Source organism: Streptomyces sp. BBFR25, assembly GCF_044590125.1.
Taxonomy (GTDB): Bacteria; Actinomycetota; Actinomycetes; order Streptomycetales; family Streptomycetaceae; genus Streptomyces; species Streptomyces canus_D.
This window is the reverse complement of the sequence record NZ_CP172447.1, coordinates 7,838,260-8,750,482: the sequence shown is the minus strand read 5'-3', so window position 1 is coordinate 8,750,482 and position 912,223 is coordinate 7,838,260. Positions and strand designations below refer to the sequence as shown.

The window sequence follows — 912,223 nt, the reverse complement described above, 5'->3', positions numbered from 1 at the left end:
CCCGCAGCACCGAGGAACGCCTCGCCTACCACTCCGCGTTCGTCACCATCCGCACCCCCGCCCTCAGCCAGCTCGCCACCCAGGTCCGCACCCTGACGATCCTCGGCCGCCACCAGCACACCACCGCCCGGCCCTCCCTCATCGTCACCGGACCCGCCGCAGCCGGGAACCCACCGCACTCCTCCACGTCGGCCGCGCCTGCCACCTCGCCCACCTGCGCAAAAACCCCCCACCCCCCGGATCAGCCCACAGTGCGGCACCCGTCGCCTACGTCCTGGCCCCGCCCAGCGCCACCGCGAAAACCCTCATCACCGAGTCCGCCCCCTACCCCGGCATCCCCGTGGCCACCCGCATGGTGGAGGCAGGTCGGGACGTGTGCGACGCAGGCGGACAGGATGACGCCACCGGCCGGCGGCGTCACAGGCGACGTCCACGGCGACTTCCACCACCAGCTGCGGGTCGACGAGCACAACGTCCAGGATCGCGGCTGCCCCACCCGGTGGTGAACGTCCTTCCCGGCCACGGATGCAAGCCGACGGCCGGCGCCAGCGCGGCCGCGAGGCCGGTTGCCACGGCGCTGGCGAGCGGGACGGTGCGGGGCCGGTGTACCGCACCGCCCTGCGTCGTCGTAGCAGCCGAGCAGGAGCGCGCCGGGCGCGGTCGCGGATCCGGTGACGGCACCGACGATGGCCCCGGTGGTGGCGCGGACCTTGTATTTGCCCTACGCCCTGGCCCGGCGCGATACGGCTCCGACAGCCTCTTGAAGCACAGTCCTTCCAGGCCGGCGGACGTCCATGTAAGCCAGTCCCGGGCGGTAGCGGGGTCGGTAGTCAAGGAGCACAGCGTGAACGGCGCGTTCAGCGGCGTGTCCGCGAACAGCGTCTCCAGAGCGGTCCGGCGCCGGGCGTAGGGCCAGGGAGTGAGGTCGGTGCCGTCCTGGTGCAGGACGTCGAACACGACCAGGTGCGCGGGCCAGGTACGGGCGGCCGCGATGGCGCCGGCGCCGCGGCGGCGTGCCATGCGCTGGTGCAACCGCTCGAACGTCAGCCGTTCGCCTTCCCACACCACCAGTTCGCCGTTTATACGGGCTGCGACGCCTGTCTCATCGACGGGCCCTCCATGAGGCGCTCTGCAAGGTGGAGTAGATCTGCTAGGTGCAGCACCCGTCCGTCGAAGCCTGGGAGGGGGACATGGAGCGGTTGGGTCCAGTGGGCGGGGATTGCGTCCAGCCCGTAGTAGGCCCCTGCGAGGCCTCCGGTCACCGCGGCGACGGTGTCTGTGTCACCGCCGAGGTCGATCGCCGCGCGTATCGCGTCTTCGAAGCTGGTGGTGGTGCGTAGGGCCCAGACGGCTGAGCCCAGGCAGGGCCAGACGGCGCCGTTGAACTCGGTGGCCTGATCGGGGTGCCAGTCGGGGGCGAGGACGGTAGCGTAGCGGCCGCGGTGGTCGGGGTGGACACGGGCCAGGATGTCCGGGAGCGCGGCGAGGGGGTTGGTGTCCTCGAACGTGCGGCGGATGAGTCCGTGGAAGATCGCGGTGCCCTCCCAGGCCGCGCGGTCGCCGTGAGTGAGGGCGGCGATGCGGCGGGCTGCGTCCATGGTGGCTTCCTGGCCGGCGGGTGCGAAGTGGATCGCGGAGGTCGATGCCCGCATCAAGGAACCGTTTCCCGCAGCTCGTTGGTTGACCTGGAAATGGATCGCGGCGGCGAGGTCCCAGGGCATGCCGTTGGTCAGGACGTCTTCGGTCTGCAAGCCGATGTCCTTCGGTTCTGATGCCGCCCACCGCTGGAAGCGAGCGAAGATGTCCGGGAAATCCAGTCCACTCCGCTCCAGCAGGGACTCCGCGACCAGGACGGCCATCTGCGTGTCGTCGGTGGCCTCGCCGGGGTCCCAGCCACCACCTCCGCACATCTCGTCACCGGCACCATGCGCGGGAAACCGCGCGGAGAACGCTCCCTGGGGGCCGAACTCGAAGGGGGCGCCCAGGGCGTCGCCCACCGCCGAGCCGACGACCGCGCCGGCCGCACGCTGAATCCGCTCCATTCGCGCAGGTTATCCGCGCCACGCCGACGGCCACACAGGGCCTGTTGCCTTCCTCGGCTCCCCGAACCATCGGCGGCGAACGCGTCTCGTCTTCGCAGGTGTACCGCCTGGGACACCTTGGGTCTGAGACACCCGCACAGGTCACGGTGACGTCCCGGCCGGAACGGGTCTACAGGCGCACGGTCTCGGCATCCCGCCAGAGGACGAAGCGATGCCCGTCCTTCTCCAGACTTTGCTGTGTCTCATGAGACACATGGCCACCAGCATGGCGGCGCCTGGGCAGGCGCGGCTCAGCTCTGGTTGTCGCGGAGAGGGGTTGTGATGGCGAGGTCCTCGTCGAGCTTTGTGACCAGGGCGTCGGCGAGGGGCGGGGCGTATCGGGTGGCCCATTCTCCGACGGAGGCCAGGAAGGCGACGAGCTGGACCTGCACGGAGCTCAGGAGTTCGGGCAGTTGGGCCAGTGGCAGTTCGATGGGGAGGCCGTCCGGGTGCTCCGCACCAGGCCACAGCCGGACGGTCGTCCGGGTGTGCTCGGTGCGCGGCGCGGGGCCGTGGCCGAGCCAGGGCTCTTCGCCATTCATGATCTCCAGCCAGTCCCGCCAGTTCTCCAGGCCGAAGCAGCAGCCGGGCGGTGCGGTCACTCCGGTCGAGGTCTCCCGGATCCGGATGCCGCCCAAAGCGATGACTTGGTCCGTGGTCAGCAGCTGGCTGACCTGCCCCGTGCTGGTTTCGGGGTCGCAGGCCGGGGCCTCGTCAACGCCCTTGTTGCAGCTGATCAGGACTGCCATGGAGGTGCCGATCTCTCGCGCGCACAGTCGGCCGGACAGGGCCAGGAGGTGGTCTGAGGGCGAGTCGGCAACGGGCCACAACACGAAGTCGGTGGCGTCGCAGGTCTCCAGGACGGCTTCCATGATCAGCACGTTCCCAGTGTCGCTCGTCAGACGGTGGCGACACCTCGCTATTTCTGGGCAGGGCCTCGTTCTCACCTCTGCCGAGGTGCACCTGGATGAGACATCTCAAGGTGTCTGGAGAACCGTCGAACTTAGGTTTCGTAGTGGAATCCTTGCCCGTGGGCAGGGTCGGCACGCTCTGGGCGAGAGCGACGGAGACGGGCCAGTCCACACCCCGAGCCTGCCGCCGAACTCGACGCGACACGCGCCGCGCTGGGCTGGACGACGGTGACCCGGCGTGCCCCGGCTCGTTGCCCCCAGTGGCGCGAGACAGCCTCCCTCGCGGTTCCCGCGCCGACGGCAGGGCGCCGGTCAGGGCAATGCCTGGGGCCCCGCCGAGGCTGCTCGTAGGGTGCGGACATGACCGACACGGCCAGGCTCACCGCCTGACAGACCAACCGGCTGATCACCGCTCTGCGGCACGGCCAGGCCCTCGACCTGGCCGCCGCCGACCTCGGCCTCAGCCTGACCACGGTGTGGGCCACCGCGCGGACAGACACCGGCTGACGATCGCCCTGGCCGGCCGGGACCCTTCGGACTGCGCTGACCGGCACGCGCATACGAGAGGGCGGGGCTGCGACGGGCGGTCCCGCCCTCCCGTGCGCCCGTGGCCGCGAGCAGGTGCGTGAGGGCCACGGTGCTCGTCAGCCGGAGACGAGGACCTTGTAGCTCAGTGCGGGCTCGGGCAGAGTCCCGCCGTGCATCCCCGTGACACGACCAAAGATGCGAGTGCAGTCCTCGCCCATGTACACCTCGACGTAGGCGTACTTGAAGTTCGCGATGGACTTCATCGGCACCGGGAGGTTGATGCACTCGGACAGCGTGCCGGTGCCGGGGTCGGGTATCGGGTACACGTCACCGGTGAAGCCTTCGTCCGTGAGGTAGCCGGTATAGAAGTTCGCCTGGCCCCAGGGGAGCGGCGCGGCGGAAGCCGGTTGGGCCATCGCCCCGCCCATCAGTACCGCAGCCCCGGTCATGGCCGCCGCCACCACACCTGCCCGGCGTCGCGAACTGCTACGTATCTTCATGGCCTCTCCTTCATGCACACCTGCGTCGACACCGCCGTTCGAACGAGTCGGACTCAGTGACGGCTCGACAAACACTTGATTGACACAGCAAGCTTTCTACGCCGCGTCAAGTTTCGCAAGGGGCACGAAAGTCGTACCGCCATCACCCCGCCTGGAATCGGCCAAAAGACGTGGCTCTCCGCCCAGGCCGCGAGGCCGGAAGCATCGGCGCCCGCATCAGCGTTCGTCGTCCGGTACAACCGGCACACCCATCCGCGGGGTGCATCGCAGGTCACCGGACCGCGGCCTACAGGCACTCCGAACCCGCCAATCTGATGTTCACCTACGAACTCCAGCGCGGACTTCGTGCGGCCGGGCCCTCCCCATCGCCGGCGGCGCCGACACCAACCGATCCAGAACACCGTGTTACCTTCGCCGGCACTCACCCGGACCGCGTTCGCCGCTATCCGCCCCCCTCCTGCCGAACTCTGACAGTTCCAGCACGATCCCACTGCCCACCATCGGCGCCGAGCGCTACGTCCCCTGGATCCGGGAAGCCGACGTGCTCCTGGTCGAGGGCAGCGACGCGACCAATCCGTGCCACTGGATGCGGGAGTCCGGGCTGGCGGATCTGCTGCCGTCACTGACCGACACGGTCCGGGTGGGAGTGAGTGCCGGAAGCATGGTGATGACGCCCCGGATGGGGGCGTACGTCGTCGAGTGACCGTCCGCGCCGGACGACCGCACGCCCGGAGTCGTCGACTTCTCGATCCGCCCGCACCTGGACGCCTTCCCGCACAACACCCCGGCTGACGCGGAGCGTTGGGTCGCCGACATCTGCGTCCCGGCGTACGCATCGACGAACAGACGGCGATCAAGATCGTCGACGGCTGCGTCGAGGTGGTCTCCGAAGGGCAATGGACGAAGTTCGGGTCATAGTCGCCCGGCAGGCGCGGACGCCAGTTCGGACGTTGTCACCGCCGCACACGGCATCGACTGGAAACCGGCAACCAGACCCGGTGTGCCGGAACGCGAGCGCCCAGATCGGGACAGGGTTCAGCCGGTGCCGACACAGGGCGCAGAACCAGCTGCGGCGTTCTGAGCTCCACGCGCATCGTGGGCTACCCGGGTGCGGGGTCCCCGATGCCCTGGCGTCCCGTCAGGCCGTTCACCACTGGATGGCTGTCGCGACGGTTGTTCCAGTGCCGTTGCTCCCGATGACCGCGGTGACCCATGTTCCCGATGACCGGATATGTTCACACCTACAGCTACATAGTCGGGAATTCAAGTTCTTACATTTCCCTGGCCGCGGTGATCAGATTCAGTCAATCACTGACTCTGGAGGGGAATGTGCTGTTTCGCAATGCCCGAAGATCCGCAGCGTCGGCCGCGGCAGTTCTTGTCGCGACCCTGGCGGTACCAGCCACGGCTCATGGCGTGTCCGTTCCCCCGTCCCCGCAGGGCGTTTCGGGCAGCCGCAGTGGTGAACAGGGCAAGCCGCTCACCGTCACTCTGATCACCGGTGACAAAGTGACGGCGACTCAGCAGTCCGAGGGAACGGTGTCGGTGGACGACGTCGCGAGCGTGGCCGGAGCCAAGGGCTCCGTACGCGTCGCCATCGAGGGCCGGGACACCTACGTGTATCCCGATGCGGCCATGCCCTACATCGCGGCCGGCCGGCTCGACAGACAGTTGTTCAACATCACCCGGTTGATCGCGCAGGGCTACGACGACGCCCGCGCGAGCGCACTCCCACTGATCGTCACTCGCTCTTCAGAGGGTGCTTCCCGCAAGGAACAGCGGTCCGGCAGCCCGCTGCCGGGGGCGAAGACGACCCTCAATCTGCCGTCCGTTCGAGGCGAGGCTGTTGAGGCCCGACGGTCGAAGGTGTCCGTGTTCTGGTCCGCCTTGACCGGCAGCGGCGGGCAGGACGCACTCAAGCCGACGGCGAGGACCGACGCGGACTCCGGCGACGCGGCACGACCCTCCTTCTCGGCAGGCGTCGACAAGGTCTGGCTCGACGGCAAGGCGCAGGCACACCTCGCGGACACGACCGCGCAGATCAGTGCGCCCCGGGCCTGGAACGCAGGGGCCACCGGCGCAGGTGTCCGGGTGGCGGTACTGGATTCCGGAGCGGACACCACGCATCCGGATCTGGCCGACCGCATCGTCGGATCGCGCAGCTTCGTCGCGGGTGAGGACGTCACCGACCGCAACGGACACGGAACGCACACCGCGTCCACCGTCGCCGGGACGGGGGCGGCGTCCGACGGCAAGGAGCGGGGAGTCGCCCCCGGCGCGGACCTGCTGGTGGGCAAGGTCCTCGATGACAACGGCTCCGGCCCCATATCCGGCATCATCGCGGGCATGGAATGGGCGGCGCGCACTGAGCACGCCAAGGTCGTCAACATGAGCCTGGGTACGCCGGCCTGGCACACTCAGGACGACCCTCTCAGCCAAGCGGTCAACCAACTGAGTGCGGAGACCGGCGCGCTCTTCGTCATCGCCGCGGGCAACTCCGGCAACAGCCCCTACACCCTCAGCGCACCGGCAACCGCAGACACCGCTCTCACCGTCGGCGCGGTGGACGCCTCCGACCATCTGGCTGACTTCTCCAGCGTCGGACCGCGCATGAACGACGACGCCCTCAAGCCCGATCTCACCGCGCCGGGCGTGGACGTGCTGGCCGCGCGTTCGCAGCAGATGGCCTGGGGCGAGGGCTACTACCGGACGGACAGCGGCACTTCCATGGCCGCGCCGCATGTCGCCGGGGCCGCGGTGCTCCTGGCGCAGAAGCATCCGACGTGGACGGGGCAGCGGATCAAGGATGCCCTGATGAGCACCAGCGTCCTGACCCCCGCCTACAGCCCGTACCAGGCCGGTACGGGGCGCTTGGACGTGGGCGCCGCCTACCTGCAGGACCAGGTCGTCGCGAGTGGATCCGTGGACGCGGGACTCATCCCGTGGTCGAAGGACCACAGGCCGCAACCGGTAGAGCGGAAGATCACCTACACCAACACGACCGACCGTCCGGTCACCTTGCACCTCGAGGTGGACCCGGGTGACTCGCCCACCGGTGTGTTCGCCCTGGCGGCCGACCACGTCACGGTACCGGCGCGCGGCGCCTCGTCCGTCACCCTCGTGGCCGACCCGAAGGGTCGGGCACCGGGGCGTTATGCCGCCCAGGTCACCGCCCGCTTCGCGACCGGCGTCGTACACACCGCCGTCGGCATGTCCGTCGAGTCGGAGAAGTACGACCTGACCGTGCATCTCAAGGACCGGGCGGGTAAGCCCGTCAGCGGTGAGGTCGAGATCACGGGAGCCGACGGCAGGACCACCATCATGTGGGTCCCGAACGGCACACTGACCAGCCGCTGGGCACCGGGCTCCTACACCGTCGTCTCCACCCTGGATGTCGAAGGGCGCACCGGCCCCGACTCCCTGGGCTTCGCCGTACTCACCGTCCCCGAGCTCCGGTTGACATCCGACAGGGACGTCGACCTCGACGCCTCCCACATTCGCCGGATCAAGGTGGCGACCCCCAAGCCCACGTCGGTCACGACCAGCAGGCTCGACATCTTCCGATCCTTCACCTCCAGCCGGCCCACTCCCGATGACGGGCAGGCTTTGCACGAGATCTTCATGCCCTCCGCCGCCTATGACAGCCTGTGGGCCCTCCCCAGCAAGAGCAAGGTGACCGAGGGCAGTTTCGTCTTCACCACCCGGATCCGCGCCAAGCAGACGCCACTGAAGATCACGTACCGGGGCCGCGATCTCGACGATGCCCTGCTGGTACAGCCAGGATCTGCCGCGTTCCGCAGCGGCAGCACCCAGATCGAGGCTGTCGTCGCCGGAAACGGCGCACCGGCCGACTACGCGGGCCTCGACGCCCGCGGCAGGGCCGTGATCGTTCGCGCCTCGGACACCGTGACGCCGGCGGAGCGGGCCGCCGCCGCCCACGCAGCGTCCGCGGCCATGCTCCTCGTGGTCAACAACGGCGAGGGCCGCGACGGTGCCTGGTACGGCGACCAGGACCAGAAGGCGAGTGGGCCTGTGCCGGTTGCCTCGGTCACCCGGGACGACGGAGAGGAACTCATCCGGAACGTCACAGCCGCGGGCAGGACCAGACTGACCGTCGAAGCGCACCCCGCACCGGCCTACCTCTACGACCTGGCCGACTACCACCAGGGTGGAGTGCCCAACGATCCTTCGGCCGCGACGGATCCCGGCAGTCTCGCCCGCATCGACAACACCTTCGCCTCGCCCGCCGGCCGGAAGATCGTCGAAAGCCGGGAGGACAGCCCTGCGTACGAGCACTGGCCGGCCGCCTACCCGTATGCCGTGTTCGGCGGCACGCGTGTTCCCCCCTTCCCCAAGGAACCGGTCGTGCCGGGGCACCGTACCGACTGGGTCTCTGCCGGGCGGGGCATCAAGTGGCAGCAATACGCCACCATCGACGGCTGGGCCACTTTCACCGACATTGCCGGCTACGAGCCGGAGAGCATCCACAGCGAACACTGGTTCGGTCCCATCATCCGGCCGCGCATGGTCAGCTTCGAAGTCCCCCACCGGGTCGGCAACGGCATGGGCGGGATGGTCACGGGATTCGGCGACGGCGGATCCGCGCACAGTGGTGACACCGGCCTGATGTCCCGAAGCTTCTCGCTCTACCAGGGCGACACACTGCTGATGCGGAACGGCCCACGGCCGGACTTCGGTGTGGGCGATCTGCCCTCGCAGAAACTGCCCTACCGGCTCGTCGTGGACACGAAGGGAAACACGGACCTCACCCCGTACTCCGCCATGACCCACACCGAGTGGCGGTTCCTCTCCGGCAGTGCCGACGACCAGGCGATCCCGCTGGTCCAGCTCGACTACAGCACAGAGCTGGACGGTGCCGGACGGGCGGAACGCACCTCGGCGTTCTCGGTCCGCCCGGTCGTGGTCGGCAGCGACGACGCCCGGGACGCGGTGACCTCGGTCGAGTTGGAGGTGTCCTACGACGACGGCGCATCCTGGCGTCCCCAGGCCCTGAAGGCGGGCAAGGCCGCCTGGCAGACCCGCCTTCACGCGCCGGCCCGGGCCGGCTACGTGTCCCTGCGCGTCACAGCCAAGCAGGGCAACGGCGGCGCCGTCAGCCAGACCATCCATCGGGCCTTCGGCCTCAAGTAGCCCGCAGCAGCGGCCGGCGCCCCACCCGTTCACGGGGACCGGGCACCGGCCGCTTCGGGGGACGCGAACCGGTACCCCGTCGCGGGGAGGGCGCCTTTTCCCGGACCCGGGCCGCGGCGGAGCGCCGGTGCGTGTGCCGACGGCGGATGTCACCATCCTGGTACGCCCACAGGAACGCTGTGGCATCGGCTTCTCGCCCGGGGCGCGACAGCGAGCTCCCGGTGGGGGCACCGGTGGGAGCACGAGAGAGACCCCTGATCTGCTGGAGCGCCTTGCCGCGTCACGACGGCAGCCGGTGTCTGCACCGGAGGCCACCGAAGCCGGTCAGTGCACGCGATCCCCGCACTCTGCCGGAAACAGCACGGCACCTGGCGGCAGTTCGCCCGGATGCCGGGCAGTCACCCGCAGGCATGCTTCGCGAGAACCCTCCACGGGCGGGTATTCGAGGGTGAGTTCGCTCAGCACGGTGAGGGCACCAGCGAGGTGCATTTCCGCCGCACGCACGCCGTCGGGGAGACGGCCGGCGAGGATGCCGAAGGCCGCCGTGCCACTGCCGACGGCGACGCACTCGTGAATCTCGAAGCGCCAGTGCGCGGCCGCATCGGCCAGCAATGCCTTGCCCCTCCTGCCCAGCCCGACGAGGAATTCGGTGCGCTCCCGCAGATGGTCGGCGATGGCGCAGCAGAGGGGAACTGCGGTGCCGTCAGGGGCCGCCACCCGCGTGTACCCGGCATGCGGCCAGCATGAGAGCGCCTCGTCAAGCAGCCCCAACGCGGTGTGCCGTGCCGCCGGGTGACCCCGCTGGGCGATGTCCAGGAGGAGCGGGGTCGCAACCACAGCCGCCGGGAACACCGCGGCGCTGTGGCCATGGACGATGCCACCATTGCCGAGCTGCGAGCCGGCCTCGGCCGCCTGTACCAGGTTCGCTGCTTCGGCCAGGGCGCGTAGGCCCCGGGCAGCACGATCCGGTTCGTACCACTCGGGATGGCCCGATAGGGAGTCCCAGTCCACCGCGTTGATCTCGTCCAGCACAGCAGCATCCTCGCACCCGGCCACTGCCCGCCGTTCCGACCACCGCTACAAGAACCAGACGTGGGTTGTTCACTCCCTACGACCTGTTCCTCGGCATGCCCGACTGGTCGCGCGTCGGCTATCCGGGCGGCCGGCCGCTGCCCAGCGGGAACAGCAGCATCACCAGTGACGCGTCCTGCTTTCATCACCGCCTCGGAACTCGACTCCGCCTTCGGAACCGGGCGGTGCGTTCGTACCGTACGGTCCGTACGGGTCCCAGCGCGGTACCGCGTACGAGTTCGGCTCGGACAGTGCCGACCCACGGCAGTTCCATCGGCGGGCATGGCCCATGTGCGGGCCGCCGGTGTGCACACGCCGCGACCGGGGAACATGTCCGGCCGGGCCGGGCGAGAGGACTCCACGTGACAGCGTCGGCGTCAGCGGCGGGCAGGCTTCATGAGCCTGCTGGACGTCACGATCGTGGCGGTCGCGCTGCCCACCGTCCAGCACGACCTGCACGCCTCCCCCGTGCAGGTCCAGTGGGTCGTGTCCGGCTACACCCTCACCTTCGCCATCGCACTCGTCACCGCCGGACGGCTCGGCGACGCCCTGGACCGACGCCGCATCTTCCTGATGGCACTGTGCGGCTTCGTCCTCTTCAGCGCGGCCTGCGGCGCCGCCCCCGATGTCACCCTGCTGGTCGTGGCCCGCCTCGCCCAGGGACTGGCGGCCGGCTTCATGGCGCCCCAGAACTCCGCGCCCATCCAGCAGTTGTTCCACGGCGCCGAACGCGGCCGCGTCTTCGGCTACCTCGGGGCGACGGTCGGCATATCCTCCGCGTCCGGTCCCCTCATCGGCGGCACGATTCTCGCCCTGGCCGACGTCCCGCAGGGCTGGCGCTGGATCTTCTACGTCAACGTCCCCATTGGCATCCTCGCCGTCCTGCTCGGACGCCGCCTGCTGCCACGCACCCGGCGGACCGGTCGGGGGCACGTGGACGTACCCGGCCTGCTGCTTCTCGGCCTCGGCGTTCTTGCCCTCATGTATCCGCTGGTCCAGGCGGAGTCCGGCGGGTTGGACCGCCTGTGGTGGATGTTCCTCGTCGGCGCGGCGATCCTCATCGCCTTCGTCCGCCGGCAGTACGGGCCCGTACAACGTCTTGATCACCAGGCCCGTCACTGCGGATCTCGAGGAGGTCGCACGCGCCGCCGGACGCGGCACCCTGCGGGTGCGGATCGCTCGCACGGTGCCGCTCACCGATTCCATCAAGGCGCTGACCGAGCTTGAGCGCGAGGGCACACCCAAGGGCGGCAAGCTCGTCATCACGACCGGCTGACCCTCACATCCGCCCGCCCCTGCGCCCAGCGTTCGGTGACAAGGTAGGTCAGTACCGGTCCGACGCACAGCGCGATGCGCACGGTCCAGGCGACGGCGTTGAGGGAGACGTGCAAGTGGGTGGCGATCAGGTCGTTGGCGGCGCCGATCAGGGCCACGAGGTACATGCTGAGCCATGCCTCCAGGAAGGGGAGGCGCCCATGGCGGGGAAGAGCAGGACGCCGACCAGGAGCGGCAGGAAGTTGTCCAGGGCCAGGGTGTGTCCCCAGAAGTCGACCTCCCAGCCCGGCATCACGCGCAGGAAGCCGTCGGCGACTGCCATGACCAGTCCGGTTGGGAACCGGCCGAGACCTGGTCCGGCCGGAAGGGCACGTAGTTCCACACGGGGTTGATCTGGGCGATGCCGGCGAGGAAGTAGATCACGCCGCTCACGAGCGAGAAGTGGGCCGCGACCTTGACGGCGTACACCCGCAGCGGCATGCCCACGAGGTTGCTGTTGGTACGGCCGGGGCCGGGGTATTGCATGTGCCGATGGAGCACGGCGAGGGCGAGGTGCGCGGCGATGAGCGCCACCATCAGCGCGGGGTGATCAGGATGTGAATGGTGTTGAAGCGGGCGACCAGGCCGTCGCCCGGGAACTCGCCACGGGCTCGGCAACGATCAAGAGGCGCAGACCGATCAGGCCACTGGGCCGGGCTCTGCCCTCACCGACGGGACCGGACCCCACCCTCACGCCTGCCGGGCCGGGATGCCTCCCTTTCTCCCGCGTGTCGACTCGTCGAAGCCCTGAGAGCGGGTCTTCGGCGCTCGCACGTGTCGGGGCCGGCCGAGGATCACACCTCGGCCGACCCCGACTCGGGAAACGGTCTTCCTGGCTGGGCGTCAGCCGCGCTTCATCGCGAAGACGTGCAGCGTGGGCGTGTCAGGAGCGGCCGCGGTGCTGACCTTGGGCAGTTGGACACTGACCGGTGTCTTGCCGGACTGCAACGGCACCCCCACGTAGTAGACGTACGCCGGTGCCTGGTGCGCCTGGTTGCCCTGGCGGTTCTGATAGGCGGTGCTGATGGCCACGTCACCGTCGCCGCCGAACCAGTCGGGGCTGTTCAGGCTGAACTTCTCGCTGGATCCGTCGGAGTAGAAGACGGTCCCCACCCCGCCCGCGGGCCCATAGCTCGCCGAGACCAGGAACCCGAGGGTGTCGCCCTGAGTGCCGTTGACGGCGATGGCCTGACCCGAGGCGACGGCGTTGTCGGGCTCACCGAAGGTACCGGTGCCGGTGGTCCTTGTCGCGCCGGCGGTGGAGGGCCAGGTGAAGCTGAGACCTGCGTGGGTGACGGTGGAACCCGGCTTGACGCCCGCCGCGTCGAATGCCTGAGCCGAGAAGCTGGCCCCGCCGCCGTCGAGGTCGCCCACGTCCGTGGCGGTGTCCTGGGTGACGGCAATGTTGTTGAAGGCCGACGACAGGCTGGGTACGGCCTTGCCGAGGCCCATGGCGTGGACGTGCAGCGTGGGCGTGTCAGGAGCGGCCGCGGTGCTGACCTTGGGCAGTTGGACACTGACCGGTGTCTTGCCGGACTGCAACGGCACCCCCACGTAGTAGACGTACGCCGGTGCCTGGTGCGTCTGGTTGCCCTGGCGGTTCTGATAGGCGGTGCTGATGGCCACGTCGCCGTCGCCGCCGAACCAGTCGGGGCTGTTCAGGCTGAACTTCTGGCTGGTTTTGTCGGAGTAGAAGACGGTCCCGGTCCCGCCCGCCGGCCCGTGGCTCGCCGAGACCAGGAACCCGAGGCTGTTGCCGGTGCCGCTGAGGGCGATGGTCTGACCGTTGGCGACGGTGTTGTCCGGGTTACCGCTGCCGGCAGTGGAGGGCCAGGTCAGGGCCACTCCGCCATGGGAGACGGCCGAACCCGGGGCGACACCCGCCTTGCTGAGAGCCTGGGCGGAGAAGCTGGCCCCGCCGCCGTCGATGTCACCGGCGTCGGTGGCGGTGTCCTGCGTGACCGACACGTTGTTGAAGGTTGAGGCCAGCGACGGTGCAGCCTGCCCAGGGGTGGCCTCGGGCACCTGCTGGGCGATGGTGTCGAGGTAGTGAAGGCCTCCGGTGACGCTGAGGCCCACCAGGTGCTGTGCGTCGATTCTGTCCCACTCCTCGCGGAGCAGTTGGGCAAAACGTGTGTTGTCCTGCTCGTTGGCGGCGATGATCATCGCGTCGATGAGGGCGCCCGTCGAGTCGATCTGCTCCTGGGTGATGACGACCGTGTCGGCCTGGTCCGTGCCCACCGCGTTGAAAACGGGTGACAAGGTCTGGACTGTCCGCACGAATTGATCCAGGAGCGCGCCCTTGAGTTCCAGCGTACGGTCTACGTCGTCCCTGTTGTCGAGGAAGAGCTTTTCGTAGTAGGTGACAGCGGGGGACCCGGTGATCGCGCCGGTCTCGTACATGTGGATCAGCGAGCCGGCCACGTCCTCGATCGAGGCACCGTCGGCCGTCAGGGCCCCGGAGTTGCTGTAGACCTGATCCAGAGTGGAGCACGTGACGGTCCCGGTGGCACAGCCCGGGGGCCGCTCGTCCGGGGTGGTCGGCGTGATCCCGACTTCGTTCTCCCAGACGGTGCTGGTCACGGAAGCCTGACGGGACGTCGGGCCGTAGAGGTCGGAGGCAGCGGTCACCATGGCCACCTCGGCGTCGGCGAACGTCGACGACGGGAAGAGGTACTGCGTCAACGCCCTCCACACGATGTTCGCGGTGGTGTCGGGATCCATGAGAACGGACATGCGGTAGAACGCGTAGTTCGGAATTCCACTGTTGCCGTGGACACCACCATGGTCGAAACAGGTCTGGTTGTACGCGCTCATGTGTCGCGGTTGGCCGTAGATGGTGGGGTCGGCCAGGGACCGGAAAGGCGCATGCACCTTCATGTCGGAACCCACCAGCCAGTCGTTCGTTCCCTTTGCCGCCCGCTCGGTCATCTCACCGAAGAAGTCGGAGATGCTCTCGTTCAGCGCCCCGGACTGGAATGCGTACTGGAGGCCTGCGGTGTGCTGGGTGATGCCGTGCGTCATCTCGTGGCCGGAGACGTCCTGCGACAGCATGCCGTCGCCGTACGTCATGTACGAGCCGTTCCAGAACGCGTTTACGTAGTCTGTGTCGTAGTGCACATATGACTGCAGCGCCATTCCTTCGCCGTCGATGCTGTCGCGCCCGAATTTGTCCTGGTAGAAGTTGTAGACCACGCCGCTCTGGTCGTATGCGTCGTCCGCGTCGGCGTCGTTGGCGGCCGGGCCGCCCTCCTCTCTCACCTGTACCGCAGCGGATGAGTTCGTCGCGTGCTTCATGTCGAAGATCGATCGCTGCATGCCCCGGCTCTGGCCCGGTGGGGTGCCCGGGGAGCCCTGGTCAACCTCATAGAAGAACGGGAAATCCGCGACGGACTCGCAGACGGGGCCTGCATCGTGGGGCAGCTCATAGCATTCCTGGTGTTGCGGGATGGCTGAGCTGAGGTTTCCCGAGAACGCCGAGTCCTTGATACCCATCGTCGCTTTGCCGAAGTCCGCGGCGAAGAGCTTGTCCCGCAGTCCGTCGGGGAAGCCGTTGTAGGAGACGAGCGCCGGCCGCCGCCAGTTGTGATAGTGGTTCTCCGGAGGCTCGTCGCCCTCGTTGGCGAGGCGGAAGTTGTGGGTCGAGCCGCCGTCCTTCTGGTAGACGACCTTGGGGTGGGTGCCGTCCCAGCGGACCTCACTGGCCCGGTGGACGTGGTACCCACCATGCGCAGACGTGGCCACGTACTCTGCCTGGCCGTTCTTCACCCAGACCGCGATGTGCTCCCAGTCGTGGACGTGTCCTCCGGCGTCGACGACGTTCTCGACCGCCACGTCCTTCTCGAAGTAGTAGTCGTAGAGGTAGACACACCATCCGAGATTGCACCGTTGCCGGGAGTACGCGTTGGTGTTGTCCAGATCGGACTGGTCCCGGCAGTCGCGCGAGCTGGTCGTGTTGTCGTGACCGAGACCCTGGGCAATGGCACCGTCCGGACCGATCGCCGGGACGTTGTAGCAGCTGTTCGTGTCGTAGTCGACGTCCGGCGCCCACTTGAGGTCATTCTCGGTGGCGTTCTCCGGCAGCGCCTTCGGTGGGTCGGGAACCGCGGCCGCGGCCGTCTCGGTGAGGGGCTGGACACCGGCGATGACTCCCTTGCGCAGGGCATCGACGAAGATCCGCTGGCTGAACCCCCCCTTGTCCATCACATCGATCTTCCAGGCCAGGGCCGAGGGGCTCTTGAATCCCCGCCTCGGAGAACCCGGGTACACCACCAGCGAGGGAGATGCGGTTGTCCTGGCATGCCGCATCGTCTTGCCGGCGGTCGCCACAGCGTCCTTCCGGCTTACCGTTGGAACCATAGAGGCCGGGGGGATCAGGTCCGGGCGCAGCCCGTTGGTAACGGCGGTCACCGTCGTCTTGCGACGGTCCAGGTGCACTCCCACCCGGGCGTTGTACACCGGCACGCCGTGGATCGACTGGTCGTACCAGACATGGTGTCCGCCGGTCGGGTCCGGCATCTGGGTGCGGCCGGAGACCTTCGACAGCATGCCGTCAGTGGTCGCAACGCCGAAGAGCTTCGCATGTGCGCGAAGCCAGGCCGGGACGTCGTGCCCCGCCAGCCGGCTGCGCAGACCACCCAGTGTCGAGGGCGTGCCCGTTGGGGAATTGGCGGCCACGTTGAGTTTGTGTCCGGCCTCACGCTGCAGCTCCTTCAGGGCGTCACCGACGCCTGAAGCTCGCCACTTAGGCAGCGGCCGCGGGGGCGGGGGCGCCGCTGCCGCAGTACCCGCGGACAGCACCGAGGCGACCACCGCCACGGCGGCCGTGATCGCCGTCCCCCGCACGACCCGCTGTCGTGCGTTACGTACGTCCCGGCCCGAACGCTGCACCGTGCCTGAATGGAAGCGTACGACGGCGCCGCCGACGGCCAGTGCCCAGCCGGCGGCCGCGGCGACCGCCCAGGCGGTCGACGTCGAAAGCTCCATCGCCGCACCGCTGCCAGGTTCACGGGTCGCCACCTGCGCGACGGCCGCGAGGACAGCGTAGGAGCCGGCCGAGGCGGCCAGCAGCGGCCACTTCGGGAGCGCGAGAGCGCGCGCCGTGACGGCGACGAACCATCCGAGCACGGCGCTACCGAGCAGCGGGCCCATTCCCACCAAGAGCAGTTCGGAACGGTGCTCGAATACCCAGGGGGCTGTGATGTGGCCCGAGAACGGCGCCATGTGCCACCCGACGGGCACCCCGGAGCCGGCTACGAGGCCGGCCACGGTGCCCGGGACGTCGGGGGCGAGTTGTTTTGCTACGAGAACGTCAAAATATGCACTGCTGTGCGCGATCACTACGCGCAGGGCTAGTTGCACGGCGGCCAGCGCCGAGACCAGCCCCACTATGCCGGCAACAAGCGCGGCACCGGCTGTGTGCCAGCCTCTTCGGAGGAACTCTTGTCGCAACTGACTTCCCTGATGATGGCTCCGAGCAACTCGGAGTACGTCGGGTAGGGCAAAAGCCCTTGGTGGGTGTGTGTCCTGGTCTCGGCCCCCCGACCTGCGAGGAAAGGCGGCCACAGCCCATCACTGGCGGCGCCCCGATCGACAGAGACATCCGCAGATGGATCATGAAGGACAGCCAGGACCGTAGGCCGATTCACTTGATCCTGCAAGTAATTCATATGTGTCGTCGCTCACAAAGCTGCCGCAGGGACCCGTGTCCTGCGGTGAGGGTCGCTCCGGTGACACGGCGACCCTGTCGGCATCGCGTCCGGCACATGCCCGGGACCATCGAGTTGTGTGCCGCGCGGCACCGTGGTTCGGCCGGCACTTGCGAAACCACGGATCCACACCCCTCCGGTCCGGAGTTCCCCTCCTGCGCGAACGGAGACGGGAACTCCGTCAACCTTTCGTGGGCGCTGTGTCGCTGACGAGCAGCCACACAGCTCTCAGGGCCGCACACCGTGAGTGTGCGGCCCTGCCGTTTGCGGGCGACGGGCGGCGCCCATCGGGTCGTGTGGTCAGACGGAGTGCCTCCGCCCCCGCCACACCGAGAGGCTACGAGCGCGACACCGAGCACCATGCAGAGGGCCGTCGCCGTCCACTGGAGGGTCCAGAAGTGGGACGGGGGGGTGGTACTCGGCCCAACGGCCGGTGAGGCCATGCGACTTCAGGCACTGCCCGTAGTCTTCTGAGTCAGGAATTCTATTCAGATGTGCAGATTTGCCTGGTGGCAAGAGTTCATGACCCTCATGCCACGCAAGCGTCGGGCCCGGCGCCGGCCGGCGGCCTCGGCGTCCCGCACCGGGCCTGCACCCCGCCCAGCAGACCACCCCGTTCGACGCGGTCAAGAGCATCGCCGTCCCGGACACCGCCCGGCCGGCGACCGTCGACGGTGACGGCCGGCTGCGCGGCGGACGCGGTCGGGGTCACCGGCGACTGGAAGGAGCGGGCCGCGTGATCGTCGTCCACGGCCCGTGGGCGCACCACTGTCGGCGATTCGGCCACCCTCACTGCTGTACAGACCTGTTGCGGGGATTGGGTCCGTGCATTCCCCATGCGGCCCCAGCCGCTCTATCCCGGGAAATCCGAAGCGACTCAAATACACCAGTTCGATATCCCGGCTGGGTCGTTGATCCTCACGACGACGCCGGACGACCGTTTAGGGGACCGCCTTGACCTCGGCCGCAATGAACGAACAACCCAAGACCGTGCCTCCGCCGCCCCTGCCAGCGGAAATCACGTACAGCTGGCAGTACTCCGTCAATCCGCTCGCCGCGGTCTCCTTCCGGCGGCTGTGCGCCCAGACCCCGGCCGTCCTGGGCCGGGTCGCGCGGCTGTCGTGGGGGACCGACCGGCGGGCAGTGCAGCTCCTGCTCGGCTGCCAGGTGGTCACTGGCGTCTCTGCCGCCGTACTGCTGGTTGCTACGGCCCGCACCATGGCACCGGTCCTCGGGGACGGTACCGCCGGCGAGCGGTCGCCGCGTACGCCGAGCAGCGGATCACCCCGCGGCTGACCACGGAGACGGACACCTCGCTGGTCGAGGCGGTATGCCGGGTGCCGGCTCAACAAGCGCTCGAGCCGGTTCCGTGACACACCATCCCCTCAGCGCCGAGGTTCTGATGCCGCCCTCCCTCTCTCACATCCATACCGTGGTCACCGCCTACCTGGACCGGCACCCCGGCGAACGAGACGCGCTGGCCGGCCTGCTGGCGGCTTGGGACGCCGGCGCCGAGCCGACCAACCGCACCACCCTTCCTGCCCACATCACGTGCAGCGCCGTAGTGATCGACCGGCACCGGCGGGTCCTGCACATCCGCCCCAAGGCGAGCGGAGGACTGCTGCTCGCGCCGGCGGGCACGTCGAGGCGGACGACGGCACTCTCCTTGCCGCGGCCCTGCGCGAGGTCAAGGAGGAGGCCGGGATCCCAGCCTCGGCTCTCGTCCTGACGCCCGAGCTCCGCAACGCGCCGGACTGGGGAAGAGGCAGTGTTCCAAACTTGCGCTGTTCGGGTCGGAACAAGCTCACTGCCTATGCCGACTGGTGAAGAGGCGTTGTTTGAGTTGTGCGGTATTCCGCGTGCGCGGCGGCAAGGGCTGAGATGCCATCCGCTCTCCGAACGCGATCGGTTGGTACGGAGTCGTTCCCGCCTATCGCGGGCCCGACGGTTCGGCCGGTCGATTCGGCAGAGCCTTGGCGTTCTTGGCGGCGGCTGCCGCGACGGTTGCCAGGTCTTCGCCCGAGAAGCCGGCGCGGCTCAGCAACGCCAGAGATTTGTTCGTCGCCAGTGTGCACAACGCCAGCTCTGCCGCCTCCTGCTCACCGGCCCCTGTCGCCAGCAACGCCTGCTCCAGCTTCGCCCGCAATCCGTCGATCATGGCGCGGACCATCGCCCGGCCCTCCGCGTCAAGCGCCGGGAACTGCATTGCCGACACCGTGAGCAGGCAGCCATCCGGGACTGTCGGGTCGGCGATACGGTTCAGGGCGACCTGCAGGAAGGCGTCCACAACGGCGCTCGGGCTCGGGTGGGGGCCGGACAGTGCCTGCTCGTACAGCGGGTGGTAGGTCTGCGCGTACTGTTGGAGGCTTTTGCGGAAGAGGGCGCTCTTGTCGCCGAAGGTGCCGTAGAGCGAGCCCCGGCCCAGGCCCGTGCCCTCGGTCAGGCGATCGATCGAGGCCTCCGAATAACCCCAGCGCCAGAAGATGTGCATCGCGCGTCGTAGCGCCTCGTCCACGTCGAATTGCTTGCGGCCTGCCATGGTCCGTCAGCATATACATCTTGTACCGATCGTTCAAAGATGCGTATGGTCGCCAGCATGACAAGCTTGCGTTCGCTGCGACTGCCTGACGGATTCCTTGACGTCTTCACCAGCCGGCTCGTGGAGGTGAACGGGCTGCGGCTGCACGCGGTCACCGGTGGGGACGGCCCGGCGCTGCTGCTGATCGGCGGGTGGCCCCAGACCTGGTACGCCTGGCGGGAGGTGATGCCCGCGCTCGCCCGCCAGCACACCGTCGTCGCCGTCGACTCGCGTGGCGCCGGGCTCTCCGACAAGCCCGACGACGGGTACGACGCCGGCACGCTGGCCGCCGATCTGGTCACGTTGATGGCCGCGCTCGGGCACGACCGGTTCGACGTGGTCGGCCACGACATCGGCACGTGGACCGGATACGCCCTGGCAGCCGATCACCCCGAGCGGGTGGGACGGCTCGCCATCCTCGAAGCAGTGATCCCCGGTCTCACGCCGTCCCCGCCGTTCTTCGGTCCGGCCGCGGCCAACCTGAAGCTCTGGCAGTTCGGCTTCAACCGGCTCACCGACCTCAACGAGGAACTGGTCCGAGGACGGGAGAGGCTCTTCTTCGGCTGGCAGTTCGCCACCAAGGCCGCCACCCCGGACGCGATCCCCGCGTACGCCGTCGACGTCTACGTCGACGCGATCGCTGCGGATCCTCGCGCGCTGCGGACGAGTTTCGCGTACTACCGGGCGCTGGACGAGACGATCGCGCAGAACGAGCAGCGCAGCAAGACCCGGCTGACGCTGCCGGTGCTCGCCGTCGGCGGCGCGCTGTGGAGCGGCGCGAGTGCCGCCCAGACGATGCGGCTGGCGGCCGACGACGTCACCGGGGTCGTCCTCGACGACTGCGGCCATTACCCGGCCGAGGAGCAGCCGGCGCGGTTTGTCGAGATCCTGGAGGACTTCCTCGCGACCAACCCGTAGCACGCACGCCACACGGCTGAACTTCGCGAACGACAGGCGGAGCTTCACAAACTCCGCTACGTCGTCGAGCAGGCCTTCACCCTCCTCCACCAGTTCAAACGCCTCGCCATCCGACGGGAACGACGCCTCGAACCCCACGACGCCTTCGTCTCCCCGGCACGCGGCCCCACCTGCTGGCGACGCCTCAAGAGGGACCACCCATGACCCTGTTACGCGCACGATGAAACGGCCGAGCCTCGTTCGCACTCCTCCGGATCCTCACCCAGCCATGAGCTTCACGAAACGGCGGACAGGATCAGGAACAGCCATCATCGTCGTTCGAGCAGGCAGCGAGGTAGTCCGTCCGGCTGTCCTGGGCGAACCGAGCCCATCGAGAGCGCTGGAAGCGCTGACGCCGGAGAGGTCACTGATCACGATAGGAGGAAGGTCGGCAACGGCCTCGAGCATGGCGGTGTTGCGCGCGCTGATGACTTCCGGGCCATGTTGCCGCAGCTTGTTCACCATCCTCTGCGCCATCATCGGACGGTGGGCGGGCACTCCCGGAAGCAAGTAGGTGGGCCGTGGCGCTGCAGAAGGTGCTCTGATGCGTAACGGCGTGTTGCAGGTCGCGGAGGGCAGCGCCTTGGTTGCCCGCGACGTCGTCGACGCAGCACGCAAGCTGCAGAAGCCCTGGATGCAAGTCGGAGCCACGCTCGTAGCGAGTTCGCCGCCGCTTGAATTGATGGAGCCAGGCGAAAGTGCGCTCGACCACCCAGCGCGTCTTGCCAAGCCCTGAACCGTGGGCGACGCCGCGCCCGGGCTATGAGGGGCTTGATGCCGCGCTTCCGCAGCAGACGACGGTACTTGTCGAACTCGTAGCCGCGGTCGGCAAACAACCGCTTGGACTTGCTCCGAGGCCGGCCTCGCATTTCCTCGTATGCGGGGGACAGCGTCGAGCAGAGGGAGCAACTGGGTGACATCATGCCGGTTCCCACCGGTCAGCGAGACTGCGAGCGGAATGCCGCGGCGATCGACGAGCACATGGTGTCTGGAGCCGGGCCGGGCCCGATCAACCCGCGACGGTCCAACATGGTCCCCCTTTGAGAGCACGGACGTGCGATCCGTCCACGGAACAGTCGTCCAGGTCCAACGAGCCCGCGCGCCGCAGTTCTGTGAGCAGGGCGGCGTGCAGACGTGGCCGGACGCCAGCCTCGGTCCAGTCTTGCAGCCGGCGCCAGGCCGTCACTCCGGACCAGCCCACCGTCTCCGCAGGGACATCGCGCCACGCGACACCGGTCCGCAGCACGTACATGACGCCTACGAGAACCGCCCGGTCGGGAACACGCAGCCGCCCGGGACACCGTCGGCGCCGTTCGGGAGCGGGCGGCAACAGCGGGGCCACCCGCTCCCACAGAGCGTCAGGAACGAGATGAGTACGCACCCGGCGACACTGCCGACCAAGATCACCGAGCGCAAGACCTGCGACTCAACTCATTCTGAAACGATCAGTTATTAGCCCGGACGGCTCACACGTCCGGGGAGCGGGGTTGCGTGCGAGTTGGATGTGGTAACGAGGAACGGTGCAGCGAAGTGCGATCTGGTGCGGCCTCCGGGTGACGGGGGACCGGGGATCGACAACGTCCCGGCGTGGAGCCGTTAACGGACCGTGGCCGTCGGGCTTCTCGGCAACCAGCTGCTTGAACCGACCAACGCGGAGTGGACATGGACTTGGACGCTGCCTACGAACGGGCGCTGGACACCGCGAGTGAACTCCTGGGACAGCGCCTGGAACTCCCGATGAGCCCCAGCGAGCCTCCCTCCGGGGCTGACTTCCGAAAGGTTGCGACGGTTCACGCGTTCGGGAACTCCTGGACCCGTACCGCACTTTCCAGGCACGACCGATCCCTGGTTTCGGTCGCCATCGCCGCGACGCTGGGAGCAACCGAACCGCTGCGCGGACAATTGCGCATCGCGCTCAACAACGGTGTCACTCAGGACGAGGTCGTTGACCTTTTCATCCACCTTGCGGTCTATGCAGGAGTAGCCCGTGCGTTCGAGACGTACCAGGTTGCCGTCTCTGTTTTCGCCGAGAGCGCGTCCTCAAAGAGATCAATCGCAGAAGACGGCACCTGACCTGCCAACTCGCATCCTCATCCTGATCGCCCTGGTCCGAGGACAGCCCTGCTGCTCCGAGTGCCGCACCGACACCGAACCCGAGCAGTCCTACCCGACGCTGCGCCAGGCGCTGTTCAGTCGGCGCCCCAAAAGTTGAGCAGGATCGTGCCGAGTGGGTTCGGCACGACCCCCGCACTCAACCTACCCGCGCGCCGTCGGGCATACAGGGGTGATCGGCAGCCCCGGCCGTGACCGGCCACGGTTTTCGTGCCCAGCATAGGAACGGTCTGGGGGTGCCCTCGCTCACCTATGGGCGGGCACCCGTCTCTGCCCAATGCCAACCGTGCGCGGCCATCCCTTCTTTCGTCCACTCCATCACCAGCTGCGCACCCTTTTGCGGTTAGCTAAACCCCGGGACAGACGGCCACGCCGTCTCAAAACCAGCCCTCTGTCCCGGCCCACCCATCCCACACGGGAGGAGAGGGAGATCATCAGTATTGGGTTCCCGAACGTCAGCTCCTACCGCCAACAGCCGGGGAGACCAGCGTCAACTGGCGGGGCATGGGTCGCTTTCCACCCGTCGGAAGTTCAGCGCCGACCACGCTGGTGGGCACCCAGGGTGTTCTCGATGGCTGCGCTGGCTTCGGGGATGGTTGCGCCGGCGCGCCGGTGGCTGCGGCAAGTAGCCATCGATAATGCCGCGGCGAGGCCGGCGGAGGCGTCGTGGCCCATCGCGTCGAAGACCGCCAAGTGCAGAGTGTCACCGGCCACCGCGTATTCGAAGGCATCCCCGGCCACCTGATAGGCCGGTTCCATGAAGGCGCTGATCGTCACCCGCTGGTCGGCGAAGGTCCGCGGGCGGCGTCATGCTCCACTGCAGTTCCACCGGCACTCCCATCGGCCGGGTGCGGGTCAGCCGGGCGTGGGAATCGCTGTGGACCCGCTCGGACACCAACAGCAGCCCCGCCGTCGACGCCAGCGCCCGCACCACGTCCTCATCGGCCTGGCCCCCGCTGTCAGGACCGGACTCGACCTGCAGGACCCCCAGCCGTTGGGTGCCGTCCCGCACCGGTACCCATCAGGCCTCGCCGCGCGGCGGGATCGTGAGCTCGGTGAGTTGGTAGGCGCGGCCCGGCAAAGTGCCCTCGATCCGGTGCTCCTCGCCACCTTCCGAATCACAGACCTGAAGCTCCAAAAGAGAATCATGGCCGGGCGCCCAGGAATCCCCCTGCTCCGCCAGCGCGTCGTCCTCACACCCCCGCTTCACGAAAATCTTGCCCGGGCCAGAAAAAAGTCCGTACGCCGACAGGCAGCAAGCACCACCCCATCGTCGACGGCCGGGGCATCCCGCTCGCGGTGTCGCTGACCGGCGGAAACCGCGGGCGACGTCACCCAACTCGAGCCGTTGCTCGACAAGATTCCCGCCGCCGCGGGCCGGGTCGGCCGCCCCCGCCGTCGCCCCGACGCGCTGCTGGCCGACCGCGGCTACGACCACGACAAGGACCGCCGTTTGCTCTGGCAGCGAGGGATCCGCCCCGTGATCGCCAGACGGGGCGAGCCCCACGGCACCGGCCTGGGCATCTTCCGCTACGTCGCCGAACGCACGACCGCCTGGCTCCACGGCTTCCGCCGCCTACGCATCCGCTGGGAACGACGCGACGACATCCACGAAGCGTTCCTCGGCCTCGCCATCTGCCTGATCACCCACCGCCACGCCCAACGCCTTTGTTGGGACCTCTGAGTCCGAAGGTACGGGTGATTGTTCGGTTGTTCCGTTGATCAGGCCCGGGTGACCGCATCCGGATGCGGGGCAGGGCTGTCGGTTGCTCGGCCCGGCGTGTGGGCGGCGTGTCGAGCGGGCGCGAGGGCCGCGGCGAGTGCGGCGCCGACGAGGAATAGGGCCAGCACCGAGAAGCCGTGGGTGTAGCCGGAGACGTAGGGCAGGCCGGTGTGCGCGAGGTGGCTGGTGACAAGCAGGCTCATGATGGCGGTTCCGATGGCACCGCCGATGGAGCGGAGGTTGGCGTTCATGCCGGTCGCGGCGCCGGCCTGCTCGGGGGGCACGCTACTGACGACGAGGTTGGCCATAGACGCGAAAGCCAGGCCGACGCCGAGGCCGAAGACTCCCGCTGCGACGGCGATCTGCCACTGCTCGTCGTGGAACAGGGCGAGGATGGCGCATGCGAGTGCGGCGAGGCACGAACCGGCGATCAGCAGGTGCTTGGCGCCGAGCCGTGGCTCCAGGCGGCCGCTGAGGACACCGGCGACGAACATGGCGATCAGCATGGGCAGCATGAGCAGCCCGGATGCGGTGACGCTCGCACCGAAGCCGTATCCGGCCGAACTCGGCGTCTGTACGAAGCCCGGCAGGAAGGCCCAGACCGAGGAGAGGCCGGCGCCGAACAGCAGAGCGGCCGTGTTCGTGGCCCACACCGACCGCGTGCGCAAAACGCGCAGATCGATCAGCGGGCTCGGACTGCGTGACTCGGCGCGCAGCCACAGGCCGAAGAGGACGATGGCCGCGGCGAACAGCGAGATCACGGAGGCGCAGTTCCAGCCCCACCGGCTGCCCCGGCTGACCGGCAGGAGCAGTGCCACCAGCCAGCCGGACAGCAGCAGCGCGCCGAGCCAGTTGACGTGTCCCTGCGCACGGTGAGGCGATTCGGGGATGCGGCGCGCGGCTATGAGGGCGGTGACGGCGACGATGGCGACGGGGATCCAGAACAGCCAGCGGTAGTCGAACGCGGCCACGATGGGCCCGGCAGCGACGATGCCGACGCCGCCGCCCGCGGCGATGACGGCGGACAGATTGCTGATGCTGCCGCTGACCTGGCCGGCCTCGAACTGGTCGCGGATGATACCGAACGAGAGCGGGAACACCGCTCCGCCGATGCCCTGGACAACACGGGCGACGATCAGGACGCCAATGGTGGGTGCCAGCGCCGCGAGCAGGCACCCTACGAGCACTGCCACCAGGACGGCGACGAGCGTGCGCGTCTTGCCGAGCAGATCGCCGACGCGGCCGAGAATCGGGGTGAACACCGAGGCGGACAGCAGATAGGCCGTCAGCACCCACGTGGTGGTGGACTGAGAGGTGTGCAGGGCGTGCTGGATCGTGGGCAGCGCTGGCGCGATGAGCGACTGGAGCATCGAGAACACGCCCGCACCACTGGCGAGGACCGCGAAGGTGAGGCGGGGCGACTTGCTGGGCATGGAATGACTCTCCGGGGAACGGAAGGATGCGAAGGGCGCCGGAAGCAGTCGCACGCCGTGATTTGGACGACCACGGCTCGAGGGGCCTGGCCGGATTCGGGCGGGCCGGCATCTTATGGGCGGGACCGAAGGTCTACCGCCGCTATGCGACGCAGTCGGCCGGATAGGGGCCGGATGGGCCGGGCCGGGCCGCGGGTGGGCCCGGCCGACGCGCAGGGGGCGCTGGCCGCAGGGGCTGTGGCTGCGCCGTGCCTGTGTCGCAGGGTGTGCGACTACCGGTTGCGGGTGATCGTCTTGTGCTCGACGTAGCCGGTCAGGCCCACCTTGCCGTATTCACGGCCGATGCCGCTCGCCTTGTAGCCGCCGAACGGACCGTCGAAGCTCATCGGCGAGCCGTTCAGGGTGACTGTGCCGGTGCGCAGTCGGCGGGCGACGGCAAGGGCCCGCGCAGGGTCGATGGTCCAGATGCCGCCGGACAGGCCGTAGTCGGAGTCGTTGGCGATGCGGACGGCGTCGTCCTCGTCGTGGTAGGCGATGACGGACAGGACCGGGCCGAAGATCTCCTCCTGCGCGATGCGCATGGAGTTGTCGACGTCGGCGAAGACGGTCGGGGTGACGTAGTTGCCCTTCTCCAGGCCTTCGGGGATCTGCGGTCCGCCGGTGACCAGCCGGGCGCCCTCCGCCATGCCGATGTGGATGTAGTCGATGACGCGCTGCTGCTGGTCGGGGCGGATCATCGGGCCGATGAAGGTGTCCGGAGCGGACGGGTCGCCGACCTTCAGCGATTCGACCATGGCCTTGACCGCGGCGACGACCTCCTCGTAGCGGCTGCGCGGGGCCAGGATGCGGGTCTGGAGGATGCACGCCTCGCCGTTGTTCGCCAAGGAGCCGAATCGCAGGCCCTGGACAGCGGCGTCCAGGTCGGCATCGTCGAGGATGAGGGCAGCGGATTTGCCGCCCAGCTCCAGGCTGACCCGCTTGAGATGCTCGCCCGCGATGGAGGCGATGCGCCGGCCGGCGCGGGTGGAGCCGGTGAAGGCGATCTTGTCGACGTCGGGGTGAGAGACGAGGTACTCGCTGGTCTCGCGGTCGGCGGGAAGGATGCTGAGCACGCCCGCGGGAAGCCCGGCCTCATGCCACAGGTCCGCCAGCAGCATCATGCTGAGAGAGTTCTCCGGGGAGACCTTCAGGACGACGGTGTTTCCGGCTAGCAGGGCCGGGACCAGCTTGGCGGTGGCTGCGGAGAACGGCGAGTTCCAAGGGATGACCGCGGCGACCACGCCGATCGCCTCCCGTCGCACGATGGTGTCGAAGGTCACCGACGGGTCGGACGGCTCGATGATCTCCTCCCAGCCGAACTCCTCGGCCGCCTTCAGGTACGCCTTCACCTGGCGGTTCAGGAAGGGCTGGCCAGCCTTGGTGAACCAGCCGGCCGAGCCGTTCTCGACGGATATGGCCCGAGCGACCTCGTCGGCGTGGGCGGCGCGCAGGGCGTCGTAGCGCCGGACGATCTCCTGTCGCTCCTCGGGGCTGGTGCGCGGCCAGAGCCCGTCGTCGAAGGCCGCGCGGGCCGCGGCGACGGCAGCGTCGACGTCCGCGGGCACGGCCTGCGCAGCGCTGCCAAGCAGGGACTGGTCATGCGGGGAAAGGATGTCGATCCGCAGATTCGGGTCGCTGGGGGCGACCCATGCGCCGCCGATGTAGAGCTTGTCGCGAACAGTCATGTCTTCACAGTTCCTTTGTGTGAAAGAGGCGAGAGGGTGGGTGGGGAGAAGGGAGCGGGGGCGCGTCGGCAGGCCGACCGGTGCGGGCGGTGCCATCTCGCGTGCGGGGATCTGGGCGAAGCCGCTCTGCGGTCATGTCGAAAGGACAGGTAGGCGCTCCGACCGGGCTGGCTGAGCCGGCCTTCGGTAATTGCGTCGGCCTCCGGCGGTCGGGCAGCCGCGCCCCGGCGGTTGTGCCGACCACCTCCGGTGGTCGGTCAGCTCCCGATGGTGCCCGAGCGTGCGGGCACATCACCGGAACAAAGTGGTCAGGCGGTGGGGTAGTCCGTGGAGCGGCTGACCTCGGCCCACTCGCGGGCCTCGGCAAGGCGCGCCTCCTCGGCGCTGATGGCGATCTCCAGGGCATCGCTGCCAAGGAGCAGCCGACGCGAGGGCTTCGCCGCCTCCACCGCGCCGACGACCGCGCGGGCATGCGGTCGGGGTAACCCGGCTCGTTGCCGGCGTACTCGGCGAACCTCGCGAGCCACGCGCCGACCGTCTCCTCGTAGTCGGAGGTGACGGGACCGGACGGCTCCGCCGCGCCCGCGGCCCAGCCCGTGTGGATGCCGCCGGGCTCGACGATGGTGACCTTGACGCCGAACGGGGCCACCTCATTCGCCAGCACCTCGAGAACCCTTCGACGGCGAATTTCGCGGTCTGATAGGCACTGAGGCCGGGCGTGCCGCTCACGCGTCCGCCGATGGACGACATCTGCACGATGTGCCCGGACCGCCGGCCCCGCATCACTGGCAGCACCGGCCGGGTCAGGTTGACCACGCCGTACAGATTCGCCTCGACCTGCGCGCGGAACTCGTCCTCTGGAAAGTCCTCGATCGAGCCGCTGATGGCGTAACCGGCGTTGTTCACGAGCACATCGATCGAACCGAACTGCTCCACCGCCGTCGCCACCACGTCCCGGGCGTCGGACGGAGAGGTGACGTCCAGCACCACCGCCATCAGTCGCTCAGGGTGCTCGGCCCGCAAGGAGGTCAGCCCCTCCGGCCTTCGAGAAGTCACCACGACCCTGTCGCCGGCGCTCAGCGACGCGAGATCCAGAGCCTTGCCCAGCCCCTGCGAACCGCCGGTGATCAGCCAAATCCGTGACATGGCGCATCCCTCTTCTCGTACGTCGGCTCGTCGTTGCGTCGCACTCCCAGCGTTACGGCACGGTCTCGCCACTCCACAGTAGAGGAATTTTTCATTACTGCAACATGGAAGTGGCATTTTCTGTATGTGCTGCGACTAACAGGTTGACTTTCGTGCCGAAAGTGTCCGCTGGACGTAGAATCTCCAAATCATGAGAGCTGACGCCGCACGCAACCTCACCGCTGTGCTCCAGGCCGGAGCCCAGCTGCTGGCCGAGGACCCAGGCACCTCGATGGCGGCGATCGCCGCCGCCGCGGGAGTAGACCGCACCACCGTCCACCGCCGCTTCGCCAGCCGCGAGGCGCTGCTCAGTGCCGTCTTCCAGGCCAAACTCGACTCCGCCGAACAGGTCCTGGACGAGGCACGCCTCACCGAGGCCCCTGTTCCGGTCGCCCTCCACCGCTACCTGGAAGGGATCATCCCCGTCAGCCGTCAATGGCCTGTCGACACGCGCCGCATGATGCAGCAGGACCCCGAGGCCAGCATCCGTCGCCAGGAACAGAGCGCCCGACTCGACGCCTTCGTCCGCCGCACCATCAACGAGGGCTACCTGCGCGCCGGCACCGACGCAGCCTGGGCGCGGGCGGTCCTCGACGGACTCGTCGACACTGCCGCCCACAAGTTCCCCGATATGGATCCCCCGCAAGCCGCCGACCTCGTCGCCAGCACTTTCCTCAGCGGCCTCGGCGCCACCTGACGACCGACCGGCCCGGCCGCGGTGGACCAAGGCGACCTCTGACAGCCCGCCCATCGACGGTTCGAACTCTCGTCAGTCGTGCGGATTGCCCTGCGGATGCAACAACTCGCCTGGGTGCGTAACGAACGCCCCGGACGGTGATCGGTCCGGGCGCGTCTGCACATCCGGATCTGCGAGCTACCCGCCGGGGTCGAATCCCTTCGGGGATAGGTCATCTCCCCAGCTCGTAGCAGCCGGGACGTCGAACTCTGGGCGACGACCGTGGCTGTCTGCTGTTCCGCTGCCGTTGTGTTGCGTCACTCGGCTGTGTCGTCGCAGCGCGGGTTCTAGGATGGCCGGTGACCGAGACACTGCCCCCGTGGGCCTTGACCTCTTCGACGTTGAACGGCTCCTGCTCACCGAAGCTGCGGAGCCGCCGCTGCCGCCCCAGGACGCTACGGCCCGCGACCGGGTGTGGGACACGGCGGTCAAGGCCAACCCCGTCCTCTTTGACGGGCCTGCGGTGGCGTGCGGGGAGCTGGAGCGGACTGGTCCAGGCGTCCTGCGCCTTTCGTGGGTGCGTGTGACCTACCGGCACTACGCCCTGCGTCGCGTGCCCGGCGCCACCGCACTGCCCTCGCTGTTCGTGAACGTGGTCCAGCCGACTGACGACGGTCGCGTGCTGGCGGCGAGGATGTCGCCCTCGACGGCCGCGCCAGGCCGCTGGCAGCTGCCAGGTGGTTCTGTGGAGCCTCCTCAGGACGGGGCAGTGCTCGACGAGGCGGCACTGGCCTGCCAGGCAGCGCGCGAGTTGGCCGAGGAGCTGGGCGTCGCCGCGTCCGCGGAGGATCTGGAGTTGTGCGTCGTCACCCGAGGTGAAAGCGGCAGCGTCGGATTGACCTACCTGGCCCGCCCCTTCCCGAGGCAACGCTGCGCGCTCACTTCACCGCTGCAGCGGCAGCCGAGCGCTGCCAGGGCCGCGAACCCGATCTCGACACCATCGTGCCGGTGGGCTCACCGGACGACCTGGCCGGTCTGGACGGCCCGCACGCGGATGGCGGCCAGCGCGTAGTGCTCGGCGGCGGCTCGTTGGTCGCCCACGGTCTCGTGGACCTTGGCGGTGCGGGAGTACACCGACGCGGCCGGTGGGCCCCAGCCCAGGGCCCAGAACGGCACTCTCGTCGCCGGGTGCACCGGCCAGCAGGGTGCGGGCATGGTCAGCCTCGGCGAGTGCCGCGCGGTGCTTTCCGCTCTTGGCCAGGGTGTGGGCGTGCACGACGCGGAAGAGGGCTTCGGTCTGTGCGTCCACCTGGCCTTTGGCCCGGTTCAGGCCGGTCTCGGCCAGGCCCAGGCAGTGTTCGGGGCGGTGGAGTTTGAGGCCTTGCACGGCCATCGTGCGCATCACGAATCCGTCGTGTCCGCGCAGGCCGGATTCGGTGGCCAGGGCGTAGAACTGGAGGTAGTAGCGCTGGGCGAGGCCTTGTTGGCCTGCGTCGTGGCTTTTCCAGCCCAGCAGGTGAACGCCGCGGCTGGCGGCGGAGAGCATCTGCCGGCGGACGTCGTCGGTGCGGAACCGGGCCCGGCACAGCGGTGCGACGTCGTCGCGGAGGTAGGTGACCAGGGCGCTGCGTCCGTGGTGGCCGCCGTGGCGTTCGTCCATCTCGGAGAAGGCGTGGATCATGTCGCGGCGGCGGCGACTTCGGCCATGCCGACGGTGTGACCGGTGCGGGCGGCGGCGGTGCGGGCGGCGATGTCCTGGACATGGCTGAGGGGCAGGGCGGCGGCTACGGAGTAGGCGGAGGCCGACAGGAAGCGGCGGCGGTCCAACTCGTACCTCCACATGGGCAGCAGGTCATCCAGCGGGTCGTTCCCGAGGGACAGTCCGATGCTGTCTCTGTCTGGCTCTGCCGGGCAGGGCAGGCCGAGTCCGGCGAGGGTCAGCAGGCGGCCCAGGCGCCGGGAGAGGGCGACTGCGAGGTAGTGGGGCGTGTCGCCGCGAGGGACGGATCCGCTGAACCAGTGCTCGACGTTGGACTTGTTCGTGCGTAAGCGGTCGCCGCATTCGGCGGCGACGGCGCCCACTGCCTTGGCCAGCGCCTCGTAGGTGAGCCCGGATTCAGCGACGAGGGCGCTGAGCTGGGTGTTCGGTGTCCGCATGGCCCATGAGCACCTGCCCGGATATACCCGAGCCACCCGCTCCACGCTCTGGCCTGGCTCGCCGGACGGATGCACCGCTACGGCGACAGGCTGCGTGCCGGGCAGCTGGTCCTGGCCGGGGCCGTGCACGCCAGGCGTGCGCGTGGTAGTTCAGGGTGATGTGGTGCACTCCGTGGACGTACTCGCCGCGGCATGTGTCCGGCGCCGGCAACGCCCGTGTCGTTCGGTGCCTTCCAGATGATCTGGAACGACGTCGAGGTGGAAGCGGCGCGGCAGGGTGCTTGTCTCCCGGCATCCCCGGCACTCCAGCAGGTGCCGGACGCTCCCCTTCCGGCGGAGGAAGGTCACGCCCTTGCCCTCGAAGGTGTTGCAGCTCGCGCAGACCGGCCTTCTCCGAACTAAGCCGTCGCGCCGCTTGATGACCTGTGTAGCCTGCGGTCGGTGGAAATGGGACTGAACGCAAGTGACTGGCTGGCGGATACGCGGACGTCTTATGACACCGTCGCTGCAAGCTACGCAGAGCTGACACGTCACCTCTTGGACGAGACACCCGAGGAACGCGCGGTCCTGGCCCTGTTTGCCGGCCTGGTGCGTGCCCAAGACGGCGGGCTGGTCGCGGACGTGGGGTGCGGGACAGGCAGAATCACAGGCTACCTGCGGAACGTTGGCCTGGACGCGTTCGGCATCGATCTGTCACCTGGAATGATCGATGTGGCCCGTCGTGAGCACCCCGGCGTGCGGTTCGATCTCGGTTCCATGACGGACCTCGCCTTGGCCGACGCCTCCCTGACTGGCCTGGTCGCCTGGTACTCACTGATCCACATTCCTGACGACGAGATGGGCTCGGTGCTGGCGCAGTTCCGTCGAGTGCTTCGGCCCGGTGGGCCGTTGCTTCTCAGTTTCCATGTCGGCGATGAGTCGCGGTTGAAGACTGAGGGCTATGGCGGGCATCCGATGAAGGTCCATGTCCATTACCGCCAGCACCACCAGACGATTGAGTGGCTCAACGAAGCCGGCTTCGCCGTCGAGACGCACAAGACTCTCACCTCTGCCGAGAGCAAGCTGGGAGGGATCATCCTCGCGCGACGTCAACCCTGAGCGGTTCCGCCAGTCGCGTGGCGGAGCAGATCAGATGGTCCGTGCGGCGATCTCGCCGAAGGCGGGCAGGCCCAGGTGGATGGCTGAGGGCTTGAGAGCGGCATCGAGCTGGGTCCACTGGTCCTCGGCGCCGGCCAGGCTGATCTCTAGGCCCTCGACCTCGCCGAGCCAGCCCTCACGCTGAGCTTCAGAACCGCCTGGCGTCCTGCAGGTACTCCACCACGTAGCCGCGTACATCGGGTTGCCTCCCCGGACCACTCGGCGATGGTCCAGCAGTTCCTATGCGGCAGGTCCGACAGCAACCGAGCACCAACCGTCCGTCTCTGCGCCGGAATTCGGCTCGCGTGAACCGGCCTGCAGTCCGGCTCATCAGGCCCTCGAACGCCGACGTCACTCGCCACGTCCGCAGGACCCATCGCCCACGCGCACGTCACCGCCGAAGTCAACGCGATCGTCTGCCGCTTCGACCCCCGGGACACTCCACCAGCCACCCGGACAGCTCTCCCTACACGTGGAGCCGACGAGAACCGCCTTCACCTTCCGGACCGAGGGCGATTCCGAGCCCCTTCCGGACAGCGCCAGCCACTGGATCAGACCCCACGAGTGCATACCCCCGGAAGCGGACGACCCAGACGACGGCTTCGGTATGTGATCTCAATCCAGTCGGCCGTAACCGACAAGCAGTCGCCTGCTCCCTGGAACACTCGCATCTGTACCTGCTGGAGCACTCAGAGGTGTGCGCCGATACCCGGCAGGTTGCAGAACGTGAGAGCTGGACAGAAGTTCGCCCAGAACCACGACTCATGAACAAAGCCAATGCTTCGACAGCGCCGCCGCGGAGAGCTTCTGGGCCCGGAGATCGGCACCCGCACCTGGCCCGACCGGGCCACCACCCGCGCCGAGTTCTTCATCTCCATCGAGGCCTTCTACTACTTTCCCGTTCCCTTGGCCCTGAGAGTGAGCTGGTCGGCGTCGACGACGGCCTGTGCGAAGGCCTGAGGCGCTTCTTGCGGCACGTTGTGGCCGATGCCCTCAAGAGTTCGATGTGCGTACGGACCAGTGAACTTGTCCCGATAGGCGGAGCCGTTGCCCGGAGGAGTGAAGGGATCCAGCGCACCGTCCAGTGTGACCGTCGGGACCGTGATCACAGGACCGGCCTGAAGCTTTTGTTCGATGGAGGCATAGCGCGGATCGCTCTCCGACAGGCTGAGCCGCCATCGGTAGTTGTCAATCACGATAGGAACGTAGTCAGGGTTGTCGAAGGCTGAGGCGGTACGATCGAAGGTCGCCCCGTCGAAGCCCCAAGTCGGCGAGTTGAACTTCCAGATAAGCCTCGCCAGCTCCTTCCTGTTCTGTTCGAGCCCCAGCCGCCCTCGCTCGGTGGCGAAGTAGTACTGGTACCACCATGCCCATTCATTCTTGGGAGGCAAGGGCTTCCTGTTGGCGGCGAGGTTGGTGATCAGGTAACCCGTCACGGATACCAGAGCCTTGACCCGTCGGGGCCAGAGCGCTGCGATGATGTCGCCCGTCCGCGACCCCCAGTCGAAACCGCCGAGGATCGCCTTGTCGATACCCAAGGCGTCCATGAGGGCGATGATGTCGAGAGCGAACGCCACCTGCTCCGCTGTCCTGGGCGTCTTGTCCGACAGGAATCGGGTCGTGCCGTGCCCGCGGAAGTACGGGACGATGACGCGGTAGCCCTGCTTTGTGAGCAGCGGCGCGACCTTTTCATAACTGTGGATATCGTAGGGCCAGCCGTGCAGCAAGATCACGGCGGGCCCTCGCCGGGGCCCCTGCTCCACGTAACCGACGTTCAGTTCGCCCGCCTTGATCTGCTTCAGCGGACCGAAGTGCGTCCTCTCCGCCGAGGTCTCCTCAACGGGACCGCCGCGAAGGGCCCGGTCAGCGTCGGATGTGCCTTTCGCGCAACCGGTGGTGAGGCCGGCGAGAGCCGCTGCCCCTGCGCCTGCCCCGAGGACCGTGCCAAAGGTGCGTCTGTCGATCATGTGACTCTCCGAGAACGATGCGCGTCGCTTTCGGGATTCCGTCCGCTGACGCAAGGTTCCTTTGCCCAGTTCTATCGCCCCGTCGCCACCGTACGGCGCGATATCAGGCCAACGGACCACACAGTTCAGCTCGCCGGGATCCTCACGGTGAACCGCCCCGTGGCGCAGAGACTCGATCACAGGACAGGATTGAGTCATGGCACGACCCTCCCGGCACCACGCTGAGCTGCGCCGCAGCGCGATGCGCAGGATCGCTGAGGTGCGCGGCGGCTGTCCGCACGCGACGCCGCCCCGCAGGCGGTGGCGGACAAGCTCGGCATCGGTTCCCTCGAGACGATGCGGAAGTGGGTGAAGCAGCACCGGATGGATGCGGGGCCGCGTCCGGGGACGAGACCGGAGGAGTCCGCCCAGCTCGAGGCGCTTGAGTAAGCCACCGCGACATCCGGCACATCGTCCGGTCCCACGAGCGTGCGTCATGCACCCCGGCCTGCAGCCAGTCAGCGTGGTTGCCGTCAGCCTCGAGAACCGCAAGAGCGACGAGCCTCACGGCGGCCACCGTCCCCACTCGGGCCAGAGCCTCTGCCGTCCGTCGCGTCACCGCCGTGTCCTCGACATCCAGCAGTAGCCCCACCTGATTCCCGTTTGGGCGCGCGAGTCGCCACAGGAGCCGAGATCCTGACCATGGCGCCAGCCGTTATTCACCCAAACCAGTGCCAAGCGCCACAATGATTGGTCCAAGCGCCGGAGGCGAAGTCGCTGTAACAGGCCTTGAAACCCTTAACCGGTGTGCTCGTGTACGCCGAGGCGGTTTGCCCACTCCACGCATCCAGCTCGTACGTCTTACCGTCGAAGAGCTGGTACACGATGGCCCCGCCATTTGTTTCATCGTGCGTCGTGCCGTACACCCAGACCCACCCCGGAGCACCATTTCCTGGGTTGTTGTCGACTGCGGCGTGCGTGCCCCACCAGTAGAGATCCGTCTGGGCGGCGGATGCGGGCTGTATGAAAACGATGCCCATGGAAGCAATTGCTGCCGCTACGACGGCGACCCTTCTCATAATCCTCATCGACGTCCTCCGACCTTCCGCGTCAATTGGAGCACAAAGCATCCGCAAACATAAGCATGGATGAGCGCAGTAGAGACGCTACCCTCTCTCTACTTGCATAGTCAATTAAACTTGAAAGCGTGACTCCCTGTTCATCTCGGCTTTAGTGAAAGTTTTTGGCGGGCGGCGGCGGGCGCCTTCGCCGAGGTGCTGAGCGGCAGGGCCGAGCAGGTGGAGAACGCCGTCGAGGTCGGCTTGGAGCACGACCTCGGGCTGACCTGCGACCCGGGCGGTGGTCTCGTCCAGATCTCGGGGCGTCGAGCGTAATGGCACCACGGTCAGGCGGTCACGGCCGCATGGTGCCCCTGCGTGGCGGCGGTAGCCACAAGGTCTCCCTCGACGAGGTCATCAAGCCGATGCGGGACGCCGGCAGGGACGTGGCGGTGAACTACGACGGGAGGGCGTGAGGCGGGCCCGCGGTGAACACCGTCGAGCGCTCGACTTGTTGCCTTCACGCATCTGCACCTGGTGGGTGCCGTCTTCGGAGGGTCGTGGGCCCAGATGGCGTCCACCAAATGGGCGGTCTCCACCGCGGTTGAGTTGGAGCACCAGGGCTCCGAGGACGACTTCCTGCCGCCCCGGTGCCACGTTCACGCCCCCTGCTTCCCGCTCGCCTCCAGCGGCCCGAGCACCCGGAAGGGGGCCCGCAGCCATGCCGCTGTCGTCGTAACCCGCCGATTTCATCAAGTGACGCGGGGGCGGGGATACATGGAAGTAGACGGCGAAGGGGGTCCTTGCCCGCCGAGGCGGCGTCGTCGCTCTCGCGGGCGCGGAGCAGGAGTCCGCCGGACGCTCCTGGCGAGGCGCCGGTCGCGGCCACCGCTCAGGCGCCGGCCGGCGTGTGCGCTCGGCACGGGCCACTCCCACACTCCGCCTGTGCCGGACCCTCCCCCGCGGAGGTCCGCGACAGCTGGACCCAGGCACCGGTGACCACCCGCCACCGAACGAAACACAGCCCCTACCGTGGCCGCCGCGTCACGCCCCACGCCTCCACGGATCACGTCACCGCCGTGCACGACGGCCTCAGGTCACGGGACTCGGAGTGGGGCCGGTGGAGCCCAACTGCTCCGCCGCCACGACCGGCGGCACGGGCCAGGTCACTCCGGGCGGCGGCCAGCTCTGGCCGGTGTCCCGCAGGAAGTCCGCAGGCGGCTCGTAGAGGGGCGGCTGACAGCCGTCGGGGATCATCGACGCCCACCGTATGCCGGCGGTACGCCCCTCGAACTCCTCCCGCATGGCCTCCAGCCGGTCGGGCTGCTCGATCAGGTCGACAGCACCCGCAGCCAGGTAGCGGGAGGCGGAGAGCAGCGCCTGATGGCCGATGTTGGTGGCCGCCGTCGCGGTGACGCCCCAGTTGTGGTTCGGGATGCCGGGCGGGTAGGCCGCCGACAGCAGGACCGCGGTGGGCGCCTGCCAGCTGATGTCCGCCGTGTCGGTGGCCAGACCGCCGGTGTACGCGGCCGCCGGTGGCGTCAGCGGGGCCAGTTCGGTGGGCATGCCGACTTCCGGACGGCCGAGCGACTTCTGCAGCGCCTTCGCCATCGCGTGGTCCGCGTCGGTGAACCGGGGGGCGCCGATCTGCCGCATGTTGTCGTTGAGCAGCTCCGCACCGGCCTTGTTCGCCAGCAGGTTCCAGGTGGCCGAGTGGAACTTGTGCACCAGGCGCGTCTGACTGGCCTGGGCCGCCGCCCTCGCGCACTCCAGAATTTTGTCGTAGAGGACGCGGGCCCGGTCGGGGCTGCCCTCCCGTACGAAGAACCAGATCGAGCACATGTCGGGGGTGACGTTGGGAGCGCCGCCGCCGTTGATGACGGCGTAGTGGAACCGGCCCGAGGGCGCGACGTTCTTCTCCCGCAGATACTCCGACATCGTCGCCATCAGCAGGGCACCGTCGAGCCCGCTCTTGTTGCCCAGCGGCGTCCCGCCGTGTCCCGAGGCGCCGAGGAAGGTGAAGGTCGCCGAGATCAGGGCGCTGGTGGTGTTCCAGAACGGCACCGTGATGTTGAAGGGGTGCCAGTCGAGGAAGGCGTCGAGCCCGTCGTAGACACCGGCCTTGACGGCGTAGGCCTTGCCGACGAGCTGCTCCTCGCCGGCGCTTCCGAAGAGTTTGACGGTGGCCTTCAGCCCGTGCGCGCGGATCGCGTGCGCCACGGCGATGGCCGCGGCTGTGCCTCCGGCGCCGAGGGCGTTGTGGGCGTCCCCGTGTCCGGCGCCGTAGGAGGGTCCGTAGGCGTCGTAGTGGTGGATCAGCGGGTCGTGGGTGGTCACGCCCGCCTTCTGCGAGAGTCCGGGCAGTGCGTCGTATTCGGCGTTGAAGCCCAGGACGGGGCCGCCGTTGCCGTAGGTGGCAACGAAGGCGGTGGGGAAGCCGCCGGATCCCCATTCGACGGTGAAGCCGTTGTCCTGAAGCAGCCGAGCGGTGGCGAGTGAGGACTTCCACTCGCGCAGGGACAGCTCGGCGTGCCGCCACACCTCGTCACTCAGCTTGGTGATCGCGCCTTCATTGGCCCCGATCCAGTTCAAGGCCGTGTCCTTCGCCGGGGTGCTGCGGGCCAGGCCGGTGGGCGGCCGGTAGCCGGCAGCGGTGACACCGGTTCTCTCGTCGTATCCGAGTGTCGCGGCCAGCACTGGGTCGGCCTGGAGAAGGGCTGCCGTCGTCGTCGAGGCGGTCAGTCCGAACATCTTGAGCAAGCGCCTGCGGCCGGGGTCCATGTCGTTCATGTTCGCGTCGTTCCTCGCGGGATGGGGTTCTTGGAGCTTCAGCGTCGGTCCTGCCCTGCGGCGGCCCCAGCCCCGGCACCGGGCGCTGACCACTCCGGGGGCACCGATCGGGAGGGGCGTTCCGCCTCGCACACCGGGAGGGTGTTCCAGCACGCGACCGCGGTGCTGCGGGAGCAACGTGTCGACAACACCACAGCAGTCTAACGGCACTGCCATGGTCACACGTTTGTGGACCGCGGCGTCAACGGGTGTGCTGTCTCGTCACTCTGACACGGCGGAGCCGCCCACACCCGGCGCCGGACGCGTCACCGTACGGGAGTTGACGGCGGACAGCGCCCCGGGGCAGGGCGCCGCACTGCGCCGGCCGCGAGCCCGGCCTGCTCCCCGCGGGCATCGGGACACAAGGGCCTGGGCTCAGACCAGGTCGCTCATGAACTGGCCGAGCACGTCCGTGAAACGCTCCGGCGCCTCGACATGCGGGGCGTGTCCGACACCGGGCAGGACCTGTACCTCGCCGCGCCAGAGCGTGGGCAGGGCCAGGCTTCGCAGGTAGTCCAGACTGACCAGTTGTTCGCCCTCGCCGTGCAGGACCGCGAGCGGCCGGTCGAGCCTCGTCGCGACCGCCACCTCATCGGCGAAGTTTCCCGCCTCGATGCTCGCCAGGAGGCCGGCGCGGGCCGCTCCGTCGGTGGCCAGGATGTCGGCGACGAGATCGTCTGTCGGCAGTTTGGACCCCGGCGCCAGGAAGCTCTCGGCGTAGGAGCGCGCGGCCTCGGCATCGACCTCGGCGGTGAACCCCACGTTCATGGCGGGGTTCGGCAGGAAGGCTCGGCCGAAATCGGCCGGACCGCTGACCGGCGGGGCGCCGAAGAGGACGAGGCCGGTGACCCCGGGCAGCTGCTCCGCCGCCTCGAGCACGACGTGCCCGCCCAGGCTCCACCCGACCAGCACGGCCTCCTCGGCACGCACCTCCTCGACGAAACGGGCGACGACCGAGGCGTAGCCGGGGATCGCGTGGTCCTCGGGAGCGCGCCCCCGGGCGGAGTCGCCGTGACCGGGGAGGTCGAGTGCCAGGCAACGGAACCGCCGTCCGAAAGGGCCGTCCAGCAGGGAGCGCCAGACCCGGGCGGACGAGGAGTTGCCGTGGACCAGGACGACGGCCGGTCCGGTGCCTTCCGACGTGACGCAGGCAACCTCCTGGCCGGCTGCGCTGACCCGCTCGCTCATAGTGCTCCACTCCCCTCCCTGTACGAAGACCGGCCGCAGTTCGGTACGGCCGTGTGGGTGATCAAGCTACTACGGCACACAGGGAACGGCCCCGGCGAGGCAGGGGTGCGACAGAGGTCACATTGATTGACTCGACAAGCACCTCTGACATGATGTGGGTGATGTGTCGAGCTTGTAGCTTTTCCCGCCTCATATCGGACAGGGAGCCGTGCGTTGAGTGGAACAGGGTCGGTGGCGTTGGTACGCGCCTTCTGGGAGGGCTTCGGACCTACGTGCAAGCATGCGGTCGCCGTCTGCCGGAAGGTCCTGGATGAGGGCGTGACCTGGGAGTCCCCCTTCACCGAAGAGGCACCCGTGAAGAGCCTTGACGATCTGGTGGCCTTCCTCGATCGCGCTCGCGAGTCGGGCGTCGAACGCTACCGCCTGGAGGTGAAGCATGTTGCCGCGGATGAGGACGTGGTACTGAGCCGGCGCGTCCAGACGATGATGGACAAGGACGGCAATGTCCTGGACGTGCTCGACGTGATGGCTGTGACCCGGGTGATGGACGGCAAGATCGTCTGGAATAGGGACTACTTCTACGGCACCCGGGTGCAAGGGTAGACGGCCCACCCGCTGATCCTCTGGGATTCGGCCGTGGACCGTGCCACCGCGCAACAGCGGTGTCCGCGACCGGGACCATCCGTCACGGGCCGCCGGCCACCCGGGCCGCGGATCAGGGAGCGGAAGGCCCGGCCGGTCGGAGAATCCGCCCGACTCGGGCACGGACCTCGTCCGTCGCCAGTCCCCGGATGGTGAGCGTCGTGCGACGGCGCAGCACGTCGTCCGCGGTCTCGGCCCACTCGTGATCGCGTGCGTACACGACTTGAGCCATGATCTCGGGGGCCTCGGGATGGATGCGTTGCGCGAGAACGGGATCGCGTTGGGCCAGGCATGCCACGTCGAAGGCGAGTGACCCGTAGTGGGTCGCCAGGTGCCGTGCAGCGTCGGAAGCCATACCGATACCCGGCGTGTTGTCGGTAAGCAGGCTGCGGGTGACCGCCCGGGGCGACTCCGGGAAGCGGTAGCCCTCTGGGCAGCCGCGACACTGGCTCGTAGCCCTCGCCCATCGGATCCGGGCAGGGTCTCCAGCGTCGATCCCGTTGACCGAGTCCGCCTGAGCGGTCACCTGGGCCAGAACCGTGTCCCAGGTGCCGTCAGCCGCCCACCTGCGATGGCGCTTCCACACCGTCTGCCAGGGACCGAATGCTTCGCGGGGCAGATCTCTCCAGGGGATGCCGTGCGGCATCGGTAGATGATCCCCTCGATGATGCGACGGTGGGCGAACGGACGCCCTGCCTTCCCCGCGCTGCGGGGAAGGCAGGGCACCAGGCGTGCCCATTGCTCATCGGTCAGCAGGCGTATGCGCCCGCTCGTGGTCACCGAGGCTGGTAGGCGGTCGCCAGCACGGAGACAGTGACCTGATCAGGCAAGAGGCCGCCGTCGTTCAGGTCTGCACGACTCACGTGGCGTGCACTCGGCGTCATCGCAACCAGGTCCAGGAGTTCCAGCCTGCTCAAGGACGCCGAGTACTCCACCTGTTCAGTGACGACGGCCTCGAAGAAGGGGTTGAGCGCCCGGTGCAGGCGCTGCTCCTTGGCCGGGTCGATCGTGACCATCGCAGGCACCTGACCGCGCAGCTCGGCCAGGTGCCGCCCGGTGGGCCGGACCACGATCAGCCGACCGGTCGCGCGCAGTACGCGGTGGAACTCGGCCGGGTTGCGTGGGGCGAACACGTCCAGCACGACATCGGCCGCCCCGTCGACCAGTGGGAAGGGACGGAAGACATCCCAGGTGACCGCGGCGGCTCGGTCGTGGGCACGGGCTGCCGAGCGCAGCGCGCGCACCGACGTGTCCAGCCCCAGGCCACGGGCGCCGGGCAGCTGGTCGAGTACGCCGGCCAGGTAGTAGCCGGTGCCGCACCCCACGTCTACCACCGTGCCCTGATCGGACATGGCGTCAGCCGCCAGTCGGGCCCCGACTTCGCGGATGGGCGCGTAGGTGCCGGTGGACAGGAACCGGTCCCGGGCTTGGACCATGGCTGCGTCGTCGCCGCTGGTGGCGCGGGTGCCCGTCAGCAGGCTGGCATAGCCGTGACGGGCGACGTCGAAGGTATGGCCCACCGGGCAACGCAGCGCACCGCCCTCGGGGTGCAGGCGGCGCGTTCGGCACGTCGGACAGCAAAGCAGGTCGAGGGACAGATCGAGGGCAGGGGGAAGCGACACGGGCACGAGGCACTCCTGGCGAGGGATGAAGGGAAGGGATCGTGCCTGCGCGCTCAGAGCGTCGCTGCCTCAGGAAGGAACCGGCAGCGTCGGGACGTGATTCACGCAGCAGGCACACCAAGGAGGGCGACGCCGTCCGGCATCGCCGTCAGCGCCTTCCGATCACAGGAAGCAGCAGTGCGGGGTGCTCATGAATGCCACGTCATAAGTCTACGAGCACGACGGAGCCCTCGATGTCTCCGTGCCCACCAGTTGGGAGACACGACCTTAGTAGTGCTTCGTTACGTCGGGTGATCTCGCCTGGTGGTGGGCATCCACTCCGGTATGAGGTTGGGGGAGGTGGAACGGCTCCGGGATGAGTTAGCGGAGTTCGTTGCCGATGTGTTCGCCTCGGTGCCGCGGCGGGACCAGCGGCGGTGGGGCGCGTGTTATCTGCAGGGTCTGATGCTGGACGGCCGGCGCAAGTCGATCCAGCCCATGGCCGAGCGGCTGTGGCACCGCCTCGGTGGGGGTGGCCCGCCAGTACTGCGGGGCGGTCGGCAAGAGGGCGAACTGCCAGGTCGCGGTCAGCGTCCACGCTGCCACCGACACCGCCTCCTGCCCACTGAACTGGGAGTTGTATCTGCCGCGCGAGTGGACAGAGGAGCCGGACCGCTGCCGCCGGGCCGGAGTCCCCGACGAGGTGATGCACCAGGAGAAGTGGCGTCTGGCGCTCGGCCTGCTCGACACGCTCGGCGAATGGCGGTTGAAGGCGCCGGTGGTGGTCGCCGATGCCGGTTACGGCGTCAGCACCCCGTTCCGACTCGGTCTCGAACAGCGAGGGCTGGCCTATGTCCTGGCGCTGAGCGGGAAGGAAGTCGCTCACCCGGAGAATGCCCGGCCGCACCAGCCCGCTTGTGGCGGGCTCGGTCCGCCGACGCTGCCCCGCTACCGCACTCCACCGCGAGCCGTTTCCGTCCTCGCCGCACAGGCCGGTTCACCGAGGTGACCTGACGCTGCGGTAGCAAAGGCGCGATGACCTCACGGTTCGCGGTGCTGACGGTGCGGCCCGCGGGCAAGCAGTCCCTGGCCGCAGCCCAGGAGGCGGGCGGCGGCCTCAACCGGTGGGACGGCGTCCTGCCCGCTCAACCCCTCTTGGTGGAGTGGCCGGACGGACAGGAGGCTCCGATCGGCCACTGATATCGAACCTGCCCGCCACCACCCCGATTGCCGACCTGGTGCGGTGGGCGAAGATGCGCTGGCGGATCGAGCACGATTACCGAGAGCTCAAGCACGGCCTGGGACTGGACCACTTCGAGGGCCGTACCTGGCGCGGCGGGCACCACCACGTCACCCTCGTCACCGCCGCCCAGGCCTTCCTCACCCTACGGCGGCTCGACCCAAAAGCACGCACGCCGGCCTGACCCTCTACCAGGTCCTCGATCTCCTCCAGGACCTGCTGAGGTGCTGGACCGGCACCTGCACCACCTGCGGACGTCCCCTGCCCACCCCGCGAAGCCGCCGCAGACGGCGCAGATCCTAACGAAGCACTACTAGCCGCAGGGCGCGGGTGCCGGGCCGTGCCCGCGATGAAAGGCGTCCGCGCCCCCAACTGCGCCCCGCTCGATGCCTCGGCGTTCCTTCAGAGGTTGCCTCAGCAGGCGCTCCTCCACACCTCCGCATGGGGGTCGGCCGTGTCCCTCGGATGGACGGGGCTCTGCGCGACCAGGCTGCCCGCACATTGGTCTGCGCCAGACACTTGACAGTCGTTTGCCTCACTTCTTAAATCATGCATTGAAGTTAGTAAGCTTTACTGTCCATCTCCCCCACTAGCGCTGCTCGAACCGTCCCGGCCTCATGCATGTCATGCACCCGTCAAAATCGGCTCTTGAGAGCACGCTGGTGCAGGAGGCATACCCGGGTCCGGTTCTCGCGGCAGAACAGGACAGTGGTTCATGAGCATGTCATCTCTGCGTAGACCCGTCTCTCATGGCATGGTGGGCGCCGTCGCGGCCGCCGCCCTGTTCGCAGGGCTGAGTGTCGTTCCTGCGGGGGCTGCCGCACAGGCCACAGGCCGAATCACCGGCATCGGTGGCAAGTGCGTGGACGTCGCGGGCGCCGGCACGGCCAACGGCACGGCCGTGCAGCTCTACGACTGCAACGGCAGCGCTGCGCAGCAGTGGAGCGTAGGCTCCGACGGCACCATCCGCGCGCTGGGCAAGTGTCTGGACGTCGCGTCGGGCGGCGTCCTCAACGGCACCCGCACCCAGCTGTGGGACTGCAACGGCAGTGCCGCGCAGCAGTGGACCGTCACCACGGCTCGGGACATCGTCAATCCCCAGGCGGACAAGTGCCTCGACGCGACCGGCAACAGTTCCGCCAACGGCACCCCGCTGCAGATCTGGACGTGCACCGGATCCGCCAACCAGAAATGGACGGCACCGGCCGCAGGCGGCGAGCCCCCGACGCCCGGACCGGGAGCGATGGCGGTCGCCCCCTACCTCTACAACGGCTGGGGCAGCCCGCCGAACCCCACCACCGTGATGAACGCAACCGGCGTCAAGTGGTTCACGCTCGCCTTCGTCCTCAGCAATGGCTACTGCAACCCTCAGTGGGACGGCAGCCGCCCGCTGACCGGAGGAGTCGACCAGCAGACCGTCAACACCGTCCGCGCGGCAGGCGGCGACGTCATCCCGTCCTTCGGCGGATGGAGCGGCAACAAGCTGGAAAGCTCTTGCGGCAGCGCGGGAGAACTGGCCGCCGCCTACCAGAAGGTGATCAACGCCTACGGGCTCAAGGCCATCGACATCGACATCGAGGCCGCGGCTTACGACAGTCCCACGGTGCAGCAGCGCACGGTCGACGCACTGAAGACCATCAAAGCCAACAATCCCGGCATCAAGGTATACGTCACCTTCGGCACTGGCCAGAACGGCCCCGACAGCAGCCTCATCGGCAAAGCCGCAGCCTCCGGCCTCACCGTCGACAGCTGGACCATCATGCCGTTCAACTTCGGCGGGGCGGGCCAGAACATGGGCCAGCTCACCGTCCGTGCCGCCGAAGGCCTCAAGACCGCGGTGAAGAACGCCTACGGGTACACGGACGACCAGGCCTACCGGCACACCGGCATCTCCTCGATGAACGGCATCACCGACAACGACGAGACCGTGACCGTCGCCGACTTCCGCACCATCCTCGCCTACGCCCAGCAGCGGCACCTGGCTCGGCTGACGTTCTGGTCGGTCAACCGCGACCGGCCCTGCACCGGGGGCGGGGCCGACACCTGTTCGGGCGTCTCCCAGCAGCCCTGGGACTTCACCCGCGTCTTCGCGCAGTACAACGGCTGACCACGACGCTTCTTCACCATCCGCTCGGGCCGCTTCGGCGGCAGAAGGAGCAGACATGCCCCCACACGCCCGACCTCCCCTGGACGGTCGCCACGGCGCCGCCCCGGGCCGTTCGCGCCGTGCATGGACCGCGGCCGTGGCCGCCGCGGCGACCATGGTCTCGGTCCTCACCGCCCTCCAGCCGGCTCAGGCGGCCACCGACGGCCACGCAGCCGCGGCCGCCCTGCCATCCGGTTGGTCGACCGTCGTGAACGACGGCAGCGGTAAGTGCCTCGACGCGCGCGCTGCCGGCACGGCCAACGGCACTGCGGTACAGCAGTACTCCTGCAACAACTCCACCGCCCAGCAGTGGCGGTTCACTCCTACCGGCGACGGTTTCGTGCGCATCGACAACCGCAACGACGCGGAGCAGGTCGTCGACGTCAGTGACGTGTCCGCCGCCGACAACGCACGGGTCCACCTGTGGGCCTACGGCGGTGGCACCAACCAGCAGTGGCAGGCAGTCGACGAGGGCGGGGGCGCGTATCACTTCGTCAACCGCAACAGCGGCAAGTGCCTCGACGTGCCGAGCGCGTCCACGGCCGACAGCGTGCAGCTGGTGCAGTACACCTGCAACGGGACCGATGCCCAACGCTTCCGGGTGACGCCCGTGAGCAGCGCTCCCGGCGACGTCGACCTCGGCCCCAACGTGCTCGTCTTCGACCCGTCCATGCCGTCCTCCACGATTCAAAGCCGCCTCGACTCCGTTTTCCGGCAGCAGGAGACGAACCAGTTCGGCTCCCAGCGCTACGCCGTCATGTTCAAGCCCGGCACCTACAACGCGGACGTCAACGTCGGCTTCTACACACAGGTCCTCGGTTTGGGGCAGTCGCCCGACTCGGTCACGATCAACGGTGCCGTGCACGTGGAGGCCGACTGGTTCCCGCCCCAGAATGCCACCCACAACTTCTGGAGGGGCGCCGAGAACCTGTCGGTGAATCCGACCGGTGGTACCGACCGGTGGGCGGTATCCCAGGCCTCCGCATACCGTCGCATGCACGTGCGGGGCAACCTGGAGCTCAGCGACGGCGGCTGGTCCAGCGGCGGTTTCATGGCCGACAGCAAGATCGACGGCCAGGTCCGCTCGGGCACCCAGCAGCAGTGGCTCACCCGCAACTCCCAGCTGGGCAGTTGGACCGGCTCCAACTGGAACATGGTCTTCGTGGGCAGTCAGGGCGTGCCCGGCAACTCCTTCCCCAACCCTCCCTACACCACGGTCGGCCAGACACCCACCGTCCGGGAGAAGCCCTTCCTCTACGTGGACGCCGCCGGCGCCTACCGAGTGTTCGTGCCCGCCCTGCGTGCCAACTCCGCGGCCACCACCTGGGCCAACGGCAACGCTGCCGGCACCTCGCTCGGCATCGACCGGTTCCACGTCGTCAAACCGGGCGCAACCGCAGCTCAGATCAACACGGCTCTGGCCGAGGGGAAGAACCTGCTGGTCACTCCCGGCGTCTACCACCTCGACCAAACCCTGCGCGTGTCCCGGCCGGACACCGTGGTCCTCGGACTCGGGCTCGCCACGTTCGTCCCGGAGAACGGCATCACCGCCATGACTGTCGCCGACGTCGACGGGGTGAAGATCGCCGGCGTCCTGTTCGACGCCGGAACCACCAACTCGCGCACCCTTGTGGAAATCGGCCCGAGCGGGGCGTCCGCCGACCACGCGGCGAACCCCACCTCACTGCACGACGTGTACTTCCGCGTCGGCGGAGCCGCCGTCGGCAAGGCGACCACCAGCCTCGTCGTCAACAGCGACGACGTGATCGGTGACCACATGTGGATCTGGCGCGGCGACCACGGCAGCGGCATCGGCTGGAACACGAACACCGCGGACACCGGACTCGTCGTCGACGGCGATGATGTCACCATGTACGGCCTCTTCGTCGAGCACTTTCAGAAGCATCAGTCCATCTGGAACGGCAACGGCGGGCGGACATACTTCTACCAGAACGAGATGCCGTACGACCCGCCCACCCAGGCCTCCTGGATGAACGGCGCCACCCAGGGCTATGCCGCCTACAAGGTCGCGGACTCCGTCACCACCCATCAGGCCTACGGCCTGGGCAGCTACTGCTTCTTCAACGTCAACCCGGGCATCACCGCCGACCACGCCTTCGAGGTCCCCGCCAAGCCGAATGTGCGCTTCCAGAACATGGTGACCGTCTCCCTGGGCGGCACCGGCACCATCCGCCACGTCATCAACGACCGAGGCGGCCCTTCAAACTCCTCCACCAACGTGGCCAACCTGGTCAGCTACCCGTAGGAGGACGCCTCCGCACGACTGCAAGCCCCCGTGTGTCCGGAGACTGAATCACGGTCAGGCGGACGCGCGGCCTGGGCGGCGCCCCAGCTACCCGCCTTCCGCAGGCGTCGCCGGGGCGCCGCCCGCCTCGGCGAGCCGCATGGCCGTTGTTCCGCAGCTTCCTGAGACACGGGGCTGGTCGGTCATGGGCCATACCGAAATCCGGATTGCGATCGACAGACGGTTCTCGATGCCCGCCCCATCGTCACGGTAGATGACGGTGCGGAGTCCGGCGTTTCGGTTCCAATGCTCCAGCTGCGGATCGTGATCTCCACGTCTGATCAGCAGCTGGACGGTGGTAGTAGCGGGCCGTGGATCGAGCCTGCCGGCGGCGTCGCCAGAGGGACAGCGCAGCCGGCGCGGATCGTCGGCTCACGGCCCGTCGAGGGAGCGGAGACCGTCTGCAAGGCCACCCGCGGCCACGACGCGGGGAAGAAGGTCAACGGACGCAAGGAGACACATCACAGTCGACACCCTCAGGCCGGTGATGGTCACGGTCCACCCGCCGACACCACCGACCGCGACGCGGCCAGCGAACTTCTCTGGCGCCTGTGGGTCGTGCGGCCCCCCATCACCCGGATCTGGGTCGACTCCGCCATCCGGAGCGCACGGCGAAGCCGCCCCGGTGACGCTCAGCCGAGCCCGCCCGTCCAGCAGGGAGGGCGAGGGACGGCATTCCGGCAATGGCTGTGGTCGGCCCGCTGCGGAACATGGAGAGCTGGGCGTCGCAGAAGCAGGGGCCGCAGCTCAGGCTCGGTGTGGTGCGTACCGATGGACCCTGTCCCGAGATCGGTGGTGCATCGCGCCTCAGCGCCCGTGCTGGTGGCTCACGACCCACCATTGCTTGACCAAGCAATTATATCCGTCTAGCGTGACTCCGCATGAGAAAGACCCGCTCCGACTCAGCGATAGTCGGCGTACTTGCGATCGCAAGCCTGCTGGCTACGTTGCTGCAGACTCTGACCATCCCCATCATCCCCAGGCTTCCGTCGCTCCTGGACGCCTCGCCCACGGATGCGTCGTGGGTGGTCACGAGCACGCTCCTGACCGGTGCCATCACCACCCCGGTGAGTGGTCGCCTCGGCGACCTGTACGGGAAACGACGGGTGCTGCTGCTGACGATGAGCGCGGTCGTAGTCGGCACGGTCATCTCCGCGTGCACCAGCTCTCTGTGGCCCATGGTGATCGGCCGTGCCCTGCAGGGCGTGGCAGTCGGCGTGATCCCCCTCGCTCTCGGGCTTGTCCGTGACCAGCTACCGCCCGAACGGGTCGGTGGGGCCATCACGTTGATGAGCGCCACGCTGGGCCTGGGTGGCGCTGCGGGTATCCCGCTCGCCGGCGCGGTCGCGGAGAACTTCGACTGGCACCTCCTCTTCTGGGGCTCGGCGGGTCTCAGTCTGCTCTGCACGATATGGCTGGCCGTTGCCGTCCCGGAGTCACCGAGCCGCGCTCCGGGGCGATTCGACATCGTGGGAACCATCGGGCTGACCGTGGGCCTCGCCCTCCTGCTGCTGCCCATCGTCAACGGGGCGCAGTGGGGCTGGGGTGATGCCCGGACCGTGGGCCTCGGCGCGACGGCGGTCGTCGTCCTCCTCGGATGGGGGAGACACCAGTTGCGTACGGCAGCCCCGGTCGTCGACCTTCGCGTCACCGCGCGTCGTCCGGTACTCATGGCCAACCTCGCCACCGTCGCGACGGGATTCGCCATCTTCGCGATGTTCTTCGTCTTCCCGCAGATCCTCCAGGCTCCGCGTTCCACCGGCTACGGTTTCGGCCAGAGCCTGGTCGCGTCCGGACTGGCCCTGCTCCCCAATGGTCTGGTGGCGCTTCTCCTGACCCCCCTCGCTGCTCGTATGATCACGCGCCACGGGCCCCGGAAGGCCATGATCCTTGCCGCGTTGCTGATTGGGGCGGGGTATGTGTACGTGCTGCTGCGCAGGGACAGTGTCGGGGACATCATCGGGGCTTCGGGCGTCATTGGAGCAGGTGCCGGGGTCTCAGCGGCGGCCACGGCGAAGCTGATCACTGACGCGGTCCCGGTGACCGAGACGGCTTCCGCCAATGGCGTGAACGCGTTGATGCGCTCGCTGGGAAGTGCCACAGGTTCAGCACTGCTGGCGGTGATCCTGGCACACGCGGCTGTTCACGTAGGGCCGGCGTCGCTGCCCTCGGAGTCGGGGTTGCGCACCGCGTTCCTCGTGGGAGCCGGAGCGGCGGTCGTCAGCCTGGTGTGTGCAGTACTCGTTCCGCGCGTCCGGTCGGGCTCCACGGTCGCGACGGAACACGACGTACCCGCACGCACCGAGGGCGTCGGCGTCAGCGCGGCGTCGGCCGTGTCCCCGTCGGCTTCCTCGATTCCGGGCGACGGGCCGAAGACTTAGCGCACGCACCGGCGAAACGTCTGCGGCGACTCGCGACGTGGCCCGGAACGCGCCGTCACGCGGCGAATTGAGGCGAGCGCAGACGTCGTTCAGGTCCGGGCCGACTCCCTGCGCGCCGACGATACCGACGTGGGCGTAGCCGCTCGTGCTCCCGTCCGCCGACGCGGTCCGGCCGTGCGTCGAGCCGACGTCTCGGCGCCGGCCTCAGGCGTTCGCGACGGTCGCGGTCACGGGCGTGCCGATCTCGACCGTTCTGCTCACGGTGCATAGACGGTCATGGGACGCCTTGACCGCGCGGGGCAGGATGGCACGGGCGCGCTCCGCACCTTCGACGTCCGGGAAAGCGACGGTGAAGGTGACCTGGAGGTTGGTCATACGGTTGCCCAGCTCGTCGCTGATCCTGTCGCCGGTGACCACCACGGAGAATTCGGCCGGCTCGGCGTGCCGGCCGGTGGCGGCGTCGACGTCAACGGCTGTGCAGCCGCCGATCGCGGCCAGGAGCAGTTCCACCGGGCTGAAGCCGGTGGCCTGGCCGCTGTCCGGGGAAGTGCCGAAGCTGATCGACTCGCCACGGGCGTTGACCGCGACGAACTGGCCTCCGCTGGTGCGTTCGACGACGACAGAACGCTCCGATTTTTCGCTCATGCCCGGAGATTAGCCGTGTCGGGGTGTGAGACCTGGCCGACGGGCCGCCGGCCGTGCCGGTGGGCGCCGCGGGCGGTGGGGCGCACCGTCTTCCTCGTCCTTTTTCCCTCTCGTCCGTGGGTGGGGACAGTGGCGGTGCCGGCACCGTCTGTGTCAGTCGACGTGCGGGCCGGCCAGCACCAGCGGCAGACGGTCCGTCGCCCCCTCGGTAAGGCGGACCGGGATCGTCCAGGCCTGCTGGTGGAGGTGGCAGGCCGGGTGCGGATCGTCCGGGTCGTCATCGCAGGACGCGGCCGATGCCGAGACGTGCAGTACGCCGGCGGGCACGGCTGGGTCCAGTTGCAGGGGACGGGACAGGCTGCTTCCCGCGCCCTCTCCGTCGCGCAGCAGCTCGGGCGGGGTGGCGGAGACGAGCAGACGGGTCGACGGGCCGTACCGGGTGTCCGGCTTCTGGCCGGCGGGCGCCTCGAAGGTCACCTCCAGGTGCAGTGTGCCCGGTGCCACCTCGGTCGTCCCCCGCCGCATGCGGTCGGTGAGCGGCGCCGGGCGTGCGGCCTCCTCGGGCAGCCGCAGTCGGGTCAGCCGGTGCCGAGCCGATTCGACCACCACGATGTCGTCACCGGCGAGCACGGCGTCACTGGGTTCGCGCAGGTCGGTCGCGAGCGTGCTGACCTCGCCGCTCCTCGGGTCGTAGCGGCGCAGGGCGTTGTTGTAGGTGTCGCTGATCGCCACCGACCCGTCGGGCAGGGCGGTGATGCCCAGGGGGTGCTGGAGCAGGGCCTGGCCCGCTGGGCCGTCTCGGAGGCCGAAGTCGAACAGTCCGGTGCCGACCGCCGTGCGGACCGTGCCATCGAGGTCCACCCAGCGCAGGGCGGACGTTTCGGCGTCGGCCACCCACAGCCGCTCCTCGGTCACCGCCAACCCGGACGGCTGTGCGAACAGCGCCTCGGGTCCGGGTCCGTCCACGAGTCCCTCGTCGGCCGTGCCTGCGGTGACGGTCACGGTTTCCTCGCGCGGATCGTACGCCCACAGCTGGTGCACCCCGGCCATGGCGATCCACACCCGGCCGTGCCACGCGGCGACGTCCCAGGGCGAGGAGAGGCTGATGGCACGAGCGGGGCCGGAAGCGGGCTCACCATGCCTGCGCTGCCGACCGGTGCCGGCCAGGGTGGTGACCGCGCCGGTGGCGGGGTCATAGCGACGCAGGGCATGGTTGACGGTGTCGGCGACAATCACCGAGTCGTCGGGGAGCAGGGCGAGTCCTTGCGGCTCGCTGAAGCGGGCGCGCTCGGCGGGCCCGTCCGTGAGGCCCCGTTTTCCGCTTCCGATCCGTCGCACCGGAGTCTCCCCGTCCCCGCCCAGCTCCACCAACTGGTGCCGACTGGTGTCGCTGACCAGGAAGTTTCCGGAGGGGAGTGCCAGCACTTTGCCGGGAAAGCGCAGAGCGGTCGGTTCCGGCTCCGGCGCCACGTACGGGGCGTCGCCGCGGCGCAGGGTGCCCTTCGCCGCGTGCTCGGCCTCCAGTTCTTGGACCAGCCGCTCGATGGTGTGCGCGTGTCCCTCGCCGGAATACTGGGCGACAACGTAGCCCTCTGGATCGATCACGACGAGGGTGGGCCACGCGCGCACCGCGTACTGCTTCCACGTGTCCAGCTCCGGGTCGTCCAGCACGGGATGCTCGACGGCGTAGCGCTCGACGGCGTCGAGGACGGCCCCGTGCTCGGCCTCGTGAGCGAACTTCGGCGAGTGCACGCCGACGATCACGACGGTGTCCCGGTGCCCGGCCTCAAGCTCGCGCAGCTCGTCCAGGGCGTGCAGGCAGTTGATGCAGCAGAACGTCCAGAAGTCGAGGACAACGATCCGGCCGCGCAGTGCGGTCAGAGTCAGTTCGCGGCCCCCGGTGTTGACCCAGCCGCCTCGGCCCGCCAGCTTGGGGGCGCGGACACGTGCGCGCTTCACCATGCCTTCAAGCCAACCACATCGCGCACGTGGCACACCTCGACTGCCGCGGTCCCCGGTGCCCTGCCCCCGTGGGCAGGTGACGGCCGGGGAACCGCGTCCTGGTGCACGGTCTCCCTCTGGGAGACACGACGGCTCCTCCACGCCGATCGACACGCCCGGGGGCGGCGGTTCGCTTCCGAAGCTCACAGACTCCGAGGTCCACAGCTACTCAAGCGACCCAATCCCCCGGACACGCTCGCGGCCTGCCAGGGATGGGCCCGGGCACATCGAGGACCACGGTGGGACCGGCGGCTCCGTAGGACTCGTCGGCACCGTCTTCCGGTCCGCCCTGTGCCGCCGCTCGGCGGTGGCTATGAGTGGATCGACGCCGTCGCGGCCGGAGGACCTCGATCCCGGCCCCTCGGTCAGGTCGTCACGCCGCGTCGGCGGGCTCGGTAGGCCGCCGCCTTGACGCGGTTGCCGCAGGTTTCCATGGCACACCATTCCCGCCGGTGCCCGCGGGAGCGGTCCAGGTAGGTCTGGGTGCATTCGGGGCGGGCACATTCGCGGAGCAGATCACCCTCCGGCCCACCGAGGGTCTCCACCGTCTCGCGAGCCAGGAGTGTCAGCGCCTGGGAGACGGTGCCCACGCGGTGGCGGGAGCCGTCGCGGTCGAGCCGCACGCCCACCGGCAGGCCGGCCGCCTGCCTGTTCACCTCGGAGAGCGCCTCGTCCGCCAGCGTTTCGCCCGCTAGCACGGAGGCGGTCAGCGAGTAGACGGCTTCGCGCAGCCTCCGGGCGGCGAGGAGGTCGCCCAGGTCGGCTTCGGGGGGCACGTCCACCATTCCGGACTCGACGAACCACATGTCGAGCGCTTCCGGAGACGCGAGCATCTCCGTCGGCTCCGTGGCGCGACGGGCGCGCAGGGTGCCGACGAAATCGAGGAAGAGGGTCCCGCAAGGAAAAGCATGCACGTCACTACTTTAAACGGTGACCCACAAGGACGCAATGCCCCCTGTCCGCGACCGGGCAGACTTCCTGCGGCGACCAGACAGGGCAAGGCCCGCACCCGAGGCCCGGCGGTCGAGGAACCCTCCGAGGGCCGACAGGCCGAACGTCAAGGCCCTCGTCTACCCACCGCCGAGGTCAACGCCCCCACGTCGTCTCGGTATCACAGCCCGGCGCGTCGGCCCGCCCCCATCGAGCACGCCGCACGCACGGCCAACCGAACCAACCGCCGGCACTGCTGCAGCCGTATGGCAGATCCGGGCCCACGCGCCTCCCTCGGAAGGCGCCCGACCGCCGACCCACCGTGACCTCCCGCGGCGGCCAGGGGCTCTGCAGGGCGGCCCTCCCCCACGATTTGTTCGCCGACGGCGCCGCCCGGAACCGTGCCGCGGGCCCGGCGCACCGCCGAAGCCTCCTGTGACACCAACGGCTGAGGGAGCCGGGCATGACGCGGCACCCCGATCTCGTCCGACGCCGGCACGATGCCCGTTCTCGACGTGGACCGGCCGCCGCGCGCACCCGCTCCACAGGCAGCCGGGACGACGGATGTGAGCTGAGCAATATTTGCTTGCTCAAGCAATCAGACGGCCATACGGTTGCCACGTCAAGGTTTTTGGCAGTCCACCGGACTGTGCCGAACGGCGCAAGCCGCGCACGGCTACGGGCTACCTCACACACGACGCGGAGGATGCGGAATGAACCGTCTTGAAGGACGCGCGGCACTTGTCACAGGATCGACCAGCGGGATCGGTCACGCCGTGGCGGAAGCCCTCGCCCGCGAGGGCGCCATCACCATCGTCACCGGGCGAAGCGCCGAGCGCGGCGCCCGGATCGTCGATGAGATCGCCGCGAAGGGCGGCCGGGCTCACTTCATCCAAGCCGACCTGACCCTGGGCGGCTCGGAGGTCGAGCGACTGGCGCGTGAGGCGGCGGAGCAGGCCGGCCAGTCGATCGACATCCTGGTCAACAACGCCGCCTATCTCATGGCCCCGCACCCCATGACAGAGACGACCGAGGAACAGATCGACCAGGCTCTGGCCGTCAACGTCAAGGTGCCATACCTGCTGACGGCGGCCCTCGTACCCGGCATGGTGGAACGCGGCTCCGGATCAGTGATCAACATGGGCTCGATCGGCGGCACCGCCGGCATCAAGTTCATCGCCCTCTACGGTGCCACCAAGGCTGGTCTGCACGCGCTGACCAAGTCGTGGACGGCAGAGCTGGCCGTCAAGGGCATCCGGGTGAACACCGTCGCCCCCGGGCCCACCCTCACCGAGGACAACGACGACTTCCGTCCGATGCTGGAGAAGCTCGCGGAGACCCACCCGGCCGGGCGTCCAGCCACGGGGGAGGAAGTAGCCGCAGCAGTGCTCTTCCTCGCCAGCGACGACGCCTCGGACATACACGGGGTGCTTCTTCCCGTGGACGGAGGCGCCCTCGCCCTGTGACCGAGGGACAAGGTACAGCCCCCGTGACGCGGTCCACGAGGGCTGTTCCTCGACGCCCGCACATGGAGAGGCCCCCCGACACCGTATCTATAATTGCCCGGACAACTAATTTTGGAGATCGGAGACCGCCGTGAAGGGCGATGCGCCGAGTGTCGTGGTGCGCGAGTTCTGGGAGAACTTCGGACCCACGTGTGATGACGCGAAAGCCACCTGTAGGAGGACCGTGCACGAGCAGGTGGCGTGGGAGTCCGTCCTGGCGGAGGCCAAACCCATCACCAGTCGCGATGAGCTGATCGAGGATCTCGAGCGAGCCCGTCGCGATCTCGGCGCGGAGGGCTACCACTTCGACGTGAAGTACGTCGCCGAACAGGGTGATGTCGTTCTGAGTCAGCGGATCGAGAAGGTCCTGGACAAGGACGGAGAGGTCCTGCACCTCTTCGACGTGATGGCTCTCACGCGGGTGCGGGACGGCAGGATCACATGGAATCGCGACTACTTCTACAACACCCAGAGCGAGGCGTGGGGCCGCGACGAGGGGCCCTGAGCCTGCCGCGGCCGTCGGAGCGGTCCGCACGGGCCGGTCGGTGACCAGCGAGTGCTCCGGTGACCCTCCGCCGCCCGTGGTCTTCCCGTCTGTTCGCGCCTCCACGGATCACGGCCGCCGGGCCGCGCACGACACCATCGTCCAGGCCATGTCCCGGAACGTGGGATCGTCCAGACATGACATCCCCCGCTCGACCTCTTCGTCCGTCATGAGGCCATGAGCCACCAGAGCGGGCCGGGCCTGTTCGAAGCAGGCACGCCAGTACCGGTCCTCCACTCCCCCCTCTCCGACCGTCGCCACGCGCACGGAGACGCGGATGTCCGTGAGGCCCGCGGCAGCCATGGCGGCCGGAATGCGGCCCGCCCAGCCGGCGTCCGTCCCCTGGGTCGTCGCGAGCAGGGTCTCGCAGTTCTCCAGAAGGGCCGCCCATTCCTGTCTTCCCGACAGGGCGGGCTTGAGATAGGTGGGGTCCTCGACGACGAGCCACCCTCGCCCGGGGGTCAGCCAGGAGGCCATCCTCTGTACGAGTTGCTCGGGACCGGGCAGGTGCGTGAGCACCGCACGGGCATGAACGAGGTCCCACTCGGCGGGGGTGAGGTCGTCCCGCGTCACGTCGTGAGGGCGTACCGTCACGGGTGAGGGCCACTCCTGGGCATCGAGAAGCGCCGTGTCGATGTCGGTGGCCATGACGCGGCCACCCGGGAAGCGCTGTGCCAGTCGGCGGGCGAGCCTCCCGTTGCCGGCGCCGACGACCGCGAACGACGCGTCCGGCGTGAGAGGAAGACCGGCGATGACGTCCCAGGTCGCGGGGTCGCACGTGGCCTCCAGCAGCGCCAGCCGATCCAGCTCTCCGGGTCGAGCGTGCCCGAGGACACCGTCGTCATAGCTGGTACGTCCTGATTCGTCCGTGGTCATTCGGAATTCCTCACGCGTCATCGGGCTTCCCGGGAATGCTTGACCAGCGAAGCAAACCCGCACCGCCCGCCGGGGTCAAGGGTGTCCAGGATCACGCCGTCGCGGATCCACTCCGGGAAGCTCTGCACTCCTCGACGACTTATACGGACGAAACCAAGACGACCGGTCGTATATTACGGCCGAAGCTCCCACGCAAGGAGAATTCTGATGAGCGACCTCACGAGCACCGCCATAGAGGCCCATGGCGGCCTGGAGCGCTTCAACCACTTCGAGTCGGTGACCGCGCACTTCCGCACCGGCGGCGCGCTCTGGGGACTGAAGGAGCAGGCCGGCGTGTTCCAGCACGCAGCGGTGCGAGTGGATCTGCACCGCCAGCACGCCAGCCACTACCCCTTCACCGCACCCCATCTGCGGACCTCCGTGACCCCCGAGCGCGTGGCCATGGAGAGCGAGAGCGGTGAGGTGAAGGCGGAACGACTCCACCCGCGCGCGGCGTTCGCCGGCCACACCCTGGAAACGCCCTGGGACGACCTCCACGTTGCCTACTTCGCCGGTTACGCGATGTGGACCTATCTCACGGCACCGTTCGCCTTCGCCGCCTCCGATTTCCGCACCGAGGAACTCCCCTCCGTGAGAGAGAACGGACAGACCCTGCGCCGTCTGAAGGTCACCTTCCCCGACCGCATCGCCACCCACAGCCGGGAGCAGACCTTCTACTTCGACCAGAACGGGCTCCTGCGCAGGCACGACTACACCGCCGACGTCCTCAACGCGGGCCCCGTCGCGCACTACGCCTCCGACTACAGGGAGTTCGACGGCATCCTGCTGCCGACGCGCAGGCGCGTGCACCCTCTGGCCGCCGACGGAACCGTGAACCAGGAGCTGGAACTGGTGACCATCGACATCGAGAGCGCCCTGTTCGTCTGAGCACCCACGGCACGAGCCGCCTGCGACGCCGTGAGCGTCCCGGGCGGCACGGGCCCCGACGCCTGAAACATGTCAGACGCCACCCCACCGCTCGGCGCGGACTTCACAGTTCAAGCCACCCCTTCTTCCGCGCATTGGCGCCCGCCTGGAATCGGGTCCGGGCCCCCAACCGCTCCATGAGAGCCGCCACGCGGCGCGTGGCCGTTCGCTGGCTGACGCCCAGTTGACGGGCGATCGCCTGGTCCTTGAGCCCATGGTGCAGCATGCGCAGCAGCAGCACGTCCGCCTCGCTCGGCGGTTCCTCCGCTGCACGACCGCCGCCGTCGGACGGCATGCCGTCCCCGAGAAGCGGTTCGGCCCTGCTCCAGTAAGCCTCGAACAGCTCGATGAGGGCGTCGAGCAGTCCTGACGCGTGCACCACCGCGATGCTGTCGTACACACCTCCCGTGAGCGGCATGACGGCGGTACGCCGGTCGAATATGTGCAGTTTGAACGGTAGCCGGGGGAGCATCCTCGACCGCTCGCCCAGTGCGGAGAGTTTGAGCACCGTCTCGAAGCGGCCGGGGTAGGCCATGGAGTCGGGACAGTAGATGGACCGGATGTCGACGCCCCGATCGAGCCATGCACGCGTGACCGCCGTCTCCGTCGAGCCGTCGTACGGCTGGCCGTTCAGCCGGTCGAGATAAGGAGGTCGGTCCAGTATCCAGAAATGGGTACTGAGCGAGGCGCTCAATTCGGCCACCCGCCGTACCACGTTCTCCTTCCCGGTGAGCACCTCGACCAGGTCGCCGGGATTGCTGCGGAACCGCCCCGTTCGGTACATGTCCTGCAGGACGTCAACGACGGCCTCGACTTCGGAGAAGGCCGACACCACCTCGGCACGGCGCCTGTTGAGGAGTGCGGTCAGTGTGGAACGCGGGCCGGTCGCTTCCCAGCGGCCCGGTGCCTCGCGGTGTGCCAGACCGAGCGCCGCCAGTCGCCGCAGGGCATATGTGACACGTGTGGGCGTGGACTCGACGACGTGTGAGAGTGCGGTGGCGTCACTGCCCGCACGGGTGAGCAAGGCGCGGTAAACACTCTCGTCGAAGGCACTGATGCCCAGTACGTCGAGCAAGACCCACCTCTCTCGCGGACCGGGCGGCGCCCGGAGGCCGAGCCATGCCGGCTGTACAACTGCGATGGCGTGTACGGCCATCGAGACCGAAGACGCCACGAGAGTATCTGGACGCAACCCGTACAGGCGACGTTCACTTCTGGCGGATCCCGTGCCAACCTGCTCGCGCCTGTCCTGGGTGCACCGGGTTCCTGCTCAGGCGAGTGGATGCTCGCTCCCGAATTCAGCGCGATGGGGAGGACTCTGTGGCGATCACGTCACGAAGAACAAGGCTGCGGCTCCACGGTGGCTCCGCCGGAGCTGCCGTCGCCGTGGGGTCACTGGTCGCAGCGCTCCTGCCGTTCACCACACACACGGCTCTCGCCGCACCGGCCGAAAGCCACTCGGCGGAGACCGGACGCTATGTCGTCACACTGACCGACCAGCCCATCGCCACCTACGACGGCGGCGTGAACGGGATTTCCGCCACCAAGCCCGCCCAGCACGCGAAGGTCGACGTGACCAGCGCAGCCGCCCGTCGGTACCGCACTCATCTGGAGGAGCGGCAGAACCAGGTCGCGCGGAGCGTGGGAGCCACGGCCCGCCGCCATTACGCGGTCGCAACCAGCGCGTTCAGTGCCGAACTGACCGCAACCCAGATGGTGCGGTTGAAGGCGACGCCCGGAGTCACCTCCGTCGTACCGGACGTCCTGAACCGCACTACCGACGACAGAGTCTCCACGGACTTCCTGCGTCTGTCGGGCCACAAGGGCCTGTGGTCCGCGCTCGGCGGCGCCGAGGCGGCCGGCCGGGGCATCGTCGTCGGCGACATCGACACGGGCATCTGGCCCGAGAGCCGCTCGCTCGACGCCCCTTCCCTGGGCACGAAACGCCCTCCGGCCTCGGATCCGTACCGGCCCTACCGCAGCGGCACCACCACCATGATGCGCAAGGCGGACGGCAGCACGTTCACCGGAGCCTGCCAGTCCGGCGAGCGTTTCAATGCCGATGACTGCAACCAGAAAGTGATCGGCGCCCGCTACTTCGGTGAAACCTGGCTCGACATGGTTCCGGAGGCAAATCGCGCCGACTACGTCTCCCCGCGAGACGGACAGGGCCACGGCACCCACACCGCCACCACCGCGGCCGGCAACTTCGGTGTCCGCGCGTCGGTAGACGGCCGGAATCTGGGAACGGTGTCCGGTGTGGCACCCGGCGCGAAGATCGCCGTCTACAAGGCGCTGTGGGAAAGCAAGGACGGGACGCAGTCCGGCGGCATGACCAGTGACATCGTTGCCGCGATCGAGCAGGCCGTGGCCGACGGCGTCGACGTCATCAACTACTCGGTCGGCACACTGTTCGAGTCCTCGCTCAATGGCCCGGTCCAGGCAGCGTTCCGCAATGCCTCGGCAGCCGGCATCTTCGTCTCCGCCTCGGCCGGCAACAACGGCCCCGACCAGAAGACGCTCGACAACACGCCCCCGTGGGTCACCACCGTCGCAGCCGGAACCATCGCTCCCCACAAGGGCACCGTCGTCCTCGGCGACGGAACGCGCTACACCGGCGTGAGCACGACCATCACCCGAGACCTGGGGCCCAAGCCCCTCGTGGCGGCCGAGACCGTCAAGGCGGCCGGGGCGTCCGCCTACGACGCCTCCCTGTGCGCGGAGAACACGCTGGACGCCGCAAAGACGACCGGAAAGATCGTCGTCTGTGATCGCGGCGTGAATGCCCGGACCGCCAAGTCCGCCGAAGTCGCCCGTGCCGGCGGCGTCGGAATGGTCCTCGTCAACCTGAGCGCTTCCAGCATGGACGCCGACCTGCACCCCATCCCGACCGTTCACCTGAACGGCGCGGGAGCGAAAACCGTGCGGGACTACGCGCTCACCGACGGAGCCAGCGCCACCCTGACGACAGGCGGCAGTGACACTCCGTACCCCCAGGTGGCGGAGTTCTCCTCCCGCGGGCCGTCCGTGGCCAACGGCGGCAACCTCCTCAAGCCGGACATCACCGCGCCCGGGGTCTCGATCCTGGCGGCGGTGGCGCCTCCAACCAACGGCGGCCACGCCTTCGCCTTCCAGTCCGGCACATCCATGGCCGCGCCCCACATATCCGGCCTGGCCGCGCTCTACCTCGGCGAGCATCCCTCCTGGTCGCCGATGCGCGTGAAGTCGGCCATGATGACCACCACGACGCCGACCAAAACCTCAGCCGGTGCGGTCAGTTCTGACGTCTTCGCGCAGGGCGCGGGTGAGGTCAATCCGTCGACCATGCTCCAGCCGGGCCTCGTGTACGACTCGACGGAGCAGGACTGGCTCGCGTACCTCGAGGGGTCGGGCGTCGACACCGGCACTGGCGTCGCAGCCAAGGACCCCAGTGACCTCAACTACCCGTCCATAGCGGTGAACGAGCTGCTCGGCCGACGGACGGTGACCCGCACGGTCACCGCCGTCACGCCAGGCACCTACACGGCGCACGTCTCGCCCCTGACCGGGGTGAAGACGACGGTCAGCCCTTCGACGCTCCGCTTCACCAGGCCGGGCCAGACACGGACCTTCGAGGTCACCTTCGCCGTCGACACCGCCACGGTCGGTACGCCCGTCACCGGTTCCCTCACCTGGAGCGGGGCGCACCGGAGTGTGCGCAGCCCGATAGTCGTGACTCCGCAGAGCGTCCGGGCACCCGAGCGTGTCACGGGTGCCGGGGCCGCCGGACAGGTCTCCTTCACCGCGACGCCCGCCGTGCGGCCCTTCACGGCCACCGCGTATGGCCCCGCACGCGGCGACCGCGTGCACGGCTCGGTGACCAGCCACGGCGGTCCCACGGACAGTGAGCAGTACTTCACGGTCCCGATCGCCGCGGGAACGAAGGCCGTCGAGTTCACGGCGCGCACCGACTCCCCGGACGCTCAGGTCGCCCTGGTGGTGTGGCCGCTCGTCGACGGCCAGCCCACCTCGTCGGGAGAGGTGGTCCTGCCGACCAACGACGCCTCGGTGGCGCTGCCCCGGCCTCAGGTCGGTGACTACCGCGTGGCGGTGGTGACGCTGGGCGACGCGGAAGGGACGACCTCGACCCCCTTCACGTTGCAGACGAACAGCGTCGGTTCACAAGCCCTCCCGGCCGGGAAGGTCACGGTCACTCCCACGTCGTACGACGGCCCGGTGGGAGTCGCGCTGGATGTGTCGGCCTCGTGGTCGGGAATCCTCACGAGCGACCGGTCCACGGCCTGGATCGAGTACCCGAACGGTGCGGGCACGGTGCTGAGCCTCAACTGAGGCCAGTGCCTGGAGCCCGTGTCCCCCGTCGAGCCGTGCGGGCCGGCCGGTCCGGCTCCACACGACTCGACGGGGCCGTCCTCGGGTGGGCGCGGCTTCGGCCCGGGTTGTGCCACCCTGACGGTCGACAGCCACTTCGTGTGATGGGCGGCCTCAACCGAGGTCGCCCAGGTGCGAGTTGACGACTCTCGCGGCATCCGCCAGCTCAGGCAGTTCCACCACGATCACTCCGGCCTCCACCAGCTGCTCGTGGCCGACGCAGTCATCGACGAACAGGCTGGGCTCCCGCCAAGCCGTGATCACACGCGGAATGCCGGCACCGATGATCCGCCGGGCGCACGGTGTCCGGGTGGCACTGCGCTGCGAGCAGGGCTCCAGCGTGCTGTAGAGCGTGGCCCCCAGGAGGCGGGGGTCGTCGGGATCGAGCTGGTCGAGGGCGACCTCTTCGGCGTGCTCGCGGGGGCCAGTCGCCCGGGAGTAGCCGAATGCCAGCTCCTCGCCGTCCTCACCGACGATGACGGCGCCGACCGAGTAGGCGCCGTCGGCCGGAGGGCACAGAGCAGCGAGGTCGATCGCACGCCGCATCCAGCGCAGGTCCTGATCTCGGGTGGGTGTGTACATCAGACACGCTCCTTGGGGGAGTACCGGATCAGAACGACGTCGCCAATGGCTCGGACCTCCAGCACCCTCATCCGGGCAGCCGGTCCCCCCGGGTAGCCGGCGGCCCCCAGGAAGCGGGCCGCCTCCGGCTGGCCCACCACGAGCGGCGCTATGGCGAGGTGCACTTCGTCGGCGAGGTCCGCGGCCATCAACTGCGTGTGGATCGAACCGCCCCCTTCCACCATCAGCCGCTCAACCCCCCGGCGGCCCAGCTCGTCGAGAACCAGGCCCCAGTCGAGATCCGGTCCGATGCCGACGACATCGGCCAGGTCTCCGAGGGCGGCACGCACCTTCTCCACCGCACGGTCGACCGTGATCACCAGCTTCTCTCCCCCGACATGCCAGAACCTCAGGTCGGCGGACAAGTCACCGGTGCGGGTCACCGTGACCTTGACCGGGTACTCCGGCTTCCCGTCGGCCACACGCTGCGCGCGGCGCCGATCGCTGTTCACCAGAAGACGGGGATTGTCCCGGCGCACGGTGTTCGCGCCGATCAGGATGGCGTCGGAGGCTGCACGCACCTGGTCGACGCGGTCGAAGTCAAGGTCGTTCGACAGCCGCAGCCGTTCGGCGCCGGCGTCGTCCAGGTAACCGTCGACCGACATGGCGGCCGACAACACGACATAGGGGCGGTCGGTCATCGGATCAGGCATCCCATCTGGTCTCGTGACGTGTACCGGGGAGGGGCGAGAACGGCGGTGCGGCTCGGCAAGGAAGCTCGCGGGCCCATGACCAGTCACCGGCACACATCTGATTTACTCGACAAGTAGTGTATTTCAGAGAGCAAAGTGAACGGTGAGAGTAGACATGGGCACGACCAGCACGCGTCCCCGGTCCGAAGGACCAGGTGACAGTGGAGCTTCGAAGGCTCCCAGCAATCCGTTCGCCCACCTGGACGGCGCCACCGACGAAGCACAGTCCCATGTGATTCGCTATCTCGACGCGGCGGCCGCCCATCACGAGATGCAGCGCATGCGGTCAGCCGCCTTCGACGCGTTCGCTCCGGCTCCGGGTGAACGCCTGCTCGACATCGGATGCGGCGCAGGGGAGGTGGCCCGCCAGCTCGGGGCCCGGGTGGGCAAGAAGGGCCACGTGGCCGCCGTCGATCGGTCCGCCCTGGCCATCTCCGTGGCCTCGTCCAGGCATGACGGCACACCGGTCGATTACGCGGTCGGGGACATCACGGCACTCGACGCTCCCGACGGCCACTTCGACGGGGTGCGGTGCGAACGGGTGCTGCAGCACCTCACCGATCCTGACGAGGCGCTCAGGGAGCTGATCCGTGTGACACGGCCCGGTGGCCGCGTCTGCGTCATCGACACCGACTGGTCGTCCTACGCCTGGGACGGCTTCGACCACATGACCGAAGTGGCCGGGCATTTTCCGTTCCCCGACCCCGGAGCCGGCCGTACCGTTCGCGCGCGCATGGTCCGAGCAGGGCTGCTGGCGACCACACCTCTCCCGGTGACGCTCCGCTTCACAACGCCCGAGGACGCAGCCTCTGTGGTGCCGTTCTTCGACCCTCACGCTCTGGGATTGTGTGTGGAGCCCGACCTGACGAAGCGGTTCCTCGACTCCGTCCATGAGTCAGCCGAACGCGGGGACTTCCTGTTCGCGTTCACCATGTGGGTCACCATGGGGCGGCTGGCAGGCGCCTGACGGCGGCTCGGTGCGCCGGCCCTTGCGTTGGTGTGGACCGGGGCCGGGCCGGAGGCCGAGCGGCGGGCGGCCTTCCTGACGGCCTCCGTCCGGGCCGGTGGGGCGACCGGGGCGCCCCGGCTCCGCGATCTCGGCCGCCGCCTGTCCCATGGCCCGACCCAGCCCGGGTCACGCACCCGCGGGCCCGCCACGGGTGTCCCGGGCCGGGTAATCAGGTGGTGAGCCTTCGCATCCGCCACACCGACAGCGCCACGAGCGCCAGGCCGACCGTCAGACACAGAGCCGTGGCCGTCCACTGGAGGCTCCAGAAGTGGGAGACCGGGTGGTACTCGGCCCAGCGGCCGGTAAACCCGTGCGACGTCAGGCACTGCCGGTAACTGTCCTGGGGCAAGCAGTCTGTGGCCTCGGAGGCACGTCGACCGTCCGCGGTCAGCGGGCCGTCCCCAAGCAGCCAGACGTTGTCCGGCACCCGAGGTTCCGCGGTGTTCTGCGCGACGGAGGAGCTGGCTGGCCACAGGTGCGGACGGACCCGTTCGAGCATGGCGAACAGCCCGGCTCCCGCCACGAGAGCGGTGCCCATGGCCACGACCGTGCGGCCGAGGAACAGGCCGAGCGTGGCACCCAGAAGGAAGAACAGCACGCTGAGGCCCACTACGATCGGGCCGACCCCGTAGAAGGGGTACCAGTCGTACCAGGGGAACAGCGGACCCATGATCTCGGCAATCGGGTGCCACCACCAGGTCATGGCGCCGGCGACGACGCCGCTGACGATCACGGTCACAGCAAGCGGCACGCCCAGTTTCGCTGCGAACCAGCGCAGGCGAGTGACGGACTGGGTGGCCACAGTGCGGTAGGTGCCGGATTCCAGTTCCTGGGCGAGCTGGGGCCCGCCGAGGAACACTCCGAACAGAAAGGGCAGCACCGGCATGAGCTGCAGGGGGCGCCGCAGCGGGTACTGGTACTCCTTGCCGAAAGCAAGCAGGTCGCGCGTGCACGGTGCGGAGCGCACGGTGCCGCCGCGGCACGCGTCGAGATGCCGTGCGGCGATGGCCTCGGTCACATGCTGGTGCTGCACGGCGGCATAGACGGCTACGGCCGCGGCGGCCAACAGGCCGACGAGGAATACGGCGCGGTTCTGTCGCCACATGAGCCACGTCAGTCCGCGCAGACGCGGACCGTACCGAACGCCCGCCCGGGGTCGAGGGCTAGCGGTGCTCATGCCGACACCTGGCTTCCGTGGACCCGAGCTCCGACGGTGAGAACCGGAGACGCATCCGGCGCGTCGAGATAGCCGAGCACCAGCTCCTCGAGAGTGGGCGCGCGGTGGCCGTCACCTGGGAGTGGGGTGTCGGCGGTGCGTACCAGCGACGTGGTCTCCCGGCCATTGGCGGTGGTCGCGACGATGTCGTACAGATCAGGCTCCGACGAGTGCGAGCGGCCCCCCTTCCTCGAAGTGATGTGCCGGTGCTGGTCCAGGAGGATGTCCACCTCGCCGGCCAGGCGGACTCGGCCGTTGTTGATGAGTACGAGGTAGTCGCAGGCGTTCGCCAGCTCGGACACCAGGTGGGAGGACATGACCACGGTCGCCCCGTTGGTCCGCGCCTCGGCACGCAGGAGGTCGGTCATCTGCCGGCGTACCAGCGGGTCGAGATCGGCCATGGGTTCGTCCAGGAGCATCAGCCGGGGCCGCTTGCCGAGGGCGAGCGCGAATGCGACGCGTGTGGACTGACCTCCGGAGAGCGTGCCGATCCGGGCTCCCATCGGTATGCCGCCGGCTTCGACGACTGACTCGGCGGCCTCCTGGTGCCAGGTGGGGTTCAGTTCCTGTCCCATGCGCAGGATGTCTCGCACGCGGAAGCGCGGGTAGAGCGCCTTGCGCTGGCTGAGGAAGGCCGTGTTCCTGCGGGCTTCGGGGCTGCCGGGACGGTGCCCGGACAAGGTGATCGTGCCGGTTGTCGGTTCAAGGAGGTCGGCGGCCAGCGAGAGCAGGGTCGTCTTCCCGGCTCCATTGGGCCCGACGAGGGCGCACATGCTGCCTGCTGGGAGCCGGAAGGAACTGTCGCGAAGGGCCCACCCGCGGCGGTAGCGCTTGCCCAGCCCATGCGTTTCCATGGCCGGGACGGAAGTGACCTGAGGGTCCGTGACTCGGTCTGTCATGACGTGCTGAAACCTGTGTGATCTTTCGGGAGTTGTCGGGAGGGGTCCGCGGCCGTGCGGGAGTGGCGTACGCCTCGGTCCGGCTCTCTGTCATCCCTCCTGCGGGCGGGCTTCGCCCGCGGTGTCGCTGCGACGGCGCAGCGTCAGGAACAGTGCCAGGACGCCCGCAACGAAGGGCAGCAGCCAGGCCAGCCCGGGGACGGGCGCGCCGGCGGTCCATGCCGTCAGGTGGGCCACGAGACGCTCGGCCATGGGCACGCCGCCCATGAGGAGGAGCAGCACGCCGAGGAGGACCGCGGTGAGTCGCGCGGGCTGCGGGAAGGGGAGGGCGGTGGTCTTGTGTGTGGATCGGTTCATGACGCCGACGCTATGACCGGGTGCCACGTGCAGGCATCGGCAGAAAGTCGGCGATCCCGAGGTGACCAAAGTAGCGGAGGTGACCAAAGTAGCGGTGGGCCCATCGGCGGGTCGTTCCCGCTCCGCGGTGGAGGAGCCTTGGGAAGAGGACGAGTGGGGGGTCGCGGTGCTCGTGGGGGGAGGAGCGTGATGAGCCGAGGGCCGGGAGCCAGAAGTCCACTGCCCTTGACGACCTGTATCGGCAGGCTCTTGACCATTGCCATGGCCCGGGTGCTGATGGCGCGGCAGGAGAGACTCGTCCGCGACTCGGTGGTCATGCCCCCCTCGCGGGACAGCCGGAGACATGACCACCGAGGACCTACCGGCAGTCGCGCTCCGGGGGAAGGACGCGGACTGCGGGCAGGGGCGGGCCCTGGCGACAGGCGTGCACCCGATGGGAAGCCCCCACCACCGGGCATCCACCCGGATAGGAACGCCGGGGCTTCGTCAAGCGACGGCACCTGGACACATCGATTGACTGGGCAATTATGCGTTCACATGGACGGGCCTGTCAACGCGGACAGCGGGCGCGTGCAGCGGGCGGGACCCCTGAGCGCAGGGTCGGTGGTTCGGCCGCCGCCGGCCGAACCTGGGCGCGGCATTCTCCCGCCCCAGGGATGCGAGCCGTCCGGAATCGGCTGGCCGCTGAGCCGGTCGGGGCGTCCGCGGGCCTTCGGGAAGGCGGGTGGATCCGGGCAGTGAATGACACCCGTGAAAATCGCCGCGAGGCGCGCAAGAAGTGATCACGGCGCTCATGAGATGAGACGAGTGTTACGGAGGCGACTTCGACGTGACCCGTGTTGACCGGGCGGGGCCTGTGCCCCGTTCCACGCACGGTCAAGTGAACCATTTCGGCCATCACCTTCGTATCAATTCCGAGGAGATTTTCCCCAGTCAATCGGAATGTGGACCAGCAAAAGACATGTCACGTCAGCCTGCCTCGACGTCAAGGCTTCCCAGTCACAGATCTGCCAGATCCGCGCACCGGCGCCGGAGCGGACGAAACCGCCAGAGGCGAGTGGGACGAACCCTGATCATCTTGTTCCTCGCAGCGGTCGCCCTGAGCGTCCCCTTCCTGTCGCGGTACATGGACGGTGGGCCGGGCGTCGCCGGTGCGGTGGCGAAGGAGCAGAGCCGCCAGACCCCTCCGCCCGTTTTCACGAGGTCGTCTGCTGCGGCGCAGGCCGACACAGACGGTTTCGTGACGGCGAGGGTGTCCGCTGCGCCGATCGGCACAGGCACGGTCCGACGCTTCAAGGTCCGCGTGGAGGAGGGAATCGGCCTGTCGGCCGACCGCGTGGCCCGCGAGGTCTACGGGATACTTGCCGATCGCAGATCTTGGACGGCGGACGGCCACGACAGCTTCCAACTCGTGTCCGAAGGCAGCCGGGATTTCGTGGTGGTCATCGCCTCTCCCGCGACGGTCGACAGAATCTGCGGCGCAGCCGGACTGAAGACACGGGGCGAGGTGAATTGCGATGTCGGCTCCCGTGTCATCGTCAACTTGAAGCGCTGGCAGACCGGTTCTCCCAATTTCCATGGCTCTCTGGCCGACTACCGGGCGCTGATTATCAATCACGAGGTTGGGCACCGTATCGGGCACGGCCACGAGACGTGTCCCGGACCCGGCAGGCCGGCGCCGGCCATGATGCAGCAGATCGACGGGTTGCACGGCTGCAAGTCCAACGCCTGGCCCTACGACGGAAAGGGGACGTATCTCGGCGGGCCCAAGGTGCCGTGACCCCGCCCGTACGACGGTTGGGCATGGCCCGCGTGTGCCAGCGCGCGGAGGGCAGGGCGCCGCCCCGCGTCGACTCGGCCGTAGGGGCGTGGGGCGCGCCCGCAGGGGTGGCTTCAGCCGAACAGGGCGAGCACGGCGGTCCTCTTCAGGACGTGCTCAGCGCGTTCCCACGTCCAGCCGCTCTCCACCACCAGGGTGTGCCAGCTCAGGGGCCCGAACCAGTACCAGAGGAGGTCGGCCGTCTCCTCCACCGGGCAGGAGGGCGACGGATCGAGTGAGTGCAGGTGACCGGCGACGGCCCGCAGTGCGTCGCGGTACGCGGCCATGGCTCGCTCCCAGAGGGCCTCGCCGTCCTCGTGGACCGGGAGTGCTTTGCGGATCGCTTCGTGCACGGCGTGCTGACTCTCGTTGCCTGCTCGCGTCCCCCGGGCCAGCGCTGCTACGACCGTCTCCGGCGTACGCATGCCGAGCATCTCCTCGGTGGCCTGCCGGTACCCTGACGCGGCCACACCTTGGTCGACGATCCGGTTCAGGATGTCGCTCTTGCTCCCGACACTGGCGAACACCGTCTTCGGCGCCACACCGGCGGCGGCCGCGATGTCGGCTACAGCCACACGCCCGTAGCCGCGTTCGGCGAACAGTGCCGTCGCTCGGCCGAGGATCAACTCACGGGTGCGGGCGGCACTCCGTTCACGCAGTGGAGACACGTATGGGCGCTTGGGCGACATGTTCGGATGCTAGCATCACCGATTCATTAGGTATGCTACTACCTCAATGTGGGACGCGCCGAGCGCGTCGCCGACGAAGGGCTTGATTCATGGGAATGGACGCACTGCAGCTGGGACGCGGCCTCTTCCGCATCCTCGAGACGGGCGATCGGGCGCTGGCCGCGGACGTCGTGCACCCGAACTTCCGCAACCGTGAGTCTTCCGTTTCGCCACGGGCCTGCTCCCTCCCGGGGCCGGCCGGCGTGCTTGCGTCGGGCGCATGGATGCGCTCCGCCTTCAGCGACTTGCGCTTCGCCGTCACTGGGATCATTCATGAGGAGAACCACGTCTGGGTGCGACTGCGCATGCAGGGTCGCCAGACGGGAGCCTTCGTCCGTTTCCGTGACGGCGTGCTCGACCAGGCCGTTCCTCCCACCGGGCGGGAGATCGACTTTGAGCAGATCCATGTGCTCGGTCTTCGCGACGGCAAGGTGGTCTCGCACGAAGCGGTCCGGGACGACATCACGATGCTCGGGCAGTTGGGCGTGTTCCCGCCGGAACCGGCCGGAATGCTGCGCATGGTCCTGTGGCGGCTGACCGGTCGGGCCAAGCGCGCCGCGCAGCAGGTGACGGCGCGAGCAGCCGAAGCGGCCGCCAAGGCGTAACGGGCTCTCCTTCCGAGCGACTCGACCAGGCCGCGACAGCGACCGGGCAACCCCTTGCGCCCTCGTTCGCGAGGGCGCAAGGGGCAACTCGGCGACATGAACACGTATGTCATGCAGTCAAACCTCATCTGTGTTCCACCTGGAGGCCGACCTGCGCTTCCTGGGGTGCACCGCGGGTCGGCTCGGAACCCTCGGCCATCTGGAGCGTGATACGTGTGAGGCTGGTACACATGTAGGGTGTCTCCGAAGCGGTGCTCGGATCCGTGTACTTCCCACCGGTTGCGGGTGTCAGGGTTACGGTCTCGGCTCCTGCAGCGGTCACCCATGCGAGGGCACCGTGCACCGGTGTTCCCGACGTTACGGAGCTGCGATGCGCGCGGAGACCCTCCCCCAGATGTTCATCGAGGTCGCGGCCCGGCACGGGTCGCGCGAAGCCCTGGTGGACGGGCCGATCCGGCTGACGCACGCAGAAGTTCTGCAGCGGGCCGTCACCGTGGCCCACCGGTTGCGCGACCGCGGCGTCGCACCGGGGGACCGCGTCGCCATCCTGCTCCCCAACTGCTGGCAGTACGCGGTCGGTTACATCGGCGTGCAGCTGGCGGGCGCCATCGCCGTCCTGGTGAACACCCGGCTCACCGGGCAGGAACTCGACCATGTCCTGGGCGACAGCGGCGCGGTGGTGATCCTCACTGACGCAGCGGACGGCCCCATGGGCGCCCGGGTCCCGCCCCGCCACACCGCGCGCCGCATCCCGGTCCACGAGCTCGTCGCCGAACCGGAGGCCCCCCGCGCGGAAGTCGATCCGCGCACTCTGCCCGGCTGCCACCGCGTCCCCGGGGACGTGGCGCACCTGCTCTACACGTCGGGTACGACGGGCCGGCCCAAGGGCTCGATGCACACCCACGCGAATCTCCTCGCCAACGCCCGCACCGTCCGTGAACGCCTCGGTGCGGGGCCGGGCGAGCGGACGCTGATCGCCGCCCCGATGTTCCACGCGACCGGCGTGGTCTCGCAGTTCGTGGGATTCTTCACCGGCGGCGCCTGCTGCGTCATGGTGCCGGAGTTCGAAGCGGAGACCGCGGTCGAGGTGATGGTGCGCGAACAGATCACCTTCTTCGCCGGTGTGGCGGCCATGCTCAGGCTGATCCTGCTCAGGGCTCAGGATGCCGCCCGCGACCTGTCCGCTCTGCGCTTGTTCGTCATGGGCGGGTCGCCGGTTCCGGAGGGCTTTCCCGCCGAGGTTGCCAGACGCCTGCCCGGCCTTCGACTCGGCAACGTGTGGGGCATGACCGAGGGCACCTCCATCGTGACCTACACCGACGGGGACGAGTATCTCGCCCGTCCCGCAACCGTGGGCCGACCAGTCGCCGGGCTCGACGTGGCCGTCTCCGTCGACGGTGCGTCTCCTCGGGACCTGCGGGACACCGTCGGGGAGCTGTGCGTGCGCGGGCCCGTGGTGACCGCCGGTTACTGGAACAACCCCCAGGCCACCGCCTCCGCCTTCGTTGACGGCTGGCTGCACACGGGCGACATCGGCAGCGTCGACACGGACGGCTTCGTCCGGGTCCTCGACCGGCTCAAGGACATGATCATCCGCGGCGGTGAGAACATCTACAGCATCGAGGTCGAGGGCGTCTTGGCCGGCCACCCAGGGGTCGCCGACGTGGCGATCGTCGGTGTGCCCGATCCGGTACTGGACGAGCGAGTGCGCGCGGTGATCGTGCCCCGGCCCGGCCACGCCCCTTCAGTGGAGTCGCTGCACGCCCATGCGGCGGCGGCCCTGGCCGACTACAAACTGCCCGCCGAGTACGTCTTCGTCTCGGAGCTGCCCCGCAATCCGTCCGGGAAGGTGCTCAAACGTCGGCTTGCCGCGAGCGCGGAACCCGGCCAGGGTTCGGTGCCCGCCAAAACGCCGGGGAAGGCGACCGTCCACCAGGAACCCGCGTGAGCTTCACCGCCGGCGCCGCCTGCCCGACCAGGTGGCGCCGTCCGGCCTGGGGGCCGTGTCCTCCACCGTGACCTTCTTCAGGTCTCTCGGTGGCGCGGTGGGAGTCTCGGTGCTCGGCTCGGTGCCGACCGTCCGGATCGGTCACCATGCCGGGGAAACGATCGGTCAGCTCGCCCCACGGGACCAGGTGACGGCCGCAAGAACCTTCACGTACTGCGCGCCGATCGCCCTGGCCGCCTTCCTGGTCATGCTGTTCATCAAGAACGTCCCGCTGCGCGCCACACGTGGCTCGCCCCAGGAGGCCCGGGCCTCGGTGGCCGTCGCCGGGCCACTGATGCCCGCGGGAGGCGTCGCGGCCGACGGGCGGCTGGTCGCGAGACGCAGACCCGTCCACCGGTCCCGCGGGCCGCTCCCCAGGAGCGTGAGCAGAGCCGGTCCTTCCGGAGAGAGCACCCCGGAAGACGGTCCTTGCGAGTCATAGCCCTTTGACCTTTCTCGACCGGTCGTCTACTTTGTAGGCGACCGGTCGTCTTGAATCCAGTCCGGTCGCCTCCCCCGAACCACAGCGAACGGAGACCGCCGCTCATGACCACCCCCGTGAAGCTCGCCATCGTCTACTACTCCTCCACCGGAACCATCGCGACGATCGCCAGGGAGCTGCATGACGCCGGCGTCAAGGCGGGTGCCGAGGTCCGCCTGGTCAGGGCGGGCGAGCTGGCCCCCCAGGCCGCCATCGATTCCAATCCCGCGTGGGCCGCCAACCAGACCGCCACCGCGGACGTCCCCGAGGCCACCCCGGCGGACGTCGACTGGGCGGACGCCGTCATCTTCGGCACCCCCACCCGCTTCGGCAACGTCTCCTCGCAGCTGAAGCAGTTCATCGACACCCTCGGCGGCCTCTGGGCCGAGGGCAAGCTCGCTGACAAGGTCTACAGCGGTTTCGTCTCCACCGCCACGGCTCACGCCGGGCACGAGTCGACCCTGCTCGCCCTGTACAACTCGGTCCACCACTTCGGCGGCATCGTCGTCAGCCCCGGCTTCACGGACCCGGCCAAGTTCGCCGACGGCAACCCCTACGGCACCTCCCACGCGGACGGCCAGGGCACCAACCCGGTCGGCGACACGACTCGCACGGCCGCCCGCATCCAGGCCGAGCGCGTCGTCGCGATGGCCGCGAAGCTGAAAGCGGCGGCCGAGGCCGAGCCGCGCACAGAAGCCGCACCCGACGCCGAGCCGCGCGCCGAGGCGGAGAGCCCCCGGCGCTGGTGGCAGCGCCGCCGCAAGTGACGGTGCACCCCCGGGAAACGGCCTGCCGATGGATCGGCAGGCCGTTTCGCTTGCCGCAGGACCGGTGCGGTCCCCCGTGCACGTGTGGCGCGCGACACCTTGCCCAGGTATGCACCGGGCCATGAACTTGCTATATTTGCTTCGCACAGCAATTAATGGTTCCGCCTCACCGCACCGACGTGCTCCGCGCCAAGAACCCAGCCCCCGCCCGAAGGGAAAGCACGTGCCCACCACCCTGACCGACATCCAGCCCCAGCACTCCCGGACCGACCGGCCCCTGGGTGCTCTCGAGACCGCAGGCACCGGGCGGCACCGCGGCCGTCGCGCCGAGGGGGACGTGTGGACCGCCGGAAGCGAGACCGTCGGTCACGGACGCCATCGCAGGAGCACGTGCGTCATGGCACCGGGACCGGTCACCGCTTCCGACGACCCCGGCATCGGCGGTCGGCTGGACGGCTAGCCCGGAACGGGGCTCCGGATTCGCGTGCCGAGCAGTCCCTCTCCACCGATGCCACATGCCGGGCAGGGGGCGGACCCCGAAACGATCGAAACGCCTGACAGGAAATTGATAATGCAAATAGGTATCTTCGGTGTGGGAGATCTGGCCCGTGACCCGGTCTCGGGACGGACCCCCACGGAACACGCCCGCATCAAGGCCGTGGTGGAGTACGCACAACTGGCCGAGGACGTCGGTCTGGACGTCTTCGCCATGGGCGAGCACCACAACCCGCCCTTCGTACCGTCCTCGCCCACCACGCTGCTCGGTCACATCGCGGCCCGCACCGAGCGGATCCTGCTCTCCACCTCGACGACGCTGATCACCACCAACGACCCGGTGAAGATCGCCGAGGACTACGCGACGCTCCAGCACCTCGCCGACGGCCGTGCGGACCTGATGATGGGCCGCGGCAACACCGGACCGGTCTACCCCTGGTTCGGCAAGGACATCCGCGACGGCATCGCGCTGGCCGTGGAGAACTATGCCCTGCTGCGCCGGCTGTGGCGTGAGGACGTCGTCGACTGGGAGGGCAGGTTCCGGACACCGCTCCAGGGCTTCACGTCCACGCCCCGCCCGCTGGACGGCGTCCCGCCGTTCGTCTGGCACGCCTCCATCCGCAGCCCGGAGATCGCCGAGCAGGCCGCCTACTACGGCGACGGCTTCTTCCACAACAACCTCTTCTGGCCCAAGGAACACGTCCGGCGCCTGGTCGAGCTCTACCGCAGCCGCTTCGAGCACTATGGACACGGCAGGGCCGACCAGGGCATCGTCGGCCTGGCGGCGCACCTCTACATCCGGCCGAACTCCCAGGACGCCGTGCGCGAGTTCCGCCCATACTTCGACCACTCCCTGTACGGCGGCGGCCCGTCCCTCGAGGAGACCATGGAGCAGACCGCGGTGATCGCGGGCAGCCCGCAGGAAGTGATCGAGCGGGTGCTGAGGTACCGGGAGCACGCGGCCGGTGACTATCAGCGTCAGCTGTTCGTCGTGGACGGCATCGGCGTCCCGCACAAGACCGTGCTCGAACAGATCGAGATGCTGGGCGAGGTGGCAGCCGTGCTCCGCAGGGAGTTCGCACAGGACCGTCCGGCGCACGTCCCTGACGCCCCCACGCACGCCTCGCTCAGTGCCGCGGCCCGGGCGCGGACGGCTTCCGGGGAGGGCCGGCGGTGAAACGCACCCTCGCTGTCGTCTCGGCGGGCCTGCGGCTGCCCTCGTCCACACGGATGCTGGCCGACCGGCTCGCCGACTCCACGCGACGTCTCCTCGACGAACAGGGAGAACAGGTCGAGGTGGAGGTCGTGGAGGTCCGCGACCTCGCGCGCGACCTGGTCAGCCACCTGACCACTGGCTACCCGTCGGAGGAACTCCGGCACGCTTTCGAAACCATCGCAAAGGCGGACGGAGTGATCGCTGTCACACCGACCTTCACCGCGTCGTACAGCGGACTGTTCAAGATGTTCTTCGACTGCCTCGACGACACCGCCCTGGTGGGCAAGCCGGTGCTCATCGCGGCCACGGGCGGCACGGGACGGCACTCCCTCGTCCTGGAGCACGCCCTTCGGCCGATGTTCGCCTACCTGCGTGCCGTGACCCTGCCCACCGCGGTGTTCGCCGCCACGGAGGAGTGGGGTGGCGGTGACGCCGGCGAGCCGCTCGTACGGCGCGTCGAGCGGGCCGCGGAGGAACTGGCCCGTGAGGTGGTGCGCCGTGACCCACCGACAGCCCCGGACCCCTACGGAGCTTCCGTGCCGTTCGAGCGGCTGCTGGAGGGCCGTTGAGGAGCCCGCACGGGTGAGCCGGAGCCGCCGTATTCCCGACGGACGCGGAGTCCCTCTGCGACATGTCTCACGGTCCGGAACGGCCTCATACTAGACAGGTCTGTCTAATATGAGTGGTCCATCCGTGCCGACTGGAAGTGACCGCATGAGTTCCGCGCTCCCCACACCTCGGGCCGTCTCGCCGGGCCCGTCCCGGAAGCGGTCCGCCGCACACGCGGCCCCGCGCCGCGGGCGGCTCGGCCCCACCGCCTCCCTCGGCGTACTGGCCTCGATCCTCGTCTCGCTGCTGGCCGCGTCGAGCGCGCCGACACCGCTCTACGCGATCTACCAGCAGCACTGGGGCTTCTCCCCCATCACCATCACCGTCGTCTTCGGCGTGTACGCGGTGGCCGTGCTCCTCTCGCTCCTTGTCTTCGGGAAGATCTCCGACCATGTGGGACGACGGCCGGTCCTGCTCGTCGCCCTTCTCGGCCAAGCCCTGGCGATGGTGGTCTTCGTCGAGGCCGGCGGGGTCGACGCGCTGCTCGCCGCCCGCGTCCTCCAAGGCATCAGCACCGGCGCCGCGGTCGGTGCGCTCGGTGCCGGCATGCTCGACGTCGACGCCCGCAGGGGCGGGTTCCTGAACTCCCTCGCGCCGACGCTGGGCACCGCGGGCGGCGCGATGGTCTCGGGGATCCTCGTCCAGTACCTGCCGGCCCCGACCCGGCTGGTCTACCTGGTACTGCTGGGCGTGTTCGTACTGCAGGCTCTCGCCGTGCTCGCCATGCGCGAGACGGTCTCCCGTGAGCGGGGAGCGCTGGCCAGCATGGCCCCCGAGTTCAAGCTGCCGAAGCCGGCACGGGCGGCGGTCGCCATCGCCGCGCCGGTGATGTTCGCGGTGTGGGCGCTGACCGGCCTGTACGCGGCGCTGGGGCCGGCCATCATCCGGACCCTGGTGCACTCCTCCTCCGTGGTCTGGGGCGGGCTGCCGCTCTTCGTGCTCGCCTCCGCCGCCGGGCTGGCCGTGGTGCTGCTGCGTGGGACGCCAACGCGCAGGGTCATGTTCATCGGCATCGGCTCGCTGGTGGCCGGCGTGCTGATCACCCTCGCCTCCGTCGCCTCGCAGGGCGGGGGAACCCTCGCCGTGACCGCGTTCTTCGTGGGTGCGGCGGTCTCGGGCTTCGGCTTCGGCGGCGGCTTCCAGGGCGGCATCAGGCTGGTCGTGCCGCTGGTCGAGCCGCACGAGCGCGCGGGAGTGCTGTCCCTGCTGTACGTCATCTGCTACGTGGGCCTGGGGGTTCCGGCCGTGATCGGCGGGTTCCTCGTGGTGCACGGCGGCGGCCTGGTGCCGACCGCCCGCGAGTACGGCGTGGCCGTCGTCCTGCTCGCCCTCGCGGCACTGGCCGGGCTGCTGCGCAGCGGTCGCCGCGTGGAGCAGGTGGCGGTGGTCCGGCCTGCCGACACGCCCGCCCTGACGGCACCCGCGGCGGCGGAGCCGGCGCAGCGCTGATCCCCGCAGGAAGCTCTAGACTGAACAGACCTGTCTGATCTGAGGTGGCGAAATGGCGAGCGGCAGCAACGGGACCAGGACACCGGCGCGGGAGCGGCTGCTCCAGGCGGCCAACGAGCTCTTCTACGGCGAGGGCGTGCAGATCGTCGGTATCGACCGGGTGATCGAGCACGCCGGGGTGGCCAAGGCGTCCTTGTACAACACCTTCGGGAGCAAGGAGGGCCTCGTCTGCGCCTACCTGGAGTCCCGGCACGAGCGAAGCCGTGACCGGATCACCCGGACCCTGAGGCGCTTCCGCTCCCCGCGTGAACAGCTTCTCGGCGTCTTCGACGCCCAGGGCGAGGCTTTCACCGATCCCGCGTACAACGGCTGCGCCTTCGTGCGGGCCACCGCGGAGGCACCCGAGAACAGCTCGGTGCGGCGCGCCGCCGAGAAGTACCGCGCCTGGATCCTCGGTCTGTTCACCGAGCTGGCCGACGCCTCCGGTTATGCCGAGCCGGAGGAGCTGGCCCGCCAGCTGCGCCTGCTCTACGACGGAGCGGAGCAGGCCGCGCGCATGGACCGCGACCCGTCCGCCGCCACTACCGCCCGTGACGCGGCGGCCGCCCTGCTCAGTGCGGCGCCTCTGAGAGAGACTTAGCACCATAACACCCTTAAAGTGGGTGCATGACCGATATATCCCCCTTCAGAGTGGTGCAGCGGTCTGCGTCGTACTGGCGCGTGACTTTCGACTCCCCTCCCGTCAACCTGGTGACCTTCGAGACCTTCGCGGCGCTCGGCGACCTCGTGGACCGGATGGAGGCAGACCACGACCTGAAGGTCGTGGTCTTCGACAGCGCCGACCCGGACTTCTTCCTCGCACACTTCGACCTGCTGCCCCCGGAGCAGCCCTACACGGGGCCCGCTTGGCTGGACGTCGCGGCCCGCATGGCCCGGTCCCGTGTGATCACGATCGCTTCGGTCCGGGGCCGGGCGCGAGGGGTGGGCAACGAGTTCCTCCTGGCCTGTGACATGCGCTTCGCCAGCAGGGAAAAGGCCGTCCTGGGCCAGCCGGAGGTCGGCGCCGGGATCACCCCGGGAGGTGGTGCGCCGGAACGCCTGCCGCTGCTGGTGGGGCGGGGGCGCGCCCTGGAGATCATCGCGGGCGCCGACGACTTCGACGCCGAGACGGCCGAACGGTACGGCTGGATCAACCGGGCGCTGCCCGACGCCGAACTCGATGCCCATGTGGACCGCATCGCCACACGGATCGCCTCTTTCGACCGTCGGCCGCTGGCCGAGGTGAAGGCCCTGATCAACCGCTCCACCCTGCCCTCCGAATCCGACCTGAAGGCGGGCCAGGACACTTTCCGGGCCTCGCTGGCCTGGCCGGAGGCGCACGCACGGATCAGCCAGTTGCTCCAGCGGGGCATGCAGCAGCGAAACGACATCGAGTACCGCCTGGGACACCACATCGCCGAACGGTGACCGCGCCACGCGGGTCGCGACGGCCTGAGGGCGGCCCACAACATATATGCTTGCTCTAGCAAGTAATATATGTAGGGCCAGCTGCCCATCGACCGCTTCCCCGGTCCCTGCGGGACGCGGTGGCGGGCGTCACACGCATCGGAGACCTGATGAGCTTTCTGCTGGGCGAAGTGGCGCCCAACGACCCGCAGCGGAACAGGCGCGGCGCGCTCTACGTGCCGTCCGGGCAGGGCCCGACCGTCTGGGCCGCGGACGACATCTACACGGTCAAGGCCACGGGTGCGCAGACCAACGGGAAAATCGGCTTCATCGAGGCCACCGTCCCGGCCGGCGGCGGTCCCGTCCCGCACGCGCACACGCAGGAGGACGAAACCTTCTACGTGCTCGACGGCGAGCTGGAGTTCACCGACGGCGACCATGAGTTCACCGCCGTCGCCGGTGACTTCATCTACGTACCCAAGGGAATCCGCCACGGATTCAAGAACCAGCGCATACACGCTGCCCGGCTGCTGTTCATCTATACACCGCCCGGTCTGGAACAGCTCATGCTGGACCACAGCACGCCCGCCCACAACGGCGAGGCCCCTCCGCCCATCGACGACGAGATGACCGCCCGTGCCGAGCAGGTGATCCGGAAGTCCAGGACCATCATGCTTCCCTGACTCCCTCGGCCGGGCGGGGCCGCGGGGAACGGAGGCCGTGACAGGGCTTCGTGTCGCCCGCCGACAGGTCACGGCGTGCCGGTCGCCCCGCTCCGTGCGATCCGCAGGCCCAGGTCCTTGAGCGCGGCGACGTAGATCTCCGAGAACGTGGGGAACGGCTGGATCGTGTCGCTCAGCAGACTCAGCGGAATGCGGGCACGGACGGCGAGCGTCGCCTGCTGCAGCCACTCCCCCGCCTCGGGGCCGAGCGCGTAGGCGCCGGTGACGACCTGGCCGTCGCTGAGCAGGGTCAGGAAGCCGTTGGCCTCGGCGTAGGCACGGGTGTAGGTCGCGGTCCGGGCCACCTCGGCGATCGGCACGGTCGCCGTGAACGGTGCCTCGGTGGCACCCACGGAAGCCGCCTGCGGATCTGTGAAGACCACTCGGGGCACCGCCGTGTAGTCGGCCGTGCGGGTTTCACCGAGGATGTTGGCCGCGACGACGTCCCCCTGGTACTTGCCGACATGGGTCAGCATCCACAGCCCGGTCGCGTCGCCGACCACCCAGAGCCCCTCGGCGGCGCGCAGCCGCTCGTCGACCGGGATGCCGCGGCCGTCCGGGCTCAGCCCCACCGTCTCCAGACCGATGTCGTCCACGCGAGGACGGCGTCCAGTGGCGACGAGCAACCTGTCCCCGCGCAGTTCCCGCCCGTCGTCGAGGACCAGGACGTAATCGTCGCCGTCACGGCGGGCGGCGACGGCGCGACGGCCGAGCACCAGCTCGATGCCGTCGCGCCGCAGGGCCTCGCCAAGCGCCTCGCCCAGCGGTGCGGGCTCCCTGGGGAGTACGCGCGGACCGGGCGCCGTGATCACCGCTTCTCCGCCCAGCCGGCGGACGGTCTGCGCCATCTCCACTCCCACGGGCCCGGCACCGAGCACGAGCAATCGCCGCGGAACCGTCTTCATGCCGGTCGCCTCGCGGTTGGTCCAGATGCCCGCCAGCTCACGCAGCCCTTCGATCGGCGGCACGAACGGGGAGGCCCCCGTGGCCACCACTACGTGATCGGCGGTGTAGCGGGCACCGCCCACCTCCACCGCGCCCGGTCCGGCCAGGCGTCCGCTTCCGCGCAGCAGGTCGATGCCGTTGGCGGCCAGCCAGCGCTCCTGTCCACCGTCGGAGTAGTCGGAGACCATGAAGTCCCGCCAGGCCAGGGCCCGTTCCGGGTCGACCTCGGCCGTCGCTTCCGCCTCCCGGGCCCCGTTGACGGCTTCGCCCGGACGCAACAGTGTCTTGGAGGGGATGCACGCCCAGTACGAGCACTCCCCGCCGACCAGTTCGCGTTCCACCAGCGCCACCCTCAGGCCACCCTCGGCCAGAGCGCCCGCGCAGTGCTCGCCGGGTGACCCTCCCCCGATCACGATGACGTCGTAGTCACGGCTCATGCTCCCGCCTCCGGTCCCGGTCGTCGGTCAGAACACTGGCGCTCACCAGCATCTCGCGGACCTTCGCTCGCCGCTCCCCGACCGGACCGGACCGGACCCGGGACGACCGCACCCCGGTGACCCGTTTCTCTCAGTCCTGGGGGATGACCAGATCCACGGACACCGTCTTGCCCTGACCGTTGGGATGACTCGCCCAATCGTCGGCGACGGCCTCCACGATCAGCATTCCGCGCCCGTGTTCCGCCTCGGGGGACTCCTCCTCGTCCGGCGACAGCGAGGAGGGGACGGGCGGGTTCGTGTCGGAGTCCCGGACTTCCAGCCGCAGATGGTCCCCGAAGACACGCAGTCGGAGGTCCACGTCGCTTCCCGCGTGCACGAGGGCGTTGGTGACGATCTCGGAAGCGGCCAGTTCCACGACGTCGACCATGTCCCCGAGACCCCACGACCCGAGCTGATCGTGCACGAACGTGCGGGCCGCCTTGACCCCGCGCAGGTCCCGCCGCTGGATGTGCAGTCCGGCCGCCCGCGGTTCCTCATGGCCCCCGGCCCTCTCATACCGGGCCAGCAGCAGAGCGGCGTCGTCACGGCGCTGCTGCGGCGTGCTGATCTCCGCGACGATTCTGTCCGCCCAGTCCTCCAGGTGGGACGCGGCGGTGTCGCCGCCGGAGTCGAGCATGCCCCGCGCGCAGGCCTCCGGGCTCGCCGACCGCGAGGCGACCAGTCCGTTGGTGTACATCATCAGGACCGAACCGGGTGCGAGAACGTGCTCCCGCCCCTCGTAGGGATGGACCAGGGGCACTCCCAGGGGCACATTGGCGGGTGCGTCGAGGGCTTCGACGGTCCCGTCGGGTCGCCGTACCAGGGGGGCGGGATGTCCGGCCAGGGCCACCTGTGCGAGGCCGTCCACCGTGTCCAGTGCCACGACGCAACAGGTCACCGTCAGTGCGGTGCCCAGCTCGGTCAGCACCCTTCCGGTCCGGTCGATCATCGCCGAGGGGTGATGGCCCTCGATCGCGTAGGACGCCATCGCCGTGCGCACCTGCCCCATGACGGCGGCGCTCTCCATCGCGTGCCCCTCGACGTCACCGATGACGAGCACCGCTCGGTCGTCGGTGACCTTGAACACGTCGAACCAGTCACCCCCCACCTTCGAAGCCACGTCGGCGGGTCGATAGCGCACCGCGGTGGTCAGGCGTGGCAGGTCGGGCAACTGTGACGGCAGCAGGAAACGTTGCAGGAGCCGGGCCGCCTCGCGCTGTTCCGCACCCAGCTCGACGCGGTCCACCGCCGCGCCCAGCAGCCCTGCCATCATGCCCAGCAGCGCGCGTTCCTCGGGCGGGAACCGTCGGGTGCCGGCGAACGCCAGACCGCACACGGCCACGACCCGGCTCCGGTCCGCGAAGGGCAGATCGACGAACTGCCCGTCGCCGGTGAGCGGCAGGTATGCCTCGCTCCGGCTGTCGTCGGCGACCGCGTCGCCGTGCTCCGACGCGCGCTCCCGAGTGATGTACAGCGGCCGTCCGCGAAAGGCCGCTGCGGCCGGTGTCCGGTGGTCCGCTCCGGTGCCGTGGAGTCTGCGGGCCATGTTCGCGGAGTTGCCGCTGCGCCCCAGCACCCAGAGGCGGCCCTGGCGCTCCGAGACCAGCACCATCGCTTCGGCCCGCAGCGCCGACATGACGCAGTACTGGGCCGCCGCCACGACGTCGTCCACCGTCGTTGCCCGGTTGAGCAGTTCCGCCAGGCGCCGCAGCGGGAACATCATGCTCGTTCCGGGGGAGCCCGGCACGCCGTGCACTCCCCAGCCGGGGGTGCGCACGCTCGTGTCGACCACCTTCTCCGCGGGGACGAGCACCGGCATCAGACCAGCGGCCACCGTGACGCCCGTCTCCTCCAGGCCCGCCAGGGTTTCGGCCAGCCGACGCCCGACGTCTTCGAGCGTGCGTTCTTCGGCGGGTCGGAAGGGGCCGCTGGTCTCCACACGCAGCACGGTGAGGGCACCGAACCGCCGGTCGCCGATGGTGACGGGCGCGGAGAGAGCGGCGTACGGGTAGGGGAGCATGTGTTCCTGGTCCGGGCCCGGGGGATCCGGGTCGATCAGGACAGCCGCCCTTCCCGAGGCCCACGCCCGCACCGTGGCCGACGGCGTCTCTGCCGCCATCCTCCCGGGGAACGTGAAGAACGAGGGTGCGCTCCCGTCGGCCAGCGCCAGCCGGAGTTCGCCGCGCTCCTCGTCCACCAGGTAGACGGCCGCCGCCACGGCGTCCAGCGCGCGTCTCGCCTCACGCGCACTCCAGTGCAGCGCCTCCGCGAGGGACGAGCCGTGCACCGTGCGGGGATCGCCGGCGCGGTGCGACTCTCGTCCTGATGTACCTCTGCTCCCCACGAGAGGGCTCCCTCCAGCGCAGCGTGGTGCCGGCTCGGCGATGGGCCTGCCGCCTTCACGGTGGTGCCCATTCTTCGATGAGCGGGGGCACGGGCGCGAGCCCGGCTCGTCGCTTGCCGTTCGTCCCCGGCGGGGACGCGGCCGCCGGCCCTGCCACGCGGCCCGGGTTCTGTTGGAAGGGCCGTCACCGGTCGGGATGGGTTCCTCCCGAAACCTTGTCGGAACCGGTTGCGCCGACAGAATGACATCGGCGGTACGGCTGCACATGTCCAGTAAACACCTTATGGACCCGGCTCGAGGGATGGCTCGTTTCCCGCTCGCGCCACCTCCCGGAGACGGTCAGCGCCCGCGAGTCCCGCTCAGCGCAGCACGACAGCGCTCGTCCTGTTGGTGTTGGCGTCCTGAAGACACCCGCGCAGACGCATCAGGTCGTGCGGGGGCAGGGCGGGACGGATGACCGCGACGTACACGCCGTCATGCACCCTCGTCAGGCGGGCGTCTTCGTTGGACGACGCCGTCGAACGGCGACAGGTCTGCCAGAGGTCGTCCGCGGCGAGCCGCACCTCTTCGGTGTCCTGGCTCCCGCGGGTGTGCACCTGGAAGGTCACGGTGGTGCGTGCCGCGTGGGAAGGCGGCTCGGGCCGGGTCTGGGTGGCGTCCGCCAGGGCGGACCACAGGAGCGGGACGAGCACCAGGCTCCCCACGGCCGCCGCTACCGACAGCGTCCGGCGCACCGGACGGACTCGCGGCACCGCGGGATGGCTCGCCAGGGACTCCGCCGTACCGACGGGCGGGGCGGTCAGAGCCGTCAGGCGCCCGGCCAGCCGCCGCTCGGCGCCGCGCCCCACACTGGCCCCGGCGATCTTCTGGAGGACTGTCGCCAGCCCGGACAGGGCCGCGCCCGCCACCATCAGCACCGGCACGAAGACGAACGTGCGCTGAGAACCGCCCACGTCGTCCAGGGCGGCCGGCGCCAGCCAGGTGAAGCGTCCCCGGGCCGGTGCCCTGGTCTGCTCCAGACGGTCGCGGACGTCCTCCATGCGGGCGACGGACTCGTCCAGCCGGTTCTCCAGCCGCGCGAACCGGGTGAGCAGCACGACGGCGGCGAGGAGCACCTCGATGATCAGGAACAGCATGGCCGAGATCAGCGCCCGCTGCCACTCCCATCGGGTCAGGTACAGAACCGTGTAATAGGCCGCGTAGAGGCCGGACAGTCCGCCGAAGGCGTACCCGGCCAGTTTCATGGCCTTCATGCGGCCGACTCCTGTCGTGCGGCGGTCGGTGCGGAAGGAGGCAGTTCGCCCGCTGTCACGGCTCCCGTGGCGCCGTCGACGGTCAGGGGCATGCCTGCCGGAAAGCGCTCAGTCGCCTCGGTGACGCCCACCGCGGTGGGCACCTGGTGTTCGCGCGCGAGGACGGCGAGGTGCGAGAGCGGGCTGCCCGTCTGCGCCACGAGTCCGGCCAGGCCCGGCAACAGGGGGGCCAGGGCCGGGTCCAGGAACCTGACGACCAGCACCGGACGCTCCGGGCGCTCGCCCTGCCCGTGCCAGGCCGTCCCCGCGCCGAAACCGCCACCCGCGCCCTCTGCCTGGTCCGGCCCGTCCGGACGGGACTGCTTCTGGGCGACCGGAACGCCGTCGGCGAGCCGGAACGCCGCGGGCAGGGCACCGCTCTGCGGGCGTGGGACCCTCTCGTCGAGATCGGCCGGGAGCCCTTCGCCACGGGTGGCGCGCACCAGTTCGTCCCAGTGCAGCAGGGCCAGGCGGGACGGAGGGATCGCCCCGTGTCCGGCCCTCAGCCGGTGGGCCAGCACCGACAGCATCCGGATCTGCATCTCCTGCACCCAGCGGATGCGCAGCCGCAGGCCCTCCCGTACCGGCAGGGAGTCGATGCCCCGGGGCAAGTGGGTGACGTCGTCCACCTCCGGGAGCGGCGCACGGCCCGCGAGTGCGGGAGGAAGCAGGGACAGGAGGACCGGGTGCCGCGCGACCAGCTCGTCGTGACTCAGCCCCTGCCCGCGGCTCTCGGCCAGTTCCGCCAATGCTTCCCCGGCGGCCGTCGTACCGCCTCCGCCTCCGAGCAGCGCGCCGGCCAAGGACTCCTGGGCGTGCAGGGCGGACAGGGCCTGCCGCCCCCAGGCGACTGCGTCGAGGAGGCGGCCGCTGAGCATGTCACCAGCCGGTGGGAAGCCGGCCAGGGCGCGGTCAACGTCCGCCATGAGATCGACCGCCAGGAGCGGCAGCGCGGAGCGCAGCCGTCCCACTCGCCAGGCCGCCGCCGCCCGACGTGCCCCGTTCGCGGTGTTGACCCGGTCGAGGAAGGGATGAGCGGGAGGCACCGTGCCCAGCAGACGCAGATCGGCCACGGCCCTGCCGTGCACGGTGGTCACCACCGGCAGGCGACGCAGCCGGCGGCGCGGCGCGGCGCCGGCGATGTCGAGCGCCACAGTCAGGCCGTGGGACATGGGTGTCACCCACAGGTCCTCCTCGAGCGGCTGGAGCACCCCGGGGAGCGTCTCGGCGACCGGGCCGGGGCCGAGCAACCGGGCACCGCGCGAGGGACGCGGGGGCATGGCGGTGATGGGGCGGGACTGGAACAGCCACAGCCGCCCGTCGCCGTCGAAGCCGAACTCCATGTCCTGCGGGCCGCCGAAGACGCGCTCGGCCGACTTGGCCAGGCCGACCAACTGGTGTCGCTTGCGCCGCGTGAGCAGGCGCCCGCCGCTTCCTCGGGCGGGGCCGTCCCCCACCGGCCGGGCCCACCGGGTGAGCTGTTGGCGCACCCCCTGGGTGCTGCCGTCGACGAGTTGGTCGGGGCCGCCCCGCACCGCGCTCACCAGGATGCGGTCGGTGCGGCCCTCAACGGGGTCGGCGCCGAACATCACGCCGCCGACGGCCGACCTCAGCATCGGCTGCACCAGCACCGCCATGCCGTCGGCCGGCAGGTCCCGTGCGGCCGGACGCAGCGGCCTGACCCGCCGGGCGGAGGCCAGCACCGTCCGGACGGCGGAGAGGAAGGAGTCCCAGCCCCGTACGTCCAGCACGGAGTCGAAGCGTCCCGCCATGGAGGAGTGCTCGGTGTCCTCGTAGAGGGAGGAGGACCGGACGACGAGCGGCTCCCGGCCCTTGTCACCAGCCAGCACCCGCCAGGCGCCGCGCAGCGCCTCCTCGTCCCCGGTGGGGGCGTCGGGAACGCGCGCGGCGGGTACGAGTACGAAACCCGGCAGGACGGGCAGCCCCGCCACGGCGGCGCGGGCCAGGTGGGCGGCCTTGGCGCCCGTGACGGCGGCCTCCGTCGCCCAAGGGGTTGTCAGGGGCACCACGGCCCACTCCGCAGCCTCGAATCGCATGGTTATCTCTCCTGTGCGTACGTGTAGTCGACCGCGTCTTTCCGCGGTGCCCGATGCCGCGGTCCGCCGGAGGCCACGACGGTGGTCCCGCGGGGCCGCCGTCGGCGGCGGGCCCGGATCCGTGCGACGCCGAAGATCGCGGCCGTCGCGGCGACCAGGACGAGGACACCGATCAGTCCGACCCTGTGCAGCAGCTCGACCGCGGCCGAACCGGTGAAGTAGCCGACCAGCACGGTGCCGGTGCCCCAGACCAGCGACGCGGCGGTGCTGTAGAGGAAGAAGCGCCGGTAGGGCATACCGGACGAGCCGGCGGCGTAGGGCAGGAAGGTCCGGGCGAAGCCGATGAACTTGCCGGTGAAGAGCGCCGCACCGCTGTGGTGCGCCAGGAAGGCTCTCGCCCGTCCGTCACCGTGGCGCCCCGGGATCCTGGGGGCCCAGCGGCTCCCCGGTCGTCGACGGCACCGACGGCCCAGGGCGAAGCCGAGGTTGTCACCGGTGACGGCACCTGTGACCACGGCAGCCGCGAGCAGGGGGGCGTTCAGTTCGCCATGACCGGCGACCGCGGCCGCCAGCAGCACGGCGCTCTCCCCCGGGACCAGCAGGCCGACGAAGGCACTGGTCTCGGCGGCCGTCAGGAGGAACACGACGGCGTACGTCCACCAACCGGCCGCCTCGATCACGGAGTCGAGGTGCATGGCGCTCAGCCCGCCTGCCGCGGCGCGGGCGCCGGGGCACGGTGTGGCAGGGGGACCGCTTCCCGCCGGGGGAACCAGGCGTCGGCGGGCCGGTGGCGCTGCGCTCGCTGCCCGGGGAGGCGGCTCGCGAGGAACCAGGCCAGCAAGGGTACCGCTGCGGCGAACGATGCGGCCGTCACGGGGTCGGCGGAGGGCAGGACGGAGATGGCCACGGCACCTGTGCCTGCCGTCCCGACGAGGATGCGCACCCGAGTCGAGGAGACCGCGGCCGCCATCGCGAGTGCCGTCAGCAGATACCAGCCGGTGAGGGCGCCTGGCAACGCCACGTAGTCGCGGAAGAGACTCCCCTCGTGCGCCGGGAGGTCATCGAGACCTGTCCAGCAGCAGTGGGCGAGCCCGGCCGCCCCGGTCAGCAGCAGCGCGAGCGCCGCACGGGCGTAGAGCGCCGGCTGCCGACGGGCCAGCCAGAGCAGGATCAGCGCGGTGAGAGGCCAGGGGACGAGCACGTACAGGGAGGTCAGCGTCTGAGTCGCGCCGACCCAGGCGAGTTCGGGGTAGGGCTCGCCGCGGGAGGAAACACCGAGGACGGCCGCGTGGAGCATCGCGGCCGCGGCCGCCCCTGTGGCCAGCCGGCGCAGCACCCCGGGCACACGCCCCTCGCGGACGGTCCTGCCCGGGTGGCTGCCGATCGGACGAACGGACGCCCGGGCTGCGACCCCCGGGGCCCTGATGGCGTGGCTATTCACGACACCCCCTCGTTTAGTTGACGAAGCAAGCATATAGTTAATTGATGCGTCAAGCAAGTAGTGTGATGGCGATCTCTCCACGGAGGCTCCGAGAAGGCACACTCACTCGCTCCGGAACCGCACCGTCGCAACGGTCGGGAGCGTGCCGCCCTCCCGACCGTGAAATCGAGGACGTCGGCGCCGCCCCGGCTCCAGACAGCGGGCTGCCGGCCGGCACGGACCGGCGCAGGCGCAGGCGCAGGGCACGGTAGCGCCGCACAGTGCTGCCCGAGTCATGCTCCTGGGCCGCGACGGACAGCGCGGCGGACAACGATGGCCGAGGCAGCCACGGCGCGGCCGCGCCGAAGCCGTACGACGGGGCGTCGCTTGTCCAGGTGCACCGTCGCGCGGTCGTCGCACCGTCGCGGGCCGACGCCCTCCCGCCGTCCCGCCTGCGGCCGGGCGGGCCCATGGCCCCCTTCACCCACGGTGGCCGAAGGGGACGTCCCGGCCCGGCGGCGCGAGGCCCGGCCGCCCGGTCGCGCCGGCCCGTGCCGTTCTCCTCGCGCCTCGTCCGCCCTTCACAGCGCCCCACCAAGGTGCGTGGCGACCGCAAGGCATCTCGTCCGCAGCGCGGATCGTTCGGCCTTGTCCCCGTGCGTCTCTCGCCGGTCGTCGCAGTTCACCCGACGCATCACTACCTCGACCGGGTCCTCGCCGCGAGGGGCGAAAGAGCTTCAGGAAGGGGCCGGGAGGCCGAACACCGGCGAGAGCCTGGCCCGCCCCAGGGCGTGGGCGACGAGACGGAACCCCAGCCAGGCCGGGGTTGCGTCCGAGGCCACCTCAAGCGTGGGAACGTCCAGGGCGTGCACCACGAACATGTAGCGGTGCGGGGCCTCTCCCGGAGGCGGAGCGGCTCCTAGATAGCTCCGTCGGCCGGCATCGTTCACCAGCATCCGCGCGCCGGCGGGAGTCAGGTCCCCGTAGGCGTCTCCGGCCCCGGCGGGCAACTCGGTCACAGAGGCGGGCAGGTCGTACAGGACCCAGTGCCAGAAGCCACTGACCGTCAAGGCGTCCGGGTCGAAGCAGGTGACGGCGAAGCTCGCCGTGCCCGGCGGATGTCCGTCCCACGCCAGGTGCGGCGAGCGGTCACGACCCGGGCCTCCGAAGATGGCGCTGGTCTGGGCCACACCCAGGGTCTCCCCGTCGGCGATGTCTGCACTGCGTAGCCTGAAGGCCGGAACGGGGGGCAGCGCGCTGTAGGGATCGTGGAGCTGACTCATCTGCTTCTCCGTGCCGCCTCTGCCCTCCGTTCCGCCTCACCCGACCGGGCGACGCGGCGCGGAGGGGACTCGCGCCCGGCGTCGGCGAGGACGGTCCGTCCTCGCCGACCCAAGCGGGCAGAGCCTCGTCTCAGGAGAGGATCTCCAGCAGCCGGTCCGCCAGGATGGCGGCCGAGTGCGGATTCTGCCCCGTGATCAGGTTGCGGTCCTCAACCATGTACGGCTCCCACATCTCGCCCCGGCTGAAGTCGACACCGATCTTGTCCTTGAGTTCGGTCTCCAGCAACCACATCGCCTTGGCCGCCAGCCCTACGGCTTCTTCCTCGTCGTTCGTGAAGCCCGTGACCCGGTACCCCCTGAACGGCGACTCCCCGTGGATCCTCGTGGACAGCAGGGCAGCGGGAGCGTGGCACACGATCGCGAGGGGCTTGCCCGACGCGAGCTGCGCGGTGAGGATCCGTCCGGCGTCGGCGTCTAGCCACAGGTCCGACATGGGGCCGTGCCCGCCGGGCAGATAGACCGCGTCGTAGTCCTCCAGGCGGACGTCCGACAGTTTCAGCGGGCGGCGCATGACTTCGGCGGACCGGATGATGGACTCCAGTTCGAGGGCCCCCTCCTCGCCCCCGGCCATCGAGGGACGCAGGCTCATCATGTCGACGTTGGGCGTCACACCGTTCGGTGTAGCGACCACAACCTCATGTCCCGCTTCGGTGACCTTCTTGTACGGGAGCGCGAATTCCTCGGCCCAATAGCCGGTCGCGTACCGCGTACCGTCCTTGAGCACCCAGTACGTCGCACCGGACACTACGAAAAGTATCTTCGCCATTTGAAAGCGCCTCTCCGTCCCTCATGAACACGTGCGATGGCTTGAGGCATGTGAGTCATAAACACCGTAGGCGCTACTCCGAATGGGCGCATCCCGGACATCGTGGATGCCATCACCCCTTCCGCACCCCGCAGCGCCGTTGCCTCGGCGGGATCCACGCACAGGCGTCACTCCGGGAGGCATCACGCACTCAGGAACGTCACCGTCTTGACAGGTGACGATTCCACTGTGATGATCTCACCTGTTCAACCGGTGATGCACGGGGTTCTCGACTCCGTCCACGAAAGGGAAGCGAAGATGGATCTGAAGCTCGAAGTTGTGGTGCTGCCCGTCTCCGACGTCGACCGGGCCAAGGCCTTCTACGAGAAGGCCGGCTTCCGCCTGGACGTCGACTACGTCGCCGACGACAGCTACCGCGTAGTGCACCTGACGCCCCCCGGCTCCCAGTGCTCCATCCTCTTCGGCACCGGAGTCACCACCGCCGCACCCGGCTCACAGCAGGGCCTGCACCTCATCGTCTCCGACATCGAGGCAGCCCACGCCGAACTCGTCGACCGCGGCATCGACATGAGCGAGATCTTCCACGACGCAGGCGGGGTCTTCCACCGCGGCACCGAGGAAGGACGCGTCAGCGGCCTCGCCCCCGAACGCGCCAGCTACGGCTCCTTCGCCACCTTCACCGACCCCGACGGCAACGGATGGGCCCTGCAGGAAGTCACCACCCGGCTCCCTGGACGGTAGAGACACGTCCGAACAGCGGACTGCAAGCCGGGGCCGGGCACCTCGGCCCCTCCGTACGGAGCCAAGCGCCCCTTCGTGGACAGGAACAGAGATGAACGAGCCCCCTCGCGCCTACGACGTGGTGGTCATCGGTGCGGGCCCGGTCGGGGAGAACGTGGCCGCCCGAACCCGCGCCGCCGGACTCAGCACGGTGATCGTGGAGCGGGAGCTACTCGGGGGCGAGTGTTCGTTCTGGGCATGCGAGCCCAGCAAGGCACTGCTGAGACCGGTGGTGGCCCGCGCCGACGCGCGCCGCGTGCCCGGCCTGAGCCAGGCCGCACGGGCACCGCTGGACGTGGCCGCCGTCCTTGCGCACCGCGACAGGATGGCCGGCCACTGGAAGGACGGGGACCAGGTCGACTGGCTGGACTCGGTCGGCGTCGACCTCGTCCGCGGTCACGCAAGGCTCACCGGCCCCCGGCAGGTGTCGGTCCGCACTCCGGACGGGCAGATCGTCCGGCTGGCCGCGCGGCATGCCGTGGCCGTGTGCACCGGCACGGGTACCGCGCTGCCCGACATACCGGGAATCGACACCGTACGCCCGTGGACCAACCGCGAGGCCACCAGCACCGACCGGGTACCCGGACGTCTCGCCGTGGTGGGCGGCGGTGTGGTCGCTGTCGAATTGGCCACCGCATGGCAGGCACTGGGCGCCCGGGTGACCCTCCTGGTCCGGGGGGAAGGTCTGCTGCGGACGATGGAGCCCTTCGCCGGCGAACTGGTCGCGGCAGAGCTCCGCGAAGCCGGTGCGGACATCCGGACAGGGACCGAGGTCACGTCCGTGACACGCCCGGACGGCGCCGACGGGATCGTCCGGATCACCCTGGCCGACGGCGGAGAACTCGCCGCGGACCACATCCTGTTCGCCACCGGTCGCGCTCCGCGGACGGCCGAACTGGGTCTGGAAACGGTTGGTCTCACCTCGGGCACATGGCTCGCGGTGGACGACACCTACCGGGTGACCGACGTGCCCGGCGGTTGGCTCTACGCCGTCGGTGACGTCAATCGGCGGGCCTTGATGACCCATCAGGGCAAGTACCAGGCCAGGATTGCCGGTGCCGCCATCGGCGCCCGCGCCAAGGGAGAGCCGCTCGACGGCACCGACTGGGGCACGCATGCCGGGACCGCCGACCATGCAGCCGTGCCGCAGGTGGTCTTCACCACCCCCGAGGTGGCCTCGGTCGGCCTCACCACGCACGAGGCGCGACGGACGGGGCGCAGGGTCGACGTGGTGGACTACGACCTCGCTCTTCTCGCCGGCGCTCAGCAGTACGCCGAGGGCTATCGGGGACGGGCGCGCATGCTGGTCGACGCCGACCGCGCGACCGTGGTGGGTGTCACCTTCGCCGGCCCCGGTGTGGCGGAACTGCTCCATTCCGCGACGATCGCCATCTCGGGAGAGGTGCCCCTGGACCGGCTATGGCACGCAGTGCCCGCCTTCCCCACCATCGGCGAGGTGTGGTTGCGGCTGCTGGAGGCATACCGGGACGGTGGTGGCCGTCGGTTGTAGCCCGCGGCCGCCCGCCCGAGCGCTCGCCTCCGACGGGCCCTCACCCCGGACGGTCATCGGTACGACGTCGCGAACGGCGTCCACCGGCCCGGTGGCCGGCCCGATCGGCCGGCGGTCAGATCGGCAGACGGGATGTCGGTAGCTACCACGGTGCCCGGTCGGTTCGGCGTCGTACTCCGGCCGGGGAGGGGCGGCCGCCTCAGTCCTGGGCCGACCGCGGCGCTCGCACTCGCGGCAAGCGGTCGAGGAGGATGCCGAAGTGGTCGCGGTAGGCCGCCAGAGCGGCGTCCTCGGCGAGGTCGGTCGACCATCTCTTCCCGCCCTCCGTGATGATCAGCCGCTGTCCGCTGAGGGTGACCCGGCCGGCGTCCGTCGGCAGCGAACACACGAGGTTCTGCGTGAAGTGGGCCTGCGGGGCATGGGTGTGCCACCAGCAGGCCGTCGCGAAGTCGGTCAGCGCCCGCGGGCGGGACTCGACGCGATACTGCAACTCGCCGTCACAGTAGACGTCCAGGTCCCCCTCTGGTGCATCAGCGATCCGGTATGCGCCGTCGTGGCCCGGTTGTTCGCCTCGCTCGTCCAGGTTCAACGGAAACTCGATCTGCCGCCCGAATCCCACGTCCACCAGCCAGGAACCGTCGGTGTCGACGCGCAGGACGAGATGGTCGAAGGGGGCGCAGAAACCGTCGCCCACGAAGACCCGTGCGGACAGCAGACTGACGCGGTACCCCAACGTGGCCAGCAAGGCCGCGAAGGCACCGTTCGACTCATAGCAGATGCCGCCGCGGCGCCCCTTCGCGATCTTGTCCACGAGGGAACGCGCGTCGAGTTCGATCTGCTCCCCCGCATGGATGCCGAGATTCTCGAAGGGGACCGTGCGTACGTGCGCGAACTGCAGTTCACGCAGATGGGCGGCGTCCGGCCGGCCGGGGTGTGCGGCCCCAATGCGGTCGAGATAGGCGGCGACGCGGGCCTCCTCGATGTACAGGTCCGCCGCTGCGTCCCCCTCCTCCATGGTGGGATCCGGCCTGGCCCCCATCGGCATTGCGGTCATGCTGGTTTGTCCTTACGTCTTCGGTCTGTCCGGCAGTGCCGTGCCGCGGAGGGCGCCTGCGCGTCGTCCCGTCCGCGCGAAACGGCCGACGCGACGGCTCGGGGGTTCGGGGGTCCGGGCAAGGCTGCGGCCACACCTGGAAGTCGTCATCGGCTCGCCCTCGCAACCCGTCCCAGGAGCCGGGCGGGCCGCCGCCCGTGCGGACGCCCACCGGGCAGCGCGGCCCCTCCGCCTTCGCGTGGAAGGGGTCCGGCGCCGCTTGGCGCCGGGCCCCTCTCCCCAAGCTCCCGCCCCGGCACGACAGGCAGGCGAGAGCGGACAGGAGCCTGGCGGAGCGCGGCTGAGCGCGGCCTCTGCTCGCCACCCCACCGACCACGGTGGCGAGAGTGCCCCTGTCAATGGGACAACGGACCTCACCACCCGCGGGGTTCACACTCCTGCATATTTTCCGGCCGAGGTCGGATACGGCGGCAACGACGTAGTCGCCGCATGCTGCGGGCGCACCCCCCTGCGGGTTCTTCAGGCCTCGGCGGAGGCCCCCGCCTCACGCGAGGAGCTGCTCCCGGCCGCGCCGGCTCCCGGCGTCGGGCGACGATCACCGCCGGCCCGCTCCGTGATCGTTTCCGACATCGTGTGCGGGAACCCGAGGCGCAGCAGGAACGCGGCGAGAGCCGCAGCCAGAACGACGGCGGCTGCCAGGAGCAGGGCCTGGTGGTAGCCGTGGTGCAGAAGGGGAGTAGCGACCAGCGGACCGACGATCTGGCCCACCGAGTACCCCGCGGTCAGCAGAGCCACGGCGCGAGGGAAACGCAGGTGTGCACCGGCCCCCAGCGCCAGCGTGCTCACCCCGATGAAGGTGGCACCGAACAGCACCGCCGAGATCAACGCGGCCGCCACTCCCCCGGCCAGTGCGGGTAGGGCGATACCCGCCGCCTGCACGACCAGGGCGGCCAGCAGGAGGTCCGGCCGGGACCATCGGCGTCCCAGAGCGGCCCAGAGCGCGGAGGACGGGATGGCCGCCAGCCCCACCAGCACCCACGCGCCGCTGCCGATCGAGCCGGGGAGGGTCTGGTTGATCGCCGCGACCAGGAACGTGCCGGCGATGATGTAGCCGATGCCCTCCAGCGTGTAGGACGCGAACAGCGCGTTGAACCAGCGGCGAGTCTGCGGCCCGCCCGCCCGCCGGGCCGAGGCCGCCGGTCCTTGCCGGACGGCTGGCTCCGGCTCCGGCTCCGGACGCAGGCCCCAGGCGACCAGTGTGAGCAGCACCGCCAGAGCCGCGGAGGCCCACCACGCGCTCCGCCAGGTGCCGGCCGTACGCAGTACGAGGACGAGCAGGCCGGAGAGCGCGATGCCGGCCCCGACGCCGCCGAAGGCCCAGCCGGGCAAGTGGGCCGGATGCTCACGCAGATGACTGAGCAGGGAGCTGGCGGCGATGACGAAGATCATCGCACTGAAGGCACCCGCGCCCAGGCGCAGGAACAACCAGACGACGGTGCTCTGTGTCAGCGCCATCCCGGCCAGGGACGCCACGAGGGCAAGCAGCGAACCACGGAGCACGACCGAGGAGCGCACTAGCCGCGGCACGACGGTGCCGGCCAGAGCGCCGACCAGATAGCCCACGTAGTTGGCGGTCGCGAGGTTCGCTCCAGCCCCGGCCGACAGCCCGGCCTGCGCGTGCATCAGCGGAAGGATGGGAGTGTAGACGAACCGGCCGACGCCCATGCCCGCCGCGAGCGCGGCGGCGGCCTGGAGGACGTGCCTCCACGGTGAGCCCTGAGGGGTTCCCGCAGCCCGTCGCGCGGATGGCCAGGGCGTGGTGACGGAACCACCGCCCGGACCGTCGGCCACTGTCCTGATATTCCGCCTGCTTCCCATGCAGACAGGCTGCGCTGATCTCCGTGAGGGAATCCAGGACCGCTTTCCTCTCTGCTGGGAGTCCTGGCCTTTCAGTCCCTGCCGCCCGTTCCTCCCCCATGAAGTAGATGGTCGGTCGTATACTCCTGGTATGGGACGAACAAGCGATGCCAGAAGCAGGATCCTTCTCGCGGCACAGTCATTGCTCGGGCAGCGCGGCTACTCGGGCCTGGGTGTCGCCGAGATCTGCAAGGCGGCCGGGGTACCGAAGGGAAGTTTTTACTACTTCTTCGAGTCCAAGGAGGCTCTCGCGCTGGCCGTGATCGACGCACAGTGGGCCGCCGAGCGGCTCGACTGGGAGCGCATCCTGCGAACCGATGCCGAGCCCTTGCAGCGGTTGCGGCAGTTGCTCGAGGCCACGGAAGCCCGACAGAGGGCCGGCCAGGGTAGCTACGGGGCGGTCCTGGGCTGCATGTTCGGAAACCTCTCCCTGGAGATGAGCAACCACGCCGACGCGATACGTCTGCGCCTGCAGGAGATCTTCGAGGCCGAGGTGGACATGGTCGACGCGGTCATCTCGGAGGCCCGCGAACGGGGCGACGTGACACTGACCAACAGCCGGTACGCGGCCCGTTCCGTAGTCGCACAGCTCGAGGGGCAGGTGCTCTTCGCCAAGCTGTACAACAACCCCTCCCAGCTGAGAACACTTTGGCCGAGCTGCCTCGCCCTCCTGGGGGTTCAGGGGGGCCGGCCCGCCGCCACCCGGACCTGAGGCCGACACTCCCCGACCCCGCGGGCATCGGTCGGCGCCGCCCGTGACCACAGTCACCGCACCAACAGGTGACTTGCCTTGTTTCCCAATGCGTCACCTGTCAAAATGGTGACGCACCAGCGTTGACATGGCTGCCCCGGCGATCCCCGCGATCACCGGCGCCTCCCGGCTCTCGCTGCGCGCATCCGAGCTCCCCCACTCAGTGGCGTCCGCGGGAATGCTGCGGACGGAGAGGAACGACGTGAAGAGCAGTAACCCCATCTTCTCCAGCAGGGGCTTCGTCCGAAGGGCCGACCGAGCGGCCCGCGCCGAACAGCCGGTCAGCGCCGCCCTGGGCGCCAAGGCCGCGGGCGACCACCTCTCGAACCCGTATGCCGCAGACGGGCGGCCGGGCCTTCTCGACGAGACCCGGGCCCCCAGACTCACGATGACGATGGACGATGTGATCGTCCGCACCACCCTCACCCTCGGGACCGTGATCCTGACGGCGGCGCTGTCGTGGGTGGTCCTGCCCGTCGACGAAACTGCCATCGGCCGGTCCTACGGGATCGCCGTGACCGCTGCTCTCATCGCCTTCGCACTGGCGATCGTCCAGGCGGTCAGACGCACCGCCTCGCCCCCTCTGATCCTCGGCTACGCGGCGTTCGAGGGCGTATTCCTGGGAGTCGTCTCCGAGGCGACGTCGACCTACATCGCCCCAGGGGTGGTGGTCCAGGCGGTCATCGGCACCTTCACGGTAGCCGCGGGAGTGCTCATCTCCTATCGGCTGGGCTGGATACGCGTCAACCGCAGGTTCTACGGCTTCGTCCTCGCCTCCGCCACCGGCTTCCTCCTGCTGATGGCCACGGACCTCGTCCTTTCTGCGTTCGGCGCGGGAAACGGCCTGGGTTTCGACAGCGGCGGGATCGGCGTCGCCTTCGGTGTCGTCGGTGTGCTTCTCGGCGCGTGCTTCCTGGCCATGGACTTCAAGCAGGTCGAGGACGCGATCGCATACGGCGCACCGCGGGAGGAGTCGTGGCTGGCGGCATTCGGCCTCACAACCAGCCTCGTCTGGATCTACCTGGAGGTACTGCGTGTGCTTACCCTCCTGCGGGAGGACGGCTGAGCCCGGATGGCAGCCCACCTCCGGCAGCAGGGCCGCCATCCGCCGCACGTGCAGGACACCGCCGGTACGCCGGGGAGAAGCCGGCGCCCGCGCCGTCGAAGACGACGACCGCGACGCCGTTCTCCTCGACGCGTGAAGGTCTCGCTCAACTCGCTCGTCGTCGTCGCGTCAAGGTCGTCTGGAGAGGCATCGGACCTCGTCACCGCCAAATAGGCCGTCGAGTGCTCGATCAGCCGTGCGGGGCCATGGACCGAACAGGACTACCTGACCCGCTCGACCAGACGACGGGTCCAACCGGGCGGAGAGGCCCGTTGCGACGTGTGCCGGAACCGGGCCCCTCAGGCCGACCGGATGGGGGCGTCAGAGGCCGCCGTTCTCCCAGTGCTGGGTGACGGGGGTCGCCGTGACGTCGTCCGCGTAGACGAGTGCCACGCGGTGGTTGTACTGGATCGTGTACATCTTCTTACCGCCCCGAACGACCGTCTGGCTGCTCTTGAAGTAGTCGTCGGTGACCGTCGCCGGCTGAGTGGCAACATAGGCCTGGCCAGCCGGGACGGAGTACATGCTGAGCGGGGTCTGCTTGGACGGGCTCAGACCAGCCGGGTACTCGGACGCGTCCGGGTAGCTCTGACCGTAGAGCGCGACGGGGGCGGTGGCGGCGGGCCGGATGATCTTCACCCCGTAGGCCCGCTTGGCGTTCTTCCCTTCAGGGTTGTGGAACCACACCTTCGCGCCGCTGTACCAGATCGCGGTCCAGTCACCCCGGACCTCCGCCACCACGAACTGCTGACCCGTCTGGGCCGTGCTGCCCCAGTCGTTGATGCGGTTGGTGCCGGCGCCAGTGCCGTGGATCGCCTGGTCGCCAAAGAGCGGGGCCGTCCCACTCGGCGCCGTGCGCAGGTAGACGAAGTTCGACGCCTGCTGCTTGTCCGTACACGCGGTCGTGCCACCGGTCGGGTCGTCGGAGGGGCACACATGTACGGTCTGCACGTTGTCGGCGAACGAAGGAGCGATGGTCACCACCGAACCCACGGCCGGGACACCATGCAGCCCGCTGATCGGACGGCCGAGCAACTCCATGAAATGACCCCAGTCCCAGCCGTTGCCCGGGTCCCAGTGCATGCCGGCGACGTAGGAATCGGCGGGCCCCGCCACGTTGTCGTGACCCACGATGTGCTGACGGTCCAGGGGTATGCCGAACCGTTCCGAGAGGTACTTCACGAGATCGGCAGTAGCCTCGTACTGCGCCTCGGTGTACCACTTGGCACCCTCGACGGCGTAGCCCTCGTGCTCGATGCCGATGGAGTGCAGGTTCGTGGAGTAGTTGCCGGCGTGGAAGGCGATGTCCTTCGTCGGCACCATCTGAGTCACCGCGCCGTCGGACGACCGCATCACGTAATGGGTGGCCGCAGGGTTGGTGGGCTGGGCCAATCCACTGACTCCGGCGTCGTAGGTGGTCTCCAGGTCGTGGATGACGATGGTGTCGATCCGGATGCCGTTGGCAGGCCGGTCGGCCACCTGGACGCCCGCCGGCGAACCGGGAACGAAAGTGCACTGCACCGTCGACGGGCACTCCGTGGTGACCGCCTCCGACGTCTTCAGCTTCAGCCGGTCCACCTGCGAGGTCATCGGGCGGGCCGAGGGTGCAGCCTCCATCCGCATGCGCTGGCCGTCGTGGGTCACACCGGCGGCGCCCCTGCCGATCGTCTTGAAGACACGGTCGGCGAAGGCCGTCGCACCGCTCTTGTGGGCCGACTGGCTGTAACGGGCCACAGCGCCGTACCACTGGGACACGTCCTCGGACGTGCTGCCGGCCACCTGCTTCTGGTAAGAGGCGAGAAGAGCAGCACCGCCCCGGATGTTCGCGGCCGAGTCCTCACGGAGCCTCTTCTCGGGCACACCGGTCAGCTTCGCCGCGGCCTGCAGGGTGTGCAACGCGGGGTCCGCCGCCAGGGACGCCAGATCGGCACGGCCGGCCGCGCCGGCGTCGCCGCCGGCCATCATCTCCGGCGTGACGTCGGTGAGATGCATGGGACCGAAGCCACCGTCGGCGCTGGGCAGCGCGCCGTGCGCCTCCCACCGGGACTCCTGGTACGCCACGCCTAGCAGCACGTTGACAGGTACGTCGTACTCCGCGGCGGCAGCGACGAAGGCCTGCTGGCGCGCAGCGTCGGCGTCGGTTCCGGTGTCGGCGAGGGCGGTGAACTGTACCGTGGCCAGCCCGCCCGCGGCCAGCGCGCCCACCGCTATCGCGATGGGGAGCCGCAGCCGCTTCTTTCTCTTGTGCAAGATGCTGATCCTTACAGGAGTGAACGTGTGGGGGTGGATGACCGTCGGACGCCCCGCGAAGCGCGTCGCCGGGGCAACGACGGACAGTGCGGCCCGTGGAGGGAGAGTCAGTCGCCCGGACCGCGCGGGCAGACAACGGCATGAGCGACAGGACACCGGCCAAAGGACCCCACCGGTGCTGAACGCCGCTCTCCGCTCGGGACCCGGGCACGACAACTGCGGCGCGCTCCCCCGCTGATGGCGGGAGTGACGTGCCACAATCGGTCGCCGATCGCACACGTACCTTACGTGAGACACACGAACGCACCTACGCGAGGGCACAAAGGAACAGCTACATCGACGAACACGTGTGAGAGTGTCCGCCTCAGGCGTTGCTCGTGGCCACACCCTCACGACGTTGCTGCGTTGCAAGGATGCCGAACCGGCTCAGCAGCGGTGCAGGCGGTGACCAACCGGAGGACCGCTGTGTGGAACCCCGCTACGAGGCCAGGCTGGTGCGGCCGACCCATGTACCAGGACGTTCGGCCGTGTGCCGTCCCTTGGTTCCACGAGGGCCGGACACACCCCGGGCTCAGGCTCAGAAGTCGCAGTGGGGCTGCCGACTGCAGCGGGTTGTCGGCTGAGCTTGTTCTTTTTCTACCAAGATCTTCCAGGCTTGCCGATGGCCTTGAGGGTCTCGGGGCGTTTGACGGTCTTGCCGACGTCGTAGCGGGGGGCCCGGTGTTTGTTCTTGGCGCCGGGTGGCCGTCCGGGGCCGGTTCCTCGGGGTTTGGGAACACGGGTCGGGCAGGCGAGATGAGCGCGGATGTTCCTGAACCCTCGGCGGACCCGGGCCGGGGTGAGCCGGTTGGAGGTGGTGGGTTTCTCCCAGGGGCGACGGACGTCCGCGGCGAGGGGCCGGGTGAGCCGGAGCTGGGTGTGGGCGACGATCAGGAGCTGTCGTTCGCCCGCGTCAATGGCGTCTACCTGGTGGACTTCCTCCCAGCCAGTCTTGTCATGGGGCTGGGCTTCGGCCTGGCCGCGCCCGCCATCATGGGGCTCGGTATGTCTGCCGTTACGCCGGCCGAGTCCGGCATCGCCTCCGGGCTGTTCAACACCACTCAGCAGATCGGGGGCGCCATGGGCCTGACCGTGCTGAGCGCTTTCGTCAGCGCGCGTACGAACAGCCTCACCGCCGCGGGGAAGACCGAGGCGGAATCGCTGGCCGGCGGCTACCACGTGGCCTTCCTCGCCGCGGCCGGATTCACGCTGACCGCCCTGGTCATTGGCTCCGGCCTGCTCAAGACGACCCCGCCCGCAGGCATGGAGCAACAAGGCACGGCGTCTTCTGAAGAAAACGCGCCTGTCTCCTGACCAGCATTGGTCAACCCGGTCGCGGGACCTGCCCAGCGTCTGCTGTTGCCCAGACAGAAGTTCTTAGCCACGATCCGACACTGGGGTGTTCCTCAAACCCACGGAATCAGCGCAAGGCGGTGGGGGCCAGTCGGATCGTCGGCTGCTGCATTCGGAGGCGTACGGGCTGGGGCCTGCCGACTGCTTTCACTGGCTCGACGGGATGTGGTGACGTGCGCGGTGGCCGGGGCGGGCGGGTGAGACGGCGGACCATGAGAGTGATGAAGGTCCAGGTGACGTGGGCCTCGCTGTGGGATGAGCCGCTCGTGGTCGCGCACGTTTCTCCTGGCTCTCATGATCCACGAGATCGCCCGCTCGGCACGCCACCTTTTTGCCAGAACGGCGAAGCCGTCCTGGTCCTTGCGGCGGGGCACCGTCTTGAGGGTGATGCCGAGGAAGGTGTGGGACCAGCCGACGAGGGTTCCGCCGTAGGCCGAGTCGGCCCAGGCGACGGCGAGTTCGGGATGGGTCAGTCGCAGGCGGAACAGCTGGTCGCGGGCGGGGATACTGTCGTGTGGGGCCGCGGGGGTGCCATGACGGCCAGTGCCATGCCGCGCATGTCGACCGCCAGGTGCCGCTTCCTCCCGTTGATCATTTTCCCGCCGTCAAAACCACGGGTGTCCTGGCCCACCGTCTCGGCACCCTTGACGGACTGGGAGTCCAGGATCACCGCAACGGCGCGGGCATTGAGGCCGTCATGAACACGGACCATCTGGTGCAGCTCGGCATGGATACGGGCCAGGTCTCCGCTCGCCCGCCATCGCTGAAAAAACCCGTAAACCGTGCGCCAGGGGATCCCGAAGTCAACCGGAACCGCCCTCCACTTGCACCCATTGTCGTTGACGTATCGGATGGCATCGACGACTTTGCGGCGCGGACGTTTCTCCGGGCGCCCGCCCGTGGGCAACTCGCAGGCCGGGACGGGCAGCAGCGGTTCGAGGACGGCCCATTCGGCGTCCGTGGTGTCACTGGGGTAGCGCCGCTCGCGCACGGCCGGCGCCCGGATCTCGTTGATGCTGAAGGGCGACTCGGACCCCACCCCTTCTTCTTGAGCCTCATTCGTCGGCTCTGCGCATTCGTCGACGAATGCGCAGAGGTGCTATGACCGCCCCCATTTCGTGATGGCCTCAAAAGCCACACCCAGGCCCCTGGTTCTCCCGATCGTACGAGGACCGGAATCGACCCGCAAACAAGGTAAGGAGCGCGATAGCTGGCCCTCGCTGGGTGCGGCGTTCGCGGAGTACAGGCGGATCGCCAAGACCGAGTACCTGCTGTGTGTGGTCGACCCGGTGGGCGACACCTACCGCCTCAGATAAACCGGCAGCTCACCGTGCAGGAGTCCCGCCACAAGCTGGCCCGGGACGTGCGCCACGACAAGCGCGGCACCATCCACCAGGCATACCGCGACGGCCTGGAAGACCAGCTCGGCGCGCTCGGCCTGGTCCTCACACCATCGTGCTCTGGACGACCCGGTACATCGACGCCGCCGGCGCCCAGCTGAAGGCCGGGGGCCACGAGATCCGGGAGGAGGACATCGCCCGGCTCTCCCCGCTCAAGCACCGCAACCCGAACCTGCTCGGCCGCTACAGCTTCACCGCCTCGGCCCCCGGCGCCCTGCGCCCGCTGCGCGACCCGGACTCCCCCGAGCTGGACGAGGACAAAGACGAATCGGCGGCCGACTGAAGCGGGCTTTGTCAGCCGGCGGCACCAACGCGGCGTCGTACTGCTCGACGGTCCAGGGCTGACAACCCACAAACTCCGTCAGATCCATCCTTGCGAAAACCATTGGTGCCCTGCTTGCTCCGCTGATGGACTGACGTCCTACCGCGATTCTGCCGCGTGACGGAGGTAGTGGTTGTGACAGGTTATGACGTGCTTGCCGAGGTGTACGAATGGCTCATCTCGGATGCGAAGTTGCCTCCAGCCGAGTTCGCTGCGTCGTTCGACGACGTTCTCAATCTCCTGCCGTCGAACGCTCACGTCCTCGACTCTTCTTGCGGAACCGGACAGTTGGCGGTCGGCCTCGCCGGTCGTGGCATGCAGGTTGTCGCAACTGACGCCAGCGAGGCGATGGTTCGCCGGACTGCAGAGTTGTCTGAGGAGTTCGGGGCATCCGTCCGGGCCGTACGGGCGAGCTGGGAAGAGTTGCCCGACCATTTCCAGGACAACACGTTCGACATGGTGTTCTGCGTTGGCAACTCGCTTCACCATGCCACGGGCGCGACAGGCAGGGGCGCTGCTCTGGAGTCGATGTCACGGCTTCTGCGCCCCGGCGGGCGCTTGGTACTCACATCCCGCACTTGGGAACTCGTGAGGGCCAGAGGTTCACGGCTGGAGATCAGTGACCGACTCGTCCGCCGGAACGGTCGCGATGCCGTCGTGGTCTACCGCTGGGAGATTGCGCCGCATTGGGAGGAGGAGCACCACATCGAGATTGCGATCGCGCAAGTCGATGCGACAGGGTTGGTTCTTGTCCGCTCGGAACTGCTGTCCTGCTGGCCCTACCGGTACGAGGAACTCGAAGTCGAGCTGCACCGGGTCGGACTTCAGACAGAGCTGAGCACGTTCGATCTTGAGGCCGAGAACTACATGGTGGTCGCGAGCAAGGTATAAACACCGGACCGACCCCGTCGTCTTCGAGGAGGAACCGGGCACCTCCAGCCGCCTACACCCCCTCCAGCACCCGAAGTTCCCCGAACTGCTCACCTACGCGCGGCCGGGCGACACCGTGCACATCTCCGAGACGTTCCGCCTCGTACGCGGCACCGGACACGTCCTGGACGTCCTCGACATCCTTCACCTCGACCAGGTGGCGCTGCGCATCCACGACCGAGCGTTCTCCGCGATGAACCTCACCGCCCGCCACCCGCGTAGCGGAGAACTGCTGTCCACCGTGAAGTTCCTGGTGCGGACCCTCGCCGCCGCCGGCGAGCTCCAGCGCAAGCTGACCTACGACGGACTGCTCGCAGCAGGCCGAGGGCACCGCGTACCTGGACGGCCGCTCCATCGCCGCCCTCGCCCGCGAACACGACATCAGTCGAGGCGCGATCCGCACGGCGGTCGCCGACTTCCTCCGCACCACCGAGCTGGAGGCCGCCGAGCGCGCCGCGCTCGACTAGGGGGTGCCCCGCATTGATCTCTCCCGTTCACGCCTCTCCTGCCGGGTGACCGCCACGATCCAACCAGCGGCCATCAGGGCTCCTGCTGCACCCGCCAACACGACCAGACCTTCAGTGGGAATCATGTTGTCGCCGCCCGGATACCTCTGCCCACACAGCCGCACCGTCCCCGGGTGCTCCGCCGAGGCTTCCAGGCACACCGCGGAGCCGACCACAGGATCGGTCAACCCGGCCGTATGGCCCACCGGAAGGTCCTCGGTAACGAACCACTGACCGCCAGCCTGGTAGGACACCCGGACATGGGCCCCGTACTTGACTTGCACCACGCGGTCGACGACACCGTCAACCCGCAGGGGCGAGGCATCGATCCGCCGGGCGTCCGAGATTTCGCCAGCCAGCGAGCAGCCTCCAACCACTGCCACCAAGAGGGATCCCGCCGCAACCGCAAGCGGCGCCCTCTTCCCCCGCCAGAAATCACCCCACCGCATGCCGGACAGTCTCACACGTCGAACCACGCGTCTGACGGGCCAGCACTTACGGGACAGCCCTTCAAGGGGACGACCGTACGGCGCGGCCAGGGCTGCACCCTGCGCGTCAGCGCCGTCCCCGCCGTACACCGCCAGTTCCTCGATCGCTGCCAGCCGCTTGACGGCGGCCAGGGTTCCCGGGCGGTCCCGGCCCAGCGCAAGGCCCGACGCGAGTACGAGAACCGGGTCAGCGCACTCACGCCCTGAACAAGATCGTTCTCACCGATGACCGCTGTCGGGTCATGTCGGAAGTGGCTGGCACGATGCGCACTTGCAGTCCCGTGCCCGGGAGCCCCTCGCCTCGACGCAGGCCCCGGCACGGTCCACCGGGTGCCGGGGCCTGCGGAGAACGGACGGGTGCTTACTGCACGCTGGTGCGGGCCACGGTGTGCAGTTGGCCGGGGAGCACCGGTTCCCGCGTTGTGTCGTGCGTCAGCTCGAGTGTGTCGCCGGTGCTGTGCACCCGCCAGACGGTGCCGTGCCGGTTCTCCCACTCGACGAAGCTGCCGGGAGCGCCATCGAGCAGCTCCAGTTCCCGCACCAGCGTGTCCAAGGGAGCGAAGCCGCGGGCGTCGCCCTTGCTCATGCTCCGGGTACGGGTGTTGTCGTAGCGCATCTTGACGAACGGGACCTCGGCGCGGTCGAGCTTGTTCGGCTGGAGCATCTTGCGGAACCTGCCCCAGGCCTCCTCCTCGTTCTCCCGGCCGGAGATCTCACTGGCGTAGGCGGGAAAGACGGCGTAGGTGACCGCGGACAGGTCAGGGTTGTCGTTGGCGTGGTAGCCGTGCACCTCGGCCGTCGCCGCTCCCACGGTGTCGAACTCCGTCCCGTCGTGGTGGAAGCCGCCGACGGCCACCAGGGGCCGCCCCTTCCCCACGAAGGTGTCGTCATGGGCGCGCGCGTGGGCGAGCAGTGCCGCAACGAGCGCCTCATCGTAGCGGCCACGTACGTTGACCTGCAGGTTGTGCCGGCCGTCGGTGGAGAGTGCGGCGGTGAAGGTGAACATCGGGTTCGGCGACCACCGCCACGCGGAGGCCAGACCGGTAACGGGTGCGGCGCCGGGCATGGCGGACAGGACGGATCCAAGGTTCATGAGGGTGGCTCCTGTGCTCGGGTCGGGTGCCCTAGCTGCATGAGTAGAGGGTGGGGTCGACATCCTGGCGGTAGGTGGCGTCCATGAGCGCACCGCCGCGGGAGTTCTCGCTTCTCGTCATGGGCTCCATGTTGTCGGGATCGTTGTAGAAGTCGTTGCGGGTGGCCCGGTCGGAACGGTAGCCCGTCTGGTTCCAGTGATCGACCACCGGTGTCAGGTGCTCGTACGTGAGCTGGTTGGACGGGATGATCTCGCCCGCGGCGTTGCGCCAGGTCAGTTCGGACCTGGGAATGCGTTCCATGATCTGACGGCCCTGGGAGTCGAGCTGTCCGGTGGGCCGCATGGGTGTGCCGCCCTGGGCGATGCCCTCGTCGGTCCAGGCGGCGGTCATGGCGTCGTGGGTGGACTGGCGATAGCTGCCGGGGTACTCGGTGTCGCGGTTGTGGGCCTGTGCGGGCGAGTTCGGGTCCCTCTCCCATCGGCCGCGCTGGCCGCGGATGCGGATGAGGCCCAGCGGGTCGAGGAGAAGGAGCGGGTTGGTGACGTAGGCGTAGTCGTTCGGGTCCGGTGCCAGGCCCAGCGGATCGGCGCTGACGTAGCGCGCGGTCTCCGGGTCGTAGTAGCGGAAGTAGTTGTAGTTCCAGCCGGTCTCGGCGTCCGCGTACTGCCCGGGGAAGCGCAGGGGGCAGTCGGCCTCCGGGGCTGTGGGCGGAGCGCCGGTCGGCTGCCCCCAGGCCGTGAATCTGCGGTGCCAGACGATCCGGCCGTCCGCCGAGACGAGTTCGGTCGGTGTTCCGACGAGGTCGGTGACGATGGCGTAGAAGCGGGCGTCGGTGTCGCCCGGGTCGCTGCCGCCTCCGTCCGCGGCCGGCCGTTCGCGGCCACCGCTGACCGTCTGGGCGACGGGTCGGTAGGAACCCGGCGCGTAGTCCCAGGTGGTGACGGTGCCGTCGGTCTCGATCTGTTCGGCGAGGCGTGTTCCGTCCCAGCTGAACGTCGTCTCCTCCAGTACGTCCCCGCCGGTGCCGAGGCGTTGTTTGCCGACCCGTCGGCCGTCCGGATCGTAGGTGTAGCGCCATTCGGATCCGTCCGGTGCGACGGTCCGGACCAGGCGGTCCTCCGCGCTCCACCCGTACTGGGAGGTGCGCCGGCCGCCGCTGAGGAGACGGACGGTCTTGCGGATCAGGCGCCCCTGGCCGTCATAGGCGTAGGTGGTGCGTCCGGCACGGTGCAGTCTGGTTCCGTCGGCATGGTGGGGCTGCGGTTCCGTGGTGCCGTCGTACGGGGAACTGGTGACGAGGTTGCCCGCGCGGTCGTACGCGTAGTTCTCCTCGCGGTCGGCGGTCCTGACCGCGGTCAGCCTGCCGACCGGGTCCACGTCGAACCGGCGGCTTTCGCCGAGCAGCTCGTCGATCTCCCGGAGCGCTCCGTCGAGGTCGTACTCGTAGGTGCGGTGCTGGAGCAGCTCACCGCCCGCGTCGCCGATGCCGCGGCCGGGCGTGGTCACCGACTGCCCGGTCAGCCGGCCGGAGCCGTCCCGGCTCTGGTGGAGCACCGCCTGCGCACCCAGCGTCCTGCGGATCTCACGATGGGCGGTGTCGTAGTCGAAGCGCAGTTGGCTGCCGGCGCCGCTCAGGGCCTGGGGGTGGCCCGTCGCCTCGTAGGTCCAGGTCGAGGTGATGCCCGAGGGAGTGCGTCGGCTGATGCGGCGGCCGAGTGCGTCGTACGTGTAGGTGGTGGTCCGGCCGTTGACGGTCTCGGTCAACGTGCGGCCCATGGAGTCGTAGGTGCGTTCGACCGTGGTGTCGCGGTTGGCCGCGCGGAGCAGTGAGCCGGCGCTGTCGTACTCGTAGGTGGTGACCTCGTCCGCCGTGCGGTACTGGCGTGGCCGGCCGAGCAGGTCCACGGTCACGTCCGTGGTCTGTCCGGCGCCATTGGTCCACGACGTACGCTGCCCGGCCGCGTCGTGGGAGTAGATGAGCGTGCGGCCGTTGAAGTCCGTCTCCCGGATCAGGCGGTTGGCCTCGTCGTAGGCGTACTCCCAGGTGCGGCCGTCCGCGTTGTGGACACCGGTCAGGTTCAGTTCGGTGTCGTAGGAGAACGTGTAGCGGCGGCCGTCCGGTGTGGTGCGGGAGGTCGGCTGGTGGAAGTGGGTGAACTCGTACGTGGTGACCGCGCCGTTGCGGGCCGTGTGCGAGACGAGGTTGCCCTCGCCGTCCCAGCTCCAGGCCTCCGTCGCGCCGTCCGGGAGGGAACGCCACGAGGCAAGGCCTTCGACGGTCCAACCGAAGCGGTCGGTGGCGCCGGCGGGGTCGGTCACCGCGGTCACGCGTCCGAAGGAGTCGCGCCGCGCTCGAGTCGTCCGGCCCTCCGGGTCGGTGAGGGCCAGCGGCAGACCGGCCGGATCGGTCTCAATGTGCCGGGTGTGGCCGAGCGCGTCGGTGACCGAGACGGGCCGGCCCAGGGCGTCATAGCTGTAGCGGGTGGTCGCGCCGGACGGGTCGGTGACGGACAGGCGATTGCCCCGCTCGTCGTACGTGTAGCTCCAGAACGAACCGTCTGGGTCCGTGAGCCGGCGGGTGCGGCCCGCCTCGTCGTACTCGGCCCGGACAGAGCTGAGGTCCGGCCTGACCACCTCGGTCAGGTGACCGGCGGCGTCGAAGACCTGGCGGGTGGTGCGGCCCAGGGGGTCGGTCCAGGAGACGAGGCGTCCGTTCTCGTCCCACTCCCGGCGGGTCGAGGCTCCCAGGGGGTCGGTGACCTGGACGAGTTGCAGACGTTCGTCGAACCGGTAGGTGGTGGTCCGGCCGAGGGAGTTGCGGTACGTGTTGACGCGTGCCGCGTCGTCGTAGGTGAGGGAGCAGTCGAGGAAACCGTCCGCTCCCCTGCCGGCCGTGACCCTGTGCCGCTCGTCGTAGGTGTAGCGGTACCAGCCGCCGTTGCGGTCGGTCCAGCTCGTGATGCGGGACTCGGCGTCGTACGTGAGCCGGAAGTCGCGGCCCTGCCCGTCGGAGACGGCACGGAGATTGCCCTCCGTGTCGTAGCCGTAGCGTCGCACCACCGCCCACGGTGAGTCGGCTTCCGCGCCGTAGCCGTCTTCCGGTGAGCTGAGAACGCTCAGGGACGTGACCCGGCCGTCTTCCGTGGCGATGGCCACCCGGTAACCGCCCGAGTGGCGCATCTCGGCGAGGACGCCCGCCTCGTCGTAGAGGAAGTCGATGCGGTGCCCGTTGCGGTCGGTTGTCGCGGCGAGAGGCAGGGTGTAGGCGGGGGTGTCACCCTCGCGCCGTACACCGGGGGCGAAGTGGTGCGTGCGTCCGGTCTCGTCGTCGTGGACGGTGATCGTGCCTTCACCGTCACCGCTCCACGTCAACGGCCACCGAGGCCCCTCCAGAGGCAGGGTGGCGGTGCCGGGTGCGGGGATCGGATAGGCCAGGAGCATGCCGTCCTCGGTGGCGAACACCACGCCCTGGTCGTCGATCTCCAGGCGCTGGTCCAGCGTCGAGGCCCAGCTCGCCCCGAAGCAGCGCCCCCAGCGGTAGGTCGAGACGTGGGTGCGCCGGACGACCAGCGGCAGGAGCCCGCCGAGTTCCAGGTCCACCTGCTCCATGAGCATCTCGCCGGACACCATGTCGATCGGGTCGCCGCCCCGGCACCGGCCCTTGTAGGGCTTGGCCTTCGCAAGAAGATCCTTGGCACCGGAACGCAGGGTCTTCAGACCGCCCCGCACGGCGGTGGCCATCCCCTTCATGCCCTTGGCGAGTCCGCCGAGGGTGGTGAGCCCCTTCATGCCGGGTATGCAGTCCAGGGCCGCCAGCCCCACGTCCCACAGGGATGCTTGGCCCTTGCTGTATTTGTAGAGCGTGTCCGCGAGGACGACGAGGGCGGCCACGACGACGATCGCGGCGAGGATCGGGCCGCCGATGATCATCGCGACGATGCCGACGACGGCGACGACGACCTTGCAGACGGCGACGATGGTGTCCCAGTTGTCGGAGAACCAGTCGCCGACGTCCTCCCACCAGGACCGGTTCTGAATGCCGGCGTCGGACGCCTCGTCGATCTTGTTCTTGGCCTCCCGCGCCGCGTCGTCACGCATCTTGCGCGCGTCCTCGGCCATCTTCTTCGCCGCGTCCAGCGCACCCTGCGCGGAGTCCACGGCCGACTGCGCGTTGGCGTGAGCGGTCTTGGCGTGCTGGACGTCACGGGTGGCGGCCCGGACTTTCGCCTCGTCCGGCTTGTCCGCGTCCGACTTGCTGCCCGTCGGATCGTCCTTGTACTTGTCCGCCTCCTTCGACGCCCGCGTCACCCACGAATCCGCCGAGGACAGCTTCGACTGCGCCGAGGTCAGGTCCTGCCGGGCCTCCCGCGCCTTGACCAACGCCCGGTCCGCCAGCGCCTGCGCCCGCTCCAGCTTCGGCCAGAAGTCCGCGAGCGCGTCACCGCACATCCCGTACGACTTCTCCAGCTTCTTCAAGTTCTTCGGAACGCCGGAGAACTCCTCCTTGAAGACCGTCGCCGACTTCCCCGCCCACTCGGCCAAGGTCGACTCGCCAGCCATACCCTTCACCAGACGCAACGCCTCCGACACGTCGTCGGCGAAGTCGTGCAACGTCTTGGCGAGCGTCCGCACCCGCTGCGGGTCCCCCGGGGTCGGGTCCTTGTCCAGGTCCAGGACATGCCAGTCACTCGGCCTGTGGCCCACCATCCCCGTTACCCCCGTCGACACCTGCAGGTGACATCAACAACGTATGCGCACACGTGAACTTACTAGGCACGGAAGTTCGAGCAGAAGAGGGCTGCTTGCGACCGGAGGCACCGCCTCGCAGGAACCGTGCCCGGAAGGGCCGATCAGCATGGCTTCGTCGTGCGGGCAGGCGTGGCCGAGGACTTGGGGGACGGCGTGACGGCGGATCAGGCCAGCGCGGGCTGTGCCGTGGCCGCTGCGGGCGCCGGTGGGGGAAATGGTTCGCCATCCCCGCGGGTGCGGGGAGCAGGAGCTGACGGAGATCGCCGAGGCGAACGACCTGGGACCATCCCCGCGGGTGCGGGGAGCAGACGAACCCGCGGGCGGAGTCCAGGGGGTGTGAATGGTTCCGCCGTACGGCTGTCGCCGATGTGCTGCAGACCGCCTACCGATTGAGGTCGAGGACCGGGGCTTCGAGCCCGTCGTAGTCGGCGGGCGCGACCGTGGCGACGACGGCACCATCGGGGCGGTCCAGCGTGGGCTGAGTGGCGTGTACGGCGGCCCCTACGCCGAAGGGGACGTTGCGGCGATACAGGTCGGCGACCGCGTGCGCCGTCGCATAGTCGGTGTCCAAGGTGTGCAGGACATCGAGGATGCCCAGGTAGTCGACGATCCCGGCCCGTTCACGCTCGGCCTCCAGCACGCACACGATGGGGACCCACAAACGCACCGTGGGGTCCCCCGCGGCAATGTGGATGAGCCCGGAGACCTGCTTGTTGCCCCCCAGGGCAAGGAGTGTGCGACTGTCCAGGACGTAGTGCTCGACGATCACGCCGCCGTGCCCCGAACCCGAGCCTGTCCGTCGTTCTGCGCCTGCCGCATCCGCTCACGCAATGCGCCGGCTTCGTCGTCGCTGACCCGGTGCCCGAACTCTGCGGCCAAGAACGCGTCCGTGCGTTCGGCTCGCTCACGCAACTGCGCAGGAGTGAGCGCGGTCGCGGCGAACTCCTCGATCAGCGCCCGCATCGACATGTTCCTGGCCTCGGCCAGAGCGGCGAGCTTGTCGCGGGTCTCCGCACCGATCTTGATCGTCGTATCCACGTCGGAAAGTATACCGCCATGAATACCTGCGGGGTCGGGTGTCAGCTCAGTGATCTTCAGGAGGCCCCTGCTCCGAGCCATCAGCCGTGAAACGAGCCGATTCGCAGCAGCCGGCCCCCCGCGGGCGCGGGGAGCAGGCTCTTTGACCTGCATCTTTACAGCCGCTGAGGCACGGTTTCGGCGACTTTCACAGATTCCGGCAAATAGTACACACGCCAACCTGCCGCTTCCACGTGTGGAGGCCAGCCGCGACCGCGATCTGCTCGCACGAGATAAGCAGCGCCGACCGAACGACGCCCGTACTTCGACCGGACACCCGGTAAGCCAGCCCAAGACCACGCACGGATCCTGATCGAGGTCGGCGACGGCAGCACCTTCCCGACCGCCGGCCACCTCGCCGCCTACGCAGGTCTCGCCCCGGCGACCCGGAGCTCGGGCTCGTCGATCCGCGGCGAACAACCGTCCCGAAGAGGAAACAAGCAGCTCAAGAGGGCCTTCTTCCTCTCCGCGTTCGCCGCCCTGGGCAACCCGGCAGCGCGGGCCTACTACGACAAGAAGATCGCCCAGGGCAAGCACCACACCCAGGCCCTGCTCTGTCTCGCCAGACGCCGGGCCGACGTCCTTTTCGCGATGCTCCGCGACGGCACCTTCTACGAACCCCAACCCGTTCGGGCTGTCGCCCAGCAGACCTAGACCATGGCCAGGAGGTGATCCGTGGGTTCGTAGTCGATCTTCCAGTCGGCATAGATCCCGCAGAACCCATCCTTGATGCACCGCAGACCCACGGTCACCCAGCGGACGGATCCGTCGGTGCCGAGCGAGAACGCGACCGCGGCCTCGAACTCCTCGCTCCCGCACGGGCAGCCGGCCGCACCGGGCTCGTCGTCCTCCCAGGACTCCTCGTCCCAGTACTCCTCGCTGTCCGCGATGAACGCACGGCTGTCGCAGCCCGAACACTCTCGTTCCGCTCCGGACGCATTGACCAGCACGAAGAACACCCGACCACCGCACCCCTCGCAGACGGAAGGAGCGATCTTCACCGGGAGACCGTCGACGGCCTCCCGCAGGAACACCGCGAGCTCCGCGGGAACACCCTCGCCAACCTGATCATCAGCATGCACGAACACATCGTTCCAGACGCCCGAACCCGCACCCGACCAGCTTGACCAAAGACATGGAGGCACCCCCCGTGACGAGCCTGGCTCCGAGCCCGGGCCGCTACCCGGGCGCCGGCGACACCGTACTCGGCAGCGAACTTCGTACCCGGCAGCGAACGTCGCTGGGAGGTCAGGCGCAGCTGCGACGCTCCCCGCCTCGGCTCCCCAGCCCCGCCTCTGCCCCCTCCCCCACACCTCCAGCAACACACGAACGATCAGCCACCGCGCCCCCTGCCGACCGGCACGAGCGCGTCGTGTGCGACACGCCGGGCCGAGACTTCAACAACTCGCCGACAGGCCAAGGCCCCCACCACCGAGCCCAGTTGATGCGGCCGGAGGGGCAGCCGAGAACCCCGGATCGATCTTGGTTCGGGGTTAGGGTGCGGCTTCACGAGACTGCTCTCGGAGGTGCTCGCCTGGTGGCTGACAGCTTTGTTCACCTGCACAATCACACCGAATACTCGATGCTCGACGGCGCTCAGAAGCTGAAGCCGATGTTCGCCGAGGTGGACCGGCAGGGCATGCCCGCGGTTGCCATGAGCGACCACGGCAACATGTTCGGCGCGTACGAGTTCCAGCAGGTGGCCAAGGGCTTCGGCTCGGTCAAGCCGATCATCGGGATCGAGGCGTACGTGGCCCCGTCCTCGCGCCGGAACCGGCGGCAGGAGTTTTGGGGGCCCGGCGGCCAGCGGGCCGTGTCGGACGACGGCGAGGGGTCGAAGGACGTCAGTGGCGGTGGCCGCTTCACGCACATGACCATGTGGGCGACGGGGGCGCGGGGCCTGCGGAACCTCTTCTACATGTCCACGGAAGCCTCGTACACGGGCCAGTTCCCGGCGGGCAAGCCCCGCATGGACATGGAGCTGATCGCCGAGCGCGCCGAGGGCGTCGTCGCGACGACCGGATGCCCGTCCGGCGCCGTCCAGACACGGCTGCGCCTCAACCAGTACGACGAGGCCAGGCAGGTCGCCTCCGCCTACCAGGACATCTTCGGCAAGGAGAACTACTTCCTGGAGCTGATGGACCACGGCCTGCCCATCGAGCGGGACGTGCGGGAAGGGCTGCTGCGGCTGGCCGGGGAGCTGGGCCTTCCACTCCTGGCCACCAACGACGCGCACTACATCCACGAGAGCCAGGCCGACGCGCACGACAACCTGCTGTGCATCGGCGTGGGCAAGAACAAGGCCGACGAGAAGCGGTTCCGCTTCAGCGGCAGCGGCTACTACCTGAAGACGGCGGCCGAGATGCGGGCCCTGTTCGCGGAGCTGCCCGAGGCCTGCGACAACACGCTCCTGATCGCCGAGCGGGTCGGGCCGTACGACGAGGTCTTCGACAACGTCGACGAGATGCCGCAGTTCCCCGACGTGCCCGACGGAGAGACCCAGGAGTCGTGGCTGCGCAAGGAGGTCCTGACGGGGCTTGCCATGCGGTACGGCGATCCCGTCCCGGCCGAGGTCCTGGAGCGCTTCGAGACCGAGATGTCGGTCATCGGTCCCATGGGGTTCTCGTCGTACTTCCTCGTGGTCGCGGACATCTGCAAGTACGCCCGGGACAACGGCGTGCCGGTCGGCCCCGGCCGTGGTTCGGCCACGGGCTCGATCGTCGCCTACGCGACCCGCATCACCGAGCTGTGCCCCCTGGAGCACGGTCTGCTCTTCGAGCGGTTCCTCAACCCCGAGCGGATCAACCCGCCCGACGTCGACCTCGACTTCGACGACCGCCGGCGCGACAAGATGGTCCGGTACGTCACCGAGAAGTACGGCGACGAGTACACCGCCATGGTGAACACGTTCGGCAAGATCAAGGCCAAGAACGCGATCAAGGACTCGTCACGGATCCTCGGCTATCCCTTCAGCCACGGTGAACGGATCACCAAGGCGCTGCCGCCGGACATCATGGGCAAGTCGATCCCGCTGGAGGGGATCTTCGATCCCGAGCACCCCCGCCACGGCGAGGCCGGTGAGATCCGGACGATGTACGAGAACGAGCCGGACGTGAAGACCGTCATCGACACCGCCAGGGGCGTCGAGGGCCTCACTCGCGGGACCGGCGTGCACGCGGCCGCCGTCATTCTGTCCAAGACCAGGCTCACCGACCGCATCCCGCTGCACATGCGCGCCTCCGACGGTGTGAAGATCACCGGCTTCGACTACCCCAGTTGCGAGAACATGGGGCTGGTCAAAATGGACTTTCTGGGCCTGCGGAACCTCGGCGTCATCGACCACGCCATCGAGAACATCCGCGAGAACCGCGGCGTCAGGCTAGCCACAGTCGACCCGATGGACGGCGACAGCGGCACCGTCGTCATCCCGCTGGACGACAGGAAGACCTTCGAGCTGCTCGGCCGCGGCGACACGTTCGGTGTGTTCCAGCTCGACGGCGGCGGCATGCGCGCGCTCCTCAAGCTGATGGAACCGAGCCGGTTCGAGGACATCGCCGCCGCCCTCGCCCTCTACCGGCCCGGCCCGATGGCCGCCAACGCGCACACGAACTACGCGCTGCGGCAGAACGGCAAGCAGGAGCCCGATCCCATCCACCCGGAGCTCAAGGAAGTCCTCGACCCGATCCTGGGCTCGACCCACCACCTGCTCATCTTCCAGGAGCAGATCATGGCGATCGCCCGGACCCTGGCCGGCTACACGCTCGGCGGCGCCGACATACTGCGCCGCGCGATGGGCAAGAAGCAGCCCGAGGTCCTGGCCGCCGAGTGGGAGAAGTTCCACGACGGCATGAAGGCCAACGACTACTCGGAGGAGGCCATCAAGGCCATCTGGGACGTGATGCTCCCCTTCTCCGGCTACGCCTTCAACAAGTCCCACACCGCCGGCTACGGGCTCGTCTCCTACTGGACCGCGTACCTGAAGGCCAACTACCCGGCCGAGTACATGGCGGCGCTGCTGACGTCCGTCGGCGACGACAAGGACAAGGCCGGCATCTACCTGGCCGACGCCCGCAAGCTCGGCGTCACCGTCCTCCCTCCGGACGTCAACGAGTCCGTCGCCGAGTTCACAGCCGTCGGCGACGACGTGCGCTTCGGCCTTCGTTCCGTCCGCAACGTCGGCGACAACGTCATCGACACGGTCATCACGGCCCGCAAGACCAAGGGGAAGTTCACCAGCTTCGCCGACTTCCTCGACAAGGCCGACCTTCCGGCCCTCAACAAGCGGGCCGTCGAGTCGCTCATCAAGGCCGGCGCGTTCGACTCGCTGGGGCACACCCGCAGGGGACTGTGCGCCGTGCACGAGACGGCCATCGACGCAGTCGTGCCGCTGAAGAAGGCCGCGGCCTACGGCCAGGACGACCTCTTCGCCGGGCTGTGCGGCGCCGCCGGTGACGACGGGGAGTCCGGCTTCGGCCTCGACGTGCGGATCGACGACGGCGAGTGGTCGCGCAAGCAACTCCTGTCCACCGAGCGGGAGATGCTCGGCATGTACGTCTCCGCTCACCCCCTGGACGGCACCGAGCACATCCTCGCCGCCCACCGGGACACCACCATCCCCGACCTGCTCGCCTCCGGGCGGACCGAGGGAACGGTGCGGCTCTCCGGGCTCATCACCAGCGTCCAGAACAAGGTGACCAAGCAGGGCAACGCCTGGGCCATCGTGAACCTCGCCGACCGTGACGGCACGATCGAGGTCCTTTTCTTCCCCGCGACCTACCAGCTCGTGCTGGGCGCGCTGGTGGAGGACAGCGTGATCTCCGTCCAGGGGCGCATCAACGACCGGGACGGCGCCATCAGCATCTTCGGCCAGGAGCTCCAGGTCCTCGACGTGACGGCCGCCGAGCGCAGCGGAGCAGCACCGGTCCAGCTGGCGTTCCCGTACCACCGCGTCAACGAGCCGATGGTCAGGGAGCTCAGGCGGATCATGGGCGCCCACCCTGGCGAGAGCCCCGTCCACCTCTTCGTACGCGGTCCGCACAAGACCACGGTCTACTTGCTCCGGTCGACGGTGAACGCGGCCACGATCGCTTCCGACATCAAGGGCTCCTTCGGTCAGGACACCTGGCACGGTGTGGCATGACCGACAGCGAGGAGATCACCTTCCGCGTCGACCAGGTACCTCCTTGCGCCCGTTGCGGAGGCGAGGCTCTGCTTCGTGTCCGGTTCGGTCATTCGTGGATGAACATCACCGGGCGCCTCGTCGAAGGCTTCCGGGAGGCGGATCTGTGCCCGGCCTGCGACAGCGGTGCAACGCCTGCGGACGACCTGCTGGCACTCTTCGCCGTCGCCGAGAGGATCCCTCTCACGCACCTCGCCGAATTCGGCTGCCGTGTGGTCGCCTGGGTCGAGTCGGTTCGACAGCCAAGGGTCGACACAGTTCGTTTGCAAGGTGAGGAAAACGCTCACCGACCCAACGGCGAACTGCTCTGACACCCCGCCCCGGCCGACGGCTCCCTGACAACGACAAGTTGGGACGAAAGCCAAGTGAGCCACGAAGTGGAAGCCGGCCAGATAGAGGGTGACCGTGTTCTCGTAGCAGGTGTCTATGCCACGCCACTGCTTCAGACAGGCGCATGCACCGTTCAGACGGACCTGACGGGATCGCACCGAGGACCCGCGCTCCCGGGGCAGCCGACGACCTGTGCAGAGCCCTCCCATTCGCGTCGGCCCATGGACAGCACTCCGCCCCGCTGGACCGAAGCCAGCGGGACGGAATTGACCCAGCGTCCCCACTTCGGGAACAGGCGGGCCGCCGGAGGCCGAAGACGCAAACCGCCGGTTGTGCCGTGGACGGGCTTCGCTGCAACAAAGACCGTCCGATCCCCATGTTGTATCGAGTGGCAACGGCCGGGGAGACCGCGATCATAGGCCGCGGCAGGGGCGCGGCAGAGGAAACGTTTTGTGATGCAGACCGTCGACCCCGTCCCGACTCGACCGCGAACGGGCCCGGGACCGGGACCAGGGGCGGGCAAGAGAGATGTGTCGCCTGCTACTCGGCGATGGGGCGGGCGCGCGAAAGATTCCGGCGCAGGCCCGGACTCGGGGCAGACGGGCGTGAAAGCCGGGCTCGGTTCACCCCGCGACAGGCCGCCGGAGGGCAAGAAGGTGCCCAGCATCGGCGCGCCGTCAAAACGGGTGAGCTCCGGCGCAGGGCGCGGCAGGAAGCACACGAGTGGCCTGCTGCGCCGGGCGGAGTCCCGTTGCGGGCCGGCGGCGGCCTGCTGAGGGTGCCCAGGTGCTGGGACAGGCCCTCGGAGGCGGCCAGGGCGCCGTCCCCGCGTCGGCTGTCCGCGCCGTGGCGTGGTCGCCTGGGCGGAAGACCGCCGACGGTTCTCCGCTGCGCGGGCCGGTTCGCGCGACAGCTCGGTGCCGAGCGCCCACGCGGACGGCACAGGTGTTCGGCCGACTCAACCGCAGGGCCAGCAGGGACAGGTACCTGGTCGTCGCGCATGGACGAGAAGCGTTGCAGGTCGACTGCCACGACCATTGCCTGCATGTCAGGCCCCTCCCTCGCTCGGCTGGAGATCCTCAGGCGTCCGGATCGGTCCCGGTCGCTCTGTGCGGTGTTGTCCCCTGACTTTCGTTGTTTCACCCGTCTCAAGCCACCCCTCGCGGAGGACGGAAGCGGGAATATCGCCGCGCGCCGCGAAACGACCGGACACCGAGTACGTCGGATGACCTGCACCTATCTCTTGACGGCCCGTCATCACAACGTGGGACGCGTTGAAACGGAGGCACTGGAGCAACCTTTACCGCGTTGAAACGGAGGAAGGAAGGTTGTCCAATGAGGCTCTGGATCCTCCGGCTCTGCAAGGCTGGAGGATCGTCATACCCGGGGCCTCGTGTCGAGTGGCAACGACCGAGGAGACAAATGAACATGCGCGCGCACCTGCACGCCTCATGCGTGCAGGGCCCGGTCAGGGAAGGCAGCCCACTGCTGCCGACTCCGGCCGTCGTCATCATCGTGGTGGTGCTGAGTTTGACCGCCGGCCTGGGGGCCTGGGGGCAGAACCTGGAGACCGTCATAGCGACGATCACCGTCGGCGGCCTGCTGGCGGTGGAACTCGTCCGCCGCACCGTCGCCGTCTTCTCCGCACGCCGCGTATAGGGAGAGAACGTCATGGGGTGCGACACCAGCGCCCTGGCGACGCCCGCACCCGTGGTTGAGCTGGCGCAGTGGCTGCGGTCACTGCGCCGGCGCGCGGGTCTGAGCTATCGCCAGATGGCACGTCAAGCGACTCTCCAATCCGGCCAGCCGGTCCCTCACCTGCGGTTCTTCCACGCTGCCCGAGGCGATCGGCTGCCCGCCTGGCCCGTCGTCCAGGAGTACGTCCGGGTGTGCGGCGGGGACGAACGGCATGCCGAGCGCCTGTGGAAGAAGGCAGAAGCCGCCACGGCTCCGCCCGGCACCCGGCCTCGGCACCGCCGTCCCGTGCTACCGCCGCAGTACATCTGCGAGCCGGTCGAACTGCTGGACGCCATGCGCGCCCTGCGGTTCGCCCACGGGAACAAAACGCTGCGGCAGCTGGAGGCGACGGCCACCGAGAACGGCGTCAGCTTCCTGCCGCGCAGCTCCCTGGGCGCGGTCCTCAGCGGACAGCGGAGGCCGTCAAAGACCCTGCTGCTCGCGTTCGTAAGGGTGTGCGGTGGGATCGAGCCCGGCACTCCCGAAGCCCGGCTGTGGGAGCAGGCATGGGAGCGAGCCGACGCCTACCAGCGCGGCCTGCCTGCACCCACTGCCGGGCAGTTGCAGCAGAAGGGGCACGCCCCGAAGCCGCGAGGGGCGGAGCAGGAGACGGTTCCCCTCATGGAACCGGAGCCTGCCGTTTGCCCCAGTCGGCCGGCGAAGCCATCACGATGGCGGCACTGGGTGGGAAGGAGGCTGCTGCACCAGGCGACACTGCCGTACCCACGTTCCGTCACCCAGCACGGCAACTGAGCCAGACCGATGGGAGCGCCGCCCGTGCCACTGCTCGGGCGGCGTCCCGACAGCACGGCCCCGCGCGCCTCATGGATGCGGGCGCGTGGGGCCATGTGGGGTGCAGCGCGGCTACTTGGCTCCCAGCTCGGCCAGCAGGGCTTTGTACTCCTCCGGGTGCTGGTCCCGCAGGATGCCCATCCACACCCTTGCCCCCTGAACGAACGTCTCGGGCGTCATCTTCTTGTGGAGATGGTGAACGCAGTAGAAGGCGTCGTCGTAGGGGAGTCGCTTCGGCTGCTTCGGCTCCGCCGCTTCTGCGTTCGCGGGGCCGGGCTCACTTGCCCCGGCGCGCGGCTCCGGGACGGCCTCGGAACCCGCCTGCTCGTGCTCGGTGGGCGGTGTGGGTGCGCTGGGCCGAGGGGTTGAGGCCGGTGAAGTGGCCGACGCCGTGACCGGCGAAGTGGTGGCCTGGTCGGCGGGCGTCTCCGGGACTATCACGCCGTGATAATCGGCGGGGCCCGCTGATCGCTCGACGACCGGCCGCGTCTGCGCCTCCGCCTTGAGGCGCGCCGCCTCGGCCCGTTCGTCCGCCTTGGCCCGCTGCTCCTCGGCGGACAGCTTGCCGAGGTTGCGGACGTGCTCCACCTTCCGCGCCCCGGTCACCAGGTCCTTCTGCAGCTCGGGAGCGAGCTTCAGCAGGGACAGCTTGCTGGAGATGGTGTTCTGCGGGATGCCCAGCCGCTTGGCCGCCTTGGTCTGTGAACCGTAGTAGTCGACCAGGGACTTGAGGGCGTGGGCCTCCTCCAGGTCCGTCATGTCGTCGCGGTGGTAGTTGGCGACGAACGCGGCCTCGAGGAGAGACTCGTCGGTGGCGACCCGTCCGTTGTCGACGCGGACGGGGATGGTGGCCAGGCCGACCCGGCGAGCGGCCTCCAGGCGCCGGTGGCCGTCGACGACGATGTACTGCGCCCCGTCGTCGAGGTCGCCGGCGCGGTCCGAGCGGTTGCGGAGGTAGGCGTCGACCGTGGCTACGGCGATCGGGATGATGAGGCCGACCTCGCGGACGCTCTGCACCGTCTCGTCGAGGTTGCGCAGGTGGTTGCGCGGGTTGTCGGGGTTGTCGCTGATGAGGGTGACCGGCAGCTCAGTGATGGCCGCCGTGGTCGACTCTTCTCCCGCGATGGTCTGGTCGATGAGGTTGCGTCGGGAGGATCGGGCGCCGCGGGCCGCGCCGAACGCGGGTGCCGATCCCAGGGTGTCGGCCTTGCTCACCGGGTGGCTCCCCTCGCTACCTGCCGCATGGCTTCCGCCTGATCACTCTGTGGCGCGTAACTCAGCAGCGGCATCCGCTTGCGGACTGCTTCCCGCTGCTCCTTGAGGTCCCCGATGACGGCGAGAACCTTCGGGTCGCCGAGCGACTTCCAGTTGTCCAGGGACGAGGTGGCGACGTAACCGCGGCGGGAGTCGTAGAGGTTGACGACCAGGCCGAGGTAGTCGATCTCGAGGGAGAGGTCTTCGCAGAGGTCCCCGATCTGCTGGGCGAGCATGCCGTAGGCGGTGGCGGAGGAGTCCTCGGCGAGTACGGGGATGACGACCCCGGAGCCACCGGCGGCTTCGCCGCGGCGTCGGCGCCCGTAGTAGAGGGCGGCGTCCATAGCGATGCCGAGGCTGGGCGGACAGTCGACGATGATGACGTCGTAGTCGGCCTCCAGGGGGCGGAGCGCCAGCTCGAGCGCGGCCTCCTTCTGGAATCCGCGCCTCTGCGTCGCCACGACAGCGATCTTCGCGTCGAGGAGGAACCCGTCGAAGCAGGCGGGCAGGACGTGCAGGCGCTTCTCGAACCGCGGATCCCTTATCTCCACGACCAGGTCGCGCAGATCTCCCCTGCCGTCGCCGCACATGTGTGAGACCAGGCTGTCGTGGTCGGGTTCGATCTGGGGGACTCCGAGCTGTTCGCTGAGGTGGCCCTGCGGGTCGAAGTCGACGATGAGGACGCGCTTGCCCGCTTCCGCGTAGGCCTCGCCGATTCCGGCGGAGATGGCGGTCTTGCCGACCCCGCCCTTCTGGTTGCCGACGATCTTCCGCTCGGGGTCGGTTGCACGAGTCCCGTGCTGCGGGGAGGGGTTGGCGGCGAGCCAGCCGCGGATCGACTGGGCGAGACCCTGGGTGTAGGAGACGCCGCGATCGGTGCAGGTCTCCTTGAACTGTTCGTACAGCCCTGGCGGAAGCCACGTGGAGAACGACCTCGCGCCGGCGGTGTCGACCTCGGCGCCGCCGCTCGTGCTGTCGCGCCAGACGCTGATGGCCGCCTCGACGGCGTCCTGGATGTCCAGGCTGAGTTCCGCGGCGCGGACTTTGAGCGCTTGCTGGAGCGCCGAGGGCAGCTTGGACGCTACCTTTTCCCGGTCTCCGTCGGGGTAAGGGGATGCCATGACGTCAGCATACTGACTCCTGTTGGTGGGATGGCACTCCCTTTGCAGGTTCTGACGCGGTTTCACCCGATGGGCGCTGATGCGTCTCGCTGGCGGCGGTCCCGTCTCGGTCTGTCTGAAGCGCCGCCCTGTCCGGCTACCTTCGGCCGCTCGGCCCGGTCAGCGCCAAATCTGGATGACGGACAAGGCAGCACTGACCTAGCGTTCCGCGCATGACATCCCCGGACGTCCGCCTCGACGACAAGCCCAGCGCGACCGTCCGCTGCCGGGAGAACCCGTCTGTGGACGTGACGTTCTGCGACCGGTTCACCTTCGACGCGGACTCCGTGCACTATGCCGTCGAGCTACGGGCCCCGGGTCTGACCGCTCGGGTCGACGAGGTCGTCGCCTGGATCTGGGACAGCGATCTCACGACGTTCCTGGAAGAGCTCGCTGCCGAGTACCGGGGATGGGAGGGCGAACGGAGCTGGCAGACCAACGACCGTGACCTGACGGTGTCGGCGGTCTTCCGGTCCGGAGGCCACGTCGGACTGACCTGGTCCTTGCAGCCGTGGCCGCAGGCCGCCGGCGGCTGGGGCGCCTCGGTGACCACCTGGCTGGAGGCCGGCGAGCAGATGACGACCCTGGCGGCCGACGTCCGACACTTCCTCACCGCAGAGCAGCCGTGACACCCGGCATCCGACGCATCCGAACCACTCAGGTCGGCTCACCGGTGTAGCCCGCGTCCGGAGAGGCTGGAAAGAGCTGCGGCGTGAATTATCACGCCGTGATAATCGCCGTGCTTGACTCCCCACGCTCTACGCGCCGCCCGCCTCCGCCTCCGGAACACGGAATCCCGATGGCTCTTCCTTGGCCGAACTGCGACGATGCCCTCGTTCCCAGCCGGAGGGTATGTGATCGTCTTCGTATGTGCGGGGTGTGGCGCCGAGTTGACCGCTCCGCTGTCCCAAGTCGCCCTGCCCGCTCATGCTCATCAGACGTACGGAAACGGCGTCCAGCTCCCGGTGCTCATGGAGCCCGGCACGTTCGCCGTGGAGTCGGAGTCGGAGTCGGAGTCCTGAGGGCCGTCATGGCCCAGCCGGGAGAAGGGCGCACCGGACGCGGCGGACGTCATCAGTACCCACGCGTCGGCTGACGGGCTGTTGCCTGGCGACGTGACCGACTCGTTCGTCATCGCCCCCGGAGACACGCGCGGCACCGTACTGATCCCGGAGAAGAGCAGCGGCCACTGCTGCGGCCTCGACGGAGCCGACGGCCCCAACATGGCCTGCGAGGCGTGCGGCCTCCCCGTGGCAAGCAGGATCGACGACTGCTCGCTCTGGCAGGCGGTGTGGCTCGCCCCGAACGCCGTGCACCGGCAGGCCGTTGGCGATCCCGACCCCACACCGCTGCCCTGGGCGGACGCGACAGCCGCGGCCGTGGGCACGCCTCCGTACGAGCCGATCACTTCGTGGGGAGGACCGGGTTTCGGGCTGTATCACTGGTGGTCATGGAGCCCGCGGTGGGAGGCGGCAGCCGGCCGGGCGCTCGCCCATCTGCTCGCGGCCTCCGGAGGCCGTTCCGTGTCCGTCCCGCACGGTCTGACCGCGGAGGTTTTCCAACGCGCCCTGGACGCACTGCTGTCCACGGACGGTCCGACATTGCACGCCGCCCTGGCCGGTCCGAACCTGCCCGCTCCTGACACAAACGCGGACCTCCTGCTCGTACCGGAACATCCGCAGACGGGGGAGACCTGGGCCCCGGCCGGAGGCACCTCGGCGTACCTGGTGCCGCTGCCGCTCGGTGTGTGGCTGTGGCTGGCCTTCCCCGAGCCGCACCTGCCCGCAGACCCTCCGCCGCAGGTACTTCCCGTCGAACTTCTCCGGGACGACCCACCTTCGCCTCGTCCCGGTCACCTGTTCCGAATCGACCCGGGAGTCTTCCGCCACACCCTGCTGCGGCTGCCGACTGCCTGTGACCCGTGGCTGCGCGAGATCCTTGAGAACCTGCCGACGTACGTGCGCACCGGCCTCTTCTGAGCACGTCGCGAGGGGCATGAACGGGCGTTCGCGCATGGGGGCAGCCCACCGAGCCGCCTCCAGAGGGACGGATTATCACGCCGTGATAATTGCCTGCCCCAGCCGATCCGTGATGATCCGGCTGATTCCCTCGCGGAGATACACAGCCCGTGAATGACGAGAGGGGCGCGAGAGCCCTTGAGTCTCTCGCGCCCCTCTCGACTGGGGTGCTTGCTCAGCCGGTCGGTCGGTTCAGCAGGGGGACCACGACTTGCCGTGCGGTTGCCGCCTCGCCCAGGCGGAAGAACTTCACCTGTCCCATGGTGTGCGTGCACTCCAGGTAGCCGGCGGCCTCGAGCTCGCGTCGTGCCCGGGAGAAGTGCGGTGCGGGTACGCCGATCAGCTCAGCCAGCTCGGCCGCGGTGCGCTCGACGCTGTTGTCCAAGCCTCCCAGGATCGCGTAGGTCATCAGCACGTTCTGCTTGAGGTGCGAGAGATCGCTGATACGCGCCCGCAGGGCTTCGAGCTCTGGGTATGGACTGTTGCGTGCCATGGTCAGGCCCTTCGTCGCTGCGCCGGACGGCCCGGCAGGGTCGGCAGGTGGTAGGCGGCTGCCTCTTCGGATTGTTCCCGTCCGGAGAGACTGGAGATGATGTGCGGAGTCACCCGGTACTTGATGGTCCGGCCGATCACGTCGGCCACCAGCAGCATCTTGTGCTCGGCGAGCTTCTTCGCCATCCTCCTCGTCGCCTGCGGGGTCAGTCCGAGGAAGTCGGCGGCCTCCACCGCTGTGGCGCCACCCTTCCCGTTGTACGTCATGATCCCGCAGTAGAAGAACAGGCGAAACTCGTTACCGGTGATTCCTGAGTCGGCCGCGAGCATGGCGAGGACTCGTTCGAAGCTGAACTGCCCGTGCCGACCGCCGAAGGCATAGGACCGGCGTGGGGCGCCCTCGGCTTCCGGCTCCAGCAGCTCGTGGACCTCACCAGTCGCAGTGTTGACCAGCGCACGGCTGCGTCCACTGCGCCCCTGATTTGGCACTTGCGACCCCTGACCTGGGCTTGTCTCTGACAGCCGCGACATTACCACTGACGACATGTCGTCTGCGGTAACCGAGGGAACATGACATTTCCTTCACGTACCCACACCGACATGTCGCTGAGGGTCATCGAAGGAACCCTGAGGTTCCCTCGATGACCACTGACGACATGACCACTGGCGCCATGTATCGGCATCCTAGTGTGCTCATATCGGCACCCTGAGATGCCGATATCGACATCCCCAGGTGCCAATCGAGCGTGCGTTTCCGCAGGTCAAAGCCCTGCGGTGGCTGCGCACTCTCCATACAGGGGAAGGAACCCGTAAAGGAACCCGCCGTTCGGGGAAGCCCTGCGGTACTCGCGCGAGCGCTCCGTTCCTCGGGGTACCCCTCAAGGTTGTCGGTCGACCTGACCCAGTGCCACTTACCGGCCTTGGCAGTCACACAGCGTGGCGGAGGCCGGATGGGGGTACGGAGGCATACGCGCGCCAACTCGGAAGCCTGCAGGTATCGCTGTGGCGGGCTTTCGGTGGCTGAGGTTCGGACTCTGGTGGTGCTGAGCAGCAGGACTGTCCTTGCCTGTACCGGGGAGTGGGAGTGGATTATCACGGCGTGATAATTGTCGGCTCTCCCTTGATCACTAGGGCGGGGGGTGTTTGAGTACCACGGGTGGATCACGGTCAGGGAGACCGCGGCCGATGACGACGATGAGCCCCGGCGGCGGCAGATCGTCGATGAGCTCCACCTTCGCATTGCTCAGATGGACAGCCCGTACTTGCTGGATCTCAGGTGGATGAACGGTGAGCCGTTCATCCACCTCGGCGGCTCGTCCAATCACCGTTCGTCGCCTGACGTTGTCGAACTGTTCGAGCATGTGGCCGTGGTTGCCCCTGGTTCCTACGGGCTCCTCCACGTTCACGATGACGAGGAACCGGATCACGAGAACGAAGTAAGGGTGCTGCGGCTCGTCAAAGGCATGGTCACGCAGCACACGGAGACGTTGCTGTCTCCGTACATCCCGACAGTGGAAGATCCCTTCACGGAGTGAGACGTCGTCCGCGCCCTGATCCGGTCATCCCGCGGCGTCGGAGCCGACCGCCCCGTGGAGCGAAGAGGCGCCGTCAGCCTTCGCAGTGGCGCCAGGGCCGGACGCCGACGACGACGCGCCGAGCGTGCTGCCGCAGGGCGGCGTCGACGTGGGCCCCGACACCGGCAGCGAGCGTCAGCAGGACGCATGACGCAGGTCGAGGCGGGGGTTGCGCGGCTAACCCGCCACCTCCCCACAGTCGGCGCGGCCCGTCATCCAGACGGACCTTGACCGCCGCCTCACAGGAGTGATGCCGCCATGCCCGTCCTCGTCTCCCTCGCCCTCGACAAGGGCCTGGACCTTCTCGGCACGACCGTGGGCCAGTGGCTGCTCGTCGGACTGTTTACCGCTGCCGCCGCCGGTTTCTGGCTCTACCTGCGAAGTCGCGCCACTCCCCCGGTGCCGCCCCGTGTCCGCAGCTTCACCCTCCTGCGCACCGAGGGATCCGACGGCACGCCCGTGCAGTACGAGACCACCCGGCCGACCGGGACCAAGGTCACTCATTGGGTCGGCGGCCGTCAGCGCCTCTTCGAACTGACCGACGTGCAAATGGAGGACGGGACCTACGCCGCCGAACCCGTCGACCATTTCTGACCCGCCGGTGCAGTCGATACGGCTCCCGGGCGACGTGTCGTTGCCGCCGGGGACTGTCGCCCCGTCACCGCTCCTCCCCCTCAGGTCACGCCGGGAGGGCAGGTCACCGGCTGCTCCGGTCAGTACTCCCTGATGAAGCAGTCGGAGACGTAGCCCTCGACCCCGGTGCGGTTGTTGTGGACGTACGTCCAGTGGTCCTTGACGCTGCCGTCCGGGCAGGGCACCGATTCCGCGTTGGCCTGCCCGCCCATCCAGGTGTACCCGTCGCCGGGGTTGCCGTGCCCCCGGGCGAACGAGCTGGTGCTGTAACTCTCGTGGATCTTCACGCCGGTCGCGGTGAAGTCACCCTGGCGTGGCGCGGCGGTGGCCGGTGACGTGAACAGCGCCCCCAGGAGCGTCAGCGTCAGTACGGCGGCGGTCGTCATGGGAGCGGTCTTCGCGGCGGTGCGCCTGGTGTTCATGTGATGCCTTCCTGTCCGAGTCGGTGCGGCCGATGCGGCCTTGCCTGTCTGTGCCGTCGGATGCTCCTGTGGCTGTCAGAGGTGGTCCTCCAGGTAGTCACCGTGGATCCAGACGTCGGCCCGGCCGCCGACGATGTCGCCTCGGAACCATGGGGTCCCCGCCTGGCCTCCCCGTACGTAGAACTCCTGACCCCGGTGCACCTGCCCGAGCGCGCGCCCGTTGGGAGCGTCCCGGTAGTAGACGTTGTTCGCGTTGACGACGCAGGTGGCGAAGTAGTGGCACAGCCCGGCCCGGGCGCTGAGGCTGTGCCGGTCACCGTCCGGCGGGCCCGCGTGGGCCGGTACAGCGCCGACGGCCGGCAGGGCGAGGACGGTCGCGACTGCCGCCGCGGCCGTCGTACGCCGGCACATCCGGGCCGCCCGAGCCGCCCGGCGAACAGCTGACTTCCTGAGATCCTCCAACTCGTTGTGACACTCATGCCGGGCCTCCGCTGCCGGTGGCCGGCGGTGCGGTGAGGGCTCGGCGGACTCGGCTGCCCCGGTCCTGGTCGCACCCGTTCTCGGCGCGTCCTTCCTGATCAGGGGTCTCACCGGTCGTGGCAGTGGTCGCCGGCCCGGCGGGCACGGGTTCCAGTCGCGCGCGGAAGTGGCGCAGGAACGGGGCGGCTTCGACGATGCGGTAACCCGGCACCCGGTGCTTGTTCTTCACCACCGCTACCAGGGTCTGTCCGACGTGGTCCAGGTGGCTTCGGGTGTACGTCCGGCGGGGAAGCGCGAGGCGCAGCAGCTCGTACGGGGCGGTGGTGACCGGCTCCCCGTTGCTGTCCTCCTTGCCGAGGTAGAGGGAGCCGAGCTCCACCGAACGGATCCCGCCCTCCAGGTAGAGCGCGCAGGCGAGTGCGTGCCCGGGGAAGCGGTGCGGGGCGATGTGCGGGAGGAGGTGACCGGCGTCGAGGTAGAGCGCGTGCAGGCCGGGGGGTTCGACCAGGCGGACGCTCGCGGTACGGCACAGCGCCGCGAGGTGGGCTGCCGCCTCGGCCCGGGAGCGCAGGTAGCGGGGGTCCAGGGCCTCGGTCAGGCCCTGGGCGATCATCTCCAGGTCTCGCCCGGCGAGTCCGCCGTACGTCGGGAAGCCCTCGGTGGCGATGAGCGTCAGCTCGCATCGGCGGGCCAGTGCCTCGTCCCGCAGACCGAGGAAGCCGCCGATATGGACGATGCCGTCCTTCTTGGCGCTCATGAGGCAGCCGTCGGCGAGGCGGAACGCCTCCTTGGCGACGTCCGTCGGGCTGTGGCCGCCGTACCCGGACTCGCACTGGGTGACCAGGTAGGCGTTCTCGGCGAAGCGGGCGGCGTCCAGGAAGAGCGGGACGCCGTGCTCCCGGCAGAGCGCGGCGGCGCGGGCCAGGTTGTCCATGGACACGGGCTGGCCGCCCTCGCCGTTGTTGGTGAGGGTCATGATCACCAGGGCGATGCGGGAGGCGTCCGGGCCGCGCAGTTCCGCCGCCAGGCCGACCAGGTCGATGTCGCCCTTGAACGGCTCGGGACCGTGCAGGTTCCGCGCCCGTGGACAGGGCAGGTCACGGGCCTGGCAGCCGCTCAGTTCCACGTTGGCGCGCGTGGTGTCGAAGTGGGTGTTGCTCAGGGTGATCCGGCCGGGAGCCAGCAGCGTGGAGAACAGGACGCGTTCCGCCGCCCGGCCCTGATGCACCGGCAGGATGTGCGGATACGAGGTCAGTTCTTCCACCGCCTCCCGGAAGCGGTGGAAGGAACGCGATCCGGCGTACGACTCGTCCCCGGCCGCACCGGCCGCCCACTGTGCCGCCGACAGAGCGCCGGTACCGGAGTCCGTCAGCAGGTCGATCGTCACTTCCTCGGCGCGCAGTCCGAACAGGTTGTATCCGACGCGGTCCAGGGCCCTGGCGCGCTGTTCGCGGGTCGTCGCAGGGATCGGTTCGACGGCCTTGATCCGGTATGGCTCCATGGTTCTGCTCTGCTCTCCTCGGTGCGGCGCCTGCGGGACCGCGGCGGCTCCGCGGGCGCCGTGTCGCAGGGGTGGGAAGGTGGTGGTCACCCGCGTTCGCCGGGAGCGGTGTCCCGGGACGGGTCGTGCGGCGGGTGGACGGCGTACGCCTCGGGTGAGAGGTAGACCGTCAGGCGCGGCGGGCCGCCGGTGCTCCGGGCGAGGGAGACGTAGGAGATCAGCCCCACTCCGTCGGACAGCCGGCGGGTCGTCATCGCGGCGAGCGCCTTGTCCAGCAGGGTGACGTCCGCGCCGTGCGCGCCCAGCACGGCGGCGGCGCGGTCGCGGGCGACCCGGTCGTCACGGGCGTAGTCGCGCACCGGGACGTGCAGGGTGTGGCCGCTGGGGCGTTCCCTGTCCCGTCGGGTGAAGGACAAGCAGGAGACCAGGGGCAGACCGTCGAAACGGCGGACACCACCGCCGACCGTGCGGCAGAAGTCCCCCGCGCGCCGAGGGTTTCGGCCGGGCAGCAGCCCGGCCACGGCTTCCGCTTCCTCGACGGAGAAGCCCTGGTGGGCGATGTACAGCTTCACCCGTGGTTCCTGCCAGTGGCCCAGATCCAGAGCGAGGAACAACAGCCGGCCCCGGTCCGGGCACCAGGATTCGGCCCGAGCCGTCAGCGCCGGCCAGGCCGCTCGGAACCCGAAGCGGGTCAGGGCCTCTTCGACGACCTCGGCGGCGCGGTCGGCGCCGTGCGCCTCGGGGTTGAGGTAGACCTTCACGCCGGGCGGCCCCGTCCGCCGCAGGTCCACGGCGCACCACAGCGAGAAGGGGCCACGGGCCGCCGCGGGAAGGAAGAGATCCGTGACCCGGGCGACGGGCTCCGCGTCGACGTCCCAGCAGCTCGCCATCCGGTCCAGGGCCCGCAGCCCCGCCCGGCCGCTGTCGGCGGCGGTCCCCGCACCACAGCCCGGCTCGACCAGCACCCGTACCGTCGGCGCCCCGTCGGCGGCGAACGACACGGACAGCTCCGCCGGCGAGTGATCGTCGCTGACAAAGGACGGTGAGAGCGGTCCGGCACTCAGCGGACGGCCGGCCGCCGGGCCCAGCAGCCCGGGCAGCAGCCGCACCGCGTCCCGCGCCGGGGAGCAGGTCACGTCCGCGGCGTCGAGCAGTCGCCGCAGCTGTCCGGCCAGGTGCTCCCGCAACGTCGACGTCGCCGGAGCGGCACCCGTACTCCGCTGCGGAGGAAGGGCGTAGCCCGAGGGGGCGGGCGGGTTCATGGCGGCCTCCGGGGTGCGGCGCGGGCAGGAAGCCACGATCTCCGCCGCGGCCGTCACCCCGGTCGCGCGCCGGTCACTCGGCGATCTCGCGCCACTACACCAGGTATCCGACCGGTCACGCACCGTTGTAGGCTGGGGGCGTCCGGGCGAGGGCCCGACGGGGGAACAGAACAGTGAGAAGCACATACGAGTTCGGGATTCTCGGACCGCTCCTGGTCCGGCAGTCCGGCACACCGGTACACGTCAACGCCGCCAAGCTGCGGATGCTGTTGGCCTCTCTGCTGGTCGAGGCCGACCGGGTGGTGACCGTGGACACCCTGGTCCACCGCCTGTGGGGGGACACGCCTCCGCTCCACGCCCGCAACACCCTCCAGAACTACGTGCTGCGTCTGCGCCGCGCGCTCGGCAGCCCCGCGGACACCGGACCCGTACGGACCCACCCCCGCGGCTACCTGATCGAGACCGACCCTCAGACGCTTGACGTCCGCCGCTTCACCTCGCTCGTACGGCTCGGCCGGACCGCGCTGGAGCAGAACGCGGCCGAGCGGGCGGCGGCACTGCTGCGTCAGGCCCTTGAGCTGTGGCGCGGGGATCCCCTGTGCGACCTGCCGGGTGACGCCTTTCCCGAGCTGCGGCTCACGCTGCAGGAACAGCACCTGGCCGCGCTCGAGCTGCGCATCGACGCGGACCTGGCGGCGGGCCGCTCCGCGGACGTCCTGCCGGAGCTGCGGGCACTGGTCGAAGCCCATCCGCTGCGTGAGCACTTCTGGACCCAGCGCATGCTGGCGCTCTACCGCTGCGAACGGCAGAGCGAAGCCCTCGAGTGCTACCGCACGGTCACCGCGCTGCTCGGCGAAGAGCTCGGAGTCACCCCCGGCCCCGCGCTGCGGGACATGCACGCGCGAGTCCTCGCGGCCGCTCCCGACCTCGGGAGGTCACCGGGCAGGACGGAAGCCGCCTCGTCGCCGAACGCCCCCGGCCGGCACGTCCTGCCCGTCGAGACGACCGGCTTCATCGGCCGCGAGGCCCAACTGGCCCAGGTGCGTGCCCTGCTGTCGACCGCCCGGCTGGTCACCCTGACCGGTGTGGGCGGTGTCGGCAAGACGCGGCTGGCGCTGCGGTCGGCGGCACAGCTCGCCGCCTCGTACGCGGACGGCGTCCATCTCGCCGACCTCGCCGCGCTCACCTCGCCGGACCTGCTCGACCGCGCCGTCGCCGAAGCCCTGGGGCTGCGCGACCAGTCCGCGAGGCCGCCCGCGGAGGCCATCGTGGACCGCCTGCGCGACCGGCAGCTGCTCCTGCTCCTGGACAACTGCGAACACGTCGCGGGCGCCGTCGCGGCCCTGGTCCTGCGGTTGTTGCGGGCCGCGCCGGGGCTGACCGTCCTTGCCACCAGCCGACACCGTCTGGGAGTTCCCGGCGAGCACATCCTGACCGTGCCCTGCCTCACGCTGCCGGAGCCGGGCGCCGCGTGCGACGCCCGGCAGCCCCCGGAGCGTTCCGAATCCGTGCGTCTCCTGGTGCAGCGGGCCGCAGCGTCCGCTCCGGCGTTCGGCATCACGCCGCGCAACCGCGCCGCCGTCGCCCAGCTGTGCCGACGCCTCGACGGCATCCCCCTCGCCATCGAACTCGCGGCCGTTCGTCTCGGCGCGATGACGGCCGAGGAGATGCTGGAGCGCCTCGACGACCGCTTCCGCGTGCTCTGTCTCCCCGGCATGCCGGGCACCGAGACGCGCTATCAGCACACCCTGCGCGGTGTCATCGACTGGAGCCACACGCTGTGCACCCCGCAGGAACGACTGCTGTGGGCGCGCTTGTCCGTGTTCAGCGGCGGCTTCGACCTGTCCGCCGCCGAAGCCGTCTGCGCGGGTGAGGGCGTCGGGCGGGAGGAGATCCTGGACCTGCTCGCCGCGCTGGTGGACAAGTCCCTGGTCGCGGTCGACAGCACCGGCCCGCGCGCCCGGTACAGCATGCTGGAGACCATCCGCCAGTACGGTCTCGAGCGGCTGGGGGAACTGAGCCGGCACACCGGTCTGCGCATCCGGCACAGCGCCCACTACCGGGCCATGACCCTGCGCGCGGGCGCCGAATGGTGCGGCCCCCACGAGGTCGACTGGCTGCTGCGGCTGCGCGAGGAGCTGCCCAACCTGCGGACCGCCCTGGACTTCTGCGCCACCCGGCCCGAGCACGTCGGCACCGCGGTCGCCATCGCCGTCGACCTCGCCCGCACCCGCTGCTGGTTCTTCAGCAGCGTGCTCGGCGAGGGCCGCTACTGGCTGGAACGGCTCCTCGCTTCCCCGCCCGCCCTGCCCCCCGACCTGACGGCGGGCGCACTGGCGATGAAGGTGTGGATCGCGCTGTGCCAAGGGGACAATCCGGCCGCTGAGACGTTCCTGGCCGAATGCCGCACACAGGCCGCGGGCTCCGACGGCCCGGCGGTGGCCCCGTTCACCTTCATCGAAGGCGCCCACGCCCTGCTCGTCGACGGCACCTCGGAGTCGATCCCCCGGCTGGCCGCGGCGCGGGAACAGTTCCTGCGGGACGGACGGCACGGTGACGCCCACATGGCCACCATGATGTGGGCCATGGCCGAGGCATTCCTCGGCGACCCGGTCTCGGCCCGTGCCGCCGCCAGGGAGTACACCGCCGAGGCCGAGGCCGGCCGCGCGCCATGGGCCCGCACCTGGGCCTGCTGGTGCGCGGGCCTGGTCGAACTGCGCCACGGCGATCCGGCCGCCTCCCTGGCCCCGCTGCGCGACGCCCTCGCCCGGCAGAGCGCCTTCGGCGACAACTGGGGACCCGTCTGGGGGGTGGAGACACTGGCCTGGGCGGTCGCCGAGACGAACCGGCACACCGACGCCGCCCGGCTCCTCGGCGCGGCCCACCGGCTGCGGCAGGACACCGGTGTCGCGCTGACCGGCCTGCGTCCGTTCCACGACGCCCATGTCGCCGCCGAGCGCCGGGTCCGTACGGTTCTGACCGCACAGGAGTACGCACAGGCCCGGACGTACGGCGCCGCCGAGAACAGCGTGCTGTTCGCCCTGCGCATCAGCGCGGAGCCACGTACCGGCGCACAGGCGAAGACCGGCGCGACGCCTCCCCCGCGTCGGCACGAACAGTCCCCGACCGGCCTGGCCGGTCCGTGCGTCAGCAGTGACACCGGCTGACACCGGGCTGACACCGGCTCCTCTCACCGACGGACGTCTTGCCGCCACGACAGCCGCCGGGGAGTCAGGCGGGTACCCACACGCTGAGGAGGTTGCGGACCCCGGTGCCCGACCGGCCTTCTCCGGGCGGGACGGTCATGACCCGACCGGAGAAGCGTCGAAGGTCCTCGAGTTTGGAAGGGAAATACACCGGTTGGTCGGTGTCGTTGCTGATGTACCAGTCATGGGTGCCCGCGTTGACGTTGTAGATGCACTGGCGGAGCGGGTCGGGCTACATGGTGGTGTTGACGGTCAGGACTCCCCGTGCGGCGTGAGCCGGCGTGGGGACCGTGACCATCAGAGCGAGGGCGGCGAAGAGAGAGGCGTATCCGACGGCCAGTTGTCGCATGCTTTACCTCGACGTGGGGTGCCTCGGAGTATCACCGACGGCCGTGTCCGACATGCCGATGTAGTGACGTTCTTCCATGAAGCGCCCATAGGGCCTGTGTGTCACGACCTGTGGCCAGCGCCGTCCCATGGCGCTGGGCGACGCGATCGTCAGGGCGAGGCAGGAACGGGACCGCGTGAACGTACTCCAAGCAGCAGCCGGTGGCGTTCCCGGGCGTCCGCGGATGCGCATCCGGCCGGGGCCCGTACGGGTACGAGACCACCCCACCGGGGCCAAGATCACTCCACGGGTGGACGGAGGCCGGCGCCTCAACAAGCTCACTGTGCCGAGAGCGCGCCCGCCTGGTCGAACGGCTGAAACGGTCCGGAACCCGCAGGTCGGGGAGATATTTTCAGGTGGGTGGCCTGGGTGCGGCGTCGCGCGGCATACTCGGGGCATGGCTGGCATCGAGATCGACGACACCACCGCGGAGGCGCTGCGGGCCCTGGCCGAGGCGGCCGGGCTGCCGCTGGACGCCTACCTCGCGCAGGTCGCCCAGGAGAAGCGGCGCGAGCGCGCGCTGGCCGAGGGCGCGGAGATCTTCCGCCGGGTCACCGGCGACGCGGAGACCGTCGCCGCATTCGACGCCGAGTACGGCGGCCCCGCCTCGGCGCCGACCGCTCCGCAGGCGGCATGACCTGTGCCTGCCGAGTACTACGTCGACTACCGGTGGTTCCTGGAACGCCAGGCCGAACTGCTGGACGATCTCACGGTCAGTGACTACTCCGTGTTCGTCGGCCTGGCCGCCCGGCACAAGGTCGACCCGCCCCGCCACGACCAGCACCACCCGGACGCCTTCTGGCGTGCGGCCGTGATGCTGGAGGAGTGCGTCGTCCTCCGGCCACTGCCCGCCCGCAACGAGCTGTACGGCTTCGGCGTGGCCGTGGCGTACCTCGGGATGCACGGGGAGCGGGTGAACACCAAGTTCGAGGCCTGGCGGGACCTGATCGCCGACATCACCGCCCTGCGTCTCGACTCGTTCGCCGTCGCCGAACGGCTGCGCTCGCTACGCCTGCCGACGGCTTGACCTCGCGGTCGCCTCCCCCTCCTGCGCACTCCCGCGGTACCCGGGGCCCTTCGCCCCGAAGCAGCTCCCCCAGAGGTAGGTCGAGACGTGGGTGCGCCGGACGACCAGCGGCAGGAGCCCGCCGAGCTCCAGGTCCACCTGCTCCATGAGCATCTCGCCGGACACCATGTCGATCGGGTCGCCGCCCCGGCACCGGCCCTTGTAGGGCTTGGCCTTCGCAAGAAGATCCTTGGCACCGGAACGCAGGGTCTTCAGACCGCCCCGCACGGCGGTGGCCATCCCCTTCATGCCCTTGGCGAGTCCGCCGAGGATCGGGCCGCCTGCGACCAGAGCCGCCGCCTCGCAAGAACCACGCCCGGAAGGGCCGATCAGCATGGCTACTCGTGCGGGAAGGCGTGGCCGAGGACTTGAGGCACGGCGTGACGGCCGGTCAGGCCAGTGCGGGCGAGGTGCCGCGGCCACTGCGGGTGCCGGAGGGAACACGGTTCGCCATCCCCGCGAGTGCGGGGAGCAGACGAACCCGCGGGCGGAGTGAGGGGAGCATATGAATGGTTCCACGGTACGGCCGCACTGATGTGCTGCATACCGCCTACCGATTGAGGTCGAGCACCGGGGCTTCGAGCCCGTCGTAGTCGGCGGCGCGACCGTGGCGACGACGGCACCGTCGGGGCGGCGGTCCAGCGTGGGCTGGGCGGCGTGTACGGCGGCGCTCCTCGCCGGCATCGGCGGCCTGATCGCCTATATGGTCATCGCGGGGGACTTTCCGGCTTCTCGAGGGACGGCTCAACCGAGACCAGGAACACGAAGATCACGCGGAACAGGGGGCAGCGGCTGACCGTACGCCAGCTGTCGCGCTGGTTGGCAAAGCGGCGTTCTTCACGTTCCTCTATCTGGTGGTCCTGGACGCCTCCTTCTCCTTCGACGGCGTCATCGGCGCCCTCGCCCTGATCCTCCTCGTCACCATCGAGTACGAGATCAACGAGATCAACGTCGGCCCCATCGGCGTCATCCTGATCGGCGCCTCCTTCTGGTCCCCCGTCCGCCGCAACAAACGACTCGCCGAGGGCTACTACTGAAGGAGACCGCCGGGTCGGCGTGGGCTTGTGCCAGGCGCGGCCACGCCGACCCGGCGGCGATCACCATTGCGGATCGTCACTCGGCCCCGGTCGCAGACCCTTCCATCAAGGATCCAGCCAGCTCGGCCAACCGTTCCGAGTCCCGGCCGGCCGCCTTCATACTCAGAAGACGCAGGAGGGTGAAGAACACCTCATCGCTCTTGATCTTCTCGTCCAACAGCATCGCCAGAGCCTCCGGCTCGTCATAAGGAACCCGGCGCGGACGTGGCTCGTCGTCACCGTCACCAGTGCTCGGAGGTTCCGGCCGCGTGGTGGGCCGTGCAATGTCCGCCCGCGGCTCAGGCACAGGCCGGGCAACCGACCGGGCGGGCAGCTCGGGCTCGGGCTCTCGCTCCGCAGACCTCGCCTGCTCCAACTGAGGCTGGAGCGCCGGACCAGGCTGAGGAGCCGCATGTTGCTCGGGCTCAACATCCGCTCTCGGCAACGGTGTTAGAGGAAGAGGCGGCTCTCCCCTCCTAACGGCCTCCTTCCGGGCACGCTCCTCCTTGAGTGCCTGCAGGGCTTGTTGCTGCTCTTCCGCAGGCCTATTGCCCACCGCCCGCAAGAGGTCGATGGGTTCTTCATTGATCCGTGCCTGAAGTTCAGGCGTGAGCTTGAGCAGAGCCAGGCGCTGGGACACCCAACCCTGCGACCGATGCAGCCGCTTGGCCAGGGCGGTCTGACTGCCGTGGATAACGAGGAGCCGCTGCAACGCCCGAGCCTCGTCCAGTTCTTCGAGGTCCTGTCGATGAATGTTGGCGACAAGGGCCGACTCCAGGAGCTCCTCAGAGGTACTGCCCTCGTCGTCACTCACCATGACCTTGAGAGAGGTCAAACCCGCCTCGCGCGCTGCCGCTAGCCGACTGCTCCCGTCGATCACGACATGAGTGGCCTCAGGATCGAGATCTTCCTCGCGTTGCGGGTTGACCTTGAGATAGGCGTCACGGTTCATAACGGTGATCGCTTGCTTCTGGCCGTGAGTCCGCAAGCTCCCCGCCAGATCGGTGAGGTCACCCAGAGTTGAGCGGGGGTTGTCCGGATTGGGACTGATCCGGTTGAGGGGCAGCTCGGACGGCGGAGCAACACCATCCGTGGGCACCCCCGTCGCGGCGGCAACCGCTTGACGACGAGCACTGACAGGTCGCGCTCCCCCGCCGAACCGCCCGGCGCCCAGTTGGTCGGCCTTGCTCATACGATCTCCCGGGCCAGTGCGCGCATGCCGATCGCCTGCTGAGACCTCGGAGCGTATGACAGCAGTGGCTGCTTCATGCGAACCGCTTCCTTCTGTTCCTTCAGATCCCCGATCAGTCCGACCACGCGTGGATCCTTTATGTCGACCCACCCCTGAAGCGAGGATGTGGCGATGTACCCGCGGCGCGAGTCGTACAGGTTGACGACGATGCCGAGGTAGTCAACATCGATCTGCAAGTCTCCACGCAGGTCCTCGATCTGAGTGGTGAGCAGCTCGTAAGCGTCCGCAGAACTGTCCTCGGCCTGGACCACGATGAGGGCACCCGACTGGCCCGGCCTTTCACCGTCGCGACGGCGCCCGTAGTAGGAGGCGGCGTCCATGCTGAGACCCAGACTGGGCGGACAGTCGACAAGGATGACGTCGTAATCAGCTTCAAGCGGTGCGAGGGCCCGTTCCAGGGCGGCCTCCCTGGCACGTACCGCGGAAAGGCGCACGTCGAGGAGGAAGGCGTCGTTGCATGCCGGCAGGAGATGCAGACGACCGCCGAAGCTGGCGTCGTCGATGGAGACGACCAGATCCCGCAAATCACCCTTGGGATCGCCCGCCATGTGATTGGTCAGGCTGTCACCGTTCATCGGCAGAGGAGTGGCGCCGAGTTGGTTGGTCAAGTGACACTGCGGGTCGAAATCGACCAGGAGCACTCGAAGGCCCAGACCAGGCAGGCTCTCAACGTCGAGCGGGTCCTCAAAGTCCTGTACACCTTGCTCAGACTCGCTGGCTCGCAGTGCCTTGGCCAAGGCCTTGGCGATCTGCACGCTGTGCAGGGCATTGGGGTCTTCCGCCAGCGCCTCGCCTAGGCCGGCGGTAATGGCAGTCTTTCCGACCCCACCCTTCTGATTGCACACCACGATGCGCCTGGTGATCTCGGGACGTGCGACCTCAGGCGCTGGGTTCGAGTCGAGCCAGAGCTGGACTGACTGTGCCAGGCCCTGGATCAGGGAGACGCGACGGTCCGACACAACTTGCCGGAAATCTTTCCACTGTCCTGGAGGAAGAAAGGTGGAGAAGGAGTCGGCACCGGACGTATCGACAGGAGCAGGAGTCGAGGCGAGACCGCACCAGTCCCGGATGCCCTGTTCCACGGCTGCCTGAATCTCGATGCCCCGCTGCGCGGCTCTGATCTTGAGGTTCTGCCGGAGCCATCCCGGCAGCTTGGAGACGACCTTCTCGCGGTCGCTGGAGGTGGCTGGCGAACTCATGCAGGACACCTTACTAACGTTGTTTGGCCATCTGTGCATCGACACGTTAGCAATCAGGTATTTGTTGCGGACTAAATTTCTCAGACAAGGTAATAACGGGCAAAACCTCGCCGCTCGCCCTCCCCTATTACGACGTAATAGCGTGGCACTTCGGTCCACCCACTCCCCTAACGAGCTCGTACACGGTAAGCACTGAGACGGCGTGCACTCCGGTGTAGCTCGTGGTCACTTCTGCCATGCCGTGCTCGACACGGTTACGACGTGAGGAGTGTGCCTCGCCCTGCCCTTCGTGCATCTCCTCGTACAGTCCAGGGCGTTCTTCTTGGACTTGCGGTGCGGCGGTGTCACCAGTCGACGACCGGTCTGCGTGCCCAGGCCCTGATAGTCGACATCGACGAGGACCTCCGCCGACCCCCGTCGGCCAGAAGTCCGCGCTGCTTCGTCAGTTGAGACGGGCGGCAGAGGAGGTCGCGGCCCTTGCCGTCCCTGACGACCCAGGGCTCACCGTGCATACCCGCTCGGCGAGCAGGGGCCGCACCTGGCCGAGGGCGCGGGTGATGGTGGAGCGGTCCACTCCGAACCAGGAGGCGAACACGTCGTGTATCACCCGTGCCGGAGGGCACGAGAGTGGCCAGGAACCGATCGACGAGCACCAGCCGGCGCCTCGCGCCCCCGCCCAACGCCCCGCATCCGCAACCGGGAAGCAAGCCTGGCCCGGTACCGTTCACACCACAACGGACCAAGCTCGGCCACGAGTTCAGCGATCATTTCGGCCGACAGGCCCGTAATCCTCCGGTCGCCGATGATCGCCGCATGAGACGCGCCCCCACCGCAAGGAGAGGATCGACGATCACGCATCCCTCACCACTTACCGTGCACAACTCGTAAGCCCCTCCCCTATTACGACGTAATAGCGTGGCGCCTCGGTCCACCTGACGCGTCTGCACCGGGTCGGTGTCGTCGTGCCGTCCCTCAAGACACATATTGGTCCGCAGCTGGTCGAGGACTTCACCATCGCGCGGGTGGCAGGCGCGCGTCTCAGACCGCCACACGGACAGAACCACTGCCTGGAAGCCTGCCCACGAGCACGCGACAGCCTGGTACTCGTCGCCAGTACTCGATCTGTCAACAGCCACCCCGCCGCGCGCGGCATCGGCCCCCTTGTGGCTCTGTCCGTTGCAGCAGTTTGGTTGACGCGCCCCTGGCCAACTTCCCTCACCAGATGGGCTGGCGCTGACGCATCCCACTGACGCGCCTATTACGCCGTAATAGGTCAGCGCTTCCGCCAGCGTCCGATCACACACTGTCCCTGACCGGACATGCCCTACCCATAGACAGCATCCCTTACGGTTCAGGTCGGAGCTGGTGGCCTATGAGAAGCCCCTCCGGTCGAGCAGCCAGCTGAAGAAGACTTCTGCGTCGGATGCACCGAGCGACTGGCACCCCCTCAAGACACCTGCATGACCCGTGAAGGGACAGCCATGCACGCCAGCATCTGTAAACCACGGCGACAGCGATCTTGAAGCACAGGGGAGTGCGTCGAAGCTGGTGCTAGTCATTAGGCCGTGATAGCTCTGCAGACCAGGTTGGAGGCTTCGTTGCCGGTGTGGTCGACTCACTGCCGGAAGAGATCAACAGCGGTGGGATGAGCCCGGCAGAAGTCGATCCTTCCGGGGGGCGAAGCCTCTGCCGGACGGCAACATGCAGGCATTGCGATGGTTCGGCAACCAGTTGTCTCACCGTTGGGCTGCCCGCGAGGCAGCGGACCGGGGGAGTGGCAGCCCAAGGTGACCACGCCCAGGGTGAGGGTGATCGACCACGTGTAGTTTGCCAAGCTCGGCAAGGCATCGGTCGAGGTGCCACACCAGTACTGCGGCGCAGCCGGGGGAACGAGCTGACTGCCAGGTCGCGATCAGCTCCATGTCACAACGCCACCGCCTTGGACCCCCGAATCTGGTACCTGTCGATGCCCCGCGCGGTCGAGCGAGTCGGACCGCGCAGGTATTACGACGTAATAGGTCCTAGGGGTACCTGCCGACCGGCCATGGATCAGGTGAGACAGCCATTCGCGTTCCGAGGGATGACCTGCTGCTTCAACGTGCGGGCCATGGATGTGCTGAGCCGCGCTGGGGGAGTGGTGGTCGCTCAACGCGCTCGCGCGGTTGTGATGGGTGTTCTGTGGGCGATCGCCTGGGTTGAGAGCATCGCCGCAAGGTTGTAGGTGGATCTTTGAGTGGGGAGTGAGGTGGACGGAGGCGCCACGCTATTACGCCGTAATAGCGGAGGAGCAAGTGGTGAGGCCCGCACGCCTCACCCGCCTCCTACCAGCTCGTGCACGGTGAGCGGTGAGACGTCGCGAGAAGCCGGTCGACGAACACCAACCGAGGCTTCGCCCCGCGCCCCCAGCGCGCTTCGAACAGGACGCAAGCTCGGCTTGCCGCCGTTCGTGCCACAACGGGCCTACGTATACGACCAGAACAGCCGTCGCGTTGGCCGACAGGGCAGTGACCCTCCGGAGGGCTAGCGCATTGAGACGATCCGGCTGAGCGATGCGCCCCACCGAAGCTCCAACCGGTCACAGGACTCATTGGTCCCAGCCAAGAAGGCAGGCCTTTTCCGGAGGACGAACAGACGTCCACAGGAAGCGACCGGGACAACTTGCGGGGAAGCTCGCGATCGGCCAGTCTCCGCAGAATCGTTCCTGGCTAAGAAAATGACGCAGTGTCAGTTCGTATCTCGTTCATTTCAGAGCTCGTCAGCCCAAGCCGTAAACCCTCTGGGTCGGGGGAGTGGTACCGAGACGCTACGGGCGTCCGGCTAGCTCGGGACGATCAGCGCGGCCCGCCTCGGTCCCCGGAACGGTGACGGCCGCTCGTCCAGAGCGGTGAAGATTTCCTCGACCAGCCCCTCGGCCATCCTCGGCGGCTTCGGCCGTAACAGCGTCACCAGCCGGCACCTGCCCCCCGTGTGAACCTGGGCCGATGATCCGAACCGCTCCAGCAACGTGAGGACAGCCGAGCTGCAACCGCGGCCCAGCGCCCGTTCCAACGAGGGATGGATCTGGGTCAGCAGAGCCAACGATCATCCCCAGCTCGGGGATCGTGTCGTCCTCGCCGCCGATCGCCCGCAGCGTGTGAGGCATAGCGTAGCCGCGTCCGCGATGATGAACGCGTCCCTTGTGTCCGCCTTCGCCTCTCCGGGGTAGAGGTCGGCGATCCGCCGCATCGTCAGCCCACGCAGGGAGGCGACCGGGCAGCGCCCATGTACCTCGCGGCGTCACGTCCTCTTGCGCGCCGACAGCAGGCCTCTCCGCTCACGCCTTTCATCCGGCCTCGGCACATCAGCGGTCCGTCGATGCCTCAGGACCCAGAGACACCCCCCACGGATCATCAACAACAACGGGGGGAAGGCATGCCGGACCCGAAGGCCGGAGGCCCCATTGCGGAGCCACGAAGAAGATAACGGGGGTGCGGCTGCACGGTTCCAGTAGCTCCAGGAGGCAGGGGCAACCTTTGACTGTTTCTGACCGAATCTCCGGCTTCAGTCGCTTCGGTCGCTTGAGTAGCTGCGGCAGTCCTGGCCCGAGACTGAAGGATAGCGACCCAGCGACTGTTCAGTCGCTCCTCTGAGTCTGGGGAAAACCGCAGGTCAAAGACGTGATCAAGAGGAGAAAGCGACTGAAGCGACTGAAGTTTGGGGTATATGAAGACATTGGCGTGTGCGCGTGTGTGTCATATATAGGAAGCTTCAGTCGCTTCAGTCGCTGCTGGTCCAGCTATATGCTTCTTGACCTGTGGTTTTTGTCCGCAGCTGAAGACAGCGACCGAAGCATGTTCAGTCGCTGCCTCACCCTGTCGGTCGCTCAGGTCTCCTCCACAGTGACCGTTCACCGACACGCATCCGCACGTCTTACGCATAGGCTCCATGACCTCACCGGCCACGTTCGCTAGGCTGTGTCCATCATTGAGTCGCTTCGGTCGCTGATTGGGGATAAAGATGCCCGCTGAGCTGCGGTTTTCTCGCAGTGACTCAGGGGAGCTCGATCCGGGGCGCTCAGTCGCTGACCTTGCTGTGGCCACGGCGCGATGGTGCGCCCGCCGGGGTTGGCCCGTTCATCCACTGGCCCCGGGGCGGAAGACCCCAGCGGCAAATTGCAGCGACTGCCGAGCTCACCCGCATCCGCCGGCCGCCTGCGCGTGTATCCCGGCAGGCCGCTGGTGCCACGGGTTCCACTCCGCGACATTGGACCAGGACCGCATCCAGCAATGGTGGCGGGCCAATCCCAGGTTCGGTATCGGTGTCTCGTGTGGCCGTGCGGGATTGGTCGTCATCGACGTCGACGCCCACCTGGTCCAGCCACCCACCCGTGACCGCATCCTTCCGGGCATCCCCATTGCCGAGCACATCGATCTCACTGGGCTGGCCAACGGATTTCACACGCTTGCTGTTCTGGCTGCTCTGAGGGGCCAGCCAAGCCCCGCAGACGACGCCTCCACCCTGAGGGTGCGCACTCCGTCAGGCGGCCTCCATGTCTGGTACAGGGCTGTGGATCACCGGCGGTGGCAGTCGTCTGTCGGTTCCAGTTCCGGCCGAGCTCTTGCCTGGCAGGTGGACATCCGAGCACACGGGAGCTACATCATCGCCCCCGGCACCATTACGCAGCACGGGGTGTACGAGCCCGTGGGAAACGTCCGCGAGCCTGCGCCCCTCCCTCTTTGGCTGGCGCAGGAACTTGAGAGGACCGGTCATCTGCCCGCTCCCAACATCCCCGCTCCCCGACCTGTGCCTCCGCGGGCCAGAGAGGCCGTCCTGGCGGCGGGAGGCCAACACGGGCGCCAGCTCGTCGTTTCCGTCCTGGCGCCCGTGGAGAGCTGCGGACAGGTGACCGAAGGGGCCGGGTTCTCTGACGCGCTCAATCGGGCTGCGTACACCCTCGGCGGGCTTGTCGCAGCCGGTCGCCTGCTGCAGGAAGAAGCCGAACGCGCCCTTACTGAAACCGCGGTCGCGGCCCGCCCAGGTCAGGAGCGTCGCATCGAGCAGATCATCCGCAGCGGACTCACCGCGGGTCTCAAACGTCCGCTCCACGACCATGGGAGGCGCCCATGACGGCGCCGCGCTCAGAGGCACTGTTCGAGTTCGATCCAGAAGCCGTAGCTGCTCAGATCCGCGCTCAGGGCACCGCTGCCGTGCCGCGTCCCACCCAAGCCGAGGCGGGCCGAACGCTCGTCGGAGAGGCGACGGCTGATGGTCTGCTGCCCGACACCCTGTCCGACCGAGGCAACGCCAAGCTGTTCGTCAAGCTGTACGCCAACGATTACCGGCACGTGCCTGGCATCGGCTGGTACCGCTGGGACACGACGCGCTGGCAGATCGACGAGGACGACACCGTTCTCTGGGCCGCGGGTGACCTCGCGGAGAGCATTGCCACCCACGACCCCCGGGGGACTTTCACGACGAACGCCCTGCAGAACCACCGGCGTCGTGCGCTGTCCACCACAGGCATCAACGCGATGCTCTCTCAGGCCAAGTCAGCCCCTGGCATGGTCCTCAACGCTGCCCGTCTCGACGCGGACCACTATGCGCTGTGCACCCCCGTCGGCATCGTCGATCTGCGTACAGGGATGCTCAAAGCCCCGGATCCGAACAAGGACTTCCATTCTCGGTCCACCACCGTAGGGCCGCTGCACACGGTCACACCTCGTTGGGAGAAGTTCCTCACCGACACCTTCGGCGACGACGCCGAAGGCCGAGAGATGATCGACTACCTGCAGCTTCTGCTGGGCTACTCGCTCACGGGCGACGTCGGCGGCCAGGTCCTGCCCTTCCTCTTCGGATCCGGCAAGAACGGCAAGTCCGTCCTGCTGGACGTTCTCATGAAGTTGCTCGGCGACTACGCCGACGCGGCGCCTCCCGGCTTTCTCATGGCGCGACCGTATGAAGGGCATCCCACCGACCTGGCCGAGCTGCACGGGCGACGTGTCATTGTGTGTTCCGAAGTGAAGCCGGGTGACAAGTTCGACGAAGCCCGGGTCAAGTTGCTGACCGGCGGCGACCGTATCAAGGCCCGTCGCATGCGCCAGGACTTCTTCAGTTTCGAACCCACTCACAAGCTGTGGCTGCTGGGTAACCACCGTCCCGAAGTGGGCACCGGCGGCTTCGCCTTCTGGCGTCGCATGCGGCTCATCCCCTTCGAACGGGTCGTTCCCGATCACAGGAAGATCGACAACCTCGCGGACATCCTCGTTACGGAGGAAGGGGCCGGCATCCTGGGCTGGCTCATCGACGGTGCGCGGCGCTACCTCGCGGGCAGCCGGGATCTTACCGGTCCGGAACGCGTCCGTATCGCCACCAGTGCGTATGCGGAGACCGAGGATCACACCGGCCGGTTCTACGAGGAAAGCTGTGTGCTCGGTCCTGACCTGCGAGCAGAGCAGACGGCGCTCTACGCCGCATACAAGACGTGGTGCCAGAATGAAGGAGCACCGGTCATGACCTCGAGGGCCTTCGCTGCCCGCACCCGGGAACTCGTGGGGCTGGCCTCGCCTAAGGAGATGATCCTGTCCAATCAGCGGAAGCATTACCCGGGCATCGGACTGCTCGCCGACCAGGAAAGGGCTGCAGGCTCATGAGCTCCCTGATCACAGAGGACGAGATCAGCCACGAGACGCAGTTGGTCTGGCTGGAAGACGTCGACGACCTCGATTACGTCCGCCAGAGTCTGGACAGGCTGCCCACCCGCAAGGGAAAACCGCCCTACCACCGTGACGGGCGCATGGTGGGTTACGCCCTTCTCAACACCACCGCGAAGGCATCCCGCGCTTCCGGTACCTTCCGCCGCCGGGTCTTCTGGCTCCTGCCGCACGATCGTGACAGCCAACCGGACGGCTTGTACGCGAAAAGCGCTCCCGCCGAGGCGGTCGATCCTCGGACGTTGGAGCCTCGCGTCAAGGGCTACAAGACCGAGCGTTCAGAAGGCGGCCCGCCCTCCAGTGCCATGCAGCAACTGGGGATAACGCTGCCGCTGTGACGGGCTGTCGCCCGCCGCTTCCCCCAGCAGGGGGTGCGCATGGTGCCCGTACACGGTCCCGCACTCATGCAGCCGAGCTGGAACCCGTCGGGGCCACGCCCGTGTAGAACGTGGCCCCGTGCTCAGTGCTCAAGCCGACCTGCTGCCCGGGCAGAGTCGGCTTGGTACCTGATCGCCGGCTTGCAAGTGCCTGCCTCAGGCAGCCGTTACGTCGAGCACGACCCGGAAGCGGGCCTTGCCCGACAGCATCCGCTCGTACGCCTCCGACGCCTGAGCGAAAGGCATGACCTCGACACTGGGCCGAATGTCGTGCGCCAGGCTGAAGGCGAGATTGTCCTCGTTCTCGATGGAGGACCCGGTCAGACTGCCCAGGATGGTGTGCGTTCCGAAGATCAGGTCCGGGGTGGCGATCGTCAGCGGGTCGGGTGTCGCACCGACCACGACCAGTTTCCCTTGCGGGGCAAGGCCTCTGACCAGAGGATTCATGGACTCGCCGCTCGTGGCGGTGGCGACGATGAGTGAAGCTCCGCCACGCGCCGCAAGCTCCGTTCCAGGGTCGGTGACAGTGCTGTCGATGTACACATGGGCTCCCAGCTCACGGGCGTACGTCTCCTTCTCCGGGCCCCGGGCGATCGCAGCGACGCGGTAGCCGAGGCTGCGGGCGTACTGCACGGCCAGGTGCCCCAGGCCACCGATCCCCTGGACGGCGACGAGGGCCCCGGCCCTCGTCCCGGCCTGCTGGAGAGCGGTGAACGTGGTCAGGCCCGCGCACAGGAGGGGTGCGGCGTCGATCGCGGAGAGACCGTCGGGGACACGCACCAGACCGCTGGCCCGGGCATGGACGACCTCGGCATAGCCCCCGTCGACGGTGGTGCCCGTCTGCTCCTGCTGGAGGCAGTTGACGAAGTCACCGCGTCGGCACGGTGCGCACTCCCAGCACTGCCCGTTCAGAAAGCCGACGCCGGCTCGGTCCCCGACCTGCCAGGCGGAGACTCCCGTACCGACTGCTTCGATGACCCCGACGATTTCGTGCCCAGGAACGACAGGACGCGAAGGATCTTCGCGCAGCCCTTCGACGGCCAGGACGTCGGTGTGGCAGATCCCGCATGCTTCGACGCGTAGACGTACCTGACCCGGTGCCGGGTCGGTCAGCCGGCGTTCGACCAGCCGGAGGTTGCGGACACCGGTGGCTTCGAAGGCCCGGTAGGTCGACATGCTTGCTCCTGTGTGCTTCTCGGACTGCGCAGGGGAGGGACCGGCTTCGGGGACATCGGGGAACCGCCGTTTTGAGTCTGGGATCCGACAGGCGTACGGGATTGCACCCGAGTAAAAATGACCGGTCTACTTAAACACTAGCCCATACGGTCGGGCCATGCGGCCTCCGCTCGCAGGCTCGCGGGGGAGTCCACCGTGTCGGCGGCATCACACCCCCGGCAACGGCTCCGCGCGCGGTGCATAGACTGATGAGGCCGGTCGCCCCCGATGGCTGCCCGTGGGCCGAGCCGCCGGCTGCTGGTCGCCGGCCCACGTGGTGTGACGGTGGAGGGGGACGTGATCCGGGACTCAGGAGGCGAGAGGCATGGGACGAGTGTCAAACCGCGAGGAGATCGCCGAGGCGGCGTTCCGGCAGTTCCACGCGAGGGGTTTCAACGCCACCGGCATTAACGAGATCACCAAGGCCGCGGGCGTACCCAAGGGCTCCTTCTACAACTACTTCTCCAGCAAGGAGGAGAGCGCCCTGGAGGCCCTGAGCCGTTACGGGGACTCGCTCCGGTTCGACATACTCACCTCGCGGGACCGCCCCCCGTTGGAGAGGCTGCGAGCCCACTTCGAGTTCCTCAGTGAGGACCTGCTGGAGAACGGCTTCGTCCGTGGCTGCCTCGTGGGGAATCTCGGCGCTGAGGTCGCCGATCACAGCGAAGAGATCAGGACCGCGGCCAAGCGCGGCTTCGACGGATGGGCCACCCGACTGCGGGAACTGCTCGCTGAAGCCCAGGAAGCCGACGATCTCGACGACTCGATCGACGTCGAAACCACCGCACTGTTCATTCTCAGCGCCTGGGAGGGCACGCTGATTGCCGCGCGGATCGACAAGTCCGCGGCCCCCGTGGAGGCGTTCTTCCGCACGGTCTTCGGCGGGATTCTGCGCTAGGGCCTGTCTGACAATTCCCGCCTGCCTCGCGACGCCATGCACGCACTCTCGCCGCACCGGGCGCAGAGCCAAGTACATCCAGTACGACGCTCTACGCCCGGCACGCCGAGAGCACGCACCTGACGCCGCGAGGCCGCCCTTCGGGCGACGGCGGGAATTGTCAGACAGGCCCTAGTCCGCGACTGCCCTCGCAGCGGCTGTCAGGCCTCCTCCGTACTTTCACCGGCCAGAACGTCGAGTCGGCCGCGCACCGAGGGGGCCGGGGGAGAGCGGGTTGAGGCCGATCCGAAAGGACCGCTTGACCTTAGGCGACCGGTCGTCTAGTTTAGGAGACCGGTCACCTAGTGGTGGTCGCCCAACTCATCGAAGGAACGTTTCCATGCCCACTCCGGTCAAGCTCGCCGTCGTCTACTACTCCTCCACCGGCACCATCACGGAGATCGCCAAGGAACTCCACGAGGCCGGCGTGAAGGCCGGCGCCGAGGTTCGCCTTCTCAAGGTCGCGGAACTCGCCCCACGCGCCGCCATCGAGTCCAACCCCGCCTGGGCTGCCAATGACGCAGCCACCGCCGACATCCCCGAGGCGACTGCCGACGACATCGAGTGGGCCGACGCCGTCATCTTCGGCACGCCGACCCGCTTCGGCAACGTGTCTTCCCAGCTGAAGCAGTTCATCGACACCCTCGGCGGCCTCTGGGCCGAGGGCAAGCTCGCTGACAAGGTCTACAGCGGTTTCGTCTCCTCCGCCACGGCTCACGCCGGTCAGGAGTCGACGCTCCTCGCTCTGTACAACTCGATCCACCACTTCGGCGGCCTCACCGTCACGCCTGGCTTCACCGACCCGAACAAGTTCACCGACGGTAACCCCTACGGCACCTCACACGTCGACGGCCAGGGCGCCAACCCGGTCGACGACGTCACGCGTACCGCCGCCCGCATCCAGGCCGAGCGGGTCATCAAGATCGCCGGCGCGATCAGGGCCGCTGCCTGACAGTGGGCCGTGTCGATGCCGGCACGGCGCGTCCGTTCCACGGGCCGGGTCCCTGATCTCCAGGGCCGTCAGGCGTACGGGATTCACTCCGTCGGCTTTCGACGCCCGGCCCCACGGCGCAGGCCGATCACGGACCGGTACGAGCCGGTGGACTATGAATCTGTTGCGCCCCATTGACCGTCGGCGGGCACCTTGGTCGCCAAGGCTGGTGACCACCCATCGGTTCCCCCGCCGCCGCCACATCAGAGAGGCATGAATCATGCAGGAGTTCATGGTCGAACTGACCACCGTCGTTCCCGAGGGAACCGACCCTGCGGAGGCCGACCGGCGTCGTGCTCAGGAAGCCGTCCGTGCCGGGGAACTGGCTGCTCAGGGCCGCTTGTTCCGACTGTGGCGCCCGGTCGGCGAGCTGCGCAGCGTCGGTATCTGGCGTGCCGACGACGAGGCAGACCTGCGTGCGAACGTACTTGGGTCCCTGCCCCTGTGGCCCTGGATGAGCGCGGTGATCACGCCGTTGCAGTCACACCCCAACGACCCGGGCCGAGCCTGAGCCCTCCACGGGTGCCCATACGCACGACCGACCCCGAGGTGGTCGTTGACACGCCTCGACGAGACGACGAGGAATCCTGATGCAGAGTACTGAGACACACCGGAGCGTCCTGCGGAGCGTCATGGACCGGTGGAAGGCGGCGGTCGACGCCCACGCACCGCAGGAGGTGGCCGCATGCTTCACCGAGGACGCGATCTTCCAGGGGCTACACCCCTACAGCGTCGGACGCGCGGGTGTCGCCGAGTACTACGCTTCCCAGCCCTTGGGTCTGACGGCGGAGTACGAGGTGCTCGAGACGCGGGAGCCGGCTGAGGACGTGCTGGTCGGATACCTCGGAGTCGATTTCTCCTTCGTCGACCGCCCGACCATTTCCGTCAATCTGAGCGTCGTGCTGAGGCGCCTCGACGGAGAGTGGTTCATCAGCCACTACCAGGTCTCGAAACTCGACTGAAACGGCAGGGGAGGCTCGAGGACGGCGGCCGCAGCGAGGGGGACGCACGCGCTCGTGCAGCCGTCCCAGGTCCGCGGCCGCCCTGATGCCGTCGGGGGCGACCGTGGACGGGCAGCGAACACGGAACGTCTTCGACGTAGTTTGTCATGTCCGCGTCCATCGAGGTATCACCGCCGTCCGGGTCGGGGCGTGAGCTTGACGGGAGCCCACGTTGACAGTCAGGGGAGAGCCGTGCAAACATGCGTCACCGTTTAAAACGGTGACTCGTTAGTGGTGATACCTGGAAGGACGATGACATGGCGAAGAAGATGCCGGGGGAGAGCAGAGGTGCTCCCGTGGGCCGTCGTGCCTTTCTGGGCACGGTCGCCGCCGGAGCCGCGGCCATCGTCGCGGCTCCCGCGCTGCAGCGAGGCTGGGAGGGTGCCCTCGGCGCCGCTTCGCAGGTCGACGCGACCGGACTGACCGGGCTCCTGCCCAACCCCGGGGGCTTCCGGTACTACAGCGTCGTCGGCTCGGTTCCGCACAAGGACGAGACCAATTACCTGCTGCGCATCGATGGTCTCGTGGACCGGGCGAGGACCTACACGCTGCCCGAGCTGCGGGCCATGCCTCAGACCCGGGTGGTGCACGATGTCTTGTGCACCGACGGCTGGCGTGTGGACAACACCCCGTTCTCCGGAGTCAAGCTCGCGGACCTCCTGGAGGCTGCGGGCATCCAGGGGCGAGGCGCGGCCGTGCGGTTCACCTGCTTCGACGGCGCCTATACCGAGAGCCTCACTCTGGAGCAGGCACGTCGCTCGGACGTGCTGGTCGCGCTCGACATGCAGGACAAGCCCCTGACGCACGAGCACGGAGGACCGGTACGCCTCTTCGTAGCGCCCATGTACTTCTACAAGTCGGCCAAGTGGCTCTCCGGAATCCAGGTCACCGACAGGGTCGTCCCCGGCTTCTGGGAGAAGCGCGGCTATGCGGTGGACGGCTGGCTCGATGATGCGGACCGGCGCAGCAATGCCGCCTGAGCCGGACGACCGGGTCCGTCGGTTCGGTTACGTTCAACGCATGATCCATCGCACGACCGCGTGGCTCATGCTGACTTGTCTGGCCACCGCAGCCTGCCTCTACCTCGGCCCTCTGGCGCAAGTGGTCGGCCGACGCCACCTGGTGGCGGCCGTTCACGAATGGTCAGGCGTATGTCTGCCGCTGCCGACGCTGCTGGGGCTGTTCCACCCGTCCTTCCGTGCGGACCTTCGGCGGCTGAACCGCTTCGCGGTGTACGACCGGCAGTGGCTGAGAGCCGTCCGCAAACGTCGTACCTCCCCGCAGGACCGGCCTGCCGGAAAATTCAACGCAGGCCAGAAGATCTTCGCGGGCTGGATCGCGGGGGCGGTGGTGATCATGATGTTCACGGGTCTTTTGATGTGGTTCGCGGGACTGCTGCCCTTCATCTCGCGCACCAGCGCCATCTTTGTCCACGATTTGCTCGCCTGGCTGACCGCTGCCGTGATCATCGGGCACATGCGCAAGGCTTATCAAGACCCTGAAGCTCGGCTGGGGATGCGGTCGGGATACGTCAGCGTTGCCTGGGCCAGGCGGCATCATTCGAGGTGGCAGCCGGTGCGGGAAGATCGCTCGCACCCGGAAGCGGACGACCGGAAGAACAGCCAGGGGACGCAGGCGTAGCACCCTGAAATGGGCTGATCGCACAGAGTCGAGTGCCGCTCGCGACGAAGAGACGCGCCTTATCGGGCGATGTAGCATTGTCCCGTTGAGATCTCGGGGCCTGCCCACAAGAGGCGGGGACGCCGCGTCTGATCGCGGAAGTAATTCACCCAATAAAAAACGGCTCTCGAAACCGAGCTCCGACCCCGGGCACCATTCGGCGTGCCGGCCGCCCGCTCTTCGTTACGCCGTGAAAGAAATAGAGCGGGAAACCACATGGCCTACTCAGCTACCCGAACCGTGAAGAGTTCGAACCCCGTGCTGAAGCAGTGGCAGCGAAACAGCGCTCCCACAGTGGACGACGGAAAGGCTGCCCTTCGCCCGGACACGGCCGAGATACCACCCGAGCCCGTGGTGAGCCTGAGCAAGGCACCTTCCTCTCGGCGCGCCGATACGGCCGTGATGACGATCAACGACGTAGTCAACCGAACGGCTTTGACCCTAGGGCTTGCTGTCGCCGTCGCAGTCGCGGCATGGGCGCTGTTCCCCGCGAACTCCGCCAACCCGGGCGGTTCCTACGGAACGGCGGGCGCTGCCGCGCTCGTCGCCCTGGTCCTCGGGCTCATCCAGGCATTCGCTTCCCGGCCGATGCCGCTGCTCATCCTCGGTTATGCGGCCTTCGAGGGACTGTTCCTCGGCATCATTTCCAGTGCCATTGCCCATTCGCTCTCGTCCGGCGCGGTCATCCAGGCGATCGCCGGCACCATGGCCGTGTTCGTGGCTGTGCTGATCGCGTACAAGTCGCGCTGGATCCGCGTCACTCCTCGCTTCTACCGGTTTGCCATGGCGGCCGCATTGGGCTTCCTGGTTCTCAACCTCGGCAACCTTGTGTTCGCCGCGTTCGGGGCGGATGGCGGTCTCGGGTTCCGAAGTGGCGCGTTGGGCGTTCTTTTCGGCCTCGCGGGTGTCGTGATCGGTGCTTGCTTCCTCGCCCTGCACTTCAAGCAGGTCGAGGACGGCATCGCCGCGGGTGCGCCGCGCGGCGAGGCATGGCTGGCTGCGTTCGGACTCGTCGTCACTCTGGTCTGGATCTACGTCGAAATCCTCAACCTCTTCACCCTCATCGAGGAGGACGACATCTACTGACCCCTGGCCAGGTGTCCTGTACCGGTCTCCGGCACACACGAAGAATCAGGATCCTGCAATGTTCAGCATGCTGCGGGGAAAACGATGCCTCCGAGAGGGAGAAGAGCCGGAAACTGCGGAGAATCACTACAGACGCGCAGACGTGGAAGCCGGCTGGCCCAACGCCTCGGTCGTCTGCTTCTGGAGCAGTACCGTGGTGTCCTTCGGTTACGGTCCCGCCGGACTGTTTCCCCCGGGTGGGGTACGCCCCACGCGGCCATGAGTGCGAGGCCCACGACGACGAGCCCCGCCCGGCTCTGGTGTGAGCCAGGATACTGCCCGGTTGATTGACGAATCAAGCACTTCCTGACATTCTTGCAACGTCAAGCAATTGGGGGCGAGTAGCCCAGCGAGAGCGGTCACGGGAGGCGCCATGGAGGCCAACGCCTTCGAGATCGGCCTCAACTCCTTCGGAGAGGTCGCCACTGACAACCGCCGGACACTCGACGACGCCGAGACCGTCCGCCTGCTCATCGAAGAGGCCAAGCTTGCCGAATCCTCGGGGGTGGACATCTTCAGCATCGGTGAGCACTACCGTTCGGGCCACGTCGACAGTGCCCCTCCCGTACTGCTTGCCGGGATAGCCACAGCCACCGAGCGGATCCGCCTTGGGACGTCAGTCACCGTCCTGAGCACCAACGATCCTGTACGGCTCTATCACGAGTTCTCGACGCTCGATGCCGTGTCCGCAGGACGTGCCCAGGTGGTCCTCGGCCGTGCTTCGGCCACCGAGTCCTTCCCGTTGTTCGGCTACGACCTCGCCGACTACGAGACGCTTTTTGAGGAGAAGCTCGAACTGTTCACGCGCCTGCAGCGGGAGGAGCAGGTGACGTGGGCGGGCGAGACCCGGTCACCGGTTACCGGGCAGGTACTGCGGCCACGGATGCGCCCCGGTGGGATTCCCACCTGGATCGGTGTGGGCGGCAGCCCCAGCTCGGTCATCCGTGCTGCCCGCCACGGTCTGCCCCTCATGCTGGCCGTCGTCGGCGGCCGCCCACAGCGCTTCCGCAGTCACGTGGACCTCCATGACCGGGCACTGCGGCAGTTTGGGCAGGAGCCGCAACCGGTGGGCCAGCACTCCCTCGGTCTGATCGCAGACAGCGACGAGGAAGCGGTCGAGACGTGGTGGCGGTATTGGGAGCCGGTCGCGCGCCAACTCGCGCAGGAGCGCGGTTTCCGCGAGCCGGACCGCAAGCGCTACGAGGCCGAGGTGGAACACGGTTCGCTCTTCGTCGGATCGCCAGAGACCGTCGCACGCAAGATCGCCGCGACGGCACGCGACCTCCGCCTGAGCCGCTTCGACCTCAAGTATGACGTTATGCATCTGCCCCGCCAGGCCCGCGCCCGCACCATCGAACTGCTGGGCCGCGAAGTGGCCCCGAGGGTGCGGGAAATACTCAGTGAGGAACTCATACATGTCTGACCTCGTATTCGGCCTGGATACGTTCGGCGACGTACCCGTGGACGACTCGGGCGCGCTCGTCTCGCACGCCAGGTCCATTCGCCAGACCGTCACCGAGGCGGTGCTCGCGGACGACCTCGGAGTGGACGTCCTGGCACTGGGCGAACACCATCGTCCGGAGTACTCGGTCAGCACGCCCGAGACCGTTCTTGCGGGCATCGCCACCCGTACCAAGCGCATCCGCCTGTCCTCAGGCGTCACCGTCCTCAGCTCCGACGACCCCGTGCGGGTCTTCCAGAGATTCGCGACCCTGGACGCGCTGAGCGACGGACGGGCCGAGATCATCCTCGGCCGTGGTTCCTTCACCGAGTCCTTCCCCCTGTTCGGCTATGACCTCGCCGACTACGACGTGCTGTTCGAGGAGAAGCTCGACCTCTTCGTCCAGTTGCTCGAAGAGAAGCCGGTCACCTGGAAGGGGACCGTCCGGCCCGCCCTGGACCATGCGGAGATCTACCCGACGACCGAGTCGGGGCACCTGACGACCTGGGTGGGTGTGGGTGGCTCTCCCCAGTCCGTGGTGCGTACGGCCCGGCACGGCCTCCCGCTGATGATCGCCATCATCGGCGGTGCCCCGTCGCGCTTCGCCCCCTACATCGACCTGTACGAGCGCGCGACGGCGCAGTTCGGCACCACGGCGTACCCGGTCGCCATGCACTCGCCCGGGTTCGTCGCCGACAGCGACGAACAGGCACGGGAAGCGCACTGGCCGGGATACCGAGTCATCCGGGACCGCATCGGCGCGCTCCGCGGGTGGCCGCCGGTGCGCCGAGCGGAGTACGAGGCTGAGATCGAGCAGGGTTCCCTGTACATAGGCTCGCCCGAAACGGTCGCGCGCAAGATCGCTCGCACCGTCAGAGAACTGCGGGTCGGTCGGTTCGACCTCATCTACACCGCGGGTTCCCAGTCGATCGGCGACCGCCTTCGTTCCGTCGAGCTCTACGGGTCGCGTGTTATCCCCATGGTCCGTGAGATGCTCGCCGACCGGCCCGTGCGAGGAGAACGGTGAATAACGTCCCTATGCGTACCATCGGCATCCTGGGTGCCGGAAAAGTCGGAACGGTACTGGCCCGACTGGCTGTCGGGGCCGGCTATCGGGTACTCGTCGCGGGGTCGGGTACCCCGGACAAGATCGCCCTCACCGTCGAGGTCCTGGCCCCGGGGGCCACCGCGGTCTCCTCGGTCCAGGCCGCGGCCCTGGCCGATGTGGTGCTCCTGGCCCTTCCTCTCAGCAAGCACCGGGACATCCCCGTGGACGCATTGCGCGGCAAGCCGGTCGTGGACGCGATGAACTACTGGTGGGAGGTCGACGGGGTGCGCGACGACTTCACCGCCCCGGGTGTGTCGACCAGCCAGCTCGTCCAGAAGTTCCTGGTCGGCTCGAAGGTGGTCAAGGCCTTCAACCACATGGGGTACCACGACCTCGAGGACGGGGCCCGTCCGGCCGGCTCGGCCGGACGCAAGGCGATCGCCGTGGCCGCCGATGATCCTGAGGCTCGAGCCGTCGTGGCGGGCCTGGTCGACGACCTGGGGTTCGACCCGATCGAGGCGGGCTCGCTCGCGGACGGCGTGCGTCTGCAGCCGGGGACGGAACCGTTCGGAGCCAACGTCGGTGCCGAGGAACTGCACGCCATGCTGGAACGCTTCTCCGCGACGGAACGCGGCCGCGAGACCGCCGCGGCCCGGGCGGCCGCATCAACGCCAGCCGGCGGCGTGCACTGAGCGCCGTCTGTCCCAACACTCTCCAAGAGCGCAGCTCAGCCCGTCCCGGACGGCGCGTCGGCCAAGCGGTCGAGCAGTTCCCGGAGCAGCAGCCCCTCGCCCGGGCTGAGGACCGTGGCTTCCGTCGTGTCCAGCGCTGCCCGCAGTGCCATCGCCGGCCCCGCGGGCCCGGCACCGGACAAGTCCGTGTAGCCGCCCTCCGCCGGTGGGCGAACGATCGCGGCCAACACCGCCTCGCGGGTCGCCTCCGAGACCGCCAAGTCGCGCGTAGAGGAGTCGAGCAGCGTCATGACGACTCCGACGCCTCCGGCGTGCATCATCGCCGCGGCACGTTCGACGCTCATCCGCAGGTGGCCGAGCGCGCCCACCCGGGCGACCATCCGCCGGAGTTCCGACACCGCCTCACGCCCGGCGCGTGAGAGCCCTACGGACCGCACGTGCCCGAACACAAGGCCGTAGTAGGCGGGCTGCATGAGACCGAACCGGACGTGGAGATCCCAGGCGGCGCGCAGGTCCGCGACGGGGTCGTCGCTCCGAGGAAGCCCGCTCTTCGCCCGCAGGTACGTCTCGAAGCCGTACTCGCCCACGGCCTCCAGGAGGCCGTCCTTGTCCCCGAACAGGCGAAAGATCGTCGGGGGAAAGACGCCAGCACGCGATGCCACCGCCCGAACGGACATGGCGTCCAGCCCCTGGTCTTCCAACAACCCGGCGGCGGCGAGAACGATCTTCGCGGAGAGCGCCCCCGTCCGGGATCCTTCATCCTCGCCCTCAGCAGCCATGGTCCAACGGTAACGGACATCACGAACCAATGGTTCGGATCAGTGTTACTGTCATTTTGTAGCCATTGGTTCAATAGAGGACGTATTGGTATGTCCCCACTTTCCACGTACGACTTCATACTCGTCGGCGGTGGCACGGCCGGTTGCGTGCTTGCGGCTCGGCTCACCGAGGACGCCGAGGTCCGCGTTCTGCTGCTGGAGGCGGGAGACCCCGACCTCCCGACCGCTGCGGCACACCCCCCGTCGTGGCCCTTGCTCGCGGCATCCAAGGCCGCCTGGGGTGACGTCACCGTCGCGCAGAAGTCCTCCGGCACACCCGTTGCCTTGCCACGGGGCAAGGGACTGGGCGGCTCCTCCTCGATCAACGCCCTCGTATTCACGCGCGGCCACCACTCCAGCTACGACGCCTGGAGCGACCACGGAGCCAAGGGGTGGACCTTCGACGACCTGCTGCCCTATTTCCAACGGAGCGAACGGTCGACGGTGCGGGGAGCCGAGGGCCGCGGGACGGCCGGCCCCCTCGTCGTCGGACCGGCAGCCGAGCCCAACGACGTGCTGCTCGCTTGTCTGGCGGGGGCCGTCGAAGCAGGGCAGCACCGGGCCCACGACATCAGCGGCGGCCTCGAGGAGGGCTTCGCGCCGGTCGATCTCAACATCGTCGCCGGACGGCGGCAGAGCGCGGCCGACGCCTATCTCACGCCCGTGCTGAACCGCCCGAATCTGCATGTGATCACCGGGGCGACCGCACACCGGCTCACGTTCGAGGGCACGCGCTGCACCGGCGTGGAATACGGCCACGCCGGCCGGGTGCACACCGCGGTGACGACGAACGAAGTGGTGCTCACGGCCGGCACCATCGGCTCCGCCGAACTCCTGCAGCGCTCCGGCATCGGCGCCGAAGAGGATCTCCGACAGGCGCACGTGGGCCTCTTCCACGCGCTGCCCGGTGTGGGACACAACCTCCATGACCACCCGCGGGCCAACCTGGTCTACCGCGCGCAGCGGCCCGTCCCCGCCGCGCGCCACAACCACGGGGAAATCCTGGGCCTGCTACGCAGCCCAGCCTCCTCCGACGGCCCGGACCTGCAGATCATCTTCATCGACATCCCGGTCCCCAACCCCGTTCTCCCCGTGGACAACGGCTTCACCATCGGAGTCTCACCCATGCGTCCGGCGAGCCGTGGCTCGCTCAGGATCACCTCGTCCGACCCGTACGCGCCCTCACTCATCGACCCCAACTACTTCGCCGAGGAACAGGATGTTCGTGCGGTGCTGTCCGGCATCGAGACCGCGCGCACCATCGCGTGGACATCCGCGCTGGGCGAATGGGGGATCGAAGAGGTGAGTCCGGGGCTCACGGCCGTGGACGAACAGTCGATCGCTGCCCACGTCCGCAACCACTTCACCTCCTACTGCCACCCTGTGGGGACCTGCATGATGGGAGAGGACGAGACGGCCGTCGTCGACTCCCAGCTCCGGGTCCGCGGACTCGACGGCCTGCGTGTGGCCGATGCGTCGGTCATCCCCTCGATCCCCTCCAGCAACACGAACGCCACCGTCTACGCCATCGCCGAGCGGGCCGCCGAACTGCTGCGTGGCATCTGACACCCGGGTCTACGGCGCAGCCCACCATGGGGCTCGCGTGAACCTCCGGGGGCCCGTCACCCGTCTCCACAGTGGAAGAGCTCCCGTCGGCAGAGTGCGGATCGGCTGGTTCTGGCGGCGGGAAGGTGGCCGTCCCGCATGCACTTCCCCCGTATGCGGGGCGACCACCGCACACCGCTCGTCGTGTCGTCGGGCGCACGGCGCCCTCGCCGTTTCGGACCGCCGATTTCATCTGCCGTGAGCCGCCCGCTCCGCCGCTGGCAGCTCTTCGGCTCCGCCGGGGTGCAGGAGTGCGCCGACCATGGTGTTGAGCACCGCCACAAGGGGAACGGCCACAACGGCGCCGCCGATACCGGCGACAAGTCCTCCCGCGGCCACCGAGAAGATGATGCCCAGCGGGTGCACTCGCACGGCGCGGCCGAGGATGAAGGGCTGGAGGATGTGACCCTCGAGCTGCTGCACACCAAGCACAATGACCAGCACCAGCAGGGCCGTGAACACCCCCTCCGTCACGAACGCCACGACGACGGCCAGTGCTCCTGAGACAACCGCGCCGACCAGGGGAACGAAGGCTCCCAGGAAGACGACGACGGCGAGTGGCAGCGCCAGGGGCACACCCAGCACGAAGATACCCAGGCCGATACAGAGGGCGTCGATGAACGCAATGACGACGGTGCCGTGCACGTATGCCGTAAGAGTGCGCCAGGCATGAACGCCGGCTCCGGCCAGCTTGGGCCGTGCCGAGGCCGGGACCCACTTGAGGCTCCATGCCCAGATGCGCGGCCCGTCGTAGAGGAGGAACAGCGTCGAGAACAACGCCAGCAGTGCCCCTGTCAGGAGTTCGACGAGAATGGTGACGCCGTGGATGCCGACGTCGGTGAGTCGCTGCCTGCTGGACCCGATGCTGTCGCGCAGCATCCCGGTGGCATCGTCGAGCTGTGATTCCGTGACGTGAAACGGCCCGTCGGCGAGCCACCGCTTGAGATCGTCAGTACCGTCCTGCAGGCGGTCGGACAGTTCACCGACATTACTCATCACCTGCCAGGCCACGAACCATCCGACGAGCCCCAGAAGGACGAAACCGCACAACGCCGTCAGGACCGTCGCCGGCCCCTTGGGTACCCGGTGCCGGTGAAGCCTGGCCACTGTGGGCTGAAGCAGCGCGCTGATCAGCAGAGAAGCGACGAAGGCGAACACGATCACGCGCACCGAGCCCAGGGCCCGCGCCACCACCCACACACCGGCGGCGACGACGAGGAGACGCCAGACCACCTCGGCAGCCACGCGGATCCCCCACGGGACAGCGTCTGCCGGGCCGGGCCTGGCGACGGCGGTGGGAGCGGAGACCGGAATCGCCCTGTCCGGCACCCGTTGCGGTTCGTCCGCCGCGACTTCGCGTCGAGCACCGGCACCGGGGCGCCTGAACCATTTCCCGAATCGGACTACCACGCTTGTTCCTCGGTTGGGAAGCACAGGCCCGACGGCCATCGTTCCCCTACGGGAAGACGGCTCGGACGATCTCGGGCTCGGTGTCACGTCTCCTATCGACCCTTGCCCGGGCACTTCCCTCACCGAGCGACCAGGCCGATAGATCACCTTGATGGGCCAGTCCATCCAATGGCGCTCCGAGGGGGAAGACACGCCGGGATACCATGACGACCGTGGAGCTGCGCCAACTGCGGTATTTCGTTGCCGTTGCAGAGGAACTGAACTACGGACGCGCCGCAGCTCGCTTGCGCATCGCGGGCCCGTCCCTGTCGCAGCAGATCAAGGCCCTCGAACGCGACCTCGGCGTACAGCTGTTTGACCGCGACCGCCGCTCGGTCTCGCTCACGAGCGCCGGCGCGTTGCTGCTCCCCGACGCCCGGCTCCTTCTGTCCCGTGCCGACGCTCTTCAGCATCGTGCCCGCCAATTGTCGGGTTCGAAGCCACTACGACTGGCCTACGTCCACTGGCTTCCGCCCGACCTGAATGCCCGGACTTCCGCGGTGGCCCAGGTACACATCGACCCGTGGGTCGCGCCCTCCCACACCCAGACGGCCCGGGTGGCCGACGGCAGCCTCGACCTGGCCGTGTGCCGGGTGCGAACCGGGGACCTGGAAGCGTTCGGTCTGCGGTCCGCCCTGCTCGGCGTCGACCGACTGCACGCAGTCTTCTCCCGGCCGGGCGCAGAGGAAGTGGCCGCCGAGGACACGCTCCTCCTCCTTGACGAGGACACCACGTGGAGGTCCTGGAACACGTACGCCGAGCAGGTGTCCCGCGCGACGGGAGCCCGATTGAGACGGGTCTTCGGCAGCAGCCTCACTGGACCGGAGTTCTTCGATCACGTACGCCACAGTCACCGGCCTGTCATCAACAACCCCAAGAACCAGAATGTCCCCCTTCCCCCCGACCTGGTACGCGTGACCGTCGTCAGGCCGCAACTCTGCTGGACGTGGTCCCTCGTATGGCGAAGGGACGATGACCGTGCCGAGGTCCGAGCCGTCGTCGAAGCGTTGCGTCCCGACCCGGACGACGTCCGGGTGCGCGGTCCGGCCGCCTGGCTGCCCGACGACGACCCTCACATCCGCTAGCCCTGGGGTGCACCGACGGCCCGCAGCTCGATCACCGAATCGGGTCCGGTCATCACAGCAACTGCTGCCCGCCGTCGATGTCGTACGTCGCCCCCGTCAGGGCCTCGTTGTGCATGATGTGCAGGGCGAGATCGGCGACGTCCTCCGGGCCGACAACTCGACGGATCGGCAGTGTCGACCGCAACTCCTCACGTCGCGCGTCGAGTTTGTCGGCCAGTAGGGAAGCCGAGAGCGGCGTGTCGACGAAACCCGCTGCGATGAGGTTGACTCGGACCGGAGCCAGTTCCAGCGCCAGGTTGGCGGTGAGAGCCGGCAACGCCGCGGTGAGCGCGGCGATGACGGTTCTCCCGACGCCGGGGCGTCGGCCGCCGGTGCCTCCGACGAAGAGCAGCGTTCCGCCCGCTCGCATCCTGTCCCGGCCGTACTTGGCGATCGCGAGAGTCATGGCGAGACGTTCGCCGAAGTGACGGCTGGTTTCGACGAGGTCCATCTCGGCCAGCGGCAGGTACGACGGCCCGCCGGCGGTCGACATGACGTGGTCGACGGGGTGCGGCAGATCCTCGAAGAACTGCTGGACGCGACCGGTGTCCGTGGCGTCCAGAATGGCGGTGGACAGCGGTTGAACGTGCGCTGCCGCCCGCTCCAGCCGCTCCGGGTTCCGCCCCACCAGGACTACCTGACCACCTTCGGCGCGCACACGACGGGCGGTCTCCAGGCCCATCCCTGAGCTGCCACCGATCACCACGACCACCTGATCGGCCATGCCGGGCTGCTTCTTCTCGGGGCTCATATGCGTGCCCTTGCTCGTGTAATCGCTCAGAAGGCAGGCGCCACCAGACTGACGATGGCGTCGGTGCAAAAGTACCCTGGGGTGGAAACCGGCACCACTCGAGGACGGTGACCGGCAGGCAAGCAACGACACTTGCGCCTATTGTGAACGCGAGATATGCCGAAAGTCTCCTCTTTGGACCGCACGCTATTTTTCGTACTCCTCATGCCGTATCGGCCGGCCAACGAATGCGCTGACGCTCGTATCTTTCAACGTCCGCTACGGAGTCGCTATGGGAACAGCTCATGACCTTTCGGCCCTCGCTGCCTCTCCTGACGCCGACCCCGGCCTCGAGGAGGGTGACCTGTCACTGGCACTGGCAGGAGCCGAATTGCTGGATCTCGTCGGTGTGCAGGCCGTCCTCCTCGTGAGCGACCGAATCCTGCCGCTGGTCTCACCACGCCACGTGGACCTGATGCTGGCGGAGGCTGCATCCAAAATCGTCCAGGATTCTCCGTACGAGACTGTGGAGAACTGGCTCTGGCGCCGTGGACGCGACCTGGCCGCACGCTACCGCGCCGCTGTGGAAGTAGCGGCACCAGGTGACTCGACCTGGTCCTACCGGCATCCCTTCCGTCGTGGCCATCCGATGGTGGTCAACCCCTTCGTACTGCGTCACGGCATCGACCGACTCGAATCTGGTGAACCCCTCCTCGTCGGCCTTGCCGCCGCAGCGGGAATGGCCGAGGCGCCGACGGATGAGTCGGACGGCCTCACCGACGATGAAGCCTTCATCCTGGCGGAAGTCCATCGGGCCATCACCCAGCTGGCCGCCGAACGGCAACGCCGGTCCGTGGAGCAAGGCGCCTACGACAACATCTGGCGAGCTCCTTGAAGCCACCCCGGGAGCCTGCGACGGTTGCTGGACGGCATCTTTTGCCGGACGGACCGGCTGGTGGTGCCATGGAAGCAGCCCGTGCCGAAATGACGGACCCGGGTGGACTTCGGTCCGAGCCCATTCCCTGACTGTCACGGCCTGCATAGACCCCTGTGATGCGGAGAGTGCCATGGATACCTATCGAGCCGCGCAGGTCGCGGAACCGAACGGACGATTCGACATCGTCGAACGCGAGGTGGTCAGGCCGGGACGCAACCAGGTCCGGCTGTCCGTCGACGCTTGCGGCATCTGCCACAGCGACGACTTCTTCGTCAGCGGGACCATGCCCGGCGTACGCTTCCCACTGGTGCCGGGACATGAGGTGGCGGGACGAGTCGAAGAACTCGGCGAGGGTGCCGATGCCTTCGGCTGGAAGGTCGGAGACCGGGTGACAGTGGGGTGGTTCGGCGGCAGCTGCTGGCATTGCACTCCCTGCCGGCAGGGCGACTTCATCGTCTGTGAGAACCTGAAGATCCCAGGCTGGGCCTACGACGGTGGATTCGGCGAGTCCATGGTTGCGCCGGTTGACGCCCTGGCCCGGATCCCCGACGTGATGTCCGCGGCGGAGGCGGGCCCCATGGCATGCGCAGGGGTCACCACCTACAACGGCTTGCGGCGAAGCTCAGCCGAACCGGGTGACCGCGTGGTGGTAGTGGGCCTCGGTGGTCTCGGGCATCTTGCTGTGCAGTTCGCCGTGGCGATGGGCTTCGAAACGGTGGCCGTCGCCCGTGGTTCGGAAAAGGCCGAGCTGGCACGCAGCTTCGGCGCCCACCACTACGTGGACAGCACGGGGGAGACCCCGGTCGCAGAGGCGCTGCAGTCCCTGGGCGGTGCCAAGGTGGTGCTGGCCACGGCCGGGAACTCCGACGCCATCGCGGCGACGGTCGACGGTCTGACGCCCCGTGGTGAACTCGTGGTCATCGGTGTCTCTCCCGAACCCCTGGGCATCAGTCCCCTCCAGCTCATCCTGCCGGGCCGCGTCGTCAGAGGTCACCCCTCCGGCACTGCGCAGGACGTGCAGGACACCATGGACTTCAGTGCCCTCCACGGCATTCGCCCGACGGTGGAAGTCGTACCCCTGAGTGAGGCCGACGCCGCCTACCAGCGGATGCTCTCGGGTGAGGCCCGTTTCCGGATGGTCGTCGCCCGAACCTGAGCGCACTTCCGGACGACGCCGAAGAGACCCATCCTCGGACGAGGGTGGGTCTCTTCATCCGGTACTACGACTCGCTGCGGGCGCCGTCGCGGTAGGTTTCCAGGATGCGCAACCACACTTCACTGATGGTGGGAAACGCGGGCACGGCGTGCCACAGTCGGTCCACGCGCACCTCACTCGTGACGGCGACAGTCGCCGAGTAGAGCAACTCCTGCGTTCCAGGGCCGACGAAGGTCGCTCCGACCACCGTCTGGAGGTCGGCGTCGATGAGGACACGTGCCTTGCCGAGGTACTCATCGGAGAACTGGACGGCGCCGGCGACGCCGCCGATGTCGTAGTCCACGACGTTGACGTGGCGGCCGGAGCGTTCCACATCTCTGGTCGTCAGGCCGACGCTGGTCACCTCAGGGGTGCAGAAGACCACTTGGGGCACCGCGGCGCTGTCGGCGGTGGGGGAGTGCGCGCCCCACCTTCCGTCGTCGAGTGGCTGGTCCTTGGCGCGCGCGCCGATCACCGCCCCGGCGATACGCGCCTGGTATTTGCCTTGATGGGTCATCAGCGCACGGTGGTTGACGTCGCCGACCGCGTAGAGCCAGCCGTCGGCGACCTCTGTAACCAGGAACGAGTCGTCCACGCCGAGCCAGTCGCCAGGGGTCAGCCCGACCGTTTCCAGTCCAATGTCCGTCGTGTGCGGCGCGCGCCCCGTCGCGACCAGGATCTCGTCGGCCACCAAGGTCTCCCCGTTGGTCAGGGTGACCCTCACGGGGCCGTCGCTCCCTTCCTCACGTACGACCTCGGTCGCTGAGGTGTCGAAGCGGATGTCGACACCAGAGGCGCGCAGAGCATTGGCCACCATCTCGCCCGCGAACGGCTCCATGCGGTTGAGCAGCCCGCTGGTTCCTCGTACCAGCATGGTCACCTGCGAACCGAGGGCCCGCCATGCCGTGGCCATTTCGACGGCCACCACACCGCCGCCCAGCACGACGAGCCTGTCCGGTACGTGCCGGGCGGCGGTCGCTTCTCGGTTCGTCCAGGGACGGGCTTGCCTGATGCCCGGAACGTCGGGGAAGGCGGTGGTCGTTCCCGTACACACCCCCACAGCGTGGCGGGCTGTCAGGCGTACCGAGCCTCCGTCCGCGGTCTCGACCGTGACCTGCCGTGGGCCGTCCAGCCGGCCGTGGCCCCGGATCAGGTCCACGGAGACCGAGTCCAGCCAGTCCACCTGGTCGTCGTCCTGCCAGTACGCGGCCATCTTGTCGCGATGAGCGAGTACCGCGGGGACGTCCAGGGGTCCTTCCACCGCACGCCTCAGCCCGGGGACGTGACGTGCGTCCGCCTGTGCCACCACGGGACGGAGCAGGGCCTTGCTCGGTTCGCACGCCCAGAACGAGCACTCGCCGCCGAGGAGCTCGTTCTCCACGATCACAGTGGTCAGTCCCGCGGCTCTGGTGCGTTCGGCGAGGTTTTCCCCCGTAGGGCCGGCTCCCAGGACCACTACGTCGTAGACGCGAGAAGCGCTGTCCATTCCTGCTCCCAACCTTCACTCGAGTCGGCAGCCGACGCCAGGCGGCCGCAGCAGGGGCGCCGAGTACGCATCCGCTCACACAGCGCTTGTCCATCCTCCTCCAGGTGGATGAAGCTCGCTCGGTGAATGGATCAGGCGAGCGGGTCGCGGTTCCGCAGGCTGTCAGCGGGGCGGTGCGGCCGGGGTGGTTCCGATGGGGGCCCGGTGGTCAGTGTCCTGCTGTCTGGCCACCGTCGACCGGCAGGATCGCCCCAGTGACGAAGGGAGCGTTCTCCAGATAGATCACCGCGTCGGCGATGTCGCTGATCTCGCCCATGCGGCCCACCGGGTGCAGTTTCGCGAGCGTCTCGTGGTGCTCTTCCGGGTGCATGGGGGTCTTGATCGTGCCGAGGGCCACTGCGTTGGAGCGGATGTTCCTGGACGCGTATTCGATGGCCAGGGCCTTGGTGGCGGCCTGCAGACCGCCCTTGGACAGGGATGCCAGCACGGAGGGAACACTGGAGTTGGGGTGGTCGACCAGGCTGGTGGTGATCTGTACGACGTGGCCGCCTCCCTGCTTCAGCATCTGCTCCACTGCGAGCTGGGAGATACGGAAGAAGCCGGCGACGTTGACTCCGAGCACCGCGTTGTAGTCGGCCTCGGTGAAGTCGGTGAACTCCTTCGAGAGGAAGATACCCGCGTTGTTGACGAGCGTGTCGATGCGGCCGAACCGTTCCAGGGCGGCGGCGATGACGCGCTCGGCGGTGGCGCGGTCCGCGATGTCACCTGGCACGGTCAGGATGTTGTCGTCCTGAGAGTCGGTGATGGTGCGCGAAGTGGCCACTACGGCCCAGCCCTGCCTGCGGTAGGCCTCGACAAGACCCGCGCCGATGCCCTGCGATGCACCGGTGATGACGGCGACCTTCTGCCCGATGTTGCTCATGATGCTCCTTCGGTGAGTGATCCGATCACTAGTCGACCGGTCACCTAAAAGTAGACGACCGGTCGAGTTGAGTCAACAGCAACGGCGATCCTGGCCCGCGACACCGCCGCTGCTCACGTGAAGAAGGTGCGGCGACGTGGCCCGTGCCACCCGCGGTGCCGAAGACGAGGGATCTTTGTCGTCGAGGATCACCATCGCAAGCCTCTTGGTCCGAGAGCCAGGTCGGATGCGCGGCGCAACCGGGACTCCTGGCCTCACCTGGCTGCCCTGTCGGTGGGTCGATCGTGCGGGCGGCATGCGGCAGGGGCACCTTCGCGAGCCCGGCACACCGCCCTCGGGGGGAGTCTTCCACAGGCCGGGGGCATCCTCACTTCACCGGCATTCGGTGCAGGCATGGCCGTGCCGGCCGGAGTGCCCACTGCCTGAAGGCCGGCCCGGCGGGGGCGCGGAGCCGCTGGCGTGCTCCCCGGTGATGACGTTGTCGCCGTAGGGGGACGTGCACGATCACATGGCGACCCTCTGCAGAGCGGCAGCGAGAGACTTGAAATCAATGCCGGCCAGGTGGTCGAGGAAGTGGCGGCGCACGGCCGCCAGATTCGTCGGCCAGGCCTCTTCCAGCCTTGCGAGGCCGGCGTCGGTGAGGGCCGCGTGCCAGCTGCGCCCGTCGTGGTCACACCTCACCCGCCGGATGAAGCCCTCCTTCTCCAATCTGTGCACGACCCGAGTCGTGCCGCTGAGCGACATCTCGCATGCCGTGGAGAGGTCACCCATGCGCAGACGGCGTTCCGATGCCTCTGACAGATGCATCAGAGCCAGGTACTCCGTGGCGGACATCCGCTGCTCTTGCGTCATGTCGGCGTCGATGGCACGCGGCAGGGCGTAAATCAGGTGGGGGAGAGCGCGGATGATGGCCTCTTCATCCTCATTCAGTGGTCGCGCCGCGTCCTCGGACGGCGTCGGCTGGGACGTCATGGGAGAGCTCCTGTCTGGAGGGGAAAGCCGATCAACCGGGCGCCCACATGTGGCCTCGCCCAATCCATTCGTGCCCCTGACGGTGCGGTCCGCGGCGCATCACCTGCGGCCTTCGAATGTCACTATCGGCCACTTCCCCATGAGTTTAGCTTGTTTGACGAAGCAAGCTTACACGATTTATACTGCTTGCATAGACAATCGTTCCGAAGGGGTCGGGTATGCACAGGTGAGCAGGGACGCGTCAACCGACTCTGGTTGCGGCCGGGATGCGCCGCTGTGATAAGGAACCTCTGATCAGTCTCCTCCGACGAACAGAAGTGTGGGGCAATGACAGGAACCGCGGCCCAGCCGTATCCCCCTGAGCGAGAACTGCAGCCCCTCACCGCGGACGAAGAGGCCGTGGTGAGGGCGCTGAGTCGTGTCATTTACGCTCTGCCACGCGCCATTGACGCGGACATGATACGAGAACAGCGCCTGTCGCTCATCGAGTACCTGGCTCTGGCGAACCTCTCCGAGGCCGCCGACCGGAAGCTGCGCATGAGCGACCTCGCCGCCGCCGTGGAGATGTCGTTGAGCGGCATGACGCGGCTGGTCACCCGACTGGAAAGCCAAGGGCTCATTCAGAGGGTCAAGTCATCACGCGACGCTCGTGGCTCGAACGCCATCCTGACCGATGAGGGCTTCGCCCGCCTGGAGGCGGCCTGGCCTTCCAACCTGGCCGCACTGCGCCGCCACTTCCTCGACCACTTGACCGGCCTGGACCTCAAACAGCTCGCGGTGGCCTTGCGGAACATCGCCACGTGAAAGAGCTGCCACGGCGTTGACGCGGCGGGATCCACCGGCTGTGCCGACGCCGTGGGGCGCACTACGAGCCGGGCAGCACTCGGTCCTCCGGGACCAGCGTCACCGCGGCCATGAGGAAGAGAACAGAGCGCGGCCGACCGCACGTGCCATGGCCTTCTCGCCCAGGGCATTGGGATGCACGGGGGCAGCCGGGCGCTCCGGTGCGAAGGTCTCGATCCACCGCGTGTCGGTGGGCCGACAGAGGTCGTGCCCGACGGTCGGCCTGTAGGTGTCCACGTAGGAAGCTCCATGGCGGCGGGCCTGGCGGGCGAGCATCGTGTTGAGTTCCTTCTCCTTGTCCCTGAGGTAGGAGAAATCCCCCGCGGCCAAGGGGACCGCAGAGCTTGTGCAGCCGACCCCGTCGTCGGGGAAGAGGTCGGGGTATCCGACCACCACCACGCGGGCGTGCGGAGAACGCCGGTGGATGTCGCGCAGGACCTGAGCGACCTTCGGCGCGGTCTGCCGGACGGACCGCGTGATGGCGTCCGTGCCCGTGCCCGTGAAGTGAGCCCGGCAAGGCGCGCCATCGGGATCGGAGGCGGACACGCTCGCGCAGGTGCGGAGGACGTCAGAGAAGCCGATGTCGTTGCCGCCGATGGTCACGGTGACTGCATCGGTACTTCTGCTGAGGGCATCCAATTGCGCCGGCGCACTGCCTTGAGCGGTCCTCATGTGCGCAGTGGTCGCGCCGGCGCAACTGACGTCGGTGAGGGCCGCTCCCGTCGCCTCGGCCGCCAGCGAAGGGTAGTTCTGGTTCGAGCGCAGGCACCTGGCATCGATCTGGGTGGGTATGAGCGGCGCGGAAGCATACGAGTCACCAAGCGCCACGTACGACCTCTGATGCGTGCTGTCGGCGGCGGCATCCGCCCCGGTCGTCCCCGCGGCGGCGAGGGCGAATCCCGCGGTCAGCAGAGTGGCACTGACCGCCATTGCACGTCGCGTGCCGGGGTTGACGAGCAACTTGTCCAAGGGAGCGTTCTCCTATGCGGCTGGCCCTGCAGTGGTGCGGCGGCACGGCCGGTGACGGCCATGCAAGGACTGTTCACTCCTCACACGTATCCGGAGCACCGCAAGGTGCTCAGCATTGTGTAACGGACAGGTCTCAGGATGAAACGCTGCCCGCGTCACCGTCTTGACAGGTGATTACTGCGGTGCGACATTGTGCGCATGGATCTCTGGCGCGGCCGGACCGCGCGACGGAACGAGGAGGCAATGTGAACAGTGAGAGGCCCGCGGACGACGCCGCGGCGGCGCGGCACGAGCGATTCGGCCGGCTGCCGGAGCCCATACGCATCGAGGACACGACCGAGTCGAAGGTGGCAACGCCCGGCGGGGCCGTGATCGGCGCCTACGACCCCGAGAAGTCCTGGAACTACTTCTCGTGCCTGGCCTTGGACATGGGTCTGTGAGTGACTGATTATTTCAGGATGAGTTGAGTCCCGGGCCTTGCGCTCGGTGGCCACGGGCGGCAGGGCGCCGCGTGCGTGCCGATCTTCCTCCTGACACCCCGTGGAGCGGGTGGCCCCGCTGTTGCCGCCGGCTCCCGAACGGGCGGCTCCCGTCAGCGTCATGTACGTGCCGCGGGCTGGTGTCGCGTGCCGCGTTCCCGCGGAGACGGTGGGCTGTTCCGGAGTGACGGCCTGGCGCCGGCTGCGGGACTGGACCGAGGCCGGCGCCAGGCCGCGTCTGCACCCCGCCCTGCCGACAGAACTGTGCCGGCGCGGGCTCGTTGGACCTGGACGACTGCTCCGTGGACGGATCGCACGTCCGTGCTCTCAAGGGAGGGCCATGTTGGACCGTCGCCGGCCGGCTCCAAGCACCATGTCCTCGTTGATCGCCGCGGCACTCCGATGTCGGCAGGGCCCTGGACTTCGGCCGGCCGCCGGAACATGACCTGCGCGGCATCATCGACGCGATCTTGTATGCGGACCGCACCGGGGTCCAGTGGTGCTAGGGCCTGTCTGACAATTCCCGCCGTCGCCCGAAGGGCGGCCTCGCGGCGTCAGGTGCGTGCTCTCGGCGTGCCGGGCGTAGAGCGTCGTACTGGATGTACTTGGCTCTGCGCCCGGTGCGGCGAGAGTGCGTGCATGGCGTCGCGAGGCAGGCGGGAATTGTCAGACAGGCCCTAGCTGCCACCCGACTTCCCACATGATCGACGTCCAGAGCGTCAAGACCTCCACCAGCGTTCCCGCCGTCGGCCAGGGCATCGTTGCCGGGAAGAAGATCGTCGGCAAGAAACGGAACGTCGTCACCGACACCCTCTGACTGCTGCTTGCCGTGTTTGCCACCGCAGCAAGCGTGCAGGCCTACGCCGCCGGCGTCGGGCTCCTGGACCAGGTCGCCGCCGACGACCCCGGCATCCGCAAGGTGTGGGTCGACGGTGGCTACCGCCAGCACCTCGTCGAGCATGCGGCTGGCTCATGCTCCACTGCCGCCTCGCCCGCGACTATGAAACCCTTCCGGACCGCTCCGGAGCCATGATCCACCTCGCCATGACCGACCTCGTGGCCCGCGGCCTCACCAGCGAGAGCACCATCTCCTGGCGCGATCCGACGTCACAGAACAAACAGCTGATCCCGGGATGAAACAGCGGGCGGGAGACTACGTGCCGTGGCGTTTGTGTGCACCGGCTTGAGGCGGTCGCCGGTACTGCGCCCGCAGAGCCGTACGTGGGCTCGGCTGTGGGGGATCACTGCCGTCGAGAGTTCCACCACTCGGTGCCGGTCGTCGTCACTGAGCTGGAGCGGAGCACCGCCGACTCTGACAGGGCTGTAGGCGCTGGCGCATGCCTTGGACAGCCCTGGCGGCGAGCGACTAAATGCGGTCCAGTAGAGGGAGATCCACCGAGAAGCAGTGAAACGGGAGGCGAAGCGGCCGGTGTGCACGGAGCCAGCGATCGTCGTGGACAGGAAGCAGATAGGCCGGTGTCCCGGTGCCCGTCCAGCACTATGAGAGGAGACCCGGGGTATGAAGCGTCTGGAACGCCTCATGACCGCGCTGATGCGTGAAACAGGCGCTTCAGCCGGTCTGCTCTATCTCCTGCCCCCTGGGGAGCGGACTCTGTGGCTCGCCCTCGCGGAAGGCATTCCGGAGCGGATCACGGCGCCTGTGGACCGTGTCTCCGTGGATGCCGTGTCTCCGGTGCCGGACTGCATGCGCCAGGGGCGTCTGCTGTGGCGCAGCAGTCGGGAGCAGGTTGCTCGTCACTATCCGCAACTGGGCCTTGTGGTGCCGTACGACTTCATGCTTGCCGCGGCGCCCTTCACCAGCGACACCGCAGTAAAGGGCGGCGTTGCCCTGCTGTGGCCTGTTAAGCACCCGCCGCAGCTCAGCTCGCACCAGCGCGAGGCGATCACCATGTTCTGCGAGGACGTGGTGATGCTTCTCAAGCGGAGCGACGACCGCGGAAGTCCGCTCCTGCCTCCCGCGGAACCCTTGCACCTCCTCTCACACGGCGATGAGGCCGACCGTGCTTGGGCCCTGGCGGCGCTCCGATGCGCCGAACGCCTCCCCTTCGGTTGCTGTGCCCTGGACCTCGAGGGACGGATCACCTACATCAACTCCGCAGGGATCGACCTCGTGGGCACCGACGGCGTCTCCCTGACAGGCGCCCGTCCGTTCGATGCGCTGCCCTGGCTGCGCACTCCTGTCCCCGGAGACTGCTACCGGGCCGCAGTAGTCACCCGCCAGCCCACCTCCTTCATTGCGGTACGTCCTCCGGACACCCCTCTTCGCTTCGAGCTCTATCCCGACGACAGCGGCATCAGCGTCCGCATCATGCCCTCCACGCAGCCGACGGAAGCTGTGCCGGTTCCGCCCCCCGGCGAACCGACCGATGCGCTGGCGCTCTACCAGTTGATGCACCTGGCGGCCACACTCACCGAGGCGCTGAACGTGCAGGACGTGACCACTGCCATCCGTGAGCAGATCGTGCCGGCATTCGAAGCTCAGGGCATGGTCCTCATGAGCGCGGAAGAAGGCCGTCTGCACATCCTCGGACATCAGGGCTACAGCGCCGATTACCTCAGCCGCTTCGACGACACACCCCTGGCCGCGGACACCCCGACCACGCGTTCTCTAACCGCCGGTGAGCCCGCCTTCTTCTCCACCTTCGACGACCTCAAGTGGGCTTATCCCGACGCCCCTCGCCATGAAACGAGGAACGCCTGGGCCTTCCTCCCCCTGACTGTCTCCGACCGTCCCATCGGTTCCCTCGTCCTCTCCTTCAACGATCCCCGTCCCTTCCCTCCGGCCAGACGCGCTCTGCTCTCTTCCGTCACCGGGCTGATCGCCGAGGCTCTGGACCGCGCCCGTCTCTACGACACCAAACACGCACTCGCCCACAGCCTCCAGTGCTCTTTGCTGCCCCACACGCTGCCCCGTGTCGACGGCCTGGAAGCTGCTGCCCGCTACCGGCCCGGGGGGAGAGGGATGGACATCGGCGGCGACTTCTACGACCTCATCCGGGTCCCTCCCACCGCCACGGCAGCGATCGGTGACGTCCAGGGCCACAACGCGACCGCCGCCGCCCTGATGGGACAGGTCCGCACGGCCGTCCACGCCCACGCCACCGTCGGCACGTCCCCCGGCGAGCTCCTCACCCGCACCAACCAACTCCTCACCGACCTCGACGCCGACCTGTTCGCCAGCTGCCTGATTGCCAACCTCGACCTCGCCCACCACCGTGCCCGTATCGCCAGCGCCGGCCACCCCCTACCGCTCTTGCGCCATCCCGACGGACACACCGAGGTGCTGCGCCCGCAACCGGGACTGCTTCTCGGCATCGACCCGGACATCGACTACCCCACCACCGACATCTCCTTCCCACCCGGTGCCGTGCTCGTCCTGTACACCGACGGGCTTGTGGAAATCCCCGGCACAGACATCGACGACACCACCGACGCCCTCGCCCGTCACCTCGCAGAGACCCCGTGCCAGAACCTGGATGACCTCGCGGACCACCTCGTCCGCCACGCTCAACGCTCTGCCCCCCGCTACGACGACATTGCTCTCCTGCTTCTCCGGCCCACGAGGTGAAGCACGGCAGGTTTGCCCCAGCGGGAGGAGGAGGATATTCCGCCTGGTCCCGTCGAGGACTCCGTCGGCCCAAGTCCGGCAAGCTTTACGGTGACAAGGGCCACGGCTACGGCCACCTGCGGCAATGGCTGTCGCAACGCGGCATCCAGCACCACATCGCCCGCAAGGGCGTAGAGCCTCACAGCGACTGGGTCGACACCGCTGGACCACCGGACGGACCATGGCCTGGCCCGCTCGCCGGCTGGCTGGCGACTACTCCACCGCCGCTACGAATGCGAGGCCGACCACTTCCTCGCCCTCAGCGCTTGCACCGTCATCCGCTACCGCAGACTCCGCCCAAAGAGAGGACCTGTTACTGCTGACAAACAGCGGCAGCAGGGAAGCAGTGACTCGGAGGAGGCGCGATCGGAACGTGCGTCAGCAAGGCAGCTCAAGTCGACGAAGGTACTTGACTAGGCAATCATTATGGTAGGGTTTGACTTCTCACCGGTCCGCTGTCATGTGAGGCGCACGCCGTCGTCGCGTCCCTGGTAGGCCGCCGCCCGATGTCGCGGCCAGTTGCAGCGCCGATCCAGGAAGCCCCTCCTCGTGCGCGTACTTTTCTTCACCAACCCCCTCGCCGAGCGACTTCGGCCCTTGCTGCCGTTGGCGCGCTCGCTCCGGGACCAGGACCACGAGGTCGCTTTCTCGACAGCCGTCACCATGAGGGACCTTCTCGAGCCGGAGGGCTTCGAGCTGATGCTCTTCGGCGCCACCAGCGACGAGGTGAGCGCCGAAGTGAGTCGCCGTGCGGGCACCGACATCCTGTTCCTCCCCGCCAGGGACCTCGTCACGGAGTACTTCGCCGGGGCCCGGATCGATCTCCTGGCCGACGAAGCCGCGGACCGGGCGGGTGCCTGGGCTCCCGATCTCGTGGTCTCCGAATACTGTGACCTGATCGGGCCACTCGTCGCACAAGCCCTCGATGTGCCGTGCGCAGTGGTTTCGACCGGACCTTCGCCGAGCTCCGGAACACTCGACGCCCTGGCGGACAAGATGGCGGGCAGGTACATCGAGCGTGGCCTTCAACCGCCGTCCCAGGTGCCGTGGGGGCGCTGGCTGCTCGACCTGTGTCCGCCGAGCCTGCACCCGCAAGGATGGAAGCCGCCTCTCCCGCGCGTCGCGCTGCGAGCGGAGTTCATGGGCGAGGAGGCGATCCCGTCGGGGCCGTCCCTCGCTTCCGCAGGCGAGCGGCCGCGCGTGCTGCTCGGCCTGGGCACAGCAACAGGAGCTATACCCGGTCTCGAGGCGTTGCTGCGGTCGCTGAGAACTCTCGACATCGAGATCGCCGCGACGGCGGGGTGGAGGACTGCGGCCGGTCTCGTGCGCGATACCTGGGACTATGCGGCTGAGGGCTTGTCGGCAACCTCCTCGCTGGAGGGCGCGTCGGTCGTCCTGCACGACGGCAGCGCTGAGATGACCTTCGCAGCCGCGGCGCGCGGCATCCCCGCTGTCGTCCTTCCTGTCTCTCCTGAGCAGCAGCTACGCGCGCAGGCCGTCGAAGCAGCTGGAGCCGGCCTTGCCCTACGACCCGGACATCCGGAACCGGCCTTGATCACTGAGAGAATCGGTCGGCTGTTGGGCAACCCCCGGTTCACCGACGCGGCACGCCGCATCAGTCGGGAAATGGCCGGCATGCCCACCGCCACGGAGGTGGGCCGGTGGCTCGTCGCAGCGGTCTCCGGGGAACTGCGGCCCCGTTCACCGTCAGGGCGAAGCTGAAAGACTGGAGTCGACGCCGGCTGTCGCGGGTGCCCGGCAGGGCAACAGAAGGTCCTGCATTCGGGGGCTCCGGCCCTCCTGGATGTCAGGAGACTGCTATCCGTTCCAGCACTTTGGCCGCAGCCGCGACATCACAGCCTTCGAGCCGGGAGAAGATGTGGCGGCGCACACTGGCGAGATTCGTCGGCCATGCTTGCCGCAGCATCGTCCACCCGGAGTTGGTGAGGATGGCCAAGTACGCTCTCCCGTCCTCCGGACACCTCTGGCGCTGGACGAGTGACTGCGATTCCAGTCGGCTGACAACCCGCGTCATGCCACTGAGTGAAAGCCCGCACATATTGGCCAGCTCGCTCATACGCATCTGGTTGTGCGGAACCTCGGAGAGATGAACCAGGACCGTGTACTCGGTACTGGAAATCGGATGCTCCTCGAGCATGTCCGCGTCGACAACTCGAGGCAACCCTGTCATCACTCTGCCCAGGGCCCGAAGGAAGGCCTCCTCGTCGGCGTTGAGAGGTTCGATCGTCGTAGCGTCTGCCATGGGCACAGTGTAAATGGCGTACTCATGCCCGGAAGACGCGCGGACGCGCTTGCAGGACCCTCCCGGCATCCAAATTGTTGTGCGCTTGGACTGAGACCTTTTGTCACAACCGATCGGCCCAATAAGAGACACGTGTGTCGATGCGGAGAGAAGAGGTGTTTGTGACCCGGCGAGCCAGGTGATGTGGCCACTCACTCGCGGAGATGCCGAGTGCCGGCGCGATATCCGGGCGGTCCGGAGGCAAGGAACCGCCTCCGGACCGCCGGGTCACATCCGAGCGTCTAGCTCTTGGTGTCTTCGACGTCGTTCTCCTCGGCGGAGACGCCGCTCGGCGCCTCGCTTACGAGGGTGTACATGACCGATCGCTGTTGTTTGTGGCGCTGGACGTGCCCCTTGGCGACGAGCGACTCCAAGGTGTTCCGTACCACCTGCGGCGTCGGCGACCGGTCGGGGTGCTTGGCGATCAGCTCCTCCCGCAGTTCCTTGGCGAGCCGCGGTTCCGAGTGCGTACCGAGCAATTCCGTCAGGATCTCCCCCAGCAGAGGCTGACGCGACTTCCCCTTCGCGTCAGCCTCTGCCAGGGCCTTCCTGAGTCGTCGTTCCCTCATGTGCGCCGATCGACGTGTGGACCTCTGCGTCGGTGGTGGCGCCGCCTCCCCGGTCGGTGCGTGTGTCTCAGAACGTTTCTGGGAGGGAAGTTCCGACGCTTCCGGCAAGCCCTCGTAGCGCTCCGCGAGGGTCAGGATGTCGACCAGTAGAGCCTCTTCGTGCTTCAATCGCGCCAATGCCTCGGCGAGTTCCTCCTGCTGACGTCGGTTTTCCTCCAGGTCCGACGCGGCCTGTTCGATATACCGCGACCGGAGCGTGGCGGTTGATTGGCTGGTCACAACCGTTCACTCCCTCATATGGATGATGTGGCGCATCGTACCCATGTCGCCAGGTCGGAGTAGAAGCTCGTGTCACCGGGGCGGCCCTCCACTCGTGCGCGGCTCGGTGTCCGGCGTCGTCCCGGAGCGTGGCTGCAGCCAGGTGCCGGCGAATAGTTGTGCCTTCGAAGCATCGCTACCCAGGCTCCGTGCCTATTGTCTCTGCGCCCAGAATCTCCGCATAAGCACAAGGTCAATGATATGACCTTTTCGAGATGTTTATACGTCTATGTGCTCTATTCGTGGCTCTGCGGGATCACGGGACGCTCGACCGGACATCGTCTGCCGTACATACGCAGGGTGTCTGCGGATTCTCCCGGAGGTGTGAACCAGGACCGTCGCCGCCTCGTGTTGGCTGTATGACGAGGCTCGCGCGGACCCATCCAGACGGCGCGTCGAGTACGGCGCGAGCCTCCGACACGCACCCGGACCGCTCTTCCGGCCTGAGATCACGGAAGCGTCATAAACACGACAGTTTTCCGGTACCCAGCTCTGCCTACGGTGCGCATGAGGAGGCACCCCCATGTCTCCGATCGGCATGACAGAGATGCAGGATGGCTCAAGACCATGGCTATGCCCCCCACCGAAGCGCCCCGGTCGGACTTGCTCGGACTCATCATGAGGGAGCACCGGGATGCGCTCGTCTCGTACGCCGAGAAGATGCTGGGTGACCACGGACTGGCCGAGGACGTCGTCCAGGAGACACTCGTCCGGGCATGGCGGAACACCGACCGGCTGCTGGCGATGGACGGGTCTCTACGAGGCTGGCTGTTCACCGTCACCCGGCACCTCGTGGTCGACTGGGTGAGGAAGCCACACACCCGCAAGGAAGCCATGGGCGCCACGTATCACGATCCGGCAGCGGTGGAGAAGGAGATCGAGGCCGTGCACGACGCCATGGTGACGCGGCCTTCGCTCCGCCTGCTGTCTCCGGAGCACCGGGCGGTCCTGGTCCACATCTACCTCTGTGATCGCACGATCAAGGAGACGGCGGCCATCCTCGGTGTCCCCGCGGGCACCGTCAAGTCCCGGCAGCACAACGCGCTGCGCAAGCTGCGTCGCGCGTTGCAACCGGAGGCCGCCTGAGCGGGGCAGGGGACACAGTCCCCGGGGTCGTCGGTCTCGAGGCGCCCCGCCACCGGCCCACCCGGGGATCTCCCGACGGGCTCAGCGCGGGTCCGGACGGATGGGCATCGTCAGCATGGCCTTCAGCTGCTGTCTGAACGTTTCGCCTTGAGGGTGATGGCTGAGGCTGCGGTCGAGCGCCGGCAGGACGAACCGTTCGGCGACGAGCCAGTCGGCGGCATCGGCGCGTCCGCCGAACTCCTGGGGGCGGACGCCCGGGCGCGGGGGCGGCAGGATCACCGTCCTGCGGTGTGGCGTGAGGAGGGCGGTCGCGGCGTTGGCACTGTAGAGGTAGTGCTCCAGCATCCGGGCGCAGGCGGTGGAACGCACGTCGTTCGAGTCCTCGGCCGCGCTGAGATCGGCCGCGAACGAGCGCAGCAGCTCGTACCGGGTATACCGCTCGGGAGCCACTTCCTCGAGCAGGTGATGATCGGCAAGTTCGGCCAGGTTCTCGCGCGCCGTACGCAGGTCGCTTCCCGCCAGACTTGCGGCGGCTCGCAAGGTGAACTCGTGGGACGGGTGCAGAGCGAGCAGCCGGAGCATCCGTGCTGCTCCGGCACTCAGCGCATCGTACGAACGCCGGAATGCGGTGGACGCATCGGTACGGGCGTCGCGACTGGACAGCGCCACCAGCCCTTCCCGCAGCTCTGCGGCGAGGGAGGCGAGAGAGAAACGGGAACGCATCAATGCGCGGGTGCCGGCCAGGGCCAGCGTCAGTGGCAGTCCGCCGCACAACTCGACGATCTGCTCCGCGAATGCCTGCTCGGCACGCACCCGCTCGGATCCGATTCGGCGTTCAAGCAGTTCCACTCCCTCATCGAGGGCCATGGGGGCGAGTGTGACCAGCCGCGCGTGGTGGGTGACGGCCAGCCCCTCCAGACGCCGACGGCTGGTGAGGACGACCAAACTGCCCGCTGCCGCGGGCAGGAGGGGGCGTACCTGTTCGCAGTCCCGTACGTCGTCGAGGACCAAGAGCAACCGTCGCCGGGCAAGTGCGCTCCGGTAGGTGAGGCCGAGCGCCGCGTCGTCGCGGTCTTCTCCCGAGGGGCGGGACCCCAGGGCGTCGAGAACGGCACGCATGGCATGCGCCGTTCCCAGAGGGGCCCGTGTGGGGTGGTGGCCCTGGAGGTCCACATAGATCTGCCCGTCGGGAAAGTGCTCCGTGCTCTCGCGTGCCCAGTGCACGGCCAGGGTCGTCTTACCGACACCCGCCATGCCGCACAGGGCGACGATCGTGGCCGTGGAGTTACTGGAGGCCGCAGACGGCAGGAATCGCCGGCACCGGTTCAATTCCTCGGTCCTGCCGACGAACGGTACGGAATTGTCAGGCAGGTGAACCGGGCCGAAGAAGGCTGGGGCGCTTTGGGGCCCTGTCGTGGCGTTGTGCGCACGATTGCGCCGCAGATAACGTTGTTGCACGGAGCGCAAGCCAGCACCGGGCTCGACCCCCAGGTCGTCGGCCAGTGTGCGGCGGATGCGCTCGAACTGATCGAGGGCCTCGGCCTGTCGGCCGGTCGTGGCCAGGGCGGCGATGATGTGGGAGTGCAGCGCCTCGTCAAAGGGGTGCCCCTCCACCGCGCGGCGCAGGGCCGTCAGTACTTCCTCCGTCGATGCCGGTGCCGCGGTCAGGACGACGTCGGCCGCCTCCTTGGCCGTGGCGACGAATTCGTGTCCGACCGACGTGAAAACGGGGTGCTGGGCCACTTGAGTGCCATCGGCCACGACCGGACTGCGCCAGAGCCGCAGGGCGTCGGTGAAGTGCAGGGCAGCTTCCGCGGCGTCGCCGTTCTTCACTGCGAGCTGTGCCCGGGCGCGGAGATCGCGAAAGTGCAGCAGATCGGACGTCGACGCGTCGAGGAGGAGGCGGTACCCGTCGGCGGATCGGGAGAGGTGTTCGGCCAGGGCGCGGCTGCTCAGGCCGGGTTCCAGCAGCTTGCGCAGGGCACCGATGTTGCGGTGGACGATGTTGACGGCGCTGGCTGGCGGCTCGTGGTCCCACAGGACATCCACGGCGTCGCGCAGGGAGACCGGGCCAGGCGCCCGGAGCACCAGCAGGGACAGCAGAGCCAGACGCTTGGGAGGACCGACCGCGAGCTGGCGTTCCCCGCGCATGGCTCGCACGGTGCCGAGAACCGAGTAGTGCACTTTGGCGTCCATGGGGCAGTCGCCGTTCCTCAGCAGTGGTCGGACATCACCTGGGAGGCCCGGCCGCACCTGGCCTCGACAGGAAGAAGTCATCTTCCCCATCCCCGCCGGGCCGGCCCGTCCGGACGGGCCGGTGCTCCGCCCGCCCGTGCCGGCGCCGCCCGCCGCGTCGATCTCGTTCGTATGAGTGGTCATCGCGGTTCACGGGTGCGACAGTGCCGTCCCCTCAGCCCCCTCGGTCACGCTACCGAGCGAGCCTTGTACGCCCACACAGGTCTCGTTCAGGGACGGGAGAGAGGCTCCTGACGAGGGTCAAGTAAAGAGATAATTGATTGCCCTGTCAAACAGTACTGGTGTCGGGAGCGAAGCCTCCAGGAGGCTCAGGAGGGCAGATGCACCCAGGCCCCATGTGCTGGCGCGTGCAGCAGAGAGGACAGACCTGCTTCATAAAAGGCCAGCTCCAAGTCGCTCAGCCCTTCCGAGAAGTGCGTCCAGCCGTCGTAGTGCGCGGGGACCACAACACCGGCTCCCAGAACGGCTGCCGCGGCCGCGGCTCGCCTACTGTCCATGGACAGCGGACGCCCCTCGAATTTCGCCTGCACGCGGGCAGCGCCCGCGTGCAGGAGCGCCACGTCGATGTCCCCGACGCGGCGGGAGACCGTCACCACGGTACGAACGGAAGCGTTGTCTCCACTGACGTAGACGGTTGGGAGCCCCCGCCCCGACAGCACGAAACCCGTGACCTCGCAGTTGACATTGCCGTCGGCATCCCGTTCCCCGTCCTCCGGACCGTGAACCGCGGGGACGGCCAGAACGGTGAGATCGCCCTTGCCGTCCCCGCGTTGCACCGAGTGCGCCGTCCAGGGCGCCAGGCCCACGGCGGGCGAACCGAGGCGCGCGGCAGCGGCCGGACCGGTGAGGAGCAGGGGTGCGGACTGCGCGAACGCTCGCCCGCGGCCGTCGAGGTTGTCCGGATGGAGGTCATGGCTGACGAGCACCAGGTCCACGGGGCCCACGGACTGCTCGTCGAGTGCCGGCCCGGCCGTCTTGGTGAGGTAACCCTGCGGGCCGGGCGGGTCGAAAGTCGGATCACTGACGATGCGCAGCCCCGCGATGTCGATGACCGCCGTCGGGCCCCCGAGCACCGTCACCGCGCGTTCCTGCCGGGCCAGTCCTGTCCTCGCCATGCTCGACCTCACTGGTTCTAGTGGTGACTGATGCACACGTTCACGCTAGACAATCCCGGGGCGCAGGTGAAATGCCGCGAGACGCGAAGCGATGCCTATCAGGTATGAGTGCCCGGCATTCTGCAATACCGGCGTTCAGCGGCGAGCCGCCTCAAGGGAGGCGTCGACGAACCGGCGGACGAGGGACCTGGGGCCGTCCGGTGGGTAGACGAGCCTCACGGGAACCGGCGGAGCGTCGACGAGAGCGATGAAGCGGAGCGCGGGATGGGGAGAGCGGCGCATGGCGGTTTCGGGAACGATACCGATGCCGCGGTTCGCCGCCACCGTTTCCACCCACTCGTCGTAGTTGGAGGTCTCGACGATGTCCTTCGGCCGCAGATCCTCGGGCCAGGACCACGGTCCGGTGGTTCCACTGACCGAGTTCACGATCAGCCGCCAGTGATGCACCTCGCCCCAGTCCAGGTGGGTGCGCCCGGCGAGAGGACTTTCCCGGGCGCATACGGCGAAGCGTGCCTCGTCGCACAGCCGAACGGTCTGGAAGGGCTGAGGCAGATCCATCTCACCGCGGACCACGGCGACGTCGACAACGCGTTGGCGCAGGGCCTGAAGTGGATCGTCGGTGCGGCTGAGTGCGACGGAGGCGCCGGTGGCCCTCTCGAAGCCCTTGATGGTCCGCTGTGCCCAGGGCGCCGGCAGCAGCCAGCTGAAACCGAGCCGTAGTGAAGCCCGATCGCGTGCCGTGTTCAGGGCATGATCGAAGGAGGCGATCGCTCGTTCCGCCTCTTGCAGGAACTCTGCTCCCGCGTCGGTCGGTTCGACTCGGCGTGAGGTCCGTTCGAGCAGACGGACACTCAGGGCCCTCTCCAGCTGAGCGATCGTGCGGCTCAGGGCCGGTTGAGTGATCAACAGCTCTTGGGCGGCACGCGAGAAGGACCGGCACCGCGCCACCGCGGCGAAGGCCCGCAAATGGCGGATCTCGACCTCCACGCCCTCACTCCTCAGCGTATTGATGCCCGTCGCGCATAGTGCCAGCCTAATCGGCATGGCACGGATCCGTCCCTTGACGCCTGGGGTCATACGCTGGCATCACGAGCGGGATTCCGGTGCCCTTGACGCCGGCAAGGCCGCTTCGGCGTCTGATGACGGCGAGAGCCCTCGTCGTCCGCCGTGCGCGCGGAGGAGATACCAGGCATGAGCCGACTGCTGTCCGACCTAGGTGTGGAACTGCCGGTCCTCGCGGCTCCCATGGCCGGAGGGGGAAGCACCCCCGAACTGGTCGTGGCGGCCGGGCGTGCGGGCAGTCTGGGATTTCTGGCCGCCGGGTACAAGACGCCGGCGGCTCTCGACGAGCAGATGCGAAGGGTCCGGGCGGAGGGTGTCCCGTTCGGCGTCAATCTGTTCGCGCCCAACCCGGTTCCCGTTCCGGTCGACGCCTACGCGCGGTACGCGCGCGCCGTGCAGGCCGAGGCTGACCGTTACGGGCTGAGCCTGTCCGCCATCGGGCCGACGGAGGATGACGACGACTGGGCTGCCAAGATCGACCTGATCGTGGGATCACCGGTTCCGTGGGTCTCCTTCACGTTCGGCATTCCGGATTCCCGGGTCGTGGCGACTCTGCGGCGGGCGGGCATCACCGTCCTGCAGAGCGTCACCTCGGCCGAAGAGGCCGATGAGGCGGCGCGAGCAGGCGTGGACGCGTTGATCGTGCAAGGGCCGGCGGCAGGCGGACATTCGGCCACGCTCACTCCCGACCGCCCGCTCGCCTCCGTCTCCCTGCCCCATCTCGTCGCACGTGTCCGGAGTACGGTCACCCTGCCGCTCATCGCCACGGGAGGCATCGGGGGGCCCGGCGACGTGGCGGCCGCGCTGCACGCGGGGGCGGACGCCACCATGATCGGCACGCTCCTCCTACGCGCTGACGAGAGCGGCGCCTCCACGCCTCATCAGCAGGCCCTGACAGATCCGGCGTTCGAGGGCACCGTGCTGACCCGGGCCTTCACCGGACGGCCTGCCCGAGCGCTGCGCAACGCCTTCATCGACCGCTACGAATCCGCGGCCCCAACCGGTTACCCGGCGGTGCACCACCTCACTGCCCCCCTCCGCAGGGCGGCAACGGCGGCGGGCGACAAGGGACTCATCCATCTGTGGGCCGGAACCGGTTACCGCCAGGCGGCGCAGGAGCCCGCCGCACAGACGCTACGGCGGCTCACGCTGCCCTTGTGAGGTGCCGACGAGGAAATCTGCAAGGGCGATCGGGTCGTCGGCCAGCCCGGACAGGAGCCGTCCGAGCCGGCCGACGCGCGGGGTCAGCTGGCGAGCGGGACGGCGGGCACCGCGTTGTCGAGCTCCTGGCCGTCCGCGAAGCGCTGCAACTGGGCGCCGAGCAGCCGCTTGACGTGAGGCATCATCGCGGAGGTGAACGCGCCGGCATGCGGGCTGATCAGTACGCCCGGTGCGGTCCACAGGGCGTGCCCGGGAGGCAGAGGCTCCGGGTCGGTCACGTCCAGGGCCACGCGGATCCGGCCCGTCCGGGCTTCTGCTAGCAGTGCCCCGGTGTCCGCCACCGCGCCGCGTGCCACGTTCACCAGCAGAGCGCCGTCCTTCATCGAACCGAGGAACGTGGCGTCGGCCAGGTGCCTGGTGTGTTCGGTGAGCGGGACGGAAAGGATCACCACGTCCGCCTGAGGCAGCAGGTTGCGCAAGGCGGAGGTCGAGTGGACCGGCCCGACGGCGGTCAGGCGCGGTGTGCGGGCCACCCGCTTGACCTCGCACCCGAACGGACGCAGGCGCTCCTCGATCGCCGCACCGATCGAGCCGTAGCCCACGATCAGCACGGTGGCACCGTACAGGGAGGGACGGATTGCCTGCTGCCAGCGCCCGGCACCCTGGTTCTGGACGAACTCCGGGACTCCGCGCAAGGACGCCAACGTCAGGGTCAGCGCCATCTCCGCGGTGCTCGCGTCGTGGACGCCACGAGCGTTGCAGAGCAGCACCCCCGGGCGGACGTGGGGCAGGAGATAGTCCACGCCGGCACTGAGTGCCTGGAGCACTTGGAGCCGGGACATGAGTGCGAGGGGCCGAAGGATCACAGCCGTGTCCGTGGTGAGCGGAGGAGCGTAGAAGGAGACGCATGCCGGATCCGTGGGGTACGGGCCGCGGCCGTCCCATGAGGCGTAGTCCAGGCCGGCCGGAAGGCCGTCCATTTCCTCGGCCGGCACCGGTAGCCAGGCGAGCTTCCGCTCGCTGGCGCTCAGGTCCGTGGGGGACAAGGGCATCGCTCGGCTCATGGAACTCTCTACTCCTTGGGAGGCTGCTGTGCGCACGCCTTCGTCCGTTACGGGCCTCACGTCGCGCAGGGGCGGCGTGAGACCCCGCAAGGCCGAGGTACGCATGCGCGATGCCTCAGAGGTGGTCTACGTCTACGACCGCCTGTGCGAAGGCGGTGGGCGCCTCCTGCGGCAAGTTGTGACCGATACCGGTCAGCGTTCGGTGGGCGTACTTGCCCGTGAACCGGTCGCGATACGAGGCGCCGTCGCCGGGTGCGGTGAATGGGTCGCGCTCGGCGTCAAGGGTAATGGTAGGCACCTCGATGACGGGCCGGGTGGCGAGCTTCCGCTCGTAGCGCTCGTAGCGGGCCTCACCGTCGGCGAGGCCGAGCCGCCAGCGGTAGTTGTGGATCACGATCGCAGCGTAGTCGGGGTTCTCGAAGGCGGCGGCGGTGCGCTCGAACGTGGCGTCGTCGAAGTCCCACGTGGGTGAGACGGTGTCCCAGACCAGACGGCACAGGTCATGCCGGTTCGTCTTGTTCTCCATGGCGAGGCGGCCCCGCTCCGTGGCGAAGTAGTACTGGTACCACCAGGCATACTCCGCCTTGGGCGGAATGGGCTGCTTCTGGGCCTCGACGTTGGTGATGATGTAACCACTCACCGATACCAGGCCCTTGACCCGCTCAGGCCATAGGGCCGCGATGATGTCGGCGGTGCGCGTGCCCCAGTCGAAACCGGCGAGCAGCGCCTGATCGATCTTGAGAGCGTCCATCAGCGCGATGATGTCCAGGGCGATGGCCGACTGCTGTGCGTTGCGGAAGGTGCGAGCGGACAGGAAGCGGGTGGTGCCGTGGCCGCGCAGGAAGGGCACGATCACCCGGTACCCCTGTGCCGCCAGCAGCGGAGCGACATCGACGAAGCTGTGGATGTCGTAGGGCCAGCCGTGCAGGCAGATGACGGCGGGGCCGTGCGCCGGTCCGGCCTCGGCGTAGCCCACGTCCAGCACTCCGGCCCTGACCTGTTTGATCCGGTCGAATGAGGTGTGTGTCCCGGGGGCCAGGGCGGGCACTGTCGGTGCCGCCGCGTCGCCGCCCTTCCAGGGGCCCGTCGCAGCCTTGGCGTTGGCCTGGAGCCCGGCGATCGAGGCCGCGGCCGCGCCGGTGCCCAGGCCGACGGCCTTGCTGAAGGTACGCCTGTTGATCATGAGTGCTCTCCGTCGTCGATCAGGTCATCGAGGTTGCGGTGCTCCGACGGGTCCGGGGCCTGCCGCCAATGTTCGGAGACTGTTCCACACTCAATAGTCACCGGTCAAGCTGGTGACGTATAGATGAACGGGTGTGCCCGTGGATCACATGTCACCTGGTGAAGTCCTTGACTCGTGAGTGAACCTGTGTGCGGTGAACGACCGGTGACGTACTCGTGTGCGTGCCTCATGAGGGATGCCGGTCTGAGCCTGCGGGGCCGTCACGGAAGGCGGCGTTCACTGGATGCGGTTGACCCGCATGCCGCGTCGTTACGGTACTTCGCAAGCGTGGTTCCTGCCCGCGTGGTCCCGGCGCCGACGGCCGTCGGCGCAGCCTGTGGCGGGACTCACGTGAACACGAGCACCCCTCTCACACGTGGCGTCAATGGAAGGGGGTCGGACCGCCGGGCGAGTCGTCCGAATGCCGTCACCGACCGACCAGAACGCGTACACCGGCGGCAGTCGCCGGACGACAGGCCCCGTGGTGCTCGCTCCCACGATGCCCGGGTGAAGGTGAGAATTGACCAGGCATACGCAGTCGGCCCCGTTCGGCGGAGGTCCGCAGATGATCGGACCAGGTTCTGACCTGCTCCGCGTACATGATCACTTCGAGTCGGCCGCCCACCAGGACCCGTCCGGGACCTGGGACATGTTCACCCGCACATGGAACTGGGCCGCACCGTTGACCACCGCCCGGCCGGCCGTCGAACCGGGCGTCAGGCTGGCCGCCAGGCCGGTGGACGGGGGTTTCTCACTCTCCGGTCGCTGGCGCCTGACTTCGCATCGACCACCCGCCTGGCTTGCCCTCCCCCTGACCGCAGCGGGGCCGACCCCCGGGAGCACGGCCGACGAGGGCGGATGGGATCTCTTCGTCGTACCGGGCAGGGCGCGGCTGTTGTCCGGGCCGAGCGAGTCCCGCCCGCCGACGGGTCTCCTCGAACTCACCGACATCTACGTACCTGCCGGGCTGGCCACGCGCCGGTCGGGTGTGCCCCTCAGGGCGACGGACGCGAACTTCCTCGGCGTCGCTGTCACCGCCATGGCTCTCGGGGCGACCCGTCGTCTCACCGACGTGCTGGCCCGTCTGTCCGACGGCAACCGGTCCGCCGCCGTCCCAGCAGCCGAACTGGCCGCCCTGACGCACGACGAGCAGGCAGCCCTGCGGTCGACGCTGTATGGCCTGAGAGATGCGTCCGAGGTCACCGCACCAGCGGCGGGCCCTCTGGCCCGAGCCGTGAAGGTGGCCAGGCATGTGGTAGCGGGCGCCTACGAAGGGGCCATCGCGTTCGTCAGACATGACGGCCGGCACCCCTTGGCCTACCTGGTCGAGGCTGCGACGCCGATCCTGCAGGTCACGCGGTTTGTGGAGGACTTTGCGATCCGCCGAAACCATCAACGAACGGAAAGCTCAGCATGACGACCGTTGCGTATCAGGGCGAGCCGGGGTCGAACTCGTCGATGGCCGCCCAGGCGCTGTACCCGGCGAGCAGCGAACTGGCTTGTACGAATTTCGACCAGGCGCTGGACGCGGTCACCCACGGGGCCGCCGACGTCGCGGTGATCCCGGTGGACAACTCCGCGGCCGGACGCGTCGCGGACGTACATCACCTGCTGCCGGAATCGAGCCTCTTCATCGTCGCCGAGTACTTCCTGGCGATCCGCTTCGACCTCATGGGCGTGCCCGGGACGTCGCTGGATCAGGTGGAGTGCGTACGCAGTCACCTGCACGCGCTCGGGCAGTGCAGGAAGGTACTCCGGGAGGAGGGCTGGCGCGGCCTGGTCAGCGACGACACGGCAGGAGCGGCCCGGGAAGTGGCCGAACTGGGTGATCCTCGGCATGCTGCCCTCGCCCCACCCGCTGCCGCGCCGTTGTACGGGCTGGAGGTGCTGCGGGCCGGAGTGGAGGACGACCCCGACAACACCACGCGGTTCGTCGTCCTCTCACCGGAAAGCGCGCTGACACCGCACACGGGCGAGGCAACGATGACGAGCCTGTTCTTCTGCGTGCGGAACATCCCCAGCTCTCTCTACAAGGCGCTCGGCGGGTTCGCGAGCAGTGGCGTGAACCTCACCAAAATCGAGAGCTACCAGGCGGGCGCCGGTCTGCACGCCAGCCGGTTCTACGCCGAGATCGAGGGGCATCCCGACGAGCCTCGGGTGGAACTCGCCCTCCAGGAGTTGCGCTTCTTCTCCTCCGAGGTGCGCATCCTCGGGGTGTACCCCGCCCACGAGCACCGGCGGAGACGGCGCGAGGTCTGACCGAGCCGCCATGAGGAGTGTCACAGAGACTCGGTCCGCACCACGGAATCAGCGGCTTACAGCCCGGTTCCTTCCTGATCAAGCGGTATGCCGCTATATACGTCCATGCGCACGATTCACGGTGGTGCGCGGACGGGAGAGGCCGTGAAGTACCCGGAGGACGCGGATCACCCGGCGAGGCTGCGGCGTGTCCGTCTGCCCGGAACGATTCGGCGGCTGGCCGGGAAGCCCGAGCTGACTGCTGGCCGCCGGCTCGTGGCCGGCCTGGGCTCGGGCAGGCCGGCAGACGATTCCGCCCACGCGCACGCGCCGTCAGGAGACCTCGGCGGGCTCCAGGTCGCGCGCGCCCAGCAGGGCCAGGCAGTTCGGCCACAAGGTGCTGAGCTGTGACGTGTTGTTGTAGAGCTTGGCGAAGAGCACCTGGCCCTCGAGCTGCGCGACCACGGCACGCGCGGCTTCGCGCGGGTCCGCGACCGAGATGTCGCCCCGGCCCAGAGCCTCGGTGATGGTCGCCTCGACCATGTCCACCTGCGCCTCGAAGATCTCCTGGAGGCGCTCGCGGACGGAATCCGTCTGGTTGCTCATCTCCAGCGAGAGATTGCCGAACATGCAGCCGGAAACCACTCCGCAGCTGTCCTGGCCCTCCCGCTGGCGGCTCTCGGTCGCCGCGAAAAGTCCCCGCAGACGCTGCAAGGGCTCGTCATCGCTGGTCAGGATGTGCTGCCAGTCCCGCATCTCAGCCGTCCACTGCTCGTCGATGACAGCGAGTGCGAGAGATTCCTTGGACTCGTAGAAGTAGTAGAAGCTGCCCTTCGGCACCCCGGCCGCCTTGCAGATCTCGGCCACGCCCAGCGCCGAGTAGCCCCGGTGCTCAAGCAGTGACTGAGCAGCCGTGAGAATCTTTTCCTTTGCATCGCTCGTTCGCCCCATGCGTTCAGTATACGACCGACCGACTATTTGCGTCGGGTCGTCTTTCGACCGGCACCTCTCCCCATGTCCGGTGGGCCTTGAGGTGTTCCGGTGTCGGGGCCGCCGCCAGTGATCGTCCCGCCTGCCGGTGAACCTTCGAGCACTCCCGATGCGTTACTCCTGTGGAAGGAGCCTCGCCTTCCGTGACGTCCTCCTCCGTCGCGGACAGGCCCTCGCCGTCACCTTTCGCGGCGATCGGTCCACGCGAGGCACGTCGCCGCCCCGCGACACAGCGGGCCGGGAGGCCGATGCCGTCCTCACGTCCCCGGATCAATGCCCTGCGGCTCCGGAGCGAGCCGATCTCTCCTGCCCGCTCTGTGGGCCCGCTGTACCGGTGGGAGGCAAACACGCAACGAGACTCATGTCTGGGTAGAGCCGGCAATGTACAAGCCACAGTCATTCATTCATCGGCATCCGGCAGTGAAAACGCCGTTCCGCAAAGTCTTCGACGGGAAGGAGCGCGCACGAGGTCCCGCCTGGCCCCTGATGTGTCTCGCAGCCGCCGCCCTCGGGGCTCTGATGGTCCTCGGGGCGATAGCCGTGAGTAAACCGGAGGCGGGCCCGAGCGCTGCCGGCCCGTCCTTTCACAGGGGCTCGGTCTGCAAGTCACTCTCCGACCCGAGGTACGAGGTGTCGTGCGCCAGGGCCTCCTTCGGTGATGTCCGCTTCAACTGCACCACCGGACGTCTGGGCAGGTGTCCGGACACCACCGCGGTCACTTTGCGTAACGTGAGTAGTACCCCGGTCAGCATCTTCCTGGTAAGTGGCCGGGGTAACAACGGCCGAGAGCAATCGCACCCATCCGTCCTCGGGCCCGACCGCACCGTGACCCTCCGTCCGCCTCCGCACGCCACCTACTTGTTCGACATCGTCGTGCGGTCGATGAGAAAGGGCGTCGGCGCTGTGGAAGTGATGGCGGTCGGGTGATGAGCGGGGTGTCCGGCCGGCGTCCGTCCCCGCGGCCACATGCAGGGTCGTCGGCACGAACCGGTGGTGAGCACGTCCGCCGACCGGCCCGCGTCCGGGACTGCCGCCGTCGGCGAGGGCAGGGCCGCTCGCCCTCAGTCGAGTGACGCAGCCCGCGTACGAGCGGCCTGCCGGACGGGGCTGGGCCCCACCCGGCCCGGCGGCCGCGGGCTCACCGTCCGGGAAGCCGGGTGGTGATCTCCTGCAGGGCCCATCCGTTGCCGTCGGGGTCGGTGAAGGTGGCGAAGGAGCCGTAGCTGGCGCGTTCGGGGGCGAGGCCGCTGACGCGTCCTTCCTCGGTGCCGCGGTGGAAGACCCCGCCTGCGTCGTGGAAGATCTCGCTCATGTCGATGCCGCGGTCGACGAGTTCGGCGTGGGCTGCCTCGATGTCGGAGACGATGAGGTGCAGGCCCTGCTGTGAGCCGGGTGCGGCGGTGGTGACTCCGGTGCCGAAGAGGATGGAGCACTGGGAGCCGGGGGGCGTCAGGTGCACTACGCGGTAGCTGTCGTCGGCGACGTAGTCGACGTCCAGGCGGAAGCCGGCCTTCTCGTAGAAGGCCTTGGCCCGGTCGACGTCGGAGACGGGCAGCACCACAACTTCGAGCTTCAGATCCATCTTCGCTTCCCTTTCGTGGACGGAGGAGCGCACCGGGACACGTCACCGGTGCATGGCTGACCACCGCGCACGCCATCGTCACCGGCCGCAAAGGTGATGACATCGGCTCGCGTCTGGCTCCCCTGCTTCCCGAGGAGACAGCTTCAGGCGCGACTGCGGAGCCGCAGGCGGATGACCACCCGCGCGAGCCTAGGCGGTCGACGGTCCCCGGCCTGTCATGCGCGCTGCGCATCGTGTGGCGCTTGAGCCGAATGCCGTACGGGTGGCGGACTTGCACGGGGCAAGGGACACGAACCTCGGCCGGCCGCCGGAGCGGTAACGCCGCGCACGACAGGCTCGACATTCATCTGAGCGGTGGGCGAGTGATCGGTGCGTCGGACATCGGGGGTGCAGGCCCGCGACGACTACCGCGGTCCGCTGCGGTAGACGAGAAGCGCGATCTGCACGCGGTTGTTGAGACCCAGTTTGCTCAGGATGTGGGACACATGCGCCTTGACCGTAGGCACACTCATGTACAGAGCGGCGGCGATCTGCGCGTTGGTCTTCCCCTCACCGATGGCGACAGCTACTTCACGTTCGCGGGTGCCGAGCCGGCCCAGCAGCTGCCTGGCATGCTGCTCCCCTTCCGGATCGGTGGGCAGCGTTCCGACGCCGGTGCGTGGCATCGGCGCGGTCTCCTGGGGCGAGGTCACAGCGGCGATGAGCTGGTGGAGGGCGTCGGGCGAGAGTACTGCCTCGCCTTCGGCCGCTCTGCGGAGCGCGGTCACGATGTCCTCGGGCTGGGTGTGTTTCAGCAGGAAGCCCGTCGCGCCGGCCTGCAGGGCACGCAGCACATAGCTGTCGGTCGTGAACGTGGTGAGCATGATGATCTCGGGCGCGTTCGGGCGGGCCCGCAGAATGCGGGCGGCCTCGATGCCGTCCATGGTGGGCATGCGGATGTCCATGAGGACCAGGTCGGGGGCGTGCGCATCGACGAGAGCGGGCACCTCTTGGCCGTCGGACGCCTCGGCCACCACCAGAATGTCCTCTGCGGCCCCTAGCATCATGCGCAGTCCGGCGCGGACCAGAGCGTCGTCGTCGGCGAGAAGTACGCGGATCACTTTGCTCTCCAGAGGGTTCACGCATTCCACGGCAGCCGGGCCAGCACCGAATGCCGACCCGCATCCGCACCATAGGTGAGCTGCCCGCCGGCCAGGGACGCGCGCTCTGCCAGTCCGATGAGACCCAGACCCGCACCCCCGGGCGCACCTTGAGCCCGGGGCCTACCGAGAGTATTGACGATCTCCAGCGTGAGTCCCTCTCCAGGCGCCCCGGCCAGCGCGACCCGTACCGCCTCGCCGGGGGCGTGCTTCCGGGCGTTGGTCAGGGCTTCCTGGACGATTCGGTAGACGGTGCGGCTGGTGAAATCGTCGAGCTGGTCCGCCTGTGTGAGCCGCACGTCCACCTCGACGTCCATGCCGGCCCCTCGGTTTTCCGCGATGAGGTGCTGCAGGTCGCCCAGTGTGGGCTGCGGTGGTTCGGCACGGTCGGTGGCGTCAGCAGTGAGCGGTGTGCGCAGTACGCCGAGGACCTGCCGCAGATCCTCCATCGCCTGGCGCGCGCTGACGGCGACCACCTCGGCGGCCTGCTGGATCTGCTCGGCCGGTGCGTGAGGATTGAATTTCAGCGCTCCGGCGTGAACGCTCAGGAGGGAGAGCCGGTGGGCGAGGACGTCGTGCATTTCACGGGCGATTGCCTCCCGCTCACGATGCCGGGCCTGTGCCGCGTTCAGCTCGGATTCCTGTTCGGCCCGCAGGGCACGCTCGCGCAGTGTGCGTACGAAGAGGCCCCAGCCCACCGATCCGAGCACCACCAGGGTGCCGCTGACCGCCGCGGCCATGTCCGGTGAGTCGAACGTCCCCTTCACAGTGAGGCACAGCGGAATCGGCAGGAGGCTCGCTGCCGTCGTCCAGCGTGTCGTAGGAGTGTCGCACCGGGAGGCGACGGTGAAGAGGGCGATCGCCGCCGCAGGAACGGCGGGCAGGAGGGTGCACAGCCCGATCAGGACCACCGCAACCAGCGCGGGCCGGCTGCGCCGCCACCACAGCAGACAGCAGGAGAGGAGGACGGCCAGCAACGGCACGCTGAGGGACAGACTCATCACCCCGGGTGCTAGGTCCACCCCTCTGCTGGTGAGCAGCTGCGGATACAACCGCAGGTCCGCGCGGTCCGCGTACAGCGCGGTGACCACGGTCGCTGCCGCCGAGGCCCCGATTACCGCCGCGTCGCGCAGGACGGCTCGCCCGGGGCGGCATGGATTGTTCTGATGCACGAGTCAGCAACCTACGTCGGACTGCTGCGCCGGAGCCAGCCATTCCGCAATGCTTCGAGTGCATCTATACCAAGGTATAGGGAGGGTCATGGGGAGCGTCGCCTTCGCTTGCGGCGGCCCTTCTCGTGGTTATACTTGCCTGGTCAAGTAAAAGTGCGCCAGCCGCCGAGCGGGTGATCGCCGGCGTGCCGAAGTGGTCTTCTGGTGGCATCGACTCGTCACCGGCTTGACCGGTGATGCCATTGGTGTCATGATCGCTGCAATGTCGGACGCGATCCAGTCGGAACACGGGGTCGCCGCTTCCATCCAGGTCGACGGGGTCCTTCGCTCACGAGCCAGTGGTCCACGCACACCGTGCGTGTGTACCGGCGCGACGGACAGGTCGACACAATTCCCCGGGTCAGGCAGCCGTTCGCCCGTCGCAGTGCGGACCGAGCGCCCGGTCCAGTCATCCCATCGCTCGCGAACTGCGTGTCGCGAGCGAGAAAAGGAGTTCCCGATGAGCACGACCGAAGGCACCGGTCGGCACTACACCGGTCGGCGTCGCTTCCTCGGAATCGCGGCAGGCGCCGTCGCCGCCACGCAGATCGGCCTGCCCGGGCAGGCTCAGGCGGCGGCAGGGCCCGGGGCCGATAGTGCTTCACCGCACGTGGCGAAGCCGATCCCCGGAATCCGCCCCTTCCGGATCAAGGTTCCGCAGCGAGACGTCAACGAACTCCGGCGTCGGGTGAGGGAGACCCGCTGGCCCGACAAGGAGACCGTCGGCGACCGGTCCCAGGGTGCTCAACTGGCCCGGCTGCGCCCGCTCGTCGAGTACTGGGGCAGCGGCTACAACTGGCGCAAGGTCGAGTCCAGGCTGAACGCGCTGCCGCAGTTCATCACCGAGATCGACGGGCTGGACATCCAGTTCGCACACATCCGTTCACCGCACGAGGACGCCCTGCCGCTGCTGATGACGCACGGATGGCCCGGCTCGATCATCGAGCTTCTGAAGATCATCGGCCCGCTGACCGACCCGACGGCCCATGGAGGGCGAGCCGAGGACGCCTTCCACCTCGTCCTTCCGACGCTGCCCGGTTACGGCTTCTCGGGCAAGCCGACCACCACCGGGTGGAACCCGGCCCGGGTGGCGGGTGCGTTCCACGAACTCATGCTTCGCCTCGGCTACGAGCGTTACGTCTCCCAGGGAGGCGACTGGGGTGCCATCATCTCGGAGCTGCTGGCGGTTCAGCGTCCGGAAGGGCTCCTGGGCATTCACATCAACATGCCCGGAACGGTGCCGCAGGACGTGCTCCGGCACCTTCGCAACTTCGATCCGGCGCCCTTCAGCCTCTCGGATCGCGAGAAGGTCGCCTACGACCGGCTGCTGCACTTCTACCGGGACGGCTTCGGCTACGCCGCGATGATGAACCAGAGTGCGCAGACCATCGGATACGCCCTCGCCGACTCCCCGGTCGCGATGGCGGCGTACTACTACGACAAGTTCGCAGAATGGACCGACTCCGGTGGCAAGCCGGAAAAGGTCCTGACCTACGACGAGATGCTCGACGCGATCTCGCTCTACTGGTTCACCAACACCGGTGCGTCCTCGTCGCGGTTGTACTGGGAGGGCGCACAAGCCGGCGGCGGCCCCTTCGACGCCTTCGACATCCCCACCCTCCCTGTCGCGGTCACGGTGTTCCCGGGCGAGATCTACCGCGCACCCCGCAGCTGGGGCGAGAAGGCATTCGGCAACCTCGTCCACTGGAACGAGGTCGACAAGGGCGGTCACTTCGCCGCATGGGAGCAGCCGGACCTGCTGTCGCGGGAGATCCGCACGGCCTTCAGGACACTGCGTTAGGGCCTGTCTGACAAGTCGCGTCGTCGCCCGAAGGGCGGCCTCGCGGCGTCAGGTGCGTGCTCTGGGGGTCCCCCCGGCCGGAGGCTGGGGGAGTGCCGGCCCCAGACCCGCGTACCGGTTGTACTCGGGTCTGGGGCCGGTGCGGCGAGTGGGGGTGCCCCCTCCGGGGGAGCGTGCATGGCGTCGCGAGGCAGACGGGAATCGTCAGACAGGCCCCAGGACGGTCTACCCGGCGTGGCAGCACTCGCCCCGGGTGCGCAGGCGCCTCGGCACACTTCATGTGCCGAGGCGCCGTTGTGCGCGTGGGGCGGTAAGCCGGGGGAGGGGCCGGGACGAAGCGGTCGTGATGAGTGACGCATGCGCTGGTCCGCGTGGCGGGGCCGCGGCCGCGGCACCAGGCCGCCGGCGAGGTTGCCCCGCGGCCGGCGATCGTCCGTCCCCGGCTCCGTGGTGCCGCTTCCACTCGGCCGGGCCAGGGGGAGCGGCGTCTCAGGCTTGTGACGGCGTGACTATGGGCGCCGACAGGCCGGCCTTGGCGGCTCGCGTCTCTTCGTCGGCCAGGACTTCCAGCTGGTCGTGCTTCAGGGCACCCATGGTCAAGTCGGCCACCAGCTCGGGACTGATCTTCGGGGCGTCGGTCCAGGCGCTGAGGTCGGTGTCCACGAATCCGGTGTGCACTCCGATCACCAGAGTGCCCTGGGCGTGCAAGCCCTTACGAAGCGCGTCCGTCAGCGACCACTGCGCGGCCTTGGAGGCCGCGTAACCGGGGAACTGGGGCTGGCCGACCCAGGAAGCCAGCGAGAGCATGTTGACCACTGCGCCCCCTCCCTTGCCGGCCAGGATGGGGGCGAAGGCCCTGGCCACCGCCCAGGTGCCGAAGTAGTTGACGTCCATGGCCTGGCGGGCGCCGTCGAAGGGGCCGGTCAGGAGCTGCGTGCTGGATCCGCCGACACCCGCGTTGTTGATCACGATGGACACATCGTTCGCGATCTTCGCGGCGGCGGCCACGCTGTCCGCGTCGGTAACGTCCAGGCGCAGTGGAACGGCGTCCGGGTCCGTCACCGAAGCCGGGTTTCGCGCCGCCGCGTACACCTTCTCGGCCCCTTGGTCCAGCAGGGCCCGGACGAAGGCGCGCCCGATGCCGCGGTTGGCTCCCGTCACGATTGCGACTGATCCCTTGATCTCCATGATTCGTCCCCTTGAAACACGTCCGGACCGGACGTGTGCTCGGCATATGTTGGTGATGCGCGGTCGCGGAGTGTGGGCCTGTCCGGGCGCCTTTGACCGTTGCGGCAGGTGTGTGCGGTGAGTTGTGCGGTGCGGCCCGCCTCGCGAGAAGAACGTGTGACACCTGCATGTCTACTTTTCGTGAGGCTAACATCTGGATTGATATTTGCAAGTCAGATGCCGGGATTGCTGGACCACCATCGGCAGGAGTGGCGAACCTCACCTCGGTTGCAAAATGCAAGTCAAGCGGTAGACTCGGAGCTCTGAGGAGCAGGGGAAGGCGCGGTCGGCCCCGCACGACCGGGAGGTGGGTGTTGGCTGCCAGGCAGCATCGGTCCGGGCAAGACGAGGACGAGCCGGCGTGTTCCGTTGAGCGCAGTCTGCAGGTTCTCGGCGAGCGCTGGTCGTTCCTCGTACTTCGCGAGATCTTTGCCGGACGGCACCGCTTCGCCGAGATGCAGGCGTCTTTGGGCATCGCCTCCAACCTGCTCAGTGCCCGCCTGAAGTCGCTGGTCGCGGCGGACGTACTGTGCACGCGGACCTACCAGGAGCCCGGCAGCAGGCCGCGGCAGAGCTACCACCTGACCGACTCCGGACGCGAACTGCGGGTGGTTCTCCTGGCACTCCAGCAGTGGGGCGACCGCCACCGGGCGCGGCCGTCCGGCCCCTCGGTCCTGCGACGGACGCGTGGGGACGGCCGTTGCGTCCACGTCGGCTTCGTCGACGACGACGGTCAAGCGGTTTCCCAGAACGAGCTCCTCATGGTCCCCAACCCGTCGTCGGTGATGAGTGGATGTCCGGGCGAGCGGCCCGACGCCGAGACCTCGGACTGAATCCGGTAACGCGCGGGTGCAATCGCCGGAACCGAGGGCCTCAGCGGCAGACAGCGCTGACCGCGTTGAAGAACTGCAGGATGCATGTCCCGAACAGTCAGAAGGAACGCGATGACCGCAACCGCCCGGACCGCTGCCGCGAAGCTTGCCGGGGGCGTCCTGATACCGCTGAGCGTCCATTTCGACGACCTGGACGCCATGGGCATGCTGCACAACAGCCATTACCAGGTACTCGTGGAACGGGCGTGGGTCGCCTTTTGGCAGGGGCACGGTCTGATCAACGCCGGACGTCCCAGCGGGGACAGCTTCAACGTGGTCAAGGCGTTCAGCGTCAACCATGAACTGCCCGTCCTGAAACCCGGAGAGTACGCCGTACACCTCTGGACGCAGCACGTGGGAACCACCTCGGTCACCGCCGGCTTCAGGGTGTGCTCCGCCGACGGTGCCACGACTTATGCGCACGGCACCCGGACCGCTGTGCGCATCGACGACACCACTCTGAGGCCGACGCCCTGGTCCGCCGAGGTCCGCGCCCTTGCCGAGTCGATCGCCCTGCCGCCGGAATGAGTTCACAGCGCTCTGCTAGCGCGCGTTCTCCAGGGCCAGCAGCAAATCCTTGGTCGTCGTGATGCTGTGGGCGAACGTGGGCCCGTTGAGTTCGTGCGCCGAGTGCATCATCTCGGGCTTGAAAGCGGCGGTGGCGTCACGGACGAGGGTGACGTGATAGCCGAGCTCCATGGCGTAACGACCGGTGGACTCGATGCACGAGTTGGCGAGCAGGCCGATGATGACGACGTGTGTGATGCCGTGCTGTTTGAGCTGGAAGTCCAGATCGGTGTTGGCGAAACCGCTCTGCGCCCAGTGCTCCTTGATGACCACGTCGGTCTCGGCCGGCTGAAAATCAGGGTGGAACTCACCACCCCACGTCCCCCGCGCGAACGAGTGGCGGTGGCGGACGGCCTGCTGGGTCGGGTTGGGATAGGCCCAGTCGTCATAGTCACCTTCCTCCCAGCGGCGGTGAGGGACGAAGAAGAGCTGGAGCCCGCCCTCGCGGCCGGCGGCGACGATGGCACGCAGATGGTTCAGCAGGTCGACTTCCCGCGCCACGTGCTCCAGGGCCGGCCACAGCTTGCCGCCCTCGGAGAGGAAGTCGTTGTAGGGATCGACCAGACAGATGGCCGTGCGGGCCCGCTCGTACTCTTCAGTCATGGCAGCCTGCCAGTGTAGAGATATGGGGACATCACATCGGCGGATCGCGCAGTGCGTCGTCTGCCGAAGAAGAGGTGTTCGCCTGCGCCCGGTGCCAAGTGAGCACGCCCGTGCGCGTGCGGCCCCAGATCTGCGCCGGTTCGGTCAGCGCCAGCTCCAAGGTGCCTCCCGCCATGCGGGCTACGCGCAGCTGGGCATGACCTGTCCAGTTCGGGAAGAGACTCAGCGCGACCTGGTGAACCACCGTGCGGTCGTCGCGAACGTGGAACGGACCGGCGTAGGCCAGGTAATGACGGGCCGCATCGGCCAGTTCCTCCGGCTGGCCCGATTCCAGGCGGTTCCCATCGAACGGAGGTCTGTCCGGTGCCGCGATCTGGGCGGACATATACCCGTCGGCCGCGTACATGAGCAGACCCAGGGGCCGCTTCCCGAACGGGTGGACGACCTCGCCGTCGTCGACGGCGACGGCCTCGTAGGAGACCAGCCGCCACGTCCCGACCAGCGCGGCCCGCAAGTGCGCCGCCGTCGTCTCGTCCTCCGTCCGTCCGTTCACAGCAGCATGTCCAGGGTGATGGGCAGGGAACGGATCCGTCGGCCCGTTGCGTGGTACACGGCGTTGGCGATCGCCGGAGCGATGCCGACCAGCCCGATCTCCCCGATGCCCTTGGTCCCGATCGGATTGGCCGGGTCGGGAACGCCTACGAAGGCGACCTGCATGTCGGGGACGTCGGCGTTGACCGGGACGATGTAGTCCCCGAGCGTGGCGTTGGCGACGCGGCCCGTTCCGGCGTCGCTCACGGCCTCCTCCAGCAGGCCCATGCCGATGCCGCCGACCGTCCCGCCGATGATCTGGCTCTCCGCCATCTTCTCGTTGAGGATGCGGCCTCCGTCGATGACGGAGACGGCCCGGGCCACGCGCAGCCGCCCCAGGTCCGGGTCCACCTGGACCTCCACGTACTTCGCCCCGAAGGCACCTGCGGGGGCCATCCCCAGTTCCTGCGGCTTGGCCGGTGTGCTCTCTCCGGTGGCCGTCAGTTCGGAGAGCCCGCTACGGGCGAGTATCCGGGCATAGGATTCCGACCTCGTCGGATCGTCACGCCGGCGCAGGCCCCCCGCACCGACCTCGACCTCCTCCAGGGAACACCCGTACAACGGGGAGTCGGGGTCCTCGGCCACGAGCGCGAGGACGTCACCGACGAGGCGGCGGCACGCCTCGTGGACGGCACTGCCCACTGAGCTGGTCAGGCCCGATCCGCCGGTCTGTGGAGCCGCGGGCATGGACGAGTCGCCGAGCCCGAAGGTGACGCGTTCGACGTCGAGGCCAAGCAACTCCGCCGACAACTGCACGAAGACCGTGTACGCCCCGTTGCCGATCTCGGTCCCGGCACTGCACACGTACGCGGTGCCGTCCTGGCGCACCGTCGCACGCGCCGCACAGCGTGCCCGGAACCACGGATAGCCGACCGCGGCCAGACCGTACCCGACGAGCATGTCGCCGTCGCGCATCGACCGGGGCTCCGGTGTGCGCCGGGACCATCCGAAGAGCTCCGCGCCATGGACGAGGCACTCGCGGAGCCCGCGGCTGGACCAGGGGAGCCCGAGCTGCGGATGGGTGGTGGCATCGTTGCGCAGCCGAAGCTCCAGGGGGTCCATGCCGAGTTCGACGGCCAACTCGTCGACGGCGCACTCGAGCGCGTAGTTGCCCGTCGCCGCACCCGGCCCTCGCATGGAGTTCGGCACGGGGATGTTCAGCCGGGCCTGCTGGTCCCGGGTGGACACGTTGGGACACGCGTAGGCCGCGGCGGACACGGTGGCCGTCGGCTCGAAGTTGTCGTCGTCCATCGCCGTGGCGGTGAGGGCCTCGTGATCGATGGCCGTCAGTATGCCGTCGCTCGTCGCGCCGAGCAGAAGCCGCTGTTTTCCCTTGGGCCGGTGGCCGCAGGCGGTGAACATCTGAGGGCGGGTGAGGACCAGCTTCACCGGTCGGCCGGTCGTCCTGGAGGCCAGTGCCGCCAGGACGACGTGCGGCCAGACGCGCAGGCCGGCGCCGAATCCGCCGCCCACGTACGGTGCCGAGATGTTGACGGCGTCCAGCGGGAGGTCGAAGGCCGCGGCGACGGAGGTGTGCTCGAGAGTGGCCCACTGCGTCGAATTGTTGATCAGCAGGACACCGTTCTCCCACCGGGCGACGGTGGTGAGCGGGCCCATGGGGTTGTTCGTGTTGTCGCGGGTGAGGTAGGTACGGTCCACCACGACGTCGGCGGCGGCCAGGCCCTGTGCCACGTCACCCCGCTGTGCGTCCCGCCCCCAGGGATTGGTCCTGCGCTCCGCGCGCGGATCGTCCAGGTCGAGGATCGCCTCCTCGTGGGTGTAGGACACGTGGACCAGGGCGGCGGCCTCCGTGGCTTCCTCGAACGTCTCCGCGACGACCACGGCCACGTGCTGACCGTAGTGATGGACCACGTCGTCCTGCAGCGGAGCCGGGGGCGAGACGCCCAGAGGTGTCACGGGCGCGCGTCGCAGAGGCCCGGCGTTCAGATGCGTGAGGACCGAGATCACGCCCGGAGCGTTCTCGGCCTCCGAGGTGTCGATGCCGGAGATCCGTCCCGCGCCGATCGTGCTGCCCACGGCGACGGCGTGCACCATCCCCGGGTAGGAGAAGTCGTTGGGGTACGGTGCCCTGCCGGCCACCTTCAGCGGCCCCTCGACGCGGTCACGTGCGGCACCGAGAAGCTGCGGCCGGGATAGCGTCGTCATGAGTTCACTCCCGTGACGGACTGCAGCGACCGCACCAGCGTTCGCTGCGCCAGTTCCACCTTGAAAGCGTTCTGCGGACGGGGGTCGGCGCCCGCCACCGCCGCGTGCGCGGCGGTCCGGAACAGCGCGACGCTCGCCTCGGCCCCGGTCAGCAGGGCCTCGGCCTCGACGGCACGCCAGGGAACCGTTGCGACTCCGCCCAGGGCTACTCGAGCCGACTCGACCCTGGTGTCCCGCATGGTGACGGCCACGGCCGCGGAGGCCAGGGCGAACTCGTAGCTCGCACGGTCGCGCACCTTCAGATAATGCGAGCGGGCCTCTTGCGGGAGAAGGGGTACATCGATGGCGGTGATCAGTTCGCCGGGGCGAAGGTCGTTCTCCACCGAGGGGTCCTCGCCCGGGACGCGGTAGAAACCGGTGAGGGGGATGGCCCGGGCCCCTTCGGCACCGGTCACGTGGACGGTCGCGTCCAGGGCGACCAGGGTCACCGCCAGGTCGGAGGCGTGGGTCGCGATGCAGGATGTGCTCGTACCCAGCACGGCACTCGTGCGGTGCGCACCCGTGATGGCGCCGCAGCCCGAACCGGGCGCCCTCTTGTTGCAGGTCGCGACGGTCCGGTCGCGGAAGTACCGGCACCGGGTGCGTTGCAGCAGGTTTCCGCCGATGGTGGCCATGTTGCGCAGTTGTACGGATGCGCTGCGCAGCAACGCCTCCCGGACGAACGGCAGCCTTCGACTCACCACCGGATCGGCCGCGAGTTCTTCCATCGTCGTGAGCGACCCGACGATCAGTCTGTCTTCGTGATGCTCGATGCCTCTGAGGGGCAGGCGTGTGATGTCGATCAGGCGGCTGGGCCGCAGAACGCCGTCCTTCATCAGGTCGAGCTGTGTCGTGCCGCCGGCGAGATAGGCGGCGGAGCCGTCAGTCCCTGCTTCGCCGATCGCCTCGGTGAGAGCGCCGGCGCGCACGTACTCAAAGGGTTGCACCGCGATCACCAGCCACCTGTTGGATGGCGGAAACGATGTTCTGGTAGGCGCCGCAGCGGCAGATGTTCCCGCTCATGTACTCACGGATTTCGTCGGCGGAGCCGGCCCGTCCCTCTTCCAGCAGAGCGAGGGCGGACATGATCTGTCCCGGAGTGCAGTAGCCGCACTGGAACCCGTCGTGCTGAAGGAAGGCGGATTGGAGGGGGTGCGGAGTCTCCTCGTCGCCGACACCCTCGATCGTCGTCACCTGCCGGTCCTGGCACTGGGCGGCGAGGGTGAGGCACGAGAGGACACGTTTGCCGTCCACATGCACCGTGCACGCGCCGCAGGCACCCTGGTCGCAGCCCTTCTTGGTACCGGTCAGGCCAAGCCTGTCCCTCAGCACGTCCAGGAGCGTCACTCGTGTGTCGACCCGTACGGCGTGTTCCTCACCGTTGACGTGCAGTGTGAACTCGGCCTGCGAAACCCGCTGGTCAGTGGGGGAGTCCACCCCGAATGCCATGGCACTTCCGCCCTTCGTGTTGCCGCAGTCCTGCTGGTGCCAACGAGGTGACTGACTCGGCCCCTGGGTGCGCATGGCTCGCCCGCCGCCGAGGAGTTGGTTGGCGTCATGACCCGATACGGCATGATTCGACCAGATTACGGGCACGGGGCGATTCCGGCATCCGGGGGAGGTCCCGTCGGGTCCTGTCACCCGCCGACCGTCGTGCGGGGACACGTCCTTGTCGGTGTGGACGGCATGCCTGCTCGCTCCGGGGGACCTCATCGGCGTGTAATCGTCCCGGGTCCGCTGTTGTCCGTACGGTACGAGCCCATGGACTCCCCGGTCGGCCGCGGGGCGGATTCCCACGGGCCGGTGCGGAGATCCTGGCCGCCAGGACGGGCCGGTCGCGCCCGGTTCGTGCAGCATGGGCCGAAGGAGCCGCGGACCGGCATCCTCCGGCCTCGCAGGCCGGGCCGACGGTGGTTACCCGGACGCGGTGGAACCACCGCACCACACGCTGTCCGTCCCCATGCCTGGCCCGCAAAAGAGGAAATATCGTGCTGAACGCGTTCGCGCAGGTGTTCAAGACCCCTGACTTGCGTAAGAAGTTGGCCTTCACCCTGGGAATTATTGTGCTCTTCCGGCTCGGCTCACACGTGCCGATCCCGGGAGTCGACTACCAGAAGGTCCAATCCTGCGTGGATTCCGTTTCGGAGTCGGGTGGAATCCTCGGACTGGTCAACCTGTTCAGTGGTGGAGCGCTCCTGCAGATCACGGTATTTGCTCTTGGTATTCTTCCCTACATCACCGCGAGCATCATTCTCCAGTTGCTCACGGCGGTGATTCCGAGGCTTGAGGCACTCAAGAAGGAAGGACCGTCGGGGCAGGCGAAAATCACGCAGTACAGTCGGTACCTCACAGTGGCACTCGCCGTCCTGCAGGGGACAGGACTCGTAGCGACCGCCCGCAACGGCGCCTTGTTCCCCAACTGCAGAGACGCCTCGCAGATCGTGCCGGACGATTCCATCTTCGTCACCGTGGTCATGGTCGTGACGATCACCGCAGGTACAGCGTGCGTCATGTGGTTCGGCGAGCTCATCACCGAGCGTGGTGTCGGCAACGGGATGTCCCTGCTGATCTTCCTCTCGATCGCCTCCACCCTTCCCGGGGCGCTTTGGGCGGTGAAGCAGGAGAGCACCCTCGCCGGGGGATGGCTCGCCTTCGGTATCGTCCTGTTGGTGGGATTCGTCATGGTCGGCCTGGTCGTCTTCGTGGAGCAGGCGCAACGCCGCATTCCTGTTCAGTATGCGAAGCGAATGGTCGGCCGCAAGGCGTACGGCGGCACGGCCACCTATATTCCGTTGAAGGTCAACCAGGCCGGCGTGGTCCCCGTCATCTTCGCCTCGTCGCTGCTCTATATTCCTGCCCTTGTGGCGCAGTTCGCCGGGTCGGGTTCCGGCTGGTCGACGTGGATCACGAATAATCTCAGTAAAGGGAATCATCCCTACTACGTGGCGCTCTACTTCCTCCTGATCGTCTTCTTCGCCTTCTTTTATGTAGCGATCACCTTCAATCCGGAGGAGATCTCTGGAAATATCAAGCAGGCTGGGGGGTTCGTGCCGGGAATCCGCGCCGGGAAGGCTACGGCTCAGTACCTGGGATATGTCCTCAACAGGCTTACCTGGCCCGGATCGATTTACCTCGGATTGATCGCGCTCGTGCCGACGGTCGCGCTCGGGAATTTCGGCAGTTCCAATCAGCTCACGGGGACCAGCATCCTGATCATCGTGAGTGTGGGACTGGAGACCGTCAAGCAGATCAGCAGTCAGGTCGAACAGCATCGCTATGAGGGATTCCTGCGTTGAGGAACGGGCCGAGCGATCCAGTTGCCGGGCTCTCGGCCTGCCGACGCCCGCGGCTCGCCGCACCCTTGTATAGCCGACCGGTCATCTATGGGTTAGGGTGTCCAGATGCTCAGCCGACCGGCCCAACGGAGCCGAGTCGGCTGACCGGGCCGCACGACATGCACCGTCGGTCCGCACCAATGCTCTTGACGGCCGCCCGTCCGTTCGGGATCCGGGCGACGACGAACCGGGCTGCAACAGCCCTAGGAGTTTCCCGTGAACACAGCTGCAACCACCCCTGCTTCGCCCGGCACCGTGGAGTTCTGGTTCGATCCCGTGTGCCCGTGGACCTGGCTGACCTCGCGCTGGATGCTGGAAGTGGTCGAGACCCGGTCCGTCCAGGTGACCTGGAACGTCATGAGTCTGTCCGTCCTGAACGAGAACCGTCTGGACGAGCTGCCGGAGCGTATCCGCGTACTGATGGGCGAGGCGTGGGCACCGGTGAGGGTTCTTACCGCAGCGAGTCTGAGCTACGGTCCCGAGATACTCGAACCCTTGTACACCGCTTTGGGCACCCGCTACCACCTGCAGCAGCGACCCAAGGACAGGGAGACACTGGAAGCCGCACTGCTCGACGTGGGCCTGCCGGCGGACCTGGCAGACGCGGGCGACGGGGACCAGTACGACGACGAACTGCGCGCTTCCCACCACAGAGGCATCACCCTCGTCGGCCAGGACGTCGGCAGCCCGATCATTGCCGTTCCCGGACCTGGTGCGGCCGTAGACCCGGTCGCGTTCTTCGGACCCGTCGTGAGTCCCGCGCCCAGGGGCGAGGAGGCGGCCCGGCTGTGGGACGCCGTGCTCACCGCCGCTTCCATGCCGGGGTTCTACGAGATCAAGCGCACCCGTGCCGACAGCCCCGACTTCGGCTGATCCGCGTCCCGCGCCCCGCAGGGGTCAGCGAACGTTCTCACCACGGACACGACCCGCCACACCACTGTCTGAGGAGCCATCCCAATGAGTACTACAGCGCAGATCGGCGTCACGGGTCTCGCGGTCATGGGCCGCAACCTCGCCCGCAACTTCGCCCGCAACGGCTACACGGTCGCGGTGCACAACCGGACCGCGTCGCGCACGCACGCGTTGGTGGAGGAGTTCGGCGGTGAGGGCGACTTCGTCGCGACCGAGACCGCCAAGGAGTTCGTGGCAGCCCTTGAGCGGCCGCGGCGCCTGGTGATCATGGTGAAGGCCGGTGACCCGACCGACGCGGTGATCCGGGAGTTCGCCCCGCTCCTCGAACCCGGGGACATGATCATCGACGGGGGCAACGCGCACTTCGCGGACACCCGGCGCCGGGAGCGCGAACTGCGCGAGCAGGGCATCCACTTCGTGGGCACCGGCATCTCCGGCGGTGAGGAGGGCGCGCTGCACGGGCCGAGCATCATGCCGGGCGGCTCGAAGGAGTCGTACGAGTCGCTGGGCCCGATGCTGGAGAAGATCTCGGCGAAGGCTGCGGACGGGGCGCCCTGTGTGACGCACGTCGGTCCCGACGGCGCCGGGCACTTCGTGAAGATGGTGCACAACGGCATCGAGTACGCCGACATGCAGCTGATCGGCGAGGCGTACCAGCTGCTGCGGGACGTCGCCGGGTACGCCCCCGCGCAGATCGCGGAGATCTTCCGCACCTGGAACACCGGACGCCTGGACTCGTACCTGATCGAGATCACGGCGGAGGTGCTGTCGCACGTGGACGCGGCGACGGGCAAGCCGTTCGTGGACGTGGTGGTCGACCAGGCGGAGCAGAAGGGCACGGGCCGCTGGACCGTGCAGATCGCCCTGGACCTGGGAGTGCCGGTGTCCGGCATCGCGGAGGCCGTCTTCGCCCGCTCCCTGTCCGGTCACGCGGCGCTGCGCGAGGCCTCACGCGGCCTGGCGGGCCCGAAGGCGGCGCCGCTCGGGGAGTCGGAGGCGGCCGCCTTCGCCGACCGCGTCGAGCAGGCGCTGTACGCGTCGAAGATCGTGTCCTACACACAGGGCTTCCACGAGATCGCGGCGGGCAGCGAGGAGTACGGCTGGGACATCGACCTGGGCGCGGTCTCCGCGATCTGGCGCGGCGGCTGCATCATCCGGGCGGCCTTCCTGGACCGGATCCGCGCCGCGTACGACGCCCGGCCCGACCTGCCGAGTCTGCTGTCGGACGAGACCTTCGCCCAGGAGATCGCCGCCGCGCAGGACGACTGGCGCGAGGTCCTGGTGGCGGCGACCCGGCAGGGCGTACCGACGCCGGGATTCGCCGCCGCCCTCGCCTACTACGACGCCCTGCGCGCCGAGCGGCTGCCCGCCGCGCTGACCCAGGGGCAGCGGGACTTCTTCGGGGCGCACACCTACCGCAGGACGGACCGGGACGGCGCCTTCCACACGCTGTGGGGCGGGGACCGGTCGGAGGTCACCGCGTAGGGGCAGCCGTCGCGCGATCCGCCTGGTCGCCGTGCCACGGTGCGGTGACCAGGCGGATCCGTCCGCGGATCCGTCCCACGGCTCGCACGGCCGGGCCGGCTGCCGGTCCGCGGACGTAGCGGCGCGGACGCCGGGCCGTCAGCGCGCGCGGCTTCGGGCGGCCAAGTCCGCCGCGGTCGCTTCCATCGCACCGGAGTGTCCGAAGAGGCCGGGAAGGCCGCCCGTGTGCAGGAGGACGGTACGTCGCCCGGGGGTGATGTCGCCGTCGGCGACGGCCGCGACGAGACCGGCTACTGCCCGCCCCGTGTAGACGGGGTCGAGGACGATGCCCTCCGTGCGAGCGGTGCGGTTCAGGGCCTCCATGACCGGTCCCGTCAACGTGCCGTAGCTGTCGCCGACCTGGTCCGTACGCAGCCGCAGCGAGTCCGGTGAGAGGAGTGCGCCGGACAGCTCGGAGGCCAGCGCGGCCACGGTGCCGACCGGATCGCCCACGGCACCGCAGTGGACTCCGAGAACGCGCTGAGGACCGAGCACGTGCACAAGGCCGGCCATGGTGCCGCCGGACCCCACGGCGACGACGACAGTATCCAGGCCCGGGTCCTGCAGGAGTAGTTCGTGGCCGCAGGAGACGTACCCGCGGGCCCCCAGCGCATTGGACCCTCCGAACGGGATGACGGCCGGTCGGGCGCCCTCGGCCCGCAGTCGTGAGGCGATCTCGTCGGCCGCGGCGGTGAGCGTCGGGCCGTCCACGGCACCGGCCCAGACGCAGGTGGTGCCGAACAGCGCGTCCAGGGCGAGATTGCCCCCGGCCGCCGTGTCAGGGGTGCCCGCCAGTACCAGTACGGTCTCAAGGCCGAGGCGTGCGCCTGCTGCCGCCGTCAATCGGGCGTGGTTGCTCTGTGGTGCGCCGGTCGTCACCAGGTGGGTGGCTCCCTCGGCGACAGCCGCACCGCACAGCCACTCGAGTTTGCGGATCTTGTTGCCGCCGCCGCCCAGACCCACCAGGTCGTCGCGTTTGACCCAGAGGTCTTCGGCGCCGAGACCGAGTGACTCGGCCAGCCGCGGCATGGGTTCCAGCGGGGTCGGCCAGGTGCCGAGCCGGACGGGCTGCGGAACATCGCTCAGAAGGGTCATGATCATATGATCACGCCTTGATTGCTCCGCGCGTACCCTCCTGGGCCGAAGTCCACCCGCGGGACCGGCCGCGGCCACCGCCGCCCTGGGGGCGACTTGCCCAGGGGCAGGTTCCGGAAGGAGGAGACGTTCCGAGCCGGAGCCACCCGCGCCGGGCCGGCCGGTCAAGATCGCGTCCTCGTGTTCGTCCCTCTCCGGCCGCTGGGTGGTGGGGCGCTGCGACGAGGCCGAGGAGGCGCAGGCCGGCGACGCAGGCGAACGCCACACCGGTCACGGTGACGGGCCTCATCGCTCCTGTTCCAGAGCCGTGCGCAGGGCCAGTGGGGTGGCGGCCGCCCAGGCCTGCGGTGAGCAGGAGTGGGGGTACGGGACCGGTCCGGCGGTGGCCGAGCGGTCGTAACCGGCGAGGACCTCGGGCAGGCGGTACTCGTGGCCGGCCGCCGCCGCGACGAGCCCTTCGGTGAGGAGGCGCAACTCGTCGGTGAGCCCCTGCCGGGCGAGACCGAGGGCGATGACGGCGTTGTCGTGCGGCCAGGCGCTGCCCCGGTGGTAGGAGAGCGGGTGGTAGGGCCGCTGTCCGGCGGCGAGGGTGCGGATCGCCCAGCCGGAGAAGAAGTCCGGCTCCAGCAGTCGCCGGCCCACCCGGCGGGCGCGTTCCGGGTCGAGGATGCCCGACCACAGCAGGTGTCCGGCGTCCGAGGCCAGTGCGTCGACCTGCCGGCCGGCCCCGTCCAGGGCGAGAGCCGGGAAGCCGGCCGCCGGCATCCAGAAGTCGACCGCGAAGCGGTTCCGCAGCCCGGACGCGGTCTCGCGCAACCGCCGCGCGTACGCCTCGTCCCGCCAGACGTCCTCGGCGAGTCCGGCCGTGCGCAGCAGCGCGTCGTAGGCGTAACCCTGTGCCTCGGAGACGGCGATGGGGCCTTCGGCCTGGGTGCCGTCGCGGAAGCAGATGGCGCCCGCGGAGTCCTTCCAGTTCTGGTTGACCAGTCCGCCGGGGTCGGGGGTGTAGACGAGGTACCCGTGCTCGTCCAGGCCGCCGTCGGTCAGCATCCAGTCGACGGCGCGCCGGGCATGCGTCTCCAGGCGGAGGGCGAGCGAGGGGTCACCGGTCTTCTCGTGGTGGGCGTGGAGCAGGACGAGGAAGAGCGGGGTGGCGTCCACGGCGCCGTAGTAGCGGCCGTAGGGGACCTGGCGGAAGTGGGCGAGTTCGCCGTGCCGGGTCTCGTGGACGATGCGGCCGGGCTGTTCGCCGCTGAAGGTGTCGTGGCGCTCTCCCTGGGTGGCGGCGAGCGCGCTGAGCACGGCGGCCGCGGTCGCGGGCCGGTACGGCAGCAGGAAGTACGACGTCAGCAGGGAGTCGCGGCCGAACAGGGTGAGGAACCACGGGATGCCGGCGGCGGGGACGCGCAGGTCCTCGCCGTCGACGCCGGTGACCGGGATGGTCAGCAGGTCCAGGTCGGCCAGTCCGCGCTCGCAGGCGAGGGTCAGGTCGTCCGCCCCGTCCGCCTTCGTGGGCGCGGGTCCTCGCGTGGCCTGCTCGGCCGTGCCGGTGCGTGCAGGCCGGCCGTGGGGCCGGGCACGGACGGCCAGGTGCAGGTCGGCCGCGCCGTGGGCGTCGAGGGGGACGTGCCAGCTCAGCGTGCGGGCGGTGGCGCGGGTACCCGAGCGGGCCCGGGCGACCGCGTCCGGGGCGGGGCGGCAGACGACCTCGGTGCCGGCGTGCCAGTCCGCTCTGCGGTAGGAGAAGCGCAGTCCGTCGGTGGTGGCGCGGATCTCGCGTTCGGCGCCGGGCTTGTCGTACCGGCGGTCGTCCGCCCGGAGTTCGAAGAGGTCGGCGAAGTCGGTGTCGACGGTGAGGTCCACGCGGGCGGTCACCGCGTCGGGGCGGTTGCTGACCAGGCGCAGGTGTTCGGTGAACGTGCCCTCGGTGACGCTCTGCCGCCGGAAGACGGTGTAGGCGGGCGGGTTGTCCCGGGTGCCCTCGGGGGTCAGCACACAGGCGGCCGTGTCGTCGCCCTCCGGCGTGGCCGGCACCAGGGCCGCGGGGTCGGAACCGTCTACGGTGAGCTGCCAGCGGCTGAGGTGCCGGGCGTCCTGGAAGAACAGCCCGTCGGGCGTCGACCCGCGGTTGCCGGTGATCGCCCCCTCGGTCGTCAGACGGACGAAGGTGGCGTCCCGGACCAGCTGGATCCGTGTGTCGGCGGTCATGACCGGAACCCCTCGTGGTCGGCGCAGAGCAGGTCGAGCGCGAGCGCGGCGGTCCAGGAGAAGTGCCGGGTGCCGCGGCCTTCGCCGGTGTCCGGATCGATGTACTCGGCGAACCCGGAGCGCTGAGCCTGGTCGAGGAAGCCCCGGCGGATGCGCTCGGCATCCTCGAGGAGGCCGTGGGTGCGCAGGCCCCGCTCGATCAGCCAGGCGGTGTTGAACCAGGCCGGCCCGCGCCAGTAGCGGTGCTTGTCGAAGGCGTGTCCGGTGAGGTCGTAGCTGGGAACCAGGTGCGTGGCCCGGGCGCTGAAGCGGGGGCCGACGAGCGTGGCCCTCAGGCGGCGGACCATGTCCTCGGGCAGGCGCGGGACGAGCAGCGGGACCAGCCCGCTGACGCTCCCCTCGTCGACCAGGGTGTCGTCGTGCAGGTCGCGCACGCGGAACAGGCCCGCTTCCTCGTCCCAGAGCCGCTCCACCAGAGCGCGGGTGAGCCGCTCGGCCCGCCGGGTGTGCCGCTCGTGGGGCAGGCCCAGCTCGCGGGACATGGCGGCCAGGGCCAGTTCGCTCGTGATCAGCAGGGCGTTGAAGGAGGGGTCCTCCACGGCGAAGCGGTGCCGGGCGGCCCGGTCGTCGTAGCCGGCTTCGCGGTAGTCGGCGGCCAGCCGGACGTAACGGCCGTAGTCGAGGTCGGTGGGCCGGTCGGCCGGGTGGCCGTGGTCGAGGTCGGCGCGCCGGAACGTGTCGGGAGCGGCCGGTTCGACGCGCGTGAGGGCCCGGTCCCAGCAGGGGCTGTTGTCCATGCCGGGTTCCCACGGGTGCACGATGGCCGCCAGCCCTCGGCCGCCGAGGTCGCGGCGGGCGAGGAGGTAGTCGTGCCAGGCGGCCAGGCGGGGGTGGACGCGGGCGAGGAAGCCCCTGCGGCGGGACTCGACCGGGTCGGCCAGGTGCACCAGCCAGGCCGCCAGCGCGTGCACCGGCGGCTGGACGATGCCCGATGTCTGCGGAGCCGCCGGGGCACCGGCGGCCCGGCCCGCCCGGGAGGACTGCCAGAAGTCCGGGCTGGGGAAGTACGCGTCGGCGGCCACCGCCGGATTGAAGACGATGTGCGGGATGCGTCCGTCGGCCCACTGCGCGGCCAGCAGGGACTCCAGTTCGCGCTGGGCACGGCGCACCGAGAGGTGGCGCTGTCCGATGGCGATGAAGGCGCTGTCCCAGCTCCACTGGTGCGGGTAGAGGGTACGGGAGGGGACGGTGGAGGTGCCGGTCCAGTTGTCGATGAGGACCCGCGCCGCACCGCGCCGCAGGGTCAGGTCTGCGGGCGCGGTGGGCGCGGGCCGGTCCAGGAGGTGCGGGGGGGAGTTCACGCGCCGGACCTCTTGAGGAAGCCGGGGACGGAGCGCACGGCCTCCACGGGGTCGCCGGTGAGACGGCATTCGAGGGCGAGGTGGCCGTCGTAGCCGATGGTGTGCAGGGCGCCGAGCCAGGCGGGCCAGTCGAGGTGGCCGGCGCCGGGCTGGAAGCGGTTGGAGTCGGAGACCTGGGCGTGGCCGATGACGTCGGCGTGGGCGACGATCGCGGCGGCGGGGTCGGTCTCCTCGATGTTCATGTGGTAGCTGTCGATGCCGATCCGGACCGAGTCGAGGCCGACGGCGCGGATCAGGTCGGCGGCCTGGTCGAGCCGGTTGACCATGTGGTCCTCGTAGCGGTTGAGCGGCTCCAGGAAGAGCGTGACGCCCTCGCGGCGGGCGTGCTCGCCGAGTTCGGTGAGCCCGGCGAGGAGCACCTCGCGGTCCTCCTCCTCGGTGCGCGGCGGTGTGAAGGGCGGCAGGCGGCGGGAGAACATGCCGTACGAGGCGGGGGTCTGGGCGCCCACTCCGCCGATCTCCGCGATCACGGTGAGCTGGGACTTCATCTGGGCGACGGCGTCACGGCGCAGCTCCTCGTCGAAGGCGCCGAGGAAGTGCAGCATGTCGACGCAGACGGTGGGCATGACGATGCCGTCCTTGCGTGCCTGCCGCAGTTCCTCGCGCCGGGAGGCGAAGTGGAAGTCGCCCTTGCCGCGCAGTTCGATCGCGTCGTAGCCGGCCTGCTGGGCGAAGTCCCACTTGGCCTGGAGGGTGTCTCCGGGCAGGAGCTGTTCCTGTACCGCGGTCTTGAGCATGAGAGGGCCTTTCGGAGGGTGCGGACTCGAATATCCGGTCAGAACTCCAGGACGACCTGAAGCGCCTCGGCGGGCCGCTCGTCCAGCAGTACGTAGGCGTCGGCGGCCTCGGCGGCCGGAACGACATGACTCACCAAGGCGGACACGTCGACCTGGCCCTCGGCGACCAGGCGCAGGAAGGTCTGCTGGAGGCGTTCGACACTCCAGCGGTTCGACAACTGCGGGGGGACGCCGCCGATCTGGGAGCAGATCAGCTGGACCCGGTTGTGGTGGAACTCGTCGCCGAGGCGCAGACCGATGCCGTCGCCCTGGTAGAAGCCGGAGGCCACCACCCGTCCGCCGACGGCCACCGAGCGCAGCGCCTCGTGCAGGGCCGGGTAGGCGCCGCTGATCTCGATGGCGAGGTCCGCGCCCTGGCCGCCGGTGGCCTCGCGGACGCGTTCGGCCACGGCGTCCGTGCGGGCGTTGAGCGTCTGGTGGGCGCCGTAGTGCTTCGCGGTCTCCAGGCGGCCGTCGAGGGCGTCCACGGCGGTGACCCGGGCACCGTTCAGCTGGGCGAGCCGGGTGGTGAGCAGGCCGATGACGCCCTGCCCGAAGACGGCGACGTCCTCGCCGACGTGGATGTCACCGGCCAGGACGGCGTTGTACGCGATGGCGCCGACCCGGGCGAAGGCCCCGGCCAGCGGCTCCAGTCCGGCCGGCAGGGTGTGGCCGATCATCCGCTCGGCGGGGACGATGCCCTCGCTGCGGTGGCCCCAGATGCCCCACACCAGGTCGCCGGGGACCGGCAGACCGGGGGTGCCGGCCAGCTCCGGGGAGACCTCGACGACCTCGCCGACCTCCGAGTAGCCCCAGCCGGCCACCGGGTACTCGATGCCGGCGGCACCGTCGCGGAAGAGCCGGGCCTCGGCGTCCCAGGTCCGGGTCAGGTACGGGTTGGTACCGCGGTAGGCGGTGAGTTCGGTGCCCGCCGAGATGCCCGAGTAACGGGTGCGGACCCGCAGGTGGCCGGGCGGCAGGTCGGCGCTGTGATGCTCGGCCACGTCGACCTGACGGGGGCCGGTGAATTGAACGACGCGTTCCACGGGGGGCTCCGGAGGGTTGCGAAACTGAGTTGTGGCGACAATATCTCGAAGTTATGTCTTGTCAACACGCAAAACAGGTGCTGTGATGCGTTCCTGGTTGACATAAGTCGGAACGAGGACACGCGATGCGCATCAGGAGTCTGAGGTCGAGGACGACCGCGGCCGGCATCACAGCAGCCCTGGGTATCGGGCTGCTGGCGGGCTGTGCGGGCAGTACCGGGCCCGGCAAGCCCGACCGGGAGATCACGGTCTGGTCCCAGGAGAACCTCCCCGACCGCGTCGCGGCGACGCAGAAGGTCATCGACGGGTTCGAGAGGAAGACCGGCATCAAGGTCAAACTCGTCGGGGTCGACGAGGCGCAGATGCCTCAGTTGATCATGTCCGCGGCCGCATCCGGGAAGCTGCCGGACGTCATCGGCGCGGCCCCGATGGGCCAGGTGTGGCAGATGTACAGCAATGGGCTGCTGAACACCGACATCCCGAAGCAGATCGTCGACGAGCTCGGACGGGACACGTTCAACGCCAACGCGCTGGACCTGACCTCGGACGGCGCCACCAGCCTCGGTGTGCCCTCCGACGCCTGGCTCCAGCTGCTCGTCTACCGCAAGGACCAGCTGGAGAAGAAGGGGCTGGCGGCCCCCGACACCTACGCCAGGACGCTGGCCGCCGCCAAGGCGCTCACCACCAAGGGACATGACGGGATCTCGGCGGCCACGGACCCCAGCGACGCCTTCACCTCGCAGAGCTTCGAGAGCCTCGCCCTCGCCAACGACTGCCAGCTCGTCGACGACCGGCACGAGGTCGCCCTCGACTCCCCGGAGTGCGACACCGCCTTCAAGACGTACGACCAGCTGACCCGCGCCTACGGCGCCCCGGGCACCCAGACCGTGGACTCCACCCGGGCCACCTACTTCGCGGGCCAGTCCTCCATGGTCATCTGGTCGTCGTTCCTGCTGGACGAGCTGGCGGGACTGCGCAAGGACGCCCTGCCCAGCTGCCCCGAGTGCAAGAAGGACCCGCAGTACCTGTCGGACCACAGCGGCATCGTCACCGCGATGCAGGGCCCCGACGCGAAGGACGCGGCGCAGTTCGGCGAGATCACGTCCTGGGTGACCACGAAGACGGCCGAGACCGCGGCGTCCCGGGAGTTCATCGAGTACATGATGGGCACCGGCTACGAGTCCTGGTTCGGTCTGGCGCCCGAGGGCAAGATCCCGGTCCGCAAGGGGACCGCCGCCGATCCCGACCGCTACCTCGACGCCTGGCGCTCCAGCGACATCGGCGTCGACACCCGCAAGCCTCTCGACGAGGTCTTCCCCAAGGCTCTGCTCGACCAGCTCGCCGACGGCGTCAGCAACATGCGCCGCTGGGGCATCACCCAGGGCGAGGGCGCCCTCGTCGGTGCCACCAACGGCGAACTGCCCGTCCCCAAGGCCATCGGTGCCATGTCCGGCGGCCAGATCTCCCCCTCGGAGGCGGCACGCGAGGCCGACGAAGAGGTCGCCGCCCTGAAGAAGTCCCTGCAGTAGCCGTCCCCCTGCACCTCACGAAGGTCCCTCATGACTACAGCTCCAGCCGGCGCGCCGCAGCGCCGGGACACCGACCCCCCGGCACGGTCCGCCTCCCCGGGCCGGCGCCCGATGACCGCCAGCCGACGAGAGAACCGAGCGGGCCTCGCGTTCGTCTCCCCGACCTTCTTCGTGGTCCTCGTGGTGGTCGTCCTGCCCATCGCGTGGACCGTGCTGCTCGCCTTCCAGAAGGCCAAGCTCGTCGACATCCAGGGCATGGGCCTGTTCGGCAACTGGTCCCTGGACAACTTCTCGCAGGTCTTCGACTCGGCCGGCTTCTGGTCCAGCCTGTGGACCACCTTGCTGTACACGGCCGGAGCGACCTTCGGCTCCATCGGCCTGGGCCTGATCGCCGCACTGGCGCTGCGCAAGCCGTTCAAGGGGCGCGGACTGATCCGCGCGGCCATGCTGCTGCCCTACTGCGCGCCCGTCGTCGCCGTGGCCTTCGTGTGGGAGGTCGCGCTCAGCCCGCAGTACGGCATCGTCAACGACTGGGGACGGCGCCTGTTCGGCTGGGACGACCCCATCGCCTTCCTGTCCACCCGCGCCTATGAAGTGCACGTGCTGGGAGTGCACTTCGACATCCCGCTGGCCCTGCTGACGGTCATCGCCTTCGAGACCTGGCGGTACTTCCCCTTCGCCTTCCTGTTCATCCTGGCGCGGCTCCAGGCGGTCCCGGACACCCTCGAAGAGGCCGCGCTGGTCGACGGGGCCACCCCCACGCAGCGGTTCCGGCACATCCTGCTGCCGCAGCTGATGCCCGTCATCGCCCTGCTGTCCGTACTGCGGTTCATCCTGACCTTCAACAAGTTCGACGACGTGTACCTGCTCACCGGCGGCGGTGCGGGCACCGACGTCGCCGCCGTGCGCGTCTACGACTTCCTCACCGCCCGCTACGACGTGGGAGCCGCGGCCGCCCAGGCACTCGTCCTGGCCGCCTGCCTGGTCATCCTGCTGGGCCTCTACTTCAAGTTCTTCGGCAACAAGGTCCAGGAGGAAGCGTGACGCGCAAAACGGCCCTGACCCGGGCCCAGTTCGAGGATCGGTTCTTCGGCGTCCTGCGCTGGTTCGTCGTCGCGTTCCTCGTGGTGATCACCGTCCTGCCCTTCTACTACATGGTGCTGCTGTCGCTGAAGCCCATCGACGCGCTCCTGCTCGACCCGGGCTCCCTGTGGATCTCCGCGAAGGACTTCACCCTCGCCACCTACCAGGACGTGCTGCGCTCGACCGACGCGGGTGGTCAGGGCTTCCTGAAGTTCCTGCTCAACTCCGCGCTGGTCTCGCTGGGGACGGTCGCGCTGACCCTGGTGGCCGCCGTCCCCGGCGCCTACGCGGTCAGTCGGCTCAAGTTCTTCGGAAGCCGCCAGGTCAGCGCGCTCTTCCTCGCCGTCTACCTCTTCCCCACGACGCTGCTGGCCGTCCCGCTGTTCGTCATCTTCGCCAAGATCGGCCTGTCCTCGAACCTCGTGGGCCTCGCCATCGTGTACGTCGCCCAGACCGTGCCGGTGACGATCTACATGCTGAAGAACTACCTCGTCACCATCCCCGCCTCCATCGAGGAGGCCGCGGCGCTCGACGGAGCCTCCCGGATCCAGACCATGCGCAAGGTGATCCTGCCGCTGGCGCTGCCCTCCCTGATGGCGACCGGCCTCTACGTCTTCATGATCGCCTGGAACGAGTTCCTCTTCGCGCTGCTCTTCCTGGCCGCCGACCCCGACAAGTGGACGGTCTCCCTGGGCCTGGCCCAGCTCTCCAACGGCATCGAGGTACCCAAGACCGTCCTCATGGCCGGCTCCGTGGTGCTCACGATCCCCGTGGTACTTCTGTTCTTCGCCGCCGAACGCCTGCTCACCGAGGGGCTCACCAGCGGCGCCGACAAGAGCTGAGCCGTGAGGGAGACTCGATGACGTCAAATCAGGTCAGCGCGGGCGAGGTGCTCCAGCTCATCCGCAGCGGCCGTGCCAACACCCGCGCCGACCTCCAACGTGCCACCGGACTCTCCCGTTCCACCGTCGGGCAGCGCCTCGACCTGCTCAACCGGGCCGGTTGGCTGCGTCACACCACCGGCACCTCCACCGGAGGGCGTCCATGCGACCAGATCGAGTTCGATCCCGGCCACGCCTCGGTCATCGCGGTGGACCTGGAGACCCGGCACGCTCGCGCCGCCGTACTCGACCTCGCGGGGACCGTCATGGCCGAGTACACCGGAGAACTCGACATCGCCGACGGACCCGACCAGGTTCTCGACCGGGTGGCCCGCTGGCTGCCCGACCTGATCGAAGCGGCCGGTACCGTCCCGGCGGCCATATGCGGCATCGGCCTGTCCGTGCCCGGGCCCGTCCACTGGGAGGTGGGCCGGGTCGTCCAGCCGCCGATCATGCCCGGCTGGGACCAGTACCCCATCCGTGAGCGTCTCCAGGAGGCATACGCGCTCCACGTGAGCGGCGATGCGGATAACGGGCGGCCGGTGCCGGTCTTCGTCGACAACGACGCCAACCTCATGGCACTGGCGGAGCAACAGGCCAATCACCGGGACTGCGGTTCCTTCGTCCTCGTCAAGGTCTCGACCGGCATCGGCGCCGGAGTGGTGATCGGCAACGAGGTGTACCGGGGCATCGACGGGGGCGCCGGCGACATCGGGCACATCCGCCTGCACGATCACCCCGAAGCCCTGTGCATGTGCGGCTCCTACGGCTGCCTGGCCGCGGTGGCCAGCGGCCGGGCGTTGGCGCGCACGCTCGCGGAGCTGGGCCTGCCGACCTCCTCCGGGTCCGACGTGAGGCGCCTGCTCGCCGAGGGCAATCCCGAGGCGATCCGCCTGGCGCAGCAGGCCGGCCACGTGGTCGGCGCCGTGCTGGCGACCGTCGTCACCCTCCTCAACCCGGGTGTCCTCATGATCGCCGGAGACCTCGCCGGCATCCCGTTCACCACCGGTGTGCGCGAGGTGCTCTACCAGCGGGCCATGCCGCGCACCACGGCGAACCTCACCATCGTCTCCTCGCAACTCGGTGATCACGCGGGCCTCGTGGGCGCCGCGGCCATGGTCGTCGGGTTGCTCTATTCCGCCGAGCAGGCCGACGACCGCCTCAGCCGGCTGTCACCGTGACCGTCGTGCCACCGAGAGCAAGAAAGAAGCAGCCGTGACCACCGATCTCACGCCCTGGTCCCACCGACCCGTCGATGTCGGGCTCGTGGGCGCCGGCCCGTGGGCCCGCGCGATGCACGCCCGCGTCCTCGCCGCCGGCCCCGAGACGAGGCTGGCCGCCGTGTGGGCTCGCCGCGCCGACGCCGCGCGGGAGGCCGCGACGCCCTACGCGGCCCGTGTCGCGACAGACTTCGACGAGTTGCTGGATCACTGTGAGGCCGTCGCCTTCGCGGTCCCGCCCGCCGTCCAGGCCGAGCTGGCGCCCCTGGCGGCGAAGGCCGGCAAGGCCGTCCTCCTGGAGAAGCCACTCGGTCCGGACCTGAACTCCGCCCGGCGGGTGGCGGACGCCGTGGCGGAGGCGGGCGTGGTGTCCCAGTTCGTCCTGACCAAGCGGTACCACCCCATAACGCGTTCCTTCCTGGAGGCCGCGCGTTCCGTCGAGGTCGCCGGCGCCCGTTCGTGTTACCTCCACGGCGCTTTCCTCGGCGGTGAGATGGCCACGGGCTGGCGCCTGGAGCACGGCGCCCTGCTCGATCTCGGTCCTCACCTGATCGACCTTCTGGACACGGCGGTCGGTCCCATCGCCGCCATCCGCGCCACCGGAGATCCGCGCCGATGGGTCGAGCTGACCTGCGAACACGCCAACGGTGCCGTCAGCCAGGCGTCACTGTCAGGGTCCGTCAACGTGCAGCGTGCCATTACCCGGGTGGAGCTCTTCGGTTCCGAGCAGCCCCTGGTGTACGACACGGCCGGCATCGACCACGAGGACTGCTGGCCCGTCCTGCGCCGCGAGTTCGCCACCGCCGTGCGTACCGGTACGTCCGCCGAACTCGACGCACAGTACGGACTACGCCTGCAGGCGTTGCTGGACGGCATCGTGCTCGGCTGAGACGCCGTGGACCGGTCCGCCCGCTCGCGCGACCGAGGGTCGCGGGAGCGGGCGGACTTGCGACCGCGCAGGCCGCCGGGTGGGAGCCTGCCTGCCGCCGGCAGCGTCCACCGCGTACCCGCTCAGGGGCCGATGAGCTTCTCGGCGACTCGCTCCCCGGACGCCGCGACGAATTGCGGCGACGCCGCGGGCGCCGGCGGGGTGGTGCCCACCCTCACCCCGCGGTGTGCCCCAGCAGCTTCCGCATCGCCGGCACCGCGAGGTGCTTGCTCTTCAGTACCGCCGTGGCCCTGTTGCCCAGGACGAGGACATCGCGGCCGAGGGCCGGAAGAAGTGTGGTACCACCGTCGGGGCCGAACGGCACGGAGAAGGCGCGTACAGGTGCGGGCTTGTAAGGACGCGGCATGGCCCCGTGCTTGCTGTGGTCCAGGTAGGCACGGATGTTGTGGGCAGTGGCCTCGCCCTGCGCGACAGCCGACGGACTGAGTTTGGCCTCCGACACGTCGTTGACGTCGCCGATCGCAAAGATGTCGCGCTGCCCGAGGACCCGCAGGTACTCGTCCACCTTGACGCGGCCGCGCTCGTCGAGCCAGCGTCCCAGCCCCGCCAGCCGGAGCCAGAGAGTGTTGGGAGTGGTGCCCGTCGTCCAGAACACCACGTCGGCGTCGAGAGGGCTTCCCGCCTGGTCCTGCAGGCGCATGCCGGCACCGCCCGCGGAGGAGACGAAGGTGTCGAGGAGAACCTTCACGTCATGTCGCTCCAGCCAGGAACGCGCCTGCCGGCCCATCCGGCCGGTGCCGTTGTGGGAGAGCAGCTTCGGCCCGGAGTGCGCGAGGGTGATCGTGGCCCCGGGGTTGGCGCGCCGCAGTTCCGCGGTCAGCTCCACACCCGAGGGCCCGCCTCCGACCACCAGAATGCTGTGAGCCGCGGCGACGCGGCGTTGGTGACCGCGGAAGGCCGCCGCGGCTTCGGCGACGGTGCTCCCCGTGAAGCGCGCGGGCTCCTGGTAGTCGGCGCCGGTCGCGATCACGAGTGCGTCGTAGGCCACCCTGTGGCCGGTGGTGAGGACCACTAGGCGGTGCTCAGGCTCGATGCGGACCGCCTTGTTCCTCACGACATGACCGTTGACCAGCAGCGATTCGTACGGGATGAAGGGGGAGTGGGTCCAGTCCGCGTCGGCACTCGCCCGCAACGAGGCGATGCGGTGGAAGAACGACTCCTTCAGGTCGATCAAGGTGACGTCGGCGTCCGCGTCCAGTTCGCGCGCCAGGCGGACGCCGGCGTACCCCCCGCCGATGATGACGACTCGTCGCGGGTTCGTGGTCATGATCAGCGCACTTCTTTCGGCTCAGGCTGAGGGTGTCCGGTCTCGGTGACGCGGTATGCCGCGTTGGTGTCCCGTTGGTTGAACGCCTGAACAGGTCCCGTCGGTTCATGCCCCGGTCACCTCGGGCACGGAACTCATGCGAGCCCGACGCATGTGTGAACCCCTCGTGTGCATGGCCGCCATGCGCCTCGTGGCCTCCGGTGGGGTGTGGACCCGCTTGCCCCGGTTCTCCGCGTACGGGGGGCGAGGGGCCTGCGTCGGGGCCGCGTCACCAGGCGCTGGATCCGCCGTCGACGGGGTAGTTGGCTCCGGTGATGTAGCTGGCGCGGTCGGAGGCGAGGAAGGTTGCGAGCTCGATGATCTCCTCGGGTCGGGCGAAGCGCTTGAGGAGGGTCTTGCTGGTGATGGCGGCGCGCGCTTCCTGATTGTCGCCGAGGTCGCGGTCGCTGGCGGGGGTCAGGACGGGACCTGGGCTGATGGCGACGGCGCGGATGTTGTGCGGGGCGCCCTCGAGGGCGAGTTGGCGGGTCATACCGATGACGCCCGCGTTGGCGGCGGTGTGGGCGACCATCGGAGGAGTGGAGCCGGCGATGAGACCGGCCTCGGAGGCAACGTTGACGATGACTCCGCCGCCGCGCTGGACCAGGTGGGGCCAGGTGTACTTGGAGACGAAGAAGGGGATGTCCAGCTCACCCGCTTCGGTGGCGCGCCAGTCCTCGACCGAGAAGTCGGGCATGGCGCCGAAGCGCTGCATGGCAGCGTTGTTGTAGACGATGTCGAGTCCGCCGTACGCAGCGGCGGCTCGGTCGGCGAGGTCGTGCACCTGGTCTGGGTCGGTGAGGTCGACGGGGGCGATGCCGGTCATGTGACCACCGGCTCGGTGAACGAGTCCGACGGTTTCCTCGTTGGCCTCGGTCTGGATGTCGGATCCCACGATCTTCGCTCCCTCTCGGGCGAAGGTGAGTGCGGCGACGCGGCCCATGCCGCCCGCTGTGCCGGTGATGAGAGCTACCTTGCCGTCGAGGATTCCCATGGCAAGCCTCCTGATCGATGAGTACACCGTGGTGTGTGTACGAGGGGCTGTGATGCCGGGCAGCACGTCCAGGGCCGCACGTAGGCGAGAGGTGTGTCGCGACGCGGCACTCGCGGACGGTCAGGTACTGACGTGGGTGTCGTCCGGCACTCCGGTCGGGGGACGTGGTCCCCTGCGCCGACCGGATTATTTGCTTGACGCTGCAACTATAGCTCGCGTGGCGTGGACGTCAAGTGATTCGAGGGTAATGTCCGATACGGATGGGTGCGGTGAGGTGACGGGCGCCGCGAAGTGACGGGCGCGGCACCGGTGCCGCGCCGAGCGACGTTGCCACCGCATGCGAAAGGGGACGCGCGCCCGGCGGCGTGCGTCCCCTTCGGCGCATCTCCGGTGCTGCGACCGGAGAACTGTCAGGACCATGACAGTCAGAGAGGTGTCACTGCGAGGCGGCCAGGGTGGCGGCCGCCGCGACGGCGACGAGCGCGAACAGTACGGGGGCTGACGCGGCACCCCGGGCCTCGGCGTCCGCGTAGTCGCCCCACTTCGCGTGGTACCGGATCGCTCCGAGCATCATGACGAGCATGCCGACGGCGGCGGCGATTCCCAGCGGCTGCCACCAGATGCCGGCGATGAGACCTGCCGCCGCGGCCACCTCGGCGAGACCGATGAAGCGCACGAGGCCCGCGCTGAGGCCCTTGGCCACGAGTTCGTCCGGCACGCTGCCCTTGAGCTGTGCCTTCGGTGCGCCTGCGGCCAGGGAGACGAGAGCGAGGAGGGCGCTGAGGATGACGGCGGCGATGTACACGATGATCCTTGTCGAAGAGGTTGAACGGCTGGGGAGGCGGCGTGGTGGGGTGAGGGTGTGCGCCCGCGGTCCCGGTGACCGGCCGGACGGCCGCGGTGCCTGCGGGGGCGCGCCGGATTCACGACGGTGCGGTTCGGCGACGGACCGTCGGATGACGGGTCGGTGCGGCTGCGGCGGAGACCCTCGTGGGAGGCGTGCCGCCGGGGGAGCGGACTTCAGCCGGCTGCTCCCTGCTCCTGCGCCGGCTCATGGACCGGCTCCCTCCTGCTGGGCGGGGAGGTGATGCGGCCCGGCCGTCGCGGCGGACGGTGTCGTCCGCCCGGCGCGCACCCGCGGCCGAGCGCGGTGTGCTCGGCGTGACTGGTGAGCAGCCGAGCGGCGCCGTGGCGCGACCTCCTGCGAAGCGAGGCCGTGCTCGCGGCACCCGTCCCGGGCACCGCGGGAGGGCCGTCCCAAGTGAGACGGCCCTCCCGGCCCCGGCCCCGGATGTGAGCGGGAACGAGTCCCGTTCGCCTGCGGAATGTGGCACCCGCAGGATTTGGTGCTAGGCGGCACGCAGCGGGGCAAGGGCCCCGCTCCACGCCAGCACCTGGTCCAGGACGACGCCCAGGGCGTCGACCTGGTGGTCGCCGGGCTTCAGGACGCTGAAGTTCTCGAAGTCGTGGAACAGCGACAGGCCGACCTGGGCGCGCACGTCGGCCATCTGCAGTTCGCCGGCGACGAGACGGAGGTGCTCGACCGCACGGGCGCCGCCCATGGCGCCGTAGCTGACGAAGCCGACAGCCTTGTTGTTCCACTCCGCGAAGAGGTAGTCGATCGCGTTCTTCAGAACACCGGACGTCGAGTGGTTGTACTCGGGCGTCACCATGATGAAGCCGTCGAAGGACGCGACCTTGCGGGCCCACTCCTGCGTGTGCGGCTGGGAGTACTGGCCCATCGACGGCGGAAGCGCCTCATCGAGGTGCGGGAGCTTGTAGTCGAGCAGGTCGACCAGCTCGTACTCCGCGTCACCGCGCTTGGAGGCGACGTCGAGCACCCAGCGGGCCACGGCCTCGCCGTTGCGTCCGGGGCGGGTGCTGCCGAGGATAATGCCGATCTTGGTCATGCTGAGCCCTTCTTGAAAGTCACCTCGAGAAACGCAACGAGATGTAGTTGCTCTGACAAGTAAGTTACCAGAAGAATTTGCTCAGTCAAGTAACGGGGTGGTTCGAGGCGCCCGTCACGGCTTCTGCCCGGCGTCCGGGCGGGGGGCAACGGACCGTGCGGACGATCCCACCGAATCACCGGTCGGGCGTCTCATGCCGCCCCGTCGTCCGGCCCCTCCATCACCAGCCAGGAGGCGAGGGCTCTGTCGATCTGCGGCCCGGTGCTTTCGGTCCCGGCCGCGACCGTGTCAAGGGTCCGGTCAAGGAACGCGCGCAGGGAGGCCGCCTGCACGGTGAGGACGGTGGTGCCGTCCTGCGAGCTGACCCGGATGCTCACGGCGCCGCGGCCGGCGTCCAGGTGCCGTCGTCTGCGGGGCACGGGCCAGACTTGCACGTCGGCAAGGCCGGCCGGCCTGGAGATGCCTTCGGTCAGCAGATCGCGGGCGAAGACCCATTCCACCGGCGGTGCCTCCTCCGTGTGCACCGCCATGCGCACCGCGTACGGATCTGCGGCGCTGTAATGGAAGGCGATGGCGACCGGCACGGTGACCAGCCCATCGAGCAGGGCGGATCCCTCGCACCAGCAGGACACGTCGGATTCCGGGGTGGGGGTCGGACCGAAACCGGCAGAAGGTGGATGGCTCATGGCGCGCTCGTTCACTTTCGTCACTGTGCCGGAAGGACGCGTCTGGCAGGGTTCGCGTGGACGCGTCGAGGAACTTGCCAGCTGTCCGCAGGCCACCTCGCCAACAGACGACCGGTCGACTTAATTCCTGGGAAACGGAGCGAGAAGGGCCGGGCGTACGGGGTCTCGGCGGGGTCTCACCGCGGCCGTCGTGAGGCCGGAGGGCGGTGGAACCGGTCTCGTGGCACGGTGCGGCGTGTGGTCGTCCTGCGAGCCGCTGACCGTGGGGCGAGGCGACCTGGCCGACGGGTGTGGTCGCGCGAGCACCGTTCGCACTCGTGCGAACGGTGTGGATGGCGTCGACCTGGCCCGAGCGCGGCCTCGCCGGCCCGAGCCCCATGCGTGGGTGTCAGGCGTCGGTGGAGATGTCGCGGTCCGTGCGGCGCACGAGCTGCTCGGCGACGGTCTCCAGAAGTTCGTCGGAGAAGGCATTGTCGGCCACGGCACGGGAAATGAGAACGGCGCCGACCATCGCGCTGAGGGTGAGCATGGCCTCGGGCCCGGCATTCTCCCCGTCGTCGTCCAAGCCTGCGATCAGGTCCAGGTAGGTGCGGACCTGATTCTCGTATGCCTGCTTGACGTGCTGGTCACCACGTCCGGCGGCGGCGCCGAGGGTGACCAGGGCGCATCCGGTGGCGGGTCCGTCCCGGTGCTGCTTGGCGAGGTATGCCTCGATGAGACCGGCTCGTGCGTCCCGCTCGTTCCTGCGAGCGGAACGTTCCATCTTCGCCGTTCCCTCCGTCAGCGCGAAGTCGGCGGCCTGGGCGATGAGGTCGTCCCGGGAAGCGAAGTGCTTGTAGAAGCCGCCGTGCGTCAGGCCGGCCTCGTTCATGAGTTCCGCGACGCCGGGGCGATCGACGCCGTCCACGCGAATCCTGCGCGACGCGCTCCGCAGCACGCGTTCGCGGGTCGCCGCCTTCTCCGCCTGCGAGTGGCCCATGACAACCCTGCCTTTCGTGGGGTGGCGTCGTGCGGACGCTGCACGACTGGATGACGCCCATCATACATCTGCGCCCGTGACCGCAGGGCTGAAGAAGTCTTGACTTGACTTTGAGGATGATGTGCGTAATCTACAAAACAGGATGATGCTAGTCATCCAGATCGGAGTGGACACCATGACCCGCACCTATGACCCCAGCCACACGGCCGTACTGCTGGTCGATCCCTTCAACGACTTCCTGTCCGAGGGCGGCAAGATCTGGCCACGCCTCGAACCGATGGCGGAGAAGATCGGCCTGCTCGACCACCTGCGCTCCGTCGTCGCCACCGCACGCGAGACCGGCACGCGACTGATCTTCGTCCCGCACCGCCGCTGGGAAGAGGGCGACTACGAGACGTGGAACCACCCCAACCCCACTCAACTGGGCATCATGGAGCGCCACAGTTTCGCCCGCGGGACATGGGGCGGGGAGTTCCACCCTGACTTCCAGCCGCAGCCCGGCGAGACCGTCGTCGCCGAGCACTGGGCGCAGAGCGGTTTCGCCAATACGGACCTGGACTTCCAGCTCAAGCAACACGGCATCACCCACGTCGTGCTCGTCGGGCTGCTTGCGAACACCTGCATCGAGTCCACCGGTCGCTTCGCCATGGAACTCGGTTACCACGTCACGCTCGTACGCGACGCCACCGCGGCCTTCCTGCCCGAGATGATGCACGCCGCGCACGAGCTGAACGGGCCCACCTACGCCCACGCCATCACCACCACCGACGAACTCATCGCCGCGTTCGAGGGAGCAAACGCATGACACTGACCGGAGACCTGCTCATCGGCGGAGGCCGGGTGTCCGCCACCGCGGGAACCATGAAGGCGTTCAATCCCGCCACCGGAGCGTTCATCGAGCCCGAGTTCGCCTTCGGCGGACCCGCCGAAGTTGACCGCGCCCTGCGCCTCGCGGACGAGGCGTACGACACGTACAGCCGCACGGGACTGGAGGAGCGAGCGGCGTTCCTCGAGCTCATCGCGGACAAGCTCGAGGCGGTCAAGGGCGAACTCGCCGCGCGGACCTCCCTGGAAACCGGTCTGCCCGCCGCGCAGTTCGAGGGCGAGGCCGTACGGACCGCCGGTGTCTTCCGCAAGTTCGCCGTCGTGGTGCGCCAGGGCCGGTTCCTCCAGGCGGCCATCGACCCCGCGCAGCCGGACCGTCAGCCGACTCCGCGGCTGGACCACCGGCTGCAGAAGGTGGCCCTCGGTCCCGTGGCGATCTTCGGCGCCAGCAACTTCCCGATCTCCTACTCGGTCGCGGGCGGGGACACCGCCTCCGCCCTGGCCGCGGGCTGTCCCGTCGTTCTCAAGGCCCACAACGCCCACCCGGGAGCCGCCGAGATCGAGGGCCGGGTCATCCAGGAGGCCGTCGCCGAATCCGGCCTGCACCCCGGCGTGTTCTCCCTCGTGCGTGGTCCCGGCAACGAGATCGGCGAAGCGCTCGTGGACCACCCGCTCGTCAAGGCGGTCACCTTCACCGGCTCCGAGGCCGGCGGCATGGCCCTGTACCGCCGGGCCCAGCAGCGCCCCGAGCCCATCCCGGTCTTCACCGAGATGACCAGTGTCAACCCGACCTTCGTCCTGCCCGCCGCCCTCGCGGCCCGCGCTGCCGAGATCGGCACCGGCCTGGTGCAGCGCGGCATGTACAACGTCGGACAGGCATGCCTCAAGCCCGCCGTCCTCCTCGCCGTCGAGGGCCCCGGATACGCCGAACTGCGGGACGCGGCCATCACCGAGGTGGAGAAGTGGGCCGCGCGCCCCATGCTCACGCCCGGCATCCACGACGCCTACACCCGCAGCGCCCGGCGCCACGAGGACAGCGGCGCCACCCGGCTCGGCCAGGGAGCCCAACCCGTCGGTGAGGCGGACGGGCAGGCCCTCCTGCTCGAGGTCACGGGAGAGCGGCTGCTGGCCGAGCCCACCTTGCGCGAGGAGGTCTTCGGCCCCGCCCTCCTGCTGGTCAGGGTCGCCGACACGGAGGAACTGCTCGAGGCGGCCCGCGCCTTCCGCGGGCAGCTCTCGGCCACCCTCCACGCCGACGCCACCGACCGTCCCACCGCCGAACAGCTGCTGCCGATCCTGGAACGCCGTACCGGGCGGATCGTGTTCAACGCGTTCTCGATCCCCCAGGAGGTCTCGTACGCCTCCACCCACGGCGGCCCCTTCCCGGCCACCTCCGACAGTCGTTTCACCTCGGTCGGCATGGGCGCGATCGACCGGTTCATCCGTCCGGTCACGTACCAGAACTTCCCCGACGAGCTCCTGCCGCAGCCCCTGCGCGAGGACAACCCGCTCAACCTGTGGCGCCTCGTCGACGGCGAGTTGACCCGGCACTGAGGCAGCGACGGGTCCCGCCCGCACCCGGCGGGACCCGTCCGTCCCCGCGAGAACAGGAGTACCCATGACCGCGACGAACCCGGCCGCAGAAGGTGACGAGCGACAGGCCCGTGCCGACGTCCGCATGAAGCTGCTCGGGGCCTGGCAGCTCGTCTCGTACACGGCCACCAGCGCCGAGGGGGAGGTCATCCACCCCCTCGGCCACACACCGTACGGCCTGATCCTCTACACCCCCGAGGGATACATGTCCGCTCAGCTGGGGCGTGGGGACCGGCTCCCCTTGAGCACGCCACGCCTGGAGGAGGCGACACCCGACGACCTGGCAGGGGCCGCGGCCGGGTATGTGGCCTACGGCGGCCCGTTCGAGGTGATCGATCCGCACACGGTGGAGCATCACGTCACCACCAGCCTCTTCCCCAACTGGATCGGACGGACCCAGGTGCGGACGGTGCAGTTCGCCGGATCGTTCCTGCGGCTCGGCGTCAGCACCCCCACGCGGCTCTGGGGAGCCGAACGCACGGCCGAGCTGACCTGGAACAGGCTCCTCTGACCAGCAAGAACCCCGTGCGGACCCGCTCGCGGCTGCGCCGTCGTCCTCCCCTCGACGAGCGGTTGCAGGCCGTGCGGGCACAGCTCGACCGACCTGGGGGCGGGCCTCCGTCCGCCCCCGCCGACTCATCGAGAGTCCCGTCCCCACCCGCCCCGTCCGTGAACCCATGCGCATGAGGAATCCATGACCAGCGCAGCCACCCGCCCAGGTGTCAAACGAGGAACCGTCCCGGTCTTCGCCACGGCGACCGCGATCACTGTCTCCAACATCTACTTCGCCCAGCCGCTCCTCGACGAGATCGCCCACAGCTTCCACACCTCGGCCTCCACCGCCGGGGTGGTGGCCACCGCGGGCCAGATCGGCTACGCGCTGGGCATCGTCACCGTCGTGCCACTTGCCGACGGGGCCAGGCTCCGCCGGCTGTCCACCCTGCTACTGGTGATCACCACCGTCGGCCTCCTCGCGGGCGCCGTCGCCCCCTCGGTCGCCCTCCTCGGCCTGGCCGCCCTCGTGCTCTCCGCCAGCACGGTACTGCCGCAGGTCATCATGCCTACCGTCGTGTCCATGGCGTCCGAGGGCAACGCGGGGCGCGTCCTGGCCGCCGTGGGCACGGGGCTCACACTGGGAGCCCTGCTGTCGCGGACCGCCGCCGGTCTCGTCGTCGAAGCGACTGGAACCTGGCGCGCCGGATTCATTGTGGCCGCCGTGGCCACCGGCGCCCTGCTCCTGGTGCTCCCGCGCTACATGCCGGACGACCCCCCTGTGCCAGCACGGGGGAAGGAGAGTTACGCCCGTCTGCTGGGCTCCCTCCCCAGGCTGTTCACGCAGCACGCGTCGCTGCGTGTCTCGGCGGCCCTCGGGGCGACCGTCTTCGCGGCGTTCTCCGCATTCTGGTCGTCACTCGCCTTCCACCTGACCGCGCCCCCGATCGGACTGGGACCCGCCGTCATCGGGTTGTTCGGTCTCTTCAGCGTCCCGGGCGCCCTGGCCGCACGGTACTCCGGGCGCATGGTCGACCGTTGGGGCCCGCTCCGGGTCAATGTCATGGCACTCACGTCGGCGGCGCTCGCCTTTGTCCTGTTCGCGGTGGCCGGCCGGTCACTGGTGCTGCTGGCCGTCGGGTGCAATCTGCTCGGCTTCGGCACGACCAGCAGTCAGATAGCGAACCAGGCACGCGTCTTCGCCGCGCAGCCGACCATCCGGGCCCGGCTCAACACCGTCTACATCTTCTCGGTGTTCGCCGGGGGTGCCGCCGGTTCCGCCGTTGCGGCAGCGGCCTTCTCCGCTGTGCGGTGGACCGGCGTGGTGGTGACCGGCCTGGGTTTCCTGCTGCTCGCGGCGGTCGTGCTGACCTGGCACACCAAGCGAACCATCCACGGGCCCGCCGGTCGGACCCCAGCCGCCGCCTCCGGCCGGGCAGCCGCGTCCGACAGGGCCGCGGCCCGGGTCGGCGGCCGGTAGGGCCCTCAGAGGAGGCGCACCCACGGTCCGGGGCTCTTCCCTGGGCGCCGCTCGAAGCGGAGCGTGAACCTTGCGGGCGTCGGCTCCGTTGTCCTTGATGAAGGGTGCCCGCCGTCTGCCCGTGGGGACGGCGGGGGAGGGGATGACCGGTTGATGGTCATATTGCCCGTAGTCCGTACAGGCGTACAGTCCCCCCGGCTTGTCGCCTGTACCACTCTCGGCGGTCCTGCCCTCGTGTCTGCCGGATGGAGGGCGGGACCGCCTCCCGCCGATGCCGGTCGCGTGACTTTCTGCCGTTGACGGACAGGCGCCCCCGCCAGGGAATGCCAGCCGCCTCGCGTCGTATCGGCTCACGCGCTCCAACGATGCGCAACCGGTCCGCCGACAGGGCCCGCGACCGGGGGAGGACTCCCGGACCGCCCCGGCACGCGTGCTCGGGAGAAGGCGGCAGTGGCGCGCCGGTCCGGTGGGTTCACGCCACGGGGCGGGTGGCGTCGTGCGCGGCCGGGGCGCCGAGGTCAACGTCCTCAAGCGGTGCCTCCGTGCCGTCGCCATCCACAAAGGCGACCCGCAGCGCACGACCGCTGGTCCGGCTGCCTCGACGCACGAGTGGGCCGTCGGGATGCGGGCAGTGGTGGTCCCCCCACTGCTGCAGGGCGCCGAAGACCACGACGAGGTCCCGCCCCGAGGCGGTCAGGTGGTAGGCCATGCGGGATCTGGCCCCCTCCTCGCGGTAGGGCCGCTTCTCCAGCACTCCGCCCTCCACCAGATCGCCGAGGCGCTGTGTCAGGACGTCACTCGCCACCTGAAGCCGGGCCTTGAACTCCGAGAAGCGGGTCTCTCCGTTCAGAGCCTCACGCAGTATCAGCAGGTTCCAGCGATCGCCGACTATCTCCAGCGCGCGGCCGATGGAGCAACGTGTGTCACCTGTGGCTGATACGTGGCTCTTCCTCGGCATGTCGCCATTCTACCTCTGGGACGTTGTTTCCAATCCAGGGTGCTAGATTGGAATCCAGGTTCCAGCGGTGCGGCTGCCCGTGACCGCGATCCGGGTGAGTGATCCGGTCTCTGCCGGGACGGATCAGACGCACCCCGCCTGCTTTTGCTCGAACCGCCCTGCCCCTCATCAACGCCTCGCGGCGCAACAGGCCCGCTCGTCTATCAGGAGATCCACATGAGTGCCCATGACCAGTTCTCGGTCGAGGAGATCAGCCCCTCCTACTGGCGGGTGACCTTCTCCAACGGGGAGATCAACCTGATCGACCCCGACACCATCGAGCAGCTCGCCGCGCTGATCACCCGCATCGAGCAGGCACCCGAACTGACGGCCGTCGTCTTCCGCAGCGCCAACCCGGACTTCTTCATGGCGCACTGGGACATGCAGTCCGACCGCTCCCGTGTCGCCGCGATGCAGCCCGCCCCCTCCGGCCTCCACCCGTTCGCCGACAACCTGTACCGGCTCGCGAAGGTGCCCGCCGCCACGATCTCCGAGATCAACGGACGTGCTCGCGGGGCCGGCAGTGAGTTCGTGCTGGCCACCGACATCCGTTTCGCCGGGCCGGGCGCCGTCCTCGGACAGTTCGAGGTGGGCGTCGGGTCGGTCCCCGGCGGCAACCCCACCGGCCGCCTCCCGCGCCTCGTCGGCCGGGGACGCGCCCTGGAGATCCTTCTCGGTGCCGACGACTTCCCCGCCGATCTCGCCGCGGCGTACGGTTATGTGAACCGCGTGGTGGCCGACGGCGAGCTGGAACAGTTCGTGGACGGTTTCGCCAGGCGCGTCGCAGGCTTCGACAAGGTCGCCGTCGCCCGGATCAAGTCCCTGGTGGACGTCGAGTCCCTGCCGACGGAAGAGTCCTACGGTGCGAGCCTGCAGGCATTCTTCCAGACCTCCGGACGCCCCGAGAACGCGCACCGTGTCCGCTCCCTCTTCGAGCGCGGCCTCCAGCGCCCCGACGGGGTGGAACTCGACCTCGGCCGTCGTCTGGCCGAGTGAACCGCGACCGGCCAGAGGACAGCTCCGGAATCACGGTCGCCGCAAATGGGGGCCTGCGGCGACCGCCCCGCACCCGGCCCCCGTACGTACTGGCTGACCCGGAGGGACAAGGCGTGACGTTCACGCGAAGTGACGTGGAGATACCGGCTGAGGGCGCGACCCTGGGGGCATGGCTGTTCGTACCCGAAGGCGCCGAGGAGCCGTTGCCCGCCATCACCATGACCATCGGACTGGGCGGGATCAAGGACCAGGGGCTCGAACCCTTCGCCAGGGCCTTCGCCGAAGCGGGCTACGTCGTGCTCGCCCACGATCACCGGACCTTCGGGTCCAGCAGCGGGACACCGCGACACGACGTGCACCCATGGCAGCAGATCGCCGACTGGCGCCGGGCGATCTCCTATCTGGAGTCGCGCCCCGAGGTGGACGAGCGGCGCATCGGTCTGTGGGGCACCAGCTTCGCCGGCGGCCATGCCCTGGTCCTCGGCGCGACGGACCGTCGGCTGCGAGCAGTGGTGGCGCAGGTTCCCATGATCAGCGGACTGCAGATCGGTCAGCGCCGCGCCCTCCCGGAGCACCAGGCCGTGATCGAGCAGCGCTACGACCAGGACGAGCGCGCTCAGCTACGGGGGAGCGCGCCGGCGACGGTCGCCATCGTCAACAAGGACCCTGACGCCCCCGCCCTCTACCATGATCCCGACGTCGTCGACTTCTATCTGCGAGCGTACGACTCGGACGTCCCGTGGGAGAACAGGCTGACGCTGCGGTCGAGCCGCAACAGCCGCATGTACGAGCCGGGCGTGTACATCGACAAGATCTCCCCGACGCCCCTGCTGATGATCGTCGGCACCCACGACACCATGACCCCGACCGACATGGCGCTTGCCGCCTACGAGCGTGCCCTCGAACCCAAGCGACTGGAACTGATCCGGGGCGGACACTTCTCGCCCTATCTCGAGGAGTTCGACTCCGCCTCCACCGCGGCCACCGAATGGTTTGGGAAGCATCTGTCCTGAGCAGTCGCGCCCTGGGTGGGGGTGCCCGGCCCTCGGCACACCGTGGCCGCGACGCGGTGTGCCGAGGCCGTGGCGGAGTCGGGACGGCTGCTCCCTGGCCGGAACCGGTAGGGCCGGCCGTCCGCACGCTGACCGGCGTGCGACCCGCTCGAATCTCCGGATGCCGTCACGCGGCGCCGGGTGGACACTGGAATCTCGGGTTCCGGGCCGACCTGCCAGGCAGTTCCTCGCGGACCGGTGGTGCCGCAGCGCCTCAAGGAGCGCATATGTCCCGACAGACGAACCTCGCTGCTCAGACGGCTTTCGCCCAGGCTGTCATGGAGGGTGATCTCGACGCCTTGGACAAGGTCGTGGCACCCGGATCGATCGACCACGATCCCGCTCCGAACCAGGGTGCCGGGCCCGAAGGGTACAAGGCGATGTTCACCGAACTGCGGACGGCGTTTCCCGACCTGAAGGTCGAGGTGGAGCATCTCCTGGCAACAGACGACGAGTTGGCGTTCGCCTACACCATCAGCGGAACGCACCGAGGGCAGTTGATGGGACATCCACCGACGGGAAAGAGAGTGTCCTACCGAGGGATGCAGATCAGTCGTTTCGACGGTGACGGCATGCTCGTCGAGCGCTGGGGCAGCAGCGACGAGCTGGGGATGCTCCGGCAGCTCGGGCTCGCCGCCGTGGCGGCACCGCAGCCCTAGGAGGACACCGGCCGAAGCGGCACGAGGGCCTTGGGCCCGAGGGGCGGCCACGACGCCGGCGTCCGCGTGTGCAGTTGTACGACTGCAACGGTTCCGGGGCGCAGACCTGGCGACAGCAGGCCAACGGCACGTTGGTCAACCCGCAGTCGGGCAAGTGTCTCGACGCCACGGGGCCGAGCTCGGCCGATGGCACACGGTTGCAGATCCGGTCGTGCGGCGGCGGTGCCGACCAGAGGTGGACCCTGCCTCCTGGGCCGGCTGAGCCCGCGTCCGGTCCGCCGGCGCGGGCGCCCCGAAGAGCGCCGGTGCCCGCTTCACGGGGGAGCGGGCACCGGCCGTCCCGGGCAACACGAGCCGCCGGGCCGACGGCTCGGGCCCGTGTCCGGCGGTGTCGTCAAGCCTCGATGCGGACCTTTCGACGTGAGCGGGCCTGGGCCAGGGCGACGGCTCTCCTCGGGGAGTCCCGGAGAGCGGGGCCGTGCCCCGGAGCGATTACATCCGCGTCCACGTTCTCCAGAACATCAAGGGCGTCGAGGGCCTGGGCCCGGTTGGTGTGAAACATGCCGGGCAACAGCTGAGGTCCGGCGAGACGGGATGTGGGGTGCGCCGTGACCAGCGCGTCCCCGGCGACCAGAATTCCGCTGCGCGGCAGGTGATACGCGCAGTGTCCCGCCGTGTGGCCCGGGGTGTGCAGGGGGACCGGGCTGCCGGGCAGATCCAGAGCGTCCGTGGTCGGGAAGGCCTGCGGATGGAGGACGGGCACGTGTGCGGTGCCTCCGGCGCGGAGGGCGTGCACGGCCCACGGGATCACGCCCGGACGCCAGGACTGACCGAGTACCTGGCCGACGGAGACCTGGTCGAGGTAGTCACGGCGGGCGTGGGGGACCTCCTCGTGGTGCATCAGTACGGGCACGTCGTACCCCGAGCGGAGGCGCTCGGCCGATCCGATGTGGTCGTTGTGCGCGTGGGTGACCAGCACGGCGGTCACGGAGCGCGGGTGCAGACCGACGGCGTCCAAGGACGCCAGCAGGGTGTCGTGGTCGCCGGGGTACCCGGTGTCGATCAGTGTGCAGTCGTCGCCTTCCTTGACGATCACCCAGTTCGTGTTGCTGCCGGAGACCTGGAAGATGTCGTCACCGATGCGGACGACGGCGTCCTCCCGTAGAACCTGTCGCATTTCCTCTGTCTTCCCTGTCGGCCCTGCCGGTGCGGACGCAGTCGTGCACGGCACAGCCACGCACGGTGTCGGCGCGCGGTCCACGACCGGTGCCATAGGAGACACGAGTGGCGGGCCGGCGAAGTTCACGCTCGCCCGGGTGCGGAGGCGACACGTATCTTGACCCGTGGCCATCGGTGGGTCGGCCACCGGCGCCCTGCGAAGTGCCGCGGCAGGGCTGAGCGAGCCGTCAGGGGGCCGTGGTCACCCCGCACAGGGAGGAAGTTCATGTTCAGTCTCACCGTTCGTGACCACATGATGGTCGCCCACAGCTTCCAGGGCGAGGTCTTCGGGCCTGCCCAGCGACTGCACGGGGCGACGTTCGTCGTGGACTCCACCTTCCGGCGCGAGGAGTTGGACGAGGACAACATCGTCGTGGACATCGGTCTGGCGACCCGGGAGCTCCGTTCCGTCATCGACGACCTCAACTACCGTAATCTGGACGAGCATGATGATTTCGCCGGGGTCAACACGTCCACCGAATTCCTCGCCCGGGTGATCGCGGACCGCCTCGTCGACCGGATCCGCAATGGCGCGCTGGGGAAGGGCGCGTCGGGCCTGGCCCAGGTCGCGGTGACCTTGCGCGAGTCGCACGTGGCCTGGGCGACCTACGAGCGCACGGTGTGACTGCGGTCGCGCGCCTCACTCTGCGGCCCTCTGGACGCCGGACCTCGGCGGCGGGTCCGCCGCGTCGGTCCGCACCGGTTGATCGGCATACACGCAACGCCTAAGATGTTGTCGCGTCAAGCAAAGTGGGCGGTGCTCGACGGGTCGCACAGGGTGCGGCCGAGCGGCTTCCGACGGGCGGGCATACAAACACTCCCCGTCCCGTCCACGCGGACGCAGGATGAACCTCGCCCTTCGGCGGACTCGGGGCTCTACGCTCCGCACGCCCTCTTTTGCGCCCTGGTGCGCCCGGAGAGGTGAACCCACTCGGCAGGAAGGCGCCGCCGGCGCTGCCGCCCACCGTCCTGCGCCCGGCGACCGTACGGCGACAGGTAGAAGCGGCCACGCCGCGCAGACACAGGAGGATGCCGGTGCCCGGCAGGACGCACAACCCCTACGGCCTCTGGTACCGACTGGCGGCCGGCATGGTGAGACCGGTGCTGTTCCTCCTCGTCGAACGCCGGTGGCGCGGTCACGAGCACATGCCGACCGAGGGCGGCTTCATCACCGTCGCCAACCACATCTCGCACTTCGACCCCCTCACCTTCGGGCACTTTCAGTACAGCAGCGGGCGCCCGCCCAGGATGCTCGCCAAGGCTTCTCTGTTCGGCATCCCCTTCGTGGGCGCGATGCTGCGCCGGACCGGTCAGATCCCGGTCCACCGCGGGACGGCTGACGCCGCGAGCGCGCTCCGCTCTGCGGTCGACGCCGTCGAGGCGGGTGAGTGCGTGGCGATCTACCCGGAAGGCACCATCACACGCGACCCCGAGATGTGGCCAATGACGGGCAAGACCGGAGCGGCCCGGATCGCCCTGACGACCGGGGCCCCCGTCATCCCCGTCGCCCAGTGGGGTGCCCAGCACATCGTGCGACCCTACGCGCGCGGCGGTCGCGGCGACCGGCGGGTGTGGCTGGCTCCCCGGCAGACCGTCCACGTGGTGGCCGGAGCCCCCGTCGATCTCAGCCGGTACACAGGGCGACCCCTCACGCCCGACGTGCTCAAGGGCGCCACCGAGGACATCATGGCCGCCATCACCGCGCTGCTCGCCGAGATACGGCAGGAACAGCCCTCGACGCGTCGTCACACCCACGGTCGTCCGGCGCGGGAAACCGCTTAGCGGACCGCCTGGCCCGGCGGCGGAGGTGGCCGCCGCGACGGCGGCTCTTCCAGGGCAGGCGACCTCGGCGCCGCTTCGCCGCACCAGGCACTCCGTCGGCCTCCGCTGCGCACCGAGGGGCATCTGGGGCTGTATGTCCGTGCCGCTTCCGCGCCATGCTGACGGAGCGTCAAAAATGCTTTCTTGAGACTCATTTCCACGTGGTGTACGTTTCCCGGAAACTTGACCAGCGAAATATCTAGTACGGCAATGCCTCGCTATGTCAGCCTCCCGGGCTTCATTTTGCTTGCGTGTGAAAGGTGCTTCGAGGAATGCTCAGAAGTCGCATGATGGCGGCGATATCGACAGGATTGACGCTTCTCGCAGGTGCGGTGCCGGCAGCCTCGGCGGCATCGACCGCCGGGACCGCCGAGACTGCCCCGACCGCCGGCCGCCCTGGAGGGCACTCCGCGACCGTACGACTGGTCACCGGTGACCGTGTGACCCTGACGTCGTTCCCCGGAGGGCGTCACGTCGTGTCGGTGCGGCCCGGGCCGGGGCGGGAGCACGTTCCGTTCCAGACGCTGGAGGGCGACGACGACTCGGTGAGCGTGGTGCCCTCCGATGCCGAGGGCTTCCTGTCTGCCGGTGTCCTGGACCGACGGCTGTTCAACGTGTCGGCCTTGATCTCCGCCGGCCTCGACGAGGCCCACAGCTCCGCGCTTCCCCTGATCGTCTCCTCACGTCCGGTACCGCCGCGTGACGGTGCCCGGGTCGGCGCACAGGCCGCGAGGTCCGCCAGGGCGACCGCCGATCGGCTGATCGCGCTGAACCGGCCGACGACGCCCTCCCGGGATCTGAGGAGCATCGACGCACGGTCGGCACGGGTTGCCGGCGAGGACCTGGGCGCGTTCTGGAAGCAGCTCAACCCCGGCGGCGCGTCGGCCGCGGCGCGCGCCGCCATGACGCCACGGGTTCTCCTGGACGGCAGGGTGAAGGCCCTGCTGGACCGCAGCACGGCACAGATCCATGCCCCCACGGCCTGGAAGGCCGGTTACGAGGGCCAGGGCGTCAAGGTGGCCGTGCTGGACACGGGTGCCGACGCGCGCCACCCCGACCTGGCCGGCCGCATCGCGGAGGCCCAGGACTTCTCGGGCAGCGGGAACACCGGCGACCACTTCGGGCACGGCACACATGTCGCCGCCATCGTGGGCGGAAGCGGCACCGCGTCCGGCGGCACCCGGCGCGGCGTGGCGCCGAAGGCAAACCTGCTGATCGGCAAAGTGCTGGGCGACGACGGCTACGGCTCGGAGTCCGGCATCATCGACGGCATGGAGTGGGCGGCAGAAGCCCACGCCAAGGTCGTCAACATGAGCCTCGGCGCGGACGGTTACGCCGACGGCACCGACCCCATGAGCCAGGCGGTCAACTCCCTCACCGCGTCGACGGGCACCCTCTTCGTCGTCGCTGCGGGGAACACGGGGCCCGGCGAGACGACGCTCGGCACACCGGGCGCGGCCGACGCCGCACTGACCGTCGGTGCCGTGGACCGCGACGACTCCCTCGCGCCCTTCTCGAGCCGCGGCCCGCGCTACGGCGACGGGGCCGTCAAACCGGACGTGACCGCTCCCGGCGTCGGCATCGTCGCCGCCCGCGCGGAGGGCACGACCCTCGGTGACCCGGTCGACGACGACTACGTCTCGTTGTCCGGGACCTCGATGGCCACCCCGCACGTGGCCGGCGCCGCCGCGCTGTTGGCCCAGCAGCACCCGGACTGGAATGCTCAGCAGCTGAAGGACGCGTTGATCAGCACCGCATCCACCGTGCCCGGCACCGGCGTGACCGGTCAGGGGGGCGGTCGGGTCGACCTGGCCACGGCGACCGGCCCGGTCACCGCCACCGGCACCCTCGCGCTTGACCCGGTGGCGCTGGGAGGCGCCCAGGGACAGCGGTCTGCAGCTGTCCGTTACACGAACACCGGCGACAGCCCGCTCACCTTGTCGCTCGCCCTCAAGATGGCCACCGGCAGCGGGCGCGTCCTCGACGACGGAGTGGTCGGCGTCGGCGCCACCACCGTCCGGCTCGCCCCCGGCGCCACGACCGAGGTGCCACTGCACACCGATCCTGCCCGTGCCGTGCGGGGCCACTACTACGGTTACCTGACGGCCACGTCGGCCGACGGCACCGTCGTCGCGCACACCACCGTCTCCCTCCTGGTACGCGCACCCCTCCACAAGCTGAAGGTGGTCTACCGCGACCGCGACGGTCATGTCGTGCCGGGCTGGCTGGGAACCATCTTCGGGGCGAACGGCTTCGAGGAGTACACGGACCGCGAAGCCGGGGTGGCCCTCGTGGAGGAGGGGACGTACTACGTCAGCGGCCAGTTCTCCGACTACGCCCAGGACGGCTATTCCGAGATCGGCAACGTCGTCGACCCGGAAGTGGTGGTCACCGAGGACACCACGGTGACACTGAACGCCGCCGAGGTCACCGAGGTCCGTTTCCGGACACCTCGTCCCGCCGAGCGCTACGGCGTCATGAGTCCCACCTTCTACCGTCAAATCGACGGGAAGGATCTCTTCCAGACCACCACGGTCTTCGGCGGGGACCGGTTCTACACCAGCCCGACCGCGCCGGTCACCGACGGCACCTTCGAGTTCTCACTGCGCACGCAGATGACGGCGCCACGGCTACGGGCGAAGGCGTCGGGCAGCTCGCCGGAGTTCCAGCCGTACTACGAGGCGTTCTCCCCCGCCTTCGGCGACCGGGGCGAGCGGCTGACCGCCGCGGCCGCGGGCACGGCACAGAGCCCGGACTTCCGCGGCACGCGAGGGAAGCTGGCCGTGCTGCGCGACGACAGCTCCGGGGGGTACGACAACTCCGCACTCGCACGGGCAGCCGAAACCGCGGGAGCCAAGGCCGTGTTGCTCGTGTTGCCCGACCGTTTCCCGGCGTGGACGGAATGGCGGCCGACCGGTGACCGGATGGCTCTGCCCTTCCTGCGCAGCTCCTCGGCCGACGGGGCAGCCCTGCTGAAGCGCATGGCGAAGGGCCCGGTGACGCTCGCCTTCAGCGGCACGGTACGCAGTCCGTACCTCTACGACGTGATGGGTGTGTGGAAGGGGTCCATCCCCGAGCACCCCGTCCACACCGTCTCGGAGCGGAACACCGCCGTGGTCCGCGCCACCTACCACCGCACGGGTTCCTCGGACTGGGCGAGCGAACAGCGTTTCGCCTGGCGGCCCTACCAGAGCACCGCCTGGGGCCAGTGGAACCGTGTCGTCCCGGTGGGGCGGGAACGCGTCGAGTACGTCAGCGCCGGGGACGGCACCCAGTGGCAGCACGCCGTGCAGTACAGGGTGCTCGACAACAGCGACCAGGCGCTGCAGAGCGGCATGCACGACGATCCGCACACCTACGAACCCGGCCGGAGTGCCTCGGAGCGGTGGTTCGGATCGGTGGTGCGCCCCTCCATCCCGCGCGGTGAACACCTGCCGTCGGTGCGGAACGGCAACACCTTGTCGATCCGCGTACCGGAGTTCAACGACTCCGGCGCCGGGCACTGGTCGTTCGCGGAGCTCGGAGGCTTCGGTGACATCGACGACCAGGCGACCGCGCTGCTGTACCGCGACGGACAGCAGATCGCACGTTCCGACACCGGCGCCTGGGGCGACTTCGCGGTTGCCGCGGGAGAAGCGGCGTACCGGCTGGACCTGACGACGAAGCGCGTCTCGGACCAGTGGGGCTTCGGCACGGACACCCGTACGTCGTGGACGTTCCGCTCCGGTGGCTCCGACCGGCCGGTTCTGCTGCCGCTGCTCCAGATCGACTACGACGTTCCGGTCGACGCCCGGAACGAAGTGGGCCGGCCCCGCAAGCACAGCGTCGGGCTGAGCGTCCGGATGCAGGACGGCATGGCCGCCCCGCGCCAGGTGGCCCTCAAGGTCGAGGCGTCGTACGACGACGGACGTACCTGGAACGCGGTGCGGACCGGGCGGCAGGGGCACGACGGCGGCTTCACCGCCCTGGTCGAGCGGCCGGCGCGGGTGCACGGGGACGCCTTCGTCACGCTCCGGGTCAGCGCGACCGACGCGGAGGGGAACGGTGTCCAGCAGACCGTGAGGCGCGCCTACCTCCACCGCGGCTCCGCGTGACGACCGGCCCCGCCACGCCGGGCTGAACGACGGGGTGCCGGGAGCGAGAGCTCCCGGCACCCCCGCTGCCGTTTCTGCCACCGGGGCGGCTCACCAGGCCTTTTGCTGCAAGATGGTCGGTCGTCTATTCTCGGTGGACAGAAGGTGCCCGTGAGGGGCGGTCATGGGGCCGCCGCCGGGGCGATGGAGCGGGCGGGCCCTCTTGCGGCACCACCCGGAGGAGATGCCAATCATGCGTGTCGAGATGTGGACCGATGTCGCCTGCCCGTGGTGCTACGTCGGCAGGAAGCACTTCACCGAAGGGCTCGCGGCTTTCGCCCACCGCGACCAGGTGGAGGTCGTGCACCGGTCCTTCGAGCTCAACCCCAAGGCCGAGAACGGCACGGTGCCGATCATCGACGCGGTCGCGGCCCAGTACGGCCGCACCCGCGAGCAGCAGGTCGCGCGGGAGGAGCAGGCCGCGGCCATGGCGAACGCCGTGGGGCTGGACTTCCGCGTCGGTGGACGTGTCTTCGGCAACACTTTCGACGTGCACCGACTCTCCCACTTCGCCGGTACGCGCGGCCTTCAGGGCGAGTTCCTGGACCACGCCTTCCGGGTCAACTTCGCGGAGGAGGCGTCGATCTACGACCGGGAGACCCTGGTGGCCCTGGCCGTGGCGGCCGGACTGGAGGAGGCGGAGGTGCGGGAGGTGCTCGCCAATCCGGACGCCTTCGCCGAGGAGGTGCGCTCCGACGAGCGGCTCGCTGCCGAACTGGGCGCCAACGGTGTGCCCTTCTTCGTACTGGAGCGCCGTTACGGCGTGAGCGGGGTCCAGTCGCCCGGCACGTTCACGCAGGCGCTGGAGCAGGCCTGGGCGGATCGTCCGGCCGCGTGAGGTCCGCCCGTCCGCAAGGCGCGCACCCGGACGGATTCCGCACGATCGGCCCCCGGCCGGTCGACTCCCTCGCGGGGCGGTACCGCCCGCACTCGCTCGGTACCGCCACCGCCCCTGCCACCGCGCCTCGCGTCTCCCGGGCGGGCCTCAGCGGTCGGCCGTGGCGCGCGCGGCCTGCTCGATCACACGGGTGACCACGTCCGGGCGAGAGACCGAGACGGCGTGGGAGGCCTTGACTTCAGTGGTGCGGGAGTGCGCCCGCTGGGCCATGAAGCGCTGCGCGGCGGCCGGGATGTTGAGGTCCTGGGTGGTGACCAGGTCCCACGAGGGGATGGTCTTCCAGGCGGCGTGGGCGGCCGGCTCCTCCAGGGCGGAGGCGGCGACGGGGCGCTGCGTGGCGGCCATCAGATCGCTGACACGGGTGGGGACGTCGGCCGCGAACTGCTGGTGGAACTTGTCGGCCTTGATGTAGAGGTCCTGTCCGGTGCCGCCGCCGGGCAGCGGGAAGGGCACGGTGTTCAGGGTCGGCCCGAGCGTGCTGCCCGGGTACTTGTTGGAGAGCCCCAGAGCGGTCTCGCCCTTCTCGGGGGCGAAGGCGGCGATGTAGACCAGTGCCTTGACGTTCGGCTCACCTTCGGCCGCCTCGCTGATCACCGCGCCACCGTAGGAGTGGCCCGCCAGCACGACAGGGCCCTTCACGCTCTTGAGGAAGCTCTTGACGTAGTCCGCGTCGCTCTTGAGACCACGCAGTGGGTTGGCCGGGGCGACCACGGGATATCCGTCCCTCTCGAGGCGCTTGATCACCCCATTCCAGCTGGAGGAGTCGGCGAAGGCGCCGTGTACCAGCACGACCGTCGGCTTCTTCCCCGTGGCGGGGCGCTCGGCTGTCGAGCCCGCCGGCGCCATGGCGGACAGCGCGAGCGCGGCGACTCCCGTCAGGGCGCCGACCACGGCGACGCGCTTGCGGGTGGGACGGAAGACGGAAGAGGCGTTCATCGGAGATCTCCTTCAAGGCAGGACATGTCTGGGGGCATGTGCTGGAGCGAGTGCCGGGGTGCGGTGAGTGCCGCTGCCGACGAAGAGAAACCTAGCGCACGATTAGATCGTGCACAAGCTAAAAGGGGGCGAGGGTATAGTGGTCCGTGGGAATGGGGGTCAATGCCCGAAGTGCCATCCCTGGATGGCGGTCGGCCGATCAGGAGACGAGGACGGAAAGATGACCGACGACGTGAGCGCGACCGAGCCGGTGAACGCGATGCCCGTGCTGGACCAGCACCTGTGCTTCACCCTGTACGCCGCCTCACGCGCGATCACCGGCGCCTACCGGCCCCTGCTCGAGCCGCTGGGGCTGACCTATCCGCAGTACCTGGTCCTGGTCGCCCTCGGTGAGCACGGCACCGTGTCCGTCAAAGAACTCGTCGCCGTTCTGCAGTTGGACTACGGAACGGTCACGCCGCTGATCAAGCGCCTCGAGGCGAACGGACTTCTCAAGCGTGAGCGCCGGGCCGACGACGAACGTGTCGTCCAGATCGCGCTCACCGCGGAGGGCCTGGCGCTGCACCAGCACCTGTCCCGTGTTCCGCCGGCGATCGGGGACGCCGTGGGCCTCGCACCGGACGAGATCACCACGATCCAGGACCTCGTGCGCCGACTCACGGTCAACGTCAATCGCCACAACGCCGCAGTGGCGGCGCGACGGATGGCCTGAGAGCCGTCCCGTCGGGACCGGGGCGGTGACGCCCGTCTGCGCGCCGTGCCCGGCGTCCTCGCCGGACCGGGGCATCATCGGCCGTCACCCGTGCCGTACTGCTCGGACAGACACCGGGACAGCCTGCTACGGGGCGGGGTTCCTCCGGGCTTTCCCGCGACGCTCACCCGGTCTCGCGGTACAACCGCAGGTCCTCGAAAACTTCTAGCGGGGGAGGGCCCGGTCCGCTTCGAGGTCGACCAATCCCTCCACGATGATGCGGGTGATTTCGCCGAGGGCATGCCACTGCTCAGGAGTGAGTCGGTCGAACAGGGCTTGGCGTACGGCCCGGTCGTGACCTCGGGCAGTCTGCTCGAGCATGACGCTGCCGTCGTCGGTGAGTACGGCGAACAGGCCGCGCTTGTCGGCGGGGGAGTGCTCGCGGCGCACCCACCCGTGCTCCTCCAGTCGGGTGATGGCGCGCGAGACCCGGGAAGGGTGGAGCTTGGCGTTCTTGGCAAGCTCGGTGATGCGCTGGCGCCGTCGCGGGGACTCGGCCAGCCTCGCCATCAGGTCGTAATAGAGGTGGGGTACGCCGGTGTCGCGCTGGGTCTGCCGGTCGAGGTGGGCGTCCACGAGGGCGGCGGCCTCGGTGTAGGAGCGCCATACGCGCAGCTCTTCGGCGCTTAGTCGGCGCGGAGCGCCGCCGAGGGCCAGAAGAGGTCTCAGGTTCATGTTTGTCTTCTCTGCGCAGGCAAGGAACGGCGGACTCGCCCCACCATTTACTTGATGGAGAAAGTACATTTAATCAGGTGTAGGCGTCAATCCGGACAGGAACCGGGCCCCCCGGGCGAGCCGCCGACCCCCGTCCGCAGCGTCCGGAACCGTCACCCCTCCCCGTCGGCGACCCGCATCAGGTGTACGGCCCTGCTCGCCCAGTCCTGCCCCGGCAGACCCAGCCGCAGACCGTACGCGTCCAGGACCGTGGCGTGATGGAGCGCGCCGGTCGCCGTGTCCCGGTAGCGGGCGCCCGGCGTGAGACCACGCAGCCGCACCGGTGCGTCCGGAACACCCCCGCGGGGACCGCGCCGCCAGGCCAGTACCACCGTCTCGGCACCGTCCTCGGCGGCGTACTGCACCACGGCCGGTCCGTCGCCGTACGGTTCGCACGGCCGGAACTGCACCCCGTGCTGCACGAGGTGGCGCACGCGCTTGTACTCGGCGACCAGCTCCGCGCCCTCGGCGAGCTCCTCCTCGGACCAACGGTCGAGGTCGCCGCCGATTCCGAGCAGTCCGGACATCGCCACGTGGAACCTGAACCGCAGCGGGACCGTGCGGCCGGTGCACTGATTGGGCACGTCGGTGACCCAGGCGGACATCACCCGGGCCGGCAGTACCTGACCGAAACCGTGCTGGATGACCAGCCGGTCCACGGCGTCCGTGTTGTCCGATGTCCATACCTGGTCCGTACGGCGCAGGATGCCGAGGTCCGCCCGCCCGCCGCCGCCGCTGCACGTCTCCACCCGCAGGTCCGGATGGTCGGCGCGCAGCCGGTCGAGGACCCCGTACAGGTTGTTCACGTACCCGGTCCACAGCCGGTCGTGGCCGTCGGGCCGGTCCGGCCAGCCCGCCTCGCTGAAGGCGCGGTTCATGTCCCACTTGAGGAAGTCCACCCCGGCGTCGGCGACCAGCCGGGTGAGCCAGTCATAGGCCCAGCCGGCGACGTCGTCGCGCGCGAAGTTGAGGACGAGCTGGTTGCGGAGCTCACTGCGGGACCGGCCCGGGATGTGCAGGATCCAGTCGGGGTGCGCGCGGTACAGGTCGCTGTCGGGGTTGACCATCTCGGGTTCCACCCAGACGCCGAAGCGCATGCCGAGTGTGCGCACCGCACGGGCCAGGGGACCGAGACCGTGAGGGAAGCGCTCGGGAGCCGGCGTCCAGTCGCCGAGACCGGCGCGGTCGTCGCGACGAGCGCCGAACCAGCCGTCGTCGACGACGAACAGCTCCACCCCGAGTGCGGCGGCACGCTCGGCCAGCCGGAGCTGGCCCTCCTCGGTCACGTCGAAGCCGGTCGCCTCCCAGGAGTTGTAGAGCACCGGGGCGGTCTCTCGCCCGTGCGGCAGCACGTGCTCGCGCGTGTACGCGTGCCAGGCCCGGCTCGCCGCGCCGAAGCCGCCCTCCGAGCAGAGCCCGGCGAACACCGGGGTGCTGAATTCCTCTCCCGGCGCGAGCGGTACCGACGTGCCGTCGTGGCCCACCCCGCCGGTGAACCCGGCCCGGCCGTCGTGGGTGCGCTGGACGGTCAGGCGCCAGCTGCCGCTCCAGGCCAGCGTGGCGCTGAACACCCTGCCGTGGTCCTCATCCGCGTCGCCGTCCTCCAGCATCACCCAGGGTCCGGCGTGATGGCTGGTGATCCCGCGCCGGCTGGTCAGCACTGTCTCGCCGTGGGGGAGGGGCTCGCGGCGCAGCCGGCTCTCCGCGGCCCACTGCCCGGTGACGTGGCTGAGGCGGTAGTCGCGCAGGGCGGGCAGCGACCATGCGGCGGAGTCGGCCCGCAGCAGATCCACGTGCTGACCGCCGTCGTTGCGCAGGACGGTGCGGCGCTCGATGACGTCGGTGTCGTCACGGACGGTGTAGTGCAGGGCGACGTGCAGCGGGTAGAGCCGGTCGCGGAACTCCAGCACCAACTCTGCGGTGCCCGCCCCGTGCTGGAGGAGGCGGTGGCCGGCCGGCTGCCACTCGAAGCCGCGGGAGCCGTCCGCGTACCGGACCTGGAGGGAGGGCGGCCCGTACCGGGTGCCACCGTCGACCGGCAGTTCCTCGCCGACCGGCGCACGCCCCTCGAAACTGCTGGCCGGATCCCCGTCGGGCACGACGAGGCTCTCGGCCTCCGTCACGGTCAGCCGTGGACCCCATGCCACGTGCCGGGGAGCACCCGTCTCGTCGATGCGCAGGGCATAGGACGTGCGCGGGGTCGACAGCACCCACAGTGCGCTGTCGGGGGCGCGGGAGATCATCGGCATCGTGCCTCACGTGTTCGGGGCTGCGGGGGGGGGGGGGGGGGAGGGGCGGAGAAGCACCCATGTGTCCGGAGTCGTCGGAGTGACAGTCGCCTTCGATGCCATGACAAGGCCCCTCTCAGGCTTGTCATTTGAAAGCAGACGAGAGATCGACGTCAAGCTTCGAGCGGTTCTTGTTTCTTTCATTGACAGCAGAAAATAACTTCCCTAGGTTCCCGGCCATGCCCTCTCCTCCTGCCGAGACGTTCCCGGCCAACACGCCGGCCGTCTCCCAGATCTTCGTCACCTCTCTGACCCAGGGCCCGCTCACCCGGCTGGAGTTGGCCCGGCGGGCAGCCCTGTCCCCGGCCGCCGTCACCAAGGCCGTGCGGCCTCTGATCGAGGCCGGCTACCTGACGGAGAGCGCCGACGAGGAGTCCCGTCCGACGCTGGGCCGACCCGCCAGCCTGGTGCGTGTCGACGGCGGACGGGCCCTGTTCATCGGCGTCAAGGTCACCGGCGACGAGGTCATAGGGGTTCTCACCGACCTGTGCTGCCGGGTGCTCCTCGCCCGGCACCTGCTCTTGACCGACCGAACGCCCCGGGCGGTGCTGGCCACCCTCGCCGAGCTGACGCAGGAACTGCTGGCCGAGGCCGTGGGCCTGGGGGTCCAGGTCGTGGGCGCCGGCGTGGCCGTCTCCGGTGACGTGGACCGCACGGCGGGCATGGTGCGCTATTCGCCGTTCCTCGAGTGGCGGGACGTGCCGCTCGCCGAACTGACCGCGGCGGCCATGGGCCTGCCGGTCACCGTCGACAACGACGTACGCGCCCTCACCGTCGCCGAGCAGTGGTTCGGGGCAGGCGTCGGCCTGTCGGACTTCGCCCTCGTCACCGTCGGGGCCGGCATCGGCTGCGGGCTGGTCGTGCACGGCCGGGTGGTCGCCGGGGCGCACGGTGTGGCAGGCGAGATCGGGCACGTCACCGTCGACCCCACCGGTCCGCTGTGCCACTGCGGCAACCGCGGCTGCGTCGAAGCGATCGCGGGCGACGCCGCCATCGTCGAGCGGGTCCGCGCCGCCACCGGAGCCGTCGTCGCCGACGCCGGACAGGCAGCCGCGCTGGCGCACGAGGGCGTGGCCGGTGCTCAGGAGGCCTACGCCAGAGCGGGCGAAGCGATCGGCCGGGGCATCGCCACCGTCGCCAACCTGTTCGGGCCCGAACGCGTGATCATCTCCGGGGAAGGTCTGGCCGCCTACGACCTGTTCGCCGCGCAGATCCGCGAGGCGTTCGCGGCGGCCGCATTCGGCTCCGCCGCCGAATGCGACGTACAGACCCGCCCACTGCCCTTCGAGGAGTGGGCACGCGGGGCCGCGGCCACCGCCATCCAGTCCTTCATCGGCTCCGGGCCACACCAGTAGACGCCCCGGCCTCCTTGTCCAGACCGAACCCGCACGCGCGAGGAGCAACCATGACGCAGCAGAGCCAACCATCGTCGGCTGCGCCCGGCCCCGGACGACGCAAGGTCGTCGGCGGGCTGCTCGGCCTTTCGGCGGCCGGCCTGGCCGCGCCCGTCCTCACCGCCTGCGGCGGCGGGCCCGAAGCCGATCCGAAGACCGTCACCTTCGGCTCCAACGGGGCGGACGCGACCCCGAAGTCCGCCTACGCCGCACTCACCAAGTCCTTCGGCAAGCAGTCCGGCCTGAAGGTGAAGACGAACACCGTCGACCACGACACCTTCCAAAAGGGCATCACCAGCTACCTCCAAGGCACTCCCGACGACGTGTTCACCTGGTTCGCCGGGTACCGCATGCAGTACTTCGCCAAGAAGGGCCTCGCGAGCCCGGTCGACGAGGTGTGGGACGTCATCGGCGACGGCTTCAGCGACGCCGCCAAGCAACTCTCCCGCGGCGAGGACGGCAAGTACTACTTCGTTCCGCTGTACAACTACCCGTGGGCCGTCTTCTACCGCAAGAGCCTGTTCGCCGAGCGCGGCTACGAGGTCCCGAAGACCTGGGACGCCTTCATGGCCCTGGCCAAGCGGATGCGCAAGGACGGTCTCTCCCCCGTCGCCTCCGGCTACGGCGGCGGCGACAGCTGGTCGGTCCTCGGTGCCTTCGACTACCTGAACCTGCGCGCCAACGGCTACGAGTACCACATGTCGCTGCTGCGCGGCGAGACCTCCTGGACCGACAGGCGCACCACCCGGGTCCTGGACCTGTGGCGCGAGCTGACCCCCCATTACCAAAAGAGCGGCGGCGGCAGGTCCTGGCAGGACGCGGCCCAGTCACTGCTGGACAAGAAGACCGGCATGGCGGTCATCGGGCTCTTCCTCGGCCAGCAGGTGACCGACGAGAAGATACGCGCCGACCTCGACTTCTTCGCCTTCCCCGAGATCGACCCCACGCACGGCCAGGACGCCGTGGAGGCGCCCACCGACGGCTTCATGCTCAGCCGCAGACCCAAGAACGAGGGTGGTGCGAGGAAGTTCTTGGAGTTCCTCGGCGGCGCGAGCGCGGAGGAGACCTACATGGGCGTGGATCCCAGCAACCTCGCCGTCAACAAGGGCGCCGACACCGGCTCGTACAACGCCCTCCAGAAGAAGTCGGCCGAACTCATCGCCTCCGCCAAGCACATCAGTCAGTTCGCCGACCGCGACAGCGACCCCGGCTTCATCTCCACCGTCGTCCTGCCCGGCCTGACGGAGTGGCTCGGCCACCCGGACGACGGCACCGCCACGCTGAAGAAGATCGAGTCGCAGCGCTCGCGCTTCTTCACCTCCTGACCCGGACGGAACGGACCGCCCGTGTCCTCACACCCTTCCTCCCCCTCCCGCCTCGGCCGCGGCGACCGCCTCTTCCTGGTGGTCGTCATCGGCCTGCCGCTGCTCGCGCTGCTGGTCCTCGTCTGGCTGCCCGCGCTCGCCTCGATCGTGCTGTCCTTCACCACCTGGGACGGCATCGACCTGTCCGACATCCACTGGACAGGCGCCGAGAACTACACCGAGATCCTCACCAACTACCCGCCGTTCTGGCCGGCCGTCGGGCACAACGTCCTCTGGCTGGTGTTCACGGCGCTGCTGCCGACCCCGTTCGGCGTCTTCCTCGCCTACCACCTCGACCAGAAGATACGGTTCACCCGCTTCTACCAGACCGCGATCTTCCTGCCGATGGTCCTCTCGCTGGCCGTCGTCGGCTTCGTATGGGAGATCATCTACGACCCGGACACCGGCCTGCTCAACAGCCTGCTGGCCGCCGCCGGTACCGGCCACCACATCGACTGGCTCGGCGACCCCGACCTCAACCTGTGGGCCGTGCTCGTCGCCTCGGCCTGGCGGCACACCGGATACATCATGATCCTCTACCTGGCCGGCCTGAAGAGCTTCGATCCCTCTCTGAAAGAGGCCGCGTCCCTCGACGGCGCAGGCGGGCGCCAGACCTTCTTCCGCATCGTCCTGCCGGCCCTGAAACCGGTCAACGTCATCATCATCGTGGTCACGGTGATGGAGTCGCTGCGCGCCTTCGACATCGTCTACGTCCTCGGCGGCGGCACCGGCAGCAAACCCGGCATGGAACTGCTCTCCCTGCTCATCACCGACAACATCATCGGCGAGTCCGGCCACATCGGCTACGGCTCCGCGCTCGCCGTGGTCCTGCTGGTGGTCTCCCTGGCCGCGATCGGCGCGTTCCTCGTGCAGACCTTCCGCAAGGAGGACGCATGACGACGACCACGCCCCGCCCCGCTCCGCCGTCCCGTCCCGAACGCCGGGTCGCCCCGGCCGGCTCCCCGTCCCGCCCACGCCGCGACACCGGCCGTCACCTGCTCCTGGCAACGGTCTCCGTCGCCTGGCTCGTCCCCCTGCTGTGGGCGGTCTACACCTCGCTGCGTCCCTACGGCGACACCGCGCGGCACGGCTACTTCTCCTGGCCGCGCAGTCTGAGCCTGGAGAACTTCACCGACGCGTGGTCCCAGTCGGGCATGCCGCACTTCTTCTGGAACAGCCTCCTCATCACCGTCCCCGCCGTCCTCGGCACCCTGCTGTTCTCCGCGGCCGTGGCCTTCTTCGTCACCCGCTTCGACTTCCGTCTCAACCTCGCCCTGCTGATCCTCTTCACCGCGGGCAACCTGCTGCCCGCCCAGGTGCTCATCACCCCTCTGTACCGCCTCTACCTCCTGGTGCCGCTGCCGTGGTGGATGAGCGACAGCATGCTGCTGTACAACTCCGCCTGGGGCATCATCGCCATCCACATCGCCTACCAGTGCGGCTTCTGCACCTTCGTCCTCAGCAACTACATGAAGACGATCCCCAAGGAGATCACCGAGGCGGCGCTCGTCGACGGCGCCCCCGTGTGGCGCCAGTTCTTCCAGATCGTCCTGCCGCTGTGCCGGCCGGCCTTCGCCGCTCTCGCCACCCTCGAATCGATCTGGATCTACAACGACTTCTTCTGGCCGCTCACCCTCATCGAGACCGGTGACAAACGGCCCATCACCTCGGCCCTGGCCAACCTCCAGGGCGCGTACTTCACCAACCCCAACCTGATCGCGGCCGGCGCCCTGATGACCGCGATCCCCACGCTGCTGGTGTACTTCGCCCTCCAGCGCCAGTTCATCAGCGGACTCACCCTCGGCTCGGGCAAGGGCTGAGCCCGCCCCTCCCCGCCGGTCACCCACCCCCAGGAGGCACGACCCATGCGGTCATCCTCGTACTCCGTCCTGCCCGCACGTTCGCTGAGAGCCGCGGCCGTCCTGGCCCTCGCCGCGGGCCTCGCGACGACCGCCCCGGCCACACACGCCGCCACCGCGGCGGTCTCCGGCACCGCCGCGAAGGCGCCGGCCACGGCCGCCAAGCCCTACATGGGATGGTCCAGCTGGAGCATGCAGTCCTCGAAGTACCCCGGCCTCAACCCGGACGGCGACTACAGCTACCTCACCGAAGCCAACGTCCTCAAGCAGACCGACGCCCTGGCCTCGAAGCTGAAGAAATACGGCTACGAGTACGTCAACATCGACGCCGGCTGGTGGCGCGACCGGACCTGGAAACCGGAATTCGACCGGTACGCCCGTCAGAAGGCGGACCCCGCCCGCTTCCCCCGCGGTATGAAGCCCGTCGCCGACCACATCCACGCGAAGGGTCTCAAGGCCGGCATCTATCTCCCCGTCGGTCTGGAGAAGGAGGCCTACCGGAACGGCACGTCGCCGATCTGGGACGCCGAGGGCTGCACCACCGCCGACATCGTCTACGACGACCTGCGCACCACCAACGGCTGGGACAGCGCGTACAAGATCGACTTCTCGGACCCGTGCGCGCAGAAGTACGTCGACTCGCAGGCGCGGATGTTCGCGGACTGGGGTTACGACTTCCTCAAGCTCGACGGCGTGGGCCCCGGATCCTTCAAGAGCGGCGAGAACTACGACAACGTCGCCGACGTCGCCGCCTGGCAGAAGGCCATCGCCGCCACCGGACGTCCGATCCACCTGGAAGTGTCCTGGTCCCTCGACATCGCCCACGCGGCCGACTGGAAGAAGTACTCCGACGGCTGGCGCATCGACACCGACGTCGAGTGCTACTGCAACACCCTGGTCAGCTGGGAGAACTCCGTCGACGACCGCTGGGCCGACCTCCCCGCCTGGACCCGGCACGCCGGTCCCGGCGGCTGGAACGACCTGGACGCCCTGAACGTCGGCAACGGGCAGATGGACGGCCTCACCAAGGCCGAACGGCAGAGCTACGCCACCTTGTGGGCCATCGCCAAGTCCCCGCTGTACACGGGCGACGACCTCACGCGCCTCGACTCCTACGGCCTGTCCCTGCTGACCAACAAGGAGGTCATCGCGGTCAACCAGGGCGACACCCCGCCCGCGGACCTGGTCACCGCCTCCGACCCGCAGCAGGTGTGGGCCGCCAAGAACCCGAACGGCACCTACACGGTCGCCCTGTTCAACCTCGCCGACGGCCCGGCCGCCGTCACCGCCGACTTCCCGGCCCTCGGCTTCTCCGGCAAGGCCGCCGTCCGTGACCTGTGGAACCACGAGAACCTCGGCACCCACCGCCACAAGATCACCCAGGCGCTCCCCGCGCACGGCTCCCGCCTGTTCACCGTCACCCCTGAGGGTGCCTCCGCCGTCCCCCTGACCGGCTACGAGGCCGAGTCCGGGGGCAACACCCTCGCGGGCAGCGCGTCCGTCGGCGACTGCTCCGCCTGCTCGGACGGCAGGAAGGTCGGCAACCTCTACCTCGGCGGCAAGCTCACCTTCAACGACGTCGTCGTACCCGAGGCCGGCACCTACCAGGTGCGGATCTCCTACCTCAGCGGTGACCCCCGCGCGGCGTCCGTCTCCGCGAACGGCGGCGGCGCGGTGCGTCACACGTTCGCCTCCACCGGAGGCTGGGGCACCGTGTCCACCGCGACGGTCCCGGTGCAGCTCAAGGCGGGCGCCAACACCCTGACCATCGACAGCGGCTCCGACTACGCACCGGACATCGACCGGATCGACGTACCCCGGTCGTCCTGACCCTCCGCACCGGGGCCCGGCCCACCTCCCCCGGGGCCGGGCCCTCTTTCCGAGCCCAGGAGCCGCCATGACCACCCCCGCCCCCGAACCCAGCAGAAGGACCCTGCTCTCCCTGACCGCGGCCGCCGGCCTCACCGGCGTCCTCGGCGGCCTGCCCGCCTTCACCGCCTCCGCCGCCCCGGCCCGCCCGGCCGAGACCCCGGCCGGGCGCACCGACGACCGCCACGTGCTGTGGTGGCAGGCCCCCGGCGACTCCCACTCGATGATCGAGCAGGGTCTGCCCGTCGGCAACGGCCGTCTCGGCGCCCTGACGGGCAACGACCCGGGCCGCGAACTCCTCCTGATCACCGACGCCACCCTGTGGACCGGCGGCCTCAACGACGACCTCGACGCCGACGGCCAGTTCCCCTACGGCCGTCAGGACTTCGGCTCCCTCACCCTCCTGGCCCGCCTCACCGTCGACCTGCCCGACCACGACCTGGGCTCCGTCTCCGGCTACCGCCGCACCCTCGACCTCGACCGGGGCGTCGTCACCACCACCTACGTCCACTCCGGGGTGACCTACCGGCGGGAGGTCTTCGCCAGCCGCCCCGACGACGTCATCGTCGTGCACTTCACCCAGAGCGGATCGGGCCGCCACACCGGCACCGTGACCCTCGCCGGCACACACGGCGAGGAGCAGGCGATCTCCTTCGGCGCGTCCTTCCCCAACGGACTGCGCTACGGCGCCGCCGTGACCGCGTACGGCAACGGCGGCCGGGTGGATGTGCACGCGGACCGGATCGACTTCGCGGGATGCCGGGACCTCACCGTCCTGGTCAGCGGCGGCACCAACTACGCCCCCGACGCCGGGGCCGGCTTCCGCGACCCCTCGCTCGACCCCGCCGAGCTGGCCCGCACCAAGGTCAAGGCCGCAGCCGCCCACACCGCGGCTGCCTTGCGACGTACCCACATCGCCGACCACCAGGCCCTCTACCGCCGGTTCGACCTCGACCTGGGCGCCTCCGCGGACCGGCAGCGGGCACTCGACACCTGGGAGCGCGTCAACCTCCGCCACACCAGCGGCACCCCCGACCCGGAACTGGAAGCCGCCTACCTCCACTTCGGGCGCTACCTGATGATCGCCGGCTCACGCGGCAGCCTCCCCATGGGCCTCCAGGGACTGTGGCTGGACGGCAACGACCCGGACTGGATGGGCGACTACCACACGGACATCAACCTCCAGATGAACTACTGGATGGCCGACCGCACCGGCCTGTCCCCGTGTTTCGACGCCCTCACGGACTACTGCCTGGCCCAGCTCCCCGCCTGGAGCGACCTCACCCGCCGACTGTTCGGCGACCCCCGCAACCGCTACCGCAACTCCTCCGGCAGGACCGCGGGCTGGGCCGTCGCCATCTCCACCAACCCCCACGGCGGCAACGGATGGTGGTGGCATCCGGCGGGCAACGCCTGGCTGTGCAACACCCTCTTCGAGCACTACGAGTACACGCTCGCCCGCACCCACCTGGAACGCATCCACCCACTGCTGAAGGGCGCCTGCGAGTTCTGGGAGGCGCGGCTGATCACGACGACGGAACCCGGCGGCACCAAGGAAGTCCTCGTCGCCGACAGCGACTGGTCGCCCGAACACGGACCGCTGGACGCCAAGGGCATCACCTACGCCCAGGAACTGGTCTGGACACTGTTCGGCAACTATGCGCACGCGGCGGCCGAACTGGACCGGGACCACGAGCACGCCGCCCGGATCACCGCGCTGCGCGAGCGGCTGTACCTTCCCGGGGTCAGCCCGAGGACCGGCTGGCTCCAGGAGTGGATGTCACCGGACAACCTCGGTGAGACCACCCACCGTCACCTGTCGCCGCTGGTGGGCCTCTTCCCGGGCGACCGCATCCGCCCCGACGGCTCCACCCCGGAGGAGATCGTCACCGGCGCCACCGCCCTGCTGTCCGCCCGCGGCACCGAGAGCTTCGGCTGGGCGAACGCCTGGCGCGCCCTGTGCTGGGCACGACTCAAGAACGCGGACAAGGCCTACCAGCTCATCGTCAACAACCTGCGCCCCTCGACCGGCGGTGCCAACGGCACCGCCTTCAACCTCTTCGACATCTACCAGACCGAGCCGGGCCGCGGCATCTTCCAGATCGACGCCAACTTCGGCACCCCGGCCGCCGTGAGCGAGATGCTGCTGTACTCCCGCCCCGGCCACCTCGAACTCCTCCCCGCCCTGCCCGCCGCCTGGGCGGACTCCGGCTCGATCACGGGAATGGCCGTACGCGGCGGCTTCCTCGTCGACCTCGCCTGGAAGGACGGCCGGCCGACGTCGGCCCGTCTTCGCAGCACCGGCGGCCGGACCACCACCGTCGCCTTCGCCGGATCGTCCCGCAGGGTCGCGCTGAAACCGGGCGAGTCCGTCACCCTGACGGGCTTCACCCGATGAGGGCCCGGCTCGCAGGCGCCGCCCTGTGCGCCGCACTCGCCGTGGTCACCACCCCCCAAGCCGCCGCCGCACCGGGCGCCGCCTCGGCAACGCACGACGTGGTCACGTGGGCCGCGAGCGCCGACCGCCTCGGCGAGGGCACGCCCGGCCTCGCCTACCGGCTGGTCGTACGCACCAGCGCCGGCGGGAGCGACCTCAGGGTCCGTCTCTCGAACGCCTTCGGCGACCGGCCGCTGACCCTCGACAGTGTCTGGGCCGGCATCCAGCGGTCGGGCGCGGCACTCGTGCCCGGCAGCAACCGACGGCTCACCTTCGGCGGCGCGGGCTCCGTCACCGTTCCCGCGGGTGCCACGGTGCTCAGCGACGCCCTCCCCGGCCGCCGGCCCGCGGGAGCGAGCCTCGTCGTCAGCCTGCACAGCCCGGACGCGGCCGGCCCGGCGACCGGCCACGGGATGGCGATGCAGACGTCGTACACCGCCCGGGGCGACCACACCGCCGAGGAGGGTGCGGCCAACTGGACGGGCACGACCGGCTCCTGGTTCTACCTGGACGCCGTCACGGTACGGACCACCGACCGGACCGGCGCCGTGGCCGCGCTCGGCGACTCCATCACCGACGGCTGGCAGTCCACCTCCGGCCTCGACCGCCGCTGGCCCGACTACCTCGCCCGCCGTCTGCAGCGGACCGGCTCGGATGTCCGGGGTGTCGCCAACGCGGGAATCTCCGGCAACAAGGTCCTGGCCGACGGGGCCGGGCAGAGTGCGGTGAACCGACTCGACCGGGACGTCCTGTCCCTGCCGGGGGTCCGTACCGTGTTCCTCTTCGAAGGCGTCAACGACCTCAAGGCCCACACCGGCGTGACCGCCGCCGACCTCGTCGCCGGCTACCGCCAGATCGTCGCCCGGGCCCACGCGGCGGGCAAGTGCGTCGTCGGCGCCACGATCGCGCCGTTCAAGGGCTGGTCCGAATGGGACTCGGCCGCCGAAGCCGTACGACAGGAGGTCAACTCGTTCATCAGGACCGGCGGTGAGTTCGACGCGGTGACCGACTTCGACCGCATCCTGCGCAGCCCCTACGACGCCGAGCGCATGCTTCCCGTCTTCGACGGCGGTGACCACCTCCACCCCAACGACAAGGGCATGCAGGCGATGGCGGACGCCGTGGACCTCACCGCTCTCGCATGCGCGCGCCGATCTGAGCGATGAGCGTCCCGGTAGGCGCGGTACCACAATCAGGATGATGATTGACATGTCAATGATGATGCTAGGATCAACGGGTCCTAGGTGACCGGTCGGTCGCCGAACCGGCCCGGGCATCCCCGCGGGAGCCCGGGCTCTCGCCGTTCAGAGTTCAGTTGGAGTAACCGTGACCCGCACGCTGCAGAAATACCGAATCGGAGCCGCCTCGCTCGTCGCCGCCGCGGCGGCCGTCGTCGCCGTCGCGGCCCCGGCTTCGGCCGCTGCCATCCCCGGTGAAGAGGGCCAGTGGCATCCCTTGACCTACGCAAGCGGTCAGGTGGCGAGCGACACCATGGAGGGCGAGGCCCGTGACAACCGGAGCAACATCCTCCACGCGTGGGGCGGCGCCAACAACGACTACATCTGGGTCTCGCTGAACAACGGACCGGCCTACCCCCTGCCGGCGACGGCGGGCTCCCCCGACCACGCGCAGTCGTGGGCGGCGCCGACGGTGATCTGGACGAACGACGGTGGCCGGGGGAACTTCCGGATCTTCCACACCGGCAAGGACGGACACATCTACCAGCACCGGATACAGCTGACCACCAGCTACCAGATGCCCGCCACCCTGCCGTTCGCGACGCAGGTCCCCAATAACGCGCGGACCTACGACCAGCAGTCCGTGGCGGCCGCGGCCCTTCCGAACAACTCCTACATGCTGGCCTGGAACAGCCAGACCAGCGACGAGATCTACACGATGTACTACGACGCGGCCACCACGACGTACGCGGCCCCGTCGATCGTGCCGGGCGCCCTGAGCAAGGACGCACCCTCCCTGGCGGCCCAGGTGAACGACGGCGACGACCCCGCGCCCTGGGACCAGGTCGTCCTCGCCTTCAACGGCACCAACTTCCACCTCTACACGGCCCGGCAGCAGTACGGGAAGTCCACCTGGACCGGCCCGGCCGAAGTGCCCGGTTCCTACTCGACCTTTTCCCCGTCTGTCGCGCTGACCGACAACGGCTACGGCGCCATCGTCGCGCGCGACTACGACGGAACCATGGGCTCCTACGGCATCTCACGCAACGGTGCTGTGGTCGCATCGGGCAAGGATTTGGCCTACGGGTGGACCAACACCTCACCGCTGGCCACGTCCAGCGGCCCGCTCGTCTACTACGTCCACAACGCCGGGCCGTCCGCCGGGCTGAAGTGGAAGCAGGGCGCCGACTTCCGGTCGCTGCCCACGCCCCCCGCTCCGCAGTGGTAGGACGCTGAGAGAACCCGGTGAGGTCGCCGGCCCCCCTGCCGGGACGGCCGGCGACCGGGGAAGCGGCGCCGGGCGCCGACGCGTGCGCGCCCGGCGTCTCCACGCGCGCTCGATCACACCCCCGTCGCGCCCAGTGCCGTAGCGGCTCGCGGCGCAGGCCTGCCGGTCGACGACCGTCCCCTTCCCCCGCGGGCCGGGCATCACCCTGTGCGCACGACGTTCCTCACGCGGTCTCCCTACGGAGGCCGCGTTCTTCCGCATGTCATGAGCGGCTGCCCGGGCCATCGCACGGTCATAGAACCGCTGCGGCCGCGAGCCCCGCGTGAGCAGCCGCATGTCGCGAAACGGAGTCACGTGAAAAGCCCACGACCAGCGGCCACTCGGTTCACCGAGCCGCTGCTCTTCTTCCCCGCCCTGTTCAAAAGACGCAGAAATCCGTCACACAGCAGCAGAATCCTGCTGATCTTCGCGCTGGCGATCGCGGTGGTGGCGGGACTCCTCGACCTCGGCACCGCGCAGCGGGCCGGCGCGGTCGTCGGCGACCGGAACGTGGTCAGCTGGAACATGGAAGGCGCCAACTCCCCCACCGAGGACAGGTGGCGGACCGGCGTCGCGTTCCTCGCCGCACGAGCGGATGTGGTGGCACTCCAGGAAGCAGGGCCCACAAATCCGCCGTCGGCACCCGGCACCCAGGCTCACGACATCACCACGGACGACGGCCTGCTGATCGGTCGCAACGCCACCGGCCAGATCCCCGTCCTGCCCCCCGAGGCCGGCCGCCGCGTCAGACACAGCATCTGGGAGTTCGGCACCAGCCGTAACCGCCAGCAGCGCCACGTCTACTTCCTGGCGACCGACAGGGGGGCGAACGCCATCGGTTGGGATCACTCCGTCAACCGCGTCAACCTTGCCATCGTCTCGTCGGTGCAGGCCGACAATGTGGCCATCATCCCCAACCCTCTGGCCAGGGACACCGGGGATCACCCCTACTCGGCCCGGGCGGCTCTGGGCATCCGTATCGGGGACACCTGGTATTTCGATCTGCACGGCCTGTCCGGCAGTGGGAACGATGACGCCCCGCTTCTGCAAAGCATCGACGAGTTCGTCGACGCCACGCCCCTGAGCTGGAATGCCCGGAACTGGATCGCGGTCGGTGACTACAACCGGGACCTGCAACGGGCGCAACTTCAGATCCCGGCCGAGACGCAGATCTACCGAACCGGCACCTTCACCCACGGTGTAGGCGGACAGGGAAGCGGCACCCCCAGTGAACTCGACTACGGGGTGGGGACCGCAGGCAACATCGGCCTGATCGGACGGGTCACCAGCAACGGCTTCGCTTCGAGATCCGACCATCTTCCCGTGCATTTCGGAGCCCTGCGTGCCGCCGCGGAACCCACGGACCTCTACGAGGACGCCACGGTGGAGAGCATGGAGGCCGGTGGCGTACTCGACGCCGTCCACGGTGAGACCGCCGAGGGCACGCCCATCAACAGCAACCTGCGCAACGGCGGGACGAACCAGCGCTGGACCGTGCGGCAGTACGACGACGGGTCACTGCAGTTCGTAGGACTGGGCAGCGGACGCTGCATCGACTACCTCAACGACGACGACCCCGATCCGGGCGAGCCGCTGCAGCTCTGGAACTGCACCAGTGGCCAGAGTCAGCTCTGGGCACCGGAGGATCTGGGCAACAGCGAGTACCAACTGCACAACCTGGTCAACGAGGACCTGTGCATGACCGTCCGAGGGGGGCAGCCCGACATCCACGACCCCACGCAGATCGAGCTCGCGTGGTGCCTCAACAAACCCGGCCAGCGGTGGATTTTCACACCGTCCGTGGCCCACACCACCCCCGACAGCGAGCCGTGGGACTTCTCCCAGCACGTGTCCGGCCCGGTCGCACTGGAGTCCCTCAAGGCCGGCGGACTCATGGACGTGAGCCGTAACCAGACCGGGAACGGCGCGCTGATCGTCCAGTACCACCGGACCAGGAAGCCCAACCAGGGCTGGTACCTCGACTACATCAAGAACGCCGCCACCACCAGGGCCGCAAGCGACGACGGGAACATCGTCACGTTCCGGGGCGTGCAGAGCAACCGGTGCCTCGACATCCACAACCCGGAGAGCGCCGTGTCCGGGCGTGAGGTGGTCATCTTCGACTGCCAGCCAGGTCGGACCAGCCAGCAGTGGAAGCTCGAACAACTGCGGGGAGAGGAGGTCGTCGTGCACAGCGTCGCCCACCCCGAACTGTGCCTGGACGTCTTCCACGGTCCCACCGACCCGGACGAGGGGTATCTGGACGTCTACACCTGCAGCAGCCCCGACGACCGCTACAAGAACCAGACGTGGTTGTTCACGCCCTACGACCTGTCCGGTGACCCCGTCCCCGACTCGGACGACGACACCTGGGACTGGCCGGACGACAACGTGCTCCTGGCCGGGCCCGGAGGGGCCGGAGAGGATCTCACCTCCGCCAACCGCGCCGCTCCGCTCCCGGGCATGCCCGACTGGTCGCGCGTCGGCTACCAGGGTGGCCAGCCGCTGCCCGGCGTGAACAGCAGCAGCATGACCGATGACGCGTCGTGCATCATCACCGCCGCGGAACTCGACTCCGCATTCGGGGTGAAGGCGGACGACGGGGCAGACGACACCACGGGGCTGCAGAAGGCGATCGACGACGTCAAGGCCCGCTGCTCACCGCAGGCCAACTACCGCCGGATCTCCCGCATCGAGCTCCCGGCGGGCACTGTGAACGTGTCCCGCCAGATGTACGTCGACGCCAGCTTCCTGGTCATCCGCGGCCAGGGCTCCGGCAGCGGCGGCACGAAGCTCGTGTTCCGGCCCGACACCAACACCCGTTACGACACGCTGATCAACGGGCGGTGGGACCAGGACACCATGAAGGCCGGCACCGCTCCCGACGAGGGCTCCGGCGGTTGGATCTGGCCCGGACGAGGCCTGTTCCGGGTGCAGACGCGGGAGGTGGCCACGCGGTACCAGGACGACTGGGCCGCGGCTCCGGCCAACCGCAAGGACCTGTTCGAAGGCAGCGTGAACCAGCACTGGGCCTCCGGCGTCAAGCTGTCCGCGGCCGCCGACGACCCCGGGTTCTCGGCCCGCCGGGGCCAGAACGAGATCCACCTGGATCCCAAGGCCGTCATGACCAGGTTCACCCCCGGAGCCTACGTCTGGGTGGGCGCGGCCAACAGCAGGAAGTTCTACGCGGAGCAGGGCATCAGCGGCGCTCAGGAGTCCCTGGAGGACGCCCTCCACATGCGCCAGCAGATGTTCCAGGTCGCCTGGGTGGACGCCACGGCCAAGACCGTCACGCTGGACCGTCCGCTGGAGTGGGACCTGCCGGTCGACGACACGTCCGACGGTTCGGCCCAGTTCGGTGACAAGCCGTTCCCCAGCAAGATCACCCCGCTGAAGATCGTCGAGGGAGTCGGCTTCGAGAACTTCGCCTTCACCCAGGACATGAACGGGCTGCCCAAACTGGGCGGCGGCACCTACCAGCTGACCCCCGCCCAGGCCGTGCACAACTACGGCAACATGGCGCCCGAGTACGCCATGCACGGCATCGTCTTCAAGTGGGCCGCCAACAGCTGGGCGCGCGGTCTGACCGCCACCATGACCGGCTCCCACCCCATCGTCACGGAGGACGCGCTCAACCTGCAGATCGAGCACAACAGCTTCGACGGCGCCTGGAACAAGGGCAAGGGCGGCAACGGCTACCTCCGCGGCAGCCGCGTGTGGCAGTCGCTCTACGCGTACAACCTCAGCCGCAACCTGCGCCACTTCACCTTCCAGTGGTCGGCCAGCGACAACGTCGCCTTCCGCAACGACCTCGACTCGGACCTGAACCTGCACGGTGGCTGGGAGCACGGGAACCTGTTCGAACAGAACACGGTGAAGACCCCGTACGACCACCGTTCCGGCAGCTGCACCGCCAACTGCGGCGGCGAGGGCGGCGAGGTCGACGAGGGGACCTGGTACCCGGTCTGGTGGGCGGCGGGCCCGAAGGCGATCAAGTGGTCCGGTTCGTCGGGCCCGCAGAACGTCTTCTACGACAACACGCTGACCAAGCAGACCACCCCGGACGGTGCCTTCGTACCGTACGGCCCCTACGGCTCACGGCGCGGCACCGCGTACGAGTTCGGCTCGGACAGTGCTGATCCACGCCAGTTCCGTCACCTGGGCCAGTCCGGCCAAATCATCCCGGACTGGACGGGACGGGAAACCGCGGACTACACGGATCAGGGGGTCGCGACCCGCGAGGAGGGGCTGCCGTCGCTGTTCCTGCGCCGGTGACGTACCTGTCCGTCACCATCACGCCCGGCGTCCGCGTCAGCGGGTGACTCGTCGGGGCGGTCCGATGCGACACGGGCCCGGCATGACCATATGCCGGGCCCGTGCCCGTCCGCCGTACGGCCGGGACCAGCCGATGCCGTGAGAAACACGTTGTACAGGACAACTCGACGGGCGAGAGTTTTTCCATCGCGAGTTACAGTCGATTTCATGAGCAGTGGTGCGCGCCCCGGGGAACTGGGTGCCTTTCTCAGGGCCCGCCGGGCCGGTCTCAGCCCCAGGACGGTCGGACTGCCGGACACGGGGAGGCGTCGTGTCACCGGCTTGCGGCGTGAGGAAGTCGCGGAACTGGCAGAGATCAGCACAGCCCAGTACACCCGCCTGGAGCAGGGCCGCATCCGCCCATCGGCACCGGTCCTCGACGCCCTTGCGCGGGTTCTGCACCTCGATGACGAGCAGCGCGCCCACATGTTCGATCTGGCGGGGCATGCCGCCGACTCTGGACGGCCCGTGCGGCGGCCCGCGCAGCAGGCGCGGCCCCGGTTGCTTCGTGTTCTTCACGACCTGAACCGCAGTCCTGCGATGATTCTCGGCCGGCGCATGGACATTCTTGCGTGGAATTCACTCGCGGCGGCATTGATCACCGAATTCTCGGAGATCCCGGAGAAGGACCGGAACTTCCTGCGCCTGCTCTTCACCGACCCGGCCATGAGGGAGCTGTACGCCGATTGGGAGGGCATCGCCCGGGCCGGCGTGGCACAACTGTGCTCGGAGGCGGCTCGCGATCCCGACGACGCCCGCCTGTTGGCCCTTGTCGGTCAACTGTCGGTTCGGGACCCCGATTTCCGTACGTGGTGGGCGACCCGCCACGGCGCGGTCCATGGTGCCGGGGTGCACAGACTGCATCATCCGATCGTCGGTGAACTGACCTTGGACTGGGACACCCTCGTCCCGGCCACCGGAGCCGATCAGCGACTCGTCGTCTGGTCGGCCGAGTCCGGCACGCAGGCGCACGACAAGTTGCTCATCCTTGCCTCCTGGGGCCGGACGCCGCGGGAGTGAGGCGCGCCTTCCGCCGGCACCTGGCGCGGGTGCCGACGCCGCATCTGGGGGCATGCGCTGGTCTCGTGGCTTGATTTGGCTGTTGTGGCAGGGGGCAACGCCCGCGCTGCTTGTGCTAGTTGACACCTCATAGAATACTTGTTGTGTCAATCAAGTGGTTGTCGTGCCGTCGAAGTGCCCCACTCGGGCGACCGGCGGTGGGACACGAGACACACACGGAGGAATGGCCATGAAGACACGTAGCGGTGTACGGCGCCGTGCGGGTGTGGTGGCGACGCTCATGACCGGAGCCGCGGTCCTGCTGGGCGGCGCGACTGCCCAACCGGCTGCGGCCGCGACCGCGGAGATCCCCTGGGGGCAGGCGAACTTCTACACCGGCTACTACACGGACGGAGTCTTCACCGGTGACGTGTTCCCCATACCCGACACCGGCACCACGACGCCGTCGGAGTGCATCAACCTCCCCGAGCCGATGAGGTCCATCGCCAACTTCAAGTACGCGTGGGTCGAGGTGTACTCGGGCGAGGACTGCACGCACATCATGGGGCGCATCACGGGGCTGCACGGCGGGACCCTGCCCCTTCCGGCCCTGAGCTACAAGGTCCTCGTCTCCTACTGACGAGGACCGGGGCGAGGTGGTCGTCCTGGCGCGCGGATCCGGCGTGACCCGAGCCGGTGATCCCGCCGCCCGACCCGAGACGATCCGCCGGTGGCGGCACCGTCCGCCCGTCCGGAACCCGTGGTCTCGCCCACCCTCGTGGGCCCGCGGCCCGGCACTGATGCGCGGCGACCGGGTGAGCGGGGGCGGGCCGCGGTGCCCCCCCCGCCCACCCGTGCCGGTCAGCGCAGTCCGAAGGCCCGGTCGAGAGTCTGCACCACACTGTTTCCGTCACGGTCCCGCGCGCCGACCCGGAGCGTGACGAACCGAGCGGACCGGGGTGCGCGCAGCATGGTGCGCCAGCCGTCACCACGGCGGTCGAGACCGGCGCGTTCCCAGGTCCGTCCGTCGTCGTACGAGAGCTCGACGGAAGGCCTGCCGACGGCAACGTCCACGCCGGGGAGGTGCGAGGCGGTCACCGTCAGGCCGGCGTGGCGGACCGCGCGGCCCATCGCGTCGGTGTCCACGCCGTAGTCCAGCTGGATCAGGGGCAGCACGGTGTCCGCGTCGGTGGCTCCCGACGTGAACCTCCACTCAGTGAGCGTGTGACGGGAGTAGGGGTTGGCCCAGCTGCCGCGGTCGTTGTCGACCACCAGCCGATACGGCAGCCGCTCGGGGGCCAGCCCGGACAGCAGCAGCTTCTCGTCATTGCTCCAGGGGAAGGCGTGGTCCCCCTGATGGAGCGTCACCAGGTCCTTCACATCGTAGTTCCCGTGCGCCGAGCCGATGTGCCCGGCACCCGAATCACCCCAGCCGGGCACAGGCAGCCACATCGTGTCGCCGTAGCGCACCGGCTGGGCGCCGATCCGGCCCATCCGGGGCCGTTGGATCGGCCCGAACCAGGAGACCCGGCTGGTCGTACCGCGGCGGTAGGTGGTGAAGTTCTCCAGGGACTGCCCCATCTCGTCGTAAATGCCGGCGTCGTCCAGCCAGGGGACGTCGGCGGTGACCCAGTCGGTGCGCTTGCCCTGTGCGGGGGCGGGGAAGGCCGACCAGACGCCCCCGAATCCCTGCTGATCCGAGCGGTACTCGTACGCCTTGCCCTGACGGTAGTTGCGGAAGAGGACGTCCACGCGAGCCAGGTCGCTGCGCCGCTCGCGCCAGGTGGGGTCGGCGGGGACGCCACCTGTCCAGTGACGCACCACGTCGTAGAGATAGTCGGTGGTGGGGTTCGAGGTCACCTTCAGTTCGACCCTGCCGCGCCGCAACTCGTCGAGGAGTTCCGCTCCCTGGTCGGTGTCCAGCATGGCCATCGACAGCGGAGCCGGATCACCGTCCAGGACTCCGTCCTCGGTCGCAGGCAGCCGGCCGAAGCCGTCGTTGACGACCACGATCAGCCGTGCACCGGCACGCGCCGCCGCGGCCGCCTGCTGCTCGGGGCTGAGGCTGTCGCTGCGCCGCACCACCACGGCCTTGCCCCGCACACCCGCCTCGGCGAGTTCGCCGGGCGAGCCCGATCCGCCGAAGACCGCCGTCAGTCTCCTCGTTCCGGCCGGCAGGGGAACGATCCCGCGCTTGACGAGGATGTCACGGTAGGCGCGTGACCGTGTCGCGACGGTCAGCGCCGGCTGCTCCATGCGGAAGCGGGCACCGAAGGTGAAGCCTTCGACGTCCTGACGAGCGGACGGAAGCGCCCAGATGCTGTCGTGGGCGTCCTCGGTCCTCATGACGGTCGTCAGCGAGCTGTCGCCGAACTCCTGGTACACGTCCAGCCGCGACAGCAGGGCGTCGGCCTGCTGCGGCACCGTGGCGCGTATCTGCCGGAGCTTGCGTCCGTCCAGCGTGACCGTGCGGTCCTGATCGACCTCGGTGCGCTGGAAACTGAGCAGCGCAAGGCCCTGCGAGTGGGGGCCGTTGGCCCCGGTGACCGTAGACAGCAGCCATCCGCTGTAGTCGCCCGGCGGAACCCGCAGGGTGGCGCTGCCGTCGTCGTCGAGGGTCACCGACGACCAGAGGTTGCGCCCGGCGATGACGGCCGAGGCACCGGCGAGCGGCTGCCCGGAGCGGTCCCTGGCGGTGAGGGTCAGATTGTGTCGCTCGCCCTCCCTGGAGACGCCGATCAGGGTCCGGGCGCGGACGGAGCCGGAGGCGTCGGTCGCGACGATCAGGCCGCTGACCGGGTGGTCGGCGGGAACCCGGCCGAGCGTCGTCGTCAGTCCCACCGAGGTGGTGCCGTGCGCCGGGACGGTCACCCGCCGGGCGGACAGCGCGAAGGCGTCCGCGGCGGTGCCGGCGTCGACCGTCAGATCCAGGTCGAGCGCCCTGCCGCCGGTGTTGGTGTACGTCACGGTACGCACGTCGGTCTGCCCGGGAGCCGTCGGCCAGGTGTGGAAACCGGCGTAGGCGCTCGCCGTCGCGAACACGTCCGTGCCTACCGCGGCTTCGGCATCGACCCGCCCCGCGCCGGCCTCGTACGGGGTGTGGTGTGCCGTGGCCTTCGCACTGCTCACCAGGGCCTGCTTCAGCTGCTGCCCGGTCCAGTCCGGATGCGCGGCGGCCACGAGCGCGGCGACGCCGGCGACGTGCGGTGTGGCCATCGACGTGCCGCTCATCGTCGTGTAGTCCCCTGACCCCGCCGTGTCCCGGGACCGGGCTGCCAGGATGTCGACGCCCGGCGCCGTGATCTCCGGTTTGAGCCCGTCGTCACCGCGCCGCGGTCCCCGGCCGGAGAAGTCCGTGAGACGGTCCGAGGCGTCGACCGCTCCCACCGTCAGAGCGGCGTCCGCCGCGCCGGGGCTGTCGATGGAGTGCGGGGAGGGCCCGGAGTTGCCGGCCGCTACGACGAACAGCGCGCCCGTCTCGGCGCTGAGCGCGTCCACCGCCTGGCTCAACGGGTCGGTGCCGTCCCCGGAGCCGCCCAGGCTCATGCTGACGATCTTGGCCCGCTCGGTCCGGGCGGCCCACTCCATACCGGCGATGATCCAGGACGACTGGCCCTCCCCTCGCGGGTTGAGTACCTTGCCGATCGCCAGGCGTGCCCCGGAGGCGACTCCCCGTTCCCCGCCGCCGGAGGCCGCCCCGGTGCCGGCGATCGTCGAGGCGACGTGGGTGCCGTGGCCGACCGTGTCGGTCACGCCCGCGTCGCCGGGAACGAAGCCGGCGGTGGCCTCCACCTGTCCTTTCAGATCGGGGTGCCCCACGTCGGCACCGCTGTCCAGGACCGCGACCTTCACCCCGGCCCCGGTGTTGCCCGCCGCCCAGACCGGCGGCGCTCCGATCTGCGCGGTCGAAGCGGCCAGGTCCGCGGTCACCTTCCCGTCGAGCCACACCTTGGCGATGCCGTCGGCGAACGCCGGATGCGCGGATTTCGGCCTCGCACCGGGGCCGCTGGTGAGCGCGGACCAGAAGGCGCGGGCCTGTGTGCGCTTCTCCGCGACGGCGGCGCCCCCGATGCTGTCCAGCCTGCGCACGGAGGCCGAACCCGCCAGCCTCGTGATCCGGGACGAGCCGGCGGCCTCGCCGGTGTAGCGGACGATCAGCGGGAGGCTGTCGCTGTGCGCGTCGTCGTAGCCGTCGGCGATCAGGCGGGTCACGTTGAACAGTTGCTTGTCGAGCCGTCCCGAGGCGATGTAGGGGAGGACGGCGGGCGGATAGACGTAGGTCGAACCGTCCAGCACCACGGTGTGGTGGCCGGTCGTGCCCTGGTCAGCGACCTTGACGCTCCGGACCATGGTGCGTCCTTCGGAGAGGGTGACTGTGACCTCGTCGCCGGTGATGAGCGTGACGCGGTGGGTGTCCGCGGCGTCGTCGGTCCGCTGCAGTGCCTGTGACACCGGAGCGATGGCCGGGGGGACCGCTGCGGTCGCAGGCAGGACCCCCAGCGTCAGGGCCGCTACCGCGGCGAGTGCGATCGGTCCCGGTCTGGGAACAGGAACACTGGGCAAGAGGACTCCCTCAAGTGAGCTCTTCACGCCATGCCGATCAGCCGTCCGAAGCATGTTCCGCATCGGCCGGCGAATCATTTACCTGACAAGTAATGCGCCGACATTCAAAGTGTTGGCGAATGGCAAGTCAAGAGACGGTCCGCCCGTCTGCGTCGACAGCGGGAAATAAAAAATTGACCGAACAAATAGTTTAGGGTGTCGATCACCGGATTCGGCGTGGCAGGAGGCGCTCGAGGGCGCGGTACCGGGCTTGGTGTCCCGGGACCGCGAAGACGTCGGGAACCGCAGGGTCGTCGCGGAAGGAGCGTGGCCGCGATCGCGGTCCCGCTCCCGCGGACGGAGGCTCGGGGGAGGGGAGGCGGTGATCCCGCCCGCCGACTGCCCCGTGCGAGGGGAGCGGCCGTCGGCGGCCTCGGCCGACCGGGGCCTTCCGCCGTGCCGTCGTCTTCACCACAAGGACTTTTCGATGCACCAGAGCGGCCACGCCCGGAGCGCCGCCACGAGATGCCGCCCGCTCCTTTCCACCGTCTGGCGCGCCTGGCCCTGCGCGTAGCCCGCACCCGGGCCAACGACGCCACTTCTGCCTGGGCCGGATCGCCGCTGCGGGGACGAGGGCCGACACGATGCCGATAATGGGCGAGCAGCTCGTGTACGGCCAGCGTCTGACGCGCCGGAGGGGCAACGGCGAATCGAAGGACGAGGCCGTCTTCAGGACCATCGTCGACCTGCTGGGCGGCGTCACCAGGGTCCCGGACGCGGTCGACGCGGCCGGACACCGCGCATCGGCATCTCCGGCAGGACCACCCTTGCCTGCACGGGCTCGCAGACGTACTTCACCGGGTCCGGGACCCGGGGCACCGGCGCCCCGCGCGACGTGCTGTTCCACATCGACGCCGTCGTGGAACGCGAGGTCGTCGACCGGCACGGAGAGGTAGCGAAGGGGGCCGTGGGCTCGCCCCTCGGCAGTCAGGAAGGAAATACCGATGAATTGTCGGTGAATCCGGTCAACTCGCTATGCACACGCATGCGGGTTTCATCCCGTTTGCCGGCCCATGGACGGATGCCCGGCGTCGAACGGGTCGCCATAAGGAGGAGAGAGCCCCTACTCGATTTGCACGTCTGCGGCCTTCCGGACGAAATGCTCAGGAAGAAGCGCTGGGCGCGAACCACCGGCGCGAGCTGCGCTGGTGGAGCAGCACCAGCATCGCCGCGCTCAGGACCACACCGATCACGCCCCCCGCGCTCCTTTCCGCCACCATCGCGACGAAAGCACCGACGCTGTACACCGACAGCGCCACGGTGAGGGTGATGCGCACGACGCCACGGCCTGGCTGGAGGTAGAAGACATGGACAGCACTGGCCGCAGCGGGCAGGAGCGACAGCACCTGCACGAGCAGAGAACCGGGGTAGGACTGCAACGCGATACCCACCACGGCGATCGCCACGAAAGCCATGAGTACACAGAGCAGTACGCGCAGCGCCCTGACTGCACCGGGAAGCGCCATCGGGATCTCCTTGAGCTGTCGCCGAGGACCACAAAGCCTGCATGGCTATAACGGGCCCACACGATGCCGGGTTCACTCGCGCGTTGTCCCTCTCCCGGGTCGGCCGGTCCTCGCGGCGGCGCCCGGACACGGCGTGGGCGATGCCCCACGGTGCTGGAAGACAAGAGCCTGCCCGGAGGGCACATGTCTCGTGACCGTGTGACGCGCGCCACAGGAACCGGTGCTGCCACGTGGACAATGCTGGGACGTGGACTACTCACTGCACACCCGGATACGGGCAGGCGACCCCGAGGCGTTCCGCGAGCTCTTCCGTGACCACGCCCGACTGGTCCACCGGCACGCGGTACGCGTGACCGGGGACTGGGCCGTCGCCGAGGACATCGTCTCGCTGACCTTCTTGGAGGCGTGGCGGCTGCGCGCCAGGCTGCGGGACGAAGGCGACAGCGCGCGCCCCTGGCTGATGGGCATCGCCGTGAACGTGCTGCGCAACACGACCCGCGCTGCGCGCCGCCACCAGCGAGCCCTGGAGCGCCTGCCGGCCAAGGAGAGGGCTCCGGACTTCGCGGACGAAGTCGTCGGCCGCATGGCCGATGCCGACCAGCTGGCCGCCGCCCAACAGGGCCTGAAGAAGCTGAACCGGAGCGAGCGCGAGGTCTTCACCCTCGCCGTGTGGTCCGGGCTCAGCTATGCGGAGACGGCGGCCGTCCTCGGCGTCCCGGTCGGCACCGTGCGCTCCCGTCTGTCCCGCGCCCGCAAACGCCTGAGCAAGTTGGCCGAGGAAGAACTGAGGAAGAGCAGGGAACCGCTGCCGCACAACGGACAAGTACGGGGCGGCCGCACTTCCGCGGCCCGGTCCCACGAGTCGTACGAGGAGGGGTCCGCATGACCCGCAGGACGTCGCGGCGGCAGGAGCCGCTGGACGACGCGAAACTGTCCCGTTTGCTGCCGGCACCGGGAGACCCGCAGCTGTCGCCCGACCGTCACCTGCTTCTCGAGGAACACCTGATGAACGAGATACAGCGCACCGCACCTGCCCCTGCGCCACCCCGCCGTGTCGTACGCCGTGCCTTGCTGATCGGTGTCCCGGTCACCGCCGCCGCCCTGGCTGGCACATTCGCCTTCACCATGCTGACCGGTTCCGGGGGCAGTCGTACGACCGTGGCCACTCCGCACCCGGTCGAAGCGCCAGTCGTCCGCATCGAGACCGGCAGCACCGCCCGGCTCGCCTCCACCGTCGAGCGCATCGCCGCCGCCGCCTCGACCGACAAGACGCCCGAACCAGGCCCTGGCCAGTACATCTACACCAAGAGCAAGGTCTCCTACCTCTCCGTCTCGCACACCGACTGGGACAAGTCCAGCACCCGGGTCCAGCCCCCGCACATCCGCGAGACGTGGAAGACCCCCGACGGCAAGCAGGGCTGGCTGGACGAGCCCGGCTACCAGCCCGAGGGCGGTGTCCCCCTCGACAGTGACGTGGAGAGCACCGTGAACGGCCCCTCCTACCGCTACCTCAAGACGCTGCCGACCGACCCGGACGCCCTGCTGAAGAAGATCTACAAGGAGACCGAGGGCCAGGGGAACTCCCCGGACCAGGAGGCCTTCGCCACTGTCGGCGACCTGCTCAAGGAGCAGCTCGCACCGGCCGAGCTGAATGCGGCGCTGTACCGGGCCGCGGCCAGGATCCCCGGCGTCGTGGTGGTTGACCGTGCTCAGGACGCCGCAGGACGTGAGGGCATCGCCCTGGCCCACGTCGACCAGCAGAGCGGCGATCGCACCGAGTGGATCTTTGACCGCAATACGTACGCCTATCTCGGCAGCCGGGCTGTCCAGGTCAGAAAGACCGACGACGTCGAGCCCGGCACAGTCCTCGAACGCACTGCCGTGCTTGAGCGGGCCGTCGTCGACGCCCCAAAGCAGCGCCCAGGCGCGCGAGGTACCGATGCGTGAGAGGCGATCACCCCACCGGGATCCCGCTGGGCCATCGAGCGCCTGCAGCGTGTACGGCATCGCGCGGTCCGCGTCCGCGATGTGAACGCGTCCTGCGCGTCCGTCCTGGCCTCGCCCGGGAAGCCGACGTGCCGTCGCATCGCCAAGCTCGGCAGGCAGGCGACCCGGCTCCTCGGGCCTGCACTGGGAAGATCTCGACCTCGATGGCTGTACTGCTAGCGACCACCGCTCCCTCCAGCACACCTACACCGGCGGCCTGACCTCCTGCCCTGGGTCCATGAGAAGTGATCTTGTGTCCGGTTTGTCATGTCAGTCTGGTTCTCGATGTGCCAGTGGCCGCGGATCCAGGCGGCGAGTCAGCTGCCGGTGGCCGCGCCGGGCGGCAGGCTGATGACCAGGTGGATCCGCTCGATCGTCAGCTTGCCCGTGCCCCGGTCCCGCCTCCAGAGCACGACCGTGCAGGGCCTGGCGGGCGTGGGGTAGGAGAGGTGGGCGAACGCGGCGGTCTTCAGACGTCGGCTCTCGTCTCGTGGTGAGCCCGGCCGCGTACGTAGTGGGCCAGGCGGACATCGTGCCAGGGCAGACGTCGGACGCTCTGATGGAGGGCAGGGGGGTTCCGCCACGGCGAGACAGGTTCCCGGAGGAAGTGGCCGATGGTCTGGCCCAGAGCGTCGCCCTCCGCGGCGGCCAGGACGAGACGGATGGTCGTGGCGTGGCGCGGGCGGATCAGGCCGGTCAGCGGGTCGGGCAGGAATCCGCGCAGGGTCAGGACACGCTGCGGGGCATCAGCGACCCACTCGCCGATCGCCGTGGTCGAGGCGGCGCCGGACAGGACGGCGCAGGCCGCAGCGGTGAGCAGGGCTGTCCGCGGGTGACGGATGCCTCGACAGGCCCTCGATCAGGACACCGCGGCCGGATGACTGAGTTCAACGACGCCTCACCACGTAGGACACGGTCTTAAGGTATCCGTACGAGCGGTCCCTCCCCAGCGACGCTCTAATCCTGGTCTCAGGTTGATCAGGGACCATCAGCGGCAAAAACATCGACTGGAGGGGGCGGGCCGGCGTGCGAATCATGATCGCGGATGATGACGCGGCCATCCGTGAGTCGCTGGAGCGGGTGCTCCAGGTCGAGGGTTACGACACCAGCACCGTCGCCAACGGTTTCGCCGTGCTCGACGAGGTCGGTGGGGCCGGCGGTGACACGTTGGATCTGCTGCTCCTCGACGTGATGATGCCCCGCCTCGGCGGGTTGGAGACCTGTCGGCGACTGCGGGCCGCGGGCCGTGATCTGCCGGTCCTGATGCTGACCGCCCGTGACCAAGTCTCCGACCGGGTCACGGGGCTGGACGCGGGCGCCGACGACTACCTGCCCAAGCCGTTCGCCACCGAGGAGTTGCTGGCCCGGGTGCGGGCCCTGCTGCGCCGGCGCACGCCGGCCGACGAGGAGTCGCACATCCTGTCGTTCGCCGACGTCCGGCTCGACCCCGACAGGTTCGAGGCGTGGCGGGGCGGGCGGCCACTGCACCTGACCCGGACCGAGTTCTCCCTCCTGGAGGTCCTCTTGTGCAACGCGACCCGGGTCTTGACCCGCGACGCACTGTTCGAGGCGATCTGGGGCTTCGGTATGAGCTCCACCGCCAACAATCTCCAGGTATACGTGAGCTACCTGCGCCGCAAGATGGAGGCGGAGGGTGAGCCGCGATTGATCTACACGCTGCGTGGCCTGGGATACACGTTGCGGGAGACCCCTCCGTGAACAGGACCGCCGGCCGGGGGCCGCGCCGGCTGATTCGATGGTGGCGTCGGCGGTCCCTGCGGGCGAGGCTGACGGTGATCGCGGCGACGGCCATCGCGGTCAGTGTGTTCGTGGCCTTCCAGGTGGCCAGCGAGCTGTTGGCCTGGCAGCTGCGGGACACCGTCGAGGAACAGCTGCGCGCCGATGCCCGCGTCCTGGCGACGAACGCGGAGCGCGCCGGTCTGGCGCAGGTCGAGCTGCCGCCGCATCCCGGATCCGGTCGGCTGGTGCGGGTCGTCCTGCCCGACGGCTCGATCCGGACGCCGGCCGGGCAGCCCGCGCTTCCTCCGGTCAGCGATGACGCCGGGCGCGTGGCGCGGGGCGCGTCGGCCGACCTGTTGGAGTCCAACGGCAGCGACGAAGAAGGCTACGCCATCTACACACTGCGGGCGGGTGACGGCGCGGTCCAGGTGGCCCGCGCCGTCGACGACGGCCCGATCAACCAGTTCGGGTTCGGCATGCTGCTGATCGGTCTGCTCTGCGTAGCCGGTGGCGCCGTTGTCGGGCGGACCGTGGCGCGGACTGGGCTGGCACCGATCGACCGGCTGACCTCCGCCGCGGTACGTGTCGCGCACACCCGGGAGCTCGACGCCGACATCCCGGACGAGGGCGGTGGGGAGATCCGGCGGCTGATCCAGTCGATCAACGACATGCTCGCCGCGCTGCGGGACTCCCGGCAGGCCCAGCGGCTGCTCGCCGAGGACGCCGCCCACGAGCTCAAGACCCCGCTCACCAGCCTGCGCCTCAACGTCGAGTTGCTGATCCGGCTCGATCGGCGCGGCACCCTGGACAGCGCACTGCCGGCGGAGAGCCGCACCCGGCTGCTCAACGATCTCGGCGCCCAGGTGGCCGAGTTGAGCACCCTGGTTGCCGAGCTGACCGACCTGGCGCGCGGCGACGTCAGCGACGAGAGCACCGAGGTGCTCGACCTTGCCGACGTGGTGGTGGCCGCCGCGACCCGGGCGGAATCCCGCATGCCCGACATCGAGGTGGCGCTCGACGTGACCTCTGCGTGGGTGAACGGGCGCCCCGCTGCGCTCGAGCGAGCGGTGCTCAATCTCATCGACAACGCCGGCAAGTGGTCCCCTGCTGACCAGCCGGTCCAGGTCCGGCTTCGTGTCGAGGAGGAGTCGGTGGTGCTCGAGGTCGACGACGCCGGGCCGGGCATCGACGCCGCAGACGTACCGCGGCTGTTCGAGCGGTTCTACCGTGCCGACAGCGCCCGGGGGTTGCCGGGATCCGGTCTGGGGCTGTCGATCGTGCAGCGGGTCGTCGACGCCCACGGCGGCCGGGCCACCGTCGCCCGCTCCGCACGCGGTGGCGCGCTGCTTCGGGTCGGCCTTCCGGCCGCGGCCCCGCCCGCCCCTGTCGCGCGGCCCACCACAGGGGAGGACACGGTGGCGTCCTGACCCGCCCCGGCGGCGCGGGAGAAGGACGGTGGCCCTCGGCCATGGCCCCCCCCGCGGCTCACCACCGGGGCAGGACGCCGCGATGCGCCGGCCCCAGCCCCGGCGCGTGGCGCAGGACCGGAGGGCGGCGACCGTCGGGCCCACGAAAAGGATCCGGGACGGGGTCTGGAGCCCCGTCCCGGATCACGTCCGTGCCGCCTCGCTCACCGTTGCAGCGCGGACTCCTCCACGCCGGCGAGCGGCTGTCGACCGTCCGGCAGCTCCGCCGCTGGACGGGACAACCGGCTCGGCCACCACATGCGCTGGCCGATCAGAAAGGTAAGGGCGGGCACCAGGACCGACCGCACCAGCAGGGCGTCGAGCAACACACCGAAGGCCACCAGGAAACCGACCTCGACCAGCATCACCAGCGGAAGTGTGACGAGGACCCCGAACGTGGCCGCCAGGACCAGGCCTGCCGAGGTGATGACGCCACCGGTGGCCGAGAGGGCCTTGAGCATGCCCTCACTGGTACCGAGGCGCAGGGTCTCCTCCCGGGCCCGGCTGGCCAGGAAGATGTTGTAGTCGACGCCGAGCGCCACCAGGAACAGGAACGCCAGCAGCGGCACCGAATAGTCGACACCCTCGAACCCGAGGATCGTGTCGAAGACGAACACGCTGCCGCCGAAGGCCGCGGCGAATGAGACGACCACGGTGGCCATCAGGACCAGCGGGGCCAGGACCGCGCGCAGCAGCAGCCCGAGGATGATCAGGACGACGACGAGCACCAGGGGGATCACCAGCTTCTCGTCACGCCTAGTGGTCACCTCGGTGTCGAGGTTCTCCGCGCTCGGCCCGCCGACGATCGCCTCCGCCCCGCTCACCGCGTGCACGGCGGTGCGCACCCGCTTGATCGTGTCGTACTCCGCGGCGGTGTCCGGCGCGTCCTTCGGGAACACGGAGATGTTGGCCCAGCCACCGACGGTCTCCTCCGGGACGGCCATGGCCACGCCCCGGGTGTCCTCGACGACGTCGAGCACCTTCTCCTGCTGCGCCGGACGCGTGAAGACCGTCAGCGGCTGGCCGCCGAGTTCCGGGAAGTGCTCGCGCAGAACGGTGAAGCCGGTGACCGACTCCGGCGCGGACAGGAACTGGTCCTGCTCCCGCAAGGCGCCGGTGTTGCCCGCCAGCCCCAGGGCGAGCACGCCGAGGACTCCGAACGAGCCGAGCGTCGCCACCCACCGGCGGCGGTTGATGGCGGTGCCGAGCCGTCCCCACAGCCCCAGCTTCTCCCCCACGGCCGTGCTGAACCGCGGGATGGCCGGCCAGAAGATCCGCCTGCCGAGCACCACGAGCACCGCCGGGAACAGCGTCAGCATGGCCACCAGCGCGCACAGGATGCCGGCCGCACCGATCGGCCCCAAACCACTGGTGCTGTTCAGGTCCGCGACGAGCAGACACAGCAGGCCCGAGACCACGGTGGCCGCGGACGCGACGATGGCCGGCGCCGCGCCGCGCAGCGCGTGGACCATCGCGATCCGGACGTTCTCATGGTGGTGCAGGGCCTCCCGGTATCGGGCGATGAGCAACAGCGCGTAGTCCGTTCCGACGCCGAACACCAAAATCGTCAGCAGCGCCGAGTTCTGGTCGTTGACCACGATGCCGAAGCCCTTGACGAGCAGGTAGACGGTCCCCATCGAGGTCAGTGCGGCCGCACCGACGGCCATCAGCGGGATGATCCACAACACCGGGCTGCGATAGGTAAGGATCAGTAGGAGCGTAACCACGGCGATGGTGGTGAGGAGGACCTGCTCGTCGATGCCGTCGAAGACGGCATCCATGTCACCGTCGAGCGCGCCCGGTCCCGTCACCTCGAGTTGCAGCCCGGAGGGGCGGTCCTTCGCGGCGTCACGCAACGGGCCGACGATCTCCTCCGGTGGACCGTAGCCCGTGCTCACATCGAGGGTGAACGTCATCGCCTTGCCGTCGGTGGAAAGGCTCGTCGGTGAGCCCTCGTCATCCTCGTCGCCCGCCTCCGTCGTCTTCGGCGGGTACCGCTTGGCAAGGGCGTCGTAGTGACCCTGGACCGCCGCCTGGTCGGCGGAGGTGATGCCCTCGGCCCGGTGGTACACGAAGACGAAGGTGCTGTCCTCACCGCCGGGGAGACCGTCGTCCAGCGCCGCCACCTTGGTGGACTCGGCACCGGCCGGCAGGGTGTCCACGGCGCTGTCGGTGGTGACCGAACTCAACTTCCCGCTCAGCGGCACCATGCCCGCAGCCAGCACCAACCACAAGCCAATCACCAACCACGGCACCCACCGGCCTGCCAACCGACCTGCCGGAGCTTTCCCGGACGGCGCTGCCTTGACTGCCATCACTGGCCTCCTACACGCGAGTTGCATCGCTTATCTGGATGCGCACTTCCTACTGAGCGAACCTGAGACGACCGTTAATGCGCTGCTCAGGCCGGTTGGCAGAACCATGTGCCCAGGGCGGGCGCCCGTGTGATGGCGTGGGACTGCTACACGGACGGGTGATGCGTGACCTGGTTTCCTGAGAGGCGGCCTGGAGTGCCTGTCGGCGTACTCACGATCGCGGGGGTGGAGAGTCCTGATCCCTCGTTCCGCCGGGCACCGCCGCGGCCGGCGAGCAGTACCCCGGCCATCTCCACCAGATGCCGCAGCAGCGGGTTGCGACGCTGGTAGCGCACCGTCAGTCCGTGCACCTGCTCGGCGAAGGTCCGCCGGTCACAGCTCGGAGTCACAGAACAGGCGCCGTACCCCAAGGGTGATCAGCACCGGGCGTCCACCGGCAGCGACGTCACCCAGCGTGCGAACGTACCGGCTGTGCACCCGAGCGGTCTCGCGCCCGCAGTCCGGACACTCCACCCTCAACTCTCGTGCCCGGGCGGCGATTCGGACCACGCCGCCCGCCGACCACACTCGTTCCACCCGCACCCCGTCCAGGGGCGGAGACATGATCCGACCTACACGCGGACCGCGCGCGCAGCGGCCTGCGGGACGTCCCCTCAGGAGGGATGCGCCCGTGCGGGCGTCGGGTTCAGGGAGTCGAGGAGCCGGCCGAAGGTGATTTTCTCGTCGTCGTAGTCGAAGGTCATGGCCGCGGCGAGGGCCTCCCACCGCTTGGTGCTGCGCCCGCAGTGCTCCAGCAGGATCGTCAGGGCGATTTCGGGCTCGTGGCGGGCGAGGACCTCGTCGGCGGGGGAGTCGAGCCAGGACTGCAGGACGGCGGCGGGGTCGGGGTGCTTGCCGACTTCCTCGTCGCCCACCAGCCGCACCGCACCGTCGTCCTCGTCTTCGGGCACCGGGACAGCGGCCGCCGCGGCCAGGAACCAGTGGGGGCCGCCGGCCTTCTCGGCGATCCAGGCGAGTTCGGCGGGGTGCAGCCCGTGCAGGATGTCCGCGACGGCGGTGAGGACGGCCAGGGCCTGGATCCGGCGGTGCTCGGAGTGGCGTTCCAGGAGCCGCGCCGGGCGGTGGTGCTCCGGGTCGACGTTGTCGAGAACGCGGACCAGGGTCCGGCTCGGCTTGGGGGAGACGACGGCCGGCGGATCCAGCCGGGCGAGCTGGGCGCAGGCCCCGGCGAGGTGGCCGGGGTTGGCGCTGAGGAGGGCCACGTCCTCGGCGAGACGCAGGACGCGGCCGTCGAACTCGTAGTCACCCTCCTGCTTGTCGGACCAGGTGAGCAGCTGGCCGCGGGTGACGAGCGCGCCGGCGGCCGCGTGCAGCTGGTCGGCGGCGAGGACAGGTCGGCCGGCTCAGGCAGGCACAGGGCCGGAAGGCAGGCGAGCAGCAGTTCCTCGCTGAGCGCGGGCGCCGGGTCGGCGGGCGGTTCCTCGCCGTCGGGGTGGGCGGCGCGGAGCCGGGCGTCCTCGAGGGCCTGCGTCTCGGCCTGGTCCAGCAGCAGGTGCTGGACCCGCCGGCTCACCATGTGCGACCCGACCGCCGCCCGCGTCGTCCTCGCCCAGGGCAAGAAGGCGGAGGCCATCGACCCGCTCACGACATGCCCGTCATGCGCACCCCCGAACAACGGCGGCAAGCCGGTCTGGCGGTTCTACGCCCCGCTGTCCCTGTGGTGGGGCAACGGATACGGCGACCGCCCCAGCGAGGCCGCGACGGTCATCAACGCGCTCCTGGACGATCTCGGAGCCACTCCACGAGCAGGGCACCGAACTCACCCCGCAGCACCCTGCTGCACGCACGGATGACTCCACCATGCGCCCGTTGAGGTACGAGCGCTGAGGGGGCGGTCCCGTACGGGCCACCCCCTCAGCTGTGTGCCGCGCCCCGAACCCACTTCGTACGGTATGCGTACGGTAAATGTGCGTGAATCTTACGTTTCGCGAGGTAGGGTCTGGGTCAGGAGGTGTTCCATGTCCGAGTTGTTCGACGCAGTGGACGCGCTGGTCGCGTCCCGCTCTCCGCTGCCGCCGGCGGAGGAGCGCAAGCGGCTGCGCACCGCGCACGGCCTGACGCTGGACGAAGTCGCCGGCGCGCTGAAGGTGCGTCGGGCCACAGTGTCCGCATGGGAGTCGACGAAGAAGCCGACCGAGCCGCGCGGCCCGGAGCGTGAGGCCTACGCCCGGCTGCTGCGGCAGCTCGCGGAGCTCTACCCCGCACCCGCAACGCCGGAGAAGCCGGTGGCCCCGGTACCCGGCACGCTCACCCCCGCGCCCGACTCGGCAGGCGAAACGCCGGAGGTTTCGGATTCCCTGATCGACGAAGTGGTCGCATCCCTTTACCCCACCGGGTCGCGTCGTACTGGAACGCAGAAGGCAGCCCCGGCGGAAGCGCGGACTCTGTCCACAGGGGAGGCGTCCGAGGCTCGGGCCATGACTGCAACCGAGAACACCCAGACCCCTGCCCCTGTCACCGCTGCCCCGGCGGCCGCGACCCGTTCGGCCCGCACCACCAGGACGTCGTCGACGTCGCGCCGCCCGGGTGCGAAGAAGGCGGCCCCGGCCGGCACCCCGGCGGGCGGCGCCGACCCGCGCTTCGAGAACGGTCCGCTGGCGGTCGTCGATGTCGAGGACGACGGCACGGTGCTGGCGTACTGCACCGGCGGCCTGGTCCTGGACGTGCCCGCCAAGTCCCTCCCGGCCCTGGTCGACTGGACGCTGCGCGAGGCCAGGCTCGGGCAGCCGAAGCTGTCCGGCCCGGGCAAGGACGCCGACCCGCTCATCGTCCTCACCGAGTCCGCGCTGGAGCGCTACGGCCTGCCCGTCACGCTCACGGAGGACGAGAGGCACGCCGGGCGGATCCCGGAGGGCCACAAGGTCATCAAGCAGCTCACCCGGGCGGAGTGGAAGCTGACCAAGCGCGGCTTCGGCCCGTGGGCGCGGATCTACCGCCCCGCGACCGGTTCGGAGCGGGCCTGCGTGCAGCTGTGCATCCCCTCCTGGAATGCCCTCGACACCCGGCACTGGGGCGAGGCCGGGCAGCTCCCGCCGGCGGAACTCGCCCGCGTCCTGGGCGTGTACGCCTCCCGGGTGATGACGCCGCGCGGCTCCACGGCCGTGACCGGCCTGGAGCTGATGACCGCCCTGCACCCGCCGACCCGTGCCTCCGAGCCGGACGCCGACGGCAAGCGGCACTCCGAGCACAACCCCGGCTCGCTGGGCAAGGACGCCATCGATCCGATGAACTGGCCGCCGTGCGAGGTCCCCGACGGCCACCCGGTCCTCACGGACCTGCCTCGCTTCCACGTGCGCGGCCCGGCGGAGAAGCTGTTCGAGGAGGCGTACGACTGGGCGCGGCCGATGACCGATGCCGAGTGCACTCTGCGTCACCTGGTCGGCATCGACGTCAACATGGCCTTCGCCGCCGGCGCCAACGGCCTGAACGTCGGCCTGAGCGAGGCGACGCACGTCAAGGCCCCGGTGTTCGACCCGAAGCTGCCCGGCTCATGGCTGGTCGACCTGTCCCACGTCGACCTGTCCCGCGTGAAGGTCGGCAAGGAGTGGGTGGAGCTGGACGGCTCGCTGCTGCCCTCCCCGTTCACGCCGAAGGGCGAGCGCCCGACCGGCCCGGCCTGGTACGCGACGCCCACCGTCGCGTACGCGGCGGAGCTCGGCTACGAGGTGCGGCCGGTCGAGGCGTGGGTCCGGTACGAGAACGGCCGGTACCTGGATGGCTGGTACCAGCGGCTGCGCGACGCCTACCTCGCCACGATGGCCGACCTCGGCGTCGGTGCCGACCTCGCCCCGGCGGACTTCCTTGCGGCGATGGACGGCTACAAGGTCCGCGACCCGGAGCTGGCGATCGTCGTCTCGGCGATCAAGGCGACGGTCAAGGGCGGCCTGGGCAAGCTCCGCGAGCGGCCCCGCGGCGAGGGCTGGAGGCCGGGCGAGCCGTGGCGCGCGCTGTCCCGGCCGACGTGGCGGCCGGACATCCGGGCGGCGGTCATCTCCCGCACCCGGATGAACCTGCACCGCAAGATCGTCAAGCACGCCGCCTTCACCGGGCAGTACCCCGTCGCGATCCTGTCCGACTGCGTCGTCTACGCCGCAGGCGGGCCCTCGCCGCTGGACTTCCTGCCCTACCGGGAAGGCAAGCCGCTGCCCGGCGGCTTCAAGCTCGGCATCAACCCCGGCCTGGTCAAGCACGAAGGCACGCAGGACGTCCTGTGGGGCGAAGAGGTCCGGGAGCGCTTCAACGCCCCGGAGCTCAACCTCGCCCGGTACATCAAGGACGGCACCGTCACCGACGTCGACAACGGAGAATAGGAGTAGGCCACGATGAGCCTGTTCGGGGACGGCCTGGAGGCCGCGGTGCAGAAGGCGTTCACGCGCCCGGCGCCCAAGAGCGCGCCCGCGCAGATGCGGTACCTGGTCAAGCAGCTCAAGGGCACGAAGGCGGTCGCCCAGATGCTGCGGGTCTCCCAGCGCACCGTCGAACGGTACGTGAAGAACCAGATCAAGAAGCCCCGGCCCGAACTCGCCACGCGCCTGGAGCACGAGGTGAAGAAGCGGTGGCAGCCGCAGATCCGGGCCAAGGCCAAGGAGAAGGCGGCCAGCACGGGCGGCATCGTCATCGACACCCGCGCCCGCATGGGCTACACGGCCCCGATCGGGTCGACGGACCAGGACCGCATCCGGCACCTGACCGTCGCCCTGCCGCCCGTCTACGCCGCCCGCCTCTTCGACGCCCAGGAGGCCGGCGTTACCGACCAGCAGCTCCAGGACATCGCAGCCGAAGCGCTCAAGGAGGTCTACTTCCAGGACGGCGGCCGCCGCGCCGGCAGCCTGGAGGAGGTCCGGTTCACGGACATCGAGCACCTCGAGTTCGACCTGTAGCAGCCGTGCCCCGAACAGCCCGCGCGCCCCGTATGTGACTGAGCTTCAGTTGGCGAGGGGCGGCCCAGGCGTGCGCAGCGCTCCGAAGGGCCCTGTTCCTATCGCCACCCTGTTGCCCGCAGGCTCTTGTGCTTCCGTTCAAAATAGTAGCCACGGACATAGTAGTCATGTACTCTATTTGGCATGAGCAAGGGTTCTCCGGGCCCCACGCCTGGCTTCCTGGTATGGCGGCTCGCCAACAAGTGGCGTGTCGCGGTCGATCGCGCGGTGGCCCCGCTGGGTCTCACCCACGCGCAGTACTCACTGGTTGCGTCGCTGTACGGCATGCAGCGCGCCGGCGAGCGGCCCAGTCAGCGCCGACTCGCCGACCACACCGGTCTGGAGGCGCTGTACGTCTCGAAGCTGGCGCGCGCCCTGGAGTCGGCCGGTCTGATCGAGCGCACCCGCGATCCCCGTGACCCGCGCGCTGTACAGCTCGCCCTCACCGAGCAGGGCTCGGCCATCACGCGGCAGGCCATCACGATGGTCCAAGAACTGCTCCAGCAGTTGCTGGAGCCTCTCGGTGGCCTCGACGCTCCGCGGACGCGCACGTTCACCAACGAGCTGACGGCCCTGCTCGACGCACCTCTCGCTCCATCCGTACCGAACGACGAGAGTACTCAGGGGAGAACACCATGACCACCACGGCTCCCGCCGCCGACGCCCGTGTCCTCGGCCTGGCCCACTATGCCGCCCGCGGCGTCCTGGAGCACGTCCTGGCCCGGCACGGCGTCACGTTCCAGCAGCAGATGGCCCTGCGCGCCGCCGTCACCGCCGACGCCCCGCAGACACCGGACGATCTCGCCACCCAGGTCCGGGGCTCCCTGAAGGCCGATCCAGCCGACATCCGCGCCACCCTCGACGAATTGCTGGCCAAGAAGTTGCTCGTCGCGGAGGGATCGCACCTTCGCCCCACGGACGCAGGGCGCAAGCTGCTTGCCGCCGTCGGGGCGGAGGTCGCTCCCATCTCCACTCGCATCTGGGGCGGGATACCCGCCGAGGACCTGGCCGCGGCCGGCCGCGTCCTCGCCCTGGTCACCGAGCGCGCCAATGCGGAGCTTGCAGAGCTGACCATCTGACCTATTCAGGAGGCGGCGTCACCGGCTTCGTAGCGCTAGGGTCGACGTCCGCTGCACAGGCCAGCGTCGGCAAGTCGCGGTCAAGCAGGCCGTTCATCCCCAGGCTGCCCGGCTGAGGAGGTGGGTGGCCTGCACAGACTGACTGTCGGCGACAGCAGCGTAGAACCGGGCCGCATAGGTGATGGCATCGGCATCGCCGATGGTGTCGGACATCCCCATGGCGAACGGCACGGTGCCAACCGGCTTCCCGGCCTGGGCTGCGGAGTGGCAGGAGTTGAGCAGAACCAGCAACGGCTCATCGTCCACAGCGGCGATGGCCCGGGCGAAGGCGCCAGCGCTGACGATGGCACCTTCGTGGAAGTCGTCCTCGCCTTTCTCGAAAGCGATCAGGGCCTGTGTGCCGCGACCGGAGAAGTGCACGACATGGGGACGGAACCGGGTCAGCGCGTCCAGGAAAACGTCCGCCGTCGCGGCCGGGTGGAGATCCAGTTCGATCAGGTCGCGATGGGTGGCACTCTGTACAGTCGGCCGGATCTTCCGCTGCTCCTGGCCGACTCGCAGGTCGCCGGCGGAAGCGGCCGCCAGCAGCAACACCCGCAGTTTCTCCGGCTTCGGGGCCCGCCGGGCGGGACCCGCATCACCGTGCGCTGCCAGCAGGTTTGGGCGCCGGGATGCGGAAGTAGGAGCGGGACAGCTACCAGGACGTGACCAGGAAGGCCTCCAGCGCGGGCAGGGGCGGCCTGCCCATCCCTGCCGTTGCCGCGTCCGGCGCCGCGTGCACCGCAGCCGGGTTGAACAGTCCGCAGTGGACCAGTTCGCTCGTGTCGATCACTTCGTGCATGGCCTGCCTGCGCGCACCAGGCCCTGATACAGCAGCGGGGTGAAGTGCCCTTTGAACTGGCGGGACGTGAGGAAGCGGGGCAGGTCCGGGCAGGCCAGAGCGAGAGGCGGCTTGTAGAGGCCGGGACGGCGTCGTGAGCCGGCGCCGATGTGCAGGCAGGCCCGGACGACTTCGTTGTCCAGAAACGGGCTGACCTGGTGCGTGCCGTGCTCGGCGAACAGCGGCGCGCTATCGCGCATGGCCGAGCCGTTGTGGCGCAGCGCGCTCCAGTCGTCCCAGTGAGCCACTGAGCGGCCGCGCCGATCGGACACCACGTCCACACCCCCAACCCATCACCGGACGTCTCCCCCGCCGCTACCGCTTCGGCCGCTCGTGTGAGTGCGTGCGGCCGCCCTCGCTGGGCAGCCTCTTTCACCGCACGCAACAGCGGGCCCGGAGCGGTGTTGACCCTGCGAGCCAGCGCCGCCACAGCCGTCCGAGCTTTCCGCTTCTGCCCGTCCTGGGCGAGGGCGGTCCAGGCGGCCGTGGAGGACTCCAGCACTACATCGCCGCCGTGCCCGGTCAGGTGTACGGCGCAGACGCCGCGTGTGGGCGGCAGGTAGTCGGCGTCGAGCGGGCAGGACGACACCGGCAGGACCGGCTAGGAGGGGCAGGCCTGCGGCCGGCGCGAGCGGTGCGCGCTCGCCGAGCTGGGTCGCGAGCACGGCGGCATCGGTTGCCCAGACCGTTCCCCGGCCGGTCGCGGCCGTGAACAACCCACGCTTCTGGGTTCTGGCGGCGGGTCACCCGCGCCCACCCGGCCGCGCGCATGGCGCCGTCCGAATGACGTGCGTATCGGAACGAGCCCTACCGCCTTGGGGCTGGACCCTTGCACTTGAGGTGCAGGGGTCCACGGTCATGCGGACGTCACACGCCGTCGAAGTACAACTCGGTCGACTTCGCCGCGCCAGTGGTCTGGTTGCCACCGAAGGACCAGCGCCAGTAACCGTCCTCGGAAGGCTGTACGGTCGCGACCACACGGCCCGCGTCGTTGGTGGTGAAGGTGTCGACCGTGGAGTAGGTGGTGCTGCCCTCCTTGCGGAACTGCAGCTTCACCGTGCGGCCGCTGTAGTCCTGCTCCGCTCCTGACTCCCAGTCGGTACGGAGCAGGCTGCCCCTCAGCTTGTACTTGCCGGGCTCGGTCGTCGCGACGACCCCGGACAGCAGCCGCGCCTGGCGCTTGACCGCGACCGTGCTGTGCTGCGTGATGCTGGTGCTGCCGGCGGTGACCGCGACATTCCAGTCGTCAGCCAGGTAGTTGCGCGGCAGGTCTTCCTGCGGATTGACGGGGATGGTGCCGTCGCAGGTGACAGTGGAGGCGCTCACCGGGTGGCAGTCGACGTTCTGCCAGTCGCCACCCAGGTAGCCGCTCGGCAGGAGGGGGCGGGGCGAGGCGTGCCACAGGTCGACGTAGCCGGTAAGTCCGTCCGTCCCCGCTGGGTCGCTGACGGTGAGGCTGAAGGGGATGCTCGTCTCGGAGTTGCCGATGACGATGGGACGCCCGCCGTCGACGACGACGCTGTCGATCGTGGTGGTGCCGTGATCATCCGCGTGAGCCAGGGGCGAGACGACAGCGGACAGGGCCAGGGCGCCGGTGACGGCGGCCAGGGTGGTACGGAGACGTATGGGTGTCCTTGGGTCGTAACGGTGTCGTCGGTAACACTGACGACACCAGATGTGATTGCATAATCAATCATATGTGAGAATACTTGCTTCGTCAAACATCTGCTCCGTCGGACGTTCCCTTGGACGCCTGGTACAGCGACAAGTGTCTATCCGGTTCTCCCGGTTCACGTACGGTCCCCCAGCCAGGGCCAGAGTGTCAGAACCGAAGACCACCCCCAGATCGCCTGGTCCGCCTGGCGGCCCGGTGCGACAGGGGCAACGCCGCCCGTGTCCACGACGACGGCGGCGGTCAGCGCGGCACCGGCCGGGGCGGTCACATGGCCCTGAGGCCCGATCCCGGCGGCCGCCGCCACGGCCACGGACGTCACCATGGATCTCCGGCGGTGTTTGTGGCGGTGTAACCGGACACGGCGTCCCGGAGAGCCCGTTGTTGTAGGCGGACTGCACCCGTGTGCCGCCCGCCCAGCCGCACACGCTGGTCCCGTTCCTCCAGTCGGGTCCGTCGCCGCTCCAGCCGCAGACGGAGCCGGTTCCGTTGTCTGCTCTGTAGACGCAGAAAGAGCCGTTGTTGCAGGCCCATGCGTGCGGGGCGGCGTTCGCGGTAGCGGCCAGGAGCAGTACCCCGATTCGAGGGAGACGGCCGCATCGAGTGCTGCGGCAAGTCGCGAACGGGCGAGTCGCATGATGTCCCCTTGGTGTCGGCGGATGGAAGGCGGGAACGACCGTAGCTTCCCGGCCCGACACCGAAGGAGACAGCGGAGAGGTCGGACGAGATCACACAGGGGGCGTATGGAGCGCGGGTGCTCCGCACTGAATCGGTCGGACGCTCAAACAAGGACCAAAAGTCCGACAGTCGGAGATCCACAGCCAATCATGATGGTCGCCTTGGGCTACTGTGCCTCGTCTCTGCGAGGGAGTGGTGCTGATGTCCCGCCATGTGCTGGCCGCGATGGGCGTGGACGGCAGGGAGATCGCGCGCGAGGGGCGCCCCGCCGCGCCCTCGCTCGCCGTGGTCGCAGCGTACGGAGATCTCCATGCCTGCGACTACGTGACCGTCTCCCAGGGGGAGTCCGTCGGGCTCTACGCCCGCGATGCCGGAGGCGTGTGGGACGCCGTGAGCCCTGGGACCGACGCGGTGACTGCTGACGAGATGCGCCTGTGGTTCGAGCTTACTCACCACTATCCGGGCCCGGACGGAGCGGACCCGAGCCATCCGCTGGGCAGGCCCCCGCGGCCGGGTGCGGTCGGACGCATCGACGAGCGGCGGGCCATCGCCCTGGTCCAGGAGCACATCGCCACCGGCGGCCTGAACTACCCGGCCCAGGGCCTGGTGGCGGATCGGTTCGCCGCGGGCTGGAGCGTATACGCGCCCGTCGACGTCGACGACAGCGATCCCATGGCCTTCCTCGACCTGCCTGTCGGCCGGGCGGTGTTCATGGTCGGCGACACGGGGCGCATCAAGGAGGTCACCTCCGCGATCCCGCCGGAACAGGCCTACGCGTTGTTCACCGCGGAGGAGGCTTTCGTACGGCGTCCGCCCGCCGAGGAGGCGTTCATGAACGACCTCAAGACGGAGTTCGAGCGCCTCGATGCCCGGTCCGGGCAGCCGGGCGCGATCAACTTCACCGTCGTCGGCACCCCGCCCGAGGACGTGACGGCGGCCCGCGTGACCGCGCTGACCGACGAGATCGCCCGTCAGCTGGCGCTGTGCGGACCACAGCGGTGGGAGCGCATGGTGGCAGCATTCTCCTGCGCCGTCTCCGCCGAGACGGCGGATCTGTGCTTCTGGCAGCACGAACAGCCCATAGAGGCACGGGTGCCGGAGCAGATAGCTCTCCTCGTACGCCGCCAGCGCCACCTCGCGGCCGCCATGCCGGCCGGACCGTGGCTGCGTCTGATGGTCGCCGTCACCAATGGGCCCGGCGGCCGGGCCCAGGTCTCCACCCAGTACGACTACGGTGACCAGCGGCTCCCCGACGGGCAGTTGCTCGCTCCCACGCACTACCGCAACGACCTCGCCGCCTACCCGCGGGCCGGGGTGCCGGCGTGGCTGCGGACCTACGCCGGGGCGAACGGCCAGCGCACGGCATCCCCGCACACGGCATCCCCGCGCACGGCGCCTCCGCGATCCGCGCCTCCGCGATCCGCGCCCCCGCGATCCGCGCCCCCGCGATCCGCGCCCCCGCGCCACGAGGCTCCCGAGCGCCCCTTCGTGGACAGTCTGGTCGGCTGGACGACACACGTGGTCGCCGACCAGCAGCGGATCACCTACGGCCGTGACTCGCTGGCCTGGGAGGAGATCGAGTGGGTCCGGTATCCCCTCTCGCGGACCAAACACCTGGGCTTCCTCTTCCCCTCCACGTACACCAATACGTACACGTTCGGCGTGGGCAGATACGGGAACTCACCGAAGAGCCTGGGAAATCTGGTCTGGAGCAAGGGCGGTAAGAGGGCAGAAGCCCCCGAAGCGTGGCTGGCCCTGGTCGAGTTCGCTCAGCGCGTCCTCGAGCCCCGGCTGCTCGCGGAGCGCCTCGACCTGATCCGGCGCGGCGGGTCGTTCACCATCGGCGAGATGCGCGTGCACCGCGGAGGGCTCACGCTGCGCGGGGTCATGGAGGCCGATTGGGGTTCGCTCACGGATGTCGAGGTCGCGGACGGCCTGGTGTGGATCCATGAGCGGGGCAGGCAGCAGCCGGTGAGGGTGTCCCTCGACAGCGCCAACGCCGTACTCCTGCCCCGCATCGTGGCAGCCATGGCAGGCTGAGCGCGGCTATCCGTGCAGACGCCCCGAGACCTGCGTGATCTCCTCGGCGCCCAGCGGGTACGGGCTGCCGTACAGCAGCGGACCGGCGACGACGGCGGGACCGGTGACGGGCGCCTCCCCGCGCGCGGTGCTCCTGGCAATCCGCACATGCGGAGCCACCCACGCCCCTCTCGCCGCAGGCTTTGCGCATCGGGATTGCCACGGTCTACCGCCCCATACGCGAGACCGTCTACCTCCTGGCTGCCCTCGCGCCCACGCTGGAACAGGCCATGACGACCCGTCCGGAAAATGGCGTACGTGATTCTCGACGGCACCGTGCGACCCGGAAGCGACCTCGGGCCAGTTGCCCGCGCCGGCCCCCGGTGGTGAACTCCCGGCGGCCGCCGGCCCGCTTCCAGGCCGGGTGAGACTCCTCGACGAGCACCCGTACCTGGGGGTCGAGCCGCACCGCGGGAACTGCGCAATCCCTTCTCCGCTCGCCATCCACCCGGGCGACGTCACCGGAGTCGGTGGCCGAGTCGGCTGCGGCAACCCATCGCGGATCAGCCGCGAGTGCCGCGCTCAGTGCGCGCGTCACGCACCGCTCACGCCCTGTGGCGGAAGTGACGCAGAGCACACTCTGCACCATTGACTGGCCCGGCTTCAAATCGGTTTAGTAAGCGTCGATCGCCCAACTAAACCGATTTGAATGAAGTCGTCGGCCCCAGCGGCCACGAGGAGAACGAGAGGCGCCATGGCTCGCAAGCAGCCCACCATCGCCGATGTCGCACAGCGTGCGGGCGTCTCGCGCACCTCCGTGTCGTTCGCGCTGAACGACCGCCCCGGCATCGCCCAGGAGACCAAGAAGCGCATCCTGACTGCCGCGGCGGAACTCGGCTGGACCCCGAGCCGTCCAGCCCGCGCGCTGTCCCTGGGTAAGGCGGGCGCCTTCGGACTGGTCCTCGCCCGCGAACCGGAGGACATCGGAGCCGACCTGTTCTTCCCGGCGTTCATCGCGGGGGTGGAGGTCGTTCTCGGAGAGCGGGGGGACGGGCTCATGGTGCATGTCACCACGCCGGACCGTGAGCGCTCCGTGTATGAACGGCTCGCCGCGGACCGAAGGGTGGACGGCGTGCTCCTCACCGACCTGCGGCACGACGACCCGCGTCCCGCCCTGGTCCACGAACTGGGACTGCCGGCCGTCGTGGTCGGACAGAGCGAGTGGAGCGACGGACTGACCTCGGTGAGCCTGGACGACCGGCCTGCCTACGTCGACGCGTTACGGCGCCTGGCCGAGCTGGGCCACCGCCGTATCGCGCACGTCGAGGGCCCTCAGGCGTTCCGCCACGCGCACCGGCGCCGCTCGGCCTGGGAGGAGACGCTGCGCGACCTCGGGCTGCCAGAGTCCCCGGTGCTGCCCGGCGGCTTCACGGCGGAGGGCGGTGCGCGGGCCACCCGCGAACTGCTGACGCTGCCCGAGCCGCCCACCGCGATCGTCTACGGGAACGACCTGGCCGCGACGGCCGGTCTGTCCGTCGCCCAGGAACTGGGCGTCCCGGTTCCCGAACGCCTGTCGGTGGTCGGTTACGACGACACCCCGCTCACCCGTTACACCCACCCCCCGCTGTCCTCCGCCCGCGCCGACGCGCGTGGGTGGGGAGAGGCGGCCGCGCGGGCCCTGGACGGGGTCCTCGCCGGCGAGGAGGTGGCACACATCGTGCTCCCGCCCGCCGAGTTCGTCCCCCGCGCCTCGATAGGCCCGGCGCCCCGTCCCTGACGGCGGGCCGGCAGGCCAGTGCGCGTGGCAGGGATGTCCCGCCCGGCGACGAGGCCGGGCGTGAACAGTTCGGAGAGTCTTCATGCTGAGGAGAACGGCGTACTCGCTGCTGGTGCTCGCGCTCGCGGGTACCGCGACCGCCTGTGGCCGGTCGGCCCCGGACCCGGAGGCCGCCGCGACCGCCCGCGGCCCCATCACGGTCTGGCTGTCGAACAACGCCCAGGAGGTGGCCTGGGGCGAGAAGATGATCGCCGCCTGGAACAAGAGCCATCCCGGCCAGCACGTGAGGGCTCAGCAGATCCCGGCGGGCAAGACCTCCGAGGAGGCCATCAGCGCCTCGATCATCGCGGGGACCAGTGCCTGCCTGGTCTTCAACACCGCGCCCGCCTCGGTGCCGACCTTCGAGAAGCAGAACGGCCTCGTGCCGCTCAGCGACTTCCCCGACGGTGACGCCTACATCCAGGAGCGCGGCGGCTCCCTCACGGAGCAGTACAAGTCACGGGATGGCAAGTTCTACCAACTGCCGTGGAAGAGCAACCCGGTGATGATCCTCTACAACAAGAAGATCTTCAAGAAGGCCGGGCTCGACCCCGAGCATCCCCGGCTGGCGACCTACGACCAGTTCCTGGAGACCTCCCGCACCCTCGTGCACAGCGGTGCCGCCAAGGCCGCGATCTGGCCGGCGCCCAGCAGCGAGTTCTTCCAGTCGTGGTTCGACTTCTACCCCGCCTTCGCCGCGGAGAGCGGCGGCAGGCAGCTCGTCGAGGACGGCAAGCCGCAGTTCGACTCGGCGGCAGGCCGCAAGGCCGCCGCGTTCTGGCGCACCCTGTACGCGGAGAAGCTCGCCCCGCAGGAGCTGTACCCCGGCGACCCCGTGAACGATGGGAAGGCGGCCATGGCCACCGTCGGCCCGTGGGCCGTCTCCGCCTACAAGGACAGTGTCGACATCGGGGTCGCCCCCATACCGACCTCCGCCGGGAAGGCACCCGGGGACACGTACTCCTTCAGCGACGAGAAGTCCGCCGCGATGTTCCGCGCCTGCCGCAACCGGGCCACCGCCTGGGACCTGCTGAAGTTCGCCACCTCCGCCCAGCAGGACGGGAAGTTCCTCGGCGAGACCGGGCAGATGCCGATGCGGGAGAACCTGCCCGCGCGCTATCCGGACTTCTTCGCGAAGAACCCCCTGTACAAGGCGTTCGCCCGGCAGGCCGAGCGCATCGTCGAGGTTCCCAACGTGCCGGGCTCCGTCGACATCTGGCAGGCGTTCCGCGACGAGTGGACCAAGTCCGTCGTGTTCGGGGACGAGTCCACCGACGCCGCGCTGCGCAAGGCCGCTGACAAGATCACCAAGCTGGTCGACGAGTACGGGGACCCGGCATGACGAACCTCAGTTCCTCCACCGCCAGCGGCCGTCACGCGCCCCGCAGGGACGGCGCCACCCGCCACGGGCGGACCCGCTCCCGTACCGGCGCGCTGTTCGTCACCCCATACGTCCTGTTTCTTCTGGTCGTGTTCGCCGTGCCGCTGGTGTACACACTGTGGATCTCCTTCCACCGCTTCTACTTCACCGCTCCCGGAACCCACGTCGACTCGCCGTGGGTGGGGCTGTCCAACTACCGGGACGTGTTCACCGACCCGGTCGTGGGCCGCGCCTTCCTGAACATCGGCGTCTTCCTCGTCATCAACGTGCCGCTCACGGTGATCCTGTCGCTCGTCCTGGCCTCCGCACTGAACGCGAGGATACGTTTCCGGGCGTTCTTCCGTGCCGCCTACTACCTGCCTTACATCACGGCGAGCGTCGCCCTGGTCGCGGTGTGGCAGTTCCTGTTCGGCACGGACGGATTCGTCAACAACCTGCTCGGCTCGCACGCGCCGGATCCGTCATGGCTGGTCAACTCGCACCTCGCGATGCCGATGATCGCCTTCTTCGTGACCTGGAAGCAGCTCGGCTTCTTCGTGATGCTGTACCTCGCCGCGCTCCAGAACGTGGGCAGGGAACTGTACGAGGCCGCCTCCGTCGACGGAGCGGGCCGCGTCCGGCAGTTCTTCTCCGTCACCGTCCCCGGGGTGAGGCCCGCGACGACCCTGGTCGTCATCTACGCGATCATCACCGGCGCGAACCTGTTCAGCGAGCCCTACCTGCTGACCGGCGGCGGCGGCCCCGACCACGCCTCCACCTCGCCCGTCCTGCTCATGTACCAGAAGGGCATCGAACAGGGACACCCGGACTTCGCCGCCGCGCTCGGCGTGGTGCTGGTGGGATTCGTCCTCGTCATCTCCCTGGCCGCCCGCAAGCTCACCGAGAGGGGCAACTGACATGAGCGCCTCCACCCCGGCCCCGGACTCCGACGTCGCGCCCACCACGGGCCACGCCCGCCCCGCCGGCTCCCGCCGCCCTTGGGGGACTGCCGTCAAGTACCTCCTCCTCGGGCTCGGCGCGGCCGCCTTCCTCTTCCCCTTCTACTACATGCTCGTCGGCTCGCTGAGGAAGACGACCACCGGGGACCTGTCCTCCGCCGCGCCCAGCGGGCTCACCGGTGCCAACTACACGGCTGCCAACGGCGCCATCTCGCTGGGCCGTTCGCTGCTCAACTCCGGCATCATGACCGTCGGTGTCCTGCTGTGCACCCTGGTCTTCGGCGTGCTCGCCGGATACGCGCTGGCACAGCTGCACTTCCGCGGCCGCGGTACCGTTTTCGCCTCGCTGCTGCTCGTGCAGATGGTGCCCTTCCAGCTCCTGACCCTGCCCCTGTACGTCCTCGTGGTCCGCGACTACGGGCTCGGCGACAACTACATCGGGATGATCCTGCCGTTCGCGATCAACTCGACGGCCGTCTTCCTGTTCCGGCAGTTCTTCCTCCAGATGCCACAGTCCCTCTTCGAGGCTGCCCGCCTCGACGGAGCGGGCGAACTGCGCATCCTGTGGAAGGTCGCCCTCCCGATGGCCCGCCCTGCCGTGCTCACCGCGATGCTGCTGACCTTCATCGGCCCGTGGAACGAGTTCCTGTGGCCGTTCCTCGTCACCAAGGACGCCGGCAAGCAGCCCCTGGCCGTCTCCCTCGCCAGCTTCCTGTCCAACCTCCAGGGCACGGTCGCCAACCCGACCGGCGCCCTGCTGGCCGGCGCATGTGTGCTGGCCGCCCCCGCCGTGGCCCTGTTCCTCCTGTTCCAGCGCCACTTCACCTCGACCGACATCGACTCCGGAGTAAAGGGCTGATTCCCCCCATGAGCACCACCGGCGCCGCCGCGCGCATCCCCTACCGACTGGTACGCAAGGGCCTGGTCATGTCCCCGCTGCCCGGCGAGACCAACGAGGCCGAAGGAGTCCTCAACCCCGCCTCCGGACGCACCCCCGACGGCCGCCTGCACCTGCTGCCGCGTCTGGTCGCCGAGGGCAACATCTCCCGCGTCGGACTGGCCGAGGTCACCTTCACCGACGGTGTCCCCAGCGGCGTCGAGCGGCGCGGCGTCGTCCTCGCGCCCGACGAGGGCTGGGAGCGGGGCAAGAACAACGCCGGCGTCGAGGACCCGCGTGTCACGTGGATCCCCTCGCTCGGCAGGCACGTCATGTCCTACGTGGCCTACGGACCGCTCGGACCCAAGCCCGCCCTGGCCGTGTCCGAGAACCTCACCGACTGGACCCGGCTCGGCCCGATCCAGTTCGCCTACCAGCCGGACCTCGACACCGACCTGAACCTCTTCCCGAACAAGGACGTCGTCCACTTCCCCGAGCCCGTTCCCGGACCCGACGGGGAACCCGCCTACGCGATGCTGCACCGCCCGATGTGGGACCTCGGCTGGTTCCGGCCCGGCGAGGGAGTCCACCTGCCCGCCGGTGTCACCGACGAACGGCCCGGTATCTGGATCTCATACGTCCCCGTCGCCGAGGCCGAGGCCGACATCCGCGCCCTGGCCCGCCCGCGCGACCACCGCCTCGTCGCGCTGTCCGAACACCCCTGGGAGGAGCTGAAGATCGGCGGCGGCCCCGCCCCGATCCGTGTGCCCGAGGGCTGGCTGCTCCTCCACCACGGCGTCTCCGGGCACATCGAGGACCCCTTCGAGCAGAACCAGAAGGTGTCCTACGCGGCCGGCGCCATGATCCTCGACCCGGCCGACCCCGCGAGGGTCCTCGCCCGCTCCGAGGAGCCGCTGATGGCACCCGAGACAGAGGAGGAACGCGCCGGAACCGTCCCCAACGTCGTCTTCCCGACCGCCATCGAGGAGGTCGACGGGCAGCTCTACGTGTTCTACGGCATGGCGGACGCCCACATCGGCGTCGCCCTCCTGGAGCGCACCGCATGACCTCGGCGACGGCCCCGCTCGGCCTCGGCCTGGTCGGCTGCGGCGGTTTCGGAGCGTTCCTCCTGGACGCGGTGGCCGACCTGCCGGGGCTGCGTCCGGTCGCCGTCGCCGACCCCGACCCCCAGCGGGCGGGGGCACTGGGGGAGCGGTACGGCGTTCCCGCTCTCGCCTGCCTGGACGACCTGCTGGCGCGCCAGGAGGTGGCGGTCGTCGCCGTCGCCACCCCGCCGGACGCGCACGCCGCCATGGCCACCGCCACGCTGCGCGCCGGCCGGCACGTGCTCTGCGAGAAGCCCCTGGCCACCACGGCCCGTGAGGCCGGCGCAGTCGCGGCCGAGGCCGAGCGGGCGGGCCGGGTCCTCGTCGTGGACCACGTGCTGCGGTACAACCCGCTGGTGCGGGCCGTGGAACGGCTCACCGGTGAGGGGCTGCTCGCACCCCCGCGCCGGTTCCTGTTCGAGAACGACGCCTCCGACGAGGACCTCGGCCCCGACCACTGGTTCTGGGACCGTTCGCACAGCGGCGGCGTCTTCGTCGAGCACGGCGTGCACTTCTTCGACGCGGCCCGCGCCCTGCTGGGCTCCGACCCGCTCAGCGTGCGCGCCACCGCCGTACGGCGACCGGGCGGCCCCGTCGACATGGTCAGCGCCGACGTGCTCCACCCGGGCGGCGTCCTCGCCTCCCATCTCCACTCCTTCACCCACGCGCATCGCTGCGAACGCCAGCTCATGCGCCTGGACCACGGCTTCGCCGAGACCTGCATCGACGGCTGGATCCCGGTGCGCGCCGAGATCTCGGCATGGACGGACGAGGACGGCGCCCGCACCTGGGAGCGACTGCCCGAGCGGGCCGAGGCGCTGCTGCACGTGGAGGGTTTCCGACCGCACGGCGCTGAGCAGGTCTCGGTCGTCGTGGAACGCGACGCGGGCACTGCCCGTCCCGCGCGTGGGCGCGGAGAAGAACGTGTCGTACCGCATCATGTCCGCGCCGTGCTCGACCTGGGCGGTGAGGCACGCAAGGCGCATGTGTACCGCGAGAGCGTCCGGGCCGCGGCAGCCGACCTGCTTCGCGTCGCCCGCGACGGCGGCACCCCGGTCGCCGACGCGCTCGCCGGCCTTGCCGCGGTCGCCGTCGCCGAGGCCGCCACGCTGGCCGCCGACACCGGCATCGCACAGTCCGTACCCGGCTTCGCCACCAGGCCGTTCCTGTCGGAATCCGCATGAGCTGGTGGCAGGACACGGTGTGCTACGAGCTGTACCCGCGTGCCTTCGCCGACTCGGACGGCGACGGCATCGGCGACCTCGCCGGCGCGACCGAGCGGCTCGGGCACATCGCCACCCTGGGCGCGGACGCCGTGTGGATCACCCCCTTCTACCCGTCCCCGCTCGCCGACGGCGGCTACGACATCGCCGACCACTGCGGCATCGCGGCCGACCTCGGCACGGGCGAGGACTTCGACCGGCTCACCGCCCGCGCCCACGCGCTGGGCCTGAAGCTCATGGTCGACCTCGTGCCGAATCACACCTCCGACCGGCATCCCTGGTTCCAGGAGGCGCTGGCGGCCGGGCCCGGCTCCCCGGAGCGCGGACGCTACCTGTTCCGCCCAGGGCACGGCCCCGCCGGCGAACTGCCGCCCAACGACTGGCAGTCGGCCTTCGGCGGGCCCGCGTGGACCCGGGTGGCCGACGGCGAGTGGTACTGCCACCTGCACGCCCCCGAGCAGCCCGACCTCGACTGGCGGAACCCGGAGGTGCGTTCCGCCTTCGCCGGCATCCTGCGGTACTGGCTGGACCGAGGCGTGGACGGCTTCCGCGTCGACGTCGCACACGCCCTGTTCAAAGCCGAGCAGCTGCCCGACGCCGGACCCGGCCAGCACCGCGCCCCCCTGCGCAACCACCTGATGCCGTACTACGACCAGGAGGAACTGCACCCCCTGTACCGAGAATGGCGGGCCCTGCTGGACACCCACCCGGCGCCGCCCGGCGCGGTACCGCCGGGGGAGCGGGTGATGGTCGCCGAGGCCGCCGTGTTCGACCCCGCCAGGCTGGCCCGCTACATCCGCCCCGACGAGATGCACCAGGCCTTCAACTTCGCGTTCCTGGAGGCGCCCTGGGACCCGGCGGAGCTGCGACGCGTCATCGACGCCTCCCTCTCCGCACCGGGCGGCGGATCGGTCACCTGGCTGCTGTCCAGCCACGACGCGGTCCGCCCGGTGACCCGCCTCGGCTCGGCGGGCCGGGCCCGCGCGGCGGCCCTGCTCATGCTCGCGCTGCCCGGCTCCGCGTACCTCTACCAGGGCGAGGAACTCGGCCTGCCCCAGGCCACCGTCCCCGACGACCGCATCCGCGACCCCTTGTGGGAACGCTCCGGACACACCGACCGGGGCCGCGACGGCTCCCGCGTCCCCCTGCCCTGGTCCGGCGAGCGCGCCCCCTACGGATTCACCACCGCCGGCCCCGAGGACACCTGGCTGCCCCAACCGGACGACTGGGCGCCCTGCACCGTGGCCGCCCAGGACCGCGACCCCGACTCGACGCTCGCCCTGTACCGCGCCGCCCTGCGGCTGCGGCGCGCCCACCCCGCGCCCGACCCGACGGCCCCGCCCGCCTGGTACTCGGCCCCCGGCGACCCCTGCCTCGCCTTCCGACGCGGAGCCCTGGCCTGCGTCGTCAACCTCGCCACCCGGCCACTGCCCTGGGCGGCGCTCGGCATACCGGGGCGCCCTGTACTGGCCAGTGGGCCCATCGACGGCCACGAGCTGCCGCCCGACACCGCCCTGTGGCTCGTCGACGACACACCCGTTCCGCAGGACAACGAAGGAGACCGTCATGGCCGTCCCCGCTGAGCGCACCCCGCGCACCGACCTGTCGGCACTCGTCAAGGCGTACGACGTCCGCGGCGTCGTACCCGACCAGTGGGACGAGCGGACGGCCGAGCTGTTCGGCGCCGCGTTCGTCCAGGTCACCGGCGCACGCGCCCTCGTGACCGGACACGACATGCGCGCCTCCTCACCCGGCCTCGCGCGGGCCTTCGCCCAGGGAGCCCTGGCGCGGGGCGCGGACGTCGTCGAGACCGGCCTGTGCTCGACGGACCAGCTGTACTACGCCTCCGGAACGCTCGACCTGCCGGGCGCGATGTTCACCGCCTCGCACAACCCGGCCCGCTACAACGGCATCAAGATGTGCCGCGCCGGTGCCGTACCCATCGGCCAGGACAGCGGCCTCGGAGAGATCCGCACGCTCGTCGAGCGGTGGACCGACGCGGGCGCACCGCCCCCGCCCGCCCACCGCGCCGGCACCCTCACCCACCGCGACACACTCGAGGAGTACTCGGCCCATCTGCGCACCCTCGTCGACCTGACCGGCATCCGCCCGCTCAAGGTGGTCGTCGACGCGGGCAACGGCATGGGCGGCCACACCGTGCCCACGGTCCTCGCCGGCCTCCCGCTCGACGTCGTACCCCTCTACTTCGAGCTGGACGGCAGCTTCCCGAACCACGAGGCCAACCCGCTCGACCCGGCCAACATCGCGGACCTCCAGCAGCACGTCCGTACCGAACACGCCGACCTCGGCCTCGCCTTCGACGGGGACGCCGACCGCTGCTTCGTCGTCGACGAGCGCGGTGAACCGGTCGCGCCCTCCGCGATCACCGCCCTCGTGGCGCTGCGCGAACTGGAGCGCAGGCCGGGTGCCATCGTCCTGCACAACCTGATCACCTCACGCACCGTGCCCGAGGTGATCAGGGAAGCCGGCGGCACTCCCGTGCGCACCCGCGTCGGACACTCCTTCATCAAGGCCGAGATGGCCCGCACCGGCGCCGTGTTCGGCGGTGAACACTCCGCGCACTACTACTTCGCCGACTTCTGGAACGCCGACACCGGGATGCTCGCGGCCCTGCACGTCCTGGGCGCGCTCGGCTCCCAGGACGGCCGCCTGTCGGACCTCACCCGCCGCTTCGACCGGTACGCGGCCTCCGGCGAGATCAACTCGGCCGTCGACGACCCGGCCGCCCGCCTCGCCGCCGTTCGCACAGCCTGGCAGGACCGGCCCGGCGTCACCGTCGACGAACTGGACGGTCTCACCGTCACGGGCCCCGACTGGTGGTTCAACCTCCGCCCCTCCAACACCGAACCCCTCCTGAGGCTCAACACCGAGGCCCGCGAGCCGCAGACCATGCGCAAGCTGCGCGACCAGGTGCTGACCCTCGTCCGTGGGCGGCGAAGGATGCACGAGTGGTCGACGCCGGTCTGACCGGCTTCGTGACGGCCGAGCGCGGACGGTGCCGGGGCCTCGGCGTTGATCCAGTGAACGCATGGTGGGCGTGCGGCCCAGGGGCCGCACCTGCCCTGGCCCTGGGTACCGCCACCGCGCTCGCCGGACCCGCGTCCGCCGCTCCCGACACCACGCCCGAGAAGGTCTGCGGCAGCGGCTACAAGAGGGTCGACTAGGCATCCGTCGGCTCGCGCGGCGACCTCGTGGAGCCTTTCGGCGTCGGCCTGGATGCCGCGGACTCGGCCGGCCTGCCTGAGCAGTGTCTGCAGGCGTCGCCGTGTCAGCTTCGCAGCCATGGTGGGGGTCGGTGCCGCGGCCAGGATGGTGCGGGCTTCCTTCGAACACAGACCGTGCTTGTGCTGGGCGAAGGCGTCGAGAATCGCAGGGTAGAACTCTCTGAGCTGGGAGCGAAGCTTGTTGTGGGCCTGGCCGCGAGCCCAGACGGCGTCTTGTTGGGCCCGGGCGAGCACGGCGATGGCCTGGACGAGCTCGGTGGATCCAGGGGATTTCGGTGAGGTGGCCGTCGGGCAGCCGTACCCAGATCTGGCGCACGTCGTGGGGGTTGTAGTGGATCACCCATGTCCCGCCCCGGCCGGCGACGGGGGAGGCCTGGCCGCGGTAGGGGGCGAGGAGATCGGCGTCGTAGGTGCGGTGGTGGATGGTGATGCCGGCGGGGGTGATGGCCTGCCAGCGCACGGGCAGCAGTTCGAGGTAGTCGCGGCCGGTGAGCGGGACGGGAACGTGTCCGGCGACGGCGATGAGCGCGGCCCACATCTGGTTCGGCGTGAGCGCTTTGCGGGGCATCGGCGGGTGGCGGAGGCCTTCGTGGGGCCGGTGGTGGTAGTGCACCAGCCGTTCATCAAGCAGGTCTTGCAACTGGGCGACGCTGTAGCAGGCGTCTTTCTCGGTGTCGGGGCCGCGGCGGGTGACGTCGGAGCCGGTGTAGCCGGGCAGGTGCTGGCAGATGGTGCCGAAGGTCTGCTCGACGATGCCTTTGGCGGTGGGGGCGTGGGGCGGGGCGGGCTGGACGCTGATACCGAGGTGTTCGCAGGCGGCGGTGAACGCGGCGGAGACGAACACTTTGCCGCGGTCGACGACGATCGTTTCGGGCAGGACGACCGGCCGGGCCGCCGCGCCGGCCAGGCGCTCATCCAGTGCGGCCAGCCGCTGGTGGGGGAGTGCGGGGGCGTGGTCCATGCGCAGGACGTCGGGCCAGGTGGGCCGGGCGGGGTGGGAGACGGCCATCTCCGCGAGCAGCAGGGCGGCGTCGACGGCCTTGGTCGCGCTCGGGCACAGCACGGCGGCGGGGATGGCGCGGGTGGCGACGTCGACGGCGATGGTGAGTTCGGGCCGGGCCAGGCGCCCGTCGTCGAAGAGGGCGAGGACGTCCAGGCGGGTGGTGTCAACCTGCACTTGTTCACCGGGGCGCAGCGCCGTGGCGGGGGGGAAGGCCCGCCCGTCGACACTCGCGGGCACCTGCCTCACGGGCCCCGTGGGCAGTTCGCCGGGCCGGGCAAGAGCAGTGACCAGCCGGTACAGCGTGGCCTGGGACGGCGTGGGTACCGTGCCGGGGCCGTGCCGGTCCTGAAGGATCTGGTTGATCAGCGGGAGCACGCCGTTGATCGTGCCGCGGGAGCGGCCACGGCGGCGGCGCAGCGCTTCACGGACGGCGGCGACGACCCGTTCGTCGGCCCGTCCGGTGGGGCTGGAAGCACGGGTGGTGCGGTGGTCGAGGAGCCCCCACAGGCCTTGTTTGCGGTAGGCCAGGCGCATGCGCTGCACCGTGGTGCGCGCCACCCGGCCGAAGCCGAGCGCGGTCAGCTCTTCCGCTTTGGCCTGCTCGCGTTCGGCCAGCGTGTGCCGCTGCGGGTCGTACTGAGGCCGGACCGTTCCTTGGCTGCCGGGCCCTCCGGTGAGCCCGCATTCGACTTCCCTGACGTGCCGCTGCCAGGCCAGTGCCTTCTCGCGCGCCGCGGCAGGGGCGGTCTCGAACAGCCCCCACTGCGGGGCCGCCTGAGGCGCATCGGCGCCGATGACGGTGAAGGAGGGGTCGGCGAACAGGTGCCCGGCGAGCACGGCCTGGCCGCCGCCGTCCGGGCCGACGAGGCGAATGTCCTGCCCCGACAGGGCGACCACCTGCCACGTCACGTCACGGAACTTCACGCGCGCACCGACCTTCACGGACGGCCGGGCATTGCGCCGCGCGCTCACCGGGCGCCTCCCGTCTCGCCCGGGCTGCCCGAGCCCCGCGGGCTGACGAGGACGCGTTCATGCAGCGGCGTTGTGAGGTCTGCCGTCAGCTGTCCGTGCCACAGGGCGTGGAAGACGCACGGGAGAACCTCGATCGGGTCGCCGGCCGCTTCAGCGCCTTCGGTCAGCGGCCGCGGCCGCGCGAACGCCCCAACAACCGCCGCCGCCAGACCGGGGCGGCCGGCGTTGCGGGGGTGGCGGTAGCCGGCCAGCCATTTCAGGTTGGCGGCCAGAACACGCTCGAGCGGCGGCAGGCGCCGGTAGATCCAGCCGATGTCCGCGCACGCCTGCGCAACCGCCTCGGCGCCCTTTCTCGCGCGTTCGCCGCCGGCGTCGGGGTGGCTGGGGCAGTCGGCGAGCAGTGCGGTGCCGTCGGCACGCCGGGCGAAGAGCTGCGGCACCCAGGAACGGACCTGCCCGCGGGGATGACGCCACAGCAGCCGCACCGGCCGCCCCGCCAGGCCCGTCACCTCCGGGTCGCGGTCCAGCACCATCAGCTGGGCGCGCATCGCATTCGACCCTGCGGCCACGTGCCGCCCGGTCGTCGCCGACCACCACAGGCCCGGCCCCCACCGCCGCCCCCGGCACTACCGGGAACGCCGACACCGGCGGCAAGTCCTCGAACGCCACGGTCATAGCGGCATCCGCCCACCGCTGCTGCACCATCTGCCCCACCGGGTCGAGGAACACCGCCTCGAACCCGCCCAAGCGGCCCACGGCCGCCCGCCCTGCCCGGCTCCGGGCTGCCCCTGTGCTGGTCACCCGCGCCAGCCAAGCCGCCCCCGCCGACGCACACCGTCGTTTCCAGAATTCCTGCCACGAACGAGTGCTGTATCAGCCAACAACCGACCCGCCCCCGGCGCATCGCGCTCAGCTGTCCTCTTCTCGCCCGCCCGCGGTGAGCATGTCCCGGAGCACCGCGGCCGACATGTTCACCCACTGGGCCACCTCCTCCAGAGGCACGCCGCCGTTCACCGCCGCCAGGGCGGTCCGCTTCCAGGCGTTCTCGATCAGGCCGGCACTGTGACCGAGACCGCGCAGCAGCCGCCGGGCGACATCGGCGGTCGGTCCGCTCTGCACACCGCGCAGCTGCAACAGCTGCTCTTGGACGCTGTCGAGCGTGCTGGTGATCAGCCCTGCGCTGCTCGGCGGGCACCGTAGCCCGCCACATCGTCCCCGAACCGGGCGCCTTCCTCTCCTTGCCCAGCACCCTCAGCTGCCCGGCCAGGTCACGGCCTGATGTTCCCGCCGCAGCCACCACAGGTCGTTGTCATACCCGGGCGGCCCACCAACGCCGCGGCGAAGGCGGATGACGCTGCCCATCCACGCGATGAGCGGCCCGCCGTGGTCCGTCGCGGCCAACGGCCCCAGCCATCCTCGCCCCACCCGCTCCCCGAGCCTGCGGCAGAACAACCCGTCGGCGGGCAGCGCCCGCGGCCGCCCGGCCCCGCTGTCGGCCCACACCAGCTCGGCCATCGCAGGGTCCAGCAAGGCGTCGGCCACGGCCACCACCTCCGGGAAGACGACCGTGTCCCGTCCCACGATCCGCCACCGCTCCAGATCACCGCCGGCATCCCCACCTGCGACCTGGTGCAGGCGCCGCGGCCAGATCTTCTCCCGCTCCCAGCCGTAAGCCTGCTCCCGCCACCGGGCCACCACCGCGTGAGACAGCGCGAACACCCGCTCCGGGCCGGCCCCGGCCCGAACCGCCCGCCGCGCCACACCGGCGCACCGCCGCTGCGACGCAGCCACCTCGGGCAGAGCGCGGACATCGAGGTGCTCCAGCGGCTGGTCGGCGTCCGCGTCCAGGAGCCACCGCCCGTGCCGCACGCACACCCGCTCCCACCTCGGTGCGTACCGCACCACTGCCGTCGACGCCCCGGTGCGCCGGGCCGTGCACAGGCGGCAGCCGAACGCCACCGGCCCGACCAGCGCGCCGCCGGCCCGCCACGCTGCTGCCGGACCAGCCGCGTCCTTCCCGGCGAGCAGCCTGGCATCTTCCTGTTCCCAGGACGGCAGTGCCCGCGCCAGGACGCCAGGTGCGACCCCGCACACATCGGCCAGGAGCCGGCGCCCCGCCGCGTTGAACAGCACCTCGGCATCGGCCCGCTGCCCGCCACTGTCGTACGTGGGCGCAGAGTTGTGCCACTTCCATCCAGAGCGCAGCGTCTTCGCCTCCATCCCGTAGCGGGCGGCGATGCGGACCATGAGCGAGCACGTCGTCTCCCCGGGCAGAGGCACTACACGGAAGATTCCTACAACCATCGCGCCAGGCTCCCGCAGGGAGACGACCCGCCGCAGCCGTTCATCCGGCGCACAGCGACAACTGGCGGTGCCCGGCCAGACATTGATAATGCTGCATCACCCCGTGATGCAGAAACTCCCGAAGCCTCGGCAGTGCTCACGGGCCCTCCGACGCACCGCGCGAGCCCGCTCGTCGGTTGCCGGGCTCCCGCCGCCCAGCACCCCGCCCTCCGGCCCAGTGGCTCGCCCAGGGCGAGCCACCGCAGGGTGACGGACCAGCGTTCTTCCGACAAGCACCGGTTGTTTCTGCAGGTGAGCGGCTTGTCGATGGGGCAACAGAGGCCCGTGGGAAAAAAGTTGGCCTCTGACGTCCGGATTCCGGCCCCCCGGCGCGTGTAGGGAGTGAGGGTGAAGGTGCCCTCATCAACGAGTCGATGATGGGAGGCCGGTCTGTGACCTGGCTCGAGTGGATGGGAGCGGGTGGGATCTCGGTCCCGCTGATGTTCCTGGCGTACTACGCGCTGCGCCGTACCAAGAGCGCGGTGGAGATGTGCCTGAAGGAGTACCTGCAGGCCCGCACGGAGCGCGAGCAGCGCGCAACGATGATCGCGATGGCAGCGGCGCTGCCGGAGGGCGGGGCCGCCGCCCGCTTCGAGGAGGGGCAGCCGGCCTGGTTGTTCTACAAGCACTCGGAGCAGGGCCGGCCGGCGATCGCCACCCGGGAGGCTGCGTGACCGAGGCCGACCAGGGCACGGACTTCGAGGCGTTCGTCCTCGAGACCAGCGCGGCGTTCTCCCGCGTAGCCCAGGCCGAAGCGGGCGGCGACCTGCACAGCGCGGAAGATGCTGTGCAGGTCGCCTACATGCGCATGTTCACGTCGTGGGAAAAGATCGTAGCGCGGCCCGGAAACCGGGCCGCCTACGGCCGCACCGCAGTCAGGAACGCGGTGATCGACCAGTTCCGGCGTAACCAACGCATGACTCCTGCACCGTTGCAGGAACTGCCCGAACAGGAATCCCAGATCGGCATCCCCGATGCCGCCTACGAAATGATCAAAGAGGGTATCGATGAACTAGTCGCCAAACTTCCCGACCGGCAGCGGCAGGTCATCACCTTGTGCGTTCTCCAGGACATCAGCCCTGAAGACGCCGGGAAGCGCCTGCGCCTTAAGGAGGAGTCGGTGAAGCGCAACATCCGCATGGCCATCAACAACCTCAAGAAGTTCGTCAACGAGACCGGTGAGGAGGAAACCGTATGAGCACCTCGGACAAGGACAACGAGCAGAACGCCATCCGGCTCCTCGCCGTATGGACCCTGCTCGAACGCTCCGAGCAGGCACTTACGAAGAGCTCGCGGACACCCGAGGACTCGGCACAGGCGGAGGGGGGCCAGCTTGCCGGCTGGCCCCCGGCCCCCCGCCCATGGCCGGACGACCGGGAGCAAACCGAAGCTAAGAGCGAACTGGTACTCCTGCTGGCACGCGAGTGCGCACGCAAAACCACCGCAGAAGAAACCCGCAGAATCGCGGAGCTCCTGGAGTACCTGGACCGTGACGCGGAGGCTCTCACGTGGTGGCAATGGGCAGCAGAACGAGGTGACCGGGACGCGCATGACTACCTCGAGATGCTCCACATCGAAAGGCAGGAGCAAGAAAATCCAGCAGCTGACTCACCAACCTCGGAACTGGAAAAGAGTGCAGCATTTGACGTGTGGAGAGCCAGCAGGACAACTGCCGGTTCGCACACGTTCGCAGCAGTTCAACTGGCGTTGAGCGCTGCGGCGAACCCAGAGCTGAGCGAAGACGCGAAGCAGCTAGTAAGGGAAATCGAGGAGTACTTGCAGCACCCTGATCGCATGACAGACGGAAGGCGGCGCTGATGCGCAACACTCTTCTGACATGCTCCGAGGAACCGGGAGCCGCTCTATAGGCAGACCCATCATGAGTGCCTCACGCTGAGGCACAACGACTCGTTGAGGCAGCGGCCCGCCGTACCGGCGGGCCGCTGCCGCGTTCCCAGGACCGTCGAACGACTCACGCACCCCGCCAAGACAGTTCGCGAAGGTGAGTCCTCGCCGTGACCAGATGAAGCCAGCACAGCGTCAGAAGCCGCCACCGCACAGGAAGGACTGGGCCGACGTCCCTTCCCGGCCGGTGCATGACCGCAGCAGTGAAAGGCCCCTCTCAGGTCGGGCGAGGCATCCGGGATTCGTCTGTCAGCTGCCGCGGTGCAGCCGTCGGGCCACAGCAATCTGCCATTCGTGGTCTGTAGTCGGGAGTGTGAGGGCGGTGATCTGGTGCAGGGTGCCGTCGGCCAGCCAGCGTTTGTAGCGGCGGTAGCAGGTCTGCCAGGGGCCGTAGTGGGCGGGCTCTCTCCAGGGGGTGTCGGTGCGGGCGGTATGGGCGATGCCGTCGATGAGGAGCCGGTGTTCGCGCCAGCGTCCGCCGGCGCTCTGCTGGCGGGGCATGAGCGGACAGATCAGAGCCCAAGCCTGGTCGGACACCTCGCGGCGCCCGCTGGCGGTGAGCGCCGACGTCTGGGTGCCGGTGTGCTGGGGGAGGGCGTCCAGGAGCTGCTGCTGACCGGGGTGGAGCAGAACACGTCGTGCCCTGGGCCGGCGCAGCCAGGTCATGCTGCGTTCGGTCTCAGGAGCACCCGGCCACCACTGACAGCCCTCGGGCAGTCCGGCCAGACGGTAGCGGGCGGCCCACCACATCCGCTGCCACTGCACAGACCAGGGCGGATTCCACCAGGCATCGAGACCGGTGAGGGTGCGGGCGAGCCGGGTCAGGTGCCCGCTGGTGTGCTGGCGGACCCGCTGCGCGGCCAGCCACCGTCCCAGGGCGAACCCGTCCGCGGCGGTGGTGGGCGAGGACACCGCGAGATGCCCGTGGCGTGCGACGCAGGCACGCGCCGCGGCCAGGCCGTCGGCGGCCGGACGGCGCCGGCCGGGCCAGGCGTGAAACCGCTCCACCTCCTGGTGGCCGAGGCCGAGGCCGGCCAGCAGTTGCTGCTGCCCCTCATGCAGCTCGCGATAATGCGTGATCTGGTGACGCAGCCACCGCTCGAGCCGGCGCGGCACACCGGCCAGGTTGTCCCCGCCGTGCACCGGCCCGTTGACGCCCACGTGCTCACGCGCCCGGTACCAGGCCCGCTGCCAGTCAAGCGGCCAGGGCGGATTCCACCACAGATCCAACTCCTCCAGCCACGCCGTCTGCTCGGCGGTCAGCGACGCCGCGGCGACACGCCGGCCGGCCAGCCACCGCCCGAGATCGAACCCGTCCCCGACGCGGCCGCCGGTATGCGCCAGGGCCAGGTGACCGTGCAGCGCCACATACGCGCGAGCCTGCTCCAGCCCTCCAGCGAACAGCTGCTCACCCCGCCGCTTGAGACCGCCACCGTGCCCGGACCGCCGCGGCACCACCCCCGCCGTACGCCCTGCGCCCGCCACCCGCACCGCAGGCTCCGCCCCACCCGCGCCCGTTTCGGCGGCCGAGCCCACCAGGGCGCGCAGCCCGGGTGCGACCTCGACGGGACGGTGCACACTGCGCACCCACCACCCCTGCGCCGGGCCGGGCGCAGCGTCCACCGGCCGGCTGTGGGCACGGGCCACGGCCTGCGCCCACACCGACAACGGACCTGCCCAGGCAGCCTCCACCTCCCGCAGCCAGGGCCGCCCCAGCCGCCTGCCCAGCTCGGCGGCGACCCGCTCACCACCCGACCGCCCGCGCGCCGCGCCCCGCACCCCCACCTGCCCACGGCCGCCACCGGCAGCCAGGTGCTGCAGTCGCGGATCGGCCAGCGCACACGCCACCGCCACCACGTCGGGGAAGACCACCGCGTCCCGCGCCAGCAACCGCCACTGCGCCATCCCCCACCCGGCCGGCCACCCTTCACGCCGTCAGGTGGCCGCCACGACCTGCTCCAGCCGCCGCCCCCACACCCGCTCCCGCTCCCCGAACGCCTCCAGCTCCCACCACCCGCACACCACCGCACGCGCCAGCGCGAGACACCTCCACCGGCGCACCGCCCGCCCCACCCGCGTCGAGCCCCGCACGTGCCAGACACGCCCACCGCCGCTGCGCCCGCCCCAACTCCCCCGCCAGCGGCCCCACCGCGAGCCCCTCCAGCACGTGCCCGCCGCCGACATCGAGCAGCCACCGGCCATGATCCGTGCACAGCCGCTGCCACCGCGCCCGGTACACCCACGAAACCCCCGCGCCCCCGCGGCGGGCCGTACACAGCCGGCACCCGAACACCACCGGCCCCCACTGGTCCGCTCCCGTCCGCCACCGCACCCAGCCCTGCCCGTCCCCGCCGTAGCCGGCCAGCATCTCCGATCCGCCCCCCACGACGGCAGCGCCCGAGCCAGATGCCCGGCCGGCACCCGGCACCAGCCGGCCAACTGCACCTGCGCCACCGCATCGAGGAACACCTCGCCGTCCGGACGCACGCCGCGAGCCTGGTGCGCGGGGTTCACCCACCGCCACCATCCGGTCAGGTCGCCGGCCTGCAGCCGGTAAGCAGCGGCCACCCGGTGGAGAAAGGACCAGGTCGTCCCGCCCGGCACGGGCCTGACCCGCAGGACTGCTTCCACTCAGGCCACCCTCTCGCTCACCTCTGCAGGCATAACCGAGCGGGGCGGCAAGGGGTTCGCCCCTCCGTTCGCCGCCCAGTAAGACCCGCACAGTGGCAGACATGCCTTGCCGAGGCTGCCTGCCGCGGGTAAGGGGGGACCAGGGCCCGCACCGCGAGTCCCCGAGCGCAGGCTCCTGCTCAACCGTAGGCACCATGGACAAATGGAGTACGCACGACGTACGTCCTCCATGCGGAGACCAGGAGCGCTCGAACGTTGCCCCGGCTACGCCCACTGCATGCCCAGCTCCCGCAGCGCGTCGAGTTGCTCGGCGGTGAGCTTGTCGCGTCTGGCGCGGGTGTTCGATACCCATACGCCCAGGCGCACCGGTACCGGCTCGGCCTCGCCGTCGACCACGAGCTCCACGACCGCGCCGCGCGGGACGGGCCGCTGGGCGCCCTCCCGTTCGACCCACTGGGCGAGGGCTGCCAGGCCGCGCTGGAAGGCCTGCTGCGCCTTGGTCGGCCCCTTTGCCGCGCCCTTTGTCGCGGGGGCGGGAGGCGGCGCCTGGGCGGGCTGTACGCCCATCGCTGTCAACCGCTGCTGCTGTCCCTCGGAGAGCTCCACCCAACTGCGGCGTTGCCGCTGAAGCCATTTGCCGAGGTCATCGCCTTCGTAGAGGACGCCGGGTGCGATGTCGGGCACGATTCCGCCGGGTTCGTCGGCGGCGAGGTGGGCGAGGTGGCGGTAGTGGCGTTGCCAGTCCAGTGGCCAGGGGCAGTTCCAGTCGGGGTCGATCCCGGAGAGCTGGGCGCCCCGTGTCTGCGCCCGTTCGGACTTCTTGCCGAGGCCGCCCTTACGCCTGAGATTCGCCAGTAGCTGACCGATGGGGACAGGCTTGCCGTCGGCGGGGTCGTCCCACACCGCGTCCTGCCTCGGGGCCAGGTGCCCCGTGGCGCGCCGGTACGAGCGCAACACCGCCAGCTTCGTCTCCCAGGCTTCCTCGCCGGGCTCCCAGACCATGCCGGCCTCCGGCGCGTCCAGCAGTGTCTTGCGCCGAGGTTGCAGCTCTGCGGCCCGCAGGGCTTTCCGCTGTTGGTGGACCCATCGCCCCAGCGGAAACGCCTTCGTCGCTCCCACCTCGGTCTCTACGTCATACGGAACGGCGTGGAGACCGGTGATCTCGTGTTCCTTCCGCCAGCGCAGCAGGGCCTGGTAGCCCTCCAGCCAGACCAGCGACTCGGGCCGGTAGACGCGGGAACGCAGGAACGCCGCGATCGTGGCCGCGTCCCTGGGGGTGGAGAAGTGCAGCAGTGCGGACTCGACCGCACTGGTGTCGTCCTGCCCCTGGTCCTCGATCCCCTCGACGCCGCTGGTCCCGATGATCCGGCCGGTCTCGTCGCGCTGGATGTGGACCTTGCGCTTGCCGCTGGTGAGGGCACGCGAGGCGAGCTGCTCCACGAGTCGTTCATCGTGCGAGCGCAGGCCTTGGAGCACAGCGACCAACCCCGTATACGAGGCGGAGGCGATCATGTCGGTGGGGTCTTCGCCGGGCTGGAGGAAGACGGGCACGATGATCCGCGCGACCTTGGTGGAGCCGTCTCGGTTGAGCCGGAGTGCCCGGCCGATGTTCTGCACGATCTCGACCTGCGAGCCGCGGGTGTCCGCGAAGCAGACGGCTTCCACGCCTCGTTCGCCGGTGATGTCGACGCCTTCCCCAAGGACTCGGCAGCTGGCGAGGAACGCCCGGTGCACGCGTCGGCCCTCTGCGTCGATGCCGTTGGCGAACTGCCGCAGCACCTCACGCCGCTCGGACACGAGGTGGTCGCCGCACAGCCACGCCGACCAGACGCGGTCCGGCGGGACGTGGCGGCCTGCCTCCAGCTCGTAGAACTGAGCGCCGATCGACGACGCGGGCAGCTCCTCCGCGGCCGCCAGGTCCTCGGCCGAGGTATCGCGCGCATACAGCGCGGCTGCGGTCTTCGGCAGCTTCTCCGCGAACGCAGCAGCTTCATCGACCTTCTGGTGGAAGGTCATGACCGTACGCAGGTTGTACGCCGCGGCGTGTTCCAAAAGTGCGGTGTGTAGCAGCGCCAGGCGCCGGCCTCGCCGTGCCTCCTCGGCTTCCCCGGAGGCGGGGGAGGGTCGTGGATCTCGAGGACGTCGATCTCGAATCCGGCGAGGATGCCCCGCTCGATGGCCTCCGAGAGCCCCAGTTCGGCGCCGGGAAGCCAGGCCCCGAAGGTGCCGTTCGGGTCGTCGGCCATGCTCGCGAGTTCCACCTCCTGGCCCTCCTTCCCGTGCTGAGGTCGGGGTGAGGCGAGGATCCGTGGGGTGGCGGTGAGGTAGAGCCGGTAGTCGGCGGGGATCCGCTGGTTGTCGTGGATCGCCGCCCACGGCCGACCAAGATCGCCTGCGGTCGAGTGGGCCTCGTCCACGATGGCGAGGTCGAACAGGGCCATTTGCTGGCCGTAGAGCCGTTCCCCGCCCGCCAGGGCGGCCTCCAGCGGCCCACGGACCGTCCGCTGGCCCGTCGGGTCCTCCGGGTCCTCGCGGTCCACCAGCGAGGCGTAGGTGGCGAACACGACCACGGGCCCGGTTCCAGCCCACAGCGCCAGCTGGATCGCATTCGTGGTGGTGCGCACCCCCAGCGAGCCCAGCACCTGGTCGTTCTCCAGCGAACACACCGCCACCATCAGCGCCCGGTGGCCCACCGCCCGCCACGCCTGGGCGGTCTGCGCGAGCAGATCCAGGGTCGGCACGGTCACCAGGATCCGCCCGCCCGGGAAGCACTCCAGCGCGCTCACAGCAGCCGTGATCGTCTTGCCCGACCCGGTCGCGGACACCAGCGTGCCCCGAGCCCCCTGCCCGGGCGCAGAAGATCTTGCAAAGAATTTGACCCACTCCCGAATGGCCGTTTTCTGGGTCACCTGATGTTCCCGGAGACTGATCACAGATTTCGACCTTTCCTTTTTCCGGGCGACATCAGGTTCTTCCACCACGTACCCGTGCTCGAAAAGACCGCGCCCCCGTCGGGGGCAGGAGCGGGGTAGGGGTACCTGTCGATCCCGCCGCGCGCGGGCAACTCGTCCTCGAAGTCGCAGGCGGCTACAGCTTTGAAGCCACCGTGCCACAGCGCTTCGAGCACGGCCGTGACGGCCTGCACCACCTCGGCACGTGTCCCCTCGGAGGCCTCGCACTCCAGCACGGTCGGCCATTCCAGGAAGTCGAAGGGGTGAGCGCGCCGGCCTGTGGCGTAGTCGTTGGGCTCGCCGGTCACGCGCACCGGCCCGATTGCCAGCTCTGGACCGTCGTCCTCGACGAGGCCGAGGGCGTCTCGAAGCCGGGCCATGATCCGCGGGGCGGCATCCGCGTCCACGTAGATCGAGGCGTCGCTGTAAGGGGAGCCCGGGCCGAGGGGCGACGGCCCGTGATCATTCGTCACGCGCGCTCCCTGCGGATTTGGCCGGGGTGAGGGTGAGGAAGCGCTGGAGCAGCCGCTGGGGCAGCAACGTGAGCCCGAAGCACACCTCGTTCGGATCCGCCTCAGCATCCAGGAGTATGGAGAGGGTCTCGTACTCACTGATCTCCACGGCCTGATGCGCCGGTGTCCGCGGCTCCACCTCAGGCCAGGAGCCCGGCCTCAGCGCATCGGAACCCATGGCGCCCTTCCCCTCTCCACTGGCCCTGATGGGCCGTGGCTGTCAGATAGCAGACGGGCCACGGACCTAACGCGCCGAAGCCGATACGCCCTCAATCCCCACTACCGGGTGTCCCCGCTTTACGCCAATGCTACATGCTGCATCACATCGAGATGCGGACATGCGTGATCTCTCGACAGAGCACTTCCACAAGACCTCACCCGACCCCGATGGGCATCACGCATCGGGGGTACACGGTGCCGCATGGCACCGAAGACCGAACGCATCCAGTTCCTGCGGGCCGTGCGGCAGCTGCGCCGGATCCGCTCCTTCTACGCTGCGGCCGTTCTGCTGTGGACGGGGACCACTGCCTGGACGGGCTGGCAGGCTCCGGGGAGCCGGCAGATGTGGGTGTCCGTTCTCCTCCTGGCCGTCTTCGCCGTACTGCTCGTCACCGCGAGCCTCGCCCTGCGGCGTCTCGCCGTTCCCGCAACGGGCCGGCCCGTGCACCACACTGCCCCGCACAAGCTGCCGAGTACCCACCGGCACGCTCATGCCTGAGGGCCCGTCACCCTGCTCACGCGTCAGCCAGGCCCCAGTCACGCCTGCTTTGGGCGGGGCCGTGTGGCCTGTTGACAGACCGTGACCGGACCGCACAAGCCCCAGTCTCTGTAGGCGCCCGGGCCGAAGGCCCGTTGACCGGCCCGCGCTAGCTGGTCCGGCCTTCGTGGCGCGTAGCGCCATCAGGTGGCTGGAGCGCAGCGGAGGCCGCCCCGAGGCCGCAGGCCCCCAGCTCCGGGAGCGCAGCGGACGGAGCGTCACTGGCCCGGCGCAGCCGGCCAGTGAGCGGGACGCGCAGCGTCCCGCCGGCGCTCCCGCGGAGCGGAGCGCAACACCCGCGCGCAGCGCGGGTGTTCGCTTGCCCATCGCGCAGCGATGGGGCCCCATCGCTGCGCGATGGGCAAGCGAACACCCGCGCTGCGCGCGGGTGTTGCGCTCCCGCTCCGCGGGAGCGCCGGCGGGACGCTGCGCGTCCCGCTCACTGGCCCGGCTGCGCCGGGCCAGTGACGCTCCGTCCGCTGCGCTCCCGGAGCTGGGGGCCTGCGGCCTCGGGGCGGCCTCCGCTGCGCTCCAGCCACCTGATGGCGCTACGCGCCACGAAGGCCGGACCCGCTAGCGCGGGCCGGTCAACGGGCCTTCGGCCCGGGCGCCTACAGAGACTGGGGCTTGTGCGGTCCGGTCACGGTCTGTCAACAGGCCACACGGCCCCGCCCAAAGCAGGCGTGACTGGGGCCTGGCTGACGCGTGAGCAGGGTGACGGGCCCTCAGGCATGAGCGTGCCGGTGGGTACTCGGCAGCTTGTGCGGGGCAGTGTGGTGCACGGGCCGGCCCGTTGCGGGAACGGCGAGACGCCGCAGGGCGAGGCTCGCGGTGACGAGCAGTACGGCGAAGACGGCCAGGAGGAGAACGGACACCCACATCTGCCGGCTCCCCGGAGCCTGCCAGCCCGTCCAGGCAGTGGTCCCCGTCCACAGCAGAACGGCCGCAGCGTAGAAGGAGCGGATCCGGCGCAGCTGCCGCACGGCCCGCAGGAACTGGATGCGTTCGGTCTTCGGTGCCATGCGGCACCGTGTACCCCCGATGCGTGATGCCCATCGGGGTCGGGTGAGGTCTTGTGGAAGTGCTCTGTCGAGAGATCACGCATGTCCGCATCTCGATGTGATGCAGCATGTAGCATTGGCGTAAAGCGGGGACACCCGGTAGTGGGGATTGAGGGCGTATCGGCTTCGGCGCGTTAGGTCCGTGGCCCGTCTGCTATCTGACAGCCACGGCCCATCAGGGCCAGTGGAGAGGGGAAGGGCGCCATGGGTTCCGATGCGCTGAGGCCGGGCTCCTGGCCTGAGGTGGAGCCGCGGACACCGGCGCATCAGGCCGTGGAGATCAGTGAGTACGAGACCCTCTCCATACTCCTGGATGCTGAGGCGGATCCGAACGAGGTGTGCTTCGGGCTCACGTTGCTGCCCCAGCGGCTGCTCCAGCGCTTCCTCACCCTCACCCCGGCCAAATCCGCAGGGAGCGCGCGTGACGAATGATCACGGGCCGTCGCCCCTCGGCCCGGGCTCCCCTTACAGCGACGCCTCGATCTACGTGGACGCGGATGCCGCCCCGCGGATCATGGCCCGGCTTCGAGACGCCCTCGGCCTCGTCGAGGACGACGGTCCAGAGCTGGCAATCGGGCCGGTGCGCGTGACCGGCGAGCCCAACGACTACGCCACAGGCCGGCGCGCTCACCCCTTCGACTTCCTGGAATGGCCGACCGTGCTGGAGTGCGAGGCCTCCGAGGGGACACGTGCCGAGGTGGTGCAGGCCGTCACGGCCGTGCTCGAAGCGCTGTGGCACGGTGGCTTCAAAGCTGTAGCCGCCTGCGACTTCGAGGACGAGTTGCCCGCGCGCGGCGGGATCGACAGGTACCCCTACCCCGCTCCTGCCCCCGACGGGGGCGCGGTCTTTTCGAGCACGGGTACGTGGTGGAAGAACCTGATGTCGCCCGGAAAAAGGAAAGGTCGAAATCTGTGATCAGTCTCCGGGAACATCAGGTGACCCAGAAAACGGCCATTCGGGAGTGGGTCAAATTCTTTGCAAGATCTTCTGCGCCCGGGCAGGGGGCTCGGGGCACGCTGGTGTCCGCGACCGGGTCGGGCAAGACGATCACGGCTGCTGTGAGCGCGCTGGAGTGCTTCCCGGGCGGGCGGATCCTGGTGACCGTGCCGACCCTGGATCTGCTCGCGCAGACCGCCCAGGCGTGGCGGGCGGTGGGCCACCGGGCGCTGATGGTGGCGGTGTGTTCGCTGGAGAACGACCAGGTGCTGGGCTCGCTGGGGGTGCGCACCACCACGAATGCGATCCAGCTGGCGCTGTGGGCTGGAACCGGGCCCGTGGTCGTGTTCGCCACCTACGCCTCGCTGGTGGACCGCGAGGACCCGGAGGACCCGACGGGCCAGCGGACGGTCCGTGGGCCGCTGGAGGCCGCCCTGGCGGGCGGGGAACGGCTCTACGGCCAGCAAATGGCCCCGTTCGACCTCGCCATCGTGGACGAGGCCCACTCGACCGCAGGCGATCTTGGTCGGCCGTGGGCGGCGATCCACGACAACCAGCGGATCCCCGCCGACTACCGGCTCTACCTCACCGCCACCCCACGGATCCTCGCCTCACCCCGACCTCAGCACGGGAAGGAGGGCCAGGAGGTGGAACTCGCGAGCATGGCCGACGACCCGAACGGCACCTTCGGGGCCTGGCTTCCCGGCGCCGAACTGGGGCTCTCGGAGGCCATCGAGCGGGGCATCCTCGCCGGATTCGAGATCGACGTCCTCGAGATCCACGACCCCTCCCCCGCCTCCGGGGAAGCCGAGGAGGCACGGCGAGGCCGGCGCCTGGCGCTGCTACACACCGCACTTTTGGAACACGCCGCGGCGTACAACCTGCGTACGGTCATGACCTTCCACCAGAAGGTCGATGAAGCTGCTGCGTTCGCGGAGAAGCTGCCGAAGACCGCAGCCGCGCTGTATGCGCGCGATACCTCGGCCGAGGACCTGGCGGCCGCGGAGGAGCTGCCCGCGTCGTCGATCGGCGCTCAGTTCTACGAGCTGGAGGCAGGCCGCCACGTCCCGCCGGACCGCGTCTGGTCGGCGTGGCTGTGCGGCGACCACCTCGTGTCCGAGCGGCGTGAGGTGCTGCGGCAGTTCGCCAACGGCATCGACGCAGAGGGCCGACGCGTGCACCGGGCGTTCCTCGCCAGCTGCCGAGTCCTTGGGGAAGGCGTCGACATCACCGGCGAACGAGGCGTGGAAGCCGTCTGCTTCGCGGACACCCGCGGCTCGCAGGTCGAGATCGTGCAGAACATCGGCCGGGCACTCCGGCTCAACCGAGACGGCTCCACCAAGGTCGCGCGGATCATCGTGCCCGTCTTCCTCCAGCCCGGCGAAGACCCCACCGACATGATCGCCTCCGCCTCGTATACGGGGTTGGTCGCTGTGCTCCAAGGCCTGCGCTCGCACGATGAACGACTCGTGGAGCAGCTCGCCTCGCGTGCCCTCACCAGCGGCAAGCGCAAGGTCCACATCCAGCGCGACGAGACCGGCCGGATCATCGGGACCAGCGGCGTCGAGGGGATCGAGGACCAGGGGCAGGACGACACCAGTGCGGTCGAGTCCGCACTGCTGCACTTCTCCACCCCCAGGGACGCGGCCACGATCGCGGCGTTCCTGCGTTCCCGCGTCTACCGGCCCGAGTCGCTGGTCTGGCTGGAGGGCTACCAGGCCCTGCTGCGCTGGCGGAAGGAACACGAGATCACCGGTCTCCACGCCGTTCCGTATGACGTAGAGACCGAGGTGGGAGCGACGAAGGCGTTTCCGCTGGGGCGATGGGTCCACCAACAGCGGAAAGCCCTGCGGGCCGCAGAGCTGCAACCTCGGCGCAAGACACTGCTGGACGCGCCGGAGGCCGGCATGGTCTGGGAGCCCGGCGAGGAAGCCTGGGAGACGAAGCTGGCGGTGTTGCGCTCGTACCGGCGCGCCACGGGGCACCTGGCCCCGAGGCAGGACGCGGTGTGGGACGACCCCGCCGACGGCAAGCCTGTCCCCATCGGTCAGCTACTGGCGAATCTCAGGCGTAAGGGCGGCCTCGGCAAGAAGTCCGAACGGGCGCAGACACGGGGCGCCCAGCTCTCCGGGATCGACCCCGACTGGAACTGCCCCTGGCCACTGGACTGGCAACGCCACTACCGCCACCTCGCCCACCTCGCCGCCGACGAACCCGGCGGAATCGTGCCCGACATCGCACCCGGCGTCCTCTACGAAGGCGATGACCTCGGCAATGGCTTCAGCGGCAACGCCGCAGTTGGGTGGAGCTCTCCGAGGGACAGCAGCAGCGGTTGACAGCGATGGGCGTACAGCCCGCCCAGGCGCCGCCTCCCGCCCCCGCGACAAAGGGCGCGGCAAAGGGGCCGACCAAGGCGCAGCAGGCCTTCCAGCGCGGCCTGGCAGCCCTCGCCCAGTGGGTCGAACGGGAGGGCGCCCAGCGGCCCGCCCTGCGCGGCGCGGTCGTGGAGCTCGTGGTCGACGGCGAGGCCGAGCCGGTACCGGTGCGCCTGGGCGTATGGGTATCGAACACCCGCGCCAGACGCGACAAGCTCACCGCCGAGCAACTCGACGCGCTGCGGGAGCTGGGCATGCAGTGGGCGTAGCCGGGGCAACGTTCGAGCGCTCCTGGTCTCCGCATGGAGGACGTACGTCGTGCGTACTCCATTTGTCCATGGTGCCTACGGTTGAGCAGGAGCCTGCGCTCGGGGACTCGCGGTGCGGGCCCTGGTCCCCCCTTACCCGCGGCAGGCAGCCTCGGCAAGGCATGTCTGCCACTGTGCGGGTCTTACTGGGCGGCGAACGGAGGGGCGAACCCCTTGCCGCCCCGCTCGGTTATGCCTGCAGAGGTGAGCGAGAGGGTGGCCTGAGTGGAAGCAGTCCTGCGGGTCAGGCCCGTGCCGGGCGGGACGACCTGGTCCTTTCTCCACCGGGTGGCCGCTGCTTACCGGCTGCAGGCCGGCGACCTGACCGGATGGTGGCGGTGGGTGAACCCCGCGCACCAGGCTCGCGGCGTGCGTCCGGACGGCGAGGTGTTCCTCGATGCGGTGGCGCAGGTGCAGTTGGCCGGCTGGTGCCGGGTGCCGGCCGGGCATCTGGCTCGGGCGCTGCCGTCGTGGGGGGGCGGATCGGAGATGCTGGCCGGCTACGGCGGGGACGGGCAGGGCTGGGTGCGGTGGCGGACGGGAGCGGACCAGTGGGGGCCGGTGGTGTTCGGGTGCCGGCTGTGTACGGCCCGCCGCGGGGGCGCGGGGGTTTCGTGGGTGTACCGGGCGCGGTGGCAGCGGCTGTGCACGGATCATGGCCGGTGGCTGCTCGATGTCGGCGGCGGGCACGTGCTGGAGGGGCTCGCGGTGGGGCCGCTGGCGGGGGAGTTGGGGCGGGCGCAGCGGCGGTGGGCGTGTCTGGCACGTGCGGGGCTCGACGCGGGTGGGGCGGGCGGTGCGCCGGTGGAGGTGTCTGCGCTGGCGCGTGCGGTGGTGTGCGGGTGGTGGGAGCTGGAGGCGTTCGGGGAGCGGGAGCGGGTGTGGGGGCGGCGGCTGGAGCAGGTCGTGGCGGCCACCTGACGGCGTGAAGGGTGGCCGGCCGGGTGGGGGATGGCGCAGTGGCGGTTGCTGGCGCGGGACGCGGTGGTCTTCCCCGACGTGGTGGCGGTGGCGTGTGCGCTGGCCGATCCGCGACTGCAGCACCTGGCTGCCGGTGGCGGCCGTGGGCAGGTGGGGGTGCGGGCGCGGCGCGCGGGCGGTCGGGTGGTGAGCGGGTCGCCGCCGAGCTGGGCAGGCGGCTGGGGCGGCCCTGGCTGCGGGAGGTGGAGGCTGCCTGGGCAGGTCCGTTGTCGGTGTGGGCGCAGGCCGTGGCCCGTGCCCACAGCCGGCCGGTGGACGCTGCGCCCGGCCCGGCGCAGGGGTGGTGGGTGCGCAGTGTGCACCGTCCCGTCGAGGTCGCACCCGGGCTGCGCGCCCTGGTGGGCTCGGCCGCCGAAACGGGCGCGGGTGGGGCGGAGCCTGCGGTGCGGGTGGCGGGCGCAGGGCGTACGGCGGGGGTGGTGCCGCGGCGGTCCGGGCACGGTGGCGGTCTCAAGCGGCGGGGTGAGCAGCTGTTCGCTGGAGGGCTGGAGCAGGCTCGCGCGTATGTGGCGCTGCACGGTCACCTGGCCCTGGCGCATACCGGCGGCCGCGTCGGGGACGGGTTCGATCTCGGGCGGTGGCTGGCCGGCCGGCGTGTCGCCGCGGCGTCGCTGACCGCCGAGCAGACGGCGTGGCTGGAGGAGTTGGATCTGTGGTGGAATCCGCCCTGGCCGCTTGACTGGCAGCGGGCCTGGTACCGGGCGCGTGAGCACGTGGGCGTCAACGGGCCGGTGCACGGCGGGGACAACCTGGCCGGTGTGCCGCGCCGGCTCGAGCGGTGGCTGCGTCACCAGATCACGCATTATCGCGAGCTGCATGAGGGGCAGCAGCAACTGCTGGCCGGCCTCGGCCTCGGCCACCAGGAGGTGGAGCGGTTTCACGCCTGGCCCGGCCGGCGCCGTCCGGCCGCCGACGGCCTGGCCGCGGCGCGTGCCTGCGTCGCACGCCACGGGCATCTCGCGGTGTCCTCGCCCACCACCGCCGCGGACGGGTTCGCCCTGGGACGGTGGCTGGCCGCGCAGCGGGTCCGCCAGCACACCAGCGGGCACCTGACCCGGCTCGCCCGCACCCTCACCGGTCTCGATGCCTGGTGGAATCCGCCCTGGTCTGTGCAGTGGCAGCGGATGTGGTGGGCCGCCCGCTACCGTCTGGCCGGACTGCCCGAGGGCTGTCAGTGGTGGCCGGGTGCTCCTGAGACCGAACGCAGCATGACCTGGCTGCGCCGGCCCAGGGCACGACGTGTTCTGCTCCACCCCGGTCAGCAGCAGCTCCTGGACGCCCTCCCCCAGCACACCGGCACCCAGACGTCGGCGCTCACCGCCAGCGGGCGCCGCGAGGTGTCCGACCAGGCTTGGGCTCTGATCTGTCCGCTCATGCCCCGCCAGCAGAGCGCCGGCGGACGCTGGCGCGAACACCGGCTCCTCATCGACGGCATCGCCCATACCGCCCGCACCGACACCCCCTGGAGAGAGCCCGCCCACTACGGCCCCTGGCAGACCTGCTACCGCCGCTACAAACGCTGGCTGGCCGACGGCACCCTGCACCAGATCACCGCCCTCACACTCCCGACTACAGACCACGAATGGCAGATTGCTGTGGCCCGACGGCTGCACCGCGGCAGCTGACAGACGAATCCCGGATGCCTCGCCCGACCTGAGAGGGGCCTTTCACTGCTGCGGTCATGCACCGGCCGGGAAGGGACGTCGGCCCAGTCCTTCCTGTGCGGTGGCGGCTTCTGACGCTGTGCTGGCTTCATCTGGTCACGGCGAGGACTCACCTTCGCGAACTGTCTTGGCGGGGTGCGTGAGTCGTTCGACGGTCCTGGGAACGCAGGCGGCCCGCCGGTACGGCGGGCCGCTGCCTCAACGAGTCGTTGTGCCTCAGCGTGAGGCACTCATGATGGGTCTGCCTATAGAGCGGCTCCCGGTTCCTCGGAGCATGTCAGAAGAGTGTTGCGCATCAGCGCCGCCTTCCGTCTGTCATGCGATCAGGGTGCTGCAAGTACTCCTCGATTTCCCTTACTAGCTGCTTCGCGTCTTCGCTCAGCTCTGGGTTCGCCGCAGCGCTCAACGCCAGTTGAACTGCTGCGAACGTGTGCGAACCGGCAGTTGTCCTGCTGGCTCTCCACACGTCAAATGCTGCACTCTTTTCCAGTTCCGAGGTTGGTGAGTCAGCTGCTGGATTTTCTTGCTCCTGCCTTTCGATGTGGAGCATCTCGAGGTAGTCATGCGCGTCCCGGTCACCTCGTTCTGCTGCCCATTGCCACCACGTGAGAGCCTCCGCGTCACGGTCCAGGTACTCCAGGAGCTCCGCGATTCTGCGGGTTTCTTCTGCGGTGGTTTTGCGTGCGCACTCGCGTGCCAGCAGGAGTACCAGTTCGCTCTTAGCTTCGGTTTGCTCCCGGTCGTCCGGCCATGGGCGGGGGGCCGGGGGCCAGCCGGCAAGCTGGCCCCCTCCGCCTGTGCCGAGTCCTCGGGTGTCCGCGAGCTCTTCGTAAGTGCCTGCTCGGAGCGTTCGAGCAGGGTCCATACGGCGAGGAGCCGGATGGCGTTCTGCTCGTTGTCCTTGTCCGAGGTGCTCATACGGTTTCCTCCTCACCGGTCTCGTTGACGAACTTCTTGAGGTTGTTGATGGCCATGCGGATGTTGCGCTTCACCGACTCCTCCTTAAGGCGCAGGCGCTTCCCGGCGTCTTCAGGGCTGATGTCCTGGAGAACGCACAAGGTGATGACCTGCCGCTGCCGGTCGGGAAGTTTGGCGACTAGTTCATCGATACCCTCTTTGATCATTTCGTAGGCGGCATCGGGGATGCCGATCTGGGATTCCTGTTCGGGCAGTTCCTGCAACGGTGCAGGAGTCATGCGTTGGTTACGCCGGAACTGGTCGATCACCGCGTTCCTGACTGCGGTGCGGCCGTAGGCGGCCCGGTTTCCGGGCCGCGCTACGATCTTTTCCCACGACGTGAACATGCGCATGTAGGCGACCTGCACAGCATCTTCCGCGCTGTGCAGGTCGCCGCCCGCTTCGGCCTGGGCTACGCGGGAGAACGCCGCGCTGGTCTCGAGGACGAACGCCTCGAAGTCCGTGCCCTGGTCGGCCTCGGTCACGCAGCCTCCCGGGTGGCGATCGCCGGCCGGCCCTGCTCCGAGTGCTTGTAGAACAACCAGGCCGGCTGCCCCTCCTCGAAGCGGGCGGCGGCCCCGCCCTCCGGCAGCGCCGCTGCCATCGCGATCATCGTTGCGCGCTGCTCGCGCTCCGTGCGGGCCTGCAGGTACTCCTTCAGGCACATCTCCACCGCGCTCTTGGTACGGCGCAGCGCGTAGTACGCCAGGAACATCAGCGGGACCGAGATCCCACCCGCTCCCATCCACTCGAGCCAGGTCACAGACCGGCCTCCCATCATCGACTCGTTGATGAGGGCACCTTCACCCTCACTCCCTACACGCGCCGGGGGGCCGGAATCCGGACGTCAGAGGCCAACTTTTTTCCCACGGGCCTCTGTTGCCCCATCGACAAGCCGCTCACCTGCAGAAACAACCGGTGCTTGTCGGAAGAACGCTGGTCCGTCACCCTGCGGTGGCTCGCCCTGGGCGAGCCACTGGGCCGGAGGGCGGGGTGCTGGGCGGCGGGAGCCCGGCAACCGACGAGCGGGCTCGCGCGGTGCGTCGGAGGGCCCGTGAGCACTGCCGAGGCTTCGGGAGTTTCTGCATCACGGGGTGATGCAGCATTATCAATGTCTGGCCGGGCACCGCCAGTTGTCGCTGTGCGCCGGATGAACGGCTGCGGCGGGTCGTCTCCCTGCGGGAGCCTGGCGCGATGGTTGTAGGAATCTTCCGTGTAGTGCCTCTGCCCGGGGAGACGACGTGCTCGCTCATGGTCCGCATCGCCGCCCGCTACGGGATGGAGGCGAAGACGCTGCGCTCTGGATGGAAGTGGCACAACTCTGCGCCCACGTACGACAGTGGCGGGCAGCGGGCCGATGCCGAGGTGCTGTTCAACGCGGCGGGGCGCCGGCTCCTGGCCGATGTGTGCGGGGTCGCACCTGGCGTCCTGGCGCGGGCACTGCCGTCCTGGGAACAGGAAGATGCCAGGCTGCTCGCCGGGAAGGACGCGGCTGGTCCGGCAGCAGCGTGGCGGGCCGGCGGCGCGCTGGTCGGGCCGGTGGCGTTCGGCTGCCGCCTGTGCACGGCCCGGCGCACCGGGGCGTCGACGGCAGTGGTGCGGTACGCACCGAGGTGGGAGCGGGTGTGCGTGCGGCACGGGCGGTGGCTCCTGGACGCGGACGCCGACCAGCCGCTGGAGCACCTCGATGTCCGCGCTCTGCCCGAGGTGGCTGCGTCGCAGCGGCGGTGCGCCGGTGTGGCGCGGCGGGCGGTTCGGGCCGGGGCCGGCCCGGAGCGGGTGTTCGCGCTGTCTCACGCGGTGGTGGCCCGGTGGCGGGAGCAGGCTTACGGCTGGGAGCGGGAGAAGATCTGGCCGCGGCGCCTGCACCAGGTCGCAGGTGGGGATGCCGGCGGTGATCTGGAGCGGTGGCGGATCGTGGGACGGGACACGGTCGTCTTCCCGGAGGTGGTGGCCGTGGCCGACGCCTTGCTGGACCCTGCGATGGCCGAGCTGGTGTGGGCCGACAGCGGGGCCGGGCGGCCGCGGGCGCTGCCCGCCGACGGGTTGTTCTGCCGCAGGCTCGGGGAGCGGGTGGGGCGAGGATGGCTGGGGCCGTTGGCCGCGACGGACCACGGCGGGCCGCTCATCGCGTGGATGGGCAGCGTCATCCGCCTTCGCCGCGGCGTTGGTGGGCCGCCCGGGTATGACAACGACCTGTGGTGGCTGCGGCGGGAACATCAGGCCGTGACCTGGCCGGGCAGCTGAGGGTGCTGGGCAAGGAGAGGAAGGCGCCCGGTTCGGGGACGATGTGGCGGGCTACGGTGCCCGCCGAGCAGCGCAGGGCTGATCACCAGCACGCTCGACAGCGTCCAAGAGCAGCTGTTGCAGCTGCGCGGTGTGCAGAGCGGACCGACCGCCGATGTCGCCCGGCGGCTGCTGCGCGGTCTCGGTCACAGTGCCGGCCTGATCGAGAACGCCTGGAAGCGGACCGCCCTGGCGGCGGTGAACGGCGGCGTGCCTCTGGAGGAGGTGGCCCAGTGGGTGAACATGTCGGCCGCGGTGCTCCGGGACATGCTCACCGCGGGCGGGCGAGAAGAGGACAGCTGAGCGCGATGCGCCGGGGGCGGGTCGGTTGTTGGCTGATACAGCACTCGTTCGTGGCAGGAATTCTGGAAACGACGGTGTGCGTCGGCGGGGGCGGCTTGGCTGGCGCGGGTGACCAGCACAGGGGCAGCCCGGAGCCGGGCAGGGCGGGCGGCCGTGGGCCGCTTGGGCGGGTTCGAGGCGGTGTTCCTCGACCCGGTGGGGCAGATGGTGCAGCAGCGGTGGGCGGATGCCGCTATGACCGTGGCGTTCGAGGACTTGCCGCCGGTGTCGGCGTTCCCGGTAGTGCCGGGGGCGGCGGTGGGGGCCGGGCCTGTGGTGGTCGGCGACGACCGGGCGGCACGTGGCCGCAGGGTCGAATGCGATGCGCGCCCAGCTGATGGTGCTGGACCGCGACCCGGAGGTGACGGGCCTGGCGGGGCGGCCGGTGCGGCTGCTGTGGCGTCATCCCCGCGGGCAGGTCCGTTCCTGGGTGCCGCAGCTCTTCGCCCGGCGTGCCGACGGCACCGCACTGCTCGCCGACTGCCCCAGCCACCCCGACGCCGGCGGCGAACGCGCGAGAAAGGGCGCCGAGGCGGTTGCGCAGGCGTGCGCGGACATCGGCTGGATCTACCGGCGCCTGCCGCCGCTCGAGCGTGTTCTGGCCGCCAACCTGAAATGGCTGGCCGGCTACCGCCACCCCCGCAACGCCGGCCGCCCCGGTCTGGCGGCGGCGGTTGTTGGGGCGTTCGCGCGGCCGCGGCCGCTGACCGAAGGCGCTGAAGCGGCCGGCGACCCGATCGAGGTTCTCCCGTGCGTCTTCCACGCCCTGTGGCACGGACAGCTGACGGCAGACCTCACAACGCCGCTGCATGAACGCGTCCTCGTCAGCCCGCGGGGCTCGGGCAGCCCGGGCGAGACGGGAGGCGCCCGGTGAGCGCGCGGCGCAATGCCCGGCCGTCCGTGAAGGTCGGTGCGCGCGTGAAGTTCCGTGACGTGACGTGGCAGGTGGTCGCCCTGTCGGGGCAGGACATTCGCCTCGTCGGCCCGGACGGCGGCGGCCAGGCCGTGCTCGCCGGGCACCTGTTCGCCGACCCCTCCTTCACCGTCATCGGCGCCGATGCGCCTCAGGCGGCCCCGCAGTGGGGGCTGTTCGAGACCGCCCCTGCCGCGGCGCGCGAGAAGGCACTGGCCTGGCAGCGGCACGTCAGGGAAGTCGAATGCGGGCTCACCGGAGGGCCCGGCAGCCAAGGAACGGTCCGGCCTCAGTACGACCCGCAGCGGCACACGCTGGCCGAACGCGAGCAGGCCAAAGCGGAAGAGCTGACCGCGCTCGGCTTCGGCCGGGTGGCGCGCACCACGGTGCAGCGCATGCGCCTGGCCTACCGCAAACAAGGCCTGTGGGGGCTCCTCGACCACCGCACCACCCGTGCTTCCAGCCCCACCGGACGGGCCGACGAACGGGTCGTCGCCGCCGTCCGTGAAGCGCTGCGCCGCCGCCGTGGCCGCTCCCGCGGCACGATCAACGGCGTGCTCCCGCTGATCAACCAGATCCTTCAGGACCGGCACGGCCCCGGCACGGTACCCACGCCGTCCCAGGCCACGCTGTACCGGCTGGTCACTGCTCTTGCCCGGCCCGGCGAACTGCCCACGGGGCCCGTGAGGCAGGTGCCCGCGAGTGTCGACGGGCGGGCCTTCCCCCCGCCACGGCGCTGCGCCCCGGTGAACAAGTGCAGGTTGACACCACCCGCCTGGACGTCCTCGCCCTCTTCGACGACGGGCGCCTGGCCCGGCCCGAACTCACCATCGCCGTCGACGTCGCCACCCGCGCCATCCCCGCCGCCGTGCTGTGCCCGAGCGCGACCAAGGCCGTCGACGCCGCCCTGCTGCTCGCGGAGATGGCCGTCTCCCACCCCGCCCGGCCCACCTGGCCCGACGTCCTGCGCATGGACCACGCCCCCGCACTCCCCCACCAGCGGCTGGCCGCACTGGATGAGCGCCTGGCCGGCGCGGCGGCCCGGCCGGTCGTCCTGCCCGAAACGATCGTCGTCGACCGCGGCAAAGTGTTCGTCTCCGCCGCGTTCACCGCCGCCTGCGAACACCTCGGTATCAGCGTCCAGCCCGCCCCGCCCCACGCCCCCACCGCCAAAGGCATCGTCGAGCAGACCTTCGGCACCATCTGCCAGCACCTGCCCGGCTACACCGGCTCCGACGTCACCCGCCGCGGCCCCGACACCGAGAAAGACGCCTGCTACAGCGTCGCCCAGTTGCAAGACCTGCTTGATGAACGGCTGGTGCACTACCACCACCGGCCCCACGAAGGCCTCCGCCACCCGCCGATGCCCCGCAAAGCGCTCACGCCGAACCAGATGTGGGCCGCGCTCATCGCCGTCGCCGGACACGTTCCCGTCCCGCTCACCGGCCGCGACTACCTCGAACTGCTGCCCGTGCGCTGGCAGGCCATCACCCCCGCCGGCATCACCATCCACCACCGCACCTACGACGCCGATCTCCTCGCCCCCTACCGCGGCCAGGCCTCCCCCGTCGCCGGCCGGGGCGGGACATGGGTGATCCACTACAACCCCCACGACGTGCGCCAGATCTGGGTACGGCTGCCCGACGGCCACCTCACCGAAATCCCCTGGATCCACCGCGACCACGTCCACCAGCCGTTCAACGACCACACCTGGCAGCACATCCGCACCCACGCCCAGCACAGCCACCACGACGACAGCCAGCAGCACGAAGCCGACCTCGCCGACGCCCTCGACCAGCTCATGCGCCGCGTCCACAGCGGCCACGCCACCACCGCCGAGCAAACCCTCCTCGCCCGCGCCACCACACTGCCCATTCCCGCCGCCCGGCACCCGCACCACGACACCACACCCGCCACCGACCAGCCGGCACCACACGACGAGGACGACAGCATCGACGACCTCCCCGACGACGGCACCCGCCCCGCCGCGGCCACCGGATACGGGCTCTACGACGCACACGAGGAGGCCGACAAGTGGTGAACCCCCGCCCCCACCCCACAGCGCAGCATCCGGGCAGCACATCGGCCGACGCAGGCAGCGGCAACACGGCCGAGCCGTCCCGGCCCCTGACCACCCGGCAGGGCTGGCAGCGCTTCGCCACCACCGACCCGCCCGCCCCACCCCAACCCGAAGACCCGCCCCGCAGCACCGAGGAACGCCTCGCCTACCACTCCGCGTTCGTCACCATCCGCACCCCCGCCCTCAGCCAGCTCGCCACCCAGGTCCGCACCCTGACGATCCTCGGCCGCCACCAGCACACCACCGCCCGGCCCTCCCTCATCGTCACCGGACCCGCCGCAGCCGGGAACCCACCGCCCTGCTGAACATCGGCCACTCCTGCCACCTCGCCCACCTGCGCAAAAACCCCCCACCCCCCGGATCAGCCCACAGTGCGGCACCCGTCGCCTACGTCCTGGCCCCGCCCAGCGCCACCGCGAAAACCCTCATCACCGAGTTCGCCCCCTACCCCGGCATCCCCGTGGCCACCCGCATGACCCGGACCCAGATCACCGACGCCGTCTGCCACACCTACACCGCCGCCGGCGCCCAACTCGTCCTCATCGACGAAATCCACCGCCTCAACCCCCGCGCCACCACCGGCGCCCAAACCGCCGACCTCCTCAAAGACCTCACCGAACGCCTCCCCGCCACCTTCGTCTACGCCGGCATCAACGTCACCAACACCCCCTGTTCACCGGGACCCGCGGCGCCCAACTCGCCGGACGCGCCACCCTCGTCGACTGCGGCCCCCTCCCCGCCCGGCACGGCACCCGCCACCCCTTCCGCGAGGTCATCACCGACATCGAAAACGCCCTCGACCTCCACCAGCACAAGCCCGGCACCCTCCCGGCCCACGCCCCCTACCTCCACCAGCGCACCGCCGACCGCATCGGGTCCCTCACCCGACTCATCCGCCAAGCCTCCATCACCGCCATCTGCGACGGCACCGAGCGCATCACCAAAGGCGCCCTCGACGCCGTAACGCTCGACCACCTCGCCGAAACCCACCACCGCCCCCGCACCCGCTAACCACCCACCCCACCAGCACAAACAGCCCTGACCAGCAAAAACACCAAACGAGCCATTACATGCCAGAACTACCGACACCCCACCCCGCCACGCTCCCCACAGAGCGCATAACCCCACCTCAACCCCTCATCCACCCCGGCCCAACCACCCACCCCGGCTTCTCAGCGAACCCACAACACCCCAGGCCAGCAAGCGCCCGGTACACCAACACCCCCCTCCGAGCCTTACCCAGGTCAGAAATCCACCTTCTACTCAGATCCACCGGCCGACGACAACTGTTCTGCCGGGTCAGGCGGCCAAGGGAACGCCGAGCATCGCGGAAGCCCGCTGGAGTGGGTCGACGACCCTCGCGGTCACGGGCGCGGTCTCGGGGAGGGTGCGGCAGGTGAATCCGAGCCGGGTCATGGCACGCAGGACCTCGCCGCCGCTGAAGTCACGGCGGTCCTGCCGGGTGATGACCTGGCCGACCTGCTTGGCGGGATAGTGGCGGCGTTCGATGATCACCGAGTCGCCGGTGACCGGCTCGGGCTTGACGCCCTTCATCGTTTCGAGCACGCCGCCCTTGGTGAGCTCGAACGGAAAGCGGGCGATGGCACAGCGCATGATGCCTCACAGAGAGAAGAGGGGGAGGGGGCCGACCGCGGTGAGGCTGGTCAGCGGGAGTGGGCGAGAATGCCCAGGGCGTTGCCGTGTTCGTCGACCACGGGCAGGGATCCGAGCCGCCAGTGACGCATCGCCTGTTCGGCCTCGGCCACCGAGGACAGCGGGGAGGCCACGGGCCCGTCACCCTCGGCGATGTCGCGCAGACGGACCCGGTCCGAGTACCCGGAGCCGTCCCGCACGGCGTTGAGCCGGTCGCAGGTGACCAGCGCGGTGTACTGGCCGTCCTGGTCGCAGACCATGAGGTGGCCCGTGCGGGCGGCGGCCATGACGGACAGCACCACCTCGACGGTCATGTCGTCCCAGACCTGGGGCCCGGCCGCGTCCATCGCGTCGGCGACCGTTCTGAGCGCGGCATCGGTGTTCGTCGCACGGGCGTGGAGCAGCGTCAAGAGGTGCCTCCCGCAGGGATGAGCCGTCTGATGGCTCGGCCTTCTGATCAGGACGGTTCTAGGCTGCCGAGTCGGTGGCGGAGCGCCGGACGGGCGCCCGCCGGGGCGCTGAAGCCGGTCGGCGTCGGCCGCGTGAGACGGCGCCGCCCCTCTTGGGGCGCTCGGTCACCGGAGCGGTGATGACGACGGGGATGCCGGAGGGGGCCTGGGCGCCGGTGATGCGGTGCAGGGCCTCCGCGCCGGCCCGGATCTGGGTGGTCTGGGCAACGATGCCGGCCGTCGTCATGAGGCGGGTCACGGCGCGGCGCTGGTTGGGGGTGACCAGTGTGACGACGCTGCCGGACTCGCCGGCGCGGGCCGTGCGGCCGCCGCGGTGGAGGTAGTCCTTGTGGTCGGTCGGGGGGGGCGACGTTGACGACGAGGTCGAGGCTGTCGGCGTGGATGCCGCGCGCCGCGACGTTGGTCGCCACCAGGACGGTGACGTGCCCGTTCTTGAACTGCGTCAGCGTGCGGGTGCGCTGCGGCTGAGACTTGCCGCCGTGCAGGGCGGCGGCGCGCACCCCGCTGCTGAGGAGGTGCTCGGTGAGGCGGTCGACGGCGTGCTTGGGGTCCAGGAACCTGAGCACCCGGCCGTCGCGGGCGGCGATCTCGGTGGTGGCCTCGTGCTTGTCAGTGCTGTGGACGTGCAGCACATGGTGCTCCATCGTCGTGACCGCGCCGGCCGACGGGTCGACGGAGTGCACGACGGGGTCGCTCAGGTAGCGGCGCACCAGCAGGTCGATGTTGCGGTCCAGGGTGGCGGAGAACAGCATGCGCTGGCCTCCGGGACGCACCTGGTCGAGCAGGGCGGTGACCTGCGGCATGAAGCCCATGTCGGCCATCTGGTCGGCTTCGTCGAGGACGGTGACCCGCACCTGGTCCAGCCGGCAGTCGCCGCGCTCGATGAGGTCCTGGAGACGTCCGGGGGTGGCGACGACGACCTCGGCGCCGCCGCGCAGGGCACTCGCCTGCCTGCCGATCGGCATTCCGCCCACGACCGTGGCGAGGCGCAGTCTCACCGACCGGGCGTACGGGGCAAGGGCGTCGGTGACCTGCTGCGCCAGCTCACGCGTCGGTACGAGGTCCAGCGCCAGCGGCTGCCGTGCCCCGGCTCGCCGTCCGGCCGTACGGGCCAGCAGGGCCAGCCCGAAGGCCAGGGTCTTGCCGGAACCGGTACGGCCCCGGCCCAGGACGTCGCGGCCGGCGAGGGTGTTCGGCAGGGTCGCGCCCTGGATCGGGAACGGAACGGTCACACCGGCCGAGCCGAGCGCCGTCAGCAGTTGCGCGGGCATGTCGAGATCGTCGAAGCTCGCCACCGCGGGCAGCGCCGGGGTGACCGTCACCGGGAGGACGAACTCGCCCTGCGCCGCGGCCGGACGGCGGCCGCGGCCGCCGCCGTTGGAACGGAACGGCCCGCCGGAGCGGGCCGTGAGGCCGTGCCGGCTGCCGTCATTCGCGGGAACCGCGCTGCCGCTGCGAGTGCGGGGGAAGCGGTCGTTCGTGCGTGTGCGGTTCATTCGAACCTTCCTCGATGCGGCACATATCAAGGAATTCCCGCAGCAGCGAACGCATGGAGAACTGCAATAACAGGCCGAGTGAAACGGGAATCCACGTGCTTGACCCTGCGGATTCCTCGCAGTCGTGTCGCAGCTGAAAATCGCCACGGAAAAGATGCAGCTGGGGCCCGCGCCCCGAAGGATGCGGGCCCCAGCTACCAGTGCGCGCCGACGGGCGCGCGGATGTCAGGCGAGGACGATGTTCTCGGCCGTCGGGCCCTTCTGGCCCTGCGCGACGTCGAAGTTCACCTTCTGGCCCTCGAGCAGTTCACGGAAGCCCTGGGCAGCGATATTCGAGTAGTGGGCGAACACATCGGCGCCGCCACCGTCCTGCTCGATGAAGCCGAAACCCTTTTCCGCGTTAAACCACTTCACTGTGCCACTGGCCATGCTTTTTCTCCTTCGGGGCAGTGCGTCGGCGCCCATACCGTACGGACGCCACGTCGCCGCGATGATCACCCCGCCCGGAAAAAACCGGCACCAAAAAATCGGGAACCACAACTGCAACTGATAACGACAGTAGCACAGTGCGTCACTCCGAACGTGCTGCACAATTCGACCCCGGCCATCTCCCCCAGAAATGTGACTGCACGTTTCACCCAATCCTCCTTCCGCGACTGCAGATAACATCGCATCCAGAACCAGCAGCCCATACCGAAAAGCCCTGAGGGCTGAATCGTCCCTGTCAGGGGGGAATTGGCCTCACATCAATGAGGCGCAGAGCCGACGCCGCGTGCGCAGCAGCCGCCGGCACCTACCACGCCGCCCTCTTCACCAAGGTGCCCCGGCTCGCCAAGCTCCTGCGCGTCCCCACCCCGGCCGACCCGGGCCCGGGCCAGCCATGGCGGCCGGGAACGCCGGCGCCCGCGCCCTCGAGGCGGACACGCCAAGCGCGGACATCCGCATCGGTTACGCCCGCTGCTCGGCCCTCGGCCAGGAACTCGACAGCCAGCTGGACGCGCTCGCCGCGAAGAACATCCCTTGGGACAAGAGCTTCGCCGAGAAGATCAGCACCCGGGTGCGGGTCCGCCCGAAGTTCGAGCAGGCGCCGGCGGCCGCGCGGGAGATCAAGGCGCACGTCCCGCTCTGCCGGGTGATCTTCACCGTGTACGAGATGAAGCGGCTCGGGCGGGACGCCGCCGAGCTGACCGCGCTCGCCGACCACCTCGCCGCCCACGGCCTGGTCCTGGAGATGCTCGCCGGCCCGCTGGCCGGGATCTACGACCCCACCGGGCACGGCCGGCCGCCGGTCATCAGCGACGACACAGGACCGGCATGGTGAGCACGGCCGGAGTCGGCCGGGGATCATCAGTCGCGCGAGTGTGGTGCGAGGGTCTGGGACGTGGCTGCCCAGGAGGCGAGGAGACTCAGGCGCTCCTCGGAGGCCGAGCCGGGTTCGGCGGTGTAGATGGTGAGTGTGAGACCGGGTGCGGCGGTCATCTCCAGGCCCTCGTAGGCGAGGGTGAGGTCGCCGACGGTGTGGTGGTGGAAGCGTTTGGTGCCGGTGCCGTGGTGGCGGACGTTGTGGGCGCCCCAGCGGGTGCGGAAGTCGTCGCTGCGGGTGGACAGCTCACCGACGAGGTCGTGCAGGCCCTTGTCGTGGGGGCTGCGGCCGGCTTCGGTGCGCAAGATGGCCACGGCAATGTCAGCGGCCTGCTCCCAGTCCGGGTAGAAACGGCGCGAGGCGGGGTCGAGGAACTGGAAGCGGGCCAGGTTCGCCTGGTTGCCGGCCGAGGCGTAGACGTCGGCATAGAAGGCGCGGGCGAGCTCATTGGCGGCGAGCAGGTCCATGCGGCCGTTGCGTACGAAGGCGGGGCCGGCGGTGACGGCGTCCAGGACCCACTGCAGGCTCCGGTGGGCCTTCCACTGCGCGGTGCGGCGCCGGGGGCGGGTGAGGGCGTCGGAGCCGTCGGCGGCGTGAGCGAGGTTCAGCAGGTGAGCGCGCTCGGCGTCGTCGAGCCGGAGCGCACGGGCGACGGCTTCGAGGACGGCCGGGGAGACGCCGGCGAGGTTGCCGCGCTCCAGCTTGGCGTAGTACTCCACGCTCACGTCGGCGAGCGCGGCAACCTCGCTGCGGCGCAGGCCAGGCACCCGTCGGCGGCTCCCGGAGGGCAGGCCGGCCTGCTCGGGGGTGATCTTGGCTCGCCGCGAGGTCAGGAACTCGCGGACCTCTGCTTGGTTGTCCACGCCTTCGACGGTACGTCCCGCCTGCCCCCATAGGGATGTACTGGCGGTACACCCCTTGATGGTGTCTCGCTCCCCGCGCGAAGAGCGGGTTACCTGGATGACGTGGTGCTTTTCGCCCGGTCACCACGACGGGATCTTGCACCTGGCCCTGCACTCGGCGACGCCCCCGGCATCCGGGTCGCCCGTTCCGACACACGAAGGAAGCTCACCCATGCGCGGCGCAGTCATCCACGCCCCCGGCGACGTCCGCTTCGAGTCTCTGGACGACCCGAAGCTGCTTCACCCCACCGACGCGATCATCCGCACGGCCGTCACCTGCGTGTGCGGCTCCGACCTCTGGCCCTACCGCGGCGCCGAGCCGATCGGCGACCCGCACCCGATGGGCCACGAGTACGTCGGCTTCGTCGAGGAGGTCGGCTCCGAGGTCACCGCGATCCGGCCCGGTCAGTTCGTCGTCGGCTCGTTCGCCACGTCCGACAACACCTGCGCGAACTGCAAGAACGGTTTCCAGTCCAGCTGCTTGCACCGCGAGTTCATGTCGACCTGCCAGGCCGAGTACGTGCGCATCCCCAACGCCCAGGGCACCCTGGTGGCCACCGACGAGGTGCCCGGCGAGGAGCTGTGGCCCGGTCTGCTGGCCGTCTCCGACGTGATGGGCACCGGCTGGTGGGCCGCGGACGCCGCCGAGGTGCAGCCCGGCTCGACCGCCGTGGTCGTCGGTGACGGCGCGGTGGGCCTGTGCGGGGTGATCGCGGCGAAGGAGATGGGCGCGGAGCGGATCATCGCCATGTCGCGGCACGAGTCCCGGCAGAAGCTAGCCCGGGAGTTCGGCGCCACCGACATCGTCACCGAACGCGGCGACGAGGGCGTTGCGAAGATCAAGGAACTGACCGGCGGCATCGGCGCCGACAGCGTCCTGGAGTGCGTCGGCACGGCCCAGGCCATGAGCCAGGCCCTGCGCTCCGCCCGCCCCGGCGGCAACGTCGGCTTCGTCGGTGTCCCCCACGAGGTCGCCGTCGACGGGCAGGAGCTGTTCTTCTCCCACGTCGGCCTGCGCGGCGGCCCCGCCCCCGTACGCCGCTACCTGCCCGACCTCATCGACCGCGTCCTGGCCCGCCGGATCGACCCGGGCAAGGTCTTCGACCTCACCCTGCCCCTGGAGCAGGTTGCCGAGGGCTACCAGGCGATGGACGAGCGCCGCGCCATCAAGACTCTCCTCAAGCCCTGATCCTCCCGACCGCCCGAAGGAACAACCATGCAGATCACCCGCAGCTCGCTCGACACCGTCAAGGGCCCGGCCGACTGGTTCACCGGCGACGTCTACATCGATCCGATGGCCGCCGCCCCTGCCCCTTCCCGGGTCACCGCCTCCCTGGTGCACTTCATGCCCGGCGCCCGCACCCACTGGCACCGCCACCCGCTCGGGCAGACCGTCTTCGTCACCGAAGGCGTCGGCCTGTGCCAGCGCCGCGGCGGCCCGGTAGAGGTCATCCGGCCCGGCGACCGCGTCCTGTTCGAGGCCGACGAGGAGCACTGGCACGGCGCCGCCCCGAACCGGCTGATGGTCCACGTGGCCATCAACGAGGGCGACGACGACCACGCCGTCGTGCACTGGCTGACCCCGGTCACCGACGCCGAGTACACCGCCGCCCCGGCCACCGACTGACATTGCGGTCCGCCCGGCCCTGCGTCCGCACCGCCTCACCTGAAAGGCTCACCGTGACCACGTTCGCTCTCGTCGGCGCCGGCCCCGGACTGGGGCTGGCCGCCGCCCGCCGGTTCGGCGCCGCCGGCCACCACGTCGCCCTCCTGTCCCGCAACACCGATCACCTCGACGCCCTCGCGGGCGAACTCGACGGTGAGGGCATCCGGGCGCGCGGCTTCACCGCCGACGTCCTTGCCCCCGCCTCCCTGACCGCAGCCCTGGACACGGCGGCCAAGGAGCTGGGGCCGATCGAGGTCCTCCAGTTCAGCCCGGTGCCCCGCGGCGACTTCATGAAGCCGGTCCTGGAGACGACCGCCGCCGACCTGGAGGACCCGTTGGCCTTCTCCGTCAAGGGGCCGGTGACCTGTGTGCACGCCGTCCTTCCGGGGATGCGGGAGCTGGGCCGGGGCACGCTGCTGTTCGTCAACGGCGGCAGTGCCGTACACCCGAACCCCAAGGTGGCCGGCACCTCGGTCGCGTTCGCCGCCGAGAGCGCCTACGCGGCGATGCTCCACGACGCTCTCGCGCCCGAGAACATTCACGCTGCCCAGCTGATCGTCCCCGGCGCGATCCGACCGGACGCCGAGCACTCCAGCCCCGACGCGCTCGCCGAGCGCCTGTACGCCATCCACACCGAGCGCGGCGCCTTCCGGCACTACGCCGAGCCCATGCCCGCATGATCACCTTCAGGACACCGCTCGTGAACTCCGCAGTCCGCCGCGGACTGGGCTGTGCCGCTTCGATGGCCGTCCTGCTGCTGACCGTAACCGCCTGTTCCAGCGGGACGCAGGAGAGCGCCCCGGCCGCCACGCCCTCTGCCGCCGCCCCGGCGGGGCAACAGGAGCCGGTGACCTCCCCCTCTTCGTCCGCCTCCGGGAGGAGTACGTCTATGAACATCCGGGTCACCCTCGACGGCCGCCCCGTCGACGCCGTCCTGAACGACAGCCCAGCCGCCCGCGACTTCGCCGCGCTGCTGCCGCTCACCCTGGACCTGAAGGACTTCCACGGCACCGAGCGGGTCGCCGGCCTGCCGCACAAACTCGACACCGCCGGCGCCTTCGAACCGGTCTCGGCCACGGTCGGCGACATCGCCTACTACGCCCCCTGGGGCAACCTGGCCCTCTTCTACCAGGACGGGCCCGCTCCCTCCCCGGATCTGCTCGTCCTCGGCCACCTCGGCGTCAGCGCCGACCAGCTCGGCCGGGCAACCAGCATCACCATCGAAGCCGCCTCCTGACCCCCGACCGCATCCTCGCCGGCGCCGGCGCACCGGTGCCCCGCGGCACTGACCCGCCTCCGGGCCCTACGCCTGCGGCCCGCCTCCCGAAGGGAGAACACACGTGAGCGTCACCTACGACTTCCACGGCAAGACCGCCTTCGTCACCGGCGCCGCCGGGGGCATCGGACGGGCCACCGCCCTCGCTTTCGCCCGCGCAGGCGCACGGATCGCCCTCGCCGACCTGTCCAGCGACGGCCTGCACGAAACCGCCCGCCTCATCGACGCCGCCGAAGGCGAAGCCCTCGCCCTCACCTGTGACGTCACCAACGAGGACGACGTCCAAGCCGCGGTCGACCGGACTGTCGAGCGCTTCGGAAGCCTGGATGCCGCCTTCAACAACGCCGGCGTCGAGCAGCCCGTCCAGCCGGCCGCCGACACCGCCAAGAACGACTGGGACCGCATTCTCGGCGTCAGCCTCACCGGAGCGTTCCTGTGCACCCGCGCCCAGATCCGGCAGATGCTGAAGCAGGACGGCGGCGGCGCGATCGTCAACGTCTCCTCCGGAGCCGGGGTCAAAGGCTTCAAGGGGCAGGCCGCCTACGCCGCCGCCAAGCACGGGATCATCGGCTTCACCCGTTCCGCCGCCCTCGACCACGCCGCACAGGGCATCCGTGTCAACGCCGTCTGCCCCGGGATCATCGACACCGAGATGATCCGCCGCTTCGCCGACACCCGCCCCGGGGGCCGCGAAGGACTTGTCGCCGACGAACCCGTCGGCCGCCTCGGCACGCCCGAGGAGATCGCCTCCGCCGTGCTCTGGCTGTGCTCCGCCGACGCCGCCTTCACCACCGGCACCGCCCTCGTCGTCGACGGCGGCCAGACCACCTGAACCCTCCGGCATCCCCGCCCGAAACCCGCCGTCGAAACCCTGTCCGAGGAGACATCTCCATGAACCCCACCTACGACTTCACCGGCCAGGTCGCCTTCGTCACCGGCGCCTCCTCCGGCATGGGCCTGGCCACCGCCCGCGCCTTCGCCGAAGCCGGCGCTGCCGTCGGCCTCGCCGACATCGACGAGACAGCCGTCCAGGCCGCCGCGAAGGAACTCACCGACGCCGGACACCGGTCCCTCGCCCTGGTCTGCGACGTCACCGACGAGGACCAGGTCGCCGCCGCCGTCGACCGCACCGTGGAGACCTTCGGCCGCCTCGACATGGCCTACAACAACGCCGGGATCATGCCCCCGCCCACCGACGCCGCCGATGAGAGCGCCGAGCAGTTCGACCGCGTCCAGCACATCAACCTGCGCGGCATCTGGGCGGCCATGAAGCACGAACTGCGCCACATGCGCGACCAGGGCAGCGGCGCCATCGTCAACTGCTCTTCCCTCGGCGGCCTCGTCGGCAACCCCGGCCGCGCCGCCTATCACGCCACCAAGCACGGCGTGATCGGCCTGACCAAGAGCGCCGCCCTCGAATACGGCTCCCGCGGCGTCCGCATCAACGCGGTGTGCCCCGGCACCATCGCCACCCCCATGGTCGACGCCATGATCGAAGGCGGCGAACTCGACCGCACCCAAGCAGAAGCCGGCCAGGCCATCGACCGGCTCGGCACCGCCGACGAGATCGCCCAGGCCGTCCTGTGGCTCTCCAGCCCCGGCGCCGGCTACGTCACCGGCATCGCCCTGCCCGTCGACGGCGGTTACACCGCCCAGTAATCCCCTGTATTGCCATCAAGCCGAGACGTCGTCCTCGTCCAACTCTGGCGTGTCCGGGCCGCGCAGCGGGCTCAGGCGGCCGCGGCTCCTGGTGGATGGTGCCGCGCTTGCCGTGGCACACGTCCCGGGCCAGCTTGTGGCGGGATTCCTGCACGGTGAGCTGCCGGTTCATCTGACGCCGGCAGGTGTCGTCCACCGGGTCGACCACGCGCAGCAGGTGCTCAGTCTTGGCGATCCGCCCGTACGCGGCGAACGCCGCCCCCGAGCGGGGTCGGGCGGCCGTCGCGTCCGAACATGCGCAGCAGGTCGTAGGCGGGGACCTGGTTGGTGACCAGGGAACCGCGGCCTTCAGCATGTCCGGCCAGTGCGTGATCACCTTGTTCAGGTTGACCCGGTTGCGGACCAGGTCCTCCACCGCGCCGTACGTTCCGGTCTCGACGCCGGGCATCGTGGCCCGCCAGAACCGCTGGTCGTCCATGGCAGTTTGCTGTTATGTATTTTACAAGGGCTGCTGGCCGGACTCCGCGCAGCCGATGCCCGCCCCTTCTTACCGCTGGGGCGGAATGACGCCCCACTCCCCCTGAACCGAACCGTCGGCGGCCGACGTCCCCGAGCCGGCACGCCGTGCTCTCCGCTCCTCCCGCACGGCCGGAAGGGCTCCACCGCGCCGTACGGACCCTCGGCCCGGACCGGGAACGCGTAGACGCTGGGCAGATCGGTCCCCCACCGGTCGTGATCGTCGAACAGGTAGGTCAGTCGCCGCCCCGGCGGCAGCATCGGGATCGGGCGAGTCAGTACCCGCTGGAGGCTCCCGGCCGACTCCTCGCCCCAGGTAGTTGCGGACGCCTCGAGGTGATCCGTGCGGCACACTGTCGGCCGGTACCGACACCGGGGCAGGCATCCCCACGGTGACCGGTACGGACCGGCCGTGATCAGATCGTGGTTCTGCAGAACTCCCGCGCGCCACTCAGCGTCTGCTGGGTCGCCAGGCTGTCGAGGCGGACGTCCGGGGCACCGGGCAGGGAACTGTCGGCCCGCAGTCCGGCGGGCAGGCGTGAGGCGTCGAACCCGACACGGCCGGCGACTAGCGTGCCCAGCTCGTGTCTTCCCTGATGGCGGCCACTTCGAATTTCCCCACGTACGGCCTCCGGCCGCGTTACGTTCCGTGATGACTACTTGATCGAGATGTTGCCCTTGCAGCCGACGTCGGGACGTATCGTTTCGGTCCTCGGGGTGCACGTTTGATCACCGTGTGCGGCGCCGCCGTGGTGGCGGGCGGGCCAGGGTGGTGCTCAGGCGGTGATGTCGGGGTGTGCGGGGCTGAGGTACAGCACGGCGTTCTCTTCGCTGTGCGGCTGGAGCAAGGTCTGCAGTTCGTCGGCCGCGCTCTTGAGCAGGTGTCCGTCGCGGGTGGCGGCGACGGTCTCCAGGACGAATGCGACGTGGGTAGAGGCTTCGGTGACGCGGGTGCGGTGGGCGTCGCGGTGGTTCCAGTGCCGGGTGAGTACGTCGGTGGTGTCGGTGTAGATGATCTCGCCGGGCTTGGGGTTCTCGACGGTGTCGGGTTCGCCGAGCGGGGTGAAGGTCTCGGTGCCGTCGGCGTAGCGGATCTCGATGTCGCCGGTGACGTGGTCGAGGTCGAAGGCGCCGGCGGGCAGGCCGTGGTGGACGGAGACAGCGTTGTAGGCGTCGACGGCCGGGTTGATCCGGGGCAGGGTGCCCTTCTTCGTCATGCGGCGGCCGAGCGCGTCGACGCTGGGGCGGATGCGGCGGGGGTTGGTGCCGAAGGAGCGGTAGGCGGTGTGCCATGCCTCGATGCGCGGGTCGCTCTCGTCGGCGGGGGTCCAGGCACCGTCGGCGAGCTGGGCCTCTAGGGCTTCCAAGGCGGTGGTGGTGGCGGGCCAGGGCTCGGTGCCGCGTATGCCGGTGGCGGTGACGACGGCGATGAGGGTGTCGGGGAAGGCGTCGGCGACAGCGGGGCTGATACGGAAGGTGGTCATCGCAAGGGGGGTCCGTTCCGGTGAGGGCTCGCGAGGCTGGTGGGGTCGGTCAGGCTTTCCAGGTACCGATGCGGTCCAGGCGTCGCCTTTGCTGGGTTGCGGTGGGCGCGTCCAGGCCTTCGCCGCGTTCGGTGAGCCGGCGGGCGGTGTCGGCGCGCTGCTCGGCGGGTTTGTGGTCGTCGTACTTGAACTTGGCGCGGACCTCGGTGACGTCCAGGCGCAGGCCGCGGATGCCGGGCAGCATCCGCCCGTAGGGAGGCTGACCCGCCTCGATGGGGGCGTGGTCGCCATCCGGCTGGAAGTGGGCCATCTGCCGGCGTAGCAGCTCGGCCTTGGCCTCGGGGTCGTCGACGATGGTGGCCTGGCAGGTGAACTGGACGGCCGCGTAGTAGCTGGTGGGGACGCCGTCGGTGGGCGGGACGTCGGGCTTGGCGCGCCAGGGGCCGGGGATGAAGGCGTAGTCGCCGGTGACGGTGAACGTGACGTTCGGGTCGACTTCGATCGTCTTCCAGACGGGATTGGGCCGGGCAAGATGGACCAGCAGGGTCGTGTCGTCGACGGTGAAGTGGGTGGGCACGACGATCGGTGCGTGTCCGAGCAGGCCGTTGACGCTCAGGATGCCGAAGTCGTGGCCGTCGGCGATCCAGGTCTGCCATTCGGCGTCGTCCAGGGCGGCGTCCCAGGGCTGGATGAACATCGTGATGCTCCTTCGTGCGGTGCGCCGGGGCGGCTCAGGTGAGGGCGAGGAGGCTGACGGCGACGGCAGCGGTGCCCAGGCCGATCAGCTGTCCTCGGTGGATCCGCTCGGCCAGGACACTGCGGGCGAGCAGGACGGTGCCGGCCGGGTACAGGGCGGTGATCACGGCTACGACGGCCAGGTCGCCGCTGCGGGCGGCGAGCAGGAACAGTAGGTTGGCCACCGAATCGAGCGCGCCGGCCGTCGCCGAGATCGCGTATGCGGGTTTGTCCGGGCCCAGCCGCCGGAACATCACCCCGGCGGCGGCCAGGGTGACCGCGGAGGACACGGCGCGGCCGATGATCAGGGGGCCGACACCGCTGTCGGCCGGTGCCTGGTGCAGGAAGACCAGCTGCAGGGCGATGGCCGCCCCCGCGCCGAAGGCCAGCAGCAGCGCGGCACGCGAGGGGCGTGCCGACTTTGCGCCGTGCCCGGCGCTGACCAGCACAACGGCCGCCAGTGCCAGCGGCAGGCCGATCAGCCCGGCCGGCCCCAGTTTCTCCCCCTGCACCAGCCCGACGCCGACCGGCAGCATCGCCGAGACCAGCGCCGTGATGGGGGACAGCACGTTCATCGGGCCGATCGCGAGCGTGCGGTAGAGCAGGGCGAATGCGGCTGCCGACGCGACGCCGGATGCGGCGCCCCAGGCGAGCGTGGCAGGAGCGAACGAGGCACCGAGGAAGGGCCACAGCAGCAGCTCGACCGTGAGGGACGCCGGCGCGGCGACCATCACGGTGCGCAGGACATGAGCCTTGCGGGCGCCGAGACCGCCGAGGAAGTCAGCGCATCCATAGGCCAGAGAGCTGCCCAGGGCCAGCAGCAGAGCGATCACAGGAGGTATATCCCTTACTATCAATGGAACGACTACACCGTACAACGCACCGACCGGAAGTCGTCAACCAAACGACCGCGCGGTCCAGTGCACTGGTCCACTGCCTCAAGAGGTGAGAGAGATGGCCGAGACCGAGGCGGCGCTGCGGACACTCGCGCACAACGTCCGCGCGGCCCGCACCCGCGCCGGCTTGTCCCTGGACGAACTCGGCCGCCGCGCCAAAGTCAGCAAGGGCGCCCTGGTCGGCCTGGAGAAGGCTCAGGGCAACCCCAACTTCGCCACCCTGGTCCGTCTTGCAGACACTCTCGGCATCTCGGTGTCCGCGCTGATGGAAGGACCGGCGGAGGGCCGCGTCCGGGTTGTGTCCGCCGACGCCGTCATGCCCCTGTGGGCCGGTGAGAAGGGCGGCGAGGCCCGACTCATGCTGACCACGTCGGGGCCCGCCCCGGTCGAGGTGTGGCGCTGGAAACTGGCACCTGGCGAGGAGTACCCCAGCCACCCGCACCAGAGCGGCGTCGTGGAGACCGTCAGCGTCACAGCCGGACGGATGATCCTCGTCGTCGACGGTGCTGAGCACCCAGTCGAGGCCGGGCAGACCGCCACATTCGACGGCGACGTCCCCCACACCTACTGCGGCTCAGGCAGCGAGACCTGCCACCTGATCATGACCGTGCACATTCCTCCGGGTCCCGGCATGGCGAGCTGAACAGCTGATATTGGGAACAGAACCGTCACGAGATGGAGGCGTTGCCCGTGAGGTGCAGCAGGCGGCCGACGGCGTGGTGGTGCGCGTAGGGGCGGAACGCCGGGGGGCGCTGGACGAGTTGTTCGCAGCGCGGTGCGTGGGCACGACGGGCGAGGTCGAGGGCGGCGGCAGCCGCGTGCGCGGTGGGTTCGATGCGCGGTGGGTGAGGTGGCTGGCTGCCTGGTAGGGGTGGAAGACGCCGCGGGTCTTGTCCCGTGCCGTCGGCAGCAACTGTTCGCCGCGGGTGAGGAGCTGGTGGGCGGGCCGGGCGTCGCCGAGATCGAGGAGTGTCTAACCGGTGTCGACGGCGAGGTCCGCCTCGGACATCCACGTGCACCAGGAGGGGCGGTTGGTTCCAGCTCGGTTGAGTTCGTGTTCGGCTGCGTGCCGGGCGTGGAGCGTTGCCGTGCGGCCTGGGGTGGGTGAGGCGGCAAGGCTGCGGGCGAGCCGCAGATTGAGCAGGCTGCGGGCAGCGGGGTGGCGGGCTCGAGTGAGGGCGTGGGGAAGGAGGTCCTGAGCGAGGGCGTGGTCGTTGCGCTAAAGGCTGTCCCGCAAGGGCTCGTGTCCTGGGAAGATGTCCCTGATGGTGAGCATGGCGGAGTGGGAGGAAACACGTCGCCGACTGCACTTCGGGCAGCGCGTTTCCGGAAGGGTGGTCCAGGTACCAAGACCGGGCACGATCGGTGTCTTCGTAGACATCGGACTCGTCGTCGGCGGCTTCGTCGACGTGTTGTTGCTGCCGGAAGATGCCGATCGGTGGCCGACGGAGGGCACCGAGGCTGAGTTTGAGGTCTGGTGGGTTGATGAACGACCCCAGGTTCGCCTGAAGCCGGTAGATCCTCGGTTCCTGCGAGAGGACTTCGACGAGTGGCTCAGCCGATGGCGACCTGGGTGGCCCCTGGAGCTTGGTCTACCAGTACTGGCCAACGACCCGCCGTCTCACGGCACCTGACAGCAGCCGGCTGAGGTGATCACCGACTGGTGAGGGCAAGGTTGTGTAGTCGGGCGATGTCGAGCGTGGCCTGGTGAACTCCGTTTCCCTTGAGGCGGCAGTCGCGGAGGATCTTCCAGTTCTTCAACCGGGACAGGGCGCGTTCCACCCGGGCTCGTGCCCGGCGGTGAGCGGCGTTCCCCCCTTCCTGCCGTGGGCTGAGGTGTGTCTGACCTCGTCGTTTGCGGTGCGGGATGGGCAGGCCAGTGCCCTGGTAGCCGCCGTCGGCGATGGTCGGTGCGCCGCGGCAGACACGGTCCGACTCCGGACTGCGTGAACGCCCGGCAGTCGTTGCGGCTGCCGGGCAGCGGCAGGCCGATCGCCACTACCAGGCGGCTGTTGGCGTCGATGACGACCTGCAGGTTCGTCGAGCACCGGTAGTTCTTGCCGGATGCGGCCATGCTGCGATCACGGGTGGGCATCAAGGTGCCGTCGACGATGTAGACAGTGTCCTCGCGCGGCCGCCGGGCCGGCCAGATGGCAAGCAAAGGCGCCAGGTGATCGAGGATGCGGTCGGCAGCAGATTTCGAGACTCCGAACAACGGCGCTGCCTGCCGCAGCGAGAGATTCGTGCGCCAGTACGTCGCCACCAGCAACACACGGTCCTCCAGCGACAGCCGCCAGGGACGGCCGCGCTGAACGTCACCATCGCGACGCCGCACCAACGCCACGAGCCTGGCGAACTGCACCTCGGTCAGCCCGTAGAACGGCTCGATCCACTTCGGATCCGCCAAAATCCCCCCACCCATGCCCAGCCAACGCGCCAACCGCCCCCACCGGTTACGGGACACCCTTTAGTCGCGGCGGACCTGGTCACCGGCGCCAGGAAGACCGAGGTGACCACGTACTTGCGGAACCAGTCGGTCACGGGGACGGCGCCGGACTGGGACCAGGTGACCGGGTAGCAGCGGCGGGTGTTCTTGTCGACCGAGCCGGGCATGCTGGAGCCCCGGATGCAGTCCGGATCGGAGTAGTTGACGGTGGTGGTCGAGCCTGTCTCGGACTTGATGGTGCGTACCCGCCACTTGATGTAGCGGAGGTTGTCCGGGCTGCTGCCTTGCTCTCGGATGCCGCAAGCCCGGATAAGGCACTCCCCTCTCAGATAGTGTACGAATTACTGTTCTTCGCCATGAGCCACATGTAGTACCACTGGTCGTCACGCAGCGCCCTCGGACTGTTCTCTGCGGTATTCCGGATGATTTCCCAAACCCCACCGGCCCCGGCCGCACCGATGAGAGGAAGCGCCGCCGTCATAGCTGGCCCATAAACTGCGACAAGCACGGCTCCTACAGTTCCAATGACTGCGCCAGTGACCGATATTGCGCGCTTCCTGCGGGCGATATTCATTTGCGACTGAACGCGCCTGATCTCATCTTCCAGTTGATTTCCGATCTTGCGCAGCTCGTGCTCCATGTGGTCGCTTTGAACGGCTTCATCGAGGTCCATGAGGCTTTGCTGCATAAATCTCTTGGCCGCACGGTAGGAGCTGAATTCCTCGACCGTGATGCGACTAGCAGTGGCCATCGGTACGCCATCGATGAATGGAAGGTCCATCTGGAGAATAGGGCGCACCATGCGGCTCTGTAACGGTCCACTGCCAGAACCTTCCACCTCCTCGATAACTCTCCCGTCTCGTACTAAGAAGTCAAGTGCCGTCCGTACTGGGCTGGTTTGACTGTCGGTGCGATCTACACCTTCTGGGCTGGCGAAAATAACGCTACGCTCGCGCTGGATCGAGTATTTGGGTAGATACCATACGAGTCCAGACCTGAGCAGGGGCTCGGAACTGGCGATCCACTGCCCCAAAGCGAGAATGTCGTCACACACCAGAGTGAGACGTTCTGGCCATTCGGTTACAGTAATTCCAGTCCGAGAATCAAAGGAAGTGCTTCTCCTGGGCGCAAAAATGCGTTCGATGGGGTCAATCCTCGGAGGGATTTGAACGAGTTCGTGCGCACTCCCTGGTCCATGATGCGCTAACAATAGGGTGTCGGATACGAGCAGGCTTCGTTTAGTGAGGCGTTCAAATCCGCTTTCACTCACCCCCAGGCCAACATAAAACGGGGAGCGAGAAAGCTTCTTGTCATCGACCAGCTCCCGGCGCCGCTCATGGAACAAGTGCCGCGCATATGCCTTCGCCATCAGGCTGGGATTTTTCCTCTCATGTGCCGTCACCCCCTTGAAGAATCTGTTCATATGCTTCGCGACGATCGGACTTTGGATTGCTTTCCGGCGACTGCGCATAACGGCATGTTACCCCCTGTGAATTTAAGGCGTCACGTGATCTCGTTATCTTTATCCTGGCCGACCGCGCCTCTACAGGTGCCGGCTCCTGGGTCACCACGGGACGCAGACGTCGGACCGCGGGCAGCTGACCCCCGACAGAACGGACCGTCAACCGAGCACTGGCCACATCCCGGGCACCCGTCGAACGCGGCATGGCGCGACTCACGTCTTGGCGGATCTTCCGGAGATCGCGATGCGGACCCAACCACATGACGTCAATCGCCAAGGCCGTCCTCACCGTGGAGAGGCAACGCTGAAAATGCCCTCTCAGAACTCACCATCACGCGTTGCTGCTTCACCGGCACAATCAGCAGGGGGGCGGCAAGGAGGGCGGTGGCCGCCGAGTGGTAGGGGGCCAGCACCACCAATGTCCGGGCAGCCAGCTGGATGGTCCGCGGCGCCGGCCCTCCGTAGCGTTCCGGCCATGGACATCACGAAGAGTGCGCGGTGGGGCCGGTCCGGACGGTGGCGTGCGGGGCTGGCCGTGGCCGGGGTCGCCGCAATCGGGACCGCATCGCTTCTCGGGCCGGGCACCACGGCCGAGGCCACGGGCGCCGGCGGCGGGGACGCGCGGTCGCGGCTGCAGCGGGACGCGGACGCGGTACGGGACACGGGAGCCACCGGGCTGACGGTGCTCGCCCGGGACGCGGCCGGGCGCGAGACGCAGGCCCGGTCCGGCACCGCGAGCCTGAAGGACGGGGGCCGGGTGCCCTTCGACGCCTACTACCGCATCGGCAGCGACACCAAGACCTTCACGGCCGTGGTCGCGCTCCAGCTCGTCGGCGAGGGCACGCTGAGCCTTGACGACACCGTCGAGCAGTGGCTGCCCGGGGTAATCGCCGGCAACGGCAACGACGGCAGCCGCATCACCCTGCGCAACCTGCTCCAGCACACCAGCGGCCTGGCCAATTACACGGACATCGCCTTCGAGGACCCGGCGGAGCTGACGCCCGAGCGCTTCCACGCACAGCGGTTCCGCTCGCAGACCCCTGAGGAGCAGGTCTCCGTGGCGATGGAGCGCGCCCCCGGCTGGCTGCCGGACGCGGACGATCCGGGCGCCGAAACCCAGTGGGCGTACTCCAACACCAACTACGTGCTGCTCGGGATGGTCATCGAGAAGGCCACTGGCAACCCCTGGGCGCAGGAGGTGCACGACCGGATCATCGAGCCGCTGGGGCTGCGCCGCACGCTGATACCGGGCACCTCGCCGTACGTGCCGATGCCGACAGCCGCCGGGTACACGCAGTTCCCCGGCCGAGACGACCTCACCGACACCACGCTCGCCGTGGGCGGCGGCGCGGACGGCGGCATCATCAGCACCACCCGCGACATGAACACTTTCCTGCACGCCCTGATGGGCGGCCGGCTGCTGCCGCCCGAGCAGCTGGAGCAGATGCGCACCACCGTCCCGGCGCCCGGCTACGCCACCGACGGCAGGGCCCGCTACGGGCTCGGCCTCGCCTGGCGCCCGGCCGAGGGCTGCAGGGGCGGGATCTGGTACCACGGCGGCACGTCCTTCGGCACCGCCTCCGAGACCGCCGTCACGCCCGACGGCCGGGTTTCGGCCGCGGCCGCTGTCTTCACCACGCGCTTCGGTGACGAGAAGCGCTTCCTCGAGCAGACGGAGGCCGCGGTCCGCCTGCTGGACCAGGCGGTGTGCGGCGACCGAAAGCGCGGGTGACCAGGAGCGCACACTCGCAGAAGACACCGCTTGATCTCTTCGAGAGGAGTCGCGTTGTCAGCATCGTGGGCCCCACAACAGGTCCACTCGATCGGTTTTCGGACGTCGCAAGCTCGCCTCCACGATTCGCGTACTGCGGCGCGGAGGGCGGTCAAGGCCCGTATCCCGCCGGCGGCGAGGGTGTCGATGAGCATCCATGGGCGGCGCTCGACGCCAACGCCGTGAGCAGGCCCCAGAGCGCGTCCTCACCGGGGTCGGGGACCTCCCCCGGTACGTCCAGCGCTGCCACAAGGGCGCTGGCCAGCACCAGGCCGTGGATGCCGCGGAACAACCACACTTCGGCGGTCCTGGGCCGCAGACCTCGCCGCGGCGAAGCGTCCTCGGAACGGACGTGATCGGCGCCTTCGAGCATCGCGTCGCCTCGGTGAGGAGAAGCAGCGGGTCGGCCCATGCTCACCCTCGCGGTGCCGCAGCACACGGCACCACGCTGACGTGCCACGGAGAACAGCGGATCGCGGCAACGGAAGCCGGCCGTCCAGGGAGCGTCCGCGACCGGCCTGGCGACACACCGTCACCACTCCTGATACTGCGTCAGGTCGATGCCGAACAAGGTCAAGTCGTGACCGTGGACCGGGTGCCGGACGGTGCCCTCCGCCTGCATGCCGAGCTTGTCGGCCACAGCCGCGGAAGCTCTGTCGTCCGTCCGCAACACGGCGACCACCCGGTCGAGACCGCGATCCTGCAAGGCGAACTCCAAGGCGGCGTGCGCCGCCTCGGAAGCGTATCCCTGGCCCCAGAACACCCGGCCGAGCCGCCAGCCGATCGCAACCTGTCCGGCTACCTCATCCGGCGCGTCGGCAACGTACAGACCTACGGCACCCGCCAGTTCACCAGATCCCAAGAGCTCGACCGCGAAGACCCCGAATCCCTCTTCGTCCCACTCCTCCTCCCACGCTTCAATGTCTTCGGCGGTCTGCTCCGTCGAGCGCGGCCTGCCGTCGCCGATGCGCCGCATCACCACCGGATCGGCGTGGATCTCGGACAACGGGGCCAGGTCGTCCTCCAGCCAACGGCGCAGAACAAGACGAGGAGTGCGGATCTCGGTCATGCCCCCATCCTGCCGATGCCGCGCCGAGAGCGCGAACCGCGGCGGTGCGCCCTGGGCATCGCAGCGATCAGCAGGGCGACTCCCGGGTGCCGCACGCGCACAGCAAAAGGCGACCGCTCAGGTTCCGCCCTTCCCGTGCGGCAGTCGGCCCCGAGCCGCCCAGCCTCACGAAGCAGCCCCCCGTCGCCCTCGTGCCGGGTCACTGTCTCGTGCCGCCGCGTCGGCTGACGGCCGGCCCTCCCGGTACGCTGCGGCTCCTGGGGGGCGTAGCAGGAGTCCCCGGTCTCGCCGGGACGCGTAGGATGCGTCATGTGCATTCGAGCCTTACGTCCGTGCGCGGCGAGATCCTCGTACGCCGGGCCGTCGCCCGGGACGCCAAGCGCCTCACGCGACTCGTGCGCGGCTCCCGTGCCTACGGTGGCCAGTACGCGTCGATGGTCTCGGGCTACCGCGTCGGCCCCGACTACATCGAGAGTCATCGCGTCTTCGTAGCCGCCGACGCCGACGTTGACCCGGGCCGGGTACTCGGCTTCTACTCGCTGATCCTCGCGCCGCCCGAGCTGGACCTGCTCTTCGTCCAGGACGGGATGCAGGGACGCGGCATCGGGCGACTCCTTGTCGAGCACATGACGGCCGAAGCGCGCTCGGCGGGGCTGGCACGTGTCCGGGTGGTGTCGCATCTTCCGGCTGAGGGCTTCTACCGCAGTGTCGGTGCGCTGCGTACCGGAACGGTCGCCGCGAACCCGCCCGCCGTGCCCTGGGACCGGCCCGAGCTGGAGTTCTTGATCCCCCAACTACCGACCTGATCCTTCTGGCGCAGGCGGCTCGCCGCCTCGCGTCAGCTGCACGCCCTCACGGCGTCGGTGTCGGCGTGCACGGGGGCCTGCACGCGGTGGTGACGGCCGGCGTCGGCGACCAAACGGGCGATTCCGAGTGCCCGACGCGGTGTGGTCCGCGCCCGGCAGCAAGTGGTTCGTGGGGCAGGGCAGCGTGCCTGTCTTCGAGGCCTGAGGCGGCTGCAGAGCCGAAAGGACCCCGGCTGCCTGGGTGGAACTGATGGGCAGGCTCGGCTACCGCAGGTTCGCCGCCCACGGCAGCGACTGGGGAGGCAATGTCACCACGGTCCCCGCCGGCAGGCTCCCGGCACACGTCCTCGGAATCCACACCACCTTCGCGGAGGGCTCACTCGGACTGACGATGGACGGACTCACGGCGACAGAGCGCCAATGGGCCGGGGAAACCCGTGACTTCTGGCGCCACCGCGCAGCGTGCGCGAAGCAGCAGGCGACCCGACCGCAAACCATCGGCCATTCGCTCGTCGACTCACGGGTCGGACTCCTTGCCTGGGTTCTCGACAAGCTTGCCGAATGGTCGGACACCGAAGACAGCCCGTTCGAAACCATGTCCAGAGTCCGCGTTCTCGACTACGTCACTCTGTACTGGCTGACGCGGACTGCAGCGTCCGCCGCCCGTATTTGCTGCTTGTCGACCGATCTCAGCGAAACGGGCGCGAGCCCAGGGCCCAGATACGGCCCAGGGCTTCGCCTTCGAGGCGACGCCGACACGCCTGCCGGTGGTGTGACAGGCCGCCGAGAACCTGCCGCGCTTCTGCTCCGTCGCGGAGACGGGTCACGAGGAGCGGTCGTGCGCGCCCCGGGCACGGCCTCACGGTCGCCGCCCGAGTGGTCCTGCGCCACGCCCGCGCCGACGCCGTCGGCCCGCACGAGCCCGCCTTCCGGACGGCGGGCCGCCTCGCCGCCGTCGAGGCGCTGCGGAGCGCGGGGTACGCACAGAGCCCCGAGGCCTGAGCCGCTCCCCCGGCGGCGACGACCGGGCACGGCGCGGTCAGGGCATCATGGCCGCATGAGTACCTCCGCCGACGCTGCCCGCGAAGAACCGTGGATCCTCGTCACCGCACACCCGAACACCACCGGCGCTCCGCGCCCGACGGCGGCCCTCCGGGCCTGACTGCGCGAGCGCGGCATCGACTGGATGCCGTTCGCCGCCCAGGAGACGCGCCTGGACCTCCTCCAGGTCCCAGGCCCTGACGACGAGGCAGGCACCCGGCAGTGCGTGGCCGAGGTCCGCGTCCGTCCCGACGCCCTGCGCCGGCTGGGGCTGCACCCGGACCAGCCGACCGCCCGCGTCACCGGCACGCCTCCGCCCGCCTGGTGGCACGCGGAGGCCGAACGCCTCGCCGCGCGACGGCACGGGTGACGAGAGAGCAGATTGCCGTCGTCAGCACCATTGACGCGGTCCCATCTCCCTCGCATCATGCGTGGGAGCGCTCCCACGTACGTCCCCGCGTGCCGGCACCCCACCGACCACTCACCCCGACCACTCATACCGGGCGCCCCGACCGGCGCGGCGCTCGCCCGAGGAGGACACGTCATGCCGCTCGCACACCTCCCCGCCACCGGCCGGTTGGGCCGACCGCCCGGCAGAGCAGGAAGAACCACGGGCAGACGCCCCGCCGCCGCGCTCGTCTGCGCCCTGGCCACGGTCGCCGCACTCGCGGCCGCTCCCCCTGCCCCTGCCGCGACCGGCCCGGCCGCCGCGGACCCGGCCGCCACTGCCGCCACCGCCGCGGACGAGGCGTCGACCGTCGAGGTCTCCGTCAACGCGGGGGTGGGGCTCGGCACCATCGACAAGGCGGCGTTCGGCGTGAACCACGCTCTCTGGGACTCTCACATGAACGACCCCGAGGTGACGGGCCTGCTGGACGAGGCGGGCGTCGGCGTGATGCGTTACCCCGGCGGCTCCTACGGCGACATCTACCACTGGAAGGACCACTCCGCCCCCGGCGGTTACGTGGCACCCGGCACCACCTTCGACGAGTTCATGGCCAACGTCCGCGCCTCAGGCTCCCAGCCGATGATCATCGCCAACTACGGCACCGGCACCCCGCAGGAGGCCGCCGACTGGGTCCGGTACGCCAACGTCACCCGCGGCTACGGGGCGCAGTACTGGGAGATCGGCAACGAGATCTACGGCAACGGCCACTACGGCAGCGGTTGGGAGGCCGACGACCACCCGGACAAGAGCCCGCGCGAGTACGCACGCAACGTCGTCGCCTACGCCGAGGCGATGAAGGCGGTCGACCCGACAATCAAGATCGGCGCCGTGCTGACCACGCCCGGCGACTGGCCGGACGGCATCACCGGCCCGGGCGACGCGGCCGACTGGAACCACACCGTGCTGTCCGCGGTCGCCGGGACCATCGACTTCGCCATCGTGCACTCCTACCCGGGCGGCGCCACCGCCGACGAGGCGCTGGACCGGACCGCCCGGCTGCCCGGACAACTCCGCGAGGTCCGCCGGCAGATCGACCGGTACGCCGGGGAACGCTCGTCGAGGATCGGCATCGCGCTCACCGAGGTCAACTCCAACGTCCAGATGAACAGCCGCCCCAACGGCCTGTTCGCCGCGGACACCTACATGACGGCGCTGGAGAACGGCGTCTTCAACGTCGACTGGTGGAACGTCCACAACGGCCCCACCAAGGTGGAGACGGTGGACGGCGACACCGACTTCAACGACTTCGGCCTGCTCTCCAGCGGCGGTTGCGTCGGCGACATCTGCCAGCCGGCCGTGAACACGCCGTTCCACCCGTACTTCGGCATCAAGTCACTGACCGAGCTGGGGCGTCCCGGTGACACGATGGTCGCCTCCTCCACCGACAGCGACCAGATCTCCGCGCACGCCGTGCACCGGGCCGACGGCACGCTGAGCGTGCTGCTGATCAACAAGGACCCGCTGAATGCCCGTACCGCGGACATCAGTTACTCCGGTTTCACGCCCACTGCCGAGGCGCCGGTCGTGCACCGTTACGGCCGCGGCGACTCCGACGTCACCCGGGTGGCCGCCACCGCCGGAGGCGACCAGGTGCTGCCGCCCTACTCGATCACCACGATCACCGTCGCCCCGCACGCCGCCGCGACCTCGCTCGGCGCGCCCGGCGCACCGAAGACCAGCGCCGTGGGCAGCTCGAACGCCACGGTGAGCTGGACGGCCCCCGCGAACGGCAACGCGGTGCGCTACGAGGTGTACGAACGCCTGGGTACCAACGCCCAGTTGCTCGCCACCTCGACCTCCACCTCGACGACGCTGCGCAACCTGCCGCCGGGGTCCGAACACACGGTCAATGTCCTTGCCAGGGACGCGGACGGCCGCCTCTCGCGCCCCTCGGAGCCGCTGACCTTCTCCACCACGGCTCCGCGCGACAGCAGCTGCCTGGTCACCTACCGAGTGGACAGCGGCTGGGGCAACGGGTTCGTCGCCACCGTCACGGTCTCCAACGTCGGCGACGCCCCGATCAACGGCTGGACACTGGACTTCACCTGGCCGTCCACCGGCCAGTCCGTGCAGAGCTCCTGGAACGCGAACGTCACCGGCTCGGGTACGCGCGTCCACGTGACCGACAACGGCGCCAACGCCGAGCTGGCCCCGCGCGGCGGCTCCACCGCCACCTTCGGCTTCGTCGGAGCCAACGACGGCGCCAACCCCATCCCGACGACGTTCACCCTCAACGGCACGGTCTGCAGCACTTCCTGATCCACGCCCCGCGCGCCCGGCCGCCCTCCGGCAGGCCGGGCCGCCGGAACACGGTCTGCCGCAGCCGCTGCCCAGGCGGGCACCGCTGCCCTGCCCGCACTGCGGTGTGGCCGCCTCGCTGACGTCGTCGGATGATCACCGTCCATCCGCTGCTGAGGCAGTAGGTCACTGGTCCAGGTCACTGGGCCAGGGCCCCGGAACCGGGATCCGGATGCACGGGTCTGGTGATGCCGGCGCGGGCGGCCTCCAGCTGGGCCGCGAAGGCCACACCCAGGAAGAGCGCGACGCCGGCCAGGTTTGCCCAGAGGAACAGGGCCATGAGGGCGGTCAACGGCCCGTACAACGAACCGAAGGACCCGCTGTGCGCCACGTAGAGGGCCAGCAGCCAGGTGGCCGTGATCCACAGGACGAGTTGTACGACGGACCCGAACACGAGCCAGGTGTAACCCGGTTGGACACGCCGAGGCGCCCACCGCAGGACGACAGCCGATGCCACGCAGGCGAGGGCCACACCCACCGGGACCTTCCCCCACACCCACCAGCCAAGCCATGCTTCAGGCCAGCCGAACGCCTCCGTGACCGCCCTGCCCACCGCCCCGCCGGCCACCGTCACGAGAAAGCCGAGCACCAGCGGCCCGCCCGCACCGACCGCCAGCAGCAGGCTGCGGCCGTACTTCTCCAGGAACGGCCGGTCGCGTTCGATCCCGTAGATGCGGTTGCACCCCCGCTCGACCTGGCCCATGGCCGATGCGAGGTTCAGGAGCGCGAAACCGAGGCCCAGCCACATGGCCACGGTGCCCGCCGTGTCGGCATCGGCATGCGTGCGGGTCGCCAGCAGGCCCTCGCGTACGAGATCGGCGCTGGCCGCCGGAACGACTTCGCTCAGGGTCAGTTCGATCAATCGTCCGACGCTCTCCGTGTGGATGGCCGCGGAGACCCCCACCAGGGCGATGGCGAGCGGCACCATCCCGATCACCAACTGGAAGGCCAGGGCCCGCGCGAAGCTGAATCCGTCGGCGTACCTGAAGCGCAGGAACGCGTCGGTCACCAGCCGGCGGCCCCCGTAGCGGCGCAGCGAGGCCCAGGCTTCGTCCCCGGACAACTCGTCACCGATCATGTCCCTCGTCTGCGGTACGTGCACCACTGTTCCCATGCAGGAGGTGTGCTCCACCGGGCCGTTTCCATGCGGTCGGGCGCCATGGTGCGTGAAGGGCTGTGCTCCGGCCCGGCGCGGGCGAGGAAGGCGTCGACGTCTTGGGTGAGGTGCCAGTCGTCCAGTGGCATCCCTCAGGTTCCCAGGCGGCCTCGACCCGCCGCCGGCCCTTCCGCACCGATCCACTACGTTGCGTGTCTCGGTGATGCTGCACACTGGATTCCCATGAAGGGGAGAGACAGACGCCCGCGGTCGCGCAGCGGCTGGAGACCGACACGTGAGGACGATGTACGCCCGCACCGTGGCCCCGTGCTGTTCACGGCGGTCGCGGTTCCGGTGACGGGAACGGCGGGCGCCCATTCGGAGACACTGTTCCGGGCCGCACAGGCGGCCGGTGGTGCGCTGCGTCTGGTCCCGGTGGTCGTGGCCGCCTTGGTCGCCCTCGGTCTCCTCGCTCTCGGTGCCGTTTGGATCATCAACACGGCCGCTACCCTGCTCCAGCGGGTGTGCGCCCGTGCCCGGCGACCTTCTTGATCACCGGGCGGGTGCTCCCGCGGCCATGGTGCCAGCGGGAACGTCACGAGTGACCACCGCACCGGCGGCGACCACCGCACCGGCACCGATGGTGACGCCCTGCGTGACCACGGCAGCCGTCCCTAACCAGATGTCGTCCTCGACGACGGTGGGTGCGAAGGACAGGTACTCACGGCGCTCGGCCAGCGGGAGTGGGTGGCCTCCGGTGATGAGGCTGACCTTCGGGACGGTCATGAGGCCGTTCCCGATGCGGATGCCGCCCTCATCGTGAAGCGCTGCGGACATTCGTGGCCGTCGCCGGGAGCGGCCAGTTCCAGGCTTCGGCGGACGAGCCTGGGGTCAGCCGGCACCGGGACCCAACCCCGTATCCGGCTCCCCGTCGCCGCCGATGACCCATCAGCGTTTCGTTTTCGGCGGCTTGGCCCCCTTGTGCGGGCCCTTGTCACCGGCCTCTTCGCTCTTCGTGACTTGGCCCGGTGGGCGGGGGTTCGGGGCGTTGTCCGACGCGCCGCTCCCCGATGCCGCACGCGACGGGCTCGTGTCGCCTGGTGCGCCCTGCGGCACGGAGCGTTGTGCAGCTGAGCCGACGCCGGATCCACTGTCCGCGCCGGAGGGTGCGGAGGGGGCCCGTCCTTCGCTGTCGTCTCGGGCCAGTGTGTCGTCGGAGGCGCTTCGGTCGGATGACGGCGTCGTGGGAGCGGAGGGCGTTGCCGCCTCCGTCTGCCGGGTGGTGCGAGGAGGGTTCGCATCTCCGGTGGGGGCGCTGGTGGTTTTGGTGGCGCTTCGGCCGTTCCCCTGGGGTGCGGAGTCGTCGATACCAGTGAGGGCGGCCGCCATGGCGGCGACGAGTGCGACGGTCGCACCCGCCACGAACGTGCGCCTTCGCGTGGGCGCGGCGCGGGGAACGGTCCGTTCTCCGACGGGCGATGCTTTCCGGTACGTCCGGTCGTCGGACGGCGTCGCCACCTGGGGAGTGATGAGGCCATTCACCTGTGTCGACGGGTCGGCCGCCGGGCCGGCCGCCGGGCCGGCCGGATCGGCCAGCTCCGCCAGTGTGCGGGCGCAGTCACGGGCTGTCGGGCGGCTCCGCTCGTCCAGGGCGGTCATGTCCCGCAGCAGGCCCGCCCATTGCTCCGGCAGGCAGTGGGGCAGGACGGGCAGGCGGTGCAGGCGTGCGATCGCGGCTTCGAGGGGACCCCCGTCGTACTCGAGCCTGCCCGTGAGGCATTCGAGAAGGACCAGACCGAGGGCGTACACGTCGGCGGGGCGGCCGACGGGCTGGCCGAGGACCTGCTCGGGGGAGAGATAGGCCGCGGTGCCGACGAGTGTGCCGGTGGCGGTGCGGGTCGTGCCGTCCAGGAGCCGGGAGATACCGAAGTCCGTGAGGTAGGGACGGGGCGAAGCGTCCAGGAGGACGTTGGACGGTTTGACGTCCCGGTGGACGACTCCCGCTCGGTGGGCGTGAGCCAGCGCGTCGGCGAGGCCGACGCCGACCGCCGCCGTCGCCCCGGGCGTCAACGGACCCCTTGTAATGCGGCTCTTGAGCGTTTCGCCTTCGATCAGTTGCATGACCAGGAAGACACGGCCGTTGTGCTGCCCGACGTCGTAGGCGGTGACGAGGCCGGGGTGCTGCAGCCGCGCCAGGATGACCGCTTCGCCGTGCGAAGCCCCCTCATGGTCGAATCCGGTGTCGGGCCGGAAGACCTTGACCGCCACCGGCCGCTTCAACCGCAGGTCGAAGCCCCGGTGAACATCCGCGGCGCCCCCCGAACCGATGAGGTCGTCCAGGCGGTATCGCCCGCACAGTACCTCGGCGGAGTATCGGGAAGCGACGACCCGAGCCGACTCACGCAGTCCCATTCCCTCTCCCCATGCGTCGAGGCGCGGACTCCGGGCGCTCGCCGACCTGCCGCAGTTCCGCGGGTACCCCAGGCGCCTCCTTACGACACCCGTATCTCTTTCGAGCAGTGACGGGACTCTTTGCGGAGTGATGTCGACGACGAAGCCCCGACCGGTGGTCCGGTGTCGGCCCGGCCTTCAGGCGCCCGGGAGGAACAGGCAGAACGGATGGCCGTGAGGGTCGCGGAACACCCGTACGTCCTCCTGCGGCTGGTGCTCCTGCAACGTCGCGCCCAGGGCGAGAGCCCGCCCACTCTCCCTGTCCAGGTCGTCGACCTGGATGTCCAGATGTGCTTGCATCTGCTGGGTCCCCGGGCGCTGCGGCCACGACGGAGGAGTGTGATCACTCTCCAACTGGAAGCTGAGGCTCGGGCGTTCTCGTTCGGGCGCCTTCAGCCGCACCCACTCCGGCGACCGGTCGGCCTCCTCCCAGCCGAGCAGCGCCCGGTAGAAGTCGGCCAAGGCGCGAGGGTCGGGAGTACCAAGGACGAAGCACCGAGTGTGGCAGTCATGAACTCAGCCTTGCCCCTGCCCTGAGCCTCATGCATCCGTGTCGAAGCCGCGGGACCGCTACGCGGCGAGGAACTCGAGCAGACACCCGCCCCGCCGCATCCTTCTCACGTCTGTACGTCGTCTTCGGCGCTCGGCAGCGTGCTGGTCCCCTCCCACCACGGGTTCGTCCAGCCGCAAACCCCGCAGGAATACCGTCCGTTAACCCCGGCGATCTCTGTGCCGCACAGTCCGCACTGCGTCATCGTGATCTGCTGACCGTCCAGGAAGGCGGCCGCTAACGCAGCCATTTCCGGACACGGCATCGTCTCGGGTGCCGACGCGGAAGACTTCGGGTTCTTCGCCATATTCCCGACCCTACGCGTGCCTGCGGTCCCGACAGTCAGGGTCCGGGCACGAAAGGCGTCGCTGCGTCCTTGTCGGCAGCTCGCTCCCTGTCCGGCCGAAGTCACGGATTGACAGGCGTGCCCAGTGGGCAGGCAGACAGGCGATGTCGGTTCGACACCGCCGAGGCTGGGTGAACAACCTGGCTCGGTCTCGGCCAGGATCCCGCGGCCGGCCAGCCGCTTGAGCTTGAGGCGGACGTTGTTCATGTTGTTGGGCGCGACCGCCACGTCCATCGCCTCGCACACCTGCCGCGCACGCAGCGGATGGTCGGCCTCGGTGAACACCGCCATGACCTGCTGGTAGGCCGGATGGTCCGGCAGTTCCGGTGCCGGCGGCGCGGGCGGTTGCTGGTCGGGCAGTGCCAGCAGTGTCTTGCGGGTGATCCGGACTTCTTCGGCGGCCCGGCCGAGCTCGTCGGGCTGGGCGGTCTGCTGCATGATCTGTCCCCGCGTCGTCTCGGCCTGCGCGGTGATCTCGCGTTCGCGCTACTCCAGCCGTGCCAGCACCGCGCCGAGGGTCAGCTCCCCACCGGTCACGCGGTTCGCCAGGCTGGCACGGTCGCCGCGGTCAGCCGGCCCAGTATCACCGCGGTCATCGCCCAGTACACCCGAGACTCCGAACTGCGGGGCAGGTGCCGCCTTCCGACGCGCCATTTCCCGCACCTGCCAGCGAAGCAGGTCGTGGATGGTCTGGTCGATGCCGTCGTCACGCCAGGTGCAGAAGTGGTACTTCACCGCGCCGGGTGGCGGGAAGTCGTGTGGGAGCAGCTCCCACTGGCAACCGGTCCGGCCCTCGTAGAGCAGCGCGTTGACGATCTCCCGGATCGCGTACCGACCCTGATGACCGCTGACCGAGGGATGCGCGGCCTTCCACGCGGCGATCACAGGCTCGACCAGCGCCCACTGCTCCTCGCTCACATCGGTCTTGTAGGGCTTGCGCTCACTCACGGTGCCCAGCCCAACATGCCCATGGCCGCCGACCGGCCGGAATACCGCACCGCCACACGTGCAGGGGACGAGAGACCTCCACCAACGTGCCCCTGACCAGCCAGGGAACAGGCGCCGCCAAGAAGATCGTCGGGCGGAAGCGAGGCATCCTCACCGACACAATCGGCCTCATCCTCGCCGTGACCGTCGCCGCCGCCAGTCTGCCCGAGAACGCCGTCGGAATCCCACTCCTCAACTAGGCCGTGTTTTGACAGTTACTGGGGTGCTGGGTGGGCCGTCGGGGACAGTCGCGGGCGGCTATCCAGATCGTGAGGGTGCGGGCTTGCGGTTGCCGCTGCGGCAGCTTCTACCGTCCTTGACAGGGCCGGAGAAACCGGCCCGGTGACGCGATCGTGAGGGAGAGGACGATGGATTGGCCCATCGCGGAGGTCGCTCGGATGTCGGGTGTGACCGCCCGGACCCTGCGGCACTACGACGAGGTCGGCCTGCTGCCGCCCGCCCGGATCGGGGCGAACGGCCACCGCTATTACGAGGAGCACCAACTGCTGCGGCTGCAGCAGATTCTCGTACTGCGGGCGCTGGGCGTGGGACTTCCCGAGGTCGGCCGGATCCTGGCTGAGCAGGTCGACGAGGTGGACGCCCTGCGTGGCCACCACCGTCGGCTGCTTGCTGAGCGGGACCGGCTCGACGCCCTGGCCGGCACCGTCTCCCGCACGATCGCCGAACTGGAACAGTCCAGGAAGGACGGCAATCCCATGACCATCAACCGACCGGAGAACCTGTTCGAGGGCATCCAGCCCTCTCAGTACCAGGAGAGCCTGCGCGACTTCCCCGGGCACGCCGAGGAAGTTGCCCGAAGGGTCGCCTCGATGACCCCGGAGGACATCGAGGCCGGACAGCGCGAGCGCACGACACAGATGATCCTGCTGGCCGACCTGATGGCCGCCGGCCACCCGGCCGACGCCGCGCCTGTGCAGGCCCAGATCGACGCCCAGTACCAGGCCATGACCGAACTGCGGCCCGTCTCCGCCGAGGAGTACCGCACCATCGGGCGGTCCTGCGTGGACAACAGCGCCTGGCGCGCCGCGTACGAGGCGATCGCACCGGGCCTGGCCGCCTACCAGCGCGACGCCATCGAGGCGTATGCCACAACCCGGCTCGGCTGACTGTCGTCCGGGCTGTCCCGCGAGACCAGCCCGGAAAGCAGCCGGTTCGTCGCACCAACAGGCTCACCTCGCCCGGCCTATCAGTTGCCGAGCGAGGTGCTGCCCGTCATCGTCGCCATCGAACCCAGGCCGAATGTGCCTCCCGACGAGCGGAACGATCGCTCCTGGCACTCGCAAACAAAGCCACCCAGGGATAGCACTTACGCCAGGTCACAGCCATTCATAGATAGCTGCAACGAGGATGCTTGCCTCGAAGCGGACCGCAAGCTTGTCGAACCGGGTCGCCATCGCCCGGTTCCGTTTCAGCCGGTTGATGCCGCACTCAACCGTGTGCCAGGCCTTGTAGTCCTCGCGGTCGAAGCCCGGAGGCCGCCCGCCAGCCGTTCCCCGGCGCTTGCGGTGGCCAGCCTGGTCGGCAGGCTCCGGGATCGTGCAGCGGATTCCGCGCTTTCGCAGGTAGACCCGGTTGGCGCGTGAGGAGTACGCCTAATGGGCAGTGAAGGTCGGTGGAAGCTGACCTTCAGGGGCGCGAGCCGAGCCTTTGAGTATGCCCGGGCATGAGAGCCCTGTTGACAAGACGAGGCCGGCTCGCGCCCAGCAGTCTGGGCATGGGTGCTCGGATTGAGGACCAGTTCTGTCTGTTTGAGCCTCGAAGTGGTCCTTTTGCAGTGGGCCGGCCCGTCTGCGGCCACCGGGCGGTTTGCTGTCCGTCGTCCGAGCCGGTTGTACGGATCACCTCTCAGCTCTGCCTTGAGCTTTCAGCTCCGACGCGGACCGAGGGCCGCATGACTCGCAGGGGTTGCGAACGGCTGGTGGGATGACGTGCCTTGAGCACTTCCATTAGGGAGCACGCGCACCCTGCACAGGCTCTGAACTGGGAAAAGAGTCGCGACGAAGGAGGACCGGATGACGATTGTCGAGTTACCGACGCCAGTGTTCTGTGGCGTGGACTGGGCCGAGGACCACCATGACATTGCACTGGTCGATGCTGGCGGAAGGCAACTCGCCAAGGTGCGGATCGGCGACGATGCTGCGGGGTTTACACAGCTCACGGACCTACTGGCCGAACACGGCGACAGCGAGGCCGCCCCAATCCCCGTGGCGATCGAGACGTCACGCGGACTCCTCGTCGCCTGCCTGCGGGCCACCGGGCGGCCGGTCTTCGCGATCAACCCGCTGGCTGTTGCCCGCTACCGAGATCGCCACTCCGTTGCCCGCAAGAAGTCAGACGCCGTTGACGCCGCGGCCCTGGCCAACATCCTGCGAACCGACATGGCCGCCCACCGGCCGCTGCCCGCGGACTCTGAGCTTGTCCAGGCCATCGCCGTGCTCGCCCGGGCCCAACAAGACGCCGTCTGGGCTCGCGGCCAGGCCCACAACAAGCTTCGCTCCCAGCTCAGAGAGTTCTACCCTGCGATCCTCGACGCCTTCGCCCAGCACAAGCACAGTCTGTGTTCGAGGGAAGCCCGCACCATCCTGGCCGAGGCACCGACCCCCACCATGGCTGCGAAGCTGACACGGCGACGCCTGCAGACCCTGCTCAAGCAGGCCGGCCGAGTCCGCGGCATCCAGGCCGACGCCGAAAGGCTCCACGAGATCTTCAAACGCGACTACCTCCACCAGCTCCCGCAGGTGGAGTCAGCTCTCGGGCATCAGACATCCGCTCTGCTCAGGCAGCTGAACACCGCCTGCGACAACGCCGACCAGCTCGAAGAAACCGTCACGCAGGTCTTTGAAGAGCATCCGGATGCACCGGTCATCCGCAGCTTTCCAGGCCTTGCCGCACTGACCGGCGCCCGAATTCTGGCAGAGATCGGCGACGACCGGGCCCGATTCGCCAACGCCGGATCCTTGAAGGCATACGCGGGAAGCGCCCCGGTCACCAGGGCCAGCGGCAAGAGCTGCAAGGTCATGAGCCGGAAGGTCAAGAACCAGCGACTGGCTGCCGTCGGTTACGTCTGGGCCTTCGTCTCTCTCACCAGGTCACCCGGCGCCAGAGCCCACTACGACCGCCGAAGAGCAGCTGGCGACCGTCACGTCGCGGCACAGCGGAACCTCTTCAATCGCTTCATGGGCATGCTGTTCCACTGCCTCCAGAACGGTCACACCTACGACGAAGCAATCGCCTTCCCGCAGCCTTCAGTCGGCCATATCGCAACGGCAGCTTGACGCTTATCCGCGTGGGATGTCTTGTCGCCCCGCACCCGCAGCGGCCGGACACGTGGACGGCCGAGTCCGACGCGAGGCGCTCCGATGCCATCCAAAACGGCGGCGAATTGAGGGCTGTCACCACGGTGACCTGCGGTGACCAGCAAGGAGAGAGGGCGCTGGCCCTGCTCACAGGCCAGATGGATTTTGGTGGCGAAGCCTCCCCGCGACCGGCCCAGGCCATGGTCGTCGGGCTCGGTGCGGGTGCCGCCCGGCGGTTCCTTCTGAGCCGCTCCGTCCCGGCGGGCGCCTGCGGCGTGCTGATGGGCCCGGCAGATCGTGGAGTCGACGTTGATCTCCCAGGTGATGAGCCCGGCCGCGTCCGCACGGACTTGCAGCCGGGTCAGCAGTTCGGGCCAGGTACCGTCACGCTGCCAGCGGCGGAAGAGCCGATAGACCGTCTGCCACGGCCCATACTCCAACGGCAGATCCCTCAACGGAACACCGGTCCGCACTCGCCACCGGATCCCGTCGATCAACTTCCGCCGACCCAACGACGGCCGCCCCACTACCGCGACCGGCAACAGCGGTTCCAACACAGCCCACTGCTCGTCAGAAAGTTTCCCTCGCCCCACACCGAGATCATCGCAAACCGAACGGCGCGTTCATCCGCATCCATCGTGACGTGAACCTCGGAACCGCCGTCGCGACGCCGCGTGGTCTCATCGTGCCCAACATCAAGAAGACGCAGGACCTTTCTGCCCGCGAACTCACCGCCGCCATCACACAGCTGGCGATGACGGCTCGCGAGGGAAAGACGTCGGTGTCAGACCAGCAGGGCGGCACGATCACCTACCAGCAGGTCATGGCGGTGTTCACCGAGGCCGACCATCCGCTGCGTGTGCGGCAGGTGTGCGAGGCGATGGACGCGGCGGTCGCGCCCAACAACATCGACAACGTCCGCCTCCAGCTCAAACGGCTGGCCGACCGCGCGATCCCTGGCCGAGACCGAGCCAGGCTTGTTCACCCGGCCTCGGCCGTAGTCGACCGACATCGCCATGACCTGCCCGCCTGCCCCACACGAAACGAGAAACCGGGCATCAGGTCTCATGCCGCCCTCTCATTGCCCGCTCTGGGTGGCGGCCAGGCCCTGGCCGCTGAAGTGCCGGGGGCCCGTCGGCCTCCTCGGCCGCGGAACGGGTGCTCAGCTACGACGCGAACGGCTCCGCGGAGTTCGGGTCCGCGGTAGACCGGGGCGCGGCGATCCGGAACGACAGCGTGGGCAGCGCGAAGCTCTGGCCTGCCGCGTCCGGGCAACGGGCCAACATCCGGATCCTGGCCGACGACGGCTGGCCGCCCGCACTCCCCACCTCCCTGGGCAACGGCCCCGTGTGGATCGGTCGCCAGGCGGTGGACGAGGGCTACAACACGGTGCGCATCTCGTCCCACGACCTCGGCCGCATCCTGGGCCTGCCGGACCGCAAGCCCGGGACCTGCTCCAGCCTGATGTCGGGGTCAAGTGCGGGCATGCCGTGCACAAACCCGTACCCGAACACAGCGGAGAAGGCGGAAGTCGAAAGCAACTTCACCAGTGCGTTCAGCGCGTCATCGGCGGCGGGGTCGGTGCCCGTCCTCCTGGAGGACTGACCGGGCGCGGCCTTCGTGACCGCCTTTCGGTGCCGTGCGTCGCCGGCATCATCGTCCCGTCGGCGTCTCCCCCTCCCGGAGTCGGTCCGGTGGGCAAACCGCTGTCAGGCCTGGTGGCAGCTGCTCTCTCGGGACCGCGGCCGCGCGCCAGCGTGAGCGAGATGACGTGGGGGCCGGTGCCCCGGTGGCAGGCTCGTCAGACCTGACCGCGCCAAGCCCCGGTCTTCTGGCCACCGCGCTCCTCGATGAACGTCTTGAAACGCCCGAGGTATGTGTACGCGGGCGTGTTCCGGACAGACAGGGGCATGAGCAGAGAAGACAGTTGACCGACTGGGTGGCTATGCCGTCCTACGTACAGAGGTGTCGCGATGACAACGCATGCCCTGGTGCTGAAGACATTCCCCGCCGGTTCGCCCCGCGGTTCCTGGCCGGCCGAAGAGTTCGCAGCCCGCCTGCGCGAGCACGGGCGGGGAGCCGAGGTGGTCATGGATCTCGTCGCGGACTCCTTCCTCGTCGTCGAGGCCGCCCCGCCCCTCGCTCGCCAGGACACGTCCGGGCACGAGGTATCGCGCCTGGGGGCGGTGGCCTGACCCGCAGCGCGTCAGCGTACGTCGGACTATCGGCGCCAGAATGACGTCCGCGAAACACACGCTCCCGATCAGCATCCGACCGCCGCTGGATGCCACGGCCCGACGGCGAGGCTAGAGCGGTGGACGCGCCCGGCGGCATCGGCCCAGACTCCGACCCTGAGTGCGCGCATTGTGCTGGCTCACGCCGTGGGGCTGTACTTCAACCCACCTGAGGGTGCGGTGGCGCTGTCGGTGGACGACAAGACGCAAGCCAAGGCATGGGCTCATCCCAGTCAGTGCTTCCCATGATGCTGGGCCTGGGCATGCCTGAGCAGCGTACGCACGACTATGTCGGCAAGGACCTGACCACCCTTTTCGCCGTCTTCGACGTTGCCGCAAGGACATTGAAGCTCTCGAGGCCGGCCTCCGGATCTGGGTCAAAAAGTGGGACGAAGGACCTTTACAGCGCTCCTTCCCGTATATGCCGCAGCAATCCTGCCAAGACAGACGATGTACCAGTGGGCCGGAATGCTCCGTCGGACCTCCCGGAGCGCGGCTGCCGGTATTCCGACGTGGCACGACGGCGTACAAAGCAGGCGTGCGCGGCACTCCGCGCCTGTTCAGAGTACGCATATCCCCCTACAGCCCAATTACCCCCACAGACCATCCCCCGGGCCCTCCTGAGTCGTTGGACACAGTCTTCGGACGCTAGGGTGACGGGCGCCTGACGGTTACCTGTCGCAGGCAACTGGGTTGTCGGCGTATGCAACTGCACACATGCGCGTGACTCCCAGAGGTTTGTCCAGTGTCCGACAACGTCGCACTGCTTGTGCCGAGAAGTGCCGACGTGGAGAGAAGAAGGTACGTGAGTTCCCTGCACAGCGCTCCCCGGCGCACTGTCGTCTCCCATGTCGAACCCATATCGCATGGTCGCGACGTCGACACCGTAGGCCCTGACGTCAAACCTGCGGGGAAGCGGCCTGCGGTCCCGCGTTTTGTTCTCGCCGCCGCCCCCGCTTCCGCCCCCGGGGTCACTTCCCCGACCCGGACCCGGGCCTTTTCGGGCAGACATCGCCTGGCACCGGGAAGTGCCCGAAGAACGCGCCGCGAGTCGCACGCGCCGGGCCTCCCGGTCGGCGTGCGAGAACGAGCGGCGAGCGACGGAGGGGAAGGAGTTCGAGCCTCGCAAGAGGCGCCCGGGCTTCGGGTCTGTGCACTTTCGGCAACCGAACAGGGCTGGAGTGGACGGTGACGGGCAGGTTCGAGTTCATGCACCAGAGCTCGCACCCCGCCAGACCGACCACGCCGGCAGACGATTGGGGCGGGGCCAACGCGGTCCACCTCGCTGCACCCGCTCGCATCTCAGCCGCCCCGGCCTCTGTGAGTGACGAGGACGTCGCGCTGGTACGGGCCAGCCTGACGGTTGTCGCTCCTCGTGTGTCCGAGCTGGCAGAGCACTTCTACAGCATCTTGTTCTCGCGTTACCCACAGGTCAGAGACTTGTTTCCGGCGGAGCTCGATGTGCAGCGGGAACGTCTGGTGCGCGCACTGCTGCGCATTGTGGAACTGGTCGACGACCCCGACAACCTCGTAGCGTTCTGCTCCCGACTGGGACGCGGCCATCGCAAGTTCGGCACGCAAAGCGGCCACTATCCTGCTGTCGGCGAATGCCTGCTGCAGGCCCTCTCCCACTTCGCTGGCCCGGCATGGCACCCGGCACTTGCGACGGCATGGCAGCGCGCCTACACCGCAGCCGCGGACGTGATGGTCCAGGCCGCGGAGGAGGACGCCCGTGACCGCCCAGCCGTATGGGACGCACACATCGTCGGACATGTGCACCGGGGAAACGGAATAGCCGAGATCACGGTCCAGCCCCACCAACCGTACCCGTTCGTGGCGGGCCAGTACGTGAGCATCGAAACGCCGTGGGTGCCGAGGCAGTGGCGTCAGTACTCCCCCGCGAACGCCCCGCGTCCCAGTTCCGAACTGACCTTCCACGTGCGAGCCGTGCGCGAAGGAAAGGTCAGCAACGCGCTCGTCCACCACGCTCGTTTGGGAGACCCTGTCCGACTCGGCCCGCCCGAGGGCGACATGGTCCTGCGTCCAACCCGCCAGCGGGACCTGCTCTTCGTGGCCGGCGGCACCGGCCTTGCCCCGATTCGCGCCCTGATCGAGGAGGTGGCCCAGGGCAGTATCGGCGTCGCACGTGAAGTCAGCCTGTTCATCGGCGCCCGAACGGCGGACGAACTGTACGGACTCGATGACATGCTGCGCATGTCCCAGCGCTACCACTGGCTCCGCGTCCGGGCAGCGGTCTCCGACGAGCGCATCGCAGGTCTGGAAGGCACGCTGCCCGAGGTGTTGGCGGAATTCGGTCCCTGGTACCGGCACGAGGCGTATCTGTGCGGCCCACCGCAAATGCTGAGCGGGGCCGTGCAGGCCCTGCGGCGCCACGGTGTCCCGCCTCGCCACATTCACTACGACCCCTGGGACACCCCTGTGCTGACCGCGCCATTGGGACCGCCTCCGCCCGACGAGGAGGACGACCAGCTGTGAACGGCCCCGAAACACCAGGCTCCTCCGGAGAACACCTGCTGCAGCAGCAGCTCGGCACCACCGACCGGGCGGCCGTCTTCTACGACCGTCAGGTGCATCCTTACCTGACCCCTGCCATGCGGGAGTTCATAGCCCGGCAGAACATGGTGTTCCTGTCGACCGCGGACTCACGGGGAGCCTGCGACGCCAGCTTCCGCGCCGGGCCGCCGGGCTTCTGCGTCTCCCTCGACGACCACTCGCTGACGTATCCCGAGTACCGGGGCAACGGCGTTCTGGCCAGTGCGGGCAACATGACCGAGAATCCACAGCTCGGCATGCTCTTCATGGACTTCACCCACGACCACATCGGGCTGCACGTGAACGGCACGGTCCGGCTGTACACGGATCACGAGATCCGCGCGTGGTACCCGCTGCTGCCGAGCGAAACCGCGCCCGGCCGCCAGCCTCACCTGTGGGTGCACCTCACCGTGGAGGAGGCCTACGTCCACTGCTCCAAGCACATCCCCCACCTCGAGCCGGCTCCACGCCCCCGCTCGGCCACGCAGCGAAGCCGCCCCAAGGACAGCGCGTACTTCCCGGAGCCCCTTCCGGTCCATCAAGCCTCCGAACAGGCCGACGCCGAAGTCGGCCGCCCATCGTGGCGCGACCGTCTGCGGATCCGCCCCTGATCCTTCCCGCCAGTCCGAAGACACCGTCGCTCGCGTGCCCGGCCCACCGCTACGCGGCCGCGGGAGCCCAACTGTCAGCGCCCACGAAGGTGGCCCCGCGATGACGGTCGCCCTCACCGCCTCGGCGCTCGCGCTGATGAGCACGATGGGGATGCGTGGGGCCGTTGCCTCGCGGTGTACGGGTGACGGGCCTGACCGGGTGCACCGCGGCCGTAGGCGATGAACTCATTTTACTTCGAGAGCAGTTGGGGCAAGGAGTGCCGTGCTCGGCCAGCCGCTCGCCTTCCCGGGGGCGGCGTGGGGGATCTGGCGTTCAACGGCCGGTCGAGAACGAGATGCAGATCGACGCCACCGAGCCGCAGCGGGGTCGTCGAGAACTGGACGTGCCGGACACCAGAACCACTGGACGCCGTCGGCTTCGGCTTCGGCTTCGGCTTCGGCATCGGCATCGGCATCGGCATCGGCATCGGCATCGGCATCGGCATCGGCATCAAGGTACAGTCCTACACCTGCTCCAACGGCAGCAACCAGCGCTGGGCCCGAGATGGCGGAACAGCCTGCCGATTCCCAGCAAACGACCACGGTTGTGGGCCCCGCCGCGTAGACGGGGCCCACAACCCGTCGTCCACCGGACAGAGGTCAACCGCTGACCGTGATGTTCGAGCTTCCACTGCTCTGATAGCCCTCGGTGGCCATGATCATGTAGTACTTGAACTGGCCCATGTTCATGCCCGCGCGCGCCCAGGCGTCGAAGTGGTTGCCGGTGGTGATGGTGCCGGAGCCGCTGGTCACCTTCGACTGCCGAACGCTCCAGTACTGCTGGAAGGTCTTGGTGCCTTCCACGGAGGGGGCGTTGTACCGGGTCGTCTGGTAGATGTCGTAGGTGCCGCCGTCACTGGAGACGGTGCCCTTGTACGTACCGGTGGGCCGGTAGCTGCCCCAGTTGTCGACGATGTAGTACTCCACCAGCGGGTTCGAGGTCCAGCCGTAGAGGCAGCCGTAGCCGTTGCCCGACGGGTTGAAGTAGCCGTTGTAGCGGACCGTCCTGCGTCCGCCGGTGCTCCAGCCCTTGCCGGCGACGAAGTTGCCGCAGTTGGTCCACTGGGTGCTGTAGCTGCCGCCGCCGTTGAGCGTCATGGAGACGGAGCCGCCGCCGTCGGTCCAGAACGAGTAGTACATGCCGTCGGTGCCGGTCTGGTTGGTGGTGATGGTGGTGGCGGCGTGGGCGGTGCCGGGCAGCAACAGCCCGGAGGCGGTAGCAAGCGCGAGGGTGCCTGCGCCGCCGAGGAAGCCTCGTCGGCTCACTCCGTTGAGGGGGGCGGGATTCTGCTTGGTCCGGTCCCGCTGGATGCCGTCCTGCTGCATGCGTTCTCCTGATGAAGGCGGGTGGGGGGGCGAGCGACTTCTGCCGCCCGCTGCCTTGCACGAACCACGGCGGGACCGCCCGGTCGTCATACCGTGACAACCGATCGCCGTGCCCGCCCACATGACCGGAGCGGACCGACGGCCGCCCCGTCGTTCAGTGGCCACAGTGTTCGTAGGACGCCATGACCCTGTCAATAGTTTCGACTGAATTTCGGAAACTCTTCCCTCGCAGGCCGTGACCCTGGCGAACCCGAACTCCCTGGTCACAACACTTCTCATCCGAACCTCCGCGCGCGATTAGACAAGAAGCGGGAGAAGCGGCACGCAATCATGTGTGCGGTTCACGAAACTTTCGATGACCTAGAAGGTGGCGACACACCGACGTGAGCTCGTGGGTCCGCCCCGGCGCAGCGGGACCACGCCAGTGCCCTGTGCGTGGGTGACGCCGGGTCGCGGACTGGGCCGAAGCCAACAACGTCGAGATCGCCTCCACACCGACCAACTCCCCATGGCTCAACCGGATCGAGGCGCAGTTCACCGCCCTGCGCTACTTCACCCTGGACGGCACCGAACACCCCAGCCGCATGGAGCAGGGCAACATGATCCGCCGCTACATCATCTGGCGGAACACACATGCTCAGGACGAGCGCCTACGCGAGGTTGTGAACAGAGTGATTTTCGCCTGATGGGGCAGCAGAGGCTGCATCCCGACGGAACAACGCGGTCCACAGGAACGTCACACCGAACAGTGCTGACTCGGGCGGCTCCTCCCGCATGCGGCGCAGTTCGACCTCCACCAGGTCAGAGAAGATCCAGCGCAGCGATTCGGGCGTGTAAGCGAGGCCGCCTTGCAACTCGCGCTCACGGTAGAGGTCCGCGTCGGCGAGTTCCGAACCCATTCCTCCCTCGCCGGCAGCGAAGCTGGTGAGGACGAGATGGCCGCCGGGGGCCAGGACGCGGTCGAGGAGTCGCAAGTAGCTGACCCGGCGGTGCGGCGGCAAGTGGTGGAAGCATCCTGAGTCGACGACCAGGTCGTACGGGCCCTTCAACTCGGTTGCGGAGAGGGCGAAAGCCTCACCACAGAGGAAGCGGACATCGACGCCAACCTCGCGAGCCCGGTCCTCGCCCCACGCGACGGCCATCGGGGAGAGGTCGACCGCGTCCACCTCGAAGCCGCGCGAGGCGAGGAACAGAGCATTGCGGCCCGCCCCGCAGCCCAGGTCCAGGGCCCGACCGGGAGCGATCAGGCCCTGGTCGAGGTAAGCGGCCAGGTTCTCGTCGGGCTTCGATACGAAGAAAGGGACCTGCCTTGACCGGTCGGCATAGAAGCGATCCCAGAAGTCCTTGCCGTCACCGGTTGCCAAGCGGCCAGCCTCGCATTCAGATGCGAACAGCCCGTCCAAGAGCTCGAGAACATCCTCGACGGTGCGTACGGTCCGGTCCACCCGGCCCCCTTTCGACCGAGTGCGATCCTAGGAGCGGGCGGAACAACAGGCCAGGTCAGGCGGTGCTCCGCGGCGCCTGGAGTGGGCTGCTGCGGGCCTCGGAGGAGGCGGGGAGGCAACCCATACCAGGCGTCGACCCCGCGTCCCCCCACTGCCCCTACGTGGCCGGAAAAGGTCCATCCCCGGCCACGCCCGGCAGACTTCTTCGACGATTTTCCAGGTGGCGTCACAGGGCGAACGTTGTCTGATGCAGTTCTAGTTGTCGGCGGACGCCGTCGTCGACGTCCTCGCGGCCCACATGTCCGGGCCCAAGATGAGGAGCTGCTTCATGCCAGGCCCCGAGTACGCGGCGTCCGGCGGCCGGACGCGGCTCCGGTTCGCCAGGTCTGCCGACGGGAGTGGGACCGGTGCACAGCGGGCGGCGGGCGGCTTGTCTACCCCCGGCCGGGCGGTTGACGGGTTGGTCAGCCAGTCGACTCAGCCCCCGCAGCCACCGTACTCAAGGGAGCTCACTGCGTTGTCGTAGAGAGACAGAAGCTCCTGCTTCTCACCCGGCTGGATGGTGTAGTGGTGGCCGCGGTAGTCGGCGTCAGTGTAGATGCAGACGAATCCCTCGCCGCGGTTCCACACCGAGCTGGCTCGGTCGTTCCACGCCCAGCCGATGTTGGGGACGTCCACCCGATACTGGAGCTGTAGGTTGTTACCAGTGAGGTTGTGGCCATCGTAGAGGCAGATCTGGCCTTGTTCACAGCGGGTCACGGGTTCATCAGCCGACGCGGTTCCCGGAGCCGCCAGTACTGCGGTTGAGGCGAGAACTGCTCCTACTACCGAGGTCTTGAATGCCAGGTTCATGATTACCCTCTCCTCATGTTGCGCATTGGTATCCGCAGAGACGCGGCGATAGTCCCGCCTCCTACTGGCCGGGGCTTGACCCGAGATCGTGAACACCGGTTCGTGCGGCGGTAGTCAGCGTAACTGGTCTTTGTTCGAAGGCGTTCGGGCCGATCTGACCGATGCTGGAGCGTCTTGGGAAGGAGTTCCGCTCGCAGTCCCCGCCCGACTTCGAGTGCCGCACCTGCGTCCCCCAGAGCCCACTGCACTCCCACCGCGTTCCAGCCGCCGATTGCCAGTGAGTGGTCGGCCATGGGGCGTGGGCAGCGCATAGTCACGCACGTCCGACGTCCAGGGCGGCGCCGCGCCGCCGGGCCTCCTCGTAGGCGAAGCGCACCGCCGACGTGGGTGCGTCGGCCACGCCGACGACGATCTGGCCGTGTCGGCCGTCGGTGGACCGGTTGTCGTGCTCTCCTCGGACGACGGTGGTGACGGCGGGGTCCGGGAGGTGGCCCTCGGCGTGCAACTGGAGGACCTTGGCGAGGTCCTGCCGGGTGCCGACGACGGCGCCCCCGGGGAAGCCGCCGGGTTCACCGCGAGGGTGAGGGCGGCGTGCCTGGGGAATCGGTGTGAAGCCGCTGATCGCCCGTCGGGGCACCGAGCACGGCTAGCAAGTGGACGAGGGGCGCTGCGGGTTGGGAGCGCATGCTGCTTCCTGAGCGACCATCACCTCATCGCCATACTTGAAGGCCCATGCGGCACCGGCGTGGATGGGTCCAGCAAGGTCCCTCCCAGAGCGACCAGTTGGCACTCGACACGCGTTGGGTGGTCGTTGTCTGCCAGCAGCGGGGAGCGAGCGGGCCCTGTTTCCCCGCAGCCTCGAATGGGCCACCGACGAGATCCCGGGCCGGGGCTCGACATCGCCGACGACACAGCCCGGGGCTCGATCGATCTGTCCATCGAGAGCGGTTCTGCGAGCCGCTGAACGGCGTGCCGGGGGGCCGGACCGTTCGTCCCGTAAATGCCGGGGACGGCCCTACTCGTGCACTGCCTAGGCGGCCAACGTCTCGTCGTCCTGGGTAACGCTCGTACGGTCGGAGTACCGCTCGAGCAGAGCGTCCGCCGTGACCAGGGCATCCTCGGCGGTGCGAGCTCCGGTGATCACACACAGCGTGTAGGTGGCGTCGTCGAGTGCCCTGCTGGTGTGGCCGGTGGGACGCACGTCGTACTCCATGCGCGCGTGGGCGAACCGAGCCAGCACCGCACGCAGTTCCTTCTCCGCCGGAAGGATCATCACGTTACCTCTCCCCTGATGAATCCCGCCTGCGCGGCGGCCGACCGCCGCACCGCGAGGCGGTGACTGTCTCCATCTCCACGGTCCCCGCAACTCGGGCAGGATCGCGTCAAACAGAATCCCGAATGCCCCGGGTCGACAGGTTCATTCCGACCTCCCGGCCAGGAACGCGGGACCTAGCAGGCAGCGGCTTCCTCTACTGTCGCCCGCACCTTGAGAAGCGTGTCGACCCCGGTGATGTCGAGAAGGCGGCGCAACTGCTGTGTCGGGGCGGCCACTCGGAGGTCGACGGATCGTCGGGTGAGGATCAGCAGGTTCAGGAGGGTCGAGTCGGCGAAGGTGATGCCGGAAGCATCCAGAACCACCTTCGATTGCTCTCTCGCCGCCGCGGCCAATGCCTCCGACAGAGGCGTGATCGAGTACAGATCGTACGCGCCACGCGCACCGACGACCCGGACACCGCAACACTCGTACTGCGCCACCGAGGTCTGGTCGAGCCCCTGTGGCTGGAGCATGCCAGCGTCCGTGCACTCAGTGACCGCCTCATGCAAAGACACCTTCGGCCCCTCCCGCGCACACAACCCAGTCATCCATTACACGAAAAGTATGTCATGTAGTTTGGTTCGTGCAAAGACGGCCCAGTAGAACACCATGCAAGCTCGAAGCGCCCGAAGCTCATCCCGGATGGGCCTTCGCCACCAGCCCCGCTCGCGCTGGTGGCCATCGACATCGCCAGCCACCTCCGCCTCATCGAACGCGCCGTCCAGCGGGACATCTCCCACACAGCAGGCATGACCGCGGCCCCTTCCTCTCCCTGCTCGTACAGGACGAAACCCATCGCACCATCGCTGTCTGCGGCATGCGACCAGCTTCAACGGGCAGATGAACGGACCACAAACGAAGGGGAACTACAAACATGACGACGGAGTCGATCGGGCGGCCGGAGGCAAGGGCCGGCGGGTGCTGTACGTGCGCAGGGCACGGCGACGTCGCCACGGACGAAGCACCGGAGACGCCACGCGAGCGGGTCAACCGTCGCTGGAACGAGATCATGCAGGAGACGCGCGTCGCTCAGACAGGAGTCCAGATCCTTTTCGGCTTCCTGCTCAGTGTCGCTTTCACCCCGCTCTTTCACGACCTGGACACCTTCGACCACGCCGTCTACGTCACCACCGTCATCTCGGGCGCCACGGCCACCGCGTGTCTCATCGCCCCGGTCTCCATCCACCGCTTCCTCTCGGGGCAGCGGATGAAGGACGAGATGGTCGAGGTGGCGCACCGGCTGATGATGGGCGGCATGCTGCTGATGGCCCTGACCATCGGATGCACCCTGCTCCTGATCCTGCACGTCGTGGTGCCAGGGCTCATGGCGCAACTGTTGGTCGGCGGCGTGATGGTGTGGTTCGCGCTGTCGTGGTACGCCCTGCCCTTGTGGCTTCGCCACCGGTCCGCCCGCCGTACGGCCCGTTGACGGGGTTCACAGTCCGCAGCAGAAGCGAAAAGAAGTAGCGAAATAAGGAACAAGTGATGTCACACCCGCAGATTCGCCATGGAGAGCAGGCCGTTGGCAGGACGGCTCCTCCCAAGCCGCAATGGCAGAACCTCTTCACGGCCCCCGTCTATGGGCCCGAGGTCAGCGAGGACCTCGCGCATGACGAAGCACTACTCCCCCGACGTCCGCGACAGCGCCGCGGTGGACGGGGTCGTATCCGGGCCGTCTGAGCAGCCGGGAAGATTAGTAGCATCAGTGCATGGCAGAGGTACCTGAAGCTCACTTCGGATGGACGTTCGTCACCAACCACGCCCGCGTGCTGGCGGCCATCGCCGACAACCCGAACATCCGGATCCGCGACATCGCCGCCCACTGCCGCCTCACCGACCGCGCGGTCCAGCGGATCATCTCCGATCTCGAACAAGAGGGATACCTCTCCCACACCCGCGACGGACGCACCAACACCTACCGCATCCAGTCGGACAAGGTTCTGCGTCACCCCGCCGAAGCAGGCCTGACCGTGGCCTCCCTCCTCTCCCTGCTCGTACAGGACGAAACCGACCGCGGACGAGCGTCCGGCACCACGCTGTCCCGCTATTCCCACGCGAGCAGTGCGCGATAGGTGCGGTGTCGCAGTCCGCACGCGGCGTGCTCCCATGACGGGTGGGGTCCCCTGCCTGCGGCTTCTCCCGCGCCTCTTCCGCCGCCTTCCCAGGCCCGAAGCAGTTTCGTAGGCGCGGCTGTCTCGTGCACCTAACACGGTTGTTCGGCGTCGGCAGGGGCTCGCGGGGGCGCCGTCCACCGGTATGCGGCTGCCGCTGCCCCGCTTCACGTCGAGGGCGATACCGCCGACCTCACCCTGCGTCCGCCGTCCCACCCGCGGAAGGTATGTGCATGGCAACTCGCTTTCGCCGGCGCGTGTTGCACCTCCACCGCATGCCCTGAATACCCGCCGTGATGGGCGGTCCTCGGTGGCGCGACGGCCTGACGCCAGACGACTCTCGCGGGCCCCAGGACCGGCCCGCCTGGTGCCCTGCACCGCATCACGTTGGACGACGTGAGAACGTCCGCCATCGTGTTGGACGACGACGGCGCCATCGTCGGCAGTCAATGACGCGGCCCTCAGGATGCTGGGCAGAAGCCTCGTGGAACTGGTCGCAGAGGACTTCCACGACCTGCTGCACCGGGACGCCCATGGACACACCTGCGTGCCTTCGCCTGGTCCCAGCCAACGGCCGACCTCAGTGCCGTGGTCAAACAGCTCGACGAGGCCGTGATGCACATCGCCGAGGCCTCCATGGTGACCATGATCCTCGGCAGGATCTGGCGCGGTGACGACGATCTCTGGCACCCGCGCTGGACGAACGCCGGCCATCCGCCGCCCCCCTCGGCACCGGGGCCGACAGACCACGCCCCGGCACCGTCACCGTCCTGCCGCCTCGCCTTTGACTCCCCGATCCCACCGCCGCAAGGGGCGTTGCGGAGGAATGAAGGCCGGGCCGGGCGCAGCCTTCGTCCTGGTGGCGGCTGGCCGGAGACGCGGGCGGGTCCGCCCCCTTGCTGAGGGGCGGACCACTCGCGTTGTGTGGCCGTTCGGCCGGTGAGGCGCGGGACGGTGGTGGCGGGGTCACTCACCCGGCCTGATGCGCCCGCGCCAGGCGCCGGACTCGGCGCCGCGCTTCTCGATGTACTCCTTGAAGCGCTGCATGTCGCCCTTCACCCGTCGGTCGATGACTCCCAACATGTCGCCGGTCTTCTCCGCGACGCCGGTGGGCTCGACGTCCATGACGAGTTCGACCCGGGTGTGCGTGTCGTCCAAACGCTGGAAGCGGACCGTGCCCTTCTGGCTGGTGTCACCCGTGGTGGTACGCCACGTGATGCGCTCGTCGGGGAGCTGGTCGACGATCTCGGTGTCGAACTCGCGCTTCACACCGCTGACCTGGGTGATCCAGTGGTTGTGCCGCTCGTCGAGCTGCCTGACCTCCTCGACCCCCTCCATGAAATGCGGGAACTCCTCGAACTGGGTCCACTGGTTGTAGGCGGTGTGCACGGGAACCTCGACGTCCACCGCTTCCTTGACCGTGCTCATCTGAGAACTTCCCTCTCTGTCGCGATCGTTGCTGCCGAGGAGCTGACGTCCGGCCAGAGCCCTCGGCACGATGAGGCGAGTACCCGAGGACCACCCGTATAACGTCGAGCCGGGCGCCGAAGTCCGATCAGTAGACCCGCAACGGCAGCAACGCCCGACAATGGAGCCTGACCTGACCCCCGCAAACCGGAAGCCGGGTTCCTTGACGCCCCTTTTGGTACGCGCTTCCAGATGCCGCCGACAGCCCGGTTCCGTGTTCGCGAGATGGCGTGGTCTTTGAAGTCACTCGTTCAACGGCGCGGGACGCAAGCCCTCGAGCAGGGTGTCGAGGTAGCGGTGGGCGGTTCCGGTCTTGTCGGCGGGGGTGCCGCCGTGGACGTTCACGGCATGGGCGATGCCGCACATGAGCGGGACCAGGTCGCGGGCGGTGAGGTCTCGGCGGACGGCTCCGGCGTCACGGGCCCGGTCGAGGAGTTCGGTGCCGGCCGACGCGAGTGCCTCTTTGAGTTCCGTGGTCCGCGGCAGGGCGTCCACGAGGGCGGCGGCGACCGGGGGCAGAGCGGCATCGGTGAGCTGTGCTTCGAGGACGCGGGACAGGAAGCCCTCCAGCGCCCGCCAGGGGTCGGCGTCGGCCAGGGCCTGCTTGCCATGGTCGGCGAGGTCTTCGAGGCAGGGAGCGGCGACGGTCTCCAGTAGTGCCTCCGGGGAGGGGAAGTGCCGGTAGACGGTGGCGACCCCGAGGCCTGCCCGGTGTGCGACATCGTTGAGCTGCAGGGGGGTGCCCTGGTCGACCAGGGCACGGGCGATCGTAACGATCCGTTCCCAGTTGCGGGCGGCGTCCTTGCGCAGCGGTGCGGTCGTCATAGGGAGTGTCCAGGTTGCTCGTCTTGGTTCGCGGGCCCGTCAGGTGATCGTATCCGGGCGTTTCCGAGCGGGCGATGGCTTCGGGTCGTGGGCGGACTGCCTTGGCCGCCCACCACCCAGGTCAGTGAGCGTCGTTCTGCTTGGAGAGGAGAGCGGTGATGGTCTCCAGCCACTGGTTCGGCTGCTGGATGAACGGCGAGTGCCCCGTGGCCTGCCCGGCGGCCTGCACTCCGGAGGGCGGCGGCCGGTTCGCACTGGAGCATCGCCGGTACGAGGGAGCCAGCGGTGGTCATGACGAAGGGTCGGCGCGGTGGCAGCCACGAGATCGTCGCGGCCGTCCATCCGCAGCCCGGGGCATCCTGGGCGGAGGTGCCGGGGTGGGAGCGCGAGGGCGCTCGGTTTCGTGGACGTGAGGGAGGTCAGTGCCGGGGCGCTGACGGTCAGCTTGGTCAGGTACTGGGAGAAAATGAGGTGCGAGCGGAGGCCGCGCTCAGCACACGCGCGGTGCCCCGCCGCGGGTGCCGCAGGACGACCGCGCCGCTCAGCGATTACCCGCAGACGCGAAGGTGTCGAGTCCTTGCGGTGGCGGTGGGGCGCGCCGGTCATACGGTGGCATCGAGCCCGGGCTCAACCGAGGTGATCCGCGTTCGCTGGGGTGGCCACGGGGGCGTGGGCCTGGCTGAGCCGACGCACGGCGTCGGCGATGCGGGGGTCGGTCGCGGCACGGAACGGGGAGACGGGTTCGGCTGAGGGGCCGATGACTAGGCCGGTCCGGCCGGTCAGCGTGGGGTCGGTGGCGGCGGTGATGGAGGGCCGGGCCGCCGCGGACGCGGAGCCGGAGGTGGAGCGTTCGAACTGGCGGCGCACCAGCGGCCACACCAACCGCAACGGCGGGGAGACGATCTTCGGGTCGGTCAGGGTGCCGTTGGTCATGTCGGTCGCGGCGCCACCAGGATCGGCGGCGAAGACCGACACGCCCGTTCCCTGCACTCGCTGCGCCAGGTCGAGCGTGTAGGCGAGGTTGGCCAGCTTGGCACGCCCGTACCAGTGGAAGCCGTAGTAGCCTCCCGGGGGCTCGACGCCGTCGAAGACCCGCCTGGCGGCGCGGACCGCGGCCGACGTCACATTCACGACCCGGCTGGGCTCCCCGGCCGTGAGCGTGGGCAGCAGCAGCTCGGTCAGCAGGTACGGCGACAGGTGATTGACCACGAACGACGCTTCGATGCCGTCGATGTGCTGTCGTCGGGCGAACATCGCCCCCACGTTGTTGACCAGCACCGTCAACGGTTCCCCCGACGCCGCGTGCTCGGCGGCGAGCGTGTCCGCCAACGCGCGGACCTGGTCGAGCGAGGCCAGGTCGGCAGAGCGGAACCGGCCGGAGTGCGCGGGTCGCTCCGCGTTGATCCGCTGGACGGCCTTGGCGCCCCGGTCGGCGTCACGACCGATCACGGTGACGGCAAATCCCGCAGCGGCCAGTCCCACTGCCGTCTCCAGGCCGATGCCGCCTGTGCCGGCCGTGACCACGGCTGTCTTAGTCATGAGGCCCTCCATCCGTTCAACCGGATAGGTCATCCGCTTTAAGTGGGACGGTACCATAACCGGATAATCCATCCGGTTGAATGAGGGTCAGGGCGGGACGGTTCATCATCCGTCCTGACGGATATCCCGGCCTGCGGGTGAGTGCCGTCCTGGTCTCGCCGAAGATGCGGGTGCCGGCGAGCACGACGAACCGTGGCTACGCCTACTCTCTGCGGTCCAGGACGGCCACGCCAAGGCAGGCGCCGGCATCGCGCGGCTGTGCCGCCTGCCACGCGGCGACTACGCGTATTCCGGCGACCTCGCCCATGGCTCGACTGTCAGCATCGCGACCGCGACCGCCGACGCGCTCCGGTCAGCACACGACCGGCACAGCTCGAACGGGCGTTGAAGCAGCGCAGGACACGTTGTACGCATCGTGGTTCATCAGCTCCCCCATCGACTGCGCGAGTCGAACCGAGGACGGCAGGACGGCAGGACGGCATCTCGATGCGACGTGCTGGCTGCTGTGTCACACGTCCTCGGGGCTCGGCGACATCGAGTTCGGCACCGCCTGCATCCGCGTCGGCCGCCGCCGACCAGCTCGGTGTGCGGCATGCTGAAGCGCGGTTCCTCCGCCCGGACGGCGGAGCCGGAGCCCGGTTCGCACGGAGTGGGGCCCGGGCCGGGTCAGGTTGTCGGGGCGCCCGCCAGCAGGTCCGCGGGGACGCCTCCCTTGTCCGGCGCGTAGTAGTTCTTGATCTCGGCCTCCCAGACGTCCACCCGGATCCGGTCGGCGGCGTCGGGTCCGAAGGCCTCGAAGAGGGCCTCGATGTTGGGCAGGTCGAAGCCGACTCCTCTCATCATCCCGATGAACACCGGGCGGGTGACGGTGCCACTGCCGTCCACGTCACCGAAGCGCGCGAAGCCCGCCGCGAAAGCGTCCACAGCCTCGCTGAAGCGTTCCGGTGACAGGACGCACGCTTGGAACTCGTCGTAGGTGATCCGGCCGTCGCGGTTGGTGTCGAGTTCCTCGGCCAGCGTTTCCCAGTAGCGCTGGAAGCCGGCGCGCATCGCCTCGGTGCCGGCCTCGTCGGCGTCGGGCACCGCCGCGGCCACCCGGTCGCTCATGAGCTTGAAGTCGTCGGCTTCCAGGACCCCGTTGCCGTCGGCGTCGAACAGGGTGAAAACCAGTTTTACGCGTGTGATTGCTTCGGTGCGCATGTGTGCCCCTCCTGAGTCCGGGAGACGGCCGTGTGTCGGCCGAGCAGCAACTATGCGGGCCTGCGGGCCCGGTGTCCCGGGAAGACTGGCTGGTCAACATAAAGAGTGAAGATGGCACCACGTCGGCATGAACGTGACGCGGAGCCGGTTGAACCGGCGCGCACGGCGCATTGGTTCCAGGGGTAGCACCTCCCTCGGTTCTCGCGCGCCCTACCGGTGGTCGCGGGCGGCCGCTGATGATGAGCAGACCGCAAAAGACGCAAGCGTGTTCGCACACTCCTGCCTGCTTCCCGGGCACTGAGCGGTGTGCGGGAAGGAGTGCACGTTGTTACTTCTGATCTCCCCGGACAGCGTCGAGGAAGCCCTCGAGTGTGCGGAGGCGGCGCAGCATCTCGACATCGTCGATGTGAAGAGACCCGAGGAGGGCTCGCTCGGCGCCAATTTCCCGTGGGTCATCAAGGACATCCGGGGAGCCGTCCCCGCCGACAAACCGGTGTCGGCCACCGTCGGAGACGTGCCGTACAAGCCAGGCACCGTGGCGCAGGCGGCCCTCGGCGCGGTCGTCTCGGGAGCCACGTACATCAAGGTCGGGCTGTACGGGTGCACGATGCCCGCGCAAGGTGTCGAGGTCATGCAAGGGGTCGTCAGGGCTGTGAAGGACTACCGGCCGGACGCCTTCGTCGTCGCCTCCGGCTATGCCGACGCCCACCGCATCGGCTGCGTCAACCCACTCGCGATCCCCGACATCGCCCTGCGCTCGGGAGCCGACGCGGCCATGCTCGACACCGCGATCAAGGACGGGACAGGGCTGTTCGACCATGTACCGGTGGAGGTCTGCGCGGAGTTCGTGCGACGGGCCCACGAAGCCGGACTCCTCGCCGCGCTCGCGGGCAGCGTGAAGACCGGCGACCTCGGTGCGCTGACCCGCATCGGTACGGACATCGTGGGTGTGCGGGGAGCGGTCTGCGAGGGCGGCGACCGCAACACCGGGAGGATTCAGCCGCGGTTGGTCGCCGCATTCCGCGCGGAGATGGACCGGCACGCCCGGGAACACGCGGCAGCCGCCGTCGCCGCGGGCTGACCGCTGACATGTCGATGAGGTTCGAGGCGGCGGTCCTGCGTTCCTGCGAAGGCAGGTTCTCGGTCGAGGAAGTGCTGCTGCACGCAGGACCCGACCCCGACGAAGTACTGGTGCGGATCGCAGGCTGCGGGATGTGCCGGACCGATCTCGCCGTCCGGCGACCGGACAGCCGCTCACCGCTGCCGGCGGTGCTCGGCCACGAGGGTGCCGGAACCGTGGTACGGACCGGCGGACCGCACACCGGCCTGACCACCGGCGACCACGTCGTCCTGAGCTTCGACTCCTGCGGCCGCTGCCCGAACTGCCAGGGCGCCGCCCCCGCCTACTGCGACTCGTTCGCCGAACTCAACCTGTTCGGCGGACGCAAGGAGAACGCCGCCAGGTTCACCGACGCGGCGGGGGAAAGCCTGGCCCCGCGCTGGTTCGGCCAGTCCTCGTTCGCCGAGTACGTACTGGTCCCGGCCCGCAACGCCGTACGCGTCGACCCCTCCCTTCCCGTCGAACTGCTCGGACCGCTGGGTTGCGGATTCCTCACCGGCGCCGGGGCGGTCCTCAACTCCTTCGGCGCGGGGCCGGGCGAGACCGTGGCCGTGTTCGGCGCGGGCGCGGTGGGCCTGGCCGCGATCATGGCCGCCACGGCGGCCGGAGCGGCGACCGTGGCGGTCGACCGGTACCCCGAACGGCTCGTCCTCGCGGAGCGCTTCGGCGCCATACCCCTGCCCGTCACGACTTCCGACCTGTCCGACCGTATCCGCCGACTGACCGACGGCGGCGCGCACTACGCCCTGGACACCACGGCAGCCCCCTCGCTGATCAACGACGCGCTGCGGTCCCTGCGCCCGACCGGCCACCTCGGCCTGGTCGCAAGGCTGCACACCACCTTGCCGATCGAGCCGGGAGCGCTGGACCGCGGCAGGCGCCTCTCCCACATCTGCGAGGGGGACGCCGTGCCGCGCCTGCTGATCCCACGGCTGATCGGCCTGTGGCAGGCGGGCCGGTTCCCGTTCAGTGAGCTGATACGTACGTACCCGCTCTCCGACATCAACGAAGCCGAACGCGACTGCGCAGCGGGCCGTGTCATCAAACCCGTCGTGCTCCCGCGGGAGCGGAGCCGATGAACACATCCGTCAACGGAGGAAGCGTGGTCGGAACAGCAGAGCACGACAGTGGCGTCACGAGCGGGGTGGGGACGACCGCACTCCTGGTCGCCGCCGCACGGGCCATCGAAACGTATCGCGACGACAGTCTCGCCCAGGATGTCTTCGCGGAACACTTCGTGCTCGCCGCACCGGCCTCCCACGGCTGGCCGATCCGCTTGCACCAGGTACCGGACGGGGACGCGAACCCGCTGTGGGGGCGCTTCGCCCGCTACTTCGGTCTGCGGACGAGGGTCCTCGACGACTTCCTCCTCCAGTCGGCGCACACGACTGACACCCGTCAAGTCGTCCTACTCGGCGCGGGGCTGGACACGCGTGCCTTCCGGCTCGACTGGCCCGCCGGCAGCGTCTTCTTTGAGATCGACAGGGCGGAGGTCCTGGCCTTCAAGCAGGAGGTGCTCGACGGTCTGTCGGCCACCTCGAAGGCGGCGCGCGTCCCGGTCCCGGTGGATCTCCGCACCGACTGGGTCACCGCACTCGCCGCCTCCGGCTTCGACCCGGCCGCACCGAGCGTCTGGCTCGCCGAAGGGCTGCTGTTCTACCTCCCCGCCGTCGCCGAATCAGCCCTCATCGCACAGGTGGACCGGTTGAGCACACACGGCAGTGCCCTGGCCTACGAGGTCAAGCTCGAACCTGACCTGATGACCTACCGCGACAGCCCCCTGTACATCGCGACGGCCCAGCAGATCGGCATCGACCTACTCGACCTGTTCGCGAAGGAACCGCGCCCCGACTCCGCCGGCGCGCTGGCGAGCAAGGGCTGGTCCACGTCGATCCACACCCCCTTCGAATTCACCCACCGCCACGGACGCGGCCCCCTCCCCGAGGAGAACGACGCCTTGGCGGGCAACCGGTGGGTGTTCGCGCACAGGCCCTGAGCTTTCGCAGGCCGGGCCCGAGCCGCACAAAAGAGCGCAGGGACATCCGTACGGCCCGGTCGACGCCCGTGAGGAACAGGGAACGCGGGGCAGCAGCCGCCCGGCTAGTGCTGTGACCGGGAGGAAGGTTCGCCGGGGTGAGTCCTGCGGGATGATCGCCCCATGACTGAGATCGTGTTGATGTCGGACCCGAAAATCGCTGCCATACCTGTTGCTGAGTGCGGTGAACGTCTTGTGGACGTCCGCCGCGGCGACTCGCTGCTGGTCGATACACGCGAGCAGGACCCGACAAACGCCTTCGTGTACCTGCGGGAAGGCGTGCTAGAACGGCTGGTCAAAGCCCAGGCAATGCTTCCGCAGGGCTTGCGCCTGCTCTTCGTTGAGGGGTACCGGCCCCCTTCTCTTCAGCGGGAGTACTTCGAGGAGTACGTCGATCGTCTGCGAACTGCCCACCTCGATTGGTCCGCCGAGCAGATCCACTCGGCGGCGAGCCGGTATGTGTCACCACCCGACATCGCTCCGCATAGCGCTGGCGCAGCTGTCGACCTCACCCTGGCCGACGCCGACGGGCACGAACTGGACCTGGGCACGCGCATGAACGCGGACCCGGAGGAGAGCGAGGGTGCCTGCTACACCCATGCCGCCAACATCAGCGAGGAGGCCCGCGTCAACCGGAAGCTGCTGGGCACCGCGCTCACGGCTGTGGGGCTGGTGAATTACCCCACGGAGTGGTGGCACTGGTCGTTCGGGGACCGCTACTGGGCTTTGATCAAGGGAGAGGCCGCTGCCCTCTACGGTCCGAAAGAGATTGGCCTGTGCGGCTGACCGGCCCGGCCTTGCCAGATTGACGAGTCACACGGCGGCGGGACGCCCACCCCAGCGGATGCCTTTCTCGCTGCGGATGCGAGCGCGTTCGCGTCGTTGGGCGGCGAGGACGGCGGGGTGGCGGGCGTTCTTGTTGCGCCAGCGCAGGTAGGCACGGAGGGCGCGTGTCTGGACGGTGTGGTTGGGGTGGTGGGAGTTGGCGACGGTGAACTGCCGCAGAGGTCCGAAGTGGGCCTCGATCGGGTTGGCCCAGGACGCGTAGGTCGGGGTGAAGCACAGCTCGACATGGTTCTTCTTCGCGCAGCGCCGGATCGTCTCGCCTTTGTGGGCGGAGAGGTTGTCCAGGATGACGTAGATCGGGGCGCCGTCCGGGCGGGCCGCGCGGATCGACTTCAGTGCGGCCAGGGTGTTCGCGGCGCCCTTCTCTCGGCGGTTGACGCCCCACAGGGTGTCGTCGCCGATCGAGTAGCAGCCGTGGAAGTAGCGCACTCCGTGGGTGCGGTGGTAGGTCGCGGGGTGTCGCTCGGGGTGGCCGGCGGGTGCCCAGGACGAGCCGGCGGTGGGGCGGATGCCGAGCGGGCCGAACTCGTCGAAGGCGAACACGCGGTCGGGGAAGAGGTCCAGGACCTCTTCGATGCGGTCGAGCTTGGTGTCGCGGTCCGGGTCGGGGGACTCTTTCCAGGTCTTGGTGCGCTGGAAGGTGATGCCGCGGCGGGCGAGCAGGCCCCGTAACGCCTCGCGGCTGATCCGGATCATGCGGCCGGGGACTCGGCGCAGGTGGGCGGCGAGTTTGCGAAGGGACCAGCGGGTGAAGGGCTGGCCGAGTTTGGTTGGGCGGGTAGTAGCCGTCACCACGACGAAGTCCTCGTCGTCAGGACTGAGTAGGCGGGGACGGCCTCCCGCCCATCGAGGGTCCAGGCAGGCCAGGCCGATCTCGTTGAACCGATGGATCACATCCCGGACGGTATCCTCGTCGGCCTGCACCAGCTTGGCGATCACCGGGACCCGGTTCCCGCCGGCCGAGGCCAGCAGCATCATCGCACGCCGGTACCGCACCGAACTGGTACTTCCCCGGCGCACGATCTGCTGCAGCTTCTGACCTTCCTGGTCGGTCAACCTGCGCACACAGACAAGCTCAGCCACCACACCTCCGGCGATCGGATGAAACGTCACCAGACATCCAACCGCTGGAGCCGCCAAGCCGGCGAACCTTCCCGGTCACAGCACTAGTTGGCCAGTTGAGCGAGACCCGGCAGGGTTGGCACATGACACGCGATGACCTCTGCGAGATGCTCTCCGAGCAGACGCCTGCATGCGGCCCCGCGCGGGAGGCCCTGCTCTCCGGAGGAGCCTTCGACGTCTGGGAGGGCCTGGTCCCCGTCGGCCAGCTCTTCCACACCTACCGGGTTCGCCACCGGGTCGCGCAGAGGCACGGGCAACCAACGCTCGGCCTCGATGAGACGCTCGGCATTCTCGACGCCGCAGAAGACGAGGTTCTTCGCATCGGCTCGATCAGGACGGCAGATGGGCCTTGGGCGTTCGTGCTCTTCTTCAACGCCGCTGCCACGACAGTGCTGGCCTGCGCTGGCGTCGCCCGCACCTCGCACGACGGACACTGACAGAAGCCGAACACCCAGCTGGCCAACTACAACGCTCAGTGGCCAACTAGAACGCTCAGTCACAACCGCCAACCCGGTGAACCAATCCGGTCACAGCACTAGATAGCCGCGGTAGGTCATCTGGTCCTTCATCACCCGGTCGGCGATCTCGGTCAACTCGTTGCGGATCGAGGGCAGCCGCAGCATGCGGCAGGCGCGTCGGCGGCCTGTTCGGTCAAGCCTCGCTGGCGGGACACGGTCATTGTGCTCTGGACGTGCTCTCCTGAACCGGCGCAGAAGGCGGTGCCGGTCAAGTCTGCGCTCCGTCACGCGTCAGCCGTGCGACGGTTTCGGAGGTGGAGCGGGACCCTTCCCGTCAGACGACTGACACAGTGCTCCGGGTCGCCGGACAGCACCCCATGGACAAGCTCTGCGCTATGACCGGTGACCTCGCGGCCTGGGCGGCCTCCCGAACTTCGCACACGATGACAGCGGCCCTCAGGGAGCAGTGTCCGGCCAGGCCGCGTCGTCCTCCACCAACTCCAGATCCGGCGGTACGAGCGTCGAGGTGCATCATCCGGCCGCGGGGCAGACGGACCAGCTGCTGTCCGGTGTTGCGGAGCCACCACTGCCCCGAGCGGTACGTCAGCTCTCCATGCCGACGGCTCACCCGCAGGTCGTCGATGCCGACTCCCAGGTCCACGTCCGGCTTCTCGCCCTGTCCGAAACGCACCGTCAGCCCCGGGCGGGGCGGTGAGCTCGCCCGTGATCGTGCGGGCGTGCAGGACGCCGGGTGTGGTGGGCGCGACACCACACGCGAGGCTGGCGGAGAGGGGCATCAGTGGTCTCCTCGGTCGTGGGCTGCTCCACTCGATCGCAGGGCACACTGACGGGGTCTCCCCGGTCGGTCGCGGGACCCTTCACCCAGGGCTGGTCCGTCATGCCTGCGGCCGTCCCGCGCGTGTCCTGTACGGCCTGCCCACACAATGCAGTGCCCCACCGGGACCCCTCCCAACGGTTGTTGATGTACGGGTCACCAATCCTCGTGGCACACTGCGCCCACCGCGAACCATGATCGGTCCGGTGTTCGGAGGAGAAACAGTGCGAAGACTCGGCCTGACCAGCGCAGTGGTCACCATTCTGGTCGTCACCGGTTGCAGCGGGAGTCAGGACGGTGACGACGCCTCGGTGCAGCCTGCCGAGAGCGGGGCGGTCTCTGCCTCCCCGGCCGCAGGGCAGAGCAAGGCACCCGAGAAGAATCTGCGGCAAGCCGAGCGTGACGTGCAATTTGCTGTGGCCCCCGGCAAGTTGCGGATGCAGGACCAACGGCGCGGCTTCTGCATCGTGCACGGCACTGCACCGACCCGGAAGGTCCTCGGCAAGGCGGAGTTCGAGGCGATCCTCGCGCGTATGCAGAACCGTGGATGGCCGCTCGACGGCCGTGTTGAGCACTCTGACGACGCGACCTACGGGAAGATGAGCTTGGCTTACCTCAAGCCCGGTGATTGGAAAGTCACCATGGGCTCATCGCCGATGCCTGCGGAGGTGAGAGAGGCCTATGCCCCCAATGAGGGAGCGATCACCGTCTCCGTCTCCTGGAAGTGTCACGACGCCTGAGAACACCACCAGGCATGTGCGTCGCGCACCAGATGAATTCGCCGCGCGGGCACCGGCTACTACGCGGTAGGGCAGTCGGGAACAGCTTCGTGCTGTTCGCCCTCTTGGGGACCGTCGGTGAAGTAAGCCCTTCGAGGATGGCGAGCGCGTCATGGCGTACGCAGCGGGTAACAGTGACGCCGACGGAGGCAGAAAGGATTCACAGTGGACGAGTCATCAGTGCGGGCGGTGGGGTGGGCGCGCTCGCTGCCTATGAGGACCGGACCGAAGGCGGCACGAGACTGGGTACGGGAGCATTTGGCGGCCCTCGGTTGGACCCACAGCCTTGCGGGGACGGTGGACGACGTCCTGCTGACTGTTTCCGAACTGGTCACCAACGCCCACATCCACGGTCGCTCCAACGCCCGCCTCGTGATGACCTGGGACGGCCGGTGCCTGCACATCACCGTGCACGACGACAACACCGCTCCGCCCACACCTCGTGAGCCCAGCCGCGACCGCCTCGGTGGGCGCGGAATGCTCCTCGTCGACGCCTTGGCCGATGACTGGGAAGTGCGTCCTTGCCCTCACGGCAAGTCAGTAACCGCCTGCTTCTGTCCGTCGTCCCCTTCCCTCGAGTCCCACTGACGCGCGCCCTCAGTAACCGAACTCGCGTGAGCAAAATGACCGTACTTGCCCTGCTCAGCGTGTTACTGGCAGGCCCGCCAGCCCTCTTGCACGTCGCGTCCGCAGTCGATCCTCCGGCTGCGGAGCCTGTTCGGGCCACTGAAATCTCACGCACTGCTGAGGCGGGGGTGGCCGCTCTCCCCGCTCGCGTCTCTGGCGGCTCAAGTTCTTCTGGCGGGGCGGGCAGTACGAGCAGTGCGGATGGCATGGTGTGGTGGGTTGTGCCCGCCTTTACGGCCTCTGCGATGTACCGGTAGGCGGTCGTGGCGCCCACACCGAATCCGGCGGCCAGCCGGCGCCATCGTGTCCCTTGGGCGACCCCGCCCCCCCACCCCCAGTGGCCCTGCTCCGCACGCAGATTGAGGACACCGATCCCATTTGTGCCCGCGTCGTGCCCGGCTACCTGCGAGCCGGGCGCGGGCTGGATTCGGCCCAGCTCGCGGCTCAACTCGGACTTCCAACGGGTGCGCTCCGCTGTGCTCAGCGAGGAGCAGTACCGCCCTGGGACTCTGCGCCCAGGAGCGTGAGCAGCCCGGGGAATCTTTTCTCGATGTCCGCGCGTCGTAGCCGGATGCCCTTGCGGTTGCCGTAGTCGATTTCGTCAATGAGACCTGCCTCGCGCAGGACCCGGAAGTGGTGGGTCTGGGTCTGCTTCGAGATCGGAAGATTGAACGAGTTGCAGCCCCGCTCGCTGTCGCTGCGGTCGGCGGCCAACTCCGTCATCACCGAACGACGGTGCTCGTCGCCGAGGGCGCGAAACACCGCACCCAGATCGAGCGCATCGGCCTCCGGGCCGACCAGGCTCCTCCCGGCCACGCGACACCTCCTTCACGTATGACTTGCATCGTACCTGAGGGACATGCTTCCCTGAGGTACGAAAATGATCGTACCTTGGTCCGGCTGCACCTTCCCGTGCCGCCGCTCCCTCAGGCCCGGCCCGGCACTCGCCGCGGACCTGGTCATCGACACTCCTGGAGGTCATCGTCGTGAAGAAGCCCGAGGTGCTGATAGTCGGTGCCGGAATCGCAGGGCCCGCACTCGCGTACTGGCTGTCCCGGAATGGCTACCGGCCGACGGTCGTCGAACACGCCCGGCAGCTGCGCTCCGGTGGCAGCGCGATCGTCGTGAAGGGGCCCGCGATCCCGGTCGCCGAGCGCATGGGCATCCTCCCGCAGCTCCGCGAGCTCGCCACCCGCAATCGGTCGCTGACCCTGCTCGACCCCGGCGGCAGGCGAATCCTGCAGCTCCCGCTCACCTCGGACAAGGCGCCAACCGTCGAGGTGACCCGAGCCGACCTGTCCGAGGTGCTCCACCGGTCGGCGCAGCCCGAGGCCGAGTTCTTGTTCGACGACACGGTCACCGCTCTCGACCAGGACGGAGGTGGCGTCGACGTCACCTTCCGACGGTCCGCGCCACGGCGCTTCGACTTGGTAGTCGGTGCCGACGGGATGCACTCCACCGTACGGCGCCTGGTATTCGGCCCCGAGCGGCAGTTCGCGAGCGACCTGGGCCTGTACGGCGCGACCGTCCCGCTGGAACCCGACGCCATCGAGGACCCGACCGAGATGACGATGCTGACCGTGCCTAACCGGATGCTGGTCCTCCACCCCTCGCGGACCACCCCGCTCGCGATCTTCACCTTCCGGGCCGCGCAGCTGGCGCCCCACGACCGCAAGAACATCGCCCTTCACAAGCAGACCGTGGCCGACGCCTACGCCGACGTGCGGTGGCGGGCACCGGAACTCGTGGCGGCGTTCCTCGACCACCCGGCTCCGTTCTTCGACCCCCTGACCACCGTCCGGGTGCCCTCGTGGTCCCGCGGACGGGTCGTACTGCTCGGGGACGCGGCGGCGGCGACAGCCCTGCTGGGCGACGGGTCCAGCATGGCGATGGCGGGCGCGTACGCCCTCGCAGAAGAGCTCGCCGCCCATCCCGGTGATCACGCCCGCGCCTTCGCCACCTACGAGTCGCGGCTCCGCCGTGAGGTAGGCCCGCGGCAGCGACGCGTCGGCCTGCTCTCCAGGCTCATGGTGCCCCGCACCCGGCCGGGCCTCGCGGTGCGCAACACGGTGGGCCGCGCGGTCGGTCGCACGAACCGGATCGCCTCTCCCGAAGCCGCGAACCGGTAGCCCGGGCCCGCACCGTCCGCTCACCGATCGGTGCGCAGGTCCGTGGTAGCTCTGCCGGGTCGGCGCCGCCATGTCCGACGAGCGCGGCTCGACAAGGGCGCTGCCGGCGACTACACCCCCGCGACGCGGAGGTGAAGTGCTGGACGGACATGGCGTATCGAGGCGCCGACGGCACCACCCGGGCGCCCGTCCGCGGTCGGCGTCTCAAGCTGCGGCACCGTCGGCACCACAGCACCCAGGCCGGAATCCGTTGCCTCGGCGAGCGAGCCATGGCCACCCGGAAGGATTGGCGCCTCCCGTCAGACGACCGGACAGGCCTGCGGGCCGGAGGTGGTCAGTGTGGTGAGGTCGCAGTAGGCCGCCCTCGGGTAGTGGTCACCCATCACCTGCGCGGTGCGGGCCGGGCCGCTGCCGACGGGGACTTGCTGGATCGCCTCCGCGAAGTCCGGGTCGGCGAGCATGTTCCGGAGGATCAGCAGGTGCTTGTCGGTCGGTGTCGCGGCGGACAGCGGCAGGAAGGTGACGCCCGGAACGCTCTCGACAGTCGTTCGCTGTTGCTCCGTGCCGACGACGTACGTGTACGTGCCGTCGGCGGTGAGACGGGTGTCGGAGTCCGTGCGGCAGCCCGTGTTCACCGTGCCGTCGGGCATGGGGTTGGCGACGACCTCGCCGGGGCCCCACCACAGGTTGTCGCACATCGACCAGTACCGCACCCGGGCGTTCGGGTCGGGCCAGGGCCGGGCCCGGTCGCCGGTGGTCCCCGCGGGCGCCTTGCCGCGTACGACCAGGACCTGTCCCGGAGGCGGGGCGTCGAAGCCCGTTGCCACGTACGCGTTGTCGGGATTGGGGTACAGCCCGGAGCCGCCCAGCCGGGCGAAGGCCGGGCGGGCCGGTTCGCCGGCGCTGGAGAAGGCCCCGGGGCCGGTTCCGGCGGCATCCCGCGCGGACGTCGAGGGGGCGGCGGTCAGGGCGTCGTCGCAGGTCGCGACGCGTACGCGGTGGCCGTCGTGGAGGAAGGTGACCTTCGGCAGCCGGATCTCGCCGTGCGGCAGGTAGACGCGGTAGATCACCACCGTTCCCTCGGCGTCCTCCGGTGTTCCTGCGGGAGAGAGCGGCAGGGTGTTGCGCCGGCCGGTGGCACGGTCGGTGACCGACACCGTGAACTTGCCCCCGGGACGGCTGTGCTCCCGGTACGGGTTGTGGCTGCCCCGGTCGGGAGCGATGCGGTGGTCGGTCAGGACGGAGGGGGAGCCGTCGGGACCGGTGAAGCTGTCGCGGGAGGCGTCGTAGGAGGCGAACGAGGCGTAGCGGGCGTCGGGATAGCGACCGTCGAGCTCGATGGTGACACCCTCCCGTACCGTGTAGTGCAGCAGCCAGTACTGGGAGTTGCTGTCCGGGTACGCCACGTTGGACGAGCGGTGGCCCAGCGGGTGCCAGGCGCAGTCGGGGACGGCGGGTGCCGACGGCGCGTCGTGTCCCGGGCCGCCGGTCTGCGCCGCGGTGGCGGTCGTGGCCGTGGACAGGGCGAGAGCGACGGCGGGGACGAGGGGCTTCCAGTACGTCATGGGGCGGTCCTTTCCGGAGAGTTGCCGGTCGCGGGCGCGTTCAGCCATGCTCCGGCGGCGGTGAGGAGATGGCGGACCCCTGCGGCCACGGCGTGGGGTGCGGAGGGCGCGTAGCGCGGGGAGTGGTTCATGACCGTGCCCGGCGGGAGCGCTCCGCGTTCCAGGGCGGCGACGGCCTCGGCGTCGAAGCCGGCGGGGTCGGCGCCGCCGAAGTGGTAGAGGACCGAAGGGCACCCTGCGGCCGTCCCGAAGCGGCCGAAGTCCTCGCTGGCCGAGAGGGGGGCGGGCAGGACGTGACCCAGCGTGCCTGCGCCTCCGCCCGGACGATGCGCCCCAGGCCGGCAAGTGCCTCCGCGCGGGTCTGCTCGTCGAAGGTCCTGAGGCTGCACAGCAGTTCCGCCGTGTGCGGGATGACGTTCGGGACGGTGCCGGCGTGTACGGCACCGACGGTGAGGAGGGGCGAGGGAGCCAGCGGCGCGAACCGCGCGGAGAGCGTCTGCAGCCGCATGATCACGGCAGCCGCCATCACCACGGGATCGACGGCGAGGTGGGGCGTCGAGGCGTGGGCGCCCGCGCCGTGCAGGGTCACGCGGACGCTGTTTGTCTGTCCGGCAACGCTGCCCGCCGGGTAGAAGGTGAGGTCCGGTTCGTCGAAGCGGTGGCCCTTGGCTCCTCTGCTGCCACGACTGCGGTCGGCCGACGTCGCGCGGCGAGGGTGACCTCGGCCCGTTGGGCGCGGTCGCGACGTTGAGTATCAATGGCCACAGCGACCGACGAGATCTCTCGGCCGTGGTCAGTCTCCACGTAGGTGGTGGCGTCAAAGGCTCTTCAGTGCAGCGGCGCTGGGGCTGCCGACTTCTGCTGTGTACATCACCAGGAAGAAGCCGGAGCCGGGCAGGCTGAGTGTGTGCCGGTCGATTTCCAGTTCGCCCAGTGTGGGGTGATGCATGTTTTTTCGCACGTTGGCCATGGGGCGCACCGCGTGATTGCGCCAGCTGCTCGCGAAACCGGGATCGTGGGTTGCGAACTCGTTGATCAGCTCTGCGAGCGTTGCATCTGCGGGGCGCCGCACGCTGGCTGCGCGCAGTTGAGCGGCTGCCTGCTGAGAGAAATCGGACTCCGAACCGGGCGCGCCGGTGCAGAGGGTGTCGCGGAACCTCGTTGACATGCGTGTGGTGTTGCGCTCTTCAGGTGTGAGAAGAGAAAAGTCCGTAATCAGAGCAGCGGCTGCTGCGTTCCAGGCAACGATGTCCTGCCGGTCGTTGACGATGTAGGCAGGGATGCCGTCAAGTCGGAGGAGCAGTTGTCGGGCGTCCTGGGGTACGTGCTCTGGCGCGGCGTCGTTGTCTGCCGGCAGGACTTGTCCGGCCAGGCGGGCCAGATGGTCACGCTCTGCTTCAGTGAGCTGGAGAGCCGTCGCCAGTGCAGACAGCACCTGCGGTGAGGGCCTGGGTGCCCGTGCCCGTTCCAATCGTTCGTAGTAGCTCACCGACACCTGCGCCAGGGCGGCCACCTCTTCGCGGCGCAGTCCGGGTGTGCGACGGGCGCGGCGGCCCGGTGGAAGCGTCGCTTCGGCCGGCACGTCTTGTGGTCGCAGGTCCTCGCGGCGGCGGCGGAGAAAGGCTGCGAGTTCCTGGCTGCTCACTCCTCCATGCTGTCACAGGAAGGACAGTTGAGCCTCGCACTGCTGGTCCGGGGCTCAGCTGTCCGTTCCGCACCCACACGTCTGCTGTGCATGGTGGTCCGGTCGGTCTGTCGACTACGAGGAGACATGATGTCCAGCACGCCTGAGGAAATTTTTCGCCGCATGATCGACCTGATGCTGGCCAAAGACATGAATGCCGTGGCAGATCTGTGGGCGCCTGACGGAATCGCGGAATTCCCTTTCGCAGCCGGGAGTTCCCCTCGTGTTCTCCGCGGACGTGAAGAGATACGTGCCTATCTCGCTCACTATCCGGAGCTGATGGACATGAAGGAGGTGGCCGCGCTTACCGTGCGTCCCACGGATCAGACGGACACAGTCGTGGTGGAGTGGACGGCCACCGGCCGCACCGTGGCCACTTCCCAGCCCTACCGTCTGGACTACGTCGTGGTTCTCACGGTCCGCGACGGGCTGATCGCTCTGTACCGGGATTACTGGAGCCCGCTGTCTGCGGCTGCCGCTGCCGGGGGTCTCGCCGGGCTGATCAACTCGCTCGAAAGGAAGGGCGCCTGATGTCCGCAGTGCTCGTGACCGGAGGGACCGGCAAGACCGGCAAGGCGCTGGTGCAGGTGCTCCGCACCGCTGGTGTGCGGACTCGGGTCGCCAGCCGGAAGCCGGCCGCAGCCGATCCCGAGGCGATCCGCTTCGACTGGAACGACCCGACCACCTACGGACCCGCGCTCGACGGGACGGACCGGGTCTTCCTGCTTCCGCCGGTCGAGAGTGTGGACCCGCTGCCGCTGGTCGAGCCCTTCCTGCGCCAAGCGCGGCGGGCCGGTGTCCGGCGCCTCGTGATGCTCGGCTCCGCCCTCGTGCTGCCGAACGCGCCCAGCGCTGTGGAGATGGCCGCTCGGGTTCGGGCCCAGCCCGGAGGTGTCGTACTCCGCGCGTCCGGCTTCATGCAGAATTTCCTGCGCCCGCACCCCCTGGCCGAGCACATCCATCGGCACGGTGAGATCCGCACCGCTGCCGGTGACGGCAAGCTGGGGTGGGTCGATGCGCGGGACATCGCGGCCAGTGCCGCCGCGCTGCTGGCCGACCTGGGGATGGACGCTCGAAGCGACTATTTGATCACCGGGCCGCACGGGATGAGCTACCCACAGGCCGCGCAGATCATCACCGCGCAGACCGGCAAACAGGTCCGGGTGAAGCAAATTACGGAGGAGGAACAGGCTGCCGCCTACCATGCCTCCGGAATGCCGACCGATTTCGCTGCAGCGCTTGCCGCCGTTGAGCGCGGCATCAAGGAGGGCCGCGAAGAGCAGGTGAGCACCGCGGTGCTCGAACTGACCGGCCGACCGCCACGCGCCTTTTCCGAATTCGTCTCCGATCACGCGTACGAGTGGACGCAGTAGCGCCTGAACAGCAGCAATGTGCCGTTGCGTAGGAGCCACGCGGAAAGTGCACTCCGGTGTAGTCGCCGGTTGGCTCGAAGGAGGCTCCGCTTCGACACCGGCAGGAGGTCGGTGAGTGCGCTCGTGGCAGTGGCTCCTGCTTGACCATCTGTGACCTGATATGTGACGCCGGTAAGGTGTGAGGTGCGTCTCGTCATCCGGAACAAGGGACCGGTCGACGACCAGGAACGGACGCACCGTCGAGATGTCTAGTGATCTCGAACTTTGATTCGATTATCATCTCACCCGTGCATGAGACCCCACCTGTTCGGCGACGCGGCCGCTCTCGCCGGGAGCAACGACGTCGCCGCAGGGCCAGGCGACGCCGCATAACGTGGACCGTCACGGCGGTCGTGATCGTGATCGGCGGTGCCACCACCTATGCCATCACCGGGAGCGACTCCGGTGAGCCGTCCGCTTCCGCCCGGGCGAAGGCTCCGTCCCCGTCGGCCGTCTCGGCCCGGGCGAAGGCAGGCGAGGCGCCCGCGGACGCGCCGAAACCGTCGCCGTCGCCCACCTCCACACGGAAACCGTTCGATCTCGGGCCGGCTCTGGCGCCCGTGACCGCGCTCTTCGGCGACAACCGGATGTCCGTGGCGATGCTCGATGTCGAGAGCGGTGCCATGGCGACGTACGGGCACGACGCCTTCGACACCGCCAGCATCGTGAAGGTGGACATCCTGGCGACCCTGCTGCTTCAGGCGCAGGACCAGGGGCGGAGGTTGAGCACCGAGGAGCGCGCCCAGTCCGCTGCCATGATCCAGAAGAGCGACAACGAATCCACCAGTGCCCTGTGGACCCGGATAGGCAGCGCCTCGGGGCTCGACGCGGCCAACGAACGGCTCGGCCTGTTGCAGACACAGGGCGGTTCAGGGACCGTGTGGGGCATCACCCAGACCACAGCGGAAGATCAGATACGCCTGCTCCAGTCCGTGTTCGGGGACAAGTCGCCCCTGAGCGAGGCGTCGCGGGCCTACATCCAGGACTTGATGCTGCACGTCGTGGGAAGCCAGACCTGGGGCGTGTCCGCGGCAGCCGACTCGGGCACGACCGCACTGAAGAACGGGTGGCTCAAGCGGACCCAGACCAAGAAATGGGACGTCAACAGCATCGGCCGGATACAGCATGAGGGCCGCGTCTACCTCATGGCGGTACTTCTCAACGGCTGCAGCACCCAGGAGGTCGGCATCAGCATCGTGGAGCAGGCGTCGCGTGCGGCCGCTACCGCGTTCTCCCGGAAACTCGGGGAGAAGTCCACCACCTGACGCCCCGGCCCGAACCCGGGACCGTGTCGACGCCTCGACGGGATCGGAGGCAGGCCGCTGCCGGGCTTGAGTCTCCCCCCGGGAGAGGGCCCACGCTGGCGGACATGAACAGCAATGATCTCGACGAACGCGTCGCCGTGGTGGCGGGCGGCAGCAAGGGAGCCGGGCTGGCGACGGCACGGCTGCTGCGGGAGGCGGGGGCGAGGGTCGTCTCCATCGCCCGCACGGCTCCGGAGACGGCCGACGTGGCCTTCGTGCCCGCCGACCTGAGCACACCCGAGGGCGTCAAGGCGTCGTCCGAGGCCGTGGCCGGGCTGGTCGGCGTGCCGGACATCCTGGTGCACGTCGTGGGCGGCTCCCGCTCTCCGGCCGGTGGATACGCGGCGCTCGACGACGAGCGGTGGACGCAGGAACTGTCACTCAACCTTCTGCCCGCGGTCCGGCTCGACCGCGCGATCGTCCCCGGCATGGTGGCTCGTGGTTCGGGCGCGGTCGTGCACGTGACCTCCATCCAGCGCCGGATGCCGCTGCACGACTCGACCCTGGCCTACGCCGCGGCCAAAAGTGCTCTGACCACGTACAGCAAGGGTCTCGCCAACGAGGTGGCCCCGGCGGGTGTCCGGGTCAACTCGGTCGCTCCCGGCTTCATCCGCACCGACGGCGCCGAGGGGCTACTCGCCCGCCGGATGAGCGAGGGCGGCATCACCCGCGAGGCCGCGCTCGACGAGCTGATGCGCGTACTGGGCGGCATCCCGCTGGGACGGCCCGCGGAGCCCGAAGAGGTCGCCGAGACGATCGCCTTCCTGGTCTCGGACCGTGCCGGTGGTATCACCGGGTCCGAGCTCGTGGTCGACGGCGGCACCATCCGCACCGTGTGAACCTTCACCCTCACGACATGGGAGACAGCCGTGCAGGACATCCGTGCCTTCGTCGAGGAGTACGTCGCCGCGGCGACGGGACCCGACCACGAGCACTACATCGCTCTGTTCCACGACGACGCCGCCGTGCACGACGACGGGCGCAGCCTGAGAGGGCTCGCGCAAGTGCGAAGGTGGCGCGAGGAGACGCCGAACGTCGACTACGACCTGCTGGAGGTGGCCGGCACTCCTGCCGCCTGCCGAGCCGTCGCGCAGATCTCCGGGGACTTCCCCGGCAGCCCGGTCACCCTCCGCTTCGCCTTCGAGCGCGACGCACGGGGGAAGATCACCGTGCTGACCATCACCCCCTGACCCCGCGCGGCCGGACGACGGGCCGCCCACGAGGAGGAGCGCGCCATGGCGGACAGACTCACGATCGGGGAGTTCTCCCGCATCACGCACCTGAGCATCCGCATGCTCCGCCGGTACCACGAGCAGGACCTGCTCGTCCCCGCCGAGGTCGACCCGGACACCGGCTACCGCTACTACTCCCCCACGCAGATCCGCCCGGCGCTGACCGTCAGGCGCTTCCGTGACCTGGACCTCCCGCTGGCGGACCTGCGGCGGTTCCTCGCCGCCGAGTCCGCGGACGGGCCGGACGACGGCACCGCGCAGCAGGTCGTCGCGGCCCACCTCCGCAGGCTCGAGGACCGGCTCGGCCGCACCCAGCGGGCAGTCGAAGCGCTCCGGGAACTCCTCGACCCGGAGGCGGAGCGGGCGGTGGCGCTGGAGGAACTCCCCGCTCGGCACGTCCTGGCGGTGTCCCTCGACGTGCCGGAGGGAGCAGACCTCGGCTGGTACGACGAAGCCATGCGGGACCTGGACGCGGCAGCGGGCGAGCGCTCCGTCCTGCCACCGGGCGGTCGGTACGAGCACACCCTGTTCACCGAAGGCCACGGCCGCGCCACCGTCTACGTTCCCTTCGACGCACCGCTGCCACCGGAGGTGCCGGGCACGGTGCGCGAGCTGCACCTGCCGAGGCGTACGGCCGCGGTCGCCACCCATCAGGGACGGCACGACGACCTCGACCTGACCTACGGCGCCGTGGGTGCCTTCGCCGCCCGCAACGACCTGCGCTCACAGGACCTGGTCGAGGAGGTCTACCTCGTGGGGCCGCGCGACACCGACCGGCCCGAGCGGTGGCGCACCCTCGTGGCGTGGCTGATCGCTCCGGAGAACGGCTGACCCGCGGCGGACGGTGCCGTGCGCCGCCCGCCCGGCCGACCGGGGACGCGGGTCAGCCGAGGGAGTGGCCCGCGACCGGCCCGCACATGTAGTTGCCCGGCTCGGCGGGGTCGTCACTGGTCCAGAACTGGATCCACAGCGCGGCGAACTCGGACCGGCCGAGGTGACCGTCGGCATCCTGGTCGAGACGGTCGAACACGTCGCCGGTCGCGATCCCCTGCCCGTGCCACAGGTCGATCAGCCGCTGGTGTTCGTTCCTCGAGATGCGGCCGTCACCGTTCTCGTCCACCGCGTCGAAGACCGTGTCGGCGGTGGCGGCCACCGCGTCCCGCATGGTGGGCAGCCGGTCGACCATGGCGAGGAGGTCGTCCATGTCGATCCTGCCGTCGTGGTCCGTGTCGACGGCCTGTGAGAGGTGCTGCCACCATCCCAGCAACACGTCCTCCACCCGCGCGGCCAGTGCGTCGTCCGCCCGCACGCGGGGCAGCCGGCTCCACCGGGTCGCCAGGGCCGCGAAGTCCGCCTCCTCCAGGCAGCCGTCGTCGTTCACGTCGAAAGCGTCGAACATGCCCTGCAGCTTGGTCCGCTGAAACTCACTGGCCATCACAAGCCCCTTCTCTCGCGGTGCTGAAAGGATGCTGTCCGCGCGCGTCGGCCACCCAACGGCGTGTGAGAGCGCGAGGTGACACAGCGACGCCGCCGAGCGCCCCGCCCGTGCGCCGAGCGCCGGTTTGAACGCGTGGCGCGCCTCCGCCAGGCCGCCGGACACCGACCGGTCAGGCAGTGTCGACGTCGGCCAGGACGAGCGGCAGTCGGTCGCTCGCTCCCTCGACGAGACGGACCGGGATCTTCCACTCCTTCTGGTGGACGTGGCAGGCCGGGTACGGGACGTCCTGGTCGTCGTCGCAGGACGCGGCCGTCGCGGAGACGTGCAGCACGCCCTCGGGCACCGAGGGGTTCAGATCGAGGGAGCGGGCCAGGCCGGTGCCCGCGCCCTCGCCCGCACGGAGCAGTTCGGGTGGCGTGGCGGAGACCAGGAGCCGTGTCGCGGGCCCGTAGCGCAGGTCCAGCTTCTGACCGGCGGGTGCCCGGAAGGCCACTTCCAGGCGCAGGGTGCCCGGCGCCGCCTCCGTCGTCTCCCGCCGTACGCCCTCGCCGACCCCCGCGCCCAGGGCATCCTGCGGCAGCCGAAGCCGGGTCAGCCGGTGCCGGGCCGACTCGACGACCAGGATGTCGTCGCCGACGACCACGGCGTCACTGGGCTCGCGCAGGTCGGTCGCCAGCGTGCTCACCTTTCCGGTGGGCGGTGCGTAGCGGCGCAGGGCGTGGTTGTAGGTGTCGGCGACGGCCACGGAGCCGTCCGGCAGGGCCGTGACGCCCAGGGGATGCTGGAGCAGCGCCCGGGCGGCGGGGCCGTCGCGGTACCCGAAGTCGAAGAGTCCGGTGCCCACCGCCGTGCGGACCGTGCCGTCGAGATCCACCCAGCGCAGGGCGGAGGTCTCGGAGTCGGCCACCCAGAGCTGGTCCTCCGTCGCGGACAGCCCGGACGGCTGCGCGAACCAGGCCTCGGGGCCGGGTCCGTCGACGAGCCCCTCGTTGCCCGTCCCCGCGGTGACGGTGACACTCCCGTCCCGCGGATCGTAGGCCCAGAGCTGGTGCACCCCGGCCATGGCGATCCACACCCGGTCGTTCCACAGGGCGACGTCCCAGGGCGAGGAGAGGCTCACGGCACGGGCGGCTCCGCGGGTGGGCTCGCCCGGCCTCCGCTGCCTGCCGGTCCCGGCCAGGGTGGTGACCTCGCCGGTGCCGGGCTCGTACCGGCGCAGGGCGTGGTTCACGGTGTCGACGACGACCGAGCCGTCGCCGAGCAGGGCGAGTCCTTGCGGCTCGCTGAACTCGGCCCTCTCGGCCGGGCCGTCCGTGAAGCCCCGTCTTCCGGTGCCGATCCGCCGCACGGGGCTCTCCCCGTCCTCGGCCAGCTCCACCAGCTGATGCCGGCTGGTGTCGCTCACCAGAAAGGTGCCGGAGGGCAGGGGCACGGCCTTGCCGGGGAAGCGCAGGGCCGTCGGCTGCGGCTCCGGCGCCACGTACGGGGCGTCGCCGCGCCGCAGGGTGCCCTTGGCCGCGTGCTGGGCCTCCAGTTCCTCAACCAGCCGCTGGATGGCGTGTGCGTGTCCCTCGCCCGCGTACTGGGCGACGACGTAACCCTCGGGGTCGATGACGGCGAGGGTGGGCCAGGCGCGTACGGCGTACTGCCCCCACGTGACCCGCTCCGGATCGTCCAGGACGGGATGCTCGACGCCGTAGCGCTCGACGGCGTCCAGGACGGCCCGGTGTTCGGCCTCGTGCGTGAACTTGGGCGAGTGCACCCCACGATCACCACCGTGTCCCTGTGCCGCTCCTCCAGCTCGCGCAGTTCGTCCAGGGCGTGCAGGCAGTTGACGCAGCAGAACGTCCAGAAGTCGAGGACCACGATTCGTCCGCGAAGCGCCGCGAGACTCAGCTCCCGGTCATCGGTGTTGATCCAGCCACCCCGGCCCACCAGCTCGGGGGCGCGGACCCGTGCACGCCTCTCCATGGTTCGAGCCAATCACACCGCCGCTGTGTGACCATCCGGCGATTCACTCGATTGAGCCGTCAGCAGGAGCAGCTTCCGCGTCCGTGAAGGGCATCGCCTCATGTCGCTCAGTCGGTACCGCAGCACGGTCGGCGCATCCGGCACCGGGGTACAGCGGACGGAAGCCGTGCTGGTGGAGCAGTACGGCTCCCTCGTGCGCCTCGCCCACCTGGTGCTGCCGGCCTCCGCCGGCCGGCATCGCCGCGTCCTCCACCCCGCTCACGGCGGTGAGCGGGGTGAACCGTCATGGGGCGGCCGGTCGGTTCACCGGCCGGTGGCCGTCAGGGCAGGGTCCACTTCTGGTTGGGGCCGGTGTGGCAGGTCCACAGGTGGACCGGGGTGCCGTCGTTCCAGGTGCCGCCCGACGCGTCCAGGCACTTGCCGGACTGCGGGTTGCGGACCGTGCCGTCGGCCTGCGGCGCCCACTTCTGCGCACCGCTGCCGTTGCACGTCCACAGCTGGACCCTCGTGCCGTCCGCGCTGCCACCGCCGGAGACGTCCAGACACTTGCCCAGCGCCCGCAGCGAACCGTCGCCCTGGACCGCCCACTTCTGGGCACCGCTCCCATTGCACGTCCAGATCTGGACCTCGGTGCCGTCGGCGGTCTGGGAGTTGTCGACGTCCAGGCACTTGCCGTTGACCCCCTTCACCTCACCCGAGCGAGGTCCGGGCTGCTGACCGTCACCCTGCTTGACGCGGATGTTGCGGAAGGACACCTCGTCGCCGTCGCCGTGGTTCTGGATGCCGATGTGACCGTCCTTGAGGCTCCGCGCCGGGTCGGTGTTGGTGAAGTCGTTGATCTTGCTGCCGTTGAGGAAGATCTCCAGCCGCTCGCCGGTCACGCGCAGTTCGTACGTGTTCCACTCCCCCGGCGGGTTCAGGGCGGCGTCGCGGGCGGCGATGTCGGCCGACTGGAACCCGTACACCGCGCCCGTGGTGCGGTCGGCGGCGTCGGTGGCGTCGATCTGGATCTCGTAGCCGTTGTTCACCGCCGTCCACGGGTCGTCGGATGCGGGGAAGCCGATGAACACGCCGGAGTTGTCGTCGCCGGCCGCCTTCCAGTCCAGCTTGAGCGAGTAGTCGCCGGTGAGTTCCTTGGCGGCGTACCAGTGCATGCCCAGTCCGCCGTGGGAGGTGAGGGTGCCGTCGGCGAGGGTGAAGCCGCCCGGGCCCGCCTGTTTCCAGCCGGTGGTGGACGAGCCGTCGAACAGGGCCGTGTAGCCGGTTTCGGGACGGCAGTCGGCGTTGGTCGTCCCGGCGGCCCAGCGGATTCCGCCGAGGAGATGCCTGCGGAAGGCGGGGTCGGTGTAGGACTCGTCGGTGTGACCGCCGCCGGTGTAGAAGGCCCGGCCGCCCTGGTAGTCCTTGCACCAGGCGATCGGGTGGTCGCCGTTCATGTTCCCGCCGGAGTAGCTGGACTCGTCGAGAGAGGCCAGCACACGGGCGGTGGTGCGCGGGTTGGTGCGGTAGTTGTACCACTCGTCGGTGCGCTGCCAGGTGGAGCCCAGATGGGCGGTGGCGTCGTGCGCCCGGTCCTCGATCTCGACGGTCGCGGACTGGACGGCGGGGTGCGAGTGGAACAGGGCGCCCGCCAGGCCCTCGTAGAACGGCCAGTCGTACTCCGTGTCGGCCGCGGCATGGATGCCGACGTATCCGCCGCCGTCCTGGACGTACTGCTCGAACGCCGTCTGCTGGGCGCCGTCCAGGACGTCGCCGGTCGTCGACAGGAAGACGACCGCCTCGTACTGGGCGAGGTTGCCGCTGGTGAAGGCCTGGGCGTCCTCGGTGGCGTCCACGGTGAAGTTGTTCGCCGTGCCGAGGTCCCGCAGGGCCGCGATGCCGTCGTCGATCGAGGAGTGGCGGAAGCCCGCCGTCTTGGAGAACACCAGGACCTGGTAGGCCGGGTCGGCCGCCGCACGCGGTCCGGCGTCCACGGTCAGGGTGTGGCCCGCGGCTTCGGACTGGGCCGTGACCTGGGGTGCCACGCACATCGCGGCGCCGACGAACAGGCCGAGGGCCGCTTTCGAGATCTTGCGCATCGTACGTCACCTCCTCGCTAGGGCAGGGTCCACTTCTGGTTGGCTTCGGCATGGCAGGTCCACAGGTGGACCGGAGTGCCGTCGTTCCAGGTGCCGCCCGACGCGTCCAGGCACTTGCCGGACTGCGGGTTGCGCACCGTGCCGTCGGCCTGCGGCGCCCACTTCTGCGCACCGCTGCCGTTGCACGTCCACAGCTGGACCCTCGTGCCGTCCGCGCTGCCACCGCCGGAGACGTCCAGACACTTGCCCAGCGCCCGCAGCGAACCGTCGCCCTCGACCGCCCACTTCTGGGCACCGCTCCCGTTGCACGTCCAGATCTGGACCCCGGTGCCGTCGGCCGTGTTCGCGCCGTCGACGTCCAGGCACTTGCCGTTGACCCCCTTCACCTCACCCGAGCGGGGGCCCGGCTGCTGGCCGCCGGACGTGGTGAAGGAGTACTCGTCGATGTCGAACAGGGAGCCGCTGCCGCCCTTGAAGACGAGGTACAGCGTCGTGGAGCCGGACGGCTGGCTGCTCAGGGTGGCGGTGACGTCCTGGAAAGTCTCCCAGCCGCCGGTCACCGGCACGGTCGCCGTGCCCAGGAGGGTGCCGGTCGCGGAGCCGGCGCGTACCTCGATGGTGCCGCCCGCGCCCGCGGAGGAGACCCGTGCGGTGAACGCGGTGGCGTTGTCCAAGGCATACGGTGTGAAGGAGATCCAGTCGCCGTTGTCGATGTGGCCGACCGTCTTGCCGCCGTGCGCGGGGTCGTGGCTGACGACCTGCACGCCGGAGGAGTCGCCGTGGTGCTCGGCCTGCCGGTGGCTGGGCTGCGTGATCTGCTGGTCGTGCGTGGTCAGGGCGGGCTGGCCGCTCGCTCCCTTGTCCGTGTACTCGGCGTCGACGACGCCGAAGATGTTGGCGTTGGGGTCGTGCTCGCCGTCCGCGAGGGTCTTCAGGGTGCCGGTGCAGCCGGTGGCCGAGGTCTGCGGGTGGCCGTGGCTGTCGTGCCCGACGATGAAGTTGACCTTCACCTTGGAGCAGTCGATGGTGCCGTCCTCCGGGTCGGTCACCGTCACCTTGAACGGGATCTCGTCGCCGAAGTCGTGGATGCGCCCGTCGAGGGGCGTGTCGAGCGTCACGGTGGGCGCGGTGTTCCCGACGGTGATCTGGATGGAGGCCGTCGCCGACTTGCCGGTCGCGTCCGTCACCTTGAGCGTGGCCGTGTACTGGCCGTTGGCGGTGTAACTGTGGGAGGGGGCGGCCGCCGTGGAGGTGGTGCCGTCGCCGAAGTCCCAGGCGTAGGTGAGGGCGTCGCCGTCGGGGTCGGTGCTGCCTGCGGAGGAGAAGGACACCTGTAGGGGTGCCTTGCCGGAGGTGACGTTCGCCTTGGCCTGCGCTAGGGGCGCGTGCCCGTCCGTGATGTGCTCGATGCGGTACAGCGCCGAGTTCTCGTCGCCGCTGAAGTAGCCGGTGCCGTAGTCCAGGACGTACAGCGCGCCGTCCGGTCCGAAGGTCATGTCCATCACCTGGGTGCCGCTCCAGGGGAAGGCGTTGATGGACTGCACGGTGCCGTCGCCGCCGGTTTCGATGCGCTTGATCCAGCGGCGGCCCAGTTCCCCGGCGAAGTAGTCGCCGTCGTACTCCTCGGGGAACTTCACGTCGGAGGTGGAGGCTGCGTCGTAGCGGTAGACCGGCCCGCCCATGGGGGACTCCGAGCCGCCTCCGAACTCGGGGACGCTGTCGCCGTTGTACGGGATCCAGGCAGGCTGCGCGGGCGGCAGGTCGGTCAGGCCCGTGTTGCGCGGCGAGGTGTTCCTGGGTGCCGCGCAGTCGAAGGCGGCGCCCGAGGTTCCGGTGGCGAAGTCGAAGTCGACGTAGGCGTCGTTCTTGCCGGTGCAGTACGGCCAGCCGAAGTTGCCCGCCTTGGTGATGCGGTTGAACTCGACCTGTCCCTCAGGGCCTCGGTCCGGCCGCGCGACCCCCGAGTCTGGGCCGTAGTCGCCGAGGTGGACGATGCCGGTGGCCTTGTCGACGCTCATCCGGAACGGGTTGCGAAAGCCCATGGCGTAGATCTCGGGACGGGTCTTCGCGGTGCCGGGCGCGAAGAGGTTGCCGGCGGGGATCGCGTAGGAACCGTCGGCGTTCACCTTGATGCGCAGGACCTTGCCGCGCAGGTCGTTGGTGTTGCCGGAGGAACGCTGGGCGTCGTAGGCGGGGTTGCGGTTGGGGCGCTCGTCGATCGGGGTGAAGTTGTCGGAGGCGAAGGGGTTGGTGTCGTCGCCGGTGGACAGGTACAGGTTGCCCGCCGCGTCGAAGTCGATGTCACCGCCGGTGTGGCAGCAGATGCCGCGGGAGGCGGGGACGTCGAGGATCTTCTTCTCACTGGCGAGGTCGAGGGTGCCGTCGGTCTTCAGGACGAAGCGGGACAGCCGGTTGACTCCGTCGTACGGTGCGAAGTCCGCGGCCGATCCCTCCGCCGGGGCGTCCGAGCCCGGCGTGTCGAGCTGGGGGGCGTAGTACAGGTAGACGTGCCGGTTGGACGAGAAGCCCGGGTCCACGGCGACGCCTTGGAGGCCTTCCTCGTCATGGCTGTAGACGTTCAGTTTGCCCGCGACGGTGGTCGTCCCCGCGGCGTCGGTCCGACGCACGGTGCCGTCGCGCGAGGTGTGCAGGACCGAGCGGTCCGGCAGCACCGCCAGCGTCATGGGCTCACCCGTCTCGGCCACGCCCTTGGCGAGCGTGACCTGTTGGAACTCCGGCGCGGCGGCGACCGCTTCGGCCCCGCCTTCCGGTTCCGCGGGCGCGGCGGCTGTCGGGGCCACCGGCAGCAGACAGCCGACGGCGCAGGCCGCGGCGGTCAGTAAGAGACGGGCACGTCTGCGATGGAACGGTCTCGTGCGCACAGAGCTCTCCCGGGAGGGTGGGGGGTGACGGCAGGCCTGGCCGGGCTGCCGAGGGCTTCGTGCGGCGCGCGCCGTCGCGCCGTTGATTCCGGTCCGGGGTCCGCGACCGGTACTTCGCAGGGAAGTTAGCTGGCTTCATCGAACCCCGGAACCCATTTCGCACAAGATCTTCATACTTTTTCCGCGCGTAGGACAAAGTGGCTGATGCACCCGTCTCCCGGCGCCCGGAGGTGACGAGCGGGCGCTGCTGACGGATGGCGTCCGGGGGCGGAGATCGATCCGGCCGGACCTTTTCCCTCACCGATGACAAAGCATGGACGGCCCATGCGGAAGTCCCTACTGTGTCCGGTGCGACGCTGGGCCCTCACGGGCCCACGGCCACCCCCCCGTATCCGGGACGACGGCGCGTCCCGGCAGCGGTGGATCCCCCACTTGCCCGACCGAGTCCCTCGTGTCCGAGGGGCCGTCAGGAGGTCACGTGTATCCACGGCTGTACCCCCGCCGGCTCGGCAGACGCCTGGCCGGAACCGTCATCACTTCCTTACTCGTCGTCGGCCTGTCGTCGTCCCCGTCCCCGGCGGACGACGCGGCCGCCGCGGATCTTCCCCCGCAGGAACCGGGCGTCACGCTGCGCGTCTTCGACGTGCAGGCTCCGCTCAGCGGGATCTGCATCCTCAAGGCCGGGCAGACCCCGAACATCGACAAGCTGATGCCCGTGGTCGACTGGTCCTCGGCCGACGACTTCGGCCTGGAGAGCAACTTCGTCACCCACGTCCTCGGCAACCTAGACGCACCGCAGACGGGCAGCTACACCTTCCGGCTCACCAGCGACGACGGGTCCCGACTCTGGATCGACGACCAGCTGGTCGTCGACCACGACGGTCTGCACGGACCCGAGCCCAAGGACGCGACGGTCGACCTGACGGCCGGCCCCCACGCGCTGCGCATCGAGCACTTCGAGCGCGACGGCGGTCAGCAGCTCACCCTGGCCTGGAAGCCGCCGGGCGCCTCGGGCTTCGGCGTCGTACCGAACTCGGCGCTCAGCACCGACGCCGACGTCGTCCGTGTGACCGCCCCCGGACGCAAGGAGTGCGAGTCGGGCACGGACTCGCCGGGAGACGGTCTGCCGCTGACCGGTGTGCATCCGAACTACACCCTCACCGACCTGCGGCCGAGCGGCTTCGAACCGCAGGTCTCCGCGATGGACTGGCTCCCGGACGGGCGTCTGGCCGTGGCCACCTGGGGCGGCAGCAACAACACCGCGGGCGAGGTCTACCTGCTGAGCAACGTCACCGGAGACACCGGGCCGGGCAGGGTGACGGCCAAGAAGGTGGCCTCCGGCCTCAAGGAGCCGATGGGCATCAAGCACGTCGACGGCAAGCTCTACGTCTCCCAGAAGCACGAACTGACCGAGCTGAACGACACCGACGGCGACGAGGTCACCGACCAGTACCGGCGCGTGGCGACCTGGCCGTTCGGCGGCAACTTCCACGAGTTCGCCTTCGGCCTGCTGTACAAGGAGGGGTTCTTCTACCTGAACCTGTCGGTCTCCATCAACTACGGCGGCGCCACCACCGATCCGCAGCCCGCCCAGAACCGCGGCACCACCATCAAGGTGAACAGGGAGACGGGCGCGCTCTCCTACGTCGCCGGTGGTCTGCGCACTCCGAACGGCATCGGCTGGGGCCCCGAGGGTGACCTGTTCGTCACCGACAACCAGGGCGGATGGCTGCCGTCGTCCAAGCTCGTCCACATCAAGCAGAACCGCTTCTTCAACCACTACACCAATCCGGACGGGCCCTTCGATGCCCAGCCGGTGACCAAGCCGGTCCTGTGGCTGCCGCAGAACGAGATCGCCAACTCGCCCAGCACGCCACTGCAGTTGGAGGACGGCCCCTTCGCCGGTCAGATGCTGTTCGGTGACGTGACCTACGGCGGGATCCAGCGCGGGTTCCTGGAGAAGGTCGGCGGCGAGTACCAGGGCGCGGTCTTCCGTCTCACCCAGGGCCTGGAGGCCGGGGTCACCCGGATCAGCGTCGGCCCGGACGGCGCTCTCTACGCCGGCGGTCTGGGCGCGGGCGGCAACTGGGGCCAGGAGGGAAAGCTGACCTACGGCCTGCAGAAGCTGAGCCCGAACGGTGCCAACGCCTTCGACATCCGCGCCATGCGCGCCGTACCGGGCGGCTTCCAGCTGGAGTACACCCAGCCCCTGTCGACGGACACGGCGAACGGACTGGCGGGCCGCTACAAGATCAAGCAGTGGCGGTACGTGCCGACGGCCGACTATGGCGGTCCCAAGGTCGACGAGGAGACGCTCACCGCGCAGTCGGCCACGCTGTCCGCCGACCGCAAGACGGTCACTCTCGCCGTCCCCGGCCTCAAGGCCGACCGCGTGGTCCACGTCCGCTCGCCCCGTCCCTTCAGCTCGGCCGGTGGTGAATCGCTCTGGAGCACCGAAGCCTGGTACACCCTGAACAAGGTGCCCGGCGCCGTGTCCGGCACGGGCGAGGTGACGGGCGTCAACGGCAAGTGCCTGGACGTCGACAACTCCCAGACGGCCGACGGCACCGAGGTGCAGGTGTGGACCTGCAACGGGACCGGCGCCCAGCAGTGGACGCTGCCCGGCGACGGAACCGTGCGCGCCCTGGACAAGTGCCTGGACGTGTCGGGTGGCGGCAGCGCCGACGGTACGAAGATCCAGCTGTGGACGTGCAACGGCAGCGGCGCGCAGACGTGGGCGCCCCAGGCCGACGGCACGGTACGCAACCCGCAGTCGGGCAAGTGCCTCGACGCCTCCGGGGGCACCTGGAACGACGGCACCCCGGTCCACCTGTGGACCTGCCACACCGGCCCCAACCAGAAGTGGACCCTGCCCTGACCGCCCACCGGCTACGCCCCGGGCAGAGGCACTGAAGGAGGGCTCCGGTCTCCCCCGCGAGGGTGACCGGAGCCCGCTCCGCACGCACCGGGCGACGACTCAGGAATGCTCGAGTGTCTTCCGGAAGGAGCCTCCGCGCTGCAGGGCGCGCTCGATGCTCTCCAGGGACCGTCCCCGGGTCTCCGGCACCTTCGCCGCCACGAACGCGATGCAGACGACGTTCATCAACGCGTAGACGAAGAAGGTGCCGGAGCGGCCGATCGCCTCGATGGCGGTCAGGGCGGTCACCGCGATCAGCAGGTCGACACCCCACAGAGTGACGGTGGCCAGGCTGGTCGCGGGGCCGCGCACGCTCAGCGGGAGGATCTCCGGGCCGATGAGCCAGACCACCGCCTGGATCCCGATGCCGTTGAACAGGATGTACGCGAACAGGGCGACGATCACCGTCCAGCGCTGGGCCGCCGAGCCTTCCGGGCCGAGGAAGGCGAGTGCCATGACCGTCATGGCCGCACCGGACCCCGGCAGGAACCACAGCATGATGCGCCGCCGGCCCATCCGGTCCACGGCGATCGCGCCGACGACACCGGCGATCACCAGCATCACGCCGATCCCGACACCGGTGAGGAGCGCGGCCGAGTCGCCAAATCCGGCGTCGGCGAGGATCGTCGGCGCGTAGTAGACGACGGCGTTGATGCCGGTCAGCTGGGAGAAGGCGGCGATGCCGACGGCGATCAGGAGGGCGGGGCGTATCCAGCGCTGCCTCAGGTCGCGCCAGCCGCCGACGGGCGTGGCCGTGGCCACCTGGGTGATCTCGTCGATCTCGTGGTGGACGTCCGTGCCGGGCGGGCGGAGCCGGGTCAGTACGGTCGCCGCCTCCTCGCGCCTGCCGCGCTCGACGAGCCAGCGCGGGCTCTCGGGCAGGAACAGCATGCCGACGCCCAGGGCCACGGCGGGCACCACGGCCAGGCCGAACATCAGGCGCCAGCCGCCCGTGTCCGACAGTGCCCAGCCGCAGACGTACGCGATGAGCTGTCCGCAGGCCACCATCAGCTGGAACAGCACCATCAGCCGGCCCCGGATCCTGGCGGGGGCGACCTCGGCGATGTAGACCGGCACCATGTTGGAGGCGCCGCCCACGGCCAGGCCGAGGACGAAGCGCGCGGCGACGAGGCTGCCCGTGCCGGGTGCCGCCGCAGCCGCCGCGGCGCCCAGGGCGAAGACCGCCGCGACCGCGATGACGACCCTGCGGCGTCCGTGGCGCACGGCCAGGCGCCCCGCGAGGAGTGCTCCGACCATCGCGCCGAGGAGGATGACACTGACGACGATCTCCTGCTCGCGGGAGGTCAGGTGCAGGTCGTCGCGCAGGTGCAGCAGGGCCCCGGAGATGATGCCGGTGTCGTAGCCGAAGAGCAGGCCCCCGAGTGCGGACACGGCCGAGACCGCGTACACCGCGGCCGGCACCTTTTGCGGATCGTCGGCGGAGGCACCGGCGTGTCCGGGTGCCGTGACCAGCTCAGGCATCGCCCATGACCAGACCCTCGATGGTGTGCTTCTGCGTCACCGGCTCGAGCACGTCCACGATCGGGCAGTCCAGGTGGCGGCGGACCCGCTCGGGCAGGGACTCCCAGTAGGCGCGGGTGACGGCCGTGTCGTGCCGGTCGCCGTTGCCGGCCTCGGGGCCGTCGACGCCCAGGACCAGCACCGGGCGGGACTTCGAGGAGTTGTTCTTGGTGCCGCGGTGGATGGTGAGAGCGGTGCGCGCGGAGATGTCGCCGCGCTGCGGGTACTTGCGCACGGCCCGCTCCTCGTAGCGCGGGTAGTGCGGCCGGGGCGGGAACATGCCGTGGCCGAACTCCGGGCTGTCGTCCCACTGGGTGCCCGGCGCGATCTCGAAGGGGCCCATGTCCTGCTCCGTGTCGACGGCCGTCACGTTGAAGGCGAGGGAGGTCAGCCGCCGCTCGGCGCGGGTCTCCTCCGGCATGGGGAAGTCCCGGTGCCAGGGCTGGTTGACGGCGCCTTCGAGCGGCACGTCGAAGCCGAGCTCGACGATGCGGTAGTCGGGGCCGAGCACGGCGGTGCACACGGAGCGCACCCAGGGGTGGTCGACCAGGTCGACGAAACCGCGCAGCTGCTCGGGGTGGATCTCCACGTAGTACCGGTGCGGTCCGCGGCCCACGGCGCCACCGGGCCGGGTGCGGGCCTCCTGGAACGCCACGTCGATGTCCTCGCGCAGCTGGTCGGCCCACTCGCGGGTGAAGGCACCCTTGCGCGCCGTGATGCCGTCCGAGTACAGGGCCTCGACGTCGGCCGCCACGTCCACGTCGAGGTCGGCCGGGGCGATACCGGGGTGGGCGTGCTGGCTCATGGGTGCCTCCTTGCACATGCAGCGGAACTGTCCCGCACATGTTGCATCGTTGAATTCAACGTGGCAATACCCTTCCTCGGCGATCTTGGCCGACGGGACGCGCCGTGTCACGATGTGCGGGTGAGCAGCAGCCTGAAGGACGTAGCCGCCCGCGCCGGGGTCTCGGCGCGCACGGTGTCGAACGTGGTCAACGGGGCCGCCCGCGTCTCCGAGGAGACCCGTCGGCGGGTCCAGGAGGCGATCGACGAGCTCGGTTACCGCCCCAATCTCGCCGCCCGCAGTCTGCGGGCGGGCCGGACCGGCATCATCGGTCTCGCCATCCCCGAGCTGCACTCGCCCTACTTCGGCGAGCTGGCCGGTCTCCTGGTGGACGAGGCGGGGCGCCGGTCGTGGACGGTGATCATCGACCAGACGCACGGGGACGCCGAGGCGGAGCGGCGGCTGCTCAAGGGCGACGGCGGCCGGGTGATGGACGGCCTGATCATCAGCCCGTGGGCCCTGGAGGCCCAGGAGGTGGCGGACATCGCGCGCCCGCTGCCCGTGGTGCTGCTCGGTGAACGCAACGCTCAGGGCCGGGCGGACCGCGTGACGGTGGACAACGTCGCCGCGGCCGACGAGGCGACCACCCACCTGCTGACGCTGGGACGCCGCCGCATCGCCGCCATCGGCCTGCAACCGCACCTGGCCAACGGCACGGCCGAGCAGCGGGCCGAGGGCTACCGCAGGGCGCTGCGTCGGGCGGGGCTCACGCCCGAGCCGCGGTGGGAGCGGACGGTCGAGGCCCTGCACCGCGAGGACGGCGCGCGGGCCATGGCCGAACTGCTCGACGGGGACGCCGTCCCTGACGCGGTGTTCGCCTTCACGGACGAACTCGCGCTGGGGGCACTGCACATGGCGCACACCCGGGGGGTGCGGGTGCCTCAGGAGCTGGCCATGGTCGGGTTCGACGACATCGAGGACGGCCGGTACAGCCACCCGGCGCTGACCACGGTCTCCCCCGACAAACGCCAGATCGCCCAGCGTGCCCTGCAGTGCCTCGCCGACCGCATCTACAGCCCGAGCAACGAGGTGCCCGCATCGGATCTGACGGTCCCGCACCGGCTGGTGGTCCGAGGGAGCACCGATCCGGGGGCGCGGGTGTCCTGACGGCCCGGAGCGGCACGTCAGGGGCCGGGACGCGTCGGGCGGTCAGATCGCCCGGCTCTCCCTTCCCCGGACCCTGGTCACGAGCGACACCCCGGGCCGGGCCGCCGGGCGGGGCTGCCGGGCCGGGCTGCCCGAAGGGCGGGATCGAGACAAAGGGGCGCCCTTTTGTCATGTCCCTGGACTGCCCAGTTCGGGCGTGTTGTCATGCCAGGGTCGCCTTTCCAACGTTGTAGGCGCAGACCGTCCCCGCCTGCGCGTCCGAACCCCGACCCCCTTGTCGCTCATGCCCGCCCAGCGACGTGGGCCCGTACCCGGACCGGAGAATCCGCATGTCCTTGCCCAGACGACGCCTCCTGCGCGACACCGCCCTGATCGTGACCGCGGCATCGGCCGCTCCCCCGTACGTCGCCGCATCCGCGTCGGCGGCGCCCGAGCCCCCGGCCTTGGCCGCCGTGGACCGGGGCCCGGCGCCGGACGCGCTGATCAGGCTGCCGCCGGGCAGCATCGCCGCCCACGGCTGGCTCGCCGGTCAGCTGAGGCTCCAACTGGCGGGATTGTGCGGCCGTTACGAGGAAGTCTCACACTTCCTCGACTTCGCCACGTCCGGCTGGGTCCACCCGCAGAACGGCGGCTGGGAGGAACTGCCCTACTGGCTGCGCGGCTACGTACCGCTCGCCATCGCCACCCGGGACGACGACGCGCTCGCGAACGCACGCAGATGGATCGACGCCGTCCTCGCCACCCAGCAGCCGGACGGGTTCTTCGGCCCCCGCGCCCTGCGCACGGCACTCAACGGAGGTCCGGACTTCTGGCCCTTCCTGCCCCTGCTCATGGCCCTGCGCACCTGGGAGGAGTACTCGGGTGACCGCCGCATCGTGCCGTTCATGACCCGCTTCCTGCGCTACATGAACGCCCAGGGTCGCGGTGCCTTCGACTCCAGCTGGGTGTCGTTGCGGTGGGGCGACGGACTCGACGTCGCCACGTGGCTGCACCGCCGCACCGGCGACACCTTCCTGCTCGACCTCGCCGCCAAGATGCACACCTACGGCGCCGACTGGACGGGCGCCCTGCCCAACCAGCACAACGTCAACATCGCCCAGGGATTCCGGGAGCCGGCCCAGTACGCGCAGCTGACGGGCGACCCGGAACTGACCCGGGCCACCTACCGCATGTACGAGCAGGTGCTGAACGGCTACGGTCAGTTCCCCGGTGGCGGCTTCGCGGGGGACGAGAACATCCGCCCCGGCTTCACCGACCCGCGGCAGGGCTTCGAGACCTGCGGCATCGTCGAGTTCATGGCCAGCCATCAACTGCTCACCCGCACCACCGGCGATCCGGTCTGGGCCGACCGGTGCGAGGACCTGGCCTTCAACCTCCTTCCCGCCTCCCTCGATCCCGAGGGAAAGGGCGTGCACTACATCACGAGCGCCAACTGCGTCGACCTAGGCAAGGACCGCAAGACCCAGGGGCAGTTCCAGAACGGCTTCGCCATGCAGTCCTACCAGCCCGGCGTCGACCAATACCGCTGTTGCCCGCACAACTACGGGATGGGCTGGCCGTACTTCAGCGAGGAGCTGTGGCTCGGCACGCCGGACGGCGGGCTCGCCGCGGCCCTGTACGCCCCGTGCGAGGTGAGCGCCGAGGTCGCAGAGGGAGTGCGGGTGAGGGTGCGGGAGGAAACCGACTACCCCTTCGACGAGACCGTCCGGCTGACGGTCTCCACCGCACGGCGCGTCTCCTTCCCGCTGCTCCTGCGCATACCGGGCTGGTGTCCCGATCCGGAACTCGCGGTCAACGGCAGGGCGGTCACGGCACCGGGCGGACCGGCCTTCGCACGCGTCGAGCGTGTCTGGCGCAACGGGGACACGGTGACCCTGCGGCTTCCGCAGCGCGCTGTGCTGCGCACCTGGTCCGCCCAGCACGGCGCGGTCGGCGTCGATCGCGGGCCGCTCAGCTACGCGCTGCGGATCGGCGAGCGCTACGAGCGCTACGCGGGCGGTGACGCCTTCCCGGAGTACGAGGTGCACGCCACCACCCCCTGGAACTACGGGCTGGTGCCCGACACCCCGCTCTCGTTCCACCCCCTGGACGGTCCGGTCGCCGACAATCCCTTCACGCACGACACGGCCCCGGTACGGATCACGGCACAGGCCCGGCCGATCGACGGCTGGGTCGCGGACACCGAGCGGGTCGTCGCGCCCCTGCAGCAGAGTCCGGCCCGCAGCGACGCGCCCGTGGAGACGGTCACGCTCATTCCCATGGGAGCCGCGCGCCTGCGCGTCTGCGCCTTCCCCACCGCCACCGAGGACGGGCACGTCTGGACTCCCGAGCCCCCGTTCCGGCGGATCCTGAACAAGCACAGCGGCAAGGTCCTCGCCGTGGACGGCATGTCGACCGCCAACAGCGCCCACGTCGTCCAGTACGACAACTCCGGTACGGGCGACCACGCCTGGCAGCTGATCGACAAGGGCGAGGGATGGTTCCTCGTACGCAACGGGCACAGTGGAAAGGTGCTCGGCGTCGACAACATGTCCACCGCCGACAGCGCCCACGTCGTCCAGTACGAGGACAACGGCACAGCCGACCACCTGTGGGCCCTGGAGGACCGCGGCGAGGGATGGTTCCTCGTACGCAACCGGCACAGCGGAAAGGTGCTCGGCGTCGACAACATGTCCACCGCCGACAGCGCCCACGTCGTCCAGTACGAGGACAACGGCACAGCCGACCACCTGTGGCGGTTCGTCTGAGGCCGCGGGCCACCTTCCGTGCTCGCCGGGCGCCGCGCAATCTCCTTGTCAGCGGGAAGGCACGCGACGTATAACGATGCAAGCCTGGCGCGGGCCTTCCCCTGGGCGCCAGGAGCCGGTCCGCGGCCCCGGGCAGACGGTCGGGCGGCGGAAGGAACATATGCGGGTCAGCCTCAAGGACGTCGCCTTGCACGCGGGCGTGTCCATCAAGACCGTCTCGAACGTCGTCAACGACTACCAGCACGTCACGCCCGCGATGCGCGCCCGGGTCCAGGCATCCATCGACGAGCTGGGTTACCAGCCGAACCTCACAGCACGTCACCTGCGCAAGGGCCGTACGGGAATCATCGCGCTCGCCCTGCCCGAACTCGGCAATCCCTACTTCGCCGAGCTGGCCACCGAGATCATCAACGTGGCGGCCGAACACGACTACACCGTGCTGCTGGACCACACCCGCGGCAGACGGGACCAGGAGATCCTCGTCAGCCAGGGGTTCCGGACACGAGTGATCGACGGTCTCATTCTCAGCCCCATCGAACTGGAGGCGGAGGATCTGCGGTCGCAGTCCGAGCAGGTACCACTGGTGTTACTCGGCGAACGGGAGTACGACCTGCCCTACGACCACATCGCCATCGACAATGTGGCCGCGGCCCGTACCGCCGTCCGGCATCTCGTCGAACTGGGGCGCAGGAACGTGGCGTTCATCGGCGCCCGCCGAGGACGCAGCCAGCCCGCGCACCTGCGCCTGCGCGGGTGGCGTGACGAACTCGACGCCGCCGGTCTCGCCGCGGACTCCCGGCTGGTGGCCGCCACCGACGGGTGGGCGCACGCCGACGGAGCACGGGCCATGGCCGGGCTGCTGGACTCCGGCCGTCGTCCGGACGCCGTGTTCGCCTACAACGACCTCATCGCGATCGGAGCACTGCGCGCCCTGTCCGAACGCGGACTGCGGGTGCCGGAGGACGTCGCGGTGGTGGGCTTCGACGACGTGGCCGAGGGACGGTTCGGGGCCGTGACCTTGACCTCCGTCTCACCCGACAAGGCGGCGATCGCCCGTATGGCGGTGGAGTCGGTCCTCGCACAGCTGAACGGCCGGGAGCAGCGAGGCCGACGTATCCGGCCGGGGTACCGGCTGGAGAAGCGGGAGAGCACACTCGGAGTGCATGACGCGGGTGCTCGCGATCGGCGCTGACGGACCGGAAAACCGGGTGCGGTCGGCTGAACCGGCGTGATAGCCAAGCGATGTGACAGACAGACTTGAGTACGCCGCGCTGCTGCAGCTGATCGACGAGCGCTCGGCCGCGTTCCGCAGTGCGGTTGCCGCCGCGCCCGGCCTTGACGCGCCGGTGCCGTCCTGCCCCGAGTGGACGGTGTTCGATCTGGTGCGGCACCTGGGTACGGGCCAGCGCTGGTGGGCCGCGATCGTCGCCGCGGGCCCGGCCGAGGCACCGCCGGCCAAGGTTGCCGCGGAGGTGCCGCGCGAGCTCGAGGCGCTGCTGGCCTGGTACGCCGAGTCGAACGACGTGCTGCTGCGTGCGCTGCGCGAGTCCGGCCCCGACCGCGCGTGCTGGACGTGGTGGAGCGCCGGTGTGTCACCGGCGAGCGCCTGGGGCGTTGCCCGGCGCCGGGTGCACGAGGTGCTGGTGCACACCTACGACGCCCAGCTCGCCGCGGGCGCCGTGCAGCCGATGCCGGCGGAAGTCGCGACCGACGGCGTGGCCGAGTTCCTCGACACCTGCAACTCCACCCCGGCGGCCTGGCCCCACGAGGCCGCCACCATCCACTACCACGCCACCGAGGGCCGCTCCTGGCTCCTCACCCTGGACGGCACCGGCGCCTGGCCCGCGCCCCTCAACGACGACGCCGCGGCGCCGGCCTCGGCTTCGGCCACGGGCTCGGCCGAGCAGTTGCTCCTCTTCGTCTGGGGCCGCCTCACGCTGGACGACCTGAAGACCGAGGGTGACCACCAGGTGTTCGAGCGGCTGATCGCCTGGGAGCCCGAGGAGTAGCCAGTCTCCGCAGGCGCCCCTTGGTCCACACCACCAGGAGAAACCGGTGTCATCCCCGCATCTGCTCACCCCGGAGGGGAAACTCGCCGCCGCGAAGAAGCTGTTGGGCCTCCCCCGCATCGTCGTGATCTGCGGATCCACCCGCTTCATGACCGAGATGAACGAGGCAGATGTGCGCGAGACCATGGCCGGGAAGATCGTCGTCAAACCGGGCATCGACATGAAGTCGCCGCACGCACTTCGGTCCGATCCTGCCGAGGCCGAGGCGCTGAAGACTCGACTCGGCGATCTGCACCGGGCGAAGATCCGCCTCGCTGATGAGGTGCTCATCGTCGGCGACTACATCGGAGACAGCACCCGAGCCGAAATCGCCTACGCCCGGTCACTGGGCAAGCCCCTGCGGTTCACGCACCCCGAAGTCGACCCCGACGCCTGACAGCTCTCGGATCCATGCCATTTGTCATGCATGACCGGGCGACAATTCAACGGGGGCACCGGTCATGTCGGCAATGCCCGCCCGCATGCCCCTGTATTCCGGGCTGCCGCTTTGTCCGGCTCCCGACAGCCGGGCCGCAGCATGAGTGATGTGGACGCATACGATCCGGACGAGTTCTCCGCCGGCCAGGCGAGGCAGCAGTCAGACCCGCGTCACTCCTGATCCGGTCGAGATTCGTTTGACGACGGAGCCGTATGCGCGCCGCGTCGGCTCCTCGCCCGCGCCTTGATTTCTTCGATCACCCCGGTCTTCGCGTCGGCGTAGGCGTTCATGTCGGCCCACTCGCGGGTCACCAGATCGCGCTTGGTGCTCTCGTAGAGGTGCCGGTCGGCCTGATCGACCCGAAGGTGGTCTCTGAGGAGCAGGTAGTCGTCGACGGCTGGATCCGCGTCTTCGAGGATGTGGAGGTGCAAGTCCCGTGCTTCGGTGCGAAGCAGGCGGTGGCCGGGCTCTCGGACACGTAGGACGTATCCGCTCGCGAGCAACGGGTCGAGGTACTCCTCTTCCGCGGTGATGTCGTGGACCGCCACGACGATGTCGATGATCGGTTTCGCGGCCAGCCCGGGGACTGCGGTCGACCCGATGTGCTCGACGACCAACGCCGTGTCTCCCAGGGCGTTCCGGATCCGAGCCGCGTGAGAGGAGTATCGGTCCGCCCATCCGGCGTCGTGTGGCACCAGATACAGCTCGCGCTTCTCGACCCCACCCACAAGCTCGGTGCCGGTGACGTCTTCTCTCCGCCGGTGGTGATGCGCGTCAGCCCTGTTCACCCGCCACATGCTACCGAGCACGCCACACCACCCAACTCCCTGGCTACAGTTGACCCACCATGCCCGGTCTCTTCGGAATCAACCATCTGACACTGTCCACGACCGACCTCGACCGGCTCGTGGCGTACTACACGGAGTTGCTCGGAGCAGCGCTCGCGTTCGAGCGCGCTGCAACCCGTTCTGACCCCCGGATCGCGGTCGTCGATGTCGGCGGGGCCGACCACCTGATGATCGTCGAAACCGCTCCCGCGCCCACCACTGATCTCGATCCCCTCGGCAATGCGGGATGGGGGCTGCGCGTGGGAACGTACGTGCAGCTGTGCGAAGTTCGCGATCGGATCCTGGCTGCCGGATGGCCGGTCGGACAGATCGAGACACTGCCCACGCAGTGGACGATGACAGCTCGCGATCCCGATGGTCGCCCTGTGGACGTTCGAGCCCATCGCCCACGCACTGCGTCGTCGCCACGAACCACTGACTGACTGCCCCGACTTACAGCACCCGCCCGGGTTCAGACGCGGCCAGCGGCGCTGCGGCGGTTGCTTTCATGCGCGATAGATTCCGCTCGCAGGGGGCGTCATCCCGGCGGCCGCCGTGCGGGGAGGAGCTTGATGAACCAGGGAAGTACGGAGAACGGACTGCGCTGGAGAGCCGATGCCCACAGCATCGGCTTCACGCTCACACTCAGCGAGGGCCTCTCGCCGCACGAGTTGCTGTGTCGCGTCGGCGCCGAGGCGCGTCACGTTGTCCCACTCACCCGCTCCGCAGCGTGCGAACTGCTGCTGAGGGACGAGGCGGATGGCATCAGTGACCTCGACGGCTTCCTGGACGGCGAAGACGATGCGGCGGCCGCCAAGCTGACACGCTCCGGCTTTCTGCCCGTCCCGCCCACCACCATCGTCCGGGCGGGCTCGGTGGCGGGCTGGGCTTACGCGCTGGAGGAGTTCACTGTCACACGGGCTCGTACCTCGCTGCGCTGTCCGAGCGAGGGCGGGCGTTCTGTGTGCATCGCAACGCCAAGGGGTTCAGCCGCGTCGGCTACGCCCGCCGCGGCGATGTGGTGACGTCCTTCGAGCCCGGTCTGCCTCACTTGACCGACGGCTCGCCGCCCGAGGTGGCGCTCGGGTTCGTGCACAGCGGTGACGAACCGGGCGATGTCGCGTTCCTGCGGTTCCTCGAGAGCGAGCTTGGCATCTATCTGCCCTGGGAAGAGACGGAAGCAGAGCTTGCGGCAGCTGCCTTCATCTGACTGACGCCCGGACTCCTGGGGATCGAGGGGAAGGCCTCGGACTTTCCTGGTCGTTGCATGTCGATGCGACCGATTGCTTATTTGTCTCATGACAACTAAATTGGGGAGGGCACACTTGCCCCGCCCTGCATGCGTGGTCCCCCAGCCCGCGGCAATCCGCCCCTGCTGTTGAAGGACGTCCTGCGATGAGCACACCTGGCAGACGCATGCCCTGCTCCAACCCCACCCGTCGTCCCCCTCCCGCGCGTCGGCCCACCCGCGCCGTCCAGTGGGCCGGTCGCATGCTGTGCTGGAGTCTCGCCGCCGGCATGGCCACCGCCGCCGCCGATCTGCTCCTCTCCCCGCAAGGCATCCGGTGGCACGCGTTGTGGCCCCTGCCCTGGTACCTCACCGGCGCGGCCGCGATCACCTGGGCATGCCTCCGCGCCCGCGAGAAGGCCGCGCACCGGCAAGTCTCCGAGGAGGAGGACGACGACTCCCACGGCGAGTGGGACCAAGCCGCCTGACCCGACGCCAGCGCCCTCGAGCTGAGGGCATCCATCACGGCTGTGATGGACGTGGGGTCTGCGGGAAGGAGGGTCCCTAACTCAGGGAGGCTGATATGGAACATGTTCAGATCGGGCTTGCCGAGGTGCTGGCCGCGGCGGAGGACGCCGCACCGGTGCACTCCCTCGATGTCGTGGCGCGCAACCTGCGGGACCGGTTCGACGCGCGACGCGTGTCGTTCCTGTTCGTTGACGTCGTCGGGCGCCGTTTGCTGCGGGTCAACGAGGAGAAGACGACCTCACAGGAGCGCGGCGCCGATCAGGTCCCGCTGGCCGACAGCGTGTACGACGAGGTTCTGCGTACCCAGAAGCTGGTGCGCACGGTAGAAGGCACACAAGGGCACCGCGTGCTCGCCCCGGTCAGCAACCGCGGCGACACCATCGGGGTACTGGAGCTCTATCTCGACCACGTGACACCGGACGAGCTGGCACAGGTCGAAGAGGTCGCGCACGCGCTGGCGTACATCATCGTCACCGACCGCAGGTTCACCGACCTCTATTACTGGGGCAACCGCGCCGGTTCGGTCACCCTGGCCGCGGAGATCCAACGCCAGCTCCTGCCCTCGGCCCCCTCCTGCGAAGCCCCCGAGTTCGCTCTCGCCGGCGCTCTGGTCCCGGCCTCCGACATCGCCGGTGACACCTACGACTACAGCCTCGACCACGACACCCTGCACCTGTCCATCACCGATGCGATGGGCCACGACGTCGACGCCTCACTCATCGCCACTCTCCTGGTCAACGCATCCCGCGGTGCCCGCCGCGCCGGGGCAGGCCTTGCCGAACAGGCCCGCCAGACCCACCAGGCCGTCCTCGACTACGGTCGCCGTACCTTTGCCACCGGCCAGCTCCTGCGCATCGCCCTGGACGGGTCCGGCGCACAGCTCGTGAACGCCGGCCACCTCTGGCCGCTGCGGCTGCGCGACGGCGCCGTCGATGAGATCCCGCTGCACATCAACCTTCCCTTCGGTGTGCCCGCCCGGTCCCCCTACCAGGTGCAGGACTTCGACCTGCGCCCTGGTGACCGCCTTGTGCTCTACACCGACGGCATGCAAGAACGCCAAGCCGGATCCGTCGACCTGCCCGGCATCATCCGGGACACCGCTGGTGAGCATCCCCGCGAGGCCGTACGCGCCATGGTCAACGCCGTCACCGACGCCTGCAAGGGCGAGGTGAGGGACGACGCCACGGTCCTGTGCCTGGACTGGCACGGGCCCGCCCCGCAGATCACCACGCGAACACCGGGCGCCTGACGTAGCCCGCGCCGCGCTGTACCACGCGGCACCGGCTGCGGCTCTCACTGAGGGGTCAGATGAGAGCGCAGCCGGTTCAGGATCCGGGTGAGGAGACGGGAGACGTGCATTTGCGAGATGCCGAGCTCGGCACCGATCTCGTACTGGGTCATCTCACGACCGAACCGCATGCCGAGGATCATCCGGTCGCGTTCCGGCAGTCGCGCGATGATCGGCTGAAGTGCCGTCAGCTCCTCGACCAACTCCAAGTCGTGGTCCTCGAATCCGACCTGATCGGCCAGGATGTCGTCCCGTTCCGTTTCGTCGCCGGATGCGTCGAGGGACGCGGCGCAGTAACTGTTGGCTGCTTCGAGGCCCTCCAGTACGTCCTCGGGGTCCCGCTTCACGTAGGCGGCGAGTTCGGCGACGGTGGGTGGGCGGCCGAGCTCCCTTTCCAGGTCCGTGCCCGCGTTCTGCAGGGTCAGACGCAGCTCTTGCAGTCGGCGCGGAACGCGCACGGCCCAGGTGGCATCGCGAAAGAACCGCTTGATCTCGCCCGTGATGGTCGGAACCGCGAAGCTCGCGAACTCGACGCCGCGTGCGGGATCGAACCGGTTGATCGCTTTGATCAGTCCGATACTGCCGGCCTGGACGACGTCCTCGACCGACTCGGTCCGTGAGCGGAAGCGTCGCGCTACGAAGTACACCAAGGTCATGTTGAGTTCGACCAGGGTGTTGCGGACGTACGAGTACTCCGCGGTCCCCTCTTGCAGGGCGTCCAAGCGGGCGAACAGCGGCTTGGACAGGGCTCGGGCGTCAGACGGAGTGATCTTCGCCAGGTCTGACATGCCCAGGATGCGCACCGGCTCCGGCAGCGGGCCGGTCCGTGGGGCTGCTGTGCCGAGCCCGCGGGCATGTCGGACAAGTGACGGTCGGGGTTGGCGGTTACCGAGGGATCCCCTCACGGTTCTCACTCTCCGCTCCAGCGATCTTTCCGTGCGGTTATGTGTGCACGGACTGTTACCCCTGCTTCACATCCATACACTCTCGGTGACGAGAATGTCGAAAGCTGCAGGGTGCCGTCCCGGTCGCAAGAGTGCCGTCGACACATACCGGCGGGTCCACGCGAACAGATCCGACCGGCGCGGTCAGGCGGTCAGTGTCGCAAGCTCTGCGTTGGCGCGCTCGGTGACCAAGGCGAGGACGCGGCCTGCGGCGGCCAAGTCCTCGGTGGGGATCCCGCCCCAGATGCGGGCGGAGAAGGGGGCGCTCTCCGCGGCGACGGCGGCGAGGAGCTCGCGCCCCGCGTCGGTGGGGCAGAGGTGCTCGCCGTCGGGGACGAGCAGCTGCTTGGTCCGCAGTTCGTCGAGCGTGGCGCGGATGTCGGCCGGGTCCGCCTTGAGGGAATGCTGGACCTGGGCGAGGAGGTCGTCCGGCGTCTGCGGGGCGTCGGAGGTGACGGCGGCGCGCAGGGCGACCTGCTGCTGGAACGTGGCGCCGTGCCGGGCCAGGACGCCCTCCAGGACGCCGCGGGCGCCGTAGTGGGCCAGGGCGAGGACACGGGCGTTGGCGAGGGGTGTGGTGGGTTGATTCGGCAGTGGTCATGGCATTGCCCTTCGCTTGCTCTCGTCGTTCGGAATGGGTGGAGCGAGAGGTGCGTCGAGCAGGGTCGCCAGTTCGCCGGTGAACGCACGCGTCCGCGGGGCGTCGAGGCCGCCGAGTGGCTCCAGCAACTGCTGGAGCAGTTCCTGGACCATCCCGATGGCCTGTCGCGTGACGGCCTCACCCTGCTCGGTGAGCGCGAGTTGTACGGCGCGTGGGTCGCGGGGATCGCGGGTGCGAGCGATGAGATCGGCCGACTCCAGGGCGCGCGCCAGCTTTGAGACGTACAGCGCCTCCATACCCGTGTGGTCGGCGAGTTGGCGCTGACTAGGACGCTCGCCGACGCGCTGCATTCCGTACAGCGACGCGACCAGCGAGTACTGCGCGTGGGTGAGACCCAGCGGAGCCACCGCGCGGTCGACCGCGACGCGCCACTTGTTGGCGAGCCGCCATACGAGGAATCCAGGCGTCGGACTCGGTGAACCCTTACTCATGGGAGATAGAGTACATGGGCATTATATCCATGGCTACTATGCCTCGAGCATCTCGCAGCTGCCGCAAGCGTCCTCTTCTGGAACCGGCGTAGACGGTGGCTCAGGCACGAAGGGACAGGTAGTAGTCGCCGACTCCGGACAGGTAGTCGGGGTCGGCTGTCTCGCTGTCGGTGGCGAAACGGGGAGCGGCCTTGATCTCGTCCCGGGACGGTGCGACGTGCACCTTCTGCGCCTCGGTGTCGATGCCGGTGACGGCGCCCGCGGGGATCAGGACGCTTCTGCCGAACTTCCACACCCCGGTGTCGACGACGAGGTGCTGCACGCCGGGCTGGTCCTGCTGGCGGTCCACATGCCCGATGACGCCGTCGGCGGCCTCCACGGTGAATCCCACCAACGACTGCTGGGCCCCGTGCCCGATCTCCGGCGCGTACATCCACACACTTCCCATTGGGTCCCTCTCCTGTCCTCGGCAACCGAACCGCGGCGCCGTTCTCAGCTCTATGCTTCCCTCTCTTCCCCGGCACCTGCCGGACAACCAAGGGGAAACACGAAGGGATGGTGGTGTGCGGCGTTGACGCGTGAGTGACCGATACGGGGTCGTCCTCCCGACCCCCGTGGCGGGAGGACGACCCCGGTCCTTTGGGCGGCCGCCCGGTCAGTACAGCTTGTCGACGGCCGTGCTCGTGGTCTTCTTGAAGGCGGCCACGGGCGCGTTCCGGAAGTCGCCCATCTGTCCCCACTTGACGACGGTGACGGTCCTGCCGTCCCGCCCGACCGACAGCAGGGCGATGTCCGTGGCGCCCCAGGACGTCTCGGTGTGCAGGCCGCGGACGCGGGCGCCCTCCTCGACCGGCAGCTTGCCGTAGTTGCGGCCCTCGGCCTCGACGTCGGGCGAGGACTCCTCGATGCGGTCGGCGCAGGTGCGGATCAGGTCGTCGTAGTGCTTCGCCAGGGCCTTGGCCTGAGCGGCCGTGCCCGTCACGACGGTCAACTGCACGGCGCTGGTGTCCAGGTCGGTCCAGAACTGCCGGTGCCGGTAGTCGTACGAAGGCACGCCCTCCGTGCTCACGCAGAGGCCGAGTTCCTCCGGGAACCCGTCGGTGACGGGCCCGGCGGTCCAGGTCGACGTCGGGTGCGGCGGCAGCTGGGAGGCCGACAGGAACGCGGGCGCGGCAGCCTTCGGGGCGGCGACGGCCGGTGCCGTGAGGACCGTGCCTGCCGCGAGGGCGGCGCAGGTGAGTGCGGTGAGCGCGCTCGTTCGGATGCGCAGGGCCATGGTTGTTCCCCCGTGGACGGTGCGTGGACGTGGATGCCGCGGGGGCCGGCTGGTCGGCCCGGGCCTGGTCGGTGCGGCACCAAGAGCATCAGCGCTCACGGCGGCCGGGCGCAACAGCCGACGGCCGATCAGGCAGGGTGGAACCATCCCAGCCCGTCCGACGTGCAGGTACATGGGGTGCCTGGGATACCGTCCCGGGCCAGATGGGTCGTACGAGGACGGGTGGACCTGTGTCGGCACAGGAGGACGGCGACGGCATCGACGAGGTGGCCGAGTTCGCGGCGCTGCTGCGGGCGCTGAAGGAGCGCACGGACCGCAGCTACGGCTCGCTGGCCCGCCGTCTGGGCATGAACACCTCGACGCTGCACCGCTACTGCGCGGGCGACGCGGTGCCGCTCGACTTCGCCCCGGTGGAACGCTTCGCGGCGCTGTGCGGGGCGACCTCGGAGCAACGCCTGGAACTCCACCGCCGGTGGCTCACGGCAGTGGCGGCCCGCCACCGGCCTCGTACGGCGGAGACGGCTGAGGCGACTGAGGCGACTGAGGCGGCGGCGAGCACGCCCGGTGCCGCGGAAGCGGAAGCGGAAGCAGGGAACGACGCGGCAGACGGGCCGGACACAGTGGTGGAGGGCGTCACCGCACCGAAGACGGCGCCGACGGTCGGCGGCGGACCGGTGACCGCACCGGATGCCGCACCGAAGGCCACCAGCGGCTCGCCCGCCGAAACGGCTGCTCCTGCTCCGGGACCGCCCCGGGCACCCGCGTCCTCGCTCCCGCGCCACTCCTGGTACCGCCGTAGACGTCTCGTTGCCGGGCTGGCCTCCGTCTGTGCCGTGCTCGCTACGCTCGGGACCCTGTCCGCGCTGCCGGACGGGCGGCGGTCGTCGGGCGACGGTCCTGCCCAGGCCGCCGGTCCGAGGGCGTCCGGTACGGCGGAGGCCGGGGCGGCGGGACGGCGGGGCGCCTCCCCCAGCCCCAGCGGCACCCCCACATCCGGTACCTCCGGCACCTCTGGCACCTCCGGCACCTCCGAGCGGCGGCCTTCGGGCTCCGCCAGTCCGAAGGAGAAGCCGGGCACCTCTCACCCGCCCGGCGCGACGTCCGCCCCCTCTCGCGGCGAACAGCCCGCCGGGCTGCCGCTCAGCTGGTCCGTCAACTCACAGGCCTGGAAGCTGGGTTGCGGTCACGACTACGTCATCGCCAAGCCGCCGAGCCAGGTCCCCCCTCCCCCTGCCCCGCAGGACGCGGCGCCCTGGGCGGCGACGCAGAGCGCGGTGCACGGCGGTGAGACGCTGGTGCAGTTGTCCGTGCAGGGGCGCAGCGACACGGCCGTCGTCCTGGAGGCGCTGCGCGTGCGCGTGGTCGGCCGCACGGCGCCGGCCGAGGGCAACGCCTACGCCATGGACCAGGGCTGCGGCGGCTCGATCACTCCCCGGTCGTTCGCCGTGGACCTGGACAAGGACCGCCCCATCGCCCGCGCGGTCGCCGGGAACGACTCCGGCACGCCGATCCCGGCCGTACGCATGCCCTACCGCGTCTCCGCGAAGGACCCCGAGGTGCTGCTGGTCACGGCCGGGACCAGCTCGTGCGACTGCCGTTGGTATCTGGAGCTGGACTGGTCCTCCCAGGGCCGCACGGGCACCGTCCGCATCGACGACGACGGCCGCCCGTTCCGCACCAGCGCCATCAAGGGTCTGACGCGGTACATGTACGACACCCTCGGACGCCGGTGGGGGCCCTACGGCTGACCGGCGCCGATGGTCACAGCTCCGCGGAAGCGGTCCGGCGAGAGTGTCGCCATCGTGTCGAGCGACAGGTCGGGAACGGGCAGCGGATGGGCATCCATGCACCCGGAGCATCTGTCGCCACTGCCCGAAGGAGAGACCCGTCGCCTGCCGGAACGCGCGTGGGCAGTTGCAGCGTGAACTGGCGCTCGGCGGGGCGCAGCACGTCGAACACGACCGCCTCCGCCCGTGCCCGGGCCGCCGCGTCGAGAGCCGTACGGGAGAGATGGGTCAACAGGGATTCGAGCAACGGTGTCATCGCGATGGCCTTCGGTTTCCCGCCGCCACATCCCGGGGCCCGCCCCACCACGGGACGAGCCGACCACGTCGACGAGTCCATCCGGGCAGCCGGGACAGGGTCCGTGCGCTCCGGTCGGGATGGTGCCGGAAAAGTCGGCGGGCCCCGCCGGGCTTTAACAGGGGCTCCTGCGGGATACCTGAGTGCCGAGCATGAACCACGCCCTCAGGAGGCTCACGAACATGAACGACAACGGCAGGACCGGAGGCATCGACCCGCAGACCATTGCCGAGCCGAAACCGCCCTACCCCAAGCAGCGGCAGCAGGCCCCGGGGCTGGAGCGGGACATGCGTCCGCGGCCGCGCTACGAGGCGAAGCGTTACCGTGCGGCGGACAAGCTCCGCGGCAAGGTCGCGCTCATCACCGGCGGAGACTCGGGTATCGGCCGTGCCGTCGCGCTGCTGTACGCGCGTGAGGGCGCGGACGTGGCGATCGTCCACCTCCCCGAGGAGCAACCGGACGCCGAGGAAACCCGCGACGCGGTCCAGGCCGCGGGGCAGAGGTGCCTGCTCCTGCCCGGCGACCTCGCCGACGAATCCTTCTGCCGGGAGACGGTCGAGCGGACCGTGCGAGAGCTGGGCGGCCTGAACATCCTGGTGAACAACGCGGCACACCTGAACAGCCAGACCGATCTCTCGCAGCTCAGCTTCGAGGACTGGGACAGGTCCTTCAAGGTCAACGTGTACGCCTACTACCACCTGGTACAGGCCGCACGCCCGCATCTCCGCGCCGGTGACACGATCATCGCCACCGCCTCGGAGGAAGCCCTCAGGGGCAGCGACACCATGATCGACTATGCGGCGTCGAAGGCGGCGCTGGTCAACTTCACCAAATCCATCGCCCAGCACCTCGCCAAGGACGGCATCCGCGCGAACGTGGTCGCACCCGGCCCCACCTGGACGGTGCTGAACGTCGCCGACCCGAACATGCCGCAGGAAGGTCTGGCCCATCTGGGCAGCGAGGGCCCGCTCGCGCGGGTCGCGCAGCCGGAGGAGATCGCGCCGACCTACGTGTACCTGGCCTCCGACGCCGATTCCAGCTTCACCGTCGGCGAGGTCATCGCCGCCACCGGCGGCATCACCACCACCGACTGACCGGCCCGCCGTCGGCTCACGAAGCGCCGTCGAGGACCTCGCGCAGTCGATGCGCGAACTCGTCCGGCTTGCCGGGATATCCGAACTCTCCGTCGCAGAAGCCGCCGTGATGGCTCGGGAACACGCTCACCCGCTGCCCGAGCAGCTCGGCGGCCGCGACGGAGGTGCGCCCGGTCTGCAGGTCTTCGGACTCCTCGCCCACGGCGATCACGATGCGGGTGGGCGCGGCGGCGAGCAGGTCGGCATCCGGCCGATAGCTGCTGACCGCCCACGACCGGTCGGACAGCAGTGGGTCGTCGCATGAGCCGTCGTCCTCCGTGGGCAGCCCGAACGCGGCGGGATCGGCCTCCGGCTGCTCGAAGTAGGCGTCGGTGAACTCTCCCTTCCAGGAGGTCATGGCCACGAAGGCGGCCATCCCCGCTCCCCATCCGCGCTTCTCGTAGACGTCCCGCAGGGCGGCCCGCGCCCGCACGGCCGCGGGGCCGTCCGGCGTGAGGGTGATGAGCGGCGGCTCGTGCGCGACCAGAGTGGTCACGTCCGCGGGGTACCGCTCCACGACCGCGAGGGCCGTGATCGCTCCGCCGCTGCTGGCGAACATCTCGACCGGCCCGGCCCCGAGCGCCTCGATGACGGCGTGCACGTCGTCGGCCTGAGTCTGCGGTGTGTGGTCGGTCCGCCCGTCCTTGCGGGTGCTGCGACCGAGGCCGCGCGGGTCGTAGGTGGCCACGGTCCGCTCGGGGAAACGCGCGGCGAGCGCGGCGAAGCCGGTGGCGTCCATGGGCTGCCCGATCATGAACAACGGCGGGCGTCCATCCGTGGGCGGCAGCGGTCCGCGAACGTCGTAGACGAGGTCCGCGCCGGCCGTCTTGAGCGTGTAGGTCTCCATGCCCGTACAGACCGGCCCCGCCCCGGAAACTCATCGCCGCGGCGGACGCAGGTTCACGGCGGGCACGACGGGCGTCCGGCACGTCGCCGTCGGATCGCGGACCGAGTAGGACGGAGCAGGACCGAGTAGGACGGAGCAGTACTCAGGGTGTTCGGGCCGTCGTCCGGCCGGCACCGTCACCACCTCGCCGTCCCCAGCCCCTGTCTTCGCCCCGACACAGCACGGTCGCCTTCCGATCCGAGCGCGAGGGAGCCGGTGACCGGCGGCTCGACCAGGATCAGCCGGCTTCTTCCCGAGAACGCGTCGCCTCCGTACGATGGCTCCGTGATCCGCAGCCGACGCCGCCCCGCCGCCCCGCGGTCCCGTGTGCTCATGCCGTACGGCTGTTGTTGATCCTCACCGCGTGACCGCTGTGCCGTGCCGGGCAGGGAGCGTGTCGTGTCCTCCCCGCCTCCACGGCCGGTGCTGCCGCCGTCCCTTCGTCCCTCCAGGACGGTCGCGCCTCCCTCTCTACGCCCGCGTGGGGGCATGTCCCCGCGCCCGCCTGCGAAAGGCAGACCCTGATGCAGATCCCCGAATCCGCCTACGACCGACGCAGACTGCGGCAGTGGCTCTCCGGAGAAGCCCGGGCCGACGGTGTCTCCAGGCGTGACATGCTCCGGCTGTTCGCCGCCGCCGGACTCGCCGGCGCGGCATCCGCGGCGTCGCCCGGCACACCGGCCGCCGCCGCCACGGTCGCTGCCCCCGGCATCGTCAAACCGCTGCCCGAGGACCTGTTCACGGTGCGGGGCACGAACGCCGAGACGCGCTTCGCCGCACTGGCGCACACCGGCTACCACACCCCCAACGACCGCTTCTTCGTCCGCAACCACACCGCGACACCACTCCTCACAGCGGCCGACTGGAAGCTCACCGTCTGGGGCGACGGCCTCGAACGGCACCGCGCCGTCGACTTCTCCCTCGCCGACTTGAAGAAACTGCCGTCCGTCACGCACAGCGCCTTCGTGGAGTGCGCGGGCAACGGCCGGAGCCACTTCACCAGCCAGCAGGGCCAGGAGGTCAGCGGCACCCCCTGGACCCTCGGCGCGATCGGTGTCGCCCGCTGGCGTGGGGTACGCCTGGCGACCGTCCTCGAACGCGCGGGCCTCGGCCGCAGGGCCGTGGACGTCCTGCCCCGGGGCCTCGACGACGACTACGTCACCGCCGACGGCACGAACCTCGGCCGGGTCCGCCGCCCGCTGCCGCTGTCCAAGGCGCTGGACGACGTGCTGCTGGCCTACGAGATGAACGGCACCCCGCTTCCACCCGACCACGGGCACCCCGTGCGGCTCATCGTGCCCTCGTGGATCGGCATCGCCTCCATCAAGTGGGTCGGCGACATCCAGGTGTCCGCCCGACCGCTGTACTCACCGTGGAACACCGACTTCTACCGCCTGTTCGGCGACGCCCACCCGGACGGCGGAAGCGCCCCACTGACCCGGCAGACGCTCAAGAGCGCCTGGGAGCTGGACGAACGGGCGAACCTCACGGCGGGCGTCACCCACCGGCTCACGGGGCGCTCCTGGTCCGGGGCGGGCGGGGTCGTGCGGGTGGACGTGAGCACCGACGGAGGCAGCGAGTGGAAGGCCGCCCGGCTCCACGACGCGCCCCGGCGCGACGGCTGGGTGCGGTGGTCGACTCCCTGGCGTCCGCCGGCGCCCGGCACCCACACGTTGCTGGCCCGGGCTACCGACACCACGGGGCGGACCCAACCGGACGCCACCGTTCACAACACCCAGGGCTACCTGTTCGACGCGGTCGTACGGCACGCCGTCAACGCGGTGTGACGCTCCGGCCGGTCCAGAGACAGCCCGCCTCGCGGCAGCCCGCGGGTGCTGTACCGAGGGGCTGTCTCACCCGGCCAGTTCACCGAGGAGAGTCCAGGTGCGGCGCCGGTCGGCGTCTCCCGCGATCTCGGTGCCGGAGAAGACCACCTCCGTCGCCCCGGCGTCCCGGTAGCGCCGTACTTCGGCCGCGACCGTCCGCTCGTCGCCAATCACCGCCACATCGGACGCCCGGCGTCCGCCGGACCACTCGATGACACGCGCGTAGGACGGGATCTGTTCGTAGAACGCCAGTTGTTCGGTGGCCTTCTCCCGCACCTCGTCCACGTCGTCCGTCACGACGCCGTGGACGAGGGCGACGATCCTCGGCGCGGGTCGGCCGGCGGCTTCGGCCGCCGCGGTGAGGGCCGGGACGATGTGCGTCTCCAGTGCGCGCGGGCCTGCCAGGTAGGGCAGGATCCCGTCCGCCAGTTCACCGCTGACTCGCAGGGACTGCGCTCCCATCGCGGCGACCAGCAGGGGAACGCCTGCTTCCGCGCCGGGTACGCGGGCGGGGACCGGCGTGCGGGCCGTGACCAGTTCGCCCTGGAAGTCGGCGGCGCCGGTCTGCGTCAACTGCCGCAGCGCGGTGAGGAACTCGCGCAGCCGGGCGATGGGCCGTTCGAAGGGCAGGCCGAAGCCGCCCTCGGTGAGAAGCTTGGTGCCCAGCGCCAGTCCGAGGTGGTAGCGGCCGTGCGTGGCCGCCTGCGCGGTCTGGGCCTGGCTGGAGACGATCAGGGGATGCCGTCCGAAGACGGGGATCGCAGAGGTGCCCACGTGGAGCGTGGGCACCTCGCGTCCGACGATTGCGGCGAGTTGGGGCGAGTCCGCGCCGAAGGTCTGCCCGAACCAGGCCGAGCGCAGCCCCGCGGCCGCGGCCTCACGGGCCAGTTCCACCGAGGCGTCGACCTGGTTCCGCGCGTCGCTCGCGTTGAGCGCTACTCCTACTGTCATGCCGGTGAAAACCTCTGGTCTCCGATACGGCATTCCGGGTCCCGTGTGACGGCTTCCTTTCAGTTGTGTGTACGGGACGGCCCGGGCACGGTCCGGAGGTCTTCCCCGCCTGGTGCCCCGCACCTGGATGGTCATGGGAAGAACGGCAGTGATTGTGCGAGTCCGCTTGCCACTCTTCCGGAAGGTCCGACCTGATGCTCGGCATGGTCGTACGGGACGTCCGCCCTCGCGCTTCGACGCCAGAGCGGTAACGACTCCCTGCTTCAACGCGCACGCCTGTTGTCGGCGAGGTGTCGGAGATCTGTCGACGGTAGGGGTGATCTGTCGGCGGTATGTCGGTGGAGGTTGCGACCTTGGGCGGGCCGGTGCTCTCTCCGAGTACCGGCCCGCCCAGAGCGCAAGGAGCCTGTCATCGTGTCTTCCGCATCCCCGAGCCCCGCGTGGGACGTGCACCGTCTGCCGTCCGCGGAGGGCAGGAGCATCCTGGTCACCGGGGGCAACGCCGGGATCGGCTACTTCGCCGCGGAGCAGCTCGCCGCCACCGGCGCCGTCGTCGTACTCGGCAGCCGGGACCGCGCGAAGGCGGACGCCGCCATGGCGTCGATCCGCTCGCGCGTCCCCGGCGCTCAGGTGCGGCACCTCCCGCTGGACCTCGCCGACCTGGCGTCCCTGAGGACCGCCGTGGACGGGCTGAACCTCGATTGCCTCGACGCGGTGGTCTGCAACGCTGGGGTCGCGCTCGACGACCCGCCGCGTCGGGAGACGGTGGACGGCCACGAGCTGATGTTCGGCACCAACCACCTCGGCCACTTCGCGCTGACCCGGTGGCTGGCCCCCCTGCTGTCCGCGGCGCCGGCGGGCCGCGTCGTGACGGTGGGAAGCTTCGCGGCGCGGTCCGAGCGCCTGGACCTGGACGACCCGCAGTCGACCCGGGACTACCGGCCCAAGCGCACCTACGGCCGGTCGAAGCTGGCGCAGATGTGCTTCGGCTTCGAACTGGACCGCCGCCTGCGTGCCGTCGGCAGCACGGTGCTCAGTGTGGTGGCTCACCCCGGCGGCGCGCTGGACTCCCTCACCCCGTCCCGCCCGCCGGTACACGTGACGACCCCCGGCGAGCGGCTGCGCGCCGTGCCCGCCGGGTTCCTGGTGCAGGGCAAGGACGCCGGAGCCTGGCCCGTCGTCCGTGCCGTCCTCGACCCGGAGGTGCGGGGAGGGCAGCTGTGGGGTCCACGGGTCTTCGGCCTGCGTGGCCTCCCGAGGCGTGAGCCCGTCCCGTCCCACATGGCCGACCCGGCCGTCGCTGCCCGCCTGTGGGCCGTCAGCGGTGAGCTGGTCGGCACCGACGACCCGCACCTCGGCTTCCGGTAGGCGGCGGGCAGCGCCGTGCCGGGGCGGCTGGCCGTCACCGGGTACGACGACATCGACGCGGCGTCGATGGTCTCCCCCGCGCTGACGACGGTCGTCAACCCGGCGCGGGAGATCGGCCGTTCGGCGGCCCGGCTGTGAGCACGGTGCGCTGCGGTAGTCGGGGCACGGAGGCGGTCGGCGACCAGGGTGGCGGCGCCGGTCCGGGCCGCCACCGGGGCGGTCAGTCGTCGAGGGCCTCGAGGACGTCGGTGAGGTCGACGAACTTGAAGCCCGTGGCCTCCCGGTCGCCGTTCTCCGGAGCCATGTGACCGTCCTGGACGACGAGCAGGCCGTTCGGGTACCTGCTGCCGAGAGGCTCCGCGAGTACGTCCGCGCCGTCGCACTCCTCGGAACCGTCCAGCGAGGCGGACGCGGCACTCACGCGGAAGCCGCCCTCGTACTCGTAGCCGTCGGACCGTTCGCGGTCGTAGGCGACGAAGGTGTCGTCGCCCTGGCTGGAGGTGAGCAGGTAGCCGTCGCCGTCGTCCTGCTTCAACAGGGTCAGGCCCTCGACGTCGGCGGACACGCGGCGGCCCCCGAATCCGGGGTCGTCACCCGCCACGCACTCGTCGGACGCCTCGTCGTAAGTGGCCGGCACACCGTACTCGCGGACCTTGTCCTGAAGGACCGGCCTGCCCCTGAGATCGGCCGGCAGCCGCCAGACGCCCACATCCTCCTGCCCGGCGAAGAGCATGCCCGTCTCCGGGTCGACGACCATGCCCTCGACCTGCGGGCCTTCGCCGGGCTCTCCGCAGGGTGACCATTTCGTGCCGTCGGGCATCGTGAAGGCGGCGGGCAGGTCCAGAGTGCGGATCTTCCGGTAGGACACCGTGCCGGCGCGCGTCGCGGTCAGTTCCAGCAGCGCGACGCGGGTGGTCGCGTTCTGGCTGACGAGCGCGTAGGACGTGCCGGTCGCGGAGTCGGTGTACGTGGCCAGGCCGTAGGCGGTGCTCTCCTCGTTGACCTGCTCCTGCGAGCCGGAGAAGATCCACGGCGCCGAGGCGTCCGTGACATCGGTCAGCGGGGCGCCCGGCCGGTCGCCGTCGACGCGGTAGACGCGGAGCTTGTCGCTGCCGCGGTCGCTGACGACCGCCAGGTCGGCGGCGCCGGAGCCCAAGGGCATCCCGTGCACCAGGTCGACGTTGTTGAAGCGCCCGGGAGCGTCGTCCTCGCCGGGCGCCGCGGGCGCGGGGACCGACTGCACCTGCCGGGCGTCGAGGTCGTAGACCCGCAGGCCGCCCTCCTTGGCCGTGGCGATGACGAGGCTGGCGTCCGGGTCGGCGGAGTTGCGCCAGATCGCCGGGTCGTCGGCGTTCGCGTTGCCGCCCTCGTCGTCGTCGAACAGCGCGGCGGTCTCGGCCCGGGGGACGACCGCGGACGGCGCGGCGGGCGCCGAGGCACCTGCCGGAGGCACGGCCGCGACGGCGGCGGTGAACACCAGGGTCGCCGTCGCCGCGACGACACCGCAGCGGCGTCTTGTGAACGCGTACACGCATGGTCTCCTTCGTCAGGGAGCGTACGGAGCCGACGCGCATCCGGCGTCGGGCTCGCGACCGCCCCCACCACTGGGACGACGTCACATGGTCGAGAACGCAGGCGGAGGGCGCGCATCACCTTGGCAGCCCAGAGACGACGGATACATGGCCCCAGGGTGAATGAAGCGCCCGCCGCACGGCCCCTCCCCAGTGGTCAACCACGTCTCCAGTGCCGAGACTGTTCGGTACTGCCCCGCCGCACCCCGCTGGAGGCCCGAGCGTCCATGGATGATCTCCCCTCGGGACCCGACGCACGTGCCCGTCTGGAACTGACGGCGATCAGAGAACTGCTGAAGTCGCAGCGTCGGCGCATCCATTCCTACGCCCGGGCACACCGGTCCCCGTCCCAGGGGCCGGTCCGGCCGACGGTGCTGCCGACCGCCGCGTTCCCCGGCGGACGCGAGGTTCTCGACGCCCTCCCCGTGCCGGCCCTCCTCCTGACCCCCGTGTCCGGCGACGACGGCGACATCGTCGACGTCCACTGCACGAGCCACAACGCGGCAGCCGTGGCCTACGCGGCCGAGCGGTTCCCGGACAGCCCGGTCCCCGATTGGTCGGGGCCGGTGTCGTTGTACGAGCGGTTTCCCTCCCTGTACCGGACGCCCCTGCCCGGGATGATCAGTCGCGCGCACCGCGACCACGAGGTCCAGGGGCCCACGGCCGTCGAGTGGGTCGCCAACGCCACGTCGGGACCGGTGCGGCTCATCGCCGACGTCCGAGTGGGCCCCTGCGGTGACCAACTGCTGCTCACCTGGGAACGCGGGCACCGCCTCCTCATGTCGGCCGCGGCCCAGCGCCTGGTGCGCACATGCTGGGCGGAGTGGAACCTCGGAGACGACGGCGTCGAGCCCTCCCGGGGGTTCCGCCAGGCACTCGGACTGCCGGAGAGCGACCCGCTGCCCACCCTGTCCGACCTGGCCGGCGCCGCCACGCCCGACAGCCTGCCCGGCCTCTACCAGATGCTCTACGAGGTCATCCTGCGCAAGCGGACGGCCCACTGCTCCCTGCGCCTGCACAGCACGCCCGGCCGGATCACCCGCATGACCGCCGAGCCCGTACGGATCGCCCCCGGCAGCCTGGTCTGGGGAGTCCGCGCCGTGTTCACCGACGTCACCGCCGAGCGCCGCCGCCGCGAATCGGCGGACCACGCCGAGCGGGAGGCACGCCGTCAGCGCCAGCACGTCAAGACACTCGGCGAGGTCGCGGAGGCCCTGCGGGAAGCGGTACTCCCGCACTTCCACGACGAGCTGGCCTCCTACGGTCTGCAGGCAACGGTCGTGTACCGGCCCGACGCCCGCGAGGCCGGAGTGGGAGGCGACTGGTACAAGGCCCGCAGGCTTCCCGACGGCCGACTCCTCGTCGCGCTCGGAGACGCCCGGGGACACGGGCTGGCCGCGGTCACCCTGATGGCGAAACTGCGCTATGCGCTGGCCGGACTCGCGTACACGGAGCAACCCGTCGAGCAACTGACGTACTGGCTCAACGAAACGGCCTGCGCGGACGGCATCGAGTCCACCGCCACCGCCGTCATCGCCCGGTACCACCCCGAGCGGTCGCTGCTCAGCTGGACGTGCGCCGGGCACCCCAACCCGGTGCTGGTCCGCGACGGCCGCGCCACGCCCCTGCCGTCTCCCCCGGGCGGGCCGGGCCTCCCCCTCGGCGTCCTGCCCTGCACGTCCTACACCGCCGCCGGGGCAGCGCTCCGCACCGGCGACATCGTCCTCATGTACTCGGACGGCCTCACCGAACGCCGGGGCAGCGACCCGGACCAGGACACCCTGCGCCTCCTCGACGCCGCCGCGCTGTCCTTCCGGACGACGGCCCCGGGCCCGGGCCGTGACGAGCTGCACAGCTACGCCGAGGACCTCGTGGCGCGCCTCGACGGCCCGCACCGCACGGACGACGCCACCCTCCTCGTCCTGCGGCGGATCACGCCGCACTAGCCGCCATCGCTCCGGATTTCGACGCCGGTCAGCGGGCCGGTGGGTCTGTGTCGCCGTCCTGATCGGCCGAGTGAAGCAGTTCGATGACGCGTTCCTCGTACCGGACGCGGGCCGGGGAGAAGTCGTACGGCATCCTGCCGACGGCCTCCATCGCGCTCATCCTCACCCCGGCTCCTTCCTCGCCGGCGTGCTCGTCCTCCCGGTCCAGGAGGGCGTCGAGGGCCTCCTCCAGTCCTGACCCTTCGATGGCGGCTGCCAGGGCGCTCTCGTGAGCACATCGCCGGGCGGCCAGGTCTTCGACGCCGGGCGCGTCGGGGGCCACGGTGTCGTCCAGGGCCGCCTCGGCCTCGGCCAGCCGGTCCTCCTCGGCCCGCAGCTCGGGGTGGGTGGCCAGGACGATGAACCGGTGGGCCTGGGCGGCGGCGCCCAGGGGGCCGAAGACGCGCTCCGTGACCAGGAGGGTGTCGAGGTCGGCGGAGCGCAGGGCTCCGGGCGGCAGCTCGCGCAGGAGGCCGACGACCAGCGGGGAGAGCAGGCCGAGGGGGCTGCCCGCCTCGCGCAGACGGTTCACGGCGACCCGCTGGGCCTCGATGGCGGCCGCCTTGGCGGCGAGGGACTCCTCCAGGCGGGCCAGGGACTGGCCGACCTCGGTCGCGCCTTCGAAGGAGGCGTGGATGTCCTCCAGGGGAACACCCGCATCGGCCATCCTGCGGATCCACAGCAGGCGGATCATGTCGTCGTATCCGTAGCGGCGGCGGTCGTCGCCGCCGCGTTCCGGTTCGGCGAGGAGCCCGATGGCGTGGTAGTGACGGATGGCGCGGGGTGTGGTCCCGGCGAACGCGGCGGCATCGCCGATCTTGACCCGGCGGGGAATCGCAGGAAAAGGCATGCGGGGAACCTCTCGACGTCGTGCTCGCCGCCTACTGGACCACATGCCGCTACGGCACATGCAATCCCCGCTGTCGGACCGCTGCACGGGTGGAGGACGTCTCAGCCGACGTGAGGCCCGGCCCAACCGGTGGCGGCGACCACCTCCCGCGCGATGTCCACGACGAGCCGTCCGTCCGTCGCCACGCGCACGGTGTCGGCGGGGGCCTGCCGGTCCAGGAGCCGCGCCTTGCGGACACTTCCTGCCAGCTCCTGCTCCAACTCCGAGCCGAGTTCCCGTCCCGACAGCCGCTCGCGGGCGGTGGCGTCCGAAGCGGTGAGCAGGACCCGTGTGATCCCCACTCCGGCCCCCATGGCACGCTCGAACATGCCTGTCGCCGCCGGCAGCACACTCATGGTGTTCGTGTAGATCAGGCGTCTGTAGCCGCGCCGGGCGAAGTTCGCCCACACGGCGGTCAGATTGATCTCGGTGATCTCCGCGCGGTGAGGGTCCCCGTCCGGAGCCGGATGCACCTGCCCCATGAAGTCACCGTCGATGATCGCGTGAGCGACCGCCTCGGAGCGCAGCAGCGCCGAAACCTCCCACCCCACCGTCGTCTTCCCGACCCCGGCTCGTCCTCCGAGGAGCAGAACTTCCGCGTGTTCCACGGGGGTCGGCTGTGTCATCGAGGACCGGCCCGCGCCGTTCAGGGTGCTCCTCCTTTGCGGCGGCGGGGCGCGGCCGAGCGGGGCGGTGCCGAGCGCATGTGGTCGCGCACCGGCGCCAGCAGGCGGGCGAGAGTCTGGACGTCGGTGCGTGAAAGCGGTTCGAACAGGAGGCCGCTGACCACCTCGACGTGGCCCGGCAGCACCTTCGCAAGCAGCTCGCGCCCGGCATCGGTGAGGGTGACGGTGATGCTCCGCTCGTCGTCCGGCGAGGGGGCACGGACGACCAGGCCGTCCTTTTCGAGCAGACCGACCTGGTACGTCAGGCCGCTGCGGCTGTAGACGACGCCGTCGGCCAGGTCGGTCATGCGGTGGCTGCCCGTCGGCGAGTCTCCGAGGCGGGCCAGGAGCTGGAACTGCACGTAGCTGAGGCCGCCGGTGTCGCGCAGCTGCTGCTCGACCGCATGCCGGAGCAGGCTCGTGACCTCGATGAGGTCGAAGTAGGCGCCGAGCTGCACGGGGTCGAGCGATGGCGGTGAATCAGGCATGACCGGAGTGTACTGCTTCGAATTCGAAGTGTGAGATCGCCGCCGTTCACGGACGCACCCCCCTATGCGGACAGTGCCCCGCTCTGTTCCGCCCTGCGGCGGCGCGCGCTCAGGCGGGAGCCGGACTCGCGGCGGGCGGCGCGGCGCAGCAGCGGGACGGCGAGGAGGAAGCCGAGGACGGTCCAGGCGGTCAGGACCAGGGCGACCACGGGCAGTTCCCAGGAGCCTGCCGCCTCGGCGGTGCGCGCCGCGTCCGGCAGCAGCGCCGAACGCAGGCCCTGTGCCATCCACTTGAGCGGGAAGACGGAGGCCACCTGCTGGACCGGCACGGGCAGTGAGGTGATCGGGAACACCGTCCCGGACGTGACCAGCAGCCCCATCACCGGCAGCATGATGCGCCAGCGCCTCGCGCGGGTTGGGCAGCACGGCGCCGATCGCCGCGCCCAGCGGCACGACGGCGAGCAGCCCGAGCGTGGTGACCCACAGCAGCGTCAGCCAGCCGCCCGGTCCGTGCGGCAGCGGCCCGTCCACGAACACGGCCGCCGTCAGCAGGAGCAGCGCCAGGGTGCCGAGCGCGGTGACGACCACCAGGACGCACTTGGCGACGAGATACGCGCGTATGCCGCCCGGGGTCGCGCGCAGCCGCAGCAGGGCGCCCTCCTCGCGCTCGGTCACGAGGATCTGCGGAAGATTGACGAGCCCGATCTGGAACAGCAGGTAGGCGGCGAAGCCGGCCAGCACCAGGTGGGCCATCGGCGTCTGGGTGCCCGGCACGTCGTCGCCGACGAAGGCGGCGACGACCAGCGCGACGAGCACGTTGGTCAGATGGCCGGTCAGTTCCTTCGGGTTGCGCAGCAGCTGGCGCAGTTCGATGCCGCCGCGCTGGAGTCCGGCACGCCAGTGCCCCGTCATGTGTGTTCCCTTCATGCGGCCTGCGTCTCCCCCTCCGGGCCGTCGCCCGCCCGGTGCACCATGTGCAGGTAGGTGTCCTCCAGCGTCGGGCGGCGGACCTCCAGGCCGGGGACCGGCCCGGCCGCGTCCCGGTGGAGTTCCCAGACCAGCTGCGACGGGTCCGCCGTGCGTGCGCGCCGGGGCGTCCCGTCGTCGGCCGTCCAGCGGACCTCGGCCTCGGCGGCGGCCCGCCGGGCCAGTTCGGCCGGGGTGCCGCAGGCGCGGATTCGGCCGCCGACCAGCATCGCGATCCGGTCGGCGAGCCGCTCCGCCTCCACCAGGTCGTGGGTGGTGAGCAGCACGGTGACGTCCTCGTCGCGGGCCAGCCGCTCGACCAGGAGATGGAACTCGTGCCGCGCCTCGGGGTCGAAGCCGGTGGTCGGCTCGTCGAGGAAGAGCAGTTCGGGGCGGCCGACGATGCCGAGCGCGACGTCCAGCCGTCGGCGCTGGCCGCCGGAGAGCCGGTTCACCTGCCGCCCGGCCTGTTCGTCGAGGCCGACCAGCGCCAGCAGTTCGGCCGGGTCGCGCGGGTCGGGGTAGTACGTGGCGAAGTGCGTGAGGAGTTCGGCGACTCTCCAGCGGGGATGGTCGCGCCAGGACTGCAGGACCAGTCCGATCCGGCCGCGCCAGTCGTCGTTGCCGCGCTCGGGGTCGGTGCCGAGGACGCGGACGTCACCGGCCGAGCGCCGCCGGAAGCCCTCGAGGATCTCGACGGTGGTGGTCTTCCCGGCGCCGTTGGGCCCCAGCAGGGCGAAGACCTCACCGCGGTGGATGTCCAGGTCCACGCCGCGCAGGACGTCGACACCGCCGTACGCCATCGTCACGCCGCGCGCCTCGACGACGGTCTCTTCGGAGGTGTGCTGCCGCGTCACCGTGCCGCCTCCGTCGGGTGCTGCCGGGCCGGTGCCCCGGCGCCCTCGACGATCGCCCGGAGCGCCGCGACGTGTCCTTCGAACGCGGCGCGCCCCCGGTCCGTCAGCCGGACGTTCGTACGCCGCTTGCGGCCAGCGCCCACCTTGCGCAGCTCCAGGTATCCGGCCTCCTCCAGGGTGTGGAGCTGCTTCGAGAGCGCGGAGTCGCTGAGCGAGAGGCTGTCGCGCACGAAGGCGAACTCCGCCCATTCGGTGGGGGCGAGCAGCGCGACCACCGACAGCCGGGTGGCGGGATGGATCAGCTCGTCGAAGCCGGTGGGAACGCTCACCTGCCCACCCCCTCGCCGACCGTCCCGTCCCCCCGGCCGCGCAGGGAACTCATCGACCAGCGGCTCATCGGACCGACGAACAGGACGAACACGGACGCCGAGACCGTGGCCTGGATCAACGCACCCGTCATCGGCTCCAGGGGCTCGACCAGCCGGCCCGAGAGCAGGACCGTCCCGCCGGTCACTACCGCTCCCGCGACGAAGCTCGCGAGCATCCGCCAGTCGCAGCGGGAGTGGTGCAGGCGGACCCGGCTCCTGCGGCTGTACGTCCGGGCCACCGCGCCCAGCACCGCGAGATATCCGGCGAGCGCCAGCCAGACACCCCACCCGGGCAGCTCCAGACCGGTGACGACCAGGAAGACCCACATGCTCACGGCCGTCGCGCAGGTCGCGCCGGGCCCGCCGGACGCCGACCGCTCGACCTCGTCGTACACCCGCTCCTGCGGCACCCGGATGCGCTGCAGGTCCCTCCACGCCTGTTCCGCGTCGACCGGTGTGGTCACGGCCACCGCCTCCCCGTGTGATGTTGCATCCCTCTGCACTTTCCTACCGGGAAAGTTACCCAGGACTTTCCCGGTAGGCAAGTAATGCTGAACGGCCTGCGGGTGCACGCGGTCCTCGCCGCCGTGTCATGGCCGAAGGCGGCTCCTCCTGCGTGTCACCGGAGCATCTCGGCGCTTCGGCCTGCCGCGATCACGGCGCGGAAAGGGAACGCGATGAGCAGTGCGACGGCGATCATGAGTCCGCTCGCCCACAGTGGCCCGAGGTCTCCGGCCGCGGTGCCCAGGGTGGTCGCGGCGACGAGGGGGCCTACGGCGGCACCGGCGTTGAGGGCCGCGGTCGCGTACGAGCCGGCCATGGTGGGGGCTCCCGCGGCCTCGTAGAGGACCCGGGTGATCAGCGTGCTGCCCCACGCGAACGACAGCGCGCCCTGCACGAACACGAGCAGGACCAGGGCGACCGGCTCGTCGGCCAGCACGGCCAGGGCCGGCCAGCCGAGGAGCAGCAGCGGACCGCCGACCGCGAGGACCAGGCCGGGGCGCTGGTCGGAGAGCCGCCCGGCGACGGTGACGCCGACGAAGGAACCGGCGCCGAAGAGCACCAGGACGACAGAGATCCACAGCTCGCCCAGCCCGGCGGTGTCGGTCACCACGGGGGCGAGGAAGGTGAAGCTCGCGAACGTCGCCGCGTTCACCAGCGCGCCGAGCAGCATCACCAGCAGCAGTCTCGGCCTGGTGAGCTGGGCGAGTTCGGTCCGCAAGGCGGGCTCGTCGGCCGTGCCGTTCCGCGCGCGGTGCGCGGGGAGCCCGGCGAGCATGCCGATGGCGGCGGGCAGGCAGAGGGCGGCGACGGCCCAGAAGGTGGCCCGCCAGCCGAGCAACGCGCCGAGTACCGATCCGCCAGGGACACCGGCGACCGTGGCCGCCGTCGTGCCCGACAGCAGTACGGCCAGCGCGCGCCCCTTCTTGTCGGGCGGGACCAGCGCCGCGGCGGTCGTCAGAGCGACGGCGAGGAACCCCGCGTTCGCGAGCGCGGCGACGACCCGGGTCGTGAACAGCACCGGGAAGTCGGTTGTGGTGGCGCCGACGGCGTGAGCCGCCGCGAAGACGAGGACGAACCCCAGAAGGCTGGAGCGCCTGGGCCACGTGCGAGCGAGCGCGGCCACCAAGGGTGCGCCGACGACCATGCCGACCGCGAAGGCCGAGGTGAGCGTGGCTGCCGTCCCGACGGTGACGTCGAGGTCCGAGGCGATGTCCGGCAAGAGGCCGGCGAGCATGAACTCCGAGGTGCCCATGGCGAAGACCGCCAGGGCAAGCAGGTACAGCGGGAAAGGCATCGAGTGGCTCCGAGGTGAGGAGAGGCACGAGGAGGTCATCTCGTCACCGCGGTCAGCCCCCAGGAGACACCCGTCCCACCGCGGAACGCGGCGCGACGGCAGGGCTGTGATCTCAGTGGTTCAGGGGCTGACGGCGTGACCGAAAGCCCCCACCTCGTCCGACTCAGGACTCGACATGGCCCGCACGCTACCCGACCGGGGCCCGCTGGGGCACCTCGGTTTCGCCGGGGCGACCGCAGGGCTGCCGAGGCACGTCGACGCGACCGGTGCCGGAGTCAGGTGAGGCCGGCCGCGGTGAGGTCCAAGGCGGTACGCAGAGTGGCCGCGAGGTCGGCTCGGGCGGGCACGGGGCCGGATTCCGGCTCGGCCGATCGGTAGGCGTGGTGTTCGACGGCCGCACGCAGCGCGGCGTTGAGCATGGCCGCCCAGACGGCAGGCCGTACGTCGTCGTCGGGCAGCCCGGCACGCTCGGCGAGGGCGCGCGCGAAGGCGGGTTCCGCTTCGTCGCGGGTCTGCAGCCAGACCGCGCGCAGGCCCGGTTCGGTGCGGGTCAGCCGGAGCAGGGCACCCACGTCCGGCCCGGCCAGTTCCTCGTCGTCGGCCCACACCTGGTCGAAGGCGTCCTGGAGGGGTCTGCCGGGACGCCACTCCCGCAGCGCGGCGGCGATCAGGTCGATGCCGGTCGAGAACAGCGGCCGTACGCAGCTCTCCTTGGTGGGGAAGTACCGCCACACCGTCCGTGCGGAGACGCCGACCGCCTGCCCGATCTGCTCGCCCGTGGTCGCGGCGACGCCCTGGGCGATGAACAGGCCGACCGCGGCGCGAGCGATCTGCAGCCGGATGGCGGCCCTGCGTTCGTCGGTCAGCGGCGGTCGCCCCGTCCGTCCGCGGGGTGCGGTCATCTGGCCCTCCGGCGCCGGTGATCGGTGTCGTGGGTATTCTGCCCCACGACTTTATGTCACTGCGAGACACAAACTTGTAGGGTGCCGGCACGGCGGGGCAGCTGTCCGCCGCGTCGGCACGTCTCTGAACGGAGCAGTTGATGACCAAGGGCCTGAACGGACGCGGCGTGATCGTCACCGGGGCGGGATCGGGCATAGGCCGCGCGGCCGCGCTGGCCTTCGCCGCCCAGCGGGACCGCGTCGTGGTGGCGGACCTCAACGCCGACGGTGCCGCGGCGACCGTCGAGGAGATCGAGCGGTCGGGCGGCACCGCGGTGGCCGTGACGGGCGACCTGAGCGAGCAGGCCGTCGTCGACCAGGTGACCGCCACGGCCGTGGAGCGGTTCGGCGGTGTGGACGTCCTGGTGAACAACGCGGGAATCATGGACAGCATGTCGGCTCTGGCCGACGTGAGCGACGCCGAATGGGAGCGGGTCATCAGGGTCAACCTCACGGCACCCTTCCTGCTCGCCCGCGCCGTACTGCCGCACATGCTGGCCGCGGGCGGCGGCGCCGTCGTGAACACCGCCTCCGAGGCCTCCCTGCGCGGCAGCGCGGCGGGCGCCGCCTACACGGCGTCCAAGCACGGTGTGGTGGGACTGACCAAGTCGCTGGCGGTGATGTACCGCAAGGCCGGTATCCGCGCCAACGCCGTGTGCCCGGGCGGCACCGCGACCGCCATCGCGGTGGAGGCCGACCGGACGGCGCACGGCCCGGCGGCGCTCGGTCCGCACTTCGTCAACCTCGGCCGGGTGTCCCGGCCCGAGGAGCAGGCGGCAGCGATCCTGTTCCTGGCCTCGGAGGCCGCGAGCAACATCAACGGCGCGATCCTGCCCGTCGACGACGGCTGGTCCGCGGTCTGACGCGGCACCGGTTCCCACGAGGGAACCGCCGGCAGGAACCTACCCCCGTGTCCTGGGGGTCAGGATCTCGTCCATGGACTCCTCGCGCCACCGCTCGAGGAGTTCGTGGAAGGCGACGGCACCGTGGGGGTAGGCGGTGGGGCCGTTCGGCCTGCCGCGTCCCTCGCCGTTGTAGTAGCCGGGGGTGCATTCGGCGTGGAACCAGGCGTGGTCGGGGGCGTGTTCGGCCAGGGTGGCGATCCAGGCGTCCTCGGATTCGCGGGACGGTTCGATGACGGCGCCCCGCGCCTCGGCGGCCGCGATGAGGGCTGCGCCGTGGACGGCGTGCTCGTCCAGTACGTGGGTGTAGTTGACGCTGCTGGCGCTCTGCGTCCCGCCCAGCTGGATCAGGTTGGGGAAGCCGTTGCTGGTGAATCCGTGCAAGGTCCGTGGGCCACGCTCGGCCCACGCGTCCCGCAGCCGGATGCCGCCGCGGCCCCGCACGGGGAGGCGGCCCGAGTGGACGCCCGAGACGCCCACGGAGAAGCCGGTGGCGAAGACGAGGCAGTCGAGGGGGTACTCGGTGTCACCGACCACGACGCCGCGCTCGGTCATCCGCTCGATGCCGTGGGTGTCCGCGGTGTCGACGAGGGTGACGTTGGCTCGGTTGAACGTCTGGAGATACAGGTCGGAGAAGGTCGGGCGCTTGCACGCGTACCGGTACCAGGGCTTGAGCCTGTCCGCCGTGTCCGGGTCGGTCACGACGTCGTCCACGCGGGCGCGGATCTCGTTCATCTTGGCGGCGTCCGCGACCTCGTAGGCCGCTTCGAACGCCGCCCGGTCGCCCTGCCGGCGAAAGCTCGGCAGCAGCTTCTCCAGGAGACCTGCCGTCGCGGTCCACCGGTCGGCGACGAGATCCTCCTCCGCGGCCTCGCCGGAGACGATGCGCAGGAAGTTGTCGCGGCGCTCGCCGGCCCAGCCGGGGCGGTCGGCGCCGACGTCGCGCGCGGTGGTGCGGCGGTTGCCGCGCACGTCCACGGTGGAGGGTGTCCGCTGGAAGACGTAGAGATGTCCGGCGTCCTCGGCCAGTTTCGGTACGACCTGGATGCCGGTGGCGCCGGTGCCCACCACTCCCACCCGCTTGTCCGCGAGGCCGGTCAGGCCGCCGTCCGGGCCGCCCCCGGTGTAGGCGTAGTCCCAGCGCGAGGTGTGGAAGGTGTGGCCCTCGAACCGCTCGATGCCGGGGATGCCCGGCAGCTTCAGCTCCGACAGGGTCCCGGTGGCGGTGACGACGTAGGTCGCCCGGAACTCGTCGTGCCGGTCGGTCGTGACGATCCACGTGCCGGTCGCGTCGTCCCAGGTGAGCGAGGTGACCGCGGTGGAGAACAGGGCGTCCGCGTAGAGGTCGAACTTCTCGCCGATACGCACCGCGTGCCGGCGGATCTCCTCGCCGGGGGCGTACTTCCACTCCGGTACGTAGCCGGTCTCGTCGAGCATCGGCAGGTACACGTGCGCCTCGATGTCGCAGTGGATGCCGGGGTAGCGGTTCCAGTACCAGGTGCCCCCGAGGTCGCCGCCCTTCTCGATGACGCGGACGCGCTCCACCCCCTGCTGACGCAGCCGCGCGCCCGCGAGGATGCCGCCGAATCCGCCGCCGACGATCGCGACGTCCACCCTGTCCCGCACGGGCTCGCGGCCGCCCGTCTCCCCCGCGTAGGGGTCGGCGGCGTAGTAGCCGAACTCGGCGTCCGCGCCGAGGTACTGCCGGGTGCCGTCGGGGCGTACGCGTCGCTCCCGCTCGCGCCGGTAACGCTCCCTGAGTGCGCCGAGCACCTCGACAGTCAGCTCCTGTGAATGTGCCATGTGGGGGGACCTTGTCCTTCCGCTTCGCCGTCAGGAAGCCACTCGTCCGTGAACCGGGCCGGAACCGAAGGGACTTGAGCAGCTATCCATTACGGTAGCAACAACCGGACAAGGTTGTCCGGTTGGCGGTAGGTTGCTTCCGCATACTTTCGGACAGGAAGAGTGATGCACATGCGACGGCTCCCGATCCGGTCCCTCGCCGGGATCACCACGCTGGGCGCGCTGGCCCTCGCGGGGTGCGGCACGCAGACCGCCGGCGCGCCGCGGGACCCGGGCACCGGCGGAGGCGACCGGACCCTCCGCGCGCAACAGGTCATGCGCTTGACGCAGGTGCACGAGCAGACCGGGATGACCCTCCTTGAGGGCCCGGTCTTCGACGAGGACGGCCAACTGCTCGTCGTCGACGTCACCGCGCCGGCCGGCGAGCCGAAGGTTCTGCGGGTGAATGTCCAAAAGAAGACGTCGGAGCCCGTCCACACGGACGCTCGCGGCACCTACACCTCGGCCCAGTTCAGCCCGTACGACGGACGGATCTACCTGACCGACTTCTCCCACGGGGACATCGTGAGTCTGGCCCCGGACGGCGGCGATCCGCGGACCTTCTTCTCCGGCGAGGTCGAGGGGTCACCGATGAACCCCGACGACCTCGCCTTCGACCGGGAGGGAAACCTGTACGTCAGCGACTCCCGCGGCATGTCCGAGGGCGAGGCGAGGGGCCGCGTGGTGCGGATCGACCGCGCGGGAAAGGAGGCCACGGTCCTGGCGGACGGCTTGGCGTCGCCGAACGGCATCTCCTTCGACGCGGACTACCGCGGGCTGTGGTTCAGCGAGCTGACGCAGAACCGCGTCTCGTATCTCCTCCTGGACGGCGAGGGCGGGGTGGCTTCGCGGCACACCGCCATCCGGGTCGACGGCGGGCTCGCCCAGACCGACTCGATCGCGGTGGACGCGGAAGGCAACCTGTACCAGGGCCTGCACGGACGCCCCGCGATGGCGGTCTACGACAAGTACGGTGAGCGCCTTGCCACCGTCGAGGTTCCCGCCCGTGCCGCTCGAGGGCTCGAATCGGCGACCAACGTGGCCATCACGCCCGGCGGCACCAGTGCCTACATGACCGTGAGCGGGCCCGGTGGAGGCTACCTGTACAGCTTCGACGCACTGGGCAAGGGCATCCGCCAGTCCAACGGGGGCTGAGGTCTCCGCTGCGCTCACTCCGCGAACGGGCGCACCGGTCCCACCTCGACGCCGAGCAGCCGCCATGCCGCCCGCGCCCGGCGCTCCCGCTGCTCGCGGGTGGGGCCGATGACGGCACCGGAGACCATGGCGACGGCGATCATGAGGTCGTCGTCCGCCGCGGTCAGCCGGTGACCGTCCGGCAGCCGCGACCGCAGGGCACGTTCGACCCGCTCGGACAGGTCGCGCGCGGCGGAGGGGACACTGGAAGGGCCGCCCGCCCCGTCGGCGTGCAGCAGGCCGATGAACGCCGCCGACTCCGTCAGGTGCCAGGTCAGGACACCGAGCACACGTGGCAGGTCCGCGTCCTGGGCCGCGGCCGTCCGCTCCACCTCCCGGACGTTCTCCTCCAGCACCGCGGTCGCCACGGCCTCCCGGTCGGGAAAGTGCCGGTACAGAACGCCCTGGCCGACCCCGGCGCGACGCGCGATGGCGGAGAGCGGAGCGTCCAAGCCGTGCTCCGAGTAGATCGCCCGTGCGGCGGCGACCAGGGCCGCCCGGTTACGGGCAGCGGCCTTGCGCCCCTCGTTCGCGGGCCGCCGCTCCTCGGGAACACGGTGCTGCGTCACCCCGAGAGAGTACCCGGACGGGGGGTGGCCGGAGCGACCCGCGTTCCGCCGATGAGTTTCCGGCCGCCGCGTGGTCTACCCCTCGACGAAGGGAGCGCACCATGCGCAAGGTCATCGTTTGCACGTTCCTCACACTGGACGGCGTCATGCAGGCGCCGGGTGGTCCGGACGAGGACGCCGAGAGCGGCTTCCGGCACGGCGGCTGGCAGAAGCCGGTGGACGACGACGAGGTCGGCACGGCCATCGCCGGCTGGTACGAGCACTCCGACGCGATGCTGCTCGGCCGCAAGACGTACGAGATCTTCGCGTCGTACTGGCCGACCGCCGATCCCGGCAACCCGTTCACCGAGCGGATGAACAGCATGGACAAGTACGTGGCGTCCCGGAGCCTGACGTCCGTCGAGTGGCAGAACTCCACCCTGCTGGAGGGCGACGTCGCCGATGCCGTACGCAGGCTCAAGACGACTGAGGGTGGCGACATCAACGTCGTCGGCAGCGGCGACCTCGCCCAGACCCTCATGCGGCACGATCTCGTCGACGAGTACCGGCTGACCATCCACCCGGTCGTCATCGGCACCGGCAAGCGGCTGTTCGCCGACGGCGCCGTCCCCACCGCGCTGGAGCCGGTCAGCGTCTCGGCGACGAAGGGCGGCACCGTCATCGGCGTGTACCGGCCGAACGGCAAGCCGAGTTACGACAGCTACTAGGCCAAGGGGATATCGATCGCCGGTCGGCTCAGATCCGGGACTTGCGCAGCGAGTGCCACACGGCCCCGGACAGCGCCAGCGTGGACCGCGGCACCGAGAGGTGTTCGTGCTCCCGGTACAGCCGCCAGTTGTGCTCCACCAGCGCCAGCTTGTTCGAGGACAGCGATCCGGCCCGCCCGGCCCGGTAGACCGCCAGCGGTTCCCGCAGCCCCCGGGCCGCGTGCCCGTCCCTCATGATCGACAGCCACAGCGCGTAGTCCTGCCGTTTGGGCATGTCCGGCATCAGCCTCGTGCCCAGCACGGTCCGGTCGTACATGGCGGTCAGGGCCCCGATGTGGTCCTGCACCAGCATGTCCTTGTACGTCACCCGTTCCCTCGCCGTGACCACGCGCCCGTTCGGCGTGAAGTCGCAGGCCTCGCCCGTGAAGTCGCCGTCGACCTTGTAGTAGGAGGTGAAGGTCAGTGGGGCCTCGCCTCCGGCGGCGAACGCGAGCTGCCGCTCCAGCTTCTCCGGGAGCCACATGTCGTCGCTGTCCAGGAACGCCACGTACTCCCCCCGTGCCCGCTGAAGGGCGAGGTTGCGGGCCCTGGCCGCGCCGCCCTGCTCGGGCGCCGCCCGCGGGCGCACACGCTCGTCCCGGCGCGCCAAGTCCTGGAGCAGGTCCATGGAGCCGTCGGTGGACGCGTCGTCGGTGACCAGGAGTTCCACGTCGGTGTGGGTCTGCGCGAGGACGGAGCGCACCGACGCACCGAGAGTGGCGGCCGAGTTGTACACCGGCATCACCACGGAAACCAGGGGCACTGCCGTGCTCCTTACCCAGGTTGGAGTCGTCATGGACGTCGTCGGACACGACGTGGACCTGCACCGTATCAAGTGGCTCATCGCGCTCACGTCCCTCCTCCGGGGCACGCCCAGCGCGGCACCCACATCTCACCGGACGGGTCGGGTGCGGTCGTGCGCAGGTGGTCGCGCAGTTCGGTCAGCACCGGGTGCCTGTCTCCGGTACGGCGCAGCAGGGTGTGCGGGTAGGCCGGTGTCGGGTCGTGCAGGGGGACGCGTCGCAAGTCGTGGCTCCGGGGCCACAGGTACCGGTCCCCGGCGCCGACGAGGGTGGCCAGGGAGGCCGAGTCGGCCAGCGCGTCCATGAGGGCCTCGTCGCCGAAGTTCGGGCCGAGGGCGTCGATGCTCAGTCCGAACTCCTCGGACAGCGCGTCGTAGAACGCCGACCACTCCGTGCCGGGTCGGATGCCCGGCACCCAGACGCGGTGCGCCGCGAGGTCGGCCGGCCTGACCGCGGGGGCGTTCGCCAGCGGGTGGGCGGGCCCGACCAGGAGCTGCAGAGGGGCGTCCAGGATCCGTTCGGCGCTGATTCCGGCCGGGACCTGGTCCGCGGGCAGTGCGCGGAAGGTGGCGTCGACCGTTCCCTCCAGCACGGCCTGGGCCGCCTGGGCCGCGTTCTCCCGGCTCAGGGTGACCACGTCGAGGTCGGTGTCGGGGCGGGAGCGGTAGAAGCGGTAGACGGCCTGGGCCGGGGCGATGCGCCGGTTGAGGACGTCGACCCGCAGGGGCCTGCTTCCCGGCCGTACGGCGTGCTCGGCCTGTTCGATCGCGGTCAGAATCTTCCTGGCGTGGGGCAGGAAGACCTGTCCGTCCAGGCTCGGCCGAGACCCTCGGGAGGTCCGCACCAGGAGTGCGACGTCCAGGTGCCTCTCCAGCGCCGCGATGCGTTTGGACACCGCCTGCTGGCTGATGCCCAGCTCGTCCGCCGCCGCCTGAAACTGCCCGCCGTCGGCTACCGCCACGAACGTCCGAACCGCTTCGACATCCATGCCGAGAGCGTAGCGGCACAACCAGAGGTTGTGGCCGGTGCTCCGAAGGTTGTTTGCCCGCGAGGTCGCGGCGTTGGTTCACTCGCAGCCATCACAGGACGGTTGTCGCGGGAGGGTGACATGGACTTCGTACAGAAGGTGCAGCGGGCGATCGGCATGGCCGAGCGGATCAACGCGCTCGCGTATGCACAGCAGGAGGAGATTCAACAGCGGTGGAGCGAGCTGACCGGGCAGGCGGTGGACGAGACCTTCCACCTGATCCCGCCCGTCTTCACCGACCACGGTGTGAACATCCGCGTGGGTCGCAACGTCTTCGTGAACCAGGGCTGCCGCTTCAACGACGTCGGTGGCATCGAGGTCGACGACGACGTGATGCTCGGCCCCGACGTCAGCCTGATCACCTCCGGGCACCCACTGGACCCGGCACGGCGGCGCACCGGGATCACGTCGGCCCCGATCCGGATCGGACGCAACGTCTGGATCGGGGCGTCCGCCGTGATCCTGCAGGGGGTGACCATCGGTGCCGACGCCGTGGTCGCCGCCGGCGCCGTCGTGACCCGTGATGTTCCCGCCCGGACCGTCGTCGCGGGGGTACCGGCGACGGTGATCAAGGAGATTCCCTGACCTCACCGGCGTCCTGCTACGGCGCCCGGAAGCCGCCGATCCTCCGCTCGAGCAGTTCGGCCAGCCGCAGCGGCGTGCGGTCCTCGTACATCGGGCCGATGAGCTGCACCCCCACCGGCAGGCCCTCGGGTGACCGGCCCGCGGGTACGGCGGTGGCGGGCAGGCCGGGCATGGTGGCCAGTCCGGCCCAGACGAGCTGATCGAAGTACGGGGACTGGACACCGTCGATGTCGAGCCGGCGTTCCCTCGGATCGGGGTGGTGGTCGTGCGGGAACGCGGGAGTGGGCGTGATCGGACACACCACCGCGTCGAACTCGGCGAAGAACTGCCGCCACCCGTGGCGGTGCAGCTCGCGGCGGGTGTTCGCCTCGATCCAGTCACGGTGGCTCAACACCATGCCGCGCAGCCGCGCGGCGTCGAGACTCCGGTCGTCCACGCTCAACCGGGCGGCGTGGTCGCGCAGTTGCTCGTAGGCCTCGACGGGAAAGCGGGCGACGGAGCCCGAGAAGAGCAACTGCGTGTAGATCAGCGCGGCTTCGGCCAGGTCGGGCAGCAGCGGACTGAGCCGCTCGACGCGGGCGCCGCCGTCGGCGAGCGCGTCGGCCACCCTGTTCACGCCCGCCCGTACGGCGGCCCCGGTCGGAAGGAGCGGATGCCCGTCGAGGACCAGGACCCGGAAATCGCCGAGCCGCTCGTGACGCGCGGGCGGCAGCGTCAAGTCGTACGCCACGCCGAGCGTCAGCGGGTCCGGCCCGGCCATGACGTCCAGCAGGAGCGTGAGGTCGCGGGCCGTACGTGCCATCGGACCGACGACGGCGAGGTCCGGGTCGACCGGCAGCGCCTGCGTGGACGGCGGGACCATACCGCGGCCCGCCGCCAGCCCGAGCGTCGGCTTGTGCGCGTAGACACCGCAGAAGTGTGCGGGGGTGCGCAACGAACCGGCGAGGTCGGAGCCGATGGACAGCGCGCCGAACCCGGACGCCAGCGCGGCCGCGGATCCGCCGGAGGACCCACCCGACGTGCGCCGGTGGTCCCACGGGTTGTTGGTGGTTCCGTAGATCTCGTTGAAGCTCTGCACGTCCTGCAGCCCGAAGGGCACATTGGTCTTGCCGAGCACCACCGCGCCCGCACCCTTGAGCCGTGACACCTGTACCGCGTCCTCGGCCGGCATGTGGTTCCGGTGCGGCGGCATGCCCCAGGTGGTGGGCAGCCCGGCGACGTCGTAGGACTCCTTGACCGTCACCGGTATGCCGAGCAGCGGCCGGTCCTCACCGCGGGCGCGCGCCTGGTCGGCACCGCGCGCTGCGGCCCGGGCCCGGTCGAAGTCCCGCACACAGATCGCGTTGATCTCCTTGTCGTCCCGCTCGATACGGGTGATCGCCTCGTCGGTCAGTTCCGCCGAGGTCACTTCGCCGGCACGCAGGGCAGCGGCCATTTCGTGGGCCGTCGAGAATGTCCAGTCCATGAACCGGGACCGTAACGGCCCCTCGGGGAAGCCACGAAACGCCGCTTCGCGCAACGGGATCGACATCCGTACAACCCTCTACGGCGTACGGATGTCTACTCGGTGAACGCAGCACGGTCCGTGCTCTCACCGCAGTGCTCCACGGCGGGAGACGCACACACGGTCCTCGCCCATCCCCGCCGCGGCCGGCGGGCAGCCGTGGGCACTCGCAGACCAGGGAGGTCCTCCCGTGCATCACCTCGGACGAGCGGCCGTCACGGCCACCGCACTCCTCACCCTCGCGGGCGGCGCGGTCGTCGCCGCCCCCGCGGCCCCGGCGGCCCCGGCCGCCGTGCCCTTTCCGTCCATCGGATGGCAGCAGCGCAACTGCGACTACGACGGCAACGGATTCGACGACGTGCTGACCGGCGCTCCGGGCGCCACGGTGAACGGTGCCTCGGGTGCCGGCTACGTCACCGTGCAGTACAGCTCGTCCGGCGGTCTGAGCACGACGAACAAGAGCGTGCTCCACCAGAACGTCTCCGGCGTACCCGGCGGAGTCGAAACCGGCGACGGCTTCGGCGGGGCCGTCGCCTCCGGCGACCTGGACAACGACGGGTACGACGACGCCGTCGTCGGTATCCCGGGTGAAGACCTCGCCGGTCTGACCGACACGGGCGGTGCCGTCGTCTTCTGGGGATCACCGACCGGACTGCACGGCTCCGACAGCACCTGGCTGGAGAGTGACGCGCTGCGGGCCGACGCCCACTTCGGGCGGGCCCTCGAAGCGGCCCGGTACTCCGCCCCCGACCCGGCGGAGCCGGACACCGACCCGCGTGATTCCCTCGCCGTCCTGGAGGACGACGCCCTGCTGTTCTTCACCCTCGCGCCCGGCCAGGCGGCACAGCGCCCGACGCCGTCGGAGCACCGGGTGCGGGCGAGCGACTTCGCACCGGCGGGCACCGGCTTCGAGTTCCGCGGCCTCACCCACGGCAACTACAACGAGGACTCCTGGGCCGACCTGGCCGTCTCCGGTGTCACCACCGACGAGCAGCCGGGTACCGGCACGGTGCACGTCCTGCACGGCGCACCGGACATCGCCGCTCTCGGCGACGGGGGCACGTTCCCGGGTGGCCCGGCCGTCGTCTCCGGCGACTGGGACGGCACGGGACAGGACGACCTCGTCGTCGGGGACACCGCGGCGGGCGCACCGAGGGGCGGCGGAATCACCCTCTACCTCGGGCGCGGCGACCTGTCCGGGCTCGAGCCCGAACCGGCGCAGTACTGGACCCAGGACTCCCCCGGCGTGCCCGGGACAGCGGAGGCGGGCGACCAGTGGGGCGCCGAACTGTCGGCCGGGGACACCGACGGAGACGGCCACCCCGACCTGGCCGTCGGTGCGCCCGGCGAGGACATCGGCACCGTGCCCGACGCGGGCGCCGTGTGGGTGCTGCGCGGCGACCCGACCGGCTTCAGCGACGTCGGGGTGAAGAGCTTCGACCAGCAGCTCGCCGACATTCCCGGAACGGCGGAGAAGTCCGATCGCTGGGGCGGTCAGGTCCGGCTGGTCGACGCCGACAAGGACGGCCTCTTCGGCCTGTTGGCGGCGGCACCGGGCGAGAACACCGACGACGGCTTCGTCTGGGTCCTGCCCGCGTCGTCGTCGGGCCTCGTCGCCCGCGGCAGCTGGACCTACGACGGGGCGCGTCTGGGAGCCCCGACGGCCGACGCGCGATTCGGAGCGGCGATCGACGAGTAGCAGCACGTGCAGCGGTAGGGCAACGGGAGACGGTGCGGCACGTCAGGCCTGAGGGCGGGGCGGGGCGTGCCGTCCCAGCGCCAACGGGTCTGGTCGGTTCGGGACATGGCGTGACCCACCCCGGCGGGAAGCGCACCAGGCACTCCCCTTTTCACCTGCTGTTCCACGCCGGGCAGGGCGGAGCGTCGTACCGTCTCTGCCGGACCAACGGCATGTGCGTGTGGCCGCAGACCACGGTGGAGACGGACGGTGGAACGTCCTCGTCGAGGAGCCGCCGGTGGTCCGGCCGCAGCTGAGCGGCGCCCCAGACGGACACCGGGTCGTCGTCCAGACCCACGTCGACTCCGCGTGCCATCTGCAGCAGTTCGCGGTCGGCGTTGCCGCGGATCAGGAGGGCTCGGTCGCCGAGGCTTCTTCCCCCGCTCGCGCGTTCCCGGACTCGAGCGCTTCAGCGCACCAGGAGACCGACGGCGACCGCCAGGCGCTCCAGGTACGACTCCCTCGACGCGACCTGGTGCTTGAGGCCGATCGATGTGCTGATCAGCGTCTGCGCGACGGGCACGGCGGCCTCTCGTCCTGACTCGACGGCGATCGCGTCGGTGATCAGCAGCTCGAAACGTCGCGGCGCGGTCTCGACGATCTCACCGAGGAGGTCGGGGTGGTCCTCGACGACCGTCACGACATCGTGCGTCAGCGGGCCACCGATGTAGCGGCCCGCCCACCGGTCGAACGCCTCGACGAGTCGCTCCGGCAGAGGTCGGCCGCTGTCGGCCAGGATCTGTTCGACCGCGGTGATGTCGCGGTCCAGGGCCTGCGTCACCGCGGCGCGGAACAGGGTCTCCTTCGAGGAGAACAGGAAGTAGAGCCCGGGCCGGGAGATGTGCGCCGCGCGCGCCACCTCATCCATCGACGTCTTCCGGTAGCCGAACCGCGCGAACGTGGCCATGGCGGACTCCAGGACCACGCTTCGACGGTCGGCGTCGGGACTGTTCATGGGGCCAGCATACGAACACCAACCGCACTATACAATTATCGTCTAGTTCGTATAGTGGCGGCATGGACACCCGCAGACTCATCTCCACGCCCTTCACCTCCTCCAGCACGGCGGACGAGGTGCTGGAGGACATCGACCTCACCGGCGTCCGCGCGATCGTCACGGGAGCCTCCTCCGGGCTCGGCGCCGAGACGGCTCGTGCGCTGACCGCCGCGGGGGCGGAAGTGACGCTCGCCGTCCGGAACACGGCCGCGGGTGACACCGTCGCCGGGTCGATCGGGGAGTCGACCGGCGGGGTCCGGCCCCGGGTCGTGCGGCTCGACCTCGCCGACCGGGAGACCGTCGCCCGGTTCGCCGACGCGTGGAGCGGCCCGCTCCACCTGCTCGTCAACAACGCCGGCGTGGTCACCGGCGGCCTCGAACGGACCCGTGAGGGCTGGGAGTTGCAGTTCGCGACGAACCACCTGGGCCACTTCGCCCTGGCCACCGGACTGCGCGACGCCCTGGCCCGGGGGGCTGCCGACCGCGACGGGGCACGGATCGTCTCGGTCAGCTCGACGGCGCACATGCGGTCCGGCATCGACTTCGACGACCTCCACTTCGAGCGCCGCGGCTACGACCCGCAGATCGCCTACGCCCAGTCGAAGACGGCGAACTCCCTCTTCGCGGTCGAGGCGACCCGCCTGTGGGCGTCCGACGGAATCGTCGCCAACGCGGTGAACCCCGGCGGTGTGGCGACGGGGTTGCAGCGGCACTTCACGCCGGAACAGCGGGCGTCGCTCGACGCGGCCGAGGCCGCCGGGGTGTTCACGTACAAGACGGTCGAGCAGGGTGCCGCCACCACCGTCGTCGCGGCCGTCGCCCCCGAGTTCGCCCACTCCGGAGGCCACTATCTCGACGACGCGCGGGAGGCCTACACGGTGCCCGACGACGCCGACCTCGCGCACCACCCGCACGGCGTCAAGGAGTGGGCGCTCGACCCCGCCACCGCCGAGCGCCTCTGGACCGTCTCCACCGGTCTGCTCCGCCTTTGATCCAGCGCCGCCGCGGCCCGGCCCCCGTCGTGCTCTAAGGGCGGACGTAAGGCCGAGTCATGACCTCCATGTTGTGACCGTCCGGGTCGTCGAAATAGGCGCCGCGGCCGCCGAACAGGTGGTTGATCCGGCCGGGTTCGGTGTGGCCGGGGTCGGCGTAGTAGGTGACCCCCAGCTTCTCCAGACGCGTGATGAGGGGGTCGAACCTCTCGTCGGGGACGAGGAAGGCGTAGTGCTGCGACTGGATCGGCTCGTCCCTCTTCTCGTAGAAGTCGAGCGTGACGCCGTTGCCCAGGTCGAGGGGCAGGAACGGCCCGAACGGGGCGCCGACCTCCAGGCCCAGGACCGCGGCGAGGAACTCGGCGGACAGGTGCCGGTCGTGGGCGTAGACGGCGGTGTGGTTCAAGTGCACGCCGCCCGTCGGCAGTTCGGGTACGGACGGGTGCCGCTGGTCAGTGGTCATCAGTGGTGTGTCTCCGGTCTGGGGAACCGCTGGAACGAGGCGCGCCGCATTGGGGCGCCGGGGACTCGGACGCGGAGAAGAGGGGGCGGGGCTCTTGCCCGCCTCGCGCTCACGCCGAGGCCGGGAACCTCACTCGTGCGTGGCCCATGGCCGACCCGGCAGTCACCCGACCGACTCTAGTGACCGTCATGTGCGGCGGCAACATCGCCTCGCGGCCGCCCCGTCAGTCTCCGGTGAGGTGGGCCGTCAGGCGGGACAGCAGGGCGACCGACTCGCTCAGCCGCCGCCTTTCGTCGGGGTCGAAGGCCTCGCGGATGGCGGTGCCGAGGGCGCCCGCGCGGAGGGTGCGCTCCCGCTGGAGGCGGGAGCGGCCGGCGTCGGTGAGGCGCAGCAGGAACTTGCGGCCGTCGTCGGGGTGCCGCTCGCTGTGGACCAGGCCGTCGGCGGAGAGGTCCTTGACCGACTTGGCGGCCGACTGGTGTGTGACGCCTCGCAGGCGGGCGAGGTCGGCCGTGGTCAGGGGGCCGTCACGGTCGAGGAATCCGAGGATGGCGGCCTCGCCGGGCGGCATGGTGTCCACGGCTCGCACCGCCCGGACCAGCTCCCCGATCGACCGCCGCAACTCCTCGGCCAGCACGTCTTCGTCCATGGGGCCATCCTAGCCGTATCTTCATCACCTAGTTGTACAGTTAAGTTGTACATATCGTGGTCGGTGGAGACGGAAGGACATCGCGGTCATGGAACTCACCAAGTTCGGTCATGCGTGCGTGCGGCTGGAGAAGGACGGGCACCGCCTGGTCATCGACCCGGGCGGTCTGACCGACCCCGGGGCCTTGGACGGCGCCGACGCCGTGCTCGTCACGCACGAGCACTTCGACCACTTCTCGGAGGAGGTGCTGCGCCGGGCGGCCGCGGCGCGTCCGGGTCTGCGCATCTGGACCAACACCTCGGTCGCGAAGCGCCTGGACGGCCTCGGCACCCAGGTCGCCACGACCGGGGACGGGGACGCCTTCAGCGTCGCCGGCTTCGACATCCGGGTCCACGGGACCTGGCACGCGGTCATCCACCCGGACGTCCCGCGCATCCCCAACATCGGCTTCCTGGTGGACCAGTCCCTGTTCCACCCCGGCGACGCCCTGACCGTCCCCGGCACTCCCGTCGACACGCTGCTGCTGCCCGTGCACGCCCCCTGGTCCACGGTCGGCGATCTGATCGACTACGTGCGCGAGGTCGCCCCCCAGGATGCCTACGCCGTGCACGACGGCGCCCTCAACGACGTCGGCACGACGATGGTCGAGGGCTTCCTCGGCGAGCGGGGCCCAGGACTCCCGGCCCGCTACCACCGGCTGGACCCGGGCGCGAGCGTCCGCATCGGCTGAGCCGGGCTACGAGCCCGGGCCCGCGGAGGCCGCACCCTCCTGGACGGCCTCCGCCGGTGTTTCCCCCTCCCAGCGCAGCAGGTCCCCCGGCTGGCACTCCAGTACCTCGCACAGCGCCGCGAGCGTGGTGAACCGCACCGCCTTGGCCCGGCCGTTCTTGAGCACGGCCAGGTTGGCGGGGGTGATGCCGACCCGGTCCGCCAGCTCGCCCACGGACATCTTCCGCCTGGCCAGCATCACGTCGATGTCCACGACGATCGGCATCAGATCACCTCGGCCAGCTCGGCCCGCATCCGCGACGCCTCCACGTCCCGCGCGACGGCCTGGGCGAGCAGCATCCGCAGCACCAGGACGACGAGCGCGACCCCGAAGACGGCCAGCGCGGCTCCGCCCAGCAGGAGCACGATGCCCGGGGCGACGGCCTCGCCCGGCGCCAGGACGACCCCGAGCGCGAACACCAGCAGCGAGGCGGCCAGGAACGCGCCGATGATCAGGTGTACGTGCCGGAACGCGGCGAGGGAGAAGACGGTGCCGCGCCGCACCATCGTCACCAGCCGCCATACGCAGACCAGCACGACCTGGGCCGCCACCACGCCGAGGACCACGATCGTGAGGATCGGCACGAGCCGGCCCGAGAGGGCGCTGTCCTCGACGTCGACGGCCAGCAGGACCGCCATCACCGTCTGCACGAACACCGAACCGGCGAGCAGTGCCACGAGCACGGCGCGCAGCGCGAGCACGGTCAGTTTTCCCATCGCCACTCCTTCGATCGAACCACGATGGGAATCTATCGTTTTTCGATAGGCAAGGCAAGACGCACCGCTTAAGGGTCGCCACGGGGCCGACATGTGTACGCGGTTCGTACGGTCTCCGTACGGCGTCCGGGTAGCGTGTCGGTCCGGAGGTGTTCCATGTCCGAGTTGTTCGACGCGGTCGACGCGCTGGTCGCGTCCCGCTCCCCGTTGCCGTCGGCGGAGGAGCGCAGGCGGCTGAGGGTCGCGCACGGTCTGACCCTGGAGGAGGTCGCCGCCGCGTTGAAGGTGCGCCGGGCCACGGTGTCCTGGTACCAGCGGTTGCGCGACGCCTACCTCGCCACCATGGCCGACCTCGGCGTCGGCACCGACCTGGCGCCCGCCGACTTCCTGGCGGCGATGGACGGCTACCGGGAACGCGACCCGCAGCTCGCCGTCGTCGCCTCCGCCATCAAGGCGACGGTCAAGGGCGGTCTGGGCAAGCTGCGCGAGCGGCCTCGCGGGGAGGGCTGGCGGCCCGGCGAGCCGTGGCGCGCCCTGTCCCGGCCGACCTGGCGGCCGGACATCCGGGCGGCGGTCATCTCCCGTACCCGGGTGAACCTCCACCGGAAGATCGTCAAGCACGCGGCGTTCACCGGGCAGTACCCGGTCGCGGTCCTGTCCGACTTCGTCGTCTACGCGGCCGACGGCACCTCGCCGCTGGACTTCCTGCCCTACCGGGAGGGCAAGCCCCTGCCGGGCGGCTTCAAACTGGGTGTCAATCCGGGGCTGGTCAAACACGAGGGCACCCAGAGCGTGTTGTGGGGCGAGGAGGTCCGCGAGCGGTTCGCCGCCCCGGAACTCAACCTCGCCCGGTACATCAAGGACGGCACCGTCACCGATGCCGACAACGGGGAGTAGCGGACGATGAGTGTGTTCGGGGACGGCCTGGACGCCGCGGTGCAGAAGGCGTTCACCCGCCCGGCGCCCAAGAGCGCGCCCGCGCAGATGCGGTACCTGGTCAGACAGCTCAAGGGCACCAAGGCGGTCGCCCAGTTGCTGCGGATCTCCCAGCGGACCGTCGAGCGGTATGTGAAGGACCAGATCAGGAAGCCCCGCCCGGATCTCGCCGCGCGCCTCGAACGCGAGGTGCGCGGGCGCTGGCAGCCGCAGGTCCGGGCCAGGGCCCGGCAGAGGGCGGCGACCACCGACGGCATCGTCATCGACACCCGCGCCCGCATGGGCTACACCGCGCCGATCGGGTCGACCGACCAGGACCGCGTCCGGCACCTGACCGTCGCCCTGCCTCCGCGGTACGCGGCCCGACTCTTCGACGCCCGGGAAGCGGGGGCGAGCGACGCCCGCCTCCAGGAGATCGCGGCCGAAGCCCTCAGGGAGGTGTACTTCCAGGACGGCGGCCGTCGCGCCGGGAGCCTGGAGGAGGTCCGCTTCACGGACATCGAGCACCTCGAGTTCGGCCTCTAGACACCCGGCGTGAAGAGCACGACGGCCAAGCGCCGGGCCGGACGTACGAGGGGAACCGCCACCCACGGCGATCGTGTCCCGAGGGACCCGATGTGCCGTGTCCGCGGGGCTGTTAGCCTTCGCGCATGTCAGCCCTGGGGCCCGTCGCCTGGCCGCCCGCGCCGATCAGGACGGAGCGGCTGCTGCTGCGTGCGTCCGAGGCCCGGGACCGTGCCGTGTTCGTCGAGCTGCTGGCATCGGCGCAGGTGCACACCTATCTCGGCGGCCCCCGGCCGCGTGACGAGGTCGAGCGCGAGCTGCCCGTGGTGCCCGAGCGGTGGCCGGGGAGTTTCGTCGTCGATCTCGACGGGGTGATGATCGGCCAGGTCCTGCTCAGAAGGGCGACGGAGCATCTTCGTCCGGTTGCCGCGGGGAAGCTCGATCTCGGCTATCTGTTCCTGCCGCGGGCCTGGGGACACGGGTACGCCACCGAGGCGTGCGCGGCGGCACTCGGCTGGCTCGACGGCGCCCTTCCCGGCGAGCCGGTGGTGCTCGCCACTCAGACCGCCAACTCCGGCTCGATGCGCCTCGCGGCGAAGCTGGGGTTCACCGAGCTGGAGCGGTTCCGGGCCTGGGACGCCGAGCAGTGGCTCGGTCTGCGGCCCCCGCTCACTGCGGCGCAGGACTGCGCAAAGCTTCGCCCATGACTCATCGGCGTGAAGAAGTCGGGGCGAGGCTGCAGACCGATCGTCCGCACTCCGCCCGCGTCTGGAACTACTTGCTGGGGGGCAAGGACAACTATCCCGTCGACAGCGAGGCCGGCGAGGTCATCCTGACGACGTTCCCGGAGTTCGCCGCCGCAGCCCGGCTGCAACGACGGTTCCTGGCACGCGCGGTGCGCTTCCTGGCGGGTGAGGTCGGCATCCGCCAGTTTCTCGACATCGGCACCGGACTGCCCACCGCGGACAACACCCACGAGCTGGCCCAGCGCATCGCGCCGGAGAGCCGCATCGTGTACGTGGACAACGACCCCCTCGTCCTCACCCATGCTCAGGCGTTGCTCACCAGCAGCCCGGAGGGCACCTGCGCCTACGTCGACGCCGATGTCAGGGACCCGGAACGGATCCTGGCCGAAGCCGCCAAGACCCTGGACCTCAGCCGTCCGGTCGCGCTGACCACACTCGGGATCATGGGGCAGATCTCCGACGCCGAGCGTCCCGCGGAGCTGCTGAGCACACTGCTCGCGGCGCTGCCGTCGGGCAGCTACCTGGCCCTGAGCGACGGCACCAACGGCAACGAGGCGCTCAACCGGGCGGTCGAGGTCTACAACGGGCAGTCGGCCAACACCTACCATCTGCGCTCCCCGCAGGAGATCGCGGCCTTCTTCACCGGGCTCGACCTCGTGGAGCCCGGAGTCGTCTCCACGGCCTCCTGGCGCCCGGACCCCGACCGGCCCGAGGAACCCACGGCCGACGTGTCCGTCTGCGGGGTGGCGGTCAAGAGCTGACGGGATCGTCGTCGGCGGCGCTGCGTAGCGACCTCGCCCAGTGGTTCTCCGGGGCGTGGGGCCGCTCCTCCGGACGGGCCCATGCCCCGGCGCGTTCCCCGGGGCGGCCGGTCCGCCGGGCCTAGTGTCGAGGCTCCGTCGTCCTGAGGGAGCGTGTTCAGCTTGGCCCGGAACCGTCGCCTGATCCTGAGTACCCCGTCCGAGGTCTGGAGCCTGCTGGCCGACGGACACCGTTACGGGGAGTGGGTGACCGGCACCCAGCAGGTCCTGGCCGCGGACCCGCACTGGCCGCAGGTGGGCGCCCGGCTGCGCGTACGGGTCGGTGCGGGCCCGCTGGTCCTCGACGACACCTGCGTCGTCCGCGTCTGCGAACCCGAGCGCCGCCTGGAACTGGAGGCGAAGGCCGAGCCGTTCGGCGCGGCCCGCATCGCCATGAAGCTGATGCCCTGGGGCGATGCCACGCTCTTCGTTCTGGACTGGCACGCGTTGCGGGGGCCGGGTATCCGGATGCACGGACTGCCCGTGGACTACCTCGTCGAGGTCCGCAACGGCATGATGCTGACCAAGCTGGCCAGGATCGCCGTCCGGGAGCACGACCGCGCGCTCCAGCGCGACTGAGGGGCGACCTGCCTGGTCCTCGCCCATTGACACGCCGCTCCGGGTCGTTCGAGGATGATCCTCGTTGACAACGTTGTCGCCTGGTGAAGAGGACCATCATGGGCCCCATATCCGTCCCTCTCGGCCGCAGGCTCCTGCTGCGTATCCTCGGTGCGACCGGCGCCGCGGCCGCCCTCCAACCGGCCCTGGGGTCCCCTTCGGCCGCCGCCTCCTCCTCGTCCTCCGGCTCCGCCCGGGCCGTCGACCCGCCGGACGACGTCGCCGCCACGTACCACCGCGTGCTCCTGCGGCACACCCGCTGGTCCGAGACACAGTGGGACGAGGCCAAGGGCACGTACACCGACCAGTACTTCGGCTTCGCCGTCGTCCTCGGGCACGCCGTCCTGCTGACGCACGGGACCTTCGACGAGGAAGCGGCCGGCATCGACCGGGAGACGCTCCGGCGCCGCACGCTGGCGACCCTGCGCCACTTCGCCGCCTCCAACCGGCTCACGGGCGGCACCCAGTGGGGCCGCACGCTGTTCTTCGACACCACCTTCCAGTCGTACTTCATCCTCGCGGCGCACCTGTTGTGGGACGAGCTGGACGCCGCCACCCGCTCCGCGGTGGACACCATCACCCGCGAACAGGCTGCGTACACGCACGCGCTGGGCACGGGCGACGACCCGGCCTCCGGCGACTGGACGCCGAACGGGCTCAAGGGCGGGTACGTCGGCGACACCAAGCTGGAGGAGATGGGGCTCTACGCGCAGACCCTCGCTCCGGCGCTGGCCTGGGCACCGGACGACCGGCGCCGCGCCGACTGGGCGACCGACTACGGCACCTGGTCGCGCAACGAGGGCGGCCTGCCGCCCGCCGACCTGGCCAACCCGGCACGGGTGGACGGGGTCCCGGTCTCGCACAACACCGCGCACAACGCGTACGACACCTTCATCGTCGAGAACCACGGCTCGTTCGGGCCCCACTACCAGGAGGAGATGTGGCGCACCTCGGGGCGTAACGCGGCGCACTTCCTCGCGGCGGGACGGCCCCTGCCCGAGGTTCTGACCAGGCAGCCCAACGCGGAGCCGCTGTGGCGGACGCTGCTGGGCGTCATGTCGGACGCGGGCGAGCCGCTGATGCCGATGGTGGACGACCGCGAGCACCTGTACGGCAGGGACGTCATACCGCTGGCCTTCCTCTCCCGGGTCGTGGGAGACCGGGCGGCGGCCCGCGCGGAGACGGAGCTTGCCTCGCGGCTCGAGGCCTACCAGGCGTATCCGCCGGAGTACCGGTTGGCGAAGTTCTCGGGCGAGCCGAAGTACGAGCCCGAGGCGCGCGCGGAACTCGCCATCAGCTATCTGCTGCACGTGTGGCCGGATGCGGGGCCGCGGGTACGTCCCCTGTCGCGCGAGGAGTTGTTCGCGCACGCGTCGGGGGTCACCGATTTCGGGACCGGCCCCGGCCTGGTGTCCCACCAGTCGCCCGCCGCCTGGGCGGGTGCGGTGACGAAGCGCGGGTTCGTGAAGTTCGCCTGGCAGCCGGCGCACGACGACTGGCTGTTCCGGCTCGGCGGCGACACCCCGATGTTCCTGCCCTCGACTTCCGCGGAGGTCACCGGCAGGACGGTGCGCGTGCACACCGCGCTGCGGGACGGCTTCGACGGCAGCGCCACGGTGCTGCGTCTGGGCGAGAGCTTCGCCGGGTACGCGACGCTCCCCACGGGCGGGGTCGTCTACGCGTGCGAGGGGCCGGTCGCGGGCGGTTCGCGGCTCGACGTGCACAACCTCACGATGCCCGGTGTGGCGGGCCTCGACGGCAGCCGCACCTACCGGTTCGCGGAGGGTTCGGCCACGGTCCGCGCGCAGGACGCCACGGATTCGGCCGCGGGGCGGGTCGACGAACTCGCCTTCACCCGGACGACGGTGCGGCACATCCGCATGCTGGGCGTTCAGCCCGACCCGACGTACGGGTACTCGCTGTACGCGGTCGAGGTGCGGGACGGGGCCGAGGGCTCCGACCTCGCGCGAGGAGGCACGGCGACGGCCTCCTCGCAGTCGGCCGGCATGGCGCCGGGGCTGGCGGTGGACGGCGACGCCCGGAGCCGCTGGGCGGTCTCCCGCGAGGACCGCAAGCGCGCGGACAGCTGGTGGGCGGTGGACCTCGGCGCCGAGCGTGCGCTGGACCGTGTCACGTTGCGCTGGGAGGCTGCCGCCGGTCGCTCGTACCGCATGCAGGGTTCGTCCGACGGCGAGCGGTGGACCGACCTGGCGACCGGCCCGGCCCCGTCACTGCGCAGCCGCGGCGGCTGGCTCGACGTCGACGGCCGTGCCGGGCTGGTCGTACGCGGCGGGGACGAGCAGACGCTGGCCGTGTACGGCGACACGATCGTCCCGGCCGAGGGGGCACGGGAACCGCTCGTGATCGAGGGGCACTGCGGTGTGTCCGCCGACGAGCTGCGCGGGCTGGCGGGGAGCGCCGCGCCCACGGCCGAGGACGGCCGGGTCCGCGCGGCGCGGGTGGACGGGTACCTGAGCCTGTTCAACCTGTCGGCGCAGGACGTGGAGACGCGGGTCGCGGTGCCGCAGCGGGGCGGACGCCGAGAGGTCTACGAGGGCGAGCAGACGGTGACCCGGGACGGCGTCGACTACCGTGCACGGCTGGACGCGGCGTCGGCTTCGCTGCTCGCGCCGCGTTTCACCCTCACCGCGCTGTCCGGCCGGGCACTGCCGTCCGGGCTGCGGGTCCGGGTGGTCGACGGGGCGACGCTGATCCTGTCCGGCGCGCACTGCCGGCTGCGGATCGAGGCGCAGGGCCGCCGCACCGACGCCGTCGTGCGGGGTGGACGCGAGACCCGCGTGACGCTGCGTGATGCGCAGCCCTTCCCGCACCACGACCACGCCCTGGGACGGAACACCTTCCCGACGAGTCCGCTGCCGCCGGGGATGTCCCGTCCGGACGCCGCCGTGGACGGCGACCCGGACACGGCGTGGCAGTCCGGCCGGGACGGCCGCATGGTGGTCGACCTCGGGGCGCGCACCGACGTGCGCTGGGTGGAGGCGCAGTGGAGGACCGGGGCGGCTCCGGCGGCCCGCGTGGAGTTCAGCACCGACGGGGTGCGCTATCAGCGTGCCGGGACCCTGGACGGCCGCGGACGCGTCCGCCGGCTCACCCGTGCGGGCTCGGCCCGGTACGTCGCGGTGACGGTGCAGGGCGCACCGCACGCGCACGACGGGCTGATCAGGCTCTCCGTGGGCTGATGCCGCCGCACTCCGGCCGGTCGTTCAGCCGGAGTGCGGCGGAGTCCGCCGCAGGTGTGCGAGTTCGTCCGCGCGGCGGTGGTCCTTCGGGCGGCCGAGGGCCCGCCGCATTCGGATCAGGTCGTCGAGCGCGGCGTAGCGGACGGCGAAGCCCTCCGGGTCGTGCGTGGTCTGGGCCCGGGCCAGGCAGGGTGTCACATCCAGGTCGCCCCAGCGCAGGACGGGGGTGCACAGGTCTCCGTCGGCTCCGGTGACCCGGTACCCGACCTGTTCGCGGCCGAGATCCGGCGGTTCGGTGCAGCCGCAGGCGGCGAGGGCGGCACGCAGGGCGCGCGCCTCGTCAGGGGTGCCCTCCCACAACAGGTCCAGGTCCCCGGTCAGTTCGGTGGAACCGTGCATGATGCCGGCGACCTGGCCGATGACCACCGCCCGCGATCCGGCGTCGTACAGCGCCCGGAGGAAGGGAAAGGGGTCGAAGCCGAGTGCCCCGTCCGTGGCGAAGGTGCCCCGCACGTCGTCGGCCTCCTCCGGGCGGCACCCGACGGGGGCGCGGTCTCGGGTCACCCGCCGGGTCCGAGCGATCGCCCGCCGCAGGCGCAGGGCAGCTGTCGTCTGACTCATGCGCCCCATCCAACACCGCCCCGCCGCTGTAGGTTGGGGCGAGGGAAGGGGGCACCGGCGGCCCCGCCCCGATGGCCCGCACGTACGCCCCCGTGATGCCGGTCTGCGGCTCGTGCCCGAGCCCGGTCCCCCCGGTCCGGCCGGGCGCGTCTTCCCGGGCATCGCCTCCCCCGCCGTGTCCGGCCCCGTCCACCGTCCCGCCCGTAGTGAGCGCACCGAGAGGGAGAGCACGCCGTGACGCGACCACGTGCCGTCTTCGCCATGAACCCCCGGCTGGTCCGCGCCGTCTTCGACGAGGACGCCCTGGCCCGGCTGCGCCGCGCGACCGACATCGACACCGAACTGGTCCTCGGCGAACTGGACTCCGCCCGCTCCCGCGACGCGCTGGCCGGTGCGGAGATCCTCGTCGCGGGCTGGGACGCGCCCCTCGTACGGGCCGAGCACCTGCACCGCACCGAGCGGCTGCGGGCCGTGGTCTACGCGGGCGGGGTCGCCGCGACCTGCCTGGAGGACCCGGCCGCCTTCGCCGCCCGCGGCGTCGTCGCGGCCAACGCCCGCGCCGCCAACGCGGGCCCGTGGCCGAGTACACCCTCGCCATGATCCTGCTGGCCAACAAGCGGGTCCTCGCCGAGGAGCGCCGCTACCGCGCCTCGCGGACCCGACCCGACCACTTCGGCGCGTACGCCGGGCGCGGCAACTACCGGCAGACGGTGGGCATCGTGGGCGCCTCCACCGTGGGCCGCGCGGTGCTCGCCCTGCTGCGCCCCTTCGACCTCGACGTCCTCCTGTACGACCCGACGCTCACGGCGGAGCAGGCTCAGGCCCTCGGTGCGCACCTGGTCCCGCTCGACGAGCTGATGGCGGGCAGCCGGGTGGTGTCCCTGCACCAGCCCCTGACTCCCGCGACCCGCGGCCGGATCGACGCGGGCCTGCTGGCGCTGATGCCGGACGGCGCCACGCTCGTCAACACCGCGCGGGGCGCCGTCGTCGACCAGGACGCCCTGCTCGCCGAGGTGCGCACCGGCCGCATCGACGCCGTCCTGGACGTCACCGACCCTGAGCCGCCGGACCCCGGCAGTGAGCTGTGGACGCTGGACAACGTGGTGCTGACCCCGCACCTGGCGGGTTCGCTGGGCGGGGAACTGCACCGCATCGGCGACGCCGTCGCCGACGAGGTGGAGCGGTTCGCGGCGGGCCGCCCCTTCGCCCACCCGGAGGACCTCGCGGCCTCCGCGCGCACGAGGGTGTGGTGAGGCGGATGCGTTCCCGTACCCCCGCACGCGGACCGGCACTGACCGAACTCGGGCTGGGCGCGGCCCAGTTGGGCAACCTGTTCCGGAAGACCAGCGACGCGGACGCCCAGGGCGCCGTCGACGCGGCCTGGGACAGCGGCGTGCGCTACTTCGACACCGCCCCGCACTACGGGCTCGGGCTGTCGGAACGCCGCCTCGGCGCCGCCCTCGCCCGGCGTCCACGGGCCGAGTACACCGTGTCCACCAAGGTGGGCCGGCTTCTGGTGCCGAGCCCGGAGACCGCGCACCGGCAGGACGACGGCGGCTTCGCGGTGCCCGCTTCCTTCCGGCGCGACTGGGACTTCTCCCGGGACGGCATCCTGCGCTCCCTGGAGAGCAGCCTGACCCGGCTCGGACTCGACCACGTCGACATCGTCTACCTCCACGATCCCGACGACCACTGGCGGCAGGCCTCCACCACCGGCGTCGACACCCTCGTCGAACTGCGCGAGCAGGGGGTGGTGAAGGCGGTGGGCGTGGGCATGAACCAGGCCGCGATGCTGACCGAGTTCGTCCGCCGCTCGGACGTCGACCTGGTCATGGTGGCCGGCCGCCACACCCTGCTCGACCCGTCCGCGCGGGAGGACCTGCTGCCGCTCGCCCGGGAGCGCGGGGTCGGCGTCGTCGCCGCCGCCGTCTACAACTCCGGCCTGCTCGCGACCGACCGCCCGCCGTCCGACGCCACCTACGACTACCTGCCCGCGCCCCGCGAGCTGATCGCCCGGGCCGACGCTCTCGCGGACGTCTGCGGACGCCACGGCGTCACACTGCCCGAGGCCGCGATCGCCTACCCGCTGCGGCACCCGGCGGTCGTGTCGGTGGTGCTCGGCGCCCGCGACGCGCGGCAGTCCCGCACGAACGCGGAGCGGCTCGCGGCCCGCGTACCGGACGCGCTCTGGGCGGAGCTGGCGGACCTCGGCCTGGTCCCGGAGGCCCCCGACCGGCCGTCCACCCCCCGGGGGCGGTCATGACGGTCGTCGACGCCCATCTGCACGTATGGAATCCCGCGGTCGCCGCCTACGACTGACTGGGGCCCGCCGCCGCGAACCCGGAGGCCGCCGCGGTGGGTGTGCGCACCCTGCTCCACGAGCGGTCCCACCCGAACTGGATCCTGGGCCCCGACGCCACCGCGGGCCTCGCTGAAGTTCTCGGGCTCCGGCTCGGTGGCCGAGGCGTACGGGGCCGCGTGGGTCGCGGAGTGGAACTGGTACCTCGGCGCGGAGGGGATCGGACGGCCGCCTCGTCACGGCCTCCTACTCGTCCGGCACGTCGCCCGGCCGGCGGCGGGCCCACGACGACGTGATGTGCTCGCGCATCCCCTCGGCGGCAGCATCGCCGTCCCCGGCGAGCACCGCGGCGGCGACCCGGGCGTGCGCCGCGTGGGTCAGCTCGATGTCCTCGCGGGTGGGGTCCCCGCTGTACTGCGGGGACCGCACGGCCTTGCCCTGGATGCTGGAGACGATGGCCCGTCCGAACGCGTCCCGGGAGGCACGGTGGATGATCTCGTGGAACTCGATGTCCGCGCGCGAGTACGCCGCGGGGTCGTCGATCAGGCCCGCGAGTTCGTCGAGCTTGGCGGAGAGCGCAGCCGCCTGCTCCTCCTCGATGAGTCCGGCGGCACGGGCGGCCATGGCGCACTCCAGGGTGGTCCTGATCTCGATGAGGTTGTCCAGGTAGACCAGGCGGTCCTCGCGCTGGAACAGCGCGTCGAGGACGAGCGGGTCGAGCAGGCTCCACCGGTCCTGGCCGAGGACGACCGTCCCCCAGCCCTGACGGGTCGCCACCAGGCCCTTCTCGGCGAGCGACGTCGTCGCCTCCCGGATCACGGTCCGGCTCACCTCGTACTCCTCGCACAGCTCACCCGCCGACGGCAGGGCCGTGCCCGGCGGGTACTCACCGAGCACGATGGCCCTCACGAGGCTCTGGACGACGGCGGCTGCGAGCGGTGGCCGACGCCGTTGCGGGCGGGACACGGCGGTGGTGTCCGCGGATGGCTTGATCATCTGGTCAGAGACTCCCGATGTTCGTGCAGGTTCGCCCGGCCCTGCTGTCCAATGACCCCAGGTTAGCCGAGCACGTCGAGGTCATCACTCGTATCACAAGTTATGAGTCACTCGTTGGAGAGCGATGCGCATCACCGGATACCGGTCCCTTGCCACGGCCCGCGAGTGGGGACGACCGGTGGGCGACGAGGGCGCGCGCTACGAGCTGCCGCCGCACCGCACCCTGTGGCGCAGCGACAGCGTCGCCGCGCAGGGCGTCTCCGACACCGAGATGCCCGCCCCGCTGCCGGGCTTCGTCGAGCAGGTCTACGAGCACGCGCTGGAGCCCGACGCGGCGGGCCTGGCCCGGCCCCGCCTGGTCAACGAACACCTCGGCGCCTACTTCGAGTTGGAGTTCGACACGGCCCGGTTCCGGGTGGGACACCTGGACTGACCGCGCGCTCCGCGGCCGGGCGGACACGGGGGTGCGGCGCGTCAAGGATCGAGCCGGGCCCCCGTGCGCGCGTGCGCGTTGAGCCACGCCGCCGTCACCAGTAGCGCGGGGAGCAGCGGGACGGCGCCGGGCAGCAGGCCCTCCAGCAGCGTGGCGGCCGCCGCACCCAGGATCAGCAGCGTCATCGTGGCCAGGGCGGGCCACTGGACCCGCCGCGCAGTCACCGCCTCGGCCACGGCCCCGGTCAGCAGGCCCGTCAGGTACGCGGTCGGCACCCGCGCGCCCAGCGCGACGCGGACACCGGCGTTCTGGCAGCCCATCGCGGCCGCCACCGTGCCCAGCATGGCCGTGCGCTCCCCGCCCGACGGGTCCCCGCGCACGGCGAGCCACCACCCCACGACGGCCCACAGCAGCAGAAGTTCGAGCAGCAGGAAGTCCGCCGGGCGCAGTCGGCCGCCCCCTTGGGCACGGCTCGCCGCCCAGGCGGCTCCCGCCGCGCCGAGCACGTAGCAGAGCACCGCGACGGCGGCCAGAGCGCCGAGCGCCGGGTCCGCACCGCCCAGACCGACCCCGGTCAACGCCGAGTTGGCGGTGACCACGCTGGTGAAGACGCCCCCGAGGGCGAGGAACCCCCAGGCGTTGACGGCGCCCGCGGAGAAGGTCAGCAGCCGCGCGGTCCACGCGTCCGCGTGCTGCCCCGAACCCGGCGGGAGATCCCGACACCGATTGGCCTCCGTGGTCCTCTCCTTCGCCTCGACCGGGCCCCGGACGGAATCCTCGCCGACCGTCACCGCGGCACGGGCCGCGACATGCCGGGCGGGGCGGCCGCGACGTACGTCGGCCGCCCCGCCCGGGCTCCGTGTCCTAGCGGCCGCGTGCCATGGTCGACCGGAAGGTCCAGTGGCCCGAGCCGACCTCGTACACGGCCTCCCTTGCGGTCAGGCGCAGCAGCCGCGCCCCGTCGGGTGCGTCGGCACGGATGCCGGCGGCGGGTAGGTGCACCTCCGCGGTGCTGCCCGCGGGGACGTCCACGGTGAGGCGGAAGCGGTCGTCCGAGCGTTCCCAGTCGGTGCGGACGATGCCGTACGGGGTGCGGTAGGAGCCGGCCGCGGAGGTCATGTCGCCCTCCACCGCAGGGTCGATGAGGAGCTTCGCGTATCCGACGGACTCCTCGGTCTGCGCGATGCCCGCGACGCGGGTGGTGAACCAGGAGTCGATGGCGCCGAGCATGAAGTGGTTCTGGGACTGTCCTGGCCCGCCGTCCCAGGACTCGCCCAGGGTCGTGTTGCCCGCGAGCACCTGGTAGCCGTAGCTGGGGCTGGTCGTCTGCGTGGCGATGGCGTGCACGAGGTCGTCGCGGCCCGCCCCGCTCAGCACCCGGAAGGCGGCGGGCAGCGAGATCTCGCCCAGGACCAGGTGGTTTCCGGCGTCCTTGATCGCGTCGGTGAAGTGCATGAGCAGGCGGTCCCGTTCGCCGTCCGGGTAGGCGCCCATGTCCAGCGCGAGTGCTTCGGCGCCGTGTCCGCCGCCGCCGAAGGTACCTGTGGTGGCGTCGTAGTACTTCGCCGTCAGCGCCTCGACGCTCGCGGCGGCCTTCCTCCGGTACTCGTCGGCCGCGGCGGCGTCGCCGAGGAGCGAGGCGATGCGGGCGAGGGTGTCGGCCACCCGCCAGTAGCCGTAGGTGCCCGCCACGGCGCGGGGGAAGGTCCGGTCGGGGGTGAACCAGTCGCCCAGGCCGTAGTCGAGGATGCCGTCGGCGACCTGGGTCTCCAGGAAGGCGGCGTAGCGCCGCATGTCCGGGTAGTACGTCTTCAGGGTCTGGCGGTCTCCGTAGGTGAGATGGAGCTGCCAGGGGACGAGGACGAAGGCGCCGCCCCAGTTGGAGTCGTTGCGGTAGGCGCCCGGGAGGCTGGTGTACTCCGGGACGGTGCTCGGGACCAGCCCCTCCGGCGTCTGCGCGTCGGCCATGTCCCGGACGATCTTGCGGAGGTAGGCCCGCATGTCGTAGTTGCCCGCGAGGGCGGGGAAGACGAGCTGGTTCTGTTCGAGCCAGCCGAGCTTCTCCCGGCTGGGGCAGTCGGTGAGCACGCTCATCATGTTGCCCTCGATGGAGCGGCGGATCAGCGCGTGGATGCCGTTGAGCAGCGGGTCGGAGCTGGTGAAGTCGCCGGCCGAGGTGTTGTCGGCGCGCAGGACGTGTCCGCGGACGCTCACCGTCGCGTTCTCGGGCACACCGCGCAGTTCCAGGTAGCGGAAGCCGTGGTAGCCGAAGCGGGGGTGCCAGGTCTCGGCGCCCCGGCCGCCCGTGGTGTAGCTGTCCCACAGGGGGGCACCGACGTTGATGATGGACTGGAAGGCGTGGCCGTCCTTCAGGCTCTCCGCCGGGTAGGCGCGGATCTCGGTGCCCTTCGGCGCGCGGACGGTGATCTCGGGCCAGCCCGCGATGTTGCGGCCCAGGTCGAAGACGCGACTGCCCTCGGCTCCGTCGGCCTCGCGGCCCTTGAGCGTCTCGACGACGCGGACGGGCTCGGTCTCCCGGGCGCTGAGCAGCGCGGGCCGGTCGGCGGTGCCGGGGCCCGCCACGGCGACCGCGTGCCGCCAGCCGCGCCGGTCGCCGGAGGGCTCGTCCCACCGGGGCAGCTCGCGCCGGGCGTCGTAGTCCTCGCCGCCGTACCAGTGGGAGGCGGTGGTCGGGCCCAGGGTGGTGCGCCAGTCGTCGCCGCTGGTGAGGGTGCGCACCCGGCCGTCGGCCAGCGTCACCTCCAGCCGGGCGATCAGCTTGGGGTCGCTGAGGTTGCCGTAGAGCTTGCGGTAGCGGTCGGCGGTGCTGATGACGTTGGACATGCCGTTGCCGAGGGCGACGCCGAGGGTGTTGGCGCCGGTGCGCAGCTTGTCGGTGACGTCGTACGTGACGTACTGGACGCGTTCGGCGAAGTCCGTGTTGGCCGGTTCGAGGACCGCGTCGCCCACCGGTTGGCCGTTGACGGTCGCGTCGTAGACGCCCAGCCCGGCGAGGTAGAGGCGGGCGCTGCGGACCCGCTGGGGCAGGGTGAAGTCGTCGGTGAGCAGGGGCAGTCCGGCGGGCAGGTAGGGGGTGGGCTGCCGCTGGCCGGTGACCTCGGCGAGCCGGGTGGCGGGCCCGTCGGCGCCGTCGGCGGCGGAGACGGTGTAGTCGACGGGGAGGCCGGGGATCCGGCCGTTGTCGGTGAGGACGTCGGCGCGGGGGTAGAGCGCCACCTCGTCGAAGGTCTTCGTGGTCTTCAGGTCGAGGGTGAGGGTGATCGGCGCGTCGGAGACGTCCGGTCCGGTGTGCGCGGCGCTCGCGTAGCCCGCGGCGGTCTGCAGGGCGCTGTTGGGCAGGCCGTCGACGGCGAGGGCGGGTTCCCAGGTCTTGCGCACGGTGTTGCTCTCGGACGCGGTGACGGCGGCGCCCCGGGCCAGCCCGGTGGTGGAGGCCGTGGAGTCGCGGACGTCGATCTCGCCGAGCTGGAGGCGCCAGGTGCGGTCGGGGAAGGACTCGGCGAGCGGCAGGCCGAGCCGGGTGACGTCGAGTCGTACGTAGCGGGCGGTGGTGCGGGGCAGGCGGACGACGACCGGCTCGATCCTCCGGTCGCTCAGGCGCCAGTCGGGGTGGGTGATCCACTGCGCGTCCCAGTCCGACTGCCGGGTCAGTCCGGTCTCGAAGACGGCGGTGGTGCTCCAGCCGCTGTGCCGGTTGCCGTTGCCGGACCAGAGCATGACGCGCCAGTAGACCTTCGCCCGCGAGCCCAGGTCCTTGCCCGCGTACGTCGTCCCGGGCACGGACGACTCCACCTTCCCGGAGTCCCAGAGGTCGGGGCGGGAGGCGCGGAGCCGCTGGAGGGAGGTGGCGGCCTGGACGCGGTAGGCGGCCTGGCGCGTGTTGCGGGCACCGGCGGTGGTCTGCCAGCTCAGCTCGGGCGTGGTGTCGTCGATGCCGAGCGCCTCGGTGAGGTGCTGGGTGCGCAGCCCGGACGGGGCGATGGTGCCGGTGGTCGCGGCGTCGGCGGTGACCGCGCCGGCCAGCAGGGTGACGAAGGCGGTGACACCGGCGAGGGCGGCGGCGGTTCGGTGTCTGACGGGTGGGTTCGTTCTGGGCATGGCGGCTCCTGGGCGGCGGGGTTGTCGTGGTGTCAGACGCGGCGCAGTCGGACGGTGGTCCGGCGCCGGAAGCGCAGGGTGACCGGGCCGAGCAGGCCGGACGGCAGTGGCTTCTTGCGCTCGTTGGCCAGCGTGTTGGCGACCCGGACCCGGAGCGTGTTGCGCCCGGCCCCGACGTGCCCGGTGACGTCGGCGACGAACGGGGCCCACAGCAGCGGCGGCAGGACGGTGCCGTTGACGGACACCTCCGCGACGTCGCGGACGTCCCCGAGGTCCAGCAGGACGCGGCGACCGTGCAGCCGGGCGGCGTCGACATCGATCCGGGTGGTGTACGTGCCGCTGCCGGAGAACAGCTCGTCGTGCTCCGTCCAGCTGCCCAGGGGCGCGGTGACGGGCTCGGCGCCCTCGCGTTCGAGGGTGAGGGTCCAGTCGCCTTCCACCGGCACCGGGGTGAGCGTGTCGTCGATGCGCACGGTGCCGTGGTAGCGGTGGCCGCCGTCGGCGCCGACGAGCCGGTGGGTTCCGGCCGCCGTCGCCTCCACCGTGGCGCGCAGGGCGTTGCCTTGGCGTTCCACGGACAGGACGGGCAGGGCTGCTCCGGTCAGGTGGGGCAGGTCGCGGTGGCCGCCGCGGACCACGACGACGGCGGTCCGGTAGGGCTCCAGTTCCAGCGGCACCCGCACACCGTCCTTGGTGGCCCGGTACACGGGGGCGGGGCCGCCGGTGCCGGTCGCGGGGTCCCAGGTCTCGGGCACGCCGGTGGCCGGGAGCGCGGCGACGGTGCGCACGTGCGTGCCGCTCTCGTTGTTGATCAGGAAGACGGTGTCGGGGCCCCGGCGTACCCGCAGCACCCGGACGGCGTCCTGGGCCGGGTCCAGGACGGCGGCCGCGGCGCCTGCGGCTACGGCGGCGGCTCCGAGCGCGCCGGTGTCCATGACCCGGACGGCGTGTCCGCGGCCCAGGGACCTGCGGGCGGGCACCCGGTCGCCGAACAGTTCGGAGAGTCCGTGGGCGAGGGTGCGGTCGCCGCCGTCCGCCTCCTCGGTGTCCAGGGCGCCCACCGCGATCACGGTGCCACCGGCCCGGACGAACTCACGCAGCACGCGCACGCCGTCGGCGTCCAGGACCGGTGTGGCGGGAACGACGACGAGGTCGTAGGCGGCCGCCCCGACGACCAGGCGTGCCTCGCGGACCTCGGCGTGGGCCAGCAGCGCGGGGTCCCGGGTCAGGGCGCCCTCGTGCAGCAGGTCGAAGTCCACCTGGGCACGTTCCAGGGCGTAGGCCGCGTCGCTGAGCGGGGCGTCCACGTCCTGCTGCCGGTCCGTGCCGGTCCACTGCTCGGCGGCCCGCTGCGGCTGCAGCAGCGCGGTGCGGGCGGCGGAGGTGCCGCGGCCGGCCTCCATGACCCGGCCGATCCACTCGGCGAGCGGCCGCATGGCCCACCACCAGGGGGCGCGGGGACCGAAGGGCGGCGGGAAGTACACGCGGCTCTCGTCGGTCCACAGTGCGTGCAGCACCGTCAGGTTGACACCGCGGGCGGCCTGCGCGCCGACGGTGGCGTGCACGAATCCCGGGGTGACCTGCCAGCCCATGTTGCCGAACATCTCCAGCAGGGCCCGTTCGCGGCCCATCTGGTGGGCCACGGACACCGGGTTGCGCGGGATCATGGTGGGCTCACCGGCCACGTACTCGGCGGTGATGATGTCGCCGCCGGGCACCTGGGCCCACTGGTTGACCTTGTGCAGGTCGCCGGTGGAGGCGATGCGCTTGGCGGGGGCGGTCTCGTCGTAGAGCGGGTTGGTGATCAGGGCGACGCCGCGCCTCTCGTACCACTGGGCCTGCTTGCGGAACGCGGTGGCGAAGCGGTCGGAGACGGCCTTCCAGAAGTTGCCGCGGGCGATGCGGCCGGAGCGGCCGAGGTCGTCGAAGGCGGCGGCGTAGGCGGTCCCGGGTGCGACGCCGACGGTGCGCAGGGCGCGGTCGAGGGTCGGTGACCACGGCAGGCGCTTGAAGTGGGCCTCGGCCGAGGCGAAGAACGGCTCGTCGTCCCAGAACCCGGGGACGACCGTGCCGAAGTAGCGTCCGAACCGGCGGTGGTACTCGCCCGGGACGATGTCCAGGAACAGCTCGACGGGTTCGTCGTCGAGCAGGTCGACGTAACTGCGGCTGTATCCCTGGCTGTCGTCGGCGAGGAGCACGCCGCCGAAGAGGTCGACCTGCCACTCCCCCGCCGGAACCTGCCACCTGTGGCTCCCGGTGAGCCGGTCGGTCAGGTCCACGACGTCGGTGGCGCCGCCCGATGCCGTCGGCCGGGCGGCAGCGGCCGCGACGGTGAAACTCCCGGGCGGCAGCGCGCGTTCGGGGAAGTCGCCCGCGGCGGCGGAGCGGTCGAAGGAATCGGTGTACAGGGTGGTGCCGTCGGCCGACTCGACGGTGAGGCTCTCCCAGACGGCGCGCTGGTCGCCAACCGCGCGCACCCCGACCCCGCCCGTCTCCTCGGCCAGGTCCTCCACGGTTCCCTTGTCCTTGCCGTCGAGGGTGACGGAGAGGCCGGTGCCGCTCAGGCTGATCCGGAGGGTGTGGAACTTGGTCTTGTTGAAGCCGTCGGTGCGGGGGCTGCGCAGCACCTCGACCGGTCCGGCACCGTCGGTCAGCCGCTCCACCGTGACCACGCCGGTCTGGTCGAAGGCGACGGCGTATCCGGTGCGCCCGTCGGCCGAGCCCCGGACGAGGAGTCCGGCCGCTCCGTGCTCGGCCTTCGCGCTGCCGGTGACGGCGCAGTCCCCCCACTCCGTGCTCGCCCTCAGGACGGCGGCGCCGTCGAGGACGGCGGCGTCCGCGACCAGCCGCCCCGCCTCCACGCCGACGCCCGTGCTGTGCCTGAGGTCGATCGACGCGGGCCCGCGCACCACGGTGGTGGAGCGGGCGAGTGCCTTGAGGCGCAGTTCGGGCCGGGGAGCGTAGGTGCGGCTGCCGACCTGTCCGCCCTTGACGATGAACTCTCCGGCCCGGCCGCTGGGGAAGTGGTCGTCGTTGAACAGCCAGACGCGCATGCCCGTGCGTGCGGCGGTGCGCAGCACGTGGCCCACGATGTCGAACCACTCCTCGGTGAAGAACACCGGCGTCATCTCGGCGTTGTCGAAGGAGAAGAGGATCACCTCGTACATGCCCTTGGACCTCAGGTCCGCGAGCTGGCGGTCCACCAGCTCGGGCGTGACGGGGCCGTTCCAGTACCAGTAGACGGTGGGGCGGCTGTCGTGGCGCGGGTCGGCGAAGTGCCGGGCGGACCAGGCGTCCCACTCCTGCCGGGCCGGTCCGGCCGGTGAACCGCCGGCGTGCGCGGCGTCGGGCAGGCCGACGGCCACGAGGGCGCCGGTGGCACCGGCCGCGGCCACGAACCTGCGTCTGGACAGGGGGTGTTCGGGCATGGCTGTGCTCCTGGGTGGTGGGGTGCGGCGAAGGGCGGCGGCGGTGGCCGCGGTGGTGTGATCAGCCCTGGGCGAGGTGCCGCACCTGCTGGGCGGCGAGGGCGCGGTTGTGCAGCCGGAAGTCGCGGACGGCGCCGTGCAGGTACGGGTGGGTGCTGTTCTGGGACCGGCCCAGGTAGTTCCGGCTGGTCCGGCCGAGCAGGAGGGGACCGGCGACCATGGCAGTGTTCCGACCGGCTTCGGCGCCGTCGACGTAGAGCACACCGGTGCCGTCGGCGAGGGTGAGCGTCACGTGGGTCCATCGGCCCAGGGGCAGCGGTCCGGTGGCGTCGACGAAGTCCTCGGCCTCCATACCCGCGATCTTCAGGGCGGCGCGAGCCCGTCCGGCGCCGGTGGTCGCCGTGAGGAAGAGGTAGGTGTCCTTGCTGTAGCCGAGGTCGAGGACGCGGACGGAGGGGGCGAGGGTGTCGACGCGGACGCGGACGGACACGGTCAGCTCCGCCAGGCCGCTGGGCAGTCCGGCGGGGAGTACGAGGTGCGCGCCGCGGCCGTCGAGCGTCACCGCCGTCGCGTCGCCGCCGGTGTCCCAGGTCGCGCCGCCGGCCAGGGAGCCGTCGGCGAACGTCCCGGTGCGGTCCGCCACCGAGATGCCGTGTCCCTCGTCGAGGGGGTAGCGGGCCACGTCACCGGCGGGCCCAGGCGGGGGCGCGACCGACCAGTACACGTTGTAGCGCTGGTGGTGGACCTCGTGGAAGGGGCGCAGGGCGACCTTCCGGCCGTCTGCCAGGGCGGTGAACCGGGTGGGCTCGCCGGGCGTGCGGCGCAGAGTGTCGGGACGGACGTTCGGCAGCGTCGCGAGCGGCGTGTCCCCGTAGCCGCCCGCCAGGACCAGAGGGCCGTACGACACCGCCTTCACCTGCGGGTTGTCGGGTGCCGGACGCCAGACGGGGACGCGGGGCAGGAAGAGTTCGACGCGGTCCCCGGTCCGCCAGTGACGTGTCACCGTGGTGTAGGTGCCCGGTTCGAGGCGGTTGCCGGTGTGTCGGCCGTTGACCGTCAGCTCGGCGCGAGCGTCGCCCGACGCCAGCCAGCCGGGTATGCGGACCCGCAGCGCGAACCGGGCCCCTCCCGCCGTGACGGTCAGGCGGGTGCGATCGCCGGTGGGGATGTCGGTTTCCTGGCGGAGTGCCACGCCCAGCTCGTCCCAGCGCACTTCGGAGGGGATGAACAGGTTGACGTGGAGCGCGGGTCGGCGGGTGCCCGGCGTGCGGAAGTAGACGGTGTCGGCGAACTTGGTGTGCGTCTCCAGGCCTGTGCCGTGGTCGCAGGAGAAGTTGTCGTAGTCCCCGCTGTAGCTGCCGGGCGCCGAGCCAAGGCCACCCTTCGGTTCACGGCGCGAGCCCGCCCACAGCCCGGTGTAGTAGGTGACGAAGCCGTGCGCCGAGTCGGGGTCCTGCTCGCCGAGCAGCTGGTTGTACAGCGTCCACTCGTAGTGGTCCAGGTACTCCGTGCGCCGCGGATCGTGACGGAAGAGGTCCCGGCCCAGCTTGAGCATGTTGTAGCTGTTGCAGTTCTCGCAGGTGACCTCCGAGAGGCGGCTCGCGGTCTCGTCCGGCGGTCCGAAGAGTTCCTGATTGGAGTTGCCGCCGATGACGTAGGAGTGGTGGCGTACGACGGTGGTCCAGAAGGTGTCGGCGATGTCCAGGTAGCGCCGGTCGCCGGTGGCCTCGTAGGCCGGTACGGCACCGACCACCTTGGCGATCTCCGTGTTGGCGTGCCGCCCGGCGAGTTCGTCGCGGCCGGCGGCGAGCGGCGCGTACAGCTCGTCGTGGTCGAAGCGGCGCGCGGTGCGTAGATGCACCGGGTCGCCGGTCTCCAGGTGGAGCCGGGCGAGGACGTCGTTCATGCCGCCGAACTCGACCTTGAGCACGCTCTGCATCCGCTCGCGCGACAGCGGCGCCGTGCGCGCCTCGGCCCAGGCGGCCATCTCCAGCAGGACGTCGAACGCCTCCCGGTTCCCGCTGAGCCGGTACTGGTCGAGGAGGCCGGCCATGATCTTGTGCAGGGTGTAGTAGGGAGCCCAGGGCTTGCCCCCGGCTTCCAGCTGGTCGAAGACCGACTCCGGGAACGCGGAGAGGTAACCGCGGTGGAACCCGGCCGCCGGTGCCGCCCGCTGGCACTCGGCCAGTGCCGAGACGAGCAGCCGGGCCCGGTCCGCGTATGCCCGCTCGCCGGTGCTGGCGTGGGCCTGGGCCAGGGCACTGAGGAGGTGCCCGGTGGTGTGGCCGCGCAGTTGGACGTCGGGGGCCTCCCAGCCGCCGCAGGGCTCGGCGGACGAGGTCAGGCCGACGTTGAGCCGGAAGGTGTGCAGCAGCCGGTCGGGGTCCACGAAGAGGAGGTACGCACAGGTGCGCCGCATGTTGGCGAGGAAGGGGCTGTCGAGCAGGCGGACGGCCGGGAGCGGGAAGGGCTCGAGTGCGGGCCCTGGACGGCGGTGCGCACCGCCCGACGGCGGGGGCGTCGCCGCGGCGGGGGCTGCCGGGGGTGCCGCGACGGAGGCGGTCGGTATCGCGGCGGTGGCGGTGGCGGCCGACGCGGTGAACAGGACCTGGCGTCGGGAGGGGGCGGGTCTGCTGTGCGGGGCGGGCATGGTGCGGGATCAACTCCCTTCGATTGAATCGTTTTATTCGATTCGACGGAGACGCTAAGTGGCGCCACCAGGAGCGTCAAGGGTTCCCACAAGAACCAGCTGACCCGTCACAAGTCCCTGCGAACCGCAAGTCCGCGGACGCCGCGCGGGCATGACTCGGCGCGGACGGGCCTTGGCGCCGTCCGCGCTGTTTTGAATCGTTCAATCCAGTGGGAGTCAGACCGTCTTCTGCGCGTACGGGACCAGCCGCACGGGTCCCACCAGCCCGTACTCCTGGCGGGCGAGCCCTCCGAAGACCTCCGGGCGGCTCACCCGGAGCCGGTTGACGAGGGGCGTCGCGACCTCGATCTCGATCGTGTTGGTGCCCCGGCGCAGCAGCGGGCCGACGTCGACGACGGGGTTGAGACGGTCGGCCGGTGCCGCGTCCCGGCCGTTGACGCTGACCCGGAAGGTGTCGCCGACCTGCCCCAGTTCCAGGAGGGCGCCGTGGGCGGAACTCCAGTCGCCGGGGAGGGTGACCGTGGTGCGGTAGCGGCCGATGCCCGCGCTGTCCTCCAGTTCCGGGATGCTCGACCAGGGCAGCAGCGTGTCGAGCTTCAGGGTGCGGCGCACCCGTTCGGTGCGGGTCGGGCGGTCGCCGGGGCGCCAGTCCTCGACCTCGACGTGCCACCGGCGCGGCTCGATCGGGCCGGGGACGGCGGGGAGGGTGGTGGTCACGGTCCGACCCTGGGACAGCAGCGTGCGGTAGGTGCCGGACGCTGCGGCCCGTACGGTGAGCCCGTGCGCGGTGAACAGCACCTCGTCGGCGTCCGAGGAGAGGGCGTGCGGGCGGTTTCCGTGCCGGTCGCCGAACAGGCCCGGGCGCCCCAGCGCGACGACGAGCGTCTGGCCCGGCCGCAGGGCGACGCGGAACGTCACGTCCTGCCCGTCCCGGGTGTACCGGCCCACCCGTACGGCCTTGCCCGTCCAGGGGTCGAGGAGGTAGGGCACCGCGTCGCGGCCGTGTGTGCGGCGCAGGGTGACGTCGTGATCGATGGGGGCCACGGGCGGCTTGACGGTCTCCGCGTGCTTGCCGTTGACCAGGTAGTAGTAGTCCGCTTCCGCCGTGACCCGGTGGGCGTTCAGGAGCGTCGACGGAACGGAGTGCCGTACGTCCGGGGTGACGCCGAGCGCGGCGAGGGCGTCACCGACCGCGGCCTTCTCGGTGACGCGGACGACGCCCGGCAGCGCGAGCAGGCGGGCGAGGACCGCGCGCAGCCGCTCGGTCTCACCGGCCGCGGTCATGCCGGGTGTCAGCGCCTGGTCGAAGGCGCCCAGGAGCACCACGGGCAGTCCGGCCTCGGCGAACGCGAGGATCCTGCGGGCGTCGGCGAGGGCGAGGGTCGGGGTGGAGCCGTAGAAGAAGTCCCCTTCGACGAAGAGCGCCTTGTAGGCCGGCCCGCCGGGGGCGAGTCGCCCGCCGGAGACGGTGGCGTTCGGCAGGTCGAGGAGCGGACCGCTGAGGAACTGATGCGTCCATCCGAGCGGCACGCCGGTCGAGGTGAACCAGGACGCGCCGATGCCCGTGGCCGTGTAGCCGGTCTGCCGGAACACGGCGACGTCCGCGCGGGCGGTGCCCGACTGCAGCACCGCGTGGACCCGGCCGAGGTAGCCGGCGATGTCCGCGGCGTGCCGCCAGGTGGGCTGCCGCGGCCCCCACGACTCGCCGTACCCCGGCGCGCCGTTGTAGGGGCTGAACGCGGCGAAGCCGGGCCACTCGGCCTCGGGGGCACTCGCGTACGAGAAGCCGTGCAGCACCGTCTGGTTGACGCCCGCCGCGTAGGCCCCGCCCATGCTGCGCAGCACACGGTCCCATGTGGTGCTGTACGCCGAACCGTTGTAGGCGCCGGCCTCGCAGGACAGGACGGTGTGCCCCGCCATGTCCCGGCCTCCGGCCAGGCACCGGTAGTCGTCAAGGTTCTTGAAGCCGAGGGACTCCCCCTCCGCGATGTCGAGGTTCGCCGCGGTGGCGATGGCGTCGGTCTGCAGACCGTACGGCTGGGCGCGCAGGGTCATGCCGAGGCCGTGCGCCCAGTCCCTCAGGGCGCCGACGTGGTGCCGGTTGAACAGGTCGGAGACCGTGGCCCAGAAGTCGTGCCGGATCTGCCGGGTCAGCTGGGCCTCGAAGGCGAACACGTGGTTGCTGTCGTCGAGGACGATGGCGGGCAGGCAGGGCAGCAGCGGCCGGCCCGTGCGCTGCTCGAAGGCCTCGGGCAGACGCGCCGTCCAGACCAGTCCCTCGGACTCCAGTTCCACCGAGTCCTCGAAGAAGGCGCCGCCCGCGGCCTTCAGCAGGCGTCGCAGTGAACCGGTGAGGAGGTGCCGTTCCCAGTAGTCGGTGACGGCGGTGGTGCCCGCCGCGCTCAGGTGGTCGACCACGTGGGCGGCGGGCGCCGAGTGCGGCCCCGATTCCGGCTGCTGTCCCGAGCCCCGTCGCCAGTAGGAGATCAGCAGCCACTCGCCGTCCGCGGGTGCCGTCCAGGTCAGGCCGTCGTCGGTGACGGTGTCCGTGAGGTCGCGGACGCTGTCGGGGTCGAGGCCGGTCTCCTTGCGGGTGGAGTGGGCGGGGTCGACACGGGCGGCCTGGACGGCGAGGAGTCGCTGGGCGCGGACCCCGGACGCCGCCTCGTGGACGGGCGCGGGTACGGGCCCGCGGTACGTGGTCCCGGCGGCCAACGAGGTGTACCCGTGGGCGAGTTCCTGGGCGGCCGCCTCGTCGTCGGGGGTGACTCCGGGGACGGCCACGGGCCAGCTCGGGCCCAGGGTGAGGTCGATGGTCAGGCCGCGCCGCACGGCCCGGCGCAGGGCGGCCTCGACACCGTCGCGCCAGGGTCTGCTGCCCCAGCCGTGGTGGGCGGTGTCCAGGAGCGACTTGTCCCGGACGCTGTGGTGTACGGCGGCGATCTCGGCCCCGCCGAAACCGGCGTCCGCGATCTGGTCGATCTCGCGGGCCACCTCGTCGGGGTCCACCAGACCGTCCGGCCACCACCAGCGGAACTTCGGGCGCACCGACCGCGCGGGGTCGGCGAACCACCGGGCCGAGCCGGCGGCCCGTTCGGCGGCCGGGCCGGTGGGGAGGGCGGCGACGCCCGGCGAGCCGGTGACGGCGGTGGCGGTCACCCCCGCCGTCACGGCGGCGGCCAGCACCGCGCGTCGGGACATCCCGCCACGCTGCGAGACGAGTTCGTGCATGAGTGCGCCCCAGGGTTCGGAGGAGGTATCCAGGTGTGGAAGCTATTGAATCGTTTCAAATGACTCGAACGCGGGAACGGTAATCCGAGGCGATCATGAGGGTCAAGACATGTCGCGCCGGTAACTTCAGCGGTCGGCGGCGTCGGTACGGTCCTTCACCGGCATGGCGCGTTCGCCATGAACCTGGCCGGATGACACCGGATAGCATGCACACAGTTCCGGGGAAGGGCCCCGGAGACGTGTGGTTTTCAGAGGTTGGGGGGTCCGCATGGTCGCGGGTCGTGTGGTGCGTTTCGACAGTACGCGGGGTTATGGGTTCATCGCGCCGGAGGACGGCGGCGAGGACCTCTTCCTGCACGTGAACGATCTGCTCATCCCCGAGGAGTACGTGCGTGCCGGTCTGGTCGTGGAGTTCGAGGTGGAGAGTGGTGAGCGGGGGCTCAAGGCGTCGGGCATCCGGCTCCCCGCGGGAGAGCGGCACAAGCCCGCGCGCCGCCATCACGAGGCCGCGCCGCCCAGGGCCGTGATGTCCGACGAGAACGGCCAACCGCTGTGCGACGTACTGAGTTCCGACGAGTACCGGCGTGACGTGACGGAACTGCTGCTGACCGCGAGTCCGCAGTTGACCGCGGAGCAGATCCTCACCATCCGCGGCGCGCTCCTGAAGTTCAGCGAGGGCCACGGCTGGATCGAGGACTGACCTCGCCCTCCCCTACCCGCCGCGCCCTACCCGCCGCGCCCTCCCCGCCCCGGCACCGTGCGGGAACGGACGAAGTCGGCGAGCGCCCGGAAGTCGTCGTCGCGCAGGCCGATCCGGGGGTCGACGTGGTGCAGGAGTCCGGGCGCGCGATGGTGAGCGGCCACGTAGGCCCGGTCCGGGTCGCCCTGTTCGTCGTCCACCCATGCGAAGGGGCGGCCGTCGGCGTACTCCACCAGGAGGGCGGTCTTCCAGTGGACTCCGTCGGGGCGGTCCTGGAGCAGGGTGTCTCCGAAGTCGACGAAGGGGAGTTCGGGGAGGCCGATGACCGGGGCGATCCAGCGGTTGGCGTCCGCCATCCATGTGGTGGCCCAGCACAGGTCGTAGTCGAGCCGGAGCAGTTCTGCTCCGTGCCGCGGATCGAGCCAGACCCTCAGGGGGCGGCGGCGCACCAGAGGGGATCGATGTCCGTCGGGAATCCGGTCGTCCGGGGGGACCCTGAGGGTGGTGTAGCCTGCGGGCCGCTTGTGCGGCTTGGCCGCGTAGGGGTTGAGGGGTCCGTCCACGTCGAGGAACAGCAGTGGTCGGCTCACGAACGTTCCCCCTGTCATGCCCGGCCTCCGCACACACCGGCGGATGCGGCTCGCGGCGTTCTCGGCGTCCGGCCGTCGATGTGAGCGCCGTTGTCGGCGATTCGGCCAACCTACCGGCTCCGCACCGCCGTTGTCCCGTACGGGTCCGTGCATCCGCCACGCACGGCAGGCGCCGTACTTCGGGGCCCTGACCGCGACCGAAACACATGTGTTCGATACCTCCGTCCGGTCGTTGAGCTTCACGAGCACGCTCAACGACCGTGAAGGGGGATCCATTGACCTCGACCGCCGCGAACGGACAGCAGCCCTCCACACCACCGCCACCGCCACCGCCACCCGTGGAGATCACTTACAGCGGGCGGTACTCCGTCAATCCGCTCGCCGAGGTCTCCTTCCGGCGGATGTGCGCGCAGATCCCGGCCGTTCTGAGCCGGATCGCGCGGCTGTCGTGGCGGACCGACCGGCGGGCCGTGCAATTGCTGCTCGGTTGCCAGGTGATCACCGGTGTCTCCGCCGCCGTGCTGCTGACCGCCACCGCCCGCGCCATGAAGCCCGTCCTCGGCAACGGTTCCGCCGCGGACCGGCTGCACGGCGCGCTGCCCGCGCTGGCGGTGGTGGCGCTCGCCGCCGCGCTGGGCCGCGGTGCGGCGGCGGTGGCCACCTACGCCGAGCGGCGGATCACGCCCCGGCTGACGACCGAGACGGACAGCGCTCTGGTCGAGGCGGTCTGCCGGGTGGAAGCGTCCGCGTACGCGCAGGAGGGCTTCTCCGACCGGCACGAGGCCGCCGAGATGGGGGTGATCCGCACCCAGGTGATGGTCACCGACGCCCAGCGGTTCCTGTCCGCGCTGATCCGGATGGTCACGGCCGGCGGCGTACTGTCGGCGCTCAATCCGCTGATGCTGCCGCTGCTCCTGCTCGCCGTCCTGCCGGCCGGTGTGGGTGCGGTCCTCACTGCCCGGGTCGACTACGAGGTCCACTACGCCAACATCGCCGACCGCAACGTGCGCGGCATGATGCGCTGGTGGGCGACCACGTCCAAGTACGGCGACGAGGTCCGCGCCAACTCGATGACGGACTACCTCGTCCACTGGTACCGGTCGCTGTCCGACCGGTGCGACCGGCGCACCCTGGCCGCCGCGCCGCGCACCCTGCGGATCGCGGTGCTGTCCGCGTCGGCCGGCGGCGTCTTCCTCCTCGCGACCTGGGGAGCCCTCGCCTGGCTGGCGGTCTCCGGCCGGATCGAACTCGCGGTCGCGGCCACGGCCGTCATCGCCGTGCAGACCACGCTCGCCGCACTCTCCCAAGTCGTCGTCAACGGGGCCGCGGTCTTCCACACCAGCCTGTACCTGAGCGACATGCAGGCCTTCCTCGACGACGCCGCCGCCCGCGTCCCGCGGCGCGGACCCGGCAGGCACCGTGCGCCGACCGAGCGGATCCGGCTGGAGGAGGTCGTCTACCGGTACCCGGGCAAGGACAGGCCCGCCGTCGACGGCGTCTCCCTCACCCTGGAGCGCGGTCAGATCCTCGCGATCGTCGGGGCGAACGGCTCGGGCAAGTCCACCCTGACCCGTCTGCTGACCGGGATCTACCTCCCGGACAAGGGACGGGTCACCTGGAACGGCACGGACCTCGCCGACGTGGACCCCGCGACCGTGTGGGCGCACATCGGTCTGGTGCCGCAGATCTTCGCCCAGTGGCCGATGCCGGTCCGCGAGAACGTCACCCTCGGCCAGCCCCGCGGCCACGACGACACGCCGGTGTGGGAGGCCGTGGAGGCGGTCGGTCTGCGCGAAGCCGTCGACGACCTCCCGGCGGGCCTGGACACCCTGCTCTCCCGCGACGTCTTCGGGGGCACCGAGCTGTCGGGCGGCCAGTGGCAGCGCGTGGCGTGCGCCAGGGCCCTGTACCGCCGCCCGGGGCTGCTGATCCTGGACGAGCCCACGTCCCAGATGGACCCGCGCGGTGAGCACCAGATCTTCGAGCGGATCAAGGGGATCGCCGCCGACCGCATCACCATCGTGGTCACCCATCGCCTGGAGAACACGAAGATCGCGGATCACATCGTCGTCATGGAGCACGGCCGGATCACCGAGCAGGGCGGCTACGACGACCTCGTCCACGCCGGTGGCACCTTCGCCGAACTCCTCGAACTCTCCCGGGACCGCTGACTCGCCCGGTGGTCAGGGGGCGGTGAGGGCCTCGGCGGCCTCCGTTTCGTCCGCGTCCGCGGGGGTCGCCGTCCGCCCGGGTCCGCGGAACGCGATGTAGACGAACAGGACGCCCATGACGGCGACGCCCGCCCACATGGCCTGCTGCCAGCCGTCGACGAAGGACTGCTGGGCGGCGTGCAGCAGGTCCGGGCCGTGCGGACCGGCGCTGCCCGCGGCCTCGACGGCGTTGGCCACGCCCTCCCGGGCGGCGTCCGCGGGACCCTGGGGGATACCGTCCAGCCGTCGGTCGACGGCGCCGCGGTAGCCGTTGACCAGCAACGCGCCGAGCAGGGCGATACCGAGTGCGGTGCCGAACTCGCGGGTGACGTCGTTCAGCGCGGACGCGACGCCCTGCTTCCCGCGCGGCAGCGATCCGGTGATGGCCTCCGTGGACGGCGTCATCGACAGGCCCATGCCGATGCCCATGGCCAGCATGCCGGGCAGGATGGTCAGGTATCCGTCGTCCACGGAGACGAACAGGGCCATGAGCGCGAGGCCGGCACCGGCCAGGGCGATGCCCGCGGCCATGGTCGCGCGGGAACCGACGCGTGCGGCGAGCGCGGGGGCCAGACCGGAGGTCGCCATCATCATGACGGCCATGGGCATCAGCGCCAGCGTGGAGAGCAGGCCGGACCAGCCGAGTACGGCCTGGAAGTACGGGAAGAGGACCACGGCGATGCCCGCCTGGACGCCGAAGACCACCAGGAGGGTGATCGAGCCGCCTGCCAGGCCGCGCTCACGGAACAGGCGCACGTCCAGCAGCGAGGCGTCGCGGCGGTGCAGTTCCCAGGCGACGAAGCCGGCGGCGGCGGTGATGCCGACGGCGAGGCCGGTCAGCGTCACCGGGGCGGTCCAGCCGCGTTCGGGGCCTTCCTGGAGGACGAAGATGAGGCCGGTCACGGCGACGGTGGAGATCAGCGCTCCGGCCGTGTCGAACCGGTGGGCCGGGGTCTCGCGGGAGTTGGGGACCGACCTCAGGGTCAGGGCCAGGGCCACGAGGACCAGGATGACCGGGAGGACGAACAGCAGACGCCAGTCGGCGACGTCGACGAGGAGGGCGGAGAGGAACATGCCCAGGATGCCGCCGCCTCCGGCGACCCCCGTCCACACGCCGATCGCCCTGCCGCGCTGCTCCTCGGGGAAGGTGGAGGTGATGACGGCGAGGGTGACCGGCATGATCATCGCGGCTCCGGCACCGCCGGCCACCCGGGCGGCGAGCATGACCTCGGCCGAGGGGGCCAGTCCCGCGAGGACGCTCGCGGCACCGAAGACTCCCAGCCCGGCGACGAGCATGGGCTTGCGGCCCAGTCGGTCGCCGACGGCGCCGAGCGGGAGCAGCAGCGCGGCCAGGGCGAGCGTGTAGATGTTGATGATCCACAGGACCGTGTTCTGGGAGGCACCGAACTCGACGGCCATGTGGGTCTGCGCGACGTTCAGACCGGACACCGACGCGATCACGGCCATCAGCGCGACGGAGACGGCGGTCAGGATGGTGCGCAGCTGACGCGCGTCGGGGGTGTTCCCGCCGTCGGCCCGGGCGGCCTGTACGGGTGGGCTGGTACGCATGGGTTCCTTTCGCAGGGCATGCCGCCGCCCGACGGGGCGTGGAAAGGGTCGGGAGTGCGGCTCGACTGCGTCCGAAGCTAAGCCCGCCTTGCGCCGAAGGCATACGATGTTGCTCATGACGCAAGAAGATGGAGATCTGGACAGCCTCGTGCGCAAACGGATCCGCGCCCTGCGGGTCGCGCAGGGCTGGTCACTGGAGGAACTGGCCGGACGCGCCAACCTCAGCCAGTCCTCGTTGAGCCGTATCGAGAACGGCCGGCGCCGCCTCGCCCTGGACCAGTTGGTCACGCTCGCCCGCGCCCTGGACACCACGCTGGACCAGCTAGTGGAGACCGCCGACGACGACGTCATCACCAGTCCGATGATCGACAGCGCCCACGGCCTGATGCGCTGGCCGGTGAAGGGCGACCCCGGCATGACCGTGGTGCGTCAGCGCATGACCCAGCCGCCGCCCGAGAATCCGGCGCGCATGCGTGCCCACCCCGGGCGCGAATGGCTCGTGGTCCTGTCCGGTACCGCGGTCCTCATGCTCGGCCACCGCCGTTTCCGCGTCGAGACCCATCAGGCCGCCGAGTTCCCCACGATGCTGCCGCACGCGATCGGCACCGCGGGCGGACCCTGCGAGATCCTGGGCATCTTCGACCGCGACGCCCGCCGCGGTCACCAGCGCGAGGGCGGCGACCGCGACACCCGGGAATCGGGTGAGTGACGGAGGGGGCGTCAGGCCCCGGCGGGCAGGGCGTGCGCGAGGAGGGTCTCCGCCGCGGCCCGTGCGTGTCGGCCGTAGTCGGCCTCCCCCAGCACCATGGCGCGGCTGGCCGCCCCGTCCGCGAGGGTGACCAGTTGCTCGGCGAGTGCGTCGGGCCGCTCGCAGCCCAGCTCCGTCACCAGCGCCGTGACCAGCCGCACCATCCGCAGCTTCTGTTCGCGGGCGTAGGAGTGGACCGTGCTGTCCGGGTCGGGGAACTCGGCCGCGGCATCGATGAACGGGCATCCGCGCACCGGTGTCCCGTCGGGCGCGGGCAGGTCGAACAGCCCGAGGATCCGCTCCAGCGGCGGAACGTCGTCGCGGGTCAGCACGCCTTCGAGCGTGGCGCCCGAGGAGGCGAGGCCCTCCAGGTGCGCGATCACCAGGTCCCCCTTGGTCCGGAAGTGCGCGTAGAGGGTGCGCTTGGACACGGGTGCCGCTTCCGCGATCTGTTCCATACCGGTCGCGTTGATCCCCTGGGTCGCGAAGAGGTGCGCGGCGGCCGTCAGGATGCGTTCCCGCCCGCCGCGCCCACGTGCCGGGGATGTCGTGGTCGCGCTCATGGAGCGAGTATACGGCCGCGTTTACTTCCACCAGGAAAGGGCTGCTAGGGTCCTCGATGTAAACGGTTGCGTTTACCTGAGACAGCCGTCGAGGAGGAATCCATGAGCCTGCCGGTCCCCACCGAACTGAGTGGTGCCGCGGAGAAGCTGATACGCGGTCGGCACGCGACCCGCGCGTTCCGTCCGGACGCCGTGCCCGAAGAGACGATGCGGGCGATCTTCTCGCTGGCGGGCGCCGCGCCGTCCAACTCCAACGCTCAGCCGTGGCGGGTGGAGGTGGCGAGCGGCGCCACGCGGGAGCGGCTGGCGGACGCCCTGCAGACGGCTCACGCCGCGAACCGCACCTCGGTCGACTTCCCGTACTCCGACGACATGTACTCCGAGGTGCAGCAGGCGCGCCGGTCGGCGTTCGGCGCCGGACTGTACGGAGCGCTGGGCATCGCTCCGGACGACCAGGCGTCGCGGGCGGCCTACAACGCAGAAAGCCTGCGCTTCTACGGCGCGCCGCACGCCGCCTTGCTGTTCGTCGCCGGGGACGGCGGGCCCCGGCTGGCCTCGGACGTCGGCGCCTATCTGCAGACCCTCCTCCTGGCCATGACCGCCTACGGCGTGGCGAGCTGCCCGCAGGGGCTGCTGAGCTTCTACGCCGACACGGTCCGCGCCGAACTCGGCGTGGACGAGGGGCGGCTGCTCGTGGGCGTCTCCTTCGGCTACGCCGACGAGACCGCCGCGGTGAACCGGGTCACGGCCGGGCGGGCCCCGCTCGACGAGGTCGCGACCTTCCACGGCTGAGCCGTGGAGCATCCGGCCGCCGGGCACCGGGGCGGCGGCGTGGGCGGGGCCTGCCCGCACTGTCACTCGATCAGCGCGTCCGCGGCGATGATCACCAGGCCGATCAGCATGTCCAGGAGTCCCGCGCGGCAGGAGGACAGCCGGCCGAGCCCTGCGGTGCGGGCCGCGGAGGCACCCAGGGCGAAGAGCAGGACGGTGTTCAGCACCAGGGCCGTGTCGGCGGCCGTGTCCTCCGCCCACCACCCGGCCGCCGCGGCGAGCAGCATCGCCACGGTCGGCAGCACGGCGGCGGCCAGCGGCCACTCGGCGATCACGGCGCGCACCCGGCCCGGTCCGGCCCTCCCGCCACCGGACGCGCGCTGGGCGATGACGTGCGCGTATCCGTGGGCGGCGCCCGACGTCAGCGCCGTGAGCAGGACCCACAGCGCGTCCTGGCCGGGGTTGGCCTCCCCGCCCGGAACGTCCAGCGCGGCCACCAACGCGCTGGCCAGCACCAGACCGTAGGTTCCCTTGAACAGCCACCCCTCCGGCCTGCGCCGCAGCATTCCCCGCGGCGCGGCGGCGTCGGCCGGGCCGTGGCCGGCGCGCTCGGTCATTCAGGACAGCCGGTCGGTGTGTGGGATGGGGTCCGGGAGCCGATGACCGCGATCTTCACGGCGCGCCTCGCTTCTTTCCGGGTCCGTGTGGTCCGGGAACCACTGTGCCGGTATGCGCGCAGGACGGCGCTTCGGACGCCCCGAAGGGATGAGGGCCGGACCGGTCCGCCGGCGGCGTCAGGCGGCGCAGTCCGGGCAGATGCCGCGGTAGGTCACTTCGACCTCCGAGACGGTGAAGCCGAAGGACTGGGAGGCCGGGAGGTCGGAGAGGGGGTCGCCCGTCGGGTGCACGTCGCGGATCGAGCCGCAGCGTGAGCAGAGCAGGTGGTGGTGGGGGCGGTGCGCGTTGGGGTCGTAGCGCTTGGCGCGGCCGTCGGTCGACACCTCCAGGACCTCGCCCCGGTGCACCAGTTCGCGCAGCGTGTTGTAGACCGTCGCCCGGGAGATCTCGGGCAGTCGCTCCGCCGCGCGGGCGTGCACCTCGTCGGCGGTCAGGTGTACGTGGTCTCCGTCGAGGACCTCGGCGACGACGCGCCGCTGCGCGGTCAGGCGCCAGCCGCGTTCACGAAGCCGCCCCAGGAGATCACTCATGCGCAGCACCCTAGCAGGATCGGGCATCGACTCAAGAGTGGATATGGCTCTAGATGGCACCTTGCCTTAGATCCTGTCCAATGTAGGGTAGTGTCCGCGAAGAACCACACCGAGGAGCAAGCCTTGCCTGAGAACAACCAGAAGCCGCTGACCACGGTTGCCGGTGCACCGGTTCCCGACAACCAGAACTCGCTGACGTCCGGCCCGCGCGGTCCGATGCTGCTGCAGGATGTGTGGTTCCTGGAGAAGCTCGCCCACTTCGACCGCGAGGTCATCCCGGAGCGCCGGATGCACGCCAAGGGCTCGGGCGCGTTCGGCACCTTCACGGTGACCCACGACATCACGCGGTACACGAGCGCCAAGATCTTCTCCGAGATCGGCAAGAAGACCCCGCTCTTCACCCGGTTCTCCACGGTCGCCGGTGAGCGCGGCGCCGCCGACGCCGAGCGCGACATCCGCGGCTTCGCCGTGAAGTTCTACACGGAGGAGGGGAACTGGGACCTGGTCGGCAACAACACCCCCGTCTTCTTCTTCCGTGACCCGCTGAAGTTCCCTGACCTCAACCACGCGGTGAAGCGCGACCCGCGCACCAACCTCCGCAACCCCGAGAACAACTGGGACTTCTGGACCAACCTCCCCGAGGCCCTGCACCAGGTCACGATCGTGATGTCGGACCGCGGCATCCCGGCCTCCTACCGGCACATGCACGGCTTCGGCTCGCACACCTACAGCCTGATCAACGCCGAGGGCGAGCGGTTCTGGGTCAAGTTCCACCACCGCACCCAGCAGGGCATCAAGAACCTCACCGACGCCGAGGCCGAGGCCCTGGTCGGCAAGGACCGCGAGTCCCACCAGCGCGACCTCTTCGACGCGATCGAGGACGGCGACTTCCCGAAGTGGAAGCTGTTCATCCAGGTCATGCCGGAGGCCGACGCGGAGAACTACCGCTTCCACCCCTTCGACCTCACCAAGGTCTGGTCGAAGAAGGACTACCCGCTGATCGAGGTCGGCGAGTGGGAGCTCAACCGCAACCCCGACAACTACTTCGCGGACGTCGAGCAGGCCGCCTTCAGCCCGGCCAACGTGGTCCCGGGCATCAGCTTCTCCCCCGACCGGATGCTGCAGGGCCGGCTCTTCTCCTACGGCGACGCCCAGCGCTACCGCCTCGGTGTCAACCACCACCAGATCCCCGTCAACGCCCCGAAGAACCCGGTGAATTCCTACCACCGCGACGGCGGCATGCGCGTCGACGGCAACCAGGGAGCCACCCCGGGCATCGAGCCCAACTCCTACGGGCGCTGGCAGGAGCAGCCGGCCTACCGCGAGCCCAGCCAGGCCGTGGGCGCAGTCGCCGACCGGTTCAACTACCGCGAGGACGACGACAACTACTTCGAGCAGCCCGGCAACCTGTTCCGGCAGATGAGCCCGGAGCAGCAGCAGGTTCTCTTCGAGAACACGGCGCGCGCGATCGACGGCGCCTCGGAGCAGACGATCGAGCGCCACATCGGCAACTGCACCCAGGCCGACCCGGCCTACGGCGCGGGCGTCCGCAAGGCGATCGAGGCCCTGGCCGCCGGCAAGCGCTGACCCGGCCGGTCGGAAGGACGAGCGATACCACGCACCGCGCCGGTGCGGGCACCCCCGAGGGGCCCGCACCGGCGCGGGCGTACCGCCACGGAGACATCATGGACGAGAACAACAGCGGTGGCCTGACTCCCGAGCAGACGGAGCGCGTCGTGGCCATCGCCATGGACCTGGCCCGGGAGGGCGGCACCGAGCAGCTGGTGGAGTTCGTGGCACACGGGCTGCCGGTGGACGTACGCGACCCGGCGGGCAACACCCTCCTCATGCTCGCCGCGTACCACGGCCACGCCGACACCGTGCGGGCCCTGATCCGGCACGGCGCCGACCCGGACCTGCGCAACGACAGGGACCAGTCCCCCCTCGCCGGTGCCCTGTTCAAGGGTGCCGACGACGTGGTGACCGTACTGCTGCGGGCCGGCGCCGACCTGGACTCCGGTACGCCGACCGCACGGGCCGCCGCGGCCATGTTCGGCCGCGACCACCTGCTCGCAACCTGATCAACCCGCGCCCGGCCTCGCTCATCGGCGAGCAGGCGAGCCGACGAGCCGACGAGCCGACGAGCCGACGATGGGCAGCGTGCCGCGAGCGGAGCGCTTGACCCTCACGTGGCGTGATGCCGCATCGTCGGTGACGTGGAGGAGCATCTGACCGTGGGACGCGTGGCCGAGCTGGCCGACGTGAGCGTCCGCACGCTGCATCACTACGACGAGATCGGCCTCGTGCGGCCGTCCACGCGGACCGCGGCCGGTTACCGGGCCTACTCGGCGGACGACGTGGAGCGGCTGCGGGAGGTTCTGGCCTACCGGCGGCTCGGTTTCGGACTGCGCGACATCGCGGACCTGGTCGACGACCCCGCCACCGACGCGGTCGCCCACCTGCACCGGCTGCGCGGCCTGCTGGTGGAACGGCGCGACCGTGCGGCCTCCATGGTGACGGCCATCGACAGGGAACTGGAGGCACGGGCGATGGGGATCAGGACGACGCCGGAGGACCAACTCAAGGTGTTCGGCGCGAAGTTGTACGAGGCGATCGGAAGCGCCTATCCGGCGACGCGGCGTACCGAACCGCGGATCGCCGCGCAGGTGTGGGAGGCGCTCGGGGACGCGCGGACGGTGCTGAACGTGGGCGCCGGCACCGGCTCCTACGAGCCCCCGGACCGCGAGGTGACCGCGGTGGAGCCGTCGGCGGTCATGCGGGCGCAGCGTCCCGCCGGCGCGGCACGCTGTGTGGCCGCGGCCGCGGAGAGCCTGCCGTTCGAGGACGGGTCCTTCGACGCCGCGATGGCCTTCAGCACCGTTCACCACTGGCACGACCCGATCGCCGGGCTGCGGGAGATGCGCCGCGTCGCCCGTCGGGTGGTGGTGTTCACGCACGACGCCAGTGACACCGGCTGGCGGCACCGGTTCTGGCTGACCCGCGACTACCTGCCCGAGGTCGCGGACCTGGTCGCGGACCGGCCCCCGGTGGACCGGCTGGCCCGCGCGATCGGGGCCCGTCTGGAGCCGGTGCTCATCCCCTGGGACTGTGCCGACGGTTTCCTGGAAGCCTACTGGCGCCGGCCGGAGGCGTATCTGGAGGAGCACGTACGCCGCGCGGTCTCCGTGTGGACCAGGGTCGGGCCACAGGCCGAGCGGCGGGCGGTGGCCCGGCTCCGCGAGGACCTCGCCTCGGGGCGCTGGACCGAGCGCAACCGCGACCTCCTGGACCTCGACGCGGCGGAGCTGGGCCTCCGGCTGCTGGTGGCCTGAACCGGCGGTGTGCGAAGCCCCGGCGGAGCCCCCCATCACGGTGGGACTCGACCGCGCGGAGCGCGTGGTGGCGGGAAGGCGCCCACGGGGCTTTCACAGGATGGTTGATCAACTCCCAAAGCGTGAGCACGAATTACACACATCCCCTCTACACGGTGGCCCCGATGGTCTAGATTGACCGTGCTTCAGCTGTTCAGGCACGAGGCGACCGGTAATGATCTTTAGGTCCGGGGCAGGGGGGTCTGCTGCTTTCACTGTGCATGGTTCGTATTGCTGTGGCATAGCCGGAACGTTGTGCGCGGGCAGGCCGGGGGGCCGTCCGTGGGGAGGAACAGCGCGGCACGGGAGGCGGGGGTCTCCCGAGGGGGAGGAACAGTGCTAGGCGACTACGTCGAACCACTGGGGACCTGGGGGGTTCTGTGCGGCAAGGGGGATTGGTCAGCCCGTTTCCGTCTGCGCGCGAGCAGTTGGCGGACGGGGCAACCAGCCGGCTCGCGAGCGACTGGGAGCAGCGGTACCGCCGTACCGTGATCACCAGCGATGCCGTGACCACCGCCCTCGTGGCGGCGGGCATCGGCAATTTCTTCGGGGTCCGGGACGCGGCCAACTGGCACGAGAAATGGGGGATTCTGGCCTTCGGCACCTGGCTGCTGGTGCTGGGCGCGCTCGCGGTGAGCCGGTCGTGGGCGCCCGCCGTGCTCGGCCAGGGCGCCGAGGAGTTCCGGCGGCTCGGACGCTCACTGTTCATGGCGACCGTCGTGCTGGCGCTCGGCGGGATCGCCCTGACCTCGCGCAACATCAAGCTCTGGATCTTCGTCGCCGTCCCGGCGATCGCGATCGTCACCATGATCTCGCGCTACGCGCTGCGCGTCCGGTTGCACCGGCAGCGCAAGGAGGGGCGCTGCCTGAGACCGGTGCTCGCGGCCGGCAGCCCGGACACCGTGCGCGATCTGATCGCCCGGACCCGGAGGTTCCCGCACCTCGGCTGGCGCGTGGACGCGGTCTGCACGACGCTCGGCCCCGGGCCCGAGGATGACCAACTGGACGGAGTGCCGGTCGTCGGCCCACTGGAGCACGTCGCCCACCACGTCCGCCGCGACGGCTACCGGGTGGTCGCGGTCACCCCGGACCCGCACTGGTCACCGCACCGGTTGCAGCGGCTGGCCTGGAACCTGGAGGGCAGCGAGGCCGAGATGATCGTGGCGCCCGTGCTGATGGAGGTGGCCGGCCCGCGGCTGCACGTCGACGCGGTGCTCGGGATCCCGCTGCTGCGGGTCAGCATGCCGACCTTCACCGGGGGCCGCCGGGCCGTCAAGGCCGTGGCCGACCGGCTGGGCGCGGTGATCCTGCTGACGCTGTTCGCACCCCTGATGGTGTTCGTCGCCCTGCTGATCCTGGTGGACAGCCGGGGCGGGGCGTTCTACCGCCAGCGCAGGGTCGGCAAGGGCGGCCGCGAGTTCACCATTCTCAAGTTCCGCACCATGGTCGCCGGGGCCGACCGGGCGCGTGCCGCGCTGGCCGACCGCAACGAGGGCGCGGGCCTGCTGTTCAAGCTCCGCCGGGACCCGCGGGTGACCCGGGTCGGGTCGGTGCTGCGCCGGTACTCGATCGACGAACTGCCGCAGCTGTTCAACGTGCTCACCGGATCGATGTCGCTGGTCGGTCCGCGGCCCCCGCTGCCGGAGGAGTCCGCGGCGTACGGCCCGGACATCCGAAGGCGGCTGCTGGTCAAGCCCGGGCTCACCGGCCTGTGGCAGATCAGCGGACGCAGCGATCTGCCGTGGGAGGAAGCGGTCCGGCTGGACCTTCGGTACGTGGAGGACTGGTCGCTCGCGCTGGACGCGGTGATCTTGTGGAAGACGCTGCGCGCGGTGGTCCACGGGCAGGGGGCGTACTGATGCGCGGGGGCCGTCGGGCCCACGCGCGGATCGCAGGCCGTCGGGGTCTGCCTGGGGGGAGGAACGGGTCATGAGGGTCAGCGTTTTCGGCCTGGGCTATGTGGGCTGCGTGTCGGCCGCGTGCCTGGCCGGCATGGGGCACGAGGTCATCGGGGTGGATGTGAACCAGGTGAAGGTGGACCTGGTCAACGACGGCAAGGCCCCGGTGGTCGAGGAGCGGATCGGTGAACTGATCGCCGAGGTGGTGGCAACCGGAGCGCTGCGCGCCACCGGTGACGTCCGCGAGGCGATCATGGAGAGCGAGATATCCCTGGTCTGCGTGGGCACCCCCTCGGAGCCCAACGGCAGTCTGTGCACGACGTACCTGGAACGGGTCACCGAGGAGATCGGCGCCGCGCTGGCGGACCGTGGTGGCCACAGCGGGCGGCACACCGTGGTGTTCCGCAGCACCATGCTCCCGGGCACCTGCGCGAACCTGCTGGTGCCGATCCTGGAGAAGTACGTCGGCGGCACCGCCGGGGTGGACTTCGGGGTCGCGGTCAACCCGGAGTTCCTGCGCGAGGGCACGAGCGTGCGGGACTTCTTCGACCCGCCCAAGACCGTCATCGGCGAACTCGACCCGGCCAGCGGCGACGCGGTGCTGGGCCTGTACGACAGCCTGCCCGGCGAGGTGTTCCGGGTGCCGGTCGCGACGGCCGAGGCGATCAAGTACGCGGACAACGCCTTCCACGGGCTCAAGATCGGCTTCGCGAACGAGCTGGGCGCGGTGTGCCAGGCGCTCGGGGTGGACTCGCACCAGGTGATGGACGTCTTCCTGGCCGACCGCAAGCTGAACATCAGCCCCGCCTACCTGCGGCCCGGCTTCGCCTTCGGCGGCTCCTGCCTGCCCAAGGACCTGCGCAGCCTGGTCCACGCGGCGCAACGGGCCGACGTGTCGGTGCCCATCCTGGCCCATGTGCTGCCCTCCAACTCCGCGCACCTGGAGCGGGCGGTGGAGCTGGTGGAGCGCGCCGGGAAGCGCCGGGTCGGGCTGTTCGGACTGTCCTTCAAGCCCGGCACCGACGACCTGCGCGAGAGCCCGCTCGTCGAACTGGCGGAGCGGTTGTTCGGCAAGGGCTACGACCTGAAGATCCACGACGCCAACGTGAGCCTGTCCCGACTGCTCGGCGCCAACCGCGAGTACGTCGAGACCCGGCTGCCGCACCTCGCCCAGCTGCTCGCGGACTCCGTCGACGAGGTGCTGGAACACGCCGAGGTGTGCCTCGTAGGGACCAGGGACCCGGCCGTGCTGGCGGCGCTCCCGCACGGCGGGGATCCGCTGCTGATCGACCTCATCCACCTTCCCGACGCCGACACGCGCCGGACCGAACCGGGGTACGTGGGCCTTGCTTGGTGACACGACGTCCGGTGCCACGCCGCTCGGCGGCAGCACCGGCGACCGGCCGGGACGGCGCGCGCTGATCCTGGTGGAGAACCTGTCGGTGCCCTTCGACCGGCGGGTGTGGCAGGAGTGCACGACCCTGCGCGACGCGGGCTGGGAGGTGCACGTCATCTGTCCCCGGGGCACCAAGCGGGACACGGAGCGGGAAGCGGTCGTCGACGGGGTACGCATCCACCGCTACCCGTTGCGCGCGGCGACCGGTGGACCGGCCGGCTACCTGCGGGAGTACGGGGCGGCGCTCTGGCACACCTTCCGGCTGGCCCGCAGGGTCGGCCCGGTCGACGTGGTCCACGCCTGCAACCCGCCAGACCTGCTGTTCCTGCCGGCCCTGTGGCTCAAGCGGCGCGGCGCGCGGTTCGTCTTCGACCAGCACGACCTGATACCCGAGCTGTACCTGTCCCGGTTCGGCCGCGGCAAGGACCTCCTCTACCGCGCCGTGTGCGCCCTGGAACGGCTGACCTACCGGGCCGCGGACATCGTGCTCGCCACGAACGAGAGCTACAAGGACGTCGCGATACGCCGTGGCGGCCGGCGCCCGGACGACGTGTTCGTGGTGCGCAGCGCGCCCGCGACCGACCGCTTCCGACCGGTGCCCGCCGAACCGGACTTGAAGCGGGGCAAGCCCCATCTGCTGTGCTACCTCGGCGTCATGGGGCCCCAGGACGGCGTCGACTACGCCCTGCGGGCCCTCGCGAAACTGCGCGACGAGGTCGGGCGGACCGACTGGCACGCGGTGTTCGTCGGCTCCGGTGACGCCTTCGACGCGATGGTGGAGCTGTCCCGGTCGCTGGGGCTCGGCGAGCAGGTGCAGTTCACCGGGCGCATTTCTGACGCCGACCTGGTGCGCTACCTGTCCACGGCGGACGTGTGCCTCTCCCCCGACCCGCGCAATCCGCTCAACGACGTGTCGACCATGAACAAGGTCCTGGAGTACATGGCGATGGGCCGCCCCATGGTCTCGTTCGACCTCCGGGAGGCGCGCGTCTCCGCCGGGGAGGCCGCCCTCTACGCACCCGCCAACGACGAGGCCGCGTTCGCGAGGCTCGTCGCACGGCTGCTGGACGACCCGGACGAGCGCGCCCGGATGGGCAAGATCGGCCAGGAGCGCGTCAACGGGGAGCTGTCCTGGCGCAACTCGCAGACGGCACTGCTCGCCGCGTACGCCGCCGCCTGCCGCGACCACGCTCCGGTGTCGGCGGGCGGCGCGGGCCGGGCGGGGTCGAAGCCGGGATCAGAGCAGGGAGAAGGCCGCGCCGTTGAGCGATGACACGATACGCCTGGTCACGGTCGGGCGGATTCTCCGTCGGCGGCGGCGGCTGCTCGCCGTCCTCGTCGTGGTGGGCGCACTCGTCGGCTACGGCGTCTCGGTGCTGTTCCCGCCGCGCTACACGGCGTCCGCCTCGGTGCTGCTGCCGGGGCAGTGGGAGGAGCGCGAGCTGGTCACCCAGGTGGAGATCGCGACCAGTTCGTCGGTGGTCGACCGCGCGGGCGAGGCGCTGGGCTGGAGCGGGGTCGGTGACAGCGAGCTGCGCGAACGGGTGAGCGCCGAGACCGCCGACGGGAACGTCATCAAGATCTCCGGGACCGCCGAGTCCCCGGAGCGCGCGCAGCGGCTCTCCGACGAAGTGGCCGAGCAGTTCGTGACGTTCGCGACGCGGATCGCGAGCGGCAGCACCGATCCCGACGAGGCGGCGGGGCCCGAGGCCCTGCGGGAGCAGGTGAAGCGGACCAACCAGCGCATCACCGACCTGGCCAACGCGGCCGATCCGGGGCAGACCGTGGAGAGCGTGCAGACCCGCACCGAGCTGGAGAAGCTGCGCACCTCGCTCCAGGAGGCCATGCAGAAGCTGGAGGAGGCCGACCCGGCGAACAACAGGGCCGGTCTGGTCGTCATGGGACCGGCGCCCCGGCCGACCGGCGAGGCCCCGCCGACCAGGCCGCAGCTCGTCGGCGGCGGCGCACTGCTGTTCTTCGTGCTCGCGGTCGTCGGTCATCTCGCCGCGGCGCGGGTGAACCGGCGGCTGCGTTCCGAACCCGAGGTCGCCGCGGCGCTGCGCTCGGCGCTGCTGGGCACCGTCGACGTACCCGGTGACCGGCGCGCCCACCGGCCGAAGGCACGCGGCGCGCGGGCCCGGCTGCGGCGGCTGCTGGGCACCGACGTCCGCTGGGACCTGCCGGCCCCGCGGTCCTCCGGCGACGAGGCCGGGCGGCGGATCCGCTACCGGCGGGTGTGCGCGCGCCTGCGGGAACGGCTGCCGGCCGCCCGGCGGCTGCTGGTCGTCGTACCGGACGACGACGAGGTCGCCCGGCGGGCCGCGGAGCGGCTCGCCGCCGAGGCCGAGGGCGAACCGCTGCTGCGCGTGGTGGAGGTCTCGGTGTCCCGGCCGATGGTGCCGGACCGCGACACCGAGTCCGGTGTCCTGGTCGTGCTCGGCGCGGGCAGCCGCACCGCGGAGGAACTGACCGGCATCGCCGAGGCGTGCGCGGACGGCGGGCACGAGGTCGTCGGCGTCGTCGTCGCCGACGCGGTCCGGGCCCGTCCGACGGGGTCCTCGGACCGCCCTGGGGAGACCGCCGCCGCGGCGGCTTTGGTGCACGAGAACGCGACGGGAGGTGCCGCATGACGACGAGTACGGCTTCGCAGTCGTCCGCCTCCGCTCCGCTGCTGGACCTGCAGGCACTGGTCGTGGCGGTGCGCAGGCGGCGGCGCCTGTGGGCGTCCCTGGCGTTGCTGGGCCTGCTGGCCGGGGCGGCGGTTGCGGTCCTGCTGCCGCCCTCGCCGGCGGCGGTGACCAAGGTGCTGGTCGCGCACAAGGACGACCAGCCCAACGACACCGGAACGCTGATCCGCACCGATGTCGAGCTGCTGGACACCACGCGGATCGCCGCCGAGGCCCTGCGGGCGCTCGGCTCCCGGGAGGACCCGGAAGACTTCATGCAGGACTACCGGGGCACCGGACTGACCAACAACCTGCTGCGGATCGACGTGACCGGTGACAGCGACGCGGACGCGGTGGCCCGGGCCAAGGCGCTGGCCGAGACGTTCGTCGCGGACCACGTGCGGCGGATGCGGGAGGCCGCCGAGGCCGAGTCCGAGTCCCTGCTGGACCAGCGGGACCGCATGCGCAAGGAGCTGGCCGAGGTCAACAGGTCGATCGGGGACCGCTCACCGGACGACGAGCCGAAGGCGTCGGCGAGCATCGAGTCGCTCTTCGCCCGCCGGGCCGAACTCGACTCGCGGATCGCCGAGTTCGACCAGCGGGCCGCGGAGGCGCTCACCGGCACGCCCGAGGTCGTCGCCGGCACGAAGATCGTGGACGCCCCGCACGCGGTGCGGCACTCCATGCCCAGGGCCGTGGTCACCAACGCCGGGATCGGGCTGGCCCTCGGGCTCGTACTCGGGCTCGCGCTGGCCGCGGTCGGCGCGGTGGTGGCGGACCGCCCCGTGCTGCGCCGGGAGATCGCCGCGAACCTGGGCGCCTCGGTCCTCGCGGAACTGCGCCGCGAGCCGCGCCGGTCGGCCCTCCCGTGGCAGCGCCGGCGTACCCGGGCGGCCCGCGAACGGCTCACCACCACCCTGGCCCGCATCGTGCGCGGCTCCGCGGAGCCGGTGTCGCTGCTGGAACTCGGCTGTGCGCGCGGGACCGGCCTGATCGCCCTGGACGTCGCCGCGGCACTGGAGGCGGACGGGCCCGTGGCCGTCGTCGACGCGCTGCCCGGCACGGACCTCGCGGGCGCGCGCCGCAAGTCCGGTGGCCCCACCGTGCTGAGCGGCGAGCGTGCCGACGCCGAGCCGCACCACGTGCGCCGGCTGGGCGTCGGCTCGGTGGCGCCCGGTACGGCGTGGACCGACCTCCACCACCTCGGCGGCAGGACGGTGCTCGTCGTACGGGCCGGGCACGGCAGCGCCGCCTGGCTGCACACCGTGGCGCGGCAGCTCGCGGACCAGCGCATCGCGGTGATCGGGGTGGTCCTGATCGACCCCGATCCGCGTGACCGGACCGACGGCACCCTGTGGGACGGTCCGCACGCCGCGCCGCGCGGCCACGACGAACGGCCGAAGCGGCACAACGGGACGGGGAGGCTCCGGGCGGAACGGACCCCGATGCCGGCCGCGACGGTCCCGGACAGCGATCAGGAGGCGCGGTAGCACATGTGTGGCATCGCAGGCACGTACCACTGGCCGGACGGCAAGGCCGTCACCGACCGGCTCACCGACGTCCTCGCCCACCGCGGTCCGGACGGGGCGGGCCGCTACAGCCATCCCGCCGGTGACGGCGAGGTGCAGCTCGGGCACCGCCGGCTGGCCATCGTCGACCTGTCCGGGACCGGCGCCCAGCCGATGGTCTCGGACGGGCTCGCCCTGACGTACAACGGCGAGCTGTACAACGCGCCCGAACTCCGCGCCGAGCTGCTCTCCACCGGGGTGCGCTTCCGCGGTACCTCCGACACCGAGGTGGTGCTGGAGGCGTGGCGGCGCTGGGGCACCGACTGCCTGGCCCGGCTGCGCGGCATGTTCGCCTTCGCGGTGTTCGACGAGCGCACCGGTGAACTGGTGCTCGCCCGCGACCAGCTCGGCATCAAGCCGCTGTTCCTGCTCCGGCGCGGCGGTGGTCTGGTGTTCGCCTCCGAGCTGAAGGCGCTCGCCGCCGTGTCCGGCGGGAAGCTGGAGGTGGACCACGCGGCGCTGGTGGCCTCGCTGCTGTACTACTGGGTGCCGGACTCGCGCTGCGCGTTCCGCGAGGCGGAGAAGCTGCCGCCGGGCAGCTGGCTGCGGTGCCGGCCCGACGGCGGGGTGGAGCGCGGCCGGTTCTGGAGCCTGAAGGACGTCGCCGCCGAGGGCCGGGAGCGTGCCCTGAGCGGCGAGCAGCCGGACCTGGCCGCCGTGGTCGAGGAGTCGACCCGTCGCCACCTGCTCTCCGACGTGCCGGTGGCGACGTTCCTCTCGGGCGGGCTGGACTCCAGCTATCTGACCGCGCTGGCGGCCCGCGAGCGGCCCGGGATCTCCGCCTACACGATCGGGTTCCGCGCCGAGGACGCCAGGTTCGAGGCGATGCCCGACGACCTGCGCTACGCCCGGCAGGTGGCCGAGCGCTTCGGCGTGGACCTGCACGAGATAGAGATCGCGCCGGACGTGCTCGACCTGCTGCCGCGGATGACGTACCACCTGGACGAGCCGATCGGCGACCCCGCCGCGATCAACACCTTCCTGATCTGCTCGGCCGCCCGGGAGGCCGGGGTCAAGGTGATGCTGTCGGGGATGGGCGCGGACGAGTTGTTCGCCGGTTACCGCAAGCACCTGGCCAATGTGCTGGCGCTGCGCTACCAGCGCGTCCCGCGGCCGCTGCGGCGCGGGCTGTCCGCGGCCGTGGACCGGCTGCCGGTCGCGACGAGCCGCCGGGGCCTGCGGTCGGTGCGCTTCGCGAAGCGGTTCCTCTCCTTCGCCGATCTGCCGGAGGAGACCGCCTTCCGGCGCAGCTACACGATGTACGACCGTCAGGAGCTGCTCGCCCTGATCGACCCGGATCTGGCGGGGACGGTCGAGGACGTGCTGACCGAGCACGCGGACGTCTACGAGGACAACGACCTCGACGACTTCGTGAACCGGATGTGCCTGGGCGACGCCCGGATGTTCCTGCCGGGCCTGAACCTCGCCTACACGGACCGCTCCAGCATGGCCGCGTCGACCGAGGTGCGGGTGCCGTACGTGGACGTCGAGGTGGTGCGGGCGGCGTTCGCCTTCCCCGGCGACCGCAAGATCGTCGGACGGCAGGGCAAGGCCGTACTGAAGGAGGCGGCCACCTCCGTCCTGCCCCGGGAGATCGTGTACCGGCCCAAGGGCCTGTTCAGCGCCCCGCTGCGGGCCTGGATGAGCCGGGATCTGGCGCCGCTGGTGCGCGAGGTGGTGAACGACGGCGAGCTGGTGCGGTCCGGTTTCCTGCGGCGCGACGCGCTGCGGCGGCTCGTCGCCGAGGACGCCGCCGGGCGGCGGGACTTCTCCAAGCACCTGTGGCACGTGCTGACCCTCGAGTACTGGTACCGCGGCGCGACCTCGGGGGCCGACCAGAACGCTCCATCGACGGTGTAGGGCCTCCCCGGCGCAGACCGGCACACAGGCAACCGGCGCAGAGACAACCGGCACACAGACAAGAGGACTTCGGGTGAAACAGGTCGTGCAGAACTACAAGAGCGGCGAGCTGGCGCTGCTCGACGTGCCGGTGCCGGGCTGCAAGCCGGGCGGTGTGCTGGTGCGGACCGCCAACTCGCTGATCTCCACCGGCACCGAGCTGATGAAGGTGTCCGAGGCCGGCATGTCGATGCTGGGCAAGGCCCGTTCGCGGCCGGACCAGGTGGCCAAGGTCGTGCAGAGCGTGGCCACCAACGGGGTGCCCGCCACCTACCGCAAGGTGATGGGCAAGCTGGACTCCTACACACCGCTCGGCTACTCGCTGTGCGGGGTGGTCGAGCAGGTCGGCGCCGGGATCGACGACGTGAAGGTCGGCGACCTCGTGGCCTGCGCGGGCAACGAGCACGCCCTGCACGCCGAGCTGAACTGGGTTCCGAAGAACCTCTACGCCCCGGTGCCGGACGGTCTCGCGCCGCGGCACGCGGCCTTCGGCACCGTCGGGTCGATCGCGCTCCAGGGGGTCCGTCAGGGCGAGTCGCGGCTCGGCGAGGTGGCCCTGGTCATCGGCCTCGGGCTGATCGGGCAGCTGGTGGTGCAGTTGCTCGCCGCCTCGGGCGTCCGGGTCGTCGGCGCCGACCCCGACCCGGTGCGCTGCGAGCTGGCCGAGCGGCTGGGCGCGGCGGCCTGCGGCGACCCGGCGTCCCCGGCGGTGGAGAGCGCCGTGGCCGAACTCACCGACGGCCACGGGGTGGACCAGGTGTACCTGGCCGCCGGCGGTGGCAGCAATCAGCCCGTCGAGCTGGCCGCGCGGCTGTGCCGGGACCGCGGCAGGGTCGTGGACATCGGCAAGTGCCGCCTGGACCTGCCGTGGAACGCGTACTACGAGAAGGAGCTGGACGTCCGGTTCTCCCGCTCCTACGGACCCGGGCGCTACGACCCGGAGTACGAGATCGAGGGGCGGGACTATCCGATCGGCTATGTGCGCTGGACCGAGCGGCGCAACCTGGCGTGCTTCCTGGATCTCGTCGCCCGGGGCCGTGTCGACGTGGAGCCGCTGATCACCCGCACGGCCGCCTTCGACGACGCGGTGGAGACCTACCAGCGCCTCAAGGACGGCGATCTCAAGGCCGTGGCCGTGCTGTTCCGGTACCCCGAGCAGGTCGCCGAGGACGAGCCGTCGGCCGACGTCCCGGTGATGACCGTGCCCGCGGTGCCCAGCGGTGGCACGTCCGGCGCCCCGGCACGGGCGGCGAGGACGCCGGTGCGGCTCGCGTTCGTCGGCGCGGGGAACTACGCGACGTCGATGCTGCTGCCGCACCTGGCGCAGCGCGACGGTGTCGAGTTGTCGACGGTCGTCACCACGACGGCCCTGTCCGCGGCCAACGCGCAGCGGAAGTTCGGCTTCCGGGAGGCGACCACCGATCTGGACGCCGTCCTCGGGGACGCGTCCGTCGACGCGGTGTTCGTCGTCACCCGGCACAGCTCGCACGCCGAACTGACCCGCAAGGCGCTGCTGGCCGGCAAGGCCGTGTTCGTGGAGAAGCCGTTGGCGCTCACCGAGGACGAGCTGGCCGGCGTGCTCGCGGCGGTGGAGGAGTCCGGCAACGACCGCTTGCAGGTGGGCTTCAACCGCCGGTTCGCTCCGCTGCTCCAGGAGGCCAGGAAGCGGTTCGGGGCCCGCACCGGACCGGCGAGTCTGCGCTACCTGGTCAACGCGGGGCGGCTCGACCACGGCAGCTGGTACCTCCAGCAGGGCACCGAGGGCTCGCGGTTCGCCGGTGAGGGCGGGCACTTCGTCGACACGGCGAGCTGGCTGCTGGGCGCCGACCCGGTCTCGGTGTACGCCCTCGCCCCGTCCGGCAACGAGGACCTCCAGGTGGTGCTCGGCTACCCCGACGGGTCCACGGCCACCATCAGCTACGTCACCACCGGCGCGGCGGGCTTCCCGAAGGAGACGCTCGACCTGGTCGCGGACGGCAAGGTGCTGCAACTCGACGACTTCGTGCGTACGTCGGTCTACGACGGCCGCAAGCGGTGGGTCAGTTCCCGGCTTCCCAAGGCCCGGGACAAGGGCCAGGCGGCCGAACTGGCCGCGTTCGTCCGGGCGGTGCGGAGCGGCGGGCCGATGCCGGTGCCGCTCGGGTCGCTGGTCGCCACCACGACGGCCACCCTGGCCGTGCGGGCCGCCCTGACCGGCGGCGCTGCGGTGACCCTGGCGGAGGCGCGATGACCGTGAACCCGGGGAGCCCGGGCTGGTACCTGCGGCGGCTGTCCCGGATGGGGCCGCGGGAGGTGGGCGGCCGGGTGGGCGACACCGTGCGCAGGCGTCGGTGGCGGTCGGCGCGGCCGGAAGCCCCGGGCGTGACCGGGGCCCGGTTCACCGCGGCCCTGCCCGCCGGAGCGCTCGCGGCGGTGCCGCCGGACGCCGCCAAGCGCCTCGTCGCGGAGGCGGACCGCCTGATGGCCGGGCACGTCGAGTACTTCGGCGTGGTCCGCGACGACCTGGCCGACCCGGACTGGTGGTACGACCCGAAGACCGGGCGCCGGGCACCGGACGGCTACGCCTTCGACGTGCCCTACCGCGACGAGGACGCCGTCGGGGACATCAAGCAGATCTGGGAGCCGTCCCGGCACCAGTACCTCACGGTGCTCGCCGCCGCCTACGCGGTCACCGGGGACGAGCGGTACGCCGAGCGGGTGGCCGAGCACCTGCGGTCGTGGTGGGCGTCCAACGCGCCGCTGCGGGGAGTGCACTGGGTCAGCGGCATCGAGCTGGGGATCCGGCTGCTGTCGTGGGTGTGGATCCGCCGGCTGCTCGACGGCTGGCCGGGCGCGGCCGCCCTCTTCGAGGACAACCCGGCGGCCCTGGAGCAGATCTGGCACCACCAGCGCTGGCTGGCCGCCTTCCCCAGCCGTGGGTCGTCGGCGAACAACCACGTCGTGGCGGAGGCCGCCGGGCAGCTGGCCGCGTCCTGCGCCTTCGGCTGGTTCCCCGACTCGGCCCGGTGGCGGGACGAGGCGCTGCGGTCGCTGGACCGGCACCTGCGCGCCAACACGTACCTCTCCGGCCTCAACCGCGAGCTGGCCACCGAGTACCACGGTCTGGTGCTGGAACTCGGCCTGGCCGCGGTGGCGGAGGCGGACGCCGCCGGTGTGCCGGTTCCCGCGACGGTCCGGCTGGTGCTGCTGCGGATGACCGACGCGCTCGCCGCCGTCGTGGACGACTCGCTGCGTCCGCCGCGCCAGGGGGACGCGGACGACGGACACGGCCTGGTGGTGGACGGCGCGGGCACCGACCGCTGGGCCTCGCTGCTGACCACCGGGGACGCCGTGTTCGGCTCCCTCCCCTGGTGGCCGACGGTGACCGGCACCGATGTGCGCACGCCGTTGCTGGCCGCGCTGATCCGGCCGTACGGCAAGAAGGGGTCCGGTCCGGCCGTGACCCGTCCGGCGCGCAGGCCGGCCCACTTCGCGGACGCGGGGCTCACGGTCCTGCGCGGTCCGGCGGGGATCTGGTGCCGCTGCGACGGCGGTCCGCACGGCTTCCTCTCCATCGCCGCGCACGCCCACGCGGACGCGCTCTCGGTGGAGGTGCGGCACGACGGGGTCGACGTGCTCGCCGACCCGGGGACGTACTGCTACCACGGACAGCCCGGGTGGCGGCGGTACTTCCGCTCCACCCTCGGCCACAACACCCTGGAGCTGGACGGCACCGACCAGTCCGTCTCCGGCGGCCCGTTCCTGTGGACCCGGCACGCCCGCAGCCGCGTGCTGGCCGTGGACACCTCCGACGAGGGCGTGTCCCGCTGGTGCGCCGAGCACGACGGGTACGGGGACTCCGTGCACCGCCGCCGGGTGGAACTGACGGCCGCGAGCCGCGAGCTGCGGGTGGTGGACGAGGTGCGCGGCCCGCGCCGGGACGTGCGCCTCGCGTTCCACCTCGGCCCGGCGGTCACCGCCGACCTGGCCGGGAACCGCGCCGTGCTCACCTGGGCCCGGGACGGCGAGGACCGCTCGGCGGTGCTCGACCTGCCGGGCGAGCTGTCCTGGCGGGCACACCGCGGCGAGACCGACCCGCCGCTGGGCTGGTACTCCCCCGGCTTCGGGCGCAAGGAACCGGCCACCACGCTGGTCGGCACCGGATTCACCGACGGCACGCGCACCTTCACGACCGTACTCGGGTTCCACGACTAGGCGCGGGGAGAGGGAGAGGAGGACGCATGGGGATCACCTGGCGGAGCCGGGCCGTGTCGGCCGCGGCACCACTGGCGCTGGCGCTGCTGGCGGCCGGCTGTGTCGGCACGTCGGACGCGCCGTCGCCCGGGCCCTCCGCGTCGTCCGCCCCGTCCGCCTCGTCCGCCCCGTCGGACGGGGCCCCCGCGGCCCGGGTGTGCGCGAAACCCGCGGCCGGACCGGCGAAGGCACCGGCCGGTGCGGTGACCGTCGACCCGGCGGTCGTCGGCGACCTGGCCGCCAAGACCCGCGACAGCCCCGCGCACACCACCTTCTGGCTGCGGCCCGGCAAGCACCGGCTCGAACCCGACCGGTACTCCCAGGTCGTCCCCAAGGAAGGGAACCGCTACCTCGGCGCGCCGGGCGCGGTGCTCGACGGGCGCAAGACCAATCGGTACGCGTTCGGCGGCACCGCGCGCGACGTCACCATCGGCCACCTCACCGTGCGGGGCTTCGCCGCGCCGCACGACGAGGGTGTGGTCAACCACGACTCGGCCGACGGGTGGGTGATCGAGCACGTCACGGTCCGGGACAACTCCGGCGCCGGCCTGATGGCCGGTGACCGCCAGCAGGTGCGCGCCAGTTGCCTGCGCGACAACGGCCAGTACGGCCTGAACGCGTACAAGGGCGACGGCACCATCAACGACCTGGTGCTCGAGGGCAACGAGATCACGGGCAACAACACCGGCGACTGGGAGCGCAAGCGGCCGGGCTGCGGCTGCACCGGGGGCGTCAAGTTCTGGGCCGTCGAGGGCGCCGACATCCGCGGCAACTGGGTGCACGACAACCGCGGGACCGGCCTGTGGGCGGACACCAACAACAACGACTTCCTCATCGAGGACAACGTCATCGAGTCCAACGACGGTGCCGCGCTGATCTACGAGACCAGCTACAACGCGGTCGTGCGGGAGAACACGATCCGGCGGAACAACTGGGTCGAGGGCCGCGAGAACACCGACGGCGGCGACAACTTCCCGTTCGCCACCGTCTACATCTCCGAGTCCGGCGGCGAACCGCGGGTCGAGGCCCGCACGGACAAGATCGAGATCTACCGGAACGTGCTGGAGGACAACTGGTCCGGCATCACCCTGTGGGAGAACGCCGACCGGTTCTGCAACAGTCCGGCCAACACCTCGTCCGGCGACTGCACGCTGCTGGTGAAGGACATCGAGCGCTGCGCGCGCCCGGCGATCGGCAAGGCACCGCTGTACGACGACTGCCGGTGGAAGACCCAGCGGGTGGACGTCCACGACAACCGCTTCCTCCTGGACAAGACCGTCGTGGAGTGCACGTCGAACTGCGACCGCATGGCGCTGCTGGCGAACTACGGCACCTATCCGGACTGGTCCCCGTACCAGGGCGAGCGGGTGGCCGAGGCCATCACCCACCGGCAGGACAACCGCTGGCACGACAACGTCTACGTCGGTCCGTGGAAGTTCGTCGCCCACGACCCGAGCCGGGTCCTCGACTTCGGACAGTGGCGGGGCGCGCCCTACCGGCAGGACGCGGGCAGCACCCTGCGCGCACGGGACGGGGGTTGAGATGGACGCGGAGCACACACCGAAACTGGTCGGGACGGTCTGGGGACTGCTGGTCCTCAACACGCTGGGCTCCACGGGGGCGGAGACCGTCGTCCCGCTCCCCCGCTCGCTCATCCAGATGGTCACCATGGGCGCGCTGGTCGCCGCGTTCTCCCTGGCGCTCGCGCTCAATCTCCGGCTGCGCGTGCGCGCCAGTGCCTTCCTGTTCCTGCTCACCCTGCTGCTGGTGCCGAGCCTGATCGCCAGCGCGGACCTGGAATCGGGGCTCGGCGCGCTGTTCCGCTGCGCCCGGATGGCTCTCTTCGTCGGCACGCTGTGGCTGCTCAGCCGCTGGTGGGACGGCGGCCCGACGTTCGTCCGGCATCACATCCGGATGTACTTCGTCGTCCTGTGCTCGGTGGCCGCCGGCGCACTCGTCTCGCCGGGCGCGGCCATGCCCGACCTGTACGGCGGGCGGCTGGTCGGCGCGCTGTGGCCGCTCACCCCGCCGCAGATCGGACAGTACGCCGCGGTGATCATCGGGCTCGCCGTGCTGCTCGTGCTGGGCCACCGGACCGACCGGCGCAGCGCGGCGCTGGTCATCGTGCCCTCACTCGTGCTGCTGGTGCTCACCCATACCCGGACGGCCACGCTCGGCCTGCTCGTCGGCCTGACGCTCGCGATCGGCTCGCTCACCCTGACCAGCGCCGCCGCCCGCCGGTTCTTCTCCTGGGCGGTGCTGTGCGCGGCGGTGGCCGCCGTGGTGTTCGCCTCCGCGCTGCAGGCGTGGTTCCTGCGCGGGCAGAGCGAGGAGAACTTCAGCAATCTCACCGGCCGGGCCAAGGTCTGGGACGCGCTGCTGGCGGCGCCCCGGACCCTCGGGGAGAAGGTCTTCGGCATGGGTCTGGGCGACAAGTCGTTCGACGGGCTGCCGATCGACAACAGCTGGCTGGCCGTCTACCACGAGCAGGGTCTGATCGGCGTCACCCTGGTGGCGGCGGTCTTCGTCGTGCTGGGCGGCGTCGCCCTGCTGCGGCCGCCGTCCCTGGCCAGGGCCTGCGCGATCTTCCTGATCAGCTACTGCGCACTCGCCTCGTACACCGAGGCGGGCCTCGGCGACGCCTCGCCCTACCTGCTGCACCTGGCCGTGGCGGCCTCCCTGCTGGCGGAACCCGCCCCGGACACGCCGCTGCCGGTGCCCGACCCCCCTCGACGACGCGTCCCGCGCTGGGCGCGGACCTCGGAGGTGATCTGAGCATGCACGTCCTCGTGGTGCACAACCGGTACAACTCGGCCCAGCCGAGCGGCGAGAACAACGTCGTCGACCAGGAGGTGGAGCTGCTGCGCGCGGCCGGCCACCGGGTCGGGCTGTTCGAGCGGCGCAGCGACGACATCGCCGCCCGGTCCCTGCCGGGGAAGGCCGCGCTGCCGCTCCTGGTGCCGTGGAACCCGGCGGTCCGCAGGGAGCTGGCCGCCCGGCTGCGCGCCGAGCGGCCGGACGTGGTGCACGTGCACAACGTCTTCCCGCTCCTGTCGCCCGCGGTGCTGGCCGCCTGCGCCGACGCCGGGGTGCCCGCCGTCGCCACGCTGCACAACTACACGCAGGTCTGCCCGCCCGGCACGCTGCAGCGCGAGGGGCGGCCCTGCACCGAGTGCGTCGGGTCGACGCCGCTGCCCTCCGTGCGGCACGGCTGCTACCGCGGCTCCCGCCTGGCCACGGTGCCGCTCGCGGTCAGCCTGGCGGCCAACCGGCGGCGCTGGTGGTCCGGTGTGGAGCGGTTCTTCTGCATCTCGGCGGCGCAGCGCGACGTGCTGGTCCGCTCGGGCATGCCGGCCGAGCGGCTGGCGGTGAAGCACAACTTCGTGCCCGAGCCGGAAGAGCGCCGTGCGGGTACGGGCGAGCACCTGCTGTATCTCGGCCGGCTCGCCGAGGCCAAGGGCGTGCGGCTGCTCATGGCCGCGTGGGACGAACTCGCGGCGGCCGGAGGTGTGGGCGTCCCGCTCGTCATCGCCGGCACGGGGCCGTTGGAGCGCGAGGTGACCGCCTGGGCGGGCGGGCGGGACGACGTGCGCTACGTCGGTCTGTACGACCCGGAACAGTGCAGGCGGGCCCTGGCGCGGTCGGTGGCCGTGGTGGCTCCCTCGACGTGGCTGGAGGCATTCGGCCTGGTGGTCGTGGAGGCGATGGCGGCGGGGGTCCCGGCCGTCGCCGCCGGACACGGCGCCTTCGGCGAACTCGTCGAGGACGGGGTGACCGGGCTGCTGCACCGGCCGGGCGAGTCCGCCTCGCTCGCGGCGTGTCTGCGCCGGATCACGGCGGAGCCGGACCGGAACCAGGACATGGGCCGGGCGGCCCGGCGCCGATACGAGCAGGGGTTCAGCCCGGCCGTCGGGCTGGAGCGCCTGCTGGAGGGGTACCGCACCGCGATCGCGGGGCGGTCGGCACAAGCTCGCGGCGGGGACACCCGCGCGGGCAGGGGGGATGGGGGCAGTAGATGACACGATGCCGACTCTGCGGTTCGGCGGCGATGGAGAGCGTCGTCGATCTCGGAGCGACTCCGCCGTGCGAGAGCTTCCTCGCGGCGGACCAACTGGACCGGCCGGAACCGGCGTACCCGCTGCACCTGCGGGTCTGCACCGACTGCTGGCTGGCGCAGATCCCCGCGCTGATCACGCCGGAGGAGACGTTCACGCAGTACGCGTACTTCTCCTCCTACTCGACCTCCTGGGTGGAGCACGCGCGGACGTTCGTCACCGGCGCCGTGGAGCGGCTGGGGCTCGGCCCGGACGCCTTCGTGGTCGAGGTGGCGAGCAACGACGGGTACCTGCTGCGGCACATGGTGGACCGCGGGATCCGCTGCCTCGGCGTGGAGCCCTCGGTGAACGTCGGTGCCGCGGCGCGCGAGGCGGGCGTGCCCACGCTCACGGCGTTCCTGAGCCCTGACACCGGCGCGGCCGTCCGCGCCGAGCACGGCCCGGCGGACCTGGTCGTGGCCAACAACGTGTACGCGCACATCCCCGACGTCATCGGCTTCACCAAGGGGCTGCGCGCCCTGGTCGCCGACGACGGCTGGGTCTCGATCGAGGTGCAGCACCTGCTGACGCTGATCGAGGAGAACCAGTACGACACGATCTACCACGAGCACTTCCAGTACTACACGGTCGCGTCCGCGATCCGGGCACTGGCCAGTGGCGGACTCGCCCTCGTGGACGTCGAGCTGCTGCCCACGCACGGCGGTTCCATCCGGCTGTGGGCCCGGCCCCAGGAGGTGGCCGGTGAGCCGGGCAGGCGGGTGGCCGAGGTGCTGGACCGGGAGAAGGCGGCCGGGCTGCGGGAGCTGTCCGGGTACACCGAGTTCTCCGCCCGGGTGGCCAAGGTGCGCCGGGACCTGCTGCGGTTCCTGATCGAGGCGGCCGAGCGCGGCGAGACGGTCGTCGGCTACGGGGCGCCCGGCAAGGGCAACACGCTGCTCAACCACTGCGGCATCCGGCCCGACCTGCTCGCGTACACGGTCGACCGCAACCCCTACAAGCACGGCAGGTTCACCCCGGGCACCCGCATCCCGATCCTGCCGCCCGAGCGGATCGCCGCCGACCGGCCGGACTACGTCCTCGTCCTGCCGTGGAACCTGCGGGCCGAACTGGTCGAGCAGCTGTCGTTCGTGCACGAGTGGGGCGGCCGGCTGGTGTTTCCCATTCCGGAACTGAGCGTTGTCGAGGCCGCGTCCCGAGAGGTCACAGCATGAAGGTCGTACTGTTCTGCGGCGGTTACGGCATGCGGATGCGCGAGGGCGCGTCCGACGACGTGCCCAAGCCGATGGCGATGGTCGGGCCGCGGCCGCTGATCTGGCACGTGATGCGCTACTACGCGCACTTCGGGCACAAGGAGTTCATCCTGTGCCTCGGCTACGGGGCCCATCACATCAAGGACTTCTTCCTCAACTACGAGGAGACGACGTCCAACGACTTCGTGCTGCGGGGCGGGCGGACCGAGCTGCTGTCCGCCGACATAGCCGACTGGACGATCACGTTCGCGCAGACCGGCATCGAGTCGCCCATCGGGGAGCGGCTGCGCCGGGTGCGGCACCATCTGGACGGCGACGAGATGTTCCTCGCCAACTACGCCGACGTGCTCACCGACGCGCCCCTGCCGCAGATGATCGACTCCTTCGCGCGGCGGGACGCCGGGGCGTCGATGATGGTGGTGCCGCCGCAGTCCTCGTTCCACTGCGTGGATCTGGGCGAGGACGGTCTGGTGGGCGGCATCACGCCCGTGAGCGACCTGCCGCTGTGGGAGAACGGCGGCTACTTCGTGCTCCGCCAGGAGGTCTTCGACCACATCCCGGAGGGCGGTGACCTGGTGGCCGACGGGTGCACGCAACTGGCCAAGCGCGGACGGCTGGTGGCGCACCAGCACCGCGGTTTCTGGAAGCCGACGGACACCGTGAAGGAGCGCGCCGCGCTCGATGCCGCCTACGTCCGGGGCGAGCGTCCGTGGGCCGTGTGGGAGCGGGACGGCGCCGCGGCGCCCGCGGGGGTGAGGACCGCGTGATCCGGCTCGGTGCCGGGCGCCCGGACCGGGTCGTCGCGGTGGGCGCGCACTGCGACGACATCGCCATCGGTGCCGGCGGCACCCTGCTGACGCTGTGCCTGGCCCGGCCGGGCGTCCGCGTGGACGCGCTGGTGCTCTCCGGCGGGGGCGGCGAACGGGAGCAGGAGGAGCGGGCCGCGCTCGCCGCCTTCTGCCCGGGCGCCGACCTGCGGCTGACGGTGCTCAAGCTGCCCGACGGCCGGATGCCGGCCCACTGGGAGGAGGCCAAGGCCGCGGTGGAGGATCTGCGGGAGCGGACCGAACCGGACCTCGTCCTGGCCCCGCGCACCGATGACGCGCACCAGGACCACCGCGGCCTGGCGAAGCTGATGACCACCGCGTTCCGCGACCACCTCGTGCTCCGGTACGAGATCGTCAAGTGGGACGGCGACCTGGGCCGCCCGTCGGCCTACCAGCCCTTGACGCCGGAGGTCGCCGAAGAGAAGGTGCGGCTGTTGCAGGAGCACTATCCCTCGCAGCGGCACCGCCCCTGGTACGACCGGGAGGCCTTCCTGGGCCTCGCCCGGATCCGCGGCATCGAATGCCACGCCCGCTACGCCGAGGCGTTCGACGTCGCCAAACTCACTCTCAACCTGGGGGGTTGAACCTTGCGCGTACTGCTCACCGGACACCAGGGCTACCTGGGCACCGTGATGGCACCGGTCCTCACGGCCGCCGGACACGAGGTCGTCGGGCTGGACGCCGGCCTGTTCGCCGACTGCGTCCTGGGACCGGCACCCGCCGACCCCCCGGGACGGCGGGTGGACCTGCGCGACCTCACGGCCGAGCACGTGGCCGGGGTGGACGCGGTGATCCACCTGGCCGCGCTCTCCAACGACCCGCTGGGCTCGCTGGCGCCGGAGCTGACCTACGACATCAACCACCACGCGTCGGTGCGACTGGCCCGGCTGGCCCGCGACGCCGGGGTGCAGCGTTTCCTGTACGCCTCGACGTGCTCGGTCTACGGCGCCGCGGGCGGTGGCGACCTGGTGACCGAGGACGCCCCACTGCGCCCGGTGACGCCCTACGCGGAGTCCAAGGTGCGGGTGGAGGACGATCTGCACGCGCTGTCCGACGGCGACTTCAGCCCGGTGTACATGCGCAACGCCACCGCCTTCGGCTACTCGCCCCGGCTGCGCGCGGACATCGTGCTGAACAACCTGGTGGGCCACGCGCTGCTGTCCGGCGAGGTGCTCGTGCTCTCCGACGGCACCCCGTGGCGCCCCCTGGTGCACGCCGCCGACATCGCCCGGGCCTTCACCGCCGCCCTGGAGGCGCCCCGGGAGGCGGTGCACGACCGGGCGTTCAACATCGGCAGCGAGGTCAACAACGTCACGGTCGCCGAGATCGCCGAGGAGGTGGCCGCGGCGGTGTCCGGCTCGAAGGTGGTGATCACCGGGGAGACGGGGGCCGATCCACGCTCGTACCGGGTGGACTTCTCCCGGTTCCGGGCCGCGATCCCCGGCTTCGACTGCGAGTGGACGGTCAAGCAGGGCGCGCTCGAACTCGCCGAGGCCTACCGGAAGCACGGGCTCACCCGGGAGGACTTCGAGCAGCGCTACACCCGCCTGGCCGTGCTGCGGGCCGCCTCCGAGACCGGCGCCGTCGACGACACCCTGCGGTGGCGCCGATGACCGAGCCCGGAGAGGAGATGTACGCCCTGGTGGAGCGGATGTACCCGCTGTGCCGGAGCATCACCGGCGACGGGGTGCGCGCCACCCTGCGGATCGTCGGCGAGTACATCCCTCTGCACGTGCACGAGGTACCGACCGGGACGCAGGTGCTCGACTGGACGGTGCCGCAGGAGTGGAACATCCGGGACGCGTACGTCGCCGACGCCGCAGGGCACCGGGTCGTCGACTTCACCGCGTCGAGCCTCCACGTGCTCGGCTACAGCGTGCCGGTGTCGGCGACCATGCCCCTGGCCGAGCTGCGCCCGCACCTGCACACCCTGCCGGACCAGCCGTCCTGGGTGCCGTACCGCACGAGCTACTACCGGCCGGAGTGGGGTTTCTGCCTGGCCCAGGAGACGCTCGACGCGCTGCCGGAGGGCGACTACGAGGTCCGTATCGACTCCACCCTGGCGGACGGACACCTCACCTACGCCGAGCACGTGGTCCCCGGGCAGGTGTCCGACGAGGTGCTCGTCTCCTGCCACACGTGCCACCCGTCGCTGGCCAACGACAACCTGGCCGGCATCGCGGTGGCGACGTTCCTGGCCCGGGAGCTGGCGCGGCGGAACCCGTACTACACCTACCGGTTCGTCTTCGCGCCCGGCACCATCGGGGCGATCACCTGGCTGGCCCGCAACCGGGAGCGGGTCGAGCGGGTCAAGCACGGCCTGGTGCTGGCCTGCGCGGGCGACCCGGGGCAGCTGACGTACAAGCAGAGCAGGCGCGGCGACGCGGAGATCGACCGGGTGCTGCGGCACGTGCTGGCCGACTCCGAACGCCCGCACCGCGTCACGGAGTTCACGCCCTACGGCTACGACGAGCGGCAGTACTGCTCGCCCGGGTTCGACCTCGGCGTGGGTTCGCTCACCCGGACCCCGTACGCGGGCTACCCCGAGTACCACACGTCGGCGGACAACCTGGACTTCGTCTCCCCGGCGGCGATGGCGGACACCCTCGCCGTCTGCCGCGAGGCGTTCGCCGTCCTGGACCGCAACCGGCGGTACGTCAACCTCAGTCCCTACGGGGAGCCGCAGTTGGGGCGGCGCGGCCTGTACGACTCGCTGGGCGGCCGCAGCGACGCGAAGCAGGCCCAGATGGCCATGCTCTGGGTGCTCAGCCTCTCCGACGGCGAGCACGGTCTGCTGGACGTGGCCGAGCGGTCGGGGCTGCCGTTCGACACCGTCGCCGCGGCGGCCGACGCCCTGCACGGCGCCGGACTGATCAAGGCATGACGCCGATGACCGTCGAAGGGGAGAAGACGACGACACCGGCCGGGGCCGCCCGGCGGGGCGTCGTCGGCAGGCTGTCCTGGGGGCTGGCCGACCAGGCGGCCTCCAGCCTGTCCAACTTCGTGGTGGGCATCTACGTGGCACGCTCGCTCGGACTGACCGCGTTCGGCGTGTTCAGCCTGGCCTGGGTCACCTACGGCGTGGTCCTCAACGTCTCGCGCGGGCTGGCCACCGACCCGCTCGTGGTGCGCTTCAGCGCGGTGCCGGAGCCGTCCTGGCGCGGGGCGGTGGCCCGGGCGTCGGGTGCCGCGCTCCTGGTCGGCGCCGGGATCGGCGCGGTGTCCCTGGCCGCCGGGCTGGGCATCGGCGGCCAGGTGGGGGCCGCGTTCGCCGCGCTCGGCATCGTGCTGCCGGGGCTGCTGCTCCAGGACGCCTGGCGGTACTCGTTCTTCGCCGCCGGTGTCGGCCGCAAGGCGTTCGTCAACGACGTCGTGTGGGCCGTCGCGCTCCTCCCGGCCATGGTCGTGGCGGCCCGGGTGGGCACGGTGCCTGCCTTCCTGCTCGCCTGGGGCGGGTCCGCCGCGGTGGCCGGTGCGTACGGCTGGTTCCAGTCCGGCATCCGGCCGAGGCCGACCGGGGCCCGCGAGTGGCACCGCGACCACCGCGACCTCGGCTACCGGTACCTGGTCGAGAACGTCGGCGTCAGCGGCGCCGGCCAGATCCGGGCGTACGGGCTCGGCGCGATCGTCGGCGTCGGCGCGGTGGGCGTGATCCGCGGCGCGGAGCTTCTGCTCGGGCCGTTCCTCGCGGTGCTGATGGGGCTGTCGCTGGTCACCGTGGCGGAGTCGGCACGGGTGCTGCGGCAGGCCCCCGAGCGGCTCGGGAAGTTCTGCTTCCTGCTCGGCGCCGGGCAGACCGTCGCCGCGGTGCTGTGGGGCGCGGCGCTGCTGCTGGTGCCTGACCGGCTCGGCGAGTTCGTCCTCGGCGACGTCTGGAGCGGTGCCTCGCAGCTCATCGTGCCGGTCACGCTCAGCGTCGCGGGCGCCGGGCTCGGCACCGGCGCGGCGGCCGGACTGCGGGCGCTCGCCGCGGCCCGGCGCAGTCTGCGCTGCCAGTTGTTCGCCTCCGCCTGCTATGTCGCCGGCGGGCTCTCGGGCGCGGTCGCGGGCGGCACGGTCGGTTCGGCCTGGGGCGCCGCCGCCGCCTCCGCCTGCGGCTCGGCCGTGTGGTGGCACCAGTTGCGGGCCGCCCTGCGCGAGCGCCACGCCCCTCCCCTTCCCGAAGTGAGGAACACATGACCCCCCACCCCCGGCTGAGCATCGGCCTTCCCGTCTACAACGGCGAGGAGTATCTGGCCGAGTCGCTGGACGCCCTCCTGGGGCAGACCTACGAGGACTTCGAACTGGTGATCTCCGACAACGCGTCGACCGACGGCACCCAGGCCATCTGCCGCCGGTACGCCGCCCAGGACTCCCGCATCCGGTACATCCGGCTGCCCCGCAACATCGGCGCCGCCCCGAACCACAACTACGTGTTCACCGAGTGCCGCGGCGAGCTGTTCAAGTGGGCCTCGCACGACGACCTCTACGCCCGGGACCTGCTGCACCGCTGCGTCGAGGCGCTGGACGAGCGGCCCGACGTGGTCCTCGCGCACAGCGGCCAGGCCGTCATCGACGGCGACGGCAAGGTGAAGGTCCCCTACGAGTACGGGCTCGCCACCGACTCCCCGCGCGCTCCGGAGCGCTTCCGCAGCCTGCTGTTCGAGCCCGGCGGCGACGACTTCTACGGGGTGATGCGGGCCGCCGTGCTGCGCCGGGTGAAGCCGCACGACAGCTACCACCACGCGGACCGCACCTTCGTCGCCGAGATCACCCTGCACGGCCCCTTCCACCAGGTGCCGGAACTGCTGTACTTCCGCCGCGACCACCCCACCCGGGCCGAGCGGGCGAACCCCTCCAAGCGCGCCCGCTGCGTCAACCTGGATCCGCGCCGGGCGGGCCCGCTGCATCCGACGCCGCGACTGCTCGCCGAGTACGTCTGGGGCTTCGCCTCGGCGATCGGGCGGGCGCCGCTGTCCTCGGCCGACCGGCGCGCGTGCCACCGCCACCTGGCGGCCTGGCTGACCAGCCGCGTCCGGCCGGGCGCGGGCGAGCGGGTCGAGGACCGCGCCCCCGTCGAGCCGGACCGGCTCACCGTCTGCGTCGACGACCTGGTCGCCGGCCGCGAGGGAGGGCGGGCATGACCTCCATGCGCGCGAAGCCGTTACACGTCGGCGTGTTCGGCCTGTTCGGCGCCGGCAACAGCGGCAACGACGGGTCGCTGGAAGCCGTGCTCGACCACCTCCGGGCCACCCGCCCCGACGCGGTCCTGGACGCGATGTGCGGCGGACCCGAGGTCGTCGCGACCCGGTACGGGATACCCGCGACGCGGCTGAACTGGTACCGCGGGGAGTACCGGACCGCGTCCCGGGTGAGCGCCGTCGCGGGCAAGGCCCTGGGCAAACTCGTCGACGTCCTGCGGACCGCCGCCTGGGTGCGCCGGCACGACGCGGTGATCGTGCCGGGCACGGGCGTGCTGGAGACCACGCTGCCGCTCAGGCCGTGGGGTTTCCCGTACTCGCTGTTCCTGCTGTGTCTGACGGGCCGGCTGTTCGGCACCCGCGTCGCGCTGGTCAGCGTCGGCGCGGGTCCGATCGGCAACCGGCCGACGCGCGTGCTGACACGCTGGTCGACACGGCTGGCCGCCTACCGGTCGTACCGGGACGACCAGTCGCGCGACGCCATGCGGGCGATGGGCGTGGACACCGCGCGGGACGAGGTCTACGCGGACCTCGTGTTCGCCCTCCCGGCGCCCTCGGCGAGCGAGCCCGCGGGCACCCGGGGCCCGGTCTGCGTCGGCGTCATGGACTTCCACGGGAGCAACGACGAACGCGACCGGGCCGAGGAGATACACCGGCGCTACCTCGACGGGACGACGCGGTTCGTCCGCGCGCTGGTCGAGGAGGGCAGGCCGGTCCGGCTGCTCACCGGCGACGAACTCGACCGGCCGGTGGCCGCCGCGATCGTCGACGCGGTGGGCTCACCGCTGGTCACCGTCGCCGAGGCGGCCTCGCTGGCCGACCTGATGAAGGAGACGGCGAGCGCCGACAGCGTGGTGGCGACCCGCTACCACAACCTGGTCTGCGCCCTGAAGGTCGGTACGCCGACCCTCGCGCTCAGCTACTCGGCGAAGAGCGACGCGCTCATGGCCGAGATGGGGATGGGCGCGTACTGCCACTCGGCCCGCGAGGCCGACGCCGACCGGCTGCTGGAGCAGTTCCGCGAGCTGGAGCGGCGGTCGGCCGAGGTGCGGCGGACCCTCTTCGAGCGGAACCTGGCCGTCGCCCGGCGCGTCGAGCAGCAGTTCGCCGCCCTGGCCGCGGCCCTGTTCCCCGCGGCCGGTCACACCCACACCCTGCGGGAGGCACCATGAAAGCGACCGAAGTGCCGGAGATCGCCGGCGCGTACCTGTTCGAGCCGACGCCGCACGCCGACGAACGCGGCTTCTTCTGCCGCACCTTCGACGCCGACGTGGTCCGCTCGGTCGGCCTCGACCCGGCCGCCTTCGTCCAGGACAGCGTGTCCCGCTCGGTCCGGGGCGTGCTGCGCGGCCTGCACCTGCGCTCCGGCGCGGGCGAGGCCAAGCTGGTGCGGTGCTCGTACGGGAGGATCTTCGACGTCGTCGTGGATCTGCGGGCGGACTCGCCGACCTACCTGGGCCAGGCCTACTTCGAGCTGTCCGGCGAGACACAGGCGACCGTCTACGTCCCGGCGGGGTGCGCGCACGGCTTCCAGTCGCTGACGGAGACCTCCGACGTGTCGTACCGGATCGACCGCCCGCACGATCCGGCCGAGGACGTGACCATCGCCTTCGACGACCCGGAGCTGGCCGTCCCCTGGCCGCTGCCGGTCACCTCGGCGTCCGCCCGGGACCGGCAGGCGCCGAGCCTCGCCGAGGTCCTGAAGCATCTGGAAGGGTGAGGCCGCAGTGCACACGGAAGAGCCCGAACTGCCCCGGTCGCGACGGGCGAACGAGCGGCTGCACGCCCTGGTACCCGGCGGCGCGCACACCTACGCCAAGGGCGACGACCAGTACCCGGAGAACCTGGCCCCGGTGATCAGCCACGGCCGGGGTGCCCATGTGTGGGACGTCGACGGCAACCGCTACATCGAGTACGGGTCCGGCCTGCGGTCGGTGAGCCTCGGCCACGCCCATCCGCGGGTGACGGAGGCTGTGCGGCGGGAGATCGACCGGGGCAGCAACTTCGTCCGGCCGTCCATCGTGGAGGTCGAGGCCGCGGAACGGTTCCTGGCCACGGTGCCGACCGCGGAGATGGTGAAGTTCGCGAAGAACGGCTCCGACGCCACCACCGCCGCGGTGCGCCTGGCCCGGGCCGCCACCGGGCGCGCGCGGGTGGCGGTCTGCGCCGACCATCCGTTCTTCTCCGTCGACGACTGGTTCATCGGCACCACGCCGATGTCCGCCGGTGTCCCCGCGGCGACCGAGGAACTCACGGTGGCGTTCCCCTACGGCGACCTGGCCGCCACGGAGGAACTGCTCACCCGGTACCGGGACGAGGTCGCCTGCCTGATCCTCGAACCCGCCGCCCACACCGAGCCGCCGCCCGGGTACCTCGCCGGTCTGCGCGAACTGGCCGACCGGCACGGCTGCGTGCTGGTCTTCGACGAGATGATCACCGGTTTCCGCTGGTCGGAGGCGGGCGCCCAGGGCCTGTACGGCGTGGTGCCCGACCTCTCCACGTTCGGCAAGGCGCTGGGCAACGGGTTCGCGGTGTCCGCGCTGGCCGGGCGGCGCGATCTGATGGAGCGGGGCGGGCTGCGCCACTCCGGGGAGCGGGTGTTCCTGCTGTCCACCACCCACGGTGCGGAGACGCACGCGCTGGCCGCCGCGATGGCCGTGCAGGCCACCTACACCGAGGAGCAGATCACCGCGCGGCTGCACGCTCTCGGCGAGCGGCTGGCCGCCGGTGTCCGCGACGCCGCGGCGAGCATGGGCGTCGGCGACCACGTCGTCGTCCGGGGGCGGGCCAGCAACCTGGTCTTCGCCACCCTCGACGAGAACCTGCGGCCGTCGCAGCCGTACCGCACCCTGTTCCTGCGCCGACTCCTCGCGGGCGGGGTGCTGGCCCCGTCGTTCGTGGTGAGCAGCGCGCTCGACGAGGCCGACATCGATCACACCGTCGACGTGGTGGCCCAGGCCTGCGCGGTGTACCGCAAGGCGCTGGACGCCGCCGATCCCACGCCCTGGATGGCCGGACGGGCGGTGAAGCCGGTGTTCCGCCGACTGGCGTGAGGTGAGGTGCCCGGGGATCCGGGGGGGGGACGACACCGCAGGCGATCCGGCGCCGTGTCAGCGGGACTCCTGCCGGTCGGCGTCGGCTCTCCGGTCGGCGGGTCCGTCCGCCTGCCGGTCGGCCGTCGCGCGGCCGGACAGCCGGTCGGCGGGTCCGTCCGCCGGCCGGTCGGCCGTCGCGCGGCCGGACAGCCGGTCGGCCGTCCGGTCGACCAGCCACGCGCTCACCGGCAGCACCGCCAGCGCGGTGCACCAGCCGCCGAGGGTGTCGGTCGCGTAGTGCGAGCCCAGGGCCACCTGCGCCCAGCCCATGGCGGCGCCGGCCACCAGGCCCGCGGCGAGGACGAACGCCGCAGCGGCCGCCCTGCCGAGGCCGAGGCGGCCCACCGCGAGCAGCGACACCATGAGGGCGATCGCCGTGAGGAAGGCGGTGTGCCCGCTCGGGTAGGACAGGTTGTCGCCGTGGATGGTGCGTCCCACGACGGGCTTGAGCAGCGTCGTCGTCCCCACGCTCAGGCCGCAGCCGGTCACGACGAACACGGCGGCGCGCGGGCGCCGAAGCAGCAGGCAGCCCGTCACGACGGCCGCGACCAGCAGCACCGCACCCGCGGGCTCTCCCAGGAAGTCCGTGACCAGGGCGACGTGCCGCCATGGCGGCCCCGCTCCGTCCACCACGGCCCAGATCCGCGCGTCCGTCGCGCCCGGCTCGCTGTCGTCGGCGTACGTGACCCCGAAGACCAGGACCACCAGCGCGGCGAGGGCGGCGGTCAGCCCGAGCCACACGCGCAGCGACGACGGCAGCACCGGGGGCTCCGGCCGACCGGTCACCCGTCCACCGCCCCCGGGCGACCTGCCGTACGCTCCCACGTCCTCGCCCACTCCCCCGCTTCACCCGGCTCGCCGGCGGTCGCGCCGATCACCCTCGGGTCCAGCCCACCGTAGTCGTCCGGCAGGCCTGATAACAGCCGATTCGGGCCATTGCGCGGCCTACGGCTTCCGGGCCATCCCGGCGGCGATGAGACGCTCCCAGACGGTCAACTCCCGCTCACCACCGTGGAGGTGCGGATCGCCGACGGCCTCCGGACGCCACCGGGGCGCCGGCACTATCCCGGGTTCGAGGATCTCCAGGCCGTCCAGCAGGGCCTCGATCTCCGCGTCCGTCCGCCACCGGCCGCGGCCGAAGGTGCCCTGGAGGACCTTCTCGGCCTCCGCGGTCTCCGGATTGTTCCCGGAGCGGAAGTGACTGACGAAGAAGTAGCTTCCGGAGGGCACCCGTTCACGCCAGTGGCGGACGATTCCGGCCGGGTCCTCCTCGTCGTTGACGTGGTGGAGGACGGCGCTGAACATGACGGCGACGGGACGGTCGAAGTCGATCAGCTCCTGGGTGTCCGGGTGGCCGCGGATGCCCTCGGGATCGCGTACGTCGACCGGTACGACCCGTGTCCGGTCGTTCTCCTCCAGCAGCGCCCGCCCGTGGACCAGCACTTGGGGGTCGGTGTCGACGTAGACCACCCGGGTCTCGGGCGCCGTGCGCTGCGCGACCTGGTGCACGTTGTCGGCGGTGGGCAGGCCGCTGCCCAGGTCGATGAACTGCCGGACCTCGGTCGTCGTCACGATCTCCCGCACCGCCCGGGTCAGCGCCGCACGGTTGGCGAAGGCGATCGCCACCGAGCCGGGAAGGTCACGTTTGAACACGTCACCGATCTCCCGGTCCACCGCGTAGTTGTCCTTGCCGCCGAGCAGGTAGTCGTAGACGCGGGCGATGCTGGGCCTGGTGCTGTCGATGGAGGAACTCTCTCCCGTCATGACACCCATCCTCTCCCGCGACGAGGAGCCCCGGCCACCACTTGTTTGACCTTGACACGGTGACAAGGTCTTCACTGCCGGCAAGGAGGTGGTCCGGATGACCATGACGAGTCAGGACGCGGACGGGACGCGAGCACTCAGGGGTCTGGAGGACGGGCGTGCGTCCGTGCGGCTGCGGGCGGCCCTCGCGGTCGGCTCGGCGCCGGACCCGCGTTTCGTGGACAAGCTCGTCGAACGATCCGCGACCGAGCCGGAGTTCTTCGTCCGCGACATGCTGACCTGGGCGCTCACCCGTCACCCGGTGTCCCTGACGCTGCCCCGGCTGGTCGGTGAGGTCCGTTCGGACCGCCCCCAGGCACGCAGCCAGGCACTGCACACGCTGTCCAAGATCGGGGATCGGCGCGCGTGGCCGGCGATCACACGGGCGGTCCTCTGCGACGCCGACGACGAGGTGGCGCGCAGTGCCTGGCGGGCCGCGGTCGTCCTCGTGCCCGAGGGCGAGGAGGCCGCTCTGGCCGCGGTGCTGGCTACGCAGCTGGGGCGTGGTGACCGGGAGACGCAGCGGAGCCTCAGCCGGGCGCTGGTCGCGCTGGGCGAGTCGGTCACGGAGGTTCTGGAGGCCGCGACGGCCGCCCCCGCCCCGCACGTGCGGGCGCACGCCCTCGCCACGCGGCGGCTGCTGCGCGACCCCGAGGCGGGGTTCGCCTCGGCGATCGAGGAGGCGAAGCGCGTCGTGGCCCTCGGCGGGTCCGGTCCCGAGGGAGGATAGAGCGTGTTGATCGGTGAGGTGGCGCGACGGTCCGGCGTCAGTGCCCGCATGCTCAGGCACTACGAGTCGCTCGGCCTGGTGCGGCCTTCGGGCCGCACCGGCTCCGGCTACCGGGAATACTCCCGGGAGGACATCCGGCGGATCTTCCACGTGGAGAGCCTGCGGTCGCTGGGGCTGTCGCTGCGCGAGATCGGGCGTGCGCTCGACGAACCCGGCTTCGCGCCCTCGGCGCTCGTCGACGACCTCATCCGCCGGACGCGCGAACGCATCGCGGCCGAGACCGAACTGCTCACCCGGCTGAGCCGGATCGACGCCGCGGGGCCCGGCGACTGGGAGGACGTCCTCCAGGCCGTCGCGCTCCTCCAGGCGCTGGGCTCGAAGAGCGCGGACGCACGCCAGCGGGCGGCCCTCTCCTCCGTCCACGAGGTGTCGGTGCCGGTGGAGGCCCTGGTCGAGGCGGCGCTGAGCGAGACGGACACCAACGTCGCCGGAGCCCTTCGATGGGCGCTGGCGCGGTCGGGCGACGAGGCTGCGGACCTGCTCGCGGAGGGCCTCGGCTCGCCGGTGGCCGCGGTGCGGGCGCGCGCGGTCCAGGCGCTCACCGAGCTGCCCGGCGGTGCGGCCACCGCGCAGCTGCGGCACGCCCTCGCGAGCCCCGACGCGGTGGTCCGCGGGTACGCGGCACTGGCGCTCGGGACGCAGGGAGCGGTCGACGCGGTCCCGACGCTCATCGACATGATCGTGGCGGGCCGCAACGACACCGACGCGGCCGACGTGCTGAGCGTCCTGGCGGCCGACACCGCGACGGCGGACCGGATCGCGGCCGGGCTCGTCGGCCGTCTCGCCCACGACACCACCGAAGCGCCCGCGCGCGGCCGGCTGACCCAGGCGCTGGCGGGCATCCCGGGCACCAGGGCGTCGGGGGCGCTGGCCGAGCTGTCGCGGGACGAGGACCGTGCCGTGGCGCTGACCGCGGCGTACCTGCTCCGGCTGCGCGAGGCGCGGTGATCCACGGCCGTAAATGCGTCGACAGCGCGCCGCGGTGCCCGGCAGTATGTCCGCCCGTGACGAGCAGCGAACTGTGGACCCGTGAGACCGCCGACCGCTACGACGCCGAAGAGACCGAGACCGGGATGGCCTCCGCCGCCGTCCTCGGACCGACCGTGGACTTCCTCGCCGAACTCGCCGGGGACGGCCGGGCGCTGGAGTTCGCCATCGGGACCGGACGCGTGGGCGTCCCGCTGCGGGAACGCGGTGTGCCGGTGGTGGGCATCGAGTTCTCCGAGCACATGGCGGCGGTCCTGCGGCGCAAGACGGACGAGGAGACGCTGCCGGTGTTCCTCGGGGACATGGCCACGACCGTCGTCCCCGGCGAGTTCACCCTGGTGTACCTCGTCTACAACACCATCACCAACCTGCTCACGCAGGACGAGCAGGTCGAGTGCTTCCGGAACGCGGCCCGGCATCTGAGCCCGGGGGGCCGGTTCGTCATCGAGCTGGGCGTGCCACCGCTGAGGTTCCTGCCGCCCGGTCAGGTCGCGGTGCCGTTCGACGTCTCCGAGCGGCATCTCGGCTTCGACACCTTCGACCTGGTCGAACAGCTCCTCGTCTCGCACCACTTCACCCACGACCCGGCGGACGGCACCTACCGCCGCGACCACTCCCGGCACCGGTACGCCTGGCCCGCGGAGCTCGACCTGATGGCCAGGATCGCCGGACTCGAGCCGGAGCGCCGGGTCGGGGACTGGGACGGGTCCCCGTTCACGCAGGACTCCCCGAAGCACGTCTCCGTGTGGCGCAAGCCGGCCTGAGGGCGGCCCGGTTGAGGGGGCTCCGCCGTACGGAGGAGCCCCCGGTCGGTCACCGGCGGTCTCAGCGCTGGTCGGCGAACCAGTCCTTGTGCGAGGACTTGCCCGCGAGTGCGCCGCAGTTCGAGCCGTAGTTCCAGGCCTGGAGGTTGTCGATGACGCCGCCCCACTCCACGCAGGCGCCGCGCGCGAACGCGTACACCGGCCCGGCGTACGACGTGAACTCGCCCGCGTCGGTCTGGTCCTCACTGCTGTCGACGTTGCGCACGTAGGCCACCATGTACGTCGGTGTGCCGGTCTTGTTGCGGATGGTCACGGTGCAGTTCTTGCCCGTGGACGAGTTGTAGGTGAGGTACACCGTGCCGGTGGTACCGATCGGCATGGAGTTCACCACCTTGTAGCCGGAGCCGCAGACCCCGTTGTACGACGCGGTCGCACCGGCGGTCGCCGCGCCGGCGGCGGGAGCCGTCACCAACAGCCCCGCCCCGATGGCCGCGACGGCGGTCAACGTCGCCCCTGCGGCTTGCATGGAACGCTTCATGGCACCTACCTCGATCCGTGAATCGACTGGCCTCCCCATGGTGTTGCTGAAGCCACCTGTTGAGACCTTTGCGCCCCTTCGGGGGTTGTACGCCGTTGACGGATATTTACCGCGGTTCGCGAAGAAGATCGGCGGTGTCAGCTCTCGGCCGTCGGCACCGGCATCGCGAGATGGGCGAGGTCTCCCGGTGGGGGCGTGCTGACCGGCCACAGCGGCGCGGGCGTGCCGTCGGCGACCGCGGCCGGGGCGTCGGTCAGCCGCATGCGGTCGCGCAGGCGGCCGTAGAAGTCCATGGGTCCCAGCCGTACCGCCCGCAGCCTTCGGGGAGCGGCGTAGACGCCGAGCCAGTCGCCGGGGTCGAGCACGCCCCGCAGTTGGCCGTCGATGCTCACGGCGGCCCGCCCGGACCGTTCGAGGATCCGCATGCCGACGGGTTCGTCCGGTGCGGTGACCACGGAGCGGTCGAACGTCATGTGCGGGGCCACCGCGGTGAAGACGAGTGCCTCCGCGCGGGGCGAGACGACCGGGCCGCCCGCGGCGAAGCTGTAGGCGGTGGAACCCGTCGGGGTCGCGACGAGCAGCGCGTCGGCGGAGTACGAGGCCAGCAGCCGGCCCGCGATGTAGACGCCGACGGAGATCTGCCGGTCCCGAGACAGCTTCTCGAGCACCACGTCGTTGAGGGCCGTCACGTTCAGGGCGATGCCCCACTCGTCACCGCTCTCGCAGTCCGTCCGCACCCGCGGGGGAGGCAGCAGCGGTCCTCGCCCGTACCGCAGGAGCGCCTCCATCTCCGACGGGATCTCCAGGAGCCGGGAGGCACGCAGAGTGAGCAGCATGCGGCTCTCCGGCTCCAGGCGGTCCTCGCGGACGGCGTCGAGGGCGGAGCGCACCGCCGGTGCGGGGACCTCGGTCAGGAACCCGACCCGTCCCAGGTCCACGCCCAGGATCAGGGCGTCGTTCTCGGCGGCGAGCCGGGCGCCGCGCAGGAAGGTGCCGTCGCCGCCCAGGGTGACGACGAGGTCCGGGTCGCCGGCCGCGTCCACCTCCTCCCGGGCGCTGTGCCGCCCGGTGTCGCTCCACACGTCGATGTCCGTGCAGGCGACGGCGTTCTCGTCGCACCACGCGCGGACTTCCCGTGCCGCTTCGGCGGCGCCTGCGCGGCCCCCGTGGACCACGAGTCCGACCCGCTCGATCGTCACCACTGCCTCCCTGCTCCCGGGCCGCGCTCCGGTGACCGCGAACGACAAAATCCTCGCCGACCTCGATGCGGGGCGGGCCGCGACATGCCGGGGCGCCCTCCCCCGTCCGGCGGGTCGCACATCAGGTACCGAGTAGGTACCATGCTGCTATGCCATCACTGAACGTGACCTTCACCGAGGAAGAGATGGAAGGCGTCCGCGCTGCCGCCGCGGCCGAGGGCAAGAGCCTCAAGCAGTACATGCACGACCTCGGTGTCCGTGAGATGCAGCGCAAGCGGTTCGTCGCGGGGGCCGTCTCGTGGGCGGACCGGCTGCGCGCCGAGTTCGACGAGGCGTTCCCGGACGAGATCCCCCCGTCCCAGCGCGGCGAGGGAGTCAGCGCCGCCTGATGAGCGAGCCCCTGTACATAGACGTGCCGTGGCTCCTGGACGTCCAGGACGCCGCTCTCGACAACGAGGACGTGTCGGTCACGGACTACTCGGCCCTCGTCGCGGCGGTGGCCCGCCACAAGACGCGCATGCCGACCCTGGCCGCGTCGAACCCCGACAGCGCGTGGCGCGCGGCCGCCCTGCTGCACACCGTAGTGCGGCTCGAACCGCTCCCCCACCGCAACAGCCTCTTCGCGGCCTTCGTCACCGGTCAGTACATGGACCAGTCAGGGGAGGGCATCGATCCGCCCTACGGGGCCCTGTCCGACCTGATCAGAAAGGTCCGCGAGACCCGGCTGAGCATCTACGACATCGCCGACGTGCTGCGTTCCTGGCGCATCTGACCGGCGAGTCCGTCACTTCGCGGCCGTCACATCCCGCGCCAGACGTTGTCGAACGCCGCTTCCTCGATGCTGCGGCGCTGCCGGGTGGTGGCCAGCTCCACCACGGCGTCGTGCACCGCGGCGAGGACCGTCGCGATCCGGTCGTCCTCGGGATCCGCCGCCTGGTCGGCCGTCTCGTGCCGGACGCCCACCGCGGCCGCGAGACCCACCAGTACCGGATCGCCGTCGGCCCAGCGGTCGGTGGCGCGGTCGCGGGCCGACGGATCGGCCGGGGCCGGTCGGTCGGCAGCGCGCCGGACGTTCCACAGCGGGCGCCTGCGGCCACCGTCGTCCGCCCCCGCGGCGGCGAGGTACTGCGCCGCCAGGCCGTCTCCCCGGCGCCACAGCCAGTCCGTCACGGACTCGTCCGGCTCCTGCCCGGCCTGGGACGCCGCCGCGTCGAGCAGCCGGTCACCGGACCCGCCCGGCGACACCGGCCGCAGGACGAGACCGTCCAGCGCGACCGTGCCCGCTTCCAGCAGGTCGATCAGTTCCGCTCCGGCCAGGGCCAGCGACAGGTCGCCGCGCTCGACCGGGTACTCGGAGGGAACGTCGAGGGAGACGAACGTCAGGTCGTGCGCTGTGGTCATGGCGGAACTCCCCATCTGTCACATCTGCTGCGACACGCCTGTCGCGTCCCGGTTCAGCCTACCCACGGCCGCAGTTTCTCGGGGTTGCGGACCACCCAGATACGGCTGACGCGGCCCTCGACGACGTCGAAGGCGGCCACGGTCATGACGGCGCCGTCACGCCGGGCGACCAGTCCCGGTACCCCGTTGACCGAGCGCTCCAGGAGTTCGAGGCCCGGTGCCTTGTCGGCGATGGCGACCATGTAATGGGCGATGCGGGCGCCGCCCTCGACGGGGCGCAGGACGGCACCCACCATGCCTCCGCCGTCGGCGGTCATGACGGCGGCCGGGTCGAGGAGGTCGACCAGCGCCGCGATGTCCTTCTTCTCCCACGCCGCCTTCACCTGCCGCACCACGTCGCCCTGCACAGCGGGGACTGCCCGAACCCGTGCGTCGCGCACCCTGCGCCGGCCCGATGCGGCGAGCTGCTTGCAGGCGACGGGGGTCCGGCGGAGGATGCCCGCGATCTCGGCGAAGGGGTAGCGGAAGACGTCGTGGAGGACGAAGGCCACCCGCTCCGCAGGGGTCATCGACTCCAGGATCACGAGGAAGGCCATGGTCACCGACTCGTCCAGGACCATCTGGTCGGCGGGGTCGGCGCCGTGTCCGCGGTCCCGCTCGGCGTGGGCGGGCAGCGGGTCCGGCAGCCACGCGCCGACATAGCGTTCGCGCCGGACCCGCGCCGAGCCGAGCACGTCCAGGCAGATCCGGCCGGTGACGGTCGTCAGCCAGGCGCCCGGGGACACTGTCTCCGCCCGCCTGGCGCGCGGCAGCGCGTACCAGCGCGCGTAGGCCTCCTGCACGGCGTCCTCGGCATCGGTGAGCGAACCGAGCAAGCGGTAGGCGACATTGATCAGTTGGCGCCGTTCGCCGACCGTCGCGTCGGTGCCCGTCCCCGCTGTCCCCACGCCCGACCGCCCCCCGCCCCGCCTTCCGGCCTTACCTTTCGCCGCCCCGTTTCGTCGGGCTGGTGAGACCTTACCGATCTACTGCCTTCCGGGTGGAAAAGGGGACCGCGGCATGGCAATCCAGGCGACGGCGCAGCACCGGATCTCGTTCCTGCGGATCGCGATCGCCCTGCAGACACTGACCATCTTCCTCCAGGCCGTCTCCGCCGGTCTGTTGCTGACCGCCTCCTACGGGCAGACGCTGCACGACGTGGGGGCCCGGGTGATGTACGGGGCGTCGATGCTGTACGTGCTCGCGGCGGTGCTGGCCTGGAAGCCGGGCGGCGGTCCGCTCCGGCCCGTCTGGCACTCCTGCGGCTTCCTGGTCCTCGCCTCGGTCCAGGTCGTACTGGGCATCGCGCACGTCCCGTCGGTCCATCTTCCCCTGGGCGTCCTGATGTTCGGGCTGAGCGTGCTGGCACTGGCACGGCGTTGAACGGCCCCGCGCCGCGGGGATCACGCGCGTTGCCGGGCGTGGCGGAGACAGGAGGCGGCCACCACGAAGGGCCACAGCGACTGGATGGAGGTCACGACGCGTTCCGCGACTCCGGCGTCGCCGTGCCGCCCCATCTCGATCAGGAACCACACCCCGCCCGCGGCCATGAGGGTCGTCACCGCGATCGAGGGCGCCAGACGCAGCGCCCAGGGCGCGGCCGGACCTCCGTTGACGGCGAGTACCGGCCACACCGCGAGGAGCGTGAACCCGACGACCACCACCGCGCCGTGGCGCAGGGAGCCGCCGCTGCTCGGCGCGGGGAGCGCCACCAGGACCAGTGCGGCGAGCCCGCCACCGCCCAGCGCGACGCGTCCGGGGGCGGCGGCGGCCCGCAGCCCCCAGGCGGTCAGCAGGTGGCAGACGCCCAGGGCCAGGAAGGCCGTCGTCATCACCCAGAACCCGGCGGCCCCGTAGGCACCCAGGACGCTGATCGTCTGAGTGACGGGGTCGTAGGAAGACCCTTCGTAATACGCGGCGCCGGTCCAGCCTGCGATCAGCAGCAGGGGTGCGCACCCCGACGACAGCAGCACCCATCGGGGGACATATCGCATCAGGACACCATAAAGCGCCCGCTGGCGGCTCCGCGCTCATGGTCCTCACACGGGCGGGTTGAGCCTGCGGAAGTACGTCCAGCTCGTCTCGTTCGGCTCGCTCCACCGCTGGGGCGCCCGCGCGAACCGCGGGTGGTGGTCGGCGATGTAGGCACGGGTGCGCTCGGGCACCTCGGCGTACGAACCGAGCTTGCGGCCCCGGCAGTGGAAGGTGAGACCGCCGGGCCGCTGCCCCCGGGCCATCCACGGGAGCCACGGGGACATCCGGGTCCAGGACATGGTCGCCGGGACGCTGGGGGCCGGGCCTGCCAGGTCCGCTCGGTGGGCGAAGAACTGGAAGAGCTCCAGGGCCTGGTACGTGTCGCCGGTCGAGTGGTGCGGGTACTGGGCCACCGGCAGGGGGGAGGGGTAGGCGAGCGGGATCTCCAGGCTGAAGCAGACCTGCGCGCCGAGGTCGGTCGTCGGGACCGGGAAGGGACGCCACTTCTGGTTCGCCGGGTCGTTCCAGACGTGCACCACCGGCAGGTCCCGCCAGGTCTCCAGGATGTCCCCGGTGGCGGGGTCCAGGTAGAAGGCGGCCTCGCGGGTGAGCAGCCGGTAGGTGTCCGGGCCGTCCTCGGCGTCGCGGACCAGGCGGGCGACGTTGACGCCTTCGAAGCCGAAGACGTGCTCGTAGGGCTCGTCGGGAGCCCACGCGTACACGTTTCCGGACCACCAGTACGTGACCTCCTCGCCGTCGAGGGAGGCCCGGGTGCGGGCGAGGGAGCGGAGCGACTGCGCGGGTGTCGTCATGGCGAGTACTCTGCGCGACCGCCACCCGCACCGGGCGGGAAACGACACGCTCCCGCCCCGGAAACGGCCGGAAGCATCCGTTCCGGGGCAGGGCGCGACTCGGTCAGCCGCGGGCCGGTGACGGCGCCGGGGTGCGCTGCTCCAGCGGGACGACCGCCGGGCCCGCGTCCTGGCCGAGGAAGAACCGGCGCACCACGCGCTCGGCGGCGTGGCCGTCGTCGTACTGGCAGAAGCGTGACCGGAAGGCGGCGCGCAGGGCGGCGGCCTCGGGACCGCGCCAACGGCCGCTGCGGAAGGTGTCGATGAGTTCGTCCTCGGTGGTGGCGACCGCTCCCGGCGTGTCGCCGGGCCGGCCGGAGAGGAGGTCGAAGGTGACGCCGCGGACCTGGGAGTAGATCTCCCAGTCGTCGGCGTATATGACGATGGGCCGGTCGAGGTTGGCGTAGTCGAAGGTGAGGGACGAGTAGTCGGCGACGAGCGCGTCCGCCGCCAGGCAGAGGTCCTCGACCGAGGGGTGACGGGACACGTCGAGGACGGCGCCCTGTTCGGCGAGGTCCCTCAGCTCGGGGCTCAGGTCGTCGCGGTGGTGGGTGCGGACCAGCAGGACGAAGTCGTCGCCCAGGGCCTTGGCCACCCGGGCCAGGTCGAAGGACGGGGTCCACCCCGTCCGGTAGTCGCGGTGGGTCGGCGCGTACAGCAGGGCGGTCGTGCCGGGGGCTATGCCGAGCCGGGCGCGGACGGCGGCGACGTCCTCGGCGTCCGCGCCGTAGTAGCGGTCGTTGCGCGGGTAGCCCGCGTCGAGGGACGCGTAGGAGCCGGGGTAGGCACGCTCCCACTGCTTGGTGGAGTACTGGTTGGAGGAGACGCTGAGGTCCCAGCGGTCCACGCGTGCGAGGATGCGGTCGAAGTCCATGCCCCTGGCGGCCGCGGGGTAGGCCCGCTGCTCCAGGCCCATGCGCTTGAGCGGGGTTCCGTGGTGGGTCTGGAGGTGGAGCTGTCCGGGGCGCTTGACGATGTGGTCCGGGAAGTCGACGTTGTTCACGAAGTACCGTGCGCGGGCCATCACCTCCCAGTAGCGGCGGGAGTCGCGCACCACGTGGTCGATGCCGTCGGGGACCCGGCCGGCCAGTTCCTTGCGCACCACCCAGACGCCGTGCACCTGCGGGGCGAGTTCCCTCGCCTTCTCGAAGACGGCGAGCGGGTTGCAGGACGGCAGCCGGTCCTCGTACGAGGTGTAGACGGCGAGTCCGGGGTCCGGGGAGAGTCTGCGCTGCAGGGTGTACAGCCCGGCGTACGCGCGTTTGCCGGCCTTGGTCTTGGCCTTGACGACCTTGTTCGGCCCCGCCGTCTTGGCGCGCGCGGCGAGCTGGGCGGCCTGGTAGGCGCGGTAGAGGCGTTTGGCCACGGCCCGCATGTACACCCCGGTCGGTCCCCCGGGCACCGTGAAGCCGTCCGGGACGTGCTGCGCGTAGAAGTCGGCGGTGCGGTCGAAGAACTCCCTGCGGTCGGCGGGCCTGACCCGCTCGGGGCGCTTGAGCGCGAACAGCATGTGGAACACGGCCCGTTCGAACAGCATGGGCGTGGCCCAGGCCAGCTCGGGCCGCTGGGCGAGGAACGCGAACAGCCCCTCGTACTGCGGGAAGATGTCGAAGTGCTTGCGCCCGGGCGTCTTCGTGATCGCGCCCTGGCGGCGCTGGCGGTACTCGATCCCGACCCGGTCGAGACAGCCGATGCGCTCGGCCGTGACCATCGCCATGTGGGTGACGGGCGCGTCCTCGTACAGGCCGGGTGCGTACTGGAATCCTTGTCCGACGAAGAACTCGCGGCGGAACGCCTTGTTCCAGGCGACCAGGAACAAGTGCACGTACTCGGGCCGGTCCTTGAGGCGGAAGACGTCGGTGCCCGCCCGCTCGATCAGGTCCGCGGCCTGGCTGCGTCCGCCCTTGCCCCACCAGTAGGTGCGCACGTGGTCGAAGACCAGGATGTCCAGATCGCCGACGGCGTCCAGCCGGGCGGCCAGCGCCTCCAGCAGGCCGGGGGTGTAGGAGTCGTCGCTGTCAAGGAAGAGGACGTAGTCGCCCCGGGCGTGCTCGAGTCCCGTGTTGCGGGCCCGCCCCAGGCCGACGTTCTCCGGCAGGTGCACGGCCTTGAGGCGGGGGTCGCGGGCGGCGTACTCGTCGATGATCGCGCCGCAGGAGTCCGGTGAGCAGTCGTCGACGGCGATCACCTCGATGTCCCGGTAGGACTGCCCCAGTACCGAGTCCAGACATTCCCGAAGGTATCCCTGCACCTTGAACACGGGGACGACGATGCTGAACCGAGGCATGCGGACAACTCCAGGTGAAGCGTGGGTGAATCGTGGCTGGACGGGGAGACCAACGACGCTTGTGAAACGTTGTACCTGTGCTGTGAATGTCTCGGGAAGTACGGATCCGTCATCCGTCTCGCCCGGGAGCGATGAGTTCGGGGGACGCATCGGGTCCACCCTGTATGACTCGGATCATCGCGGACATCTCGATCTCCCTCGACGGCTGTGTCACCGGACCGGATCCCGGCCCGGGCAACGGTCTGGGCACCGGCGGCGAGGCCCTGCACACCTGGGCGTTCTCCGACGACCCGGAGGAGCGCCGGATCGTGCGGGAGACCACCGCCCGCTCGGGCGCCGTCGTCCTCGGCCGTCGGCTCTTCGACCTGGTCGACGGCCCGGGCGGCTGGGACGACACCGTCGGCTACGGGGCCGCGGAGGTCGGCAAACCCCCGTTCGTCGTGGTGACCGGCTCGCCCCCGGCCTCGGTCCGGCTCACCGGCCTCGACTGGACGTTCGTCACGACCGGGCTGCCCGACGCCGTCACCGCGGCGCGCGAGCGGGCCGAGGCGGCTTCGGCGGACCGTGGCACGGACCTCGACGTCGTCCTCATGGGCGGCGGCGCCCTGATCGGCTCGGCGTTCGACGCCGGGCTGGTCGACCTGCTGTCCCTGCACCTGGCTCCCGTCGTGCTGGGCTCCGGAACCCCGCTGTTCACCGGCGGTACGCCGCGCACCCTGGTCCGACGCGGCGCGAACGCCACCCCCAACGCCACCCACCTGCTCTACGAAGTCCTTCCCGGCCATCGAGCCGTTCAGGGACCATGAGGCATGCGACCGGACGGCTGGTACCTCACCGAAGACCTCGACGACTTCCTGGCCCGGGCCTGGGACTTCCTGTGCTCGCGCCCCGCACCGCACACCACGCCCCTGACGGCGATCGAGAAGCTGCGCACGCGCGGCGGTGACGCGGCCGCGGCCGGAGCGGGAGCCACCGGCTTCGGATGGCTGGAGGAAGGCGGCGAGGTCCGCGCCGCCTTCCTGCGCCCGCCGACCGGGCGGCTGACCCTCACCGCCCTCTCCCCCGGGCAGGCCGACCGCTTCGCCGCCCATTTGGTGGGCCTCGGCCTCCGTCCCTCCGGCGTCCTCTCGGACGAGGGGACCGCCACCGCATTCGCCGAGGCCTGGCGGCGGCACACCGGCGCCGCACCCGTGCGCGGCTGGGGCGCCCGTCTCCACCGGCTCGGCACGCTCACCCCGCCGCAGCCCGTTCCGGCGGGCCGGGGCCGGCCCGTGGGCGAGCGCGAGCACGGGCACCTCATGCGCTGGTGCCGCGAGTTCGCCGCGGACGTCGGCGAGGCGGTGACCGTCGACGCCGCGTCCTGGCCCGGCACGCGCTTCGCCGAGAAGCGCTACACCTTCTGGGAGACCCCGGACGGCACGCCCGTCGCCATGGCGGGCGCGAACCCGCTGGTCGGCGGGCAGGTCCGGATCGACCCCGTCTACACCCCGGCCGAGCAGCGCGGGCGCGGCTACGCGGGCGCCGTGACCGTCGAGGTCACCCGGGCGGCGCTGGCCGCGGGCGCGAGGGAGGTCGTGCTGTTCACCGACCCCGCCAACCGCACCAGCAACGCCCTGTACCGGCGCATCGGATACGTCCCGCTCGCCGACTTCTGCGCCTACGACCTCACCCACGCCGACCGGCGTCCGTAGGCGCCGGTACGGCCATTGACGGCGGTGGGCCGCGCCCCTACGGTGCCCTCACCTGCGCGACCCGCGATCGGTCCCGAGGGTCCCCGAGGGAGGGTGGCAGGGCGATGAAGGCAGTGGTCCAGGAGCGGTTCGGTCCGCCGGACAGTCTGCGGCTGCGGGACACGGACCAGCCTCGCGCCGGGGCCGGGCAGGTGCTGGTGCGGGTGCGCGCCGCCGCGGTGAACCCCTACGACTGGCACATGCTGCGCGGAGACCCCTACGCGGCACGGCTGTTGGGAGGCATGGGGCTGACCCGGCCCAGGTCCCGGGTGGCCGGCATCGACGCGGCCGGGGTGGTGGAGCGGGTCGGCACGGGCGTGCGGGGGCTCTCCCCCGGCGATCCGGTGCTGGGTTTCTGCCCGGGTGCCTTCGCCGAGTACGCGTGCACCTCGGCACCGCTGCTGGTGCCGGTGCCCGCGGGCCTGACGTTCGAGCAGGCCGCGGCACTGCCGATGGGCGCGGTGACCGCCCTGCGCGGCATCCGGACCGTCGGCCGCGTGCGGTCCGGACAGCGGGTCCTGGTCAACGGAGCGGGCGGCGGAGTGGGCACCTTCGCGGTGCAGATCGCGGCGGTCCTGGACGCGGAGGTCACCGCGGTGTGCAGCGCCGGCAACGCCGACCTGGTGCGTTCCCTGGGCGCGGCCCACGTCCTGGACTACGCCCGGCAGGACTTCACCGACGGGCGCGAGCGCTACGACGTCGTCCTGGACAACGTGGGCAACCATCCGCTGGGGCGGCTGCGCCGGGCGCTCACCCCGGCGGGCGTGCTGGTGGCCAACGGCGGCGGCTCCCCCGGCCGCGTGTTCGGGGCGATCGGCATCATGCTGGAACTGGCGGCGGTCAACGCGGTCACCCGGCAGCGGCTGCGTCCGATCCTCCCCGCGACGCCGGACGGACCGGCCCACGAGGACCTGCTCGCCGTCACCGCGCTCGTCGAGGCCGGGCAGCTCACGCCCGTGGTCGGCCGGATCTTCGCCCTGGCCGACACCGCGGCGGCGGTACGGCACGTCGAGGAGGGCCACGCCCGCGGCAAGACCGTGATCACCGTGGCGTGAGCGCCCCGCGAGGGCAGCCGCCGCACCCGCGCCTCAGCGAAAGCCCGTGCGCGGTGCCGTGACCTCGACGGTGTCCTTCACCAGGGCCAGCGCCGCGCCCACCGGGCTCGACCGTCCGCCGCTCACGGTCACGTCGCCCGCGTCCGGACAGCCGAAGACCACGGCCTTCTCGGGCCCGTTCAGGGCGTGCAGCGGGTCCCCCGGCTCCGTCTCCTCCAGCCTTACGCGCACGATGCCGGGCTCGGCCAGCGACGCACCGGCGACCGCACGCAGCCGACGGGACCGGGACACGGCGTCCAGGGCCCGCCCGGCGGTGCTCGCGTCGACGGGCTGCGCCCGCACCCGTACCTCGGCCGGGTCCCAGCCCCAGGCCAGCGCGGCCAACAGCCGCACCTTGGTGGCCGCGTCCTCGCCCGACAGGTCCGCCGAGGGGTCCGCCTCCGCGATGCCCCTCAGCCGCGCGGCGCGGATCGCGTCGGCCAGCGTGTCGCCCTCGGCGAGGCGGTCGAGGACGAAGGTGACGGTGCCGTTGGGGCAGGCGCGGATCGTCCGGCAGTCCAGGCCGCGCAGGGAGGTCCGCGACAGGTCGCCCGCCGGGAGGGCCGCCCCGGTGGCCCCGGAGATCCGGATCATGCTGCCGCCCGCCCGGGCGGCCGCGTCCAGTTCCCGCCAGTGCGTGAGCAGGTGGCTCTTGGTGGCCGTCACCACGTGGACGCCCCGGCGCAGTGCGGTCACCGCCTCCTGCGCGGCGCGCTCCCGCAGTCCGGGTGAGGAGGGGACGGCCTGGACGAACACCCGCGCGCCGGTGCGCTCGAGGGTCTCCTCCAGCGGCCGCACGGGACCCCACTGCGCGCGCGGCGGCAGCGACCCGTCCTCGCCCGGCCGGCACTGGGCCGCGCTGGCGCGTACGGCGGCCACCCGCGGCCGTACGCCGTGACGGCGGGCGAGCGCCTCGCCGTCCCGGGCCAGCCGGTCGGCGAAGGCCTGCCCGACCGGGCCGTACCCGGCGAGGACCACGTCGGCCCGGGTCGCTTCCAACGCATCCGTCACTTGTGTCGCTTCACCCATGGGTTCGGGATCTTCTCACATCACCGCCGTGCCGCGGGCCGTCAGCGGGACGGCCGTGCGAGGCCGGAGCGGTAGGCGTGGGCGACCAGTTGGGCCCGGTCCCGGGCGCCGAGCTTGGTCTTGGCGCGCTGGACGTGGGTGCGTACCGTCAGCGGGCTGAGGAACAGTTCGGCCGCGATCTCCTTGTCGGACTTGCCGTCTGCGACCAGGGCGGTGATCTCGCGCTCGCGGGCGGTGAGGGCGGCCAGGTCCTCGGACGGCACGGGAGAGGCCGCGGGGTCGGGGGAATCGAGGAACCGGGTGATGAGGCTGCGGGTGGCGGCGGCGGACAGAAGGGCGTCACCGGCGGCCACCGTGCGGATGCCGTCGAGGAGTTCCTCCGCCGTGACGTCCTTGCCGAGGAACCCGCTCGCGCCGATGCGCAGGGCCCGGGCGACGTGCTCGTCGGTCTCGAAGGTGGTGAGGACGAGGACGCGGGTGGCCCGCAGGTCCGGGTCGGCGCAGATGGCGGCGGTGGCGGCGAGACCGTCGGTGCCGGGCATGCGGATGTCCATGAGGACGAGGTCGGGACGGTGGGCGCGGGTCAGCGCGACGGCCTCCCGGCCGTCGGCTGCTTCGGCGACCACGGCCATGTCCTCGCTGGTGTCGATCAGGATGCGGAAGGTCGCCCGCAGCAGGGCCTGGTCGTCGGCGAGCAGCACGCGGATGGTCATGAGAGCTGGTCCCTTGGTGGTGGCGGGGCGGGGAGTTCGGCGGTGACGGTGAAGCCGCCCTGCGGAAGTGAGCCCGCGCTGAGGCGGCCGCCGGAGGTCCGGGCGCGTTCCCGCATGCCGATCAGGCCGTAGCCGCCGCCGGGCCCGGGTGGGCGCGGGGTGGCGCCGCCGTCGTCGGTGACCGTGAGGGTGAGACGGTCGTGGGCGTAGGCGAGGTGGACGTCCGCCGTGCCGGCGTCGGTGTGTTTGGTGACGTTGGTGAGGGCCTCCTGCACGATCCGGAAGGCGGTCAGGTCCACTCCGGGCGGCAGGGGGCGCCGCGTGCCGTGGACGGTGACGGTGACGTGGAGTCCGGCGGAGCCGAACGCGGAGACCAGTTCGGGGAGTCGGGCGAGGCCGGGCGGCGGGTGCAGGGCGTCGTCGGGGTCGTCGCTTCCGTCGGGCGTGCGCAGGAGGCCGACGGTGGCCTTCAGTTCGCGCAGGGCCGACGCGGTGGTGCCGGTGAGGTGTGTGAGCAGCTCCTGGGCCTGCTCCGGGTGGGTGCGGGCGAGGTGGGCGGCGGTGCCCGCCTGGGCGTTGGCCAGCGCCATGTGGTGGGCGACGACGTCGTGCAGTTCGCGGGCGATGCGGATGCGTTCCTCGGCGACGCGGTGGCGGGCCTCCTCCTCGCGGGTGCGTTCGGCGTGCTCGGCCCGGGTGTGGACGGCGTCCAGGTAGGCGCGTCGGCTGCGTACCGCGGTGCCGGCCAGGACCGGCAGCAGGATCCAGAACACGGGGCCGACGCTCTCGTCCACCCACTCCTGGTCGTTCCGTTCGAAGAACAGGGCGGCGGGGACGACCAGCGCGAGGGTGGCGCCGTAGTAGGCGTACGCGGTGCGCTGCGGGGTGCGGACGGCCAGTTCGTAGAGCGCGGTCAGGACGGGCAGCAGCAGGAGCGGGAAGACCAGGTAGCCCAGGGCGACGGAGACCGCGGCGCAGGCGGCGGTGACGAGGACGGCGGCGCGCGGGTGGCGGCGGCGCGCGACCAGGCCCGCGGTGGCCGCGAGGGCCAGGGGCTGGCCCGGCCACCAGCCGAGGTCGCCGTGCACGTACTGCCGGCTGGTGACGGCGAGCACCAGCAGCAGGAAGGCCGTCTCGACGAGGTGCGGGTGGTTGTCGGCGTACCGCCGCCAACTGCTGAGCATGGTGTCCTCCTGGGACCAGGATCGCCGATGCGCCGGGCGCACCGCGGGAGGCCGCCCGTGTCCCGCACGAGCGGTCCTCCCGGGGCGCGGGTCAGGCGCGCACCGTGTCAGGGCGGTCGGGGTCGGGTACGGCCGCGAGCCCGGGCGCGGCGGCGGCCCGGCGGCGGAGGGCCTCGCCCTCCACGTCGACCCGGGGCAGCAGCCGGTCCAGTCGGCGCGGCAGCCACCAGGCGCTCTTGCCGAGCAGGACGAGGACGGCGGGCACGAACGCCATGCGGACGACGAAGGCGTCGAACAGGACGGCGACCGCCAGGCCGAAGCCGACCATCTTGAGCAGGGTTTCGCCGCCGGTCATGAAGCCCGCGAAGACGGACGTCATGATGACCGCGGCGGCGGTCACGACCCGGCCGCTGTGGCGGAAACCGGTGACGACGGCCTCGGCGGGAGGCTCGCCGTGGATGACGGCCTCCCGCATCCGGGACACGAGGAACACCTGGTAGTCCATGGCGAGGCCGAAGACGATGCCGACCAGCATGAGCGGCATCGTGCTCATGATCGGTCCGGTCTCGGCGACGCCCAGGAGTCCGGCGCCGTGGCCGTTCTGGAAGATGGTGACCAGTGCCCCGAAGGACGCCCCGACCGACAGCAGGAAGCCGAGGGCGGCCTTGAGCGGGACGAGCACGGAGCGGAAGACGACGAGCAGGAGGAGGAAGGCCAGGCCCACCACGACCAGGAGGTAGGGGATCAGGGCGTCCGTCATCTTGCGGGCGACGTCGATGTTGAGCGCGGTGGTCCCGGTCACCTCGAAGGTCGCGCCGGTGGCGGACTCGGCCGCGGGGCGCTCGGCGCGGATGGTGCGGACGAGTTCCTCGGTGCGCTCGCTGGTGGGAGCGGTGGCCGGGACGGCCTGGATCACCGCGGTGTCCTCGGCCGCGTTGAACCGGGGCGGGGACACGGACACCACTCCGTCGGTCCCGGCGACCCGCTCGGACACGGCCGCGACCGCGGAGCGCGGGTCGTCGGCCTGCCGGGCGTCGACGACGACGGTCAGCGGGCCGTTGAACCCGGGCCCGAAGCCGTCCGCGAGGGCGTCGTACGCCCGGCGTTCGGTGGTGGAGGCGGGTTTCGCCTCGTCGCCGGGCATGCCGAGCCGCAGGTCGAGCGCCGGTACGGCGAGGGCGCCCAGGAGGATCACCGAGCCGAGCAGCACGGGCACCGGGCGGCGCTGGACGAGGCGGGCCCAGCGGGCGCTCCACGCCCCGGTCTCCCGGACGCGTCCGGCGGCACCGGCGCGCGGACCCTTGCGCAAGCGGCGGGCGGGACGCGCGCTCGGCCCCTTGCGGACCCGGCGGGCCAGCAGGGCGTCGGGCCAGAAGCCGCAGAGCGCCGGGACCAGGGTGAGGGTGATCAGCACCGCGAGGACGACGGCGCCGGCGGCGGCCAGGCCCATCTTCGTCAGCGACGGCACTCCGATCACCGACAGACCGGCCAGCGCGATGACGACGGTGAGCCCGGCGAAGACCACCGCGGATCCGGCCGTGCCCACGGCCAGCCCCGCCGCCTCCGGGGCGTCGTGCCCCTCGGCGCGCTCCTCGCGGTAGCGGGAGACGACCAGCAGGGCGTAGTCGACGCCGACCGCGATCCCGATCATCATGGCCAGGTCGGCGGTGGCCGTGGACATGCCGAGGGCGCTGCCCAGCGCGACGATCGTGGCGAGGGTGAGGGCCACGCCGACGACGGCGGTGATCAGCGGCAGTCCGGCGGCCGCCAGTGAGCCGAAGGTGATCAGCAGGACCACGGCGGCGACGCCGATGCCCAGGAACTCACCGATCCCGGCCGGCGGTTCACCGGCCACGGCGTCCCCGCCGGCCTCGACGGTCAGACCGGAGGTCCGGGCCTTCTGCACCGCCTCGGTGAGGTCGTCTCGACCGGCGTCCGTGACGTTGTCGTCGGTCACCTCGTAGGTGACGGTGGCGTACGCCGTGGTCGCGTCCTCGCTGACCGTGGATGCGTCGAGGGGATCGGAGACGGCGGCGACCTGCGGCCCGTCGGCCACCTCGGCGACCAGCGTGTCGATCGCCGCCCGGTACTCGGTCGCCGTGACCTTCCGTCCGTCCGGCGCGACGAGGACGATCCGGGCGCTCGCGCCTTCGGCCTCGGCGTCCGGGAACCGCTCGTTGATGAGGTCGAACGCCTGCTGGGACTCGATGCCGGGCATCGAGTCCGAGTCGTCGGCCGCCTCACCGGCGCTCATGGCGGCGAGCACGACGCCGAGGAGGACGGCTGCCCAGGACAGCGTCACCCAGCGGCGCCGTCGGAAGGCACCGCGTCCCAACCGGTACAACAAAGTTGCCATGGAGAGGTCTCCGCATCTGATCTGGGGAACCTCTCCAGCCTCGTCGGGCGGGCCCCGGCCCGTCGTCGTCCGCGCCGACCATCGCGTGTACTCAGTTTCGAGTACCGCCGTCCCCGGCCGGGTCCTCCCCCTCCCCCGCATGACGCAGGTCCACCGCGGTGGCCGCGAAGACCAGCGGGCCGGGGAGGAGGGGGATCAGCACGGGGATCGACCAGGCGAGCAGCGCGGCCAGGACGACCGCGCCGGCCAGCAGGAGGGTGCCGCGGAGGTCGGCGAGGGAGCGGGCGAGGGCCTCGCGCGGGGACAGTGCGTGCGGTGGCGGCAGCGCGGTCGCGCGCAGGGCCAGGACGGCGCTGCCCAGGGTGAGCAGCGCCAGCGCGGGGGCCATGAGGTCCGCGCCGGGCAGGGTGGTGCGGGCCAGCGCGGAGTCCACCAGCAGGACGCAGGCGAGGAGCGGCACGGCCAGACCTCCGGCGAGTGAGCCGCGGGTCAGCCGCGCGCGCAGGTGTCGGGCGTAGGTACCGGTGTCGACGGGGGCCTGGTCCTCGACCGCCCGGCGAAGGGTGGCCGAGGCGGCGGCGAACGCGGCCGGTGCGGTGACGACGGGCAGGCAGGTGACGGCGGTGAGCAGGCCCACCAGCAGCATGTCGGCGAAGAGGGTGAAGCCGGACGAGAAGACCTCGCCGGGTTCCCTGCCCTCGCTCGGCGGGAGTGCGGGCACCTGGGTCATGGGGTCAGCCCTTCAGTCCGGAGGTGGCCATGCCCTGCACCAGATAGCGCTGGAACACGAAGAAGAACAGCACGATCGGCAGGACGGAGAGCACCGACATGGCGAACATCGGGCCGTAGGCGGAGGTGCTGGACTGGTCGACGAAGCTGCGCAGGGCCAGGGTGATGGTGAACTTCTCCGGCGCGAACAGGTAGATCATCTGCGTGAAGAAGTCGTTCCAGGTCCAGATGAACGTGAAGATCGCCGTGGTGATCAGCGACGGCCGGCTCAGCGGCAGGGTGAGCGACCAGTACGTGCGGAAGGCACCGCAGCCGTCGATGCGGGCCGACTCCTCCAGCTCGCGGGGGAGTGAGCGCATGAACTGGACGATGAGGAAGACGAAGAACGCCTCGGTGGCCAGGAACTTCGGCAGGATCAGCGGCCAGTAGGTGTCCACCATGCCGAGCCGGTTGAAGATGATGTATTGCGGGATCAGCACGACGTGGTGCGGCAGCATCAGGGTGGCGACCATGAAGGCGAACATCGCCTTGCGCATCCTGAAGCGCAGCCGGGCGAAGGCGTAGGCGGCCAGGGAGCAGGACAGCACGTTGCCGACGACGGCGCCGCCCGCGATCAGCAGGGAGTTCCACAGCAGCCGGCTCACCGGGACCCCGGAGACTCCGTCCAGGGCGGTGGTGTAGTTCGACCACTCCAGGTGGCTGGGCCACAGGTCCAGGCTGGTCACCACCTCGTCGGCCGGTTTGAGGGAGGTGGCGAGCAGCCAGGCCAGGGGGTACAGCAGGACGAGCAGTCCCGCGAGGGCGACCGTGTGCGGCAGCCATCGCCGGGTGGTGGGGTTCATCGTCCCTCCTCGTCCGCGTAGAAGACCCAGGACCTGGAGGTCCTGAACAGGATCAGGGTGATGACGCCGATGGCGATCAGCAGCAGCCAGGCCATGGCCGCCGCGTAGCCCATGTGGGAGGCGGTGAAGCCGCGTTCGTAGAGGTAGAGCGTGTAGAACAGGGTCGAGTCGGCGGGGCCGCCCTCGCCGCCGCTGACCGCGAAGGCCGGGGTGAACACCTGGAAGGACTGGATCATCTCCAGGACCAGGTTGAAGAAGACGACCGGGGACAGCATCGGCACGGTGACGGACACGAACTGCCGCCACCGGCCCGCGCCGTCCAGCGCCGCCGCCTCGTACAGTTCGGGCGAGATCTGCTGGAGCCCGGCGAGGAAGATGACCATGGGGGCGCCGAACTGCCAGACCGTCAGGAGGACGACGACGTAGACGGCGAGGTCCGGGTCGCCGACCCAGCTGCCGGTGTGGATGCCGAGGGAGCCGAGGATCTCGGAGACCGTGCCGCCGTCGTTGAACAGCGCCCGCCACACCAGCGCGATCGACATGCTCGCCCCGAGCAGTGAGGGCGCGTAGAAGGCCGAGCGGTAGAAGGCGCGGCCGCGGCCGAGGTTCTTCAGGAGCAGGGCCGCGCCGAGCGCGAGGGCGAGTTTGAGGGGTACGGCGACGACGACGTACAGCAGCGTGGTGCCGACCGACCGCCAGAAGCGCGGGTCCTCGGTGAGCATCTCGGTGTAGTTGCGCAGGCCCACCCAGTGCGGCGGGTCGAAGAGGTTGTAGTCCGTGAAGGACAGGTACAGGGACACGGCCATGGGCACCAGCGTGAGCACGGCCGCGCCGAGCATCCACGGGGTGAGGAACACGTAGGCGGGCCACTGCTGTTCACGGCGGCGTCGGCGCCCGGCCGGTGGCCGTGGTTCCGTGGTGCGGTCGGCGCGTGCGGGCGCCCTGGTCGACACCGTGCTCATGACCGCAGCTCCCGGTTGGCCTCGTCGATGAATTCCCGTGCCGCCTCGCGCGGGGAGGTCAGGTCGTACATCACGCGGTGGTAGGCGCGTTTGAAGGCGGTCTGGAGGGCGACGTCGCCCCGCGGCGGTGCGGCGGGCGGGGCGTCCAGGCCGTACTTCTCCATCTTCTGGGCGTACCGGTAGATCTCCCGCTCGGCCCCTTCCAGGGTCTTGGCGACGCGGGCGGCGATCCTCCGGTTGGGGGGTGTGGAGCGGGTGAAGCCGAGGATGTCCCCGGCCCGCTCGTCGTTGAGGAGGAAGTCGACGAGCGCGGTCGCCTCCTCGGGGTGATCGGTGTGCGCCCCGACGCCGAGGAGCATGGAGGGCTTGAAGTACGCGCCCTGGCGTCCGTCGGTGGTGGGGACCGGAGCGAAGTGGACCTGGTCGCCGAGCAGCGCGGTGTACCCGGGGAACGGCGCGTCCCAGGTGAAGTCGGCGGCGGCCAGGCCGCGGCCCATGGGCGACATCTCGGTGGTGTTGGCCTGTGCGGTGTCCGGGGCCTCGGCGACGGCGCCTTCCTCGCGCAGCCTGTCGCAGAAGGTCCAGAACTCGGTGAGGTCGTCCTCGGTGAAGCCGAGCTTCGTCTGGCTCGCGTAGAGCCTTGTGCCGCGGCCGCGCAGCCAGTCCTCGAAGATGTCCTCGTTGACACCGTTGTCGTTGGCGCCCACCACGGTGCGTCCGTCGGGGGCCTTCAGGCCCAGGGCGGTGATCTTCCGGTTGGCGTCGGCCCAGTCCTCCCAGGTCCAGTCGGGCTCGGGGGTGGGGAGGCCGGCCTGTGCGTAGATCTTGGAGTCGTAGGCGTAGCCGGTGATGCCGCGGCCCATCGGCACGGCGTACTGCTCGCCCTCGTAGGTGCCCGTGCGCAGGAACTCCTCGTCCATCTCGGAGGTGCGGATCGTGCCGTCCTCGACGGCGTCGTCGAGCGGCAGGAGCGCGCCGCCGCCCGAGTACTGGGAGATCTGGCGGTAGTCGAGCTGGGCCACGTCCGGGATGCCGCCGCCGGCGGCCTGGGTGGCCAGCTTCTGCATGTAGGAGCCGAAGTCGGCGTTGGAGGTGCGGACGGTGATGCCGGGGTGTTCCTGCTCGAAGAGCGCCACGGCCTTCTTGGTGCGTTCGGCGCGGTCGTCGTTGCCCCACCAGGAGAAGGTGAGGGTGACTCCTTCGGACGACACGTCGCCGGAGGAGGAGCACGCGCCGAGCGATGCCGTCAGCGCGGTGCTGAGACCGACGACGGCCGCGGCCAGGACGGCCCGGCGGTTGGGGAGTCGACGCCGACCGCTTCGGGATTCGGGCATGGGGGCCTTCCCGGGGGTGCGTGGATGAGTGGGGGGAGGTGCGGGGCGCGGGCTCAGATGCCCGGGTAGACGGCCAGCCTGCCGCACATGCCGAAGCGTCCGCGGGCCGCGGGCCCCGTCGCGGACACCCGGGCCGCGGTCAGGTGTCCGCCGTCCCGGCCGCGCAGGGCGTCGAGTTGGGCCCGGGTCGCCTCCGCGGCCGCGTGCGCGCCCTCGCGCCAGCGCCGTTCCCACGCGTCCAGCCGGGGCCGCACCAGGTCGGCGGCGGCCCGCTGGAACGCGGCCAGCGGTTCCGGGTCGCCCGTCTCGGTGGCCTCGCGGAGTTCGAGGAAGCGCCGGGTCGCCACGTCGCGGCGGGCGCGCGCGACCTTCGCCTGCTCGGCCTCGGGCAGTTCGGCGGGGACGCGGATCGCGTCGGCGTACGTGTCGGGGTCGGTGAGGCGGTCCTGGGGCAGGGTGAGGACGGCGTCGCCCGCCTCGGGCAGGCCGCTGTTCTGCATCACGACGGTGATCTCCAGGCCCCCGTCGTTGACGAGGCGGTGAATCGTACCGGGCGTGAACCAGGCCACCGTGCCCGGCTCCAGCGGTGTCTCCTCGAAGCCGGAGGTGGTCAGGGTCTGCACCGAGCCCCGGCCCGCCGTGACAACGTAGCCCTCGCTGCACGTCAGGTGCAGGTGCGGGGTGCCGCCGCCGGGCAGCCCCTCCACTGTCGGCCAGTCGTACACCGTCAGTCGGGACACGCCGACCGCCGCCGGGAAGCCGTCGTACGTCGGGCTCACCACGCGAGTCCGGCCAGGTGTGCGGCGACCCGCGCGCGGTCCCAGGCGCCGTCGGCGACGACCACGCGGTAGGCCCGGGCGAGGGTTTCGCCGGGCGGCAGGACCAGTTCCTCGTGGAAGGCCCAGGACGGCGCGACCGCGGCGAAGGGGTCGCTGCGCACGAACCAGTGCGCCGGGTGGGTGCCTTTCTCGCCCAGGTGGTCGTTGGAGGGGGCGTGTTCGAAGACGAGCGTGGCGTGGCCGTCCCGTCCGTCGTGCTCGCCGACGTAGGCCAGCCAGGGGGCCTGGGAGCCCATCGGGTCGACGTCGGAGGACGCGTCGGACTCGGCGGTTTCGGCGGTTTCGGCGGTGAAGACCCGGCCGCCGCGGAAGGCGCGGGGCCCGCGCCAGAACAGTCCGGTGTATCCGGCGGCGGGGCGTCCGTGGGTGGTGGGGCTGCCGAACCGCAGAGGTTCGGCGCGCCGGTTGGTCACCGCCGAGGTCCAGGTGAGGGCCCAGCTGCCGGTGTCGGGGTCGACGTCGCGGACCTCGATGCGGCGCTCCTCCTCGGCCCACAGCTCGCCGCCGTGCGGGTGCCAGGTCAGCCGCTCGGCGATGACCGCGCGGTCCTCTTCCGCGTCGACCTCCTCGAAGGCCACGTGGGCCATCGAGCCGACCCTCTCCGGCAGCGCGAGGTAACCCTCGCCGTGCACGTAGGTGTTGCCGCCCCACAGGTTCTGTCCGGACAGGTGCGAGGCGGTCAGCTGGAGCCCCTTGTGCCAGCGGTGGTCGTTGGGCCGGTAGTCCGTGACGAGGCCGCCCGACAGGGTCCTGACCGGGTGGAGGTACGGCTTGGGTGCCTCCCAGTCGGCCTCGGGGCGGTACACGTAGGAGAACAGCTCGGTTCCGGCCGTCCCGTGGGCCACGGTGACGCGGTCTCCGTGGACGTGGGTCAGTGAGAGCGTCATGCGCGGTCCTCTTCCTCGCGGGTGGCGGCCGGCGCCCAGCCCGGGGCTCCGCCGTGCAGTTCGGTGTAGTACGGGTCGCCGGGGCCGATGTCGCCCGCGCGCACGGGTGTGCCGGTGAACGCGGACTTGTACAGGGCGGTGATCAGCTCCATGGTCTGCCGGGCGCCCGCACCGCTGGTCGCGTGGCGGCGGCCGTTCCTGATGTCGTCGACCAGGACGCGCAGTTGGGCCTGGTGCGAGCTGGGTTCGTCGGCGCCGAAGTCGCGCCAGGCCGCGGCGGTCTCGGCGGGGACGCCGGGCGCCGGGGTGATGCGCCAGTCCGCGTTGCGGTAGCCGTACAGGTGGGTCAGTTCGACGGTGGCCAGTTCGCAGTCGATGCGGATCCGGCTCACTTCGTCCGGACTCAGCACGCTGTTGACGAGGGTGGCGACGGCTCCGTCGGCGAAGCGGACCAGTGCCGTGGAGACGTCCTCGGTCTCCACGTCGTGCACGAGCCGGGCGGCCATGCCGCGCACCTCGGTCCAGGGGCCCATCAGGTCCAGCAGCAGATCGGTCTGGTGGATGCCGTGTCCCATGGCCGGTCCGCCGCCCTCGGTGGCCCAGCGGCCGCGCCAGGGCACCGCGTAGTACGCCTGGTTTCGATACCACGTGGTCTGGCAGTGGGCCACCAGCGGCCGGCCCAGCGCCCCGCCGCGCAGCAGCGCGCGGACGTGGCGGGCACCGGATCCGAAGCGGTGCTGGAAGACGACGGAGGCGTACGGTCCCGCGCCGTCGCCCTGTTCGGCCGCCTCGACGGCGTCGTAGTCGGCCAGGGACGGGCAGGGCGGCTTCTCGCACCACACCCAGGCCCCGGCGGTGAGCGCGGCCACGGCCTGCTCGCGGTGCACGGCGGGGGGTGTGCACAGCACGACGAGGTCCGGGCGCGTCTCGGTGAGCATCGCGTGCAGGTCGGTGGACGCCTGCGGGATGCCGAACTCGTCGGCGAACGCCCGCACCGCCGGGCCGTCCACGTCGACCGCGGCGACGACCTCCACCTCGCCCTCGGCGGCCAGTTTCGTCAGGGCGGGCAGGTGACTCGACCGGGCGATGGACCCCGTGCCGACCACTGCTGTGCGCAGCGGCCCGTTCGGTACGTGCGAAGACATGCGGACCCTCTCGTGAGCCGGACGGGGGCTGCGCGGCGCGCGGTGGCGGGACGCGCGGGCGGGCGGAGGTCGTCGGCACCGCCTCGCAGCAACCGCTTGCTATCGTGGTGTTCCAACGTTGTAACCGGCGTGCGTCCGCAAGGTCAACCCTCTGTCCGCAAAAGAGTCGGCGCCCGGTCCACGTAGGGCAACGACAGCACGCAGAGGCACAATCTGCGGAGACTTCGGCGAGGGGGCGGGCTGTGGCCGCGGTGAGACTGAAGGACGTGGCGGAACACGCAGGGGTGTCGATCAAGACGGTGTCCAACGTTGTACGCGGCGCCCCGCGCGTGTCCGAGGCCACGCGCTCGCGGGTACTGCGGGCGGTGGCCGAACTCGGCTACCGGCCCAACCCCTCGGCGCGCAGGCTCCGTACGGGGCGCAGTGGTCTCATCGCCCTCGTCGTCCCGGAACTGGCCACGCCCTACTTCGCCGAACTCGCCCATCATGTGCGCGGCGAGGCCACCCTGCTCGGCCTGACCGTCCTGATCGAGGAATCCCTGGGCGACGCCGCCGAGGAGTTGCGGCTGGCGGGCGGGGTCGGCGCCTCGCTGCTCGACGGTGTGATCCTCTCCCCGCTGCGTGTCACGTCCGACGAACTCGCCTCCGTCACCGACGAGTTCCCGCTGGTGCTGCTCGGTGAGCGCACCTACGGGCGCAACGGTGTCGTCGCCGACCACGTGCTCATCGACAACGTGGCGGCGGCCCGTGACCTCACCGCCCACCTCATCGGCCTGGGGCGCACCCGGATCGCCGCGATCGGCGTGGACCGCCAGGGTTCCGCGACCAGCCGTCAGCGCCTGGAGGGGTACCAACGGGCGCTGCACGAGGCCGGGTTGCCCTTCGACCCCCGGCTCGCGCCCCGGATCGAGGAGTTCGACCGGCGCAACGGGCTGCTGGCGATGCGCCACCTCGCCGCACTGCCCGTCGGCGAACGGCCGGACGCGGTCTTCTGTTTCAGCGACCTGCTGGCCGTAGGCGCCCAACGCGCCCTGCACGAGGCGGGGCTGGCCATTCCCGGCGATGTCGCCGTCGCCGGGATCGACGGTTCCGAGGAGGCCCTGTACAGCACGCCCTCCCTGACGACCGTGGTCCCCGACAAGGCCGCCATCGCCTCACTCGCCGTCAAGTGCCTGGCGGCCCGGATACGGTCCCGTTCGCCCCTGCCGTTCGAGGTGCACGTGGCCCCGCACCGGCTGGCGGAGCGGGAGTCCACGGCGGGCGGACGCCGCGCGGTGGACGCCTGAGGTACGACGGGCAACGGCGAGGGCAAAGACGACTGCCCCCGCTGGGGGGCGGCCACGTTCCACCGGCCACTGAAATCCATGATCATCGCTTCTAGGGTCGTCATCATGGACATCCCGAGACGCCTCATCGAACTCCAGCGAGCCGTCGAAGCGGCCGACAACCGCTACCGCAACAACGCCGGCGAGAACGCCACGGTCGCCCTGGCGGTCTGGTCGGACGCCACCGCCGCCCTGGTCCAGGGCATCACCGCGTACGCGGCGGAACAGGGTGTGCCGCGCCGCGAGGTGGAATCGGCCTTGGAGCGAGCGATGCGGCCACCGCTCCCCCTGGACTGAACGCCCACCGCCCCCTCCACTCGACCCGCCCGCGGTACCCCTCCGCGAGGCCCCGCCCGCCGTCCCGGACGGACGCCACCCGGGTCATACGTCGTGAGCAGCCGGGAAGTCCGTGGACCACCCCGGCGGATGGGCCCGGACCACGTCCGAGGTCGGGGCCGGCGGCTCGCCACCCGCGTGGTTGAAGGCGGCAAGGGCTTCGACGAGCGCCAACCGCTGCGCCGGGGTGAGCATTTCGACGATCCCGGCGATCTCGGCGCGCCGACGGGCCGTCACGTGCTCGACCGTGCGGCGCCCCTCCTCCGTGAGTTGCAGCAGCGTCTCCCGGCGGTTGCGGGGGTTGGGCCGCCGGGCGGCCAGGCCCGCCGCGATCAGCCGATCGACCATCCGCATCGCCGTGGACGGGGCGACCTGCAACTGCTCGGCGAGCGTGACCAGCTTGGTGGTCCCTCGTGTGAGCACCACCAGCATGCGGAACTGCGGCAGCGTGACCCGCTCCTCGACCTCGGCGAGAGAGCGTGCGGACACCGCGACCAGCAGTCTGGAGGCGGTCAGCACCTCTCGGGTGACGGCGTCCACGTCGTCCGTGGCCTCCACGGGGCTCTCGTGCTCGGTCATGCCTCCTTTCTACCGTGCCGGGCCCTTCGGCCCCTCGACCCATCTTTAGTCTGTGCAAAACTTCAGAGGTTCAGTATCCGGCGACCTCACGGCTCCCGACCCCTCGGCGCCGGAACCGACGTTCAGTCACCACCGGGAGGTGAACATGCAGAACGAGGACACGGACACCGGCCGGCCTCCCCTGCCGGAGGGCTGGCGCCGCAAGGTCGCCCGTGCGCCCGTCCTCCTGTTCCGCGTCGGCCTCGGCCCGCTCCTCGGCCGGCGCTTCCTGCTGCTGCACCACACCGGACGGGCCTCGGGACTCGACCGCCGTGTCGTCCTGGAGGTGGTGGCCTTCGAGCCGGACACCCGGGCCTGGACGGTCGCGTCCGGCTTCGGCCCGCGGGCCGACTGGTACCGCAACCTGCGCGAGGAGCCCAAGACGGTCCTGCAGTTCGGCAACCGGCACCACGCGGTCACCGCCCGCTTCCTCGCCCCCGAGGAAGGTGCCGCGATCATGGCGGAGTACGGGGCACGCCACCCCCGCACCGCACGCCGCCTGTGCGCCTTCATGCGCCTGCCCTCCGACGGCAGCGCGGCGGCGTTGCTCCGGGCCGGGCGCGCGATCCCCTTCGTACGGCTCGAATCCCAGTCTCCCCTTGACAGGCTTGGCTAACGAGAATAGCTTTTAGCTAACTTCATTAGCTGCATCTGGGGGTTGCCATGACCGAGTACCTGGCCGTCGACGGCGGAACGATCGCCTACGAGGTGGCGGGGTCCGGCCCGCTGATCGTGCTCGCGCACGGCATGGGCGACAGCCGCGAGGCCTATCGCGCCGTGGTCCCCGAGCTGGTGACGGCCGGTTACCGGGTGGCCGCGGTCGACCTGCGCGGCTGCGGCGAGTCCAGCGTCGACTGGCCCGCCTGGAGCCGCACCGACATCGCCGGCGACCTGCTCGCCCTGATCCGCCACCTCGGCGGCCCGGCCGTGCTCGTCGGCCACTCGGTCTCCGGCGGCGCGGCCACCATCGCGGCGGCGCGGGAGCCCTCGCTCGTCACCTCCGTGGTCGAGCTGGCGCCGTTCACCCGCAAGCAGTCGGTCCGGCTCGGCGACCTGCGGGTGCGGAGGTTCCGGCGCGGCATGATGCGGCTGCTCGGCACCGGGCTCTTCGGCAGTCTGCCGCTCTGGCGCTCGTACCTCGACGTCGCCTACCCCGGGGTGAAACCGGCCGACTGGACCGAGCGGCTGGCCCGCATCGAGACCCGGCTGCGTGAGCCGGGCCGGATGAAGGCCATGCAGGCCATGGGCCGCAGTGCTCCGACCGACGCCGGAGCCCGGCTCGGCGACGTGCGCTGCCCGGTCCTGGTGGTGATGGGCACGCTCGACCCCGACTGGGCCGACCCGCACGCCGAGGGCTCGGCCGTCGTGGACGCGCTGCCGTCCGGCCTCGGCCGCCTGGAGATGATCGAGGGCGCCGGCCACTATCCGCACGACCAGTTCCCCGACCGGGTGGTGACGCTCCTGCTCGCCTTCCTGCGTTCGGACGCCGCCCGTGCCTAGGGCACGCCTGGACCGGGCGGCCGTGGTCGGCGCGGGTGCGGCCCTCGCCGACGAGGTGGGCCTCACGAAACTGACGATGGGGCTGCTGGCCGACCGGCTCGGCGTGCGCACCCCGTCCCTGTACAAGCACGTGGCGGGTCAGGACGACCTGATCCGGCGGATCGCGGCGCTGGCCCTCGACGAGACCGCCGACGCCGTGGGCAACGCGGTGCAGGGCCGGGCGGGCAGCGACGCCCTGGCGGCCGCCGCGCGCGCCTTCCGCGCCTTCGTCGTGGAGCATCCCGGCCGGTACGCCGCGACGATCGGCCAGGAACCGTCCGGCCCCGACGACCCCCTGACCACGTCGGGCGAGCGGCTGCTCGGCGCGTTCACCGCCGTCCTGCGCGGTTACGAGATCGAAGAATCCGACGTGGACCACGCGCTGCGCCTGCTGCGCAGCCTCTGCCACGGCTTCGCCACCTTGGAGGCGGCACACGCCTTCCAGTGGAGCACGGACGTGGACAAGAGCTTCGACTGGCTCGTCGCCTTCGCCGACCGCGGCCTGCGCGCCATGTGAGGCCGCGCCCGCCGCCGTCCTCAGCCGAGCCGCACGTGGTCCGCGGAGCGGCTGGGCACGGCGTCGAGCGCGGCGATGTCCGCCGCGTCCAGGGCGATCCCTCCGACGGCGATGTTCGCCTCCAGATGGGCCGGGTCCGCCGTGCCGGGGATGAGCAGGACGTTCGCGGCGTGGTGGAGCAGCCAGGCGAGCCCCACCTGGGCCGGTGTGGCACCGAGCGCCCGTGCCGTGGTGTGGACGGCGGGTTCGTCGGCGACCTTGGGCATGCCCGGGAAGGCGCCGCCGAGCGGGAAGTAGGGCACCCAGGCGATGCCTTCGGCGGCACACAGCCGGAGCATGTCCTCGTCCGCGCGGCTCACCAGGCTGTAGGAGTTCTGCACGCAGGCCACGCCCGCCGGCAGGGCGCGGCGCAGTCCGTCCAGGGTGACGGCGCTGAGCCCGATGGCACCGATCTTGCCCTCGTCCCGCAGCGCCGTGAGCACGGCGAGCTGGTCGTCGATGTCGACCACCTGATCGCCCTCGGCCCGGAGTCCGGGGCCGGTGTCGGCGCGGCGCAGGTTGACGACGGCGAGGCGGTCGGTGCCCAGGCTGCGGAGATTGGCCTCGACGTCGGCCCGCAGTTCCTCCGGGCGCTGCGCGAGGCGCAGGGGGAGGGTGCCGCCGGAGTCCGAGGTCGCGCCGACCTTGGTCACGACCACGGCGTCGTCCGTGGCGCCCAGTGCCTCGCGCAGGACCTCGTTGACGAAGCCGTCGCCGTAGAACTGGGCGGTGTCGAAGTGGTCGACGCCGAGTTCCACCGCGCGGCGCACGAGCGCGACGGCGGCGCCGCGGTCGGCGTGCAGACGCTCCAGCTGCATCGCGCCGTACCCGATCCGGGAGACGGTGCGGCCCGCGAGCGTCCCCGCGCCACCGGGACGGGGAGTGCCCTCGGCCTCGGCCGGGAGAGAGATGCCGTTTGACGTCATGGGAAGTCCGCCCTCATGAGAAGATGGCAAAAACGGAGGAGCCTCCGTCAAGCCGACTGTAGCACTACCGGAGGGCCCTCCGCTTTGAGTACGGACCAGGAACCGACACCCGCCGACGACCGGCCGCAGCAGCCGACGAGCGCGGGCCGCCCGCTGCGCGCCCACGCGCGGCGGAACCGCGAGAACCTCGTCGCCGCCGCGCGCGCCGCCTTCACCGCCGCGGACGACACCGTTCCGCTCGAAGGCATCGCCCGCGACGCGGGGGTCGGCATCGGCACGCTCTACCGCCACTTCCCCACCCGGGAGGCACTGGTCGAGGCCGTCTACGCCGCCGAACTCGACACCGTCACCGACAGCGCCCCGGCGCTGCTGGAGGAACTGCCGCCCGAGCGCGCCCTGCGCGCCTGGATGGAGCGCTACGCCGCGTTCGTCGCGACGAAACGCGCCATGCTCAACACTCTCCACACCGGCTGGGCCTCCGGACGCCTCGCGACAGCCGCCACCCGGGAACGCATCACGGCCGCGATCGGCGCCCTCCTCGCGGAAGGAGCGCGGACGGGCTCGCTGCGCGCGGACGTCGAACCCGACGACGTCACCGCGATGCTCCTCGGCGTGTTCCTCTCGACGGCGGCCGACGACGAGCCGGAGCGGACGGGCCGCCTGCTCGATCTCGTCGTCGACGCCCTCCGGCCGCCGGGGAGTTCATGACCCGGGCCGGTGGATCACCGGGTCAGCGGCGGGCCGACGCCGCCAGCATCGGGATCGAGATGATGTCGGCGAGGGCCTGCTGGCCCGCGATGTTCGCGTGGACCCCGTCACCGGTGTCGTAGGGCGGGTAAATGCTGTTCGGCCGCACCGGGTCCTCGAGTACCTGGTCGAAGGGGAGGATCCCGTCGCAGGTGCCGCCGCAGCTGTTCCACTTCGAGACGAACGTGCCGACGGCGTGCCGGTCCCGGTTGTGCTGGTCGGTGTAGCCGGGGCGCGGGGTGATGGGCGTGACGTAGACCTTGATGCCCGCGGCCCGCAGTCGCTGGAACACCTCGCGGTAACTCGCCTGGATCCGCGCGGCGTCGCAGCCGGCCGGGAGGTCGTTGGTCCCGTAGTAGTAGAGGACTCCCGTGACCCCGTGCAGGGCCAGCACGTCGCGCTCCAGCCGGGCGGCGGCGTCCAGGCCGCGCACGGACTCGCCGATGCCCGGGCAGGTCGCGGCGCTCGTGGTGCCGCCGATGCCCGCGTTGGCGAGGGCGAACTGCCGGGTGGCGGGCAGCTCCGAGGTGATCCGCCGCGCGAGGTCGTCGGTCCATCTCAGGTTGGCGCCCGGGCGGTCGCAGTCCGGTCCGCAGTCCGTCGACCCGGTCCCGTCGACGACCGAACTCCCGTAGGCGACGAGGGTCCCCGGCAGGCGCGGGTTGCGCACGTCGACCGCGCTGACCAGGAGGGTGGAGCCGGTCGTCCCGGTGAACGCGGTGCCCGCCGGGTCGGCGGTGTGGTCGCCCGAGCCGGGCGGGGTCAGGTAGTTGGTGCGGAAGGCGCTGTCGTGCCGCCCCGGCGTCACCGTGCCGGAGACCGAGAGCGACACCGCCACGTCGTCCTGGGCGGCCGTACGGAGTCCGGTCGGGTCGCTCCACACCTCGCCGCCGGGCGGGATCACGACCTCGCGCCGGCCGTCGAACGTGACGGGGAGCGGACGCCCTTGTGTCGCGGCGTCCTTGCCGCTGCTGTGCGCCACGGTCGCCGCGTCGACGGTGAGCGGTGCCGCGCCGAAGGTGTTCTGGACGCGTATGCGGACCGCGTCGCCCCCCTGGCTCAGGTGGGTGATCATGCGCATCGACTGGTCGCGCAGCGGGGTGGGCGCGAGGCCCTGCTGCGAGGAGGCCCAGGACGTGAACCAGGCGTTGCCCCCGGGCCGGCGGTCCGGCCCGGCGCCGTCGGGAGCGGCGGCGGTGCTCGCGGACGCGGCCAGGACGGAGGATGCCAGGGTGAGGGCCAGGGCGGCCGCGACGCCTCTGGCCAGGGGCGCGCGGGCGGGTTCGAGGACTCGGGCGAGGAAACGGCGCATCGGTGCCTGCCTTCCGACGTGATGTGACGGAACGAGACGGACGGGACGGGACGGGACGGGCCCAGGCTGGATCCTCCCCGGCCGTCCCGCGACTCACGCCACGCGCGGCTCAGCGGTGCCTCGCGATGCCCGGCGCACCGCCGGTCACGCCAACCCCACGCCCCCGAAACCGGGTTGCACCCGCCGTACATCCTCCCGACGAGCCGGTGTCGCCCTTGCGACATGTCCCACCTGTGCCACCCGAATCGCATGACACCCCGTCGGCCATGGGTGACCCGGTGGACGCGCACTGCACCGCCGCCTCCGGCACCTCGATGGCGACCCCCGCACGTGGCGGGCGCCGCCGCGCTGCTCGCCCAGCGCCATCCCGACCGGACCGGAGCGCAGTTGAAGGACCCGCCGGTCAGCACCGCGGACACGGCGCTGTTCGAACGGTACTGGGAGGACGCCGTCCCGCTGGACGTGGACGACACCGGTGAACTGTCGGGGACCGACGGGCCCGGGGCGCCCGACGCGCTGGCCCCGACCGACCGCAGGCTGCTGTCGCTGCTGGTGGCGGGAGTCGCCGACAAGGCGATCGCCTCCCAGATGCAGTTGAGCCGCCGCACCGTCCAGCGCCGTATCCAGAGCATGATGGAGCGCGCCAACGCGGCGACCCGTATGCAACTCGCCTGGCGGGCGGCGCGGCGGGGGTGGCTGTGACCGGCGGGCGGGACACCGTGGACAGTCACCGACCCGCTGTGATGTGATCCCTGCGGCGGCATGTCTTCAGCCGCTCGTACCGCCCGCCGGCCCACCCCCATGTCGTCACGACGGGCGGTCGGGACCGTCCCCCCAGGCTCGAAAGTTCCGTACACATGCAGAAGACCAAGGCCGCCCTCTGGGAATTCCTCCAAGGGCTCGGCAAGACGTTCATGCTCCCGGTGGCCCTGCTCGCGTTCTGCGGCATCATGCTGGGCGTCGGCTCCTCGCTGTCCAGCGACGCGGTCACTGACAACGTTGCCTTCCTGAAGGCCGAGGGCTTCCACCTCGTCTTCACCTGGATGGCCAACACCGGTCTGGTCGCCTTCACGTTCCTGCCGGTCCTCTTCGCGATGGCCATTCCGCTCGGCCTCGCCCGGGAGGACAAGGGCGTGGCCGCGTTCTCCGGCTTCGTCGGCTTCGTCGCCATGAACCTCGCGGTGAACTTCTACCTCACCGCCAAGGGCGTCGACTTCGAGGACGAGAAGGCGATCGAGCACTACGGCATAGCCGACGTGCTGGGTGTGCAGTCCATCGACACGGGACTGCTCGGCGCCGTGGCCGTTGGCATCGTTGTCAGCCTGCTCCACCGGCGCTTCCGCACCCAGCGGATGCCCGACGCGCTGGCCTTCTTCGGCGGGCTGCGCTTCGTGCCGATCGTCTCGGCCCTGGTCCTGAGCGTGCTCGGCCTGCTCATCCCGCTGGTGTGGCCGACCTTCAACGGCTGGATCAACGCCGTCGGCCGCGGCATCGGGCACACGGGGGTCTTCGGACCGTTCTTCTTCGGCATGGGCGAGGTGCTGCTGCGCCCGATCGGCCTGCACCACATCCTCGTCGCCATGTTCCGCTTCACGGACGTCGGCGGTTCGGGGACCGTGTGCGGCGACCACGTCTCCGGCGCGCTGAACCTGTTCTACGCCCAGCTGGACTGCTCGGCGGCGCCCAATTCCGCCGTCACCGACGCCACGCACTTCCTCTCCCAGGGCAAGATGGCTGCCTACCTGGGCGGCCTGCCCGGCGCCACGCTGGCGATGTACCACTGCGCGAGGCGCCGGATGCGTCCGGAGATCAAGGCTCTGCTGGTGTCCGGCGTGGTGGCCTGCGTGGTCGGCGGCATCACGGAGCCGCTGGAGTTCCTGTTCCTCTTCGTCGCCCCGTGGCTGTACGTCATCCACGCGGTCCTCGTGGGGCTGGGCTTCCTCACGGCGGCCGTGCTCGGCGTCTTCATCGGCAACACCGACGGCAACGTGATCGACTGGCTCGTCTTCGGCGTGCTCCAGGGCTCGACGACCAAGTGGTATCTGGTGCCGGTGATCGCGGCGGTGTGGTTCGCCGCGTACTACTTCCTGTTCCGCTGGGCCATCACCCGCTTCGACCTCAAGACGCCCGGCCGGGAGGACCCGCCCACGGACGACGAACACGGCGACGAACACGGCGGCGAACACGACGAGGCGCACGGTGAGGCGCATGACGAGGAACGCGACGAGGTCCAGGGCGGCGAGGCTCCGGAGCGGCCGCGCGAGCTGGTCGCGGGGAAGTACGACGCCGCCGCCATGCTCGACGCGATCGGCGGCGCCGGCAACATCCAGTCCCTGGACAACTGCATCACACGCCTGCGCATGACGGTGGCGGACGCCGAACGGGTCGACGAGGCACGGCTGAAGAAGCTGGGGGCCGTGGGTGTCATCAAGCTCGACGGGCACAACGTCCAGGTCATCATCGGCCCGCAGGTCCAGTCCGTGAAGGACGCCATCGCGACGATGATCCCGGTGGGCCGACCGTGACCGCGCACTCGTCGCCGACCGTTCCGACGCCCTCGCCGTACGACTTCGACGCGCCGGTGGACCGGCGCGGCACCTGGTGCACGCAGTGGGACTACGTCCAGGACCGTTTCGGCGTGCCGGACCTGCTGCCGTTCACGATCTCCGACATGGACTTCGAGACCGCCCCCGAGGTACTGGCGGCACTGCGCGGGCGTCTGGACCACGGGGTGCTCGGCTACTCGCGCTGGCGCCAGGACGACTTCCTGTCCGCGGTCGTCCACTGGTACGCATCGCGGCACGGCACGGACGTGGACCCCGCGTCGGTCGTCTACGCGCCCTCCGTCGTCTACCAGATCTCGCGGCTGCTGCGGCTGTGGTCGCGGCCCGGCGACGGGGTGGTCACCCACACGCCGATGTACGACGCGTTCCCCAAGACCGTGGCGGCGAGCGGCCGGCGGCTCCTGGAGTGCCCCCTGGACGACTGGGCGGAGCTGGAACGGCTGCTGGCACTGCCCGACACGGCCGTGCTGCTGCTGTGTTCGCCGCACAACCCGACGGGCCGGGTGTGGTCGGCCGGAGAACTGGACCGGATGGCCCGGCTGTGCGCACGGCACGGCGTCGCGGTCGTCAGCGACGAGATCCACTCCGACCTGGCACACGCCCCGCACGTCCACCGCCCCTGGGTCCGGCACGGCGGCGACGGCCGCTGGGCCGTGGTCACTTCGGCGTCCAAGTCCTTCAACATCCCCGCGCTGACCGGGAGTTACGGCGTCATCGGCGACCCGGTCTCGCGCGACGCCTACCTGCGGCAGCTCAAGGACGCGGACGGGCTCTCCTCCCCCGCGGTGCTGTCGCTGGTCGGCCACATCGCCGCCTACCGCGAGGGGGCGCCCTGGCTGGACGCGCTGCGGACGTATCTCACGGGCAACCTCTCGATGGTCGCCGGCCGTCTTCGTGAGGCGTTCCCCCAGCTCGACTGGCAGCCTCCGCAGGCGGGTTACCTGGCCTGGATCGACCTGCGTCCGCTCGGCGTCGACGACGAGGAGCTGCAACGCGAACTGGTGGAGGTGGAGAAGGTGGCGGTCATGCCCGGTTCGGCCTACGGCTCTCCGGGACGGGTACGGCTCAACGTCGGCTGCCCCCGGTCGAAGGCGGAGGCGGGCGTCGGGGCGCTGGTGCGGGCGCTGCGACGGCTCGGCGACGCGGAGCGGTCATGAGCGGCACCGTTCGGAGCGGAGCGAGGCCATGACGAACATCGTTTTCACGTAACCCCGGGGATCGTCCGCCCCCGCGTTGCGGGCGTGCGGGGCCCGGCGGAGACTGGCCGTGAGCGACGGCGGCCGAGAGGGCCTGGGCAATGGGCGAGTACGCGGACCTTCCTGGGGTCAGGACCTGGTACGAGGCCGAGGGGACCGGCGAGCCGCTGGTCCTGCTGCACGGCGGTCTGTGCACCAACGACACCTGGGGGGCGCAGCGTCCCGATCTCGCCGCCGCGTACCGCGTCCTCCTGCCCGAGCGGCGCGCGCACGGCCACACCCCGGACGTGCCGGGTCCGCTCACCTACCGGGACATGGCCGAGGACACGGTGGCGTTCGTCGAGACCGTCGTGGGCGGCCCGGCGCACCTGGTCGGCTGGAGCGACGGCGGGGTCGTCGCCCTGCTCGTCGCCGTCGCCCGGCCCGACCTGGTGCGCCGGGCCGTGGTGATCGGAGCCAACTTCCGGCCCGGGACCGAGTGCTTCGCCGAGCCCGGCATGCTCGACGCGATGACGCCCGAGGGGCCGGACCTGGCGTTCTTCCGCGAGCTGTACGAGGCCGTCTCGCCGGACGGCGCGGACCACTGGCCGGTGGTGGCGGCGAAGGTGCTCGACATGTGGCGCACCCAGCCGACGCTCACCGCGGACGAGCTGGCCCGCGTCCGGGCGCCCACCCTCGTCATGGCCGGGGACGACGACCTGATGACGCTGGAGCACACGACCGCCCTCTACCGCGCCGTTCCCGGTGCCCAGCTCGCGGTCGTGCCCGGAGCCTCCCACCTGGTGCCGCTGGAGAAGCCGGACCTGGTCAACGGGCTGATCCGGGACCACCTCACCCGGGGCGAGGTCGAGACGATGCTGCCGGTCGGGCGGGCGCACCCGCGCGGCGGGTGACGCGGCGTCAGGGGCGTGCGGCCACCGCCGTCACCGGGTCGAGCGCCAGGGCGGCGAAGGTCGCCAGCCAGTGGTCGGTGGTGAAGTCACCGCGCTCCACCGCGGGCAGGCCTGCCGCGAGATGTGCCCCGGCCGCCTCGTCCAGGCGGGCGCGGACCGGCCCGTCGGGCAGGGCGTCGGCGAGGGAGCGCAGCGCGGCGGCCCTGCTGAGCGTCAGGCCTAGCAGATGGCCGATCTGCGGGTCGGCGTGGTCGGAGACGACCGGCACCTCCAGCAGGGCGCAGGGGTCACCGGCGCCGAGCCCGGGCAGGAAGCGGTCGAGCCACCGCGCGAGCCGTTCCGGGGCGAGGACCCTGCGCATGGCGTCGGCCTCGGTGAGCGCCGGGGACAGGAAGTCCTGCCCCGACGGTTCCCAGTGCGCGGGCGCGTCGTGGTCGTCGGCGAACCAGCTCAGCAGCCGGTCCCGTACGGCTCGGTCGGTCCCGGCCGACAGCTCCCCCGAGTCGAGTGCAAGGCCGAGCGCGAAGGCGCTGTTGGGGTGGTTGCCGTGGCGCACGGGATAGGTGGCCTTGGGCAGCCAGTCGGCCAGCAGCCGGTCGACGGCGTCCACGGCCGGCATCAACGCCCCGGTCCAGCGCTCGCCCTCCGGGCCCCCGTGCGCCCGGCACTCGGCGGCGAGCGCGAGCAGCCACGCCCAGCCGTAGGGGCGCTCGAAGGACGGGCGCTCGCGCAGGTAGGCGGCCTCGGTGGCGAGGTTGTCGGCGGTGAGGTGCCGGTCGAGCGCGGCGACGGCCGCCGCGGTGTCCGGCAGTGCGGGGGTGCCGCCGTGGCGGCGGAGCAGGCGGACGAGCAGCCAGTGCATGTGCACCGAGGAGTGCCAGTCGTAGGCGCCGTAGAAGGCGGGGTGCAGGGAGCGGGGTGCGAGGTGCTCGTCGGCGGAAGTGATCAGGTGGGCGGGGAAGTTGGGGTACTCGCGGGTGATATTCGCCAGGGCGAGCTGGGCGAAGGGGGCCGCGTGGGCGCTGAGCGACATCAGTGGGTGGCTCCTTCGGTGACCTTGAGGTCCTGCTCGGCGGGGGTGCGGGCGGCGGTGGCCAGCAGGGCGCGCAGGCCGTGGGCGACGGTGGCGGGCGGCAGGGCGGGCGCGGTGCCGTCGGGTACCTGTTCCGGCGCCCAGGGCACGTGCGCGAACCCGCCCCGTATGTGCGGGAACTCGGTGGCGATGAGGTGGCCGAGGCCGTAGGCCACGTGGTTGCAGACGAAGGTGCCGGCCGTGTTGGAGACGGCGGCCGGGACCCCGGCCTCGCGCATCGCGGCGACGCAGGCCTTGACGGGCAGGGTGGAGAAGTAGGCGGCGGGGCCGTCCGGGACCACCGGTTCGTCGATGGGCTGTCCCCCGGCGTTGTCGGGGATGCGGGCGTCGTCGACGTTGATGCCGACCCGCTCGACGGTGACGCCCGGACGTCCGCCCGCCTGGCCCAGGCAGAGCACCAGCTCGGGGTCGGCCGCCCGGACGGCGTCGCGCAGGGCGTCGAGGGCCTTGCCGAAGACGCAGGGCAGTTCGGCCGCGGTGACCGTGAGCCCGGCGGGCGGTTCGGCGGCCACCAGGGAGGCCGCCTGCCAGGACGGGTTCACGCGCTCCCCGCCGAAGGGGGCGAAGCCGGTGATGAGGACACGGGTCATGGGCGTTCCTTGCCGAGCGGGTCGGGGCGGGATCAGGGGGATCGGGCAGCGTGTGTCAGAAGGCGAAGAGCGCCATGATCACGGTGCAGCAGCCGAGCAGGGCGATGCCGGTCGGCAGCTGTGCCTTGATCGGCCCGTACTGGTCCTTCAGTTCGAGCAGGGTGGCCGGGACGATGTTGAAGTTGGCGGCCATCGGTGTGCACAGGGTGCCGGCGAAGCCGGCCAGCATGCCGATCGCGAGGACGGCGGGCTCGTTGCCGTGCATCTGCTGGATCAGGACGGGCCAGCCGATCGCCGCCGTCATCACCGGGAAGGCGGCGAAGGCGTTGCCCATGATGACGGTGAACAGGAACATGCCGACGCAGTAGGCGAGCACGGCGAGGTACTTCGAGTCGTCGGGGAGGACCTTGTTCATGATGTCGCCGACCTGGTCGCCGACCCCGGCGGCGGCGAAGATCGAGCCGAGTACGGCCAGCAGCTGGGGCAGCAGCAGGGCGGAGCCCATCGCCTCCAGCATCGAGCGGCCGGAGTGGATCGGGACGGAGGGCTTCTTCTCGCCGGTGACGAGCATGCCGACGACGAGCGCGGCGATGCAGCCGAGGCCGAGCCCGAGGAGGGTGGCCTTGCCGGTCTCGAAGAGCCCGGACTCGTCCAGGACGGAGGCGCAGACGATGGCGACGAGCGGGATGGTCAGCGCGGGAATGAAGATCTTGTTGCCGAGCCGGGCGGCCGCCGCCTCGCGCTGTTCGCCGGTGGTGGTGACCGGGACGCCCTTGCCGAGGAAGTTGAAGCCGGCCAGCACGATCAGGGCGAGTACGGCGACGCCGAGCGGTTCGGCGGGCAGGGTCCAGCCGCCGTTGTCCGCGGTGGCGTTGGCGACGCCGGTGCCGTAGGGGAAGGTGAGTCCGAGCAGGCCCCAGAACGCGGCGGACGTCCACCGCTTGGGGTTGCTGCGGTCGGTGGCCATCTGCACGGCCATCACGACGAAGACGAGGCCTATCAGCCAGTACAGCCATTCGACCTTGATCACTTGTCGGCCCCCTCGGGAAGCGGCAGGTCGTGCTCGGCGGCGGCCTGCGCCATCTCGCGTTCGAGCTGCTTGTCCATGAGCAGCAGCCGGGCGCCGTGGATGAGGAAGGCGCAGACGGCGAGCGGGATCGCCCACAGGGCGAGCTGGGTCGGCTCGATGTCCTGGTGGTACGTGGAGTTCACGAAGCCGGTGATCAGCAGGATGGAGCCGATCGCGATGAAGCAGTCCTCGCCGAAGAAGACGCCCACCGTGTCGGCCGAGGCCGAGTAGGAGCGCACCTTCTCGCGCCACTTGTCGGTCAGCTTGGCCCCGGTGGAGCGTTCGGCGGCGGCCTCCGCCATGGGTGCCACCAGGGGGCGCACGGTCTGTGCCGGGCCGCCGATGCTGTTCAGGCCGAAGGCCGCGGTGACCTGCCGGACCAGCAGGTAGACGGTGAGGAACCGGCCGGCGCTGAGCTTGCCCAGCCGGCCGATGAGGTTGCGGGCCTGCTCGCGCAGGCCGTAGCGCTCGAGCAGCCCGATCACCGGGAGCACGATGGCGTAGACGGTGACCGAGCGGCTGTCGGCGAACGACCGGCCGAAGGCCGCGAGGACCTCCAGCGGGTTCATCTTGCCGAGCAGTCCGGTGACGATACCGGCGACGCCCACCACGAGGACGGGGTTGCGGCGCGTGACGAATCCGAGGATCACCACGACCACACCGAGGAGAACGATCATTCGGTGGCCTTCTTCAGGCATGAGGGGGCAGGGCACGGATCCGGAGCTTCGGAACGTGACTCATCGGTCCCGGGGACCATAGCTCCAGATGTGTGGCAGATGCACGGACACTAGCGATCGTTGAACGATCTAACAAGAGGCGAATTCTCTCTTCCCCGGAAGCGCCCCGCGTGGGTGATCTCTTGTCGGATCGTTCAACGATCGTCTACTTTCGAGGTGTGATCGACCTCAACGCAGATCTCGGTGAAGGCTTCGGCCGCTGGACCCTCACCGACGACGACGCCCTGCTCTCCGTCGTCACCAGCGCCAACGTCGCCTGCGGCTTCCACGCCGGCGACCCCTCGGTGATGCGCCGCGTCTGCGACCTCGCCGCCGAGCGCGGGGTGCGGATCGGGGCGCAGGTGTCCTACCGCGACCTGGCGGGCTTCGGACGGCGTGCCATGGACGTGCCCGCCGACGAGCTGGCGGCCGAGGTGGCGTACCAGATCGGCGCGCTGCGGGTGTTCGCCGAGGCCGCCGGGGCCCGGGTGGCCTACGTGAAGCCGCACGGCGCGCTCTACAACCGCACCGTCCACGACGACGAGCAGGCCCGTGCCGTCGTGGCCGGGGTACGGCTGTCGGGCGGCGCGCTGCCCGTGCTCGGGCTCCCGGGCTCGCGGCTGCTCACCGCCGCCGCGGAGGCGGGACTCACCGGCGTCCCGGAGGCCTTCGCGGACCGCGCGTACACCGCCCGGGGCACCCTGGTCCCCCGCCGCGAGGCGGGCTCGGTGGTGACGGACGAGGACACGGTGGTACGCCGTGCGGTGGCGTTCGCGGTGGAGGGCTCCGTCGAGGCCGTGGACGGTACGACGGTCGCGGTGGCCGCCCGCTCCCTGTGCGTGCACGGCGACACCCCGAACGCCGCCCGGATCGCGGCCCGGGTGCGCGAGGCGCTGGAGACGTCCGGGGTAGGGATCGGGGCGTTCGCATGACGGACGACGGCCGCACGGCGCGCACCGGGGCCCTCACGGCGCGCCCCGCCGGTGCCCACGCCCTGCTCGTCGAGCTGCCGGACGCCGAGCGCACCGCCGCCTTCCACGCCGAGGTGCTGCGCCGCCGCGCGGCCGGAACCCTGCCGCCGGTCGAGGAGATCGTGCCGGGGGCGCGGACCGTGCTGCTGGACGGGGTGCCGGACCCGGAGGCGCTGGCCCGCCGGGTCGCCGACTGGGAGGTGCCGCCGGTCACCGACGACACCGGGGACGCGGTGGAGATCCCGGTGCGCTACGACGGCCCGGATCTGGCCGACGTGGCGGCCATGTGGGGGGTCGGACCCGACGAGGTCGGCGCCCTGCACGGCTCGCACACCTACCGGGTCGCGTTCTGCGGCTTCGCGCCCGGGTTCGGCTACCTCACCGGACTGCCCCCTCGCCTGCACGTCCCCCGCCGGTCCACGCCCCGGACCCGGGTCCCGGCCGGCGCGGTGGCCCTCGCCGGGCCGTACAGCGCGGTCTACCCCCGCGCCACCCCGGGCGGCTGGCAGCTGATCGGCACCATGCCCGACCCGCGGCCGCTGTGGGACCCGGCGCGGGAGCGTGCGGCGCTCCTCACTCCGGGGGCGCGTGTGCGGTTTGTCACAGCGGGCGGCTCGACGGCGGGCACCGCGACCGGCGGCACCGCGTCGGCCGGGACGGGACCGGAGGCCGGGGCATGACGACCAAGCTCACGACCCTGCGCTCCGGGGCGCTCACCACGGTGCAGGACGCGGGCCGTCCCGGCCACGCCCACCTGGGCGTGCCCCGCTCCGGTGCGCTGGACGCGCCCGCGATGCGGCTGGCCAACCGCCTCCTCGGCAACCCGCCCGACGCCGCCGTCCTGGAGACGACCCTGACCGGCTGCACCCTGCGGCCCGACCAGGACGTCACCGTCGTGGTCGGCGGTGCGCCCTGCCCGGTGACGGTCGACGGCAGACCGGCCGCCTGGGGCGCCCCGGTGCGAGTGCCCGCGGGCGCGGTCCTGGACGTGGGGGCGGCCACCGCGGGCGTCCGCTCGTACGTGGCCGTCGCGGGCGGCATCGCCGCCGAACCCGTCCTCGGCAGCCGCTCGACGGACCTGCTGTCGGGCCTCGGCCCGGCGCCCCTGCGGGACGGCGAGGTCGTCGCGGTGGGCATCCCGGCGCCGCCGGTGCCGCCGCCGGTCGCCGCCCCCTGGCCCGGGCCGCCCGCCGAACTGGTCCTGCCGGTACGCCCGGGCCCCCGCGCCGACTGGTTCACCCCGGCCGCGCTGCGCACGTTCACCTCGGCCGCCTACCGTGTCTCCCCGCACAGCAACCGCATCGGCCTGCGCACCGAGGGACCGCCGCTGGAACGCGCGTCGGCGGGCGAACTGCCCAGCGAGGGCATGGTCCTGGGCGCGGTGCAGGTCCCGCCGGACGGACGGCCGGTGCTCTTCCTGCACGACCACCCGACGACGGGCGGCTACCCGGTCGTCGCGGTCGTCCCGGAACCCGCGCTGGCCGCGGCGGCCCAGGCCGTGGCCGGAACTCCGGTGCGCTTCACGCTCGCCTGACGGCCAGCAGGCCGGTCGCCGCGCCGACCGCGTACCAGAACAGGTCCGGTGCGTTGAAGGTGGAGCCCAGGACCAGCCGGGCCGCGGTACTCCGTCGGGCGAGGTAGGCCGGCACGTCGGTGAGCTGGAGGAACTCCACCCCCCAGCTCACCGCCAGGGCCACCGCGGCGGCCTTCACCGGTGCCGACCTCGGCGCCACCACGAGGACGAGGGCGAACAGCAGCAGGGTGTACAGCGCGTCTCCGCCGTACTTGGCCACCTCGCCCGTCGCCACGGCCCTGAGTGCCAGTCCGGCGCCGACGATCACCGCCGCGGCCACCGCGGCCAGGAGGCGGGTGCGCGGGCCCGTCCGGGCGGGCGTCGGATCGTCCCGTACGTCGTCCCGGGTGGCGGAGGAGGTCATGCGCCCATTGTGCGGCCGGTTCCGCCGCCGGTTCCCCACGGCAGGTGGCGGACGCGCGTAGACCTCGGGCACCATCGTCCTGCACCGCACGACTGGACGGCCGGCTTCCGCGAGAGCCCGGCGGGACGCGAGTGGAGTGGGGTCAGTGCCACAAGTCGAGTTCGACCAGGGCGCCCTGGCCCGGTTACGGGTGGCGCGCGGCTCCGACACCCTCTGGGAGACGGTGCTGAGCCTCCAACTGCTCCAGAACGGCGAGGAGTCGCTGACCTACGGCCCCTGGCGGCGCGAGGTGCGCGACGCCCTGCACCGGGCCGGACTGGCCGACGACGTCAGGGCGTTGATGTCGCTGTGCCCGCCCACGGGGTACTTCCCGGACTTCCTGACGCCCGGTCTCGGCGACCTCGGTCTCGAGGACGCCGTGGACCGGGTGCTGTCGACGCCCCGGCGCAGACTGGCCGCTGAACTGGACCGCCTGTGCGCGCCGTTGCGCGGTCCGGTGCCGTCCAGCGTGCGGTGGGTCGCCACCGGCGAACCGGCCGCGCTGCGCCGACTCGGCGACATGCTGCGGAGGTACCACGCCCTCGCCGTGGCACCGTACCTGTCCGTGATCCGCGCCCGGGCCGGTCAGGACCGCGCCCGCCGGGCCGAGGCGGCGCTCGCGGGCGGGGCGGAGGCGCTGCTGGCGAGCTACGCGGAACTGCCGGGCCGGCGGCGGCCGGACCGCGCCCGGCTCGCCACGCCCTACCCCGAATCCCGGTTGCTGCGGTTGGGCGGGCGCCCGCTGACGCTGGTGCCCGCCTTCTTCTGCGTGCGCGCCCCGCTGGCCCTGGTGGACGAGTCGCTGCCGCACGTGCTGGTGCATCCGCTGGGCCCGGAGCCCGGCTGGCTCCCGCGCTTCCGGGCCGGCGCGGCCGCGCCGTCCGTCGCGCAGCTGATCGGCACCTCACGGGCCCGGGTGCTGGCGGCGCTGGAGGCACCACTGACGACGACGGCCCTGGCCACGGCGCTGCGCCTGGCGCCCTCCACGGCGAGCCGGCACGCCGCCGTGCTCCGCGAGGCGGGTCTGGTGGCGACCCGCCGCGAGGGCAACCGGGTGCTGCACCGCCGCACGGGGCTGGGGTCGACCCTGTTGGAGGGTCAGCAGGTGGGGACGCCCGGGAGCCAGGCGTCGGCCACGTCGATGAAGATGTTGGAGACGTAACCGCCGTAGTCGGGCAGGTAGGACCAGGCGTCGTTGCTGTAGCCGTCGTAGGTGACGAGCTGGCCGTGGACCTGGCACCGCACGCGCACGGTCGTGGGCCCGGGCAGGGTCGCCACCCGCGTGGAGGCGGTCGTCGCCTGCTGGCGGACGCTCACGTCCGTCCCCCAGGTCGGGAACGACGCGGTGTCGCCGCCGCCCTCGGTCCACAGGTAGGTGACGGTCACCCAGCCGTTGTCGTTCAGACCCACGTTGTAGAAGGTGCCGTCGGCGAGGTCGATGCCCGCCGGGTTGGCGACCTGCCGGCCGAACTCGTCGCGTCCGCCGTTGTACCCGTCCTCGTAGGCGGCCTGCGCCTCGGGGAGACCCTGCGGAAGGTCCTTCCACTGCTCGCGCACCGACGAGGGGTTCCAGTGGTCGTCGTGCGTGTTCCACGGGCCGACGTCCCACACCGGCGCCGTCTCGCAGCGGGCGGGCCCGCACACCTGCACCGAGTACTGGCCGCTGCCGTTCGGCGACAGGGCGCGGCGGGAGGGGAGCGCCACGAAGTGGTCGTCGGCCTGGATGACGTGCCCGTTGGCGGTGGTGTGGCCGACGAGGCCCTCGCGGGTGGCGTAGACGCGGGCGGAGAAGGCCGCCGCCCTGGTCGCCGGTGCGGGCTCGGCGGGGGCGCCGCCCGCGTCGTCCGCCGTCAGGGTCAGCGCCCGTACGGCCGCGGTGGGTTCGCCCTTGGCGTTCCACAGCGTGAGCCGGGCCTGGACGTCGACGACGTCACGGGGCAGTTCGGCCGGGGCGTCGGCCGTGGCCCGCCGCCACTCGGTCCAGGTTCCGTCGGTCGCGCGTCCGCGCACGTCGACCTCGACGCTCGCCGTGTCGGGCACCGTCGCGTCGAGGTGCACGGCGACCCGGTCGACGGGCCGGTCCACGTGGTGCGGCTCCAGTACGGCGGAGGCGTAGCCGCGGTCCCGGCCGAGGGAGGCGGGGCTGACGGAGCCGTCCCGGACCCGCAGCGCGCCCGCGTCGTGGCGGACGTTGACGTCGTCGGCGCCGGTCGGGGTCAGGTCGGCACGCCAGGACACCTCGGCGGGCGGGCTCGCGGAGTCGGCGGCGGGGGCGGGCGTGGCGGCGAGGGTCGTACCGGCGAGGGCGAGCAGGCACACCGTGCCGCTCAGGGCGCGAGTGGTGCGGGGTCTGCGGCGCGGGGCACAGCCGCGGCGCCGGAGGGAGGGGGTCAGCATGTGGGCACTCCTGGGAGCCAGGCGTCGTCGACGTCGATGAAGATGTTGGAGACGTAACCGCCGTGGTCGGGCAGGTACGGCCAGGCGTCGTTGCTGTAGCCGTCGTACTCGACGAGACCGCCGTGGACCTGGCAGGCCACGCGGACGGACGTCGGTCCGGGCAGGGTCGCCACCCGTGCGGAGTCGGTCGTCGGCCGCTGACGGACGCTCACGTCCGTGCCCCAGGTCGGGAAGGGGGTGCCGGTGGCGCCGTCGTCGCCCCGGAACAGGCTCATGTAGTAGGCCCAGTCCCAGTTCGGGCCGGGGTCGGTGTGGTCGTTGCCGGGGACCTCGCTGTGTCCGACGATGTGCGCGCGGTCCTTGGGGATGCCGTACTTGTCGGTGAGGTGGCGGGTCAGCGCCGCCGACGAGCGGTACAGGGCGTCGGTGAACCAGGCCGGGTCGTCGACATAGCCCTCGTGCTCCACGCCGACGGAGTAGGGGTTCGCCGAGCGGGCGTGCCAGGCGGTGTCGCCCTCGCGGACCGCCTGGGTGATCCGCCCGTCGGAGGACCGCACCACGTAGTGGGCGCTGACCCGGGCGGACGGGTTCTGGAACCAGCTGATGGAGCCCGCGTACGAGCCCTGGGTGACGTGCACGACCACGGTGGTGATCGCCGAGCTGCGCCCTGCGGCGTAGTTGCCGGGGTGGGCCGGGTTCCAGAGCGCCGAGGGGTATTCGGCGACCGCGGCGAGCCCCGCCCCCGCGTCGGTCCCGGCGTACGGGCCGCGTTCGGGCCGCACCGTGCGCGGGGTGAGGGTGACCTGTTCGCCGCCGTCGACGCGGGTGCGGACGCCGTCGCCGAGGAGGTCGTAGACGGCGTCGGCGTACAGGCGGGCCACGGCCTTGCCGCCGGGGGCGCCGTAGCGGGCGGTGACGGGGTACCAGGCGCCGAGCCGGTCGCGGTCGGCGGCGTCGAGTCCGGCCTCGTCGGCCAGGGCGCACAGTACGGCGGCGGCGCCGTGGATGTTGGCGCCGGTGTCCTGCCTGAGGTCGGCGAGGCTCGCGCCGGTGAGCCGCGCGGCCCGTTCCAGGGTGTGCCGTTCGGGGTTGCTGACCAGGTGCATCATGCCGTAGCCGCGGTCCTGGCTGGGCAGTCCGCCGTGGTCGTCGAGGCGGGTCTCGCCGTAGCCGACGGCGACCAGGAGGTCCCGGGGGACGTCGTAGGCGTCCGCCGCGCGGGCGAACGCCGCGTTGACGGAGGTGCCGGGCGGGGCGGACGGGGCGGCGGCGGCCGGAGACAGCTGGCCGGTCAGGGCCAGTGCGGCGGCGACGGCCGCGGCGCCCAGTGCGGTTCGCGCACGTCTGGCGGGGAGTCCGGAGGACATGTGGGGGCGCTCCGCTCTCTCGGGTGCCCACGGGTGGGGGCGGCGGCCTCGCGGGCACCGGGGGCGCGGCCGACCGGGCGTGCGGGACGAACGGGCCTGCGGGAGGCAGGAGTTGTCCGCGCACCGGTCGTCGCATGATGGATCGCCAGACTTGACGTGAGCAAGTCATTGCAGTCTGAGCGAAGGACACCCGTCCGCCGCACTCACCTCGACGGGCTGACGCCCCGGACGGTCAGCCCCAGCAGGCGTCGCCCCTCGGCGGCGGGGTCGGCGTGGCGCTCCGTGGCCAAGGCGATGCCCGTGACCAGCGCGAGGAGGTCGGCGGCGGTGACGTCCGGCGCCACCGCCCCGCTCTCGACCGCGCGCCGCAGCAGCGGCTCGACAGCCCCTTCGAGCTTCACCGAACAGGCACCCACCCGCTCCGGTTCGACCAGCCGGTCCTGGGCCAGCGCCTCGGCCATGCCCCGTGCGGACGCGGCGTACTCGGTGAGCGCCTCCAGCCAGTCCAGGAGGGCGGCGCGGGCGTCCACCGCGTCCGCCGACGCGGCCGCACGGGCGCACAGCGCCTCGATCCGCTCGCGGAACACCGCCTCCAGCAAGGCACTCCGGCCGGGGAAGTGCCGGCGCACCGTCGCCGAGCCGACACCCGCGACGCGGGCGATCCGCTCCAGGGAGGCCTCGGCGCCGTGCGCGGCGACTTCCTCCTCGGCGACGGCCAGGATCCGGGCGTAGTTGCGCCGTGCGTCCGCGCGCTGGTGGGGGGGCATGGCGTCCTCTCGGCATTGCTAAACGGCGGGGCCCTCCGTATCGTACCCGGCAGCTAAGTGGCGGGCCCCGCCACTTATTCCGCCCCTCACCCGGGAGGCTCACCCATGCCCGACTCCTCCGCACCCGTTCTCGTCACCGGCGCGACCGGTCGGCAGGGCGGCGCGACCGCCCGCGCCCTGCTGAAGTCCGGCGTTCCGGTCCGAGCCCTGGTCCGCGACCCCTCGACCGAGCGGGCCGCGGCACTCGCGGCACTCGGCGCCGAGCTGGTCGTCGGGGACCTGGACGACCGCGACTCGGTGGTCCGGGCCGCCGCAGGAGCCCGCGCCGTCTTCTCGGTCCAGATGCCCGACTTCGACCGGCGCGGCTTCGAGGGGGAGGTCGCCCAGGCCGTCCACCTGATCGAGGGTGCACGGGAGGCCGGGGTGCCCCAGTTCGTGCACACCTCCGTCTCGGGCGCCGGACAGCACACGAGCTGGGTGAAGGACCGCTGGGAATCGATGGCGCCCTACTATGCGGCGAAGGCCGGAATCCAGGACCGGGTGCGCGAGGCGGGGTTCACGCACTGGACCATCGTCAAGCCGGGCTATTTCATGGAGAACCTGCTCCCCTCGGAAGCCATCGTCTTTCCCCGGGGAGTACAGGGCGGCCTGGTGAGCCTTCTCAAGCCCTCGACCCGGTTGTCCCTGGTCGCGGTCGACGACATCGGTGCGACCGCCGCGGCCGCCGTGGCGGAACCGGAGCGGTTCGAACGGGTCGAACTGGAGCTGGCGAGCGACCTGCTGACGATGAGGGAGATCGCCGAGATCCTCTCCGCGCACCTGGGCGTGACCCTGACCCCGCCCGACATGACCGAGGAGGAGGCGGTCGCCGCCGGGATGCCGGACATGGGGTTCGGACAGGCGTCCCTCAACGAGTTCCCCCAGCCCGCCCTGCCGCGGTTCGCCCGCGACCTGGGCATTCCCCTCACGCCCTTCAGGACCTGGGCAAGGGCACACCTGCGGGCCTCGGCCTGACACTCAGGGCTCTGGGCTCCGGGCTCCGGGCTCCGGGCTCCGGGCTCCGGGCGACACAGGGTCAGCTGTACAGCTCAACCTGTACAGGTCATCCTGCGGAGATTACTCTGGACGGCATGAGCGAGAACGAGACCCTCTCCCCCTCGGCAGTCCGGGCCTCGCGGGAGGTCCGAGCGGTCATCAGCCGATTGCGCCGACGCATCCTCAAGGCCTCCGAGGTCGAGGACCTCACCCTGGGCCAGGCCTCGGTGCTGGCCCGGCTGTCCGGCCAGGCGGGCGTCACGGCCAGCGAACTCGCCGCGACCGAAGGGGTCAGGCACCAGTCGATGACGGCGACGGTCACCGCGCTCGCCTCCATGGGTCTGGTGGAGCGGCACCCCGATCCGGACGACGGGCGGCGGCTGCTGATCACACTGACCGCGGAGGGGGTCCGTCGTGTGGAGGAGGGGCGGCAGGCCCGCACGGAATGGCTCGCCGGGCGGTTGCAGGACCGGTGCACCGAGGAGGAGCGCCGGACCGTGATCGCGGCCATGGCCGTGCTGGAGCGCCTGAACCGTGACTGACGCGGAGGCGGACCCGGGGATCGGCGCGCAGAAGCCCGGCTTCGACCGCAGGCTGCTGCCGCCGATGCTGCTGGGTTCGGTGCTCAATCCGGTCAACTCGACGATCATCGCGGTCGCCCTCGTCCCGATCGGCGGGGCGCTGGGCGCGCCGGCCTCGCAGACCGCCTGGCTCGTCTCCGCCCTCTACCTGGCCACGGCGCTCGGGCAGCCCGTCGTCGGCCGGCTCATCGACGTCTTCGGACCGCGCCGGCTCTTCCTCCTCGGTACCGGCCTCGTCGGCGTCGCGGGCGTCGTGGGCGCGCTCGCTCCCGGCCTGGGTGTCCTGATCGGCGCCCGCGTCCTGCTCGGGTTCGGCACCTGCGCTGGCTATCCCGCGGCTATGGCCCTGGTGCGCGGCGAGGCCGAGCGCACCGGACGGGACAGCCCCGGCGGGGTGCTCACCGCGCTTTCGGTGGCCAACCAGACCATCGCCGTCGTCGGCCCGCTGCTGGGCGGCCTGCTGATCGCGGTGGGCGGCTGGCGCGCCACCTTCGCGCTGAACGTGCCTCTGGCCGTCGCGGCCGTAGTGCTGGGGCTGCTTCGGCTGCCCAAGGCGCAGCCCAAGGCGGAGCCCGCGGCGCAGCCCAAGGCGGAGCCCGCGGCGCAGCCCACAGCGGTGCCCACGGGCGGGTCCGCGCGGCGCGGGAGCCTCGCCGCCCGCCTCGACCTGCCCGGCATGGGCCTGTTCGCGGCGATGCTCGTCTCGCTGCTGCTCTTCCTGATGAACCCGCACCTGCGCGACTGGTACCTGCTCGCGCTCTCCGCCGCCGCGGGAGCGGCGTTCGCGGCACGGGAACTGCGGGCCGCCACTCCCTTCATCGACCTGCGGGTGCTCGGCGGCAACACTCCCCTGCTGGCCACCTACGGGCGGGCCCTGGTGGCCTACGTCGTCGCGTACTCCTTCCTCTACGGCTTCACCCAGTGGACCGAGGAGGGCTTCGGGCTGAGTCCCTTCCACGCCGGTCTGGCGCAGATACCCATGTTCCTGCTGGCGATCGGGGTCTCGGTCGTGTCGGGGCGCAGCACGGGCGTCCGGGGGAAACTGCTGCTCGGCGCGGTCGGACAGATCGCCGCGTGCCTGGTGATCCTCACGCTGGGCGGGGACAGCCCGCTGTGGATGCTGCTGCTGGTCGCGCTGATCTTCGGCGTCCCGCAGGGGCTCAACAACCTGGCCCTGCAGAACTCCGTCTACTTCCAGGCCGATCCGGAGCGCACCGCCTCCTCGGCCGGACTGCTGCGCACCTTCGCCTACATCGGCTCGATGGTCGCCTCCTCCGCGACCGCGGCCTCCTTCGGGCAGCACGCCGACACCGGCGGCCTGCACCGGCTGGCCCGGGTGATGCTCGGCGCGGGCGTGCTCTACCTGCTGCTCACCCTCTTCGACCGCACGCTCGGCCGAGCGGCGGGGGCGGGCACGCGGGCACCGGTCTGAGCAACCCCCGAAGGGGCAGGCCCGCAGGACCGGCGGCCCAAGAACTGTTCCCCGCAAGCGCATTGACCACAACGGTGTTTCTGCCTAACGTCCGGTCAAGCTTTGAATCCTTTCAGTGCCCTGGCCCCACGCTCGGGCGGCCCCACGCGACGTCCGCGCACCCGTAAGACCGCCAAGGCTGAACGCACCTGGTGAACGGTCTTCGGTCGCCGCATGTCGACTCACCGAAAGAAGCACATGCGCAAAATCCCCTCACGCCGTGCCTCCGTACTCGTCGCCGCCGTGTCCTCCCTCAGTCTCCTCACCGCCGCGTGCGGTGACGGCGACAGCCCGGCGGACGGCGACCCGGCGACGAACGCCAAGAACGCCGAAGCCTCCCCCAACGCGCCCACCAGGACCGGCCTGACCGTCGGCTTCCTTCCCAAGCAGGTCAACACGCCGTACTTCTCGGTCGCCGACCGCGGCGGGGAGCGCGCCGTCGAGTCACTGGGCTCGACCTTCACGGAGGTGGGCACGGACCAGGGCTCCGACGCCTCCGGGCAGGTGTCCCACATCAAGGACCTCGTCGAGCAGAAGGCCGACGCGATCGCCGTCTCGGCACTGGACCCCGACGCACTGTGCGACACCCTCAAGCAGGCCATGGCACAGGGCGTCAAGGTCGTCACGTACGACTCCGACACGAAGCCCGAGTGCCGCTACGCCTTCGTCTCCCCCGCGAGCGCCGAGGACATCGCCGTACGGCAGCTGGAACTGCTCGGCGGGCAGATCGGCTACCAGGGCGACATCGCGATCCTGTCCGCCGCCGAGACGGCGACGAACCAGAACGCCTGGATCAGCAGCATCAAGAGGGAGCTGGAGGAGCCGCGGTACAAGGAGATGCGGCTGGTGGACGTCGTCCACGGCGACGACGAGGCGGACAAGTCCTACCGGATGGCCGAGCAGCTGCTGCGGGACCACGGGAAGCTGAAGGGGATCATCTCCCCCACCACCAACGGGATCAAGACGGCCGCGAAGTACCTCTCACAGTCGCGGTACAAGGGCGAGGTGAAGCTCACCGGGCTCGGTGCCCCCAACGACATGCGCCCCTACATCAAGGACGGCACCGTGGAGGCGTTCCTGCTGTGGGACCCGGCCAAGCTCGGCGAGCTGGCCGGTCACGCCGCGGTGGCCCTCGCCTCCGGGCAGATCACCGGCCGCGAGGGGCAGATGTTCCTGGCCGGTGACATGGGCTGGTTCCAGCTCACCGGGAACGGGGTCGTCACGCTCGGCGACCCGACGGTCTTCGACGCCGGGAACATCGACGACTACGACTTCTGACGTCCGCGCGCACGGCCCCGGCCGGGTCACGCCCGGGGCCGTGCCGTCGGCGACCGACGGCCGGCCGCGCGGCGCCCCGGGCCACGCTCACCGGGCGTCTCCCCCGGGCGGCCCCGGGCTGCCGGAGCCGCCCGCGTTCAGGTGCTGCAACGCCTCGACCAGTTCGTGGCAGGCGCGCTCCACCGAGCGTCTGGTGTTGAGCTGTTCGCTGATCACGGCGGAGAGCAGGAGAGCGGTCAGCCCCAGGGTCCCGTTGAACGCCTGGAGTCTCATCATCGTCTCGATGTCGGTCAGCCTGCCGAAGGAGCCGCCCTCGTGCCGGGCCACGACGGTGGCCGTCACCGACATGAACAGCGCGCAGGGGATACCGCCCGCCAACTGGAAGCGCAGCGCCGACCAGATCAGGACCGGAAAGGCGAGGAACAGCAGGCCGACCGAGCTGAACATGATCAGCGGCGCCAGGGCGCACACGACGAGGATGAGCCCGGCGGCCTCGGCCCAGCGTACGGACGGGGGCGGCAGACGAGCGCGGTACAGCAGGAGCACCAGCGGGGTGACGAGGACGACGCCCACGGCGTCGCCGACCCACCAGGCCAGCCAGACGAGCCCGAGATGCTCGGTGGGGAGTTTGTCCGACAGCACGAGCATGCCGACGCCCGTTCCCGAGCTGATCAGCATCGCGGTCAGCGCCCCCAGGAAGACGAGGGCCAGCCCGTCGCGCAGGCGGCTCAGGCTCACCCGGAACCCCACCGCGCGCAGCATCAGCCAGGCGCAGACGGGGGCGACGGTGTTGCCGGCCATGATGCCGACGGCCTCGGCCCCGGGGGCTCCCAGGGAGAGGATGACCAGCAGCGCGCCCAGGGCGATGCCCGGCACGCACCACGGCCCGAACAGGAGGAGACAGGCCACCGCGAGGCCGGTGGGCGGCCAGATGGGCGTGACGACCGCCCCGTCGGCGGTCAGCTGCTGCGACAGCCCCAGCCGCCCGGCCGCGTAGTAGCAGCCGGCGACCAGCAGGGTCGCGCAGGTGAGGACGACCGGTCGCGGCCATGCACGGATACCCACCACAGCAGCCATCAGACACCGGCGCGGCCGGGTCAGCGAGGTGAGAGGCGCACCGTCCCGCCCTCCGGCGTAACGCCCCGCCCGTCATGGCCGACGACGAGCACGGCCGCGTCGTCCTCGTGTCCGATCAGCTCGGCGTTCTTGAGCACGGCGGCCGCCAGCGCGTCCGCCTCCATGCCGACGACGGCGGCGAGGCTCGCCAGCCGCACCACCCGTTCCAGACCCTCGTCGACGGTCAGCGACGGCCCCTCCACCACACCGTCCGTGACCAGGACGAACACCCCGCCGACGGCGAGCCGGTACCGGGTCACCGGGTAGTCGGTGCCTTCCATGACGCCCAGCGGGGGGCCGCCCTCGTCCCGGCAGACCTCCGCCCTGCCGTCCGCCGTGGCCCGGACGCAGGGGATGTGGCCGGCCCGGGCGCTCTCCAGCAGGCCGGTCGCCGGGTCGTAGCGCATGAAGGTGCAGGTGGCGAACAGGTCCTTGTTGAGGGAGAGGACCAGTTCGTTCGTGCAGGCGAGGAGGTCGCCGGGTTCGCTGGTCACCGAGGCGAGCGCCCGCAGGCCGACCCGGACCTGGCCCATGAACGCGGCTGCGTCGATGGCGTGGCCCTGGACGTCTCCCACGGAGAGGCCGATACGGCCGTCGGGGAGGGTGAAGGCGTCGTACCAGTCCCCGCCCACGTTGAGTCCCGCGTACGCGGGTGAGTAGCAGGCGGCCAGGTGGATGCCGGGTACGGCGGGCAGGTCCGCGGGGAGCATGTCGCGCTGCAGGGCGATCGCCAGCTCCACCTGCGAGCGCCGCAGCTCGGCCAGCTCCTTCGCCCGTGTGGTCAGCGAGGCCAGCCGGGCGAGCAGCTCTTCACCGTCAGGTGCGGGATGCTTGCGGAACATCGACCACTCCCCGCCAGGCCGCCTCCCGGCAGGAGCCTCTCGGCCCCCTGGACAGTGCAAGTCTGTCACCCGGGACGGAAAAGGTCATGCGGGAGCCGTCCCGGGGGCGGCGACGGGCGGGTGCGGTGCGCGCCTCGCCGAGGAGCGCTGCGGCCCCGGGAGCGAGCGGCGCGGGACGAGCACCGCCCCGCGCCGGAGCACGCGGCGCCCCGACACGAGAGCCGTCGGCGACTGCGCCTCGTCACGCCGGTCAGCGTGGCGCCCCGGCAACGGGCACCCCACGGCCACGCCCCGCCGGAAAGCACGGCGCGTTCCGTACGCTTGGCGCATGCGCATGCGGCCCACTTTGAGCTGGACCCCGGGGGCGGACCTGCCGCCGGGCACCACGGACCTCGCCCCCGTCGCCGAGGCGCTGCGCGCCGGAGGTGTGCTGGTGCTCAGCGGGGCGGGCATCTCCACGGAATCCGGCATCCCCGACTACCGGGGCGAGGGCGGGAGCCTGAGCCGGCACACGCCGATGACCTACCAGGACTTCACCGCCCACCCCGAGGCCCGGCGCCGGTACTGGGCGCGCAGTCACCTCGGCTGGCGCACCTTCGGCCGCGCCCGTCCCAACGCGGGGCACCGGTCGGTGGCGGCGTTCGGGCGGCACGGTCTGCTCACCGGCGTGATCACCCAGAACGTCGACGGTCTGCACCAGGCCGCGGGCAGCGAGGGCGTCGTGGAGCTCCACGGCAGCCTGGACCGCGTCGTCTGCCTGACCTGCGGCGACTTCAGCCCCCGCCGCGAACTGGCCCGGCGTCTGGAGGAGGCCAACGCGGGCTTCGCGCCGGTGGCCGCCGGCATCAACCCGGACGGCGACGCCGACCTCACCGACGAGCAGGTCGGGGACTTCCGGGTGGTGCCCTGCACGGTCTGCGGCGGCATCCTCAAACCGGACGTGGTGTTCTTCGGCGAGAACGTGCCGCCGGAGCGCGTCGAGCACTGCCGCGAGCTGGTGCGCGCGGCGTCCTCGCTGCTGGTCCTCGGCTCCTCGCTGACGGTGATGTCCGGGCTCCGCTTCGTCCGCCAGGCAGCCGATGCGGGCAAGCCGGTCCTGATCGTCAACCACGACGCCACCCGCGGCGACCGGCTGGCCGTCACCCGCGTCGGGCTCGCGCTGGGACCGGCCCTCACGACCGTGGCCGACCGGCTCGGCCTCTCCGTCGAGGCCGCCGCGACGGCCTGACCAGGCAACGCGCTCCCCGCCGGGGGACGAAATCTCCCCGCGTCACCCCCTTGACCGTGGTCCCCGCACTCCATACAGTCCTCGCACCTCACGAGGTACATCGATTAACCAATCGTTAACCGCTTGGTTGGAGACCACCCCTGTGCGCTCATCGCTGACGCGGCGCGAACTGCTCGCCGCCGGTTCCGGTCTGGCCGCGGCCGCTGCCCTGCCCGCTCTGTCCGGCTGCTCGTCGTTGGCGTCGGCGGACTCCGACCCGGACACGCTCGTCGTCCACACGCAGCTCGGCACCACCGCGCCGGGCTCTCCCACGTATCTCGCGGCCGTGGACCGCTTCCGCGAGGAGAACCCGGGGGTGAAGGTCAAGAACCTCGTCAACGGCGACGACCTCGCCCAGGTCTACGAGACCTCACGGCTGGCCCGCAAGGAGGCCGACGTCGTGATGGTCAACCTCTACGACAAGACGCTGGCCTGGACGGACGTGGGCGCGACGGTCGACGTCAAGCCCTACCTCGACGACTGGGGGCTGCGCGGGCGCGTGCTGCCAGCCGCGCTGGCCGACTGGACCGACGACGAGGGCCGGGTCCGGGCGTTCCCCTACTTCGCCACGAACTGGCCCGTGGCCTACAACCGGGCCCTGCTCGACCGGGCCGGGGTCGACGCGCTCCCCACCACGGGGGACCAGCTGATCGCCGCCGCCCGCAGGCTGCGTGCCAAGGGCATCGCCCCGGTGACCGTGGGCGGCAACGACTGGACCGGGCAGAAGCTGCTGGCGCAGATCATCCAGACCTTCTTGTCCCAGGACGAGGCCCGGCACGTCTACTCCACCGGTGACTTCGGCGGTCGCGGCGCGCGCCTGGGCATCGAGTACTTCACGTATCTGCGCGACGCCGGTGTGTTCGCGGACAAGGCCCAGGGCCTCACCTCCGACTCGATGACCACGCAGTTCAACACCGAGGAGGCGGCCGTGCAGTCGGCGATGTCCTCCGCCCTGGCCAAGGTGCCCGAGAAGGTGGCCCGGCACACGGAGGTCGGTGGCTGGCCCCTGGCCGACGGCGCGGCGCACGACGCTCCCACCGTCATCCGCGCCTACACCCTCATCGGTTTCTGGATCAGCCCCAACGGCGTCCGCAAGATCGAGCACGTCGAGAAGTTCCTGCGGTTCATGTACCGCCCGGACGTCGTGGCGCGGTTCGTGACGGAGAGCGGCCGGGACATGGCCCTGCGCACGGACGCCGTCAGTACCGACTTCCCGCTGGTCGGCGCGGCTCAGCGGCTCGGCTCCGAGGTGAGCCAGGTGCTGCTGCCCGACGTGTACGTGCCGCCCGCCGCCGCGCAGCCGCTGATCACCGCGACCAGCACCTCGTTCACCCGGGGCACCAGCCCGGCCCGGGTGCGCGCCGCCCTCGAGTCCGCCTACCGGTCCGCATGAGCCGCCCCGACGCCCCTGACGCCCCCGGCTCCGCCGTCCGGTCCCCCCTCGTCCCCCTCCCCCGTTCCCCCCGTACTCCGGGAGTCACCGCATGACGACGCTCACCACGACGCCGGACGGGAGCGCGGCCCCGAGGTCCGCCCCGCCCGCCTCCCCCGTCCCGGCCGCGCGCCGGCCCCGGCAGGGCGGCACCGTCCTCGCGGTGCCCGCGCTGGTGTGGTACCTGGTCTTCATGGTCGGGCCGCTGCTCGCGATCTTCGTGATCGCGGCCCTGCACTGGCCGGGCATGCTCCAGCCGGTGTCCTTCGCCGGTCTCGACAACGTCCGGGTGGTGCTGGACGACCCGGTGTTCTGGGACGCGGTCCGCAACACCGCCGTGCAACTGGCCGTCGCCGTCCCGGTGATGATCGTCTGCGCGTTCATGCTGGGGTACTACGTGGCCCAGCGGCCGCCCGGTCACCGGGTCATCCGGTACCTGCTCTTCATCCCGGGGCTGATCTCCACCCCCGCGAAGGCGATGGTCTTCTACGCGGCCCTGTCACCGGACGGCCTGCTCAACGGCGGGCTGGAGAGCGTCGGCCTCGGCTCCCTGGCCGACGCGTGGCTGGCCTCGCCGTCGACGGCCCTGGCGTGTCTCATCGTCCTGGACATCTGGGCCGGCATCGGCTTCACCGCCGTCCTGTTCGCCGCGCGGCTGGGCAGTGTGCCGGACGAGTTGGGGGAGGCCGCCCAGTTGGACGGGGCGGGGCACTGGCGGACGATGTGGTCGGTCCACTTCCCCGTCATCCGTGACTACGTCGGCGTGGTGACGATGCTCCAGTTCCTGTGGACGCTGTTCGGCTCCGCGCAGCACGTGCTGCTGCTCACGCAGGGCGGTCCCGGCACGTCGTCCACCACGCTGTCGTTCCTCGTCTACCAGAAGGCGTTCATCGCCGCCGACCTCGGCTACAGCCAGACCGTCGGCGTGCTCCTCTTCCTCCTCGGACTCGTCGGGCTGCTGACGATCCGCCGCGTCTTCCGCCAGAACTACTGATCGGAGCAGCACTGATGAAGCTCGGCAAGCGCTGGCTCCCGGCCCACATCCTGGTGTGGACGTACGCGGTGCTGCTCGTCGTCCCGCTGTACTACTTCCTCGCCTCGGCCTTCAAGTCGAACGACGAGATCTTCGCGCACCCCTTCGCCCCGCCGTCCTCCCTGGGCCTCGGCAACTTCCGCACCGCGTTCGAGAGCGCCGACCTCGGGCTCGCGGTCGTCAACTCGGCGCTGGTGACGGTGTTCTCGCTGGCGCTCACCCTGCTGCTGGCGATCCCGGCCTCGTTCGCGCTGGCGCGGTCGACCGGGCGGCTGGCGGGCGTGGTCGAGAAGGTCTTCTCGCTGGGCTTCCTGATCCCGACGTTCGCGGCGCTCTTCCCCACCTTCCTCCTCGCGGCGGCCACCGGGCTGTTCCACACCCGCGTCTTCATGGTGCTGTTCCTCCCGGCCACGGCGCTGCCGCTGTCGGTGGTGATCCTGGTGCAGTTCATGCGCACCATCCCGCCGGAGATGGAGGAGGCCGCCCGGCTGGACGGGGCGTCCACCTTCGCGGTGCTGCGGCACGTGTACACGCCCATGTGCCTGCCGGGCATCGCCACCGTGCTGCTGCTGAACTTCCTGACCTTCTGGAACGAGTACCTCTACTCACTGGTCATCATCGGCCCCGACCCGGCGCAGCGCACGGTCCAGGTGGCCCTGCCCACGCTGAAGTCGATCACCGGCACGGACTACGGCGTGCTGACGGCGGGCACGGTGCTGACCCTGGTGCCGGTGTGGCTCGTCTACACCCTGCTCCAGAAGCGCATGCAGCAGGCCCTGGTCAGCGGGGCGGTGAAGATGTGAGCGTCTCCGTCGAGCGGGCCGGTCGCCGGCCCACCATCAAGGCGGTCGCGGCGGCGGCCGGGGTGTCGACGGCCGCCGTGTCCCAGGCCTTCAACAACAAGGGCCGGCTCTCCGAGGCGACCCGGCGCCGGATCCTCGACACCGCGCTGGAGCTGGGCTGGTCGCCCAGCGCCTCCGCGGCGGCGCTGCGCAACGCGCGCACCCGCAGTCTCGCCCTGGTGGTGCGACGCCCCACCGACGTGCTGGGCTCCGACCCGCACTTCAGTGAGCTGATCACGGGCATAGAGGGCGAGTTGGCGCCGCGCGGCTACGGTCTGCTGCTGCACCTGGTCAGCGGTCACCGCGAGGAGAACGCGCTGTACGAGCGGCTCGCGGCCGAGGGCCGGGTGGACGGCGCCGTGCTCACCGACGCCCGCGACGACGACGCCCGGCCCGCGCTGCTCGCGCGCCTCGGGCTGCCCGCGGTGCTGCTCGGTTCGCCCGACGACACGGCCGTCGTCCCGCGCGTCGGACTGCGCGACCAGGGCGCTGGGATCGCCGAGGCCGTCACGCACCTGCTGGGCCTCGGCCACCGGCGCGTCGCCTACGTCAGCGGGCCGCCCGAACTCCAGCACACGCGGGTGCGCAGGGCGGCCTTCGAGGGGGCCCTGCGCGAGGCGGGGCTGCGCCCGTTCGCGGTGCTGCCCACCGATTTCAGCGAGCGGCGCGCCGTCGGTGCCACCGAGGCGCTCCTCGACTCCGCCGACCGCCCCACCGCGATCGTGTACGCCAACGACTCGATGGCGGTCTGCGGCATCGGCACCGCGCAGCGCGCCGGGCTGGCCGTCCCCCGGGACGTGTCCGTGGTCGGCTACGACAACCTGCCGCTCGGTTCCTGGCTGCACCCCCGGCTGACCACCGTCGACCAGCAGGTGCAGCGGGTGGGCGCGGCCGCCGCGCGCATGCTCCTCGCCCTGTGCGGCGAGGAGGTCGAGGACACCGCCCTCGCCGAACGGCCCCGCCTGGTCGTCCGCGAGTCCACGGGGCCCGCCCTCACCTGACCACCATCCCCGGCCGCACGCCGCGGCCACGCACCCTCCGCACCCCACCACCCGAGAAGGACCATGCGACGCCACAGCGCCCAGCTCACCCACCAGTCCGACGTCCTGCCCTGGCTCGGCGCCAACTTCTGGTCCCGCACCGGCGGCCCGCTGATGTGGCGGAACTACGACCCGGGGACCGTCCGCGAGGAACTGCGCGTGCTCGCCGACCACGGCCTGAACACCACCCGGTCCTTCTTCTACTGGCCGGACTTCCACCCGGAGCCCGACCGGATCGACGACGAACTGTGCGCGCGCTTCGAGGACTTCCTCGACGCGCACACGGAGACGGGCATGGGGACCATACCCACCTTCATCGTCGGCCACATGTCCGGCGAGAACTGGGACCCCGCGTGGCGCGGCAACCGTGATCTGTACGAGGACGTGTGGATGGTGGGCCGCCAGGCGTGGTTCGTCTCCCGCATGGCGCACCGCTTCAAGGACCACCCGGCGGTCACGGGCTGGCTGATCACCAACGAGATGCCGGGATACGGGCGGATCTACCAGGTCGACCCGCCGTCCTCGGACGTGGTGACCGCGTGGGCACAGGCGATGTGCAACGCGGTGCGGGCGACGGGCGCCAGGCAGCCGGTGTCGCTCGGCGACGGGGCGTGGGGCATCGAGGTCACCGGCCGGGACAACGGCTTCTCGCTGCGGGAGACGGCCGAGTACGTCGACTTCGTGGGCCCGCACGTGTACCGCTCGGACACCGACCGGCCGCGGCAGCACTACCGGGCCGCCTTCGAGTGCGAGCTGGCGTCGGTGACCGGACAGCCCGTGGTGCTGGAGGAGTTCGGGCTGTCCACGGACACGGTCTCGGCCGCCAACGCGGGGATCTTCTACCGGCAGACGCTGCACAACTCGCTGCTGGGCGGGGCGACCGGCTGGCTGGCCTGGAACAACACCGACTACGACGACCTGTGGGACCGGTCCCCCTACGACCACCACCCCTTCGAGATGCACTTCGGCATCACCGACTCGACCGGCGCGCCCAAGGAGCCGCTGCGGGAACTGGCCGCCTTCGCACAGGTGTTGGAGGCCGTGGACTTCCGGCGCTGCTCCCGCGCGGACGCGGACGCCGCCCTGGTCGTGCCCGCCTTCCTCGAACGGGGCTATCCCTACAGCCGCCCGGCCGACCGGCCGCTCATCTTCACCTCCCTGCACCAGGGTTACGTCACCGCGCGCGCCGCCGACCTGCCGGTGGCCCTGACCCGCGAGGCCGACGGACTGCCGGGCGAGGCCTCGCTCTACCTGCTGCCCGCCACCCGGCAGCTGACCACCCGCACCCGCAGGGAGCTGGCCCGCCGGGCCGCCGAGGGCGCCACCGTGTACCTGTCGTTCTGCTCCGGCGAGCACCCGGCCACCCGCGGCCCCTGGTTCGACGACCTCGACGGGCTGTTCGGCGTGGAGCTGCAGCTGTCGTACGGCGTCGCCGAGCCGATCGAGGACGACGTGCTGGAGATGACCTTCACCGAGGACTTCGGCGACCTGCGGGCCGGCGAGGTGCTGCGCTTCCCGGTCGCGGGGAACGAGGACAGCCGCGCCTATCTCCCCGTCGTGCCGCGTGCGGGCCGGGTCGTCGCGGTGGACGCCCACGGGCGGCCGGCCCTGATCGTGCGCGAGACGGGGGTGGGCCGGACGGTGCTCGCCACGTATCCGCTGGAGCACATGGCGGCCCGCACGGCACGCGTGAACCCCGATGTCACGCAGCGTCTCTACGCGGCGCTGGCCCAGGTGGCGGGGGTGCGGCGGCCCGTCACGGTCGCCGATCCGCATGTGTCGGCGGACGTCCTCGTCCACGCCGACGGCCGCCGCTTCGTGTGGCTGGTCAGCCAGAGTGCCGAACCGCTCGTGGTCCGTCCGGCCGCCGAGGGGAAGCTGCACGACCTGGGCGACGGCGCCCCGGTGGAGGACGTGGCGCTCGACGCGTACGGCGTAGTGGTGCTGGAGCTGCGATGACCCTGCCCCGCTACCGTGACCCCGCCGCGCCGGTGCCGGACCGCGTCCGCGACCTGCTGGGCCGCATGACCCTCGCGGAGAAGGTCGGCCAGGTCAACCAGCGCATGTACGGCTGGGACGCCTACGAACGCGCCGGGCAGGGGCACCGCCTCACCGACGCCTTCCGCGCGGAGGTCGCCGCCTTCGACGGCATGGGCGCGCTGTACGGGCTCCAGCGGGCCGACGCCTGGTCCGGTGTCGGCTTCGCGGACGGCCTCGACGCCCGGGACGGGGCGCGCACGGCGGCGGCGGTGCAGCGGTACGTCGTGGAGCGCACCCGGCTGGGCATCCCCGTCCTGCTGGTGGAGGAGATGCCGCACGGCCACCAGGCGCTGGACGGCACGGTCCTCCCGGTCAACCTCGCGGTCGGCGCCACCTGGGACCCGGAGCTGTACGCGGACGCGGTGGCCGGTGCGGCCGCCGAACTGCGGGCGCGGGGCGCGCACATCGCGCTGGTGTCCGCGCTGGACCTGGTGCGTGACCCGCGTTGGGGACGCAGTGAGGAGTGCTTCACCGAGGACCCGTACCTGGCCGCGCGGATGACCGAGGCGCTCGTCGAGGGGGCGCGGCGGGCGGGGGTGGCCGTGGTCCTCAAGCACTTCGCCGGGCAGGGTGCCACGGTCGGCGGCCGCAACAGCGCGGCGACGGAGCTGGGACGGCGGGAGCTGCACGAGGTGCATCTGGCGGCGGCCCGGGCCGGGGTGGCGGCGGGTGCGGCCGGGGTGATGGCCGCCTACAACGAGTTCGACGGTCTGCCCTGCGTCGCGAACCGGTATCTGCTGACCGATCTGCTGCGCGCGCAGTGGGGGTTCGAGGGCGTCGTCATGGCGGACGGCACCGCGGTGGACCGGCTGGTGCGGCTGACCGGCGATCCGGTGTCGGCGGGGGCGCTGGCCCTGAACGCCGGGTGCGACCTGAGCCTGTGGGACGCCTCCTTCACCCGGCTGGGCGAGGCGGTGGAACGCGGTCTGGTGTCCGAGTCGGCGCTGGACGCCGCGGTGGCGCGGGTCCTCGCGCTGAAGTTCCGCCTGGGCCTGTTCGAACAGCCCCTGCCTCCGGCCCGGTCCGAGGCCGCGGCTCTGCCGGACCCCGCCGAGCTGGGCGAGCGCGTCGCCCGTGCGTCGGTGACGCTGCTCGCCCACGAGGGCGGGGTGCTCCCGTTGTCCCGTGCGGTGCGGCGGATCGCGGTGCTCGGCCCGAACGCCGACTCGTTGTCCCAGCAGATCGGCGACTACACGGCGCCGCAGCGGCCCGGGGTGGGGATCACCGTCCTGGAGGGCATCCGTGCGGCGGCCGCGCCCGGCACCGAGGTGCTGCACGGGCGGGGGTGCGGCCTGGTGGGCGACGACGTGTCGGACGTCCCTGCGGCCGTCGCCCTGGCGGCCGGCTCCGACGTGGCCGTGCTGGTGCTCGGCGGCTCCAGTGCCCGTTCCGCGGACACGGTCTTCGACGCGAACGGAGCGGCCGTCACCGGTGCCGGAACGCCGTCCGGCATGACCTGCGGCGAGGGTGTCGACCTGGCGGACCTGGCGCTGCCGCCCGCGCAACGGGCCCTGCTGGCCGCGGTGTCGGCGACCGGAACCCCGGTCGTGGTGGTGCTGGTCCAGGGCCGCCCGCACGCCCTGCCCGAGCTGGAGGCACCCGCGGCGGCGGTGCTGAGCGCCTGGTACCCGGGACCGCGGGGCGGGCGCGCCGTGGCCGAGGTGCTGTTCGGCGACGCCGAGCCCCGCGGCCGACTGCCGGTCTCCGTGCCCCGGTCGGCCGCCCAACTGCCCGTCTACTACAACGGCAAGGACCACCGCTACCGCGGTTACGTCGACCAGAGCGCCGGTCCGCGCCACGCCTTCGGGCACGGCCTGTCGTACACGAGTGTCGTGTACGGGACGCCGAGACTGTCGCACTCCCGGGTCGGCGCGGACGCCCCGCGTCTGACCTGCCGGGTCACGGTCCGCAACACGGGGGCCCGGCAGGCCGAGGAGACGGTGCAGCTGTATGTGCGCCGACTGTCCGGGGGCACGTCCTGGCCGCGGGTGCGCGAGTTGCGGGGCTTCGTCCGCCTGAGCGTCGCGCCCGGCGACGAGGCCGAGGCGGTCTTCGAGGTGGGCCCGGACACGCTGGCCTCCGTGGGGCGCGACCTCCGGCTCGCCATGGAGCCGGGGGTGGTCGAGCTGGAGACGGGCCCGTCGTCGGACCGGACGACGGGTGCCCCCCTGGAGATCACCGACTCGGAATCGAACGCAACTTAGGCTAGCCTTCCCTTCATGGCGAAGGTTCGGCGGCTCACGCCCCAGCACCCGGAGATGTTCCGCGCCCGCGTCGTTCGGGCCGAGCGGGTCTCCCCGTCCATGCAGCGCGTCACGGTCACCGGACCGGGGCTCGGCGGCTTCCCGTGGCTGGGGTACGACCACTGGTTCCGCCTGTTCCTCCCGCTCCCCCACCAACGGGGCCTGCGCCTGCCGGAGTTCACCGGCTCGCAGTGGTGGCAGCCCTACCTCGCCATCCCGGAGGACGAGCGGCCGCACTGCGCCAACTACTCCGTGGCCGACTACCGGCGGACGTCGGCCGAGCTGGACATCGACTTCGTCGTGCACCGGGGTCCCACCGGCGAGGTGGAGGGCAGGGCCGCGATCTGGGCCTGCGGCGCCCGCCCCGGGGACGCGCTCGCCCTGCTCGACCAGGGCATCCTCTTCGACTGCCCGCGGGACGCCTCCGAGGTGACCGTGGTGGCCGACGAGACCGGACTGCCCGCCACGGCGAGCATCATGCGCTCGCTGCCGGAAGGCACCGTGGGACGCCTCATCCAGGAGATCCCCACCGACGCCGACCGCCGCGAGCTGAACGCCCCGCCCGGTGTGGCCGTCTCCTGGGTCGTACGGCGGGACGCCACCGCGGTCCCCGGCGCCGCCGCGCTGCGCGAACTGCACCGGCTGACCCGCGCCGACGCGGCGGGATACGCCTTCGTCGGCGAGTCGACCCTGGCCACCGAGGGGCGCAGGCACCTGCACCGGCTGGGTCTGCCGAAGGAGCGCATCACCTTCTCGGGGTTCTGGAAGCACGAGGCGATGGCGGCGGTCTGACCCCGGCCGTGCCCGCTACGCCTGGGCGCCCTTGACGCGTTCGTAGTGCCGCCGGGCCTTCATCCGGTTCCCGCACTCGGCCATGGAGCACCAGCGGGCGCTGTTGGGCTTGCTCCGGTCCAGCAGGAAGCGCCGGCAGTCCGGATTGCCGCACGGCTTGAGCCGTCCCGGCCGGGTCTCCTCGACGTGCGCCCAGGTCAGCAGCAGCTCCACGGCGAGGCGGTGCGCGTCAGGGACCCGTAGGGCCCATTCCAGCCTGCCGCCCTCGAAGGCCGGCACCTTGCTGACGCCTTCGAGGAACTCGCTCAGGCACTCCGGCTCCCGCCGCCCCCGGACGACGTCCTGGAGGGCGTCCCGCGCGGCGACCAGGAAGGCGACCTCCTCGTCCGACCCGGCCCCTCCGTGGCCGCGCACCCAGGCCCGGCCCTCGGCGGGCGTACCCAGAGCGTCGCTCACCGAGGCCCGCACGACGGGAGTCGTGTTGAGCAGTTCCAGGAGGACGTCCTCCGCGGCCGTGTCGGCCACCGCCTTCACCCCTAACCGTTTCCGCGACATTGGCAGGTTACAACAGCCCTACCTAACCCCATAACTCCTCTTGACAGGTTAGCCCGAGGAGTGCTGGACTCTACCTAACCGCCAAAACTGACTTTAGGGGTTGCCATGAGTGTCGCCGTGCACCACAGGACCGCCACCGTCGACGGCCTGGACGTCTTCTACCGGGAGGCCGGTGACCCGCAGGCGCCGGCCGTCGTGCTGCTGCACGGCTTCCCGACGAGCAGCCGCATGTTCCGCGACCTGATCCCGAGGCTCGCGGACACCCACCACGTGATCGCACCCGACATGATCGGCTTCGGGTACTCGTCCGCGCCCGCGGCGGACGCGTTCGACTACGACTTCGACTCCCTCACGGACGTGACCGTCGGCCTCCTGGACCGGCTCGGTGTGGAGCGCTTCGCGGTGTACGTGCAGGACTACGGGGCACCGGTGGCGTGGCGCATCGCCGTCCGGACCCCGCACCGCATCACCGCGATCGTCACGCAGAACGGCAACGGCTACACCGACGGCTTCGTCAAGGAGTTCTGGGACGGACTGTTCGCCTACACCGACGACCCGACCCCCGAGACGGAGGCTCCCGCCCGGGCCGCGCTGGCCCCCGAGTCGATCCGCTGGCAGTACCTGAACGGGGTCCCCGACCAGAGCCTCGTCAGCCCCGACACCTGGACCCTCGACCAGGCCCTGCTCGACCGGCCGGGCAACGACGCCGTACAGCTCGCGCTGTTCCGCGACTACCCGACCAACGTAGACCTCTACCCCCGTCTCCACCAGTACTTCCGCGACACCCGGGTGCCGCTGCTGGCCTGTGGGGCGCGAACGACGAGATCTTCGGCCCCGAGGGCGCCCACGCGTTCCGGCGCGACCTTCCGGACGCCGAGATCCACCTGCTGGACACCGGGCACTTCGCCCTGGAGACCCACCTGGAGGAGATCGCCGGTCGCATGCGGGACTTCCTCGCCCGGACTACGACCTCACAAAGGCCAGCAGGTCGGGGTTGATGACCTCCGGGTGGGTCGAGAGCATGCCGTGCGGGAGCCCTTCGTACGACTTCAGGGTGCCGTTCGCCAGGAGTTCGACCGACTTCGGGGCCGCGTCCGCGTAGGGCACGACCTGGTCGTCCGTTCCGTGCGCGACGAGGACCGGGACGTCGATCCGCTTGAGGTCGTCGGTGAAGTCGGTCTCCGAGAACGCCGCGATGCACTCGTAGTGGGCGTTGGCCGCGCCCATCATCCCCTGCAGCCACCAGTGGTCGATCAGCCCCTGGGAGACCGTCGCGCCCTCCCGGTTGAAGCCGTAGAAGGGACCGGACGGCACGTCGATGTAGAACTGCGCGCGGTTGGCGGCGAGGGCCGCTCGAAACTCGTCGAAGACCTCGATCGGCAGGCCCTCGGGGTTGGTCCCGGACTTCACCATCACCGGCGGGACGGCGCTGACCAGCACGGCCTTCGCCACCCGGCCCGGCTCGGCGCGCGCCACGTAGCGCGCGACCTCGCCGCCGCCGGTGGAGTGCCCGATGTGCACGGCGTCCCGCAGGCCGAGGGCCTCGGTCAGCGCCGCGACGTCGGCGGCGTAGGTGTCCATGTCGTGGCCGGTGGAGGGCTGGTCCGAGCGTCCGTGGCCACGGCGGTCGTGGGCGATCACGCGATAGCCGTGGGAGAGGAAGAACAGCATCTGGTTGTCCCAGTCGTCGGCACTGAGTGGCCAGCCGTGGTGGAAGACGATCGGCAGACCGGCGCGCGGGCCCCAGTCCTTGTAGAAGATGTTCGTGCCGTCGGAGGTGGTGACCGTGCCCATGGCTGATCCTTCCGCGTGTACGACGTGTACGACTGAACCGCCAGCCACCTTACGCCGATAACCGACATAGCTCACTTTTCACCCGTAATGATCAGATCGCGAAGAAGCCGGATGACGGAGGAAGCCATGGCAGCGGGGCCGCACAGGGTGGGCTTCCTCGTGTTCGACGGCATGAAGCTGCTCGACCTGTCGGGACCGGCGGAGGTCTTCAGCGAGGCCAACAGGTTCGGCGCCGACTACCGGCTGAGCATCGTCTCCGCGGACGGGTCGCCGGTGTCCTCGTCCATCGGCATGACGGTCACGGCGGACACCGACGCACAGGCCGCCGACTGCGACACGCTGGTCGTGGTCGGCGGCGACGCGTTGCCCGGCTCCCCCGTGGACCCCGCTCTCCGCGCGGCCGCGAAGGCACTGGCGGACCGGGCGGGGCGCATCGCCTCGGTGTGCACCGGCGCCTTCGTGCTGGGCGCGGCCGGGCTGCTGGAGGGCAGGCGTGCGACGACGCACTGGCAGCACACCACGACGCTGGCCCGCCGCTGTCCGGCGACGCGGGTCGAGGCCGACGCGCTCTTCGTGAGGGACGGCAGCACCTACACGTCCGCCGGCGTGACCGCGGGCATCGACCTCGCCCTCGCCCTGCTGGAGGAGGACCACGGTCCCGCCGCGGCCCGCGAGGTCGCCCGCTCGCTGGTGGTGTACATGCAGCGGGCCGGCGGCCAGTCGCAGTTCTCCGCCTCGCTCCAGGGCCCCGCTCCCCGCACGCCCGTGCTGCGACTGGTCCAGGAGGCGGTGCAGGGCGACCCCACGGCGGACCACGGCCTGGAGGCGCTCGCCGCCCGGGTGCGGGTCAGTCCGCGGCACCTGACGCGCATGTTCCGGGCCGAGCTGGACACCACGCCGATGAAGTACGTGGAGCTGATCCGCTTCGACTTGGCCAAGGCCCTGCTCGACGCCGGGCACAACGCCACCGAGGCCGCCACCCGTTCGGGCTTTCCGAGCTACGAGAGTCTGCGCCGGGCCTTCTCCCGGCATCTCGGGCTGTCCCCCATCAGGTACCAGCAGCGCTTCGCCACCACCGCGCGGGAGTCATGACCGGTTCCGAGGGGTTCATGGCCATCGGGCAGCGGACGCGGCCCGGCCGTCCGGCGGAGGGTGGGAACCGACACGACAGGCACCGTCCCGGGAGGACCACCATGACGGAGACCATCGCCGGAATCGACATCCCCGACAGCTCGCTGGCGCGGGAGGCGACCGAACTCGTCCGTGACACCACACCGCCGCTGATCTTCCACCACTCGCGCCGCGTCTACCTGTTCGGCAGCCTCCAGGCCGCCGCCCTCGGGCTGCGGCCGGACCCGGAAATGCTGTACGTCGCCGCGCTCTTCCACGACACCGGTCTGGTGCCGCCCTACCGCGGCGACGACCAGCGCTTCGAGATGGACGGCGCGGACCAGGCGCGGGCCTTCCTGCTGGCCCACGGCGTGCCCGAGGCCGACGCGAACACCGTGTGGACGGCCGTCGCGCTGCACACCACCCCGGAGGTCCCCTACAAGCTGGCCCCGGAGATCGCGGCGACCACCGCGGGCGTCGAGACGGACGTGCTCGGTCTGAACCTGGCCCGCATCACCCGGGCGGAGATCGACGCGGTCACCGCCGCCCACCCCCGTCCGGACTTCAAGAAGCAGATCCTCCAGGCGTTCACGGACGGGTTCCGGCACCGCCCCGACACCACCTTCGGCACGGTGAACGCGGACGTCCTGGAACACTTCGTGCCGGGCTTCCGGCGCACGGACTTCGTCGAGGTGATCGAGAACTCCGCCTGGCCGGAGTGACCCCTTCTCAGGGCGCCTGGGGCCGGGGGTTCCTGCGCGGGGAGAGGGTGGCGTTGGGGAGCACGGGTGCCGGGAGGCGGTCACCGGGGTAGCCCTCGACCCGGCCGAAGCGGCCGGTGTCGTTCTCCCAGTCCGCGCGGGCCTCCACGATCTCGTCGTGGGACCGCCCGACGAAGTTCCACCACATGATGATCTCCTCCGGGAAGGGCGGACCGCCCAGCACCACCAGCCGGGCGGCCGCGGGCGCCTCGTTCGTCAGGGTGAGAGCCCGTCGTCCCGGCCCGGCGTACGCCAGTTCGGCGGGGCGCACGACCGTGCCGTCGAGGCGTATGTCGCCGCTGTCGACGAGGACGCCGTGCTCGAAGCCGGGGTCGACGTCGAGGCTCACGGTGGCGCCCGGGTCCAGGGTCACCTCGGCGCCGAGCAGGGGCGTGAAGGTGCCGACCGGCGAGGTGTCCCCGGCGAGCGTGCCGAGGAAGACGCGCGCCTCGCCGCCGTCCAGGGCGACCGGGGCGGGCACGTGGTGCTGGAAGTCGGGGGCGGTGTCGCGGTGCTCCGAGGGCAGCGCCACCCAGAGCTGGACGCCGTGCAGGACCGTGGTGTCCGGCGTGGCCACCTCGGAGTGGCTGATGCCGTGGCCGCCCGTCATGAGGTTCACCTCGCCCGGCCTGACGAACGCGTGGCTGCCCAGGCTGTCCCGGTGCTCGATCACCCCGCTGAACAGCCAGCTGACCGTCTGCAGGCCGATGTGCGGGTGGGGCGCGACGTTCATGCCGCCCGACTCCGGGACCTCGTCGGGGCCGTAGTGGTCGGCGAAGCACCAGGCGCCGATCAGCGTCCGGGCCCGCTGGGGCAGGGTGCGGCGCACCTTCATGGCGCGCGGACCGCCGAGCGGGACGTCCCGCGCGGTCAGGATCTCCACGCCGACCGCGGGCGCCCCGTCCTCCCCTGCCCCGCACCTGACTTCGGCGGGACGCGCTTCCGTGTTGCTCACCGCTCGGTCCTCCCACTCGGCCCACTCGGCCCACTCGGCCCACTCGGCCCCGAAAGTTTCACTTTCAACTTCTGTGGTTCGATGATAGGACGTGAGAAACGCCGGCGCGCAACGGAGGGCACCCCACATGACGCAGACGCCAGTACGCACCGAGGCAGTCGTCCCCGGAGGCACTGACGAGCGACGCGTGTTCATCGACAAGCAGAGCCCCGCGGCCTACACCGCGCTGCGCGCCACGGCGGAGGCGGTCCGCGGTGTCGCCGACGCGGCCGGGCTCGACCGGACCCTCGTGGAACTGGTCAACATCCGCGTCTCGCAGCTCAACGCCTGCGCCTACTGCCTCAACACGCACACCAGGGCCGCGCTGCGGGGCGGCGAGACGACCCAGCGGCTCGGGGTGCTCCCGGCCTGGCGCGACACCGAGCTGTTCTCGCCCGCGGAACGCGCCGCGCTCGGCCTCGCCGAGGCCACCACGCACCCCGCCGACGCGGGCGCGCAGAGCGCTGCGTACGCGGCGGCGCGGGGTGTCCTGTCGGACGACCAGATCTCCGCCGTGATCTGGGTGGCGATCACCATCAACGCCTTCAACCGGGTCTCCGTCCTGAGCAAGCACCCGGTGCGCGGCGCCTCGCGCGCCTGACCGCCGGCATGTGCGCCCGGTCCGAGGGGTCCGGCGACGGCGACATCCGCCGGACATTCGTACAAGACCCGTGACCGGCACCGGGCGCACCCTTCCGGCATGAGTCAGTTCGACGCCGATCTCTCGCACGGCATGCACGTGGTGCACGACGGCCCGCCGCAGGCGCCGCCCATCCTGCTCATCCATGGTTCCGGCGCCTCGGGCGCCTCGTGGGACCCGGTGGTCCCGGCGCTGGCCGAGCACCGCCACGTCCTGCGCATCGACCTCCCGGGCTGCGGCAAGTCCCCGCCCACCCCGTCGTACGACGTGCCGTTGCAGGCGGGCCGGGTGGCGGCGCTCCTGGACGACCTGGGGCTGCGGTCCGTGACGGTGGCCGGCCACTCCAGCGGCGGCTACGTCGCCACGGCGCTCGCGGAGCGGCGTCCCGACCTGGTCGGGGCGATCGCCCTGGTCAGCACGGGTCCGAGTCTGGACGCGCTCCTCCCCCAGCCGATGATCCTCCGGCTGCTGCTGGCACCGCCCTTCGGCCCGCTGCTGTGGCCGCGGCGCACGGACGCGATGCTCCACAAGGCGATCGCGGCGACGGCCGCCGGACCCGTGGACGTCCCGGAGGCGATGATCGACGACGTGCGGGACATCTCGTACCGCTCGTTCAGAACCGTGTCGCGCGGGAACACCGCCTACCTCGCCGAGCGCGGCGTGCCCGAGCGCCTCGCCGCCCTCACCGTCCCGGTGCTGGTGCTCTTCGGTGCCGCCGACCCGCGCTGGGACCCGTCGTCGGCGCACCGGTACGAAGCCGTGCCGAACGCGCGGCTCGAACTGCTGCCGGGCGTCGGACACCTGCCGCCGCTGGAAGCGCCCGGGCCGACCGGCGAGTTGCTGCTCGGCTTCAGCGCCCTGGACGCGGACCTCCCGGCCGCCGGCCCCGAGACCTAGACTGGTCGCGTGTTGTCCACGGAGGCACCGAACGGGGCGCCGCCCGACTGGTCGATCGTGGACGTCGCGGTCCCGCGTCCCTCGGCCCGGCTCGCGGGCGTCAGCATGGCCGGGTTCAGTCAGCAGGTGTCCGCCTTCGCGGACATCGCCATGGTCGCGCATCCGTCCGTCACCCTGCTCATCGACCTCAGCGACGGGGACGGCATCCTGTACAGCGCCCGGGGCCGGCACGGGCACGGCAGCTTCGTCGTCGGGCTCGCGCCGGGGAATCTCAGGGCGGCGGGCCGGATGGGCACATGCCTGCAGATCCGGCTGGAACCGGCGGTGGCGGCCGCGGTGCTCGGCCCGGCGGCGGCGCTCGGCGGGAGGGTGGAGTCGTTCGAGGACGTGTGGGGCCGCGAGGCGGAGCGGGTCCACGACGAGTTGCGCGCCGCCGGGCCGTGGGACGAGCGGTTCGCGCTCGCGGCGGGCCTCCTCCGCCGACGCATCGCGGACCGGCCGCCGGTCGACCCCGAGGTCGCCCACACCTGGCGGACGACGCTCGGCAGCCGGGGGCGCGTACGGGTCGACGGTCTGGCCGAGGAGGTCGGCTGGAGCCGCAAGCGGCTGTCGGCGCGGTTCCACGCCCAGCTCGGCATCACGCCCAAGCGGGCCGCCCGACTGGTGCGGTTCGACCACGCCGCCCACTTGCTCGCGGCGGGCCTGGCCCCGGCCTCGGTCGCGTTCGAGAGCGGCTACGTCGACCAGTCCCACCTGCACCGGGAGGTCAAGGCCTTCACCGGGCTGACCCCCACGGCGGTGGCCGGCGCCCCGTGGCTCGCGATCGACGACGTCGCGTGGCCGGGTTCGTCACCGGTGCCGCCCAGGGGCTCCATGGAGTCCGCGGGGGCCGCACCGCGTCGAATGGCACCTCCCGTCAGGGCGTGGAATCGTGGACGGACGGCATCCACGGGTGCCCGCTGACACGCACGCGCCCGGAACAGACGTCTTCCGAAGGAGGCACGCATGTCCTCGAAGCGACGCCGGAAGAAGAAGGCACGCCGCAACCACCCCGCCAACCACGGACGGCGGCCCCAGTCCTAGGGAAGCCGTCCGGTGCGTCCCCCCGGCCCACGGTGGCCGGGGGGACGCGGCCGGGGTGGTGGGCAGGTGGTGTCCCGGAGGGTTTCGGCCCGCCCGAGCAGCGTGTCCGACGGCCCGGAATCCACGCACCGGAGTTGACCCCATGAAGATCGACCTCACCAGCGTCTTCGTCGACGACCAGACGCATGCCCTGCGCTTCTACACCGAGACGCTGGGCTTCCTGAAGAAGCACGACGTGCCGGTGGGGGCGGAGGGCGACCGGTGGCTGACCGTGGTTTCTCCCGAGGCCCCCGACGGGACCGAGCTGCTGCTCGAGCCGTCCGCCCATCCCGCGGTGCGGCCGTACCGGACGGCGTTGGCCGAGGACGGCATCCCGGCCGCGTCGTTCACCGTGGACGACGTACGGGCGGAGTACGACAGGCTGCGCGGACTCGGGGTGCACTTCACCCAGGACCCGCTGGAGATGGGCTCGGTCACCATGGCGGTCCTCGACGACACCTGCGGCAACCTGATCCAGATCATGCAGGTCCAGTAGCGTCGGGACGTCACCCGCGGGGCGGGCGGAACTGGGGACCGTAGGTGCCACGGGCGCCCGGGATTCCGGTTTCCATCAGCTCCAGCGCGGGGCCCTCCAGCCCGCGCATCGTCCGCACGGCCGAGCCCAGGGTGCGCGCGTCGCCGTGGTCCCAGGCCGCCTCCAGGGTGCTCAGCACCTTGGCGTAGGCGGCGTCGAACCGGTCGAGGAGGTCCGCCGCCTTCCGCGGCGGGTCGGGCCAGCCGCCGGCCGGGACGCGGGCCATGGGGCGTGCGTCGGGGAAGGGCACGGGGGCACCGGTGAACCGCCAGCCGTCGTCGTCCTGGCGCAGTTGCCGTCCGTGGTAGATCTCGCCGAACGCGTAGTAGTGGGCCGGGTGGTCGTCGCCGAAGGCGTCTTCGGGGGAACTGGTGGTGCCCTCGCCCTGCTCCTTGATGATCTCGATCGCCCGCTCGACGCCGTCGAGGTCGGTGACGGGTTGCAGGACGTCGGAGCCGATGTGCTGGGACAATTGCCCGCGGGCCGACAGCGCGGGCGCCGTGGACCGGAAGGCGCGCAGCAGGTCGTCGTAGAAGTGGCCGATGCTGGGTGAGTTGTTCACGCCGCGGGCGAGGGGCTGCTCCGGTGCTTCGATCGCCATCATCACGTCGTGTACGAAGGCCCTGGTGAGGCCCGAGAGGTAGACGTTCACCCCGTCGCGCACCCCGCCGGGGAGGGGGCCGGGGTAGGCGAGGGCCGCGTCCGTGATCCGCGGCCGGCCGCCCACGGCCACCAGCAGGTTGCAGACGACGCCCATGTGGTACATCTCGTCGCCGATGATGCGCCGGATCAGCCGTGCGACGTGGCTCGTGCGGTCCCCGACGGACCACCATCCGCACAAGTACGGCGGGATCGTGGCGAGTTCGAGTGCCACGGCGACCTGCAGGGCCTCCCGCAGCCAGTCGACGCCGCGGCCCTCCTCGGGGACGGCGAGCAGCCCTGCCACGGACCGGCAGCCGGACACGGTGCCTTCGGGCCGCCCGGCCGTCCGGGCGGGGGCGGCGGCCGAGACGGGGGTGGCCGCCGAGACGGGGGCTGCCGCCGTCAGGACGGCCGACGCCATGAAGCTCCTCCGCCCGAACGGACCGCCCGTCCCCGACGGTTCCTCGCGCACACCAGTCACCCGCACTCCCTCTCCGAGCTCTCCGAGCCGACACCCGTCTCTGACCGAGACGTCCGGATTCCTCCGACGGCTGGCGAAACTAGCAGCGACGAGGCCGTTTCCCGGGCGGGCGGCACCGAGCGGACCATCCTCTACCCGGTCGGCCCTGTGGTCCTTCGGTTCAGGAGGTCCCGGCGCGGCAGGATCGACCGGTGCGGAGGTTCCTCGCGGCGCCGGTGATGACGGAGTCGAGTCGGTCCCGGGTGCCGACCAGTTCGGTGATCCGGCCCTCGACGCGGTCCCGCTCCGTGGACAGGCGGTCGAGCAGTTCCGGCGTGGCCCTGCCGTCGACCGCGTACGGCATGAGTTCGACGATGGTCCGGCTCGACAGGCCCGCGGCGTAGAGCTGCTGGATCAGCCGGACGTGGTCGACCGCGCTCTCGGGGTAGTGCCGCTGGCCGCTGTGGCTGCGCTCCGCGACGAGCAGTTCCTGTTCCTCGTAGTAGCGCAGCGCCCGCACGCTGACGCCTGTTCTGGCGGCGAGCTCCCCGATGCGCATCCCGCGCCTCCTCTCCGGATCCGGGCCGTGCGACTTGCCCCTCACGTCAACGTCAGGTTTTAGCGTAACTCCCGAGGGCCCCACCCAGTCCTGGGCCCCACTCCCCCACCCCCTGCGACCAGCAGAAAGAAGGGCCAACTCCATGAGCGCACCCGTCAGCGCGACCTCCGGCGTCGTCGCCGCCACACCGGTCGTCTCGGTCAAACCCGTCGTACTGCCCGCACCCGAGCGCGGCGAGGACCTGCGCCTGCGGGTGTCCGCGCCGGTGACCGGGCACGGCCTGCCCGTCGTCCTCCTCGCGCACGGCTTCGGCTCGTCGCTCGACGGCTACGGCCCGCTCGCCGACCACTGGGCCGCGCACGGCTTCGTGGTGGTCCAGCCCACCCATCTCGACTCCCGGACCCTGGGCCTGGCCGAGGACGACCCGCGCAGGCCGGGCCTGTGGCGCTCGCGCGTCGAGGACATGAAGCGGGTCCTCGACCACCTGGACACGGTGGAGGCGGCCGTCCCCGGCCTGGCCGGACGGCTGGACCGGACCCGCGTCGCGGCGGCCGGCCACTCCTTCGGCGGCCAGACGGCGGGCATCCTGCTGGGCCTGCGCGTCCGCGACCCCGCCACCGGTCGGGCGGCGGACCTCTCCGACCCCCGGGTCAAAGCGGGCGTGCTGCTCGCGACGGCCGGCGCCGGAGGCGACGCCCTGACGCCGTTCGCCGCCGAGAACCTCCCCTGGCTGCGGCACCCCGACTTCACGCACATGACCGCCCCCGCCCTCGTGGTCTCGGGCGACAAGGACGACCTCCCGTTCACCGTCCGCGGCGCGGACTGGACGGCCGACCCGTACGCCCTGAGTCCCGGCGAGAAGAGCCTCCTGACGCTCTTCGGCGCGGAACACTCCCTCGGCGGCATCTCCGGCTACGAAGCCGCGGAGACCACCGACGAGAACCCCGCCCGCGTCGCCCTGATCCAGCGGGTCACCCTCGCCTACCTCCGCCACGCCCTCGACATCGACAGCACCGCCTGGACGACGGCCCAGCAACACCTGTCCGGGGGCACGCATCCGCTCGGACGGCTCGAGTCCAAGTGAGCCTCCGGCCGTGCCGGTGTGGTCGCGCCCCTCCGTCGGCGCGGGTCTCCTCGTCCCGACGGCCCCCGGCCTCGGACCGGGCAGAATGCCCGCTGTGAACCACGTCCTGTGCGGCCTCGCCGCCAACCCCGCGCTGCCGGTCGAGTTGGTCGACCGACTGATCGCGGCCGCTGACGCCGACATCGCCGAAGAACTGGCGGGTCGCGAGGATCTCGGCCGCGCACAGGTGCTCGCCCTGGTCTCGGGCGTACCGGAGGGCGCGATCCGGCTCGTGCACGAAGGGCGCCTGACCGAGGCGGACATCGATCCGGTGAAGCGGCCGGACGCCGCCCTCGCGCTGCTCGGCGAAGGCGGCGGTGACCCTGGGTGGGCCCGCCTGCTCGCGGGCGATCCGGACCACGCCCGCCGGGAGAAGCTGGCCGCCTGCCCGCGCCTCCCACCCGACGTGGTCGAGGCACTCCTCGCGGACACCGACCTGGGCGTCGTCGCGGAGCTGGCGTTGTGCGGCGGGCGGGACGTCGCCGTCCGGCTCGCGGCCCATCCGCACACGGAGGTCCGCCGCGCCGTCGCGGCCAACGAGGCGACCCCGCCGGTCCTGCTGGCGGCGCTGCTGACCGGTTCGGGACTGCCTTCCGCACGGCGCTGCCGGGTCTGCGACCAGGAGAAGGTCCCGTTCGTACATCACCCTGAATGCCCGCGTCCCGACTGCGACTTGCCGCCGGGGGCGTGCTGCGACGGCTCCCACGAGTCCGCCCTGCACGACATCCAGGAGGCGGCACTGCGCAACCCTGCCACGCCCGCCGAGGCCGCCGCCGGTTTCGCCGATCACCCTTCGGCCCTGCTGCGTCAGACGCTCGCCACCCGCTCGGACCTGACCCGGGAGGTGAGCGCCCGACTCCTGGCGGACCCCCTGCCCGGAGTCCGCGAGGAAGCCGCCGCGAACCCGGCGGTCGACGGCGCCCTGCTGCGCGCGCTGTCCGGCGATCCGTCGCACCCGGTACGGCGTGCGGTCGCGCACCATCCCGACGTGCCCCTCGACGTGCTCGTCCACGTGGCCGGGTGCACCCGGATCGGCCCCACCCTGCTGCCCCGGATCGCCACCGCCTCCCCCGCCGAGGTCGAGGAACTGGCTCGGTCGTCGGACCCGGCGGCACGGATGCTGCTGGCGCAGCGGCGCGACCTGCCGGCCCGGATACGCGACACGCTGGCCGCCGACGCCGACGCGAAGGTGGCCAAGTCCCTCGCCACGGACCCGGAACTGTCCGAAGCACAGCTGCGCGCCATGGTGGACCGGCACGGAAGCCGGGTCGTCGCCAAAGTGGCCGCCAACCCCAGCGCTCCCGCCGCCCTGTTGGAGGAGATCACCCGGCACGGGAAACCGGCACGCAAGGCACTCCGCGAGGTCGCCCGGAACTCCCGGGCGACGGCCACCGCCCTGCTCGCCTGCCTGGCGGACGAGCAGGGGCGCGTCCGGGCCGCCGGCCATCCGGCCCTTCCCCAGCCGGTTCTCCTGGGACTGCTGGACGATGCCGACTGGCAGGTGGTGGAGGCGGCGGCCGGCAATCCGTCGTTGCCGAGCGCCGTGATGGAGGAACTGATCAACCGGCTCTGCCCGGCGCCCGCTTCGCCGTCGACACACTCTTGACACGGTCACGTCGACCGCTTGTATGGTCTAGTCCAACAGAACTCACCGCTCCGTTTAAGGAGTTGAGCCCTGCCGGGGTCCCACACCCCTGCGGGGACGGTGAGTGCGCGTCACCTTCGCGCCTCCTGGCCCCACCCACGAGAGGCCGTACTCGGCGTGCGCGCGGTCCCCCCACACACGGCCGCGCATGCCCCGGGACGGCCGGATGTGAAGGAGTTCCCATGCACGCACGTCGCAAGACCGCCGCCCTGATCGGCGCGGCCCTCGCCCCTGTCGTGGCCGTGAGCCTGCCCGCCTCCTCGGCGAGCGCGCACGGCTACATCTCCGACCCGCCCAGCCGTCAGGCCCAGTGCGCCGCGGGCACGGTGTCCTGCGGTGACATCACGTACGAGCCGCAGAGCGTCGAGGGCCCCAAGGGCCTGACCAGTTGCAGCGGCGGCAACAGCCGCTTCTCCGAGCTGGACGACGACAGCAAGGGCTGGAAGGTCACTCCGGTGTCGAAGACCACGACGTTCTCGTGGCGGCTCACCGCGCAGCACGCCACCAGCACCTGGGACTACTACGTCGGCGGTCAGCGGATCGCGCAGTTCGACGACGGCGGCGCGAAGCCGGACGCGGTGGTGAACCACCAGGTCGACTTCGGTGGTCTGACCGGGCAGCAGAAGGTCCTGGCCGTCTGGAACGTCGCCGACACGTCCAACGCCTTCTACGCCTGCATCGACGTCAACGTCGGCGGCTGACGGGCCCGGTGGAGCGGTCCAGGAGCGACGGCCCCCCTTCCCGGGGTGCGCGGTCGCTCCCCCCTCCGCCCTGCCCGCGCCGCCCTCCCTCCCCCCACATCGAGCAGGAGTCACCGTGCAGCACCGCAAGCTCGCACTGCTGGCCGCCACCGGCGCGGCCGCCGCCCTGTGCACCCTGACCATGGCGCCGTCGGCCGTCGCCGAGAAGTCCGAGACGCCGGGCACCCGGGCCGCCGCCGAATTCGTGGTCAGCGAGGCCCAGTTCAACCAGATGTTCCCGAACCGGAACTCCTTCTACACCTACAGCGGCCTCACCGCCGCGCTCAGCGCCTACCCGGGGTTCTCGAACACCGGCAGCGACACGGTGAAGAAGCAGGAGGCAGCCGCCTTCCTCGCCAACGTCAGCCACGAAACCGGCGGCCTGGTGTACGTCGTGGAGCAGAACACCGCCAACTACCCGCACTACTGCGACGCCTCCCAGCCATACGGCTGCCCGGCCGGCACCGACAAGTACTACGGACGCGGGCCCGTCCAGCTGAGCTGGAACTTCAACTACAAGGCCGCCGGTGACGCCCTCGGCATCGACCTGCTCAACAATCCCGACCTGGTCCAGAACGACTCGGCCGTGGCCTGGAAGACGGGCCTGTGGTACTGGAACACCCAGTCCGGGCCCGGCACCATGACCCCGCACGACGCCATGGTCAACGGCGCCGGGTTCGGGGAGACCATCCGGTCCATCAACGGCAGCCTGGAGTGCGACGGACGCAATCCCGCCCAGGTCCAGAGCCGGATCGACAACTACGAGCGCTTCACCCAGCTCCTCGGTGTCGAGCCCGGCGGCAACCTGAGCTGCTAGCGGGCCGAGCCCGACCCGTCCGCCCCCTCGTGCCCACGGCGTGCCCGGTCGCGAGGGGGCCGCGGCGCGTCACTCCCCCGGCCCGTGGTCCGCCCCCGGCGCACCGAGCCGCGCGAGGTCCTCGGCGTCCGGCTCTTCCAACAGGAACCCCGCACCGCCCTCCAGCATCCCGGCGATCTCGGCCGAACGCGGGAGCATCGTCTTCTCGTACGCGCGCACGGCATCGTCGACGGTGGCGGAGCCGGCCAGGGCGAGCGCCAGCTCCGCGCCGTCGAGCATGGCGAGGTTGACGCCGACGCCGAGTGGCGGCATCAGGTGCGCGGCGTCTCCCAGGAGGGTCACGCCGGGCGTGTGCGGCCAGGTGTGCGGCACCGGCAGCGCGAAGAGCGGGCGGTCGACGTAGGCGCCGTCGTTCTCCGTGATCAGGCGGAGTATCCGCGGTGACCAGCCCGCGTACTCGGCGAGGAGCCGTGCGCGGATGCCGTCGGTGTCCTGCGGACGCAGACCACTCGCCGCCATCCAGTCCAGGGCGGCCCTGCGCATGATGTAGACGCGCATGTGTCCACCGCTGTTGCGCTGCGCGAAGAGGCCGCGCTCGCCGTCGGCCACGTGGGCACTGCCCCGGCCGACCAGTTCGGACAGCTCCGGATGCGCGGATTCCATCGCGTCGAACCACGCTTCGAGGAAGCCGACGCCGGTGTAGCGCGGTACGGCGTCGGACACCGCCGCCCGGACGCGGGAGAAGGCGCCGTCCGCTCCGATCACCAGGTCCGTCTCCACGGTGCTTCCGTCGGTGAACGTCAGCGTCCGCGGCCCGTCGGCCGTACCGCCCACCGATGCCAGAGCGTGCCCCCACCGCACCGTCCCGGCGTCGAGCGAGCGCAGCAGGAGGTCCCGGAGCTGACCGCGGTCGATCTCGGGGCGGGCCGTCTCGCCCGCGTCCGGCAGCCGGTGACCGAGGAGTCGCCCCGCGTTGTCGAAGCGCCGCTCCTCCTGGCTCTCGCACCGGGCGAGCGCGAAGAACTCCTCCAGCAGGCCCGCTTCGCGGAGCGCGAGCTGGCCGTCCTCCTCGTGCAGGTCCAGCGAGCCTCCCTGGTCCCGGGAGGCGGCGTCCGGATCACGGTCGTACACCGTCGCCGCGATGCCGTGCCGCCGCAGGACGCGGGCGCAGGTGAGTCCGCCCGGGCCCGCGCCGATGATGCTGATCCGTGCGGTCGTGGGAGTTGGAGCGTGCATGACGGCTTCCTTCCGTTGGTGGCTTCCCCCGTGGAACCACCAAAGCAGAAACGAGTGAGAAACTGCAACTGTTCCAGTTTCTCAGTCGGTCGGACTTCTGCCTGAAGCCGCTTTCTGTGTCGTTTCAGTTGTGCGTTAGAGTGGCGCCATGCCCGACTCCCCGACTCCAGGCCGTCGCGAGCGCAAGAAGGCCGCGACCAGGCAGGCCATCGCCGACGCCGCACTCGAACTCTTCCTGGAGCACGGGTTCGACCGGGTCAGCGTCCGCGACGTCGCCGAGCGGGCCGACGTCTCGACGACGACCCTCTTCGCGCACTTCCCGAGCAAGGAAGCGCTGGTCTTCGACCGTGAGCAGGACGTCGACGCGGCGCTGAGGGCCGCCGTCCGCGAGCGGCCCGAGGGGCAGTCGGTGGTCGAGGCGCTCCGCGCGCACGCCCTGGAGGCCTGGGTGCCGATCGTGACCGATCCGCGCCGGGCGAGCTTCACCGCTCTGGTCGGCGACACGCCCGCGCTCCGCGAGTACGGGGAGCGCATGTGGATGCGACACGCCGACACGCTGGGCGCCGTGATCGCGGAGGAACTCGGCCGGGAGCCGGACGATCCGGCGTGCGCGGCGCTGGCCCGGTTCGTCCTGGAGGTCCCCGCCCTGACCGCGGGACGACACGATCCCCGGGCGACCGTGGAGACCGTGTTCGATCTGCTCCTGCACGGCTGGCGCTCGCAGACCGGCCAGCGGGACGCGGTGGCAGACGGCCTCCGGGACTGAACCGGCGGCCGGCGACGGCCACCCCGGTCGCCCGCGGCCCGGTGGCCGCTCAGGCGGCCCGCGGATAGTCGGGCAGTTCCAGGGCCGAGTGGGCCGCGCGCCCCTCCTGCGCGCTCGCGGTCACCATCACCCTCGCCGCCGCCTCCGGGTCGCGCAGCAGGGCGTTGCGGGCCTCGATCTCCTGCCGCGTCGTGGGGGTCACCGCCGAGCCGCCGCTGGTGGCCAGCGCCTGGTTGCGCTCCGCGAAGGGGCGGAACAGTCGCTCGTAGGCCGTGAACGCGTCGGCGTGGTCCGCGTGCGTGGCCAGCTCACCGGCCAGGACGTACGCGCCGACGAGCGCGACGCTCGACCCCTGGCCGGAGATGAACGACGTGGCGTGCGCGGCGTCGCCCGCCAGGACGACACGCCCGTGCGACCACCTGGGCAGGTGGATCTGGCTGACGACGTCGAAGAAGAGGTCGTCGGCGTCCCGCATGGCCTCGACCAGGCGCGGCAGGTGCCAGGCCTGCTCGGGGAAGCGCGCCGCCACCAGCTCGCGCTGGGCCCGGGGGTCGCGGAAAGCCTCGAAGGGCGGGGTGTCGCGGGTGAAGGTGAGGAAGCCGTGCACCCGCTCGGAGGGCTCGTGGGCGTAGAGGACGGCGCTGCGTCCCGGCTCGTTCCAGATGACGGCCTCGTGCGCGAGCCCGAACTCGTTCGGCAGCGTGAAGCCCGCGAAGACGCGTCCGAGGTAGCGGTGGAACGGCTCCTCCGGGCCGAAGACCAGCCTGCGCGTGTTCGAGTGCAGCCCGTCCGCGCCGACCACCAGGTCGAAGGTACGGCGCACGCCGCTGTCGAAGACGACGTGCACGGCGTCCCCGTCGTCGTCGAGCGTCGCGATCGAGTCGTTGAAGAGGAACTCGACCCGGTCCCGCAGCGGGGTGTAGAGCACGTCGGCCAGATCACCGCGCCGGACCTCGAGATCGACCCCCGCCGCTCCCCCGGTCAGCTGCTCGGGCTGCATCGAGCCGACCGTCTCCCCCGCGGCGTCCACGAAGGTGATCCGCTGACTGTCGACGTGCGCCTTGCTCAGCGCCGGCAGCAGGCCCATGCGGGCCACGGCCTCGCGGGCCGTGCCGCGTACGTCGATGGCGTAGCCGCCCCCGCGGACGGCGGCGGCCTTCTCGACGACGGTCACCTCGAAGCCGTACCGGTCGAGCCAGTGCGCGAGTGCGGGGCCCGCGATACTTGCTCCGGAGATCAGTACGCGGCGAGCGGGACGGGACGTGTGGTTCATGGCTTCTCACCCTTCTACCGGGGCGGACCCCGGGAAGACGGAGGTACGCGCCGCACGGACGGCATACATACGTACCTTAGGTATCTTTATGGAGGCCATACGGCACCCTCCCAGGCACCGGCCGCTCCCCACGATATAGATACCTAACTCAGGTATGCAAATGGAGACCTCATGACCCCCGAACCCGCCGAACCCGCCGGGTCCTCCGCGAAGGACGACCCGCACTCCGACCTGCGCGCCGTGCTGCCCCGGCTCACCCAGCTCAGCGCGGCCTTCAACAAGGGCCGGCTCACGGAACGCGCCGCCGAGGCGGCCGGGCTCGCCCTGGACCGTCCCGCCATGGGTGTGCTGGTGACCCTCCGTACGGCCGACCAGCCGCTGCGGATCGGCGAGATCGCGGACCGGATGCAGGTCGTGGGCCCGCACGTCACCCGCCAGGTGCAGTCGCTGGAGAAGCGGGGCCTGGTCCGCCGGGTCGCCGACCCCCACGACCGCCGTGCGAGTCTCATCGAACCGACCGGGGCGGGCACGGAGGCCGCCAACCGGTATGTGACGTCCGTGCTCGGCTGGTTCGCCGAGGCACTCGCCGACTGGCCGCGGCAGGACCGTGAGGATCTCACCCGCCTCCTCACCCGCCTCGCCGACGACGTGACGGCGCGTCTGGCCCGATTCGACGCGGAGGAGTGAGGGCTCAGTCCGCGCGGCGCACGATCCGCCGGAGTATCGCGTCCGCCTGCTCCGGGTGTCCCGCCGGCCAGGTGCCGAGCCGCTCCCGGACGGCCGCTTCGACGCGGGCGCGCACCGCGGCGCCGCTCAGCTCGACACATGGCGCCAGGATCGCGGTGCGGCGGTCGACCGAGCCGGCACGATGAGCGCGCGGGTCAGCAGCGTTTCGAGGGCCGGGCCTCCCGTGTGGCCGACGGCCTCGACGGGAACGCCCGGCCCGTCGTCGGCCACCCGCACTCCGTCGTCGCCCGTGAGCGAGACGTCGACGTGGCGGGCGCGGCCGGGCAGGACCTCGTTCACCGCCCGCCCGGCGACTTCGAACACCATCTGCCGCACACCGCGTTCACCGGTCGAGCCGACGAAGCCTCGGCCTATCCGGCGGTGGCGGAGCGGCTGCGCCACAGGTCGCGCAGGAGTGCGATCTCGGCCATGTGGTGGATGAACTCGAGGTTGTCCCCGGCGACGACGCCGATGTACGGGTCGTCGGGGTCGGAGCCGTACGGGTACTGGGAGAACCCGACGGTGTCGAGCTGCTCGTCGGTGACGTGGGCGACGTCCTCGCGCCAGCGGTCGATCACCGCCCAGAACCGTTCGAGCCCCAGGGCGGCGGACGGGGTGAAGTCCACCAACAGCCGCGGGTCCCGGCGTCGTTCGCCGAAGGTCCACTCCCACTGGCCCGCGAAGCAGGAGTGCAGGTGCGCGAGGCGCCAGGCGATGGTGGTGACCGGCGTCGCGTCGGGCTCCGGCGTGCCGGTGTGGGCGAGGACCTGCTCGACGCGCTCGACGCTCACGCTCCAGTCGTCGGCGATCTTGGTGACCGACATGCCGCTCGCGGCCTGCCGGGCCACCTCCGCGTACTCGTTCGCCGGGATGTCGGGGGCGCCCTTGTCGAGCACCCACTCGCCCGGCCCGTACGCCCTGGGTGTCACCGCCTCGCCCCGACGCCGGATCGACCAGCAGCCGGGCACGGGCTCCCACAGGTACTCCTCGTCGCCGAGTCCGGCCAGCCGCACCTGGGCCATCTCCCTGGCCTGGTCGAACTGGTCGAGCAGCACGCCCAAACGATCCGTCCGCGCGCCCTCGTTCTCCATGCCCGGCCCCTTCCACGGTTTTCCCGGTGCCCCGCGCCGTGCGGCGCTCCGGCGGAGGCCGAGGCTAACGACTTACGTCCCGCGCACGCGACCGAATTCCCTCCGCACGGCCAAGGACAGGGCACGTCGAAGCCGGGCACCGACCGCGGGAACTCCACCCCGCCCGGCGTGCTCGCGCGCCCGCCCTCGGACACCGGCGACGCGTGACGCGGCCCGGCCTCAGGCGTCCGCGGGCCCGGCCAGGGAACGCGGGCGCAGGTCGGTCCAGTTGGCCTCGACGTAGGCCAGGCAGGCGTCCCGGGTGTTCTCCTCGAAGACGGTCGTCCATCCGCCGGGCACCGTCGCGAAGGACGGCCAGAGCGAGTGCTGGCCCTCGTCGTTCACCAGGACGAGGAATCGGCCGTCGGGGTCGTCGAAGGGGTTGGTGCTCATCCGCGGTACCTCCCAATGAATTAGGTTAGGCTCGCCTAATGCGCGATGAGCTTAACCTTCTGGATTTCCGCTCCACAAGGAGACGTTCATGAGCCGGGTGGGGGCGGACACCTTCGCCGCGTTCGGGCTGTCGGGCGAGCCCGGCACCGACACCTTCTGGGCCGGTCTGACCACGCCGCTGTCGATCCCCGACGGCGACGGGTGGACGACCCTGTTCCTGCGGCGCGGGTCGCAGGCGGCGAGCCTCGTCTTCGAGAGCTGGTCGGAGCCCGTGCCCCTGCGGCGGTGGGGCGACACGGACTGCTGGTACGCCGAGGTGCGGATGCCGGCGCGGCTGCGGGTGACGTACCAGTTCCTGGTGGACGACGCCGCGTACGCCGACCCGTGCAACCCCGCGGGAGCGGGCGGTGACCGGTCCGTCGCCGCCACCCCGGACGCCCCGGCCCAGCCGCACTGGCCCCTGGTCGGCGCCGCCGACGTCCTGCCGCTGCCCCGCACCCGGCTGCGCTGGACCAGCGAGCGGCTGGGCGGGCGGCGCACGGTGCGGGTCCATCCGGTGGGCGGGGGCGGGCCGTTGGTCCTGCTGCTCGACGGGGACGACTGGCTGTACCTGCACCCGGCGACGGCCGCCTTCGACTCGGCCGTGGCGAGCGGTGAGATGCCTCCGGTCACCCTGGTGTTCGTCCCGGCCAAGGACCGCGGGGCCGAGTTCGGGTGCCGGCCCGCGCTGTGGGAGGCGGTGCGCGACGAGTTGCTGCCCCTGGTGGCCGGGAGCGGGGTGCCCGCCGACCCCGGGCGGACGGTGGTCGCGGGGCAGAGCCTCGGCGGTCTGAGCGCCCTGTACGCGGCGCTGGAGTTCCCGGACCTGGTGTCCCGTGTCGCCTGTCAGTCGGCGTCGCTGTGGTGGACGCCCGACGCCGCGGAGTCGGCGGACCCCTTGGGCGGTCCGGTCGGCGGCACCCTCGCGGCGCGCCTGCGGGCGCGTCCCGACCTGTCCGGACTGCGGATCGCGTTCGACGTGGGGGAGCACGAGACGCGGATGCTCCCCCACTGCGCCCTGGTGGAGAGCCTCGCCGAGCGGGCCGGTGCGACCGTGCGGGTCTCCAGGTCGGCCTCCGGACACGACCGCGCGGGCTGGCGGCACGCGCTGCTCCGGGACGTGGCCTGGGCCCTCGGGTAGGGGCCGTCGCAGTCGGCCCACCAGGTCACCGGGTCACGGCGAGGCAGTACGCCTCGTCGGTGGCGAGGAGGTTGCGGTGCGTGTCCTCGGCGGTGATGACGCCCTCGTCCAGGACGAGGACGCGGTCGGCGGCGTCCAGGAGGGCGGGGCTGCTGGTGATCACCAGGGTGGTGCGGTCCCGGCGCAGCTTGGCGACGCCCCGCGCGATGAGCTGTTCGGTCACCGCGTCCACGGCCGTCGTCGGGTCGCGCAGCACCAGGACGTCGGTGTCGGCGGCCAGCGCGCGGGCCAGGGACAGCCGTTGGCGCTGGCCTCCGGAGAGGTTGGCGCCGCGGTCGCGGACGGCGTAGTCGAGCCCCTCGCGGTGCAGCGCGACGACGTCGGTCAGCATCGACGCCTCGACGGCCGCGGGAACCGTACGGCTGGTGCCCGACGGGTCGATGTTGGACCGCAGGGTGCCCGCGAAGATCTCGCCGTCGTACGGGTTGACCAGCAGGTGCTCGCGGACGCCCTCGACCGCCAGGTCCGCGAGGTCCCGTCCGCCGATCCGCACCGTCCCCTCGTACGCGTCGGGCGGTACGTTGAGCGCGAGGACCGCCGCGAGGTCGGCCGCCGCCCGGGGCTGGTAGGCCGCGACGGCCACGAACTCGCCGGCCCGGACCCGGAACCGCACCTTGCGCAGCGCACCGTGCCGCACGCAGTCGACCTCCAGGTCCCCGCCCCGGTCCGGTCGTTCCGCCCCCGGTGCCGTCACCGGTGGTGCGGTCAGGACGAGGGCCATCCGCTCGGCCGAGGCGCGCGCGATCATCACGTACTTCGGCATCTCCGAGAACAGCTTCAGCGGTTCCATGATGAACTGCGCGAGCCCCACGGCCATGACCAGCTCGCCGATGTTGATCCGGCCCCGGAAGGCCAGCCAGCCCGCCGTGACGGTCACGGCGGCGGCGAGCACCGCGTTGAGGGCCAGTGCGGTGCCCGCGTAGACGCCGCTCACCCGGGCGACGGTGACGGACTGGCGCTTCGCCTCGGTGCTGACCTCGCGGTAGGAGCGGAACGCCGCGTGGTTGCCGCCGAAGCCGTGCAGCGGGCGCAGGCCGGTGATGAGGTCGGCGACCTTGGCGCCCGCCCGCGCGACCCGGGCCTGCTGCTCGCGGGTGCTGGAGCCGATGCGTTTGGACATCACGCTCAGGACGGACAGGATCGCGACGGTCCCCACGATGACCAGCAGCCCGAGCCGGATGTCGGCCAGGCCCAGCGCGAGGGCCGCGATCAGCACCGCCACCAGCGAGCTGATCAGCAACGGCACCACCTCGATGATGTCGGCGGTCTGGTCGGCGTCCTCGGTGGCGATGGTCAGCACCTCGCCGGACTTGAGGTCGACGTCCCTGGCCACCGGCTGGAGTCCGCAGCCCGCGACCCGGACCCGCCAGCGGTGCGCCTCGGTCGTGTTGGCCTTCTGCAGGATCCGCATCCCGAACCGCCAGGACAGGGACACGGTCGTGATGATCACGGCGAGCGCGCCGACGGAGACGCCGAGCGCGTCGAGGCTCCGGTCCCGCATGGTGTGCTCGACGATCAGGCCGAGCGCGATGGGGAAGGCGGTCTCACCGGCCTGGTAGAGGCCCATGAGGACGGTGCCCCAGGCCATCGCGCCGACGTTGCGCCGCAGGGCGGTACGGAGGATGTCGGACCCCGCGCGGGGCCGCTGTGCGTCAGGAGTGTTCATCGAGGTGGCGGGCAATCGCTTCCGGGGTTCGCAGGGTGAACAGATCGCGGATCGTGATCACTGGACCGTACTCCCGGCGGAGCAGTCCGGTCAGCCGGACCGCCAGCATGGAGTGCCCGCCGAGGGCCACGAAGTCGCTCACGGCGCTCACCTCGTCGTCGTCCAGGTCCAGGGCCTCGGCGAAGAGTTCGCACACGGTCGTCTCGGTCTCCGTCTCCGGTGCCCGCTCCCCCGCCGTGGTCAGCGCGCCCAGCGGCTTGGCCTCCGGGAGCGCCTTGGTGTCGGCCTTGCCGTTCACGGTCAGCGGGATGGCCTCGACCCGGGCGTAGTGCGTGGGGCGCAGGAAGTCCGGCAGTCCGGCGCCCACTTCGGCGGCGACCTCGGCCAGGTCGGCGCCGTCCAGCACGAGGTAGGCGGCCAGTCGGTGGGCGCCGTCGACCTGCGGGTCGGGCTGGGCGACGGCGGCGACGAACCGCACCGCCGGGTGGGCGGCGAACACGGCCTCCACCTCTCCGAGTTCGACCCGGTGACCGCGGATCTTGACCTGCTGGTCGGTGCGGCCGAGGTACGTCAGGTTCCCGTCGGGCCGCCGCACCACCAGGTCCCCGGTGCGGTACATGCGCTCGCCGGGGGCGCCGAACGGACAGGCGACGAAGCGGTGCGCGGTCTGGGCGGGCTGCCCGAGGTAGCCGCGCGCGATGCCGGTGCCCGCGACGTACAGCTCGCCGGGGACGCCGTCGGGCAGCGGCCGCAGCCACGGGTCGAGCACGTACACGTCCGTGTTGTCGATCGCGACGCCCACCACCGGGTCCGGGCACTCGAAGGTGCCGACGCCGAGGGTGTTGATGGTGTATTCGGTGGGCCCGTACAGGTTGTAACCGACGGTCCCCTCGGTCTCGGCCAGCCGCCGCCACAGCGCCGGGGTGACGGCCTCGCCGCCCAGCAGCACCAGCGCGGGGCGGCGGGCCGGGTCGTCGAGCAGGCCCTCGGCGACCAGTTGCTGCGCGTAGGTCGGGGTGACGTTGACGACGTCGATCCCGTGCTCCAGGCAGTACGCGACCAGCCGGGGCGCGTCGCGGCGCAACTCCTCGTCGCAGATGTGCACTTCGTGGCCATCGGCGAGCCACAGCAGCTCCTCCCACGACATGTCGAACGCGAACGACACGGTGTGGGCGACGCGGAAGGTCCGGTGGCCGTGCCGCGCCAGGACCGGTTCGAAGATCCGGCGCTGGTGGTTGACCAGCATGTTGGTGAGCCCGGCGTACTCGGTCACCACCCCCTTGGGCCGGCCGGTCGAGCCGGAGGTGTAGATGGTGTACGCGGGGTGCCGCAGCCGGTCCGGGTCGTCCGGCGCGAAGGTCACGAACGGCTCGGCCTCCGGCAGCGGCCGGTCCAGCTCGATCAGGTCGAGGCCGCCGGTGAGCCGGTGCGAGACCGCGCTGGTCGTGAGGACGGCGTCCGGGCGGGCGTCCGCGACGATCGCGGCGATCCGCTCGTCCGGGTGGTCCAGCTCCAGCGGTACGTAGGCGGCGCCGGTGCGCAGTACGGCGAAGAGGGCCACGATCGAGTCGAGGGAGCGTGGGAGGGCGAGGCCCACGGTCGCCTCGGGTCCGATGCCGCGCCGGGCCAGTACGCCCGCCACCGCCCGGCTGCGGTCCCGCAGCTGGGCGAAGGTCATGGTGGCGCCGTGGGCGACGAGCGCCGTCCGTCCCGGGTCGCGGTCGGCGGCGCGGTCGAAGCGGTCCACGACGGTGTCGGTGCCGATGTCGGTGCGTGCGGCGGGCTCGGGTGCGGGGGCCAGGCCGGGGAGGGAGCCGATCGGACCGTCGGCCCCGGTGCGCGCGGCGAGGTCGTCGAGCACGCGCAGATAGTCGTCGAGGAGGCGCCGGGCGCCCGCGCTGTCGTGGTCGCGGTACTCCAGTTTGACGGTGAGCCGGTCGCCCGGGGTGACCACCCACGTGAACGGATAGTGGGTGGAGTCGTCGGCCCGGACCGAGGTGATGCCGTGCCGTGCGTTCATCTCGGCGAAGGCGTCCAGGTCCAGGAAGTTCTGGAGGACGAACAGGTTGTCGAACAGCGTGTCGTGGCCGCTGGCCCGCTGGATCTCGCCGAGCCCGAGGTGTTCGTGCTCCATGGCGTCGACCCGGGCCGTCTGCACCGCCGTCAGGTAGGCGCGGACCGTGTCGTGCGGCCGGGCCCGGGTCCACATGGGCACGGTGTTGAGCAGCACGCCGACGATGTCGGCCAGCCCTTCGCCCTCCCGGCCGGAGACGGTCACGCCGAAGACGGCGTCGGCGCGGCCGGTGCGGGCGCCGAGGAGGAGGCCGAAGGCGCCGGTCAGCACCGAGTTCAGCGTGACGCCGTACGTCCTGGCCGCCGACCTCAGCGCGTCCGACCGTTCGGCGGTCAGCGTGTGCACGAGTGCGCGCGGCAGATCGTCGGGGAGGGTGGGCGCCGGTCCGGCGAGCAGGGTCGGCCCGGACAGTTTGGCCAGGTGCCGCGCCCAGAAGCGTTCCGACACGGCCGGGTCCTTGGCGGCGAGGGCCCGGGTGTGGTCCTCGAAGCCCGGCGTGGCGGGCACGGCTCGCAGCGGCGCGCCCTCGACGGCGGCCTCGTAGGCGTCGAAGAGGTCCCGCAGGACGATCTCCCGCGACCAGCCGTCCCACAGCAGCAGGTGGTAGCTGAGCAGCAGGCCGTCGCGGTCGTCGGGCAGCCGCACCACGGTCAGCCGGATCAGCGGCGGCTCGCCGGGGTCGAAGCCCCTCTCCCGGTCCGCCAGGCGCAGGGCGTCGACCTGCGCGTCCGTCACCGCCTCGACGGTGTGGACGTCGAGGCGGCGGCCCGCGGCGAGGACCTGCACCGGGTTCCCGTCCTCGTCCATGGTGAAGCCCGCGCCGACGGCCGGGTGCCGTGCGAGCACGTATCCCATCGCCCGGGACAACGCGTCGGTGTCCAGGCGCCGTTCGAAGGTGAAGTAGCTCTGGGCGACGTAGTGTCCGGCCGGGCCCGTCAGCTGGGCCTGGAAGTACAGGCCCCGCTGGAGGGGGCTGACCGGTGCCGTGCGCTCGGCCGTCGCGGCGGCTTCCGCGATCCGTTCCAGGGCGCGGTGCCAGTGCTCGGTGATCTCGTCGGGGACGCCCTCGGCCAGGGTGAAGGCCGCGTGCAGGCTGCCGGTGGCCGCGTCGGTCCACGCGTTCACCTCGACCGCGTACGGGGTGCCCTGGCCGTCGTCGGTGAGTCGGGGTGCCTCGGACTCTCCGCCCCGGCCCAGGTAGTTGAAGAGTACCTGCGGGCGGGCGGTGAGCAGCGGGGCGGTCTGCGGGTTGAGGTACCTGAGACCGCCGTAGGCGACGTGAGCGCGCTCGTCCGGCTGGCGTTCGGCGACCTCGCGCGCCGCGGCCACGGGGTCGGTGTGCGCGGTGAGCCGTACGGGCGCGATGGCGGTGAACCAGCCGACGGTGCGCGTGTAGTCGTGGTCGTCGCGGGCCGGGACCCTGCCGTGCCGCTCCAGGTCGACGGCCAGGTCGGTGGGGGCCGGCTGGACGCGGGTCAGCGCGGTGCGCAGCGCCCCGCACAGCAGCTCGGTGAGACCGAGGCCCAGTGCGGTGGGCGCGGTACGGGTGACGCGGTGGCTGACGTCGGGGGCGAGTGCGACCGTCCGCTCGCGCGGGTTCACCGGGGCGGGCAGCGGGGCGGGGGCCTGGAGCGTGGTGATCCAGTGGGCCAGGCCGTCGGTCCCTGCACCGGACCGGTACGCCAGTGCTCGGGCGTACTCGGCGTAGGGCGTGGTCTGCGGTGCCGGGTCCGTGCCGCGCAGGGCGTCGGCCAGGTCGTCCAGCAGGATCAGCCAGGAGACGGCGTCGACGGCGAGATGGTGCACGGCGACCACCAGCGTCCGGGTGGCCTCCAGCCACGTGAACGCGATGACGTCGCCGGTCTCGGGATCGAGGCGGCCCGCCGCCCGGTCCGCCGCGCCCGCCGCATCGGTCCCGGCGGCCCGGACCACGGTGACCTCGCGGAAGGGTTCGGTGCGCAGGGACCACACTCCGTGCTCGACGCGCAGCCGCAGCCGCAGCGCGGGGTGCGTGGCGACGACGGCCCGCGCGGCGCGCTCCGCGTCGGCGAACCCGGTGCCTTCCGGCGCCGCCAGCGTCCTCGCCTGGGCGAACCGGGCGAGCGATCCGCCCAGTTCCCGCCGGCGCAGGATGATCGGCGTGGGCGGCAGCGGGCCGTCCTCCTGGTGGGCGGGTGCGGAGGCCGCGGGCCGCGGGGTGCGCGTGCCCAGGTGCTCGGCGAGCGCGCGGGGTGTCCTGAGCAGGAACACGTCGCGCGGCGCGATCGGCAGGCCGAGCGCCCTGGCCCGGTTGATCACCGTGATGGCGACGATGCTGTCGCCTCCGGCGGTGAAGAAGTCGGTGTCGGCGTCCGGGTCGGAGCCGGGCAGCGCGGTGGCGAAGATGTCGACGAGTGCCGCGAGCGCGGAGTCGTTCCCGTCGTCCGACGCGCCACCGGCCCGCGCATCGCCTTCCGACGCGTGACCGCCCCACGCACCGCCTTCCGACGCGTCGCCGCCCCGCGCGTCACCGTCCCGTGCACCGCCGCTCTCGGGCGGCGTCAGTGCCGCGCGCTCGGTCAGCGCCCTGCGGTCGAGCTTCCCGTTGACCGTCAGCGGCAGGGTTTCCACGGGCAGCACGCGGCCCGGCACCATGTGCGCGGGCAGCTTCGCCGACAGCAGCGCGGTGAGGTCCGCGGGCACCGGGCCGACGACGTGCGCGACCAGGTGGTCCTCGCTGTCGGCGACGGTGACGGCGGCGTCGACCACGCCGTCGAGGTCCCGGAGGGCGGACTCCACCTCGCCCAGCTCGATGCGGAACCCCTTCAGCTGCACCTGGTCGTCGGCGCGGCCCACGAACTCCAGCTCGCCGTCGAGCGTGCGGCGGGCGAGGTCGCCCGTGTGGTACATGCGGGAGCCGTCCGCCCTGAACGGGTCGGCCACGAACCTCCCGGCGGTGAGCCCCGGCCTGCCCAGGTAGCCGAGCGACACCTGGTCGCCGGTGACGTAGATGGCACCCACCCGGCCCGGTGGCACCGGGCGGAGCCGGTCGTCGAGGAGGTGGGTGACGAGGCCGGGGACCGGACCGCCGATCGGGCTGGTGGTGGCCGCGCCGGGAGCGAAGTCGGCGGCGGTCAGCACCCGGTGGGTGACGTGGACGGTGGTCTCGGTGATGCCGTACATGTTGACCAGCTCGGGCGAGTCGGTGCCGTGCCGCTCGACCCAGCCGCGCAGCCGTCCGAGGTCCAGTGCCTCGCCCCCGAAGACGATCCGGCGCAGTGCGGGCAGCGCCTCGCCCGTGTGCCGGTCGGCCTCGGCGAACCGGTAGAACGCCGACGGGGTCTGGTTGAGCACGGTCACCCCGCGCTCGCGGACCAGGCGGTGGAAGTCGACCGGGGAGCGGGTCAGCCCGTACTCCGGCACCAGCAGCTCACCGCCGTGCGTGAGCGCGCCCCACAGCTCCCAGACGGCGAAGTCGAAGGAGAAGGAGTGGAACTGGACCCACACGTCGTCCGGGCCGAAGGCCATCAGGGACCGGGTATTGGCAAGCAGCGTCACGACACTGGAGTGCGGGACGACGACGCCCTTGGGCCGCCCGGTCGATCCGGACGTGTAGATGACGTACGCGGGGTCGTTCCAGTCGGCCCCGGGTCCGGGCTCGGCAGCGGCGGGCGGGGTCTCCTCCCCCGGTACGAGCACGCGGGCCGGCACGCCCGCGCGGTCCAGCAGCCCCGTGAACCGGTCGCGCTGCTTCGGGTCCACGAGGACGACCTGCGGGGCGGCGTCGGCGAGGACGTACTCCAGGCGCTCGTCCGGGTACGCCAGGTCCAGCGGTACGTAGGCCCCGCCCGCGGCGACGACGGCGATCAGGGCGACGACCTGCTCGACGGAGCGCGGCACGGCGACGGCGACCCGCTTGCCGGGGCCGACACCGGCCGCACGCAGCGTGGCGGCCAACTCGTCCTTGGCCATGGCCAGTTCACCGTAGGTCAAAGTCCGGGAGGTGCCGTCGAGGGCGCACTGGGTGACGGCGGCGGCGGCCGGGTCGCGGCGGGCCGCGGCGTCGAACAGGTCGCCCAGGGTGGCCGGGACGATCGGCTCCACGTGTCCGGCGCCACCGGCCGCCGTCAGGTCGCCGACCGGGGCGTCCGGCCGGGTGAGCAGGGCGGTGAGGTTCCGGGTGAAGGTGCGCAGGATCTCGCGGACGCGGGTGTGTCCCAGCAGCTCGGCGTCGTGGATCAGGTTGAAGCGCGGTCGGCCGTCCGGCGTGCGTTCCACCACCAGCGTCAGCGGGTAGTGCGGGGCGCCCTCGTTGACGATGCCGGTGACGGCGAGGGTGTCGCCGGGCCGCCCGAGTCCGGCCACGTCGGTCGCCACGTCGAACACCACCAGCGTGTCGAAGAGCGCCCCGGTACCGGCCCTGCGGGCGATCCGCGCCAGGGAGACGTGCTGGTGCGGCAGTACCGCGCTCTGGTGCGCCCGGACGGAGGCGAGCAGTTCGCGCACGGTGGTGGTGGCGGACCAGCGGGCGCGCAGGGGGACCGTGTTGATGAGCAGGCCCACCATGGTCTCGATGCCGGGCACGTCCGCGTCCCGCCCGGAGACCGTGGAGCCGAACACCACGTCGTCGCGGTGCAGGATGCCGCCGAGGGTGAGGGCCCAGGCGCTGTGCACGGCGACGCTCAGCGGCACACCGGCCGACCGGGCGGCCGCGTCGACGTCGGTGTCCGCCGCCATGGCGGTGTCGGCGAAGTGCGCGGAGGGCGTGTGCCCCTCGGCGATCAGCGACGGGCCGGGGAGCGCGGCCAGTTGCTCGTCCCACACCCGGTCGCTCGCCTCGTCGTCGCGTGCGGCGAGGCGGCGTACGTGGTCGGGGAAACCGCCGAGCGCGTGGCCGGAGCCCGGCGCGTGGTACTCGGCCAGCAGCGTGCGCAGCATGGGCGGCACCGACCAGCCGTCGGCGACGATGTGGTGCACCGTCTGCACCAGGACGTGCCGACCGGCTCCCGCGCGGATGAGTGTGTACCGCGTCAGCGGGCCGGTGGCCAGGTCGAATCCGGCGCGGCGGTCCCGCTCGGCGAGGGCGCGGATCTCGTCGTCGGTGATGCCGGGGCGGTCCAGCGTGGTGAAGGGTGCCTCGACGCCGCTCTCCAGCACGGAGACCACTCGGCCGTCGGCCAGGGCCACGAACCGCGCGGCGAGGTTCGGGTGGAGGGTGAGCAGTCGGGTGGCCGCCGCCGCCAGCCGGTCGGGGTCCACCTCGCCCTCCAGGGTCAGCAGTTGCTGCTCGACGTAGCTGCCGGTGGCGTCGTCGTCGTAGACCGAGTGGAAGTAGAGGCCCTCCTGGAGCGGGGTCAGCGGGAGAATGTCCCGCAGCGCCGGGCCGTCCAGCGCGTCGACGTCGGCCTGGGTGAGCGGCAGCGGGCGGAAGTCGCTGGGCGAGTGGCCGCCGTGCTCCAGCGCGGCAAGACCCGTGAGGGCCTGCTGGTAGTAGGCGCCGAGGGCGGTGATGTCCGCGTCGGTGAACAGGCCGTCGGGCCAGGAGATGGCGGTGACCAGCTCGTACGCACCGGTGGGGCCGGGTTCGGCGATCGCGTTGAACTCCAGGGCGCGGGGCAGGCGCATCCGCGGGTCGCGCCGTTCGCCCAGCTGCCCCGTGGTGCGGGCGCGTTGCCAGTCGCCCAAGGAGCCCGCGTCGAAGCGGCCCAGGTAGTTGAAGAGCACCTGGGGTGCGGGCGCGTCGAAGGTGGCCTGGGCCAGGTGGCGCAGGGCGCCGTAGGAGACGCCGTGGTCCGGCACGCGCGCGAGGTCCTCCTTGACCGCCTTGAGCGCGGCGGCCAGGTACTCGGGTGCGGTGAGGTCGGGGGCGGTGCCGGGGTCGACGGTCGCCGGGTAGAGGGTGGTGAACCAGCCCACGGTCCGGGAGAGTTCCGGCTCGAAACCGGCGGTCGGGGCGACGAACGCGGCCTCGCGGCCGTGGCCCTCGAGTTCGAGGTGCGCGAAGGTCTGGCTCTGGCCGAGGTCCCGGCGCCGCCGGGCGAGGGCGACGGCGAGCGCGGTGACCAGGACGTCGTGGACGCCCGCGTGGAACTTCGCGGGGGTGTCGCCGAGCAGCGCCGCCGTGGTCCCGGCGCCGACCGTGACGGTCCGGGTCCGCTCGCGGGCCACGGTGTCGTCCTCGGTGAGGGCGCGTCTGCCCAGTGGTTCGTCGGGTCCCGGCAGGGGGCGGCGGAAGTAGGTGCTGTCCGCGTCGAACGCGGCGCGCTCCAGCAGTTGGGTCCAGCGCCGGAACGAGGTGCCGACCGGTGGGAGTTGGATCGCCGTGCCCGAGGCGAGCTGCCGCCAGGCCGTGGCCAGGTCGTCCATCAGCACCCGCCAGGACACGCCGTCGATCACCACGTGGTGGACGACGACGGCCAGTTGCCGTGCCTCGCGGCGCCAGACCGCGCGCAGCATCGTGCCGCCCGTCGGGTCGAGTTCTCCGGTGGCGAGGGCGATGCACGCGTCCAGCGGCTCGTCGCTCTGCTGCCAGAGGGACCCGGCGGGTGCCGCGTCCGGATCAGCCTCGGGGATGTCGAAGCTCCAGCGGTCACCGCGCACCAGCCTGGCGCGCAGCATGGGGTGCCGGTGGACGAGGGCGGCGAGGAGCGTGTCGAGGGCGTCGGCGGTCAGGTCCGCCGGGGTGTTGAGCACGACCGACTGGACGAAGCCGTCGATCGCGTCCGTGGTCTCGCCGAGCCACTGCACGACCGGCGATCCGACGACGGTCCCGGTCGCCACGTCGCGGTGGTCGACGGCCGCGGTGTCCTCGCGGCTCGCCACCGCCGCCAGCGCCCCGACCGTGCTGTGGGTGAAGATCTGTCCGGCCGTGACGTAGAGTCCGGCGTCGCGCAGCGCGCTCAGCAGGGAGATCGCCAGGATGCTGTCCCCGCCCAGCTGGAAGAAGTCCTGGTCGACCCCCACCCGGTCCAGTTGGAGCAGTGCCGCGACCGCCGCGCACACCGTCCGTTCCTCGTCGGTGGTGGGCGCGACGAAGGAGGCCGGGGCGACCACGGGTTCGGGCAGCGCGTTCCGGTCGAGCTTGCCGTTCGCGGTGAGCGGGAACTCGGTCAGCACGACGACGTGGGTGGGCACCATGTACTCCACCATGTGCGCGCCGGCCCAAACCTTGACGTCGTCCGGGCGCAGGTCCTCGTGCCCGGCGGCCGGGATGACGTATCCCACCAGGTAGGTGCCGCCCGCCGTGTTCTTCTTCGCGACGACGCAGGTGTGGCGCACGTGGGGGTGCTCGGCGAGGCCGACCTCGACGTCCTCGATCTCCAGGCGCATGCCGCGGATCTTGATCTGGTTGTCCGCGCGGCCGAGGAAGTCGAGCGAGCCGTCGGGCGCGAAGCGCGCGAGGTCGCCGGTCCGGTACAGCCGGGAGCCGTCGTTCGCGAAGGGGTTCGCCACGAACCGGGAGGCCGTCAGGCCCGGCGCGTTCACATAGCCGCGCCCCAGCAGCAGGCCACCCGCGTACAGTTCGCCGCCGACACCGACCGGGACCGGACGCAGTTCGTCGTCCAGGACGTACAGCTGGGTGTTGGGGTTGGCCCGGCCGATCGACGTCGACAGGCGCTCCGCCGCTCCCCGGTAGATCACGTGCGAGACGCCGATGGTCGTCTCGGCGGGGCCGTAGCCGTGGTACAGGGGGATGTCGAGCCGGGTGCGGAAGCGCTCGTACAGTTCCGGCGTGAGCACCTCGCCGCCGCACCAGACGTGCCGGAGGCTGTCGAGGCGCCCCGAGTCGCCCGCCATCTCCAGGAGCACGTCCAGCATGGACGAGACCAGGTAGGTGAAGGTGACGCGCTGTTCGGCGATGACGCTCAGCAGGTGCTGCGGGTCGCGTTCACCGCCGGGGCGCAGGACCACCAGCCGGCCGCCGCTGACGAGCGGCAGGAAGATCTCGTTGATGGAGATGTCGAAGGACAGCGGCGCCTTGAACAGGGACGCGTCGTCGGGTCCGAAGCCCAGGATCTCGTGGATCTGCCACAGCAGGCGCTCGCTGATCGCCTCGTGCCGGATCATGGCGCCCTTGGGCCGCCCGGTCGAGCCCGAGGTGAAGATCACGTAGGCCAGGGCGTCCCCGGCAGGGGTGACACCGGTCCCCTCGGTGGGGTGGGCGCCGAACCTCCAGTCGGCGAGGTCCACGGCCACGGCATCCGGTTCCGTCCCGGCGTGCTCGCCCGAGGAGTTGAGCTGGACGACGACGCCCGCGTCCTCGATGACGACGGCCCGGCGTTCGGCGGGCCAGTGCGGGTCGAGCGGGACGAACGCGCCGCCCGCCTGGAGCACGCCGAGCAGTCCGATCACCATCTCGGCGGAGCGCTCCAGGGAGATGCCGACGACGTCTTCGGCGGTGAGCCCGCGGGCGATCAGGTGATGGGCCAACTGCGCTGACAACTCCGCCGTCTGACGGTAGGTCAGGGTGCGTTTCTCGTCGACGACGGCCACCGCGTCCGGCCTGGCGTCTGCCTGTTCGCGGAACATCTCCACCAGGGTGGGGCGGACCCGGTCGGCGCCGGTGTCGTTCCACCGGGCGAGGTCCGCCAGCCGCTGCGCCGGACCGAAGGGGCCGATGGTGCCGAGCGGGCGGTCCGGGAAGTCGGCGAGGTCGTCGAGCGCCGGCTGTGCCTCGTCCGGTACGACGTCGCCCGGGAGGGTGATGGTCCGGCCGTCCGCGCCGACGCTCCAACCACCGGGCGCCGTACCGCCGTTGTCGGCCCAGCCGAGCACGTCGGTGAACAGGGTGCCCGCGGTGAGGTCGAGCCCGGCGGGGCCGCGGCCCGAGGCCCAGTACGCCAGTGCGACGGCGCACGCATCGGCGATGACCCGGTCGGAGAAGTCACCGGTGCGTCGGCGTATGCCGGTCAGCTGCGCGGGAGAAAGCCGTACGAGAGAAGCGGTCGGTTCCATCATCGAAGACTCAACGCCCCTTCCAAGGAATGAAGGCAGGCTAACCTAACTTAGGCATGCCTAACACCCCGCCTAACTTCCCTCTCGCCAGGCCCGCCACAGCCGTGCGTAGCGGCCGCCCAGAGCCACCAACTCCGCGTGGGTGCCCTCCTCGACGACCCGTCCGGCGTCCAGGACGGCGATCCGGTCCGCCGCCATCGCCTGGGTCAGGCGGTGCGCCACGAACAGCGTGGTCCGGCCCGCGCACGCGGCCAGCACCGCCCGTTCCAGCTCGGCGGCACCCTCGCTGCCCGCCTCCGCGGTGGACTCGTCGAGGACCACCACCGGCGCCCGCGCGAGCACCAGCCGGGCCAGCGCGATCTGGGCGACCTTGGTCACGTCCAGCCGCTCTCCGCCCTCGCCCACGAGCGTGTGCAGCCCGTCGGGCAGCGCCTCGACCCACTGTCCGGCGCCCACGGTGCGCAGGGCGTCCAGGAGTTCGGCGTCGGTCGCCCGCGGCGCGGCCAGCCGCAGGTCGTCGGCGAGCGGCCCGGAGAACACGTGGGTCTCCTGGGTCAGGATGCTCACCAGGGCCCGCGCCCCGGCCTCGTCGAGTCCCGCCAGGTCGGTCTGCCCGACGCGCACCGACCCCGCCTGCGGGGTCCCGATCCCCGCGACCAGCGCGGCCAGGGTCGTCTTGCCCGCGCCCGTCGCCCCCACGAGGGCGAGCGAGCCACCCGCCGGGATGGTCAGGTCGACGTCCCTGAGCACCGGCTCCTCGGCACCCGGGTAGGTGAACGTCAGTCCGCGCACCGTGACCGGGTACGGTCCGGCCGCGGCGCCGACGGACTCGTCGCCCACCAGCCGGTCCGCGGCGTCCTCCCCCAGCACGCCGACCAGGCGGGTCAGGCTCGCGCCCGACTTCTGCGCCTCGTCGAAGGTGAACATGATGGCGCCCAGCGGCGTGAACAGCCGGTGGAAGAGCAGCGGGGCCGCCGAGACCTGGCCCAGCGTGGCCGCGTCCGCCTCCAGCAGCGCGTAGCCCACCACGATGATGAGGGTCAGCCCGATGAACTCGGCGCGGTTCTCCCGGCCGACGAACCGGCCGAAGAACCGGAACACCTCGATGCCGAGGTCGCGCACCCGCCACGACTCGTGGGTGACCCGCTCCCGGAAGGCGTCCTCGAGCCGGTACGCCCGGACGGTGTCGATGCCGTTCAGGCCGCTGATCAGGGCCTGCGCCCGGTCGGCCTGGGCCACCCGCTGCCTGCGGTACAGCGGGGCGGACCTCGGCAGGTACCAGCGCAGGGCCAGCGCGTAGGCGGGCAGCGCGCCCGCGCCCGCCAGACCGAGCCGCCAGTCGAGGCCGAACATGCCGGCCGTGGCGATGGCGACGAGGACGCCCGCGGAGAACACCGTGGGGACGGCGGTGCGGATGCCCTTGGAGATGACGGCGACGTCGTCGCCGACCCGGGACAGCACGTCGCCGCGGCCCACCTGTTCGACGCGGGCGCTGGGCATGGCCAGCACCGCGCGGACGGCGCCCTCACGGAGCCGGGCGAGCAGGTCGGCGCCCAACCGCCCGATCAGATAGGTCGACACCGCGGTCGCCGCCGCGCCGAGCAGCGCCGCGGCGACCATCAGGGCGCCGATCGTGACCAGGACGGACTGCGAGTCGCCCCCGGCCACCGCGTCGACCACGCGGCCCAGCAGCAGCACCGGGAGCACCTGGAGCGCCGCCCCGGCCACCGTGGTGAGCACCGTGGCCGCCGTCAGCCACGGCACCTCGCGACAGTGGGCCGTGACCCATCGGGCCGCCTCGCGTCCGGTCGCCGTACGCAGGACGGCCGAGGCGGGACGGGTGTCGGTGACGCTCACCCCTACCCGGCCGCCTTGACCAGCTCGTCGACGGCGTACGGCATGGACAGCAGGGTGCCCTGGGAGATGGCCGCGCCGACCGCCGGGCCCTCGCTGTCCAGCAGGTACGACACCTTGCCGTTCTTGACGGCGTCCAGGTTGCCGAACAGCTCGAACTTCTTCAACGCGTCCTGGTCCGCCTTGTCGTTGATGACGAAGACGCGGTCCACGTCGACCAGGTCGACGCGCTCGGGCGAGAGCGTGGTGTAGAAGTCGCCGTCGGCGATCTTGTCGATCTCGGTCTGGTACTTGAAGCCGATGCCGGTCACCAGCCGTCCACGCACGTCGGTGGAGGTGAACGGGGCCACCGAGTCCTTGTACCAGGAGAGCACCACGGCGGTCTGGTCCGCGAACTGGGGGTGGTCCCGCTTGGCCGCGTCCAGCTTGCCCTGGATGTCCGCGACCATCTTCTCGCCCTCCTCGGCCTTGCCGAGCGCCTTGGCGATGTGCAGCGCGTTGTCCTGCCAGGGAGCGCTGAAGGGCTCCTTCTCGCCCTTGGTGCGGCCCACCGTGGGCGCGATCCTGGAGAGCTTGTCGTAGGCGGCCTGGTCGATCTCGGAGTAGACCGCGACGATCAGGTCGGGGCGCAGGGCGGCGATCTTCTCGTAGTTGGGGCCCGTGTCACCGTTCTTCATGATGACCTCGGGCACGGCGCCGCCCCACTTGTCCTTCACCCAGGGCCACTGGGTGTTGATGTCGGGGCTCTGCCCGGCCGGGTTCGGGTACTGGTCGACCATGCCGACGGGCTTGATGCCGAAGGCCAGGACGGTCTGGTCGTCGGTGTAGCCGACGGAGACGACCCGCTCGGGGGCCTTCTCGACCTTCGTCGTCCCGAACGCGTGCTCCACGGTGACCGGGAAGGCACCGGCGGCGGCCGGGGTGTCGCCGCCGGCCCGGTCCGCCGGGTCGTCCGAGTCGGAACCGCATCCCGCGAGGAGTCCGACGCCGAGCGCAGCGGCGGACAGGGCCGCCGCGAGTCGTCGCCAGGGCTTCATACGCGTCGTTCTGAGGAGCATCCGGAGATCCCTTTGCTGTCGCGCCGTCCACTGCGCCCCCTCTGAGGGCAGCAAACCTTATCGCGCCTGAGTGAGGTTAGCCTACCCTCACCGCGACAACTCCGAGGGTGACGGGCCGAGTTCGACGTGGGTGCGTCCGATCGGCACGACGAGGGGGCGGTCCCCGACCGGGTCGTCGATCACCTTGGCGCGCAGTCCGAACGCCTCGTGCAGCAGGTCGGCGGTGACCACGTCGCGCGGATGCCCCTGCGCCAGGATCGCGCCCTCCCGCATGACGACGAGGTTGTCGCTGTAGCGCGTGGCCAGATTGAGGTCGTGCAGCACCATGACGACGGTGCGCCCGGACTCGTGCAGGTCGTCGACCAGGTCGAGCACGTCGACCGCGTGCGCGAGGTCCAGATAGGTGGTGGGCTCGTCCAGCAGCAGCAGGTCGGTGCCCTGGGCCAGGGTCATCGAGATCCACACGCGCTGGCGCTGTCCGCCGGAGAGCGAGTCGACGGGACGGTCCGCGAGGTCGGACACGCCGGTCATGGCTAGCGCCCGCCGTACGACGTCGGCGTCGTCCGAGGACCACTGCCGCAGCCAGCTCTGGTGCGGGTGACGGCCCCGGGCCACCAGGTCGGACACCGTCAGCCCCTCCGGGGCCACCGGCGCCTGGGGCAGCAGGCCGAGCTTCTTCGCCACGTCGCGGGTCCTCAGCGAGGCGATGTCCTCGCCGTCCAGCACGACCGTTCCGCCCGTCGGCCTCAGCAGCCGGGACAGGGTGCGCAGCAGGGTCGACTTGCCGCAGCCGTTGGGTCCGATGATGGTGGTGATCACCCCGGGCGGGATCGCCACGTCGAGACCGTCGATGACCGACCGGGAACCGTACCCGACGGTGACGCCCCGGGCCGCCAGCCGTGAGGCGCCGTCAACTACCGTCTCGGTCCCGGTGATGGACTGAACGACCACAAGGCCCCCTCGATTAGGCTCACCTTACTTTGTACCAGCTATCTGCGGTTGGCCCGCACCAGCAGATAGACGAGGAAGGGCCCGCCGATGGCGGCGGTGACCACACCGACCGGCAGCGAGACGGGCAGCGCGGTGCGCGCGACCAGGTCCGAACCGGTCAGCAGCAGCGCCCCCACCAGGCCGGAGGCCACGAGTGGCGGGGTCGGGCACCTGGCCAGCCGCAGCGCCACCTGCGGCGCCACCAGCGCGACGAACGGCACCGGTCCCGCCGCGCTCACCGCCACGCCGGCCAGCAGCACCGCGCACAGCAGCAGGACCGCGCGCACCGCGCCGTACCGGACGCCGAGCCCGGCGGCGACCTCGTCGCCGAAGTGCAGCGGCTTGAACTGGAAGGCGACACAGGCCACGACGACCAGCAGGGCGAGCGTGCACCACAGCGCGAGGTGGACCTCGTCCCACGACCGGTTGTCCAGCGAGCCCACCAGCCAGGCCTGGGCCCGGGCCACGTCCCTGATGTCGGCGCCGACCAGCAGCCACGTCGTGATCGCCTGCATCACGGCGTTCACCGAGATGCCGATGAGGATGAGCCGGAAGCCGTCGATCCCGCGGCGCCACGCCATGAAGTACACGAGCAGTCCGGTGCCCAGGCCGCCCGCGAGCGCCGCCGCCGACAGGCCCACCGAGTCGGCCACGGCCGTCGCGGCGCCGCCCGACACCGTCACCAGGAAGACCGCGACCGCGCCGGCGCCGCTGGTGATGCCGAGGACGTCCGGGCTGGCCAGCGGATTGCGGGCGATCGACTGGGTGAGGGCGCCGGAGACCCCGAGCGCGACGCCCACGACGAGCCCGGCGAGGGCCCGGGGCATCCGCAGATCCATGATCACGAACTCGTCGACCTGCTCGCCCCGGCCGAAGATCGTCGCGAGGACCCTGGGCAGGGCGATGGGAAAGTCCCCGACCCCGATGGACAGGCAGAACACCAGGAAGGCCGCCACCGCCAGGAGCAGGGTGACACCCGCGATCCAGGGCCGCCACACGAACGACACGCCGCCGAACCGCACGCCGGGCGCCACCGACGCCCGCGCGTCCGTCTTCGCGTCCACTGCCGCATCCACCGCCGTATCCGCCCCGTTCGCCTTCACGTCCGCCCCGTTCACGCGTTCTTGAACTTGCCGCGCCACACCAGGACGGCGAAGAACGGTGCGCCGAGGAGCGAGACGACGACCCCGGCGTCCAGCTCCCCCGGCCGTACGACCAGGCGCCCCACGATGTCGCAGACCAGCAGCACCACCGCCCCGAGCAGACCGGCGTACGGCACCAGCCAGCGGTAGTCGGGGCCGGTCAGGTACCGGGCCACGTGCGCCACCATCAGCCCGAGGAACGCGATGGGACCGCAGGCCGCCGTCGCCGCCCCGGCCAGCAGGGTGATGGCGACGATACCGATGGTGCGGGTCAGCGCGATGTTCACGCCGAGCCCCCGTGCCACGTCGTCCCCCAGGTTGAGCAGGTTGACGGAGGGCAGCGTGGTCAGCGCCAGCAGCAGCCCCGCGGCGATGAAGGCGGACACCGGCCAGATGACGTCGAAGCCGACCCCGGTCAGCGAGCCCGCGTTCCAGAACCGCAGGGCGTTCAGCGAGGCCTTGTCCGTCAGCGCGACCGCCGTGGTCATCGCCGCGAGGAACACCGTGACCCCCTGCCCGGCCAGCGCGAGCGTCAGGGGGTTGCCCGCCCCCCGGCCGATGCTCGACAGCCCGAACACGACGACACCGGCGACCGCCGCACCCAGGAAGCCGAACCAGACGTACTGGAACGGGCTGGTGAACCCGAAGGCGGCGATCCCCGACACCACGGCGAACGAGGCGCCGGAGTTGACCCCCAGCAGCCCCGTGTCGGCGATGGGGTTGCGCGTGTACCCCTGGATCAGTGCCCCGCCGACGCCCAGCGCGATGCCGGCCACGACGGCGAGCACCGTGCGCGGCAGCCGTACGGTGTGCACGATGAGTCTGATCTCGGTGAGCCGCTGGTCGGCCTCGGGGGCCGCGAACAGCCCGTGCCAGACCTCGGCGGGGCTGAGCGCGCGCGCACCCACGGCGAGCGAGGCCGCCGCCGCGACCACGAGGAGGGCCGCCAGCACACCCAGGCCGGCAAGACGGCGCCGCCGGGCCTGAGTCGGGCCCCCGGGCGCGGACGCGGGCCGCTGGGCCGCGGGCGTGGTCGTGGTCATGGCGACGTAGACTAACGCGCGCCGGTGCCGGTTCCGTCGGCGACCGTACGGGCCTCGTCGGAAGCGGACTTGAGCCCCCGGTCGAGGAGCGACTCCAGGATCTCGCCGACCCGGACGGCGGTGTTGGACAGCAGCGACGACGTGATGCCGTGCGTGTGCTCCGTGCCGCCCTGCAGATAGATGCCGCAGCGCAGGGCGGGGTCGGTGGCGACGCGGTAGTCGCGCTCGACGCGCACCCGGCCCTCGTCGTCGCGCAGGCAGCGGTCCGCGACCTCGCCGAGCAGGCCCAGCGGGTCGGCCGGGCCGTAGCCGGTGGCGAAGACCACGACGTCGGCGTCCAGGAGGCTCTCCTCGCCGGTGACCAGGGAGGTCACGGTGGCGCGTACCCGGTCGGGGGTCTCCTTGACGTCGGAGAGCCGGGACACGTTGAGGAAGCGCAGCCGCTCGGTGCCGAGGACCTTCTCCCGGTACATCTGCCGGTACAGGTCGTCGATCAGGTCGATGTCCACCACGGAGTAGTTGGTGTTGCCGTGGTAGTCCATCAGCCGCTGTTTGACGCCGTCGGGCGCGGTGAAGTAGTCGTCGACCGCCGCCGGGTCGAAGATCCGGTTGGCGAACGCGCTGTCGTCGGCCGGGCTGTAGCCGTAGCGGGCGAAGACCGCGCAGACCTCGGCCGCGGGGAAGCGGCGGTGCAGGTAGGCGACGTTCTCGGCGGCGCTCTGCCCGGCGCCGACGACGATGAACCGGGAGGGCGAGGTGCCCTCCAACGCGTCGACCCTGGCCAGCAGTTCGGAGTTGTGCCAGACGCGGTCGCCGCGCTCCACGCCCTCCGGTACGAGGGGGCGCAGCCCGGTGCCGACGACGAGGTTGCGGGCCCGGTGGATCTCGAGGCCCTCCCCCGAACGGACCGTCACCTCCAGGTGGTCCACGACTCCGTCCCGCACGACGGGTGCGACGCCGACGACCTCGTGGCCGTAGGAGACCATGTCGTCGACCTTGCCCGCGGCCCACTCGAAGTAGTCGTGGAACTCGACCCGCAGCGGGAAGAGGTTCTTGTGGTTGATGAAGTCGATCAGCCGCCCCTTGCTCTGCAGGTAGCACAGGAAGCTGTACTCGCTGGCCGGATTCCGCAGGGTCACCAGGTCCTTGAGGAAGGACACCTGCATGGTCGCGTCGTCGATCAGCATGCCGCGGTGCCAGCCGAAGCTTGGTTGCTGCTCGAAGAAGCGGGCGTCGAGCGCCCCCTGCCCGCCGGCCCGTGCGTTGTGTTCGCGGATCGCGATCGCCATGGCGACATTGGACGGTCCGAAGCCGATACCAATGAGGTCGTGGACCAGCGTTGAGTCAGCAGGAAGAACCTGTGACATGTCACTCCCATCGTGCGCCGGAAACTTAGGTGAGCCTAAGCTAATGAGATACCGCTGTCGATAGGGCGTGCCGGGGACCGATTCAGGCCAACTGACGGATCTTGCGGCGGTGTTGCGCACTAAGGTAAGGCTTGCTTAACTGCCCCGGTCAGCCCCTGCCTCGAGGAGGAACGCCCATGCGGGTCGTCATGTTCGGTTACCAGACCTGGGGGCACCGCACCCTTCGAGCCCTGCTGGACTCCGAACACGACGTGGTCCTGGTGGTGACCCATCCCAAGAGCGAGCACGCGTACGAGAAGATCTGGAGCGACTCCGTCGCCGACCTCGCCGAGGAGCACGGCGTCCCGGTGCTGATCCGCAACCGCCCGGACGACGACGAGCTGTTCGAGCGCCTCGAGGACGCCGATCCGGACATCATCGTCGCCAACAACTGGCGGACCTGGATCCCCCCGCGCATCTTCGGCCTGCCGCGCCACGGCACGCTCAACGTGCACGACTCACTGCTGCCGAAGTACGCCGGGTTCTCCCCGCTGATCTGGGCGCTGATCAACGGCGAGACCGAGGTGGGCGTCACCGCGCACGTGATGAACGACGAGCTGGACGCCGGTGACATCGTCCGGCAGGAGGCCGTGCCGGTCGGTCCGACGGACACCGCCACCGATCTGTTCCACAAGACCGTCGACCTCATCGCCCCGGTCACCATCGGCGCCCTCGGGCTCATCGCGGCCGGACAGACGGAGTTCACCCGGCAGGACCGGTCGCAGGCGAGCTTCTTCCACAAGCGGTCCGCCGAGGACATCCGCATCGACTGGAGCTGGCCGGCCGAGGACCTGGAGCGTCTGGTCCGGGCCCAGTCCGAGCCGTACCCCAGCGCCTTCACCTTCCACCGGGGCAGGCGGCTGGAGATCCTCGCCGCGGTGGTCTCCGAGGGCCGCTACGGCGGCACGCCCGGCCGGATCTTCTACCGCGAGGGCGAGGGCGTGGTGATCGTCGCCGGGGCGGACGCGCGCCGGGGCCGCAACCACGGCCTAGCCGTCACACGCGTACGCACCGAGGACGGGCGGGAGTTGGCCGCGACGGAGTACTTCACCTCCATGGGCGGCTATCTGACCTCCCGTCCCTGATCCCCCCGTCCGGCCGTCCACGACGGGCAGGGCCCGACCGTGCTGCCACGGTCGGGCCCTGCGCGGGACGGTCGTGCGCGGCCTCAGCCGCTCTTGCGCCGGAAGGAACGCTGACTGGCGGCAGGGCCGTGGGTGCCCCGGATCTTCGCCACGTCGGCGCCCGCGGCGAGGGCCGCGGCCTCCGCCTGTTTGCCGCGCTTGCGCTCCAGCGCCTGGCGGAACTTGTCCTTCAGGTCGTACCGACCGTCGGCGTCGGGTGTCAGGGCGGTGCGCTCGTCCTCCGCCGGTTCCGAACCTGCTTGCGATGAAGACTCTTCAGTCATGGCGACCTCCTGGGCTCGGACAACAGGAGCACAGCTTGTCACGACCGGCCGCCCGGAACCACCGAGAATGTGCCCGGCCCCGCCGGCAGGCTCACCGTGTACTGGCGCAGGTACGTGTCCAGGTACGGTGACCGGTCGCCCGCGGTGGCGATGTCGTCGGCCGGGTCGTCCAGGGCCAGGCCGAGCCCGGCACCCCTGACCTCGATGGTCTCGCCGGAGGGCGTGTCGCGCCAGGAGCCGGTCTGGATGGAGCCGATCTCCACGGCCAGGACGTGCCCGGCGGCCAGGGTCCAGTCGGTCGCCTTCAGGTCGACGCTCATGCGGCCCGGCTTCACCAGGGAGACCTGCTCGTCGAACATGACCGCGGTGCCGTCCGGGGCGACGTCGTACAGCTTGAACATCACGTTGCCCTCGCCGCGGGCCGTCAGGGACACCTGCGGGGTGCCGGTGACGCGGGTGGCCTTCCGCAGCGGTTTCGACCACACGAAGAAGCTGGAGGCGACCTCACCGGCGCGCTGACGCTCCACCAGTTCCGCGGCCAGCCCGGCCGGGGCGGGCCGCTCGGTCGCGGGCGCGTTCTCCATGTCCCACTCGCCGGTGGGCTGCGGCGGGGCCTTCGGCGCCGGGGCTCCGGACGCGGTCAGGGCCGCGCGGGCGGACGCGCCGCCGTCGTCCACGTAGGAGCCGCCGCCCAGCGGCAGGGTCACCGACGACTCGGTGACGGGCCAGGTGCGCTGGGCCCGCCAGGCGCCGGTGTTGTCCTCGACGGAGTAGGCCGGATACCGCACCGTCGGCCTGGTGCCCTTCAGGTACTGGTCGTAGAAGGCGAGGGTCTCGTCGTACCAGCCCTCGCGGCCCATGGCCAGGCGTCCGTCCTCGACGCGGTCGCCGCCGCGCACGTGGTCCCACTGGCCGAGCCAGCCGCGCTCGGGGCCGCGGTGGTTGTCGAGGTACTCCTCCATCTCCTCGGGCTTGGTGTTGTTCTCGATGAAGCCCTGCGTGACGAACAGCGGGGTGTCGCTGCCCCGGGCCATCCTCGCCAGGTCGCGGGAGGTCCAGTGCCGGTCCCGCTGGTCGGATATGCGGTAGCCGGCCGAGTTCTCCGTCAGGCACTCCGGGTGGCTCTCCTCGTAGCGGGCGGCGGCCTGGTAGCGGGGGTCGTCGTCCGCCATCGGGGGCATCGAGGCGATGGAGTTGTAGGCGCCGGCGGTGCCCGTCACGTTCGGGCGCGGCACGCCGTTGGAGTAGATGTACTGGTACATGTCCCACACGGGTTCCTGGGCGACCACGGCCTTGAGCGCGCGCTGGTCCAGGTTGTTGCCGATGAGGCCCGTGACGGCGTCGTAGGACTTGCCGTACATGCCGACCGCGCCGGTGGACCACGGCTGCTTCGCGGCCCAGTCGACCGCGGCCTTCACGTCGGCCTGTTCGCCGGGTCCGCCCCAGTCCAGGCATCCGGTGGAGCCGCCGAAGCCGCGCAGGTCCACCATGACGAAGGCGTATCCCTGGTCGAACAGGTCGGTGCCCTCGATGAAGTCCTGGAAGCGGGCGGAGGGGCCGGTGTGGGACCAGCCCTCGGGGCCGGTCTGGCCCGCGTGGGCGAAGTACGGGCCGATCGACAGGATGACCGGCACCTTCTCCTTCCGCTTCAGGCCCTCGGGCAGCAGGACGTCGGCGTGCAGCCGGGTGCCCGAGCGGTCGGCGGACGGGAAGTAGTGCTGGGTCCAGACCGAGCCCTCCGGGACCCGGTCGTTCTCCTCGTGCGTGACAGGGCCGGTCCCGGTGGCGGCCGAACCGGCCTCCGCCTCGTGCGCCGCGACGGCGGGGCCGCCCAGGCCGACGGTCAGGGCGAGGGCGGCGACGAGTGCCGATGCGGTCCGGACGACCGCGCGACGTGGTCTCACATGCTCCTCCTTGGAAGGCGGGTGCAGGTGGTACGGGTGGTGCAGGTCTAGCAGCGAAGTCCCCGCGCGTCGATGGGGCCGAATCGCAACTTCCCCTGCCACATCGGGTGTTGGCGGACGTGACCGGGCACCTGTCTCCGGCCGGGCCTGCCGGACGACGGCACCCGGGCCCTCACCGGCCGGGCCCACGGCTCCGCGCCCACCTACGCTCCGGAATCGCCCGCGCCCCGATCCCTGCCTAGGCTGGGGCACGCCGACGGAACCGAAGTCCTTGCCGACCGCAGGAGAGTGGGGCGCCATGGCGCGGGGTGTCGAATCGATCCGGCGCACCGCCCTGGGCGCCCTCGGCGCGGTCCTGCTGCTGCTCGGCGTCGCGCTGCTGGTGCTGCCCGGGCCTGGCCTGCTGCTCGTCTTCGCCGGGGTGGTGCTGCTGGCGCGGGCCGTTCCGGCGCTGGACCGGTTCGTCGCCCCGGTGCGCATCCGGGCGATGCGTGCCGCCGAGGAGAGCGTCTCCTCCGGATGGCGCATCGCCGGGTCCGTGCTTGTGGGGCTGTTCCTCCTCGCCGCCGGCGTGGCCTGGGGCCTCGTGTCCGAGCTGCCGTACTCCGGATGGGCCACCGGGGGGAGCCTGATCGTCTCCGGCTTCGTGCTGTTCGCCCTGCTCGGGTGGAGCCACCGCCGCGTCCGGGCGGCGCGTCGCGGCTCACCGCCGGCTCCGGAACGTGCGCGTTGACCAAACGGGACAGCGTTCCGTATATTTAACCGGGACAGCGTCCCGCTTTTGTCGCGCCGACGCGCCCCCTCCCGGACGGCCGCGCCAGTCCCCGCCGTCGATTCATCGAACGGACACACGCATCATGAGCGCACAGACTCACCCGACCGACTTCGTCTCCCCGCCCACTCCCGTCCTCTCCGTGGCCCCGGTGGTACTCCCGGCCCCGGGGCGGCCGGTGGACCTCCAGGTGCGGGTCTCCGCGCCGGTGACCGGGACCCGCCTGCCCGTCCTCCTGCTCTCGCACGGCCAGGGCTACTCGAACCACCTCTCCTCCCTGAACGGCTACGCCCCGCTCGCCCACTACTGGGCGGCGCACGGCTTCGTCGTGGTCCAGCCGACCCACCTCAGCTCGCGGACGCTGGCGCTAGACCCCGGGACCCCCGGGGCGCCCCTGTTCTGGCGGTCGCGCGCCGAGGACATGACACACGTCCTCGACGGGCTCGACGTCCTGGAGGAGGCCGTACCGCAGCTCGCCGGCCGACTGGACCGGAGCAGGGTCGCGGTCGCCGGGCACTCGATGGGCGGGCACACCGCGAGCCTGCTGCTCGGCGCCCGGCTCACCGATCCGGACGACGGCACGGAGGTGGACCTGACCGAGCCCCGCGTCAAGGCGGGTGTGCTGCTCGCCGCGCCCGGCCGGGGCGGCGACGCCCTCAGCGCGTCCGCCGCCGAGAACATGCCCTTCTTCCTGACCACGGACTTCTCCCGCATGACCACGCCCGCGCTCGTCGTCGCCGGCGACAAGGACGACTCCGCCCACCTGACGGTGTCCGGCGCCCAGTGGCACGCGGACCCGTACACCCTCTCCCCCGGCCCCAAGTCCCTGCTGACCCTGTTCGGCGCGGAGCACGGGCTCGGCGGGGTGGCCGGGTACGACGTCGCGGAGACCACCGACGAGGACCCCGCACGGGTGGCCGCCGTACAGCGGCTCACCTGGGCCTACCTGCGCTCCGAGCTGTATCCGGGGGACACCGCCTGGCAGCGGGCGCGGGACGGGCTGGCGGCCGGGCCTGACCCGCTCGGCCGGGTCGAGTCCAAGTAGGCCCGCACGGTCGGCCGCGGGGCGCGGGCGGGCCCGCTGGTAAAATGGCGGCACGCTTTGAGGCGCCCGGGTCCGTACCGAGGGGTACGGGCCCGGTCGCGTTCCGGGCGCCTGATCAGAAAGGTCCCCCATGAACGCGAAGCCGACCGCATCCTTCGACGGCCTCGGACTGCCGCCGGTGCTGGTGGAGACGATGACCGCCCTCGGGGTGACGCAGCCGTTCCCGATCCAGGCGGCGACCCTGCCCGACGCACTGGCCGGGCGGGACGTCCTCGGCCGGGCGCGGACCGGCTCCGGCAAGACACTGGCCTTCGGGCTGGCGCTGCTCGCCAGGACCGCGGGCCGGCGCGCGGAGTCGAAGCGGCCGCTGGCCCTCGTCCTGGTGTCGACCCGGGAGCTGGCCCAGCAGGTGAGCGACGCGCTGGCGCCGTACGCCCGGGCGCTGGACGTCCGCCTGACCACGGTCGTCGGCGGGCTGTCGATCAACCGGCAGACCCAGGCGCTGCGCGACGGCGCCGAAGTGGTCGTCGCCACTCCGGGCCGACTGGCCGACCTGGTCTCCCGCCGGGACTGCCACCTGAACCAGGTGCGGATCACGGTGCTGGACGAGGCGGACCAGATGTGCGACATGGGGTTCCTGCCGCAGGTCTCCGGCATCCTGGAGCAGGTGCCCTCCGACGGGCAGCGGCTGCTGTTCTCCGCCACCCTCGACGGCGACGTCGACCAGCTGGTGCGGGACCACCTCCACGACCCCGTTGCGGCGTCGGTCGACCCGGCGTCGGCCTCGGTGAGCACGATGGAGCACCACGTGCTGACGATCCACCCCGCCGACAAGTACGCGACCGCCACCGAGATCGCGGCGCGCGACGGGCGGGTGCTGATGTTCCTGGACACCAAGGCCGGGGTCGACCGGTTCACCCGGCACCTGCGGGCCGCCGGTGTGCCCGCCGCCGCCCTGCACAGCGGCAAGTCGCAGCCGCAGCGCACGCACACGCTCGCCCGGTTCATGGAGGGCGAGGTCACCGTGCTGGTGGCCACCAACGTCGCGGCGCGGGGCATCCACGTCGAGGCGCTCGATCTCGTCGTCAACGTCGATCCGCCGGCCGACGCCAAGGACTACCTGCACCGCGGCGGGCGCACGGCGCGGGCCGGACGGGCGGGGAGCGTGGTCACGCTCGTCACCCCGGACCAGCGGCGCGAGGTGAACCGGATGATGTCCGAGGCCGGGATCCGGCCGACGGTGACCCCGGTGCGCTCGGGCGAGCAGAAGCTGACGGCCCTCACCGGCGCGAAGCGCCCGCCGACCGGTCCGGCCCAGGAGGGCGGCAACGCCCCCTTCCGCGGGATGGGCACCCGCCCGGGCCGCGCAGCGAAGGGGTCCCGCAAGGCCGTCGAGGCGCGCAAGGCCGCCGAGGCGCGCGCGGCGGCCCGGGTGCGCAGGGGCCGCTGACCGCCGCCCCGCGGGCCGATCACGACCCCGGGGAACGGGACTTGACGCCAAGTCGACGCCGAGAACTTTGAACACACCGATGACAAAGTATGGACATGTCAAGCGGAAGTCTCCTACCTTGGCGGCGGAACGTCCGTCCTACCGCACAAGACCGGAGCGATATCCGGCACGGTCCGGTCCCCTTCTCCCGGAGGACCAATGCACCCACGGCTGTTCTCGCGTGCCCGAAGACACCTCATCCTCCTGCTGACGTCGGCCGTCGCGCTCGGCGGCGCCTGGGCCGCCCCGGCGTCCTCGGCGGCCCCCGCCGACATCCCGCCGCAGGAACCCGGCGTCACCCTGCGCGTGTTCGACGTCCAGACGCCACTCAATGAACTCTGCACCCTCAAGCCGGGGCAGACCCCCAACCACGACAAGCTGATGCCTGCGGTCGACTGGTCGAGCACCGCCGACTTCGGCGGCATCGCCGACAACTTCGTCTCCCAGGCGTCCGGTTACCTGATCGCCCCTCGTGACGGCACCTATGTGTTCCGCCTCGTCAGCGACGACGGCTCCCGGCTGACCCTCGACGACGCCACGGTGATCGACCACGACGGGCTGCACGGCGCGGAGCCCAAGGACGGCACGGTCGACCTCACCGCGGGAGCGCACCCGCTGCGCGTCGACCACTTCGACCGCGGTGGCGGCCAGCAGCTCCAGCTGTCCTGGATGCCGCCGGGCGAGAGCGAGTTCACCGTCGTGCCCACCGAGGCACTGAGCACCGACGCCGGGGTCGTCCGGGTGACGGCTCCGGGCCGCAAGGAGTGCGAGGCCGGGCGCGACACCCCCGGCGACGGCCTGCCGCTCACCTCCGTGCGCCCCGACCTCGACCTCACCGACCTGCGCCCCGACGGCTTCGAACCGCAGGTCACCGGCATGGACTGGCTGCCCGACGGACGCCTGGCGCTCAGCACCTGGGGCGGCACCGACAACGTTGCCGGAGAGGTGTACCTGCTGGACAACGTCACCGGCGAGACCAGTCGCGACAAGGTGAGCGTCGAGAAGGTGGCGAGCGGGCTGCGCGAGCCCATGGGCATCAAGTACGTGGACGGTTCGCTCTACGTCTCGCAGAAGCACGAGCTGACCCGGCTCGTCGACAGCGACGGCGACGACGTGACCGACGAGTACCGCACGGTCGCCACCTGGCCCTACGGCGGCAACTTCCACGAGTTCGCGTTCGGCCTGCTCTACCGCGACGGCTACTTCTACGTGAACCTCTCCGTCGCCATCGACCTCGGCGGCGCGACCACCACCCCTCAGCCCGCGCCCAACCGCGGGACGACCTACAAGATCAGCAAGAAGACCGGGAAGATCAGCCCGGTCGCGGGCGGGCTGCGCACGCCCAACGGCATCGGCTGGGGGCCGGGCGGCAGTCTGTTCGCCACCGACAACCAGGGCGGCTGGCTGCCCGCGTCGAAGCTCGTCCAGATCAAGCAGGACCGCTTCTTCAACCACTACACCGAGCCCGCGGGCCCCTTCGAGGACTCCCCCGTCACCGAGCCGGTGCTGTGGCTGCCGCAGAACGAGATCGGCAACTCGCCGTCCACCCCGCTGTACCTCACCAAGGGCAGGTTCGCGGGCCAGATGCTGATCGGCGACGTCACCTACGGCGGCCTCCAGCGCGCCTACCTGGAGAAGGTGAAGGGCCAGTACCAGGGCGCCGTCTTCCGCTACACGCAGGGCCTGGAGGCGGGTGTCAACCGGGTCTCCATGGGCCCCGACGGCGCCATCTACACCGGCGGGCTGGGTGCCGACGGCAACTGGGGACAGGAGGGCAAGCTGAAGTTCGGCCTGCAGAAGCTGACGCCCAACGGCGGCAACACCTTCGACGTCCAGAAGATGCGGGCCGTGCCGGGCGGCTTCGACCTCACGTACACCCAGCCGGTGTCGCAGGAGACGGCCGCGGAGCTGGCCTCCCGCTACGAGGCCGAGCAGTGGCGCTACACGCCGACCGGCGACTACGGCGGCCCGAAGATCGCCGAGGAGGAGCTGGCCGTGCGGTCCGCGACGCTCTCGGACGACGGCCGCACGGTGCGGCTGCGACTGGACGGCCTGAAGCCGGACCGCGTCGTGCACGTGCGCTCCCCGCGCCCGTTCACCTCCGCCTCCGGTGAGACGCTGTGGAGCACCGAGGCCTGGTACACGCTCAACGAGATGCCCGGCAGGCAGCCGCCGGCGGCCACCCTGTACGAGGCCGAGGAGGCGCGTCTGACGGGGAAGGCGGGGGTCAACACCGACCACGTCGGCTACTCCGGCAGCGGCTTCGTCGACCGCTACGCCACCGAGGGCAAGGCCACCACGACCTTCGACGTGACCGTCCCGAAGACGGGCACCTACGACGTGGGCCTGCGCTACTCCAACGGCCCGAACCCCTTCGAGGGCACCAAGTCGCTCTCCCTGTACGCGGGCGGGAAGAAGGTCCGCCAGACACAGCTTCCGTCCACCGGGGACTGGGACACCTGGTCCACCCGGACCGAGCCGGTGCGGCTGCGCGCCGGACACAACACGGTCTCCTACCGCTACGACCCCGGGGACACCGGCCACGTCAACCTCGACCTGATCACCGTGCGTCCGCACGGCGCCCGGGTCGCCCTGTTCGACGGCACCGCCGCCTCGCAGGAGCAGTGGCAGCACACGGACGGGAGGAAGGTGGCCTGGCCGCTGGCCGAGGAGCGGTCGATGGAGGTGTGCTGCGGCGACATCCGCACCAAGGACGCCTACCAGGACTTCAAGCTGCACGTGGAGTTCCGCGTCCCCCTGCTGCCGGACGACGTGACCGGCCAGGACCGCGGCAACAGCGGCATCTACCTCCAGGACCGCTACGAGCTGCAGATCCTCGACTCCTACGGCGACACCACCCTGGACACCAACGAGGCCGGGGCGTTCTATCTGAAGAAGGCGCCCGACACCAACGCGGCGACGGCACCGGAGACCTGGCAGACGTACGACATCGTCTTCCGGGCCGCCCGTTTCGACGAGAACGGTGCCAAGACCGCCGACGCGCGCGTGACGGTGGTGTGGAACGGCAAGACGGTCCACGACGACGTCGCGCTCGACGGACCCACCGCGGCGGGCCGGGCCGAGACTCCCGCCGCCGGGGCGATCCGGTTGCAGGACCACGGGAACAAGGTCCGGTTCCGCGACATCCGCATCGAACCGCTGGACTGAGCCGCGGCCGTGCGGGGCGGCCCTGACGGCCGCCCCGCACCTCCCGCTGCACCGGACGGCGGGTCCGAGTCCCCCGGGCGCCTGTGGGTAGGGTGAAACGAGAACTGCCCTGCCCGTCGAACAAGGAGCGGAATTGAGCGAGCCGGCGTCCATCGCCCTGCAGAAGGAGATCGCCCGGGAACTGGAGGTCGCGGAGACCTTCGACGCCGAACGGGAGATCGAGCGCCGGGTGGCCTTCCTCGCCGAGCGGCTGACCTCCACCGGTCTGCGCGCGCTCGTGCTCGGGATCAGCGGCGGGGTCGACTCGACCGCCGCGGGCAGGCTGTGCCAGCTCGCCGTGGAGCGGGCCCGCGCCGCGGGGCACGAGGCGCGTTTCTACGCGATGCGGCTGCCGCACGGGGTTCAGGCGGACGAGCACGACGCCCAGCTCGCCCTCTCCTTCATCCGGGCCGACCACGTCCTGACGGTGGACATCAAGCCCGCGAGCGACGCGGCGCTCGACGCCCTGCTCGCCGCCGACGTGGCCTTCCGCGACGCCGGGCACCAGGACTTCGTGCACGGCAACATCAAGGCACGGCAGCGCATGATCGCGCAGTACGCGGTGGCCGGGGCGCACGGCGGCCTGGTCGTCGGCACCGACCACGCGGCCGAGGCGGTCTCCGGCTTCTTCACCAAGTTCGGCGACGGTGCCGCCGACCTCGTACCGCTGACCGGCCTCACCAAGCGCCGGGTGCGTGCCGTCGCGGACGCGCTGGGCGCACCCGCCGAGCTGGTCCGGAAGGTTCCGACGGCCGATCTGGAGACCCTCGACCCGGGCAAGGCCGACGAGGACGCCCTCGGGGTCACCTACGAGGAGATCGACGACTTCCTGGAGGGCAGGCCGGTGCCGGAGCAGACCTTCGAGAAGATCCTCACCCGCTACCGGCAGACCGACCACAAGCGCCGGCTTCCGATCGCTCCCTGACCGCCGGTCCGGCCGACCGGGGATCAGAGCGGGAACCCCACCCCGGTCAGCCGCTGCGACAACTCCCACAGGCGGCGGCCGGTGGCGGCATCGGCCGCCGCCGGTGACAGCCGTACCCGCTTCGGTCCGCCCCGCAGCTCGCCGGGGCCGTCGGGGCCGATGAACTCGCCGCTTCGCACACCGGGGTCGGTCGCCGCGTACAACTGCGGCAGCGCACCCCGTTCGGCGGACTGGGCGAGCGGCCGCAGGACGCGGCCGAAGAGCAACCGCACCATGCCGACCGGTGCGCTCGTCTGCAGGCGGGTGGCGCTGTAGCCGGGGTGCGCGAGCACGCTGCGCACCGGACTCCCGGCCTCGGCGAGCCGTCGGTGGAGTTCCTGTCCGAAGACGGCGTTGGCGAACTTCGACTGGTTGTAGAACGCCATGGGTGAGTAGTGGCGCTCGCCGGCGAGGTCGTCGAGGAAGAGACGTCCCTGCCGGTGGTTGGTCGACGTCACCGTCACCACCCGGGGGTCCTTGCCCTCCGCCAGCAGGTCGAGCAGCAGGCCGGTGAGCGCGAAGTGGCCCAGGTGGTTGCAGGCGAACTGCGACTCGTGGCCCTGGGGGCTCAGCCGCCGGGGCGGCGCCATGATGCCGGCGTTGTTGACGAGCACGTCGAGCCGCGGATGCTCCGCACGCACCTCCCTGGCGAAGGCCCGCACCGAGTCGAGGTCGGCCAGGTCGAGCCGGCGCACGTCCAGGCGGGCGCCCGGCTGCCCGGCGGAGACCGCCTCGACCGCCCGTCGGCCCTTCTGCTCGTCGCGCACGGCCAGGATCACGTGTCCGCCCCGCCCGGCGAGCGCCCGGACGGTCGCCAGGCCCAGGCCGCTGCCGGCCCCGGTGACGACGAACACCCGCGTGCTCTGGTCCCCGATCCGCTCGGCGCTCCAACGTCGCTGCTGTGTCATGCGCCTCACCATGCCTTCGATGGCACCAAGTGTCAACAGAGATACTTTGTGCCATCCAGGGCATGGAGTTACGATGGAGGGGTGAGCACTCGCCCCGAAGTCAGCCTCGCCCAGCGCAAACGTCAGCTCGTCTCGGACGAACTCACCGAAGCGGCCTTGCAGTTGCTGGCCTCGAAGGGGTTCGACGCGGTCACCGTCGACGAGATCGTGTCGGCCGCCGGAGTGTCCAAGCGGACGTTCTTCCGGTACTTCGCGTCCAAGGAGGACGTGGTCGTCCAGTTCCTGACGGACATGGGCGCGGACGTCGCCCGGGAGCTGGCCGCCCGCCCCGCCGGGGAGCGACCGTCCGCGGCCCTGCGCAAGGCCCTCTCCGGCCCCCTCGCGGCCTGCGCCGATCACTCCGACAGAGCACTGCGGGTGGTCCAGCTGATCCTGCGCACCCCCGCCCTGCACGCGCGCTTCCTGGAGCGGCAGGGGCGGTGGCGCGAGGACCTCGCGGCGGAGCTGGCCCGCCGCCCCGATCCGGCCCCCGACCTCGACCTGTACCCCGAGATGGCCGCCGGGATGGCGCTGACCGCCTTCAACACGGTGCTGCACCGCTGGAGCGACAGCGACGGCACGGCGGACCCCTGGAAGCTGACCGAGCAGGCCTTCGCCGTGATCGCCCCGGCGCTCGACGGCGTCCCTCCGGAGACCTGAGACGCTTCTGCTCTGTTGGTGCGTCCGGCCGGAAGCCGCCTTAACCTGTCCGAAGGGGTGCTCGAACGGACGACGCCGGTCAGGCCGGCGGAAGGTGAGCTTCCATGGCGGACTTCATCGGCGCGGTGGACCAGGGAACCACGAGTACCCGGTTCATGATCTTCGATCACGGCGGCAACGAGGTCGCGAAGCACCAGTTGGAGCACGAGCAGATCCTGCCGCGCTCCGGGTGGGTGGAGCACGACCCGGTGGAGATCTGGGAGCGCACCAACTCGGTGATGCAGAACGCCCTGCGCAACGGCGGACTGTCGGGCACCGACCTGGCGGCCATCGGCATCACCAACCAGCGGGAGACCACGGTGGTGTGGGACCCGCGCACCGGCCGTCCCTACTACAACGCCATCGTGTGGCAGGACACCCGCACCGACGCCATCGCGGCCCGCCTGGAGCGCTCCGGCCGGGGCGACGTCATCCGCCGCAAGGCCGGGCTGCCGCCCGCGACGTACTTCTCCGGCGGGAAGATCCAGTGGATCCTGGAGAACGTCGACGGCGTCCGCGAGGCGGCGGAGCAGGGGAACGCGGTGTTCGGCAACACGGACTGCTGGGTCCTGTGGAACCTGACCGGCGGTCCCGACGGCGGCATCCATGCCACCGACGTGACCAACGCGAGCCGCACCATGCTGATGGACCTGGAGACGCTCGACTGGGACGACGAACTGCTGGGCTTCTTCGGCATCCCCCGCAGCATGCTGCCGACCATCAACCCGTCCTCGCACCCCGAGGCGTACGGCACGACCCGGACCTCCCGGCCCCTGCGCGCCGCCGTGCCCATCACGGGGGTGCTGGGCGACCAGCACGCGGCGACCGTCGGCCAGGTCTGCTTCTCGCCCGGCGAGGCCAAGAACACCTACGGCACCGGCAACTTCCTGGTCCTCAACACCGGCACCGAACTGGTCCGCTCCCAGCACGGCCTGCTGACCACCGTGGCCTACCAGTTCGGCGACAACCCGCCGGTCTACGCGCTGGAGGGCTCCATCGCGGTCACGGGGTCCGCCGTGCAGTGGCTGCGCGACCAGATGAAGATCATCAAGACGGCGGCCGAGAGCGAGGAACTCGCCCGCACCGTCGAGGACAACGGCGGCATGTACTTCGTCCCCGCGTTCTCCGGCCTGTTCGCCCCGTACTGGCGCTCCGACGCACGGGGCGCGATCGTCGGCCTCGCCAGGTACAACGACAACGCACACCTGGCGCGGGCGACGCTGGAGGCCATCTGCTACCAGAGCCGCGACGTCGTCGAGGCCATGGAACAGGACTCCTCGGTACACCTGGACGTGCTCCGGGTCGACGGCGGTGTGACCGCCAACGACCTGTGCATGCAGATCCAGGCGGACGTGCTCGGCGTTCCCGTCAGCCGCCCCGTGGTCGCGGAGACCACCGCCCTCGGCGCGGCCTACGCGGCGGGGCTGGCCACGGGCTTCTGGCGGGACACCGACGAACTGCGCACCCACTGGAGCGAGTCCAGGCGCTGGGAGCCCCAGTGGTCCGAGGAGAAGCGCGCGCAGGGGTACGCGGGGTGGAAGATGGCGGTGGAGCGCACGCTCGACTGGGTCAAGGTCCCCGAGAGCTGACCCCGGGTCGGGTCACCGGCCTGGAGCGACAGGACGTCCCGCACGTCGAGAACACCGGACTGGTGGGTTCATCGGACTGACGCCCCCTTAGGGTGATCCCATGTCTGCCGGATTGAGCGCCGCGAGAACCCGGGCCGCGCTGCGCACCAGCGCGCGCGTCTCGGGCGAGTTGCTGCTGATACTCGTCATGCTCGCCGTGACCCTGTGGGTCCTGGGCCGTATGTGGTCGGTGGTGTGGCCGCTGCTCGTCGGTCTCCTCCTGACCACCCTGACGTGGCCCCCGGCCCGCTTCCTGCGGCGGCACGGGTGGCGTCCGGCGCTGGCCGCCGCGGTGGTGACGGTGGGCTTCCTGCTGGTCGTCCTGGGCATCGTGGCACTGATCGCCGTGCCGATGTCCTCCCAGACCGACGAGTTGACCGACGGCGTGGTCGAGGGCATCCAGCGGCTGCGCGAGTGGGCCGCGGGACCGCCGCTGAACATCGGTGACGACGAGATCACCGGTGCGGTCGATTCGGCGGTGGCGCGCATCCAGGACAGCGTCGGCAGCATCACCACCGCGGTGGCGACGGGCGTGGGCGCGGTGGTCAACGGCCTGATCACCGCTGTCCTGGGCGTCTTCCTGATGTTCTTCTTCCTCAAGGACGGTCCGCGGTTCCTGCCCTGGCTGGCCCGCCAGTTGCCCGGCCGGCTGGCCACCGACGTCCCGGTCGTCGCGCTGCGCGGCTGGGAGACCCTGGGCTCGTTCGTCCGGTCGCAGGCCCTGGTGGGGCTGCTCGACGCCGTTTTCATCGGCCTCGGCCTGTGGATCCTGGGCGTGCCGCTGGTGCTGCCCCTGGCGGTCCTGACGTTCGTGTCCGCGTTCGTGCCCATCGTCGGCGCCCTGTTCGCGGGCTTCGTGGCCGTGCTGATCGCCCTGGTGTCGAACGGGCTGACGGATGCGCTCATCGTGCTCGCGATCATCGTGGTGGTGCAGCAGTTGGAGGGCAACGTCTTCCAGCCCATCATCCAAAGCCGCGGCCTCGGTCTGCACGCGGCGGTGGTCCTGCTGGCGGTGACGCTGGGCGGCACCCTGTCCGGGATCGTGGGCAGCCTGCTCGCCGTCCCCTTCGCCGCGCTGATCGCGGTGGTGTGGAACTACGTGCGCGAGCAGTTGGCCGAACCGCCCGAGGAAGCCGCGACCGCCGACGCCTGAGCCGACGGACGGGCCCCGTACGTGAAGGACGGGGCCCCTGGCGCGAATTGGCTCGCGGCCGGGCGGGCGGTGGTGTTGGCTGTCGGGCGTGGATCTCTTCAGCCGCTCCTGGTCGGCCCTGCTCGCCGCGGTCGCCGACCTGTCCGACGAGGACTTCGCCCGGCCGTCCGGCTGCACCGGCTGGCTCGTCCGGGACCTGGTCTGCCACCTGGTCATCGACGCCCAGGACGTCCTGATCACCCTGGCCACCCCGACCGCCGAGGAGCCGACGCGGGACGCGGTGACCTACTGGCGGGTCGTCGAGCCCCCGACCGGGGACGACCCGCTCGACGCGCTGATCGTCCGCCTGGCCGCCGCCTACGAGCAGCCGGGGCTGCTCGCGTTCCATCTCGACGACGTCGGTTCCGCCGCCGGCCGCGCCGCGGCGCTCGCGGACCCCACCAGTCGGGTCGGCACCCAGGACCAGGTGCTCACCGCGGGCGACTACCTCTCGGCGTACGTCCTGGAATGGTCCCTGCACCATCTCGACCTGGTCGCGCACCTCCCGGAGGCGGCGGCACCGCCCGCGGCGGGGCTCAGGTACGCGCGGGAGCTGCTGGAGGGGGTCGTCGGTACGGCGTTCCCCGCGTCGTTCACCGACCGGGACGCGCTGCTGATCGGTACCGGGCGGCGGGCACCGACCGCGACGCAGACGGCCGCGCTGGGCGAGTTGGCGGACCGGCTCCCCTTCCCGGTCGGCTGACCGGCGCGTGCGGCCCCGGCGGCCGACGGGTCGTCCGATCGGACGACCGGGCAGTCGTCCGTCCGGCAGGACCGAGGGAGCCGGAGCGTCGACCCGGGTCCGTGCTCCGCGGGCCCAAGCTGGAGGCACACGTCCCCGACACCGCGGAGCTGTCCCACCATGACCGCCAAGCCACCCACCCCCGCCGACCTCGCCCTGTCGGACGCCGTTCGCCGCGGTGACGCCGACGCCGTCCGGGCGGCGCTGCGGGCCGGTGCCGACCGGGAACTGCGCGACGAACAGGGCCGCACGCCGCTGCTGCTGGCGGCCCTGGCCGACCGGGTCGCGGTCGCCGAGGCACTGGTCGCGCAGGGTGCGGACGTCAACGCGCAGGACGCCCGTCACGACAGCGCGTGGCTGGTCACCGGGGTCACGGGCAGCGTCGCGATGATGCGGGCGCTGCTGCCCGGCGGTCCGGACGTCACGCTGACCAACCGCTTCGGCGGCGTCTCGGTCATCCCGGCGAGCGAACGCGGCCACGCGGCCTACGTACGGGCGGTGCTCGCGGAGACGGACATGGACGTCGACCACGTCAACCGGCTCGGCTGGACGGCGCTCCTCGAAGCGGTCGTCCTCGGCGACGGCGACCGCGCGCACCAGGACGTCGTGGCGGCCCTGCTCGCCGCGGGCGCCGACCCCTCGCTGCCGGACGGCGACGGTGTCACGGCCCGCGCCCATGCCGAGCGCAGGGGCTTCGAGGCCATCGCGGGCCTGCTGCGGCGGGCCGAGTCGCACGCCGGAGACGGCGTGCGCGAAGAGGGTGGGCGGCGGTGAACCGGCGTCGTCCCGCGGGCCGCCTCGCCGCGCTGGCCGCCGTCACCGCGACGCTGGCCGGATGCGCCCCGGACGGCGGTGGCGACGGGGACGCGTCACCGGTGCCCGCCCCGCCCGCCAGCACCGCCTCGCGTACGCCGTCCGACTCCGGCGGCCCATCCGCACGCACGCCGGAAGGCACCCTGCTGGTCACGGACTTCGGCGCGGACACCGTCACCTTCGTCGACCCCGCCGGGCGGGGCGGGGCGGCCGACCTGGGCTCGGTGCGGGTCGGGACGGCGCCGTACGGGATCGCCCTGGGCGAGGACGGCACGGCCTGGGTGGCGACCGCGGAGGGGGTGGCCGCCGTGGACACCCGCACCCGCGAGCGCACCGCCCTCATCCCGTACCGGACGGACACGGGCCCCGTGACGAGTGGCGAGTACCGGGGCGGCGGCATGGGCATCGCCCTGTCCCCCGACGGCAGCCGTGTCTACGTCGGGGTCAACGTCCCCGGCGGCGAGGGCACGCTGGAGGTCCTCGACACCGGGCGACGGCGGGTGACGGAGGTCGTGCCGGTCGGTCGCCGCCCCTTCGACGTCGACGTCTCGCGCGACGGGCGGCACGTCTACGCGACGAACCACGACTCGTTCGACGTGAGCGTCGTCGACACCGGCGACTGGACGACGCGCCGCATCGAGGTGGCCCCGTACGGCACCGAGGGCGGCCTCGGCTCCTGGCTCAAGCCGCACTACACCGCCGTACGCCCCTCCGACGGAGCGCTGCTGCTGCCGTTCGAGGGCGAGCGCCTGGCGGTGGTCGACCCCGGCACCGGGCGGGTCCGGATCGAGGAGATGACCGCCAACACCCACCAGCACGGCGTCACGGCGGGTGCCGACGGCACGCTCTACGTGGTGGGCACCGGCCCGATCGACCCGTCCGAGGACGACGGCCCGTCCCTGACCGTCCGCACGCCCGGCGGCGGCGAGCGGGTCATCCCCCTGGACGGCCCGCACGAGACCGTCGCCCTCTCGGCCGACGGCGGCACCGCCTACGTCTCGGGCGGCTTCACCCGCGACGGCTACTGGAACGGCCTGAGCGTCGTCGACACCGCCACAGGCCGGGTGACACGGCTCCCGGTGGGCGAGCGGCCCCTGGCCGTCGCGGTCCTCGGCGGCAAGGGGCCGGGCGGCGGGTGAGCCTCCGGGGCCGGTCCCGGGAGGGCGGGCCGAGCCCGGCATGACAGTGCCTGCCCTCGCGTAGACTCCGCGGCATGGGTCGATGGGAGCCGAACGCGCGCGGCCGCCTGGAGCAGGCGGCACTGGAGCTGTACGTGGAGCGCGGCTACGAACAGACTCCGGTGGCCGAGATCACCAAGCGGGCGGGGCTGACGGAGCGGACGTTCTTCCGGCACTTCGCCGACAAGCGGGAGGTCCTCTTCGGCGGTTCCGGCAGGCTGGAGGAGCTGTGCGTGGGCGCCGTCGCGGCGGCGCCCTCGTCGGCGACGCCGATGGAGGCGGTGGCCGGGGCCCTGGACGCCGCGGCGGGCGTCTTCGAGGAGCGCGGCGATCTGGTCCGCCTGCGGCAGGGCGTCATCGACGCCAACGCCGAGCTGCGGGAGCGGGAGCTGACCAAGCTCGCGTCCCTGTCCGGTGCCCTCGCCGACGCGCTGCGTGCGCGCGGCGTGGACGACCTGACGGCGCGGCTGACCGCCGAGGCGGCGATCGCCGTGCTCAAGGTCGCCTTCGGGCGCTGGATCGACGAGGGGCAGGAGCCACCGCTGCGGCCCCTGCTCGCCGAGTGCTTCGACGTCCTGCGCACGGCGTCCGCACGGGGCGCGGTCGACGCCGGCTAGCCACCCGCCGAGGCGGAGGGCCCGGGCATCGGGCCCCGGCAGGTCACCGGCCGGCGTCCGCGCCACGGCGGCGCCCCGGGAGCCTCGGCCAACCGGTGTACAGAAAAGGGCGGTTGCGACGTAGGTTGTGGTCAAGCACCCACGCCTCGGCTGAAAGACGGACCGCACCCATGAGCGACCCCTCGACGACTCCCGGCACCGCCGCGCAGCAGAAGATCGACACGTCCGTGCCGCACTCGGCCCGGATCTGGAACTACTGGCTGGGCGGGAAGGACAACTACCCGGTCGACGAGCAGGCCGGGGACGCGTACACCGCCGTCTTCCCCGGCATCGTCACCGTCGCCCGCAGCAGCCGCGCGTTCCTGCGCCGCAACATCACCCACCTGGTCGCCGAGGCGGGCATCCGGCAGTTCCTGGACATCGGCACCGGACTGCCGACCGCCGACAACACCCACGAGGTCGCCCAGCGCATCGCGCCCGAGAGCCGGATCGTCTACGTCGACAACGACCCGATGGTCCTCGCCCACGCCCGTGCGCTGCTGTACTCCACCCCCGAGGGCGCAACCGCGTACATCGACTCCGACGTGCTCGACCCCGACACCGTCCTCGCGGCGGCCGCCGAGACGCTGGACTTCGACAAGCCCATCGCGCTGATCCTCAGCAACATCCTGGGCCACATCGCCGACTACGACCGGGCGCGTTCCGTCGCCGCCCGGCTCGTCGACGCCCTGCCGTCCGGCAGCTACCTCTCGATCAACGACGGCTCGCGCGGCATCGACCCGGAGTTCGACCGGGCCCAGGACGCCTACAACGAGAGCGGTGCCGCGCCGTACATCCTGCGCACCGTCGACCAGATCACGGCGTTCTTCGACGGTCTCGAACTGGTGGAGCCCGGCGTGGTCCCGGTGACCCAGTGGCGTCCGGACACGGACGCCGACGACCCGAGGCTCATCGGCGAACACGGCGGGCTCGCCCGCAAGCCGTGACGTCCCCGCCCACGCCGGACCGAGAGGAACCCGCACCATGTCCGCATGGCCGTTGCCCGAGTCGTTCACCAGCGGTTCGGGCACCGTCCGCTGGAACCGGCTGGGCGCCCCGGACGGCCGCCCGCTGGTCCTGCTGCACGGCACGCCCTTCTCCTCGTACGTCTGGCGCGCGGTGGCCCGCTCACTGGGGCGCGACCACCAGGTGTTCGTCTGGGACATGCCGGGCTACGGGCAGTCGGAGAAGGGCGCCGGGCAGGACGTGTCCCTGGCCGCGCAGGGCCGGGTCTTCACGGAGCTGCTGGACCACTGGGGGCTGGCGGAGCCCCTCGTGGCCGCGCACGACTTCGGCGGTGCCGTCGCCCTGCGCGCCCATCTGCTGCACGGCGCCCGGTACGGGGCGCTCGCCCTGGTCGACCCGGTCGCGCTGGCGCCCTGGGGGTCGCCGTTCTTCCGCCTGGTCCGCGACCACGCCGAGGTCTTCGAGCAGCTGCCCGAGACGCTGCACCGGGCGCTGGTGCGCGAGTACATCGGGTCCACCGGCGGCCCGGGACCGCACCCGGCGGTCCTGGACCGGCTGGTGGAACCCTGGCTCGGCGAAACAGGTCGGCCGGCCTTCTATCGGCAGATCGCCCAGGCGGACCAGCGGTACACCGACGAGATGCAGGACCGTTATGCCGGGATCGACCTCCCGACGCTGATCTGCTGGGGCGAGGAGGACGCCTGGATCCCCGTGGCCAAGGGACGCGAACTGGCCGGTCTGGTCCCCGGCGCCCGCTGGGAGCCGATCGCCCACGCGGGCCATCTGGTCCAGGAGGACGCGCCCGCCGAGCTGACGGCCGCCCTGCTCGGCTTCTTCCGCGGCGTGCGCTGACGGCCTCCCGTCCCGCGGGACGACATGCCACAGGGCGGGGCCCCGGGGAAACGAGCGCTTCCCCCGGGCCCCGCCCTGTTCGGCGATCTCCCGATCAGGCGGGGGTGATGTTCTCCGCCTGCGGGCCCTTCTGGCCCTGGGTGATGTCGAAGGTCACGGCCTGGCCTTCCTGCAGCTCGCGGTAGCCCTGAGCGTTGATGTTGGAGTAGTGCGCGAAGACGTCGGGGCCGCCGCCGTCCTGCGCGATGAAGCCGAAGCCCTTTTCAGAGTTGAACCACTTGACAGTTCCGCTGGCCATGCCTTTTGCCTTTCAGCCGTTATCGGATCCGCACCGCGCGAACCCGGAGGTGGTCGTCCTGGTCCTCCGGCATTGCACAGCAAACCGCCCGCACTCCGGCGCGGGCGGTCTGGGCGAACCACGACATCTGCTGCTGACGCTACACGGCATGTCCGAGCCCCACCAGTGAGTAAGGGGTGTGAGCGGGAACCTTGTTGCCGACCTGAGCCCTCGGCCGCCGCCGCGCGGGTCCCCACTGCGCCATCCGGGGGAGACGGCGAGGCGGCCGCACGCGCCGGTTCCGGAAGTGGTCTAGCTATGAAGAGTCCACCCACGGAGTCGGAGATCGATATGACCGTCAGGAAAGCGCTGGCCCTGGTGATCGGCGCTGTCATGTGCACCGGCGTGCTGGCCACCGGCTGCACCCGGGAGCCCGCGGGCGCCTCTTCGCAGGACGCCCACGCACCCGGGAGTTCCACGGCCCCGCGCCCCGCTCCCCCGCGTTCCTTCCCCCGCCCCCTGCCCGGGGTCGGTCCGGTCCTGCGGGAGCGTCTCCCGGACGGCACCCGGCAGGCCCTGGTGGTCACCGGCGAGGACGAGGACTCGTCGCAGGCCCGGGTGGTGCTCTACGAGCAGTACCCGGCCGAGGGATGGCGTGCGGTCGCCGGTCCCTGGCCCGCGCACAACGGCCTGCGCGGCTGGACCGACGACCACGAGGCGGGCGACCTGCACTCGCCCATCGGCGTCTTCGGCCTCAGTGACGCGGGAGGCCGGCTGCCCGACCCGGGCACCCGGCTCCCCTACGACGAGGACCCGGAGTTCTCCGTGTCGGGCACGGGGTACCTGGGCGAGCCCCTGGAGGGGTCGTTCGACTACGTGATCGCCATCGACTACAACCGGGTGCCCGGCACCACCCCGCTGGACAAGACCCGCCCCATGGGCGAGGACAAGGGCGGCGGGGTCTGGATCCACGTGGACCACGACGGACCGACCAACGCCTGCGTGTCCCTGAGCGAGGAGCACATGCGCGCGTTGCTGACCGCCCTGGACCCGGACAAGGAGCCGGTCGTCGTCATGGGCCCGAAGGAGGTCCTGGTGCGGTAGGGCGCTCGGGGGACGCCCGCCGTACGGCAGGCCGGTCCGCGTGCCGTGCTCAGCCGACCGGCGGCATGTCGGTGGGCGTCGAGTCCAGGCCGGGCCTGCGCTCGCGCCAGGCGCCCCGGGTGAAGTCCGGGATTTCGACGGGGCGGCCGCCCCGGGCCAGCGAGGTGACGCTGAGCGGGACGGGCGAGCACCAGGCGGCCGAGTCGTAGACGTCGATGTCCGGCACCAGTCCCGCGCGCATCAGCTGGACGGTGCGCCACTGCAGGACGTAGTCCATGCCGCCGTGGCCGCCGTTGTTCGCGGCGTCGTCTCCGACCTTCTGCCACAGCCAGTGGTCGTACTCCTTGCGGTAGCCCTCGAAGTCGCGCCAGGTGTGGCCGCTGTGGTCCGGCTCGACGTAGATGCGGGCGCCGGTCGGGGCGGGCCCCGCGTAGTCCTCGACGATGCCGCGGCTGCCCGCGAGGGTGTTGATCCGGCTGTAGGGCCGGGGCGAACTCACGTCGTGCTCCGCCCGGATCGTCCTGCCCCTGGCCGTTTCGATCATGCAGGTGACCAGGTCACCGTTGATGTAGGTCTCCTTCCAGGACGGGTGGTCCCGCGGGACGAAGCGGGCCCGGTAGTCGGCCAGCCCCTTCGGGGCCGTCGCGGTGGCGCGCAGGGTCGTCATGCGGTCGCCGCGGTTGACGTCCATGGCCGCCGCGATCGGGGCGAGACCGTGCATGGGGTAGAAGGAGGCGGTGCTGCGGGTGTGCCACAGCCGCCGCCAGGAGTCGGTGTAGTAGGTGTCCGAGAAGAGGAGTTCGCGCAGGTCGTGGAGGTAGCCGCCGTGGCCGTTGGTGAGGTCTCCGAACAGGCCGTCGTGCGCCGCCTTCAGCATGGCCAGTTCGTTGCGGCCGTAGTTGCAGTTCTCGGACAGGAGCAGGTGTCTGCGGGTGCGCTCGGAGGTGTCGACGAGGTCCCACAGCTGGCGCAGTTCCGTCGCGATGGGGAGTTCCACCACGGCGTGCCTGCCGCTGAGGAGCGCGGCCCGGCCGTGCTCGTGGTGGAACTCCCAGGGCGTGGCGACGTACACGAGATCGATGTCGTCGCGGCGGAGCATGTGGGCGTAGGAGTCGGCGGAGCCGCCGTACTCGGCGGGGCGCGGGTTGCCCTTGCTCTCCAGTCGGTCGGCGGCGCGCTTGGCCCGGTCGGCGCGGATGTCGCAGACGGCGGTCACGGTGCAGCCGGGCACGGCCGCCCAGCCGGTGATCATGCCGCCGCCCCGGTTGCCGAGGCCGATGACCGCGACGCGGACGGTCCGGTGGGCGGCGAAGGGCACGCCGATCATCGACTTCTGGCCGGGCCTGCGGCGGGGCGCCTGCTCGGCCGCCGCCGACACGGACGGGGCTGCGGCTCCGATTCCGGCCGCGAGGGCGCCACTGGCGGCGGCGGAGCCCAGGAGCAGTCGGCGTGAGACAGCGGGCGTTTCGGACATGACGGCAACACTCCTCGTGGCGGTTCGCATCACGGTCGGGGCGCGGTCGGGCAACGTCGGGCTGTCGAACAGTTTCGGGGCATGACTCTGCGGGCTCAGCCGAGACATGTCAATACATGCTCGATACAAAGCCGTTCCGAGCATCTCCGCGCACCCGTGGTGCCGCTACATCCCGTCCTGCACCACCCCGCGCGTGGAGAGCGTGACGGGGTCCTTGGTGGTGAAGTCGCCCGGCGGGATGCCCGGATGGTGGCCCTCGTCCGGCGGCGGTGTCTGGTCGCGCGGGCCCAGGGTGAGGCGGGAGACGATCCGGTAGCGGTCGCCCCGGTACAGGGAGTGCACGTACTCGACGGGCCGGCCCCGGGTGTCGGTGGTCAGGCGCTCGAAGAGGAGTGCCGGGGAGAGTTCGGGGACGTCGAGCAGGTCGGCCTCGGCGCGGGTGACCACGGTGGGTTCGATGGACTGCACGGCCTCGCTGACCCGGACGTCGTGCCGCTCGCCCAGGTGCTCGTAGAGGTCGCCCTGTTCCAGTTCCTCACTGGTCAGGTCCGAGACGAGGTCGGCGGGCACGTGCAGGTACTCGATGGCCATGGGCGAGCCGTCGACCAGCCGCAGGCGTGCCACGTAGTGGATCCGCGCCGCGGGCGACATGCGCAGCTTGCGGCCCACCCGGGCGCCCGCGGGCAGGGTGCTGACCTCCAGGACCCTGCTGGTCCAGGCGCCGGCGGCCTGCGGGAGGGTGAAGGCCCGGCGGTCGGAGACCAGTTCCTGGGTGATCTTCTCGGCGGCGACGAACATGCCCCGGCCGTGCTCGCGCACCAGCAGTCCGGCGACCACCAGTTCGTCGATTGCGGCACGCAACGTGGGCCTTGACACGCCGAGTTCGGCGCACAGGGTGCGCTCCGAGGGGATCGCGTCTCCCGGGCGCCGGTCCTCGATGAGTTCCAGGACGGCGTCGCGGACGCGCTCCCGCTTGAGCACCGCACCGGAGGCGGCGGCGTCGATCTCCATGCAGTACTCCCGTGACTGGTCTGCTGGTCAGCCGAGCTTACCTGTCCACCTCGGGCGCGAACCAGCCACTCCCTGGGTTCGACCGGCCGAAAACCCGTGCATACGTGAGGGGTTGACGCCCTCATTGGTCCATGCCACCTTCGACCAACGCCGACTGGTAAGTCCAGCGCCCCTTACTGGTCAACTGCGGGTGTGTCCTCCCTTCCAGCTCTCCCAGAGGTGAACCGTGAAGTACCGTTCGCTCGCCCTGCTCTCCACGCTGGTGCTCAGTGCCGGGCTCGCCGCCTGCTCCTCGTCCGGCGGCACCGCCGACGGCGCCGGGGACGGCAGGACCGCCCTCGACGTCTGGCTCATGCGTGACAGTGTCTCGGCCCGGTTCCAGAAGGAGTTCGAGACCGGCTTCGAGAAGGCCCACCCCGACATCGACGTGAAGATCCAGATCCAGGAGTGGGAGGGCATAGGCGAGAAGGTGACCGCCGCCCTGGCCAGCAACGACGCCCCGGACGTCGTGGAGGTCGGCAACACCCAGGTCGCCCAGTACGCCCAGAGCGGCGGCCTCACCGACTTCTCGGACCGCGTCGGGGAACTGGGCGGCGGCGACTGGCTGGACGGGCTCGCGGAGCCCGGATCGTACGAGGGCAAGCAGTACGGCATCCCCTACTACGCGGCCAACCGGGTCGTCATCCACCGCACCGACCTGTTCGACAAGGCCGGGATCGATCCGGAGCGGATCAGGACCAGGGACCAGTGGATCGCCGCCACCCGCAAGCTCAACGCGGGCGGGACCCAGGGCATCTACCTGCCGGGGCAGAACTGGTACGTGCTGTCCGGCTTCGTCTGGGACGAGGGCGGCGACCTGGCCGTGAAGTCCGGCGACGGGTGGAAGGGCGGCCTCGACAGCCCCGGGGCACTGCGGGCCATGGACTTCTACCGGCGTCTCCAGGCCCTCGGCAAGGGCCCCAAGGACTCGGACGAGGCCCAGCCGCCGCAGGCCGAGGTGATGGCGAAGGGCCAGGTCGCCCAGATCATCGCCGTGCCGGGCGGGGCCAAGGTCATCGAGGAGAAGAACCCGGAACTCAAGGGAAAGCTCGGCTTCTTCCCGATCCCCGGCAAGACCGCCGAACGCCCGGGCGCCGTGTTCACCGGCGGTTCCGACCTGGTCGTCCCGGCCGTCGCCGCCCACCAGGAGGAGGCGTTCGCCTTCATCCGCGAACTGACCGGTGACGCCTGGCAGAAGAAGCTCGCCGTCGCCATGAGCTACGTACCGAACAAGACCACCCTGGCGGGCGTCGTCGCCGACGACCCGGGCACCGCGGCCATGGCGGCCGGCGCCGCGAACGGACACGCCACGCCCAACACCCCCCAGTGGGCGGCGGTCGAGGCCAAGAACCCGATCAAGGAGTACATGACGGCCGTGCTCACCGGCGAGGACGCGAAGTCCGCGGCGGCCGAGGCCTCCCGGACCATCACCGAGACGCTGGGCAGCGACTCCTGACCGCCGCCGTCCCCGACACCACGAGACCAGGAGGCGACGTGCCGACCGTCCGTGAGCGGAGCGTGCCGCGCGGCGCCGCGGGCCGCGGGAGCCTGTGGCCGTACCTGCTGGTGGCCCCCGCCGTGCTGGGCATGCTGTACCTGCTGCTCTATCCGCTGGCCCGCGCCGTGCTCATCTCCTTCCAGGACTTCCGGCTGCGTCAGCTCATCCTGGGGGACGCCGACTTCGTCGGACTGCGCAACTACCGCACGCTGCTCGGCGACCCGGAGTTCTGGGAGGTGGTGCGCCGGACCTTCGTGTTCATGGCGGTCAACGTCGTCGCGATTATGGTGCTCGCCACCTTGGTCGCGCTGATGGCCGAGCGGCTCGGGCGGGTGACCAGGACCGTGGTCCTCAGCTCCCTGGTCCTGGTCTGGGCGGTACCGGTGGTCGCGGCCACCACCGTGTTCCAGTGGCTGTTCCACTCCGAGTTCGGCATCGTCAACGAGACCCTCACCGGGCTCGGGTTCGCGTCGTACGAGGGCTATCCCTGGTTCGCGCACGGCGGGGCCGCGTTCGGCATCGTGGTGGTGCTGATCGTCTGGCAGTCGGTGCCGTTCGCCGCGATCACGCTCTACTCGGCGTTGGTCACGGTGCCGGCCGAACTGTACGAGTCGGCCCGCATCGACGGCGCGGGGGCCGTCCGCGTCTTCCGTTCCGTCACCTTCCCGCTGATCCGGCCGATCTTCATGCTGGTCCTGTCCCTCGAAGTGATCTGGACGTTCAAGGCGTTCGTGCAGATCTGGGTGATGACCCGCGGCGGCCCGGGCGAGGCCACCACCATCCTGCCGGTGTACGCCGTGCAGACCGCGCTGGCACACCAGCGCTACGACCTGGGCTCCGCCGCCTCGATGCTCACGGTCCTGCTGATGAGCGGCGTCCTGGTCCTCTACTTCCGCCAACTGTTCCGTCAGGAGGGCGAGCAGCCGTGAGCACCCCGCGTTCCCGTCCCCCGGTGCGCCGTGCGCTGCGCCGCCTCCCGCTGAACGCCGCCGCCGCGCTCACCGTGGTGGTCTGTCTGTTCCCCGTGTACTGGATGGTCACCACCGCGTTCAAACCGTCGACGGACATCCAGTCCTACAACCCGCGGCTGGTGCCCGGCGCCTGGACGTTCGAGCACTTCCAGAAGGCGGTCGGCGCCGACGGCTTCGCGCTGTTCTGGCGCAACAGCCTCCTGGTCACCCTCAGTGCCGTCCTGCTCGCCCTGCTGGTCGCCCTGGGCGCGGCCTACGCCGTGGCCCGCATGCGCTGGCGCGGGCGGCGGCAGTTCATGCTCGCGGTGTTCGTCGCGCAGATGGCGCCCTGGGAGTCACTGATCATCCCGATCTACATCATCTCCCGCGACACCGGGATGCTCGACCGGCTGCCGACCCTGACCCTGATCTACTTCATGATCACGCTGCCGTTCACGGTGGTCGTGCTGCGCGGCTTCATCGCGGGCATCCCGCCGGAGCTGGAGGAGGCGGCACAGGTCGACGGCTGCACCCGGGCCATGGCGTTCCGCAAGGTCGCGTTCCCGCTGCTGGCGCCCGGTCTCATGGCCACCTCGCTGTTCGGCTTCATCACCGCCTGGAACGAGTTCACCTACGCCAACTTCCTCATCATCAAGCAGCAGGACAGCCGCACGCTCCCGGTGTGGCTCTCCTCGTTCCAGTCGACCTTCGGCACCGACTGGGGGGCCACGATGGCGGCCTCCACGCTCTTCGCACTTCCCGCGCTGATCATCTTCCTCGCCCTGCAACGGCATGTGACGGCCGGGCTGGCCTCGGGAGGCGTCAAGGGCTGACCGGGCCCGCCGTTCCTGCCTCGCGCCGCCCCTGCTTCCCCGTCACCGCCGCGCACCGCCGACCATCGGAGTCGCCCCGTGGACCTGCCACGCCCCGAACTGGCCCTCGTTCCCCGCCCCCGCCGTCTGTCCGCCCGCTCCGGCCGCTTCCGCCTCGACGGCACGACCCGGCTGCGGGTCACCCCGGGGGCCGGTGCGGCCGCGACCCTGCTGCGCACGCTGCTCGCCCCGGCCACCGGACTGCGCCTGGACTCCGCGACCGACGGAACCTTCGTGCTCGCCCTCGACCCGGCGCTGACCGGCCTCGGCGAGGAGGGGTACGGCCTGACCGTCAGTCCCCAGGGCGTCCTGCTCCGGGCCGCCCGCCCGGCCGGGCTGCTGCGCGGAGTGCAGACGGTGCGGCAACTCCTGCCCTACGACGCGCTGTCGGGGCGGCCGGTGCGCGGGGTGCCGTGGGAGCTGCCCGCGGTGGAGATCACCGACGTGCCCCGCCACGCCTGGCGCGGCTCCATGCTCGACGTGGCCCGGCACTTCCAGCCGGTGTCGTATCTGCGGCGCTACGTCGACCTGCTGGCGCTGCACAAGCTGAACGTCCTCCACCTCCACCTCACCGACGACCAGGGCTGGCGGATGCCGGTGGCCGCCCACCCCCGGCTCACCGAGGTCGGCGGCCGGCGCGCGGAGTCGATGGTGGGCCCGGCGGGCAGCGACCGGTTCGACGGCGTGCCGCACGGCGGCGCCTACACCCGTGCGGAGATGCGGGGCCTGGTCGCGTACGCGGCGGAGCGCGGGGTGAGCGTCCTGCCGGAGACCGGTGTGCCGGGGCACGTCCGCGCCGCGCTGGCCGCGTACCCCGAGCTGGGCACCGACCCCACCCGCCGACTGGACGTGTGGACGCGCTGGGGGGTGTGCGAGAACGTGCTGGGCACCGGCGAGAACGTCCTGGACTTCTTCCGCACCGTCCTGGACGAGGTGATGGACGTCTTCCCCTCCCCGTACGTGCACCTCGGCGGGGACGAGGTGCCCACCACGGAGTGGGAGCTGAGCCCGGCGGCGCGGGCCCGTGCCGCCCGTGAGGGGCTGGCGGGGCCCCGTGCGCTGCACCCCTGGTTCATCGCGCGGCTGTCCGAGCACCTGGTGCGCGCCGGACGCAGGCCGGTGGTCTGGGCCGAGAGCGGTGTCGCCCTCCCGCTGGACTGCACGGTGATGAGCTGGCGGGAACCGGCGCACGCCCGGGCGGCGGCCCTGCGCGGTCACCAGGTCGTGCACGCCGACCACCGCGCGGCCTACTTCGACTACCCGCGCACCGCGAGTCCCGGCGAGCCGCCCGCCCAGCCCGGCGGCGTCGTCGACCTGCGCGCCGTCCACGACATGGACCTCGCGCCACCGACGCGGGAGGCGGCGTCCCGGGTGCTGGGCGCCCAGGGGCAGTTGTGGACGGAGTTCGTGCGCACCCCCGAACACATCGAGTACCTCACCTTCCCGCGCCTGTGCGCACTCGCCGAGCGGGTCTGGGACGGCACGTCCGGCTGGCGGGACTTCACCGCCCGGCTGGCCGGGCACCGCGCCCGCCTGGACGCCCTGGACGTCCCGCACGCCGACCCGCCGGCCGGGCTCCTCCCCTCGTCGTTCCCCCACACCGCGCACCACCCACCGACGCTCCCGCACAGGCGGGAGCCGTGCCGAAAGGACCCCGCATGAGAAACCGACCCGCCGTCGGCCGCGCCCGCCTGGCGCTCGCCCTGTCCGTCCTCCTGGGCGGCGGTGCGCTGACCGCCCTCCCCGCCCAGGCCGCTCCCGCCGCCGACGGTCTCACCGTCCAGTACCGCACCAGCGCGAGCGGAGCCACCGCGGACCAGACAGAGCCCTGGTTCAAGGTCCGCAACACCGGCTCGTCCACCGTGCAGCTGAGCCAGGTGAAGATCCGCTACTACTTCAAGGCGGACTCCCCGAACGCCTCCTACCGCTTCGCGTGCTCCTGGGCGGTGCGCGGCTGCGCCGCCGTCACCGGCACGTTCGGCACCCTGAGCAACCCGACCGCGACGGCCGACCGCTACCTGGAGGTCGGCTTCACGGCGGCGGCCGGCACCCTGGCCCCCGGCGCGGACACCGGTGACCTGCAACTGCGCTTCCACCAGAGCAACTGGCAGCCGCTGCGGCAGAGCGACGACTACTCCTTCGACGGCGCCCGGACCGCGTACGCGAACTGGGACAAGGTCACCGCCCAGCTGGCCGGTGCCACCGTCTGGGGCGCGGCTCCCGAGGGCAACGACCCCACCGACCCGACGGACCCGACCGACCCGCCCGGCGGCGGTGAGACCCTCTTCGACGACTTCGACTACGGCGCGCACACGGATCCCGCGATCCAGGCCCACGGCTGGAGCGTGCGCTCCAACTCCGGCGGGCCCGGCGTCCCCGGCGCCACCTGGGACCCGTCGAAGGTCACCTTCGTCTCCGCGGGCGGCAATACGGTGATGAACCTGGAGACCTCCACGGCCGGGACCGGCGCGTCCACCACGCACACCGAGGTCCTGACCAAGTCGATGAAGTTCAAGGAGGGCACGTACGCCGCGCGGGTCAAGTTCGCCGACACGCCCAAGTCCGGGCCCGACGGGGACCACCTGGTGCAGACCTTCTTCACCATCAACGACCTCAAGGCGCCGATGGCCGACGACTACGCCGAGTACGACTTCGAGTACCTGCCGAACGGCGGGTGGGGCGAACCGTCGAACATCCTCTACACGACCTCCTGGGAAACCTACAACCCGGACCCCTGGCAGGCCGTCAACCAGCACTCCGAGCAGCGCAGCAGCCACGCCGGCTGGCACGACCTGGTGGTGACGATCGACGACAGCGCCATCACCTACTACGTGGACGGGCAGTTGTTCGGCACGCACGACGCGCAGTACCTGCCCGAGCGGCCGATGTCGATCAACTTCAACCAGTGGCTGATCGACCTGACCGGCCAGACCTCGACGACACCGCGCGCCTACGACCAGCAGGTCGACTACGTGCTGCACGTCAAGGACCAGGTGCTCACCCCGGCCGCGGTGGCCGCGAAGGTCGCCGGGTACCGCGCCGCCGGTACCGGCTTCGTGGACGAGGTGCCCGCCCCGTGACCCCTGGCGGGGACGGTCAGAACAGCCGCTCCTGACCGGGCGCGGGCCGTCCCCGCCGGTTGCGCGGCCGGGCGCCGGGTGCGGGCGCCGCCTCGCCGAACAGGGGGGCGGTGCCGTACTCGTCGGGCTCGGCCGGGACGGTGGCCGGGCCGGTGCCCACGTTGAGGACCAGCGGGGCGTCCCGGTCGAAGTCGCCCGGGGTCATCGCCACCCAGTCACGGTCCTGCCGCTCTCCCACGCACCGACACCTCTCTCGCGCCGCCCGCCGCGACCACGCGACGCTACCAGCCCCGCGGGAGCTGTGTGATCACGGCTCCCGCCCGGCCTCCCTCCATCGTTCCCGGGCATCAGGCAACCGACGCATGATGATTGTTTCTGCGCTGTACAAGCCGCTTTCGATCATCTTCATGCATCACCTCTCTGGTTTCGAACCCTTGACAGGGCCTGGATCCGGTCGATTTACTCCCGGTCAACGCCGATGTCGTGTGATCGGCGGCAGAGGTACGCCCAGCCGGTAGCTGGCTTCGCGCCAGGAGCCCGGACTGAGTCGCCAGGACGGCCACGCGCGTCCGAGGCGGGGACGTACCCACCATCCTCCGGAGCTCGAACCATGAGCCGTACACAGACGCACACCCCCAGGAAGCCGGTACTGGCCGCGATCGGCGCCACCGCCGTCCTCGTCACCGCCGCCGCACTCGTCCCCGGCAGCACCCCGGCCGAGGCGGCGACCTACACCCCGCCGCCCGCGCACGCGGGCTTCGACTACCAGATCGGCGGCGCCTACACCCCGCCGGCCGGTGTCGAGGTGGTCAGTCGCGACCACACCGCCTCCCCCGCGCCGGGCCTGTACAACATCTGCTACGTCAACGCCTTCCAGGCCCAGCCCGGCGCCGAGCAGGACTGGGACGACGACCTGCTGCTGCGCGACGCCAACGGCGACGTCGTCTACGACACCGACTGGGGCGAGGCCTTCCTCGACATCCGCACCGCCGACAAGCGCGAGCGCATCGCCGAGAAGGTCGGCACCTGGATCGACGGCTGCGCCGACAAGGGCTTCCAGGCCGTGGAACCGGACAACTACGACAGCTACACCCGCGCGGGCGACCTGCTGGACGCCGCCGACGCGCAGGGCCTGATCAAGCTGCTGGCGGAGCGCGCGCACGCCGACGGGCTGGCCATCGGGCAGAAGAACACCGTCGAGCTGGCCCCGAACCGCGAGGCGAACGGGCTGGACTTCGCGGTCGCCGAGGAGTGCGGCGAGTGGGACGAATGCGGCGACTACACGGACGCGTTCGGCGACCGGGTGATCGTCATCGAGTACACCGCCAAGGGCCTGTCGAAGGCGTGCGCGGGCTTCGGCGACGAGCTGAGCATCGTCCGGCGCGACCTGGACGTGTCGCCGAAGGGCAGCAGCGGCTACGTCCGTGAGACCTGCTGACACCGCCCGACGGCCAGTTCAGTCCTTGGAGGTACAGATGGATGCGGTCCGACGTGCCGCGCGCCCCTCGCGCAGGGGTGTGCTGCGGGCCGGCGGGGGTGCCGCGCTCGCCGCGGTCGCGGGCACCGCGGTGACCGGCTGCGGCGCCGGGACGGACGACGGCGTCGCGGCCGACGGCACGGTCACCGTCGAGATGTGGCACGGCCAGGCGGACACGGCGAAGAAGGTCCTGGAAGGGCTCGTCGCCGACTTCGAACGGTCGCACCCGAAGATCAGGGTGAAGCTGGGCGGCGGCGTGCTGTCGGACGTCATGCTGCAGAAGGTGACGGCCGCCCTCGCCGCCGGTTCCTACCCCGACATCGCCTACATCTTCGGGTCGGACCTGGCCCGGGTGGCCCGCAGCCCGCAGGTCGTGGACCTCACCGACACGGCCGGGTCGGGACCCGTGCCGTGGAAGAACTACTGGGCGGCCTCCAGGGACGCCGTCACGCTCAACGGCAGGGTCAGGGCCGCCCCCGCGGTGCTCGACTCGCTCGCCGTGGTCTGCAACAGGAAGCTGTTCCGCGAGGCCGGTCTGCCCCTGCCGAAGCCCGGCTGGACGTGGCAGGACTTCGTCTCCTGTGCGCGCACCCTCACCGAGTCGGGCCGGGGCCGGTTCGGCACCGGCTGGCCGGGCACGGGCGACGAGGACACCGTGTGGCGTCTGTGGCCACTGATCTGGGACCTGGGCGGTGACGTCGTCGACGACGGCGGCAAGGGCATCGGCTTCGCCGACACCGGCGCCCGGGCGCTTCAGGTGGTGGCCGACCTGGCCCGGGACAAGAGCGTGTACGTCGACCCCAAACCCGGCAGCGAGCAGATGTACCAGGTGTTCCAGTCCGGCCGTATGGGCATGGTCGTCACCGGGCCGTGGCAGCTGCCCGACATCGAGACCGCCGGGGTCGACTACCACGTCGCTCCCCTGCCCTCCTTCAGCGGACGCCCGGTCACCATCTCGGGACCGGACACCTGGACGGTGTTCGACAACGGCGAGGCCCGGTCGCGGGCCGCCCGGACCTTCCTGACCTGGCTGGCCCGGCCCGAGCAGGACGTGCGCTGGGACATCGAGGCCGGCAGCCTCCCGCTCAGCCGCCGCACCGAGGCCCTGCCCGCCTGGCAGGACAAGGTCGCCCGCACCGAGGGCCTGAACGTGTTCACCACGGCGTTGGAGACGGCGCGGGTGCGTCCCGTCCACCCGGCGTACCCGGAGGTCTCGCAGGCGCTGGGACAGGCGATCGTCGCCGTGCTCCTGGGGCGCAGCACCCCCGAGAAGGCGCTGCGTGCCTGCGCCGACGAAGCCAACGCCGCCCTGTTCATTCCGCGTTGAGGAGCCACACCGCCATGCCGCGCCTCCCCCGCCCCATCACCGTCGAGGGCCCGCCGCCGGACCCACGGCCGCTGCGCCGCAAGCGCCGCCGCGAAACCGGCGCCGCCTGGGCGTTCGTCTCACCGGCGGTCCTGATCGTCCTCGGCCTGAGCATCGTCCCGGTCGTCTGGTCGCTGCTGCTGTCCTTCCAGGCCAGCGACCTGGTCACCCCCAGCCGCTGGGTCGGTCTGGACAACTACCGCGCCCTCGCCCAGGACCCGAACTTCAGCCAGGCGGTCCGCAACACCCTGCTCTACACGGTCCTGTACGTGCCGCTGAGCCTGCTGTTCGGCCTGGCCCTCGCCATGGTCCTGAACCGGCGCATCCGCTTCGTCGGCCTCTACCGCACCCTGATCTTCGTGCCGTTCGTGCTGTCGGCGACCGCGCAGGGCGTGCTGTTCTCGTTCATCCTGGACCCGGAGTTCGGCGCCGCCAACTCGGTGCTGCACCGCCTCGGCGTCTCGTCGCAGGGCTTCTTGTCCGACCCCTCCCAGGCCCTGCTCGTGCTGGTCGCGATCACCCTGTGGAGCGGCACCGGTTTCTGCGTCGTGGTCTACCTCGCCGCCCTCCAGGACGTGCCGCAGTCCCTGATCGAGGCGGCGCGCCTCGACGGCGCCGGGCGCCGCCATCTGCTGCGCCACGTCACGCTGCCCACCCTCACCCCGGTCACCGTCTTCCTGGTGCTGTGGCAGGCCATCCAGTCCCTCCAGGTCTTCGACCTCGTGTACGTCACCACCAAGGGCGGTCCGCTCGGCTCGACGACGGTGATCGTCTACTTCATCTGGGAGCAGGCCTTCAAGAACGCCACGGCCGGATACGGGGCCTCGGCCGCCTACGTCCTGGCCGTCGCCCTCGGCCTGGTGGCCGGGGCCGTCCGCATCGTCCGGCGTCGGGGACGCCACCGTCTCGAAGGGGCCCGATCATGACGGCGACCTCCGCCCGGCCCGACACCGCCGCCGGCGCCCACGGCCTCGCGAAGGTGTCCGCGGCCGAACGGCGCCGCCCGCGGCTCCCGTTCAGCCCCTGGCACCTGCTGCTCGCGCCGCTCGCCCTGGTCTTCGCCGTGCCGCTGGTCTGGCTGGTGCTCAGCTCGGTGATGAGCAACGCGGAGATCAACCGGTTCCCGCCGGCCCTGTGGCCGTCCGGCATCGACCTCGGCGGCTACCGCTACGTGCTGGGCAACGCGATGTTTCCCCGCTGGTTCGTCAACTCGCTGATCGTCTCCGCCGTCACGGTCGCCGCCAACCTAGTCTTCGGCTCGCTGGCCGGGTACGCCTTCGCCCGGATGCGGTTCGCGGGCTCCCGGGTGCTGATGGGGCTGATGCTGGCCACCATGGCGGTGCCGTTCCAGCTGACCATGATCCCGACGTTCCTGGTGATGAAGAAGCTGGGTCTCATCGACACCCTGGGCGCGCTGATCGTGCCGTCGCTGGTCACGCCGTTCGCGGTGTTCCTGCTGCGGCAGTTCTTCCTCTCGCTGCCCAGGGAGCTGGAGGAGGCCGCCTGGATCGACGGCTGCTCCCGGCTGCGGGTGCTGTGGCGGATCGTGCTGCCGCTGTCCCGTCCGGCGCTGGCCACGGTGGCCGTGCTCACCTTCCTGACCACGTGGAACGACCTGACCTGGCCGCTGATCGCCATCAACCACGACACGCAGTACACGCTGCAACTGGGCCTGACCACGTTCCAGGGGCAGCACCACACCCAGTGGGCGGCCGTGATGGCGGGCAACGTCATCACCGTGCTGCCCGTCCTGCTCGCCTTCCTCGGCGCGCAGAAGACCTTCATCCAGTCGATCACCTCCAGCGGACTCAAGGGCTGACCGCCCGCCCGTCGTCCGCACACCTGGGGCGAAACGTTCGCCCAGGTCACCCGCAACGGAAAGAACCCGCATGAGCACCGCCCACCCGACCGCACCCAAGATCACCTTCGTCGGAGCCGGCAGCGTCGTCTTCACCCAGGGTCTGCTCGCCGACCTCTTCGCCTTCGACGAGCTGAAGTCCGCGCACATCGCGCTGCACGACATCGACGCGGAGCGCCTGGCCACCGCGCGGGCCGCCGCCGAGTACATCGCCGCCGAACGCGGTGCCCGTCCGCGCGTCACCGCGCACGCCGACCGCCGCGAGGCGCTGGTCGGTGCGGACTTCGTCATCAACATCGTGCAGGTCGGCATGGGCGAGTCGACCCGTACCGACTTCGAGGTCCCGGCCCGGTACGGGCTGCGCCAGACCATCGGCGACACCCTCGGCGTGGGCGGCATCTTCCGCGCCCTGCGCACCTTCCCGCTGCTCAAGGCGCTCGGGCAGGACATCGCCGAGGTCTGCCCGGACGCCTGGCTGCTCAACTACACCAACCCGATGGCGATGAACGTCCAGTACCTCGCCGAGGCGACCGGCCTGACGCGGGTGGTGGGACTGTGCCACTCCGTGTACTGGACCGTCCAGGGCCTGTGCGAGCTGCTGAAGGTCCCGTACGAGGAGGTCACCTACCGGGCCGCGGGCGTCAACCACCAGGCGTGGGTGCTGCGCCTGGAGCACGGGGGCGAGGACCTCCACCCGCGCCTGGACGCCCTGATCGCCGAGGACCCGCAGCTGCGCCGCCGGGTCCGCATGGACATGTACCGGCGCCTCGGCCACTACCCGACGGAGACCAGCGAGCACTCCTCGGAGTACGTCCCCTGGTACCTGCACCACGACAGCGAGATCGACCGGCTGCGGCTGCCCGTCGGCGCCTATCTGGGCATCGTGGACGAGAACGTGGCCGAGTACGAGCGCACCCGCGACGCGCTGGCGTGCGGGGCGCCGCTCACGGTCGAGGGCACCATGGAGTACGCGCCGCAGATCATCCACAGCATGGTGACCGGCACGCCCCGCACGGTCTACGGCAACGTGCCGAACCACGGGCTGATCGAGAACCTGCCCGCCCGGGGCACCGTCGAGGTGCCGTGCCTGGTCGACTCCGCGGGCCTGCAGCCCACCCGCATCGGCGCGCTGCCCCCGCAGCTGGCGGCCCTCAACCGCGCCTACCTCAGCACCACCGACCTGGTGGTGCGGGCGGCGACGGAGGACGACCCGCGGCACATCAGGCACGCCGCGATGGCCGACCCGGCGACGGCGGCGACGCTCACCGTCGAGGAGATCTGGCGGCTGTGCGACGACATGGTCCGTGCGCACGGGGACCTGCTGCAGCCGGCACTGCGGGTCGCACTCGCCCCCTGAGCGGACCGTCTCCGGGACGCACTGGTGCGGCCCCGCGTACGGGGGAGAACGCGGGGCCGCACCTGCAAGCTAGCGGAGTAACCGGCCGCCTGCCAGACCCGGCGTCCGCCGACCGGCGGGAACCTTCCCCACCTGTCCGCCACCGGCGCCCGTCCACCACGGCCTTCACCGGGCGTGCTTCACCCGACCGGCGGACAGGAGCGTCGCGGGGAGCGGGGCGCGCCGCGGCGGCGTGCGCTGCGGGGCGGGCCGTACGGGGCCCACACTGAGGTCATGGGTTACCCCGATCCGCCGCCGACGGCGGTGTCACGGCGTTTTCCCGACGGGCCGGTGAGCGTGGCCGCGGCCCGTCGGTTCGTGCGTGCCGCGCTGGACGGGGACCCCACGGACCTGGTGGGAACGGCCCAGCTCCTGGTCAGCGAGCTGGTCACCAACGCGGTACTGCACGCGCGCACAGAGGTGGAGGTGAGCGTGGCACGCCTGGACGGCCGGGTGCGGGTACGGGTCGGGGACCGGCGGCCGAGCCGCGGACTCGTCCCGCAGCACTGCTCGCCGTACGCCGGTACGGGGCAAGGACTGGCGCTCGTGGAGCAGTTGGCCTCCCGGTTCGGGACCGACGGCGGTGACGCGGGCAAGGCGGTCTGGTTCGAGCTGTGGCACGACGGCCCCCCGCCGCCGTCGGCCGGGTGGGAGACCACCGTGCCGCCACGGCCCGCCGACCGGACGGTGACGCTCGTCGACATGCCCACCGCCCTGGAGTCCGCGTGCCGACAGCACCGGCACGCGGTGCTGCGCGAGCTGACCCTCGCCGCGTCCGCGGGAGACCCCCTCGGGGTGCCGCCCGAGGACCTCGTGGCGGCCAACGACGTCAACAACGTGATCAGCGCCGGTTTGGCGGCCACACCGACGGGACCGGCCCCCGAGTCCGGTCTGCGCACCCTGGCCCTCCCCCTGTCGGCCGCCGCCCTGCCGGCGGTGCGGGCGCTGCGCCGCGTACTCGGCCTGGCCGAGGCGCGGGCGCGGGAGGAACGGCTGCTCACGCTCCCGGCCCTGCCCCGCGGCCGCGCCTTCCAGGACTGGCTCTTCGACGAGATCGCCGGGCAGCTGACCGGGGGCCGGCCCACCGCGTGGACCGTGGTCCCCCGCGAGCCGGAGGTCAGCTCGTCCGAGCTGGTCCCGTGGGACGTGGGCCAGGTGCGCGCCAGCAGGATCCCGACCGTCGCAGCCGACGAGGGCAACCGGATCGTGGCGGCCAACGGGGCCGCGGCGGACCTGTTGGGCTGGGACCCGGACGACCTGGTGGGGCGCCGTCTCACCACCCTCGTCCCCGAGCACCTGCGCGGGCGGCACACGGCGGCGTTCACCTCGATGCTGCTCACCGGCCGCACCCGCATCGTGGGGCGCTCGGTGCCGCTTCCGGCGCTGCACCGGGACGGCCGGCTGATCCCGGTGCGGCTGTACATCCAGACGCAGGAGACGGCCGACGGCCGCACCGTCTTCGTCGCCCAGCTCGTCCCGCGGGCGACCACGTTCCTGGACGGTCCACGGACGCCCGGCAGGATCCGGGAGGCGGCCGTCGGGGAGCCCGACGGGGACCGGTCACCGGCCGTTCCGGAGGCCGGTGCCAGGGCGGCCGGTGCCCGGGGCGGCATGACGGCGCTGGACCGGCTCACCCTGCTGGCCGAACTCGCGGCGCAGCTCAACAACACCCTGGACCTGAACGAGGGGCTGCAGCACGCCGGCCGGCTGCTGACACGGCGGCTGGCCGACTGGTGCGTGGTGGACCTGTTCACCGCCGACGACCGGGTGGACCGGGTCTGCGTCGTCCACCGGGACCCGCGGGCCCTGCGCCCGGGGGCGTACGAGGGGACGCTCTCGGAGGTCTCCGAGGAGTCGCGGGGCCCGCTGGCCCGGGTGCTGCGCGGCGCCGGACCGCTCCTGCTGACCGACGCGCCCCGGCCGGGCCAGACCGAGAGCGCGCTGGACCGGGCGTACGTCGACCTGTTCCGGGAGTTGGGCGCCGGCAGCGCCGTCGTCGCTCCGCTGCGGGCCCGCCGCAGGATCTTCGGCGCTCTGACCCTGGCCCGCGCGTCCGGCGGACCGCCGTTCGCGCAGGAGGACCTCACGCTGGTCGACGACCTGGTGCACGGTCTCGCGCTGGGGGTGGACAACGCCCGGCTGTACCAGGACACCCGCTCCATCGCCGAACGGCTCCAGCGTTCGCTGCTGCCGGTGCTGCCGGAGGTCGAGGGCCTGCGGCTGACCGCCCGTTACGCCGCCTCCTCGACCACCGCGCAGGTCGGCGGGGACTGGTACGACAGCTTCGTGCTGCCCGGCGGGAACACCGCGCTGGTCATCGGCGACGTCACGGGGCACGACCTCGACGCGGCCATCGCGATGAGCCAGCTGCGCAGCATGCTCCGCGGTATCGCGGTGGACCGCGAGGAGCCGCCCGCGGAGGTGCTGCGCCGACTGGACCTGGCGAACCACAGTCTCCATCGGGAGGCGACCGGCACCTGCGTCTACGGCCTGATCAAGGGGCCTCCCGAGGGCCCCTGGGAGCTGACGCACTCCTCCGCGGGGCATCCGCCGCCGCTGCTCACCACCCGGGACGGCCGGACCCGTTACCTGGACGGCGGCGCCGGTCTGCTGCTCGGCATGGACCCCCACGCGGCCCGTGGCACGGCCCGTGACGCGCTGCCGGCCCACTCGACGCTCCTGCTGTACACCGACGGCCTCGTCGAGCGCCGCGACAAGCCCCTCGACGAGGCCCTGGACCGGCTGCGCCGGCACGCCGCCGACCTGGCCCGCGAGCCCCTCGACACGTTCTGCGACGAGCTGTTGATCGGTCTGGGGGCGGACAACGCGGACGACATCGCGGTCCTCGCCGTCCGCCCCTCGCCGCCCACGGCCGCGCGGCCCAGGCGGCCCGGGCGGCCATAGGGGTGACGGCCGGGCGGATCGTCGGCCGTGCGCCCCGTGGGGCCGACGGGCGCCGCGGGCCGTGCCCGTTCGGGCAGCACCTTCTGCCTCGACGGCTCCTGACGGCGGCACAGGGGTGGCGATAGCGTCCCCTCGTGAGCATCACGTCCCGGCGAGCGGCCAGATGAACGACGAGCGGCTGACCGTGGCGCAGACGGCCGACGGCACGGACGACCCCCGGTCGGCCGGGAACGGGCCGCAACCACCAGGACCGCCGGACCAGCCGGACCCGTCGGGCCGGCCGGAGCAACCGGAGCAGCCCCGGAGGCGCAAGCGCCGCGGACCGGGGCCCTTCACCCTGTTGCTGCTGCCGGGGCTCCTGACCGTCACCGGTGTGGCCACCTTCCTCGCGCTGGGCGGCCTGCCCGACCCGTGGCCCGACGACGCCGACGCGAACGCGTCCGCCGGGGCCGACATCGATCCCTCCTACGTCCCGTGGCTGCGCAAGGCCGCCTCGGCCTGCTCCGTGCTGGAGCCGTCCGTGCTCGCCGCCCAGATCGACCAGCTCTCGGGCTGGAGCGACGACTCGGACGAACTCTCCGGCCAGAAGGGCATCGCCGCCTTCACCGACAGCGAGTGGCGGACCTGGGGCAAGGACGACGACGGAAACGGGAAGTCCTCGCCCCGCGATCCGGCGGACGCCATCATGGCGCTGGGCCGGCGGGACTGCTCGCTGGCGAAGAAGGTCACCGAGCTGCGCACCGAGGGCCGGGTCAACGGCGACCTCGTGGAGCTGACCCTGGCCGCGTACGCCGCGGGCCCGGACGCCGTGACCGAGGCGGGGCGGGTACCCGCGGGGGCGAAGACCTACCTCGACGAGGTCCAGGCCCTGCTGCCGCGTTACGAGGCGCTCGACCGGGAGGACTCCGGCGGCGGCGCGGGCGGGCCCGCGGGCGCCCTGCTGACCGCGCCGGTGAGCCCGCTCACCATCACCTCGCCCTTCGGGTCGCGGGAGCACCCGCTGACCGGGGTGACCAAGCTGCACACCGGCGTGGACTTCGCCGCCCCGCAGGGCGCGCAGGTCGCGGCGGCACGGCGGGGCCGCGTCGTGTTCGCCGCGCTCACCAGTGCCTACGGCAACCGCATCGTGATCGACCACGGGACCATCCAGGGCAAGCGAGTGGAGACGACCTACAGCCACCTCTCCTCCCTGGGCGTGGCCGTGGGCCAGACCGTGGAGGCCGGGGCCCCGATCGGACGGGTCGGCTCCACCGGTCTGTCCACCGGCCCCCACCTGCACTTCGAGGTCATCCTCGACGGGTACTACACCGATCCGCGCCCCTGGTTGACCGCGTAGGGGTTTGATCCGGCGGATCGTGCCGATGACCTCAACATGACCCAGTCGAAGCGCGAGACAGAGCGAAAGTACGAACCCCCCTCCGGCGGCGCCGCCGGACTGCCCGACCTCACCGGCGCCGGGCCCGTCGCCTCGGTCACCACGGCCGGGCCCGAGGAACTCGACGCTGTGTACCACGACACCGAGGATCTGCGGCTCGCCCGCTCCTCGGTCACGCTGCGCCGCCGTACGGGCGGTCCGGACGCGGGCTGGCACCTGAAGCTGCCCCTGGCCGGCGACACCCGGGAGGAGGTGTGGGCCGCACTGTCGGACGACGTGCCCGAGTCGCTGCGCGAGCTGGCCCTGTCCCGCACCCGGGGCGCCGAGCTGCGTCCGGTCGTACGCATCCGGTCCACCCGGACCGTGCGTCGGCTGCGCGACGCGGACGGGACGGTGCTCGCCGAGCTGAGCCTCGACGAGGTGCGCGCGGACGCGGCGGCGTCCGGCGGTGGCCGCGCCGAGTGGAGCGAGCTGGAGGTGGAACTCGCGGAGGGTGTGCACGCCGGGCTGCTGGACGTCGTCGAGAAGAAGCTCCGTAAGAAGGGGATCGTGCGCGCCGACTCCCCCTCCAAGCTCGCCCGGGCGCTGCGGGAGACGGGGGTGGAGGCGGGGGCGGAACAGGAGCGCCCGGCGGTGGTGGCCGGGTCCGCCGGCGCCTACGTGCTCGCGTACGTGAGCGAGCAGGTCGGCAAGCTGGTGTCGCTGGACCCGGCGGTCCGCGGAGACCTGCCCGACGCGGTGCACCAGATGCGGGTCACGTGCCGACGGCTGCGCGGTTGCCTGCGCTCGTACCGGTCGGTGCTCGACCGGCGGGCCACCGATCCGCTCCGCGCGGAACTGCGCTGGCTGTCGGGTGAGTTGGGAGCGGCACGCGACCAGGAGGTGCTGGGCGAGCGGATCGGCGCCGCGGTGACGCGGCTGCCGGACGAACTCGTGCTGGGTCCCGTCGCCGCCCGGCTGCGCGTCTGGGAGGTGTCCCACGGCGGCGAGGTGCGCTCCCGTACCCGGGAGGCGCTGGCCACGCCCCGCTACCTGCGTCTGCTGGATGCGCTGGACTCCCTGGTCCGGCAGCCGCCCCTGCGCGCCAAGGCCGCGGGAAAACCCGCCCGCACGATGGCCCGGGCCGTGCTCAAGGAGTACGGCCGTCTCGCCGGACGGATGGAACGCGCGATGGCGCAGCCGGCCGGCCGGTCACGGGAGTCGGGTCTGCACGAGGCGCGCAAGGCGGCCAAGAAGCTCCGCTACGCGGCCGAGGTCGCGCGCCCCGCACTGGGCAAGCCGGTCGCCCGGCTCGGCAAGCGCGCCAAGGCGGTGCAGCGACTGCTCGGCGAGCACCAGGACGCCGTGGTCGCGCAGGAGACGTTGCGGGAGTTGGCGGTGGCCGCGCACGGGGCGGGTGAGTCGGCGTTCACCTGGGGACTGCTGTACGGCCTCGAACGGGCAGGGGCCGACGCCCGGCAGCGGGAGCTGCCCGAGGTGTGGCGGGCCGCGTCGGACCCCGCGCTGCGGGCGGCGCTCGAACACTGAAGGGAGCCGGATCACGGGTGGGCCGGCCGCTTCGTGCGCCGCGCGAGACGGTCCGCTCTCACGCCGCCCGCGCCCGCTCCGGCAGTACGCGCAGCGGCGCCGCGGGGGCGCGGGTGGCGCTGACCCGGTAGGTGATCCGGTCCGGGTCGGCGATCGGCTCGCCGAGCACTATCCGGCCCGCGGCGTGCAGCGCGTCGCACTCGGCAGTCGGCAGCGCGGCGTAGCAGCCGCCCCGGCCGGTGGCGGAGTCCAGGGGGCGCCAGTAGCTGTATCTGCGCCGCCCGTCCGCGCGCACGGTGACGAAGACGGGTGTGCGCGCGTCGGTGACGATGCGCAGGACGTCGGTCCCGGCGGCACCGGTCCGGGCGGTGTGCCCGGCACCACGGAGGTCGGCGGTCTGCGGACGGACGGCGGCGGTGAGCGGCATCGGCGGTGGCCTTTCCAGGTCAGTGACTCGAGAACGCCTACCCGGTCCGGCCGGAGTTGATCTCGATGAACCGCATTCTTCAGCACGGCACTGACAACTCCTGTCCGGAGTCTTGCCGGATCACGGGCTCACCACTTAAATCACACCTTGAACTAAGCTGCCGCACCAGGCGGTTGTCCGGTCCTGTCCGCATCCTCAGAAAGCGCCCGCATGAGACTGAGATCCTTGGGTGTCGCGCTCGTCGCCACGGCGGCGCTCGTCACCCTCCCCGCCCCCATGACGGCCACCGCGGCCGACACCCCCCTCTCCCAGGGCCGGACGGCCACGTCGTCCTCGGCCGAGAACGCCGGAACGCCGTCCGGCAACGCCGTCGACGGCGACACGGCCACCCGCTGGTCCTCGGCCGCGAGCGACGACCAGTGGCTCCAGGTCGACCTCGGCGCCACCGCCTCCGTCACCCGGGTGGTGCTCGACTGGGAGGCGGCCTACGGCAAGGACTACAAGATCCAGCTCTCCCAGGACGGGAGCACCTGGACCGACGCAAAGTCGGTCACCGGCGGCGACGGCGGCACCGACACGCTCGACGTCTCGGGCCAGGGCCGCTACGTCCGCATGCAGGGCGTCCACCGGGCCACCCCCTGGGGCTACTCGCTGTGGGAGTTCCAGGTCTTCGGCACCACCGGCGGCACCGCGCCGGGCGGCTCCTGCGGCACCGCCAACGCCGCGCAGGGCAGGCCCGCCTCCGCCTCCTCCGTGGAGAACGCCGGGACACCGGCCGCCGCGGCCTTCGACGGCGACGCCGGCACCCGCTGGTCCAGCCAGGCCTCCGACCCGCAGTGGGTGCGGGTCGACCTCGGCGCCGTGCGGGACCTGTGCAAGGTGGACCTGAACTGGGAGGCCGCCTACGCCAAGGACTTCCGGATCGAGGCATCCTCGGACGGGCAGAACTGGCGGACGCTGAAGAGCGTCACGGGCGCCACCGGCGGCAAGTCCTCCTACGACGTCAGCGGTTCGGGCCGCTACGTCCGCGTTCACGGCACGGCCCGCGCCACCGGGTACGGCTACTCGCTGTGGGAGGTGGCCGTGCACACCGGCACCACCGGCACTCCCCCCGTCGAGGGCGGCGGCGACCTGGGGCCGAACGTCATCGTCGTGGACCCCGCCACGCCGAACCTCCAGCAGAAGTTCGACCAGGTCTTCGCCCAGCAGGAGTCCAGCCAGTTCGGCAGCGGGCGCTACCAGTTCCTGCTGAAGCCGGGCACCTACAACGGCATCAACGCGCAGCTCGGTTTCTACACCTCCGTCTCCGGTCTCGGCCTCAACCCGGACGACACACAGATCAACGGTGACATCACCGTGGACGCGGGCTGGTTCAACGGCAACGCCACGCAGAACTTCTGGCGTTCGGCGGAGAACCTCGCCATCACGCCGTCCAACGGCACCGACCGCTGGGCCGTCGCCCAGGCCGCCCCGTTCCGGCGCATCCACGTCAAGGGCGGCCTCAACCTCGCCCCCAACGGCTACGGCTGGGCCTCCGGCGGCTACATCGCCGACTCGAAGATCGACGGCACCGTCGGCCCCTACTCCCAGCAGCAGTGGTACACCCGGGACAGCTCGGTCGGCGGCTGGACCAACGGCGTCTGGAACATGACGTTCACGGGCGTCGAGGGCGCGCCGGCGAGCAACTTCGAGACCGGCCCGTACACCACGCTGGACACCACGCCGATCTCCCGCGAGAAGCCCTTCCTGTACCTGGACGGCGACGAGTACAAGGTGCGTGTGCCCGCCAAGCGGACCAACGCGCGCGGCGTCTCCTGGCCGGCCAACGCCGGTGGCACCTCGCTGCCGCTGAGCCAGTTCTACGTCGTGAAGCCCGGCGCGACCGCGGCGACCATCAACGCCGCGCTCGACCAGGGCCTCAACCTGCTGTTCACGCCCGGCGTCTACCACATCGACCAGACCATCGAGGTCGACCGGGCCAACACCGTCGTCCTGGGCCTCGGTCTGGCCACGATCATCCCGGACGGCGGGGTCGACGCCATGCACGTGGCGGACGTCGACGGGGTGCGGCTCGCGGGCTTCCTCATCGACGCCGGACCGGTGAACTCCGACACGCTGCTGCGGATCGGCACGCCGGGCGGGAACGCCGACCACTCCGCCAACCCCACCTCCATGCAGGACGTGTTCATCCGCGTCGGCGGCGCGGGCCCCGGCAAGGCCACCGACTCCGTCGTGATCGAGAGCGACGACGTGCTCATCGACCACACCTGGATCTGGCGGGCCGACCACGGCGAGGGCGTCGGCTGGGAGACCAACCGCGCCGACTACGGCCTGCGGGTCAACGGCGACGACGTCCTCGCGACGGGGTTGTTCGTCGAGCACTTCAACAAGTACGACGTCTACTGGAGCGGGGAGCGCGGCCGGACGATCTTCTTCCAGAACGAGAAGGCCTACGACGCCCCGAACGAGGCCGCCATCACCCACGACGGCATCGTCGGCTACGCGGCCTACAAGGTCGCCGACTCGGTGAACGAGCACGACGCGGTGGCGCTCGGCAGCTACTGCAACTACACGTCCGACCCGACGATCGTCCAGCACCACGGGTTCCAGGTGCCGGTCAAGCCGGGCGTCAGGATGCGCAACCTCCAGGTGATCTCACTGGGCGGCATGGGCCAGTACCGCCATGTCATCAACGACACCGGCGCGGCCACGTCGGGGACGGACACCGTGCCGTCCAAGGTCGTCCAGTTCCCCTGAGAGCACGACGCGCCCCGCGATCCGTGCGGGGCGCGTCACCCATCGGACGAAGAGGCCTCCCGCTCAGGCGAGTTGCACCAAGAGGTCGCCGCCCTCCACCTGCTGGATGCGGTTGATGGCGAGCCTGGTCACCGTGCCGGACTTCGGCGCGGTGATGGACGCCTCCATCTTCATCGCCTCGATGGTGGCGACGGTGGCTCCGGCCTCCACCGCGTCGCCCTCGGCGACGGCGAGGGTCACCACGCCCGCGAACGGCGCCGCGACATGGCCCGGGTCGGCCCGGTCGGCCTTCTCCGTCACCGGGACGTCGGAGGCCGCCGAGCGGTCCCGGACCTGGATCGGGCGGAGCTGCCCGTTCAGCGAGGACATCACGGTGCGCATGCCGCGCTCGTCTGCGTCGCCCACCGCCTGCAGCTCGATGAGCAGCCGGACGCCGGGGTCGAGGTCGACCGTGTACTCCTTGCCCGGGCGCAGCCCGTAGAAGAAGTCCTTGCTGTCGAGGACGCTGGTGTCGCCGTACGAGGCGCGGTGCGTGTCGAACTCACGGGCCGGTCCCGGGAACAGCAGCCGGTTGAGCGTCGCCCGGCGGTCCTTGTCCAGACCGTCGCGGTCGTCCTCGGAGAGTTCGGCGAGCGGCTTGGCCTCGGCGCGGCCCCGCAGCGCCTTGCTCCGGAAGGGCTCGGGCCAGCCGCCGGGCGGGGTGCCCAGCTCGCCGCGCAGGAAGCCGACCACGGAGTCCGGGATGTCGAACCGGTCCGGTGCGGCCTCGAAGTCCGCCGGGGAGACACCGGCGCCCACCAGGTGCAGGGCGAGGTCGCCGACCACCTTGGAGGACGGGGTGACCTTCACCAGGCGGCCCAGCATCCGGTCGGCGGCCGCGTACATGGCCTCGATGTCCTCGAAGCGGTCGCCGAGGCCGAGCGCGACGGCCTGGGTGCGCAGGTTGGAGAGCTGGCCGCCGGGGATCTCGTGGTGGTAGACCCGGCCGGTCGGGGAGGCCAGGCCCGCCTCGAAGGGGGCGTAGACCTTGCGGACGCTCTCCCAGTACGGCTCCAGGTCGCCGACGGCCTGGAGGTCGAGGCCGGTGGGCCGCTCGGTGTGGTCGGTGGCGGCCACGATCGCCGACAGGGACGGCTGCGAGGTGGTCCCCGCCATGGACGCCACCGCGCCGTCGACGGCGTCCGCGCCCGCCTGGATCGCGGCCAGGTAGGTGGCGAGCTGACCGCCGGTGGTGTCGTGGGTGTGCAGGTGCACCGGCAGGTCGAACTCCCGGCGCAGCGCGGAGACCAGCGTCGCGGCGGCCGGGGCCCGCAGCAGCCCTGCCATGTCCTTGACCGCCAGCACGTGCGCGCCGGCGTTCACGATCTGCTCGGCGAGCCGCAGGTAGTAGTCGAGGGTGTAGAGCCGCTCGGAGGGGTCGGACAGGTCGGCGGTGTAGCAGAGCGCGACCTCGGCGACGGCGGTGCCGGTCTGCCGTACGGCCTTGATGGCGGGCCGCATCTGCTCGACGTCGTTGAGGGCGTCGAAGATGCGGAAGATGTCGATGCCGGTGGCGGCGGCCTCCTGCACGAAGGCGTCGGTCACCTCGGTCGGGTACGGGGTGTAGCCCACGGTGTTGCGGCCGCGCAGCAGCATCTGGAGGCAGATGTTGGGCACCGCCTCGCGCAGGGCGGCCAGCCGCTCCCACGGGTCCTCGGCGAGGAAGCGCAGGGCGACGTCGTAGGTGGCGCCGCCCCAGCACTCCAGGGACAGCAGCTGGGGCAGGGTGCGGGCGACGACGGGCGCCACGGCGAGCATGTCCTTGGTGCGCACCCGGGTGGCGAGCAGCGACTGGTGGGCGTCGCGGAAGGTGGTGTCGGTGACGCCGATGGTGGACGACTCGCGCAGTCGGCGGGCGAAGCCCTCGGGGCCCAGTTCGGCGAGCGACTGGCGGGAGCCGGACGGGGGTTCACCGGTGGGCACGGCCGGCAGCTTGGTCAGCGGGTCGATCAGCTCGGGGCGCTCGCCGTGCGGCTTGTTCACCGTGACGTCGGCGAGGTAGGTCAGCAGCTTGGTGCCGCGGTCGGCGGAGTGGCGGGCGGTGAGCAGGTGCGGGCGCTGCTCGATGAACGAGGTGGTGACCCGGCCGGCCTGGAAGTCGGGGTCGTCCAGGACCGCCTGGAGGAAGGGGATGTTGGTGGCGACGCCGCGGATGCGGAACTCGGCGACCGCGCGCCGGGCCCGGTTCACGGCGGTGGTGAAGTCCCGTCCCCGGCAGGAGAGCTTGACCAGCATCGAGTCGAAGTGCGCGCTGATCTCCGTACCGGCGTGGGTGGTGCCGCCGTCGAGGCGGATGCCGGAGCCGCCGGGCGAGCGGTAGGCGCTGATCTGCCCGGTGTCGGGGCGGAACCCGTTGGCCGGGTCCTCGGTGGTGATGCGGCACTGGAGGGCGGCGCCCCGCAGGGTGATGTTCTCCTGGGCGAGGCCGAGGTCGGCCAGAGTCTCACCGGCGGCGATGCGCAACTGGGACTGGACGAGGTCGACGTCGGTGACCTCCTCGGTGACCGTGTGCTCGACCTGGATGCGCGGGTTCATCTCGATGAAGACGTGGTTGCCGTCCCGGTCGACGAGGAACTCCACGGTGCCCGCGTTGCGGTAGCCGATCTGCCGGGCGAAGTTCACGGCGTCGGCGCAGATCCGCGCCCGCAGGTCCGGGTCGAGATTGGGCGCGGGCGCCAGCTCGATCACCTTCTGGTGGCGGCGCTGCACCGAGCAGTCCCGCTCGAAGAGGTGGATGACGTCGCCCTCGCCGTCGGCGAGGATCTGCACCTCGATGTGGCGGGGTTCGACGACCGCCTTCTCCAGGAAGACGGTGGGGTCGCCGAAGGCGGAGGCGGCCTCGCGGGAGGCGGCCTCGATGGCCTCGCGCAGCTGGGCGGGTTCCTCGACGCGGCGCATGCCGCGCCCGCCGCCGCCCGCGACCGCCTTGACGAACACGGGGAAGCCGACGTCGTCGGCGGCGCGCACGAGTTCGTCCACGTCGGTGGAGGGCGCGGAGGAGCCGAGCACGGGTACCCCGGCCTCGCGGGCGGCGGCCACGGCCCGTGCCTTGTTGCCGGTCAGCTCCAGGATCCGGGTGTCGGGTCCGACGAAGGTGATCCCGGCCTCCTCGCAGGCACGGGCCAGTTCGGGGTTCTCGGACAGGAACCCGTACCCCGGGTAGACGGCGTCGGCCCCCGCTCGGCGGGCGGCGCGGACGATCTCCTCCACGGAGAGGTACGCGCGCACCGGGTGTCCCGGCTCCCCGATCTCGTAGGCCTCGTCGGCCTTGAGCCGGTGCAGCGAGTTGCGGTCCTCGTGCGGGAAGACGGCGACGGTGCGCGCGCCGAGCTCGTAGCCCGCACGGAACGCACGGATCGCGATCTCACCGCGGTTGGCGACCAGCACCTTGCGGAACATTCTTGATCCCTTCAGCCTGCCGGGTGACGAGACCATGGTGTCGGCGCCGCCCTCGGTACGCCATGTGAGCCGGGCCACTCCCGGCTCCCTCATGAAGGCGCGCCGTCGCCGTCGGGTCAAGGGCCCGCGTCACCGCAGGGCGGCGGTGAGGCGACGGCGGATGCGGTCGACGCCGACCGGGGTGCGGGAGGGCGCGGCGGTGGTGCAGCCCGGCAGACCGGCCCTGGCCAGGGTGCTCAGCAGGGCCCGGGGGCCGCTGTCGAGGTAGGTGGTGAAACCGGCCAGGCGCAGTGCGCGCAGGGTCCGGGGGAAGGCGAGCGGCTCGCAGAGGTGGGCGGCGGCCGCGGTGCGCAGCTGGGCCGGGGTGCTAGCGGGCCCCGCCGTGGTGGCCGTGTACACGGGGAGCGCGGGCGGGGCGACGGGCTGCGCGCGCAGGAGGCGCCGGAAGGTCCGGTGGACCTCGGTGAGCAGGGGATGGTGGTAGGCGGTGCGGCTGGTCAGCACGGTGGCGCGGCGGCCGAGCGCCAGGGCGGCGGTCCGGAGGGCGGCCAACTGGTCCTCGGGCCCGGCCAGGACCGTCTGACCGGGGGCGTTGTGGGCGGCGACGCGCACCTGCGGCAGGTTCTCGGCGCGCAGCAGGTCACTCGCCAGCTCGGCGGTCAGGTCGGTGGCCAGCAGGCCCGCTGCCGGGAGCGCCGCCTCGCGCAGCAGCCGGTCGCGGACGTGGAGCAGCCGGACGCCCTGTTCGAGGGTGATGGCTCCGGCCACGGTGAGCGCCGCGAGGTCGCCGACGCTGTGGCCGAGCACCGCGTGGACGGGCGGCGCCGCGAGGTCGAGCAGGACGGTGGCGGAGGCGACCACGGCGGCGTAGGTGGCCAGGTCGAAGGCGAGGGGGTCGGTGCGCACGAGGAGGTCGGGTTCGGGTGCCGCGGCGTCGGTGAGGAGGCGGCCGACGGGTGTGCGGGTCCCGCCGAGCGCGGTGCCGTGGGCGTCCACCGTCCGCAGCACCCGTGAGACGGACGGGACCTCGCCGAGATGGCGCAACGCGCCGGGGAGGTAGGCCCCCTGGCCGGGGCACATCAGCACGGTGCGTGGTGTGCCGCCGGTGGGGGCCGGACCGTCGTTCCTCATGAGGCGTTGGCGAAGGCGAGCGCGACGTTGTGCCCGCCGAAGCCCATGCTCGTGGTGACCGCGGCGAGGGGCCCGGAGGGCAGTGCCGCCGGGTCGCGGCCGACCACGTTCAGGCCGATCTCGGGGTCCACCCGTTCCAGGGTGCACGCGGGCGGTGCCGTCCTGTCCCGCAGGGCGAGGACGGTGAGGACGGCCTCGATGGCTCCGGCGGCGCCGAGGGAGTGTCCGAAGGCGCCCTTGGTGGCGCTGACCGCAACGTCGTCCAGTGCCTCGGCGAAGACGCTGTGCAGCGCCTGGGCCTCACCGAGGTCGCCGAGCGGGGTGGAGGTCGCGTGGGCGTTGATGTGCTGGACCTGTTCCGGCACGAGCCCCGCGTCGCGCAGCGCGGCGTCGACGGCCGCCGCACAGCCCGTACCGCCGGGCGCCGGCTGGGCCACGTGGTGGCTGTCGTTGGTGATGCCCGCCCCGGTCAGCCGGCCGAGGACGCGGGCACCGCGGACGGCGGCGTGCACGGCGCTCTCGACGACGAGCATGCCGGCGCCCTCGCCCATCACGAAGCCGTCCCGGTCGGCGTCGAAGGGCCTGGAGGCGCCCTTGGGGTCGTCGTGGCGCCGGGAGAGGGCCTGCAGCCGCGCGAACCCGGCCAGGGCCAGCGGGTGCAGCGCGGCCTCGGTGCCACCCGCGACCACGATGTCCGCACGGCCGTCCCGGATCATGCCGAGGGCCTGGGCGAGCGCCTCGGCGCCGGAGGCGCAGGCGCTGACGGGGGCGTGCACACCGGCCTTGGCGCCGACCATCAGTCCCACTTCGGCGGCGGGGTGGTTGGGCAGCATGACCGGGATGGTGCGCGGGCTCACCCGTCCCGCGCCCTGCGTCTGGAGGCGGCGGTTCTGCTCCAGGATGCTGGTGATACCGCCCAGGCCCACCCCGACGACCACGGCCACCCGCGAGCCGCTCTCGGCGAGCGCCGACACGTCGCGGTACCCCGCGTCGCGCACGGCCTCGCGGGCGGCGACGAGAGCGAACTGCGCCGTGCGGTCGCAGTGGGCCGCCTTGGCGGACGACAGGACCGTCCTGGGGTCGACCGCCGCCGGGGCCGCGAGGTAGACCTGCGCGGGCCCTTCCGGTTCTCCGAAGTCGACGCGCTCCACGCCGCACACGCCGTCCAGCAGGGCCCGCCAGGTGGTGGGGACGTCACCGCCCAGCGCGGTGGTCAGTCCCAGCCCCGTGACGACGGCGAACCGGTCCTCGGGGGCGGAGTCGGCCGCGTGCCGTGGGCTCACGCGGTGCCGCCCGCGGGGGCGGTGACGGCCGCGGCGAGGTGGGCGGCGATCTCCCGCACCGTCGTGAGCCGGTCCGCCTGCTCCTGGGGCACCTCGATCTGCCAGCGGTCCTCGATCGCGGCGACCACTTCCAGCCGGGCCAGCGAGTCGACCCCCAGGTCGTCCTGGAGGGACGAGTCGGGCTGGATCTCCTCCACGGTCAGGTCCTCGACCGTGGCGGCGAGCAGGTCGCGCAGTTCGTCGAGCAGCTGTCGTTCGTCGGCGGTGGACGGCATGTCCGGTACCTCCCTGGTCGGTGCACGGCGCGCCCGGAGGCGGTGGGCGGGAGGACCCGGTCCTCTCGGGCGCGCCGGCGGTGTCCGGCGACCTGCCGGTTCACGCCGTCAGGCTGTCCGGCCGTCCGGTCCGGCAATCGCCGGGTAAGGGGGGACGGCGGAGCATCGGGGGCACGGGACGGGCTCCTGTGGGCTCCCGTGTCCACCCTTCACCTTGAAGCGCCCCGGTACCGACCGAGGGTGGTGGGCGGCGCGTGCGTAAGGGGGCGGGCGGGGGCCGGTGCGGTGGTGCCGCGCAGGGTGCCGTGCTTCCTCAACGGACTTTGGCGGCTCTTTTAAGGCTTTCTGAAGATGACCTTCGAACGGGCGTTTACCCGCCCGTCGGGTCCTAGGCTCTCGAACACCCCCCACAGTCCCGGTGGGCGCGGTCGCGTCCACCGGGTACGGGGGCTGCTCCGTCAGCCGACCGACAAGCCGAGGTGTCCTGCGTATGGGTTCCCGCCGAGCCGCTCGCCCGTCCCGCTCCCACGCCCGCCCCCGCGGCGGGCTCAGGAGCCGCGGTACCGCGCTGGCCCTCGGCGCCGTCACCTTGACGGCGGGCGTCGGGATCACGCTGGCCGTGACCGACGGCGACGACGGCGGGGCCTCGGAGCAGGTCACCGCGAACGCCGCCGACCGGGCGCCGAACGCCGAGGACGCGGCGGGCGGTGCGGCACCGCTCGCGTCCGCGTCGGCAAGCCCGAGCGCCACGGCGAGCGGCTCGCCGAGCCCGAGCGCCGAGCCGAAGAAGAAGCCGAAGAAGACAGCGAGCCCGACGACCAGCGTCGCGAAGGCGCCCGCGCCGTCCTCGAAGGCTCCCGTCAAGGCCACCGCGAAGAGCGGCGGCGGGTCGGGCGGCGACGGGTCCGGTACGGGCGGCGGCTCCGGGTCGGACAGTGGATCGGGCTCCGGTTCCGGTTCCGGCTCCGGTTCTGGCTCCGGCGCGACGGGCGGTGCCGAGGGGCAGGTCCTCGCGCTGGTGAACGAGGAGCGGGCCGCGGCGGGCTGCTCGCCGGTCACCGCGAACGACCGGCTGACCCGGGCCGCGGACGACTACAGCGACGTGATGGCGAGCAGCGGGGTGATGTCCCACACGGGCCCCGACGGCTCCACCATGGCGAGCCGGGTCGAGGCCGCCGGTTACCAGTGGTCGACCCTGGGCGAGAACATAGCCCGGGGCCAGGCGGACGCCGCCTCGGTGATGGACTCCTGGATGAACAGCCCCGGCCACCGGGCGAACATACTCAACTGCTCCTTCAAGGAGCTGGGCGTCGGCGTCCACTTCGGCGACGGCGGCCCCTGGTGGACGCAGGACTTCGGCACCGGCCGCTGACGCCGGTCACCGCCGCCCGGCCACACCCGTCACCGTCCGTTGCCGACCGCGCGCATGTCCGCCAGCGCGAAGGACACCGTCACCCGCGCACCCCCGAGCGGCGCGCGGGTGATCGTCAGTTCCCCGTCCGCCGTACGGGCCGCCCGGGCCACGATGTCCAGGCCAAGACCGGTGGAACCGCCGACGCTGACGCCCCGGGTGAGGGCCGCCTCGGGGTCCGCGACGCCCGGTCCGGCGTCGTCCACCGTGAGGTGCACGTGCCGGTCCCGGCGTTCCACGCGCACGACGAAACGGGTGCCCTGCGGGGTGTGCCGGAAGACGTTGCCGATCAGGGCGTCCACGACGGCGGCGAGGTCGTCCTCGGGGAAGGCCACCGGGGTCGGGCGCGGGGTGAAGGAACGCTCGCACAGCCGCTCCTGCTGGGTGGCGAGGACCGACCAGAAGTCCAGGCGCATGGCGACCACCTCGGCGACGTCGCACGGTTTCGCCGTACCCGCCCCGGGCCCGGCGAGCTGCGCGGCCGCCAGCGGCGTGCGGGCCGCCGCGATGATCGAGTCCAGCTCGTGTTCCAGCTGCCCCGCCGCATCGGTGACCCGCTGCGCGCTGGGCGTCGCGCCCATCCGGTCGGCCTCCAGGTAGAGGGCGGTCAGCGGGGTGCGCAGCCGGTGCGAGAGGTCGGCGACCAGTTCGCGTTCGACGGCGAGCAGGTCGACGACCCGGTCGGCCATGGTGTTGAACGCCGCTCCGGCCTCCTGCAGCTCGGGCGGGCCGTCCGGTTGGACCCGTACGCCGAGGTCGCCGGAGCCGAGGGCGAGGGAGGCGCGCTTGAGCCCGCGGGAGGAGCGGACCACGCGGGCGCCGAGCCGGTCGGCGACCAGCACCGAGCCGCCCACCAGGCCCACGGCGAGCAGGGCCATCACCCCCCAGGAGGCCGTCACGCCCCGGCTGAGGTCGGCGGCGGGCACGTAGGCCTCGACGACCGCGACCCGCTCGCCCCGCAGGACGACGGGCTGGAGGTAGGCCCAGCCGTCCGGGGTGTCCACGGCGAGCGTCTCGCGGCCCCGTACGGCCCGGTCGAGCGCCTCCTCGGGAGCGTGCGGGGTGCCGACGAAGCCGCCGTCAGGCAGCCGCACGGCCAGCTGGTCGGCGGAGCCGAGTTCCGCGACGGCCTGCTGGACGTCGGCGCGCCGGGTGGTGAGGGCGAGGACCGGCGAGAGGGCCGCGGCGCGCTGCTCGGCGGCGGTGGTGACCCGGTCGCGGGCCTGTTCGCGCACCAGGAGGGCGAGCGGGATGAGGAACGACAGCGCCACCATGGAGGTGACGGCCAGGGCGATCCCGGCGAGGGCCCGCCTCATGGTGCGCTGACCAGCTTGATGCCGATGCCACGCACGGTGTGGAGATAGCGGGGCTTGCGCGCCTTCTCCCCCATTTTGCGGCGCAGTGCGGACAGGTGGACGTCCACCGTCTGGTCCTCCACGTACGGCTGCTGCCACACCTCGGCGAGGATCCGCCGGCGCGTGATGACCTGGTCGGCGTTGGCTGCCAGGTAGGCGAGCAGGTCGAACTCGCGGCGGGTGAGGGAGAGTTCCCGTCCGGCGAGGTGGGCGGTGCGGGCGGTGGGGTCGATGCGGAGGTCGGCGACCTGGAGGACGGGCAGCCGCGCGGCCCGCAGGTCGGCGGGCGCGGAGCGGCGCAGCACGGCGGCGAGCCGGGCCGCGAGCTGGCCCCCGGAGAAGGGCTTGACCATGTAGTCGTCGGCCCCGGCGTTGAGCAGCCGGATGATCTCGGTCTCGTCGTCCCGGGCGGTGGCGACCAGCACCGGGACGCGGGATATGCCCCGGATCATCCGCAATACGTCGAGTCCGTCCAGGTCGGGCAGGCCGAGGTCGAGCACGACGATGTCCGGCGGGCTCTGGGTGATGTCGCGCAGCGCCTCGAAACCCTGGTGTGCGGTCTTCACCGCGTAGCCGTGCCCGGTGAGGACCTCGATCAGCGCGGCCCGGATCACAGGGTCGTCCTCGACGACAAGTACGGAGGCCATGGGCAGGCACGTTAGCCGGTCCGTCACTATGGTGTCGTGTCCCGCCTCCTGCGCTACCTGATCATCTGGCTGTCCTGCACGGCGGCCAGTGTGACGGCTGTCATCATCACCATCCACTTCGTGGTGGGGTCGACCCGGCCGACCGCGCCGGTCGCGCAGACGGCGCCCGAGGAGTTCCCGGCCCCGCCCCGGCCGACCGTCTCCAAGACCGTGACGGCCACTCCCAGCCCGTCGCCGACCAGCCGGAAGCCCAGCCCGACGCCGTCCCGCACCAGCGCGGAGCCGCCCGAGCCGACACCGACCCCCACGGCGACGCCGAGCCCACGCACCACGGCCCCGCCCCCGCCCGCGGGCGGGGGCGACCCGGGCTGCGAGGAGGGCGGGGCGGGCGTGTACACGGTGCCGTCGGAGGGCGGCAAGGCCACCGTGCGGTTCGGCGGCAGCGGGGTGTGCCTGATCTCGGCGGTGCCGAACCAGGGCTTCACGGTGAGCACGGAGCAGGGCGCGCCGCAGACGCTGAAGGTGACGTTCACGGCGAGCCGCCACCGTTCGGAGATCACGGCGACGACGCAGCCGCAGAGCCGCGCCGACGTCCGCGAGGTGTCGTGGTGAGGGTCACGTCGTGGCGCAGGAGGCCCCGTTCAGGGTGAACGCGGCCGGGGCGGTGTTGGCGCCGTCCTTCCGGGCGGTGAAGCCGAGGGTGACCGTGCCGCCGGCCGGGATGGTGGCGGTGTAGGAGGCCGGGGCGACGCTGACCGCGCCCGCGTTCTGGGTGGCGGTGCCTCCCCACATGTGGGTGACGCTCTGGCCGTCGGCGAAGGCGAAGGCGAGCGTCCACGGGCCGAGGGCGGCGCTCCCGGTGTTGCGGACGGCGATCTCGCCCTGGAAGCCGCCCGGCCACTCGCCCACGACGCGGTAGCCGACGGAGCAGGAGGCACCCGGGGCGCCGCCCTCGTCGGTGGTGACCTCCACGGCGGCGGAGCGGGCGGACCGGTTGCCCGCCGCGTCACGGGCGAGGACGGCGAAGGTGTACGTGGTGCCGGCGGTGAGGCCGGTCACGGTGGCGTCGGTGGTGGTCGAGGAGGCCGCCTTCGTCTCGGTGCCGTCGTCGATGCGGACGACGTCGTAGCCGGTGACCGCGGTGTCGTCGGTGGCGGCGGTCCAGCCGAGAGTGACGGAGGTGTCCGTGACCGCGGTGGCGGTCGGGGTGCCGGGAGCCGTCGGGGCCTGGGTGTCCGGGGTGCCGCCGCCGTAGACGGTGGCCTCCTTCGAGGTCTGGGCGATGCCGTCGGCGCCGTGGAAGATGCGTTCGCCCCAGCCGCTCAGCCTGCTCGGGTCGAAGTCGAGCGCCAGGTCGAGGACCGGGTCGGTGTTGCCGCTCCACGACCAGGCCAGGTACCCGAGGCCGAGTTGCTCGGCGGTGGCCATCATGGTGTCCTCGTCCGGATCGCCGTACTGGTCGGCCGGACCGCCGAACTCACCGATGAGGATGGGCAGTTCCGCGTCGACGAACGCGTTGAGGTAGTCGGTGATCTCCTGGGCGGTGTCGAAGACGCTGTACATGTGGATGGAGAAGATCAGGTTGCCGGTGGGGTCGGCGTCGTGGACGGACCGCGCGTTGGCGCGCATGACGCCCTGCCAGTCCTGGCCCCAGTTGGGGGCGTCCACCATGATCGTGTGGTGGAGTCCGGCGGCGCGCAGCTTCTTGACGGCCGCCACGGTCGGCTCGGTCCAGCCCGCGGGGTCGGTGTTGCCCCAGGGTTCGTTGCCGATGTTGACGACGACGTAGTCCTCCTGACCGGCCAGCACGTCCTTGAGGCCGATCCAGTAGTCGGCGGCGTGGTCGAGGGTGCCGGCCGCGGCGTCCTCGCCGTAACCGGTGGTGTCGTGCACCTCCAGCACGCAGATCAGCCGGTTGGCCTTGCACTGCTCGATGACGGCGGCGACGTCCGCGGGCCCGTTCTCGCTCCAGCGGTGCCCGTCGGAGAGGACGACCCGGGCGCTGTTGGCGCCCAGCGCCTTGACGTCGGCCAGCGACTGCGTCTCGCCGGGGTACCAGGTGTGGGCGTGGTTGACCCCGCGCATGACGAAGTCGTTGCCGTTGCCCTCCACCAGGCGGCCCTCGCTGATGTGCAGGCCGGCCGCCCGCGCACCGGGCGACGGGTCGGCCGCCGCCCGGTCCGCGGGCGACTGGGCCAGGGCGGCGCCCGGGCAGAGGACACCGACGACGACCAGCCCGATCAGCGCGGCGAGACCGGCCACCAGGCGGGCCGCGAGGGTCTTCGGTGCGGGGATGTCTCGTCTTGCTGTGCGCACGGCGACTCCAGGGCTGAGTAGTGCGGACACGAGGGCGGGGGACGGTGAGGGTGGCGGCGGTGCTGACTTGTGGGAGCGCTCCCACAAGCCTCCATGAAACTCAAGGCGCCGCGTACACGTCAAGGCTGCGGACAGAAAACGCTTGCCCCGCCCGGAGCCAGGCAGGGCGGGGCGGGCGTGCCGCCCCGGTCGTCACTCCACCGTCACCACGACCGAGTGCCAACCGCTCGCGCCGTCGGGCACGGTGCGGGTACGCCTCTCCGTCTGCACCTCGCCGGTCCGGTCGGTCGCCCGCACGGTCAGGGTGTGGCCGCCCTTGGTGGCCGGCCAGGCGTACGACCACTGCCGCCAGGTGTCGCGCGAGTCCTCGGCGGCCAGGATGGCCTCCCGCCAGGGGCCGTCGTCCACACGGATCTCGACCTTGTCGATGCCCCGGCGCTGCGCCCAGGCGACTCCGGCGACCATCACCGTGGCCGTCTTCGGCCGGGCGAACGGCTTCGGCGTGTCGATCCGGGACTGGGTCTTGACGGGGGCCTCGCGGGCCCAGTCGCGCTTGACCCAGTACGCGTCGTAGGCGTCGAAGGTGGTCAGCTCGATCTCCTCGATCCACTTGCAGGCCGAGACGTAGCCGTAGAGGCCGGGCACCAGCATGCGGACGGGGAATCCGTGGTCGAAGGGCAGGGGCTCGCCGTTCATGCCGAGGGCGAGCATCGCGTCCCGGCCGTCCATGACGTCCTCGACGGGGCTGCCGATGGTCATGCCGTCCACGGAGCGGGCCACGAGCTGGTCCGCCGGGCCGCCCTGCGACGGACGGCGGACGCCGCACTCCTCCAGCAGGTCGGCGAGCCGGACGCCGATCCAGCGGGCGTTGCCGACGTACGGGCCGCCGACCTCGTTGGACACGCAGGTGAGGGTGATGTCCCGCTCGATCAGCTCGCGCCGCAGCAGGTCGTCGAAGGTCAGCGTCCTCTCCCGGTCCACCCCGTCGCCGTGCACACGCAGCCGCCAGGTCGTGGCGTCCACCTTGGGGACCACCAAGGCGGTGTCGACCCGGTAGAAGTCGCTGTTGGGGGTGAAGAACGAACTGACCCCGTCCACCCCGCCCTGTGCCCGCCGGGGTACCGCCGGGGCGCGTGAGCCGGGCGGTGGCAGGGTGACGTTCTTCCGGGAGGCGACCGCTTCCCGGCCGCCCGCGCCGCTCAGGGCCCGGCCGAGGACACCGGCCCCGGTCGAGGCCGCGGCGGCGGCGGTCGCCGCGATCACGAATCGGCGCCGGTCCCAGCCCCCTCCCTGTTCTTCCTGTTCTTCCTGTTCTTCCTGCTCTCCCTGCTCTATTTGCTCTCCCCGCTCCCCCGGCGCCTCCCGGCGCGCCGGGGGCAGGAGACCGACGAGGACGTACAGGAACGCCGCACCCGCGATCGCCCCCAGGACGGAGGGGAGGGCGTCCCTGACGCCGGTGGAGTCGGGCCTGCCGAGGGCCGCCGAGGCGCCGACGACTCCGAAGACGAGGACGCCCGCGGCGCCGGTGCGCCGGTGGCGGGCGGCGAACGCGCCGAGGGCCAGGGCGAACAGGGTCAGGACGGCGAGGATGCCGAGCTGGAGCACCAGCTTGTCGTCGGCGCCGAAGGTGCGGATCGCCCAGTCCTTCACGGCGGCCGGCGTACGGTCGATGGCGGCGGCGCCGACCGCGACGACCGGCCCGGACTGGGGGCGTACCGCGGCTGCCGCCAACTCGGCGACGGCGAGCGCGGCGCCCCCTGCGAGGAGCCCGCCGAGTGCCCCCAGCCCGAGGCGGGTCCAGGTCCTGGCCGACGGTTGGCGTGGGGTCTTGTCGTGGTCGCTCACGGGGGTAATCCGGCACCGGGCGGCGGACGGATTGGTCGCGCGCCCTCCGTCACCGTGCCCCGGCCCCGAAGGCGTGGTCCAGCACCGTGCGCAGCGCGTGACGCACCGCCGTGCGCGACTCGTCGGTCACGTCGATGGTCTCGAAGCCGTGGTGGCCGTGCGGCACGTCGATCACCTCCACGTCGGCCCCGCAGTCCTTCGCCGCGGCCAGGAACTCCTCGACGGTGGCGGCCAGCTCCGGCATCTCCCGTCCCACGCGGGTGAGCACGACGGGCAGGTCACCCGCCTTCGCCACGGCGCGCGCCGGTCGCAGGCGGGTCTCGGACAGTCCCCAGTTCGGCAGGGGCGCCAGGACCGGGTAGGTGGCCGCCAGGCAGCGCAGCCACGCCGGAGGCGCGTCCAGCCAGTCGGCGGCGATCAGGCCGCCGCCGGAGAAGAACCACAGCGCGATCCGCTCCCCGTCCACCCGCGGATCGGTCCGCGCCAGCTCCACGGCGGCGGCCACGTCCGCGGCGGCCCGCTCGTAGTCGCCCAGGTCGTGCAGGCGGTGGTCGAGGAGGACGCCGACGGCTCCGTCCCCGGCCACGCACCGCGCGTATCCCGTCAGGCCGGGCCAGTCCCGCGGGGTGGGCCGGGCGTCGGCGGGGACCGGACCGCCGTGCACGAACACCACCGCGGGCCGCGGCTCGTCGGCGTCGGGCAGGTACAGGTCGACGTTCCCGTGCCGCTCCCTCACGACGTCGGGCACGTCCATCAGGAACGGCTTCAGGTGCGCCGGCCCCGCGGCGTCGTCGACCGGTTCCAGCCGGTGCCCCTCGCCCGCCGCGGCCCGCAGCAGTACGTCCGTCAGCTCGGCGGGGCAGGACAGCATCGGCCAGTGGCCGGTGGGGAGTTCGAAGAAGGTCACCCGGGGGTCGGTCAGGGGGCGCAGCGCGGGGTCGCCGAGGCGCACCAGCATCTGGATCAGCTCGATGCTGCTGCCGTTGCCGGTGCACAGCACGCCGGTGGTGGGCACCCGGCCGACCGCTCCGGTCAGCCGCAGCGGCTGGAGCAGGGTGCCCAGGGGCTGCGGCGCGGCGAGGGCGGTGAGCCGGTCCAGTGCGGCGTCGGGGACGCCCTCGGTGCTGCCCCAGCGCGGCCATGCGTCGAGCGCCGGGGGCGGCAGCGTCTGCGCGGTCCGGTCCGCCTCGCCGGTCCCCACGGGTGCGGCGAGGCGCTCGCGCAGGGACTGGTCGGGCACGGCGGCCAGGGCCGGGACGCCGTCCCTGGGCAGGCCCGAGTCCAGGTAGACGATCCGCTCGACGCGCTCCGCGCGCCGGTCGGCGGCACCGACCGCCGGGTGGATGCCGTAGTCGTGGCCGACCAGCACGATCCGCCGCCCCTCGGCCGCGCCCACCGAGTCGACCGCCGCGAGCACGTCCGCGATGTGGGTCTCCAGGTCCACGCCGGACTCGGTGGCGGCGCGGGGTCCGTCGAGGCCGGTGAGGGCGACCGTGTGCACCTCGGCGCCCGCAGCGGTCAGGCGCGCGGCGGTGTCCTGCCAGATGTGCGTGCCGGTGAACATGCCCGGCACCAGGATGAACGCGGTCATGGTCTGTGTCTCTCCTCCGTCCACGGTGCGGCCCGGCCGGATCACCGGGCCGCCGTCGCCGGTACGGTAGGAACTCCCCCTGAGGGAGGTTCAAGTGTTCACGTCGAACGACGGTCTGTGCGGCATCGGCGAGCTGGCCGAGGGTGCGGGCGTCACCGTCAAGACGGTCCGCTTCTACTCGGACCGGGGCCTGCTGCCGGAGGCGTCCCGCAGCGCCGGAGGGCACCGGCGGTACGGTCCGCAGGCCCTCGACCGGCTGCGGCTGATCCGTTCGCTGCGCGCCCTGGGTCTGGGCGTTCCCGAGGTGCGGCGGATCGTCGACGAGCGGCACGCGGAAGGCGCGGCGGGCGACGGGAGCGGGGCGGGCGGGGCACTGGAGGCCGCGGTGGCGGGCCGGTTGCGTGAGGTCGGCTCGGAGCTGCGGGCGTTGCGCTGGCGGGAGGCCGCGCTGCGGCTGGTGCAGGAGGCTCCGCCCGGTGAGCAGGCCGACCGGCTGCGGTTGATCGGCGCCGTGTCCGTCCCGCCCAGCACGGCCCCGCTGGTGCGGTTCTGGCGCGGCTGGCTGCCGGCGCGGATGCCGGCCGGGTCGGTCGGCGCGTTCCTGGACGTGGCGGTGCCGCAGCCGCCGGACGACCCGGCTCCGGCCCAGGTCCTGGCCTTCGCCCGGCTCAACGCCCTCACCCTCGGCCCGTGCCCGGGCACCGCCCGGCCCCAGCCCGAGGCGCACCGGGCCGCCGGGGCGCGGGGGGCCGCCGTGCTGTACACGGGGCTCGCGGAGGCGTACGAGCTGGCCGGAGCGCACCTGCGCCGGGGACGCGAGCCGCATCCGGGTGAGGCACTGGACGGCTTCGTCGCCGCGTACACGAGCGCCTACGGGGTGCGGGACACTCCCGGGTTCCGGCGCCGCCTGGCCGGGCAGCTCGCCGCCGATCCCCGGCTGGACGGCTACTGGGAGCTGGTCGCCGAGGTGAACACCGCGCCGGGCGGGCGGCCGGAGCCGACCCCCGGGACCGCACACGACTGGCTGCTGGCGGCGCTGACCGCTCAGACGGGGGTGGTGCCGGATCAGGGCACGTCGCCCCGCCAGTCGAAGCGGCGGGCGTCGCCCGGCCTCGGGGCGTAGGCGGAGCGGCCGCCCGGGCCGTAGCGGCCTATCTCCGTCGCGAGGACCACTGAGCGGTCGCGCTCCTGTTCCGTGAGGTCCGTGACGTCCAGCAGCAGGCCGTCCAGGGGGCCGCCCACCAGGTGGGCGTAGACCCGCCCGGCGCGCGGCCCTGGGCTGTCGTGGTCGGCGCCGTAGACCCTGCCCCGCATGAACTCCACCTCATCCATGAGGTGAAGCCTCGCATCCGCCACTGACAACGCCCCGCGGGCCGGGGACCGGCCGCCGCTACAAGGGGGGTTCGTCCAGCAGTTCGAGGAGGCAGCGTGCGCCCGTCGCCGCCGTCGCGGCTCCGGCGCCGCCGGACGCGGTGGGGAAGACTCTGCCGTAGGCGGCCGCGCGGTTCAGGGCACTGAGCCGCCAGGCGAGGCTCACCGCGCGCCGCAGCTGCGCGGGCGTGCGGCCGGCACCCGTCCACGGTTCGAGGTAGGCGTCGCGCAGGCGCGGCAGGACGCGCGTCCCGTGCTGCTCGGCCGCCCGGCGGGCGGGGACGGCGAGGCTGGAGAAGGGGTGGGCGACGACGGCGTCGCCCCAGTCGAAGAAGGTGAACCGGCCGGGTGCGGGGCGGAAGAGCTGGCCGTCGTGCAGGTCCGCGTGGTCCAGGGAGTCGGGGACGCCCAGGGCCGTGAGTTCCGCGCACCAGTCCAGCAGCCGGGGGCGCAGTTCCCGGAGCGCGGCCCGATCCCGGGAGGGCAGCGGGGTCGCGTCGAGCCGGTCGAGGACGCCGGGCAGCGCGTCGGCGGGCACGGCGGGCACCCCCAGGCGTTCGATCTCGCCCGCGCGGGGGGTCAGCGCGTGCTGCATGGCCGCGTACTGGCGCAGGAGTTCCTCCCAGGCGCCGGGAGTGACCGTCTCCCGTGCCAGCACGTCCCGGAACAGCGGGCCCCCGTCGGGCAGCAGCGACCAGCCGCGTCCGGCGTCCACCGCCAGCGGCTCCAGGACGTGCCCGGGGACCCAGCGGGCCAGCGCCGCGGTCAGCGCGCCCTCGAAGGCACTGCCCGGCGGGTTGGCCTTGAACCAGACGGCGTCGCCCTGCCCGACGCCCAGCCGCAGCAGGACGGACCACGGCCGCAGCCGCACCCGCCACCCTCCCGTCGGCCGCAGGCCGCGGTCGGCCAGCCGGGCCTCGATCCAGCCGATGGCCTCGGTGCGCCAGGCCGGTTCCTCCCAGGGGGTGACGGTGTCCTCGTACCGCCCCCGGTCCACGGTCGTCGGCGCGTCACTGAGCATCCGGCCATCCCAGCACCGCGCGCCGTGCCCGGCCACCGGATTTCGCCCCGTCCCGGGGGCCCTGCGACGGGTCCCCGGGACGGGTACGGCGGATCAGGCCAGGTCGAAGCGGTCGAGGTTCATGACCTTGTCCCAGGCGGCGACGAAGTCGTGCACGAACTTCTCCTTGGCGTCGTCGCTCGCGTAGACCTCGGCGAGCGCGCGCAGTTCGGAGTTGGAGCCGAACACCAGGTCGGCGCGGCTGCCGGCCCACTTGACCTCGCCGGTGGCGGCGTCGCGGCCCTCGAAGGTGGTCTGGTCCTCGGACGTCGACTTCCACTCGGTGCCCAGGTCGAGCAGGTTGACGAAGAAGTCGTTGGTCAGCGAGCCGGGCGTCCGGGTGAACACGCCGAGCTGGGACTGCTGGTGGCCCGCGCCCAGCACGCGCAGGCCGCCGACCAGGACGGTCATCTCCGGTGCGCTCAGGGTGAGCAGGTTCGCCCGGTCGAGGAGCAGGAACTCGGCCGGCAGCCGGTTGCCCTTGCCGAGGTAGTTGCGGAAGCCGTCGGCGGTCGGTTCGAGCGCCTCGAACGACTCGGCGTCGGTGTGCTCCTCCGTCGCGTCCACGCGGCCCGCGGTGAAGGGGACCTCCACCTGGAATCCGGCTTCCTTGGCGGCCTTCTCGACGGCGGCACAGCCGCCGAGGACGATCAGGTCGGCCAGGGACACCTTCTTGGCGCCCGCACCGGAGTTGAACTCCTGCTGGACGCCCTCCAGGACGCGCAGCACCTGCGCCAGCTCGTCGGGCTCGTTGACCTCCCAGCCGCGCTGCGGCTCAAGGCGGATGCGGGCGCCGTTGGCACCGCCGCGCTTGTCGCTGCCGCGGAAGGTGGACGCCGAGGCCCAGGCGGTGGTCACCAGCTGCGACACGGACAGGCCGGACTCGAGGAGCTTGGTCTTGAGGGTCGCGATGTCCTCGGCGTCGACGGCCTCGCCCTCGGGCTCGGGCAGCGGGTCCTGCCAGAGCAGGGTCTCCTCGGGGACCTCCGGGCCGAGGTACAGCGACTTCGGGCCCATGTCGCGGTGGGTCAGCTTGAACCAGGCGCGGGCGAAGGCGTCCGCGAACTCCTCCGGGTTCTCGTAGAACCGGCGGGAGATCGGCCCGTAGACCGGGTCGAGGCGCAGCGACAGGTCGGTGGTGAGCATCCGCGGGCGGTGCTTCTTCGACGGGTCGTGCGCGTCGGGGATGATCTCCGGGGCGTCCTTGGCCACCCACTGGTTGGCACCGGCCGGGCTCTGCTCCAGCTCGTACTCGAACTCGAAGAGGTTCTTGAAGAAGCCGTTGCCCCACCGGGTGGGCGTGCTGGTCCAGGTGACCTCGAGGCCGGAGGTGATGGCGTCGCCGCCCTTGCCCGTGCCGTGGGTGCTCTTCCAGCCGAGGCCCTGCTGCTCCATGGCGGCGGCCTCGGGGTCGTCGCCGACGGCGTCGGCGGGTCCTGCTCCGTGCGTCTTGCCGAAGGTGTGTCCACCGGCGATCAGCGCGACGGTCTCCTCGTCGTTCATCGCCATGCGGCGGAACGTCTCACGGATGTCGCGGGCGGCGGCGATGGGGTCCGGGTTGCCGTTGGGCCCCTCCGGGTTGACGTAGATCAGGCCCATCTGGACGGCGCCGAGCGGGTTCTCCAGCTCGCGGTCGCCGGTGTAGCGGCGGTCGTCGAGCCAGGTGGTCTCGGGGCCCCAGTAGACGTCCTCCTCGGCCTCCCAGACGTCGGCGCGGCCACCGGCGAAGCCGAAGGTCTCCAAGCCCATCGTCTCCAGGGCGACGTTGCCGGTGAGGACCAGCAGGTCGGCCCAGGAGAGGTTCTGGCCGTACTTCTTCTTGACCGGCCACAGCAGGCGGCGGGCCTTGTCGAGGTTGCCGTTGTCCGGCCAGCTGTTGAGCGGGGCGAAGCGCTGCTGGCCGGCGCCCGCGCCGCCGCGGCCGTCGCTGATGCGGTAGGTGCCCGCGCTGTGCCAGGCCATCCGGATCATCAGCGGGCCGTAGTTGCCGAAGTCCGCGGGCCACCAGTCCTGCGAGGTGGTCAGCACCTCGGCGATGTCCTGCTTCACGGCCGCCAGGTCGAGGGAGGCGAAGGCCTCGGCGTAGTCGAACTCCTCACCCAGCGGGTTGGCGACGGCCGGGTTCTTGGCGAGGATCTTCAGGTTGAGCCGCTCCGGCCACCACTGGCGGTTTCCGCCACCCTGCGTGGGGTGCGGGGCGCGTCCGTGGGCGACCGGGCAACCACCCGTCTCCTCGGCCTTCGCGTCGGTCACGATGGCGTCGTGGTTCTCGGACATGGGAATCCTTCCGGACGGGGCGGATCAGGGTGCTGGGGAACTGCTGGGGGTGGAGCAGTCGGGGCACAGGCCCCGGTAGATGACCTCGGCCTCGTCTATCACGAAGCCGTGGTCGTCGGAGGCGGTCAGGCACGGCGCGTCGCCGACGGCGCAGTCGACGTCGGCGAGGGCACCGCAGGACCGGCACAGGACGTGGTGGTGGTTGTCACCGACCCGGCCCTCGAACCGCGCGGGTCCGCCGGGCGGTTCGATGCGCCGCACGAGCCGTACCGCGGTGAGGGCGTGCAGGGCGTCGTACACGGCCTGGAGGGAGACGTGCCCCACGCGCAGGCGCACGCCGGAGGTGAGCGCCTCGGCGTCGAGGTGGTCCCCCGCCCGTACCGTTTCGAGCAGCGCGACACGGGCGGCGGTCACCCGCAGTCCCGCCCGGCGCAACTCCTCGGCGGTGGCCGGATTCCGGGAACTCCGGGATGCCGTCATGGCGGCGAACCTACTCCCTGAGACACGAACCACTCAAGGAAACGAACAACTCCAGCGTGGTAAACAACGTGCGTGGTGGGCACTGGCATGGGATGCCTCCCCGTACGGCGCGACGACAGGAATGAGTGGCCGGTGCTTTTGAAGACGTTCCGCTGGGCCTTCGCCGTCACGGCCCTGGGCCTGGCGGCGGGCGTGCTCTACGACGGCTGGACCGCCCTCGGCATCGTGGCGATCCTTTGCGTCCTGGAGATCTCGCTGTCCTTCGACAACGCGGTGATCAACGCCGGGATCCTGAAGAAGATGAACGCCTTCTGGCAGAAGATCTTCCTCACCGTCGGCATCGTGATCGCGGTGTTCGGGATGCGGCTGGTCTTCCCGGTGGTGATCGTGGCGATCAGTGCCCGGCTGAGTCCCTGGAACGCGGTGCACCTGGCGCTCACCGACAAGGACCGCTACCAGGAGCTGGTGACGGACGCCCATCCGTCGATCGCGGCCTTCGGCGGCATGTTCCTGATGATGATCTTCCTGGATTTCGTGTTCGAGGACCGGGAGATCAAGTGGCTTGGGTGGCTGGAGCGTCCGCTGGCCAAGCTCGGCAGGGTCGACATGCTCTCGGTCTGCATCGCGCTGGTCATGCTGCTGGTCTCCGCGACCACCTTCGGCGCCCATGCCCACCAGCACGGCGGCACGCACGCCGACAAGGCGGAGACGGTCCTGCTGGCAGGCGTCGCCGGTCTGATCACCTACATGGTCGTGGGCGGCCTCTCCGGCTTCTTCGAGCAGCGGCTCGAGGACGAGGAGGAGCGCGAGCAGGAGGCGGAGAAGGCCGCGGAACGGGCGGGGAGGTCCTCCGGATCGCCCGTCAGGCTGGCGGGCAAGGCGGCGTTCTTCATGTTCCTCTACCTGGAGGTGCTGGACGCGTCCTTCTCCTTCGACGGCGTCATCGGCGCCTTCGCCATCACCAACGACATCGTCCTGATGGCCCTCGGCCTCGGCATCGGCGCCATGTACGTGCGGTCCCTGACCGTCTACCTGGTCCGCCAGGGCACCCTCGACGACTACGTGTACCTGGAGCACGGCGCCCACTACGCCATCGGCGCCCTGTCGCTGATCCTGCTGGTCACCATCCAGTACGAGATCAACGAGATCGTCACCGGCCTCGTGGGCGTCGTCCTGATCGGTGCGTCCTTCTGGTCCTCCGTGCGCCGCAACCGCGCGCTGCGGACCGCCTCTTGAGCGGAGCGGCCGGTGCGCTACATTTTGCATCGCCTTGACCACGATCATTCGTGATCCCTCACGCTACGGAGCCGGCAACGCCATGAGCGACATCGTCAACGGACTCGGCCGGGCCGCCGCCTACGGCGGACTGGGCCTGGTCCTCCTGGTCCTCGGCATCGTCCTGGTGGACGTGCTGACACCCGGAAAGCTCGGCCGGCAGATCTGGGAGCAGCGCAACCGCAACGCCGCCCTGGTGCTCAGCTCCGCGCTGCTCGGCATCGGCGGCATCGTCTTCACCTCCATATGGACGACGTACGAGGACTTCGGCAAGGGCCTGGTCTCCACGGCCGTGTTCGGACTGCTGGGCCTGGTGATGATGGCGGTGGCCTTCCTGGTCGTCGACCTGATCACCCCGGGGCGGCTGGGCGCGACGCTGGTCGAGCCGGAGCCGCACCCGGCCGTGTGGGTGACGGCGTCCTGCAACCTCGCGGTCTCCGCCGTCATCGCGGCCTCGATCGCCTGACGCCGCTCCCCCGTCACCGCAGGCGCCTGATGTCCCCGCGCACCCGGTAGAAGCCACCCGACGCGGCGTGCAGCGCGTCCACCACGTACCGCGCGCCCGGTTCCCGGATCGCCCTCGGGAACTGGACGTTCCACGACCGGTCGTACCCCTCCGACACCACGTGGATCCGGGTGCGGCCGTTGTCCTGGACGCATTCGACGACGACGGAGCCCGCGGGCGCCGCGGTCACGGTCGTCACGGCGGTGGCCGCGGTGGCGGGCGCGTACGTCGGCAGGGTGGCGGCGAGCTTCACGTCGCGGGCGACGGGCACCGAGCCCTGCTGGGCGGCCGTGACCGCGGTCTCGCTGGCGTCCACGCACACCAGGGAGCCGTCGGTGGTGACGAGGAACAGCCGCTCGTCGCGGTACTGCATGGACAGGGCGGAGCCGCCGCCCGTGCCCAGCTTCCACAGCCGGGTGCCGTCCCGGTCGAAGCAGTACACGGAGGACGCGGAGTCGCCGGCGAAGACGAACCGGCCACCGGGAGAGGTGGCGCACGAGTACACCGGGCTGTCGCAGGGGTAGGTCGCCTCGATGGCACCGGTGGACTTGGACAGCCGCTGGACCGTGTGCCGGGCGGTCCCGGCGTAGACGGCGTCGTCCTCCTGCCAGCCGAAGAGTACGGCCCCCTGGGTGGGGGTGTGCCACAACTCGGCGCCGCCGTCCGGGGAGTGGGCGGTCACGCCGCGGGTGTGTCCGTGGTAGACGGCGCGGTCGTCGGCGCGCACCATCCAGGCGTGCTCACCCCGTCCGCCGCGCGACCACTGGTGTTCGTCCTCGTGGTCGATCACGGTGAGCCGTCCGGCGCGGTCGGCGACGTTCAGCACGCCCTCGTGGATGTCGAGCCAGAAGATGTCCACGTCGGCCGCGATGTCGTAGGCGGCGAAGGGCAGTTTGGACGACAGGTCGTAGACCCGGCCGTCGTCGCAGCCCGCGTAGATCCAGAAGTCGTCCGCGACCAGGCACTTGACGCCGTCGGGCAGTTGGTAGCGGGCGAGGACCTCGCCGCCGTGGGCGAGGGTGTAGACGTCGCCCGCCTGGTTGCCCACCCAGCACCGGTCCTCGTCGATGTGGATGCCGAACGCCGCGGAGCCGGTGCGGAACCGCCACAGGACCGGTGCGACCGCGCGGGCCGTGGACGGCGCGGATGCCACCTGCCGGCGGGTGACCGCGCGAGGCGCCCGCTGCCCCTGCACGGCGGCCTCGTAGCCCTTGCGCACCTTCTCGCCTATCTTCTTGGCGGCCGCGGCCTCGGCCTTCCGCGCGGTGGGGAAGGTGGACGTCTGGGTCTGTCCCGCCGCGCCGATCCTGCCGTAGCGCACCGTCACGACCTGTCCCTGGACGGTGACTTCGTAGAACTTGTGCGCGCTCCCGTCGTCCTGCGACAGCTCCAGGTACGTCGTCGACATGGCAGACCTCTCCCCGCTCGGGCCCGCGGCGTGTTCCGCGGGTTCCACTGATCACACCGTAGGACGTCCCACTGACAGTGGGCGGTGACCACGGACCGGCGGGTGCGGTGGCTCAGGAGACGGTCGCGGGCGGCGGGGTCCAGCGACGGGTGCGGGCCGCGGCGCCGGTCACGCCGTACTCCTTCCTCAGTTGCTCGGGGATGGCGTAGTGCATCACGCGTCCGCGGGTGAGGGAGGAGAGTTCGAGGGCCGTGGTGAGGTGGCCGAGCCGGTCCAGGGCCCACGCGCCCAGCGGTGAGCGGTCCTCGATCGTCTCCAGGACGCCGAGGAGGTGCGGGGCGGCCTTGACGACGGTGTCCCAGCCGGTGCGGGGCACGTCCAGCCAGTCGCCGCACGTGTCGCCGACGAGGTAGCGGATCAGCGCGGAGACGACCGGGTCGAAGAGGGTGCCGGGGACGACTTCCTCGTACAGGTCGATCAGTTGCCGGGTGAGGTGCGCGCCTTCTTCGGAGGGGCCCATGTGGCGGAGCATGTAGGCGTCGAGGAACTCTCGCGCGTCGTCGAGCGTGGTGGGGACGGCCGACTGGTCGACGCCGAGGATGGCGCCGACGACGCGCCAGGCGTAGTAGTAGGCGTCCGCGCCCTCGGCGGACATGTGGATGCCGAGTCGGTGCAGGCTGTCCAGGACGAGCAGGGAGAAGAACATCTGCCCGCCGATCATGTCCTCCTGGCAGATCGGCACGCCGAGGGTGTCGGTGTCCCAGCGGTCCTCCCGCTTCAGGTGGTGGCGGATGGCGGCGTGCAGGAGGCGTACCTTCTGGGCGGCCGGGACGAAGCGTCCGCCGGCCTCGAACGCGTCGGGCCGCATGAGGTAGACGGTGAACTGGCCGGTCTCCGCCATCCGTCTGGAGGGGTAGTTCAGGCCGTGGGTGGCCGACAGCAACCGGGCCACGTGCGGGACCAGGTAGCAGGCGGGCATGGACGCGAACGACAGCGCGGTGGAGATGTGCACGTTGTTGTCGATGAAGAACAGGCGGGCCTTCTCCATCTCGTCCCAGTCCACCCAGTCCGGCGGGGTGGCGGTGACCCGCAGGTACTCCCGGGCGACGCCGGGCAGACCCTCGGGGAGTTCCTGGCCGGTGGTGGAGACGTAGCGCATCAGGGAGTTGAAGGTGCCGACCTCGCCGCGTTCGAACAGGGTGGCGACGACCGCGTCGGCCAGTTCGTCTCCACTGCGGCGCAGGGCGTCCATCGACTTCTCGGTGTGGGGCATCGAGGTCTCCTCGTCAGTGCGTGCGGTCGGTGGCCTGCCGGGCGAGGTCGCCCAGCGCCCGGCGCGCGTGCGGTGGTGTTCCGGCGGCGTCCAGGGCGCGGGTGGCGCGCTCCACGCGGGTCGCGATCATCTGCTCGATCCGTTGCGGTGCCCCCAGCTCCAGCATGAGGTGGCGCACGTCGCGCAGCTGGGTCGCGTCCAGGTCGGCACGGCCCAGCAGGTTCCGCAGCCAGGTGCGTTGGGAGGCGTCGGCGGCCTTCCAGGTCTCGGCGAGCAGCGCGGTGGGCCGGTGGGCGCGCAGGTCGTCCAGGGCCGCCTTCCCGGTGCGTTCGGGGTCTCCGAACAGGCCGAGCAGGTCGTCGCGGAGCTGGAACGCCTCGCCGAGCGGCAGTCCGTAGGCCCGGTAGGTGTCCCGCAGCGCGGGGGCGGCGCCGGCGAGCAGGCCGCCGATGAGCAGGGGGTGCTCGACGGTGTACTTGGCGGTCTTGTAGCGGACGACCTTCAGGGAGGTGTCGGTGTCCGGCGCACCGCCGGTGTGCAGGATCTCCAGGCACTCACCGGCGATGAGTTCGCGGGCGAGCGCGGTCCACAGGTCCCGGGCGCGGGCCAGGTAGGCGGCCGGCAGACCGCTGGTGGTGAACAGGCGGCCCGCGAGGACCATCAGGTGGTCTCCCACCAGCATGGCCAGGGACCTCGCCGCCGTCCGGGCCCCGGGGCGGCCGTCCCGGACGAGCACGGCTTCCAGGGCGACGTGGGCGGTGGGCAGGCCGTGGCGCAGGGGGCTGTCGTCGATGAGGTCGTCGTGGACGATCGCGGCGGCGTGCACCAGTTCCATGGAGGCCGCCGCCCGTACCAGCGCGTCGCTCTCCGGCTGCCCGGCCGCCCGCCAGCCCCAGTAGCAGAAGGCCGCGCGCAGCCGTTTGCCGTGTCCGGCCGAGCTCCGCAGCTGTTCGGCCACGGGCGCGAGGTCCTCGTCGACCGCCACGAGGTGACCGGCCTCCTCGGCGAGGAAGTCCCGCAGGACGCCGTCGACGCGGGCCTTGAAGCCGGCCGGGTCCCAGGGGTCAGACATCGCCGTCGGCGGCGGCCCGGCGCGCCTTCACGTGCTGGGCGAGCACCTCCAGGTGAGCGGGGGGCACGGGCGCGCAGCGGTCCAGGGCCAGCCTGCCCCGGGCCCGGAGGTCCTGCTCGGCCTCACGCACCAGGTCGGCGGTGTCCGAGCGGCCGAGGAGGCCGCGCAGCCCGCCCACCGCCGAGCCGATGGTGCTCACCGCCAGGTCGGCCAGTCCGGCGACCAGCAGCACGGCCCGGTCGTCCCCGCCAGGCCCCTGTCGTGTCGAGTGCGCCATGCTTCTCCCCCAAAGGGTCACGTGCTCGCGAAAGCGCCTGGTCGACGGCGCCTTCGGTCAGAGCATGACCGGGCACACGGGGCGGAAGATCCCGAATACCCCATTGAGCGACATGGGGAACAGGTGTCAGGCGGTCCGCTCGACGCTCCATCGCGGCAGCCGTTCGAAGAAGGCGACGGCGTCCTCGCGCCACCGGGGACGCCAGCCCGCCGCCACCTCGCGGGCCTGTTCGGCGTAGCGGCGCATGTCCGCGCGCATCCGGTCGGCGACGCCGGCGCGTTCGGCGATCGCGCAGATCTCCGCGACGGTCTCCGGTGTGCAGGCGGGGTCGCCCAGGGCCTGCTGCACGTAGGCCCGCTCGGGGCCGCTCACGGCGGACAGCAGGCGGACGACGGTGTACGTGTGCCGGCCCTCGCGGAGGTCGGTGCCGGTCGGCTTCCCCATCGCCGCCGCGTCGCCGAACAGGTCCAGGTAGTCGTCGCGCATCTGTCCGCAGATGCCGACCAGGCGGGCGTAGTGGCTCAACTCCGGTTCGTGCGCGTCCGGTCGGCCGCCCGCGGCCAGCAGGCCGAGGCGCAGGGGGGCCAGGACCGAGTACCGGGCCGACTTGTGGTCGGCGACGGTGTGCAGAAGCTCGTCGTCCGGGGCGGCGGGGGTGAAGTCGCGTTCCAGGTCGACGATCTGGCCCACGAAGGTGTCGGCCGCCGCCCGGGTCTGGACCTCGACCATGGCCTGGCGCAGCTCGACCGGCAGCCGTGCCTCCAGCAGCACGCGCAGGGAGAGGGCCAGTGCGAGATCGCCCGCGAGGACGGTGAGGGCGAGCGCCGCCCGGGGGTGGTGGGGGAACTTCTCCCGGAACGCGTAGTAGGTGGTGGGGCCGCCCCTGCGGGTGGCGCTGTCGTCGATGAGGTCGTCGTGCACGAGGCCGTGGGTCTGGAGGAGTTCGACGCTCAGCGCGGCGGCGTCCAGCCCTGCCACCGGCTCGGCGGTCACCAGCCGCGCCGCCTCGTGCAGCAGCACGACGCGCATCCGCTTGCCGCCGCGCAGCGACAGGTCGCGCAGCAACTCGACGCAGTCCGGGGTGAAGCGGCTGAAGGACGGGGCGTCCAGGGTGGTGCCGAGGGTGTCGAAGTAATCCGCGAACAGCGTGTTGAACCGGCGCTCGTACCCCGCGACGCGGTCCGGCGGCTGCTCGGTCATGACGAAGTCCTCCTGTGGGCGGGCGGATGGCGCGCTCAGCAGTGTGTCAGGGCGGGCCGCGGGGGTGCGGCGCGGGTCGCGCACACGCCTCGGCCCGGTCCCGCCGATCGCGGGGCCGGGCCGGGGTGGGGGGCCGCTCAGCCCTGGCGGGCCTTGGAGCGCGGGTCCCTCTTGTTGATCACGTAGGTCACGCCCCGGCGGCGCACCACCTGCGCGCCGGGCTTGGCCTTGAGGGCGCGCAGGGAGTTGCGGACCTTCATGACTGCCTCCTCGCTCTCCTCGGCGCCGTTCAGCGTTCCTCGCGGAACGGCACGTGCTCCCCCGCCACCGGGTCGTACTTGCGCAGGACGAGCCGGTCGGGGTCGTTGAGGCGGTTCTTGCGGGTGACGTAGGTGACGCCGGTACCCGCGGTGGACTTCAGCTTGACGACCGGGCGTGCGGTGCTGCGTGCCATGGTGCTCCTTCCGACCGCGGCGCGGGCTGCCGTTCTGTCCCGCGCATGTCAGTCACGCTCCACAACGCCGGCGGCCGCCGGGGCATTCCCCCGCGGCCGTGCCGGTCAGCACTCCTGCCACAGCCGGGTCATCACCCGTACGCCGAAGCGCAGGCCCTCCAGCGGCACCCGCTCGTCGACGCCGTGGAAGAGCCGGCCGTAGTCGAGGTCGTGGGGCAGCTTGAGCCCCTTGAAGCCGAAGCAGCGGATGTCCAGCTTGGTGAAGGCCTTGGCGTCGGTGCCGCCCGGGTTGCAGTACGGCACGGGGTGGCCGTCGGGGTCCTCGGCGCGTACGGCGGCGCACATGGCGTCGACGAGCGGGCCGTCGAAGCCGGTCTCCATGGCGATGTCGTGGTTGACCCACTCGCGGGTCACCGAGGGCAGGAGCAGGGCGTCGATGGTGTCGATCAGCTCCTGCTCGTGACCCGGCAGGAAGCGCCCGTCGACGCGGGCGGTGGCCCGGCCGGGGATGACGTTGGTCTGGTACCCGGCCGTGAACATGGTGGGGTTGGCCGAGTTGCGCAGCACGACCTGCATGAAGTCGGCCACGTGCCCGAGCTTGGCCAGTTCGGCGTCCAGGTCCTCGGCGTCGAGGTCGAGGTCGATCCCCTGGATGCGGGCGGCCTCGGTGAGCAGGGCGCGCACCGGCTCGATCAGCCGGACGGGGAAGGTGTGCCGGCCGATGCGGGTGAGGGACTCGGCGAGGTCCGTGACGGCGTTCTCGTCGTTCGGGGAGGAGCCGTGCCCGGCGCGGCCCGATGCCGTCAGCTCCATCCAGGCCATGCCCCGCTGGGCGTTCTCGATCGGGTACAGGCGCCGGGTGTCGTCCAGGGCGTAGCTGAAGCCGCCGCCCTCGCCGATCGCCTCGGTGACGCCCGCGAACAGGTCGGGCCGGTGCTCGACCAGCCAGTGGGCGCCGAACTTGCCGCCGGCCTCCTCGTCGGCGAGGAAGGCGAGGACGATCTCGCGGGCGGGCCGGGTGCCGGTGCGGGCGAAGTGGCGGGCGGTGGCGAGCATGACGGCCACCGTGTCCTTCATGTCGATGGCGCCGCGCCCCCACAGGTAGCCGTCCCGGATCTCGCCGGAGAACGGCGGCACCCGCCACTCGGCCGCGTCAGCCGGTACGACGTCCAGGTGGCCGTGGACCAGCAGGGCGCCGCGGGCCGGGTCGGTGCCCGGGATGCGGGCGACGACGTTGGCGCGGCCCGGGGCGCTCTCCACCAGCTCGGAGGCGATACCGGCCTCGGCGAGCCTGTCCACGACCCAGTCGGCGCAGGCGCGCTCGTCGCTGGTGGGGTTGGAGGTGTCGAAGCGGATCAACTCCGCGCACAGGTCGACGACCTCCCGCTGCGCCTCCTCGGAGGCCGAAGCGGCCGGAACGGGGCCGGGTGCGGTGGTGCTCACGGTGCTCCTACGGTGGCCGTGCCGGTGGCGGCCGCCGGGGTGGGTTCGGTGGTGGTGTCGTCCAGGGCCGTGGTGCCGTACGTCCTGATCCAGCCGGCGAGGCCGAGGACGCAGTAGAGGACGAAGGCGGTCAGCAGGGAGTTCAGGGCGGGGATGCCGCCGTCGTAGAACTTGCCGACGCAGAAGGCGGCGGCCCAGATGACCAGGGACATCGGCACCCAGGTCGGTGAGGTGGCGGGCAGGGTCTCCGCGTCGCGGGTGGCGTCCAGGGGTGCCCGCATGCGGCGCACCACCCAGTACTCGGCGACGATGATGCCGCCCACCGGCGGGATGGCGACGCCCAGCACGGACAGGAAGTCGGTGAAGTGGGTCATGATGCCGACGGCGGAGAGCAGGGTGCCCGCGATGCCGAGGACGATGGTGACCGCGCCGCGGTGCACGCGCTTGCCGAAGACGACCTGGAAGAAGTTGACGACGCCGAGCGAGGAGCCGTACAGGTTCCAGTCGTTGATCTTCGCGGTGGACATCAGGACGACGAGCACACCGAAGACGCCGGAGGTGGAGAGCACGATCTGGGAGACCTGGCCGCTGCCGACCATGTGACCGAGCAGGACGCCCGTCAGGCCGACGATGTACTCGGAGAGGATCATCGACGAGGCGCTCTGCAGGAAGACGTGGCTGCCCTTGCGGTTGTAGCGGGTCATCTCCGGGGAGACGATCGCGCCGGTCATGAAGCCGCCCGCGATGGCGGTCGCGGCGACGGCGAGCGGGATGGTCTCGCCGGGTGCCGGGGAGTGGATCAGTTCGGAGAACGAGTGGTCGCTGAGCGCGTCGGTGACCGACCAGGCGACCATGGCGAAGAAGAGCGGGGTGACGATCTTCGCGAAGACGGCCATGTACCGGAAGCCGAAGATGACCAGCACGGTGATGGCGACACCGGCGGCCGTGCACCACAGCCAGGAGGGGCCGCCGACGAGCGCGGACACGCTGTCGCCGAAGATGGTGTTCTGGACGCCGAACCAGCCGACGAGGCTGACCGAGATGACCAGGCTGACCAGCGCGGAGCCGTTGCGGCCGAAGCCCGCCCAGCGGGTGAGCAGCGGGGTGGCCAGGCCCTCGCGCATGCCCGCGAGGCCGATCGCGAAGATGACGACTTCGAGGATCACCGCACCGAGGGTGAACGCGAGGAAGGCGTCGCCGAAGGTCATGCCGACGCCGATGGTGGCGCCGAGGGTGAACTGCGAGATGGAGCCGGACTGGGCGAGCCACTGCAGCAGCATGGTCCAGAAGCCGAGCCGCTTGTCGCGCGGGACGCGGGAGAGCGCGTAGTCGTCGCTGCCCACGGCTCCCGTGGACGGTTCCGCCGGTTCCGCGGCGGGGTTCTTGTGCGTGGTCATGATCACGATCCCCCGGGTTCGCGGCCGAGGGTCTGCAGCCGGGTCAGCGAGCCGTAGCGGGACACGAGGGCGTCGAACTCCTGGTCGTCGTGGAAGTCGAGCTGTCCGCCGCCGTAGGCCTTCGCGGTCTCGACGGCGAACCGGGCGGCGGCCGCGATGTCGGTCTCGTGGCTGGCGCCCGTCTGGCAGCCGGGCACCGCCGCCGCGGAGGTGATCGCGAGGCCGACCACCGGTGCGGCCGTCGCCGTGGCGGGCTGCAGGATCGAATTGATGTGGTGTACACCGTTACCGTACGGGGTGATGTCCTGGGTGGTCACCGGGTACGTGACCAACGGCTCACCGGTCACCACGGCCAGCAGTTCGCCGAGCCGCTCGCTCACCTTGAGCACCCAGCCCTCCTTGACGGTGGGCGACAGGGCGAGGCCCTTGTGGTTGATGATCCGGTTGCCCTTGGTGGTGTCGACGGAGAGCACGGCCTCCATCTCGCCGGTGACCTCGTGCCGGTTCATGGTCGCGATGTCGACGGGCGAGTCCATGAACGGCACCGGGTCGTGCGGCGCGGTCGGGGCGTTCGGGCAGATGTGCGTGGCCACGATCACGTCCCCGTCGAGCACGTCGCCCCGGCGCCGCATGTCGAGCAGCTTGGCGGCGGTGGCGAGCGCCGCGACCGCGCCGTCCGCGTCCGAGACCAGGCCGACCGCCTCCGGGCGCGCCCCGACGCCGCCGAGGCGCCCCACCACGCCGAGCGTCCGCGCGGAGCCCCCGCGGGTGCGGCCCGCCCGGCCCGGTATGCGCACGAGCACGAAGTCCGTCGAGCCGCGTTCGCCGGTGACGGTGGTGACCTCGGCGCCGGAGCCCTCGGGGCCCGCCACGGAGTCGAGGTGGGCGGCGACGCGCTTGCCGTCGACGTCGGGATCGTCGAGCAGATCCACGAGGTCCAGGACGTACTTCAACATGGGCAGTTCTCCTGATCCGCACCGGGGGCGGTGCTCACAGCAGGTTCGGGATCGACTAGCGTTGTCCGCAACTGTTTCCCGTTATCTGCAATACGGGTCTGCATCGTGAGATGCGAGGGAGAGGAGCCGTCATGGCCGGTCGCCCGGTCGAACCCGTGGACCGCAGGACGCCCGCCGGGGCGCTGCAGACCGTCGACCGCGCCCTGCTGGTGCTGCTGGCGTTCGAGCGCACCCGCCCGGACTGGGGCGTCACCGAGATCGCCGCCGAGTTCGGCTGGGACACCTCGGTCGCGCAGCGTCTGCTGTCCACCCTCGCGGGCCGCGGTTTCCTGGTCTCCGACCCCGCGACCCGCCGTTACCGGATCGGCCCGGCCGCCCTGCGCCTGGGCCGCCTCTGGGAACGCTCGGGCTCCCTGGAACTGCTCGCGGAACCGGTGCTCCAGGAGCTGCGGGCGGCGACCGGCGACACGGTGCTCTTCTGCCTGCCCGACAGCTTCCACATGCGCTGTGTCGCGGCCGTCGAGGGCGAGGAGGGGCCGCTGCGCTACTACCCGCTGGTCGGCGAGCTGTATCCCGCGCACGCGGGGGCCACCAGCAAGTCGTTCTACGCCTTCCTGCCCGACGAGCAGCGCCACCGGCTCTTCCGCGGGCGTCCCATGGCGCGCTTCACCGAGCGCACGGTCACCGACCCCGACCAGCTGGAGCGCGAGTTCCGCACCGTCCGCGCGCAGGGCTACGCGTGGACGGTGGGCGAGTACGACGCCGGCATCGGCACGGTCGCCATGCCGGTGTTCCTCGGTTCGGAGCCCTACGGCAGCCTCAGTCTCGGCGCCGCCAAGGAGCGCTTCCCCGAGGGGCCGGAGGACCGGCTTGAGGTGCTGCGCCGCGCCGCCCGGCTGCTGGAGCAGCGCCTCACGCATCCGCCCCAGCACCACCGGCGCCCGCGCGCCCCCCGTACGTCCTGACGCACCACCGATCCATCCCGTCGACGAGGAAGACCCCGTGAATCTGCTGCTCCTGTCCAACTCCACCCAGCACGGCCGCGGCTACCTGGAACACGCCCTCGACACCGTGACCGGCTTCCTGCCCGCCGGGGCCCGGCTGGCCTTCGTGCCGTACGCGCTGGCCGACCACGACGCCTACACCGCCCGGGTGCGGGGCGCGCTCGGCGGCGCCGGGATCGAGGTGCGGGGCGTGCACGAGGGCGGCGACCCGCTCGCCCGGCTCGCGGAGGCGGACGCCGTGTTCGTCGGCGGCGGCAACTCCTTCCGGCTCCTCTCCGCGCTGTACCGCACGGGGCTGCGGGAGGCGCTGATCGAGGCCGTGGCCGGCGGGCTGCCGTACATGGGGGCCAGCGCCGGGACCAACATGGCGGCGCCCTCGCTGCGCACCACCAACGACATGCCGATCGTCGAGCCGCCGTCCTTCGAGACGCTCGGTCTCGTCCCGTTCCAGATCAATCCGCACTACCTCGACCCGGACCCCGGTTCGACGCACAAGGGCGAGACGCGCGAGCAGCGGCTCACGGAGTTCCTGGAGGAGAACGACGTGCCCGTGCTGGGCCTGCGGGAGGGCTCCTGGCTGCGGGTCGAGGGCGGCCGGGCGGTGCTCGGCGGCGAGCGCGACGCCCGGCTGTTCCGGCGGGGCACGGCCCCGCGCGAGCTGGCGGTGGGTTCGGACCTGTCCGAACTGCTCACCGTCCGGGCCGAGTTCGACACCCGGGCCTGAGCGCCACGACGCCGGAGCCCCGTGCGGGTTCCGGCGTCGTCGCTGCAGTGTGGTGCGGTGCGGTCAGCGCTTGATTTCCTTGATCTTCAGCATGCGCGTGATGACCTTGTCCAGCTCCTCGTCCTCGAAGACCTTCTTCCAGTCCTCGCGCACGATGGACTCACGGCCGTAGTCCATGGCGATCAGGCAGGCGTCCGAGAAGGGGTTGGAGCCCTTCAGCGTGTTGGCGAGGGCGACCTGGGTGTGGCCGAGCAGCATCGCGCGGGCCGCCTTCTCGGGGACGCCGACGGTGTGGACGGTCTCGTGCAGGGCCTCGGTGAGCAGCGCCCCGACCATGCAGGCGATGGTCTCCACGAGGGTCGGCTCCAGGACGGCCAGCTGCTTGACGGTGACCCAGTGGACGTCGACGACCGGCGCGTACATGACGCGGATGACGGAGTCGGCGAGTTCCCGCTTGGCCGCGTCCCCGCCCTCGTAGGCGGCGACGACCTCCTGCGGGGCGGCGATGCCGCCGAAGGTGTCCTGCCATTCCTCCTTGGTGGTGCGCTCCAGGAACACCGAGGGGTGGCAGGGGTGGGCGCAGGCGTAGTGGATGTCCTCGCGGGCGAAGAGCAGTCCGGCGTAGGCGGCGGCCGGGTCGAGGGTGAGGACGACGGTGCCCGGCTTCATGAGCGGCACGAGTTCCTCGGAGACCTTGCCGAGGACCACGTCGGGCACGGCGAGGACGACGACGTCCGCCTCGGCCGCGGCGGCGGCGGACTCGGTCAGTTCGCGGCCGAGACCGCGGATCAGCTCCTGCCCCTTGGGCGAGGCCTCGCTGAAGAGCACCCGGAAGTCGCTCTCGACCAGGTTGTTGGAGACACGCTGGCCCATCTTGCCGGCGGCCCCGATGACGGCGACGGTCTTGACGTCGGCGCGGGTTTGGATCTCGGTGGCCATTACTTGCTCCTCAGGAGGGTGTTGATGCTGTGCTGCGTCCACTGGTGTTCGAGCCGGGCGGTGGCGTCGTAGCCCTCGTCCTGCCACGGGAGCCAGTGCTCCACGATCTGGTTGATGCCGCGCTCCTCGGGACGTGCGGCGGCGATCATGCCGTCGTAGTCGAGGAGGCCCTCGCCGAGCGGGCAGCCGGCGTAGGTGAAGCCGACCCAGCCGTCGCGGCGGGTGAAGGCGAAGTCCTTGACGTGGATGTTGACCGTGTACGGCGCGGTGGCCGCCACGACGTCGGCGGGGCGTTCCAGCCGGGCGACGCTGTTGCCCGGGTCCAGGACGACGCCGAGGTGCGGGTCGTCGACGGCGCGTACGACGCCCACCAGGTCGTCGGTGGCGACCTGTTCGTAGGTCTCCAGGCCGAGGGTGACGCCCGCGGCGGCGTAGCGGGGCACGGCCTGCTTCAGGAGGGTCACCGCCTCGGCGGTGTCCGGGCGGTGGTCGGCCGTGTTGAGCATGGAGCGGACCAGGGTCACGCCCAGTTCGCCCGCCAGGTCGAGGTACTTCAGCAGGTGCTCGGGGCGGATGCCGCGGGTGCCGAGTTCCAGGGTCAGGCCGAGGTCGTCGGCGGTGGCGCGGAGGTCGGCGAGTCGCGCGCGGTCGTAGGACTCGATCGGCGCGTAGTCGCAGATCTGGAAGACCCGGCCGCCGAGGTGGGCCGTGTCGCGCAGCATCGCGGGCAGGGACATCGGCTCGGGTGCGCTGGTCGACAGGCGCCAGAAGTAGGCGTAGGTGCTGATGCCGTACGCCATCACGCCACCGCCGCCGGGGCCGGGGAGCGGAACTCGTCGAGGATCGCCTCGACGTTGGCCGGGTCGTGGGCGAAGCGGCCGAGGAACAGGCCCTCGGCGGTGCCGGCCAGGCGGGTCAGCAGGCCGGGGCCCGCGCTGCCGCCGTAGATGACGGTGGAACCGGCGTGCTGCGGGTGGCCGTCGAGCCAGCCGCGCAGGGCGGTGCAGACGGCCGCGATGTGGTCGGCGGAGGCGGGCTCGGGGGCGCCGATGGCCCACTGCGGCTCGTAGGCGAGGACGACGGCTCCCCGTAGGCCGTTGAGCAGGCGTTCGGCCTCGGCGACCGTGCGGGCGGCGGCGTCGGCCGGGTCGGCCTCGTCGCGTTCGCCGACGCACAGGACGGGGGTGAGGCCGTTGCGCAGGGCGGCGGCGGTCTTGGCGGCGACGACGGTGTCGCCCTCGCCGTACAGGCGGCGGCGCTCGGCGTGGCCGACCTCGGCGTAGCGGCAGCCGATCTCCTTGAGGACGGGGCCGCCGACCTCGCCGGTGTAGGGGCCGCTGTCCTCGGTGGCGATGTCCTGGGCGCCGAGGGCGACGCCATAGGGGGCGAGGATGCCGGTGGCGGGGACCAGGGCCGGGAAGGCGGGGAGGACGAAGAGGCGGGCGGCGCCGGAGGTGACGGCGGGGTGGCGTTGGGCGAGGGCGGCGACCTTGCGGGACCAGTTGAGCGTCTGGTGGTGGCCGAAGTACATCTTGAGGCTCACCCCCAGCAGCACGGGTGCCGGTGCGGGGGCGGGCATCAGGCGGCCGCCCCGTCGTCGGCCGTGCTCGCGTCGTCGGCGGTTTCGTAGTCGCTCATCAGCTGGACCTTGGCGGCCGACGCCGAGCTTTCGTCGAAGCGGTAGGTGAGCCACTCGGCGGCCAGGCGGCGGGCGAGTTCGAGGCCGACGACGCGCTGGCCGAAGGTGAGGACCTGGGCGTTGTTGGAGAGGATCGCCCGCTCGACGGAGAAGGAGTCGTGGGCGGTGACCGCCCGGATGCCCTTGACCTTGTTGGCGGCGATGGCGACGCCGAGGCCGGTGCCGCAGACCAGCAGGGCGCGGTCGGCCTCGCCCCGGGCGACCATCTCGGCAGCGGCGATGGCCACCTTGGGGTAGGCGGTGTGGCCGTCGGCGTCGACGCCGACGTCGGTGACCTCGGCGACCAGGGCGCTGCCGCGCAGGTCCTGCTTGAGGGCTTCCTTGTACTGGTGGCCGGCGTCGTCGGAGCCGACGACGATGCGGAGCTTGTCGGTCATGGCGGCTTTCCTCAGTGGTGGTCGAGCAGTGCGCCGTGGACGGCGCGGGTGATCAGGGCGAGTGAGTGGGCGCCCGCGTCGGGGGTGCCGAGGGACTTCTCGGCGTGCGGGCGGGCCCGGCCCCTGCGGGGCAGCAGGTCCGCGGTCCCGGCGGCGGCCTCGGTGGCGGTGGTGGCGGCCCGGTCCCAGGCTTCGGTGAGGGCCAGGCCCCCGGCCGTGCCGGCGGCCAGGGCGTCGGCGAAGGGCACGAGGACGTCGACCATGGTCTTGTCGCCGACCTCGGCCCCGCCCAGCCCGCGTACGGCGGCCGAGGCCGCCGTGACCCCTTCGGCGACGCGGGCGGCGTCCGGGGCGTCCCGGTCGCCGAGGGCCGTGCCCAGCGCGCGCAGGATGCTCCCCCACAGGGCTCCGGAGGTGCCGCCCGCCTTGTCGGCCCAGGCGTCGGCGGCGCGGGCGAGGACGGTGCCGGCGCCCGCGCCGAGCCGGTGTGCGTCGGCGGCGGCCCGGTGGGCCGCGCCGGAACCGCGCCGCATGCCGATGCCGTGGTCGCCGTCCCCGGCCACGGCGTCGATGCGGCCGAGTTCGTCGGCGTGGGCGTCGACGACCCGGGCCACCGCCTCCAGCGCGGCGAGGACGGTGACGGCGGCCTCGCGGGAGGCGTCGGAGGCGGCGGGTACGGCGGTGGCGGCGGGTACGGCGGTGTCCCGGGCGAGGGCGGTCACGGGCGCCCCGTCCCGGTCCGGCTCCGGTGTGTCGAGAGCGCCCTTGCGGTAGGCGGGCGTGTCGGCCGGGGCCCGCCACAACTCCTCCAGCCGGTCGTCCAGCCAGGTCAGGGTCAGCGAGATGCCGGCCATGTCGAAGCTGGTGACCAGTTCGCCCACCTCGGGGTCGACGATCTCCACACCGGCTTCGCCGAGGAGGGCCGCGACCCTGCGGTAGACGACGAACAGTTCCTCGTACTTGACCGAGCCGAGCCCGTTGAGGATGACCGCGGCACGCTGTCCCGCCGGGGCGGCGACGTCCTCGGGAAGTTCCTTCAGCAGCGTCTCGACGAGCAGCAGGGCCGCCTCGTCGGCGGTGGGCAGGGCCTCCTCGCCGATGCCGGGCTCGCCGTGGATGCCGAGGCCGACGGCCATGCGGGCCTCGGGGACGGTGAACAGGGGGTGGTCGGCGCCGGGCAGGGTGCAGCCGGAGAAGGCGATGCCGAAGGAGCGGGTGCGGGCGCCCGCCCGTTCGGCGACGCGCAGCACCTCCTCCAGGGGCAGGCCCTGCTCGGCCGCGGCGGCCGCCGCCTTGAAGACGGGCAGGTCACCGGCTATGCCCCGGCGCTTGGCGCGCTCGTCGGGACCGGCGCTGGAGATGTCGTCGGCCACGGCGAACGTCCGAGTCTCGATGCCGTCGGCGGCCAGGCGCTCGGCGGCCTGTCCGAAGTGCAGGACGTCACCGGCGTAGTTGCCGTACATCAGCAGGACTCCCCCGCCCCCGTGCGCGGCGGTGGCCACGGAGTGGATCTGCCGGGCGGAGGGCGAGGCGAAGACGTTCCCGACGGCCGCGCCGTGCGCCAGACCGCGGCCGACCAGGCCGGAGAACGCGGGGTAGTGGCCCGAGCCGCCGCCGATCACCACGGCGACCTGGCCGGCCGGGGTGGCGGTGGCCCGGACGACGCCGCCGCCGACGGGCCGGACCCAGCGCCGGTGCGCGGCGGTGAAGCCCTCCAGCGCCTCGTCGGCGAAGGCGGCCGGGTCGTTGTACAGGCGGGTCATCGCAGGGCCTCCTCGGCCTGGGGTGCGGGAGCGGGGGCCGGTTCGTCGGTGCGGTTGCGGGCGGCGAGCAGGATCATCAGCGCGGCGGACAGCAGCATGAAGAAGCCGACGAGGTAGAGCGGCAGGTAGTAGGCGCCGCTCCAGTCCTTGAGCCAGCCGGTGATGTAGCTGGAGGCGAATCCGGCGACGTTGCCCGCGGTGTTGATCAGGGCGATGCCGGCCGCGGCGGCGGCGCCGGTCAGGAAGCGGGACGGCACCGACCAGAAGACGGGCAGCGCGGCGAAGATGGCGCAGGCGGTCACGGTGATCACGGCGACGGTGGCGGTCGGGGAGCCCATGTAGAGGGCGAGGGGGATGGACACGCCGCCGACGACGGCCGGTCCCGCCACGTGCCAGGTGCGGGTGCCGTGGCGGGTGGCGTGCCGGGTCCAGAAGAAGAGGACGACGGCGGCGGGCAGGTACGGGATGGCGGTGATCCAAGCCTTGTCCATGACGCTGAACGTGGTGTCGTACTGGTCCTGGAAGCCGTTGATGATGGTCGGCAGGAAGAAGGCGAGGGCGTAGAGGCCGTAGACGAAGCCGAAGTAGACGGCGGCGAGGGTCCAGACGCGTCCGCTGCCGAAGGCCTTCCTGAGGTCGCCCTTGGCGTGCTTGCCCTCGTGCCCGGTCTTCCGCGCGTTCTCGGCGGCGAGTTCCGAGGTCAGCCAGTCGCGCTCGGCGGGGGTGAGCCACTTGGCGTCGGCGGGCTTGTCGATCAGGTAGAACCAGGCGATGACACCGAGGACGATCGCGGGCAGCGAGACGAACAGGAACATCACCCGCCAGCCCTCCAGGCCGAACAGTCCGTGCCGGCCGATCAGCCAGCCCGCCAGCGGGGCGCCGAAGACCGTGGTCAGCGGCTGGGCGAGGTAGAACAGGCCGAGGATCTTGGTGCGGTGGCGGGAGGGCACCCACTGGCTCAGGAAGAGGATGGCGCCGGGGAAGAACCCGGCCTCCGCGACGCCGAGCAGGAAGCGCAGTGTGTAGAGCTGGCCGCTGCTGCTGACCCAGGTGAACAGGAGGGAGACGATGCCCCAGGTCACCATGATCCTGGCCAGCCAGCGGCGGGCCCCGAAGCGGTGCAGGGCCATGTTGCTGGGGACCTCGAGCACGATGTAGCCGAGGAAGAAGATCCCGGACGCGAAGCCGAACTGGGCGGCGGTCAGGGCGAGGTCCTGTCCCATGCCGTTCGGTTCGGCGAACGAGACGGCCGTGCGGTCCAGGTAGTTCACGAAGAACATCAGCGCCACGAAGGGGACGAGGCGGACTGAGACCTTCTTGATGGCAGTTCTCTCGACTGCCGCGGATGGCGCTTGGGCACCCATGGGCGACTCCTCGGCTCGCCCGGACAGCTCCGTCCGGGTTGGGTCACTCCGGGTGGTCCGCCACGGGGGCGGCCGACCGGTTCGTGTTCACGCTAAGCCTCCGGACCAAATTGGTCACCAATTTACCAGTGTGGTGAGCGTCATAGATCTCCACACGCCCCAACTCTTGACAAACCGCAGCCGAGAAAGCGATGAACTGCCTGGTCAGCGGGATGAGTACGGCATCTGGTTGACTGGTGACCGTGACCAGTCAGCCTGATCAGCACAGCTCCGCCGACGCGCCCGACCTCGCACGGCTGCTGCGCCCCGTGGTGCGCGAGTCGTCCGTCAGCGAGGTCGCCAAGCGGCTCCTCGACCACCTCTCGGCCGGCGACATCCGGCCCGGCACCCGGCTGCCCGCCGAGCGGCAGCTGGCCGAGGCCCTGGGGGTGGCCCGGTCCAGCGTGCGCGGCGCCCTGTCGGCCCTGGACGTCCTCGGGATCATCGAGATCCGCCCGGGCTCGGGCTCCTACGTCCGCGAGGGCACCTCGGAGTTCCTGCCCCGGGCGATCAACTGGGGCCTGATGCTGGGTCAGCGGCGCACCCGGGACCTGGTCGAGGTCCGCACGTACATGGAGGGCGTCTCGGCCCGGCTCGCGGCGGAGCGGGCGACCGACGCGGACGTGGCCAGGCTGGAGGAACACCTCCAGCACATGCGCGACGCGGGCGGAGACGTCACGGCGTTCATCGACGCCGACATCGCCTTCCACCTGGAGACGGCCCGCATCGCCCGCAACACCGTGCTCAGCGACATCCTGCACAGCATCCGGGCACTGCTCCAGGTCTGGATGGAGCGCGTGAGCGACATCGAGGGCACCGTCGGCGGCACGCTGTGCGAGCACGACGCGGTGCTCCGGGCCATCCGGGCCCGCGACCCGGAGGCCGCGGACCGGGCGATGGCCGAGCACATGCGGATGGCCAGCGCACGGCTGCGCGCCTCGGTGGACGCGGAGGACTGACCCGGCGGCAACGGCCCGGCCGCGCGGTCTGTCGGAGGTGGCGCCTCGTCAATAGCCTGGTGCGGCCAAGCCGTTGCCGACCGAGGAGTCCCATGTCCACCGCGCAGCAGGTCCCCGACATCCTCTCCCCCGAGTTCGCGGCGAACCCGTATCCGGTCTACCGGATGATGCGGGACAGCGCTCCCCTCATCCGGCACGAGGCCACCCAGAGCTGGATCGTCTCGCGCTACGAGGACGTGGAGCGCGTCTTCAAGGACCGCGGCGGGCAGTTCACGACGGAGAACTACGACTGGCAGATCGAGCCCGTGCACGGCAAAACGATCCTCCAGCTGAGCGGCCGGGAGCACGCGGTCCGGCGTGCCCTGGTCGCCCCGGCCTTCCGCGGGACCGACCTCCAGGAGCGCTTCCTGCCGGTGATCGAGCGCAACTCCCGTGAGCTGATCGACGCCTTCCGGCACACCGGCCGGGCCGATCTGGTCGCCGACTACGCGACCCGGTTCCCCGTCAACGTCATCGCGGACATGCTGGGCCTGGACAAGGCCGACCACGACCGGTTCCACGGCTGGTACACGTCGGTCATCGCGTTCCTGGGCAACCTCTCGGGGGACCAGCAGGTCGCCGCCGCCGGTGCGCGCACCCGGGTGGAGTTCGCCGAGTACATGTTCCCGATCATCCGGGAGCGGCGCGAGAAGCCGGGCGACGACCTGCTGTCCACGCTGTGCGCCGCCGAGGTGGACGGGGTCCGGATGAGCGACGAGGACATCAAGGCGTTCTGCAGCCTGCTGCTCGCGGCGGGCGGCGAGACCACCGACAAGGCGATCGCTGGCATCTTCGCCAACCTGCTGGCCCACCCGGAGCAGTTGGCGACCGTGCGCGAGGACCGGAGCCTGATCCCCCGCGCCTTCGCCGAGACGCTGCGCTACACCCCGCCGGTCCACATGATCATGCGTCAGACGGCGACGGACGTCACGCTCAGCGGCGGCACGATACCCGCCGGCGCCACCGTCACCTGCCTGATAGGGGCGGCCAACCGGGACGAGAGCCGCTACCGCGACCCGGACCGCTTCGACATCATGCGCGACGACCTGACCACGACGACCGCCTTCTCGGCCGCCGCCGACCACCTCGCCTTCGCGCTCGGCCGGCACTTCTGCGTCGGCGCCCTGCTGGCGAAGGCCGAGGTCGAGACCGGGGTCGGACAGCTTCTGGACGCGCTGCCCGACCTGCGGACGGAGGACGGCTTCGAGGTGGTGGAGAAGGGCGTGTTCACCCGGGGCCCGCAGTCGCTGCCGGTGCGCTTCACCCCCGTGGCCTGAGCGACGCCACGGCCGTCAGGCCACGACGGGGGTGAAGAGCGCGGGCAGGGCGGTCAGGCCGCGCATCCAGATGGACGGACGCCAGGTCAACTCCTCGGGTTCCACCGCGAGTACGAGGTCGGGGAGCCGTTCCAGCAGGGTCTCGACCGCGGTGCGGGCGATGACGTCGGCGAGCAGGGGCGCCGGGTACGGGCACCGGTGCTCGCCGTTGCTGAAGGACAGGTGCGCGGAGTTCTCGGCGCCGACGTGTGCCTCGGGCCACAGCTGTGGGTCGGTGTTGGCCGCGGCGAGGCCGAGCACGAGGCAGTCACCGGCGCGGATCTGCCGACCGCCCAGCTGGGTGTCGTTGACGGCCCAGCGTCCGATGAAGTTCTGCGTGGGGGTGTCCAGCCACAGCACCTCGTTGAGGGCCTCCCCCACGCTGAGACGGCCGCCGGAGACGTTCAGGGCGAAGCGTTCGTCGGTGAGCAGCAGCCGCAGGGTGTTGCCGATCCAGTTGGCGGTGGGCTGCTGGGCGGCGGCGATGACGGAGATCAGGTCCTGGACGACCTCCTCGTCGGTCAGTCCCGCAGGGTGGGTCAGCATGCGGGAGGTGACGTCGGGTCCGGGGCGCTCGCGCTTGTGGCGGACCAGTCGGTGGATGCGCTCGCCCACGCGTGTGTACGCGGCGACCGGGTCGTCGCCCTCGGCCGCGTCGAGCGAGACGCGCAGGTCCTCGACGAGTCGCTGGGTCTCGGCGCCGGTGTGCGGCATCCCGCACATGCGCACGGCGGCGCGCATCGGCAGGGGGTGCGCGTAGCCGCTCATCAGCTCCGCCCGGCCGCTGCCGGCGAAGGCGGCGATGAGCCGGTCGGCGAGCTGTCTGCAGTCCCGGGCCAGTTCGAACTGGTCGATGCCCGCCAGTGCCTGGGTGATGACGCCGGCCCGCCGCCGGTGCTCCTCGCCCTCGGTGAACAGGACGGACGGCTGATGCCCCACGTAGGGCAGCAGGGGCCAGTCGGGCGGGATGCCGCCCCACTGGTTCCAGCGGCGCGAGTCCCGGGCGAACAGCTCGTCGTGGCTGGTCACATAGCTGACCTCGGGGTAGCCGAGGACCAGCCAGGCGGGGATGCCGCCGTCGAGGAGCACGGGTGCGACGGCGCCGTGCTCGGCCCGCAGCCCCCGGTACAGCTCCGACGGCGTCTGCTGGTACTCCAGCCCCGCCAGCGGTACGGCGTCCGGGTGCGCGGGGCAGCCCGGCGCGGCGACGGGGTGGGGTGACGGGTCGATGTCGGTCACGATGCGCTCTCCTGGGCCAGGGCCAGTTGGTAGAGGTGGTCCACGAGGGTGACCAGCACGTTCTTGCCCGAGGTCCGCACCCGTGCGTCGCAGTCGATCAGCGGCACGTGGTCGGGCAGCGCGAGGGCCAGCCGGATCTCGTCCAGGGAGTGCCGGGCGGTGTCGTCGTCGAAGCGGTTCACGGCCACCACGAACGGGGTGCGGTGGTGTTCCAGCCGGTCTATCGCGTACCAGGAGTCGTCCATGCGGCGGGTGTCGACCAGGACGACCGCGCCGAGGGTGCCGGAGAACAGCCGGTCCCACAGGAACCAGAAGCGTTCCTGACCGGGGGCGCCGAACAGGTACAGCACCATGCGGTCGTTGAGGCTGATCCGGCCGAAGTCGAAGGCCACGGTGGTGGTGGTCTTCGAGGTGACCCCACCGGTCTCGTCGACGCCGACTCCGGCCTGGGTCATGACCTCTTCGGTGTTGAGCGGCCGGATCTCGCTCACCGAGCGGACGAGGGTGGTCTTGCCGACTCCGAAGCCGCCCACGACGACGATCTTCAGCCCGGTCTCCGCTGCGTCGGTCAGGGGCTTGCGGCCGGAGACCGCCGGATCAGAGGTTGCGGAGCCCATGGAGCACCTCCTGGAGGAGAGCGGTGTCGGGGTGCGAGGCGGCGGTCTGGCCCAGGCGCGGGTGGCGGGCCGTGATGGATCCGGTGGCGAGCAGGTCGCCGAGCAGGATGCGGACCACCGTGATCGGCAGGGCCAGCTCGGCGGCGATCTCGACCACGGCCGTGGGGTGTCGGCACAGGTCGAGGATGCGGACGTGTTCCGACTGCACGCCGGCCGACGGCCCGCACTCGGCGACCACCAGGGTGACGAGGTCGAACGAGTCGTCGGCGCGGCTGCGCCCGCCCGTGACCGTGTAGAGCCGGTCGGGTGCGCCGGTGTCCACGGGCCTGCGCGTCACGACGAGCTGCCTCCGGGGACGGCGTGGCGCGGCTCGGCCCGCAGGTGCTCACCGATCTGCTCGACCAGCTCGGTCATCTGGTGGCCCACCACCCCGGGATCGGCGTCCTCCACCGCGACGACGGCCAGGTGCGCGCCCTCGCCCGCCTCCACGATGAACAGCAGGCCCCCGTGGAACTCGGTCATGGAGTGCCGGACGCCGCCGGTTCCGTTGCCGAACTCGACGGAGGCGCCCTGGGCGAGGGCCTGGATGCCCGAGCAGATCGCGGCGAGCTGGTCGGCCCGGTCCTGGGTGAGGTGTTCGGTCCAGCAGAGCTTGAGGCCGTCGCGCGAGAGGACGAGGGCGTGGCGGGTGCCGGGGGTGCGGTCCAGGAGGTTCTGCAGGAGCCAGGTGAGGCTGTTGTCGGTGGTCTGCATGATGGGTGCGGGGACGGTGGTTCCAGCTGCTGCGGTCACCGGCCCGTTCCTCCAATCTCACGAGCGACACGGGCAAGAGGGGCGAGGGGCCGCGGTACGGGGCCGTGCGGCGCGGTGCGGTTGCGCTGGGGGCGCGAGGGTCGGTCGCGGACCGGCCGCCTAGCCCGGGGCGGGCGGTTCGGACTCTGGTGCCCCGCCGGCCGCCCCGGACCGGCGTCCGCGGTGGAAGGCGCCGAAGCTGGCCCCGGCGTCGCGGGAGGCGGCCCCGGCCGGGCCGACGGGCGGGCGCTGGTGGTCGCGGCGTTCCCGCTCGGCCTCCGCCTCGGCCATCGTGCGGCCCGGGGAGCGCATGGGCAGGCCGCCCGGTGTGGCGGGCGGGGGTCCGGAGCGCGCCGCCTGCCCGGGCGGGCCGGTCCGCTCCTCCTCCGGGCGGACGTCCGGGACGCGTCGTGTCAGCAGCGGGGCTTCCGCGGCGGGGGCGGGGCCCGGGACGGTGGCGACGCCGCCACCGCCGAAGGTGCGGCCGGTCAGCGCGGGGCCCGGGTCCCGCTGCTGGGCGAGCAGTTGGGGCGGTACCAGGACGACGACGCCCGTGCCGCCGCGCGACGAGGGCCGGTAGCTCACGCCGACGCCGTACTTGGCGGCCAGCCGTCCCACCACGGCGAGGCCGAGGCGCGTGCCCTGCAGCGAGGCGAGGTCGTTCATCCGCCCCGACACCGCCTGTTCGGCGTGGCGCATGGCGGCGTCGGCCATCTTCAGGCCGCTGTCCTCGATGGTGACGACGATCCCGGCGGTACGTTCCTCCACGTAGACGTGGACCTCGTCGATGGGCGGCGAGAAGTTGGCGGCGTTGTCCATGAGTTCGGCCAGCAGGTGCATGACGCCCTCGGCCGCGTAGCCGGAGATCGCGGCGTCGGTGGAGCAGTGCATCCGCACCCGCCGGTAGGCGGCGATCCGGCCGACGGCGCCGCGCAGGATGCTCTCCATCACGATGGGTCTGTTCCAGGCGCGGCTGGAGCGCCCGCCCATCAGCAGGGCCAGCCGGTCGGTGATGAGGCCGAGCTGCGAGGTGCTGTGGTCCAGGCGCAGCAGGTCTCCGAGGACCTCCTCGCCGTGGCGGTCCTGCATGTCCCTGAGGTCGGCGAGCATGCTGACGGCCTTGGCCTGGACGCGGCTGAGGGACTTGGCGGAGGCGGCCTGCGCGGCGGCGGTGCGCCGTTCGCTGTGGGCCAGTTCCCGGACGAACAGCTCGGCGCAGGCGCGGGCCTGTGCTCCCCGGGGCCACTCCAGTTCGGCGAGGACGATCTCCGCCGAGGTGCCGTCCCGGAGTTTCTCCACCGCGGCGGGCAGGGTGCTGTTCGTCAGGTGTTCCAGCTCGGCGGTGACCCGGCGGGCCTCCCGCAGCGCCTGCTGGCGCCGGGACTCGGCGTCCGCGGCGTGCCGTACGGCGTCCTCCACCAGGACGGCGAAGCTCTGTACGACCTGCCGCAGGTGAGGTCCGGAGGCGGGAGCGGTGTGGGCGACGGCCTCGTCCGCGCCGGTGCCGTCGCGCACCTGCTGCGCGATGCCCGGCAACGCGACGTTGACCAGGTGCACGAGCCCGGCGTTCTCCTGGGCGAGCTGGGCCTTGAGGGCGCTGATCTCCGTCCGCCGGGCCGCCGCGGTCCGGCGCGCCCGTCCGACCAGATGGGAGCCGAGGACGACGGACACGGCGACGCACAGCCAGGACGTCACGGCGAGGGTGGCGGTCCAGCTCCGGGCGGTCTCGGGAGCGGCCGCCCAGGCGGCACCGGCGGCCGCCGCGGCGGCGGGCAGCACGAGCAGGGGGACGGCTGGGGTGGAGCGGTGGGGTTTCTGCGTCCGGGGCGGGGTGGGGGGTGCAGACACTGACATTCCGCGGTCCCTCGGGTCCTTGAGAGCGGGGAAAGGGCCGGTCGACCTGGGTCGGCCGCGGGCCGGAGCCGTGCCACCGGCGAGGGGTGATCACTCCGGCGGGCTTGCGGCTCATGCTAGTCACCGGGTTGACCGCGCATGCCGGACCGGCCGCAGACCCCACCGAGGAGCGAACTTTCCCGACATCTCGCCGATCGAACTCATCGATGTGGTACAGGCGTTCTGTCTGTGGCGGGAGTTCCGTGGGCGGGCCCCGATGGGCGCGTTCAGCCGCCCAGATGGCGGGCGAGCGCCCGGGCGACCTCGCGTGCGGCGGGTGCCGTCCAGCGCCTGCGGTGCCGGGCGAGCCGTACCGGTGTGTCGGGGAAGCCGGGTCCTTCCACCCGGACCAGGCGCCCGCGCCGCAGTTCCTCCGTCACCGTGGTCAGGGGCAGCAGGGTCAGTCCCAGCCCGGCCGCGACGCAGTTGCGCGCCGCGTCCACGCTGCCGAACCTGGTCAGCCGGGGTCTGGCGCCCGGCACCTCGAGCAGTCGGCGGGCCAGCGCGTCGCTGTAGGAGCAGCCCTCTTCCAGCAGGAAGAAGTCCTCCCCCGCCAGCTCCGGCCAGCTCGCCTTCCCGCCCCGGGCGGCCAGGGGGTGTCCGGGAGCGGCGACGAGGACGAGCGGCTCGCGGCCCACCGGCTCGGACGTCAGGTCGGGGACGTCCGTCTCCTCCTCCAGCAGCAGCGCGAGGTCGAGTCGTCCGGACCGCAGTCCCTCCACGCACTCCCGGGTCCCGGCCGCGTACAGGTGGACGTCGACCTCGGGGTGGCTGGTGCGCAGCGCGGCGACCAGTCCCGGCAGGCGGCTCGCGCACAGGGACTCCGGGCTGCCGATCACCACCCGTCCCGACACGGCGCCGGCGTCGTCGCTCGCGGCCCGCAGCCGCGCCACGGCGTCGAGCACCTCCTCGGCCCGTTCCAGGAGCCGGCGGCCGGCGTCGGTGAGCAGCGCGCCGGTGGGCAGGCGGTCGAAGAGCCGCACGCCGAGGTCCTGTTCCAGGGTGCGGATGTGCACGGTGACCGTGGACTGGGCCAGGTGCAGTTCGGCCGCGGCCGCGGTGAAGCCGCCGGTGCGGGCCAGCACGGTGAAGGTCGTCAGCAGTCGGGTGTCCACGGAGCCAGGGTATGCGGTTTCGCGATGGGGAAGATCGTGAACCATCGTTGGACACGATCGGTCGGAGGCTGGCAGCGTGTCCGCCATGACGACAGAGATCCTGCGCTACTCGGCCTTCACCCACGACCCGGCGGGCGGGAACCCGGCCGGGGTGGTCCTCGACGCCTCTGGGCTGGACGACACGGCGATGCTCGCGATCGCCGCCGAGGTGGGCTACTCCGAGACCGCATTCGTCACCGGCGGCGACGTGGAGCGGCGGCGGTTCCGGGTCCGCTACTTCAGTCCGCTCGCCGAGGTGGCGTTCTGCGGGCACGCCACGGTCGCGCTGGCCGTCGCCCTGGCCGAACGGCTGGGTCCCGGCGAGGTCGTCCTCGACACGCCCGCCGGTGAGATCCCGGTGTCCACCGCGGCCGACGCGGGCGGAGCGGTGCGGGCCACCCTCACGAGCGTGCCGACGCGTTCACGCCCGGCTCTGCCCGCCGAACGCGACGCCGCCCTGCGGGCGCTCGGCTGGACCCCGGCCGACCTGGATCCCGCGCTCCCCGCCCACGTGGCGTTCGGGGGCAACGACCACCTGGTGCTCGCCGCGGCGTCCCGGGCCCGGCTGGCCGACCTCGACTACGACTTCGACGCGCTCGCCGAGGTCATGCGCCGGTACGGCTGGACGACGGTGGACCTGGTGTGGCGCGAGTCGCCGGAGCGCTTCCACGCCCGCAACCCGTTCCCCGTCGGCGGCGTCGTGGAGGACCCGGCGACGGGTGCGGCCGCCGCGGCGTTCGGCGGGTACCTCCGCGCCCTGGGTCTGGTCACCCGGCCGGGCGCGATCGCCATCCGCCAGGGCGAGGACATGGGCCGGACCAGCGAGCTGCTGATCGAGGTGAGTCCGCGCGATCCGCGCACCCGGGTCACGGGGCGGGCGGTTCCCGTCTCCTGAGCACCCGTCCGGAGCCACCTCCAACACCGTCTGGGCGCCTGTGGGATGCGGTGCGGCCCGACTGCGGTTCGGATGGGTGCCATGCGCAGACCCATAACCGTGGCGAAACGCCACTCACGCCTGCTCACCTCAGGCGTCGTCCTCGCCACCCAGTCACTCCTCCTGACCCTGGCCGCCGTCCCGGCCACCGCCTCCGCCGACGACACCCGGACCCCCGCTCGCGGCACCGCCCACATGGGCACCGGCGTCCTCGCCCACGAAGGGGTCCAGGGCCGCCCCGTCGGCACCCGCGTCGCCCAGACCGAGGGGGTGGACGTCTCCAGCCACCAGGGCAACGTCGCCTGGTCGACCCTCTGGAAGAGCGGCGTGAAGTGGGCCTATGTGAAGGCCACCGAGGGGACCTCCTACCGGAACCCGTACTTCGCCCAGCAGTACGGCGGTTCGTACGACGCCGGCATGATCCGCGGCGCGTACCACTTCGCGACCCCCGACACCGCGGGCGGCGCCGCCCAGGCCGACTACTTCGTCGATCACGGCGGCGCCTGGTCCAAGGACGGCAAGACGCTGCCGGGTGTCCTGGACATCGAGTACAACCCGTACGGGGCCACCTGCTACGGGCGGACACACAGTCAGATGGTGAGCTGGATCCGGGCCTTCCTGGACCGGTACAAGCAGCGCACCGGCCGCCACGCCGCCATCTACACCTCCACCAACTGGTGGACGCAGTGCACCGGGAACTACAGCGGTTTCGGCGCGAGCAACCCGCTGTGGGTCGCCCGGTACGCCTCGACCGTCGGGGCGCTCCCGGCCGGCTGGGACTTCCACACGATGTGGCAGTACACCTCGTCGGGCCCGACCGTCGGGGACCACGACAAGTTCAACGGGGCGCTGGACCGCGTCAAGGCCCTCGCCAAGGGCTGACCCGGTCCGCCCCTCGCCGGCCGCCGGGTTCAGCGGCCGGCGAGGGGGCCCAGGATGTCGGCGACCTGCTCGCGCACCACGTCGCGGGCCCCGGCCGGGAGGGCGCCGATGTCCGTCCGCTCCAGGGCGTCGAGGGTCTCGTCGGCGCCCGCGTCGCACCCGGCGCTCTCGCTGAGCACGTCGTAGCCGTCTCGGACGGCGACCCGCAGCCGGTGCCGGCCCTCACCGTCGGCGTGCACGGCGGTGGCGACCACCAGGGGCGGCGGGCCGCCGGCTTCGGCGGGCTGCTTGCGGTAGCCGCTGGCCACCGGCGTACGCCAGCGCAGGCCGAGCAGCAGGTGACGCTTGGCCATGACCTCGGCCAGATCGGTCTCGTAGGGCCGGTCCGGGCCCAGCACCGTGGCACGGGCGTCCAGGACGAGGGCCGCGGGCAACAGGCAGCGCAGACTGCTGCCGACGAGGTTGCCGCCGACCGTGGCCGCCCGGCGCACGGCTCCGGTGCCGACCGAGCCCGCCGCCCGGCGCAGTACCTCCGGCACCCGGTCGTCCATGCGGTGCAGCACCACGGCCGCGCCCAGTGACTCGGCTTCGACGGCGGTCGCCTCCGGCAGCCCGCGCAGCGACATGGCCAGTTCCGGGAAGCCGTCGCGTTGCCAGGTGGCCCAGACGAGCGTGGCCCCGCCGATGGGCACCGCGCCCTGCGCCAGGCACTCCTGCGCTTCGGTCACGGTCGTGGGCTGACGCAACAGCATGGCGATCGACCTGCTTCCCGGGAGTCGGCGGCCGGACGACACCGCGTCTTCCGCCGGGTGATCACGGTCACTGGGATTGTCCGTACCGTCAAGGGGGCGCGTACAGGGCTCACTCATTTCTCGCGTGCGCCCTCCACGCGCCGAGGCGCGTGCGCGGGCCCGGCCGCCGTCTCACGGACCGAGGAGCGCGTCGGCCAGTTCGGCGCCCAGCCGCTCGCCGTCCTTGCGGACCAGTTCGGGAACCTGCGCGTTCCATGCCGCCGCCGCGCGCTCCAGGGCTTCGGCCCAGGCCCGCCGGGCGCGGCGCCCCAGCACGGCCGTGGCCAGCGGCAGCAGCGGGCGGACGACGGAGCGGCCCCTGACCCGTGCCCGCACGGTCACCCGCCAGCGTCCGTCGGGGGCGAGGCGGGGCACGACCGTCACCGAGACGTGGGCGAGCGCGTGCGTCAGGGTCCCGCTGAGGGGGGCGCGGGAGGGGTGGCGGCCGGGGCTCGTCGCCTGCCACCAACCGTCGAGGTCGAGACGCAGACGTCCGGTGCCCGCGAGGTGCTTCGCCCGCTCGCCGCCGCTCGGGTGCAGCGACGCCGACAGCCACGCCTCCCGGGGCCGTTCGGCGCTCGTGAGCCCGAGGGCGCAGACCAGCCGGGCGGGATGGACCGGGTCGTCGTCGAGGGTGACGACCTCCAGCGCCGTCTCCCGGCGGCGGTCCCAGGAGAGGACGGTGAGGCACCGGTCCGCGTCCGGCTCCCCGTCCTCGTCGTGCACGGGCCGGTACTGCGCGCCCGGCCGCAGATGCCGCCCCCGCACCAGCCGCAGGCCGGGCAGCGGACGTCCGTCGGGCAGCCGAAGCCGCGCTCCCTCGGCCGCCGTGTCCTGCGCGAGGTCGTGGAGCGTGGCCACACACGTCTCCCACCAGCGGCGGGGTACGGGGACGAGGGTCACGGTGTGCTGGAAACGGGCCATGCGGTGAGGATGGGCGCCCGGAGGGGGCCGCGTCATGGGGGCGGCCGGGCAGTGAGGGGGCGGTGTCGGCTGCCGGTTCCCGGGGTTTACTCCGGTGCGCGCGGCGTCAGCGTCCGTCCGCACCCGGACGCCTCGCGACGAAGACGAACTCCCGCCCCTCCCGGTCGGGGGCCCCGCGCACCTCCTGGACCAGGTAGCCCTGTTCGGCCAGGTCGGCCGCCACCTCCTCGCGCTCCCGGAAGCGCAGCGTCGAGTCGGAGGTCAGCACGGCGCCGTCCGCGCCGAAGACGTAGGTCCACCGGAAGGTGACCAGCGGACCGCTCACGTCCAGCAGTCGGCACCAGCTCTCGACGGTGCCCGTACCGGGGACCTCCGTGACCTGGTGGGTGTGCTCGCGGGTCCACTCCTGCCAGGCGCGCCGGGCCGGGTCCCGGGTCTCGAACACCAGGTGCCCGCCGGGCCGCAGGGCCTCGTACGCGCCGCGCAGCGTGCTCTGCCAGGAGGGCCGGTCGGTGATCGCCTGGGCGACGTTCGCCGTCATGGTCGCGAGGTCGACGCCGAGCGCCGGGAGCGAGCCGGCGTCGCCCTCGATCCAGCGCACCCGGTCGGCGCCCGGCCTGGCGCGGGCCACGTCGAGACTGGCCCCCGCGGGGTCGACACCGACGACGTCGAGGCCGCGGTCGGCCAGCAGCAGGGCGAACACCCCTGTTCCGCAGCCGATGTCCAGCACGCTGCGCGCGCCGAACTCGTCGGCCATGCGCAGATACGGGACGAGGTCGCCGCGGTCGGTTTCGAACACGTCGTAGAGCGCGGCGAGCCGCGGATGCCGGAAGCACTCGTCAGCCATACGGCCGACGATAGCGCCGCTCCCGCCGGGGAACACGGGTAGGCATGCGCGCACTCGTGATCAACTGCACCCTCAAACCCTCCCCCCAGCCGTCGAACACGGAGGCGCTCGCCGCCACGGTCATCGCGGCGCTCAAGGGCCACGGGGCGGAGGTGGACGTCGTACGGGCCGTCGACCTGAACATCAAACCGGGGGTCGAGACCGACATGGGCGACGGGGACGACTGGCCGGGCGTGCACGAGAAGCTGCTGGCCTCCCAGATCCTCGTCATCGCGTCGCCGACCTGGCTCGGCCGCCCCTCCTCCGTCGCCCAGCGGGTCCTGGAACGCATGGACGCCATGCTCGGCGAGACCGACGACGAGGACCGCCCGGTCGCCTACAACCGGGTCGCCGGAGTCCTGGTCACCGGCAACGAGGACGGCGCCCACCACGTCATCAGCGAGATCAGCGGCGGGCTCGCGGACATCGGCTACACCATCCCCGGCCAGGCCTGGACCTACTGGCACCTCGGCCCCGGTCCGGGTCCGGACTTCCTCGACGACGAGCGCGGCCACGACTGGTCGGTCTCCACCGGCCGGGCCATGGCCTCCAACCTGGTGCACGCGGCGCGCGCGCTCGGCGCGCTGCCGCTCCCCGCCCCGCCGTCCTGATCGGGAGATCGACCACGCATGTCTGCCCGAGCCGATACGGGGCATTCGTGCACGAGCAACGACGTACGAAACGCATGAGGAGCTGACGTCCGCCATGACGCACGACCTGACCCCGAAGTACACGGTCCCCGGCATCGAGCGCGAGGCCGCCGGACGGCTCATCGGTGTGCTGCGGCTGCGCCTGCACGCCCTCAACGACCTGCACCTGACCCTCAAGCACGTGCACTGGAACGTGGTGGGTCCGCACTTCATCGCGGTCCACGAGATGATCGACCCGCAGGTCGACCAGGTGCGCGAGATGGCCGACGACATCGCCGAGCGCATCGCCGCGCTCGGCGGGGTGGCGCAGGGCACGCCCGGGGCGCTGGTGGCCGAGCGCAAGTGGGACGACTACTCCATCGGGCGGGCGGACGCCATCGCCCATCTCGGCGCGCTCGACGTGGTGTACACCGGCGTGGTCGAGGGGATGCGCGCGGCCGTCGAGGAGGCCGGCAAGATCGACACGGCCACGGAGGACCTTCTGATCGGTCAGCTCAGGGACCTGGAGCAGTTCCAGTGGTTCGTGCGGGCGCACCTGGAGAGCGCCGGCGGGACCCTGGCCACCGGCAGCGCCACGTCCGAGACGGAAGGGGCGGCGCGCGGCGCGGAAATCGCGTAGCCCGGCCGCACGGACGCGCACGGTGGTGTCCCGGCCGCGCGGCCGGGACACCACCCCCGGGGTCAGCGCCGGCCGAGGCGGCGTTCGCCGCGACTGCCCTGCTCGTAGGGCAGGTGGTAGTGGGCGAAGACCGCGCCCTCGTCCTCGGCGGCCAACTCACCGTCCGGGTCGATCCCGGGCGCGTCCTTGACCAGCGACTTGTCGTAGGTCACCTTCAGGTGGGCCGGTGCGACGGTGGCCTTGTCCACCGGCACGAAGACGAGTCGCCGACGGGTCGGCAGACCGATCGTGACCGTGGCGAACGCGGGCCGGTCGGTGAGGGTGTCGAAATAGATGGACTCCAGGGTGCCGATCTTGCGGCCGTCGTAGTCAACGACATCTAGGCCGCGCCAGTCACGAATGTTTTCCGCTTCGAACATGCCCAGTCTTCCCTTCCGAGGACGCGCTCAGTGTCTTGTTCCCCACTTCGCCCGGCTGTCGCCTGATTGTCCCCTCACCGGCGTAGGGCGCCCGCTCGGGATAGGCTGCCTGGCCGGGAGAAGCGCCCGGGCTCCCGCGAGTGCCCGGTGGAGTTCCGAAGGGGATCGAGTGTGGATGGCACAGGTGCCAAGGGCGGTCCGGCCCGCGCCGGGAGCGGTGCCCTGCTGGACGTGGAGCCGTTGCCCGGCCGGCCCGGCATCCGGGCCAGTGGTGAGATCAACGTGAGTACCCGGCTCTCCTGGGAGAACGCCCTGACCGACCTGTCCCGCCGGCACACGGACGTGTCCTACGTGGAACTGTCCGGGGTGCGGTTCGTCGACGTGGCCGGGGTGACGGCGCTGGCCGTCACGGCCCTGAACCTGCCCGTCGGACGGGTCGTGGTGGAACGGCCGCCGCCGCAACTGCCGCGAGTACTGGAACTGTTCTGGCCGTCCCTGCACCGGATCGAGGTGGCGCCACGATGAGCACGGCAACCACCGAGGGGACATTCGTCCATCCGGCGCTGTTCTACCGCTCGGCGGCCGAGTACACCGACCACATGGTGGCGTTCGTACGGGAGGGGCTGGCCGCGGGCGAACCGGTGGCGGTGGCCGTGCCCGGCCCCAACCTGGAGCTGGTCCGGGCAGGACTCGGCACGGACGCGCGGGACGTCACCTTCCTGGACATGACCGAGGCCGGGCGCAACCCCGGGCGGATCATCCCGGGCGTGCTGAGGGCGTTCGCCGACGCGCACGCACGCGTCCGGGTGCGGATCGTCGGCGAGCCGGTCTGGGCCGGGCGCAGCGCCGTGGAGTACCCGGCGTGCGCCCAGCACGAGGCGCTGATCAACGCGGCCTTCGCGGACCGCCCCGCGACGATCCTGTGCCCGTACGACGAGACCCGGCTGACCGCGGACGTCCTGGCCGACGCCCTGATCACCCACCCGACGGTCATCGCCGGAGGCAGTGAGCGGGTCAGCGAGAGGTACGACTGGCGCGCGGTCGTCGACCGCTACAACGAGCCGCTCGGACGCGCTCCCGGCGCCGACGCCCTGGCCTTCGGGTCCGGGGAACTGCCCGAGGCGCGCCGCTTCGCGGTCGACCGGGCCGCCTCGCTCGGGCTGACCGGGCAGCGGTTGCAGGACGCGGAACTGGCGGTGTCCGAGCTGATCACCAACAGCGTGGTCCACGGTGGCGGCGGCGGAACGGTCGCGGTCTGGGCCGATTCGGGACAGGTCGTGTGCGAGGTGCGCGACGCGGGCCGGCTCACGGATCCGCTCGTCGGCCGGCGGCCTCCGGAGCACGGACAGATCGGCGGCCGCGGTCTCCTGCTGGTCCACTACGTCGCCGATCTGGTGCGGGTTCACACGACCGACGAGGGCACCACGGTGCGCTTCTACCTGGGCGTCTGAGGCACCGTTGCGGACTTCTCGCGGAGATTTCGGCAATCCACCAGGTGTGCGAGGCATGACCCGGGGTAGGCGACCGGTCGTCGGCCGACTGGGTGACACGACGACCGATCCACCGGGAGGGCACATCATGACGACGACGACCGCACAGGCCACCGAGCACACCGCGACGGAGATGCCGGAGATCGCGGACCCGTCCAAGGTGGCGCCCAGGGACGCGCGGGAGTTGTCGAAGCTGTTCTTCGAGCAGCTGGCGGTCCTGGAGGAGGGCACGCCCGAGTACCAGTACGCGCGCAACACGCTGATCGAGATGAACATGTCCCTGGTCCGCTTCGCGGCCGGCCGGTTCCGCAGCCGCGGGCCGGAGGAGATGGAGGACATCGTCCAGGTCGGCATGATCGGTCTGATCAAGGCCATCGACCGGTTCGAGCTGACCCGCGAGGTCGAGTTCACCTCCTTCGCCGTGCCCTACATCGTCGGCGAGATCAAGCGGTTCTTCCGGGACACCTCGTGGGCGGTGCACGTGCCCCGCCGCCTCCAGGAGGCCCGCGTGCAGCTGGCCCGAGCCACCGAGGAACTGCGCAGCCGGCTGGGCCGCAACCCCACCACCCAGGAGCTGTCGGAGCTGATGAGCCTGCCCGAGGACGAGGTCGTCGAGGCCCGTCTCGCGGCCAACGGCTACAACTCCTCCTCCCTGGACGCGGCCATCAACGGCAGTGAGGACGGCGAGTCGGCGCTCGCGGACTTCATCGGTGCCGACGACGCCGCCCTGGCGCTGGTGGACGACTTCCACGCCCTGGCCCCGATGATCGCCGAGCTGGACGAGCGCGACCGGCAGATCATCCACTGGCGGTTCGTCGAGGAACTCACCCAGAAGGACATCGGCGAGCGCCTGGGCGTCTCCCAGATGCACGTCTCCCGGCTCATCTCCCGCCTGCTGACCCGCCTGCGCGAGGGCATGCTCAGCACCGCCTGAGCGGTCCCCCGGCCTCAGGCCGCGGTCGTCCTCTTCTTCCGGCGACCGCGGCCTTTGCTGTCGCTGAGCGCGTCGACGAGTTGCTGGCGGCTCATCTTCGAGCGTCCGGCGATGTCCTGCTCGGTGGCCCGCTGGTAGAGCTCGGCCTTGCTCAGCTCCCGCAGCTCGTCCCGGGCGGGTGCCGGCCGGCGGGCGGACCCGGTGGCCCTCTTCGGCGGTTCGGCGGTCTTCTTCCTCGGTGCGGACGGCTTCTTGTCGCCCGTGTCGCCGCCGCCCTTACCGCCCTTCGCCTGTTCCAGGCTGCCGCGCAGGACCTCCATCAGGTCGACGACGTTGGTGGCCTCCGGCGCCTCCTCGGCGACGGCGACCTCCTCGCCCCCGGCCTTGGCCCGGACCAGCTCGCGGACCTTCTCCTGGTAGGTGTCGTGATAGCGGGCGGGCTCCCAGTCGCCGCTGAGGGCGTCGACGAGACGCAGCGCCATGTCCAGCTCCTTGCCCCGGCCCACCCGGTCCGACGGCAGTTCCGGAAGTTCCTTGACGGGGTCGCGGACCTCGTCGGCCCAGTGCAGCGTCTGGAGCAGCAGGACCCGGTCCTCGGCGCGCAGGGCGGTCAGGTACTGCCGGTTGCGCATGACGAACGTGGCGACACCCGCCTTGCCGGTCTCGGCGAGGGCGGTGCGCAGGAGTTCGTAGACCTTGAGGTACTCCTTGCCGCGCGGGGCGATGTAGTAGGTGCGGCCGAAGTAGACCGGCTCGATCCGGTCCAGGTCCACGAAGTCGGTGATCTCGAGGGTGCGGGAGCGTCCCGGCGCGATCTCGTCGAGTTCCTCGGGCTCCACGACGACGTACTCGCCCTCGCCCACCTCGTATCCCTTGACGATGTCGTCGGCGCCGACCTCCTTGCCGGTGCGCTCGTTGACCCGCCGGTTGCGGATCCGGTCCGAGGTGCCGCGCTGCAACTGGTGGAAGTGGACCGTGTGGTCCTCGGTCGCCGTGAACAGACCGACGGGCACCGAGACCAGCCCGAAGGTGATCACGCCCGTCCAGATCGCCCGTGCCATGACCGTCCGCTCCGTCCGCTCCGTCGGCTCCGTCCGGCCCGCCCGCGCCGCCCGGCCCTGCCACGCTGCCATCCGGCCCACGGCCCCGCGCGCCGGGCGCGGCACACGGGTGGGCGGCCGGGCGACAGCGCGCGGAACGGCCGCCGTCGTTGTTCCCTGTGAGGTGTGCGGCACGGCGGACGCCTCCGCCGCTCGGCCGTCTCCCCGCCGCACCGCCGCACAGTCGCACTGCACCGAGCCGAACAGAGGGACGCCCCATGAGCTGTCGTCTGCAGCCGATCACCCGCGAGGAGCATCTGCGCTTCGTCACGGCCCGGCCTTCCGTGAGCCACCTCCAAGTCCCCTCCTGGGGCGACGTGAAGCCGGACTGGCGGGCGGAGAGCCTCGGCTGGTTCGACGAGGGCAGAGAGCTGGTGGGCGCCGGACTGGTGCTGCTGCGGCCGCTGCCGCGGCTGAAGCGGTACCTGGCCTATCTGCCCGAGGGCCCGGTCATCGACTGGACGACGGACGGTCTGGAGCGGTGGCTGGAGCCGATGCTCGCGCACCTGAGGGCGCGCGGCGCGTTCACGGTGCGGATGGGGCCGCCGGTGGTGGCGCGGCGCTGGAGCGCCGACGCGGTCAAGGCGGCGATCGCCGACCCGGGGGCCCGGCGGCTGGGCGACGTGGAGCCGACGGTGCGCGAGCCCGGGGCCGACGACCTCGCCGAGCGGCTGCGCCGGATGGGCTGGCGGCGCACCGAGCCCGGCGGCGAGGACGGCTTCGCCGCGGGCCAGCCTCGCCACGTGTGCCAGGTGCCGCTCGCCGGGCGGTCGCTGGAGCAGCTGCACAACGGCTTCAACCAGCAGTGGCGGCGCAACATCAAGAAGGCCGAGAAGGCCGGCGTCAAGGTCGTCCGGGGCGACGAGGAGGACCTGCCCACCTTCTACGAGCTGTACGTGGAGACCGCGCGCCGGGACCGGTTCGTGCCGCGTCCCCTCGCCTACTTCCGGCGCATGTGGCAGGCGCTGACGGCCGAGGACCCGGACCGCATGCGCCTGTACCTCGCCCATCACGACGGTGAGGTGCTCGCCGCGGCCACGATGCTGACGGTCGGCGAACACGTCTGGTACTCCTACGGCGCGTCCACCAGCCGCAGGCGCGAGGTGCAGCCCAACAACGCCCTCCAGTGGCGGATGATGTGCGACGCCCGGGAACTGGGCGCCGCCGTCTACGACTTCCGCGGCATCACCGACACCCTGGACGAGGACAACCATCTGCTGGGACTGCTCCGGTTCAAGGTCGGCGCGGGCGGGCAGGCCGTCGAGTACCTCGGCGAGTGGGACTATCCGCTGAACAGGGTGCTGCACAAGGCCGTGTCCCTGTACCTGGCACGCCGCTGAGTCAGGCCGAGGGCGTCGCCGCCCCCGCCCTCGCGCCGCGTGCCAGGACCGCGTAGAGCGCCGAGGCCACCACCATGCCGGCCGGCAGGGAGAGGTCGATGCCGCCCAGCGCGCGGGCGACCGGACCGGCGTAGAGGGTGTCGACGCTGAGGGCGGCCACGACGACGCCCCCGCCCAGGGCCAGTGCGCCGGCCGGGTTGACGCCGGCGGTGTACCAGAACGGGCCGTCACGTGTCTCGTCCATGAGGGCCCGGCCGTCGTACCGGCCTCGGCGCAGCACGATGTCGGTGGCGTAGACGGCCATGGCGGGGCCGAGGAGGACCACGGTCAGCTGGAGGACGTTGCTGACGGTGTCGAGGAAGTCGGAGACGAGCAGTCCGTACAGGGTGAGGGCGACGGCCGCGGTGCCGTCGGCGAGCACGCTGCGGGAGCGGCGGATGCGGATGCCGACGGCCTGGAGGGCGAGGCCCGCGCTGTAGGCGGTCAGGGCGTTGATGGCGACGGTGCCGAGGACCAGGGCGAGCAGGAGCACCGGGCCGAACCAGCCGGGCAGGATCTGCCGCAGGCCCGCCTGGGGGTCCGTCATGTCGACGGCGGTCGCGGCGAGGGCGCCGAGGAAGCAGACGACGACACCCGGCAGGAAGCCACCGAGCGCGGTCCAGCCGACGATCGCCCTGGCGGACGTGGTGCGGGGCAGGTAGCGGGAGAAGTCGGCACTGGTCGTGTACGACAGAGGGCCGGACCCGATGAGGGTGACACCGGCGACGAGGACCGCCCACAGCTCGTGGCCGGTGAGCGGCTCGGCCGGAACGTACGAGAAGTCGGCGTGCCCGAGGACGCCGACGGCGACGACGGCGAAGGCGGCCGTCAGGGTCAGCGTGATCGGCAGGTAGAGCTTCATGATCATGGCGTGGCCGTAGACGCCGATGGTCAGGGTGAGGGCGGCCACGACGATCACCACGACGACCTTGACGCCGGTGTTCACGGTGATGCCGGCCATGTCCACGAGGGCGAAGGCGGCGGTCGCGGCGGCGGCGAGGTTGAGCGCGAAGTAGCAGACGGAGATCAGCCAGCCCACGATCGCGTTGTTCACGCGGTTGCCGCGCACCCCGTACATGGCCCGCGTGATGACCTCGCTCGGCGCGCCGGCCGCCGGACCGGATACGGCGAGCAGTCCGGTGAGCAGCCAGAAGAGGTTGCCCACCACGATCACCGCCAGCGCCTGCCACGGGGTCAGGCCCATGAGGATGAGGGCGCCGCCGGTCACCAGGTTCAGGTAGTTGACGTTGGCCGCTGCCCAGACGGAGAAGAGCTGCCGGGGGCGCCCACGCCGTTCGTGCTCGGGGATGTGGTCGATGCCGTGGGCCTCGACCCGGCTCGCCCGGTCCGACGCGGTCCGGGGCGGCGGGTCCTCCCCGCGCGGGGCGCCGGTGCCGGGTTGCGGGTCGGGGATCGTGGACGCCATGAGGCTCCTCCGGGGTGCTGGTGGCCCACCTGCTTGCTTGTTGGTCGCACACTCAATAGCATCGATTCCATGCCGTCAAGCATCTCGAACAAGCGAATCCGCAAAGATCCAGCGGCCAGACGTGCGGAAATCGTTGCCGCAGCGTCCTCCGTCGCACTGACCGAGGGACTGGAGTGCATCACCCTCCGGCGGATCGCCGAGGAGCTGGACGTCCGCCCCGGACTGATCAGCCACTACTTCCCCGCGGTGGAGGATCTGGTGGCCGAGGCGTACGGCGACGCGGCCGCCTCGGAACTCGACGAACTGCTCCCGGCCGACCGGGCCGGAGCCACGCCGACGCGGCAGCTGGCCCGGTTCTTCGCCCGGGCGGCCGGTCCCGGGTTCGACGACATCAGCCGTCTCTGGCTCAACGCCCGGCACCTGAGCCGCTACCGGCCTCCGCTGCGCGACCGTGTCGCCGTCCAGGAGGCCGCGTGGCGCGACCGGCTCGAGACGGTCATCCGCGACGGCGTCGAGCGGGGCGAGTTCCGCACCGAGGACCCGCTGCTGGCCGCCGTCCGGATCCTGGTCGTCCTCGACGGTCTCGGCATGCTCGTCAACAGCGTCGACACCGCCGACGACCCGCCCGAGGTCCGGCTGATGCCGGCCCTCACCGCGGAGCGCGAACTCGGCCTGCCCGCGGGCACCCTGACGGCCGCCACCGCCCCGAACTGACCCGCTTCCAAGGAGCGACCGTGCGTACCTCTCTCATCCTGCTCTCGGCCCGGCTGCTCGATCCGGCCACCGGCGCCCTCCTGCCGCAGACCGCGCTGGCCGCGGCCGACGGCCGGATCGCCGCCCTCGGTGACGACCGGGAGATCCGGGCCCTCGCGGACACCTCGACCACGGTGATCGACCTGGGCGGCGCCGTGGTGACCCCCGGTCTGGTCGACGGCCACGTCCATCCCGTCACGGGCGCCGAGCTGACCCACGGCCTCGACCTGTCCGGCTGCGGCGACCTCGACCAGGTGCGCGGGGCGCTGGCCGGGGCGGTGCGCGACCTCCCCCGGGGCGGGTGGCTGCACGGCTGGGGGCTGGACCCCAACGTCTTCGCCGGCCGTCCGGTCGAGGTGGCGCCCTTCGACGCCGTGCTGGAGGGCGTGCCGGCGCTGCTGCTGCTCTTCGACGCGCACTCGATGCTGGCCAGTCGGCGCGCGCTCGAACTCGCGGGGGTGGACGGGCCGCGCACCTTCGACCAGGCGACGGCCGAGGTGGTGTGCGACGCGGACGGCAGGCCGACCGGGCTGCTGCTGGAGGACGCCGCCTGCGACCTGGTGGAGCGCGCCGCCCCGCGGCCCACCCGCGAGGAGCGGCGTGACCGGCTCGCCGCGGCCCTGCGCGCCATGGCCGCCTCCGGACTGACCGGCGGCCACGTGATGGACGCGAACGGCGACAGCCTCGCCTTCTTCACCGAGCTGGACGAGGCCGGGCGGCTGCCGCTGCGGCTGCGGGTGGCTCCCTGGTGCCAGCCGGGCACCGACGCGGAGGGGGTGCGCGCGCTCGTCGCACAGCAGGGCGTGGGCGGCCGGCTGTGGCGGACCGCCGGGGTCAAGATCTTCATGGACGGGACCGTCGACAACGGCACCGCGTGGCTGGAGCAGCCGGACTGCCACGGCGAGTCCCGGCACGCCTTCTGGCCGGACCCCGAGGAGTACACGCGGATCGTCGGCGTGCTGCACCGGGCGGGGGTGCCCACCGCCACCCACGCGATCGGCGACGCGGCCGTACGGCACGTCCTCGACGCCGTGGAGAAGGCCCGGGCCGAGGGCGGCCCCGGGCCGCGGCACCGGGTCGAGCACATCGAGACCGTCCCGGACGACACCCTGCGCCGGTTCGCCGAGCTGGGTGTCGTGGCGTCCATGCAGCCCACGCACTGCTGCGACTTCACCCGCGCCGACCACACCGACAACTGGTCCCGGCGGCTGGGCGAGCCCCGCGCCTCGCGGGCCTGGCGCTGCCGCGACCTGCACGACTCGGGTGCCGTCGTGGTCCTCGGCTCCGACTGGCCCATCGCGCCGTACCCGCCGCTCGGCGTCATGGCGGGCGCCCGCCACCGTCGGCCGACGCGCGATCTGAGCCGGGACCCGCACGGCCCGGAGCAGGCGCTGACGGCGGCGGAGGCACTGCGCGGCATGACCGTCAACGCCGCCTACGCGGCGGGCGAGGAGCACGAGGCCGGTCGGATCGCCGTGGGCCACCGGGCCGACCTGACGGTCCTCGGCGCCGACCCGCTCACCGTGCCGTCCACCGAACTCGCCGACGTACCGGTGCTGTTGACCGTCCTCGGCGGTGCGCCGACGCATCGGGCGGCGAGTCTGTGACACGGTGGGCGGACGGCCCGCCGCGTCCCGTGCGGTGAGGCCGGTCCGTACGAGGTGAAGCGGGGTGGGGAGATGGCGCGGCTCTTGGTGGTGCAGAACCATCGGGGTGGTGGGGCGGGCCGGTTCGGTGACTGGCTGGTCGCGGAGGGGGTGGCACTGGACGTGGTGCACGCGTACGCCGGTGCGCCCCTCCCCCGGCGCGGGGAGCACGACGGCGTGCTGGTGCTCGGCGGTGGCTACCTGCCCGACGACGACGAGCGCGCCCCCTGGCTCGCACCCACCCGGGCCCTGGTCGCCGAGGCGGTGGAGCGGGGTGCCCCGGTCTTCGGGATCTGCCTGGGCGGACAGCTCCTCGCCCAGGTCGCCGGTGGCACGGTGCGGGGTGAGCACGGTGAACCGGAGTTCGGCAGCACGCCGTTGACCGTGCGGCCCGAGGCCGGTGCCGATCCGCTCTTCGCGGGGCTGCCGGAGCGGGTGACGGCGGTCGAGCACCACCAGGACGCCGTGACCGCCCTGCCGCCCGGCGCGGCATGGCTCATGTCGAGCGAGCGGTGCCCGTACCAGGCGTTCCGGGTCGGTGAGCGGGCCTGGGGCGTGCAGTTCCACCCCGAGGCGGGGGCGGACCGGGTCAGGTCGTGGGACGCCGACCGGCTCCGGGCCCGGGGGCTGGACCCGGTCGAACTCTCGCGCCGGGCGGAACGCGACGAGCCCGCGGCCGAGGCGGTCTGGCGCGAGGTGGCCGGTCGCTTCGCCGCGGTCGTCGTCGGGTCGTGAGCACCGGCGCGTGAGGTTCGGCCGCGTTCAGCCGCTGAAGGCTCCTCGGTCGGCGAAGGCCAGCTTGGCGAAGCGTTCGCCGATGAGGCGGTGGGTGGCGGCGTCCGGGTGGATGTTGTCCGGCAGGGGCAGGTCCGCCGCGTCGGCCTGTCCGTAGAGTTCGCGGCCGTCGAGGTAGTACAGGTTCTCGTCGTCGGCGGCCCGTTGGGTGACGATTCGGGACAGCTCGTCCCGGATGACGTTCAGGGTCAGCTTTCCGCTCGCGCGCTCCGCCGGGTCGCCCGTGGCGACGAACCGGAGGCGGCCCTCGGCGATGCCGGAGAAGTCGGGGGCGAGGGGACCTGGGGTGTCCTCGTGCACGGGGCACAGGATCGGCGAGACGACCAGCAGCGGGGCGGTGGGGTGGCCCTCCCGGACGGTGTCGAGGAAGCCGTGCACGGCGGGGCCGAAGGCCCGTAGGCGCATGAGGTCGGCGTTGACCACGTTGATGCCGATCTTCACGCTGATCAGGTCGGCGGGCGTGTCACGCATCGCCCGTGCGGTGAACGGGTCGAGCAGGGCGCTGCCGCCCAGGCCCAGGTTGATCAGCTCCACGCCGCCGAGGGAGGCGGCGAGGGCGGGCCAGGTGGTGGTGGGGCTCGCGGCGTCGGAGCCGTGGCTGATCGAGCTGCCGTGGTGCAGCCAGACCCGTCGGCCGGGGTCCGGGGCGGGCTCGACGGGGGCGTCGGTGCGCAGGGCGACGAGTTCGGTGGTCTCGTTGTGCGGCAGCCAGATCTCGATGTCCTTGCTGCCCTCGGGCAGGTCCGCGAAGCGGAGGGTGCCGACCGGACCGGGCTCGACGGCCGCCGTGCCGGCGGTCATGTCGATGGTCAGGGTGTTGCCGCCCGGGACACTGCCCCGGCCCGCCGGACGGCCGTCGACGCGCAGGTCGTACACACCGTCCGGGAGTGGCGGGACACCGGCGTAGACCCGCTTGGTGGGCAGGGTGTCCAGTTCGAGGACGGTGGCGCGGGTGCGCAGGGCCAGGCGTACGCCGGAGGGCTGGGACTCGGCCATGGCCAGCTGTCCGTCGTTGTTCTGCGCGCGGGCCCGGGCGGGCAGCCGGTGGGGCAGCAGGCCGCGCTCGGTGCGCTCCAGGTCGAGCGCGCCCCGCAGGAGGTTCCCGGTGATGGGCGTGGTGATCCAGTCGTCCGTGGTGTGCATGTCGCCTCCGGCGGTGGTGCGGCTGGCTGTACGGCTTTCCCCGACGCCGATTGTGCACACGCCTAACTTCATTAGGCAAATAACTTGATGTGACAGGAAACGCGGCCCGGCTTCCCGTGGCAGAAGTGACGGTTTCCCACGGGAAAACGCCACGGCCGACGGTGACCGTCCGGCGAGGAGGTACGTTCCGGCCATGCACACCGTCGCCGTTCTCGCCCTGGACCGGGTGATCCCGTTCGACCTGTCCACCCCCATCGAGGTGTTCACCCGTACCCGGCTCCCCGACGGCCGTCCCGGCTACCGGATCCGGGTGTGCGCCGAGCGCCCCGAGATCGACGCCGGCGCGTTCACGCTGCGCGCGCCCTGGGGACTGGACGGGCTGCGGGAGGCGGACACCATCATCGTGCCCGGTACGGCCGCCGCCACCGAGCCGCTCTCCCCCGCCGTCCGCGACGCGCTGCGCACGGCCGCCGACAGCGGCACCCGGATCGCCTCGATCTGCTCCGGCACCTTCCCGCTGGCCGCCACCGGACTGCTGGACGGGCTGCGGGCCACCACCCACTGGGCCGCCGCGAAAGCCCTCGCCGCCGCCCATCCGGACGTCGACGTCGACCCGGACGTCCTGTACGTCGACAACGGCCGCATCCTCACCTCGGCCGGCGCCGCCGCGGGCCTGGACCTGTGCCTGCACATGATCCGGCGCGACTACGGTTCGGCGGTCGCCGCGCACGCCGCCCGGCTGTCGGTGATGCCGCTCGAACGGGAAGGTGGCCAGGCGCAGTTCATCGACCACGACTACACCCCCGTGCCCCGCGGTTCCGCCCTCGAACCCCTGCTCACCTGGCTGCGGGAGAACCTGGCCCGCGACCTCTCGCTCGCCGACATCGCCGCCCACGCCGGGATGAGCACCCGGACGCTGATCCGCCGCTTCCGGGAGCAGACCGGCAGCACTCCGTTGCAGTGGCTGCACCGTGCCCGGGTGCGGCAGGCGCAACACCTGCTGGAGACGACCGAGCACTCCGTGGAACGCATCGCCGCCCAGGTCGGCTTCGGCTCGCCGACGGCCTTCCGCGACCGCTTCAAGCGCACCACCGGAGTCAGCCCGAACGCCTACCGGCGGGCCTTCGGCTGACGGCCGGCGGCCCGGCACCGCGCCCCGGGTGGGCCTCCTTCGGGTCGCGTGGCCGCCCGGGTGACCGTAGACAGAGGGCATGGGCGCAGGCAGCGTGGGGACCGGTGACGACATGACGCAGCCCCACCTGGTCACGTTCGGCCACGGCACCGCGGGCCGCGCGGAGCTGGCCGGACTGCTGCGCGGCGCCGGTGTCACCCGCGTGGTCGACGTCAGGACCGCCCCCGGCAGCCGCCGCGACCCCGACCTGTTGCGGGACCGGCTGGCCGAGTGGATGCCGGAGGAGGGCCTCGGCTACCGGTGGGAGCGGCGGCTGGGCGGGTTCCGCAAACCGGCGCCCGACTCGCCCGACGTCGTCTGGCGCAACGCGTCCTTCCGCGCGTACGCCGGGCACACACGGTCGCCGGAGTTCGTCGCCGCGATGGACGAGTTGCTGGCCGGGGCGGCCCGCGAGCGCACCGCGGTCATGTGCGGCGAGGCGGTGTGGTGGCGCTGCCACCGGCGCCTCGTCGCCGACTTCGCCGTGCTGGCCCGCGACACCCCGGCGCACCACCTCATGCACGACGGCCGGCTGACGGCCCACTCCCCCACTCCGGGCGCCCGGCTGCGCTCGGACGGCCTGCTCGTCTACGACGACCTGGAGGCGGCGGCGAAGTAGGCCGCGCCGCCGCCGGGGCCACCCCGGCGGCTCGCGGTCGGCAACAGGACGGAAGGCGGACGACGGAGGACGGAGGGCGAAGACCATGCAGCGCAAGGGCGGGCGTCGCCGGGACCCGGACGGCCAGGACGCGGAAGCGGTCGAGCAGGTCCTGGACGAGCTGTACGCCACGCCTCCGTCCGCCTTCGTCCCCCGCCGTGAGGAACGCGCCGCGGCCGCCAGAACGGCCGGCCGCAAGGAGGACGCCCGCCGCATCCACGCCGCCCGCCGGCCCACGCTCGCCGCGTGGGCGGCGAATCTGCTGACCCGCTCCCGGCCGGAGGAGACCCGGCGGTTCCTGGAGCTGGGGCAGGCGCTGCGCGAGGCGCACCGCACCCTGGACGCCGCCGGGCTCAAGGACCTCTCGGCGCAGCGCCGACACATCGTCGCCGTCCTCTCCCAGCAGGCCGCACAGCTCGCCCGCGAGGCCGGGCAGCGGCTCAGCCCGACGGCGCAGCGGGAGGTCGAGTCGACGCTGCGCGCGGTGCTCGCGGACCCGGACGCGGCCGACCGGTGGGCCGGGGGACGCCTGGAGACCTCCCTGACCCCGCCCTCGGCCTTCCCCTCGGCCTTTCCCTCGGGCACCGCTCCACCGGAACCCGCCCGGACCGGACCCCGGGCGAGCGCACGCCCGAAGTCCCCCCGCACCGCGTCCGGCACCCGGGCGAAGGACGAACTCGCCGAGCGGCGCCGCGAACGGCGAGAAGAACGGGAGCGGGCCGAACAGGAGGCCGAGCGCGCCGAACGGCACCTGCGCGACGCCCGCGCCGTGCAGGCCGACGCGCAGGAGTCGCTGCGCCGGGCCGACGACGAACTGGGCCGGGTCCGCGAGACGGTGGCCGCCGCCGAGGAGCGGCTGCGCGCGGCACACGAGGACCTCGAACGGGCCGAAGGGGAACGGCGGGAGGCCGAGGAGCGGGAGCGTACGGCCGCGGACGCCGTCGCGGGGGCCGAGCGGGAGGCCCGGGCGAGCGCACGCCGGGTGGACCGTCCGGCCGGTCGAGACAGGTAATACGGCTCGTCCGATTGAGTACTCGTACTCATGAGGTGCGTCCCCCCGCCGGGGGACGCTTGCCGCACCAGTCACCCCCCAGGGAGTCAACCGTGCGTACCACTCACCCGCTTCACCGACCGTCGGCCACGCCCGCCGTCCGCACCGGGCGGCCCGTCCTCGGTCTCGTCCTGGCCTGTGCGGCCGCCGCCGCGGTGCTGACCGGCTGTTCCATGGAGGAGGCCAGTTGCGGCGGCGGTGAGTACCCGGTCCTGACCATCGGTGACACGGGCAGCGCATGTGTGCCCAACGGCGAGGAGCCGCCAAAGGGTTACACCCGCTACCCCGAGGGCAAGGTCCCGGAACACGTCGGCGACAAGTGGGACACCTACTGGCAGACACATACCGTCGACGAGCACGGGAAGATCGTGGAGGTGCCCGCGGCCGGGTGACCGCCCTCTCCATGGTCCGAACACACGCACTGAGTTGCGGCGGCACATACCACGACGGCAGCCATACGTGGTATACCGACTCGGCAGCGAACAGGTCAGCAACTGAGGGCTGTGCGTCAGCCTTCACGGCCGCGAACCAAGGAGAGTCCACACCATGTCCGAGAGCACGATGCAGTCCGCCACGGAACTGGCGTCGCAGTACAGCGTCCAGGTGACCGACGACCTGGAGCGCAACGTCAAGGAGCAGGAACGTGTCAGCGCGGAGATCACCGCTCTCCAGCAGCAACTGGCCGCGCTGCAGCACGACCACGCCCTGCTGGTGAACATGCAGCAGGCCCTCGGCATCACCTCGCCGCCGCAGTCCGCTCCCGCGCAGGAGCCCGCCGCCGCGGCCGGGGCGGCCACGGTGCCCGCTCCGCGTGGGGGCGCCGCCTCGCGGTCGGCCGCGGGCAAGTCGACCCGGAGCAAGAAGGCCACCGCCGCGCCCAAGCGCGCCGCGGCCTCGAAGCCGGGCGCCAAGACGGCCTCGAAGCCGGGTGCCAAGACGGCCTCGAAGCCGACGACGAAGAAGGCCACCCGGTCGACCGCCACGAAGTCCACCGAGACGACGGACAAGGCACCCGCCCAGACGGCCGGCAGCACGACCGACAAGGCACCCGCCAAGTCGGCCGCCAAGACCGCCGGGAAGCCCGCGGCGAAGAAGGCGGCGGCACGGGACGCCGGCCGGCCGACGCTGGTGGAGCTGGTGCGCGAGCACCTCGCCGGGCAGCGGGAACCGCGGTCCGCCGCCGAGGTCACCACGGCGCTGAGCGAGGCCCACTCCGGACGCGCCGTCAAGACCACGGTCGTGCGCACCACGCTGGAGGGGCTCGTCGCCAAGAACCAGGCCCAGCGCACCAAGCAGGGCACCTCGGTCTACTACACCGCCACCGAGGCCGCCGCGCCCGAGCGGAAGCAGGACCCGGCGACCGAGGCTCCCGCCCCGAGCGGCAACTGAGCGACTCCCGGCACCCCGGACGTGACGCGGCGCGCGGCCGGGGGAGATCGGGGTGAGTATCGGTGAATGGGTGTTGTCCTGCCGGTACTCTTCGCACTCCTCGCCGCCTTCAGCAACGCGCTGGCCACCGTGCTCCAGCGGCGCGCCGCGCTGAGCGTGCCGCAGTCCCAGGGGTTCCGCCCCGGACTCGTCCTCGACCTGTTGCGGCGCCCCGTGTGGCTCGGCGGCATGCTGGCCGTCGTGGTGGCCGGTGCGGGGCAGGCGGTCGCCCTGGCGACGGGGCCGCTGTCACTCGTACAGCCCCTGTTCGTGCTGGAGCTTCCGCTGGCCCTGCTGCTGGCCTCGCTGCTGACCGGCAACCGGCTGCCGGAGGGTTTGTGGCTCGCCGTCGGCGGGGTGGTCGTGGGGCTCGGTGTCGCGCTGGCCTCCGCCGCGCCGGACGGCGGTGAGGCCGATGTGCCCCTGGACCGCTGGGTGCCGGCGCTGGCGGCCTGTGCCGGGGCGGCCGTACTGCTGGCCGCCGCCGGTCTGAAGCGTCCCGTCGGCAAGGCCCGTGCCGGCTGCCTCGGCGCGGCCACGGCGGTGTGCTACGCGCTGACGGCCGGACTGATGAAGGACTCCACGCGCGTCCTGGACACCGACGGCCTGGCCGGCTTCTTCACCGCCTGGCAGACCTACGGCTTCGCGGTGGCCGGGGTGTGTGCCGTGCTCCTGCTGGAGCACGCCATGCAGGGCGGTCCGCTCGTCGCCTCCCAGCCCGCCCTCACGCTGGGCGACGCGGCGGTGAGCCTCCTGCTCGGCGTGGTCCTGTACCGGGAGGACGTACGGGGCGACTGGTGGGTCGTGCCGCAGCTGCTCGGGGTGGCGCTGGTCGTCGTGGGGGTGCTGCACCTGGCCCGGCGCGGCGTGGATCTGCGCACCGCGCGGTGAGCGTGCCGCGGACCGGGTGGCGAAGTGCGCCACACTCCCCCGCGAACCCGCAGGTCAGGCGTTTTCGCAGGTCAACAGGGGTGGCGTAACTTCGGCGAACATCGTGAGGGTTACCGTGAGCGGCATGGACCACCACGGGGGACGCCCGCGCGCCGAGCGGGCCCGGCAGTTGGCCGACGTACTGCGGCAGCAGATCACGGACGGTGCCTTCGCCGACGGCACGCTGCCCGACGAGCGGGATCTGGGCCGCCGGTTCGGTGCCTCGCGCAACGCCGTGCGGGACGCCCTGGCCCTGTTGCGCGAGGAGGGTCTGATCACCCGGCGGCGCGGGATCGGCACCACGGTGCTGCTGCCGAAGTACGGGCACGGCCTCGATCGGCTGACCGGGCTGGCCGAAGAGCTGACCGGGCGCGGCACCGTGACCAACGAGGTGCGGGTCGCCGCCGAGGTGCCGGTGCTGCCCGCCGCGATCGCCGCCCGTCTGGAGCTGCCGGCCGGGGCGGGCGGTGTGTACGTGGAGCGGCTGCGGTGGCTGGACGGGCTGCCGTTGTCGCTGGACACCAGTTACCTGACCGAGGACGTCGGCCGTGCCGTGCTCGCCGGTGACCTGCGGGACCGTGATGTGTTCGGCCTGATCGAGGAGGCCGCCGGTGTCCGGCTCGGGCGGGCCGAGGTGGCCGTGCACGCGGTGAACGCGGACCCGGGCACGGCAGGGCTGCTGGGGATCGAGCCGGGGGCGGCGGTGTTCGCCCTGGAGCGGCTGACCCGGCTGGCGGACGGCCGGCCGGTGGACGTGGAGTCGATCCGGGTCCGCGCGGACCGGATGACCCTGCGCGCCACCCTCCACCGGGGCGGGCCGCGGGCCACCTCGGAGGAGGCCTGAGATGACCGGTGCGAGTGTGCCCGTGCTGGTGGCGCTGGGGCTGCTGGGCCTGCTCGGCGGGGTGGGCATCACCGCCGTCGGACCGGGCGGGGTGCTGCCCACCATCGGTCTGTTCGCCCTCACCGGCCTGACGCCGGCGGAGGTGGCCGGGACGGCCATCGTCACCCATGTCGCCACCGGGGTCCTCGCGACCGCCGCCTACACCCGCTCCGGGCAGCTGCGCGAGCCGGGGACCCGGCACACGGCGCTGGTCCTGGCGGTGAGCGCGGTCGCCGGTACCCCGCTCGGCGTCCTGGTCAACTCCTATGTGTCCAAGCGGATGTTCGGGCTGGTGCTCGGCGTGTTCGTGGCGGGGGTGGCGGGCCTGGTGTGGTTCCGCGAGCGTCGCCGTCCGGCCGCCCCGCGGGCGCACCCGTCGACGGCGGTGGTGGCGGGGCTGGGCGGCGCGGTGGCCGTGGCGGCCGGGATCGTCGGCATCGGCGGACCGATGCTGACCGTCCCCCTGCTGGTGGCCCTGGGCGTGCCCGTGCTGGAGTCCCTCGCCGCGGCGCAGGCGCAGTCCGTCGTCATCGCCGGGGTGGGCACGGTGGGGTACCTGGCCCAGGGGGCCGTCGACTGGCCGCTGGCGGTGCTGGTCGGCGTGCCCGAGCTGGCGGGGGTGCTGCTGGGCTGGCGGATCGCCCACGCGCTGCCCACGCGCCATCTGAAGTTCGCCCTGATCGCGACGCTGCTGGCGCTGGCCCCGTACCTCGCCCTGCACGGCTGACCGGCCGTACGGCGCACGACACGAACAAGATGCCCCAAGCCACCACATGTTGCACAGTGGTCCCAATCGATCGGCCATCCGGAGGGACGGCATGTCGCAGGCCGCTGCTTCCGACGTCGACAGCGCGGACCCGCCCACCGCGAAGGTGGGTCTGTTCACCCTGACCGCCATGGTGGTCGGTTCGATGGTGGGCGCCGGGGTGTTCTCACTGCCGGCGCGCTTCGCCGAGGAGACCGGCGTCGCGGGCGCGCTGATCGCCTGGGCGATCGCCGGCACCGGCATGCTGACGCTGGCCTTCGTCTTCCAGTCCCTCGCGGTGCGCAGACCCGACCTCGACGCCGGTGTGTACGCGTACGCCAAGGCGGGCTTCGGCGAGTACCTGGGCTTCTTCGCCGCCTTCGGCTACTGGGCCAGTTCGTGTGTGGGCAACGTGACCTACTGGGTGCTGATCATGTCGACCGTCGGGTCGGTGTGGCCGGCCCTGGGCGACGGGGACACCGCCGTGGCGGTCGTGCTGTCCTCCGCCGGGCTGTGGGCGTTCTTCTGGCTGATCCGGCGCGGGGTGAAGGAAGCGACGGCCATCAACCGGATCGTCACGGTGGCCAAGCTCGTCCCCATCGTCTTCTTCGTCGTCCTGGCCCTGGTGTACTTCGAACCGGGCGTCTTCGCGGACAACTTCGGCGGCGCCGACTACGCCGGCTCCCTGTTCTCGCAGGTGCGCGGCACCATGCTGGCGACCGTCTTCGTGTTCCTCGGCGTCGAGGGCGCCAGCGTCTATTCCCGGCACGCCCGGCGCCGGTCCGACGTGGGCCGGGCGACGTTGCTCGGCTTCCTCAGCGTCTTCGCCGTCTTCGCGTCGGTGACCATCGTGTCGTACGGCATCCTGCCGATGGCCGAGATCGCCGACCTGCGCCAGCCGTCCATGGCGGGCGTCCTGGAAGCGGCCGTCGGCACCTGGGGCCGGGTGTTCATCAGCGTCGGTCTGATCGTGTCGGTCCTGGGCGCCTATCTGGCCTGGACGCTGATGGCGGCGGAGGTGCTCTTCGTCGCGGCCAAGGACGACGACATGCCGCGCTTCCTGCGCCGGGCCAACGCCGCCGACGTGCCGGTGCCTGCGCTGCTGATGTCCTCGCTGCTCACCCAGGTGGTGCTGATCGCCACCAGTTTCTCCAGCGACGCCTTCGACTTCGCGCTCAACCTGACCAGCGCCCTCTCCCTGATCCCGTATCTGCTGGCGGCGGCCTTCGCGGTGCGGATCGGCAGCCGGGAGGACCCGCTGACCGAGGGCGGCCGCACCTCGCGGCGCGAGTTGGTCGTCGGGGTCGTCGCCACGCTGTACACCGCCTTCCTGCTGTACGCGGCGGGGCTGAAGTTCGTCCTGGTGTCCTTCGTCGTCTACGCCCCGGCGACCGTCCTGTTCGTGATGGCCCGCCGCGAGCAGGGCCGTCGGCTGTTCTCGCCCGGGGAACTCGTCGTCCTGGCCGTCTCCGTGACCGGCGCGGTGCTCGGTCTCGTCGCCCTGGTGGCGGGGTGGATCAGCCTGTGAGCCGTTCCCCCGCCGGTCTTCCCCGTCCGTCATCCCCGCCTCGTCCCATATCCCTCAAGGAGGCCGTGTGACCAGCAACGAGAGCGCCGCCAGGCCCGCGCTCGGCGTCCATTCCGAGGTCGGCAGGCTGCGCAAGGTCCTGGTGTGCTCCCCCGGCCTCGCGCACCGGCGGCTGACCCCCACCAACTCCGACGAGTTGCTCTTCGACGACGTCATGTGGGTGGAGAACGCCCAGCGCGACCACGCCGCCTTCGTGGGTGAACTGCGCCGGCGCGGGGTGGAGGTGGTGGAGCTGCACGACCTGCTGGCGCAGATCATGGCGATTCCCGAGGCCAAGGCATGGCTCCTGGACCGCAAGATCGTCGCCAACCAGGTCGGCATCGGCCTCATCGACGCGACCCGCGCCTATCTGGAGAGCCTCTCGCCGAGGGAACTCGCCGAGTACCTCGTCGGCGGGCTCGCCACCAGTGACCTGCCCGAGGACTTCCGCTCCCCGCACCTCGCGCTGGCCCGCGAGTCCACCGGCGCCCGCGAGTACCTGATGCCCCCGCTGCCCAACACCCTGTACACGCGCGACACCACCTGCTGGCTGTACGGCGGACTCACCCTCAACCCGCTGTACTGGTCCGCGCGGCACGACGAGACACTGCTGATGAAGGCGATCTACACCTTCCACCCCGACTTCCGGGGCTCGACGGTGTGGTGGGGCGACCCCGAGCGCGACTGGGGAGAGGCCACCTTCGAGGGCGGCGACATCATGCCGGTGGGCAACGGGGTCGTCCTCATGGGCATGAGCGAGCGCACCTCGCGGCAGGCCATCACCCAGGTCGCCGCCGCGCTGTTCCGCGCCGGCGCCGCCGAGCACGTCGTCGTCGCGGGGATGCCGAAGCTGCGGTCCGCCATGCACCTGGACACGGTCTTCACCTTCGCCGACCGCGACGTGGTGACCCTCTACCCCCGCATCATGGACGCGGTGCACACCTTCTCGCTGCGCCCCGGCGACCGGGCCCCCGGCTTCGACGTCGTGGACGAGGGCACGACGCCCTTCGTCGACGTCGTCGCCAAGGCGCTCGGGCTGGCCAAGCTGCGGGTGGTGGAGACCGGCGGCGACGCCTACGCCTCCGAGCGCCAGCAGTGGGACAGCGGCAACAACGCCGTCGCGGTGGAACCGGGCGTGGTGTTCACCTACGACCGCAACACCCTTACCAACGCGCTGCTGCGCGAGGCCCGGGTGGAGGTCGTCACCATCGTGGGCGCGGAACTGGGCCGGGGCCGCGGTGGCGGGCACTGCATGACGTGTCCACTGGTGCGTGACCCCGTCGACTTCTGACCCCGGCCGCCTCGTCGCGCCTCAGCGGCAGAACCCGTACGCCTGCTCCAGCCACCGGTGCAGTGCCGTGTGCACACTGCCGGGGAGCACGCTGAGCTGCTCGATGGCGGCCCGGTCCCCGGCCGAGGGCGCGATGCCGGCGGCGGTCAGCAGGGCGAGCAGGTCGAGGCGGCGCAGGTCGACGGGGTCGACGCGGCAGGGGACGCGCCGGGCGGGGTCCGGCGGCCGGAGCAGGTAGTCGCCCGTGTCGCGGGCGTGCGAGTGCGTCGGGGCGGCGGTCGGAGCAGTCGTCGGGTGCATACCGCGGTCCTCCACGTGAGGGGGCGCCCGGTCGGGTCGCCGTTCTTGACGGCATGAGACTCCCGGGCGCGGACGGCGGTTGCGGGTGGCCGCGAGGACCACACGGGAGATGCAATCGGCCTCTTGTCGCACGAACCGGACGGCCCGGCCGGCGCGCGGGTCGACGCCTCAGGGTCGCCGGGCGCTGCTCCGTACGAGTGGTGCGTTCACGGACACGGTCGTACGGTCGGAACGGAGAAAGGGGAAAGCGGAGACAAGCGACCCCGAGACGGCGGGAGCAGACATGGGCAGGAACCCGATGAGGGCAGCGGTCACACTCTGTGCCGCCGCCGCGCTCGCAGTACCCCTGGGCACGGCCTCCGCCGCACCGTCGGCACAGCCCGCGGCGCGGACCCAGCAGACGCAGGACCCGGTGCTGGTCGACTGCTCCGGGCAGCCGCAGATCGGGCCCGCGGCGTACGTGCTCGCCTGCGGGGACGGCAACAGCCGCCTGGTGTCCCTGCGCTGGTTCCGCTGGGACCCCCAGGCCGCCGTGGGCCGGGGCACCAACGCCGTCAACGACTGCGACCCGTACTGCGCCGCGGGCGCCTTCCACTCCTACCCGGTGACCGTGCGGCTCGACATGCCGACGGGCGGGGAGCAGGGCACGGGCCAGCCGCACTTCACCCGGATCACCCTCACCTACACCGACGGCAGGCCGGACGGGTCCCCCCGCACGGTGACCTACCCCTTGCCCGGCTGACCGGCTGACCGGTCCGCCGGTCAGTCCGGCAGCGCCAGCCGGCAGGTGTCGCCCGGCTGGAGACGCACCTCGCGGTCCGGCAGCCGGACGTCGATCGGCAGCGGCCCGGCCGCGGGCACGGCGATCTCCAGCCGGCCGTGCTCCAGCCGGAACCGCACCCCCCAGTGGCCCTGGTAGCGCACGGAGAAGCCGTACGACGACAGCTCCGGCGCCGGCACCGGGTCCAGCCACAGGGCGCCCGCCCGGGTCTCCAGGCCGGTCAGGCCGCGCTGGACGAGGTCGAGGGTGCCCGCCATGGCGCCCAGGTGGATGCCCTCGCCGGTGGTGCCGCCCTGGAGGTCGGCGACGTCGCCCTTGAGCGCCTCCTGGACGTACGTCCAGGCCTCGGCGCGGCGGGCGCGGGCCAGGATCCAGCCGTGGACGAGTCCGCTGAGGGTGGAGCCGTGGCTGGTGCGGGCCAGGTAGTGGTCGACGGTGCGCTGCCAGGTCCGGTCGTCGAGGCTGTAGCCCAACCGCCGGAACAGCGACCTGAGTTCGGCCGGGGAGAACAGGTAGCCCAGCATGAGGACGTCGGCCTGCTTGGACGCCTGGTAGTTGTTGACGCTGTCGTTCTCGGCCTCCAGGAGGCGGTCGAGGCGCCGGATGTCGCCGTACCGCTCGCGGTAGCCCGCCCAGTCGAGTTCGGCGAGGTCGCCGTAGCCCTCGAACTGGCTGACGACGCCCTCGTGGAAGGGGACGTGGAGGGTGCGGGAGACGCTGTCCCACTGTTCCAGTTCCGTGTCGTCCAGCGCGGTCCGCTCGACGAGTTCGCGGCGGCGGGGCAGCGGCAGGTCGTCGAGGACCTCCAGGGTGCGGGACAGGACCCAGGCGGCGGTGACGTTGGTGTAGGCGTTGTCGTCCAGGCCCGGCCGGTCGGCGCCGGGGTAGCCCTCGTGGTACTCGTCGGGGCCGACGACGCCCCGGATGCGGTGCCGTCCGAGCCGCGCGTCCCAGGTGGCGGAGTCGGCCCAGAAGCGCGCGATCTGCAGGAGCATCTCGGCACCTTTGGTGTGCAGGAACTCGGCGTCGCCGCTCGCCTCGCAGTACTGCCACACGTTGTACGCGATGGCCGACCCCACGTGGTGCTGGAGGTGGGAGTGGTCGGGGAGCCAGCGGCCCGAGCGCGGGTTGAGGTGCAGTTGCTGGGTCTCCTCGCGGCCGTCGCTGCCGCTCTGCCAGGGGTAGAGCGCGCCGCGCCTGCCGATCGCGCGGGCCGCGGTCCGGGCCTTCTCCAGGCGGCGGTGCCGGTAGTGCAGCAGGGCGCGGGAGACCTCCGGGAAGTGCAGGTTGAGGTAGGGCAGGACGAACAGCTCGTCCCAGAAGACATGGCCGCGGTAGGCCTCCCCGTGCAGTCCGCGCGCCGGTACGCCCACGTCGAGGTCGGCGGTGTGCGGGGAGAGGGTCTGCAGCACGTGGAAGAGGTGCAGGCGCAGGATGCTGCCCGCCTCGCCGGGGACGTCCAGTTCGGCGCGCCGCCACAACTGGCCCCAGGCGGTGCGATGGCTGACCAGCAGGCCGTCGAAGCCGGGGGCTTCGGCCACCCGGTCGACGGCGGCCTGGAGCGGGTCGCTGATCGCCGGGTCGCGTGAGGTGTGCAGGGCCACGACCTTGTCGACGGTGGCGGTGCGTCCCGGTTCGGCGCGCAGGGTCGTGCGCTGGGTGACGCACAGGTGCTCACGGGCCGCGGTGACCGGCGCGTGAGCGGTGGTGCGGGCGGCCATGCCGATCCGGATGTCCGAGGTGCGGGTCCGGCAGCGCAGCCACACCGTGTCGTCGGCGCTGTCGGTCTGCACGTGGGTGAGGTGGTGGCCGTCGAGGTCCCGGTAGCGCGGCACGCCGGAGTTGGTGACGCCGCCGTCGAGGGCCGCCTCCACCTCCAGGTCCACCGGGGCGCCCTCGACGGTGAACTCCGTGCGCAGGGCGGCGAGGTGGGGGTCGGCCATGTGCACCAGGCGCAGCTGGCGCACGGACAGCACGCGCTCCCCGTCGAGGCCGAAGCGGGTGAGGCGTTCCAGGACGCCCGAGTCCAGGTGCACGGTCTGGCGGTGGTCGAGCACCTCGGCGGTGTCGGGCGTGAGCCAGTCCCCTCCGGCGGTCCGGAAGCGCAGCGGCAGCCAGTTGGGGAGGTTGACCATGTCCTCGTTCTCGACCTCGCGCCCCGCGACGGCGGAGGTGAGCCGGTTGTAGCAGCCGGCCACGTAGGTGCCGGGGTAGTGCACGTCGTCGGCGGCGCACTCGGGCAGTGCGCCGCGGGTGGCGAAGTAGCCGTTGCCGAGGGTGCACAGGGACTCGCGCAGCCGTTCCTCGGCGGGGTCGTAGTGGTCGTAGTCCCAGGTCGAGGGGGTCGCGGTCACCGCGAGCCCGCCCAGGCCCAGTCGGCGACCTCGGGCAGGTCCACCCCGTGCTCGCGGATCCAGTCGTGGTGGCGCAGCCGGGCGTCCTCCATCCGCTGCCGTACGGCGGCGGCGCGCACGGCGAGGCCGGGCACGCGGTCGATGACGTCCATGACGAGGCGGTAGCGGTCCATGTCGTTGCCGACCACCATGTCGAACGGTGTGGTGGTGGTCCCGATCTCCTTGTAGCCGCGCACGTGCAGGTGAGCGTGGCCGTTGCGCCGGTAGGCGAGCCGGTGGATCAGCCAGGGGTAGCCGTGGTAGGCGAAGACCACCGGTTTGTCGGCGGTGAACAGTCCGTCGTACTCGAAGTCGCTCATGCCGTGCGGGTGTTCGCCGCTGGGCAGCAGGCGGGCGATGTCGACGACGTTGACCACGCGCACGGCGAGTTCCGGCAGGTGGCGGCGGACGAGCTGGGCGGCGGCCAGCACCTCCTGGGTCGGCACGTCGCCCGCGCAGGCGAGCACCACGTCGGGTTCGCGGCTGCCGTCCTCGGTGCCGGCCCAGTCCCAGATGCCGGCGCCGCGCGCGCAGTGGGCCTTCGCCTGCTCCATGGTCAGCCAGTCGAAGCAGGGCTGTTTGCCGGCGACGATCACGTTGACGTAGTCGCGGCTGCGCAGGGCGTGGTCGGCGACGGAGAGCAGGGTGTTGGCGTCCGGCGGGAAGTAGACGCGTACGGCTTCGGGGCTCTTGTTGAGGATGTGGTCGACGAAGCCGGGGTCCTGGTGGGAGAAGCCGTTGTGGTCCTGGCGCCACACGTGCGAGGTGAGCAGGTAGTTGAGGGAGGCGATGGGCGCGCGCCAGGGCAGGCGGCGGGTCACCCGGAGCCACTTGATGTGCTGGTTGACCATCGAGTCGACGATGTGGACGAACGCCTCGTAGCAGGAGAACAGTCCGTGCCGGCCGGTGAGGAGGTAGCCCTCCAGCCAGCCCTGGCAGGTGTGTTCGGACAGGATCTCCATCACGCGGCCGTGCCGGTCCAGGTCCTCGTCGACGGGCAGCGTCCGCTCCTGCCAGGCCTTGCCGCTGGCGGCGTAGACGGCCTGGAGGCGGTTGGAGGCGGTCTCGTCGGGGCCGACGAGCCGGAAGTCGCGCCGGTCGGCGGTGGCGTCCATGACGTCCCGGAGCAGGTCGCCGAGGACCCGGGTGGGCTCGTGCGTGCTCGCGCCGGGTTCGTCGAGGGGCACGGCGTACTTCTCCAGTGGGGGCACGGGCAGCTCACGCAGCAGCAGGCCGCCATTGGCGAAGGGGGTGGCACCCAGGCGGCGCGGCCCCTCGGGGACGGCGGCGAGGACGGCGGGCCGCGGGGCTCCGGCGTCGTCGAACAGCTCTTCGGGGCGGTAGGAGCGCAGCCACTGCTCCAGCTGCGCGAGGTGCTCGGGGTTGGTCCGCACCTCGGACAGGGGCACCTGGTGGGCGCGCCAGGTGTTCTCCACGGGCAGTCCGTCGACCTCGGCGGGGCCGGTCCAGCCCTTGGGGGTGCGCAGGACGATCATCGGCCAGCGGGGGCGGCCGGTGGCGCCCTCCTCGCGGGCGGCCCGCTGGATCGCGGCGACGCGGTCCAGGGCGGTGTCCATGGCGCGGGCCATGGCGCGGTGGACGGTGGCCGGGTCGTCGCCGGTGACGTGGACGGGGTCGTGGCCGTAGCCGCGCAGGAGTTCGTCCAGCTCGCCGTCGGGGAGGCGGGCGAGCACCGTCGGGTTGGCGATCTTGTAGCCGTTGAGGTGCAGGATCGGCAGGACGGCGCCGTCGTGCACCGGGTCGAGGAACTTGTTGGAGTGCCAGGACGTCGCCAGCGGGCCGGTCTCCGCCTCGCCGTCGCCGATCACGCAGGCGACCACCAGGTCCGGGTGGTCGAAGGCGGCGCCGTAGGCGTGCGAGAGCGCGTAGCCCAGCTCGCCGCCCTCGTGGATGGAGCCCGGTGTCTCGGGCGCGACGTGGCTCGGTACGCCGCCGGGGAAGGAGAACTGCTTGAACAGCCGGGCCATGCCGGCCGCGTCCCGGGTGATGTCCGGGTAGGTCTCGGTGTACGAGCCCTCCAGCCACGCGTTGGCCAGGACGGCGGGCCCGCCGTGGCCGGGTCCCCAGACGCACAGGGCGTCGAGGTCGCGGGCCTTGACGACCCGGTTGAGGTGGGTGTGGACCAGGTTGAGGCCGGGTGAGGTGCCCCAGTGGCCGAGCAGGCGCGGCTTGACGTGCTCGGGGCGCAGGGGTTCGGCCAGCAGGGGGTTGGCCATCAGGTAGATCTGGCCGACGGCGAGGTAGTTCGCGGCGCGCCAGTGGGCGTCCAGGCCGGCGAGCTCCGCGTCGGTGAGCTCGGGGGACGCCTGCTGCGTGTCGACGGACATCGGTGGTCCTTCCGTGTCGGGACAGCCGGTCGGGGCGCGCGGGCACGGAGTGCCCGTGCACATCCCAACCCTGCGCCGACCGGGCGGGTACCCGAGAGGGCCGTTCGGGTCACGTGGCGTTCCGAACGGGTCACGGAGCGCCGGGGCCGCCGACGGCGGGCGGCGATGCATGACGGGAACGGCGCTGCGTGACGGGAACAGCACGGCCGTCACCGGCGCCGACCCCGGTGACGACCGTGCTGGCGCAGCGTGTACCCCAACTTCGGCGGCTCACACAGGAGTTGCCCGCATCCCGCGGAACTTCGCGGCCCGGCTGCGGGACGGCCGCCCGGGCGGGCCCGCGGCACCGTGACCGCAGACGTGAGATATACCCCCCTGGGTATATCTGTTACGGTGGCCGGGAAAGATACCCCGGGGGGTAATTCCGGAAGGAGAGCGTGCCGTGTTCTTTGTCGACGTCCTGGAGACCGAGTCCCTGGGCAACCGCGGCTACCTGGCGGGCGGTCCCGGCTCGGCCGTGGTCGTGGATCCGCCGCGGGACATCGACCGCGTCATCGCCGCGGCCGCCCGGCGCGGGGTGCGGATCACCGCCGTCGCCGAGACCCACGTGCACAACGACTACGTCACCGGCGGACTGGAGCTGGCCCGCCTCACCGGCGCCCGCTACCTGGTGCCGGCCGGTGCGGCGGTGGCGTACGCGCGCGTGGCGGTGGCCGACGGCGACGTGGAGCCGGTCGACGCGGGGCTGAGCCTGCGCGCGGTGGCCACACCGGGCCACACCCCGCACCACACCTCGTACGTGCTCCGGGAGGCGGGGCGGGCGGTGGCCGCGTTCACCGGGGGTTCGCTGCTGATCGGCACCGTGGGCCGGCCCGACCTCGTGGAGCCGCGGCTGACCGAGGAGCTGGCCCGCGCGCAGCACGCGTCCGCGCACCGCCTCGCGGACCAGCTGGAGGACGGGGTGAGCGTGCTGCCCACCCACGGCTTCGGCAGCTTCTGCTCCTCCACCGCCTCCGGCGGCGAGCACAGCACCATCGGCGCCGAGCGGAGCGCCAACCCGGCGCTCGTCCAGGACGTGGAGACCTTCGTCCGGGAGCTGCTGGCGGGGCTGGACGACGTGCCCGCGTACTACGCCCACATGGCGCCGGTGAACACCGAAGGGCCCGCTCCCCTGGACCTGACCGAGCCCCGGCGCGCGGACGCGGACGAGATAGCCCGGCGCCTGGCCGCCGGGGAGTGGGTCGTGGACCTGCGCTCCCGGGTGGCCTTCGCCGCCGGTCATGTCGCCGGGTCGCTCAACTTCGAGGTCGACGGACAGCTCGCGACCTATCTGGCCTGGCTGATCCCGTGGGGCAGGCCGGTGACGCTGCTCGCGCACGACGCGGACGACCTGGCCCGCGCCCAGCGCGAACTGGCCCGGGTGGGCATCGACCGCCCGGCCGCGGCGGCGGTGGGCTCCCCGGCGGACTGGGTCGCGGCGGGGCACCGTCCGGCCTCGTTCCGGCGCGCCACGTTCGCGGAGCTGGCCGCGGCCCGGCGGGACGACGAGGACGTGGTGGTCGTGGACGTGCGCCGGGCCGCGGAACGCGCCCACGGGTGGGTGAGGGGCAGCGTGCACGTGCCGGTCCACGAGATGCACCGGCGCCTGGCCGAGGTGCCGCCGGGCACGGTGTGGGTGCACTGTGCGGGCGGGATGCGCGCGGCGGTCGCCGCGTCGGTGCTGGACGCCGCCGGCCGCGAGGTGGTCGCGGTCGACGACGGCTTCGCCGCGGCGGCCGACGCCGGCCTGCCGCTCGTGACCCCCTCGGACGCCACCGCCGCATGACGCCTCTGATCCTGGCCGTGCTCGCCGGCGGCGTGGCCGGTGTGTCCCTGGGCGCGCTGGGGGCGGGCGGCAGCATCCTCACCGTGCCCGCGCTCATCTACCTGCTCGGCTTCACCCCGGCGGCGGCGACCACCGCGAGCCTCGTCGTCGTGGTCGTCACGTCGGTCACCGCGCTGGTGGCGCACGCCCGGGCGGGGGCCGTGCGGTGGCGGGCCGGACTGCTGTTCGCGGCGGCGGGCCTGCTGCCCGCCGCCGGGGCCGGGGCCCTGTCCGCGCGGCTCCCGGCGGCGGTCCTGACGCTGCTGTTCGCGGCCGTGGCCGCCCTGGCCGGACTGCACATGCTGCGCCGGAGCGCTCCCGGCGGGAGCGGCACCGTCTCGGGGGTCCGGGCGGCCGGGGCCGGTGCCGGGCTCGGCGCGGTGACCGGGTTCCTCGGGGTCGGCGGCGGCTTCCTGGCGGTACCCGCGCTGCTGACGGTGCTCGCGGTGCCGATGAGCGCGGCGGTGGGCACGAGTCTGCTGGTGGTGGCCGCCAACGGGCTGGTGGCCCTCGCGGGCCGGGCGTATGCCGCCGTGCACCTGGACCTCGCGCTGCTCCTGCCGTTCCTGGCCGCCGCGGTCCTCGGCGCGTGGGACGGCAGGCGGCTGGCAGCGAAGGTCTCCGCCGGGACACTTCGGCGCGTCTTCGGTGCCCTGCTGCTCGCCGTCGCCGTGGCGATGGGCGCGACGGCGGTGCTGTGATCCGCCGTCACGCTCCGCGCGCGTCAGGCCAGGGAGAGGAAGAGCTTCTCCAGCCGGGCCCGCATCTGCGCCGAGTCCCGGACCTCGGGGTCGTCACTGGTCATGCACTGCTGCAGCCCCGTGGCGATGATCGAGAAACCGGCCCGGTCCAGGGCCCGGGAGACGGCGGCGAGCTGGGTGACCACGTCCTCGCAGTCGCGGCCCTCCTCGATCATCCGGATGACGCCCGCGAGCTGCCCCTGGGCGCGCCGCAGCCGGTTCAGCGCCGACTTCAGTTCGTCGGCCGACATGTCGAGTTCCACGCTTCTCCCTCTCCTCCACCCACTACCTCACCGATCCCCACATACCCCCGCGGGTATCCTACCGTGCGGGGGGCGAGCAACGAGAAAGGTTTCCTTCCGTGATCACTCCCGTCGAACCCGCCACCGCCCTGACCACCGGACAGGCGGCGGCCCGCCTCACCGAGTTCACCGTCGTCGACGTCCGCTCCCCCGGCGAGTACGCGGGCGGCCACCTGCCCGGCGCGCACAACGTTCCCCTGGAGCGGCTCGACGAGGCCGCCGAGGCCCTGGCGGCCGCCTCCGCGCGCGGGCCGCTGCTGCTCGTGTGCGCCTCCGGCAACCGGTCCGCCAAGGGCTGCGCGCGACTGGCCGCGCGGGGCGTCGGGGCCGCCACGCTGGAGGGCGGCACGCACGCCTGGGCGGCGGCCGGTCACCCGGTGGAGCGTGCGGCCGGGGCGCGTACGCCGTGGCCCATGGACCGGCAGGTGCGCCTCGCCGCGGGATCGCTCGTCGCCGCCGGTTTCGTGGCGGGCCGCTTCTGGCGCCCCGCGCACTGGCTGTCCGGTGCGATCGGCGCCGGACTGGTCTTCTCCGGACTGACCGGCACCTGCGGCATGGCCTCGGCGCTGGCCAGGCTGCCCCACAACCGGCCCGGCGGAGCTGTCCCCTTCGAGGAGACGCTGGCACGACTGGCGGCCTGAGCCGCACGCGCCACGACGACGGGCGCCGATCCCCGACTGGGGACGGCGCCCGCTAATTTTGCATGTCGTGCATCTTTGCATACCATGCAACTTATGTCGGAGAAGGGTGCCGCGGGGGGCGGACTGCGGGAGCGGAAGAAGCGGGCCACGCGTGCCGCTCTGGCCGAGGCCGCGGTACGGCTCGCCGCCGAACACGGGGCGGAGAAGGTCACCGTCGAGGCGATCAGCGCCGCGGCCGGGGTGTCCGTGCGTACCTTCTTCAACTACTTCGAGAGCCGCGACGACGCCTTCGTGGTGGTCGACGCGGACGCGGGCGCACGCATGCGGCGCGCCGTCCTGGAGGCACCGGCCGATCTCTCCCCGCTGGCGGCCCTGCGCGAGGCCATGGCGGCGGAGCTGGCCGAGGCGGAGCAGCAGCACGAACTGTGGCGGCTGCACGCCAAGGTCCTGCACGCCTCGCCGCACCTGCTGGCGCGGGGCGTCGGGGCCCACATGGCGGCCGAGGCGGACCTGGCCGACGCCATCGCCGAGCGACTGCGCCGGGTCGGCGACCCGGACGCCGGCTCACCCGGGCCGGGCCCCGGTCCCGGATCGGGGCTCTACCCGCGGCTGCTGGCCGCGGTGGCGGGCGCCGCGGTGCGCACCAGCATGGACCACTGGTCCGCCCACCAGGAGGAAGCCGCCTTCCTCGACGTCTTCCACGAGGTGTTCACCCTCCTCGCCGCCGGTCTCCCGGCACCCCCCGCGTAGCCTCCGCGCCGGGCTCGCGACCCCACCAGGACCCACCACACGAAAGAGATGCCGTGACCGCTGCTCAGGCGCCCGCCGACGCGCCTCCCACCTCGATGACCCACCGGCAGATACTCCAGGCCATGTCGGGCCTGATGGCCGGCATGTTCGTCGCGATCCTGGCCGGCACGGTCGTGGCCAACGCGCTGCCCACGATCATCGCCGACCTGGGCGCCAGCCAGTCGTCCTACACCTGGGTCGTCACCTCCGAACTGCTGGCGATGACCGCCACGGTGCCCCTGTGGGGCAAGCTGTCCGACCTCTTCAACAAGAAGCTGCTGCTCCAGCTGTCGCTGAGCATGTTCGTGGTCGGCTCGCTGCTGGCCGGCTTCTCGCACGGCGTCGGCCTGCTGATCTTCAGCCGGGTGGTGCAGGGCATCGGCGCGGGCGGTCTGACCGCGCTCGCGCAGGTGGTGATGGCCTCCGTCATCCCGCCCCGCCAGCTGGGCAAGTACGCCGGCATCTTCGGTGCCGTCTTCGCCGTGGGCACCGTGGCCGGACCGCTGGTCGGCGGCGTCCTGGTGGACACCTCGTGGCTGGGCTGGCGCTGGTGCTTCTTCATCGGCGTGCCGTTCGCCCTGCTCGCCATCGCCCTGCTGCAGCGCACCCTGCGCCTGCCCACCGTCAAGCGCGAGGTGCGCATCGACTGGCTCGGCGCGTTCCTGATCGTCGCCGGTGTCTGCGCCCTGCTGATCTGGGTGTCGCTGGCCGGCAACGAGTTCGACTGGGCGTCCTGGCAGACCGGTGCCCTCGCCGGCGGCGGCGTGCTGCTGCTGGTCGCGGCGGTGTTCGTCGAGGCCCGCACCGCCGAGCCGGTCATCCCGCTCGACATCTTCAGGAACCGCACGGTCACCCTGACCACCGTCGCCAGTCTCCTGGTCGGTGTCGCCATGTTCGGCGGGACGGTCTTCCTCTCGCAGTACTTCCAGATCTCCCTCGGCAAGTCGCCGACCGTCGCGGGTCTGATGAGCCTGCCGATGATCCTCGGCCTGCTGGTGTCCTCCACCGTCGCCGGACAGGTGATCAGCCGGACCGGCAAGTGGAAGCGGTACCTGGTGGCGGGCGCGTTGATCATGGCCGTCGGTCTCGCGCTGCTGGCCACCATCGACGCGAAGACCCACTTCGGCCTGCTCAGCCTCTACATGGCGATCCTCGGCGTCGGCGTCGGCATGCTGATGCAGAACCTGGTGCTGGCCGCCCAGAACGACGTGCCCGCCACCGAGCTGGGCGCCGCGACCTCCGTGCTGTCGTTCTTCCGCAGCATGGGCGGCACCATCGGCGTCAGCGTCCTCGGCGCGATCCTCGCCAACCGGGTCGCCAGCGAGACGGCCAAGGGGCTCAGCGCCGCGGGCGTCACCGTCCCCGGCGGTGGCGGCGGTTCGGGCGAGGGCAGCGTCCCGGACATGTCCACGCTGCCCGGCCCGATGCGGACGATCATCGAGCACGCCTACGCCGTGGCCACGGCCGACCTGTTCCTGATCGCCACGCCGTTCGCGGTGCTCGCGCTGGTCGCGGTCGTGTTCATCAAGGAGAAGCCGCTGAAGACCACCAGCGGCATGGAGCGCCTGGCCGAGGAGGCCGGCGAGGGCGGTGCCGCGCCGACCGACAAGGACCCGGCGCCCGTCGCCTGAGCCACCCGGCGAGAAGACAGCGGGGCCGCACGTCCGATCCGGACGGGCGGCCCCGCTGCCGTGTGCGGCGGCGTACCGGGGTCAGCCGCGGGCCATCGCGATCGCACCGGCCAGCCGCTCCCCCGCCTCGTAGATCATGTACGGGACGCCGCGGTCGGTGCCGAAGGACGGGGAGGCCGCGCGGCCGTTCTCCGGCGCGGAGCCACGGGAGTCGTAGAAGACGCCGAGGTGCCTGCGGAGCGAGAAGTCGTTGCCGACCTCCGTGATCATCAGGTCGCCGCCGCTCTCCTTGTCCTTGTTGTAGACGACGTACGTGCTGTTGTTCCGGTGCAGCAGGTGCGGGCCGCCGACGTTGACCGCGCCGACGTCGCCGTGGCGCACCAGGGGCTCCTGCGAGAAGGTCCAGGTGCGTCCGTCGGCGGACCATCCCCAGCCGATGTCGCGGTGGTTGGTGGTGTTGTTGACCATGAAGACCATGACGTAGTGCGCGCCGCGCGAGGGCAGTTCGTGCGGGAAGACCCGCGCGTAGGAGGTCTCGGTGGTGCCGGACGGCAGCATCGAGGTGTTCAGCACGACCTTGTCGTAGGTGAAGTGGATGCCGTCGGAGGAGCGGGCGAGCCTGGTGGTGGTGTTCTCGCCGTGGAAGTACAGCCACATCTCCTTGTTCCCGGCGTGCCACATCACGTGCGGCGAGGAGACGTGGCTGACGGAGTAGTGCGGCGACCACGTGTGGGAGACGATCGGGTTGTCCGGGTACTCCGTGAACGGGCCCTCCAGCGAGTCGCCGTAGGCCAGGCAGATGCCGCCGGGGGCGTCGTGCGGGGCGTAGTAGAGGTAGTAGCGGCCCAGCCGGCCGCTCGCGGGCAGCCGGTCGTAGACGCCCCGGACGGTCGGGAAGATGATCTCGCCGGTGGGGTTGTAGGCCAGCTTGGACGGCGTCAGCAGGGTGCGGACGTAGGTGTAGTCGGGGAAGCCGCCGGGTGCGGCGGAGGCGGTGGGCGCGGCGCCGGCGCCCAGGGCGAGGGCGGCGCCGGTGACGGCGGTGCCCTTCAGGAACAGACGGCGGTCGAGGTGCGGCTCGTGCATGTCGACTCCTGGGAGAGGGGGGGGAGGTCACAGGTACAGGGCTGCGGTGACGCACATGCCGCCGAGGGCGACCAGCCACACGTAGGGCAGGGTGCGGACCATGACCTGCTGCGGACTGACGCCCGCGTACTGCGCGGCCCACACGGTCTGGGTGCTGGTGGGGTCGGCGACGCCGAAGACCTGGTTGTACGAGGTGGCCATGCCGAGGACGGCGACGGCCGGGTAGATGCCGGTGGCGATGAGGACGCCCGCGATGCCCGCGCCGAGCCCGAACACGTTGAGCGGGCCGCGGTACAGGCACAGCGGCACCAGCACGGTGAAGACGATGACGAACAGCACCGGGTTCTGCGGGCTGACCGCCTTCACCAGCGGCTCCAGGGCGTCCACCGCGCCGGGGAGTTTGACGGCCGCGAGCAGGATGCCGATCGCCACGAACAGGGCGAGCGGCGGCGCGGCCACCTCGAAGCCGCCGTACAGGGTGCGCAGCAGGCGCTTGTTCATCTCGCCGGGCCGGGTGGTGGTGACCAGCGCGTAGAGCACACCGGCCAGCATCGAGGGGATGATGGCCACCTCCAGGCCGAGGGCCAGGACCAGCGGTATCACGGGGGCGAGCAGCGCGTACCAGGGTGCGTCGCCGAGGCGTTCGCGGCGCGGGGCCGGGCGGGCGGAGACCGACTTGAGCGACCAGGCGTGCTCGGTGCCGCGCCGCCGGTTCTCGATGACGACGTAGGCGACGGCGGCGACCAGGGCGAACGGGAACAGCTTCACCATGAACCCGCGGACGGTGTCGACCGGCAGGTCGAGCGCGGTGGAGAAGAACTGCCAGACGGGCAGTTCGAAGGGGACCCCGACCGCGATGCCCATCAGCACCGTGCCCGCGGCGGTCACCTTGGGCACGCCGACGGCGACCATCGCGGGGATGCCGATGATGCCGGCCAGCATCGCGGCCGGTGCCGAGCCGGTGACGGTGCCGACGAGCGCCGAGACGGCGAGGACGCCGAGGGCGACGACGGTGGGCCGGTCGCCGCCGAACTCGACGATCTTGCGGACGAGGGTGCCGGCGATGCCGGTCTCGTCGAGCAGCTTGCCGAGCCAGGAGCCGAGGATGATGGCGACCATCGTCGCCGCGAGCGCCGGGGCGCCCTCCTGGAGCACCGTGTCCAGGACGCTGTTCTTGCCCGTCAGGGGCGCGCCGGAGAGGAAGGCGATGACCACGGCCAGCAGCACCAGCGCGAAGGCGGTGGGCAGCTTGCGGGTGAGCATCGCGGCGACGCCGGCCGCCATGACGAGGAGGATGACGACACCCATGGGTCAGTTCTCTCTTCTTGCGTCACGTGCGGGTGATGAGGTGCTCCCGGTCGCGGAGCCGGTTTCGGTCTCGGTCTCGGTTTCGGCGGCCAGGGCGGCGGTCAGCAGGAGGGGGCTGCGGCCCAGTCCGCAGACGGTGCGGGCGTAGGCGTGCGCGGCCACCTCCTCGGCCCCGGCGACATGACCGGCAACGCGCAACCGGCCCAGGCGCAGGGCGCTGTGGCCCAGGGCGCGCTTCAGGGCGGCCTTCGCGGGGCCGTGGTGGAGGTGGGCGTGCACCGCCTCGTGGGCGAGGGCGGCCGCCCGTACGGACCCGGGCGGGTACCAGTGGCGCCAGCCGCGGGCGTCCACGACCCGTTCGGCGAGTTCGACCGTGTCGGTGTACAGCTCGACGGTGGGCGGTCTGGAGGTGTAGCGGGCGAGCAGCCCGAGTTCCAGGCCGCCGTCGCGCTCGACGATCCGGGCCTCGCACGCCACGGGCGCGAGGGCGGAGCCGAACGCGTCGGCCGCCCGCGCCCACCGGCGCAACAGGTCCGGGTCGCGGTGCTCGTGGGTCGGGGTGGCGGCCAGCAGCCGCACCGCCCACCCGATGTCGTCGGTGGCGGCGAGGTCCGCCCGCACGGGAGCGTTCTTGACGGTCACTCGCGCACCTCCAGTACGGCGACCACCGGTTCGTCGGCGGCGCGGGAGCGCAGTTCGCTGCGGGCCAGGGCGAGCAGCGGCTGCGGGTCCAGGACACCGGAGAGGTCGGCGATGCGGGAGCCGAGCAGCAGTCGTACGGCGGGGGCGCGGACGCCTCCGTCGCCGTAGGACGTGTTCTCGGCGACCAGCTTGGCGAGCACCTCGGGGGCGGCGGCGACGGTGGTCGCCTCGACCCGGGCGTCGGGGGCGTGGTGGCGGACGACCCCGTCGGCGTCGACGACCCGGACCGGGTGGCGGACGGGCCTGAAGCGGCGGTGGACCTCGGTGCCGTACACGGTGTGGGCGGGGGTGCCCGCGAGGACGTGCACCTTCGACGGGTCGGTCTTGAGGCTGGTGGCGGCCAGCCGCAGGCGCTCGGCGTCGTCGGCGCGGTGGGCCCGGTCCTGGGTGCGCAGTTCGGTGGCGCCGGTGGCGATGGCGCGTACGACGTTGGTCTGCGGGTCGACGGTGACCTCGACCTCGACGCCGTCGGCGGCGGCGCCCTGTGCGACCACGGCGCGTTCGGCCTCGGCGCGGACGGCGAGGATCTGCTCCTGGGTGGCGCCCGGCACGATCCGCTCGACCTGTTCGCGCACCAGGGCGAGGGCGACGCCGATGGGGCTGATGACCTCGCTGTGCTGCGCGATGCGGCCGGTCATGCCGGAGCGGGCGGCCAGGTGCGGGGTGACCGAGGCGGCGCCGCCGCCCCCGCCGACCAGGACGGCGGTGTCGGTGTCGAGGCGGTACTCGCGCACCAGGTCGTCCACGACGGCCCGCACCTGGTCGGTGCCGGCGTCCAGGAGCCGGGCGGCGGCGGTGTCCACGTCGGTGCCGAGGGCGGCGGCGAGCGGGGCCAGCGCGGCGCGGGCGGTGCCGGGGTCGGCGTGGGCGAAGTCGCCCTCGGGGACGCGGCCGAGGGCGTTGGCGGCGCAGGTCATGGTGAGCGCGAACCGGCCGCCCGCCGCGTCCAGGACGGCGTAGTCGGCGGGGTCGCCGGGCAGCGGGCTGGTGGTGGTCAGCTTCGCGTCCCGCAGGTCGGCCGGGTCGGCGTAACAGGCGTACGGCAGCCCGGCGATGTGCGCGCTGCGCGGACCGGTGCCGGTGACCCGGCCGCCCGAGACGCGCACCATGGAGCCGCCGCCGACGCCGACGGTGCGCACGTCCAGGGCGTTGAGGTAGGAGGTCCGGCCGAGCAGCACGGCGTGCCGGACCGCGACCTTGCCGCGCTTGACGACGCTGATGTCGGTCGAGGTGCCGCCGGTCTCCAGGAACACGCCCTCGCTGACGCGTTCCTGCATCAGCGCGCCGGCGACACCGGCGGCCGGACCGGACAGCACGGTCAGCAGGGGCCTGCGGCGCATCTCGTCCAGGGACATCACTCCCCCGTCGCAGCGCATCACCATCAGCGGCGCGGTGACCCCGGCCTTGGTGATGGAGGCGTCGACGAGGTCGGCGGTGGCCAGCATGCGCGGCAGGATCGCCGCGTTGACGACGGCGGTGCGGGTGCGTTTGCGCAGCCCGTACAGGGAGGTGATCTCGTGCGCGGCGGTGGTGGGCAGGCCGGTGGTGCGGGCCGCGTCGGCGACCGCGTCCTCGCCCTCGGGGCGGTCGACGCCGAAGGGTTCGCTGGCCACCAGGGCCTGGGCACCGGCGGCGGTGAGCTGTTCGACGGCGGCCCGTACGGCGGTGGCGTCCTCGGGGTCGGGCACGTGCGCGTAGTGCAGCGGGAGCCGCTTGCCGGGGGTGAGTTCGAGTTTGGCGAGCGTGGCGAGTCTGCGGGTGAAGTACGTCCCGGCGCCGGTGCCGATGCCGAGCAGGCCGACGGTGGCGACGTCGCCCTCCAGCAGGGCGTTGGTAGCCTGGGTCGTGCCGTGTGCCAGGAAGGCCACGTCGGCGGGTGCGTGTCCGGTCTGCTTCAGCAGCCGGTCCAGGGCCTCGACGATGCCGTGTGCGACACCGTCCTCGTGATGGTGGCTCGTGGGGACCTTCACCTGGCCCACGAGCCGGAGCGTCGTGGCGTCGACCGCCACGGCGTCGGTGAAGGTTCCGCCCACGTCGATGCCGACGCGGATGCGGTGGGTGGTCATGTCCGGGCACCTCCTTGTGCTGGGTCGGTCCACGCGCGGGCGGTCACCGGGCGGGGCAGGTGGTGCTGCCCCGCCCGACTCCCGTTCCGCGCGGGGTCGTTCAGTAGCCCCTGACGTCGGGCCAGTGACGCTGTACGCCGTCGCGGTCGAGCACCCTGGCGAACTCCTCGAACCTCTTGTCCTCGGCCTGCACCTGGTGCGGCTCGACGTCCTCGGCGAGGCAGTGGGCGGCGAGGGCTCCGGCGACCTCGCCGACGTTCCACTCCACCGGGTGCAGGCGGTAGCAGCCGTTGGTGATGTGGGTGGTGCCCAGGTTCTTGCCGGCCGGCAGCAGGTTGCGCACCCGGCGCGGGACGAGCGCGCCGAGCGGGATCTCGAAGGGGACGGAGCCGATGTCGACGTAGCCGTCGCCGCCGGTGGAGGGGTGCAGGTCGATGCGGTAGTTGCCGACGCCCACCGAGTCGCGGTGGCGGGTGCGGCCGTAGGGGCCGAGCAGGTCGATGGAGACGTCGTGCTCGGTGACGGTGGTGACGGCCTTGATACGGCGGGACTCGCGGACGTAGGCCGCCTTGGCGAGGCCGTCGGCGGTACCGGTCACGTCGGGGCGCGGGCGCAGCCCGGGGAAGCCGGTGCCGCCGTCGGTGCGGGGCGCCTCGGTCTGCAGCCAGTACAGCACCGACAGGGACAACTGCCGTGCCTCGCGCAGGGCTTCGGCCTCCTGGCCGATGTAGGGCTTCAGCCAGTAGTCGTTGAGCGGCCAGTTGACGAGGGTGATGTCGGAGTCGAAGGCGCCGTCGGTGTGCAGCTTGCGGGCGAGGATGCGGCGGAAGCCCCACAGTTCCTTGTCGCCCGCGTCGGCGCTCTGGTCGGCGCTGACGGCCAGCGGGTCGAGGTCGGGGTTGGGTTCGAAGGTGCGCGGCACCGGTTCCAGGGTGCGCGGGTCGGGGGCCTCGAAGCCGAGCAGCGGTCCCGGCCAGAAGTCGGGCTTGTAGTCGCGCCAGAAGTCGTAGTCGGCGGGGCGGTCGATCGTGTGGTCCTCGCCCTCGTGGTGGGAGAGGGCGAAGCAGACGGTGATGCCCTGCTGGTTGCCCGGCTGGGCCTGCTCGGGGGCGTGCGGTTCGTCGAACTCCGCCCTCGATTCGGCTCCGTTGACGTGCTCGACGCCCGCGAGGTGGAGCAGTTCGCCGGTCTCGGTGGCGTCCAGGACGTAGCGGGCGGGGACGGTGCGGCGGGTGCCGTCGCGGAGGTCCTCCAGGGTGACGGCGCGCACGACATCGTTGTCGGCCTCGGCGGCCACCGGCCGGTGCTCGGTGAGGACGGTGAGGCGACCGGCGGCCCGGTGCGGGGCGAGCATGCCCTCCAGGACGGCGAGGGCGACGCGCGGCTCGTGGCAGAGCTTGCTGACCCGGCCGGCGCCCGGGTTGAGGTCGGTGAGGGCGGCGGCCTCGGCGCGCAGGGGGTACCACTGGCGGTAGTACTGGCGGATGCCCTCGCGCAGTCGCCGGTAGGAGGCGGTGGTGCCGAACTGTTCGACCCACGGGTGCTCGTCGGGCGGCACGGCCTGGCTGGTGAGCTGGCCGCCGATCCAGTCCGTCTCCTCGGTCAGGACGACACTGCGGCCGGCCCGGCAGGCTGCGAGCGCCGCGGCGACGCCGCCGAGGCCGCCGCCGACGACGAGGATGTCGGGTTCCGGTATCACGCTGCTGCTCCTTAGGTGGTGCGGTCGGTGCTGTGGGCGGGGTGGGTTCAAGGGGCGGCCGGGGGTGGGCCCGCGGTCGCGCCCGGCCGGAAGGCGCAGGCGACGAGGGTGCCCTCGGCGGGTCCGCCCGCGATCCGGGCGGCGAGCAGCCGTACGGCCTCGGCGCCCAGCTCGGGGCGCGGGATGTCGAAGCCCATCGGCGCCGGTCCGTCGGCGAGGTCGGCGGGCGGGCTGCCGAGCAGGGCGAGCGACACCTGGCCGGGGCAGTCCAGGCCCGCCGCGTCGACGGCGGCGCGCAGGGCCCGCCAGGCGGCGCCGGTGTCGGTCTCCTCGGCGACGAAGGCGGTGACGCCGTCGGCCACCCAGGCGCGGACCCGGTCGGCGGTGAGGTCGCCGCGCGGGTCGCCGGAGCGGAAGACGGCGTCGGGTCCGGCGGGCAGGCCGCTCGCCGCGAGCCCGTCCAGGAAGCCGCGTTCACGGTCGGTGGAGGCGGGGGCGTCGTCGTCCTCACGGACGAGGAGGACGCGCCGGTGTCCGAGCCCGGCGAGCGCGGTGACGACCTCGCGGCTGGCGCTGACGTAGTCGGCGCCCACCCAGGCGAGGCCCTCGGGCTCGTCGCGCCGTCCGACGTGGACGACGGGGAAGTCGTCGGCGACCAGTCGGCGCAGTTCGTCCGCGGGGGCGTGGCGGCCCAGGAAGAGGCAGCCGTCGGCCAGCCGTACGCGGTTGAGCGCGCCCGCTCCCTGGGCGCCCGCTCCCCCGGTGCTCGACCCGGTGAACAGCACCAGGTCGTAGCCCTGCGCGGCGGCTTCCTGCTCCACGCCGACGAGGAACGGGTAGTACGAGTGCCGCACGTCGGTCGGGAAGGTAGCGGTGAAGCTGAAGACGCCGAGCAGGTTGTTGCGGGCGGCGGCGAGTCGGCTGGCGGCCGGGTCGGGGACGTAGCCGAGGCTGTGGGCGGCGTCCAGGACCTTCGCGCGGGTCTCCGCCGAGATCGGCCGGCCGGTCGCGATGTCGCGGCCGGACAGCACCAGGGACACCGTCGCCTGGGAGACACCGGCGAGCCGGGCCACCTCCGCCTGCCTCGGCCGGGCCCGCCGGCCGGCCGGCGCGGGAGCCCTCCCCGGCCTCGCCCGCCCTGCGGCTTCCTTCGCCACCACCGCTCCTCTCCGTCGCTCCGTCGCGCACATTGCTTGTTAATGCGCATTACCTAATGCGCATTAACAAGCAATGTGAAGGACTGCGGGCCTCGGGTCAAGGGGTTGTGCTCAGGAAATGCCGGGTGGCGGCGGAAGAGACTCCCGCCGCCACCCGGAGTGTCGGATCAGATGCCGAACGGTGCCGCGTACCGGACGGTGCCGGCGGGCAGCGGGTGGGCGGCGTCCAGGGTGAGGGCCATCAGGGCCTCGTCCGGGACGTCGATGGTCAGCCCGATGCCGTGGGCGGAGGCCCGCGAGAAGCCGAAGCGGGGGTAGTACTCCGGGTGCCCGAGGACGACGACGTGGCGCTCGCCGAGGCGCTCGGCGGCGGCGAGCGCGGCCCGGACGGCGGCCGTACCGGCGCCGGTGTTCTGGTGCGTCGGCCGGACGGCGACCGGTGCCAGGCACAGCGCCGGACTGTCCCCGATGTGACAGCGGGTCAGCAGGGCGTGGCCGACCGGGCGGTCGGCGTCGTCCACCGCGACGAGGGACAGGCCCTCGATCCACGCCCCGGCGTCGGCGCGCAGCGCGTCGACGAGGGCGGCCTCCTCAGGGGTGGGGAAGGCGGCGCGGACGATGTCACGGATGGCGGGAACGTCGGCGCCGGTCTCGGCGCGGGTGGTCCAGGTACGAGAAGAAGACATGACGGGACTGAGGTCCTTTTCCGGTGTGCGTTCGTGGGATGCGGGGTCAGGCCGCCGCACGGAGCGCGAGGGAGATCCGGGCGCCGCGAAGGGCAGCGTCGAGCACGGTCATCAACCTCACCTCCCTGTCTTCCCGCTCCAGTGGAGCCCGATCGAACGCGAACGGAGCCACTGTACCCGTGGCAGGGTGTGCGCGGGGCGCGTTCACCACGGCTTCCCGGGGCCCTGGACCAATCCGCGGGCAGCGCGGCCCCGGATTACGCGGGGACATCCCAGTCCCTCGCCGTCCTTTGGAGCAACCGTCGTGAAGGAAGCCGTACACATCGGCAGAAACCCAGCGTCCCGACCCGATCTGCAGCAGCTGATCCGTGAGGTGGCCCTGGGCGACCAGGACTCCTTCGCCGCCGTGTACGACGCGGTGGCGGGGTCCGTGCTCGGGGTCGCCCGGGCGGTGCTGCGCGACCAGGCGCAGTCGGAGGAGGTCGCGCAGGAGGTGCTGGTCGAGGTGTGGCGCACGGCGCCCCGCTACCGGCCCGAGCGCGGCACGGTGGTCAACTGGATCCTGACTCTGGCCCACCGGCGGGCCGTGGACCGGGTGCGGTCGGTGGAGGCCGCCGCGGCCCGCGACCACAAGGCCGCCCTGCTCGACCGGACGCCCGAGTACGACGAGGTGACCGAGCAGGTCGAGACCCGGCTGGAGCGGGAGCAGGTGCGGCGCTGTCTGCGCACCCTGACCGAGATCCAGCGCCAGTCCGTGACCCTCGCCTACTACCGCGGCCTGACCTACCGGCAGGTGGCCGAGGCGCTGGCACTGCCGCTCGGCACGGTCAAGACGCGGTTGCGCGACGGCCTCATCCGGCTCCGTGACTGCCTGGGGGTGAGCGCGTGATGCGCACCGAGGACCTGCACAGCCTGACGGGCGCCTACGCCCTGCACGCCCTGCCCGAGGACGAGCGGGACGCCTTCGAACGCCATTTGGTGGACTGCGCCGACTGCGTGCGGGAGACCCGGGACTTCGACGCCGCGACGGCCCGGCTGGGGCTGGCCGCGACGGTCGTGCCCGGCCGGGCGCTCAGGGACCGGGTGCTGCACCGCATCACCACCGTGCGCCAGGTCTCCCCGGGCGGCGGCACCGTGGAGAAGGCACGCCGTGTGGTGCCCCGCGGGCGCGGACCGGCCCGCTGGGCGCTGGCCGCCTGCCTGGCCGCGGCGGCGGGCCTCGGCGGCACGGCGGTGTGGCAGTACGAGCGGGCGCAGGACGCCGGGGAGCGGGCCTCGCAGGCCGAGCGCCGGGCCGAGACCCTCGCCGGGGTGCTGGCCGCGCCGGACGCCCGGTCCCGTACGGCGCGGCTGGCCGACGGGGCGAGCGGGACGTTGGTCGTCTCCGCACGCCAGGACCGGGCGGTCTTCCTGGCCTCGGGCATGGCTCAGCCGCCGCGGGGCAAGGTGTACCAGCTCTGGTTCGACGACCACGGCACGATGCGTCCGGCGGGTCTGATGGACCCCGGCAGCGCCCGTCAGGCGGTGCTGATGGAGGGTGCCGTCGACGGTGCGGCGGGCGTGGGCATCACCGTCGAGCCGTCCGGCGGCTCACGGCAGCCGACCTCCGACCCGATCGCACTGCTGAGCATGCCGACGTGACGGGGGCGAGGGCCGCGCCCCCACGGGCCCGGCCCTCCGCCGACCGGCACGGCGGACGCCGACCGGCACGGCGGACGCCGACCGGGTGCGCGGCGTCGTGGCCCGGGCGCTGCTGGCGCCCGCCGGGCGAGCCCGTCGACCGGCTGCGGGAACGCGGCGTACTCGCCAGGCGATGCTGCTGGAAGGCGCCGTCGACGGCCCGGCGGACTTGGGCATCACCGCCGAGCAGGCCGGGGGCTCGCGGCAGCCCGCTCGCACTGCTGAACATGCCGATTTCAGAGGCGTGAGGGCCGCGCGCCCCCCGCCCGGCGAGCCCGTCGACGGCTGCGGAAACGAGGCGTACTCGTGCTGCACGGCGACCGCGACCGGGTCGCCGGGCTCCGCTCGGGACGGCGGCGTGTGCAGTCCGGCGTCCGGACCGGGAGGCCGATTGCTAGGCTGGTGGAGACGTTGATCGTGCAGCGAGGGAGTCGCGGACATGGTGGGTGACGACGACATCTCCGGGTGAGACCCGGTTCCGGTAGGCCGCCGCGGGCGATTTCGAGCGCCGTCGCAGTGGCCCCTTCGTCGTTCCCTTTTCCCTGTCTTCCGTCCCGGGCAGAGGTCCGTCTCCTGCCCCTCGGCTCCACGAGGTCGTCTCCATGTCCGACGCCGTCCTGCGCTGCTCCCACCTGTCCTTCTCCTGGCCCGACGACACCCCCGTCTTCGAGGACCTGTCGTTCACCGTGGGCGCCGGCCGCACGGGTCTCGTGGCCCCCAACGGGGCCGGCAAGTCCACCCTGCTCAAGCTGATCGCCGGAGAACTGCGGCCCACCGCGGGCTCCGTGACGGTCTCCGGGGTCCTCGGCCATCTGCCGCAGACCCTCCCCCTGACGGGCGGCCTCACCGTCGCCGAGGTCCTCGGCGTCGACGCCGTGATCCGGGCCATCGACGCCGTCGAGTCCGGGGACGTGGCCGAGGAGCACTTCACGGCCATCGGCGACGACTGGGACATCGAGGAACGCACCCGCGCCCAGCTCGACCGCCTGGGCCTGGGCGGCCTCGCCCTGGACCGGCGGCTGAGCACGCTCAGCGGCGGTCAGGTCGTCTCCCTCGGACTCGCCGCCCAGCTGCTGAAGCGGCCCGACGTCCTGCTGCTCGACGAGCCCACCAACAACCTCGACGTGGCCGCCCGGAGCAGGCTCCACGACGTGCTCACGGACTACAACGGCTGTCTGCTGCTGGTCAGCCACGACCGGGAGCTGCTCGACCGCATGGAGCGCATCGCCGAACTCGACCGCGGTGAGCTGCGCTTCCACGGCGGCAACTTCACCGCGTACGAGGAGGCCGTGCGGGCCGAGCAGGAGGTCGCCGAGAAGAACGTCCGCAACGCCGAACAGGAGCTGAAGCGCGAGAAGCGGGAACTGCAGCAGGCCCGCGAGCGCGCCGACCGCCGGGCGAGCAACGCCGCCCGCAACCTCAAGAACGCCGGGCTCCCCCGCATCTTCGCCGGCAACATGAAGCGCGGGGCCCAGGAGTCCGCGGGCCGGGCGGGTCAGACCCACGCCGGCCGGGTCGGTGAGGCGAAGGCACGGCTGGACGAGGCGGAGCGGTCGCTGCGCGAGGAACAGCGCATCACGCTGGACCTGCCGGAGACCGACGTCCCCGCGGGACGCACCCTCTTCCTCGGTCAGGGGCTCAGGATCCGGCTCGGCGAGCGGGAGGTGTTCGCCGGGGCGGGCGTCGACCTGACGGTCCGGGGACCCGAGCGCATCGCGCTGACCGGGTCCAACGGCGCGGGCAAGAGCACGCTGCTGCGGCTGCTCAACGGCGACCTGGAGCCGGAGGGCGGCAACCTCAGGCGCGCCGACGGGCGCGTCGCATATCTCTCCCAGCGGCTCGACCTGCTGGACGAGGAGCGCACCGTCGCCGAGAACTTCGCCGCCTACGCCCCTCACCGCCCGGAGGCCGAGCGGATGAACCTCCTCGCGCGCTTCCTCTTCCGGGGTGCCCGCGCCCACCTGCCCGTCGGTCTGCTCTCCGGCGGCGAGCGGCTGCGGGCCACCCTGGCCTGCGTCCTGTGCGCGGAACCGGCCCCGCACCTGCTCCTCCTGGACGAGCCGACGAACAACCTCGACCTGGTCGGCGTGGGCCAGCTGGAGAGCGCCCTGAACTCCTACCGGGGCGCTTTCGTGGTCGTCAGTCACGACCGGCGGTTCCTGCGCGAGATCGGCGTCGACCGCTGGCTGCGGCTGGCCGACGGCGAGCTGACGGAGACGGGGGCCGCCGAGGAGTAGCACACGGCGGGGCCAGACCTCCCGGGTGCCGCGGGGTCCGTTTGCGATCGGGGGGTGCCGGGCGGCAGGCTGCCGGTGTGGCCACTTTGCTGATCGTGCATCACACGCCGTCGCCGAACTGCCAGGCGATGCTGGAGTCCGTCGTGTCCGGGGCGACCGCGCCCGAGATCGAAGGGGTGCGGGTGGTCCGGCGGGCGGCCCTGGCGGCCACGGCCGTCGACGTGCTGGAGGCGGACGGCTTCCTGCTGGGCACCCCGGCCAACCTGGGCTACATGTCGGGTGCGCTCAAGCACTTCTTCGACCAGGTCTACTACCCCTGCCTGGACGAGACGCGCGGCCGCCCCTTCGGCTACTACGTGCACGGGGGCAGCGACACCACGGGCGCGGTGCGCGGCATCGAGTCGGTCACGACCGGCCTCGGCTGGCAGCGCGCGGCACCCGCGGTGAACGTGGCCGGTGAGCCCGGCAAGGCAGACTTGCAGGCCTGCTGGGAGCTGGGGGCCACCCTCGCCGCCGGTCTGATGGACGACTGAGCCCGCGCCGGGTGGCCGCTCGCAGTGGCTGCTTCCCTAGCCCGGCAGTGTGCCCAGGAAGCGGACGTGCGGGCGGTCGGCCGGGCCGGGGCGGGTGATCTCCGCTTCGACCCGGTAGACCTTCGCGACCAGGTCCGTCGTCAGGACCTGTGCCGGTGGGCCGCAGGCCACGACCCGTCCCTCCGCGAGGACGACGAGGTGGTCGCAGTACATGGCGGCGAGGTTGAGGTCGTGCAGGGCGACGACGCTGGTGACGGGCAGGGCGGCGACCAGGGCCAGCACGTCCAGCTGGTGCTGGACGTCCAGGTGGTTGGTCGGTTCGTCGAGCAGGAGTTCACGCGGCTCCTGGGCGAGGGCGCGGGCGATCTGGACGCGCTGGCGTTCGCCGCCGGAGAGGGTGTGCCAGAGGCGGTCGGCGTGGTCCGTCAGACCGGTGCGGTCCAGGGCGTCCGTGACCGCCCCCTCGTCGGCCGCCGACGCCGGTGTCCAGGCGCGGCGGTGCGGGATGCGGCCGAGCCGGACGACGTCCCGGACCGTCAGTTCCACCTGGGTGTCCGTCTGCTGTTCCACCACGGCCACGCGCCGGGCGACGTCCCGGCGGCCCACCCGGTCCAGGGGGCGTCCGTCGAGGGTGACGCGGCCCGCGGTCGGGGCGAGCACGCCGGCGAGCAGCCGCAACAGGGTGGACTTGCCGGAGCCGTTGGGACCGAGCAGGCCCGTCATGGCGCCGTCGCGCGGGCTCAGGTCGACGCCGTCCAGGATCAGGCGGCCACCGGTGGTGCGGGAGACCCGCTCGGCGTTCAGGGTCACCGTGTCCTCCGGGTGCGGTACAGCACGAGCACGAAGGCCGGCACACCGATCAGCGAGGTCACCACTCCCACCGGGACCTCCTGGGGTTCCAGGACGGTACGGGCCAGGGTGTCGACCCACACCAGGAACACGGCACCGGCGAGCGCGCAGACCGGCAGCAGCCGGGCGTGTCCGGGACCGGTGAGCGCCCGTACCGCGTGCGGCAGCACCAGCCCGACGAAGCCGATCGCGCCCGCCGAGGCCACCAGGGCGGCGGTGAGCAGAGCGGTGGCGCACAGCAGCACCAGCCGGGTGCGGGCCACGTGGACGCCGAGCGCGGTCGCCGCGTCCTGGCCGAAGGCGAAGGCGTCCAGCGTCCTGGCGTGACCGAGGCACACGGCCAGGACCAGCACCAGGACCGCCGTGCCGGTCCACACGTCGCTCCAGCCCGCGCCGCCGAGCGAGCCGAGCAGCCAGAACAGCACGCCGCGGGTGGTCTCGGCGTCGGCGGCGGTCATGACCACGAAGGAGGTGAGCGCCGAGAACAGCTGCATCGCCGCCACGCCCGCGAGCACCACCCGGTCCGTGGTGCCGCCGAGGCTGTGGCTGAGCAGCATCACCAGCGCGAAGGAGCAGACCGCCCCGACGAACGCCCCGCCGGAGACGGAGAGCGCGCCGCCTCCCACGCCGAGCACGACGACCAGGACGGCGCCGGTCGAGGCACCGGAGGAGACGCCGAGGACGAAGGGGTCGGCGAGCGGGTTGCGCAGCAGGGACTGGAGCACGGCCCCGCAGACGGCGAGTCCCGCGCCGCACACCGCGGCGAGGAGGGTACGGGGCAGCCGCAGGTCCCAGACGATGCCGGCGCGGATCGGGGAGACGTCCCCGGCGGTGGTGCCGGCCCCGAGGTGGGCGGCGATCACGGACCACACGTCGGCGACGCCGATGTCCGCGGGGCCGATGGTGACGGCGACGGCCACGGAGGCGCACAGGGCGAGGGTTCCGGCCGCCGCCCACCCGAGGGCGCCGCGCGGTGCGCGTATGCCGGGGACGGGGGCCGTCCGGCTCGCGGACGTCACTGGGCGAGTCCGAACCCGCGCAGGGCCGCCGCCACCTGTTCCACGCCCTCGACGGTGCGGATGGTGGGGTTCATGGCCTGTCCGCTGAGCAGCACGTAGCGTTTCTCGCGGACCGCGGTCATGTTCCTGGTCACGGGGTCGGACTCCAGGAACTCGATCTTCTTCGCGGCCGTCTCGGCCGTCTGGGACCTGCGGGTGAGGTCGCCGAGGACCAGGACGTCGGGGTCCCGGTCGGCGACGGTCTCCCAGCCGACCTGCGGCCACTCCTCGTGGGTGTCGTCCATGGCGTTCCGGGCGCCGACCGCATGGGTGATGACGCCGGGGGCGCCGCAGCAGCCCGCCAAGTAGGGCGAGGTGGAGTTGGCGAACCAGTACATGAGAGTGACGCCGGAGGCGTCGATGCCGGATGTCGCCTTGTCGACCCTGGACCGGAGGTCGGCGACGAGTTTCTCGCCGCGCTGCTCGACGCCGAAGAGGCGGGCCAGGTCGCGGACTTCGCGGTAGACGGTGTCCATGGACAGGGGTTCGTTCCGGACGCCGTCGCCGTCGCCGCTGTTGTCCTTGCCGGCGCAGTCGGACGGGGACAGGTAGGCGGGCACACCGAGTTTCGTGAACCGTTCGCGGGTGGCCACGCCGCCGGTGCCGAGCGTGGAGGCGAAGGAGGCGGCGACGAAGTCGGGTTCGGCGTCCAGGACCGTCTCGAAGGACGGCATGTCGTCGGCGAGCCGGGGGACATCGGCGTTCGCCTTCTCCAGTCCCTTCATGACCGGGTCGGTCCAGGTGGCGGTGCCCGCCATACGGTCGGCGAGGCCGAGCGAGAGCAGGATCTCCGTCGTGCCCTGGTTGAGGGAGACGGCCCGGCGCGGGGGCGCGTCGACCCGGACGTCGTGCCCGCAGTCACGGACGGTGCGCGGGTAACCGACCGCGTCGGACTCCGCGGCCGAGTCGTCGGTGCCGGCACCGGACCCGCAGCCGGAGATCAGCAGGGCGCCGGACAGGAACAGGACGGGGCCGCGCAGGGCGCGCCGGGAAAGGAGGAGTCGCCGGGGGCCGACGGGGCGTGCTGCTGGCAAGGAAGGATCCTCTGGCGTCGAGGGCTCATGCGCGAAGCCCGTCCGTACGATGCGGCCCGCGCCGCACGCGGCGCGGGTGCCAGCAGGTCTTCGGACTCGGGATCGACCGGACGGGACGCCTTCCCGGACGGCGTACGCCGCCCAGTGGCCCGTGTCCCGCCCGTCCCCCTCACCGCTGCGCGTCAGTTCCGGATTCGCACCGGATTCCCTGACCCACCAGGTGGGTTCGACTGGCTTGCGCAAGCTACCACAGGGTCATCGCCCCGCCGGGGGACGGGCCACTGCCCGACCCGCTCCCCCGGCCCTCGGGCCGCCACGCCCGCCCGCGCGTCAGCTCTTCGGCATGAGGACGGTGTCGATGACGTAGACGTTGGCGTTGGCGGTCTTCACGTTGCCGCAGACGACCTTGGCGGAGTCGTTGACCTTGTAGGACTCGTCCGAGCCCGCGGTGGTCAGCTCGGACTTCTGCAGCGTCTCGAAGGAGCCCTTCTCCAGGTCCTTCGGCGCGAGCTTCTGGCCGACGACGTGGTAGGTCAGGATGTCGGTGAGCATCGCCTTGTCGCCCAGGACCTTGTCCAGGTCGGCCTTCGGGATCTTGGCGAAGGCGTCGTTGGTCGGCGCGAACACGGTGATGTTCTCGGCGTTGTTGAGCGTGTCGACCAGACCGGCCTTCTTGACCGCCGTCACCAGCGTGGACAGGGCCGGGTTGTTCGAGGCGGCCGTGGCGACCGGGTCCTTGGCCATGCCGTCGAACGAACCGGCACCCTCCTTCGGCACCGTGGAGCAGGCAGGGCCGAACGGCTCGTCGGAGTCCGTCATGCCGCCGGAGGTGTCGGACGACTGGTCGTCGCTCGCCGCGGGAGCCGAGGAGGCGGCCTGGGCGGAGTCCGAGGAGCCGCTGTCGCCGTCGTCGGAACAGGCGGCCAGGGACAGGGGCAGGACGGCGGCCGCGACGACGGCGACGGCGGAACGACGGATACGGGCGTTCATGGAGAATCTCCCTGAAAACGGGCAGCGCGAGGACTGCGTCGATACGCAGTGGCGCTGCGGGGTGATGGTGCGGAGCTGACGTGGTGTGCGGCGGGCCGCCGAGTACGCGGTGCCGTTACGTGGTGGCCGGGCGACCCGGGTCCGGGGTCAGCCGGCGGTTCGCTGTCGGCGCGGTCTTGGTTCTTCCCTCACACGGGGAATCCGGAGCGGGCACCGTTCCGGATTGGTTCCTCACCCGATCGAGTGAGGAAGTCTCGGCGTCGGTGAGGGCCGGTCAGAACGGCGTCGCGGCCCGCAGGATGAGGAACATCGTGACGGCCGCGTTCGCGGACGACATCGCCGATACGGCGGTTCCGGCGGCCGCCGCCCACGCCGCCAGGCCCACCGAGGTGAACACCGGGGGCCAGGTGCGGACTGCGGGAGCGGGCCCCAGCAGGGCCGCCACCCGGCGGGGCACCGGGCCGGGCGCCGCGAGGCCGGCGAGGGTGGCGAGGGTGGCGACAGGGGTGCCGCGGGAGACGAGCGCAGCCTTGCCGATCGCGGTCGCCACCGCACGGCGGTCACCGACCGCCCGTGCGGCCGCCTCGTCCGCCCACCGCTCCGCCGTGTAGGACACGGCCGTCCGCAGGGGGCGCAGGAACGGGTTGGCCAGCGCGGCGAGCCGGACGGCGAGCAGGAAGCGGTGGTGCCGGGCGGCGAGGTGGGCGCGCTCGTGGGCGAACAGGGCGCGCCGCTCCCCCGGTTCGAGGCAGTCGAGCAGGGCCGTACTCACCACGACCCGGTCCCGGCGTCCGCCCGGCAGCGCGTACGCGTAGGGCACGTCGTCCGGAAGCACGGCCACCCCGGTGCCCGGCAGCCCGGCCAGCGCGCGGTGGGCGCGGCGGCGCACCCTGCCGTGCCGCCACAGGGCCCGCGCCGAGGCCGCGACCACCAGGCAGAGCGCGGGAATGGCCGCCTTGCCGACGACCTCGTCGTAGGGCACCGCGGCCCGCACCTCGGGGTCCGACCAGCCGTCGGGCAGCGGGTTGCCGGGCAGCTGGGCGGTGCCGACCACCATCACCAGGGCCAGGCACACGGTGCTGCACAGGGCCATCACGGCGGCGACGGCGGTGAGCAGCCCGGTCGCGGTCCGCGGGTGCAGGTGCTGCTCGGCGAGCCTGGCGATCGGCCATGCCGTCAGCGGCAGGACCAGGGGCAGGAAGACGAAGACCCCCATGCGGTGTCAGCCGTCCTCCGCGGCGCGCGCGTGCCCGAGCAGGTCGCGCAGCAGCCGCTCGTCGTCGGGGTCGAGGCCCGTGACGAAGCTGGCCAGTACCGCTTCCCGGTCACTCTCGGCGTCCAGCACCTTGCGCATCTTCCGCGCGGCCAGGCCCGCCTGGTCCGAGGCGGGCGTCCAGGCGAAGGACCGGCCCGCGCGCTCGCGGCTGACGGCGCCCTTCTCGAGCAGCCGGGTCAGGATCGTGATCACCGTGGTGTAGGCGAGGTCGCCGCCGAGGCGTTCCTGCACCCAGCCGGCCGTCGCGGGCCCGTCCGCCTCGCGCAGCACGGCCAGCACCAGCGCTTCCAGCTCACCCTGGCCCCGCCGCCGCGGACGCCGGTCATCCGTCACGGCCCGCCTCCTTCCGCCGCCGATCGTCTTCCGGGCGACATCGTATAGAAGGCTTTCTTCTACAGTGTTGTAGATTATCGGGAGAGGCATACGGAACACTGAACACGGAACGCAGCGGACGCGACGAAGGAGAACGCAGTGGGAGTTTCCCTGGCCAAGGGCGGCAACGTCTCGCTCAGCAAGGAGGCGCCCGGCCTGACCGCCGTACTGGTCGGTCTGGGATGGGACGTGCGCACCACGACCGGCACCGACTACGACCTCGACGCCTCCGCGCTGCTCCTCGACGCGTCGGGCAAGGTGCTCTCGGACGGGCACTTCGTCTTCTACAACAACCTCACCAGCCCGGACGGCTCGGTCGAGCACACCGGGGACAACCTCACCGGCGAGGGCGAGGGCGACGACGAGGCGGTCAAGGTGAACCTCGCCGCGGTCCCGGCCGAGGTGGACCGGATCGTCTTCCCGGTGTCCATCCACGATGCGGAGAACCGCGGCCAGAGCTTCGGCCAGGTGCGCAACGCCTTCATCCGGGTGGTCAACCAGGCGAACAACCAGGAACTCGCCCGCTACGACCTGTCCGAGGACGCCTCGACCGAGACCGCGATGGTCTTCGGCGAGCTGTACCGGCACGGCGCCGAGTGGAAGTTCCGGGCGGTCGGGCAGGGCTACGCCTCGGGCCTCGCGGGCATCGCCGCGGACTTCGGCGTCAACGTCTGACGACCGCCCCCTTCCCCGGGCCCCGAGGCGGGCCCGGTGGAGTCGGTGGTCAGTGGTCAGCGGTCAGTGGTGCAGCAGCCGGGCCCGCCACCGGTGGCCGCGGTGGTGTCGAGACGGCAGAAGCAGGACGCCTCGACCGGCACGTCCGCCAGCGCGGTGGCGAGCCTCAGCTGCCGTGCCACGATCCGCGCCTCCCCCGTCCTGCCCAGCCGCACCAAGCACTCGTGCAGTCCGTGCAGGGCCCAGACGTTGTTCGGGTGCTGGAGCGGGCGGGGCAGGGTGTCGTCCAGGCCCAGGTCGGCCCGGTAGACCGCCTCGGCCTCGGCGATCCGGCCCTGTTCCAGGAGCAGGGCACCGTAGGCGTGCCGGGTGGGCTGCATCCAGCCCCAGGGTTCGTCGTAGGGGAGACTGTCGTCCAGCTCGATCGAGCGCTCCAGGGCGGCGAAGGCGGCGGCGTGGTCGCCCCTGCGGTACTCCAGTTCGCCGTCGAGCATGGCCGAGGCGATGGCGAGGATATCGGCACAGGTGTTGTTGAAGAGCGTGCGGGACTCGGGCACACTCTCGACCGCCGCCCGGAACAGCTCGCGTTCGGTCTCGGCCTCCGCGACCCGGCCGGTGGCCGAGAGGGCGACGCCGCGGGCGTAGTGCAGCATCGCGGTCGTCACGCAGTACAGCCGGGGGTCGGCCGGCCGGGGCAGCGCGAGGATGTCCGCCCAACGGCCGAACCGGATCAGGACGTGCACCCGCATGGCCGGGAAAGCCTCCAGCCAGTCGGCCATCGGCGGACTCTCCACCCGCAGCAGTTCCTCGGGAACGGACGCCTCCAGGCGGGCCGCGGTGTCGAGGGCGACCTCGTACTGCCCCAGGAACATCGCCCCGTAGATCCTGAAGTGGTAGTTGTGGGCGCGGTAGAGGGTGTAGAAGTTCATCGCCCCCGACCGGGCGCGGTACCTCTCGTCGGCGGCGATCGCGGCCTCGTTGTCCGACACCACACGGCGGTAGTCGCCGCACAGCACTTCGAGGTGCGACGGCATGTGCAGGAGGTGCCCGGCGTCCGGGACCAGGCCGCGCAGCCGGTCGGCGACCGTGAGGGCGGCCTCGGGGGTGGGCGACATCTCCATCAGGTGGACGTAGAGGTGCAGGACGCCGGGGTGGTCGCGGCCTCCGTCGGCGGCCAGGGCGCGGTCCAGCACCTCCTTGGCCGCCAGGGTGCGCGCACCCTCCGCGGGCAGCCCGGTGCGCAGGTCCCACAGCTGCCAGGGGGTCAGGTTCATCAGGGCGTCCGCGTAGAGGGCGGCCACGTCCAGGTCGTCGCGGGCCAGTTCGTACACGGCGCGCATGCTGTCGGCGTACGGCGCGTTCCACACCGAGCAGTCCTCGACGGCGCTCGCCTGCGGGTAGCGTGCGCGCAGGGCGCCGATGAGGGCACGTTCGACCGGGGTGGCCCGGCCGGCCAGCTCGTGGGCGCGTTCGACGGCGGCGTGGGTGCGGTCGACGGTCCGGGTCAACTCCTCGGCGTCGAAGGCCTCCCACGGCTTGTTGTAGTTGGGGCCGAGCGCGTGGGCGATGCCCCAGTGGGCCATGGCGCAGTCCGGGTCCGTGGCGGCGGCGGCCTCGAAACAGGCGACCGCCTCCTCGTGGTGGAAGGCGTACGTCCACACCAGCCCACGGTCGAACCACCGCTGGGCGTCGGGCGACGAGGTCGTCACCGGGCGCCCGTGGCCGCCCAGGTCGTAGTAGTCCATGAGGGGACGTATACCGCACCCGGGAACGGACGCGGAGCACTTCGGCGGACGGCCGCACGACCGGTGTCCGGGACGACCGCCTCGAAGTCACCGGCCGAACCGTGGACGACGGCGGTGCCGCTCCAAGCCCGGCTCAAGAGCCACTTCCCGACGGGTGGGCGGGGGGCGTCCCCCGCCCACCCCTCGTCATGCCGGTGGCGCAGGTGTCACCGCGCATGCCGCCTGGAACGGATCAGCAGCACACATCCACCGGCGAAGAGCACGCCGCCGACCGCCGCGGGCCACAGGCCGAGCCCGGAACCCGTCTCGGCGAGTCCGCCCTGAGCCTGCGGTGCGGGCGCCGTACCGGCGCCGTCGCCACCGTTGCCGGTGGTGCCGGTGTTGTCGGTGTTGTCGGTGTTGCCGGTGTTGCCGGTGTTGCCGGTGTTGCCGGTGGTTCCGGTGGTTCCGGACGTCTCGGCCGCGGCCGTGGCGCCGCTCACGTCGTCCGGGGTGCCGGCGGCAGGCGTCGTCGCGGCCCTGGGTTCGGCGCTCGCGGAGGCGGCGGCGCCCCGGTCCTGGGCCGGGGGCGCCGGCTTCTCCCCGCCGGTGCGCCCCTCGTTCGGCTCCTCGTTCGGCTTCTCGTTCTGGCCGGGGGCCGCGGGTGCCGAGGCCGTGGCGGTCTGCTCGGCCGGGGGCTCGGCGATCTGACCGCCGCCGTCGCCGCCGGGCTGCTCCTCGCCGTCGCCCGGCTCGGACCCCGGGGGTGTGTCCGGGCCGCACGCGCGGCCGGAGTTGATGCACTCGACCAGCTCGCGCATCAGGTCCTCGTCGAAGACGTTGATGAAGTCGCTGTGGTCGGTGACCGGCTTGTGCAGCTGCTCGGGGAAGGAGTCCACGGCGAACAGCGGCACGGTCCTGCCCCCGTCCTCCAGGCTGGGCGCGGCCACGTCGTAGACGACCCGCTGCACCAGGCGCGGAACGGCCCGGAACCCCTCCGGGCAGCTGCCGTCGGCGGCGGCGAAGGCCATGTGCGTACGGTGGTTGGCGCTGTCGATGTTGCGGCCGTCCCAGCAGCTCTGGAAGGTGAAGGTGCGCACCACGTCGCTGCCCGAGGGGCAGAGCGGGTACTTGTCCTTCAGCTGCCGGTCCTCGAAACCGGTGCAGCTCCAGGAGGCGTTCGCGTTGGTGTCGCCGTTGACGAACGCCTTGGCGTCGCCGGTGATGATGCGCAGCAGCCGCGGCATCTCCGTGACCTTGCCCCGCTCGTTGCCCTCGAACGTGAGGGTGACCTCGGCCGGCGTGACGATCTCGCCCGCGTTGCCCTCGATGCCGCCACCGGGAGACTGCGCGTCCTGTTCGGCGGTGCCGTTCTGGAGCCGCAGCACGGGCCAGTAGTACGAGGACTTGTCGCCCTGGTCGGCGCAGGTGGTGTCGCCGGCCGCCAGGTCCTCGTCACTGGCGAAGGCGTCGTTGGCCTGGTTGCCGACGTAGTCGTGGAAGTGGTGGGCGCCGTTGCTGACGCCGGGGGCGGCGATCAGGTTGTCCGAGTTGAACAGCCCCTCGGCGTTGACGCCGCAGCTGGTCTCGAAGGAGCCGGTCGAGGCCTTCGCCTGCCGGGCCGCCTTCTTGACGTTGGGCTGGACGGACTCGATGGCGGCGTAGTCCGCCGCCACGGGGCCGTTGCCTGCCTGTCCGCCGTTGCCGGGTGGCTGCTGCCCGTCACCGGGCGGCTCTTCGTCCTTGTCGCCTTGCTCCTGCCCCTGCCCCTGCCCCTGCCCCTGCCCCTGCTCCTGCTCCTGCGGGTTCGGGCTGCCGCTCTCCGCGTCCGCCGACGCGATCTCGGTGCGGCGCAGGCTGCACTCGGCCAGGGTGTCCAGGCCCTCGGGGCGGTCCGCGACCTTGTCGAGGGCGGCGGCGATGCGCTCGATCGTCGCCGCGCGCTCCTTCCGCAGCGGGTCGAGGATCGCGCCCTCGTCGAGGGTGCCGTCGTCCGCGGTGCGGGCGGCGTCCTGGAGGCCGCGGTAGGCGGCGGCGATCTGCTCGTCGAGGTGGGCGAGTTCGGTGTCGACCTCCGGCCTGGCCTGCTCCGGAACGGCCGTGAGCCGTTCGGTCAGGTCCGGGCAGTCGACGGTGGCCGCGACTCCGGAACTGCCCAGGGGGACGGCGGCGTTGCCGGACTCCGTCGCGGAGGCGAAGACGTTCACGGCCACCAGGCCGCCGCCCCCCAGTATCAGCGCGACCGCTCCGAAGGTCGCGCGCCGTGCCCCGGTCGGGCGTCTGCGCCTGTTGTGTCCCAAGGCGTGCTCCTGTGTCGTGGCGGACTCGGACGTGAAATGCCCCCGGCTCCATACGGAGTCGGGGGCCGGAGCGTTCAAGTGCCGCTGGAATTCTCAGGTTTCCCTCACGTCACGGGCGCAGGACCAGCCGGATCGGGTTGCCCTCCTTCTTCTCCAGCCGGGCGACCGCCTCGGCGGCCTCGGCGAGCGGCAGCACCCCGCTCACGGACGCGGAGAAGTCCAGCCGCCCGCCTTGGATCAGCCGCAGGAGCTGCGGCAGGGCCACCGGCATGTCGGAGCCGTAGTGGCCGAGGATGCGCTGCTGGAGGTAGCTGAAGCGGGTCCCGTCCGTGACGGTGAGCGGCTTGTCGGTCAGGCCCACCAGGACCAGCCGCCCCTTGGGCGCGAGGACGGAGACGGCCTGCTCCCGCACGGGCGGCACGCCCGCGAAGTCGAAGGCGGCGGCGAGTCCTAGGCCCGCGGTCGCCGCACGGACGGTCCGGCGCAGCTCGGGGTCGGCGGAGTCCAGGGCGAGGTCGGCGCCGGCCGCCAGGGCACGTTCGCGGGCGACGGGGCTCGGGTCGACGGCCACCACCGGGCAGGCACCGATCGCGCGGAGCAGTTGCACGGCATGGACGCCGAGCCCGCCGACACCCCACACGCCGACCGCTTCGGCGGGCCGGACCGCCCCGCTCTCGGTGATCGCGCCCCACGGGGTGGACACCGCGTCCGGGATGATCGCGCCCTGCTCGAAGGGGATGGTGTCGGGCAGCGGTGTCATGGCGTCGGCGGCGGAGAGGGCGTACTCGGCCCAGCCGCCGTCGTAGTCGACGCCGCGGGTGTAGGTGACGCCGTCCCGCGACTCACCGGCGTGCAGCACGACCCGCTGCCCCGGCGACCAGGCGGTGACGCCCGCCCCGGTCTCGGCGACGGTGCCGGAGACCTCGTGGCCGAGGGTGACGGTGTCGCCCTGGAGGAGCAGCGGGGTGAGGGTGCCGTCGATCAGGTGCACGTCGGACAGGCACACGCCGGCCGCCTCGACCTTGACCAGCACCTCCCCCGGGCCGGGCTGCGGGCGGGGCACCTCTTCGAGCCGCAGGGTGCGGCTCGGGACGTGCAGGCGGGCGGCGAGCATCTGCGCCATGACAGGACCTCCTCGGTGCGGCGACCCCGGACGGTCTCAGCGATCCATCGCAGGTCGACTTGCGTTAACCGTACACCTAACGCAGGGCGACTTGCTTTACGCTGGTCCGATGAACTCACCGGAACCGGTCGTCCCGCCCCTGCGCCGCCGCGGGGAGCGGATGCGGCGGGCCGTGCTGGCCGCCGCGGTGGACCTGCTGGCGAGCGAGGGCCTGGCGGGCGCGACGGTCGGCGCCGTGGCCCGCGCGGCCGGGGTGCACGAGACTTCCGTGTACCGGCGGTGGGGCACGCGCGAGAACCTGATCCTGGACGCGCTGACCACGGAACTGGACGCCGCGCTGCCGGTCCCGGACACCGGGCGGGTCCGGGACGACCTGCTGGTGTTCTTCTCCGCGCTGGCCCTCCTCCTCGACACCGCGCAGGGCCGGGCGCTGCTGCGGCTGAGCGTCGAGCGCGACGACACCCTGGAGGACCGGCGCGGCCCCTACTGGAGCGAGCGGCTGGACCGTGCCCTGGTGATGGTCCGGCGGGGCGTCGAACGGGGCGAGCTGGCCGCGGACACCGACCCCGGGCTGCTGATCGAGGCGGTCAGCGGGCCGCTGTTCGTGCGGGTGCTGCTCAGCGGGGCGCCGCTGGACGACGTACTCGTCGGGGGGCTGGTGGACCTGGCCCTGGACGGGGCCCGTCCGCGGTGAGCGCCCCGGCCCCCGCCGGTCGGTGAGGTGAGCGCCCGGATCGGGGGAACCCGGTGGTCCGCACGGGCGCGGGTGCGCCGAGGACGGAGGAACCATGGACGACAGCAGGCCCCTCGCCCTGGTCACCGGGGCGTCCAGCGGCATCGGGTACGAACTCGCCGCGCTGTTCGCGGAGCACGGCCACGACCTCGTGGTCAACGCCGAGGACGAGCGGCTGGAGCACGCCGCCCAGCGGCTGCGGGAGACCGACGTGGCGGTACGGGCGGTGCGCGCGGACCTCAGGACCCCCGAGGGCGTGGACCACCTGGTCGCCGCCCTCACCGGACTCACCGTGGACGTGGCGGCCCTCAACGCCGGGGTGGGGCAGGGCGGCGCCTTCGTCGACACCGACCTCGCGGACGACCAGTCCGTCATCGACCTCAACGTGACCTCGACCGTGCGGCTCACCAAACCCCTGCTGCGGGACATGGTGGCGCGCGGGGTCGGGCGGCTCATGTTCACGTCGTCGGTCGCGGCCACGATGCCGGGCTCCTTCCAGTCGGTCTACAACGCGTCGAAGTCGTTCGTGCAGTCCTTCGCGCAGGCCCTCCAGGAGGAGGTCGCGGACACCGGGGTCACGGTCACCTCCTTCATGCCGGGGCCGACGGAGACCGACTTCTTCCGGCGGGCCGGCATGGCGGACACCAAGGTCGGCACCATGGCGAAGGACGACCCGGCGCAGGTCGCCCGGCAGGCGTTCGACGCCGTCATGAAGGGCCGCGGGAAGCTGGTCACCGGCTCGGCGAGGACCAAGGCCCAAGGGGTGGCGGACAAGGTGCTGCCGGACCGCGTCAAGGCGGCCGTTCACCGCCGGATGGCCGAACCGGGCACGGCGCGGGACGCCGACGACCGCTAGCACGTCCGGTGGGGCCCGTCGCCCGAAGGGCCCCTTGTGGGCCGCTCGCTCCCGGTGGAACGATGCCCGGGCACCGGCTCACCGCACCGAAGGGACCGCCGTGACCGACGACCGGGGACGCCCACGGGCCGCCGCCGCGTTCGACGCGCTGGGCGCCGAGTACGAGAAGGCGTTCGCCGGGTCGAAGACGCACCGCCACTCACTGGAGTGGCTGCTGGCGCGGCTCGCGCCGGGCAGCCGGGTGCTGGACGTGGGCAGCGGCACGGGACGGCCCACCGCCGAGACACTCGCGGAGGCCGGACACGAGGTGCTGGGCGTCGACGTCTCCCCGGTCATGGTGGAGCTGGCCGCACGGCAGGTGCCGACCGCCACCTTCCGGTGCGCCGACATCCGCGACGTACCCCTGGCGGACACCTCGTTCGACGCCGTCTGCGTGTACTTCTCCCTGCTCCAGCTGGACCGGGAGGAGCAGACGGACCTCGTACGGCACCTGGTGCGGCTGCTGAAGCCCGGTGGGTACCTGGTCCTGGCCACCGTGCCGCTGGACGTGGAGGACGTCGACGCCACCTTCATGGGCCAGCCGGTGCGCGTGACCAGCTTCCCCGCACAGGGACTGATCACCCTGGCCGAGGAGTCCGGCCTGGAGGTGCTGGCGCAGGAGGCGTCGATGTTCACCCCGGCCCACCCGGACGCCCGGCCGGAGCCGCACCTCTTCCTGCACTGCCGGCGCACGGGGCAGCCCCGGATGGGGTAACTGCGCACGCGGGGACCGGGCTCACCCGGTCACAGTGGGCACATGACCGAACCTGGCGAGCGACGGCGCCGCACCACTTCCACGACCACGCGCGAGCGTGACGTGCGGGACGCCCGGGACGCCGCCCGACGCGCCGCCGACGCCCTGTCCGAGCTGATCCGGCACCACCTCGAAGGGGTTTCCGCGGTGTGCCGGAGCGAGGGCGGCGGGTGGATCGTCCACGTGGACGTGCTGGAGGTGGCCCGCATCCCCGACACCACCAGTCTGCTCGCCACCTACGAGGTCGAGCTGGACCCGGCGGGCGACCTGGTCCAGTACCGCAGGATCGCGCGCTACCGGCGTGGTGCCCAGGACCAGTGAGCGGGCCGTGCGGCCCGCGCCCGGAAGGACCCCCGCATGATCACCTACGACGACGAGGTCGTCTGCGCGCCCCGCGCCGGCACCCTCTACGACGTCCTCGAACTCATCCTCGACCGCGGCATGGTGATCGACGTCTTCGTGCGCGTCTCCCTGGTCGGCATCGAGATCCTCAAGGTGGACGCGCGCATCGTGGTCGCGAGCGTCGACACCTATCTCCGGTTCGCCGAGGCCTGCAACCGGCTGGACCTGGAGCACGACGTGCGGTCCAAGACCGTGCCCGAGCTGTTCGGCGGTCCGGTGGCCAAGACCGTGGGCAAGGCCGGCGCCCGGCGGACGGCACGCTCCCTGACCGACAAGGTGCGCGACGTCCTCGCGCCCGAGCCCGAGCACGAGGAGGAGCTGGAGGCGGCGGAGGACCGTCCCCGCGCACGCGCGGAGCGCGGCAGGAGCGCGCAGCGGCCCCGCAGCCGACCCGCCGCGCGCCCCCGTGACGAGGACGACCGCCCCCGTTCCCGCCCCCGCCGACGCACCGAGGAGGAGGACCGATGACCGCGCCCACCACCACCGGCACGACCGGCACCGCCGAGGCACCGGCGCCCGCTCCCAAGGCCCTGTACGTCTACGGCATCGCCCCCGCCGGGATCAGCTCCCCCCGCTCCCCGGGCGTCGACGGCGCCCCGGTACGGCTGCTGAGCGGGTCCGGTCTGTGCGCCGCGGTGTCCGACGCGCCCCCGCGGCTGCGGCCCAGGCGCCGTGACCTGCTGGCCCACCAGGCCGTCCTGGACGAACTCGCGGCCCAGGGGCCGGTGCTGCCCATGCGGTTCGCGGTCCTCAGCCCTCGGCCCGACACCCTGCTCTCCCAACTGCGCTCGGACGCCACTCACTTGACGGCCCAGCTCGACGGCGTACGCGGGTGCGTGGAGTTCAACGTCAAGGGGACGGTGGTGCCCGGCCACTTCGCCGATCTGGTACGCCGGGACGACAAGCTGCGCGGCCTGGCCCTGCGGACCCGGCGGCGGCCCGACTACGAGGCCAACGTCCGGCTGGGCGAGGCGATCGCCCTCGGGGTGCGCCGCGAGGCACGGCGCGCGGCCCGGGAGGTCCTCGACCGGCTGGCCCCGCTCGCCGTGCGCACGGCCGGGGGCACGACCGACGACGAGCAGGTGCTCAGCGCCTCGTTCCTGCTGCGTTCGGCCGACGAGGCGCGGTTCAGGGAAGCGGTGGCGGAGCGGGCCCGGGCCTGCGGGGACCGGCTGGCCCTCAGCGTGACCGGGCCCCTGCCCTGCTACAGCTTCGTCGACGCCCGCCCCACGACACCGGCCGGCCGGTGACCGCGTGGGCATCGTGAGCGGTCTCCTTCTGCTGCCCCTCGCACCGGTGCGCGGCACGGCGTGGATCGCCGACCACCTGCTTGAGGAGGCCCGGCGCCAGGCCCACGACCCACGCGCCGTACAGGCGCGGCTGGCCGCACTCAACCGGGCCCTGGACGAGGGCTCCGTCGACGAGGCGGCCTTCGAACGGGAGGAGGAGCGGCTGCTCACCCTCCTGGAACGCCCGGCCCGGCCCACCGGCCCCACGACCACCACGAACCCAGCACGGAGACGACACCTATGAACGACAGCAGGACGACCATGGCGGCTGCCGTGGCGGGCGGATATCTCCTGGGACGCACGAAGAAGGCCAAGCTCGCCTTCGCGGTCGGCTCCTACCTGGTGGGCCGACGCGTCGGCCTCTCCCCCGGCCGGGTGCTCGGCCAGGGGCTGGGCAGCCTACGACAGGCTCCGCAGTTCCAGGAGTTGAGCGACCAGGTCCGCGGCGAGCTGCTGACCGCCGGACGCTCGGCCGTCACCGCCGCGGCGAACCGCCGGCTCACCGGCCTCGCGGACAGCCTCCGCGACCGTACCGACGCGCTCACCGGTGAGGGCCGAGGGGACGACGGCAGCGACGACCACGACGACTCCTGGGACGAGGACGCCCCGGACGAGGAGGCTCCGGACGAGGACGCCTACTTCGACGAGGAGGACCGGGCGGAGGACCGGCGGCCCGCGCCGGCGCCGCCCCGCAAGTCGGCCGAGAAGGCCGCGAAGAGGCCGCCGGCCAAGAAGACGGCCAAGAAGGCAGCGAAGAAGACAGCCGCCAAGAAGGCCGTACCGGCGAAGCGGACGGCGGGCCCGGGCGACAGGCGCGGAGGTGGGCGCGGATGACCCCCGACCGGCAGGGCGACGGCGGACCGTCGCCCCTCGGCGACCTCAAGGACGCCCTGGGCGGCTACCTCTCCGCCGCGGGGCACGGCCTCGTCGGCAAGGCGGGCGACCGGATCGGGTCCCTGACGGACCGCCTGACCGAGTCCGCCGGCGGCGGCGGTTCCGACGGCGGCGGTTCCGACGGCGGCGGTTCCAGCGGTGGTGGCGGTTCCAGTGGTGGTGGCGGCTCGAAGAGCGGCGGTGGCGGCGGTTCGAAGAGCGGCGGTGGCAGCGTCAAGGCGACCAACATCGTCGAGACCGTCGACATCGGCGTCCCGCTGCGCACCGTCTACGACCAGTGGACGCAGCTCCAGGACTTCAGCGGCTTCACCAAGGGCGTTCAGAGCGTCAGCCCGCACGACGAGGTGACCTCGGACTGGACCGCCAAGATCGCCTTCTCGACCCGCAGCTGGAAGGCGACCGTCCAGGAGCAGGTCCCGGACGAGCGGATCGCCTGGACCTCGGAGGGCGCCAAGGGCAGTACCAAGGGCGTGGTCACCTTCCACGCGCTGGCGCCCCGGCTGACCCGGGTCGTCGTGGTCGTCGAGTACTACCCGGCGGGTTTCTTCGAGAAGACCGGCAACCTCTGGCGCGCCCAGGGCCGCCGGCTGCGGCTGGACCTGAAGCACTTCGCGCGGCACGTGACCCTGACGGACGGCGAGGACGTCGAGGGCTGGCGCGGCGAGATCCGCGACGGCGAGGTCGTCAAGAGCCACGAGGAAGCGCTGGAAGAGGAGGAGTACGCCGACGACTCCGACGACACGGACGACGCCGGGGACGAGTACGAGGACGACGAGGAAGGTGAGTACGACGACGAGGAGGAGCCGTATGCGGACGAGGAAGACGACGAGGACGACGAGGACGACGAACGTGCTCGCCCGCGTCGCTGACGCCGCCGCGGGGAGCAGTCGGTGACCGAACTCGACCACCGGTACCCGGCCACGGGGACGGAGCCCTACGGGCCCCCTTCCGGCAGCCTCGCCGACCTCCTCGAACGCGTCCTCGACAAGGGCATCGTCATCGCCGGCGACATCAAGATCGACCTCCTCGACATCGAACTGCTGACGATCCGGCTGCGGTTGTTCATCGCCTCCGTGGACACCGCCAAGAAGGCGGGCATCGACTGGTGGGAGACCGATCCCGCGCTGTCGTCCCGGGCCGCGCGGGACGCGCTCGCCGAGGAGAACGCGCGGCTGCGGGAGCGCCTCGACGCCCTGGAGGGGGCCGCCGAGGAGACGACGGGAGCCGTGCGATGAGCGCGTCCGCCGCCGGACCGACGGCCACCGGCGTCGTGTGTGCCTTCGCCGTCACCCGCACCCCGCCCGATCCGGCCGGTCTGGCGGCGGCCAGGGGGCACGAGGAAGGCGGTCCGCTGCGTGTCCTGCGCGCGGGCGGCCTCTGTCTGGTCGTGCAGGACGTGCCCGCGGCCCTGTTCGACGAGGAGGCGCTCACCGAGCGCCTCAACCGGCCCGAAGATCTGGAACGCTGCGCCCGCGCGCATCACCGGGGAGTCGAGGCCGCGGCCGGGCGGGGTCCCGTCGTGCCGCTGCCGATGGCGACGCTGTACCGGGGCGACCTGACCGCGACGCGGGCGGTCGCCGCCCGGCAAACGGTGCTGGACACACTGCTGGACCGGCTCCGGGACCGCACGGAGTGGGCGGTGAAGGTGCACGCCGTCGAGGCCGCGGCCGAGACCACCGGGGACACCGGCACCGGTACGCCCTCCGGTTCCGGCGACGGTGGGCGTGCCTACCTCAGCCGGGTCAGCGCACGGCGGCGCGAACAGCGGGGTGCGCACGGGAAGGCGCTGGCCGAGGCGGAGGCCGTCGACGCGGCTCTGCGGCGCCACGCGGTGGCCGCCACGCGGCACCGCCCGCAGAGCGAGCGGCTGACGGGCCGCCGGGCCCCGCAACTGCTCAATGCAGCCTACCTGGTGGAGGACGCGCGGCGCGCCGACTTCACCGCGGCCCTGGCCCGGTTCACCGCGGGCGGGCCGCACCCGGCGGTGCGGGTGGAGGCCTCGGGCCCCTGGATCCCGTACTCCTTCGCCCGCTGGGACGAGGACCCACAGGCCGGACCGGACCAGGAGGCTCCTTCATGACCATCTCGGACATCCGTACGCCGGGCCCGGCTCCCGTGCCCTGGGGCGGCCCGGAGCCGTACGCACCGGTCGGGGTGCCCCTGGTCGACCTGCTGGACCGGGTGCTGGCGACCGGTGTCGTGGTCAGCGGCGATCTGGTCCTGGCCGTCGCGGACGTGCCGCTGGTGCGGATCTCCCTGCACGCGCTGCTGTCGTCGGTGAACGAGCGGGTGCCCGCTCCCTGGCCGGACAGCGGGCCGCTGTGACCGCGCCCCGGTCCGGTGCCGCCCACGCCCTGGACCTGGACCCCGAGCGGGTCACCAACGACCTCGCCGCGCTGGTCCTCACCGTGGTGGAACTGCTGCGCCAGCTCATGGAGCGGCAGGCCGTGCGCCGCTTCGACGAGGGGACGCTGAGCGCGGAGCAGGAGGACCGGCTCGGCACTGCGCTCATGCTGCTCGACGAGCGCATGGACGACCTGTGCGCCCAGCACGGTCTGCGCCGCTCCGACCTGAACCTCGACCTGGGCCCGCTGGGCCCCCTCCTCGCCGACCCGGAACCCTGAGGACACCGACACCCGAGGCGAGCGATCGTTATGATGACGCGGAATCGCTCAAACGAACATTCTCGGGTGGGGAGCCCTGATGCGGGAGCCGGTCGATCTCAGGCGCCAGCGGATACTGGCGGCGGTCCAGGCGCGCGGTACCGCGCGGGTGCGCGACCTCGCCGACGAGTTGCAGGTCTCGGTGGTCACCGTGCGGCGGGACGTCGAGGAGCTGACGCGCGAGGGCAGGCTGAGCCGGGGGCACGGGGTCGTGCGCTCGACGCTGCCGGCCCGGGAGACCGTCGCCGACGCGGTCCCGGCGACCGGGGACCGGGTGGCCGTGGTGGTCCCCGTACGGCACTCGTACCTGACCGAGACCCTGCACGGGGCCCGTACGGTCCTGGAGCGGGCGGGGCTGCGCATGGCCCTGCACCTCGCGCCGCAGGCGTCCGGTGCCGAACGCCCGCTGGTGGAGCGGGCGCTGGCGGACGGCGCGGACGGGCTGCTGATCGCCCCGCGCTGGCGCGGCCGGGCCGACGAGGAGGCCGACCACGAGTGGCTGGCCGGGGTCGGGGTGCCGACGGTGCTGATGGAGCGCCGCCCGTGGCGCGGCAGCGCGCTGCACGGCCTGGACTCGGTGTGCTCCGACCACTGGTACGGCGCGCACCTGGCGGTGGAGCACCTGGTGAGGCTGGGGCACCGGCGCATGGTGTTCGCCACCCGGCACGACAGCCCCACCGCCCGCTCGCTGCGTGCCGCCTTCACGGAGATCGCCGGGGCGCATCCGCTGGTGGAGCGGTGGGCGTGGGCGCTGGTGGCGCCGGAGGCCGGGGTCGACGGGCCGTACTCCGCGGACGAGACCGCCGAGCTGCCCGCGCTGATGCGCAGGACGGGCGCGACCGCGATGGTGCTGCACGGCGACGTGGACGCGCTGATGGTCGTCCAGCGGCTCGCGGCGGAGGGAGTGCGGGTGCCGGAGGACTGCTCGGTGGTCGCCTACGACGACGTGGTGGCCGGTCTCGCCTCGCCCCCGCTGACGGCCGTGTCGCCGCCGAAGGCCGAGGTCGGGCACGCGGCGGCGGAGCTGCTGCTCCAGCGGCTGGCCGAGGCGCCCGGCAGCCGCCCGGGCCGGCGGGTCGAGCTGCTGCCGCAATTGATGGTGCGTGGATCGACGGACCGACCGACCGGCTGACCGACCGACTGACCGAACCGCTCGACGAATGAGCGTTTGAGCGTTTCATTTTCTTCTGATCGATCTATTGACCGTTTGAGTCAGGGCGTTCAGGATTCCGGTGTCTCGACGAGTCGTGTCCGCACCCGTGCGGACCCGCAGGAGCCGCGGAGGCGCCATGCCCGGACGACCCAGCCGTCGCTCCGTGCTCGCCGCGATGACCGCCCTCCCCCTGGCAGGAGCCGCGAGCGCCTGCAGTGGGGGGAACGGCGCATCGTCGGCCCGCACGGGCACCACCACGCGCATCACCTTCTGGTCCGCCCTGCGCGGCAGTCAGGAGGTGGTCGACGCGTTCAACCGCACGCACCGCACCGTCCAGGTGGAGTTCCAGCAGATCCCTTCCGGCGGGCAGGGCGGCTACGCCAAGCTCAGCAACGCCGCCCGGGCCGGGAACGCGCCGGACGTCGCCACCCTCGAATACCCGCAGGTCCCGGGATTCGCCATCGACGGCGTGGCCCGCGACATCACCGACCTGGTCAGTGACGGTCTGCGCCGCAAGCTGCTGCCGCAGGCGCTCGGTCTGACCACCTTCGAACGCCGGGTGTTCGCCGTGCCGCTGGACGTCGAACCCATGGTGATGCACTACCGCGCCGACCTGTTCGACCACTACGGGCTCCGCGTCGCCCGCACCTGGGACGAGTTCGCCGAGCAGGCCACGACGGTGCGCCACAAGGCGCCCGACCGCCGACTGGTGCTCTTCCCCACCGACGGGATGACCCAGTTCGCCTGCTATGCCTGGCAGGCGGGCGCCCAGTGGTTCGACACCTCGAAGGGCGCCTGGAACGTCTCGCTCGCCGACGCGCCCTCCCGGCGGGTCGCGGAGTACTGGCAGCGGCTCATCGACCGGGACGACGTCTTCGTGAACGCCGTCGAGAGCAGGCAGTCCGACGCGCAGATCGGCAACGGACTGGTCCTCACCCGGCTCACCGGCGCCTGGGACGCCGGAGCCCAGATGAACGCGCGGCCCGGGCAGAAGGGCCAGTGGCGGATCGCGCCGCTGCCGCAGTGGGACACCGGCTCCCCCGCGACCGGCACCCACGGCGGCTCCACCTTCGCGATCACCGAGGACAGCAGGCACCCGGAGGCCGCGATGGAGTTCATCGAGTGGCAGGTCTCCCACCCCGACGCCCTGCGCGCCCGGCTCTCCAGCGGCACCAGCAGCCAGTACCCGGCCGCACCCGGCCTGGTCACGGTGGGCCGCGAGGCCTTCGACCGCTCGTACTACGGCGGCCAGGACATCTACGCCCTCTTCGACCGGGAGGCCGAGAAGATCGGCGACCAGTGGCTGTGGGGCCCGCGGATGAGCGCCACCCAGAAGGTCATGCAGGACTCCTTCGCCCGGGTCGGCGGCGGCCAGGGGAGCCTCGTCGAGTCGCTGCGCACCGCACAGGAGGGCACCATGCCCGACCTCAAGGCCCTGGGCCTGTCCACCACCCAGCACAGCACCTGAGCCGACGAAAGGCAGGTGACACCCCCATGACCACGACGACCCCCGCACGGGTGGCGACCGGCGCCGCCCGCGCCACCGCCCCGGACGGCCCCGCCTCCGGACTGCGTGCCCGCAGAGCGGCCAGGCGCCGTCAACTGACCGCCGCCGGCGTCCTCATGACGCCGTTCTTCGCCCTGCTGGTCACCGTCTTCCTGATCCCCGTCGGCACCGCCGTCTACCTCAGCTTCTTCAGCGACGACCAGCCCGGCCTGGGCTTCGGCCCCGAACGCACGGTCTTCGTCGGGCTGCGGTCCTACGCGGCCGTGCTCACCGACCCCACCTTCCTCGGCGGCCTCGGCACGGTCGCCCTGTACTGCCTGATCTACATCCCGCTGATGGTCCTGGGCGCCCTCGCGCTGGCCCTGCTCCTCGACTCCGGCGTGGTGCGGCTGCGCGCCCTCGCCCAGCTCGGCCTGTTCCTGCCGCACGCGGTGCCCGGCATCATCGCGGCGCTGATCTGGCTGTACCTGTACACGCCCGGCATCAGCCCGGTCATCGAACTGTTCGCCCAGGGCGACATCACGATCGACTTCCTCGGCGTGCACACGGTGATCCCGTCCATCGTGAACATCGCCCTGTGGAGCAACCTCGGCTACAACATGGTGGTCTTCTACGCCGCCCTCCAGGCCGTGCCGCGCGAGGTGATCGAGGCGTCCGTCGTCGACGGCGCCGGGCCGGTGCGCACGGCGCTCCAGGTCAAGACGCCGCTGGTGCGGGCCTCCATCGTGATGGTCTCGATCTTCACCCTGATCTGGGCGCTCCAGCTGTTCACCGAGCCGATGCTGCTCAGCCAGTCCTCCCCGATGATCAACTCGCGGTTCTCGCCCAGCATGTACATCTACGACGCGGCCTTCACCCGCAACAACTACAGCCTCGCGGCGGCCGCCTCGGTGGTCCTGCTGGTGTGCACCATCGCCCTGTCGTACGGCGTCACCCGCTTCACCAGCCGCGCCGACTCCGAGGAGACCCGATGAGCGCCGCCGACAGCTCCCTGCTCCGCCCGAAGCTGCTGGGCCGGGCGACCGTCAACGTGGTCGTCGCCGTCTCCGTCCTCTACACGCTGCTGCCGGTGCTGTGGCTGGTGCTCGCCTCGGCCAAGAACCGCGACGCGCTGTTCAGCAGCGACCTGCTGTCCCTGAGCGACTTCTCCTTCCTGCAGAACCTGAAGGACGTCTTCGCCATGGACGGCGGGCTGTACGGCCGCTGGTACGTCAACAGCCTGCTGTACGCCGTGATCGGCGCCGCCGTCGGCGCGCTGGTGAGCGTGGCCTGCGGCTACGCCTTCGACAAGTACCGCTTCCGGCACAAGGAGAAGCTGTTCGGCCTGGTGCTGGCGGCGGTGATGGTGCCGCAGACGGTGCTCGCGCTGCCGCTGTACCTGATGGCCTCCGAGGCCGGCCTGGTCAACACCTTCTGGGCGGTGTTCATCCCGGTGCTGTTCAATCCGTTCGGCGTCTACCTCGGCCGGATCTTCGCGCGGGGCTACGTGCCCGACGAGGTCCTGGAGGCGGCGCGCGTGGACGGGGCCGGGGAGCTGACCACGTACGCCCGGGTGGCGCTCAGGATGCTCGGCCCCGGTCTGATCACCGTCTTCCTCTTCCAGCTGACCGCGATCTGGAACAACTTCTTCCTGCCCATGGTGATGCTGTCCGACCAGGACCTGTATCCCGTCAGTCTCGGCCTGTACCAGTGGAACAGTTCGGCGTCCGTGTCGCCCGAGTACTACCCCGTGGTCATCATGGGCTCGCTGCTCGCCGTACTGCCGCTCATCCTCGCCTTCGTGCTGCTCCAGCGTTTTTGGCGCAGCGGCCTGACCGCCGGAGCCGTCAAGTGACCGTGCACGCCCCCGGACCCGGCCACCGGCCCCGTGCCGCCGTGGCCATGTCCCCGGACGCCGCCTCGGCCGTCCTCGACCCCCAGTCCCTCGCCGCGTTCCGCCGGGTCTGCGACCTCGCGCCGTTCCCGGTGCTCGACGACCTGACCACGGCGCGGGCGAGATCCGTACTGGCGGACGTGGAGCTGCTGATCACCGGCTGGGGCTGTCCGCCGCTGGACACGGACGTGCTCCGGGCGGCGCCCCGGCTGCGGGCCGTGGTGCACACGGCGGGCAGTGTCCGCGGGCACGTCACCGACGCGTGCTGGGAGCGGGGCGTCGAGGTCTCCTCGGCCGCCGCGGCCAACGCGCTGCCGGTGGCCGAGTACACCCTCGGCATGATCCTGCTGAGCGGCAAGCGGGTGCTGGAGCGGGCCCGCGACTTCCGGGTGTCCCGGACGCGCGGCAACTGGCTGCGCACCCCGCGCGGCGTAGGCAACTACCGCCGCACGGTGGGGATCCTGTCGGCCTCGCTGATCGGCCGCCGGGTCGTCGAACTGCTGCGGCCGCACGACGTCGAGGTCCTCCTGCACGACCCGTACGTCACCGACGCCGAGGCCGCCGAGCTGGGCGTCGAGAACGTGCCGCTGCCCGAGTTGTTCGCGCGCTGCGACACCGTCAGCGTGCACACGCCTCTGCTGCCCACGACGCGTGGTCTGGTGAGCCGTCCGCTGATCGAGGCGATGCCCGCCGACGCGGTGCTGATCAACACCTCCCGCGGGGCGGTCGTCGACCAGGACGCGCTCACCGACGCCGTGACGGCGGGCCGCATCCGCGCCGTCCTCGACGTCACCGACCCCGAGGTGCTGCCTGCGGACCACCCGCTGTGGGACTGCGAGCACGCCCTGATCACCCCGCACCTCGCCGGTTCCGAGGGCAACGAGTGGCGCCGTCTCGCCGACCTCGCCCTCGCCGAGACGACCCGCTGGGCGTCCGGTTCCGGCTTTCTCCATCCCGTACGACGCGAAAGGCTGGCGTTCCTGGCATGAGCATCCCGTTCGAACTGCCCACCGAGGACCGTGCGTCGAGCCCGTACACCGGTTACACCCGGGCCCACTGGGAGGCCGTCGCCGACGGGCTGCTGTGGGCCGCGTGGCGCTGGAGCACCCCGGGCCGCGCCCTGCTCGACCTGCCGGGACGGCCCTCGCGCTCGGGGGTGCGCTCCGACGGCCTGGAGGGCTTCGCGCGGACCTTCCTCGCGGCGGGTTTCCGCGTCGCGGGGGCGGGCGGCGCGGACCCGCACGGCTGGCTGGACCGCTACGCCGAGGGCCTCGCCTCGGGCACCCGCACCCCCGGCCGCGACGACACCGAGTCCTGGCCGCTGATCCTCGACCACGACGTGCAGGGCCAGCCCATGGTCGAGTCGGCCTCGGTGGCGCTGGGGCTGCGGCTGACCGCGCCGTGGCTGTGGAAGCACCTGGACTCCGGGGTCCAGGACCGGGTGGAGGAATGGCTGCGCGGGGCGCTGCGGCACGTGCCGGCGCCGAACAACTGGTATCTGTTCCCCTACACGGTCGCGGGGTTCCTGGAGTCGGTCGGCCGCGGTGACGCCGAGACGGCGGCGGCCAGGGAGCGGGCGCTGGAACTGATGGAGGGCTGGTACCGGGGCGAGGGCTGGTACGCCGACGGCGACGGACGCGCCTTCGACCACTACAACGGCTGGGCGCTGCACCTCTACCCGGTGCTCGACGCCCACCTCGGCGGCGACACCGACGCCCTCGCCCGGTACGGGGAGCGGCTGCGCGCCCACCTCGACGGCTACGCCCTGATGTTCGGCTCCGACGGGGCGCCGCTGCACTTCGGCCGCTCGCTCACCTACCGTTTCGCCGCCTCGGCGGCCGTGGGCCTGGGCGCGCTGACCGGGCACACCCCGCTGACACCGGGGGCCTCGCGGCGGCTGGTCAGCGGCAGTCTGCGGTACTTCGTGGACCGCGGGGCGCTGACGGACGAGGGGGTGCTGAGCCTCGGCTGGCACGGCCCGCACGAGGCGACCCTGCAGCCGTACTCGGGCCCGGCCTCCCCGTACTGGGCGTCCAAGGCGTTCGTGTCGCTTCTCGCCCCGGCGGACCACCCGCTGTGGACGGCGCCGGAGGAGGCCGCGCCGGTGGAGGAGGCGGACCGGGTCCTGGCGCTGCCCGCGCCGGGGCTGCTGGTGCAGGCGACCCGCGGCGACGGGATCGTACGGCTGCACAACCACGGCAGCGACCACGTCCGGCCGCACGAGGGCGAGTCGGCCGCCGAGGACGACCCGCACTACGGCCGGCAGGCCTACTCGACCCGGACGGGGCCCACGGCGCGGGAAAACGTGGCGGACAACCACCTGTCGGTCGAGGTGGACGGCCGGTCCAGTGTGCGCCGCCGCGTTCATCCGCTGGGGGCGGGGCACGGCGACGGCTGGGGCTGGGCGGCGTCCTGGCACCGACCCGTCTTCGTGACCGGCGCTCCGATGGTGCCGGGGCTGCGGGTGGAGAGCGTGACGGTGGCGCGGGGTCCGTACGAGCTGCGGGTGCACCGGGTGGTCGGGGCACCGCCCGGGGCGCGGGTCACCCACACCGGCTGGGCCACCGGCCCCGAGGAACCCCTGACCTCCGCGCTGCACGGCCTGTACGGCTGGGAGCCCGAGGCGGAGACCGTGCGCGCCCCGCAGGGCACCGCGTACGTGCCGTGGGCGGAGCTGCCCCGGCTGTCCGGCTCGGCGGGCGGCACCTCCGTGCACGTGAGCCTGGCCGCGCTGACCGGTGAACCGGTGGGCGTCCCGGCTGCCGGGGCCGTCGCGGAGGTGGTGCCGGGTGCCGACGGCGTGGAGGTGGTCTGGGCGGCCGACGGCGCCCGCACCCGGGTCTCGTTCGAACCGGTGGGCGTGAAGCACACGCAGGCGTAGGCCCGTACGGCGCTTCGAGGGCTTCGAGGGCTCCGACCCGTGTTCCCGGTCGGGGCCCTCCCCCGTGCGCGCGCCACCGGTGGCGTGCCGCGTGCGGGCCGGTGACGCTGGGACGGCACCTGCGAGAAGGAGTCGTCCCCATGCGCAAGTCGTCGTGCACCGTGCTCGCGGCCCTGGCCCTGTCGGTCCTGTGTGCCACCGGAGCGCGGGCCGCGGTGCCGCACGCCCCGAGCCTTTCGAGCGATGTGACGGCGACCGAGTGCGTCCAGGGCGGCGGAGTGATCGTCATCTCGGCGGACGGGGACGGAAGCGGCTCCTTCACGACGATCTGCCGGGGCGGCGTCCACGACGGACAGGCCATCACCTGAGCCGACCGACTCCGTCCCCCGCCCATGCCTTGAGTTCCGCGCACTGGGTACGCGGTCACGGCCCACCACGGCAGTCGGTACTCGAACACGAAAGGGCGCGTCCAGCGGCCCGCCCAGAACGGAGAAAGGCCGATGAGCGAGGCCAATCCCCTCAAGCGAGCAGTCCACAAGGTGACCGAGGGCCTGCACGGCGAGGCCGGTGGTCCGCCGGACGGGATCCCCGGCAGGCCCGGTCCCGAGTCGCCGCCCGTCGCCGAACCCACCGAGCCCCGTGAGCCGCTGCCCCCGAAGCCGGACCAGAGCGGCCCGGACACGGTGTCGCCGACCGGTCAGCCCACGGGCGCCGACCAGGCCCGGGTGGCGCAGTCCGGCAGCTATCTGACGGACGCTCAGGGGACCCGGCTGTACGACACCGACCACTCGCTGAAGGCCGGGCCGCGCGGGCCCGTGCTGCTCCAGGACCACCACCTGCGCGAGAAGGTGATGCACTTCGACCACGAGCGCATCCCGGAGCGCGTGGTGCACGCGCGGGGCGCGGGCGCGCACGGGGTGTTCCAGAGCTACGGCACGGCGGCCTCGGTGACCAAGGCCGGTTTCCTGGCCGCGGACGTGGAGACGCCGGTGTTCACGCGCTTCTCCACGGTGGTCGGCTCCCGCGGTTCGTCGGACACGGTCCGGGACACCCGCGGGTTCGCGACGAAGTTCTACACCAGTGAGGGCGTCTTCGACCTGGTCGGCAACAACATCCCGGTCTTCTTCATCCAGGACGCCATCAAGTTCCCGGATGTCGTGCACGCCGCGAAGCCGCACCCCGACCGGGAGATCCCGCAGGCGCAGAGCGCCCACGACACCTTCTGGGACTTCGTCTCGCTGCACACCGAGGCGACGCACCACACCATCTTCTTCATGGGCGACCGGGGCATCCCGCGCTCCTATCGGATGATGGAGGGCTTCGGCGTCCACACCTTCCGGCTGGTGAACGCGGAGGGCGCCACGACGCTGGTGAAGTTCCACTGGAAGCCCAAGCTGGGCGTGCACTCGCTGGTCTGGGACGAGGCGCAGATCGTCAACGGCGTCGACCCGGACTTCCACCGCCGGGACCTCGCCGACGCCATCGAGGCGGGCGCGTACCCCCAGTGGGAGCTGGGCATCCAGACCTTCCCCGACAACCCGGAGCAGACCTTCGAGGGCATCGACCTGCTGGACCCGACCAACCTCGTGCCGGAGGAGCTGGCGCCGGTGCAGCCGGTCGGGCTGCTGACCCTGAACCGCAACCCGTCCAACTTCTTCGCCGAGACCGAGCAGATCGCCTTCCACGTCGGCCACCTCGTGCCCGGTATCGACGTCACCGACGACCCGCTGCTCGCGGGGCGGCTGTTCTCGTACCTGGACACGCAGATCACGCGGCTGGGCGGCCCCAACTTCCCGCAGCTGCCGATCAACCGGCCGCAGGCGCCGGTCAACGACATGCTGCGCGACGGCATGCACCAGACCGCCGTCCACCGGGGTGTGGCGCCCTACCGGCCCAACTCCCTGGACGGCGGCTGCCCGTTCACCGCGGGCGCGGACACGAGCGCGTTCATCGAGGCTCCGGTGCGGGTGCCGGAGGGGAGGAAGGTCCGCGAGGCCCCCGAGTCGTTCGCGGACCACTTCAGCCAGCCGCGCCGGTTCTGGCTGAGCATGAGCCCGGTGGAGCGCGAGCACATCATCGGCGCCTACACCTTCGAACTGGGCAAGTGCTACGAGCAGGCGATCCGGGAGCGGACGCTCCAGGTCCTGGCCAACATCGACCCCGAACTGTGCGCGGGCGTCGCCGAGGGGCTCGGCCTGCCCGCCCCGGCGCCGACCGTGCCACTGGCCGACGTCGAGCCCAGCCCGGCGCTGTCCCAGGTGGGCGGTACCTGGCCGCTGGACGGCAGGGTGATCGGCATCGTGACCGGCGGGGCCGACCTCGAGGGCGTGGGCGCGGTACGGGAGGCGGTGCTGAACGCCGGGATGGTGCCGCTGGTGGTGGCGCCGACCGGCGGCACCCTCGGCTCCGGCGACGCCGCGCTGACCGTACAGCGCAGCTATGTCACCGCGCGGTCGGTCGAGTTCGACGCGGTGCTGCTCGCGGGGACGCCCGACATGGGCGGCGACGCCTACACCCCGCGCGACTACAAGGCCGGACCGGCGCCCGCGGGTCCGGGGACGATCGACCCGCGGGTGAGCCTGCTGCTGTCGGAGGCGTTCCGGCACGGCAAGGCGATCGGTGTGTGGGCGGGCGGCGAGCCGGCGCTGCAGGCGTCGGGGGTGCCCGCCGACGCTCCGGGTGTGGTCGTCGCCGACTCCGGCACCGCGGCCCTGGAACGGGTCACGGAGCTCATGGGCTCGCACCGCGTGTGGGAACGCTTCACCACGCCGCGGGGCTGAACCGACGGGCCGCGGGGCCGGGCGCCGACGTGGGCGTCCGGCCCCGCGGTGTGTTCAGCGCAGGACGCGCAGTGCTCCGGGCAGCACCCGGGCGGTGACGGGCACGGCGGCCTCGACCTCGCCGTCGGCGCCGTAGGGTATCGCGCGGTCCGCCTCGATGCGGACCTCCCGGCCGCGCAGGACGCGCACTTGGGGCCGGTGGACGTGGGCGCCCGTGGAGAGTTCGTTCATCAGGGCGAAGAACAGCCGCCGCGGGGCGTCGTGGATCATCACCACGTCCAGCAGGCCGTCGTCCACCCGGGCGGAGGGGGCGACGAGGCGGTTGAAGCCGTAGTAGCCGGAGTTGGCGGCCACCACCGTGTAGCCGCTGAAGGCGTGTTCCTCGCCGTCGACCGTGACCCGGTAGCCCGCCGCGCGCCAGCCCGCCACCGCCCGCACCGCCCCCGCGTAGTAGGAGGCGGCGCCGCGCAGCAGCCGCGCGTGGTTGGCGTGCCGGTTGGCGAGCGCGTCGACACCGGCGTACACGCTGCCGAGGACGACGGTGCGGTCGTGGACGGCGGAGGTGACCTCGACGGTGTCGACGGGGCGGGGTTCGGCGTGCAGCAGCACCTCGGCCAGTGCGGCCGGGGCGGTGGGCAGCTCCAGCGCGCGGGCGAAGTCGTTGCCGCGTCCGGCCGGGACCAGTCCGAGCACGGCTCCGGTGCCGCTGAGGGCGCCGCCGATGCCGCCCGCCATGCCGTCGCCGCCGACGGCGAGCACCACCCGGCCCCGGTCCCCCGCCTGCCGGGCGAGTTCACGGGCGTGCGCGAGGCTGTGGCTGTACTCGGTCTCCAGCCCGGCCCCCGCCTCCCGCAGCAGGCGGGCCACCCCGAGGAGCGCGGCGGCCGAGGTGGCTCCGCCCGCGGTGGGGTTGACGACGGCGGTGAACTGTCGCATCGATGTGCCTCCGGGCTGACGGGTGGTGCCGGACTGTTGTCTCACGGGGTGGGGAGTGTGCCGTGCGGCGGGGTCAGTCCGCGGGCAGCAGGACGCCCGGGCTGAGCAGTCCGGCGGGGTCCAGGACCCGCTTGACGGCGCGCAGGGCCTCGACTCCGAGGGGACCCGCCTCGCGGACGTACCAGTCGCGGTGGTCGGTGCCCACGGCGTGGTGGTGGGTGATGGTGCCGCCCGCGGCGAGGATGGCGTCGTTGGCCGCGTGCTTGGCCCGGGTCCAGTGCGCCACGGCGTCCTCGCCCTGGGCGGAGACGACCGTGAAGTACAGGGAGGCGCCGTTCTCGTAGACGTGCGAGATGTGGCACATGACGAGGGGCGGGGTGCCTGCCTCGGTGAGGGTCGCGGTGAGGGCGTCGCGGACGGCGGCGTACAGCGCGGGGAGGCGGGACCAGTAGGCCGCGGTCTCCAGGGTCTCGGCGAGCGCCCCGGCGTCGAGGAGGGAGTCGCGCAGGTACGGCGCCGAGTAGCGGCCGTGGGCCCAGCGCTCCCCCGGCTCCTCCCCGGCGAAGGTGCCGCCGCTCTCGCGCAGGACGGCGGCGGCGCGCTCGCGGCGGTGTGCGGTGTCCTCCTCGGTGCCCTCGAAGCCGACGACCGCCAGGCATCCGGCGTCCCCGCGTTCCAGTGAGGCGCCGATCGCGTCGGGCTGGGCCAGGCCGATCAGGGTCTCGGTCTCGTCGGACAGGCGCAGCACCGTGGGGCGCGGGCCGTCCTGGGCGAGCCGGCGCAGGGCGGCGGCACCCTCGGCGAAGGAGGCGAAGCGCCACCCCTCGTAGCGGCGGACCGCCGGTATAGGCCTCACCCGCACGGTGACGGAGGTGATGACGCCGAAGGCGCCCTCCGAGCCCAGGACGAGCTGGCGCAGGTCGGGACCGGCCGCCGAGCGCGGGGCGCGGCCGGTGTCGAGGGTGCCCTCGGGGGTGGCGAGGGTGAGGCCGAGGACCATCTCGTCGAAGCGGCCGTACCCGGCGGAGGCCTGTCCGCTGGAGCGGGTCGCGGCGAAGCCGCCGACGGTGGCCCACTCGTAGGACTGGGGGAAGTGGCCGAGGGTGTATCCGTGTTCGGCGAGCTGCGCCTCGGCCTCCGGGGCGCGCAGGCCGGGCTGGAGGGTGGCGGTGCGGGAGACCTCGTCGAGGTCGAGCAGCCGGTTCATGCGGCGCAGGTCGAGGGCGACGAACGCGCCCTCGCGCGCTGGGGCGAGGCCGCCGACGACGGAGGTGCCGCCGCCGAAGGGGACGAGAGGGAGGCGGTGTTCCGCGCAGGCGGCCAGTACGGCGAGCACCTCGTCGTGGCTGTCCGGCAGGACGACGGCGGCCGGAGTGTCGGTGGCGTCCCCGGTCCGCATCCGCAGCAGGTCGGGGGTGGACTTGCCGCGGGTGTGCCGGATGCGGCTCTCCGCGTCCGTGCGCACGTCCCGCGCGCGCTGCCCGACGGCGGCCTCCAGTGCGCGGCGGGCGTCCGGGCCCAGCGGCGACTCGGGGACGTCGATCTCCTCCAGCGGGAGGGGGGCGGCCTCGCGGGGTGCGACGCCGAGCAGTTCGCGCAGCAGCCCGGTCACCGTGTCGGGCAGCGGCGTCGCCCTGGCCGGGTCGCCCCAGCCGTTCCACAGCATGTCCATTGCCTGTCGTCCTCACGGTCGCTTTCGAGGGATGCCGTACGCACCGCCCCACTGGGCGTTACACTGTTACACATGACGCCCAATCGTCACAACCACTCGAGCAGGCAGACCCCCTCGGACAACGACGCGGTGCTGGACGCCGTGCGCGACTGCGTGATGGCCGTCGGGGTGCGGCGCACGACCATGACCGACGTCGCCCGCCGCGCCGGCGTCTCCCGGATGACGCTGTACCGCCGCTGGCCGGACGTGCGGTCCCTGGTCGGCGATCTGATGACCCGGGAGTGGATCGCGGTGGCCACCGGCGCCATCCCCGGACCCGGGCAGGAGAGCGACACCCGCTCGCGCGTCGTCGAGGGCCTGGTGGCGGGGGTGGCGGCGTTCCGCGCCCACCCCCTCTTCCGCAAGATCGTCGACGTCGATCCGGAGCTGCTCCTGCCCTACGTCCTCGACCGGCGCGGGGCGAGCCAGGAGGCCCTGCTGGAGCTGCTGGCCGACGCGCTGGAGGAGGGCCACGCCGACGGGTCGGTCCGCCGGACGCACACCGGACGGCAGGCACGGTCGGTGCTGCTGGTGGTGCAGTCCTTCGCCCTGTCGCTGCGGACCATGGCCGACGAGGACGACGCCGAGCTGACTCCCGCGGCCCTCCTCGCTGAGCTGCGCACCATACTGGAGAGGACCCTCACGCCATGAGCCCCGCCGGCCGCCCCACTGCCGGGGCCTCCCTGTCCGCCGCACGGCGCTCGCGCGAGGTGGCCGACACCGTCGGCGGCCCCGTCGTGGACGTCCTGGTCGTCGGCCTCGGCGCGACCGGTGCCGGTGCCGCGCTCGACGCCGCCGCCCGGGGCCTGAGCGTCGCCGCCTTGGACGCCCACGACCTGGCCTTCGGCACCTCCCGCTGGAGTTCCAAGCTCATCCACGGGGGGCTGCGCTACCTCGCCTCCGGCCAGTTGGACGTCGCGCACGAGAGCGCGGTGGAACGCGGGGTGCTGATGGAGCGCACGGCACCCCACCTGGTGCGCGCCCAGCCGTTCGTCCTGCCGCTCACCCCGCTGGTCTCCCGCGGCCAGGGCGCGCTGGCCTGGGCCGGGTTCCGGGCCGGGGACACCCTGCGCCTCGCGGCGCGCACCGCACGGGCCACGCTGCCCGCGCCGCGCCGGCTGTCCGCGGTGGAGACCCGCCACCTCGCCCCCGCGCTGCGCTCCGACCGCCTGCGCGGCGGGCTGCTCTCCTGGGACGGCCGGCTCAGCGACGACGCCCGGCTGGTGACGGCGCTGGCCCGGACCGCGGCGGCCCGCGGTGCGCGCATCCTGACCCGGGTCAGGGCGCTGGAGCTGACCGGGTCCGGCGCCCGCGTACGCGACGAGCTGACCGGCGAGGAGGGCGTCATACGGGCCCGCGCGGTGATCAACGCCTCCGGGGTGTGGGCCGACGGCCTCGTGGACGGCATCCGGATCCGCCCCTCCCGCGGCACCCACCTGGTCCTGCGCTCCGAGCGGCTCGGCCCGCTCCCGGCCGGCCTGCACGTGCCGATCCCCGGCGAGACCAGCCGCTTCGTCCTCGTCCTGCCCCAGGGCGACGGCCGCGTCTACGTCGGGCTCACCGACGAGCCGGTGGACGGTGACGTTCCGGACGTGCCGGAGGTGCCCGAGACGGACGTCGGCTTCCTGCTCGACGTGCTCGGCTCGGTGCTGGACGTGCCGGTCCGCCGCGAGGACGTGGTCGGCGCCTTCGCGGGCCTGCGCCCCCTGCTCGACACCACCGCGCCGGACCGGCCCGGCGCCGGGCCGCGCACGGCCGACGTCTCGCGCAGGCACGCCGTGCTCACCTCGTCCGAGGGCGTGGTCACCGTGGTCGGCGGCAAGCTCACCACGTACCGACGGATGGCCGAGGACGCCGTGGACACCGCCGTCGCCGCCCGCGGGCTGGCCGCCGGTCCGTCCCCCACCGCGGCGCTGCCCCTGGTCGGCGCCGCCGCCCCGCGGGCCCTGGCCGTGGTCCGGGCGCCGCGCCGCCTGGTCCGGCAGTACGGCACCGAGGCCCCGGCCGTCCAGGACCTCGCCGCCCGGGACCCCCGCCTCGCCGAACGCGTCCTGCCGGACCACCCCGTCACCGGGGCCGAACTGGTGTGGGCCCTGCGCCACGAGGGCGCCCTCGACGAGGCCGACCTGCTCGACCGGCGCACCCGCATCGGCCTGGTCCCCGCGGACCGCGCGGCGGCTCTGGACGGCGTGCGGGACCTCGTCGGCGAGGTCGCGGCGGACCAGCGCTGACGCGGGCGGGGGTGCCGCCGACGGTGCCGCCGGGTCGGCCCGGGCCGAATGCGGCTCGGATCGGGCCGGCCCCCGGTCACCGCCGTGTCAGGCGCTCCGGTCGTCGTCCTGGACGGCCTTCCGGAGCTTCGCCTCGATCTTGTGCCGGGACTGGCCTCCCTCCTTGGCGTACTCCGACATCGCGGTCCGCGCGTCCCGGTCCAGGTCGCGCCAGGCCCGTACGGCGGTCTCGTACGTCTCCGACTGCCGCGGGGTCCACTGATGCTGCGTGGGAGGCCCGTACGAGTCGCGCAGCTCCTCGACCCGGTGCTGTGCCAGGTCCGCCGCGCGGCGCTTGTGCACGAGTTCCTCGAAAGTGTGTGCCACCACATCTTCGACCGTAGTCAGAGGAACGCCGTCGCGCGCGTCGAGCCCCTCACGGCCCGTCCGGCCGATGTGTTCCGGTCCGCCCAAGTGGGCCACGCGGGGCGCGAAGAGCCTTAACATCAAGCCACCGACGACGGTCGGGGCATATGCGGCGCACACGAGAGATGGGGTCAGCGTGGCGGAGATCGAGGGAGCGGCAGTACCGGAGCGGCTGCTGATCACCCGTACCACCACGGGCGGCGGCATCAGCCTCGTGAGCCTCGCCGGAGAGGTCGACCTCGACGGGAGCAGCCAGCTGCACGAGGTCCTGCTGGCATCGGTGGAGTCCGGGCCGGGCACCGTGGTGGACTTCGGCGAGGTGGGGTTCCTCGATTCCAGCGGGATCAACGTCCTCATCTCCGCGCACCGGGCCGCCGAGTCCCGCGGCGTCTGGTTCCGGCTCGCCGCACCGCGCGACGCCGTCGAACGCGTGCTGCGGCTGGTGGGCGTCGACGCGCTCATTCCCTGCTACCCGAGTGTGGAGCGGGCCCTGAACGGCTGAGCGGCGGGTCAGACCAGCGGCAGGCGCGCGTACACCGTCTTCCCGGCCGCGTGCGGCTTGGTGATGACCTCGCCGCACAGCCGGGTCACGATCTCCAGTCCGTGCCGGCCGACCCGCGCGGGATCGCGGGGCAGGAACGTGGGGAAGTCGTCCCCCGTGTCCGACACCGCGAACTCCACCCGGTCCTCCACCAGGGTCAGCTCCAGCCGGCAGGGGCCGGGCGCGTGCCGCAGCGCGTTGGTCACCAGCTCGGTCGCGACCAGCCGGGCGGCGTCCAGGAAGGCGTCCGTCAGGTCCAGGCCCCGTTCGGCGAGCCGCGCGACGAAGCCGTGCACGACGTCCCTGGAGGCGGGGATCATCGCCGATCCGCCCCTGAACTCGACGACCGCGGACACGACGGAGGCATCCGCGGTGTCGGGTCCGCGCGCCGGAGTCATACCGAGCCTCACCGTCCGGTCCGGGGCCGAGTGGAGGGAGCAGCGAAGGTCCCCGGCTCTCACGATACGCACCAGGACACTGCTCACGATTCCCTTTGCCCCAACTTCCGCCGGACGCGCCGCTTTTTGAACGGGTCCGGGCCGACCGCGCCCGCGGACGGCTGGGAGATCACGGACTCCCGTCCGTCGGGTCGGCGCCCCGTCACCACCCCCCACCCTCCCACCCGGACGGACGCATCACAGACGCACAGAACGCCCGGACCTGCCCGGCCGACGCCCCGCGTCACGGGGAGTGCCCCTCGCCTCTCCGGGCCCGGCAGTGTAGACATGGGCACATGGTCCGACTGATGGGTCGATCGGGAGAACGGTCACCCCGTCGTCCCGGCGGCCCGCACGCCCGACACCGGCAGGACGCGGACCGGTCACGACGGGGAGGGGATACGGGGCGGCCTGCCTCGGCGCTGCGCTCGGCGCTGTCCGGGCGCAGTGTGGCCGGCCAGGTCTTCGTGATGAACGTGGTCATCGTGCTGCTGCTGGTGGTGGCCGCGGCGGTCGCGCTGGTGCTCCAGGTGCGGCACGACAGCACGGTGGAGGCCCGCAACCGGTCCCTCTCGGTGGCCGCGACGTTCGCCAACTCCCCCGGCATCCTCCAGGCGCTGCGCGGTCCCGACTCCACGGCAGTGCTCCAGCCCCGCGCCGAGGCGGTGCGCAAGGCCACGGACGTGGACTTCGTGGTCGTCACCGACCCCGAGGGCGTCCGCTACACCCATCCCAAGCCGGACCGCATCGGCAAGAAGTTCGTCGGGAACATCGCCCCGGCGCTGGCCGGAGAGACGGTGACCGAGGAGATCGAGGGCACCATCGGCCCGCTGGTCCAGGCCATCGTGCCCGTCGAGGATCCCGACGGCAGGGTGGTGGGGCTGGTCTCGGCGGGCATCACGACCGAGAACGTGGGCGGTACGGCCGACCGCCAGCTGCCCCTGGTGCTGAGCGCGGCGGCCGTCGGGCTGGCCCTGGCGACGGCGGGCACGGCCCTGGTGAGCCGTCGACTGCTGCGGCAGACGCACGGCCTGGGGCCGCACGAGATGACCCGGATGTACGAACACCACGACGCCGTCCTGCACAGCGTCCGCGAGGGCGTGCTCATCGTGGGCGGTGAGGGCAGGCTGCTGCTGGCCAACGACGAGGCGCGGCGGCTGCTCGCCCTGCCCCCCGACGCCGAGGGGCGGCACGTCAGCGCGCTGGGGCTGCCCTCCGACCTGGCGGAGCTGCTGGCGTCCGGCCAGGCCGCCACCGACGAGGTGCATCTGGTCAAGGACCGGCTGCTGGCCATCAACCAGCGCCCCACGGACGTACGGGGCGGTCCGGTCGGCAGCGTCGCGACGCTGCGGGACTCCACCGAGCTGCGGGCCCTGTCCGGCCGGGCGGAGACCGCCCGGGAACGCCTGGACATCCTCTACGCGGCCGGCGTGGGCATCGGAACCAGCCTGGACGTCACCCGCACCGCCGAGGAACTGGGCGAGCTGACCGTGCCCCGGTTCGCGGACTACGTCACCGTCGATCTCTTCGACACCGTGCTGGCCGGCGGGCAGCCGGGCGGCGTGACGCCGCTGCGCCGCACCGCGCTCAGCGGCATCACCGAGGACGCCCCGCTCTATCCGGTGGGCCGGCAGATCCGCTTCGTGGACTCGTCCCCGCAGGGCCGCAGCCTGCGGAGCGGCCGGGCCGTCCTGGAGCCCCGTCTCGGCGAGGCCTCGGGCTGGCAGGCACAGGACCTGGAGCGCTCCGCGCAGATCGTGGAGTACGGAATCCACTCGCTGATCACCGTCCCGCTGCGCGCGGGGACCCTGGTGCTCGGGGTGGTGAGCTTCTGGCGCTCGGTCAGGCCCGAGCCGTTCGACGAGGACGAGTTGGCGCTCGGCGAGGAACTGGTCGCGCGGGCCGCGGTCTCCATCGACAACGCCCGCCGCTACACCCGCGAGCACAGCATGGCGGTGACCCTCCAGCGCAGTCTGCTGCCCCGCAGGCTGCCGGAGCAGAACGCGCTGGACGTCGCCTACCGCTACCTGCCCGCGCAGGCCGGGGTCGGCGGGGACTGGTTCGACGTGCTGCCGCTGTCCGGGTCCCGGGTCGCACTCGTGGTCGGCGACGTCGTCGGGCACGGGCTGCACGCCGCGGCCACCATGGGACGGCTGCGGACCGCGGTACACAACTTCACCGCCCTCGACCTGCCGCCCGACGAGCTGCTCGGGCTGCTGGACGAGCTGGTCGGACGGATCGACCAGGACGAGGCCGCCGACGACGGCACCGCCCCGGTGACCGGTGCGACCTGCCTCTACGCGATCTACGACCCGGTCGCCGGTTCCTGCGTCGTCGCCCGGGCGGGTCATCCGCCGCCGGCCCTGATCCGGCCGGACGGCACCGTGGAGTTCCCGGAGGTACCCGCGGGGCCCCCGCTGGGCCTGGGCGGCCTCCCGTTCGAGACGACGGAACTGCGGCTCGCGGAGGGCAGTCGGCTGGTGCTGTACACCGACGGGCTGGTCGAGGACCGCGTGCACGACATCGACGTCGGCCTGGAAAAGCTGCGCCGGGCCCTGGAGAGGGCCGGCGAGACGCCCGAGGAGACCTGCCGGACCGTCCTGGACGCCCGGCTCCCGGACCGGCCGGGCGACGACATCGCCCTGCTGGTCGCCCGAACCCGGGTGCTGGGCCCGGACCAGGTGGCCGAGTGGGACGTCCCGAACGATCCGGCGGCGGTCGCCGAGATCCGGGCCCAGGTCACCCGGCGGCTGGACGCATGGGGTCTGGACGAGCTGGCGTTCACCACGGAGCTGATCCTGAGCGAGCTGGTCACCAACGCGATCCGGTACGGCGGCGACACCGTCCACGTCCGGATGGTGCGCGACCGCACCCTGATCTGCGAGGTGTTCGACAGCAGCAGCACCTCTCCGCACCTGCGCTACGCGGCCATGACCGACGAGGGCGGGCGCGGACTCTTCCTGGTCGCCCAGCTCGCGGAGCGCTGGGGGACGCGCTACACACCGGCCGGCAAGGTCATCTGGGCGGAGCAGCCGGTGCCCTGACGGACAAGGGGGGCCGCGACCCCCCGGTCCGTACCGATTTCGCGCCGGACGGGTGCCCAGTACGCCGATTGTCTGATAGGAAACCTTCCTATCAGTGCCCGGCACTCCCTCCCCCCACTCCCCCACACCTGGAGATCCCGTGAGGCACCCCAACCCCGGCCCGGCGCGCCCCGCAGGCCCCTCGCGCCGTACCGTGCTCGCCATGGCATGCGCGTCCCTGGCGACAGTCCCCCTGCTCACCCCCTCGCGCGCCGCGGCCGCGTCCGCGCGCGCGGCGGGACTCGACGACCCGGCGAAGAAGGAGATCGCCATGCAGTTGGTGTCGAGCGCGGAGAACTCCTCGCTCGACTGGAAGGCGCAGTACCGGTACATCGAGGACATCGGTGACGGCCGGGGCTACACCGCGGGCATCATCGGCTTCTGCTCCGGCACCGGCGACATGCTCGGCCTGGTGGAGCTGTACGCCGAGCGCCGTCCCGGGAACCTGCTCGCGCCCTATCTGCCGGCGCTGCGCCGGGTGGACGGCTCCGACTCGCACGAGGACCTCGACCCGGGCTTCCCGGACGACTGGCGCCGGGCCGCCGACGAGGACGCGGAGTTCCGCCGGGCCCAGGACGACGAGCGCGACCGCGTGTACTTCGACCCGGCCGTACGGCGGGGCAAGGAGGACGGGCTGCGGACGCTGGGGCAGTTCGCGTACTACGACGCGATGGTGATGCACGGCGAAGGCGGCGGCCTCGGTTTCGGCAGCATCCGGGAGCGCGCGCTCGGCCGGGCCCGGCCACCCGCCCAGGGCGGCGACGAGGTCGCCTACCTGCACGCCTTCCTCGACGAGCGGGTGTGGGCGATGAAGCAGGAGGAGGCGCACAGCGACACCAGCCGGGTCGACACGGCGCAACGCGTCTTCCTGGACGCGGGCAACCTCGACCTGGAGCCGCCGCTGGACTGGCACGTGTACGGGGACGCCTACCACATCGGCTGACCCCCGGCCCCGGCCCTCGGGCCCTGCCGGGGTGTCCGGGCAGGACACGGGCCGCGGAACCGGCCGTACGCCGGGTTCCGCGGCCCGTGTGCCGCCGGTTCCGTCTTCCGCGTCAGTGCCGGAACACGTCCTTGCCCTTCTCCTTGGCCTGCCGGGCGTCGCCCTTGGACTGCTCGGCGCGGCCCTCGGCCGTCATCCTCTCGTTGCCGACGGCCCGGCCGGCCGCTTCCTTGGCCTTCCCCTTGGCCTGCTCCATCTTGGACCTGGACTTCTCCTTGCCGGCCACAGTGGTTCACCTCTCGGCGTTCGCGTGCGATGTCCTGCCCCGGCGGGTCGCCCGGTACGGCGGGTCCAAACATGCGAACGCCCGGCAGGGGTGTCCGGCGGGACCCTGGGTACGAGCACCGGCAGGACAGCAGGACAGAACGTCACGTCGTCGACTCGGAGGAACGTCATGGCCGGAGTACTGGACCGGATCAAGCGGTTCGCGCGCAGCCCGCAGGGGCGCAGGGCGACCGAGCAGGTGCGCCGGGCCGCCTCGGACCCGCGCCGCCGCGCGCAGGCCCAGGAGATGCTGCGCAGGTTCGGCAAGCGCCGCTGAGCGCCCGCGTGCGGAGGCGTCCGCGTGCCGGGTCAGTTCTGACCGGCGTGGGTGTGGCTGTGGGACGTCTCCGGCGGGCAGCTCCCGTCGCCGCCGTGACGGTCCCGGTGCCAGTCGCGGACCGCGACGGTCAGCGCGCACAGCATGGCGGCGACGCCGGTGCCCACCGAGAGGGCCACGGCCTCGTGGTAGTCGTCGTGGGTGGCGTTCAGCGTCAGGTAGAAGAGTCCCGGCAGCGCGGCGGTGCCCACGGCGCCGCCCAGCCGCTGACCCGTCTGCAGGGCGCCCCCGGCGGCGCCCGCCATGCGCACCGGCACGTCGCGGAGCGTCATGGTGATGTTCGGGGAGATCACACAGCCGCTGCCGAGCCCGCCGAGCAGCAGCGCCGGGGCGGCGAGCCAGGCGGCCAGGTCGGAGGGGGCGAGCCAGAGCAGCAGCGCGGTCGCGCCCAGCCCGACCATGACGGCGACCAGTCCCCAGACGGTCAGCAGCCGCCCCAGCCGTTCCACCAGCCGGCCCGCCACGGCGGCCGCGACGGCCGAGCCCACGGCGAACGGGGTCACCGCCAGGCCGGACATGAGCGGTGAGTAGCCCAGGCCGTTCTGGAAGAAGAGCGCGAAGACGAGCCACACCCCGCTGAACCCCACGAAGTAGAGGGCGGCCAGGCCCGCGCCGGTGGCATAGCCGCGGGTCTCGGTGAGCAGTCCCGGCTCCAGGAGCGGCTGCCCGCCCCGCCGGGCGACCCGGCGCTCCCAGCGTGCGAAGGCGACGAGGACCAGCGCGCCCGCGGGGAACAGCCACCACGCCTTGGTCAGACCGCCGCTCTCGGCGAGGACCAGCGGCAGCATCACCGCCAGGATGCCCGCGCCGAGGAGTGTCACACCCACGGGGTCGAGTCGCCCGGGGCCCCGGGGCGCCACCCGGGGCAGCAGGCGGAAGCCGAGGAGCAGCGCGAGCACGCCGACCGGCACGTTCACGTAGAAGATCCACCGCCAGCCGTCGGGGCCCGCCAGCGCCAGGATCAGACCGCCGACGACGGGCCCCACGGCGCTGGAGACTCCCACGGTGGCGCCGAACAGCCCGAAGGCGCGCCCGCGTTCCGCGCCCCGGAACAGCTGCTGGATCAGCGCCGAGTTCTGCGGCGCGATGCTGCCCGCGGCGACTCCCTGGGCGAGCCGCGCGGCCACCAGCAGTTCGATGCCGGGCGCCGCCCCCGCCGCGGCGCTGCACACCACGAAGGCGGCCAGGGCGGCGAGGAAGACGCGGCGCCTGCCGAACGCGTCCCCGATCCGGCCCGCGGTCACCAGGGTCAGGGCGAACGCGAGCGCGTAGCCGGAGACGACCCACTGCACGGCCGCCGGCGAGGTGTGCAGCCCCTGCTGCATGGAGGGCAGGGCCACGGCGACGATCGTCACGTCCAGCAGGGTCATGAAACCGGCGACCAGGGTCACCCACAGGGCACGCCACCGGTTGGGGTCCAAGCCGTCGTCGTCCGGACGCTGCACACGGGCTCCTCTCGTGAGGCGGCACGGGACGCACCACTTCCGTCCCCACGCCTGCGTCACCCGTGACCAAGGCTTCAAACCCGCGCCCGGCCGGGTACACGCACCCGACCCCCAAACCCGAACCATGAGATCCCATAAGGTGTCCTTATGACCTCATAGACCGGACCCGCGTACCGACTTAGGCTTGCCTTAGCTTAGGCTTCCCGGAGAGTCGATCTGTCTCCGCTCGAAGGGAACCTGAACATGCCCCGCCCTCTGCGGGTAGCCATCGTCGGATCCGGCCCGGCCGGGATCTACGCGGCGGACGCCCTGCTCAAGTCCGAAGTGGCCGCCGACCCCGGTGTTTCCATCGACATCTTCGAGCGCATGCCCGCCCCGTTCGGACTCATCCGTTACGGCGTCGCGCCCGACCACCCGCGGATCAAGGGCATCATCACGGCCCTGCACCAGGTGCTCGACAAGCCGCAGATCCGCCTCTTCGGCAACGTGAACTACCCCACCGACATCAGCCTGGACGATCTGCGCGCCTTCTACGACGGTGTGATCTTCGCCACCGGCGCCACCGCGGACCGGACCCTGTCCCTTCCCGGCATCGACCTCGACGGTTCGTACGGTGCGGCCGACTTCGTCGCCTGGTACGACGGCCACCCCGACTTCCCGCGCACCTGGCCGCTGGAGGCGGAGAAGGTCGCCGTCCTCGGCGTCGGCAACGTGGCCCTGGACATCGCCCGTGTCCTCGCCAAGACCGCGGACGAGCTGCTGCCCACCGAGATCCCGCCGAACGTGTACGAGGGTCTGAAGGCCAACAAGGCGCTGGAGGTCCACGTCTTCGGCCGCCGCGGCCCGGCGCAGGCGAAGTTCAGCCCGATGGAGCTGCGGGAGCTGGACCACTCCCCCAACATCGAGGTGATCGTCGACCCCGAGGACATCGACTACGACGAGGGCTCGATCGCCACCCGGCGCGGCAACAAGCAGGCCGACATGGTCGCCAAGACGCTGGAGAACTGGGCGATCCGCGACGTCGGCGACCGGCCGCACAAGCTGTTCCTGCACTTCTTCGAGTCGCCCGCGGAGATCCTCGGCGAGGACGGCAAGGTGGTCGGCCTGCGCACCGAGCGCACCGAGCTGGACGGCACGGGCAACGTCAAGGGCACCGGCGAGTTCAAGGACTGGGACGTCCAGGCGGTCTACCGGGCCGTCGGCTACCTGTCCGACCAGCTGCCCAAGCTGCCCTGGGACCTCGACACGGGCACGGTCCCGGACGTGGGCGGCCGGGTCGTCCAGGAGTCCGGCGAGCACCTGCAGTCGACGTACGTCACGGGCTGGATCCGGCGCGGCCCGGTCGGGCTGATCGGGCACACCAAGGGCGACGCCAACGAGACGGTGGCCAACCTGCTGGACGACCACGCGAACGGCCGTCTCCAGACGCCCGCCTCGCCCGCTCCCGAGGCCGTGGACGCCTTCCTCGCCGAGCGCAACGTCCGCTTCACCACCTGGGACGGCTGGTACAAGCTCGACGCCGCCGAGAAGGCGCAGGGCGTGCCGCACGGGCGCGCGCGCGTGAAGTACGTCGAGCGCGAGGACATGCTCCGCGAGAGCGGCGCCTGAGCCAGGACGTCCGGCGCCGGTGGTCCCCTCGCGGGGGCACCGGCGCCGGACGCGTCCGCGGGGTCCGCGGCGGGCGAACGGGCGGGTGGGCTCAGACCTCCAGGTCGGTCTCGATGCGCCGCAGCTGGTGGCGGGCCATGGCCAGGTTGGCCCGGCTCGCGTCCAGCACCAGGTACAGGAACAGCCCGTTGCCGCCGCGGCCCTTGAGCAGGCGGATCATGTGGTACTGGGTGTTCAGGGTGATCAGGATGTCCTCGATCTCGTCCTTCAGACCGAGGTGCTCCATCGTGCGCAGTTTGGACCGTACGACGTCGGTGTTGCCGGCGGCGGCGACCTCGAGGTTGAAGTCCTTGCCGCCGCCCAGGGTGCCGAGCGCCATTCCGCTGGTGTAGTCGACCAGCGCGACGGCGGTCGCTCCGTCGATGGAGCCGAGGCATTCCTTGAGCGAGGTCTCCAGGTTGGCCATGGTGGTTTCCTTTCCGGACGTGATCGGTACGCGAGGGGTGGATCAGGTCGGCCGGTGGTGACCGCCGGCCTGGGGGGTGGGCTGGTGTGCGGGCCGTTGCGGGGTGCGCACCGGCAGGGTGCCGATGGGGCGGACCGGCTGGGCGGGCGGTGTCGCACCGTGCTCGGCGGCCGGGGCTCGGCCGCGTTCCGCCCCGGCTCCGGCGGCGACCAGTTCCCCGATCCGCGCGCCGCTGCGACGGCCCTCCAGGTGCAGCCGGCCCACGTTGACCCGGCCGTCGGCGAGCAGGGTGAGCACGGCGGCCGGACCGGCGGCGTACGTGGCGACGTAGCCGTCGGTCCCGCGCAGCAGCAGTTCGCGGAAACCGCCGCGCGCGGTGGCCTCGGCCATGCGGTGCGCGACGCCTAGGGCGGCCGCGGTGAGCGCGGCGAGGCCCTCGGGTTCGGTGCCCGGCGCGTCGTGGGCCAGGACGAGGCCGTCCACGGTGGCCGCGAGCGACCCGGTGAGCTGGGGCACGCGGTTGCGCAGTCGGTGCAGTTCGTCCAGGACGTCGCTCTCGACGGCCATGAGCAGTCTCCTTTCGTCGCGCCGGCGGCGCGCGCGGATCACAGGGCCTCCAAGGCGTCTCGAAGCCGTCGCAGCAGCGCCGTGTCGGGGTCGTCCCACACGACCGCCCGCGGCTGCGGGCCGGGCGGAAGGGGCGGGGCGGCGGGGGGCGCGGCACGGACGAGGCCGTCGGCGGCCAGGCGCCGCAGTTCGACCAGGGTGTGATAGGTGCGGCAGGCGAGCGCCGACGCGATCTCCGCGGCGGTGCGTACGCCGTCGACCTGGGTCAGGGTGCGGCCGCGCCGTACGGGCAGCTCGGCGGTGCCCGTGCCCGGCACCCGGGCCAGGGGCAGGGTGTCGATGGCGGGGTCGGGCCAGATCCGGTCCAGCAGGTCGCGCCGGCGCCCGCACTCGCGGACGACGACGTCCACCGGGACGGAGCGGACCGCGCCGAGCCAGTGCACCGCGCCGGGCCGGAAGCGCTGGGCGCGGGTGTCGTGGGCCAGGACGAAGTACGCGGCGTCGAACAGCGCGCCCAGGTGGCAGACCTCCAGCGCGCCCGCGGCGAGCCGGCCGCTGTCCACGAGCCGGTGGCCGACCCGGTGCTGGGCGCCGCCCCGGTCGACCGCCTCCCACCAGCCGTCCGCCGGGACCGCGCCGCTGCGGGTGAGCAGGGCGCCGAGGTCGGGCGTGAAGGCCGACTCCACGTGCACGACGCGGCCCGCCGAGAGGTAGACGATGCCCCGCTCGCCCGACAGGGCACCGGTCGCCCCTTCGGCCGCGAGGGCGCCGAGCGCCTCCGACGTCGTTCCGTGCGTGGTCCAGGTGGTCGTCACCCGGGTCATCCGAGCACCAGCCGGTCCGCCATCTCGGCCAGCCGGATGCGGGCCAGGGCGAGGTTTCCGTCGTTGCGGTCCAGCCACAGGTGGAGGAAGACGGTGCTGTCGAACGGGGTGCTGACGAACCTGAGCAGGTGGTAGGCGTCGCCGGTGGTGGCGATCAGGTCCTGGACCGGGGGTTCCTTGCCGGACTGAGCGACGGCGCCCGCCGCCAGGGAGCCGCTCTCCGCGACGTGCCGGCCCAGCTCCGCCGTCTCCGCGGCGGTCGCCTCCCAGTCGCCGCCCGGCGCCTCGCCGACGGCGCCGAGAGCGAGCCCGCTGATCCAGTCGACCAGGGACGCCCCGCGCGCGCCGGGCAGTCGCATGGCTTCCAGCAGACTCTCGTCGATTCCGGGCACGCCGGATCCCCTCCCCTGCACGGCTGTACCGCGAACGTGACGACGACACTACGGAAAGTGCATGCATCCGGTGAGCGCTTTGGCATTTTCCAGAGGAACGTGCGCGCGCTCGGGCATACTGCGGAGTTCGCCATCGCCGAGACGGGCAACCCGGGGTGCATGGCCCGACTCCACCTCCCCCGCGGGGGGAAGCATCCGAAGGACACACCGGCGGACGAACCGGCCGACGAGAAGACGGCCGAGGACTACGGTCCCGGCGCCGCCACCGAGGACGCCGCCCCCGACTCCCCCACCGAACTGCCCGGACGTTCGTGGTCCGCGCTGTCGCGGCGCGTGATCGCCGAGTTCAAGGACGACGAGCTGACCGACCGGGCCGCCGCCCTCACCTACTACGGCATCCTGTCGCTGTTCCCGGCCCTGCTGGTGCTGGTCTCGCTGCTCGGCATCGCCGGGGAGTCCGCCACCCAGGAGGTCCTGGACAACGTGCAGAAGCTCGCGCCGGGGTCCGCGCGGGACGTGATCACGAACGCCGTGGAGCAACTGCAGGCCAAGGCGGGCCTGGGCTCCGTACTGGCCGTGGTCGGTCTGGTCGGCGCGGTCTGGTCGGCGTCCGGCTACGTGGCGGCGTTCATCCGCGCCGCCAACGCGGTCTACGACGTGCCCGAGGGGCGCCCGGTGTGGAAGGTGCTGCCGCTGCGGGTGGCCCTGACCGTGGTGCTGCTCGTGCTCGCGGTGGTCAGCGCGCTCATCGTGGTGTTCACCGGAAGCCTCGCCCGGCAGGCGGGCACGGCGCTCGGCGTCGGCGACACCGCGCTGACCGTGTGGTCGATCGCCAAGTGGCCGGTGCTGGTCCTGCTCGTCACCTTCATGATCGCGATCCTGTACTGGGCCGCGCCGAACGCCCGGGTCAAGGGATTCAAGTGGATCTCGCCGGGCAGCCTGGTCGCGCTGCTGATCTGGCTGCTGGCCTCCGCCGGGTTCGCCTTCTACGTGGCCAACTTCGGCTCGTACAACAAGACGTACGGCACCCTCGCCGGCGTCATCATCTTCCTCGTGTGGCTCTGGGTGACGAACCTCGCCATCCTGCTCGGCCTGGAGTTCGACGCGGAGCTGGCCCGGCAGCGGGTCATCGACGGCGGCCACCCGCCCGAGGAGGAGCCGTACGTCGAGCCGCGCGACACCCGGGCCTGGAACGAGGCGGACCGGCGGCGCGCGGCCGAGGACGACTGAGCCGGGGACGGCTGGACCGGGGACGGCTGGACCGGGGACGGCTGGACCGGGGACGCTACGGCAGGATCGAGTCGACGTATCCGCCGTCGACCCGGACGGCCGCGCCGGTGGTGGCCGAGGCGAGCGGGGAGCTGAGGTACACCACCAGGTTGGCGATCTCCTCCGGCTCGATCAGCCGCTGGAGGAGGGACTGCGGGCGGTGTTCGCGCATGAAGACGCGCTGTGCCTCGTCCCAGGGCAGCTCGCGGTCGACCAGCTGGTACACGAAGTCCTCGACGCCCTCGGTGTGGGTGGGCCCGGCGATGACGCAGTTCACCGTGACGCCGCTGCCCGCCGCCTCCTTGGCGAAGCCGCGGCCGACTCCGAGCAGGGCCGTCTTGGACACCCCGTAGTGGATCATCTCGGCCGGGATCACGACGGCCGAGTCGCTCGCGATGTACAGCACCCGGCCCCAGCCCCGGTCCCTCATCCGGGGGAGATGGGCGCGCGTCAGCCTGACGCCCGCGAGGACGTTGATCTCGAAGTAGCGGCGCCACTCGGCGTCGCTGATCTCCAGCGCGGGCGCGGCACCGAAGACGCCGAGGTTGTTCACGAGGATGTCCACGTCGGGCAGTGCCTCCAGAGCCCGATCGGCGCCCTCCTCGGTACCGAGGTCGGCCGCGACCGGCACGAACGCGCCGTCCGGCACCTCGGCCCGCAGCTTCTCGACGCTCTCCTCCAGACGGCCGGCGTCGCGCCCGTTGACGCCCACGGTGGCACCGGCCCGTGCCAGCCCGGCGGCGATCGCCGCCCCGATGCCCTGCGAGGAGCCCGTCACCAGTGCGGTGCGTCCGCCGAGGTCGAGGTTCATCAGGTCGCTCCTTCTCGTGCCGTACGGTCGGTCGGGTTGCTCCTGCCCACCCTCGCCCACCACGCACCCGCGCCACCGCCGGCCGCACCGTGCGCCGCGCCGCGGCACGCCCGGTCGGCGGACCCCCCGGTGCTCCGGAATGACCTGCGGCGACGATACTTGCCTACGTCCGTGCCCCTGCTGCCCGAAGGACCCATGCCGACCTCGCCCACCGCCCGCCCCACGCAGCCGCCCACGCTGTGGGCCGCTCGCGGCCGCCATGTCGGCTCCGCTGCCGAGGACACCGTCCGGCACCGGCTGCGGCAGCTCAAGGACGACCACGTCATCGACGACTTCCTGGAGCCGCCCGACGAGCCGGCGGCGGAGCCCGCGGCCGCCGGGGCTCCCGGCCCGCGGATCTTCGAGGCGCGCTGGAAGGCCCCCGGGCCCGTCACCGTGCGGGCCAGGCTGATCCTGGAGCCAGGCTCGGCGGGCGGCCAGGAGTGGACGCTGCTCGCGGAGGCCGAGGAGGCCTGGGACCTCGCCTGGCCCTCCCCCGCCACCGTGTTCTGGCCCGACGACCCGGACGTCACCTGGGACCGGGACGCGGCCACGGGGCTGCGGATGCGGGGCATCAACACCCTGCCCGACGACGACAAGGCCGTGCGCCGGCTGCTCAAGGAGGCCGGGCGCAGCCCGTGGAACATCCACGTCGTCGTGCACGAGGCGATGACCCCGGACCACCGCGGCCGGGTGCCCCTGGCGCAGCGGCTGCCGCCCGGTCTGCGGCACCGGGTGGTCGAGCACCGCGCCGCGCCGCAGCAGTTGCGGGTGGTGAACTGGGCCCTGGAGGACTTCGGGGTCCAGGTGCCGCGCGGCGGCGCGGTGGTGCTGCCCGGTACACCGGCCCCGGCCGACTACGCCGACGGTGACTTCTCCGTCCGCACCGTCTTCCTGGACGGCTCCGAGCCCACCGGGCTGATCGCGGCGGTGACGTCCTTCGCCGCGCTGCCCAGGCCGCTGCCCGACGACGCGGTGGCGGCCCTCGGCTCGCTGCGGGAGGACTGGCGGCTGCTGACGCTGGAGGAGGAGCTGGAGCGCGAGCGCAAGCTGGTGAGGATGTACGCCGAGGCGCTGGAGGCCATGACCCAGTCCCGTGACCTGTACCGGGAGGCGGCGGAACGCGCGGCCGAGGCCCTCGCCGTGTACCGGGAGTCCGCCGCGGCGGCACCGCCAGGACCCGCACCGTCCCAGCCCCCGTCGGCGTCTCCCCTCCGGGGTCTGACCCGCACCCTGGAGCGGTTCAGGGGCTCCGCCAGGACCCCCCGCCCGGCCACCACCGACCGCGCCGCCACCGACCACGCCACCACGGAGCCCTCCGGGACCCCGGCGACCGACGACTGACGCCTCCCGGTCGCCCGGGACCCCGAACCGGGCGTGCGGGACGCCGTGCGGTGAGGGCACCCTCACGTGTCATCCGGCGCGAGGTGGATACGCGGACGGCACAGGAGCCCGGCCCGTCCCGGAAGGTCATCGACGCCATGGACAGCCAGCACGACAGCGCACCCGCTTCCCGCCCACCGGCATCCTCCCGTTCGCAGACCACGCTCCGCGTCAACGGCAAACCGCACACCCTCACCGTCGACCACCGTCGCGTCCTGCTGGACCTCCTGCGGGAGGACCTCGAACTCGCGGGCGCCAAGAAGGGCTGCGACCACGGTCAGTGCGGCGCCTGCACGGTCCTGGTCGACGGGCGGCGCGTCAACAGCTGCCTGCTGTTCGCGGTCGCCCTGGACGGCTGCGAGATCACCACCGTCGAGGGGCTCGCCGGGGACGGCGAGGAACTGCACCCCGTGCAGCGCGCCTTCCTGGACCGCGACGCCTTCCAGTGCGGCTACTGCACCCCGGGCCAGATCTGCTCCGCGGTCGGCGCGCTCGCCGAGGCCGCGGCCGGGCACCCCTCCCACGTCACCGACCCGGCGACGCCGTCCGGGGAGCCCGTGGCGCTGGGCCGGGAGGAGATCCGGGAGCGGCTGAGCGGCAACCTGTGCCGGTGCGGCGCGTATCCGCGGATCGCCGACGCGGTCGAGGACGTGATCCCGTGAAGTCCTTCGCCTACGTACGCGCGGGCAGCGTCGAGGAGGCCACCGAGGCCTTCGCGGCCCACCCCGGCGCCCGTTATCTCGGCGGCGGCACCAACCTCGTCGACCTGATGAAGCTCGGCGTGGAGACGCCCGCCGCGCTCGTCGACGTCACCCGGCTGCCGCTGGACACCGTGGAGGAGCTGCCGGACGGCGGGCTGCGGGCCGGGGCGACGGTCCGCAACAGCGACCTCGCGGCCCACCCGGCGGTGCGCGACCGCTACCCCGCGCTGTCCCAGGCGCTGCTGGCCGGTGCCTCCGGGCAGTTGCGCAACGCCGCCACCACCGGCGGCAACCTGCTCCAGCGCACCCGCTGTCCCTACTTCCAGGACGTGTCCAAGCCCTGCAACAAGCGGGAGCCCGGCAGCGGCTGCGGCGCCCTGGAGGGCGTACACCGCGACCACGCGGTACTGGGGCACTCCGACCAGTGCATCGCCACCCACCCCTCGGACATGGCGGTGGCGCTGGCCGCGCTCGACGCGCGCGTGGAACTGCACGGCCCCGAGGGCGCCCGCAGCGTGCCCGCCGCCGACTTCCACCGGCTCCCCGGGCAGCATCCGGAGCGGGACACGGAGATCCACCCCGGCGAGCTGATCACCGGTGTGGTCCTGCCCGCGGCCACGGCCGGGCTGCCCTCGGCGTACCGCAAGGCCCGCGACCGGGCGTCGTACGCCTTCGCGCTGGCCTCCGTCGCCGTGGTGCTGCACCTCTCGGACGGGGTGGTGGAGCGGGCCGGGATCGCCTTCGGAGCGCTGGCGCACCGGCCCTGGCGGGCCCGGCGGGCCGAGGACGCGCTGCGGGGCGCGGCGCCCACGACGGCGGCGTTCGAACACGCCGTCGACCTGGAGCTGGCCGCCGCCGAACCGCTGCGGGACAACGCCTACAAGGTGCCGCTGGCCCGCCGGCTGGCCCTGGACGTACTGGGCCGGCTCGCCCCGCCCGCCACGACCTGACGACCGAGGTGTCCACGAGGAGGACTCCATGACCGCCACCGATGCCGTCCTGGGCGCCCCCGTCGAGCGCCGGGAGGGACGGGAGAAGGTCACCGGCACCGCCCGGTACGCCGCCGAGTACCCGGCGCCGGGCCGCGCCCAGGCCTGGCCCGTGCCCGCGACGGTCGTACGGGGCCGGGTGACCGGCGTCGACACCGCGCCCGCGCTCGCGCTGCCCGGCGTGCTCGCGGTGCTCACCCACGAGAACGCGCCCCGGCTCGGCACCCCGGACGACCCGACGCTGGCCGTGCTGCAGGACCCGCACGTCCCGCACCGGGGCTGGTTCGTGGGCGTGGTGGTGGCCGAGACGCTTGAGGCGGCCCGGGCCGGAGCCGCCGCCGTCCGCGTCACCTACGAGACCGAGCCCCACGACGTGACGCTGACCGCCTCGCACTCCGGGGCGTACGTCCCCGAGTCGGCCAACGGCGGCTTCCCGGCCGTCACCGAACACGGCGACCCAGAGGGTGCCCTCGCCGCCTCGGCGAACCGGGTGGACGTCGAGTACCGGGTGCCGCCGCTGCACAACCACCCGATGGAGCCGCACGCCAGTACGGCGCACTGGGACGGCGAGAGGCTGGCCGTGCACTGCTCCAGCCAGGGCACCACGGCGGTTCAGAAGGAACTGGCCCGCCTGTTCCAACTGCCCGAGGACCGGATCACGGTGCGCGCCGAGCACGTGGGCGGCGGGTTCGGCTCGAAGGGCACGCCGCGTCCCGAGGTGGTGCTGGCCGCGATGGCGGCGCGCGAGACCGGGCGGCAGGTGACCGTGGCGCTGCCGCGCCGCTACCTGCCCGCCGTCGTCGGGCACCGCGCGCCGACCCTGCACCGGCTGCGCCTCGGCGCGGACGCCGGCGGCCGGCTCACGTCGCTCGTGCACGAGGTGACGACGCACACCTCGCGGGTGAAGGAGTTCGTGGAGCAGGCGGCGGTCCCCGCGCGGGTCATGTACGCCGCTCCCGCCCTGCGCACGGTCCACCGCGTGGCGGCGCTCGACGTTCCCACGCCCTCCTGGATGCGCGCCCCCGGCGAGTGCCCCGGCATGTACGCCCTCGAGTCCGCGATGGACGAGCTGGCCGCCGAACTCGGCGTCGACCCGGTGAAGCTGAGGATCCGCAACGAACCGGAGAGCGAGCCGGACAGCGGGAAGCCGTTCAGCAGCAGGCATCTGGTGGAGTGTCTGCGCGAGGGCGCCCGACGCTTCGGCTGGGAGGACCGCGATCCGCGTCCGCGGTCCCGCGCGACCGGGCCCCTGCTGATCGGCAGTGGGGTGGCCGCGGCCACCTACCCGGTGCTGGTGTCCCCCTGCGTCGCCTCGGCGCGCGCCCTGCCCGACGGCGGTTTCCTGGTGCGGGTCAACGCCACCGACATCGGTACGGGTGCCCGGACGGTGCTCGCGCAGATCGCGGCCGACGTCCTCGGCTGCCCGCTGGACCGGGTGCGGGTCGAGGTCGCCGACAGCGGCATCGGCTTCGCCCCGATGGCCGGTGGCTCCTCGGGCACCGCGTCCTGGGGGTCGGCCGTGCACCAGGCGTGCGTCCGGCTGGCCGCCCGGCTGGCGGAGCGCTCGGGGCCGCTGCCGGACGAGGGGGTCGCCGCCGAGGCCGACACCTCCGGGACGGTGGACGCGGAGAGTCCCTTCGCCCGGCACGCGTTCGGCGCCCATTTCGCCGAGGTGACCGTGGACGGCGTCTCCGGCGAGGTGCGGGTGACCCGGATGCTCGGCGTCTTCGCCGCCGGGCGCATCCTCAACGCGCGTACGGCCCGCTCCCAGTTCATCGGGGGCATGACGATGGGCCTGGGCATGGCGCTGACCGAGGACAGCACGGTGGACCCGGTGTTCGGCGACTTCGTCGAGCGCGACCTGGCCTCGTACCACGTGCCCGCGCACGCGGACGTCGCCGACGTCGAGGCGTACTGGGTCGACGAGCAGGACGACCACCTCAACCCCATGGGCAGCAAGGGGATCGGTGAGATCGGGATCGTGGGCTCGGCGGCGGCCGTGGGCAACGCCGTCCACCACGCCACCGGCATCCGCTTCCGGGAACTGCCGCTCACTCCGGACCGGGTGCTCACCGCCCTGCTGGAACACGAGCACCCCGCGGGCATGCTGGGCGTCTGACGGCGGACGCGTGGTCCGCGCCGGGTTCTTTCACCTCCGGCGCGGACCACGCGCTGTCGGGAAGCGGGGAGTGCCGGTCAGTCCGCGGCGGTGCGGCCGGCCACGGCCACGGATCGGGTCGGCCTGCGCCGCGCGGAGGCCGGTGCGGCCACCCGCACGCACAGTGCCGTCAGTGCGACGAGCGAGGCGACCACGGCCACCGCGACCGCGATCCAGACCGGTGCGAGCGTGAGGTCCGTAACCGGGGAGACCCGCGCCGAGGGGGTGGCGCTGCCGTAGAGCTTGGCCGCGGCCAGCGCCGCCGGTGCCACGACCGCGGCGGCGAGCAGCGGTACGGCGGGCCGCACGGTCAGCAGCAGGGCCAGCACCAGGCAGAGCGCCGACAGGCCGAGTGCCACCCCGTAGGCCGGTGCGGAGGCGTCGCCGCGGTGCAGCGGGAAGAAGGCCACACCGCACCCGGCGAGGACCGCGACGGTGAGCCAGGCCGGCCAGGCCGGACCGCGGGCGGCCCGTCGTGCCGCGCGGTGGCGGTCGCGCGCCGCGCGGGCCTTGTCGCGCTCGCGCGGAGCACCGGACCCGTCGCGACGCGGCGCACGGGATTCCGCACGGTCGCGCGCCGCTCGGGGCTCCTCGCGGTCGCGTCCCCGGCGGAACGGGCGTGGCGTCCGGCGGCGTTCACGGCCGCGGCGGTCCGCTCCGTCAGCGGTGCCGGTGAACCGCTCCCGCGACCGGGTGTCGGGCTCGCCTCCGTCGTGCTCGTCGGCCGCGTCCCGGGCCGCCCGCAGCCGCCGGGCGTCGGGCCGCTCCGGGCGTACGTGTCCGTCCTCGGCGAGCCGGCCGATCAGTTCGACCAGTTCCTCGACCGGGCGGCCGGTGGCGGCGGCGCGTACGGCCTCCTGCCCGCAGTGCGGTTCCAGGGGGGTGCGGTGCAGCAGCGCCATCAGCCGGGTCACGTCCTCCACGGAGCGGCACTCCGCCGCGGCCCGGATCGCCTCGTCCGCGCTGTCGGACTGTCGCGGCGGCCGGGTGAGCAGCCCGACCAGCCGGGTGACGTCCTCGACGGACCGGTTCACGCCGACCGCGCGGAGCGCGTCGATCGTGGCCTGCGCGTACTGCGGTGACTGCTCCAGCGTCGTGATCAGGTCGACGACCTCGTCCAGCGGCCGGTCCGCGACGGCGGCGCGCACCAGGTCGCCGACGGGATCGCCGTACGCCTGCGGCGCACCGCCGGCAGGGTCCGCCGCCACGTCGGGGGCGGCATCCGCTCCGGCGGCGGGGAGGTCGGGATCGGGTTCCAGCTCGGGGAGGTCGCCGTCGTCGAAGTCGACGTCCCAGAGGTCGCCGTCCTGTTCGGGCGAGGGCCGGTCGGCGGACGTCCGGACCGCGGGTGCCGCGCCCGGCGGTCGCGCCGTGCCGGTGGTCGTGGTCGTCTCCCCGGTGGGCAGGTCCACGGCGGATATGGCGTACTCGGGCGAGCGGGGTGATGAAGAGCCGGTGGTCATGATCTCTCCGTGTGGTGGGGGTGCGGCCGCCCTGCGTCCCCGACATGCGACTCGCGCTTGCGTGCTGCCATTACTAGGCACGTCCACCGCCCCGTGCCACTCCGGGTGGGCCACAGGGATGAGAGAGCGCCTCCCCTGGTCATGCCGCCGGTGCGAGCGGGCATCCGGGTAGGGAGGCGCGTACGGCGCGCCGAAGGAGGGGACCGTGGATACGACCTCAGTGATCGTCGTGGCGGTGCTGCTCGCGGCGCTCGTCCTGGCGGCGGCTCTCGCCGTCCTGGTGCGTCTGGTCCGCACCCGGCGGGACCTCAGGCGGGCCGGCCTGCCCACGGGCCCGCGCTGGGTCTTCTGGGGCGCCGTCCTCTATCTGGTGCTCCCGGCGGACCTGTTGCCCGACCCGGTCTACCTGGACGACATCGGCGTGCTGCTCCTTGCCCTGCGCTCCGCGCGCGGCCCGATCGGCGGGCGGCGCGGCCCCGTGGAGCGGCGGGGGACCACCGGCCCGCCCGGTGATTACGCAGCGTAAGGAAACCAATCACCCGTTCGATTCGTATAAGTCTCTGGAAGCCGAAGGAAGTCGGCGGACCAGATGACGGCCGCACAGGGGCCGTCATCTGATCGGCGCAGCACCGACTAGGGAGAGACGATGCAACCGTTCGCGCTCAACTACGCACGGCCCGCAGTGGAGTTGGAAGCCACCACTCCGTACGTCTACGACTCCGGGCTGCAGTTGAACGTGCTCCTCGACGGGCGGGTCGCCGCCTGCGACCACGCCCTGCTGAGGGAACTGGGGACCACGACCTCCACCGCGGGGTCGAAGACTCACTTCGACGACTGAACACGGGCCGTCGAGAATGACCGTGCTGATCCTGACCAGTGAAGAGGACGTCACCGCGGACATGGTGGTGGTGCACCTGAACGCGTCGGGAGTACCGGTGGTCCGCCTGGACCCCGCCGACCTCACCGACTCCGTCGCGCTGTCCGGCGAGTTCGTGCACGGCTCCTTCCGGGGCCATCTGTCCTCGGGGGGCCGTCTGGTGAGCATCGGCGGGCTGCGGTCCGTGTGGGTGCGCAGGCCGGGCGGCGCGGCCACGCGGGCCGCCGAGCCGTCCGCGTGGCTGACCGAGGAGGCCGGTCAGGCGCTGTACGGCATGCTGCGCGGCTCGGGGGCACGCTGGATGAACCAGCCCGACGCCGCCCACCGGGCCAGGTACAAGCCCTGGCAGCTGCGGCTCGCCCAGCGGTGCGGCCTGCCCGTGCCGGCGACGCTGATCACGACGTTTCCGCGGGCGGCACGCGAGTTCGCCGAGCGCTACCCGGATCTGGTGGTCAAGCCCGTCTCGGGCGCCCATCCGCAGGACCCGCCCCTGGCGGTGCCGACCAGCCGGGTTCCCCCCGGAGCCGACTTCTCCGCCGTCGCGCACGGCCCGACGCTGCTGCAACGCCGGGTCGCCAAGCGTGCCGACATCCGGCTGACCGCCGTCGGCGGGGAGTTGCTGGCCGCCCGCAAGACGGCGCTCGCGAGTCGGGACCCCGACGAGGTGGACGTCCGTTTCACGGCGTCGGGCGAGCCGTGGCGGCCGGCCGAGGTGCCGCCGCGCGTCGCCGAGCAGGTGCGCGCCTACCTTCGGGCGGCCGGTCTGGCCTACGGAGCCCTCGACTTCGCCGAGGACGGCGACGGCACCTGGTGGTTCCTCGAGTGCAACCAGTCGGGGCAGTTCGGCTTCGTCGAGGTGGAGACGGGCCAGCCGATCGCCCGCACTATCGCCGAGTGGCTGGCCCGGCCCGGCGCCGTGGACGCGGTGGACGCGGACGGTCCCGGCACGGCGGCGGTCGGCTGAGCCGCGGTGCGCCCGTCAGTGCGGGCGGGGGCCGGGCAGCAGGGCGGTACGCTGCCAGCCGGCGCCCGGGGACGGCTGGCGCTCGGCGCCCGGCAGGTGCCCGGGGGCGCGCAACGGACGCATGACCACCTCCAGTTCCCTGCTCACACGCTCGGCGTCCCGCCGCACCTGCTCGGGGACGTCACCGCGTTCGGCGACGAGTCGGTCGTAGATGGGGGAATCCTGGAACACCCGTCAACGTGCCTTTCGTGTCGTCCGCCCCCGTACGGAGGCGCGACTGAGCAGTCTAGGCGCCCGTTCACGTGGTGGTGCGCATTCCGCCAGGATGTGAACGGCCACTCAGGCGCCGGTCGTGGACCCGGGCCGCACGATCATGAGAACGGTCACCGTGGCCCACAGCAGGTTGAACAGGCCGGTGAACATGGCGAGCCGGGCCGTGCGGGCCCGTTCGACGGGCTGCCCGTCGGCCAGTTGCCCCAGCAGCTCCTCCTGGCGCGGCAGGACGAAGGCGACCAGGAGCCCGGCCGCGACGGCGGTGAGGGTGACGGACGTGATCAGCCAGGCGTCCGAGAGGACCCCCATCGAGGCGGCGGTGGCGAAGCCGAGGACCGGCACCGCGATGCCGAGACCGGCGTAGACCCGGCAGATGCGGTGCAGCAGCCGGACGGTGCGCACGTCCCCGGTGTCCGCCCCGGCCCCGACCCCGGCCGCGTCCTCGCCCCCTCCCCCTCCCCCGACGGGCGCGACCGCCGGCACCCGCCGCGCGGCCGCCGGGAACATGCTGGCCGCGACGGTGACGGGGCCGACGGCGACGATGGCCGCCAGGACGTGGAGGGACAGCAGGAACTTGGTCATCGGTCGGGCTCCGGGAGGCGGGATCGGACGATGCGGTGATCGAGAACCAAGGTAGGAAGGCGGCGATCGGTCGCACAGAGGCTGAAACGACAGCTTCCAACGGATTCTCGCCAGCGCCCCCACCAGCACCTGCTGGACGTCACCCGGGCCTGACGCGGGCTTCTGCGCGCGGCGGGAACCCGCCTAGGGTGGCGCCCATGCACTCGGTGGCGATCCTGGTCCTCGACGACGTGGTGCCGTTCGACATGGCGGCACCCATGCAGGCGTTCGACTGGACGCGGCTGCCCGACGGCCGCAGCCCCTACCGGGTCACTCTGTGCGCACAGTCGCCCGAGGTGCGCACCGAGGGCCTCGCCCTGCGGATCGAGCGGGGCCTGGAGGCGCTGGAGACCGCGGACACGATCATCGTGCCGGGGCGCTCCGAGGAGTCCGGCCCGCCCTCCGACCTCGTCCTCGGCGCGCTGCGCCGGGCGGCCGACGCCGGGACGCGGATCGCGTCGGTGTGCGTGGGCGCCTTCGTGCTCGCGGAAGCCGGGCTGCTGGACGGGCTGCGGGCCGCCACCCACTGGATCGCCGCGGCGGAACTGGCCCGCCGGTACCCGCGGGTGGAGGTGCGGCCGGACGTGCTCTATGTCGACAACGGCCAGATCCTCACCTCGGCGGGCGCGGCCGCCGGTCTGGACATGTGCCTGCACATGATCCGCCGGGACCTGGGATCGGCCGTGGCCGCGCACGCCGCCCGGATGTGTGTCGTTCCGCTGGAACGCGAGGGCGGGCAGGCCCAGTTCATCGTGCAGGAGCATCCGCCCGTGCCGCGGGGGTCGGACCTGGAGCCGCTCCTGCGCTGGATCGAGGACCATCTGGCCGAGGAGGTCACCCTCGGGGCGATGGCGGCGCGCTCGGGGATGAGCGAGCGCACCTTCAGCCGCCGGTTCCGCGAGCAGACGGGCACCACTCCGCTGCAGTGGCTGCTGCGGGCGCGGGTGCGACGCGCCCAGTACCTGCTGGAGAACGGGGACCACTCCGTCGAACGGATCGCCCGGCAGGCGGGGTTCGGCTCCCCCACGGCCTTTCGCGAGCGGTTCCGCCGCGTGGCCGGCACCACGCCGCACGCCTACCGCGCCGCCTTCCGGGCGAGGACCGCCGTGCCGCCGGGAAGCCCGTAGGACGCGTGGCGCGGACCGGCACTGTCACACGGCCAGCGACAGGCCGCTCTCCCCGTTGGCGTCCACCGGGCCCTCCTGGTGCGCCGTCCCGCCCTTGGCGAGCAGCAGCGCGTCCGCCTTGGCCACCGCGTCGTGGACGCTGGTGGTCGCCATCATCACGCACAGGGTGTAACTGACGTCCGTCAGCTCCCGCACCACCGCGGTCCGCGGCCTCTCCGCCTGAGCGATCCTCAGCGACGCGTACCGCGTCAGCAGCTCCCTGACGACCTTCGGGTCCGGCTCCAGCACGAAACGCCCCTCTCTCGACTTTCGCTGCGTATGCCCGCACCCCGTCGAAGCATGCGCATCATGGGCACCCCTGCTCGCGGTTGACCAGATCCCGACCCTTCTCGGGCGTTTCTCAACACCCTCCCCACTCGCGTGCCACCACCTCCTGGAAGCCGTGCGGCGGGCGGCCGGTGACGCGTTCGACGGTGTCGGTGGTGCGGTCCTCGGCCCCGCGGGCGATCGCGAGGTCGAGTTCGGTCAGCATCGCGGCGAAGTCCGGCGGCACCACGCGGGCGAGGCGGTCACGCATCTCCTGGGGAGTCAGGCGGCGGTGGACGACCGGCCGGCCGCCGGCCCGGGTGAGGATCGCGGCGATGTCGTCGTGGGCGAGGGGCTCGGGCCCGGTGAGGACCAGGTCGGTGTTCGGGGCGTGGTCGTCGGTGAGGGCGTGCACGGCGACGGCGGCGATGTCGTCGGCGTCGACGAAGGCCACCCGGCCGCTCCCGGTGGCGGTCCGGATGGTGCCGTCCCGGCGGATGCCGGCGGCATGGGTGTGCTCGCCGGTGAAGTTCTGCATGAACCAGGAGGGCCGCAGCACCGCCCACTGGTCGAACAGGCCGGGCAGCTCCCGGTGCACCGCGCCCACCGCCACGGCGCCCGCGGGAACGGCGGAGGAGCTGAGCAGCACGGCGCGCCGCACACCGGCGGCACGCGCGCGGCGCAGGAAGGGGAGCATGACGGCGGCCGGGTTCATGTCGCCCACGGGTGGGACGAGGTAGACCCGGTCCGCTCCGTCGAGGGCCGCGTCGTGGGTGGTGGTGTCGTACCAGTCGAAGCGGACCGGCTCCGCGCCCGGCACCGGGGCGGCGCGCCGTCCGGCGGCCTTCACCCGGTGGCCCGCGGCGACCAGCCGGGCGGTGGTGCGGCTTCCGGTCGTGCCGGTGGCGCCGGTCACCAGCGTCGTGCCGTTGCCGGTCATCGGGCGCTCCCGGCGAACTCGGCGCCGGGTTCCAGCAGGGCCAGCGGGTTCCAGTAGTCACGGTAGGACGTGAACCGGCCGTCCTCGACGGTCACGACGGCGATGTACGTCATGTCGAAGGGGGCGCCCGTCCGCACCAGCCGGCCGACGCCGCGCATCTCCACCACGACGGTCCGGGCATCGGTCGTCTCGTGGATGCGCAGTTCGGGGAAGTCGTGCAGGTCGATGTGGCCGGGATAGGGCCGCATGTAGGCGGCGACCGCCTCCCGCCCTTCGAGTCGCCGTGGCCGACCGTCGGGGGCGAAGGGGAATTCCATCAGTCCGTCGTCGGCCCACAGGCCGACCCAGGCGTCGATGTCCTTGTCCAGCAGCAGGCGCAGACCGTGCCGGAACAGGTCCGACGGGGAGACGGGGGTGGGCATGGGTGTGCTCCTTCGCACCGCGCCTTCCCGGCGCGGTCGTCGCATAGAATGCGGACCGGTAGTCCGCTTCAAACGATACGGACTAGCGGTCCGCTTTGCAATACGCACCATCCCTCGACGGAGGAGACCTGTGACCGAGCGCAAGCCCCGCAAGGACGCGGCCCGCAACCGGGCGGCCGTCCTCGCCGCCGCCGACGACCTCTTCGTCCGCTGCGAGAACCCCGGCGATGTCACCATGGCCGATGTCGCGGCGGCGGCCGGGGTGGGCAAGGGGACCCTCTTCCGGGCCTTCGGCGACCGGGTGGGACTGGTCGCGGCGCTGTACCAGGCGCGGCTCGGGCCGGTCGAGGAGGCGGTCGAGTCGGGTCCGCCGCCGCTGGGCCCCGGCACCCCGCCGCGGGAGCGCGTCGCCGCCCTGCTCGACGCGCTCCTGCGCTTCAAGCTCGACAACCGGGGCCTCGCGCTGGCACTGGAGGCCACGGGCCACGACAGCCCTTACGGCGCCGGGCACTACGAGCGCTGGCACACCCTGCTCCGCACCGTGCTGGAGGAGCTGCCCGGCCTCCCCGACGGGGAGTTCGCCGCCCACGCGCTGCTCGCCGCCGTCCGCGCGGACCTCGTGGAACACCTGGCCGGCCAACAGGGCGTGGCCCCCGAGCGGATGCGCGCCCAGCTCGCCGACTACACCGCTCGCGTCCTCGGCACCGCTTCCGCACCGGCCTGAGGCCCGCCCGCCACGGGCACCGCGAGCGGCACGGACGCGCTCAGGCGACCTGGCCGCTGTGCAGGGCGGCGTACGCCCCTTCCCCGGCCAGCAGTTCCTCGTGGGTGCCGGTCTCCTGGATCCGGCCGTCGCCCATCACCACGATCCGGTCCGCGCCCCGCACCGTGGACAGCCGGTGCGCCACGACGAACGTGGTACGCCCGCGCAGCAGCCGGGCCAGCGCCTGCTGGACGAGCGCCTCCGAGCGGGTGTCCAGCGCCGAGGTGGCCTCGTCGAGGATCAGCACCCGGGGGTCCCGGATCAGGGCGCGGGCGATGGCCAGGCGCTGGCGCTGTCCGCCGGACAGCCGCGCGCCGTGCTCCCCGACCAGGGTGTCCAGGCCCCGCGGCAACCGGTCGACGAACTCCAGCGCGTTGGCGTCGCGCAGGGCGCCGCGCACGGTCTCCTCGTCGGCGTCGTCCATGCCGTAGGCGACGTTCTCCCGGATCGTGCCGTCGAACAGGATCGACTCCTGCGGCACCACCGAGACGAAGCGCCGGTACGTGCGCAGGTCGAGGGTGTTCATGTCGACACCGTCCAGCAGCAGCCTGCCCGAGGTCGGCCGCAGGAAGCCGATCACCAGGTTGAGGACGGTGGACTTGCCCGCGCCGGACGCGCCCACCAGCGCGATGGTCTCGCCCGGTTCGACGGAGAGGGTGAAGTCGCTGACCGCGGGCCGCCCGTCGCTCTCGTAGAGGTGTCCGACGCGCTCGAAGGTGACGGCTCCGCGCAGCGAGGTCAGTTCCGTCTTGCCCTCGTTGTCCTCCAGTTCGGGCGCCTGGAGCACCTCGCCGACCGAACGGACGGACTCCAGGCCCTTGGTGATGACCGGGGCCAGGCCCGCCAGCGTCGTCGTGGAGTTGGTGAGCGTGGTCAGGAAGGCGCTGAGCATCACGACGTCGCCGGCGGTGACTCCCCAGACGTCGTAGTACGAGATCAGCGCGGCGCCCGCCAGCACCAGGACGCCGACCACGTTGAGCACGACCCAGGACAGCGAGCCGAAGCGTCCGTTGACCAGGTCCAGGCGCATTCCGGAGGTCAGCAGCCGGTCCAGGGTGCCGTCCATGCGGCGCAGCGCCTTGCCCTCCAGGCCGTGGGCGCGGGTGACCGGGATGAGCCGGGTCATCTCCGTGACCCGCGAGGACAGGGTCTCGACCTCGTGGCGGAAGTGCTCGTTGTGGGTGCGCAGCCGGGCGCGGAGCCGGGCCACCAGCAGGGAGGCGGCGGGGACGACGACGAGGAAGACGGGCAGGAACTCCGGGGTGCGCACGGCGATGATGACGAGGCCGCCGGTGAGCACGGTGAACGCGCCGAGGCCGGTCTCGGCGGTCTGCTGCACCATCTGTTCCACCGTCTCCACGTCCCGGACGACCTTGGCCTGCAGGACGCCCGCGCTCACCCGCGCGTGGTAGCCGATGGAGAGCTGCTGCATCCGCGTGCACAGCGCGGAGCGCAGGGCGGTGCCCATGCGGCGCACACTGCCGTACAGGAGGCGCACGTACAGCAGGTGCAGCGGGTAGTTGACCACCAGGATGAACATGATGATCCCGGTGCTGGTCCACAGGTCGGCGATCGGTCCGTGCTGCACGACGGTGTCGATGATGGTGGCCGTGATCAGGGGCAGCAGCCAGATCGGGCTGTGCTTGACGGTGAAGACGGCCACCGCGCCGGCCAGTCGGCGGCGGTCGGCGCGGAACAGGTAGACGAGGGTGCGTATCGGGTGTTCGCCCCGGTAGCGGTGATCGAGCGGCTTTTCCATCGACGACGCCATCGGCGTGGTCCTCCTGGTGACCGAGTGCGGCAAGCGCTTGCTTCCCGCGCTTTCCTACCCGGTCGGCCTGGAGCACGCCACACCGTTCCGCGCCTCGGAAGGGGGATCGGAAGGGGAACCCGCGCCTTCTCCCCCGTGGAGGGCGCGGGTCCCGGTCTTCGCGGGCGCGGGGCTCAGTCGCCGAGGGTGCGGGCGAGTTCGGTGGTGGCGCGGGTGATCTCGGTGTCATCCTCGGCCAGCAGCCTCTCCAGGCCGTCCCGGCGGGCGCGGACGGCCTGCCGCGCCGCGCGCTCCCAGGCCACCGGGTTCTCACGGTGGTTGAGCAGCTTGGGGTAGGCGGTGGCGGTGGTCTCCCACTGCCGGGCGTCGGCGATGTTCTTGAGCAGCTGGATGATCTGCGCCCGGCAGCTCACCTGGGGCCGCTGCGCCAGCTCCCACAGGAACGGAACGGTCGCGGCGGTCGCCTGCTCGACGACGAAGCCGTACTGGCAGATGCGCTTGCGCAGGTCGCCGAGGGCGGCGCGGGCGGTTTCGGCGTCGCCCCGGGCCACCTTGCGCAGCAGCCGGGGAATGGCCGCCGCCGAACCGGTGGAGTCCTGGATGTCGCTCCAGGGCACCCCGTCGAGACCTGCGAGCAGGGCGGTGGTGCGGGGGGAGCCGGGCGACGTCTGACGGTCGGTGCGCTGGATGCTCGGCTCGGGTGTCGGAGCGCTGCGCATGGTGTGGGGCCCTTCCGCGGCAGTCGGGTCAGGTGAGGGGGCGGGTCGACAATGTGGCCCAGACCGTCTTGCCCGCCGGCGGGCGCGGGGTCCAGCCCCACTCCTCGGCGAGGGTGTCGACGATGCACAGACCGCGTCCGTGCTCCCGGAGTGCGGAGCCGTCGGACGGGTCGAACGCGGGCATGTCGTCCCCGGGATCGGAGACGGTCAGCGTCAGTCCGCCGGAATCCAGGGCCAGTCCGAGCCTGATCTCCGGGACACCGGCCGCCGCCGACGGCACCGCGTGCGTCACAGCGTTGGAGATCAGTTCGGTGATCACGAGGACCGCGTCGTCGCCGCGGTGGTCGAGCGACCACCCGCGCAGCGTGTCCCGGGTGAAGACCCGGGCCCGGGCGAACCCCGCCCCGCTGCACGCGACGCGCAGCACCTCGGCGGCCGGGCGGCCACCGAGGGCGGGACGCCCCGCATACGGGATCCCTCCGGAGCGACGCGTCGTGCCTGCCTCCGACACGGGTTCGCCGGGCGACCGGAGCGTTGGATGCGCAGGTGACGGCACAGCATCTCCCTGATGCGACGTCAGGACGGGACCTCAACCGGGGGGTTGACGCCACGGCTATTATCCACGCTGAGAGCGCTCGCGTGCAATTGCACGAGAAATTGCGCGAAAAAAATCGGATAGGGGCGCTCGGGGACCGGCACGACTCGGTCCGCTCCCCCGAACAGCAAGGAGACCGCGGTGCCACCAGTGCGCAACGGAGTGCAGGCCAGCCAGTTGGAGGCCTGCTGGACGAAGAGTCGGCACAGCAACGCCGAGGGCAACTGCGTCGAGGTCGCCCTCGTGGACGGAGGCATCGCGATGCGCAACTCCCGTGACCCCGACGGCCCCGCGCTCGTGTACACCCCGGCGGAGGTGGCCGCGTTCCTGGCGGGGGCGAAGGACGGCGAGTTCGACCACCTGCTGTAGACCGGGGCGCCGCGGCGGCGCCGAAGAGGAGTCCAACTACCCGATTTCTACGGGCGGATGCGGCGGGCACCGAGGGGATGAGATAGTCTTTCCTTCAAGTCTGCCGGTCTGCTGGGAGCCAGGATGTCCGCCGCGTCGCATCGCATCTCCCGTCTCGAACCCTATCTGGACCGGGCGGAGCCGGCTCCGACTCTGCTCAAGATGCTCGTCGGCGTGCAGCTGGCGGGTTTCCGCGAGGATGCCGGCCTCTCCCAGGACCAGGCGGCACGCGAGCTGGGCTTCAGCGCCGCGAAGCTCTCGCGCATCGAGTCGGGCAAGGGCCGCAGGCCCCCTTCGGAGAAGGACGTCCGCGCGCTGCTCGGGCGGTACGGCACCGACGCCTACGAGGCCTCGGTGCTGCTCAAGCTGTTGCAGCGCGCGGGCGAACCGGGCTGGTGGCAGCGGTACGACAAGCGCCTGATGCCCGAGTGGTTCGACCGCCTGGTCGGCCTCCAGGAGGCCGCGGCGACCATCCGTACCTTCGAGATCCAGTACGTCCCCGGCCTGCTGCAGACCCCGGCCTACACGGAAGCGGTGGTCGAGCGCGGCCTGCCGAACGCCCCCACGGGCGAGGTCCGGCGCCGCGTCGAACTGCGCAAGCGCCGGGCGGCGTTGCTGGAGCGCAAGGACGCGCCGCAGCTGTGGGCGATCATCGACGAGTCCGTCCTGCTGCGCGTGCTGGGCAGCCGCGAGATCATGCGCGAGCAGCTCGAGCACCTGGTCACGATGGCGAAGCGGCCCCATGTGACGCTGCAGATCGTGCCGCTGGACGTGACGCACGCGTCGGCACCGGCCATTCCCGTCACCTATCTGCGTTTCGGCGGCGCCGATCTGCCGGACGTGGTCTACCTGGAGCACATCGGGAGCGCCAACTTCCTCGAGGACCAGGACGAGACCGAGCAATACCGGGTCGCGCTGGACCGGCTGGCCGACGAGGCGCTGACTCCGCGCGAGTCACTGGAGCGGTTGCGCGAGACGATGGCGACCCGCTACCCGGCGAAGTAGCAGCGGCACCAGCACAGAGGAGGGGGCCACGCGCGACGCGCGTGGCCCCCTCCTCTGTGGTCTGTGACCGGCCTGGCCAGTCCGCGGTCAGCGCAGTCGGCCCAGCCCGCCGAACTCGATCCACTCGTCGGTGAGCTGGCGCGGTGCCACCTCGGTGTCCGGGCGCCAGGTGGAGACCTCCACCAGACCCGGATCCAGGATGTCCATGCCCGCGAAGAGGGCCTCGACGTCCTTGGGCTCACGCACCCGGCCCCAGTGGCCCTGCGTCGCCTGGTCCATGAACTCCGTGACGAACTTCCGCACCTCGGCGTCCTCGCTGACCAGCTGGCACATCACGGCGAAGCTTCCGGGCACCAGCCGCTCGGTCACCCGGCGGACGACCGCCTGGGGACCGTCGGTGTCGCTGTCCGGGATGCAGTGGAACACCGAGTTGAACAGGACGGCGACCGGCTGCGAGAAGTCGATCAGGCGCTGGGTGTCCGGGTGGGAGAAGATCTCCTCCGTGGCACGCATGTCGGCGTGGATGACGGCGGTCTGGTCGTTCTGGTCGAGCAGGGCCCGGCCGTGGACCAGCACCATCGGGTCGTTGTCGACGTAGACGACGCGGGACTCGGGGGCGACGCGCTGGGCGACCTGGTGCACGTTGTCCTGCGTGGGCAGGCCGGAGCCGTGGTCGAGAAACTGACGGATGCCGTAGTCCTCGGCGAGGACCCGGACGACCCGCTGGAGGAAGCGCCGGTTGTTCAGCGCCAGCCGACGCGTGCTGGGGACGACCTTGTCGAGTTCGCCCACGGCCTCGCGGTCGGCCGCGTAGTTGTCCTTGCCGCCCAGGTAGAAGTCGTACATACGTGCCGCTGTAGGCACGTTGGCGTCGATCTCCGTGGACAGCTGCTTGTCGGCTTGCATCGTTCCCCCAGCTCCGTACCCGCGCCAACTGGACTGGCATGACAGACAGTACATCCTAAAGACGTAGTGGTCAGCCAAACCAGGGGCCGGATCGAGTGGCCGTCAACCCGGTTGCGGCGCAGAGCAGTTGACGGCCACTCGGACAGGTCAGCCGCGCCCGGCCAGGTAGGCGTCCACTCCGGGTGCCTCGTGCGCCTCCTCCACGCCGACCAGGCCGCCGACCGCCTTGGCGTCGGGCTTCAGCACGTACGTGGACCGGCTGGCCGGCGCGGTCACGAGGGTGAAGTTCTGCGGGGTGCCGAGTCCGGTGTCGGCGTTCTTCTGCGAACGGTGCGCCTTGACGACGTCCTGACGGGCGAGGCTGCCGCCCTCGCAGGCCTTCTTCAGGTCGGCGCCGGTCAGTTGGGCGGCGTTGTATCCGGAGAGCACGCCGGAGTCGACGGGCTCGCCCGGGTACGCCTTCTTGTAGGAGGCGACCATCTTCTTGACGCCCGGCAGGTCGGAACTGACCGCCGGTGCGGCGCTGACGACGTGGACCATGGCCTCCAGCGCCGCCGCCGCGGGTGTCTTCAGCAGCTGCGGCGCGTAGCCGGGCGCGCTGCTGACGATCGGCACCTTCAGGCCGCGGGCGGCGGCCACACCGGCCAGGGAGGCGGTCTGGGCGGGACCCGCGCTGATCAGGATCGCCTTCACCCCGGCCTTGTTCAGCGCGGACACCTGCGCGGTCAGGTCGCTGTCGGTGGCCTTGATCTTCTGCCCGGCGACCTTCATCCCCGCCTGTTCGGCGGCCCACTCGGAGCCCTCCAGCGCGTTGGCGCCGTAGTCGCCCTCGAAGTAGACGTGACCGATCGTGTCGCCCTTGGCGATCTTCTTGGTACGGCTGAGGAAGTCGACGGCGGCGATCATGTCGAGGTCGTAGGTGGTGCCGAGGACCTGGACGGAGTCCCGGCCGAGCAGACTGGCCGCCCAGGCCTGCGGGAAGGTCAGCATGTGGTCCCGCTCGATGTCGTCGAGCAGGGCGGCGACCACCGGGGAGCCGATGACCTGCGGCAGGGCGACGACGTCCGGTGCGATGTCGGCGTAGGCGGTGACCGCCTTCTGCACGTCGTAGCCGTGGTCCTTGACCACGATCTCCACCTGCCGTCCGCAGATGCCGCCCGCGGCGTTGGTCTCGTCGGCCCACATCTGCTGGGCCTGCACGATGCTCTTGCCGAGGGTGGCGTAGGGGCCGGTGAGGTCGGTGAGCGCGCCGAGTCTGATGGTCTTGTCGGTGACTCCGGGGCCGGACTTGACGCCGTCGGCGGCGTCGTCGGTGCTCCCGCCGTCCGCCTTGGAGCTGCAGGCGGTGCCCGCGAGCAGCACGGCGGCCAGTGCCGCGGCCAGGGCGGCGGTCCGGGCGGTGCGGGGCCTGGGGTGCGTGACGTTCACGGGGTGTGCTCCTTGGCTCGTGCGGTGGTGTCGGAGGTGTCAGTGGTGTCGGAGGCGGTACCGGGCGCGGGGCCGGTGCCGGGCGGTCCGGTGACGGATGGGCGGCGGCGCAGGCGGGCCCGGGTGCGGCGGGCCAGTCCGTGCAGGCCGTCGGGGGCGTAGAGGAGGATCACGACGATCGCCGCGCCGTAGAGGTAGCGGGACGCCTCGGTCGGGCCGATCGAGCCGCCGCCGGACCCGGGCGCCGCCACCAGGGGCAGCTGGTCGGCGTAGCGGGTCATCAGCAGGGGCAGCGCGGTGACGAAGACGGCTCCGGCGGTGGCTCCGGCCACCGAGCCGAGACCGCCGATGACGATCATGGCGAGGTAGTCGACGGAGAGGGCGAGGGAGAAGTAGTCGGGCACCACGCGGCGGAAGGAGAGGGCGAGCAGGACGCCGGCGAGGCCCGCGTACATCGACGAGACGACGAACGCGGACGAGCGGTACCGGGCCACGTGCACCCCCATCACGGACGCCGCGGTCTCGCTGTCGCGCAGCGCCGCCAGAGCCCGTCCGGGGCGGCCGCGCAGCAGTCCGCGCGCGGTGAACCAGGTGACGGCGAACAGGACGAGGCCCAGGTACCACAGCCGTTCCTCGGCGCCGAACGGCACGCCCAGGACGGTCAGTTCCGGATCCGACTCGGCGAAGGTGAAGCCGCCCAGTTCCAGCGGTGGCACCGAGCGGCCGTTGAAGCCGCCGGTGACGGAGTCCGCCGTGAGCAGGACGTGGTGGCCGAGGAAGACCAGGGCGAGCGTGGCCACGCCGAGGTAGATGCCCTTCACGCGTCCGGCGACGGGGCTGAACAGTCCGCCCGCCGCCCCGGCGAGCAGTACGGCGAGGACGGCGGCGACGGCGGGCGGCAGCCCGGGGCCCGGCTCGCCCGCCAGCCAGACGTAGCCGTAGGCGCCGACGGCGAGGAAGAAGGCGTGCCCGAGGGAGAGCTGTCCGGCGGTGCCGCTGAGCAGGCCGAGCCCGACGGCGCCGATGGCCGCGGCCATGGAGAACAGGCCGATGCGCAGCCAGAAGGCGTCCAGGTAGAAGGGCAGGGCGCACAGGAGCAGTGCGGTCAGCAGGAGCGGGCCGCGCTTGGCGAGGAGGGGTCGCAGGTCAGACACGGGCCGCTCCCTTGGCCGCGAAGAGTCCGGCGGGGCGCACCAGCAGGACGAGCACCATCACGGCGTACGGCGCGACGTCGCCGAAGCCCTCGCCGAGGACGTGCAGGTCGGACTGGTAACCGGCGACGAAGGCCTCGGTGAGGCCGATCAGCATGCTGCCGACCAGGGCGCCGACCGGCGAGGTCATGCCGCCGAGGATGGCGGCCGGGAAGGCCTTCAGCGCGATCTGCCCGGTGGTGCGCTCCAGGCCGGGCGCCGGGAAGGCGACCAGGAAGACGGCGGCGAGCGCGGCGAGGGCACCGGCCAGGCACCAGGCGACGGTGCGTACGCGGGTGAGCCGTACGCCCATGAGGGCGGCGGCCTCGCGGTCCTCGGCCGCCGCGCGCAGCGACAGGCCCCAGGGCGTGAACCGGAAGAGGGCGAAGGCGCCGCCGATGGCGACGGCGGACACCAGGATCGCGGCGACGCGGCTGTCGGCCACAGTCACCGGGCCGAGGTCGGTCACGGCGGAGCCCCAGGGGTCGCCGAGCGGCAGCAGGTCGCCGCCGATGCGCCGGGCGAGGTCGGTGACCAGGACGATGTCGATGCCGATGGTGACGATGGTCTGGACGTGGGCGGCGTGCGGGTCGCTCCCCCCGACGCGTTGCAGCACCAGCCGGTCCAGTGTCCCGGCCGCGGCCGCCGTCACGAGGACCGCGACGGCCAGCGCACCGGCGAAGCCGATGTCGTCGTGGAGGACGGCGACGAGGTACCCGCCGAGCAGCAGCAGCGAGCCGTGGGTGAAGCTCAGGACGCCGGAGGCCTTGAAGATGGTGACGAAGCCGAGGGCGATCAGGGCGTACACGGAGCCCAGGGCCAGGCCGTTGAACAGGCTGTCGAGGAAGCCGGTCATGCCGCGTCCTCCCCGGTGGTGGTGCCGAGGTAGGCGCGCAGCACCTCGGGGTCGCGCCGGACCTCGTCGGGGGTGCCGTGGGCGATGGCCCGGCCGAAGTCGAGGACGGTGACCTCGTCGGCGAGCCGCATGACCAGGCCCATGTCGTGCTCGACCAGCACGACGGAGAGGGCGAGTTCGGCGCGGATCTCCCGGACCACCTCGGTCATGCGGGTGCGTTCGGCGGCGTTCATGCCGGCCACGGGTTCGTCGAGCAGCAGGACACGGGGCTCCAGACAGAGGGCGCGGGCGAGTTCGACGCGTTTGCGGTCGCCGTAGGACAGCAGCGCGACGGGTGAGTCGAAGTGGGGTGCCAGACCGGTGAGTTCGGCGATCTCGCGGGCCTTCGCAAGGTGCTCGCGCTGTTCGCGCACGGCGCGCGGCAGACGCAGGGCGCTGGCGGCGAAACCGGCGTGGGACAGGGCGTGCCGGCCGAGCATCAGGTTGTCGGCGACCGTGCCCTGGGTGGTGACGATGTTCTGGAAGGTGCGGGCGACGCCCAGGGCGGCGATCCGGTGCGGGGCGAGCCGGGTCAGTTCCGCGCCGCCGAGCCGTACGGAACCGGCGGTGGGGCGGTACAGCCCGGACAGGACGTTGAAGCAGGTGGACTTCCCGGCGCCGTTGGGGCCGATGACGGCGTGCACGGTGCCGGGGGTGACGGTGAAGGAGACGTCGTCGAGGGCGAGGAGACCGGCGAAGCGCACGGTCACGCCCCGCACGTCGAGCGGGGGCGGTGCGGCGGGGGCGGTCACGCGGCCCCCTTGCCGTCGGCGCCGTCGGTGGTCTCGCCCAGGTAGAGACGGCGTACGGCGTCCGTCCGCGCGAGCTCGGCGGCGTCGCCGGACAGCCTGATCTCGCCGACCTCCAGGACGTGGGCCTGTCCGGCGAGGGAAAGGGCCATGCCGGCGTTCTGTTCGACGAGGAGGACGGCGGTGCCCTGGGTGTTGATCTCGCGGACGACCTCGGCGATGCGGTCGACCATCATCGGAGCGAGGCCGAGTGAGGGTTCGTCGAGGAGGAGCAGGCGCGGGGCGGCCATCAGGGCGCGGCCGATGGCCAGCATCTGCTGCTCCCCGCCGGACAGCAGGCCGGCGGCCTGGCGGGTGCGTTCGGCGAGCCGCGGGAACAGGGTGAAGACGCGCTCCCTGGCCTCGCGGACCTGGGCGGGGGCGTGCCGGTTGAGGCCAAGGCCTCCGGCCCGCAGGTTCTCGTCGACGGTCAGCCCGGCGAAGACCCGCCTGCCCTCGGGCACCTGGACGACTCCGGCGCGTACGGCGGCGACCGGGTCGCGGCCGTCCAGGGCCGTGTCGCCGTAGCGGACCCGGCCGGCCGTGATCGCGCCGCGGTGCAGGCGCAGGGTGCCCGAGACGGCCCGCAGCAGCGTCGTCTTGCCGGCGCCGTTGGCTCCGAGCAGGGCGACGACGGCGCCGTGCGGGACGGTCAGGGACACGGAGCGGAGGGCGGACACTGCGCGCCCGTACGTCACGTCGAGGCTCTCGACGTGCAGCGCGGGCGCGCCGTCCGGTGGTGCTGCGGGCATCGCGGCTCCTTGGGACCGGGCCGGAACGGCACGGTGACGGATGAAGGGGGGAACTCACGACAGCACGGGCACCGGGGGCCGTACAGGGCTCCGGGGCAGGGTCGCTGCGGGGTCCCAGTCCGGGGCGGCCGAGTCTGTGCGGATGCCCATGGCTGCGGAGCCGAACGGCACCCGGCGGACCCCGGCAGGCGCCCCGACCCGACCAGCGGGAAGCCCCGGTGCGCGGGTCGGCGGACCGGGGCTTGTGGAGGGGCGGGGGGGTCGGTGTCTTGCCGTCAGCTCATGGGAGCCCGGGGCGGCGGGACGCCGTGGTGTCGAGGCACCCCGCAGACTTACGAGGCCTCCCGGCTCCTGGAGGCTCCGGTGTCTCCCAGACACCCGGGCACCCGGGTACCGGGCACGGGCTCGCGGGGCTCTCAGGCCCCCGGGTCTCCCGGAGACCCTCCCGGCACCGGGGCACCGGAGACATGCGGAGCCGCCCGGGCTCCCGGAGCCTGCTGGCCTGCCCGGCTACGGGACTGCCGGGCTGCGCCCTTACAGAGGCTGCGTGTATCTCAAGACGCCCTGCCCCTCGCCTCCGGCCTTGCGGGGCCCCAAGCACCCCGGGTCTCCCGGCACCGGAGGAGCACCCGGGACATGCAGGGCCTCCCGGGCCCCCGGGGCCCGCTGGCCTGCCCGGCTACGGAGACTGCCGGGCTGCGCCCTTACAGAGGCTGCGTGTATCTCAAGACGCCCTGCCCCTCGCCTCCGGCCTTGCGGGGCCCCAAGCACCCCGGGTCTCCCCGGAGACCCTCCGGGCGCCGCGCCCGTCGCCCGGCTCAGTCGTGCAGGACCCGTCGGACCGTCAGGGCCAAGCTGAACTCGACGACGTCGGCCGGGCGGGCCAGGGAGCGGCCGGTGAGTTGTTCGCAGCGGCGGAGGCGGTTGAGGACCGTGTTGCGGTGGCAGTAGAGGCGCTCACCGGCACGCTGGGCCGAGCCGTCGCAGTCGAGCCAGGTGGTGAGGGTGTCGAGGAGCACCTCGCGGTCGGCGGGCTCCAGGCGGAGCAGCGGGCCGAGCACCTTCTCGGCGAGGGCCCGGCCCAGCTCGGGGCTGGAGACGACCAGCGCCGCGGGGAGCTGGTCGGCCAGCCGCACGGTGCCGCCCGCCGCCGGGCAGATGGCGAGGGCGGTGTCCGCGAGTCTGCGGGCCTCCCCGACGGCGGCGAGTCCGTCGACCGGGCTGCCGACGCCGATCCGGAGCCCCGGGACGGGGACGGGAGGCGCGGTTGCGGGTTCGTGCGGCTCCGGGAGCCCTTCGCCGGCGCCGACCAGGACGATGCCGTAGTCGGCCTCCGCCCCGGCGTGCCAGTGGACGTTGTTCCCGGGCGGTACGGCGGCGGCGCGGGCGGCCGCGGACCGGACCGGCGGCCCGCCGGTGACGGCGACGACGACGTACCGGCCCTGTTCGGGGAGGCCGAGGGTCCGGGCGGCCTCGGGCAGGTCGGCGATGCGGCCGGTGCCGTCGAGCAGGCCGGCCGCCAGCAGCCGGGCCCGGTTCTCGCGGAGCCGGCCGATCTGCCACTCGGTCTGCCGGTAGGCGTCCGCTACGAGAGTGCAGTGCTCGTCGACGAAGTTCCACACGTCGGCGGCCACGTGCACGAGGAGCCGCACGTCCTCCGGGGCGGCCCTGGACGTCTCCTCGACCAGCCGCTGCCACACCAGCGAACCGCCCAGGCGGAAGGCGTGCAGCAGGGCGTCCAGCGGGAGCCCCTGCTCGGCGCGGACGGCGCCGATCCGCCAGGAGCAGCGGCGGGCCGCGTCCCGGGCGCCCCGCGGGTCCAGCAGGGAGGCCACGCTGTGCCGCAGGGAGCGGTGGGCCTCCTGCCAGGTGGCGGCGGGGTCCTTCGCGAGGGCGGCCCGGTAGGCGGGCTCCTGCTCCCGCAGCAGGGCCGTCAGCCGGTCGGTCAGGTCGGGAAGGTCGTCGAGCAGGGCGCGGGCGGCCCGGTGCAGGACCCGCAGGGCGTCGGCGTCGATCAACGACGTGACGCCGGGTGTCCGCGGGCGTGGAACGGGCGACAGCCCGGTGCGGATCGCTGCTCGTGACCGTACGGCGTGCTGCATCGCGGTCCTCCCCGGGGCAGGGCTGGTGGAGGCGCCGCGCCGCGACGGGCCGTCCCGCCGCGCCGGGCCTGCCCCCTGACTCGTCCTGCCCCGAAGGATGGCATACCGTCCGGTCGGTCCCTAGTGTTGTGCACCGGTCTTTTCGTGGTGCCCGGCCCGGCGGGCCTCTCGGGCCCCCTGGACCTCCTGCGCCTGTTCGGCCTCCCCCACCAGGCGGGCCAGCTCCAGGCGGGACCGTACGCCGAGTAGGGCGAAGACCTTGCGGAGGTGGTAGTCGACGGTGCGGGTGCTCACCGCGAGGGCCAGCGCCACCTCGCGATTGGTGGCGCCCTCGGCGACGTGCCGCGCGATGCGCAGTTGCTGCGGGGTCAGGCCGCCGAGCCGGGTCGGCGCCGCGGCGCCGGTGCCCTGCGGGGCCGCCCCGAGGGCGCGGAGTTCGTCGCGTGCCTGTGCGGCCCAGACACCGGCGCCGCAGCGTTCGAACCCGGCCAGCGCGGTGCCGAGCCGGTCGCGGGCCTCGCGCGGTCTGCGGCGCCGGCGCAGCCACTTGCCGTACAGCAGCGCGGTGCGGGCCCGCTCGAAGTCGCCGCCCGCCTCGTCGTGCCGGTCGAGGGCGCGGCGGTAGAGGCCGTCGGCGTGCTCGGCGGGGGCGAGGAGGGCGTGGCAGCGGGCGAGTTGGGCGGCGGCCTGCGGGTCGGCGCCGAACGCCGCCCAGTCGGCGAAGTCGGTGAGGACCGCGCGGGCGTCCTCGTGGCGTCCGGCGAGCACCGCGGCCTCCACGAAGCAGGGCACGGCCAGCCGCCACACCGCGAAGTGGCCCCGCCCGGGCCCGGGGAGGACCAGGAGTCCCAGCCGGTCGGCGGCGTCGAAGGGGCGTCCACGGCCGAGGTCGGCGCGGGCCGCCGCCCATTGGGCGAGGGCGGCCGCCTGGGCCAGTCCGTGCCGGCGGGCCGTGTCCAGCGCGGCCGTGACGTGCCGGGCGACGACGTCCGGCTCCTCCTCGATCGACGCGGCGAGCGCCAGCACCGCCCGGTGGTGGGCCGCCGTGTTGCGCTGTCCGGCCCGCAGTGCGGTGCGCAGCCCCTCCTCCGCGTGGGTACGGGCCTGCGGGTGCCGGCCGGCGCGCAGTTCGGCGTAGGCGAGGTACTCCAGTGCCCGCGGCACCAGCGCGTCCGACCCGAGCTGCCGGGCGGCGGCCAGGGCCCGGGCCCCGCCGCTGCGGGCGGCGTCCACGTCCCCGAGCAGCAGTGCGGCCGCCGCCGCCCGCAGCAGCGTCTCCGGCCGTTGCTCGGTCCTGCCTCGCTCGACGACCTGCCCGAGCGGGGTCCCGGCCCGGTCGAGCCGTCCTTCGAGCAGCGCCCGCATGCCGACACGGTGGTCGTGTATGACGGCGGCCGTGCCCGCGGCGGGACCGCGAGCCTCGGCGGGCCCGCCGGTCCCGGGTGCCGGATTCTCCGTCCGGTACGGCGGTTCGGGGGCGAGCGTGGCCAGGCACGCCGACAGGTCGCCCGCCGCCCAGGCCGCGTCGGCGGCGGCCAGTGCGGCGGCCGCGGCGTCGGCGGGCGCGTCCGCGGCCAGCAGGGACGCGGCCAGCAGCAGGGACTGGTGGGCGTCGCCGACCGGACCGTCCCTCAGTTCCGTCACGCCGCGCACCAGTTCGGCGCGTCCCCGTACGGCGGCGGGGACGGCGGGGTCACGGGCCGCGGCGAGCAGGGGGCGGGCCCGATCGGGGCGCCCGGCGAGCAGGGCCTGCTCGGCCGCGGCGGTGTACCGCTCGGCGCGCCGCGCACCGTCGGCCGTCAGCTCGGCGGCACGGGCGTACGCGGTCGCGCGCAGCCGGTGCGAGGCGGGCAGCGTACCGTCGGCCGCCGCCGCCGCGAGCCGGTCCGCCGCAACCGCCGCGAGTCGGTCCGCCGACCCGGGCGCGGACTCCGGGCCGCCGCCCAGGGACCACGAGCGGTGCAGCAGACCCGTGAGCCGGTGGCCGCCGCCCTCCAGCACGTCGGCCAGCGCGCGGTGCACGGCGCGGCGCCGCTGCGGAGCGGCGGTGGCGTGCACCGTACGGCGGACCAGCGGACTGCGGAAGCGGAGCCGGTCGTCGGCCAGGACGAGTTGCTCGGGCAGCGGTTCCGCCCGGGGATCGGGCGCCGGTGCCGGTCGCAGGCGCCGCAGCGCGTCGTGGACCAGACCGGCCTCGACGTCCGTGCCGTCCGCGGCCTGTCCGGCCGCCGCCACCGTCAGCAGCAGGTCCCGTGCGTGGGCGGACGGGCCGCTCGGCGCGCCGCCCGCGGCCTCGGCGAGGGCGCTCGCGTCGGCCAGCGGGTGGGGCAGCGGACGGTGTCCGCGCAGTTCGGCGGGTGACAGTCGGCGCACGAGGGTGACGAGGAGGGCCGGGTTCCCCTCCGCCTCGGCCAGGAGTTGCTCGCGGACGACGGGGGCGGCGGCGCCGTCGGTCACGTCGTCGAGCAGGGCGGCGGCCCTCGACGGGGACAGCGGGTCCAGGTGGACGACGGGCAGCCGGGCGAACTCCGGGTCGACGGGGCGGTCCGTGGCGACGGAGAGCAGCAGGCCGACCCGGTCGGCGGTGCGCAGACGCCGCGCCGCACGGCCCAGCGCCGTGCGGGCCGGCGCGTCCCACAGGTGGGCGTCGTCCACACACACGAGCACGGGTGTCGCGGCGGCCGCCGCCCGCAGGGTGTCGAGCAGTTGTTCGGCGGTGCTGTGCGCGCTCACGTAGGGGCCGGGGCCGAGGTGGAGTACGGGACCGGCCCGGAACGAGCGGGCGGCCCACCGGAGCAGAGCGGTGCGGCCGAGTCCGGGTTCGCCGGCCAGGAGGAGTTGGCCGCCGTGGCGGGGCAGCGCGTCCAACAGCGCGCGCAGGACCTTGCGTTGCGTGCTCCGGCCGTGGATCCGCCCGGCCGTGGGTACGGTCGTCTCTCCGGTCATTTCCGAGAGGTTACGCGCGCGTAACCCGAGGCGGAAGGCACCGGTCCGCCCGCGCCGGCTCCCCCTTCGGGGCCCTCACCTGCGGCTCTGTGCCCTGCGAGGGGCACAGTCGCTGTGCCGGCGCCCAACCGGTCCCGGTCCCGGTCGTGCGCCGGCACAGCGGACCCGGGTCAGGAACCGTGCGGGCAGTTGCCCCGGTACTCCTCGATGGTCAGGCTCGGCCGGGGCAGCGGGCACAGGAACTGCTCGTAGCGGGTGTCGTTGTCGATGAAGCGCTTGAGCCAGGAAATGCTGTACTTCGCGATCGTCGTGTTGGACGTGTTGGGCGAGAAGTGGGTCGCGCTGTTCAGCTCCAGATACGCCCGGTCGGTCGCGGAGGGCAGGCCGGAGTAGAACGGCTCGGCGTGCGAGGCCACGGGGGCAATCGTGTCGCCGTCGGCCCCCACTATCAGGGTCGGGGTGCTGACCTCGGGCCAGCTCTTGTCCAGGTTCCAGGGGGTGAGGGGGATCGCCGCCTGCAGCGACGGCCGGGACTTGGCGGCCTCCAGGGTGCCGCCGCCGCCCATGGAGTGGCCCATGACGCCGAGCCGGCTGCCGTCGATCCGGCCGCGGACGGAGCTGCGCTCGGTGAGGTAGTCCAGGGCGGCCAGCATCTGTCGGCCGCGGGAGTCGGGCTGGTCCAGCGTGGTGTTGGTGTCGATGGTGAACACGACGAAGCCCTGGGAGGCCAGCCGCGGTCCGAGCCAGGCCATGGAGGACTGGTACGCGGTGAATCCGGGCGCGACGACGACGGCGCCGAACGTGCCGTCGCTCGTGCTGGTCGGGTAATAGATGGTGCCGCCGCCGAAGCCGGTGACCGCCAGGGAGGAGACGCTGGTGTCGGCCACGGAGTAGGGGCCGCGCAGTGCCTCGATGCTCGACTGGGTGGGCGCCGGGCCGCGCTCGTACGGGTTGTCGGCGGCCTGGGCGCCCGGGCTGGTGAGGGTGCCGAGCGCGACGACCGCGGCCACGGCCGCCGTCACTCCGGCCAGTCGCCGCCGGGCACCGCGGAAGGCGGGACGTGCGGCGCCGGGGGCGGCGTGGGTGTGGGGGTTCTGCTGCACGAGGGGTGGTCCTCTCGGTCGTGGCGAGCAGGTCGCCCGGTGATCGCACACGGCCCGGAACACGTGGGGTCGTGTCCCGGACCATCCGCCGGACGGTCCTCGCCGATGGGTTGGCGATGCCACTGTCGAGCGGCGGGGCGGGCGGGGGGATCGGCAGAATCACCGGTCTCGTACGACGCGGGGCGGCCCACCGGGGCGCGAACGCCGGTCCCGGGCGCGGAACCGTAGGGCCCAGGACGGGCCACGGCGGACCGGCGGACCCGGCTCACCCCCGGCGTCCGACACCCGGCCTCACGGCGTCCGGCGCCGGGGTGCCGAGCGCAACATCCTGGGGCCCACCCGCTCACCGGCGCCCGTGCGGCGAGCGCGTCCTTCCGGCGGCCCGGTCGGCCGGGCCCTCGGTGCTCTCCGCCCTGTCCGCGCCCCCGTCCATGTGGCACGCTCGACGTCGGCCGGGCTGTCGTACGTCGGCCATCACAGAGGATCGTCGGCGGGCCCGTCAGCGGGTCGGCATCGTGGAGAGGCGTCGGAATGCGCATCGGACTGCTCGGCACCGGCCCCTGGGCGGACATGGCGCACGCCCCCGCCCTGGCCGGGCACGACGACCTGGACTTCGTGGGGGTGTGGGGCCGCCGCCCGGACGCCGCCAAGGAGCTGGCGGAGCGGCACGGCACCCGGGCCTACGACGACGTCGACGCCCTGCTGGCCGACGTGGAGGCCGTCGCCGTCGCGCTGCCCCCGGCCGTGCAGGCCGACCTGGCGGTGCGCGCCGCGCGGGCCGGACGCCATCTGCTGCTCGACAAGCCGCTCGCGGCGACGGTGGCGCAGGGACGGGCCGTGGTGGAGGCGGTACGGGCGGCGGGCGTCGCCTCGGTGGTCTTCTTCACCACCCGGTTCCAGCCCGAGACGGCGGCGTGGATCGCCGAACAGGCCGCCGGGGACGGCTGGTTCACCGCGCGGGCGCAGTGGCTGGGTGCTGTGTTCGGGGACGGCGACAGCCCGTTCGCCGCCTCGCCGTGGCGGCGCGAGAAGGGGGCCCTGTGGGACGTGGGGCCGCACGCCCTGTCCGTGCTGCTGCCGGTCCTCGGCGACGCCCGGCGCGTGGCGGCGGCCGCACCGGGCCCCGGGGACACCGTCCACCTGGTCCTCGACCACACGGGTGGGGCCTCCAGCACGCTCACGCTCAGTCTGACGGCGCCGCCCGCCGCGGCGGGCGCGACGGTGGAGCTGCGCGGCCGGGCCGGGGTGACGCTGCTCCCGGAGACGACGGAAGGTCCGGTGCCCGCGCTGCGGCGGGCCGCGGACGCGCTGCTCGCCGCCGCCGGTGGCGGGCGCCCGCATCCGTGCGACGCCGCGTTCGGGCTGCGGGTCACCGAGATCCTCGCCGAGGCCGAGGGCTTGCTGACGCGCTAAGGCACTGACGTGTCGACCCGGCCGGGGCGGGCGCGGTCAGCCCCCGGCCCGCTCCTCCCCGAAGGATTCGTCGCTCCACCGGAACCAGGCCCGGTCGCCCTGGATGTGCAGCAGGAACTCGGCGACCGGGCCGTCGGGCGACACCAGCCGCACCCGCCGTTCGATCTCGGCGTAGGCGGCCTCCCACCGCGCCCAGTGCTCCGCGTCGTCCGCTTCCGCGAGGGCGAGTTCGCGGGCGAACAGCTCGCGGACGCCACCGTAGGCCGGTCCCTCTCGGAACCGGCCGGACAGCCAGGGGAAGTCGGCGTCGTCGATCAGGATCTCCCCGATGTCGCCGGACTCCGCCTCGGCCCGCTGACCGGCGTCCGGCGCCCGGCGCACGCGCCAGACCTCGCCCTCGAATCCCATGCCGCCTCCGCCGCGCCCTCGCCGTCCGTCACCGTGACGGGCCAGCATGTCATCCGGACCCGCGCCCGGCCGGCACCGCCTCGCGCCGATTAAGCGCGCCTTAAACACCGGTTAAGCGTTCCCTGCTCGACGTCACCCGCCCCAAGTCCCAACTGGGACAACGGGTTTGGAGCAGGATGCGGGCGGTTGGCCGGGCCGACCGTGCTGCGTACCATCGCCGCACCGTGAGAGCGCTCTCAGGCTCTGTCAGGCCCCGATCACTGGAGACCCCCCACATGACTCCTCGTCACCAGCGTCCGCTCGCCCGCCGCAAGCTGCTCGTCGCCCTCGGCGGCGCGGTCGTGGCCGCGCCGGTCGCCGCCGCCGTCGCCCCGCACGCCCTGGCGGGCGTCGGCTCGGACGACTCGGCGCCGAAGGCCGAGGCATCCGGCGCCCTGCCGCTGACGATCGTCAACGAGACCGGCTCCTTCGGCAACGCCGACGTGCACGTCTACATCGTCGGCAACGTGGACGGCCGCCAGGTGCGGGTCACTCCCGACGGCACCGTCGCCCCCGTGTCCCTGTCCGACAACGGCGCCGACGGCTACACCGACTACGCGATCGGCCTCACCGGCGGCGGCGAGACCAGGCTGAGCCTGCCGCACCTGTCCGGCCGGATCTACGTGTCCCTGGGTGAGAAGCTGAAGTTCAAGGTCGTCGCGGACGGCGCGGGGAACGCCGCCCTGCAGTACCCGGCGGGCTGGGTCGAGTCCGACCCCAATTACGGGGTGCTGCACGACTGCGCGGAGTTCACCTACAACTCCGCCGGGATGTTCTGCAACACCACCATGGTCGACATGTTCAGCGTGCCCCTCGCCATCCGGCTGACCGGTGCCGCCGACCAGACCACCGGCACCGTACGTCCGGGTGGCCGGGCGGCCGTCTTCGAGGCGGTGCGGAAGGTGGAGGAGTTCGCGCCACTGGTCGTGGACGACACCCGGGTGATCGCCCCCGGCCACGGGCTGGACGCCGGGCTGTTCCCCAAGGACTACCTCGCCCCGTACATCGACGAGGTGTGGAGCACCTACACCGGCAGGGACCTCAGGATCACCACCAACGCCGGAACCTTCACCGGCCGGGTGCGCGGGGACCGGCTGACCTTCGACGGGCCCGCCCAGGTGTCCTTCGCCAAGCCGTCCACCCGGGACGTGCTCTTCTGCGACGGCAACCTCGCCGCCCCCAACGACGGCACGACCGGTCCCGTCGCCGCGGTCCTCGGCGCCGGGTTCAACCGCTCCACGCTGGTCGCCTCGGCCGACCAGCCCACGACCGACCCAGCGGCGTTCTACGGGACCGCGCTGACCAACCACTACGCGAAGGCGGTGCACGCGGCCACCGAGGACGGCAGGGCGTACGGCTTCGCCTTCGACGACGTGGCCGACTTCGCCTCCTACATCCAGGACACGGCGCCCACGGGCTTCCGGCTGACGCTCGGCGCCTTCTAGGACGCGTCCGGGGCGCCCGCCCGCCCCCGCTCCACATGCGGGCGGCGCGGCGGCGTAGGAGCGTAGGGGTGTGCGAAAGCTGTCCGCCCCGCGGCCGCGCCGGGCCGAGGACCGGCGGAGCTGGCTGAGCGGGGCGCCGCCGCCCCGCTGGGTGCGGGTGCTGCCGCCCGCCCTCGTCGCGGGAATCTGCGCGGCGACCCTGCTCAGCGACGAGCCGCTGGAGATCGGGTTCCTGCTGGGTGCCATCCCGCCGCTGGCCGTGCTCTCCTACGGCCCGCTGGCGACGGCCGTGCTGGGCGGGGTGGTGATCGCGCTGCTGCACATCCCGGCCCTCAAGCTCGACCGGCCGGGCGACGCCGACCTGCTGACCATCGTCTTCGTCGCCGTGCTCAGCGTCTTCGTGTCGTTCGTGCGCAGTCGCCGCGACGCCCAGCTGGGCCTGGAGCGCACGGTCGCCGAGGCCGCGCAGCGTGCCGTCGCGCCGCCGCTGCCCGGGCGGGTGGGCGCGGTGCGCTGCACGGGGCTGTACCGTGCGGCGCAGCGCGGGACGCTGGTCGGGGGCGACTTCTTCGACGTGCGCAGCGGACCCTTCGGCGTACGGGTGGTGATGGGCGACGTGCAGGGGCACGGCCTGTCGGCGGTGTCGACGGTCGCCTCGCTGCTCGGGGCGTTCCGCGAGGCGGTGCTCGACCAGCCGGACCTGGCGTCGGTGGCGGGGCAGCTGGACCGCAGGCTGCTGGTGGACTCGGCGGACGCGCGGCACGCCGAGCTGTTCGCGACGGCCGCGCTGCTGGAGTTCTCCGCCGACGCCCTGGAGGTGCGCGTCGTCGTCTGCGGCAACCCGCCGCCCCTGCTGCTGCGGGGTGCGGACGCGACCGAGGTGGAGGTGTCGCCGTGGACGCCGCTCGGGCTCGGCCTCGCGGACTCCGGGTCGATCGAGGCGTGCACGGTGTCGCTGCGCCCCGGTGACCGCCTCTTCCTCGCCTCCGACGGGGTGGTCGAGGCGAGGGACGACGGCGGCGCGTTCTATCCGCTGGCGGAGCGGCTGAGCACCCTTGCGGGTGAGGACTCCGCGGCCCTTCCCGACCTGGTCTGGGCGGACCTCGCGCGGTTCTGCCCGGACGTGCAGGACGACGTGACGATGCTGGTGCTCACTCCTTCGCCGCCGGCGCTCCGGATGCGCGGGCCGGTTCGGCATTGAATGGTGTTATCGGGATATTCGGGACCGACAACAGCACGGCACCGAAGCAGCGATCCGGATCCGAGGAGCACTGATCATGTCGATGTCACAGCCCGACGACTCCCGACCCTCCGGAGCCCGCGCGGACGACGACCGCGCCACTCCGGACGACCTGCTCCACGCCCGCACCGGGACGGACGTGTCCCCGGAGGACCTGGTCCTGGCGGCCGGGCGGGACGTCACCCCGGACAACCTGGAGTGGGCCAGGCGCAAGCTGGCCGAGGAGGGCCCCTCGGCCCTCGACAAACTGCTGCCCTGACCGCCGGGAGCCCCGGACGGACGCAGCGTCCCTCCGGGGCTCCCGGCGTCCGGGCTCCCGGCGTCCGTGGTCCTAGGTCTCCGGCAGCTCCGTCTCGTCCTCCACGACATGCACCGCGGCCTCCTCGGCGCCCGCGGCCCCGCCGTCGATGCCGACGTCATCCGCGACGCTCTCCTTGGTGGTGTCGGTGCGTACGCCCTCGTCGGGGGCGACCAGCCGGCCGGCCCGGTCGGTGCCCGCCTCGGGGTCGACGGGTTCGCCCTCGCCGTCGGGTTCGTCGCCGACACCGTCCCCGTCGGGCGCCGACACGTCCGGCACCTCCTCGGCCAGCCGCTGGTCGAGGCTCTCGCCGTCGTGCTGCTCGGCGGCCGTGGTGCCGTACTTCGTCACGCCCAGGGGCTTCTCCGGCGGGGAGTACCCCTCGTCGAGCGTGTCGTCGTAGGTCCGCTCGTCGACGGCGTCCTGGAGGTCGAGGGGCGCGGCGTCCTCCTGCTCCTCGTTGGTTCCGGTGGGCTGGTAGGCGTCGTCGGCCATCGGGTCCGTGCCCATCGCTGCCTCCCTCTCGCGCTGCGTCGGCTCGGTCGTCTCGCTGTCCGGTTCGCGTTTCCCGATACGCGATCTTTAACCCGGGGGTGCGATGCGGATCTCCAGGTCGGTGACGCGGTACGGCGCCCAGTCGCGGGCGTAGGCGGGCGGGGTGCCGCCGGGGCCGGTGAGGGCGGCGACCGGGATGCGCCGGGCGGTGTCCACGATCTCGGCGGCGGTGGTGTTCTCGTTGTTGCCGCTGGTGGCGCCGGAGGAGCAGCCCGTGTAGTAGCCCACCGGGATGGACTCGTGCCCGGTGAGCAGGCAGGGCGGGCGGACCCCGAGCCGGTGCAGTTCGTCGGCGACCCTGGCCCAGTCCTCGCGGCTCTCGACGTTGCGGTCCACGGTGCCCACGAGCACCGAGAACTGGACCGCGAGGTGCCCGGCCACGGCGAGCGCGACCAGCGCCGCGGTCACCGGCCGCCACCGGTCGCGCCCGGCCCCGACCAGGTGCCACAGCGCGTCGGCGACCGGGACGGCCAGCAGGGCGTAGGCGGGCTGCAGGAAGCGGGGCGCCGCGTAGCCGATCATGAGCAGGTACGGCGCCGCGGCCGTGACGGCGCAGGCGAGCGGGACCAGTGTCGCGGTGGCGCGGCGGGCCCGGACCGCGACGACCGCGCCGAGGACGGCGACGACCGGCAGGAGCAGCCACCACGCGGTGACGACCGGGTGCGGCATCTCTCCCGTGCACGGGCGGCACAGGCCCCGTCCGCCGAGGCTGCGCATCTGGTCGTCGACGGCGATGTTCCAGCCGAGGCCGCCCTGGATCTCCGAGGCCCGGGACAGCCGCTCCCCGAGGCCGCCGTACCAGGCGTACGCCTCGATCACCCACTCCACTCCCCCGGCCGCCAGGCCGCCCGCCAGGGCGAGCAGCAGCGGCCAGTGGCGGCGCACGAGGAGGAGGACCAGCAGGGGCAGGGCCACCCAGACCGCGTCGGTGGGCCGCATCAGCGCCATCAGCAGTGCCCCGGCCGCCACCCCCCACAGTGCGCCCCGGCCGGAGCGTCCCCGCCCGGCCCGCAGGGCGCAGCCCACGGTGACGAGGGCGCCGATCGCCACCCAGTAGTTGGGCATGGCCTGCGGGCCGTAGAAGAGGGTCACCCACAGGGTGGCGAAGAACGCGCCGGCCGTGGCGAGGACCCGGACCGGGAACAGGCCCTTCCAGGCGCGCAGGGCGAGGTACAGGCCGAGGCCCGAGAGGACGGCGAGGTAGACGCGCAGGAGTTCGGTGGAGGCCGACCAGGATGCGACGGGTGCCGCCAGCAGGGAGACGCCCCGGGAGCGCGGCGCGCTGAAGAAGGCGGCGGGGTGGTGGGTGGTGACCTGGCTGACGTACACGATCTCGTCCCAGCCGAGGCCCATCGAGGGGTGTACGAAGACAAGTTGGGCCAGGCCGAAGACGGCGGCGACCACCGCGACCGGTGCGTCGCCGCGCAGCCACCCGGGGGTGTTGGAGGTCCCCGCCGCCTGGCGGCCGCGTCCGCGTCTGCCGACCAGGATTGCGTTCGCGCCGTCGGCCATCGTGCACCCCTCACCCCCGCTCGTCGCGGGGTGTCTCGTTCACCCACCTCCTGCCGCTCGTGGCTGGAGCCCGGGACCGCGGGAACGCGGAATCCCGGAAAACATGGTCAAACTAACCCGCGCGCCACCGATATGCAGGGCGGAACTCGGCCAGTCGCACGGTGTCACCCGTCACTCGGCGCCGCCCGCTCGATGACGCCCGGGCGGCGGTGCGGGGGCTGTTCGGGCGTGGGCCGCCATTTCGGCGCGGAGATGCCGAGCGTGACGGGCTCGTCCCCGTTCACGTGCACCTCGGCCCCGTGGTGATGGATCGTCAGGGGCGGACCGCCCAGCAGCGAGTACGACGCCCGGTCGGGCCCGATCTCCACCTGGAGGCACCGGCCGCGGAACTGGAGCCGGAAGGCGAGGCGGCTGAACTTCTCGGGCAGCCGGGGCGTGAAGCGCAGGCTGTCGCCCTCGCGCCGGGTGCCGCCGAATCCGGCGACCAGCGCCATCCACGTTCCGGCCAGGGAGGCGATGTGCAGTCCGTCGCGAGTGTTGTGCTCCAGGTCCGCGAGGTCCATCAGGGCGGCCTCGGTGGCGTAGTCGTAGGCGAGGCGCAGGTGGCCGGTCTGGGCGGCGACGACGGCCTGGCAGCAGGCGGACAGGGAGGAGTCCCGTACGGTCAGCGGCTCGTAGTAGGCGAAGTTCGCGGCCGTCTGGTCCTCGTCGCAGTGGGCGTCGAACCAGCTGCCGCAGGTGTACATGGCGAGCACCAGGTCGGACTGCTTGACGACCTGCTTGCGGTAGATGTCGAAGTACGGGAAGTGCAGCATCAGCGGGTACTGGTCGGCGCCGGTGTTCGCGAAGTCCCAGCGCTGGTGGCGGGTGAAACCGGCGTGCTGCTCGTGGACGCCGATCTCCTCGTTGTAGGGGATGTGCACGGCCTCGGCGGCGTCCCGCCAGGCGGCGCTCTCCTCCTCGTCGACGCCGAGCCGGGTCGCCTCCTCCGGGTGGCGTTCGCACACCTCGGCGGCGGCGAGCAGGTTGGAGCGCGCCATGAGGTTGGTGTACGTGTTGTCGTCGACGACGGCGCTGTACTCGTCCGGGCCTGTGACGCCGTCGATGTGGAAGACGCCGTGGTGGTCGTGGTGGCCCAGCGAGCGCCACAGCCGGGCCGTCTCCACCAGGAGTTCCAGGGCCGTCTCGCGCTCGAAGTCGGTGTCGCCGGTCGCCGCCGTGTAGCGCACCGCGGCGTGCGCGATGTCGGCGGCCACGTGGAAGGCCGCGGTACCGGCCGGCCAGTACGCGGAGCCCTCCGAGCCGTCGATGGTCCGCCACGGGAAGGCGGCGCCGCGCAGCCCGAGCTGGGCGGCGCGGTCCCGGGCGGCGGGCAGGGTGGCCTGGCGCCAGCGCAGCGCCTCGGCGACCGCCTTGGGCGCGGTGTAGGTGAGGACGGGCAGCACGAACATCTCGGTGTCCCAGAACGCGTGGCCGTCGTATCCGGAGCCGGTCAGTCCCTTGGCCGGAATCGCGCGCTGTTCGGCGCGGGCGCCGGCCTGCAGCACGTGGAACAGGGCGAAGCGGACGGCCTGCTGGATCTCCTCGTCACCGTGCACCTCGACGTCCGCGCGGGCCCAGAAGTCGTCGAGGTACTCCCGCTGTTCGCGGACGAGACCGTCCCAGCCGCCGTGCGCGGCGGCGGCCAGCGCGGCCTCGGCCTGGTCGCTCATCGCGGGCCGGGAGCGGGCGCCCGACCAGCCGTGGGCGACGGTCTTCTGCACCCGCAGCCGCTGGCCCGGGTCCAGGACGGAGGTGATGGTCAGGCGGGCCACGTCCGTGTTGCTCTCGCTGCTGGTGGTGATCTCACCGGGCGCGTCGACCACGTGGTCGGCGGCCACGGCGACCCTCAGGCCGCTGCGCCGGGTGCGGTGGACCAGGCGCAGCCGGGAGCCGATGGCCAGGTCCTCCTCCGGCTCCAGCGGGGACTGCAGCGCCTGGGCCGCCCGGGGGTCGCCGTCGGCGCTGGGCAGGCTCTCGTTGGCGACGAGTTCGGACTGGATGACGATCCGGGTGCGGCTGTCGACGGGCTCGACCTCGTACTCCACGGCGGCGATGGCGCGCTGGGTGAGGGAGACCAGGCGGGTGGAGCGCACCCGGACGGTCGTACCGGCCGGGGAGGTCCACTCGCAGGTGCGTTCCAGTACCCCGCGCCTGAGGTCCAGGGTGCGTTCGTGCTTGCCGAGCCGTCCGTAGCGCAGGTCGAAGGGCTCGTCGTCGACCAGCAGCCGCAGCAGCTTGCCGTTGGTGACGTTGATGACGGTCTGGCCCGACTCCGGGTAGCCGTAGCCCGCCTCGGCGTAGGGCAGCGGGTGGAGTTCGTAGACGCCGTTGAGGTAGCTGCCGGGCAGGCCGTGCGGTTCGCCCTCGTCGAGGTTGCCGCGCCAGCCGACGTGGCCGTTGGACAGGGCGAAGACGGACTCGCTCTGGGCGAGGAGGTCGAGGTTGAGGGCGGTCTCGCGCACCCGCCAGGGCTCCACGGTGTACGTCCGGTTGGTGATCACGCGTGGCCTCCCAGCTCTGCGAGGTCCTTGACGACGCGGTCGGCGCCGTGGGCGTAGAGGGCGTCGGTCTGGCCGACGCGGTCGACGCCGACGACGTAGCCGAAGTGTCCCGAGCGGCCCGCGTCCATCCCGGCCAGCGCGTCCTCGAAGACGGCGGCGCGGGACGGTTCGACGCCGAGGTCGCGGGCGGCGGCCAGGAAGGTGTCGGGGCGGGGTTTGCCCGGCAGTTTCCGCTCCCGGGCCACGACGCCGTCGATCCGTACGTCGAACAGCCGCTCGGCGTCGATGGAGTGCAGCACGTCCCGGGTGTTGGCGCTGGAGGAGACGATGGCGGTGGCGAGTCCGGCGGCGCGGACGGCGTCGATGTAGCGCAGCGTGCCCTCGTAGGGCTCCACCCCGTCGGTGCGGATCTTCTCCAGGAGGAGTTCGTTCTTGCGGTTGCCGACGCCGTTGACGGTCCGCGCGTCCGGTGGGTCGTCGGGGGTCCCCTCGGGCAGCTCGACGCCGCGGGAGGCGAGGAAGGAGCGGACGCCGTCGGCGCGGGGGCGGCCGTCGACGTACTCGTCGTAGTCGGAGTCGGTGAAGGGGCGGAAGCCGGCGCCGTCCCGCTCGCGCAGGAAGGCGTCGAAGGTCTCCTTCCAGGCGGCGGCGTGCACCACCGCCGTCCGGGTCACGACCCCGTCGAGGTCGAAGAGACAGGCCCTGATGTCGTCGGGGAGTCCGAGCTGCGTCGTCATACCCCCACAGTTCCCCGCCGGGGCGGGTCCGATCAGGTGACACACTGTGCGGTGTGCCGCCGACCTTCGAGGACCTGCTCGTCCGTGCCCGCCGTCTGCCCCGGGGCGGGCGGCGCGCGATCCTGGGCATCGCGGGCAGTCCCGGCGCCGGGAAGTCGACCCTCGCCGAGCATCTGGTGCGGGAGTTGAACGGCACGGGTGAACCGTGGGTGGCGCACGTGCCGATGGACGGCTTCCACCTCGCCGACGCGGAGCTGGAGCGGCTGGGCCGCCGGGACCGCAAGGGCGCGCCGGACACCTTCGACGCGGCCGGGTACGCCGCGCTGCTGGACCGGTTGCGCGCGGAGCGGGACGGCGACGTGGTCTACGCGCCCGGCTTCGAGCGGGTGCTGGAGCAGCCGCTCGCCGGGGCCGTGCCGGTGCCGCCCTCGGCCCGGCTGGTCGTGACGGAGGGCAACTACCTGCTGCTGGAGAGCGGCGCCTGGGCGCGGGTGCGGTCCCGGCTCGACGAGGTGTGGTTCTGCGGAGTGGAGGAGTCGGAGCGGGTCAGGCGGCTCGTGGCGCGGCACGAGCGCTTCGGCAAGTCCCGCGCGGACGCGTACGCGTGGGCGCGCGGCCCCGACCAGCGCAACGCCGACCTGGTGGCCGCGACCCGGCACCTGGCCGACCTGGTGGTACCGGCTCAGGTGGTGCCGGACGCCTGGGGCTCCGCGCCCTCAACCCCTGGGTGACGCGGTCACTCCTCGTCGAAGTCGTCGGGGCGGACGTGCGCCTCTTCGAGGGCCTCGCGCAGGGTCCGGCCGGTGCCGCCCGGCGGGCGGGGCTGGTCCTCCTCGCGCTCGCGCCGGCGCCGACCGAGCACGTCGTCGGTGGTGTCGGTCTTCGGCCGGTTCTCTTCCGGGACGGTCATGACGTCGGCTCCTCGTCCGTGTCTGTGGTGTTTCCGTGACGGCGGGTTCCCGGGTGACGCGGTGCTATCCCCGTCCGGGGGTGATGTCGGTGCGGTGCCCTGCGGGGCGGCGGCGAGCGACCCGTCCGGCGGGACCCCGGCGGGGTGCGGTCCCGCTCCCGGGGGGGATGACACGCCGCCCCCGTCCCGGGGACCGGGCCATGCGGCCGTCTGCCGGGTCGGACAGCTCCGGCGCTCCGGCCGGGCGCCGCAGTCGGTGCGGTGCCCTGCGGGGCGGCGGCGAGCGACCCGTCCGGCGGGGCCCCGGCGGGGTGCGGTCCCGCCCCGGGGGGGGTGACGCGCCGCCGCCGTCCCGGGGGCCGGGCCATGCGGCCGTCTGCCGGGTCGGACAGCTCCCGCTCCGGCCGGGCGCCGCAGTCGGTGCCGCGCCCTGCGGGGCGACGGCGAGCGACCCGTCCGGCGGGGCCCCGGCGGCGTGCGGTCCCGCTCCCCGGGGGGGGATGACGCGCCGCCCCCGTCCCGGGGGCCGGGCAGTGCGGCCGTCTGCCGGGGCGGACAGCTCCGGCTCCGGCCGGGCGCCGCCATGCTCCTTTCCGGTGGGTGCCGAGCCCGTGGCGTCCCGGCGTCCCCGGCTGCCGGGCGCGGCGGTTGGGCTATGTTGACCGTCGTGGGAGACATGGGAGACAAGGGAGGCGCACCCGTGCCATCGCCGCAGCAGGCACGTGCACAGGCGTCGGCGATCACCTCGGGTCGGGCCGCCCCCGAGTCGGAGATCTCCCCCACCTCCCGGCTCAGGACGCTCTTCGACCGGCCCCGCCTCTCCCCGGGACAGCGCCGCATCGCGCAGTACCTCATCGAGCACCTCACCGAGGCGGCGTTCCTGTCGATCACCGACCTGGCCGACCGGGTGGGCGTGAGCCAGCCGTCGGTGACCCGGTTCGCCTCGGCGGTCGGCTTCAGCGGCTACCCGGCGTTGCGGGAGCAACTCCAGGCGATCGCGCTGGGCGGCCGGGGCGGGTCCGCGGCCGAGGAGTACCGGGGCAACGAACTGCAGGCGGCCGTGGACGCCGAGATCGAGAACCTGGAGAACCTGCGGCGCGACTTCGCCGACGCCGACCGGGTGATCGACGTCGGCCGCAAGCTGGCCGCCTCGGCGCCGCTGACCGTCCTCGGGCTGCGCATCTCCGTCTCGCTCGCCGAGTACTTCGCCTACGCGGCCCGCCGGGTCCATCCCGACGTGCGCCTGGTCACCCGGGGCGGCACGGTCGCCTACGACGCCCTGCTCCAGTCCCGGGAGGCGGGCGGCACCTGGGTACTGGCCTTCTCCATGCCCCGGCACGCCCACGAGACCCTGGGCGCCGTGCGCGTGGCACGCGGCGCCGGGCTGAAGGTGGCGCTGATCACCGACCTCGCGCTCGGCCCGCTGGTGGACGAGGCCGACGTCACCTTCGCCACGGGCACGGGGTCCCGGCTGGTCTTCGACTCCTACGCGGCGCCGGGCGTGATGTGCGCGGCGCTGCTGCAGGCCATGACCGACGCCGATCCCGAGCGGACGCAGGCGCGGCTGGAGGAGTACGAGCAGGTCGCGGACCAGCACCAGTTCTTCCTGCGCGACTGAGCCGCCCGGCGATTGGTCGGCGCAGACGGGGCCATCCCGTCGAAGCAGGCATGAATGTTTTCATACGTCTTGCAAAGCGGAAGGCATATATAAATACTGCTCACGGATCGCGACCCGGCCGTCCCGGAACGCGTCCGCACCTGCCGCGAACACCTCGGCCGCCGACTCCTACCCGCTCCGGCGCCCCGGGTGTTCCGGTCGGGCATCGCCTGCGCGAGCGCCCGCGGCGGTCCCGGTCGTCCCCTGGACCGGGACCGCCCCCCATCCGTCGCCCACCCCGTCGACGCCGCACACCCGGAAGCGATGATCATGCCCCTGACGACCACGCGCATCAGCCCGGACTGGCCCTGCCAGGTCAAGACCCCTGGCAGCTACGACTGGGAACGCTCGGCCACCAGGTGGCTGCGCGAGCTGGTCCCGGCGCGCTACGCCGGCTATCCGGCGCTGATCCGGCATCCGGTGCTGCTCGCCCGCCATGCGCAGATCCAGGTCCAGCACGAGATCCGGGTGGCCCGGACCGCGCTGCAGACCGCCCGGGCGGACCTGCCGCGGCTCGGCCTGCACGAGGCGGCCATCGAGCACACCATCAAGCTGTACGCGGCGGAGGTGCTCCAGTTGCAGCACATCGCGCGCAGCGTACGGGCCGTCACCGAGGCGCTGGCCGAGCGGGCCACCACGCGCTGACCCGCGCCGACGGCGGGGGCACGTCAGTCCACGGGGTGTCCGGGCCGGACGGTGCGGGCGTCGGCGAGCCGCAGCAGCGGCCCGGCGGAGGTCTTCCCCCGCCCGCCCCACTCGACCGGTTCGAGGACGAAACCGACGTGGTCGCCGCCCGCGGCCCGCTCCACGACCCGCCCGACGAACCACGCCTCGGCGTCCTCCAGCACGGCGGCCCCCGCGTACGCCTCCCGCCAGCGGACCCGGTCGAACTTGTCGACGTCGTCGCCGGTCAGCCCGCCGAAGAGTTCGGCGGTCTCGCGTTGGTCGCGGGCCAGCAGGTGGACCGCCAGGACGTCGGCGGACCGCGCGACGCGGAAGGTCCGGTTGACGTCGGAGATCCACACGACGTAGCGCACGGGCCGCATGGAGCACTGCGAGGAGAAGCCCACCAGGCAGCCGGCCCGTTCTCCGTCCGCGGCGGCCGTGACGAAGCACATGTCCGGGTCGAGCCGGTCCAGGAACACGTCCATGGCCGCCATGCTAGGCCGCCGGGGCGGCTCAGGTGGCGAGCAGGCGTCGCAGGGCCGTGCGCAGGGCGGTGACGAAGGCGTCGCGGGCGGGCTCGTCGAGGGCGTCCAGGGACAGGTAGGGGTTGAGGTCCTCCAGCTCGACCAGCAGCAGCTCACCGCCGGGGGCGCGGCAGGCGTCGACGCGCTGGATGCCGTGGTCGACGTCGTTCCACTCGATGAACCGCCGGGCGAAGTCGAGGTCGGCCACGGTGGCGTCGTACGGCTCCAGCTGCCAGCGGCGGTCGGGGTGCGGCGCGTGGAGGGCGTACTGGTAGTCGTGGTCGACGAAGTAGAAGGAGACCTCGTAGGCGAAGTCGACGCGCGGCTGGACCAGCAGGTCCGCTGTTCCGGCCAGCGCCTCGGGCACCCGGCCCGCGGGGACGATCCGCAGGCCCGCCGAGTCGGCGCCGAGCCTGGGCTTGACGACGTACTCGTCCGCGACGGGCAACCGGTGCAGGTCCTCGACGCGGTCGACGGTGGGGATGACCGGGAAGCCCGCGGCGGTGAGGTCGAGCAGGTACTGCTTGCCGACCATGTCCGCCCTGCCGGTGAGCTGGTTGTACACGCGCGTCCCGCGCTCGGCCGCGCGCTCGCGGAAGGCGTCGTAGGCGGCCTTGTACTCCAGCACGGGCCCGCTGTTGCGGACGACGACGGCGTCGAAGGCGTCCAGGAGCGCGGCGGCGTCCCGGGGATGGCACAGGGCCAGGTCGAACTCCTCGCGCAGCCGCGAGGTCAGGTGGATGTCCTCGTCGCAGTAGCGCCGCCCGCGCGCCTGGTAGGCCAGGTCGGTGACGTACAGGATGCGGGGGCGGGCGGACGGCATGCGGGACTCCTCCGGGGCTGATCGGATGTGATCGTATGCGACCGGCGTGGCGGGGTGTCGGGTGCGGGCGGGCAGAGACAGGTGCACTCAGTTCCCTCCGCGGGCTGCACTGAGTGCCACTGACTCGCCGGGCTGCTACGTTCCCCTTCATGAGCACCAGCAACGCGACTCCCCGCGGCGGGGACGGGACGGACCCGGCGGAGGTCCGGCCACCGATGCGGGAGGCGCTGGTCGCGGCGGCGTTCCGGCTGTTCCTGGAGCGGGGGTACGAACAGACCACCGTGGACGACATCGTGGCCCTCGCCGGCGTCGGACGGCGCTCCTTCTTCCGGTACTTCCCGTCCAAGGAGGACGTGGTCTTCCCCGACCACGAACGGTGCCTGGCCGACATGGAGGCGTTCCTGGCCCGCTCACCCGAGGACGCCGACCCGGTGCGGCGGGTGTGCGACGCGGCCCGGCTGGTGCTGCGCATGTACGCCGAGAATCCGGCGTTCTCCGTCCAGCGCTACCGCCTCACCAAGCAGGTGCCAGGGCTGCGCGCCTACGAGTTGTCGGTGGTGTGGCGCTATGAACGCGCCCTCGCCGAGTATCTGCGCGGGCGGCTGGGAGGGCGCCCGGACGGGACCCTGCGCGCGGACGTGATCGCGGCCGCGGTGGTCGCGGCGCACAACAACGCCCTGCGGTCCTGGCTGCGTTCGGACGGCCGCGACGACGCGGGTGCCGCGGTGGACCACGCGCTCGCGTACGCGCAGTCCGCCTTCGGCGGCGTGCCCGTACCGCCCCGCGGCACCGCGCCCGAGGACGTGGTGGTCGTGGCGGCGCGCCGCGGGACGCCCCTGTGGCAGGTGCTGCGGGAGGTCGAGGACGCGTTCGCGGGCCACTGACGGCGACCGAGGGGCGGGAAGACCGCGGTGCGCGCCCTCGCCCGCTCACGGCAATCCGGGGTACCGAGTGCCTTTACGAGTGACACTGAGTGCCATACGCTGTGGTCCGTGCACGGTGGCACGGTGAGCCGCGCACACGCGTGCCCGGTGACCGCGCACGCGCGATTCCGGCCCGAGCGCAGGGAGTTGACCAGCGTGTACCACTCAGGAAACGTCGCTCAGCAGGCGGCCGGCCCCGCGACGGGCCTGCTCGACCCGAAGACCGGAGGCCGGACCCCGGAGACCGAGGCCGTCGTCTACCAGCGCTGCACCTGGTGCGGCACCGCCATGTACCACCGGGTGCTGTGCCCGGTCTGCCGCGGCAGCGAGCTGCGGACGGAGCGGAGCGAGGGCACGGGGACGGTGCGCCACGCCACGGTGGTGCACCGCAACACCCCCGCCGCGCGCAATGTCTCCCTCATCGAGATGGCCGAGGGCTTCGTGCTGCGCGGCCGGGTCATGGGTCCCCTCATCGGCATCCACAGCGGCGACCGGGTGCGGCTGTCCACGGCCAAGGACCCGGTGCGCGGCGAGCCGGTCTTCCAGCTGGTCGACGAGCCGTACCGGGCCTGGACCTGACGAGCGGTCAGTTCCCGCCCACCGGTCCGGGCGTGAGCGTGACGCGGATGCCCAGGGTGCCGTCGAGCCCCCTGCGCAACCGGCTGCCGAGGAGGGTGAGCCGGCCGACGACGCCGTACTTGCGGGCGAGCAGTCGCCGGTAGCGTGCGGTGGTGGCGGGGTCGCAGATCTCCGCCGTCCCCGGGACCTGTTCGCCGGTCGGCCTGCCGCGCACGTCGCAGGGGCCCACCAGGACGTCGGCGCGGTTGCGCACCCGCTTGACCTTCCAGGAGTCGGCCACCGTCCAGACGCCGAGCGCGTCGCCGTCCCGCACGACCCATACCGGGGTGGCGACCGGGGTGCCGTTCTTCCGGTACGTGGTGACCAGCAGGTACTTGCCGGAGCCGAGCCGGTCCAGTGACGCGTCGTCGTCCATGTCCGGAAGTCTAGGCGCCCCCGCGCCGGTGCCCGGCGTCGCCCGCGCTCACTCCAGGACCGACGCCATCCTTCGCACCGCCTCCGTGAGCACCTCCGGCGAGGTCGCCAGGTTGAGCCGTACGTGTCCCGCCCCGCCGCTGCCGAAGGGGATGCCGGAACTGAGGGCCACCCGGCCCCGGTCGAGGAAGACCTCCGCCGGATCGTCGCCGAGGCCCAGGGCGCGGCAGTCCAGCCAGGCGAGGTAGGTCGCGTCCCCGGGGCGGTGGACGACCCCCGGGAGCCGCTCGGCGAGCAGGCCGGTGAGCAGCCGCCGGTTCTCGTCGAGCCCGGCGAGCACGGCGTCCAGCCAGGCGGTGCCGTCGCGCAGGGCGGCGGTGTGGGCGAGGACGCCGACATGGCTGGGCCCGTGACCGACCTCCTCGGGCATCCGCTCCAGGTCCCCCGCGGCACCGGGTCCGGCGACGGCCAGGGCCGCCTTGAGGCCGGCCAGGTTCCAGCCCTTGGACGCGGACATCAGCGAGAGACCGCGCTCGGCGCCGGGCACGCTCAGGTAGGGCACGAACCGCGCGTCGGGGGCGGTGACGACCGGGGCGTGGATCTCGTCGGCGACGACCCGGACGCCGTACCGCTCCGCCAGGGCGGCGACGGCCGCCAGTTCGTCGGCGGTGTGGACGGTGCCGGTCGGGTTGTGCGGGCTGCACAGCAGGAAGGCCGCCCGGCCGCCGCCCGCGACGGCCCGCCGGAACGCGTCCTCCAGCACGCCCAGGTCGATCCGCAGGTCCGGGCCGAGCGGCGCCTCGACCACGCGCCGGTCCAGGTGCGTGACGAACTGGTAGAACGGCGGGTACACCGGCGGGTTGACGATCACCGGGTCGCCGGGCCCGGTGACCAGCTTGAGCATCTCCACGACGCCCAGCATCACGTCGGGCACGATCGCCGTGCGTTCCACGGCCAGGTCGTCCCAGCCCCACCGCTTGGCGGCGAAGGCGGCGAGGGCCTCGGCGTAGGCGGTGCCGACGGGATAGCCGGTGTCGCCGAGTTCCATGGCCCGCGTCACGGCGCGCACGACGGGTCCGGCGAGCGGCACGTCCATCTCGGCGACCCACAGGGGCAGCACGTCCGCGGGGTAGGTGCGCCACTTCATGCTCGTACGCCGGCGCAGCTGATCCGGTGTGAGGACGCGCAGGGGGTTCGGTTCACCGGACTGGTCCCACGGGATGCTGGTCATGGGGCCAAGATAGGTCGCCGCGGCGGCGCGGGGAACCGGACGCCCGCCCGGTGAACACGGAGGTTCCCGCCCCCGTATGGGAGGGGGGCGCTCGACGTCCGGAGGCCCCCGCGGCGGTGACGCCGCGCGGTCGGTTCCGGGAGCGCACGCATGAGGCACGCACGACGACGCATCGTCCGGCGAGTGGCACGGCTGGCGGCCGTCGGCGGACTGCTGATCGGGGGGACGATGGTCACCCGGGCCGTGGCGAGCGAGCCCCCGGACGACTCCGCCGCACCGCGCACCCTCGCTCAGCACGCGTCCGGCGTCGGCGCCGACCTCGTCTCCCGGCTGGGCACGGACCGCACGGCGGGCCACTGGGTCGGCTCCGACGGGCGGCCGGTGGTGGCGGTCACGGACGAGCGCGCGGCCGAGGCGGTGCGACGGTCCGGGGCCACGGCGAAGAAGGTGCGGCACAGCATGTCCGAGCTGAGGTCGGCGACCTCGACGCTGCGTGCGGCGCCCCGGGTGCCCGGTACGGCCTGGGCGCTGGACTACCGGTCGAACGAGGTGGTGGTGCGCGGCGACCGCACCGTCTCCGGGTCCGACTGGTCGCGGCTGACGGGCGTCGCGGAGGGCATCGGCGGGTTCGTCCGCATGGAGCGCACGGAGGGCGCCTTCACCACCCGTCTGAACGGGGCGGAGCCGATCCTGTCCACGGCGGGGCGCTGCTCGGCGGGCTTCAACGTGACCGACGGCACGAGCGACTTCATCCTGACCGCGGGCCACTGCGGGCCGACGGGCTCCGTCTGGTTCGGCGACGGCCGGGGTGACCGGCAGGTCGGCACGACGGTCGCCGGAAGCTTTCCGGGAGACGACTTCTCCCTGGTGGAGTACGCGAACGGCAAGGCGGGCGACGGCGCCGACGTGGTGGCGGTCGGCGACGGCAAGGGGGTGCGGATCACGGGGGCGGGTGAACCGGCCCTCGGGCAGCGGGTGTTCCGCAGCGGGAGCACCAGCGGGCTGCGCGAGGGCCGGGTGACGGCACTGGACGCGACGGTCAACTACCCGGAGGGCACGGTCACCGGTCTGATCGAGACCGATGTGTGCGCCGAGCCCGGGGACAGCGGTGGGCCGATGTTCTCCGAGGGCGTCGCGCTCGGCGTGACATCGGGCGGCAGCGGTGACTGCGCCGAGGGCGGCACCACGTTCTTCCAGCCGCTGCCGGAGGCCATGGCGTCGCTCGGGGTCCGGCTCATCGGCTCCGGGCGGCAGGGCGCCGCCGCGGGCACCTCGGCGACCTCGTCACCGGGCGCCGCGGCGCCGGGGGCGTCGGCACCCGCGACGGGCGCCGGCGGTTCGTCCCCGCTGGCGCGGCTGGCGGACCGCCGGAACATCGGCCCGGGGCTGCTGATCGTCGCGGGCAGCCTGGTGGCGCTGGTGGCCACGCGGTGGATCCGGACGGAGCAGGACCGCAAGGCCTACCGGCGGCACTACTCGGCGACGTGGGGCTGACGGAGGCCGGCGAGGAGGCCCGGCCCGTGAGGGCTGCCGGGGGCGGCCGGGGCGGTGAGGAGTCCGGGCGCCGGTCAGGCGGCGTTCACGGACTCCGGGGGCGCGGTGGCCCACTCCATGACGAGCCGCTGGTACTCCGCGCGCTGCTCGACGCTCAGTGTCCCGCCCGACCGGAGCCACAGGGCTCGGATCTCCTCGTTGACCTCGGCAGCCGATCGCTCGGAGGAGGGTTCAACAGTGGTGGACATGCTGTGAAGCATACGGCGCCCGGCGTGAAGACGATGTGAGTAATGGCGAACCAATCGGACATAACGGACCGTGTTACTGATCACGTCGATGCCCCCATCTGTCAAGACCTGCGGGCGAGTTCGTTCCCGGCAGATGTGTCCTGCCGCACACCGCCCGCCCGGCCCGTCCTTTCACATCCGCGCCGGACGCCGTTCTCCGTCAGGTGCCCGGCTTGCGGCCGTACACGTAGACGTCGTCGCCCTTCTTCAGCAGCGACCAGTACTTCTTGGCGGCAGTCTTCGTCATGTTGACGCAGCCGTGGGAGCCCGGCGGGTTCCACATGCTGACGCCGACGGAGTGGAAGGCCTGGCCACCGTCGAAGAACTGGCTGTAGGGCATCGGCACGTGGTAGATGGTCGAGACGTGGTCGATGTTGCGCCAGTAGACCTTCTTCAGGCCGGTGCGGGTCTCATAGCCGTTGCGTCCGGTGCGGACCGGCACCGGCCCGTACACCAGCTTCTTGCCGTCCTGGATCCAGCTCAGCTGGAGGCTGAGGTTCACACAGGCGATACGACCCTTGTTGGTGGGGCACTTGCCGGATTTGTTCGGGTTCTTGCCGACGGCCTTCTGCTTGTTCATCAGGTCCATCACCCCCCAGGTGATGGGGCCCGCGTAGCCGGCGTTGGGCTGGATGCCGTGCTTGGTCTGGAAGGCGCGGATGGCCTTGCAGTCGGCGGTGGACTGCTTGCCGTCGGCCTTGCGGCCGAGGAACTTCTCCACCTTCTTCTGGTACGGACCCGCCTTCGCGGTGCAGCTCGCGGCCTGGGCCGGAGCCGCCGTGAGCGCGAGTGTGAGCGGTGCCACCAGTGCGGTGACCCCGAGTGCGACGGCTCCCCGTCTGCGTGTGTCCCCCATGGCCGGTCATCCCTTTCGCGTCGAGGCGGTGCGCGGTGCGGAAGGTCGCCCTCGTGCGATCCCGGCATGCTAGACCGCCGCCCGGCGACTTTGGTTGCGTGCCGCCCGCCGCCGCGACGCAACCGTGACAAACACCACCAGGCTGCCCCCGTCCGTCAGTCCGAACCCTCCGCCTGTGCGACGGCCCGCCGGAAGCCGGTGTTGACCGCGGTCAGACCGCCGTCGACCGTCAGCGTGGTCCCGGTGATCCAGGAGGCGTCGCGCGAGGCGAGGAAGGCGACGGCCGCCGCGATGTCCTCGGGCTCGCCGACCCGCCCGAGCGGGTACAGCCCCCGTACCGCGGCCAGTTCCTCGTCCCGGCCCTCCCACGCCGTGGTGCGCACCGTGCCCGGCGTCACCAGGTTGACGCGGACGCCGCGCGGGGCCGCGTGCCCGGCGAGGGTGCGGGTCAGCGAGCCGAGACCGGCCTTCGCGGCGCTGTAGGCGTGGTTGCCGAAGTCCTGGACCCCGTTGACCGAGCCGATGCTCACGATCGCGCCGCGCCCCGAGGCCGCGAGGTGGGGCAGGGCGGCCCGGCAGCAGCGGTAGGCCCCGGTGAGGGTGACGTCGAGGTCGCGGGACCAGACCTCGTCCGGCTCGTCCTCGAAGAGCGGGGCGTCGGGCGTGCAGGCGAAGGCGTTGTTGACCAGTACGTCCAGGCCGCCGAAGGCCGCCACGGCGTGGGCGACGGCCGCCTCCACGGACGCCCGGTCGCTCACGTCGCAGGCGAACGCGGCCACGTCGAGCCCCTCTTCGGACAGCCCCTCCGCCGTCCGCCGCGCCGCGGCGAGGTCCACGTCGGTCAGCAGCACCCGGGCCCCCTCCGAGGCGAGCCGGCGCGCGGTGGCCGCGCCGATGCCCCGGGCCGCGCCCGTCACGAGTGCCGTGTGGTCGGTGAACCGCCTGGTGTCCGTCATGGACCCGACCGTACTGCCGCGACGATCACACCGGCAGATACCGTGCGGCCATGTCCGCGTTCCTTCAGCAACTCCCAGCGCTCATAGGCGTCGTCATCGGCGCCCTCGGTTCCTATCTCGCCGTGGTCCGCAGCGACCGGGCCCGGTTCGACCGGGAGACGGCGGCCCGTTGGGAGGAGCGCAGGCTCGCGGTGTACGCCGACTACGCGCGGACCGTGAAGACCTCCGTGACGCTGACGTACCGCGTCGCCGCCCACCTCGGCAACGACCCCCACCCGCATCCGCTGACTCCCCAGGAGGCCGCCCCCGCCCAGGCCGAGGCCGCCGTCGCCCGGGACCCGGCCGGTGAGGCACTGCTCCTGCTGGGCAGCAAGGACGTGGTGGAGAAGGCGCGGGTCTGGGTGGTGGCCGTGATGGAGATGGAACGCTTCCTGCGCGCGGAGACCCGCGACCCGGACGCCTGGCGGGTCCTGCTGGAGCGGCAGCGCGCCGCACGCGAGGGCTACTACACGGCCGTGCGGGAGGACCTGGCCCTGCCGCCGGGGCACGGCGCCCGGTGGCCGTTGCCGCCCGTCAGCGGTAGCCGGTGACGTCGGCGGGTTTGTCCGCGTCCTGGACCTCGACGAGATAGCGCCAGGCGTCCGGGCGGCTGCCGTCGAGGTCGGTGAAGCCGTACTCCTCGGCGAGGCCGCCGCTGGAGAGGGACCGTCCGTTGAAGCGCGCCACCGCCGGGTCGGCGGCGAGGGCGGCGACCGCGCGGCCGACGTAGCGGGGCGTCTCGGAGATGGCGAAGTGCGGGACGCGGTCGAGGGCGTCGCGCCAGTTGTCCTCGCGCACGCCGAAGTGGTCGAGCATGATCTCCGAGCGCATCCAGCCGGGGGTCAGCGCGACGGCCGTGGCGCCGCGCGGCCCCACCTCGTGCCCGAGGGAGAAGGCCATGCGCAGCACGGATGTCTTGGCCAGGTCGTAGAAGAACGAGTTGCGGTAGTGGTCGCGGTTGTAGGCGTCGGTGCCGTCGGTGACCTCGACGACGAGTCCGCCGGGGCGGCGCAGCAGCAGCGGCAGGGCGTGGTGGCTGGTGATGGCGTGGGTCTCGACGGCGAGCCGCAGCAGCCTGAGCCCCTTGTCGAGGTCGTGCTCCCAGACCGGGCTGTCCCACTCGAAGAGCGTCTCGCCGCCCCAGATGTCGTTGACCAGGACGTCGAGGCGGGCCTGTTCGCTGGCGATCCGGTCGACGACGGTGGCGACCTGCGCCGGGTCGAGGTGGTCGGCGGGTACGGCGATGCCGTGGCCGCCCGCCTCGGTGACCAGGTCGGCGGTGTCCTCGATGGTCTCGGGGCGGTCGTACTCCGAGCGCCGGGCGCGGGTGCTGCGGCCGGTGACGTAGACGGTGGCGCCGGCCGCGCCCAGTTCGACGGCGATGCCCCGTCCGGCGCCGCGGGTCGCCCCGGCGACCAGTGCGACCCTGCCCGCCAGCGGACCTTTCGATGACCCTGTCATGTCCGGCTTCCGTTCCTCTCCCTCACGTCCCGCACGGGCTCACGCCCCGTGCGGGCGATGTCGTGTTCGAGAGTGCCCGGGAAGCCGGACATCTTCTGTCACCTTTACCGCGTGTCCCGCGTTTACCGCGGCGAGCCGGGCGCGGCCGCGCCGGTCAGTGCCCGCGCTTGATCCATTCCTCCAGGTGCGGGGCCTCGGCGCCGATGGTCGTGGAGTCGCCGTGCCCGGTGCGGACCTCGGTCTCGGGCGGGAGGACCAGCAGCTTGTCCCGGATCGAGTCGATGATGGTCGGGAAGTGGGAGTAGGACCGGCCGGTGGCGCCGGGCCCGCCCTGGAAGAGGGTGTCGCCGGTGAAGACAGTGCCGAGGCCGGGGTCGTAGAGGCAGACGGCGCCGGGTGCGTGGCCCGGGGTGTGCAGGACGCTCAGGTCGGCGCCCGCCGCCTCGATGACGAGGCCGTCGGTCAGCCACGCGTCCGGGTCGCGGTCGGGGTGGGTCTGCCGCCACAGGGGCAGGTCGTCACGGTGCAGCCAGATGGTGGCACCGGTGCGCTCGGCGAGCGCGGGCGCGGCGCCCACGTGGTCGTTGTGGGCGTGGGTGCACACGATGGCGGTGAGCCGCCGGTCCCCGACGGCCTCGGCGATCGCGTCGGCGTCGTGGGCGGCGTCGATGACGACGACCTCGTGGTCGTCGCCGACGAGCCAGACGTTGTTGTCGACGTCCCAGGTGCCGCCGTCGAGGCTGAACTGTCCCGAGGTGACGAGGTGTTCGATGCGCGCGGCCATCAGAGCACCACCACCGAACGCAGCACGTCACCGGCGTGCATCCGGTCGAAGGCCTGCTCCACCTGGTCCAGCCGGATGGTCTCGGTGACGAACTTGCCGAGGTCCAGGCGGCCCTGGAGGTGCAGGTCGATGAGCATCGGGAAGTCGCGCGAGGGCAGGCAGTCGCCGTACCAGGAGGACTTGAGCGAGCCGCCGCGGCCGAACACGTCGAGCAGCGGCAGTTCCAGCTTCATCTCGGGGGTGGGCACGCCGACGAGGACGACGGTCCCGGCCAGGTCGCGGGCGTAGAAGGCCTGGCGGTAGGTCTCGGGGCGGCCGACGGCCTCGATGACGACGTCGGCGCCGAAGCCGCCGGTCAGTTCGCGGATCGCCTCGACGGGGTCGGTCTCGCGGGAGTTGACGGTGTGGGTGGCGCCCATGCCCCGGGCGGTCTCCAGCTTGCGGTCGTCGATGTCCACGGCGATGACCTTCGACGCGCCCGCCAGGTGCGACCCGGCGATCGCCGCGTCGCCGACACCGCCGCAGCCGATGACGGCGACGGTGTCACCGCGGCCGACGTTGCCGGTGTTGATGGCGGCGCCGATGCCGGCCATCACCCCGCAGCCGAGGAGCCCGGCCACCTCGGCGGAGACGGCCGGGTCGACCTTGGTGCACTGTCCGGCGGCGACCAGGGTCTTCTCGGCGAAGGCGCCGATGCCGAGCGCCGGGGACAGCTCCTGGCCGGTCGAGGCGAGGGTCATCCTCTGCTCGGCGTTGTGGGTGTCGAAGCAGTACCAGGGCCGTCCGCGCAGACAGGCCCGGCACTTGCCGCACACGGCACGCCAGTTGAGGATCACGAAGTCCCCGGGGGCGACGTCGGTGACACCGGCGCCGACCGACTCCACGACGCCCGCGGCCTCGTGGCCGAGCAGGAAGGGGAAGTCGTCACTGATGCCGCCCTGCTTGTAGTGCAGGTCGGTGTGGCAGACCCCGCAGGCCTGGATCTTGACGACGGCCTCGCCCGGGCCGGGGTCCGGTACGACGATCGTCTCGATCCGCACCGGTTCGTCCTTGCCCGGCGCGATCACGCCGCGTACTTCCTGCGCCATGGTCCTGACCCCTTCCTCGGCCGTTCCGCGTTCCCCCAGACCCTACGCGCAAGTGATCGTGAAGGGGCAGGTGACGGGGCGGTTCGCGGGGTCCGGCCGACCGGATCGTCGGGGCGGAGGCGGGCGTCGGTCAGCCAAGGGCGGGGACGACGCCGAAGAGGGGCGAGACCAGGCCGGTGACCTGCTGGAGCTGCTGGAGGTCGTGCAGCCGGTTCAGCTGCTGGGACGGGAGCGGCATCCGCGCCCGGTCCTCGGCGGGCATGTCATTGACCGCGAGCGAGTCGAGGGTGTTGGTCACGCTGAGCTTCTCCGTGCCCAGCGCGCCCCGGTCGGCCGCGCTCGCCATCGGTGCGGCGAGGCCGGTGACACCGGCGGCGAGCCCGACGACGGCGACGATACGTCGTGTTGAGATCATGTCCTGAGCAACGCGGGCGGCCCGGGACGGACACGGGCGGGCGGCGCCGCTCACCCGTGAGGACCAGTGTCACGGGTGCCGTTGCCGAGGGCGCCGGAACGGAGGAACCTCGAAGGGAGAGGGCCGGGACGGCCCGTTCCCGCTGCGGAGCGCGGCCTTCGGCCTTCGAAGGAGGTCGTCATGAGCACCACGGCAGGCCCCGGCTTCGACACCGAAGCGCTGCGCCGGGGCATCGAGGGAGAGACGGCGGCACCCCTGTTGTCGCTGTACGCGCGGGACGCGGAGGTCCGCATCGTCGACCGGTACGACCAGCCCAGCCGCCCCAAGGTCCTGCACGGCCGGGACGAGATCGCCGAGATGCTCGACGACGTCTACAGCCGTGACATGACCCACCGGATGGAACGCTGCGTGGTCCAGGGCGACCAGGTGGCGTTCAGCGAGGAGTGCACCTACCCGGACGGGGTGCGGGTCCTCGCCGAGTCGATGCTGTCGCTGCGCGACGGCGAGATCGTCGAGCAGACCATGATCCAGGCCTGGGACGAGTAGTCCGGGGCCCTCGGGGGCGCAGCCGGGTCAGCGGGTCCAGGCGCTGTACTCCATGACGTCGCCCGGCGCGACGCCGTACTCCGGCTGTGCCTCGGTGAAGGTGGTCTCCAGACCGAGGACGGCGCCGGTGTCCGGGTTCATGATCAGCATGCGGCGCACGCCGGTCACCTCGTGGACGTAGGCCTGTCCGTGCCGCCCGAGGCGGTCGGTGACCTCTCCGGCGGGCCGCAGTCCGCCGCTGTCCGCGAGGAGGCGGACGAGTGCCGCCGACTCGCGGGCGCCCAGGGTCCAGTTGTCGAGGAGCAGGTCGGCCGCGTCGAGCAGCTGGGAGGTGTTCATCGCGTCGGTGTGCTGGGCCTCCTCCAGGTAGGCGCGCAGCCGGTCCGGATCGTGCGGCGGGGGGGAGTGGGGCGGGGCGTCGCTCCAGCTCGGCGGGTACGTCGTGTCGCTGATGACGTGGCCGTCCTCGACCCGGCGGGGGTTGCCGTCCGCGTCCTCGCCGATGACCGGGCGGCCGGGGTGGCGCGGATCAGTGGCCACCACCAGCTCGGTGTGCCGGCCGTCGGCCGTCCAGCGCACGACGCGCTCCTCGGGCAGCGTGATCGGGGGTGCGTCGTCGGACATGCCGAGGCTCCAGGACTGTACGTGCGTGCCCTTGCGCAGGGCAGGCCCGCCGTCCGCCGCGGCGGCCTCGGCACGCTCGGCGAGCCGGTCCAGCGATACGGGGGTGGCGTCGGCGCGTACGGCGAGCGGGCGGGGCGCGGCGACGGCGGGCGGGGCGCTCGGCCCGCCGAGCAGCAGGGCCAGTGCGGTCACGGCGACGACGGCGCCGGTGGCGAGGCCCCAGGCCAGGCGGACGCCGCGGCGGCCGGACCGTCGGCCGGGCAGCGGCACCCGGGAGGGCGTGGGGCGGGTCCGTTCGTGGAGCAGCCGGTCCAGGTGGCGTGCGCCGCGGTGGTCGAGCGGTCCGTCGGCGAGGGGCGGGGCGTCGGCCGGTACCGGGTTGGCGCGGCGCAGGAGGTCGAGTTCGTCAGCCATGGCCGTGTTCCTTCGCGGGGGTGGCGTCGACGGCGGGCGCCGGATGCGGTCGGTGCGGGGCCGTGGCGGGTGCCGGGCCCAGGCGGTCGATCTCCGTTCTCAGCCGGGCGCGGGCGCGGTGCAGCCGCATCGACGCGGCCCGGCTGCCGCAGCCGAGGGCGACGGCCAGCTCGTCCACGCCCAGCTCCTCCCAGGCCGTCAGCCGCAGCACCTCCTGGTCCTTGGCGGAGAGTCTGCCGAGGGCCTCGTGCACCCAGCCGCCGGGCGGCTCCGCCTCGGGGCCCGAGGCGATGTGCCGTCCGTGGGCGGCGTCGTCGTTGCCCAGCCGGGCGAGGAGCCTGCGGCGGCGGCCCTGCCCGCGTACCGCGTTGGCCAGGCAGTTGCGTGCCACCCCGTACAGCCAGGGCAGCGGGGTGTGCGGCAGTTCCGCACGGCGGCGCCAGGCCACCGTGAAGACCTCCGCCACCACTTCCTCGACCTCGCCCATGCGCCCGTCCAGCCGGCGCGCCACGTAGCGGCTGACCGCCCAGTAGTGCTCCCGGTAGGCAGCGGCGAAGATCTCGTCGTTGCTCATGTTCCGTATCTGTCCGGCACCCTCGTGATCGTCACGGGTGTTTTCGTGACGCTCGTCTCGTCCGTCGAGTGTGACGTGCGGACCGGGCACGGACACAGGCGGGGCGTGAGGAACCTCAAGAGCATCAAGTGGCTGACGACCACTGACCACAAGACGATCGGCACGCTGTATCTGGTGACGTCGTTCGCGTTCTTCGTGATCGGCGGCGTGATGGCGCTGTTCATGCGCGCCGAGCTGGCCCGGCCTGGTCTGCAGATCATGTCGAACGAGCAGTTCAACCAGGCGTTCACGATGCACGGCACGATCATGCTGCTGATGTTCGCGACGCCGCTGTTCGCGGGCTTCGCGAACTGGATCATGCCGCTGCAGATCGGCGCGCCGGACGTGGCGTTCCCCCGGCTGAACATGTTCGCCTACTGGCTGTACCTGTTCGGCTCGACCATCGCGGTGGGCGGGTTCCTGACCCCGCAGGGCGCGGCCGACTTCGGCTGGTTCGCCTACTCGCCGCTGTCCGACGCGGTGCACTCGCCCGGTATCGGCGGCGACCTGTGGATCATGGGTCTGGCCTTCTCCGGCTTCGGCACCATCCTCGGCTCGGTCAACTTCATCACCACGATCATCTGCATGCGCGCGCCCGGCATGACCATGTTCCGCATGCCGATCTTCACCTGGAACGTGCTGCTGACCGGTGTGCTGGTCCTGCTGGCCTTCCCGGTGCTGGCCGCGGCCCTGTTCGCGCTGGAGGCCGACCGCAAGTTCGGTGCCCACATCTTCGACTCGTCCAACGGCGGAGCGTTGCTGTGGCAGCACCTGTTCTGGTTCTTCGGGCATCCGGAGGTGTACATCATCGCGCTGCCGTTCTTCGGCATCGTCAGTGAGATCATCCCGGTCTTCTCCCGCAAGCCGATCTTCGGCTACATGGGTCTGATCGGCGCGACCATCGCGATCGCGGGTCTGTCGGTGACCGTGTGGGCCCACCACATGTACGTCACGGGCGGCGTACTGCTGCCGTTCTTCTCCTTCATGACCTTCCTGATCGCGGTCCCGACCGGTGTGAAGTTCTTCAACTGGATCGGCACCATGTGGAAGGGCTCGCTGTCCTTCGAGACACCGATGCTCTGGTGCACGGGGTTCCTGGTCACCTTCCTGTTCGGCGGTCTGACCGGGGTGATGCTGGCGTCGCCTCCCATCGACTTCCACGTGTCCGACTCGTACTTCGTGGTGGCGCACTTCCACTACGTGGTGTTCGGCACCGTGGTGTTCGCGATGTTCGCCGGATTCCACTTCTGGTGGCCGAAGTTCACCGGGAAGATGCTGGACGAGCGGCTCGGCAAGATCACCTTCTGGACGCTGTTCGTGGGCTTCCACGGCACGTTCCTGGTCCAGCACTGGCTGGGCGCGAACGGCATGCAGCGCCGGATCCCGGACTATCTGGCGGTGGAGGGGCTGACGGCGCTCAACACCGTGTCGAGCGTCTTCTCCTTCCTGCTCGGCATGTCGATGCTGCCGTTCTTCTACAACATCTGGAAGACGGCCAAGTACGGCAAGAAGATCGAGGTGGACGACCCGTGGGGCTACGGCCGTTCGTTGGAGTGGGCGACCTCCTGCCCGCCGCCGCGGCACAACTTCCGCACGCTGCCGCGCATCCGCAGTGAATCCCCCGCCTTCGACCTGCACCACTCCCCCACGGCCGGAGCCGAGCGGGAGCTGACCCTCCGGTGACCGGCGGAAAGGGCAGTCCGCCGGCCGCCCGGGTGCTCATCAACGAGATCGAGGGCCATCTGCTCGTCGCCGCCGCCCGGGCCCAGGGGCGCACGGCCGCCGCACGCTTCACGGCGCCCTTCGACTGGCTGGACGACGACCGGCGCCGGGAGGTGGAGGAACGGTTCGAGGCGGAGTACCTCGCGCTCGCCCGGAGTTCCTGGCAGCGCACCGCCGAGCGCGCCGGACGGCTGCGCGGTGAGTACGAGGAGCGGTACCGCGCGCTGCGGCGCCGGTTGCTGGCCGGGTTCCTGCTGGGGGCGTGCGCGGTGCTCGGGTGCGCGGGCGTCCTGCTGCTGGTCCCGGTCCTGGGGCGCGGGTAGTCAGCGCGCCGTCGGGCTCCAGCCGGGCGGGCGCAGCAGGGACAGGAGCTGGCGGACCAGCTCCTCGACGACCTCGTCGAGGGTGGCGTCCACCCAGCCGGCGCTGTAGTCGTGCAGCAGGCCGTTGACGCCGCCGATGAACGCGGTGGCGGCGAGCCGGTAGTCGCGGGGTGCGGCCTCCCCGCGCTCGGCGGCCGACCGGGCCTCGGCGCAGATCAGGTCGACCCAGCGGGCGCGGCGGGCCAGCCGCTGTTCTTCCAGGCGCGGGCTGACGCCGATGATCTCCACAAAGGTGATGCGCACCCGGCGCGGATCGGCGGTGACGTCGGCGGCGTAGGCGCGGAAGATCGCGGCGGCGCGCTCGGGGAGCGGCAGGTCACGGGTGTCCTCGGCCGCGGCGCGGACGGCGTCCTCGGCCCAGGCGTTGACCTGGAGGTGGAGCGCGGCGAGTACGTCCTCCAGGGTGCGGAACTCCTCGTAGAACTGGCGGGTGGACAGACCGGCGGCGTCGCTGAGGGCCGCGACGGTCGTGGCGCGGTAACCGGGGGTGTCGCCGAACAGCTGGAGCGCGGCGTCGAGGAAGCGGCGGCGGCGTTCGGCCTGGCGCTGCGCGGCCGACTTGCCGCCGTAGCGGCCCGTCGGCGCCCTGAGCCTGCCCGCCACCCGCTCTTCCTCCTTCACGCCAACTCCCCGCCTCACGGCCGATTTTGTCGTGTCCGCGGCCTTGTGGAGAAGGGCGCCTATTCCTTACTTTGCAGTAAGTTCACTCTGAAAGCGGCTGTGTTCAGATTGCGCGCTCCATCGCCCCAGCGCTCCATCGCCCCCACACCACGCCCCCTGCCGGAGGAGAGCAGCATGCCCGCCTTCACCACCAGGCACCTCGGCGCCGTCGCCGCCGCCCTCGCCCTCACCGTCGCCGCCCCCGCCGCCACGGCCTCGGCCGCCCCGGACGCCCGCGCCGACCTGCGCGAGGTGATGTTCGTCGGGAACAACTGGGACGGCACCGCGGATGTCATCCGGTCCACCGGCGACTTCGCCGGGATCGGCCGGATCAATGTCGTCCCGGACCGGGCCGAGCGGATGGCGGAGATCAACGCCGACCCGATCAAGTGGATCTACTTCCAGGCCATCCGCAATGGCGTCGGCGAGGGACACGACCAGCTCGTCGACGACATGTACTCCACGCCTGACGGCTCCTCGGTGGTCGTCTCCCGGCCGAGCTTCGCCGACGTGGTCTCCCTCGACCTCGCCACCGGCGACATCAACTGGCGCTTCCCGGTCTCCGGTTACCGCTCCGACCACATGGCGGTCTCCCCCGACGGCACCCGGGTCGCGGTCTCGGCGTCGACCTCCAACACCGTGCACGTCCTGGACATCGAGACGGGTGAGCAGGTCGGCTCGTTCGGCACGGGCGCCAAGCCCCACGAGAACATCTTCAGCCGCGACGGCAGGTACCTCTGGAACATGTCCATCGGCGAGGTGAACACCGCGCTCGACGCCCCCTGGCTCGACTGGACGAAGGGCGACCGGCGCATCACGGTCGTGGACGCGAGGACGTACCAGCAGGTCAAGGTCATCGACATGCGCGAGCGGCTCGACGCGATCGGCCTCGGCGACCACTCGGACGCGGTGCGGCCCGCCGTCTTCTCGCCCGACGAGTCCAAGCTGTACTTCCAGGTCTCGTTCTTCAACGGCTTCTTCGAGTACGACGTCGCCACCGACCGGATCACCCGGACCAAGACCCTGCCGAAGAACCCCGCCACGAGCGAGGACCGCACCACCTGGGTCAACGACTCGCGCCACCACGGCCTCTCGATGAGTCCGGACGGTGCCAGGATCTGCGTCGCGGGCACGATGGACGACTACGCGACGGTCGTCGACCGCGGCACGCTGCGGGAGGGTCCGCTGGTGGCCGCCGCCAAGCCGTACTGGGCCACGGTCAGCGGCGACGGCCGGCACTGCGTGGTCTCCGAGAGCGGCGCCGACCAGGTCACGGCCATCGACTTCGCCACCGGCGAGAAGTCGGTCTCCGTCCCCGTCGGCGACCACCCGCAGCGGGTCCGGATCGGCCATGTGGCGGCGGACTGGACGGCGCCGTCGGCCGACTGAGACGGCCCGCGGCCCGGCTGCCGCTCAGCGTGGCGGCAGCCGGTGCAGCTCGACCTCCTCCAGCCGGCCGTCGGCGACCGTGGCGGTCATGTAGGTGCAGTACGGCTGACGGCGCCGGTCGGTCGGCGACCCCGGGTTGAGCAGTCGCAGGCCGGTGGCCGCGGTGGTGTCCCAGGGGATGTGGCTGTGCCCGAAGACGAGGACGTCGAGATCGGGGAAGCGGGCGGCACAGCGGGCCTCCCGCCCCTGCGCCGCGCCCGTCTCGTGGACGACGCCGAAGCGCAGCCCGCCGAGGTCCGCGTACGCCACCTCGGGCAGACGGGCGCGCAGCGCGGGCCCGTCGTTGTTGCCGTGAACGCCGACGAGTCGGCGGCTGCGGCTCTCCAGCAGGTCGAGGGTGTCCGTGTCGACCCAGTCGCCCGCGTGCAGGACGACGTCCGCGCGCGGGAGCTGCGCCAGCAGCGGCGCGGGCAGCTCCTTGGCGCGCTTGGGCAGGTGGGTGTCGGACGTGATCAGCAAACGCACGCCCTCCAGCTTAATCGACAGGTAAAACTGTGCAGTCTCCACTGGACAGTCTTACCTGTCGAATTTACGGTGGACCGATCGCGACCGAACCGTGTGCGAGAACGATCCGAAAGGCACCCTCATGACCGTCACCGCCCTCGACCCCCGCACCGCCCTCGTCGTGATCGACCTCCAGGCAGGCATCGTCGCCGCGCCCACCGAGCCGTACACCGGCGCCGAGGTCGTCTCCCGGAGCGTCGAACTGGCCGACGCCTTCCGCGCCCGCGACCTGCCCGTGGTGCTGGTCCGGGTCTCCTTCGCCGCCGACGGGGCGGACGCCGTGCCCGGCCGTACGGAGGCCGGCGCGGGCGGCCCGCGGCCCGCGGGCTGGGACGTCGTCGTCGACGAACTGGCCGGGCACCCCGGCGACATCACCGTCACCAAGCGCAACTGGGGCGCCTTCCACGGCACCGGCCTCGACGTGCAGCTGCGCCGCCGCGGTGTCACCCAGATCGTGCTCTGCGGCATCGCCACCAGCATCGGCGTGGAGTCCACCGCCCGAGCCGCCCACGAGCACGGCTACCACGTCACGCTCGCCACCGACGCCATGAGCGACATGAGCACCGAGGCGCACCGGGGCAGCGTCGAGCGGATCTTCCCGCGCCTGGGCGAGACCGGCACGACGCGGGAGATCCTGGACCTGCTGGCCGAGACCCACGGCTGAGGCCGGCGTCGGTCACCCCGCGTCGGTGCGTCGCTTGAGCGGCTCCCACCAGGCCCGGTGGTCCCGGTACCAGTCGACGGTCTCGGCCAGACCGGTCGCGAAGTCGCGGCGGGGCCGGTAGCCCAGCTCCTCGCGGGCCTTGCTCCAGTCGAGCGCGTAGCGCAGGTCGTGGCCCTTGCGGTCCTCGACGCGCACGATCCGGTCCGGCCCCGCGCCGCAGGCGTCCAGGAGCAGGCCGGTGAGGTCGCGGTTGGTCAACTCGGTGCCGCCGCCGATGTTGTAGACCTCGCCGGACCGGCCCCGGGTGCGCACCAGGTCGACGCCCCGGCAGTGGTCGTCGACGTGCAGCCAGTCGCGGACGTTGCGTCCGTCCCCGTACAGCGGGACTCGGCGGCCGTCCAGGAGGTGGGTGACGAACAGCGGCACGAGCTTCTCGGGGAACTGGTGCGGGCCGTAGTTGTTGGAGCACCGCGTCACCCGTACGTCGAGGCCGTGGGTGCGGTGGTACGAGAGGGCCAGCAGGTCGCCGGAGGCCTTCGAGGCGGAGTACGGGGAACTCGGCCGCAGGGGGTGCTCCTCGGTGGCCGAGCCGGAGTCGACGGAGCCGTAGACCTCGTCGGTGGAGACGTGGACGAAGGGCGCCACGCCGTGGCGCAGGGCGGCGTCCAGCAGGTTCTGGGTGCCGACGACGTTGGTGAGCACGAAGTCGGACGCGGCGTGGATCGAGCGGTCCACGTGGGACTCGGCGGCGAAGTGCACCACCTGGTCCGCCTCGGCCGTCAGCTTGTCCACCAGCGGTGCGTCACGGATGTCGCCGTGCACGAACTCCAGCCGGGGGTGGCTCAGTTCGAGGTTGGCGGTGGTTCCGGCGTAGGTGAGGGCGTCCAGGACGGTGATCCGCGGTGCCCCCGGCTCGTCGGAGGCGAGGAGCATCCGGACGTACCGGGAGCCGATGAATCCGGCTGCGCCGGTGACCAGGATGTTCATGAACGGTTCCGTGCCTTGCTGGGGTCGGGGCGGGTGGTGCGGGAGGTGACGCTACCGGCGTGCCCTTCGTGGCCCGCGACCGGCCCGGAACGCGCACCGCGCCGGCACCGAGGCCGACGCGCTGGGCGGGGTCGTCATCCGCGGGGCTCGCTCAGTCCTCGCCCCGGACGATGTTCGACTCCCGGCCCGGTTGCGGTGCGCGGGTGGCGCCGCCGTCCTCGACGGCCGGCACCCAGGTGCGCATCCCGCCTCTGCTCCGCAGGCGGCGGGCCTTCGACCAGCCTGTCTCCAGCCGACGGACGGCGGGTTTGCCGCCGGTCTCCGTGGTCACGGGCATCACCTTCCTTCTGGTTCCGCGTCTGGTTGCGCTCGCCCCTGCGGGTCCCCGCACGGGGCACCGCAAAACACGGGGCGCGTGTCTCGGGGGCGCTCAGGGGTTGGGCCGGGCCACGCTGATGTCGCCGAGGGCCGACTCCGGATCGCGCTCCATGGCCAGGTCGCCGAGGGAGACGATGCCGACCGGACGGCCGTCGTCGACGACCGGGAGACGGCGTACGGCGTGCTCGCGCATCAGCCGGACGGCGTGGTCCAGCTCCTCGTCGGACCGTACGGTGACCACGTCGTCGCTGCACGCGCCGGCCACGGTGGTCTGCTCCGGGTCGCCGCCCCCGGCGACCGCCCGGACCACCAGGTCGCGGTCGGTGACCAGGCCGCGCAGCCGGTCGCCTTCCGTGACCAGGACGGCTCCGAGGTCCCGGTCGCGCATGAGGCGGGCCACGGCCGTGACGGAGGTCAGCGGCTCGACGGTGACCGGATCGCCGGTCATCACGTCGCGGACGTACTGGGTCATGGGAAGTGCCTCCCTGGTTCCTTCCGGGCTGTCGGCCGGCTCGTGGCGCGGCCGGGCGGGTACCCGGCGGTGCGGCGGCCGAACCGGCCGACGACGCTCAGCCGCCCACCGGGATCTCGCTCCACACCTGCTTGCCCCCGCTGACCGGCAGCGTCCCCCAGGCCGCCGACATCGCCTCGACGAGCAGGATGCCCCGGCCGCCCGTGGCCTCCCAGCCGATACTGGTCGGCTTGACGGGCGTGCGCGGCGAGGCGTCGGCGACCGCGACGCGCAGCCGGTCGCCGATCAGGGTGAGGTCGAGCCGCACCTTGCCGTCGGTGTGCACCAGGGCGTTGGTGACCAGCTCGGAGACGATCAGCAGGACACCGTCGACGACGGCGTCCGGCACCTCCCAGGAGCGCAGGGTGCGCCGGGTGAAGCGGCGGGCGTGCCGCACGGCCTCGGGCAGCCGCCACACCGACCAGCTCTCCCGCAGCGGGCGCAGGGCCATGCCGTCGTAGCGCACCAGCAGCAGGGCGACGTCGTCGTTGCGGCGGGCGTTGCCGAGCAGGGCGTCGGCGACGAGTCCGAGGTGGGCGGGGGCGGAGACGGCCAGGGCGTGCGCGAACCGGTCCATGCCCTCGTCGATGTCGGACTCCGGCGTCTCCACCAGGCCGTCCGTGGTGAGGGCGATCAGCGTGCCGGGCCGCAGCCGCAGCGGGCTCATCGGGAAGTCGGCCTGCGCCACCACACCGAGCGGCGGACCGCCCTCCACCTCCGCGATCTCCGTGCTGCCGTCCGGGTGGCGCAGCACCGGGGGCAGGTGCCCGGCCCGCACGCACCAGGCGGAGCCCTCCTCCATGTCGAGGTCGACGTAGACGCAGGTGGCGAAGAGGTCGGTCTCCATGCCGGTCAGCAGCCGGTTGGCGTGGGACACCACCACGTCCGGCGGGTGGCCCTCGACGGCGTAGGCGCGCAGGGCGGTGCGCATCTGGCCCATGAGGGTGGCCGCGCCCGCGCTGTGGCCCTGGACGTCGCCGATGACCAGGGCCACGTGGTGGTCGGGCAGCGGGATCACGTCGTACCAGTCGCCGCCCAGCTCCAGTCCCGCCGTGCTGGGCAGGTAGCGGGCGACGGCGACCGCGCCGGGCAGTTTCGGCAGTCGGCGCGGCAGCAGCTGGCGCTGGAGCATGCCGACCAGTTCGTGTTCGGCGTCGAAGGCGTGGGCGCGCATCAGGGCCTGTCCGGCCAGGCCCGCGGAGGCGGTGAGCAGGGCGCGCTCGTCGGGGCCGAAGTCGTGCGGGGTGTCCCAGCCGATCAGGCAGGCCCCGGCCATGCGGCCGCCCGCGGGCAGCGGCAGCACGGCCAGGCCGCCGGGGCCGACGTCGGCGAGGGCGGGTTCCAGGTCGCCGGTGCCCGCGGGCCAGATCCGGGCGCGGCCCTCGCGCAGCGCGGCGGCGAGGGTGGGCATGGCCCGCACGGGCGCGTCCGGCCATTCGGTGCGCCACTCCAGGCGCCACAGCTCGGGCCAGGACTCGGGGTCGGGCGGGTCGAGGACGGTGACGACGAGCCGGTCGTTCTCCAGCTCGGCCAGCGCGATGCGGTCGGCCCTGAGCGGTCTGCGCAGGGCGGCGACGACGGCCTGGCTGACGTCGCGGACGGTCCCGGCGGTGGCGAGCGCGGCGGCGAGCCGCTGGACGCGGGCGACGTCGGTGACGTCCGGGCGCAGCGTGGAGGCGTCGGCGACGGTGCCGACCAGGAGGGCCGGCCTGCCGTCGCCGCCGGGCAGCAGGCGCCCGCTGAGCCGCAGCCACTTCGGCGGGCCGGTGGGCTGCAGCACCCGGAACTCCAGCTCGCGCTCGCCGATGGTCATGTGGTCGGACTCGGTCACCGACATCAGGGACGGCAGGTCCTCCGGCACGGTGAGGCCGAGCAGCGTCTCGACCTTGCCGTCGAACTCCTCGGGAGCGAGGCCGAACAGGCGCAGGATGTCGTCACCGACCTCCGCCCGGCCGGTGTCCATGGCGAGGGTGAACGCGTCCGGCTGGAGCTCACCGGTCTCGGCGGACTCGGCGGGTCCGGCCGGGACAGGGCAGGTCACCGCCTCGGCGATCACCTCCAGGCACCCGCGGCCGTCGGAGTCGAACCCCTCCGGGTGCTCGGTCAGGGCGAGGAGGCAGCCTCCGCCGTCCCCGCGCACGGGCAGCACGGCCAGGGAGAAGCCGCTCGACGGCACGTGCCGCGACTCCGCCGATCCGGCGAACTCCTCCGGCCCGATCCACACCGCCTCGCCGGTGCGGTGGGCGTCGGCGACCGGGGAGCCGCCCGCCGCGGGATAGCTGTCGCGTACGCCGTACAGGGTGCGCGGCGCTCCGGCCGACTCGACCAGGCAGAGCAGCTCGCGGTCGTCGCCGGGCGTGTAGAGCGCGGCGAGGGAGGCGCCCGCGAAGACCAGGGCCTGTTCGAGGACGGCGCGCAGCCGCCGCTCGGGCTGCGGGCCTGCCGCGATCGCCTTCAGGGCGCCCTCGGCACGCAGCGTCCTCGGTCCGCGTTCCGGTGCGCCCTCTCTGACCACGTCGCCATTACAGCGCTTATGGGACATCTGCGCAGCCCCTACGGATCGGGTACCGGCGATCAGGAGCACATCGGGGGCTCGCAGACCGACGCTGCGCGCCGCGGGGCGGCGCGCTGTACCGCGGGGTGGCCCGGGGCCCGGTGGCCACGGGTGCGCGCGAGGGAGGGGCACGGGGGCCGCCCGGGCCCTCGACCGCCCAGACCGCCGCCCGGTCCCGTCGGCGGAGGCCCGGGCGGCGATCCATGGAACGTGGTGTCAGCCCGTCAGCCCGTCAGCCCGGCGTCCCCGGCCCCGCCGCCGACCGCCGCACCGTCACCGGCCTCACCGGCACCGGAGCCATCACCGGCATCACCGGCATCACCGGCATCACCGGCATCACCGGCATCACCGGCGTCTCCCGCACCACCGGCGTCTCCCGCACCACCGGCATCACCGGCTCCCTCGTTCCCGGCACCCGCGCCGGCGTCCTCGCCGCCCAAGGTGGCGCCGACCGCCTCCAGCGCCGTGGTGACCGGCTGGAAGAAGGTCTCGCCGCCGACCGTGCAGTCACCGCTGCCACCGGAGGTCAGGCCGATCGCGAGGCCGTCCCGGGTGAAGAGGGAGCCGCCGCTGTCGCCCGGCTCGGCGCAGACGTCGGTCTGTATGAGACCGGTGACCGTGCCCTCCGGGTAGTTGACGGTGGCGTCCAGGCCGAGGACCTGTCCGTCGGCCAGCCCGGTCGTGCTGCCCATGCGGAAGACCTCCTGGCCGACCGTCGCCTCGGCGGCCCCGCTGATCGGCAGGGTCTGGTCGCCGAGGTTGACCTCGCTCGGCGCCTCGGTCGCCGGGTCGTCGTACCTGACGAGCGCGAAGTCGCCCTCGCCGGGGAAGACCGCCTGGTCGACGGTGGCGACCGGCCGGCCGCCCTGCGCGTCGGACCACTGGTCGGCCGCGACCCCGCAGTGACCGGCCGTCAGAAAGGCGGGCGAGCCGTCGCCCGCGGTGACGTTGAAGCCGAGCGAGCAGCGCGCGCCGCCGCCGAAGATCGCGTCGCCGCCCGAGGCGAAGGTCTTGAAGGTGCCGGCGGACTTCCTGACCGTCGCCATGCCGGAGCCGAGGCCCTCGACGGTGGACTCCAGCCGGTCCCACCGCTCGCCGGTGACGGTGCGGTCGGCGGTCACCAGGATCTTGTTGGTGCGCGGGTCGATCGCCCACGAGGTGCCCGGGATGCTCGCCTCGGACTTCAGGGTCTCGGCGCCGCTCCTCAGCTCGCCCATGCTGTGGTCGACCTCGCGGACCTCCGCGCCCGCCTTCTCGGCCTGCTCGACGACTTGGCCGTCGTCGCCCGGGACGACGTTGACGACGAGTTGCTGCGCGCCGGAGTCGTAGTACGAGCCCGCGAAGGTGTCGCCGAGCAGCCCGGCGAGCCGTGCGGCGAGGTCCGACGCGTCCGCCGCCTTGAGGGTCCTGGGCGCCGCCGCGGTCCGGTCCGAGGAGCCGCCGTCCTGCGAGGCGTTGGCGTTCGGCAGCAGGACGGCGGCCGCGCCGAGCGCCACCACACCGCCCGCCGCGATCGCGGCCCTGCGCTTCGGGATTCGCTTGTGACTCAACGTACTCGACCTCCTGGGACCGGGGTCCGTGCCCGCCGGTCCGGCAGCTGTTGGGGGCGCCTGGACGGCTGTTGGTACGCGCGAGCCGACCGGGGCGTTCAGCCGGGCCGCCGAGTCACGCCGGATCGCGACCCTCCGCGACCGTTCGACTACGCACCGCTCCGATCACGGAGCGGAATGACTGCTTCAGCGAATCTGCACATCGAATGCCCAACCCGGTCACTCCCGTTGGCGCATCTGCACAAGCCGGCGGCGGCCGGTACGCCTTTGGGGCCGGAGTGCCCCAATCGCCTCCCCGGAGGCAAGGGATCGCACGAGCCGATGTCGCGCACCGTGTGAAGAAGTCGCCGCGAAGGCGTGCCCGCTCCTGCACGCTTGGCTGCCCGGCCCTCGCAAGTGCGCTGGTGAGAGGGATGTTTGATTGGAAGCCCGGACCGGCCGCGTGCTTTGATCCATCGCACCGCGGGGGCCGCGGAGGGCTCGGGAAACGGGCCGCCCGGCGCCCGCGGTCGCGGCCGTCATCTGTCCCCAGAGGGGGCCGCTCCCCCCTTGTGAAATGGCTATACGAAGGGAAGTTCCATCATGAACTCCACCCCCCAGGTTGAGACCGTCGAGATCTCCGACGCCGACCTCGACAACGTCTCCGGCGGCCTGAACGTGAACGCCGTCGGCACCGTCACCGGCCTGGTGGACGGCATCGCCCCGGTCTCCGGCCTGCTCAACACGGCCGTCGGCACCGTCGAGGGTGTCACCGGCCTGAACACCGCCCCGGTCACGGGCCTGGTCGCCGGTCTCTGATCGCGCCCTTGCGTCGCTGAGTCCCGGAGCCACCCAGGCTCCGGGACTTTTCGGCCGTTCCCCTTCGTCGGCCGTTCCGCTTCGACGGCCGTTCCCCCTCGTCGGCCGTTCTCATCGAGCCCGGGATACGTCAGCCGTGCAGTTCCGCCAACAGGCCCTCACCAAACTCCAGTCGCCCGAGGAGCTCGATCTCCCGGTGCGTTTCGCCCGTCCCCAGGGCTGGCTGGTGCTGTCCGTGACCGTGGTCGCGATGGCCGCCGCGTCCGTGTGGGCGGTGGGCGGCTCGGTGACCTCCACGGTCGCCGCTCCCGCCGTCCTCACCCACGGGCAGGGCAGTTACCTGTTGCAGAGTCCCGTCTCGGGGCAGGTCACCGCGGTCCTGGCGCGGCCGGGGCAGCGGCTGGCCGCCGACGCCCCGGTGCTGAAGGTCCGCACCGCCGAGGGCGAGACGGTGGTCCGCTCGATCGACGCCGGCCGGGTCAGCGCGCTCGCCGCCACCGTCGGGCAGATCATCAGTACCGGCGCGAACGTCGCCTCGGTCGAGAAGGTCGCCCACACCGACGACCCCCTCTACGCCACCGTCTACGTCCCCGCCGAGAAGGCCGCCGCCATCCCCGCGCACGCCTCCGTCGACCTGACCGTCCAGTCGGTGCCTACGCAGCAGTACGGCGTCCTGCACGGCCAGGTGAAGGCCGTGGACCGCTCGGCCCAGTCGGCGCAGACCATCACCGCGTTCCTCGGGGACAGCCAGCTCGGCGAGCAGTTCACCGAGGACGGCCGGCCGGTGGCCGTGACGGTGCGGCTGGACACCTCCCCCTCCACCAAGAGCGGCTACGAGTGGTCCTCCGCGGACGGGCCGCCCTTCGAGCTGACCTCCATGACGCTGGCCTCGGGCTCGATCCGGCTCGCCGACCAGCGTCCCGTCGATTGGCTGCTGCCGTGAGCACCGCACAGGAGACCCGGGGCAGACGCCGGGCCGCCCCGCCGAGGCGGAGCGTGCCGAAGGGCCGCGCGAAGACCGTCCGCACGCCCACCGTGCTCCAGATGGAGGCCGTGGAGTGCGGCGCGGCCTCCCTCGCGATGGTGCTGGGGCACTACGGCCGCCATGTCCCGCTGGAGGAGCTGCGCATCGCCTGCGGCGTCTCCCGCGACGGGTCCCGGGCGAGCAATCTGCTGAAGGCGGCCCGGAGCTACGGGCTCACCGCCAAGGGCATGCAGATGGACCTGGCCGCCCTCGCCGAGGTGACGGCACCGGCCATCCTCTTCTGGGAGTTCAACCACTACGTCGTCTACGACGGCATGGGCCGCCGGTTCGGGCGGCGGGGGGTGTTCATCAACGACCCGGGCAAGGGCCGCCGTTTCGTGTCCCTCGAGGACTTCGACGGCAGCTTCACCGGGGTCGTGCTGACCATGGAGCCCGGCGAGGACTTCACCCGGGGCGGGCGCAAGCCCGGTGTGCTCGGCGCGATGCCCGCCCGGCTGCGGGGAACCGCCGGGACGCTGCCCGCCGCCGTGCTGGCGAGCCTGCTCCTGGTGGCGGTCGGCGCGGCGGTGCCCGCGCTCAGCCGCACCTACATCGACACGTTCCTGATCGGGGGGCAGACCTCGCTGCTCGGCGTGCTGTTCGCGTCGATGGGCGCCTGTGTGCTGCTCACGGTGGTGCTGACCTGGCTCCAGCAGGCCAACCTGCTGCACGGCCGCATCATCTCCTCCACCCTCTCCAGTGCCCGGTTCCTGCGGCACCTGCTGCGGCTGCCGGTGACCTTCTTCTCCCAGCGCAGCCCCGCCGACCTGGTGCAGCGCCTCCAGTCCAACGACGCCGTCGCCGAGACGCTGGCCCGCGACCTCGCCGCGGCGGGCGTGGACGCGATCGTGGTCGTCCTGTACGCCGTGCTGCTCTACACGTACGACCCGCAGCTCACCTTCGTCGGCATCGGCGTGGCGCTGCTCAACATCCTCGCGATGCGGGTCGTCATCCGGCTGCGCGCGACGCGTACGGCCAAGCTGCGGGCGGACACGGCGCGGCTGACCAACACCGCGTACACCGGTCTCCAGCTGATCGAGACGATGAAGGCGACCGGCGGTGAGGACGGCTACTTCCGCAAGTGGGCCGGCCAGCACGCCACCACGCTGGAGGAGCAGCAGCGGCTGGGGGTGCCGAGTGCCTGGCTGGGCGTGGTCGCGCCGACGCTGGCGACGCTCAACAGCGCGCTCATCCTGTGGATCGGCGGCATGCGCGCGGTCGAGGGCCACATCTCGGTCGGTCTGCTGGTCGCCTTCCAGGCGCTCGTGGTCCGCTTCACGGCCCCGCTGACCCGGCTGAACGGCGTCGCGGGCCGCATCCAGGACTTCGCGGCCGACGTGGCCCGGCTGAAGGACGTGGAGAACTTCCGCGCGGACCCGCTCTACGACCGCCCCGGCGGCGGCGACTCGACCCGCCGGCTGCACGGCCACGTCGAGTTGCAGAACATCTCCTTCGGCTACAACCCGCTCGACAAACCCCTGCTCACCGGCTTCGACCTGACCGTGGGGCCGGGGCAGCAGGTGGCCCTGGTCGGGGGGTCGGGCAGCGGCAAGTCGACGGTGTCGCGGCTGATCTCGGGCCTGTACGCGCCCTGGGACGGTGTGATCCGCATCGACGGGCAGCGGCTCGACGACATCCCGCGCGGGGCGCTGGCGTCCTCCGTCTCCTTCGTCGACCAGGACGTGTTCCTGTTCGAGGGCACGGTGCGCGACAACGTGGCGCTGTGGGACCCCTCGATCCCGGACGACGCCGTGGTGGATGCGCTCAAGGACGCCGCACTGTACGACGTGGTGATGCGCAGGCCCGGCGGCGTCCACAGCCCGGTCGAGCAGGACGGCCGCAACTTCTCCGGCGGGCAGCGCCAGCGTCTGGAGATCGCGCGGGCCCTGGTGCGCCGCCCCAGCATCCTCGTCCTGGACGAGGTGACCAGCGCGCTGGACGCGGAGACCGAGCTGGTGGTCATGGACAACCTGCGCCGGCGCGGCTGCGCCTGCGTGGTGATCGCGCACCGGCTCAGCACCGTGCGGGACAGCGACGAGATCGTCGTCCTGGAGCACGGCACGGTGGTGGAGCGCGGGCGGCACGAGGAGCTGGTGGCGCGTGGTGGCGCGTACGCGGCGCTGGTCAGGGAGCGGTGAGATGACGACCGTGCACGAGGGACAGGGCGACCTGGTCCTGGGGGCGCTCGGCTCGCTGGGCACGCGCGTCGACTGCGCCGGGTTCAACCGGCTCGACCTGGAGGGGCCGCAGGTGCTGTGGCTGGTGGCGTCCGGCGCGGTGGACCTGTTCGCGGTCGACGCCGGGGAACAGGGCCACTGGCACCACCTGGGGCGCCTGGAGGCGGGCTCGGTGCTGCTCGGACCGGTCGCCGGGCCGCAGCACACCCTGGTGGCGCGGCCGCTGCGGGACTGCGTGGTGCACCGCATCGGCCTGCGCGAGCTGTACCAGCCGGCGAGCACCCAGACCTGGTCGTACGACGCGTACGGCAACCCCCAGTACGTGCCGCCGACGACGAGTCCGCTGGAGTACGCCCTCGCCCTCGGGGTGGGCCGCGGCCTGACCGTCCTCTTCCAGGCGCCGATGGCCGCGGAGCGGGCCGACGCGCCCGCCGACGACGACGTGTTCTGGATGCAGGTGCCGCCGGGCAGCGTGCAGTACGGGGCGGTGTACGGCGAGGAGGCGGCCGCCGACCTGCTGATGGACCCGGCACTGTGGCAGAGCATGGTCGACCAGCAGTACCGGCTGCTGACCACCCTGGACCGCTGGATCGAGCAGCTGGAGCGCACCCACGAGACGCGTACCGCGGCCGGTATCAAGGCCGGTGAGGCGGTGCGCGCGCAGGCCGACCGGACGCTGCTGGCGTCCATCGGCAAGCGCGGGGCGCAGCGCGGCACGGCCGCCGACGCCGACGCCACGTACGCGGCGTGCAGGCTGGTCGCCCGCGCCGCCGGGATCCCGCTCGCCGAACCGGCCCCGGGCGGCACCGAGAGCGACCGGCTCGACCCGGTGGAGCGCATCGCGCTCGCCTCGCGCGTGCGGACCAGGTCGGTGCGGCTGGAGGACCGCTGGTGGCGGGACGACGTGGGTCCGCTGGTCGGGCAGCGCACCCTGTCGGGGGCGCCGGTGGCGCTGCTGTGGCGGCGCGGCGGCTATGTGGCCGTGCATCCGGCGACCGGTCGCGAGACGCCGGTGGAGAAGGCGAACGCCGGGGAGTTCGAGCCGCGTGCGGTGATGTTCTACCGGCCGCTGCCCGAGCGGCGGCCGAGTCCGCTGCGGCTGCTGCGGTTCTGTCTGGCGGGCACCCGCCGGGATCTGACCGGTCTGCTGCTCGCCGGTCTGGTGACGGTGGCGCTCGGCGCGCTGGTGCCGATCGCGACGGGCCGGGTGCTCGGCGAGTTCGTGCCGAAGGCGCAGACCGGGTTGATCGTGCAGGTGTGTCTCGCGGTGATGCTGAGCAGTGTCGTCGCGGCGGCCTTCATGCTGCTGCAGAACCTGACCATCCTGCGCCTGGAGGGCCGGATCGAGGCGACCCTCCAGCCGGCCGTGTGGGACCGGCTGCTGCGGCTGCCGACGAAGTTCTTCACCGAGCGTTCCACCGGTGAGCTGGCGAGCGCGGCCATGGGCATCAGCGCGATCCGCAGACTGCTGGCGGGGGTCGGTCCGACGGTGGCCCAGTCGGTGACCGTCGGGGCGGTGAACCTCGGCCTGCTGCTCTGGTACAGCGTGCCGATGGCCCTGGCCGCGATCGGCATGCTGGTGGTCGTCGCGGGGGTCTTCCTGGGGCTCGGACTGTGGCAGGTGCGCTGGCAGCGGCGGCTGGTCAAGCTCACCAACAAGCTGAACAACCAGGCCTTCCAGACGCTGCGCGGGCTGCCCAAGCTGCGGGTGGCGGCGGCCGAGAACTACGCCTACGCGGCGTGGGCGGAGCGGTTCGCGCACAGCAGGGAGCTGCAGCAGCGGGCGGGGCGGATCAAGAACCTGAACGCGGTGCTGGGCGCGGTGTACCTGCCGCTGTGCACGCTGCTGATGTTCATGCTGCTCGCCGGTCCGGCGCGGGGTTCGATGTCGGCGGCCGAGTTCCTCACCTTCAACGCCTCGGTGACGATGCTGCTGACCTCGGTCACCCAGCTGACCGGCGCGTTCGTGTCGGGGGTGGCGGCGCTGCCGCTGTTCGAGGAGATCCGTCCGGTCCTGGACGCGACGCCCGAGGTGCGGGCGGCGAGCACCCGGCCGGGGCCGCTGTCGGGGGCGATCGAGGCGCGCCGGCTGTCCTTCCGGTACACCGACGACGGGCCACTGGTCCTGGACGACGTGTCCTTCGCGGTGCGTCCCGGGGAGTTCGTGGCGGTCGTCGGCCCCAGCGGCTGCGGCAAGTCGACGCTGCTGCGGCTGCTGATCGGCTTCGACCGGCCGCTGTCCGGCAGCGTCCTGTACGACGGGCAGGACCTGGCGGCGCTGGACCAGTCGGCGGTGCGCAGGCAGTGCGGGGTGGTGCTCCAGCACGCGCAGCCGTTCACCGGCTCGATCCTGGACGTCATCTGCGGCACCGAGCCGTACACGCCCGAGGAGGCGATGGCGGCGGCCGAGATGGCGGGGCTGGCGGAGGACATCAAGCGGATGCCGATGGGGCTGCACACCATCGTGTCGGGCAGCGGCGCGGTCTCCGGGGGCCAGCGGCAGCGGCTGATGATCGCGCAGGCGCTGATCCGCCGGCCGCGCATCCTCTTCTTCGACGAGGCGACCAGCGCCCTGGACAACGAGACGCAGCGCACGGTGATCGAGTCCACCAAGGCCCTCAACGCCACCCGGATCGTCATCGCCCACCGTCTGTCCACGGTGCTGGACGCGGACCGCGTGATCGTGATGGAGGACGGCAAGGTCGCCCAGCAGGGGCCGCCCGCCGAGCTGCTCGCGGACACCGGCGGCCGACTGCACGAGCTGGTGCGGCGACAGCTGGCCTGATCGGCGCTCAAATGGGTACCTGTTGCCCTCATGCGTATCAGCGTGGTGGACGTGGGGTCGAACACGGTCCGGCTCATGGTGGCGGACGCCGAGGGCGGCGTCCCGCTGCCGGTGCACACCGCGAAGTGGCGGCTGCGGCTGTCCGAGCAGGTCAGGCCGGGTCATCCGATCCCCGAGGAAGCCGTGGAGCGGCTCGTCGAGGCGGTCGCCGACGCGAGTGCGACCGCGGACCGCTGGGGCGCGTCGGGGCCGCTGGCCTTCGCGACCGCCGTGGTGCGCGCCGCGCCGAACCGGCGTGAGGTGCTGCGCGCCGTGCACGCCCGAACCGGTGTGCCGCTGTGCACCCTGCCGGGTGAGGTGGAGGCGGAGCTGACGTTCCTCGGGGCCCGGCGCTGGATGGGCTGGCGGGTCGGACCGCTGGCCCTGCTGGACATCGGCGGCGGTTCGCTGGAGGTCGCGTTCGGGCGTGGCAGGCTGCCCGGCTTCGTGGCCTCGCTGCCGCTGGGCGCGGCCCGGCTGACCCACGAGTTCCTGGCGGGCGGCCAGGACCCGGCGTCGCGGGACCAGGTCAGGGAGTTGCGCCGCGGGGTCCGCCACCAGCTGCGGGACGTCGCCGCGCGGATCCGCTGGGAGGGGCCGCGGACGGCCGTGGCCACTTCACGGACCTTCCAGCAGCTCGGGCGGCTGTGCGGGGCCCCGCCGGGTCGGCACGGGCCCTTCATGGAGCGGCGGATGCTCTGCTCGGACCTGGGGGAAGCGGTGGGCCGGCTGGCCGCCCTGTCCGCCGCCGAGCGGGCCCGGCTGCCGGGTATCTCGGCACCGCGCGCGGCGCAGAGTCTGGCCGGAGCGGTGGTGGGGCACACCGCGATGAAGCTGATCGGCCTGGATGCGGTGACGCTCTGCCCCTGGGCGATCCGGGAGGGCGTCCTGCTGCGCCACATCGAGGACGGCCCGTCCTGGTGGGCCGAGGTCGTCCGCCGCAGCGACGAGGCCGCTCCCCCGGCGCCGGTGGCCCTGCGCCTGGCGTCGACGTCGAACTGAACGACCGGAAGCAAGAGCCGCACGACGAGAAACGAGAAGGAGGACATCGTGTCCCGGAACGGCGAGCACGACCACAAGCAGCCCGAGACCGCCATCGAGGAGGTGCTGCGCGAGATCGAGGAGGCCAGGCCCCGCGACGCGGAGTCCGACGAGGGCGGGCACCGGGGCGAGGCGGGGGACGCCACCTCGCCCAACACCGGTGCCCAGAAGGACGCCGAGGGCGAGTGACGTGCCGCTCCACGCGGCCGGGGGTGCCGGGGCGGTGTCCGGGTACTCGCGGCGCATGGAGTACGACCGCGAAGGACCACAGCTGCCGACGGCCCGGGGACCGGTCTCCGAGGCCGTCGGCGCGTACCTGCTCGGCACGGGCCCGCTGCCCTCCGCCGAGGCCGTAGCCGCCGCGCCCGCGTACGGCGACGATCTTCAGCTGGCGCTGTACCAGTGCTACGAGCTGCACTACCGGGGCTTCGCGGGTGTCCGCCCCGACCTGGAGTGGGACCCGGGCCTGCTGGGCGTGCGGGCCGGGCTGGAGCGGCGCTTCCTGTCCGCCCTGCGGGCCGACACCCCGGTCCACGACAGCGTCGCGGACGCGGTCGGGGCGCTGCTGGTCGAGCCCGTCCATGGCGAGGGGGTGAGCCACTTCCTGCGGGACGAGGGCGAATTGTGGCAGCTGCGCGAGTACGCGGCCCAGCGCTCGCTGTACCACCTCAAGGAGGCCGATCCGCACGCCTGGGTGCTGCCGCGGCTGTGGGGCCGCCCGAAGGCGGCGATGGCGGCGGTGGAGTTCGACGAGTGGGGCGGCGGCCGCGCCGACCGGGTGCACGCCCGCCTGTTCGCCGACCTGATGACGGATCTGGACCTGGACACGACGTACGGGGCCCATCTCGACGCGGCCTCGGCCGAGTGCCTGGCCACGGTGAACATGATGTCCCTGTTCGGCCTGCACCGGTCGCTGCGCGGCGCGCTGGTGGGCCACTTCGCGGCGGTGGAGATCACCTCCTCGCCCGGTTCCCGGCGGCTGGCCGAGGCAATGCGCCGCACCGGTGCCGGTCCGGCCGCCGAGCACTTCTACGACGAGCACGTCGAGGCCGACGCGGTGCACGAGCAGATCGTGCGGCACGAGGTGATCGACGGCCTGCTGGAGCAGGAACCGCGGCTCGCGGCGGACGTCGTGTTCGGCATCGACGCCACCGGCCACCTCGAGGATCGCCTCGGCGAGCGGCTGCTCGCCGACTGGCGTGCGGGCCGGTCGTCCCTGCGTACGCCGCTGCCCGCCACGCGCCGCGAGCAACGGGAAATTTCTCATATTTCGTGACGACCGGGGTACGTGGGATCCGTGAATTTCATGGTGCTACCGGGCGTCTACGCCCCTCAGGAGGACACCGCCCTGCTGGCCGGGGCGCTGTCCGACGAGTCGCTCCCGCCGGGCGCGGCCGTGCTCGACGTGGGGACCGGCACGGGCGCCCTCGCACTGGCCGCGGCGCGCCGGGGCGGCCGGGTGACCGCGGTGGACGTGTCGTGGCGCGCGGTGTGCGCCGCACGGCTCAACGCTGCCCGGGCCGGGCTGCCGCTCCGCGTCCGGCACGGCAACCTCTTCACGCCCGTACGCGGTGAGACCTTCGACCTGGTGCTGGCCAATCCGCCGTACGTGCCGGCGCCCGCCTCCGGCCGCCGGCCGCGTGGCGCGGCGCGGGCCTGGGACGCGGGGCACGACGGTCGCATGGTCCTGGACCGGATCTGCCTTCAGGTGCCCCGGCTGCTGCGCCCGGGCGGTGTGCTGCTGCTCGTGCAGTCGGCGCTCAGCGACCCCGCGAGGACCGAGGCGCTGCTGCGCGAGGCGGGCCTGAAGGCCGCGGTCACCCGGCGGCAGCGGATCGCGTTCGGTCCCGTGCTGCGCGGCCGGGAGCGCTGGCTGCGGCAGCGCGGACTGCTGTCCCTGTCCGACTACGAGGAGGAGCTGGTGGTCGTCCGTGCCGAACTCCCCGTCTGACACCCCGGGCCCGCCGGACGCCCCGCGCCGGATCAAGGTCCAGCGCCGGGGGCCGCTGCTGGTGGAAGGGCCGGTGGAGGTGGAGCTGGAGGACGGGACGACGGTGTCCTCCGACCGTTTCCGGGTGGCGCTGTGCACCTGCCGGCGCAGCAGGCGCTATCCGTGGTGCGACACCAGCCACCGCGCCCGGTCGTCCGGGCCCGGTGACGGGCCGGCGGCCGCGAACGACTGACCCTGGGCCCCCGACCCTTGGCGCCGGGTCCGGGAGGGCGGCGGACGGCCCCACTCCGTCCGCCGCCCCCGGTGCGGGCCCGCGAGACCCGTACGGCGGCGGCTCGCACTCCCCAGTGGCGAGCCGCCACTCACGCCGCACGGTCCGGGCGGGCCCGGTCCCTCAGAACGTGAAGACGCTCGCGCTGCCCGCGTTCTTCACGCACTCGTTGGCGAAGGTGCGTTCGTAGGAGAGGCGCCGCCCCTGCCAGACCCCGTCGACGGTGACGACCACGGGGGCGTACTCCCGGGTGCACATCACCGTGTCCTCGGCGGCCAGGGCGCCCGGGTCGCCGTGCGCGGCGCGCAGTTCGGCACAGGCCGCGTCGGCCGCGGGGTGGGTGCCGGAGGCCGTCGGGGCGCAGGTCAGGGTGACCGCGCGCAGGGGTGCGGCGGTGGCAGCGCTCTCTCCGTGCCCCAGGGTCAGCACCAGGGCCGAGGGGGCGTAGAGCGACGCAGGGGCGGTGGCCGGGGAGGCGAGGGAGGCCCCGGCGAGGGGCCCGCAGACGGCGGTGGCCGTCAGGCCCAGAGTCGCTGCCCAGCGCGCGGTGTTCCGCATTGTGTGCATCCTTCCGCTCGTTTCGAGGGTGGTGCCGGCCCGGCCCGGTCGGTGCCGGAACGGCGAGCGCGAGTCTGCCGAGTACCGCACCGAAACTCACCTCGACCCCATGCGTTTCGGTAACCTTGCGTATTGAATCAGTGGCGTGAAGTCACGGATTTTGAACGTTCCAATTCCACAACCGGGCGTCTCTTGATCGAATGTTGAGACCGGAACTGGCCGAATGGCGTGATCCACGCGTTCGCCAATAGGCCTGAAACACCCCTGAAACAGACCCCGGACCCTGACGGCCGCCCCCGGCATACCCGCGGGTATGGTGCCCGCAGCGCGAGCTCGACGACGAGAGGCGGACGTGGGATGCCGAAGCACTGGGCGGACTTCCAGTACGAGATCTATCTGAACGGCATGACGGGCGCGGTGCCCCGGCTGCCCACCGATCTGACCCGGCTGGAGGAGCTGACGGAGCGGCGCCTGGGTCCCGGCCCCTTCGGGTACGTCGCGGGCAGCGCGGGCGACGGCAGCACCGCCCGCGCCAACCGGGCGGCGCTGGCCAGGCGCCGGATCGTCCCGCGCATGCTGCGCGACGTGCACGAGCGCGACCTGCGCGTCGAGGTGCTGGGCCGCGACCTGCCCGCCCCGCTGGCGCTCGCGCCGGTCGGTGTCCTGTCGATCATGCACCCGGACGCGGAGCCCGCCGCCGCCCGGGCCGCCGCCGCCCAGGGCGTGCCGTACATCCTCTCCTCCGCCTCCAGCACGCCCATGGAGCAGGTCGCCGAGGCGATGGGCGACGCCGAGCGCTGGTTCCAGCTCTACTGGCCCAAGGACCGCGAGGTGGCGCGCAGTTTTCTGAACCGCGCCCGGGCGGCCGGGTACACGGCGCTGTTCGTCACGCTGGACACACCGCTGCTGTCCTGGCGCCCGCGCGACCTCGACCAGGCGTACCTGCCGTTCCTGCACGGGGTGGGCACCGCCAACTACTTCTCGGACCCGGCGTTCCAGGCAGGGCTGGCGAAGCCGGTGCACGAGGACCCGAACGCGGCGGTGATGCATTTCGTCGGCATGTTCTCCGATCCGGCCAAGTCCTGGCCCGACCTGGCGTTCCTGCGGGAGAACTGGGACGGCCCGATCGTCCTCAAGGGCGTCCTGCACCCGGACGACGCCCGGCTCGCCGCCGACGCCGGGATGGACGGCGTGGTCGTCTCCAACCACGGCGGCCGTCAGGTGGCCGGTTCCGTCGCGGCGGCCGACGCCCTGCCGCGCGTGGTGGAGGCGGTCGGCGACCGGCTCACCGTGCTGTTCGACAGCGGCGTCCGCACCGGCGACGACGTGTTCAAGGCGCTCGCGCTCGGCGCGCGTGCGGTGCTCGTGGGCCGCCCCTACGCCTACGGTCTGGGCCTGGACGGCCAGGCCGGTGTGGAGCACGTGATCCGCTGCCTGCTCGCCGAACTGGACCTCACCCTGGCCCTGTCCGGACACGCCTCACTGGCCACACCGGGCCCGTCCGACCTGATCGAGGACCCGGTGTAGGGGACGGCGGCACCGTCCCCCGGAACGTGCGGGACTCCTCAACCGCCGGGCAGCTCCACGGCCCGCGCGCCCGGTGCCTCGGTGCGGGCGATGGAGAGGGAGCCCTCCGCCGTCGGCACCGGCTCGGTGCGCCAGCGCTGGGCCTCGGAGCCGTCGTGCACCTTGACGACGACGTCGGCGTCCGGGGCGGCGGTGGTGGCGGCGAGCGCGAGCAGCTGCTGCCCGCGCGGCACCAACTCGCCCTGCCCGGTGAGGTCGTAGCGCACGTCGTCGCCCCGCTCGGTGCCCTCGTCGGCGCAGGTACCGAGGATGACGACTCCGGCGTCCGCCCGCGAGTCCAGGCACAGTCCCGGGTCGGCGACGCTGCGCAGCAGCCCGTCGTCCTCATGGGTCCACTGCTGGGTCCACGCCTCGGAGCACTCCGCCAGCCGGGCGCCCGCCCCGGCCTTCGGCTCGCCCCGGACGTCTAGGCAGAGGTTCGCGGCGACGTTGCGCAGCAGGGTGCGGTCCGCCGCCGTGGGCATCCCGGCCGCGTCGGGCGGTTTCGGGCGGCTCGTGGCGGACGTCTCGCCGTCCTGGTCCGCGGCGCTGGTGGAGGCGGCCGGATCGGCACCGCCGCCGTCGTACGACCACACGCTCACCACGAGCACGATGGCCAGCACCCCGGCGGAGGCGGCACCGAACTGCCTGAGCACCGTCCGTCCGGTACGCGGCCTGCCGGGCACCCTGCGTACCGGCACCGGGATCCGGGCCAGCAGCCCGGGGCGCCCGCCGCGGTGCCGGGCGGCACCCTTGGCCAGGGCGCCCAGCGTCGCCCGGGCCGGACGGGAGTCGAGATAGCGCCGGGCGCCCCAGCCGAGCACGGCCTCGGCGATCAGCGTGCCCAGCTCGCGCTCGAAATGGCCGAGTTGGTCGGCGGCGTGGCGGCAGTGACGGCAGTCCGCGAGATGTTTGCGGACATCCGGCAGCAGGGCGCCGCCCCGGCGAATCGGGACGTCGAGCAGCCGGCCGTGGAAGCGGCACTCCTGGCTCGGCGCGAGCTGCCGGTGGGCGTGCAGACAACCCTCGCGGAATTTCTCACGCGCTTGTTCGAGAGTGGCCGACGCGGTGTCGGTGTCCATCCCCAGCAGACCGGCCGGGACCGTTATGGACTCCCCTTCGACCTCCGTGTGCCACAGCAAACAACGGGCCGGTCCGGGAAGAGAGGCGAATGCCCGGGCGGCCAGCGTGCGGTTTTCCGGGGTCAAGGACTTCGCCGCCCGCATGCCCCGTCCGCCGGCGGGTTTGAGCAACTGCGGCACGGCACCGGATATCGCGTCGTCGGCGGACCACTGGCGGACCGTGTCGCGCACGGCCACCAGCAGGCGCGGGCGCAGTGCGGTGGCCGGTTCGCCCTCGGCGAGCCGGGCCAGTACCCGGTGCCAGGCCGCGGCGGTGACCATGCCGGTGACCTGGGCCGAGGTGGCGAGGCAGATGGTGGCGTAGTCGTGCGCGGGCTGCCAGTGGCGGGCCATGAGCAGCGCGGCGATCCGGGCCGTCTCGCTCTCCGGTCCGTCCCTGAGCCGCGCGGCCAGCAACTCGTCGGACTCCCCGGGGTCCCCGCCCGAGGGCGGGTGGGCGGGCCGAGGGGGGTGGGGGGTGGGCACTGAGGTGTTTCCTTCCCACGCGCAGGCGGCTCAGAAGTTCCGAACGCCGAAAAGGACCCACGGATTGGTGTGTACCTCTTGGGCGGAGCGCGGGAGGCGTGAATTCGCCATGGCGAAATCGGACCCGGCCCGTCAAAGCGCGTGCGAGACCCGGCCTTTACCCCCCGCACGGGTGCTTCACTCTCGCACAAACCACTCATGGTCAACAAGGCGACCGGGCAACATCGGCCGCCTTTGAAAGAAGGTCAGAAACTCCGGCATGCCGAGAGGGCCGCACCGGCATTCCGTTTTCTCCGCGGAAGCGGTGCGGCCCTCGACGGGGGGGCGCGCGGGGTCAGCCGGTCGGGTCAGCCCTGGTCCGCCACGAAGGAGGCCATCCGGGCCAGCGCGGCGTTCCAGTTGATGGTGTGCTCGTTGGTCGACCAGGACTGGATGTCGTCGATGAAGCAGAACTGGCCCACACAGCCCTGGAGTTTGCTCTGTGCGTAGGGGTCCTGGATGCTTGAGTTCGGACCGCCGGACAGGGTGCCGTCGGGCGGCGCGGGCAGGGCGGGGTCGAGCTGGTGGGCGTACCAGCGGCTGTGCTGGTTGTGCGCGTTGACCTCGCCGTATCCGGTCACGTACGACATGTTCAGCGCGTTGCGGCCGAGGATGTAGTCCATGCTCTGCACGGCGCCGTCCCGGTACTTGGAGCCGCCGGTGATGTCGTAGGCGGTGGCGAGGACGACCGCGTTGTTCAGGATCTGGTGGCTGGAGCCCCAGTCGTACACGTTGCCCTCGGGGGCGTAGGGCATGCCGTACGGGTGGGCCTTGAGCGTGGCCAGGTAGCCGTCGGCGCCCCGGACGACGGAGCGGCGTACCTGGTCCCGGCCGGGGAGCCGGCTGGGGACGGTCGCCAGGTCGAGGCGGGCGGCGGCCGCGGTGCGCGCCCAGTCAAAGCCGATCGGGCCGAAGATGTCGGCGGTGTGCACCGGGGAGTCCAGCACGTGCTCCCTGAAGTCCCGCTCCCCCGTCGTCAGGTACAGCTCGGCCGCGGCCCAGTAGAACTCGTCGGCGACCTCCGCGTCGGGGTAGGCGCCGCCGCCGATGCCGTCGTCCGCGTCGGCGAGCAGGTCCGGGTGGGCGAGCGCCGCGGCCCAGGCGGTGCGGGCGGCGTCGAGCGCCTCGGCGGCGAACTCCCGGTCGTAGGGGCGGTACAGGCGGGCGGCCTGCGCGGCCGTCGCCGCCAGGTTGAGGGTCGCCGCGGTGGTCGGCGGGTGGAGTTCGCGCTTCTGCGGGTCGTCGCTCGGCAGCAGCGGCAGCCCGGTCCACTGCTCGTCGTGGATCTTGTGGTGCGCCATTCCGGCCAGCGGCTGTCCGTCCGGCACCTGCATCTTCAGCAGGAACTCCAGCTCCCAGCGGGCCTCGTCGAGGATGTCGGGCACCTTGTTGCCGCTCTCGGGGATGTCGAGCGAACCGTCGCCGAGCTTCGAGGGCTCCCCGGTGCGGGCGTGCAGCGAGCGCTCGTAGGTGCTGAGCAGCTCCCAGGTGGAGATGCCGCCGTTGACGACGTACTTGCCGTGGTCTCCGGCGTCGTACCAGCCGCCGGAGACGTCGAGGGTGTAGTCGCACACGCCGGGTTGGCAGGGCACCTCGGTGTCGCCCCGGTTGGGCGCCGTGCCCACGTGTCCGGCGGGGCGGCCGTAGCCGGGGCGGAGTCCGTCGCTGATCGCGGTGCCGCTGCGCTGCGTGTAGTAGTACTTCGCGGAGTCCAGACGCAGCCGCTCGTAGGCGGCCGTGCCGATGTCGAAGGGGCGGCTGGTCTCACCGTCGGCGACCAGCGTGTAGCCCTCGCCGCGCTTCTTGTACCGGCCGAAGTCGATCGAGTGGACGTTCTGCCCGGAGGAGGCGTCGACGCCGCGCGGCTCGCTCCGGCCGTGGGCGACGACCCGTCCGGCGTCGTCCTTCAGCTGCCAGGGCAGCCGGGAGGTGGCGTCGGTGACGAGCGTGGCGTTCTTCGGTCCCGACGGCAGGTAGGCGACCTGGTTGACCCGCACCCGCGGCCCGGTGTCCGGCACGTACGGCTCGGGCGCCACGCCGCCCAGCAGGGACACGTCGTCCACGCAGAACCGCCAGGCGTCGGGTGTACCGCCGAGCTGGAAGCCCACCTGTCCCTGGGTGGTGTCGACGGGCGAGGTGAAGGTGTACGCGTAGGTGTTGCCCGAGACGCTCAACTGCGGGCTGATCTCGTAGTAGGTGTCGTACGGGGACACCGACAGGCCGACGATCGCCCGGACCACGTGGTCGGCGGGCGTACCGATGGCCGTGAAGGAGAACTTGTACGACTCCCCGGCGACCAGGGTGATGTCGTTCTGGCCGAGGGCCGCGTCCCAGCGGTTGGCGGTGCCGCCGGGGGCATCGGCGCACAGCCGGCCGTCGGTCACGGCGGCGGTGACGTTGCTGCTCGTCCACCAGGAGTCGGTGCCGTTGTCGAAGGTGCCGTTCCTGACCTGCTCGGTCTCCTCGGCACCCGCCGGGGCGGCGGGCAGCGCGGTGACGGCCGCCGCCAGCAGGGCCGTCAGGGAGACGAGCGCGGTTCTGCGTCTTTTCACGTCCGGGGCTCCTCGGGGGAGGTGGCGCTCGCCGGGAATGGGAGCGCTCCCAAATGCGGTCGCAGGCCATGCTTGTGGCAGACATGACACGCCGTCAACGGTCCGGACGGGACCGGTTTCCGAAGTCCGTTCTCCGGTGTCCCCCGTCCGGACCGCCCCTCGAAGGCTCAGGCGGCGGGTGCCTCCAGGCGGCTGACGCGGATCGCTCCCCGTGCCTCGCCGGGGTGGCGGCTGGTCAGCGTGAGGCGGACCCGGGAGCCCCGCAGGGGCCGGAAGGCGATGACCGTGGGCGCGTCGGAGGCGGTGGCCCACTCGGTCCGCACCTCCTTCGCCGCACGCCAGGCACGGCCGTCCCAGACGGCGACCTCGACGGCCGCGGGCAGGCTGTGCCCGTCGTCCACGGTGAAGGAGACCTCGACCCGGTCGTAGGTGCGCGTGCGCCCGTGGTCGACCGAGATCCAGTCCTCGGCGCGGGCGCCGTCGAAGGCGGGGAGCAGGGCGGTGGCCGCCTTGTGGAAGCCGTTGGACCAGCCGGTGGCCGGATCGCCGTCCAGCACGGCGGCGGGCAGGGTGTCGGGCCGGCCGGAGTAGCTCGCGTCCGCGTGCGGGTGGTCCACGGGCGCCGGGTGCTCGGGGCGGAACTCCGCGGCCGGTGTGGTCGCCCGGTCCCCGGCCCGCCGGGCGCGGACCGTCGCCGTGCCGGTGCGCAGCCCGTCCGCGCGGGCCGTCACCCGTACCGTGCCCGGGCGGGTGCCGGACCGGACGATCGCCAGCGCCTTGCCGTGGAAGGCGGTGCGGGTACTCGCCTGGTAGCGCTCGGCGCTCTCCTGGCGGCCGTTGTCGAGTCCGGCGAGCGAGCCGCCCACGACGTCGAAGGAGATCAGCTGCTCGGCGCCGGGCACGACCGCACCGTGCCGGTCGACCACCTCGGCGGTGACGAAGACCAGGGAGCGGCCGTCCGCGTCGACGGTCTCGCGGTCCGGGGCGAGGCGCACGGCGTGCGGCGTCCCGGCGGTGCGCAGGACGTCGGTGGCCACCGTCCTGCCGCCGCGCCGGGCGACGGCCTTCAGCTCGCCCGCCGCGAAGGGCACCCGCCAGGTCAGGTGCAGCTTGCCCGCGCTGCCGTTCGGGCTGGTGTAGCTGCCGGGGTAGGGGCCGTCGGTGAAGGTCTTGTCGTCGCCGGTGGCCTCGGTGGTCTCCAGGTAGGTCCGGCCGTCGACGGTCTTCTTGGTGTCGAAGCGGCGGGTGCCGAGGGACTTCCCGTTCAGGTACAGCTCGACGGTGTCGGCGTTGGTGTAGGCCCAGACCTCGACGGTGTCGCCCTCGCGGTGGTTCCAGGTCGTGGGCAGCAGGTGGACCATCGGCTCGTCCGTCCACTGGCTGCGGAACAGGTGGTACATGTCCTTCGGGAACCCGGCCGTGTCGACCGCGCCGAAGAAGGACGCCTTCACCGGGAAGACGTCGTACGGGGTGGGCTCCCCGATGTAGTCGATGCCGGACCACAGGAACTGCCCGGCGAACCACTTGCGGTCCCGGTCCTTCTTGTGGCCGTACTCCCCGCTCATCGTCCAGGAGGCGAGGTTGTTGTCGTAGGAGGAGGTGGCCCGTCCGCCCGGGGTGTGGTTCTCGCCGGTGTTCAGGTGTTCCGGCTCCTGGTAGGTGCCGCGGGTGGAGGTCTCGGACGACGACTCGGACTCGAACAGGAAGAGGCGCGGGTAGGCGGCGTGCAGGTCGTCCACCGACTTGGCGGTGTTGTAGTTGAGGCCGAGTCCGTCCAGCTTGGCCAGCATCAGGTCGGCGGCGGAGCCCTTGGCGGGCAGCCTGCGGTACTTGTCGGAGCCGATGACCAGGGGGCGGGTGTCGTCGGCGGCGCGGATGGCGTCGATGACGCGGTCGGCCATGGCGAGTCCGGCGGTGGCGGTGGAGTCGGGGACCTCGTTGCCGATGGACCACATGACGACGGCGGGCGAGTTGCGGGCCGCGAGCACCATCTCGGTGGCGTCCCGCTCGCACCACTCGTCGAAGAACCGGCCGTAGTCGTAGCGGTTCTTGCCGGTGCGCCAGCAGTCGAAGGCCTCCACCAGCATGATGATGCCCATCTCCTCGCAGACCTCGATCATCTCCGGCGAGGGCGGGTTGTGCGAGGTGCGGAAGGCGTTGACGCCCATCGACCGCATGATGGTCATCTGGCGGCGGATCGCGTCGATGCTCACCGCGGCGCCGAGCGCGCCGAGGTCGTGGTGCAGGTCGACGCCCTTGATCTTGGCGTACCTGCCGTTGAGGTGGAAGCCCTCGTCGGGATCGACGTGGAAGGTGCGGATGCCGAACGGGGTGCGGTACGTGTCGACGGTCCGGCCGCCGACGCGCAGTTCGGTGTGCAGGGTGTAGCGGTGCGGGTCCGCGAAGTCCCAGAACCGCGGGCGTGCGACGGTGAGTTCGTGGGTCTCGGACGCCGCGTCGGTGATGTGCGCCGTGGAGGCGGCGCGGGCCACGGTGCGGCCGTCCGCGTCCTTCACCGCCGACCGGACCTCGACCTCGCGCGCGGCGCCCGAGGCGTTCACCACCTGCGTCTCCACCCGGACGACGGCGCTCTCCCCGCTCACCCGCGGCGTGGTGACGCAGGTGCCCCAGCGCCGTACGTGCACCGGCTCGGTGACGACCAGGCGGGCCTCGCGGTAGATGCCGCTGCCGGAGTACCAGCGGCTGCTCGGCAGTTGGTTGCGCACCCGCACCGCGAGGACGTTCTCGGTACGGCCGTCGGTGTGCACCAGGTCGGTGAGGTCGAGGGCGAAGCCGGTGTAGCCGTAGGGGTGGTGGCCGACCTCCCGGCCGTTGCAGTGGACGCGTGCGTCCATGTAGACGCCGTCGAACTCGACCGAGATCCGCTTCCCGGCGAGCGCGGGCGGCAGGGTGAAGGCGAGGCGGTACCAGCCGAGGCCGCCCGGCAGGAAGCCGGTGCCGCTGGTCGTGCCGTGCTCGGTGGTGGGTGTCTGCTCGATGCTCCAGTCGTGCGGGACGGCGACCTCGCGCCACTCCGAGTCGTCGTGGGCGGGATCGGCGGCGTCCGTGGTGTCCTCGGCCGCGCCGTCGAGGTCGACCAGCCGAAAGCGCCAGCCGTCGCGCAGGGGGATGGTGCCGCGGCCCGCGGCGTCGCCGGTCGCGTCCGCGGCCCGCGCCGACGAGGCGGCGAACGCCATTCCGGCCGCGGGCGTGGCGGCGGAGGCGATCAGAAGCGATCTGCGCGTGACCGTCATGGCGGATCTCCCTCATCAGGACTCATCAAGGCTCATCAGAACTCAAGAGCACTCACAAGCGATCGCGAACAAACAGATTCTGACGTCGGGGCATACGCGCGCGTCAAGGCCACGGAAAGCACTTTCTGTCCGGTGGGCTCCGGACCGCCCGGTGACCGGCGCGGCGGTCGGGTCCTGTGCGCCCGGTGGGTTCGGGTCCGCGCACGGCCCGAACCCACTAGGCTGGGACCCAGGTGACGCGCTGATCACTGTGAGTGTGCGCAATGGAGTGGCGACGATGAGTCCGGTCAACCCGTTCGACGATGCCGCCACGGCCCGCGCCGTCGTCGACGGCTCCGGCACCTTGCGGGAGTGGAACGAGGGCGCCCGGCTGCTGCTCGGTCATCCGGCCGCCGAGGTCGTGGGGCGCCCCGCCGCCGACCTGCTCGCGGACGACCGCCACGGCACACCTCCTGGGCGCGACGACGAACAGTGGAGCGGCACCCTGGCCCTGCGCCACCGCGACGGACACGCCGTGTCGGTCTGGGTGCTGGCCCACCGCAGGGCGGCCGAGGACGGCGCCCCGCCCACCTGGCTCGCCGTCACCCCGCTGCGGACCGGACCGGAACCGGAGGACGACCCGCTGGTCACAGCGGCCCTCACCCAGTCCCCCTGCGCCATGATGATCTTCGACGACCGGCTCCTGCTGCGCGGGGTCAACGACGCCATGGCGCGCCTGCTCGGGCTCCCGTCGGAGCGCGTGCGCGGACTGCGGGCCACCGACTTCGGCGACCGGCCGCAGAACGCGGAACTGGAGCGGCGGATGCGGCGCGTGCTGGACACCGGCCGCCGGCACGACATGCAGGCCCGGCTCAAGGCCGTGGGCGAGAGCCGCGCCCACGCCTGGAACGCCCGTATCGCGCCGCTCACCGGCGCCGACGGCCAGGTGATCGGCGTGTGTGTCAGCGCCCACGACTTCACGGAGCAGCACCGCGCCCGCGAGCGGCTGCAACTGGTGAACGAGGCCAGCGTGCGCATCGGCACCACCCTCGACGTCACCCGTACGGCTCAGGAACTGGCGGACGTGTGCGTCCCCCCGCTCGCCGACTTCGTCAGCGTCGACCTGCTGGAGCCGCAGGAGCACGGCGGTGAGCCCGCCACCGTGGTCGAGCCGCCGGTCGGCCTGCGCCGCACGGCGCACCGGTCGGTCACCGAGGACTGCCCGCAGTCGGTGGCCGAGATCGGACAGCTGGACGTCTATCCGGCCGGCTCGCCCCAGGCCGAGTGCCTGCTCTCGGGCCAGGCGATCGTGGCCTCGGCGGCCTACGGCGACCTCGAACGCTGGCTCCAGTGGGACCCCGTCCGCCTGCGGCGGGTGAAGGAGTACGGCATCCACTCCACGATGTCGGTGCCGCTGCAGGCCCGCGGCACCACCCTCGGCGTCGCGAACTTCACCCGGTTCAGCCGTCCCGACCCCTTCACCCACGACGACGTGCTGCTGGCCGAGGAGGTCACCGCCCGCGCCGCGGTCTGCATCGACAACGCCCGCCGCTACTCGCGCGAGCGCGAGGCCACGCTGACCCTGCAGCGCAGCCTGCTCCCCCGGTGGCTGCCGCCCACCGCCGCGGTGCAGGCGGCCTCCCGCTATCTTCCCGCGGCCCGCTCGGGCGTCGGCGGCGACTGGTTCGACGTGATCCCGCTGTCCGGGATGCGGGTCGCGATGGTCGTCGGGGACGTCGTCGGCCACGGCATCCCGGCCTCCGCCACCATGGGCCGGCTGCGTACCGCCGTGCGCACCCTCGCCGACATCGACCTGACGCCCGAGGAGTTGCTCACCCACCTCGACGACCTGGTGGTGCGGCTGTCCGAGGAGTCCGGCGACGACCGGGCGGGCGAGGTGGGCGCGACGTGTCTGTACGTGGTGTACGACCCGGTGTCCCGGCACTGCTCCATGGCCCGGGCCGGGCACCCGGCGCCCGTCCTGGTCCCGCCGGACGGTCCGCCCGAGCAGGTCGAACTGCCGTCCGGGCCGCCGCTGGGCGTGGGCGGCCTGCCGTTCGAGTCGGCGGAGCTGGAGCTGCGCGAGGGCAGCCTGCTGGCGCTGTACACCGACGGTCTCGTCGAGAGCCGGGACCGCGACACCGACGCCGGCCAGGCACTGCTGCGCGAGGCGCTGGCCGCTCCCGCCGACTCCCTGGACACCACCTGCGACCGGGTGCTGCACCGCCTCCTCCCGTCGGGCAGCGCCGCCGACGACGTGGCCCTGCTGCTGGCCCGGACCCGGGGGCTGCCCGCCGGACAGGTCGCCACCTGGGACATCCCGGCCGACCCGGCGCTGGTCGCCCCGGTCCGCAAGCAAGTCCTCGAACGGCTTTCCGACTGGAACCTGCTGGAGGCGACCTTCACCGCCGAGCTGGTCGTGAGCGAGCTGGTCACCAACGCCATCCGGTACGGCTCCCCGCCGATCCGGCTCCGGCTGATCCACGACACGGCCACCCTGATCTGCGAGGTCTCCGACACCAGCCACACCGCGCCGCATCTGCGCCGGGCCAGGACCTGGGACGAGGGCGGGCGCGGTCTGCTCCTGGTGGCCCAGCTCACCCAGCGCTGGGGCAGCCGGCACACGGCCGAGGGCAAGACGATCTGGGCGGAGCTGGGACTGCTCGACAACGAGGAGTGAGACCCCGTCATCCTGTCCTCGCCCCGATGCGGAGGGCGCCCCCTCGTTTCCCGCACCGTGCGGCGGGACACTCGGCAGTACGGGGCGTACGGTGCCGGTCGCATCGGGGCCGTGCGCGAGAGCCTTACGGGAGTGTGGAGAAGCGATGGCGAACACGCCCCAGCCACTGCGCCGGACGGCCCTGCTCGCGAGCGGGGTCGCGCTGCTCGGTCTGTTGGCCGCCTGCGGCAACGAGAGCGCCACATCGAGCGGCACCCCGCAGCCGAGCCAGACCGCCCGCACGGCCGGCACGGCCGGCACGGACCCGGGCAGCGGCACCGCGACGCCCGGCGACACCGCGCCGGCGGTCGGCGCCACGCCCACCGACACCGCGGGCTCGGCCTCCGCCTCGGCCCGCACCGACGGCCGCTGCCACACCTCGGAGCTGCGGGCCGCCGTCGGCCGCGTGGACCCGGGAGCCGGGCAGCGCAACTTCCCCGTCGTGCTGACCAACACCTCCGAGCGCACCTGCACGGTGTACGGCTATCCGGGCGCCGCCTTCGTGGACGCGTCCGGCAAGCAGCTGGGCCCGGACCCCGAGCGCGCCCCGGGCTCCCCCGAGACGGTCACGCTGACGCCGGGCAAGAGCGCGTGGGCCGGGCTGTCGTTCTCCAGTCCGCAGATCAGCGGCGCCCGCACGGCCACCCCGGCGGCGCTGCTCGTCACCCCGCCGGACGAGCGGGAGCCCCTGAAGGTGAAGTGGACGGCCGGCGAGGTCCCGGTCGGCGGCGACGAGTCGCCGGTGTCGGTCACCGCCCTGGAGGTGGGCACCGGCCCCTGAGGCACGGGTCCTCCGCAGACGCCGGTCCGGCGATCAGTGACCGGCGATCGGGTGCGGGGCGTAGGGCCGCTGGAGTTCCTCGGTCTCCTTCTCGCTCAGCGTGAGTCCGACCGCCGCCACGGCGTCCTCGATGTGGCCCGGCCTGGAGGCGCCGACGATGGGCGCGGTCACCGTGTCCTGGTGCAGCAGCCACGCCAGGGCGACCTGGGCGCGCGGGACACCGCGCTCACCGGCGATGCGGGCGACGGCCTCGGCCACGGCACGGTCGCCCTCCTGGTAGAGGGTGCTGCCGAAGGTGTCGGTGGTGCTGCGCTCGGTGGCGGTGTCCCAGTCGCGGGTGAGGCGGCCGCGGGCGAGCGGGCTCCAGGGCAGCACGCCGACGCCCTGGTCCGCGCAGAGGGGCAGCATCTCGCGCTCCTCCTCGCGGTAGACGAGGTTGTAGTGGTTCTGCATGGACACGAACTTGGTCCAGCCGTGCCGCTCGGCGGTGTACTGCATCTTGGAGAACTGCCAGGCGTACATCGAACTGGCCCCTATGTAGCGCGTCTTGCCCGCCTTCACCAGGTCGTGCAGGGCCTCCATCGTCTCCTCGACCGGGGTGTGCGGGTCGAAGCGGTGGATCTGGTAGAGGTCGACGTAGTCGGTGCCCAGGCGCCTGAGACTGTGGTCGATCTCGGTCATGATCGCCTTGCGGGACAGTCCGGCGCCGTTCGGCCCGGGCCGCATCCGGCCGTTCACCTTGGTCGCGAGCACGATGTCGTCGCGGCGGGCGAAGTCGGCCAGCGCCTTGCCGACGATCTCCTCGCTGGTGCCGTCGGAGTAGACGTTGGCCGTGTCGAAGAAGGTGATCCCGGCCTCCAGCGCCTGCCGGATCAGCGGACGCGAGGCCTCCTCGTCGAGGGTCCACTCGTGCGTGCCGCGGTCGGGTACGCCGTAGGTCATGCAGCCCAGGCAGATCCGCGACACGTCCAGACCTGTCGAACCGAGCTTCACGTACTGCATCGTTGCTGCTCCCGTCTTCGCGGATCACC

At 71.3% G+C, this 912,223-nt stretch carries 800 protein-coding genes, 45 pseudogenes and 1 riboswitch; of the genes and pseudogenes, 442 read left to right on the top strand and 403 right to left on the bottom strand.

The window, feature by feature from the left end; all coding sequences use genetic code 11:
* Positions 1-792 precede the first annotated feature (792 nt).
* The 4 genes and pseudogenes from ACGH52_RS39330 to ACGH52_RS39315 form a co-directional block, all read right to left on the bottom strand.
* Positions 793-1,065: pseudogene (locus ACGH52_RS39330) on the bottom strand (ATP-dependent DNA ligase); the annotation flags it as partial.
* Positions 1,066-1,079: 14 nt separating this feature from the next.
* Complete coding sequence (locus ACGH52_RS39325) at positions 1,080-2,042, bottom strand: ADP-ribosylglycohydrolase family protein (protein ID WP_399946562.1); 963 nt, start codon at positions 2,040-2,042, stop codon at positions 1,080-1,082.
* 290 nt (positions 2,043-2,332) lie between these two features.
* A complete protein-coding gene (locus ACGH52_RS39320) occupies positions 2,333-2,962 on the bottom strand; it encodes a hypothetical protein (protein WP_399946559.1) in 630 nt (209 codons plus the stop codon).
* 674 nt (positions 2,963-3,636) lie between these two features.
* The gene (locus ACGH52_RS39315) at positions 3,637-4,020 is read right to left on the bottom strand and encodes a hypothetical protein (RefSeq protein WP_153183024.1); all 384 of its coding nucleotides are present in this window, start codon (positions 4,018-4,020) and stop codon (positions 3,637-3,639) included.
* 541 nt (positions 4,021-4,561) lie between these two features.
* Between ACGH52_RS39315 and ACGH52_RS39310 the strand changes: the two genes are divergently transcribed.
* Together ACGH52_RS39310 and ACGH52_RS39305 are read left to right on the top strand one after the other, a co-directional pair.
* A complete protein-coding gene (locus ACGH52_RS39310; RefSeq protein WP_399946555.1) occupies positions 4,562-4,723 on the top strand; it encodes a hypothetical protein in 162 nt (53 codons plus the stop codon).
* 713 nt (positions 4,724-5,436) lie between these two features.
* Complete coding sequence (locus tag ACGH52_RS39305; protein ID WP_399946552.1) at positions 5,437-9,171, top strand: S8 family serine peptidase; 3,735 nt, start codon at positions 5,437-5,439, stop codon at positions 9,169-9,171.
* 324 nt (positions 9,172-9,495) lie between these two features.
* Here ACGH52_RS39305 and ACGH52_RS39300 read toward each other — a convergent pair whose 3' ends face one another.
* Complete coding sequence (locus tag ACGH52_RS39300) at positions 9,496-10,203, bottom strand: hypothetical protein (RefSeq protein ID WP_238697041.1); 708 nt, start codon at positions 10,201-10,203, stop codon at positions 9,496-9,498.
* A 435-nt stretch (positions 10,204-10,638) separates the two neighbouring features.
* On the opposite strand from ACGH52_RS39300, the pseudogene ACGH52_RS39295 reads away from it, so the two are divergent.
* A pseudogene (locus ACGH52_RS39295) lies at positions 10,639-11,340 on the top strand (MFS transporter); the annotation flags it as partial.
* A 200-nt stretch (positions 11,341-11,540) separates the two neighbouring features.
* On the opposite strand, the pseudogene ACGH52_RS39290 reads toward ACGH52_RS39295, so the two are convergent.
* A pseudogene (locus tag ACGH52_RS39290) lies at positions 11,541-12,161 on the bottom strand (cytochrome b N-terminal domain-containing protein); the annotation flags it as partial.
* Positions 12,162-12,399: 238 nt separating this feature from the next.
* Entirely contained in the window at positions 12,400-17,007 is a 4,608-nt protein-coding gene (locus ACGH52_RS39285) for an NPP1 family protein (RefSeq protein ID WP_399946549.1), read from the bottom strand.
* Positions 17,008-18,218: 1,211 nt separating this feature from the next.
* Between ACGH52_RS39285 and ACGH52_RS39280 the strand changes: the two are divergent.
* Together ACGH52_RS39280 and ACGH52_RS39275 are read left to right on the top strand one after the other, a co-directional pair.
* Positions 18,219-18,613, top strand: a pseudogene (locus ACGH52_RS39280) (ABC transporter ATP-binding protein); the annotation flags it as partial.
* 202 nt (positions 18,614-18,815) lie between these two features.
* A complete protein-coding gene (locus ACGH52_RS39275) occupies positions 18,816-19,091 on the top strand; it encodes an NUDIX domain-containing protein (RefSeq protein WP_193777933.1) in 276 nt (91 codons plus the stop codon).
* Positions 19,092-19,194: 103 nt separating this feature from the next.
* On the opposite strand, the gene ACGH52_RS39270 is transcribed toward ACGH52_RS39275, so the two are convergent.
* Positions 19,195-19,803: a TetR/AcrR family transcriptional regulator gene (locus ACGH52_RS39270; RefSeq protein WP_210976668.1), complete on the bottom strand. Its 609-nt coding sequence runs from the start codon at positions 19,801-19,803 to the stop codon at positions 19,195-19,197.
* Positions 19,804-19,860: 57 nt separating this feature from the next.
* On the opposite strand from ACGH52_RS39270, the gene ACGH52_RS39265 reads away from it, so the two are divergent.
* Complete coding sequence (locus ACGH52_RS39265; RefSeq protein ID WP_210976669.1) at positions 19,861-20,760, top strand: alpha/beta fold hydrolase; 900 nt, start codon at positions 19,861-19,863, stop codon at positions 20,758-20,760.
* A gap of 258 nt (positions 20,761-21,018) precedes the next feature.
* Here ACGH52_RS39265 and ACGH52_RS39260 read toward each other — a convergent pair whose 3' ends face one another.
* Together ACGH52_RS39260 and ACGH52_RS39255 are read right to left on the bottom strand one after the other, a co-directional pair.
* The gene (locus ACGH52_RS39260; RefSeq protein WP_399947074.1) at positions 21,019-21,264 is read right to left on the bottom strand and encodes a hypothetical protein; all 246 of its coding nucleotides are present in this window, start codon (positions 21,262-21,264) and stop codon (positions 21,019-21,021) included.
* A gap of 139 nt (positions 21,265-21,403) precedes the next feature.
* Positions 21,404-22,180: pseudogene (locus tag ACGH52_RS39255) on the bottom strand (IS5 family transposase); the annotation flags it as partial.
* Between the two features lie 281 nt (positions 22,181-22,461).
* Between ACGH52_RS39255 and ACGH52_RS39250 the strand changes: the two are divergent.
* Positions 22,462-22,872, top strand: coding sequence for a carboxymuconolactone decarboxylase family protein (locus ACGH52_RS39250; RefSeq protein ID WP_121704782.1), 411 nt, complete (start codon positions 22,462-22,464; stop codon positions 22,870-22,872).
* Positions 22,873-23,442: 570 nt separating this feature from the next.
* Here the strand turns inward: ACGH52_RS39250 and ACGH52_RS39245 are convergent.
* On the bottom strand, positions 23,443-23,688 hold the full coding sequence (locus ACGH52_RS39245; protein WP_399946544.1) for a hypothetical protein: 246 nt from the start codon (positions 23,686-23,688) through the stop codon (positions 23,443-23,445).
* Positions 23,689-24,150: 462 nt separating this feature from the next.
* Between ACGH52_RS39245 and ACGH52_RS39240 the strand changes: the two are divergent.
* Positions 24,151-24,595 (top strand): annotated as a pseudogene (locus ACGH52_RS39240) (IS5 family transposase); the annotation flags it as partial.
* 38 nt (positions 24,596-24,633) lie between these two features.
* On the opposite strand, the gene ACGH52_RS39235 reads toward ACGH52_RS39240, so the two are convergent.
* The 4 genes and pseudogenes from ACGH52_RS39235 to ACGH52_RS39220 all read right to left on the bottom strand — a co-directional run.
* Positions 24,634-26,067: an MFS transporter gene (locus ACGH52_RS39235; protein WP_210976670.1), complete on the bottom strand. Its 1,434-nt coding sequence runs from the start codon at positions 26,065-26,067 to the stop codon at positions 24,634-24,636.
* 272 nt (positions 26,068-26,339) lie between these two features.
* The gene (locus ACGH52_RS39230) at positions 26,340-27,791 is read right to left on the bottom strand and encodes an aldehyde dehydrogenase (protein WP_210976671.1); all 1,452 of its coding nucleotides are present in this window, start codon (positions 27,789-27,791) and stop codon (positions 26,340-26,342) included.
* Between the two features lie 308 nt (positions 27,792-28,099).
* Complete coding sequence (locus tag ACGH52_RS39225) at positions 28,100-28,318, bottom strand: hypothetical protein (protein WP_308293563.1); 219 nt, start codon at positions 28,316-28,318, stop codon at positions 28,100-28,102.
* Positions 28,319-28,496: 178 nt separating this feature from the next.
* Positions 28,497-28,937, bottom strand: a pseudogene (locus ACGH52_RS39220) (SDR family NAD(P)-dependent oxidoreductase); the annotation flags it as partial.
* Between the two features lie 190 nt (positions 28,938-29,127).
* Here ACGH52_RS39220 and ACGH52_RS39215 point away from each other — a divergent pair.
* Together ACGH52_RS39215 and ACGH52_RS39210 are read left to right on the top strand one after the other, a co-directional pair.
* Positions 29,128-29,673: a TetR/AcrR family transcriptional regulator gene (locus ACGH52_RS39215; protein ID WP_121704778.1), complete on the top strand. Its 546-nt coding sequence runs from the start codon at positions 29,128-29,130 to the stop codon at positions 29,671-29,673.
* 358 nt (positions 29,674-30,031) lie between these two features.
* Positions 30,032-30,724 carry an NUDIX hydrolase gene (locus ACGH52_RS39210; protein ID WP_399946539.1) on the top strand — a complete coding sequence of 231 codons (693 nt, stop codon included), beginning with the start codon at positions 30,032-30,034 and terminating at the stop codon, positions 30,722-30,724.
* Here ACGH52_RS39210 and ACGH52_RS39205 read toward each other — a convergent pair.
* Positions 30,667-30,867 (bottom strand): hypothetical protein, encoded by a 201-nt coding sequence (locus ACGH52_RS39205; protein ID WP_399946536.1) that lies wholly within the window; start codon positions 30,865-30,867, stop codon positions 30,667-30,669. The two genes, ACGH52_RS39210 and ACGH52_RS39205, sit on opposite strands and share 58 nt — an antisense overlap.
* Between ACGH52_RS39205 and ACGH52_RS39200 the strand changes: the two genes are divergently transcribed.
* Complete coding sequence (locus ACGH52_RS39200) at positions 30,866-31,372, top strand: hypothetical protein (protein WP_399946534.1); 507 nt, start codon at positions 30,866-30,868, stop codon at positions 31,370-31,372. The genes ACGH52_RS39205 and ACGH52_RS39200 overlap by 2 nt on opposite strands.
* Here the strand turns inward: ACGH52_RS39200 and ACGH52_RS39195 are convergent.
* Positions 31,330-31,809 carry a hypothetical protein gene (locus ACGH52_RS39195; protein ID WP_210976673.1) on the bottom strand — a complete coding sequence of 160 codons (480 nt, stop codon included), beginning with the start codon at positions 31,807-31,809 and terminating at the stop codon, positions 31,330-31,332. The two genes, ACGH52_RS39200 and ACGH52_RS39195, sit on opposite strands and share 43 nt — an antisense overlap.
* Before the next feature lie 453 nt (positions 31,810-32,262).
* On the opposite strand from ACGH52_RS39195, the gene ACGH52_RS39190 reads away from it, so the two are divergent.
* Positions 32,263-32,907, top strand: a complete 645-nt coding sequence (locus ACGH52_RS39190; RefSeq protein WP_121704793.1) for a class I SAM-dependent methyltransferase — start codon at positions 32,263-32,265, stop codon at positions 32,905-32,907.
* Positions 32,908-32,937: 30 nt separating this feature from the next.
* Here the strand turns inward: ACGH52_RS39190 and ACGH52_RS39185 are convergent, their stop codons facing one another.
* The 4 genes and pseudogenes from ACGH52_RS39185 to ACGH52_RS39170 all read right to left on the bottom strand — a co-directional run bounded on the left by ACGH52_RS39185 (position 32,938) and on the right by ACGH52_RS39170 (position 35,932).
* A complete protein-coding gene (locus ACGH52_RS39185) occupies positions 32,938-33,144 on the bottom strand; it encodes a hypothetical protein (RefSeq protein ID WP_121704776.1) in 207 nt (68 codons plus the stop codon).
* A gap of 2 nt (positions 33,145-33,146) precedes the next feature.
* Positions 33,147-33,277 (bottom strand): annotated as a pseudogene (locus ACGH52_RS39180) (IS701 family transposase); the annotation flags it as partial.
* A gap of 559 nt (positions 33,278-33,836) precedes the next feature.
* Positions 33,837-34,913 (bottom strand): alpha/beta fold hydrolase, encoded by a 1,077-nt coding sequence (locus ACGH52_RS39175; protein ID WP_121704775.1) that lies wholly within the window; start codon positions 34,911-34,913, stop codon positions 33,837-33,839.
* A 698-nt stretch (positions 34,914-35,611) separates the two neighbouring features.
* Positions 35,612-35,932 (bottom strand): hypothetical protein, encoded by a 321-nt coding sequence (locus tag ACGH52_RS39170; RefSeq protein WP_399946529.1) that lies wholly within the window; start codon positions 35,930-35,932, stop codon positions 35,612-35,614.
* Positions 35,933-36,145: 213 nt separating this feature from the next.
* Here ACGH52_RS39170 and ACGH52_RS39165 point away from each other — a divergent pair.
* Positions 36,146-36,426: pseudogene (locus ACGH52_RS39165) on the top strand (L-serine ammonia-lyase, iron-sulfur-dependent, subunit alpha); the annotation flags it as partial.
* Between the two features lie 616 nt (positions 36,427-37,042).
* On the opposite strand, the gene ACGH52_RS39160 reads toward ACGH52_RS39165, so the two are convergent.
* Complete coding sequence (locus ACGH52_RS39160) at positions 37,043-38,740, bottom strand: amidohydrolase (protein ID WP_399946526.1); 1,698 nt, start codon at positions 38,738-38,740, stop codon at positions 37,043-37,045.
* 414 nt (positions 38,741-39,154) lie between these two features.
* Positions 39,155-39,967 carry an alpha/beta fold hydrolase gene (locus ACGH52_RS39155; protein WP_210976675.1) on the bottom strand — a complete coding sequence of 271 codons (813 nt, stop codon included), beginning with the start codon at positions 39,965-39,967 and terminating at the stop codon, positions 39,155-39,157.
* Between the two features lie 231 nt (positions 39,968-40,198).
* Here ACGH52_RS39155 and ACGH52_RS39150 point away from each other — a divergent pair, with 231 nt between their 5' ends.
* Positions 40,199-40,570, top strand: coding sequence for a nuclear transport factor 2 family protein (locus ACGH52_RS39150; protein ID WP_399946523.1), 372 nt, complete (start codon positions 40,199-40,201; stop codon positions 40,568-40,570).
* Between the two features lie 112 nt (positions 40,571-40,682).
* Here the strand turns inward: ACGH52_RS39150 and ACGH52_RS39145 are convergent.
* The 3 genes and pseudogenes from ACGH52_RS39145 to ACGH52_RS39135 form a co-directional block, all read right to left on the bottom strand.
* Positions 40,683-41,079: pseudogene (locus ACGH52_RS39145) on the bottom strand (glycerol-3-phosphate dehydrogenase C-terminal domain-containing protein); the annotation flags it as partial.
* Positions 41,080-41,116: 37 nt separating this feature from the next.
* Positions 41,117-41,389 (bottom strand): annotated as a pseudogene (locus tag ACGH52_RS39140) (transposase); the annotation flags it as partial.
* Positions 41,386-42,237, bottom strand: coding sequence for a methyltransferase (locus ACGH52_RS39135; protein WP_210976676.1), 852 nt, complete (start codon positions 42,235-42,237; stop codon positions 41,386-41,388). The pseudogene ACGH52_RS39140 and the gene ACGH52_RS39135, both read right to left, overlap by 4 nt.
* A 318-nt stretch (positions 42,238-42,555) precedes the next feature.
* Between ACGH52_RS39135 and ACGH52_RS39130 the strand changes: the two are divergent.
* The 4 genes and pseudogenes from ACGH52_RS39130 (at position 42,556) to ACGH52_RS39115 (ending at position 50,282) form a co-directional block, all read left to right on the top strand.
* Positions 42,556-43,634, top strand: a pseudogene (locus tag ACGH52_RS39130) (IS701 family transposase).
* Between the two features lie 537 nt (positions 43,635-44,171).
* The gene (locus ACGH52_RS39125) at positions 44,172-45,557 is read left to right on the top strand and encodes a ricin-type beta-trefoil lectin domain protein (protein WP_374103221.1); all 1,386 of its coding nucleotides are present in this window, start codon (positions 44,172-44,174) and stop codon (positions 45,555-45,557) included.
* A 154-nt stretch (positions 45,558-45,711) separates the two neighbouring features.
* Positions 45,712-47,862, top strand: coding sequence for an RICIN domain-containing protein (locus ACGH52_RS39120; RefSeq protein ID WP_399947040.1), 2,151 nt, complete (start codon positions 45,712-45,714; stop codon positions 47,860-47,862).
* A gap of 920 nt (positions 47,863-48,782) precedes the next feature.
* Entirely contained in the window at positions 48,783-50,282 is a 1,500-nt protein-coding gene (locus tag ACGH52_RS39115; protein ID WP_399946518.1) for an MFS transporter, read from the top strand.
* 204 nt (positions 50,283-50,486) lie between these two features.
* Here ACGH52_RS39115 and ACGH52_RS39110 read toward each other — a convergent pair whose 3' ends face one another.
* The 3 genes from ACGH52_RS39110 to ACGH52_RS39100 all read right to left on the bottom strand — a co-directional run bounded on the left by ACGH52_RS39110 (position 50,487) and on the right by ACGH52_RS39100 (position 53,842).
* A complete protein-coding gene (locus ACGH52_RS39110; RefSeq protein WP_121704769.1) occupies positions 50,487-50,927 on the bottom strand; it encodes an OsmC family protein in 441 nt (146 codons plus the stop codon).
* A 153-nt stretch (positions 50,928-51,080) separates the two neighbouring features.
* Positions 51,081-52,889, bottom strand: a complete 1,809-nt coding sequence (locus ACGH52_RS39105; protein WP_399946514.1) for an NHL domain-containing thioredoxin family protein — start codon at positions 52,887-52,889, stop codon at positions 51,081-51,083.
* 404 nt (positions 52,890-53,293) lie between these two features.
* Positions 53,294-53,842: an ABATE domain-containing protein gene (locus ACGH52_RS39100; RefSeq protein ID WP_121704767.1), complete on the bottom strand. Its 549-nt coding sequence runs from the start codon at positions 53,840-53,842 to the stop codon at positions 53,294-53,296.
* 729 nt (positions 53,843-54,571) lie between these two features.
* On the opposite strand from ACGH52_RS39100, the gene ACGH52_RS39095 reads away from it, so the two are divergent.
* A complete protein-coding gene (locus tag ACGH52_RS39095; protein WP_121704766.1) occupies positions 54,572-55,324 on the top strand; it encodes an SDR family NAD(P)-dependent oxidoreductase in 753 nt (250 codons plus the stop codon).
* 130 nt (positions 55,325-55,454) lie between these two features.
* Positions 55,455-55,868 (top strand): nuclear transport factor 2 family protein, encoded by a 414-nt coding sequence (locus tag ACGH52_RS39090; protein ID WP_121704765.1) that lies wholly within the window; start codon positions 55,455-55,457, stop codon positions 55,866-55,868.
* A gap of 108 nt (positions 55,869-55,976) precedes the next feature.
* Here the strand turns inward: ACGH52_RS39090 and ACGH52_RS39085 are convergent, their stop codons facing one another.
* Positions 55,977-56,783 carry a trans-aconitate 2-methyltransferase gene (locus tag ACGH52_RS39085; protein ID WP_193777930.1) on the bottom strand — a complete coding sequence of 269 codons (807 nt, stop codon included), beginning with the start codon at positions 56,781-56,783 and terminating at the stop codon, positions 55,977-55,979.
* 207 nt (positions 56,784-56,990) lie between these two features.
* Here ACGH52_RS39085 and ACGH52_RS39080 point away from each other — a divergent pair, with 207 nt between their 5' ends.
* On the top strand, positions 56,991-57,710 hold the full coding sequence (locus ACGH52_RS39080) for a hypothetical protein (protein ID WP_399946509.1): 720 nt from the start codon (positions 56,991-56,993) through the stop codon (positions 57,708-57,710).
* Positions 57,711-57,813: 103 nt separating this feature from the next.
* Here the strand turns inward: ACGH52_RS39080 and ACGH52_RS39075 are convergent, their stop codons facing one another.
* Positions 57,814-58,824: a LuxR family transcriptional regulator gene (locus ACGH52_RS39075; RefSeq protein WP_121704762.1), complete on the bottom strand. Its 1,011-nt coding sequence runs from the start codon at positions 58,822-58,824 to the stop codon at positions 57,814-57,816.
* Positions 58,825-59,135: 311 nt separating this feature from the next.
* Here ACGH52_RS39075 and ACGH52_RS39070 point away from each other — a divergent pair, with 311 nt between their 5' ends.
* On the top strand, positions 59,136-62,078 hold the full coding sequence (locus ACGH52_RS39070) for a S8 family serine peptidase (protein WP_308293559.1): 2,943 nt from the start codon (positions 59,136-59,138) through the stop codon (positions 62,076-62,078).
* Between the two features lie 153 nt (positions 62,079-62,231).
* On the opposite strand, the gene ACGH52_RS39065 is transcribed toward ACGH52_RS39070, so the two are convergent.
* Together ACGH52_RS39065 and ACGH52_RS39060 are read right to left on the bottom strand one after the other, a co-directional pair.
* On the bottom strand, positions 62,232-62,699 hold the full coding sequence (locus tag ACGH52_RS39065) for a deaminase (protein WP_121704760.1): 468 nt from the start codon (positions 62,697-62,699) through the stop codon (positions 62,232-62,234).
* Positions 62,699-63,379: a dihydrofolate reductase family protein gene (locus ACGH52_RS39060; protein ID WP_121704759.1), complete on the bottom strand. Its 681-nt coding sequence runs from the start codon at positions 63,377-63,379 to the stop codon at positions 62,699-62,701. The genes ACGH52_RS39065 and ACGH52_RS39060 overlap by 1 nt, the downstream gene beginning before the upstream one ends.
* A gap of 166 nt (positions 63,380-63,545) precedes the next feature.
* Here ACGH52_RS39060 and ACGH52_RS39055 point away from each other — a divergent pair, with 166 nt between their 5' ends.
* The gene (locus ACGH52_RS39055) at positions 63,546-64,397 is read left to right on the top strand and encodes a methyltransferase domain-containing protein (protein ID WP_121704758.1); all 852 of its coding nucleotides are present in this window, start codon (positions 63,546-63,548) and stop codon (positions 64,395-64,397) included.
* A 211-nt stretch (positions 64,398-64,608) separates the two neighbouring features.
* Here the strand turns inward: ACGH52_RS39055 and ACGH52_RS39050 are convergent, their stop codons facing one another.
* From ACGH52_RS39050 to ACGH52_RS39040, 3 genes are all read right to left on the bottom strand, one after another.
* On the bottom strand, positions 64,609-65,544 hold the full coding sequence (locus ACGH52_RS39050; protein ID WP_247700774.1) for an ABC transporter permease: 936 nt from the start codon (positions 65,542-65,544) through the stop codon (positions 64,609-64,611).
* A gap of 68 nt (positions 65,545-65,612) precedes the next feature.
* Positions 65,613-66,509 (bottom strand): ABC transporter ATP-binding protein, encoded by an 897-nt coding sequence (locus ACGH52_RS39045; RefSeq protein ID WP_399946503.1) that lies wholly within the window; start codon positions 66,507-66,509, stop codon positions 65,613-65,615.
* A 135-nt stretch (positions 66,510-66,644) separates the two neighbouring features.
* Complete coding sequence (locus ACGH52_RS39040; protein WP_399946500.1) at positions 66,645-66,911, bottom strand: hypothetical protein; 267 nt, start codon at positions 66,909-66,911, stop codon at positions 66,645-66,647.
* A gap of 961 nt (positions 66,912-67,872) precedes the next feature.
* On the opposite strand from ACGH52_RS39040, the gene ACGH52_RS39035 reads away from it, so the two are divergent.
* A complete protein-coding gene (locus ACGH52_RS39035) occupies positions 67,873-68,691 on the top strand; it encodes a DUF3152 domain-containing protein (protein ID WP_121704754.1) in 819 nt (272 codons plus the stop codon).
* A 113-nt stretch (positions 68,692-68,804) separates the two neighbouring features.
* On the opposite strand, the gene ACGH52_RS39030 is transcribed toward ACGH52_RS39035, so the two are convergent.
* Positions 68,805-69,419, bottom strand: a complete 615-nt coding sequence (locus ACGH52_RS39030) for a TetR/AcrR family transcriptional regulator (RefSeq protein WP_121704753.1) — start codon at positions 69,417-69,419, stop codon at positions 68,805-68,807.
* 95 nt (positions 69,420-69,514) lie between these two features.
* Between ACGH52_RS39030 and ACGH52_RS39025 the strand changes: the two genes are divergently transcribed.
* The 11 genes from ACGH52_RS39025 (at position 69,515) to ACGH52_RS38975 (ending at position 79,196) form a co-directional block, all read left to right on the top strand.
* Positions 69,515-70,063 (top strand): ester cyclase, encoded by a 549-nt coding sequence (locus tag ACGH52_RS39025; protein WP_238697034.1) that lies wholly within the window; start codon positions 69,515-69,517, stop codon positions 70,061-70,063.
* A gap of 370 nt (positions 70,064-70,433) precedes the next feature.
* Positions 70,434-72,011, top strand: coding sequence for a class I adenylate-forming enzyme family protein (locus ACGH52_RS39020; RefSeq protein WP_399946496.1), 1,578 nt, complete (start codon positions 70,434-70,436; stop codon positions 72,009-72,011).
* 55 nt (positions 72,012-72,066) lie between these two features.
* The gene (locus ACGH52_RS39015) at positions 72,067-72,492 is read left to right on the top strand and encodes a hypothetical protein (protein WP_399946494.1); all 426 of its coding nucleotides are present in this window, start codon (positions 72,067-72,069) and stop codon (positions 72,490-72,492) included.
* Positions 72,493-72,596: 104 nt separating this feature from the next.
* Positions 72,597-73,298: an NAD(P)H:quinone oxidoreductase gene (gene wrbA, locus ACGH52_RS39010; RefSeq protein WP_399946491.1), complete on the top strand. Its 702-nt coding sequence runs from the start codon at positions 72,597-72,599 to the stop codon at positions 73,296-73,298.
* 223 nt (positions 73,299-73,521) lie between these two features.
* On the top strand, positions 73,522-73,758 hold the full coding sequence (locus ACGH52_RS39005; protein WP_210976686.1) for a hypothetical protein: 237 nt from the start codon (positions 73,522-73,524) through the stop codon (positions 73,756-73,758).
* Positions 73,759-73,869: 111 nt separating this feature from the next.
* Positions 73,870-74,970, top strand: a complete 1,101-nt coding sequence (locus ACGH52_RS39000; protein WP_121704748.1) for a CE1758 family FMN-dependent luciferase-like monooxygenase — start codon at positions 73,870-73,872, stop codon at positions 74,968-74,970.
* Positions 74,967-75,578, top strand: a complete 612-nt coding sequence (locus ACGH52_RS38995) for an FMN reductase (RefSeq protein ID WP_399946487.1) — start codon at positions 74,967-74,969, stop codon at positions 75,576-75,578. Before ACGH52_RS39000 ends, ACGH52_RS38995 begins: the two co-directional genes overlap by 4 nt.
* Positions 75,579-75,723: 145 nt before the next feature.
* Positions 75,724-77,067, top strand: a complete 1,344-nt coding sequence (locus ACGH52_RS38990) for an MFS transporter (RefSeq protein WP_399946484.1) — start codon at positions 75,724-75,726, stop codon at positions 77,065-77,067.
* Between the two features lie 52 nt (positions 77,068-77,119).
* Positions 77,120-77,707: a TetR/AcrR family transcriptional regulator gene (locus ACGH52_RS38985; protein WP_399946481.1), complete on the top strand. Its 588-nt coding sequence runs from the start codon at positions 77,120-77,122 to the stop codon at positions 77,705-77,707.
* A gap of 26 nt (positions 77,708-77,733) precedes the next feature.
* Positions 77,734-78,534 (top strand): enoyl-CoA hydratase/isomerase family protein, encoded by an 801-nt coding sequence (locus ACGH52_RS38980; RefSeq protein WP_121704744.1) that lies wholly within the window; start codon positions 77,734-77,736, stop codon positions 78,532-78,534.
* Between the two features lie 149 nt (positions 78,535-78,683).
* The gene (locus ACGH52_RS38975) at positions 78,684-79,196 is read left to right on the top strand and encodes a cupin domain-containing protein (protein WP_210976687.1); all 513 of its coding nucleotides are present in this window, start codon (positions 78,684-78,686) and stop codon (positions 79,194-79,196) included.
* A gap of 68 nt (positions 79,197-79,264) precedes the next feature.
* Here ACGH52_RS38975 and ACGH52_RS38970 read toward each other — a convergent pair whose 3' ends face one another.
* From ACGH52_RS38970 to ACGH52_RS38935, 8 genes are all read right to left on the bottom strand, one after another.
* Positions 79,265-80,617, bottom strand: a complete 1,353-nt coding sequence (locus tag ACGH52_RS38970) for an NAD(P)/FAD-dependent oxidoreductase (protein WP_121704743.1) — start codon at positions 80,615-80,617, stop codon at positions 79,265-79,267.
* Positions 80,618-80,747: 130 nt separating this feature from the next.
* Complete coding sequence (locus ACGH52_RS38965; RefSeq protein ID WP_238697032.1) at positions 80,748-82,943, bottom strand: SpoIIE family protein phosphatase; 2,196 nt, start codon at positions 82,941-82,943, stop codon at positions 80,748-80,750.
* Between the two features lie 416 nt (positions 82,944-83,359).
* Positions 83,360-84,253 carry a hypothetical protein gene (locus tag ACGH52_RS38960; RefSeq protein ID WP_399946476.1) on the bottom strand — a complete coding sequence of 298 codons (894 nt, stop codon included), beginning with the start codon at positions 84,251-84,253 and terminating at the stop codon, positions 83,360-83,362.
* A complete protein-coding gene (locus ACGH52_RS38955; protein ID WP_121704741.1) occupies positions 84,250-86,349 on the bottom strand; it encodes a PEP/pyruvate-binding domain-containing protein in 2,100 nt (699 codons plus the stop codon). The genes ACGH52_RS38960 and ACGH52_RS38955 overlap by 4 nt, the downstream gene beginning before the upstream one ends.
* Positions 86,350-86,351: 2 nt before the next feature.
* The gene (locus ACGH52_RS38950) at positions 86,352-87,044 is read right to left on the bottom strand and encodes a DedA family protein (RefSeq protein WP_399946473.1); all 693 of its coding nucleotides are present in this window, start codon (positions 87,042-87,044) and stop codon (positions 86,352-86,354) included.
* Between the two features lie 5 nt (positions 87,045-87,049).
* Positions 87,050-87,790 (bottom strand): hypothetical protein, encoded by a 741-nt coding sequence (locus tag ACGH52_RS38945; RefSeq protein WP_121704739.1) that lies wholly within the window; start codon positions 87,788-87,790, stop codon positions 87,050-87,052.
* A gap of 716 nt (positions 87,791-88,506) precedes the next feature.
* A complete protein-coding gene (locus ACGH52_RS38940) occupies positions 88,507-89,052 on the bottom strand; it encodes a YbhB/YbcL family Raf kinase inhibitor-like protein (RefSeq protein ID WP_121704738.1) in 546 nt (181 codons plus the stop codon).
* Positions 89,053-89,182: 130 nt separating this feature from the next.
* Entirely contained in the window at positions 89,183-89,878 is a 696-nt protein-coding gene (locus tag ACGH52_RS38935) for a type 1 glutamine amidotransferase domain-containing protein (RefSeq protein WP_121704737.1), read from the bottom strand.
* Positions 89,879-90,175: 297 nt separating this feature from the next.
* On the opposite strand from ACGH52_RS38935, the gene ACGH52_RS38930 reads away from it, so the two are divergent.
* Both ACGH52_RS38930 and ACGH52_RS38925 read left to right on the top strand, forming a co-directional pair.
* Positions 90,176-90,619: a VOC family protein gene (locus ACGH52_RS38930; protein WP_210976690.1), complete on the top strand. Its 444-nt coding sequence runs from the start codon at positions 90,176-90,178 to the stop codon at positions 90,617-90,619.
* Between the two features lie 91 nt (positions 90,620-90,710).
* Positions 90,711-92,168, top strand: coding sequence for a dihydrolipoyl dehydrogenase family protein (locus tag ACGH52_RS38925; protein WP_399946467.1), 1,458 nt, complete (start codon positions 90,711-90,713; stop codon positions 92,166-92,168).
* A gap of 199 nt (positions 92,169-92,367) precedes the next feature.
* Here ACGH52_RS38925 and ACGH52_RS38920 read toward each other — a convergent pair whose 3' ends face one another.
* Both ACGH52_RS38920 and ACGH52_RS38915 read right to left on the bottom strand, forming a co-directional pair.
* Entirely contained in the window at positions 92,368-93,222 is an 855-nt protein-coding gene (locus ACGH52_RS38920; RefSeq protein WP_399946464.1) for an arylamine N-acetyltransferase, read from the bottom strand.
* Between the two features lie 519 nt (positions 93,223-93,741).
* Positions 93,742-94,947: a YbfB/YjiJ family MFS transporter gene (locus tag ACGH52_RS38915; protein WP_121702473.1), complete on the bottom strand. Its 1,206-nt coding sequence runs from the start codon at positions 94,945-94,947 to the stop codon at positions 93,742-93,744.
* A gap of 283 nt (positions 94,948-95,230) precedes the next feature.
* Between ACGH52_RS38915 and ACGH52_RS38910 the strand changes: the two genes are divergently transcribed.
* Together ACGH52_RS38910 and ACGH52_RS38905 are read left to right on the top strand one after the other, a co-directional pair.
* Positions 95,231-95,851 carry a TetR/AcrR family transcriptional regulator gene (locus ACGH52_RS38910; RefSeq protein WP_121702474.1) on the top strand — a complete coding sequence of 207 codons (621 nt, stop codon included), beginning with the start codon at positions 95,231-95,233 and terminating at the stop codon, positions 95,849-95,851.
* Between the two features lie 241 nt (positions 95,852-96,092).
* On the top strand, positions 96,093-96,956 hold the full coding sequence (locus ACGH52_RS38905) for a Bax inhibitor-1/YccA family protein (RefSeq protein WP_193777660.1): 864 nt from the start codon (positions 96,093-96,095) through the stop codon (positions 96,954-96,956).
* Positions 96,957-97,316: 360 nt separating this feature from the next.
* Here ACGH52_RS38905 and ACGH52_RS38900 read toward each other — a convergent pair whose 3' ends face one another.
* Together ACGH52_RS38900 and ACGH52_RS38895 are read right to left on the bottom strand one after the other, a co-directional pair.
* Positions 97,317-99,245, bottom strand: coding sequence for an N-acetylmuramoyl-L-alanine amidase (locus ACGH52_RS38900; protein WP_399946461.1), 1,929 nt, complete (start codon positions 99,243-99,245; stop codon positions 97,317-97,319).
* 636 nt (positions 99,246-99,881) lie between these two features.
* Positions 99,882-100,181, bottom strand: a pseudogene (locus ACGH52_RS38895) (transposase); the annotation flags it as partial.
* Between ACGH52_RS38895 and ACGH52_RS38890 the strand changes: the two are divergent.
* Positions 100,164-100,598, top strand: a complete 435-nt coding sequence (locus ACGH52_RS38890) for a hypothetical protein (protein ID WP_202977684.1) — start codon at positions 100,164-100,166, stop codon at positions 100,596-100,598. The pseudogene ACGH52_RS38895 and the gene ACGH52_RS38890 overlap by 18 nt on opposite strands.
* 92 nt (positions 100,599-100,690) lie before the next feature.
* On the opposite strand, the gene ACGH52_RS38885 is transcribed toward ACGH52_RS38890, so the two are convergent.
* Together ACGH52_RS38885 and ACGH52_RS38880 are read right to left on the bottom strand one after the other, a co-directional pair.
* Complete coding sequence (locus tag ACGH52_RS38885; RefSeq protein WP_399947037.1) at positions 100,691-101,110, bottom strand: hypothetical protein; 420 nt, start codon at positions 101,108-101,110, stop codon at positions 100,691-100,693.
* Positions 101,107-101,676 (bottom strand): transposase, encoded by a 570-nt coding sequence (locus tag ACGH52_RS38880; RefSeq protein WP_399946458.1) that lies wholly within the window; start codon positions 101,674-101,676, stop codon positions 101,107-101,109. Before ACGH52_RS38880 ends, ACGH52_RS38885 begins: the two co-directional genes overlap by 4 nt.
* A gap of 181 nt (positions 101,677-101,857) precedes the next feature.
* On the opposite strand from ACGH52_RS38880, the pseudogene ACGH52_RS38875 reads away from it, so the two are divergent.
* The 3 genes and pseudogenes from ACGH52_RS38875 to ACGH52_RS38865 form a co-directional block, all read left to right on the top strand.
* Positions 101,858-102,320: pseudogene (locus tag ACGH52_RS38875) on the top strand (Tn3 family transposase); the annotation flags it as partial.
* Between the two features lie 174 nt (positions 102,321-102,494).
* Entirely contained in the window at positions 102,495-103,250 is a 756-nt protein-coding gene (locus ACGH52_RS38870) for a class I SAM-dependent methyltransferase (RefSeq protein ID WP_399947034.1), read from the top strand.
* Positions 103,210-103,773, top strand: a complete 564-nt coding sequence (locus tag ACGH52_RS38865) for a recombinase family protein (RefSeq protein ID WP_399946455.1) — start codon at positions 103,210-103,212, stop codon at positions 103,771-103,773. The genes ACGH52_RS38870 and ACGH52_RS38865 overlap by 41 nt, the downstream gene beginning before the upstream one ends.
* On the opposite strand, the gene ACGH52_RS38860 is transcribed toward ACGH52_RS38865, so the two are convergent.
* The 5 genes from ACGH52_RS38860 to ACGH52_RS38840 all read right to left on the bottom strand — a co-directional run bounded on the left by ACGH52_RS38860 (position 103,753) and on the right by ACGH52_RS38840 (position 111,164).
* Positions 103,753-104,244 carry a hypothetical protein gene (locus tag ACGH52_RS38860; RefSeq protein ID WP_399947071.1) on the bottom strand — a complete coding sequence of 164 codons (492 nt, stop codon included), beginning with the start codon at positions 104,242-104,244 and terminating at the stop codon, positions 103,753-103,755. The genes ACGH52_RS38865 and ACGH52_RS38860 overlap by 21 nt on opposite strands.
* Before the next feature lie 400 nt (positions 104,245-104,644).
* Entirely contained in the window at positions 104,645-105,376 is a 732-nt protein-coding gene (locus ACGH52_RS38855) for a hypothetical protein (protein WP_399946452.1), read from the bottom strand.
* 31 nt (positions 105,377-105,407) lie between these two features.
* Positions 105,408-110,084 carry an RHS repeat-associated core domain-containing protein gene (locus tag ACGH52_RS38850; RefSeq protein ID WP_399946449.1) on the bottom strand — a complete coding sequence of 1,559 codons (4,677 nt, stop codon included), beginning with the start codon at positions 110,082-110,084 and terminating at the stop codon, positions 105,408-105,410.
* A 424-nt stretch (positions 110,085-110,508) separates the two neighbouring features.
* Positions 110,509-110,895, bottom strand: a complete 387-nt coding sequence (locus ACGH52_RS38845; protein WP_210976700.1) for a hypothetical protein — start codon at positions 110,893-110,895, stop codon at positions 110,509-110,511.
* On the bottom strand, positions 110,892-111,164 hold the full coding sequence (locus tag ACGH52_RS38840) for a hypothetical protein (protein ID WP_193777662.1): 273 nt from the start codon (positions 111,162-111,164) through the stop codon (positions 110,892-110,894). The genes ACGH52_RS38845 and ACGH52_RS38840 overlap by 4 nt, the downstream gene beginning before the upstream one ends.
* Positions 111,165-111,479: 315 nt before the next feature.
* Here ACGH52_RS38840 and ACGH52_RS38835 point away from each other — a divergent pair.
* A pseudogene (locus ACGH52_RS38835) lies at positions 111,480-111,857 on the top strand (transposase); the annotation flags it as partial.
* Here the strand turns inward: ACGH52_RS38835 and ACGH52_RS38830 are convergent.
* Positions 111,854-112,285 (bottom strand): hypothetical protein, encoded by a 432-nt coding sequence (locus ACGH52_RS38830; protein WP_399946445.1) that lies wholly within the window; start codon positions 112,283-112,285, stop codon positions 111,854-111,856. The pseudogene ACGH52_RS38835 and the gene ACGH52_RS38830 sit on opposite strands and share 4 nt — an antisense overlap.
* Before the next feature lie 455 nt (positions 112,286-112,740).
* On the opposite strand from ACGH52_RS38830, the gene dnaE reads away from it, so the two are divergent.
* The 4 genes from dnaE (at position 112,741) to ACGH52_RS38810 (ending at position 119,202) form a co-directional block, all read left to right on the top strand.
* Positions 112,741-116,343, top strand: coding sequence for a DNA polymerase III subunit alpha (dnaE, locus tag ACGH52_RS38825; RefSeq protein ID WP_399946442.1), 3,603 nt, complete (start codon positions 112,741-112,743; stop codon positions 116,341-116,343).
* Positions 116,340-116,693, top strand: a complete 354-nt coding sequence (locus ACGH52_RS38820) for a DUF6300 family protein (RefSeq protein WP_399946439.1) — start codon at positions 116,340-116,342, stop codon at positions 116,691-116,693. Before dnaE ends, ACGH52_RS38820 begins: the two co-directional genes overlap by 4 nt.
* A 1,441-nt stretch (positions 116,694-118,134) precedes the next feature.
* Positions 118,135-118,371, top strand: coding sequence for a hypothetical protein (locus ACGH52_RS38815; RefSeq protein WP_121704226.1), 237 nt, complete (start codon positions 118,135-118,137; stop codon positions 118,369-118,371).
* Positions 118,372-118,383: 12 nt separating this feature from the next.
* The gene (locus ACGH52_RS38810) at positions 118,384-119,202 is read left to right on the top strand and encodes a hypothetical protein (RefSeq protein WP_399946435.1); all 819 of its coding nucleotides are present in this window, start codon (positions 118,384-118,386) and stop codon (positions 119,200-119,202) included.
* A 111-nt stretch (positions 119,203-119,313) separates the two neighbouring features.
* Here ACGH52_RS38810 and ACGH52_RS38805 read toward each other — a convergent pair whose 3' ends face one another.
* Positions 119,314-120,456 carry a ParB/RepB/Spo0J family partition protein gene (locus ACGH52_RS38805; RefSeq protein ID WP_399946432.1) on the bottom strand — a complete coding sequence of 381 codons (1,143 nt, stop codon included), beginning with the start codon at positions 120,454-120,456 and terminating at the stop codon, positions 119,314-119,316.
* Positions 120,453-121,616 (bottom strand): ParA family protein, encoded by a 1,164-nt coding sequence (locus tag ACGH52_RS38800; protein WP_399946429.1) that lies wholly within the window; start codon positions 121,614-121,616, stop codon positions 120,453-120,455. The genes ACGH52_RS38805 and ACGH52_RS38800 overlap by 4 nt, the downstream gene beginning before the upstream one ends.
* Before the next feature lie 212 nt (positions 121,617-121,828).
* On the opposite strand from ACGH52_RS38800, the gene ACGH52_RS38795 reads away from it, so the two are divergent.
* Positions 121,829-122,284, top strand: a complete 456-nt coding sequence (locus tag ACGH52_RS38795; protein WP_399946427.1) for a DUF6228 family protein — start codon at positions 121,829-121,831, stop codon at positions 122,282-122,284.
* Between the two features lie 486 nt (positions 122,285-122,770).
* Positions 122,771-123,634: a hypothetical protein gene (locus tag ACGH52_RS38790; RefSeq protein ID WP_399946424.1), complete on the top strand. Its 864-nt coding sequence runs from the start codon at positions 122,771-122,773 to the stop codon at positions 123,632-123,634.
* A 214-nt stretch (positions 123,635-123,848) separates the two neighbouring features.
* Here the strand turns inward: ACGH52_RS38790 and ACGH52_RS38785 are convergent, their stop codons facing one another.
* Both ACGH52_RS38785 and ACGH52_RS38780 read right to left on the bottom strand, forming a co-directional pair.
* Complete coding sequence (locus tag ACGH52_RS38785; RefSeq protein WP_193777867.1) at positions 123,849-124,166, bottom strand: hypothetical protein; 318 nt, start codon at positions 124,164-124,166, stop codon at positions 123,849-123,851.
* Positions 124,167-124,168: 2 nt separating this feature from the next.
* On the bottom strand, positions 124,169-124,711 hold the full coding sequence (locus ACGH52_RS38780; protein ID WP_399946421.1) for a MarR family transcriptional regulator: 543 nt from the start codon (positions 124,709-124,711) through the stop codon (positions 124,169-124,171).
* Positions 124,712-125,304: 593 nt separating this feature from the next.
* On the opposite strand from ACGH52_RS38780, the gene ACGH52_RS38775 reads away from it, so the two are divergent.
* Together ACGH52_RS38775 and ACGH52_RS38770 are read left to right on the top strand one after the other, a co-directional pair.
* The gene (locus ACGH52_RS38775) at positions 125,305-125,700 is read left to right on the top strand and encodes an Imm7 family immunity protein (protein WP_210975786.1); all 396 of its coding nucleotides are present in this window, start codon (positions 125,305-125,307) and stop codon (positions 125,698-125,700) included.
* Positions 125,701-125,997: 297 nt separating this feature from the next.
* On the top strand, positions 125,998-126,333 hold the full coding sequence (locus tag ACGH52_RS38770; RefSeq protein WP_121704233.1) for a hypothetical protein: 336 nt from the start codon (positions 125,998-126,000) through the stop codon (positions 126,331-126,333).
* Between the two features lie 119 nt (positions 126,334-126,452).
* Here the strand turns inward: ACGH52_RS38770 and ACGH52_RS38765 are convergent, their stop codons facing one another.
* The 4 genes from ACGH52_RS38765 to ACGH52_RS38750 form a co-directional block, all read right to left on the bottom strand.
* Positions 126,453-126,794 (bottom strand): hypothetical protein, encoded by a 342-nt coding sequence (locus ACGH52_RS38765; RefSeq protein ID WP_121704234.1) that lies wholly within the window; start codon positions 126,792-126,794, stop codon positions 126,453-126,455.
* 75 nt (positions 126,795-126,869) lie between these two features.
* On the bottom strand, positions 126,870-127,205 hold the full coding sequence (locus ACGH52_RS38760) for an SH3 domain-containing protein (protein WP_121704235.1): 336 nt from the start codon (positions 127,203-127,205) through the stop codon (positions 126,870-126,872).
* Between the two features lie 64 nt (positions 127,206-127,269).
* The gene (locus ACGH52_RS38755) at positions 127,270-128,775 is read right to left on the bottom strand and encodes a tryptophanase (protein ID WP_399946416.1); all 1,506 of its coding nucleotides are present in this window, start codon (positions 128,773-128,775) and stop codon (positions 127,270-127,272) included.
* 86 nt (positions 128,776-128,861) lie between these two features.
* On the bottom strand, positions 128,862-130,037 hold the full coding sequence (locus ACGH52_RS38750) for a tryptophan dimethylallyltransferase family protein (protein WP_399946413.1): 1,176 nt from the start codon (positions 130,035-130,037) through the stop codon (positions 128,862-128,864).
* 173 nt (positions 130,038-130,210) lie between these two features.
* Between ACGH52_RS38750 and ACGH52_RS38745 the strand changes: the two genes are divergently transcribed.
* From ACGH52_RS38745 to ACGH52_RS38735, 3 genes are all read left to right on the top strand, one after another.
* Positions 130,211-133,204, top strand: a complete 2,994-nt coding sequence (locus ACGH52_RS38745; protein ID WP_399946410.1) for an AfsR/SARP family transcriptional regulator — start codon at positions 130,211-130,213, stop codon at positions 133,202-133,204.
* 824 nt (positions 133,205-134,028) lie between these two features.
* The gene (locus ACGH52_RS38740) at positions 134,029-134,268 is read left to right on the top strand and encodes an antitoxin MazE7 (protein WP_121704238.1); all 240 of its coding nucleotides are present in this window, start codon (positions 134,029-134,031) and stop codon (positions 134,266-134,268) included.
* 3 nt (positions 134,269-134,271) lie between these two features.
* Positions 134,272-134,658, top strand: coding sequence for a toxin Doc (locus ACGH52_RS38735; protein WP_121704239.1), 387 nt, complete (start codon positions 134,272-134,274; stop codon positions 134,656-134,658).
* Here ACGH52_RS38735 and ACGH52_RS38730 read toward each other — a convergent pair.
* A complete protein-coding gene (locus ACGH52_RS38730; protein ID WP_399946406.1) occupies positions 134,638-135,033 on the bottom strand; it encodes a DUF6531 domain-containing protein in 396 nt (131 codons plus the stop codon). The two genes, ACGH52_RS38735 and ACGH52_RS38730, sit on opposite strands and share 21 nt — an antisense overlap.
* Positions 135,034-135,367: 334 nt before the next feature.
* Here ACGH52_RS38730 and ACGH52_RS38725 point away from each other — a divergent pair.
* Positions 135,368-135,734, top strand: a pseudogene (locus ACGH52_RS38725) (DUF475 domain-containing protein); the annotation flags it as partial.
* A 76-nt stretch (positions 135,735-135,810) separates the two neighbouring features.
* Here ACGH52_RS38725 and ACGH52_RS38720 read toward each other — a convergent pair.
* The 3 genes from ACGH52_RS38720 to ACGH52_RS38710 all read right to left on the bottom strand — a co-directional run bounded on the left by ACGH52_RS38720 (position 135,811) and on the right by ACGH52_RS38710 (position 141,449).
* On the bottom strand, positions 135,811-136,965 hold the full coding sequence (locus tag ACGH52_RS38720; RefSeq protein WP_399946403.1) for a ParB/RepB/Spo0J family partition protein: 1,155 nt from the start codon (positions 136,963-136,965) through the stop codon (positions 135,811-135,813).
* Positions 136,962-138,224 (bottom strand): ParA family protein, encoded by a 1,263-nt coding sequence (locus ACGH52_RS38715; protein WP_399946400.1) that lies wholly within the window; start codon positions 138,222-138,224, stop codon positions 136,962-136,964. The genes ACGH52_RS38720 and ACGH52_RS38715 overlap by 4 nt, the downstream gene beginning before the upstream one ends.
* 3,081 nt (positions 138,225-141,305) lie before the next feature.
* Positions 141,306-141,449 carry a hypothetical protein gene (locus ACGH52_RS38710; RefSeq protein ID WP_399946397.1) on the bottom strand — a complete coding sequence of 48 codons (144 nt, stop codon included), beginning with the start codon at positions 141,447-141,449 and terminating at the stop codon, positions 141,306-141,308.
* 771 nt (positions 141,450-142,220) lie between these two features.
* On the opposite strand from ACGH52_RS38710, the gene ACGH52_RS38705 reads away from it, so the two are divergent.
* The 3 genes from ACGH52_RS38705 to ACGH52_RS38695 are packed head-to-tail and all read left to right on the top strand — an operon-like array spanning position 142,221 to position 145,251.
* Positions 142,221-143,330 carry a bifunctional DNA primase/polymerase gene (locus tag ACGH52_RS38705; RefSeq protein WP_399946395.1) on the top strand — a complete coding sequence of 370 codons (1,110 nt, stop codon included), beginning with the start codon at positions 142,221-142,223 and terminating at the stop codon, positions 143,328-143,330.
* A complete protein-coding gene (locus ACGH52_RS38700) occupies positions 143,327-144,853 on the top strand; it encodes a phage/plasmid primase, P4 family (RefSeq protein WP_384703732.1) in 1,527 nt (508 codons plus the stop codon). Before ACGH52_RS38705 ends, ACGH52_RS38700 begins: the two co-directional genes overlap by 4 nt.
* Positions 144,850-145,251, top strand: coding sequence for a DUF6009 family protein (locus tag ACGH52_RS38695; protein ID WP_121704244.1), 402 nt, complete (start codon positions 144,850-144,852; stop codon positions 145,249-145,251). Before ACGH52_RS38700 ends, ACGH52_RS38695 begins: the two co-directional genes overlap by 4 nt.
* 195 nt (positions 145,252-145,446) lie before the next feature.
* Here ACGH52_RS38695 and ACGH52_RS38690 read toward each other — a convergent pair whose 3' ends face one another.
* The gene (locus ACGH52_RS38690) at positions 145,447-146,466 is read right to left on the bottom strand and encodes an alcohol dehydrogenase catalytic domain-containing protein (protein WP_121704245.1); all 1,020 of its coding nucleotides are present in this window, start codon (positions 146,464-146,466) and stop codon (positions 145,447-145,449) included.
* Between the two features lie 364 nt (positions 146,467-146,830).
* Here ACGH52_RS38690 and ACGH52_RS38685 point away from each other — a divergent pair, with 364 nt between their 5' ends.
* From ACGH52_RS38685 to ACGH52_RS38640, 10 genes are all read left to right on the top strand, one after another.
* On the top strand, positions 146,831-147,403 hold the full coding sequence (locus ACGH52_RS38685; protein ID WP_399946392.1) for a TetR family transcriptional regulator C-terminal domain-containing protein: 573 nt from the start codon (positions 146,831-146,833) through the stop codon (positions 147,401-147,403).
* A gap of 379 nt (positions 147,404-147,782) precedes the next feature.
* A complete protein-coding gene (wrbA, locus tag ACGH52_RS38680; RefSeq protein ID WP_121704247.1) occupies positions 147,783-148,394 on the top strand; it encodes an NAD(P)H:quinone oxidoreductase in 612 nt (203 codons plus the stop codon).
* Positions 148,395-148,653: 259 nt separating this feature from the next.
* Positions 148,654-148,944 (top strand): muconolactone Delta-isomerase family protein, encoded by a 291-nt coding sequence (locus ACGH52_RS38675; RefSeq protein ID WP_121704248.1) that lies wholly within the window; start codon positions 148,654-148,656, stop codon positions 148,942-148,944.
* 79 nt (positions 148,945-149,023) lie between these two features.
* On the top strand, positions 149,024-149,395 hold the full coding sequence (locus ACGH52_RS38670) for a nuclear transport factor 2 family protein (RefSeq protein ID WP_121704249.1): 372 nt from the start codon (positions 149,024-149,026) through the stop codon (positions 149,393-149,395).
* A 296-nt stretch (positions 149,396-149,691) separates the two neighbouring features.
* The gene (locus tag ACGH52_RS38665) at positions 149,692-150,414 is read left to right on the top strand and encodes a molybdopterin-dependent oxidoreductase (RefSeq protein ID WP_121704250.1); all 723 of its coding nucleotides are present in this window, start codon (positions 149,692-149,694) and stop codon (positions 150,412-150,414) included.
* Positions 150,362-151,075 (top strand): cytochrome b/b6 domain-containing protein, encoded by a 714-nt coding sequence (locus ACGH52_RS38660; protein ID WP_121704265.1) that lies wholly within the window; start codon positions 150,362-150,364, stop codon positions 151,073-151,075. The genes ACGH52_RS38665 and ACGH52_RS38660 overlap by 53 nt, the downstream gene beginning before the upstream one ends.
* Positions 151,076-151,354: 279 nt before the next feature.
* Positions 151,355-152,200 carry a Bax inhibitor-1/YccA family protein gene (locus ACGH52_RS38655; protein ID WP_238696973.1) on the top strand — a complete coding sequence of 282 codons (846 nt, stop codon included), beginning with the start codon at positions 151,355-151,357 and terminating at the stop codon, positions 152,198-152,200.
* A gap of 412 nt (positions 152,201-152,612) precedes the next feature.
* Positions 152,613-153,662 (top strand): LLM class flavin-dependent oxidoreductase, encoded by a 1,050-nt coding sequence (locus tag ACGH52_RS38650; RefSeq protein ID WP_121704252.1) that lies wholly within the window; start codon positions 152,613-152,615, stop codon positions 153,660-153,662.
* Positions 153,655-154,707 (top strand): LLM class flavin-dependent oxidoreductase, encoded by a 1,053-nt coding sequence (locus tag ACGH52_RS38645; protein WP_121704253.1) that lies wholly within the window; start codon positions 153,655-153,657, stop codon positions 154,705-154,707. Before ACGH52_RS38650 ends, ACGH52_RS38645 begins: the two co-directional genes overlap by 8 nt.
* An 11-nt stretch (positions 154,708-154,718) precedes the next feature.
* Positions 154,719-155,420, top strand: a complete 702-nt coding sequence (locus tag ACGH52_RS38640) for an NADPH-dependent F420 reductase (protein ID WP_399946384.1) — start codon at positions 154,719-154,721, stop codon at positions 155,418-155,420.
* Positions 155,421-155,455: 35 nt separating this feature from the next.
* Here the strand turns inward: ACGH52_RS38640 and ACGH52_RS38635 are convergent, their stop codons facing one another.
* On the bottom strand, positions 155,456-156,199 hold the full coding sequence (locus ACGH52_RS38635; protein WP_121704255.1) for a TetR/AcrR family transcriptional regulator: 744 nt from the start codon (positions 156,197-156,199) through the stop codon (positions 155,456-155,458).
* 42 nt (positions 156,200-156,241) lie between these two features.
* Between ACGH52_RS38635 and ACGH52_RS38630 the strand changes: the two genes are divergently transcribed.
* Positions 156,242-157,804 carry a GMC family oxidoreductase gene (locus ACGH52_RS38630; protein WP_238696971.1) on the top strand — a complete coding sequence of 521 codons (1,563 nt, stop codon included), beginning with the start codon at positions 156,242-156,244 and terminating at the stop codon, positions 157,802-157,804.
* A gap of 228 nt (positions 157,805-158,032) precedes the next feature.
* On the opposite strand, the gene ACGH52_RS38625 is transcribed toward ACGH52_RS38630, so the two are convergent.
* Positions 158,033-159,292 (bottom strand): AI-2E family transporter, encoded by a 1,260-nt coding sequence (locus ACGH52_RS38625; RefSeq protein WP_399946381.1) that lies wholly within the window; start codon positions 159,290-159,292, stop codon positions 158,033-158,035.
* Positions 159,293-159,456: 164 nt separating this feature from the next.
* On the opposite strand from ACGH52_RS38625, the gene ACGH52_RS38620 reads away from it, so the two are divergent.
* The gene (locus ACGH52_RS38620) at positions 159,457-160,377 is read left to right on the top strand and encodes a LysR family transcriptional regulator (RefSeq protein WP_247700363.1); all 921 of its coding nucleotides are present in this window, start codon (positions 159,457-159,459) and stop codon (positions 160,375-160,377) included.
* Between the two features lie 52 nt (positions 160,378-160,429).
* On the opposite strand, the gene ACGH52_RS38615 is transcribed toward ACGH52_RS38620, so the two are convergent.
* Complete coding sequence (locus ACGH52_RS38615) at positions 160,430-161,167, bottom strand: SDR family oxidoreductase (RefSeq protein ID WP_121704259.1); 738 nt, start codon at positions 161,165-161,167, stop codon at positions 160,430-160,432.
* Positions 161,168-161,438: 271 nt separating this feature from the next.
* Here ACGH52_RS38615 and ACGH52_RS38610 point away from each other — a divergent pair, with 271 nt between their 5' ends.
* Positions 161,439-162,041: a GPP34 family phosphoprotein gene (locus ACGH52_RS38610; RefSeq protein ID WP_399946377.1), complete on the top strand. Its 603-nt coding sequence runs from the start codon at positions 161,439-161,441 to the stop codon at positions 162,039-162,041.
* A 172-nt stretch (positions 162,042-162,213) separates the two neighbouring features.
* Complete coding sequence (locus ACGH52_RS38605; protein WP_121704261.1) at positions 162,214-163,239, top strand: alcohol dehydrogenase; 1,026 nt, start codon at positions 162,214-162,216, stop codon at positions 163,237-163,239.
* A gap of 64 nt (positions 163,240-163,303) precedes the next feature.
* On the opposite strand, the gene ACGH52_RS38600 is transcribed toward ACGH52_RS38605, so the two are convergent.
* The 3 genes from ACGH52_RS38600 to ACGH52_RS38590 form a co-directional block, all read right to left on the bottom strand.
* On the bottom strand, positions 163,304-164,764 hold the full coding sequence (locus ACGH52_RS38600) for a dihydrolipoyl dehydrogenase family protein (protein WP_399946374.1): 1,461 nt from the start codon (positions 164,762-164,764) through the stop codon (positions 163,304-163,306).
* 208 nt (positions 164,765-164,972) lie between these two features.
* Positions 164,973-165,686 (bottom strand): SDR family NAD(P)-dependent oxidoreductase, encoded by a 714-nt coding sequence (locus ACGH52_RS38595; RefSeq protein WP_121704263.1) that lies wholly within the window; start codon positions 165,684-165,686, stop codon positions 164,973-164,975.
* 504 nt (positions 165,687-166,190) lie between these two features.
* Positions 166,191-166,658, bottom strand: a complete 468-nt coding sequence (locus tag ACGH52_RS38590; RefSeq protein WP_210975773.1) for a MarR family winged helix-turn-helix transcriptional regulator — start codon at positions 166,656-166,658, stop codon at positions 166,191-166,193.
* A gap of 327 nt (positions 166,659-166,985) precedes the next feature.
* Here ACGH52_RS38590 and ACGH52_RS38585 point away from each other — a divergent pair, with 327 nt between their 5' ends.
* A complete protein-coding gene (locus ACGH52_RS38585) occupies positions 166,986-167,462 on the top strand; it encodes a MarR family winged helix-turn-helix transcriptional regulator (protein WP_210975772.1) in 477 nt (158 codons plus the stop codon).
* A gap of 99 nt (positions 167,463-167,561) precedes the next feature.
* On the opposite strand, the gene ACGH52_RS38580 is transcribed toward ACGH52_RS38585, so the two are convergent.
* A complete protein-coding gene (locus ACGH52_RS38580; protein WP_399946369.1) occupies positions 167,562-168,470 on the bottom strand; it encodes an SGNH/GDSL hydrolase family protein in 909 nt (302 codons plus the stop codon).
* A 245-nt stretch (positions 168,471-168,715) separates the two neighbouring features.
* Between ACGH52_RS38580 and ACGH52_RS38575 the strand changes: the two genes are divergently transcribed.
* From ACGH52_RS38575 to ACGH52_RS38550, 6 genes and pseudogenes are all read left to right on the top strand, one after another.
* The gene (locus tag ACGH52_RS38575) at positions 168,716-168,910 is read left to right on the top strand and encodes a hypothetical protein (protein ID WP_121702487.1); all 195 of its coding nucleotides are present in this window, start codon (positions 168,716-168,718) and stop codon (positions 168,908-168,910) included.
* Positions 168,911-168,933: 23 nt separating this feature from the next.
* Positions 168,934-169,357: pseudogene (locus ACGH52_RS38570) on the top strand (IS5/IS1182 family transposase); the annotation flags it as partial.
* Positions 169,357-170,086: pseudogene (locus ACGH52_RS38565) on the top strand (transposase); the annotation flags it as partial. The pseudogenes ACGH52_RS38570 and ACGH52_RS38565, both read left to right, overlap by 1 nt.
* 382 nt (positions 170,087-170,468) lie before the next feature.
* Positions 170,469-172,538, top strand: a complete 2,070-nt coding sequence (locus tag ACGH52_RS38560; protein ID WP_399946366.1) for a GAF domain-containing SpoIIE family protein phosphatase — start codon at positions 170,469-170,471, stop codon at positions 172,536-172,538.
* Between the two features lie 119 nt (positions 172,539-172,657).
* A pseudogene (locus ACGH52_RS38555) lies at positions 172,658-172,785 on the top strand (IS5/IS1182 family transposase); the annotation flags it as partial.
* A 341-nt stretch (positions 172,786-173,126) separates the two neighbouring features.
* Entirely contained in the window at positions 173,127-174,299 is a 1,173-nt protein-coding gene (locus ACGH52_RS38550; protein WP_210975770.1) for a glycosyltransferase, read from the top strand.
* Positions 174,300-174,384: 85 nt separating this feature from the next.
* Here the strand turns inward: ACGH52_RS38550 and ACGH52_RS38545 are convergent, their stop codons facing one another.
* On the bottom strand, positions 174,385-174,840 hold the full coding sequence (locus ACGH52_RS38545) for a MarR family winged helix-turn-helix transcriptional regulator (protein ID WP_121702490.1): 456 nt from the start codon (positions 174,838-174,840) through the stop codon (positions 174,385-174,387).
* A gap of 281 nt (positions 174,841-175,121) precedes the next feature.
* Positions 175,122-175,727: a hypothetical protein gene (locus ACGH52_RS38540; RefSeq protein WP_193777663.1), complete on the bottom strand. Its 606-nt coding sequence runs from the start codon at positions 175,725-175,727 to the stop codon at positions 175,122-175,124.
* A gap of 657 nt (positions 175,728-176,384) precedes the next feature.
* On the opposite strand from ACGH52_RS38540, the gene ACGH52_RS38535 reads away from it, so the two are divergent.
* Positions 176,385-176,852 carry a sigma-70 family RNA polymerase sigma factor gene (locus ACGH52_RS38535; protein WP_238696814.1) on the top strand — a complete coding sequence of 156 codons (468 nt, stop codon included), beginning with the start codon at positions 176,385-176,387 and terminating at the stop codon, positions 176,850-176,852.
* Between the two features lie 81 nt (positions 176,853-176,933).
* On the opposite strand, the gene ACGH52_RS38530 is transcribed toward ACGH52_RS38535, so the two are convergent.
* The 3 genes from ACGH52_RS38530 to ACGH52_RS38520 form a co-directional block, all read right to left on the bottom strand.
* Positions 176,934-179,048, bottom strand: a complete 2,115-nt coding sequence (locus ACGH52_RS38530; protein ID WP_238696816.1) for a BTAD domain-containing putative transcriptional regulator — start codon at positions 179,046-179,048, stop codon at positions 176,934-176,936.
* A gap of 368 nt (positions 179,049-179,416) precedes the next feature.
* Positions 179,417-180,223: an MBL fold metallo-hydrolase gene (locus ACGH52_RS38525; RefSeq protein WP_121702492.1), complete on the bottom strand. Its 807-nt coding sequence runs from the start codon at positions 180,221-180,223 to the stop codon at positions 179,417-179,419.
* Positions 180,224-180,358: 135 nt separating this feature from the next.
* Positions 180,359-181,210, bottom strand: coding sequence for a LysR family transcriptional regulator (locus tag ACGH52_RS38520; protein WP_399946360.1), 852 nt, complete (start codon positions 181,208-181,210; stop codon positions 180,359-180,361).
* A gap of 177 nt (positions 181,211-181,387) precedes the next feature.
* Between ACGH52_RS38520 and ACGH52_RS38515 the strand changes: the two are divergent.
* Positions 181,388-182,446, top strand: a pseudogene (locus tag ACGH52_RS38515) (nitronate monooxygenase); the annotation flags it as partial.
* Between the two features lie 83 nt (positions 182,447-182,529).
* On the opposite strand, the gene ACGH52_RS38510 reads toward ACGH52_RS38515, so the two are convergent.
* Both ACGH52_RS38510 and ACGH52_RS38505 read right to left on the bottom strand, forming a co-directional pair.
* Positions 182,530-183,510: a 2-hydroxyacid dehydrogenase gene (locus ACGH52_RS38510; RefSeq protein ID WP_238696817.1), complete on the bottom strand. Its 981-nt coding sequence runs from the start codon at positions 183,508-183,510 to the stop codon at positions 182,530-182,532.
* A 115-nt stretch (positions 183,511-183,625) separates the two neighbouring features.
* Positions 183,626-184,693 (bottom strand): alpha/beta fold hydrolase, encoded by a 1,068-nt coding sequence (locus ACGH52_RS38505; protein WP_121702496.1) that lies wholly within the window; start codon positions 184,691-184,693, stop codon positions 183,626-183,628.
* A 688-nt stretch (positions 184,694-185,381) separates the two neighbouring features.
* Between ACGH52_RS38505 and ACGH52_RS38500 the strand changes: the two genes are divergently transcribed.
* Positions 185,382-186,149 carry a hypothetical protein gene (locus tag ACGH52_RS38500; RefSeq protein WP_399946356.1) on the top strand — a complete coding sequence of 256 codons (768 nt, stop codon included), beginning with the start codon at positions 185,382-185,384 and terminating at the stop codon, positions 186,147-186,149.
* The gene (locus ACGH52_RS38495; RefSeq protein ID WP_121702498.1) at positions 186,146-186,991 is read left to right on the top strand and encodes a prephenate dehydratase; all 846 of its coding nucleotides are present in this window, start codon (positions 186,146-186,148) and stop codon (positions 186,989-186,991) included. Before ACGH52_RS38500 ends, ACGH52_RS38495 begins: the two co-directional genes overlap by 4 nt.
* Before the next feature lie 312 nt (positions 186,992-187,303).
* On the opposite strand, the gene ACGH52_RS38490 is transcribed toward ACGH52_RS38495, so the two are convergent.
* From ACGH52_RS38490 to ACGH52_RS38475, 4 genes are all read right to left on the bottom strand, one after another.
* A complete protein-coding gene (locus ACGH52_RS38490; protein ID WP_121702499.1) occupies positions 187,304-187,921 on the bottom strand; it encodes a TetR/AcrR family transcriptional regulator in 618 nt (205 codons plus the stop codon).
* A 1,177-nt stretch (positions 187,922-189,098) separates the two neighbouring features.
* Positions 189,099-189,542, bottom strand: a complete 444-nt coding sequence (locus ACGH52_RS38485; RefSeq protein ID WP_121702501.1) for a VOC family protein — start codon at positions 189,540-189,542, stop codon at positions 189,099-189,101.
* A 404-nt stretch (positions 189,543-189,946) separates the two neighbouring features.
* Positions 189,947-190,654 (bottom strand): response regulator, encoded by a 708-nt coding sequence (locus ACGH52_RS38480; RefSeq protein WP_399947030.1) that lies wholly within the window; start codon positions 190,652-190,654, stop codon positions 189,947-189,949.
* A gap of 5 nt (positions 190,655-190,659) precedes the next feature.
* Positions 190,660-191,772 carry a sensor histidine kinase gene (locus ACGH52_RS38475; RefSeq protein ID WP_399946351.1) on the bottom strand — a complete coding sequence of 371 codons (1,113 nt, stop codon included), beginning with the start codon at positions 191,770-191,772 and terminating at the stop codon, positions 190,660-190,662.
* A 580-nt stretch (positions 191,773-192,352) separates the two neighbouring features.
* On the opposite strand from ACGH52_RS38475, the gene ACGH52_RS38470 reads away from it, so the two are divergent.
* Positions 192,353-193,693, top strand: a complete 1,341-nt coding sequence (locus ACGH52_RS38470; RefSeq protein ID WP_121701942.1) for an epoxide hydrolase family protein — start codon at positions 192,353-192,355, stop codon at positions 193,691-193,693.
* 489 nt (positions 193,694-194,182) lie between these two features.
* On the opposite strand, the gene ACGH52_RS38465 is transcribed toward ACGH52_RS38470, so the two are convergent.
* Positions 194,183-194,881 carry an SDR family oxidoreductase gene (locus ACGH52_RS38465; protein WP_121701943.1) on the bottom strand — a complete coding sequence of 233 codons (699 nt, stop codon included), beginning with the start codon at positions 194,879-194,881 and terminating at the stop codon, positions 194,183-194,185.
* A 167-nt stretch (positions 194,882-195,048) separates the two neighbouring features.
* Here ACGH52_RS38465 and ACGH52_RS38460 point away from each other — a divergent pair, with 167 nt between their 5' ends.
* Together ACGH52_RS38460 and ACGH52_RS38455 are read left to right on the top strand one after the other, a co-directional pair.
* On the top strand, positions 195,049-195,753 hold the full coding sequence (locus ACGH52_RS38460) for a helix-turn-helix domain-containing protein (RefSeq protein WP_210975763.1): 705 nt from the start codon (positions 195,049-195,051) through the stop codon (positions 195,751-195,753).
* Positions 195,754-195,864: 111 nt separating this feature from the next.
* Entirely contained in the window at positions 195,865-196,320 is a 456-nt protein-coding gene (locus tag ACGH52_RS38455) for a thioesterase family protein (RefSeq protein WP_121701945.1), read from the top strand.
* 15 nt (positions 196,321-196,335) lie between these two features.
* On the opposite strand, the gene ACGH52_RS38450 is transcribed toward ACGH52_RS38455, so the two are convergent.
* The 5 genes from ACGH52_RS38450 to ACGH52_RS38430 are packed head-to-tail and all read right to left on the bottom strand — an operon-like array spanning position 196,336 to position 201,207.
* Complete coding sequence (locus ACGH52_RS38450; protein WP_121701946.1) at positions 196,336-196,962, bottom strand: isochorismatase family cysteine hydrolase; 627 nt, start codon at positions 196,960-196,962, stop codon at positions 196,336-196,338.
* 31 nt (positions 196,963-196,993) lie between these two features.
* Positions 196,994-197,515 carry a lipocalin-like domain-containing protein gene (locus tag ACGH52_RS38445; protein WP_121701947.1) on the bottom strand — a complete coding sequence of 174 codons (522 nt, stop codon included), beginning with the start codon at positions 197,513-197,515 and terminating at the stop codon, positions 196,994-196,996.
* Positions 197,512-199,719, bottom strand: a complete 2,208-nt coding sequence (locus ACGH52_RS38440; protein WP_121701948.1) for a xanthine dehydrogenase family protein molybdopterin-binding subunit — start codon at positions 199,717-199,719, stop codon at positions 197,512-197,514. The genes ACGH52_RS38445 and ACGH52_RS38440 overlap by 4 nt, the downstream gene beginning before the upstream one ends.
* Positions 199,716-200,714 carry a xanthine dehydrogenase family protein subunit M gene (locus ACGH52_RS38435; RefSeq protein WP_238696729.1) on the bottom strand — a complete coding sequence of 333 codons (999 nt, stop codon included), beginning with the start codon at positions 200,712-200,714 and terminating at the stop codon, positions 199,716-199,718. The genes ACGH52_RS38440 and ACGH52_RS38435 overlap by 4 nt, the downstream gene beginning before the upstream one ends.
* A complete protein-coding gene (locus ACGH52_RS38430; RefSeq protein ID WP_121701949.1) occupies positions 200,692-201,207 on the bottom strand; it encodes a (2Fe-2S)-binding protein in 516 nt (171 codons plus the stop codon). The genes ACGH52_RS38435 and ACGH52_RS38430 overlap by 23 nt, the downstream gene beginning before the upstream one ends.
* Positions 201,208-201,746: 539 nt before the next feature.
* On the opposite strand from ACGH52_RS38430, the gene secY reads away from it, so the two are divergent.
* From secY to gndA, 3 genes are all read left to right on the top strand, one after another.
* Positions 201,747-203,054, top strand: coding sequence for a preprotein translocase subunit SecY (secY, locus tag ACGH52_RS38425; RefSeq protein ID WP_121701950.1), 1,308 nt, complete (start codon positions 201,747-201,749; stop codon positions 203,052-203,054).
* A 255-nt stretch (positions 203,055-203,309) separates the two neighbouring features.
* On the top strand, positions 203,310-203,966 hold the full coding sequence (locus ACGH52_RS38420) for a DsbA family protein (RefSeq protein ID WP_193777594.1): 657 nt from the start codon (positions 203,310-203,312) through the stop codon (positions 203,964-203,966).
* Between the two features lie 84 nt (positions 203,967-204,050).
* Positions 204,051-205,490, top strand: a complete 1,440-nt coding sequence (gene gndA / locus ACGH52_RS38415) for an NADP-dependent phosphogluconate dehydrogenase (RefSeq protein WP_059297023.1) — start codon at positions 204,051-204,053, stop codon at positions 205,488-205,490.
* Positions 205,491-205,628: 138 nt separating this feature from the next.
* Here the strand turns inward: gndA and ACGH52_RS38410 are convergent, their stop codons facing one another.
* The 5 genes from ACGH52_RS38410 to ACGH52_RS38390 form a co-directional block, all read right to left on the bottom strand.
* On the bottom strand, positions 205,629-206,624 hold the full coding sequence (locus tag ACGH52_RS38410; RefSeq protein ID WP_121702430.1) for a D-cysteine desulfhydrase family protein: 996 nt from the start codon (positions 206,622-206,624) through the stop codon (positions 205,629-205,631).
* A 285-nt stretch (positions 206,625-206,909) separates the two neighbouring features.
* The gene (locus ACGH52_RS38405; protein WP_399946342.1) at positions 206,910-208,832 is read right to left on the bottom strand and encodes a glycogen debranching N-terminal domain-containing protein; all 1,923 of its coding nucleotides are present in this window, start codon (positions 208,830-208,832) and stop codon (positions 206,910-206,912) included.
* Positions 208,829-210,193 carry an MGH1-like glycoside hydrolase domain-containing protein gene (locus ACGH52_RS38400; protein ID WP_121702427.1) on the bottom strand — a complete coding sequence of 455 codons (1,365 nt, stop codon included), beginning with the start codon at positions 210,191-210,193 and terminating at the stop codon, positions 208,829-208,831. The genes ACGH52_RS38405 and ACGH52_RS38400 overlap by 4 nt, the downstream gene beginning before the upstream one ends.
* Positions 210,190-210,990, bottom strand: a complete 801-nt coding sequence (locus ACGH52_RS38395) for a sugar phosphate isomerase/epimerase family protein (protein WP_210975760.1) — start codon at positions 210,988-210,990, stop codon at positions 210,190-210,192. Before ACGH52_RS38395 ends, ACGH52_RS38400 begins: the two co-directional genes overlap by 4 nt.
* A 38-nt stretch (positions 210,991-211,028) precedes the next feature.
* Positions 211,029-212,075, bottom strand: a complete 1,047-nt coding sequence (locus tag ACGH52_RS38390) for a zinc-binding alcohol dehydrogenase (protein WP_210975759.1) — start codon at positions 212,073-212,075, stop codon at positions 211,029-211,031.
* 125 nt (positions 212,076-212,200) lie between these two features.
* Between ACGH52_RS38390 and ACGH52_RS38385 the strand changes: the two genes are divergently transcribed.
* The 5 genes from ACGH52_RS38385 to ACGH52_RS38365 are packed head-to-tail and all read left to right on the top strand — an operon-like array spanning position 212,201 to position 217,677.
* A complete protein-coding gene (locus tag ACGH52_RS38385; RefSeq protein WP_121702424.1) occupies positions 212,201-213,604 on the top strand; it encodes an ABC transporter substrate-binding protein in 1,404 nt (467 codons plus the stop codon).
* Between the two features lie 30 nt (positions 213,605-213,634).
* On the top strand, positions 213,635-214,648 hold the full coding sequence (locus tag ACGH52_RS38380; protein WP_121702423.1) for a carbohydrate ABC transporter permease: 1,014 nt from the start codon (positions 213,635-213,637) through the stop codon (positions 214,646-214,648).
* Complete coding sequence (locus ACGH52_RS38375) at positions 214,645-215,529, top strand: carbohydrate ABC transporter permease (RefSeq protein ID WP_121702422.1); 885 nt, start codon at positions 214,645-214,647, stop codon at positions 215,527-215,529. The genes ACGH52_RS38380 and ACGH52_RS38375 overlap by 4 nt, the downstream gene beginning before the upstream one ends.
* A gap of 17 nt (positions 215,530-215,546) precedes the next feature.
* The gene (locus ACGH52_RS38370; protein ID WP_121702421.1) at positions 215,547-216,749 is read left to right on the top strand and encodes an ROK family transcriptional regulator; all 1,203 of its coding nucleotides are present in this window, start codon (positions 215,547-215,549) and stop codon (positions 216,747-216,749) included.
* Positions 216,750-216,783: 34 nt separating this feature from the next.
* Positions 216,784-217,677, top strand: a complete 894-nt coding sequence (locus ACGH52_RS38365; RefSeq protein ID WP_121702420.1) for a Gfo/Idh/MocA family protein — start codon at positions 216,784-216,786, stop codon at positions 217,675-217,677.
* A 214-nt stretch (positions 217,678-217,891) separates the two neighbouring features.
* Here the strand turns inward: ACGH52_RS38365 and ACGH52_RS38360 are convergent, their stop codons facing one another.
* From ACGH52_RS38360 to ACGH52_RS38335, 6 genes are all read right to left on the bottom strand, one after another.
* Complete coding sequence (locus ACGH52_RS38360) at positions 217,892-219,004, bottom strand: NAD(P)/FAD-dependent oxidoreductase (protein WP_121702419.1); 1,113 nt, start codon at positions 219,002-219,004, stop codon at positions 217,892-217,894.
* Between the two features lie 268 nt (positions 219,005-219,272).
* A complete protein-coding gene (locus ACGH52_RS38355; RefSeq protein WP_121702418.1) occupies positions 219,273-220,037 on the bottom strand; it encodes an SDR family NAD(P)-dependent oxidoreductase in 765 nt (254 codons plus the stop codon).
* A gap of 436 nt (positions 220,038-220,473) precedes the next feature.
* Positions 220,474-220,842 carry a DoxX family protein gene (locus ACGH52_RS38350; protein WP_193777651.1) on the bottom strand — a complete coding sequence of 123 codons (369 nt, stop codon included), beginning with the start codon at positions 220,840-220,842 and terminating at the stop codon, positions 220,474-220,476.
* A 544-nt stretch (positions 220,843-221,386) separates the two neighbouring features.
* The gene (locus ACGH52_RS38345; protein WP_121702416.1) at positions 221,387-221,947 is read right to left on the bottom strand and encodes an NADPH-dependent FMN reductase; all 561 of its coding nucleotides are present in this window, start codon (positions 221,945-221,947) and stop codon (positions 221,387-221,389) included.
* 191 nt (positions 221,948-222,138) lie between these two features.
* Entirely contained in the window at positions 222,139-222,648 is a 510-nt protein-coding gene (locus tag ACGH52_RS38340) for an SsgA family sporulation/cell division regulator (RefSeq protein ID WP_399946332.1), read from the bottom strand.
* A gap of 373 nt (positions 222,649-223,021) precedes the next feature.
* A complete protein-coding gene (locus ACGH52_RS38335; protein ID WP_121702414.1) occupies positions 223,022-223,612 on the bottom strand; it encodes a TetR/AcrR family transcriptional regulator in 591 nt (196 codons plus the stop codon).
* A gap of 175 nt (positions 223,613-223,787) precedes the next feature.
* Here ACGH52_RS38335 and ACGH52_RS38330 point away from each other — a divergent pair, with 175 nt between their 5' ends.
* The 4 genes from ACGH52_RS38330 (at position 223,788) to ACGH52_RS38315 (ending at position 228,002) form a co-directional block, all read left to right on the top strand.
* Complete coding sequence (locus tag ACGH52_RS38330; RefSeq protein WP_121702429.1) at positions 223,788-224,417, top strand: isochorismatase family cysteine hydrolase; 630 nt, start codon at positions 223,788-223,790, stop codon at positions 224,415-224,417.
* A complete protein-coding gene (locus ACGH52_RS38325; protein WP_399946327.1) occupies positions 224,414-225,991 on the top strand; it encodes an aldehyde dehydrogenase (NADP(+)) in 1,578 nt (525 codons plus the stop codon). The genes ACGH52_RS38330 and ACGH52_RS38325 overlap by 4 nt, the downstream gene beginning before the upstream one ends.
* Positions 225,992-226,055: 64 nt before the next feature.
* Positions 226,056-226,541 carry a lipocalin-like domain-containing protein gene (locus ACGH52_RS38320; protein ID WP_121702412.1) on the top strand — a complete coding sequence of 162 codons (486 nt, stop codon included), beginning with the start codon at positions 226,056-226,058 and terminating at the stop codon, positions 226,539-226,541.
* A 183-nt stretch (positions 226,542-226,724) separates the two neighbouring features.
* Positions 226,725-228,002: an MFS transporter gene (locus tag ACGH52_RS38315; protein WP_121704284.1), complete on the top strand. Its 1,278-nt coding sequence runs from the start codon at positions 226,725-226,727 to the stop codon at positions 228,000-228,002.
* 472 nt (positions 228,003-228,474) lie between these two features.
* On the opposite strand, the gene ACGH52_RS38310 is transcribed toward ACGH52_RS38315, so the two are convergent.
* Positions 228,475-228,960 (bottom strand): helix-turn-helix domain-containing protein, encoded by a 486-nt coding sequence (locus tag ACGH52_RS38310; protein ID WP_121704285.1) that lies wholly within the window; start codon positions 228,958-228,960, stop codon positions 228,475-228,477.
* Between the two features lie 216 nt (positions 228,961-229,176).
* On the opposite strand from ACGH52_RS38310, the gene ACGH52_RS38305 reads away from it, so the two are divergent.
* From ACGH52_RS38305 to ACGH52_RS38290, 4 genes and pseudogenes are all read left to right on the top strand, one after another.
* Positions 229,177-229,995, top strand: a complete 819-nt coding sequence (locus tag ACGH52_RS38305) for an enoyl-CoA hydratase/isomerase family protein (RefSeq protein WP_121704286.1) — start codon at positions 229,177-229,179, stop codon at positions 229,993-229,995.
* 113 nt (positions 229,996-230,108) lie between these two features.
* Complete coding sequence (locus ACGH52_RS38300; RefSeq protein ID WP_121704287.1) at positions 230,109-231,008, top strand: alpha/beta hydrolase; 900 nt, start codon at positions 230,109-230,111, stop codon at positions 231,006-231,008.
* 266 nt (positions 231,009-231,274) lie between these two features.
* Positions 231,275-231,706, top strand: a complete 432-nt coding sequence (locus ACGH52_RS38295) for an ester cyclase (RefSeq protein ID WP_121704288.1) — start codon at positions 231,275-231,277, stop codon at positions 231,704-231,706.
* Between the two features lie 68 nt (positions 231,707-231,774).
* Positions 231,775-231,939, top strand: a pseudogene (locus tag ACGH52_RS38290) (ricin-type beta-trefoil lectin domain protein); the annotation flags it as partial.
* 161 nt (positions 231,940-232,100) lie between these two features.
* Here ACGH52_RS38290 and ACGH52_RS38285 read toward each other — a convergent pair.
* A complete protein-coding gene (locus ACGH52_RS38285; RefSeq protein ID WP_399946321.1) occupies positions 232,101-232,883 on the bottom strand; it encodes an MBL fold metallo-hydrolase in 783 nt (260 codons plus the stop codon).
* Positions 232,884-233,150: 267 nt separating this feature from the next.
* Between ACGH52_RS38285 and ACGH52_RS38280 the strand changes: the two genes are divergently transcribed.
* From ACGH52_RS38280 to ACGH52_RS38265, 4 genes are all read left to right on the top strand, one after another.
* Positions 233,151-233,549, top strand: coding sequence for a 6-carboxytetrahydropterin synthase (locus ACGH52_RS38280; RefSeq protein ID WP_121704290.1), 399 nt, complete (start codon positions 233,151-233,153; stop codon positions 233,547-233,549).
* A 404-nt stretch (positions 233,550-233,953) separates the two neighbouring features.
* Positions 233,954-234,706 carry a lysophospholipid acyltransferase family protein gene (locus tag ACGH52_RS38275; protein WP_121704291.1) on the top strand — a complete coding sequence of 251 codons (753 nt, stop codon included), beginning with the start codon at positions 233,954-233,956 and terminating at the stop codon, positions 234,704-234,706.
* 515 nt (positions 234,707-235,221) lie between these two features.
* The gene (locus tag ACGH52_RS38270; RefSeq protein WP_399946317.1) at positions 235,222-238,839 is read left to right on the top strand and encodes a S8 family serine peptidase; all 3,618 of its coding nucleotides are present in this window, start codon (positions 235,222-235,224) and stop codon (positions 238,837-238,839) included.
* Positions 238,840-239,071: 232 nt separating this feature from the next.
* A complete protein-coding gene (locus tag ACGH52_RS38265; protein WP_121704293.1) occupies positions 239,072-239,716 on the top strand; it encodes a DsbA family oxidoreductase in 645 nt (214 codons plus the stop codon).
* A 147-nt stretch (positions 239,717-239,863) separates the two neighbouring features.
* Here the strand turns inward: ACGH52_RS38265 and ACGH52_RS38260 are convergent, their stop codons facing one another.
* Positions 239,864-240,712: an alpha/beta fold hydrolase gene (locus ACGH52_RS38260; protein ID WP_121704294.1), complete on the bottom strand. Its 849-nt coding sequence runs from the start codon at positions 240,710-240,712 to the stop codon at positions 239,864-239,866.
* A gap of 220 nt (positions 240,713-240,932) precedes the next feature.
* On the opposite strand from ACGH52_RS38260, the gene ACGH52_RS38255 reads away from it, so the two are divergent.
* Positions 240,933-241,424, top strand: a complete 492-nt coding sequence (locus ACGH52_RS38255) for a MarR family winged helix-turn-helix transcriptional regulator (RefSeq protein ID WP_121704295.1) — start codon at positions 240,933-240,935, stop codon at positions 241,422-241,424.
* A gap of 204 nt (positions 241,425-241,628) precedes the next feature.
* Here the strand turns inward: ACGH52_RS38255 and ACGH52_RS38250 are convergent, their stop codons facing one another.
* Complete coding sequence (locus tag ACGH52_RS38250; RefSeq protein ID WP_210975750.1) at positions 241,629-242,138, bottom strand: MarR family winged helix-turn-helix transcriptional regulator; 510 nt, start codon at positions 242,136-242,138, stop codon at positions 241,629-241,631.
* A gap of 152 nt (positions 242,139-242,290) precedes the next feature.
* A complete protein-coding gene (locus tag ACGH52_RS38245) occupies positions 242,291-244,426 on the bottom strand; it encodes an alpha-galactosidase (protein WP_399946312.1) in 2,136 nt (711 codons plus the stop codon).
* A 218-nt stretch (positions 244,427-244,644) separates the two neighbouring features.
* On the opposite strand from ACGH52_RS38245, the gene ACGH52_RS38240 reads away from it, so the two are divergent.
* From ACGH52_RS38240 to ACGH52_RS38190, 11 genes are all read left to right on the top strand, one after another.
* On the top strand, positions 244,645-245,820 hold the full coding sequence (locus tag ACGH52_RS38240; protein WP_210975748.1) for an ROK family transcriptional regulator: 1,176 nt from the start codon (positions 244,645-244,647) through the stop codon (positions 245,818-245,820).
* A 50-nt stretch (positions 245,821-245,870) separates the two neighbouring features.
* Positions 245,871-247,184 carry an ABC transporter substrate-binding protein gene (locus ACGH52_RS38235; RefSeq protein ID WP_121704299.1) on the top strand — a complete coding sequence of 438 codons (1,314 nt, stop codon included), beginning with the start codon at positions 245,871-245,873 and terminating at the stop codon, positions 247,182-247,184.
* A 21-nt stretch (positions 247,185-247,205) separates the two neighbouring features.
* A complete protein-coding gene (locus ACGH52_RS38230) occupies positions 247,206-248,120 on the top strand; it encodes a carbohydrate ABC transporter permease (RefSeq protein WP_210975747.1) in 915 nt (304 codons plus the stop codon).
* A complete protein-coding gene (locus ACGH52_RS38225) occupies positions 248,117-249,043 on the top strand; it encodes a carbohydrate ABC transporter permease (RefSeq protein WP_399946307.1) in 927 nt (308 codons plus the stop codon). Before ACGH52_RS38230 ends, ACGH52_RS38225 begins: the two co-directional genes overlap by 4 nt.
* Before the next feature lie 45 nt (positions 249,044-249,088).
* Entirely contained in the window at positions 249,089-250,912 is a 1,824-nt protein-coding gene (locus ACGH52_RS38220; protein WP_399946304.1) for an alpha-galactosidase D, read from the top strand.
* A gap of 67 nt (positions 250,913-250,979) precedes the next feature.
* The gene (locus ACGH52_RS38215) at positions 250,980-253,349 is read left to right on the top strand and encodes a glycosyl hydrolase family 95 catalytic domain-containing protein (protein WP_399946301.1); all 2,370 of its coding nucleotides are present in this window, start codon (positions 250,980-250,982) and stop codon (positions 253,347-253,349) included.
* Complete coding sequence (locus tag ACGH52_RS38210) at positions 253,346-254,554, top strand: SGNH/GDSL hydrolase family protein (RefSeq protein WP_399946298.1); 1,209 nt, start codon at positions 253,346-253,348, stop codon at positions 254,552-254,554. The genes ACGH52_RS38215 and ACGH52_RS38210 overlap by 4 nt, the downstream gene beginning before the upstream one ends.
* A gap of 160 nt (positions 254,555-254,714) precedes the next feature.
* On the top strand, positions 254,715-255,794 hold the full coding sequence (locus ACGH52_RS38205; RefSeq protein ID WP_399946296.1) for a hypothetical protein: 1,080 nt from the start codon (positions 254,715-254,717) through the stop codon (positions 255,792-255,794).
* 354 nt (positions 255,795-256,148) lie between these two features.
* On the top strand, positions 256,149-260,108 hold the full coding sequence (locus ACGH52_RS38200; RefSeq protein ID WP_399946293.1) for an RICIN domain-containing protein: 3,960 nt from the start codon (positions 256,149-256,151) through the stop codon (positions 260,106-260,108).
* 207 nt (positions 260,109-260,315) lie between these two features.
* Positions 260,316-261,167 carry a helix-turn-helix domain-containing protein gene (locus ACGH52_RS38195; RefSeq protein WP_399946290.1) on the top strand — a complete coding sequence of 284 codons (852 nt, stop codon included), beginning with the start codon at positions 260,316-260,318 and terminating at the stop codon, positions 261,165-261,167.
* A gap of 229 nt (positions 261,168-261,396) precedes the next feature.
* Complete coding sequence (locus tag ACGH52_RS38190; protein WP_210975740.1) at positions 261,397-261,786, top strand: hypothetical protein; 390 nt, start codon at positions 261,397-261,399, stop codon at positions 261,784-261,786.
* A gap of 221 nt (positions 261,787-262,007) precedes the next feature.
* Here ACGH52_RS38190 and ACGH52_RS38185 read toward each other — a convergent pair whose 3' ends face one another.
* Together ACGH52_RS38185 and ACGH52_RS38180 are read right to left on the bottom strand one after the other, a co-directional pair.
* Entirely contained in the window at positions 262,008-265,598 is a 3,591-nt protein-coding gene (locus ACGH52_RS38185; protein WP_399946287.1) for a S8 family serine peptidase, read from the bottom strand.
* 1,253 nt (positions 265,599-266,851) lie between these two features.
* Entirely contained in the window at positions 266,852-267,214 is a 363-nt protein-coding gene (locus ACGH52_RS38180) for a hypothetical protein (protein WP_121704310.1), read from the bottom strand.
* A gap of 247 nt (positions 267,215-267,461) precedes the next feature.
* Between ACGH52_RS38180 and ACGH52_RS38175 the strand changes: the two genes are divergently transcribed.
* On the top strand, positions 267,462-268,100 hold the full coding sequence (locus ACGH52_RS38175; protein WP_210975738.1) for an RNA polymerase sigma factor: 639 nt from the start codon (positions 267,462-267,464) through the stop codon (positions 268,098-268,100).
* Positions 268,097-269,161, top strand: coding sequence for a CU044_5270 family protein (locus ACGH52_RS38170; protein WP_210975737.1), 1,065 nt, complete (start codon positions 268,097-268,099; stop codon positions 269,159-269,161). The genes ACGH52_RS38175 and ACGH52_RS38170 overlap by 4 nt, the downstream gene beginning before the upstream one ends.
* A 508-nt stretch (positions 269,162-269,669) precedes the next feature.
* On the opposite strand, the gene ACGH52_RS38165 is transcribed toward ACGH52_RS38170, so the two are convergent.
* Positions 269,670-270,020 (bottom strand): hypothetical protein, encoded by a 351-nt coding sequence (locus ACGH52_RS38165; protein WP_374103196.1) that lies wholly within the window; start codon positions 270,018-270,020, stop codon positions 269,670-269,672.
* A gap of 206 nt (positions 270,021-270,226) precedes the next feature.
* Between ACGH52_RS38165 and ACGH52_RS38160 the strand changes: the two genes are divergently transcribed.
* The gene (locus ACGH52_RS38160; protein ID WP_121704313.1) at positions 270,227-270,919 is read left to right on the top strand and encodes a response regulator transcription factor; all 693 of its coding nucleotides are present in this window, start codon (positions 270,227-270,229) and stop codon (positions 270,917-270,919) included.
* Positions 270,916-272,367: an ATP-binding protein gene (locus ACGH52_RS38155; protein ID WP_399946282.1), complete on the top strand. Its 1,452-nt coding sequence runs from the start codon at positions 270,916-270,918 to the stop codon at positions 272,365-272,367. Before ACGH52_RS38160 ends, ACGH52_RS38155 begins: the two co-directional genes overlap by 4 nt.
* Positions 272,368-272,570: 203 nt before the next feature.
* Here ACGH52_RS38155 and ACGH52_RS38150 read toward each other — a convergent pair whose 3' ends face one another.
* From ACGH52_RS38150 to ACGH52_RS38135, 4 genes are all read right to left on the bottom strand, one after another.
* Complete coding sequence (locus ACGH52_RS38150; protein WP_399946278.1) at positions 272,571-274,721, bottom strand: MMPL family transporter; 2,151 nt, start codon at positions 274,719-274,721, stop codon at positions 272,571-272,573.
* A 146-nt stretch (positions 274,722-274,867) separates the two neighbouring features.
* A complete protein-coding gene (locus ACGH52_RS38145) occupies positions 274,868-275,110 on the bottom strand; it encodes a hypothetical protein (RefSeq protein ID WP_202977704.1) in 243 nt (80 codons plus the stop codon).
* On the bottom strand, positions 275,094-275,324 hold the full coding sequence (locus ACGH52_RS38140; RefSeq protein ID WP_399946275.1) for a transposase family protein: 231 nt from the start codon (positions 275,322-275,324) through the stop codon (positions 275,094-275,096). The genes ACGH52_RS38145 and ACGH52_RS38140 overlap by 17 nt, the downstream gene beginning before the upstream one ends.
* A gap of 50 nt (positions 275,325-275,374) precedes the next feature.
* Positions 275,375-275,983 carry a hypothetical protein gene (locus tag ACGH52_RS38135; protein WP_399946272.1) on the bottom strand — a complete coding sequence of 203 codons (609 nt, stop codon included), beginning with the start codon at positions 275,981-275,983 and terminating at the stop codon, positions 275,375-275,377.
* On the opposite strand from ACGH52_RS38135, the gene ACGH52_RS38130 reads away from it, so the two are divergent.
* The 5 genes from ACGH52_RS38130 (at position 275,954) to ACGH52_RS38110 (ending at position 280,779) form a co-directional block, all read left to right on the top strand.
* Complete coding sequence (locus tag ACGH52_RS38130; RefSeq protein WP_399946269.1) at positions 275,954-276,574, top strand: hypothetical protein; 621 nt, start codon at positions 275,954-275,956, stop codon at positions 276,572-276,574. The two genes, ACGH52_RS38135 and ACGH52_RS38130, sit on opposite strands and share 30 nt — an antisense overlap.
* A gap of 165 nt (positions 276,575-276,739) precedes the next feature.
* Positions 276,740-279,091 carry a telomere-associated protein Tap gene (gene tap / locus ACGH52_RS38125; RefSeq protein WP_399946266.1) on the top strand — a complete coding sequence of 784 codons (2,352 nt, stop codon included), beginning with the start codon at positions 276,740-276,742 and terminating at the stop codon, positions 279,089-279,091.
* A 12-nt stretch (positions 279,092-279,103) separates the two neighbouring features.
* A complete protein-coding gene (gene tpg / locus ACGH52_RS38120) occupies positions 279,104-279,661 on the top strand; it encodes a telomere-protecting terminal protein Tpg (RefSeq protein WP_121704317.1) in 558 nt (185 codons plus the stop codon).
* 183 nt (positions 279,662-279,844) lie between these two features.
* Positions 279,845-280,339 (top strand): MarR family winged helix-turn-helix transcriptional regulator, encoded by a 495-nt coding sequence (locus tag ACGH52_RS38115; RefSeq protein ID WP_210975734.1) that lies wholly within the window; start codon positions 279,845-279,847, stop codon positions 280,337-280,339.
* Positions 280,336-280,779 carry a MarR family transcriptional regulator gene (locus ACGH52_RS38110; RefSeq protein ID WP_121704319.1) on the top strand — a complete coding sequence of 148 codons (444 nt, stop codon included), beginning with the start codon at positions 280,336-280,338 and terminating at the stop codon, positions 280,777-280,779. Before ACGH52_RS38115 ends, ACGH52_RS38110 begins: the two co-directional genes overlap by 4 nt.
* Positions 280,780-280,872: 93 nt before the next feature.
* Here ACGH52_RS38110 and ACGH52_RS38105 read toward each other — a convergent pair whose 3' ends face one another.
* The 5 genes from ACGH52_RS38105 to ACGH52_RS38085 all read right to left on the bottom strand — a co-directional run bounded on the left by ACGH52_RS38105 (position 280,873) and on the right by ACGH52_RS38085 (position 284,029).
* Positions 280,873-281,373: a hypothetical protein gene (locus ACGH52_RS38105; protein ID WP_399946262.1), complete on the bottom strand. Its 501-nt coding sequence runs from the start codon at positions 281,371-281,373 to the stop codon at positions 280,873-280,875.
* 100 nt (positions 281,374-281,473) lie between these two features.
* Positions 281,474-281,611, bottom strand: a complete 138-nt coding sequence (locus ACGH52_RS38100; protein WP_399946259.1) for a hypothetical protein — start codon at positions 281,609-281,611, stop codon at positions 281,474-281,476.
* Positions 281,608-281,940, bottom strand: coding sequence for a hypothetical protein (locus tag ACGH52_RS38095; RefSeq protein ID WP_399946256.1), 333 nt, complete (start codon positions 281,938-281,940; stop codon positions 281,608-281,610). The genes ACGH52_RS38100 and ACGH52_RS38095 overlap by 4 nt, the downstream gene beginning before the upstream one ends.
* A 586-nt stretch (positions 281,941-282,526) precedes the next feature.
* Positions 282,527-282,985, bottom strand: a complete 459-nt coding sequence (locus ACGH52_RS38090; protein WP_399946253.1) for a hypothetical protein — start codon at positions 282,983-282,985, stop codon at positions 282,527-282,529.
* 363 nt (positions 282,986-283,348) lie between these two features.
* Positions 283,349-284,029, bottom strand: coding sequence for a peptidase inhibitor family I36 protein (locus tag ACGH52_RS38085; RefSeq protein WP_399946250.1), 681 nt, complete (start codon positions 284,027-284,029; stop codon positions 283,349-283,351).
* 181 nt (positions 284,030-284,210) lie between these two features.
* On the opposite strand from ACGH52_RS38085, the gene ACGH52_RS38080 reads away from it, so the two are divergent.
* Entirely contained in the window at positions 284,211-286,049 is a 1,839-nt protein-coding gene (locus tag ACGH52_RS38080; RefSeq protein ID WP_399946247.1) for a hypothetical protein, read from the top strand.
* 6 nt (positions 286,050-286,055) lie between these two features.
* Here ACGH52_RS38080 and ACGH52_RS38075 read toward each other — a convergent pair whose 3' ends face one another.
* Positions 286,056-286,208 (bottom strand): hypothetical protein, encoded by a 153-nt coding sequence (locus tag ACGH52_RS38075; RefSeq protein ID WP_399946243.1) that lies wholly within the window; start codon positions 286,206-286,208, stop codon positions 286,056-286,058.
* A 574-nt stretch (positions 286,209-286,782) separates the two neighbouring features.
* Between ACGH52_RS38075 and ACGH52_RS38070 the strand changes: the two genes are divergently transcribed.
* From ACGH52_RS38070 to ACGH52_RS38030, 9 genes are all read left to right on the top strand, one after another.
* Positions 286,783-287,805, top strand: coding sequence for a LacI family DNA-binding transcriptional regulator (locus tag ACGH52_RS38070; RefSeq protein ID WP_210978228.1), 1,023 nt, complete (start codon positions 286,783-286,785; stop codon positions 287,803-287,805).
* 82 nt (positions 287,806-287,887) lie between these two features.
* Positions 287,888-289,186 carry an extracellular solute-binding protein gene (locus ACGH52_RS38065; RefSeq protein WP_210978229.1) on the top strand — a complete coding sequence of 433 codons (1,299 nt, stop codon included), beginning with the start codon at positions 287,888-287,890 and terminating at the stop codon, positions 289,184-289,186.
* On the top strand, positions 289,183-290,121 hold the full coding sequence (locus ACGH52_RS38060) for a carbohydrate ABC transporter permease (protein ID WP_210978230.1): 939 nt from the start codon (positions 289,183-289,185) through the stop codon (positions 290,119-290,121). Before ACGH52_RS38065 ends, ACGH52_RS38060 begins: the two co-directional genes overlap by 4 nt.
* A gap of 1 nt (position 290,122) precedes the next feature.
* Positions 290,123-291,022 (top strand): carbohydrate ABC transporter permease, encoded by a 900-nt coding sequence (locus ACGH52_RS38055; protein WP_399946238.1) that lies wholly within the window; start codon positions 290,123-290,125, stop codon positions 291,020-291,022.
* Between the two features lie 8 nt (positions 291,023-291,030).
* Positions 291,031-292,107 carry a glycosidase gene (locus ACGH52_RS38050; RefSeq protein ID WP_121700630.1) on the top strand — a complete coding sequence of 359 codons (1,077 nt, stop codon included), beginning with the start codon at positions 291,031-291,033 and terminating at the stop codon, positions 292,105-292,107.
* Positions 292,104-293,330 carry a Gfo/Idh/MocA family protein gene (locus ACGH52_RS38045; protein ID WP_399946235.1) on the top strand — a complete coding sequence of 409 codons (1,227 nt, stop codon included), beginning with the start codon at positions 292,104-292,106 and terminating at the stop codon, positions 293,328-293,330. Before ACGH52_RS38050 ends, ACGH52_RS38045 begins: the two co-directional genes overlap by 4 nt.
* The gene (locus ACGH52_RS38040) at positions 293,327-294,952 is read left to right on the top strand and encodes a glycoside hydrolase family 13 protein (RefSeq protein WP_399946232.1); all 1,626 of its coding nucleotides are present in this window, start codon (positions 293,327-293,329) and stop codon (positions 294,950-294,952) included. The genes ACGH52_RS38045 and ACGH52_RS38040 overlap by 4 nt, the downstream gene beginning before the upstream one ends.
* Positions 294,936-296,357 carry a phosphomannomutase/phosphoglucomutase gene (locus ACGH52_RS38035; RefSeq protein ID WP_399946230.1) on the top strand — a complete coding sequence of 474 codons (1,422 nt, stop codon included), beginning with the start codon at positions 294,936-294,938 and terminating at the stop codon, positions 296,355-296,357. The genes ACGH52_RS38040 and ACGH52_RS38035 overlap by 17 nt, the downstream gene beginning before the upstream one ends.
* A 53-nt stretch (positions 296,358-296,410) precedes the next feature.
* Positions 296,411-296,554 carry a hypothetical protein gene (locus tag ACGH52_RS38030; protein WP_399947068.1) on the top strand — a complete coding sequence of 48 codons (144 nt, stop codon included), beginning with the start codon at positions 296,411-296,413 and terminating at the stop codon, positions 296,552-296,554.
* A gap of 352 nt (positions 296,555-296,906) precedes the next feature.
* On the opposite strand, the pseudogene ACGH52_RS38025 reads toward ACGH52_RS38030, so the two are convergent.
* From ACGH52_RS38025 to ACGH52_RS38010, 4 genes and pseudogenes are all read right to left on the bottom strand, one after another.
* A pseudogene (locus tag ACGH52_RS38025) lies at positions 296,907-297,152 on the bottom strand (Mu transposase C-terminal domain-containing protein); the annotation flags it as partial.
* A 1,433-nt stretch (positions 297,153-298,585) separates the two neighbouring features.
* Positions 298,586-299,158 (bottom strand): TnsA-like heteromeric transposase endonuclease subunit, encoded by a 573-nt coding sequence (locus ACGH52_RS38020; RefSeq protein WP_399946207.1) that lies wholly within the window; start codon positions 299,156-299,158, stop codon positions 298,586-298,588.
* A gap of 340 nt (positions 299,159-299,498) precedes the next feature.
* Positions 299,499-299,723 (bottom strand): hypothetical protein, encoded by a 225-nt coding sequence (locus tag ACGH52_RS38015; protein WP_362771004.1) that lies wholly within the window; start codon positions 299,721-299,723, stop codon positions 299,499-299,501.
* A gap of 117 nt (positions 299,724-299,840) precedes the next feature.
* Positions 299,841-300,869, bottom strand: a complete 1,029-nt coding sequence (locus tag ACGH52_RS38010) for a DNA-binding protein (protein ID WP_399946212.1) — start codon at positions 300,867-300,869, stop codon at positions 299,841-299,843.
* Positions 300,870-301,324: 455 nt separating this feature from the next.
* On the opposite strand from ACGH52_RS38010, the gene ACGH52_RS38005 reads away from it, so the two are divergent.
* From ACGH52_RS38005 to ACGH52_RS37995, 3 genes are read left to right on the top strand one after another with little or no spacing between them, the layout of a single operon-like run.
* Positions 301,325-301,606, top strand: coding sequence for a hypothetical protein (locus ACGH52_RS38005; RefSeq protein ID WP_054102655.1), 282 nt, complete (start codon positions 301,325-301,327; stop codon positions 301,604-301,606).
* Positions 301,603-302,130 carry an RNA polymerase sigma factor gene (locus ACGH52_RS38000; RefSeq protein WP_399946215.1) on the top strand — a complete coding sequence of 176 codons (528 nt, stop codon included), beginning with the start codon at positions 301,603-301,605 and terminating at the stop codon, positions 302,128-302,130. The genes ACGH52_RS38005 and ACGH52_RS38000 overlap by 4 nt, the downstream gene beginning before the upstream one ends.
* On the top strand, positions 302,127-302,750 hold the full coding sequence (locus ACGH52_RS37995) for a hypothetical protein (RefSeq protein WP_362771006.1): 624 nt from the start codon (positions 302,127-302,129) through the stop codon (positions 302,748-302,750). The genes ACGH52_RS38000 and ACGH52_RS37995 overlap by 4 nt, the downstream gene beginning before the upstream one ends.
* 336 nt (positions 302,751-303,086) lie before the next feature.
* Here ACGH52_RS37995 and ACGH52_RS37990 read toward each other — a convergent pair whose 3' ends face one another.
* From ACGH52_RS37990 to ACGH52_RS37970, 5 genes and pseudogenes are all read right to left on the bottom strand, one after another.
* Positions 303,087-304,742: a transposase gene (locus ACGH52_RS37990; protein ID WP_399946227.1), complete on the bottom strand. Its 1,656-nt coding sequence runs from the start codon at positions 304,740-304,742 to the stop codon at positions 303,087-303,089.
* A 30-nt stretch (positions 304,743-304,772) separates the two neighbouring features.
* Positions 304,773-304,898 carry a hypothetical protein gene (locus ACGH52_RS37985; RefSeq protein WP_399946224.1) on the bottom strand — a complete coding sequence of 42 codons (126 nt, stop codon included), beginning with the start codon at positions 304,896-304,898 and terminating at the stop codon, positions 304,773-304,775.
* A gap of 834 nt (positions 304,899-305,732) precedes the next feature.
* A pseudogene (locus tag ACGH52_RS37980) lies at positions 305,733-308,401 on the bottom strand (Helicase associated domain protein).
* Positions 308,398-308,892: a hypothetical protein gene (locus ACGH52_RS37975; RefSeq protein WP_210978215.1), complete on the bottom strand. Its 495-nt coding sequence runs from the start codon at positions 308,890-308,892 to the stop codon at positions 308,398-308,400. The pseudogene ACGH52_RS37980 and the gene ACGH52_RS37975 overlap by 4 nt, the downstream one beginning before the upstream one ends.
* Positions 308,882-309,109, bottom strand: coding sequence for a hypothetical protein (locus tag ACGH52_RS37970; RefSeq protein ID WP_121700720.1), 228 nt, complete (start codon positions 309,107-309,109; stop codon positions 308,882-308,884). The genes ACGH52_RS37975 and ACGH52_RS37970 overlap by 11 nt, the downstream gene beginning before the upstream one ends.
* Positions 309,110-309,352: 243 nt before the next feature.
* On the opposite strand from ACGH52_RS37970, the gene ACGH52_RS37965 reads away from it, so the two are divergent.
* Positions 309,353-309,649 (top strand): hypothetical protein, encoded by a 297-nt coding sequence (locus ACGH52_RS37965; RefSeq protein WP_121700721.1) that lies wholly within the window; start codon positions 309,353-309,355, stop codon positions 309,647-309,649.
* A 764-nt stretch (positions 309,650-310,413) separates the two neighbouring features.
* Here the strand turns inward: ACGH52_RS37965 and ACGH52_RS37960 are convergent.
* Positions 310,414-310,710 carry a hypothetical protein gene (locus tag ACGH52_RS37960; RefSeq protein WP_121700721.1) on the bottom strand — a complete coding sequence of 99 codons (297 nt, stop codon included), beginning with the start codon at positions 310,708-310,710 and terminating at the stop codon, positions 310,414-310,416.
* A gap of 243 nt (positions 310,711-310,953) precedes the next feature.
* Here ACGH52_RS37960 and ACGH52_RS37955 point away from each other — a divergent pair, with 243 nt between their 5' ends.
* From ACGH52_RS37955 to ACGH52_RS37935, 5 genes and pseudogenes are all read left to right on the top strand, one after another.
* Entirely contained in the window at positions 310,954-311,181 is a 228-nt protein-coding gene (locus ACGH52_RS37955; RefSeq protein WP_121700720.1) for a hypothetical protein, read from the top strand.
* Entirely contained in the window at positions 311,171-311,665 is a 495-nt protein-coding gene (locus ACGH52_RS37950; RefSeq protein ID WP_210978215.1) for a hypothetical protein, read from the top strand. Before ACGH52_RS37955 ends, ACGH52_RS37950 begins: the two co-directional genes overlap by 11 nt.
* Positions 311,662-314,330: pseudogene (locus ACGH52_RS37945) on the top strand (Helicase associated domain protein). Before ACGH52_RS37950 ends, ACGH52_RS37945 begins: the two are co-directional and overlap by 4 nt.
* A 327-nt stretch (positions 314,331-314,657) precedes the next feature.
* Complete coding sequence (locus ACGH52_RS37940) at positions 314,658-315,290, top strand: hypothetical protein (RefSeq protein ID WP_399946221.1); 633 nt, start codon at positions 314,658-314,660, stop codon at positions 315,288-315,290.
* 311 nt (positions 315,291-315,601) lie between these two features.
* A complete protein-coding gene (locus tag ACGH52_RS37935) occupies positions 315,602-316,975 on the top strand; it encodes a transposase (protein ID WP_399946218.1) in 1,374 nt (457 codons plus the stop codon).
* 953 nt (positions 316,976-317,928) lie between these two features.
* Here the strand turns inward: ACGH52_RS37935 and ACGH52_RS37930 are convergent.
* Complete coding sequence (locus ACGH52_RS37930) at positions 317,929-318,456, bottom strand: RNA polymerase sigma factor (RefSeq protein ID WP_399946215.1); 528 nt, start codon at positions 318,454-318,456, stop codon at positions 317,929-317,931.
* Positions 318,453-318,734, bottom strand: a complete 282-nt coding sequence (locus ACGH52_RS37925; RefSeq protein WP_054102655.1) for a hypothetical protein — start codon at positions 318,732-318,734, stop codon at positions 318,453-318,455. Before ACGH52_RS37925 ends, ACGH52_RS37930 begins: the two co-directional genes overlap by 4 nt.
* Positions 318,735-319,189: 455 nt before the next feature.
* Between ACGH52_RS37925 and ACGH52_RS37920 the strand changes: the two genes are divergently transcribed.
* The 5 genes and pseudogenes from ACGH52_RS37920 to ACGH52_RS37900 all read left to right on the top strand — a co-directional run bounded on the left by ACGH52_RS37920 (position 319,190) and on the right by ACGH52_RS37900 (position 324,603).
* The gene (locus ACGH52_RS37920; protein ID WP_399946212.1) at positions 319,190-320,218 is read left to right on the top strand and encodes a DNA-binding protein; all 1,029 of its coding nucleotides are present in this window, start codon (positions 319,190-319,192) and stop codon (positions 320,216-320,218) included.
* A gap of 117 nt (positions 320,219-320,335) precedes the next feature.
* Positions 320,336-320,560 (top strand): hypothetical protein, encoded by a 225-nt coding sequence (locus tag ACGH52_RS37915; RefSeq protein WP_362771004.1) that lies wholly within the window; start codon positions 320,336-320,338, stop codon positions 320,558-320,560.
* A gap of 340 nt (positions 320,561-320,900) precedes the next feature.
* Positions 320,901-321,473: a TnsA-like heteromeric transposase endonuclease subunit gene (locus ACGH52_RS37910; RefSeq protein ID WP_399946207.1), complete on the top strand. Its 573-nt coding sequence runs from the start codon at positions 320,901-320,903 to the stop codon at positions 321,471-321,473.
* 793 nt (positions 321,474-322,266) lie between these two features.
* Positions 322,267-323,553 (top strand): Mu transposase C-terminal domain-containing protein, encoded by a 1,287-nt coding sequence (locus ACGH52_RS37905; RefSeq protein ID WP_399946205.1) that lies wholly within the window; start codon positions 322,267-322,269, stop codon positions 323,551-323,553.
* Positions 323,554-323,639: 86 nt separating this feature from the next.
* Positions 323,640-324,603, top strand: a pseudogene (locus ACGH52_RS37900) (TniB family NTP-binding protein).
* Between the two features lie 288 nt (positions 324,604-324,891).
* Here ACGH52_RS37900 and ACGH52_RS37895 read toward each other — a convergent pair.
* The 4 genes and pseudogenes from ACGH52_RS37895 to ACGH52_RS37880 form a co-directional block, all read right to left on the bottom strand.
* Entirely contained in the window at positions 324,892-325,206 is a 315-nt protein-coding gene (locus ACGH52_RS37895) for an SCO5918 family protein (protein WP_399946202.1), read from the bottom strand.
* 50 nt (positions 325,207-325,256) lie between these two features.
* Entirely contained in the window at positions 325,257-325,655 is a 399-nt protein-coding gene (locus ACGH52_RS37890) for a CBS domain-containing protein (protein WP_399946199.1), read from the bottom strand.
* A 58-nt stretch (positions 325,656-325,713) separates the two neighbouring features.
* Positions 325,714-327,211 (bottom strand): annotated as a pseudogene (locus tag ACGH52_RS37885) (DEAD/DEAH box helicase).
* A gap of 225 nt (positions 327,212-327,436) precedes the next feature.
* Positions 327,437-327,640: a cold-shock protein gene (locus ACGH52_RS37880; RefSeq protein WP_076972349.1), complete on the bottom strand. Its 204-nt coding sequence runs from the start codon at positions 327,638-327,640 to the stop codon at positions 327,437-327,439.
* A 451-nt stretch (positions 327,641-328,091) separates the two neighbouring features.
* On the opposite strand from ACGH52_RS37880, the gene ACGH52_RS37875 reads away from it, so the two are divergent.
* On the top strand, positions 328,092-328,532 hold the full coding sequence (locus ACGH52_RS37875) for a recombinase family protein (RefSeq protein WP_399946195.1): 441 nt from the start codon (positions 328,092-328,094) through the stop codon (positions 328,530-328,532).
* A gap of 26 nt (positions 328,533-328,558) precedes the next feature.
* Here ACGH52_RS37875 and ACGH52_RS37870 read toward each other — a convergent pair whose 3' ends face one another.
* On the bottom strand, positions 328,559-329,437 hold the full coding sequence (locus ACGH52_RS37870) for a helix-turn-helix transcriptional regulator (protein WP_121704610.1): 879 nt from the start codon (positions 329,435-329,437) through the stop codon (positions 328,559-328,561).
* A 211-nt stretch (positions 329,438-329,648) separates the two neighbouring features.
* On the opposite strand from ACGH52_RS37870, the gene ACGH52_RS37865 reads away from it, so the two are divergent.
* The 6 genes from ACGH52_RS37865 (at position 329,649) to ACGH52_RS37840 (ending at position 334,077) form a co-directional block, all read left to right on the top strand.
* Positions 329,649-330,665 carry a zinc-dependent alcohol dehydrogenase family protein gene (locus ACGH52_RS37865; RefSeq protein ID WP_399946191.1) on the top strand — a complete coding sequence of 339 codons (1,017 nt, stop codon included), beginning with the start codon at positions 329,649-329,651 and terminating at the stop codon, positions 330,663-330,665.
* A 27-nt stretch (positions 330,666-330,692) separates the two neighbouring features.
* Complete coding sequence (locus ACGH52_RS37860; protein ID WP_399946188.1) at positions 330,693-331,103, top strand: cupin domain-containing protein; 411 nt, start codon at positions 330,693-330,695, stop codon at positions 331,101-331,103.
* 53 nt (positions 331,104-331,156) lie between these two features.
* The gene (locus ACGH52_RS37855) at positions 331,157-331,822 is read left to right on the top strand and encodes an SDR family NAD(P)-dependent oxidoreductase (RefSeq protein WP_399946185.1); all 666 of its coding nucleotides are present in this window, start codon (positions 331,157-331,159) and stop codon (positions 331,820-331,822) included.
* A 209-nt stretch (positions 331,823-332,031) separates the two neighbouring features.
* A complete protein-coding gene (locus ACGH52_RS37850; RefSeq protein WP_399946182.1) occupies positions 332,032-332,379 on the top strand; it encodes a cyclophilin-like fold protein in 348 nt (115 codons plus the stop codon).
* Positions 332,380-332,482: 103 nt separating this feature from the next.
* Positions 332,483-333,250: a glucose 1-dehydrogenase gene (locus tag ACGH52_RS37845; RefSeq protein ID WP_399946179.1), complete on the top strand. Its 768-nt coding sequence runs from the start codon at positions 332,483-332,485 to the stop codon at positions 333,248-333,250.
* 59 nt (positions 333,251-333,309) lie between these two features.
* Positions 333,310-334,077, top strand: a complete 768-nt coding sequence (locus tag ACGH52_RS37840; RefSeq protein ID WP_399946176.1) for an SDR family NAD(P)-dependent oxidoreductase — start codon at positions 333,310-333,312, stop codon at positions 334,075-334,077.
* Here ACGH52_RS37840 and ACGH52_RS37835 read toward each other — a convergent pair.
* The 4 genes from ACGH52_RS37835 to ACGH52_RS37820 form a co-directional block, all read right to left on the bottom strand.
* Positions 334,031-334,555, bottom strand: a complete 525-nt coding sequence (locus ACGH52_RS37835) for a Tn3 family transposase (RefSeq protein ID WP_399946173.1) — start codon at positions 334,553-334,555, stop codon at positions 334,031-334,033. The genes ACGH52_RS37840 and ACGH52_RS37835 overlap by 47 nt on opposite strands.
* Before the next feature lie 814 nt (positions 334,556-335,369).
* A complete protein-coding gene (locus ACGH52_RS37830) occupies positions 335,370-336,077 on the bottom strand; it encodes a B3/4 domain-containing protein (protein WP_399946171.1) in 708 nt (235 codons plus the stop codon).
* A gap of 49 nt (positions 336,078-336,126) precedes the next feature.
* Complete coding sequence (locus ACGH52_RS37825) at positions 336,127-336,774, bottom strand: FMN-binding negative transcriptional regulator (RefSeq protein WP_399946168.1); 648 nt, start codon at positions 336,772-336,774, stop codon at positions 336,127-336,129.
* A 34-nt stretch (positions 336,775-336,808) separates the two neighbouring features.
* The gene (locus ACGH52_RS37820; RefSeq protein WP_399946165.1) at positions 336,809-337,645 is read right to left on the bottom strand and encodes an EamA family transporter; all 837 of its coding nucleotides are present in this window, start codon (positions 337,643-337,645) and stop codon (positions 336,809-336,811) included.
* Positions 337,646-337,766: 121 nt separating this feature from the next.
* Here ACGH52_RS37820 and ACGH52_RS37815 point away from each other — a divergent pair, with 121 nt between their 5' ends.
* Together ACGH52_RS37815 and ACGH52_RS37810 are read left to right on the top strand one after the other, a co-directional pair.
* Complete coding sequence (locus ACGH52_RS37815) at positions 337,767-338,351, top strand: helix-turn-helix domain-containing protein (protein ID WP_399946162.1); 585 nt, start codon at positions 337,767-337,769, stop codon at positions 338,349-338,351.
* A gap of 613 nt (positions 338,352-338,964) precedes the next feature.
* On the top strand, positions 338,965-339,342 hold the full coding sequence (locus ACGH52_RS37810; protein ID WP_238697016.1) for a hypothetical protein: 378 nt from the start codon (positions 338,965-338,967) through the stop codon (positions 339,340-339,342).
* A 19-nt stretch (positions 339,343-339,361) separates the two neighbouring features.
* Here the strand turns inward: ACGH52_RS37810 and ACGH52_RS37805 are convergent.
* Both ACGH52_RS37805 and ACGH52_RS37800 read right to left on the bottom strand, forming a co-directional pair.
* Positions 339,362-340,130 (bottom strand): annotated as a pseudogene (locus ACGH52_RS37805) (transposase).
* A gap of 349 nt (positions 340,131-340,479) precedes the next feature.
* Positions 340,480-341,625 (bottom strand): hypothetical protein, encoded by a 1,146-nt coding sequence (locus ACGH52_RS37800; protein WP_399946159.1) that lies wholly within the window; start codon positions 341,623-341,625, stop codon positions 340,480-340,482.
* A 53-nt stretch (positions 341,626-341,678) separates the two neighbouring features.
* Here ACGH52_RS37800 and ACGH52_RS37795 point away from each other — a divergent pair.
* Both ACGH52_RS37795 and ACGH52_RS37790 read left to right on the top strand, forming a co-directional pair.
* A pseudogene (locus ACGH52_RS37795) lies at positions 341,679-341,924 on the top strand (transposase family protein); the annotation flags it as partial.
* Between the two features lie 167 nt (positions 341,925-342,091).
* Positions 342,092-343,348 carry a serine hydrolase domain-containing protein gene (locus ACGH52_RS37790; RefSeq protein ID WP_399946156.1) on the top strand — a complete coding sequence of 419 codons (1,257 nt, stop codon included), beginning with the start codon at positions 342,092-342,094 and terminating at the stop codon, positions 343,346-343,348.
* Positions 343,349-343,541: 193 nt separating this feature from the next.
* Here the strand turns inward: ACGH52_RS37790 and ACGH52_RS37785 are convergent.
* A pseudogene (locus ACGH52_RS37785) lies at positions 343,542-343,760 on the bottom strand (hypothetical protein); the annotation flags it as partial.
* 159 nt (positions 343,761-343,919) lie between these two features.
* Positions 343,920-344,456 (bottom strand): GNAT family N-acetyltransferase, encoded by a 537-nt coding sequence (locus ACGH52_RS37780; protein WP_399946153.1) that lies wholly within the window; start codon positions 344,454-344,456, stop codon positions 343,920-343,922.
* A 302-nt stretch (positions 344,457-344,758) separates the two neighbouring features.
* Here ACGH52_RS37780 and ACGH52_RS37775 point away from each other — a divergent pair, with 302 nt between their 5' ends.
* The 5 genes and pseudogenes from ACGH52_RS37775 to ACGH52_RS37755 all read left to right on the top strand — a co-directional run bounded on the left by ACGH52_RS37775 (position 344,759) and on the right by ACGH52_RS37755 (position 349,010).
* Complete coding sequence (locus tag ACGH52_RS37775) at positions 344,759-345,262, top strand: GNAT family N-acetyltransferase (RefSeq protein WP_399946151.1); 504 nt, start codon at positions 344,759-344,761, stop codon at positions 345,260-345,262.
* A gap of 226 nt (positions 345,263-345,488) precedes the next feature.
* Positions 345,489-345,932, top strand: a pseudogene (locus tag ACGH52_RS37770) (epoxide hydrolase); the annotation flags it as partial.
* Between the two features lie 206 nt (positions 345,933-346,138).
* Positions 346,139-346,264, top strand: coding sequence for a hypothetical protein (locus tag ACGH52_RS37765; RefSeq protein ID WP_399946147.1), 126 nt, complete (start codon positions 346,139-346,141; stop codon positions 346,262-346,264).
* A 184-nt stretch (positions 346,265-346,448) separates the two neighbouring features.
* Entirely contained in the window at positions 346,449-346,673 is a 225-nt protein-coding gene (locus ACGH52_RS37760) for a hypothetical protein (protein ID WP_059302794.1), read from the top strand.
* 174 nt (positions 346,674-346,847) lie between these two features.
* Entirely contained in the window at positions 346,848-349,010 is a 2,163-nt protein-coding gene (locus ACGH52_RS37755) for a cellulose binding domain-containing protein (RefSeq protein ID WP_399946144.1), read from the top strand.
* Positions 349,011-349,188: 178 nt separating this feature from the next.
* Here the strand turns inward: ACGH52_RS37755 and ACGH52_RS37750 are convergent, their stop codons facing one another.
* The 6 genes and pseudogenes from ACGH52_RS37750 to ACGH52_RS37725 all read right to left on the bottom strand — a co-directional run.
* A complete protein-coding gene (locus ACGH52_RS37750; RefSeq protein ID WP_399946142.1) occupies positions 349,189-350,163 on the bottom strand; it encodes a YihY/virulence factor BrkB family protein in 975 nt (324 codons plus the stop codon).
* Positions 350,164-350,697: 534 nt separating this feature from the next.
* Positions 350,698-350,964, bottom strand: a pseudogene (locus ACGH52_RS37745) (DapH/DapD/GlmU-related protein); the annotation flags it as partial.
* Between the two features lie 129 nt (positions 350,965-351,093).
* Positions 351,094-352,557, bottom strand: a complete 1,464-nt coding sequence (locus tag ACGH52_RS37740) for a protein kinase (protein WP_399946139.1) — start codon at positions 352,555-352,557, stop codon at positions 351,094-351,096.
* A 177-nt stretch (positions 352,558-352,734) separates the two neighbouring features.
* Positions 352,735-353,058 (bottom strand): VOC family protein, encoded by a 324-nt coding sequence (locus ACGH52_RS37735; RefSeq protein ID WP_247700471.1) that lies wholly within the window; start codon positions 353,056-353,058, stop codon positions 352,735-352,737.
* 155 nt (positions 353,059-353,213) lie between these two features.
* On the bottom strand, positions 353,214-353,930 hold the full coding sequence (locus ACGH52_RS37730) for a hypothetical protein (protein ID WP_399946136.1): 717 nt from the start codon (positions 353,928-353,930) through the stop codon (positions 353,214-353,216).
* Between the two features lie 299 nt (positions 353,931-354,229).
* Positions 354,230-354,389: pseudogene (locus tag ACGH52_RS37725) on the bottom strand (transposase); the annotation flags it as partial.
* 122 nt (positions 354,390-354,511) lie between these two features.
* On the opposite strand from ACGH52_RS37725, the pseudogene ACGH52_RS37720 reads away from it, so the two are divergent.
* Together ACGH52_RS37720 and ACGH52_RS37715 are read left to right on the top strand one after the other, a co-directional pair.
* Positions 354,512-354,676, top strand: a pseudogene (locus ACGH52_RS37720) (IS5/IS1182 family transposase); the annotation flags it as partial.
* A 171-nt stretch (positions 354,677-354,847) separates the two neighbouring features.
* Positions 354,848-355,606 (top strand): MerR family transcriptional regulator, encoded by a 759-nt coding sequence (locus ACGH52_RS37715; protein WP_399946133.1) that lies wholly within the window; start codon positions 354,848-354,850, stop codon positions 355,604-355,606.
* A 210-nt stretch (positions 355,607-355,816) separates the two neighbouring features.
* Here the strand turns inward: ACGH52_RS37715 and ACGH52_RS37710 are convergent.
* Positions 355,817-356,092: pseudogene (locus ACGH52_RS37710) on the bottom strand (IS5/IS1182 family transposase); the annotation flags it as partial.
* 420 nt (positions 356,093-356,512) lie between these two features.
* Here ACGH52_RS37710 and ACGH52_RS37705 point away from each other — a divergent pair.
* On the top strand, positions 356,513-357,775 hold the full coding sequence (locus ACGH52_RS37705) for an IS110 family transposase (RefSeq protein WP_399946130.1): 1,263 nt from the start codon (positions 356,513-356,515) through the stop codon (positions 357,773-357,775).
* Here the strand turns inward: ACGH52_RS37705 and ACGH52_RS37700 are convergent.
* The gene (locus ACGH52_RS37700) at positions 357,715-358,323 is read right to left on the bottom strand and encodes an IS5 family transposase (RefSeq protein ID WP_399947027.1); all 609 of its coding nucleotides are present in this window, start codon (positions 358,321-358,323) and stop codon (positions 357,715-357,717) included. The genes ACGH52_RS37705 and ACGH52_RS37700 overlap by 61 nt on opposite strands.
* A gap of 116 nt (positions 358,324-358,439) precedes the next feature.
* On the opposite strand from ACGH52_RS37700, the pseudogene ACGH52_RS37695 reads away from it, so the two are divergent.
* Positions 358,440-358,547: pseudogene (locus ACGH52_RS37695) on the top strand (2-oxo acid dehydrogenase subunit E2); the annotation flags it as partial.
* Positions 358,548-358,580: 33 nt separating this feature from the next.
* On the opposite strand, the gene ACGH52_RS37690 reads toward ACGH52_RS37695, so the two are convergent.
* The gene (locus ACGH52_RS37690) at positions 358,581-358,814 is read right to left on the bottom strand and encodes a hypothetical protein (RefSeq protein ID WP_399947065.1); all 234 of its coding nucleotides are present in this window, start codon (positions 358,812-358,814) and stop codon (positions 358,581-358,583) included.
* A 39-nt stretch (positions 358,815-358,853) separates the two neighbouring features.
* Between ACGH52_RS37690 and ACGH52_RS37685 the strand changes: the two are divergent.
* From ACGH52_RS37685 to ACGH52_RS37670, 4 genes and pseudogenes are all read left to right on the top strand, one after another.
* Positions 358,854-359,401, top strand: a pseudogene (locus ACGH52_RS37685) (snapalysin family zinc-dependent metalloprotease).
* A gap of 368 nt (positions 359,402-359,769) precedes the next feature.
* On the top strand, positions 359,770-359,991 hold the full coding sequence (locus ACGH52_RS37680) for a hypothetical protein (RefSeq protein ID WP_399946127.1): 222 nt from the start codon (positions 359,770-359,772) through the stop codon (positions 359,989-359,991).
* Positions 359,992-361,350: 1,359 nt separating this feature from the next.
* Positions 361,351-362,526 carry a globin domain-containing protein gene (locus ACGH52_RS37675; RefSeq protein ID WP_238697021.1) on the top strand — a complete coding sequence of 392 codons (1,176 nt, stop codon included), beginning with the start codon at positions 361,351-361,353 and terminating at the stop codon, positions 362,524-362,526.
* On the top strand, positions 362,523-363,194 hold the full coding sequence (locus ACGH52_RS37670) for a pyridoxamine 5'-phosphate oxidase family protein (protein ID WP_121704631.1): 672 nt from the start codon (positions 362,523-362,525) through the stop codon (positions 363,192-363,194). Before ACGH52_RS37675 ends, ACGH52_RS37670 begins: the two co-directional genes overlap by 4 nt.
* A gap of 639 nt (positions 363,195-363,833) precedes the next feature.
* Here ACGH52_RS37670 and ACGH52_RS37665 read toward each other — a convergent pair.
* Positions 363,834-364,559, bottom strand: coding sequence for a glycoside hydrolase family 11 protein (locus ACGH52_RS37665; RefSeq protein WP_076972379.1), 726 nt, complete (start codon positions 364,557-364,559; stop codon positions 363,834-363,836).
* Between the two features lie 443 nt (positions 364,560-365,002).
* Between ACGH52_RS37665 and ACGH52_RS37660 the strand changes: the two are divergent.
* Positions 365,003-365,245, top strand: a pseudogene (locus ACGH52_RS37660) (transposase); the annotation flags it as partial.
* Here ACGH52_RS37660 and ACGH52_RS37655 read toward each other — a convergent pair.
* The 5 genes from ACGH52_RS37655 to ACGH52_RS37635 all read right to left on the bottom strand — a co-directional run bounded on the left by ACGH52_RS37655 (position 365,210) and on the right by ACGH52_RS37635 (position 368,644).
* A complete protein-coding gene (locus ACGH52_RS37655; protein WP_399946123.1) occupies positions 365,210-366,004 on the bottom strand; it encodes a class I SAM-dependent methyltransferase in 795 nt (264 codons plus the stop codon). The pseudogene ACGH52_RS37660 and the gene ACGH52_RS37655 overlap by 36 nt on opposite strands.
* A 477-nt stretch (positions 366,005-366,481) precedes the next feature.
* Positions 366,482-366,856 (bottom strand): peptidase inhibitor family I36 protein, encoded by a 375-nt coding sequence (locus ACGH52_RS37650; RefSeq protein ID WP_399946120.1) that lies wholly within the window; start codon positions 366,854-366,856, stop codon positions 366,482-366,484.
* 313 nt (positions 366,857-367,169) lie between these two features.
* Positions 367,170-367,493: a hypothetical protein gene (locus ACGH52_RS37645; protein ID WP_121704635.1), complete on the bottom strand. Its 324-nt coding sequence runs from the start codon at positions 367,491-367,493 to the stop codon at positions 367,170-367,172.
* Between the two features lie 393 nt (positions 367,494-367,886).
* Positions 367,887-368,129 carry a DUF5133 domain-containing protein gene (locus tag ACGH52_RS37640; protein WP_076972761.1) on the bottom strand — a complete coding sequence of 81 codons (243 nt, stop codon included), beginning with the start codon at positions 368,127-368,129 and terminating at the stop codon, positions 367,887-367,889.
* Between the two features lie 176 nt (positions 368,130-368,305).
* A complete protein-coding gene (locus ACGH52_RS37635; RefSeq protein WP_193777915.1) occupies positions 368,306-368,644 on the bottom strand; it encodes an STAS domain-containing protein in 339 nt (112 codons plus the stop codon).
* 401 nt (positions 368,645-369,045) lie between these two features.
* On the opposite strand from ACGH52_RS37635, the gene ACGH52_RS37630 reads away from it, so the two are divergent.
* Both ACGH52_RS37630 and ACGH52_RS37625 read left to right on the top strand, forming a co-directional pair.
* Positions 369,046-369,600, top strand: coding sequence for a DUF6328 family protein (locus ACGH52_RS37630; protein ID WP_076972383.1), 555 nt, complete (start codon positions 369,046-369,048; stop codon positions 369,598-369,600).
* Between the two features lie 280 nt (positions 369,601-369,880).
* Positions 369,881-370,243, top strand: a complete 363-nt coding sequence (locus ACGH52_RS37625) for a helix-turn-helix domain-containing protein (protein WP_076972384.1) — start codon at positions 369,881-369,883, stop codon at positions 370,241-370,243.
* A gap of 1,005 nt (positions 370,244-371,248) precedes the next feature.
* Here the strand turns inward: ACGH52_RS37625 and ACGH52_RS37620 are convergent.
* From ACGH52_RS37620 to ACGH52_RS37605, 4 genes are all read right to left on the bottom strand, one after another.
* On the bottom strand, positions 371,249-371,710 hold the full coding sequence (locus ACGH52_RS37620) for an SRPBCC family protein (protein WP_076972385.1): 462 nt from the start codon (positions 371,708-371,710) through the stop codon (positions 371,249-371,251).
* Positions 371,711-371,992: 282 nt separating this feature from the next.
* Complete coding sequence (locus ACGH52_RS37615) at positions 371,993-372,574, bottom strand: TetR/AcrR family transcriptional regulator (protein ID WP_399946115.1); 582 nt, start codon at positions 372,572-372,574, stop codon at positions 371,993-371,995.
* A 627-nt stretch (positions 372,575-373,201) separates the two neighbouring features.
* Positions 373,202-374,113, bottom strand: coding sequence for an SDR family NAD(P)-dependent oxidoreductase (locus tag ACGH52_RS37610; protein WP_399946113.1), 912 nt, complete (start codon positions 374,111-374,113; stop codon positions 373,202-373,204).
* A gap of 666 nt (positions 374,114-374,779) precedes the next feature.
* Positions 374,780-375,313, bottom strand: a complete 534-nt coding sequence (locus ACGH52_RS37605) for an EF-hand domain-containing protein (protein ID WP_121704638.1) — start codon at positions 375,311-375,313, stop codon at positions 374,780-374,782.
* 325 nt (positions 375,314-375,638) lie between these two features.
* On the opposite strand from ACGH52_RS37605, the gene ACGH52_RS37600 reads away from it, so the two are divergent.
* The 4 genes from ACGH52_RS37600 to ACGH52_RS37585 all read left to right on the top strand — a co-directional run bounded on the left by ACGH52_RS37600 (position 375,639) and on the right by ACGH52_RS37585 (position 379,254).
* The gene (locus ACGH52_RS37600; protein WP_399946110.1) at positions 375,639-376,394 is read left to right on the top strand and encodes a (5-formylfuran-3-yl)methyl phosphate synthase; all 756 of its coding nucleotides are present in this window, start codon (positions 375,639-375,641) and stop codon (positions 376,392-376,394) included.
* Positions 376,395-376,408: 14 nt separating this feature from the next.
* Positions 376,409-377,512, top strand: coding sequence for an NAD(P)-dependent alcohol dehydrogenase (locus tag ACGH52_RS37595; protein WP_399947024.1), 1,104 nt, complete (start codon positions 376,409-376,411; stop codon positions 377,510-377,512).
* Positions 377,509-378,429 (top strand): class I SAM-dependent methyltransferase, encoded by a 921-nt coding sequence (locus ACGH52_RS37590; RefSeq protein ID WP_399946107.1) that lies wholly within the window; start codon positions 377,509-377,511, stop codon positions 378,427-378,429. Before ACGH52_RS37595 ends, ACGH52_RS37590 begins: the two co-directional genes overlap by 4 nt.
* A gap of 162 nt (positions 378,430-378,591) precedes the next feature.
* Positions 378,592-379,254 carry a M15 family metallopeptidase gene (locus ACGH52_RS37585; protein WP_121703463.1) on the top strand — a complete coding sequence of 221 codons (663 nt, stop codon included), beginning with the start codon at positions 378,592-378,594 and terminating at the stop codon, positions 379,252-379,254.
* Between the two features lie 27 nt (positions 379,255-379,281).
* On the opposite strand, the gene ACGH52_RS37580 is transcribed toward ACGH52_RS37585, so the two are convergent.
* Complete coding sequence (locus ACGH52_RS37580) at positions 379,282-380,397, bottom strand: IS630 family transposase (protein WP_399946104.1); 1,116 nt, start codon at positions 380,395-380,397, stop codon at positions 379,282-379,284.
* 122 nt (positions 380,398-380,519) lie between these two features.
* On the opposite strand from ACGH52_RS37580, the gene ACGH52_RS37575 reads away from it, so the two are divergent.
* Entirely contained in the window at positions 380,520-380,873 is a 354-nt protein-coding gene (locus ACGH52_RS37575) for a hypothetical protein (RefSeq protein ID WP_399946102.1), read from the top strand.
* A 99-nt stretch (positions 380,874-380,972) separates the two neighbouring features.
* On the opposite strand, the pseudogene ACGH52_RS37570 reads toward ACGH52_RS37575, so the two are convergent.
* Positions 380,973-381,115, bottom strand: a pseudogene (locus ACGH52_RS37570) (AAA family ATPase); the annotation flags it as partial.
* A gap of 113 nt (positions 381,116-381,228) precedes the next feature.
* Positions 381,229-381,555, bottom strand: coding sequence for an FHA domain-containing protein (locus ACGH52_RS37565; RefSeq protein WP_399947021.1), 327 nt, complete (start codon positions 381,553-381,555; stop codon positions 381,229-381,231).
* Positions 381,556-381,953: 398 nt separating this feature from the next.
* Between ACGH52_RS37565 and ACGH52_RS37560 the strand changes: the two genes are divergently transcribed.
* Both ACGH52_RS37560 and ACGH52_RS37555 read left to right on the top strand, forming a co-directional pair.
* Positions 381,954-382,469, top strand: coding sequence for a hypothetical protein (locus ACGH52_RS37560; RefSeq protein ID WP_399946099.1), 516 nt, complete (start codon positions 381,954-381,956; stop codon positions 382,467-382,469).
* Positions 382,470-382,721: 252 nt separating this feature from the next.
* Positions 382,722-383,096 carry an ATP-binding protein gene (locus ACGH52_RS37555; RefSeq protein ID WP_399946097.1) on the top strand — a complete coding sequence of 125 codons (375 nt, stop codon included), beginning with the start codon at positions 382,722-382,724 and terminating at the stop codon, positions 383,094-383,096.
* A gap of 519 nt (positions 383,097-383,615) precedes the next feature.
* On the opposite strand, the gene ACGH52_RS37550 is transcribed toward ACGH52_RS37555, so the two are convergent.
* Entirely contained in the window at positions 383,616-383,951 is a 336-nt protein-coding gene (locus ACGH52_RS37550) for an ArsR/SmtB family transcription factor (RefSeq protein ID WP_399946095.1), read from the bottom strand.
* A 170-nt stretch (positions 383,952-384,121) separates the two neighbouring features.
* On the opposite strand from ACGH52_RS37550, the gene ACGH52_RS37545 reads away from it, so the two are divergent.
* Positions 384,122-385,264, top strand: coding sequence for an FAD-dependent monooxygenase (locus ACGH52_RS37545; RefSeq protein ID WP_399946093.1), 1,143 nt, complete (start codon positions 384,122-384,124; stop codon positions 385,262-385,264).
* A 299-nt stretch (positions 385,265-385,563) separates the two neighbouring features.
* Here ACGH52_RS37545 and ACGH52_RS37540 read toward each other — a convergent pair whose 3' ends face one another.
* The 3 genes from ACGH52_RS37540 to ACGH52_RS37530 form a co-directional block, all read right to left on the bottom strand.
* A complete protein-coding gene (locus ACGH52_RS37540) occupies positions 385,564-386,829 on the bottom strand; it encodes a hypothetical protein (protein ID WP_399946091.1) in 1,266 nt (421 codons plus the stop codon).
* A gap of 127 nt (positions 386,830-386,956) precedes the next feature.
* Positions 386,957-387,418, bottom strand: coding sequence for a peptidase dimerization domain-containing protein (locus ACGH52_RS37535; RefSeq protein WP_399946088.1), 462 nt, complete (start codon positions 387,416-387,418; stop codon positions 386,957-386,959).
* 228 nt (positions 387,419-387,646) lie between these two features.
* Complete coding sequence (locus ACGH52_RS37530) at positions 387,647-388,474, bottom strand: helix-turn-helix transcriptional regulator (protein ID WP_399946086.1); 828 nt, start codon at positions 388,472-388,474, stop codon at positions 387,647-387,649.
* Between the two features lie 126 nt (positions 388,475-388,600).
* On the opposite strand from ACGH52_RS37530, the gene ACGH52_RS37525 reads away from it, so the two are divergent.
* From ACGH52_RS37525 to ACGH52_RS37500, 6 genes are all read left to right on the top strand, one after another.
* A complete protein-coding gene (locus ACGH52_RS37525) occupies positions 388,601-389,044 on the top strand; it encodes a nuclear transport factor 2 family protein (RefSeq protein WP_193777918.1) in 444 nt (147 codons plus the stop codon).
* Positions 389,044-389,886 (top strand): NAD(P)H-binding protein, encoded by an 843-nt coding sequence (locus ACGH52_RS37520; RefSeq protein ID WP_399946083.1) that lies wholly within the window; start codon positions 389,044-389,046, stop codon positions 389,884-389,886. The genes ACGH52_RS37525 and ACGH52_RS37520 overlap by 1 nt, the downstream gene beginning before the upstream one ends.
* Before the next feature lie 287 nt (positions 389,887-390,173).
* The gene (locus tag ACGH52_RS37515) at positions 390,174-391,190 is read left to right on the top strand and encodes a serine hydrolase (RefSeq protein WP_399947018.1); all 1,017 of its coding nucleotides are present in this window, start codon (positions 390,174-390,176) and stop codon (positions 391,188-391,190) included.
* A gap of 104 nt (positions 391,191-391,294) precedes the next feature.
* The gene (locus tag ACGH52_RS37510) at positions 391,295-392,068 is read left to right on the top strand and encodes an SDR family oxidoreductase (protein ID WP_076972397.1); all 774 of its coding nucleotides are present in this window, start codon (positions 391,295-391,297) and stop codon (positions 392,066-392,068) included.
* A gap of 30 nt (positions 392,069-392,098) precedes the next feature.
* A complete protein-coding gene (locus tag ACGH52_RS37505) occupies positions 392,099-392,419 on the top strand; it encodes a nuclear transport factor 2 family protein (protein WP_076972398.1) in 321 nt (106 codons plus the stop codon).
* Between the two features lie 45 nt (positions 392,420-392,464).
* Complete coding sequence (locus ACGH52_RS37500) at positions 392,465-393,292, top strand: MerR family transcriptional regulator (RefSeq protein WP_210975974.1); 828 nt, start codon at positions 392,465-392,467, stop codon at positions 393,290-393,292.
* A 52-nt stretch (positions 393,293-393,344) separates the two neighbouring features.
* Here ACGH52_RS37500 and ACGH52_RS37495 read toward each other — a convergent pair whose 3' ends face one another.
* The 4 genes and pseudogenes from ACGH52_RS37495 to ACGH52_RS37480 all read right to left on the bottom strand — a co-directional run bounded on the left by ACGH52_RS37495 (position 393,345) and on the right by ACGH52_RS37480 (position 400,830).
* Entirely contained in the window at positions 393,345-393,896 is a 552-nt protein-coding gene (locus tag ACGH52_RS37495) for an EF-hand domain-containing protein (protein ID WP_399946078.1), read from the bottom strand.
* A 172-nt stretch (positions 393,897-394,068) separates the two neighbouring features.
* A pseudogene (locus ACGH52_RS37490) lies at positions 394,069-395,870 on the bottom strand (NHL domain-containing thioredoxin family protein).
* Between the two features lie 320 nt (positions 395,871-396,190).
* Entirely contained in the window at positions 396,191-397,948 is a 1,758-nt protein-coding gene (locus ACGH52_RS37485) for a lectin (protein ID WP_399946075.1), read from the bottom strand.
* A 17-nt stretch (positions 397,949-397,965) separates the two neighbouring features.
* Positions 397,966-400,830, bottom strand: a complete 2,865-nt coding sequence (locus tag ACGH52_RS37480; RefSeq protein ID WP_399946072.1) for a lectin — start codon at positions 400,828-400,830, stop codon at positions 397,966-397,968.
* A gap of 478 nt (positions 400,831-401,308) precedes the next feature.
* Here ACGH52_RS37480 and ACGH52_RS37475 point away from each other — a divergent pair, with 478 nt between their 5' ends.
* On the top strand, positions 401,309-403,708 hold the full coding sequence (locus ACGH52_RS37475; RefSeq protein ID WP_399946069.1) for a ricin-type beta-trefoil lectin domain protein: 2,400 nt from the start codon (positions 401,309-401,311) through the stop codon (positions 403,706-403,708).
* A gap of 99 nt (positions 403,709-403,807) precedes the next feature.
* Here ACGH52_RS37475 and ACGH52_RS37470 read toward each other — a convergent pair whose 3' ends face one another.
* Positions 403,808-405,229, bottom strand: coding sequence for a sugar porter family MFS transporter (locus ACGH52_RS37470; RefSeq protein WP_210975980.1), 1,422 nt, complete (start codon positions 405,227-405,229; stop codon positions 403,808-403,810).
* Positions 405,222-406,073: a phytanoyl-CoA dioxygenase family protein gene (locus tag ACGH52_RS37465; RefSeq protein WP_076972404.1), complete on the bottom strand. Its 852-nt coding sequence runs from the start codon at positions 406,071-406,073 to the stop codon at positions 405,222-405,224. The genes ACGH52_RS37470 and ACGH52_RS37465 overlap by 8 nt, the downstream gene beginning before the upstream one ends.
* Positions 406,074-406,193: 120 nt before the next feature.
* Here ACGH52_RS37465 and ACGH52_RS37460 point away from each other — a divergent pair, with 120 nt between their 5' ends.
* The 5 genes from ACGH52_RS37460 to ACGH52_RS37440 all read left to right on the top strand — a co-directional run bounded on the left by ACGH52_RS37460 (position 406,194) and on the right by ACGH52_RS37440 (position 412,411).
* Positions 406,194-407,219, top strand: a complete 1,026-nt coding sequence (locus ACGH52_RS37460) for a LacI family DNA-binding transcriptional regulator (RefSeq protein WP_399946065.1) — start codon at positions 406,194-406,196, stop codon at positions 407,217-407,219.
* A gap of 329 nt (positions 407,220-407,548) precedes the next feature.
* Entirely contained in the window at positions 407,549-409,966 is a 2,418-nt protein-coding gene (locus ACGH52_RS37455; protein ID WP_399946063.1) for an RICIN domain-containing protein, read from the top strand.
* A 160-nt stretch (positions 409,967-410,126) separates the two neighbouring features.
* Positions 410,127-411,158, top strand: coding sequence for a LacI family DNA-binding transcriptional regulator (locus tag ACGH52_RS37450; protein ID WP_399946060.1), 1,032 nt, complete (start codon positions 410,127-410,129; stop codon positions 411,156-411,158).
* 52 nt (positions 411,159-411,210) lie between these two features.
* Complete coding sequence (locus ACGH52_RS37445; RefSeq protein WP_210975985.1) at positions 411,211-411,975, top strand: maleylpyruvate isomerase family mycothiol-dependent enzyme; 765 nt, start codon at positions 411,211-411,213, stop codon at positions 411,973-411,975.
* A gap of 46 nt (positions 411,976-412,021) precedes the next feature.
* A complete protein-coding gene (locus ACGH52_RS37440; RefSeq protein ID WP_399946057.1) occupies positions 412,022-412,411 on the top strand; it encodes a hypothetical protein in 390 nt (129 codons plus the stop codon).
* Between the two features lie 212 nt (positions 412,412-412,623).
* Here the strand turns inward: ACGH52_RS37440 and ACGH52_RS37435 are convergent, their stop codons facing one another.
* Positions 412,624-413,241 carry a GrpB family protein gene (locus ACGH52_RS37435; RefSeq protein ID WP_399946054.1) on the bottom strand — a complete coding sequence of 206 codons (618 nt, stop codon included), beginning with the start codon at positions 413,239-413,241 and terminating at the stop codon, positions 412,624-412,626.
* Between the two features lie 59 nt (positions 413,242-413,300).
* Between ACGH52_RS37435 and ACGH52_RS37430 the strand changes: the two genes are divergently transcribed.
* The 5 genes from ACGH52_RS37430 (at position 413,301) to ACGH52_RS37410 (ending at position 416,285) form a co-directional block, all read left to right on the top strand.
* The gene (locus ACGH52_RS37430) at positions 413,301-413,723 is read left to right on the top strand and encodes a VOC family protein (RefSeq protein ID WP_399946051.1); all 423 of its coding nucleotides are present in this window, start codon (positions 413,301-413,303) and stop codon (positions 413,721-413,723) included.
* A 129-nt stretch (positions 413,724-413,852) separates the two neighbouring features.
* Positions 413,853-414,305 (top strand): hypothetical protein, encoded by a 453-nt coding sequence (locus tag ACGH52_RS37425; RefSeq protein WP_399946048.1) that lies wholly within the window; start codon positions 413,853-413,855, stop codon positions 414,303-414,305.
* Positions 414,302-414,490: a hypothetical protein gene (locus ACGH52_RS37420; RefSeq protein WP_399946045.1), complete on the top strand. Its 189-nt coding sequence runs from the start codon at positions 414,302-414,304 to the stop codon at positions 414,488-414,490. The genes ACGH52_RS37425 and ACGH52_RS37420 overlap by 4 nt, the downstream gene beginning before the upstream one ends.
* Before the next feature lie 185 nt (positions 414,491-414,675).
* A complete protein-coding gene (locus tag ACGH52_RS37415; protein ID WP_210975987.1) occupies positions 414,676-414,996 on the top strand; it encodes a hypothetical protein in 321 nt (106 codons plus the stop codon).
* A 95-nt stretch (positions 414,997-415,091) separates the two neighbouring features.
* A complete protein-coding gene (locus tag ACGH52_RS37410) occupies positions 415,092-416,285 on the top strand; it encodes a PP2C family protein-serine/threonine phosphatase (RefSeq protein WP_399946041.1) in 1,194 nt (397 codons plus the stop codon).
* Between the two features lie 44 nt (positions 416,286-416,329).
* Here ACGH52_RS37410 and ACGH52_RS37405 read toward each other — a convergent pair whose 3' ends face one another.
* The 5 genes from ACGH52_RS37405 to ACGH52_RS37385 all read right to left on the bottom strand — a co-directional run bounded on the left by ACGH52_RS37405 (position 416,330) and on the right by ACGH52_RS37385 (position 419,636).
* Positions 416,330-417,112, bottom strand: a complete 783-nt coding sequence (locus tag ACGH52_RS37405) for a SigB/SigF/SigG family RNA polymerase sigma factor (protein ID WP_399947015.1) — start codon at positions 417,110-417,112, stop codon at positions 416,330-416,332.
* Between the two features lie 300 nt (positions 417,113-417,412).
* Positions 417,413-417,862: a MarR family transcriptional regulator gene (locus ACGH52_RS37400; protein WP_399947012.1), complete on the bottom strand. Its 450-nt coding sequence runs from the start codon at positions 417,860-417,862 to the stop codon at positions 417,413-417,415.
* Between the two features lie 3 nt (positions 417,863-417,865).
* Positions 417,866-418,360, bottom strand: a complete 495-nt coding sequence (locus ACGH52_RS37395; protein WP_210975989.1) for a MarR family winged helix-turn-helix transcriptional regulator — start codon at positions 418,358-418,360, stop codon at positions 417,866-417,868.
* A gap of 100 nt (positions 418,361-418,460) precedes the next feature.
* Positions 418,461-418,808, bottom strand: a complete 348-nt coding sequence (locus tag ACGH52_RS37390; protein ID WP_076972413.1) for a hypothetical protein — start codon at positions 418,806-418,808, stop codon at positions 418,461-418,463.
* 207 nt (positions 418,809-419,015) lie between these two features.
* A complete protein-coding gene (locus ACGH52_RS37385) occupies positions 419,016-419,636 on the bottom strand; it encodes a hypothetical protein (protein WP_399946038.1) in 621 nt (206 codons plus the stop codon).
* Positions 419,637-419,866: 230 nt separating this feature from the next.
* Here ACGH52_RS37385 and ACGH52_RS37380 point away from each other — a divergent pair, with 230 nt between their 5' ends.
* Positions 419,867-421,384 carry a helix-turn-helix domain-containing protein gene (locus tag ACGH52_RS37380; protein WP_399946035.1) on the top strand — a complete coding sequence of 506 codons (1,518 nt, stop codon included), beginning with the start codon at positions 419,867-419,869 and terminating at the stop codon, positions 421,382-421,384.
* A 96-nt stretch (positions 421,385-421,480) separates the two neighbouring features.
* On the opposite strand, the pseudogene ACGH52_RS37375 reads toward ACGH52_RS37380, so the two are convergent.
* Positions 421,481-421,697 (bottom strand): annotated as a pseudogene (locus tag ACGH52_RS37375) (AraC family transcriptional regulator); the annotation flags it as partial.
* Positions 421,698-421,900: 203 nt separating this feature from the next.
* Here ACGH52_RS37375 and ACGH52_RS37370 point away from each other — a divergent pair.
* A complete protein-coding gene (locus ACGH52_RS37370) occupies positions 421,901-422,812 on the top strand; it encodes an SDR family oxidoreductase (protein WP_059296409.1) in 912 nt (303 codons plus the stop codon).
* 16 nt (positions 422,813-422,828) lie between these two features.
* Here the strand turns inward: ACGH52_RS37370 and ACGH52_RS37365 are convergent, their stop codons facing one another.
* Complete coding sequence (locus tag ACGH52_RS37365; RefSeq protein WP_399946031.1) at positions 422,829-423,698, bottom strand: alpha/beta fold hydrolase; 870 nt, start codon at positions 423,696-423,698, stop codon at positions 422,829-422,831.
* 563 nt (positions 423,699-424,261) lie between these two features.
* Between ACGH52_RS37365 and ACGH52_RS37360 the strand changes: the two genes are divergently transcribed.
* On the top strand, positions 424,262-425,524 hold the full coding sequence (locus ACGH52_RS37360) for a sulfite oxidase (protein WP_399946029.1): 1,263 nt from the start codon (positions 424,262-424,264) through the stop codon (positions 425,522-425,524).
* Positions 425,525-425,590: 66 nt separating this feature from the next.
* Here ACGH52_RS37360 and ACGH52_RS37355 read toward each other — a convergent pair whose 3' ends face one another.
* Positions 425,591-426,514 (bottom strand): LLM class F420-dependent oxidoreductase, encoded by a 924-nt coding sequence (locus tag ACGH52_RS37355; RefSeq protein ID WP_399946027.1) that lies wholly within the window; start codon positions 426,512-426,514, stop codon positions 425,591-425,593.
* Between the two features lie 414 nt (positions 426,515-426,928).
* On the opposite strand from ACGH52_RS37355, the gene ACGH52_RS37350 reads away from it, so the two are divergent.
* Positions 426,929-427,882, top strand: a complete 954-nt coding sequence (locus ACGH52_RS37350; RefSeq protein ID WP_399946024.1) for an SDR family NAD(P)-dependent oxidoreductase — start codon at positions 426,929-426,931, stop codon at positions 427,880-427,882.
* A gap of 15 nt (positions 427,883-427,897) precedes the next feature.
* Entirely contained in the window at positions 427,898-428,020 is a 123-nt protein-coding gene (locus ACGH52_RS37345) for a substrate-binding domain-containing protein (RefSeq protein WP_079252552.1), read from the top strand.
* Positions 428,021-428,102: 82 nt separating this feature from the next.
* Here the strand turns inward: ACGH52_RS37345 and ACGH52_RS37340 are convergent, their stop codons facing one another.
* Positions 428,103-429,413, bottom strand: coding sequence for a phytase (locus ACGH52_RS37340; protein WP_399946021.1), 1,311 nt, complete (start codon positions 429,411-429,413; stop codon positions 428,103-428,105).
* 267 nt (positions 429,414-429,680) lie between these two features.
* Here ACGH52_RS37340 and ACGH52_RS37335 point away from each other — a divergent pair, with 267 nt between their 5' ends.
* On the top strand, positions 429,681-431,399 hold the full coding sequence (locus ACGH52_RS37335; RefSeq protein WP_399946018.1) for a PP2C family protein-serine/threonine phosphatase: 1,719 nt from the start codon (positions 429,681-429,683) through the stop codon (positions 431,397-431,399).
* A 28-nt stretch (positions 431,400-431,427) separates the two neighbouring features.
* Here ACGH52_RS37335 and ACGH52_RS37330 read toward each other — a convergent pair whose 3' ends face one another.
* The 9 genes and pseudogenes from ACGH52_RS37330 to ACGH52_RS37290 all read right to left on the bottom strand — a co-directional run bounded on the left by ACGH52_RS37330 (position 431,428) and on the right by ACGH52_RS37290 (position 438,371).
* Entirely contained in the window at positions 431,428-432,288 is an 861-nt protein-coding gene (locus ACGH52_RS37330; protein ID WP_399946015.1) for a MerR family transcriptional regulator, read from the bottom strand.
* A gap of 101 nt (positions 432,289-432,389) precedes the next feature.
* Positions 432,390-432,935 (bottom strand): hypothetical protein, encoded by a 546-nt coding sequence (locus ACGH52_RS37325; protein WP_059297182.1) that lies wholly within the window; start codon positions 432,933-432,935, stop codon positions 432,390-432,392.
* A 38-nt stretch (positions 432,936-432,973) separates the two neighbouring features.
* Entirely contained in the window at positions 432,974-433,480 is a 507-nt protein-coding gene (locus tag ACGH52_RS37320; RefSeq protein WP_210975999.1) for a MarR family winged helix-turn-helix transcriptional regulator, read from the bottom strand.
* A 62-nt stretch (positions 433,481-433,542) separates the two neighbouring features.
* Positions 433,543-434,392 (bottom strand): annotated as a pseudogene (locus ACGH52_RS37315) (ABC transporter permease).
* An 11-nt stretch (positions 434,393-434,403) separates the two neighbouring features.
* Complete coding sequence (locus ACGH52_RS37310) at positions 434,404-435,249, bottom strand: ABC transporter ATP-binding protein (RefSeq protein ID WP_399947009.1); 846 nt, start codon at positions 435,247-435,249, stop codon at positions 434,404-434,406.
* Between the two features lie 50 nt (positions 435,250-435,299).
* Positions 435,300-435,632, bottom strand: a complete 333-nt coding sequence (locus ACGH52_RS37305; RefSeq protein ID WP_399946011.1) for a transcriptional regulator — start codon at positions 435,630-435,632, stop codon at positions 435,300-435,302.
* Entirely contained in the window at positions 435,629-436,135 is a 507-nt protein-coding gene (locus ACGH52_RS37300) for a hypothetical protein (RefSeq protein ID WP_059297183.1), read from the bottom strand. Before ACGH52_RS37300 ends, ACGH52_RS37305 begins: the two co-directional genes overlap by 4 nt.
* A 155-nt stretch (positions 436,136-436,290) precedes the next feature.
* Positions 436,291-437,469 carry a Cmx/CmrA family chloramphenicol efflux MFS transporter gene (locus ACGH52_RS37295; RefSeq protein WP_399946008.1) on the bottom strand — a complete coding sequence of 393 codons (1,179 nt, stop codon included), beginning with the start codon at positions 437,467-437,469 and terminating at the stop codon, positions 436,291-436,293.
* 275 nt (positions 437,470-437,744) lie between these two features.
* Entirely contained in the window at positions 437,745-438,371 is a 627-nt protein-coding gene (locus tag ACGH52_RS37290) for a TetR/AcrR family transcriptional regulator (protein ID WP_399946005.1), read from the bottom strand.
* 140 nt (positions 438,372-438,511) lie between these two features.
* On the opposite strand from ACGH52_RS37290, the gene ACGH52_RS37285 reads away from it, so the two are divergent.
* Positions 438,512-439,273, top strand: a complete 762-nt coding sequence (locus ACGH52_RS37285) for an SDR family NAD(P)-dependent oxidoreductase (protein WP_210976003.1) — start codon at positions 438,512-438,514, stop codon at positions 439,271-439,273.
* Between the two features lie 39 nt (positions 439,274-439,312).
* Here the strand turns inward: ACGH52_RS37285 and ACGH52_RS37280 are convergent, their stop codons facing one another.
* Positions 439,313-441,115: an NAD(P)/FAD-dependent oxidoreductase gene (locus ACGH52_RS37280; RefSeq protein WP_121704076.1), complete on the bottom strand. Its 1,803-nt coding sequence runs from the start codon at positions 441,113-441,115 to the stop codon at positions 439,313-439,315.
* A 171-nt stretch (positions 441,116-441,286) separates the two neighbouring features.
* Between ACGH52_RS37280 and ACGH52_RS37275 the strand changes: the two genes are divergently transcribed.
* Positions 441,287-442,309: an SMP-30/gluconolactonase/LRE family protein gene (locus tag ACGH52_RS37275; RefSeq protein ID WP_193777849.1), complete on the top strand. Its 1,023-nt coding sequence runs from the start codon at positions 441,287-441,289 to the stop codon at positions 442,307-442,309.
* Positions 442,310-442,323: 14 nt separating this feature from the next.
* Here the strand turns inward: ACGH52_RS37275 and ACGH52_RS37270 are convergent, their stop codons facing one another.
* Positions 442,324-442,917, bottom strand: coding sequence for a TetR/AcrR family transcriptional regulator (locus ACGH52_RS37270; protein WP_059296425.1), 594 nt, complete (start codon positions 442,915-442,917; stop codon positions 442,324-442,326).
* A 101-nt stretch (positions 442,918-443,018) separates the two neighbouring features.
* On the opposite strand from ACGH52_RS37270, the gene ACGH52_RS37265 reads away from it, so the two are divergent.
* Complete coding sequence (locus tag ACGH52_RS37265) at positions 443,019-443,624, top strand: dihydrofolate reductase family protein (RefSeq protein ID WP_076972434.1); 606 nt, start codon at positions 443,019-443,021, stop codon at positions 443,622-443,624.
* Positions 443,625-443,652: 28 nt separating this feature from the next.
* On the opposite strand, the gene ACGH52_RS37260 is transcribed toward ACGH52_RS37265, so the two are convergent.
* Both ACGH52_RS37260 and ACGH52_RS37255 read right to left on the bottom strand, forming a co-directional pair.
* The gene (locus tag ACGH52_RS37260) at positions 443,653-444,426 is read right to left on the bottom strand and encodes a glycosyltransferase family 2 protein (protein WP_076972435.1); all 774 of its coding nucleotides are present in this window, start codon (positions 444,424-444,426) and stop codon (positions 443,653-443,655) included.
* 86 nt (positions 444,427-444,512) lie between these two features.
* On the bottom strand, positions 444,513-445,454 hold the full coding sequence (locus tag ACGH52_RS37255) for a LysR family transcriptional regulator (protein ID WP_121704080.1): 942 nt from the start codon (positions 445,452-445,454) through the stop codon (positions 444,513-444,515).
* Between the two features lie 120 nt (positions 445,455-445,574).
* Here ACGH52_RS37255 and ACGH52_RS37250 point away from each other — a divergent pair, with 120 nt between their 5' ends.
* Positions 445,575-446,078: a DapH/DapD/GlmU-related protein gene (locus ACGH52_RS37250; protein WP_059296429.1), complete on the top strand. Its 504-nt coding sequence runs from the start codon at positions 445,575-445,577 to the stop codon at positions 446,076-446,078.
* 16 nt (positions 446,079-446,094) lie between these two features.
* Here ACGH52_RS37250 and ACGH52_RS37245 read toward each other — a convergent pair whose 3' ends face one another.
* Entirely contained in the window at positions 446,095-447,543 is a 1,449-nt protein-coding gene (locus ACGH52_RS37245) for an amidase (protein WP_399945997.1), read from the bottom strand.
* Between the two features lie 229 nt (positions 447,544-447,772).
* On the opposite strand from ACGH52_RS37245, the gene ACGH52_RS37240 reads away from it, so the two are divergent.
* Positions 447,773-449,281: an FG-GAP-like repeat-containing protein gene (locus tag ACGH52_RS37240; RefSeq protein ID WP_210976009.1), complete on the top strand. Its 1,509-nt coding sequence runs from the start codon at positions 447,773-447,775 to the stop codon at positions 449,279-449,281.
* Positions 449,282-449,432: 151 nt separating this feature from the next.
* Here the strand turns inward: ACGH52_RS37240 and ACGH52_RS37235 are convergent, their stop codons facing one another.
* Together ACGH52_RS37235 and ACGH52_RS37230 are read right to left on the bottom strand one after the other, a co-directional pair.
* Positions 449,433-449,636, bottom strand: coding sequence for a hypothetical protein (locus ACGH52_RS37235; protein ID WP_399945994.1), 204 nt, complete (start codon positions 449,634-449,636; stop codon positions 449,433-449,435).
* A 93-nt stretch (positions 449,637-449,729) separates the two neighbouring features.
* Positions 449,730-450,275, bottom strand: a complete 546-nt coding sequence (locus ACGH52_RS37230; protein WP_247700476.1) for a TetR/AcrR family transcriptional regulator — start codon at positions 450,273-450,275, stop codon at positions 449,730-449,732.
* A 62-nt stretch (positions 450,276-450,337) separates the two neighbouring features.
* On the opposite strand from ACGH52_RS37230, the gene ACGH52_RS37225 reads away from it, so the two are divergent.
* The gene (locus ACGH52_RS37225; protein WP_121704085.1) at positions 450,338-451,309 is read left to right on the top strand and encodes an SDR family NAD(P)-dependent oxidoreductase; all 972 of its coding nucleotides are present in this window, start codon (positions 450,338-450,340) and stop codon (positions 451,307-451,309) included.
* 34 nt (positions 451,310-451,343) lie between these two features.
* Here ACGH52_RS37225 and ACGH52_RS37220 read toward each other — a convergent pair whose 3' ends face one another.
* Complete coding sequence (locus ACGH52_RS37220; protein ID WP_121704086.1) at positions 451,344-451,772, bottom strand: VOC family protein; 429 nt, start codon at positions 451,770-451,772, stop codon at positions 451,344-451,346.
* A gap of 223 nt (positions 451,773-451,995) precedes the next feature.
* Positions 451,996-452,421: a MarR family winged helix-turn-helix transcriptional regulator gene (locus ACGH52_RS37215; RefSeq protein ID WP_121704087.1), complete on the bottom strand. Its 426-nt coding sequence runs from the start codon at positions 452,419-452,421 to the stop codon at positions 451,996-451,998.
* Between the two features lie 88 nt (positions 452,422-452,509).
* Here ACGH52_RS37215 and ACGH52_RS37210 point away from each other — a divergent pair, with 88 nt between their 5' ends.
* The gene (locus ACGH52_RS37210) at positions 452,510-453,151 is read left to right on the top strand and encodes an MBL fold metallo-hydrolase (protein ID WP_399945989.1); all 642 of its coding nucleotides are present in this window, start codon (positions 452,510-452,512) and stop codon (positions 453,149-453,151) included.
* Positions 453,152-453,157: 6 nt separating this feature from the next.
* On the opposite strand, the gene ACGH52_RS37205 is transcribed toward ACGH52_RS37210, so the two are convergent.
* A complete protein-coding gene (locus tag ACGH52_RS37205; protein WP_059296438.1) occupies positions 453,158-453,415 on the bottom strand; it encodes a helix-turn-helix transcriptional regulator in 258 nt (85 codons plus the stop codon).
* Positions 453,415-453,906, bottom strand: coding sequence for a DUF2975 domain-containing protein (locus tag ACGH52_RS37200; protein WP_059296439.1), 492 nt, complete (start codon positions 453,904-453,906; stop codon positions 453,415-453,417). The genes ACGH52_RS37205 and ACGH52_RS37200 overlap by 1 nt, the downstream gene beginning before the upstream one ends.
* Before the next feature lie 306 nt (positions 453,907-454,212).
* On the opposite strand from ACGH52_RS37200, the pseudogene ACGH52_RS37195 reads away from it, so the two are divergent.
* The 6 genes and pseudogenes from ACGH52_RS37195 to ACGH52_RS37170 form a co-directional block, all read left to right on the top strand.
* Positions 454,213-454,803: pseudogene (locus ACGH52_RS37195) on the top strand (transcriptional regulator); the annotation flags it as partial.
* A 6-nt stretch (positions 454,804-454,809) separates the two neighbouring features.
* Positions 454,810-455,367 (top strand): telomere-protecting terminal protein Tpg, encoded by a 558-nt coding sequence (tpg, locus tag ACGH52_RS37190; protein ID WP_059296441.1) that lies wholly within the window; start codon positions 454,810-454,812, stop codon positions 455,365-455,367.
* A gap of 125 nt (positions 455,368-455,492) precedes the next feature.
* Positions 455,493-456,053: a GNAT family N-acetyltransferase gene (locus tag ACGH52_RS37185; protein ID WP_171986961.1), complete on the top strand. Its 561-nt coding sequence runs from the start codon at positions 455,493-455,495 to the stop codon at positions 456,051-456,053.
* Complete coding sequence (locus ACGH52_RS37180) at positions 456,050-456,853, top strand: SAM-dependent methyltransferase (RefSeq protein ID WP_399945984.1); 804 nt, start codon at positions 456,050-456,052, stop codon at positions 456,851-456,853. Before ACGH52_RS37185 ends, ACGH52_RS37180 begins: the two co-directional genes overlap by 4 nt.
* 162 nt (positions 456,854-457,015) lie before the next feature.
* Entirely contained in the window at positions 457,016-457,471 is a 456-nt protein-coding gene (locus ACGH52_RS37175; protein WP_076972774.1) for an SRPBCC family protein, read from the top strand.
* A 98-nt stretch (positions 457,472-457,569) separates the two neighbouring features.
* A complete protein-coding gene (locus tag ACGH52_RS37170; RefSeq protein WP_399945981.1) occupies positions 457,570-460,710 on the top strand; it encodes a discoidin domain-containing protein in 3,141 nt (1,046 codons plus the stop codon).
* A gap of 24 nt (positions 460,711-460,734) precedes the next feature.
* Here ACGH52_RS37170 and ACGH52_RS37165 read toward each other — a convergent pair whose 3' ends face one another.
* The gene (locus ACGH52_RS37165; RefSeq protein WP_399945978.1) at positions 460,735-461,331 is read right to left on the bottom strand and encodes a hypothetical protein; all 597 of its coding nucleotides are present in this window, start codon (positions 461,329-461,331) and stop codon (positions 460,735-460,737) included.
* Positions 461,332-461,565: 234 nt separating this feature from the next.
* Between ACGH52_RS37165 and ACGH52_RS37160 the strand changes: the two are divergent.
* Together ACGH52_RS37160 and ACGH52_RS37155 are read left to right on the top strand one after the other, a co-directional pair.
* A pseudogene (locus ACGH52_RS37160) lies at positions 461,566-462,584 on the top strand (hydroxyacid dehydrogenase).
* A 5-nt stretch (positions 462,585-462,589) separates the two neighbouring features.
* Positions 462,590-463,594 carry an aldo/keto reductase gene (locus tag ACGH52_RS37155; protein ID WP_399945975.1) on the top strand — a complete coding sequence of 335 codons (1,005 nt, stop codon included), beginning with the start codon at positions 462,590-462,592 and terminating at the stop codon, positions 463,592-463,594.
* A gap of 282 nt (positions 463,595-463,876) precedes the next feature.
* Here ACGH52_RS37155 and ACGH52_RS37150 read toward each other — a convergent pair whose 3' ends face one another.
* Positions 463,877-464,626, bottom strand: a complete 750-nt coding sequence (locus tag ACGH52_RS37150; protein WP_399945972.1) for a FadR/GntR family transcriptional regulator — start codon at positions 464,624-464,626, stop codon at positions 463,877-463,879.
* A gap of 124 nt (positions 464,627-464,750) precedes the next feature.
* Between ACGH52_RS37150 and ACGH52_RS37145 the strand changes: the two genes are divergently transcribed.
* Complete coding sequence (locus ACGH52_RS37145) at positions 464,751-465,059, top strand: DUF4432 family protein (RefSeq protein ID WP_238696952.1); 309 nt, start codon at positions 464,751-464,753, stop codon at positions 465,057-465,059.
* Positions 465,060-465,100: 41 nt separating this feature from the next.
* On the opposite strand, the gene ACGH52_RS37140 is transcribed toward ACGH52_RS37145, so the two are convergent.
* The 5 genes from ACGH52_RS37140 to ACGH52_RS37120 form a co-directional block, all read right to left on the bottom strand.
* Complete coding sequence (locus tag ACGH52_RS37140) at positions 465,101-465,850, bottom strand: DUF1275 family protein (protein ID WP_238696953.1); 750 nt, start codon at positions 465,848-465,850, stop codon at positions 465,101-465,103.
* 73 nt (positions 465,851-465,923) lie between these two features.
* On the bottom strand, positions 465,924-469,178 hold the full coding sequence (locus ACGH52_RS37135) for a family 78 glycoside hydrolase catalytic domain (RefSeq protein ID WP_399945968.1): 3,255 nt from the start codon (positions 469,176-469,178) through the stop codon (positions 465,924-465,926).
* A gap of 32 nt (positions 469,179-469,210) precedes the next feature.
* Positions 469,211-472,606: a glycosylhydrolase-like jelly roll fold domain-containing protein gene (locus ACGH52_RS37130; protein ID WP_399945965.1), complete on the bottom strand. Its 3,396-nt coding sequence runs from the start codon at positions 472,604-472,606 to the stop codon at positions 469,211-469,213.
* Positions 472,607-472,667: 61 nt separating this feature from the next.
* Entirely contained in the window at positions 472,668-475,256 is a 2,589-nt protein-coding gene (locus tag ACGH52_RS37125; RefSeq protein ID WP_399945962.1) for a beta-L-arabinofuranosidase domain-containing protein, read from the bottom strand.
* A gap of 216 nt (positions 475,257-475,472) precedes the next feature.
* Positions 475,473-478,487 (bottom strand): glycosyl hydrolase, encoded by a 3,015-nt coding sequence (locus tag ACGH52_RS37120; RefSeq protein WP_399945959.1) that lies wholly within the window; start codon positions 478,485-478,487, stop codon positions 475,473-475,475.
* A gap of 268 nt (positions 478,488-478,755) precedes the next feature.
* Here ACGH52_RS37120 and ACGH52_RS37115 point away from each other — a divergent pair, with 268 nt between their 5' ends.
* Positions 478,756-479,187 carry a cold-shock protein gene (locus ACGH52_RS37115; RefSeq protein ID WP_121702766.1) on the top strand — a complete coding sequence of 144 codons (432 nt, stop codon included), beginning with the start codon at positions 478,756-478,758 and terminating at the stop codon, positions 479,185-479,187.
* 26 nt (positions 479,188-479,213) lie between these two features.
* Here the strand turns inward: ACGH52_RS37115 and ACGH52_RS37110 are convergent, their stop codons facing one another.
* Positions 479,214-479,777, bottom strand: coding sequence for a hypothetical protein (locus tag ACGH52_RS37110; protein ID WP_399945956.1), 564 nt, complete (start codon positions 479,775-479,777; stop codon positions 479,214-479,216).
* Between the two features lie 275 nt (positions 479,778-480,052).
* On the opposite strand from ACGH52_RS37110, the gene ACGH52_RS37105 reads away from it, so the two are divergent.
* Positions 480,053-481,948, top strand: coding sequence for an ABC transporter ATP-binding protein (locus ACGH52_RS37105; protein WP_399945953.1), 1,896 nt, complete (start codon positions 480,053-480,055; stop codon positions 481,946-481,948).
* A gap of 12 nt (positions 481,949-481,960) precedes the next feature.
* Here the strand turns inward: ACGH52_RS37105 and ACGH52_RS37100 are convergent, their stop codons facing one another.
* Positions 481,961-483,556: an MFS transporter gene (locus tag ACGH52_RS37100; RefSeq protein ID WP_399945950.1), complete on the bottom strand. Its 1,596-nt coding sequence runs from the start codon at positions 483,554-483,556 to the stop codon at positions 481,961-481,963.
* A 115-nt stretch (positions 483,557-483,671) separates the two neighbouring features.
* Here ACGH52_RS37100 and ACGH52_RS37095 point away from each other — a divergent pair, with 115 nt between their 5' ends.
* Complete coding sequence (locus ACGH52_RS37095) at positions 483,672-484,265, top strand: helix-turn-helix domain-containing protein (RefSeq protein WP_059296455.1); 594 nt, start codon at positions 483,672-483,674, stop codon at positions 484,263-484,265.
* A gap of 11 nt (positions 484,266-484,276) precedes the next feature.
* Here the strand turns inward: ACGH52_RS37095 and ACGH52_RS37090 are convergent, their stop codons facing one another.
* Positions 484,277-484,867 (bottom strand): TetR/AcrR family transcriptional regulator, encoded by a 591-nt coding sequence (locus ACGH52_RS37090; protein ID WP_059296456.1) that lies wholly within the window; start codon positions 484,865-484,867, stop codon positions 484,277-484,279.
* A 102-nt stretch (positions 484,868-484,969) separates the two neighbouring features.
* Between ACGH52_RS37090 and ACGH52_RS37085 the strand changes: the two genes are divergently transcribed.
* Positions 484,970-485,659 (top strand): nitroreductase, encoded by a 690-nt coding sequence (locus ACGH52_RS37085; protein WP_399945945.1) that lies wholly within the window; start codon positions 484,970-484,972, stop codon positions 485,657-485,659.
* A 62-nt stretch (positions 485,660-485,721) separates the two neighbouring features.
* Here the strand turns inward: ACGH52_RS37085 and ACGH52_RS37080 are convergent, their stop codons facing one another.
* Both ACGH52_RS37080 and ACGH52_RS37075 read right to left on the bottom strand, forming a co-directional pair.
* Positions 485,722-486,255, bottom strand: coding sequence for a hypothetical protein (locus tag ACGH52_RS37080; RefSeq protein WP_399945942.1), 534 nt, complete (start codon positions 486,253-486,255; stop codon positions 485,722-485,724).
* A gap of 177 nt (positions 486,256-486,432) precedes the next feature.
* Entirely contained in the window at positions 486,433-486,846 is a 414-nt protein-coding gene (locus ACGH52_RS37075) for a Fur family transcriptional regulator (RefSeq protein WP_059296459.1), read from the bottom strand.
* A 123-nt stretch (positions 486,847-486,969) separates the two neighbouring features.
* Between ACGH52_RS37075 and ACGH52_RS37070 the strand changes: the two genes are divergently transcribed.
* The 24 genes from ACGH52_RS37070 (at position 486,970) to ACGH52_RS36955 (ending at position 518,242) form a co-directional block, all read left to right on the top strand.
* The gene (locus tag ACGH52_RS37070; RefSeq protein ID WP_059297188.1) at positions 486,970-488,433 is read left to right on the top strand and encodes a catalase; all 1,464 of its coding nucleotides are present in this window, start codon (positions 486,970-486,972) and stop codon (positions 488,431-488,433) included.
* 98 nt (positions 488,434-488,531) lie between these two features.
* Entirely contained in the window at positions 488,532-488,927 is a 396-nt protein-coding gene (locus ACGH52_RS37065; protein ID WP_399945937.1) for an ankyrin repeat domain-containing protein, read from the top strand.
* A gap of 135 nt (positions 488,928-489,062) precedes the next feature.
* Positions 489,063-490,178, top strand: a complete 1,116-nt coding sequence (locus ACGH52_RS37060; protein ID WP_399945935.1) for a MerR family transcriptional regulator — start codon at positions 489,063-489,065, stop codon at positions 490,176-490,178.
* 419 nt (positions 490,179-490,597) lie between these two features.
* Entirely contained in the window at positions 490,598-492,076 is a 1,479-nt protein-coding gene (locus tag ACGH52_RS37055) for a sugar transferase (protein WP_076972460.1), read from the top strand.
* A gap of 70 nt (positions 492,077-492,146) precedes the next feature.
* Entirely contained in the window at positions 492,147-493,472 is a 1,326-nt protein-coding gene (locus ACGH52_RS37050; RefSeq protein ID WP_121703573.1) for a nucleotide sugar dehydrogenase, read from the top strand.
* Positions 493,462-494,784, top strand: a complete 1,323-nt coding sequence (locus ACGH52_RS37045) for a glycosyltransferase family 4 protein (protein ID WP_399945930.1) — start codon at positions 493,462-493,464, stop codon at positions 494,782-494,784. The genes ACGH52_RS37050 and ACGH52_RS37045 overlap by 11 nt, the downstream gene beginning before the upstream one ends.
* The gene (locus ACGH52_RS37040) at positions 494,774-496,141 is read left to right on the top strand and encodes a Wzz/FepE/Etk N-terminal domain-containing protein (RefSeq protein ID WP_399945927.1); all 1,368 of its coding nucleotides are present in this window, start codon (positions 494,774-494,776) and stop codon (positions 496,139-496,141) included. The genes ACGH52_RS37045 and ACGH52_RS37040 overlap by 11 nt, the downstream gene beginning before the upstream one ends.
* Positions 496,138-497,667 carry a Wzz/FepE/Etk N-terminal domain-containing protein gene (locus ACGH52_RS37035; protein WP_399945924.1) on the top strand — a complete coding sequence of 510 codons (1,530 nt, stop codon included), beginning with the start codon at positions 496,138-496,140 and terminating at the stop codon, positions 497,665-497,667. Before ACGH52_RS37040 ends, ACGH52_RS37035 begins: the two co-directional genes overlap by 4 nt.
* Before the next feature lie 3 nt (positions 497,668-497,670).
* A complete protein-coding gene (asnB, locus tag ACGH52_RS37030; protein WP_076972464.1) occupies positions 497,671-499,605 on the top strand; it encodes an asparagine synthase (glutamine-hydrolyzing) in 1,935 nt (644 codons plus the stop codon).
* Between the two features lie 73 nt (positions 499,606-499,678).
* A complete protein-coding gene (locus tag ACGH52_RS37025; RefSeq protein WP_399945921.1) occupies positions 499,679-501,874 on the top strand; it encodes a bi-domain-containing oxidoreductase in 2,196 nt (731 codons plus the stop codon).
* Positions 501,871-503,838 (top strand): alginate lyase family protein, encoded by a 1,968-nt coding sequence (locus tag ACGH52_RS37020; protein ID WP_210975204.1) that lies wholly within the window; start codon positions 501,871-501,873, stop codon positions 503,836-503,838. The genes ACGH52_RS37025 and ACGH52_RS37020 overlap by 4 nt, the downstream gene beginning before the upstream one ends.
* A gap of 26 nt (positions 503,839-503,864) precedes the next feature.
* On the top strand, positions 503,865-505,418 hold the full coding sequence (locus ACGH52_RS37015) for a right-handed parallel beta-helix repeat-containing protein (RefSeq protein WP_399945918.1): 1,554 nt from the start codon (positions 503,865-503,867) through the stop codon (positions 505,416-505,418).
* Between the two features lies 1 nt (position 505,419).
* Complete coding sequence (locus ACGH52_RS37010) at positions 505,420-506,652, top strand: O-antigen ligase domain-containing protein (protein ID WP_399945915.1); 1,233 nt, start codon at positions 505,420-505,422, stop codon at positions 506,650-506,652.
* A 2-nt stretch (positions 506,653-506,654) separates the two neighbouring features.
* Entirely contained in the window at positions 506,655-507,896 is a 1,242-nt protein-coding gene (locus ACGH52_RS37005) for a glycosyltransferase (protein ID WP_399945912.1), read from the top strand.
* Positions 507,893-509,143 carry a class I SAM-dependent methyltransferase gene (locus tag ACGH52_RS37000; protein ID WP_076972468.1) on the top strand — a complete coding sequence of 417 codons (1,251 nt, stop codon included), beginning with the start codon at positions 507,893-507,895 and terminating at the stop codon, positions 509,141-509,143. The genes ACGH52_RS37005 and ACGH52_RS37000 overlap by 4 nt, the downstream gene beginning before the upstream one ends.
* Complete coding sequence (locus tag ACGH52_RS36995; protein WP_076972469.1) at positions 509,140-509,949, top strand: glucose-1-phosphate cytidylyltransferase; 810 nt, start codon at positions 509,140-509,142, stop codon at positions 509,947-509,949. The genes ACGH52_RS37000 and ACGH52_RS36995 overlap by 4 nt, the downstream gene beginning before the upstream one ends.
* Positions 509,946-510,593 carry a PIG-L deacetylase family protein gene (locus ACGH52_RS36990; protein ID WP_399945908.1) on the top strand — a complete coding sequence of 216 codons (648 nt, stop codon included), beginning with the start codon at positions 509,946-509,948 and terminating at the stop codon, positions 510,591-510,593. Before ACGH52_RS36995 ends, ACGH52_RS36990 begins: the two co-directional genes overlap by 4 nt.
* A gap of 3 nt (positions 510,594-510,596) precedes the next feature.
* Positions 510,597-511,622: an NAD-dependent epimerase/dehydratase family protein gene (locus tag ACGH52_RS36985; RefSeq protein WP_399945905.1), complete on the top strand. Its 1,026-nt coding sequence runs from the start codon at positions 510,597-510,599 to the stop codon at positions 511,620-511,622.
* Positions 511,610-512,893 carry a DUF4910 domain-containing protein gene (locus tag ACGH52_RS36980; protein ID WP_399945902.1) on the top strand — a complete coding sequence of 428 codons (1,284 nt, stop codon included), beginning with the start codon at positions 511,610-511,612 and terminating at the stop codon, positions 512,891-512,893. The genes ACGH52_RS36985 and ACGH52_RS36980 overlap by 13 nt, the downstream gene beginning before the upstream one ends.
* Before the next feature lie 5 nt (positions 512,894-512,898).
* Positions 512,899-514,188: a hypothetical protein gene (locus tag ACGH52_RS36975; protein WP_399945899.1), complete on the top strand. Its 1,290-nt coding sequence runs from the start codon at positions 512,899-512,901 to the stop codon at positions 514,186-514,188.
* Positions 514,185-515,132 carry a glycosyltransferase family 2 protein gene (locus tag ACGH52_RS36970; RefSeq protein WP_076972472.1) on the top strand — a complete coding sequence of 316 codons (948 nt, stop codon included), beginning with the start codon at positions 514,185-514,187 and terminating at the stop codon, positions 515,130-515,132. Before ACGH52_RS36975 ends, ACGH52_RS36970 begins: the two co-directional genes overlap by 4 nt.
* Complete coding sequence (locus tag ACGH52_RS36965; protein ID WP_059296478.1) at positions 515,129-516,361, top strand: polysaccharide pyruvyl transferase family protein; 1,233 nt, start codon at positions 515,129-515,131, stop codon at positions 516,359-516,361. The genes ACGH52_RS36970 and ACGH52_RS36965 overlap by 4 nt, the downstream gene beginning before the upstream one ends.
* Positions 516,358-516,909, top strand: a complete 552-nt coding sequence (locus ACGH52_RS36960) for a dTDP-4-dehydrorhamnose 3,5-epimerase family protein (RefSeq protein ID WP_076972473.1) — start codon at positions 516,358-516,360, stop codon at positions 516,907-516,909. The genes ACGH52_RS36965 and ACGH52_RS36960 overlap by 4 nt, the downstream gene beginning before the upstream one ends.
* A 7-nt stretch (positions 516,910-516,916) precedes the next feature.
* Complete coding sequence (locus ACGH52_RS36955) at positions 516,917-518,242, top strand: glutamate-1-semialdehyde 2,1-aminomutase (RefSeq protein WP_076972474.1); 1,326 nt, start codon at positions 516,917-516,919, stop codon at positions 518,240-518,242.
* 57 nt (positions 518,243-518,299) lie between these two features.
* Here the strand turns inward: ACGH52_RS36955 and ACGH52_RS36950 are convergent, their stop codons facing one another.
* The gene (locus ACGH52_RS36950; RefSeq protein WP_399945894.1) at positions 518,300-519,070 is read right to left on the bottom strand and encodes a phosphatase PAP2 family protein; all 771 of its coding nucleotides are present in this window, start codon (positions 519,068-519,070) and stop codon (positions 518,300-518,302) included.
* Positions 519,071-519,229: 159 nt separating this feature from the next.
* Positions 519,230-520,048: an SAM-dependent methyltransferase gene (locus ACGH52_RS36945; RefSeq protein ID WP_121703563.1), complete on the bottom strand. Its 819-nt coding sequence runs from the start codon at positions 520,046-520,048 to the stop codon at positions 519,230-519,232.
* 97 nt (positions 520,049-520,145) lie between these two features.
* Between ACGH52_RS36945 and ACGH52_RS36940 the strand changes: the two genes are divergently transcribed.
* From ACGH52_RS36940 to ACGH52_RS36930, 3 genes are read left to right on the top strand one after another with little or no spacing between them, the layout of a single operon-like run.
* Complete coding sequence (locus ACGH52_RS36940; protein WP_076972477.1) at positions 520,146-520,817, top strand: HEAT repeat domain-containing protein; 672 nt, start codon at positions 520,146-520,148, stop codon at positions 520,815-520,817.
* Positions 520,818-520,820: 3 nt separating this feature from the next.
* The gene (locus ACGH52_RS36935; RefSeq protein WP_399945889.1) at positions 520,821-521,825 is read left to right on the top strand and encodes a MerR family transcriptional regulator; all 1,005 of its coding nucleotides are present in this window, start codon (positions 520,821-520,823) and stop codon (positions 521,823-521,825) included.
* 56 nt (positions 521,826-521,881) lie between these two features.
* Entirely contained in the window at positions 521,882-522,628 is a 747-nt protein-coding gene (locus ACGH52_RS36930; RefSeq protein ID WP_059296484.1) for a class I SAM-dependent methyltransferase, read from the top strand.
* A 61-nt stretch (positions 522,629-522,689) separates the two neighbouring features.
* Here the strand turns inward: ACGH52_RS36930 and ACGH52_RS36925 are convergent, their stop codons facing one another.
* Positions 522,690-523,154 (bottom strand): hypothetical protein, encoded by a 465-nt coding sequence (locus ACGH52_RS36925; protein ID WP_059297192.1) that lies wholly within the window; start codon positions 523,152-523,154, stop codon positions 522,690-522,692.
* Positions 523,155-523,303: 149 nt separating this feature from the next.
* Complete coding sequence (locus ACGH52_RS36920) at positions 523,304-524,365, bottom strand: NAD(+)/NADH kinase (protein WP_076972480.1); 1,062 nt, start codon at positions 524,363-524,365, stop codon at positions 523,304-523,306.
* Between the two features lie 149 nt (positions 524,366-524,514).
* Between ACGH52_RS36920 and ACGH52_RS36915 the strand changes: the two genes are divergently transcribed.
* Together ACGH52_RS36915 and ACGH52_RS36910 are read left to right on the top strand one after the other, a co-directional pair.
* Positions 524,515-524,754 (top strand): hypothetical protein, encoded by a 240-nt coding sequence (locus tag ACGH52_RS36915; protein ID WP_059296486.1) that lies wholly within the window; start codon positions 524,515-524,517, stop codon positions 524,752-524,754.
* Complete coding sequence (locus ACGH52_RS36910; protein WP_003978453.1) at positions 524,754-525,137, top strand: hypothetical protein; 384 nt, start codon at positions 524,754-524,756, stop codon at positions 525,135-525,137. Before ACGH52_RS36915 ends, ACGH52_RS36910 begins: the two co-directional genes overlap by 1 nt.
* Before the next feature lie 26 nt (positions 525,138-525,163).
* Here the strand turns inward: ACGH52_RS36910 and ACGH52_RS36905 are convergent, their stop codons facing one another.
* Both ACGH52_RS36905 and sigJ read right to left on the bottom strand, forming a co-directional pair.
* A complete protein-coding gene (locus ACGH52_RS36905; RefSeq protein WP_121703561.1) occupies positions 525,164-525,766 on the bottom strand; it encodes a GPP34 family phosphoprotein in 603 nt (200 codons plus the stop codon).
* Between the two features lie 53 nt (positions 525,767-525,819).
* Complete coding sequence (gene sigJ, locus ACGH52_RS36900) at positions 525,820-526,713, bottom strand: RNA polymerase sigma factor SigJ (RefSeq protein WP_399945884.1); 894 nt, start codon at positions 526,711-526,713, stop codon at positions 525,820-525,822.
* 112 nt (positions 526,714-526,825) lie between these two features.
* Here sigJ and ACGH52_RS36895 point away from each other — a divergent pair, with 112 nt between their 5' ends.
* Positions 526,826-527,188, top strand: a complete 363-nt coding sequence (locus tag ACGH52_RS36895; RefSeq protein ID WP_059296489.1) for a hypothetical protein — start codon at positions 526,826-526,828, stop codon at positions 527,186-527,188.
* 20 nt (positions 527,189-527,208) lie between these two features.
* Here ACGH52_RS36895 and ACGH52_RS36890 read toward each other — a convergent pair whose 3' ends face one another.
* The 3 genes from ACGH52_RS36890 to ACGH52_RS36880 form a co-directional block, all read right to left on the bottom strand.
* Positions 527,209-527,799, bottom strand: a complete 591-nt coding sequence (locus ACGH52_RS36890; protein WP_121703757.1) for a DUF998 domain-containing protein — start codon at positions 527,797-527,799, stop codon at positions 527,209-527,211.
* Between the two features lie 45 nt (positions 527,800-527,844).
* A complete protein-coding gene (locus ACGH52_RS36885; RefSeq protein ID WP_399945880.1) occupies positions 527,845-528,591 on the bottom strand; it encodes a DUF1838 family protein in 747 nt (248 codons plus the stop codon).
* 103 nt (positions 528,592-528,694) lie between these two features.
* Entirely contained in the window at positions 528,695-530,917 is a 2,223-nt protein-coding gene (locus tag ACGH52_RS36880) for a CDP-glycerol glycerophosphotransferase family protein (protein WP_399945877.1), read from the bottom strand.
* Between the two features lie 164 nt (positions 530,918-531,081).
* Here ACGH52_RS36880 and ACGH52_RS36875 point away from each other — a divergent pair, with 164 nt between their 5' ends.
* From ACGH52_RS36875 to ACGH52_RS36865, 3 genes are all read left to right on the top strand, one after another.
* On the top strand, positions 531,082-531,723 hold the full coding sequence (locus tag ACGH52_RS36875; protein ID WP_107487758.1) for a dihydrofolate reductase family protein: 642 nt from the start codon (positions 531,082-531,084) through the stop codon (positions 531,721-531,723).
* Positions 531,724-531,726: 3 nt separating this feature from the next.
* The gene (locus tag ACGH52_RS36870) at positions 531,727-532,608 is read left to right on the top strand and encodes a GNAT family N-acetyltransferase (protein WP_121703760.1); all 882 of its coding nucleotides are present in this window, start codon (positions 531,727-531,729) and stop codon (positions 532,606-532,608) included.
* A gap of 104 nt (positions 532,609-532,712) precedes the next feature.
* On the top strand, positions 532,713-533,702 hold the full coding sequence (locus tag ACGH52_RS36865; protein ID WP_121703761.1) for an NAD(P)-dependent alcohol dehydrogenase: 990 nt from the start codon (positions 532,713-532,715) through the stop codon (positions 533,700-533,702).
* Positions 533,703-533,735: 33 nt separating this feature from the next.
* Here ACGH52_RS36865 and ACGH52_RS36860 read toward each other — a convergent pair whose 3' ends face one another.
* The 11 genes from ACGH52_RS36860 to ACGH52_RS36810 all read right to left on the bottom strand — a co-directional run bounded on the left by ACGH52_RS36860 (position 533,736) and on the right by ACGH52_RS36810 (position 545,761).
* A complete protein-coding gene (locus tag ACGH52_RS36860; RefSeq protein WP_210975216.1) occupies positions 533,736-534,770 on the bottom strand; it encodes a homoserine dehydrogenase in 1,035 nt (344 codons plus the stop codon).
* 41 nt (positions 534,771-534,811) lie between these two features.
* Positions 534,812-535,483, bottom strand: a complete 672-nt coding sequence (locus ACGH52_RS36855; protein WP_399945871.1) for a response regulator — start codon at positions 535,481-535,483, stop codon at positions 534,812-534,814.
* Positions 535,480-536,667, bottom strand: a complete 1,188-nt coding sequence (locus ACGH52_RS36850; protein ID WP_399945868.1) for a sensor histidine kinase — start codon at positions 536,665-536,667, stop codon at positions 535,480-535,482. The genes ACGH52_RS36855 and ACGH52_RS36850 overlap by 4 nt, the downstream gene beginning before the upstream one ends.
* A 91-nt stretch (positions 536,668-536,758) precedes the next feature.
* Complete coding sequence (locus ACGH52_RS36845; RefSeq protein ID WP_399945865.1) at positions 536,759-539,023, bottom strand: MMPL family transporter; 2,265 nt, start codon at positions 539,021-539,023, stop codon at positions 536,759-536,761.
* Between the two features lie 91 nt (positions 539,024-539,114).
* A complete protein-coding gene (locus ACGH52_RS36840) occupies positions 539,115-539,753 on the bottom strand; it encodes a hypothetical protein (protein WP_399945862.1) in 639 nt (212 codons plus the stop codon).
* A gap of 4 nt (positions 539,754-539,757) precedes the next feature.
* Positions 539,758-540,594, bottom strand: coding sequence for a carbohydrate ABC transporter permease (locus tag ACGH52_RS36835; RefSeq protein ID WP_076972494.1), 837 nt, complete (start codon positions 540,592-540,594; stop codon positions 539,758-539,760).
* Complete coding sequence (locus ACGH52_RS36830; protein WP_076972495.1) at positions 540,591-541,556, bottom strand: carbohydrate ABC transporter permease; 966 nt, start codon at positions 541,554-541,556, stop codon at positions 540,591-540,593. Before ACGH52_RS36830 ends, ACGH52_RS36835 begins: the two co-directional genes overlap by 4 nt.
* Positions 541,553-542,890 carry an ABC transporter substrate-binding protein gene (locus tag ACGH52_RS36825; protein ID WP_121703767.1) on the bottom strand — a complete coding sequence of 446 codons (1,338 nt, stop codon included), beginning with the start codon at positions 542,888-542,890 and terminating at the stop codon, positions 541,553-541,555. The genes ACGH52_RS36830 and ACGH52_RS36825 overlap by 4 nt, the downstream gene beginning before the upstream one ends.
* Before the next feature lie 53 nt (positions 542,891-542,943).
* Positions 542,944-543,672, bottom strand: a complete 729-nt coding sequence (locus ACGH52_RS36820) for a cupin domain-containing protein (protein ID WP_210975218.1) — start codon at positions 543,670-543,672, stop codon at positions 542,944-542,946.
* Positions 543,666-544,616, bottom strand: coding sequence for a PmoA family protein (locus ACGH52_RS36815; protein ID WP_399945857.1), 951 nt, complete (start codon positions 544,614-544,616; stop codon positions 543,666-543,668). Before ACGH52_RS36815 ends, ACGH52_RS36820 begins: the two co-directional genes overlap by 7 nt.
* Positions 544,613-545,761, bottom strand: a complete 1,149-nt coding sequence (locus ACGH52_RS36810; RefSeq protein WP_076972499.1) for a Gfo/Idh/MocA family protein — start codon at positions 545,759-545,761, stop codon at positions 544,613-544,615. The genes ACGH52_RS36815 and ACGH52_RS36810 overlap by 4 nt, the downstream gene beginning before the upstream one ends.
* Before the next feature lie 242 nt (positions 545,762-546,003).
* Between ACGH52_RS36810 and ACGH52_RS36805 the strand changes: the two genes are divergently transcribed.
* Together ACGH52_RS36805 and ACGH52_RS36800 are read left to right on the top strand one after the other, a co-directional pair.
* Complete coding sequence (locus ACGH52_RS36805; RefSeq protein WP_121703771.1) at positions 546,004-547,047, top strand: LacI family DNA-binding transcriptional regulator; 1,044 nt, start codon at positions 546,004-546,006, stop codon at positions 547,045-547,047.
* 105 nt (positions 547,048-547,152) lie between these two features.
* Positions 547,153-547,383 (top strand): hypothetical protein, encoded by a 231-nt coding sequence (locus ACGH52_RS36800; RefSeq protein ID WP_059296505.1) that lies wholly within the window; start codon positions 547,153-547,155, stop codon positions 547,381-547,383.
* A gap of 84 nt (positions 547,384-547,467) precedes the next feature.
* Here ACGH52_RS36800 and ACGH52_RS36795 read toward each other — a convergent pair whose 3' ends face one another.
* A complete protein-coding gene (locus ACGH52_RS36795) occupies positions 547,468-548,001 on the bottom strand; it encodes a MarR family winged helix-turn-helix transcriptional regulator (protein ID WP_121703772.1) in 534 nt (177 codons plus the stop codon).
* 145 nt (positions 548,002-548,146) lie between these two features.
* Between ACGH52_RS36795 and ACGH52_RS36790 the strand changes: the two genes are divergently transcribed.
* Genes ACGH52_RS36790 through ACGH52_RS36780 form a run of 3 tightly spaced genes read left to right on the top strand, consistent with a single transcriptional unit; the run spans position 548,147 to position 550,096 of the window.
* Positions 548,147-548,656, top strand: coding sequence for a nitroreductase family deazaflavin-dependent oxidoreductase (locus tag ACGH52_RS36790; RefSeq protein ID WP_399945852.1), 510 nt, complete (start codon positions 548,147-548,149; stop codon positions 548,654-548,656).
* Positions 548,657-548,703: 47 nt separating this feature from the next.
* A complete protein-coding gene (locus ACGH52_RS36785) occupies positions 548,704-549,540 on the top strand; it encodes an alpha/beta fold hydrolase (RefSeq protein WP_399945849.1) in 837 nt (278 codons plus the stop codon).
* A gap of 22 nt (positions 549,541-549,562) precedes the next feature.
* Entirely contained in the window at positions 549,563-550,096 is a 534-nt protein-coding gene (locus tag ACGH52_RS36780) for a TetR/AcrR family transcriptional regulator (protein WP_059296508.1), read from the top strand.
* Between the two features lie 20 nt (positions 550,097-550,116).
* Here ACGH52_RS36780 and ACGH52_RS36775 read toward each other — a convergent pair whose 3' ends face one another.
* On the bottom strand, positions 550,117-551,061 hold the full coding sequence (locus tag ACGH52_RS36775) for an aldo/keto reductase (RefSeq protein WP_399945846.1): 945 nt from the start codon (positions 551,059-551,061) through the stop codon (positions 550,117-550,119).
* A gap of 84 nt (positions 551,062-551,145) precedes the next feature.
* On the opposite strand from ACGH52_RS36775, the gene ACGH52_RS36770 reads away from it, so the two are divergent.
* The gene (locus tag ACGH52_RS36770) at positions 551,146-551,769 is read left to right on the top strand and encodes a TetR/AcrR family transcriptional regulator (protein WP_247700102.1); all 624 of its coding nucleotides are present in this window, start codon (positions 551,146-551,148) and stop codon (positions 551,767-551,769) included.
* A gap of 22 nt (positions 551,770-551,791) precedes the next feature.
* On the opposite strand, the gene ACGH52_RS36765 is transcribed toward ACGH52_RS36770, so the two are convergent.
* Positions 551,792-553,120, bottom strand: coding sequence for an SGNH/GDSL hydrolase family protein (locus ACGH52_RS36765; RefSeq protein ID WP_399945842.1), 1,329 nt, complete (start codon positions 553,118-553,120; stop codon positions 551,792-551,794).
* Between the two features lie 411 nt (positions 553,121-553,531).
* On the opposite strand from ACGH52_RS36765, the pseudogene ACGH52_RS36760 reads away from it, so the two are divergent.
* From ACGH52_RS36760 to ACGH52_RS36745, 4 genes and pseudogenes are all read left to right on the top strand, one after another.
* A pseudogene (locus tag ACGH52_RS36760) lies at positions 553,532-553,822 on the top strand (helix-turn-helix transcriptional regulator); the annotation flags it as partial.
* Between the two features lie 155 nt (positions 553,823-553,977).
* On the top strand, positions 553,978-555,645 hold the full coding sequence (gene malX, locus ACGH52_RS36755) for a maltose/glucose-specific PTS transporter subunit IIBC (protein WP_399945839.1): 1,668 nt from the start codon (positions 553,978-553,980) through the stop codon (positions 555,643-555,645).
* Entirely contained in the window at positions 555,642-556,841 is a 1,200-nt protein-coding gene (locus ACGH52_RS36750) for a MalY/PatB family protein (protein WP_399945836.1), read from the top strand. Before malX ends, ACGH52_RS36750 begins: the two co-directional genes overlap by 4 nt.
* A gap of 140 nt (positions 556,842-556,981) precedes the next feature.
* Positions 556,982-557,773, top strand: a complete 792-nt coding sequence (locus ACGH52_RS36745; protein WP_399945833.1) for an alpha/beta fold hydrolase — start codon at positions 556,982-556,984, stop codon at positions 557,771-557,773.
* A 7-nt stretch (positions 557,774-557,780) separates the two neighbouring features.
* Here the strand turns inward: ACGH52_RS36745 and ACGH52_RS36740 are convergent, their stop codons facing one another.
* Genes ACGH52_RS36740 through ACGH52_RS36725 form a run of 4 tightly spaced genes read right to left on the bottom strand, consistent with a single transcriptional unit; the run spans position 557,781 to position 561,202 of the window.
* A complete protein-coding gene (locus ACGH52_RS36740) occupies positions 557,781-558,806 on the bottom strand; it encodes a DUF2891 domain-containing protein (RefSeq protein ID WP_399945830.1) in 1,026 nt (341 codons plus the stop codon).
* Positions 558,806-559,456 carry a pyroglutamyl-peptidase I gene (pcp, locus tag ACGH52_RS36735; RefSeq protein WP_399945828.1) on the bottom strand — a complete coding sequence of 217 codons (651 nt, stop codon included), beginning with the start codon at positions 559,454-559,456 and terminating at the stop codon, positions 558,806-558,808. The genes ACGH52_RS36740 and pcp overlap by 1 nt, the downstream gene beginning before the upstream one ends.
* Before the next feature lie 55 nt (positions 559,457-559,511).
* Positions 559,512-560,486 (bottom strand): DUF979 domain-containing protein, encoded by a 975-nt coding sequence (locus ACGH52_RS36730; protein WP_076972513.1) that lies wholly within the window; start codon positions 560,484-560,486, stop codon positions 559,512-559,514.
* Complete coding sequence (locus ACGH52_RS36725) at positions 560,483-561,202, bottom strand: DUF969 domain-containing protein (protein ID WP_076972514.1); 720 nt, start codon at positions 561,200-561,202, stop codon at positions 560,483-560,485. Before ACGH52_RS36725 ends, ACGH52_RS36730 begins: the two co-directional genes overlap by 4 nt.
* Before the next feature lie 218 nt (positions 561,203-561,420).
* Between ACGH52_RS36725 and ACGH52_RS36720 the strand changes: the two genes are divergently transcribed.
* Genes ACGH52_RS36720 through ACGH52_RS36710 form a run of 3 tightly spaced genes read left to right on the top strand, consistent with a single transcriptional unit; the run spans position 561,421 to position 563,746 of the window.
* On the top strand, positions 561,421-562,173 hold the full coding sequence (locus ACGH52_RS36720) for a LamB/YcsF family protein (RefSeq protein ID WP_076972515.1): 753 nt from the start codon (positions 561,421-561,423) through the stop codon (positions 562,171-562,173).
* Positions 562,170-562,892: an allophanate hydrolase subunit 1 gene (locus tag ACGH52_RS36715; RefSeq protein ID WP_399945823.1), complete on the top strand. Its 723-nt coding sequence runs from the start codon at positions 562,170-562,172 to the stop codon at positions 562,890-562,892. The genes ACGH52_RS36720 and ACGH52_RS36715 overlap by 4 nt, the downstream gene beginning before the upstream one ends.
* Positions 562,889-563,746 carry a biotin-dependent carboxyltransferase family protein gene (locus tag ACGH52_RS36710; protein ID WP_399945820.1) on the top strand — a complete coding sequence of 286 codons (858 nt, stop codon included), beginning with the start codon at positions 562,889-562,891 and terminating at the stop codon, positions 563,744-563,746. The genes ACGH52_RS36715 and ACGH52_RS36710 overlap by 4 nt, the downstream gene beginning before the upstream one ends.
* Here the strand turns inward: ACGH52_RS36710 and ACGH52_RS36705 are convergent.
* Positions 563,733-564,149, bottom strand: coding sequence for a DUF2809 domain-containing protein (locus ACGH52_RS36705; protein ID WP_059296524.1), 417 nt, complete (start codon positions 564,147-564,149; stop codon positions 563,733-563,735). The two genes, ACGH52_RS36710 and ACGH52_RS36705, sit on opposite strands and share 14 nt — an antisense overlap.
* Before the next feature lie 145 nt (positions 564,150-564,294).
* Between ACGH52_RS36705 and ACGH52_RS36700 the strand changes: the two genes are divergently transcribed.
* Complete coding sequence (locus tag ACGH52_RS36700; protein WP_399945817.1) at positions 564,295-565,350, top strand: helix-turn-helix domain-containing protein; 1,056 nt, start codon at positions 564,295-564,297, stop codon at positions 565,348-565,350.
* Here ACGH52_RS36700 and ACGH52_RS36695 read toward each other — a convergent pair.
* From ACGH52_RS36695 to ACGH52_RS36685, 3 genes are all read right to left on the bottom strand, one after another.
* Positions 565,287-566,585, bottom strand: coding sequence for a hypothetical protein (locus ACGH52_RS36695; RefSeq protein ID WP_399945814.1), 1,299 nt, complete (start codon positions 566,583-566,585; stop codon positions 565,287-565,289). The two genes, ACGH52_RS36700 and ACGH52_RS36695, sit on opposite strands and share 64 nt — an antisense overlap.
* Positions 566,579-567,952 carry an N-acetylmuramoyl-L-alanine amidase gene (locus ACGH52_RS36690; RefSeq protein WP_399945811.1) on the bottom strand — a complete coding sequence of 458 codons (1,374 nt, stop codon included), beginning with the start codon at positions 567,950-567,952 and terminating at the stop codon, positions 566,579-566,581. The genes ACGH52_RS36695 and ACGH52_RS36690 overlap by 7 nt, the downstream gene beginning before the upstream one ends.
* A gap of 203 nt (positions 567,953-568,155) precedes the next feature.
* Entirely contained in the window at positions 568,156-568,719 is a 564-nt protein-coding gene (locus ACGH52_RS36685; RefSeq protein ID WP_399945808.1) for a TetR/AcrR family transcriptional regulator, read from the bottom strand.
* A gap of 105 nt (positions 568,720-568,824) precedes the next feature.
* On the opposite strand from ACGH52_RS36685, the gene ACGH52_RS36680 reads away from it, so the two are divergent.
* The 4 genes from ACGH52_RS36680 to rhaS all read left to right on the top strand — a co-directional run bounded on the left by ACGH52_RS36680 (position 568,825) and on the right by rhaS (position 573,084).
* Entirely contained in the window at positions 568,825-569,733 is a 909-nt protein-coding gene (locus ACGH52_RS36680; RefSeq protein WP_399945806.1) for an NmrA family NAD(P)-binding protein, read from the top strand.
* A gap of 116 nt (positions 569,734-569,849) precedes the next feature.
* The gene (locus ACGH52_RS36675; protein ID WP_121702099.1) at positions 569,850-570,296 is read left to right on the top strand and encodes a MarR family winged helix-turn-helix transcriptional regulator; all 447 of its coding nucleotides are present in this window, start codon (positions 569,850-569,852) and stop codon (positions 570,294-570,296) included.
* Positions 570,297-570,360: 64 nt separating this feature from the next.
* Entirely contained in the window at positions 570,361-571,767 is a 1,407-nt protein-coding gene (locus ACGH52_RS36670) for an MFS transporter (protein ID WP_399947005.1), read from the top strand.
* Between the two features lie 237 nt (positions 571,768-572,004).
* Complete coding sequence (gene rhaS, locus ACGH52_RS36665; RefSeq protein ID WP_399947002.1) at positions 572,005-573,084, top strand: rhamnose ABC transporter substrate-binding protein; 1,080 nt, start codon at positions 572,005-572,007, stop codon at positions 573,082-573,084.
* An 87-nt stretch (positions 573,085-573,171) separates the two neighbouring features.
* On the opposite strand, the gene ACGH52_RS36660 is transcribed toward rhaS, so the two are convergent.
* Positions 573,172-574,161, bottom strand: a complete 990-nt coding sequence (locus tag ACGH52_RS36660; protein WP_399945802.1) for an MASE1 domain-containing protein — start codon at positions 574,159-574,161, stop codon at positions 573,172-573,174.
* Positions 574,162-574,181: 20 nt separating this feature from the next.
* On the bottom strand, positions 574,182-575,042 hold the full coding sequence (locus ACGH52_RS36655) for a PP2C family protein-serine/threonine phosphatase (protein ID WP_399945799.1): 861 nt from the start codon (positions 575,040-575,042) through the stop codon (positions 574,182-574,184).
* Positions 575,043-575,370: 328 nt separating this feature from the next.
* Here ACGH52_RS36655 and ACGH52_RS36650 point away from each other — a divergent pair, with 328 nt between their 5' ends.
* From ACGH52_RS36650 to ACGH52_RS36615, 8 genes are all read left to right on the top strand, one after another.
* The gene (locus ACGH52_RS36650; RefSeq protein ID WP_399945796.1) at positions 575,371-576,270 is read left to right on the top strand and encodes an NAD-dependent protein deacetylase; all 900 of its coding nucleotides are present in this window, start codon (positions 575,371-575,373) and stop codon (positions 576,268-576,270) included.
* A 142-nt stretch (positions 576,271-576,412) separates the two neighbouring features.
* Positions 576,413-577,702, top strand: a complete 1,290-nt coding sequence (locus ACGH52_RS36645) for an ABC transporter substrate-binding protein (protein WP_399945793.1) — start codon at positions 576,413-576,415, stop codon at positions 577,700-577,702.
* A gap of 91 nt (positions 577,703-577,793) precedes the next feature.
* A complete protein-coding gene (locus ACGH52_RS36640; protein ID WP_399945790.1) occupies positions 577,794-578,735 on the top strand; it encodes a carbohydrate ABC transporter permease in 942 nt (313 codons plus the stop codon).
* Between the two features lie 14 nt (positions 578,736-578,749).
* Positions 578,750-579,577 (top strand): carbohydrate ABC transporter permease, encoded by an 828-nt coding sequence (locus tag ACGH52_RS36635; protein ID WP_059296537.1) that lies wholly within the window; start codon positions 578,750-578,752, stop codon positions 579,575-579,577.
* The gene (locus ACGH52_RS36630; RefSeq protein WP_059296538.1) at positions 579,574-580,617 is read left to right on the top strand and encodes a LacI family DNA-binding transcriptional regulator; all 1,044 of its coding nucleotides are present in this window, start codon (positions 579,574-579,576) and stop codon (positions 580,615-580,617) included. Before ACGH52_RS36635 ends, ACGH52_RS36630 begins: the two co-directional genes overlap by 4 nt.
* A gap of 63 nt (positions 580,618-580,680) precedes the next feature.
* Positions 580,681-582,615 (top strand): cellulase family glycosylhydrolase, encoded by a 1,935-nt coding sequence (locus ACGH52_RS36625; RefSeq protein WP_399945786.1) that lies wholly within the window; start codon positions 580,681-580,683, stop codon positions 582,613-582,615.
* A complete protein-coding gene (locus tag ACGH52_RS36620; RefSeq protein ID WP_399945784.1) occupies positions 582,612-584,900 on the top strand; it encodes a glycoside hydrolase family 3 N-terminal domain-containing protein in 2,289 nt (762 codons plus the stop codon). The genes ACGH52_RS36625 and ACGH52_RS36620 overlap by 4 nt, the downstream gene beginning before the upstream one ends.
* Before the next feature lie 15 nt (positions 584,901-584,915).
* Positions 584,916-585,731: a siderophore-interacting protein gene (locus ACGH52_RS36615; RefSeq protein WP_399945782.1), complete on the top strand. Its 816-nt coding sequence runs from the start codon at positions 584,916-584,918 to the stop codon at positions 585,729-585,731.
* A gap of 15 nt (positions 585,732-585,746) precedes the next feature.
* Here ACGH52_RS36615 and ACGH52_RS36610 read toward each other — a convergent pair whose 3' ends face one another.
* A complete protein-coding gene (locus ACGH52_RS36610) occupies positions 585,747-586,256 on the bottom strand; it encodes a CGNR zinc finger domain-containing protein (protein WP_308293489.1) in 510 nt (169 codons plus the stop codon).
* Positions 586,257-586,391: 135 nt separating this feature from the next.
* Between ACGH52_RS36610 and ACGH52_RS36605 the strand changes: the two are divergent.
* Positions 586,392-587,284: pseudogene (locus ACGH52_RS36605) on the top strand (alpha/beta fold hydrolase).
* Here the strand turns inward: ACGH52_RS36605 and ACGH52_RS36600 are convergent.
* Entirely contained in the window at positions 587,250-588,080 is an 831-nt protein-coding gene (locus tag ACGH52_RS36600; protein WP_399945780.1) for an alpha/beta fold hydrolase, read from the bottom strand. The pseudogene ACGH52_RS36605 and the gene ACGH52_RS36600 sit on opposite strands and share 35 nt — an antisense overlap.
* A 126-nt stretch (positions 588,081-588,206) precedes the next feature.
* Here ACGH52_RS36600 and ACGH52_RS36595 point away from each other — a divergent pair, with 126 nt between their 5' ends.
* Both ACGH52_RS36595 and ACGH52_RS36590 read left to right on the top strand, forming a co-directional pair.
* Positions 588,207-589,172, top strand: coding sequence for a GlxA family transcriptional regulator (locus ACGH52_RS36595; protein WP_247700105.1), 966 nt, complete (start codon positions 588,207-588,209; stop codon positions 589,170-589,172).
* A 101-nt stretch (positions 589,173-589,273) separates the two neighbouring features.
* Positions 589,274-589,912: an HD domain-containing protein gene (locus ACGH52_RS36590; RefSeq protein WP_399945777.1), complete on the top strand. Its 639-nt coding sequence runs from the start codon at positions 589,274-589,276 to the stop codon at positions 589,910-589,912.
* Positions 589,913-589,919: 7 nt separating this feature from the next.
* Here ACGH52_RS36590 and ACGH52_RS36585 read toward each other — a convergent pair whose 3' ends face one another.
* Entirely contained in the window at positions 589,920-590,906 is a 987-nt protein-coding gene (locus tag ACGH52_RS36585; RefSeq protein ID WP_399945775.1) for a pirin family protein, read from the bottom strand.
* A 127-nt stretch (positions 590,907-591,033) separates the two neighbouring features.
* On the opposite strand from ACGH52_RS36585, the gene ACGH52_RS36580 reads away from it, so the two are divergent.
* The 4 genes from ACGH52_RS36580 (at position 591,034) to ACGH52_RS36565 (ending at position 594,100) form a co-directional block, all read left to right on the top strand.
* Positions 591,034-591,546: a carboxymuconolactone decarboxylase family protein gene (locus ACGH52_RS36580; protein WP_076972537.1), complete on the top strand. Its 513-nt coding sequence runs from the start codon at positions 591,034-591,036 to the stop codon at positions 591,544-591,546.
* A 99-nt stretch (positions 591,547-591,645) separates the two neighbouring features.
* Complete coding sequence (locus tag ACGH52_RS36575; RefSeq protein ID WP_076972538.1) at positions 591,646-592,482, top strand: alpha/beta fold hydrolase; 837 nt, start codon at positions 591,646-591,648, stop codon at positions 592,480-592,482.
* Positions 592,483-592,491: 9 nt separating this feature from the next.
* A complete protein-coding gene (locus ACGH52_RS36570) occupies positions 592,492-593,445 on the top strand; it encodes a helix-turn-helix domain-containing protein (RefSeq protein WP_399945771.1) in 954 nt (317 codons plus the stop codon).
* Between the two features lie 262 nt (positions 593,446-593,707).
* Positions 593,708-594,100, top strand: coding sequence for a VOC family protein (locus ACGH52_RS36565; RefSeq protein ID WP_059296550.1), 393 nt, complete (start codon positions 593,708-593,710; stop codon positions 594,098-594,100).
* A 10-nt stretch (positions 594,101-594,110) separates the two neighbouring features.
* On the opposite strand, the gene ACGH52_RS36560 is transcribed toward ACGH52_RS36565, so the two are convergent.
* Together ACGH52_RS36560 and ACGH52_RS36555 are read right to left on the bottom strand one after the other, a co-directional pair.
* Positions 594,111-595,202 (bottom strand): ferritin-like protein, encoded by a 1,092-nt coding sequence (locus ACGH52_RS36560; RefSeq protein WP_399945767.1) that lies wholly within the window; start codon positions 595,200-595,202, stop codon positions 594,111-594,113.
* Positions 595,203-595,422: 220 nt separating this feature from the next.
* Complete coding sequence (locus ACGH52_RS36555) at positions 595,423-595,800, bottom strand: MerR family transcriptional regulator (protein WP_059296552.1); 378 nt, start codon at positions 595,798-595,800, stop codon at positions 595,423-595,425.
* Between the two features lie 142 nt (positions 595,801-595,942).
* Between ACGH52_RS36555 and ACGH52_RS36550 the strand changes: the two genes are divergently transcribed.
* The 4 genes from ACGH52_RS36550 (at position 595,943) to ACGH52_RS36535 (ending at position 600,125) form a co-directional block, all read left to right on the top strand.
* Positions 595,943-596,884 carry a chlorophyllase gene (locus tag ACGH52_RS36550; RefSeq protein WP_210975249.1) on the top strand — a complete coding sequence of 314 codons (942 nt, stop codon included), beginning with the start codon at positions 595,943-595,945 and terminating at the stop codon, positions 596,882-596,884.
* A gap of 94 nt (positions 596,885-596,978) precedes the next feature.
* A complete protein-coding gene (locus tag ACGH52_RS36545) occupies positions 596,979-598,529 on the top strand; it encodes a hypothetical protein (protein WP_399945763.1) in 1,551 nt (516 codons plus the stop codon).
* Between the two features lie 221 nt (positions 598,530-598,750).
* On the top strand, positions 598,751-599,269 hold the full coding sequence (locus tag ACGH52_RS36540) for a lytic polysaccharide monooxygenase auxiliary activity family 9 protein (protein WP_076972543.1): 519 nt from the start codon (positions 598,751-598,753) through the stop codon (positions 599,267-599,269).
* A gap of 115 nt (positions 599,270-599,384) precedes the next feature.
* Positions 599,385-600,125, top strand: coding sequence for a chitinase (locus ACGH52_RS36535; protein WP_399945760.1), 741 nt, complete (start codon positions 599,385-599,387; stop codon positions 600,123-600,125).
* Between the two features lie 69 nt (positions 600,126-600,194).
* On the opposite strand, the gene ACGH52_RS36530 is transcribed toward ACGH52_RS36535, so the two are convergent.
* Complete coding sequence (locus ACGH52_RS36530) at positions 600,195-601,361, bottom strand: NAD(P)/FAD-dependent oxidoreductase (RefSeq protein WP_121703961.1); 1,167 nt, start codon at positions 601,359-601,361, stop codon at positions 600,195-600,197.
* A gap of 148 nt (positions 601,362-601,509) precedes the next feature.
* Between ACGH52_RS36530 and ACGH52_RS36525 the strand changes: the two genes are divergently transcribed.
* Positions 601,510-602,127 carry a TetR/AcrR family transcriptional regulator gene (locus ACGH52_RS36525; protein ID WP_399945757.1) on the top strand — a complete coding sequence of 206 codons (618 nt, stop codon included), beginning with the start codon at positions 601,510-601,512 and terminating at the stop codon, positions 602,125-602,127.
* A 49-nt stretch (positions 602,128-602,176) separates the two neighbouring features.
* On the opposite strand, the gene ACGH52_RS36520 is transcribed toward ACGH52_RS36525, so the two are convergent.
* Positions 602,177-603,400, bottom strand: a complete 1,224-nt coding sequence (locus tag ACGH52_RS36520) for an FAD-dependent monooxygenase (RefSeq protein WP_121703963.1) — start codon at positions 603,398-603,400, stop codon at positions 602,177-602,179.
* A 171-nt stretch (positions 603,401-603,571) separates the two neighbouring features.
* Here ACGH52_RS36520 and ACGH52_RS36515 point away from each other — a divergent pair, with 171 nt between their 5' ends.
* Complete coding sequence (locus tag ACGH52_RS36515) at positions 603,572-604,087, top strand: MarR family winged helix-turn-helix transcriptional regulator (protein WP_399945753.1); 516 nt, start codon at positions 603,572-603,574, stop codon at positions 604,085-604,087.
* Between the two features lie 126 nt (positions 604,088-604,213).
* Here the strand turns inward: ACGH52_RS36515 and ACGH52_RS36510 are convergent, their stop codons facing one another.
* The 3 genes from ACGH52_RS36510 to ACGH52_RS36500 all read right to left on the bottom strand — a co-directional run bounded on the left by ACGH52_RS36510 (position 604,214) and on the right by ACGH52_RS36500 (position 605,649).
* A complete protein-coding gene (locus ACGH52_RS36510) occupies positions 604,214-604,453 on the bottom strand; it encodes a hypothetical protein (RefSeq protein ID WP_153183000.1) in 240 nt (79 codons plus the stop codon).
* A 44-nt stretch (positions 604,454-604,497) separates the two neighbouring features.
* The gene (locus tag ACGH52_RS36505) at positions 604,498-605,217 is read right to left on the bottom strand and encodes a DinB family protein (RefSeq protein ID WP_076972549.1); all 720 of its coding nucleotides are present in this window, start codon (positions 605,215-605,217) and stop codon (positions 604,498-604,500) included.
* A 219-nt stretch (positions 605,218-605,436) separates the two neighbouring features.
* Entirely contained in the window at positions 605,437-605,649 is a 213-nt protein-coding gene (locus ACGH52_RS36500) for an MbtH family protein (protein WP_399945749.1), read from the bottom strand.
* Positions 605,650-605,737: 88 nt separating this feature from the next.
* On the opposite strand from ACGH52_RS36500, the gene ACGH52_RS36495 reads away from it, so the two are divergent.
* Positions 605,738-606,829: an alpha/beta hydrolase-fold protein gene (locus ACGH52_RS36495; protein ID WP_399945746.1), complete on the top strand. Its 1,092-nt coding sequence runs from the start codon at positions 605,738-605,740 to the stop codon at positions 606,827-606,829.
* Between the two features lie 25 nt (positions 606,830-606,854).
* On the opposite strand, the gene ACGH52_RS36490 is transcribed toward ACGH52_RS36495, so the two are convergent.
* The 8 genes from ACGH52_RS36490 to ACGH52_RS36455 form a co-directional block, all read right to left on the bottom strand.
* Entirely contained in the window at positions 606,855-608,555 is a 1,701-nt protein-coding gene (locus ACGH52_RS36490) for an ABC transporter ATP-binding protein (RefSeq protein WP_399945742.1), read from the bottom strand.
* Positions 608,542-619,566, bottom strand: coding sequence for an amino acid adenylation domain-containing protein (locus ACGH52_RS36485; RefSeq protein ID WP_399945739.1), 11,025 nt, complete (start codon positions 619,564-619,566; stop codon positions 608,542-608,544). Before ACGH52_RS36485 ends, ACGH52_RS36490 begins: the two co-directional genes overlap by 14 nt.
* Before the next feature lie 69 nt (positions 619,567-619,635).
* Entirely contained in the window at positions 619,636-621,420 is a 1,785-nt protein-coding gene (locus tag ACGH52_RS36480) for an ABC transporter ATP-binding protein (RefSeq protein WP_399945736.1), read from the bottom strand.
* Between the two features lie 2 nt (positions 621,421-621,422).
* Complete coding sequence (locus ACGH52_RS36475) at positions 621,423-622,475, bottom strand: iron-siderophore ABC transporter substrate-binding protein (RefSeq protein WP_076972553.1); 1,053 nt, start codon at positions 622,473-622,475, stop codon at positions 621,423-621,425.
* Positions 622,476-622,562: 87 nt separating this feature from the next.
* A complete protein-coding gene (locus tag ACGH52_RS36470; protein WP_399945733.1) occupies positions 622,563-623,426 on the bottom strand; it encodes an ABC transporter ATP-binding protein in 864 nt (287 codons plus the stop codon).
* 38 nt (positions 623,427-623,464) lie between these two features.
* Positions 623,465-624,529: an iron ABC transporter permease gene (locus ACGH52_RS36465; protein WP_259293947.1), complete on the bottom strand. Its 1,065-nt coding sequence runs from the start codon at positions 624,527-624,529 to the stop codon at positions 623,465-623,467.
* A gap of 50 nt (positions 624,530-624,579) precedes the next feature.
* Entirely contained in the window at positions 624,580-625,650 is a 1,071-nt protein-coding gene (locus ACGH52_RS36460; RefSeq protein ID WP_076972556.1) for an iron ABC transporter permease, read from the bottom strand.
* A gap of 11 nt (positions 625,651-625,661) precedes the next feature.
* On the bottom strand, positions 625,662-627,017 hold the full coding sequence (locus ACGH52_RS36455; protein WP_076972557.1) for a lysine N(6)-hydroxylase/L-ornithine N(5)-oxygenase family protein: 1,356 nt from the start codon (positions 627,015-627,017) through the stop codon (positions 625,662-625,664).
* 176 nt (positions 627,018-627,193) lie between these two features.
* On the opposite strand from ACGH52_RS36455, the gene ACGH52_RS36450 reads away from it, so the two are divergent.
* The gene (locus ACGH52_RS36450) at positions 627,194-628,141 is read left to right on the top strand and encodes a methionyl-tRNA formyltransferase (RefSeq protein ID WP_399945728.1); all 948 of its coding nucleotides are present in this window, start codon (positions 627,194-627,196) and stop codon (positions 628,139-628,141) included.
* 83 nt (positions 628,142-628,224) lie between these two features.
* Here ACGH52_RS36450 and ACGH52_RS36445 read toward each other — a convergent pair whose 3' ends face one another.
* The gene (locus ACGH52_RS36445; RefSeq protein WP_399945725.1) at positions 628,225-628,464 is read right to left on the bottom strand and encodes a DUF5302 domain-containing protein; all 240 of its coding nucleotides are present in this window, start codon (positions 628,462-628,464) and stop codon (positions 628,225-628,227) included.
* Between the two features lie 38 nt (positions 628,465-628,502).
* Entirely contained in the window at positions 628,503-630,368 is a 1,866-nt protein-coding gene (locus ACGH52_RS36440) for a CocE/NonD family hydrolase (protein WP_399945722.1), read from the bottom strand.
* A gap of 298 nt (positions 630,369-630,666) precedes the next feature.
* Between ACGH52_RS36440 and ACGH52_RS36435 the strand changes: the two genes are divergently transcribed.
* The 5 genes from ACGH52_RS36435 (at position 630,667) to nadE (ending at position 637,806) form a co-directional block, all read left to right on the top strand.
* Positions 630,667-631,101: a PGPGW domain-containing protein gene (locus ACGH52_RS36435; protein ID WP_076972559.1), complete on the top strand. Its 435-nt coding sequence runs from the start codon at positions 630,667-630,669 to the stop codon at positions 631,099-631,101.
* A 124-nt stretch (positions 631,102-631,225) separates the two neighbouring features.
* On the top strand, positions 631,226-632,185 hold the full coding sequence (locus ACGH52_RS36430) for an alpha/beta hydrolase family protein (RefSeq protein WP_399945719.1): 960 nt from the start codon (positions 631,226-631,228) through the stop codon (positions 632,183-632,185).
* Positions 632,186-632,315: 130 nt separating this feature from the next.
* On the top strand, positions 632,316-633,635 hold the full coding sequence (locus tag ACGH52_RS36425) for a DEAD/DEAH box helicase (RefSeq protein WP_121703972.1): 1,320 nt from the start codon (positions 632,316-632,318) through the stop codon (positions 633,633-633,635).
* Between the two features lie 198 nt (positions 633,636-633,833).
* Positions 633,834-636,842: a family 16 glycoside hydrolase gene (locus ACGH52_RS36420; protein ID WP_399945716.1), complete on the top strand. Its 3,009-nt coding sequence runs from the start codon at positions 633,834-633,836 to the stop codon at positions 636,840-636,842.
* Between the two features lie 133 nt (positions 636,843-636,975).
* Positions 636,976-637,806: an ammonia-dependent NAD(+) synthetase gene (nadE, locus tag ACGH52_RS36415; protein WP_076972563.1), complete on the top strand. Its 831-nt coding sequence runs from the start codon at positions 636,976-636,978 to the stop codon at positions 637,804-637,806.
* A 23-nt stretch (positions 637,807-637,829) separates the two neighbouring features.
* Here the strand turns inward: nadE and ACGH52_RS36410 are convergent, their stop codons facing one another.
* Positions 637,830-638,753, bottom strand: coding sequence for an oxidoreductase (locus ACGH52_RS36410; protein ID WP_210975265.1), 924 nt, complete (start codon positions 638,751-638,753; stop codon positions 637,830-637,832).
* A gap of 81 nt (positions 638,754-638,834) precedes the next feature.
* On the opposite strand from ACGH52_RS36410, the gene ACGH52_RS36405 reads away from it, so the two are divergent.
* From ACGH52_RS36405 to ACGH52_RS36365, 9 genes are all read left to right on the top strand, one after another.
* The gene (locus tag ACGH52_RS36405; RefSeq protein WP_059296579.1) at positions 638,835-639,452 is read left to right on the top strand and encodes a TetR family transcriptional regulator; all 618 of its coding nucleotides are present in this window, start codon (positions 638,835-638,837) and stop codon (positions 639,450-639,452) included.
* Between the two features lie 104 nt (positions 639,453-639,556).
* Positions 639,557-641,080, top strand: coding sequence for a glycerol kinase GlpK (gene glpK / locus ACGH52_RS36400; protein WP_076972565.1), 1,524 nt, complete (start codon positions 639,557-639,559; stop codon positions 641,078-641,080).
* 100 nt (positions 641,081-641,180) lie between these two features.
* Positions 641,181-642,272 carry an AI-2E family transporter gene (locus tag ACGH52_RS36395; RefSeq protein ID WP_399945710.1) on the top strand — a complete coding sequence of 364 codons (1,092 nt, stop codon included), beginning with the start codon at positions 641,181-641,183 and terminating at the stop codon, positions 642,270-642,272.
* An 88-nt stretch (positions 642,273-642,360) separates the two neighbouring features.
* Positions 642,361-643,014: a maleylpyruvate isomerase N-terminal domain-containing protein gene (locus ACGH52_RS36390; protein WP_399945707.1), complete on the top strand. Its 654-nt coding sequence runs from the start codon at positions 642,361-642,363 to the stop codon at positions 643,012-643,014.
* A gap of 159 nt (positions 643,015-643,173) precedes the next feature.
* Complete coding sequence (locus ACGH52_RS36385; RefSeq protein WP_399945704.1) at positions 643,174-643,827, top strand: ankyrin repeat domain-containing protein; 654 nt, start codon at positions 643,174-643,176, stop codon at positions 643,825-643,827.
* Complete coding sequence (locus ACGH52_RS36380) at positions 643,824-645,005, top strand: YncE family protein (protein WP_399945701.1); 1,182 nt, start codon at positions 643,824-643,826, stop codon at positions 645,003-645,005. The genes ACGH52_RS36385 and ACGH52_RS36380 overlap by 4 nt, the downstream gene beginning before the upstream one ends.
* Before the next feature lie 74 nt (positions 645,006-645,079).
* On the top strand, positions 645,080-645,661 hold the full coding sequence (locus ACGH52_RS36375; RefSeq protein WP_210975270.1) for a TetR/AcrR family transcriptional regulator: 582 nt from the start codon (positions 645,080-645,082) through the stop codon (positions 645,659-645,661).
* A gap of 170 nt (positions 645,662-645,831) precedes the next feature.
* Complete coding sequence (locus ACGH52_RS36370; protein WP_399945697.1) at positions 645,832-646,647, top strand: SAM-dependent methyltransferase; 816 nt, start codon at positions 645,832-645,834, stop codon at positions 646,645-646,647.
* Positions 646,648-646,684: 37 nt separating this feature from the next.
* The gene (locus ACGH52_RS36365) at positions 646,685-647,518 is read left to right on the top strand and encodes an alpha/beta fold hydrolase (protein WP_399945694.1); all 834 of its coding nucleotides are present in this window, start codon (positions 646,685-646,687) and stop codon (positions 647,516-647,518) included.
* A 94-nt stretch (positions 647,519-647,612) separates the two neighbouring features.
* On the opposite strand, the gene ACGH52_RS36360 is transcribed toward ACGH52_RS36365, so the two are convergent.
* A complete protein-coding gene (locus ACGH52_RS36360) occupies positions 647,613-647,816 on the bottom strand; it encodes a cold-shock protein (protein WP_003978336.1) in 204 nt (67 codons plus the stop codon).
* A gap of 330 nt (positions 647,817-648,146) precedes the next feature.
* Here ACGH52_RS36360 and ACGH52_RS36355 point away from each other — a divergent pair, with 330 nt between their 5' ends.
* Complete coding sequence (locus ACGH52_RS36355; RefSeq protein WP_399945691.1) at positions 648,147-648,899, top strand: hypothetical protein; 753 nt, start codon at positions 648,147-648,149, stop codon at positions 648,897-648,899.
* Between the two features lie 49 nt (positions 648,900-648,948).
* Here the strand turns inward: ACGH52_RS36355 and ACGH52_RS36350 are convergent, their stop codons facing one another.
* Positions 648,949-650,373, bottom strand: coding sequence for a Gfo/Idh/MocA family protein (locus ACGH52_RS36350; RefSeq protein ID WP_210975272.1), 1,425 nt, complete (start codon positions 650,371-650,373; stop codon positions 648,949-648,951).
* Between the two features lie 165 nt (positions 650,374-650,538).
* Positions 650,539-651,384, bottom strand: a complete 846-nt coding sequence (locus ACGH52_RS36345; RefSeq protein ID WP_076972575.1) for a GntR family transcriptional regulator — start codon at positions 651,382-651,384, stop codon at positions 650,539-650,541.
* Positions 651,385-651,610: 226 nt separating this feature from the next.
* Between ACGH52_RS36345 and ACGH52_RS36340 the strand changes: the two genes are divergently transcribed.
* From ACGH52_RS36340 to ACGH52_RS36320, 5 genes are all read left to right on the top strand, one after another.
* The gene (locus ACGH52_RS36340; protein ID WP_399945687.1) at positions 651,611-652,879 is read left to right on the top strand and encodes an extracellular solute-binding protein; all 1,269 of its coding nucleotides are present in this window, start codon (positions 651,611-651,613) and stop codon (positions 652,877-652,879) included.
* Between the two features lie 38 nt (positions 652,880-652,917).
* The gene (locus ACGH52_RS36335; RefSeq protein ID WP_171986977.1) at positions 652,918-653,850 is read left to right on the top strand and encodes a carbohydrate ABC transporter permease; all 933 of its coding nucleotides are present in this window, start codon (positions 652,918-652,920) and stop codon (positions 653,848-653,850) included.
* Positions 653,847-654,704: a carbohydrate ABC transporter permease gene (locus tag ACGH52_RS36330; protein ID WP_076972577.1), complete on the top strand. Its 858-nt coding sequence runs from the start codon at positions 653,847-653,849 to the stop codon at positions 654,702-654,704. The genes ACGH52_RS36335 and ACGH52_RS36330 overlap by 4 nt, the downstream gene beginning before the upstream one ends.
* 78 nt (positions 654,705-654,782) lie before the next feature.
* A complete protein-coding gene (locus ACGH52_RS36325; protein ID WP_399945683.1) occupies positions 654,783-656,405 on the top strand; it encodes a beta-N-acetylhexosaminidase in 1,623 nt (540 codons plus the stop codon).
* Complete coding sequence (locus tag ACGH52_RS36320) at positions 656,402-657,823, top strand: cellulose binding domain-containing protein (protein ID WP_399945680.1); 1,422 nt, start codon at positions 656,402-656,404, stop codon at positions 657,821-657,823. The genes ACGH52_RS36325 and ACGH52_RS36320 overlap by 4 nt, the downstream gene beginning before the upstream one ends.
* A 16-nt stretch (positions 657,824-657,839) precedes the next feature.
* Here the strand turns inward: ACGH52_RS36320 and ACGH52_RS36315 are convergent, their stop codons facing one another.
* Positions 657,840-658,061, bottom strand: coding sequence for a hypothetical protein (locus ACGH52_RS36315; protein WP_059296596.1), 222 nt, complete (start codon positions 658,059-658,061; stop codon positions 657,840-657,842).
* Between the two features lie 372 nt (positions 658,062-658,433).
* On the opposite strand from ACGH52_RS36315, the gene ACGH52_RS36310 reads away from it, so the two are divergent.
* From ACGH52_RS36310 to ACGH52_RS36275, 8 genes are all read left to right on the top strand, one after another.
* Positions 658,434-659,261, top strand: coding sequence for an endo alpha-1,4 polygalactosaminidase (locus ACGH52_RS36310; RefSeq protein ID WP_399945677.1), 828 nt, complete (start codon positions 658,434-658,436; stop codon positions 659,259-659,261).
* A 37-nt stretch (positions 659,262-659,298) separates the two neighbouring features.
* Positions 659,299-660,627 (top strand): ABC transporter substrate-binding protein, encoded by a 1,329-nt coding sequence (locus tag ACGH52_RS36305; protein ID WP_399945674.1) that lies wholly within the window; start codon positions 659,299-659,301, stop codon positions 660,625-660,627.
* A 14-nt stretch (positions 660,628-660,641) separates the two neighbouring features.
* Complete coding sequence (locus tag ACGH52_RS36300; protein ID WP_059296599.1) at positions 660,642-661,592, top strand: carbohydrate ABC transporter permease; 951 nt, start codon at positions 660,642-660,644, stop codon at positions 661,590-661,592.
* The gene (locus ACGH52_RS36295) at positions 661,589-662,485 is read left to right on the top strand and encodes a carbohydrate ABC transporter permease (RefSeq protein WP_399945671.1); all 897 of its coding nucleotides are present in this window, start codon (positions 661,589-661,591) and stop codon (positions 662,483-662,485) included. The genes ACGH52_RS36300 and ACGH52_RS36295 overlap by 4 nt, the downstream gene beginning before the upstream one ends.
* Positions 662,486-662,555: 70 nt before the next feature.
* Positions 662,556-663,881 carry an alpha-glucosidase/alpha-galactosidase gene (locus tag ACGH52_RS36290; protein WP_399945668.1) on the top strand — a complete coding sequence of 442 codons (1,326 nt, stop codon included), beginning with the start codon at positions 662,556-662,558 and terminating at the stop codon, positions 663,879-663,881.
* 273 nt (positions 663,882-664,154) lie between these two features.
* The gene (locus ACGH52_RS36285; RefSeq protein WP_399945665.1) at positions 664,155-666,824 is read left to right on the top strand and encodes a SpoIIE family protein phosphatase; all 2,670 of its coding nucleotides are present in this window, start codon (positions 664,155-664,157) and stop codon (positions 666,822-666,824) included.
* A 163-nt stretch (positions 666,825-666,987) separates the two neighbouring features.
* Positions 666,988-668,160, top strand: a complete 1,173-nt coding sequence (locus tag ACGH52_RS36280) for a M23 family metallopeptidase (protein ID WP_399945662.1) — start codon at positions 666,988-666,990, stop codon at positions 668,158-668,160.
* A 36-nt stretch (positions 668,161-668,196) separates the two neighbouring features.
* Positions 668,197-669,726: a CYTH and CHAD domain-containing protein gene (locus ACGH52_RS36275; RefSeq protein ID WP_121703172.1), complete on the top strand. Its 1,530-nt coding sequence runs from the start codon at positions 668,197-668,199 to the stop codon at positions 669,724-669,726.
* Positions 669,727-669,784: 58 nt separating this feature from the next.
* Here the strand turns inward: ACGH52_RS36275 and ACGH52_RS36270 are convergent, their stop codons facing one another.
* On the bottom strand, positions 669,785-670,153 hold the full coding sequence (locus tag ACGH52_RS36270; RefSeq protein WP_399945659.1) for a hypothetical protein: 369 nt from the start codon (positions 670,151-670,153) through the stop codon (positions 669,785-669,787).
* A gap of 210 nt (positions 670,154-670,363) precedes the next feature.
* Here ACGH52_RS36270 and ACGH52_RS36265 point away from each other — a divergent pair, with 210 nt between their 5' ends.
* Positions 670,364-672,910 carry a discoidin domain-containing protein gene (locus ACGH52_RS36265; RefSeq protein ID WP_121703171.1) on the top strand — a complete coding sequence of 849 codons (2,547 nt, stop codon included), beginning with the start codon at positions 670,364-670,366 and terminating at the stop codon, positions 672,908-672,910.
* 63 nt (positions 672,911-672,973) lie between these two features.
* Here ACGH52_RS36265 and ACGH52_RS36260 read toward each other — a convergent pair whose 3' ends face one another.
* The 4 genes from ACGH52_RS36260 to ACGH52_RS36245 form a co-directional block, all read right to left on the bottom strand.
* On the bottom strand, positions 672,974-676,348 hold the full coding sequence (locus ACGH52_RS36260) for a pyruvate carboxylase (protein WP_399946999.1): 3,375 nt from the start codon (positions 676,346-676,348) through the stop codon (positions 672,974-672,976).
* 129 nt (positions 676,349-676,477) lie between these two features.
* Entirely contained in the window at positions 676,478-677,479 is a 1,002-nt protein-coding gene (locus ACGH52_RS36255; RefSeq protein WP_399945655.1) for an ACP S-malonyltransferase, read from the bottom strand.
* The gene (locus ACGH52_RS36250; RefSeq protein WP_399945653.1) at positions 677,476-678,762 is read right to left on the bottom strand and encodes a beta-ketoacyl-[acyl-carrier-protein] synthase family protein; all 1,287 of its coding nucleotides are present in this window, start codon (positions 678,760-678,762) and stop codon (positions 677,476-677,478) included. The genes ACGH52_RS36255 and ACGH52_RS36250 overlap by 4 nt, the downstream gene beginning before the upstream one ends.
* Positions 678,759-679,037 carry an acyl carrier protein gene (locus ACGH52_RS36245; protein ID WP_059296610.1) on the bottom strand — a complete coding sequence of 93 codons (279 nt, stop codon included), beginning with the start codon at positions 679,035-679,037 and terminating at the stop codon, positions 678,759-678,761. Before ACGH52_RS36245 ends, ACGH52_RS36250 begins: the two co-directional genes overlap by 4 nt.
* Before the next feature lie 490 nt (positions 679,038-679,527).
* On the opposite strand from ACGH52_RS36245, the gene ACGH52_RS36240 reads away from it, so the two are divergent.
* Positions 679,528-680,409 (top strand): CAP domain-containing protein, encoded by an 882-nt coding sequence (locus tag ACGH52_RS36240; protein WP_399945650.1) that lies wholly within the window; start codon positions 679,528-679,530, stop codon positions 680,407-680,409.
* A gap of 29 nt (positions 680,410-680,438) precedes the next feature.
* Here the strand turns inward: ACGH52_RS36240 and ACGH52_RS36235 are convergent, their stop codons facing one another.
* Entirely contained in the window at positions 680,439-681,764 is a 1,326-nt protein-coding gene (locus tag ACGH52_RS36235) for an ATP-binding protein (protein ID WP_399945647.1), read from the bottom strand.
* Positions 681,761-682,450 carry a response regulator transcription factor gene (locus ACGH52_RS36230; RefSeq protein ID WP_171986978.1) on the bottom strand — a complete coding sequence of 230 codons (690 nt, stop codon included), beginning with the start codon at positions 682,448-682,450 and terminating at the stop codon, positions 681,761-681,763. The genes ACGH52_RS36235 and ACGH52_RS36230 overlap by 4 nt, the downstream gene beginning before the upstream one ends.
* A 36-nt stretch (positions 682,451-682,486) precedes the next feature.
* On the opposite strand from ACGH52_RS36230, the gene ACGH52_RS36225 reads away from it, so the two are divergent.
* The gene (locus ACGH52_RS36225; RefSeq protein WP_399945643.1) at positions 682,487-683,062 is read left to right on the top strand and encodes a hypothetical protein; all 576 of its coding nucleotides are present in this window, start codon (positions 682,487-682,489) and stop codon (positions 683,060-683,062) included.
* 3 nt (positions 683,063-683,065) lie between these two features.
* On the opposite strand, the gene ACGH52_RS36220 is transcribed toward ACGH52_RS36225, so the two are convergent.
* From ACGH52_RS36220 to ACGH52_RS36210, 3 genes are all read right to left on the bottom strand, one after another.
* A complete protein-coding gene (locus tag ACGH52_RS36220) occupies positions 683,066-684,766 on the bottom strand; it encodes a cellulase family glycosylhydrolase (protein ID WP_399945640.1) in 1,701 nt (566 codons plus the stop codon).
* A gap of 192 nt (positions 684,767-684,958) precedes the next feature.
* Complete coding sequence (locus ACGH52_RS36215) at positions 684,959-686,611, bottom strand: molybdopterin-dependent oxidoreductase (protein ID WP_399945637.1); 1,653 nt, start codon at positions 686,609-686,611, stop codon at positions 684,959-684,961.
* A gap of 49 nt (positions 686,612-686,660) precedes the next feature.
* Positions 686,661-688,202: an alpha/beta hydrolase gene (locus tag ACGH52_RS36210; protein WP_399945634.1), complete on the bottom strand. Its 1,542-nt coding sequence runs from the start codon at positions 688,200-688,202 to the stop codon at positions 686,661-686,663.
* Between the two features lie 94 nt (positions 688,203-688,296).
* On the opposite strand from ACGH52_RS36210, the gene ACGH52_RS36205 reads away from it, so the two are divergent.
* Positions 688,297-689,325 (top strand): MerR family transcriptional regulator, encoded by a 1,029-nt coding sequence (locus ACGH52_RS36205; RefSeq protein WP_399945631.1) that lies wholly within the window; start codon positions 688,297-688,299, stop codon positions 689,323-689,325.
* Here ACGH52_RS36205 and ACGH52_RS36200 read toward each other — a convergent pair.
* From ACGH52_RS36200 to ACGH52_RS36185, 4 genes are all read right to left on the bottom strand, one after another.
* Positions 689,268-689,534 carry a hypothetical protein gene (locus tag ACGH52_RS36200; RefSeq protein ID WP_059297196.1) on the bottom strand — a complete coding sequence of 89 codons (267 nt, stop codon included), beginning with the start codon at positions 689,532-689,534 and terminating at the stop codon, positions 689,268-689,270. The genes ACGH52_RS36205 and ACGH52_RS36200 overlap by 58 nt on opposite strands.
* Positions 689,535-689,592: 58 nt before the next feature.
* A complete protein-coding gene (locus ACGH52_RS36195) occupies positions 689,593-690,594 on the bottom strand; it encodes a phosphotransferase (RefSeq protein ID WP_399945628.1) in 1,002 nt (333 codons plus the stop codon).
* 93 nt (positions 690,595-690,687) lie between these two features.
* Positions 690,688-692,910 (bottom strand): catalase/peroxidase HPI, encoded by a 2,223-nt coding sequence (katG, locus tag ACGH52_RS36190; protein WP_121703585.1) that lies wholly within the window; start codon positions 692,908-692,910, stop codon positions 690,688-690,690.
* A 24-nt stretch (positions 692,911-692,934) separates the two neighbouring features.
* Positions 692,935-693,390 (bottom strand): Fur family transcriptional regulator, encoded by a 456-nt coding sequence (locus tag ACGH52_RS36185; protein WP_076972602.1) that lies wholly within the window; start codon positions 693,388-693,390, stop codon positions 692,935-692,937.
* A 132-nt stretch (positions 693,391-693,522) separates the two neighbouring features.
* Between ACGH52_RS36185 and ACGH52_RS36180 the strand changes: the two genes are divergently transcribed.
* Positions 693,523-694,626 carry a DUF475 domain-containing protein gene (locus ACGH52_RS36180; protein ID WP_121703586.1) on the top strand — a complete coding sequence of 368 codons (1,104 nt, stop codon included), beginning with the start codon at positions 693,523-693,525 and terminating at the stop codon, positions 694,624-694,626.
* 82 nt (positions 694,627-694,708) lie between these two features.
* Positions 694,709-695,131 carry a DUF350 domain-containing protein gene (locus tag ACGH52_RS36175; protein ID WP_052841286.1) on the top strand — a complete coding sequence of 141 codons (423 nt, stop codon included), beginning with the start codon at positions 694,709-694,711 and terminating at the stop codon, positions 695,129-695,131.
* Positions 695,132-695,144: 13 nt separating this feature from the next.
* Here ACGH52_RS36175 and ACGH52_RS36170 read toward each other — a convergent pair whose 3' ends face one another.
* The 10 genes from ACGH52_RS36170 to ACGH52_RS36125 all read right to left on the bottom strand — a co-directional run bounded on the left by ACGH52_RS36170 (position 695,145) and on the right by ACGH52_RS36125 (position 704,650).
* Positions 695,145-696,578, bottom strand: coding sequence for a WGR domain-containing protein (locus ACGH52_RS36170; protein ID WP_399945623.1), 1,434 nt, complete (start codon positions 696,576-696,578; stop codon positions 695,145-695,147).
* Positions 696,579-696,690: 112 nt separating this feature from the next.
* Positions 696,691-697,851 (bottom strand): oxygenase MpaB family protein, encoded by a 1,161-nt coding sequence (locus tag ACGH52_RS36165; protein ID WP_399945620.1) that lies wholly within the window; start codon positions 697,849-697,851, stop codon positions 696,691-696,693.
* 13 nt (positions 697,852-697,864) lie between these two features.
* Positions 697,865-698,923: a polyprenyl synthetase family protein gene (locus ACGH52_RS36160; RefSeq protein ID WP_121703589.1), complete on the bottom strand. Its 1,059-nt coding sequence runs from the start codon at positions 698,921-698,923 to the stop codon at positions 697,865-697,867.
* A complete protein-coding gene (locus ACGH52_RS36155; RefSeq protein WP_121703590.1) occupies positions 698,916-699,200 on the bottom strand; it encodes a polyprenyl synthetase in 285 nt (94 codons plus the stop codon). The genes ACGH52_RS36160 and ACGH52_RS36155 overlap by 8 nt, the downstream gene beginning before the upstream one ends.
* Before the next feature lie 126 nt (positions 699,201-699,326).
* Positions 699,327-700,400 carry a polyprenyl synthetase family protein gene (locus ACGH52_RS36150; RefSeq protein ID WP_399945615.1) on the bottom strand — a complete coding sequence of 358 codons (1,074 nt, stop codon included), beginning with the start codon at positions 700,398-700,400 and terminating at the stop codon, positions 699,327-699,329.
* A 137-nt stretch (positions 700,401-700,537) separates the two neighbouring features.
* On the bottom strand, positions 700,538-700,660 hold the full coding sequence (ykgO, locus tag ACGH52_RS36145; RefSeq protein ID WP_104630023.1) for a type B 50S ribosomal protein L36: 123 nt from the start codon (positions 700,658-700,660) through the stop codon (positions 700,538-700,540).
* Between the two features lie 29 nt (positions 700,661-700,689).
* Positions 700,690-700,854: a 50S ribosomal protein L33 gene (gene rpmG, locus ACGH52_RS36140; RefSeq protein ID WP_003978292.1), complete on the bottom strand. Its 165-nt coding sequence runs from the start codon at positions 700,852-700,854 to the stop codon at positions 700,690-700,692.
* A gap of 105 nt (positions 700,855-700,959) precedes the next feature.
* Positions 700,960-702,297 carry a M20/M25/M40 family metallo-hydrolase gene (locus ACGH52_RS36135; protein ID WP_121703593.1) on the bottom strand — a complete coding sequence of 446 codons (1,338 nt, stop codon included), beginning with the start codon at positions 702,295-702,297 and terminating at the stop codon, positions 700,960-700,962.
* A complete protein-coding gene (locus tag ACGH52_RS36130) occupies positions 702,294-703,694 on the bottom strand; it encodes a cytosine permease (RefSeq protein WP_059297197.1) in 1,401 nt (466 codons plus the stop codon). The genes ACGH52_RS36135 and ACGH52_RS36130 overlap by 4 nt, the downstream gene beginning before the upstream one ends.
* Before the next feature lie 2 nt (positions 703,695-703,696).
* Positions 703,697-704,650, bottom strand: coding sequence for a DUF1177 domain-containing protein (locus tag ACGH52_RS36125; RefSeq protein ID WP_087804582.1), 954 nt, complete (start codon positions 704,648-704,650; stop codon positions 703,697-703,699).
* 131 nt (positions 704,651-704,781) lie between these two features.
* Between ACGH52_RS36125 and ACGH52_RS36120 the strand changes: the two genes are divergently transcribed.
* Entirely contained in the window at positions 704,782-705,615 is an 834-nt protein-coding gene (locus ACGH52_RS36120; protein ID WP_003978288.1) for an IclR family transcriptional regulator, read from the top strand.
* A 37-nt stretch (positions 705,616-705,652) separates the two neighbouring features.
* Positions 705,653-706,378 (top strand): dipeptidase PepE, encoded by a 726-nt coding sequence (gene pepE, locus ACGH52_RS36115; protein ID WP_076972612.1) that lies wholly within the window; start codon positions 705,653-705,655, stop codon positions 706,376-706,378.
* Positions 706,379-706,441: 63 nt separating this feature from the next.
* On the opposite strand, the gene ACGH52_RS36110 is transcribed toward pepE, so the two are convergent.
* The 6 genes from ACGH52_RS36110 to ACGH52_RS36085 are packed head-to-tail and all read right to left on the bottom strand — an operon-like array spanning position 706,442 to position 712,520.
* Complete coding sequence (locus tag ACGH52_RS36110; RefSeq protein WP_059296633.1) at positions 706,442-707,317, bottom strand: phosphogluconate dehydrogenase C-terminal domain-containing protein; 876 nt, start codon at positions 707,315-707,317, stop codon at positions 706,442-706,444.
* Positions 707,317-708,117, bottom strand: a complete 801-nt coding sequence (locus tag ACGH52_RS36105) for a sugar phosphate isomerase/epimerase family protein (protein ID WP_399945608.1) — start codon at positions 708,115-708,117, stop codon at positions 707,317-707,319. Before ACGH52_RS36105 ends, ACGH52_RS36110 begins: the two co-directional genes overlap by 1 nt.
* Positions 708,117-708,896 (bottom strand): triose-phosphate isomerase, encoded by a 780-nt coding sequence (locus tag ACGH52_RS36100; RefSeq protein ID WP_399945605.1) that lies wholly within the window; start codon positions 708,894-708,896, stop codon positions 708,117-708,119. Before ACGH52_RS36100 ends, ACGH52_RS36105 begins: the two co-directional genes overlap by 1 nt.
* Entirely contained in the window at positions 708,896-709,393 is a 498-nt protein-coding gene (locus ACGH52_RS36095) for a ribose-5-phosphate isomerase (RefSeq protein ID WP_399945602.1), read from the bottom strand. The genes ACGH52_RS36100 and ACGH52_RS36095 overlap by 1 nt, the downstream gene beginning before the upstream one ends.
* An 11-nt stretch (positions 709,394-709,404) precedes the next feature.
* Positions 709,405-711,156 carry a dihydroxyacetone kinase family protein gene (locus ACGH52_RS36090; protein ID WP_399945599.1) on the bottom strand — a complete coding sequence of 584 codons (1,752 nt, stop codon included), beginning with the start codon at positions 711,154-711,156 and terminating at the stop codon, positions 709,405-709,407.
* Positions 711,153-712,520 (bottom strand): MFS transporter, encoded by a 1,368-nt coding sequence (locus ACGH52_RS36085; protein WP_059296638.1) that lies wholly within the window; start codon positions 712,518-712,520, stop codon positions 711,153-711,155. The genes ACGH52_RS36090 and ACGH52_RS36085 overlap by 4 nt, the downstream gene beginning before the upstream one ends.
* 236 nt (positions 712,521-712,756) lie before the next feature.
* Between ACGH52_RS36085 and ACGH52_RS36080 the strand changes: the two genes are divergently transcribed.
* Both ACGH52_RS36080 and ACGH52_RS36075 read left to right on the top strand, forming a co-directional pair.
* Positions 712,757-713,518 (top strand): FadR/GntR family transcriptional regulator, encoded by a 762-nt coding sequence (locus ACGH52_RS36080; RefSeq protein WP_121703600.1) that lies wholly within the window; start codon positions 712,757-712,759, stop codon positions 713,516-713,518.
* Between the two features lie 92 nt (positions 713,519-713,610).
* Complete coding sequence (locus ACGH52_RS36075; RefSeq protein ID WP_399945595.1) at positions 713,611-714,834, top strand: cytochrome P450; 1,224 nt, start codon at positions 713,611-713,613, stop codon at positions 714,832-714,834.
* Between the two features lie 15 nt (positions 714,835-714,849).
* Here ACGH52_RS36075 and ACGH52_RS36070 read toward each other — a convergent pair whose 3' ends face one another.
* The 6 genes from ACGH52_RS36070 to ACGH52_RS36045 all read right to left on the bottom strand — a co-directional run bounded on the left by ACGH52_RS36070 (position 714,850) and on the right by ACGH52_RS36045 (position 720,529).
* Positions 714,850-716,112 carry a cytochrome P450 gene (locus ACGH52_RS36070; RefSeq protein ID WP_399945592.1) on the bottom strand — a complete coding sequence of 421 codons (1,263 nt, stop codon included), beginning with the start codon at positions 716,110-716,112 and terminating at the stop codon, positions 714,850-714,852.
* Complete coding sequence (locus tag ACGH52_RS36065) at positions 716,109-716,729, bottom strand: ATP/GTP-binding protein (protein WP_121703603.1); 621 nt, start codon at positions 716,727-716,729, stop codon at positions 716,109-716,111. Before ACGH52_RS36065 ends, ACGH52_RS36070 begins: the two co-directional genes overlap by 4 nt.
* A complete protein-coding gene (locus ACGH52_RS36060) occupies positions 716,710-717,066 on the bottom strand; it encodes a DUF742 domain-containing protein (RefSeq protein ID WP_399945590.1) in 357 nt (118 codons plus the stop codon). The genes ACGH52_RS36065 and ACGH52_RS36060 overlap by 20 nt, the downstream gene beginning before the upstream one ends.
* Positions 717,063-717,482, bottom strand: a complete 420-nt coding sequence (locus ACGH52_RS36055) for a roadblock/LC7 domain-containing protein (RefSeq protein ID WP_171986992.1) — start codon at positions 717,480-717,482, stop codon at positions 717,063-717,065. Before ACGH52_RS36055 ends, ACGH52_RS36060 begins: the two co-directional genes overlap by 4 nt.
* Before the next feature lie 159 nt (positions 717,483-717,641).
* The gene (locus ACGH52_RS36050) at positions 717,642-719,375 is read right to left on the bottom strand and encodes a sensor histidine kinase (protein ID WP_076972622.1); all 1,734 of its coding nucleotides are present in this window, start codon (positions 719,373-719,375) and stop codon (positions 717,642-717,644) included.
* Positions 719,376-719,641: 266 nt separating this feature from the next.
* A complete protein-coding gene (locus ACGH52_RS36045) occupies positions 719,642-720,529 on the bottom strand; it encodes a LysR family transcriptional regulator (protein WP_399945588.1) in 888 nt (295 codons plus the stop codon).
* Between the two features lie 85 nt (positions 720,530-720,614).
* Here ACGH52_RS36045 and ACGH52_RS36040 point away from each other — a divergent pair, with 85 nt between their 5' ends.
* Together ACGH52_RS36040 and ACGH52_RS36035 are read left to right on the top strand one after the other, a co-directional pair.
* Positions 720,615-721,463, top strand: a complete 849-nt coding sequence (locus ACGH52_RS36040) for a PhzF family phenazine biosynthesis isomerase (protein ID WP_247700662.1) — start codon at positions 720,615-720,617, stop codon at positions 721,461-721,463.
* Between the two features lie 81 nt (positions 721,464-721,544).
* On the top strand, positions 721,545-722,384 hold the full coding sequence (locus tag ACGH52_RS36035; protein WP_059296648.1) for a lysozyme: 840 nt from the start codon (positions 721,545-721,547) through the stop codon (positions 722,382-722,384).
* Between the two features lie 29 nt (positions 722,385-722,413).
* Here the strand turns inward: ACGH52_RS36035 and ACGH52_RS36030 are convergent, their stop codons facing one another.
* From ACGH52_RS36030 to ACGH52_RS36020, 3 genes are all read right to left on the bottom strand, one after another.
* On the bottom strand, positions 722,414-723,136 hold the full coding sequence (locus ACGH52_RS36030; RefSeq protein ID WP_121702692.1) for an FAD binding domain-containing protein: 723 nt from the start codon (positions 723,134-723,136) through the stop codon (positions 722,414-722,416).
* A gap of 171 nt (positions 723,137-723,307) precedes the next feature.
* Positions 723,308-724,099 carry a hypothetical protein gene (locus ACGH52_RS36025; RefSeq protein ID WP_399945583.1) on the bottom strand — a complete coding sequence of 264 codons (792 nt, stop codon included), beginning with the start codon at positions 724,097-724,099 and terminating at the stop codon, positions 723,308-723,310.
* Between the two features lie 106 nt (positions 724,100-724,205).
* Positions 724,206-724,946 carry a bifunctional 2-polyprenyl-6-hydroxyphenol methylase/3-demethylubiquinol 3-O-methyltransferase UbiG gene (locus tag ACGH52_RS36020; protein ID WP_121702693.1) on the bottom strand — a complete coding sequence of 247 codons (741 nt, stop codon included), beginning with the start codon at positions 724,944-724,946 and terminating at the stop codon, positions 724,206-724,208.
* A 44-nt stretch (positions 724,947-724,990) separates the two neighbouring features.
* Here ACGH52_RS36020 and ACGH52_RS36015 point away from each other — a divergent pair, with 44 nt between their 5' ends.
* Both ACGH52_RS36015 and ACGH52_RS36010 read left to right on the top strand, forming a co-directional pair.
* Positions 724,991-725,596: a flavodoxin family protein gene (locus ACGH52_RS36015; protein WP_171986980.1), complete on the top strand. Its 606-nt coding sequence runs from the start codon at positions 724,991-724,993 to the stop codon at positions 725,594-725,596.
* 94 nt (positions 725,597-725,690) lie between these two features.
* Entirely contained in the window at positions 725,691-726,254 is a 564-nt protein-coding gene (locus tag ACGH52_RS36010; RefSeq protein WP_399945579.1) for a Dps family protein, read from the top strand.
* A gap of 62 nt (positions 726,255-726,316) precedes the next feature.
* Here the strand turns inward: ACGH52_RS36010 and ACGH52_RS36005 are convergent, their stop codons facing one another.
* Positions 726,317-726,673, bottom strand: coding sequence for a PRC-barrel domain-containing protein (locus ACGH52_RS36005; RefSeq protein WP_076972629.1), 357 nt, complete (start codon positions 726,671-726,673; stop codon positions 726,317-726,319).
* 171 nt (positions 726,674-726,844) lie between these two features.
* Between ACGH52_RS36005 and ACGH52_RS36000 the strand changes: the two genes are divergently transcribed.
* From ACGH52_RS36000 to ACGH52_RS35990, 3 genes are all read left to right on the top strand, one after another.
* On the top strand, positions 726,845-727,198 hold the full coding sequence (locus ACGH52_RS36000; protein WP_059296654.1) for a hypothetical protein: 354 nt from the start codon (positions 726,845-726,847) through the stop codon (positions 727,196-727,198).
* Positions 727,195-728,124 (top strand): anti-sigma factor RsbA family regulatory protein, encoded by a 930-nt coding sequence (locus ACGH52_RS35995; protein WP_399945574.1) that lies wholly within the window; start codon positions 727,195-727,197, stop codon positions 728,122-728,124. The genes ACGH52_RS36000 and ACGH52_RS35995 overlap by 4 nt, the downstream gene beginning before the upstream one ends.
* 127 nt (positions 728,125-728,251) lie before the next feature.
* The gene (locus tag ACGH52_RS35990; RefSeq protein ID WP_121702696.1) at positions 728,252-729,097 is read left to right on the top strand and encodes an RNA polymerase sigma factor SigF; all 846 of its coding nucleotides are present in this window, start codon (positions 728,252-728,254) and stop codon (positions 729,095-729,097) included.
* A 14-nt stretch (positions 729,098-729,111) separates the two neighbouring features.
* Here ACGH52_RS35990 and ACGH52_RS35985 read toward each other — a convergent pair whose 3' ends face one another.
* Positions 729,112-730,158, bottom strand: coding sequence for a Ku protein (locus ACGH52_RS35985; RefSeq protein ID WP_121702697.1), 1,047 nt, complete (start codon positions 730,156-730,158; stop codon positions 729,112-729,114).
* 257 nt (positions 730,159-730,415) lie between these two features.
* Here ACGH52_RS35985 and femY point away from each other — a divergent pair, with 257 nt between their 5' ends.
* Positions 730,416-731,537 carry a peptidoglycan bridge formation glycyltransferase FemY gene (gene femY, locus ACGH52_RS35980; RefSeq protein ID WP_399945571.1) on the top strand — a complete coding sequence of 374 codons (1,122 nt, stop codon included), beginning with the start codon at positions 730,416-730,418 and terminating at the stop codon, positions 731,535-731,537.
* Between the two features lies 1 nt (position 731,538).
* Here femY and ACGH52_RS35975 read toward each other — a convergent pair whose 3' ends face one another.
* A complete protein-coding gene (locus ACGH52_RS35975) occupies positions 731,539-733,002 on the bottom strand; it encodes a cytosine permease (protein WP_121702699.1) in 1,464 nt (487 codons plus the stop codon).
* A 69-nt stretch (positions 733,003-733,071) separates the two neighbouring features.
* Here ACGH52_RS35975 and ACGH52_RS35970 point away from each other — a divergent pair, with 69 nt between their 5' ends.
* From ACGH52_RS35970 to ACGH52_RS35960, 3 genes are all read left to right on the top strand, one after another.
* Positions 733,072-733,716, top strand: a complete 645-nt coding sequence (locus ACGH52_RS35970) for a TetR/AcrR family transcriptional regulator (RefSeq protein WP_210976388.1) — start codon at positions 733,072-733,074, stop codon at positions 733,714-733,716.
* A 20-nt stretch (positions 733,717-733,736) separates the two neighbouring features.
* Positions 733,737-735,362, top strand: a complete 1,626-nt coding sequence (locus ACGH52_RS35965; protein WP_121702701.1) for an amidohydrolase — start codon at positions 733,737-733,739, stop codon at positions 735,360-735,362.
* Positions 735,363-735,434: 72 nt separating this feature from the next.
* Positions 735,435-736,136, top strand: coding sequence for a type 1 glutamine amidotransferase (locus ACGH52_RS35960; RefSeq protein WP_210976386.1), 702 nt, complete (start codon positions 735,435-735,437; stop codon positions 736,134-736,136).
* A 27-nt stretch (positions 736,137-736,163) separates the two neighbouring features.
* On the opposite strand, the gene ACGH52_RS35955 is transcribed toward ACGH52_RS35960, so the two are convergent.
* Positions 736,164-737,339, bottom strand: a complete 1,176-nt coding sequence (locus tag ACGH52_RS35955) for a GDSL-type esterase/lipase family protein (protein WP_121702703.1) — start codon at positions 737,337-737,339, stop codon at positions 736,164-736,166.
* Between the two features lie 193 nt (positions 737,340-737,532).
* On the opposite strand from ACGH52_RS35955, the gene ACGH52_RS35950 reads away from it, so the two are divergent.
* The 10 genes from ACGH52_RS35950 (at position 737,533) to ACGH52_RS35905 (ending at position 747,063) form a co-directional block, all read left to right on the top strand.
* Complete coding sequence (locus ACGH52_RS35950; protein WP_059296664.1) at positions 737,533-738,471, top strand: GlxA family transcriptional regulator; 939 nt, start codon at positions 737,533-737,535, stop codon at positions 738,469-738,471.
* Between the two features lie 79 nt (positions 738,472-738,550).
* Positions 738,551-739,129, top strand: coding sequence for a DUF488 family protein (locus ACGH52_RS35945; RefSeq protein ID WP_374103215.1), 579 nt, complete (start codon positions 738,551-738,553; stop codon positions 739,127-739,129).
* An 85-nt stretch (positions 739,130-739,214) separates the two neighbouring features.
* Positions 739,215-740,180, top strand: a complete 966-nt coding sequence (locus tag ACGH52_RS35940) for a hypothetical protein (RefSeq protein ID WP_399945564.1) — start codon at positions 739,215-739,217, stop codon at positions 740,178-740,180.
* Between the two features lie 92 nt (positions 740,181-740,272).
* The gene (locus ACGH52_RS35935) at positions 740,273-740,611 is read left to right on the top strand and encodes an SCO0607 family lipoprotein (RefSeq protein ID WP_374103214.1); all 339 of its coding nucleotides are present in this window, start codon (positions 740,273-740,275) and stop codon (positions 740,609-740,611) included.
* Between the two features lie 154 nt (positions 740,612-740,765).
* On the top strand, positions 740,766-741,608 hold the full coding sequence (locus ACGH52_RS35930; protein WP_121702706.1) for a hypothetical protein: 843 nt from the start codon (positions 740,766-740,768) through the stop codon (positions 741,606-741,608).
* A 66-nt stretch (positions 741,609-741,674) separates the two neighbouring features.
* Positions 741,675-742,538 carry a DMT family transporter gene (locus tag ACGH52_RS35925; protein WP_076972643.1) on the top strand — a complete coding sequence of 288 codons (864 nt, stop codon included), beginning with the start codon at positions 741,675-741,677 and terminating at the stop codon, positions 742,536-742,538.
* 124 nt (positions 742,539-742,662) lie between these two features.
* The gene (locus ACGH52_RS35920) at positions 742,663-743,421 is read left to right on the top strand and encodes a GntR family transcriptional regulator (RefSeq protein WP_238696850.1); all 759 of its coding nucleotides are present in this window, start codon (positions 742,663-742,665) and stop codon (positions 743,419-743,421) included.
* 1 nt (position 743,422) lies between these two features.
* Complete coding sequence (locus tag ACGH52_RS35915; protein WP_059296671.1) at positions 743,423-744,187, top strand: sulfite exporter TauE/SafE family protein; 765 nt, start codon at positions 743,423-743,425, stop codon at positions 744,185-744,187.
* A 91-nt stretch (positions 744,188-744,278) separates the two neighbouring features.
* Positions 744,279-745,733 (top strand): basic amino acid/polyamine antiporter, encoded by a 1,455-nt coding sequence (locus ACGH52_RS35910; RefSeq protein WP_121702431.1) that lies wholly within the window; start codon positions 744,279-744,281, stop codon positions 745,731-745,733.
* A 67-nt stretch (positions 745,734-745,800) separates the two neighbouring features.
* Positions 745,801-747,063, top strand: coding sequence for an arginine deiminase (locus tag ACGH52_RS35905; protein ID WP_121702432.1), 1,263 nt, complete (start codon positions 745,801-745,803; stop codon positions 747,061-747,063).
* A gap of 21 nt (positions 747,064-747,084) precedes the next feature.
* Here the strand turns inward: ACGH52_RS35905 and ACGH52_RS35900 are convergent, their stop codons facing one another.
* Entirely contained in the window at positions 747,085-747,363 is a 279-nt protein-coding gene (locus tag ACGH52_RS35900; protein ID WP_076972647.1) for a hypothetical protein, read from the bottom strand.
* Positions 747,364-747,646: 283 nt separating this feature from the next.
* On the opposite strand from ACGH52_RS35900, the gene ACGH52_RS35895 reads away from it, so the two are divergent.
* The gene (locus ACGH52_RS35895) at positions 747,647-748,105 is read left to right on the top strand and encodes a hypothetical protein (protein ID WP_059296675.1); all 459 of its coding nucleotides are present in this window, start codon (positions 747,647-747,649) and stop codon (positions 748,103-748,105) included.
* Positions 748,106-748,125: 20 nt separating this feature from the next.
* Here the strand turns inward: ACGH52_RS35895 and ACGH52_RS35890 are convergent, their stop codons facing one another.
* Together ACGH52_RS35890 and ACGH52_RS35885 are read right to left on the bottom strand one after the other, a co-directional pair.
* Positions 748,126-750,498: a glycoside hydrolase family 65 protein gene (locus tag ACGH52_RS35890; RefSeq protein ID WP_121702433.1), complete on the bottom strand. Its 2,373-nt coding sequence runs from the start codon at positions 750,496-750,498 to the stop codon at positions 748,126-748,128.
* Complete coding sequence (locus ACGH52_RS35885; RefSeq protein ID WP_121702434.1) at positions 750,495-752,885, bottom strand: phosphoketolase; 2,391 nt, start codon at positions 752,883-752,885, stop codon at positions 750,495-750,497. Before ACGH52_RS35885 ends, ACGH52_RS35890 begins: the two co-directional genes overlap by 4 nt.
* A gap of 442 nt (positions 752,886-753,327) precedes the next feature.
* Here ACGH52_RS35885 and ACGH52_RS35880 point away from each other — a divergent pair, with 442 nt between their 5' ends.
* Both ACGH52_RS35880 and ACGH52_RS35875 read left to right on the top strand, forming a co-directional pair.
* Positions 753,328-754,710 carry a rhodanese-like domain-containing protein gene (locus ACGH52_RS35880; RefSeq protein ID WP_399945554.1) on the top strand — a complete coding sequence of 461 codons (1,383 nt, stop codon included), beginning with the start codon at positions 753,328-753,330 and terminating at the stop codon, positions 754,708-754,710.
* Positions 754,707-755,450 carry a sulfite exporter TauE/SafE family protein gene (locus ACGH52_RS35875; protein WP_399945551.1) on the top strand — a complete coding sequence of 248 codons (744 nt, stop codon included), beginning with the start codon at positions 754,707-754,709 and terminating at the stop codon, positions 755,448-755,450. Before ACGH52_RS35880 ends, ACGH52_RS35875 begins: the two co-directional genes overlap by 4 nt.
* 23 nt (positions 755,451-755,473) lie before the next feature.
* Here ACGH52_RS35875 and ACGH52_RS35870 read toward each other — a convergent pair whose 3' ends face one another.
* Entirely contained in the window at positions 755,474-755,752 is a 279-nt protein-coding gene (locus tag ACGH52_RS35870) for a metal-sensitive transcriptional regulator (RefSeq protein ID WP_003978241.1), read from the bottom strand.
* Positions 755,753-755,850: 98 nt separating this feature from the next.
* Between ACGH52_RS35870 and ACGH52_RS35865 the strand changes: the two genes are divergently transcribed.
* The 3 genes from ACGH52_RS35865 to ACGH52_RS35855 all read left to right on the top strand — a co-directional run bounded on the left by ACGH52_RS35865 (position 755,851) and on the right by ACGH52_RS35855 (position 758,852).
* Positions 755,851-756,432 (top strand): rhodanese-like domain-containing protein, encoded by a 582-nt coding sequence (locus ACGH52_RS35865; protein WP_399945548.1) that lies wholly within the window; start codon positions 755,851-755,853, stop codon positions 756,430-756,432.
* 84 nt (positions 756,433-756,516) lie between these two features.
* On the top strand, positions 756,517-757,182 hold the full coding sequence (locus ACGH52_RS35860; RefSeq protein ID WP_059296681.1) for a TetR/AcrR family transcriptional regulator: 666 nt from the start codon (positions 756,517-756,519) through the stop codon (positions 757,180-757,182).
* A 95-nt stretch (positions 757,183-757,277) separates the two neighbouring features.
* A complete protein-coding gene (locus ACGH52_RS35855; RefSeq protein ID WP_399946995.1) occupies positions 757,278-758,852 on the top strand; it encodes an MDR family MFS transporter in 1,575 nt (524 codons plus the stop codon).
* Positions 758,853-758,933: 81 nt separating this feature from the next.
* On the opposite strand, the gene ACGH52_RS35850 is transcribed toward ACGH52_RS35855, so the two are convergent.
* From ACGH52_RS35850 to ACGH52_RS35820, 7 genes are all read right to left on the bottom strand, one after another.
* Positions 758,934-759,938, bottom strand: coding sequence for a twin-arginine translocation signal domain-containing protein (locus tag ACGH52_RS35850; RefSeq protein ID WP_399945545.1), 1,005 nt, complete (start codon positions 759,936-759,938; stop codon positions 758,934-758,936).
* Positions 759,939-759,965: 27 nt separating this feature from the next.
* Positions 759,966-761,246, bottom strand: coding sequence for a TRAP transporter large permease subunit (locus ACGH52_RS35845; RefSeq protein ID WP_030189789.1), 1,281 nt, complete (start codon positions 761,244-761,246; stop codon positions 759,966-759,968).
* 3 nt (positions 761,247-761,249) lie between these two features.
* Positions 761,250-761,888: a hypothetical protein gene (locus ACGH52_RS35840; protein WP_399945542.1), complete on the bottom strand. Its 639-nt coding sequence runs from the start codon at positions 761,886-761,888 to the stop codon at positions 761,250-761,252.
* Entirely contained in the window at positions 761,885-764,014 is a 2,130-nt protein-coding gene (locus ACGH52_RS35835; protein WP_399945539.1) for a hydantoinase/oxoprolinase family protein, read from the bottom strand. Before ACGH52_RS35835 ends, ACGH52_RS35840 begins: the two co-directional genes overlap by 4 nt.
* A gap of 100 nt (positions 764,015-764,114) precedes the next feature.
* Entirely contained in the window at positions 764,115-765,713 is a 1,599-nt protein-coding gene (locus tag ACGH52_RS35830) for an FAD-dependent oxidoreductase (protein WP_210976377.1), read from the bottom strand.
* 47 nt (positions 765,714-765,760) lie between these two features.
* Complete coding sequence (locus ACGH52_RS35825; RefSeq protein WP_210976402.1) at positions 765,761-766,786, bottom strand: LacI family DNA-binding transcriptional regulator; 1,026 nt, start codon at positions 766,784-766,786, stop codon at positions 765,761-765,763.
* Between the two features lie 251 nt (positions 766,787-767,037).
* Complete coding sequence (locus ACGH52_RS35820; protein ID WP_210976376.1) at positions 767,038-767,556, bottom strand: GNAT family N-acetyltransferase; 519 nt, start codon at positions 767,554-767,556, stop codon at positions 767,038-767,040.
* Between the two features lie 304 nt (positions 767,557-767,860).
* On the opposite strand from ACGH52_RS35820, the gene ACGH52_RS35815 reads away from it, so the two are divergent.
* The 4 genes from ACGH52_RS35815 (at position 767,861) to ACGH52_RS35800 (ending at position 772,006) form a co-directional block, all read left to right on the top strand.
* A complete protein-coding gene (locus ACGH52_RS35815) occupies positions 767,861-768,445 on the top strand; it encodes a sigma-70 family RNA polymerase sigma factor (protein ID WP_210976375.1) in 585 nt (194 codons plus the stop codon).
* Positions 768,445-769,197, top strand: a complete 753-nt coding sequence (locus ACGH52_RS35810; protein ID WP_210976374.1) for an anti-sigma factor domain-containing protein — start codon at positions 768,445-768,447, stop codon at positions 769,195-769,197. The genes ACGH52_RS35815 and ACGH52_RS35810 overlap by 1 nt, the downstream gene beginning before the upstream one ends.
* Before the next feature lie 641 nt (positions 769,198-769,838).
* Positions 769,839-771,473 (top strand): ribosomal protection-like ABC-F family protein, encoded by a 1,635-nt coding sequence (gene abc-f / locus ACGH52_RS35805; protein ID WP_399945532.1) that lies wholly within the window; start codon positions 769,839-769,841, stop codon positions 771,471-771,473.
* 77 nt (positions 771,474-771,550) lie between these two features.
* Positions 771,551-772,006, top strand: a complete 456-nt coding sequence (locus ACGH52_RS35800) for a flavodoxin family protein (RefSeq protein WP_059296693.1) — start codon at positions 771,551-771,553, stop codon at positions 772,004-772,006.
* A gap of 36 nt (positions 772,007-772,042) precedes the next feature.
* Here the strand turns inward: ACGH52_RS35800 and ACGH52_RS35795 are convergent, their stop codons facing one another.
* The 6 genes from ACGH52_RS35795 to ACGH52_RS35770 all read right to left on the bottom strand — a co-directional run bounded on the left by ACGH52_RS35795 (position 772,043) and on the right by ACGH52_RS35770 (position 777,546).
* The gene (locus ACGH52_RS35795; protein ID WP_210976372.1) at positions 772,043-772,816 is read right to left on the bottom strand and encodes an ABC transporter ATP-binding protein; all 774 of its coding nucleotides are present in this window, start codon (positions 772,814-772,816) and stop codon (positions 772,043-772,045) included.
* Entirely contained in the window at positions 772,813-773,838 is a 1,026-nt protein-coding gene (locus ACGH52_RS35790) for an iron ABC transporter permease (protein WP_210976400.1), read from the bottom strand. Before ACGH52_RS35790 ends, ACGH52_RS35795 begins: the two co-directional genes overlap by 4 nt.
* Positions 773,839-773,870: 32 nt before the next feature.
* Positions 773,871-774,947 (bottom strand): ABC transporter substrate-binding protein, encoded by a 1,077-nt coding sequence (locus ACGH52_RS35785; protein ID WP_399945528.1) that lies wholly within the window; start codon positions 774,945-774,947, stop codon positions 773,871-773,873.
* A 63-nt stretch (positions 774,948-775,010) separates the two neighbouring features.
* A riboswitch (cobalamin riboswitch) is annotated at positions 775,011-775,197 on the bottom strand.
* A gap of 80 nt (positions 775,198-775,277) precedes the next feature.
* Positions 775,278-775,937: a fasciclin domain-containing protein gene (locus ACGH52_RS35780; RefSeq protein WP_399945525.1), complete on the bottom strand. Its 660-nt coding sequence runs from the start codon at positions 775,935-775,937 to the stop codon at positions 775,278-775,280.
* Between the two features lie 274 nt (positions 775,938-776,211).
* Positions 776,212-777,153, bottom strand: a complete 942-nt coding sequence (locus ACGH52_RS35775) for a M56 family metallopeptidase (RefSeq protein WP_399945522.1) — start codon at positions 777,151-777,153, stop codon at positions 776,212-776,214.
* Positions 777,154-777,159: 6 nt separating this feature from the next.
* Positions 777,160-777,546: a BlaI/MecI/CopY family transcriptional regulator gene (locus ACGH52_RS35770; protein WP_059296698.1), complete on the bottom strand. Its 387-nt coding sequence runs from the start codon at positions 777,544-777,546 to the stop codon at positions 777,160-777,162.
* A 138-nt stretch (positions 777,547-777,684) separates the two neighbouring features.
* Here ACGH52_RS35770 and ACGH52_RS35765 point away from each other — a divergent pair, with 138 nt between their 5' ends.
* Entirely contained in the window at positions 777,685-778,260 is a 576-nt protein-coding gene (locus ACGH52_RS35765; protein ID WP_059296699.1) for a TerD family protein, read from the top strand.
* Between the two features lie 56 nt (positions 778,261-778,316).
* Here ACGH52_RS35765 and ACGH52_RS35760 read toward each other — a convergent pair whose 3' ends face one another.
* The 3 genes from ACGH52_RS35760 to ACGH52_RS35750 form a co-directional block, all read right to left on the bottom strand.
* Positions 778,317-780,005, bottom strand: a complete 1,689-nt coding sequence (locus ACGH52_RS35760; RefSeq protein ID WP_399945517.1) for a hypothetical protein — start codon at positions 780,003-780,005, stop codon at positions 778,317-778,319.
* A gap of 206 nt (positions 780,006-780,211) precedes the next feature.
* A complete protein-coding gene (locus tag ACGH52_RS35755) occupies positions 780,212-782,284 on the bottom strand; it encodes a DUF1996 domain-containing protein (protein ID WP_399945513.1) in 2,073 nt (690 codons plus the stop codon).
* 109 nt (positions 782,285-782,393) lie between these two features.
* Positions 782,394-783,407 (bottom strand): zinc-binding dehydrogenase, encoded by a 1,014-nt coding sequence (locus ACGH52_RS35750; RefSeq protein ID WP_399945510.1) that lies wholly within the window; start codon positions 783,405-783,407, stop codon positions 782,394-782,396.
* Between the two features lie 109 nt (positions 783,408-783,516).
* Between ACGH52_RS35750 and ACGH52_RS35745 the strand changes: the two genes are divergently transcribed.
* The 21 genes from ACGH52_RS35745 to catB all read left to right on the top strand — a co-directional run bounded on the left by ACGH52_RS35745 (position 783,517) and on the right by catB (position 801,231).
* The gene (locus tag ACGH52_RS35745) at positions 783,517-784,101 is read left to right on the top strand and encodes a TetR/AcrR family transcriptional regulator (protein WP_210976366.1); all 585 of its coding nucleotides are present in this window, start codon (positions 783,517-783,519) and stop codon (positions 784,099-784,101) included.
* 94 nt (positions 784,102-784,195) lie between these two features.
* Positions 784,196-784,996: an SDR family NAD(P)-dependent oxidoreductase gene (locus ACGH52_RS35740; RefSeq protein WP_399945507.1), complete on the top strand. Its 801-nt coding sequence runs from the start codon at positions 784,196-784,198 to the stop codon at positions 784,994-784,996.
* A gap of 100 nt (positions 784,997-785,096) precedes the next feature.
* Positions 785,097-785,750: a class I SAM-dependent methyltransferase gene (locus tag ACGH52_RS35735; RefSeq protein ID WP_399945504.1), complete on the top strand. Its 654-nt coding sequence runs from the start codon at positions 785,097-785,099 to the stop codon at positions 785,748-785,750.
* A 42-nt stretch (positions 785,751-785,792) separates the two neighbouring features.
* Complete coding sequence (locus tag ACGH52_RS35730) at positions 785,793-786,110, top strand: gas vesicle protein (RefSeq protein WP_210976363.1); 318 nt, start codon at positions 785,793-785,795, stop codon at positions 786,108-786,110.
* A 36-nt stretch (positions 786,111-786,146) separates the two neighbouring features.
* The gene (locus tag ACGH52_RS35725) at positions 786,147-786,659 is read left to right on the top strand and encodes a gas vesicle structural protein GvpA (protein WP_076972677.1); all 513 of its coding nucleotides are present in this window, start codon (positions 786,147-786,149) and stop codon (positions 786,657-786,659) included.
* Positions 786,656-787,441, top strand: coding sequence for a GvpL/GvpF family gas vesicle protein (locus tag ACGH52_RS35720; RefSeq protein WP_399945500.1), 786 nt, complete (start codon positions 786,656-786,658; stop codon positions 787,439-787,441). The genes ACGH52_RS35725 and ACGH52_RS35720 overlap by 4 nt, the downstream gene beginning before the upstream one ends.
* Before the next feature lie 4 nt (positions 787,442-787,445).
* A complete protein-coding gene (locus ACGH52_RS35715; RefSeq protein ID WP_059296707.1) occupies positions 787,446-787,724 on the top strand; it encodes a gas vesicle protein GvpG in 279 nt (92 codons plus the stop codon).
* On the top strand, positions 787,721-788,314 hold the full coding sequence (locus ACGH52_RS35710) for a hypothetical protein (RefSeq protein ID WP_121703010.1): 594 nt from the start codon (positions 787,721-787,723) through the stop codon (positions 788,312-788,314). Before ACGH52_RS35715 ends, ACGH52_RS35710 begins: the two co-directional genes overlap by 4 nt.
* Positions 788,311-789,243: an SRPBCC family protein gene (locus ACGH52_RS35705; RefSeq protein ID WP_399945495.1), complete on the top strand. Its 933-nt coding sequence runs from the start codon at positions 788,311-788,313 to the stop codon at positions 789,241-789,243. The genes ACGH52_RS35710 and ACGH52_RS35705 overlap by 4 nt, the downstream gene beginning before the upstream one ends.
* A gap of 21 nt (positions 789,244-789,264) precedes the next feature.
* Positions 789,265-789,609 (top strand): gas vesicle protein, encoded by a 345-nt coding sequence (locus ACGH52_RS35700; protein WP_059296710.1) that lies wholly within the window; start codon positions 789,265-789,267, stop codon positions 789,607-789,609.
* Positions 789,606-790,454, top strand: coding sequence for a GvpL/GvpF family gas vesicle protein (locus ACGH52_RS35695; RefSeq protein ID WP_399945493.1), 849 nt, complete (start codon positions 789,606-789,608; stop codon positions 790,452-790,454). The genes ACGH52_RS35700 and ACGH52_RS35695 overlap by 4 nt, the downstream gene beginning before the upstream one ends.
* A complete protein-coding gene (locus tag ACGH52_RS35690; RefSeq protein WP_399945489.1) occupies positions 790,451-790,699 on the top strand; it encodes a gas vesicle protein in 249 nt (82 codons plus the stop codon). Before ACGH52_RS35695 ends, ACGH52_RS35690 begins: the two co-directional genes overlap by 4 nt.
* Positions 790,696-790,998 carry a gas vesicle protein K gene (locus ACGH52_RS35685; protein ID WP_121703013.1) on the top strand — a complete coding sequence of 101 codons (303 nt, stop codon included), beginning with the start codon at positions 790,696-790,698 and terminating at the stop codon, positions 790,996-790,998. The genes ACGH52_RS35690 and ACGH52_RS35685 overlap by 4 nt, the downstream gene beginning before the upstream one ends.
* Before the next feature lie 79 nt (positions 790,999-791,077).
* Positions 791,078-792,169, top strand: coding sequence for a substrate-binding domain-containing protein (locus tag ACGH52_RS35680; RefSeq protein ID WP_399945485.1), 1,092 nt, complete (start codon positions 791,078-791,080; stop codon positions 792,167-792,169).
* 157 nt (positions 792,170-792,326) lie between these two features.
* On the top strand, positions 792,327-793,658 hold the full coding sequence (locus ACGH52_RS35675) for an ABC transporter substrate-binding protein (RefSeq protein ID WP_399945482.1): 1,332 nt from the start codon (positions 792,327-792,329) through the stop codon (positions 793,656-793,658).
* Between the two features lie 26 nt (positions 793,659-793,684).
* Complete coding sequence (locus ACGH52_RS35670; protein WP_399945479.1) at positions 793,685-794,671, top strand: carbohydrate ABC transporter permease; 987 nt, start codon at positions 793,685-793,687, stop codon at positions 794,669-794,671.
* Positions 794,668-795,531, top strand: coding sequence for a carbohydrate ABC transporter permease (locus tag ACGH52_RS35665; protein WP_076972688.1), 864 nt, complete (start codon positions 794,668-794,670; stop codon positions 795,529-795,531). Before ACGH52_RS35670 ends, ACGH52_RS35665 begins: the two co-directional genes overlap by 4 nt.
* Entirely contained in the window at positions 795,528-796,559 is a 1,032-nt protein-coding gene (locus tag ACGH52_RS35660) for a hydroxyacid dehydrogenase (protein ID WP_121703015.1), read from the top strand. The genes ACGH52_RS35665 and ACGH52_RS35660 overlap by 4 nt, the downstream gene beginning before the upstream one ends.
* Entirely contained in the window at positions 796,556-798,451 is a 1,896-nt protein-coding gene (locus ACGH52_RS35655; protein WP_210976355.1) for a DUF2264 domain-containing protein, read from the top strand. Before ACGH52_RS35660 ends, ACGH52_RS35655 begins: the two co-directional genes overlap by 4 nt.
* A 140-nt stretch (positions 798,452-798,591) precedes the next feature.
* Entirely contained in the window at positions 798,592-798,819 is a 228-nt protein-coding gene (locus tag ACGH52_RS35650) for a hypothetical protein (protein WP_121703017.1), read from the top strand.
* 132 nt (positions 798,820-798,951) lie between these two features.
* Positions 798,952-801,231: a catalase CatB gene (catB, locus tag ACGH52_RS35645; RefSeq protein ID WP_076972692.1), complete on the top strand. Its 2,280-nt coding sequence runs from the start codon at positions 798,952-798,954 to the stop codon at positions 801,229-801,231.
* A gap of 54 nt (positions 801,232-801,285) precedes the next feature.
* On the opposite strand, the gene ACGH52_RS35640 is transcribed toward catB, so the two are convergent.
* Together ACGH52_RS35640 and ACGH52_RS35635 are read right to left on the bottom strand one after the other, a co-directional pair.
* Positions 801,286-802,167, bottom strand: a complete 882-nt coding sequence (locus ACGH52_RS35640) for a diacylglycerol kinase family protein (protein WP_076972693.1) — start codon at positions 802,165-802,167, stop codon at positions 801,286-801,288.
* 73 nt (positions 802,168-802,240) lie between these two features.
* Entirely contained in the window at positions 802,241-803,839 is a 1,599-nt protein-coding gene (locus tag ACGH52_RS35635) for an FAD-binding oxidoreductase (protein WP_399945473.1), read from the bottom strand.
* A gap of 72 nt (positions 803,840-803,911) precedes the next feature.
* Between ACGH52_RS35635 and ACGH52_RS35630 the strand changes: the two genes are divergently transcribed.
* Both ACGH52_RS35630 and ACGH52_RS35625 read left to right on the top strand, forming a co-directional pair.
* Complete coding sequence (locus ACGH52_RS35630; RefSeq protein WP_399945470.1) at positions 803,912-804,529, top strand: TetR/AcrR family transcriptional regulator; 618 nt, start codon at positions 803,912-803,914, stop codon at positions 804,527-804,529.
* Positions 804,526-806,109, top strand: coding sequence for a glycerol-3-phosphate dehydrogenase/oxidase (locus ACGH52_RS35625; RefSeq protein ID WP_399945467.1), 1,584 nt, complete (start codon positions 804,526-804,528; stop codon positions 806,107-806,109). The genes ACGH52_RS35630 and ACGH52_RS35625 overlap by 4 nt, the downstream gene beginning before the upstream one ends.
* 87 nt (positions 806,110-806,196) lie before the next feature.
* Here ACGH52_RS35625 and ACGH52_RS35620 read toward each other — a convergent pair whose 3' ends face one another.
* Positions 806,197-806,475 (bottom strand): hypothetical protein, encoded by a 279-nt coding sequence (locus ACGH52_RS35620; RefSeq protein WP_238696871.1) that lies wholly within the window; start codon positions 806,473-806,475, stop codon positions 806,197-806,199.
* 175 nt (positions 806,476-806,650) lie between these two features.
* Between ACGH52_RS35620 and ACGH52_RS35615 the strand changes: the two genes are divergently transcribed.
* The gene (locus ACGH52_RS35615) at positions 806,651-807,016 is read left to right on the top strand and encodes an STAS domain-containing protein (RefSeq protein WP_399945464.1); all 366 of its coding nucleotides are present in this window, start codon (positions 806,651-806,653) and stop codon (positions 807,014-807,016) included.
* Between the two features lie 8 nt (positions 807,017-807,024).
* Here ACGH52_RS35615 and ACGH52_RS35610 read toward each other — a convergent pair whose 3' ends face one another.
* Entirely contained in the window at positions 807,025-807,453 is a 429-nt protein-coding gene (locus tag ACGH52_RS35610) for an ATP-binding protein (protein WP_399945460.1), read from the bottom strand.
* Between the two features lie 335 nt (positions 807,454-807,788).
* Here ACGH52_RS35610 and ACGH52_RS35605 point away from each other — a divergent pair, with 335 nt between their 5' ends.
* Together ACGH52_RS35605 and ACGH52_RS35600 are read left to right on the top strand one after the other, a co-directional pair.
* Complete coding sequence (locus ACGH52_RS35605; RefSeq protein ID WP_399945457.1) at positions 807,789-810,536, top strand: SpoIIE family protein phosphatase; 2,748 nt, start codon at positions 807,789-807,791, stop codon at positions 810,534-810,536.
* 139 nt (positions 810,537-810,675) lie between these two features.
* A complete protein-coding gene (locus ACGH52_RS35600) occupies positions 810,676-811,518 on the top strand; it encodes a chitosanase (RefSeq protein WP_399945454.1) in 843 nt (280 codons plus the stop codon).
* A gap of 112 nt (positions 811,519-811,630) precedes the next feature.
* On the opposite strand, the gene ACGH52_RS35595 is transcribed toward ACGH52_RS35600, so the two are convergent.
* Entirely contained in the window at positions 811,631-811,804 is a 174-nt protein-coding gene (locus ACGH52_RS35595; RefSeq protein ID WP_037922932.1) for a CsbD family protein, read from the bottom strand.
* A gap of 168 nt (positions 811,805-811,972) precedes the next feature.
* Between ACGH52_RS35595 and ACGH52_RS35590 the strand changes: the two genes are divergently transcribed.
* Positions 811,973-812,119 carry a hypothetical protein gene (locus ACGH52_RS35590; protein WP_104633223.1) on the top strand — a complete coding sequence of 49 codons (147 nt, stop codon included), beginning with the start codon at positions 811,973-811,975 and terminating at the stop codon, positions 812,117-812,119.
* A gap of 32 nt (positions 812,120-812,151) precedes the next feature.
* Here ACGH52_RS35590 and ACGH52_RS35585 read toward each other — a convergent pair whose 3' ends face one another.
* Complete coding sequence (locus ACGH52_RS35585; RefSeq protein WP_076972701.1) at positions 812,152-813,624, bottom strand: MFS transporter; 1,473 nt, start codon at positions 813,622-813,624, stop codon at positions 812,152-812,154.
* 243 nt (positions 813,625-813,867) lie between these two features.
* On the opposite strand from ACGH52_RS35585, the gene ACGH52_RS35580 reads away from it, so the two are divergent.
* On the top strand, positions 813,868-815,232 hold the full coding sequence (locus tag ACGH52_RS35580) for an FAD-dependent oxidoreductase (protein WP_076972702.1): 1,365 nt from the start codon (positions 813,868-813,870) through the stop codon (positions 815,230-815,232).
* Positions 815,233-815,323: 91 nt separating this feature from the next.
* On the opposite strand, the gene ACGH52_RS35575 is transcribed toward ACGH52_RS35580, so the two are convergent.
* Genes ACGH52_RS35575 through ACGH52_RS35560 form a run of 4 tightly spaced genes read right to left on the bottom strand, consistent with a single transcriptional unit; the run spans position 815,324 to position 817,481 of the window.
* Positions 815,324-815,698 carry a hypothetical protein gene (locus ACGH52_RS35575; RefSeq protein WP_059296730.1) on the bottom strand — a complete coding sequence of 125 codons (375 nt, stop codon included), beginning with the start codon at positions 815,696-815,698 and terminating at the stop codon, positions 815,324-815,326.
* Between the two features lie 42 nt (positions 815,699-815,740).
* Positions 815,741-816,265 carry a roadblock/LC7 domain-containing protein gene (locus ACGH52_RS35570; RefSeq protein ID WP_399945448.1) on the bottom strand — a complete coding sequence of 175 codons (525 nt, stop codon included), beginning with the start codon at positions 816,263-816,265 and terminating at the stop codon, positions 815,741-815,743.
* Positions 816,266-816,303: 38 nt separating this feature from the next.
* Positions 816,304-817,089 carry a hypothetical protein gene (locus tag ACGH52_RS35565; RefSeq protein WP_171986983.1) on the bottom strand — a complete coding sequence of 262 codons (786 nt, stop codon included), beginning with the start codon at positions 817,087-817,089 and terminating at the stop codon, positions 816,304-816,306.
* A complete protein-coding gene (locus tag ACGH52_RS35560; protein ID WP_059296732.1) occupies positions 817,086-817,481 on the bottom strand; it encodes a hypothetical protein in 396 nt (131 codons plus the stop codon). The genes ACGH52_RS35565 and ACGH52_RS35560 overlap by 4 nt, the downstream gene beginning before the upstream one ends.
* Before the next feature lie 159 nt (positions 817,482-817,640).
* Between ACGH52_RS35560 and ACGH52_RS35555 the strand changes: the two genes are divergently transcribed.
* Positions 817,641-818,711, top strand: a complete 1,071-nt coding sequence (locus ACGH52_RS35555) for a YihY/virulence factor BrkB family protein (protein ID WP_210976346.1) — start codon at positions 817,641-817,643, stop codon at positions 818,709-818,711.
* Between the two features lie 55 nt (positions 818,712-818,766).
* On the opposite strand, the gene ACGH52_RS35550 is transcribed toward ACGH52_RS35555, so the two are convergent.
* The gene (locus ACGH52_RS35550; RefSeq protein WP_059296734.1) at positions 818,767-819,561 is read right to left on the bottom strand and encodes an SDR family NAD(P)-dependent oxidoreductase; all 795 of its coding nucleotides are present in this window, start codon (positions 819,559-819,561) and stop codon (positions 818,767-818,769) included.
* Between the two features lie 195 nt (positions 819,562-819,756).
* Here ACGH52_RS35550 and ACGH52_RS35545 point away from each other — a divergent pair, with 195 nt between their 5' ends.
* From ACGH52_RS35545 to ACGH52_RS35530, 4 genes are all read left to right on the top strand, one after another.
* Positions 819,757-820,944 carry a hypothetical protein gene (locus ACGH52_RS35545; protein ID WP_076972705.1) on the top strand — a complete coding sequence of 396 codons (1,188 nt, stop codon included), beginning with the start codon at positions 819,757-819,759 and terminating at the stop codon, positions 820,942-820,944.
* A gap of 137 nt (positions 820,945-821,081) precedes the next feature.
* Positions 821,082-821,645: a 2Fe-2S iron-sulfur cluster-binding protein gene (locus ACGH52_RS35540; RefSeq protein ID WP_059296736.1), complete on the top strand. Its 564-nt coding sequence runs from the start codon at positions 821,082-821,084 to the stop codon at positions 821,643-821,645.
* Complete coding sequence (locus tag ACGH52_RS35535) at positions 821,642-822,634, top strand: FAD binding domain-containing protein (RefSeq protein WP_399945442.1); 993 nt, start codon at positions 821,642-821,644, stop codon at positions 822,632-822,634. The genes ACGH52_RS35540 and ACGH52_RS35535 overlap by 4 nt, the downstream gene beginning before the upstream one ends.
* Before the next feature lie 28 nt (positions 822,635-822,662).
* On the top strand, positions 822,663-824,792 hold the full coding sequence (locus ACGH52_RS35530; RefSeq protein WP_399945439.1) for a xanthine dehydrogenase family protein molybdopterin-binding subunit: 2,130 nt from the start codon (positions 822,663-822,665) through the stop codon (positions 824,790-824,792).
* Between the two features lie 77 nt (positions 824,793-824,869).
* On the opposite strand, the gene ACGH52_RS35525 is transcribed toward ACGH52_RS35530, so the two are convergent.
* A complete protein-coding gene (locus ACGH52_RS35525; RefSeq protein WP_399945437.1) occupies positions 824,870-826,294 on the bottom strand; it encodes a hypothetical protein in 1,425 nt (474 codons plus the stop codon).
* A gap of 205 nt (positions 826,295-826,499) precedes the next feature.
* Between ACGH52_RS35525 and ACGH52_RS35520 the strand changes: the two genes are divergently transcribed.
* The 3 genes from ACGH52_RS35520 (at position 826,500) to tgmB (ending at position 828,135) form a co-directional block, all read left to right on the top strand.
* Positions 826,500-826,820 carry a YkvA family protein gene (locus tag ACGH52_RS35520; protein ID WP_076972709.1) on the top strand — a complete coding sequence of 107 codons (321 nt, stop codon included), beginning with the start codon at positions 826,500-826,502 and terminating at the stop codon, positions 826,818-826,820.
* Positions 826,821-826,940: 120 nt separating this feature from the next.
* A complete protein-coding gene (gene tgmA, locus ACGH52_RS35515; protein ID WP_003978169.1) occupies positions 826,941-827,132 on the top strand; it encodes a putative ATP-grasp-modified RiPP in 192 nt (63 codons plus the stop codon).
* A 16-nt stretch (positions 827,133-827,148) separates the two neighbouring features.
* The gene (gene tgmB, locus ACGH52_RS35510; RefSeq protein WP_399945432.1) at positions 827,149-828,135 is read left to right on the top strand and encodes an ATP-grasp ribosomal peptide maturase; all 987 of its coding nucleotides are present in this window, start codon (positions 827,149-827,151) and stop codon (positions 828,133-828,135) included.
* Positions 828,136-828,150: 15 nt separating this feature from the next.
* Here the strand turns inward: tgmB and ACGH52_RS35505 are convergent, their stop codons facing one another.
* Both ACGH52_RS35505 and ACGH52_RS35500 read right to left on the bottom strand, forming a co-directional pair.
* Positions 828,151-828,366, bottom strand: a complete 216-nt coding sequence (locus tag ACGH52_RS35505; protein WP_003978167.1) for a hypothetical protein — start codon at positions 828,364-828,366, stop codon at positions 828,151-828,153.
* Between the two features lie 108 nt (positions 828,367-828,474).
* Entirely contained in the window at positions 828,475-828,990 is a 516-nt protein-coding gene (locus tag ACGH52_RS35500; RefSeq protein WP_399945429.1) for a hypothetical protein, read from the bottom strand.
* A gap of 197 nt (positions 828,991-829,187) precedes the next feature.
* On the opposite strand from ACGH52_RS35500, the gene ACGH52_RS35495 reads away from it, so the two are divergent.
* Complete coding sequence (locus ACGH52_RS35495) at positions 829,188-830,156, top strand: GlxA family transcriptional regulator (protein ID WP_399945427.1); 969 nt, start codon at positions 829,188-829,190, stop codon at positions 830,154-830,156.
* 24 nt (positions 830,157-830,180) lie between these two features.
* Here the strand turns inward: ACGH52_RS35495 and ACGH52_RS35490 are convergent, their stop codons facing one another.
* The 3 genes from ACGH52_RS35490 to ACGH52_RS35480 form a co-directional block, all read right to left on the bottom strand.
* Positions 830,181-830,444: a DUF5133 domain-containing protein gene (locus ACGH52_RS35490; protein ID WP_193777606.1), complete on the bottom strand. Its 264-nt coding sequence runs from the start codon at positions 830,442-830,444 to the stop codon at positions 830,181-830,183.
* Between the two features lie 112 nt (positions 830,445-830,556).
* The gene (locus ACGH52_RS35485) at positions 830,557-831,402 is read right to left on the bottom strand and encodes an NAD(P)H-binding protein (RefSeq protein WP_210976341.1); all 846 of its coding nucleotides are present in this window, start codon (positions 831,400-831,402) and stop codon (positions 830,557-830,559) included.
* Positions 831,399-831,824, bottom strand: coding sequence for a nuclear transport factor 2 family protein (locus tag ACGH52_RS35480; protein ID WP_121702021.1), 426 nt, complete (start codon positions 831,822-831,824; stop codon positions 831,399-831,401). Before ACGH52_RS35480 ends, ACGH52_RS35485 begins: the two co-directional genes overlap by 4 nt.
* A 130-nt stretch (positions 831,825-831,954) precedes the next feature.
* On the opposite strand from ACGH52_RS35480, the gene ACGH52_RS35475 reads away from it, so the two are divergent.
* Complete coding sequence (locus ACGH52_RS35475) at positions 831,955-832,548, top strand: TetR family transcriptional regulator (RefSeq protein WP_076972716.1); 594 nt, start codon at positions 831,955-831,957, stop codon at positions 832,546-832,548.
* 40 nt (positions 832,549-832,588) lie between these two features.
* Here ACGH52_RS35475 and ACGH52_RS35470 read toward each other — a convergent pair whose 3' ends face one another.
* The 3 genes from ACGH52_RS35470 to ACGH52_RS35460 all read right to left on the bottom strand — a co-directional run bounded on the left by ACGH52_RS35470 (position 832,589) and on the right by ACGH52_RS35460 (position 835,633).
* Complete coding sequence (locus ACGH52_RS35470; RefSeq protein WP_059296747.1) at positions 832,589-834,358, bottom strand: ABC transporter ATP-binding protein; 1,770 nt, start codon at positions 834,356-834,358, stop codon at positions 832,589-832,591.
* Between the two features lie 173 nt (positions 834,359-834,531).
* Positions 834,532-835,077: a hypothetical protein gene (locus ACGH52_RS35465; RefSeq protein ID WP_059296748.1), complete on the bottom strand. Its 546-nt coding sequence runs from the start codon at positions 835,075-835,077 to the stop codon at positions 834,532-834,534.
* A gap of 28 nt (positions 835,078-835,105) precedes the next feature.
* Positions 835,106-835,633 (bottom strand): ATP-binding protein, encoded by a 528-nt coding sequence (locus ACGH52_RS35460; protein WP_399945421.1) that lies wholly within the window; start codon positions 835,631-835,633, stop codon positions 835,106-835,108.
* Between the two features lie 180 nt (positions 835,634-835,813).
* On the opposite strand from ACGH52_RS35460, the gene ACGH52_RS35455 reads away from it, so the two are divergent.
* Together ACGH52_RS35455 and ACGH52_RS35450 are read left to right on the top strand one after the other, a co-directional pair.
* Complete coding sequence (locus ACGH52_RS35455; protein WP_059296750.1) at positions 835,814-836,041, top strand: DUF397 domain-containing protein; 228 nt, start codon at positions 835,814-835,816, stop codon at positions 836,039-836,041.
* A gap of 123 nt (positions 836,042-836,164) precedes the next feature.
* A complete protein-coding gene (locus ACGH52_RS35450) occupies positions 836,165-837,085 on the top strand; it encodes a helix-turn-helix transcriptional regulator (RefSeq protein ID WP_121702024.1) in 921 nt (306 codons plus the stop codon).
* Positions 837,086-837,172: 87 nt separating this feature from the next.
* Here ACGH52_RS35450 and ACGH52_RS35445 read toward each other — a convergent pair whose 3' ends face one another.
* The 9 genes from ACGH52_RS35445 to ACGH52_RS35405 form a co-directional block, all read right to left on the bottom strand.
* Entirely contained in the window at positions 837,173-837,991 is an 819-nt protein-coding gene (locus ACGH52_RS35445) for an SAM-dependent methyltransferase (RefSeq protein WP_076972718.1), read from the bottom strand.
* Between the two features lie 147 nt (positions 837,992-838,138).
* A complete protein-coding gene (locus ACGH52_RS35440) occupies positions 838,139-839,419 on the bottom strand; it encodes an ABC transporter substrate-binding protein (protein WP_399945416.1) in 1,281 nt (426 codons plus the stop codon).
* Positions 839,416-840,573, bottom strand: coding sequence for a branched-chain amino acid ABC transporter permease (locus ACGH52_RS35435; protein WP_076972720.1), 1,158 nt, complete (start codon positions 840,571-840,573; stop codon positions 839,416-839,418). The genes ACGH52_RS35440 and ACGH52_RS35435 overlap by 4 nt, the downstream gene beginning before the upstream one ends.
* Positions 840,566-841,465 (bottom strand): branched-chain amino acid ABC transporter permease, encoded by a 900-nt coding sequence (locus ACGH52_RS35430; protein ID WP_059296754.1) that lies wholly within the window; start codon positions 841,463-841,465, stop codon positions 840,566-840,568. Before ACGH52_RS35430 ends, ACGH52_RS35435 begins: the two co-directional genes overlap by 8 nt.
* Positions 841,462-842,256 carry an ABC transporter ATP-binding protein gene (locus ACGH52_RS35425; RefSeq protein WP_210976337.1) on the bottom strand — a complete coding sequence of 265 codons (795 nt, stop codon included), beginning with the start codon at positions 842,254-842,256 and terminating at the stop codon, positions 841,462-841,464. Before ACGH52_RS35425 ends, ACGH52_RS35430 begins: the two co-directional genes overlap by 4 nt.
* Positions 842,253-843,044: an ABC transporter ATP-binding protein gene (locus ACGH52_RS35420; RefSeq protein ID WP_399945410.1), complete on the bottom strand. Its 792-nt coding sequence runs from the start codon at positions 843,042-843,044 to the stop codon at positions 842,253-842,255. The genes ACGH52_RS35425 and ACGH52_RS35420 overlap by 4 nt, the downstream gene beginning before the upstream one ends.
* 818 nt (positions 843,045-843,862) lie before the next feature.
* On the bottom strand, positions 843,863-845,146 hold the full coding sequence (locus ACGH52_RS35415) for a PucR family transcriptional regulator (RefSeq protein ID WP_399945407.1): 1,284 nt from the start codon (positions 845,144-845,146) through the stop codon (positions 843,863-843,865).
* A 120-nt stretch (positions 845,147-845,266) separates the two neighbouring features.
* Positions 845,267-848,092 carry a LuxR C-terminal-related transcriptional regulator gene (locus tag ACGH52_RS35410; protein WP_399945404.1) on the bottom strand — a complete coding sequence of 942 codons (2,826 nt, stop codon included), beginning with the start codon at positions 848,090-848,092 and terminating at the stop codon, positions 845,267-845,269.
* A 170-nt stretch (positions 848,093-848,262) separates the two neighbouring features.
* A complete protein-coding gene (locus ACGH52_RS35405; RefSeq protein WP_059296759.1) occupies positions 848,263-849,195 on the bottom strand; it encodes a dienelactone hydrolase family protein in 933 nt (310 codons plus the stop codon).
* A gap of 531 nt (positions 849,196-849,726) precedes the next feature.
* Here ACGH52_RS35405 and ACGH52_RS35400 point away from each other — a divergent pair.
* The gene (locus ACGH52_RS35400; RefSeq protein ID WP_399945401.1) at positions 849,727-850,608 is read left to right on the top strand and encodes a Gfo/Idh/MocA family protein; all 882 of its coding nucleotides are present in this window, start codon (positions 849,727-849,729) and stop codon (positions 850,606-850,608) included.
* 36 nt (positions 850,609-850,644) lie between these two features.
* Here the strand turns inward: ACGH52_RS35400 and ACGH52_RS35395 are convergent, their stop codons facing one another.
* Positions 850,645-851,016 (bottom strand): hypothetical protein, encoded by a 372-nt coding sequence (locus ACGH52_RS35395; protein ID WP_121701418.1) that lies wholly within the window; start codon positions 851,014-851,016, stop codon positions 850,645-850,647.
* Between the two features lie 275 nt (positions 851,017-851,291).
* Here ACGH52_RS35395 and ACGH52_RS35390 point away from each other — a divergent pair, with 275 nt between their 5' ends.
* The 3 genes from ACGH52_RS35390 to ACGH52_RS35380 all read left to right on the top strand — a co-directional run bounded on the left by ACGH52_RS35390 (position 851,292) and on the right by ACGH52_RS35380 (position 853,999).
* Entirely contained in the window at positions 851,292-852,500 is a 1,209-nt protein-coding gene (locus ACGH52_RS35390) for a glycoside hydrolase family 64 protein (protein ID WP_076972729.1), read from the top strand.
* A 70-nt stretch (positions 852,501-852,570) separates the two neighbouring features.
* A complete protein-coding gene (locus ACGH52_RS35385; RefSeq protein WP_399945397.1) occupies positions 852,571-853,701 on the top strand; it encodes a PP2C family protein-serine/threonine phosphatase in 1,131 nt (376 codons plus the stop codon).
* Positions 853,702-853,777: 76 nt separating this feature from the next.
* Positions 853,778-853,999 (top strand): hypothetical protein, encoded by a 222-nt coding sequence (locus ACGH52_RS35380; RefSeq protein WP_059296764.1) that lies wholly within the window; start codon positions 853,778-853,780, stop codon positions 853,997-853,999.
* Positions 854,000-854,071: 72 nt separating this feature from the next.
* Here the strand turns inward: ACGH52_RS35380 and ACGH52_RS35375 are convergent, their stop codons facing one another.
* The 4 genes from ACGH52_RS35375 to ACGH52_RS35360 form a co-directional block, all read right to left on the bottom strand.
* Positions 854,072-854,548, bottom strand: coding sequence for a DUF5709 domain-containing protein (locus ACGH52_RS35375; RefSeq protein ID WP_210976332.1), 477 nt, complete (start codon positions 854,546-854,548; stop codon positions 854,072-854,074).
* Between the two features lie 72 nt (positions 854,549-854,620).
* Positions 854,621-856,105 carry a hypothetical protein gene (locus tag ACGH52_RS35370; protein WP_399945394.1) on the bottom strand — a complete coding sequence of 495 codons (1,485 nt, stop codon included), beginning with the start codon at positions 856,103-856,105 and terminating at the stop codon, positions 854,621-854,623.
* A 164-nt stretch (positions 856,106-856,269) separates the two neighbouring features.
* Positions 856,270-858,648, bottom strand: a complete 2,379-nt coding sequence (locus ACGH52_RS35365; RefSeq protein WP_210976330.1) for a glycoside hydrolase family 65 protein — start codon at positions 858,646-858,648, stop codon at positions 856,270-856,272.
* Positions 858,645-859,385, bottom strand: a complete 741-nt coding sequence (locus ACGH52_RS35360) for a beta-phosphoglucomutase family hydrolase (protein ID WP_210976329.1) — start codon at positions 859,383-859,385, stop codon at positions 858,645-858,647. Before ACGH52_RS35360 ends, ACGH52_RS35365 begins: the two co-directional genes overlap by 4 nt.
* Positions 859,386-859,438: 53 nt before the next feature.
* Here ACGH52_RS35360 and ACGH52_RS35355 point away from each other — a divergent pair, with 53 nt between their 5' ends.
* Positions 859,439-860,116: a nucleoside/nucleotide kinase family protein gene (locus ACGH52_RS35355; RefSeq protein WP_399945391.1), complete on the top strand. Its 678-nt coding sequence runs from the start codon at positions 859,439-859,441 to the stop codon at positions 860,114-860,116.
* A gap of 5 nt (positions 860,117-860,121) precedes the next feature.
* On the opposite strand, the gene ACGH52_RS35350 is transcribed toward ACGH52_RS35355, so the two are convergent.
* The gene (locus tag ACGH52_RS35350) at positions 860,122-860,295 is read right to left on the bottom strand and encodes a hypothetical protein (protein ID WP_171986986.1); all 174 of its coding nucleotides are present in this window, start codon (positions 860,293-860,295) and stop codon (positions 860,122-860,124) included.
* Positions 860,296-860,995: 700 nt separating this feature from the next.
* Between ACGH52_RS35350 and ACGH52_RS35345 the strand changes: the two genes are divergently transcribed.
* Positions 860,996-861,913: a MurR/RpiR family transcriptional regulator gene (locus ACGH52_RS35345; protein ID WP_059296769.1), complete on the top strand. Its 918-nt coding sequence runs from the start codon at positions 860,996-860,998 to the stop codon at positions 861,911-861,913.
* Positions 861,914-862,216: 303 nt separating this feature from the next.
* Entirely contained in the window at positions 862,217-862,597 is a 381-nt protein-coding gene (locus ACGH52_RS35340) for a hypothetical protein (RefSeq protein WP_059296770.1), read from the top strand.
* Between the two features lie 23 nt (positions 862,598-862,620).
* On the opposite strand, the gene ACGH52_RS35335 is transcribed toward ACGH52_RS35340, so the two are convergent.
* On the bottom strand, positions 862,621-863,112 hold the full coding sequence (locus ACGH52_RS35335; protein WP_399945387.1) for a flavin reductase family protein: 492 nt from the start codon (positions 863,110-863,112) through the stop codon (positions 862,621-862,623).
* A 19-nt stretch (positions 863,113-863,131) separates the two neighbouring features.
* Complete coding sequence (locus ACGH52_RS35330; RefSeq protein WP_399945384.1) at positions 863,132-863,965, bottom strand: hypothetical protein; 834 nt, start codon at positions 863,963-863,965, stop codon at positions 863,132-863,134.
* A 149-nt stretch (positions 863,966-864,114) separates the two neighbouring features.
* Here ACGH52_RS35330 and ACGH52_RS35325 point away from each other — a divergent pair, with 149 nt between their 5' ends.
* Positions 864,115-864,849, top strand: coding sequence for a TetR family transcriptional regulator (locus ACGH52_RS35325; RefSeq protein WP_399945381.1), 735 nt, complete (start codon positions 864,115-864,117; stop codon positions 864,847-864,849).
* A gap of 195 nt (positions 864,850-865,044) precedes the next feature.
* Positions 865,045-865,467 carry a Zn-ribbon domain-containing OB-fold protein gene (locus ACGH52_RS35320; protein WP_121701121.1) on the top strand — a complete coding sequence of 141 codons (423 nt, stop codon included), beginning with the start codon at positions 865,045-865,047 and terminating at the stop codon, positions 865,465-865,467.
* Between the two features lie 7 nt (positions 865,468-865,474).
* On the opposite strand, the gene ACGH52_RS35315 is transcribed toward ACGH52_RS35320, so the two are convergent.
* On the bottom strand, positions 865,475-865,882 hold the full coding sequence (locus ACGH52_RS35315; protein WP_059296775.1) for a PPOX class F420-dependent oxidoreductase: 408 nt from the start codon (positions 865,880-865,882) through the stop codon (positions 865,475-865,477).
* 48 nt (positions 865,883-865,930) lie between these two features.
* Positions 865,931-867,112 carry a MalY/PatB family protein gene (locus ACGH52_RS35310; RefSeq protein WP_399945377.1) on the bottom strand — a complete coding sequence of 394 codons (1,182 nt, stop codon included), beginning with the start codon at positions 867,110-867,112 and terminating at the stop codon, positions 865,931-865,933.
* Between the two features lie 150 nt (positions 867,113-867,262).
* Here ACGH52_RS35310 and ACGH52_RS35305 point away from each other — a divergent pair, with 150 nt between their 5' ends.
* Positions 867,263-868,606, top strand: coding sequence for a S1 family peptidase (locus ACGH52_RS35305; RefSeq protein WP_121701123.1), 1,344 nt, complete (start codon positions 867,263-867,265; stop codon positions 868,604-868,606).
* A 74-nt stretch (positions 868,607-868,680) separates the two neighbouring features.
* Here the strand turns inward: ACGH52_RS35305 and ACGH52_RS35300 are convergent, their stop codons facing one another.
* The 3 genes from ACGH52_RS35300 to ACGH52_RS35290 form a co-directional block, all read right to left on the bottom strand.
* Positions 868,681-868,866 (bottom strand): hypothetical protein, encoded by a 186-nt coding sequence (locus tag ACGH52_RS35300; RefSeq protein WP_059296778.1) that lies wholly within the window; start codon positions 868,864-868,866, stop codon positions 868,681-868,683.
* 187 nt (positions 868,867-869,053) lie between these two features.
* Complete coding sequence (locus ACGH52_RS35295) at positions 869,054-869,749, bottom strand: L,D-transpeptidase family protein (protein WP_121701124.1); 696 nt, start codon at positions 869,747-869,749, stop codon at positions 869,054-869,056.
* 155 nt (positions 869,750-869,904) lie between these two features.
* Complete coding sequence (locus tag ACGH52_RS35290; RefSeq protein WP_399945373.1) at positions 869,905-870,705, bottom strand: SDR family NAD(P)-dependent oxidoreductase; 801 nt, start codon at positions 870,703-870,705, stop codon at positions 869,905-869,907.
* Between the two features lie 50 nt (positions 870,706-870,755).
* On the opposite strand from ACGH52_RS35290, the gene ACGH52_RS35285 reads away from it, so the two are divergent.
* On the top strand, positions 870,756-871,295 hold the full coding sequence (locus ACGH52_RS35285; protein WP_399945371.1) for a hypothetical protein: 540 nt from the start codon (positions 870,756-870,758) through the stop codon (positions 871,293-871,295).
* Here ACGH52_RS35285 and ACGH52_RS35280 read toward each other — a convergent pair.
* The 4 genes from ACGH52_RS35280 to ACGH52_RS35265 all read right to left on the bottom strand — a co-directional run bounded on the left by ACGH52_RS35280 (position 871,279) and on the right by ACGH52_RS35265 (position 874,492).
* Positions 871,279-872,205, bottom strand: coding sequence for an SDR family oxidoreductase (locus ACGH52_RS35280; RefSeq protein ID WP_210976957.1), 927 nt, complete (start codon positions 872,203-872,205; stop codon positions 871,279-871,281). The genes ACGH52_RS35285 and ACGH52_RS35280 overlap by 17 nt on opposite strands.
* Positions 872,206-872,359: 154 nt before the next feature.
* Complete coding sequence (locus tag ACGH52_RS35275) at positions 872,360-872,989, bottom strand: MBL fold metallo-hydrolase (RefSeq protein ID WP_076972747.1); 630 nt, start codon at positions 872,987-872,989, stop codon at positions 872,360-872,362.
* Positions 872,989-874,077: an S-(hydroxymethyl)mycothiol dehydrogenase gene (locus ACGH52_RS35270; RefSeq protein WP_399945368.1), complete on the bottom strand. Its 1,089-nt coding sequence runs from the start codon at positions 874,075-874,077 to the stop codon at positions 872,989-872,991. The genes ACGH52_RS35275 and ACGH52_RS35270 overlap by 1 nt, the downstream gene beginning before the upstream one ends.
* A gap of 130 nt (positions 874,078-874,207) precedes the next feature.
* On the bottom strand, positions 874,208-874,492 hold the full coding sequence (locus ACGH52_RS35265) for a hypothetical protein (protein WP_059296785.1): 285 nt from the start codon (positions 874,490-874,492) through the stop codon (positions 874,208-874,210).
* 180 nt (positions 874,493-874,672) lie between these two features.
* Between ACGH52_RS35265 and ACGH52_RS35260 the strand changes: the two genes are divergently transcribed.
* Positions 874,673-875,038, top strand: coding sequence for a nuclear transport factor 2 family protein (locus tag ACGH52_RS35260; RefSeq protein ID WP_059296786.1), 366 nt, complete (start codon positions 874,673-874,675; stop codon positions 875,036-875,038).
* A 27-nt stretch (positions 875,039-875,065) separates the two neighbouring features.
* On the opposite strand, the gene ACGH52_RS35255 is transcribed toward ACGH52_RS35260, so the two are convergent.
* Both ACGH52_RS35255 and ACGH52_RS35250 read right to left on the bottom strand, forming a co-directional pair.
* Entirely contained in the window at positions 875,066-876,076 is a 1,011-nt protein-coding gene (locus ACGH52_RS35255; RefSeq protein WP_399945365.1) for a CU044_5270 family protein, read from the bottom strand.
* Positions 876,069-876,650, bottom strand: coding sequence for an RNA polymerase sigma factor (locus tag ACGH52_RS35250; RefSeq protein WP_210976954.1), 582 nt, complete (start codon positions 876,648-876,650; stop codon positions 876,069-876,071). The genes ACGH52_RS35255 and ACGH52_RS35250 overlap by 8 nt, the downstream gene beginning before the upstream one ends.
* Positions 876,651-876,755: 105 nt before the next feature.
* Here ACGH52_RS35250 and ctaD point away from each other — a divergent pair, with 105 nt between their 5' ends.
* Positions 876,756-878,372, top strand: coding sequence for a cytochrome c oxidase subunit I (gene ctaD / locus ACGH52_RS35245; RefSeq protein ID WP_210976953.1), 1,617 nt, complete (start codon positions 876,756-876,758; stop codon positions 878,370-878,372).
* Complete coding sequence (locus tag ACGH52_RS35240; RefSeq protein ID WP_121701263.1) at positions 878,369-878,734, top strand: hypothetical protein; 366 nt, start codon at positions 878,369-878,371, stop codon at positions 878,732-878,734. The genes ctaD and ACGH52_RS35240 overlap by 4 nt, the downstream gene beginning before the upstream one ends.
* Here the strand turns inward: ACGH52_RS35240 and ACGH52_RS35235 are convergent, their stop codons facing one another.
* Positions 878,735-879,397: a TetR/AcrR family transcriptional regulator gene (locus ACGH52_RS35235; protein ID WP_076972803.1), complete on the bottom strand. Its 663-nt coding sequence runs from the start codon at positions 879,395-879,397 to the stop codon at positions 878,735-878,737.
* Positions 879,398-879,589: 192 nt separating this feature from the next.
* Here ACGH52_RS35235 and ACGH52_RS35230 point away from each other — a divergent pair, with 192 nt between their 5' ends.
* Entirely contained in the window at positions 879,590-880,843 is a 1,254-nt protein-coding gene (locus tag ACGH52_RS35230; RefSeq protein ID WP_121701262.1) for a YncE family protein, read from the top strand.
* A 24-nt stretch (positions 880,844-880,867) separates the two neighbouring features.
* On the opposite strand, the gene ACGH52_RS35225 is transcribed toward ACGH52_RS35230, so the two are convergent.
* Positions 880,868-881,368 carry a metallophosphoesterase gene (locus ACGH52_RS35225; RefSeq protein ID WP_210976949.1) on the bottom strand — a complete coding sequence of 167 codons (501 nt, stop codon included), beginning with the start codon at positions 881,366-881,368 and terminating at the stop codon, positions 880,868-880,870.
* A gap of 121 nt (positions 881,369-881,489) precedes the next feature.
* Between ACGH52_RS35225 and ACGH52_RS35220 the strand changes: the two genes are divergently transcribed.
* Positions 881,490-882,071, top strand: a complete 582-nt coding sequence (locus ACGH52_RS35220; protein WP_059296792.1) for a hydrolase — start codon at positions 881,490-881,492, stop codon at positions 882,069-882,071.
* A 12-nt stretch (positions 882,072-882,083) separates the two neighbouring features.
* On the opposite strand, the gene rfbB is transcribed toward ACGH52_RS35220, so the two are convergent.
* From rfbB to ACGH52_RS35195, 5 genes are all read right to left on the bottom strand, one after another.
* Positions 882,084-883,058, bottom strand: a complete 975-nt coding sequence (gene rfbB, locus ACGH52_RS35215; RefSeq protein ID WP_399945357.1) for a dTDP-glucose 4,6-dehydratase — start codon at positions 883,056-883,058, stop codon at positions 882,084-882,086.
* A 151-nt stretch (positions 883,059-883,209) separates the two neighbouring features.
* Positions 883,210-883,389 (bottom strand): hypothetical protein, encoded by a 180-nt coding sequence (locus ACGH52_RS35210; RefSeq protein WP_059297207.1) that lies wholly within the window; start codon positions 883,387-883,389, stop codon positions 883,210-883,212.
* A 99-nt stretch (positions 883,390-883,488) separates the two neighbouring features.
* A complete protein-coding gene (locus ACGH52_RS35205; RefSeq protein ID WP_121701258.1) occupies positions 883,489-883,908 on the bottom strand; it encodes a CBS domain-containing protein in 420 nt (139 codons plus the stop codon).
* A gap of 97 nt (positions 883,909-884,005) precedes the next feature.
* Entirely contained in the window at positions 884,006-886,489 is a 2,484-nt protein-coding gene (locus ACGH52_RS35200; protein ID WP_399945354.1) for a SpoIIE family protein phosphatase, read from the bottom strand.
* Positions 886,490-886,725: 236 nt separating this feature from the next.
* Positions 886,726-888,051 carry a S1 family peptidase gene (locus ACGH52_RS35195; protein WP_399945351.1) on the bottom strand — a complete coding sequence of 442 codons (1,326 nt, stop codon included), beginning with the start codon at positions 888,049-888,051 and terminating at the stop codon, positions 886,726-886,728.
* A 582-nt stretch (positions 888,052-888,633) separates the two neighbouring features.
* Between ACGH52_RS35195 and ACGH52_RS35190 the strand changes: the two genes are divergently transcribed.
* From ACGH52_RS35190 to ACGH52_RS35150, 9 genes are all read left to right on the top strand, one after another.
* Positions 888,634-888,849 (top strand): hypothetical protein, encoded by a 216-nt coding sequence (locus ACGH52_RS35190; RefSeq protein WP_003978108.1) that lies wholly within the window; start codon positions 888,634-888,636, stop codon positions 888,847-888,849.
* 136 nt (positions 888,850-888,985) lie between these two features.
* On the top strand, positions 888,986-889,792 hold the full coding sequence (locus ACGH52_RS35185; protein ID WP_399945347.1) for an HlyD family efflux transporter periplasmic adaptor subunit: 807 nt from the start codon (positions 888,986-888,988) through the stop codon (positions 889,790-889,792).
* Positions 889,789-892,011 carry an NHLP family bacteriocin export ABC transporter peptidase/permease/ATPase subunit gene (locus ACGH52_RS35180; RefSeq protein WP_121701583.1) on the top strand — a complete coding sequence of 741 codons (2,223 nt, stop codon included), beginning with the start codon at positions 889,789-889,791 and terminating at the stop codon, positions 892,009-892,011. Before ACGH52_RS35185 ends, ACGH52_RS35180 begins: the two co-directional genes overlap by 4 nt.
* A gap of 1 nt (position 892,012) precedes the next feature.
* Positions 892,013-894,835 (top strand): NHLP bacteriocin export ABC transporter permease/ATPase subunit, encoded by a 2,823-nt coding sequence (locus ACGH52_RS35175; protein WP_121701584.1) that lies wholly within the window; start codon positions 892,013-892,015, stop codon positions 894,833-894,835.
* A gap of 30 nt (positions 894,836-894,865) precedes the next feature.
* Entirely contained in the window at positions 894,866-895,876 is a 1,011-nt protein-coding gene (locus tag ACGH52_RS35170; RefSeq protein WP_076972813.1) for a hypothetical protein, read from the top strand.
* Positions 895,877-895,924: 48 nt separating this feature from the next.
* Positions 895,925-896,104 (top strand): hypothetical protein, encoded by a 180-nt coding sequence (locus ACGH52_RS35165; RefSeq protein ID WP_076972814.1) that lies wholly within the window; start codon positions 895,925-895,927, stop codon positions 896,102-896,104.
* Between the two features lie 55 nt (positions 896,105-896,159).
* On the top strand, positions 896,160-897,191 hold the full coding sequence (locus ACGH52_RS35160) for an iron-containing redox enzyme family protein (RefSeq protein ID WP_076972942.1): 1,032 nt from the start codon (positions 896,160-896,162) through the stop codon (positions 897,189-897,191).
* Between the two features lie 30 nt (positions 897,192-897,221).
* Positions 897,222-897,866, top strand: a complete 645-nt coding sequence (locus ACGH52_RS35155; protein WP_171986997.1) for a HemK2/MTQ2 family protein methyltransferase — start codon at positions 897,222-897,224, stop codon at positions 897,864-897,866.
* The gene (locus ACGH52_RS35150) at positions 897,847-898,098 is read left to right on the top strand and encodes a CDGSH iron-sulfur domain-containing protein (protein WP_399945342.1); all 252 of its coding nucleotides are present in this window, start codon (positions 897,847-897,849) and stop codon (positions 898,096-898,098) included. The genes ACGH52_RS35155 and ACGH52_RS35150 overlap by 20 nt, the downstream gene beginning before the upstream one ends.
* Before the next feature lie 162 nt (positions 898,099-898,260).
* Here ACGH52_RS35150 and ACGH52_RS35145 read toward each other — a convergent pair whose 3' ends face one another.
* Complete coding sequence (locus ACGH52_RS35145) at positions 898,261-898,695, bottom strand: protease inhibitor (protein ID WP_076972816.1); 435 nt, start codon at positions 898,693-898,695, stop codon at positions 898,261-898,263.
* Between the two features lie 357 nt (positions 898,696-899,052).
* Between ACGH52_RS35145 and ACGH52_RS35140 the strand changes: the two genes are divergently transcribed.
* Positions 899,053-900,222 (top strand): lactate 2-monooxygenase, encoded by a 1,170-nt coding sequence (locus ACGH52_RS35140; RefSeq protein WP_399945339.1) that lies wholly within the window; start codon positions 899,053-899,055, stop codon positions 900,220-900,222.
* A 38-nt stretch (positions 900,223-900,260) separates the two neighbouring features.
* Here ACGH52_RS35140 and ACGH52_RS35135 read toward each other — a convergent pair whose 3' ends face one another.
* The 3 genes from ACGH52_RS35135 to ACGH52_RS35125 form a co-directional block, all read right to left on the bottom strand.
* Positions 900,261-901,868, bottom strand: a complete 1,608-nt coding sequence (locus ACGH52_RS35135; protein WP_076972818.1) for an RICIN domain-containing protein — start codon at positions 901,866-901,868, stop codon at positions 900,261-900,263.
* Positions 901,869-902,215: 347 nt separating this feature from the next.
* Complete coding sequence (locus ACGH52_RS35130) at positions 902,216-904,459, bottom strand: cellulase (protein ID WP_399945336.1); 2,244 nt, start codon at positions 904,457-904,459, stop codon at positions 902,216-902,218.
* A gap of 167 nt (positions 904,460-904,626) precedes the next feature.
* Positions 904,627-907,713 (bottom strand): glycoside hydrolase family 2 TIM barrel-domain containing protein, encoded by a 3,087-nt coding sequence (locus tag ACGH52_RS35125; RefSeq protein WP_399945333.1) that lies wholly within the window; start codon positions 907,711-907,713, stop codon positions 904,627-904,629.
* A 277-nt stretch (positions 907,714-907,990) separates the two neighbouring features.
* On the opposite strand from ACGH52_RS35125, the gene ACGH52_RS35120 reads away from it, so the two are divergent.
* Both ACGH52_RS35120 and ACGH52_RS35115 read left to right on the top strand, forming a co-directional pair.
* Positions 907,991-910,372 carry a SpoIIE family protein phosphatase gene (locus ACGH52_RS35120; protein ID WP_399945330.1) on the top strand — a complete coding sequence of 794 codons (2,382 nt, stop codon included), beginning with the start codon at positions 907,991-907,993 and terminating at the stop codon, positions 910,370-910,372.
* Between the two features lie 145 nt (positions 910,373-910,517).
* On the top strand, positions 910,518-911,192 hold the full coding sequence (locus tag ACGH52_RS35115; RefSeq protein ID WP_121702833.1) for a DUF4232 domain-containing protein: 675 nt from the start codon (positions 910,518-910,520) through the stop codon (positions 911,190-911,192).
* A gap of 33 nt (positions 911,193-911,225) precedes the next feature.
* Here ACGH52_RS35115 and ACGH52_RS35110 read toward each other — a convergent pair whose 3' ends face one another.
* Complete coding sequence (locus ACGH52_RS35110) at positions 911,226-912,194, bottom strand: aldo/keto reductase (protein WP_399945325.1); 969 nt, start codon at positions 912,192-912,194, stop codon at positions 911,226-911,228.
* Positions 912,195-912,223 lie beyond the last annotated feature (29 nt).

Excerpts from the sequence above, each read along its gene's own strand:
- ACGH52_RS39325 (WP_399946562.1), bottom strand. The coding sequence starts at position 2,042 with ATGGAGCGGATTCAGCGTGCGGCCGGCGCGGTCGTCGGCTCGGCGGTG.
- ACGH52_RS39315 (WP_153183024.1), bottom strand. The coding sequence starts at position 4,020 with ATGAAGATACGTAGCAGTTCGCGACGCCGGGCAGGTGTGGTGGCGGCG.
- ACGH52_RS39270 (WP_210976668.1), bottom strand. The coding sequence starts at position 19,803 with ATGGCAGGCCGCAAGCAATTCGACGTGGACGAGGCGCTACGACGCGCG.
- ACGH52_RS39265 (WP_210976669.1), top strand. The coding sequence starts at position 19,861 with ATGACAAGCTTGCGTTCGCTGCGACTGCCTGACGGATTCCTTGACGTC.
- ACGH52_RS39260 (WP_399947074.1), bottom strand. The coding sequence starts at position 21,264 with ATGGTGAACAAGCTGCGGCAACATGGCCCGGAAGTCATCAGCGCGCGC.
- ACGH52_RS39250 (WP_121704782.1), top strand. The coding sequence starts at position 22,462 with ATGGACTTGGACGCTGCCTACGAACGGGCGCTGGACACCGCGAGTGAA.
- ACGH52_RS39235 (WP_210976670.1), bottom strand. The coding sequence starts at position 26,067 with ATGCCCAGCAAGTCGCCCCGCCTCACCTTCGCGGTCCTCGCCAGTGGT.
- ACGH52_RS39230 (WP_210976671.1), bottom strand. The coding sequence starts at position 27,791 with ATGACTGTTCGCGACAAGCTCTACATCGGCGGCGCATGGGTCGCCCCC.
- ACGH52_RS39215 (WP_121704778.1), top strand. The coding sequence starts at position 29,128 with ATGAGAGCTGACGCCGCACGCAACCTCACCGCTGTGCTCCAGGCCGGA.
- ACGH52_RS39200 (WP_399946534.1), top strand. The coding sequence starts at position 30,866 with ATGGTCAGCCTCGGCGAGTGCCGCGCGGTGCTTTCCGCTCTTGGCCAG.
- ACGH52_RS39205 (WP_399946536.1), bottom strand. The coding sequence starts at position 30,867 with ATGCCCGCACCCTGCTGGCCGGTGCACCCGGCGACGAGAGTGCCGTTC.
- ACGH52_RS39195 (WP_210976673.1), bottom strand. The coding sequence starts at position 31,809 with ATGCGGACACCGAACACCCAGCTCAGCGCCCTCGTCGCTGAATCCGGG.
- ACGH52_RS39185 (WP_121704776.1), bottom strand. The coding sequence starts at position 33,144 with ATGTACGCGGCTACGTGGTGGAGTACCTGCAGGACGCCAGGCGGTTCT.
- ACGH52_RS39175 (WP_121704775.1), bottom strand. The coding sequence starts at position 34,913 with ATGATCGACAGACGCACCTTTGGCACGGTCCTCGGGGCAGGCGCAGGG.
- ACGH52_RS39170 (WP_399946529.1), bottom strand. The coding sequence starts at position 35,932 with ATGGGCATCGTTTTCATACAGCCCGCATCCGCCGCCCAGACGGATCTC.
- ACGH52_RS39160 (WP_399946526.1), bottom strand. The coding sequence starts at position 38,740 with ATGAACGACATGGACCCCGGCCGCAGGCGCTTGCTCAAGATGTTCGGA.
- ACGH52_RS39155 (WP_210976675.1), bottom strand. The coding sequence starts at position 39,967 with ATGAGCGAGCGGGTCAGCGCAGCCGGCCAGGAGGTTGCCTGCGTCACG.
- ACGH52_RS39125 (WP_374103221.1), top strand. The coding sequence starts at position 44,172 with ATGTCATCTCTGCGTAGACCCGTCTCTCATGGCATGGTGGGCGCCGTC.
- ACGH52_RS39120 (WP_399947040.1), top strand. The coding sequence starts at position 45,712 with ATGGTCTCGGTCCTCACCGCCCTCCAGCCGGCTCAGGCGGCCACCGAC.
- ACGH52_RS39115 (WP_399946518.1), top strand. The coding sequence starts at position 48,783 with ATGAGAAAGACCCGCTCCGACTCAGCGATAGTCGGCGTACTTGCGATC.
- ACGH52_RS39110 (WP_121704769.1), bottom strand. The coding sequence starts at position 50,927 with ATGAGCGAAAAATCGGAGCGTTCTGTCGTCGTCGAACGCACCAGCGGA.
- ACGH52_RS39105 (WP_399946514.1), bottom strand. The coding sequence starts at position 52,889 with ATGGTGAAGCGCGCACGTGTCCGCGCCCCCAAGCTGGCGGGCCGAGGC.
- ACGH52_RS39095 (WP_121704766.1), top strand. The coding sequence starts at position 54,572 with ATGAACCGTCTTGAAGGACGCGCGGCACTTGTCACAGGATCGACCAGC.
- ACGH52_RS39085 (WP_193777930.1), bottom strand. The coding sequence starts at position 56,783 with ATGACCACGGACGAATCAGGACGTACCAGCTATGACGACGGTGTCCTC.
- ACGH52_RS39080 (WP_399946509.1), top strand. The coding sequence starts at position 56,991 with ATGAGCGACCTCACGAGCACCGCCATAGAGGCCCATGGCGGCCTGGAG.
- ACGH52_RS39065 (WP_121704760.1), bottom strand. The coding sequence starts at position 62,699 with ATGTACACACCCACCCGAGATCAGGACCTGCGCTGGATGCGGCGTGCG.
- ACGH52_RS39060 (WP_121704759.1), bottom strand. The coding sequence starts at position 63,379 with ATGACCGACCGCCCCTATGTCGTGTTGTCGGCCGCCATGTCGGTCGAC.
- ACGH52_RS39055 (WP_121704758.1), top strand. The coding sequence starts at position 63,546 with ATGGGCACGACCAGCACGCGTCCCCGGTCCGAAGGACCAGGTGACAGT.
- ACGH52_RS39050 (WP_247700774.1), bottom strand. The coding sequence starts at position 65,544 with ATGTGGCGACAGAACCGCGCCGTATTCCTCGTCGGCCTGTTGGCCGCC.
- ACGH52_RS39045 (WP_399946503.1), bottom strand. The coding sequence starts at position 66,509 with ATGGAAACGCATGGGCTGGGCAAGCGCTACCGCCGCGGGTGGGCCCTT.
- ACGH52_RS39040 (WP_399946500.1), bottom strand. The coding sequence starts at position 66,911 with ATGAACCGATCCACACACAAGACCACCGCCCTCCCCTTCCCGCAGCCC.
- ACGH52_RS39035 (WP_121704754.1), top strand. The coding sequence starts at position 67,873 with ATGTCACGTCAGCCTGCCTCGACGTCAAGGCTTCCCAGTCACAGATCT.
- ACGH52_RS39030 (WP_121704753.1), bottom strand. The coding sequence starts at position 69,419 with ATGTCGCCCAAGCGCCCATACGTGTCTCCACTGCGTGAACGGAGTGCC.
- ACGH52_RS39025 (WP_238697034.1), top strand. The coding sequence starts at position 69,515 with ATGGACGCACTGCAGCTGGGACGCGGCCTCTTCCGCATCCTCGAGACG.
- ACGH52_RS39020 (WP_399946496.1), top strand. The coding sequence starts at position 70,434 with ATGCGCGCGGAGACCCTCCCCCAGATGTTCATCGAGGTCGCGGCCCGG.
- wrbA (WP_399946491.1), top strand. The coding sequence starts at position 72,597 with ATGACCACCCCCGTGAAGCTCGCCATCGTCTACTACTCCTCCACCGGA.
- ACGH52_RS39000 (WP_121704748.1), top strand. The coding sequence starts at position 73,870 with ATGCAAATAGGTATCTTCGGTGTGGGAGATCTGGCCCGTGACCCGGTC.
- ACGH52_RS38990 (WP_399946484.1), top strand. The coding sequence starts at position 75,724 with ATGAGTTCCGCGCTCCCCACACCTCGGGCCGTCTCGCCGGGCCCGTCC.
- ACGH52_RS38985 (WP_399946481.1), top strand. The coding sequence starts at position 77,120 with ATGGCGAGCGGCAGCAACGGGACCAGGACACCGGCGCGGGAGCGGCTG.
- ACGH52_RS38980 (WP_121704744.1), top strand. The coding sequence starts at position 77,734 with ATGACCGATATATCCCCCTTCAGAGTGGTGCAGCGGTCTGCGTCGTAC.
- ACGH52_RS38975 (WP_210976687.1), top strand. The coding sequence starts at position 78,684 with ATGAGCTTTCTGCTGGGCGAAGTGGCGCCCAACGACCCGCAGCGGAAC.
- ACGH52_RS38970 (WP_121704743.1), bottom strand. The coding sequence starts at position 80,617 with ATGAGCCGTGACTACGACGTCATCGTGATCGGGGGAGGGTCACCCGGC.
- ACGH52_RS38960 (WP_399946476.1), bottom strand. The coding sequence starts at position 84,253 with ATGAAGGCCATGAAACTGGCCGGGTACGCCTTCGGCGGACTGTCCGGC.
- ACGH52_RS38955 (WP_121704741.1), bottom strand. The coding sequence starts at position 86,349 with ATGCGATTCGAGGCTGCGGAGTGGGCCGTGGTGCCCCTGACAACCCCT.
- ACGH52_RS38950 (WP_399946473.1), bottom strand. The coding sequence starts at position 87,044 with ATGCACCTCGACTCCGTGATCGAGGCGGCCGGTTGGTGGACGTACGCC.
- ACGH52_RS38940 (WP_121704738.1), bottom strand. The coding sequence starts at position 89,052 with ATGAGTCAGCTCCACGATCCCTACAGCGCGCTGCCCCCCGTTCCGGCC.
- ACGH52_RS38935 (WP_121704737.1), bottom strand. The coding sequence starts at position 89,878 with ATGGCGAAGATACTTTTCGTAGTGTCCGGTGCGACGTACTGGGTGCTC.
- ACGH52_RS38930 (WP_210976690.1), top strand. The coding sequence starts at position 90,176 with ATGGATCTGAAGCTCGAAGTTGTGGTGCTGCCCGTCTCCGACGTCGAC.
- ACGH52_RS38925 (WP_399946467.1), top strand. The coding sequence starts at position 90,711 with ATGAACGAGCCCCCTCGCGCCTACGACGTGGTGGTCATCGGTGCGGGC.
- ACGH52_RS38920 (WP_399946464.1), bottom strand. The coding sequence starts at position 93,222 with ATGACCGCAATGCCGATGGGGGCCAGGCCGGATCCCACCATGGAGGAG.
- ACGH52_RS38915 (WP_121702473.1), bottom strand. The coding sequence starts at position 94,947 with ATGGGCGTCGGCCGGTTCGTCTACACTCCCATCCTTCCGCTGATGCAC.
- ACGH52_RS38910 (WP_121702474.1), top strand. The coding sequence starts at position 95,231 with ATGGGACGAACAAGCGATGCCAGAAGCAGGATCCTTCTCGCGGCACAG.
- ACGH52_RS38860 (WP_399947071.1), bottom strand. The coding sequence starts at position 104,244 with ATGCGGTGGGGTGATTTCTGGCGGGGGAAGAGGGCGCCGCTTGCGGTT.
- ACGH52_RS38855 (WP_399946452.1), bottom strand. The coding sequence starts at position 105,376 with ATGAACCTTGGATCCGTCCTGTCCGCCATGCCCGGCGCCGCACCCGTT.
- ACGH52_RS38850 (WP_399946449.1), bottom strand. The coding sequence starts at position 110,084 with ATGGTGGGCCACAGGCCGAGTGACTGGCATGTCCTGGACCTGGACAAG.
- ACGH52_RS38820 (WP_399946439.1), top strand. The coding sequence starts at position 116,340 with ATGACCGACAGCGAGGAGATCACCTTCCGCGTCGACCAGGTACCTCCT.
- ACGH52_RS38815 (WP_121704226.1), top strand. The coding sequence starts at position 118,135 with ATGAACATGCGCGCGCACCTGCACGCCTCATGCGTGCAGGGCCCGGTC.
- ACGH52_RS38810 (WP_399946435.1), top strand. The coding sequence starts at position 118,384 with ATGGGGTGCGACACCAGCGCCCTGGCGACGCCCGCACCCGTGGTTGAG.
- ACGH52_RS38800 (WP_399946429.1), bottom strand. The coding sequence starts at position 121,616 with ATGGCATCCCCTTACCCCGACGGAGACCGGGAAAAGGTAGCGTCCAAG.
- ACGH52_RS38795 (WP_399946427.1), top strand. The coding sequence starts at position 121,829 with ATGACATCCCCGGACGTCCGCCTCGACGACAAGCCCAGCGCGACCGTC.
- ACGH52_RS38785 (WP_193777867.1), bottom strand. The coding sequence starts at position 124,166 with ATGGCACGCAACAGTCCATACCCAGAGCTCGAAGCCCTGCGGGCGCGT.
- ACGH52_RS38780 (WP_399946421.1), bottom strand. The coding sequence starts at position 124,711 with ATGTCGTCAGTGGTAATGTCGCGGCTGTCAGAGACAAGCCCAGGTCAG.
- ACGH52_RS38770 (WP_121704233.1), top strand. The coding sequence starts at position 125,998 with ATGCCCGTCCTCGTCTCCCTCGCCCTCGACAAGGGCCTGGACCTTCTC.
- ACGH52_RS38765 (WP_121704234.1), bottom strand. The coding sequence starts at position 126,794 with ATGAACACCAGGCGCACCGCCGCGAAGACCGCTCCCATGACGACCGCC.
- ACGH52_RS38760 (WP_121704235.1), bottom strand. The coding sequence starts at position 127,205 with ATGTGCCGGCGTACGACGGCCGCGGCGGCAGTCGCGACCGTCCTCGCC.
- ACGH52_RS38755 (WP_399946416.1), bottom strand. The coding sequence starts at position 128,775 with ATGGAGCCATACCGGATCAAGGCCGTCGAACCGATCCCTGCGACGACC.
- ACGH52_RS38750 (WP_399946413.1), bottom strand. The coding sequence starts at position 130,037 with ATGAACCCGCCCGCCCCCTCGGGCTACGCCCTTCCTCCGCAGCGGAGT.
- ACGH52_RS38740 (WP_121704238.1), top strand. The coding sequence starts at position 134,029 with ATGGCTGGCATCGAGATCGACGACACCACCGCGGAGGCGCTGCGGGCC.
- ACGH52_RS38730 (WP_399946406.1), bottom strand. The coding sequence starts at position 135,033 with ATGCTGATCGGCCCTTCCGGGCGTGGTTCTTGCGAGGCGGCGGCTCTG.
- ACGH52_RS38720 (WP_399946403.1), bottom strand. The coding sequence starts at position 136,965 with ATGAGCAAGGCCGACCAACTGGGCGCCGGGCGGTTCGGCGGGGGAGCG.
- ACGH52_RS38715 (WP_399946400.1), bottom strand. The coding sequence starts at position 138,224 with ATGAGTTCGCCAGCCACCTCCAGCGACCGCGAGAAGGTCGTCTCCAAG.
- ACGH52_RS38710 (WP_399946397.1), bottom strand. The coding sequence starts at position 141,449 with ATGCGGCGGATCGCCGACCTCTACCCCGGAGAGGCGAAGGCGGACACA.
- ACGH52_RS38705 (WP_399946395.1), top strand. The coding sequence starts at position 142,221 with ATGCCCGCTGAGCTGCGGTTTTCTCGCAGTGACTCAGGGGAGCTCGAT.
- ACGH52_RS38700 (WP_384703732.1), top strand. The coding sequence starts at position 143,327 with ATGACGGCGCCGCGCTCAGAGGCACTGTTCGAGTTCGATCCAGAAGCC.
- ACGH52_RS38695 (WP_121704244.1), top strand. The coding sequence starts at position 144,850 with ATGAGCTCCCTGATCACAGAGGACGAGATCAGCCACGAGACGCAGTTG.
- ACGH52_RS38690 (WP_121704245.1), bottom strand. The coding sequence starts at position 146,466 with ATGTCGACCTACCGGGCCTTCGAAGCCACCGGTGTCCGCAACCTCCGG.
- ACGH52_RS38685 (WP_399946392.1), top strand. The coding sequence starts at position 146,831 with ATGGGACGAGTGTCAAACCGCGAGGAGATCGCCGAGGCGGCGTTCCGG.
- wrbA (WP_121704247.1), top strand. The coding sequence starts at position 147,783 with ATGCCCACTCCGGTCAAGCTCGCCGTCGTCTACTACTCCTCCACCGGC.
- ACGH52_RS38675 (WP_121704248.1), top strand. The coding sequence starts at position 148,654 with ATGCAGGAGTTCATGGTCGAACTGACCACCGTCGTTCCCGAGGGAACC.
- ACGH52_RS38670 (WP_121704249.1), top strand. The coding sequence starts at position 149,024 with ATGCAGAGTACTGAGACACACCGGAGCGTCCTGCGGAGCGTCATGGAC.
- ACGH52_RS38665 (WP_121704250.1), top strand. The coding sequence starts at position 149,692 with ATGGCGAAGAAGATGCCGGGGGAGAGCAGAGGTGCTCCCGTGGGCCGT.
- ACGH52_RS38660 (WP_121704265.1), top strand. The coding sequence starts at position 150,362 with ATGCGGTGGACGGCTGGCTCGATGATGCGGACCGGCGCAGCAATGCCG.
- ACGH52_RS38650 (WP_121704252.1), top strand. The coding sequence starts at position 152,613 with ATGGAGGCCAACGCCTTCGAGATCGGCCTCAACTCCTTCGGAGAGGTC.
- ACGH52_RS38645 (WP_121704253.1), top strand. The coding sequence starts at position 153,655 with ATGTCTGACCTCGTATTCGGCCTGGATACGTTCGGCGACGTACCCGTG.
- ACGH52_RS38640 (WP_399946384.1), top strand. The coding sequence starts at position 154,719 with ATGCGTACCATCGGCATCCTGGGTGCCGGAAAAGTCGGAACGGTACTG.
- ACGH52_RS38635 (WP_121704255.1), bottom strand. The coding sequence starts at position 156,199 with ATGGCTGCTGAGGGCGAGGATGAAGGATCCCGGACGGGGGCGCTCTCC.
- ACGH52_RS38625 (WP_399946381.1), bottom strand. The coding sequence starts at position 159,292 with ATGGCCGTCGGGCCTGTGCTTCCCAACCGAGGAACAAGCGTGGTAGTC.
- ACGH52_RS38620 (WP_247700363.1), top strand. The coding sequence starts at position 159,457 with ATGACGACCGTGGAGCTGCGCCAACTGCGGTATTTCGTTGCCGTTGCA.
- ACGH52_RS38615 (WP_121704259.1), bottom strand. The coding sequence starts at position 161,167 with ATGAGCCCCGAGAAGAAGCAGCCCGGCATGGCCGATCAGGTGGTCGTG.
- ACGH52_RS38610 (WP_399946377.1), top strand. The coding sequence starts at position 161,439 with ATGGGAACAGCTCATGACCTTTCGGCCCTCGCTGCCTCTCCTGACGCC.
- ACGH52_RS38605 (WP_121704261.1), top strand. The coding sequence starts at position 162,214 with ATGGATACCTATCGAGCCGCGCAGGTCGCGGAACCGAACGGACGATTC.
- ACGH52_RS38600 (WP_399946374.1), bottom strand. The coding sequence starts at position 164,764 with ATGGACAGCGCTTCTCGCGTCTACGACGTAGTGGTCCTGGGAGCCGGC.
- ACGH52_RS38595 (WP_121704263.1), bottom strand. The coding sequence starts at position 165,686 with ATGAGCAACATCGGGCAGAAGGTCGCCGTCATCACCGGTGCATCGCAG.
- ACGH52_RS38590 (WP_210975773.1), bottom strand. The coding sequence starts at position 166,658 with ATGACGTCCCAGCCGACGCCGTCCGAGGACGCGGCGCGACCACTGAAT.
- ACGH52_RS38585 (WP_210975772.1), top strand. The coding sequence starts at position 166,986 with ATGACAGGAACCGCGGCCCAGCCGTATCCCCCTGAGCGAGAACTGCAG.
- ACGH52_RS38560 (WP_399946366.1), top strand. The coding sequence starts at position 170,469 with ATGAAGCGTCTGGAACGCCTCATGACCGCGCTGATGCGTGAAACAGGC.
- ACGH52_RS38545 (WP_121702490.1), bottom strand. The coding sequence starts at position 174,840 with ATGGCAGACGCTACGACGATCGAACCTCTCAACGCCGACGAGGAGGCC.
- ACGH52_RS38535 (WP_238696814.1), top strand. The coding sequence starts at position 176,385 with ATGAGGGAGCACCGGGATGCGCTCGTCTCGTACGCCGAGAAGATGCTG.
- ACGH52_RS38530 (WP_238696816.1), bottom strand. The coding sequence starts at position 179,048 with ATGGACGCCAAAGTGCACTACTCGGTTCTCGGCACCGTGCGAGCCATG.
- ACGH52_RS38525 (WP_121702492.1), bottom strand. The coding sequence starts at position 180,223 with ATGGCGAGGACAGGACTGGCCCGGCAGGAACGCGCGGTGACGGTGCTC.
- ACGH52_RS38510 (WP_238696817.1), bottom strand. The coding sequence starts at position 183,510 with ATGAGCCGAGCGATGCCCTTGTCCCCCACGGACCTGAGCGCCAGCGAG.
- ACGH52_RS38505 (WP_121702496.1), bottom strand. The coding sequence starts at position 184,693 with ATGATCAACAGGCGTACCTTCAGCAAGGCCGTCGGCCTGGGCACCGGC.
- ACGH52_RS38500 (WP_399946356.1), top strand. The coding sequence starts at position 185,382 with ATGTTCACCCGCACATGGAACTGGGCCGCACCGTTGACCACCGCCCGG.
- ACGH52_RS38495 (WP_121702498.1), top strand. The coding sequence starts at position 186,146 with ATGACGACCGTTGCGTATCAGGGCGAGCCGGGGTCGAACTCGTCGATG.
- ACGH52_RS38490 (WP_121702499.1), bottom strand. The coding sequence starts at position 187,921 with ATGGGGCGAACGAGCGATGCAAAGGAAAAGATTCTCACGGCTGCTCAG.
- ACGH52_RS38485 (WP_121702501.1), bottom strand. The coding sequence starts at position 189,542 with ATGGATCTGAAGCTCGAAGTTGTGGTGCTGCCCGTCTCCGACGTCGAC.
- ACGH52_RS38470 (WP_121701942.1), top strand. The coding sequence starts at position 192,353 with ATGAGCACGACCGAAGGCACCGGTCGGCACTACACCGGTCGGCGTCGC.
- ACGH52_RS38465 (WP_121701943.1), bottom strand. The coding sequence starts at position 194,881 with ATGGAGATCAAGGGATCAGTCGCAATCGTGACGGGAGCCAACCGCGGC.
- ACGH52_RS38460 (WP_210975763.1), top strand. The coding sequence starts at position 195,049 with ATGTCTACTTTTCGTGAGGCTAACATCTGGATTGATATTTGCAAGTCA.
- ACGH52_RS38455 (WP_121701945.1), top strand. The coding sequence starts at position 195,865 with ATGACCGCAACCGCCCGGACCGCTGCCGCGAAGCTTGCCGGGGGCGTC.
- ACGH52_RS38450 (WP_121701946.1), bottom strand. The coding sequence starts at position 196,962 with ATGACTGAAGAGTACGAGCGGGCCCGCACGGCCATCTGTCTGGTCGAT.
- ACGH52_RS38440 (WP_121701948.1), bottom strand. The coding sequence starts at position 199,719 with ATGACGACGCTATCCCGGCCGCAGCTTCTCGGTGCCGCACGTGACCGC.
- ACGH52_RS38430 (WP_121701949.1), bottom strand. The coding sequence starts at position 201,207 with ATGGCATTCGGGGTGGACTCCCCCACTGACCAGCGGGTTTCGCAGGCC.
- gndA (WP_059297023.1), top strand. The coding sequence starts at position 204,051 with ATGAGTACTACAGCGCAGATCGGCGTCACGGGTCTCGCGGTCATGGGC.
- ACGH52_RS38410 (WP_121702430.1), bottom strand. The coding sequence starts at position 206,624 with ATGACCCTTCTGAGCGATGTTCCGCAGCCCGTCCGGCTCGGCACCTGG.
- ACGH52_RS38405 (WP_399946342.1), bottom strand. The coding sequence starts at position 208,832 with ATGACCGCCGACACACGGATCCAGCTGGTCCGGGACGCCACCTTCGTC.
- ACGH52_RS38395 (WP_210975760.1), bottom strand. The coding sequence starts at position 210,990 with ATGCTCAAGACCGCGGTACAGGAACAGCTCCTGCCCGGAGACACCCTC.
- ACGH52_RS38385 (WP_121702424.1), top strand. The coding sequence starts at position 212,201 with ATGCGCATCAGGAGTCTGAGGTCGAGGACGACCGCGGCCGGCATCACA.
- ACGH52_RS38380 (WP_121702423.1), top strand. The coding sequence starts at position 213,635 with ATGACTACAGCTCCAGCCGGCGCGCCGCAGCGCCGGGACACCGACCCC.
- ACGH52_RS38370 (WP_121702421.1), top strand. The coding sequence starts at position 215,547 with ATGACGTCAAATCAGGTCAGCGCGGGCGAGGTGCTCCAGCTCATCCGC.
- ACGH52_RS38360 (WP_121702419.1), bottom strand. The coding sequence starts at position 219,004 with ATGACCACGAACCCGCGACGAGTCGTCATCATCGGCGGGGGGTACGCC.
- ACGH52_RS38355 (WP_121702418.1), bottom strand. The coding sequence starts at position 220,037 with ATGGGAATCCTCGACGGCAAGGTAGCTCTCATCACCGGCACAGCGGGC.
- ACGH52_RS38345 (WP_121702416.1), bottom strand. The coding sequence starts at position 221,947 with ATGACCAAGATCGGCATTATCCTCGGCAGCACCCGCCCCGGACGCAAC.
- ACGH52_RS38335 (WP_121702414.1), bottom strand. The coding sequence starts at position 223,612 with ATGGGCCACTCGCAGGCGGAGAAGGCGGCGACCCGCGAACGCGTGCTG.
- ACGH52_RS38330 (WP_121702429.1), top strand. The coding sequence starts at position 223,788 with ATGACCCGCACCTATGACCCCAGCCACACGGCCGTACTGCTGGTCGAT.
- ACGH52_RS38325 (WP_399946327.1), top strand. The coding sequence starts at position 224,414 with ATGACACTGACCGGAGACCTGCTCATCGGCGGAGGCCGGGTGTCCGCC.
- ACGH52_RS38320 (WP_121702412.1), top strand. The coding sequence starts at position 226,056 with ATGACCGCGACGAACCCGGCCGCAGAAGGTGACGAGCGACAGGCCCGT.
- ACGH52_RS38315 (WP_121704284.1), top strand. The coding sequence starts at position 226,725 with ATGACCAGCGCAGCCACCCGCCCAGGTGTCAAACGAGGAACCGTCCCG.
- ACGH52_RS38310 (WP_121704285.1), bottom strand. The coding sequence starts at position 228,960 with ATGCCGAGGAAGAGCCACGTATCAGCCACAGGTGACACACGTTGCTCC.
- ACGH52_RS38305 (WP_121704286.1), top strand. The coding sequence starts at position 229,177 with ATGAGTGCCCATGACCAGTTCTCGGTCGAGGAGATCAGCCCCTCCTAC.
- ACGH52_RS38295 (WP_121704288.1), top strand. The coding sequence starts at position 231,275 with ATGTCCCGACAGACGAACCTCGCTGCTCAGACGGCTTTCGCCCAGGCT.
- ACGH52_RS38285 (WP_399946321.1), bottom strand. The coding sequence starts at position 232,883 with ATGCGACAGGTTCTACGGGAGGACGCCGTCGTCCGCATCGGTGACGAC.
- ACGH52_RS38280 (WP_121704290.1), top strand. The coding sequence starts at position 233,151 with ATGTTCAGTCTCACCGTTCGTGACCACATGATGGTCGCCCACAGCTTC.
- ACGH52_RS38275 (WP_121704291.1), top strand. The coding sequence starts at position 233,954 with ATGCCGGTGCCCGGCAGGACGCACAACCCCTACGGCCTCTGGTACCGA.
- ACGH52_RS38265 (WP_121704293.1), top strand. The coding sequence starts at position 239,072 with ATGCGTGTCGAGATGTGGACCGATGTCGCCTGCCCGTGGTGCTACGTC.
- ACGH52_RS38260 (WP_121704294.1), bottom strand. The coding sequence starts at position 240,712 with ATGAACGCCTCTTCCGTCTTCCGTCCCACCCGCAAGCGCGTCGCCGTG.
- ACGH52_RS38255 (WP_121704295.1), top strand. The coding sequence starts at position 240,933 with ATGACCGACGACGTGAGCGCGACCGAGCCGGTGAACGCGATGCCCGTG.
- ACGH52_RS38250 (WP_210975750.1), bottom strand. The coding sequence starts at position 242,138 with ATGAACCTGAGACCTCTTCTGGCCCTCGGCGGCGCTCCGCGCCGACTA.
- ACGH52_RS38245 (WP_399946312.1), bottom strand. The coding sequence starts at position 244,426 with ATGCCGATGATCTCCCGCGCCCCCGACAGCGCACTGTGGGTGCTGTCG.
- ACGH52_RS38240 (WP_210975748.1), top strand. The coding sequence starts at position 244,645 with ATGCCCTCTCCTCCTGCCGAGACGTTCCCGGCCAACACGCCGGCCGTC.
- ACGH52_RS38235 (WP_121704299.1), top strand. The coding sequence starts at position 245,871 with ATGACGCAGCAGAGCCAACCATCGTCGGCTGCGCCCGGCCCCGGACGA.
- ACGH52_RS38225 (WP_399946307.1), top strand. The coding sequence starts at position 248,117 with ATGACGACGACCACGCCCCGCCCCGCTCCGCCGTCCCGTCCCGAACGC.
- ACGH52_RS38220 (WP_399946304.1), top strand. The coding sequence starts at position 249,089 with ATGCGGTCATCCTCGTACTCCGTCCTGCCCGCACGTTCGCTGAGAGCC.
- ACGH52_RS38215 (WP_399946301.1), top strand. The coding sequence starts at position 250,980 with ATGACCACCCCCGCCCCCGAACCCAGCAGAAGGACCCTGCTCTCCCTG.
- ACGH52_RS38210 (WP_399946298.1), top strand. The coding sequence starts at position 253,346 with ATGAGGGCCCGGCTCGCAGGCGCCGCCCTGTGCGCCGCACTCGCCGTG.
- ACGH52_RS38195 (WP_399946290.1), top strand. The coding sequence starts at position 260,316 with ATGAGCAGTGGTGCGCGCCCCGGGGAACTGGGTGCCTTTCTCAGGGCC.
- ACGH52_RS38190 (WP_210975740.1), top strand. The coding sequence starts at position 261,397 with ATGAAGACACGTAGCGGTGTACGGCGCCGTGCGGGTGTGGTGGCGACG.
- ACGH52_RS38180 (WP_121704310.1), bottom strand. The coding sequence starts at position 267,214 with ATGGCGCTTCCCGGTGCAGTCAGGGCGCTGCGCGTACTGCTCTGTGTA.
- ACGH52_RS38170 (WP_210975737.1), top strand. The coding sequence starts at position 268,097 with ATGACCCGCAGGACGTCGCGGCGGCAGGAGCCGCTGGACGACGCGAAA.
- ACGH52_RS38150 (WP_399946278.1), bottom strand. The coding sequence starts at position 274,721 with ATGGCAGTCAAGGCAGCGCCGTCCGGGAAAGCTCCGGCAGGTCGGTTG.
- ACGH52_RS38140 (WP_399946275.1), bottom strand. The coding sequence starts at position 275,324 with ATGTCTCCGCCCCTGGACGGGGTGCGGGTGGAACGAGTGTGGTCGGCG.
- tap (WP_399946266.1), top strand. The coding sequence starts at position 276,740 with ATGTCCGAGTTGTTCGACGCAGTGGACGCGCTGGTCGCGTCCCGCTCT.
- tpg (WP_121704317.1), top strand. The coding sequence starts at position 279,104 with ATGAGCCTGTTCGGGGACGGCCTGGAGGCCGCGGTGCAGAAGGCGTTC.
- ACGH52_RS38115 (WP_210975734.1), top strand. The coding sequence starts at position 279,845 with ATGAGCAAGGGTTCTCCGGGCCCCACGCCTGGCTTCCTGGTATGGCGG.
- ACGH52_RS38110 (WP_121704319.1), top strand. The coding sequence starts at position 280,336 with ATGACCACCACGGCTCCCGCCGCCGACGCCCGTGTCCTCGGCCTGGCC.
- ACGH52_RS38080 (WP_399946247.1), top strand. The coding sequence starts at position 284,211 with ATGTCCCGCCATGTGCTGGCCGCGATGGGCGTGGACGGCAGGGAGATC.
- ACGH52_RS38070 (WP_210978228.1), top strand. The coding sequence starts at position 286,783 with ATGGCTCGCAAGCAGCCCACCATCGCCGATGTCGCACAGCGTGCGGGC.
- ACGH52_RS38065 (WP_210978229.1), top strand. The coding sequence starts at position 287,888 with ATGCTGAGGAGAACGGCGTACTCGCTGCTGGTGCTCGCGCTCGCGGGT.
- ACGH52_RS38060 (WP_210978230.1), top strand. The coding sequence starts at position 289,183 with ATGACGAACCTCAGTTCCTCCACCGCCAGCGGCCGTCACGCGCCCCGC.
- ACGH52_RS38055 (WP_399946238.1), top strand. The coding sequence starts at position 290,123 with ATGAGCGCCTCCACCCCGGCCCCGGACTCCGACGTCGCGCCCACCACG.
- ACGH52_RS38050 (WP_121700630.1), top strand. The coding sequence starts at position 291,031 with ATGAGCACCACCGGCGCCGCCGCGCGCATCCCCTACCGACTGGTACGC.
- ACGH52_RS38045 (WP_399946235.1), top strand. The coding sequence starts at position 292,104 with ATGACCTCGGCGACGGCCCCGCTCGGCCTCGGCCTGGTCGGCTGCGGC.
- ACGH52_RS38040 (WP_399946232.1), top strand. The coding sequence starts at position 293,327 with ATGAGCTGGTGGCAGGACACGGTGTGCTACGAGCTGTACCCGCGTGCC.
- ACGH52_RS38035 (WP_399946230.1), top strand. The coding sequence starts at position 294,936 with ATGGCCGTCCCCGCTGAGCGCACCCCGCGCACCGACCTGTCGGCACTC.
- ACGH52_RS37995 (WP_362771006.1), top strand. The coding sequence starts at position 302,127 with ATGAGCACCTCGGACAAGGACAACGAGCAGAACGCCATCCGGCTCCTC.
- ACGH52_RS37990 (WP_399946227.1), bottom strand. The coding sequence starts at position 304,742 with ATGGCGCAGTGGCGGTTGCTGGCGCGGGACGCGGTGGTCTTCCCCGAC.
- ACGH52_RS37970 (WP_121700720.1), bottom strand. The coding sequence starts at position 309,109 with ATGGGTTCCGATGCGCTGAGGCCGGGCTCCTGGCCTGAGGTGGAGCCG.
- ACGH52_RS37965 (WP_121700721.1), top strand. The coding sequence starts at position 309,353 with ATGGCACCGAAGACCGAACGCATCCAGTTCCTGCGGGCCGTGCGGCAG.
- ACGH52_RS37960 (WP_121700721.1), bottom strand. The coding sequence starts at position 310,710 with ATGGCACCGAAGACCGAACGCATCCAGTTCCTGCGGGCCGTGCGGCAG.
- ACGH52_RS37955 (WP_121700720.1), top strand. The coding sequence starts at position 310,954 with ATGGGTTCCGATGCGCTGAGGCCGGGCTCCTGGCCTGAGGTGGAGCCG.
- ACGH52_RS37895 (WP_399946202.1), bottom strand. The coding sequence starts at position 325,206 with ATGCGCTGTGCCATCGCCCGCTTTCCGTTCGAGCTCACCAAGGGCGGC.
- ACGH52_RS37880 (WP_076972349.1), bottom strand. The coding sequence starts at position 327,640 with ATGGCCAGTGGCACAGTGAAGTGGTTTAACGCGGAAAAGGGTTTCGGC.
- ACGH52_RS37875 (WP_399946195.1), top strand. The coding sequence starts at position 328,092 with ATGGCGGCCGGGAACGCCGGCGCCCGCGCCCTCGAGGCGGACACGCCA.
- ACGH52_RS37865 (WP_399946191.1), top strand. The coding sequence starts at position 329,649 with ATGCGCGGCGCAGTCATCCACGCCCCCGGCGACGTCCGCTTCGAGTCT.
- ACGH52_RS37860 (WP_399946188.1), top strand. The coding sequence starts at position 330,693 with ATGCAGATCACCCGCAGCTCGCTCGACACCGTCAAGGGCCCGGCCGAC.
- ACGH52_RS37850 (WP_399946182.1), top strand. The coding sequence starts at position 332,032 with ATGAACATCCGGGTCACCCTCGACGGCCGCCCCGTCGACGCCGTCCTG.
- ACGH52_RS37840 (WP_399946176.1), top strand. The coding sequence starts at position 333,310 with ATGAACCCCACCTACGACTTCACCGGCCAGGTCGCCTTCGTCACCGGC.
- ACGH52_RS37835 (WP_399946173.1), bottom strand. The coding sequence starts at position 334,555 with ATGGACGACCAGCGGTTCTGGCGGGCCACGATGCCCGGCGTCGAGACC.
- ACGH52_RS37830 (WP_399946171.1), bottom strand. The coding sequence starts at position 336,077 with ATGACCACCTTCCGTATCAGCCCCGCTGTCGCCGACGCCTTCCCCGAC.
- ACGH52_RS37825 (WP_399946168.1), bottom strand. The coding sequence starts at position 336,774 with ATGTTCATCCAGCCCTGGGACGCCGCCCTGGACGACGCCGAATGGCAG.
- ACGH52_RS37815 (WP_399946162.1), top strand. The coding sequence starts at position 337,767 with ATGGCCGAGACCGAGGCGGCGCTGCGGACACTCGCGCACAACGTCCGC.
- ACGH52_RS37810 (WP_238697016.1), top strand. The coding sequence starts at position 338,965 with ATGTCCCTGATGGTGAGCATGGCGGAGTGGGAGGAAACACGTCGCCGA.
- ACGH52_RS37800 (WP_399946159.1), bottom strand. The coding sequence starts at position 341,625 with ATGCGCAGTCGCCGGAAAGCAATCCAAAGTCCGATCGTCGCGAAGCAT.
- ACGH52_RS37790 (WP_399946156.1), top strand. The coding sequence starts at position 342,092 with ATGGACATCACGAAGAGTGCGCGGTGGGGCCGGTCCGGACGGTGGCGT.
- ACGH52_RS37780 (WP_399946153.1), bottom strand. The coding sequence starts at position 344,456 with ATGACCGAGATCCGCACTCCTCGTCTTGTTCTGCGCCGTTGGCTGGAG.
- ACGH52_RS37775 (WP_399946151.1), top strand. The coding sequence starts at position 344,759 with ATGCGTCATGTGCATTCGAGCCTTACGTCCGTGCGCGGCGAGATCCTC.
- ACGH52_RS37760 (WP_059302794.1), top strand. The coding sequence starts at position 346,449 with ATGCCGTTCGCCGCCCAGGAGACGCGCCTGGACCTCCTCCAGGTCCCA.
- ACGH52_RS37755 (WP_399946144.1), top strand. The coding sequence starts at position 346,848 with ATGCCGCTCGCACACCTCCCCGCCACCGGCCGGTTGGGCCGACCGCCC.
- ACGH52_RS37750 (WP_399946142.1), bottom strand. The coding sequence starts at position 350,163 with ATGGGAACAGTGGTGCACGTACCGCAGACGAGGGACATGATCGGTGAC.
- ACGH52_RS37740 (WP_399946139.1), bottom strand. The coding sequence starts at position 352,557 with ATGGGACTGCGTGAGTCGGCTCGGGTCGTCGCTTCCCGATACTCCGCC.
- ACGH52_RS37730 (WP_399946136.1), bottom strand. The coding sequence starts at position 353,930 with ATGCAGCAGACCGCCCAGCCCGACGAGCTCGGCCGGGCCGCCGAAGAA.
- ACGH52_RS37715 (WP_399946133.1), top strand. The coding sequence starts at position 354,848 with ATGGATTGGCCCATCGCGGAGGTCGCTCGGATGTCGGGTGTGACCGCC.
- ACGH52_RS37705 (WP_399946130.1), top strand. The coding sequence starts at position 356,513 with ATGACGATTGTCGAGTTACCGACGCCAGTGTTCTGTGGCGTGGACTGG.
- ACGH52_RS37690 (WP_399947065.1), bottom strand. The coding sequence starts at position 358,814 with ATGGCGATGTCGGTCGACTACGGCCGAGGCCGGGTGAACAAGCCTGGC.
- ACGH52_RS37680 (WP_399946127.1), top strand. The coding sequence starts at position 359,770 with ATGACAACGCATGCCCTGGTGCTGAAGACATTCCCCGCCGGTTCGCCC.
- ACGH52_RS37665 (WP_076972379.1), bottom strand. The coding sequence starts at position 364,559 with ATGCAGCAGGACGGCATCCAGCGGGACCGGACCAAGCAGAATCCCGCC.
- ACGH52_RS37650 (WP_399946120.1), bottom strand. The coding sequence starts at position 366,856 with ATGAACCTGGCATTCAAGACCTCGGTAGTAGGAGCAGTTCTCGCCTCA.
- ACGH52_RS37640 (WP_076972761.1), bottom strand. The coding sequence starts at position 368,129 with ATGATCCTTCCGGCGGAGAAGGAACTGCGTGCGGTGCTGGCTCGGTTC.
- ACGH52_RS37635 (WP_193777915.1), bottom strand. The coding sequence starts at position 368,644 with ATGCTCCAGCCACAGGGGCTCGACCAGACCTCGGTGGCGCAGTACGAG.
- ACGH52_RS37630 (WP_076972383.1), top strand. The coding sequence starts at position 369,046 with ATGACGACGGAGTCGATCGGGCGGCCGGAGGCAAGGGCCGGCGGGTGC.
- ACGH52_RS37625 (WP_076972384.1), top strand. The coding sequence starts at position 369,881 with ATGGCAGAGGTACCTGAAGCTCACTTCGGATGGACGTTCGTCACCAAC.
- ACGH52_RS37620 (WP_076972385.1), bottom strand. The coding sequence starts at position 371,710 with ATGAGCACGGTCAAGGAAGCGGTGGACGTCGAGGTTCCCGTGCACACC.
- ACGH52_RS37615 (WP_399946115.1), bottom strand. The coding sequence starts at position 372,574 with ATGACGACCGCACCGCTGCGCAAGGACGCCGCCCGCAACTGGGAACGG.
- ACGH52_RS37610 (WP_399946113.1), bottom strand. The coding sequence starts at position 374,113 with ATGACTAAGACAGCCGTGGTCACGGCCGGCACAGGCGGCATCGGCCTG.
- ACGH52_RS37605 (WP_121704638.1), bottom strand. The coding sequence starts at position 375,313 with ATGCGCACCGAAGCAATCACACGCGTAAAACTGGTTTTCACCCTGTTC.
- ACGH52_RS37595 (WP_399947024.1), top strand. The coding sequence starts at position 376,409 with ATGAGGTTCGAGGCGGCGGTCCTGCGTTCCTGCGAAGGCAGGTTCTCG.
- ACGH52_RS37590 (WP_399946107.1), top strand. The coding sequence starts at position 377,509 with ATGAACACATCCGTCAACGGAGGAAGCGTGGTCGGAACAGCAGAGCAC.
- ACGH52_RS37585 (WP_121703463.1), top strand. The coding sequence starts at position 378,592 with ATGACTGAGATCGTGTTGATGTCGGACCCGAAAATCGCTGCCATACCT.
- ACGH52_RS37575 (WP_399946102.1), top strand. The coding sequence starts at position 380,520 with ATGACACGCGATGACCTCTGCGAGATGCTCTCCGAGCAGACGCCTGCA.
- ACGH52_RS37555 (WP_399946097.1), top strand. The coding sequence starts at position 382,722 with ATGAGGACCGGACCGAAGGCGGCACGAGACTGGGTACGGGAGCATTTG.
- ACGH52_RS37540 (WP_399946091.1), bottom strand. The coding sequence starts at position 386,829 with ATGACGTACTGGAAGCCCCTCGTCCCCGCCGTCGCTCTCGCCCTGTCC.
- ACGH52_RS37525 (WP_193777918.1), top strand. The coding sequence starts at position 388,601 with ATGATGTCCAGCACGCCTGAGGAAATTTTTCGCCGCATGATCGACCTG.
- ACGH52_RS37520 (WP_399946083.1), top strand. The coding sequence starts at position 389,044 with ATGTCCGCAGTGCTCGTGACCGGAGGGACCGGCAAGACCGGCAAGGCG.
- ACGH52_RS37510 (WP_076972397.1), top strand. The coding sequence starts at position 391,295 with ATGAACAGCAATGATCTCGACGAACGCGTCGCCGTGGTGGCGGGCGGC.
- ACGH52_RS37500 (WP_210975974.1), top strand. The coding sequence starts at position 392,465 with ATGGCGGACAGACTCACGATCGGGGAGTTCTCCCGCATCACGCACCTG.
- ACGH52_RS37495 (WP_399946078.1), bottom strand. The coding sequence starts at position 393,896 with ATGGCCAGTGAGTTTCAGCGGACCAAGCTGCAGGGCATGTTCGACGCT.
- ACGH52_RS37485 (WP_399946075.1), bottom strand. The coding sequence starts at position 397,948 with ATGCGCAAGATCTCGAAAGCGGCCCTCGGCCTGTTCGTCGGCGCCGCG.
- ACGH52_RS37470 (WP_210975980.1), bottom strand. The coding sequence starts at position 405,229 with ATGCCTGAGCTGGTCACGGCACCCGGACACGCCGGTGCCTCCGCCGAC.
- ACGH52_RS37465 (WP_076972404.1), bottom strand. The coding sequence starts at position 406,073 with ATGAGCCAGCACGCCCACCCCGGTATCGCCCCGGCCGACCTCGACGTG.
- ACGH52_RS37455 (WP_399946063.1), top strand. The coding sequence starts at position 407,549 with ATGTCCTTGCCCAGACGACGCCTCCTGCGCGACACCGCCCTGATCGTG.
- ACGH52_RS37450 (WP_399946060.1), top strand. The coding sequence starts at position 410,127 with ATGCGGGTCAGCCTCAAGGACGTCGCCTTGCACGCGGGCGTGTCCATC.
- ACGH52_RS37430 (WP_399946051.1), top strand. The coding sequence starts at position 413,301 with ATGCCCGGTCTCTTCGGAATCAACCATCTGACACTGTCCACGACCGAC.
- ACGH52_RS37425 (WP_399946048.1), top strand. The coding sequence starts at position 413,853 with ATGAACCAGGGAAGTACGGAGAACGGACTGCGCTGGAGAGCCGATGCC.
- ACGH52_RS37415 (WP_210975987.1), top strand. The coding sequence starts at position 414,676 with ATGAGCACACCTGGCAGACGCATGCCCTGCTCCAACCCCACCCGTCGT.
- ACGH52_RS37410 (WP_399946041.1), top strand. The coding sequence starts at position 415,092 with ATGGAACATGTTCAGATCGGGCTTGCCGAGGTGCTGGCCGCGGCGGAG.
- ACGH52_RS37405 (WP_399947015.1), bottom strand. The coding sequence starts at position 417,112 with ATGTCAGACCTGGCGAAGATCACTCCGTCTGACGCCCGAGCCCTGTCC.
- ACGH52_RS37395 (WP_210975989.1), bottom strand. The coding sequence starts at position 418,360 with ATGAGTAAGGGTTCACCGAGTCCGACGCCTGGATTCCTCGTATGGCGG.
- ACGH52_RS37390 (WP_076972413.1), bottom strand. The coding sequence starts at position 418,808 with ATGGGAAGTGTGTGGATGTACGCGCCGGAGATCGGGCACGGGGCCCAG.
- ACGH52_RS37385 (WP_399946038.1), bottom strand. The coding sequence starts at position 419,636 with ATGGCCCTGCGCATCCGAACGAGCGCGCTCACCGCACTCACCTGCGCC.
- ACGH52_RS37370 (WP_059296409.1), top strand. The coding sequence starts at position 421,901 with ATGAACGACAACGGCAGGACCGGAGGCATCGACCCGCAGACCATTGCC.
- ACGH52_RS37365 (WP_399946031.1), bottom strand. The coding sequence starts at position 423,698 with ATGGAGACCTACACGCTCAAGACGGCCGGCGCGGACCTCGTCTACGAC.
- ACGH52_RS37360 (WP_399946029.1), top strand. The coding sequence starts at position 424,262 with ATGCAGATCCCCGAATCCGCCTACGACCGACGCAGACTGCGGCAGTGG.
- ACGH52_RS37355 (WP_399946027.1), bottom strand. The coding sequence starts at position 426,514 with ATGACAGTAGGAGTAGCGCTCAACGCGAGCGACGCGCGGAACCAGGTC.
- ACGH52_RS37335 (WP_399946018.1), top strand. The coding sequence starts at position 429,681 with ATGGATGATCTCCCCTCGGGACCCGACGCACGTGCCCGTCTGGAACTG.
- ACGH52_RS37330 (WP_399946015.1), bottom strand. The coding sequence starts at position 432,288 with ATGCCTTTTCCTGCGATTCCCCGCCGGGTCAAGATCGGCGATGCCGCC.
- ACGH52_RS37320 (WP_210975999.1), bottom strand. The coding sequence starts at position 433,480 with ATGCCTGATTCACCGCCATCGCTCGACCCCGTGCAGCTCGGCGCCTAC.
- ACGH52_RS37310 (WP_399947009.1), bottom strand. The coding sequence starts at position 435,249 with ATGGCGTACGGCGGTGTCGACGTCCTGCGCGGCGTGGACCTGGACATC.
- ACGH52_RS37295 (WP_399946008.1), bottom strand. The coding sequence starts at position 437,469 with ATGCCTTTCCCGCTGTACCTGCTTGCCCTGGCGGTCTTCGCCATGGGC.
- ACGH52_RS37290 (WP_399946005.1), bottom strand. The coding sequence starts at position 438,371 with ATGACCGCACCCCGCGGACGGACGGGGCGACCGCCGCTGACCGACGAA.
- ACGH52_RS37285 (WP_210976003.1), top strand. The coding sequence starts at position 438,512 with ATGACCAAGGGCCTGAACGGACGCGGCGTGATCGTCACCGGGGCGGGA.
- ACGH52_RS37280 (WP_121704076.1), bottom strand. The coding sequence starts at position 441,115 with ATGGCACATTCACAGGAGCTGACTGTCGAGGTGCTCGGCGCACTCAGG.
- ACGH52_RS37275 (WP_193777849.1), top strand. The coding sequence starts at position 441,287 with ATGCGACGGCTCCCGATCCGGTCCCTCGCCGGGATCACCACGCTGGGC.
- ACGH52_RS37265 (WP_076972434.1), top strand. The coding sequence starts at position 443,019 with ATGCGCAAGGTCATCGTTTGCACGTTCCTCACACTGGACGGCGTCATG.
- ACGH52_RS37255 (WP_121704080.1), bottom strand. The coding sequence starts at position 445,454 with ATGGATGTCGAAGCGGTTCGGACGTTCGTGGCGGTAGCCGACGGCGGG.
- ACGH52_RS37250 (WP_059296429.1), top strand. The coding sequence starts at position 445,575 with ATGGACTTCGTACAGAAGGTGCAGCGGGCGATCGGCATGGCCGAGCGG.
- ACGH52_RS37245 (WP_399945997.1), bottom strand. The coding sequence starts at position 447,543 with ATGGACTGGACATTCTCGACGGCCCACGAAATGGCCGCTGCCCTGCGT.
- ACGH52_RS37235 (WP_399945994.1), bottom strand. The coding sequence starts at position 449,636 with ATGGCACGCGGAGTCGACGTGGGTCTGGACGACGACCCGGTGTCCGTC.
- ACGH52_RS37230 (WP_247700476.1), bottom strand. The coding sequence starts at position 450,275 with ATGAACAGTCCCGACGCCGACCGTCGAAGCGTGGTCCTGGAGTCCGCC.
- ACGH52_RS37225 (WP_121704085.1), top strand. The coding sequence starts at position 450,338 with ATGGACACCCGCAGACTCATCTCCACGCCCTTCACCTCCTCCAGCACG.
- ACGH52_RS37220 (WP_121704086.1), bottom strand. The coding sequence starts at position 451,772 with ATGACCACTGACCAGCGGCACCCGTCCGTACCCGAACTGCCGACGGGC.
- ACGH52_RS37215 (WP_121704087.1), bottom strand. The coding sequence starts at position 452,421 with ATGGACGAAGACGTGCTGGCCGAGGAGTTGCGGCGGTCGATCGGGGAG.
- ACGH52_RS37210 (WP_399945989.1), top strand. The coding sequence starts at position 452,510 with ATGGAACTCACCAAGTTCGGTCATGCGTGCGTGCGGCTGGAGAAGGAC.
- ACGH52_RS37205 (WP_059296438.1), bottom strand. The coding sequence starts at position 453,415 with ATGCCGATCGTCGTGGACATCGACGTGATGCTGGCCAGGCGGAAGATG.
- ACGH52_RS37200 (WP_059296439.1), bottom strand. The coding sequence starts at position 453,906 with ATGGGAAAACTGACCGTGCTCGCGCTGCGCGCCGTGCTCGTGGCACTG.
- tpg (WP_059296441.1), top strand. The coding sequence starts at position 454,810 with ATGAGTGTGTTCGGGGACGGCCTGGACGCCGCGGTGCAGAAGGCGTTC.
- ACGH52_RS37185 (WP_171986961.1), top strand. The coding sequence starts at position 455,493 with ATGTCAGCCCTGGGGCCCGTCGCCTGGCCGCCCGCGCCGATCAGGACG.
- ACGH52_RS37180 (WP_399945984.1), top strand. The coding sequence starts at position 456,050 with ATGACTCATCGGCGTGAAGAAGTCGGGGCGAGGCTGCAGACCGATCGT.
- ACGH52_RS37170 (WP_399945981.1), top strand. The coding sequence starts at position 457,570 with ATGGGCCCCATATCCGTCCCTCTCGGCCGCAGGCTCCTGCTGCGTATC.
- ACGH52_RS37165 (WP_399945978.1), bottom strand. The coding sequence starts at position 461,331 with ATGAGTCAGACGACAGCTGCCCTGCGCCTGCGGCGGGCGATCGCTCGG.
- ACGH52_RS37155 (WP_399945975.1), top strand. The coding sequence starts at position 462,590 with ATGCGTTCCCGTACCCCCGCACGCGGACCGGCACTGACCGAACTCGGG.
- ACGH52_RS37150 (WP_399945972.1), bottom strand. The coding sequence starts at position 464,626 with ATGATCAAGCCATCCGCGGACACCACCGCCGTGTCCCGCCCGCAACGG.
- ACGH52_RS37145 (WP_238696952.1), top strand. The coding sequence starts at position 464,751 with ATGCGCATCACCGGATACCGGTCCCTTGCCACGGCCCGCGAGTGGGGA.
- ACGH52_RS37135 (WP_399945968.1), bottom strand. The coding sequence starts at position 469,178 with ATGCCCAGAACGAACCCACCCGTCAGACACCGAACCGCCGCCGCCCTC.
- ACGH52_RS37130 (WP_399945965.1), bottom strand. The coding sequence starts at position 472,606 with ATGCCCGAACACCCCCTGTCCAGACGCAGGTTCGTGGCCGCGGCCGGT.
- ACGH52_RS37125 (WP_399945962.1), bottom strand. The coding sequence starts at position 475,256 with ATGCCCGCCCCGCACAGCAGACCCGCCCCCTCCCGACGCCAGGTCCTG.
- ACGH52_RS37120 (WP_399945959.1), bottom strand. The coding sequence starts at position 478,487 with ATGCACGAACTCGTCTCGCAGCGTGGCGGGATGTCCCGACGCGCGGTG.
- ACGH52_RS37115 (WP_121702766.1), top strand. The coding sequence starts at position 478,756 with ATGGTCGCGGGTCGTGTGGTGCGTTTCGACAGTACGCGGGGTTATGGG.
- ACGH52_RS37100 (WP_399945950.1), bottom strand. The coding sequence starts at position 483,556 with ATGCGTACCAGCCCACCCGTACAGGCCGCCCGGGCCGACGGCGGGAAC.
- ACGH52_RS37095 (WP_059296455.1), top strand. The coding sequence starts at position 483,672 with ATGACGCAAGAAGATGGAGATCTGGACAGCCTCGTGCGCAAACGGATC.
- ACGH52_RS37090 (WP_059296456.1), bottom strand. The coding sequence starts at position 484,867 with ATGAGCGCGACCACGACATCCCCGGCACGTGGGCGCGGCGGGCGGGAA.
- ACGH52_RS37085 (WP_399945945.1), top strand. The coding sequence starts at position 484,970 with ATGAGCCTGCCGGTCCCCACCGAACTGAGTGGTGCCGCGGAGAAGCTG.
- ACGH52_RS37080 (WP_399945942.1), bottom strand. The coding sequence starts at position 486,255 with ATGACCGAGCGCGCCGGCCACGGCCCGGCCGACGCCGCCGCGCCGCGG.
- ACGH52_RS37075 (WP_059296459.1), bottom strand. The coding sequence starts at position 486,846 with ATGAGTGATCTCCTGGGGCGGCTTCGTGAACGCGGCTGGCGCCTGACC.
- ACGH52_RS37065 (WP_399945937.1), top strand. The coding sequence starts at position 488,532 with ATGGACGAGAACAACAGCGGTGGCCTGACTCCCGAGCAGACGGAGCGC.
- ACGH52_RS37050 (WP_121703573.1), top strand. The coding sequence starts at position 492,147 with ATGAGGGTCAGCGTTTTCGGCCTGGGCTATGTGGGCTGCGTGTCGGCC.
- ACGH52_RS37035 (WP_399945924.1), top strand. The coding sequence starts at position 496,138 with ATGACGACGAGTACGGCTTCGCAGTCGTCCGCCTCCGCTCCGCTGCTG.
- asnB (WP_076972464.1), top strand. The coding sequence starts at position 497,671 with ATGTGTGGCATCGCAGGCACGTACCACTGGCCGGACGGCAAGGCCGTC.
- ACGH52_RS37020 (WP_210975204.1), top strand. The coding sequence starts at position 501,871 with ATGACCGTGAACCCGGGGAGCCCGGGCTGGTACCTGCGGCGGCTGTCC.
- ACGH52_RS37015 (WP_399945918.1), top strand. The coding sequence starts at position 503,865 with ATGGGGATCACCTGGCGGAGCCGGGCCGTGTCGGCCGCGGCACCACTG.
- ACGH52_RS37010 (WP_399945915.1), top strand. The coding sequence starts at position 505,420 with ATGGACGCGGAGCACACACCGAAACTGGTCGGGACGGTCTGGGGACTG.
- ACGH52_RS37005 (WP_399945912.1), top strand. The coding sequence starts at position 506,655 with ATGCACGTCCTCGTGGTGCACAACCGGTACAACTCGGCCCAGCCGAGC.
- ACGH52_RS37000 (WP_076972468.1), top strand. The coding sequence starts at position 507,893 with ATGACACGATGCCGACTCTGCGGTTCGGCGGCGATGGAGAGCGTCGTC.
- ACGH52_RS36995 (WP_076972469.1), top strand. The coding sequence starts at position 509,140 with ATGAAGGTCGTACTGTTCTGCGGCGGTTACGGCATGCGGATGCGCGAG.
- ACGH52_RS36975 (WP_399945899.1), top strand. The coding sequence starts at position 512,899 with ATGACCGTCGAAGGGGAGAAGACGACGACACCGGCCGGGGCCGCCCGG.
- ACGH52_RS36970 (WP_076972472.1), top strand. The coding sequence starts at position 514,185 with ATGACCCCCCACCCCCGGCTGAGCATCGGCCTTCCCGTCTACAACGGC.
- ACGH52_RS36965 (WP_059296478.1), top strand. The coding sequence starts at position 515,129 with ATGACCTCCATGCGCGCGAAGCCGTTACACGTCGGCGTGTTCGGCCTG.
- ACGH52_RS36960 (WP_076972473.1), top strand. The coding sequence starts at position 516,358 with ATGAAAGCGACCGAAGTGCCGGAGATCGCCGGCGCGTACCTGTTCGAG.
- ACGH52_RS36945 (WP_121703563.1), bottom strand. The coding sequence starts at position 520,048 with ATGACGGGAGAGAGTTCCTCCATCGACAGCACCAGGCCCAGCATCGCC.
- ACGH52_RS36940 (WP_076972477.1), top strand. The coding sequence starts at position 520,146 with ATGACCATGACGAGTCAGGACGCGGACGGGACGCGAGCACTCAGGGGT.
- ACGH52_RS36925 (WP_059297192.1), bottom strand. The coding sequence starts at position 523,154 with ATGCAAGCCGCAGGGGCGACGTTGACCGCCGTCGCGGCCATCGGGGCG.
- ACGH52_RS36915 (WP_059296486.1), top strand. The coding sequence starts at position 524,515 with ATGCCATCACTGAACGTGACCTTCACCGAGGAAGAGATGGAAGGCGTC.
- ACGH52_RS36910 (WP_003978453.1), top strand. The coding sequence starts at position 524,754 with ATGAGCGAGCCCCTGTACATAGACGTGCCGTGGCTCCTGGACGTCCAG.
- ACGH52_RS36905 (WP_121703561.1), bottom strand. The coding sequence starts at position 525,766 with ATGACCACAGCGCACGACCTGACGTTCGTCTCCCTCGACGTTCCCTCC.
- ACGH52_RS36895 (WP_059296489.1), top strand. The coding sequence starts at position 526,826 with ATGGCAATCCAGGCGACGGCGCAGCACCGGATCTCGTTCCTGCGGATC.
- ACGH52_RS36890 (WP_121703757.1), bottom strand. The coding sequence starts at position 527,799 with ATGCGATATGTCCCCCGATGGGTGCTGCTGTCGTCGGGGTGCGCACCC.
- ACGH52_RS36885 (WP_399945880.1), bottom strand. The coding sequence starts at position 528,591 with ATGACGACACCCGCGCAGTCGCTCCGCTCCCTCGCCCGCACCCGGGCC.
- ACGH52_RS36880 (WP_399945877.1), bottom strand. The coding sequence starts at position 530,917 with ATGCCTCGGTTCAGCATCGTCGTCCCCGTGTTCAAGGTGCAGGGATAC.
- ACGH52_RS36875 (WP_107487758.1), top strand. The coding sequence starts at position 531,082 with ATGACTCGGATCATCGCGGACATCTCGATCTCCCTCGACGGCTGTGTC.
- ACGH52_RS36870 (WP_121703760.1), top strand. The coding sequence starts at position 531,727 with ATGCGACCGGACGGCTGGTACCTCACCGAAGACCTCGACGACTTCCTG.
- ACGH52_RS36865 (WP_121703761.1), top strand. The coding sequence starts at position 532,713 with ATGAAGGCAGTGGTCCAGGAGCGGTTCGGTCCGCCGGACAGTCTGCGG.
- ACGH52_RS36860 (WP_210975216.1), bottom strand. The coding sequence starts at position 534,770 with ATGGGTGAAGCGACACAAGTGACGGATGCGTTGGAAGCGACCCGGGCC.
- ACGH52_RS36855 (WP_399945871.1), bottom strand. The coding sequence starts at position 535,483 with ATGACCATCCGCGTGCTGCTCGCCGACGACCAGGCCCTGCTGCGGGCG.
- ACGH52_RS36850 (WP_399945868.1), bottom strand. The coding sequence starts at position 536,667 with ATGCTCAGCAGTTGGCGGCGGTACGCCGACAACCACCCGCACCTCGTC.
- ACGH52_RS36845 (WP_399945865.1), bottom strand. The coding sequence starts at position 539,023 with ATGGCAACTTTGTTGTACCGGTTGGGACGCGGTGCCTTCCGACGGCGC.
- ACGH52_RS36840 (WP_399945862.1), bottom strand. The coding sequence starts at position 539,753 with ATGACCCAGGTGCCCGCACTCCCGCCGAGCGAGGGCAGGGAACCCGGC.
- ACGH52_RS36835 (WP_076972494.1), bottom strand. The coding sequence starts at position 540,594 with ATGAACCCCACCACCCGGCGATGGCTGCCGCACACGGTCGCCCTCGCG.
- ACGH52_RS36830 (WP_076972495.1), bottom strand. The coding sequence starts at position 541,556 with ATGAGCACGGTGTCGACCAGGGCGCCCGCACGCGCCGACCGCACCACG.
- ACGH52_RS36825 (WP_121703767.1), bottom strand. The coding sequence starts at position 542,890 with ATGCCCGAATCCCGAAGCGGTCGGCGTCGACTCCCCAACCGCCGGGCC.
- ACGH52_RS36815 (WP_399945857.1), bottom strand. The coding sequence starts at position 544,616 with ATGACGCTCTCACTGACCCACGTCCACGGAGACCGCGTCACCGTGGCC.
- ACGH52_RS36810 (WP_076972499.1), bottom strand. The coding sequence starts at position 545,761 with ATGTCTTCGCACGTACCGAACGGGCCGCTGCGCACAGCAGTGGTCGGC.
- ACGH52_RS36800 (WP_059296505.1), top strand. The coding sequence starts at position 547,153 with ATGGACATCCCGAGACGCCTCATCGAACTCCAGCGAGCCGTCGAAGCG.
- ACGH52_RS36795 (WP_121703772.1), bottom strand. The coding sequence starts at position 548,001 with ATGACCGAGCACGAGAGCCCCGTGGAGGCCACGGACGACGTGGACGCC.
- ACGH52_RS36790 (WP_399945852.1), top strand. The coding sequence starts at position 548,147 with ATGCAGAACGAGGACACGGACACCGGCCGGCCTCCCCTGCCGGAGGGC.
- ACGH52_RS36785 (WP_399945849.1), top strand. The coding sequence starts at position 548,704 with ATGACCGAGTACCTGGCCGTCGACGGCGGAACGATCGCCTACGAGGTG.
- ACGH52_RS36775 (WP_399945846.1), bottom strand. The coding sequence starts at position 551,061 with ATGACGTCAAACGGCATCTCTCTCCCGGCCGAGGCCGAGGGCACTCCC.
- ACGH52_RS36765 (WP_399945842.1), bottom strand. The coding sequence starts at position 553,120 with ATGCGCCGTTTCCTCGCCCGAGTCCTCGAACCCGCCCGCGCGCCCCTG.
- malX (WP_399945839.1), top strand. The coding sequence starts at position 553,978 with ATGCAGAAGACCAAGGCCGCCCTCTGGGAATTCCTCCAAGGGCTCGGC.
- ACGH52_RS36745 (WP_399945833.1), top strand. The coding sequence starts at position 556,982 with ATGGGCGAGTACGCGGACCTTCCTGGGGTCAGGACCTGGTACGAGGCC.
- ACGH52_RS36740 (WP_399945830.1), bottom strand. The coding sequence starts at position 558,806 with ATGTCGCTCAGCGCCCACGCGGCCCCCTTCGCCCAGCTCGCCCTGGCG.
- pcp (WP_399945828.1), bottom strand. The coding sequence starts at position 559,456 with ATGACCCGTGTCCTCATCACCGGCTTCGCCCCCTTCGGCGGGGAGCGC.
- ACGH52_RS36725 (WP_076972514.1), bottom strand. The coding sequence starts at position 561,202 with ATGATCGTTCTCCTCGGTGTGGTCGTGGTGATCCTCGGATTCGTCACG.
- ACGH52_RS36715 (WP_399945823.1), top strand. The coding sequence starts at position 562,170 with ATGACGGACGACGGCCGCACGGCGCGCACCGGGGCCCTCACGGCGCGC.
- ACGH52_RS36710 (WP_399945820.1), top strand. The coding sequence starts at position 562,889 with ATGACGACCAAGCTCACGACCCTGCGCTCCGGGGCGCTCACCACGGTG.
- ACGH52_RS36705 (WP_059296524.1), bottom strand. The coding sequence starts at position 564,149 with ATGACCTCCTCCGCCACCCGGGACGACGTACGGGACGATCCGACGCCC.
- ACGH52_RS36695 (WP_399945814.1), bottom strand. The coding sequence starts at position 566,585 with ATGCTGACCCCCTCCCTCCGGCGCCGCGGCTGTGCCCCGCGCCGCAGA.
- ACGH52_RS36690 (WP_399945811.1), bottom strand. The coding sequence starts at position 567,952 with ATGTCCTCCGGACTCCCCGCCAGACGTGCGCGAACCGCACTGGGCGCC.
- ACGH52_RS36685 (WP_399945808.1), bottom strand. The coding sequence starts at position 568,719 with ATGCCCCCCCACCAGCGCGCGGACGCACGGCGCAACTACGCCCGGATC.
- ACGH52_RS36680 (WP_399945806.1), top strand. The coding sequence starts at position 568,825 with ATGCCCGACTCCTCCGCACCCGTTCTCGTCACCGGCGCGACCGGTCGG.
- ACGH52_RS36675 (WP_121702099.1), top strand. The coding sequence starts at position 569,850 with ATGAGCGAGAACGAGACCCTCTCCCCCTCGGCAGTCCGGGCCTCGCGG.
- ACGH52_RS36670 (WP_399947005.1), top strand. The coding sequence starts at position 570,361 with ATGCTGCTGGGTTCGGTGCTCAATCCGGTCAACTCGACGATCATCGCG.
- rhaS (WP_399947002.1), top strand. The coding sequence starts at position 572,005 with ATGCGCAAAATCCCCTCACGCCGTGCCTCCGTACTCGTCGCCGCCGTG.
- ACGH52_RS36660 (WP_399945802.1), bottom strand. The coding sequence starts at position 574,161 with ATGGCTGCTGTGGTGGGTATCCGTGCATGGCCGCGACCGGTCGTCCTC.
- ACGH52_RS36655 (WP_399945799.1), bottom strand. The coding sequence starts at position 575,042 with ATGTTCCGCAAGCATCCCGCACCTGACGGTGAAGAGCTGCTCGCCCGG.
- ACGH52_RS36650 (WP_399945796.1), top strand. The coding sequence starts at position 575,371 with ATGCGCATGCGGCCCACTTTGAGCTGGACCCCGGGGGCGGACCTGCCG.
- ACGH52_RS36640 (WP_399945790.1), top strand. The coding sequence starts at position 577,794 with ATGACGACGCTCACCACGACGCCGGACGGGAGCGCGGCCCCGAGGTCC.
- ACGH52_RS36635 (WP_059296537.1), top strand. The coding sequence starts at position 578,750 with ATGAAGCTCGGCAAGCGCTGGCTCCCGGCCCACATCCTGGTGTGGACG.
- ACGH52_RS36625 (WP_399945786.1), top strand. The coding sequence starts at position 580,681 with ATGCGACGCCACAGCGCCCAGCTCACCCACCAGTCCGACGTCCTGCCC.
- ACGH52_RS36620 (WP_399945784.1), top strand. The coding sequence starts at position 582,612 with ATGACCCTGCCCCGCTACCGTGACCCCGCCGCGCCGGTGCCGGACCGC.
- ACGH52_RS36615 (WP_399945782.1), top strand. The coding sequence starts at position 584,916 with ATGGCGAAGGTTCGGCGGCTCACGCCCCAGCACCCGGAGATGTTCCGC.
- ACGH52_RS36600 (WP_399945780.1), bottom strand. The coding sequence starts at position 588,080 with ATGGGCACGGTCACCACCTCCGACGGCACGAACATCTTCTACAAGGAC.
- ACGH52_RS36595 (WP_247700105.1), top strand. The coding sequence starts at position 588,207 with ATGGCAGCGGGGCCGCACAGGGTGGGCTTCCTCGTGTTCGACGGCATG.
- ACGH52_RS36590 (WP_399945777.1), top strand. The coding sequence starts at position 589,274 with ATGACGGAGACCATCGCCGGAATCGACATCCCCGACAGCTCGCTGGCG.
- ACGH52_RS36580 (WP_076972537.1), top strand. The coding sequence starts at position 591,034 with ATGACGCAGACGCCAGTACGCACCGAGGCAGTCGTCCCCGGAGGCACT.
- ACGH52_RS36575 (WP_076972538.1), top strand. The coding sequence starts at position 591,646 with ATGAGTCAGTTCGACGCCGATCTCTCGCACGGCATGCACGTGGTGCAC.
- ACGH52_RS36565 (WP_059296550.1), top strand. The coding sequence starts at position 593,708 with ATGAAGATCGACCTCACCAGCGTCTTCGTCGACGACCAGACGCATGCC.
- ACGH52_RS36560 (WP_399945767.1), bottom strand. The coding sequence starts at position 595,202 with ATGGCGTCGGCCGTCCTGACGGCGGCAGCCCCCGTCTCGGCGGCCACC.
- ACGH52_RS36555 (WP_059296552.1), bottom strand. The coding sequence starts at position 595,800 with ATGCGCATCGGGGAGCTCGCCGCCAGAACAGGCGTCAGCGTGCGGGCG.
- ACGH52_RS36550 (WP_210975249.1), top strand. The coding sequence starts at position 595,943 with ATGAGCGCACCCGTCAGCGCGACCTCCGGCGTCGTCGCCGCCACACCG.
- ACGH52_RS36540 (WP_076972543.1), top strand. The coding sequence starts at position 598,751 with ATGCACGCACGTCGCAAGACCGCCGCCCTGATCGGCGCGGCCCTCGCC.
- ACGH52_RS36530 (WP_121703961.1), bottom strand. The coding sequence starts at position 601,361 with ATGCACGCTCCAACTCCCACGACCGCACGGATCAGCATCATCGGCGCG.
- ACGH52_RS36525 (WP_399945757.1), top strand. The coding sequence starts at position 601,510 with ATGCCCGACTCCCCGACTCCAGGCCGTCGCGAGCGCAAGAAGGCCGCG.
- ACGH52_RS36520 (WP_121703963.1), bottom strand. The coding sequence starts at position 603,400 with ATGAACCACACGTCCCGTCCCGCTCGCCGCGTACTGATCTCCGGAGCA.
- ACGH52_RS36515 (WP_399945753.1), top strand. The coding sequence starts at position 603,572 with ATGACCCCCGAACCCGCCGAACCCGCCGGGTCCTCCGCGAAGGACGAC.
- ACGH52_RS36510 (WP_153183000.1), bottom strand. The coding sequence starts at position 604,453 with ATGGTGTTCGAAGTCGCCGGGCGGGCGGTGAACGAGGTCCTGCCCGGC.
- ACGH52_RS36505 (WP_076972549.1), bottom strand. The coding sequence starts at position 605,217 with ATGGAGAACGAGGGCGCGCGGACGGATCGTTTGGGCGTGCTGCTCGAC.
- ACGH52_RS36500 (WP_399945749.1), bottom strand. The coding sequence starts at position 605,649 with ATGAGCACCAACCCCTTCGACGACCCCGACGGCCGATTCCTCGTCCTG.
- ACGH52_RS36495 (WP_399945746.1), top strand. The coding sequence starts at position 605,738 with ATGAGCCGGGTGGGGGCGGACACCTTCGCCGCGTTCGGGCTGTCGGGC.
- ACGH52_RS36490 (WP_399945742.1), bottom strand. The coding sequence starts at position 608,555 with ATGAACACTCCTGACGCACAGCGGCCCCGCGCGGGGTCCGACATCCTC.
- ACGH52_RS36485 (WP_399945739.1), bottom strand. The coding sequence starts at position 619,566 with ATGATGGAACCGACCGCTTCTCTCGTACGGCTTTCTCCCGCGCAGCTG.
- ACGH52_RS36475 (WP_076972553.1), bottom strand. The coding sequence starts at position 622,475 with ATGCTCCTCAGAACGACGCGTATGAAGCCCTGGCGACGACTCGCGGCG.
- ACGH52_RS36460 (WP_076972556.1), bottom strand. The coding sequence starts at position 625,650 with ATGACCACGACCACGCCCGCGGCCCAGCGGCCCGCGTCCGCGCCCGGG.
- ACGH52_RS36455 (WP_076972557.1), bottom strand. The coding sequence starts at position 627,017 with ATGTCACAGGTTCTTCCTGCTGACTCAACGCTGGTCCACGACCTCATT.
- ACGH52_RS36450 (WP_399945728.1), top strand. The coding sequence starts at position 627,194 with ATGCGGGTCGTCATGTTCGGTTACCAGACCTGGGGGCACCGCACCCTT.
- ACGH52_RS36445 (WP_399945725.1), bottom strand. The coding sequence starts at position 628,464 with ATGACTGAAGAGTCTTCATCGCAAGCAGGTTCGGAACCGGCGGAGGAC.
- ACGH52_RS36435 (WP_076972559.1), top strand. The coding sequence starts at position 630,667 with ATGGCGCGGGGTGTCGAATCGATCCGGCGCACCGCCCTGGGCGCCCTC.
- ACGH52_RS36430 (WP_399945719.1), top strand. The coding sequence starts at position 631,226 with ATGAGCGCACAGACTCACCCGACCGACTTCGTCTCCCCGCCCACTCCC.
- ACGH52_RS36425 (WP_121703972.1), top strand. The coding sequence starts at position 632,316 with ATGAACGCGAAGCCGACCGCATCCTTCGACGGCCTCGGACTGCCGCCG.
- ACGH52_RS36420 (WP_399945716.1), top strand. The coding sequence starts at position 633,834 with ATGCACCCACGGCTGTTCTCGCGTGCCCGAAGACACCTCATCCTCCTG.
- ACGH52_RS36410 (WP_210975265.1), bottom strand. The coding sequence starts at position 638,753 with ATGACACAGCAGCGACGTTGGAGCGCCGAGCGGATCGGGGACCAGAGC.
- glpK (WP_076972565.1), top strand. The coding sequence starts at position 639,557 with ATGGCGGACTTCATCGGCGCGGTGGACCAGGGAACCACGAGTACCCGG.
- ACGH52_RS36395 (WP_399945710.1), top strand. The coding sequence starts at position 641,181 with ATGTCTGCCGGATTGAGCGCCGCGAGAACCCGGGCCGCGCTGCGCACC.
- ACGH52_RS36385 (WP_399945704.1), top strand. The coding sequence starts at position 643,174 with ATGACCGCCAAGCCACCCACCCCCGCCGACCTCGCCCTGTCGGACGCC.
- ACGH52_RS36375 (WP_210975270.1), top strand. The coding sequence starts at position 645,080 with ATGGGTCGATGGGAGCCGAACGCGCGCGGCCGCCTGGAGCAGGCGGCA.
- ACGH52_RS36370 (WP_399945697.1), top strand. The coding sequence starts at position 645,832 with ATGAGCGACCCCTCGACGACTCCCGGCACCGCCGCGCAGCAGAAGATC.
- ACGH52_RS36365 (WP_399945694.1), top strand. The coding sequence starts at position 646,685 with ATGTCCGCATGGCCGTTGCCCGAGTCGTTCACCAGCGGTTCGGGCACC.
- ACGH52_RS36360 (WP_003978336.1), bottom strand. The coding sequence starts at position 647,816 with ATGGCCAGCGGAACTGTCAAGTGGTTCAACTCTGAAAAGGGCTTCGGC.
- ACGH52_RS36355 (WP_399945691.1), top strand. The coding sequence starts at position 648,147 with ATGACCGTCAGGAAAGCGCTGGCCCTGGTGATCGGCGCTGTCATGTGC.
- ACGH52_RS36350 (WP_210975272.1), bottom strand. The coding sequence starts at position 650,373 with ATGTCCGAAACGCCCGCTGTCTCACGCCGACTGCTCCTGGGCTCCGCC.
- ACGH52_RS36345 (WP_076972575.1), bottom strand. The coding sequence starts at position 651,384 with ATGGAGATCGACGCCGCCGCCTCCGGTGCGGTGCTCAAGCGGGAGCGC.
- ACGH52_RS36320 (WP_399945680.1), top strand. The coding sequence starts at position 656,402 with ATGAGAAACCGACCCGCCGTCGGCCGCGCCCGCCTGGCGCTCGCCCTG.
- ACGH52_RS36310 (WP_399945677.1), top strand. The coding sequence starts at position 658,434 with ATGAGCCGTACACAGACGCACACCCCCAGGAAGCCGGTACTGGCCGCG.
- ACGH52_RS36305 (WP_399945674.1), top strand. The coding sequence starts at position 659,299 with ATGGATGCGGTCCGACGTGCCGCGCGCCCCTCGCGCAGGGGTGTGCTG.
- ACGH52_RS36300 (WP_059296599.1), top strand. The coding sequence starts at position 660,642 with ATGCCGCGCCTCCCCCGCCCCATCACCGTCGAGGGCCCGCCGCCGGAC.
- ACGH52_RS36295 (WP_399945671.1), top strand. The coding sequence starts at position 661,589 with ATGACGGCGACCTCCGCCCGGCCCGACACCGCCGCCGGCGCCCACGGC.
- ACGH52_RS36290 (WP_399945668.1), top strand. The coding sequence starts at position 662,556 with ATGAGCACCGCCCACCCGACCGCACCCAAGATCACCTTCGTCGGAGCC.
- ACGH52_RS36285 (WP_399945665.1), top strand. The coding sequence starts at position 664,155 with ATGGGTTACCCCGATCCGCCGCCGACGGCGGTGTCACGGCGTTTTCCC.
- ACGH52_RS36280 (WP_399945662.1), top strand. The coding sequence starts at position 666,988 with ATGAACGACGAGCGGCTGACCGTGGCGCAGACGGCCGACGGCACGGAC.
- ACGH52_RS36275 (WP_121703172.1), top strand. The coding sequence starts at position 668,197 with ATGACCCAGTCGAAGCGCGAGACAGAGCGAAAGTACGAACCCCCCTCC.
- ACGH52_RS36270 (WP_399945659.1), bottom strand. The coding sequence starts at position 670,153 with ATGCCGCTCACCGCCGCCGTCCGTCCGCAGACCGCCGACCTCCGTGGT.
- ACGH52_RS36265 (WP_121703171.1), top strand. The coding sequence starts at position 670,364 with ATGAGACTGAGATCCTTGGGTGTCGCGCTCGTCGCCACGGCGGCGCTC.
- ACGH52_RS36260 (WP_399946999.1), bottom strand. The coding sequence starts at position 676,348 with ATGTTCCGCAAGGTGCTGGTCGCCAACCGCGGTGAGATCGCGATCCGT.
- ACGH52_RS36255 (WP_399945655.1), bottom strand. The coding sequence starts at position 677,479 with ATGAGGAACGACGGTCCGGCCCCCACCGGCGGCACACCACGCACCGTG.
- ACGH52_RS36245 (WP_059296610.1), bottom strand. The coding sequence starts at position 679,037 with ATGCCGTCCACCGCCGACGAACGACAGCTGCTCGACGAACTGCGCGAC.
- ACGH52_RS36240 (WP_399945650.1), top strand. The coding sequence starts at position 679,528 with ATGGGTTCCCGCCGAGCCGCTCGCCCGTCCCGCTCCCACGCCCGCCCC.
- ACGH52_RS36235 (WP_399945647.1), bottom strand. The coding sequence starts at position 681,764 with ATGAGGCGGGCCCTCGCCGGGATCGCCCTGGCCGTCACCTCCATGGTG.
- ACGH52_RS36230 (WP_171986978.1), bottom strand. The coding sequence starts at position 682,450 with ATGGCCTCCGTACTTGTCGTCGAGGACGACCCTGTGATCCGGGCCGCG.
- ACGH52_RS36210 (WP_399945634.1), bottom strand. The coding sequence starts at position 688,202 with ATGACCGCGTTCATCCTGGTGCCGGGCATGTTCACCGGCACGCACATC.
- ACGH52_RS36200 (WP_059297196.1), bottom strand. The coding sequence starts at position 689,534 with ATGGATGAGGTGGAGTTCATGCGGGGCAGGGTCTACGGCGCCGACCAC.
- ACGH52_RS36195 (WP_399945628.1), bottom strand. The coding sequence starts at position 690,594 with ATGCTCAGTGACGCGCCGACGACCGTGGACCGGGGGCGGTACGAGGAC.
- katG (WP_121703585.1), bottom strand. The coding sequence starts at position 692,910 with ATGTCCGAGAACCACGACGCCATCGTGACCGACGCGAAGGCCGAGGAG.
- ACGH52_RS36185 (WP_076972602.1), bottom strand. The coding sequence starts at position 693,390 with ATGACGGCATCCCGGAGTTCCCGGAATCCGGCCACCGCCGAGGAGTTG.
- ACGH52_RS36175 (WP_052841286.1), top strand. The coding sequence starts at position 694,709 with ATGAGCGACATCGTCAACGGACTCGGCCGGGCCGCCGCCTACGGCGGA.
- ACGH52_RS36170 (WP_399945623.1), bottom strand. The coding sequence starts at position 696,578 with ATGTCGACGACGTACCTGGAGCTGTCGCAGGACGACGGGAGCGCGCAC.
- ACGH52_RS36165 (WP_399945620.1), bottom strand. The coding sequence starts at position 697,851 with ATGCCCCACACCGAGAAGTCGATGGACGCCCTGCGCCGCAGTGGAGAC.
- ACGH52_RS36160 (WP_121703589.1), bottom strand. The coding sequence starts at position 698,923 with ATGTCTGACCCCTGGGACCCGGCCGGCTTCAAGGCCCGCGTCGACGGC.
- ACGH52_RS36155 (WP_121703590.1), bottom strand. The coding sequence starts at position 699,200 with ATGGCGCACTCGACACGACAGGGGCCTGGCGGGGACGACCGGGCCGTG.
- ACGH52_RS36150 (WP_399945615.1), bottom strand. The coding sequence starts at position 700,400 with ATGACCGAGCAGCCGCCGGACCGCGTCGCGGGGTACGAGCGCCGGTTC.
- ykgO (WP_104630023.1), bottom strand. The coding sequence starts at position 700,660 with ATGAAGGTCCGCAACTCCCTGCGCGCCCTCAAGGCCAAGCCCGGCGCG.
- rpmG (WP_003978292.1), bottom strand. The coding sequence starts at position 700,854 with ATGGCACGCAGCACCGCACGCCCGGTCGTCAAGCTGAAGTCCACCGCG.
- ACGH52_RS36130 (WP_059297197.1), bottom strand. The coding sequence starts at position 703,694 with ATGACCACGCACAAGAACCCCGCCGCGGAACCGGCGGAACCGTCCACG.
- ACGH52_RS36125 (WP_087804582.1), bottom strand. The coding sequence starts at position 704,650 with ATGTTGAAGTACGTCCTGGACCTCGTGGATCTGCTCGACGATCCCGAC.
- ACGH52_RS36120 (WP_003978288.1), top strand. The coding sequence starts at position 704,782 with ATGGCCGGTCGCCCGGTCGAACCCGTGGACCGCAGGACGCCCGCCGGG.
- ACGH52_RS36110 (WP_059296633.1), bottom strand. The coding sequence starts at position 707,317 with ATGGCCACCGAGATCCAAACCCGCGCCGACGTCAAGACCGTCGCCGTC.
- ACGH52_RS36105 (WP_399945608.1), bottom strand. The coding sequence starts at position 708,117 with ATGGCGTACGGCATCAGCACCTACGCCTACTTCTGGCGCCTGTCGACC.
- ACGH52_RS36100 (WP_399945605.1), bottom strand. The coding sequence starts at position 708,896 with ATGCCCGCCCCCGCACCGGCACCCGTGCTGCTGGGGGTGAGCCTCAAG.
- ACGH52_RS36095 (WP_399945602.1), bottom strand. The coding sequence starts at position 709,393 with ATGACCGACAAGCTCCGCATCGTCGTCGGCTCCGACGACGCCGGCCAC.
- ACGH52_RS36090 (WP_399945599.1), bottom strand. The coding sequence starts at position 711,156 with ATGACCCGCCTGTACAACGACCCGGCCGCCTTCGCCGACGAGGCGCTG.
- ACGH52_RS36085 (WP_059296638.1), bottom strand. The coding sequence starts at position 712,520 with ATGGGTGCCCAAGCGCCATCCGCGGCAGTCGAGAGAACTGCCATCAAG.
- ACGH52_RS36075 (WP_399945595.1), top strand. The coding sequence starts at position 713,611 with ATGTCCACCGCGCAGCAGGTCCCCGACATCCTCTCCCCCGAGTTCGCG.
- ACGH52_RS36065 (WP_121703603.1), bottom strand. The coding sequence starts at position 716,729 with ATGGGCTCCGCAACCTCTGATCCGGCGGTCTCCGGCCGCAAGCCCCTG.
- ACGH52_RS36055 (WP_171986992.1), bottom strand. The coding sequence starts at position 717,482 with ATGCAGACCACCGACAACAGCCTCACCTGGCTCCTGCAGAACCTCCTG.
- ACGH52_RS36050 (WP_076972622.1), bottom strand. The coding sequence starts at position 719,375 with ATGTCAGTGTCTGCACCCCCCACCCCGCCCCGGACGCAGAAACCCCAC.
- ACGH52_RS36040 (WP_247700662.1), top strand. The coding sequence starts at position 720,615 with ATGACGACAGAGATCCTGCGCTACTCGGCCTTCACCCACGACCCGGCG.
- ACGH52_RS36035 (WP_059296648.1), top strand. The coding sequence starts at position 721,545 with ATGCGCAGACCCATAACCGTGGCGAAACGCCACTCACGCCTGCTCACC.
- ACGH52_RS36030 (WP_121702692.1), bottom strand. The coding sequence starts at position 723,136 with ATGCTGTTGCGTCAGCCCACGACCGTGACCGAAGCGCAGGAGTGCCTG.
- ACGH52_RS36025 (WP_399945583.1), bottom strand. The coding sequence starts at position 724,099 with ATGGCCCGTTTCCAGCACACCGTGACCCTCGTCCCCGTACCCCGCCGC.
- ACGH52_RS36020 (WP_121702693.1), bottom strand. The coding sequence starts at position 724,946 with ATGGCTGACGAGTGCTTCCGGCATCCGCGGCTCGCCGCGCTCTACGAC.
- ACGH52_RS36015 (WP_171986980.1), top strand. The coding sequence starts at position 724,991 with ATGCGCGCACTCGTGATCAACTGCACCCTCAAACCCTCCCCCCAGCCG.
- ACGH52_RS36010 (WP_399945579.1), top strand. The coding sequence starts at position 725,691 with ATGACGCACGACCTGACCCCGAAGTACACGGTCCCCGGCATCGAGCGC.
- ACGH52_RS36005 (WP_076972629.1), bottom strand. The coding sequence starts at position 726,673 with ATGTTCGAAGCGGAAAACATTCGTGACTGGCGCGGCCTAGATGTCGTT.
- ACGH52_RS35995 (WP_399945574.1), top strand. The coding sequence starts at position 727,195 with ATGAGCACGGCAACCACCGAGGGGACATTCGTCCATCCGGCGCTGTTC.
- ACGH52_RS35990 (WP_121702696.1), top strand. The coding sequence starts at position 728,252 with ATGACGACGACGACCGCACAGGCCACCGAGCACACCGCGACGGAGATG.
- ACGH52_RS35985 (WP_121702697.1), bottom strand. The coding sequence starts at position 730,158 with ATGGCACGGGCGATCTGGACGGGCGTGATCACCTTCGGGCTGGTCTCG.
- femY (WP_399945571.1), top strand. The coding sequence starts at position 730,416 with ATGAGCTGTCGTCTGCAGCCGATCACCCGCGAGGAGCATCTGCGCTTC.
- ACGH52_RS35975 (WP_121702699.1), bottom strand. The coding sequence starts at position 733,002 with ATGGCGTCCACGATCCCCGACCCGCAACCCGGCACCGGCGCCCCGCGC.
- ACGH52_RS35970 (WP_210976388.1), top strand. The coding sequence starts at position 733,072 with ATGCCGTCAAGCATCTCGAACAAGCGAATCCGCAAAGATCCAGCGGCC.
- ACGH52_RS35960 (WP_210976386.1), top strand. The coding sequence starts at position 735,435 with ATGGCGCGGCTCTTGGTGGTGCAGAACCATCGGGGTGGTGGGGCGGGC.
- ACGH52_RS35955 (WP_121702703.1), bottom strand. The coding sequence starts at position 737,339 with ATGCACACCACGGACGACTGGATCACCACGCCCATCACCGGGAACCTC.
- ACGH52_RS35950 (WP_059296664.1), top strand. The coding sequence starts at position 737,533 with ATGCACACCGTCGCCGTTCTCGCCCTGGACCGGGTGATCCCGTTCGAC.
- ACGH52_RS35945 (WP_374103215.1), top strand. The coding sequence starts at position 738,551 with ATGGGCGCAGGCAGCGTGGGGACCGGTGACGACATGACGCAGCCCCAC.
- ACGH52_RS35940 (WP_399945564.1), top strand. The coding sequence starts at position 739,215 with ATGCAGCGCAAGGGCGGGCGTCGCCGGGACCCGGACGGCCAGGACGCG.
- ACGH52_RS35930 (WP_121702706.1), top strand. The coding sequence starts at position 740,766 with ATGTCCGAGAGCACGATGCAGTCCGCCACGGAACTGGCGTCGCAGTAC.
- ACGH52_RS35925 (WP_076972643.1), top strand. The coding sequence starts at position 741,675 with ATGGGTGTTGTCCTGCCGGTACTCTTCGCACTCCTCGCCGCCTTCAGC.
- ACGH52_RS35920 (WP_238696850.1), top strand. The coding sequence starts at position 742,663 with ATGGACCACCACGGGGGACGCCCGCGCGCCGAGCGGGCCCGGCAGTTG.
- ACGH52_RS35915 (WP_059296671.1), top strand. The coding sequence starts at position 743,423 with ATGACCGGTGCGAGTGTGCCCGTGCTGGTGGCGCTGGGGCTGCTGGGC.
- ACGH52_RS35910 (WP_121702431.1), top strand. The coding sequence starts at position 744,279 with ATGTCGCAGGCCGCTGCTTCCGACGTCGACAGCGCGGACCCGCCCACC.
- ACGH52_RS35900 (WP_076972647.1), bottom strand. The coding sequence starts at position 747,363 with ATGCACCCGACGACTGCTCCGACCGCCGCCCCGACGCACTCGCACGCC.
- ACGH52_RS35895 (WP_059296675.1), top strand. The coding sequence starts at position 747,647 with ATGGGCAGGAACCCGATGAGGGCAGCGGTCACACTCTGTGCCGCCGCC.
- ACGH52_RS35885 (WP_121702434.1), bottom strand. The coding sequence starts at position 752,885 with ATGTCCGTCGACACGCAGCAGGCGTCCCCCGAGCTCACCGACGCGGAG.
- ACGH52_RS35875 (WP_399945551.1), top strand. The coding sequence starts at position 754,707 with ATGACGCCTCTGATCCTGGCCGTGCTCGCCGGCGGCGTGGCCGGTGTG.
- ACGH52_RS35860 (WP_059296681.1), top strand. The coding sequence starts at position 756,517 with ATGCAACTTATGTCGGAGAAGGGTGCCGCGGGGGGCGGACTGCGGGAG.
- ACGH52_RS35855 (WP_399946995.1), top strand. The coding sequence starts at position 757,278 with ATGACCCACCGGCAGATACTCCAGGCCATGTCGGGCCTGATGGCCGGC.
- ACGH52_RS35850 (WP_399945545.1), bottom strand. The coding sequence starts at position 759,938 with ATGCACGAGCCGCACCTCGACCGCCGTCTGTTCCTGAAGGGCACCGCC.
- ACGH52_RS35845 (WP_030189789.1), bottom strand. The coding sequence starts at position 761,246 with ATGGGTGTCGTCATCCTCCTCGTCATGGCGGCCGGCGTCGCCGCGATG.
- ACGH52_RS35835 (WP_399945539.1), bottom strand. The coding sequence starts at position 764,014 with ATGACCACCCACCGCATCCGCGTCGGCATCGACGTGGGCGGAACCTTC.
- ACGH52_RS35820 (WP_210976376.1), bottom strand. The coding sequence starts at position 767,556 with ATGTCTTCTTCTCGTACCTGGACCACCCGCGCCGAGACCGGCGCCGAC.
- ACGH52_RS35810 (WP_210976374.1), top strand. The coding sequence starts at position 768,445 with ATGCGCACCGAGGACCTGCACAGCCTGACGGGCGCCTACGCCCTGCAC.
- abc-f (WP_399945532.1), top strand. The coding sequence starts at position 769,839 with ATGTCCGACGCCGTCCTGCGCTGCTCCCACCTGTCCTTCTCCTGGCCC.
- ACGH52_RS35780 (WP_399945525.1), bottom strand. The coding sequence starts at position 775,937 with ATGAACGCCCGTATCCGTCGTTCCGCCGTCGCCGTCGTCGCGGCCGCC.
- ACGH52_RS35775 (WP_399945522.1), bottom strand. The coding sequence starts at position 777,153 with ATGGGGGTCTTCGTCTTCCTGCCCCTGGTCCTGCCGCTGACGGCATGG.
- ACGH52_RS35760 (WP_399945517.1), bottom strand. The coding sequence starts at position 780,005 with ATGGACTACTACGACCTGGGCGGCCACGGGCGCCCGGTGACGACCTCG.
- ACGH52_RS35750 (WP_399945510.1), bottom strand. The coding sequence starts at position 783,407 with ATGGCGCAGATGCTCGCCGCCCGCCTGCACGTCCCGAGCCGCACCCTG.
- ACGH52_RS35745 (WP_210976366.1), top strand. The coding sequence starts at position 783,517 with ATGAACTCACCGGAACCGGTCGTCCCGCCCCTGCGCCGCCGCGGGGAG.
- ACGH52_RS35740 (WP_399945507.1), top strand. The coding sequence starts at position 784,196 with ATGGACGACAGCAGGCCCCTCGCCCTGGTCACCGGGGCGTCCAGCGGC.
- ACGH52_RS35730 (WP_210976363.1), top strand. The coding sequence starts at position 785,793 with ATGACCGAACCTGGCGAGCGACGGCGCCGCACCACTTCCACGACCACG.
- ACGH52_RS35725 (WP_076972677.1), top strand. The coding sequence starts at position 786,147 with ATGATCACCTACGACGACGAGGTCGTCTGCGCGCCCCGCGCCGGCACC.
- ACGH52_RS35720 (WP_399945500.1), top strand. The coding sequence starts at position 786,656 with ATGACCGCGCCCACCACCACCGGCACGACCGGCACCGCCGAGGCACCG.
- ACGH52_RS35710 (WP_121703010.1), top strand. The coding sequence starts at position 787,721 with ATGAACGACAGCAGGACGACCATGGCGGCTGCCGTGGCGGGCGGATAT.
- ACGH52_RS35705 (WP_399945495.1), top strand. The coding sequence starts at position 788,311 with ATGACCCCCGACCGGCAGGGCGACGGCGGACCGTCGCCCCTCGGCGAC.
- ACGH52_RS35695 (WP_399945493.1), top strand. The coding sequence starts at position 789,606 with ATGAGCGCGTCCGCCGCCGGACCGACGGCCACCGGCGTCGTGTGTGCC.
- ACGH52_RS35690 (WP_399945489.1), top strand. The coding sequence starts at position 790,451 with ATGACCATCTCGGACATCCGTACGCCGGGCCCGGCTCCCGTGCCCTGG.
- ACGH52_RS35680 (WP_399945485.1), top strand. The coding sequence starts at position 791,078 with ATGCGGGAGCCGGTCGATCTCAGGCGCCAGCGGATACTGGCGGCGGTC.
- ACGH52_RS35675 (WP_399945482.1), top strand. The coding sequence starts at position 792,327 with ATGCCCGGACGACCCAGCCGTCGCTCCGTGCTCGCCGCGATGACCGCC.
- ACGH52_RS35670 (WP_399945479.1), top strand. The coding sequence starts at position 793,685 with ATGACCACGACGACCCCCGCACGGGTGGCGACCGGCGCCGCCCGCGCC.
- ACGH52_RS35665 (WP_076972688.1), top strand. The coding sequence starts at position 794,668 with ATGAGCGCCGCCGACAGCTCCCTGCTCCGCCCGAAGCTGCTGGGCCGG.
- ACGH52_RS35655 (WP_210976355.1), top strand. The coding sequence starts at position 796,556 with ATGAGCATCCCGTTCGAACTGCCCACCGAGGACCGTGCGTCGAGCCCG.
- ACGH52_RS35650 (WP_121703017.1), top strand. The coding sequence starts at position 798,592 with ATGCGCAAGTCGTCGTGCACCGTGCTCGCGGCCCTGGCCCTGTCGGTC.
- catB (WP_076972692.1), top strand. The coding sequence starts at position 798,952 with ATGAGCGAGGCCAATCCCCTCAAGCGAGCAGTCCACAAGGTGACCGAG.
- ACGH52_RS35640 (WP_076972693.1), bottom strand. The coding sequence starts at position 802,167 with ATGCGACAGTTCACCGCCGTCGTCAACCCCACCGCGGGCGGAGCCACC.
- ACGH52_RS35635 (WP_399945473.1), bottom strand. The coding sequence starts at position 803,839 with ATGGACATGCTGTGGAACGGCTGGGGCGACCCGGCCAGGGCGACGCCG.
- ACGH52_RS35630 (WP_399945470.1), top strand. The coding sequence starts at position 803,912 with ATGACGCCCAATCGTCACAACCACTCGAGCAGGCAGACCCCCTCGGAC.
- ACGH52_RS35625 (WP_399945467.1), top strand. The coding sequence starts at position 804,526 with ATGAGCCCCGCCGGCCGCCCCACTGCCGGGGCCTCCCTGTCCGCCGCA.
- ACGH52_RS35610 (WP_399945460.1), bottom strand. The coding sequence starts at position 807,453 with ATGACTCCGGCGCGCGGACCCGACACCGCGGATGCCTCCGTCGTGTCC.
- ACGH52_RS35605 (WP_399945457.1), top strand. The coding sequence starts at position 807,789 with ATGGTCCGACTGATGGGTCGATCGGGAGAACGGTCACCCCGTCGTCCC.
- ACGH52_RS35590 (WP_104633223.1), top strand. The coding sequence starts at position 811,973 with ATGGCCGGAGTACTGGACCGGATCAAGCGGTTCGCGCGCAGCCCGCAG.
- ACGH52_RS35580 (WP_076972702.1), top strand. The coding sequence starts at position 813,868 with ATGCCCCGCCCTCTGCGGGTAGCCATCGTCGGATCCGGCCCGGCCGGG.
- ACGH52_RS35575 (WP_059296730.1), bottom strand. The coding sequence starts at position 815,698 with ATGGCCAACCTGGAGACCTCGCTCAAGGAATGCCTCGGCTCCATCGAC.
- ACGH52_RS35570 (WP_399945448.1), bottom strand. The coding sequence starts at position 816,265 with ATGGCCGTCGAGAGCGACGTCCTGGACGAACTGCACCGACTGCGCAAC.
- ACGH52_RS35565 (WP_171986983.1), bottom strand. The coding sequence starts at position 817,089 with ATGACCCGGGTGACGACCACCTGGACCACGCACGGAACGACGTCGGAG.
- ACGH52_RS35555 (WP_210976346.1), top strand. The coding sequence starts at position 817,641 with ATGGCCCGACTCCACCTCCCCCGCGGGGGGAAGCATCCGAAGGACACA.
- ACGH52_RS35550 (WP_059296734.1), bottom strand. The coding sequence starts at position 819,561 with ATGAACCTCGACCTCGGCGGACGCACCGCACTGGTGACGGGCTCCTCG.
- ACGH52_RS35545 (WP_076972705.1), top strand. The coding sequence starts at position 819,757 with ATGCCGACCTCGCCCACCGCCCGCCCCACGCAGCCGCCCACGCTGTGG.
- ACGH52_RS35540 (WP_059296736.1), top strand. The coding sequence starts at position 821,082 with ATGGACAGCCAGCACGACAGCGCACCCGCTTCCCGCCCACCGGCATCC.
- ACGH52_RS35530 (WP_399945439.1), top strand. The coding sequence starts at position 822,663 with ATGACCGCCACCGATGCCGTCCTGGGCGCCCCCGTCGAGCGCCGGGAG.
- ACGH52_RS35525 (WP_399945437.1), bottom strand. The coding sequence starts at position 826,294 with ATGACCACCGGCTCTTCATCACCCCGCTCGCCCGAGTACGCCATATCC.
- tgmA (WP_003978169.1), top strand. The coding sequence starts at position 826,941 with ATGCAACCGTTCGCGCTCAACTACGCACGGCCCGCAGTGGAGTTGGAA.
- tgmB (WP_399945432.1), top strand. The coding sequence starts at position 827,149 with ATGACCGTGCTGATCCTGACCAGTGAAGAGGACGTCACCGCGGACATG.
- ACGH52_RS35500 (WP_399945429.1), bottom strand. The coding sequence starts at position 828,990 with ATGACCAAGTTCCTGCTGTCCCTCCACGTCCTGGCGGCCATCGTCGCC.
- ACGH52_RS35495 (WP_399945427.1), top strand. The coding sequence starts at position 829,188 with ATGCACTCGGTGGCGATCCTGGTCCTCGACGACGTGGTGCCGTTCGAC.
- ACGH52_RS35485 (WP_210976341.1), bottom strand. The coding sequence starts at position 831,402 with ATGACCGGCAACGGCACGACGCTGGTGACCGGCGCCACCGGCACGACC.
- ACGH52_RS35480 (WP_121702021.1), bottom strand. The coding sequence starts at position 831,824 with ATGCCCACCCCCGTCTCCCCGTCGGACCTGTTCCGGCACGGTCTGCGC.
- ACGH52_RS35470 (WP_059296747.1), bottom strand. The coding sequence starts at position 834,358 with ATGGCGTCGTCGATGGAAAAGCCGCTCGATCACCGCTACCGGGGCGAA.
- ACGH52_RS35465 (WP_059296748.1), bottom strand. The coding sequence starts at position 835,077 with ATGCGCAGCGCTCCGACACCCGAGCCGAGCATCCAGCGCACCGACCGT.
- ACGH52_RS35450 (WP_121702024.1), top strand. The coding sequence starts at position 836,165 with ATGTCCGCCGCGTCGCATCGCATCTCCCGTCTCGAACCCTATCTGGAC.
- ACGH52_RS35445 (WP_076972718.1), bottom strand. The coding sequence starts at position 837,991 with ATGCAAGCCGACAAGCAGCTGTCCACGGAGATCGACGCCAACGTGCCT.
- ACGH52_RS35430 (WP_059296754.1), bottom strand. The coding sequence starts at position 841,465 with ATGACCGGCTTCCTCGACAGCCTGTTCAACGGCCTGGCCCTGGGCTCC.
- ACGH52_RS35420 (WP_399945410.1), bottom strand. The coding sequence starts at position 843,044 with ATGCCCGCAGCACCACCGGACGGCGCGCCCGCGCTGCACGTCGAGAGC.
- ACGH52_RS35415 (WP_399945407.1), bottom strand. The coding sequence starts at position 845,146 with ATGCAGCACGCCGTACGGTCACGAGCAGCGATCCGCACCGGGCTGTCG.
- ACGH52_RS35410 (WP_399945404.1), bottom strand. The coding sequence starts at position 848,092 with ATGACCGGAGAGACGACCGTACCCACGGCCGGGCGGATCCACGGCCGG.
- ACGH52_RS35400 (WP_399945401.1), top strand. The coding sequence starts at position 849,727 with ATGCGCATCGGACTGCTCGGCACCGGCCCCTGGGCGGACATGGCGCAC.
- ACGH52_RS35395 (WP_121701418.1), bottom strand. The coding sequence starts at position 851,016 with ATGGGATTCGAGGGCGAGGTCTGGCGCGTGCGCCGGGCGCCGGACGCC.
- ACGH52_RS35390 (WP_076972729.1), top strand. The coding sequence starts at position 851,292 with ATGACTCCTCGTCACCAGCGTCCGCTCGCCCGCCGCAAGCTGCTCGTC.
- ACGH52_RS35380 (WP_059296764.1), top strand. The coding sequence starts at position 853,778 with ATGTCGATGTCACAGCCCGACGACTCCCGACCCTCCGGAGCCCGCGCG.
- ACGH52_RS35375 (WP_210976332.1), bottom strand. The coding sequence starts at position 854,548 with ATGGGCACGGACCCGATGGCCGACGACGCCTACCAGCCCACCGGAACC.
- ACGH52_RS35370 (WP_399945394.1), bottom strand. The coding sequence starts at position 856,105 with ATGGCCGACGGCGCGAACGCAATCCTGGTCGGCAGACGCGGACGCGGC.
- ACGH52_RS35360 (WP_210976329.1), bottom strand. The coding sequence starts at position 859,385 with ATGACGACGCAGCTCGGACTCCCCGACGACATCAGGGCCTGTCTCTTC.
- ACGH52_RS35350 (WP_171986986.1), bottom strand. The coding sequence starts at position 860,295 with ATGACCGTCCCGGAAGAGAACCGGCCGAAGACCGACACCACCGACGAC.
- ACGH52_RS35340 (WP_059296770.1), top strand. The coding sequence starts at position 862,217 with ATGATCATGCCCCTGACGACCACGCGCATCAGCCCGGACTGGCCCTGC.
- ACGH52_RS35335 (WP_399945387.1), bottom strand. The coding sequence starts at position 863,112 with ATGGCGGCCATGGACGTGTTCCTGGACCGGCTCGACCCGGACATGTGC.
- ACGH52_RS35330 (WP_399945384.1), bottom strand. The coding sequence starts at position 863,965 with ATGCCGTCCGCCCGCCCCCGCATCCTGTACGTCACCGACCTGGCCTAC.
- ACGH52_RS35325 (WP_399945381.1), top strand. The coding sequence starts at position 864,115 with ATGAGCACCAGCAACGCGACTCCCCGCGGCGGGGACGGGACGGACCCG.
- ACGH52_RS35315 (WP_059296775.1), bottom strand. The coding sequence starts at position 865,882 with ATGGACGACGACGCGTCACTGGACCGGCTCGGCTCCGGCAAGTACCTG.
- ACGH52_RS35310 (WP_399945377.1), bottom strand. The coding sequence starts at position 867,112 with ATGACCAGCATCCCGTGGGACCAGTCCGGTGAACCGAACCCCCTGCGC.
- ACGH52_RS35305 (WP_121701123.1), top strand. The coding sequence starts at position 867,263 with ATGAGGCACGCACGACGACGCATCGTCCGGCGAGTGGCACGGCTGGCG.
- ACGH52_RS35300 (WP_059296778.1), bottom strand. The coding sequence starts at position 868,866 with ATGCTTCACAGCATGTCCACCACTGTTGAACCCTCCTCCGAGCGATCG.
- ACGH52_RS35295 (WP_121701124.1), bottom strand. The coding sequence starts at position 869,749 with ATGGGGGACACACGCAGACGGGGAGCCGTCGCACTCGGGGTCACCGCA.
- ACGH52_RS35290 (WP_399945373.1), bottom strand. The coding sequence starts at position 870,705 with ATGACGGACACCAGGCGGTTCACCGACCACACGGCACTCGTGACGGGC.
- ACGH52_RS35285 (WP_399945371.1), top strand. The coding sequence starts at position 870,756 with ATGTCCGCGTTCCTTCAGCAACTCCCAGCGCTCATAGGCGTCGTCATC.
- ACGH52_RS35280 (WP_210976957.1), bottom strand. The coding sequence starts at position 872,205 with ATGACAGGGTCATCGAAAGGTCCGCTGGCGGGCAGGGTCGCACTGGTC.
- ACGH52_RS35275 (WP_076972747.1), bottom strand. The coding sequence starts at position 872,989 with ATGGCCGCGCGCATCGAACACCTCGTCACCTCGGGACAGTTCAGCCTC.
- ACGH52_RS35270 (WP_399945368.1), bottom strand. The coding sequence starts at position 874,077 with ATGGCGCAGGAAGTACGCGGCGTGATCGCGCCGGGCAAGGACGAACCG.
- ACGH52_RS35265 (WP_059296785.1), bottom strand. The coding sequence starts at position 874,492 with ATGATCTCAACACGACGTATCGTCGCCGTCGTCGGGCTCGCCGCCGGT.
- ACGH52_RS35260 (WP_059296786.1), top strand. The coding sequence starts at position 874,673 with ATGAGCACCACGGCAGGCCCCGGCTTCGACACCGAAGCGCTGCGCCGG.
- ACGH52_RS35255 (WP_399945365.1), bottom strand. The coding sequence starts at position 876,076 with ATGGCTGACGAACTCGACCTCCTGCGCCGCGCCAACCCGGTACCGGCC.
- ACGH52_RS35250 (WP_210976954.1), bottom strand. The coding sequence starts at position 876,650 with ATGAGCAACGACGAGATCTTCGCCGCTGCCTACCGGGAGCACTACTGG.
- ACGH52_RS35230 (WP_121701262.1), top strand. The coding sequence starts at position 879,590 with ATGCCCGCCTTCACCACCAGGCACCTCGGCGCCGTCGCCGCCGCCCTC.
- ACGH52_RS35220 (WP_059296792.1), top strand. The coding sequence starts at position 881,490 with ATGACCGTCACCGCCCTCGACCCCCGCACCGCCCTCGTCGTGATCGAC.
- rfbB (WP_399945357.1), bottom strand. The coding sequence starts at position 883,058 with ATGAACATCCTGGTCACCGGCGCAGCCGGATTCATCGGCTCCCGGTAC.
- ACGH52_RS35205 (WP_121701258.1), bottom strand. The coding sequence starts at position 883,908 with ATGACCCAGTACGTCCGCGACGTGATGACCGGCGATCCGGTCACCGTC.
- ACGH52_RS35200 (WP_399945354.1), bottom strand. The coding sequence starts at position 886,489 with ATGTCCCATAAGCGCTGTAATGGCGACGTGGTCAGAGAGGGCGCACCG.
- ACGH52_RS35190 (WP_003978108.1), top strand. The coding sequence starts at position 888,634 with ATGAACTCCACCCCCCAGGTTGAGACCGTCGAGATCTCCGACGCCGAC.
- ACGH52_RS35175 (WP_121701584.1), top strand. The coding sequence starts at position 892,013 with ATGACGACCGTGCACGAGGGACAGGGCGACCTGGTCCTGGGGGCGCTC.
- ACGH52_RS35170 (WP_076972813.1), top strand. The coding sequence starts at position 894,866 with ATGCGTATCAGCGTGGTGGACGTGGGGTCGAACACGGTCCGGCTCATG.
- ACGH52_RS35160 (WP_076972942.1), top strand. The coding sequence starts at position 896,160 with ATGGAGTACGACCGCGAAGGACCACAGCTGCCGACGGCCCGGGGACCG.
- ACGH52_RS35155 (WP_171986997.1), top strand. The coding sequence starts at position 897,222 with ATGGTGCTACCGGGCGTCTACGCCCCTCAGGAGGACACCGCCCTGCTG.
- ACGH52_RS35145 (WP_076972816.1), bottom strand. The coding sequence starts at position 898,695 with ATGCGGAACACCGCGCGCTGGGCAGCGACTCTGGGCCTGACGGCCACC.
- ACGH52_RS35140 (WP_399945339.1), top strand. The coding sequence starts at position 899,053 with ATGCCGAAGCACTGGGCGGACTTCCAGTACGAGATCTATCTGAACGGC.
- ACGH52_RS35125 (WP_399945333.1), bottom strand. The coding sequence starts at position 907,713 with ATGACGGTCACGCGCAGATCGCTTCTGATCGCCTCCGCCGCCACGCCC.
- ACGH52_RS35120 (WP_399945330.1), top strand. The coding sequence starts at position 907,991 with ATGAGTCCGGTCAACCCGTTCGACGATGCCGCCACGGCCCGCGCCGTC.
- ACGH52_RS35115 (WP_121702833.1), top strand. The coding sequence starts at position 910,518 with ATGGCGAACACGCCCCAGCCACTGCGCCGGACGGCCCTGCTCGCGAGC.
- ACGH52_RS35110 (WP_399945325.1), bottom strand. The coding sequence starts at position 912,194 with ATGCAGTACGTGAAGCTCGGTTCGACAGGTCTGGACGTGTCGCGGATC.